Origin of the sequence: Cohnella ginsengisoli, assembly GCF_029525555.1 — a bacterium.
In the GTDB taxonomy this organism is placed as follows: domain Bacteria; phylum Bacillota; class Bacilli; order Paenibacillales; family Paenibacillaceae; genus Cohnella; species Cohnella ginsengisoli.
Genome location: NZ_JAPDHZ010000002.1, coordinates 1,590,962 through 2,381,815, shown reverse-complemented (window position 1 = coordinate 2,381,815; position 790,854 = coordinate 1,590,962). Strand labels below are relative to the sequence as shown.

The 790,854-nt window shown below is 58.8% G+C and carries 626 protein-coding genes, 7 tRNA genes, 73 pseudogenes and 2 riboswitches; of the genes and pseudogenes, 506 read left to right on the top strand and 200 right to left on the bottom strand.

What is annotated here, in order from left to right:
- Positions 1-15 precede the first annotated feature (15 nt).
- Together OMP38_RS11115 and OMP38_RS11110 are read left to right on the top strand one after the other, a co-directional pair.
- Positions 16-90 (top strand) — tRNA-Gln (locus OMP38_RS11115).
- A 35-nt stretch (positions 91-125) separates the two neighbouring features.
- Positions 126-208 (top strand) — tRNA-Leu (locus OMP38_RS11110).
- 184 nt (positions 209-392) lie between these two features.
- On the opposite strand, the gene OMP38_RS11105 is transcribed toward OMP38_RS11110, so the two are convergent.
- Positions 393-986, bottom strand: a complete 594-nt coding sequence (locus OMP38_RS11105; protein ID WP_277565114.1) for a site-specific integrase — start codon at positions 984-986, stop codon at positions 393-395.
- A gap of 972 nt (positions 987-1,958) precedes the next feature.
- Between OMP38_RS11105 and OMP38_RS11100 the strand changes: the two genes are divergently transcribed.
- Positions 1,959-6,956 (top strand): S-layer homology domain-containing protein, encoded by a 4,998-nt coding sequence (locus tag OMP38_RS11100; RefSeq protein ID WP_277565113.1) that lies wholly within the window; start codon positions 1,959-1,961, stop codon positions 6,954-6,956.
- A 469-nt stretch (positions 6,957-7,425) separates the two neighbouring features.
- On the opposite strand, the gene OMP38_RS11095 is transcribed toward OMP38_RS11100, so the two are convergent.
- From OMP38_RS11095 to OMP38_RS11050, 11 genes and pseudogenes are all read right to left on the bottom strand, one after another.
- A complete protein-coding gene (locus OMP38_RS11095; RefSeq protein WP_277565112.1) occupies positions 7,426-8,691 on the bottom strand; it encodes an extracellular solute-binding protein in 1,266 nt (421 codons plus the stop codon).
- A 322-nt stretch (positions 8,692-9,013) separates the two neighbouring features.
- Positions 9,014-9,892, bottom strand: a complete 879-nt coding sequence (locus OMP38_RS11090; protein WP_277565111.1) for a carbohydrate ABC transporter permease — start codon at positions 9,890-9,892, stop codon at positions 9,014-9,016.
- Complete coding sequence (locus tag OMP38_RS11085; RefSeq protein WP_277565110.1) at positions 9,889-10,773, bottom strand: carbohydrate ABC transporter permease; 885 nt, start codon at positions 10,771-10,773, stop codon at positions 9,889-9,891. The genes OMP38_RS11090 and OMP38_RS11085 overlap by 4 nt, the downstream gene beginning before the upstream one ends.
- A 186-nt stretch (positions 10,774-10,959) precedes the next feature.
- Positions 10,960-12,753 carry a sensor histidine kinase gene (locus OMP38_RS11080; protein WP_277565109.1) on the bottom strand — a complete coding sequence of 598 codons (1,794 nt, stop codon included), beginning with the start codon at positions 12,751-12,753 and terminating at the stop codon, positions 10,960-10,962.
- 77 nt (positions 12,754-12,830) lie between these two features.
- A complete protein-coding gene (locus OMP38_RS35765; RefSeq protein WP_420869634.1) occupies positions 12,831-12,923 on the bottom strand; it encodes an AraC family transcriptional regulator in 93 nt (30 codons plus the stop codon).
- Positions 12,892-13,437, bottom strand: coding sequence for a helix-turn-helix transcriptional regulator (locus OMP38_RS11075; protein ID WP_277565108.1), 546 nt, complete (start codon positions 13,435-13,437; stop codon positions 12,892-12,894). The genes OMP38_RS35765 and OMP38_RS11075 overlap by 32 nt, the downstream gene beginning before the upstream one ends.
- A complete protein-coding gene (locus OMP38_RS11070; RefSeq protein WP_277565107.1) occupies positions 13,328-14,461 on the bottom strand; it encodes a response regulator in 1,134 nt (377 codons plus the stop codon). Before OMP38_RS11070 ends, OMP38_RS11075 begins: the two co-directional genes overlap by 110 nt.
- A gap of 18 nt (positions 14,462-14,479) precedes the next feature.
- Positions 14,480-15,394: a glycoside hydrolase family 140 protein gene (locus OMP38_RS34615; RefSeq protein WP_338130457.1), complete on the bottom strand. Its 915-nt coding sequence runs from the start codon at positions 15,392-15,394 to the stop codon at positions 14,480-14,482.
- A 107-nt stretch (positions 15,395-15,501) separates the two neighbouring features.
- A pseudogene (locus tag OMP38_RS34610) lies at positions 15,502-15,843 on the bottom strand (apiosidase-like domain-containing protein); the annotation flags it as partial.
- Positions 15,844-16,016: 173 nt separating this feature from the next.
- The gene (locus OMP38_RS11055; protein ID WP_277565106.1) at positions 16,017-17,627 is read right to left on the bottom strand and encodes a response regulator transcription factor; all 1,611 of its coding nucleotides are present in this window, start codon (positions 17,625-17,627) and stop codon (positions 16,017-16,019) included.
- Positions 17,599-18,747 (bottom strand): sensor histidine kinase, encoded by a 1,149-nt coding sequence (locus tag OMP38_RS11050; protein WP_277565105.1) that lies wholly within the window; start codon positions 18,745-18,747, stop codon positions 17,599-17,601. Before OMP38_RS11050 ends, OMP38_RS11055 begins: the two co-directional genes overlap by 29 nt.
- Here OMP38_RS11050 and OMP38_RS11045 point away from each other — a divergent pair.
- Both OMP38_RS11045 and OMP38_RS11040 read left to right on the top strand, forming a co-directional pair.
- Positions 18,747-18,983 carry a hypothetical protein gene (locus OMP38_RS11045; RefSeq protein WP_277565104.1) on the top strand — a complete coding sequence of 79 codons (237 nt, stop codon included), beginning with the start codon at positions 18,747-18,749 and terminating at the stop codon, positions 18,981-18,983. The genes OMP38_RS11050 and OMP38_RS11045 overlap by 1 nt on opposite strands.
- Before the next feature lie 72 nt (positions 18,984-19,055).
- Positions 19,056-19,544: a hypothetical protein gene (locus OMP38_RS11040; protein WP_277565103.1), complete on the top strand. Its 489-nt coding sequence runs from the start codon at positions 19,056-19,058 to the stop codon at positions 19,542-19,544.
- A gap of 129 nt (positions 19,545-19,673) precedes the next feature.
- Here the strand turns inward: OMP38_RS11040 and OMP38_RS11035 are convergent, their stop codons facing one another.
- Positions 19,674-21,365, bottom strand: coding sequence for an extracellular solute-binding protein (locus tag OMP38_RS11035; protein ID WP_277565102.1), 1,692 nt, complete (start codon positions 21,363-21,365; stop codon positions 19,674-19,676).
- Positions 21,366-21,685: 320 nt separating this feature from the next.
- Positions 21,686-22,372, bottom strand: coding sequence for a carbohydrate-binding family 9-like protein (locus OMP38_RS11030; RefSeq protein ID WP_277565101.1), 687 nt, complete (start codon positions 22,370-22,372; stop codon positions 21,686-21,688).
- A gap of 265 nt (positions 22,373-22,637) precedes the next feature.
- Here OMP38_RS11030 and OMP38_RS11025 point away from each other — a divergent pair, with 265 nt between their 5' ends.
- From OMP38_RS11025 to OMP38_RS10990, 9 genes are all read left to right on the top strand, one after another.
- On the top strand, positions 22,638-24,356 hold the full coding sequence (locus OMP38_RS11025; protein ID WP_277565237.1) for an ABC transporter ATP-binding protein: 1,719 nt from the start codon (positions 22,638-22,640) through the stop codon (positions 24,354-24,356).
- On the top strand, positions 24,353-25,372 hold the full coding sequence (locus OMP38_RS35760; protein ID WP_420869611.1) for an ABC transporter transmembrane domain-containing protein: 1,020 nt from the start codon (positions 24,353-24,355) through the stop codon (positions 25,370-25,372). Before OMP38_RS11025 ends, OMP38_RS35760 begins: the two co-directional genes overlap by 4 nt.
- A gap of 175 nt (positions 25,373-25,547) precedes the next feature.
- The gene (locus OMP38_RS35755) at positions 25,548-26,189 is read left to right on the top strand and encodes an ATP-binding cassette domain-containing protein (RefSeq protein ID WP_420869610.1); all 642 of its coding nucleotides are present in this window, start codon (positions 25,548-25,550) and stop codon (positions 26,187-26,189) included.
- Positions 26,190-26,213: 24 nt separating this feature from the next.
- Entirely contained in the window at positions 26,214-26,969 is a 756-nt protein-coding gene (locus tag OMP38_RS11015) for a class I SAM-dependent methyltransferase (RefSeq protein ID WP_277565100.1), read from the top strand.
- Positions 26,970-27,347: 378 nt separating this feature from the next.
- Positions 27,348-27,422: transfer RNA gene (locus OMP38_RS11010), tRNA-Gly, on the top strand.
- Between the two features lie 6 nt (positions 27,423-27,428).
- Positions 27,429-27,505 (top strand) — tRNA-Arg (locus OMP38_RS11005).
- 15 nt (positions 27,506-27,520) lie between these two features.
- A tRNA-Pro gene (locus OMP38_RS11000) sits at positions 27,521-27,597 on the top strand.
- Between the two features lie 8 nt (positions 27,598-27,605).
- Positions 27,606-27,679, top strand: a tRNA-Gly gene (locus OMP38_RS10995).
- 56 nt (positions 27,680-27,735) lie between these two features.
- Positions 27,736-27,810 (top strand) — tRNA-Gly (locus OMP38_RS10990).
- A 126-nt stretch (positions 27,811-27,936) separates the two neighbouring features.
- Here the strand turns inward: OMP38_RS10990 and OMP38_RS10985 are convergent.
- Positions 27,937-28,344: a hypothetical protein gene (locus OMP38_RS10985; RefSeq protein ID WP_277565099.1), complete on the bottom strand. Its 408-nt coding sequence runs from the start codon at positions 28,342-28,344 to the stop codon at positions 27,937-27,939.
- A gap of 452 nt (positions 28,345-28,796) precedes the next feature.
- Between OMP38_RS10985 and OMP38_RS10980 the strand changes: the two genes are divergently transcribed.
- The gene (locus OMP38_RS10980; RefSeq protein WP_277565098.1) at positions 28,797-29,153 is read left to right on the top strand and encodes a DUF1304 domain-containing protein; all 357 of its coding nucleotides are present in this window, start codon (positions 28,797-28,799) and stop codon (positions 29,151-29,153) included.
- Between the two features lie 25 nt (positions 29,154-29,178).
- Here the strand turns inward: OMP38_RS10980 and OMP38_RS10975 are convergent, their stop codons facing one another.
- Positions 29,179-29,661, bottom strand: a complete 483-nt coding sequence (locus tag OMP38_RS10975; protein ID WP_338130456.1) for a class I SAM-dependent methyltransferase — start codon at positions 29,659-29,661, stop codon at positions 29,179-29,181.
- Between OMP38_RS10975 and OMP38_RS34605 the strand changes: the two genes are divergently transcribed.
- The 11 genes and pseudogenes from OMP38_RS34605 (at position 29,639) to OMP38_RS34600 (ending at position 41,597) form a co-directional block, all read left to right on the top strand.
- Positions 29,639-29,893 (top strand): hypothetical protein, encoded by a 255-nt coding sequence (locus tag OMP38_RS34605; protein ID WP_338130455.1) that lies wholly within the window; start codon positions 29,639-29,641, stop codon positions 29,891-29,893. The genes OMP38_RS10975 and OMP38_RS34605 overlap by 23 nt on opposite strands.
- Positions 29,894-30,218: 325 nt before the next feature.
- Positions 30,219-33,011: a phosphoenolpyruvate carboxylase gene (gene ppc, locus OMP38_RS10970; RefSeq protein WP_277565097.1), complete on the top strand. Its 2,793-nt coding sequence runs from the start codon at positions 30,219-30,221 to the stop codon at positions 33,009-33,011.
- Between the two features lie 439 nt (positions 33,012-33,450).
- Positions 33,451-34,008: an RNA polymerase sigma factor SigW gene (gene sigW, locus OMP38_RS10965; protein ID WP_420869633.1), complete on the top strand. Its 558-nt coding sequence runs from the start codon at positions 33,451-33,453 to the stop codon at positions 34,006-34,008.
- 116 nt (positions 34,009-34,124) lie between these two features.
- Complete coding sequence (locus OMP38_RS10960) at positions 34,125-34,733, top strand: zf-HC2 domain-containing protein (RefSeq protein ID WP_277565095.1); 609 nt, start codon at positions 34,125-34,127, stop codon at positions 34,731-34,733.
- A gap of 172 nt (positions 34,734-34,905) precedes the next feature.
- Complete coding sequence (gene cdaA / locus OMP38_RS10955; protein ID WP_277565094.1) at positions 34,906-35,751, top strand: diadenylate cyclase CdaA; 846 nt, start codon at positions 34,906-34,908, stop codon at positions 35,749-35,751.
- Positions 35,744-36,409: a CdaR family protein gene (locus OMP38_RS10950; RefSeq protein ID WP_277565093.1), complete on the top strand. Its 666-nt coding sequence runs from the start codon at positions 35,744-35,746 to the stop codon at positions 36,407-36,409. Before cdaA ends, OMP38_RS10950 begins: the two co-directional genes overlap by 8 nt.
- Complete coding sequence (locus OMP38_RS10945) at positions 36,339-37,178, top strand: CdaR family protein (RefSeq protein WP_277565236.1); 840 nt, start codon at positions 36,339-36,341, stop codon at positions 37,176-37,178. Before OMP38_RS10950 ends, OMP38_RS10945 begins: the two co-directional genes overlap by 71 nt.
- 68 nt (positions 37,179-37,246) lie before the next feature.
- Positions 37,247-38,588: pseudogene (gene glmM / locus OMP38_RS10940) on the top strand (phosphoglucosamine mutase).
- A 623-nt stretch (positions 38,589-39,211) separates the two neighbouring features.
- A complete protein-coding gene (gene glmS, locus OMP38_RS10935; protein WP_277565092.1) occupies positions 39,212-41,044 on the top strand; it encodes a glutamine--fructose-6-phosphate transaminase (isomerizing) in 1,833 nt (610 codons plus the stop codon).
- 68 nt (positions 41,045-41,112) lie between these two features.
- Positions 41,113-41,361: a helix-turn-helix domain-containing protein gene (locus OMP38_RS35750; RefSeq protein WP_420869609.1), complete on the top strand. Its 249-nt coding sequence runs from the start codon at positions 41,113-41,115 to the stop codon at positions 41,359-41,361.
- 56 nt (positions 41,362-41,417) lie between these two features.
- The gene (locus OMP38_RS34600) at positions 41,418-41,597 is read left to right on the top strand and encodes an HIT domain-containing protein (RefSeq protein WP_338130454.1); all 180 of its coding nucleotides are present in this window, start codon (positions 41,418-41,420) and stop codon (positions 41,595-41,597) included.
- Between the two features lie 574 nt (positions 41,598-42,171).
- On the opposite strand, the gene OMP38_RS10925 is transcribed toward OMP38_RS34600, so the two are convergent.
- Positions 42,172-42,531 carry a hypothetical protein gene (locus OMP38_RS10925; RefSeq protein WP_277565091.1) on the bottom strand — a complete coding sequence of 120 codons (360 nt, stop codon included), beginning with the start codon at positions 42,529-42,531 and terminating at the stop codon, positions 42,172-42,174.
- A gap of 23 nt (positions 42,532-42,554) precedes the next feature.
- On the opposite strand from OMP38_RS10925, the gene OMP38_RS10920 reads away from it, so the two are divergent.
- The 4 genes and pseudogenes from OMP38_RS10920 (at position 42,555) to OMP38_RS10905 (ending at position 47,155) form a co-directional block, all read left to right on the top strand.
- Entirely contained in the window at positions 42,555-42,986 is a 432-nt protein-coding gene (locus OMP38_RS10920) for a GNAT family N-acetyltransferase (RefSeq protein WP_277565090.1), read from the top strand.
- 126 nt (positions 42,987-43,112) lie between these two features.
- Positions 43,113-44,400, top strand: a pseudogene (locus OMP38_RS10915) (IS110 family RNA-guided transposase).
- 439 nt (positions 44,401-44,839) lie between these two features.
- Positions 44,840-45,432, top strand: a pseudogene (locus tag OMP38_RS10910) (histidine phosphatase family protein).
- Between the two features lie 715 nt (positions 45,433-46,147).
- Positions 46,148-47,155, top strand: a complete 1,008-nt coding sequence (locus tag OMP38_RS10905; RefSeq protein ID WP_420869608.1) for a serine hydrolase domain-containing protein — start codon at positions 46,148-46,150, stop codon at positions 47,153-47,155.
- Positions 47,156-47,209: 54 nt separating this feature from the next.
- Here OMP38_RS10905 and OMP38_RS10900 read toward each other — a convergent pair whose 3' ends face one another.
- Positions 47,210-48,106, bottom strand: a complete 897-nt coding sequence (locus OMP38_RS10900) for an AraC family transcriptional regulator (RefSeq protein ID WP_277565088.1) — start codon at positions 48,104-48,106, stop codon at positions 47,210-47,212.
- A gap of 192 nt (positions 48,107-48,298) precedes the next feature.
- On the opposite strand from OMP38_RS10900, the gene OMP38_RS10895 reads away from it, so the two are divergent.
- Complete coding sequence (locus OMP38_RS10895; protein ID WP_277565087.1) at positions 48,299-49,138, top strand: SDR family NAD(P)-dependent oxidoreductase; 840 nt, start codon at positions 48,299-48,301, stop codon at positions 49,136-49,138.
- 9 nt (positions 49,139-49,147) lie between these two features.
- Here the strand turns inward: OMP38_RS10895 and OMP38_RS10890 are convergent, their stop codons facing one another.
- Positions 49,148-49,579 carry an Rrf2 family transcriptional regulator gene (locus OMP38_RS10890; protein WP_277565086.1) on the bottom strand — a complete coding sequence of 144 codons (432 nt, stop codon included), beginning with the start codon at positions 49,577-49,579 and terminating at the stop codon, positions 49,148-49,150.
- Positions 49,580-49,745: 166 nt separating this feature from the next.
- On the opposite strand from OMP38_RS10890, the gene OMP38_RS10885 reads away from it, so the two are divergent.
- Entirely contained in the window at positions 49,746-50,288 is a 543-nt protein-coding gene (locus OMP38_RS10885; protein ID WP_277565085.1) for an alpha/beta fold hydrolase, read from the top strand.
- A gap of 225 nt (positions 50,289-50,513) precedes the next feature.
- Here OMP38_RS10885 and OMP38_RS10880 read toward each other — a convergent pair.
- The 3 genes and pseudogenes from OMP38_RS10880 to OMP38_RS10870 form a co-directional block, all read right to left on the bottom strand.
- Positions 50,514-51,172 (bottom strand): annotated as a pseudogene (locus OMP38_RS10880) (ATP-binding cassette domain-containing protein); the annotation flags it as partial.
- A 19-nt stretch (positions 51,173-51,191) separates the two neighbouring features.
- A complete protein-coding gene (locus OMP38_RS10875) occupies positions 51,192-52,124 on the bottom strand; it encodes a sensor histidine kinase (RefSeq protein ID WP_277565084.1) in 933 nt (310 codons plus the stop codon).
- Positions 52,121-52,847, bottom strand: a pseudogene (locus OMP38_RS10870) (response regulator transcription factor). The gene OMP38_RS10875 and the pseudogene OMP38_RS10870 overlap by 4 nt, the downstream one beginning before the upstream one ends.
- A gap of 184 nt (positions 52,848-53,031) precedes the next feature.
- Between OMP38_RS10870 and OMP38_RS10865 the strand changes: the two are divergent.
- The gene (locus tag OMP38_RS10865; protein ID WP_277565083.1) at positions 53,032-54,423 is read left to right on the top strand and encodes an amidohydrolase family protein; all 1,392 of its coding nucleotides are present in this window, start codon (positions 53,032-53,034) and stop codon (positions 54,421-54,423) included.
- A 210-nt stretch (positions 54,424-54,633) separates the two neighbouring features.
- The gene (locus OMP38_RS10860; protein WP_277565082.1) at positions 54,634-55,881 is read left to right on the top strand and encodes a sialidase family protein; all 1,248 of its coding nucleotides are present in this window, start codon (positions 54,634-54,636) and stop codon (positions 55,879-55,881) included.
- Between the two features lie 3 nt (positions 55,882-55,884).
- On the opposite strand, the gene OMP38_RS10855 is transcribed toward OMP38_RS10860, so the two are convergent.
- On the bottom strand, positions 55,885-57,003 hold the full coding sequence (locus OMP38_RS10855) for a GntR family transcriptional regulator (protein WP_277565081.1): 1,119 nt from the start codon (positions 57,001-57,003) through the stop codon (positions 55,885-55,887).
- Between the two features lie 285 nt (positions 57,004-57,288).
- Here OMP38_RS10855 and OMP38_RS10850 point away from each other — a divergent pair, with 285 nt between their 5' ends.
- The 16 genes from OMP38_RS10850 (at position 57,289) to OMP38_RS10775 (ending at position 79,755) form a co-directional block, all read left to right on the top strand.
- Positions 57,289-58,983 carry a glycoside hydrolase family 2 protein gene (locus OMP38_RS10850; RefSeq protein WP_277565235.1) on the top strand — a complete coding sequence of 565 codons (1,695 nt, stop codon included), beginning with the start codon at positions 57,289-57,291 and terminating at the stop codon, positions 58,981-58,983.
- A gap of 100 nt (positions 58,984-59,083) precedes the next feature.
- Positions 59,084-60,400 (top strand): ABC transporter substrate-binding protein, encoded by a 1,317-nt coding sequence (locus OMP38_RS10845; protein WP_277565080.1) that lies wholly within the window; start codon positions 59,084-59,086, stop codon positions 60,398-60,400.
- A 127-nt stretch (positions 60,401-60,527) separates the two neighbouring features.
- Positions 60,528-61,295: a carbohydrate ABC transporter permease gene (locus tag OMP38_RS10840; RefSeq protein WP_277565079.1), complete on the top strand. Its 768-nt coding sequence runs from the start codon at positions 60,528-60,530 to the stop codon at positions 61,293-61,295.
- Positions 61,255-61,416: a hypothetical protein gene (locus OMP38_RS10835; RefSeq protein WP_277565078.1), complete on the top strand. Its 162-nt coding sequence runs from the start codon at positions 61,255-61,257 to the stop codon at positions 61,414-61,416. Before OMP38_RS10840 ends, OMP38_RS10835 begins: the two co-directional genes overlap by 41 nt.
- 16 nt (positions 61,417-61,432) lie before the next feature.
- A complete protein-coding gene (locus OMP38_RS10830) occupies positions 61,433-62,275 on the top strand; it encodes a carbohydrate ABC transporter permease (protein WP_277565077.1) in 843 nt (280 codons plus the stop codon).
- An 18-nt stretch (positions 62,276-62,293) separates the two neighbouring features.
- The gene (locus OMP38_RS10825) at positions 62,294-64,480 is read left to right on the top strand and encodes a sialidase family protein (RefSeq protein WP_277565076.1); all 2,187 of its coding nucleotides are present in this window, start codon (positions 62,294-62,296) and stop codon (positions 64,478-64,480) included.
- A 364-nt stretch (positions 64,481-64,844) separates the two neighbouring features.
- The gene (locus OMP38_RS10820; protein ID WP_277565075.1) at positions 64,845-66,776 is read left to right on the top strand and encodes an RICIN domain-containing protein; all 1,932 of its coding nucleotides are present in this window, start codon (positions 64,845-64,847) and stop codon (positions 66,774-66,776) included.
- Between the two features lie 406 nt (positions 66,777-67,182).
- Positions 67,183-68,028: an ABC transporter permease gene (locus OMP38_RS10815; protein ID WP_338130453.1), complete on the top strand. Its 846-nt coding sequence runs from the start codon at positions 67,183-67,185 to the stop codon at positions 68,026-68,028.
- A gap of 40 nt (positions 68,029-68,068) precedes the next feature.
- Entirely contained in the window at positions 68,069-68,947 is an 879-nt protein-coding gene (locus OMP38_RS10810; RefSeq protein ID WP_277565074.1) for a carbohydrate ABC transporter permease, read from the top strand.
- A gap of 42 nt (positions 68,948-68,989) precedes the next feature.
- A complete protein-coding gene (locus tag OMP38_RS10805) occupies positions 68,990-70,123 on the top strand; it encodes a cache domain-containing protein (RefSeq protein ID WP_277565073.1) in 1,134 nt (377 codons plus the stop codon).
- Positions 70,095-70,433, top strand: coding sequence for a hypothetical protein (locus tag OMP38_RS10800; RefSeq protein ID WP_277565072.1), 339 nt, complete (start codon positions 70,095-70,097; stop codon positions 70,431-70,433). Before OMP38_RS10805 ends, OMP38_RS10800 begins: the two co-directional genes overlap by 29 nt.
- Positions 70,414-71,301: a helix-turn-helix transcriptional regulator gene (locus tag OMP38_RS10795; RefSeq protein ID WP_277565071.1), complete on the top strand. Its 888-nt coding sequence runs from the start codon at positions 70,414-70,416 to the stop codon at positions 71,299-71,301. The genes OMP38_RS10800 and OMP38_RS10795 overlap by 20 nt, the downstream gene beginning before the upstream one ends.
- Before the next feature lie 163 nt (positions 71,302-71,464).
- A complete protein-coding gene (locus tag OMP38_RS10790; protein ID WP_277565070.1) occupies positions 71,465-73,036 on the top strand; it encodes an ABC transporter substrate-binding protein in 1,572 nt (523 codons plus the stop codon).
- A gap of 314 nt (positions 73,037-73,350) precedes the next feature.
- Positions 73,351-77,949: an Ig-like domain-containing protein gene (locus OMP38_RS10785; protein WP_277565069.1), complete on the top strand. Its 4,599-nt coding sequence runs from the start codon at positions 73,351-73,353 to the stop codon at positions 77,947-77,949.
- On the top strand, positions 77,919-78,533 hold the full coding sequence (locus tag OMP38_RS10780) for an Ig-like domain-containing protein (protein ID WP_277565068.1): 615 nt from the start codon (positions 77,919-77,921) through the stop codon (positions 78,531-78,533). The genes OMP38_RS10785 and OMP38_RS10780 overlap by 31 nt, the downstream gene beginning before the upstream one ends.
- Positions 78,534-78,540: 7 nt before the next feature.
- Complete coding sequence (locus OMP38_RS10775) at positions 78,541-79,755, top strand: S-layer homology domain-containing protein (protein WP_277565067.1); 1,215 nt, start codon at positions 78,541-78,543, stop codon at positions 79,753-79,755.
- Positions 79,756-79,836: 81 nt separating this feature from the next.
- On the opposite strand, the gene OMP38_RS10770 is transcribed toward OMP38_RS10775, so the two are convergent.
- Together OMP38_RS10770 and OMP38_RS10765 are read right to left on the bottom strand one after the other, a co-directional pair.
- Entirely contained in the window at positions 79,837-80,547 is a 711-nt protein-coding gene (locus OMP38_RS10770; RefSeq protein WP_277565066.1) for an SGNH/GDSL hydrolase family protein, read from the bottom strand.
- 65 nt (positions 80,548-80,612) lie between these two features.
- Positions 80,613-81,491 carry an AraC family transcriptional regulator gene (locus tag OMP38_RS10765; protein WP_277565065.1) on the bottom strand — a complete coding sequence of 293 codons (879 nt, stop codon included), beginning with the start codon at positions 81,489-81,491 and terminating at the stop codon, positions 80,613-80,615.
- A gap of 216 nt (positions 81,492-81,707) precedes the next feature.
- Here OMP38_RS10765 and OMP38_RS10760 point away from each other — a divergent pair, with 216 nt between their 5' ends.
- From OMP38_RS10760 to OMP38_RS10725, 8 genes are all read left to right on the top strand, one after another.
- Positions 81,708-82,766, top strand: coding sequence for a Gfo/Idh/MocA family protein (locus tag OMP38_RS10760; RefSeq protein WP_277565064.1), 1,059 nt, complete (start codon positions 81,708-81,710; stop codon positions 82,764-82,766).
- 45 nt (positions 82,767-82,811) lie between these two features.
- Positions 82,812-83,693, top strand: a complete 882-nt coding sequence (locus OMP38_RS10755) for a sugar phosphate isomerase/epimerase family protein (protein ID WP_277565063.1) — start codon at positions 82,812-82,814, stop codon at positions 83,691-83,693.
- 40 nt (positions 83,694-83,733) lie between these two features.
- Entirely contained in the window at positions 83,734-85,251 is a 1,518-nt protein-coding gene (locus OMP38_RS10750) for a glycoside hydrolase family 2 protein (protein ID WP_277565062.1), read from the top strand.
- Positions 85,241-86,629 (top strand): hypothetical protein, encoded by a 1,389-nt coding sequence (locus OMP38_RS10745; protein WP_277565061.1) that lies wholly within the window; start codon positions 85,241-85,243, stop codon positions 86,627-86,629. Before OMP38_RS10750 ends, OMP38_RS10745 begins: the two co-directional genes overlap by 11 nt.
- A gap of 61 nt (positions 86,630-86,690) precedes the next feature.
- Positions 86,691-87,218 carry an alcohol dehydrogenase catalytic domain-containing protein gene (locus tag OMP38_RS10740; RefSeq protein ID WP_277565060.1) on the top strand — a complete coding sequence of 176 codons (528 nt, stop codon included), beginning with the start codon at positions 86,691-86,693 and terminating at the stop codon, positions 87,216-87,218.
- Positions 87,215-87,649: a hypothetical protein gene (locus OMP38_RS10735; protein WP_277565059.1), complete on the top strand. Its 435-nt coding sequence runs from the start codon at positions 87,215-87,217 to the stop codon at positions 87,647-87,649. Before OMP38_RS10740 ends, OMP38_RS10735 begins: the two co-directional genes overlap by 4 nt.
- Positions 87,650-87,668: 19 nt before the next feature.
- Entirely contained in the window at positions 87,669-88,538 is an 870-nt protein-coding gene (locus OMP38_RS10730; protein ID WP_277565058.1) for an MDR/zinc-dependent alcohol dehydrogenase-like family protein, read from the top strand.
- Between the two features lie 217 nt (positions 88,539-88,755).
- Complete coding sequence (locus OMP38_RS10725; protein ID WP_277565057.1) at positions 88,756-89,550, top strand: MBL fold metallo-hydrolase; 795 nt, start codon at positions 88,756-88,758, stop codon at positions 89,548-89,550.
- Positions 89,551-89,694: 144 nt separating this feature from the next.
- Here the strand turns inward: OMP38_RS10725 and OMP38_RS10720 are convergent, their stop codons facing one another.
- Positions 89,695-90,522, bottom strand: coding sequence for a phytanoyl-CoA dioxygenase family protein (locus tag OMP38_RS10720; protein WP_277565056.1), 828 nt, complete (start codon positions 90,520-90,522; stop codon positions 89,695-89,697).
- 172 nt (positions 90,523-90,694) lie between these two features.
- Here OMP38_RS10720 and OMP38_RS10715 point away from each other — a divergent pair, with 172 nt between their 5' ends.
- The 13 genes and pseudogenes from OMP38_RS10715 (at position 90,695) to OMP38_RS10655 (ending at position 104,594) form a co-directional block, all read left to right on the top strand.
- Complete coding sequence (locus OMP38_RS10715) at positions 90,695-91,156, top strand: cupin domain-containing protein (RefSeq protein ID WP_277565055.1); 462 nt, start codon at positions 90,695-90,697, stop codon at positions 91,154-91,156.
- 100 nt (positions 91,157-91,256) lie between these two features.
- Complete coding sequence (locus OMP38_RS10710) at positions 91,257-91,571, top strand: helix-turn-helix transcriptional regulator (protein WP_277565054.1); 315 nt, start codon at positions 91,257-91,259, stop codon at positions 91,569-91,571.
- Between the two features lie 238 nt (positions 91,572-91,809).
- Complete coding sequence (locus tag OMP38_RS10705; RefSeq protein ID WP_277565234.1) at positions 91,810-92,394, top strand: TetR/AcrR family transcriptional regulator; 585 nt, start codon at positions 91,810-91,812, stop codon at positions 92,392-92,394.
- Positions 92,395-92,414: 20 nt separating this feature from the next.
- Positions 92,415-92,754: pseudogene (locus OMP38_RS10700) on the top strand (DUF1801 domain-containing protein).
- 74 nt (positions 92,755-92,828) lie between these two features.
- Positions 92,829-93,341, top strand: a complete 513-nt coding sequence (locus tag OMP38_RS10695; protein ID WP_277565053.1) for an SRPBCC family protein — start codon at positions 92,829-92,831, stop codon at positions 93,339-93,341.
- A 463-nt stretch (positions 93,342-93,804) separates the two neighbouring features.
- Entirely contained in the window at positions 93,805-95,619 is a 1,815-nt protein-coding gene (locus tag OMP38_RS10690) for a family 43 glycosylhydrolase (RefSeq protein ID WP_277565052.1), read from the top strand.
- 1,000 nt (positions 95,620-96,619) lie between these two features.
- Positions 96,620-97,993, top strand: coding sequence for an ABC transporter substrate-binding protein (locus tag OMP38_RS10685; RefSeq protein WP_338130452.1), 1,374 nt, complete (start codon positions 96,620-96,622; stop codon positions 97,991-97,993).
- A 102-nt stretch (positions 97,994-98,095) separates the two neighbouring features.
- On the top strand, positions 98,096-99,001 hold the full coding sequence (locus OMP38_RS10680) for a carbohydrate ABC transporter permease (RefSeq protein ID WP_420869632.1): 906 nt from the start codon (positions 98,096-98,098) through the stop codon (positions 98,999-99,001).
- Position 99,002: 1 nt separating this feature from the next.
- Positions 99,003-99,854 carry a carbohydrate ABC transporter permease gene (locus tag OMP38_RS10675; RefSeq protein ID WP_277565050.1) on the top strand — a complete coding sequence of 284 codons (852 nt, stop codon included), beginning with the start codon at positions 99,003-99,005 and terminating at the stop codon, positions 99,852-99,854.
- Between the two features lie 155 nt (positions 99,855-100,009).
- Positions 100,010-101,800: a cache domain-containing sensor histidine kinase gene (locus tag OMP38_RS10670; RefSeq protein ID WP_277565049.1), complete on the top strand. Its 1,791-nt coding sequence runs from the start codon at positions 100,010-100,012 to the stop codon at positions 101,798-101,800.
- On the top strand, positions 101,797-103,014 hold the full coding sequence (locus OMP38_RS10665) for a response regulator (RefSeq protein ID WP_277565048.1): 1,218 nt from the start codon (positions 101,797-101,799) through the stop codon (positions 103,012-103,014). The genes OMP38_RS10670 and OMP38_RS10665 overlap by 4 nt, the downstream gene beginning before the upstream one ends.
- The gene (locus OMP38_RS10660; protein ID WP_277565047.1) at positions 102,959-103,390 is read left to right on the top strand and encodes a helix-turn-helix transcriptional regulator; all 432 of its coding nucleotides are present in this window, start codon (positions 102,959-102,961) and stop codon (positions 103,388-103,390) included. Before OMP38_RS10665 ends, OMP38_RS10660 begins: the two co-directional genes overlap by 56 nt.
- Positions 103,391-103,442: 52 nt before the next feature.
- Entirely contained in the window at positions 103,443-104,594 is a 1,152-nt protein-coding gene (locus OMP38_RS10655; RefSeq protein WP_277565046.1) for a glycoside hydrolase family 88 protein, read from the top strand.
- Positions 104,595-104,692: 98 nt separating this feature from the next.
- Here OMP38_RS10655 and OMP38_RS10650 read toward each other — a convergent pair whose 3' ends face one another.
- The 6 genes from OMP38_RS10650 to OMP38_RS10625 form a co-directional block, all read right to left on the bottom strand.
- Positions 104,693-105,892 (bottom strand): trans-sulfuration enzyme family protein, encoded by a 1,200-nt coding sequence (locus tag OMP38_RS10650; protein ID WP_277565045.1) that lies wholly within the window; start codon positions 105,890-105,892, stop codon positions 104,693-104,695.
- A 32-nt stretch (positions 105,893-105,924) separates the two neighbouring features.
- A complete protein-coding gene (locus OMP38_RS10645; RefSeq protein ID WP_277565044.1) occupies positions 105,925-106,755 on the bottom strand; it encodes a carbohydrate ABC transporter permease in 831 nt (276 codons plus the stop codon).
- Positions 106,755-107,630: a carbohydrate ABC transporter permease gene (locus OMP38_RS10640; RefSeq protein ID WP_277565043.1), complete on the bottom strand. Its 876-nt coding sequence runs from the start codon at positions 107,628-107,630 to the stop codon at positions 106,755-106,757. The genes OMP38_RS10645 and OMP38_RS10640 overlap by 1 nt, the downstream gene beginning before the upstream one ends.
- A 92-nt stretch (positions 107,631-107,722) precedes the next feature.
- Positions 107,723-108,916, bottom strand: a complete 1,194-nt coding sequence (locus tag OMP38_RS10635) for an ABC transporter substrate-binding protein (protein ID WP_277565042.1) — start codon at positions 108,914-108,916, stop codon at positions 107,723-107,725.
- A gap of 8 nt (positions 108,917-108,924) precedes the next feature.
- Positions 108,925-109,095, bottom strand: coding sequence for a hypothetical protein (locus OMP38_RS10630; protein ID WP_277565041.1), 171 nt, complete (start codon positions 109,093-109,095; stop codon positions 108,925-108,927).
- Positions 109,096-109,281: 186 nt separating this feature from the next.
- Positions 109,282-109,965 (bottom strand): FadR/GntR family transcriptional regulator, encoded by a 684-nt coding sequence (locus OMP38_RS10625; protein ID WP_277565040.1) that lies wholly within the window; start codon positions 109,963-109,965, stop codon positions 109,282-109,284.
- A gap of 165 nt (positions 109,966-110,130) precedes the next feature.
- On the opposite strand from OMP38_RS10625, the gene OMP38_RS10620 reads away from it, so the two are divergent.
- A complete protein-coding gene (locus OMP38_RS10620) occupies positions 110,131-110,370 on the top strand; it encodes a hypothetical protein (RefSeq protein ID WP_277565039.1) in 240 nt (79 codons plus the stop codon).
- 3 nt (positions 110,371-110,373) lie between these two features.
- On the opposite strand, the gene OMP38_RS10615 is transcribed toward OMP38_RS10620, so the two are convergent.
- A complete protein-coding gene (locus OMP38_RS10615) occupies positions 110,374-111,309 on the bottom strand; it encodes a cation diffusion facilitator family transporter (protein WP_277565038.1) in 936 nt (311 codons plus the stop codon).
- 211 nt (positions 111,310-111,520) lie between these two features.
- Here OMP38_RS10615 and OMP38_RS10610 point away from each other — a divergent pair, with 211 nt between their 5' ends.
- Both OMP38_RS10610 and OMP38_RS10605 read left to right on the top strand, forming a co-directional pair.
- Positions 111,521-112,024, top strand: a complete 504-nt coding sequence (locus OMP38_RS10610; RefSeq protein ID WP_277565037.1) for a hypothetical protein — start codon at positions 111,521-111,523, stop codon at positions 112,022-112,024.
- Positions 112,021-112,599 carry a hypothetical protein gene (locus OMP38_RS10605; RefSeq protein ID WP_277565036.1) on the top strand — a complete coding sequence of 193 codons (579 nt, stop codon included), beginning with the start codon at positions 112,021-112,023 and terminating at the stop codon, positions 112,597-112,599. Before OMP38_RS10610 ends, OMP38_RS10605 begins: the two co-directional genes overlap by 4 nt.
- Before the next feature lie 130 nt (positions 112,600-112,729).
- Here OMP38_RS10605 and OMP38_RS10600 read toward each other — a convergent pair whose 3' ends face one another.
- Positions 112,730-113,584 (bottom strand): helix-turn-helix transcriptional regulator, encoded by an 855-nt coding sequence (locus OMP38_RS10600; RefSeq protein ID WP_277565035.1) that lies wholly within the window; start codon positions 113,582-113,584, stop codon positions 112,730-112,732.
- A 178-nt stretch (positions 113,585-113,762) separates the two neighbouring features.
- On the opposite strand from OMP38_RS10600, the pseudogene OMP38_RS10595 reads away from it, so the two are divergent.
- Positions 113,763-115,824: pseudogene (locus OMP38_RS10595) on the top strand (beta-galactosidase).
- Between the two features lie 245 nt (positions 115,825-116,069).
- Here OMP38_RS10595 and OMP38_RS10590 read toward each other — a convergent pair.
- The 4 genes from OMP38_RS10590 to OMP38_RS10575 form a co-directional block, all read right to left on the bottom strand.
- Positions 116,070-116,375, bottom strand: coding sequence for a LytTR family transcriptional regulator DNA-binding domain-containing protein (locus OMP38_RS10590; RefSeq protein WP_277565034.1), 306 nt, complete (start codon positions 116,373-116,375; stop codon positions 116,070-116,072).
- Positions 116,376-116,377: 2 nt separating this feature from the next.
- Complete coding sequence (locus tag OMP38_RS10585) at positions 116,378-116,914, bottom strand: EAL domain-containing protein (RefSeq protein ID WP_277565033.1); 537 nt, start codon at positions 116,912-116,914, stop codon at positions 116,378-116,380.
- Complete coding sequence (locus tag OMP38_RS10580) at positions 116,829-118,859, bottom strand: putative bifunctional diguanylate cyclase/phosphodiesterase (RefSeq protein ID WP_277565032.1); 2,031 nt, start codon at positions 118,857-118,859, stop codon at positions 116,829-116,831. The genes OMP38_RS10585 and OMP38_RS10580 overlap by 86 nt, the downstream gene beginning before the upstream one ends.
- Positions 118,860-119,213: 354 nt before the next feature.
- The gene (locus OMP38_RS10575; protein WP_277565031.1) at positions 119,214-119,594 is read right to left on the bottom strand and encodes a VOC family protein; all 381 of its coding nucleotides are present in this window, start codon (positions 119,592-119,594) and stop codon (positions 119,214-119,216) included.
- Between the two features lie 152 nt (positions 119,595-119,746).
- Here OMP38_RS10575 and OMP38_RS10570 point away from each other — a divergent pair, with 152 nt between their 5' ends.
- Positions 119,747-120,169, top strand: a complete 423-nt coding sequence (locus OMP38_RS10570) for a DUF4288 domain-containing protein (protein WP_277565030.1) — start codon at positions 119,747-119,749, stop codon at positions 120,167-120,169.
- A 489-nt stretch (positions 120,170-120,658) separates the two neighbouring features.
- Here the strand turns inward: OMP38_RS10570 and OMP38_RS10565 are convergent, their stop codons facing one another.
- The 3 genes and pseudogenes from OMP38_RS10565 to OMP38_RS10555 all read right to left on the bottom strand — a co-directional run.
- Complete coding sequence (locus OMP38_RS10565) at positions 120,659-122,440, bottom strand: ABC transporter ATP-binding protein (protein WP_277565029.1); 1,782 nt, start codon at positions 122,438-122,440, stop codon at positions 120,659-120,661.
- Positions 122,433-122,768, bottom strand: coding sequence for an ATP-binding cassette domain-containing protein (locus tag OMP38_RS10560; protein ID WP_277565232.1), 336 nt, complete (start codon positions 122,766-122,768; stop codon positions 122,433-122,435). Before OMP38_RS10560 ends, OMP38_RS10565 begins: the two co-directional genes overlap by 8 nt.
- A gap of 139 nt (positions 122,769-122,907) precedes the next feature.
- Positions 122,908-124,203: pseudogene (locus OMP38_RS10555) on the bottom strand (ABC transporter ATP-binding protein); the annotation flags it as partial.
- A 318-nt stretch (positions 124,204-124,521) separates the two neighbouring features.
- Between OMP38_RS10555 and OMP38_RS10550 the strand changes: the two are divergent.
- Positions 124,522-125,403, top strand: a complete 882-nt coding sequence (locus OMP38_RS10550; RefSeq protein WP_277565028.1) for a sugar phosphate isomerase/epimerase family protein — start codon at positions 124,522-124,524, stop codon at positions 125,401-125,403.
- 63 nt (positions 125,404-125,466) lie between these two features.
- On the opposite strand, the gene OMP38_RS10545 is transcribed toward OMP38_RS10550, so the two are convergent.
- The 4 genes from OMP38_RS10545 to OMP38_RS10530 form a co-directional block, all read right to left on the bottom strand.
- Entirely contained in the window at positions 125,467-125,826 is a 360-nt protein-coding gene (locus OMP38_RS10545; protein WP_277565027.1) for a DMT family transporter, read from the bottom strand.
- A complete protein-coding gene (locus OMP38_RS10540) occupies positions 125,823-126,350 on the bottom strand; it encodes a DMT family transporter (protein WP_277565026.1) in 528 nt (175 codons plus the stop codon). The genes OMP38_RS10545 and OMP38_RS10540 overlap by 4 nt, the downstream gene beginning before the upstream one ends.
- A gap of 26 nt (positions 126,351-126,376) precedes the next feature.
- Positions 126,377-127,174, bottom strand: a complete 798-nt coding sequence (locus tag OMP38_RS10535; RefSeq protein ID WP_277565025.1) for a sugar phosphate isomerase/epimerase family protein — start codon at positions 127,172-127,174, stop codon at positions 126,377-126,379.
- A gap of 247 nt (positions 127,175-127,421) precedes the next feature.
- Positions 127,422-128,285, bottom strand: coding sequence for an NAD(P)-dependent oxidoreductase (locus tag OMP38_RS10530; RefSeq protein ID WP_277565024.1), 864 nt, complete (start codon positions 128,283-128,285; stop codon positions 127,422-127,424).
- Between the two features lie 257 nt (positions 128,286-128,542).
- Here OMP38_RS10530 and OMP38_RS10525 point away from each other — a divergent pair, with 257 nt between their 5' ends.
- Both OMP38_RS10525 and OMP38_RS10520 read left to right on the top strand, forming a co-directional pair.
- Positions 128,543-130,357, top strand: a complete 1,815-nt coding sequence (locus OMP38_RS10525) for a PDC sensor domain-containing protein (RefSeq protein WP_277565023.1) — start codon at positions 128,543-128,545, stop codon at positions 130,355-130,357.
- Positions 130,278-130,775 carry a helix-turn-helix domain-containing protein gene (locus OMP38_RS10520; protein ID WP_277565022.1) on the top strand — a complete coding sequence of 166 codons (498 nt, stop codon included), beginning with the start codon at positions 130,278-130,280 and terminating at the stop codon, positions 130,773-130,775. The genes OMP38_RS10525 and OMP38_RS10520 overlap by 80 nt, the downstream gene beginning before the upstream one ends.
- A 169-nt stretch (positions 130,776-130,944) precedes the next feature.
- Here the strand turns inward: OMP38_RS10520 and OMP38_RS10515 are convergent, their stop codons facing one another.
- Entirely contained in the window at positions 130,945-131,181 is a 237-nt protein-coding gene (locus OMP38_RS10515; RefSeq protein ID WP_277565021.1) for a hypothetical protein, read from the bottom strand.
- 53 nt (positions 131,182-131,234) lie between these two features.
- Between OMP38_RS10515 and OMP38_RS10510 the strand changes: the two genes are divergently transcribed.
- The 9 genes and pseudogenes from OMP38_RS10510 (at position 131,235) to OMP38_RS10470 (ending at position 144,096) form a co-directional block, all read left to right on the top strand.
- Positions 131,235-132,557, top strand: a complete 1,323-nt coding sequence (locus OMP38_RS10510) for an extracellular solute-binding protein (RefSeq protein ID WP_338130499.1) — start codon at positions 131,235-131,237, stop codon at positions 132,555-132,557.
- A gap of 97 nt (positions 132,558-132,654) precedes the next feature.
- Entirely contained in the window at positions 132,655-133,605 is a 951-nt protein-coding gene (locus OMP38_RS10505; RefSeq protein ID WP_277565020.1) for an ABC transporter permease, read from the top strand.
- Entirely contained in the window at positions 133,606-134,469 is an 864-nt protein-coding gene (locus tag OMP38_RS10500; protein WP_277565019.1) for a carbohydrate ABC transporter permease, read from the top strand.
- A 141-nt stretch (positions 134,470-134,610) separates the two neighbouring features.
- Complete coding sequence (locus tag OMP38_RS10495) at positions 134,611-136,986, top strand: DUF4962 domain-containing protein (RefSeq protein WP_277565018.1); 2,376 nt, start codon at positions 134,611-134,613, stop codon at positions 136,984-136,986.
- Positions 136,913-137,611 (top strand): heparinase II/III family protein, encoded by a 699-nt coding sequence (locus tag OMP38_RS10490; RefSeq protein ID WP_277565017.1) that lies wholly within the window; start codon positions 136,913-136,915, stop codon positions 137,609-137,611. Before OMP38_RS10495 ends, OMP38_RS10490 begins: the two co-directional genes overlap by 74 nt.
- Positions 137,514-138,869, top strand: a complete 1,356-nt coding sequence (locus OMP38_RS10485; RefSeq protein WP_338130498.1) for a 3-keto-alpha-glucoside-1,2-lyase-like domain-containing protein — start codon at positions 137,514-137,516, stop codon at positions 138,867-138,869. Before OMP38_RS10490 ends, OMP38_RS10485 begins: the two co-directional genes overlap by 98 nt.
- Before the next feature lie 25 nt (positions 138,870-138,894).
- A complete protein-coding gene (locus OMP38_RS10480) occupies positions 138,895-140,043 on the top strand; it encodes a rhamnogalacturonan endolyase family protein (RefSeq protein WP_277565016.1) in 1,149 nt (382 codons plus the stop codon).
- Between the two features lie 905 nt (positions 140,044-140,948).
- Positions 140,949-142,463: pseudogene (locus OMP38_RS10475) on the top strand (IS1182 family transposase); the annotation flags it as partial.
- Between the two features lie 805 nt (positions 142,464-143,268).
- Positions 143,269-144,096, top strand: a complete 828-nt coding sequence (locus OMP38_RS10470) for a fibronectin type III domain-containing protein (protein ID WP_277565015.1) — start codon at positions 143,269-143,271, stop codon at positions 144,094-144,096.
- Positions 144,097-144,179: 83 nt separating this feature from the next.
- Here OMP38_RS10470 and OMP38_RS35745 read toward each other — a convergent pair whose 3' ends face one another.
- The 3 genes and pseudogenes from OMP38_RS35745 to OMP38_RS10460 form a co-directional block, all read right to left on the bottom strand.
- Positions 144,180-144,374: a helix-turn-helix domain-containing protein gene (locus tag OMP38_RS35745; RefSeq protein ID WP_420869607.1), complete on the bottom strand. Its 195-nt coding sequence runs from the start codon at positions 144,372-144,374 to the stop codon at positions 144,180-144,182.
- A gap of 1,108 nt (positions 144,375-145,482) precedes the next feature.
- Positions 145,483-145,818: pseudogene (locus OMP38_RS35740) on the bottom strand (response regulator); the annotation flags it as partial.
- A gap of 57 nt (positions 145,819-145,875) precedes the next feature.
- Positions 145,876-147,411, bottom strand: a complete 1,536-nt coding sequence (locus OMP38_RS10460; RefSeq protein ID WP_277565013.1) for a glycoside hydrolase family 31 protein — start codon at positions 147,409-147,411, stop codon at positions 145,876-145,878.
- Positions 147,412-147,655: 244 nt separating this feature from the next.
- On the opposite strand from OMP38_RS10460, the gene OMP38_RS10455 reads away from it, so the two are divergent.
- The 11 genes from OMP38_RS10455 to OMP38_RS10405 all read left to right on the top strand — a co-directional run bounded on the left by OMP38_RS10455 (position 147,656) and on the right by OMP38_RS10405 (position 160,920).
- On the top strand, positions 147,656-149,014 hold the full coding sequence (locus OMP38_RS10455; protein ID WP_277565012.1) for an ABC transporter substrate-binding protein: 1,359 nt from the start codon (positions 147,656-147,658) through the stop codon (positions 149,012-149,014).
- 76 nt (positions 149,015-149,090) lie between these two features.
- The gene (locus OMP38_RS10450) at positions 149,091-149,960 is read left to right on the top strand and encodes a carbohydrate ABC transporter permease (RefSeq protein WP_277565011.1); all 870 of its coding nucleotides are present in this window, start codon (positions 149,091-149,093) and stop codon (positions 149,958-149,960) included.
- Between the two features lie 12 nt (positions 149,961-149,972).
- Positions 149,973-150,206 (top strand): ABC transporter permease family protein, encoded by a 234-nt coding sequence (locus OMP38_RS10445; protein ID WP_277565010.1) that lies wholly within the window; start codon positions 149,973-149,975, stop codon positions 150,204-150,206.
- 11 nt (positions 150,207-150,217) lie between these two features.
- Positions 150,218-150,808, top strand: a complete 591-nt coding sequence (locus OMP38_RS10440; RefSeq protein WP_277565009.1) for a carbohydrate ABC transporter permease — start codon at positions 150,218-150,220, stop codon at positions 150,806-150,808.
- 351 nt (positions 150,809-151,159) lie between these two features.
- The gene (locus tag OMP38_RS10435) at positions 151,160-152,365 is read left to right on the top strand and encodes a hypothetical protein (protein ID WP_277565008.1); all 1,206 of its coding nucleotides are present in this window, start codon (positions 151,160-151,162) and stop codon (positions 152,363-152,365) included.
- A complete protein-coding gene (locus OMP38_RS10430; RefSeq protein WP_277565007.1) occupies positions 152,349-154,265 on the top strand; it encodes a carbohydrate binding domain-containing protein in 1,917 nt (638 codons plus the stop codon). The genes OMP38_RS10435 and OMP38_RS10430 overlap by 17 nt, the downstream gene beginning before the upstream one ends.
- A 70-nt stretch (positions 154,266-154,335) precedes the next feature.
- On the top strand, positions 154,336-157,596 hold the full coding sequence (locus OMP38_RS10425) for an S-layer homology domain-containing protein (protein WP_277565006.1): 3,261 nt from the start codon (positions 154,336-154,338) through the stop codon (positions 157,594-157,596).
- Positions 157,597-157,680: 84 nt separating this feature from the next.
- Entirely contained in the window at positions 157,681-158,370 is a 690-nt protein-coding gene (locus OMP38_RS10420; protein WP_277565005.1) for an ABC transporter substrate-binding protein, read from the top strand.
- Entirely contained in the window at positions 158,300-159,067 is a 768-nt protein-coding gene (locus OMP38_RS10415; RefSeq protein ID WP_277565004.1) for a hypothetical protein, read from the top strand. Before OMP38_RS10420 ends, OMP38_RS10415 begins: the two co-directional genes overlap by 71 nt.
- A complete protein-coding gene (locus OMP38_RS10410) occupies positions 159,018-159,881 on the top strand; it encodes a DUF3502 domain-containing protein (protein ID WP_277565003.1) in 864 nt (287 codons plus the stop codon). Before OMP38_RS10415 ends, OMP38_RS10410 begins: the two co-directional genes overlap by 50 nt.
- Positions 159,865-160,920: a sensor histidine kinase gene (locus OMP38_RS10405; RefSeq protein ID WP_277565002.1), complete on the top strand. Its 1,056-nt coding sequence runs from the start codon at positions 159,865-159,867 to the stop codon at positions 160,918-160,920. The genes OMP38_RS10410 and OMP38_RS10405 overlap by 17 nt, the downstream gene beginning before the upstream one ends.
- 145 nt (positions 160,921-161,065) lie before the next feature.
- Here the strand turns inward: OMP38_RS10405 and OMP38_RS10400 are convergent, their stop codons facing one another.
- Positions 161,066-162,379: a copper amine oxidase N-terminal domain-containing protein gene (locus OMP38_RS10400; RefSeq protein ID WP_277565001.1), complete on the bottom strand. Its 1,314-nt coding sequence runs from the start codon at positions 162,377-162,379 to the stop codon at positions 161,066-161,068.
- Between the two features lie 395 nt (positions 162,380-162,774).
- On the opposite strand from OMP38_RS10400, the gene OMP38_RS10395 reads away from it, so the two are divergent.
- The gene (locus tag OMP38_RS10395) at positions 162,775-165,159 is read left to right on the top strand and encodes a DUF4832 domain-containing protein (RefSeq protein ID WP_277565000.1); all 2,385 of its coding nucleotides are present in this window, start codon (positions 162,775-162,777) and stop codon (positions 165,157-165,159) included.
- Positions 165,160-165,328: 169 nt separating this feature from the next.
- Here the strand turns inward: OMP38_RS10395 and OMP38_RS10390 are convergent.
- Positions 165,329-165,878 (bottom strand): annotated as a pseudogene (locus OMP38_RS10390) (TetR/AcrR family transcriptional regulator).
- A gap of 188 nt (positions 165,879-166,066) precedes the next feature.
- On the opposite strand from OMP38_RS10390, the gene OMP38_RS10385 reads away from it, so the two are divergent.
- From OMP38_RS10385 to OMP38_RS10365, 5 genes are all read left to right on the top strand, one after another.
- Positions 166,067-166,462, top strand: coding sequence for a (R)-mandelonitrile lyase (locus OMP38_RS10385; protein WP_277564999.1), 396 nt, complete (start codon positions 166,067-166,069; stop codon positions 166,460-166,462).
- A gap of 245 nt (positions 166,463-166,707) precedes the next feature.
- Positions 166,708-167,928: a copper amine oxidase N-terminal domain-containing protein gene (locus OMP38_RS10380; RefSeq protein WP_277564998.1), complete on the top strand. Its 1,221-nt coding sequence runs from the start codon at positions 166,708-166,710 to the stop codon at positions 167,926-167,928.
- 90 nt (positions 167,929-168,018) lie between these two features.
- Positions 168,019-168,507, top strand: coding sequence for a DinB family protein (locus OMP38_RS10375; protein ID WP_277564997.1), 489 nt, complete (start codon positions 168,019-168,021; stop codon positions 168,505-168,507).
- Between the two features lie 202 nt (positions 168,508-168,709).
- Complete coding sequence (locus OMP38_RS10370) at positions 168,710-169,642, top strand: glycoside hydrolase family 43 protein (RefSeq protein ID WP_277564996.1); 933 nt, start codon at positions 168,710-168,712, stop codon at positions 169,640-169,642.
- Between the two features lie 20 nt (positions 169,643-169,662).
- Positions 169,663-172,038 (top strand): alpha-L-arabinofuranosidase C-terminal domain-containing protein, encoded by a 2,376-nt coding sequence (locus OMP38_RS10365; RefSeq protein WP_277564995.1) that lies wholly within the window; start codon positions 169,663-169,665, stop codon positions 172,036-172,038.
- Between the two features lie 617 nt (positions 172,039-172,655).
- On the opposite strand, the gene OMP38_RS10360 is transcribed toward OMP38_RS10365, so the two are convergent.
- The 5 genes from OMP38_RS10360 to OMP38_RS10340 form a co-directional block, all read right to left on the bottom strand.
- On the bottom strand, positions 172,656-173,942 hold the full coding sequence (locus OMP38_RS10360; protein ID WP_277564994.1) for a glycoside hydrolase family 27 protein: 1,287 nt from the start codon (positions 173,940-173,942) through the stop codon (positions 172,656-172,658).
- A 115-nt stretch (positions 173,943-174,057) separates the two neighbouring features.
- Entirely contained in the window at positions 174,058-174,474 is a 417-nt protein-coding gene (locus OMP38_RS10355) for a helix-turn-helix domain-containing protein (RefSeq protein ID WP_277564993.1), read from the bottom strand.
- Positions 174,426-174,938: a cupin domain-containing protein gene (locus OMP38_RS10350; RefSeq protein ID WP_277564992.1), complete on the bottom strand. Its 513-nt coding sequence runs from the start codon at positions 174,936-174,938 to the stop codon at positions 174,426-174,428. The genes OMP38_RS10355 and OMP38_RS10350 overlap by 49 nt, the downstream gene beginning before the upstream one ends.
- A 37-nt stretch (positions 174,939-174,975) precedes the next feature.
- Positions 174,976-175,569 (bottom strand): helix-turn-helix transcriptional regulator, encoded by a 594-nt coding sequence (locus tag OMP38_RS10345; RefSeq protein WP_277564991.1) that lies wholly within the window; start codon positions 175,567-175,569, stop codon positions 174,976-174,978.
- Complete coding sequence (locus OMP38_RS10340; RefSeq protein WP_277564990.1) at positions 175,556-175,801, bottom strand: AraC family ligand binding domain-containing protein; 246 nt, start codon at positions 175,799-175,801, stop codon at positions 175,556-175,558. Before OMP38_RS10340 ends, OMP38_RS10345 begins: the two co-directional genes overlap by 14 nt.
- A gap of 589 nt (positions 175,802-176,390) precedes the next feature.
- Here OMP38_RS10340 and OMP38_RS10335 point away from each other — a divergent pair.
- From OMP38_RS10335 to OMP38_RS10310, 6 genes and pseudogenes are all read left to right on the top strand, one after another.
- Positions 176,391-177,384, top strand: a pseudogene (locus tag OMP38_RS10335) (cation diffusion facilitator family transporter).
- 142 nt (positions 177,385-177,526) lie between these two features.
- On the top strand, positions 177,527-178,156 hold the full coding sequence (locus OMP38_RS10330; RefSeq protein WP_277564989.1) for a hypothetical protein: 630 nt from the start codon (positions 177,527-177,529) through the stop codon (positions 178,154-178,156).
- 676 nt (positions 178,157-178,832) lie between these two features.
- Positions 178,833-179,261, top strand: coding sequence for a LacI family DNA-binding transcriptional regulator (locus OMP38_RS10325; protein ID WP_277564988.1), 429 nt, complete (start codon positions 178,833-178,835; stop codon positions 179,259-179,261).
- Positions 179,248-179,844 (top strand): LacI family DNA-binding transcriptional regulator, encoded by a 597-nt coding sequence (locus OMP38_RS10320; protein ID WP_277564987.1) that lies wholly within the window; start codon positions 179,248-179,250, stop codon positions 179,842-179,844. The genes OMP38_RS10325 and OMP38_RS10320 overlap by 14 nt, the downstream gene beginning before the upstream one ends.
- Positions 179,845-179,997: 153 nt before the next feature.
- Positions 179,998-181,270: pseudogene (hisD, locus tag OMP38_RS10315) on the top strand (histidinol dehydrogenase).
- 267 nt (positions 181,271-181,537) lie between these two features.
- Positions 181,538-183,523: a glycoside hydrolase family 2 protein gene (locus OMP38_RS10310; protein WP_277564986.1), complete on the top strand. Its 1,986-nt coding sequence runs from the start codon at positions 181,538-181,540 to the stop codon at positions 183,521-183,523.
- Positions 183,524-183,584: 61 nt separating this feature from the next.
- Here OMP38_RS10310 and OMP38_RS10305 read toward each other — a convergent pair whose 3' ends face one another.
- From OMP38_RS10305 to OMP38_RS10260, 10 genes and pseudogenes are all read right to left on the bottom strand, one after another.
- A complete protein-coding gene (locus OMP38_RS10305) occupies positions 183,585-185,435 on the bottom strand; it encodes an alginate lyase family protein (protein ID WP_277564985.1) in 1,851 nt (616 codons plus the stop codon).
- An 84-nt stretch (positions 185,436-185,519) separates the two neighbouring features.
- On the bottom strand, positions 185,520-185,861 hold the full coding sequence (locus OMP38_RS10300; RefSeq protein ID WP_277564984.1) for a cupin domain-containing protein: 342 nt from the start codon (positions 185,859-185,861) through the stop codon (positions 185,520-185,522).
- Positions 185,862-186,282: 421 nt separating this feature from the next.
- A complete protein-coding gene (locus OMP38_RS10295; RefSeq protein ID WP_277564983.1) occupies positions 186,283-187,710 on the bottom strand; it encodes an ABC transporter substrate-binding protein in 1,428 nt (475 codons plus the stop codon).
- A 28-nt stretch (positions 187,711-187,738) separates the two neighbouring features.
- A complete protein-coding gene (locus OMP38_RS35735) occupies positions 187,739-187,978 on the bottom strand; it encodes a helix-turn-helix domain-containing protein (protein ID WP_420869631.1) in 240 nt (79 codons plus the stop codon).
- A 383-nt stretch (positions 187,979-188,361) separates the two neighbouring features.
- Positions 188,362-189,252, bottom strand: a complete 891-nt coding sequence (locus tag OMP38_RS10285; RefSeq protein WP_277564981.1) for a response regulator — start codon at positions 189,250-189,252, stop codon at positions 188,362-188,364.
- Positions 189,239-189,433, bottom strand: a complete 195-nt coding sequence (locus tag OMP38_RS10280) for a response regulator (RefSeq protein ID WP_277564980.1) — start codon at positions 189,431-189,433, stop codon at positions 189,239-189,241. The genes OMP38_RS10285 and OMP38_RS10280 overlap by 14 nt, the downstream gene beginning before the upstream one ends.
- Entirely contained in the window at positions 189,433-190,383 is a 951-nt protein-coding gene (locus tag OMP38_RS10275) for a sensor histidine kinase (protein ID WP_277564979.1), read from the bottom strand. The genes OMP38_RS10280 and OMP38_RS10275 overlap by 1 nt, the downstream gene beginning before the upstream one ends.
- A gap of 2 nt (positions 190,384-190,385) precedes the next feature.
- On the bottom strand, positions 190,386-191,207 hold the full coding sequence (locus OMP38_RS10270) for a hypothetical protein (protein ID WP_277564978.1): 822 nt from the start codon (positions 191,205-191,207) through the stop codon (positions 190,386-190,388).
- A 39-nt stretch (positions 191,208-191,246) separates the two neighbouring features.
- Positions 191,247-192,093 (bottom strand): annotated as a pseudogene (locus tag OMP38_RS10265) (carbohydrate ABC transporter permease).
- An 18-nt stretch (positions 192,094-192,111) separates the two neighbouring features.
- A pseudogene (locus OMP38_RS10260) lies at positions 192,112-192,997 on the bottom strand (carbohydrate ABC transporter permease).
- 260 nt (positions 192,998-193,257) lie between these two features.
- On the opposite strand from OMP38_RS10260, the gene OMP38_RS10255 reads away from it, so the two are divergent.
- The 4 genes from OMP38_RS10255 (at position 193,258) to OMP38_RS10240 (ending at position 195,275) form a co-directional block, all read left to right on the top strand.
- Entirely contained in the window at positions 193,258-193,782 is a 525-nt protein-coding gene (locus OMP38_RS10255; RefSeq protein ID WP_277564977.1) for an AAA family ATPase, read from the top strand.
- Positions 193,783-194,177: 395 nt separating this feature from the next.
- Positions 194,178-194,558, top strand: coding sequence for a DUF2500 domain-containing protein (locus OMP38_RS10250; RefSeq protein WP_277564976.1), 381 nt, complete (start codon positions 194,178-194,180; stop codon positions 194,556-194,558).
- Between the two features lie 152 nt (positions 194,559-194,710).
- Complete coding sequence (locus OMP38_RS10245) at positions 194,711-194,941, top strand: DUF6199 family natural product biosynthesis protein (protein ID WP_277564975.1); 231 nt, start codon at positions 194,711-194,713, stop codon at positions 194,939-194,941.
- A gap of 79 nt (positions 194,942-195,020) precedes the next feature.
- Complete coding sequence (locus OMP38_RS10240) at positions 195,021-195,275, top strand: DUF7674 family protein (protein ID WP_277564974.1); 255 nt, start codon at positions 195,021-195,023, stop codon at positions 195,273-195,275.
- Between the two features lie 25 nt (positions 195,276-195,300).
- Here the strand turns inward: OMP38_RS10240 and OMP38_RS10235 are convergent, their stop codons facing one another.
- On the bottom strand, positions 195,301-196,503 hold the full coding sequence (locus tag OMP38_RS10235; protein ID WP_277564973.1) for an IS256 family transposase: 1,203 nt from the start codon (positions 196,501-196,503) through the stop codon (positions 195,301-195,303).
- An 894-nt stretch (positions 196,504-197,397) separates the two neighbouring features.
- Between OMP38_RS10235 and OMP38_RS10230 the strand changes: the two genes are divergently transcribed.
- The 5 genes and pseudogenes from OMP38_RS10230 to OMP38_RS10210 all read left to right on the top strand — a co-directional run bounded on the left by OMP38_RS10230 (position 197,398) and on the right by OMP38_RS10210 (position 201,402).
- Complete coding sequence (locus tag OMP38_RS10230; RefSeq protein ID WP_277564972.1) at positions 197,398-197,943, top strand: GrpB family protein; 546 nt, start codon at positions 197,398-197,400, stop codon at positions 197,941-197,943.
- Between the two features lie 98 nt (positions 197,944-198,041).
- Positions 198,042-198,320 (top strand): hypothetical protein, encoded by a 279-nt coding sequence (locus OMP38_RS10225; protein WP_271755157.1) that lies wholly within the window; start codon positions 198,042-198,044, stop codon positions 198,318-198,320.
- A 111-nt stretch (positions 198,321-198,431) separates the two neighbouring features.
- Positions 198,432-199,719: pseudogene (locus OMP38_RS10220) on the top strand (IS110 family RNA-guided transposase).
- 437 nt (positions 199,720-200,156) lie between these two features.
- On the top strand, positions 200,157-200,777 hold the full coding sequence (locus OMP38_RS10215) for a hypothetical protein (protein WP_277564971.1): 621 nt from the start codon (positions 200,157-200,159) through the stop codon (positions 200,775-200,777).
- A gap of 232 nt (positions 200,778-201,009) precedes the next feature.
- A complete protein-coding gene (locus tag OMP38_RS10210) occupies positions 201,010-201,402 on the top strand; it encodes a YdeI/OmpD-associated family protein (RefSeq protein WP_277564970.1) in 393 nt (130 codons plus the stop codon).
- 82 nt (positions 201,403-201,484) lie between these two features.
- Here the strand turns inward: OMP38_RS10210 and OMP38_RS10205 are convergent, their stop codons facing one another.
- Positions 201,485-202,792, bottom strand: a complete 1,308-nt coding sequence (locus OMP38_RS10205) for an amidohydrolase family protein (RefSeq protein WP_277564969.1) — start codon at positions 202,790-202,792, stop codon at positions 201,485-201,487.
- Between the two features lie 156 nt (positions 202,793-202,948).
- Here OMP38_RS10205 and OMP38_RS10200 point away from each other — a divergent pair, with 156 nt between their 5' ends.
- From OMP38_RS10200 to OMP38_RS10145, 12 genes and pseudogenes are all read left to right on the top strand, one after another.
- A complete protein-coding gene (locus OMP38_RS10200) occupies positions 202,949-203,377 on the top strand; it encodes a MarR family winged helix-turn-helix transcriptional regulator (RefSeq protein ID WP_277564968.1) in 429 nt (142 codons plus the stop codon).
- Between the two features lie 393 nt (positions 203,378-203,770).
- Positions 203,771-204,148, top strand: a complete 378-nt coding sequence (locus OMP38_RS10195) for a hypothetical protein (RefSeq protein ID WP_277564967.1) — start codon at positions 203,771-203,773, stop codon at positions 204,146-204,148.
- Positions 204,115-204,375 carry a hypothetical protein gene (locus OMP38_RS10190; protein ID WP_277564966.1) on the top strand — a complete coding sequence of 87 codons (261 nt, stop codon included), beginning with the start codon at positions 204,115-204,117 and terminating at the stop codon, positions 204,373-204,375. The genes OMP38_RS10195 and OMP38_RS10190 overlap by 34 nt, the downstream gene beginning before the upstream one ends.
- A 106-nt stretch (positions 204,376-204,481) precedes the next feature.
- A complete protein-coding gene (locus tag OMP38_RS10185; protein ID WP_277564965.1) occupies positions 204,482-207,127 on the top strand; it encodes a CIA30 family protein in 2,646 nt (881 codons plus the stop codon).
- A gap of 390 nt (positions 207,128-207,517) precedes the next feature.
- Positions 207,518-208,552, top strand: coding sequence for a hypothetical protein (locus OMP38_RS10180; RefSeq protein WP_277564964.1), 1,035 nt, complete (start codon positions 207,518-207,520; stop codon positions 208,550-208,552).
- Positions 208,503-209,624, top strand: coding sequence for a helix-turn-helix domain-containing protein (locus tag OMP38_RS10175; protein WP_277565229.1), 1,122 nt, complete (start codon positions 208,503-208,505; stop codon positions 209,622-209,624). The genes OMP38_RS10180 and OMP38_RS10175 overlap by 50 nt, the downstream gene beginning before the upstream one ends.
- A gap of 239 nt (positions 209,625-209,863) precedes the next feature.
- Complete coding sequence (locus OMP38_RS10170; protein WP_277564963.1) at positions 209,864-210,772, top strand: ABC transporter permease; 909 nt, start codon at positions 209,864-209,866, stop codon at positions 210,770-210,772.
- A pseudogene (locus OMP38_RS10165) lies at positions 210,772-211,651 on the top strand (carbohydrate ABC transporter permease). Before OMP38_RS10170 ends, OMP38_RS10165 begins: the two are co-directional and overlap by 1 nt.
- Positions 211,652-211,708: 57 nt before the next feature.
- Entirely contained in the window at positions 211,709-212,410 is a 702-nt protein-coding gene (locus OMP38_RS10160; protein WP_277564962.1) for an extracellular solute-binding protein, read from the top strand.
- A gap of 288 nt (positions 212,411-212,698) precedes the next feature.
- Entirely contained in the window at positions 212,699-213,202 is a 504-nt protein-coding gene (locus OMP38_RS10155; protein WP_277564961.1) for a type 2 periplasmic-binding domain-containing protein, read from the top strand.
- Positions 213,203-213,283: 81 nt separating this feature from the next.
- Entirely contained in the window at positions 213,284-214,183 is a 900-nt protein-coding gene (locus OMP38_RS10150; protein WP_277564960.1) for a glycoside hydrolase family protein, read from the top strand.
- A 78-nt stretch (positions 214,184-214,261) separates the two neighbouring features.
- Positions 214,262-214,817: pseudogene (locus tag OMP38_RS10145) on the top strand (dihydrofolate reductase family protein).
- 82 nt (positions 214,818-214,899) lie between these two features.
- Here the strand turns inward: OMP38_RS10145 and OMP38_RS10140 are convergent.
- Positions 214,900-215,562: a zf-HC2 domain-containing protein gene (locus OMP38_RS10140; protein WP_277564959.1), complete on the bottom strand. Its 663-nt coding sequence runs from the start codon at positions 215,560-215,562 to the stop codon at positions 214,900-214,902.
- Positions 215,547-216,047, bottom strand: coding sequence for an RNA polymerase sigma factor (locus OMP38_RS10135; RefSeq protein ID WP_277564958.1), 501 nt, complete (start codon positions 216,045-216,047; stop codon positions 215,547-215,549). The genes OMP38_RS10140 and OMP38_RS10135 overlap by 16 nt, the downstream gene beginning before the upstream one ends.
- Before the next feature lie 169 nt (positions 216,048-216,216).
- Here OMP38_RS10135 and OMP38_RS10130 point away from each other — a divergent pair, with 169 nt between their 5' ends.
- Both OMP38_RS10130 and OMP38_RS10125 read left to right on the top strand, forming a co-directional pair.
- Complete coding sequence (locus tag OMP38_RS10130; protein ID WP_277564957.1) at positions 216,217-216,783, top strand: helix-turn-helix domain-containing protein; 567 nt, start codon at positions 216,217-216,219, stop codon at positions 216,781-216,783.
- A 202-nt stretch (positions 216,784-216,985) separates the two neighbouring features.
- Positions 216,986-218,198 (top strand): annotated as a pseudogene (locus OMP38_RS10125) (CynX/NimT family MFS transporter).
- Between the two features lie 137 nt (positions 218,199-218,335).
- On the opposite strand, the gene OMP38_RS10120 reads toward OMP38_RS10125, so the two are convergent.
- From OMP38_RS10120 to OMP38_RS10100, 5 genes are all read right to left on the bottom strand, one after another.
- The gene (locus OMP38_RS10120; protein ID WP_277564956.1) at positions 218,336-219,118 is read right to left on the bottom strand and encodes an SDR family NAD(P)-dependent oxidoreductase; all 783 of its coding nucleotides are present in this window, start codon (positions 219,116-219,118) and stop codon (positions 218,336-218,338) included.
- An 88-nt stretch (positions 219,119-219,206) separates the two neighbouring features.
- Positions 219,207-219,554, bottom strand: coding sequence for an ArsR/SmtB family transcription factor (locus OMP38_RS10115; protein WP_277564955.1), 348 nt, complete (start codon positions 219,552-219,554; stop codon positions 219,207-219,209).
- A 153-nt stretch (positions 219,555-219,707) separates the two neighbouring features.
- The gene (locus tag OMP38_RS10110; RefSeq protein ID WP_277564954.1) at positions 219,708-220,028 is read right to left on the bottom strand and encodes a hypothetical protein; all 321 of its coding nucleotides are present in this window, start codon (positions 220,026-220,028) and stop codon (positions 219,708-219,710) included.
- Between the two features lie 25 nt (positions 220,029-220,053).
- The gene (locus OMP38_RS10105; RefSeq protein WP_277564953.1) at positions 220,054-220,905 is read right to left on the bottom strand and encodes a type 2 periplasmic-binding domain-containing protein; all 852 of its coding nucleotides are present in this window, start codon (positions 220,903-220,905) and stop codon (positions 220,054-220,056) included.
- Between the two features lie 34 nt (positions 220,906-220,939).
- Positions 220,940-221,218 (bottom strand): hypothetical protein, encoded by a 279-nt coding sequence (locus OMP38_RS10100; RefSeq protein WP_277564952.1) that lies wholly within the window; start codon positions 221,216-221,218, stop codon positions 220,940-220,942.
- A gap of 326 nt (positions 221,219-221,544) precedes the next feature.
- Here OMP38_RS10100 and OMP38_RS10095 point away from each other — a divergent pair, with 326 nt between their 5' ends.
- The 3 genes and pseudogenes from OMP38_RS10095 to OMP38_RS10085 all read left to right on the top strand — a co-directional run.
- Complete coding sequence (locus tag OMP38_RS10095; protein WP_338130451.1) at positions 221,545-221,856, top strand: nuclear transport factor 2 family protein; 312 nt, start codon at positions 221,545-221,547, stop codon at positions 221,854-221,856.
- 225 nt (positions 221,857-222,081) lie between these two features.
- On the top strand, positions 222,082-222,429 hold the full coding sequence (locus OMP38_RS10090) for a VOC family protein (RefSeq protein ID WP_277564951.1): 348 nt from the start codon (positions 222,082-222,084) through the stop codon (positions 222,427-222,429).
- A gap of 9 nt (positions 222,430-222,438) precedes the next feature.
- A pseudogene (locus OMP38_RS10085) lies at positions 222,439-222,648 on the top strand (GNAT family N-acetyltransferase); the annotation flags it as partial.
- A 79-nt stretch (positions 222,649-222,727) separates the two neighbouring features.
- Here the strand turns inward: OMP38_RS10085 and OMP38_RS10080 are convergent.
- Positions 222,728-223,564, bottom strand: coding sequence for an SDR family NAD(P)-dependent oxidoreductase (locus OMP38_RS10080; protein WP_277564950.1), 837 nt, complete (start codon positions 223,562-223,564; stop codon positions 222,728-222,730).
- Positions 223,565-223,720: 156 nt separating this feature from the next.
- On the opposite strand from OMP38_RS10080, the gene OMP38_RS10075 reads away from it, so the two are divergent.
- From OMP38_RS10075 to OMP38_RS10040, 9 genes and pseudogenes are all read left to right on the top strand, one after another.
- Positions 223,721-224,623: a LysR family transcriptional regulator gene (locus tag OMP38_RS10075; RefSeq protein WP_277564949.1), complete on the top strand. Its 903-nt coding sequence runs from the start codon at positions 223,721-223,723 to the stop codon at positions 224,621-224,623.
- Between the two features lie 105 nt (positions 224,624-224,728).
- A pseudogene (locus tag OMP38_RS10070) lies at positions 224,729-225,086 on the top strand (YciI family protein).
- 27 nt (positions 225,087-225,113) lie between these two features.
- Positions 225,114-225,578, top strand: coding sequence for a VOC family protein (locus OMP38_RS10065; protein WP_277564948.1), 465 nt, complete (start codon positions 225,114-225,116; stop codon positions 225,576-225,578).
- 32 nt (positions 225,579-225,610) lie between these two features.
- Positions 225,611-225,949, top strand: a complete 339-nt coding sequence (locus tag OMP38_RS10060) for a VOC family protein (RefSeq protein ID WP_277564947.1) — start codon at positions 225,611-225,613, stop codon at positions 225,947-225,949.
- A gap of 3 nt (positions 225,950-225,952) precedes the next feature.
- On the top strand, positions 225,953-226,918 hold the full coding sequence (locus OMP38_RS10055) for an aminoglycoside phosphotransferase family protein (protein WP_277564946.1): 966 nt from the start codon (positions 225,953-225,955) through the stop codon (positions 226,916-226,918).
- Between the two features lie 280 nt (positions 226,919-227,198).
- On the top strand, positions 227,199-227,870 hold the full coding sequence (pyrE, locus tag OMP38_RS10050; RefSeq protein ID WP_277564945.1) for an orotate phosphoribosyltransferase: 672 nt from the start codon (positions 227,199-227,201) through the stop codon (positions 227,868-227,870).
- 138 nt (positions 227,871-228,008) lie between these two features.
- Positions 228,009-228,803, top strand: a complete 795-nt coding sequence (locus OMP38_RS10045) for a P-loop NTPase family protein (protein ID WP_277564944.1) — start codon at positions 228,009-228,011, stop codon at positions 228,801-228,803.
- 17 nt (positions 228,804-228,820) lie between these two features.
- On the top strand, positions 228,821-229,282 hold the full coding sequence (locus tag OMP38_RS35730; protein ID WP_420869606.1) for a pentapeptide repeat-containing protein: 462 nt from the start codon (positions 228,821-228,823) through the stop codon (positions 229,280-229,282).
- Positions 229,283-229,750: 468 nt separating this feature from the next.
- Complete coding sequence (locus OMP38_RS10040; protein WP_277564943.1) at positions 229,751-230,092, top strand: hypothetical protein; 342 nt, start codon at positions 229,751-229,753, stop codon at positions 230,090-230,092.
- A gap of 137 nt (positions 230,093-230,229) precedes the next feature.
- On the opposite strand, the gene OMP38_RS10035 is transcribed toward OMP38_RS10040, so the two are convergent.
- On the bottom strand, positions 230,230-230,634 hold the full coding sequence (locus OMP38_RS10035) for a VOC family protein (protein WP_277564942.1): 405 nt from the start codon (positions 230,632-230,634) through the stop codon (positions 230,230-230,232).
- A gap of 222 nt (positions 230,635-230,856) precedes the next feature.
- Between OMP38_RS10035 and OMP38_RS10030 the strand changes: the two genes are divergently transcribed.
- Positions 230,857-231,540 (top strand): hypothetical protein, encoded by a 684-nt coding sequence (locus OMP38_RS10030; protein WP_277564941.1) that lies wholly within the window; start codon positions 230,857-230,859, stop codon positions 231,538-231,540.
- Positions 231,541-231,729: 189 nt separating this feature from the next.
- Here the strand turns inward: OMP38_RS10030 and OMP38_RS10025 are convergent, their stop codons facing one another.
- On the bottom strand, positions 231,730-232,563 hold the full coding sequence (locus OMP38_RS10025) for a hypothetical protein (RefSeq protein WP_277564940.1): 834 nt from the start codon (positions 232,561-232,563) through the stop codon (positions 231,730-231,732).
- Positions 232,460-234,221, bottom strand: a pseudogene (locus OMP38_RS10020) (endo-beta-N-acetylglucosaminidase). Before OMP38_RS10020 ends, OMP38_RS10025 begins: the two are co-directional and overlap by 104 nt.
- Before the next feature lie 573 nt (positions 234,222-234,794).
- Here OMP38_RS10020 and OMP38_RS10015 point away from each other — a divergent pair.
- From OMP38_RS10015 to OMP38_RS09970, 11 genes and pseudogenes are all read left to right on the top strand, one after another.
- Positions 234,795-235,547, top strand: coding sequence for an EcsC family protein (locus tag OMP38_RS10015; protein ID WP_277564939.1), 753 nt, complete (start codon positions 234,795-234,797; stop codon positions 235,545-235,547).
- Between the two features lie 908 nt (positions 235,548-236,455).
- Positions 236,456-237,445 carry an aminoglycoside phosphotransferase family protein gene (locus tag OMP38_RS10010; protein ID WP_277564938.1) on the top strand — a complete coding sequence of 330 codons (990 nt, stop codon included), beginning with the start codon at positions 236,456-236,458 and terminating at the stop codon, positions 237,443-237,445.
- A 510-nt stretch (positions 237,446-237,955) separates the two neighbouring features.
- Entirely contained in the window at positions 237,956-238,156 is a 201-nt protein-coding gene (locus tag OMP38_RS35725; RefSeq protein ID WP_420869630.1) for a DUF4362 domain-containing protein, read from the top strand.
- Positions 238,110-238,454, top strand: coding sequence for a hypothetical protein (locus OMP38_RS10005; protein WP_277564937.1), 345 nt, complete (start codon positions 238,110-238,112; stop codon positions 238,452-238,454). Before OMP38_RS35725 ends, OMP38_RS10005 begins: the two co-directional genes overlap by 47 nt.
- A 332-nt stretch (positions 238,455-238,786) precedes the next feature.
- Positions 238,787-239,482 carry a hypothetical protein gene (locus OMP38_RS10000; RefSeq protein ID WP_277564936.1) on the top strand — a complete coding sequence of 232 codons (696 nt, stop codon included), beginning with the start codon at positions 238,787-238,789 and terminating at the stop codon, positions 239,480-239,482.
- 384 nt (positions 239,483-239,866) lie between these two features.
- A complete protein-coding gene (locus tag OMP38_RS35720) occupies positions 239,867-240,133 on the top strand; it encodes an NUDIX hydrolase (protein WP_420869605.1) in 267 nt (88 codons plus the stop codon).
- Between the two features lie 645 nt (positions 240,134-240,778).
- Positions 240,779-242,067 (top strand): annotated as a pseudogene (locus OMP38_RS09990) (IS110 family RNA-guided transposase).
- 470 nt (positions 242,068-242,537) lie between these two features.
- Entirely contained in the window at positions 242,538-243,011 is a 474-nt protein-coding gene (locus OMP38_RS09985; RefSeq protein WP_277564935.1) for a UPF0158 family protein, read from the top strand.
- 42 nt (positions 243,012-243,053) lie between these two features.
- Complete coding sequence (locus tag OMP38_RS09980; RefSeq protein WP_277564934.1) at positions 243,054-243,743, top strand: HAD family hydrolase; 690 nt, start codon at positions 243,054-243,056, stop codon at positions 243,741-243,743.
- 121 nt (positions 243,744-243,864) lie between these two features.
- A pseudogene (locus tag OMP38_RS09975) lies at positions 243,865-244,670 on the top strand (class I SAM-dependent methyltransferase).
- 65 nt (positions 244,671-244,735) lie between these two features.
- Positions 244,736-245,194: a RidA family protein gene (locus OMP38_RS09970; RefSeq protein WP_277564933.1), complete on the top strand. Its 459-nt coding sequence runs from the start codon at positions 244,736-244,738 to the stop codon at positions 245,192-245,194.
- A 474-nt stretch (positions 245,195-245,668) separates the two neighbouring features.
- On the opposite strand, the gene OMP38_RS09965 is transcribed toward OMP38_RS09970, so the two are convergent.
- The 3 genes from OMP38_RS09965 to OMP38_RS09955 form a co-directional block, all read right to left on the bottom strand.
- Entirely contained in the window at positions 245,669-246,478 is an 810-nt protein-coding gene (locus OMP38_RS09965) for a hypothetical protein (RefSeq protein ID WP_277564932.1), read from the bottom strand.
- A gap of 178 nt (positions 246,479-246,656) precedes the next feature.
- Positions 246,657-249,911, bottom strand: a complete 3,255-nt coding sequence (locus OMP38_RS09960) for an ATP-binding protein (RefSeq protein WP_277564931.1) — start codon at positions 249,909-249,911, stop codon at positions 246,657-246,659.
- 147 nt (positions 249,912-250,058) lie between these two features.
- Positions 250,059-250,748, bottom strand: a complete 690-nt coding sequence (locus tag OMP38_RS09955) for a response regulator transcription factor (protein ID WP_277564930.1) — start codon at positions 250,746-250,748, stop codon at positions 250,059-250,061.
- Between the two features lie 219 nt (positions 250,749-250,967).
- Here OMP38_RS09955 and OMP38_RS09950 point away from each other — a divergent pair, with 219 nt between their 5' ends.
- The 8 genes from OMP38_RS09950 to OMP38_RS09920 all read left to right on the top strand — a co-directional run bounded on the left by OMP38_RS09950 (position 250,968) and on the right by OMP38_RS09920 (position 263,758).
- Complete coding sequence (locus OMP38_RS09950; protein ID WP_277564929.1) at positions 250,968-251,924, top strand: hypothetical protein; 957 nt, start codon at positions 250,968-250,970, stop codon at positions 251,922-251,924.
- Positions 251,861-254,416: a DUF5011 domain-containing protein gene (locus OMP38_RS09945; protein ID WP_277564928.1), complete on the top strand. Its 2,556-nt coding sequence runs from the start codon at positions 251,861-251,863 to the stop codon at positions 254,414-254,416. Before OMP38_RS09950 ends, OMP38_RS09945 begins: the two co-directional genes overlap by 64 nt.
- 21 nt (positions 254,417-254,437) lie before the next feature.
- Entirely contained in the window at positions 254,438-255,862 is a 1,425-nt protein-coding gene (locus tag OMP38_RS09940; RefSeq protein ID WP_277564927.1) for a hypothetical protein, read from the top strand.
- A complete protein-coding gene (locus OMP38_RS34595; RefSeq protein ID WP_338130497.1) occupies positions 255,759-261,467 on the top strand; it encodes an S-layer homology domain-containing protein in 5,709 nt (1,902 codons plus the stop codon). The genes OMP38_RS09940 and OMP38_RS34595 overlap by 104 nt, the downstream gene beginning before the upstream one ends.
- Before the next feature lie 171 nt (positions 261,468-261,638).
- Positions 261,639-261,845 (top strand): DUF6199 family natural product biosynthesis protein, encoded by a 207-nt coding sequence (locus OMP38_RS34590; protein ID WP_338130496.1) that lies wholly within the window; start codon positions 261,639-261,641, stop codon positions 261,843-261,845.
- A 37-nt stretch (positions 261,846-261,882) separates the two neighbouring features.
- On the top strand, positions 261,883-262,332 hold the full coding sequence (locus tag OMP38_RS09930) for a hypothetical protein (RefSeq protein WP_277564926.1): 450 nt from the start codon (positions 261,883-261,885) through the stop codon (positions 262,330-262,332).
- A gap of 272 nt (positions 262,333-262,604) precedes the next feature.
- Positions 262,605-263,174: a dihydrofolate reductase family protein gene (locus tag OMP38_RS09925; RefSeq protein ID WP_277564925.1), complete on the top strand. Its 570-nt coding sequence runs from the start codon at positions 262,605-262,607 to the stop codon at positions 263,172-263,174.
- Positions 263,175-263,332: 158 nt separating this feature from the next.
- Positions 263,333-263,758, top strand: a complete 426-nt coding sequence (locus OMP38_RS09920; RefSeq protein WP_277564924.1) for a YkvA family protein — start codon at positions 263,333-263,335, stop codon at positions 263,756-263,758.
- Positions 263,759-263,768: 10 nt separating this feature from the next.
- On the opposite strand, the gene OMP38_RS09915 is transcribed toward OMP38_RS09920, so the two are convergent.
- On the bottom strand, positions 263,769-264,098 hold the full coding sequence (locus OMP38_RS09915) for a YnfA family protein (RefSeq protein WP_277564923.1): 330 nt from the start codon (positions 264,096-264,098) through the stop codon (positions 263,769-263,771).
- A 225-nt stretch (positions 264,099-264,323) separates the two neighbouring features.
- Here OMP38_RS09915 and OMP38_RS09910 point away from each other — a divergent pair, with 225 nt between their 5' ends.
- The 3 genes from OMP38_RS09910 (at position 264,324) to OMP38_RS09900 (ending at position 268,988) form a co-directional block, all read left to right on the top strand.
- Entirely contained in the window at positions 264,324-265,529 is a 1,206-nt protein-coding gene (locus tag OMP38_RS09910) for a multidrug effflux MFS transporter (RefSeq protein WP_277564922.1), read from the top strand.
- Positions 265,530-265,587: 58 nt separating this feature from the next.
- The gene (locus tag OMP38_RS09905; protein WP_277564921.1) at positions 265,588-265,893 is read left to right on the top strand and encodes a DivIVA domain-containing protein; all 306 of its coding nucleotides are present in this window, start codon (positions 265,588-265,590) and stop codon (positions 265,891-265,893) included.
- 131 nt (positions 265,894-266,024) lie between these two features.
- Complete coding sequence (locus OMP38_RS09900; RefSeq protein ID WP_277564920.1) at positions 266,025-268,988, top strand: DUF4962 domain-containing protein; 2,964 nt, start codon at positions 266,025-266,027, stop codon at positions 268,986-268,988.
- Between the two features lie 866 nt (positions 268,989-269,854).
- Here the strand turns inward: OMP38_RS09900 and yedF are convergent.
- A pseudogene (gene yedF / locus OMP38_RS09895) lies at positions 269,855-270,101 on the bottom strand (sulfurtransferase-like selenium metabolism protein YedF).
- Positions 270,073-271,299, bottom strand: a complete 1,227-nt coding sequence (yedE, locus tag OMP38_RS09890; RefSeq protein ID WP_277564919.1) for a selenium metabolism membrane protein YedE/FdhT — start codon at positions 271,297-271,299, stop codon at positions 270,073-270,075. Before yedE ends, yedF begins: the two are co-directional and overlap by 29 nt.
- A gap of 248 nt (positions 271,300-271,547) precedes the next feature.
- On the opposite strand from yedE, the gene OMP38_RS09885 reads away from it, so the two are divergent.
- The gene (locus tag OMP38_RS09885; RefSeq protein WP_277564918.1) at positions 271,548-271,937 is read left to right on the top strand and encodes a MarR family winged helix-turn-helix transcriptional regulator; all 390 of its coding nucleotides are present in this window, start codon (positions 271,548-271,550) and stop codon (positions 271,935-271,937) included.
- The gene (locus tag OMP38_RS09880) at positions 271,934-272,302 is read left to right on the top strand and encodes a VOC family protein (RefSeq protein ID WP_277564917.1); all 369 of its coding nucleotides are present in this window, start codon (positions 271,934-271,936) and stop codon (positions 272,300-272,302) included. The genes OMP38_RS09885 and OMP38_RS09880 overlap by 4 nt, the downstream gene beginning before the upstream one ends.
- On the opposite strand, the gene OMP38_RS09875 is transcribed toward OMP38_RS09880, so the two are convergent.
- Positions 272,299-272,457 (bottom strand): hypothetical protein, encoded by a 159-nt coding sequence (locus tag OMP38_RS09875; protein ID WP_277564916.1) that lies wholly within the window; start codon positions 272,455-272,457, stop codon positions 272,299-272,301. The two genes, OMP38_RS09880 and OMP38_RS09875, sit on opposite strands and share 4 nt — an antisense overlap.
- 932 nt (positions 272,458-273,389) lie before the next feature.
- Between OMP38_RS09875 and OMP38_RS09870 the strand changes: the two genes are divergently transcribed.
- Both OMP38_RS09870 and OMP38_RS09865 read left to right on the top strand, forming a co-directional pair.
- Positions 273,390-273,608 (top strand): hypothetical protein, encoded by a 219-nt coding sequence (locus OMP38_RS09870; protein WP_277564915.1) that lies wholly within the window; start codon positions 273,390-273,392, stop codon positions 273,606-273,608.
- Between the two features lie 321 nt (positions 273,609-273,929).
- Positions 273,930-274,544, top strand: coding sequence for a TetR/AcrR family transcriptional regulator (locus OMP38_RS09865; RefSeq protein ID WP_277565227.1), 615 nt, complete (start codon positions 273,930-273,932; stop codon positions 274,542-274,544).
- A 110-nt stretch (positions 274,545-274,654) separates the two neighbouring features.
- On the opposite strand, the pseudogene OMP38_RS09860 reads toward OMP38_RS09865, so the two are convergent.
- Positions 274,655-275,588: pseudogene (locus OMP38_RS09860) on the bottom strand (alpha/beta hydrolase family protein).
- Positions 275,589-275,968: 380 nt separating this feature from the next.
- Between OMP38_RS09860 and OMP38_RS09855 the strand changes: the two are divergent.
- The 4 genes from OMP38_RS09855 (at position 275,969) to OMP38_RS09840 (ending at position 277,488) form a co-directional block, all read left to right on the top strand.
- Positions 275,969-276,229, top strand: coding sequence for a PadR family transcriptional regulator (locus OMP38_RS09855; protein WP_277564914.1), 261 nt, complete (start codon positions 275,969-275,971; stop codon positions 276,227-276,229).
- Positions 276,230-276,233: 4 nt separating this feature from the next.
- On the top strand, positions 276,234-276,515 hold the full coding sequence (locus OMP38_RS09850) for a hypothetical protein (protein WP_338130495.1): 282 nt from the start codon (positions 276,234-276,236) through the stop codon (positions 276,513-276,515).
- Entirely contained in the window at positions 276,512-276,913 is a 402-nt protein-coding gene (locus OMP38_RS09845; protein WP_277564912.1) for a hypothetical protein, read from the top strand. Before OMP38_RS09850 ends, OMP38_RS09845 begins: the two co-directional genes overlap by 4 nt.
- Before the next feature lie 68 nt (positions 276,914-276,981).
- Positions 276,982-277,488 carry a DinB family protein gene (locus OMP38_RS09840; RefSeq protein WP_277564911.1) on the top strand — a complete coding sequence of 169 codons (507 nt, stop codon included), beginning with the start codon at positions 276,982-276,984 and terminating at the stop codon, positions 277,486-277,488.
- 321 nt (positions 277,489-277,809) lie between these two features.
- On the opposite strand, the gene OMP38_RS09835 is transcribed toward OMP38_RS09840, so the two are convergent.
- Positions 277,810-278,415, bottom strand: coding sequence for a hypothetical protein (locus OMP38_RS09835; protein ID WP_277564910.1), 606 nt, complete (start codon positions 278,413-278,415; stop codon positions 277,810-277,812).
- Between OMP38_RS09835 and OMP38_RS09830 the strand changes: the two genes are divergently transcribed.
- The 14 genes and pseudogenes from OMP38_RS09830 to iolB all read left to right on the top strand — a co-directional run bounded on the left by OMP38_RS09830 (position 278,405) and on the right by iolB (position 296,623).
- Positions 278,405-280,033 carry a helix-turn-helix domain-containing protein gene (locus OMP38_RS09830; RefSeq protein WP_277564909.1) on the top strand — a complete coding sequence of 543 codons (1,629 nt, stop codon included), beginning with the start codon at positions 278,405-278,407 and terminating at the stop codon, positions 280,031-280,033. The genes OMP38_RS09835 and OMP38_RS09830 overlap by 11 nt on opposite strands.
- 477 nt (positions 280,034-280,510) lie before the next feature.
- Positions 280,511-282,155, top strand: a pseudogene (locus OMP38_RS09825) (extracellular solute-binding protein).
- 80 nt (positions 282,156-282,235) lie between these two features.
- Positions 282,236-283,138 carry an ABC transporter permease gene (locus OMP38_RS09820; protein WP_277564908.1) on the top strand — a complete coding sequence of 301 codons (903 nt, stop codon included), beginning with the start codon at positions 282,236-282,238 and terminating at the stop codon, positions 283,136-283,138.
- 26 nt (positions 283,139-283,164) lie between these two features.
- Positions 283,165-284,037: a carbohydrate ABC transporter permease gene (locus OMP38_RS09815; protein WP_277564907.1), complete on the top strand. Its 873-nt coding sequence runs from the start codon at positions 283,165-283,167 to the stop codon at positions 284,035-284,037.
- Positions 284,034-285,029: a sugar phosphate isomerase/epimerase family protein gene (locus OMP38_RS09810; RefSeq protein WP_277564906.1), complete on the top strand. Its 996-nt coding sequence runs from the start codon at positions 284,034-284,036 to the stop codon at positions 285,027-285,029. The genes OMP38_RS09815 and OMP38_RS09810 overlap by 4 nt, the downstream gene beginning before the upstream one ends.
- Positions 285,026-286,774: a hypothetical protein gene (locus OMP38_RS09805; protein ID WP_338130450.1), complete on the top strand. Its 1,749-nt coding sequence runs from the start codon at positions 285,026-285,028 to the stop codon at positions 286,772-286,774. The genes OMP38_RS09810 and OMP38_RS09805 overlap by 4 nt, the downstream gene beginning before the upstream one ends.
- Positions 286,775-286,864: 90 nt before the next feature.
- Entirely contained in the window at positions 286,865-287,779 is a 915-nt protein-coding gene (locus OMP38_RS09800; protein WP_277564905.1) for a hypothetical protein, read from the top strand.
- 196 nt (positions 287,780-287,975) lie between these two features.
- Positions 287,976-289,151: a glycoside hydrolase family 88/105 protein gene (locus OMP38_RS09795; RefSeq protein WP_338130494.1), complete on the top strand. Its 1,176-nt coding sequence runs from the start codon at positions 287,976-287,978 to the stop codon at positions 289,149-289,151.
- Between the two features lie 80 nt (positions 289,152-289,231).
- The gene (gene iolD, locus OMP38_RS09790) at positions 289,232-291,076 is read left to right on the top strand and encodes a 3D-(3,5/4)-trihydroxycyclohexane-1,2-dione acylhydrolase (decyclizing) (RefSeq protein ID WP_277565224.1); all 1,845 of its coding nucleotides are present in this window, start codon (positions 289,232-289,234) and stop codon (positions 291,074-291,076) included.
- 36 nt (positions 291,077-291,112) lie between these two features.
- Positions 291,113-292,042 (top strand): myo-inosose-2 dehydratase, encoded by a 930-nt coding sequence (gene iolE, locus OMP38_RS09785; RefSeq protein ID WP_277564904.1) that lies wholly within the window; start codon positions 291,113-291,115, stop codon positions 292,040-292,042.
- Entirely contained in the window at positions 292,020-293,060 is a 1,041-nt protein-coding gene (iolC, locus tag OMP38_RS09780; RefSeq protein WP_277565223.1) for a 5-dehydro-2-deoxygluconokinase, read from the top strand. Before iolE ends, iolC begins: the two co-directional genes overlap by 23 nt.
- Before the next feature lie 45 nt (positions 293,061-293,105).
- Positions 293,106-294,572 (top strand): CoA-acylating methylmalonate-semialdehyde dehydrogenase, encoded by a 1,467-nt coding sequence (locus tag OMP38_RS09775; protein WP_277564903.1) that lies wholly within the window; start codon positions 293,106-293,108, stop codon positions 294,570-294,572.
- A gap of 187 nt (positions 294,573-294,759) precedes the next feature.
- Positions 294,760-295,797, top strand: coding sequence for an inositol 2-dehydrogenase (gene iolG / locus OMP38_RS09770; protein ID WP_277565222.1), 1,038 nt, complete (start codon positions 294,760-294,762; stop codon positions 295,795-295,797).
- 22 nt (positions 295,798-295,819) lie between these two features.
- Positions 295,820-296,623 carry a 5-deoxy-glucuronate isomerase gene (gene iolB / locus OMP38_RS09765; RefSeq protein WP_277565221.1) on the top strand — a complete coding sequence of 268 codons (804 nt, stop codon included), beginning with the start codon at positions 295,820-295,822 and terminating at the stop codon, positions 296,621-296,623.
- A gap of 213 nt (positions 296,624-296,836) precedes the next feature.
- Here the strand turns inward: iolB and OMP38_RS09760 are convergent.
- A pseudogene (locus tag OMP38_RS09760) lies at positions 296,837-297,314 on the bottom strand (GNAT family N-acetyltransferase).
- Positions 297,315-297,356: 42 nt separating this feature from the next.
- On the bottom strand, positions 297,357-298,295 hold the full coding sequence (locus tag OMP38_RS09755; RefSeq protein ID WP_277564901.1) for an AraC family transcriptional regulator: 939 nt from the start codon (positions 298,293-298,295) through the stop codon (positions 297,357-297,359).
- Between the two features lie 180 nt (positions 298,296-298,475).
- On the opposite strand from OMP38_RS09755, the gene OMP38_RS09750 reads away from it, so the two are divergent.
- Positions 298,476-299,213: an SDR family oxidoreductase gene (locus tag OMP38_RS09750; protein ID WP_277564900.1), complete on the top strand. Its 738-nt coding sequence runs from the start codon at positions 298,476-298,478 to the stop codon at positions 299,211-299,213.
- 84 nt (positions 299,214-299,297) lie between these two features.
- Here the strand turns inward: OMP38_RS09750 and OMP38_RS09745 are convergent.
- Positions 299,298-300,186: pseudogene (locus tag OMP38_RS09745) on the bottom strand (LysR family transcriptional regulator).
- A gap of 115 nt (positions 300,187-300,301) precedes the next feature.
- On the opposite strand from OMP38_RS09745, the pseudogene OMP38_RS09740 reads away from it, so the two are divergent.
- The 3 genes and pseudogenes from OMP38_RS09740 (at position 300,302) to OMP38_RS09730 (ending at position 304,009) form a co-directional block, all read left to right on the top strand.
- Positions 300,302-301,701: pseudogene (locus tag OMP38_RS09740) on the top strand (MFS transporter).
- A 118-nt stretch (positions 301,702-301,819) separates the two neighbouring features.
- Positions 301,820-302,923: a hypothetical protein gene (locus tag OMP38_RS09735; protein WP_277564899.1), complete on the top strand. Its 1,104-nt coding sequence runs from the start codon at positions 301,820-301,822 to the stop codon at positions 302,921-302,923.
- A 312-nt stretch (positions 302,924-303,235) separates the two neighbouring features.
- Positions 303,236-304,009, top strand: a complete 774-nt coding sequence (locus OMP38_RS09730; protein WP_277564898.1) for an Hsp33 family molecular chaperone HslO — start codon at positions 303,236-303,238, stop codon at positions 304,007-304,009.
- Between the two features lie 520 nt (positions 304,010-304,529).
- On the opposite strand, the gene OMP38_RS09725 is transcribed toward OMP38_RS09730, so the two are convergent.
- Positions 304,530-305,693: a GntR family transcriptional regulator gene (locus tag OMP38_RS09725; protein WP_277564897.1), complete on the bottom strand. Its 1,164-nt coding sequence runs from the start codon at positions 305,691-305,693 to the stop codon at positions 304,530-304,532.
- A 170-nt stretch (positions 305,694-305,863) separates the two neighbouring features.
- On the opposite strand from OMP38_RS09725, the gene OMP38_RS09720 reads away from it, so the two are divergent.
- The 13 genes and pseudogenes from OMP38_RS09720 (at position 305,864) to OMP38_RS09665 (ending at position 324,063) form a co-directional block, all read left to right on the top strand.
- Positions 305,864-308,542, top strand: a complete 2,679-nt coding sequence (locus OMP38_RS09720; RefSeq protein WP_277564896.1) for an alpha-mannosidase — start codon at positions 305,864-305,866, stop codon at positions 308,540-308,542.
- 268 nt (positions 308,543-308,810) lie between these two features.
- Positions 308,811-309,758, top strand: a complete 948-nt coding sequence (locus tag OMP38_RS09715) for an ABC transporter permease (RefSeq protein ID WP_277564895.1) — start codon at positions 308,811-308,813, stop codon at positions 309,756-309,758.
- Positions 309,759-309,769: 11 nt separating this feature from the next.
- Positions 309,770-310,657 (top strand): carbohydrate ABC transporter permease, encoded by an 888-nt coding sequence (locus OMP38_RS09710; RefSeq protein ID WP_277564894.1) that lies wholly within the window; start codon positions 309,770-309,772, stop codon positions 310,655-310,657.
- A gap of 53 nt (positions 310,658-310,710) precedes the next feature.
- Positions 310,711-311,469 carry a type 2 periplasmic-binding domain-containing protein gene (locus OMP38_RS09705; RefSeq protein WP_277564893.1) on the top strand — a complete coding sequence of 253 codons (759 nt, stop codon included), beginning with the start codon at positions 310,711-310,713 and terminating at the stop codon, positions 311,467-311,469.
- Positions 311,456-312,319 carry an ABC transporter substrate-binding protein gene (locus OMP38_RS09700; protein WP_277564892.1) on the top strand — a complete coding sequence of 288 codons (864 nt, stop codon included), beginning with the start codon at positions 311,456-311,458 and terminating at the stop codon, positions 312,317-312,319. The genes OMP38_RS09705 and OMP38_RS09700 overlap by 14 nt, the downstream gene beginning before the upstream one ends.
- 100 nt (positions 312,320-312,419) lie before the next feature.
- A complete protein-coding gene (locus OMP38_RS09695) occupies positions 312,420-313,928 on the top strand; it encodes a CBM35 domain-containing protein (protein ID WP_277564891.1) in 1,509 nt (502 codons plus the stop codon).
- The gene (locus OMP38_RS09690) at positions 313,862-315,769 is read left to right on the top strand and encodes a glycosyl hydrolase family 28-related protein (protein WP_277564890.1); all 1,908 of its coding nucleotides are present in this window, start codon (positions 313,862-313,864) and stop codon (positions 315,767-315,769) included. Before OMP38_RS09695 ends, OMP38_RS09690 begins: the two co-directional genes overlap by 67 nt.
- Positions 315,770-315,856: 87 nt before the next feature.
- Entirely contained in the window at positions 315,857-319,138 is a 3,282-nt protein-coding gene (locus OMP38_RS09685) for a hypothetical protein (RefSeq protein WP_277564889.1), read from the top strand.
- A gap of 180 nt (positions 319,139-319,318) precedes the next feature.
- Positions 319,319-319,759, top strand: a pseudogene (locus tag OMP38_RS35715) (glycosyl hydrolase 2 galactose-binding domain-containing protein); the annotation flags it as partial.
- Positions 319,760-319,889: 130 nt separating this feature from the next.
- Positions 319,890-320,063 (top strand): annotated as a pseudogene (locus OMP38_RS35710) (hypothetical protein); the annotation flags it as partial.
- A gap of 109 nt (positions 320,064-320,172) precedes the next feature.
- Positions 320,173-321,885 (top strand): glycoside hydrolase family 2 TIM barrel-domain containing protein, encoded by a 1,713-nt coding sequence (locus tag OMP38_RS09675; protein WP_277564887.1) that lies wholly within the window; start codon positions 320,173-320,175, stop codon positions 321,883-321,885.
- Positions 321,882-323,078, top strand: a complete 1,197-nt coding sequence (locus OMP38_RS09670) for a cupin domain-containing protein (protein ID WP_277564886.1) — start codon at positions 321,882-321,884, stop codon at positions 323,076-323,078. The genes OMP38_RS09675 and OMP38_RS09670 overlap by 4 nt, the downstream gene beginning before the upstream one ends.
- 37 nt (positions 323,079-323,115) lie before the next feature.
- Positions 323,116-324,063, top strand: coding sequence for a sugar phosphate isomerase/epimerase family protein (locus tag OMP38_RS09665; protein ID WP_277564885.1), 948 nt, complete (start codon positions 323,116-323,118; stop codon positions 324,061-324,063).
- Between the two features lie 739 nt (positions 324,064-324,802).
- On the opposite strand, the gene OMP38_RS09660 is transcribed toward OMP38_RS09665, so the two are convergent.
- On the bottom strand, positions 324,803-326,005 hold the full coding sequence (locus tag OMP38_RS09660; protein WP_277564084.1) for an IS256 family transposase: 1,203 nt from the start codon (positions 326,003-326,005) through the stop codon (positions 324,803-324,805).
- A gap of 292 nt (positions 326,006-326,297) precedes the next feature.
- Entirely contained in the window at positions 326,298-327,809 is a 1,512-nt protein-coding gene (gene arfA / locus OMP38_RS09655) for an arabinosylfuranosidase ArfA (RefSeq protein WP_277564884.1), read from the bottom strand.
- A 129-nt stretch (positions 327,810-327,938) separates the two neighbouring features.
- Here arfA (OMP38_RS09655) and OMP38_RS09650 point away from each other — a divergent pair, with 129 nt between their 5' ends.
- From OMP38_RS09650 to OMP38_RS09640, 3 genes are all read left to right on the top strand, one after another.
- The gene (locus tag OMP38_RS09650) at positions 327,939-328,856 is read left to right on the top strand and encodes an ArsR/SmtB family transcription factor (RefSeq protein WP_420869604.1); all 918 of its coding nucleotides are present in this window, start codon (positions 327,939-327,941) and stop codon (positions 328,854-328,856) included.
- Positions 328,857-329,255: 399 nt separating this feature from the next.
- Positions 329,256-330,641, top strand: a complete 1,386-nt coding sequence (locus OMP38_RS09645; RefSeq protein WP_277564882.1) for an ABC transporter substrate-binding protein — start codon at positions 329,256-329,258, stop codon at positions 330,639-330,641.
- Positions 330,642-330,788: 147 nt separating this feature from the next.
- On the top strand, positions 330,789-331,595 hold the full coding sequence (locus OMP38_RS09640) for a carbohydrate ABC transporter permease (RefSeq protein ID WP_277564881.1): 807 nt from the start codon (positions 330,789-330,791) through the stop codon (positions 331,593-331,595).
- Here OMP38_RS09640 and OMP38_RS09635 read toward each other — a convergent pair.
- Entirely contained in the window at positions 331,564-331,773 is a 210-nt protein-coding gene (locus OMP38_RS09635; RefSeq protein ID WP_277564880.1) for a hypothetical protein, read from the bottom strand. The genes OMP38_RS09640 and OMP38_RS09635 overlap by 32 nt on opposite strands.
- Before the next feature lie 146 nt (positions 331,774-331,919).
- On the opposite strand from OMP38_RS09635, the gene OMP38_RS09630 reads away from it, so the two are divergent.
- The 3 genes from OMP38_RS09630 (at position 331,920) to OMP38_RS09620 (ending at position 340,019) form a co-directional block, all read left to right on the top strand.
- The gene (locus OMP38_RS09630; RefSeq protein ID WP_277564879.1) at positions 331,920-332,429 is read left to right on the top strand and encodes a carbohydrate ABC transporter permease; all 510 of its coding nucleotides are present in this window, start codon (positions 331,920-331,922) and stop codon (positions 332,427-332,429) included.
- Positions 332,430-332,981: 552 nt separating this feature from the next.
- Positions 332,982-334,316 (top strand): ABC transporter substrate-binding protein, encoded by a 1,335-nt coding sequence (locus tag OMP38_RS09625; RefSeq protein WP_277564878.1) that lies wholly within the window; start codon positions 332,982-332,984, stop codon positions 334,314-334,316.
- Between the two features lie 246 nt (positions 334,317-334,562).
- The gene (locus OMP38_RS09620; RefSeq protein ID WP_277564877.1) at positions 334,563-340,019 is read left to right on the top strand and encodes an S-layer homology domain-containing protein; all 5,457 of its coding nucleotides are present in this window, start codon (positions 334,563-334,565) and stop codon (positions 340,017-340,019) included.
- A 526-nt stretch (positions 340,020-340,545) separates the two neighbouring features.
- Here OMP38_RS09620 and OMP38_RS09615 read toward each other — a convergent pair.
- Positions 340,546-340,788: a hypothetical protein gene (locus tag OMP38_RS09615; protein WP_277564876.1), complete on the bottom strand. Its 243-nt coding sequence runs from the start codon at positions 340,786-340,788 to the stop codon at positions 340,546-340,548.
- A 466-nt stretch (positions 340,789-341,254) separates the two neighbouring features.
- On the opposite strand from OMP38_RS09615, the gene OMP38_RS09610 reads away from it, so the two are divergent.
- Genes OMP38_RS09610 through OMP38_RS09595 form a run of 4 tightly spaced genes read left to right on the top strand, consistent with a single transcriptional unit; the run spans position 341,255 to position 347,621 of the window.
- Positions 341,255-343,027, top strand: coding sequence for a sensor histidine kinase (locus OMP38_RS09610; protein ID WP_277564875.1), 1,773 nt, complete (start codon positions 341,255-341,257; stop codon positions 343,025-343,027).
- Positions 343,028-343,029: 2 nt separating this feature from the next.
- Positions 343,030-344,508 (top strand): response regulator transcription factor, encoded by a 1,479-nt coding sequence (locus OMP38_RS09605; protein WP_277564874.1) that lies wholly within the window; start codon positions 343,030-343,032, stop codon positions 344,506-344,508.
- Between the two features lie 5 nt (positions 344,509-344,513).
- Positions 344,514-346,010, top strand: a complete 1,497-nt coding sequence (locus OMP38_RS09600; protein ID WP_277565220.1) for an ABC transporter substrate-binding protein — start codon at positions 344,514-344,516, stop codon at positions 346,008-346,010.
- A 33-nt stretch (positions 346,011-346,043) separates the two neighbouring features.
- A complete protein-coding gene (locus tag OMP38_RS09595; RefSeq protein ID WP_277564873.1) occupies positions 346,044-347,621 on the top strand; it encodes an alpha-L-rhamnosidase-related protein in 1,578 nt (525 codons plus the stop codon).
- 169 nt (positions 347,622-347,790) lie between these two features.
- Here the strand turns inward: OMP38_RS09595 and OMP38_RS09590 are convergent, their stop codons facing one another.
- Both OMP38_RS09590 and OMP38_RS09585 read right to left on the bottom strand, forming a co-directional pair.
- On the bottom strand, positions 347,791-348,360 hold the full coding sequence (locus OMP38_RS09590) for an AraC family transcriptional regulator (RefSeq protein WP_277564872.1): 570 nt from the start codon (positions 348,358-348,360) through the stop codon (positions 347,791-347,793).
- Positions 348,361-348,434: 74 nt separating this feature from the next.
- Positions 348,435-348,776 carry a cupin domain-containing protein gene (locus OMP38_RS09585; RefSeq protein ID WP_277564871.1) on the bottom strand — a complete coding sequence of 114 codons (342 nt, stop codon included), beginning with the start codon at positions 348,774-348,776 and terminating at the stop codon, positions 348,435-348,437.
- A 544-nt stretch (positions 348,777-349,320) separates the two neighbouring features.
- Between OMP38_RS09585 and OMP38_RS09580 the strand changes: the two genes are divergently transcribed.
- The 8 genes from OMP38_RS09580 to OMP38_RS36620 all read left to right on the top strand — a co-directional run bounded on the left by OMP38_RS09580 (position 349,321) and on the right by OMP38_RS36620 (position 356,909).
- Positions 349,321-351,081 (top strand): sensor histidine kinase, encoded by a 1,761-nt coding sequence (locus OMP38_RS09580; protein WP_277564870.1) that lies wholly within the window; start codon positions 349,321-349,323, stop codon positions 351,079-351,081.
- Positions 351,082-351,084: 3 nt separating this feature from the next.
- The gene (locus tag OMP38_RS09575) at positions 351,085-352,623 is read left to right on the top strand and encodes a response regulator (RefSeq protein ID WP_277564869.1); all 1,539 of its coding nucleotides are present in this window, start codon (positions 351,085-351,087) and stop codon (positions 352,621-352,623) included.
- A complete protein-coding gene (locus OMP38_RS09570; protein WP_277564868.1) occupies positions 352,616-353,647 on the top strand; it encodes an ABC transporter substrate-binding protein in 1,032 nt (343 codons plus the stop codon). Before OMP38_RS09575 ends, OMP38_RS09570 begins: the two co-directional genes overlap by 8 nt.
- Entirely contained in the window at positions 353,589-354,002 is a 414-nt protein-coding gene (locus tag OMP38_RS09565) for a hypothetical protein (protein ID WP_277564867.1), read from the top strand. The genes OMP38_RS09570 and OMP38_RS09565 overlap by 59 nt, the downstream gene beginning before the upstream one ends.
- 182 nt (positions 354,003-354,184) lie before the next feature.
- On the top strand, positions 354,185-354,568 hold the full coding sequence (locus OMP38_RS09560) for a hypothetical protein (protein ID WP_420869602.1): 384 nt from the start codon (positions 354,185-354,187) through the stop codon (positions 354,566-354,568).
- Positions 354,569-354,718: 150 nt separating this feature from the next.
- Positions 354,719-355,168: a hypothetical protein gene (locus OMP38_RS09555; RefSeq protein ID WP_277564866.1), complete on the top strand. Its 450-nt coding sequence runs from the start codon at positions 354,719-354,721 to the stop codon at positions 355,166-355,168.
- A gap of 734 nt (positions 355,169-355,902) precedes the next feature.
- Positions 355,903-355,983: riboswitch (ZMP/ZTP riboswitch) on the top strand.
- Between the two features lie 58 nt (positions 355,984-356,041).
- Positions 356,042-356,515: a hypothetical protein gene (locus OMP38_RS36625; RefSeq protein ID WP_277564865.1), complete on the top strand. Its 474-nt coding sequence runs from the start codon at positions 356,042-356,044 to the stop codon at positions 356,513-356,515.
- A gap of 58 nt (positions 356,516-356,573) precedes the next feature.
- Entirely contained in the window at positions 356,574-356,909 is a 336-nt protein-coding gene (locus OMP38_RS36620; protein WP_477100070.1) for a hypothetical protein, read from the top strand.
- A 722-nt stretch (positions 356,910-357,631) separates the two neighbouring features.
- On the opposite strand, the gene OMP38_RS09540 is transcribed toward OMP38_RS36620, so the two are convergent.
- The 3 genes from OMP38_RS09540 to OMP38_RS09530 form a co-directional block, all read right to left on the bottom strand.
- On the bottom strand, positions 357,632-358,420 hold the full coding sequence (locus OMP38_RS09540; RefSeq protein ID WP_338130449.1) for a carbohydrate ABC transporter permease: 789 nt from the start codon (positions 358,418-358,420) through the stop codon (positions 357,632-357,634).
- Positions 358,417-359,283 (bottom strand): carbohydrate ABC transporter permease, encoded by an 867-nt coding sequence (locus OMP38_RS09535; protein ID WP_277564864.1) that lies wholly within the window; start codon positions 359,281-359,283, stop codon positions 358,417-358,419. Before OMP38_RS09535 ends, OMP38_RS09540 begins: the two co-directional genes overlap by 4 nt.
- Before the next feature lie 128 nt (positions 359,284-359,411).
- A complete protein-coding gene (locus tag OMP38_RS09530; protein WP_277564863.1) occupies positions 359,412-360,821 on the bottom strand; it encodes an ABC transporter substrate-binding protein in 1,410 nt (469 codons plus the stop codon).
- An 859-nt stretch (positions 360,822-361,680) separates the two neighbouring features.
- On the opposite strand from OMP38_RS09530, the gene OMP38_RS09525 reads away from it, so the two are divergent.
- From OMP38_RS09525 to OMP38_RS09515, 3 genes are all read left to right on the top strand, one after another.
- Positions 361,681-363,237 (top strand): glycosyl hydrolase, encoded by a 1,557-nt coding sequence (locus tag OMP38_RS09525; RefSeq protein WP_277564862.1) that lies wholly within the window; start codon positions 361,681-361,683, stop codon positions 363,235-363,237.
- Positions 363,238-363,335: 98 nt separating this feature from the next.
- Positions 363,336-369,674: a glycosyl hydrolase gene (locus OMP38_RS09520; protein ID WP_277564861.1), complete on the top strand. Its 6,339-nt coding sequence runs from the start codon at positions 363,336-363,338 to the stop codon at positions 369,672-369,674.
- A gap of 183 nt (positions 369,675-369,857) precedes the next feature.
- The gene (locus OMP38_RS09515; protein WP_277564860.1) at positions 369,858-370,709 is read left to right on the top strand and encodes a hypothetical protein; all 852 of its coding nucleotides are present in this window, start codon (positions 369,858-369,860) and stop codon (positions 370,707-370,709) included.
- 93 nt (positions 370,710-370,802) lie between these two features.
- Here OMP38_RS09515 and OMP38_RS09510 read toward each other — a convergent pair whose 3' ends face one another.
- Positions 370,803-371,108 carry a hypothetical protein gene (locus tag OMP38_RS09510; RefSeq protein ID WP_277564859.1) on the bottom strand — a complete coding sequence of 102 codons (306 nt, stop codon included), beginning with the start codon at positions 371,106-371,108 and terminating at the stop codon, positions 370,803-370,805.
- Between OMP38_RS09510 and OMP38_RS36615 the strand changes: the two genes are divergently transcribed.
- The 7 genes from OMP38_RS36615 (at position 370,998) to OMP38_RS09480 (ending at position 373,973) form a co-directional block, all read left to right on the top strand.
- Positions 370,998-371,246, top strand: coding sequence for a hypothetical protein (locus OMP38_RS36615; RefSeq protein ID WP_477100069.1), 249 nt, complete (start codon positions 370,998-371,000; stop codon positions 371,244-371,246). The two genes, OMP38_RS09510 and OMP38_RS36615, sit on opposite strands and share 111 nt — an antisense overlap.
- Positions 371,152-371,514 carry a DUF2935 domain-containing protein gene (locus OMP38_RS09505; RefSeq protein WP_477100071.1) on the top strand — a complete coding sequence of 121 codons (363 nt, stop codon included), beginning with the start codon at positions 371,152-371,154 and terminating at the stop codon, positions 371,512-371,514. Before OMP38_RS36615 ends, OMP38_RS09505 begins: the two co-directional genes overlap by 95 nt.
- Before the next feature lie 271 nt (positions 371,515-371,785).
- The gene (locus OMP38_RS09500; protein ID WP_277564857.1) at positions 371,786-372,460 is read left to right on the top strand and encodes an NAD(P)H-binding protein; all 675 of its coding nucleotides are present in this window, start codon (positions 371,786-371,788) and stop codon (positions 372,458-372,460) included.
- 97 nt (positions 372,461-372,557) lie between these two features.
- On the top strand, positions 372,558-372,869 hold the full coding sequence (locus tag OMP38_RS09495; RefSeq protein WP_277564856.1) for a hypothetical protein: 312 nt from the start codon (positions 372,558-372,560) through the stop codon (positions 372,867-372,869).
- A gap of 27 nt (positions 372,870-372,896) precedes the next feature.
- Positions 372,897-373,043 (top strand): hypothetical protein, encoded by a 147-nt coding sequence (locus tag OMP38_RS09490; protein WP_277564855.1) that lies wholly within the window; start codon positions 372,897-372,899, stop codon positions 373,041-373,043.
- Positions 373,018-373,284 carry a CidA/LrgA family protein gene (locus tag OMP38_RS09485; RefSeq protein ID WP_277564854.1) on the top strand — a complete coding sequence of 89 codons (267 nt, stop codon included), beginning with the start codon at positions 373,018-373,020 and terminating at the stop codon, positions 373,282-373,284. Before OMP38_RS09490 ends, OMP38_RS09485 begins: the two co-directional genes overlap by 26 nt.
- Positions 373,281-373,973: an LrgB family protein gene (locus tag OMP38_RS09480; protein WP_277564853.1), complete on the top strand. Its 693-nt coding sequence runs from the start codon at positions 373,281-373,283 to the stop codon at positions 373,971-373,973. The genes OMP38_RS09485 and OMP38_RS09480 overlap by 4 nt, the downstream gene beginning before the upstream one ends.
- Here OMP38_RS09480 and OMP38_RS09475 read toward each other — a convergent pair.
- From OMP38_RS09475 to OMP38_RS09465, 3 genes and pseudogenes are all read right to left on the bottom strand, one after another.
- Positions 373,970-374,816 (bottom strand): annotated as a pseudogene (locus tag OMP38_RS09475) (formylglycine-generating enzyme family protein). The gene OMP38_RS09480 and the pseudogene OMP38_RS09475 sit on opposite strands and share 4 nt — an antisense overlap.
- Positions 374,817-375,006: 190 nt before the next feature.
- Entirely contained in the window at positions 375,007-375,552 is a 546-nt protein-coding gene (locus tag OMP38_RS09470; RefSeq protein WP_277564852.1) for a chromate transporter, read from the bottom strand.
- A gap of 23 nt (positions 375,553-375,575) precedes the next feature.
- The gene (locus OMP38_RS09465; RefSeq protein ID WP_277564851.1) at positions 375,576-376,175 is read right to left on the bottom strand and encodes a chromate transporter; all 600 of its coding nucleotides are present in this window, start codon (positions 376,173-376,175) and stop codon (positions 375,576-375,578) included.
- 229 nt (positions 376,176-376,404) lie between these two features.
- On the opposite strand from OMP38_RS09465, the gene OMP38_RS09460 reads away from it, so the two are divergent.
- Entirely contained in the window at positions 376,405-377,601 is a 1,197-nt protein-coding gene (locus OMP38_RS09460; RefSeq protein WP_277564850.1) for an ROK family protein, read from the top strand.
- A gap of 105 nt (positions 377,602-377,706) precedes the next feature.
- On the opposite strand, the gene OMP38_RS09455 is transcribed toward OMP38_RS09460, so the two are convergent.
- Positions 377,707-378,876 (bottom strand): epoxide hydrolase family protein, encoded by a 1,170-nt coding sequence (locus OMP38_RS09455; RefSeq protein WP_277564849.1) that lies wholly within the window; start codon positions 378,874-378,876, stop codon positions 377,707-377,709.
- 158 nt (positions 378,877-379,034) lie between these two features.
- A complete protein-coding gene (locus tag OMP38_RS09450) occupies positions 379,035-379,577 on the bottom strand; it encodes a helix-turn-helix domain-containing protein (RefSeq protein ID WP_277565217.1) in 543 nt (180 codons plus the stop codon).
- 159 nt (positions 379,578-379,736) lie between these two features.
- Between OMP38_RS09450 and tdh the strand changes: the two genes are divergently transcribed.
- The 3 genes and pseudogenes from tdh to OMP38_RS09435 all read left to right on the top strand — a co-directional run bounded on the left by tdh (position 379,737) and on the right by OMP38_RS09435 (position 382,935).
- Positions 379,737-380,783, top strand: a complete 1,047-nt coding sequence (tdh, locus tag OMP38_RS09445) for an L-threonine 3-dehydrogenase (RefSeq protein ID WP_277564848.1) — start codon at positions 379,737-379,739, stop codon at positions 380,781-380,783.
- Positions 380,784-380,824: 41 nt separating this feature from the next.
- Positions 380,825-382,001 (top strand): annotated as a pseudogene (locus OMP38_RS09440) (glycine C-acetyltransferase).
- A 199-nt stretch (positions 382,002-382,200) separates the two neighbouring features.
- Positions 382,201-382,935, top strand: a complete 735-nt coding sequence (locus OMP38_RS09435) for a class I SAM-dependent methyltransferase (RefSeq protein WP_277564847.1) — start codon at positions 382,201-382,203, stop codon at positions 382,933-382,935.
- Between the two features lie 33 nt (positions 382,936-382,968).
- On the opposite strand, the gene OMP38_RS09430 is transcribed toward OMP38_RS09435, so the two are convergent.
- The 3 genes from OMP38_RS09430 to OMP38_RS09420 all read right to left on the bottom strand — a co-directional run bounded on the left by OMP38_RS09430 (position 382,969) and on the right by OMP38_RS09420 (position 385,449).
- Positions 382,969-383,388 (bottom strand): DUF948 domain-containing protein, encoded by a 420-nt coding sequence (locus OMP38_RS09430; protein ID WP_277564846.1) that lies wholly within the window; start codon positions 383,386-383,388, stop codon positions 382,969-382,971.
- 3 nt (positions 383,389-383,391) lie between these two features.
- Positions 383,392-384,030: a general stress protein gene (locus tag OMP38_RS09425; RefSeq protein ID WP_277564845.1), complete on the bottom strand. Its 639-nt coding sequence runs from the start codon at positions 384,028-384,030 to the stop codon at positions 383,392-383,394.
- 288 nt (positions 384,031-384,318) lie between these two features.
- Complete coding sequence (locus OMP38_RS09420) at positions 384,319-385,449, bottom strand: PPK2 family polyphosphate kinase (protein ID WP_277564844.1); 1,131 nt, start codon at positions 385,447-385,449, stop codon at positions 384,319-384,321.
- Between the two features lie 962 nt (positions 385,450-386,411).
- Here OMP38_RS09420 and OMP38_RS09415 point away from each other — a divergent pair.
- The 6 genes and pseudogenes from OMP38_RS09415 (at position 386,412) to OMP38_RS09390 (ending at position 390,654) form a co-directional block, all read left to right on the top strand.
- Positions 386,412-386,846 carry a YciI family protein gene (locus OMP38_RS09415; RefSeq protein WP_277564843.1) on the top strand — a complete coding sequence of 145 codons (435 nt, stop codon included), beginning with the start codon at positions 386,412-386,414 and terminating at the stop codon, positions 386,844-386,846.
- Positions 386,843-388,135, top strand: coding sequence for an RNA polymerase sigma factor (locus tag OMP38_RS09410; protein ID WP_277564842.1), 1,293 nt, complete (start codon positions 386,843-386,845; stop codon positions 388,133-388,135). Before OMP38_RS09415 ends, OMP38_RS09410 begins: the two co-directional genes overlap by 4 nt.
- 92 nt (positions 388,136-388,227) lie before the next feature.
- On the top strand, positions 388,228-389,034 hold the full coding sequence (locus OMP38_RS09405) for an alpha/beta fold hydrolase (RefSeq protein ID WP_277564841.1): 807 nt from the start codon (positions 388,228-388,230) through the stop codon (positions 389,032-389,034).
- 36 nt (positions 389,035-389,070) lie between these two features.
- The gene (locus OMP38_RS09400) at positions 389,071-389,538 is read left to right on the top strand and encodes a YciI family protein (protein ID WP_277564840.1); all 468 of its coding nucleotides are present in this window, start codon (positions 389,071-389,073) and stop codon (positions 389,536-389,538) included.
- Positions 389,535-389,877: pseudogene (locus OMP38_RS09395) on the top strand (DUF1801 domain-containing protein). The gene OMP38_RS09400 and the pseudogene OMP38_RS09395 overlap by 4 nt, the downstream one beginning before the upstream one ends.
- Positions 389,878-390,096: 219 nt before the next feature.
- Positions 390,097-390,654, top strand: a complete 558-nt coding sequence (locus OMP38_RS09390; protein WP_277564839.1) for a Uma2 family endonuclease — start codon at positions 390,097-390,099, stop codon at positions 390,652-390,654.
- A gap of 39 nt (positions 390,655-390,693) precedes the next feature.
- On the opposite strand, the gene OMP38_RS09385 is transcribed toward OMP38_RS09390, so the two are convergent.
- The 4 genes and pseudogenes from OMP38_RS09385 to OMP38_RS09370 all read right to left on the bottom strand — a co-directional run bounded on the left by OMP38_RS09385 (position 390,694) and on the right by OMP38_RS09370 (position 395,100).
- Entirely contained in the window at positions 390,694-391,347 is a 654-nt protein-coding gene (locus tag OMP38_RS09385; RefSeq protein WP_277564838.1) for a CPBP family intramembrane glutamic endopeptidase, read from the bottom strand.
- 238 nt (positions 391,348-391,585) lie between these two features.
- Positions 391,586-391,816: pseudogene (locus OMP38_RS35700) on the bottom strand (cyclic nucleotide-binding domain-containing protein); the annotation flags it as partial.
- Positions 391,817-391,915: 99 nt separating this feature from the next.
- Positions 391,916-393,154, bottom strand: coding sequence for a glycosyltransferase family 2 protein (locus OMP38_RS09375; RefSeq protein ID WP_277564836.1), 1,239 nt, complete (start codon positions 393,152-393,154; stop codon positions 391,916-391,918).
- Positions 393,155-393,171: 17 nt separating this feature from the next.
- Positions 393,172-395,100: a DUF2334 domain-containing protein gene (locus OMP38_RS09370; RefSeq protein WP_277564835.1), complete on the bottom strand. Its 1,929-nt coding sequence runs from the start codon at positions 395,098-395,100 to the stop codon at positions 393,172-393,174.
- A gap of 193 nt (positions 395,101-395,293) precedes the next feature.
- Here OMP38_RS09370 and OMP38_RS09365 point away from each other — a divergent pair.
- Positions 395,294-396,560, top strand: a pseudogene (locus tag OMP38_RS09365) (alkaline phosphatase).
- An 80-nt stretch (positions 396,561-396,640) separates the two neighbouring features.
- Here the strand turns inward: OMP38_RS09365 and OMP38_RS09360 are convergent.
- The 3 genes from OMP38_RS09360 to OMP38_RS09350 all read right to left on the bottom strand — a co-directional run bounded on the left by OMP38_RS09360 (position 396,641) and on the right by OMP38_RS09350 (position 402,335).
- Positions 396,641-399,325 carry an S-layer homology domain-containing protein gene (locus tag OMP38_RS09360; RefSeq protein ID WP_277564834.1) on the bottom strand — a complete coding sequence of 895 codons (2,685 nt, stop codon included), beginning with the start codon at positions 399,323-399,325 and terminating at the stop codon, positions 396,641-396,643.
- A complete protein-coding gene (locus tag OMP38_RS09355; RefSeq protein ID WP_277564833.1) occupies positions 399,246-400,988 on the bottom strand; it encodes an alpha/beta hydrolase-fold protein in 1,743 nt (580 codons plus the stop codon). The genes OMP38_RS09360 and OMP38_RS09355 overlap by 80 nt, the downstream gene beginning before the upstream one ends.
- Before the next feature lie 156 nt (positions 400,989-401,144).
- Positions 401,145-402,335 carry a LacI family DNA-binding transcriptional regulator gene (locus OMP38_RS09350; RefSeq protein WP_277564832.1) on the bottom strand — a complete coding sequence of 397 codons (1,191 nt, stop codon included), beginning with the start codon at positions 402,333-402,335 and terminating at the stop codon, positions 401,145-401,147.
- Positions 402,336-402,468: 133 nt separating this feature from the next.
- On the opposite strand from OMP38_RS09350, the gene OMP38_RS09345 reads away from it, so the two are divergent.
- From OMP38_RS09345 to OMP38_RS09220, 27 genes and pseudogenes are all read left to right on the top strand, one after another.
- Positions 402,469-403,350: a hypothetical protein gene (locus OMP38_RS09345; protein ID WP_277564831.1), complete on the top strand. Its 882-nt coding sequence runs from the start codon at positions 402,469-402,471 to the stop codon at positions 403,348-403,350.
- Positions 403,292-404,296: a sensor histidine kinase gene (locus tag OMP38_RS09340; protein WP_277564830.1), complete on the top strand. Its 1,005-nt coding sequence runs from the start codon at positions 403,292-403,294 to the stop codon at positions 404,294-404,296. The genes OMP38_RS09345 and OMP38_RS09340 overlap by 59 nt, the downstream gene beginning before the upstream one ends.
- A complete protein-coding gene (locus tag OMP38_RS09335; protein WP_277564829.1) occupies positions 404,293-405,897 on the top strand; it encodes a response regulator in 1,605 nt (534 codons plus the stop codon). The genes OMP38_RS09340 and OMP38_RS09335 overlap by 4 nt, the downstream gene beginning before the upstream one ends.
- Positions 405,898-406,058: 161 nt before the next feature.
- On the top strand, positions 406,059-407,411 hold the full coding sequence (locus OMP38_RS09330) for an ABC transporter substrate-binding protein (RefSeq protein ID WP_277564828.1): 1,353 nt from the start codon (positions 406,059-406,061) through the stop codon (positions 407,409-407,411).
- A gap of 126 nt (positions 407,412-407,537) precedes the next feature.
- The gene (locus tag OMP38_RS09325; RefSeq protein ID WP_277564827.1) at positions 407,538-408,419 is read left to right on the top strand and encodes a carbohydrate ABC transporter permease; all 882 of its coding nucleotides are present in this window, start codon (positions 407,538-407,540) and stop codon (positions 408,417-408,419) included.
- A gap of 16 nt (positions 408,420-408,435) precedes the next feature.
- The gene (locus OMP38_RS09320; RefSeq protein WP_277564826.1) at positions 408,436-409,269 is read left to right on the top strand and encodes a carbohydrate ABC transporter permease; all 834 of its coding nucleotides are present in this window, start codon (positions 408,436-408,438) and stop codon (positions 409,267-409,269) included.
- 55 nt (positions 409,270-409,324) lie between these two features.
- Positions 409,325-410,332 carry an ABC transporter substrate-binding protein gene (locus OMP38_RS09315; protein ID WP_277564825.1) on the top strand — a complete coding sequence of 336 codons (1,008 nt, stop codon included), beginning with the start codon at positions 409,325-409,327 and terminating at the stop codon, positions 410,330-410,332.
- Between the two features lie 4 nt (positions 410,333-410,336).
- Positions 410,337-410,654: a type 2 periplasmic-binding domain-containing protein gene (locus tag OMP38_RS09310; protein WP_277564824.1), complete on the top strand. Its 318-nt coding sequence runs from the start codon at positions 410,337-410,339 to the stop codon at positions 410,652-410,654.
- Positions 410,655-410,766: 112 nt separating this feature from the next.
- Positions 410,767-411,408, top strand: a complete 642-nt coding sequence (locus OMP38_RS09305; RefSeq protein WP_338130448.1) for a carbohydrate ABC transporter permease — start codon at positions 410,767-410,769, stop codon at positions 411,406-411,408.
- Entirely contained in the window at positions 411,341-411,619 is a 279-nt protein-coding gene (locus OMP38_RS34585; RefSeq protein WP_338130447.1) for a carbohydrate ABC transporter permease, read from the top strand. The genes OMP38_RS09305 and OMP38_RS34585 overlap by 68 nt, the downstream gene beginning before the upstream one ends.
- Positions 411,616-412,440: a carbohydrate ABC transporter permease gene (locus OMP38_RS09300; protein WP_277564823.1), complete on the top strand. Its 825-nt coding sequence runs from the start codon at positions 411,616-411,618 to the stop codon at positions 412,438-412,440. Before OMP38_RS34585 ends, OMP38_RS09300 begins: the two co-directional genes overlap by 4 nt.
- A gap of 53 nt (positions 412,441-412,493) precedes the next feature.
- Positions 412,494-413,306 carry a LacI family DNA-binding transcriptional regulator gene (locus OMP38_RS09295; RefSeq protein ID WP_277564822.1) on the top strand — a complete coding sequence of 271 codons (813 nt, stop codon included), beginning with the start codon at positions 412,494-412,496 and terminating at the stop codon, positions 413,304-413,306.
- A complete protein-coding gene (locus OMP38_RS09290; RefSeq protein ID WP_277564821.1) occupies positions 413,296-413,475 on the top strand; it encodes a hypothetical protein in 180 nt (59 codons plus the stop codon). Before OMP38_RS09295 ends, OMP38_RS09290 begins: the two co-directional genes overlap by 11 nt.
- A 402-nt stretch (positions 413,476-413,877) precedes the next feature.
- On the top strand, positions 413,878-414,060 hold the full coding sequence (locus OMP38_RS09285; RefSeq protein WP_277564820.1) for a GapA-binding peptide SR1P: 183 nt from the start codon (positions 413,878-413,880) through the stop codon (positions 414,058-414,060).
- Positions 414,060-416,732, top strand: coding sequence for a pyruvate, phosphate dikinase (ppdK, locus tag OMP38_RS09280; protein ID WP_277564819.1), 2,673 nt, complete (start codon positions 414,060-414,062; stop codon positions 416,730-416,732). The genes OMP38_RS09285 and ppdK overlap by 1 nt, the downstream gene beginning before the upstream one ends.
- Positions 416,733-416,864: 132 nt before the next feature.
- A complete protein-coding gene (locus OMP38_RS09275) occupies positions 416,865-417,518 on the top strand; it encodes a helix-turn-helix transcriptional regulator (protein ID WP_277564818.1) in 654 nt (217 codons plus the stop codon).
- Positions 417,519-417,678: 160 nt separating this feature from the next.
- Complete coding sequence (locus OMP38_RS09270; protein ID WP_277564817.1) at positions 417,679-418,293, top strand: LysE/ArgO family amino acid transporter; 615 nt, start codon at positions 417,679-417,681, stop codon at positions 418,291-418,293.
- Between the two features lie 153 nt (positions 418,294-418,446).
- Entirely contained in the window at positions 418,447-419,493 is a 1,047-nt protein-coding gene (locus tag OMP38_RS09265) for a LacI family DNA-binding transcriptional regulator (protein ID WP_277564816.1), read from the top strand.
- 72 nt (positions 419,494-419,565) lie between these two features.
- A pseudogene (locus OMP38_RS09260) lies at positions 419,566-422,715 on the top strand (alpha-mannosidase).
- 308 nt (positions 422,716-423,023) lie between these two features.
- The gene (locus OMP38_RS09255) at positions 423,024-424,673 is read left to right on the top strand and encodes an ABC transporter substrate-binding protein (protein ID WP_277564815.1); all 1,650 of its coding nucleotides are present in this window, start codon (positions 423,024-423,026) and stop codon (positions 424,671-424,673) included.
- Between the two features lie 85 nt (positions 424,674-424,758).
- Complete coding sequence (locus OMP38_RS09250) at positions 424,759-425,709, top strand: ABC transporter permease (RefSeq protein WP_277564814.1); 951 nt, start codon at positions 424,759-424,761, stop codon at positions 425,707-425,709.
- A gap of 4 nt (positions 425,710-425,713) precedes the next feature.
- Positions 425,714-426,559, top strand: coding sequence for an ABC transporter permease (locus tag OMP38_RS09245; RefSeq protein WP_277564813.1), 846 nt, complete (start codon positions 425,714-425,716; stop codon positions 426,557-426,559).
- Between the two features lie 202 nt (positions 426,560-426,761).
- Positions 426,762-427,898, top strand: a complete 1,137-nt coding sequence (locus tag OMP38_RS09240; RefSeq protein ID WP_277564812.1) for an ABC transporter ATP-binding protein — start codon at positions 426,762-426,764, stop codon at positions 427,896-427,898.
- Entirely contained in the window at positions 427,871-428,773 is a 903-nt protein-coding gene (locus OMP38_RS09235; RefSeq protein ID WP_277564811.1) for an ABC transporter ATP-binding protein, read from the top strand. The genes OMP38_RS09240 and OMP38_RS09235 overlap by 28 nt, the downstream gene beginning before the upstream one ends.
- Positions 428,774-429,042: 269 nt before the next feature.
- Positions 429,043-429,501 (top strand): hypothetical protein, encoded by a 459-nt coding sequence (locus OMP38_RS09230; RefSeq protein ID WP_277564810.1) that lies wholly within the window; start codon positions 429,043-429,045, stop codon positions 429,499-429,501.
- Positions 429,502-429,655: 154 nt separating this feature from the next.
- Positions 429,656-430,258 (top strand): Uma2 family endonuclease, encoded by a 603-nt coding sequence (locus tag OMP38_RS09225; RefSeq protein ID WP_277564809.1) that lies wholly within the window; start codon positions 429,656-429,658, stop codon positions 430,256-430,258.
- Positions 430,259-430,394: 136 nt separating this feature from the next.
- Positions 430,395-431,192, top strand: a complete 798-nt coding sequence (locus tag OMP38_RS09220; RefSeq protein ID WP_338130446.1) for a polysaccharide deacetylase family protein — start codon at positions 430,395-430,397, stop codon at positions 431,190-431,192.
- Between the two features lie 84 nt (positions 431,193-431,276).
- Here the strand turns inward: OMP38_RS09220 and OMP38_RS09215 are convergent, their stop codons facing one another.
- Positions 431,277-431,672: an ABC transporter permease gene (locus OMP38_RS09215; RefSeq protein WP_277564808.1), complete on the bottom strand. Its 396-nt coding sequence runs from the start codon at positions 431,670-431,672 to the stop codon at positions 431,277-431,279.
- Positions 431,673-431,908: 236 nt separating this feature from the next.
- Entirely contained in the window at positions 431,909-432,496 is a 588-nt protein-coding gene (locus OMP38_RS09210; protein ID WP_277565215.1) for an FtsX-like permease family protein, read from the bottom strand.
- A 105-nt stretch (positions 432,497-432,601) separates the two neighbouring features.
- Between OMP38_RS09210 and OMP38_RS09205 the strand changes: the two are divergent.
- Both OMP38_RS09205 and OMP38_RS09200 read left to right on the top strand, forming a co-directional pair.
- A pseudogene (locus tag OMP38_RS09205) lies at positions 432,602-433,006 on the top strand (iron-containing alcohol dehydrogenase); the annotation flags it as partial.
- 160 nt (positions 433,007-433,166) lie between these two features.
- Positions 433,167-433,811, top strand: coding sequence for a dehydroquinate synthase/iron-containing alcohol dehydrogenase family protein (locus OMP38_RS09200; protein ID WP_420869635.1), 645 nt, complete (start codon positions 433,167-433,169; stop codon positions 433,809-433,811).
- Positions 433,812-434,244: 433 nt separating this feature from the next.
- On the opposite strand, the gene OMP38_RS09195 is transcribed toward OMP38_RS09200, so the two are convergent.
- Entirely contained in the window at positions 434,245-435,141 is an 897-nt protein-coding gene (locus OMP38_RS09195; protein WP_277564806.1) for a helix-turn-helix domain-containing protein, read from the bottom strand.
- A gap of 186 nt (positions 435,142-435,327) precedes the next feature.
- Here OMP38_RS09195 and OMP38_RS09190 point away from each other — a divergent pair, with 186 nt between their 5' ends.
- On the top strand, positions 435,328-436,410 hold the full coding sequence (locus OMP38_RS09190; protein ID WP_277564805.1) for a glycoside hydrolase family 172 protein: 1,083 nt from the start codon (positions 435,328-435,330) through the stop codon (positions 436,408-436,410).
- 170 nt (positions 436,411-436,580) lie between these two features.
- On the opposite strand, the gene OMP38_RS09185 is transcribed toward OMP38_RS09190, so the two are convergent.
- From OMP38_RS09185 to OMP38_RS09170, 4 genes and pseudogenes are all read right to left on the bottom strand, one after another.
- Positions 436,581-437,363 (bottom strand): SDR family oxidoreductase, encoded by a 783-nt coding sequence (locus tag OMP38_RS09185; protein ID WP_277564804.1) that lies wholly within the window; start codon positions 437,361-437,363, stop codon positions 436,581-436,583.
- Between the two features lie 19 nt (positions 437,364-437,382).
- Positions 437,383-437,907 carry a FadR/GntR family transcriptional regulator gene (locus OMP38_RS09180; protein WP_277564803.1) on the bottom strand — a complete coding sequence of 175 codons (525 nt, stop codon included), beginning with the start codon at positions 437,905-437,907 and terminating at the stop codon, positions 437,383-437,385.
- Between the two features lie 67 nt (positions 437,908-437,974).
- A pseudogene (locus OMP38_RS09175) lies at positions 437,975-438,094 on the bottom strand (GntR family transcriptional regulator); the annotation flags it as partial.
- 270 nt (positions 438,095-438,364) lie between these two features.
- Complete coding sequence (locus OMP38_RS09170; protein ID WP_277564802.1) at positions 438,365-438,538, bottom strand: hypothetical protein; 174 nt, start codon at positions 438,536-438,538, stop codon at positions 438,365-438,367.
- Positions 438,539-438,761: 223 nt separating this feature from the next.
- Here OMP38_RS09170 and OMP38_RS09165 point away from each other — a divergent pair.
- The 10 genes and pseudogenes from OMP38_RS09165 (at position 438,762) to OMP38_RS09120 (ending at position 448,755) form a co-directional block, all read left to right on the top strand.
- Positions 438,762-440,178 (top strand): annotated as a pseudogene (locus tag OMP38_RS09165) (FAD-linked oxidase C-terminal domain-containing protein).
- Positions 440,171-441,570: pseudogene (locus tag OMP38_RS09160) on the top strand ((Fe-S)-binding protein). The pseudogenes OMP38_RS09165 and OMP38_RS09160 overlap by 8 nt, the downstream one beginning before the upstream one ends.
- A 110-nt stretch (positions 441,571-441,680) precedes the next feature.
- On the top strand, positions 441,681-441,881 hold the full coding sequence (locus tag OMP38_RS09155) for a hypothetical protein (protein ID WP_277564801.1): 201 nt from the start codon (positions 441,681-441,683) through the stop codon (positions 441,879-441,881).
- A 223-nt stretch (positions 441,882-442,104) separates the two neighbouring features.
- A complete protein-coding gene (locus OMP38_RS09150; protein ID WP_277564800.1) occupies positions 442,105-442,944 on the top strand; it encodes a class I fructose-bisphosphate aldolase in 840 nt (279 codons plus the stop codon).
- On the top strand, positions 442,944-444,107 hold the full coding sequence (locus tag OMP38_RS09145) for a Gfo/Idh/MocA family protein (protein WP_277564799.1): 1,164 nt from the start codon (positions 442,944-442,946) through the stop codon (positions 444,105-444,107). Before OMP38_RS09150 ends, OMP38_RS09145 begins: the two co-directional genes overlap by 1 nt.
- 2 nt (positions 444,108-444,109) lie before the next feature.
- Positions 444,110-445,309: a carbohydrate kinase family protein gene (locus OMP38_RS09140; RefSeq protein WP_277564798.1), complete on the top strand. Its 1,200-nt coding sequence runs from the start codon at positions 444,110-444,112 to the stop codon at positions 445,307-445,309.
- Between the two features lie 421 nt (positions 445,310-445,730).
- A complete protein-coding gene (locus tag OMP38_RS09135; protein WP_277564797.1) occupies positions 445,731-446,282 on the top strand; it encodes a D-lyxose/D-mannose family sugar isomerase in 552 nt (183 codons plus the stop codon).
- A 77-nt stretch (positions 446,283-446,359) separates the two neighbouring features.
- Complete coding sequence (locus OMP38_RS09130) at positions 446,360-447,415, top strand: aldose 1-epimerase family protein (protein WP_277564796.1); 1,056 nt, start codon at positions 446,360-446,362, stop codon at positions 447,413-447,415.
- Positions 447,416-447,453: 38 nt separating this feature from the next.
- Positions 447,454-448,221 (top strand): DeoR/GlpR family DNA-binding transcription regulator, encoded by a 768-nt coding sequence (locus tag OMP38_RS09125; RefSeq protein WP_277564795.1) that lies wholly within the window; start codon positions 447,454-447,456, stop codon positions 448,219-448,221.
- A 117-nt stretch (positions 448,222-448,338) separates the two neighbouring features.
- Positions 448,339-448,755, top strand: coding sequence for a VOC family protein (locus tag OMP38_RS09120; protein WP_277564794.1), 417 nt, complete (start codon positions 448,339-448,341; stop codon positions 448,753-448,755).
- 846 nt (positions 448,756-449,601) lie between these two features.
- Here the strand turns inward: OMP38_RS09120 and OMP38_RS09115 are convergent.
- Positions 449,602-450,012 carry a VOC family protein gene (locus tag OMP38_RS09115; RefSeq protein WP_277564793.1) on the bottom strand — a complete coding sequence of 137 codons (411 nt, stop codon included), beginning with the start codon at positions 450,010-450,012 and terminating at the stop codon, positions 449,602-449,604.
- Between the two features lie 191 nt (positions 450,013-450,203).
- On the opposite strand from OMP38_RS09115, the gene OMP38_RS34580 reads away from it, so the two are divergent.
- The 11 genes and pseudogenes from OMP38_RS34580 to OMP38_RS09065 all read left to right on the top strand — a co-directional run bounded on the left by OMP38_RS34580 (position 450,204) and on the right by OMP38_RS09065 (position 464,034).
- Positions 450,204-450,677, top strand: coding sequence for an MFS transporter (locus tag OMP38_RS34580; RefSeq protein ID WP_338130444.1), 474 nt, complete (start codon positions 450,204-450,206; stop codon positions 450,675-450,677).
- Positions 450,565-451,428, top strand: a complete 864-nt coding sequence (locus OMP38_RS09110; protein WP_338130492.1) for an MFS transporter — start codon at positions 450,565-450,567, stop codon at positions 451,426-451,428. The genes OMP38_RS34580 and OMP38_RS09110 overlap by 113 nt, the downstream gene beginning before the upstream one ends.
- Before the next feature lie 6 nt (positions 451,429-451,434).
- Positions 451,435-452,196 (top strand): TSUP family transporter, encoded by a 762-nt coding sequence (locus tag OMP38_RS09105; RefSeq protein ID WP_277564792.1) that lies wholly within the window; start codon positions 451,435-451,437, stop codon positions 452,194-452,196.
- A 385-nt stretch (positions 452,197-452,581) separates the two neighbouring features.
- The gene (locus tag OMP38_RS09100) at positions 452,582-454,324 is read left to right on the top strand and encodes a sensor histidine kinase (RefSeq protein WP_277564791.1); all 1,743 of its coding nucleotides are present in this window, start codon (positions 452,582-452,584) and stop codon (positions 454,322-454,324) included.
- Entirely contained in the window at positions 454,321-455,346 is a 1,026-nt protein-coding gene (locus OMP38_RS09095) for a response regulator transcription factor (protein WP_277564790.1), read from the top strand. The genes OMP38_RS09100 and OMP38_RS09095 overlap by 4 nt, the downstream gene beginning before the upstream one ends.
- A 234-nt stretch (positions 455,347-455,580) precedes the next feature.
- On the top strand, positions 455,581-456,891 hold the full coding sequence (locus tag OMP38_RS09090) for an extracellular solute-binding protein (protein ID WP_277564789.1): 1,311 nt from the start codon (positions 455,581-455,583) through the stop codon (positions 456,889-456,891).
- Positions 456,831-457,271 carry a hypothetical protein gene (locus tag OMP38_RS09085; RefSeq protein WP_277564788.1) on the top strand — a complete coding sequence of 147 codons (441 nt, stop codon included), beginning with the start codon at positions 456,831-456,833 and terminating at the stop codon, positions 457,269-457,271. The genes OMP38_RS09090 and OMP38_RS09085 overlap by 61 nt, the downstream gene beginning before the upstream one ends.
- 36 nt (positions 457,272-457,307) lie before the next feature.
- Entirely contained in the window at positions 457,308-458,204 is an 897-nt protein-coding gene (locus OMP38_RS09080; RefSeq protein ID WP_277564787.1) for an ABC transporter permease, read from the top strand.
- 16 nt (positions 458,205-458,220) lie between these two features.
- Positions 458,221-459,105 (top strand): carbohydrate ABC transporter permease, encoded by an 885-nt coding sequence (locus OMP38_RS09075; protein ID WP_277564786.1) that lies wholly within the window; start codon positions 458,221-458,223, stop codon positions 459,103-459,105.
- 33 nt (positions 459,106-459,138) lie between these two features.
- Entirely contained in the window at positions 459,139-461,772 is a 2,634-nt protein-coding gene (locus OMP38_RS09070) for a glycoside hydrolase family 97 N-terminal domain-containing protein (protein ID WP_277564785.1), read from the top strand.
- A pseudogene (locus OMP38_RS09065) lies at positions 461,769-464,034 on the top strand (alpha-galactosidase). The gene OMP38_RS09070 and the pseudogene OMP38_RS09065 overlap by 4 nt, the downstream one beginning before the upstream one ends.
- A 34-nt stretch (positions 464,035-464,068) precedes the next feature.
- Here OMP38_RS09065 and OMP38_RS09060 read toward each other — a convergent pair.
- Entirely contained in the window at positions 464,069-464,677 is a 609-nt protein-coding gene (locus OMP38_RS09060) for a TetR/AcrR family transcriptional regulator (RefSeq protein WP_277564784.1), read from the bottom strand.
- A gap of 260 nt (positions 464,678-464,937) precedes the next feature.
- On the opposite strand from OMP38_RS09060, the gene OMP38_RS09055 reads away from it, so the two are divergent.
- From OMP38_RS09055 to OMP38_RS09045, 3 genes are all read left to right on the top strand, one after another.
- The gene (locus tag OMP38_RS09055) at positions 464,938-465,633 is read left to right on the top strand and encodes a hypothetical protein (protein WP_277564783.1); all 696 of its coding nucleotides are present in this window, start codon (positions 464,938-464,940) and stop codon (positions 465,631-465,633) included.
- 1,086 nt (positions 465,634-466,719) lie between these two features.
- On the top strand, positions 466,720-467,268 hold the full coding sequence (locus OMP38_RS09050; protein WP_277565214.1) for an NADPH-dependent FMN reductase: 549 nt from the start codon (positions 466,720-466,722) through the stop codon (positions 467,266-467,268).
- Between the two features lie 180 nt (positions 467,269-467,448).
- Complete coding sequence (locus tag OMP38_RS09045) at positions 467,449-468,636, top strand: polysaccharide pyruvyl transferase family protein (RefSeq protein WP_277564782.1); 1,188 nt, start codon at positions 467,449-467,451, stop codon at positions 468,634-468,636.
- A gap of 108 nt (positions 468,637-468,744) precedes the next feature.
- Here the strand turns inward: OMP38_RS09045 and csaA are convergent, their stop codons facing one another.
- On the bottom strand, positions 468,745-469,077 hold the full coding sequence (csaA, locus tag OMP38_RS09040) for a chaperone CsaA (RefSeq protein WP_277564781.1): 333 nt from the start codon (positions 469,075-469,077) through the stop codon (positions 468,745-468,747).
- 47 nt (positions 469,078-469,124) lie between these two features.
- Positions 469,125-469,575: pseudogene (locus OMP38_RS09035) on the bottom strand (MerR family transcriptional regulator).
- 170 nt (positions 469,576-469,745) lie between these two features.
- Between OMP38_RS09035 and OMP38_RS09030 the strand changes: the two are divergent.
- Positions 469,746-470,597 (top strand): aldo/keto reductase, encoded by an 852-nt coding sequence (locus tag OMP38_RS09030; RefSeq protein ID WP_277564780.1) that lies wholly within the window; start codon positions 469,746-469,748, stop codon positions 470,595-470,597.
- A 158-nt stretch (positions 470,598-470,755) separates the two neighbouring features.
- Here the strand turns inward: OMP38_RS09030 and OMP38_RS09025 are convergent.
- Positions 470,756-472,073: pseudogene (locus tag OMP38_RS09025) on the bottom strand (alpha-L-fucosidase).
- 163 nt (positions 472,074-472,236) lie between these two features.
- On the opposite strand from OMP38_RS09025, the gene OMP38_RS09020 reads away from it, so the two are divergent.
- Both OMP38_RS09020 and OMP38_RS09015 read left to right on the top strand, forming a co-directional pair.
- Positions 472,237-472,857, top strand: a complete 621-nt coding sequence (locus tag OMP38_RS09020; RefSeq protein ID WP_277564779.1) for an AraC family ligand binding domain-containing protein — start codon at positions 472,237-472,239, stop codon at positions 472,855-472,857.
- A 35-nt stretch (positions 472,858-472,892) separates the two neighbouring features.
- Positions 472,893-473,093 carry a helix-turn-helix transcriptional regulator gene (locus OMP38_RS09015; protein WP_277564778.1) on the top strand — a complete coding sequence of 67 codons (201 nt, stop codon included), beginning with the start codon at positions 472,893-472,895 and terminating at the stop codon, positions 473,091-473,093.
- 439 nt (positions 473,094-473,532) lie between these two features.
- On the opposite strand, the gene OMP38_RS09010 is transcribed toward OMP38_RS09015, so the two are convergent.
- The 5 genes from OMP38_RS09010 to OMP38_RS08990 all read right to left on the bottom strand — a co-directional run bounded on the left by OMP38_RS09010 (position 473,533) and on the right by OMP38_RS08990 (position 479,437).
- Complete coding sequence (locus OMP38_RS09010; RefSeq protein WP_277564777.1) at positions 473,533-474,066, bottom strand: hypothetical protein; 534 nt, start codon at positions 474,064-474,066, stop codon at positions 473,533-473,535.
- A complete protein-coding gene (locus OMP38_RS09005; RefSeq protein ID WP_277564776.1) occupies positions 474,059-474,433 on the bottom strand; it encodes a hypothetical protein in 375 nt (124 codons plus the stop codon). Before OMP38_RS09005 ends, OMP38_RS09010 begins: the two co-directional genes overlap by 8 nt.
- 31 nt (positions 474,434-474,464) lie before the next feature.
- Positions 474,465-475,634, bottom strand: a complete 1,170-nt coding sequence (locus tag OMP38_RS09000; protein WP_277564775.1) for a HesA/MoeB/ThiF family protein — start codon at positions 475,632-475,634, stop codon at positions 474,465-474,467.
- Positions 475,635-476,004: 370 nt separating this feature from the next.
- A complete protein-coding gene (locus OMP38_RS08995; RefSeq protein WP_277564774.1) occupies positions 476,005-477,186 on the bottom strand; it encodes a ParB/RepB/Spo0J family partition protein in 1,182 nt (393 codons plus the stop codon).
- 193 nt (positions 477,187-477,379) lie between these two features.
- Positions 477,380-479,437 (bottom strand): DUF4073 domain-containing protein, encoded by a 2,058-nt coding sequence (locus tag OMP38_RS08990; protein WP_277564773.1) that lies wholly within the window; start codon positions 479,435-479,437, stop codon positions 477,380-477,382.
- A gap of 6 nt (positions 479,438-479,443) precedes the next feature.
- On the opposite strand from OMP38_RS08990, the gene OMP38_RS08985 reads away from it, so the two are divergent.
- Positions 479,444-479,845 carry a hypothetical protein gene (locus OMP38_RS08985; RefSeq protein ID WP_277564772.1) on the top strand — a complete coding sequence of 134 codons (402 nt, stop codon included), beginning with the start codon at positions 479,444-479,446 and terminating at the stop codon, positions 479,843-479,845.
- A 1,084-nt stretch (positions 479,846-480,929) separates the two neighbouring features.
- Here OMP38_RS08985 and OMP38_RS08980 read toward each other — a convergent pair.
- Together OMP38_RS08980 and OMP38_RS08975 are read right to left on the bottom strand one after the other, a co-directional pair.
- Positions 480,930-481,256, bottom strand: a complete 327-nt coding sequence (locus tag OMP38_RS08980; protein ID WP_277564771.1) for an ArsR/SmtB family transcription factor — start codon at positions 481,254-481,256, stop codon at positions 480,930-480,932.
- A 28-nt stretch (positions 481,257-481,284) separates the two neighbouring features.
- The gene (locus OMP38_RS08975) at positions 481,285-481,797 is read right to left on the bottom strand and encodes an SRPBCC family protein (RefSeq protein ID WP_277564770.1); all 513 of its coding nucleotides are present in this window, start codon (positions 481,795-481,797) and stop codon (positions 481,285-481,287) included.
- A gap of 228 nt (positions 481,798-482,025) precedes the next feature.
- Here OMP38_RS08975 and OMP38_RS08970 point away from each other — a divergent pair, with 228 nt between their 5' ends.
- The 6 genes and pseudogenes from OMP38_RS08970 (at position 482,026) to OMP38_RS08950 (ending at position 493,500) form a co-directional block, all read left to right on the top strand.
- Positions 482,026-482,628, top strand: a complete 603-nt coding sequence (locus tag OMP38_RS08970) for a cupin domain-containing protein (RefSeq protein ID WP_277564769.1) — start codon at positions 482,026-482,028, stop codon at positions 482,626-482,628.
- Between the two features lie 74 nt (positions 482,629-482,702).
- On the top strand, positions 482,703-489,617 hold the full coding sequence (locus tag OMP38_RS08965; RefSeq protein WP_277564768.1) for a fibronectin type III domain-containing protein: 6,915 nt from the start codon (positions 482,703-482,705) through the stop codon (positions 489,615-489,617).
- A complete protein-coding gene (locus tag OMP38_RS34570; RefSeq protein WP_338130491.1) occupies positions 489,559-490,563 on the top strand; it encodes an Ig-like domain-containing domain in 1,005 nt (334 codons plus the stop codon). Before OMP38_RS08965 ends, OMP38_RS34570 begins: the two co-directional genes overlap by 59 nt.
- Before the next feature lie 10 nt (positions 490,564-490,573).
- Complete coding sequence (locus OMP38_RS08960) at positions 490,574-492,220, top strand: S-layer homology domain-containing protein (RefSeq protein WP_277564767.1); 1,647 nt, start codon at positions 490,574-490,576, stop codon at positions 492,218-492,220.
- Between the two features lie 158 nt (positions 492,221-492,378).
- Positions 492,379-492,954 carry a 5' nucleotidase, NT5C type gene (locus OMP38_RS08955; protein ID WP_277564766.1) on the top strand — a complete coding sequence of 192 codons (576 nt, stop codon included), beginning with the start codon at positions 492,379-492,381 and terminating at the stop codon, positions 492,952-492,954.
- Positions 492,951-493,500 (top strand): annotated as a pseudogene (locus OMP38_RS08950) (MepB family protein). Before OMP38_RS08955 ends, OMP38_RS08950 begins: the two are co-directional and overlap by 4 nt.
- A 75-nt stretch (positions 493,501-493,575) precedes the next feature.
- On the opposite strand, the gene OMP38_RS08945 reads toward OMP38_RS08950, so the two are convergent.
- Positions 493,576-495,216 (bottom strand): MDR family MFS transporter, encoded by a 1,641-nt coding sequence (locus tag OMP38_RS08945; protein WP_420869600.1) that lies wholly within the window; start codon positions 495,214-495,216, stop codon positions 493,576-493,578.
- 172 nt (positions 495,217-495,388) lie between these two features.
- Here OMP38_RS08945 and OMP38_RS08940 point away from each other — a divergent pair, with 172 nt between their 5' ends.
- Positions 495,389-496,186: a Cof-type HAD-IIB family hydrolase gene (locus tag OMP38_RS08940; protein ID WP_277564764.1), complete on the top strand. Its 798-nt coding sequence runs from the start codon at positions 495,389-495,391 to the stop codon at positions 496,184-496,186.
- Between the two features lie 2 nt (positions 496,187-496,188).
- Positions 496,189-496,749, top strand: a complete 561-nt coding sequence (locus tag OMP38_RS08935; RefSeq protein WP_277565213.1) for an NUDIX hydrolase — start codon at positions 496,189-496,191, stop codon at positions 496,747-496,749.
- Between the two features lie 688 nt (positions 496,750-497,437).
- On the opposite strand, the gene OMP38_RS08930 is transcribed toward OMP38_RS08935, so the two are convergent.
- A complete protein-coding gene (locus OMP38_RS08930) occupies positions 497,438-497,854 on the bottom strand; it encodes a pyridoxamine 5'-phosphate oxidase family protein (RefSeq protein ID WP_420869599.1) in 417 nt (138 codons plus the stop codon).
- A 92-nt stretch (positions 497,855-497,946) separates the two neighbouring features.
- Positions 497,947-499,005, bottom strand: a complete 1,059-nt coding sequence (locus OMP38_RS08925) for a LacI family DNA-binding transcriptional regulator (RefSeq protein ID WP_277564762.1) — start codon at positions 499,003-499,005, stop codon at positions 497,947-497,949.
- 148 nt (positions 499,006-499,153) lie between these two features.
- On the opposite strand from OMP38_RS08925, the gene OMP38_RS08920 reads away from it, so the two are divergent.
- Entirely contained in the window at positions 499,154-499,663 is a 510-nt protein-coding gene (locus OMP38_RS08920; RefSeq protein ID WP_277564761.1) for a glycosyl hydrolase 2 galactose-binding domain-containing protein, read from the top strand.
- 22 nt (positions 499,664-499,685) lie between these two features.
- Entirely contained in the window at positions 499,686-501,809 is a 2,124-nt protein-coding gene (locus OMP38_RS08915) for a glycoside hydrolase family 2 TIM barrel-domain containing protein (protein ID WP_277564760.1), read from the top strand.
- A 154-nt stretch (positions 501,810-501,963) separates the two neighbouring features.
- On the opposite strand, the gene OMP38_RS08910 is transcribed toward OMP38_RS08915, so the two are convergent.
- On the bottom strand, positions 501,964-502,872 hold the full coding sequence (locus OMP38_RS08910) for an AraC family transcriptional regulator (RefSeq protein ID WP_277564759.1): 909 nt from the start codon (positions 502,870-502,872) through the stop codon (positions 501,964-501,966).
- 299 nt (positions 502,873-503,171) lie between these two features.
- On the opposite strand from OMP38_RS08910, the gene OMP38_RS08905 reads away from it, so the two are divergent.
- The 16 genes and pseudogenes from OMP38_RS08905 (at position 503,172) to OMP38_RS08830 (ending at position 520,225) form a co-directional block, all read left to right on the top strand.
- Positions 503,172-505,922 carry a family 78 glycoside hydrolase catalytic domain gene (locus OMP38_RS08905; protein ID WP_277564758.1) on the top strand — a complete coding sequence of 917 codons (2,751 nt, stop codon included), beginning with the start codon at positions 503,172-503,174 and terminating at the stop codon, positions 505,920-505,922.
- Between the two features lie 317 nt (positions 505,923-506,239).
- Positions 506,240-507,715, top strand: a pseudogene (locus OMP38_RS08900) (spore germination protein); the annotation flags it as partial.
- Complete coding sequence (locus OMP38_RS08895; RefSeq protein WP_338130490.1) at positions 507,707-508,888, top strand: GerAB/ArcD/ProY family transporter; 1,182 nt, start codon at positions 507,707-507,709, stop codon at positions 508,886-508,888. The pseudogene OMP38_RS08900 and the gene OMP38_RS08895, both read left to right, overlap by 9 nt.
- Positions 508,878-510,131, top strand: coding sequence for a Ger(x)C family spore germination protein (locus OMP38_RS08890; RefSeq protein WP_277564757.1), 1,254 nt, complete (start codon positions 508,878-508,880; stop codon positions 510,129-510,131). Before OMP38_RS08895 ends, OMP38_RS08890 begins: the two co-directional genes overlap by 11 nt.
- Positions 510,132-510,155: 24 nt before the next feature.
- Complete coding sequence (locus OMP38_RS08885; protein ID WP_277564756.1) at positions 510,156-510,356, top strand: CLC_0170 family protein; 201 nt, start codon at positions 510,156-510,158, stop codon at positions 510,354-510,356.
- Between the two features lie 147 nt (positions 510,357-510,503).
- Positions 510,504-510,968, top strand: coding sequence for a DinB family protein (locus tag OMP38_RS08880; protein WP_277564755.1), 465 nt, complete (start codon positions 510,504-510,506; stop codon positions 510,966-510,968).
- 114 nt (positions 510,969-511,082) lie between these two features.
- A complete protein-coding gene (locus OMP38_RS08875; protein WP_277564754.1) occupies positions 511,083-512,351 on the top strand; it encodes an MDR family MFS transporter in 1,269 nt (422 codons plus the stop codon).
- Positions 512,352-512,874: 523 nt separating this feature from the next.
- Positions 512,875-513,102 (top strand): annotated as a pseudogene (locus OMP38_RS08870) (beta-propeller fold lactonase family protein); the annotation flags it as partial.
- 106 nt (positions 513,103-513,208) lie between these two features.
- Positions 513,209-513,604: pseudogene (locus OMP38_RS08865) on the top strand (lactonase family protein); the annotation flags it as partial.
- Positions 513,591-513,959, top strand: a complete 369-nt coding sequence (locus tag OMP38_RS08860; protein WP_277564753.1) for a lactonase family protein — start codon at positions 513,591-513,593, stop codon at positions 513,957-513,959. The pseudogene OMP38_RS08865 and the gene OMP38_RS08860, both read left to right, overlap by 14 nt.
- A gap of 149 nt (positions 513,960-514,108) precedes the next feature.
- The gene (locus tag OMP38_RS08855; RefSeq protein WP_277565211.1) at positions 514,109-516,514 is read left to right on the top strand and encodes an ATP-dependent helicase; all 2,406 of its coding nucleotides are present in this window, start codon (positions 514,109-514,111) and stop codon (positions 516,512-516,514) included.
- 126 nt (positions 516,515-516,640) lie between these two features.
- Complete coding sequence (locus tag OMP38_RS08850; RefSeq protein ID WP_277564752.1) at positions 516,641-517,138, top strand: hypothetical protein; 498 nt, start codon at positions 516,641-516,643, stop codon at positions 517,136-517,138.
- 170 nt (positions 517,139-517,308) lie between these two features.
- A complete protein-coding gene (locus OMP38_RS08845; RefSeq protein ID WP_277564751.1) occupies positions 517,309-518,184 on the top strand; it encodes an ROK family protein in 876 nt (291 codons plus the stop codon).
- A 12-nt stretch (positions 518,185-518,196) separates the two neighbouring features.
- Positions 518,197-518,841, top strand: a complete 645-nt coding sequence (locus OMP38_RS08840; RefSeq protein WP_277564750.1) for a hypothetical protein — start codon at positions 518,197-518,199, stop codon at positions 518,839-518,841.
- On the top strand, positions 518,810-519,124 hold the full coding sequence (locus tag OMP38_RS08835) for a hypothetical protein (RefSeq protein ID WP_277564749.1): 315 nt from the start codon (positions 518,810-518,812) through the stop codon (positions 519,122-519,124). Before OMP38_RS08840 ends, OMP38_RS08835 begins: the two co-directional genes overlap by 32 nt.
- A gap of 51 nt (positions 519,125-519,175) precedes the next feature.
- Positions 519,176-520,225, top strand: a complete 1,050-nt coding sequence (locus OMP38_RS08830) for a lactonase family protein (RefSeq protein ID WP_277564748.1) — start codon at positions 519,176-519,178, stop codon at positions 520,223-520,225.
- A 123-nt stretch (positions 520,226-520,348) separates the two neighbouring features.
- On the opposite strand, the gene OMP38_RS08825 is transcribed toward OMP38_RS08830, so the two are convergent.
- A complete protein-coding gene (locus OMP38_RS08825) occupies positions 520,349-523,972 on the bottom strand; it encodes a glycoside hydrolase family 44 protein (RefSeq protein ID WP_277564747.1) in 3,624 nt (1,207 codons plus the stop codon).
- 259 nt (positions 523,973-524,231) lie between these two features.
- On the opposite strand from OMP38_RS08825, the gene OMP38_RS08820 reads away from it, so the two are divergent.
- The 5 genes and pseudogenes from OMP38_RS08820 to OMP38_RS08805 all read left to right on the top strand — a co-directional run bounded on the left by OMP38_RS08820 (position 524,232) and on the right by OMP38_RS08805 (position 528,148).
- Positions 524,232-524,894 (top strand): response regulator transcription factor, encoded by a 663-nt coding sequence (locus tag OMP38_RS08820; protein WP_277564746.1) that lies wholly within the window; start codon positions 524,232-524,234, stop codon positions 524,892-524,894.
- Entirely contained in the window at positions 524,881-526,017 is a 1,137-nt protein-coding gene (locus tag OMP38_RS08815) for a hypothetical protein (RefSeq protein ID WP_277564745.1), read from the top strand. The genes OMP38_RS08820 and OMP38_RS08815 overlap by 14 nt, the downstream gene beginning before the upstream one ends.
- Positions 525,987-527,210 carry an ATP-binding response regulator gene (locus tag OMP38_RS08810; RefSeq protein ID WP_277564744.1) on the top strand — a complete coding sequence of 408 codons (1,224 nt, stop codon included), beginning with the start codon at positions 525,987-525,989 and terminating at the stop codon, positions 527,208-527,210. The genes OMP38_RS08815 and OMP38_RS08810 overlap by 31 nt, the downstream gene beginning before the upstream one ends.
- Positions 527,149-527,301 (top strand): annotated as a pseudogene (locus OMP38_RS35695) (response regulator); the annotation flags it as partial. The gene OMP38_RS08810 and the pseudogene OMP38_RS35695, both read left to right, overlap by 62 nt.
- A 70-nt stretch (positions 527,302-527,371) precedes the next feature.
- Entirely contained in the window at positions 527,372-528,148 is a 777-nt protein-coding gene (locus OMP38_RS08805; RefSeq protein ID WP_277564743.1) for a sensor histidine kinase, read from the top strand.
- A gap of 360 nt (positions 528,149-528,508) precedes the next feature.
- On the opposite strand, the gene OMP38_RS08800 is transcribed toward OMP38_RS08805, so the two are convergent.
- The 3 genes from OMP38_RS08800 to OMP38_RS08790 all read right to left on the bottom strand — a co-directional run bounded on the left by OMP38_RS08800 (position 528,509) and on the right by OMP38_RS08790 (position 530,883).
- Positions 528,509-529,456: a transposase gene (locus OMP38_RS08800; protein WP_277564742.1), complete on the bottom strand. Its 948-nt coding sequence runs from the start codon at positions 529,454-529,456 to the stop codon at positions 528,509-528,511.
- Positions 529,457-529,776: 320 nt separating this feature from the next.
- Positions 529,777-530,400 (bottom strand): hypothetical protein, encoded by a 624-nt coding sequence (locus tag OMP38_RS08795; RefSeq protein WP_277564741.1) that lies wholly within the window; start codon positions 530,398-530,400, stop codon positions 529,777-529,779.
- Between the two features lie 147 nt (positions 530,401-530,547).
- Positions 530,548-530,883, bottom strand: a complete 336-nt coding sequence (locus OMP38_RS08790) for a L,D-transpeptidase (protein WP_277564740.1) — start codon at positions 530,881-530,883, stop codon at positions 530,548-530,550.
- Positions 530,884-531,005: 122 nt separating this feature from the next.
- Here OMP38_RS08790 and OMP38_RS08785 point away from each other — a divergent pair, with 122 nt between their 5' ends.
- The 9 genes and pseudogenes from OMP38_RS08785 (at position 531,006) to OMP38_RS08745 (ending at position 540,681) form a co-directional block, all read left to right on the top strand.
- Positions 531,006-532,868, top strand: coding sequence for a sensor histidine kinase (locus tag OMP38_RS08785; RefSeq protein ID WP_277564739.1), 1,863 nt, complete (start codon positions 531,006-531,008; stop codon positions 532,866-532,868).
- Entirely contained in the window at positions 532,858-533,760 is a 903-nt protein-coding gene (locus OMP38_RS08780; protein WP_277564738.1) for a response regulator, read from the top strand. The genes OMP38_RS08785 and OMP38_RS08780 overlap by 11 nt, the downstream gene beginning before the upstream one ends.
- Positions 533,761-533,764: 4 nt before the next feature.
- Complete coding sequence (locus tag OMP38_RS08775; RefSeq protein ID WP_277564737.1) at positions 533,765-534,028, top strand: helix-turn-helix transcriptional regulator; 264 nt, start codon at positions 533,765-533,767, stop codon at positions 534,026-534,028.
- 132 nt (positions 534,029-534,160) lie between these two features.
- Entirely contained in the window at positions 534,161-535,504 is a 1,344-nt protein-coding gene (locus OMP38_RS08770) for an ABC transporter substrate-binding protein (RefSeq protein ID WP_277564736.1), read from the top strand.
- Between the two features lie 78 nt (positions 535,505-535,582).
- Positions 535,583-536,471, top strand: a pseudogene (locus tag OMP38_RS08765) (carbohydrate ABC transporter permease).
- A 219-nt stretch (positions 536,472-536,690) separates the two neighbouring features.
- Positions 536,691-537,440 (top strand): carbohydrate ABC transporter permease, encoded by a 750-nt coding sequence (locus OMP38_RS08760; protein ID WP_277565210.1) that lies wholly within the window; start codon positions 536,691-536,693, stop codon positions 537,438-537,440.
- Positions 537,437-539,176, top strand: coding sequence for a glycoside hydrolase family 5 protein (locus OMP38_RS08755; protein ID WP_277564735.1), 1,740 nt, complete (start codon positions 537,437-537,439; stop codon positions 539,174-539,176). The genes OMP38_RS08760 and OMP38_RS08755 overlap by 4 nt, the downstream gene beginning before the upstream one ends.
- A gap of 480 nt (positions 539,177-539,656) precedes the next feature.
- Complete coding sequence (locus OMP38_RS08750) at positions 539,657-540,241, top strand: DUF7309 domain-containing protein (RefSeq protein ID WP_277564734.1); 585 nt, start codon at positions 539,657-539,659, stop codon at positions 540,239-540,241.
- Positions 540,220-540,681 (top strand): DUF6930 domain-containing protein, encoded by a 462-nt coding sequence (locus OMP38_RS08745; RefSeq protein ID WP_277564733.1) that lies wholly within the window; start codon positions 540,220-540,222, stop codon positions 540,679-540,681. Before OMP38_RS08750 ends, OMP38_RS08745 begins: the two co-directional genes overlap by 22 nt.
- Positions 540,682-540,735: 54 nt before the next feature.
- Here OMP38_RS08745 and OMP38_RS08740 read toward each other — a convergent pair whose 3' ends face one another.
- Entirely contained in the window at positions 540,736-540,969 is a 234-nt protein-coding gene (locus OMP38_RS08740; protein WP_277564732.1) for a hypothetical protein, read from the bottom strand.
- Positions 540,970-541,038: 69 nt separating this feature from the next.
- A complete protein-coding gene (locus OMP38_RS08735) occupies positions 541,039-542,544 on the bottom strand; it encodes an FAD-dependent oxidoreductase (protein WP_277564731.1) in 1,506 nt (501 codons plus the stop codon).
- 118 nt (positions 542,545-542,662) lie between these two features.
- On the opposite strand from OMP38_RS08735, the gene OMP38_RS08730 reads away from it, so the two are divergent.
- Positions 542,663-543,586, top strand: a complete 924-nt coding sequence (locus OMP38_RS08730; RefSeq protein ID WP_277564730.1) for a S66 peptidase family protein — start codon at positions 542,663-542,665, stop codon at positions 543,584-543,586.
- Positions 543,587-543,668: 82 nt separating this feature from the next.
- Here OMP38_RS08730 and OMP38_RS08725 read toward each other — a convergent pair whose 3' ends face one another.
- Together OMP38_RS08725 and OMP38_RS08720 are read right to left on the bottom strand one after the other, a co-directional pair.
- Positions 543,669-544,085, bottom strand: coding sequence for a hypothetical protein (locus OMP38_RS08725; RefSeq protein ID WP_277564729.1), 417 nt, complete (start codon positions 544,083-544,085; stop codon positions 543,669-543,671).
- Entirely contained in the window at positions 544,051-544,209 is a 159-nt protein-coding gene (locus OMP38_RS08720) for a hypothetical protein (protein WP_277564728.1), read from the bottom strand. Before OMP38_RS08720 ends, OMP38_RS08725 begins: the two co-directional genes overlap by 35 nt.
- A 506-nt stretch (positions 544,210-544,715) precedes the next feature.
- Here OMP38_RS08720 and OMP38_RS08715 point away from each other — a divergent pair.
- From OMP38_RS08715 to OMP38_RS08705, 3 genes are all read left to right on the top strand, one after another.
- Positions 544,716-545,099: a hypothetical protein gene (locus tag OMP38_RS08715; protein WP_277564727.1), complete on the top strand. Its 384-nt coding sequence runs from the start codon at positions 544,716-544,718 to the stop codon at positions 545,097-545,099.
- A 250-nt stretch (positions 545,100-545,349) separates the two neighbouring features.
- Positions 545,350-545,598, top strand: coding sequence for a hypothetical protein (locus OMP38_RS08710; protein ID WP_277564726.1), 249 nt, complete (start codon positions 545,350-545,352; stop codon positions 545,596-545,598).
- A gap of 50 nt (positions 545,599-545,648) precedes the next feature.
- Positions 545,649-546,179, top strand: coding sequence for a gamma carbonic anhydrase (locus OMP38_RS08705; protein ID WP_277564725.1), 531 nt, complete (start codon positions 545,649-545,651; stop codon positions 546,177-546,179).
- Between the two features lie 106 nt (positions 546,180-546,285).
- Here the strand turns inward: OMP38_RS08705 and OMP38_RS08700 are convergent, their stop codons facing one another.
- The 4 genes from OMP38_RS08700 to OMP38_RS08685 form a co-directional block, all read right to left on the bottom strand.
- Entirely contained in the window at positions 546,286-547,584 is a 1,299-nt protein-coding gene (locus OMP38_RS08700) for an MGH1-like glycoside hydrolase domain-containing protein (RefSeq protein ID WP_277564724.1), read from the bottom strand.
- A 38-nt stretch (positions 547,585-547,622) separates the two neighbouring features.
- Complete coding sequence (locus tag OMP38_RS08695) at positions 547,623-549,320, bottom strand: ABC transporter permease (RefSeq protein WP_277564723.1); 1,698 nt, start codon at positions 549,318-549,320, stop codon at positions 547,623-547,625.
- 130 nt (positions 549,321-549,450) lie between these two features.
- Entirely contained in the window at positions 549,451-550,839 is a 1,389-nt protein-coding gene (locus tag OMP38_RS08690; protein ID WP_277564722.1) for an ABC transporter substrate-binding protein, read from the bottom strand.
- A gap of 102 nt (positions 550,840-550,941) precedes the next feature.
- The gene (locus OMP38_RS08685; protein ID WP_277564721.1) at positions 550,942-551,598 is read right to left on the bottom strand and encodes a helix-turn-helix transcriptional regulator; all 657 of its coding nucleotides are present in this window, start codon (positions 551,596-551,598) and stop codon (positions 550,942-550,944) included.
- Positions 551,599-551,687: 89 nt separating this feature from the next.
- On the opposite strand from OMP38_RS08685, the gene OMP38_RS08680 reads away from it, so the two are divergent.
- Positions 551,688-551,870, top strand: a complete 183-nt coding sequence (locus tag OMP38_RS08680; protein ID WP_277564720.1) for a hypothetical protein — start codon at positions 551,688-551,690, stop codon at positions 551,868-551,870.
- Between the two features lie 266 nt (positions 551,871-552,136).
- Here the strand turns inward: OMP38_RS08680 and OMP38_RS35690 are convergent.
- Together OMP38_RS35690 and OMP38_RS08675 are read right to left on the bottom strand one after the other, a co-directional pair.
- A pseudogene (locus tag OMP38_RS35690) lies at positions 552,137-552,454 on the bottom strand (response regulator); the annotation flags it as partial.
- 4 nt (positions 552,455-552,458) lie between these two features.
- On the bottom strand, positions 552,459-554,288 hold the full coding sequence (locus OMP38_RS08675; protein WP_277564719.1) for a cache domain-containing sensor histidine kinase: 1,830 nt from the start codon (positions 554,286-554,288) through the stop codon (positions 552,459-552,461).
- Between the two features lie 208 nt (positions 554,289-554,496).
- On the opposite strand from OMP38_RS08675, the gene OMP38_RS08670 reads away from it, so the two are divergent.
- The 4 genes from OMP38_RS08670 (at position 554,497) to OMP38_RS08655 (ending at position 558,338) form a co-directional block, all read left to right on the top strand.
- Positions 554,497-555,351, top strand: coding sequence for an AraC family transcriptional regulator (locus OMP38_RS08670; RefSeq protein ID WP_277564718.1), 855 nt, complete (start codon positions 554,497-554,499; stop codon positions 555,349-555,351).
- 177 nt (positions 555,352-555,528) lie between these two features.
- Positions 555,529-556,539, top strand: a complete 1,011-nt coding sequence (gene desA, locus OMP38_RS08665) for a Delta(5) desaturase DesA (protein ID WP_277564717.1) — start codon at positions 555,529-555,531, stop codon at positions 556,537-556,539.
- Positions 556,540-556,605: 66 nt separating this feature from the next.
- Positions 556,606-557,742 carry a sensor histidine kinase gene (locus OMP38_RS08660; protein WP_277564716.1) on the top strand — a complete coding sequence of 379 codons (1,137 nt, stop codon included), beginning with the start codon at positions 556,606-556,608 and terminating at the stop codon, positions 557,740-557,742.
- The gene (locus OMP38_RS08655; protein WP_277564715.1) at positions 557,739-558,338 is read left to right on the top strand and encodes a response regulator transcription factor; all 600 of its coding nucleotides are present in this window, start codon (positions 557,739-557,741) and stop codon (positions 558,336-558,338) included. Before OMP38_RS08660 ends, OMP38_RS08655 begins: the two co-directional genes overlap by 4 nt.
- Before the next feature lie 50 nt (positions 558,339-558,388).
- Here the strand turns inward: OMP38_RS08655 and OMP38_RS08650 are convergent, their stop codons facing one another.
- Positions 558,389-558,730, bottom strand: coding sequence for a metallophosphoesterase family protein (locus OMP38_RS08650; RefSeq protein ID WP_277564714.1), 342 nt, complete (start codon positions 558,728-558,730; stop codon positions 558,389-558,391).
- On the opposite strand from OMP38_RS08650, the gene OMP38_RS08645 reads away from it, so the two are divergent.
- Positions 558,723-558,932: a hypothetical protein gene (locus OMP38_RS08645; protein ID WP_277564713.1), complete on the top strand. Its 210-nt coding sequence runs from the start codon at positions 558,723-558,725 to the stop codon at positions 558,930-558,932. The genes OMP38_RS08650 and OMP38_RS08645 overlap by 8 nt on opposite strands.
- Here OMP38_RS08645 and OMP38_RS08640 read toward each other — a convergent pair.
- The 3 pseudogenes from OMP38_RS08640 to OMP38_RS08630 form a co-directional block, all read right to left on the bottom strand.
- A pseudogene (locus OMP38_RS08640) lies at positions 558,929-559,673 on the bottom strand (lysophospholipase). The gene OMP38_RS08645 and the pseudogene OMP38_RS08640 overlap by 4 nt on opposite strands.
- Positions 559,674-560,341: 668 nt before the next feature.
- A pseudogene (locus tag OMP38_RS08635) lies at positions 560,342-563,717 on the bottom strand (DUF5695 domain-containing protein).
- A gap of 610 nt (positions 563,718-564,327) precedes the next feature.
- A pseudogene (locus tag OMP38_RS08630) lies at positions 564,328-565,240 on the bottom strand (ArsR/SmtB family transcription factor).
- A gap of 340 nt (positions 565,241-565,580) precedes the next feature.
- Between OMP38_RS08630 and arfA (OMP38_RS08625) the strand changes: the two are divergent.
- Positions 565,581-567,150, top strand: a pseudogene (gene arfA / locus OMP38_RS08625) (arabinosylfuranosidase ArfA).
- Positions 567,151-567,329: 179 nt separating this feature from the next.
- Here arfA (OMP38_RS08625) and OMP38_RS08620 read toward each other — a convergent pair.
- Positions 567,330-567,749, bottom strand: a complete 420-nt coding sequence (locus tag OMP38_RS08620; RefSeq protein WP_277564712.1) for a helix-turn-helix domain-containing protein — start codon at positions 567,747-567,749, stop codon at positions 567,330-567,332.
- A 64-nt stretch (positions 567,750-567,813) separates the two neighbouring features.
- A pseudogene (locus OMP38_RS08615) lies at positions 567,814-568,083 on the bottom strand (AraC family ligand binding domain-containing protein); the annotation flags it as partial.
- Between the two features lie 243 nt (positions 568,084-568,326).
- On the opposite strand from OMP38_RS08615, the gene OMP38_RS08610 reads away from it, so the two are divergent.
- The 18 genes from OMP38_RS08610 (at position 568,327) to OMP38_RS08525 (ending at position 587,071) form a co-directional block, all read left to right on the top strand.
- Complete coding sequence (locus OMP38_RS08610; RefSeq protein WP_277564711.1) at positions 568,327-569,385, top strand: Gfo/Idh/MocA family protein; 1,059 nt, start codon at positions 568,327-568,329, stop codon at positions 569,383-569,385.
- Between the two features lie 46 nt (positions 569,386-569,431).
- Positions 569,432-570,286 (top strand): sugar phosphate isomerase/epimerase family protein, encoded by an 855-nt coding sequence (locus tag OMP38_RS08605; RefSeq protein WP_277564710.1) that lies wholly within the window; start codon positions 569,432-569,434, stop codon positions 570,284-570,286.
- 60 nt (positions 570,287-570,346) lie between these two features.
- Complete coding sequence (locus tag OMP38_RS08600) at positions 570,347-571,225, top strand: sugar phosphate isomerase/epimerase family protein (RefSeq protein ID WP_277564709.1); 879 nt, start codon at positions 570,347-570,349, stop codon at positions 571,223-571,225.
- 352 nt (positions 571,226-571,577) lie between these two features.
- Positions 571,578-571,748, top strand: coding sequence for a hypothetical protein (locus OMP38_RS08595; RefSeq protein ID WP_277564708.1), 171 nt, complete (start codon positions 571,578-571,580; stop codon positions 571,746-571,748).
- 50 nt (positions 571,749-571,798) lie between these two features.
- Positions 571,799-572,914: an ABC transporter ATP-binding protein gene (locus tag OMP38_RS08590; protein ID WP_277564707.1), complete on the top strand. Its 1,116-nt coding sequence runs from the start codon at positions 571,799-571,801 to the stop codon at positions 572,912-572,914.
- Positions 572,904-573,710: an ABC transporter permease gene (locus OMP38_RS08585; protein ID WP_277564706.1), complete on the top strand. Its 807-nt coding sequence runs from the start codon at positions 572,904-572,906 to the stop codon at positions 573,708-573,710. Before OMP38_RS08590 ends, OMP38_RS08585 begins: the two co-directional genes overlap by 11 nt.
- Positions 573,707-574,510 carry an ABC transporter permease gene (locus OMP38_RS08580; protein WP_277564705.1) on the top strand — a complete coding sequence of 268 codons (804 nt, stop codon included), beginning with the start codon at positions 573,707-573,709 and terminating at the stop codon, positions 574,508-574,510. The genes OMP38_RS08585 and OMP38_RS08580 overlap by 4 nt, the downstream gene beginning before the upstream one ends.
- Positions 574,507-575,595, top strand: coding sequence for an ABC transporter substrate-binding protein (locus OMP38_RS08575; RefSeq protein ID WP_277564704.1), 1,089 nt, complete (start codon positions 574,507-574,509; stop codon positions 575,593-575,595). Before OMP38_RS08580 ends, OMP38_RS08575 begins: the two co-directional genes overlap by 4 nt.
- Positions 575,596-575,633: 38 nt before the next feature.
- Positions 575,634-576,599 (top strand): peptide-methionine (R)-S-oxide reductase MsrB, encoded by a 966-nt coding sequence (gene msrB, locus OMP38_RS08570; protein WP_277564703.1) that lies wholly within the window; start codon positions 575,634-575,636, stop codon positions 576,597-576,599.
- Between the two features lie 158 nt (positions 576,600-576,757).
- Positions 576,758-577,459: a response regulator transcription factor gene (locus OMP38_RS08565; RefSeq protein WP_277564702.1), complete on the top strand. Its 702-nt coding sequence runs from the start codon at positions 576,758-576,760 to the stop codon at positions 577,457-577,459.
- A complete protein-coding gene (locus OMP38_RS08560; protein WP_277564701.1) occupies positions 577,449-578,531 on the top strand; it encodes a sensor histidine kinase in 1,083 nt (360 codons plus the stop codon). The genes OMP38_RS08565 and OMP38_RS08560 overlap by 11 nt, the downstream gene beginning before the upstream one ends.
- 646 nt (positions 578,532-579,177) lie before the next feature.
- Positions 579,178-579,399 carry a hypothetical protein gene (locus OMP38_RS08555; protein ID WP_277564700.1) on the top strand — a complete coding sequence of 74 codons (222 nt, stop codon included), beginning with the start codon at positions 579,178-579,180 and terminating at the stop codon, positions 579,397-579,399.
- Positions 579,360-580,256, top strand: coding sequence for a Gfo/Idh/MocA family protein (locus tag OMP38_RS08550; RefSeq protein ID WP_277564699.1), 897 nt, complete (start codon positions 579,360-579,362; stop codon positions 580,254-580,256). The genes OMP38_RS08555 and OMP38_RS08550 overlap by 40 nt, the downstream gene beginning before the upstream one ends.
- A 1-nt stretch (position 580,257) precedes the next feature.
- Positions 580,258-581,004: an SGNH/GDSL hydrolase family protein gene (locus OMP38_RS08545; RefSeq protein ID WP_277564698.1), complete on the top strand. Its 747-nt coding sequence runs from the start codon at positions 580,258-580,260 to the stop codon at positions 581,002-581,004.
- Positions 580,928-581,371: an SGNH/GDSL hydrolase family protein gene (locus OMP38_RS08540; RefSeq protein ID WP_277564697.1), complete on the top strand. Its 444-nt coding sequence runs from the start codon at positions 580,928-580,930 to the stop codon at positions 581,369-581,371. Before OMP38_RS08545 ends, OMP38_RS08540 begins: the two co-directional genes overlap by 77 nt.
- A gap of 341 nt (positions 581,372-581,712) precedes the next feature.
- Complete coding sequence (locus OMP38_RS08535; protein ID WP_277564696.1) at positions 581,713-583,857, top strand: hypothetical protein; 2,145 nt, start codon at positions 581,713-581,715, stop codon at positions 583,855-583,857.
- 19 nt (positions 583,858-583,876) lie between these two features.
- Complete coding sequence (locus OMP38_RS08530; protein WP_277564695.1) at positions 583,877-584,641, top strand: sugar phosphate isomerase/epimerase family protein; 765 nt, start codon at positions 583,877-583,879, stop codon at positions 584,639-584,641.
- Positions 584,642-584,728: 87 nt separating this feature from the next.
- The gene (locus OMP38_RS08525; protein ID WP_277564694.1) at positions 584,729-587,071 is read left to right on the top strand and encodes an AraC family transcriptional regulator; all 2,343 of its coding nucleotides are present in this window, start codon (positions 584,729-584,731) and stop codon (positions 587,069-587,071) included.
- Positions 587,072-587,073: 2 nt separating this feature from the next.
- Here the strand turns inward: OMP38_RS08525 and OMP38_RS08520 are convergent, their stop codons facing one another.
- The gene (locus OMP38_RS08520) at positions 587,074-587,895 is read right to left on the bottom strand and encodes a helix-turn-helix domain-containing protein (protein WP_277564693.1); all 822 of its coding nucleotides are present in this window, start codon (positions 587,893-587,895) and stop codon (positions 587,074-587,076) included.
- 324 nt (positions 587,896-588,219) lie between these two features.
- Here OMP38_RS08520 and OMP38_RS08515 point away from each other — a divergent pair, with 324 nt between their 5' ends.
- The 3 genes from OMP38_RS08515 (at position 588,220) to OMP38_RS08505 (ending at position 591,955) form a co-directional block, all read left to right on the top strand.
- The gene (locus OMP38_RS08515) at positions 588,220-589,662 is read left to right on the top strand and encodes an L-fucose/L-arabinose isomerase family protein (protein ID WP_277564692.1); all 1,443 of its coding nucleotides are present in this window, start codon (positions 588,220-588,222) and stop codon (positions 589,660-589,662) included.
- Between the two features lie 470 nt (positions 589,663-590,132).
- The gene (locus tag OMP38_RS08510) at positions 590,133-591,035 is read left to right on the top strand and encodes an ABC transporter permease (RefSeq protein ID WP_277564691.1); all 903 of its coding nucleotides are present in this window, start codon (positions 590,133-590,135) and stop codon (positions 591,033-591,035) included.
- A gap of 11 nt (positions 591,036-591,046) precedes the next feature.
- A complete protein-coding gene (locus tag OMP38_RS08505) occupies positions 591,047-591,955 on the top strand; it encodes a carbohydrate ABC transporter permease (protein ID WP_277564690.1) in 909 nt (302 codons plus the stop codon).
- A gap of 39 nt (positions 591,956-591,994) precedes the next feature.
- Here OMP38_RS08505 and OMP38_RS08500 read toward each other — a convergent pair whose 3' ends face one another.
- Complete coding sequence (locus OMP38_RS08500) at positions 591,995-592,291, bottom strand: hypothetical protein (protein ID WP_277564689.1); 297 nt, start codon at positions 592,289-592,291, stop codon at positions 591,995-591,997.
- A 206-nt stretch (positions 592,292-592,497) separates the two neighbouring features.
- Here OMP38_RS08500 and OMP38_RS08495 point away from each other — a divergent pair, with 206 nt between their 5' ends.
- The 4 genes from OMP38_RS08495 to OMP38_RS08480 all read left to right on the top strand — a co-directional run bounded on the left by OMP38_RS08495 (position 592,498) and on the right by OMP38_RS08480 (position 602,228).
- Positions 592,498-593,637 carry an ABC transporter substrate-binding protein gene (locus tag OMP38_RS08495; RefSeq protein ID WP_277564688.1) on the top strand — a complete coding sequence of 380 codons (1,140 nt, stop codon included), beginning with the start codon at positions 592,498-592,500 and terminating at the stop codon, positions 593,635-593,637.
- Between the two features lie 102 nt (positions 593,638-593,739).
- Positions 593,740-596,298: a glycoside hydrolase family 99-like domain-containing protein gene (locus OMP38_RS08490; RefSeq protein ID WP_277564687.1), complete on the top strand. Its 2,559-nt coding sequence runs from the start codon at positions 593,740-593,742 to the stop codon at positions 596,296-596,298.
- On the top strand, positions 596,288-599,515 hold the full coding sequence (locus OMP38_RS08485) for a stalk domain-containing protein (RefSeq protein WP_338130489.1): 3,228 nt from the start codon (positions 596,288-596,290) through the stop codon (positions 599,513-599,515). The genes OMP38_RS08490 and OMP38_RS08485 overlap by 11 nt, the downstream gene beginning before the upstream one ends.
- A 97-nt stretch (positions 599,516-599,612) precedes the next feature.
- The gene (locus OMP38_RS08480; protein WP_277564686.1) at positions 599,613-602,228 is read left to right on the top strand and encodes a glycoside hydrolase family 2 protein; all 2,616 of its coding nucleotides are present in this window, start codon (positions 599,613-599,615) and stop codon (positions 602,226-602,228) included.
- A 218-nt stretch (positions 602,229-602,446) separates the two neighbouring features.
- Here OMP38_RS08480 and OMP38_RS08475 read toward each other — a convergent pair whose 3' ends face one another.
- Genes OMP38_RS08475 through OMP38_RS08460 form a run of 4 tightly spaced genes read right to left on the bottom strand, consistent with a single transcriptional unit; the run spans position 602,447 to position 606,612 of the window.
- Positions 602,447-603,550 (bottom strand): acyltransferase, encoded by a 1,104-nt coding sequence (locus tag OMP38_RS08475; RefSeq protein WP_277564685.1) that lies wholly within the window; start codon positions 603,548-603,550, stop codon positions 602,447-602,449.
- Positions 603,540-604,400 (bottom strand): D-alanyl-D-alanine carboxypeptidase family protein, encoded by an 861-nt coding sequence (locus OMP38_RS08470; RefSeq protein ID WP_277564684.1) that lies wholly within the window; start codon positions 604,398-604,400, stop codon positions 603,540-603,542. Before OMP38_RS08470 ends, OMP38_RS08475 begins: the two co-directional genes overlap by 11 nt.
- Positions 604,349-605,527, bottom strand: a complete 1,179-nt coding sequence (alr, locus tag OMP38_RS08465) for an alanine racemase (protein ID WP_277564683.1) — start codon at positions 605,525-605,527, stop codon at positions 604,349-604,351. Before alr ends, OMP38_RS08470 begins: the two co-directional genes overlap by 52 nt.
- On the bottom strand, positions 605,521-606,612 hold the full coding sequence (locus OMP38_RS08460; protein ID WP_277564682.1) for a D-alanine--D-alanine ligase family protein: 1,092 nt from the start codon (positions 606,610-606,612) through the stop codon (positions 605,521-605,523). The genes alr and OMP38_RS08460 overlap by 7 nt, the downstream gene beginning before the upstream one ends.
- Before the next feature lie 232 nt (positions 606,613-606,844).
- Here OMP38_RS08460 and OMP38_RS08455 point away from each other — a divergent pair, with 232 nt between their 5' ends.
- From OMP38_RS08455 to OMP38_RS08405, 13 genes and pseudogenes are all read left to right on the top strand, one after another.
- Positions 606,845-608,008 (top strand): iron-containing alcohol dehydrogenase, encoded by a 1,164-nt coding sequence (locus OMP38_RS08455; RefSeq protein ID WP_277564681.1) that lies wholly within the window; start codon positions 606,845-606,847, stop codon positions 608,006-608,008.
- A gap of 12 nt (positions 608,009-608,020) precedes the next feature.
- Positions 608,021-608,365 (top strand): annotated as a pseudogene (locus OMP38_RS08450) (PHP domain-containing protein); the annotation flags it as partial.
- Positions 608,366-608,468: 103 nt separating this feature from the next.
- Positions 608,469-608,861 (top strand): PHP domain-containing protein, encoded by a 393-nt coding sequence (locus OMP38_RS08445; RefSeq protein ID WP_277565245.1) that lies wholly within the window; start codon positions 608,469-608,471, stop codon positions 608,859-608,861.
- A 156-nt stretch (positions 608,862-609,017) separates the two neighbouring features.
- The gene (locus OMP38_RS08440) at positions 609,018-609,968 is read left to right on the top strand and encodes a sugar-binding transcriptional regulator (RefSeq protein ID WP_277564680.1); all 951 of its coding nucleotides are present in this window, start codon (positions 609,018-609,020) and stop codon (positions 609,966-609,968) included.
- Between the two features lie 20 nt (positions 609,969-609,988).
- Positions 609,989-610,690: a deoxyribose-phosphate aldolase gene (gene deoC, locus OMP38_RS08435; protein ID WP_277564679.1), complete on the top strand. Its 702-nt coding sequence runs from the start codon at positions 609,989-609,991 to the stop codon at positions 610,688-610,690.
- A 195-nt stretch (positions 610,691-610,885) separates the two neighbouring features.
- Positions 610,886-611,896, top strand: a complete 1,011-nt coding sequence (locus tag OMP38_RS08430; RefSeq protein WP_277564678.1) for an Rpn family recombination-promoting nuclease/putative transposase — start codon at positions 610,886-610,888, stop codon at positions 611,894-611,896.
- Positions 611,897-612,220: 324 nt separating this feature from the next.
- Entirely contained in the window at positions 612,221-613,360 is a 1,140-nt protein-coding gene (locus tag OMP38_RS34565) for a cache domain-containing protein (RefSeq protein WP_338130438.1), read from the top strand.
- Positions 613,318-613,443: pseudogene (locus OMP38_RS35685) on the top strand (hypothetical protein); the annotation flags it as partial. The gene OMP38_RS34565 and the pseudogene OMP38_RS35685, both read left to right, overlap by 43 nt.
- Positions 613,430-614,029 carry a sensor histidine kinase gene (locus OMP38_RS34560; protein WP_338130488.1) on the top strand — a complete coding sequence of 200 codons (600 nt, stop codon included), beginning with the start codon at positions 613,430-613,432 and terminating at the stop codon, positions 614,027-614,029. The pseudogene OMP38_RS35685 and the gene OMP38_RS34560, both read left to right, overlap by 14 nt.
- A 15-nt stretch (positions 614,030-614,044) precedes the next feature.
- Positions 614,045-615,361 carry a response regulator gene (locus OMP38_RS08420; protein WP_277564677.1) on the top strand — a complete coding sequence of 439 codons (1,317 nt, stop codon included), beginning with the start codon at positions 614,045-614,047 and terminating at the stop codon, positions 615,359-615,361.
- Positions 615,362-615,454: 93 nt separating this feature from the next.
- Positions 615,455-616,379 (top strand): annotated as a pseudogene (locus OMP38_RS08415) (carbohydrate ABC transporter permease).
- Positions 616,376-617,246 (top strand): annotated as a pseudogene (locus tag OMP38_RS08410) (carbohydrate ABC transporter permease). The pseudogenes OMP38_RS08415 and OMP38_RS08410 overlap by 4 nt, the downstream one beginning before the upstream one ends.
- Positions 617,247-617,499: 253 nt before the next feature.
- The gene (locus OMP38_RS08405; RefSeq protein WP_277564676.1) at positions 617,500-618,963 is read left to right on the top strand and encodes an ABC transporter substrate-binding protein; all 1,464 of its coding nucleotides are present in this window, start codon (positions 617,500-617,502) and stop codon (positions 618,961-618,963) included.
- A gap of 379 nt (positions 618,964-619,342) precedes the next feature.
- Here OMP38_RS08405 and OMP38_RS08400 read toward each other — a convergent pair whose 3' ends face one another.
- Positions 619,343-620,026, bottom strand: a complete 684-nt coding sequence (locus tag OMP38_RS08400) for a hypothetical protein (RefSeq protein WP_277564675.1) — start codon at positions 620,024-620,026, stop codon at positions 619,343-619,345.
- 712 nt (positions 620,027-620,738) lie between these two features.
- Here OMP38_RS08400 and OMP38_RS08395 point away from each other — a divergent pair.
- The 3 genes from OMP38_RS08395 (at position 620,739) to OMP38_RS08385 (ending at position 624,851) form a co-directional block, all read left to right on the top strand.
- Positions 620,739-621,092, top strand: coding sequence for a hypothetical protein (locus tag OMP38_RS08395; RefSeq protein WP_277564674.1), 354 nt, complete (start codon positions 620,739-620,741; stop codon positions 621,090-621,092).
- On the top strand, positions 620,974-623,190 hold the full coding sequence (locus OMP38_RS08390) for a glycoside hydrolase family 31 protein (protein ID WP_277564673.1): 2,217 nt from the start codon (positions 620,974-620,976) through the stop codon (positions 623,188-623,190). The genes OMP38_RS08395 and OMP38_RS08390 overlap by 119 nt, the downstream gene beginning before the upstream one ends.
- 185 nt (positions 623,191-623,375) lie before the next feature.
- Positions 623,376-624,851 (top strand): stalk domain-containing protein, encoded by a 1,476-nt coding sequence (locus OMP38_RS08385; RefSeq protein WP_277564672.1) that lies wholly within the window; start codon positions 623,376-623,378, stop codon positions 624,849-624,851.
- 98 nt (positions 624,852-624,949) lie between these two features.
- Here OMP38_RS08385 and OMP38_RS08380 read toward each other — a convergent pair whose 3' ends face one another.
- Positions 624,950-626,212, bottom strand: a complete 1,263-nt coding sequence (locus OMP38_RS08380; RefSeq protein ID WP_277564671.1) for a TraB/GumN family protein — start codon at positions 626,210-626,212, stop codon at positions 624,950-624,952.
- Between the two features lie 310 nt (positions 626,213-626,522).
- Here OMP38_RS08380 and ypfJ point away from each other — a divergent pair, with 310 nt between their 5' ends.
- The 5 genes from ypfJ (at position 626,523) to OMP38_RS08355 (ending at position 639,019) form a co-directional block, all read left to right on the top strand.
- Entirely contained in the window at positions 626,523-627,353 is an 831-nt protein-coding gene (gene ypfJ / locus OMP38_RS08375; protein WP_277564670.1) for a KPN_02809 family neutral zinc metallopeptidase, read from the top strand.
- A gap of 608 nt (positions 627,354-627,961) precedes the next feature.
- The gene (locus OMP38_RS08370) at positions 627,962-628,993 is read left to right on the top strand and encodes an RICIN domain-containing protein (protein ID WP_277564669.1); all 1,032 of its coding nucleotides are present in this window, start codon (positions 627,962-627,964) and stop codon (positions 628,991-628,993) included.
- An 82-nt stretch (positions 628,994-629,075) separates the two neighbouring features.
- Complete coding sequence (locus OMP38_RS08365; RefSeq protein WP_277564668.1) at positions 629,076-634,718, top strand: S-layer homology domain-containing protein; 5,643 nt, start codon at positions 629,076-629,078, stop codon at positions 634,716-634,718.
- A gap of 232 nt (positions 634,719-634,950) precedes the next feature.
- Positions 634,951-638,760: a phospholipid carrier-dependent glycosyltransferase gene (locus OMP38_RS08360; RefSeq protein ID WP_277564667.1), complete on the top strand. Its 3,810-nt coding sequence runs from the start codon at positions 634,951-634,953 to the stop codon at positions 638,758-638,760.
- Between the two features lie 16 nt (positions 638,761-638,776).
- Positions 638,777-639,019: a cysteine-rich CWC family protein gene (locus OMP38_RS08355; protein WP_277564666.1), complete on the top strand. Its 243-nt coding sequence runs from the start codon at positions 638,777-638,779 to the stop codon at positions 639,017-639,019.
- Positions 639,020-639,060: 41 nt separating this feature from the next.
- Here OMP38_RS08355 and OMP38_RS08350 read toward each other — a convergent pair whose 3' ends face one another.
- The 4 genes and pseudogenes from OMP38_RS08350 to OMP38_RS08335 form a co-directional block, all read right to left on the bottom strand.
- Positions 639,061-639,708 (bottom strand): M15 family metallopeptidase, encoded by a 648-nt coding sequence (locus OMP38_RS08350; protein WP_277564665.1) that lies wholly within the window; start codon positions 639,706-639,708, stop codon positions 639,061-639,063.
- Positions 639,709-639,874: 166 nt separating this feature from the next.
- The gene (locus tag OMP38_RS08345) at positions 639,875-640,720 is read right to left on the bottom strand and encodes an SDR family NAD(P)-dependent oxidoreductase (RefSeq protein ID WP_277564664.1); all 846 of its coding nucleotides are present in this window, start codon (positions 640,718-640,720) and stop codon (positions 639,875-639,877) included.
- A gap of 18 nt (positions 640,721-640,738) precedes the next feature.
- A pseudogene (locus OMP38_RS08340) lies at positions 640,739-641,924 on the bottom strand (MFS transporter).
- 48 nt (positions 641,925-641,972) lie between these two features.
- A pseudogene (locus OMP38_RS08335) lies at positions 641,973-642,209 on the bottom strand (Atu4866 domain-containing protein); the annotation flags it as partial.
- Positions 642,210-642,428: 219 nt separating this feature from the next.
- Between OMP38_RS08335 and OMP38_RS08330 the strand changes: the two are divergent.
- The 4 genes from OMP38_RS08330 (at position 642,429) to OMP38_RS08315 (ending at position 646,292) form a co-directional block, all read left to right on the top strand.
- Positions 642,429-643,337 carry an AraC family transcriptional regulator gene (locus tag OMP38_RS08330; protein WP_277564663.1) on the top strand — a complete coding sequence of 303 codons (909 nt, stop codon included), beginning with the start codon at positions 642,429-642,431 and terminating at the stop codon, positions 643,335-643,337.
- Between the two features lie 175 nt (positions 643,338-643,512).
- The gene (locus tag OMP38_RS08325) at positions 643,513-644,271 is read left to right on the top strand and encodes an MBL fold metallo-hydrolase (RefSeq protein WP_277564662.1); all 759 of its coding nucleotides are present in this window, start codon (positions 643,513-643,515) and stop codon (positions 644,269-644,271) included.
- Entirely contained in the window at positions 644,249-644,833 is a 585-nt protein-coding gene (locus OMP38_RS08320) for a TetR/AcrR family transcriptional regulator (protein ID WP_277564661.1), read from the top strand. Before OMP38_RS08325 ends, OMP38_RS08320 begins: the two co-directional genes overlap by 23 nt.
- A 490-nt stretch (positions 644,834-645,323) precedes the next feature.
- Entirely contained in the window at positions 645,324-646,292 is a 969-nt protein-coding gene (locus OMP38_RS08315) for a VOC family protein (RefSeq protein WP_338130437.1), read from the top strand.
- Here OMP38_RS08315 and map read toward each other — a convergent pair.
- Positions 646,249-647,001 (bottom strand): type I methionyl aminopeptidase, encoded by a 753-nt coding sequence (gene map, locus OMP38_RS08310; RefSeq protein ID WP_277564660.1) that lies wholly within the window; start codon positions 646,999-647,001, stop codon positions 646,249-646,251. The two genes, OMP38_RS08315 and map, sit on opposite strands and share 44 nt — an antisense overlap.
- A 346-nt stretch (positions 647,002-647,347) precedes the next feature.
- Between map and OMP38_RS08305 the strand changes: the two genes are divergently transcribed.
- From OMP38_RS08305 to OMP38_RS08235, 15 genes and pseudogenes are all read left to right on the top strand, one after another.
- Positions 647,348-647,905 (top strand): chromate transporter, encoded by a 558-nt coding sequence (locus OMP38_RS08305; protein WP_277564659.1) that lies wholly within the window; start codon positions 647,348-647,350, stop codon positions 647,903-647,905.
- A 70-nt stretch (positions 647,906-647,975) separates the two neighbouring features.
- Positions 647,976-648,710 (top strand): HAD family hydrolase, encoded by a 735-nt coding sequence (locus OMP38_RS08300; RefSeq protein WP_277564658.1) that lies wholly within the window; start codon positions 647,976-647,978, stop codon positions 648,708-648,710.
- 96 nt (positions 648,711-648,806) lie between these two features.
- Positions 648,807-649,907 (top strand): GntR family transcriptional regulator, encoded by a 1,101-nt coding sequence (locus tag OMP38_RS08295; RefSeq protein WP_277564657.1) that lies wholly within the window; start codon positions 648,807-648,809, stop codon positions 649,905-649,907.
- 125 nt (positions 649,908-650,032) lie between these two features.
- Complete coding sequence (locus tag OMP38_RS08290; protein ID WP_277564656.1) at positions 650,033-651,133, top strand: hypothetical protein; 1,101 nt, start codon at positions 650,033-650,035, stop codon at positions 651,131-651,133.
- Positions 651,134-651,367: 234 nt separating this feature from the next.
- Positions 651,368-651,433, top strand: a pseudogene (locus OMP38_RS35680) (hypothetical protein); the annotation flags it as partial.
- Between the two features lie 88 nt (positions 651,434-651,521).
- On the top strand, positions 651,522-652,844 hold the full coding sequence (locus OMP38_RS08280) for a helix-turn-helix domain-containing protein (protein WP_277564654.1): 1,323 nt from the start codon (positions 651,522-651,524) through the stop codon (positions 652,842-652,844).
- Entirely contained in the window at positions 652,841-654,628 is a 1,788-nt protein-coding gene (locus tag OMP38_RS08275; RefSeq protein ID WP_277564653.1) for a sensor histidine kinase, read from the top strand. The genes OMP38_RS08280 and OMP38_RS08275 overlap by 4 nt, the downstream gene beginning before the upstream one ends.
- A 117-nt stretch (positions 654,629-654,745) precedes the next feature.
- A complete protein-coding gene (locus tag OMP38_RS08270) occupies positions 654,746-655,651 on the top strand; it encodes an ABC transporter permease (RefSeq protein WP_277564652.1) in 906 nt (301 codons plus the stop codon).
- 359 nt (positions 655,652-656,010) lie between these two features.
- Positions 656,011-656,550 (top strand): carbohydrate ABC transporter permease, encoded by a 540-nt coding sequence (locus OMP38_RS08265; RefSeq protein ID WP_277564651.1) that lies wholly within the window; start codon positions 656,011-656,013, stop codon positions 656,548-656,550.
- 67 nt (positions 656,551-656,617) lie between these two features.
- Positions 656,618-658,453, top strand: coding sequence for an extracellular solute-binding protein (locus tag OMP38_RS08260; protein ID WP_277564650.1), 1,836 nt, complete (start codon positions 656,618-656,620; stop codon positions 658,451-658,453).
- 283 nt (positions 658,454-658,736) lie between these two features.
- The gene (locus OMP38_RS08255) at positions 658,737-660,320 is read left to right on the top strand and encodes an FG-GAP repeat domain-containing protein (protein ID WP_277564649.1); all 1,584 of its coding nucleotides are present in this window, start codon (positions 658,737-658,739) and stop codon (positions 660,318-660,320) included.
- Entirely contained in the window at positions 660,307-660,915 is a 609-nt protein-coding gene (locus OMP38_RS08250) for a hypothetical protein (RefSeq protein WP_277564648.1), read from the top strand. The genes OMP38_RS08255 and OMP38_RS08250 overlap by 14 nt, the downstream gene beginning before the upstream one ends.
- A gap of 192 nt (positions 660,916-661,107) precedes the next feature.
- A complete protein-coding gene (locus OMP38_RS08245; protein ID WP_277564647.1) occupies positions 661,108-662,625 on the top strand; it encodes a glycoside hydrolase family protein in 1,518 nt (505 codons plus the stop codon).
- A gap of 188 nt (positions 662,626-662,813) precedes the next feature.
- The gene (gene araD / locus OMP38_RS08240; RefSeq protein WP_277564646.1) at positions 662,814-663,515 is read left to right on the top strand and encodes an L-ribulose-5-phosphate 4-epimerase; all 702 of its coding nucleotides are present in this window, start codon (positions 662,814-662,816) and stop codon (positions 663,513-663,515) included.
- Positions 663,516-663,582: 67 nt separating this feature from the next.
- On the top strand, positions 663,583-665,256 hold the full coding sequence (locus tag OMP38_RS08235; RefSeq protein WP_277564645.1) for a ribulokinase: 1,674 nt from the start codon (positions 663,583-663,585) through the stop codon (positions 665,254-665,256).
- Positions 665,257-665,353: 97 nt separating this feature from the next.
- Here the strand turns inward: OMP38_RS08235 and OMP38_RS08230 are convergent, their stop codons facing one another.
- Complete coding sequence (locus tag OMP38_RS08230; RefSeq protein ID WP_277564644.1) at positions 665,354-666,256, bottom strand: LysR family transcriptional regulator; 903 nt, start codon at positions 666,254-666,256, stop codon at positions 665,354-665,356.
- A 209-nt stretch (positions 666,257-666,465) separates the two neighbouring features.
- Between OMP38_RS08230 and OMP38_RS08225 the strand changes: the two genes are divergently transcribed.
- Complete coding sequence (locus OMP38_RS08225) at positions 666,466-666,960, top strand: DinB family protein (protein WP_277564643.1); 495 nt, start codon at positions 666,466-666,468, stop codon at positions 666,958-666,960.
- 88 nt (positions 666,961-667,048) lie between these two features.
- Here OMP38_RS08225 and OMP38_RS08220 read toward each other — a convergent pair whose 3' ends face one another.
- On the bottom strand, positions 667,049-669,040 hold the full coding sequence (locus OMP38_RS08220) for a hypothetical protein (RefSeq protein ID WP_277564642.1): 1,992 nt from the start codon (positions 669,038-669,040) through the stop codon (positions 667,049-667,051).
- Between the two features lie 277 nt (positions 669,041-669,317).
- Between OMP38_RS08220 and OMP38_RS35675 the strand changes: the two are divergent.
- Together OMP38_RS35675 and OMP38_RS08215 are read left to right on the top strand one after the other, a co-directional pair.
- A pseudogene (locus tag OMP38_RS35675) lies at positions 669,318-669,431 on the top strand (LacI family DNA-binding transcriptional regulator); the annotation flags it as partial.
- A gap of 79 nt (positions 669,432-669,510) precedes the next feature.
- Complete coding sequence (locus OMP38_RS08215; RefSeq protein ID WP_277564641.1) at positions 669,511-670,317, top strand: LacI family DNA-binding transcriptional regulator; 807 nt, start codon at positions 669,511-669,513, stop codon at positions 670,315-670,317.
- A gap of 1,055 nt (positions 670,318-671,372) precedes the next feature.
- Here OMP38_RS08215 and OMP38_RS08210 read toward each other — a convergent pair.
- Positions 671,373-671,642, bottom strand: coding sequence for a hypothetical protein (locus OMP38_RS08210; protein WP_277564640.1), 270 nt, complete (start codon positions 671,640-671,642; stop codon positions 671,373-671,375).
- 95 nt (positions 671,643-671,737) lie between these two features.
- Between OMP38_RS08210 and OMP38_RS08205 the strand changes: the two genes are divergently transcribed.
- The 10 genes from OMP38_RS08205 to OMP38_RS08160 all read left to right on the top strand — a co-directional run bounded on the left by OMP38_RS08205 (position 671,738) and on the right by OMP38_RS08160 (position 687,594).
- On the top strand, positions 671,738-674,896 hold the full coding sequence (locus OMP38_RS08205; RefSeq protein WP_277564639.1) for an EF-hand domain-containing protein: 3,159 nt from the start codon (positions 671,738-671,740) through the stop codon (positions 674,894-674,896).
- A gap of 6 nt (positions 674,897-674,902) precedes the next feature.
- Complete coding sequence (locus tag OMP38_RS08200; protein WP_277564638.1) at positions 674,903-676,267, top strand: glycosyl hydrolase 2 galactose-binding domain-containing protein; 1,365 nt, start codon at positions 674,903-674,905, stop codon at positions 676,265-676,267.
- The gene (locus tag OMP38_RS08195) at positions 676,149-677,606 is read left to right on the top strand and encodes a glycoside hydrolase family 2 protein (RefSeq protein WP_277565208.1); all 1,458 of its coding nucleotides are present in this window, start codon (positions 676,149-676,151) and stop codon (positions 677,604-677,606) included. The genes OMP38_RS08200 and OMP38_RS08195 overlap by 119 nt, the downstream gene beginning before the upstream one ends.
- A 40-nt stretch (positions 677,607-677,646) precedes the next feature.
- A complete protein-coding gene (locus OMP38_RS08190; RefSeq protein WP_277564637.1) occupies positions 677,647-679,884 on the top strand; it encodes a hypothetical protein in 2,238 nt (745 codons plus the stop codon).
- 115 nt (positions 679,885-679,999) lie between these two features.
- Entirely contained in the window at positions 680,000-681,754 is a 1,755-nt protein-coding gene (locus OMP38_RS08185) for a sensor histidine kinase (RefSeq protein WP_277564636.1), read from the top strand.
- On the top strand, positions 681,747-682,802 hold the full coding sequence (locus tag OMP38_RS08180; RefSeq protein ID WP_277564635.1) for a response regulator transcription factor: 1,056 nt from the start codon (positions 681,747-681,749) through the stop codon (positions 682,800-682,802). The genes OMP38_RS08185 and OMP38_RS08180 overlap by 8 nt, the downstream gene beginning before the upstream one ends.
- Positions 682,803-683,005: 203 nt before the next feature.
- A complete protein-coding gene (locus OMP38_RS08175) occupies positions 683,006-683,938 on the top strand; it encodes an ABC transporter permease (protein WP_277564634.1) in 933 nt (310 codons plus the stop codon).
- Positions 683,939-683,962: 24 nt separating this feature from the next.
- Complete coding sequence (locus OMP38_RS08170; RefSeq protein WP_277564633.1) at positions 683,963-684,868, top strand: carbohydrate ABC transporter permease; 906 nt, start codon at positions 683,963-683,965, stop codon at positions 684,866-684,868.
- A 65-nt stretch (positions 684,869-684,933) separates the two neighbouring features.
- Complete coding sequence (locus tag OMP38_RS08165) at positions 684,934-686,673, top strand: extracellular solute-binding protein (protein ID WP_277564632.1); 1,740 nt, start codon at positions 684,934-684,936, stop codon at positions 686,671-686,673.
- A gap of 6 nt (positions 686,674-686,679) precedes the next feature.
- On the top strand, positions 686,680-687,594 hold the full coding sequence (locus OMP38_RS08160; protein ID WP_277564631.1) for an aldose epimerase family protein: 915 nt from the start codon (positions 686,680-686,682) through the stop codon (positions 687,592-687,594).
- Between the two features lie 432 nt (positions 687,595-688,026).
- Here the strand turns inward: OMP38_RS08160 and OMP38_RS08155 are convergent, their stop codons facing one another.
- Together OMP38_RS08155 and OMP38_RS08150 are read right to left on the bottom strand one after the other, a co-directional pair.
- A complete protein-coding gene (locus tag OMP38_RS08155) occupies positions 688,027-689,160 on the bottom strand; it encodes a glycoside hydrolase family 88 protein (RefSeq protein ID WP_277564630.1) in 1,134 nt (377 codons plus the stop codon).
- A 93-nt stretch (positions 689,161-689,253) separates the two neighbouring features.
- Positions 689,254-690,162 (bottom strand): AraC family transcriptional regulator, encoded by a 909-nt coding sequence (locus tag OMP38_RS08150; RefSeq protein WP_277564629.1) that lies wholly within the window; start codon positions 690,160-690,162, stop codon positions 689,254-689,256.
- A 90-nt stretch (positions 690,163-690,252) separates the two neighbouring features.
- Here OMP38_RS08150 and OMP38_RS08145 point away from each other — a divergent pair, with 90 nt between their 5' ends.
- The 3 genes from OMP38_RS08145 (at position 690,253) to OMP38_RS08135 (ending at position 692,090) form a co-directional block, all read left to right on the top strand.
- Positions 690,253-690,717 carry a hypothetical protein gene (locus OMP38_RS08145; RefSeq protein WP_277564628.1) on the top strand — a complete coding sequence of 155 codons (465 nt, stop codon included), beginning with the start codon at positions 690,253-690,255 and terminating at the stop codon, positions 690,715-690,717.
- Positions 690,707-691,375 (top strand): transglutaminase domain-containing protein, encoded by a 669-nt coding sequence (locus tag OMP38_RS08140; RefSeq protein ID WP_277564627.1) that lies wholly within the window; start codon positions 690,707-690,709, stop codon positions 691,373-691,375. Before OMP38_RS08145 ends, OMP38_RS08140 begins: the two co-directional genes overlap by 11 nt.
- 286 nt (positions 691,376-691,661) lie before the next feature.
- Positions 691,662-692,090 (top strand): TVP38/TMEM64 family protein, encoded by a 429-nt coding sequence (locus OMP38_RS08135; protein ID WP_277564626.1) that lies wholly within the window; start codon positions 691,662-691,664, stop codon positions 692,088-692,090.
- Positions 692,091-692,173: 83 nt separating this feature from the next.
- Here OMP38_RS08135 and OMP38_RS08130 read toward each other — a convergent pair whose 3' ends face one another.
- Together OMP38_RS08130 and OMP38_RS08125 are read right to left on the bottom strand one after the other, a co-directional pair.
- Positions 692,174-692,488 (bottom strand): hypothetical protein, encoded by a 315-nt coding sequence (locus OMP38_RS08130; protein WP_277564625.1) that lies wholly within the window; start codon positions 692,486-692,488, stop codon positions 692,174-692,176.
- A gap of 762 nt (positions 692,489-693,250) precedes the next feature.
- Positions 693,251-694,000, bottom strand: a complete 750-nt coding sequence (locus tag OMP38_RS08125; protein WP_277564624.1) for a Crp/Fnr family transcriptional regulator — start codon at positions 693,998-694,000, stop codon at positions 693,251-693,253.
- 252 nt (positions 694,001-694,252) lie between these two features.
- On the opposite strand from OMP38_RS08125, the gene OMP38_RS08120 reads away from it, so the two are divergent.
- From OMP38_RS08120 to OMP38_RS08110, 3 genes are all read left to right on the top strand, one after another.
- The gene (locus tag OMP38_RS08120) at positions 694,253-694,714 is read left to right on the top strand and encodes a GAF domain-containing protein (RefSeq protein ID WP_277564623.1); all 462 of its coding nucleotides are present in this window, start codon (positions 694,253-694,255) and stop codon (positions 694,712-694,714) included.
- Positions 694,715-694,797: 83 nt separating this feature from the next.
- Positions 694,798-695,451: a response regulator gene (locus OMP38_RS08115; protein ID WP_277564622.1), complete on the top strand. Its 654-nt coding sequence runs from the start codon at positions 694,798-694,800 to the stop codon at positions 695,449-695,451.
- A gap of 37 nt (positions 695,452-695,488) precedes the next feature.
- Positions 695,489-696,562, top strand: a complete 1,074-nt coding sequence (locus OMP38_RS08110) for a PAS domain-containing sensor histidine kinase (RefSeq protein WP_277565207.1) — start codon at positions 695,489-695,491, stop codon at positions 696,560-696,562.
- A gap of 125 nt (positions 696,563-696,687) precedes the next feature.
- Here OMP38_RS08110 and OMP38_RS08105 read toward each other — a convergent pair whose 3' ends face one another.
- Together OMP38_RS08105 and OMP38_RS08100 are read right to left on the bottom strand one after the other, a co-directional pair.
- Positions 696,688-697,104 (bottom strand): hypothetical protein, encoded by a 417-nt coding sequence (locus OMP38_RS08105; RefSeq protein ID WP_277564621.1) that lies wholly within the window; start codon positions 697,102-697,104, stop codon positions 696,688-696,690.
- Positions 697,082-697,633 carry an IS1595 family transposase gene (locus OMP38_RS08100; RefSeq protein ID WP_277564620.1) on the bottom strand — a complete coding sequence of 184 codons (552 nt, stop codon included), beginning with the start codon at positions 697,631-697,633 and terminating at the stop codon, positions 697,082-697,084. Before OMP38_RS08100 ends, OMP38_RS08105 begins: the two co-directional genes overlap by 23 nt.
- Positions 697,634-698,087: 454 nt before the next feature.
- Here OMP38_RS08100 and OMP38_RS08095 point away from each other — a divergent pair, with 454 nt between their 5' ends.
- The 9 genes and pseudogenes from OMP38_RS08095 (at position 698,088) to OMP38_RS08055 (ending at position 708,282) form a co-directional block, all read left to right on the top strand.
- Complete coding sequence (locus tag OMP38_RS08095; RefSeq protein WP_277564619.1) at positions 698,088-698,504, top strand: hemerythrin domain-containing protein; 417 nt, start codon at positions 698,088-698,090, stop codon at positions 698,502-698,504.
- A 163-nt stretch (positions 698,505-698,667) separates the two neighbouring features.
- A complete protein-coding gene (locus OMP38_RS08090; RefSeq protein ID WP_277565206.1) occupies positions 698,668-699,216 on the top strand; it encodes a DoxX family protein in 549 nt (182 codons plus the stop codon).
- Positions 699,217-699,328: 112 nt separating this feature from the next.
- On the top strand, positions 699,329-701,935 hold the full coding sequence (gene adhE, locus OMP38_RS08085; RefSeq protein ID WP_277564618.1) for a bifunctional acetaldehyde-CoA/alcohol dehydrogenase: 2,607 nt from the start codon (positions 699,329-699,331) through the stop codon (positions 701,933-701,935).
- 31 nt (positions 701,936-701,966) lie between these two features.
- Positions 701,967-704,237, top strand: a complete 2,271-nt coding sequence (gene pflB / locus OMP38_RS08080; RefSeq protein ID WP_277564617.1) for a formate C-acetyltransferase — start codon at positions 701,967-701,969, stop codon at positions 704,235-704,237.
- Between the two features lie 145 nt (positions 704,238-704,382).
- The gene (pflA, locus tag OMP38_RS08075; protein WP_277564616.1) at positions 704,383-705,135 is read left to right on the top strand and encodes a pyruvate formate-lyase-activating protein; all 753 of its coding nucleotides are present in this window, start codon (positions 704,383-704,385) and stop codon (positions 705,133-705,135) included.
- A 48-nt stretch (positions 705,136-705,183) separates the two neighbouring features.
- Positions 705,184-705,837: a molybdenum cofactor guanylyltransferase gene (mobA, locus tag OMP38_RS08070; RefSeq protein WP_277564615.1), complete on the top strand. Its 654-nt coding sequence runs from the start codon at positions 705,184-705,186 to the stop codon at positions 705,835-705,837.
- Between the two features lie 127 nt (positions 705,838-705,964).
- Positions 705,965-706,723 (top strand): CHASE domain-containing protein, encoded by a 759-nt coding sequence (locus OMP38_RS08065; RefSeq protein ID WP_277564614.1) that lies wholly within the window; start codon positions 705,965-705,967, stop codon positions 706,721-706,723.
- A 55-nt stretch (positions 706,724-706,778) separates the two neighbouring features.
- Positions 706,779-707,192: pseudogene (locus tag OMP38_RS08060) on the top strand (diguanylate cyclase); the annotation flags it as partial.
- A 61-nt stretch (positions 707,193-707,253) separates the two neighbouring features.
- Positions 707,254-708,282, top strand: a complete 1,029-nt coding sequence (locus OMP38_RS08055; protein ID WP_338130486.1) for a putative bifunctional diguanylate cyclase/phosphodiesterase — start codon at positions 707,254-707,256, stop codon at positions 708,280-708,282.
- 101 nt (positions 708,283-708,383) lie between these two features.
- Here the strand turns inward: OMP38_RS08055 and OMP38_RS08050 are convergent, their stop codons facing one another.
- The 3 genes from OMP38_RS08050 to OMP38_RS08040 form a co-directional block, all read right to left on the bottom strand.
- Positions 708,384-708,716, bottom strand: coding sequence for an ArsR/SmtB family transcription factor (locus tag OMP38_RS08050; RefSeq protein ID WP_277564613.1), 333 nt, complete (start codon positions 708,714-708,716; stop codon positions 708,384-708,386).
- Positions 708,716-709,141, bottom strand: a complete 426-nt coding sequence (locus tag OMP38_RS08045) for an SRPBCC family protein (protein ID WP_277564612.1) — start codon at positions 709,139-709,141, stop codon at positions 708,716-708,718. Before OMP38_RS08045 ends, OMP38_RS08050 begins: the two co-directional genes overlap by 1 nt.
- A 357-nt stretch (positions 709,142-709,498) precedes the next feature.
- A complete protein-coding gene (locus OMP38_RS08040; RefSeq protein WP_277564611.1) occupies positions 709,499-710,689 on the bottom strand; it encodes a conserved virulence factor C family protein in 1,191 nt (396 codons plus the stop codon).
- A gap of 167 nt (positions 710,690-710,856) precedes the next feature.
- Between OMP38_RS08040 and OMP38_RS08035 the strand changes: the two genes are divergently transcribed.
- The 11 genes and pseudogenes from OMP38_RS08035 to OMP38_RS07990 all read left to right on the top strand — a co-directional run bounded on the left by OMP38_RS08035 (position 710,857) and on the right by OMP38_RS07990 (position 723,859).
- Positions 710,857-711,828: an MBL fold metallo-hydrolase gene (locus OMP38_RS08035; RefSeq protein ID WP_277564610.1), complete on the top strand. Its 972-nt coding sequence runs from the start codon at positions 710,857-710,859 to the stop codon at positions 711,826-711,828.
- Complete coding sequence (locus OMP38_RS08030) at positions 711,825-713,444, top strand: ABC-F family ATP-binding cassette domain-containing protein (RefSeq protein WP_277564609.1); 1,620 nt, start codon at positions 711,825-711,827, stop codon at positions 713,442-713,444. Before OMP38_RS08035 ends, OMP38_RS08030 begins: the two co-directional genes overlap by 4 nt.
- Before the next feature lie 232 nt (positions 713,445-713,676).
- Positions 713,677-714,906, top strand: coding sequence for a cache domain-containing protein (locus OMP38_RS08025; protein ID WP_338130436.1), 1,230 nt, complete (start codon positions 713,677-713,679; stop codon positions 714,904-714,906).
- Positions 714,860-715,501, top strand: a complete 642-nt coding sequence (locus OMP38_RS34555; protein ID WP_338130435.1) for a sensor histidine kinase — start codon at positions 714,860-714,862, stop codon at positions 715,499-715,501. Before OMP38_RS08025 ends, OMP38_RS34555 begins: the two co-directional genes overlap by 47 nt.
- Complete coding sequence (locus OMP38_RS08020) at positions 715,476-716,657, top strand: response regulator (protein ID WP_277564608.1); 1,182 nt, start codon at positions 715,476-715,478, stop codon at positions 716,655-716,657. The genes OMP38_RS34555 and OMP38_RS08020 overlap by 26 nt, the downstream gene beginning before the upstream one ends.
- 132 nt (positions 716,658-716,789) lie before the next feature.
- On the top strand, positions 716,790-717,167 hold the full coding sequence (locus tag OMP38_RS08015; RefSeq protein WP_277564607.1) for a helix-turn-helix transcriptional regulator: 378 nt from the start codon (positions 716,790-716,792) through the stop codon (positions 717,165-717,167).
- 654 nt (positions 717,168-717,821) lie between these two features.
- Complete coding sequence (locus OMP38_RS08010) at positions 717,822-718,736, top strand: carbohydrate ABC transporter permease (protein WP_277564606.1); 915 nt, start codon at positions 717,822-717,824, stop codon at positions 718,734-718,736.
- A gap of 6 nt (positions 718,737-718,742) precedes the next feature.
- Positions 718,743-719,587 (top strand): annotated as a pseudogene (locus OMP38_RS08005) (carbohydrate ABC transporter permease).
- Positions 719,588-719,763: 176 nt separating this feature from the next.
- Positions 719,764-721,086: an ABC transporter substrate-binding protein gene (locus tag OMP38_RS08000; RefSeq protein WP_277564605.1), complete on the top strand. Its 1,323-nt coding sequence runs from the start codon at positions 719,764-719,766 to the stop codon at positions 721,084-721,086.
- Positions 721,087-721,279: 193 nt separating this feature from the next.
- On the top strand, positions 721,280-722,935 hold the full coding sequence (locus OMP38_RS07995; protein ID WP_277564604.1) for an MGH1-like glycoside hydrolase domain-containing protein: 1,656 nt from the start codon (positions 721,280-721,282) through the stop codon (positions 722,933-722,935).
- A gap of 12 nt (positions 722,936-722,947) precedes the next feature.
- Entirely contained in the window at positions 722,948-723,859 is a 912-nt protein-coding gene (locus OMP38_RS07990) for a glycoside hydrolase family 43 protein (protein WP_277564603.1), read from the top strand.
- A 1-nt stretch (position 723,860) separates the two neighbouring features.
- Here the strand turns inward: OMP38_RS07990 and OMP38_RS07985 are convergent, their stop codons facing one another.
- The 4 genes from OMP38_RS07985 to OMP38_RS07970 all read right to left on the bottom strand — a co-directional run bounded on the left by OMP38_RS07985 (position 723,861) and on the right by OMP38_RS07970 (position 726,278).
- Entirely contained in the window at positions 723,861-724,400 is a 540-nt protein-coding gene (locus tag OMP38_RS07985) for an MFS transporter (RefSeq protein ID WP_277564602.1), read from the bottom strand.
- Positions 724,339-725,091, bottom strand: coding sequence for an MFS transporter (locus OMP38_RS07980; protein WP_277564601.1), 753 nt, complete (start codon positions 725,089-725,091; stop codon positions 724,339-724,341). The genes OMP38_RS07985 and OMP38_RS07980 overlap by 62 nt, the downstream gene beginning before the upstream one ends.
- Before the next feature lie 53 nt (positions 725,092-725,144).
- Positions 725,145-725,984, bottom strand: a complete 840-nt coding sequence (locus OMP38_RS07975) for an aKG-HExxH-type peptide beta-hydroxylase (protein WP_277564600.1) — start codon at positions 725,982-725,984, stop codon at positions 725,145-725,147.
- Positions 725,985-726,047: 63 nt separating this feature from the next.
- A complete protein-coding gene (locus OMP38_RS07970; RefSeq protein ID WP_277564599.1) occupies positions 726,048-726,278 on the bottom strand; it encodes a hypothetical protein in 231 nt (76 codons plus the stop codon).
- A gap of 398 nt (positions 726,279-726,676) precedes the next feature.
- On the opposite strand from OMP38_RS07970, the gene OMP38_RS07965 reads away from it, so the two are divergent.
- Complete coding sequence (locus OMP38_RS07965) at positions 726,677-728,065, top strand: C40 family peptidase (protein ID WP_277564598.1); 1,389 nt, start codon at positions 726,677-726,679, stop codon at positions 728,063-728,065.
- A 66-nt stretch (positions 728,066-728,131) separates the two neighbouring features.
- Here the strand turns inward: OMP38_RS07965 and OMP38_RS07960 are convergent, their stop codons facing one another.
- Positions 728,132-729,271: an MGDG synthase family glycosyltransferase gene (locus tag OMP38_RS07960; protein WP_277564597.1), complete on the bottom strand. Its 1,140-nt coding sequence runs from the start codon at positions 729,269-729,271 to the stop codon at positions 728,132-728,134.
- A 178-nt stretch (positions 729,272-729,449) separates the two neighbouring features.
- Between OMP38_RS07960 and kapB the strand changes: the two genes are divergently transcribed.
- The 7 genes and pseudogenes from kapB to OMP38_RS07930 all read left to right on the top strand — a co-directional run bounded on the left by kapB (position 729,450) and on the right by OMP38_RS07930 (position 735,185).
- A complete protein-coding gene (gene kapB / locus OMP38_RS07955; protein WP_277564596.1) occupies positions 729,450-729,863 on the top strand; it encodes a sporulation phosphorelay system protein KapB in 414 nt (137 codons plus the stop codon).
- Positions 729,864-729,950: 87 nt separating this feature from the next.
- Positions 729,951-730,412: a TetR/AcrR family transcriptional regulator gene (locus tag OMP38_RS07950; protein WP_338130434.1), complete on the top strand. Its 462-nt coding sequence runs from the start codon at positions 729,951-729,953 to the stop codon at positions 730,410-730,412.
- A 13-nt stretch (positions 730,413-730,425) separates the two neighbouring features.
- Positions 730,426-730,548, top strand: a complete 123-nt coding sequence (locus OMP38_RS34550) for a hypothetical protein (RefSeq protein WP_338130433.1) — start codon at positions 730,426-730,428, stop codon at positions 730,546-730,548.
- An 83-nt stretch (positions 730,549-730,631) separates the two neighbouring features.
- Positions 730,632-731,579 (top strand): annotated as a pseudogene (locus OMP38_RS07945) (YhgE/Pip domain-containing protein); the annotation flags it as partial.
- A gap of 271 nt (positions 731,580-731,850) precedes the next feature.
- On the top strand, positions 731,851-732,744 hold the full coding sequence (locus tag OMP38_RS07940) for a YhgE/Pip family protein (protein ID WP_420869597.1): 894 nt from the start codon (positions 731,851-731,853) through the stop codon (positions 732,742-732,744).
- A 405-nt stretch (positions 732,745-733,149) separates the two neighbouring features.
- Positions 733,150-734,466 carry an Ig-like domain-containing protein gene (locus OMP38_RS07935; protein ID WP_277564594.1) on the top strand — a complete coding sequence of 439 codons (1,317 nt, stop codon included), beginning with the start codon at positions 733,150-733,152 and terminating at the stop codon, positions 734,464-734,466.
- A 2-nt stretch (positions 734,467-734,468) separates the two neighbouring features.
- Positions 734,469-735,185, top strand: a complete 717-nt coding sequence (locus OMP38_RS07930) for a hypothetical protein (protein ID WP_277564593.1) — start codon at positions 734,469-734,471, stop codon at positions 735,183-735,185.
- Positions 735,186-735,437: 252 nt separating this feature from the next.
- Here OMP38_RS07930 and OMP38_RS07925 read toward each other — a convergent pair whose 3' ends face one another.
- A complete protein-coding gene (locus tag OMP38_RS07925) occupies positions 735,438-736,742 on the bottom strand; it encodes an SGNH/GDSL hydrolase family protein (protein WP_277564592.1) in 1,305 nt (434 codons plus the stop codon).
- Positions 736,743-737,098: 356 nt separating this feature from the next.
- Between OMP38_RS07925 and gltB the strand changes: the two are divergent.
- Positions 737,099-741,704 (top strand): annotated as a pseudogene (gltB, locus tag OMP38_RS07920) (glutamate synthase large subunit).
- 704 nt (positions 741,705-742,408) lie between these two features.
- On the opposite strand, the gene OMP38_RS07915 reads toward gltB, so the two are convergent.
- The 5 genes and pseudogenes from OMP38_RS07915 to OMP38_RS07900 form a co-directional block, all read right to left on the bottom strand.
- Entirely contained in the window at positions 742,409-742,780 is a 372-nt protein-coding gene (locus tag OMP38_RS07915; protein ID WP_090110849.1) for a helix-turn-helix domain-containing protein, read from the bottom strand.
- 200 nt (positions 742,781-742,980) lie between these two features.
- Complete coding sequence (locus tag OMP38_RS07910; protein ID WP_277564591.1) at positions 742,981-744,345, bottom strand: hypothetical protein; 1,365 nt, start codon at positions 744,343-744,345, stop codon at positions 742,981-742,983.
- 1,113 nt (positions 744,346-745,458) lie between these two features.
- A pseudogene (locus tag OMP38_RS35670) lies at positions 745,459-745,641 on the bottom strand (glycosyl hydrolase family 28-related protein); the annotation flags it as partial.
- A gap of 98 nt (positions 745,642-745,739) precedes the next feature.
- Complete coding sequence (locus tag OMP38_RS07905; protein WP_277564590.1) at positions 745,740-747,188, bottom strand: PA14 domain-containing protein; 1,449 nt, start codon at positions 747,186-747,188, stop codon at positions 745,740-745,742.
- Positions 747,189-747,475: 287 nt separating this feature from the next.
- Positions 747,476-748,633, bottom strand: coding sequence for a hypothetical protein (locus tag OMP38_RS07900; RefSeq protein WP_277564589.1), 1,158 nt, complete (start codon positions 748,631-748,633; stop codon positions 747,476-747,478).
- A gap of 207 nt (positions 748,634-748,840) precedes the next feature.
- Between OMP38_RS07900 and OMP38_RS07895 the strand changes: the two genes are divergently transcribed.
- From OMP38_RS07895 to cls, 34 genes and pseudogenes are all read left to right on the top strand, one after another.
- Entirely contained in the window at positions 748,841-750,826 is a 1,986-nt protein-coding gene (locus tag OMP38_RS07895; RefSeq protein WP_277564588.1) for an asparagine synthase-related protein, read from the top strand.
- A complete protein-coding gene (locus tag OMP38_RS07890) occupies positions 750,786-750,908 on the top strand; it encodes a paeninodin family lasso peptide (protein ID WP_277564587.1) in 123 nt (40 codons plus the stop codon). The genes OMP38_RS07895 and OMP38_RS07890 overlap by 41 nt, the downstream gene beginning before the upstream one ends.
- 76 nt (positions 750,909-750,984) lie before the next feature.
- Entirely contained in the window at positions 750,985-751,935 is a 951-nt protein-coding gene (locus OMP38_RS07885) for a phosphoenolpyruvate carboxykinase (ATP) (protein ID WP_277564586.1), read from the top strand.
- The gene (locus tag OMP38_RS07880) at positions 751,932-752,249 is read left to right on the top strand and encodes a lasso peptide biosynthesis PqqD family chaperone (protein ID WP_277564585.1); all 318 of its coding nucleotides are present in this window, start codon (positions 751,932-751,934) and stop codon (positions 752,247-752,249) included. The genes OMP38_RS07885 and OMP38_RS07880 overlap by 4 nt, the downstream gene beginning before the upstream one ends.
- Positions 752,236-752,712 (top strand): lasso peptide biosynthesis B2 protein, encoded by a 477-nt coding sequence (locus tag OMP38_RS07875; RefSeq protein WP_277564584.1) that lies wholly within the window; start codon positions 752,236-752,238, stop codon positions 752,710-752,712. The genes OMP38_RS07880 and OMP38_RS07875 overlap by 14 nt, the downstream gene beginning before the upstream one ends.
- Positions 752,709-753,221: pseudogene (locus OMP38_RS35665) on the top strand (nucleotidyltransferase family protein); the annotation flags it as partial. The gene OMP38_RS07875 and the pseudogene OMP38_RS35665, both read left to right, overlap by 4 nt.
- On the top strand, positions 753,176-753,913 hold the full coding sequence (locus OMP38_RS35660; protein WP_420869629.1) for a nucleotidyltransferase family protein: 738 nt from the start codon (positions 753,176-753,178) through the stop codon (positions 753,911-753,913). The pseudogene OMP38_RS35665 and the gene OMP38_RS35660, both read left to right, overlap by 46 nt.
- A gap of 72 nt (positions 753,914-753,985) precedes the next feature.
- Positions 753,986-755,713, top strand: a pseudogene (locus OMP38_RS07865) (ABC transporter ATP-binding protein).
- Between the two features lie 355 nt (positions 755,714-756,068).
- Positions 756,069-757,127, top strand: coding sequence for a Wzz/FepE/Etk N-terminal domain-containing protein (locus OMP38_RS07860; protein WP_277564582.1), 1,059 nt, complete (start codon positions 756,069-756,071; stop codon positions 757,125-757,127).
- A complete protein-coding gene (locus OMP38_RS07855; RefSeq protein ID WP_277564581.1) occupies positions 757,072-757,488 on the top strand; it encodes a CpsD/CapB family tyrosine-protein kinase in 417 nt (138 codons plus the stop codon). Before OMP38_RS07860 ends, OMP38_RS07855 begins: the two co-directional genes overlap by 56 nt.
- A gap of 204 nt (positions 757,489-757,692) precedes the next feature.
- Positions 757,693-758,583, top strand: coding sequence for a UTP--glucose-1-phosphate uridylyltransferase GalU (gene galU, locus OMP38_RS07850; protein ID WP_277564580.1), 891 nt, complete (start codon positions 757,693-757,695; stop codon positions 758,581-758,583).
- A 9-nt stretch (positions 758,584-758,592) separates the two neighbouring features.
- Positions 758,593-759,288 carry a sugar transferase gene (locus OMP38_RS07845; RefSeq protein ID WP_277564579.1) on the top strand — a complete coding sequence of 232 codons (696 nt, stop codon included), beginning with the start codon at positions 758,593-758,595 and terminating at the stop codon, positions 759,286-759,288.
- A 30-nt stretch (positions 759,289-759,318) separates the two neighbouring features.
- Positions 759,319-759,993: a 3-hydroxyacyl-CoA dehydrogenase NAD-binding domain-containing protein gene (locus OMP38_RS07840; RefSeq protein ID WP_277564578.1), complete on the top strand. Its 675-nt coding sequence runs from the start codon at positions 759,319-759,321 to the stop codon at positions 759,991-759,993.
- Positions 759,959-760,687: a nucleotide sugar dehydrogenase gene (locus OMP38_RS07835; RefSeq protein WP_277564577.1), complete on the top strand. Its 729-nt coding sequence runs from the start codon at positions 759,959-759,961 to the stop codon at positions 760,685-760,687. The genes OMP38_RS07840 and OMP38_RS07835 overlap by 35 nt, the downstream gene beginning before the upstream one ends.
- A 31-nt stretch (positions 760,688-760,718) precedes the next feature.
- On the top strand, positions 760,719-761,798 hold the full coding sequence (locus OMP38_RS07830) for a glycosyltransferase family 4 protein (RefSeq protein WP_277564576.1): 1,080 nt from the start codon (positions 760,719-760,721) through the stop codon (positions 761,796-761,798).
- Positions 761,799-761,836: 38 nt separating this feature from the next.
- Positions 761,837-764,404, top strand: coding sequence for a glycosyltransferase (locus tag OMP38_RS07825; RefSeq protein WP_277564575.1), 2,568 nt, complete (start codon positions 761,837-761,839; stop codon positions 764,402-764,404).
- Positions 764,405-764,565: 161 nt separating this feature from the next.
- Positions 764,566-765,174 (top strand): hypothetical protein, encoded by a 609-nt coding sequence (locus tag OMP38_RS07820; RefSeq protein WP_277564574.1) that lies wholly within the window; start codon positions 764,566-764,568, stop codon positions 765,172-765,174.
- Complete coding sequence (locus OMP38_RS07815; RefSeq protein WP_277564573.1) at positions 765,126-765,743, top strand: lipopolysaccharide biosynthesis protein; 618 nt, start codon at positions 765,126-765,128, stop codon at positions 765,741-765,743. Before OMP38_RS07820 ends, OMP38_RS07815 begins: the two co-directional genes overlap by 49 nt.
- Before the next feature lie 28 nt (positions 765,744-765,771).
- Positions 765,772-767,913, top strand: a complete 2,142-nt coding sequence (locus OMP38_RS07810) for a glycosyltransferase (RefSeq protein ID WP_277564572.1) — start codon at positions 765,772-765,774, stop codon at positions 767,911-767,913.
- Between the two features lie 219 nt (positions 767,914-768,132).
- Positions 768,133-769,077 (top strand): glycosyltransferase family 4 protein, encoded by a 945-nt coding sequence (locus tag OMP38_RS07805; protein WP_277564571.1) that lies wholly within the window; start codon positions 768,133-768,135, stop codon positions 769,075-769,077.
- Between the two features lie 5 nt (positions 769,078-769,082).
- Complete coding sequence (locus OMP38_RS07800) at positions 769,083-769,763, top strand: hypothetical protein (RefSeq protein ID WP_277564570.1); 681 nt, start codon at positions 769,083-769,085, stop codon at positions 769,761-769,763.
- Positions 769,760-770,410: a CatB-related O-acetyltransferase gene (locus OMP38_RS07795; RefSeq protein WP_277564569.1), complete on the top strand. Its 651-nt coding sequence runs from the start codon at positions 769,760-769,762 to the stop codon at positions 770,408-770,410. Before OMP38_RS07800 ends, OMP38_RS07795 begins: the two co-directional genes overlap by 4 nt.
- 79 nt (positions 770,411-770,489) lie before the next feature.
- Entirely contained in the window at positions 770,490-771,677 is a 1,188-nt protein-coding gene (locus OMP38_RS07790) for a glycosyltransferase family 4 protein (protein WP_277564568.1), read from the top strand.
- Positions 771,674-774,028 (top strand): glycosyltransferase family 4 protein, encoded by a 2,355-nt coding sequence (locus OMP38_RS07785; protein ID WP_277564567.1) that lies wholly within the window; start codon positions 771,674-771,676, stop codon positions 774,026-774,028. The genes OMP38_RS07790 and OMP38_RS07785 overlap by 4 nt, the downstream gene beginning before the upstream one ends.
- Entirely contained in the window at positions 774,025-775,410 is a 1,386-nt protein-coding gene (locus OMP38_RS07780) for a sugar phosphate nucleotidyltransferase (RefSeq protein WP_277564566.1), read from the top strand. The genes OMP38_RS07785 and OMP38_RS07780 overlap by 4 nt, the downstream gene beginning before the upstream one ends.
- A 36-nt stretch (positions 775,411-775,446) precedes the next feature.
- On the top strand, positions 775,447-775,617 hold the full coding sequence (locus OMP38_RS07775; protein ID WP_277564565.1) for a hypothetical protein: 171 nt from the start codon (positions 775,447-775,449) through the stop codon (positions 775,615-775,617).
- Positions 775,614-776,144 carry a VanZ family protein gene (locus OMP38_RS07770; protein ID WP_277564564.1) on the top strand — a complete coding sequence of 177 codons (531 nt, stop codon included), beginning with the start codon at positions 775,614-775,616 and terminating at the stop codon, positions 776,142-776,144. Before OMP38_RS07775 ends, OMP38_RS07770 begins: the two co-directional genes overlap by 4 nt.
- 90 nt (positions 776,145-776,234) lie before the next feature.
- Entirely contained in the window at positions 776,235-776,711 is a 477-nt protein-coding gene (locus OMP38_RS07765; RefSeq protein WP_277564563.1) for a PilZ domain-containing protein, read from the top strand.
- 185 nt (positions 776,712-776,896) lie between these two features.
- Positions 776,897-777,124, top strand: a complete 228-nt coding sequence (locus tag OMP38_RS07760; protein WP_277564562.1) for a hypothetical protein — start codon at positions 776,897-776,899, stop codon at positions 777,122-777,124.
- A gap of 102 nt (positions 777,125-777,226) precedes the next feature.
- On the top strand, positions 777,227-777,844 hold the full coding sequence (locus OMP38_RS07755) for a P-loop nucleotide/nucleoside kinase family protein (protein WP_277564561.1): 618 nt from the start codon (positions 777,227-777,229) through the stop codon (positions 777,842-777,844).
- A 231-nt stretch (positions 777,845-778,075) separates the two neighbouring features.
- Positions 778,076-778,999 (top strand): ABC transporter ATP-binding protein, encoded by a 924-nt coding sequence (locus OMP38_RS07750; RefSeq protein ID WP_277564560.1) that lies wholly within the window; start codon positions 778,076-778,078, stop codon positions 778,997-778,999.
- Complete coding sequence (locus tag OMP38_RS07745; RefSeq protein WP_277564559.1) at positions 778,983-779,798, top strand: ABC transporter permease; 816 nt, start codon at positions 778,983-778,985, stop codon at positions 779,796-779,798. The genes OMP38_RS07750 and OMP38_RS07745 overlap by 17 nt, the downstream gene beginning before the upstream one ends.
- A gap of 165 nt (positions 779,799-779,963) precedes the next feature.
- Positions 779,964-784,034, top strand: coding sequence for a choice-of-anchor I family protein (locus tag OMP38_RS07740; RefSeq protein WP_277564558.1), 4,071 nt, complete (start codon positions 779,964-779,966; stop codon positions 784,032-784,034).
- 335 nt (positions 784,035-784,369) lie between these two features.
- Positions 784,370-785,800: a cardiolipin synthase gene (gene cls / locus OMP38_RS07735; protein ID WP_277564557.1), complete on the top strand. Its 1,431-nt coding sequence runs from the start codon at positions 784,370-784,372 to the stop codon at positions 785,798-785,800.
- Positions 785,801-785,822: 22 nt separating this feature from the next.
- Here the strand turns inward: cls and ligD are convergent, their stop codons facing one another.
- Positions 785,823-786,719 carry a non-homologous end-joining DNA ligase gene (ligD, locus tag OMP38_RS07730; RefSeq protein ID WP_277564556.1) on the bottom strand — a complete coding sequence of 299 codons (897 nt, stop codon included), beginning with the start codon at positions 786,717-786,719 and terminating at the stop codon, positions 785,823-785,825.
- 243 nt (positions 786,720-786,962) lie between these two features.
- On the opposite strand from ligD, the gene OMP38_RS07725 reads away from it, so the two are divergent.
- Positions 786,963-787,193, top strand: coding sequence for a hypothetical protein (locus OMP38_RS07725; RefSeq protein WP_277564555.1), 231 nt, complete (start codon positions 786,963-786,965; stop codon positions 787,191-787,193).
- Positions 787,194-787,270: 77 nt separating this feature from the next.
- On the opposite strand, the gene OMP38_RS07720 is transcribed toward OMP38_RS07725, so the two are convergent.
- From OMP38_RS07720 to ku, 3 genes are all read right to left on the bottom strand, one after another.
- Positions 787,271-788,071 (bottom strand): CAP domain-containing protein, encoded by an 801-nt coding sequence (locus tag OMP38_RS07720; protein WP_277564554.1) that lies wholly within the window; start codon positions 788,069-788,071, stop codon positions 787,271-787,273.
- A gap of 10 nt (positions 788,072-788,081) precedes the next feature.
- Positions 788,082-788,209: riboswitch (cyclic di-AMP (ydaO/yuaA leader) on the bottom strand.
- A 123-nt stretch (positions 788,210-788,332) separates the two neighbouring features.
- Positions 788,333-788,476: a hypothetical protein gene (locus tag OMP38_RS07715; RefSeq protein WP_277564553.1), complete on the bottom strand. Its 144-nt coding sequence runs from the start codon at positions 788,474-788,476 to the stop codon at positions 788,333-788,335.
- 505 nt (positions 788,477-788,981) lie between these two features.
- Positions 788,982-789,986, bottom strand: coding sequence for a non-homologous end joining protein Ku (gene ku / locus OMP38_RS07710; RefSeq protein ID WP_277564552.1), 1,005 nt, complete (start codon positions 789,984-789,986; stop codon positions 788,982-788,984).
- Positions 789,987-790,120: 134 nt separating this feature from the next.
- On the opposite strand from ku, the gene OMP38_RS07705 reads away from it, so the two are divergent.
- A complete protein-coding gene (locus OMP38_RS07705; RefSeq protein WP_277564551.1) occupies positions 790,121-790,306 on the top strand; it encodes a hypothetical protein in 186 nt (61 codons plus the stop codon).
- Complete coding sequence (locus OMP38_RS07700) at positions 790,303-790,479, top strand: H-type small acid-soluble spore protein (protein WP_277564550.1); 177 nt, start codon at positions 790,303-790,305, stop codon at positions 790,477-790,479. The genes OMP38_RS07705 and OMP38_RS07700 overlap by 4 nt, the downstream gene beginning before the upstream one ends.
- Positions 790,480-790,854: the final 375 nt, after the last annotated feature.

Sequence of the window (790,854 nt, the reverse complement as noted above, 5' to 3'; positions counted from 1 at the left end):
CATTATCTTATCCGTTGGGGATTAGCCAAGCGGTAAGGCAACGGACTTTGACTCCGTCATTCCTAGGTTCGATCCCTAGATCCCCAGCCATTTGGTTTTACGATTAAAGGAACCATCAATGCCATGCGCGTATGGCGGAATTGGCAGACGCACCAGACTTAGGATCTGGCGGGCAACCGTGGGGGTTCAAGTCCCTCTACGCGCACCAACTTTATAAAACCCCCTGAAATCCCTTAATACGTAAGGGATTTTTTTTATTTTTGTTTTTGAGCACAAGAATTCAAAGGGGATTATACGTTCTCCTTTTTGGATCGTGGGAGCGGCGTGGGAGCGAACTTTAGCCTCGCAGCTCGGGGCGGGGGTCAAAACGATCAAACTTTGCAGCGGTCGCTTTACTCGCCTTCTACGTGACGTGGGTGTATAGATCTGCAGTGGTCGAGTATTGGGAGTGCCGAAGTCGGTTTTGAATCTTTTTTGAGATCGGTGTCTGCCTCGAGGAGCAGCGTAGCCGTAGTATGTCGCAGATCATGAAGCCGGATATCCTTTAGGCCGTGCCGCTTTAAGAACCGGTCCCACCATTGTGTAGGATACGTAAAATATATCGGTTTCCCGAATCCCGCATGGAAAACATAACGGCGGCCATCAGTGCATTGCCACTTATCTTGAACATGAAAGAAATTTTTCTTCCATTCCCGTTCGTATGTCTTAAGTTCTTCCATGTACCATTTTGGCATGTCTACAGTCGCTGCCGAGCTTTCTGTTTTGGGATCCTCAACGACAGCTTCTCCGTCCTGGATTAAGGAGATGCTCTCATCAATCCTGAGCGTGCCTGTTTCAAAATCTACGTCATCCCAAGTCAACGCAACCAGCTCGCCGCGGCGAAAACCGCCGATCATCGCTCCGAGCATGAAGAGCTTCCACATAATCGGCTCCTTGTAAAGGGCTGCTATGGCCGCCTCCGCTTCCTCGCTTGAGAAATACTCCATTTCCCGTTTTTCAATCTTAGGCTTTTTTAATTCCGGACATTGGGTTTTCTTTGATCAATCGCCATTCAACTGCCTTGGACATGATGCTTCTGAGAACACTGTAAATGTACCGAATAGTGTAACTGGAGAGCGTATCAACTCGTCCATCTTTGCGCGCACCTGGTTTGGACAGTTGATCGATGAAAGGTTCCCCCGCTGTTTTTTATTTGTAAAATTTCACAAATTCCGGCGCTCGCAGCATCTCTCGCTTCGTCCACCACCAGCCACCGAACGAAATGCTTTCTTGTGTGGGGTCGGCGCGAATTTAATGATCCCGGCTTTGCGGCCTTCATAGTGAGCAAGCCAGCCGAATTCGTCCCGGCGATATCCCGCGATCGCCACTTCGGCATATTGGTAATTGATTAACTTGATTCAGCGCGGATCCCGGCGCCCCACGTATGGGCTACTAGCGCGCTTGCAATGCCCTCTAGCTTCCGCTGCCGGATCACCTCGAACAGATCCGTTCCCAACCCCTCCACGATCATCACATTACTATAGAAGGCAATTCGGCCATTAATAGATAAGATATAACCTTGATTGCGAACGCTAGTTCGTATAATGATTATTGCGAACGAACGTTCGTTAGGAAGGCGATCATCGTGGAGACAAAAGGCTCCTTCACGGCGCGAGCTGAGAATGGAGGCTTTTTTTGTTTTGGAAAAGTTCATCGTCCGTATCTAACCGCTCCCGCGCAAGCAGGATTGGATCCGTCATCATCTGAGGAGGAACGGTCATGGGAGCAAGGGGCGTCTCTTTTTTATAATTAGGAAAGCCGTTAGACGCCAAGTAAGGAGGGAATTGCTTTTTCGAACAGGCATCCCGGCCAAAGCGCCGAGACGGCAAATGGTTCGAGCAATACTGAAAGCGCTTCAAATTAATTGATTCTTTTCAGATGGTCGAAATGCCAAAATGCAGCTATCGGAGGTCTGAGTCATGCAATGGAAAAAAGGGATCTGCGGCTTACTTGCAATCGTGTTGTTCGCAGCCGCGATCGTTCAGGCAACGTTTGGGGCGGCGGCAATCGCGCGCGCGGAGCAAATCGGCAACGCGGTCGTCTATGAAGCGGAAAATGGCAGCTACGGCGGTGGCGGCGCTCTGCAAAGCGCGGATCAGGCATCGGGCGGCAAGGTCATCGGCGCGCTCGTCCAAGTCGGCGCGTATACGTCCGTTCAGGTGGACGGCGGCGCAGGCGGTACGGCCGGTGTCGTCATCCGATATGCCAACGGTTTTGAGGACACGAAGTTTGTCAGCTTATACGTGAATGGCGTTAAGCAGCAACAGGTTTATTTTCCGCCAACCGGCAGCTGGGCAAACTTCGCGGAGACGGATCCGATCGTCGTCTCTCTGAACGCTGGAAACAACAATACGATCAAGATTCAGCTGGACAGCACCGACTACCCGACGGCGGACATCGACGCCTACACGGTGACGCTGTATCCGGCGGCAACGTACGAGGCTGAAAACGGCACGTTTGGCGGTCTGGGACGCATCCAGGACGCAGGACAGGCTTCAGGCGGCCAAGTGGTTGGCTCGCTGATCGATGTTGGCGCCTATAGCGAAGTAACGGCCGACGGGGGCGAGGGCGGCGATGCAACAGTCGTCATCCGGTATGCCAACGGCTTCTCGGATCAGAAATTTTTAAGTCTCTATGTCAACGGTGCCAAGCAGCCGCAGAAGATCTACTTCCCGGTCACGGGCGGTTGGGACCATTTCGCGGAGACGGAGCCCGTTGTCGTGAAGTTGCAAGCAGGGACGGACAATAAGATCCGGGTTCAGCTTAACAGCGATGACTACGCCACTGCGGACATTGACGCATTTATCGTCACTATGGGCGGCATGGTGCCGCCGAAGCCGCCGACGGAGCTCGTCAAGGCGGAGCTTTCGAGCAATCGTGTGGGCAACGTCTTCCCGGATGGCGAGGAAGCGGCATTTATGCTGAAGCTCACCGACTTTACGAATGCGGAGCAAAGCTTTCGCGTGGATGTGCTTGCGAAAAACAGCGTCGGCGCTACCGTGTACGAGAGCAGCGTGAGCGGCTTGCAGCTTCCGGCCAAGGGGACGCTCGAAGCAGGACCAATTGTCATCCCGTCATCTGCACATGGCATTTACGATCTGACCGTATCGGCAACGAATTCGGACGGTTCGATTCATATCGAAAAGAAGACGTCGTTCAGCCGCGTCTATCCGGTCAATGCATCGAGAGGCAACGACGATATTTTTGCCGCGAATACGCACTTCGACCAAACCTGGAGTCTGAGCGAAAATCTGGAGCTGCTGGAGCTGGGAGGCTTCCAGTACATTCGGGACGGAGGCGGATGGGGACAGGCCGAGCTGGTCAAAGGCGAGCTGAACTTCCTGCCCAAATGGGACGAGACGATCGACAGCGCGTTGGAGAAAGGCCTGAAGCCTTTGTTCTTGCTGGCTTACGGCAATCCATATTACGACGGAGGCGGGCTCCCGTACACGGAGGAGGGGCTTGAAGGCTTCCGCCGCTATGTCACGTTCGTCGCTACGCATTTAAAGGGCCGCGTAACCGACTATGAAGTTTGGAACGAACCGAATATCGCGCCGTTTAACCCGACCAACCGGTCGGAAGCCGACTATGCGCGCGTGCTGAAGGTTGCCTACGAGGCGCTCAAAGCGGTAGATCCTAATAATAAAGTCATGGGTACAGCACTCGGCGGCATCGATCTGAAGTGGCTGCGCAACATGATGGACGCGGATGGAAACGGAACGAAATACATGGACGCGATCTCCGTGCATCCTTACACTTACCCGCTCAGTCCCGAGGCCGGCAATATGATCGGTCAGATCAAAGCGCTTAAAGACCTCATGGCGGAGTATGGGGACGTCAAGCCGATTTGGGTTACGGAAATCGGCTGGCCGACGCATGAAGGTCCTCGCTCCGTCAGCGAAGAGACTGCGGCTGCCTATGCGATCCGGACCAACGTGCTGCTGATGGAGGAGGGCGGCATCGAGAAGTACTTCTGGTACGATTTTCACAACGACGGTCTCGACAAGACCGAGCCCGAACATAACTTCGGTCTGGTCAAAAATAAAAACGACCCGAACAATCCTTACGGAGCGAAGGTCGGCTATGTCGCATACAACACCATGACCAACAAACTGACGAAAGCACGGTTCGTCAAGTCGGCCAAGCCGGATGCAACGCTCGGCCTCTATCAATTCCGCCGGGATAGCGACGGCAAAGACGTCGTCGTGGCCTGGAACCAATTCAACCCGCGGACGGTCGGACTGCAGCTTGGCGCCGGTCCGTTCAAGGTGACGGACATGATGGGCAACAGCGTCGACTATCAGGTGACCGGCGGCGTCCTTACGACGACCGTATCGGATTCGCCGATCTTCATCGAGGGCGCCGTAACGAGCCTGCAGTCCGCGGCACCGGGCTTTTCCGCGGAGCAGCCGATGCCGGTCGTCGCCGCGGGCGAGACGCTGACAATCGCGCTGAACCGTTCGGCATCGACCGCTTCGTTGTCCGGCGAGCTGCAGGCGCAGCTGCCGACCGGATGGGAGCTGGAGGGCGATACGTCCTTCGGAACCGGTACCGACCCGATCGCTTTGAAAGTGAAAGTTCCTGCCAACGAAAAAGAGCAGAGCTTTGCCGTTCGAATCCGGGTGGAATCCGGTGGCAGTACGATCGGGGAAGTTCAGGTGACGCCGACGGTCGTCGGACCGGTCTCCCTGAAGCTCGAGCCGATACCGCTGAAGGCAGGGGATTGGACGAAGTGGTCGCTGCAGGCGCAGGTCTCGAATCATACGAGCGCGACGGAGCTCGCAGGCACGCTGACCGTTATGGAGCCGGCCGAATTGGCGGGTTCCGTCAGCTTCGACGGCATCGCGCCGGGCGAGACGGGGACGGAAACGATCCCGGTCCCAGCCGTAAATGCGAAGCTGAACCAAGTCAAAGTAAAAATCGAGCTTTCTGGCGGATATACGAGCGAACAGACTTATCCGATCAGCTTCCTGGCGGCGGAGAAAGACGAAACTGCACCGACCGTCGACGGCGTTTTGACGAACGGCGAGTGGGATGGCGCGATGGAGATTGGCCTGGATCAAGCCGAACAGGTTCAGGCGATAAACGATTGGGGCGGTTTGCCGGATCTGAGCGGCAAAGCTTATCTCAAGTGGGATGACGAGCACCTGTACCTGGCCGTCGATGGTACGGACAACATCCATAGCCAGACGCGAACAGCGGATGGCATCTGGGCTGGCGACAGCATTCAATTCGCATTCGACCCGGCGAGAGCTGCGGACATCGGCAGCATCGGCTATCATGAGATCGGCGTCGCCCTGCTGGCCGACGGATCGACGCAGGCCTGGCGCTGGACGGCGCCCGCGGGCAAGACGACCGGCAATTTGACCGGAATCGTCTCGAAGGCGGCACGCAACGATGACACGAAGCATACCGTCTACGAGCTCGCAATTCCGTGGAGCGAACTGGTCCAGGACGGCACGACCGTGGAGACGGGGGCGCGCTTCGGCTTCTCGCTGCTGATCAACGACGACGACGGCGCGGGACGCCGCGGATGGATCGAATACATGAGCGGAATCGGCGGCGCCAAGGATCCGAACTACTTCGGCGACCTGGTACTGGCACCGGCCTCGTCGACAACGCCGGAACCATCCACGTCACCTGAACCATCCACGTCTCCACAACCATCTACGTCTCCACAACCGTCGACATCGCCTGCGCCTGTCATACCGACGCCGACGCCGACGCCGGCAGTCGAGGGAGGCAAGCTGGCGAAGCAGCCGGTACTGGATACGGCGAGCGGCACGGCAACGGCCCGGGTGGGGACGGCCGAGCTGCAAGCGGCTTTGAAGGGTGCCGTCAAGCAAGCGGACGGCACGATCAAGACGACGATCGAGCTGCAAAAGGTCGAGGGCAGCTCCCGTTACGGCGTGGAATTGCCGCCGGAAGTGATGAACGCGCTCGACAGCAGCACGGTGATCGAGATTAAAACGCCGACTGGTAGCATTCAAGTGCCCGGGGACCTGTTCGCGCGCACCGAACATGAAGGCGCGGGCAGCTACGGGCTCGTCCTTGGAGCGATGAATGCAGACGCGCTGAGTCCAAGCGCGCGCGCGATTGTGGGAGATCGCCCGATGATCGAGTTACACGCAACCGCTGACGGTCAACCCATTGAATGGAAGGATACCGGCAGACCCGTAACTGTATCGTTGCCGTATGTTCCGACATCCGCGGAATCGGCGTCGGCGGAGAAGCTGGCCGCCGTCTACGTGGATGCGGCAGGCAACGCAACGCTGTTGCCGAGCGCCCGCTACGATGCGGCAACAGGGACTTTGGTCTTCCGCACGACACACTTTAGCGTTTACGCGGTTGCTTACGTCGACAGAACTTTTAAGGATATGACCCATTCCTGGGCAAGGCATGCCGTCGAAGTGCTTGCGGCCAAAGGAATCGTGGAAGGCACATCGACGGATACGTTTACGCCGACGGCGAACGTGACCAGAGCCGATTTCGTCAAAATGATCATGCACGCGCTGGAGCTCCAGGCGGAGGGGAATGGCGGCTTTGAAGACGTATCGTCCCCAAGCTATTATTACGATGCGGTAGGCGCTGCGCGTGCGCTGGGGATCGTAAAGGGAACGAAAGGCGAGTTCTTCCGCCCGCAAGCGGCAATCACCCGCGAGGACGCTGCCGTGATCGCAGCGCGGGCGCTCGAGGCTGCCGGACGCCTTCAACCTTCGTCGGCCGGCGATCCGGCGTATTTTGCGGACAGCAGCGCGATCGCAAGCTATGCTGCGCCAAGCGTGGCGGCACTGCGAGAGCAAGGATTGCTGCAGGGAGCGCCGGTCAACGGCAAGTATATGATGAATCCCAAGTCCAACCTGAGCAGACAAGAGGCGGCGCAATTCATCTATCAAATCCTGAAGACAAGGAATTAATCCCAACTGCAAGCGAAAAGCCGAACGTCGCCTCAACAGGCGACGCTCGGCTTTTTTATTATGGGAAGCCCGATCGAACCGGATCAAGCTGGAGTTAGGCATGGGAGGGGCGAGGGGTGAGGGGTGAGGGACGAGAGGTCGATCCGCAGTCGCGAAGGCAAGAACCGAGGAGGCTTAATGACAATCGCATCAGTCCATGGCGAGAAAAGGGACCGGCAATCGCGCGAGACAGAAAGCGGGGAGAATGAATGGCGATAGCGAGAGCAAGCGGCGCATAAGCTGATTGACGTCGCCAAGGCCAGGCCGGGCAGAGCGGAACGGTGCGATGCGATGCAAAAGGCAGAGTAGAGCAGAGCAAGGCAAGGATAGTCAGGCAGGGCAGGGCAGGCAGGGAAAGGCCCCTGCCGCTTCCGCGCGCAGCAAGACGGCCGCGCTCCCGATCGGGAACGCGGCCGCTGCCATGCCATTTTTATTCGAGCGTAATCTTGGAGAGGAAGTCGCTGTCGAACTTCGTTGCGGCTGCGTCGAGCAGCTTTTTGACGTCGGCGTTTTTGTCGGTCAATACTTCCTGCATGACGTTCGTGAGCGCCGCGTAGTAATCCTGGCCGTTGTAGGACGGCTCCGTCTTGCCTTTCGCCAGCTCGTAGACGCGGTCGTCGTATTTGTAAACCGTCTCCGGATAAGCGTCGTATACCGCCTGCATCTTTTTGCCGTATTCGGAATCCTGCGTGTAATAGTTGGCGACGTTCGGCACCCGCACCTGATTTTTGGACTTGCGGCTCTCCAGGTCCATGCGGAGCGATTCGACGCCGCTGTCCGTGAAGTAATCGTTCGTGATGTAATCAAATGCGGCTTTTTGCACGTCCGGCGTTTCCTGCGGATTGACGATGAAGAAATTGCCGCCCATGATGCCGACATGCTCGCCGCCGGCTTCGGCTGCAGGCATCGGCAGAACGACCAGATCGTCTTTGTTCATGCCGCCGTTGTTGACCGCGTCCTCGACTGCATTGCCGAGCACGATGGCCGCGCGTCCTTGCTTAAACAGGTTGTACGTGTCGCCATAGTTAAGCGCCCAGTTCTGCGGCAGCGCGTTCGCTTCCCAGCGCAGCTTTTTCAGGAATTCCATCGCCTTGACGCCGGCATCCGAGTTGAAGGTCGACACGACCTTGCCGCCCTCGACCTTTTGCGCTTCGCCGCCCGCTTGATACAGCAGGTTCGTCCACTGCCAGCCGCCTTCGTTGCCCTTGGCCATAATGGCAAAGCCTGCGATGCCCTTGGCCGGATCGGCAGTCGCCTTGGCCGCCTCGTAAAATTCATTCCAGGTCCAGTCCGGCGATGGAATCGCCACGTTTTTCGTCTCGAACAGCTTCTTGTTCAGCGTGACGGTCATCATGTAGGCGTCCGAAGGCAGCGCGTAGATCTTGCCGTCGAACGTGAACGGCTCGAGGAGGGATTTGTTGATCTGGTCCATTTGCGCATAGCCTTCCAGGTAAGGGGTCAGATCGGCGGCCCAGCTATGCTCGACCAGCGTTCTGCCTTCGGTCGCGGCCGTCTGGAAGAAGGAAGGCGCCTGGTGGGCGGCCATTTTGACGCCGATCTCGTTCGGGTTGTACTGCCACGTATTCTTTTTAATCGTCACGTTCGGGAACTTCTCGCTGAAGCGCTTGATCTGATCGTCTGCTACGGTGACCCATACCGGATTGTCGGCCGTCGGATACTGCACGGTCAACGTCACGTCCGGCGCCTGGGTCGGTGCCGCTGAAGCGCTTGCGGACGCCGATGCGGATGCGGAAGGCGAAGCGCCTGCCGAGTCGCTCGCGCTAGGCGCTGCCTCATTATTGTTGCCGTTGCCACCGCAAGCGGTTGCAACCAATGCCAGTCCGAGCAGCAGCCCTGTGGCGGCGTTTGCTTTTTGATTTTTTTTTCATGGTGACGATAACCCCTTCCCCCTGGATGGAAATTGTCTTGGCTTCTTAAGCATAGCGATCCGGTAATCCGCATACGATGACGAATCCACGGGGGGATGATGACGGATCCACCGGACCTCCGGAAGGCGTTCAGCCTTTGACGCCGGACAAATTGAGACCGTGCATGATGTTCTTTTGGAAGATCAAAAAGAACGCGAGCGGCGGGATCATCACGACGGTCAGCACGCTGAACTTGACGTTCAGCGGGATGTTGACCGATTGGGTAATGTTGCGGTAGACGACCGGCGCGATCGGCAGCTTCTCCGGCGTCGTGATGATGAGCGAAGGCCAGTACCAGTCGTTCCACGTCTGGGTGAAGGCGAAGATCAGCAGCGTCGAGAAGACGGGCAGCGACATTGGCACGGCCAACCGCAGGAAGACGCGAATCTCCGACGCGCCGTCGATGCGCGCCGCCTCGAACAGCTCTTTGTGAATGCCGTCGAAAAAGCTTTTGAGCAGCACGATGTTAAAGGCATTGGCGGCCGCGGGCAGCCACAGCGCCCAGTAAGAATCGATCAGGCCGAGGCTCTGCAAATTCAGAAAGCTCGGGATCAGATACGTCGCGGACGGAATCATCAGCGTGCTCATGAAAAACAGGGTCGTCGTCTTGCGGAACGGAATCTTCATCTGGGACAGGCTGAAGGCCGCGAGACCCATGATCAGCAGCGGGATCGTCGCCATGCCGACATAGATCACGAGCGTGTTCAAAAACGACCGGCCGAGATCGACGTATTGGAAGCCTTCCGAGTAGTTGGCGAACGTCCAGTGCTTCGGCAGGAAGGTCGGCGGAAAGACGAAGATCTCCTGCCTCGTCTTCAGCGACGAGAAGATCGTCGTGCCGAACGGATACAGCATCGTGAATGCAATCGCCGCCAGCGCCAGAAGCATGAGCCCGTAGCCGATCTTGACGGACGGCTTCCTAAGGTCGTAGGACGATAAAATGGTACGTTCGCGCGCTGCTTTGCTCATGCCGCTTTGCTCCTTCCCTGGAACGAATAAAGAAGGACGGACAACGCGGTCAATGCGACGAACATCAGCACGCCCATCGCGGCGGCCCGGCCGAAGTCGAAGCGGATAAACGCCTCGTTGGTGATCTGGTACATATAGGTCAGCGTCGTGTTGTTCGGACCGCCGCCCGTCAGCGCCACATGCGTCTGGAAGCCTTGGGACGTGCCGATGAGCTGCAGGATGAACAGCAAAACGTACAGATGGCGGATACCGGGAATCGTAATGTAGCGGATTCGCTGCAAAATGCCCGCGCCGTCGATCTCGGCCGCTTCGTACAAATCCTTCGGGATGCTGACGATGCCGGCCAGATAGATCAGCGCGGCGCTGCCGAAGCCCTGCCAGGTTTCGGCCAACACGATGGAGAGCATCGCCACGCTTTTGTCGGTCAACCACATCACCTGATGGGCGCCGAACCAGCCCAGAATCTGATTCAAGGGGCCGAGCGGGTCGTACAAATATTGCCACATGCCGTACAGGACGACGGCTGGCACGATGTTGGGCAAGTATACGATCAGGCGCATGAAGCCTTGGCACCACCGAAGCTCGGATACGGCGATCGAGACGATACTGGGCACCCAAAAGCCGATGACGACGCCGAGCAGCATGTAGAAGATCGTATTGCGCACGGCGATGCCGACGACGCTATTGTCGAACACGGCTTTGTAATTGTCCAACCCGACATAATGGTTGCCTTTCACGAAGTCGACTTGCATGAAGCTGTATAAGATCCCCTTGGCGATCGGCGTCCATAGAAACAGGCAGAAGACGGCGACGGCGGGCAGCAGGAACGCGATTCCCCAGAAGTGGTCCCGGAACCGCTTGGCGAGACGGCTGTAAGTCATTTGTGCGTGATTCCTCCCGATGAACAGACTTGCTATCGTATCTTTTCATTGTACGTTCGGCCGGGACGAACGCCCATGACGGCTCCTCCGAATGTGATGACGGATCCTCCACAATTCGAGGATCGCGACAGCCGGATCGGGCGTTGCCGCCGGCGTCTGCGCATTCGTCCGTCTGTCCATGCGCCGCTATCGGACCGCGCCGTGGCCGCTCGGCTGCTCGTCTCCGTTCTTGAGCAGCCGTGGCAGGCGAAGCTCGGCTCTCGTGCCCCCGGATTCGCGAGCCTCGTAGCGCAGCCCGTAATCCGATCCGAAGCGCAGCGTGACGCGCCGATGTACGCTGCGAATGCCGAACCCGCCGTCAGCGCCGGACGTGCCCGCGAGCAGCGCTTCGATCTTGGCCAGATCGACCGGCCGGAAGCCGTTGTCCCGGACGACGATCAGCAGATCGCCGCCGTCAAGCCGGACGCGCACTTCGACTTCGCCCTCGCCTTCCATCTTGCCTACGCCGTGCAAAATCGCGTTTTCCACGAGCGGCTGGATGATCACCTTCGGCAGCATGCAATCCAGCGTATCCTCGTCGGCGTTGACCGCGTATTGAAAAGAGTGCCGATATCGCCTGTCCTGCAGCTGCATGTAGGCGACGGCGTGACTCAGCTCTTCGCGGACCGTGATCATTTCCTTGCCCCGGCTCAGCCCGATCCGAAGCACGGTCGATAGATCGCGCACCATCTCGGCGACCTCGGGCACCCCGCCTTGTATGCCGTACCAATAGATGGAGTCCAGGGTGTTGTAAAGCAAATGGGGGGTAATCTGGGAGTGCATGAGCATCAGCTCGGATTCCTTCTGCTTCAGCTCCATGCCGTAACGTTCCTCGATCAGCTGGTTGATGCGGCCGGTCATCGCATGGAACGAGCGATACAGCAGGCCGATCTCGTCGCTGCGCGCCTGCTCCGCGAATTCGGCCGCGATCGGGCGGCCGGGCTCGAAGGCGCGTGCCAGCCGCGCCAGCTGCGACATCGGCCGCAGCACCGAGCGGACGAAGTAGAAGAGCACGAGCAAAACGATCAGCACGTAGCAGGCGGCCGAGACGAGAATGATCGACTGCACTGTCTGGTGGCTGCCGACAAGCGACGCTAGCGGGATCTCGTAGATCAGCCGGTAGCCATACGCGTCGCTGTCTTGGTACACGTACATGCTGTCGCCGGCGATGCGCACGCGCGGCAGCAGCTCCTGCCCGCCTTCAGGAAGCCGGTACAGGGTCCCGGTCGCCGCCGTCCGCCCGCTCAGCACGCGCCCTTCGGCATCCGTCAGCGTCGAATTGGCGCCCTTCGGCAGCGCGAAGGCATTCATCTGCTTGACGAGCGCGCCGTCGATGTTCGTCGCGACGAGCACGCCGACCATGCGGCCGCCGCCGGACAGATCGGAAACGGCGCGGGAGTAGGAGAGCGTTAGGGAAGGGCTCGTCGCGTAGCCAAAGCGGCCGATAATCTGCATGGCGGGCCCGCCGCGCTTGTCCAGCGTCTGCTGCAGCCAGGGCAGCGTCCGCTGTCCTTCCGGCAGAAAAACGCCGGAGTCCGACAGGTCCGTATAAGGGGCAAAGTCGTAATCGTCCGGATTTTGGGTCAACGCAAAAAAGGAATACTGCACTTCGCCGGAGTAATTCTCCAGCAGCTTTTCCGTCTCGACGTACTGTCCCACCCGTTCGCCGGAGGTTCGCTCCGCGGGGCCGTCCCAGCTCTGGATGAGACTGGTGCGGAGCATGGCGACGAGATTCTGATCGACGGCATCCATCAGCCGGTCCATCGTGGCGAGGTTTTGCCGGTTCAGCTCGAGAAAAGCCTTGCCGGTCTGCTGCTGAATCGCAAGCGACGCGCGCTCGTTCGCGTACCAGGAGATGAGCAGCATCGGCAGCACCATGAGCGCCGCCACGAACAAGATCGCCTTGCTCATCAGCCGCTGCGGCTTGCGCGGACGAATCATGCAGCATTCCTCCTCATCGTGTCGTATCGTCTCTTCGCGGGATTCGCATCGGCGTGGTGGGCCACGGTATTAAGAAGTCACGCCCTTAAAGCGTTCGGACTCTCGCCGTAGTAGCGTTTGAACACTCTGCTGAAATGCTCAGGCGATTCGTAGCCGACCGAATCTGCGATGTCGTAGCGCTTTTTTTGCCGTGTTCAGCAGCAGATGCCGCGCTTCCTCCATGCGCAGCCGGGTGACGAACTCCCACACGGTCTCGCCGGTAATCTGCTTGAACAGATGGCTCAGATAGTTGGCGCTCAGGTGCACGTGTCCGGCAATATCCTGAATCTTGAGTCCCTTGTTTCGATAATGAGAGCGGATAAAGGCTTGCGCGCCGCGGACGACCGCGTCGTCGTGATCGCTCATCGAGTGCTTGATCAGGTCCGCCGCCTCGGTCAGGAAGTCGGCCAGACGCCGCCGCAGCTCGGGAGCGGGCATCGGAAACTGAAAGTAAACGAGCGGATTGAGCGCCGTATAGCGGTCTCCGACCGTATCTTTCATCTCCAGCAGCGTCGAATAAACGCGGTAGGCAATGCTAAGCGGAATGCCCGCCGTGGCGTCCTCGCGCTCGAATACGGCCGCGATCTCGTCGACGAACGCCGCCGCGCGCAGCGCGGCTTCCTCGCTCCGCTGGCCCACCTTCATCCACTCGAGCAGCTCGTCGGACCGCGCCTGCCAGTTCACCTTCAGCTGCGCGTCCTTTACGGAGAAGTCCTCCGCGTAAAAAACGCGCTGGCGTTCGTACAATCCATGCCACTTGAGCGCGCTCAGCGCCTCGTCGCCGCATGCCGCGAGACTGCCGAGCCCGCGGCGCGGGGGAGCTGATACCGATGGCGCAGTCGAGCTGAAGATAGTCGCCTAGATTGGCGGCGAGCGCGTGGCCGATCATGTTCAGGCGGGAAGCCGTATCGGCGCGTCGGTCGTCCCCGGTCTCCTCCAGCTGCAGGATCGCCATGATCCGGCCGCCCTGTCCGTAGAAGGCGACGGCGCGCCAGTCCGACAGCGTCTCCTCCGCGATGTTGACGGCCGCGTACTTCAGCAGATTGCGGTCGCGCAGCGTGACGGGCGCCCGTCCGCCGGGACCGCCGCGGCTCCAGCGCAGGTCGACCGCCATGACGGCGAACGCGGGTCCGGCCAGCTCGACGCCGATCTGCTCCATGACGAACGGGGCGTCGTCGGCATGGCCGGCGCCGCCGCCGCCGAGCAGCTCGTTCAGCATGTACGTCCGCAGCAGCGCCATGCCGGCGAGCGAGAACCGCAGCTTGAGCGAATCCTCCAGCAGCCGCTTGTACCGGGTATGACGCTCGCCGAGCTCCCGCGTCACGATCTCCGTCAGCAGTTCCAGCTTGACCGGCTTGATGAGGTAGTCGCGCGCGCCGAGCCGGATGCACCGCTGCGCGTATTCGAACTCGTCGTGGGCGGAGATGACGACGACTGGAATATCCGGCTGCTCGGACAGGATCGACTCCATCAGCTCAATGCCGTTCATGCCGTCCATCTGAATGTCGGTGAGTACGAGATCGACGCGCTCCATCCGCAGATAGTCGAGCGCCTCGTATCCGTTCAGCGCCGTCAGCACCTGCCCGATGCCGGGCTGATGGCGCTCCAGATAGTCCTTGATACCCTGGCAGACGATCATCTCGTCGTCGACGACCAGTATCGTATGCATCGCGTCAGCCTCCCGTCGTCAGTCGGTCCACTCCAGCGTCAGCACCCAATCGCAGCCTCTGCCGCTGCTCGGCGCGTCGTAGCGCAGCTTGCCCGACGCGTCGCGGATGCCGGCGGGCGTGCGCGCGCCGGTGCGGGGATCGTACCAAGACGCCTCGACGCTCGAGGCGGGGATGACGTCGCCGTCCGCTTCGACATAGAGGCCGCTCGGGCAATAAATATAAGCGTAGCCGTCGCCACGCGCCGCGACGCGGTAGCTCGCGCCGGTCAGGTTGGACGCCAGCAGTTCTTGGGCGGGCGCGAGCGAGAGATAAGGGCGGGACTCGATCAGCGCCTTCAGATGCCGCATCTGGTTGGCGCCCGGACGTTCGAGCGCCGCGCGCCAATGCATGATGTAGAAGGCGCCGGGCTCGTCGAACGAGGTAGACGCATAGCAGCCTTCGCACATCGACCAGACGGAATGATGGCCGTACGTATGGCCGAAGGCGCCGGACAGCACGGCATAATAGGCGGCTCTGCGCACGTCGGCTTCGTCGAAATAGCCGTTGGCCGGATCGAAGTTGACCGGCAGATCCTCATAGCAGGGCTCGCCGTCGAGCGTCGGCTTGACCGGCAGGCGGGCATAGTCGTCCCGCACGAGCTGCCAGTTGTCTCCGTTGATCTTGAAATGGCCGGATTGGATCATGTTGAAATCGAGCCAGGCTTCGTCGTGCAGCTGGCGGCTCGAGGAGAACGGCGCGGTCGGGTGATAGGTGATCAGATGGCTGCCCCCGTCGCCTTCGCGCACGCCCTCGGCGAGCGCGAGCACGGTCTCGAAGTGGCGGCGCGTGTCGAGATTGCGATCGCCGCCGAGCACCCAGACGATGTTCGGCGTCCGTCTGTAGCGCTCGCCCAGCCAGCGGCCGTATACGCGCGCATTGTCGGGACCGAACATCTCCGGTCCTTTGCCCCAACCCAGGTTGATCTTGCTCCCCAGGTCGGCAGCAAGGCGACATAGATGCCCAGCCGGGCGGCTTCGGCGATGACGGCGTCGACATGATCCCAGTAAGAATAGTCGCCGTCGGTGTCCGGCCGCGTCGGATCGACGAGGCCCTGCTCGTTCATGTGAAGCGGGCGCCGCCCGTAGCGGTTGTCCGACGTCGCGCCCTCGAATTCGGCCAGCGCGACCGCCTGCACGACGTTGAATCCCTGGGCCGCGCGCGTCTCCAAGTAATGGATGGCCTCGTCCCGGTCGAGCTTGTGGAACAGCTCCCAGGCCGTATCCGCCAGCCAGAAAAACGGCGTGTCGTCTTCATGGACGAGGTACCGTCCGTTTTCGCTGATTTTCAAACGCTGCTGTGCAGCCGATGTCGTCCGAGAGTAGGTTGCTTGTTCTGCGCGCATAGATGCGAACCTCCGTTGTTCCGATATTGACGGAAGATGCAAAAAAAGGACGGCCGACTTCTCGTCGTCCATCCCGTCCGTCTTGGCACATCGAGTATACCCCGGCGCCCGTTTTGTCGTATATTTCACTTCTTCTAGATTCCTTGTCTTTCTTCTACAAATCCTGTCCGCGATCACTCCTGCGGCAGTTGGCCGCGATATTCCTGCGGCGTCAGGCCGGCATGCTTTTTGAAAAAGCGGGTGAAGTAGGCGGGTGCGCCGAAGCCCACGCGCGGGGCGATCTCGTGAATCCGCAGCTGGGGCTGGGCGAGCAGCGTCCGCGCCTTGTCCATGCGCATCTCTGCGATGTAGTCGGATAAATTATGGCCGGTGCTCTGCTTGTATAGCGTCGACAGGTAGGAGGGATTCAGATAGACGACGCCCGCCAGCGCCTCCAGCGACAGATCGCTGTCCAGATGCTCCGCGATATGCTGGTTCAGCATGCGGATGACGCGATGCGTCCGTTCCCCGAGCAGCGCCGTCCGCCTGGCGGCCAGCAGGCGTGCGGTGTCCTTGAGGCACTGGACCGCCTCATCCCTGGAGGCGTGCCGGCCGAGCTCCGTCAAGCGCTCCGCGACGTCGTCGAACCCGGCGCCCTCGTCGCCCAGCCTGTCGATCTGGCCGAGCAGCAGCACGGCCGCCCCGTAGTACGCCTGGGCGAACAGCGCGTAGCGGGCCGGCAGCGCGGCGAAAATCTCGTCCAGCCGGGCGGCGAAGTCGTCGGCCAAGCCGGAATCGAGGGCCAGCTCGAGCTCGGCGGCCTGGGCCGGCGACAGTCCGTCGCTGCGCCCTTCGGTGGCGGCGGGAGGCTTGTCGCCGCAGCCGGTCATGAGCATTTCCTGCTCGTCGCCGTATCCCATCAGCATCATCTGCTTGACCGTACGGTAGTCGTCGGGCAGCCGCTCCCAGTCGCACGCGGTACCCGTCGTGACGAGAGAGACCGGCAGCTTGAGCAGCTGGCCGATCGTCCGCTGCACCCGGTCGAGCATGCCGTTGACGAAAATGAGCGTCTCGGGCCAAGCGCCGGTTCCCGGCTGGATGAGCCAGACGAAGCGGGAGTCGCCTACCGGCAAGGCCAGCAGCGAGACCGGGCTGAAGTATTCGCAGGCGATATTTTGTATCGCGTTGATCATCAGCCGCCGATCCGAAGGTCCTGCGTCGGGATCCCACCGGTCCACGCGTCCCAGGACGAGCTGGACGGGCCCGTCCGGCGTGAGCGGCAGCTCCAGCTCGGCGAAGCGCGTCCGGTCCCGGGCTGTCAGAGGACCGGACGCCTCGGCCATCCGCGCGAACCATTCGCGGCGCAGCAGCGCGAGTTCCTGCCGCATCTGCTCCTTGGCCTGAATCATGATCCGCTCGCCGCGCAGCTCCTCCTCGAGCTTGACGATCGCGCCCCGCACGGCTTTGACGATCGCTTCGTCTCCCTCGGTCTTCAGGATATAGTCGACGCTGCCGCCGCGCAGCGCCTGCTGGACGTTGGCGATATCGCCGTAGCCGGTCAAGAAGATCACCTTGCAGCGCGGCCAGCGGGACCGGAGCCACTCGTGCAGCTCGAGCCCGCTCATGCCGGGCATCCGGATATCGCTCAGCACGATATCCACCCGCATGCGCCGAAGACGCTGCAGGGCTTCCTCGGCGGAGTAGGCGACGTACAGCTCCAGGCCCAGCTCTTCGCGCTCGGCGAGCATGCCGCGCAGCCCGTCGGCCGTATACGGTTCATCGTCCACGATCAGCAGCGACATCATGGGGCTCATCTCCTCGTTCAGGCTTTGGTAAGACGATCTCCACCCGCAGGCCGCCAAGTACGCTCCTTTGCAGCCGCAGACCGGCATCCGGTCCGTACTTGATCTGCAAGCGGCGGTGCACGTTGATCATGCCGGTGCTCTCCGCCGTTTCGGGCGAGCCCAGTCGTGCCTGCAGCCGGGCGAGATCGTCCTCGGTCAGAGCTTCGCCGTTATCGTCGACGGCGATCGTCACCGCAGACGCGTCCGATAGGAAAGCGACATGCAGCCTGCCGTCCCGCATCCGCGGCTCAAGCGCGTACTTGTACGCGTTCTCGATGATCGGCTGCAACAGAAGGCGGGGCACCGGCATCCGTTCGATATCCGGCGGCGTGTCGTCGAAGCGGACGGCGATCCGGCTGCCGAAGCGCATGCTCTGAATGTCCGCGTAGGTGCGGGCGTGGGCGGCTTCCCTGGCCAGCTCGACCTCGTCGGAGCCGTCGCGGGTAATGTATTGGAAGTAATCTCCGAGATGGCGGGTGAGTCTCATCACGTTCTCGTGCTCCTCCAGCTCGGCCATCCGGTAGAGAATGAAGTAAGTATTGTACAAAAAATGAGGATTGATCTGCGACTGCAGATGCCGCAGCTCGGACAGCTGCAGCCGGTACTGCTGCTCGTACACCTCGTGCACGAGTACGTTCAGCCGTTTGGACATGGCATTGAACTGCTCGTACAAATAGCCGAACTCGTCCCTTCGCCGATAGACGACGTTCTGCTCCAGGGCGCCCTGCTCCATTCTGCGGAACGAAGTCAGCAGCGACAGAAGCGGGCGGTGAAGCATCCGGTACAGGCTGTAGGCAAACGCCAGCACGACGAGCACGGACGCCGCCGAGAGGACGGCCAGCCAACGTTTGTGCGTGCGAAGGGCGGGATTGACGTCGTGCTCCGGCACGAGCATGGCGAGGCTGATGCCGAACAAGCGGGAGTCCTGGCGGACGGCCATGTAGCGCTCGCCGCCGACCTTCGCGTCGGCGATCCCCGCCGCCGGCACCGCCGCGAGCAGCGCGGCGGGATCGGAGACGGCCGGTCCGGACGAACCGCCCGAGGCCGAGACGGACCAATCGCTTCGTGGAGCGGTCAGCAATGCCGCGCCGCTTCCGGCGGCGAAGCGGGCGAGCAGCTCGGCCAGGCGGTCGCGCGAGATCTCCGCCGCCGCCAGGAACAGCGGGGGGGGCGCCGCTCGCCGCCGCCGGATATCGCAGCGTCAGGTACAGGCGTCCGTCGCGCACGGCGAGCGGGGAGGCGTCCGCCGCGGCGAGCGCCTGCAGCATGTCCTCGTCCAGCGGCTCGACGCCGCCGCGGTTGGAGGAGATCGTGTAGCGCAGGCCGGGAATCGAGAGCGTCGCTTCCTCGGCGATGCCGTTCGCCCGCAGGAGGACGTCGAGCCGTTCTTTGATTCGCTGGATGGACGCGGTCCGGTCGCCGGCGGACAGCATGTCCGAAGCCAGGGCGAGCTGGATGGCGTCCTCGGCGTTGACGAAGTCCTGCAGCGACATCTGGATGCTCTCGAAGTCGCCGTCGAGCATCTCCATATACAATTCGGCGCGAGACGAGAGGGATTTGCCGATCTCCCGCTCCATATTCGCCGATCCGCTCCGGTTGATCTGCACGCCGATGATGTACAGCGGGCTGAGCACGAGCAGGAATACAAGCAGCAGACGGGGCAGCAGACGGAGGGAGGCGGTCTTCTCCGCGCGCATCAGGCGGGCGCTCCCGCCGGAGGCGTACCCGTCCGGACGAGACGCAGGCGGATGGGCATGTAGGCTGCCGAGCCGCGAGGCGCGCGACTCGTCCGCCGAGAGCGAGGCCCGCAGCGCGTCGAACGGGACGAAGCGCAGGACGGGCTCGCGGCCGCAACGCTGCCTTCGAAAACGACGATAAGCATGCGAATGCGCCTCCCATGCCCGTTCAGGGCGATTATCGTTAAGTGAATGCCGAGTGCCGTTCGTGCGAATCGGTGTCGAATGCGGTGCAGGCCGTTCATGATCTTGATCGCGCCCGCGACGCGAATCAGCGCGATTCGGCTGACCGCTGCAGACGCGAGGCTTGCGCCGCGGCGGCCAGCCGCTCGCCGCCCATCGTCCGCCAGCGTTCGAGCCAGTCGTCGTACAGAAGAATGGAGTCTCCCTGTATGATACGGGTGTAGGTCTCGACTTCCATCCGCTGCAGCAGGCCGAACAGCTCGACTTCTTCGGCGCTCCGAAAGTCGCCGTGCAAGCTCGGCCGGAGCCTGTCCGCGCCGATGTAGCCGTCGATGACCGCCATCGAGCCGCCTTCGCCAAAGATGCGCGCATACGCCCAATCGGCGGCGGTGCCGCCCCGGCGATCGGCGAGCACATGCGCATAGGTTGCCATCTGCTCCCTTGTCATTCCAACGGTGGGGCCGCCGGACAGCGCGGCCGCGACGCTGCGGCGCGTGCGCAGGTTTTTGTCGGGATCGACGAAGCCGTTGAACGGAAAGTACTTCCATATCTCGCGCACGCCCTCATTGCTCAGGCTGTCGTACAAGGACTGAGGCATCTCGGGATCGTCGAGCTCCGCATACAGGTTCAGCATCCGGATCAGCGCTTCCGGATGAGCGGCGTTCCGGCTGGCCACATAATAGTTGGTGACGGCGGTCGCCGGCGTCTGCGCGTCCGCGGGACCGGCGGCGCCCGCGATCGGGTACGCCTGCCAATCCGCGGTCGGATCCGCTACGCGGCTGCGGTAGAGCGGATTCAGGGCGCTCCACATTGCGCCGTAGGCCATGCCCAACCGGCCCTGGGCCGCCAGGTCGGCGACGCCCGCCTCGTCCTTGATCGCGAAGTCTGGATCGATCCGGCCTTCGCGGTACAGGCGCTGAAGCGCGAGCAGCGCTTCTCTCGTCGCCGGCAGCGTGCCGCCGTAGGCCAGACGTCCGTCTTCGTCTTCCACCCAAGAAAACGGGTAGGCGCCGAAACCGTTGAAAAAGCCTTCGATCGTAGCGAAGCCGTAGCCCTCGTTCGCGCCGAACAGCCCCTTGCGCAGTCCGAGTCCGTACGTATCGTCCGCTCCGTTGCCGTCCGGGTCCCTGTCGGCGAATGCCGCCGCGATCGCCAGCACGTCGTTCATCGTCGCGGGCGCCTTCAGCCCCAGCCGGCGGAGCCAATCCTCGCGGATCCACAGTACGGGGGCATAATCGCGCACGGACAAGCCGGCGGGCACGGCGAGCAGGCGGCCGTCGAACGTCGCCGCCTGTACGCCGCCTTCCATGCCGACGATGCGAGCCTTCGTCCGCGCGGAGCCGTAGCGCCTCACCAGGCCGCCAAGCTCGGCGAGCTGGCCGGAGGCGGCCAACTGCCGCAGCTGCGCCGCCGTCGCGGAGAAGAAGTCCGGCAGCTGGTTCGAAGCGACGGCGACGTTGAGCCGGCGGATCGTCTGCTCGGAGCCGGCCGTCCACTCGGTATGAACAACAATGCCGAGCCGCTCCCGAATGAAGCGGGTCCAGGCATTGTCGTTGATCGACTCGCCCTGCGCGAAGGTCGTCTCCCCGCCGAGATCGCGCACGACCGTCACGGCGATCGGCGGGTCGTAGACTGCAGGTGCTTGCTCGTTACCGGCAGCGTTTCCTTCCGAAGCGGCAGCGGAGGCGGGGGCGCCGCCGGCCGAAGTTCCAGATTCCCTGCACCCGGCCAGCAGCAGCAAGACGCCAAGCGCCGCGGCATGCCGTCTCCAATCGCGCATCGTCTGTCCCTCCCTCGACCCATCGTTGAACCGTCGCGCCTTATGCCGCGAAACCCATGAACCGGCCTTCGCCTGCAGCCTTTCGCCGTCAGCGGCGGCGAAGGCCCGTTCGCTGCTTCCTAGTGTACATGCAACGGATTCGGCATACAACGGCCTGAACGTTCGAGACGGCCCATTCCCTTCCGCTTTCTTCTACCTAATATAAGCCTGCGCATGGAAACCGGAAAAGCCCGCGCGGAAGTCGATTCCGGCGGGCGGGCGCGGCAAGGGATGACGTCTTTAACGGGATCGATCTTTAGTGTCGGCAATCGTTGTCGCCATCAATCGTTAGCGCCGCAGAAGACAAGCGTGCCGAAAAATTCGCTTCGATGAAAGTCCGGCGCCGGAACGTCGACCGGAGACCAGGATATAAAATGCGGAACCGGCGTCTCGTCTCCGCACTTGTAAAAGTTGCCCTTGAACGAACGGCCCGGCGCGGCGCAAAAGTCAGGGAACACTTCGGCCAGCCAATCGAGCGGAATGCTGAAGGACAGCGACCAGTAGATGCGGCCCGCTTCGTCCGCAAGTCCGCGTTCGGCGACGACGGAAAAGCGCTCGGGCTCTAACCCGTGCGACATGTCCCGTTCTCCGCGGTCTTCGCCGAGGCCGAGCAGCAGCGTGCCTGCCGCGTTGAATTCGAAATTCAAATAGCGCGTGTCTGTCTCGGGCGTCGGCTGCAGGAAAAACTCGACGCAGCTGTCGCGGTAAACCGGCGCATTGGCGCCGGAATGGCGGATGACGGGGGATTCCTCGTAGCAAACGAATCTTCCGTGAATGGCGTCTTCCGTCCAATAAAGCCGTACGTTCGTCTCCGGACGGTACGGCTCGCTGGTATCCTTTTCCCATAGATAGTTGTTTATAAGAGCGGGCTGGACGTTCGTCCAATCCTTCTCCTCGACGCTGTCGGCTAGATAGTCGATCGAATAGCGGGGGGCCAAGGCCATGCTCCTCTCGTCGTCAAAGGTCATAGTCAGAGTGTACCTCCAAAAGGCGGCCGGAACAACGGCAAATGAAAACGCCGGCAGCCGTTTTTTCCGCAGACTGGAGGGCGCGCTCGGGACGGCTTCGGTATAGGGTCCGACGCCCGCGGGGTCGCGGGCTTTTTTGGCCTCTCCCTCTGCCGAGGCCGCCGCCGGGCGTGTATAATAGACGGCATGCGGTTCAAGGAGGGTGAGGCAGGCAGTGAGCAACAACAAATCCGGCGACAAGCCGCCTGGCGGAAAATATCGCGCGATGCTGCGCGGTTATCTCCTGCCCGAATGGCGGGCGCTGATCGGGCTGGGCGCGCTGCTTTTGTCGTCGATCGCATTGCAGCTCGTCAATCCGCAAATCATCCGATACTTTATCGATACGGCGCAAGGACAAGGCAGCCTGACGCCGCTCTATTATGCAGGAGCGCTTTTCATCGGATTTTCCCTGCTGCAGCAAGGGGTATCCGTCGCGGCGTCTTACTTCAGCGAAAATCTCGGCTGGAAGACGACCAACAAGCTGCGCGTCGACCTGGCGGCGCATTGCCTTTCGCTCGACATGTCGTTTCACAAGAAGCATACTTCGGGCTCGCTCATCGAACGGGTGGACGGGGACGTAAACGCCCTCGCTCAGTTTTTCTCGAGCTTTATGATTAATCTCGCGGGCAACGGGCTGCTCACGCTAGGCATCCTCGTCCTGCTGTTCCGCGAGAACTTCTGGATCGGCATCGTGATGGCCGTCTTCGTCGGCGGCAGCATTTGGGCGATTCAGCGTATCCGGGCGTTCGCGGTTCCCGTCTGGACGCGGTGGCGGCAGGCCAACGCCGAATATTACGGCTTTATCGGCGAACAGCTGGAAGGTACCGAGGACACCCGCGCCAACGGGGCCGTCGGCTTCGCGATGAACCGATTCTATGAAATGACCCGCAGGATGCTGCCGATGCGCGTACGGGCGTTTTTGGGCTACTTTCTCATGTGGAGCACGACGATCCTCGTATTCGCGCTCGGCAATGCGGCCGCCTTCATCGTCTGCGCGATTCTCTGGAAGCGAGGCGAGCTGACGATCGGATCGGCGTATCTCGTATTCTACTATACGGAGCTGCTCGCGAAGCCGATCGAGAAGATCCGGACCCAACTCGAGGATCTGCAAAAGGCGGATGCCAGCCTTGTTAGGATCGGCGAACTGCTCGCGACGCGCTCGGCCGTTCAGGACGGACCGGGCGCGTCGCTGCCGAGCGGACCTGCCTCGGTCGAACTGCGCGGCGTTACGTTCGCTTATGAAGAAGAAAGCGCGCCTACCTTGCATGACGTGAATTTGAGGCTCGAGCGCGGCCGCACGCTTGGCTTGCTTGGGCGAACGGGCAGCGGCAAGACGACGATCGCACGCCTGCTGCTCAGGTTCTACGACCCGCAACAAGGCGCCGTGACGCTATCCGGAACGGACTTGCGCGAGTTTAAGCTCGGCGAGCTGCGCGGCTACGTCGCGATGGTGACGCAAAACATCGAAATTTTGGCGGGCACGGTCAGGGACAATCTCACGTTGTTCGACGCGCGTATTCCCGATAGCCGCATTATGGCAGTGCTGTCCGAGCTGGGACTGGACGGATGGTTTGCAGGCATGCCCGACGGGCTGGATACGTATTTGTCGTCAGGCGGAGCGGGTTTGTCCGCAGGCGAAGGACAGCTGCTAGCATTTGCCCGCGTGTTCCTTACAGATCCTAAGCTCGTCATTTTGGACGAAGCTTCCTCGCGGTTGGACCCGCTGACGGAGAGCCGGATCGAAGCGGCGGTGGACCGGCTGCTGCAGGATCGGACCTGCATCATCATCGCGCATCGGCTCGCGACGATCCAGCGTGCCGACGATATCGCGATCCTGGAGCAGGGGCGGGTCGTCGAGCACGGCAGGCGCGCTTCGCTCGCCGCGGACGCCGACTCCCGCTTCAGCCGGATGCTGGCCGTCGGCATGGAGGAGGTGCTCGTATGAAGACAAGCGGTTTTTTCTGGCGAATGCTCGGTTACCGGCCGGGCTTGTACCTGCTTAACCTGCTGGCATGGACGCTCATCCACATGGCGCCGCTGCTGCCGGGTCTGCTGACCAAAGCCTTTTTCGATCATCTGGAAGGCACGCATCCGTTCCCCTTCGGCGCGGGCGCGATCGCCGCGCTTCTCGTGGCCGCGGCGCTGGCGCGCATCGCGCTGATTTATTGCGGGTTTTTGACGGACGTCGCGTTCCGCTACCGGATCTCCAGCTTGCTGAGGCGCAACTTGCTGGCCCACGTCCTGCGTGCGCCAGGCGCCCGCGCGCTCCCCGGCTCTCCCGGCGAAGCGATCAGCAACTTCAGGGACGATGTCGAGCAGGCGGAAGAAGCGACGAGCTGGTCGGTGGATACGCTCGGCCTCGTCGGTTTCGTGGTCGCGGCCAGCTGGATCTTGCTCTCGATCGACGCGCAATTGACCGTGCTCGTATTCGTGCCCCTCATTCTCGTCGTCACCGCCGCCCAGATCGCCACGACGCGCATTCGCAAGTACCGTGCCGCAAGCCGGGAGTCGACGGCCCAAGTGACGGGGGCGATCAGCGAGATGTTCGGCAGCGTGTTGGCCATCCAGGTGGCCGGCGCGGAGAAGCGGGTCGTCGACCGGTTCGCGAAGCTGGGCGAGAGCAGGCGGCAGTCGATGATCAAAGACAAGCTGCTGACCGAGACGCTGTCGTCGGTGTTCAACAATTCCGTCAACCTCGGCACCGGCATCATCCTCCTGCTGGCGGGTATCAAGATGAGGGGCGGCGAATTCACGATCGGCGACTTTTCGCTGTTCGTCTATTATTTGACCTTCGTGACCCAGCTGATCTCCAACGTCGGCAACTTCATGACCTACTACAAGCAGATGGACGTCAGCTTCGGCCGGCTCAAGGAGATGCTGCGCGGGGCGTCGCCGGCGCTGCTCGTGCGGAAGGCATATATCGGTCTCGGTAAAAAAGGAAGGCCGTGGAGACGCGCATGACGAGGAGAAGAGGCACGGAGATGCAGCGCAGCGCGGGGAGGAAGAGGCGCTCGCCCCGGTCGTTCGGGCGGAGCCGCTGCGCGAGCTGTCCGCTTCCGGCCTGACCTACCGGTATCCGGAGACGGGAAGGGGCATCGAGGACATCGATCTGACGCTGCCCCGCGGCTCCTTCACCGTGATCACCGGCATGGTCGGCTCGGGCAAGACCACGCTGCTGCGCGCCTTGCTTGGGTTGCTGCCGGCTGAACGCGGCACGATTCAGTGGAACGGCGAGCCCGTCGCGCAGCCCGCCGACTTCTTCGTTCCGCCGCAGAGCGCGTATACGGCCCAGATCCCGAGGCTGTACAGCGCCACCCTGCGGGACAACATCCTGCTCGGCGCGCCGTCGACGCCCGAGGAGCTTGCTGGCGCGCTGCATGCCGCCGTGCTCGAGGAGGACATCGCGGGGCTCAGGGATGGGCTGGAGACGATGGTCGGGCCGCGGGGCGTGAAGCTGTCCGGCGGACAGGCGCAGCGCACGGCTGCTGCGCGCATGCTTGCGCGGGACGCGCAGCTGTACGTGTTCGACGATTTGTCCTCTGCCCTTGACGTGGACACCGAGAGGCGGCTATGGGAGCGCCTGTTCAAGGCCAAGGGCAGCGCGACCTGCCTCGTCGTCTCCCACCGCAAGGCGGCCTTGGCGCGGGCCGACCGGATCGTGCTGCTGAGCGACGGGCGAATCGAAGCGCAGGGCACGGCGAGTGAGTTGCTGGCTTCGAGCGAGAGCTTCCGCAAGCTATGGCAAGGGGAGAGCGCGGAGGAAGTCGGGGAAAAGTAAAATAAAGCGAGGAGGCAGCAAGGCATGGAGAACAGAGAGCGTTTTACCGATCGCGTGGAAACGTACGTGAAGTACAGGCCGAGCTATCCGGCGGCCGCCATCGATTATTTGTACGGGGAAGTCGGCCTCAGGCGCGATTCGCAGGTCGCAGACATCGGCGCTGGCACCGGGATCTTTTCGCGGCTGCTACTAGAGCGGGGGACGCCCGTCACGGCCGTCGAGCCTAACCGCGCGATGCGCGAAGAAGCGGAGCGGGCGCTGGCGGGATATCCAGGCTTCAAGGCGGTGAACGGCGCGGCGGAGCAGACGGGGCTGCCGGACGCTTCCGCGGATTTCATCGTTTCCGCCCAAGCGTTCCACTGGTTCGACCAGGCGGCGGCGAAGCGGGAGTTCCATCGGCTGCTGCGGCCGGCGGGGAAGGCGGCGCTGATCTGGAATACGCGCCTCACGAGCGGCACGCCGTTTCTGGAGGCGTACGAGGCGCTGCTGCTGCGTCTGGGGACCGACTATGCGACGGTGAACCATCGCAATATTACGCAGGAGCAGCTCGCGGCCTTCTTCGAGCCGGGCACGAAGCGCGAAGCGCGGTTTCCCAACCGCCAGCTGTTCGACTTCGACGGCCTGAGCGGACGGCTGCGTTCTTCCTCGTATACCCCCGTACCCGGTCACCCGAACTATGAGCCGATGATGCGCGACCTGCGCGACATCTTCGATCGTTATCAGCAGGATGGATACGTGTCCTTCGATTATGAGACGGAGATTTACACGGGTTCCGTATGAGCGTTGTCCGGCCGTCGGCAGGCTGACGGGCCTGCCTCAAAAGGTTGCTTAGCTTTAGCCGGTTCCACAATATCGCATAGAAGCGCTTGGCAGCTTCTCTTTGTCTTAGATGGCGGCGAAGCCCCACCAAGTGACACTGTACAGCGTCACTTGGCCACGACTGGCACTGAGGTCCGTCATGTAACGCTGTGCAGCGTCTCTTTGCTTCGATTGGCGCCGTAGCCCCGCCTTCGGACCGCGTCCGAAAAACAATTTCATCTTTTTTTAAATTACCGCTTGCAATTCCCTAGGGGATTTGCTAATATAAAAAAAGTCGCTTTTGGGGGAAAACATAAACGAAGACAACGACGACGTTCGCCCTCGGACTGACCATCATACGCGGAAATAGCTCAGTGGTAGAGCATCTCGTTGCCAACGAGAAGGTCGCGGGTTCGAATCCCGTTTTCCGCTCCATCATATGCGCCCTTAGCTCAGCTGGATAGAGCGTCAGACTACGAATCTGAAGGCCGGGAGTTCGAATCTCTCAGGGCGCGCCACTTTAATCATACTGTCGGGACGTAGCTCAGCTTGGTAGAGCACCTGGTTTGGGACCAGGGGGTCGCATGTTCGAATCGTGTCGTCCCGACCATTTTTTTTGCGGGTGTAGTTCAATGGTAGAACCTCAGCCTTCCAAGCTGATGGCGTGGGTTCGATTCCCATCACCCGCTCCAACATCCCATTGCAAGCACGGCCTTGCCATCAAGGCTTTTTTATTTTGAGTACATATGCGGAAATAGCTCAGTGGTAGAGCATCTCGTTGCCAACGAGAAGGTCGCGGGTTCGAATCCCGTTTTCCGCTCCATAACGAACCTTACATCCGCCGACGGCGGATTTTTTGTTTTTGATGATTATCCCAACCAAGATCAAGAATGTGGCGCTTAGCGTCATACGATAACGCCGTGGTCTCGTCCACGGTGAACACTCTCGGTCAAGAACAAGAAAGCTCCGCCGCAAGCTCGCCTGCCGCAAGAAGTCTCAACCGGAAACAGAAGAGCTTTGTCGCAATCTCGCCTGCCGCAAGGAGTCTCAACCGGAAACAGAACTGCTCCGCCGCAACCTCGCCTGCCGCAAGAAGTCTCAAACGAAAACAGAAGAGCTTCGTCGCATCCTCGCCTGCCGCAAGGAGTCTCAACCGGCAACAGAACAGCTCCGCCGCAACCTCGCCTGTCGCAAGAAGTCTCAACCGGAAACAGAACAGCTCCGCCGCAAGCTCGCCTGCCGCAAGAAGTCTCAACCGGAAACAGAAGAGCTTTGTCGCAATCTCGCCTGCCGCAAGGAGTCTCAACCGGAAACAGAACTGCTCCGCCGCAACCTTGCCTGCCGCAAGAAGTCTCAACCGGAAACAGAACCGCTCCGCCGCAAGCTCGCCTGCCGAGGGGGGATGCCGAGCACGCCGGCGAGCGAAGATTCCGCGGGCACGACGACGGCTTCGAGCACATTATTGCTCGGCTTTTGCCTTGGGCTCTCGCGTGTAAGAAAAGTATAAATGGAAAAATCGCGGACGCTCGGCGGGAAGGTAAGCGGGTTGGCGCAAATGAAGCTGCGGGTAGCAGTTACATGTATTATGGATCCGGATCAAGGTTAAAAAAGGCCGGCAATCCCGTAATAACGAACCCTCTGTCCGAAAGTGCGCCGCGAATCGCGATTAGAACAAGAATAAAGGCTCCCCGGTCCGTCAGCTACGCGTTCGTGCGCAAGCCAAAAGGCCGCTGGTGGCCTTTTTTACCTTTAGGACGGCTGAAACGATGATATACTAGAGTCCATACGCCATTTAAGGGAGGTCCTCGCATGTTGGGTCAAATATTCGCGGGCTTGGTCGCCCTGGAGCATGTCTACATTCTGATCCTGGAAATGTTCCTCTGGACGACGCCGCGAGCGATGAAGTCGTTCGGCACTACGCCGGAAACGGCAGCGGCGACCAAGTCGCTGGCCGCCAACCAAGGGCTGTACAACGGATTTCTGGCGGCCGGCCTATGCTGGGGACTGCTGCACCCGAACGGACAGACAGGGCAGCAGATCGAGGTGTTTTTTCTGGCGTGCGTGCTAGTCGCGGCCCTCTTCGGCGGCTTCACGGCCAAGCGATCGATTCTGCTCGTGCAGGGACTGCCGGCCTTGATTGCGCTCGCGCTCGTGCTGTTGACTTAGCGTCGGAGAGCGGCGGGGAACCGGGTTATGCGTACACGCGATGCCAGACGCCGGCGAACTCGGGCACGATGGGCGAGCCGCTCGCCGCGACCTTGTCTCCGGTCTCTTCGCCGAAGAAGAAGCGCGCCAGGCGCTCGGCTTCGTCGGCATCAGCGAACGTATAGTCGAACGGGAAGCATTCGTGGGCGAAGCCGTAGACATCCTCGAGCGCATCATAATAGGAAAGCAAAAAATCGGGCGGGTTCGGCGTCGCAAAGCCGGTGCCCATCGTTTCGAAAATAACGACGGTACCGCCGGGCCGCAGCACGCGGCGAATCTCGTCCAGAATGGCGGCGAGCGCCGTACCGTCCGGGTCCGCATCCGAGGCGGCCGAGTAAGCGATGCTCCAGCCCGAGACGACGAGGTCGGCGCTCGCATCTTCGGCAGGGATGCGCAGGTGCGTGCCGACGGCCGTGCGCCAGTTGCCTGCGCCTGATGCCGTCAGCTTGGACGCGGCCACCTCGAGCATAGCGGGCGACAGATCGACCGCCAGTACGCTGCCGGTTCAGGGCTGCGAGCGGCACCGTCAGCCGGCCGCTGCCGGCGCCGAGGTCAACGACGTCGAGCCCGGCCAGCGGGCGGATCGCGTCGATGCGCGCGCCGAGCGAAGGCTGGGCGGCGATCAGCCGGTCGTATTGCTCCGCTTGGCTGCGGTAGATCTCGTCGTGATTCGGCTCGGACGAGGGCGAGGTAGAAGATGAGGAAGAAGAAGTCATGGCGCAAGCCTCCGCGGATACATAATAGGTATATATTACACGCAGCGGCAATCTTCTGGATAGAGGCGCGCGGCGCTTCGTTGGCGACGGCAAAGCCGTAATGCCGCTAAGGCCGCATGCATGCAAGATGCCGCGGACGGCACGGAATTTAAAGTTTATCCGGCGGCCGCGCAGCCCGGTTCCCGGCTAACCCGATGCGGGTACATTATTTTTGAAGGCCAAAGCCGAGGGGCAGATTTTATAATTCATTTGTAGTATGATGTTTAGAAGATTGTTTAGCGTCGAAAGTCATGATTTTGAGGTGAATGGGATGACAGAAATGGCCACGGCAAGCCGCTCTTCGACCAACCATTTGCTGCGCCGGGACGTGCGGTTCCTGGGCAACATTTTGGGCGAAGTGCTGGTGCACCAGGGCGGCCGCGAGCTGCTCGATCACGTAGAGAAGATCCGGGAGACGAGCAAGGCGCTGCGCGCCGAATTCGTGCCCGAGCTTTACGAAGAATTCGTCAATACGATTACGGGACTGGAGCCGGGCGTCCGTCACCAGGTGATCCGCGCGTTCGCGATCTACTTCCAGCTCGTCAATATCGCCGAGCAGAACCACCGTATCCGCCGCAAGCGCGATTACGAGCGATCTGCGGGCGAAGCCGTCCAGCCGGGCTCTATCGAGAGCGCGATCGTGGAGCTGAAGAACAAGAATCTGCCGCTGAACGAGGTTCAGGAGCTGCTGTCCGGCATCTCGCTCGAGCTGGTCATGACCGCGCACCCGACCGAAGCGATGCGCCGGGCCGTGCTCGACGTGCATAAGCGCATCGCCAACGAGATGATGGAGCTTGACAATCCGTCGCTTACCTACCGCGAGCGCGAGCGCCTGCGGGAGCAGCTGCGCAACGAAGTGCTCACCCTTTGGCAGACCGACGAGCTGCGCGACCGCAAGCCGACGGTCATCGACGAAGTGCGCAACGGCATGTACTTTTTCCACGAGACGCTCTTCAACGTGCTGCCCGACGTCTACGACGAGCTGGAGCGCTGCCTGGCCAAGTACTATCCGGAGCAAAAGTGGCATGTGCCGACGTATCTCCGCTTCGGTACGTGGATCGGCGGCGACCGCGACGGCAACCCGTCCGTGACCGCCGACATCACCTGGCGCACGCTGAACATGCAGCGCAACCTGGTCATCCACAAGTACGAGACGCTGCTGAAGTCCCTCATGCGCAAGATGAGCTTCAGCACGACGATCGTCAAGGTGAATCCGGAGCTGCTCGAATCGATCGAGCAGGAGCGCGAGGCGGTCGAGCTTCGCACGGTGGACCGCTGGACCAACGACCACGAGCCGTACCGCATCAAGATCACCTATATGATCCAGAAGCTGCAGAACATGCGCGAGGAGAAATTCAAGGGAACGCCGCAGCGCTACCACCAGGTATCGGAGTTCATCGCGGACCTGCAGCTGATCGATCGCAGCCTCCGCCATCATTACGCGGATTTCGTCGCCGATACGCATCTGAAGAAGCTGATCCGCCAGGTCGAACTGTTCGGCTTCTATCTGGCCGCGCTGGACGTGCGTCAGCACTCCCAGGAGCACGAGAACGCGATGACCGAGGTGCTGGCGAAGGCAGGCGTCACGGATCGCTACAACGAGCTCGGCGAGGAAGAGAAGATCGAGCTGCTGCACGGGCTGCTGTCGGATTCCCGGCCGCTGCTGCACGCGACGGCATCGCTCAGCGAAGGCGCCAAGGAGTGCCTGGAGGTATACCGGACGATCCACCGCGCGCAGGAAGAATTCGGCGAGGGCTGCATTACGACGTACCTGATCAGCATGACCCGCGGCGCGAGCGACCTGCTTGAGGTCATGGTGTTCGCCAAAGAAGCCGGCCTCGTGCGCCGTACGCCGGATGGCAAGCTCGTCAGCTCGATCCAGTCGGCGCCGCTCTTCGAGACGATCGACGACCTGCACGCAGCGCCGGCGATCATGAAGACGCTGTTCGACCTGCCGGTGTACCGCGAAGCGGTCGCCGCGCGCGGCGACATGCACGAGATCATGCTCGGATACTCCGACAGCAACAAGGACGGCGGCATGGTCACGGCGAACTGGGAGCTGCGCGTCGCGCTGAACAAGATCACCGAGACCGCGGGCGACTACGGCGTCAAGCTGAAGTTCTTCCACGGCCGCGGCGGCGCGCTTGGCCGCGGCGGCATGCCGCTGAACCGCAGCATTCTCGCACAGCCGCCGCACACGATCGGCGCGGGCATCAAGATCACGGAGCAAGGCGAAGTGCTGACGTCCCGCTATTCGATGGAAGGCATCGCCTACCGCAGCCTCGAGCAGGCGACCAGCGCGCTCGTGAAGGCCGCTTACCTGGCGAAGCATCCTTCGCAGGATCAGACGGCCGACGCGCAGTGGGAGGAGATTCTCCCGTCCATCTCGGAGACGGCGCAGACGAAGTACCAGGATCTGATTTTCCGCGACCCGGGCTTCATGACCTTCTTCAAGGAGTCGACGCCGCTGTCCGAAGTCGGCGAGCTGAACATCGGCTCCCGTCCGTCCAAACGCAAGAACAGCGAGCGCTTCGAGGACCTGCGCGCGATTCCTTGGGTATTCGCGTGGACGCAGAGCCGTTACCTGCTGCCAGCCTGGTACGCGGCGGGCACGGCGTTCGAGAAGTACGTCGCCGGCGATCCCGCGAAGCTTGAGACGCTGCGCCGGATGTATCGCGAATACTCGTTCTTCGCGACGCTCGTCGACAATCTGCAGATGGCGCTGGCCAAGGCGGACCTCTTGATCGCGCAGCAGTACGCCGACATGATCAAGGACGACGAGATCCGCACGCGGATTTTCACCCTCGTCCAAGAGGAGTACGACCTGACCAAGCGCATCTTGCTCGAGATTACCGGCCAGGAAGAGATTCTGGACAACGTACCGGTCATCCAAGAGTCGATCCGCCTCCGCAACCCGTACGTCGATCCCCTCAGTTACCTGCAGGTTCAGCTGCTGAGCGAGCTCAGACAGCGCAGGGACGAGGGCGAGGACGACACGGAGCTGCTTCGCGAGGTACTGCTCACGATCAACGGCATCGCCGCCGGCCTGCGCAATACGGGCTGATTCGCAAGATATATCGGATAGGCGGGCCCGGGCGTATGCCCGGGTCCTTTTTTTTGCGGATCGCTAAGGATAAGATTACGGGGAAATCGCTGCTTGCTAACCATCGCGGGCCGCGAATCGCGATATGGACAAAAATAGCGGCTCCTCTGTCCGTTCTCTACGCGCCAATGCGCACACCAAGGGCTGCAGGCATCTTTTTTTAACGACCTCAAAGAATAGTGTAATTGTCTTTTTTAGAAGGGGCGACATTCCCGAGCATCCGCTTCTTGCATTTTTGATACGCGTGCATTACCATTTTCTTGATCGCATCATGCGAAGGGTCTTCCCGACCCAGGCGGGCCTAGCCGTCCTCCCCGCGGGCATCGCGATGCCGAGCGGACGAGGCGGGCCGAGCGCCGGGCGACCGGCGAAGAAGGTGAGGGTTAACACGTTGAAGCCAATTGAGACGCGACTCGCGAAGCTGGCCCGCAAGGGCGATCAGCGCGCGTTCGCGGAGATCGTGGATTTATACAAGGACAAGTTGTTCCATCTGGCTTACCGGATGACGAACAACCGTCAGGAGGCGGAGGACGTCGTTCAGGAGTGCTTCCTGCGCGTATACCGCAACTTGGACCGGTACGATGAAAATCAGAAGTTCTCGACGTGGATCTACCGGATCGCGACGAATCTGTGCATCGACCGGCTGCGCAAGCGCCGCCCGATCTACTCGCTGGACGCCGAGTCGACGGACCACGAGGGGCTCGACGGATACGCGATGCTGCCGAGCGACGACCGGACGCCCGAGAGCGAGCTGATCCTGTCGGAGACGCAGCGCATCATTCGGAACGCGATCGACACGCTGCCTGTGAAGTACAAGTCGGTCATGGTGCTGCGCTACCTGCAGGATATGTCGCTGCAGGAGATCTCGGACGTGCTGGACATGCCGGTGACGACTATCAAGACGCGCGTGCACCGGGGCCGCGAATTCCTGCGCAAGAAGCTGGAGCACAAGCTTTGAAGGGTTCAGCCCATTTTTCCGCCAAAGATGAAACCGCTCCGAGTCGGGAAACGTACAGTATAGAAGCATTCGCAAAGGAGGCTTTATGTTCTCCTGTGCAGAAAGGGATGGCTATCATGAAGTGCAACGATGCCGTAAAGCGGATGCACGATTATCTCGACGGGGATCTGTCCCGCGAGGAGTCCGTGCTGCTGCAGCAACATCTTCGCGAATGTCCGGCCTGCGAGGCGCGCTACGGGGCGCTTGAGCGTACGGAAGCTTTGATATATGCCCAGCCCGTCCCGGCTGCGCCGTCCCATATGACCGACGCCATCATGGCCGCGCTGCCCAAGAAAAGGAGCCCGCGGACATGGACTTCGTGGGTGCAGCGGCATCCGGCGGCTTCGGCGGCGGCGATCTTCCTGGTCGTCATGCTGACCAGCTTCGTCGCGATGTGGAATCAGGACGATCAGCTCAGCCTGAGCGGAGACCTGTCGCACGTCGTGATCGAAGGCAACAAGGTCATCGTGCCCGCCGGCCAGAAGGTCGAAGGCGACCTGACGATCAAGAACGGCGAAGCCGAGGTGCTCGGCGAAGTCGAGGGCAACCTGACCGTCATCGACGGCAACGTGACGCTCGCATCCACCGCGCATATCGCCGGCAAGGTGAAAACCGTGGACCGGGCGCTCGACTGGGCATGGTACAAGGTGACGACCTGGTTCGACACGGTGGCTTACGGGACATGACGGCTGCCGTCCGGCGGCCCTTTGAGGCGGCCTCCCTGGACATCGGGGAGGTTTTTTTTGTATTCTAAACAGGATTTAGAAGTACGTTTATAGAAAACAATATATACATATCCTAAGCGCAATCTGACAAGATTCGGGAAACCCGATCGAGACGCCAGACAGGGGGTGCGTCTTGGATTACTTCGAGAACTTAACGGTGTGGGGCGCCGTCAAGGATGCCGCCGATATCCTCATCGTCAGCTATCTTATATACCGAATGATTCTGCTGGTGCGCGGCACGAAGGCCGTCCAGCTTCTTAAAGGCATCCTGCTGCTCGTGCTCACCTGGGCGCTCAGCACGTGGCTGAACCTGTATACGCTCAAATGGGTGATGAACCAGCTGTTCCCGTTCGGGATCATGACGATTCTGATCATCTTCCAGCCGGAGCTCCGCAGAGCCCTCGAGCAGCTCGGACGCGGTACGCTGTTCAGCCGTTCCTCCCAGGAGGAGCACGACATCAGCCATCCGATCAACGAGGTCATTAAGGCCGTGCAATACCTCGCGAGGCGCAAGATCGGCGCCTTGATCGTCTTCGAGCGGCGTACGGGCCTCGGCGACTACATCGAGACCGGCATCAAGATGAAGTCCGCGATCAGCTCGGAGCTGCTCATCAATATTTTCATCCCCAACACGCCGCTGCACGACGGCGCCGTCATCGTGAGCGGCGGCGAGATTATGGCGGCGGGCTGCTATTTGCCGCTGTCGGAAAATCCGTTCATCTCCAAGGAACTGGGCACCCGGCACCGCGCGGCCATCGGCATCAGCGAGGTATGCGACGCGATCTCGGTCGTCGTCTCCGAGGAGACGGGGCATGTATCGCTCGCGTTGAACGGACAGATCGTGCGGGACATCAAGGAAGAGTCGCTGATCTCCAAGCTGTTCGACGAGCTCCGCCAGACGAACGCGAAGAAGGCCAGGCGGAGCTGGAACATCCCTTGGAAATTCTGGCGGCGGAAAGGCGGTGACGGCCATGGATAAGTGGCTCAGCCATCCGAACGCCGTACGGCTCATCTCGCTGGCCCTCGGCATTCTGCTGTGGGCGGTCGTTCACTTCAATCCGGATTCGACGCCGAATAACGTCGCTTCGCTCATCGAGACGCGCACGTTCACCGACGTGAAGGTTCAGGTGCGCGGACTCGACGAGCAGAGCTACGTGCTGAAGAGCATGGATCCGACCAAGGTCAAGCTTATCGTACGAGGCACGCCGAGCGACCTCCTGGCCGCGCGTTCGGACGGCGGATATATCGTGGAGGCCGATCTAAGCACAGTCAAGTCGGGTACGCATACGATAACGCTAAGAACGGATCTGCCCAGAAGCATTCAGACGATCCAGGTCGAGCCCGCGACCGTGACGGTCGAGCTGGAGGAGCTGCAGACCAAGGAATTCGAGGTTCAAGTGACGCCGACGGGGACGCCGAAGGAAGGCTACAAGGCAGGCGCCCCCCGTGCTGCGTCCGACGAACCGGGTGCATGTCACGTTGCCGGCGAGCGAGATGGACCGCGTCGACCATGTCGGCGGCTCGATCTCCATCGAAGGCGCGGACAAGACGCTCAAGGACAAGAGCGTGAAGCTCGTCGCTTACGACGGGTCCGGGCAGGAGATCCCGGGCGCGGAGGTCGATCCTGCCGTGCTTGAGGTCGAAGTGCCGATCACCAATCCGTTTAAGCAGGTGCCAATCCAACTGAAGCTGATCGGTCAGCTGCCCTCGGGGCTAAGCGTCGAGAATCTCACCCCGAGCGCGGAGCAGGCGACGATCTACGGACCGCAGACGGAGCTGGACAAGATCGACTTCATCGAAGCGGATCTGAATCTGTCCGAGGTGACCAAATCGGGCAAAGTCGACATCACGCTTAACAAATCCGACGCCATCACGGAGGTGTCTCCGGCGGCGATCACCGTCGACGTGCAGGTCGTGCTGACGCAGACGCGCACGATTCAAGGCTTGCCGATCACGATTAAGGGGCTGGGCAACGGCCTCAAGATGCAAATCATGAATCCGGCGAGCGGCCAGGCGGATATTACGTTCAAGGGCGCGCCGGCGGTGCTCGACAAGCTGCAGCCGGGCGACGTCAGCGTCGAGGCCGACCTGAGCGGACGGGGTCCAGGCACGTACACGATTCCGCTGAACGTGAATTCGCCGCGATTCGTGGATCAGAGCGGGGGCAACACCTCGATCGAAGTCGAGATCGCGAACATCGGCACGGAATCGACGCCTACGCCTGGCGTGCCGACGACGGACGAAGCGGCCTCGGGCGGCGTCATCGAGCCGGACGGCGGCGAGCCGACGGGGACGGAGGCAGAGGGGACGGGCGGGACCGTCGGCTCGCCGACATCAAGCCCGTCTCCGACGCCGACACCATCGTCATCATTATCGTCATCGCCATCGCCGACGGATGGCGCTTAGACAGCATCGGCTGAACGAACAACAGTCGTCGGGCAGAACGAATTGGGGACGAAGGGGTCAAGAGGAGCATGGGGAAGTATTTCGGAACGGACGGCGTTCGGGGCGTAGCCAACTTGGAGCTCACCGCCGAGCTTGCTTATAAGATCGGCCGCTGCGGCGGCTACGTACTCGCAGGGGGCGCGCAGCGTCCGAAGGTTATCATCGGTCTCGATACGCGCGTATCGGGCGCGATGCTGGAAAATGCACTGGCGGCGGGTCTGCTGTCGATCGGCGCGGACGTCATTCGCCTCGGCGTCGTGAGCACGCCCGCGGTCGCGTATTTGACGCGCACGCTCGGCGCCGATGCGGGCGTCATGATCTCGGCGTCGCACAATCCGGTGCAGGATAACGGCATTAAGTTTTTCGGCGGCGACGGATTTAAGCTGCTCGACGAAAAGGAAGCGGAGATCGAGCGCCTGCTCGACGCCGAAGAAGATACGCTGCCGCGGCCGGTCGGCAAAGACCTGGGCACGGTGACGACGGATCTGGCGTTGAAGCGGATGTACGTCGATTATTTGAAGCTGACGGTTAAGCATTCGTTCGCCGGTCTCAAGATCGTGCTCGACTGCGCGCACGGGGCGGCCTACGAGCTCGCGCCGACGATCTTCCGGGAGCTGGGCGCGGAGGTCGTCGCGATCGGCGCCGAGCCCAATGGCTTGAACATCAACGAAGGCGTCGGATCGACGCATCCGGATAAGCTGGCGGCGAAGGTGCGGGAGCTGGGCGCCGATCTGGGCCTCGCGTTCGACGGCGACGCGGATCGGCTCATCGCCATCGACGAGAGCGGGGAAGAGGTCGACGGCGACTATATCCTGCTCATCTGCGGCGAAGCGATGCGCGGCCGGGGCAAGCTGAAGCACGACACGGTCGTGACGACGGTTATGGCGAACATCGGCTTCTTCAAAGCCGCCGACAAGCTTGGCCTGACGACGGCGAAGACGGCCGTCGGCGACCGTTACGTGATGGAAGAGATGGTCCGCGGGGGGGTTTAACCTGGGCGGAGAACAGTCCGGCCACGTTATTTTCCTCGATCACAATACGACGGGAGACGGCATTCTGACGGGGCTGCAGCTCGTCGACACGATCGTCGCTTCCGGCAAGAAGCTGGGCGAACTCAAGCAGGTCATGCGCAAATATCCGCAGGTGCTCGTCAACGTTCGCGTCGCGGATAAGTCGAAGTACGAGGGCAATGCGGCGATCGCGGATGCCGTCGCGACGGCGGAGTCGGCGCTCGGCGACAACGGACGCATCCTCGTGCGGCCATCGGGCACGGAGTCGCTCATTCGCGTCATGGCGGAGGGGCCGGACAAGGCGGAGATCGAAGGCCATGTCGACGCGATCGCCGACGTGATTCGCGCGGAGCTCGTCTAATTGACAGCATGCTGGCGCGCCCGGTGTCGACGATGCCGGGCGGTGTCATTTCCTGGGCAATACGGTCATTTGGCGGAAAGTCGCGGATAAAGGTTGCACCGGGTTTTCAAAACGAATATGATGAGTTAGATTATCGGCGCGAGCCGTGGGTAATAAGATAGGAACGGGAACGTCATTCAAGAAGGAAAGGCAGGATCGGGGTCGCCAAGCTTCATAAGCGCCAGAACTTGCCGCCGGCGCGCGGCGAGTTGACGAGGTGGAGGTGTTCGGATGATCGGCGGGGACCTCCCGGCCCAATCGGGGCCGTCAGCCGGAAGACAAAACGCTCAGGGCAACCGGGCGCACAATACGCCGGCACGATAAGAACAACCAATCGGAATCATACTATAGCGGAATGTCCGGCGAACCGGAGCACGGGGACCTCGACATGTCGTGGATATCGGGTAATGCTGATCCTGCGCAAGGCTGCGGCCGGCGGGACGCCTGCGAGGCGCTCGGGCCCAACTTGGCTTAGGGGATCTGCATGCATACCCCTGGTTGTCCGCGGTCTGCTATAGGCGTGCGGCAGCCTGACCGGCTCCGGTACGTCCGTCGGACGTTGACCGAAGCGGAGGCATATATCAATGTGCGGAATTGTCGGATATATCGGATTTAGAGAGTCTCAGCCCATCCTGATCGAAGGGCTCAAGAAGCTGGAATACCGCGGGTACGACTCGGCGGGCATCGCCGTGCATACGGCGCGCGGCCTTGAAGTGACCAAGGCGGTAGGTCGTCTGGTCAACCTGGAAAACCGACTGACGGGCGACCCGCTGTGCGGCACGATCGGCATCGGGCACACGCGCTGGGCGACGCACGGCAAGCCGTCGGATGCCAATTCGCATCCGCATACGGACAACTCACTCAAGTTCTCCGTCGTGCACAACGGCATCATCGAGAACTATCTGGAGCTCAAGGAAGAGCTGATGCTCGCGGGTCATCGCTTCCTGTCCGAGACGGACACGGAGGTTATCTCGCACCTGATCGCCGTCGAATACGAAGGCGATATCGTGAAGGCCGTGCAGAAGGCGGTACGCAAGATGCGCGGCGCATTCGCGCTGGGCGTGCTCACCGAGCATGAGCCGGACCGCCTGGTGGCGGTACGCTATGCGAGCCCGCTCATCATCGGCGTCGGCGAAGGCGAGAAGTTCATCGCTTCGGATATTCCGGCGATCCTCGAATATACGCGCGACATCTATATCCTCGAGGACGGCGAGATGGCGGTGCTGACGCGCGACGGCGTGGAGCTGCTGACGGTAGAAGGTGATCCGGTCGCGAAGGAAGTCTTCCGCGTGAACTGGGATCTGATGACCGCCGAAAAGGGCGGCTACGATCACTTCATGCTGAAGGAGATCTACGAGCAGCCTCGCGCGTACCGCGACACGATGCGCGGACGTATCAGCGAAGACGGTCGCTCGGTCGTCCTGCCAGAGCTGTCGATCACGGCCGAGCAGCTGCGCGCGGTGAGCCGCGTGCACATCGTCGCCTGCGGCACCGCGATGCATGCCGGCATGGTCGGCAAGACGGTCATCGAGCGCCTGGCGCGCATTCCGGTCGAAGTGGACGTCGCGTCGGAGTATCGCTACCGTTCGCCGATCATCACCAAGGATACGCTGGTCATCGTCGTGAGCCAATCCGGCGAGACGGCCGACACGCTGGCCGCGCTTCGCGAAGCCAAGCGCTGCGGCGCCCGCGTGCTGGCGATCACAAACGTTGTGGGCAGCTCGGTCGCGCGCGAAGCCGATGACGTCATCATCACGCTGGCAGGCCCGGAGATCGCCGTCGCATCGACGAAGGCGTACTCCACGATGTTGATCGCGTTTTTCCTGCTCGGGCTTTATATGGCCCAGACGCTGGGCACGCAGGAAGAGGCGGAGATCGCGCACGTCCTGGCCGCGATGGACTCGCTGCCGGAGCAGGTCGAGCGTATCCTCGCCCAGGCCGATACGGTTAAGGGCATCGCCGAGTCGATCGCGAAGTCGAGCAGCCTGTTCTTCATCGGCCGCGGCATCGACTACGCCGTCGCGCTCGAAGGCTCGCTCAAGCTGAAGGAGATCTCGTACATTCACTCCGAAGCTTATGCTGCGGGCGAACTCAAGCACGGCACGCTCGCGCTGATCGAGGACGGCGTGCCCGTCATCGCGCTGCTCACGCAGGAGGACCTGTTCGAGAAGACCGTTAGCAACATTAAAGAAGTGAAGGCGCGCGGCGCCGAGGTGCTCGGCCTCGTCAACGAAGGGCACGAAGAGGAGTCGGCGAAGTCCGTCGACCGCCAATTCGCCATCCCGCGCACGCTCCCGCTGCTCACGCCGGCCCTGTCGGTCATCCCGCTGCAGCTGCTGTCGTACTACGCCTCGCTCGCGCTGGGCCATGACGTGGATAAGCCGCGGAATTTGGCGAAGAGCGTGACTGTCGAATAAGCGGGGGCGAACGGCTTAAGGAGTGACTCATTACAATAAAGTGTTGTTCTGAACCATAAAGTTTTGTTATGGCTGATAAAATTACAAAAAAAGTTTTGTTCTATATACATCATGGGCCGTCCTACAGCATGGGGACGGCCTTACTTTTGTTTAAAGGGGATAATGTAATGAGCATAGGGGACAAGGTGAAGGCCATTCGCAAACAACATCAAATGAATCAAATAGTGTTTGCAAATACTATTGGAATATCCCAAGGCAGATTAAGTGAAATCGAGCAGGGGAAACGAAACCGTCGGCAGAGACTCTTTATGAGTTAAGAAAAAAATTCAGTGTGGATCTTAACTGGCTGTTCGACGAGGAGGAATTATAATTAATGTCCAATGGTGTTCAAGATTTTTATTGTGAGGAAGTATTAAGTGGTAAAACAGATGTAGAAAAAGTCTTAGAAACTGAGAATTCTTTAGCTTTTTATCATAGCCGTCCTTATTATGAAGTACACATAGTTGTGATTCCCAAAAAAACACATTCCTTCGCTCATCGACGTTTCAGATGAAGATATTGTCTTACTGAACGATTTATTTTCGGTAATCCAAAAAAGTATCAAACCAGATAAACGAACAACATGGTGGATGTACTGTATCAACTAATGTTGGAGAATATCAAAGCAATAAACATCTTCATTGGCATGTTCACTACGGAAAAAGAATAAGAGATATTGATGGTACATGGTGCTAGACAAGATTAAGCTAACGGGAGACGTTAGCTCAATCTTGATACGAAGGCAGTTGGATGCCCATCACCTGCCTTCTCATTGAAGTAACGGATAGCGGTTCCAAAATGTGGTATTATAGGGATGTGTTATAAATGACTTTTTGCATCATTCCCCGTATTGAGGTGAAACATGAAAGTTCTAAATTACTTAAGAAGAGCTTATCGCATGCTTGGTTATTATTATTCGAAATTCCAATTGATTGTAATGTCATTTGTAGTTGTCGGAATAGTTGATTATTTTTTCATTTATGAAATTGTCATTTCGTTATCATCATTAGTTCCTATGTTTATTTTAGAAATCGGTCCAGTGATTATTATCCTTTTATCAATAATTCTTATTCGAGGAATCGTTAAATTTAAAAAGAAAATGAAAGAAAACAAAAACTTATTATTTGTTTTTTACCAATAAGCAGCATTTTGCATTTTGTATTTAAAGGAATAAACATATTCGCGCCCAGCAATTGGGCAGATACACAACGCTTACGTGAGACGATAGCAGAACGAGCATCGCGGCAGCCGGTCAGACGATCGGCTGCCGTTTCCGTTGAAGTAACGGGCAGGGTAGCTGAAGGATGAGTTATGCGAAATTGGATAAATCCTAGAAACCACTTTAAAACCCCTCCGCCTTCCCCAACAATGTACGAAGGGCTGGAATAAATCATGGCAAAAAAAAGAAGCACCGAAAATTCAAACAGAGCGATTGATTTTACGTCCAAGAGCGGAAAAAGACATTCCAAATATGCTTAAAATGTTTAACAATGATGAGGTAAGAGAATTTCTTGGAATTAATCCCCCTCGTGATGAACAGTCAATCTTAGAAATGGTTAGGAAGCGTAATGAAAGAAAATGGACTGTCGCATTAAAAGATACTGATGAATTCATTGGTGATGTAATGATTCCAGAAATAGCAGAAGGTTATCTTGGTGAAATTGGTTATCGCTTCATGAGGGAGCATTGGGGATGCGGTTTTGCGTATGAAGCGGTTTCCGCAGTCATTGAGCATTGTAAATGTACATTAAACCTTAAACGCCTGTATGCTACTATTGATAATAAAAATATGAAGTCAAAACAGTTAATTGAAAAACTCGGTTTTACTTTGGTAGCGGTGTTGCCTGAATCGAATTTACTCGGCAGAGTTACCGATGTAGCTTACTATTCTCGTATATTATAAGTATCAAACTCGACTAAGTGATTATGCTAAACATTCCTGTAGAGCTTAAGAAATGAGCTTTGTAAAAAAAGGGAGCGCCTCGGTATGATGGGTTTGTCGACAACACATCAAGGAGGCGCTCTTAAATTGAAGTTTAAGCAATCAGACGCACAAAATCAACGGATTGAACGAATTAGCACCTCGCATCTCGTTGTAGGGATAGACATGGCGAAAGAAACTCATGTAGCTCAGGCTACAAACTTTCGAGGAATCGTTATCTCTTATCGGCATCTCTCATTCTCAAATACTGTGGAAGGGTTTGAGAAGTTGAGGCGCTGGATGAATGAGTTACAGCAGAAGCATCGATTAAAACAGTTCATCATCGGCATGGAGCCTACCGGCCATTACTGGTTTAATCTTGCGAACTGGTTATCGGATAAGGATCTACACGTGGTGATGGTTAACCCTGCTACGACGAAGCGTAACAAGGAAAACCGAGATAACAGCCCCTCAAAAAACGATCCCAAGGATGCGTTGGTCATCGCAGATGCAGTCAGCCGGGGCTTCTACTATGAGTACACGCGTCAATCTCATGCCTTTCAACGATTACGGACGATGATGAGTGACCGGGAATTTTGGGTGACGAACAGCGTACGGCTGCAGAATCGGATCGTACGCTGGCTGGACATTCGCTTCCCCCGAATATCTGTCTGTATTCAAAGACTGGGGCTGCAAGCGGTCATTGTCGACCCTTAAAACCTTCCCTTGCCCGCAAGATCTGGAGACCTATACGGTACCGGATATCATAGATGCTTGGCGAGTTCATATGCAGCGTGCCGGGGGTTCTACGGGGATCGAGAAGGCTGCACAGCTCATTGCTCATGCGAGACGCAGTGTCGGAGATCGAACCGCTGTTGAAGAAGCGAAAGCAGATTTAAAACGGCTTATTGAGGAATACGAACGAGTTACCGCCATGCTTAAACAGATGGAAAAGGACGTCGAGACTCTGCTCTCTGAAATTCCAATGGCTCAGCAGCTCCGTACGATAAAGGGGCTCGGAAAAATCTTCACTGCGGCCATTTTAGCTGGCACAGGAGACTTAAGACAGTATGCACACGGACGTCAGGTGCTTCGGAAGGCTGGACTAAACTTGGCTGAAAGTATGTCTGGTAAGCGAAAAGGGCGAATTGTTCTTTCGAAACGAGGCGACTCAGCCTTGCGAAAATATCTTTATCTTGCGACGGTTCAATTGGTTTGGAATAATCCCGTCTTCCGTCATTTACACGAGCATAATGTACAGAAAAAGAAGATGAAAAAGCAGCAGTCCATCTTTAAGTTAATTGGAAAGCTGGCACGGATTCTAGTCGGTATTGTTCAACGTGGAGAAACGTTCACGCCACAGAAAACCGTTTTGTCCTGGACAGAAGCAGCCTAAAGAAAGCATCACGTATATTGACTCATTCGCAGGATTTTACAAAGAAAGCACGGAGGACCGAGTTCGTTCTCCTTAAGGGCTAAGACCCATCCGCTAAACGCTATCGGTCTCCACACCTTGGACAGGTATAACGAAGGAATGTAAGGGCATTGACCCGTTGAGATCTGGGAGGGTGAACCTCCAGGGGATTGTGGAGTATGCGTGCAGTAGAGTTCGAAAGGGGAATATTTCCTTTTTGTTCCTCTGTTCCTGCATGCTCAGCCCCCCGGCTCAACCGACATCAACTGCGTTGCTTGCTGAGATTAACCTGAATCAGGGTGATGAAATCCTGCGAATGAGTGAGCATATGTGAGATAAATCCTTAAAACCGAGGGACGGAGAACTAGAGAATATAGACACCTTCTCTTGTTAGAAGTGGGGGTCGAATGGAGAAGATAAAATGCACCTTTTACTAATAAGGCATGGGGAGTCAGAAGCGGATATTTTAAAAGTTCACGAGGGTAGAGCTGATTTCCCTCTAACAACACGAGGGCGAAGACAAGTGGAGTTAATGGCAGAGAAAATCAAGAGTGATTTCCCTCCTGAGTTTATCTGGGCTAGCACGTTAAAAAGAGCTAGTGAGACGGCCTCTCATCTTGCAGAATCAATTGGATGTTCAGTCGTATATGAGGAAGCATTAATGGAATACAATAACGGTGTTCAAGCTGGCTTACTATCGAGGAAGCCAAAGAACTTCCAGTTCCGAAGTATTTACATGATAGCTATGAAAAAGGTGAATCATATATAGAGTTTAGAATGCGAGTAGAAACTATATTCTCAAAGATATTATCCTCCTGTACATATGAAAGAATTGCAATTGTTGCTCATGGCGGAGTTATCAATTGTCTCCTTCGTTCATTTTTTAATATGCCAGTCACAAAGGACTTTTATTTTAAGAACGGAGATACGGATATCAGTTGTGTTGAAATAACTGAACCTGGCAAGGTGATTCACTTCTTAAATAATACTTCACATTTAAACGACATGGACTAGATGTAAAGGTTAGTATTTATTCTAGATAGGCAAACCAACGAACCGATCGTGATTCGTTAAGCTATCGAGAGACAATAGCAGAATGAGCAACGCGGCAGCCGGCTAGACGATCGGCTGCCGTTTCTATTAAAGTAACTGGCAGGATAGTCTGAACAATGGCGCAACGATACAATATAACCACCGTAATAAATATCCTCCACATCAAGTGACCTGAGGTGAAAAGGAGTCTATTATGGCGATCTCAATAATTATTTTTAGTGTTATCTTATTCTTAGGTGGAGGGCGCATACTTTACCGAGTATCTGGCGGTAACTATGCATCACTGGTAAGGTGGTCGATCAAGTGCTCCACCTTCTGTTTACTACTTAGCATTATCGCTACTTTGTATGATGATTATCAAGCGAATAAGTCGCTTGATATTTTGATTGGAGTGTTTAGTGGTAAATCATTTCGAAACGGTTAGGGACATGGTGGCGAGGCATCTTCAAATTGACTCTACAGGAAAATGATAAACGCTTGTTGGCTTATACCATTATCCTCGTTATTAATCCGTTCTTGAACTTTTTTATATTGGTTTAGTGATATTGAAACTTTGGAACACCCCATAAATCATTAGGCTATCGGGAGGCGATAGTAAAATAAAGGAAACCGATGAGGCTGCCACGAAAAATAACTGGTAGCCTAACGGTCATTTGATGGGATAGGAGGCATGAATGTGGATTTGGGGGTTGCATTAAATGAGAATCACTTCGATAGCCTTAATCAAACCGTTTTAGAAATACAAAATCTCGTTTCCTCATCGGCGGCAGCTGTATTGATTATCCAAAATGGTGTTGTTGTTAACGAATGGTACTCTGGCAGACACGATCATTCTGAACAAAGTCGGAAAGTTGATGCAAAGTCACAATTTAATATCGGTTCGATCCGAAAAACGTATTTGGGGTTTGCCATAAGTCTTGCGCTCCAAGAAGGAAGACTAAAAGGTCTGGATGATTTTGTTTCTAATTATTTAGATGACGTAGACGATAGCGTAATTACCGGTACAACAATTCGTCATTTGCTTTCACATACTCACGGTCTTTATGAGCCATTGAAGAGAATGTTTCCGGCAGGGACCAATTGGAAATATAATAATGCAGGCGTCAATCTACTTATTAGTATTGTTCAAAAAGTGTTTGATCGTCCCTTGGCAAGCGTCATTAATGATGAAGTTTTGAGACGTTATGGCCTCACGGAAACGGGATGGAGAAAGGAGCAGAGCGAGAACCTTGTTTGGGTAAACGAGACCTATTCGGGTGAGCATGGAGGAGAAGCTAACCTATTTGCTAGTACACGAGATTTGGCATATTGGGGATATTTGCATCTGACCAAGGGTAGTTATCAGGGAGACCAACTTCTCCCTAAAACTATCTTCCAACGAGCAGTGGAGATTACTACCCCTTCCTCACTTGATGATACTTTGCCTCGCAATGGATTCTTTTGGTGGGTACAGGATAGGCCACGCTCAATGTCGGAATTGGGACAACAACTTCCAAAGGGATCATTTCAATCACTCGGGATTTTTGGGAATGCTCTTTTGGTTATCCCCGAATATAACGTAGTGGCAGTGCGAATGTTAAATCAAATTGAACGCAATCCCGAAGGATACAATTACTTAAAAGACATACAGAATTTTCGTAACAAGGTTCTTGAATGCATTTTATCAAACGAAATATTGAAGTAACGGGAGACGTTAGCTCAGTAACGTGGTCCCGATGATGAAAATCATTCGGGACGCTTATCTAATGAATCGCTTGATATCGCTCACCGGAGAGAAGCCGAACAGGCGCGCATATTCCCGGCTGAATTGGGAGGGGCTCTCATAGCCTACCTCGAACGCGATATCTGCCACGTGGGTAGATTCGGTTAACAGCCGACGGCGCGCTTCCTGCAGTCGGATTTGCTTCTGATACTGTACCGGAGTCATGGCGGTCATTTCTTTAAAGTGACGATATAACGAGGAAGTGCTCATGTTCGCCAGTTCAGCTAATTCTTCGATGCGCAGCGGCTGGTTGTAATCCCTCTTGATCCGCTCGACCACTTCTGCGATGGAGGCGTAATTGCTTCCAGCCATGGCAAGCTGCTTGAACACATCCCCGTGATCGTCGCTAAGGAGTCTGTAAATCATCTCACGTATGACGAGGGGCGCCAGAGCCGGAATGTCCTTCGGCGTCTCTAACAGGCCTACGAGTCTGACGGCTGCATCGAGGAGGGCCATATTCATTTTGCCTACGAATAGCCCTCTGCGATAGCGATTGGTGCTGTCGGGAAGTAGTTCCGTCTCCTTCATGATCTGAAAGATTTGGCTGGCCTCCAAATCCAGACGAATCGCCAGGTAGGGAAATTCAGGAGAGGGCTGAGTAGCCCGGCCGGTTATCGGTACATCCAGGGACACCGCCAAATAATCGGATACCCCGTATTGGTAGCGCTCGCCTGCGAGCATGATCACCTTCTCGCCTTGAGCTACAATGCATAGCGATGGCTTTTGTATTCTGCATATCGGAACCTCGGAGCGGGAATCGCGGACCAGGTGCAACGAGGGGATCGGGGTAGCGTGGTCGCCATCTGCGCCAGAGAACTTCTCGACGAGCTGCGCAAGCTCCAACTGTTTAAAGTATGTTTTTTTGAGCGTCATCCAGCATGTGCATCCCTCCCATTACTGTGTTCCATTTTAATCATCATAAATTCTTGAACTGCAATTGTTAAGCGGATGAAAATAATAGGCAAGAATGCGGGAGTAATATTCTAACGGATAATAGCCTGGAAGGTACATAATAAGTTTGTTCCCACAACGCAATAGCGACGATTAGCCATTGGAGGAGAGAATATGCAACCAGCTAAAGTATGGTACGTGACCGGTGCTTCAAAAGGACTGGGATTATCCCTGGTTAGAAAATTGATTCAGCGCGGATATAGAGTCGCAGCAACTTCACGTAACATAGAAGATTTAAAGCAAGCTGTGGGTGAGGCGCAAGAAGGACAATTCTTGCCGTTGGCGGTCGATCTGACCCAAGCAGATTCGATCCGGACATCCGTGAACAAGACGTACGAGCAGTTCGGGCAAATCGATGTGGCCGTTAACAATGCAGGCTATGGCATCGGTGGTGCGATTGAGGAGCTGTCGCAGAAGGAGATCATGGCCAACTTTGAAGTCAATGTATTTGGTCCGATCCATGTCATTCAAAGTGTACTGCCCTATATGCGGAAGAAGCGTTCAGGACATATCTTCAATATCGCTTCCATTGCCGGCTTCGCTCCGCATATGGGCTGGAGCGTGTATGCCGCCACGAAGTTCTCGCTCATGGGATTGACAACGGTGCTTGCTCAGGATGTGAAATCTCTGGGAATCAAAGTGACAGCAGTAGCGCCCGGCGGATTTAGAACGCAGTTCAATAAGGCGGATTCCCTGGTTTTGGCTGCCCATAAAATGGAGGATTACAGCGAGCTTCACGCGGGGCACAACCGGTTCATCGCGACAGACGGTAAGCAGCCTGGCGATCCTGAAAAGGCGGCAGAGGTGTTCATCGATCTGGCGGAATCGTCGAATCCCCCGGTCCAATTGTTCTTGGGCAGCGATGCTTACCGGAGAGCGTCCGAGAAGCTGGATCAATTGCGTGAAGAGCTGGAAGCGAACAAGGAAATCAGCTTTAGAACTGATTTTGAATAGGCATGATTCTCAATCTACGCCGATAATTCCATCCTTCACCAAACTATAGATCGTTACGCCCGACAATTCGTTTTCTATCGTCGATTGGACTTTCGTATATACGCCTTCTAATAAAAACGGCATCTTACTTCCTACCGGACAGGCCGGGTTTGTATGCTTATGAACGACAAAAGCTTCCGGATTATCTTCCATGGTGGCCCGGTAAACATCCAATAGCGTGATATGTGTCGCCTCTTTAGCCAGCCTTATCGCCGCATTCGTCCCAAGGGTAGATGCAATAAGACCCGCTTTCGTAAGTCTTCTCATTATTCTTCTGATCGCCGCCGGATTAGCGTTCACACTCATCGCCAGCAGCTCGGACGTGGTACGACCCTCTTTATTGAATTCAAGAAAGCATAAAATATGAACCGCTACAGAAAACTGTTGGCTTCGGTTTGCCATTGAGGAATGATCCTTCCTTCGTCTAAGCTTATAGTCAGTGTATTGATTTTTGAAATACAAATCAACGGATAAACCATGACGGACAAACTTGACTAGAGAGGAATGCATCGTTTATTATGTAACAGTAACAGTTACTGTTACTTATAAATGAAAAGGAGTGAACGATATGTATTATCAAGTTAACGGCGTCAATCTTCATGTTGAACAGCAGGGAGCGGGAGGAACGGCGCTTGTGTTTTTGCATTTTTATGGCGGATCGGCACGGACTTGGGGGAAAGTGATTGAAGGTCTGAAGCAGGACTACACTTGCATCGCTTATGACCACCGCGGATGGGGAGATTCAGACAAGACAGCTGCAACTTATACCATCAAGGATCTGGCCGACGACGCTCAAGCGCTTATTCAAGAGCTTGGTTTGAAGCGGTACGTGCTCGTAGGTCATTCCATGGGCGGGAAGGCCGCACAATTGTTGGCTTCACGCCGGCCCGCTGGCTTGGAAGGCTTGGTGCTGGTTGCGCCATCTACCCCGACTCCGCAAGATATGCCGGAAGAAATGAGAGCGTCAATGGTTCATTTTTACGATAATCGGGAAGGCGCAGAAATCGCTTTGAATAATATTGCTTTGCTCCCTCTTGAAGAGCATGTACGAGAAATGGCGCTTGAGGATATGCAAAAAAAGCGTCCCTTTGTCCCGGGCGGCCTGGCCTGAAAAGGCGATGCTTGAAGATATATCTGCGGAAGTAAAAAACATCAATGTGCCCACACTGGTTCTAGCCGGAGAATCCGACCCGGTAGATCGGCTGGAATCGCTGAAAAGGGAGTTGCTGCCGCGCATACCTCAGGCAGAGCTGCACGTCATCCCCCCAAACGGGCCACCTTTCTCCCTTGGAAGTGCCCGGTGAAATCTGTAAAGGCATCTCTCATTTTTTGGCCATGAGGAAGCTGTAAGCCGCTTCAGGAGCCTTCCGCCCCGAATGACGCCGACCGTATCGGCCATCTGCTCGATCTCCCCGAGCATGTGGCTCGATACGAGCAGCGTGATCCTGTATTCGGCACACAGCCGTTTGAAAAGATCGCGCAGCTCCTTCATGCCCGAAGGGTCCAGGCCGTTGATCGGTTCATCCAGGATGAGCAGCTCCGGCATCGTGATGAGGGCGCGTGCGATGCCCAGCCGCTGCCTCATGCCGAGGGAGAATTCCCGGACGGGCTTCTTGCCCGTATCCTGCAGACCCGCCTGCTCCATCATCGCGCCGATGACCTTTTTTGTCCGGAAATCCCATATATTCGCAATGCAGCTCCAGATTCTCCCGGCCCGATAAGTCGTCGTAAAAAACGGGAGAATTAATTACGCTGCCCATGCGCTTCAGCACTTCGTACGAACGAGGCGTAAGCTTTTCCCCGAACAGTTCGACCTCGCCGGCGGTCGGCTTGATCAGGTTGGTCAGCATTCTCATAAGCGTCGTCTTGCCGGCGCCGTTGTGCCCGAGAAATCCGTAGATCTCCCCCCTGCCTGATGTTCATGCTGACGTCGGATACGACCTCTGTGCCCTTGAATGCTTTGGTCACGCCGATCGTACGTGCTATATAGGTCATCGCTCCATAAGCTCCTTTGCTAGCCAGACTTCAGGACAACCGTGAACACGGTCCGCTCCCAAGGCACGCTATGCAAGACAATGGTGCCTCCCATGCGTTCGATGAGCCGCTTCGTAATGGTCAGGCCGAGGCCGCTGCCTTGATAAAGACGATTGCGCGAATCCTCGAGCGTGTACATTCGCTCGAAGACCCGGCGGTGCTCCGTCTCCGGGATGCCCTTGCCCTTGTCCCACACCTGAAGGGCAGTCTTCCCATCGTCCGTTCGCTTCAGCGTCAAGCCCAGCAGCTTGCCGTCTGCCCCATACTTCATCGCATTCGTTATTAAGTTATCCAGCACGCGCTCCAGCGCCTCCGAATCGGCCATGACATACAGGTCTTCGTCCGGCATGGACAGCTCCAACTTCATCTCAAGACTCGAGAGCATGTCGTAGAAGGACAACAGCTTCAAGCGGCACAGCTCGCTTGCGTTCACGCGGGAGAGCGTCATCTCCGTATCGCCCGCCTCCAGCTTGGCCAGGTCGAAGAAGGAATGCACGAGACGGAGTACCTCCTGCGCTTTATCCTGAATGTTCGCCGTCATCGCTTCCCGCTCGCGCTCAGCCAGTCCGCGGTCATGAAGAAGAATCTCGCTGTAGCCCAGAACCACCGTCAGCGGCGTTTTTAGATCGTGCGAGATGTTGGACAGCATGCGGCGGATCTCGATTTCCTGATTGGCGTAGCGCGCTCCGGTCCGATGCGCGTGGTCAAGCAGCCGGTTCAGGTCTATCAAGAGTCGACCGACCCGAGCGTCGCTGTCGAAGATCAGAAGCCGCTCGTTCGTGCCCTTATCCAAGATCGCGTTCAGCTTGCCGTGAAGATAGTCGAGCTGTCGGCTTCGTTTGCGCAGTCGCGCCGCTAACGCAATCACGGCAATGCCAAGCAGCGCGGTGGAAGCCGTGAGGAACCCGCTCATGTCCGATCCGCTTCCAGCTTGTACCCGAGGCCCCACAGCGTCTTAATGTATCTGGGGTCAGATGGCTCCTCTTCCAGTTTCTCGCGCAAGCGACGCATATGCACGTTAATAATGTTATCGTCTCCGATGAAAGCGTCGTTCCAGACCGACGCATAGATCTGCGTTTTTGTGTATACTCGCCCCGGATGCTCCGCGAGCAGTTTTAGGATGCCGAATTCCTTGGAAGTCAGCTTAACGGGCAGGCCGTCCCGTTCGACGACGTACGTCTCCAGATTCATGACGATCCCCCCCAATCCGGATGACCTCGTCCCGTACCGTGGAATCCGAGACCTGCACCGATGACACGGAATAATTAGAGCGGCGAATAATCGCCCGCACACGGGCGATCAATTCGATTAGCGAGAAGGGCTTGCTAACGTAATCGTCCGCGCCCAGTTCGAGCCCCAGCGCCTTGTCAACCTCGCCGTCTTTGGCCGACAGGATAAGAACGGGGACTAGGCTGACGCTCCGAATGGTCTTCAGCACCTCCAGGCCGCTTCGGCGCGGCAGCATGAGATCCAAGATGACCAGATCGTATCGGGAAGGCTGCTCCTCGAACAGACGCGCTGCCTCCATCCCATCGTAGGCATACGAGACGCGGTAGCCTTCCTTGGCCAGATAAGGACCCACCATTCCGCTGATGGCTCGATCATCCTCGACAAAAAGTATGTGATTCCCCGGCATGGATTCCCTCCGCGATCATTTTGAATCTATTAACTCACACTTAGAGACTGTTGGGCAACCCGTCTCCCTTCCCACTTCGCAAACTTAAACTTTTTGTAAGAACTGATTAAGAAAAATGCAGGGTTAGCCTTCTAAAATAAGGTTATACCGACAAGGATTCATTACGACAAGGAGGATAAATTTAATGAGAAAAACGAAAAGTTTAGGGAAGTGGATACTGGTGGTAATGGCTTTATCTGTTGCTTTAACGGGATGTACAGATTCAGACAATGATAACAAGGAGTCCAGCAATAAGCAGACACTGGTGATTGAGCATGCGACGGTAGTAGACGTAAGATCCGGAAAGTTAGTAAGCGATCAGACGATTACCATCGCGGATAATAGGATCAGTCACATTGGGAGCAGCGGGGACGTCAAGATCCCTAAGGACGCGCAAGTGAAGGATGCCAAGGGACAATACGTCATTCCCGGCCTGTGGGACATGCACGTGCATCTGGAGGACAATTACAAAGAAGCGTTCCCGCTTCTTTTGGCTAACGGAGTGACCGGAATCAGGGAGATGGGAGCGGCGCTTCCCCGGATCGATGAGTGGAATAAAAGTATTCAAGCCGGTATGACAGCGCCGCATCTCGTCTACGCGGGGATGACCTTGAATGGAGGTCCGGCCGATGATGCCCCGCATATGCGTTACTTAAAAACAGAGGAAGAAGCGCGCGAAGCGGTACGTATCAATGCGGAGAAGGGCGCGAGTCATATTAAGGTATACTCTTGGTTGCCGCGTCCTCTGTTTCTCGCGGTCGTGGATGAAGCCAAGAAATACGGTTTGCCGGTAGTCGGTCATTTGCCGGTGGAGGTTCGGGCCGAAGAAGCCGTTCAACTTGGATTCAAAAGCATCGAACATATGCACGGCTTGTTTATTGCCACTTCGAGCATCGAAGACGACATCTTCAAAAATGCCGACATGAGCGATTTGGCCGGTTATTCGGTGGCAGAGATCGAGGCTTCCCAGCATTATGACGCTCAAAAGGCAGATAAACTGTTCCGCGAGTTTAAAGAAAAAGAGGTCTGGCCTGTGCCGACCCTCGTTACCTATTTTAATATGGGCAAAACGGAAATCGATCCTCGGTCCAAATACGTACCGACCGCCGTGCAGGAGCGATGGGCCGAGACGATTCGCGCCGTTCCTCCCGAACAGACGGAATTAGTCGCTACGATTAATTCCTTGAATCCGGGCATGGTCAAGAAATTGAACGATGCCGGCGTGCCGATGCTGGCGGGCACCGATTCCGGATACGAGCTGACGAACTTAATCTACGGCGTTTCTCTCCATGACGAACTTGAATTGCTCGTGAAGAGCGGCCTCACCCCGCTGCAGGCCTTGCAGACAGCAACGCTGAATCCTGCGAAATATTTCGGGAGAGAAGAGGAGACGGGCAGCGTGGAAGAAGGAATGCAGGCCGATCTCGTGCTGCTGGACAAGAACCCGCTGGAGGACATTCGAAACACGACAAGCATCTCGGGGGGTTATCCTGGATGGGAAGCTGATGGAGAAGCAGACGTTGGACCAGGCGGTTAAAACGTATCCCGTGATCAAGGTTAACGACTGAACGGGGTCCCATCTCAGCAGCGACTAGTGGCCGGTAAAGTTCAAAGTCATCATTCATTTGAATGATGGCTTTGATGTACGAAGCGTACGATATTAGATATAAGCTTAGTATATATCATCTATAGTAAAGCGTTTACAATCATACACAGGTATGGAATCTTACTATAGGAGGCTGTTGGTTTGAACCGAAATCCATTAAAGCTTGTTGCATTATTGCTGCTTGTATTTACGACTGTGCTTGGCGCCTGCAGTACGACCGCTGATGAGGGACCTCCGAAGCGCTTTATGATTGAATGGGAAGACCATACGGTTGTCGTCAACGACGATCCACTGTTTGAGAGCGCTTCCGTAGACGCCCGTAATATTCCTCCAGGAACCTTTGGGTCCGAGTATGCCAGAATGACCAAGTTATCCGATAAAGAGTGGATGATCGTCTATACGGTCTATCGTAATCAAGGGTACTTCGAGGATGACAAGGGCGGTACCTCCCTTGAGGTCGCTATAAGCAAAGACAAGGGGAGGAGCTGGAAGGCGATATCGACCATCAGCGACCCGGGCAGAGACGTGGACAACGGACAAATCGTTAAGCTGAAAAATGGAGATTTGTTGCTCGCAGCCAGGTCTGTAAGATGGCAGGAATCCTATCGACTGCCCGTATACAAGAGCAAAGATAAGGGGCGTACCTGGACAAAACTGAGTGAGATTGATACGAATGAAGGTAAGCCAGGCAGCTTAGGCGACCCTGACAAAGGGGTTTATGAGCCGTATTTCCAGATGCTCGATAAAGGTGAATTGGCCGTATTTTACGCCAATGAGAAGCATGTAACGGGGACGCCTGCGTATAGCCAGATTATCTCCGAGAAGATATCGAAGGATAACGGGAAAACCTGGGGCGAAGAAATATTCGTCGCATGGACGCCGGACGATGCTGCGGCAAGACCGGGCATGCCGATTTCCAGCAAGCTGAAGAACGGTCAGTATACGGTCGCGTTTGAGGTGTGCGGTACTTATAATTGCAATATTTTCGTGAAGAACGCGAAGGACGGCAAGACTTGGGAGTCTGGGATCGGGACACAGGTGCCCGTTCAATCAGGGGGACCGTATGTCACCGCTTTAAAGGATGGCAGCCTCATTCTCACGTCCAATTCGAATGAAGTTTCCCTTAGTTTGGATAACGGGGCAAGCTGGGAGCTGAATCCGATTGCGCCATGGAACGGCACTTTCCCGCAATATCTATGGGCAAGTCTTTATCAGACCGGAACGGATGAGATTGCATCGGTAAACGCAACCCCCCCGCGAGCAAGGCGGGCATCGGGTCGAAATCCGGTTCGGGAAGATCACGGAGCAACCTGCAGCGTCGCAATAGTAGCCATAACAAAAAGACGATCGTCTTTTAACTGGAGGACGATCGTCTTTTTTGCGTTATGACAATTACAGTCCTTCCGGTGTAGGATACCGGACATCCCGAATGAAGGTGACGGGGACCGTCTCGCGACGGGGCGTATAGGTTCCTTCCATTTGCTGAATGATCATCTCGACGGTCTTCTCCGCTATCGCCGGAATGTTCTGCTCGATGTACGGAACGTAGGGCAGCTTAGGATCGTCAAACGAAATAAGCGTGAGATCATCCGGAATCCGCTTGCCGATCTCATAGACCGATGCATACACGAGCCGGGCGAGGACGGTATCGATGGTGATGGCGGCGGTAACCTCGGGATACGCGTGGAAGAAGGCCTTGATTTTCTCCTTCAGTCCATCGTCGTCCTGCTTCGTATTGCGCTTCAGATAGAGCCAATACTTCTTGTCGATCGGCAATGTCCGTTCAAGGAATACGTTCTCAAAGCCGGTCTCGCGCTCCCGCGTATTCGTGTTGGAATCTGCCTGCGTAATAAGCGCAATGTGCTGATGCCCTTCGCCGAGCAAGTAATCAACGACATCCATCGTTCCGTAAATATTATCGGAGGTCACGCTGCTGTTCGTAATGCTAGGCAAATAGCGGTCGACCAGTACATGAGGGAATCGGTTAAGGGACAGCTTCAGGATCTCCTCGTTGTAATTCTCATCCATGACCGGAAAGACGATAAATCCACGTACGCCAAACAGCTGGAACATCCGGATCGCTTCGACTTCTTTATCCATAATATCTTCCGTTACTCGAATCAGGGTCTGATAGCCACGATCATGAAGGCGGGACTGCACCTGGAAAAACAGCATGCTTTCGACGGGCATTGTAATGGACGGGAATATAATGCCGACAATGCCTTTAAAACCGGAATGAATCGATTGCAAAATATCTGTGCCGTTTCTCCCCGCGACAAAGGTCCCCTTTCCCTTAAGCCGAATGACGAGATTCTCGTCGCTCATGAGGGACAAAGCCTGCTTGGAGGTAATCTGGCTGACATTGAAATAGCTTGCGATTTCCTTTTCGGAAGGAACGCGATCGCCAGGACGAAGCTTGCCGGACATGATCTGTTCTCTCAAATGGATGGCGATCTGCTTATACAGAGGGATAGATCTATCGTTCGCCAATGATGATTTCGTATCGCTCATATGAGCCATCTCCTACGAAAAATATACTAACCTAAAAATTGTTTATTCTATCATATCGGTGAAGGAACGGCGTTGTCAAAGTTTATATTATGAGTCATTTTCGAAATTATACTAAATTTAGTATATAATCGTTTACCTTCAACCTGTATGCTAAGATCGCTAATTAGAAAGCGTATTCATCAATTGGGCTGCGCAAAAGAGAAATTTGGAGCGGAGGTAAGGGAATTGAAAAAAGAAGCTAGTAGAGCGGAATATCCCAGGCCGCAGTTCGTCCGTAAGGAATGGATGAGTCTAAATGGGGAATGGGGCTTCGAGTACGACGATAAGAACGTCGGCATGAAAGAAGGCTGGTACAGAAGTCATTCCTTCTCGAGAAAAATTAATGTCCCTTTCTGTTATCAAAGCGAGCTCAGCGGAATAGGAGAAACGGCTTTTCATGATATCGTCTGGTACCGCAAAGCTTTCGAACTGTCGGAAGACTGGAAGGGCCGCAGACTGATGCTGCATTTCGGAGCTGTTGATTACAGTGCAGTGGTGTGGGTAAACGGCGTACTGGTAGCAAGACATGAAGGCGGACATACGCCATTCTCAGCCGATATCGGACTTGCGCTGCGCGATGGGGAAAACGAGGTTGTCGTCCGGGCGGAGGATTACAGCCGGGATGTTACTTTGCCTCGCGGGAAGCAGTATTGGAAGGAAAAAAGCGAGATTATTTTCTATACAAGAACAACCGGGATCTGGCAATCGGTGTGGCTGGAGGCTTTGCCGGCCGTCTCTCTTGAGCGGGTGAAGTATGACCCGGATATCGACCGTAATGAGATCAGGATTCAATACTTTGTACACGGCTTGGATGAAGCTGAAGGACAGGTAACTATAAATACAAAAATTAAATTCGGCGAGGAGCTCGCTGCTGAAGAAGAGCATCAGCTTACGCATTCAAGCCTGACACGAACCATTGCCCTGCATGATTATAATGACCACGGACTTGGCCGCTGGTGGTCTCCCGAGCGTCCTAATCTGTACGACGTCGAGTTTACGATCAAGGTGAACGGGAAGGCAATCGATCAAGTAACCAGCTATTTCGGGATGCGCAAAATCTCCGTGGAGAACGGCAAGCTTTGTCTGAATAACAGGCCTTATTATATGAGACTGGTGCTCGATCAGGGCTATTTTCCGGACGGAATTATGACCGCTCCAAGCTATGAAGCTTTGAAGCAGGATGTGGAATTGACCAAAGCGATGGGCTTCAATGGTACGCGCAAGCATCAGAAGATAGAGGATCCGTTGTTCCTCCATTTATGCGATAAACTGGGCTTGCTTGTATGGGGCGAAATGGCGAATGCTTACGCTTATTCCGAGCAGTATGTAGAACGAATGATGCAGGAATGGCAGGAAGCGATCAAGCGCGATTACAATCATCCCTGTGTCGTGGTATGGGTCCCCATTAATGAGAGCTGGGGCGTTCCTAATATTCTCATTGATGAGCAGCAGCAGCATCACGCGATGACGCTCTATCATTTGACCAAGTCCCTGGATATAAGCCGCCCTGTTATATCTAATGATGGCTGGGAGCATGTCAAATCCGATCTGTATACCGTTCATGATTATGAGTGGCGTGAAGGCGTTCTGCTTGATCGTTACTCCACCGTTGAAGGAGCAACGGATGCCCCTCAGAAGAGAGAGATGCATGTTGGCGGGTATGCTTATGCCGGAGAGCCGGTTCTTGTCACGGAATTTGGCGGTATCTCCTTTCAGCGTAGCGAATGGGAAGGCTGGGGTTACTCCGGAGCTGACAGCGAGGAGGACCTGGAGAAGAGACTGAGGGCGGTCTTCGGTGCCCTGCAGCGTTCAACGCTTGTACAGGGCTTCTGTTATACGCAAATTACGGATGTCGAACAGGAAATCAACGGGTTGTTAACCTATGATCGGAAGCCCAAGCTGCCGCTTGAAACGATTCGTTCTATCGTGCTTGGAGAATAAGTTAAGTTCATACTAAGCTTGTTATAGAATGGGGTCACTCCGAATTCTATACTTAAGTTGTAGTAAGCGATTACAAAATGAAAGCAGGAGGGTTAGTTCTATGAACAAATGGAAACGGGGCAGTTGGTTAGTAACGATCTGCGCCACACTGCTGATCGCTTCGGCGTGCGGTAACGGCAATAGCAATACCAGCAATTCCGGCAGTAACGGCAATCCATCGGCAGGAAATACAGAATCGGCTTCACCAACCACGGCAGAGGAAACGAAGCAGACGGATACGAAACCTGAGGGCAAGGTTACCATTACGTACTGGAACGGTTTCTCCGGTTCGGATCGCCCGGTTCTGGAGTCGCTGGTCAAGAAGTTCAACGAATCCCAGGATGAGATCCAAGTCAAGATGGAAATTATGAACTGGGATGTTCTTTACCAGAAGTTGACGACGGCGACCGCATCCGGTCAAGGACCGGACTTTATCGCATTCGGTCCTGAGAATATCGCTAAATATGCCGACCTTGGCGTAATCGCGCCTGTTGATGATTTCTACGCGAACAACATGATTGATACCTCCCTCTTGCCAAAAGGCTACGACCAACTGCTGCATTATAAAGATCACTTCATCGGCTTCCCGATGAACTACTTTGCTCATGCGCTTTACTACAACAAGAATATGGTGAAAGCGGCCGGTCTTGATCCAGCGAAGCCGCCGACCACTTGGGACGAAATGGCGGACTGGGCCGTCAAAATGACCGATACGAAAAAAGGCCAATACGGCATGACCATTTCCTCCAGCTGGGTATACCTTCCGCAGATGATATGGGCGAACGGCGGCGACGTTATCGATTATTCAAACAAAACTTCGCTGATCAACAAGCCTGAAGCGGTAGAAGCGATTAAATATTGGGCGGATCTGGCGATCAATAAGAAGGTTTCGCCCGCCCCTAACAGCGATAACCTCAAGATGTTTGCTTCCGGCAAGCTTGGCATGATGTACGATGGCCCTTGGATGTCCCCGCAGTTCAAGGCGGCTAAAGTCGACTACGGTATCGCGCTTATGCCTGCCGGACCTGCGAAGCAAGTCACCTTCGGCTCCGGCTTGTCCATGCACCTGACGAATAAAGGCGCGAAGGATGAGAACGTAAAGAACGCTGTTTACAAATTCGCGCAGTGGTGGTTCGAGAAGGATACGCAAAAAGAATGGTCTACGAAGATCGGCTTCCCGCCGGTACGTACCGATCTTGCAGGCGATCCGGAAATTCTCGCAGCCAATCCGGATCTGGATATATTCATGAAATCGGCCGACATCGGTCAACCATGGCTGGTCGGTATCTCGAATTCCAGCAAAATCCTGACGGAAGTATTCCAAAAGTACTTTGATCAAATTCTGCTCAAAAAAATCCGATGTGCAAAGCACGCTTGATCAGGCATCCATCGATCTCGATAAAATTTTGGCTACGGAACGATAATTGAACTGCAAGGGACAGCAGGGAAGTGCCGGGCTTTAGGCCCGGGCTTCCCCATCCCTTTGTTTGAGGAAGGAGACGCCTATGAACTGGAAGGGACTTGCCTGGAACAAATCTGCCGTCGGTTTTTTGTTTGTATTGCCCAGCCTGGTCGTAATGGCGGTATTTGTCATTGTTCCGCTCTTATTCTCACTGATCTCAAGCTTGTTCAGCTTTGATATCATGCTTCAGAATTTTAAATTTATCGGCTTTGACAATTACCATACGGTGCTTGAGGATGACCGTTTCTGGAACAGTCTGAAGAATACGATCTACTTCGTCGTAGGCAATGTTCCCCTGCAAATCGCGCTCAGCCTTCTCGTTGCCGTTGCGATTAATAAGAGATCCCGCCTGAACATCGTGTTCCGCACGGTTTATTTCCTTCCAGTGGTCTGCTCGATGACGATTATCGCCATGGCGATTGCGATGATGTTCGACTTTAATATCGGCATCGTTCCGGCGCTCATGCGCCAGTTCGGTCTGCCTGTCGTCGATGTGTTTAATGATACGACATGGGCGATGCCGGCTATTATTCTAATCAGTGTGTACAAGAGCTTTGGATTCACCATGATCATCCTGCTTGCTGCGCTGCAGGGCGTACCCGAAAGCTTGTACGAAGCGGCGGAGATTGACGGGGCTGGCAGGACAGCTATGTTTTTCCGAATTACGCTTCCGTCGATTGCAACCTCCATCGCTTTTGTTGTCATTACCTCCATTATCGGTTCGTTCCAAGTGTTCGACCAGGTCTATGTGACGACTAAGGGGGGGACCGATGTTCAAGACGGAAACAATCGTACAATACATTTACGATAAAGCGTTCGTGACGAACGAGATGGGGCCCGGGATCGCAAGCGCCATTCTGCTCTTCATCCTTATTCTGGTCGTCACGATGATTAATTTGCGAATGGGACGGAAGTCCGAACAAAACTTCTGAAGAGGGAGGCAAAGAAGTGGATTCCACCATGAATCGTCAAAAAGGTATAGACCTGGGCCGCTGGATCATCATTCTGCTCCTGCTTGCCCTTGCTGTCGCTACGATATTCCCATTTATCTGGATGGCGAGTACATCGGTCAAACCGATGGGGGAAGTACTCGGATCGCCTCAGCGTCTGCTGCCGGCTCATTATGATTTCAGCACGTACGCGAAGATTTGGTCGGAAGTTCCGTTTGGCCGGTATTTCCTTAATTCTCTGGTTTTCTCTTGCTCCGTTGTGGCTATTGCCCTGTTCCTGAATTCGCTGGCTGGTTATGCATTCGCCAGGCTGCCGTTCAAAGGGAAAAATGTGCTGTTTATTCTTATTCTTTGTACGATGATGATTCCATTCCAGGTGACGATGACGCCGCTGTTCCTGATTATCTACAAGCTTGGGATGATCGATACGTATCAGGGTCTTATTATTCCGAGGGCGGCAGATGCTTTTGGCATCTTTATGATGCGACAGTTTTTCCTTACGCTTCCGAAGGACCTCGAGGAGTCCGGTAGAATCGACGGCGCAAGTGAATTCCGAATCTTCTTTCAGATCATGCTGCCGCTCTGCAAACCGGCTTTCGTTACGCTTGGCGTATTTATTTTCATGGGTAACTGGAATGACCTGCTGTACCCGCTGCTGCTGACCAACTCCGAGCAGTTCCGGCCGATCCAGGCGGCTATCGCCTTGTTCGCCGGCAAGTACGGAACGGACTACAGCTTCGTACTGACAGGGTTGCTGCTGGCATCCATACCGACGCTTGTCGCTTATTTATTCGCGCAACGTTTCTTCGTCAGCGGTATCGCGATGACGGGAATCAAGTAAGGCATCGGAGGGATAAACTTGATCTGGTCTAAAGAAAAAGCATGGAACTGGTATAGCGAACAAGGCTGGATCGTCGGCTGCAATTTTGTTCCTAGCAACTGCCTCGGTATCACCGAGATTTGGCAGGAATATAATCACGATAAAGTTAGGGGCGTTATCGAGAAAGAATTAGCGCTTGCTGCTTATACGGGGATTAACAGTATTCGTATGCTGCTTCCGTTTGAAGTATGGAAGTATCAGCATGACGGCTTTATGTCGCGCTTTGACGCCTTCCTCGATTTAATTGAAGCTTATGGCATGAAGCTGATGCCGATTTTTTTCGATGATTGCGGAAGAGGTCCTGTTGAATTTGCCACGGGGTACAAGCCGCGTTTCGGCAAACAGCCGGATCCGGTTCCGGGCCATCATGGCGGACATCCGCCAAGAATGATCGAGCACTCGGTCAACCCTACTTACCATATGGCGGACAACCAGGATAATTGGCCGGATATGGAGCGGTTTGTTAAAGAATTGGTAGGCAAATACCGAAATGATAAGCGAATTCTCGCATGGGATATTTGGAATGAACCAGGGAACTCCGGATCGGGCGGTTACGGCAATGTGAATAAGAGTTTGAAGGCGATGGAGGCGGCATTTGCCTGGGCCCGCGAGATGGAACCTGTTCAGCCGCTAACGACAGCTCCGTGGGATTTTTATCATGACTATTTCGAACGTTGTCGTCCTGGTGAGCTTACCTTAATCGAGGAGCGGGCAGTGGAATTATCCGACGTTGTATCTTTTCATTATTATGGCCCGGTTGAACGTTCCAAGGAGCTGATCGAGGCATTTAAGGCATACGAGCGGCCGCTGTTCATTACGGAATGGCTGCACCGGCCTTTTCATAATGAAGTGAAAGAGCATCTTCCGCTTTATCGGGAGGAAGGCATTGCCTGCTTCCATTGGGGCCTCGTTAACGGGAAGACGCAAACCCATGAACCATGGGACTGGATTATGCATATGGACCTGGACTTCAGCGCTTGGCAGCATGATATTTATAAGCCTGACGGCACTCCTTACCGGCATGAAGAGATCGAATTATTCCGCAGTCTGACCGGCAAATCTACCAAGAGAGATGGAGACGATTCTATGAAAGCACAAGGAACAATTGCAGCAACTTGGGAGAAGCCTGTCCTTATTCACGATATTCCGGTCTTTGAAGACCTTGGACTTGATGCTCGTTATTCGCCCCCTGGCAAATTCGGATCGCAATATGGACGAATGGTGTTCCTGCAGGATGGATCATGGCTTACCGTCTATACGATCTATGACAATAACGGATATACCTATGATGCAAACGGAGGCAACAGGCTGGAGTTCGCGGTCAGTCAGGATAAAGGGCAGTCGTGGGAAAAGATAGCCGTTCTCAGCCATCCTGCAAGAGACTTGGATAATGGTCAGCTTATTCAGCTCGACAATGGCGATTTGCTGCTGAGCTGCCGTTCCGTCAGATGGCATGAATCGTATCAGTTGCATGTTTACAAAAGCACGGATGGCGGCCGCAGCTGGGCATTCCTGTCAACGATTGACGAGATGAACGGTTCGCCGGGCAGCCTTGGCAATCCGGATAAAGGCGTATATGAACCGCATTTCTACCGTCTGGATGACGGTCGTCTCTCCGTTATGTACGCAAGCGAGAAGCATGTGATTGAGCCTCCTTATTATAGTCAGATCATCTCGCAAAAAATATCCGAAGACGACGGCAGAACGTGGGGAGAAGAGATTTGGGTCGCGTGGGACCCTGCCAGTCCTCATCTTCGGCCAGGGATGCCGGTATGGAGGAGATTGCAGGATGGCCGGTATATCGTCGTTCTGGAGGTTGTTCATCTGGTCATGTATCAGTGCGTATCGGCCGCCATTACGTATAAAATCTCGAATGACGGCGTTCATTGGGAAGCGGGCAACGGTACGTTCATTCCTGATCAGCATGGGGGTCCGTACTTTGAGCAGCTGCAGGACGGCACTTGGCTGGTGACCTCGAATTCGGGGGCAATTTCGGTGAGCAAGGACGACGGCGAGTCCTGGTATACAATCGAGCCCAAGCCGTTTAACGTTCATCTGTGGCCCAGCCTCTATGCGCTTGAGGACAACCGCTTCCTGCTGCTCAATTCGGAGGCTCGCAAGAGCGGCGGACATCACATGCAGATGTGCATCGGAAAATTGGAATAACGCGACCAGCGCTTGCAGGCCGATAAGGCTGCAAGCTCTTTTTTTTAGCCGACTTAATACGATTTTATATCATTCTTGATATATTTTTGGCTCGCTTAAGCTTTTTATAATAAAAGTGCGAGAAAGCGCATTCATATCTTGCTTAAACATTCAAAAGAAAAAGGAGGTTTGATCCAAAAAAGGTTTTTTTAAAGTCCGGCTGGTATCAATGCGCTTCACATTTAATCTTGAGGAGGAGTTCATTTGATGAAATCCATGTACAGCTTCATCTTTTTTTTGCCTGACTGCCGTATGCGTGTTCATCTTTTATCCGAATTCCGCTCACGCGGCTGCCGACAGCGGTCCTATCGTCTGGGGCTCGCCGGTGCTGATCAACAACGTTCCCAATTACACGGATGCGGGGCCCGACGCCAGAGGGATCGCCCCTGGCAAATTCGGATCGCAATTCCCGAGAATGACGAAAATGTCAAATGGGGACTGGCTTATCGTCTACACCATTTACGATAATAACGGTTACACGTATGACGTCAACGGAGGCAACAAGCTGCAAATTTCGAAAAGCACGAACAATGGAAGGTCTTGGACGACGATTTCGACCCTTGCAGATCCGGGGAGAGATCTCGATAACGGACACATCATTCAACTGGGCAACGGAGATTTATTGATGGCGGCCCGATCCGTCCGCTGGCAGGAGTCCTACAAATTGCCTGTTTATAAAAGCACGAACGGCGGCGTTTCCTGGACCTTGCTGAGTATAATCGACCAGAATAACGGAACGCCAGGTTCGCTTGGCAATCCGGACAAAGGCGTTTATGAACCTTATTTTTACGCACTGGATAATGGGCGTATCGGAGTCATGTATGCAAACGAAAAGCACGTGACCGAAAATCCGTCCTATGCGCAGACCATTTCCATGAAAGTATCATCGGATTCGGGAGCAACATGGGGAAACGAAATCTTCGTCGTAAAGGATACGGCAAATTCGGCATCGAGACCGGGCATGCCCGTATGGACCAAGATGAACGATGGAAGATACATGGTTGTTTACGAAACATGCGGCACCTACAATTGCAACGCCTTTTACAAAATCTCGAACGACGGTACGACTTGGCCAAGCGGCATCGGTACGTTGATTCCCTATCAAACGGGAGCGCCGTTCGTATTATCGCTTGCGGACGGACGGCTAGTGGTGACATCGAATACCCATGAAATTTCGATCAGCAGAGATTATGGAACGAACTGGTACCTGAATGACACGAACGCGTGGGGCTCGCTTGCCAGCAACGATAATTTATGGCCCGCTCTGTACCAGACTGGTCCTAATGAAGTCGCAGCCGTCACGTCGGCCGGAAGATCCGCACCCGGCCTTCATAATGAAGGGCATAACATCCAAGTAAAATTCGGCACCTTTAGCAGCGTCAATGTCGGCATTGTGTCAGGAGCCTACTACAAGGTAGTCGCTCAGCATAGCGGTAAAAATCTGGACGTAGACGCTGGTTCCGGGCTTGACGGCGCGAATGTGCAGCAATGGTCGAATAACGATCTCCCTCCTCAGATTTGGCAATTTTTGCTTCAATCGGACGGAAGCTATAAGATCAAGAACATGCAAAGCGGTAAACTGCTTGAAGTAAACGCCAACTCATCCGCCGACGGAGCGAACGTACAGCAATGGGGCGATAATGGATGCAGCTGCCAGAGGTGGTTCGTAGAATATGTAGGCGGAGGAATTTATCGCTTCAAAAATGCATCCAGCGGCAAAAACCTGGATGTATCGGCAGGGTCGATATCTGACGGAGCAAATGTACATCAGTGGTCAGAAAACGGAGCCCGACCTCAGCGATGGAAACTCGTTCCGGTTGAAGGCGGAATCACTTCCGGCTCTGTGTATCGATTGATCAATAAACAGAGTTCCAAGGCATTGGAGACGGCCGCAGGCTCACTATCTGCGGGCGCAAACGTACAACAATGGACATACGGCGGGCAGAGCTGGCAGAAGTGGAAGATTACCTACGTGTCTAACGGATACTATAAACTTACGAATAATAACAGCAATCTAGCGTTGGACGTATCCGGCGGATCTTTGGCTGCCGGAGCAAATGTGCAGCAATGGACGGATACGGGGGCAGACCCGCAATTGTGGAAAATCGAATATATGGGCAACGGATATTTCAAGTTGACCGCCAAACATTCTGGCCATAGCCTTGATGTATCTGACGGCTCCATGCTTGATGGAGGCAACGTCCAGCAGTGGACGGACAATGGGCTCGATCCTCAAAGGTGGCAGATTCTATCGTAATATCGAATAACGGAGTTCGAACAGACCGTTTAGACACTTCTTGCAAATGGATCCCACTTTGGAAAACCTGATCGGACGTCCTCCGATCAAGTTTTAACAATTTTTAAAAGAATCGATTCTCCGATAATCGGAACAATGACTGATTTGGACCATCAGCCCCCCGTCCTGCAACAAGGAAGGGGGCTATTTGACGCATACATGGAGCCTGAAAAGCTTGGCTGATAAAATGGGTTAAATAATGAACTTTTGTTGCGTTTTTGTCGTTGGGATTGCTCGCTATTCAAGCTATGATGAATGCTGACTGAGATACCTGCCAGCGTATTCAGTTAATTCATAATCGAGAAGGTGGCTTGCTATGGGCAATTCATTCAAAAAAAAGTGGAGGAAAAACGGAACGTTACTGGGGATGACGCTTCCGGGAATCCTATACATTTTTCTCTTTTCCTACGTGCCGATGCTCGGACTTGTGATCGCTTTTAAAAACTACAATTACGCCAGCGGGATTTGGAACAGTCCCTGGGTAGGTTTTAAGAACTTCGATTTTCTGTTCGCTACGCAGGACGCTTGGCGCATTACCTCCAATACGTTATTCCTCAACTTCTTGTTTATTTTTTTCGGTACGGTTTCCGCGATTGCTTTTGCCATCCTGCTCAATGAGATCCGGATTAAAGCGTTCAATAAGATTGTGCAATCGACGATGCTCTTGCCTTACTTGCTATCGTGGGTAATCGTCGGATACTTCGTGTACGCGCTGTTGACTTCCAACGGCCTGGTCAACCGAATCTTCGCGCTTGTCGGAGCGGAGCCGATTGAATGGTATACGGAGCCGACTTACTGGCCCGCCATTCTTACGCTGACTGCGGTGTGGAAGATGGTCGGGTACAACAGCATTATTTATTTGGCGAGCATTCTGGGCATCCATCCGGAATATTATGAGGCCGCCGTGATCGACGGAGCGAACAAATTCCAGCAAATCCGATTCATTACGCTTCCGTTAATCGCCCCGATTGTTACGATCATGGTTCTACTATCGATCGGGAGAATCTTTTATGCAGACTTCGGTTTATTTTACAATGTTACGCGCAATGTCGGGATGCTGTATCCGACGACCGATGTCATCGATACGTACGTGTTTCGCATGCTCCGCTCTGTAGGCGATATCGGCATGGCCTCCGCGGCGGGATTCTATCAGGCCGTTGTCGGTTTTGTTCTCGTCATTCTGGCGAATTATACGATCAAAAAAAAACGATAAGGACCAATCGCTATTTTAGCGGGGAGGAGCTGTGAGAGAAATGAAAACAAACGCCCGCCGATGGCAGATGGGCTCACTTTTGCTATATGGCGCTGTCGCGTTGAGCGCCTTGCTATTTATCATTCCGATCGTGCTTGTATTGTCCGCTTCATTTACAGACGAAAACACGCTGACGCTGCATGGATATGCGCTCATACCTGAGAAGTTCAGCCTGCAGGCGTACCGCTACATATTGAAGGATGCCGGTCAGTTGTTCCTTTCTTACAAAGTAACCATCCTCGTAACGGTTGCAGGTACGCTGCTCAGCCTTCTGACGACCGCGTTACTGGCTTATCCGTTGTCGCGCCGGGTATTCGGCATGCGATCGGGGATTACGTTCTTTGTCCTGTTCACGATGCTGTTCAACGGAGGACTCGTCCCAACCTACATTTGGGTGTCCAACTATTTACAGTTAAAAAATACGTTTGCGGTTCTGGTTCTCATGGGATTGCTCAGTCCGTTTTACGTTTTTGTGATGCGCACCTTCTTTAAGGCAATCCCTGAATCGATCATCGAATCCGCTTATATGGAAGGCGCGGGAGAATGGACCATTTTCGCCCGGATCATCTTACCTTTATCGACGCCGGCGTTAGCGACCATCGCGTTGTTTACTTCGCTTAACTATTGGAACGACTGGCTGACAACACTGCTTTACATCGACCAATCCAATAAAATATCGCTGCAATACTTACTTGTTATGATGATGAGTAACATACAGGCCGCTTCCTCGAACCCAAACGGAACTCTTGGAGCCGATTTCCCGGCGGAGACGGCCCGCATGGCGATGGCGGTGCTGTCCATTGCTCCGATCGCTTGCATCTTTCTCTTTTTTCAACGTTTCTTCGTACAGGGATTGACGGTAGGCGCAGTGAAAGAGTAAGTAAGGTGAGTAAGGTTGACTATGGGCTAAAGGAGATTGGTTATGATCAGTAAACTTCTTCCGAGTAAATTTTTTCTCAAGCTGATCCTTTCCTTTAGCGCATTGTTGATGGTCATCACGCTCTCTTTGTCCGCATTGCTGTACAGTAATTTCAAGCGGGTCACCCTCATATCGATAGCGGACACGAACGGCAACTATTTGAACCAGATCAGCTACAGCGCGAATTATATGAATGACAATGCCATCAATTTGCTCTGGAATATTTATCTCAATCCCCGAACGGTTGCATTGATGTATCAGGATGAAAACGACTACGACGAGCTGTACAAGGAATCCATCCGTTTAACCCAGATCGTTGACAGTAATCCCTTCGTTCACTCCATTTATGTGTACAATCAAAAACTGAACCGCTACCTGGGGACCGGCCCGGAAAAGCTGATGTTCAAGGATGATTTCTTCGACGGCGACGCCATAGATATGTTGGCCCGTAAGTCTCCGGTATTAACGCCCGACGCGAGATATATTACGGAACCTTACAGCGACGGGAAACGCAAGCAGGTGTTCACGTATCTACTGTATGAGCACGCGCCTTCGGACAAATCGATAGAAGGGGCCGTCATTCTGAACGTCAAAGCGGAATATTTGCAGCAGATGACGGAAGTGCTGAAGCTGAAGAGCCAGCAGGAACAGGGAGAAGCGTTCATCATGGCTTCGGACGGCACATTCATCAGCCAACCGACGGATGTCAACGCCAAAGCATGGAGCGAAACGGTGAGGCAGTCGGTTCTGAGTGAAAATCGGGCCGGCGCAAACGGACATTTTACGATGAAGCTGGACGGCGGCAAATATTTGGTCAGCTACGTCCGATCTTCTTCGATGGATTGGTACTATGTTTTGTTCCAGCCCTACCCTTCCGTTATTTCAAGCGTGGATAAAATCCGGAACATTACGCTGCAAGTCACGATTGCCGCATTGTTGATCGGTTTGATCGGCGCGATCATGATGTCGCGGCGGCTTCATTACCCGCTCGAACGGCTTTTGAACAAGACGCTGCAAGCGCATGGATTGAAGGCGAACGTATTGAAATACAGAGACGAGATCCGACTGCTGGATCAGGTCGTATCGAGCTCGTACGGAACGCAAAAGAATGGAAATCCGCAAACAAAAGCTGCGTAATCTCGTGCTTCGGGGAGATGTGCCGAGCGCCAATCCGGATAAAGCGATCAACTATAAAGTGGATTTTCAGCTACCGGTTCGGGTCATCTTGTTTCGCATCGATCACTATAAGCCATTCGTTCGTCAGTATAGCGAGAAGGAACGAGACTTGCTCAGGTATTCGCTGACCAACGTCATTCAAGAAAATTTCGCGCGTGGATTCGCGTGCGAGTGTATCGATATGGGCGAAGATTTGTTGTGCGGGTTGGTGCAGCTCCCCCTTGGAACGTCAGGAGCCGGGAGAAGAGGAAGTGCTCGCATGGCTTCGTGAATCGCAATTATGGTGCGAGTCGCATTTAAGAGTGTCGTTTTCCTGTTTTGTGGGCGAAACGGCGGTCGGCGTGGACGAGATACCTTCTACATATCGAACTTTGCAGCAGTTGTCGCAATATCGCTTCATTTACGGTTTTGGGACGATTGTACGGCAGGCCGACATCGACGAATCGGCGCGGGAAGACGGGAAAATATCCGCGATGGAAGAAACCGAGCTGATGGACGCGCTGAACAACGGACAATTGAACGAAGCCAAGGAGATTTTCAGGCAAATGATGGACCGGCAGAAAAAGCTCAAATACGAGAGCATGATGACCAATATGCTGCAAATCGCGTATATCATCCACAATCGGATGGCCAACATGGAGGATTATGGGGATAGCGATGCGCCTATCAATATCAATCAATCATTAAAGGAACTGCTCGATGCTGAAACCGCCGACGAATGGAGACTGTCATTGGAACAATCGTTCGCCAGAATGACGAAGTTGGTCAAGGAGCGCAAGGAAAAGAGATCGAGCGCCCTGGCGGATTCTGCTGTCTCATACATTCATCTTCATTATCGTGATGCCTCCTTATGCCTGGACACGATAGCGGAGCACTTGAAGTATTCGAAAGTCTATTTAAGCAAAGTGTTCCGGGAAACGGTCGGACATTCCGTCGCCGAGTACATTACCGACTATCGGATCTCCAAAGTGGTGGAGGATCTCGGGAGCGGCTGCAGCATTGACGAGCTGTTGGAACGAAACGGCGTAGACAACAAGAAGTATTTTTATACGCTTTTCAAAAGAAAAATGGGTGTATCCATACGCGAGTACCGGACGATAACGATCATGCAGCAGCCGGTGTCGGAGGATAAAAACTAAATCTTGGCGAACGGCCGGATTGTTGCATAATCGGCGGGCTTGATATTCGATTTTTCGCCGATTGTTTCGATTGTGTCCTTCTCTTTGCCGAAAAGAAACCATTACATTTTATTCATCCGAGCAATCGGATCATCCACAACATTTTTTAGGGAGGAAAGAAAGCATGAAGAAAAACAAAAAAATACGGGTGTGGTCGGCAACCATTCTGATCATGAGCATGGTGATGGCATTTCTGTCGGCCTGCAGCAATGGCGGAAAAGAAGAAAGCGCTTCCCCGACGGCCGGCTCGTCCCCCTCTGCGAGTGCTGCTGCCACTTCGACAGAACCGGCAGCAACCAAAGGGGATACGAAGGATCACGTCACGCTAACCTGGTATTATCCCGGCAACGTGCAGCAAATGACCGATCTCGCTTCCGTCGAAGCGGAGATGAACAAAATCGTAAATAAAGAAATTAACGCTTCAATCAAGCTTCAGCCTATCGACTGGGGCGCGTACGATCAGAAGATGAACGTCGTGAGCGCCGGAGGCGATTCGTTCGATCTGGTTTTTACGGCGCCTTGGTCGAACGATTATTACACGAACGTAGCTCGCGGCGCGCTGCTGCCGCTGGATGATCTGTTGAAGCAATATGCGCCGAAACTATACAGCACCGTCCCGGAGAAAGTGTGGAACGCAACGCGGATAAAAGGAAAAATCTACGGCGCGATCAATTGGCAAATCGTAGCTATGCCGTACGGTCCGTCCTTACCGAAAAAGTACGTGGACAAATATCAGATCGACCTGGATTCGCTCAAAACGCCCAAAGATTTTACGCCGTACTTCGAAAAGTGGAACGAAAGCTATCCTCCGTTCCTTGGCGGCGATCATTTCAGCATCGCGCCTCCACTGTACGGATTCGACAGTATCGGAGGAGATACTTCCGTCGGGTGGATCCGGCTGGATGACGCCAACCTGACGGTGGTTAATCAGTATGCTTCCGAAGCATTCAAAGATTTGGCGGAAACCTATTACCTATGGAGAGAAAAAGGCTACATTCCGAAAGACGCGGCGATGGTGACGACGGAGAAACGAACGGCCCGGAATAAAGCGGGGCAATTCGAGATGGGAACGCTGTCCACCCCCGTCAAGCCAGGCGTCGATCAAGAAGCGGAAAGCGCCTATAAAGAACCGTTCGTTTCGAGGCGCGTTACGAAGCCGCTCATTACGACCAACCGCGCAATCGCGACGATGACGGGCATCAGCCGAACGTCCAAAAATCCGGAGCGGGCGGCGATGTTCCTTGAGCTCATCAACACGAACAAGGAACTGTATCGACTCATGACAAGAGGAATCGAGAATAAGCACTATACCAAAGTGAACGAGGATCTGATCAAACTCATACCGGACAGCGGCTACAATCCCGACACGGACTGGATGTTCGGAGACCAATTCAACGGGTACTACACGAATCCGGTAGCAGCGGAAGCTAAAATCTGGGAGCAGACGGAGAAGTTGAACAACGAAGCCGACGCATCCCCGATTCTCGGATTCGTATTCGACGCCGAACCGGTTAAATCCGAACTGGCACAGACGGAATCCGTGTACCAGGAATATATTCTGGGCTTGCTGACCGGGGCTTTGAACCCGAAGGACAAACTGCCGGAATTTCTGGATAAGCTTGAAAAAGCCGGCGCATCCAAAATCATCGCGGAGAAACAACGTCAATTGGATGCTTGGAAAAACCAAAACCAATAAACGCTAACCGTTTCCTGCAAATCCGAAAGAGCGAAAGCTGAAATGAGAGAGTTTCATTTCGGCTTTCGCTGCACATGACGGGTATTCATGAAAGGAGAATATTGATGAAAAAGATCAAGAAAGCGCTTTCTATAATACTTGCGGTATATCTTCTTTTTCCCATACTGGATGATTCGGCGTTGATTCAGCCGGCTTCGGCATCGGGAGAAATTGAACTGTATGCTTCGCCTTCCGGGAACGGCAATCAATGCACGCTGGCCGCACCATGCTCGTTGGAAGGCGCGCGAGATCTTTCCCGGACGCTGCTTAACGCAATGGACAAAGATGTGAACATTGTTCTTCGAGGCGGGACCTATGAGCGCACTTCAACTTTTACGCTGACTTCCGCCGATTCCGGCCGCAATGGCTATCGTGTCTATTACAAAGCATATGCCGGCGAAACGCCGGTCATCAGCGGAGGGAAAACGATTACGGGATGGGCGCTTTATGACGCCGACGCCAATATTTATCGTGCCGCGGTTGATGCCGGACTGGATACGAGGCAAATTTACGTGAACGGCGAACGCGCCCAAAAAGCGAGAGGGAAACCTCCGGCAGGCATGACCTTGAAGGCCGATGGCCACACCACCCCGAATTTAGATATGCAGCATTGGAGAAATACGGATCGGATCGAATTCGTCTACCGCAATAACTGGCAGGAAGGGGTATGCCGCGTTCAATCGATCGTGGGCGGCGACATTAAGATGAACCCCTCCTGTTGGTCAAGAGTTACTTCCAGCACAGGGCTGCCTTATGAAATCGCAAACGCTTTCGAACTGTTGGACGCGCCTGGAGAGTGGTACCTGGATAAGGAAGAACATTACTTATACTACAAACCGCGCGCGGGAGAGAATATGGCTACGGCAAGCGTCGTCGTCCCCGTCCTTGAGCGTCTGGTATCCGTGTCCGGCACCTATGACCAGCCACTGCGAAACGTTACCTTCGAAGGCATCGTATTCGCCTATTCGACATGGCTTGAACCGAGCGGCCCATTCGGGTTCAAGGAAAGCCAGGCCAACCTGATGTACCCGACGGATTTCGAGGCACAGCTGCCGGAGGATCTGGTTAAAATTCCGGCGGCGGTCTCCGTACAGGCGGCAGAAGCTGTTCGATTTGAAAGAAATGTATTTACCCATATGGGCGCTGGCGGCTTAAACATCGATATGGGTCGGAACAATGCGATACAAGGAAATATTTTAAGCGATATTTCCGGCAACGGACTCATGCTCGGCGACGTGAAAGCCGAAGATCATCACCCTTCCGTCCCGGACCGCTTGGTCAAAGACAACCGGATCGAAAACAATGTCGTGACCCGGGCGGCACAGGAGTATCACGGGGGCGTGGGCATTTGGGTCGGGTATACCGAAAATACGTTGATTGCGCACAATGAAGTGTTTGATTTGCCTTATTCAGGCATTTCGATCGGTTGGGGTTGGGGATCGGTGGACAGCACCGACAATCCGTCCGCCAGCAAGGATAACAAAATCATCGCCAATCACGTGCACCATCTGATGCAAGAGATGGTGGACGGCGGCGGCATTTATTCGTTGGGTATGCAAAGAAACATGCTGATCCAAGGCAATGTCGTGCATGACCAGCTTTATGATTTTGGCGCTTATTATTTAGACGATGGAAGCCGGTACGTCACGCTGGATTCGAATATCGCCTACGGCAACAAGCGCAATTTAATCGCAAAAGGGTCGAACCATACGATTCGAGGGAATTATTGGGACAACGAGTCCAGCAATATGAACCAGTATACGAACAGTACAGTCGAGAACAACCAGGTGACCATGCCTGGCCAATTCCCATTGGCCATTTTGAACAAGGCTGGTCTTACGGCGGCGTATGCAGATTTACTCGATCAGGTTGAGACTTCGGACGAATCGAACGTGGCCGCAGGAAAGCCGGCCTATGCCTACGACGGAACGGGCGGCACGCTGTCATCCACGGAGGTTGATGCCGGCCGCGCAACGGACAAAGATTTGTCTACGGACACGGGGGTCTACGGCGGAAGCGGGCCATGGGCGCTGGCTGTCGATCTGGAACGAAGCCATTTGGCGGACGCTATTGTCGTTTCGTTTCCGGCAGGCGGCGTGCCGTCTTCATTCAAGGTGGAAATCGCAGGCCTGGATGGAATATGGGAGACGGTTGCCAGCAACGCGACAGGCCATACGGGTCGCAATATCGTTCCGATGGACGGCAAGCGGATACGTACCGTGAGAGTGACTGCCGTCAGCGGCAGCATGGCGATCGCCGAAGTGGAAGTTTATAAAAAAAATGCATCGGTGCCGTTGAACAAAGGATTTTCCATTGCCGTCATCTCGTCGGATAACGTGGCGAGTGATTCTCCTTCCGTCGTCAGCATAGACGGTCAGCATAACGTGACCGGACTAGCAGACGGAGCTGCGGTCATAAGCCATGCAGGAGGGGACTGGCAGTTCAAAGTGGATGTCGCGCCTTTCTCGAATGTTGCGTTATATGCCGAAAATACGAAAGTGGCGTCCGGGAGAAGCGTGCAAGTGTTCTTGAAAGGAACGACAACGGAAGGATTGAATGTTCCGTTCGACCTTCAACAGATCGATTTCACTTCAGATAACGAGACGAAGTTAAGCGTAGACGCGTCAGGCCTCGTATCCGCTCACGGCCCGGGCTCGGCAAACATAACGGCTTCTACGGCCCAAGAGGGTGCGCCGATTATCCGAAGCTTGCCATTCCTCGCGTTTGAAGAGGCGGTTGATTTCGTTGGGGTCCAGGTGAGCGTTCCGTACCTTCATCCGGCCGAAACGGCTCAAATATCCATAAGCGAACTCAAGTATGATTCCGGGTACCCGGTCGAGCTTGCCGATGTCGATTCCATTCAATATACGAGTTTGAATCCCGATATCGCCACGGTAAATACGACTGGCCTCATTACGGCCCTCCAGCCTGGGCAGGCAACGTTTGCCGTTAAGGTGACCGTTAATGGGAAACAGGCGGAAACGGAAGTGAAGCTGTCCGTATTTCCGGCGGGGTGGGCGTACGCCAATGTCAACAACGCTGAAGGCGCGGCCGAATTCGACGGCGATTCGTGGCGCATACAAAACAAAGGCAGCGATATTTTCGGTACGGCAGATCAATTCGGTTTTGTGTACAAGGCGATTGACATGAATCAATATCCTCAGGGCGTAGCCATAACGACGACGATTCAATCGTTGGAAGATGTGCATAACGCGACCATGACCGGTTTAATGATGCGGTCGACGCTGGATCCCGGCTCGAAAAATGTGAACTACAGAATGCACGCGAGCCAAGGTTTGGAATTAAAATATATGCCCTTTACTTGGAGAACGGCCGATAATCAGGCGACGGATTACTTCTATGCCGACAACTTGCCGCTGCCTGCGAAAATTCGGCTGATCTATGCGGATCAAATCGCAACCGCGCAGTATTGGGATGTGACGAATTCCCAATGGAAAACAGCAGGAGCGGTTCCGATCGAATTGGGCGCGAGCTTCTACGTCGGCGCGGCCCATACCTCGCATGATCTGGAGCGTTTCTCCACGACCGAAATATCCGGCATTTCGATTTCCGATGCGGAAAATTTGCCGATCCGAATATCGGCGGATACGAATTTGTTGACGACGAATGCGACGTTGTCCTTGTACACGGCGGGCAAAGGCGTTAACGAAACGATTCGCTACACGTCCGACAATGAAGGCGTAGCCACTGTCGACCAGAACGGTACAGTTACAGCGGTTGCGACAGGCAAGGCCGTGATCAAAGCGCAAGCGATGTCCGGGGCTGTCGAACTGCCGGGACGCTCGGATTCGATCGTCGTGTACGTCTATGACGAGCCGGAGCAGCTTCATTCGGTGAACAAGGCGCTGAACAAACCGGCGGCAGCGATGACTTCCAATCTTAGAGGCTTGTTGTCTACGCATCCGGGAGCCCAAGAGACGAACGGAAATGACGGCAACCCGAATACCGGCACGCAAGCGAACGGTCAATACGATTGGGCGTATCGCGTCGACCTGGGCGGTCTTCAAAGCGTGGATCGCATGGCGGTCACATTCAATGCGGGGTCATTCGCCACCCAGTTCGAATTTTTGATCTCGCGAGACGGCATCGACTGGGAAGTGATGGACAGCTTCAATAACACGGTTGGCGGCACGACCTACTCGACCTTCTTTGAGGAAACGCGGATGGCTCGTTATGCCGTCGTCAGGGCGATTCGTCCGAACGGTCCGGCGCAGCCCGGCAGTCAGATGAACGTGTCTGAGTTCGAGGTGTTCGGTCAAGTCGTGCCGGCGGATGTTTCAGGCGTCAGCCTGAACCGAACGAATATCGTACTCGGCAACGGCGGGACGACGAAGCTGACGGCAACGGTGACGCCTGCGGGCGCAAACCCGGGGGTAACGTGGTCGTCGAGCGACGAGAGCGTCGTCACCGTGGATGCGAACGGCAAGCTGACGGCGCACGCGCCAGGGACGGCGACCGTGACGGCAGCGTCGCAAGAGAACGCCAGCCTGTCGGCAACCAGCACGGTTTCGGTGCGCGAGATCACCAACGTCGCGCTGAACCAGCCGTCGAAGGGGTTGACGGCGGACCTGCTGCAAGACGCGGATGCCGGCACGCCTTTTGCCAACGGCAACGACGGGAAGATGGACACGTACGCGGTGCCAACCGGAGTGTGGAACTGGGCACTCCGGGTAGACTTGGGCAGCGTGAAGGACATTGGAGGCATGGCGGTCACGTTCGATCCAGGGGGGGGTATGCGACTGCATTTGACTTCCTCGTGTCTACCAACGGTACAGATTGGGAAGTCGTCGATTCGTTCAGCGGCACGACCGGGGTCGGTTACGTGCAGTATCGGACAGACTTGGAAACGCTGAAGTCGGCTCGTTATGCGGCCGTACGCTCGATCACGCCGAATGGGCCGGCGCAGCCCGGCGGCCAGATGGTGGTGACGGAGTTCGAGGTGTATGAGCTGGCGCCGTCCATTGCAGAGGGCGTGAGCTTAAACCGAACGAATATCGTACTCGGCAACGGCGGGACGACGAAGCTGACGGCAACGGTGACGCCTGCGGGCGCAAACCCGGGGATAACGTGGTCGTCGAGCGACGAGAGCGTCGTCACCGTGGATGCGAACGGCAAGCTGACGGCGCACGCGCCAGGGACGGCGACCGTGACGGCAGCGTCGCAAGAGAACGCCAGCCTGTCGGCAACCAGCACGGTTTCGGTGCGCGAGATCACCAACGTCGCGCTGAACCAGCCGTCGAAGGGGTTGACGGCGGACCTGCTGCAAGACGCGGATGCCGGCACGCCTTTTGCCAACGGCAACGACGGGAAGATGGACACGTACGCGGTGCCAACCGGAGTGTGGAACTGGGCACTCCGGGTAGACTTGGGCAGCGTGAAGGACATTGGAGGCATGGCGGTCACGTTCGATCCAGGGGGGGTATGCGACTGCATTTGACTTCCTCGTGTCTACCAACGGTACAGATTGGGAAGTCGTCGATTCGTTCAGCGGCACGACCGGGGTCGGTTACGTGCAGTATCGGACAGACTTGGAAACGCTGAAGTCGGCTCGTTATGCGGCCGTGCGCTCGATCACGCCGAATGGGCCGGCGCAGCCCGGCGGCCAGATGGTGGTGACGGAGTTCGAGGTGTATGAACTGGCGTCGCCTGAGGTTCTTACGCCTTCGTCTCCGACGTTGACCGGTCTCGATATAACGCCCGATCCTGTCTCCTTAATGGCAGGCTTGAGTCAAGCCCTGACGGTGAAGGCCAAGTATTCGGACAACAATGAGACCGATGTGACGGGGAGTGCGATATACAGCACGGACAACAGCTCTATTGCGACCGTAAGCTCCGCAGGGAACGTTGCGTCGGTCGCAGCCGGAACGACTTCGGTCACGGCGGCGTTCGGCGGAAAGACGAAGACGGTTCAAGTTACCGTTACATCCGGCAACAACGGAACGGGCAACGGCAGTAACGGCACAGAAACCGGCAACGGCAGTAACGGCACCGGAACGGGCAGTAGCGGCACAAGCGGCGGCAACGGTTCAGGGAGCGGCTTGCAACCGACGCCGACGCGACCTGTTTTTAACGATAAAGTCGATCCGGATGTTGTTCGTTCGATCGTAGCGCGCGGCAAAAACGCGTCTGCCGTAACCTTCACTGACGTAGCTCCGTCGTCCTGGAGCGCCGCCGTGATCGAAAACGCGGCTCGTATGGGCATCGTGTCGGGCTTTGCGAATGGCGCGTTTAAACCGGATGCGAATGTAACGCGCGCCGAGTTCGCAACGATGCTGGTTCGAGCGTTCGGACTTGCTCCGGCAGGCAGCGCGCTCTTTAAGGATACGCAAGGACATTGGGCGGCCAATGCGATTGCCGCGCTGAATGATTTAGGGATCATTTCGGGCTATGGCGACGGTACGTTTCGTCCGGATCAACCCATTTCCCGAGCCGAGATCGTGGTTATGCTTGCTCGTCTGACGAATTACGTGCCTGCGACGACTTCTCAGTTCTCGGATGTCGAGTCCAACTGGGCGGCGGATGCGATCGGCGCATTCGCCGCGGCCGGAATTGTGTCGGGGAAAGGCGAAGGCAAATTCGCGCCCGCCTCCTCGGCCACGCGAGCGGAATCAGTTGCGATCCTCGTTCGTCTGTTGGAGAAGCTCTTGGTTCAAGAATAGAAAGCGAAAAATAAATAGCGGCTTTCCTTTCTGTCATCTGACAGGAGGCAGGCCGCTATTTGCTTGAATCAATCAATCCAATCATTCCAATATTTTCTTTTTCAATTCACCCGCAAGCTGCTTATGGTACGCAACATCCGGATGATTCAAGCCGTTGGACAGCCGGTCATGAATGTCCTCGCCGTCGCGGACCATCTGTTCCCATTGCGCGTAAACGTCAAGCAAGGGGATGTCATGCTCGGCGGCATACCGTCGCAGCCTATCGTTGTATTTGGCCAAATAACCGGCTTCGTGAATACGGAGAAAATCAGGAACCATAGACCGATAGCATTCCGGGACATGTGGATGATTGCGCGCAATCATCATGATGGTCGTGAGCAGCAATACTTCGGCTTCGGTTTCCGAACGGATTCGCGTTACCAGATCGTGAATCGCTTGAATAAACGGATCGAGCCCTTCGTCGCCTTTGCCGCAGTCGTTCAGTCCGAAACAGATGGTAACGAGATCAGGATGATAGCCGATCACATCCCGTTCCCAACGAGCACGCGATTGTTCGGCAGTAGAACCGGCCACGCCCGAGTTGATGACGCAAAAATTCGCAGCGGGATAACGTTCCAATACGTGCCCTCGGAACAACTCATGATAGACCAGATGGTGTTCGATCTGTCCGGGTCCCAGACAACCCTGGGTAACGCTGTCCCCTATCGCGACGTAGATAATCGATCGCTCATCCGGCCGATTCGATTTTACCGTCAATCGACGGTGCAGACGGGGAAATTCCTGCTTACTCATGCTTTCAGCTCCTTATCGATTTGTCTCTTCTTCGATAAGCGTATCTGAAAAGCGCAACAATGTATTTACAAAATCTTAGTTCCGCTCGCATCCGGCCGGTGTCCGTTTCGCCAGTCGGAGGGACTTAGGCCCGTTTTTCGTTTGAATTCGCCGCTGAAGTGATGAATGTTCGAGAAGCCGCTCTCCGCTGCGACGGTTTGGATGGGCATGGAAGTGAAAGAAAGATACGTTTTGGCCGCTTCCATTCGCAGTTCGAGCAAGTATTCGATCGGCGTGTAGCCCGTCTCTTCTTTGAAACGCTTGATCAGGTAGGTAGATTGAAAGTTGCTGATGGCGGACAGGTCGCGAAGGGTAATTTTGCGCTTGTAGTTGGATTCCAGGTAAAGGGCCAGCGTATGGATCACATCCTTGTTTAACTCATAGCCGGGCGGAAGCGTACTCGATTGTTTGTTTTTGAGCTTGCCTTCGTAGGCGCGCAGCGTATGCTGAACGAGCCATACCATCTTCTCCACATCCAGCAGCAGCATCCGTTTGACCAAGGCCGCGTCCTGATTCGGCAATTCCAACAGGTTGACGATGGCATCGAAACAAAGCCGCATAACGGGAGAGAGGGAATAAGCGGGATCCAAACCGCTTTGAAGCCGGTTCCAGAACAGTACGTTTTGCAGCTTGGACCATTCAGGATGGTCTTCCAACCCCGTGAGATCGATGTACCAGTAGATCGCCCGATCGGACAGAACGGCCAGGTCATGGGGCGTGTTCGGCGTGAAAATAAATAGGGACGGCGGGCGGATCTCGTATGCATCCCCGAGCCAGTTCAATCGATAGTCTCCGGACAGGAGGCAAAGCATTTCATAAGAGGGATGTATGCCCCCGGTACGGTACATCGAGGCGGGAGAACGGACCGAATCATGGCGGATGAGCTCGTAATCTCGAATATTCATATCGAACCTCCGTGTGCCGATGCCTGGTTTTCGTTTCTCATTGTAGCACAGATGTTCATGTTGCGAAATTATTTATAAATCGTAATCTCATTATATTTAAGGTCGTAAGCGTTCATTCGCTGTAAATAGGAACAACAAGATAATATTTAATAAATACTTGAAGATACAAAAGTCTTATAGTGGTGACGTAGCCAAGCGGAAGGAGAACGAATGGAAATGACGACGATCAAAGTAGGCGTAATCGGATTGGGCTCGATCTCAGATATGCATCTGGAAGCTTATGCCTCGAATCCGAAGGTTCGTTTGGAAGCCATATGCGATTTGAATCTCGAGAGAGCCCAAGCTAAAGCTGACAAGTACGGCGTGGCCCGCATATATGCAAATTACAATTCTCTGCTGGAAAATCCGGATATCGACGCGGTCAGTATTTGCACCTGGAACAACACGCATGCCGAGATCAGCATCGCTGCCGTTCGTGCCGGCAAGCACGTGCTGGTCGAAAAGCCGTTATGCAAAACGGTGGAAGAAGCGCATCGCATTCAGGAAGCGGTCAGGGAGTCAGGTAAAAAATTGCAAGTCGGTTACGTGCGCCGATACGATCCGAATGCCCGGATCATTCATGATTTTATCCAAAGCGGCGAGCTTGGCGACATTTATTATGCGCGCGCATCGTGCATTCGCCGGTACGGCAATCCCGGCGGATGGTTTGCGGATGCGGAAAAGTCCGGCGGCGGGCCGTTGATCGATATCGGCGTACACGTAATCGACTTGATGTGGTATTTGATGGGACGTCCCAAAGCCGTTACCGCCAGCGCCAACACATATCGAAAATTGGGGAACCGTGCCAATCTCAAGTACACGTCCGGATATAAAGCGTCGGATTACAACGATCAGATTAACAATGTCGAGGACATGGCCAATGCTTTAATACGCTTTGACAACGGGGCTTCTTTGTATGTGGATGTCAGCTTCACGCTGCATGCCAAGCAGGATGAAATGACGATCAAGCTTTACGGAGAGAAGGGCGGATGCGAGCTGGAGCCTGCCACCGTACTGGTAACGGAAAAACATGATGTGGCGCTCAACATGATGCCGCAAACGGAAACCCCTTCTTTTCATTTTATAAAGGCTTTTCAGAACGAGATCGATCATTTCGTCGATTGCATCGTCGATAACGCCGTTCCGCTTAGTCCGGTTGAAGACGGGGTCGAAATGATGAAAATATTGTGCGGCATCTACGAGTCGGCTGCGCTAGGCAAAGAAGTCGTATTGTAGTTTAGTTTGCCTATCGATCTCGCAAAAGGGAGGAAGGACCGGGAAATGATACTAACGAACAAAATCGGCGTACTCGTGGACAGTTTCCGCGCCGGCTTGCACGAGGGACTGGCGAAAGCGAAGAAAGTAGGCGCGGATGGCGTGCAGTTCTATGCCGGCATGGGCGAGATGGACCCCGATCGATTAACGCCGCGGAGCCGAAGAGAGGTGAAAGATGTTATGGCTTCTCTCGGACTGGAGTTGTCGGCGATATGCGGCGATCTCGGCGGACACGGTTTTCAAGACGCCTCCTTGAATAAACAAAAAATCGAAAAATCCAAACGCATTCTTGATCTGGCGCTTGATCTCGGAACTAATATCGTCACGACGCACATCGGGCTGATTCCAGAGCAACAATCCGATCCTATCTATGAAGCGATGTGGCGAGCCTGCGAAGAAATATCGAACTACGCGACGCGCAGCAAGGCGTTTTTCGCCGTCGAGACCGGTCCGGAAAAGTGCGTCCGCCTCAAAGCGTTCCTGGATTCTTTAACTACGAGCGGGGTGTCCGTCAATTTCGATCCGGCCAACCTGGTCATGGTGGCGGGAGACGACCCGGTAGCGGGCGTCAAGCTGCTGAAAGATTATATCGTGCACACGCACGTGAAGGATGGCATTCAACTACAGGCGGTCGATCCGCGGATTATATATGGATTGCCGGGCTATGAAGGGATCGATCACGCCAAAATCGCGGCCTTGGTGACGTCCGGAGAGGCGTTCAGGGAGACGCCTCTCGGTGAAGGCCAGGTTCGCTTTGATGCGTATTTTGCGGCGCTGCGGGAAATCGGCTATACCGGTTATTTGACGGTCGAACGAGAGGGAGGCGACAAGCCGGAAGCGGACATCCGCCAAGCCGTCCAATTTATCGAACGATACAAACGGCAATAGGCTTCTCGAAAAGCTATAAGGACGGAAGGGGCAGCCGGGCATGTCTGTACGCAAGCGAAGATTAGATAAAGATTGGTTTGTCGAGAGAGACCCCTTGAACATCGGCAAGTTCGACAATTGGCAATCGAGAGGACCATCCCAAGATGCAAAGCCGGTGCAAGTGCCGGGCGTCATGCAGGAAGCTTTTCCAGGCTATCATGGCGTGGCGTGGTATTGGAACGAATACCGATTCGATCATGCGCCGACGTCTGACCAAAAGTGCCGGATCTGGTTCGGAGCCGTTGACTATTATGCGGAAGTGTGGCTGAACGGCGTCTACTTGGGACATCACGAGGGCGGAGAAACGGCGTTTCAACTGGATGGGTCCGAAGCGTTCAAGCCGTTTGCCGTCAACCTGCTCGCCGTCCGAGTCATCAACCCGACGCACGAAGCGATCGATGGATTTACGTTAAACGAGACGCCTCATTACTGGAAAAAGCTCCCTTACGAAGTGGGAGGTGCCTTTAATCACGGCGGCATCGTTCTTCCGGTAGAGATGAGGTTCGTTCCCGCAGCGGTCATCGAAGATATTGCCGTCATTCCCCAATGCGACACGGGAACCGTGAGGCTGAAGATGGTGCTGCGCAACGACTTGTCCGCCACGGTGGAAGCGGGCGTGACAGCCGTCATCGGAGGAAGCGATAGCGACGGGATGACGGCGGAAGACGAATCGGCCGTCACCTTGTTTCTCCCTCCGGGAACGACCGAGGCGGATATGGAGCTTAAGGTCGATCGACCGCGTCTCTGGGGGCTCGACGACCCGTTTTTGTACGCCGTTTCGGTCGGTCTTGAAGTCCGCCGCGAGGAAGCCGAGCGGACGATCCGGGATTATCGAACCGTGAGATGCGGGTTCCGTGATTTCAGGGTGGATGACGAAGGCTATTTCAGACTGAACGGCCAGAAGATTTTCGTGAAATCATCGCATACGACCAACCACTTTCCGATCGGACAACGGGTACCCTATCAGCCCGAGCTGATGAACCGCGACTTGCTGTACGCCAAAGCGGCAGGCTTCAACATGATCCGGTTCATCGCGGGAATGCCTTACCCGGAACAGCTGGATTTCTGCGACACGATCGGACTGCTGGTCTACGAAGAGTGCTATGCAGCCTGGGATTTGCGAGACTCTCCGAAGATGGCTGAACGATATGTGCGGTCGACCGGGCAGATGGTCCAAAGAGATCGCAACCATCCTTCTGTCGTCATCTGGGGATTGCTGAATGAAAGGCTGAGTGGTCCCGTATTCGATCAGGCAGTAGCGACGCTTCCATTCCTTAGGAAATACGATCCCACCCGTTTGGTGCTACTGAGCAGCGGCAGATGGGACGGTCAATACGATATTGGCTCGGTCAGCAATCCCGGAACGGTGGATTGGCAGCGCGTATGGGGAGAAGAGCAGGCGCAGGCTTCCCCGATCGACACAGGCCCTCTTGTGGACGGTTGGTTTAAACCGGGCATTCCCGGAGGCTATATCGAATCCACGGGGGGATGCCCACATTTACGCGCAAGTGCCTCATGACGACTACGCGATCCGGTTGATCCGGACGTTAGGCCATTCCGGGAAACCGGTGTTTCTGTCGGAGTACGGGATCGGCAGCCAGGTGGACGCCATTCGCGTTACGAAGCGGTTTCAGCAGGCGGGAGCGAGCCCCAAATTGGAAGATGCGGCACTGTATCGTGCAATGGCCGACGCGTATACGACGGATTGGAACCGATTCGGCATGAACCAATTGTACGCTTTTCCGGAAGATATGCTGGAAGAAAGCCAGCGGCTAAACGCGGAGCGAAGAATTCGAGGGTTCGATTGGATTCGCGCCAATCCGCGTCTATGCGGATACAATCTGACCGGAACGGTGGACCAGGTCATGGCCGGAGAAGGATTGTGGACGACATGGAGAGAACTGAAGCCGGGCATGATGGACGCGCTGACCGATGGCTGGGCGCCGCTTCGGTGGTGCCTGATCGTGAACAGGACCCACGTTTACCGCGGCAGGCCGTTCCTCTTCGAGCTTCATTTGGCGAACGAAGGCGTGCTGGCTCCAGGCATATATCCGGTAAAGATTCGATTATCGGGACCGGAAGGCGTCGTCTGGGAGAGAAGTTTCGATTGGGAAATGACCGATGCCGGCGCAGAAGCTTTTGCGCTACCTGTCTGGCAGGAAGAAATGGTGGTCCATGGGGCTCCGGGCGCGTATCAATTCACGGCGGCGATGGAGCGCGGCGGCAGTCCGGCCGGAGGGAAGCTTGCGCTGACGCTCTCGGAAGAGGTCGCGCCGCTGACCGATCCCGTGGTCGTGTCGCTATGGGGTGTCGATCGCAAGGCGGAAGATTGGCTGCGTTCCCGGAACGTGGACTGCCGTTCCTACGATCCGGGCGCGACCGACATACCGGACATCGTGCTGGTCGGCGACCCTGGGGACGACCCTTCCTGGGAGCGTCATTGGGAAAGGCTGTTTTCTTTTGTTCGGAAAGGTACGCGGGTCGCCTTTCTCGAGCCGCTTGGGCTGTTCGGGGCGGACGGTACGAGCAGCAAGCTTCCATTCGAACATAAGGGAAAGGCCGTCAGGTATGCGAACACGCTGTACCACAAGGAGGATGTGGCCAAACCGCACGCTTTTTTCGATGGTATGCCGACAGGCGGCATTATGAGCTGGGATTATTACGACCAGATCATTCCGGAATATGTGCTCGAAGACATGGAGCAGCCTGACGAAACCGTCGTGGCAAGCTTTGCTGTCGGTTATCCTTGTCCTGGCGGCTATTTTGGCGGCATCGTACTGGGCGATTACCGTCTGGGAGAGGGGCGGATTATTGTGAATGCATTGAAGATAACGGACAACATCGATAAAAACCCGGCGGCGGACCGGCTGCTGCTCAATATGGCGAGATCGCTGTGAGATACAGGCTGAAAGTATAGATACGCCAGAAGTATAGGTAAGCGCAAAGGAGCGAGCGAAGATGGCGAAAATGAAGTCGCTGCACATAACGGGACCGGGGCAGTTTTCGATTGTCGAGCTGGACGTGCCCGCCGTTAAAGATCATGAAGTCTTGGTGGAAATCGAAGTCGTCGCCACTTGCCCGAGGTGGGACATGAACATGATGGCGGGAAAGGACATGTTCGACGACGCCAAGTCTCCGGAATACCCGTTAGCGCCAGGCTGGCCGGGTCATGAAGCTGCGGGCATCGTGAAGGCGATTGGCAGCGGGGTACGCGAATTTACGATCGGCGACCGGGTTGCCGCGCTCGAGCATATCGAAGGAAGCGGTGCGTACGCCCAATATTTGAACTTCCGGGAAAACGAACTGATCAAGCTTCCCGGCAACATATCGTTTATTCAAGCGGTTTCTTTCGAACTGCTGAAGTGCGTCATGATCGGCCTCTCGCAATTCGGCGATATGCGGGGCAAGTCCGTTATCGTCTCCGGACTCGGGCCGGCAGGCATGCTCGCGATTCAGGCGGCCCGGATCTGGGGGCTTCCGAAGTGATCGGCGTCGATGTCAACGAACAGCGCATCCGTTACGTCCGCGAGCTCGGGATCGGTCGCGTCATGCACGTTAACGAGATTGGCGACCGCCGATTCGATCTGGGGTACGATTGCGTCGGCGCGGCGCCATCCGTGCAAAATTTGCTTGGAATCGTCGACCGGCACATTGTCATTTTTGGCGTGCTGAAAGGCACGTTACAGTATGAAGCGCATTTGTGGTCCAAGGGGTTCAAGCTGGAATCGTATCGATACCGTCCGTTCGGTACCCGAGACCGGGAGCTGCTGATCGATGCCGTCGCGAACAAAGGGCTGAATACGGAATGCATCCAGACGCACCATGTACCGTTCACCCGATACGACGAGGCCGTGGAATTGTCGAGATCGCAGGAAGCGATCAAGGTTCATTTTTATCCGGGATCGGATTTCGAGTAAAAAGCGGGGGGATGGGCGAATGAAGGGAAATGCGGTCGTGTTTACGGACCGATTAAAAGCTTCGTTCCAACAGGTGGACATGCCGGAGCCGGGCCCGGACGAGATTGTCGTTGACGTGGAAGTGTCGTGGATCAGCAACGGGACGGAAGCGTCTTTCTTTCGCGGCGAGCGGATGGCCGGCGATACGCCTTACGAAGCGGGAGCGCCATGGCCGTTTCCGATTGTCGCCGGTTATCAGAAGGTCGGCGTCGTGACACATGTCGGTTCGGAAGTGACGGACGATCTTCAAGTCGGCGATCGCGTATTTGCGACGGTCAGCAGGATTTCGGGCATGTTCGATACGTACGGCGGTCATGTCAATCCGGCGGTAACGCCGGCTCACCAAATCTGGAAGCTGCCGGCAGGTCTTCCGTCCGCCGATTATGCCGGTCTTGTACTGACGCAGGTCGGGTACAATTGCGGCACGCGGGCGCCGGTTCGGGCCGGCGACCGCGCGGTTGTGCTTGGTGACGGGCTTGTCGCGAACTGGACAGTGCAGACGCTGCTGCATCGGGGCGCGCAAGTCATCGCGCTCGGCCGACATGACGAGCGGCTGGCTTTTATGCCTGGCGAAGCAGTCGCCCTGAATACGAAAAAAGCCGATGCGGTGAATGCCGTTCGCGAGTTCGCGCCGGATGGAGCGGCTATTATCGTCGATACGGTAGGCGACATGGACAGCATTCAAGCGTTGTTCCCTCAGCTTGCGCCTAACAGTCATCTTGTTTCTGCAGGTTTTTATGGTCCCCGGGGGTTGATCGATATTCAAATGCTGCGAGCCAAGGAAGTTACGCTGCACGCGCCGGCGGGTTGGACAAAAGAACGGATGGACGAGACGTTGCAGGGGGGTTAGCGCCGGCTGGCTAAAAACCGGCGCGCTCATCACGCACCGTTATCCGGCGGAGCGCGCGAATGAAGCTTGGCGATTGATCGCGGAAAAGAAGGCGCCATTTCTCGGAATCGTCCTCGATTGGAAGTAAAGCGGAGTGATCATTAATTAAGCCAAAAGCGAATACGGAGCAAAGGAACTGGAGCATTTGCTTCGTTCGGCGGGACTGGAGGGATAGCCGATGCAAACTTGCTTGCGGAACATTTTGGATCTCGCGCTTCAGAAAGGACAGGTTTCCGTTACGTGGCTTGGCCAGGCGGGCTATGTGATCAAAGCGTGTCCCGATATTTATTTGGTGATCGACCCTTATCTCTCCGACATATGCGAGCAAAATTTGGGTCGGCAGTTCAAACGTCTTATGCCGGCAGTGCTGACGGTTGAAGAGCTGAACCAATTGCCCCTCGCCGCTTATTTGATTACCCATCATCATGAGGATCATCTGGACCCGCCGATCATACAGGCGCTTCAGGGCGGCGATTATCCGTTCCTTGCTCCGCCGGATTCCGTTTCGATTTTGCGGGGGTTGAACGTCGCGTCGGACAGATGCTTGCCGTTGGCACAGGATGCGCGAGTCGTGCGGAAGGGCTTTACGGTGACGGGAACGTTCGCCGATCACGGGGAGCTGGCCCCTGACGCGGTCGGGATCATCATCGAGACGGCGGGCAAAGTGATATATCATATGGGGGATACATGCCTGAACGAGGCGGAGTTGCAAAAGCTTCGCGATAAATGGCCGTCCATCGATCTGCTGATCGTCCCGATCAACGGTAAATACGGCAATATGAACGAAGCGGAAGCCATCAAGGCCATCGGCATTTTACAACCCAAGCATGTGTTGCCCTGCCACTTCTGGATGCTGCCCGCCAACTCGGGCGGCGACGTCGCCTGGTTTTGCGAGCATGCGGCGGCGGCGTGCCCGGATGTCGAAGTCCGCTTGCTTACGCAAGGAGATCGCTTTATTTTGGAATCGTTCTAAGATCGTTCGGGACGGGTTGCGCCCTACGGCAGCACCGTCCCTTTTTGGCATGCTTGCGCTTGTCAATGATATCGACTTCCGCGCGGTCGTCGTCGGAGGCGCGCTAACGTGCCTCAGCTCATCGGCAAGCAGTTTGCGAACAGCTTATCCCTCCTTGCTGTACAACAACGGAAAGAAATCGTTGTCGAACGGTTGACCGTCGTACGGCCGCGGACCGAGCAGGGTGACATTGTCGTGACGCCGGCCTTTGCGGTAAGCGGTATTGCCGGGCATCAGGTGGGCGACGACAGACAGGCGGGGTTCATGGGATAGATTCGCGCCGGAACCGTGGAAGGTGAGCGCATGATGGAAGCTGGCTTGCCCTGCTTTGAGAATGCAAGGTTCTTCCACCCAGTCCTTGGTGGCGAAGCGGTCGCGCAGTTTCTTCATATCCTGCTCGAAGAAGGAATCGCTGCCTTCGACCACGCCCCAGCGATGGGAGCCGGGGATCGTCATCATGCCGCCATTCGACAGATCGGTATCCTGCAGGGCGATCCATACGGTAACCATATTCGTCGTGTCGCTGCAGCGCCAGTAGCCGTAATCCTGATGCCAGCCGACGTTGCCCAGCGCGGTTTCTTCTCCGCCTGTACCCGGCTTGAGAATAACCTGATCGTGCCAGAGACGAATCGAATCGACGTTTAACAGTTCGGCCGCCATTTCTCCAAGATGACGGTCGGTTACCACGTCGCGTACGGCGTCGTTGATCCACCAGCCGTTGTCCAGCTTGCGCAGCGCTTTCGGATCTTTCGGGGCGACAATCTGATGAAGCGAGATGCCGTCACCGTCAAAGTCCTTGCGCCATATACGCTCATGCGCTTCGCGCAGTCGGGCGATCGTGGCGTCGTCGATCAGCTTCGGGCTGATCCAGTAGCCTTCGCGATGGAATACCTCTTTGTCATTCTCCGTCACTTGATAAGGAATAACAGACATTGTCGACACCTCGGTCACAAATGAATTTAGATGCTGGCGGAGTGGAGTCGCACCAGCTCTGACTACACTTTACATGACGGATCATGTATTTACTTCTCTCCTTTTACGAAGTAGAATCAGAAACAAATGGGCTAGTGGAGCAGTGCGGAAGAGCGGGATGGGGACGGGTCGCATGAAACCGAAAACGACATCAGCCAGATGGGTGATCGATATCGATGAGTCGCACGGCATCCAAGTGCCGGAGCTTGTCACACTTGGATATGACCGGTTTTCGGAAGCCATACCGCTTTCCGACCATCGTCATGAACAGGCGTATGAATTTGTATACATGGAGAGCGGTCAGGCGACCTGGGATATCGGCGGCGAAAGCATTACGACCGTTGCCGGTCAGATGTTGATGACGCGGCCAGATGAATGGCACAGGGCTCGCATTCATTATATCGAGCCTTGCAGCATCTGGTGGGTCATCGTCCGCGATCCGGAGCAGTGCCGGCAATGGTTGCTCTTGCGCCATTCGGAAAAGGACAAGGTCTCGCGGGCGATGCGTGCGCTTGACCGGGTTACCGTGACCGAGACGCGGGTCAGGGACGATTTTCGCCAACTGCGCGATTTGCTGGAAAGAGGGGGGCGATAAATACCGCATTCGGCATCTGCTGCTTGATATTGTGCTGGGGGTCGTTTATCCATCCCCTCATCGTTCGACTTCATTGCTGGAGCAATCCGTCCGTACCCTGATGAAACGAATTGCCCAGGATCCGGCAAAGCGCTGGACGGTCCCCGAACTGGCCGCGAGTATAAATGTCAGCGAATCGCATCTGTTTCGATTGTTCCGGGAGATTGCCGGCGAAGCCCCCGCGACATTCGTGGAACGTACGCGAATTGAACATGCGCGCCGACTTCTGATCGATTCGGACGCGTCCGTCACTTCGTTATCGATGGATCTGGGCTTCAAGACGAGTCAGCACTTTGCCACCGTGTTCAAGCGATATACCGGCGTCAGTCCGAGAAGCTGGAGACTGCAGGCATCGATAAACTGCCCAATTGAATGATTTCGAGCTTGCCGAATTAAACGTGTAGGTCGGCGATCAAATGGTTTCGAGCACAGGGGATAAACGTAGGAAAAAATAAAGCTTAAGGCAGCTGCAACGGCTATTCCGCTGCAGCTGCTTGTCCGTTTGCTTCAATCTTTTTTTACCAACATTATTGACAAGTGGTGGATATAGGATGATAATAATGTCAGTCACCACTGACAGACATCGCATGGACGTTACGGAGAGGGAGCTGATCATGCGCCAAAATAAGCAAGGGACAGCGGAAAAGTTGTTGCGCGCCGCGATCGACCTCATCGCGGAAAAAGGCTACAACGGCGTTACGACCCATGAGATCGCGGAAGCCGCCGACTTGAGCGAAAAGACGCTGTTCCGGCATTACGGAAGCAAGCAAAACCTGCTGGAATCCGCGCTTGAACGATTTCAGTATGCCGAAGAGATGCGAACGCTGTTTACCGAGCAGCTGGCTTGGGAGCTGGAGATCGACCTGCTCGCGATCTGCAGAAAATATCATGAGATCATGAACCGCGACCGCAAGCTGATCCAGATCGCCCTGAAGGACGAGATCCATATCCCGGGCTTCAAGGAGCGCCGACTGCAGCACCCTCGCCAGCTGTTGACGATGTTGACCCAATACTTGGCGACGATGCAGGAGAAGGGGAAGATCGCTTGTCCGAATCCGTCGATGCAGGCGTTTACGTTCATGATGGCGCAATATGGCGCGTTCATGAACGATTTGGAGGCCGGTCAGAACTATCCCGAGATTGCGCTTGAATCGTTTATACAAGAGAACGTCAAGATTTTTGCCAGATCGCTGGCCTAGAGGAGGAGCTTGAAGACATGATGAACGAGGAAGTATCCGCGTTTATTGCGAATTTGAATCAGCCGTGGCAAGTCGAGATCGGCAATCGTCTGCGCGAGTTGGTGCATCGTCATATACCGGAAGCCGAAGAACGGATTCAGTACAAAAAAGCCTCATTTTTTGAAAAACGGGCATTATGCCGCGGTAATCTCGCCGTCCAAAGACGCGATCGCCTTTATGATCATGAATGCGACCGGGCTCGCGTTTCCTAAACAATTCGAAGGGCCGGCAGAACGGAAGTGGCTTAAAATACGCGACGGGGATTCGCCGGATTACGAGCTCCTCGCCGACCTGCTGGTCCAGGCTTCCAGCACGCTCTAAAACCATTATGGCTTTGAATAGGCGGCAACGGACGCCGACCATTATTCGCTTACCCGATGAGGAGGAATTTTTTCATGGAACATCAATCGAATCAACCGTCGGCCGTGACTTTCAGCCGGACGTTCGACGCGCCGCGCGAGCTTGTTTTTCAAATGTGGACGGCGCCCGAGCATTTCGCGAGCTGGTGGGGGCCGCAAGGATTCTCTCTCCAAGTCGCCAAGATGGAAGTTCAGCCGGGCGGGACGTTCCTGGGCAGCCAGTCGTCTCCCGACGGCAACCACGTCATGTGGGGAAAATTCGTCTACCAAGAAGTCGCCGCTCCCGCAAAACTGGTGTTCGTCCAATCCTTCTCCGATGAGCATGGCCATACGATTCGAGCGCCGTTCAGCGCGAATTGGCCGCTTGAGATCCGGAACGAGATTACGCTCGAAGAAAAGGAAGGGAAAACGACGATGACATTGCAAGGCGGTCCGATTAACGCCTCCGCCGAAGAGCAAGCCGCCTATGACGGCATGGCGCCGATGCTTCAGCAAGGTCTTGACGGTACCTTCGATCAACTGGCGGCTTATTTGGACAGCCAAAAGTAAAAAGCGGGCACGTAGAAACGACTGAAGAAGGTAAGGGGCTGTCCCAAAGGATCATGAAAATGACCTGAGAGGCAGCCCTGTTTTTGTTTAGTAAAAGACAGATTGTCAAGCTAAGTGCGACAGTTCGTCCATGAATGTTTCGTAAGGATATTTCCAGCTTAGGTGGTGTTCGCCTTGATGTTGACATATTCCGGCAGATTACGTTTTCGCATGGATATTAGCAAAAACACCTCCGATGTGATCGATCGGGAACTTTTGAATCACGCCGATTATGCCATTACCCTGTGCGGTTTCGAGCAACATAGAATCTTCCCGGGCAGCTGATAGAGAAGGCGTCATCCGGCACGCCAACTACGTTAAGATCGTCAGGAAAAGTTTAGGATCGACTCGTCGCTTCAAGGGGCATCGATGAGATACGCTAGTGTTGAAAATATTGCCATATCAACCACTTGAGGAGGTAATTATGAAGAAGACAATGCTCGGCAAGCTGTTGTTGTCCGGAACGATGCTGACATCGGTCTTATTCGGCTTCACGTCGGCCTCGTCGGCCGCGGATCCCGTCGTCGTGTCGGGCAACCCGATCATTACGAGCATCTTCACGGCGGATCCTTCCGCCCATGTGTGGAGCGACGGCAGAATCTACTTGTATCCGTCGCACGATATTTTCCCGTCCCGTGGCAGCGATCTGATGGACAAATATCACGTCTACTCTTCGGATAACATGGTCGACTGGGTGGACGAGGGAGAGATTCTGAGCGCGGACGACGTGCCGTGGGGACGGCCGGAGGGCGGATTCATGTGGGCGCCGGACGCGGCGTACAAGAACGGGACGTACTACTTCTATTTCCCGCACCCGAGCGACACGAATTGGAACAGCTCATGGAAGATCGGCGTCGCGACGAGCAGCCAGCCCGATTCCGGCTTCACCGTGCAAGGCTATATACCGGGGCTGCCGGGCAGCAACATGATCGATCCGAACGTGTTCCGGGACGACGACGGCACTTACTACCTGTACGCCGGCGGCGGCGGGGTCAGCTACGGGGCGAAGCTCGGGTCCGACATGATGTCGATCGACGGCCCGATCGCGCAGTTCACCGAGCTTCAGGACTATCACGAGGCGCCGTGGGTATTCAAAAAGGACGGCCTGTACTACATGACTTACGCCGACGGCAATCCGGGCGCGAACCGGATGCGGTACGCGACCAGCGCGAATCCGCTCGGCCCGTGGACGAACCGCGGCATTTTGCTGGATCCGGTCGCGGGCAGCGAGACGACGCATGGCTCGGTCGTGGCGTACAAAGGCAATTGGTACTTGTTCTATCATACCGCCAAAGTCTCGAACAACGGCACACTGCGCAACACGAGCGTAGACCGGTTGTATTTCAACGCCGACGGCACGATCCAAAAGGTCGTGCAGACGGAGGACGGCGTCCCGGCGGTCGGACCGCGTTCGACGGCGACGGAGGTCAAGTACTACGATATCGTCAACGCGAACGATAGCGAATACACCCAGAAGACGGACTACGCGATGACCGCGGGCAACGTGACTTTCGGGGGCGGAGCGACGCGGCCGGGCAGCACGATCGAGAATTTGCATCTGTCGGGGGCCTATATTCAACTTGGCGGCATTAACGGAGGCGCGAGCGGAGGCAAGGCGCTATTGACGGTGGAGTATGCGTCGGCCGACGGAGGGCCGGCCTTCAAAGTCGACGCCAGCGGAGATCCTTACGGCGACGGCTATTATCTCGGCATGTCCAATACGGGCGGCTGGGGCAATTATACCGGCGTTGCGAAGCGACTCATCGACCTCAATCCGGGCACGAACAACGTGGTGAAGCTGACCGGGGGCATGGGCGGGGTCAACGTATCTAAAGTCAGCATCTCGCTCAAATCGTATGTCCCGCAGTCGGTGACGGAATATCCGGTGACCGGCAGCAACGTGACTGTAGGAGGCGGGGCGACGAAGAACGGCTCCAGCATCGAGAACATGCACCTTTCGGGCGCGTACTTCCAGGTGTCCGGCGTGAATGGCGGCACGGGTGGCAATGCGCAAGTGACCGTCGTCTACGGCTCCGCGGACGCGCTGTCGACGTTCGGCATGGCGATCGGCGGCAACGCGTATTCGTTGACTTTGCCGGGAACCGGAGGCTGGAGCACTTACACCGGCAGCGTCAGCAAGCAAGTCGTACTCGCCGCCGGGACGAACAACGTCATTCGGTTCAACGGCGGCGCGGGCGGGGCGAACGTGACGAAAGTAATCGTGACGATCAATCCGTAAACGCTCTATCCAAGTGTCAATTGCAAAATCCCTTGCCGAGCAAGGGATTTTTTGAACATATCGCGTTTGCCGAAGGATTCTCGGTTAGAAACGAACGAATACGCTTGCACTGTCGCCCCGCCGCCGAAGTCCCGGTCAGACACAAACTAGCCATTCTGCGCCATCGCGGGGGCATCGAAGTTCTGTTTAGGAACAAACTGGCCCTCTTGCGCCATCGCGCGGTCGTTGAAGTCTCGGTTAGAAACAACCGGGGACGATAAGTGTTGAAAAGCAATTAATCGGCGCGCTGATCGGGGCTGGGGAGGAAATAAGTGTCAAACCGCATTTAATTGGTTCAATACCGGGTCAAAACGTTCGAAAGTGGGAATTTAATTGCGCTTCAACACTTATTTGGCCCAATCATGTCGTGATCAAAGGAAATAAATGCGTTTCAACAGCTATTGCACATAGGCGTCTAGCGCGAGGACGTCAAGCCCGTCAAGCCCGCAGGCCTGGCGTTGTTCGAAGTTAAATATAGCGGCATATCGGCCGATTGGACAAGCCGAAGAGGAGGTTTCTGCAAATCCGCATCCATTTTGCTGAGGCTGAGGCGTTAGAAGGACGCTAAAAAAATCCTAATCTTTCGCGTATGCTGATCGCACACAGGCGTCATTCAATCGCACCTCGCTGGCGGGCGGCTGTGGAGGCGTTGGCGCGGCTGGCTGTGCGTGAAGGCGGTCGCGGGCTGTCCGCCGATCGTGCACGCGCTTGATGCAAGGACCGTCAGGGAGAGCTGCGACCCTCCCTGGCGGTTTTTTATATTATTTTTTCGGACGCAGGACGGAGCTGTACGCCTCCTCTTCAACAACTTAACTTCCTGCATATCAAGCTTAAAAAAACAGCATACTACCTGATTTCGGTCTATGTTAATTTTAAGGCACGGAAATGAAAGCGGTGCTTATTCATCCGAAACCGTTCTTCTACCGACGCTTTTTCAAGATAAAGGGAGGCTCTCATCGCTATGGCAATGAATAAAAAAACGGTCGCATTATCGGTATCGAGCGTTATGGCGCTCTCGCTCGTCTTGTCGGCCTGCGGCGGCAACAATAACGCTTCGAACGGCGGCGCGAATGCTTCTGCATCCTCGTCCTCATCCTCATCCGCTCCGGCAAGCGAAGCGGCGGTAAAAAAAGACGTCACGTTCTCCGTCGGCTACGCCACAGGCGATCCGTCCACGAAGCAGGCGATGGCGGATGCCATAGCAGCGTTCACCAAGGCGAATCCGAACATCAAGATCAAGGATATCTCCGAGGGCGGCTCGATGGCCTACCTCGATTGGCTCAAGACGAAGGAGGCCGTCGGCGAGTTCCCGGATCTGATCGAGATGCGCGACACGCAGCTGTTCGCGGAGGCCGGCAAGATCGCGGAGCTTCCCCAGGAATGGCTGGATCTCATCGCCGACCCGCCCGCGCTGAACGGCAAGCATTATACGGCGCCGATCGCGGGCACAGTCCCGCAGGGCATCATTTACAGCAAAAAAGCGTACGAGAAAGCCGGCGTAACGGCCGAGCCGAAAACCTATGACGAGTTCCTGGCGATTCAGGAGAAGCTGAAGGCGAGCGGCATCACGCCATTGACCTTCGGCGGCAAGGATATCTTCCACTGGGGCTTCTGGGTCAACAAATTTTTCATGGACGACATGTTCGCCGACGATCCTCACTGGAACGCCAAGCGCACCAAAGGCGAAGTCAGCTTCGCGGACGAAGGCCCGATGCGGGCGATGACGGACTTTACCGAGCTGTTCACGAAGGGCTACATCGACAAAGGCTGGGCGAGCACGGCCGACAATCAGACGGCGTCGATGCTCGTAACGGGCAAAGCGGCGCAGCTGTTCTCGGGGCCGTGGATGTTCGCGCAGATCTCCCAGGCCGATCCGAACTTTGAATACAGCTGGTACCCGGTGCCGGACCGTCAAGGCAGAATTGTCGTCAACGGATTGAACAATTTGCAAGGCTGGGCGATCTCGACCGACGCGAGCAAGGATGCGGACAAGCAGGCGGCGATGACGGCTTTCATCAAGTTTTTCTTCTCCAAAGACCAGTACACGAAGTACCTCCAAGCCGTAAACGGCATCCCGACGACGAAGGAGACGATCGCCTACGAGGCTTCGCCGCAGATGAAGCGCGTGCTGGAGGTCATGAACGATCCGAATACGATCAAATCGATGCAGATCAACGCGTTCTGGGGCGAAGACCAGATGCCGACGCAATGGCGGAACTGGTTCTACAAGCTGGCGCAGGAGTGGCTGGTCAATGGCAAGTTCAGCGCGGAGTATATGAAGAAAGCCGATGCGGAATGGGACGCCAACGTCAAGGCGAACGCAGCCGCCAAATAAAACAAAGCGGGTGAAGGCGGGGCGGCCGGTGCAGGCTGCCTCCCTTTAACCGCTGGCTTTAGGAGTGAGAGCGTGGCGAATACGATGGCGAACACAAAAGCGATGCGCGCAGCGGCGCAAAGAGAAGCCAAAAAGAAACGACGGATATCCTATTCGATTATATTCATTTTGCCCGCTTTTATTTTTTACACCGCGTTTGTCATTTATCCGACCTTGAACAGCGTCAATCTTAGCTTCACGAGCTGGGACGGCGTCAGCGATCAGGTTCGTTATATCGGCTTCGATAACTTTAAGGAAATGCTTCATAGCGAGCGCGTCTACAACGCCCTGAAGAACACGTTGATATTATCCGTGTCGCTCGTCGTGCTGGAGAATATCGTTGCGCTGCTGCTCGCGATGCTCGTGGATCAGGTGCGGTGGGCCAAGAGCTTGTTCCGCAGCGTGTTTTACTTCCCCGTGCTGCTGAGCGGCATCGTCATGGGCTTCGTGTGGGCGATTATTTTTAACTTTAACTTCGGCGTCATCTCCCAGCTGCTGGACCGGATCGGGCTGAGCGAATGGAAAATCGATTGGCTCGGCGATCCGAATTATGCCTTGCTCGCGATTATCATCACGACGGTCTGGAAGGGCTCGGGTTACTATATGATCATTTATCTGGCCGGGCTTCAAGGCATTCCGCCCGAGCTGAACGAAGCCGCCGCGATCGACGGGGCGAACCGCGCGCAACGATTCCGCCATATCACGTTCCCGCTGCTGGCCGGCGCGATGACCGTCAGCGTGATGCTGTCCATGATCGGCGCGCTCAAGATTTTCGACCAGATCGCGGTCATGACGGACGGTGGACCGGGCTTCGCGACCGAGACGTTGACGTACATCGTTTACAAGGTCGGCTTCGGCGAACTGCGCCAGGGCTACGGGACGGCGTTGTCGCTCGTGCTGTTCGTCCTGATCCTCGCGATATCCCTGATTCAAGTCAAACTGCTGCGCAGGCGGGAGGTGCAGATGTAGCATGGACAAGGCCAAGCTCCGGATCGATCTCATCGTCGTGGCCGTCGCGCTGCTGCTCGCGGTACTGTTCTTTTTCCCCGTGTACTTCAGCTTGATCTCGGCGTTCAAATCGAACGGGGAAATTTTGCGGAATGCCGTATCGCTCCCTTCGAGCCTGTATTTGGACAGCTTTAAATATTTGCTCACGGAGACGGACTTTCCGAAGGCGATGCTGAACAGCCTGATTCTCACCGTCGCGTCCGTCGTCTGCATGATCGCCTTCATCCCGATGGCCGCCTATGCCATCGAGCGAACCGCCAGGCGGTGGACGAACGGCATCTACGTTTATTTTCTGGCGGGAATGATGATTCCCTTCCAGGTCTACATGATCCCGCTGTTCAAGGAGATGAAGACGCTGGGGCTGTACGGTACGCTGACGGCGCCGATCCTCATCTATATCTCCGGTTCGGTCGGCATGGGCGTGCTGCTTTACACCAGCTTTATTAAAGGAATTCCGGTCGAGATCGAAGAAGCATCGGCGATCGACGGCTGCTCGCGGGCGAGGACGTTCTGGCAGATCGTGTTTCCGCTGCTCGGACCTTGTACCGCCAGCATGGTCGTTCTGCAGGGACTCGGCATTTGGAACGACTTCCTCATGCCGAGCCTGGTTCTCCACTCGGATCGGCGGACGCTGATCGTCGAGATTTTCCGGTTCGTCGGCGAGCTCGCCTCGCGGTGGGATCTGGTGTTCGCAGGCACGACGATGTCCATCGTTCCCGTCCTGATCGCCTTTATCGCGCTGCAAAAGTACTTTGTAAAAAGGAATTGCCGCTGGCGCCACAAAAGGGTAGGCGGCACCCGCCAGCTTGGTTAACGGGAAGGCGCTCGTCCGATGATACAAAATCCGATAATGCGCGCCTTTAATCCCGTAACCCGTGCATAGGCACGGCTTTGGCCGAAGTGTTATGATAGCGGGAAAATGGCATTGCCCGCAACTGCTGACGCGGCAATGATCGGAGGATTCCATCGTTGAACGCTTTGAAGCTTAACCGGCTGCGAAAAAGCATTTTTGCGAAGTTCGCGTTTTCCTTCATTATCGTCGGACTCGTTCCGCTGCTCGCGGTCAGCTTCTTTTCGCTGAATACGTTCGGCAGCTATATGCAACGGTACACCATTAATAATTTTGAGCAAATGGTGATGAACGCCGGCAATAACGTGAATGAGCTCTATACCAAATACAACAATATCTCCAAGCTGATGTACGCCTATGGCCAGCCTGGCGGCGTCGGACAGTTAGCCAAGCGCATCGGGGAAGGCGCGCCCGCGGGGGACAGCCAGATCGCGGCGTCGGTAGACGATCTCCTTCAGACCGTCGTGGCTACGGACGTTCATATTCGCAGCGTCGCCTTCGTTTTTACCGGCGGCGGTTATCAGGATTTGAACCGCGCAGGGAGCCGCATCGACTTTCGTTATGACTTTCCGCCCCCCGCATGGCGGCAGGCGCTTCTCGATCGGCCTAATCGGTTGGCGATGTTTCCGACGCATCATCAGGATTACTACCTGAATTCAGGCACGACGGTATTGACGTTCGCCCGCAATCTGATCGATGTGGCTGGCAGCCCCGGCCTGGACGGCAAAGTCGTGGGAAGCCTCTACGTAGATGTATCCGTCGACGCCTTCGCGGACATCTTTAATCGTCTCACCATCGACAGGCACGACGGGATGTACGTCGTCGATCCGGACGGATGGATCCTTTACAGCAACAAGAACGACCGGATCGGGCAGCGCTTCAGCGCCGCGGATTCAGGCGACTATCGGTATGTGAAGCAGGATATGCCCGACGCCGGCTGGCATGTGATCGGCGAGGTGGACAAGGACGAGCTGTTCCGCAAGATCAACGGCATTAAAAATACGATCGCCGTGGTCATCGCACTCTCGATCGTGGCGCTTGTCCTCGTGGCGATATGGTTTTCCAACAATCTGTCGAACCCGATTCGCGTCATAATCCGTCATATGGCCAAGGTCGAATCCGGCGACTTCGATACGCAGGTGCAGGTCAGGAGTCCCGACGAGATCGGCATGCTCGCCCGGGGCTTCAACAAGATGACGGATCGTCTCAAGAGCTACATCGATAAAGTGTACGTCGCGCAAATCAAGCAGAAGCAGGCGGAGCTGACCGCGCTGAAGAGCCAGATTCGCCCCCACTACCTTTACAACACCCTGGAAGTGATCCGCATGAGCGCCGTGGCCAACGACGACGAAGAAGTCGCCGACATGATCCTGGCCCTTTCCCGTCAGCTGAAGTACGTGCTGGACTATGGCGACGAGACGGTATCCCTCTCCGACGAGAAATCGAATATCGAGCAATACTTTAAATTGATGTCGCTTCGCTACGGCGAGCAGCGGTTGGCGATGGATATACGCATGAGCGGAGACGCGTTGAACTGCCAACTGCCGAAGCTGTCGATTCAGCCGTTGGTCGAAAATGCGATCTATCACGGGATCATGCCGAAGGCAAGCAAAGGGACGATCCGGATCTCCGCCGAGATCGAGGATCAGAGGCTGGTCGTCACCGTCGACGACGATGGGATCGGGATGGGGCCCGAAAAGCTGGAGCGGATCAGAGCGCGACTGGACCGGGATGCCGAGAGCGCGCAGCCGGAGCTGCAGGAGAACGGCGGCATTGGCATCAAAAACGTGCATGACCGGCTCGCCGCGCTGTACGGACCCGAATACGGCGTTCGCATCCATAGTACGCCGAATATCGGGACGTCCGTGCGATTGGATCTTCCTTGCAGAGAGGGGAGGAACGAGCCGTGATTCACGCCGTGCTTGCGGACGACGAGCCGATGATCCTCAGAGGACTGCGCAAGCTAATTCCCTGGGAGGCGCTCGGCATTCAAATTGTAGGCGAAGCCTGGACGGGGCGCGGACTCCTCGAGCTCGTGGAAAAGGAACGGCCGTCGCTGGTCGTGACCGATATCAGCATGCCTGACGGCACGGGGATCGACGTGCTGAAGGAGATCGGGCGTCTTGGCTATGGCGCCAAAGTCATTTTCATAAGCGCCTATCAGGAATTTTCCTACGCGAAGGAAGCGTTGGCGCTGGGCGCCGTCGATTACCTGATCAAGCCCATCGAAAAGGAGCTGCTGCTGTCGGCCGTCACCCGCGCCCTGTCTCTCCTGAAAGAAGAATCCGAAGAACGCCAAACCAAAAGTAAGCTGGCCCAGTACGAGCAAATGGATCGCAAAACGAAACTTGAAGAGCTGTTCGACCGCCTGATCGAAGGCGATATTCGGATCGAGGAGGCGGAGGAGAAGCTGCGGCTGTTCGGGCACCGCTTTACTTATCCGCGCTTTAGCGTCATGCTGCTCGAACCCGAGCCGCAAAAGACGGACATTCGCTGGGGCGAGCATGAGCGGCGTCTGCTGCTCTTCGCGATCGGCAATATGACGGAGGAAGTGGTCGCGCGAGAGGCCGCGATCGTGCTGTTCAGAAAAGGCGATCGGCTCTGCGTCGTGATTAATCATAGGCAAGCCGCGTCCGTTAAGGCGCTTGCTTCGGAAGTTGTCGTGCATGCGGCGGGCTTTCTAAAGATCGCTTTGTCGGCTGGAATCGGAGAAGAACAGTCGGGCGTCGAAGGCATTCGACGCGCCTATCGGACCGCGGCGGAAGCGTTAAACCGGAGCTTTTTCGCCGATGGCGGAGCGGTCGTATGCTGGGCGGAGGAGAACTGGGAGAGCCGGGCGTCCGTCAAGGAGCTGGGCGAAGCGAGAGACCGGGTGCTGCAAGCCGTTCTGAAAAAAAGACCGCGGCCTGCTGCGCGAGACAAGCGAGGCGTTGTTGGAGAAGATCGAGCTCCACGCCGGCGGCGGCAGGGAAAAGGCGGTGCTGGCCGCTTACGGAACGCTTGCGGAATGGGCGGACGGCTTGGCGCAGATCGGCATCGCGGTTCAGGAAGACGAGCTTCAGCGGCATTTGGACAAGCTGCAAAGCTTCGGCAAATACCCGCAATTGAAGGCGTATATGCTTGAAGCCGCGGAAGGCATTTTCCAGCGCCTCGAGACAGGGGGCAGAGAGAGCCGGCAGCTGACGGACGTAAAAGCGTACATCGAGCAGCACTATAAAGCGAATATCACCCTTGAAGGCGCCGCCTCCAAAGTTTTTATGAATCCGTATTACTTTAGCAGCTTTTTCAAAAAGCATACGGGAATGAACTTCAAGCAATATTTGACCGAGGTTCGCATGAAGCAGGCGATCAAGCTGCTCCTCCACACCGATCTGATGATCTATCAGATTGCGGAGGAGGTCGGCTACAACAATGCCAGGCAGTTCAGCGACATGTTTAAGAAGCATAGCGGGAAGCTCCCGCAGGAATTCAGGGCGTCCGGCGACGACAAGCAGCCGTAGAGGCGCTTGAGCGGCCATCTAACGAATGTGAAGAGAAGGAAGGGAAGCCGATATGCTGCAAACCGCAGAGGAGACTTGGCTGCACGACATCGTTGGCAGAGTGACCGCCAAGATGGAATGGGTCAGCGAGAAAACGAAGCACAAGATTCCCTATACGACCGTAAACGGCACCTATGACGACCGCGCCGCGCTTCAGCCGGCGGGCGATCCGGCGGACGGCATCAATTGGTGGACGAACGGCTTTTGGGGCGGCATGATGTGGCTCATGTATCACGAGACCGGCAGCGAAAAGTATAAGGCGATCGCGGCGATCTCGGAGGAGAAGCTGGATCGGTGCTTCGAGATTTTTTACGGACTGCATCACGACGTCGGATTTATGTGGCTGCCGACCAGCGTCGCGAATTATCGCGTGACGAAGAACCCGGAATCGCGCAAGCGGGCCCTGCATGCCGCGAACCTGCTGGCCGGACGCTTCAACCTGGCCGGCGGCTTTATCCGCGCCTGGAACGACATCGAAGGACAGGATACGAGAGGCTGGGCCATCATCGACTGTATGTTCAATATCCCGCTCCTCTACTGGGCCTCCGAAGAGACGGGAGATCCCCGGTACAAGCAAATCGCGATGAAGCATGCGGATACGGTCATGGACATCTTCGTCAGGCCGGACGGGTCGGTGAATCATATCGTGGAATTCGATCCCGAGCGCGGGGGCGTCGTTCGTACGTACGGCGGGCAAGGTTACGAGGAAGGCTCTTCATGGACGAGAGGACAGTCCTGGGGCTTGTACGGATTTATGATGAGTTATATTCATACGCGGAAGGAAGCGTACCTGCAGACGGCCAAACGCATTGCGCACTATTTTATCGCCAATATCCCCGAGCGCGGCGTCATTCCGGTCGACTTCAGACAGCCGCAGGCGCCGCGGCTTGAAGACGATACGGCGGCGGCCATCGCCGCTTGCGGACTGATCGAGCTGGCCAAGGCCGTCGGCGCGAACGAGCGGCGGCTCTATCTGGACGCGGCGGTCAAGCTGCTCAAGGCGGTCGATGCGCGGTGCGACTGGACGGAAGGCTCGGACGCCATCGTGCAATACGGCTCGGCCGCTTATCATTCGAAGGCGCACCATCATCCGATCATTTACGGCGATTATTACTTGATGGAAGCGGTCTTTAAGTTGAAAGGCAATGATTTGTATCTGTGGTAAACGGGCGATAAAGGAGGCAGGCGCATAACGCAAAACGGGAGGAAGCAGCGTATGACTCTGCTTCCTCCCGTTTGCGTCTGTATACGTTCATTTGTACTTTACAAAGACTGGCTTCTCAGCGAAGGCTCATAGAGCTTGGCCCAGTTGCGCTCGATATCCGCGATCAGCTCGTCCGGATCCTCGATGCCGATGTACATGCGTACGCTCGCCAACGCGCTGCCGTCTTCGATATCTTTGGCGGGGGCAGCGCCCACGGTGACGAGACTCTCGTATCCGCCCCAGCTGACGCCGATGCGGAAGTAGTCGAGGTCGGTCGCCCATTGCTTCATGTTCTCCACGCTGTGGCGCGTCACGAACGAGAACAAGCCGCCGTATCCGCTCAGCTGGCGGGCGGCCAGCTCCTTCTGCGGGTAGCCTGCCAGCCCGGGGTGGTTGACGCGCACGACGTCCGGTTTGGCCGCCAGATGCGACGCGATCTTGAATGCGCTGGACTGGTGGCGTTCAAGCCGCAGGGGCAGCGTACGAAGGCCGCGCGTGATGAGGGACGCGGTCTGCGGCGCCATCGCGGCGCCCAGATTCAGGTAGCTGCGATGGCCGATCAAGCCGATCAGCTCGCGGCTGCCAACGACGACGCCGCCGAGACTGTCGCTATGGCCCGAAAAGTATTTGGTGAGCGAGTGCATGACCAGATCTATGCCCATGGAGAGCGGCTTCTGGAAGTACGGCGTCGCCCAAGAATTGTCGATAGCCGTGATGATGCCGTGGGCCTTCGCCAGGCTGGCGAGCGCGGGGAGGTCCTGCATTTCGAACAGGCCAGAAGTCGGGCTCTCCAGGTAGAACAATTTGGTATTCGGACGGATCGCAGCCGCGAAGCCTTCCGTATCTTTGCCGTCGAGGAAGGTGACCTCGACGCCGAAGCGCGCCGACAGGTCCGCGAGCAGCTCGCGGGTCGGTCCGTAGGCCTGATCGACGCAGACGATGTGCTCGCCCGATCCGACCAGCGCGAAGATGACGGCGGAGATGGCGCCCATGCCCGAGGCGAAGCAGCGCGCGCTCTCGCCGCCTTCGAGCCGCGCGATCTTTTCCTCCAGGTACATGACCGTCGGATTGTTGCCTCGCGAATAGACGGAGGCGGCCAATACGTCTTTCATCGCCTCGTCGAACTTCTGGTGCGTCTCGAACGCGAACAGGCTGCTCTGGTAGACCGGCATCGTGATGGCGCCTTGGTGGCGGCTGTCTACCGAATCGTGCGATACTTGCGTGTAAAAATGGTTTTTGTCTCTCTCGCTTGTTGTCATATATACCTACTCCTATCCCGCAAGAAACTGGATCAGCCCTTCTCCGCCCCTTGCGTCAAGCCTTCGACGATATAACGTTGGGCGAAGGCGAACATGACGATCGTCGGAATCACGGAGATGACGGTTCCGGCTGACATGGATCCCCAATCGATATCGAACTTCAATACGAATGAATTCATCCCGACCGGCAAGGTCTTCAGCGAATTCGTATCGATGAACATGACGGCCTGGAACAACTCGTTCCAGTTCTGGACGAAGGCAAAGATAAACGTCGAAGCGATGCCCGGCAGCATGACCGGAATGATGATGCGGAACAGCGACGAGATCCGCGAGCAGCCGTCGATCATCGCGGCTTCCTCGAGACTGGCCGGTATGCGCTGGAAGAAGCCCCTGAGCATGATCGTCGAGAAGGCGATGGAGCCCGTCGTGTACAGCAGGATGAGCGACAGGCGGGTGTTCGTCAGCCCCATGTTCGACATCATCAGGTACAGGGGCGCCAGCGACACGAAGCCCGGCAGCATTTGCGTGAGGAAAAACGCGAGCATGATCTGCTTGTGGCCGCGGAACGTGAATCGCGCCATGACGTACGCGCACAATATCGAGATGACAATGACGGCGACGGCGGATACGATCGACACGATCAAGCTGTTCATGATATACACGTGAAACTTGGACACCGTAAAGATGCGATCGAAATTGCTCAATGAAAAATGACTCGGCCAGTAGGAGATCGGCAGCTTGAAGATGTCGCCCTTCGGCTTGAAAGCCGTGATCACGATCCAGTACAGCGGAAACACCATCACGATCAGGTGCAGCGCCAAATAAACGATTTTTAATCCTTTGAGCGTCGCTTTGGCAGCCATCAGAAGTCACCTACTTTCTCGGACTTCGTCACGAACAGATAGAAGACGGTGTACAGCATCAGAATGACGAGCATGATGACCCCGATCGAGGAAGCGGCGCCATAGTTGCCTGCGAGCAGTCTCTCCATCAAGAGGGAGGACAGGACGTGCGTGCTTCCGGCAGGTCCGCCGTTGGTCATGCCGTAGACGAGCGCCGGATCGTTGAAAATCCAGATGACCCGCAGCAGCGTCGTCGCGATGATGGTCGGCATTATATAAGGCAAGGTGACATTGAAAAATTTGCGGAACGCATTCGCGCCGTCGATATCGGCCGCTTCGTACAGTTCGCCGGGCACCGACTGCAGCGCGGCGAGCAGCATGATCGCGAAGAAGGCGATGCCATACCACACGTTCGCGACAATAACCGAGAACATCGCCCAGCTCGGGTCGGACAGGAAGCCGATTCGATCATGAATGAAGCCTATTCTGAGCAGCAAGTCGTTGATAACCCCGTATTGGGAGTTAAACAACCACTTCCAGATCAGACCGATCAGGAATCCGGACAGCGCCCAGGAATAGAACACGAAGCCCTGATAGACGCCCCTTCCGCGGAACTGCTTTTTCAGCATAAGCGCGAGCGTAAGGCCGATAATGAATTGAAAGATCAGCGAGAAAAATACCCAGTATACGCTGTGTTCGAGCGCAGAGAGGAATTTGCTGTCTTTGAACGCGGCCTCGAAGTTATCCAAGCCTACGAACGCGGTGTTGTTAAGGTTGAACAATTCGTAGTGTTGGAAGGCCATAATCACGCCGCGCAAAAACGGATAAAACGTGAACACCGCAAGCAGCAAAAAAGCGGGGAACAGACTAAGCCAGATAAATGTACGCTGTTTCAATAGAAGTCACCGCCTTTAGATGCAGGGAACATGGCAGACAGCCTGGGCTGTCCGCCATATTCGCTTGTGTTAAACCTATGCGTGGCCGCTAATTATTTAGTCGCGTTGAGTTCTGCCTTGGCATCCACCCAGAACTTGTCCCATTTCGCAAGCGTTTCTTCTACGGTCGCCTTGCCGAGCAGCATTTGCTGGCCGGTCTCCATGGACACCGTGCCGAACTTGCTGTTCGCCGGGTAGTTGAAAGGAGGCTTGTAGTTGACGAACGTCTTGGCGTCTGCCGTCATATCCAGCAGCGTCTTGTACGGACCGTCGTTAAAGTAAGGGTCTTGGGTCGCGGTGCTGTGAATCGGAATCGTGCCGTAGCTCTTGGACCATTCGACATTTTGTTCGTTGGAGCTCAGGAATTCGATCAGCTTCCAAGCCGCTTCCTTCTTGGTGGAGAAGGAAGTAATGCCCCAGCCTGCGCCGCCGGCGCTGATCAATGCCACGCCGCTCGGGCCCGTCGGCATCGGCGCGGTCGCCCAAGTGCCTTCTTCCATGCCTTCCTTCAGCGTGTTGATGACGTCGGGATCCTGCAGCAGGAAGGCCGTCACGCCGGAAGTGAACGCTTGTACCTGCTCGGAGAAGCCCCAGCCGACGGAATCGGCAGGCGAACCTTCCTTGAAGAGCTTCAAGTACAGATCGAGCGCTTGCTTGGCTTCCGGGGAAGAGTAGATCGACTTGCCGTCGTTAAGGAACATCGCGTCGCTTGTATTGACGTTGGCGCCGTTGTAAGCCAGCACCATCGTGTCCGGTACGGAGTTCGCGCCGGAGCCGCCGCGGAACGAGAAGCCGTAACGGTTCTTGGACTTGTCGGTCAGCTTGATCGAGGCGTCGACCAGCTCCTGGTAAGTTTTCGGCACCGCGATGCCTGCGTCCTTCAGCCAATCGGCGCGGTAGAACATTTGACGCTGATACAGGCCGTTGGAAATAAAGTACAGCTTGTCGCCGATGCTGCCGACGTCGAGCGCCGTTTTCGTTACCGTGGAGAACTCGCTCCAGTTTTTCGTATACTCGTTAAGCGGCTCCAGATAGCCGTTGTTGACGAATTCCGCCACATTCAGGTCGCGGGCTTCGACGATGTCGATATCTTCCTTGGCGGACAGCATGGTACGGATTTTATTGTCGGCTTGGTCGAACGGAGGCGAGATCAATTCAACGTCGATATTGGAATTCGCTTTCTTGAACGCGTCGATCATCTTCTGGAGCTCGGCCGTGCGCGTATCGGAAGTTAAGCTTTCGATCATGCGGAGTTTTACTTTTCTCCGCCGGCAGCGTTGCCAGCGGAAGCGCCAGCCGAAGAACCAGCCGAAGCACCCGACGAATTGTTGTTGTCGTTGCCGCCGCAGGCGGATAATACCAGAGCAAGAGCGACAGAAGAAACTGCCAATTTTGAAATCGTTTTCATTCCGTTTTGCGTAAACATTTAATTCCCCTCCTTCTATGGATATCATACCGGCAGGCTAGCTATCTCACTATCTAACTATCAACCTGTATGATAGGTATAATGGTATGCTGTAGACGTATTTTTTGTCAACCATTTTGTTACCTGGGTGTTACTATTTCTTACAATAAAATTTTCTTTCGTGGTTTCTACCTATATTTAAGATACTTAAATTTCATAGGTTTTAATAATTTTTTCGAGGGAGTCCATCAATTTGTTGAATTCAACGAGGGCAGCCGCGACGTCGTGCGCGGCGATCGCATCGAACATCGTGAAGTGATAGGGATAGGTCGCATCGAATAATCCCGCGTTCCCGAGCGGCTTGTCGAAAAATTTATTGTAAAGAACGGAAAAAGAATCGAGAACGCTTTCCAAAATGGGGTTCGCGGCCGCCTTGTTGACGAGTTGATGAAAGGTAAAGTCGATTTTGGACGTGCTTTCCCCCTTTTCCTTTAATCTGCGGTATTCGTTAAGGCACGACTGAATTTCTTTGATCTGCTTCGGGGTGATGCGCTGGGCCGCCAGTTCGATCGCCTTGCCTTCGAGCGCGCGGCGGACATCGAGGATGGAGAGGAGCGAATTGCGCTCGATCTCGATCTTGACCTTGCCCGTGAAGCGGAACGTCTCCATGTCCCTCACAAAAACGCCTTTGCCGTTTTCGATCCGGACGATCTCGTTTGCCTCCAAGTGACGCAGCGCTTCGCGAAGCGAAGAGCGGCCTACGCCGAACATTTCCGTCAATCGCTCGACGGAAGGAAGTTTGTCTCCCTCCTTCAGTTCTTTTTCCTGAATATAGTTCTGAAGCTCTTGGGAGACCTGCTCGTAGAGATGGATCTTCTGTATTTTCTTCATAAGCCTTTCCTTCTTCCCTGTTTACCTATCAGACAGGTCAATCATAGATAAAGTGCCCATAAATGTCAATGGAAAATTGACTTCGCGATTGAATAGAAAGGCCGTCCTTCGGGCATAGCTCCCAAAGGATGGCCTCTCGTCTGTTCATGTGGTTCGATGTTATTTATGGGCTTGGGCGTCCGGAAGATCGAGGAGACGAGCCACACCTTCCATCGCATCGTAGCGGGAGCCAGACAGGTCGCGGAAATGAACCATATTTCGCAAGCTACCGCTTCTAATGTCAAAGGTGTTCTCAACGCGACGGAGGAGCAGCTGGGTTCGATCGAGGAGATCGCCGCGCTGGGCGAGCAATTGAACCTGCTTACTCAGGATTTGGGCGATCGGATGTCCAAGGCTTTAGAATAAGGCTTAAGCTTGCTTCAGCATAAACGCTCTTCCATAATCTCCGTGATCATGCAAAATCGGGTGTTCAATCTGGAGCGTTGAATGCTCGATTCCGTATTTATTTTTCAAAAGATCATTAATCGCCGAAATCGCGCAGAAGGGCTCCACCTCTTTCTTGACGAATACATGCGCGGTCAGCGAATAATGCTCGGTCGTCACCGCCCACAGATGAAGCTCGTGAACGTCCGCGACGATGTCCAAGCCGTTGATCTCTGCGCGAATGGCATCCAGATCGAACTGCTCGGGGACGGTCTCCATCAGCACGAGATAGGATTCGCGGATGATCTTGAACCCTCCGAGGAAAATAATCCCTCCGACGACCATGCTGATCAACGGGTCTAAAATCAAGAGGCCGGTAAAGTGTATAAGAATAGCGGAAACAATAATGCCGACGGAGCTTAGCAGGTCTCCGACAAAGTGCCAAAGCGCGCTTTTTACGTTCAAATTGTCTTCTTTCTTCGTGCTGCGGCTGAGTACGATCGTAAGAACGACGTTCACGGCCAAGCCGACGGATGCGATCGTTAGCATGAGAGGCATATCGACGGCTTGCGGCTGAATGATGCGTTTGATCCCTTCCGCAAAAATGCCTACTGCAATAACGGCAAGCGCCAGACCGTTAAGAAACGAGGCAATAATCTCAAAGCGGAGGAAGCCGAACGTGTACTTCCGGTTGGGCTTGCGGGTGGCCATATAAATAGCGGCCATGCTCAAGCCTAAAGCCAGCACGTCGGAGATCATGTGCGCCGAATCGGAGAGGAGGGCGAGAGAGTTGGATACAAGCCCGCCTACAATTTCTACGATCGTAAAAAACAAGGTCAGCAGCAGGGTAATCCAAAGCGTCTTTTTCGATGTGTTTTGTTCTTTTACATGATCAAGGTGATGAAAATCGTAGTTGTTCATGACGATCTTCCTTTCGCCTTACATTAGAATAATTATTATCTAATAATTAATTAAAACTTATCACGATTCGTTCCTTCGCGCAAATGAACATTTTATGGATCCTATTAATGATATTCATTATTAACGCGTTAATCGAAAAGCCTCAACATATCCATAAAAAAGGAGTAATATACAGGAGATAAGTAAAATCGTTTGTAGAGGGGGGGCACGCATGAAAAGACGTCTGACATACGCAACTTTCTTATTCAGAAGAACGATCCTGGTCGTTTTAGTCCTGATTTTAATGGCGCACCATATCCAGAATTGGACCTGTGACAAGGACCGGGGAATGGACGATACGATCCAAGCGCTTCAGGCGGACGGCCCCGTCACGAAGATAACCGTCCGCAAGTGCTTTCCGATCGACAGAGATACGTTCACCGCCGACTTCGTCTACGTCACGCCGAAGCAGATTGTGGTGACTTATGCTTTTCGTGCCGAACAGAAGAAGAGTGTCTGGTCATTTCCGACGATGAGCCTGAAGCTCGTCACGCCGGACGGGCAACAATTGCTCAGCCATCAAGCGGGTTCCAGCGGTACCACTTGGGGGGAGACCGGTTTTGTTTCTTTCAACTTGCCGAATAAGACGGCGGTTCGCGCCACGCTTGTCTACGACCTCTACGACCGACACGGCCAAATCGAGATACCGCTCCTAAAGGCTGGTGAAGGCGCGTGAACAGAAAATTCGTATTTGCAGGCTTCGAATGGTTAGCTATTCTGCTGCTGCTCTGGCTCGTCTGGCGCGAAGACCTCTTTATGCCCGGCAGCTTCACTCCCGAGCAAGCGCATCGACTGTCGGAAAGCGGCTTTCATTATGGACCCTCCACGATCGTCCGCAAGGTTACGGTTCCGTTCGACCAGCATCAGGTGATCTTCCTCGGAACCTATAATGACTGGTTCTCCGCGGACACCGTCGTTAAGAAAAAGGGCGGATGGATGGCGGGTGGCGGCGTCGGCGGCATCAAGATCGACCGCGACAAGGCGCTCTCCTATAGCTGGGAGGGCAGTTCCTTATCCCGTTCGCTCATGACGTACAAGTTTTATGGATACGTATCCGACGACCGGATAACCACGGTGGAATTGCTCATGACGGACAAGGAAACAGGCAAGCTTGCGCCAATGCGCGAAGCCGTTACGGAGGACCGCATGTTCTTGTTCTTATGGGAAAGCAAGCAAGGAAGCGCCACGTGGCAAGCCATTCGCGGCCTGGATAAGGAAGGCGGCGTGTTGTATGAGCAGAGCCTCAGCTAAGGCGGTTCTGGCATTATGTATTCCTTAAACAATTAAGCTGCTTCTATAAGCAGTAGGAGGCAAGCGGGCTGCTCGGGCCCGTTAGGTTAAGAAGATGGAGGGTTGTTGAAAGCCATGGCGCAGCTGAGCGCTAGTCGGCACCTGTCAGATGCCTGTTCCGAAACTGCAGCGGCGTCATGCCTTCCGCGCGCCGGAAGCACGAGCTGAAGTAGCTCGCCTGCGAGAAGCCCGTCTCGAGCGCGATCTGCTTGACGGACAGTTGCGTGGAGGCGAGCAGACGCTTCGCGTGGATCAGCCTGGATTCCAACAGGAAGTCGGGAAACGATTTTCCGAACGTCGCGCTGAACCTGCGGCTGAAGTGGTGGGCGCTGTAGCCGGCCAGCGCCGCCGCCTGTTCGATCGTGAACGGCTCGCTGCTGCGGGCGCGCACGTAATTGGCTGCCGTCCGAATCCGGTCGACGGCGGAGCTGGCAGGAACGTTCAGTCTCGACGACGTTTCCTGCAATCGGGCCAGCAGCTCGTAAAGCGTCCCCGCCACGCTGTATTCGTCGTCGATCTGGTAGGACCGCCCCAGCCCCAGGAGGCGATCAAGCAGCGCTTCGACAGGAGGAAGGTCCGACAGGGCGAACAGCCAAGGGCCGTCCAGCCCTTTCCCGTCGAGCAGTTCCTCAAGGCGTTCGCCGAAGAAATGCACCCACCGGATATGCCAAGGCTCGCCGGCATCGGAGCGGTACACCTGTCTGAGGCCGGGGCCGTACAGGAATCCTTGTCCCCGCGTCAGCTCGTAGCGCTGGCCGTCTGACTCAAGAAAGCCTTTGCCGTCGAGCACGATGTGCAAATTGTAGAGGCGATCCATGCGGATTTCCTTGGTCCGATATTCGCGGCTTACGGCATGCTCCGGGAAATGGCTGTAGCCTCCGATAAAATCCGGAAAGCAAACATGTCTGGGAAACAACGGCTTCGGCAGGAAAACGTGCTCGCGCATGAGACGACCTCTATCCACGGAATTTTAAAGTTTGTCAATAACATTACCACAGTAACGGTCGTTTGTCGTTAACCGAAGCGCAATATTTTAATAGAAGTCGCATGTATTTGTCATTTAAGCATGGCCTGGACTCCTCTAAAATGAAGGTATCGATAAGCGAGGGGAGCCGAAGAAAGCGATGGCAAAATCGATCCGAATGGACGAGCTGCGGCTTGGCGTGTGCTACTATCCGGAGCATTGGCCGGAGGAACTGTGGGAAGACGACTTCCGGCGCATGCGGGAGATGAATATCACGGTCGTGCGGCTCGCGGAGTTCGCATGGGCCCTGTTTGAACCGGAAGAAGGACGCTTCGACTTTTCCTTCTTCGTTCGGGCCTTGGACCTGGCGCACGAGAACGGCATCCAGGTAATTCTCGGCACGCCGACTGCGACGCCGCCCGCCTGGCTGACGCACAAGTATCCCGAAGTGCTGAACGCGGGCGTGGACGGCGTTCTATATCGGCACGGCATGCGGCGGCACTACAATTACAGCAGCCCGCTTTACCGGCAATTGTGCAAGCGCATCGTCCGCAACATGGTGGAGGCGTACAAGGATCATCCCGCGGTCATCGGCTGGCAGATCGACAACGAGCTGAACTGCGAGACCAATGTTTACTACGCGGAAGCCGATCATGTCGCGTTTCGCGAGTGGCTGAAGCGGCGTTACGGCTCGCTGGATGCCTTGAACAAAGCGTGGGGCGCCGTCTTTTGGAGCCAGACCTACACCGATTGGGAACAGGTTCATCTCACGAGGCCGATGGTCAATCCTTCGCCGAATCCGCATCTGGCGCTGGACGAGAAGCGATTTATTTCGGATAACACGATCTCGTTCGCGAAGCTGCAGGCCGATATCATCCGCGAGCTCGCGCCTCAGCACTGGGTGACGACGAACGGCACGTTCGGCCATCTGGATAATCATGAAATGACGGATCGGCTGCTCGATTTCTTCTCTTATGATTCCTATCCGCAGTTCTCGACGATCTTCCCGGGCGACGACGAAAATACGCTGCGGGACCGCGGCTGGAGCATGAGCCTGTCCAATGTCCGGTCGATGTCGCCCAACTTCTGCGTCATGGAGCAGCAATCCGGTCCGGGCGGCTGGGTGAACCGAATCGGCATGGGGGCGCCGCGGCCGGGACAGATCCGGCTGTGGTCGTATCAATCCGTCCTTCACGGCACCGACCTGCTCGTCTACTTCCGCTGGCGGACGGCCACGTTCGGCACCGAGATCTATTGGCACGGGATTAACGACTACCATAACCAGCCCAATCGCAGAGTGCGCGAGGTCGCGCAGGTCGGCGACGAGTTCCGGAAAATCGGCGCTGCGGTCGCCGGAACGGTTTACCAAGCGGAAGTGGCGATCATGCAGGATTACGACAATACGTGGGACGGGGAGTTCGACGAGTGGCACGGTCCGCTTCGGTGGCGGAGCATGGGGGCGTGGTACAAGCAGCTGCAGTACCGCCATATTCCCGCGGACGTCATTACGCTGCGCAAATCGACCACCCTGGAGGATCTGGCCAAGTACAAGGCGATCGCATACCCGCATCCGGCGATCATGAGCGACAAGACGGCGGCGCTGCTGACGCAGTACGTCGAACAGGGCGGGCAGCTCTTTTTTCGGCGCGCGCACAGGCTATAAAAACCTGGACGGCCACTGCTATATGCGGCCTTTCCCCGGCCCGGTGGCCGAGCTGTGCGGGATCAACGTGGAAGACTTCACGTTAATTAAGGGCACCGTATCCGCAGCGGAGCTGCAATGGAAGGACGGCCGCTTGCCTGCATGGACGAAGGCGGAAGGATTTAACGAAGTGCTGCGCGTCGAAGATCCGGGCACCGAGGTCGTAGCGGAATACGCGAGCGAATACTACGCAGGAGCGCCTGCGCTGACGAAGCGCGCGGCTGGCCAGGGACACGCCTGGTATTACGGGGCGGCCTACAGCGAGCCGGTCGTCGATGCGCTGATCGACTCGCTAGGGCTGGCGTCTCCGGCTTCCGATTTGCTCGATGCGCCGGCCGAGGTCGAGCTTGGCATCCGGTCTGCCGGGGAGAGGAGCTACCTCTTCCTGCTGAACTACGCCGACCGGCCCGCTGCGATTCGCTTCAAGAAGGCGGCGCGCGATCTGTTGACGGGAGAGCATATGGAGGGCGAGCGGGAGCTGCCGGCGTACGGCGTGATGATATTGGCGCTTAACGTCTAAATGAAGTTCATTCAATAAACCAGCGGCAGTCAGGACTTTGCTTTTCAGTCCGAGCGTACCGCTGGTTTTTTTATATGGATCATTGTGAGGGTCGCAACTTTAGTCTTGATAAGCAAACCTCTAATTGCATATTATGGAATAAATGGTTCAGTGTTCGCGATTCATCGGAAGCTTCCGACGGGATTGCCTCGGTGACGGCAAAAGAGGCTGCGTTAAGAGCCTCCGGGAGTCAACCGACGCGGACTCTAACAGCGTCCGCGAGGTTCGCCACAATTCCCGTGACCGATCCGAGAGCAATCAGAATCGCTTCCAACGATATAAAATGAATAGTCAGTCGAAGTCGCATGTTGCTCCCGCTTATAGGCAAAAGAGGGGGAGATGCGGGCGATTTTAGCGATGTTGATGATCGCAGACTTCGAAGCGCGGAAGCACTTCTTTTCCCTGCACATCTCCTCGAGCTCGTAGAGCTTATGTTTAACCTCGTAGACGTTTTCTTTGCAAGAAAAACCTTGCTCGCCTCTGCCAAACTCGATAAAGCATAAATAGAACACATTTAATATTCGTCATAGAAATCGTATGTCAGGTTAACGAAGCCGTCCCCTCGCGCGCTCACGGCGCCAGCTGCAGGCGAAGGGGGGAGCAGCCAGCGCCTGATCTCGTCGGAAGGTATAGGTTGGCTATAGTAGTAGCCCTGGACGTTAAAGCAGTGGAGCTCCTTCAGAAGGCGGATCTGCTCTTCGTTCTCCACGCCTTCTGCCACGATATCGAGCTTCAGCTGCCTCGCCATCGAGACGATCATCTCGGCGATCGCCCGGCTGTCCGGATCCGTCGTGAGCTTGCGGACGAACGAACGGTCGATCTTCAGGCATTCGATCGGCAGGCTGTGCAGGTAGCTGAGCGAGCTGTAGCCCGTGCCGAAGTCGTCCATCGAGACGGCGATGCCAGCCTCACGCAAGCTGTTCAAGATTCGAATGACATGCGCCTCGTTATGCATCATCGCGCTTTCAGTGATCTCGAGCTCCAGCAGCCGGGGATCCACGCCGGACTCTTGTACGATGGACATGATCGATTCGAAAATATCGGGCTTCATGAGATGAATCTGCGAGAGATTGACGGCCACGGGAACGGGGGCGTAACCTTCGTTCCCCCCACTGCCGGATCTGCTTGCAGGCCTCCCTCAGCACCCATAGCTCTAGCGGCACGATGAATCCGGACTTCTCGGCCAGCGGGATGAAGCTGAGCGGAGGGATGAGGCCGAGCTGCGGATGTTCCCACCGCACGAGCGCTTCGACGCCGGTCGCCTCTCCGGTCCGGATGTCGATTTTCGGTTGATAGTACAGGCGCATCTGATCGCTTGCGATCGACTGCTCGAGATCTTGCTCCAGCGTGATCTGCTCCATGGAAGTTTGGTCGCGCTCGGCGTCGTAAAAGCGATACTGGGCGCTGCCGTTTTCCTTGGCGTTGTACATGGCCGTATCGGCATGCTTGAGGAGCGACTCCGCGTCCCGGCCGTCTTCGGGATAGCGCGCGATGCCTAGGGAAGCCGACAGCTTGACGGCGCGATGACCGACGCGGAACGGATGCGTGAATTCATGAACGACCGCGGCCGCTGCCTGCCCGATCTCCTCTTGCGCGGACAGGTTCGGCAGCAGCACCGTAAATTCGTCGCCGCCCATGCGGGCGAGCGTGCAATTCGAGGGCAGGCAGCCGCGCAGCTTGGCGGCGGCCTGCTTGATCACTTCGTCGCCGAAGGCGTGTCCGAACAGGTCGTTCACGCGCTTGAAGCGGTCGAGGTCGATAAAGAACACGATGAAAGGGCGCTGGGCGGCCGCCGACTTCGCGTCCGTGCGCGAGACGAGGAAATCCTGGAAAAAACGGCGGTTCGCAAGTCCGGTGAGCTCGTCGTGGTAGGCCAGATGACGGATCGTTTCCTGGTCTTTTTTCGTATTGCTAATATCCTTCATCACGCTGTAGGCGCCGCGGAGCGTCCCGTCGACGAAGATCGGAAGGGAGGTGAGCCAGAAAGCGTGCGTCTTCCCGTCCATCGCCTTCGCCTGCAGCTCGATCGTGCTGGACTTGCCGCGCAGCACCTCTTTGTAGTGCCGCATTGCCTGATCGTGATATTCGCCTTCGAACAGGTCGGAGAAATGAAGGCCGATCGGCTTCGTGCCGAACCGCTCCGCCAGCAGCTCGGCCTGCCGGTTCACGCCGGTGATGCGGCCGTCGCTGTCGAAGGCGAGCACGCTGTCCGGATTGTGCTCGAACAGCGACATATAGTGCTGCTCGGTCTCGACGATCCGTTGGTTCTGCCGGCTCTGCCGCGTGGTGTTGTACGAATCGGGAATCATGTGGAGGCCGATGCAGCTGAACAGCGTCAGCAGGTAGGGCGTCAGGATCGCATAGCCGCCGAAGCGCGTTTCCGCCGCGGGCAGCACGGAGAAGGCGCACAGCAGCGGGACGGCGAACAAGCCCAGCCCGCTTAAAATAAAACCGGGCACGGTTGCCCGCGAATGCAGGTTGTGCTCGCGGTTCCGGTTGGAGGTGTCGAGCACCCGCAAGATGGACAGCATCAGGCAGCAGACCGTAGCCGCGGTAGCCGCCGCCAGCATCGGCCTCCAGGCCGTCATGCCGCGGAACAGGAACAGCGTATTCGCATAATCGAACGCAAGGATGATCGCGGAGATGGCGAAGCCGGTTATGTAGTAATGCGAGACGCGGCCGCGGGGACGGCCGGCATAGCGGAAGTTGAACAGCGTGGCCGCATAGCAGCCGGCAAGCGTGAAGAGGACGTGCAGGAAATAATAGGATGAGACGACCGGCATGTTCAGCGCCAGCGGAGCGAAGAGATGAGACAGGGCGAAGGCGATGGTCCCGATCCAGACAGTCCGACGATAGCGCCCTGAGGCTTGCCAGGCGCTTCGGATGGAGAGAAGCGGTACGGTGCCGTAGGTTACGGCGGCGGCTCCGGCGACGCTGGCGAATAGCCCGGCCGCGAACAGAAGCCAGTTCATATGAAGCGGTTGAAGGTAGGTCATCGGGTTCCCTCTTATTCATATGTAATCGCATTCATAAGCGAGCAAAGCCATCGCGGTATAAAGCGGGGCTTTTCCATCTTTTAAACCGATCGAGGTTATTTTAAACCCAAATGCCTAAAAAAGAATAGTTCTTTTATTCCGGCACCCCCCCCCCTTTGTTTGTGATTACTTAGAACTACAATCGGGTCGAATTAGCCAATAAATAATGGCTATTGAAGTCTATGGTCCTGTCCAAAGCGCGGGCGAGAAGAAGATTCCCACGAGCTTATCTTGATAATAATCGACAGAGGTTCCGTATACGGTGATCGTGGAATCATCTCCCCGACTCCTTTCAATATTCGCCGACGTGAGCAGTCAGAGCTCGTTGGAGATCTCGATCAGGTTCCCGTCGGGATCTCTGATATAAACGGAGAGGATCGCGCCCTTCGCGCCGGTTCGCGTTACCGGTCCCTCTTCAACAATGACGTCGCAAGCTGCTAAATGATGAACGACCTCTGCTAACGGCAACTGGGTAATAAAGCATAGGTCCGCGGCGCCTGGTGTCGGCGATTTGGCCTTAGGCTCGAATTCTTTGCCGACCTCATGCAGATTCATTTTTTGCGTGCCGAACTGCAGCGCTATTCTCCCCGCGCCGAAGGTAACGGACTGCATGCCTAACGCCCGGGAATAAAATTCGCAAGTTCGGGCGATATCCTGTACAGTCAAAACGAGATGATCCAAGCGATCGATATTCATCGGCAAGCACTCCCTTCCAACAGGATACCCGTTTTTGGCTCGGCGCGAGGCACGGCTTCGACGACATAATTTACTGAAGCGATTCAATGCATCTCGATTAGGAGTGATCGTTCATGCCGCGAGCGAAAAAATCGAAATGGGAATGGTATGCCGTGAAGCTGCTGTACGAATCCACGATTTCCGGAAATCCCGATCCGGCAAGGGTAGACGAGAATTACGTCGATACGCACAAGACCTACGAGGAAAGCATGATGCTGGTGAAGGCGCAATCCTTCGAGCAAGCGTACGCGATCGCCGAGAAGAAGGCGAAAAGGGAAGAGTTGGATTACCGCAACCCTTACGATCAAAAAGTCGAGTGGAGGCTCGTCAGGGCGCTGGATTGTTTTGCGCTGTTTGACGAAGAACTTAAATCCGGGACGGAGTTGTATTCTCGTAATCTGCGCGTTCCGAAAGAGGTGCCGGGTGAAGACGTCATCCGCCACTATTACCCCGAGACCGTGGAGGACAGCGAGATCGACCCTTATTTTGTTTTAAGGCTTAAAGAATATAACTTGTTAAAACCCGAGGAAGATTGAATCCTGTACAGAGGCGTTCGAATGCCGGTTATGCGAAAAGCGAGTCTTGATGATCACGATTTCTTGGTTCGAGTCGATCTCAAATCCGGGATGACATGATCAGAGTGAGTTTGGTCAAGCGTTTGGGGTGACCAGCTTCTGTATTTGTAAGGCATAGGCATCCCAATCTGCCTCGTCCGTATGGATCTCCATCGTCGGTATACACGATTGCCCGGTGCAAATCCGAAGATTATCCTGAGCCTCCAAGAAGCGCCGGCAGGCTTCCGATGCCGAGGCATGGCCGTTCATGACCTAGGACTGCCAAGACTCGCCGCGACTATGAATATACCGGGGCGCAACGGCATCCCGGGGACAAGGTCAACAGCGAGCAGCAAGCATTTAATCCGCAGAGTCGAGATTCCATCGCTTCGATCTCCGCGGATCCGTTAAATGCTCATTCCTCCGCTCCCCAGCTTCGATTTCCGATTATCGCAAACCCTCTAAACTTCCCTACACGACCATTTCCATCTTCTGCGCCGTATACAGCTTGTAATATAGTCCGCGCTTCTCGATCAGCTCGTCGTGCGAGCCGGCCTCCGCGATGCCTTTGTCCGAGATGTACATGATCCTGTCGCAGTTGTGGACCGTCGACAGCCGGTGGGCGATGATGAAGGACGTGCGCCCCTTGAGCAGCTCGTTCAGGCCTTGCTGGAGCAGGCGCTCCGTCTTGGCGTCGATCGAAGAGGTCGCCTCGTCGAGGATCAGGATGCGCGGGTCGGCGAGCAGGGTCCGCGCGAACGAGATGAGCTGCCGCTGGCCCTGCGACAGCTTCGAGCCGCGCTCGTTCACTTCCGTCAGGTAGCCGTGCTCGAACTCGCGGATGAACGCGTCGGCGCGCACGGTTTTGGCCGCCGCGACGACCTCTTCTTCGGTCGCGTCGAGACGGCCGTAGCGGATGTTGTCCAGGATCGTGCCCGAGAAGATGAAGCTGTCCTGCAGCATGATCCCCATCTGGCTGCGCAGCGACTGGAGCGTGGACTGCGCGATATCGTGCCCGTCGACTAGGATGCGGCCGCCCGTGACGTCGTAGAAGCGGGAGATGAGATTGACGACCGTCGTCTTGCCCGCGCCCGTAGGGCCGACCAGCGCGATGCTCTCGCCCGGCCGGACGTCGAACGACAGGTTCTCCAGCACGCTCGAGCCCGTATCGTAGCCGAACGTCACGTTGTCGAAGGTCACGCGGCCCTGGAGCTGCGGCAGCGCCTTCGCGCCCGGCGCGTCCTTGACCGATACCGGTTCGTCGAGCGTCTCGAAAATCCGTTCCAGGTAGGCGACGGAGTTGACGAAGCCGTTGTACAGGTTCGACAGGTTCAGGATCGGCTGCCAGAAGCGCGCCGCATAGCTGCTCATCGCGAGGATGACGCCGAACGTCACGTCCTGCGGACTCAGCGCCAGCAATCCGACCATATAGATCAGCGTCGTGACGAGCGTCGCCAGGTTATCGACCGTGAACGGGATCATCGCGTTAAAGTGGATCGCGCGCATCCATTCCTGGCGGTAGTTCGACGCGAGCCGGGTGAAGATCGCTTCGTTGCGGTCCTCGCGCGTGAAGATCTGCGTCACGCCGACGCCGCTGATGCTCTCCTGCGTGTAGGCGTTCAGGTTCGAGTTCTTATTGGACACCGCCTGCCAGGAGCGCCGCTGCTTGTTCTTGATGAGCAGCAGGAACAGGGCGAACACCGGCAGTCCCGCCAGCGTCACGAGCGACAGCTTGACGTCGACGGCGAACATGAAGGCGGCGATGAAGACGAGGTTCAGAATCTCCAGGATGAAGTTGATGATGCCGTTCGAGAGCACGTCGGAGATCGAGTTGACGTAGTTGACGACGCGGATCAGAATCTTCCCCTGCGGGCGGTCGTCGTAGTACTTGAAGGACAACGATTGCAGATGCTTGAACAGGTCCGACCGGATCTCGAAAATGATGTCCTGCCCGACGCTCGTCATGATCCGTCCCCGGACGGCGGCGAGCGCGACGCTGATCACGATCGTGGCCAGCATGAGCGCGGACCAGCCGACGAGCGCTCCGACCGTCTTGGCCGGGATGGTCACGTCGACGATGTGCTGCATGATGAGCGGCGCGGTGAGCCCGATGCCGGCGGACAGGACGCTGAGCGCGAGCGCGACGATCATCGGCCGCTTCTGCCGCTTGATATAGACGAGCGCGCGCTTGAAGTGCCGGATGTCGAACGGGGACTCCAGATTCTCGTCGATGTCGAATTTATTTCTAGCCATTGGCCGCCACCTGCCTCTCGATGCCTTCGTTCTGCAGCATGAACACTTCGTAGTAATACCCGCGTCTCGCCAGCAGCTCGGCATGCGTGCCTTCCTCGATCACGCGGCCGGCGTCCAGGATGAGGATGCGGTCGGCCTTGGCGGTCGTGGAGATGCGCTGGGCGATGACGATCTTCGTGCACGGCGCTTCCAGCCGGTTCAGGCTGTTCTGGATATGCGCCTCGGTCTCGAGGTCGACGGCGGACGTCGTGTCGTCGAGGATGAGGATCGGCCGTGCGACCGCCATGGCGCGCGCGAGCGCGAGACGCTGCTTCTGCCCGCCCGACAGCCCGACGCCCCGTTCCCCCGATGATCGTGTCGTAGCCCTCCGGCATTTTGCGGATAAAATCGTGCGCCGCCGCCAGCTTGGCGAATTTCACCGTATCGTCCTCGGGCAGCTCGGGATCCCCGAACGCGACGTTGCCGTCGATCGTGTCGGAGAAGAGCAGCACGTCCTGCGTCGCGATGCCGACATTGGCGCGCAGCTCGCCGAGATCAAGCTCCCGCACGTCCACGCCGTCGATCAGCACGCGTCCTTCGGTGACGTCGTAGAATCGCGGGATGAGGTTGACGATCGTCGTCTTGCCCGCGCCGGTCGGTCCCATGATCGCGACTGTCTCGCCCGGATGGACGGTGAAGCTGACGTCGCTTAGCACAATCGCGCTGTCATACTTGAAGGTGACATGATCGAACCGAATGCTGCCTTTGAAACGATCGCCGGTGTCCGCCTTGCGCCCGCCCGCGATCTTGGGGATCGCGTAGTAGATCTCGACGACCTTGGTCAGGCTGGCGAAAAACCGCTGGATGTCGTTGATGATCATGCCGATGTTGCGCATCGGGTTGGAGATCGCCCAGATGAGCGCCGAAAACGCGGCGAATTCGCCGAACGTGATGCGGCCGTTCATGACGAGGATGCCGCCCGCGATCATGAGGACGACGTTGAACGCCTGCGCGAACGATTCGAGATAAGGGAAGTAGTCGAGCCAGACCATGGCGGCGGCTTTGTTCGCCTGCTGATAGTTCGCGTTGCGCTCCCGGAACTTCTCGATCTCGTATTCCTCCCGCGCGAACGCCTTGACGACGCGGTTCGCCGCGATATTTTCCTGGGTGGAGGAGTTCAGCTGGGACAGACGCTCGCGCAATCCCACGTACATCGGACGGACGCGCTTCGCGAACAGGTAGGCCGTGACGAAGATCGGCGGCGCGAGCAGGAGCAGCCACCACGTCAGCGCCGCGTCGATATAGAAGAAGTAGCTGACGGCCGCGATGAAGATGGTGAGCGACTCGACGATCGTCTTCACGATCCAGGCGAGCGAATGCCGGACCATCTCGAGATCGCCGGTCATCCGCGTCATCTGGTCGCCCGTGCGGTTGCGGTCGAAGTACGCCCGGTCCTGGCGCTGGATCTGGTTGTAAAGGAAGATGCGCACGTTGTAGAGCATGTTCTGCGAGGCGCGCTCGTACTGCATCATCGTCACGTACGCGAGCCCCGTGCGCAGCAGCGAGAAGCCGACCATGCCCAGGCAGAGCGCGATGAGCAGCCCCCGCTTCCCGGTCAGGTTCTGCACCGCGTCGTCGCCGGCGATGAACGTATCGACGATGCGCTGGCTGAGGTACGGGTTCGCGATCGTGAGCGACGACCCGATGACGGACAGGCAGAGCGCGAGTATGTATCTTGCACGGTTGCCCTCCAGGTTCTTCCATAACCACTTGACTTCAAACATGTTGATTGACCACCCGTTCCTGTGAGTTCTGAAGTCGCAATGCCGTTTAAGCAAACAAGGCGATTATACACCCATTTGGGCGCACGGGAAGACCCAATTTTAAGGTTGTCGTTATTTTGAAGAAGAAGGCGCGTTTCCGGAATGCGCGCTTGTCGCTCGAAGCGCTTCGTCCCGTAAAACCCAGTAGAATCGTGTGATTAAATAGCAGGAATGTTACTTTCCGGTCATGGCGCCTCGGCCTATGCTGTGGAGAGAATCGACCTGGGCCTGCCTGGGCTCGGTTGTATGGGTTCGATCATGGAGAGGGGGCTTGAGGCAGTGAATGCGAAATATTCCGTCTCGGAGCGGGAGGCCCGACCAAGGCTGGACGTGCAGATGTCTTGGTGGGGGATGTCGGGGCTTGCGGAAAAGCTGGGGGCGCGTAAGGTCGAGGAGCGGGTCGCGGCGATCGCCGAAGCGGGCTTCGACGGGATCAACGGGTATATTCCTCCGCCGGAGCAGCAGGACCGTTGGCGGCGCCTGCTGGAGCGGTACGGCTTGTCCTTCAGCGTCAACGCGTATCCGAAGACGGCGGCGGATATGGCCGGATTTTTGTCGCAAGCGGCCGCTTACGGCGGCATTCAGCATATTAACGTGCAAGTCATGAGGCCTTTTCTCGTAGGCGCACCGGCCATCAGTCTGCTTTGCGAGCTCGATCGAATGTCCGTGGAAAAGGGCATTCCGGCTTTCGTCGAGACGCATCGCGGCACGATTACGCAGGATCTGCTGCGCACGCTTGAATATCTGGACGCGCTGAAGACGCTCCGGCTGACCGCCGATTTGTCCCACTACATCGTGGCGGGCGAGATGCATACCGTGTCCGAGGAAGCCGAAGGCTTGCTTGGGCAAATCGTACGCCGGGCCGCCGCGTTCCATGCGCGGGTGTCCAACGGCGAGCAGGTGCAGGTCGACGTCGGGGAAAACGGCGAACATCCGATAATGCCGCACTTCAAGCGCTGGTGGGGCGAGGGCATGGGGCATTGGCGATCGGCGGCCGGTCCCGGTGACTTACTGCCGTTCGTGGTCGAGCTGGGGCCGCCGCCGTACGCTATCACGGCGGACGAGCATGCGGGGCGGACGGCCGAGCTCGGCGACCGGTGGAGGCAGTCGCTGTTGCTGCTGCGGACGATCAGGGGGTTGTGGGAGGAAGAGGAGTCATAAGATCATCATGCGCCTGTGATTTTGCGGAGGGAGATCGGAAGATTCATCTCGCGCAAATTGGAGTCAGGCGCTGAGCCGAGAACGTCTTTTTGGGGTCGTCGAGAACAGCAGCATGCCGCCGATGACGACCGTCGTGCCGATCCATTGCGGCGCGTTCATTCGTTCGTCCAGCAGCAAGTAGGCGAGCAAGGCGGTAAATACAGGGTTTAAATTCAGAAAGATACCTGCATGCGTGCCGCCTATTCGCTTGACGCCTATATTCCAAAGAAACGAGGCAACCACGGTCGCGCCGACGCCGATATAAATCATGGCTGCCCAGAACGCGGGCGTGGCGTCTACTAAAGTGAATTGCTGGATGTTAAAGGGCAGCATGAACGCCAGGCCGAAAATGCCGGACCATAGCGTTGCGGCAAGCGGCGTCACGTAGGCCATCGCTTTTTTGGGACAGGATGGTGTAGCAGCCCCAGAACAGCACGGCGCCGATCATCATCAGGTCGCCGCGATTGAATTGGAGGGCGAGCAGCCGCTCCAATTCCCCCCCGCGTAAGGACGATCACGACGCCCGCGAAGGAGACGATCATGCCGACAGCCTGCCGCAGCGTCAAACGATGACCGAACGCCAGGAACGAGATCAAGGCGATCGCGGCAGGATTAAGCGTCGACAACAGCCCCGTGTTGGCGGCCGACGTATGCGCAAGCGCCTCGAACAGCAGCACGTTAAACAAGGTCACGCCCGTCGCGCCCATGCCAAGCAGAAGAAGGATGGCCTTCCGCGGCGGGAACAGGCGTTTTTCCTTCATCCATACGAACGGGAGGATGACGAGGATCGCGATTCCGAAGCGCAATTCGGACAGCATCATCGCCGAGGCGTGTCCGGCCGTCCATTTGCCGGCCACGAAGTTTCCGGCCCACAACAGGCTCGTCAATACAAGCTGCCATACGAACATTTGCGGACTCCCATACTTGACTGTATTTAAAGATAGCGGCGTACGTAGTCGATGAAGGCCGGCAATGCAACCTCGGGTTCTTCGATTTCCGGATGCCAACGTTTTTCCCATTCGAACGACAACCAGCCGTCATAGCCAACCTCGCGCAGCAGCGCGATCCATTCCGGGAGCGGGAGCTCGCCCTCGCCCAAGAGAACGGGCCGTGCGCCAAGCGCATCCTTGATGTGCGCATGCCGGATATCGTCGCCCAGCCTTCGCCACGTTTCCGCCGGCGATTCATGGCCGCCGTATTTGAACGTGTGGTGAATGTCCCAGATGACGCCGATGGCGGGCGAAGACGTCTGCCGAAGCACCTCGCTCACCCGGTCTGACGAAGAAAAGTCGCCATGCGTCTCGAGCAGCACTTGAATATCTTTGCCTTCCGCATATTCGCCGAGCGTCTGCAGCCCGCGGGCCACGCGTGCGACGGTCTCTTGCGCGCGGCTGTTGTCCGCGATCGAATCGCCGAACACGCGGATCGAAGCGACGCCCATGCGTACGGCCAGATCGATCGTCTCCATGCCTTCTTCGATGGCTTCGTCGAACCGTTCCTCGTCGTGGAACGCGCACGAAGTGTCCAGACAGCATATCGCGATGCGGCGCTCCCTGGCATAAGCCAGCGAAGCTTCCAGCCGCTCTTCGCGCAGCGCTTCGCAGCGGCCAAGCCGCAGTTCTCCCGCGATGCCGCGAAGTTCCACGCCGTCGTAGCCCAGCCGCGACGCCTCGTCGACGATGCGCTCCCACGTCCAATCCGGACAGCCGAGCGTAGTAAAGGACAGCTTCATTTCTATATCCTCCTTGTCTGTAAAAGGTTGGCAACCGAATGCGATTCCGTTCGCCGCTCCGCCAACCCGCCTCTCCGCAGGATCGTCTTGCAGGTTCGCCTTGCAGGGCCGTCAAGTGCTGCGCAAATAGCGATCACGGTCGAAGCGATGCAGGAGGGGCTTCCCTTGGCTGTGGCGGATCAAATTTTCGAGGCAGACGGCCTCGTACCTTTCGAGCGGCGGCTTCTGCCAGTTGGCCGAGAAGAGATCATGTGCCGTAAAAAAGAACGTTCGGCCAGCCGCGCGCCGGGTGGTCCGGTTCAAGCGCGTCCCTTCCCGCCAGCACGTCGAGTCCGGCCCGCAGGCGGCCCGTCTTCAGCTCGGCGAACAAGGCGTCCTGCTCGACGATGTCTCCGCGCGCCGTGTTGATGACGATGCCGTAGTCGGGCAGCTTGGCCAGCACGGCGGCGTTCACCGCGCCGCGCGTCTCTTCGGTCAGGCCGGCATGAATGACCAGCGCGTCGCTCTCCGCGGCGAGCCGTTCAAGGCTATCCGCCGCCTCGCAGCCGGCCGGCGCCGATGCGGGCGGCAGATACGGATCGTAGTAGCGGATCCGGCATTCGTAAGGACGCACATAGTCGACGAACTTCCGGCCGATCGCGCCCATGCCGAAGATGCCGATTCGCAGCCCGTACATCGAGCCGATGCGGCGGTCGGGCCGGTGCCAGCCGCCTTCCCGCACATGCAGCTGTTGAGGGAGCAGTTCCTTTAATACGGCCAGCAGCAGCGTCACGGCCGCTTCCGCCATTTCGGGAGCGACCGCGTCTCCCCAGTTGGTGACCGGAATGCCCGCTTCGACGATCGAGAGCGGGATCCAGTGGGAGATGCCGCCGGAAATATTGCAGATGTAGGACAATCGACCGCGCCTCTCGGCGATCTGTTCGGGTACGCGGCTCGATCCCCATAGCGTCAGCAGCACGTCGCATTCCCTGATGAGCGCAGCTCGCGCGTCGTCCGTTAACGCGTCCCCGTTTCGGACGACGGTCAGCTCACCTATTTCCCGCAACGCGTCGACGAACGGTCCGGCTTCCGGAAAACGCGAGTCGGCGTTGCCGATATGGAGCAACTTCATACGTTTGCTAATCCCCCTTAAAAACCGTGCGGTCTAGTAATCGGATACGAAAAGGATTCGGAGCATACGCACATAAGTATAGTAAGGGGCACTCCTAAACGTAAAGAATCGATTCATTTAATCCGTCTCGATTCCGACGATCGGCGTATTTTTGCATGATCGTCGGATTTGTTCATTTATCATGGCTCCGAATATGACATATACTCAAGTAAACATAGAATGAATGCGCTTTATTCGTGATGGGGAGGGTGGTCGCTTTGAACCGTTTTGCGAGGCAAAAATCGTTTTATAAAATTTTGGCGATGTTCGTGATCGCCATCAGCTTGCCGGCGATTTCGATCGGCTATTTGGCCATGAACTATAGCACGGCGCATATTATCCGACAGGCGGACGCATCCAGCACGATTTTGCTTAACGAGAAAAAGCTGTACATGGAACGGCAAATATCCGAGCTCGTCTATTTGACGAATCAAATCATCGCCAGCGATGAAGTGTGGAAATTGTTCGAGCCGAACGAAACGTATCCCCAGCAGGCGGAGGCGATGTCGGGCGTCCTTCGTTTCTTCGATAAGATCGTCAGCGCCAACAAACACGTCGCCTCTCTTTACTTGATCAACAAAACGAAAAACTACGTCCTGTCCGACGCGAAATACAGCCTGGACAACTTTTACGATCCCGAAGTGCTTCAAGTCGACGTCCAGGGCGACTATACCGTTTTGCCGCCGCGGACCGGGGGCGCGATCGGCGCGTCGAACCGGAGCCTGGTCAGTCTCTTGCGGACCTTCCGCAACGTGTACAGCGGAGAGTCGATGGAGGTCGCGGTCAATATCGATTACCGCGATTTCTCGGAGAGTCTGGAGCAGACGAGGGGCATGTCCTCCCCGATGAATCTGCTCATTTTCGACGACCGGGATCGGCTCATCCTGAATCATAGCGGCATCGAGGAACGTCTTCTTCGCGATCAATTGGCCCAGATGCGCAATGCCGACGGGACGTCGATCAACCGAACCTTCGGCAACACCGACTATTATTTGAGCATGACGCGCTCGGATGCGCTCCGGTGGACGATCGTCTATTCCCAGCCGTACGAGCAGGTCGTGGATTCGACCAGGCTGCTTCGTCGCGTTCTGCTGTCTACCGTGCTGATCGTGCTGTCGATCTCCCTCGTCATGGCCGGGCTGTTTTCCTTCTACTTATATAGACCGCTTGCGCAGCTTGTCGCCGACATTCGAAGGCGGACGAATCCCGCTTCGGGCAAAGGCAAAGACGAATACGCGATGATCGGCAGCGCCGTGAATACGCTGTACCAGCAGAACCGCGAGCTGCAATCCCAATTCGATATGGCTTACCCCTACATTAAGCAGCATTCCGTGTTCGAGCTCCTGAGCGGAAAAGTGTGGGATGAAGAGAAACTCGGCGCGGTGATCCAGCTGCTAGGGATCAGTCTCCACAAACCTCATTATGTCGTCGCCGTTCTCGACTTCGAGAATACGGAGCTGACCGACCGTCTGATCGGGGACATCGAAGCTTTCTTCCTCGAATGCGAGGAATCGATGCTGCTGTCGATCATGAGCGAGCGCCGTCTGGTTGCCATCGTGAACTCGGAGCGGGACAAAAACGAGCTGATCGATCTGTTCAATCGGTTGAAGCTGAGGCTGAACCGCGGCGACGCGGAGCTGACGATATCCGTGAGCAAAATATTCGACAGCCTGGACAAGCTTTTTCTCGCTTACCAGGAAGCGTTGCAGCTGCTCAACCATAAATTTTTTTGTCGGCAAAAACGAAATGATCGTCAGCGAAACGATCCGGCCGATCGTCGACCGGGGCGCGTTCTACCCCAAGCAGCAGGAGCAAAACCTGCTGGAGAGCATTCGTTCGCAAAACGCGGAAAAGGCAGCGGCTGCGCTCGCTTCGCTCACCCGCACGTTGACCGAGCTGTCGTATTCGATCGACTATATCAAATATGTGATTTTCCAGGTCTGTTCGAACCTGATGGACGCCTTATCGGAGGTCGGCGGGAAGCCGGAGGAGGCGGGCATCGACGTACAGGCGCTCTGGCAGGGTATCCATGAGGCGGATACGCTGACGAAGCTGGAGGCAGTGATTACGCAGTTCATCCAAAACTGCATGGAGACGGCCGCCGTTCTCAAGCGGAAGCAGCACACGGAGACGATCGCCAAGACGATGGATTTTATCGAACGGCATTATCGGGAGGATCTTTCTTTGAAGGAGATCTCTACGAATGTCTATTTGAGTCCCGGCTACTTGAGCACGATCTTTAAAAACGAGACGGGCATGACCATCTACGACTATATCACCCAGGTCAGGATGAAGGCGGCGGGCGATCTCGTCCTCGATCCGGACGTCAAAATTCAGGATGTGGCATCGGCGGTCGGATACAACAACATTCAAAGCTTTATCCGCTTCTTCAAAAAGGCTTATAAAATGACGCCGCTGGAATACAGACGGAGCAGGAAGACGAGCGGATAAGACTGGGACGCCGAAAACGATCAAATCTTCCGGTATCGTCGTAATCGCTATCAATCGGAGAAATCGAGCATTTACAGTTTGGGGCATCCGGCGCCTATACTAAGGGCACAGTGCACTGTAAGCCTTTTCAAAAACGTTTGGCCGGCCAAGTATGCATGCTTCAGCTAATTCAAGGGTGGGAAAATGAAATGGAGGTTGTAGCGTTGTCTACTAAAACGTATAAAAAGGTCATGATTATCGCGGTTGCCGCTTCGGTTCTCGCAGGCTGCTCATCGAACGGCAATTCGGAATCGTCCGGCAATTCGGAATCGTCCGTAAAGCCGTCGTCATCGTCAACGTCATCGTCTTCCTCTACGGCGTCCGCCGCGCCTTCCGAATCCGGCAAAGAGGCGCCGACGACGCTCAAGCTCGCGGTAATCGAGATGTACCCAGGCGTCTCGTTCGACAACAAGACGACGCATTATATCGAGGAAAAAAACGAATACCAAGCTGGAAATCACCGCGATACCGGGTGCGGACTTCGAGAACAAGCTGCAGATTATGCTGGCGTCCGGGGACAAACCGGATATCATTCAGATCGGCACCGACGCCCTCGAGATGAAATTTACGAAATCGGGGCTGCTCCTTCCGCTCAATGCCTCCTTCGACAAAACGCCGAATTTGCAAAAGTTCGGGGCGGACGGCATTTGGGACGCCATGAAGCATAGCGACGGCAACGTTTACGCCATCCCGATCCGCGGCAGCGCCATCGACAACATTCCGATCTATCGCAAGGACTGGCTGGACAAACTCGGCCTGAAGGTGCCGACGACGATCGACGAGTACTACGCGGTAGCGGACGCCTTTTCCAACAAAGATCCCGACGGCAACGGGAAGAAGGATACGTACGCGCTTAGCGGCTGGACCGCGAACGGGGGCTTCGATCTATCGACGTCGGACCAGGTGTTCGGCGCATACGGGACCTTGCCGAACTCCTGGCTCTTGCAGGACGGCAAGCTGGTATGGGGCTCCATCGTCCCCGGCGCGCTCGATGCGCTCAAATTCCTCAACAAAATGTACAAGGGGAAAATGATCGATCCCGAATTCGTCACCGACAACAGCGCCCGATTCAAGGACAAAGTGCTCAAAGGCGTCATCGGCGCTCCGGTCTACCGGTACTTCCTGATGGACAGCTCCAACCTGAACAATTATTACGAACCGTTAAAGCAGAATAACCCGAATGCGGAGTTCGTCGAGGGCGGCATCCTGAAGGGTCCCGGGGACAGCATCGGATTTCGCATGCTGACGCGGCGGGGATGGTTAAAGACGGCGGTGCTCAACAGTTCGCCCCATGTCGATGCGGCGTTGCGCGTGCTGGATTTCCTCGCCTCCGACGAAGGCAACAAGTATATGAACTATGGCGAAGAAGGCGTGGATTACAAGGTTGAAGGCGACCTGCTGACAAAAACGATTACGGACGATCAGATGAAGCAAGAAGGAATCGGACAATTAAGGCTCGCCTTCAATGCGTTGTACGACCAGACCTCGCCACGTTACCGGGAATTGTTCGACTATGCGCACAAGATCGGTTACAAGGATCCGGCGGACGGACTCGTCGTAGAGAACAATACGAAGCAGGTCGAACTGGATCAGTATACCGGCCAGCAATACGTCAAGATGATCATGAGCGACGGACCGATCGACAACATGTTCGCGGATTACGTGAAGGAATGGAAAAAGCGGGGCGGCGATGCGCTGACGCAAGCGTTCAACGACGCGTATCAAGAGAAAAACAAGAAATAAAGTCGCCTCGCATTACAGAGATCAGCAACGCGGTCCAGGGGGGAGCGGAGCGGCTGTCCGTCCGCTTCTCCTCGGTCCTTGCCAGGAGGAATTCCATATGGAGACGGTTCATACGTACAAGCGCGAGAAACCCGCCACGAAGCGATTATCCCGGCTTCGTCCGATCTATAAAGACAGGCATCTGTATTTGATGCTGCTGCCCGGCCTGCTGTTTTTTGTCGTCTTTAAATATATCCCCTTGTACGGCATCGTCATCGCCTTTCAAGACTACGATATTTTCCGCGGCATCCGGGAGAGCGAGTGGGTCGGCTGGGCCACCTTCAAGGAAGTGTTCGCTTATTCGGATTTCTGGGTCATTCTCGGCAATACGCTGCAGATCAGCGTCTATAAGATTTTGTTCGGATTCCCCGCGCCGATCGTCGTCGCGCTTTTGCTGAACGAACTCGGCAACCGGTATTTCAAAAAGTACGTTCAAACGATATTGTACCTGCCTCACTTCATCTCGTGGGTCGTCATCTCCGGCATCGTGCTCACCATTATGTCGCCGACGAACGGCGTACTGTCGATCTTATACGAATGGTTCGGCATGGAGCCGAAAAATCTGCTTGCCGACCCGACCGCCTTCCGCATCATCCTGGTCGCCTCCGATATCTGGAAGGATCTTGGATGGGGGACCATTATTTATTTGGCCGCCTTGACGCAGGTCGATCCGAGCCTGTACGAAGCGGCGACGGTCGACGGGGCCGGCAAATGGAAGCAGACCTGGCATATCACGCTGCCGGGCATCCGCAACGTGATCGTGCTGCTGCTGATCTTGCGCATCGGCCTGCTGATGAACGCCGGGTTCGAGCAAATCCTCGTCATGCAAAATTCCGCGGTACTCGAAGTCAGCGAGATTCTGGACACGTTCGTCTTTAAATTCGGCCTGCAGCAGGGCAATTACAGCTTCGCGACAGCCGTCGGACTGTTCAACTCCGCGATCGCGCTCGTATTGATCCTGGGCGCGCAGTGGATCAGCAAAAAATTCGGCGAGGAAGGATTGATGTAAATGAGCCGCACTCGCCGCATACGTTTCTCCGTCCTGTTCCTTTATTTGTTTTTTATCCTGACGGGCGTCCTCATGCTCTATCCATTCTGGTATGTGTTGATGTTCTCGCTAAGCGATCCGCTGCGCGCATCCGTCAACAAGCTTAATCTGTACCCTTCGCATTTTTCGCTGTCGACCTACAAATACGTGCTGACCCAGCCCTTTCTGTACACCGGTTTCAAGAACACGATTATCGTTACCGTCTTCGGCACGTTGATCAGCATGCTGCTCACGATCGGCTGCGCTTATCCGCTGTCCAAAGAGAGCTTGCGCGGACGCAAATTTCTGTTTTCGCTTATTTTTTTCACCATGCTGTTTAACGGCGGACTGATCCCGACCTATATCGTGATCAAGCAGCTCCATATGATCGATTCTTTGTGGGCGCTCATGGTACCGTCCGCGGTGAGCGTGTACAACATGCTCATCATGATCAAATTTTACAAGGGCATTCCTTCCGAATTGATCGAATCGGCCAAGATGGACGGGGCGGGCGACTGGTACGTGCTGCTGAGAATCGTCGTTCCGCTGTCGGGCGCGGTGAACGCCACGATCGGTCTTATCTACGCCGTATCCCGCTGGAACGAGTTTTTGCCCGGCGTCCTGTACATCAACGATCAAAGCAAGCGCGTGCTTCAGGTCGTATTGAACGGCATGCTCCGCGAAGATTCGCTCGCCAACCAGCCGGGCCTGCAGGATCTCGCTTCGTCGCCGGAGAGCATCAAGATGGCCGCGGTCGTGATCAGCATCGTTCCGATTTTGGCCGTGTATCCGTATCTTCAAAAATATTTCGTGAAAGGAATGCTGCTCGGTTCCGTTAAAGGCTAGCGGGGCGTTGATCGATTCGAAAAGGCAAGGCCCGAATTCGGAGATCGGACGAGAGGAGGTGATGAATTAAAACCTTGTATTGGGATTGGATAACTTTATTTTGCGTCGACAATCTGAAGTGACGAAAGGAAGGGTTCATGGATGGCGTGGAAATGGCTGCGCAGCAAGTCGATGCTCTCCGGACTGTTAGTGATGATGCTTCTCGTTTCGTCGATACCTGCCATACCCGGCGCCCGCGTGGGCAATGCCCATGCGGATACGCCTTCGCTCCCGTACGCGGAGGACTTCGAGGACGGCGCCGCGGCCGGATGGACCGTCGTCAATGGTCCCTGGACCGTCGTGAACGACGACTCCAACGTTTATCGGTCCTCTGCCGCAAGTTCTATCGCGCGTACGGTTTACGGCCAGCCAGACTGGGACAATTATGAGGCTACTGCGAGATTCAAGTTGAACAGCTGGGGCTCGACCCAGTTTCAGACCGTTGGCCTGGTGACCCGCTATACGGATACGAACAATTATTATCTGTTCACCTACGACCTGGGCGTGCTGAACATCAAGAAAAAAGTGGCCGGCGCGATGACGGTGCTCGCCAGCGTGCCGTATACGTTAAATGCCGGCGCCTGGTACACGCTGAAGGCCGTGTCCGATCATTCGCGGCTGAAGCTGTCGATGAATGGAACGGAGATTTTATCCGCGATCGACACGGCCCTTTCCGCGGGCAAGCTGGGGCTGCTTACCGCATACGGAGACGTCAGCTTCGACGATATCTCGATTCAGGAGACTCCGCCTCCGTCGGACGTGCAGGCGCCTACGGTTCCGACCGGTCTGACCGCGGCAGAGTCGCCGCCCGGACAGGTCAATCTCGCGTGGTCGGCTTCGACGGACGACGATGTCGTGGCGGGCTATGTCGTGCGCCGCGACGGCAGCGCCCTCGCCATGACGACCTCGGCGAATTATACCGATACGCAAGTGAAGCCCGGCGTTGCTTACACGTATTCTGTAAGCGCTTTCGACCCTTCGGGCAACCATTCGGCCGACGCCAGTCCGGTATCGGTCACGCTGGCTTCCTTCGTGAACGGCACTTCGTTCCGCTCGGATCTCATCGGCGTCCATCCGCGGTTGATCGTGAATCCGGCCTCCGCGAGCGAATTGGCGCGGAGAACGGAAGATGCCGACTACCAGACGTACTACGCCTCCATCATCGCCAAGGCCAACGGGTTCCCGGATACGGTCAACTGGTTCACGTCGAGCTATGGCTCCGATTACGACTGGGAAGTCGTCTCTTTCCGCTTTCCGACCTTGGCGATGGCCTATTACTTGACGAAGGACGACGCGTACAAGACGAAGCTGAGGAGCTACGTGCTCGATGTCGTCAACCGGCCTTCCTGGGGCAACGAATCCGTCGATTACGGCGGTTCGATGGGCAACGCATGCGGGCTGATCGGCGTCGGATTCGCGTACGACTGGGGCTATGACGTCTTTAGCGAGAGCGAGCGCGCCCAGATCGCCTTAAAGCTGAAGCTGCAATCGAAGAAGCTTTACGACGAATTTTTCAATCATATGAGCGGCACGCTCGCTTACTGGAAAAGCGACTACCAGAACAATCACCGGCAATTCCGCATCGAAGGTCTGTTGACGGGGACGGCCGCCGTGCTTGGCGATGTCGGAGACCCGGCTGTCGCGACGATGTACGCATTCGCGGAGCAGGAGCTGGAGACGCTCGTGAACGAGGTCGCGCCCGACGGCTCCCAGCACGAGGGGATGCAGTACATGTCCTTCGGCGACGAGCATGTCGTCCGATCCTTGACGACGTATGAATCCGTCACCGGCGACGGGAGCCTGTGGAACGAGTCCGTTCGGAACATGGGCCTGTTCAAGCTTTACGGTTACGGTCCGGGCTACAAGCGTCTTGCGCCGTATGGCGACGATTCCAACGGCACGGGGTATTTCAACAATTTTCTGTTCAAAGTCGCATCGAAATACGGGGACGCCAAGCTTCAGGCGGCGGCCAAGTCCGCATATGCGGCCGATCCGAATTCGTTCGCCTGGGACGTATGGAATTTTCTCTACTATGACGACTCCCTCGTTCCGGACAGCGCGCCTAACGAGCCCTGGCGATACTTCCCGGACCTGGAGATGGCGAATTTTCGCACCGGGTGGGGAGCGAACGATCTGAGCGTGTCGTTCAAAAGCGGTCCTTCGGGCGGGCACAAGCTGAATGCGTGGAGAGACCGGATCAGTCCGGACGGCACTTATGTCAACGTCGGTCACGATCGGCCGGACGCCGGCAATCTGTACATTGAATTCGCCGGCAAGCGCTGGGCGGAATATCCGCCCTACGACAAGGTCGACCGCTGGACGAAGGACGTCAACTCGCTTCTGGTCGACGGAGTCGGACAATCGGGGGGAAGGCGCGATCGCCTTTTTCCAGCCGACTGTCGGCATGAGGGACGACGCGCGCATTACCGAGTTTTTCGGCAGCCCGGGCTACGGCTTTACGACGGGAGACCTGCATAACGCCTACCCGAACATGAGCAAGATGGATCGCAATCTGCTGTTCGTCGACGGCCGGTATGCCGTCGTGTTCGACGACCTGGCGTCGAGCGGCGGGGAGCGCACGTATCAATTTTTGTACAACAGCAACGGTACGTGGACCGGAGACGCGAGCGGCGGCTATCGGATTACGCAGGGTACGGACAGCATGCAGCTGTTCATGCTTCAGCCCGACGCCTTGACGGCGACCGTGGGTCCGGCGCGCAAAGCGGAGATGGGCACGAATCTGAGCGTCAGCAATTCGGTGCCGTCGACTTCGACGAACTTCCTGGGCGTCTTCTACCCGAAGCTGAACGGCGAGGCGGATCTGGTCAAGCCGACGGTCGTCAAAGATGCGGAAGGCACGAAAATGACGGTGGCGCGGGCGGGAGGGAAAACGGACTACCTGTCGTTCCGCACCGCGGGCACGGGCGCGATTACGACCCCCCTATGCCGACTCGAATGCCCGTTCGCTCGTGTATACGATGAACGGTACGAATCTGGCGAACGCGATGATGATTCAAGGGAACGCGTTGACGATTCCGAACCTGCGCTTCGCTTTCAGCCAGGCCGTCAATGCCCGCTACGCCAAGCAAGACGACGGCTTTAAGCTGTGGGCGTCCAGTCCGAGGGATGCGGCTGCAGCTTCCGGTCAGGTGCTGATAACCGGGCTGGCGCCCGATACGGATTATACGCTGACATGGAGCGACGGAACGACGGAGACGTCCGCCTCGTCCAACGACGGGCAGCTGAACTTGACGCTCGACCTTGCGCAAAGCGATCTGTCCGTATCGGTCGGCGGCCCGACGCCCGCCGATACGAGCGCCCCGACCGCGCCGCGCGGCTTGACGGCCGTGTCGACGGCCAGTTATTCGGTCGATTTGAACTGGACGGCGTCGAGCGACGATATCGGGGTCGGCAAATACGAGGTATATCGCAACTGCGTACCGGTGGGCACGACGTACGGCACTTCGTATACCGATACGGGCCTCACGGCTTCCAGCCGATATTTCTATTCGGTCGTCGCCTACGACTTGGCGGGCAACAGATCGGGCGGACTTGGGGCATGCCGGTCCGTCCCGCCTCCCGACGTGACGCCGCCGACCGTGCCGGGCACGCCGACGGGCGTGCAGACCGGCAAGTCGATCGTGCTGTCGTGGACGGCCGCGACCGACGACCGGAGCTTGAGCGGGTACAAGGTGTACCGGGACGGAAGCGAGATCGCATCTGTCTCCGGTATTACGTATACGGACGGTACGATCGAATCGTCGACGTCTTATTCGTATACGGTCAAAGCCGTCGACGGCAGCGGCAATCTGTCCGCGGCCAGCGCGCCGTTCACGGTCGCGACGCCGAATTTCGTGTCGTATTCTGATTTTGAGAGCGGCTCGGCGGGATGGACGGCGGTTACCGGAACCTGGAGCGTGATCGCCGACGGCAGCGGCGTTTACAAGTCGGGCACGACCTACGATAATTCGGCCGCGATCGGCAGCGATACGTGGACCGATTATGCCGCGGAGACGCGCGTGAAGGTGACCGTCTGGACCTCGACCAATTCGCCGAATGCGGGCATACGCGTTCGGTTCGCGGACGCCAACAATTACTACTTTCTCGGCTACAAGAACAACGTCCTGACCATCTACAGAAGAGTGGCGGGCGCGAACGCCGCCAAAATCTCGAAGCCGTTCACCCTTAATTTGGGCGAATGGTATACGTTCAAAGCGGTCGTACAGGGCACTTCGCTCAAGCTGTACGTGAACGGCAGCCTGGAGCTGACCGCGACCGACGACAAGCTAGCGCAGGGCAAAGCCGGCGTCGACAGCCGGTTCGGCGATTCGCGGTTCGACGATTTTACCGTCACCCAATAAGGAGAGAAAGGATGTGCTTGCTGGCATGAAGACAAGATCCCATGGCAAAACGACCTATAAGGCGCTTGTGCTGGGCCTCGTCGCCGCGATGCTGATGTCCGCCCAGGCGAGCGCCTCGGACGCGACCGCGCCGACCGCGCCCTCCGGACTGACCGCCTACGAGACGGCTGCCGGTACCGTAGAACTCGGCTGGAACGCATCCGAAGACGACACCGGCGTCGACCATTACGCCGTGTTCAGAGACTGCTCGCAGATCGGTACGACTTCCGCGACGGCTTATACGGATTCGGGCGTGCCCGCATCCGCCGACGGCTATTATTACGTGCTCGCCTACGACGCCGCGAACAACGATTCCGGCGGAAGCGGCGCCTGCGTGACGACGCTCGCCCCGGACGTGACGCCCCCGTCCGTGCCCGGCAGCGTCGCCGCAGCGTTGCAGGGGAAGTCGGTCAGGCTGTCGTGGGCGGCGTCTACGGACGATCCCAAACTGGCCGGGTACAAGGTGTACAGGGATAACGTACAGGTCGCAGTCGTAAGCGGAACCCAATATACGGATACGAGCATCGATTCGTCGACGACCTATGCGTATACCGTAGCGGCTTACGACGACAGCGGCAACGTGTCCGCGGCCAGCGCGCCGGTCGCGATGACGACGCCGCATTATTTGCACTTCTCGAACTTCGAGAGCGGAGCCGGCGACTGGTCGGTCGTCACGGGCACCTGGAAGGTCGTGAATGACGGGAGCCGCGTCTACAATTCCGGTACGACCTTCGACAACTCTTCGTCCGTCGGCAGCGCCTCCTGGACCGATTACACCGTGGAGACGCGCGTGAAGGTGAACGGCTGGTCTTCCACCAATTCGCCGAATGCGGGCATTCGCGTCCGATTTGCCGACAAGGACAACTATTATTTTCTCGGCTACAAAAACGGCAGCTTGACCCTCTACCGGCGGGTAGCCGGCGCCAATACCGGTTTGGGCAGCAAGGCGTATACGCTCCAAACCGGCGAATGGTATACGTTCAAAGCCGTCGTGCAGGGCACTTCGCTCAAGCTTTACGTGAACGGCACCCTGGAGGTGTCCGGGACGGACAACAAGCTCGCGGCGGGCAAGGCCGGCTTGGACAACCGGTTCGCGGATGCGCGGTATGACGATTTTACCGTTTGGGACGGATAGCGGTTCTGGATGCCGGCGCAGCGCGCCGGCATCTTTTTTTAGCGCCGATCAGACCACGCTTCGCCAGAAGTCTCGACGGAGACTTCTTTGTACCGCAGACCAAACGACGTTTCGCAAGAAGTCCCAGCCAAGACTTCTTTATCCCGCCGACCAGACGACGCTCGCCGGAAGTCCTACCTGAGACTTCTTTGTCCCGCCGACCAGACGACGCTTCGCAAGAAGTCCCAGCCGGGACTTCTTTATTCCGCCGATCAGACGACGCTTCGCAAGAAGTCCCACCCGGGACTTCTTTATTCCGCCGCGAGACTACGCTTCGCAAAAAGTCCCAGCCAAGACTTCTTTATCCCGCCGATCAGACGACGCTTCGCAAGAAGTTCCACCTGAGACTACTTTGTCCCGCCGATCAGACCATGCCTGCAGAAGTCTCGACGGAGACTTCTTTGTACCGCCGACCAGACGACGCTTCGCAAGAAGTTCCAGCCGAGACTAATTTGTCCCGCCGATCAGACGACGCTCCGCAAGAAGTTCCAGCCGAGACTAATTTGTCCCGCCGATCAGACCACGCTTCGCAAGAAGTCCCAGATGGGACTTCTTTATTCCGCCGACGAGACGACGCTCCGCAAGAAGTCCCAGCTGGGACTACTTTATCCCGCCAGCGAGACGACACTTCGCAAGAAGTTCCAGCTGGGACTACCTTGTCCCGCCGATCAGACCACGCCTCCAGAAGTCTCGACGGAGACTACTTTATCCCGCCGATCAGAAGACGCTCCGCAAGGGGCTGTCTCAAAAGGGTCATAAATAGACCTGGAGAGATAGCCCTGTTTTTTGCTTTAAAAACATACAAAGAAACCGTCCTTTGGTAAAATGGAAGTGTCGAGCAACCATCTACGAAAGGAACGGTTTCTTTGTACATTCAATATAGCATGGACCAACTTTGTCTGCCAATGGATTTGGAAACAGATATTCCTGAAAATCATCTCGTTCGCATCGTGAATAACGCGGTGAACCGTCTGAGTGACGCCATCTTCGACGCAGCTTATCCCGGCGGCGGTCGCCATAGCTATCATCCCAAGATGCTCACCAAGATCATCATCTACGCCTATACCCAGCGCCTCTACTCCTCTCGCCAAATCGCCAAAGCCATTCGGGAAAATATCATGTTCATGTGGCTCGCCGGTCGCCAGCAGCCAGACTTCCGCACCATCAACCGTTTCCGTTCGGAACGGATGAAGGACGTGCTCGAGCAAATTTTTACGGCTGTGCTGGCGCTGCTCTTGGAAGAAAAATATGTGCAGCTGGAGCACTATTTTGTCGACGGCACGAAGATCGAAGCCAACGCCAATCGCTATTCGTTCGTCTGGAAAAAGGCTGTTGTGAAGCAGCACGCCAAGCTGCAAGAAAAGGTCCGGACGCTGTTCGGGGCCATCGAAGCCGCAGAAGCGCAAGAGGACGCCGAGCATGCCGGAGCAGATCTGTTGGAGCTTGGAGAATCGTCGGCGTTCACGGCGGACCGGCTCGAGCAGGCGGTTCAGCGATTGGAAGAAAAACTGCAGGAGAGGCCTAAAGACAAGCCGCTCAAGAAAGCGGTTCGTTTGCTGCGAAAGGACCTGTTGCCGCGTCTTCAAAAGTACGAGCATCAAGAGGCGCTATTCGGCGACCGAAACAGCTTTAGTAAGACCGATCCGGACGCCACATTCATGCGAATGAAAGAAGATCATATGCGAAATGGCCAGCTGAAGCCGGGCTATAATGTGCAGATCGGAACGGAGAATCAATTCGTGCTCGGATACAGCGTCCATCAGCGGCCAACAGACACCAGATGTCTAAAGCCACATCTGGAAGGCGTTAAAGAAAAGCTGGGCAAGCTGCCGGGTACCGTCATTGCGGACGCAGGCTACGGCGGTGAGGAGAACTACGCGTACCTGGAAGAGGAGCAAATACACGCGCTCGTGAAGTACGGTACCTACCACAAAGAAAAGAGTAGAGCCTGGAAGAAGGATATCGGAAAGATCGACAACTGGAGCTACAATGAAGAAGAAGACAGTTGGACCTGCGCAGCCGGTCAAAAGCTTACGTTCCGTTACGAAAGCACAACGACGACGGAGAGTGGCTACGAAATACGCACGCGCCATTACCGGAGCGCAAACTGCGAAGGTTGCCCGCTAAGGGCCGCATGCACCAAAGCCAAAGGAAACCGAGAGATATCCGTAAGCCTGAGGTACTGGCGGCAAAAGAATGAAATGCGGGAACGACTGCGGAGCGAGAAAGGCTACGAGTTGTCCGTCCGCCGCATGATCGAGCCGGAGAGCGTATTCGGCCAGGTGAAGAACAACCGGGGATTCCGGCGCTTTCTGCTTCGAGGCTTAGAGAAGGTAAGCCTAGAGGTCGGGTGGCTTTGCCTTGCCCATAATCTGCTCAAAAAAAGTAGCAATAGACCAAAAACGCAAACGGGACGAAGCAGGAAAGTTCTCTGCTTCGTCCCGTTTGACGTTTCCGGCTTCATTTCAGCTATCTGCTTCAACTTCAGAAGGGCTTTTGGGACAGCCCCTTATTCCGCCGACGAGACGACGCTCCGCAAGAAGTCCCAGCCGGGACTTCTTTGTCCTGCTGACCAGACGACGCTTCGCAAGAAGTCCCAGCCAAGACTACTTTGTACCGCCGATCAGACGACGCTCCGCAAGAAGTTCCAGCAGAGACTAATTTGTCCCGCCGATCAGACGACGCTCCGCAAGAAGTTCCAGCCGAGACTAATTTGTCCCGCCGATCAGACCACGCTTCGCAAGAAGTCCCAGCTGGGACTTCTTTGTCCACAGGTTAGAACGTATAAAAATCCGGTAGGTAACGCTGTACAGCGCCTCTTCGGCTCGGAACCCGCCGCAGTGCCGGCAGGTAAAGCTGTACAGCGCCTCTTCGGCTCGGAACCCGCCGCAGTACCGGCAGGTAACGCTGTACAGCGCCTCTTCGGCTCGGAACCCGCCGCAGTACCGGCAGGTAACGCTGTACAGCGCCTCTTCGGCTCGGAACCCGCCACAGTGCCGGCAGGTAAAGCTGTACAGCGCCTCTTCGGCTCGGACTATGATGGTTTTCTCTTCATGTGCGATCGTACGGAAAATATGCGCGATATTACATAAATAGATGGAAATGGTTGTTTAGAGATATGCGGCATAGTAGATTATCGTTGTTTCTATTCAAATCATTCCATTTCAAAACGAGAGGACGTGTATGATGAAAATTCGCAAATGGTTAATGGGGGCCTTGGTGGCGGCGGCGACGCTTCCTGCCGCGACGGCCAGCGCCGCGACAGGCGCGTCCGTCACCAACATCACGGCTAATTCGCTGCAGCTGAACTGGACGCTTCAGCCGGGCGAAGGCGTCGTGACCGTCTACCAGAACGGCAGCTATCTGACGACCTACGCGGGCAACGGCATGATCGTCAACGGACTGACGCCGTGCACCGCCTACACGTTCACCGTTGCCGGCGACAGCGGGTACGGGACGACTTCGGCCGCGGCCACCACGCTCGGCTGCGCGCCGGCTCCGACGGCGCCATCGATTGCGTATACGAGTAGTTATTCGTCCATAAATTTATCGTGGACCGCCTCCAACGCCGTAAGCTACGAAGTGTACAGAGACAATGTGCTGCTCGGCACCACGAGCGGCACCTCGTATACGTTCGGCGGAACGCCGAGCCGAGCCTATGCGGTGCGGATCGTCGCGCTGAATAGCACGGGGCAATCGGCATCCGCCTCGATCACCGCGACAACCCAAGCCTTCTTGGGAACGTGGACGAGCGCGTTGGCATCTGGCAATATTCGCGTCGGGGGCGCCTGGACCAATACGAGTTCGGTTTACGGCACGTCCATGAACATGACGCTGTATCGCGTCACGTCGGCCGGAGACGTCTATGTCGGCAGCAACTCCGCCTACATCGGCCCGGGTCAGACGGTCGGCGGGTGGTACAATCTCGCGAGCAACCAGCCTTCCGGCACGTACAAGGTCGTATTGACTTCCGATTACGCGATCACGTCGGGCGCCACGCTCGGCACGTACTAGCCATTTCGGAGTCTGCCAGCTTCGCGGAACGGCCTTTGTCCTGAACGTTAAGGACGAAGGCCGTTTTATTTTCCCGGGATCGCTCAGGTCGATTTATGCCTGTAATCTTGCGGCGTCAGTCCGTAGTGCTCCTTGAACAGCTTGATGAAATACTGCGGCTTGTGGTAGCCGATCGCCGAAGCGACGTCGCTGACCTTGAGCTCGGGCTGTTCGAGCAGCAGCTCGCGGGCCCGCTGCATACGCGCCCTGTAAAGATAATCGCTTATGTTTTCGCTCATCTTGCTCTTGAACAGCGACGACAGGTATGCCGGATGCAGGCCGACGTGGTCCGCCGCCGACTGGAGCGTGGCATCGGCGAGCCGTTCCGCGATGAACTGCTGCACCTTGCGGATGAGCGCGGCCTGCTCGTTGTTCCATTCGCTCTTGGTCATCTCCTGCAGCCGTTCGAGCGTGTGCGCGACCCAGTCCTGGAGCTGGCGCATCTGGCGGAACCGGCCGGCGTCGCCGGGCTTGTCGGGCTCGGACGGGAAGATGTCGTGGAGACTGAGGCCGTTCTTGTGGGCAAAAAAAGCTAAAAGCCCCCATCGCGTGATAATAAAGCTCGAGCAGCGTCTCCCGCGATTCCATCCCCTTATCCGCGACTTCCTGGAAGACGGTATCCCACTTCGAACGGATCGCCTCCCATTGGCCGATCTCGGACAACTGAATGAACGTCGGCGACTCGTACAGGCTGTGGATGCGGTAGGGCATCTCCGGCGTGGCGGCATCCTGCAGCCGGATGAGCAGATCCGTCCCGCCGCCGAGCTGACGGGCGAACACGGCCAGCGAATCCCGGTACATGCCGCGCAGGCCAAGCGACATAACTTGCCAATCGCCCAGGACGATCGAGATGCTGCTCTTCAGAAATTGCCTGACGTGCTGCTGCAGCCGCGAGGCCAGATGCTCGAACGATTGCTGCCGGGCGAGCTCGGGCTGCGGATCCTGCGACAGCCACGTCTCCTCCCGGACTTTGAGAATGAATACCTCGTAATCGTAGGCATCGCGGCCGTGCCAGACCTGGAACAGATCCGAGAACGTCTCTTCCGCGATGTTGGCGACGGCGGACGCGAGCAGGGACTGGTCCCGCCAATTCAGCTCCTCCGCGGACGACTCGATGCGCACCAGACACATCGCCGTCAGGTCTCCCGGGCGAAACGGCAGCTGATAATAAGCCAGCTTCTCCTCCAACAGCTCGGGCGGCAGCTTACGACCCTGCAGCAGATCCGTCAGCAGCTTCTCCCTGAACAACGGCATGTGCTCGCGAACCATATCCATGGCCTTCTGCTGTCTGCCGCGCTCGTCCCACTCGAGGCGAAGCGCCTCCGTCAGCCGGCGCACCGTGCCGGCCAGCTCCTCGTGATCCACGGGCTTCAGCAGGTAGCCGTCGACCTGCTGCCGGATCGCCTCCTGCGCATAATCCCATTCCCCGTACCCGGACAGCAGAATGCTTTTAAAGTGCTTGTCGTATTTTTTAAGCTGCTGGATCAGCTCCAGGCCGGAGATGCCGGGCATGCGGATGTCTGTGAGGACGATATCGACAGGGCTGGTCTTGCAAAATTCGAGCGCCTCTTCGCCGGAAAACGCCTTGTGCACCTTTCCGATCCCCAGCTCCTGCCAGGACACATTGCGTTCGAGGCTGTCCACGAGGTGAGCGTGGTCGTCGACGATGAGCAGTTCGTACATGCAGGCTCCCCCCCATGGTTCGATTCCTTGCGCTACCTTGCGATTTTTTGCATTCGCCTACTGCTTACGATACCACGGCAGCCGCGAGAGCGGCGCTTCAATCTCCAATACGGCGGGACCTTCGACAAGACTGCCGTCGTCGCCCCTCCAGCGGCCTTCGGGGAAATGAACGACCCTGGTCGTCTGTCCCTTGACGACGACCGGCGCGACGAGCAGGTTCGAGCCGAGCAGGAACTGATCCTGCACGAGCGCGTAGCCTTGGCCCGGATACTCGAATTCCAGGCTGCGCAGCATCGGCAGGCCGTCGATCGCCGCCTGACGGGCGAGCGCCAGCAGCTCTTCGCCGAGCTCGGTCCGCAGCCGCACGGCGTCCAGGCACCAGGCCAGCTCGTCGCCGCCCAGCACGCGCCAGGGCGCCATGGAGAACTGCAAGACCGGGAACAGCGCTGCGCACTGCGCATACCGGACGAACAGCTCGCTGTCGAAGCGGAAATCGGGAGAGTTAATGTCGCCGTCCATGCCGCCGCCGATCATGTCGGGGCAGTTGAACGCGTAGCCGAGCAGCCCCTGCGCGATGGCGTTCGGGATCAGGCCGCCGAGTCCGCTCGCGTCCCAGGTGTGCGTCTTGTCCCGCTGGCGCTGGATGAGCGCTTGCCCGCCGAGCTTCCAGCACATGCGCAGCTCGACGAGCGAGTAGCCGACGCCAAGCGATGCGTAAGCCTCGCAGTCCTCGAGCTCGCGCAGCGGACGCGTCCACGCGACGGGCTGCGTCACGTCGGGCGCGTCCGGCAGGATCGGCTCGCCGGCGTCGAGCTTGAAGCCGGCGACGCCGTAGTCCGCGATCAGCCGGTCCATCTGCCGCCTGAACCAGGCCGCGCCTTCCGCCTTCGTATAGTCGACGACGGCGCTGTAGCCGTTCCACCACTGACGCAGCACAGGCGCTCCGTCGTGGCCTGTCATGAGCAGCCCGCCGCTTCGAAGCTCCTTGAAGATCGTGCAATCCGCGCTCACATAGGGGCACATCCACAGCATCACCTTGAAGCCCAGGCGATGCAGTTCGGCCACCATGGCAGCCGGATCGGGGAACCGGTGTTTGTCAAAGTCCCACATGCCGTAGTCCTTCATCCAGTTGTCGTCGACGATGAGAATGCCAGGCGGCAGCCCGTTCGCCAGGATCGCTTCCGCGTAGCGGATGATCTTGTCCTGCGTGGGCGCGTAGAACATCTCGATCCAAGTGCAGTACTGCGGCGCCGTGAAGGCGAGCGCGTCGGGGATGTGGCCCGACGGCGGAAAGTGAGCGCTGCTGGCATGCATGTATGCGCCTTTGAGCGAACCATGCCCTTCTTCCAGGATAACCTTGCCTGCGCCGGGCGAGACGGACAGCCCTTCCTCGTCCGCGCGGAAGACGAACGGCTCCTCGCTCCAGAGGTATCGGCCCCGGCTGGACAGCAGCAGGGGAGAGGCCTGATTATCGTCTGTCATGCGCAGATCTCTCGTATGGACCGTTTGTCCAAAGGGCATCGCGCTGCCTTCGTTGATAACGCCGCCCCACCAATATTCGTCGGGCAGCCTGGCGATCGATAGGTCGGTCATGACTTCATTCTCCTTGTCTGTAACGGACGGATGCGGGCGGAAGCCGGCGATTGTTGCGTCCTCGTTCAGCTGATTTTGGCTTCAGTTGTAATTATGCAGACAACGCGGACGGCTGGAAAGCGGATCTAAAGAATGTGGCCGCAATCTTAAAATCGGGGCATATCAACGCGCAAATCCCGTGCCTTATGATGAGAGCGTCAAGAGCTCACGACGAACATCAGCCAAAAACGAGGGGGATATCACGATGAACGCAAGAAAGAAATCGAAAGCGGCTTCGGCGGCAGGCGTGCTGCTCGTCGCTTCGCTGGCGCTGGCTGCCTGCGGCGGCAATTCGAACAACGGAGAGGGCGCGGCAAGCAGCGCGCCGGCTTCGGCAGGGGGCGCTTCGAGCCCCGCGGCGAGCAAGCCGGCAGGCGGCGACGGCGGCAAAGCCGTCACGATCTCGTACACGATCTGGGACAAGAACCAGCAGCCGGCCATGGAGGCGATCGCCAAGGCGTTCACCGACCAGAATCCGAACATCAAGGTCAAGGTCGACGTCATCCCTTGGGGCGACTACTGGACCAAGATGTCCGCGGCCGCGCCGGCAGGCACGCTGCCCGACGTCTTCTGGATGCACGGCGGCCAGTTCATCAAGTACGCGACCGGCCAGTTCCTCGAGCCGATCACGGACAAGGTACAAGCCGGCGAGATCGATCTGAACAACTACGCCGCGAACCTGGGCTCGATCTACACGCTCGACGGGCAGAACTACGGCATTCCGAAGGACTTCGATACGATCGGCCTCGCTTACAACAAGGAGCTTTTCGATCAGGCGAGCATTCCGTACCCGGACGATACGTGGACCTACGAGAAGCTAGCCGAAGTCGCCAAGAAGCTGAGTCAGCCGGACAAAGGCATCTACGGCTTCGGCGCCAAGCTGGACACGCAAGCCGGCTACTGGAACGACATTCTGGCCAACGGCGGCCACATTTTGAACGACGATATGACCAAGTCAGGCTACGACGAGCCGGCGACCATCGAGGCGCTCAAGGCCCGCTACCAGCTGATCCTCGACAAGGCTTCGCCGACGCACCAGCAGATGACCGACACGGACGCGGTCGAGATGTTCAAGTCCGGCAAGCTCGCGATGATTTTCGACGGCTCGTGGGATAACGGCAACCTGGCCAGCAGCGACATCATCAAAGGCAAGTACGACTGGGCGAAGCTGCCGATAGGCAAGGTCAAGCGCGGCAACATCATCAACGGCCTCGGCAACGTCATGTCCGCGAAGGGCAAGCACAAGGAAGAGTCCTGGCAGTTCCTGAAGTTCCTCGGCTCGAAGGAAGCGGCCGACATCACGGCGCAAATGGGCGCGGCGATCCCGGCGTTCAACGGCACGCAGGATGCATGGGTGAAGTCCAAGCCGGACCTGAACCTGCAGGTGTTCATCGATCAGACGGCGGACGCGGTGCCTTATCCGAGCGGCTCGAAGTCTTATCCGGTCTGGTTCGCGAAGGAGAGCGAGATCATGTCCCAGGCATGGGGCGGCGCGATCTCGGTCGAAGAAGGCGCCAAGAAGGTCGCGGAAATGATGAATCAGGCGATCGCGGACGCGAAGTAAGCATCGTCTCAAGAGGCGAAATCGTCGAAGGCGATCCCGTTAGCGGGACGCCTTCGGCCATGATGGGGTGAACGCAATGAACGCAAAGAGCAGGTACGCATGGGCCTACGTGATGATCGCCCCTACCTTGATCGGGACGCTGGTGTTCTGGCTGTGGCCGGCGATCTACTCGGTTTACCTGGGCTTCCTGAAGTCCGAAAATTTCGGCATGGACAATCACTGGGTGGGCCTCGCCAACTACGAGCGGTTGTTCAAGGACGACGAGTTTTGGCAAAACCTCCGCAATACGATGCTGTACGTCGTATTGTTCGTGCCGCTAACGATCGTGTTGTCTACGTTTTTCGCCGTTCTGATGAACGCGAAGATCAAGGGCAGGTCCGCGTACCGGGTCATCTACTTCCTCCCGCAGGTTACGATGGCCGCCGCCGCGGCTATGGTGTGGGTCATTATTTTCGCGCAGGACTACGGCCTGCTGAACTCCGCGATCGGCACGCATATCGCCTGGATCTCGGATAAACGGTTCGCCATGTACGCGCTCGTCATGGTCGGCGTATGGGGCGCGATCGGCTTCAACATGCTGCTGATCCTGGCGGGTCTCCAGGGCATCCCGCGTCCGCTGTACGAAGCGGCCGAGCTCGACGGCGCCGTAGGCTTCCGCAAGTTCCGCTATATTACGCTCCCGCTGCTGACGCCGACGCTGTTTTTTACGTCCATCGTGCTCGTCATCGGCGCCACGCAAATTTTCGACAGCATCTATCTGATCATCGGCAAGACGAACGTCGCGCTGCCTTCCGTGCGCTCGCTCGTGTACGCCTATTACCAGAATTCTTTTATCTACTACGATCAGAATTACGGCGCGGCAATCGTTAACATCCTGCTCGTCATCAACCTGATCCTGACCGGCTTCCAGTTCCTGATGCAAAAAAAATGGGTGGTTTACGACTGAGGAGGTACGAATATGAGCGGCGTCGCCTCTGCCAAGCGTAGAAGCAATATCGTCATTCACTTGATTCTCATCGCGGGAGCCGTCATCATGGTGCTTCCGTTCCTCTGGATGGTCCTCACGTCGCTCAAGACGACGACGGAGGCGACCCAGATTCCGATTCGACTGTTCCCTGCGGAGCCCAGCCTTCGCGGCTATAAGGATGCGCTCGCGCAGTCCCCTTTCTGCACTACTACGCCAACACGCTGATGGCGGCGTTCATGAAGACGCTTTTTCCCGTCGTTTTCAGCGCCATGGCGGCCTTCGCGTTCGCGCGCATTCGCTTTCCGGGCAGCGCCTTGTGCTTCTTCCTGATCATCTCGGTCATGATGGTGCCGAACCCGGTCTTTTATACGCCGCAATACATGATGATGAGCAAGCTCGGACTCGTCAACTCGGTGACCGCGCTCTGGATCGCTTCGCTCGTCAGTCCGTTCGCGACCTTCTTGCTGCGGCAATTTTTCCTAGGCATCTCCAAGGAGCTGGAGGAGGCCGCCGTGCTCGACGGCTGCAATCCGTTCCAGATCTTCCGCCACATCATGCTGCCGCTGGTGAAGTCGGCGCTCGTCGCGATCGTCATCATCCAACTGCTCTGGTCGTGGAACGATCTGCAATGGCCGCTCATCATCAACAGCTCGCCCGAGAAGCTGACGCTGTCCGCAGGACTTGCGACGCTCGTATCGATGTTCGGCACGGACTATCCGGTGCTCACGGCCGGCGCGTTCATGGCGGTCATTCCGATGCTCGTCCTATTCTTGATCTTCCAGCGGCGGTTCATCGAAGGCGTCGCGTTCAGCGCGAGCAAGGGTTGAGGCGGCTTCGATCCTGGCGGCGCCTGCGCGCTGCCAGGGCTGCCGGTTTGTGAGGGCCTTTAAGTAACTAGATCATTGGTAGCTGTAACCGCAAAAGTGAGGTTGGAGCGGCAAGAGTAACTTGATTGGTAGCTGTAAGCGAGAAAGGCGCGGTTACAGCAAAGCAGCGCGACTGTAAGCGATGAATGCGCTGTTGCAGCGCGGTTCGGACGTGCGAGGGTAGCTGTAAGCGAGGAATGCGAGGTTACAGCGAAGCGGCGCGAGGGAGGGGGGGTTACAGCCCGCCATCCCACTCTTTCACATTTTTATGATAACGCTATCATTGGTAAAAACAATTAAGGAGGATTCGCGATGCATCCATTGTCGGCCCATCAGATTCGAAAATCGTCATTCAGCTTTTTTCTGGCGATGTGTTTGCTCTTGAGCACGGTGCTGGCAAATACGGCGGCGCCGAGCCGAGCCAATGCCGCTAGCCCGGACCCGACGCGCGTTCCGGTCAATCCCTATCCGAGCCCGGTGGCGGACAGCGCGCTGGCCAAGCACGATCTGACCGCCGCGCCCAGCCCGCTGGACAATCCACTTAAAGGCTTCGCCCCCTTTTATCCGTGGGACAACGAGTCTTCGCTGCCCCACAGCCTGGAGTGGTTCTACGTTCCGCTCAAGGCGGTCATGAACGGCCCGAATTCATTCACGTTCGACGCTGGGATCGAACCGCAGCTCAATGCCATTGCCGCACGCGGCAATCAGGCGGTGCTTCGCGTCTATCTCGAATATCCCGGCGAAGCCGACGCGATCCCGCAGTTCATGCATGACGACGGCATCGCCATGCGACACAACGATGCCTTCAATCAGGACGAACCCGATTACGACGATCCGCGCATGGTCGCTTATTTGACCAACTTCATTCAAGCGTTCGGCGCCAAGTACGACGGCGATCCGCGCATCGGCTTTATCCATATGGGCCTCGTCGGTCTGTGGGGCGAGTGGCATACTTGGCCGTACGACGCGGATACGAGCAGCGACAGCTACCCGGACCATATGCCGAACGCCACGACGATCAACGCCATTTTTAACGCCTACGACACGGCCTTTAATCACACTAAATTAGAGGTTCGCAACCCCGGCCTGCCGGGCGCGGGCGATTATAACTTCGGCTATCATGACGATTCGTTCGGCTTCAAGGAAGGGAATCCGCTGCAGAGCGTAACCCAGCCGGAGAGCATGGGCGGCGCCTACTATTCGTTCATGACGCAAATGCTGGATGCCGGTTCGGAAAACAAATGGATCGCGGAGTCGATCGGCGGCGAGGTCCGTCCGGAGATCCAGGAGCGCTTTTTCAGCGGCGGCGCCGACGTCGACGAAGCGATCGACGACATCGAGCTTACGCATGCGACGTGGATGATCAACCATAAAGGCGTCGGCAGCTACAGCGCGAACGATGCCAAGGTGGCTGCGGGCATCCGCAAAATGGGCTACGATCTGAACGTGAAGAGCGCTTTTTTACAACAATGTGGCGCAGGGAGCCCCGCTCAAGGTCGGCGTGATCATTCAGAATAACGGCGTGGCGCCGTTCTCCTATCCCTGGAAGGTACGGCTGGGCGTGAAAAACGCGTCCGGGAAGCTGGTCAAGCAATGGGACACGACATGGGACATCACGAAGGTGCAGCCTGCGCAGATCCGCACGTATCCGGAGTGGAACGTTCCTGGGAATCCAAAGTACGTGCCGTTCGGCGAGCCGTATTACTTTGATACGACCATCGACGATCCGGCCTTGAGCGACGGTTATTACTACCTGGTCATGAAAGTCGTCAATCCGCTCGAGGCGATCAGCAGCAAAGCGAAGCAGGTCGGATTCGCGAACGCGGATCAGGACAAGGAAGGCTGGCTCAACCTCGGCACGGTGCTGATGGGGGACTGCGCGTCGCCATGCTCGCCGCCGCCGACAACGCCGCCGCCGCCGCCGACGAAGCTGCTCGTCGATAATTACGACGGGACGCCGGCCTGGTCGGCAAGCACGCAGAACGATCTGAATCAATGGACCGGCTCCAGCAACTTCGCGAACGGCAATGGCGCGGGCGTCGTTGAAAACGGCGCGCTCGCCCTTCAATATCAGAATATGTCCCGTTTAGAGACGAATATCGGTCGCAACCTGGCCGCAACGAACAAGCTCGTCATTCGGGCGAAAGGCGCCGCCGGCGGCGAAGAAAGCCAGATCAACCTCACGATCGGCGGCGTTACGAAGACGCTCGGTCAATTCAGCGGCGACACGTTAACGACAAGCTATAAGGATCTTGTGATCGATCTGCCTGCAAAAGGCGTGGATCTGTCGCAGACGATCTGGAGCATCGCCCTGGCGCAAGCGACCTGGAATACGACGGGCACCATCTATATCGATGAAATTTACTTCACGGACAAATACGAAACGGATACGGAAACAGGCGGCGGCAACGGGAATGGTCCGGACACGCCGACGAATCCGGGCACCGGCACGCCGGGGCTGATCGAAGACTTCGAGTCCTATGCGAACGATGCGGCTATCGGTCAAGCATGGACGGAAGCCTGGTCGGACAAGCCGGGCTCGGTGACGAGAGCGCTCGGCCAAGCGAGCGGGAGCAAGGGCCTCCGGCTGTCCGTCGCCACCGCGGATTCGGAGTGGGCGAATATTATCCACGCGATCCCTCAAGACAAGCGGGATTGGTCCCGCTACGACGGCTTAAGCTTCTGGGTGAACAACACGACGAGCGACAGCAAGGACTTTAGCTTAAACGTCGCGCTCGAGACGCCCGTCACCAAGGGTGAGTTCGGGTTAAAGGACGGCGGATCGGCCTACACGCTCGCCGCCGACGGAAGCTGGCGCGCAGCGGCGTTTAACGGCGCTTCGCTGAACGTTCCTGCGGGATTCAGCGGCGTCGTCAGAATTCCTTGGGACCAATTCGTTCAAGCCGCCTGGCAGTGCGACGGCGATCAGGCGGCATGCGCGGCCGCGCTGGACCCGAGCGAGATCGACGGACTCCAGTTCGGCTTCCCGCCCAAGGGCTACACCCAAAATGTCGTCACGATCGATGACATCGCACTTTATCGGGCAGACCGCAGCCTGGACAGCTTCGATACCTATGCGGACGATGCCGCGCTGCAGAACGTCTGGAAGATCGACTGGGAGGACGGCGATCCATCCGTGCTTCGGACGCTCGACAAGACGAACGTGGCGAACGGCGCGCAGGCGATGAAATTGTCCGTTGTTCCGCCGTCCGGCAAGCCCGCGTCCAATTGGGTTAATATCAAGCGCGCGGCGTTTACCGGGACGGACACGGACTGGACCGACTACGAGGGTCTAACCTTCTGGTTGAACAATGCGTCGCCGAGCGGCAAAAGCATGGATCTCAACGTAGCGCTGGTTACGGACGCGTCGAAAGGGGGAGTTTTCCTTAAAAGCCGGCGGCGCCGTCAAGTTCTATAACGCTGCGGACGGCTGGAAGACGACCACCCTGGGCGGAGGTTCGCTGTCGATCGCCGCGGGCTACCAAGGCATGGTCCGCATTCCTTGGAATGCCTTTTCCCAATCGTCCTGGCAGGGCTGCGGCGCTTGCGATGCCGCATTCGACCGAAGCAAGGTGCTGCAAATCCAGTTCGGCTTCGGACCGGCCAGTCAATCGGACAATGTCCTCACGATCGACGCGCTTGGCTTGTATGCGCTGGCGGGCAGAACGAGCGGCGGCGACGGAGGTCCTTCCGGACCGGAGCCGGTAGACCATCCGAGCGCGCCGGCTTGGGCGACGGCAGCGGGAACGCATGCGCTCACCTACAGTCAAGCGCCGGTGGACAATCCGCTTAAGGGCTTCCTTCCTTTCTACGATGCGTCCGAGGAAGCGTACTTCACGGCAGGCGACGATTGGAGAGACCGCCCGACCCAGCTGCCGTACAGCATGGAGTTTTTCTACCTGCCGCTGAGCAAGCTGATGAACAATCTGAACGACTTCGATTGGACCGAGCTGGACAAAAGGCTGGAAGCGGTGGCGGCCAGAGGCAATCAGGCCGTGTTCCGCGTGTATCTGGACTATCCGAACAAGCCTTCCGGTATCCCGCAGTTTCTGATCGACGAAGGGCTGAAGACGTTTGCCTATGAAGGCTACGACAATGGAAAGGATGCCACGAGCCTGGCGCCAGACTACAACGATGAGCGCTTAATGGCCGCTTTGGACAATTTCATCGGCGCGCTGGGCGCGCGTTATGACGGCGATCCCCGGATCGGATTTATCATGATCGGCTTGATCGGCTTCTGGGGCGAGTGGCATACGTACCCGTATGACGGCAATTTAAAGTCGCCGAACCTCATGCCGACCGACGCCAACCTGAAGCGCGTGCTGACCGATATGGATCACGCGTTCGACAGCACCCAACTTGTGCTGCGGTATCCGATGGACAACGGCACGCTCAAAACGACGAATTTCGATGTCGGCTATCACGACGATTCGTTCGCGTTCCAGACGCTCCCGCCGAGCCTCGGCGGTCAAAGCTGGCACTTCTGGGGCCGCATCAAGGATGCGTCGGCCACGGAATTCTGGAAGAAGAACGGCATGGGCGGGGAGATGCGACCGGAGATTCAGGTGAAGATGTGGAACAACGATCCGCCGCGATACAATGAGCCGGCGACGCCGATCGAAGGCGCGCAAGGCGAGGATTATTACGCCAGCCTGAACCTGACACATGCTTCCTGGCTGATCGCGCAGGGCATCTTCCAGACGCCGCTGGCACAGGAGCCGCTGGCAAGAGCGACGGAAGGCTCGCGCAAAATGGGTTACGAGTACTTCGTGCCCACTGCTTATCTGGATGCGGCTAACGGGAACCTGAAGGTCGGCGTAGAATTGGAGAATAGAGGCGTCGCCCCCTTCTACTACAATTGGAAGGTCGAGCTCGCCGCTCAAACGGAAAATGGCATCGTCAAAATATGGGAGCCGGGTTGGGATCTGAAAGACCTTCTGCCGAATACAAACGGCTTCGACGGCAACAAGCTGTTCGCATCGACGAACAATCCGGCGCTGGGCAACGGAACCTATCGGATTCTGATGCGCTACGTGAACCCGCTCGAGCAGATCAATGCGGATGCGAAGCCGTTCCGCTTCGCGAACGCCGAGCAAAATGACGGCGGATGGCTGAATCTGGGCAGCGTCGTCGTGTCCGGCAGCGCGGCCGGGGCGCCGGCGAGAGTGACCGGCATCGCCTCCGACACCGCGGAGCACCTTCGATTGGCGCCGGGCAAGAGCGCGCAGATCCATGCCGCCGCCATGCCGGCAGAAGCAAGCAACACAAGAGTCGTGTGGTCTTCGGCGGACCCGGGAGTGGCTTACGTTTCTGCCGCAGGCTTGGTTAAGGCTGTCGGCGATGGCAAGACCGTGATCACGGCCAAGACGTCGGACGGCAACTTCGCGAAGCAGTTCCAGGTGAACGTGTCCACGGGATCCGAGCCGGAGACCAACCCGCCTTCCGGCGGCACGAACTTGACGCCTTCGACGCCGGCGCCGGAAAAAACGAAGGATGGAATCAAGCTGGATCCATCGGGGATCAAGACGGCTCAAACCAAAAATGCGGAAGGCGTCGCCGAGACGACGGCGACGATCGATGCGAAGCGGCTTAAAGAGGCGTTCGACGCGCTCGCGAAGCAAGCGTCGGCGACCTTAAACACGGTCACGATCGACGTTAAAAACGACGGCGGCAGCGCGAAGGTCAATCTTCCGTCGTCCGCGCTGATCGATGCCGCGGGCAATCTGCCGGGCGCGTTCATCGTCGTGCAGACGGATTTGGGAAGCTACAAGGTGCCTGTCTCCGTTCTAAGGCTGTCTTCGATGGCGGAAAAGCTGGGCGTAAGCGCCGATACGATGACCGTCCGAATCGAAATCAACAAAGTGGCAGGCGCGGCGGCAGAATCCTTGTCCTCACAAGCAGCAGAGGATGGCCTGACCTTACTCGCCCCTGCGCAGGCGTACAACATTTTTGCGGAGGCAAACGGAAAATCCGTCGAGATCGCCGATTTCGGCAGCACTTACGTCGAGCGAACGATGATCCTGTCCGGAAAGGTGGATCCATCGAAAACGACAGCGTTGCTGTACGATCCGGCTGCAGGCACCTTCCGCTTTGTACCGGCCGTCTTCCAGGCGAACGGCGACCGTACGGAAGCCGTGATCAGGCGGAACGGGAACAGCATCTACGCGGTGGCGTCCGGCAGCAAGACGTTCGCCGATCTGAACGGCCACTGGGCCAAGGCGGATATTGAAATGCTGACATCGAAGCTTATCATCAATGGCGTCACGCCAAGCAGCTTCTCGCCGAACAGTCCGATCACGCGCGCGGAATTCGCGGCCCTGCTCGTTCGTTCGCTCGGATTGAATTCGCCGTCTGCGGCAGCTTCGTTCAGCGACGTAGCCGCAGCGGACTGGTACATCGATGCGGTCGAACAAGCGGTGCACGCTGGTCTCATCGAAGGCTATCAGGACGGCTCGTTCAAGCCGAACGACCGGATCACCCGTGAACAGATGGCGGTCATGCTGTCCAGAGCGCTCAATTATGTGGGCCGATCCGCGCTGGTGAAGGATGCCGAGGCGTCCTTGCTTGATAAATACACGGACCAGGGCGCGATCGGCGCTTGGGCCAAACCGGCCGTCGCTCAGTTGCTTGCCGCCGACATCCTTCAAGGAAGATCGGCAACGACGATCGATCCCGGCGCGAATGCGAGCAGAGCCGAAGCGGTCGTTATGCTCAAACGGTTTTTGCAGCTCGCTCAATTGATGAACTGAATGTTAGGAGCCTCGGCAGGAATCTGCCGGGGCTTTATACAATTGAATGGTATCGACGTTCTTTTTCCGGGGGAGACAGCTTAGGTGAAAACATTAAATCGCGTTGTTCTATTGTGTTCGTTCGTCGCATGGTTCGCGATTGCCTCGGCCTGCAAAGGCGCGCCGGAGCATGGCGAATCCACGGGCGCGGACGTGCCGCAGCCCTACGTCACGTTAAGCATGATCATGCCCGGGGACGAATCGGCTCGGATGCGGGAGTTCGTCGACAACGAGCTGAACGCGCGCTTGAAGCAGGAGCTCAACATCAAGCTCGAATTGACGTATATCCCCTGGGCGGACTATCAATCCAAGGTGGAGCTGGCGCTGTCCACCGGGGAAAACTACGATTTGTTCTGGTACGGCACGTCATTCGTATCAGACTACAAGACGAAGGGCTATATCCAGCCGCTTGATACGCTGCTTCGGACGTACGGCAAGGATCTCACGGCGAACATCCCGGCGGACAACTTCAAGCAGTACGAGATGGACGGCAGCCTGTGGGCGATTCCTTCCCAGGCGTTCACTTCCGCGGGCAAATTCACGTCGGTCATGGTGCGCCAGGATCTGCTCGAGTCGGTCGGCATGAAGGAGATCCGGACGATCGCCGATCTAGAAGCTTTTTTATACGAAAATGCATGCGCGGGATCCGAGCTACTACGGGTACTTGGAAAACGATCGCGGCCAAGACGTCCTGTGGCGGGAGCTGTCGGATCAGCCGCTCACCTTCCTCGATGAAAACCAAATGTTCGCCGTAAACGAGAATACGGGCGAGCTGGTCGATTATCTGGAATCCGATCTGTACAAGAAGGTCGCGGAAGTTCGCAAGCGCTGGGTGGACATCGGGGTCATCGACAAGCGTCTCGCCGGCAACAAGGCGGCCAACATCGATCAGGAGGACGCGGGCAAGCTGCTGTTCCGGGTGGGCGCCGTCTCCCGGGCGATGGAGAACCTGCAGACGGTGCAGAACGCGGACCCGAAGGCCAAGCTTAGAGAATATTATTTAGCCCCGGACAAACCGAAATACATCGTGGCGCCGTCCAACGAGGCGGTTATGATTCCGGCCAAGGCCCTCCACCCGGAGCGCGCCATGCAGTTTATGAACTGGATCCTGCAGAGCAAGGAGCACTACAACTTCATCATCTATGGCGTGGAAGGCAAGGACTATCGGATCGAAAACGACAAAATCCAGCTGCTCACGAACGACCAGTTCATGTACGAGTGGATGTGGCGCAACAAAAATTACTTCATGCCGGCGACCAATGTGGACGACTCCGTCGTGGAGGATATGCTGCATAACGACGACAATGCGCGGATCTCGAAAATTTTCGGTTTTCATTTTAATCAAGAGCCGGTCAAAAAAAGAGTACGCCAAAGTACTCGCGGTGTACAACGAGAAGTTCCTGCCGATCAATCTGGGCATCGTCGGCTATGATCAGGCCTTTCCCAGTTCGATGGAGGCGCTCAAGAAAGCCGGCTACGGGAAAGTATGGGCGGAATTCAAGCGGCAGTACGCGGACTTCAGGGCTGCACAGACCTCCGGCGCGGATCAGGGGGGGATCGAAGTGAAATCCAGCATTTTCACCAATATGGTCCTCGCCTTGCTTCTGCTGCTGACGCCGATCATCGCGCTGTACGCCTACTCGAACCATACGAGCTCAGGCGTTCTGAAAAGGGAGATCGTGAAGGCCAAACGCACGCAAGTGCAAACGTTCGTCGGGCAGCTCGGCCAGATGTTCGCCCAATACGACTCCTACCAAAAGATGTTGTACGAGAGCACCGAAGTCCGCAATCTGGCCTATCCGGACCTGCTGAACGACGATCTGCTCTACTATCGCACGCTGAAGACCGTATCCGAGGAAATAAGCAGGCTGGCGGGCTACGGGCGGTGGAAGGGCATCATCGCGGTCGTCTACCCGAAGACGGGGGTGGTGATCAAGAGTAATTCCAGCCTGGGCGCCGTGCCTGCAGAGCTGCCTGACAAAGACGGTTTCTGGAGTTATCGGACGAGCTCGAAGGGCAACGCTTATTTTATCGAGACGATCTCCAATCCGGCCAAAAGCGCCAGAGAAGAAGAGGCGGATCTGACGGTCGTCGCGAAGGTGGACGAAGGCGAGATCAAGAGCGATCTGTCCGAGATGAAGAGCAACGGGCTGGAGGATCCCTTTTTTATACAAGCCGGGCGACACCCCGATCTACAACTATACGGCGAATCAGGCTCTCATTCAGGAGATGCTGCCCGAGCTTGACCCGGTGGGGCCCGACGGCGAATTCGAGCCGCTGCTCATCCGGACGAGCGGCGGCACGTACCAGGTGCATATGGACATGGTGCAGCCGCTGGGCTGGTATCTGGTGGACTACGTGCCGATCGACACGATCATGGCGCCGATCAAACGCAGCCAGACGATGTTCTATTCGATCAGCGGCATGATGCTGTTTATGGCCTGCATCCTGAGCTTCCTGCTGTACCGGAGCATCCGCATTCCGTTCCGCAAGCTGATGCAGGGCATGAACTTCATCGAGAAAGGCATCTATACGAGCCGGATGAAGGATCCGCCCAAAGGGGAGTTCCGATACGTCTATCAGAAGTTCAACTCGATGGCCGCGAGAATCGAAGAGCTGATCGAGGACGTTCTGAAGGAGCAGATCCGGACGAAGGAAGCGAACGTCAAGCAGCTGCAGTCGCAGATCAATCCGCATTTCCTCTACAACACGCTGGCGTACATCAAGAGCATGGTCGAGCTCGAGGAAAAGGAAGCGGCCGTCTCGATGACGATGAACCTGAGCCGGTATTACCGCTATACGACCAAGCTGAGCAGCAGCTTCGCGACCATTCAGGAAGAGCTTAGCCTGATCGAAAACTACTTGGACATTCACCGCATGCTGACGGACGACTTCGAATACGAGATCGATATCGATCCGGCGATGCTGAAAATGGAGATTCCCCGTCTGTCGCTGCAGCCTTTGATCGAAAACGTAATCGTGCATGCGTTCAGAAAACCCGTGAAGTACGGAAGCGTCCGCATCCGGGGAACGCTGGGGGAGGACGGCCTCGCGCGGCTCACGGTCGACGATAACGGCACGGGTCTCTCGCCGTCGCAATTGGAGGCGCTGCAGACGAAGATCCGCACGGCGCCGAGCGATCAGATCGATTCCGGCCTGCAGAACGTTCATCAGCGGCTCATGCTCCTGTTCGGCAAAAGCTCCGGGCTGTTTCTCAGCCACTCGGAGCGGGGCGGGCTGTGCGCGGAGTTGGTGTGGCAGGTGCAGGAGAATGAGGCGGAGTGACTCGCCTCGCTCGGCTTGACGGACATACGAAGTACGATTCGGTTGATCCCGCGCCGCACGAAAAAGCAGGCCATCCCGGCCTGCTTTTCATTCGTCTTCGAAGCGATTTTTTTCCATCTGCGCTATGCTGCATGGATAGCGCCGTCTATCTCTCCGACCCTTCCAGCTCGAAGAAGCGTTCACCGATCTGCAGATACAGCAGGCTTGCTTTGCCGTCATCGTCCAGGTCCTTCAGGAACAGGTAGCGGAACTTCTCGCCGCTATCCAGCGTGAGAATCATCGTATTGCCGGTGATGCGGTAAGTGCCCGTAATTTCCAGGCCGGCTGCGCCTGACTCTTGATCCAGGCTCTCGGAGCTGATTGTCTTCACAAGCGCTTCATTCAATGAGACGGTGCCGTCTTTGTGAAAGTGCATAAAGTACTCCCAAGTATTGGAGAAATCGAAGGCGCCGAGCCCTTGATAGCCATAATGCTTATATTTGCCTTCCAGAATGAGATTGGCGCCAACCGATTGAACAGGGATCATCCAGTTGCCGTCGATATAGAGGCCGCCTTTTTTGGAGACGCGAATCGCATAAGACTGGCCGCCGACAGTAAGTTTGCCGTTCTTGATCGTATAGGCGCTGCACTTGTCGACCTTGCAGTCGATCGTCTCCGGACCGCCGCTCTTCGGGAAGCCGACGACGACCTTATTGCCCGGCAGGAAGGTGAAAACTTTCGTGCAAAGCCCGCCGCAGGCATACCCCAACGTATCCTGCTCATGGGCATAATACATGCCGCTCAGCTTAGCCAGATTAACCGGCGTTTTGGCGGCTACTTCAGTCTCGCTGTCTCCGTTTGCGCCGGCATTCGTGCCGCTGCCGCTGTTCGTAGTGCCATTGCCCTGACCGGCTTGTGCGTTGAGCTGCGCCTGCGCGTTGGCAAGCAACAGCTTGAAGTCTTCCATCGTAAAACCCAGTTTGGTAATATAGGCTTCCGTAAAAATCAGAATTTCCTTATTCACGCCGTCCCAGTGTACGACCGAGCCGGTAGCCTCGCCGACGAATCGGAGCGGCACGAGCGTACTGCCCTTCATCTCCCGCGCCGGCGCATCGAGAAGGACGGTTGTTCCGTTCACGCTGGCCTCCGACTTGTTTAGGGTCAAGGTTAACTTTGTTCCGCTTTTTTCGGCGGTAATCTGCTTCGTGTCCGGATGCCACGCCACTTCCATGCCCAGCGATTCGAATAGCGGCCGCATCTGCACGAGCGTCGTGCCGCCTGTCATGAAGGGATCGACCTCGAACGCGATCGGCTCCTCATTGACATAAACGACGATCGACTTGGCAGCGGCTGCCGCAGACCCGCTAACGCTTATGCCTAACCCCAACATTAGCGGCACGATCAGCAAAACGGTAAGTACCCGCAGCTCATGGAGCTGTCTTGCGAAGGTTCGCAGTTTCCTGCCGGGCCCTTTCATCATATCCCTCCTTCAATTTCCACTCATTTCCGAGCCTAGTATAGCACAGGGAAATAGACGCCGAATAGGGATATTGCGGTATTGAATACGAGACGATCGGCGGCGCATGCGCGACGCTTGCGGGTTGTGTTCACATCGTCGCAGATCTAAAAAAAGATGGTTTCGATCTTAAAATCAGGGCCTATCGACGCGTTAAACGCGTGAATTATGATGATATCGTAGGCGCTTACGGAAGATTGCGGGGCTTACAAGGTGAACCCGTAGCCGATTGCGCCTGCGTTGCGATCGGAATGCAGGCGCGTGGCCGTACCGGAGAGGGGGGCGAGGAGCAGGGACGGCGGGCAGCCTCGCCGGGCGCTTCAGCAACATATCCCATGCGAACAGGAGTGAACGATGTAATGTCGAACGCACGACTCGCAAGGCCCGCAAAGCCGATGCTCCTATTCATGGTTTTTGCCCTGGTCGGCACGATGCTGTTCATGAACCTCAGGCTACCGCACGCCGTCGCCTCGGGCGAATGGCAGGCCCAGACGTACGACCCGAACAAGCCAGGGCTGGAGCAGAATCCATTGAAGGGCTTCTTGCCTTTCTCCAAGCAGCCGTCGGAAAGCGTCGATCCGAACAACAGCTTCCCGCACAGCATGGAGTGGTTCTACGTCTCGCTGCGCGATCTCATGACCGGCCCTAACACGTATAATTGGGCGCCGCTGGACGCCTATCTGAACGATATCGCGAGCCGGGGCAACCAGGCGGCGTTCCGCGTCTATGTCGACTATCCGGGGCGCACGACCGGCATTCCGCAGTTTCTGATCAACGGCGGTTTGCTGACGCGCGATTACGACCAGAACGGCAACCACGACACGTCGACGCACAGCCTGGCCCCCGATTGGAACGACGCCAACCTGAACACGGCGCTGCGCCAGTTCGTCGCCGCGCTGGGCGCGCGCTACGACGGCGATCCGCGGATCGGCTTCGTGACGGCGGGACTGTACGGCTTCTGGGGCGAGTGGCATACGTGGCCCTACGACGCCGCACCGAACGATTGGCGGATGAACCAGACGAACATGGACGCGCTGCTGACGGCGTTCAAGGACGCGTTTCACTCGACGCAGGTGCTGGCCCGCTATCCGTACTCCGCGAGCACGGCGGCGCTTAAGAGCGCCTTCGGGTACCATGACGATTCCTTCGCGTACGCGACGCTGTTCCAGACCGACTGGGACTTCTGGAATCTGATCACGCAGAACGGACAGCAGAACATCTGGCAGACGCATCCGATCGGCGGCGAGCTCTATCCGCCGCTTCAACAGGACACGAGCTTCTGGCAGACCTGGCCCAACCAGAACGGTCAGAACTACCAGACCTCGGTCGAGACGACGCACGCCTCCTGGCTCATGTACGACAGATTGTTTAAAACATCGCTGCCGGACGCCACCGCCTCCGCCAATGCGCTGGGGGCGCACAAAATGCTGGGCTACACGCTGTACAACTCCGGCGTGCAGCTGCCCGATTCGCCGGCGTCCTCGCTGACGGTCAACGTCAAGCTGCAGAACAAGGGCGTAGCGCCGTTCTACTACAACTGGCCGGTCGAGTTCGGCGTGCTGAACGCCTCCGATGTTTGGGTCAAGTCGCTTGGCACCGCGAGCTGGAATCTGAAAAGCGTACAGCCTGGCGGCGCGGATTACAGCTTTGCCTTCAGCGCAAGCCACAATCTGCCCGCCGGCGATTATAAGCTGGTCATGCGCGTCGTCAACCCGCTGTCGAACGGCAAGGCGCTTCGCTTCGCGAACACGCGGCAGGACGCGAACCGCAGCGGCTGGCTGACGCTGTCGGGCTTCCATGTTACCGCGAGCGCCACGACGTCCACGATGCTGGCCGATCCGCCCTTGACGGGCGGACCGACCCCGACGCCAACGCCAACGCCGACACCAACGACAACACCGACACCAACGCCGCCTGCAGGCACGACCTCCTATGAAGCAGAAGCTTCGGCCAACACGCTCGTCAGCCCGGCTGCCGTCTCGAGCTGCGCGACCTGCTCCGGCGGAAGCAAGGTAGGCTACGTGGGCAACGGCAGCGGCACGCTGCGTTTCAACGGCGTCACGGCGCCTGCCGCCGGCGATTATACGCTGACGATCTATTACTTGAACGGCGACGCGAGCCGCTCGGCCTCGCTCAGCGTGAACGGCGGCGCGGGCGCGGCGATCAGCTTCCCGAGCTCCGGCGGCTGGACGACGGTCGCGGCGAAGACGACGACCGTGCATTTGCAAGCGGGCGCCAACACGCTGCTGTTCTCGCAGCCGACCGGCTATGCGCCGGACTTCGACCGTATTGCACTAAGCGCTAACGGCGGAGGAGGCGGCGTGACGCCGCTCATCTTCGATAACTACGACAACGCATCCCAGTACAATACGCTGCTGAAAAACGACATGGGTGGCGGCTATTGGGGAGACGGCACCATCTCGAGCAACGGTTCCGAGCTGACGCTCAGCGGCGTCAGCTGGTGGGACGCCACCTTCAGCGCCGCCGAGACGAACGTCGACCTGTCCGCCTACACCTATCTCGTATATGTCGTGAAGAGCGGCACGAACGGCGCCTCGTTTAACGTCACTTTGTGGGACGCAGGCGGGGCCAAGGGAACGAAGACCGTCACCGCTACGACCGCCTACCAGACGATCCGCATTCCGCTGGCCGACTTCGCGGGCTTCGACAAGTCGACGGCCAGAAAGTTCAAGCACGGCGCGTTCACGGGCAGCTTTACGATCGACGAGATCCGTTTCGAATAGCAGTATGTTAGGGAGGTAATAACGGCACTGGAGTCCGCGGAGTGTGATAACTGCAGGAAGATCGCAACAATCGGATCGTATGTCCGCAATCAAAACAGCCGGCGCGCGTCTAAACGCGTACCGGCTTTTTGCCGTCGGAATAGCGCCGCATCATGCGAACGCCGATCGATTAGAGACTTCTCCCCAGCAACGTTCCGACTTGCTCGGCCATCACTTTCGGCGGGTGGGGCATCCCGTTTTTGATCCACCATTCGATGATGCCGACATAGGCGGTCCCGGCATATTGCAGCATGACGTCGTCCGTCAGGTCCGCATTTTTGCCGCTGTCCCGGTCGATCTCGTACTTGAAGCCATTCATAAAAGAAGTGAGCAGCCGGGTTCGGAACGACGACGGGGCGCCCTTGCTGGCCAGCATAGTCGAGAAGAACAAATAATTTTTCTCGAAGTATTCAAAATAAGGGACGAGCGCATCCTTCCACTCCAGTTCGCATGCCCATTCGTCCATTTCGCCCATTTCGTTCAAATGCGATTCGATGAGTCGATCCAGCAAGTCGAATTTGTCCTGATAATGCAAATAGATGGTGCCGCGATTCACGTCGGCCCGGTCCGCGATCTCCTGAATGGTGATGTCGTCGAAATTTTTTTTCGGTCATCAGCTCGATGACGGCTTTTTTCAAAGCCTCCTGCGTCTTCGCGATTCTCCGGTCTACTTTAACCATCCTCGTTCACCTGGCTTTCCGACATACTTAACGCTTTTCGCCGATGTGTTCATCAATGAACAGATCCCGGCGGATTGACCATTGAAACCGATGCATTCGATTATATAATAATAGACATGAGTTGACTATTCGAAATGTTTCGATTAGGTTATGGGAAAGAATACAATACGATTGGAGGAATGGAACGCATGGAAATCAGGAGAGCAGGGTCGCAGCCTTCCGGCAAAGGGCCTTCCGATTATTTTACAGGCACGGTGCGCATCGATCCGCTGTTCGAAGCGGCTGATCCCGGCCGGGGAGCCGGCGCCAGCGTGACGTTCGAGCCGGGCGCGCGGACGGCGTGGCATACGCATCCGCTGGGGCAGACGCTGATCGTAACGTCGGGCAGCGGGCGCGTGCAGCGCTGGGGAGGCGGGATCGAGGAGATCCGTCCCGGCGACGTCGTCTGGTTTCCGCCGGGCGAGAAGCACTGGCATGGCGCTTCGCCGACGACGGCGATGACGCATATCGCCATTCAGGAGCGGCTGGACGGCAAAGCGGTCGAATGGCTGGAGCATGTGAACGACGAGCAGTACGGGGGTTAAGGCGTATCGCTACGCCTGCGGGAACGAGGGACGGCAAGCGGCCGTTCCTCGTTTTTTCATTTTGCAATTAAATTAATCCATGGCATGAGAGTTGTTGTAAAATATACCAAACTAGGTTGATTGGGGGGAGATGAAACGGTTGAAGGAGTCAAAGTTGAGGCTATACATCATTTTTAACGATAAGGATAGTAGTCGGACTTGAACTTATACTTACCAATCGAAAAATCTAATTTAGGACGTGTCACATGGTCAAGAAGCTTATCTGCTCGTTGCTTTTCATTTGCTTACTTCTAATTATTTCGCCTGTAGCGGAAGCCGCTTCTACAAACAAGCCGATTCAATTGTATGTTAATAATAAACACATCGCCGGGGTCAACCCAATCGTGAAGTCAGGCATCATGTATGTTCCATATCGCAAATTTTTTGAGGCTATGGGCTATGGGGTTCATTATGATCCGGATACCCGGAAAATCTCGGGAATCATTAACGGAGCAGAAATCGCTTTCTGGGCAGGCGAGGATTTGATTGAGTATGACGATACCAGTTATGGTTTAGACCGTGCCATCCCTGTCATTAACGGACAAGTTTTTATTCCCCTACGCCAATTTGGGAACATCACGAAGTATTCGGTATATTTTGATCAACCGAAGCTCACCGTGAGTTTAAAGTCATATGGTTACGGTCAGGAGGCTGCTATTAAGGAACTTGTTACAAAGTATTATGAAACATTTAATCCTAATTTACTGACGCTTGATCATCCTGTGCGAAGTTATTCAAATCTCGACTACGATTATGATGCTAACCAAGAAACTAGCGAAGTCCCGGTCCTAGATTATAAAGTGACCGTCGATCGAATCAAATATACTTCCAGCGGCGAAGCAACGCTCCAAGTAACGTATGTCAAGCATACGGAAGAATTGAACCGTGAAGATATATATGGCTACAACTTACGCTTCGAACATGGACAATGGAAGATTGCGCACGAAGGTTGGCTTTACAATAGGATGGAACTTCCGGTGGACATCGACCAAAAAGCTGCAGTCATTATGGAGAACGATTTTAGTGAACAGAATGCCGTATTGTCGGATTTGAACACCTACTATGCCGCCTACAACGCGGAGGATTTCGAACGAACGCTTGAATACACCGCCCCATCATTTATTAAAGATTGGTATGACTTTAGCCTGACAAAAGAAACATGGGCAGAAAATCTGAAGGAGTTTTTTTCCTATAGCGATAATAGATTCAAATTGACTGATGAACGAGTTGTCTTCCTTGGGAAAAAACAGGCTATCGTCCAGGGAACGCTTAGTTGGAGCGATGCTACAGAGGATGTTGCGGAAGGCGATGACGTATATGAAGCTTTAATTTATTTGGAACATGCCAATGGTCGCTGGACGTATAACTACGATATTAGCCTCGATCAAGATTTCGATCATCGCGGAGAGATCGACATATTTAAGTGAAAGAACGTTATTTCAAATCGAGCAATCGGTAAGAAATGTCTTGTCGGGCTTTGACTTATAATCGGGCTATGACAAGGAGGGGGGCCAATCATGAGCTTGATCCAGCTGTTGGAGGAAGAACTGCACCGGGAGGCGGCGTCTACGCGCCGTATCGTCGAGATCATACCGGAAGCGAGTCTGGCGTGGAGACCGCATGCCAAGTCCATGTCGCTGGGACAGCTTGCCCTGCATTTGGCCGGCATGCCCGAAGTTGTGGCTTCGATGCTGGCTTCATCGTCCCACGAAGTGCCGACTGTTCCGCTGCCCGAAGCCGAATCCGTATCGGAAATCATGGCGTTGCTGGAACGTTCCACGGCAGCGGCGGCAAGCCAGATCCGCGAGTGGAGCGACGCTGATCTCCGGCAGACCTTCAACTGGACGCTCGAAGGCACGTCGATCGCCTCGACCTCGCGATACGAGCAGGTCCGTTCGACGCTTCTTAATCACTGCTATCATCATCGCGGGCAGCTGACAGTCTATCTAAGGCTGCTCGATGTGCCGATTCCCGGCATTTATGGCCCCAGCGCCGACGAGCAATAAAGAGAAACATCTACGGCAGCCCAAGCCGTCCGATCGGACGACCTGGGCTGTTTCCTGTTTTTGCAGCATGGACTTTAACGGCCTTTATTTTCGCATTATCGGTCAGGTTTTTCTCGATCATCGATCATTTACGGCGCGAATTAAAGATGAGATTCTAGGTATAAACAGGCTTGGCGGATCTGCGGGAAGGGAGAGGCTCATATTGACCTTTAAACATGATAATGAAAATGCCGGATACCTTTTGGTCCATTTTATAGGCGAGCAGCCGGACGGGGAACAGGTTTATTTCTCCTACAGCGAGGACGGCTTGCATTGGAAAGATCTAAATAAAGGCTTGCCCGTGCTGCGTTCCGAGCTGGGGGAGAAGGGCGTGCGGGATCCGTTTCTCGTTCGTTCGCCGAAGGCGGACAAGTTTTATCTGATCGCGACGGATCTTCGCATCGCGAGCGGCAAAGGCTGGGAGGCCGCGGTGAATCAGGGCAGCCGCGAGATCATCGTATGGGAATCGGCCGATCTCGTCAATTGGTCTTCTCCGCGGGCGGTGACGGTCGGCGTGCCGGAGGCCGGCTGCGTCTGGGCGCCGGAGGCGATCTATGACGAGGCCGCGGACGATTTCCTGGTGTTCTGGGCTTCCGCGACGCAGGAACCGCACGAACGGGAGCGCAAGCAGAAAATATACAGCGCCCGAACGAAAGACTTTCGAACCTTTACGGCAGCCGAGAAATATATCGAACGGGACAACCATATTATCGACACGACGATCATCGCGCATGAAGGCCGCTATTACCGTTTCTCGAAGGACGAGACCACGAAGAACATCCGGCTCGAGAGAGGCGACTCGCTGGCGAGCGATGCTTTTTCCGATGTGCGCGCGCCCGTCCTCGAAGCGATGTTAGGCGTAGAAGGACCGCAAATCTACAAATTCAACGATCGCGAGGAATGGTGCCTGATCGTGGATCGTTTCGCAGAGGGCAAAGGGTATCTCCCGCTGCTTACTTCCGATTTGGATAGCGGCGAATTCAGGGCGGTGCCTGAAGGCGAATATCATCTTGGAAAAACGAAGAAGCGCCATGGCGGCGTTCTCCCCCTTCGCGCAGCCGAATGCGCCCGCCTGCTGGCCGCGTTCGGCGAATGACGCAAAGGAGCGAATCGCAAATGACCCCTTCCGGCAAATTGACGATCAATACGCAACAAAGAGGAACGCCGCTGGGCGATCTGTTCGGCATCTTTTTCGAAGATCTCAATCACGCCGCGGACGGCGGGCTGTACGCCGAGCTCGTCCGCAATCGTTCCTTCGAATTCGATCCGATCGATCATCCGGACTATCATGCGCTGTCCGGTTGGGCGAAGATCGAACGCGGGGCCGGCAAGGCGACGATCGCGGTCGATCATGCGCATCCGCTCAATGAACGCAACACGCATTACGCGGTCATCGACATCATCGAGGCAGGGGACGGCGTCGGCATCGCCAACCTGGGCTTCAATACCGGCATTCCCGTCCGGGCCGGCGAGTCGTATCGGTTTTCCGTCTACGCGAGGCGGGACGCCTCCTTTGCGGAGCCCGTGCGCATCGCGATCGAGAGCGAAGACGGCGTAGTTCATGCGGAAGCCGTCATCCAGGTCGAGTCCGCCGAATGGATGCGGTACGAGGCCGTGCTGACTGCGAGCGCGACCGACTTCAGCGGCCGGTTGACGCTCGTGACCCGAGGCACGGGGAAGCTGTATCTGGATATGGTGTCTCTTTTCCCGGAGAAAACGTTCCGCGACCGGCCGAACGGACTTCGTGCGGACATCGCGCAGCTGCTGGCCGACCTGAAGCCGAAGTTCATGCGTTTTCCGGGAGGCTGCCTGGTGCATGACGGTTCGCTGAGCGCGGAAGACCGGGATTCGATGTATCGTTGGAAAAACACGATCGGCGATATCGCGCAGCGTCCCCCTAGGCGCAACAACTGGCGGTATCATCAGACGCTGGGGCTCGGTTATTATGAATACTTTCAATTTTGCGAAGATATCGGGGCCAGACCGATTCCGATCCTGCCGGCCGGCTACGACCCGCATCACAAGCGAATCGTGCCGATCGAGGAGCTGGGCCTGTGGATCGACGACGCGCTCGACCTGATCGAGTTCGCGAACGGCGACGAGTCGACCGAATGGGGAAGCATCCGCGCGAAGCTGGGCCATCCGGAGTCTTTTAATCTCGAATACATCGGCATCGGGAACGAAGAGGTGGGCGCGCCGTTTTTCGAACGGTATGCGTACTTCCATCGGGCGATCAAGGACAAGTATCCGGAGATGAAAATCATTAACTCCAGCGGTCCCTTCGCCGCGGGCGGCGAGTACGAACGCGGCTGGCGCTCGGCCAGGGAGAACGAATCGGACCTGGTGGACGAGCACTATTACCAGTCGCCGGAGTGGTTCCTGGCCAACGTCGGCCGCTATGACCGCTTCAAGGCGGATGACCCCAAGGTATTTCTCGGCGAATACGCTTCATGGGGCAACGCCTATTACAATGCGCTGGCCGAGGCCGCCTTCATGACGGGACTCGAGCGGAATGCGCATGCGGTCGGCCTGGCGTGTTATGCGCCGCTGCTCTGCAACGTCGATTACGTGAATTGGAAGCCGGATATGATCTGGTTCAACAATCACGAGGTATTCGGAACCGCCAATTATTACGTTCAGCAGCTGTTCATGCGCCACCAAGGCGACTGCTTGCTTCCGATCGAGGCTGCCGGCATGAAGGCGTCCGAGCCTTCTCGAGAAGTGACGCCCATCCGCGGCGGATTCGGAGTCGGCGCGAATGCGAACGCGGTCGAGTATTCCTCGATCCGGTTGATCAATCATGCGACGGGCGAGACCCTCTCTTATCCGGATAGGGCACTTGACCGAACGGGAGCTGGAGACAAGGATATCGCCATGCTGGGCGCTACCGATTGGGACGACTATACGTTGTCGCTCAAAGCCAAGAAAACCGGCGGCGGTCAATGGGGATTCGCCGTTTACTTCGGATGGACCGACGAGCGGCAGCATCTGCAGTGGGACATCGGCAGCTGGCAGAACCAGGATTCCATAATCCATTCCGTCGTCGGCGGCAAAGGTTCGGTGCTCACCCAAAGCTTGTTCGAAGTCCAGAACGGCGTGGAGTACGACCTGACGCTTCGCGTGACGGGACGAAAAATACTGGCCTCCATCGACGGGGCCGCGGTCGCCGAGACCGAGGACCATATCCCGTACATCGAGCCGCTGTATTATTCGGTGAGCCTGGAGGAAGCGACGGGCGATACGATCTTGAAGGTCGTCAACGTGCGCTGCGAGGCCGAGACCGTAGAGCTTGCGTTCGAGGGCATGGAGAGCGGCCGTCCGCTCGTCGCGGAAGTGCACGAGCTGAGCGGCTATGGTCTAGCGGACGAAAATTCGTTCGAAGAGCCGATCAAGATCGCGCCGCGTACGAAGAACCTCACGGTCGAGGGGACGGCATTCGCGTACGAGTTTCCGAAGCATTCGGTGACGGTCATGAGAGTGCGGGGGGTATAACGCCGGCGACAGAAAGTACCAGGCAGAAACAAACGCAGTACGAACGCCGCGATCAGGGTGACAGAAGTCCTAACCGGTAACAGGATTGCCCCCGAACGCTGCGTGCCGGCCTCATTAAGTCTCGACTAGAAACAAACGCAGTCCGAACGCTGCGTGCCGGCCGCAGAAAGTCTCGACTAGAAACAAACGCAACCCGAACGCTGTGTGCCGGCCGCAGAAAGTCTCGACTAGAAACAAACGCAGCCCGAACGCTGCGTGCCGGCCGCAGAAAGTCTCGACTAGAAACAATCGCAGCCCGAACGCTGCGTGCTGGCCGCAGAAAGTCTCGACTAGAAACAAACGCAGCCCGAACGCTGCGTGCCGGCCGCAGAAAGTCTCGACTAGAATCAAACGCAGCCCGAACGCTGCGTGCCGGCCGCAGAATGTCTCGACTAGAAACAAACGCAACCCGAACGCTGCGTGCCGGCCGCAGAAAGTCTCGACTAGAAACAAACGCAGCCTGAACGCTGCCATCAAGCTGCGACAAGTCCTAACCAGAAATACGTCGAGTCCCGGACGCCAGCGTCCGGGACTCTCTCATTCTCCACTCAAAGGTCCGGCAAGCCCGCAAGCCGGTTCTAGCTCAACCTCACCAATCTCGCGCCATGCGACGCAACCCTCAGCTCCAACCGCTCCCCGACCGCGCCGAGCGGCTCGGACGCCCACATATCGAACGCCGCAGCGTCGGCGCCATCGTTCCAGCCGAGCGCTTCCAACGCGACGCCTACCTGCAGCGGTGCGTCGCCCGTGTTGAACAATGCGACGTAGCGCACGCCGTCCGGCCCGTTCGACGACCAGACGATGCGGTCGCCGTCCCGCGACACCAGTCTGGCGTCCGTTCCGCCGCGATGCATCGCGAGCACGTCGCGGTTCGTGAGCAGCGACAGCGTCCAGTCGTCGTTGTCGTTCAGTTCGCCGCCGAAGAACAGGGGAGAGCGGAACAGCGTCCACAGCGTCATCATCGTCACCTGCTCGTCCTTGGTGAAGCGCGTCCAACGGTCTGCGCCGCCGCCGTCGACCGAACGGATGCCGATATGCCCGAGCGGCAGCATGTCGCAGTCCGGCCAATGTCCGGGTCCCGTCCGGCCCTGCCACTGCTCGCAGCGGTCGAACATATCGAGCAACAGATCCCACAGATCCCAGAAGTCGTCGGTCATCCGCCACATGTTCGCGTTCGCCTCCAGGAAGTCGGCATGCGCGATCGGCGCAGGTCCCGGCGACAGGCTCAGCGTCATCGGCCGTCCGCATCGGTCGATCGCCGCCCGGATCATCGCGATCTCCGGCAGATGCGTATCGTACAGCCGGGATGCGGCGATATCGTCCACCTTGACGAAGTCGACGCCCCACTGCGCATACAGCTCGAACAGCGAATCGTAGTAGGCCTGCGCGCCTTCCTTGGACGCGTCCACGCCGTACATGTCGGTGTTCCACGGGCAGATCGAATTCGGGTGCGCGATGTCGCGCGCGGTCGCGGAGGTTCCTTTGATCGCCGTAGCGGCATGCGCGGCCTGGCGCGGGATACCCCGCATGATGTGAATGCCGAACTTGAGCCCCAGCCCATGGACGTAGTCGGCAAGTGGCTTGAAGCCTTGGCCGTCCGCCGCGGACGGGAACCGGTTCACTGCCGGCACCAGCCGCGAATATTCGTCCATCTCGAGCGGCACGAACGAACGGTACTGCGAAGAGACGGCGCCGGGTTCGTACCACTGGATATCGACGACGACGTATTCCCAGCCGAAGTCCTTCAGGTGCTCGGCCATGTAGTCGGCATTGGCGCGAATTTCTTTTTCGGTCACGGCGGCGCCGTAGCAATCCCAGCTGTTCCAGCCCATCGGCGGCGTCGGGGCAACGTGATGATGATTCAAGCGAAGACACTCCCTATCGATGAGATATGATTGCGGTCGTGTCCTCATCATAATGCCGCCGGAACTTGCTGAACACCGTAATTTTGGACGATCGATAGCACAAAATTGCTGCTCGTCATGAATCGTAGAACAGCCGGCTGTACGGGAGCTGACGGCCCTCGCGATACTGGCCGGGCGTCTGGCCGGTCAGCCTGCGGAACACTTTGATAAAATAACTGCCGCTCGAATACCCGACGGCGGAGGCGATCGCTTCGATGCTCCAATCGGTCCGGCCGAGCAGCTCGACGGAGCGTTCGATCCGCACCCGGTTCAAATAATCGTTCGGCGTCTGCCCGACGTAACGCGAGAACGTCCTGAAGAAAGTGGTACTTGGACAAGCCCGACTTGGCGGCCAGCTGCGATTGTCCGACCATCTCGGCGTAGTTTGCGTCGATGTAGCGGACCGCCGCGCGCACGGCGTCCGGCCAAGACTCCCGCTCCCGGTCAGGAGCGGACGCGAAGCGGGCGAGCGCCATGACGAATTGATAGACATGGGCGGAAGCGGTGTACGGGTCCGTGATCTTGCCCTCGCGCGCTTCCTCGAAGATCGCCCGCAGCTTGCGGATCGGGGCGCTGCCGGCCGGCAGCTCGAAGACGTCTCCGAGCTTGGACTTGATCGCTTCCCAAGCGGGGAGGAGAAGGCGCGGTCTGAACAGCAGAAAATAAAAGGCCCATTCCGCCTTGTCCGCAGGCAGGTAGTAACGATGGTCCCCCCGGAATCTCGACGAGAAAGGCCGAGCCCGTGCCGACGTCTTCGCGCCGCGTCCCGATCTCGACGGCGCCTTCGCCGGCCAGCGTATATTGAAACAGCAGGAGCGGTCCGTCGTCGCGCTTCAGGCCGTCCCAGCGATAGGAAGCGCTCGTCTCCCGTTCCCGTCCGACCGCGAACAAGCCGCAGAGCGGCAGCTCGGGGGGGATCGGCGAAGCGGAAGCCGTAGGTGCCGTATTCGGCGGCATCGGTCATAGCATCGTCTCCTTTCCGCAACCCGCAAGGTCAATCATAGAAGATGGCATCGTACGGGAACTCCAGCTTCTTGTTCCGGTACGCAGCCGGAGACAGGTTCATGTATTCCCGAAACACCTTGCCGAAGTAGCTCGGACTGTCGAAGCCGCACCGCCTACCCACTTCTTGGACAGGCAAATCCGTCGTTCGGAGCATCGCGATCGCGGCCTCCACCCTTCGGTCCCGCAGATAGGCGAGCGGCGAGGTGTGTTCGGCCTTTTGGAACAATCGGTAAAAATGGTATTTGTTCACCCCAAGCTGCCCGGCGATCGCATCCAGCGTTAGAGGCGAAGCGAAGTTCGCCTTCATCAGCTGCTTGGCTTCGTGCAGGAGCGTATGGGACTTCGAGCTGACTTCCCGCCCCGATTCCCGGCTCGACTGGAGCAGCGATAGCATCCATTCGTAGGCGAGGACGGACAGCCGGTACTTATCCGTTATCTTTTCCTCGGAGATTGCCCGATAGAGCTTCCACAGATGCAGAATCAAGGGCGATTCCGCATTCCTGCGGATAATCGTCCCTTCCTGCGCCAGGACGAGGTCCCAGATCCGGCTGGCTTCGTCGCCGCGCAGATTAAGCCAGCGCACTTCCCAGGGGGGCGCCGTTCTCTTCGTAATAGTAGCGGTGACTGCCCGGAATCCGGACGAGAAACGCGGAGCCCTTCGGCAAGGGAACGCGCCGCTGCTCGTATTCGATATAGCCTTCGCCGCTAAGCGTATATTGGAAGATGACATGCCCGCAATCCGGGCGGTTATCTCCCGAGAAGGCGTATTCGGCGCTTTGGATGCGCTGCCAGCCGATCGAGCCGATGGTCAACATCGCTTCTGCTCTGGCTCATCTTTAAGGGCGTTAAGCCGCGTACCGAGGGTTAAGTGAATAACTTTTGCTCCTTCACGTCGTTAACGATATCCAGTGCTTCGCGTAGATTCTCGAGCATTCCGTCGTCGTTGTATTTCTCCACCAGCTTCGCGGCGTACAGCAGATCGTTGGATGCCCCATAATCGTTAACGGCATTCGCCAGCGCTTGGTATACGGCAGGGTCAAGGGCGCGGCTGTCGATACGAGCGACGTTCGAACCCGGGTTCGCGACGATTCGCTCCAGCCGCGCGCTTGCCTCGTCCAGCGATAAAGTTAAAGCGGGTCCGCTTGCAAAAGCGTCCGGCAGCAGCGTTTTAAAAGCGATTCCCCCCGACGATCGATAAGGAGAGAAGGAGCGCGATGCCGTCCTTCCACCAATGCTTCATCATGAATAGATCCCCTTGAAAATTATAAATTAACCATATATGGGTAATGCCATTATAATGGATGAACGGTCCCGCGTATAAGAGGAAAATGATAAGATAACGCGACCGTCGTTCTGTTTATTACGTAGTAAGCTCTTGATATCAACTAGGAGGGACTATTCATCGTGGATTCGGACAGTCAAAGGACAAGCTTTATCGCATTATTGAAAAAAGGAAACACCTCTTCGGCGGCGGCCGCCATCGGCAATACCGGGGTCGCGATCGTCAAAGGGATCGCCGCGGTCACGACGGGCAGCGGGGCGATGTTCGCATCGACGATGCACTCGATCGCCGATGCCGTGAATCAAGCCTTCGTCTTCGCCGGAAGCGTGCTGGCGGAGAAAAAGCCGACGCGCCGTTTCCCGACCGGGTTCGGCCGGGTCATCAACTTGTTCTGCATGGTGGCCGTCATCGTCGTCACCGTAATGGCGTACGAGACCATGCTCGAAGGCTTTCACTTGCTGAAGCACCCGTCGGCTGAATCGCACGGATTCTGGTTTAATCTCATTGTGTTGCTCCTATCCATCGCGGTCGACGGATTTGTTCTCATCAAAGCGATGAAGGAGATCGTCCATGAGTCGCGGGCGGAAGCGAAGGGGCTGGCTATCATCCCCCCAAGCGTTCAAAAACGTAGGACGCGCCGCGCCGCCGACGCGTTTGGTCTTTTACGAAGATCTCGTCGCGACGACGGGTGCGCTTCTGGCGCTGCTGGCCGTTGTGGTGACGTCGCTGACGAGCTTTCATTTGCTAGACGGCATCTCGACCATCCTCATCGGCTTATTAATGGTCGGGGTCGCGTTCAAGGTCGGCTATGACAACATGGTCGGGCTCATCGGCGTATCCGCGCCTAGGGACGTGGAGGATAAAGTCGCGCAGATCATTTTCTCCAACAGCTACGTGACCGATATTTATCAGATGCGGATTCTGCAGGAAGGCCGATACTATCACGTCGAGGGACTGATCGAGCTTCGCCCCGGTTTGTCGCTGGCGGACGCGGACGATATCAAGTTCAAGATCCGGGATCGTCTGCTGCTGGATGCCGACATTGCGGACGTGACCATCGGGATTATCGAAGACAATGGCGTGAGAAACTGGAATCCGGAGCCTGTTAATTCTTAAGAACGTCAACGAACGGTGAACCCTACTTAAATATTTTAGCCTGCCGGCGCGAATCGGCAGGCTTTTTTTTATCGTTGAGCGATTCAAGCAACTTTTGATCCGAATGGATCGTTCTAACTCATAATGGAAGGGGATGGATGGGTTGAGAATCCTTGTGATTGTCATTTTGCTTCTGAGCATCGCTGCGACAGGGTGCGCGAGCGGTACGGGCAAGAATGGCAAAGTCATGCTGGACGGAAAAGAAATCGTGTCCGTCAAGCTGGAATGCGCGGACTTTTGCAAGCGTGCGGAGACGCCTCCGTTTGCGGAAAAGACTTTTACGAAGGAAAATGGCGATGCGCTGAAGGTATTTCATAAGGGGATCGTTAATGCGGAAAAAATGAATGGCGTAGTGGATTATGTCGTCACTTTCTTCATGTATCTCGCGTTCGAGGACGGTACGCAAAAGAAATACGTACTCAACGTGGCAGACGAAGACGGGATGAATGCCTTGCTCGTGAATACGGAGGAGAGCAGTCAGGGGTACACGATATCCAAAGACCTGACGAGTGAATTGAGAAGCTTTATTTACGGGGGGGAGTCGGAGCGGAGGATGAAATTAAAAAAGAAGTTTGCTTGCGGCTGCTCTTGCGCTTGCGGTCGCTATCCTCATCGGCTACAGCTATTACAATCGGCATTATACCGAAAACGCCATCTTGGATCATGTTACAAGACGAGATGGATACAGGCTGGATACGCTACAAGAACAGGTGCCTATCGAATTTTTCATTAAGCCTGAATGGATCGCTTTTCAACCCGAGGAGCGAAAAAACTTGGATATAAATTTACTTCAAACGCACCGTACAACGATTCTTCTTGACGACGTATGGAACAGAGGGAAATTCGCAAATGACATCTATTTCAGCTTTCATGCCGCCTTTAACCTGAAATTCAGGTCCGGAGAATTCTTGTACAATGGCGTTTTTCATGAGAACGGTTCTTTCTCATCGCCATCCCCGGGAGAAATAACGATTTACGATATGAACAAAAACAAGATATCCGTGGGCCAGCATGGTTACGGACCGGGCGCCGATTTTTCTTTTGGGATCTCGCTGGAGGACCGGAAACGGATCGAAAACGGATTTTATGTCAAATACACGGGTTATATTTTATATCATTATTCGAAGACCTGATACGATGGAAGGCGGCAATTCCTGCATGGCAGCTTGGCAGTAGAATAAAGGCCATGCAACCTTCGGGTTCACCCTCGCTGACAAGTGCGGGTTGGAGTAGGCTGTCCATCGGCGAATTATTTGGCTGCTCAGTGCCTGCTTTTACATTTTCGAGCCAAATTACTATACGGTGACATTATCGCGGAACAACTACGCGGAAGCAGCCCATCCATTGACAGATCAACGATCGACTTCTATAATCGGATTAAATGAATACGTATTCAGAAAGGATTATTCATGATCTCCTCCATCGATGTGGCGAAGAAGGCCGGTGTGTCCCAGGCTACGGTGTCGCGAGTGTTGAACAATCCACAAAGCGTGAAGCCGGAGACCAGAATGAAGGTGCAGCAAGCCATGGAGCAGCTTCAGTATGTTCCCAACCTGATTGCCAGAAGCCTGGTTACCAATACGACCCGGACGATTGCGCTGATTTCAGGCTCTCTGCAGAACGGCTTTTTTGCCGAAACGACCGATTCCATCGTTCAATTTGCGAAGCATAAAGGCTACAAAACGCTTGTTTATTTCGAAGACGAGAACAAGATTCCGGATTTGTTTGATTTGATCATGAGCAGCAAAGTGGACGGCGTGCTGTTGTCGCTCATCAAGCTCGACGATCCGCTTGTGGAACAGTTGGAGCGGGTCAAGGTGCCCTGTGTCTTTTTTTAATAGGAGGTCTAAGAGCGGAGGTCATTATGTCGTCCTTGACAATCCATCGGCCGTGGCGGAGGTTACGCGTCACCTGATTGGCCTGGGTCACCGCAAAATAGCTTATCTGTCCGGGAAAACGGACTTCTCGACCTTCCAGGAGAGAAGCGTCGGATTCAAGCAGGTGATGCAGGAGCACGGTCTGGAAATGAAGCCGGAATGGACGAGTTTTATCGACACGACTACGGAAGAGATTGAAAGAACGGTATTCACGATGTTGAACCGTCCGGAGCTGCCGACCGCCATCATTTGCGCAACGGACGCCATCGCGCTGATCTGCATGGATATCATCCTCATGATGGGTCTGAGGATTCCGGAGGACATCAGTCTGGCGGGGATCGATAATACGCGGATGGCGTCCCATCGTGCCGTTCAGCTGACTACAGTCGGCCATCAGAAATTCGCCATGGGCAGCATCGCAGCCGAATCCCTTTTCGAGTTGATTGAAAAAGGCGATTCCGAGAGGAATGCCATCCAGATCACGTTAAGGCCGGAGCTGATTGTGAGAAAGACGACGGGTCCCGTAAACTCATCCGGTAGCTAAGGAACATCGAGGAAGCCTCCTGCTTGGCGCAGGGGGCTTCTTGCATGATCTCCGCTGCTGCAAAAAAGGCGAAGAAATCGTGGTTGACGAAAAGTTAGGCAGGTGTTACCATTTCCGTGAATACGTATTCATTACCTGCGAAGGAGCATAAAAATGGTCAAGTACATCAAGCAGGGCATGACGCCCGCCGACTTCCATCAGGAGGATCAAACGGTCTACGATACCGTCCGATCTGTGATTCGGGATGTGTCCGCACGCGGGGATGAGGCGGTAAGGGAGCTGTCCGGGAAGTTTGACCGCTGGTCCCCCCGAACACTTCCGGCTCAGCGTTGAGCAGATCTCCGAGATCGTGAGGTCCGTGCCGGATAGCGTCAAAGAAGATATCCGCTTCGCACAGACCCAAATTCGCAATTTTGCTGCGAAACAAAGGGAAACGATTCATGATCTGGAGGTTGAGACGCTGCCGGGCGTCGTGCTTGGCCATAAACACATCCCGGTAAGCAGCGTGGGCTGTTATATTCCGGGCGGCCGTTATCCGATGGTCGCATCGGCGCACATGAGCATTTTAACGGCAAAAGTGGCGGGGGTCTCCCGCGTGATCGCGTGTACGCCGCCGATTGAAGGAGCCGTACCCGCCGCCACGGTCTGTGCGATGGCCATGGCCGGAGCCGACGAGATTTATATTCTAGGCGGCATTCAGGCGATGGCCGCCATGGCCATTGGAACCGAAACGATCAAACCGGTGGATATGCTGGTTGGCCCTGGAAACGCTTACGTTGCCGAAGCCAAACGGCAGTTGTACGGAAAAGTGGGGATCGATTTATTCGCAGGGCCGACGGAGGTTCTGGTCATCGCCGACCATACGGCGGATGCCGAAATGGTCGCGACCGATTTGCTGGGCCAGGCGGAGCATGGTCCGACATCGCCTGCCGTTCTCATTACGACGTCGAAGACGCTGGCGCAGGAAACGCTAGTTGAAATTGACCGTCAGCTTGAAAGTCTTCCTACCGCCGATATTGCAGGCAAGTCATGGCGCGACTATGGAACGGTTATGGTTGTCGACAACGTTCAGGAAGCCTTGGCCGAAGCCGACAAGCTGGCTTATGAGCATGTCGAGGTGCTGACGGAAGATCCGGACTATTTTCTGCACAACATGAAAAACTACGGAGCGCTGTTCCTCGGTCCCGAGACAAACGTGGCGTACGGCGATAAGGCGATCGGGACCAACCATACGCTGCCTACGAAGGGCGCCGCGCGGTATACCGGAGGATTATGGGTGGGCAAATATTTGAAGACGGTCACCTACCAACGCTGCACGGAGGAGGCAAGCAGGCTTGTCGGGCAGTATGTTTCCCGTCTTTGCGAATTGGAGCATTTTGCCGGGCATAAAGCGCAAGCCGACTTGCGTGTTCGAAGATACTATTAGAAATTGCACAAATGGAAGGATACCTACGATTACGGCAATTCTCACCTGCTGCACCGCTCATGGCTGCTGGTGGAATTCTAGGGAGGGCTTGTTTAAGAATACGTGTTCTACAAGCTCATCTTTTTTAGCCATGCTACCGAATCCGAAAATACTCCATGAGAACCCGAACTTAATGAATTGGCGCGATGCGGGGCTTGTATTAAAGTAAGCTTACTGGGTCAGGATAGCGTGCCCGAGATTCGTCATCAAGGAAATGGGGAGAATGCCTTGCAGCCAAGAATAACGATCGGCCTGTCGAGCGGATGGACGTTTCGGGTAGACGCTGGAGATATCGGAGAGAACGAGGGTTGGCAGGCTTCAGGGCTTCCTGACGGGAGGGCGGTCGCCGTACCGCATACCTGGAACGTCGAAGAAGGGCTGGAGGATTACCGCGGCGCCGCCTGGTATGCGTACGAATTCGAGGCGGAAGGCGCGTGGCGGTCGAAAAGGGTGAGGATTCAATTCGAGGCCGTCTATCGCGACGCCAAAGTCTGGTTGAACGGGCAACTGATCGGCGGTCATGCCGGATCGGGCTACACGTCGTTTACGCTTGATCTGACCGCCGCGCTATCCTTCGCGCATACGAACCGGCTCGTCGTTCGCGCGGACAATCGCCCAAGCGAGCAGGCGTTGCCGTTCGCCCGCAGCTTCGATTGGGCGGATGACGGCGGACTGATTCGCGGCGTTCAGTTGATCGTATCCGGCCGCCATGCCATCGATTTCGCGAAAATCGACGCCTTGCCGGCGTTTACGGGCGAGCCGGGTTCACCGGCAGGAATGACGGCGGACGGAATCCTCGGCGGCTCCCTTTACTTTGATCGGGTGGAGGCGGGCGCGCGTCCCGAGGTATCGCTTGCTGTCCGGTACGACGGCGAGCTGCTCGCGGAAGAACGATATGCGGTTGAAATGCAGCCCGGAGCCCGGTCGGCGAAGCTGCGCGAGCTGCGTCTGGATGGCATCAAGCTTTGGCATTTCGACCGCCCGCACCTCTATTCGCTTGAGATCGCCGTATATGACAGCGGTGGCGCAAGCGATCGAATCGAGGTTATGCTCGGGTTTCGCGAGATCGTAACGGAAGGCAGCCGCTTGCTGCTCAACCGCGAGCCTGTCCGTTTGATAGGCGTCGAATGGATGCCGGGCTCCAATCCCGAAGTCGGGATGGCAGAGACCGCAGCCGACCTTATTCAGCGCTTGCGCCAGATGAAGGAAGCGAACTGCGTCATTACCCGCTTCCATTGGCAGCAGGATGCGCAGTTGCTGGACTGGTGCGACAGCAACGGCCTGCTGGTCCAGGAGGAGATTCCGCATTGGCAGCAGCCTGCCGCTCCCGACGATGCGCATCTGCCGCTCGCCCTGCAGCATGCCCAGGAAATGATTGACCGCCACTACAATCATCCTTCGGTGTTCGCCTGGGGCATGGGAAACGAGCTGGACGGACAGGATCCCCATACGTTCGCTTATATGGGGAAGCTGAAGCAGGCGTTTCGCCGGTTAGACGCTAGCCGTCTCGTCAACTATGTCAGCAACACCGTGCACCTCGATCCTGCGGGCGACGCTACAGGCGAAGGCGATGTCGTCATGTGGAACGATTATATCGGCACCTGGCACGGGGATTTGAATCGTCAGTCCGTCATTGAGCAAATAACCGCCGCCTATCCGGACAAGCCGCTTGCCGTTGCGGAATTCGGTTTGTGCGAACCCGCTTTTCCGGGAGGAGATCCGCGGCGGGCCAAGATCTTGTCGGACAATATGGCGGAATACAAGCGGCATCCCGAGATCGCCATCGCCATCTACTTCAGCCTGAACGACTATCGGACGCAAATGGGCGAGGAGGGAGAGGGACGGCTGCGAAAAAGGGTGCACGGAAGCACGGATTTGTACGGCAATCCCAAGCCTTCGTTGTCTTTGTTAACCGAGCTCGCGTCTCCGATCCAGCTGGCGGAAGCCGCAAGATACGAGGCGAATCAAGTGAAGGTGAAGCTAACCGTTCGGGACGACCTTCCGAGCCATGCCGTTCGCGGATACCGTTTCACGGCTTCGGTCGGAGAGGGAGGAGGAGCGACGTCTGAGGCTGCGCTGCCGATCCCGGATACGCTTCCGGGCGAATCCGTTGAACTGATCTTCGAGGCCGCGCCCGGGGCGACCCGTATTCCGATCCGAATCGTGCGACCGAATGGATTTGTAGCACTCGCGCAAGAGATTGCGATCGATTGACAAAAGATGGCGTTTCCCTGTCCGGTTGTTCATCCGGACAGGGGAACGCCATCTTCTATTTTCAGCCTTCGACCGTCCAACTCACGTCGTCCCGGTCGATCGTCACGCGGACCGTTCGGCCATCCGCCGTATACACGACGGTCGCCGCTTGGCGCTTCGCGTCGATGTCGAACGATTCAAGACTGGCGGCCGAAGCGCCGGACGCAGCCAGCTGCGGCAAGGCGATGCAGGCGACGCCCGCCGTACCGTCCGCTTGGCCGCCCATGGACAGAACCCGGTTCGGCTCCTTTTCCCCATAGATGCGGGAGATCCAACCGGCTTCTTCGGAGGCGGCGAAGCCGGAGCCTGCTCCGCCGTCCGCCGTCCAGTGCACATGGACGAGCGAGCCTGTGGAGGGATAGACGATGCGGGCCCAAGGCGCGTCACTGCCGGAGCCGGCGTCGCTGCCTCCCAGCTCGACCGCGGCATCCGGATGCAAGTAGAAGCGCTGTTCGATCTGGCGCTCGCCGTCTCCTTCCAGCCAGTCGACGAGGAGGAGGAGATCGACCTCCTTGCCGACGAGCGTCCATCTCCGGTGGAGGACAGGCTTTTCTAGCCGGAGGTATCCGTCGTGCGTCGCTTCGATGAAGGAAAAGCTCGCATTGTCGATCCAGCGAAGCGTCTCGCAGCTTGCGACCGGTTCGCCCCAGCGCTGGGTCGCCTCATAAGGCGTCTGGTCCAGGCCGTCAACCGTTACGGTGTTGTGCGCACGGGTGCTTTTGAAGAGGCGGCGCCATTCGCCTTCCTCGTACGTGTACCTGCCCGGATCAACGAATACGAGCTGGCCGTTCCACATCCATTCGATGCTGAGCGCGTCGGCGTGTCCGTGCGCGCCGCCCATGCAGGCCGCGTCGAAGAACAGATGGTGATTCTTGCTCTTGACGAAATAGTAGCCGGTTTGCTCGAACGCGCGACTGACCGTGGCGGGTGAGAAGGAAGACTGGCTGTCCCGCATGCGCGTATAAACGTCGGCGCCGAACAGCCAAAGCAGCTCCTCGCTCACCTCGCCCGCTTTCAGCAGCGCCTCGTCGTTCAGAATCGCGCCGAGCAAGCCCAGCGGCCGCCGGCCGTGGCTGATCCAGTCCGAATCGCCGATCGGCGTCGCCTGTCCGTCCGGACGGATGACCGCATCGGTGAAGGCGCCCATGCGCGCGAGCTTGTGCGCATACCATTCGGGAAATTCGTACCCGGTCTTGAGGGCAAGCAGATAAGGCGTGCTGAACATGCCGATGCTGCCGTTGTGATAATGCGTCGTCAGCTCGCTCTGCACGCCTTCTTCCCCGACCTGGCGCAGCATGCACAGCTCCAGTCGTTCGGCGGCTAGCTGGCGCCAAAGCGGCGCGCGGGGATGGTCCGCGTGGAAAGCCCCGATCATAAACAGCCCCTGCATATGCATGATCGCATGGTTGATCTCCACGCTACCCAGATACCGGGTCAAATAGTCCGCATGGTCGGCAAGCGCCCCGAAGAAGCGCTCGCGGAACGAATCAGTAATTCGGGGACTTCCTTCGACCATCCGGTACGTCCAGATCCACGATTGCACGCGAAGGCCGGTCTCCAGCAGCCGCCAGGGGCCGGGACGCTGGAAGTAGGTCGCTTCCTCGTAGGGCACCTCTTGGGCAGGGGCGTTCTGCGCCATCCACTCCTCGAAGTGCCGGATGAACGTATGCACGTAATCGTCGCGCCCGGTGAGCAGGTAGGCTTTGCCCAGATCCTCCATATGCCAATGACGGTTAAAAATCCAGGTGAACTCGAGGTCCTTCGTCGGGTTATGCAGCCAGTCGATCGGCGTTCCCATGTGGACCCAGCTGTCCTTGACCATCGTGTAGGGGAGACGGAATTCGTTGCGGCCGGCATGCTCGGCGACGTCCACGGCTTTTTTTGGCCTGCTCGGGATAGTCTTGGGCAAAAATCTTGGCGGCTTCGCGGAGCTCTTCGTGCGTCAGGTAGAACGGATTCATTCGGGCACCTCGGCTTCCAGGAAATCTTGGCGGAGCGGCGTGAACACGTCCAGGATGATCGAATCCTCCAGCGCCACGACGCCATGGGGGACGCGAAGCCCCGCGTAGAAGCTGTCGCCGGCGACCAGGACCGACTTGACGCCGTCCACGGACACCTCGAACTTGCCTTTCACGATATAGCTCGTCTGCTCGTGCGCGTCGTGGGAATGGACTTCGCCGACGCCGCCTTTCTTGAAGCTCACTTCCACCATCATCAGGCTGCCGCCCGTCCCGAGAATTTTCCGGGAGGCGTATTCGTCCACTTTGCGGCTGGGGATATCGTTATTATGAAGGATCATGGCGATGGACCTCCTTTACGTTGTTAGTATAGCGGAAATTAGTTCCGCTATTGCACCGCGGGGCCGCGGTTTGGGCCGTCATAGCGGAAGTTTGTTCCGCTATTGCGCCGCGGGGGCGCGGTTTGGGCCGTCATAGCGGAAGTTTGTTCCGCTATTGCGCCGCGGGGCCGCGGTTTGGGCCATCATAGCGGAAGTTTGTTCCGCTATTGCGCCACGGGTGCGCGGGTTGGGCACGCATAGCGGAAGTTTTTTCCGCTATTGCGCCGCGGGGCCGCGGCTCGGGCCGTCATAGCGGAAGTTTGTTCCGCTAGCGCGCACCCAACTTCCGGGTCAAGCCTTCGCCCAAACGACCGAAGGAGCCGCCTCTCGGTCATGTCATGACTTGGAGGCAGCCCCGAGATCGGATTCGTCTAGTCGTCGGTTATTGGGCGAGCGTACCCTGCAGCTTGGAAGCGTCGAAGCTCGGATCCGCTTCGATCTTCGTCGTGCCGTCCGCGCGGGCTTTGGCGAGCGCCGCGTTGTAGCGGGTATTCAGGTCCGCGATCGTCTTGTCGAGATCTCCGCCTACGATGACGTACTTGGTCAGGACGTCGCCGTATTTCGTTCCTTCCAGGTCGGCTTCCGTCGCGCTCAGCGGGGTGGCCGGGTAGAGGGCGTCGTACTTCGTCGGCAGGAAGCCTTCGATGCCGGGAAGCGAAGGGGTGGAAGCCGCTTCGATGACGTCCGGGATCAGCGATACGCCATAGCCGCTCTCGTAATATTCCTTTTGCAGATCAAGGCTGTAGACGTACTGAAGGAACTTCCAGGCCTTCTCCTTGTTAGGCGAGTCGTTGCTGATGCCGATGTAGGAGCCGCCTACGACGTTGATCGCGCCGTGGATCTGTCCGTCGGCGGTCGGCGGCAGCGCCGCTGCCCAGTTGACGGTCGTCGGGAACTGGTCCTTGTACACGCCCGGCTCGCCGGAGTGGTTGATGTACATGCCGATCTTGCCCTGCGCGAACTGCGCGCGCAGCGGATCCATGTCGAGGCTCTCGACGCCCGGCAGCATGCTGCCGTCTTCCTTCATCTGGCGAAGCGCGAGCGCGATGTCCTTGACCGAGCTGAAGTCGAACTGGCCGCTCTGGAAGTTGTACCCCTCTGCGCCGGTCGTGCCGCTCGCCGTCGATACGGTGATCGAAGGGCGCCAGAAGCCGGAAGAGCTCTTGAAGTTGCTGGCGAAGCCGTACGCGCCGTCGGCCTTGCCGGCCGCGGTGATCTTCTTCGCGTCCTCGACGAGCTCGGCGAGCGTCTTCGGCGGCTCGGCGATGCCCGCTTTGGCGAACAGGTCTTTGTTGTAGATGAGGCGCCACGTCTGACCGATGTTCGGGAAGGAATAGATCTGTCCGTCGATCATGTTCTTGTTCTCGATCAGGATCGATTCGAATCGCTTCTTGGTCGCGTCGTCCATGTAAGCGTTCAGCGGCGTGATATAGCCCTTTTTCACGTAAGTGTCGAGGTTGTTGATCTGCAGGACGTCCGGCGCCTGCTTGCTCGCGAAGGCGATGTCGACCGCGTCCGGATAGTTGTCGGCCATGACGGTCATCTCGACTTCGATGTTGTCCGTATTCGTCTTGTTGAATTCGTCAATCTTGGCCTGCATGAATACGGCGTCGTGGCGGTCCGGCGTCCAGTACGCGATTTTCGTTTTGGCCCCGGAGGCGGCTTGTCCGGAAGCGCTTGCAGATGCCGTGCCGCTATTCGAAGCGCTCGGGGCGGACGAAGCTGCGCCGTCGTTGCCCGAGGATGAACATGCCGCAAGTCCGACGATCAGCGTCGCGCCAAGCGCGGTATAGCCCCATTGCTTCAACATGTATAAAAACCTCCCTTTGTCGTATGCGTTAGCCTGACGGGCGTCCGGCAACTGACTCGATTATAGGACGGAACCCGCGAGAGGGGAGAAGGACATTCCTACTGTGCAGGGAGGAGGAAATCACTTTTTTGTTCCGGTATTCCGTCGGCGTCAGCCCCGTATGCTTCTTGAACAGCTCGCTGAAATAAGGTCGGTCCTCGTATCCGAGAGAGGCGGCGATCTCCTGCACCTGAAGCCCGTCTGCCAGCATCGCTTTGGCTTTTTCCATGCGCTGCTGGGTGACGTACTGCATGAGCGTCATGCCCGTCTCCTTTTTTGAACAGGTTGGCGAAATAGCTCGGGCTGAGATGGACCGATCTGGCGCAGTCGTTCACGGTCAGGCTCTGCTCGATGTGCTCTTCGATATAAGTCTTGGTCCGCACGATCAGCCTCGCGGCGTCGTGGTTTTGCCGGTTCGCGAGCATGCCGCAGCCGTGCGCGCAGTAATCCTGCAGCTTGCGCTGCCAGCCGCCGAGCGACAGGGAGGCGAATTCCTTCATCTCCGCGAGCTTCATCTCGAGCTGCCGCCTTTCTTCGTCCGACACCTGCTCGGACAGCGCGCGGAAAATAGAAAAGGCCAAGCCATAGAGCAGGTTGGTCATCACGGCCGGCTCAGGGGGGCACGGGGTACTGGGAGCACTCCATGAAAATGTCGTCGAGCATCTTCGCGGCTTTGTCCTGATTGCCGGACCGAAGCGCGAACAGCAGCTCCTTTTCCTTGTCGGCCGAGAAGCGCGGAGAGATGAAGCCGCTCTTCTCCGTATAGGGCAGCACGCAGTTGCCGCCGCTGTAGAACGCGTAGGACAGCGCGGCCTTGGCCTGCTCATAGGACAGGTAGACGCTCTGGATGGTATCCGCCTGCGAGCCGATGCCGATCGAGACGGACTGCGACGTCCACCGGTCGATATTTTCCCGGCACAGCTCCAGCAGCCCTGCCGTGTCGAGATCCGCCGGCGGATTCAGCACCGCGACGAACTGGTGCACGTTCTCTCGCATTAGGATGAACTTCGTGCGGGAGGCGAGCGTCTCCTCCAGCACGTTCTGCACGGCGAAGCGGGCGAGCTCGATTTCCTTGATCGGGAGCAGGCGGGCCTTCTCCTCGAAGCTGTCGATCTCGGCGACCATGACGAGGAGCGGCGAATAGGCCATCTCCATCTGGAGGAAGCCCCATTGCCGGTTCAGCGACTCCAGGCTCGAGTCGTACCGAAGAAGCCGGCGGCAGAACTCCTGCCGCAGATGGGGCATGCTCTCGGCGAGCTGCAGTTCCATCTGGCGCAGCACGTTGTGGCGGGACAGCTCGCTCAGCACGGCGTCCCTCGCCTTCGCGACGGCGTCGATCACCTGCTGGGGCGTGAACGGCTTCAGCAAATAATCGAATGCGCCAAGCTTGACCGCTTCCTGCGCGTAGTTGAAGTCGGTATATCCGCTGATGAAGATGATTTTGGAGGGGATATCCCCGTCCGCGACCAGCTTCACCATCTCGATGCCGCTAAGACCCGGCATGCGAATATCGGTGACGACGATGTCCGGCTTTTTTGTCCCGGATCAGGGCGAGGCCCTCCGCGCCGTCCAGCGCCGTGCCGACGACCTCGATTCCGTGTCGCTCCCAAGGGATGCGGGTCGCGATTCCGTTCACGACCGTCTTAATATCGTCGATGACGCACATCGTGACGATCCGTTCCATCAAGACGCCTCCTTCGGCAGGGGAATAAGCAAGCTAACAGCCGTTTCTTGACCGGGCACGCTCGAGAGCGTCATCGACGCCTGGGCGCCGTAAGTCAGCTGCAGGCGCGCCCGCACGTTCGCAAGCGCATAGCCGCCCTTCGTGGGCGTATCCGAACCGTTCATCCGCCGGAGCACCTGCTCCACGTCCATGCCGCTCCCGTTGTCCGCGACGCGCAGCAGCAGGTTGGCGCCATCCCGGCGGACGTCGATGCTGATTTTCCCGTTTTCTCTCACATGCTCCAACCCGTGCAGAATCGAATTCTCGACGAGCGGCTGCAGCAGAATTTTCAGAATAGGCATTCCAAGCAGCTCAGGGTCCCCCAGCTCGATCGAGAAGTCGAAGCGGTCTTCGTAGCACTTCTGCTGGATGAGCAAATATTGACGGACGTGGTCGAGCTCCTTCTCGAGCGTCGTGATCTCGTTGCCGTTGTTCAGCCCGAGGCGGAACAGCAGGGACAGGGAGAAGATCATCTCCTGCACGTCGCGATATTCCTCGCTCTCGCTTTTCCAATAGATCGTGTTAAGCGTGTTGTATAAAAAATGGGGCTCGATCTGCGATTGCAGCGCCTTGATCTCCGACTTGCGCTTGTCCTGCTCGAAATCTTTGACCTCTTCGATCAGCGTCTGGATCTGCTCGAGCATCCGGTTGAACTTGTGCCCGACGTGTCCGACCTCGTCCTCGTAGGGGCTCTCGAATCGAACCTCGAGGTCGTTCTGCTCGACCTTGGCCATTAGACGGTGCAGCTTGTAGAGGGGTTTGAGGAGCACGTCCGACAGCACCTTGGAGAAAAGCAGGGCGATGACGACGCAGGCCGCCATGATGATCAGGATCAGCCATCGGATGTTCTTCATCGGCTTCAGCAGCGCCGCTTCGGACTGGATGCCGACGAGCGACCAGCCGCCGTTCATCGTCAGATTGGCGTAATTGACGAGCTGACGGTCGCGAGCCCGGTCTGAAAAACGAAAAAAAGCCCTTCCCGGTACGTTGGGACATGGCGCTCATAAAAGCCGGCTCCTCGTCGAACGCGAGAGACGGACGGGTGGGGCGCACGACCTCCGAGCCGTCGGCGGCGAGCAAGTACAAGCCGACCTTTTCGTCGATCAGATTGTCCTCGACGATCCCCCCGAACGAGCGATTCGTTCAGATTGACGGTCAGGTAGACGTCCGGCGAATACTGGCTGCTGAGCGGTCTGAGCAGCAGGGACAGCACGCGTTTGCCGCCGACGAACAAAGGATCGGCATGCGCGCCGATCCACTGGACGCTCCAGGACGGCCGGTCGAGCCAATCCCCGAACGCCTTCCTGTAGTCGGCCGAAGCCGAGGCGGATCGCGTGTCCTTCGTCGCATAGAATTCGCCGATCGGCGTGCTCAGCAGAACGGACTCCACGAGCGGCTCGTTCAGCTTCAGCTGAACGAACGGAACCTGCAGCGCCGACAGGTTCCGGTAATAGCTGGCGTCGTTTTTCGATTGGACGTCGATCATCGTCTGGACGAAGGCGTCGCTCAGCATGAGGGTATAGGAGGAGACGATGACGTGGCGCAGATGTTCGTCCAGCGCCTGGGCGGACTTGTTGAGCGTATTCTGGCTGAGGCCCAGCGCATTGCGCTCCATGACCCGGGACGCGAAGTAGTCCGAGAGGATGCCGGTCACGAAGATGCAGAACACCGTGAGCAGGATGTAGAACAGCTGAATTCTTTTTTTAAGGGATAACCGATAGTAGGCATGCTTCATGAGTCACACACTCCCGCCCCCCCATTATAGCGCAACGCGTCATCCCTTAACGGCCCCCGCGGACACTTGCATGAAAGACTTGTTGGCAAAAATGTAAACGATCAGCATCGGGAGAATCGACAGACACGCGCCTGCCAGCATCAATTGCGTCTCGGAGGCGGAGCCGATGCTGTAGCGGAGGCCGGCGAGGCCGACGGTCAGCGTCTGCAGCTCGGGCTTCGTCATCGTGAAGACGAGCGGGAGGATATACTCGTTCCAGGCGCCGCGGAAGACGAACAGGCCGCAGACGCCGAGCGCCGGCGTCAGCAGCGGCAGTACGATGCGCCAGAACACCGAGTAGAAGTTGCAGCCGTCGATGAGCGCGGCTTCGTCAAGATCGCGCGGGATCCCCCCGGAAGAAGCCGATCAGCATGAAGAAGATCGAAGCGTGGGCGCTGATGAGGATGATGACGACGCCCCACAGCGACTTCTGCAGGCCGAGGCCGATCATCATGTCGAATTGCGGGCGCAGCACGACGGCGCCGATCGTGATGAACAGTGTGCTGGCTTGCAGGAAAACGTAGAATCGCTTGCCGATAAAGTTGGCGCGGTCGACCGCGTAGGCCGCCATCGTCGTCACCAGCAGCGTGCCGATCGTCGTGGCGGCGCTGACGAACGTGCTGTTCCACGTAAAGCGGGAGAAGTTGGCCGCCTTCCAGGCGGTCGAATAATTGCCGAATTGCCAGACTTTAGGGAAAATCGTCGCGCCGGTCGTCACCTCCAGGTTCGTCTTGAAGGAACCGAGCAGGGTGAGCGCGACGGGGAAGAGCATCAGGAAGGCCGTAACCAGCAGGAAGATCCAAAGTATCGTTCTAGGCAGCACAGCCGCCATTTTCGCCGACGTCATGGGCGCAGCCCCGCTTTCTTAATAGATTTTGTCCATTTTTCTGGAAAAGTAGAAGTAAGCAGCCGTCACGACGCCGACGATGACCGCCGAGGCGAAGCCGACCGCGCTGCCGTAGCCGAAGCGCTGCAAGCTGGCCGTGTCCGCGGAGACCGGGAAAAACTGCTTGAACACGTAGAGGTACATGACGTCGGTCTTGCCGTACGGGCCGCCGCCGGTGAACACCATGATGCTCTCGTAGCCCTTGAGCGCGACCGTGATCGCGTACATGACGATCATCTGCAGGACGGGTCCGAGCATCGGGATCGTGATCTTGAACAGCTTCTGCGACGCGTTCGCGCCGTCCAGGGAGGCCGCTTCGTACAGATCGTTCGGGATGCCTTGCAGCCCGGCGAGGAAGAGCAGCATGTAGTTGCCGACCGCGCCCCACACGGCGATCAGGATCGTGGTGAGCATCGCGTAGTCCGCGCCCAGCCAGTTGATCGGAGAAGAGATCAGATGATATTTCATCAGGAACTGATTGGCCATGCCGTTGTAGGCGTTGAAGATAATGAAGAAGACGATGGACATGACGGAAGCGCTGATGATCGTCGGCAAGAAGTAAATCGCCCGGAGCAGCTGCCTGCCGCGGAACGCCTTGTTCAGAACGACGGCCAGGACCAGCGAGATCGGCAGCGTCAGGATGAGCTTGCCACCGGCGTAAATAAACGTGTTTTTCACCGAATTCCAATATTCAGCATCCCGCATGAGCCGGGAGAAATTGTCCAAGCCGACATAAGTCGCCGTGCCGTAGCCGGCATAGTCGTAGAACATGTACCGGAGCGCCCATAGGATGGGGTAAACCCCCCAGCGCCAGGGTGAGCAGCAGACTCGGCAATATGAATACGTAAGGTTGGATTTTTTTCATGGTCCTGCAACCCTCCTTCAATTATAAATTCGATTATAGGAGAGGGAGGCGGGTGGGCGGGACGGACGATTCGACTGTCGAGAGGGGAGAAAGTGACTGTCATCGAAGAAGGGAGAGGCCGGCAGCAGGAAAAAGAGCAATCGAAATGGAATTTATTTGCGATGCAGCTGCGAGGCGAATGAAGTGCGCCAAGCCTGGCGAGATCGGGGAGATCCCGCACGTTGATTATCGAATTCGACTTTAAGTGAGGGGGGCTCTTCGTGCCATCGGTGTATCTATTGTCAGGCCCGGCGGGCGTCGGGAAGTCGACGACTTCAAAGGCATTGGCTCGCACCCTAAAAAATAGCGCCTATATCTCAGGGGACGATGTGAGCCATATGCATAAGAACGGTCGGCGGAAGCCCTGGGAAAGCGAGCTTGAGTTATCGCTCATTTGGAACAATATATCGAGTTTGACCCAAAACTTCATTTCCAACGGCACTGACGTCGTCATCGACTACGTTACCTTCCCACGCGAAGCTTATTGGCTGAAAGAGAGGCTGAAGGCGTTTTCCGCAGAAGTCGTGTATACGGTATTGTGGGTTGACGCCGAAACGCTGCTGAGCAGAGACCGACTTCGACAACCGGAGCATCAAATGGGGGAACGGTGTCTTATTTTAATTGAAGAGTTTAAGGCATCCGGCTTAGATACCAAGCATCTGCTGGATACGAGCCGCAATCGCGTAGATGCCATTGAGCTCGTGATTCAGGAGATCGTGAGCAACGAACGGTACAGGCTGGGTTGAGAAAATAAACGCATTTCGCTGACGTTTGTCGCAAAGAACGTCTCCGGCCAGGACTTGCCTGCGGGGCCGGATGACTTCCGTATCGCCGATGTAACGATCGGTGGCTACGGTATTTCCGACCCGATTCCCGAGCGCTCGCGTGAGGCCGTTCCTGCAGGCGGCACTTACGAGGTTAACCGAACCCTGTACTCCTCGGAAGGCTCTTTGAAGTATATCCTGGTTGCAGAATGATGCTGCTTATCGCTGACGAAATATTGCTTTAATAAACAGCCTGCCGGGATCCGCCGGCAGGCTGTTTAGCTAACTGGAAGATTAGCGCAACTTTTCAAGTTGCAGGAACGTTAAAGGGGTTATGGAAATGTTTGTTTAATCAATAGTTGGGAGAGATCGGATCGATGAATGGATACCCTGGTAACGAAGGCTCCTTGGGCTTAATAAATGAAATGCCTCCATTTTTCAAGGTGTTTGGAGGCTTTATTCTTATCCTTGTAGTTGGAGGATTCCTGTACGCCATTATACGAGGAATCTCGACATGGACTACAAACAATGCTTCGGATATTATTACGTCTCCCGCAACGGTACTGGATAAAAGAACAGAGGTATGGGGAGGTTCTGGGGACTCCAGTTCAAGTACCAATTATTACGTGACTTTTCAATTAGCTAACCGTACACGTATTGAATTGCCGGTAAGAGGTGATAGGTTCGGACTAATTGTAATTGGTGACCAGGGACAACTTACTTATCAAGGTACGCGTTTTAAAGAATTCACCAGATAGGATGTTACGGCTAGTTGGAAGAGCTTCTTTAATTGAACAGCCTGCCGATTCATACGGCAGGCTGTTGAGCTAACGGGCAGTTTAGCGTGGTCATTTAAAGGATTGAAAATTGGAATTTATAGGAGTATTGTGTGACTCAAGGAGGGGATTAGATGGTGCCACCTGAAGTCAAAGTAATTTCTGTATTAATTACAATATTTCTTGTGCTTTGGACAGGAGCTGCATTGTTCGCCACCTTTAAGCCAAAAACATTTTGGAATATAACTCAAGGGTGGAAGGCAACACGAGAACCTTCACCTCCTTATTTTTTATTTTCTCGAATTGGAACTGCAATATTTGCAGTCATTGGCCTTGTATTGTTAGTCCAACCATATTTCCATTGAAATTTAAGCTAACGGGACACACGATAGTCAGTCCGATTCGCTTGAAGACAGGTCTATACCGATAGGGAGATTGTGGGCCGTGACAAATGAAATGGTGTACACCACTGTAATAGATGAACTCTTAATTACAATCCCTGAACTAAAACCACTCTATGCTGAAAATACGTATATTTGGTTCGACGACTATCTGCCATATGTGGTCTTTGGTTTAGTTGTTGTTCCAACAATGGAAGAACTTCTTAAATATGATTGGCAAAGCCCCGTGTTAAAACGGATTTTCGATTTTATAGAGATAATGATGCAAAGTAAGGGTCAAGTCCATATTTATGTGTAAAATCCTCGTCGACGAATTTTGTTGCTTACTTTTGATTCTTCGCACGCTCTTTCTGCCACGCATGGTACCTTGTCATGTCCATGAAGCGCTTGTTGCTCCATAATTCTTCGAGCTCCATGAGCACGGCACCGATTAATCGGATAACCGATTCACGGTTCGGAAAAATCTGTATAACCGATTCTCGCCGACGGATCTCCCGGTTGACTCGCTCCATGCCGTTCGAGGTCCGGATTCTTACCCGGTACTCTTCCGGGTATGCCAGTACCGCTGCGGCGTCGTCAAATCCTCGCTCCAGCGTCTCCATGGCCTTTGGCGCTTTCTCCTGGTACATCTCTTGCGTTTCTTCCAGCAGCCTTCTCGCGCTCTCCAGGTTCTGCGCTTCGAATATCGAGCGCAGAGCCGCCTTTATTTCGGATTGTAGTGCCTTCGGCGTGACATCTAGAATATTTCGCGTAAAATGCGTCTGACACCTTTGCCATGTCGCCCCTTGAAAGTGATGCTTAATCGCTTGGACAAGGCCGCCATGCGTGTCGCTGATGACCAGGTCTACGCCATGGAGTCCACGCTGCTTCAAGCCCTCAAAGAATGCACTCCAGCTCGCTTCGGACTCGGTATCGTCGATGGAAATTCCAAGCACCTCACGGTTACCGTGCTCGTTGATGCCGTAGCCGGTTAACACGCCACGGGAGCGCACCCGACCGTTCTCTCTAACTTTGACATACATGGCGTCCACAATGACAAACGGGTAGCTCTTTTCCTCCAAGGAACGCGTGCGCCAAGACTCCACCAGCGGATCCAACTGCTTACACAGCTCGCTCACTGTGGATTTCGAAAACGTTGTACCGCAAAGTTCCTCTGTAATCCGCTGAACCTTCCGCGTCGAGACGCCGTTCACGACCATCTCCATAAGGGATGTCACCAGCGCCTGCTCACTACGTTGATACCGGGCGAATAGCTCTGTGGAGAACTGGCCGTCTCGAAACCTCGGAACCTCCAGCTGCAGCTTGCCTACCCGTGTCGTTAATCCTCGCGCATAACTGCCGTTTCGCTGGCCTTGACGGGTTTGCGTACGCTCGTAAGGTTCGGCCTCCAGTTGATCTGTTGCTTGCGCCTTCAACACCTGGTTGAGCACCGTCTCCAGCAGCTTGGCCACTCCCTCGTCACGTGCCTGTCCAATAAACAATTGATGCAATAGTGCCTCGTCTAGTGTAATCTGATACTGAGCCATGAATAGCCCTCTCCCTTGAATGTTGTCTCGACAACTCCATTCTAGACGAGGTTCTATTTCATGGCTCTCCTTATTTTCAAGAGGCCATCCATTTTACACAATTATATGGACTCAACTAAAGTAAGCACAATGATGTTCAAACACTCGCCGCAATAGAAATTGCAGAGTGGTTAGCTTATACAGATAACACTGTCATTCGGACAAATGCGATAAAGTTGATGGGACGAAAAACACTAAAAGAAATGAACGGAATGATAAATTGGAGACCAAATCTTTGAACTAACGGACAACGTTACTTGAATTAAACAGCCTGCCTGCGTGATTGGGTAGGCTGTTAAACTAACGGGCAGTAGAGCCGAATAAGGAGAAATAAGCAAGTGAGGAAAAGGTCTTCAGTCTATAAGGCTGAGTGGTCGAACACAAGAGAGGAACAGTATAAGCGCGATACCCTTGAAATCGTATTCGGGTTCGGTGATACACTGGAGGTTACTGACAGCATCGTGTGCATAAACCATAATGGTGCTATCACGAAAGTCGCAGAGCCAATTAAGTCGAATACTTTTTGGTTTGAGACTTGGTTAAAGGTAAAAGAACAATACGGGATATAGACATTGCAATGCATTAAGATTATTCAGCTATCGGGAAACGTTAATTTGAAAAATTTAATTTTAGGGGGGGGGCGCCTAATGCAAGATCCACATCTTCATCGATCAAAAGGGAATGAAGAAGAAGTTAGAGAAGATGAAGAAAGGCAAAAAGTAAGCAATTTACAAGGTGAACACAAAAGCATCAAGAATAAACCCTTCCAAACACGGCCAGCTCATTACGAACCGGAGCAGATACCCGAACCGATAGCCCCCCCCTTCTCGTGGCCACTTCAATCCGGATTCAGTCATGGACGATCAATGGAGAATTTCATCGTATGATCCTGCTTGGCGGAGCGAGTTCTATGCTGTTAGTGCTGTCATCAGGAAGGCATTAAGTTCAATCGCGCTACGTATCGATCATGTCGGATCGACGTCAGTGCCAGGACTCGCAGCCAAGCCAATCGTCGATATTCAAGTGTCGGTACTCAATCGCGACGACGATGCATCGTTCGTCAACCAACTTATTTCAGCCGGGTTCGTGCACAGAGCAGATAATCCAGATAAGACAAAACGTTACTTTCGCGAAACACCAGGTATGCGGCGAGTGCACGTTCATGTTAGAGAGAGCGGTAGTATTGGGGAGCAGCTGACTTTGTTGTTTCGCGATTACTTACGCAATGATGAGGAGAGCCGAAAGCGGTACGCCGCGGAGAAGCAAAGACTTTTGGATCTGTATTATCACGATAGGGCAGCTTATGTTGAAGGCAAGGGGCCAATTGTGTGGGACATACTTCAACAGGCGCATAGATGGGCGAAGGAAGTTAACTGGAGGCCAGGTGCATCGGATGCATAGACAAATGATTTCACCACGGCGGCCGGTCAACACAGTAGGGTGTCGTCTCGACGCTAACAGGCAGATAAGTTGAATCTCTGTTGGGATGGTTTGATAAAATGGAGTCAGGTTTAGTAATTCACAACAAATCGGCGGAAGTGAATCCTGTGACTATTGAAGAATTTAACGAATTGAAAATGCGTGTTGGTTGGGGAGAAGAATTTATTATTCGTTACAAGGAGTTAGATTTTTGGATTAGCCAAAATAAAGATGGTGTTTATCTAACAAGAAAGAGTGACGGATATACACAGGATTTTCGTGATGCAGAACAGTTATTTCAGGAAGCAACAATTGATAAAAGGTTTATTAAAGATATCTGGAGTGAAATTATTTGGTAAACGTCATTCAACTAAACATTCCTGTAGAGCTTAAGAAATGAGCTTTGTAAAAAAAGGGAGCGCCTCGGTATGATGGGTTTGTCGACAACACATCAAGGAGGCGCTCTTAAATTGAAGTTTAAGCAATCAGACGCACAAAATCAACGGATTGAACGAATTAGCACCTCGCATCTCGTTGTAGGGATAGACATGGCGAAAGAAACTCATGTAGCTCAGGCTACAAACTTTCGAGGAATCGTTATCTCTTATCGGCATCTCTCATTCTCAAATACTGTGGAAGGGTTTGAGAAGTTGAGGCGCTGGATGAATGAGTTACAGCAGAAGCATCGATTAAAACAGTTCATCATCGGCATGGAGCCTACCGGCCATTACTGGTTTAATCTTGCGAACTGGTTATCGGATAAGGATCTACACGTGGTGATGGTTAACCCTGCTACGACGAAGCGTAACAAGGAAAACCGAGATAACAGCCCCTCAAAAAAACGATCCCAAGGATGCGTTGGTCATCGCAGATGCAGTCAGCCGGGGCTTCTACTATGAGTACACGCGTCAATCTCATGCCTTTCAACGATTACGGACGATGATGAGTGACCGGGAATTTTGGGTGACGAACAGCGTACGGCTGCAGAATCGGATCGTACGCTGGCTGGACATTCGCTTCCCCGAATATCTGTCTGTATTCAAAGACTGGGGCTGCAAGCGGTCATTGTCGACCCTTAAAACCTTCCCTTGCCCGCAAGATCTGGAGACCTATACGGTACCGGATATCATAGATGCTTGGCGAGTTCATATGCAGCGTGCCGGGGGTTCTACGGGGATCGAGAAGGCTGCACAGCTCATTGCTCATGCGAGACGCAGTGTCGGAGATCGAACCGCTGTTGAAGAAGCGAAAGCAGATTTAAAACGGCTTATTGAGGAATACGAACGAGTTACCGCCATGCTTAAACAGATGGAAAAGGACGTCGAGACTCTGCTCTCTGAAATTCCAATGGCTCAGCAGCTCCGTACGATAAAGGGGCTCGGAAAAATCTTCACTGCGGCCATTTTAGCTGGCACAGGAGACTTAAGACAGTATGCACACGGACGTCAGGTGCTTCGGAAGGCTGGACTAAACTTGGCTGAAAGTATGTCTGGTAAGCGAAAAGGGCGAATTGTTCTTTCGAAACGAGGCGACTCAGCCTTGCGAAAATATCTTTATCTTGCGACGGTTCAATTGGTTTGGAATAATCCCGTCTTCCGTCATTTACACGAGCATAATGTACAGAAAAAGAAGATGAAAAAGCAGCAGTCCATCTTTAAGTTAATTGGAAAGCTGGCACGGATTCTAGTCGGTATTGTTCAACGTGGAGAAACGTTCACGCCACAGAAAACCGTTTTGTCCTGGACAGAAGCAGCCTAAAGAAAGCATCACGTATATTGACTCATTCGCAGGATTTTACAAAGAAAGCACGGAGGACCGAGTTCGTTCTCCTTAAGGGCTAAGACCCATCCGCTAAACGCTATCGGTCTCCACACCTTGGACAGGTATAACGAAGGAATGTAAGGGCATTGACCCGTTGAGATCTGGGAGGGTGAACCTCCAGGGGATTGTGGAGTATGCGTGCAGTAGAGTTCGAAAGGGGAATATTTCCTTTTTTGTTCCTCTGTTCCTGCATGCTCAGCCCCCCGGCTCAACCGACATCAACTGCGTTGCTTGCTGAGATTAACCTGAATCAGGGTGATGAAATCCTGCGAATGAGTGAGCATATGTGAGATAAATCCTTAAAACCGAGGGACGGAGAACGATAGTTCGATGATCAAGAAGGAAAGAAGAACAAACAAAAAAGGGGATTAGCAATGAGTGAATTCACCGCGGGAAGTTTGACCCTATTATCCAATAAGCCCACAGTGACAAATTTCAATCCTACGTACATCCGGGACCTGAACGAAAAGTGGTTTGTGTTTATGACCGAGGATACATTTGTAAACGAGAATCTGCCCGATTGCGTTCGGGAAATTTCACGTGGAGTCCCTGTGCTTTATTTTTATAACTTTGAGGATCATTTTTGGGGGTATAGGGTTGTTCATCAAGGTCAAGAAGTGGCTCATGCATACGTATCGTACGAGTTAAAAGATACACTCATTTGCGACTTGGCTGCTGAACGTTACCCTGACGAAGACACCATCGAACTACTCTACGTCGATACGAAAGGCAAGAATATTTACCATCAGTTGGAGCAAGAGGTCAAAGTAACTTCAGCGTATCAGGAGGCTATCTTTAATCAATTTGCTAGCAGTAATGTCGACCAGTTTCGTTTATTCCACATCGATGAGGATCGGATCGCCCAACTAAAACATATTCTTAGCGTAAATTACCTAAATGCTCTTGAATTGATTCATACTCTTGTAGATGAGTTTAAATCCTTGATCCAAATCGAGCAGATGAGCTGGATCAGCTCGGATCAAGTAAACGAATAATTTACGATACTTGCCGCTACACAATAGGTCACCCTACGAAGAAACTGTTCAACAGATTTACTCACACCGCGATATCACTGACCGTATCTGTCAACTATATTGAAGTACACTGCAAGTAGGAGGCGATACAAGTGATCAAAAAGTCCAATGAATTGCCGATTATGTTTTTTGCGAACAGGAATCTCTCGAGAATTGGCTTGAGAACAATCATGAAACTTCACCGGGAATACGGTTGCAAATATCGAAAAAAAATTCCGGCGTGATTACCGTATCCTACGATGAAGCATTTGAAATTGCATTATGTTACGGATGGGTTGACAGCCAGAAAGAAAAGCTTGATGGAAAAATGTGGGTACAACGATTTACTCCGCTCTCTGGGTTCAAAGCGATTGAAGTTGCCAAAAAGAATGGACAATGGGATAAGGCCTACGAATCGCAAAGTATCGCTTCTATGCCTGAGGATTTCGCAATTGAACTTGAGCGTAACGTCAAAGCGAAGGCATTTTATGATACGTTGAATAACCAAAATAGATATGCAATCCTGTTCCGAATTCATAATGCCAAGAAGCAAGAAACCCGGGCGAAACGAATTCAACAATTTGTAACGATTCTTGAAAAAAGGTGAAAAAATATATCCCTAACCAGTCACTATAAAGACACCAGGGCACTCTTTGAAAAGAGTACCCTGCCGCTACAGTATTTTTTAATTATCGTTTTTGCTCGCCTTCGAACCACACGGCTTTAATGGATAGGCTATCCGAGATGTTAGTTGTCGGGTCGCCATCAACCAATACCAGATCAGCACGCGCCCCTACGGCAATACGGCCGCGGTCATGAAGTTGGAACCGACGGGCCGGCTTTGAGGTCGCCGACTGCAGCGCTTCGATGGGCGTGAACCCGGCCATAACCAGCAGCTGCAACTCGTGATGCACGCTGGCGCCATGCGCGAGGCCGCCAAGATTCGGAACGGGAACGGGGGCGACATCCGTCCCGACCAGGATGTCTACGCCGGCACGATGAAGATCCATTACGTTTTTAAAGCTGTTTTCCATATGGCCTTGCGGGAAGGTATTGAAGCTGGCATTCAAAATATCGATCCAGTCCGTGCTCAATTTGGAATGAACGCGAGGGTCATTCGCCAATTCCGCCGCCGGGTTCCCAAGGATAGACGAGTTCAACACCAGGCACGGTGTTACAAATGCGCCAGAATCGACGATGGCTTGCACGACCTCCGGCGTGTACGCGGGCCTGTCGATAAAAAGGTGACCCAATCCGTCTACGCCAAGATCGATGGCGGTTTGCGATGAACGAGCAGTCAATACGTGCGCGATGACCAACTTGTCGAACTTATGGGCTTCATCCACGGCTGCTTTTAGAATCTCATCGCTGAGTACAGGCAGGCCAGGGGCACCCATGACCGTTCCCTCTTCAATCATGATCTTGATATAGTCTGCGCCATTTCCCACCTGCGCATGAACATGCTTAATCGCTTCTTCCACGCTCGTTACTTGCGGTATCTCTTCGTGATCGTGGGCATAAGCGGCTAGCATCGCTTCCCGGTCTTCCTCCGATAGCTTCTCTAATTCCTTTAATATGAAGTCCGGAATCTCGCCGTCATCGGGCAGCAACTCATCCGGATGGCCTCCCGGAGCGGTGATTGCCGTTCCTGCGGAACGGACATCGGCGACGTCACCCACGTTTTTCAATTGGATCGCGCGTCCTCGTTCCGTAAAATCGCCGTTCATTTCGAGTTCCGTCGTTACGCCGAAAAGCAATGCATCGCGTAATCCGCCGATGGAAGTGTGGACATGCGCATCAATCAAGCCGGGCAGCAAGGTTGCACCCTCCGCGTCTACAATCATGGCATAGGCAGGAATTTCGCCGCCCACCGCGATAATGGTATCCCCTTTGATGACAACGCTCCTTGATTCGATCACTTTTTCGCCATCGAAAATACGCGCATTCGTAATCGCCGTCACTTTTTCTAGAGTTGAGCTTTGGACTTCTTGGTTCATTTGGTGATTCCTCCTTGGCGTTATCATGTGGAATACTTCGGAGTATAAATGTTAGATATCTAACTGTCAACAAACTAATTATTATTTGACAAGAATGCGGCATCTCGATATAGTTTATTTGCTTACAGTTAGTCTTCTAACAATAGGAGGGCGGTCATGAAGCCTCGCAAGAATACGCCTTATCTGGATTTGTTTCAGATTATTGGCCTTAAGTTAAAGAAAAAAGCGGACGAGAGCATAAAAGAGTTAGGATTAAACGCCCAACAAGGAAAAATAATCAGCTATATTTACGAGAACCAGGAAACGGAATTGATCCAGAGGGATCTTGCCGATCGGTTTCATCTACGCGGCGCCAGCATTACGAGCATGCTTCAAGGTCTTGAGCAGAGAGGATATATCGAGCGGAAAATTCCGGCCAATAATGAACGGCAAAAAAACATTTACGTTCTGCCAAAGGCCGTTGAATTGATCGAAGACTTCAATGAATCCTTCCAGAAGGTGGAGGACGAAATCGTTCAAGTCCTGTCTGAAGAGGAAAAGCAAATCTTAAAAGAATTGCTGATCAAAATTAATGAGCGGTTATAAGAAATAACGATAAAAGAAAATTGGGATAATCGTCCCATCTGATAAGTCTAAGACCGTCGAATCCATGTCGATTCGGCGGTTTTTTTATGTCTTTCCTGATACGTTTCCTCTTGGTTTTTACCTATGAAGCAGGTCCTTTAATGAACATCGGCTTGGCTTCGGCCGGATTAGTCCAGTTATGAGCATCGACGGGCATCGCCGAAGGCGTCTAGAATCGGGGGGTAACCGCCGGGCTCGCAGAGATCGGGCGAACCAAAAGGAGGTGAGCAGCACAGGTCCTTAAAGGCGCCGCTCGTTCCGATGGTAACTGAAATGGTCACTGAAGAGGCGGCCGCGCCAAGCACGGATAGGAGAATAGAGAGGACCTCTGATGTTGGAATTGGAGGTTATATGATGATCGCATTACGCCGCGAGGTATATTGGCTATTGATTCTGGCGATGCTGTGCGCCTGGCTGCCGGCTGTGTCGCAGGCAGAGGAGAGCGCGATCCAAGTCGAAGGGGAATCGGTGAACGGCGCGAACTTCACGCCGAGCATTCAATTGGGGACGGCTTACAGCGGAGGCAAGCATTTGGCCCTGTTTACGGATACGCAGGCGCCTTCCGAAGGTTATCTGATGCCTTATCAATTTCAAGCTCCGGCAGCGGGGCTTTATCAGCTTGACGTCGCAACGATGCCCCCCCGAGGCGAACTGGACATCGCCGTACGATATCCGGGTCAACGACGGGGCGTTCGAACGTGTCCAGGGGGGCCGTGGAATACGGCCAGTTGAACAGTACGGTTCACCAGTATCACCTGAATCGGGTGCTGCTGCAGGAAGGGACGAATACGATCGTTTTCCGCGTTAAGGACCGGCGCACGGTTCCGGATCAGAAGTACACGTTTTACATGGATTCGTTCACGCTGACCCCCTCGCCGATCACGTATCCCTTGACGATAGAAGGGGGAGGCGGCAACGACCAATTTTGCGCCGGGCATCCAGAATGGCAGCGCGTATAGCGGCGGGAAGATACTCTGGCTGTTTACGGACACGCAGGCGCCCGAAGGGGGGTATACGGCCGCATACAACGTCCTGATCGACCAAGCGGGCACGTATCAGCTCGACTTGACCTCGACGCCGCCGAACGAATCGTGGGCGTCGCATTTTGATATCAAGATCAACGAAGGCGCTTTCAATCGGGTGACGAATGCGGTGCAGTACGGCCAGATCAACAGTACGGTCCGCCAATTTCATCTGGATGGGGTGGACCTGAAGGCTGGCTTGAACACGATCGTCTTCCGCGTCACGGACAGGCGCGCGCAGCCGGATCAGAAGTACACGATGTTTATCGATTCGTTCGCGTTGTCGCCAGCCCCTCTCGAGCTCAAAACGCTGACGACCGACGCTCCGCTTAACGTCTTTCAGGACGGGAATCCGGTTAAGCTTGGCGTTCAGCTGACGGCAATACCGCAGCAGGCGACTGAAGTGTCCGTCGATATCGCGGATTATTGGTCGAGCGGGACCGAGCATCATACCGTCACGGTCCCGGCGGGCAGCAAGAGCGCGGATCTGACGCTGACCGGGCTCGCGAAAGGGCACTACCGGTATACGGCCCGATTGACGGGCTCGGAGCAGACGGTGTCCGGCATGTTCGCCGTCGTCAGCGCCTTGTCGGATCGGCCGGCTGCAAGCGACACGCCGTTCGGGTTGGATACCGCCGCCGCTTGGCTGGTGCCGAAGAGCAAGATGGAAGATTTCGCGTCGGCCATGAAGCTGTCCGGCATAACCTGGGCGCGCGATCGAATGAACTGGGGAGATACGGTGAATCCGGGGCCGGGCGCGTTCAACTTTGCCGCCGACGCATCGGACGGATCTACAAAGGCGCTTTCCGACAATGGCATCAACGTGTTGATGGCCTACCACAGCGCCCCGTCGTGGACGACGGCGAACGGCTCGAAGCTGCCTTACAATCTGTTCGCAGCCTACGATTTTGCGCGCAGCGCGGCCGACTACTACGGGAACCGCGTGGATACGTGGGAGATGTGGAACGAGCCGGAAAATCCGTTTACGAATACGGACGAAACCGCGGACGAATACGCAGCCTTTCTTAAGGCCGCCGCCATCGGATACCGCGATTCCGCAGCCAATCCCAACCTATCCGTGAGCGGATTTGCGCTCCTTCCCGGCAATTATGAGAACTTGCTCGCGCAAAACGACATTTTCCCCTATATCGACATCTACAATTTCCACCGTCATCAGCGGAATAAGCCGGGCGTCTTTCCGGTCCCGTTCCCGGACGGCGTGGCGGCGCACCAAGCGTTCCTCGACCAGAACGGCGGCGGAGACAAGCCGATGTGGGTGTCGGAGGCCGGACTTGCCATTGCTTCCCAGGCGCCGAACGACATCACGTACGAGGAGCAGAAAGCGCAGGCCCGTTATTTGGTCACCTCGACCGTAACCTCGCTGTCGCAGGGAACGGATAAGCAATTTTATTTTGTCGCGCCGCCTTACCAAGAAGGTTCTTATTACTGGGGGCTGTTCGGCCGTTCGTTCACGCCATACGCGGCGTATGCGGCCGAAGCCGCCATGACCGAGGCGCTCGGCAAAGGGCAGTACGCCGGCGCGCTGCAAGGGCTGCCGAACGGCGTAACAGGCTATGCGTTCCATGACGGAGCCGATTCCGTGCTCGTCCTGTGGGGGACTTCGTCTACCGCCGTGACGCTGTCGCTTGAGCAGCCGCAAGCCGTATTGAGGGATCTCATGGGCAGAAAGCAGACGCTGACACCCGCAGGCGACGGGTCGTACAGCATTCCCGTCGGCAATGATCCCGTTTATGTAAGGATTGCAGGGAATGTCTCCGTACCGCTCTCGGGCGGATCGGTATCGGGCACGGACAGCGTACCGCCCGCCACGCCGTTGACCGCGGCGGAGCGCGTCGTGCTGGTACAGCGGTATCCGCAGGAAGTAAGCGCCGACAGCAAAAAATACGGGTATACGCTCGCCGCCGATCAGCCCACGACAGTCAAAGTCGAAGCCTACAATTTCAACGACGTTCCGATGACCGGAACGATCGAAGGCGTGGCCGGCGGCGGCTGGACGTTAAGCGAGACTTCCAAATCGGTGACGATTCAGCCGTTCGAGAAGGCAGAGGTGGAATTCCAAGTATCCGCCGGTCCTAACGTCGTCCCTAATCTTTCGTCGCCGATTTCGTTTCGAGGGACGTTCGGCGGACAAATGACGACTAAGGCCGTCAGCGATGTGCGTACGGTGCAAGACGTCCCGATCAGCCAGCAGGTTCCGGGAAGCGCCGATCCCGCGAGCTGGCGCCTCGATTTGCCGGATGCGATCGCGTCCGTAGGGACGGGAGCGATAACGACGGGTACGGACACGGGTTCGGTGCAATTCGATTACGAGTTTACGAACGGGGACCGCTGGGCTTATCCTTACCTGATTCTGCCCGCGGGGACGGATTATTCCGGCTACGAGGGACTGGCGTTCGATATCTATGCCGATCAAGCGTTGGCCGGAACGACGTTAAGGGTGTTCCTCAAGGAGAGCACCGGCTCCCGCTACTACACGGCGGACGGATATTCGATCAAGCAGGGCTGGAACCAGATTAGCATTCCGTTCGAGGAATTCACCTCTTTCGGCGGCGACGATCCGAACGGACAGCTCGATTTGAACGGTCTGCTCAGCCTGCAGCTCGGGGTCAACACGACGGTGAACGACTTGCCGCCGTTTAAGGTCAAAAACCTCGGCGTCTACGATTGAGTACACGGCCTCTAGGCCCGCACACGCTTACCGTGACGGCGAGCGACATGTTGTTATCCAAAACGTGACAGATAAGCCGTAGTACAAGCGAATCCCCCCGGGGTCATTGTTCCCGGGGGATTTACTGAAGAGATCGAACCCCGATGAGACGAAACAGGGTTTTGGCCCGACCGTCGCGAAATAACAGCGTAGACAAAGTGTTGAAGGAAGGTTAAGGAATGGAGCGTCTGATCAAAATTCCCCCGCTTCGTTAGAAGTCTCATTCTGTACAGTTGCTTAATCGGAGCGCTCCCGGTTCTCATCTTGGGTTATGTGTCCAATACGCTCTATTCGAATAAGCTTCAAGAGAAAGTGAACCGCGTGTCGGAGCAGTCGTTGACGCAATTTCAATTGCGCATCGAACAAATACTCACCATGGTGGACTATTCGATGACCCAGTTCATGAACTCCCACGGGCTTGTGGCGGCTGCCACCAAAGAGCTGGTAGGGAGCAACTTTGACTTTTTCGCCGATTTGACAAGCTGGTTATCGGGCATACAGTCATTCGAGATGGGCGTCAGCGATGTGGTATTGGTGAATCTGAATAAAGCGTGGATGATCGACAATCAGTCGATGATTCGATTAAGCGAGGCTCAGAATACGCAGCGCTTTCAAGATTATGCGTCGCGCAGCGAAAGCTCGTTCTGGGTGTCGGAAGGGAGCGTCGGCGGAGAAGGCATCGGGAAGCTCAGACCTTCTATGGTTCGACTCGTCAAAAAATTTCCGATCTATAGCCGGAAGCCTTCGATTATCGTGGAAGCGCAAATTCCCGACTATCAGATGCAAAAATGGCTTTCGCTCGCAGGCGGCGACGGCGGGATCTTGATGATCGCCGATCAGAAGGGGAGCATCCTGACGGCTTCCGGGCCGGTTGCCGGGCTGGAGGGGACACTTCCGGCCAACTGGCTATCGGAGATGCGGGGCGCGTCCAATGCCGGGCTCTTTCACGCCGAACTTGGCGGTCGGGAAGTGGTGTGCATTTATCGCGAATCCGCATATAACGGGTGGATGTACGTCTCGGTTTCCTACGTCCAAACGATGACACAGGACGTTCGAACGATCGGATGGACGACGTTCGCTCTCTGCTTGGGCATTCTGCTCGTTACCGGGGCGCTTGCCATAGCGCTGTCGCGAAATATGTATTCGCCGATCCGAAGGCTGTACAAGCTTTCAACCGGGGGGAGGCCGCGACCTGAGGGATCATTCGGACGAGCTTTTAATTGTCGGGAATCGGCTGACTGCTTTAATGCAGACGGAATCGGACCTGAGGGACAGAACCGCGCGACAGCAATCCCAGCTCCGCGACTACACGGTGTTCAGGCTCCTGACCGGTCATATGAAAAGGTCCGATTGGGAAGAGCTCGCCAAGTATATCACGCCGCCTGAAGCGGCTACCTTCTTCATCGTTTCGGTACAAATCGATTCCCTGCCGAGGACCAAATACGAACCGAAGGATTTCGACCTGCTTATGTTCGCGGTGCAGAATATCGTAGGCGAACTTCTGGCTGAGGATCAGGCCTTTCCGCCCATTTGCATGGAGCGCGCGGTCACTGCGGTGCTCAAGCTGGAGACAGGGTCCCTGACGTTTAAGGAAAGGGCTTCCGGCATCGTGGAGCGTATACAACGCGCCGTACTTCAGTTCCTGCAGCTTAGCGTAAGCGTAGGCATCAGCTCCGAATATGGCGGCTTGTCCGACATGGCCGCGGCCTATCGGGAAAGCACCTTTGCCTTGCAGGATCCGATAAACTTCGGAGAAGGAAGGGTCTTGTTCTTCCAGGATGTCATGCCGGCTCGAGCCGAGGTTCGGCCTTATCCGGACAACCTGGAGCTGGAGTTGATCGAATCGATTGAGAATCGGGATCCCGCAAGCGCCGATTCCACCTTGCATGAGCTGGTAAGCGACATCTATAAAGCGAATTCGGTCCGAGAGATTCAGTTTGCTTTGGTCAGGCTCCTCATCGATATCATGAAACTGGCGCCGCATCAGTGGGGCATGCTGCAGGGACACGATACGAAAACGACCTTTGAACGATTATTCGAGCTGGACGGACAGGCGGAGGTCGAAGTCTGGTTCCGGAGCAGCATCATCGGACCGATCCTGAAGGACATGTCCGAACGATCCGAACAGCAGGTAACCAAAATATCAAATGCCATGCTGCAGATGATCCATGAGGGATTCGATACAGAGTTGACGCTCGAAGTGTGCTCCAAGAAGTTAAACTACCATGCCGACTACTTGCGACGGGTATTCAAGAAAGGAACGGGCATCAACTACAGCGATTATTTGGCGCAGTACCGACTCTCCATGGCGAAGGATTGGCTAATGAATACCGATATGAAAATTGCCGAGATTGCCGAGAAGCTCAAGTATCACAGCCCTCAGAATTTCATTCGCTATTTCAAAAAGATGGAGGGAATAACGCCAGGCCAATATCGGGACAATCGTCCCGTCGGATAACGCTAAGACCGTCGAATCCTTGCCGATTCGGCTTTTTTTTTATGTATCCCTCGATACGTTTCCTATTGGTTTCTTTCTGTGCAGGAAGGTCCGCAAATGAACATCGGCCTGGCTTCGACGGGTTTAGTCCAGTTATGAGCATCGACGGGCATCGCCGGAGGCATCTAGAATCGGTTTGTAACCGCCGGAACCACAGAGATCGGGCGAACCAAAAGCGAACCAAAAGGGAGGTGAGTCACTTGTTAACCGTTTGGAACAGGCAATTGCGCAAGCAAGGATGGTTGTATTTGCTCGTCACACCGGGCATTCTCTATTTTGTCATTTTCAAATACTTGCCCATGACGGGCCTGGTGATTGCCTTTCAGAATTATCAGCCGTTTCTGGGCATCGCTCACAGCAAATGGGTTGGCTTGAAGCATTTTGACCGTTTCATCCATGAGCCGGCCTTCTGGATGCTGATGAGGAACACATTCGTCCTTTCGCTCTACAACATTGTGTTCTTCTTCCCGCTGCCTATTCTCATCGCCTTGATGTTAAATGAACTCCGCATTCAATGGATGAAGCGGGTCATTCAAACGGTCATTTATATTCCGCACTTTATGTCATGGGTCGTCGTCGTGGGACTGGCGTATATGTTCTTCACGACGCAGGATGGCATCGTTAACAATTGGTTGTCCATGGGCGGGGCAGATCCGATTCCTTTTCTGGGCAGCGTCGGCTGGTTCCGACCGATGATCACGCTGGAAGTCATTTGGAAAGAGACGGGCTGGGGAACGATTATTTTCCTGGCGGCGATCAGCGGCGTCGATCCGGGTCTCTACGAATCCGCCAAGCTGGACGGGGCGAATCGCTTCAGACAGATGTGGCACATCACCCTTCCGGCCATACGAAGCACGATCATTATCCTGGCGATTCTAAGACTGGGCAGCTTCATGGAGAACGGGTTCGAGCAGATTTTTCTCATGCTGAACAGTCTGAACCGGGATGTCGGGGAAGTGTTCGACACCTATGTCTATACCTCTGGCGTCCTGCAAGGCAATTTCAGCTATAGCGCGGCGATTGGACTGTTTAAATCCGTCATCAGCCTGGTATTGGTCGTTGCCGCGAACTACGGAGCCCGTAAATGGGGAGAGGAAGGAATCTACTAATGCCTCAACGTTCGTCGTGGAGCGGTCGAATACTGGATGGAACGAACTTGATGCTCCTGCTCTTGATCTCCTTGATTACCCTCGTCCCCTTCATCTATGTATTGGCCGGCTCTCTGGCTCCGAATGAACAGATCGCGTCCAATGAATTTTTTCTGATCCCGAAACGGCTTACGCTGGATGCGTATCGCTACATGTTCTCTACGTCGACGATTCTGCGCAGTCTGTGGGTCACGGTAGGGGTCACTGTAGCGGGAACCATCTTCAACCTTCTGATGACCTCCCTTATGGCTTACCCGCTGGCCAGAAAAGATTTTGCGGCGCGGAAGCCGATTCTGATCATGGTCATCTTTACGATGCTGTTCAGCGGCGGGCTCATCCCGACTTTTATCGTCGTGAGATCCCTCGGCCTGCTCGATACCTATGCAGCCTTAGTCATTCCGGGGGCCATCAGCGCGTTTAATCTGATCATCTTGAAAAATTTCTTCCAGCAGCTTCCGGACGGCATTGAGGAAGCCGCCAAGATCGACGGCTGCCACGACGCAGCGATCCTGTGGAGAATCGTCCTCCCGCTTTCGACGCCGGCGCTCGCCACTTTCGCGCTCTTCTACGCAGTGGGCAACTGGAACAATTACTTCAGCGCGATTCTTTATATCAATGATTATGCGAAATATCCGATCCAGGTGCTGCTCCGCCAGATTGTCATTCTGGCTTCGGGCGGGATCGGAGACTCGTCCCAATTCTCGGGGGGAGTTTGTCGTGCCGTCCGCTTCTGTCAAAATGGCCGTGATCGTGATCGGAACCCTTCCGATTCTGCTCGTTTATCCATTTTTGCAAAAGCATTTTACAAAAGGGATCTTGCTTGGTTCCGTGAAAGGTTAATATCCGTAAGGGTATTTACTGATAAATTAAAAGTGGAGAAAGAGAGGGGCAACAGAAATGAGCAGACGGAAAGTGACTCGCGTGCTGGCGGTTGTCAGTACGTTGGCGTTGGCGGGGAGTCTATTGGCGGCATGTGCCGGTACGAAGGAGGGCGGAAAGGGAGCAAGCGGGATTCCGACGATCTCCATCCTGGTTCCGCAGTTCACGACCGAGCCGATCAAGCCGGACAATGCGGTTGTGAAGAAAATAGAGGCGTATACCAAGTCCAAACTGGAGCTAACCTGGGTCCCAAGCGTAGCCTATGACGATAAGCTGAGTATTACGATTTCTTCAGGCTCGATGCCAAAGGTTCTGACGGTCATCAATAATAAAGCATCCTACATTGTTAACGGAGCAAGAAGCGGTCAATTCTGGGAAGTAGGGCCGTATCTCAAAGATTATCCGAACCTGAGCAAGCTCAACAAGGACGTGCTTAATAACATATCCATCGACGGCAAAGTGTACGGGCTGTATCGCTATCGTCCGCTAACGCGCGACGGTTTCGTTATCCGCAAGGATTGGTTGAACAACCTGGGCTTGCAGCCGCCGAAGAGCGTCGACGATATCTACAACGTCCTGAAGGCGTTTACGACGCAAGATCCGGACCAGAACGGGAAGAATGACACGTTTGGTCTAAGTTTGGAGGCAGGCTTGGGCGCCTTCAACGACATACTCGTCTACAACGGGGGGCTTCAACGAGTGGGGGATCGTGGACGATAAAGTCACGCCGGCCTTCATGACGAAAGAATATGTCGAAACGCTTAATTGGTTTAAAAAAGCTTTACGACGAGAAGCTGATGAACAGCGATTTCGCCATTACCAAAGACGGCAGCCCGAACATTAATCAGGGCAAGGCGGGGGGTCAAGTTCGGCGCCGTTGACGATGTCTGGGCGAAATACAAGGACCTCGCCAGCGCCAACCCGAAAGCGGAGCTTGATGTCGTATCCCGCATTCAAGGTCCGGCAGGAGAGAAGACGCCCGGTGCGCCCGGTTATGGCGGTGTCATGATGTTCCCTAAATCGAGCGTGAAGACCGAGGCGGAGCTGAAGGAGATTCTGGGTTTCTTCGACAAGCTGAGCGACCAAACGATCCGAGATCTTCTGGTATACGGAATCGAAGGGGTTCACCATACGAAGGAAAACAATGTTCGTAAAATCACCAATCAGGATCTCTATAATGCCGAAGTTAACCCGTTGAATCAGCTGATGGTCTTCTTGAGCGTATTCGATCCGATGGACGGAGATACGCCGGTCGTAGCCAAGGCCAAGAAGATGATCAGCGGTAACGCTCCGCTCGCAGTCGTAAGCGCCGTGAATCCGTTTACCTCCGATACGCAAACGGAAAAAGGAGAACAGCTGTCTAAAATTATTAACGATGCGAGAACCAAATTCATCATGGGCGAGATCGACGAAGCCGGTTGGAACAAAGCCGTCGAGGAATGGACAAAAGGCGGCGGCGACAAAGTCATCGAAGAGTACAATGCGCAATACACGCTTGTGAAAAAGGAATAGGACAACGGGAGGAGGCTTGTTTGTCGGGCCTCCTCCTTTACTTTGAAGCGCATGAATGCAAAAGGAGGACATATGATGGCGATGACCTTTCGAAGCCGGCTTCTGCCTATGCCGAAGGACGGCGGATTTCGCATGGACGGCTATTACATATGGTGCGGCAGCGTTGTGAAGGCGGAAGACGGCCACTACCACATGTTCGCTTCAAGGTGGCCGGTCGAGACCGGTTTTCCCGACGGGTACCGCACGCATTCGGAGATCGTAAGGGCGATCGCCGAAAAGCCGGAGGGCCCCTATACCTTCGTCGAAGTGGTCTTGCGCGGAAGAGGGGGCGGGCATTGGGACGCGCAGATGGTTCACAACCCGGCGATCGTGCGGCATGGGAATCAATATATTCTGTATTACCTGGGGGCGAGGAGCCCGGCCACGGAGACGAGAGCGATCGGCTACGCGTATTCAAGGTCTATCGAAGGCCCTTGGGTTCGGACAAGCGACTCTCTTACGCTTATGCCGGATTCCAATAATCCGGCTCCCTGGATCGGTCCGGACGGCCGCGTGCTTCTGGCCTTCCGGCATGGGCCGTACATGAGGATCGGAATGGCTGAGGCGGAAGCCTTCAATGGGGCGTATCGGGTGGTCCAAGAGGATCTTGTACCCGGTAAAAAGCTGGAGGATCCATTCTTGTTCAGCCGTGGCGGGCGGTTCGAGATGATTCTCGAAGATAACGGAGGCAGCGTTTCCGGCTATGAACGGTATGGCGTTCATCTCGTGTCGGACGACGGTTTAACCGGTTGGCGTCCCCATGAATCGGTAATCGCTTATGACCACAGCCTGGTTCGGGAGGATGGGGTCATTACGTTAGCGGACCGCAGAGAGCGTCCCCAACTGCTCTTCGACGAGTACGGTGGGGCGACTCATCTTTTTACGGGCGTCAGGGTTGGAGAAGAGACCTGGAACGCGGTTCAACCTTTATTAGTGGACTAGCTGCAGGTATTAATACGACACAAGATGACATATATGAACCTTATAATGGGAGGTAGATGAACGAAAGGAGAGACAAGCGTGAAACGAAAAATCATACTGGATTTGGCCGTTACGCTGGACGGGTTTATTGAAGGGAAAAACGGCGAAGTCGATTGGTGCATCATGGACCCCGAGATGGGGTTCGATCAGTTTTTGAATTCAATCGATACGATTTTTTACGGCAGAAAAAGCTATGACTTATGGGGACAATTCGCGCCGGAAAAGGAGTCGGGAGAAGCCGAAAAACAATTTTGGGAAATGGTCCATCGTAAAGAGAAGTACGTATTTTCCAGGACGCAAAAGGGAACCGACCAAAAAGCCGTATTCATCAACGACAATCTCCTTGAAGAAGTCGATCGGATCAAGAATAATCCCGGCAAAGACATCTGGCTGTATGGCGGAGCGAGTCTGATTACGACGTTTATTCGTCAAGGACTGGTCGATGAATTCAGGTTATCCGTTCATCCCGTCGTATTGGGAGAAGGAAAGCCTTTGTTCGTCGATGTCCGGCAGCGGCTGAATTTAAAAAAGGGTGGACACGAGATCGTTCTCCTCGGGCGTTGTGCAGCTGATCTATCGGCTTGACGAACGATAAACGGATTTAACAGCGTTAAACGCATTCAAAGCGGCGGCCCCAAGACTTGTTTCCCGGTCTTCGGCCGCCTTTGTCATTTGGTTTATTTTCCGAGATATTTCCGGTACGCTTCTTCCTGTTCGGCGGTGGCCGGAGGGACCGTCATGTCCTTTTCCCAGATGACGATCCGATCGTTCTTATCGATTCCTTCAAAATAGATGCCCGTCTTCTCCAGATTCGTGTTCGCGTTCTTGGTCGACAACCAGTTCTCGGGCAAGGCTACGACGCTTTCCTTCTCCATGGAAAACAGCTGCCGATGCTCGTAAATCCGATAGATTTCCGTATGCTTATTGCCGTGCGTGGACACGCGGCTTACAAAGCCCTTCACATGGGCGGTGACGCGAAAGTGGACCGTACCGTCATTCGTCCGATACACGTCGCTAACCTTCACATCGCTCGCCGGTACCGGGAAGTCTCTCGTTCCGAACAGATAATAAGCGCCGATCAAGAGCACGGCGACGATCGCGACGCTGACGCTTGCGATGAGCCACTGCCTGCGTTTGATTTTTTTCATGAAGTTGATTTGTTTGGGCGGAGCCCCTTTAATGCCTTGGGTATCCCGCGTCATCTGCTCCAACGCTTTCCTGCAGTTTTCGCAGTCGGCCAGATGCGCTTGAATGGACTTGTTCGTCGACTCGCCGGTCAATCCTTCGATATAGTTGGGCAACAGATCTTGCACGATCTCGCAATTTAATCTCGGCTCCATTCGGATCTTCCTTTCGCCATCTTTTGTTTGCCGCGGTAGAAGGTGACTCGTGCCCAATTCTCGCTCTGGCCTAGTATGTCGCCGATCTCGGCGAAGCTCAGTTCGCCGGATAGACGAAGGTACATGACTTCTTTGGTCTTGGCGTCCAATTGATGAAGCGTTCGGAACATGGCGAGCTTATCCTCGTTTCGCAAGACATCCTTCTCTGGGTCCCGATTAACAGGGAGGGGGATCTCCAGCTCATCCAAGGAGACGGAAGGCTTCCGTTTATTTTTATTGAGCTCTTTATACCAGGCCCGCTTGGCGATCTGGCACAGCCATACGGACAGCTTGCACTCGCCGCGGAATTGATGGATGGTTTTCATCGCTTGATAGAACGTCTCCTGCGTCAGCTCTTCCGACAGATCGGCGTTCTGCGTAAGGCTATATAAATACCGGTAAACGGTTTGCGCATAGTTCTCGTACAGCTGCTCCATACTCTCCATCGACTCACCTCCCACTACATAAGTATCGGTATTGGAGTTTTCGTTACGGAATGTTCGAAAAAACTTTTCGAATGGAATCGAGGGGGGGGCGCCAAGCCGGACCGTATGGAAAAGGTGCCTTAGAAATCATATACTAACTGTAATCGTTTAGAGTTGAGGTGAACAGGGAATGGATGAAGTCGACGAATCCAGGCAAATGGTATTGCAAATCGGCGGCGCCTTAAAGAAGTACAGAAAAGAAAAAAACATGAGCTTGGACGACTTGGCGGCGTTAACGGGCGTAAGCAAATTGACGCTGGGGAACATCGAACGCGGCGAGACGAATCCGACCTTGGGGATCATCTGGAAAATTTCGAAAGGCATCTCCTTGCCGCTGTTTGCCTTGTTTAAATCCGAGGAATCCGTCAGCCTGTATCGGGCGGGCGAAGGCATGCGATTTTCGAACGATCAGAAAAATTGGACCATCGAACCCATATTCAAAAACGCAAGCAGCGATATCGAAATGTGCCGGGCGTACCTGCAGCCCAATAGCGCGTACTATCCTGAAGGTCATCATGTAAATACAACTGAAATTGCGACCGTAATGACCGGCTCCGTTGAAATTCAAGTCAATGGAGAGGTGTATACGTTGAATCAATATGACACGATCAGTTTTCGTGCGGATTGCCCTCACGCTTACACCAATTCTACGGATCGCGAAGCGGTGCTCCATATTTCCTTAAAATATGGCCTTTGATGACGAAGACACCCCCTATTGATGACTGCTTTTTAAAAACAACTCCGAAATCCGTACAGGATTTTCAGGGTTGTTTTTTTATTTTTTAATGCACCACGGTATATTATAAAATAATTATTGTTAAATATAACATGCTATAATATACTCAACTTGTTCGCGCGAACGAGATTGCGTTGTTGTCGATAAGGAAGGAGGCAGGGGAATGCAGGACAGACAAATTAAAAAAGCGGCCGTGCCCTCTTCTGTGGGGCTGCTCATACTCGGCATCATCGTTATTGCGGCTAATCTACGAGCGCCATTAACTTCGGTCGGTCCTTTGGTGAGTCTAATTAAGGATGAGGTTCATATTTCCAATACATTGGCGGGCTTGATAACGACGGTACCGCTGCTTACCTTTGCTTTATTATCGCCTCTTGTACCCAAACTAGGACGAAGATATGGATTTGAGCGCACGATTTTGATCGCGCTGATCTTTTTTGACAGTCGGTATTGTCATCCGTTCATTCTACGGTGCCGCCAATCTGTATATCGGAACTGCCGTTCTTGGATTCGCCATCGCCGTTTGCAACGTACTACTGCCGAGCTTAATTAAACGGGATTTTCCGAAGCGGATTGGCTCCATGACCGGTGTCTATGCCATATCGATGAACTTATGCGGAGCGATTGCATCGGGGATCAGCGTGCCGCTCGCCTCGAACGCAGGGCTGAAATGGCAGGGCGCATTGGGGATATGGGGAATACTTAGTTTTGTCTCGATCTTATGCTGGTTAACCCAATTAAGAAATCATCAACCCAAGCATGAAGCGACGACGAGCCGTCTGACGGTCAGTCATCATGTGAACGTGTGGCGTTCTCCTGTTGCTTGGCAAGTAACCTTGTTCATGGGGATACAGTCGATGGTTTTCTACGTGTTGATTGCCTGGCTGCCTGAAATATTAATTCAGTTAGGCATTGACGCGAGCCAATCCGGCTGGTACCTCTCCATCATGCAGTTCGTCGTGCTGCCATTTACGTTTATCGTTCCCGTTATTGCCGGACGGATGTCAAACCAATTTGGGTTGGTGATGATCACAAGCCTTTTGCTTATTACGGGAACGCTTGGACTGCTCTACGGAAGCTCCGCCGCCATTTTGTTGTGGATGATTCTACTCGGAATTGGCGTAGGCTTCGCCTTTAGCTTGTCCATGATGTTCTTCAGCTTGCGTACGAAGCATGCACATCAAGCGGCGGAACTGTCCGGTATGGCCCAATCCGTCGGTTATCTTCTGGCCGCGACAGGTCCCGCTCTCATCGGCTATCTGCATGATGCGACAAATAGCTGGAATCCGCCGCTTTTCATCTTGCTGGGCGCTTCTGTCTTGCTGTTTATCGTCGGAATGGGGGCGGCAAGAGACCGTTTTGTAGGCGTGGGCTAATCCGATCGCCGCAGGACACAAGTAATACCCGAGAAGTCGCTTCGACGAATTCGGAGGGGGGGACCCGAACATCGCTAAATGCAGCTACAGACACGCCTTTGAGGCGTGTCTGTATTGGCGTCTTCCGGCCTGACTTGTTACTGCTGCTTCCGCTCCAACACGCTTCGGGTGATTCGAGTGACAAACTTTCTAGGAAAAAAGCGCGGCGCTTGGGTGAGCAGCCAATTTTGGAAGCCGGGAACAACATACGTCTTTTTTTTCATCAACGCCGCGTACCCCATTTCGGCAACGGTTTGCGGACTCATGAGCGTTTTCGGATCAGCAATCTTTTGGCCGTCCATCCTGGATCTGCGGAAAAAATCCGTTTGTGTAGCTCCCGGGCAGAGTGCGGTGACGGTGACGCCGGTCCCTTGCAGCTCATTGGCAACGGCTTCGGTGAGCGAGAGGACGAACGCCTTGGATGCGGAATAGTTCGCGCTAAGCGGGCAAGCGTAAAACGAAGTGGTCGAGCCCACGTTCAGCACGTATCCGCTTCCGCGTCGAACCATGTCCGGCAAAAACAACATCATGAGATGAGAGAGCGAAAGGACGTTGACCTGCAGCATCTCGAGCTCTGCGCTTGCGTCTTGCTCATGCAGGAGACCGAACGAGCCGATCCCTGCATTGTTGATAAGCACGTCGCTCTCGATGTTTAGTTCTTTCAATCGTTCGTGCAACAACACGGGGCCGTTATGCTGAGCCAGGTCAACAGGAATGGTAAGCGCCGTAACTCCATAGTCGTCCCACAGCTGCCGGGCCATACGGCTAAGCTTTTCTTCGTTGCGGGATGCAAGAATGACGCGATCGTTCTTCTGCGCGAACAGCTCGGCAAAAGCTTTGCCGATTCCGCTCGACGCGCCTGTAATCAGGACGGTTTTCAAGTCGAGATGCCTCCTAAATAAAAATATATCTAAAGACCAAACAACTAAATATCTAATCATTTGGTTATTTAGCGTAAAAGAAAGGGGCTCACTCCGCCCCGGCAGTTTTCATTTCAATGATACGTTCCGTCGTTGCGAGGAATTCCTTCAGCTGCTGTACCGGTCCTTCAATATCCAGGGCGTAATAAATCTCCGTGGATACCTTGGTCGAAGCGACGAGTTTGGCTTGCTTTAATATTTTCAGATGATGGGAAATGGCGGATCGTGACATCGGCGATCGTTCGACGATCTGAGCGACGTTCAGCGAATCGTGCTTCGTCAGCATCATAATAATATCTTGGCGGATCGGGTCGGCCAGGGCAAGGAAGACCGGACTGCATTCCCTCAGTTGCTGATGGACGAGTGACTCCAGCTGCGACGAATGATCGGCTTGCATGCGTGCATCGTCTCCAAATTGTTATTAACTAAATAACTAATTTCTTAGTTATTATATCGTAACTCGAAATTCCAAGCAAATGGAAGAGGACCGGCCGCCATTTGGAACCGATCCTCACTATTTCCGTCCGAGCCCTAATAGATCTACGCCAGGTTACGTCTGCGGCTGCGCCTTTGTTTTCAAAAAAGCGTCCACTTTCTTCTGCTCCCGGGCGATATAGGCGGTCGCTCCGCCTTTGTCGAGCGCTTTGAGAAGGCGGGCGTAGGCGTCCTCGGGCTTTTGCTGCGTTCGATTCATGGCTTGGATAAAGTCCGTGACGCCCTCAAGCGTTCCTCCGTCAGATCGGTCATTCGGGTTAACTATCATCCCAAGGAGCGGAGACCGAGTTGCCTGACGGAACTCGCTGCGCGCCTTGCTCCAGGTGAATGCATTGCCATAGTCGGGATGATCGGTCAAAGCCGTATTCCCGATCATCCAGGAAAATCCGTGGCCGTAACGCTCATAGGGCGGAAGGAGTTTGATTGTCTCGGGTCCGGTCTTTTGATAGTGGACACCCTCCACGCCCCAATCTAGCAGCTGAATTAATTCCTTGTCGGTATAGAGCAGCGAGAGCACCTGCATCGCCATGTCGGGATGTGCGGAAGTCGCCGAGATCGCGGTCATTCCGTCCGTCAAGCTTTTTTTTGTTTAGATAAGGCGCAGTAAAACGGATCGCATCCCACGGACCGGACGTCCCGCCAAGGAAGTTAACGCTTTGGTAGTCGAGCGCCGGTTTGACAACGGCAAAAGTCTGTTGTTGGATAGCGAGGGACTGGGATGTAAACATGTTGGAGGTATCGTACTCCCACAAGTACCGCTCTGTTTTCCATCGGGCAAAGATGGCGAACATGCTTCGCATAGCGGGAGTCGTATAGGCGTTGACTACCTTGGTGCCCCCGTTGGGTACAAGCACGGCAATATTCGTGCTGGAATCCTCGCCCACCTGTTCGCGATAGGTTAACCGGATCATATCCTCCAGCGTTCCGGCAACTTTGAGTGCCCGGTTCGATTTTTTCTTCACCGCCTGCATGACCGCATCAAGGTCCTGCAGCGATTTGATTTTGCTCTCGTCGATGTGGTACTTCGCCGCAAGCGCTTTGTTAATCAGGACGCCGGCGGACGGTGCCAACAGTTGCTGCGCGGGAACGGCATAAACCTCGCCGCCACGGCTGGACGCCTGCAGATAGGCCGGGTCGATCGCCGTCTTCAGCGCCGCACCTTCACTTGCAAGCAGCGAATCCAGCGGCAGGAACTCCTGTGCTGCCACCCTTTTGTCGAAGGAGTCCCAGCCTGCGGTGAACACTAGATCCATCGGCTTCCCGGCGGCAACATACACATCCCTCGCGTCATACCAACTCCCCCCAGTCCACCGGAACAAGCTTCAGCTTCACGCCAATCCGCTGCGCTAGGATTCTATTGATCCGATCCAGGACCAATCTGTCATCGGGCATGGGGGCTCCCGGGTACATAAAGCTGACTTCTGTCACATCCGAATCGCTGCCGGCCGCATGAAGCGGCTGCGGAACGGACGTCATCAGCAAGACAAGCGACATCAGCAAGAGACCGATTCGTTCTTTCAAAAAGTTCATTCCCCTTTGACGGTTGCTTAGCGGCCCATAGGCCAAGTTGCCAAGTTCTCCTCCATCATCCCATATGGAAATCAATCTCACAACTAAATCTTGAACGTGCTTCGACTGGCGCTGTCTGCCCGATCTTGTCTTCTATTTTTTCGCGTCCGATGCTTTTATGGCGAAGTGTCTGCTTCCATTATGTGCTAATATAGGTAGGGAAGATTGTTATCTTGAGCAAGCGAGCCTCCGGAAAACTTCCCCATACGGCTCGAACTGCTTGGCGAGCGTCGCTTCAGAACCGGCATTGTTCATCTCCACTACCGCGCGATCGTCTGACCGCGACGATAAATTTTCTTTTATATATAGAGAGGCGGAGGATTATGATTATCGAGGAAACAAGGGATGTCATTGATATTTATATTGAAGCATATAACGCATTTGAAATTGCAAAAATGGTTGAACTCCTACATAAGGACATCATTTTCAGGAATATTTCCAACGGAGAAACAACGACGGAGACCAGAGGCATACAAGCATTTAAGGAGTTGGCAGAGCAATCGTCCACGATGTTCTCCAGCCGCCGCCAGACTATAACCGATTACAGGATCGTAGAAGATAAAGTAGAGGTCGGAATAGATTATGAAGGTATACTTGCGGTGGATTTTCCGAATGGATTAAAAAAGCGGGGATAAGCTGCAATTAAAGGGAAAGTCAACGTTCGGGATGAAGGAAGGGAAAATCTCGTTAATCGAGGATTATAGTTGAATACGCGACGTTTGCGTTCGAAAACAACGAATGATCCGAGCTCGGGGATGTCTTTGACGGGGATATTCGGCATCGCGCAATCTCTGGCGCAAGGCAAACGACATATCAAAACAACCGGATTTTTATATTTAATGCATTAGGGGGCGGATGCCGTGATAAAAGGCTTTGGAGGCGTTTTTTGGAGAACGAACCATCTCGAAGCGACCAAAAAGTGGTACGGCGAAGTGTTGAAGATCGAGATTGATAATTGGAACGGAACGATCATACAGCCGCAAGACGGCAATCAGACGATCTTTTCTTTTTTTGCCGGGAATGACGGCTATTTTCCGACCGAACAGCAAGTGATGTTGAACTTTCAGGTCCATGACCTGGACGAGATGCTCCAGCACCTCCAACAGATCGGCGTGCCGCTCGCCAAAGACAAGGAAGTCGGCGACTATGGTAAGTTCGCTTGGATCACGGATCCGGAAGGCCGGCTGGTCGAGCTCTGGGAAAAGTAATGGAATCGGTTCGTCGATCCCGATTATCCTAGCCGGGGAATCGGCAGCGAGTTGATCCGGCAAGCGGAGGACATTAAGGGCTCCTTGCTGCCGGTCGATGTGAACGAGCAAAACGAAGGCGCGTTTTCTTTTTACAGCCGATACGGATTCGTTCAGACCGGACGATCGGAAACGGACGGCTCTGGCAAGCCTTTCCCACTCATCCGGTCATCCATATGAAGCTGCAACGTTAAGCCAACAGGCTGTCGAGTCTTCTCGACAGCCATTTTTATGGGTGCGGCAAGTTACCAACAACCGCTTATGCTTTGGCCGGCTTGCCTTGCGCTGCGTTCGATGCGAACTCCCATGCCTCCCAAGTCGTCAGACGGTCGGCAAAGGCTTGGCGCATCAAAGGCAACACTCCTGCGCCGACTGCGAACCGAAGGGGCGGGTCTTGAGCGTCTACGATTTGGAGAATCGCTTCGGCCGTCGCCTGCGGATCGCCTCGTTCTGCGGTCGATAAACGGCCGACAACCTGGTCTCGAAGTTCGTCGTAGGCCTCCAATCCCCGGGATCTCTTCATCGACAAGGCACTTCCAAAATCAGTCGCAAAGGCGCCGGGCTCGAGCAACGTCACCTTGATCCCGAAGCTTTTTACCTCTTGCGCGAGGCTATCGTGAAGCGCTTCGACCGCCCATTTGGAGGCGCAATAGAAGCCGATGAGCGGCGCGGCCACAAGGCCCATGGCGCTCGATACGCCGAGGATGTGCCCGCTGCCCTGTTGCCGAAGCAGCGGCAGGGCGGCTTGGATGACCCGAAGCGTACCAAAGTAATTGGCGTCGAACAGATCGCGGACGTCAGATTCGTCAGCTTCCTCGGTCGTACCGACCAGCGAGTAGCCGGCATTGTTAAGGACGACGTCCAGCCTGCCAAAATGCGAGTGAGCCTGCCGAACGGCCTGCTCGACCTGTCGGGAATCTGTTACATCAAGTGCCAGGGGGAGGACGGCGTCTCCAAAACGCGCCTTCAGATCGGCGATGCTTTCGGGCGTGCGTGCCGTCGCGGCGACCTGATCCCCGCGAGAGAGCGCGGCCTCGGCCCAAATGCGCCCAAATCCGCGAGAGGCTCCTGTAATAAACCAGACTTTGTTTTTCATCGTATTTTCCTCCGTTACTGTTGAGTGGCATTGGATAGGCTTCTTTTGCTCGTTCGTTCTTCTCTAATGTTACGCCGCGGCCGCTTGCTACGGAATTTCAAAAAAGGTTAGCATGGTGTTAACCATTGGTTTATGCAAAAAGGAGAGCTGATCTGAATGAATGAACAATTGAAGACGTTTATTCAAGTGGCGGAGTCCGGCAGCTTCTCTAAAGCAGCCGAGAAGCTGTTCATCTCTACGACCGCCGTGATGAAGCAGATGAACTTGCTGGAAAGGCATGCCGGCGTTCCCCTCTTTAACCGCACCAACCACGGCGTCCGGCTTACGCAGGCTGGCTCTGCCTTTATCAAGGATGCGGAATTTATGCTGCGTTACTATCAGGAATCGCTCATCCGCATGCATCAGGCAGCACAGGCGAATCGGCATATGGTTCGGGTGGGCACATCCTTGCTCAACCCCTGTAAGGTTTTGATTGATTTGTGGAATGGAGCCAGCGACCGATATCCGCAATTCGGAATCAACATCGTTCATTTCGACGATGACGCACATACGCTCCCGACCTCATACCGCACGCTTGGCCAATCGTTTGATATCATCGTGGGGCCGTTTCTTACAGATCGGTTGAACGATTGCTATCAAATGCTGGAGTTGGGGAGTTACCGCGTTTGCTTTGCCGTATCGCGGCATCATAAACTGGCCTCTAAAAAGATCCTTTCTGCCCAAGATTTATACGGGGAAAAGTTAGCAGTGGTAAACGGAGGCAAAAGCGCCGTGATTCAAGACATTCGTGATTTTCTGGTCAGGAATCATCCGCGAATACGAATCAAAGATATTCCGCGTCTTTATGATCTGGATGTGTTCAATCGCTGCGAGGAAAGCAATACGGTGATGTTGACCTTAGAGGCGTGGGGAGAAGTTCATCCGTCCTTGGCGACGATTCCAAGCGATTTGGATTTTACGGTTCCGTATGGTTTGCTGTACCCGCTGCATCCGTCCGGGGAGATCCAGCAGTTCATAGAGATCATAAGAGAAATGCAGCGAGTTCCAACGCCTGGCTAAACGCAAGAAAAGAGCAATCGAAGAGAAATGAGAGGCTGCTGAAAAAGAATATATTTAAATATAGAAAACCCTGGGTTATGGATAAGCCGCTGAGGAGGAAGATGGATGCTATTTATGTTAATCGTCAAAGCCTCGAGAAATTCGGAGGCCGGAGGACTCCCGAGCGCCGAGCTCCGTGAAGCCATGTCGACGTACAATGAGGAATTGATGAAGGCAGGCGTACGGATTATGGCGAAAGGACTTCACCCAAGCTCGAATGGGATGCGCCTTTCGTTCCCCCCATTCAGGTGGACAGCCGTTGGTTACGGAAGGACCCTTTTCGGAACCGGAGGATGTGATTGCCGGGTTCATTCTGATTGACGTAAAGTCGAAGGAAGAAGCCGTCGAGTGGGCCATGCGAATGCCGGATCCGCAAGGAGACGGGGAAGGTCGGATTGAGCTGCGTCAAGTATTCGAGCCCTGATCGAAGGAATGAACCGGGAGGGGGGACATGACGATGCAGGACAATCAGGAACGCATAGAAAAGCTGGAAGACATTACGGGTGTAACCTGTATTTACGTGCCCGTGAATGACGTTTACGCGTCGATTCAATGGTATCAAAAAAATTTAGGGTACCAACCGGCGAACGGCGGCCTTGTTGAGCCCGGGATGAAGGCAGCCGTGTTAAATGTGCCCGATCAGGCAGGCAACCTGCCTTCGCCCGGGTTAAGGCAAGTCGTCCCTTCGCTGTTCCTCCGCCAATCCGATGAAGCAGGCGGTCGATTGCGCTTTTCATGGTCTCTGGACCAAGGCAGACCCCATGCCATCGCTTGCTTCATATCCCCGCGGATCGAGGAACTGCTTGAGCGCTTCAAGACAAACGGCGTACCTATTATAAGCGAACGGGTCACGAGCGGACCTAACATCACGTTCGCGGATCCGGACGGCAACCTTTGGGAAGTCTGGCGGCCGTAAATGTAAATACTTTTCCAAAAAGGAGTGCCGCCGTGAAGGTCAATCATCTCAATCTAACCGTCAGCGACGTTCAATCCACTGCGGATTTTTTGGTTCAATACTTCGGCATGCAAATCAGACACACGCGCGGCAGCGGCTTCGCTGTACTCTTTGACGATGGCGGGTTCGTGCTTACGTTGATGAAAGGCAAGCAAGTCGCTTATCCCGACACCTTTCATATCGGCTTCATTCAACCTGACGAGGAGCGAGTGAACGAGATCAACCAACGACTGAGAAACGATGGGTTCGACGTAGAGCTCCCGCAACGCTCACACGCATGGACGTTCTACGTCAAAGCGCCGGGCGGGTTCTTGGTGGAGGTTCTTCATTAGTGAATGTTTGAAGTTGTGAAGCAGACCATGAAGGGAGCCCTAACGCAAATGATTGCGATTCCCGAACCGTTTTTGAACAGAATGAATGAACTCCACGGTGAGCAGGGCTTGGTGTGGGCGAAGGCTTTGCCGGAATTGATACACGATTGTGCCAGCCGCTTCGGCCTTGTCCCGGAAGCGCCTTTCCCCAACTTATCCTACAACTTCTTGCTTCGCGCACTGCGCAGCGACGGGAAGCCGGTCGTCCTTAAAGCGTCTTTCATGAAAGACGAGCTATCGAGAGAAGTCAGCGCGCTTCGAGCCTATGAGGGGCGGGGAGCGATCCGTGTGCTAGAAGAAAACGAAGAATGGGGCGTGGCTTTGCTTGAGCGCGTAGAACCGGGCACGCCATTGTCGGCGATCGAGGATGATGCGCGTGCGACGAATGTTTTCTGCGATGTATGTCGCCGCCTTCATCTTCCCGCCACGACCGATGCGCCGTACCCGTCCATGAAGCGGCACTTCGCGGCCATCGAGCGATACCGCGAGAGAATAAGCAATGGGAACGCCGAAGCTCCGCTGCCGGAGAGTTGGATGGAAAATGCGGAAGAATGCCTGACCTATCTCGTCGCGACAACGAGCGAGAATGTCCTTCTTCATGGCGATTTGCATCATGAAAACATCCTTCTGCAAGGCGAATCGCAATGGGCGGTCATCGATCCGAAAGGCATCGTCGGCGACATCCACTTTGAAACGATCCAATACCTGCTTAACTACGAAGATCGAGGCGGCGGTCGCGGGCAAGTGTTGCACAACAGGATATCGATAATGGCCGAGCGTCTCGAACTAGACTCGCGCCGAATTGCGATGTGGGGCATAGCGCGAGGCGTGCTTGAAGCGTGCTGGACGATTGAAGACGGAGGAACGGACTGGCAGAGAGGCATTGAGATATCGGAGCGCTTTGCGAAATATTTAAATAAGATTATATAAATGAGCGAAAGGACACAAACGGAAGGTACCATCAGGCCCCATTTGAGTTTGGAGGAATATCGATGGAGATCCTTTTATTTAGCTCGATATATCTTGTACCGATATTTAGTTTCCTCTTCGTCATTACTTTATTGAAGGCGATTGAAAAAATCGTTAATAAAAGGCGTTACGGCGCAGTGATGTTTTGGTGCGGTGTTTTTTTCGCCTTAGTTACATGGTCTATTAGCGTATCAGCATCCTTGAACTGAATGGACAATAAAGATTAGGAGGCTTCCTTGTAATGAGTTTTAAAGGCGAATTTATTGAATTTCTATTTAAATCCAATGTGCTTATATTCGGTGATTTTGTAGCCAAAAGCGGCAGAGAGACGCCATACATGATAAACACAGGGAACTTTCGAACTGCGAAGCAACTTGCGATTTTAGGCGAATACTATGCAGATTGCATAGAGACGAAGATGGATAAGTCAGTGAATGTTTTGTTTGGTCCTGCTTATAAGGGAATCCCACTAGCGGTGGCTGCATCAACTGCTCTTTATCATAAATACAGCAGGGACATTTCGGTCACCTTTAATCGCAAGGAGAAGAAAGATCATGGCGAGGGAGGGCAAATCATCGGCTATATTCCTCAAAGCAACGATCGCATCGCCATTATTGAAGATGTAATCACAGCTGGCACCGCGGTACGTGAAAGTTTGGAACTACTTGGCCGTATTGCGGAGATTAGGATCACAAACTTAATCGTATCTGTCGACCGTTTGGAAAGAGGGCAGAAAAATAAAACAACGATTGAAGAACTAAATGATGATTTTGGTATTCAGACCAGCGCTATTGTGACAATAGAGGATATCCTCAATTTTCTGCATAATCGTGAGATCGATGGGAAGATTGCGATCGACAATGCGATGAAAAATAAAATAGAGGATTATCTTAACCTTTATGGCGTAAGTTAACGGCGGGATGAATCGCAAAGAGGGAAAGGTTACGGCACCAGTACCTTTAGAAGATATCAAACTTGCCCAGTTGTACTAACCATATCAATGAACCAAGTTATAGGGGAATGGGGGAATCGCATGCGGAAGGATTGCAAATTGGTTTTGGTCGAAGGGTTGTGCGGCACGGGTAAATCAACATTAGCGGAGAAATTGCATCACTACCTGTTGCAACAAGGAATGCAGTCTTGTTTTTATGATGAAGGCGCCGAAGGACATCCATCCAGCTTAAACGGGCATGCTTTCTTCCGAGAAGAGGAGTATAGGGGATTTCTTGAGCGTTATCCGAAGACAGCCGACGAGATTCGTAAACGGGCTTTAAGGGATGGAAATTATTATTTGCTGCCCAATCGCGGGGTTAGGGAGTTCAGCGAGCAGGATGTACTCTATGCCGAGCTAAAGACCCGAGAGTTATGCTGGACAGATACGCCCAGAGCCGAGCTGTGGGAGTTTACATATTTGATTCAAAGGCATTGGGCCCGATTTGCTGAACTTGCGAGTACTAAAGATACTGTTTTTGTACTAGAAGCGGTGTTTTTTCAACATCAAATTCATGATTTATTCAAGCACTATAAGGCTTCTGTTAGCCAAATTGAGCAGCATATTCATGGAATCGCCGATCAAATTTCTTTGATGAATCCTGTCTTGATTTACTTAACCCAACCTAGTGTACGGGAGCAGCAGACCTGGATTTCATCTATACGTTCTAAGCCCCAATTCGCAACGGAACAAAATATTGCGTTTATGGAGAACCGTAAACGGATCGAATTGGGTTTGCTTGATACGCTTCCTTTCCCAACACATGCTATTGTTAATGAAAATCTAGACTGGGAAGATGTCTTTAGTAAAATGGTGTGTGCAATAAACGGCGAAACGGTGCATTCATTGCGTTAGCGAGGAACGATATTTCAATGATACAGCCTGCCGACGAGATCCGGCAGGCTGTTGAGCTAACTGGCAGGATAGAGTGGAGCTTGTGTAGAAGTTTACTTAACAAAAAACGGAGTTCGGAGGAAAAAATGGACAGAGATGTTACTGAAACGGAGTTTATCAATATGCTCGAAAAAGGGCAGAGGGTTTTCAACAAAATTTGTGTCGAGCAAGGTGCTTTTAAGGGGGTCGACTTATCAGGTTTAACTTTTGAGGAGTGCTTATTCTCCGTTGACTTTTCAGATTCCAAATTAGAAAACACGAAGTTTATTAATTCAAATCTGAAGACATGTATTTTTACTGATTGTATTTTAAACAAAGCGGTCTTTGTAGGTAACTACTTAGATGGAACGAATTTCTCAGGAGCGAAGGTGGAAGGTATAACATTTAAAACAATACCTTTCATGCTAACATGCTCACGGAGTCACATCTTGCCGAGATGATACTGTAAATAAGGACGAAGTAAATGACAATAAACAAAAAAGAGTTCAAGAAAAATAACAGTTAAAGATGATAGTTATATTTGGACCGTTTCTCCAGATAGTGGTTACATCATATTAATCGTTGAACATGAAGTTAGCCGCGGGAATCGCCTTGAGGTTTACATTAAATCAGATATTGACAGTGCGTGGGTAAACTTCCCAAATACAGAACATCTTAATTTGAAAATTATCAGACCTCGAGATGTTGAGTATTTTATTATTCAGGCACTTGATTTAGGGTGGGTTCCAAATGTTAGAGGCAAACCGGTTGTTTTTGATTTTGACGGTAAAAACATATTAAGAAGATTGCGCTAACGAGAGCCGATAGCTTCATCATAACAACGGCAGCAGGTCTAATGATCGGCTGCCATTGTCCATTGAAGTAACGGGCAGTTTACACCAAACGAACTAAATGCTTGGAGTGTTGATATGTATGATTATGTGAGTATCCATTCTCAAAGCTATAAAGAGAAGATTCAAGCAAAGGTATTGGATTATTTCCTAACCTTTAAAATGGGTTTTAACAAATCAAGTCACCTTAGATATTTTACAAAGGTAGATGGGCAACTTATCAGTATAACAGGCATCTCTGCTAATCAAGATGGAAACTACTCCTATAGCACACTCGACGAGGCTTCAGAGGTTAATTTAGTTGAAATAAATGTTCCGAGCAACTCAAATTCCGTGCTTGAGGAAGCAATTTCTGAAATTGCAATTGCTATTGTTCAACAATTTTCATGGCTAATTGATGAAGAACATGGATTAAGCTAAAGGGAGACGATAGTTGAATAAGAAGCTAAAAGGAATCTGTCTCCATGGGGAGCAGATCCCTTGCTTCTTCATAAAATGCCGGATTTCTTGCATAGATAATGACCACAAATTGAGGTCTCACTCACTTCAACTGTTCATCAATGCCTGCCTCTGAACCGTTTGATCGCTTCCTCGGTCACCGGTGCGAAGAGATTAACCAGATTTCCGTCGGGATCGCGAAACAGCACAGCGCGGTTTCCCCATGGCATCGTGGTTGGTTCCTTTACCCATTCGTCGACAAACGGCTTTAAGCGCTCGTATTCGGCATCGACATCTTGGACGCGGAACTCGAGGATGACAGTGTGATTGTTGGCCGCCACTGCGGAACCAGCGCCGAACAGTTGCACCGTCTGGGAGTGGCCGATCGCCAGGGTGCATGAGGGCACAACGAATTCGGCAAAGATGGGCGCGGGGCGTTCCGCTGAAACACCCATGACTTTCTCATAGAACTGGACGAGACGATCCACGTCGTCGGTAATGATGCGTACAGAAGCAAAATGCATGTATTTCCCACTCCCTTATGTTTCTTACTCCGATTATAAATAAACGCTACTGACAACAGTTTGTCAGTAGCTAAACAACAGCAATTAGATTATTAACAAAAGGTGATTGAACTAGCGGGAAACGCTAGTTCAAACAGCAGGCAGACAAAACCTCCTCTTAGAAGCAAACTGGATTTCAGCTAACGGACAGGTTAGCTGAATATTTCGCTTGGTGCTTATTGATTGAGCGGTAAAGGGGATGTTGATTTGTTTACAAGCAACAAAAAGAAAATCAGAGGTTGGAAAAGACACGTCCGAAAAATTGAAAAGTGGAAGCAGCGAGTTATTGATTTAGACATACAACATCTGAATCAATACCAAAGGGATTACGCTAAACTTTGGATTCATCCATTTTACGCACTCCAGCGCAGAAATCCTCCTGTGTGGTTTAACCGCCTTCTTCTAGATGCAATGTTGGATGTTTATCAAAGTTGGTATCAGAAGTTGAATGAATTTGGAGAACCCTTTTATCTTAAATTATGGATATATGATCCTCAATTTATCAACTCACAGGTGGTAGCTGCTTCTAAAGATTATCTTCACTTTTACGACCAAACATTTGAAGTTGGAGACCAAGAGAAACAGTTTCCTTTTGGAAAGTACACTTACCTTAGAAAGAAGTTAGAAAAGTTCGATTGGCACAGCCATATTGATTGTGACGTTTACTCAGAGAGCGACCTTCTTGATAACATCCAGCAAGGTTGGATGAGTGAAAAGGAACTTGCAGCTATTAAAGGGAAGGCTTATAAAGTCGAAACAATTCATCTTTCAGTTGGAGGTTTAGATAAAACGTATAGTGTTAAAGTAGGAGATGTCTGGGTTGGTTCAATAAAAAAGTCATTACGCTATCGGGAGACGTTAGTTTAAATACAAAGCCTGTCGGATCCCACGGGCAGGCTGTTCAGCTAATGGGAAACTTATATGGGGTTCACTGGTTGGCAAGACATTGGAAGCTCAGAGTGAATAGGCATGGGCATTTTCTGAACGTCTTAGGCAAAAAACCGCAAGAAGGCGGCTGGAAGCGCGCCTTTTGCGGTTTTTTCAGCAATCGATCGGTTAGTTGTCGCCTCTAAGAACGACCGGCTCTGAGCGGTTGCCTGCGTAATCCTCGAGAATGACAGATACGTTCTCCGCTGTCGAGGTGAAGGCAAGGCTTGCCTTCGTGCTGCGTCCGCGGATGATCCGGTCTTTGTCCCCGACGCCATAAGTGGTCGGGAAGGACCGCAGTACCCCATCCTCATACACGTACAAGTATCGCCAATCTCTCGTCTCCGGCATCGGCAGATGGAGCGTGTCGCCTTCCCAATACCATTTCTCCGCATACGGCTCCGCGACCGTGTCGATAAACGAGCCGCTTACCGCCACTGCGTCCGCGCGTTTGGGGGAGATCGTTACTACGTACCCATCCCCGTTAACCGGCATCTTATCGAAGGTAACGGAGGTGGTGTTTTCAGATACGACTTTATTGAGCTTTACCGGTTTTTTGGACGTCACCGCGTTGACCGAATCGACGTTGATTTTCAGATTGCCTGCGGGCTTGGACGGGTTGGTCCAGCGGATCGTCAGCTTGCCGTCTGCCGTGGAGTCGACCCGCACGTTCGACACCGTATTCGTCAGGTCGAACGGAAGAACGGCGGCATCACCCTCCAGCCCGTCGGCGCCTACCGGAACCACTTTAATCGTGCCGGATCGAGCGGGGAGATTCTTGATGTAGAAGACCTCGTCATACTTGCCGCCGACGAACGTGTCGTTGACGTAGACATTGTACTGCTTGACCTCTCCGTAGTTAGCGTTCATCTTCCAACGGATGTTCATCTCCCCGGTGTCGGCGAACGCCTCCGCGATCTCTATGCCCGACGGCGCCTTCAGGGCGGACGGCGGAGCCGTCATGAATCCGGATTTCTCCTACGTTCATCTGATACGAGCCGATCTCTTCCTCTCCCGGAGCGAAGACGAGGCCGAAGGCCGCGATCGACCGGCCTGCATAAGCGCCAAGGTCCAACTCAGCCGTGCGCCAGCCCTTCGTCGCTTCGCCGCTATCCGGAACCGGAATCTTCACGACTTCCTCCGTACGATCCGCGAAGATAAGCCCGATCTGCATCGAGGAAGCATCCGCAGCCGGTTTGTTGAATGCGATCGACAGCTTGGAGTTCGGGTTGACGTTCAGGTCGGTCTTATAAAGACGCAGGAACGTCTCCGCATCCAGCTTGCCGCTGACGACGAGGGAACTTCCTCCGTCGTATGCGCCGATCTGCTTGTACGTCTGACGGCCCGAATCGCCCAAATCGTAATCCGGACCATAATCGAAGTCGACGGCAAGACGGCTGCCGGACGTATCCTGCCACCACTGCCAGGTGACCGGCACGTCCTGCAGGCTCATGTTCGACCATTCGTCCTCGTTCGATACGGCTCCGTCGCGATAGAAGGAGAGACCGTGTCCCGTGTTGAAGTGGGTATAGAAGTTCGTTCCACCGACGACCGAGCGCTCGGCGATGACCGAAGAGATGCCGGGCCAGTACCGGTTGTCGGCGTACGCGTCGGCGACCGTATTCGTGGCGGAGGTAGCCGTATTTTTCGGATCGACGTTCGGGCCGGACCACCAGAGTTGTTCGCGCAGGCCGGTCATCCACTGGTACGCATTTTCCGAGCGGTGCCGAACCGGCCAGCTCAGGTTCATATCCTCGTCCAGTCCCGCATGCACGAAGTCGGCGCCTAGCGTCGCCAAGCTCAGACGAGGCAGGCCGTTTGCATCGAGCTTGTTTTTCAGCGCGGTGCCGTTAACGCTCTTGAACCGGTCGCGCCCGGCTTCAAGGCCCGCGAAACCGACCTTTTTCAGGTCGAAGTCCGTTCCGTATTGGGCGTTCAGGTTGCTCAGATAAGAGGATGCCGCGTTAATCTGGCTGTTCCCCATTCCATAGTCGAAGAAGAAGGACTGGGAAACTTGTTCGCCCGTCGCTTTGTCGTATAAGAACGAGACGTTGTTGTCGCTAATCGTCCGGGCGAACGTATTGGCGCCGGTCGCGGTATTCAGCGAGTCGTACCATTGAACGTACAGCCCCCCCCTTCTGGAGCGTTTTCATAAACCCGATGTAGTCGGGAATATCCGCCACGGCCACGTTGGGATTCTGCTCCTCCTGATTAACGAAGTAACCGTCATAACCAAAATATTCGGCCATCTCGATTAACTTCTCGGCGACGGGGTAGTTGCCTTTCTTATCCTTTACGATCATCTGCTTGTACGTCTGCTGGCCGCGATCGTTATTGGAGGAGAAAATACCGGCCAGCGACATCACGCCGTTCTTGTGCGCCGCGTCCGTGTAAGTCGGGTTGGGGATATTCAGCATGCCGAACTCGAACCACTTTTGCTGCCAATCCTTCTGGGCCAGCTCGTCGTAATATTCGGAAGGGGTGTAGGCCGTGGCGGTACCGTGCCAAGGAGACCAGTAATCGACATACTGCCAGAAGTTAAAGTGATACTGGGCGAACTTGTTGGTGTAAGGCGCGTTTTCGATAAACGCATTCCCGTAGTCGCCGCTGACGTTCGTCATCTGGACGTTCGGGTTCAGATTCGGGTTGGCTTGCGTAGAGGCAAGTGGGGCGATCCGCCGTTGAAGCGGAACGCGGGAGCGGAGCAGAGCCGCATCGGGGTCGCGTTCGGGGCTCCAGTCGGCAATATGGCCGCTCGTGTAGCCATGTACGCTCGGTTGGTTGGCGCCGTGCGCCTGCTCTCCGTCGAAAGGCCACGTGTCTCCGGCCGCCGCCGTAAACGGAAAGCTTGCTGTGAATAAGGCTGTCGAAACGCTGAGCACGGTGAACTTGGACCAGGACTTCTTCTTTCCGAGAATCTTCAATCCATCCATCTCCTTTTCTCCTCATGAGAGCGTCAATCCGTCGTAACCGCTAGCCTCCTTTTCTTAAACGGTATCATTTTGAATCCCTACTACTCTATAATATGAAACCCCTTACAAATAGGGTTCGAATTAAAGATTTAAGGGAGAAACTAAAGAAATCGTTGGCACATTTGGGACGAACTTGGATGTGAACTGCGTTATGAATCATAGGCAGGGCAGATGCGTAAATAAACAAAGGCATAAATTGACCGTTGGAAGGAGCGGATCCGGATGGACTATGAGGAAAAGGTCCGGCAGGAGTTGGAAAATTGGGAGAACAGTTTCTACAAGACACCAGGCCTGCTTGAGAAAGCATCGAAGAAGGTCGGAGACAAGATCAATGCCATCATTCCAGCCAAAGTGCAGAACACGATAACGGAAACCGTAAAGGCGATTGTCCGGACGACGCTTTTCGGAGCTGAATATATGCCTAAGAGAATGGTTGAGCGTTCGCTTACGTTGGAGCAGGCCGACGAGCAGGCGAGACAGGTCATCTCCCTCTATCAAAAGATCGCCGCAGCCGAAGGCGCCGGTACAGGCGCAGGCGGAATTCTGTTCAACGCGGTTGATTTTCCGGCGCTTATCGCGATCAAGATGAAGCTGCTTTTCGAGCTTGCGCATGTGTACGGCTATTCGACCAACGTTTTCTCCGAGCGAATCTTTATCCTATCGCTATTCCAGTTGACCTACTCGCAGAATAGGAAACGCAGCATGATGCTGAACCGGTTCCGGGACTGGAACAACGAAAAGCTTCAATGGTCGTCGGATGCAGAATATTACAAAGATCTGGACTGGGAAACCTTCCAGAAGGAATACAGGGACGCGATCGACTTCCGTAAAATGCTGCAGTTGGTGCCCGGTATCGGTGCGGTCGCCGGAGCTTGGGCCAACTACAGCATCGTGGAGGAACTTGGCGGATTCGCAATAAACGGCTACCGGATACGGAGATTGGCGGACAACGCTCGTTATGAACAGTGGGAGTAAGAAAGTAATGAGCCCTATTTCATTTTTCTAGACAGCAGTTTAATTAATTATCTTCATATTATTGGAGGACTATTCTAATATTTCGAGGAGAGATATTTACGAAGTATAAAAAAAATATTAGTTATTGCGGTTCTTTTGCTTTCTTATATCTTGGCGTGTTGGTTAGTCGATGTTATCGGCAGTAAAATCGTCTTGGATGCTTCAGGACGTTCTTATAATCTCGAAAATCATTTCTTTTACAACGAATACATTTTCAGTGGAAGTAATACCGAGCTTAATTTCAAACTTGATAGGATTTTCTTGCTCTGTACAAGTGTTGTTTACTTGGTTTTTAACCTAATGAAAAGCTACAGGGGTACGCGCCGTTGATTCGAAAATTTAGCTAACTGGGAGACGATAACGTGGCGTCAGGTTGAATTTAAAGGGTATAGCCAAGGCGTTTTTGATTAAGTTGCGGGAGCACATTGAAACGGGGGACGGCAATGGATATTTGCTTTTATGACAACATAGAACTTGCAGCAAACGAACAAAGCTTCGTATTCATTGATAGAGTGTATTGCTTAAATTTCAATGAGTTTAGCGAAGACACGTGGGAACAACTTAAGCAAGTTTATTTGGTATTGCCGCAATATCTCGTAAAGAGCCATCCATGTTCAATGTGGTTTGGCGAGGAAGGAGAGTCAAGATCTTACCTACACGCCTCGGTTGAACCCTCAGGATTACAAATTGTTGGAGAATTACCAATGGAACAATGGAAGCTATGGGAAAGTGCCTTTCATGCTCAACTTTCCAGATTCTCATTCCCATCATTTGAATGTTGAATTGCTGCGCTAACGGCAGGATAGCTTAATCACTAAACGAATACCTTATATATGCCGGATTTTACTAAGTTTGCAATGGAGGAATAGATGAATATTAAACATGAAGAGCTGATTTATGCCTTACGCCAATACTTCAAGAAGGATATAATCGCTGTCGACTGCCAGACGATGCCGTTACAGGGCGGAACCGTGGGAAATGTGTATCTGGTATCGGGGACCGCAGAAACCGAGATAGGCGAAATATTATCGTACCGTATCGTACTGAAAATCCAGAAGAAATGGGAGCGTTACGGCGACCCTGGCTCTTGGCGTCGAGAATATGATCTCTATTCATCCGACTTGGGAGCGACTTTCTCGGAAGCCCTCCGCTGGCCGACATGTTATCATGCCGAGTTCAATGCCGAAGTTAATGAATACCATCTGTGGCTGGAATATATCGATGGCGTATCCGGTTTAAAATTAACCGGTGACATGTACGAAAAGGCCGCGCTGGAGTTAGGGCGTTTTCAAGGCAGGCTGTATGCGGAGCAACCCGCGGTGCTGCAGAGCCTGAACAACCTTAGCGAAGCAGATCTCATGAAAAATAAATATTTGCATTACCGGTCATGGCCGGTTGTCTACGACTACATACGATCGGAGGACTGCGAATTGCCGCTGCATGTGCGGCAAATGCTCATCGACATCGATGAGCAAGCAGACGGGATATTCGCCCGTATTGAAAAATTGCCCCTCGTGCTATGTCACCGGGATTTCTGGGTAGCCAACCTGATATATGCTGACGGGAACTTTGCGCTCATCGATTGGGATACCAGTGGATGGGGTTATCTGGGCGAGGATCTCGCAAGCCTGATCGCGGACGAACCCGATATCGATCAGATGGCCGAATATTACCGGCGATGTATCCCCGCGTATTATAAAGGCTTATTGGAGTATACGGATGTATCCAAAATCGAGGATCATTGTGTCTACGAGATTATCCTTCTCGTATTCGGGTACAGGCTTGTGGATGGTTACCTTCACGCAGTGGCTGATCAAGAGAAGACGGATTATGCCCGTACTCTCCAAAAAAATCTATGAAATGAAGAACATACCCTTGATGATCACATCAGCCTGAACTAAGGGGAACCATACGAACGAGCATTGCGGCAGCCGGCAAGACAAACGGCTGCCGTTTTTATTGAGGTAACGGGCCAGGATAGTTCAATAATAGCTGGATTAGTCATTTTTTATAGCCAGCAGAAACTTTTAATAAAGCGTGAACGTCGAACCACTATATGGGAAATTGAGGATGAATGATGAAATTATGCGCCAGGTCTGAACCTATTCGAATTTGAGGTGATCGTTCATGATCAAATGGGTGTTAGCATTAGCGGTTGTATGTGCGATGCTATCGGGTTGCAGCGAGAATTCGGGCAGACCTAATGACAATTCGATCAATCTTACTACTGCGCCTGCACCAAGCGATACAGTCCCCCCCCCACAGAGAAGCCTAAAGCGTTCCCCGTTGTGTACGATCCTTATGATCCAGACCAAGCAGTTTCGAATGGCGATGTAGTGAACGTTCTCGGGAAAGTATACAATCTCGACATGTGGAATCTTTTCCTGGCGAATGTCGACAATGGCATGCCTAGTCAGGTTCGTATTACGCAGTATACGGATGAAGGCGACCCGATCTTATATGAGCTGGTCTATGATGGCGCTGAGGCGATTACTTATACATACGACAATTCGAGGGATGGATTTGGCAGCGAGACAGGCCGCCGGAGCACGGTGTGCCGGGGGGATTGAGCCCGAGCAGAACAAGGAGTTTGGCCCGCATTACAAGCTGATCGGCTGCGATGACGATACCGATAATACGTTCTGGTTTTCGAGCATAGCTGTTGGAGCCGAAAGTAAATACTACGGAGAAAAGTTAGAGATTGCCGAGTTAATTCATTTACGAGTCCGTTATATCGAAGAAGGGGATTTGGTGAAATACCAAAGTTTGCTGCATAAAAAAAAGTCCCCTATATCAAGCATACGATTCCGAACCAGAAAAATTTCCGGCGTACAAGGTAGACGGAATTCATCTCACTACCGACATTGAGGTCACTGAACAAAAGAATGTGTTCCAGGCAGTAGTACAAGCGGAGGAATTAAGAAGAAACGACAATGAAAGCAGCTTAGTGAATTCGACTTTTATTTTTACAAAAGGAAAAGCAGCTCCCGATAATAAATGGTTATTTCTCGACATTGATTGACATTGCTCCACTGAACACTTTGAACAAGCGGAGTAAGATAGCTCAATTGAAAACAGCGGTAGCGGTCTAAAAATCGGCTGCCGTTCTCAGTAGGCTAAAGGGCAGGGTAGTTCAATCACTTCGCGAATAATTTAATTGTAGAATATTTACGAAAATCCCAAATTTGGAGTTGAAGGTTATGTCAGGAATTAATGTTGCTTATACAAATGAATATCAGGAACATAAGAAAAAGTTCGAATATATTTTTAATAATAAGTTTATGTCTAAGGAAACCGATGAAAGACTGTTGCCAGACGGGCAGCATATTCTAAAGACACATTATTACTTTGATGATAGCCATCAAGTATCAGAATACAATGTAAGAGCTTCAAAAACTGACGTGTTGGACCAAATGGGGAGAATTGTAACGGAGTTAAAGAATATAGACTCTCATGTTGATTTCTTTTCAATGGTTAAACATTCCAACGGTAACAATTATCTGTTTTTTTCGACTGAGCTATATGGATATAGTGTTTTAGATTTGTCTGATTATTGTACTTATCATTTCATCCCAGCCGAGAGTTTTAAGGAAAAAAAAGAAACATTCATTTGGACGAGTGTACTATACTGTGCTCAAAATAATATTCTGGCAGTTGATGGATGCTATTGGGCTTGCCCTTCAAGTACATACTTTTTCGATTTTTCCCATCCGACTGAAATTCCACTTAAAGAATTATATAATTCCTATGATATGGACGGCGAGGTGAATATAGATACCGATGTAGTACCTTTACGTTGGAATAACGATGGAACGATAGTTTTAAAATGTTGTATAGATGAAGAAGGCGAGAAAGAAGTTGAAAAAACAATAGATGTATTATCCCGCAAAAAATAAGCAGTTCATGATTTGATTTGATAATAAATAAATTGTAGCCGATTCGGATTATTACTCAGACATTTATATTGTTCAGCTAACGGGCAGGATGGTTCAATCGTTTCTCGAATAATTTTTGTGATGGAGTATTTACAAACTTCGTGAATATCACTCTATAAATCACAGATTGAATTAGATTTAAAAAAGGAGAAATCATGGGATATATAATGGATTTAAGAAATATAGTCGGCTCACGACCATTAATAATGGTCGGAGCATGTGTTCTCATTTTTAATGAAGTTGGTCAACTTCTTTTACAGAGACGAACGGATAGTTTTGATTGGGGAACAATTGGAGGATCATTAGAGCTGGGGGGAATCTTTAGAAGAAGCGGCAAGTAGGGAGTTGTTTGAAGAGGCAGGATTAAGAGCAAGATCATTTAAATTTATTACACTACTTTCTGGTAAGGATATGTACTATAAGTATCCTCATGGTGATGAAATATATAATGTCACCGTAGTTTATGAAGCAATAGATGTTGAAGGAACGCCACAAATTAATGATGATGAAGGATTTGAGCTTAAGTATTTTTCAATAGATGAACCAATAACAGATCTAAATCCGTCAATTGAAATAATATTAAGGAAATCAGGATATATAAAGAACTGGTAGTAATTCAGCAAAGTTGGTGACTTCATATAACATCATTTCCACGCTTTGGAGGCTGGCGGCTCCTCGGTCCGCCCGAAGGGTATGTGCAGGGAAGCGGGGATCAGGTGGACATATCCGCACCACCTGACAGCACCGCGGCCGCCCTTCGGGCCCGTCGTGAATACAACAACGATATACTCAAAGTGGGTGAATTCAATTTCTACAAGTGATTTAAAAAACGAAGATGACTTAAAGCAAGGATCTAAAGTAAAGAAGAATATAATTGTAGTCTGCTCTGGTTTTTTGCTACTTATCGTTCTGACATTGATTTTCGGAGGGTACATATTAGACCAATTTTTTAAAAGCCTTTGTGGAGCTGCAAGTTGTTAGACAAGAGCATTTTGACTAGTTTATCGATAAAGTCATCGCCAATACTCGGTCCGCCAAATGCATTTGGATTTACTTTTACAACAACACGGCATGTATAATTATCAAGCAAAATGGATGACTTCCCTAAAAAGGGAGTATTCAATGTTGAAGTACTTCTTGCGAGGGGCGTCTTTGAGCTAAACATTCCTGTAGAGCTTAAGAAATGAGCTTTGTAAAAAAAGGGAGCGCCTCGGTATGATGGGTTTGTCGACAACACATCAAGGAGGCGCTCTTAAATTGAAGTTTAAGCAATCAGACGCACAAAATCAACGGATTGAACGAATTAGCACCTCGCATCTCGTTGTAGGGATAGACATGGCGAAAGAAACTCATGTAGCTCAGGCTACAAACTTTCGAGGAATCGTTATCTCTTATCGGCATCTCTCATTCTCAAATACTGTGGAAGGGTTTGAGAAGTTGAGGCGCTGGATGAATGAGTTACAGCAGAAGCATCGATTAAAACAGTTCATCATCGGCATGGAGCCTACCGGCCATTACTGGTTTAATCTTGCGAACTGGTTATCGGATAAGGATCTACACGTGGTGATGGTTAACCCTGCTACGACGAAGCGTAACAAGGAAAACCGAGATAACAGCCCCTCAAAAAACGATCCCAAGGATGCGTTGGTCATCGCAGATGCAGTCAGCCGGGGCTTCTACTATGAGTACACGCGTCAATCTCATGCCTTTCAACGATTACGGACGATGATGAGTGACCGGGAATTTTGGGTGACGAACAGCGTACGGCTGCAGAATCGGATCGTACGCTGGCTGGACATTCGCTTCCCCCGAATATCTGTCTGTATTCAAAGACTGGGGCTGCAAGCGGTCATTGTCGACCCTTAAAACCTTCCCCTTGCCCGCAAGATCTGGAGACCTATACGGTACCGGATATCATAGATGCTTGGCGAGTTCATATGCAGCGTGCCGGGGGTTCTACGGGGATCGAGAAGGCTGCACAGCTCATTGCTCATGCGAGACGCAGTGTCGGAGATCGAACCGCTGTTGAAGAAGCGAAAGCAGATTTAAAACGGCTTATTGAGGAATACGAACGAGTTACCGCCATGCTTAAACAGATGGAAAAGGACGTCGAGACTCTGCTCTCTGAAATTCCAATGGCTCAGCAGCTCCGTACGATAAAGGGGCTCGGAAAAATCTTCACTGCGGCCATTTTAGCTGGCACAGGAGACTTAAGACAGTATGCACACGGACGTCAGGTGCTTCGGAAGGCTGGACTAAACTTGGCTGAAAGTATGTCTGGTAAGCGAAAAGGGCGAATTGTTCTTTCGAAACGAGGCGACTCAGCCTTGCGAAAATATCTTTATCTTGCGACGGTTCAATTGGTTTGGAATAATCCCGTCTTCCGTCATTTACACGAGCATAATGTACAGAAAAAGAAGATGAAAAAGCAGCAGTCCATCTTTAAGTTAATTGGAAAGCTGGCACGGATTCTAGTCGGTATTGTTCAACGTGGAGAAACGTTCACGCCACAGAAAACCGTTTTGTCCTGGACAGAAGCAGCCTAAAGAAAGCATCACGTATATTGACTCATTCGCAGGATTTTACAAAGAAAGCACGGAGGACCGAGTTCGTTCTCCTTAAGGGCTAAGACCCATCCGCTAAACGCTATCGGTCTCCACACCTTGGACAGGTATAACGAAGGAATGTAAGGGCATTGACCCGTTGAGATCTGGGAGGGTGAACCTCCAGGGGATTGTGGAGTATGCGTGCAGTAGAGTTCGAAAGGGGAATATTTCCTTTTTTGTTCCTCTGTTCCTGCATGCTCAGCCCCCCGGCTCAACCGACATCAACTGCGTTGCTTGCTGAGATTAACCTGAATCAGGGTGATGAAATCCTGCGAATGAGTGAGCATATGTGAGATAAATCCTTAAAACCGAGGGACGGAGAACGATTGCGCAATAAAGAAGCGGTAGCCTAGGGCATTTTTTTGGGCAAAATGTTTATTATGAAGTAATCATGAGGGGAAGGGAATATAGTGGTGAAGAAACCAGTTAAGCTGAATGATTTAGTTGGTGAAATCGAGATGCAGATTGACGATACTTTTACATATATAAATTTAACGACAGGCGATGTTATAACGCTAACAAGAGACGAAATGAGTGCCGCAGAAGATGAAAAGCCAATCGACAATTTTCCAGAATTGAAAAAGGAAAACATTGAAAAAGCAATTCAGATTCTTGAGGATGAGGATAGTGTATACGTAGACTTTACATTAAGAAATGAATTTAATGAATATGAGATTATAGAAGATTTTATCAAGGCATTGGAGCCTCAAGAAATTCGAGAAGAGCTATTTGCTGCTATTCAAGGACGAGGAGCATTCCGAAGATTCAAAGATAACATAATTGAACATGGTCTTGAAAAACAATGGTATGACTACAAAGAAAGAAAAATAAAGGAATTAGTAATTGGATGGTGTATGGATCACTCTATTGATATCCAAAGTTGAGCTAACTGGCAGCTAAGCGGAGATCAAAGGAGGTTTTGTTAATTGTCCCCTAGAGCAATTCTATTCGACCTCGATGAAACCTTGACCGATAGAAGCAAATCATTGATGAAGTATAGCAATGCATTCATGGAGAGATTTAATTATTATTTAATGGACGTAACTTCTGAACATGTCTATCGTTTATTAAAAGCTGCGGACGGGAATGGATATCGATCCAGGGATGAAGTCTTTGCCCAATTAGTACAGGAACTACCTTGGTCGACTCTGCCTCCTGAAACTTCTCAAATGAATGAACATTGGTCCTTAACATTTCCACTGTGTAGTGAACCAACGTTCGGAATGTATGAACTACTCGACGATCTCAAATCAAGAGGAATTATTCTCGGGATAGTAACAAACGGGGGAACTATTTCCCAGAATAAAAAAATAGATTCTTTAGGTATTCGAGATTACTTCGAAACAATTATTATCTCGGAAACGGTTAAAATGAAAAAACCAGATGCGGGGATTTTTAATCTTGGACTTAAAGAATCTAATGTTGATGCTTCTGAAACCTGGTATATCGGAGATCATCCGACCAATGATATTCTTGGTTCATCAAACGCTGGATTGACACCAGTATGGATACGCGGAATTCATCCTTGGGTGGATGGAAATAGAGAACCTAAATACCAAATTGATTCAATCAATCAAGTCTTATCATTAATCCAAGCCGTTAGATCGATGAACTAACGGGAGACGTTAGTTAAATAAGGACACGAAGGCAGCCGCCATGATAACGATCGGCTGCCTTCTCCACGCCAAAGGGCAGTTTTGCTTATTATAATAATTTGTAATAGAAGGGGAAAATAAAATGGACAAGAATATCGCTTATAGAACAAACATGATAGGCGCTAGTGAGGTGAGGGTCATCTCGGTCGACATGGATAAGCGCATTGTTCATGAAACAAATGGCTTATTTTGGGATGCAAATGGGAATGAGATTTTAGGAGCAATCTCTCTTCCGTTATACGGAGCATTTGTTTCAGAGGAAACGTGTCAGCTTTTTGGCGATGTCTCGGGAAGAAAGGTACTGGAAATCGGCTGTGGAAGCGGTCATTCCTTGCAATACCTAGGGGAACGCAAAGCTTCGGAATTATGGGGGGATCGATCTGTCGGAAAATCAAATCGAAAAGACAAGACAGCAATTGACGGGGCGCGGCCTTTCAGCGACTTTAATCTGTTCTCCCATGGAAGAAGAATGCGGCATTCCGGAGAATTATTTTGACTTTGTTTATTCGATTTATGCCATAGGCTGGACTACTGACCTTGAAGGCACTTTTCGTCGGATTGCTTCTTATCTAAAAAAAAGACGGCGTATTTATTTTCAGTTGGTCTCATCCGATACATAAATGCGTTGCCGCAGAAAAGGATAAGCTTGTTTTTAAAAAGTGCTATTACGATGAATCTTGGTACTCGGTATCTCTCGGTGAAAATACACTAACCTTATCGGACCGTAAACTATCCACCTATGTGAATGCATTAGCAAAAGCGGGATTTGTCATCGAGCAGATGATCGAGGATTCCGATGATGAAATAATGCAATCACACAATAGCGATTTTGCACAAAAAGCGAAGATGCTTCCAGTGACTTTTGTAATCAAGGCACGAAAACCATAGTCAATATAGTAAAAAAGCTGGGTATAGTATAATTTTTCCAAATATGAAGAGTGGAGGAATTAAGAATGCCCGAACAAACAGTAACCAGCAGGCTAGAGGTATTAGGAATAATTCTACCTAGCGCAAGTGAGCCAGCGGCAAAGTATGCAAACTTCATAAATGTAAACGGGCTCCTGTTCGTTTCAGGGAAGGGCCCTTCAGGAAGTCCTAAGGGTAAGCTGGGCAAGCGGTATACTACAGAAGAAGGATATCAATTTGCAAGACAAACCGGGCTCGAAATTTTGGCTGTAGTAAAGTCGGCGCTAAGTACATTGGAGAAAGTAAAACGAGTCGTGAAAATCCAGGGTTTCGTAAATGCGGACGCTAATTTTGAAGAACACCATAAAGTGTTAAACGGTTGTTCTGATCTGATGCTAGATGTTTTTGGGGAAAAGGGTATCCATGCACGTTCAGTTTTTGGAGCTGTTTCCGTTAGAGATAATCTTCCTATCATAATTGATTCAATATTTGAGGTTGAAGAATAGATCGAACTATAAGCAGCATTCTACATGGGTTATGTCATGGAATTAAGACGACTTATAGGGACGCATCCCATAATCATGGCTGGCGCTTGCGTGTTATTGACTGACGATAAAAATCGCTTGTTATTAAAACGTAGAACCGAGTTTATGCGGGGTGCCGCTAATCAGCATGCTCTGCTCGGCCGAGGCTAGCGTCACCATGCGTGACCGCTATCAGCTCTGCCCCGGGAGGGGGGAGACGATCTAGGCGTCGTGTTGCGTCTAGGGAAGCATTACCTAGATCGGGTCGAGGGCAATTTGGCGTTCCGCAACTCGGGCATGCGCTCCGACCATCCGGCACTGAACTCCGCCCGGGAATTGACCCTTTATCTAAAAACGCATTTCTTTGGCATTCTTGATTAAATATAAAGGATGGTGCGTTATGAGTCTTCTGGAAGAGATCACTTCAAATCTATTGCTAAGCCGACAAGGACGGAGCTAGTAACGCAGAGCGTTCCCCACCCATTCCTTCGTCATCGGATCGAAATACATGATAATAGGCCCCAGTAAGCCATCCAACTCGGTATTAAATTGTACGGAAACAACAACATCGAGCGCTCTGTTTTGGATCTTATGGGGCACGTTTTCTCCAGCCTCTACGGCTACGATGGCTTTCTCTCTTGGCGTTGTCAGCGTTTTTCTTTCTTCGTCGGACAGTCGGTTCCAGGCCAGCTCCCGATAATGGTCTTCCTCTTTAACTTCGTCGTAGTGGTAAACGTAATAGTACCAACTGCCGCCCAAATCCGTGTAATCCTTTACGTAACTTAATTCCGAAGGATCGCCCTCCAGCAATTCCGGCAAGCTGAGATAGGAGATGCCTTGCCGATATAAGCCGGGCTCCTCGTCCATCAGAATATCAATCGTTTTGGACGGGGCGTCGTTTAAGGAAGAGATCTCTTTTATTACGCCTTCTTGGAATAGCCGTTGAGCGAACGACTGAACAGCGGGGTCTCGGATAGAGTCGACGGCGTACTCTTGATGAAGGATAACGGGACGTGTCCGGAATACACTTTCATTTTCGAGCATGTAGTTGCCCAGCTTCTCTAATCCCTCGCGTCTTTCTTGGAAATACGCAACCACATCCGCCTTCGGATACTTCAAGGCTTCGTCCAAGTTCAAAGGAAGGATGAGATCGCTCGCTTTTATGCGTTCCTTGCCCGTGCCCGAGCCTCCCCGTTCTACGCAACCGCTGGCGATAAGGATGATGCAGATCAGCATCGCGACGACGCTTGCCGTCAATGGCTTCATCAGGTTCCCTCCGACGGATGGTTGTTTACTCGCCTAAATGTTTATATGCAATGAAGATTAACGATGATAAATGCCAAAAAGTTACATAAGTTGGTAAAGGTTCGAAAATAAAATACGGCGGCAGCGTTGGACTTGATTTTTCAGTCCAAAGCTGCCGCCGTTTGATTGATGAAGCCGATTAAGCCGGCGATGGGAGCGGAATGTCGATCGCGAGCAGGCAGCCGACGCCGCCGTTCGCGGAGACGGAGAACGTGCCGCCGTGGCGCTCGACCCGCTCCTTCATCGCGTTCAGGCCGAAGCCGAACGGACCGGCTTCGTACGGTTGCCCGTCGTTTGCCAGGCGGAAGCGGAGCTGCGAATCGGCAACGCCCAATTGGAAGGCGAAAGACCGGCTCCCGCCATGCCGAATCCCGTTCGTCAGCCCCTCCTGAAGCGCCCGGTACAGCGTCGCGCCAAGCGCTTCGTCCAGCGCGGGCAGCGGCTCGATCGCGTATTCGATGGAAACGCCGGGCAACGCTTCCGTCCGGCGGAGCAAGCTGTGCAGCGCAGGGAGCAGCGCTTCCTGTTCGTCGGCCGTCTTCAGCATCCGCACCGTGCGCCGGATCTCGTCGAGCCCTTCGCGCACCGATTCGCGGGCGACATCCAGCTTGCCGGCAGCCCGCTGCGGGTCGCCGTCGAACAACAGCTTGGCCGCTTCGATCTGGATCATGGCGGCCGTCAGCGTGTGACCGACCTGATCGTGCATGTCATGCGCGATCCGGTTGCGCTCCTCCAGCACGGACACTTCCGCAAGCGCCTGCGCCGTCTCGTGCACGGAGTCGATCAGCTGCCGGTTGGCATGCTCCAGCTCCGCCGTACGCTCCTGCACGAGCCGCTCGAGCGAACCGGTCAGCCGCGACAGCTGCAGGTGGACGCGCACGCGGGCAAGCATGTCGTCGAAGACGACGGGCTTCACCAGATAATCGTTCGCGCCGGCATTGAAGCCGGCCGCGATGTCGGCCGGACTGCCCGTGGCGGTCAGCAGCAGGATCGGCAGCGTGCCGGCGTCATAAGACAGGCGCAGCGTCCGGCATAGATCGTAGCCGTTCATAATCGGCATCATGACGTCGGCGATGACCAGATCGGGCTTGCCGTTCGAGGCGATCCACACCAACGCCTCCCGGCCGTCGGCTGCCGGAACGCATTGCATTCCCTGCAGCGACAGCAAATTAATCAGGACCTGGCGGTTGATCGCATCGTCGTCGACGATCAGCGCGACGGCTGCTGCGAGATCGGCGCTCGGCGCGTCAGGGGACGGTATTGAAGACGAAGCGGGCGCAAGTGATGCATAGGCAAGTTCGCCGTGCTCCCCTTGCGCCGATTCCGGTTCAGCAACCGCCGTTGCCGACGCTGCTGCTGCCTCGGCTTCGACCGCCGCCTTCTCAGCTGCTACCGTCGCTTCGGCCGCCGCTTTCTCGGCCGCTGCCGCCGCTTCGGCCGCCGGCTCTGCTAACGCCGCCGCTGCTTCCGCCTCGCCGCGCTCGGCGATCGGCAGCGTGAACGTGAACACGCTGCCTTTGCCGGGCTCGGAGACGCAAGAGAGCGAGCCGCCATGGAGCTCGACGAGCTTCCGCGCGAGCGGCAGACCGAGTCCTGCGCCGCGCAAGCTGGATTCTCCCTGCTCGAACGGCTCGAACAGACGTGGCAGCTCCCGCGGATCGATGCCGATGCCCGTATCGGCGACCGAGACGTGCAGCTCCCTGCCGACCGGCTTCGCCGTCACGCGAATGACGCCGGCATCGGTATACTTGATCGCATTGCCGATCAGGTTGAACAGCACCTGCTGAACGCGATTCTCGTCGGCGAATACAAGGGGCGCATCGTCCGCGACGTCAACCGAGACGCGCAGCCCCTTGTCCCGGGCAAGCGGCGCCACAAGCGCGGCGACGACGCCGGTCAGCGGCGCCAAGGCAACCGGTTCGCGGTTGAGCCGCAGATCGCCGTGCTTGAGCTTGGAGATGTCGAGAATGTCGTCGACCATGTGCGCGAGCCGCTTGCCGCTGACGGCGATCATCTGCAGCTGGCCGGCGAGCGGCTCGCCGACCGGGCCGGCAGCGCCGCGCGCGAGCGTATCGGCAATGCCGATAATGCCGTTCAGCGGCGTGCGAAGCTCGTGCGACGTGTTCGCGAGAAAGTCGTCTTTCAGCTTGTCGAGCTCCGTCAGCCGGACGCTCTTGCGTTCAAGCTCTTCGGCATGCCGCTCGACTTGGGCGTACACCGCCCGCACCCGTTCCCGCAGCACCATCCCCATGCAGAATAGCAGCACGAAGAAGGCGTGCATGAACCGGCTTTGCTCAAAAATCAATCGGTCCAACCACGGCCACCAAATGCCGACAGCCGAGAGGAAGTAGACGGCCAGCACGGGACCGAGCGCCGAGAAGCCGGCCAAGTACCAAAGCGCTTCCGGGCTTCGCTGCCGGCGGTAGTGGGCGACGGAATGCGCCAGCACGATCGCGATGATCGGCAGCATGAGCGCGAAGAACGCCGTGTTTATCGCCGGATAGGCAGGCGGATATAGCCTGGCGGCGCCGATCGAGGCGGCAAAAAACAGCGGCATGGCCTGCCAGAGCCGGCGAACGATTTTCCGGTAACCCGGACCGAAAACGGATTCGTAGAACAGGAGAAAGAACATGACGCCAAGCGGCACGATCGCGTTCACGTAGTAAGGATACAGATACGTATCCGCGAACAGCTGCAGGAAAGGAAACGTCCGTCCGACGCACAGCGACGAGATGTAAAGGGCGAACAGGGCGAAATAAAGGTAGCTCCGGTCTTGGCGGGAAAAGAAGAAAACGATCGCTCCCGCGCCGATCAGCGCGGAGACGAAGCCGAGCGCGATCAAATACGCGTACTCCCCGAACAACGCGGCAAGCTGATCGGCATAGCTGCGAATATAGACGCCGCCTGCGCCCGCATACTCATTGTCCTTGTATACGCGGATATACAAGGTGCGATCGGAGGACGCGTCGAGCGGCAGCGGCGCACGCCCGAGGCTGGAGCCTGGCAGGACGCGGCGCTCGTACGGCTCGCTCATGCCGCGTTCCAGGATGACGGTGCCGTCCAGGTAAACCTCGTAGTGCAGCAAACCCTGAACGAACAGATTCGGGTCTCGCCACCGGTTGTCCGGGAGCTCGAGCGCATACCAGAAGTAGCCGGTCGCCTTGCGTCCGCGGTATTCCTGCCATACGTCCCGCGCGCTGCGCCACGGAGCCGCTTCAAGCCGGTCGTCCGTCAAGTCGCCAACGTATGCGCGAAGATTCTGCTGCGCGCTGACCGAAAAAACGTTAGCGAAAGAGGGCGTGACGCGGTGGCCCAGGACCGCGAACGGCACGAGCGGAATAATCGCGATCGCCAGCACGATCAGCATGACGATATACGGTTTGGTCTTCGACAACAACATGGAACTCTCCATTCCGGCTCGTGAATATACGTTTGCACCGTAGCACCATCATCGCCGCTTTTTTCGGCGCGTGACCAGTGACGGAGGTCATTGTTTCGGTCACGGTTTGTCCGCCCGCCGGGCGGCCGTCCCTGCCTGAAGTCAATCCGCGCTGGGGTCCTTCGGTTCCCCTTCCCGCATCAGGCCCTGCAGCAGCAGGAGCGCCTTGGCGCGATCGTTCGTGCCGATTTTTTGATAGATGACGCTGACGTAGTTCTTCACCGTGCCTTCGCTCATGAAGAGAAACTCCGCCATCTCCCGGTTGCTTCGGCCCTCGAGCATGAGCAGGATCACCTTTTTCTCGCGGTCGGTGAAGCGGATCATTTCCTGGCGAAGCCGGTTCGGATCGAGCACGTCGGCGGGCGCCTTCGTCAGGAAGGCGAGCCGCGACGCAAGCTTCGCGGCGACGGAGGCGGGCAGCATCAGCTGGCCCTTGACCGCGTCCCGTATCGACTCGACGATCTTGAGCGCGGGCAGATCCTTGAGCATATAGCCGCAGGCGCCGTTCGCCAGGGCATCGACGATATACTCGTCCTCGGCGAAGGTGGTCAGAATCAACACGGCGGTCTCGGGATGCTCCCGCTTGATCGTTTTGGTGCTCTCGATGCCGTCACGGCGCGGCATCCGAATATCCATCAGCACCAGATCGGGACGCAGCTCGCGGACCAGCTCGCAAGCCTGTATGCCGTCCTCGGCCGCGCCGACCACTTCCATATCTTTTTGCAAGTCGATGATCGTCTGCAGGCCGTCCCGCATCAGCGTCTGATCATCGGCGATGACTACGCGAATCATTAGAAAAGACAACCTCCGCCTCCACGTTCGATGAACCTATTATATACCGCGCACGCGCTGAAACGGCGATATTCTGACAAATTTCGTCATAGTGACGCCGGTAACTGGTCATTCGTATTCCCGGATCTTACAATTCAGCGTGGAAGAATAGAAGGCCGAAAGGGGAGATGCGGCATTCTCGTTCATCGACGTTTAATCGTGCGGAGGGGAAATACAAAGATGACTCGCAAGATGATCATGCTGCTGCGAGACGCCATTGCGCGCCGCTTCATGCGCGGAGCCGTCCGATCGGCAGCGGCTGGCGGCCGTTATATTCGCGGCTGGCGCCTGGGAATCGCGCTTGCGGCCGTCGCCTGGATCGCCGTGGCGGCGTTCGCGTCGGCGGCACAGGCGGACGAGCCGCCCAAGCTGACGGCGGTCGCCGTGCAGATGACGGCAAGCGACAAAGGCGTCGTCTACCAATCGTACGCGAATCGCTACGTGGTAGGACCGAACGGCTGGCTGGAATGGAAGATTACCGTAAAAGAAAAGCTGGCAGGCTTCACCGAAGGCGCCTTATACGTTTTCGATAAAGACAGCGCCTTGAACTGGTGGGAGCGCAGTCGAGCGGTCATCAAGAGACAGGAAGGCGACCATACGCTTGTGTTCCGTTTCGAGCCGGGACTTTCCGATCCAAGCGGACCGCTCACGCTTGATCGCAAGCTGGCGCTCGACGGCCAATACGGCTCGATCAAGTACTATGCGCTTAATCCGGACAACGGACAGACGGTCCTCAAGTCGACGACCGTCATCGACCTGTCGGGCATCTCCGGCATGGCCGCCGCCCAGTTCAAGCGCGAATACCCGACGCTGACGATCACGCCCAATCCGGCCGATCTTCAGCGCGGCGGCCAGCCGCCAAGCGGCTTGTCCGTCGACCGGATCATTGTCGACGTGAAGGACGCCGTGCTAGATCCGCAAGACTTCGAGTTCAAGTACAGGCTGAGCGCCGGCATGTACAGCAAGTCGGTCGACTGGACGACGATGGCGGAGCGCAACTATATTCCGGTGCCGCCGGAAGCGCGCGGCAAGTCGGCGGACTTGGATATCGAGGTGAGAGACCGCGGCGGCAATTGGAGACCCTACACCCTCTTTATCCCGGCCCCGGCGGGTTCGTCGAATCCCGGGTCACGATGAATCCCTTCTACGTCATCGGCGGGGGCTCCGGCGATGCGGGGAACCGATACCTCGGCATGCTGGGCGACAGCGGCGCCGATCCGATGATGCGCGCGGACGTCCTGCGCGCGGCGGTGGCGGATTTCAAATATTTGCGGCAAACGTACGAAATGCCGAGAAACGCGTACACCTGGCTCGCTGCGTTTGTGTACAGCACGGGGCAGAAGTCGGTGAACGGCTACAAGGGCTATGCCGACGTGGATCTGGCGAAGAGCGGCTACTTGTGGAGCGCAAGCTCCGTTCTGCCAAAACAAGATCTGCCGGTCAAGCCTTTCTCGGACACCTATCGGGCTGTCGAGACCAACCCGCTGAACGGGCGCCAGTATGAAGGATACTGGGCTGTCATGCCCAACGGGGACACATCCGCGCTGGGCGAAGGGACGCACTATCTGTACGTCAAAACCGTAGACGCCGTCACGGGCGGCTTTATGTGGCAGCAGGTGTACTACGACGCGGACCGCTTCTTGACCGACAAAAACGCGACCAACCCCGTGCCGGTCAAGCTGATCAAGGATACAACGCCGCTCAGGATCGACTTTGCGGACCAGCCGCTCGCCCGCGGCGATTATGTCATCCAGGCCGAAGTCGGCGACAACACCGGGCTGGGCGCAGTCCAGTACATGGTCAGCGAATACGACTTCTGCGCGCGCAGTCCGGGCGCTTGCGAGTCGATGGGCGCCAAATGGACGGACGTGCCCGTGGCCGCCGGCGGCAAGACGGCGCATGTGGGCATTGACACGACGCCGTATTTTACGGACCGGTCCGCCTTACGCCTTTACGTCTACGTCAGAGGCGTCGAGCAGCGCCACAAGCAACCTCCTTATGACAAAGATCCGTTCGCGGCCGGCAACAAAGCCAATATCGTCGCGGCCTCCTCTTCCTATTACGTTCTGCGGGGCAGCGACGCGCTGGAATTGAAGGCGACCTACGTCGACCGCGTCGACGCGCAGGGACGGTTGACCTCGGCGCCGGAGCACAGACTGCGGTTATACACGCACGCGGCTGGCTTGCTCGCCGCCGAGGGCGACGTACGCTACCGGATCGAGAAGGACGGCGGCGCGGTCGTTCAGGATTGGAAGAACGTGCCGAGCGGGCAGGAGATCGTACTCGCCGGCGCGGATGGCGAATACCTGCTTCGCGCGCAGGCGCTGGATGCGGAAGGGAAGGCCGCGGGCGAGGCGTATACGCAGTCGTTCGTCATCGGACCTGCAGCGTCCGCTACGGCCGTATCGGCCAGCTTCGACACGACGGAGATGACGAACCGGGACGTGACGCTTACCCTGACGACCGGCGTGCCGGTGAAAATTCTGAACTGGGACGGCGTCGACCCCGCTCTAGCGGACACGTCGCATACGCTTGCGATCAAGGACGCGACGCCGTTCGGCTCGCCGCTCACGATTCAAATTCAGCCGGACGGCGGAGAGACAGAGACGATTCGGGTGTCCGTCGGACAGATCGACAAGACCGGCTTTGGCCCCCTGGCCGGAGGCGGGGCGGCCATCTATTCGACCAGCCAGCCGACCGCGGGCGAAGTGACGGCCTATCTGTACGTCGGCAAACGGGTCAAGCCGGGCGTCGGCGACGGCATCAGTTACCGGAACGGCTGGCTGTCCTACACGTTCGCGGCGAACGGCGAGCATGTGTTTGAGGCCGAGGACCTGGCCGGCAGCGCGCTCCGGGGCTATGTGAACGAAAACAACCGCAAGGCGGCCGTGACGTGGATCGACAGTACCGCGCCCGCCGTATCCGTCTCCTACAGCACGACGGCGCTGACGAATAAGCCGGTTGCGGCGACCTTGCAGCTTCCGAGCGGATTCACGGTGATCAACAACGGGGGAAGCGCGTCCTATACTTTTGCGGACAACGGCGAATTCGTCTTCCTCGTCAAAGACGGCAACGGCGTCGTTCGCGAGTACAAAGCCGCCGTCGCCAATATCGACAAGGAACCGCCGGCGCTGACGCTCGCCGGACCGCTCACGTATCCGGTCTATCAGGGGCTGCCGTTTACGTTCGACGAGCCCGGCTTTACGGCCATCGACAACCGGGACGGCGACTTAACAGCGAAGGTTGGCGTGTCCAGCCAGGTCGACGTGTACAAAGGCGGCTACTACGAGATCGTCTATACCGTCACCGACAGCGCAGGGAATACCGCACGCGGAACGCGGGGCGTATCCGTCATGGAGATGAACGGGATCAATGTGTTCGTGAACGGGATCCGACTGCGCGGCGACGTGACGGTATCTCGGGGAACGCTGCGCTTCGACATTGCCGGTCAGGAGAGCGACGACCTGGTCTTCAAGTATTTGCCCGGCAAACATGCGGCGGGCGCCTTCAAGAGCGGCGGCACGCCGATAGCAGACCGCACGCTTGCACTTAACGAGACGGGCTGGTACACCTTCTTCGTTCAGGACCGGGAACGGCGAACCTTCGTCGGACAGATCAATGTGCAGTAGGAAAAGGGAGAGAACGGGTCAATGCGCATGCGATGGATAAAAACGGCTGCGGCGGCAATCGCGGTCGCGATGACGGTCTCGGGCCTGGCGCCTGGATGGGCGCTGGCCGCAGGCCGGCTCCAGCTCTCGGACGATGTGCTTCGCATCAGCGTGAACGAGGCGAACGGACGGATCGGCGTGGGGACGACAGGAGGCGATCCGGTCCGTTCCGGCGACGAGGATCAGCCGCTCGTCTACAATCCGGATACGCCGGAGACGTCGTTTACGAGCTTTCGGATCGACGGCGAGGAAGTGATCTACGGACATACGTACGGCCCGGAATCGGCGCCGTACGGCTCTTTCGTACAGGAGCCCACCGTCGAAGGCGGCCGGATCGTGTCGGTGTGGCGATACAGAGGCGTCGACATTCGCCAGACGGTCGAGCTCGTGCCGCAGAACGACAAGACGCTGCCGGCGGGCAATGCGAAGCTGTCGTACCGGGTGGACAACAAGTCCGGCAAGAGCGTCAAGCTCGGCACGCGGATTTTGCTCGACGTCAAGGCCGGAGACAATGACGGACCGCTGCTGATGGCGCCGGGCGAACTGTCCCCGACGATCGGCGAACGCGAATTCGGCCCGGCCGAGGTGCCGTTGTACTGGCAAGCGATGGACGATATCGACGATCCGTCGGTCATCGCCTACGGCACCTTGTACGGCTTCGGCGAGAAAAAGCCTAGCCGCGTCATTTTCGGTCACTGGAACGGACTGTCGGCGACGAAATGGAAGTACGACTGGAACCAGTGGACCGATTATACGGCGGACGGGGGGGCTGTACGGAACGGCGGACAGCGCGGTTGCCGTCTACTGGGACGAAGCCGCCCTGGCCGGCGGCGCGTCCGCGTCGTATTCGACCTTGGTCGGCATGGGCGAGATGAAGCAGCGGCAGACGCTGCTCGACAATATGGCGGTGACCGTCTCGGCGCCGCAGAAGGTGACGGCGGAGGACGGCGGTCAGGCGTCGTTCGAGCTGTCCGCGGAGCTGGCGAACAATCTCGCGAAGTCGGTCGCGCAGAAGGATGTGCGCGTCGAGATCGTATACCCGGGCAGCGCCCAGTTGACCGGAGGCAGCGAGCGCGTCGCCTATATCCCGGCGGTCGCCAAGGGAGAGCGGCTTTCCTTCCGCTGGCGGTTCGTCGCGACCGGCGCGGATACGGTCAACGTCTATGCCTTCAAGGTGCGCGTGACGGTAGGCGATCCCGACGCGCCCGGCGTGAAGACGCGGGAAGAGACGGCGCACATCGTCGTGCTGAAAGACTTCCGGCAGCCGCCCGATATCCAGTTCACGGCCGTCGCGCCGAACCGCATGTACGAGAAGGAAGCGTTCCGCAAGGTCATTATCTACGGCAGCAACCTGAATTTTCTCAAGGACGCGCCGGACCGCTGGCATGTGTACATTCAGGCGGCTAACGGCGAGCGGACGAACATCGAATCGAAGTACGTCACCGTCGACAGCGACAGCCAGCTGTCGGTCATGCTTCCGCAGCTGCCGCTCGGCGCTTACGGCATCGGCGTGGAGCACGATCTGAGCAAAGGGATGTACCGTCCCGACGCGATCCGCGTCACCGACGACATCTCGGTCATGAAGCGCGGGTACGGCACGCTCCTGATTACGAAGAAGGATACGCTCAAGACGCGCACGGACATCGGCGGGCAGTATACGCTGCGGACGAACAAGATTTACTACGCCAAAGGCGGCGCGCTGCCGTCCGTCCCGGCGGGCGAGGAGGAAGTGCTCCGCATCCAGGGCAACATCCAGGACATGGGCGACGGCACGTATTCGGTCGTGCCCCATCCGTCGCAGGCGGTATCGCTCGGCAACGTGCTGAAGCTGACCGTGTCCGAATTCGACGCGGACATGCCCGGCGAGATCGTCGTCAAGCCGGTCACGTACGAATACGAGGACAACGGCCTCGTGTACGACAGGGCGACGCAGGCGGTCGTCAGCGGCAACGACCAGAGCCGCATCTACCTGAAGCAGCTGACGAAGATTCCGAATTCGCCGCTGATCTGGAAGAAGGCCTTTACCTTTAACGTCAACGATATGAAAATCAAAAATCCGAACGTGTTCGGGTTCAGCGACGACGCGCAGGCGATCGTCGGACCGTACGTGCTCGGCATCAAGCAGGTGAAGGTCGTCTACGATCCGGACGCGAAAAAGTACGCGGCCGAATTCAAAGGCTCGCTCGACATTTTGTCGATCATGAAGACGCTGTACCGCTTTTTCGGGGCCAGCGACAACGCCGCGCTCAGCAAGCTGCTGTATGCGGAGGTGGCGGTCGATCAATTCCGCGTGTACGAGGACGGACAGATCAAGTTCGCGCTGGAAGCGGGCGTCGGGCTGCCGCAGATGAAGATCGGTCCGTTCGTCACGATGGACAGCCTGAAGCCCAGCCAAACCGGCGGAGTCGAGGGGCGGCTGCGCATCGATTCGATCCAGAATCTGTACAGCATCTACGCCAAGCTGAGTCTGCCGAACCTGGAGTCCATCCCGACCGGATCGGGCGGCAGCTTCAACCGCAGCTCGCGGATTCAGGGCAAGTTCGGCATCTTTACCGTACCGACGCCGGAAGGCGGAGTCGTCGCGTTCCCGGACGAATTCATGGCCGAGTACGCGGACAACGTCGGATTCATCAACATCCCGAACATCCCGCTGACGATCAACCAGCTCGGCGGGGAGATCAAGGGGCTGCATACGATCCGCGACAGCATCGCCAAGGGCATCTATCCCGACTTCGGCGGCAGCTTCTGGTTCGGCGTGACCGATACGGTGTCGCCCGTCCTGCTCGGCAAGCGGGCGCTCAGCGCGTCCAACGTCAAGCTGTCCATCGGCGCGCGGGAAGCTTCCTTGAGCGGGACGGCGAATCTGTACTTTTTCCCGATCGCCGACATGACGGGCAAGATTATGTTCTATCCGGTGTCCGGGGCGCTTATCGGCGGGCGCATCACCCTGCTCGACGTCATCGTCGGCCAGGCATCGGTCGAGCTCAGCTACAATAACGAGTCGTCGCAATTTTACTTCGGCGGCTATGTTCGGGGCTCCGTCCAGCTGCCGCCATACTCGCCGATCTTCCCGGGACTGAAGCTCGCGGACGCGTCCGCGGCGCTGAACACGAACTTCGTTCAGGCGTACGCCAAGGCGCTGAACACGATCCCGGTCGGCGTGCGCTACACGTGGAGCACCCAGCAATTGCAATTTTTCAATCCGGATCAGAAGGGCTTCTCGGCGGTGTCGGCCCTGTCGGCGCTGTCGGCTTCAGGCGAGGCCGATCCTGAAAGGCTGGCGATCGGCACCAATCTGAAGCGGCTTCAGGTCAAGACGGCAGCCGGCGCCGTGCGGGCGCTGGCCGCGAAGACGGTGACGACGTTCGAGTCGGCCGGCGGCGAAGCGCTGCTCGTACAAGCGAAGTATGCGAAAGACCGCGACATCGTCCTGAAGCTGACCGATCCCGACGGCGAAGAGGTTCAGCTCGTCGAGGAAGGCGACGGGGCGAACGTTTACCGCAGCGAATACGCCGATCCGGACACCGGAACGGTACAGAGCTATATCGCGGTCACGGTGCCCGCCGAGCGGAGCAAAGCCGGCACTTGGACGCTGACGAGCAGCCTGCCGGCGGAAGTCGAAGCGTTCGACGCCGCTCCGACGCCGGAGATCGAGACGCTCGCGGCGGCGCAGGACGGCGGAGAGACGGCGGTCGATCTGAAGCTCACGCGGACGCCGGCGGACGGGCGGACCAAAGTCGACCTGTATCTGCAAAGCGTCGATGCCGCGAAGCCGTTCCTGTCCCGCATCGTTGCGGACGAGACGGTCGCGGACGACGAGGCGACGCTTCGTCCGAAGCTGCCGGAAAGCATCTCGAGCGGATCCTACAAGATCGTCGCGGTGCTGAAGCAGTACGACGGGAGCGGCGCGCTTTTGCAGAACAGCTTCCGCGATTCCGCGCCATTCGCCGTGACGAACCCGAAGGTGCCGACCGCGCCGGGCAACGTGACGGCGAAGGCGATCGGCCGCGGCGCGGTCAAGGTCGAATGGGATGCCTCGGCAGGCGACGATCTGGCCGGCTACTACATCTTCACGGTAGACGCAGAAGGGAAGCCGGCGGACGGCTCGAACTGGACGTTCGTGCCTTACGAGGAAGGGAAGGACCGGTACGCGGCCGAGATCAGAGGCTGGACGCCGGAGACGTACCGGATCGTCGTGCAGGCGGTGAGCGAAGTTCCCGACGGCTCGGCGAAGGATCCCTACGAAGGGTATCCGATGGCCGACTGGGCGAGCGTCGACGATCCGCTTAAACTGGGCCAATACGTTGCAGCCTGGTCTCCGATCGCGGGCATATCGGAATACGTCATCCGGTTGAAGGACGCGGACGGCGCGACGTATGCGATCCCGTATTACGGCGAGCCTGGCGCGAGCGACGAAGGGGACGACAGCTTATATCGAACGACGCTGTACGGACTGCCTGCCGGCAAATCGTTCGACATCGCCGTGTATGGCGTCGCCGAGCAGGATCTGAAGGCCAAAGCCGTGCAGGCCGTCGACATCGGTGCCGGCAAGAAGCGCATCAGCTGGGACAAAGTCGACGAAGACGGCGTGCGCTCCTACACGATCTACGGGAAGCCGGCGGACGACAAAGCGCCGGTCGTGCTCCTCGAGCATCCGGTGCCGTCCGCGGGTCAGCCGGCGCGGTATGCGGACATCGAAGCAGACGGCTTCGCGGAAGGCGTAGCCTACGATGTCTCGGTCATCGCCAATGTGGCTGGCGAGCAGCCGGAGCAATACTTCGGCGAGTGGTCGTCGCCGGTCGAGCTGAAGCTGCCGGTGCCCGATCCGCCTGCGTTCGACCTCAAGGTGCAGCCGGTCGATCCGGCCGGCGGCGAAGTGCGAACCGACCGGGATGCGGACGGGTTGCCGTATTTCCGCAGCAGCACGGGGGACGTGACGCTTAGCTTTACGAGCGACGAGGCGGTCCGTACGGAAGTTCGGGTGAACCCGTCCATGTACGATCCCTTGGCCGAACCTGACGTGTACACAGGGACGGCTTGGACGACGAATGTCGTGCTGAAGGAGGGCACGAACGAGATCGAGGTCGCCGCTTACGACGGCGACGGCGACGCCGACGAGAAAACGTATCGGGTCGTCGTGAAGGAAAACGGGCCGATGCTGGCGGTGGACGAGCCGGCTTTCCCGGGCGGTCAGGTCGAGCTTACGGGCCAAACCGATGTAGGCGCCGACGTGACGGTGAACGGCTTCCCGGCATCGGTGGACGACGCGGGGCGCTTCACCTACCGGCTTCCGCTGCCGGACGAGCAGGCGTTTGATGTCGAGATCGTGGCATCCGACGCGTTCGGTCTGAACAATAAATACGTCCAGCGGATCGTCAATCCGAGGGTCGGCCGCATCGAGAAGGTCGTCATCGGCATGCAGCGCGAGATGAGCTCGGGCGCCAGCCAGCCGTTGAGACTGTACGCCTACGACGGCGAGGGCCAAGCGGTGCAGCTGCCCGGCGATGCGGTCGAGTGGACCGTGCTCTCTGGCGGGCAGTATGCGGAGATCGCCGGCGCCGACCTGAAGGGGCTGCGTCAAGGTCAGGCGGTCGTATCGGCCAGCTATCGGGTAAACGAGCAGTATGCCTGGACGGATTACGGCGTTTTCGACATCGACCAGCGCAGCACTGTCGCGATGACCGATCTGGAGGCGGTGACGGCCGATCTTGGCCATGTTGCCATTGGTTATGCGGAGGGAGAAGGGCCGACCGGCGTGACGAAAAACGTCGTGCTGCCGACCGCAAGCGCGAACGAGACGAACGTCGCCTGGTCGTCCAACAATCCCAAGGTCATCGACGCGGCCACCGGGAAAGTGACCCGACCGTCGTTCGAAGCGGGCGATGCCGCGGTAACGCTGACGGCGACCGTGACCAAGGGCGTCGTCAAGCAAACGAAGACATTCCTTGTCAACGTGTTGAAGCTCGCGGAGTCTGGCGGCAGCAACGGAGGAAATAACGGCGGAAATAACGGCGGCGGTACGGATCAGCCGGCCCAGCCGTCGGAGCAAGCCGGCTGGCGCATCGATCCGGCCGCCGGGGGCACGATCTCCGGCGCCGGCGCCTCGATACGTTTCCCGGCAGGCGTCTTTCCCGAAGCGTTCCGCACCTATGTCGCGACGCTTCCGGAGGATGCCGCCGGCAAGCTGCCCGGTGCGCAGCGCCGCGTAAGCCGCGTATACGACATCACGAAGTCGGCGGCGGGCATCTTTTTGAAGCCGGTCACGATCACCTTGCCGTTCGACAGCGCCAGACTGGATCCGAAGGCCGATACGGTCGCCGTTTATTGGCTGAACGAGGTGACAGGCGAGTGGGTGCCGCTCGACAACGCTTCGATCGACTGGACGCGCGGCAAGGTCAGCGGCGAAACGATTCATTTTACCAAGTTTGCCGTACTGACGGTGCCGGGACAGCTTCCTTCCGGACAACCGCTGCCCGCATTTAGCGACATCTCGGGCCACTGGGCGGAAGCGAGCATCCTGACCATTGTCGGCCAAGGCTATGTCAAAGGCTATCCGGACGGCAAGTTCCGGCCAAATGCCAAGGTGACGCGGGCGGAGTTCGTGCAGTTGATCGTCCGTGCCTTCGGCATCGCGGAAGCGAACGCGAAGACCGGCGCCTTCGCCGACACCGCGAATCACTGGGCGCGCGGCGCCATTGCCGCAGCCCACGCGGCGGGCATCGTCGACGGCTACGAAGACCGCACGTTCCGGCCGGACGATCCGATCACGCGCGAGCAGATGGCCGTCATGACGGCGCGGGCGATGAAGCTTCAGCCGGCTGCGGCCGGCGGTAAGGACACGGTCTTCACCGATCGCGCGGACATCGCCGATTGGGCGCTGCCTTCGGTGCTGGCCGCGTCGGAGAACGGCTTGTTCGTCGGGTACCAGGGCGCGTTCCGCCCGCATGCCTATGCGACGAGAGCCGAGACGGTCGAGACGCTGAGGCGCGCGATCGCGTTACGCACACCATAACGATTCACGAACTCGGACGGGCCTCCTCGCTGTAAAGCGGGGGGCCCGTTCGTTTTATATCCGGAAGGAATTAAGCGAAATGACAGATTTACACAAATTTCTTTTTGTGATTATATTGGAATAAGGTGGCATTGCTGCGCGGTTTCATAAAGGAGGCTGATTCGATTGTTCATGTTCACGTTAGTCCCCATCTTGTTTATCGTTATGGGAGCCGTCGGTTTGTTCTTCCCCAAAGTATCCTGGTATCTAGGGGCCGGGTGGCAATTCAAGAATGCGGAACCAAGTACGGCCGCTCTCGTCTCTGCTCGGATCAGCGGGCTGCTTGCTATCATTGCAGGCGTTTTCCTTCTTACTTCAGGCATTCTTCCCCATTCATAACGAACATACAGTAGCGTAGAGCACCGAGGGAGGGGAAATGTTATGCGACTTCAAAAAAAGTATATTCTTATTCACGACGCTATATATCGCCCTTACCCTGTTTGTTGGGTCTGCCTACGCGAGCTGGGCCTATTCGTTCGTTGTCTACCGCGGAGATGTATACGTCATTTCAGAGGAACGCGTAGAGCCAAACCAAATCGGCGCGAAAATCGGTAAAGTCACCAAGTACACGGATCTTGAAGGCACCTACGCCGGAAATTTTTCAAATCAATATCCGAAGGGAACGAAGTACTACCAAATCCTAGGCGTTAAAATTCACGATGCAATCGCCGTTAGAGAAGCTGAAGGCGTATATCTAAAAGCAAATTACGGCGGTAAATACGCAGGCGGCCGAAATTTCGGTTCGGATGACTTGCCCATGGTTCTAATCGCCGTATTCGTATTGCTGCTAGCTGGCTTTTACATAAAGAAGAAATCAGGTCGATAGCTCAAAAATACCAAGGCAGCCGTTGCATTATAGGAGGCTTTGCCAATGAACGAATCGATATTAAGTTACGATGATGTTTTGAATATGCTAGATACCTTATTAAAAGGAATGATGCCGTAGCGTTTGGATGATAAAATGCAAACATACGCAGGCTTCCCCCCTTGAACCTTACGTAACGTAATGATTTATAGTAAAAGCAACAGCAGGACGAGACACAAGACAACGGCCAAACAATCGAACCATATTAATTCGAAGTCGGAGGAGAAATAAACATGAGAAAACTCGTATTGTTCATGCATGTGTCGCTGGATGGGTACGCGTCAGATTCGAACGAAGCGCTGAATTGGATTCCGTACAACGAGGAGTTCGAGAAATACGCCGAGGAAGTCGTAGCCGAAGTGGGCTCTCCCGTTTACGGACGTACGACGTATGAGATGATGGAAAGCTACTGGCCCACGGTGCTGGAGGATCCGGATGCGTCGGTGCACGATACGGAGCATGCTAAATGGGTGCAGGACGTGAAGAAGATCGTCATTTCCAGCTCGATGGACAAGGCGGAGTGGAACAATACGATGCTGATCAAGGACAACATCGCAGAGGAAATCATGGCGCTCAAGGAGCAGCATGGCAAAGATCTCGTTATTTTCGGCAGCCCGGGAGCTGCGAAGACGCTGCTTGAGCTCGGCCTGATCGACGAATTTTTACTGACGATTTGCCCGGTCATTCTGGGCAGCGGAAAATCGGCATTCGACGGCGGCATCGAGAAAATCAAGCTCAAGCTGCTGTCCAGCCGAACGTTCAAGTCGGGCGTTATCGCGACCCGCTATGCGGTGGAGAAATAGTCGCGCCGCACAAGGCGTTTCGCTTTAACGGGGAATTTTACTATAATTAAACAGCCTGCCGGCGCGATCCGGCAGGCTGGTCTGTTATCGGGCAGCATGGCGTAACCAGCATTTACAACCTCGAACGGCAAAACCTATAAATTGGAGAATGACACCCGATGATTCAACGAATAAAGTCGTGGGCTAAAGAGCTAAAAAGAAAGGTTTTTGTCCTCTATTTTGCGTATAGGGATGAACGCACGCCTTGGTATGCGAAGATGTTCGCGATATGCGTGGTCGCTTATGCCTTCAGTCCAATCGATTTGATACCGGACTTTGTTCCTGTATTAGGTTACCTGGACGATGTGATACTCGTTCCGCTTGGCGTCGCGCTTGCCTTGAAGATGATACCGAATGCAGTGATTCAGGAATGTTCTCTGAAAGCCGAGACCCGATTAAAGAGCGGGAAACCGAAAAACTGGCTTGCGGGAAGCATCATTATTTTGTTGTGGATCGTGGCTTTCCTATGGATTTCTTTTGCTGTATATCGTCGTTTTTCCGTTCTCCATTGGATGTTCATCGTCCATAGCTACCTCTTTCGATAAAGTTCTAGGGCTATCCGCTTCTCGGCGCCCACAGCATGACCGATACGCCGATCAGACAGATGCCGGCCCCGATCCAATCGTACGTATCGGGCGCTTTCTTGTCGACGAGCCATCCCCATAATACAGCGAGGACGACAAACACGCCTCCGTAAGCCGCGTACACGCGTCCGAACGAAGGGAAGCTTTGGAGCGTCGGAATTATGCCGTACGCGATGAGAACGAGACTCCCGACGATGCCATACCAAAGCGGCTTCGATTCCCGCAGCCACAGCCATACCATATAACCTCCGCCGATCTCGGCCAATCCCGCAAGCACGAATATAAAAACAGCGAACAGCAAGCAGCAAAGCCCCTTTCGAACGTGAACCCTTGTATGTCAAGTTTAACACGACCGCCGCAAGCATCGGAATACCGACCGCCGATCACGATCCGCCGCAGCGTTTTTGCGCGCGTTTGTCATAAATTGTTGTCGGAATCCGCGCACGATTATGGTAGGATGGACTGGCCTTCGAATTGAGGCAAATACAGACACAGATAAAGATCAGGATTAGGAGATTGCCATCGTATGTCCACCAAGAACAACGCGCATGTCGTCAGACAAGCGCTTTTGCTCGGGCTGTTTTCGACGCTCGGGCCCTTTACGATCGATATGTACCTGCCGGCGTTCCCGGAGATCGTGGAGCGATTCGGCACGACCGCTTCGCTGGTACAGCTCAGCCTTACCGCCTGCCTGCTCGGACTCGGCATCGGCCAGCTCGTGATGGGCTCGCTCAGCGACGTCCACGGAAGACGGACGCCGCTGCTCATCTCCATGGCCGTATATGTAATCGCCTCGTTAGGCTGCGCGTTTTCGCCCCATATCGGCGTGCTGATCGCCTGCCGGTTCGTGCAGGGCTTCGCCGCGTCGGCGGGCATTGTCATCTCCCGCGCGATCGCGCGCGATCTTTACGAGGGTCACGAGCTCACCCGGTTTTTCTCGCTGCTCCTGCTGGTCGGCAACTTGGGGCCGCTCGTCGCGCCGGTCGCCGGCAGCGGCATTCTAGCGTTTTCTTCCTGGATCGGCGTGTTCGTCGCGCTGTCGCTGCTCGGCATCTATTTGTGGATCATGACCAAGTGGCGCCTGAAGGAGACGCTCCCGATGGAACGGCGCAGTCCGAGCAACTTCAAGCAGCAGCTTCGAAACTACGGCACGCTCCTGCGCGACCGTCAGTTCGTCGGCTACATGCTGGCACAGGGCATCATGATCGCGGGCGTATTCGCTTACGTCTCGGGAACGCCATTCATTTATCAGAATATATACGGCGCTTCGCCGACTTTGTTCGCCCTGTTGTTCGGTTCGAACGGCATCAGCCTGATCATCGGCTCGCAGATCGTCGGACGGGCGTCTCACCGGATATCCGAACGCGCCTTCCTGCTGTTCGGCCTCTGGATGGCCTTATTCGCCAGCGTCGCCGTCCTGATCGTGGCCTACGTCCACGGTCCGCTGTTCACGCTCGTCATCCCGCTGTTCGTCTTCGTGGCGTCCATCGGGATGACCTCCACGGCGGCCTTCCCGCTCGCCATGGAGAGCCAGGCGAACATGGCGGGCAGCGCCGCGGCGCTGCTGGGCGTCATTCCGTTCCTGCTCGGCGCGGTCGTCTCCCCGCTCGTCGGCATCGCGGGCGAAGACACGGCCGTTCCGCTCGGCGTCATCATCCTGGCGACGAGCGCGGCCGCGATGCTCGCTTATTTCCTGTTAGTGAGGAGCGGACGTACGGCCGAGCAATCTTAAGCTTTGCGCCGACGCCACGTCCCGCTTCTAGCCGCAAACCCATATCGGAGGTGCTCCCATGACCGTCAACCCGAAGCTTCAACAATTATTAGCCGATGAAGGCGTCACGTTTTCGGCTTTGGATATTTTCAACCAGCAGTTCGATAAAGGCCGCATGATGTCCCGGCGCTACGACGCCGATCAAGTGGACGCGTTTTTGGACCAGGTCGTCAAGGATTACGAAAAGCTGTACAAGCTGCTCGGAGACATGCAGGTGGAGATCGAGGCGTTCCGCGAGTCCATCACGAACAAGGCGGAAATGTCGGTCGAGCATCTGCATGTCCGGTTGCGGAAGATCGAGCATTATTTGCAAGGCAACCGTTAATCGGGATTCGTACAAAAATGAAAACATCCGACCAGGTGCCGATCGTTCACAAAACTGCACATTGTTGAGTTGTGCCGCCCGGCTGCCGCGCTTACCATGAGGCTACATTCCGATGAGGAAGGAAGTTTGTCATGGAAAACGCAAGCAAACGCACGGATGCCGCAACGGTAGAGCAGCCGCGCGAAGGGCCCGCCTGGCCCGCCGAACTGATGGCGAACGCCAACCTCCCGTTCCGTCCGACCGACGCGCTCGTGACGACGCAAAACCCGCCCGACTTCGATTGGCCCTTCGTCCCTGGCGCGGACCGGTACCGGCTGGAGCTCGCGCGCGATGCCGCCATGGACGGCGGTGCGCTCGTGTCCGCGGAGCCGGTGATCAACTTTTACAATTTTCCAGGCCCATTAGAAGAGGGGACCTGGTTCTGGCGCGTGCGATTCCATACGCCCGAGGGCGGCTGGTCCGCCTGGAGCGAGACGCGCAGATTCCGGATCGCGGAAGGAAGCGTGCCGTTTCCCGTGCCGCCGATCGACGAGATGCTCGCGCGCATGGAGACCGCCCACCCGCGGGTCTGGACGAACTCGCGCGAGCTCGCGGCCTTCCGCGAGAGACGCCTGCACGGCGCCGCGAAGACCGTATTCGAGAACGCCCGCGCGTCGGTGCTGGCGCGCATGGACGATCCGCTGCCGCCTGACCCGACTTTCCCATACATGGACAGATCAATCTCCAGCGTATCGCCGGAGTGGGTCAAGGCGCTGCAGGACCTGCGCAAATACGCCGACACGACGCTCGACCATTTGCTCAAAGCCGCCTTCGTCTATCTGATCTCGGGAGACCGCGCGATCGGCGAGCATGCCAAGGCTCATCTGCTCAACTTCGCCTCCTGGGATCCGGAAGCGGCGACGCGGTTCGATATCAACGACCAGGTCCACCGCGCTGTCGCGTATCGCTCCGCCATCGCCTACGACTGGCTGTACGACCTGCTGTCTCCCGAGGAGCGGCAGACCGTCCAGGACATGGTCCGCACGCGCATCGCCGTGCTGATCGAGCATTATCTGGACCGCCAGCCGATCTATCAGTATCCGTTCGACTCCCACGGCTGGACGATCGCGGGCTACATCGGACTGATGGGCACGATTATGCTCCACGACATTCCCGAAGCCGAGGCGTGGGTGCGCCGCGCCGTGCCCGCGTTCATCAATCTGCTCCCGCCATGGGGCGGCGAGGACGGCTCCTGGTCGCAGGGTACCGGCTACTGGCAGTGGTCGTCCGGCTCCAACAAGGAGCTCATGGACGTGCTGCTGAGCGCGGGCGCGATCGACGCGTACGACAAAGCGTTTTCGCGGCACGAGGGTCTGTACCCGATCTATATGTTCCCGCACGGCAGCCCGACCGGCGTGTTCGGCAACGACAGCCACTACCTGCCGGACTGGCCCAGCATCGGCCTGCTGAACCGGCTGGCGCAGATGTACGGCGATCCGCGTTTGCAGTGGGCGGCGGAGGCGATCGGCGAGCGTACGGTATCGGGCCTGCAGGATTACTTCTACGGCGACGAGCGCATCGCGCCGCGGCCGCCGGCCGACCTGCCGAAGGCGAAGTGGTTCGAGGCGACGGGCCTCGTCGCCATGCACAGCGACCTGACCGATCCCGAGCGGATCTCGCTCTACTTCAAGTCCAGCCCGTACGGCAGCTACAGCCACAGCCAAGCGGACCAGAACGGCTTCATCCTTCATGCCTTCGGGGAGACGCTGGCGCTTAAGGGCGGCTACTACGACTATTACAACAGCGTACATCACCGCGGCTACACCAAGCGGACGTATTCCGCGAACGCGATCACGTTCGACGGCAGGCAGGGCCAGCCGATCGACGACTTCGACGCCAAAGGCCGAATGGTCGGCTTCGCCTCCCACCCCGCCTTCGATGCGGCGACGGGCGACGCAGTCGCGGCCTACCGGGGCGGCGAGCTCTCTCGCGCGCTTCGGCATATCGTCTACATGAAGCCGTCCGCGTTCGTCGTCATCGACGATCTGGCCGCGTCCGGTCCGGACGGCGTCTCCTTCGAGTGGAACCTGCATGCCGACGAGCGCCTGACGCTCGATCCGGACGGCGGCGCGACGATCGAGAAGGGCAAGGCCGGGCTGCAGGTTCGTCTGCACGGCGCGGATTCGCGCGGCAGCAAGGCTTCGGTCGAGACCCGGTTCCTCGATCCCGAAGGGGCGGAGGCGACCCCGGTCGCGTGGGCTGCCGGCATGTCGCAGATGCATGCGACGTTCGCGACGCCGAAGACGAATGCCGCGACGCTGGTCGCGACGCTGGCGCCTTATCGTCTGGAAGGCGGCGCGCCGCAGACGATCGCGTCGGAAGAACGCGAAGGCTATCTCCGGCTGTCGTTCGAAGGGGACGCAGTGCTCTACGTCCGCACGGCGCCGGCGGGCGCGGTCGTCGACACCGGCGCCGACGGCTATCGCTTCGCCGGCGCGGCGCTGGCGGTGCATGGCGATTCGCTGCTGCTCGTGCACGGCACGCGGGTCGAGCGCGACGGAAGCGTCGTCTTCGAGAGCGACGCGCCGGCGACGGCCGCCTGGGGCGACGGACGGCTGTCGGCGTCCGCCGACTGCGATGTGGCGCTCTCCCTGGCGGTGCCGGGCGAGGTCGCGCTGTGCGAGCTCGTCACCGGCCGCGAGCTGTCGGCGGACGGCCATCCGGCCGCACGCCTTGGCAGCCAGGGCGTGCACTGGACCGCGACGCCAGGGCGCCTGGCGCTCCGGCTGGAGCAGGGCCAGCACGCCTATCGGCTGGACGACGCGCCGCTGCCGGGGCCGCTCGCGCCCGTGACGCTGCCGACCGAGATCGACGGCGCGCCGGGCGAGACGACGCTCGAGGCTTGGCTCGACGTCGACGGCGGCCGCCTCGCCTGGGGCCGGCTTGCGCTGAAGGCCGGCAAGTACGAGGTGCTTGAGGCGCCGGCGGGCTTCGCGTTCGCGCGGCACGGCCGGATCGGGCGCGGCGCGCTTGGTTCGAGCGAGCCGGTGCTGCTGCGCGGCGAGCCCGGGCTGCTGCGGCTGCGGCGCGTTGGCGAGGCGGGCGAAACGCGCTGAGCCGCGCGAGCGAGCTGGGTGCGAGCACCGCGAGAGCGACGGGTGCGCGATTGCAGGGCGTGCATGCGAGAATAGCGCATTTTTGCGCTATTCCAAGTACCGTGAGGGCGACGGGCGCGCGATTGCAGGGCGTGCATGCGAGAATAGCGCATTTTCGCGCTATTCCAATCACCGTGAGGGCGACGGGCGCGCGAATGCAGGGCGTGCGTACTTGGAATAGCGCATTTTTGCGCTATTCCGTGTACCGCGAGAGCGACGGGCGCGCGAATGCAGGGCGTGCGTACTTGGAATAGCGCATTTTTGCGCTATTCCGTGTACCGCGAGAGCGACGGGCGCACGATTGCAGGGCGTGCGTACGAGAATAGCGCATTTTTGCGCTATTCCGTGTACCGCGAGAGCGACAGGCGCACGATTGCAGGGCGTGCGTACGAGAATAGCGCATTTTCGCGCTATTCCGTGTACCGCGAGAGCGACAGGCGCGCGATTGCAGGGCGTGCATGCGAGAATAGCGCATTTTTGCGCTATTCCGTGTACCGCGAGAGCGACGGGCGCGCGATTGCAGGGCGTGCGTACGAGAATAGCGCATTTTTGCGCTATTCCGTGTACCGCGAGAGCGACGGGCGCGCGATTGCAGGGCGTGCATGCGAGAATAGCGCATTTTCGCGCTATTCCAATCACCGTGAGGGCGACGGGCGCGCGATTGCAGGGCGTGCTTATCGCAAGCGGATGCCAAATACGAGCGCTCCATAACCGTAGTGCAAGCTTGCATACGCTGCAAACGCCAACGGGACGAAGCAGGTCATGATCTGCTTCGTCCCGTTTGGCTATTTCGGCTTGCTGCGACTTTGGAGAGCTACTGTGCCGCGTTACGCCCGAATATAAAAATACAGCTCGCGGCCGTCTTTCTCGGGCTCGCGCTCCAGGACATAGCCGTGCTTGACGACCTCCTCCGGAACGTTGCGCAGCGAGGCAGGGCAGTCGGCCACGACCTGCAGCAGCTGTCCTTTTTTGGAGCTGCAGCAGCGTCTCGAGCGTATAGATCACCGGATAAGGGCAAGATTCGCCGCGGACGTCAAGCGTGAAGTCAACGGACGGCGGTTGATTTTGCGGCATGGGCGGGCTCTCCTTTCTTGAAACCGTTTTTGAAGCGGTAATGCTTCTGCCAGTAAGCGGCGACGGCAAAGCCGACCGCCAAGACGATCAAAGTAGCTGCGAGCGCGCCGCCGGATCCCAGCTCGTCGATCAGATTGATCTTGGAGCCGCTCTTGACGAGCGTGTCGTAGACGCCCATATGATCCCAAGCGTAGGCCAGCGCGCCGGCGCCGATCACGTTGCCGATGAACACGGGCAGGAATACGATCTGGCCCTCCATCAGGCGGTACATCATGCCGGTCTCGCAGCCGCCGGCCATGACGATGCCGATGCCGAACAGCAGTCCGCCGACGAGCGTGCTGAGCGCGGCGATCTTGGTGATCGGCTCCATCCCGCCTATCAGGATGACCGCGAGCGTGGCGACCGAGCTGACGGCCATGCCGGCGATGATGGCCTTGGTCATCGTGGCGCGACCGCTGATCCACAGGTCGCGGAACGCCGAGGTGAAGCAGATCTGGCCGCGCTCGATCAGGATGCCGAACAGCGCGCCGAACAACGCGGCGACGCCGAGCATCCGGTGGCCGCTCGCGAACAGGTACGCGACGAGTCCTGCATAAGCGACGGCAGCGACGACGCCGAGCGCCGGCTGGACGGTCGAGGGCTTCGCGGCTTTCCGGACGAAGGCGCCCTTGATGACGACCGGCTTGCCCTTCCACCAGGCGGCGGCGACCAGCTTCGCGCCGAGGAAGGTGCCGCCCGCCGTCGCGACCATGAAGATCCAGGCATGCAGCGAAAATTGAGGCACGCCGGTGAAGAAGGCTGCGAGGTTGCAGCCCAGCGCCAGCCGCGCGCCGAAGCCGGCGACGATACCGCCGGCGAAGCCTTGCGCCCAGCGCCTTTTTTGCCTCGGCGCACGAATCTTAAAGTTATTGTTCAGCAGCACCATGATAAGCGCGCCGGCGAACATGCCCCAGACGATCCAGCCGTCCGTCCGGGTGAAGGTCGTGCCCTTCATGCCGATCAGCTTGAAGTAGCCCCAGGACGAGACGTCCGCCCCGAACAGCGCCATCGCATGGCCCGCGAGTCGGGTGAATTCGCCGGTCACAGCCCATACGGTACCCGTGATGCCGAAGTAAAGCGCGCTGAGCAATCCGGCCAGCGCCATGACGAGATAAGGGCTCCAGTAATTTTGGAACAGCCTGGCATGTAGGGTTTTCATCGATCTGTCCTTTCCTTTGTGTCCTTGCTTCCGCCCACCATTTTACTATAATTCGTGCGTGGCGTGGTCGATGAAATACAGGATAATTTTGGGCAAAATTAGTTGCAATAGCATCCTATATCGAGTATTCTGTAATTAGTTGCAATAACATTATATCTAAGGGGGAGAGGAGACTGAGCGAGCAGAGGCCAGGCGGCGAAGCTGTCGCCGAATCGCACGGCCAGTATATATCGGCCATATATCGTCACATGCAGGTGGCGATCGCCGCGGAGCTGGCGCCTTACCGTATCGGGAGCGGCCAGTACATTTTCCTGATGGCGATCGCGTCCGGGAGATCTGTCACCCAGAAGGCGCTGAGCGAACGGCTGCTCGTCGACAAGACGACGACGGCCAAGGCGATCGCGAAGCTTGAAATGGAGGGTTACGTACGAAGGGAACCCGATCCCGCCGACAACCGGTACCAGCTGCTCGAGCTGTCCGAAGCGGGGCGGCAGGTCGTGCCCAAGGTAAGGGAAGCGCTGGCCCGCATGAAGGCTCGGACGCGGAAGGGACTATCGGACGAAGCTTACGATTCGTTCCTTGAATCGCTGAAGATCGTGCTCCGCAATTTAACCGAACCGGAGGAGATGCAGGAATGATCGCGACCCCTTTTATCGTGTTGGACCATTGCAAGGACGAGATTGAATATTACCGGACGATCTTCGGCGGCGACATCGAGATTTTGCGCAAGCAGGGAGATGCGGTGCTTAACGCGGATCTGCACGTGGATGGCGCGACGCTGAAGTTTGCCGATACGCAAGCCGCGAAGCCCTTGCAGAAGGGCGACTACGTCAGAGTCTTCTTGAAGCTCGACACCGAGGACGCGTTCCGAAGCGTCTACGAGGGACTGGGGGCCGGCGGTACGATCGTTGCGGCAGCGTACGAAGCGCCGTTCAACGGGCTGCTGGCCATCGTGACCGACCGCAATGGCGTGTGCTGGGTGTTGTCTTATTATCGCGATTAAATATCGTCCAGAGGGACGAGCGACGCGACGACGAACAGCAGCTGTTCGGGGCCGAACGGCTTGGCGGTGCCGACCGACAGATAAGTGTCGCCGCGCTGCAGGTACCAGGCGGCCGTACCTGCGGTCTCGATCCAATAGGCCGGGCCGTTCTGCAACTCGACTTGCCTGACGAGCGTCGCGCCGGACTTCGGCCGCAGGTCGCGCTTGGATTGCCGGACGGAGAAGTGCGGGTAGCCAATGTTCAGAATATCCTCGTCTTCGATGGAGATCTGCAGGCCATAGTCGGTCGCGATCCCTTTGACGGCTGCGTACGGCTCGGCGATACCGATGTCGTCCGCGGCTTTTTTTTATGTCGTTTAGCTCTTGGTCCTCATAAGGAATGCGAACGAACGTATCGGACGCGTATTCCTCTCTCGAATATTGGGCGAAGAGCGAGAGACGCGCCGGCGAAAACCAATACAGGCGCACCGCATCCTCGCTTCCGTAGGTCGCTTCGATCGCGAGTTCGGGACTGAAGGCGACCGATTCGGCACCGAGGGCGGCGTTCAGGTCGCATGTCTCGGCATGGTCGCCGCTCCAGCGGTATACGCGTGTCGACATCGGCATTCCGCCGGACGCGGCGATCTCAGGCTTCCCGTCAAAGTCCAGGTCGACCTGCCGGACGAGGCCGGTATCGACCGACAACAGCGGCACGGGAACGCCGTCCTCGAACCCGACATAGCGCGTGGTCGCCGCGGCCGCCCCGGTGCTTCCGGTTAGTTTCACCGTCGTTCCCTTGTCTCCGAACAAGCCGGCGGCTGTCTCGACCGTCAGGTCCTCCGCTCTGTCGTACAGGTAACCTGCGATCGGGCCGAGGGCGTACGCTTCGCCGTCGATGGAGAGCGCCGCGTACAGCGCTTCGGTATCGCCGTCCTTGGCGTAGACGACGATCTGCTGTCCTTCGTATCCGGGAACCGGGTAGGTACGGATCGTCCTCGTGTCGGCCGCCGGCCACTTCGCGATGCGCGCCGCCGGCGGAGGCGGAGGCAGCCGCTCCCAATGGAGGGGCGCCTGATCGGGATTTGCGCCGTTCGCCGGAACTGGCGGCTTGGCCGAAGAGGCCTCTGGGCTTAAAACGGAAGCTGCGCTTGATGCGAACGCTGTCGTCGCGCTAGCTTCCGCCGTCGAAGTTGGCGTCAATGCAGGCGCCGTCACGGCAGTCGCTGAAGGAGCGCTTGAAGTGCGTGCCGTCTCCGGCGCAGCGCCGCATCCCGCAAGTGCAAGCGCGATCGCCGCGGCCAAGCCCGCTGTCGCGGTTTTACGATAGAACGTCATGGTCCGTTCGCCTCCGTTCAGTCGGTATATTCATTGGACGAGATGCCGGGACAAAAGGTTAACGGCATGGAGTGCCCAAGCCAGCAAACCTTGCAAAGTCCGCAATTCGTAAGAAACGCGGGATGCATGGCTATGATACTTTGAAGGAGGAAACTATTTAATAAGGGGATTCGGAAAACAGGGTTAAAACCAACCTACTTACACGCCAAATGTAAATCGGAATCTATGGTTGTATCATATAGATATTGATAATAGAATTATTCGGGTATGTGGTCATGGATGAATTCCGCTAATATTTGGGGGATATAACTTGATGAACGACAATATAGAAGACCGCAGTGATGGCGCAGAGCCTCGCGATCCCAAGGTTAGATTCGTGCGCGCGGACGCCAAGCGCAACATTAATGCTTTGCTCCAGTCGGCGATGACGGTGTTCGAGACTTCGGGAGTAGACGCTCCGGTTCGTGAGATTGCGGAGAAGGCCGGTGTCGGCGTCGGCACTGTTTACCGCCATTTTCCGCAGCGCTCGGATTTGATCGAGGCTGTCTTCCGTCAGGAGATCGATGCTTGCGCATATGCTGCGGGAGATTTGGCCGCTAATTACGAACCCGTTGAGGCGCTTGAGCGATGGATGCAACGTTACTTGGACTTCATAGCAACTAAACGCGGACTTGCGGCGGCTCTACATTCAAACGATCCGGCATACGAGACTTTGCCTGTCTGCTTTGTAAAGGAACTCAGTCCGGCGCTAAAGTCCTTGCTTGAAACAGCGACAGCTGCCGGAGAGGTGCGTGCCGATGTCGAGCCAGACGAATTGCTGTGGGCGGTCGCGAGCCTCTGTACAGCGGTACATGACGGAGATACTGTGCATGCACGACATATTGTTGCACTGCTCGTAGATGGATTGCGCTACCGCGCGAAACGCTAGGGCCTCGTCAAGTGGACGGAGGATTTCTCCGGCTAATCGATCAGAAATGCACAGTGCGCTCCCTCACGGCTCGACGCCGGTGAGGGGGCGCACTGTGCATTTCTTAGCGCTTATTTGTATTCAATTCGACCAATGGGGTGGGCAAGCTCCGACATCGTCTTTTGCACTACCGACCAGCTGACGTGCTCAATCCCGAGTGCATGGCGAAGGTACGCCCAGGTGACCTGCTGGATCAAAGCGACACGTTCCGGGTTTTCATCTGTTGTTTCCTTCACCTCGTAACCCGAGATTCCGCCAAGCAAGTGTTCTGCGCCAAAGAGGGTAAGCAAGCTCTCGGCTCCCGGGCTAAAGAAATAGGGGTCGGTCATCCATTCCGGCCCTCGGACGGTCAACTGATACTTTTGCGGGATATTGTCCTGATCCCCGGCGACCACCAGGCTGGGCGTGGTCATGTGCGCGAAGCTCACGTTCAGGTGCGGCATGTTCTCGGCCGCGAACGGTGTCAAGCTGTCCCCGCCTTGCCCGGCCGTAGCCAATAGCACGCCCGCTTTGATGCGCGAGTCGGACAGATCCTCTTCCTTCTTGGTCTCCGGGTTGAAGACGCGCAAGCCCAAAAAGATTGCCCGCCGTTTGGCCGCCGAAGGAGTGTCCGGCTGTAGCGATACGGCTTCGGTCAAGACGTCCGTTGAGGCCGGGAACGGCAGATTCCAGGAACTCTAGCTGATCGAGGACGAGCTTCATGTCTTCGACTCGGAAACGCCAGATCCGTGGTATGCGCGGATCGTCCTTAGGAAGGCCCACTGTCCTCGAGTCGAGATGGGTGGGTTGTATGACCACGAAGCCGTGTGCGGCCCAGAAGTCGACCAAGGGGCCGTAGCCCTCCAACGACGAACCGGATCCGTGTGAGAAAACAATGATAGGTAAATCACGACCGCTCGTCGGCGCGGATACTCTCACTCGCAGATCCTCACCGCGGCCCGGGGCGGATAACACGATCGGCTTCACCGAGATGACTGGAGAGGGTTCGCTAAACTTGAATTCCATAATTAATTGTTCCTTCCCTTCTTCAAAGATTTATGGCTAACTCAGCCATCGTTTTGCTAAAGATGAGCTTAAACGGAACGACGTTCCCATTATAAGCGGAACATCATTCCGTTTGCAATGGTTTTTGAAAATCATCAGTTTATTAGCTTTTTATTATTACGGGTTGGCTCCACCTGGCGTATGCCCTCCATGTGGATGCGTTGCTTTCCTTATGAAGCTCGGCGATTACCCGAACCGCCAAGGCCACCGTTAACCGAAAAAACCGGCTATCTCGCACTCACCGGAGCCGCCGAGGCTACAAGCTGCTTTCTTTATTGCCATATACCTAATAGGTATATTATACTGGAGCCATCAAATCGCCAGATCGGAGGCGGCGTGCCGTGGAATTCGTCATCTTAGGCTTGCTCCTGCTCCGCGATCTAACGCAGTACGAGATCAAATCGATTCTCGAGCGGAAAGTGTCCCCGTTCTATAGCGCGAGCCTGGGCAGCATACAAGCCGCGTTAAAGAAGCTGGAGAGCGGCGGTCATGCGGACCGGCAGGAGGTCGTGCAAGGCGGCAGAAGGAAGCTCGTCTACGCCATATCGGACGAAGGCAAGCGCCATTTCCTGGACTGGATGAAGGCGGACGTCCCCCCTTAAGCAGCTGGACAAGGAGGTCACGACCAGGCTCTTCTTCCTCGGACTGCTCGCTGCCGAGGACCGGGTCCGCGTCGTCGAGGCCGTGATCGGCACGCTGGAGGCGGGGCTTCGCGACTTCGAAGCCGCGGGCATCGCAGCCGGCAGCTTCCCGGTGCCTGATGCCTTGACGGCGATCGCGAAGTATCAGTTCAGGACGCTGGAGCTCGGGCTTCATTTTCACCGCTCGATGCTGTCCTGGTTCCAATCGTTGCTGCGGGAAATGAAGGAGGAGGAGGGACTCGCATGAACGAATCGGTCGTCCAGGCTGCGGCCATCATCGGCGCGGTTGTCGCGGTACTGATCGCGGTATTTCACGTGCTTCTCCTGGCGGGTTTGCCGCTGGGCGCCTATAGCTGGGGAGGCAAGTATACGGGCGTGCTGCCGCCGCGCGTCAGATGGGCGAGCTTGCCCTCGGCCGTCATGCTGATTTTGATCGCGTTAATGTTGCTGACGTATTCGGACGTGATCCCCACGCGTACCGGCCACGGCGCCATCATCCTCATTTGGACGCTTACCGCGTTCTTCGGACTGAATACGCTTGGCAATCTCGCTTCGAAGAGCAAGCAAGAAAAAGCCGTCATGACGCCTGCGGCCGGCGTCGCCTTCTTCTGCTGCTTGATCGTCGCGGTGTGGGGCGGCTCCTAATTTGTCCCAAGTCGCGCGCGATGTTATGCTTGATGCATATCTACCTAGGCAGAGGAGCGATGAATAGGATGTATCAATCGATCGAACAAGTCGTGAACGACTGGAACCAGGAAGCGGCCTTGACGCTTAAAGTGCTCGAGGCGATGACCGATGCTTCGCTGAAGCAAGCCGTGTCCGATACCCGTCCCCGGACGCTTGGCGATCTGGCCTGGCACGTGGCGAGCGCGCCCGTCGGCATCCTCGGAAGCGCCGGACTTCAGATCGCAAGTCCGGATTTCAAGCGGCCCGTCCCGGCGAGCGCCGCGGAGATCGTCGACGCGTACCGCAGCATGAGCGTCGCCGTGGCCGAAGCGATCAAGGCGCAATGGACGGATGCGCGTCTAGCCGAGAGCCTGCTCCTGTTCGGCGCGATGAACATGACTTACGACGGCGTGGTCACGCTGGTCGTTCGCCATCAAATCCATCATCGCGGTCAGATGACCATCCTCATGCGGCAGGCCGACGCGGTTCCTCCGGGCGTATACGGCCCGAACGAGGAAGAAGGCGCCGCGATCAGGGCCGCGCGAGGCCATTAATTAAAGCAGCCGCACCCGAATCAAAATGACGGAGACCTCGGCAGAGGCTCCGTTTTTTCGTTCATCCGTAACAGCCGCCGTTATCCCCTTCGTCCATCTCTATGCCTCTTCCTCCATCTCCGCTTTCGTCTCCAGCTGCAGTACGAGCATAGCCCTTTCCACCTTTGCCAATGCGAGGGAACGCGGCGGTTCGGTTTCCGCGAACGCGCGGTCATGGTACAATAGGGGGATGTGAAAGCGTTTGAAACCCGTCTGATTCCGAACCGATCGCCGCATTCGAAAGGGGCACGCCACTTGCAGCAAAGCTGGTTTCGACGATTGCTACTGTCCTACTTCCCCATCTTTCTGATCACCATTACGATCATCGTATTTCTCTCGTTTCTGATGGTCAACGAGATCTCCCGTAAAGAAACCGCCAAAGCGGACGCCGTCTCCACCCGGTTCATCATGGAAAACGTGGAGCGGACCGTTAACGATATCGAAATGAGCGTCTTGAAGGAAATCGAGACGAACGCGAGCTATGCGTCTTATCTCAACCGACCGACGGACGACGGGAATCTCGTCTATTCCTTGGCGCCTCGCTTGCGCGCGCTGAACGAGAACAACGAGCTGATCGCGTCGGTTTATATGTACCGGGACGCCGACCGGACCGTGCTGACCGAGCGTGGGAAAGACGAGCTGTCCGCCTACCCGGACCGCGCATTCATCGAAAAAGCGCTTCAGAATCCGCAGTACCGGGGCTGGTCGCAAGTCCGGGAGTGGCGGGACGTAGGCAGCACGGCCTCGCAGCGCGTCATCTCCATGTACAAGCGTCTGCCGCTTCCCTTCGGCAGTCAGGGCCTCTTCGTCATCAACGTCAGCATGTATCCGCTCGAGCAGATCGTGAATGCGATGACCAACGACAGCATCTCCTTTTTTGATCATCAAGGACGAAGCGGGCGAACCGTTCTTCGAAGCGCACAAGGCCGAAGGCGTAGGCGGCTCCTCGTCGGGCGGCAAGGTGCTGACCACGCTGCATTCGGACCGGCTGGGCTGGGAGTTCGAGAGCGGGATCCTTGCGGGCCAGCTTTACGCATGGGTATCGGTCATTTCTTACGTGTGGATCGCGATCGGCATTCTGACGGTGCTGCTTGCCGTCGTCTATATCGTGTACATCACGCGCAAAAACTATCGTCCGATCCAGCTGGTCATGAACCGGCTGCAATCGATCCAGCTTCGCACCGACGCGCCGCCCTCCAAGAGGGACGAGCTGGCGATGATCGACAACGCCTTGACCAGCCTGATCTCCAGGTCCATGGACTACGAGAAGCAGTACCATGAAAACCTGCTGCTCCAGCGCAGCCAGCTGTTCGTCGACCTCGTCGGCGGCCACAAGCTCGGCGGCGATCTGGCCGACAAGATGCGCAAGCTGAGCCCGCTGCCGCCCGATGCGCCGGCGGGAAGCTATGCGGTAGCGGTCGCGGAGATCGACGAATATGCGCTTTTCCAGAGCCAATACTCGGTCAAGGACCAGAACGTGCTGAAGTTCGCGCTGATGAACGTCTTTCAGGAGCTGGCACGGAGCGAGCATATGCACGGTTGGGCGGAGTGGATCGCCGGCGACCGCGTCGCCGTCCTGATCGCGCTGCCCGAAGGCGAAGAGGCGAGGAGCACCGAGGATCTTCGGAGCATCTCCGATCAATGCCGCGTCTGGGTCGAGGACAAGCTGCGCATCTCGCTTCGCTTCGGCATCGGCGTGGCCGTCGGGCGACTGGAGGAGGTCGAGCATTCGTTCCGCGCGGCGACCGAGGCGCTCAGGCATAAGCTTTCTCACGGACAGGGCACCATATTATTCGGCGCGGAGATGTCGAACGGCGATCTGAGTCCGATGCTGCCGTACCTCGGGACGATCGCGGAGCTGGTCAAGGACTTCCGGATGAACAACGAGGCTTGGCGGGACGGTCTGCAGGACATGTTCGAACGCTTCCGCAAGGACAGGCTCAAGGACGACGCCATCCGTTCTCTGCTGCAGACGATGCTCCGGATGCTGGGACACGAGCTGGACATCTTCTCCGAGGAGCTTAGATCTCGCTTATCCGGCGACCAGGGAGAGGACTGGCAGCGGATTCTGGACGAATCGAGGTCGCTCGACGAGCTGCAGACCGGCATCGGCGAGTTCCTGAGCGAGACGTACCGATCCTACGTCGTCGTCAGCAAGACGAATACGTACCGCGCGATGATTAACGAGATGAAGAGTTACATCGAAGAGCATTTTTCGGATCCGGACCTATCTCTCAAGCATCTGAGCGACCGCTTCCAGATCTCCGGGAAGTACGCGAGTTATTTGTTCAAAACGGAGTTCGATATGAAATTCGTCGACTTTCTCGTTCATCTGCGGATGGAGCGGGCCGAGAAGCTGCTGCTCGAGACCAAGCTGCCGATTCAGGATATCGCCCTACAAATCGGTTACGCGAACTCGATCACCTTCGGCCGCGTCTTCAAGCGGACCTACGGCGTCGCGCCAGGCGACTACCGCAAGCTGAAGCTCCGTTCGTCGGGCGAATGACCGCTTCCGCCGCGGCGCAGCAAGGAAAATAAGCATCGAATTCCGTTAAAGTTTACTTCGGGAATTCGGTTTACTCTTCAAGATTATGGTTGCGAAATGGGTGCGAGCTTCCGGATGGGGGCGCACTCGTTTCGTTTTTTTAATTCGGGATGCATGTTCCGTTACGGTGATGCCTCCGGAATCCGATGACGTTCGAAGCCGCGGTACGCGGCGGCAAACGGTGCGTACGAGCGGAACGGAATTCGGTTTAGTTCGGGAAAACGGTGCGCCTTGAGAGGAGCATCCCCGCGGAATGCCCGTAAATAGCGGTCTCGCGCCGCCCGAATTTAGTTTATTGTCCCCGTGCCGAAACCGAGGGCATACTGGGGACATCCCGATCGAAGCGCTTTCAAGTGACGGAGCACGCAGCGTTCATGGCGACTCCCCCAAGCGGCGGTAAGATGGGCGAACCTATTCATAAGATAAGGGGTTGTGACAATGGCACCAAAGATGACGAAGGCAGCAAGCCTGTCGCTGGCAGCCGTACTCGCAAGCATGAGCCTGCTGAGCGCATGTTCATCCAATTCGAACTCGGATGCAGGGAACGCCGCAAGCGGCGGATCATCGGCTTCGGCCGGCTCCGCATCCTCGCCTGCCGCCTCGGGCAAGCAGGTCACGCTTAAGGTCGAAATCTTCGACCGCGGCAATGCGCCAAGTCCTTATACGATCACGGACAACTACCTGAGCAAGTACATCCAAGACAACTTCGGCACGCCGAACAATATTAAGATGGAGTTCGTGCCGGTGCCTCGCTCCGAGGAGATCAAAAAAGCTGAACGTGCTGATGGCCAGCGGCAGCGACGTGCCTGATATCGTGTTCACGTACGATTCCGGCACCTTCAATCGATACGCGGCGCAGGGCGGTCTGACGGACCTGACGGACGCGCTGAATCAATACGGCCCGAACCTGAAGACGTTCCTGGGCGAAGACACGCTGAAGTACGGCCAAGTGGACGGAAAGCAGTATGCCATATCAGGAAAACGGGCGATTCTCGGGAAATATTCCGGCTTTATCCGCAAGGATTGGCTTGACAAGCTCGGCATGAAGGAGCCGACGACGACCGATGAACTGTACAACGTGCTGAAGGCGTTTAAGGAAAAGGATCCGGGCAATACGGGCGGCAAGGTGATCCCGTACGGCATGACGATCGCTCCTGGACAATACGACCCGGTCATCTGGTCGTTTATCAAGCCGCTCAACGAAGAGCAGCAGTACACGCTGACGCAGAAGCTTGGCTCCAACGACTATCCGACGCTGCTGCCCGGCTTCAAGGACGCCCTGCAGTTCCTGAACAAGCTGTACAATGAAGGCCTCGTCAGCAAGGACTTCGGTCTCGACGAGGACAAGAAGCAACTGACCCAAGACGTTCAGAACGGCCTGGTCGGCTACTTCACGGACGACTTTGATAACTTGTATTACGCAAACGGCTCCTACGACAACCTGAAGAAGACGGTGCAGGGCGCCAAGATCGATCCGGTCGACGCGCTCACCAATTCCGAAGGCAAGCACGCGAAGCCGGAATACGCGCCGAACGCGATGTACATCATGGTGCCGAAATCGAGCCAGCGTGTAGCCGAGGCGATCAAGTACCTCGACTGGATGAGCCAGACCGACAACATGGTCGCGCTTCAGAACGGCGTCGAAGGCGAGAACTACACGATGCAAAACGGCATTCCGGTCGCCAAGGCGGACGCGCCGCAGAACGTTCTTGACCGCCTGTTCACCTCCGGCGATACCGCGATCCTTGCCAACGGCAAATTCGCCGGCGACGACGAGAAGAACAAGCAAGCGCTCGTTGCAGGCTTCCCGCAAGAGAATCAGGCGGATCTTCGCAAGGCGCTGGACATCTCGGTAACCGACACGTTTAAGCCGGTTCTGTTCGACAAGCCGATCGAAGCCGAAGGCAAGTACGGCACGGCGCTGCAAGACAAGTACGACGAGATGATCGTCAAGACCGCGACGGCCAAGCCGGACAAGTTCGAGAGCGCCTATGATGCTGCGCTTAAGGATTACATGCAGAGCGGCGGCCAAGCGATTCTCGACGAGCGCACCAAGGCTTATCAAGCGATGAAGACCAAATAAAGACAGAGTAAGGCGGTAGAAATGGCGGCCGCGAAGCCGCCATTTCATACCCCGCGCGTAGGGAGAGGAGAGTGATAAAGATGAGAGGAACCACTTACATTCGCCGTTATTGGCAGTTATACGCCTTGCTTGTCCTGCCTCTCGCCTATTTCGTCATTTTCAAATACGGTCCCATGTGGGGCGTTCAAATCGCGTTTAAGGACTTTAACTTTTTCCAGGGCATTAACGGCAGCAAATGGATCGGCCTCGACGCCTTCCGCGAGGTGTTCCATTCCCAAGACTTCACGAAGACGCTGCGCAATACGCTCATGCTGAATGTGTTGGACCTGATCGTCTCGTTCCCGGCACCGCTCATACTGGCGATCATGCTGTTCGAGGTCAAGTTCCAATGGTTCAAGCGGCTGTCTCAAACGATCTTGTACATTCCCCATTTTATATCCTGGGTTATCATAGGCGGCATCGTGTACCAGGTGTTCGGTACGCAGTCCGGTCTGATCAACAATCTGCTCGAGTCGCTCGGCATGGATGCCGTGCCGTTCCTGACGAACAAGCATTACTGGCTCGGCACTTACCTGGTGACGGGCATGTGGCAGAGCGCGGGTTGGGGCACGATTCTGTACCTGGCGGCGCTCACCGGCATTAACCGCGATCTGTTCGAAGCGGCCGAGGTGGACGGCGCGGGACGGTTCAAGCGCATCTGGCATATCACGCTGCCGGGACTGAAGACGACGATCGCCACGCTGCTGATCATCAATCTTGGCAATATGATCGCGATCGGCTTCGACCGCCCGTTCGTCATCGGCAACAAAATGGTTATGGACTTCTCCGACGTGCTCAGCACCTACGTTTACCGCACGGGCCTTGAGTCTGGCCAGTATACGCTGGCGACGGTCGTCGGCTTGTTCCAGGCGGTGGTCGGCCTCGTATTCGTGCTGGGCGCCAACTTCGCATCCAAGAAACTGACGGAGGAAAGTATCCTGTAGTCATCCGCTAAGAGGAGTGGTCAACGGTGAACGAACGTACGTCCAATCGGATATTCGATACGGTCAACGTCATTTTAATTACACTTTTTGTGCTGGTCTGCTTGGCGCCCTTCTTCCACATCATCGCGATCTCGCTCAGCTCCAACCGCGCAGTTACGTCGGGCGCAGTCACGCTGTGGCCCGTCGAGCTGGACCTGCACGCCTACCGCAGCGTGCTGTCGGATATGTCTATGATTCACTCGCTCGGCTTCACCGTTTTCCTCACCGTGCTCTCCACCTTGCTGTGCATGGCGATGACGATTGCGGCGGCCTATCCGCTGACGCATACGAAGCTGAAGGGCCGCAAGATTTTCATGCTGATCATCGTGATCACGATGTTTTTCAGCGGCGGCATCATTCCCGAATACATCCTGGTCAAGAATCTTCACTTGCTGAATACAGTCTGGGCGCTCGTGCTTCCGGGATTAGTCAGCCCCTTTTATCTGATTATTCTGATTTCTTTCTTCAACGGCATTCCGAAGAGCCTCGTCGAAGCCGCCGAGATCGACGGCGCCAGCCTGATCGGCAGCCTTGTCAAGATCATCCTTCCGCTCTCGCTGCCGGTGCTGGCCACGCTCAGCCTCTTCTATGCGGTCGGGCGTTGGAACGGGTTCCAGGATACGCTGCTATACATTACCAAGACCGAGCTCTACCCCTTGCAGCTGAAGCTTTATCAACTGGTCCAGAACAATATGGTCTCGGACCTGACGCGAAACGAAGGGCCCAGAAACGTCGCTGCGACGCCTGAGAGCCTGAAGGCGGCGAGCGTCATATTTGCCACTGTGCCGATCCTGATCGTCTATCCGTGGCTGCAGCGCTACTTCGTCAGCGGCGTCATGCTCGGAGCGGTCAAGGGATGAGCGGCATCGATAAAACGGGCTACTCGTTCTCGACCTGCTGGAACATCAAGCGCCATGCGACCGGCCGGGACATGATCGAGGAGATTCGCAGTCTCGGCTTCCGGCAAGTGGAGCTCAATTACAACGTCACGGAAGAGCTGTTGACGACGATCGAGCCGATGATCGAGCGGGGCGAAATCGGCGTATCGAGCGTGCACAATACGTTTCCGCATGTTGCGGACCCGGATTACGGCACGGACTCGGTGCTGCTCGGCTTCGAGGACGCGGAGAGACGCGGACGGGCGATCGAGCTGCTCGTCCGCTCCGCCGAGTACGCGCACCGGTACGGGGCGAAGGCCGTCGTCGTCCATCCGGGCGAAGTGCCGTTTCCCTACGATATCAGCCGCAAGCTGCAGGAGATCTATCGGGAAGAAGGACCGGATGCGAAGGCGTACCGGACCTTGTGGGACGAGATGCTGGAGCGTCGGCAAGCGCTGGCCGGCGGGTATCTCGCGCGCATCCGCGACAGTCTGGAGCAGGCTTCCGAGACCTTGGCCGCACGAGGCTACGACCTGATCCTCGGCATCGAGACGCGCTCGCGCTGCAATCAGATCCCTACGCTTGCCGAGGCCAGATGGATCATCGACGAGCTCAAGGGCTCGCCGGTTAAATTGTGGTTCGACATCGGGCACGGGATGATGATGGAGCGGATGGGGCTGTACGACAATGCCGCCGAGCTGCCGGGCTTGATCGACGATATCGGCGGGCTGCACATCCACGAGACGATCGGCCTGTCCGATCATTGGTGTCCGTACGTCCACAGCGGCGACGACGAGACGTTCGACCTGTTCCTCGAAGCGATCGGCCGCGTCCCGCTTAAAGTATACGAGCTCAAAGCGGCCTGCGAGCCGGAGGCGATTCACCGCAGTCACGGGATACTGCAACAAAAGCTGTCGGCGCGAAAGGGAGCGCCCGGTTCGGAGCCGGCGGCGGACGGAGGGATTCAAGCGTGAAAAACGCCTATCGGAACGTATTCGAGATCAACGACAATTGGGTGCGGGAGGGCATGGACCGCCAGGACCTGGACGAAAACAGCCGCAGCTACGGCGGCATCCTGAGCGCCGAATACGGCCTCGCTTCGCCGAACCACTCCACCGGGACGCCCATGACGATGGCCATCTGGGCGGCTTCGCTGTGCAATCCGGACTCTCCCTATTACCGGGACGAGGAGCTGGCGGCTAGATTCGCGCTCGCCGCCCGCTACATGGTCGGCGCGCAGCACGAGGACGGCACGATCTCGCCAGGCTGGACCAACTTTCACTCGCCGCCGGATACGGCGTTCGTCGTCGTCGGCTATGCGCAGGTGTACCAGCTGCTCGCGCAGGACGATTGGGCGCCGCTTCGCGAGGCGGCGGCCGACGTCCGCCTGTTCCTCGAACGGACGATCCCGGCATTAGTTACGGGCGGCGTCCACACGCCGAATCACCGCTGGGTCGTCAGCGCCGCGCTTGGCTTCCTGCATGAGCTGTTCGGCGCGCCGGAGACGCTGCAGCGCGCGGAGCAGTGGATCGCCGAGGGCATGGACATCACGCCGGACGGCGAATGGACCGAGCGGAGCAACGGCATCTACAACGCGGTGAGCGACATTATGCTCGTTCATGCGGCCCGTCTGTTCGGGAAGCCCGAGCTGCTCGCGCCCGTCCGCGCCAACCTCCGCATGATGCTCTACCTCGTTCATCCGAACGGCGACGTCGTGACCGATTACTCCGGCCGCCAGGATTTCGGACACAAGCACGACCTATCCTCCTATTATCTGCCCTACGCCATGATGGCGCATCTCGACGAGAATGCCGAGTTCCAGGCGGCCGCCAATCTCGCTTACGGACAGTTGCGGCATCCAGGCAGCTGCCCGACGAACGCCGCGGTCCGGCTGCTGCTCGATCCGTCGCTTCGGGAGCAGGCCGTGCGGCCGGCCGAGCTGCCGACCGAATACCGCAAGCTGCTGCATGCGGACTTCCCGCGGCAGCAATACCTGGCGGCGATGGAGAGCGCGGGTCATAACGGCCGAATCTATCACAGCCGGCTGCATCCCGACTTCGGCGCCGCCGTCGCCCGGGTGCGCAAAGGGGACGAGAGCGTCACGATCAGCGCGGAGACGCCGTCGTTCTTCGCCTTGCGGCATGGCGCCGCGCGGCTGCTCGGCGTCCAGGTCGCGACCTACTTCGCGCCGGGCTTCGTTCCGATGAACAGCCTGGTCGAAGCGGAGGGCGGATATCGCCTGGCAGGGGAGCAGCACAAAGGCTACTACGGACCGGTGACGGCCGAGCGCCTGCCGTCGACGGCGGCCGAGGCGACGAGCCCGTGGTATCTGCTGCCTCACCATCAGCGCGAAGAGACGCATGTACAGCGGCTTCGCGTAGCGGTGGACGTCGTCGAGGCGGCGGACGGCTGGGAGCTCGTCATCCGTTCAAGCGAGCCGGAGGAATTGATGACGCAGATCTCCGTCATTCTGGCCGCGGACGGCGAGCTGTCCGGCGGCGAGCTGGCGCCCGCGGGCGCGGGCAAGCAGTTCTGGAAGTCCGGCACGTTGCGATACGAAGCGGGCGGGGACGCGCTTGAACTGAGCGGCGGCGCCTATGCGCATACGGCCGGCTTCGTCCGCGAGGCGAACCTGCCTTTCGACTGCCAAACGCTGCTGCTGAACGTCGTCACGCCGTTCGAGACGCGGATCCGCATCCGGACCTTGCCGCGCGCTTAAGATGGATTGCGATTTTAGCCCTTTGGCTATTTTTCCTTGAGCCATTTTGCTTTTTGCCATTTTGTCATTTTTAGCCTGGAGTGATCAACCATGACCGAATATATCGAACGGCGCGAGAGCATCGGCTATTGGCTGGGCGAGGACGCCGCCGGCATCCTCGGCACGGTGGCCGGGCGTTACTTGGGCGCCAATCCCGAGATTCCCTTCGCGCTTCGCGCATTTTCTGCGGACGGCATTCTCCAGACCGATGAAGGCTATTACGACTTCGACCTGGCCAGGCGGCTGCCGGAAGCGCGGCACGGAGAGGTCGCTTATGCGTGCGGATTCGTATGGAGCGATGACGAGCGCTCGCTGGACGCGGGGATCATGCCGTTCAGTCCGGTTCGTTTTTACCTGAACGAAACGCTGCTGTACCGCTCCGGCGCGGTCGACGAGATGAAGCCGGACGCCAAGGCCGTCGTCCCGCTCCTGCTGCGCAAGGGCTGGAATTCGCTCCTGCTTGAAATGCGCAAGACGGAAGCGGGTTTCGGCTGCCGGTTCGGCGCGGAGGAAGGCAAGGTGCGTATTCTGCAGGTGCTCGCGCCGTTCGCCGAACGCCGCGAGACCGCGGGCTGGGCGTACTCCGGCGCGCTGCCGCAGGCTCTGTATGGCGAAGGGCTCGGGGTTCCCCGACTTCGGCGGGAAGGAAACGGACACGGGCATCGCCTGGCTGCCTGCGCGCGAGTGGCCGGCAGCTGCGGCGGCGCGGCCGAACTTCGAGCGCATCTTCGGCGTGCCGGAGGGTGCGGCCGCAGGCTATGCCTGGAGCAGGCTGCCGCTGACCGCGCGAGGCGAGACCAGCTCCTGGCGGGGCTGGGCGTACGGCCCGCTGACCGTCTGGCTGGACGGGCAGCCGATCATCGAGCTGGCCGAGGCGGGCGCGTTCAAGCGCGAGCTGCCGCTGGCGTTCGCGGAGGGCCATGTGCTGGTCCGCGCGGAGACGGGCGAGCAAGGCTGGGGCTTTGAACTTGCCGTGTCCGCGGCATCCGGCGGTCCGGTGCCATTCGGGCTGCCGGCGCCGGTTCACGGCGACGGCTTGGCCGGCGGCTGGCTGTATGCGGGACCGCTGCCGGCGGATCATGACGAGGCGCCGGCAGCGGTGCAATCGGTCAAGCGGCTGTTCAAGCTGGCCGACGGCGCGGCCGCGGCGGGCGCCCGCGGCATGACCGGCTGGGCGCTGGACGGCCCGGCTTTTAAGCTGCGGCCCTATTATGAGAACGCGATGCTGAGCAACCGCTGGACGGCGGGCGCGGCGACCAACTTCGGCCGCTGGGACTACCCGCTCGGCGTGACGATGTACGGCCTGCTGCAGACCGCCCGCGAGCTCGGTCGTCCGGAGATCGGGGACTATGCCCGCGCCCATATCGACAGCTGCACCGACTGGTACGAATACTCCCTTTGGGACAAGGCTGCCTATGGCTTTCCTTCGATTAATCACCAGCTCGTGCTGATGAAAATGCTGGACAATTGCGGCTCGTTCGGCTCGGCGATGTTGGAAGCATATCCGTCCGAAGGCAACGCGGATTACCTGGGCATCGCGGACTTCATCGCGAACCGGCTGGAGCGGCGCGACGACGGCGCGTATTATCGCCTCTGCGTCGGCGAATACTCGGCCGACACGATGTGGGCGGACGATCTGTACATGAGCGCGCCGTTTCTGAGCCGCTACGCGGGCATTACCGGGAATCGGCAGTACCTGGACGACGCGGCAAGCCAGTTCCTGCATTACCGGCGGTATCTGTACATGGAAGACCGGGGCGTCATGAGCCATGTTTACGACTTCAAGTACGGCAAGGCGACGCGCATCCCGTGGGGCAGAGGCAACGGCTGGACGCTGTTCTCGCTGTCGGAGCTGCTGGAGCGGCTGCCTGCGGAGCATGCGGACCGGCCGGCGCTGCTCGCCTTCTTCCGCGAGCTGTGCGCGGGCATCGCGGCCCAGCAGGGCGAGTCCGGCCTGTGGCGCCAGGTGCTGACCGATCCGGACGCGTACGAGGAGGCCTCCTGCACGGCGATGTTCGCCTACGCCTTCGCGCGAGGCGTGCGCTTCGGATGGCTCGAGGACGCAGCGCGCTATACCGAAGCCGCGCTGCGCGCCTGGCGGGGACTCGCCGCGAAGGCGATCGATCGCCAAGGCAACGTGCACGGCGTGTGCAGCGGCTCGCGCTATTCTTTTACCGCGGACTACTACAAATACGATCTGCTCACCGTCGTCAACGACAACCATGGGACGGGCATCATGATGCTGGCGGGCGTGGAGATCTGCCGGCTCGAGACCTTCCTGCGCGAGCGGGATTCGTCGGGGACGCCCGGGGCCGTGCAGGCGCGAAGCGGCGTTTGATCGACAAGACGAACAGACCCAGAAACGGCGAGACCGGCGAGCGGCCGAGAGGAGAGAGTAAAGTGACCCTACGATTAACGATGGCCCAGGCGCTGCTGAAGTTTCTGGACAACCAATATATATCGGTAGACGGCTTTGAGACGAAGTTCGTGCAAGGCGTGATGGGCATCTTCGGCCACGGCAACGTGACCGGCATCGGCGAGGCGCTGGAGCGCAGCGCGGGCGAGCTCGTCTACGTGCAGGGCAAAAACGAGCAGGGCATGGTTCACGCGGCCGCCGCCTACGCGAAGCAGAAGAACCGCCGGCAGATCTGGGCGTGCACGTCGTCCATCGGCCCGGGGGCGCTCAATATGGTGACGGCTGCCGCGACCGCGACGGTCAACCGGATTCCGGTGCTGCTGCTGCCCGGCGACAACTTCGCCGGCCGCCAGCCCGATCCGGTGCTGCAGCAGCTGGAAGTGGCGTCCGATTACAACATCTCCGCAGCGGACGCCTTCAAGCCGGTCAGCCGTTATTGGGACCGGATCGTCCGGCCTGAACAGCTGATGGCGGCGTCGCTGCAGGCGATGCGCGTGCTGACCGATCCTGCCGAGACGGGCGCGGTGACGCTGGCGCTGCCGCAGGACGTGCAGGCCGAGGCATACGACTATCCGGACGAATTTTTCGTGAAACGCGTGCATGTCGTCGACCGTCGTCCGCCGTCGGCAGCGGCTATCCAGCGGGCAACGAGGCTGATCGCCGGCGCCAAGCGGCCGCTCGTCATCGCGGGCGGCGGCGTGCTGTACGCGGACGCGACGGCCGAGCTGGCGGCGTTCGCGGAGCGCTTCGGCATGCCCGTGGCGGAGACGCAGGCGGGCAAGAGCGCGCTGCCTTGGGATCATCCGCTGAACCTGGGCGCGATCGGCGTGACCGGCTCGCTGGCCGCCAACCGGGTCGCCGCGGAGGCGGATCTCATTATCGGGATCGGCACGCGGTACTCGGACTTCACGACGGCGTCGAAGCGGGCGTTCAGGAGCGAAGGCGTGAAGTTCGTGAACCTGAACGTGCAGGCCGCGGACGCGGCGAAGCTGGAAGGGACCGCGCTTGTCGCGGACGCGAAGGCGGGGCTCGCCGCCCTGCAAGCTGAATTGGAGGCGGCCGGCTACCGCAGCGCGTACGCCGAGGGCGAGCTTGCTTCGCTGAAGGCCGAGTGGGATCGCGAGGTGGACCGGCTCTTCGCGGCTGAGCATGCGGACGGTCTGTCCCAGACGCGGGCGCTCGGGGTCATCCAGGAGACGATCGACCCGACGTCGGTCGTCGTCTGCGCGGCGGGCAGCCTGCCCGGGGACCTGCATCGCCTGTGGCGTCCCGCGCAGCCCAAGACGTACCACATGGAATACGGGTTTTCCTGCATGGGCTACGAGGTGGCCGGCGCGTTCGGCGCCGCGCTGGCCGAGCCGGCGCGCGAAGTGTATGCGTTCGTGGGCGACGGCAGCTACCTCATGATGCATTCGGAGCTGGTCACGAGCCTGCAGGAAGGCCGCAAGATCACGATCCTGTTGTTCGACAATCACGGCTTCCAGTGCATTCACAACCTGCAGCGCGCGAACGGCAGCGACGGCTTCGGCAACGAATTCCGCTACCGCAGCGCCGATACGGGCCGCTTGACCGGCAGCCCGATGCCCATCGGCTTCGCGGCGCATGCGCGCAGCCTGGGCGCTGCCGCATATACGGCACGGACGCCGGATGAGCTGCGCGAGGCGCTGGCGCAAGCCAAGCAGGAGACGAAGACCACGCTGATCGAGATCCCGGTCGTGCCCGGCACGAACACGGACGGCTACGAATCGTGGTGGCGCGTCGAAGTGCCGGAGGTATCCGCCTCGCCGAAGGTCGTCGCGGCGCAGCGGGAGATGGCGGCGAGGACCGAGGAAGCGAAGCCTTACTAATAGCGTTATTTAATTATAGAAGAAGAGGTGAGCCGCATGGCAGATCGGCCGTTTAAGCTAGGCATTCATCCGATCAACTGGGTGGGCGAAGACGTGGCGGAGCACGGCGCGGACACGACCTTCGAGACGATCGCGGACGATATCGCGTCCCTCGGCCTGACCGGGACGGAGATGGGACGCAAGTTCCCCAAGGATCCGGCCGTGCTGAAGCGGGAGCTCGATGCCCGGGGCATCCGGCTCGTGTCTCAGTGGAAGTCCGTGCTGTTCTCCGATCCGGCTTACCTGGAACGGGAGCTTGAGGATTACCGCCGCCATGCGGCGTTCCTGGCCGAGTTCGGCAGCACGGTCATCAGCACGGCCGAGGTCGGAGGGTCCCTGCACTTCGACCCCCGGCGTACGCCTGCGGAGAAAACGGTGCTGCGGTTGGACGAGGCGGGCTGGGACAGTCTCGCAAAGGGACTGAACGCAGCAGGAGAGATTGCGCGTAGTTTCGGCATGAAGCTGGCGTACCACCATCACGGCGGCACGGTCGTCGAGCAGCCGGAAGAGATCGACGAGCTGCTACGCCGGACCGACCCTGCGCTCGTTCACCTGCTGTACGATACGGGCCACGCTTTTTACGGCGGCTCCGATCCGCTGGCGCTGCTGCGCAAGCATTACGACAGAGTCGCCTATATCCATCTGAAGGACATTCGGCCGAAGGTGCTCGCCGAAGCCCGGACGGAAGGCGTAGACTTCGTCACCTGCATCCGCAAAGGGGTGTTCACCGTCCCCGGCGACGGCTGCATCGACTTCGAGCCGATCGTGCGCGAGCTGCTGGCGCGCGGCTACGACGGCTGGGCGATGCTGGAGGGCGAGCAGGATCCGGCGCTCCACCAGCCCCGCGAATACGCGCACAGGGCGATCGTATATCTCGACGCGATCCTGGACCGGGTTCAAGGGACTGCCGACACAAGGGAGGCGTAAACGATGGGAATCATCGAGTTTAACGCGGCTAAAAAAGACCGACTTCGCGGCCATCGGCCGCCTGTGCATCGACTTGAACGCCAACGAGATTAACCGGCCGATGGAGGAGACGCTCACGTTTACAAAATACGTAGGCGGCTCTCCGGCCAATATTTGCATCGGCATGTCCCGGCTTGGCCTCGCCACGGGCTTCATCGGCAAGGTGGCGGACGACCAGATGGGCCGATTTATCGCGCAATATCTTGCCAAAGAAGGCATCGACGCGTCGAGCGTATCGATCGACCGCACCGGCGCGACGACCGGGCTCGCGTTTACCGAGATCAAGAGCCCGACCGATTGCAGCATCCTGATGTACCGCGACAATGCCGCCGATCTGCTGCTGGCGCCGGACGAGGTGAGCGAGGCGCTCGTCGCGGACGCCAAGATGCTGCTCATCTCCGGAACCGCGCTCGCGGCCAGTCCGTCGCGGGAGGCGGTATTCCTCGCGCTCGACTACGCGAAGCGCCATGGCGCCGTCATCGCGTTCGATCTCGACTACCGGCCTTATACGTGGCGCTCGGAGCAGGAGACGGCCGTCTACTACAATCTTGCCGCCGAGAAGTGCGACATCATCCTCGGCACGCGCGAGGAGTTCGACATGATGGAGCGGTTCGAGCGCAATCCGGAACGCGACGACCGCGTCACGGCATCCAAGTGGTTCGCGTACAGCGCGCAGCTCGTCGTCATCAAGCACGGCAAGGAAGGCTCCGTCGCCTATACGAAGGACGGGGCCTCGCACACGGCCCGCAGCTTCCCCGCGAAGGTCGTCAAGACGTTCGGCGCCGGCGATTCGTATGCGGCGGGCTTCCTGTACGGCCTGCTGCAAGGCTGGGAAGTCGAGCGCTGCATGGAGTTCGGAAGCGCGGCGGCCTGCATCGTCATCTCCAGCCACAGCTGCTCGGACGCGATGCCGACGACAGGCGCCGTCCACGATTATATCGAACGCTGCAACCGCGGCGAGATTACCGCGAACAGCTAGTCTGCCAGAACAACCAGAATGAGATTGGAAAGGGGCCATCACGCCATGACAAATCGAATCGACGCCGCGGTGGAGACGCTGAGCAACCGGATCGGAGGCAAGCAGGTTCCGTCCGCCTCCGGCAAGGTGGAGCCGGTATACAACCCAGCCACCGAAGAGGTGATCGCCTACGTTCCGCTGTCGACTAAGGCGGACGTGGACGCGGCGGTTCAAGCGGCCGCGGAAGCGGGACGCGCATGGGCGAAGACGGCGGTGCCCCGCCGCGCCCGGATCCTCTTCAAATATCAGCAGCTGCTCGTCGAACGCTGGGACGAGCTGGCCAGGCTCATCACGATCGAAAACGGCAAAAGCTATGCCGAGGCCCACGGCGAGGTGCTGCGCGGCATTGAATGCGTCGAGTTCGCCGCCGGCGCGCCGTCGCTCATGATGGGCAAGCAGCTGCCCGACATCGCGACGAACCTGGAGTCGGGCATGTACCGCTATCCGGTCGGCGTCGCAGCGGGCATTACGCCGTTCAATTTCCCGATGATGGTGCCGTGCTGGATGTTCCCGCTGGCGATCGCCTGCGGCAACGCGTTCGTGCTCAAGCCCTCGGAGCGCACGCCGCTTCTGGCGCAGCGGCTCGCCGAGCTGTTCGACGAAGCCGGGCTGCCGCCGGGCGTGCTGAACATCGTGCACGGCGCGCATGACGCGGTCAACGGCATCCTCGAGCATCCCGGCATCGCGGCCGTCTCGTTCGTCGGCTCGCAGCCGGTCGCCGAGTACGTGTACAAGACCGCCTCGGCGCACGGCAAGCGCGTCCAGGCGCTGGCCGGCGCTAAAAACCACAGCATCGTCATGCCGGACGCCGACCTCGACGCGGCGGTCACCCAGATCGTCGCCGCCGCCTTCGGCTCCGCGGGCGAGCGCTGCATGGCCTGCTCCGTCGTCGTGGCGGTCGGCGACGTCGGCGACGCGCTGGTGGAGAAGCTAAAGCAGGCGGCGGACGCGATCTCGATCGGCAACGGCCTGGAGGAGGGCGTCTTCCTCGGCCCGGTTATCCGCGATTCGCACAAGGCCCGCACGCTCGGCTATATCGAAGCCGGCAAGCAGGAGGGCGCGAAGCTCGTGCGCGACGGACGTCTGGATGCCGCTTCGGACGGCAAGGGCTACTTCGTCGGGCCGACGATCTTCGACGACGTCGCCTGCGAGATGAAGATCTGGAAGGACGAGATTTTCGCGCCGGTGCTGGCCGTCATGCGCGCTGCGACGCTGAGCGAGGCGATCGAGATCGCCAACCGCTCCGAATTCGCGAACGGGGCCTGCCTGTTCACGGACAGCGGCAGCGCCGTGCGCCAATTCCGCGAGAATATCGACGCCGGCATGCTCGGCATCAATCTGGGCGTGCCCGCGCCGATGGCGTTTTTCCCGTTCTCGGGCTGGAAGAAGTCGTTCTACGGCGATCTCCACGCGAACGGAACGGACGGCGTCGAGTTCTATACGCGCAAAAAAATGGTGACGGCCCGGTGGTAAGCGGGCGCACGAGCCGGAATCGAGCCCGAGCGCGAGCAAGAGCCCGAGTCCGAGCCTGAGCTCGAGCCAAAGCCGTGTTCTGGCAGGCTCAGAGCGCCGGACTGCATTTGCGGCCTTCCGGGCGGCAACGCCCGAACGAACGGTCTTACGCGGAATCAGCAGGGAGGAATCTAGGTTGAGCAACACTTTGAATACGATCGGCATCGGCGTCATCGGCGCCGGCCGAATCGGCAAGATCCATGCGGACAATCTGCTCCGCATGCACGGCGTCGCGGTCGCGGCGATCGCGGACCCGTTCGCGGGCGAAGCGCTCGCGGCATGGGCCGCGGAGCGCGGCATCGCCCGAGTGACGGCCGATGCGAGCGAGCTCTTGACGGATCCGGCTATTGAAGCGGTCATCATCTGCTCGCCCACCGACACCCACGTCCCGCTGATCGTGGAGGCGGCGGCGAACGGCAAAGCGATTTTCTGCGAAAAGCCGGTCAGCATGAGCGTCGAAGGCACGAGAGAAGCGCTGCGCGCGGTCGCGGCTGCGGGCGTCAGCCTGCAGATCGGCTTCAACCGGCGGTTCGACCATAACTTCCGGCGCGTGAAGGAGATCGTCGAAGAAGGCCGGGTCGGCGAGCCGCACCTGATCAAGATCACCTCCCGCGATCCGAGCCCGCCGCCGATCGCGTACGTCAAGGTATCCGGCGGACTGTTCATGGACATGGCGATCCACGACTTCGACATCGCCCGCTTCCTCTCCGGCAGCGAGGTGGAGGAAGTATTCACGCAAGGCGCGGTGCTGGTGGATCCGTCCATCGGCGAAGCCGGCGATATCGACACGGCGATCACGACGCTGAAGTTCGCGAGCGGCGCGCTCGGCGTCATCGACAACAGCCGCAAGGCGGTATACGGCTACGATCAGCGGGTCGAGGTGTTCGGCTCCGGCGGCAGCGTGGCGATCGCCAACGACTACCCGAACACGGCGGTCGTAAGCGGACCGGACGCCATCACGCGGGATAAGCCGCTGCACTTTTTCCTCGAGCGGTATACGGAAGCTTATCGGGACGAGATGCGCCAGTTCGTCGACAGCGTGCGGCTTGGCCAGCCCGTGCCGGTAAGCGGACAAGACGGCCTGCAGGCGGAGCTGATCGCCCTGGCGGCGAAGCGCTCGCTCGAGACGGGACGTCCGGTCAAGCTGGCGGAGCTCGCCGAAGCCGGCCTGGCCGCGGAAGCATAAGAGAGGAGGAGCACGGATGGGCATGTCCGAGTTGATCGTACCTTCGCGCGCGGTTCCCGACGAACGGGGCTGCGTGCTGTCTATCTCGCCGGAGAGCGCCGGATGGACGTATGTCGGCTTCGAGGCGTTCCGGCTCGCGGTCGGAGACAAGCTCGGCCGGGAGACCGGCGGTCTGGAGGCGGCGCTCGTGCTGCTGTCCGGCCGCGCGGACGTAAGCGCCGGCGGACAGACGTGGCGGGACGTCGGCAAGCGCATGAGCGTATTCGAAAAGACGCCGCCTTACACCGTCTACGTGCCGTCGGGCAGCCAGTGGGACCTGGAGGCGTTGACCGACGTGGAGCTGGCGGTCTGCCTGGCGCCCGGCCGCGGCGGACATGCGGCGCGGCTGATCTCGCCGGACGGCGTCGGGGTGGAGCACCGGGGCAGCGGCAGCATGTCGCGCCTCGTGCACAACATCCTCCCGGAGAGCGAGCCTGCGGACAGCTTGCTCGTCGTCGAAGTGTTCACGCCGGCCGGACACTGGTCCAGCTATCCGCCGCACAAGCACGACCAAGACGACCTGCCGAACGAGTCGCTGCTGGAGGAAACCTACTACTTCCGCGTGCAGCCCGAACAGGGCTTCGCGGTGCAGCGCGTCTACACCGACGACCGCTTGCTCGACGAGACGCTCGCCGTCAAGGACCGCGAAGCGGTGCTCGTGCCCCGCGGCTACCACCCCGTATCCGCGCCGCCGGGCTACGACGTCTATTACCTGAACGTCATGGCCGGCCCGACGCGCGCGTGGCGCTTCCACAACGACCCCCATCACGCCTGGCTGATGCGCTGACGCACATACAAAATGAACCGCACCGGATTCGGTGCGGTTTTTTTGCTGGAGCAGAACGACATTGCCCCAAATAAGCATAATTGCAAACTGTGATGGAGGCCGGCAGACTGGAGCGAGGCGATAAGTGTTAAAAAGCGCGTCTGCATTTATTTTCGCGGACCTGAACCCTCTAACGAAAATATCAGCATATTTGCAGCAATCGTACCGAACCGCTCACAGCCGCAATACGGTCACCTGCTCGCCATCGCAAATCTCCCCCGTTCTCCCGGAAACCGCAGCTTTCATAAAGTTTTTTGGCGGCAGCGTTGTCGCGCTTGTACGGGAGCCAGCAGAACTGCGCAGGTCCGGCGGGAAAGGTGCGGATGAACTTTAAAATTTCCGCCATCGCCTCGCGACCGTAGCCCCGGTTCTGATGGCGCTCGTCGATCATCAGCCGCAGGATGCAGTAGTTGCCGTCAGCGACGGACGGGAGCTCGTATCCGGTTATCCCGTAGGTCAACATGACAAATCCGACCGGCTGCTCATCCGCGTAGATGGCGAACGGAAAGGGATGTCCGCCGTTGGTCGCCAGTACATAACAAGATGCGACGCTCGACAGGTTGGATGCGACATACTTACGCTGATCTTCCGACACTTCGAGGTTGAAGACGGCGCGCCGATTATCGAGCGTGATTTTTCTGAGCGTGATCATGCCGAACCCTCCGTTCGTTTTCTCGCCTAGCGGCTTTCATGTCTATTCTCCTCCGCGCACGCTGCCTGCCCCGACGACCGTCGCGTCGCGAAGCTCTTGGATGTCCTGCATCGGCGGCCGGCCGTACAAGCGGGCGTATTCCCGGCTGAATTGCGAGGGGCTCTCGTAGCCGACGCGGAAAGCCGCCTCGGCCGCCGGCAAGGCTTCGGTCAGCATGAAGCGTTTCGCTTCTTGCAGGCGCACCGTTTTCTGATACTGCAGCGGACTCATCGCGGTAACGCGCTTGAAGTGCTTGTGGAACGCCGACACGCTCATATTGACGGCACCCGCCAGCTCTTCGACGCGAAGCGGGCGCTGGTATTGCCGGTTGATCAACCGGACAGACTGGGCGATGAGATGCGATTGGCTGCCGACCGTCGCGAATGAGCGAAGGAGCGGACCTTGCTCGCCTTGCAGCAAGCGGTACACCATTTCGCGGATGACGAGGGGAGCCAATACCGGAACGTCCTCTGGCGCGTCCAGCAGTTCGACCAGCCGACAAGCGGCTTCGAGCAAGGCGGGGGACATGCGGCTCACGGTAATGCCGCGGCTAGCTTCCGAAGAGACGAGCTCGGGACGCCGGATCTCGCCGGCGATGTCCAGGATGACGTCGGGGTCGAAGCAGAGTTTCAAGCTTAAGTAGGGAACTTCGGGCGAAGCCTCGACGATTTTGCCGAAGATCGGCAGCTCGACGGAAGTCACCAGGTACGTCATCGGATCGTAAGTGTAGGTTCCGTCCGCCAGGGCGGCCGTCTTGGCGCCCTGCGCCACGATGCAGATGGAGGGCTTGTATACGGACTCCAACGGTTCGGACGTCCGCACGGCATGCAATAGCGTCAAATCCGGTATGGCGGTTTGACGCGTGCCGCTTGTCGGAGCATGGCGTCGAATGGCGTGCGCCAATCGCTGCCGGGCTTGCTCCATGCGCGTGGATTCGTTCATCGGTCGCCGGCTCCTTCCGCTCGGATCGCGTTTCTTTTCATCATACCCAGCCCGAAGAGGATTAGGCAAGGATCGAAGACGTCTGTTCTACCTGGCGTCGGCTAAACTTGCCTATAATGAGTACATAAGGTCCGACGCAGACAGCGTGGCGGCCGATTCAACCCAAAGGAGAGATTCGATATGGAATTGCAGGGAAAAGTCGCGATCGTAACGGGAGCTTCGAGAGGAATCGGGCGGCAGATCGCGATTCAACTGGCCGCATCCGGCGCGAAGGTGGTCGTCAATTATGCCTCGAATCCGGGCAAAGCGGAGGAGGTCGTACAGACGATCGAGCAAGCCGGCGGAGAAGCGGCCGCCATCGGCGCCGACGTGAGCAAGGTGAGCGACGTCGAGGCGCTGTTCGAGCGGACGCTCGGGCAATACGGGCGCGTCGACATTGTCGTCAACAATGCCGGCGTTATGGACAACGCGGCGATCGCGGAAGTGACGGAGGCGGCGTTCGACCGTCAGTTCGCCATCAACGTGAAGGGGACGTACTTCGCTTGCCAGCAAGCGATGAAGCATATGTCTCCGGGCGGCGCCATCATCAACTTCTCGACCTCCGTGGCGGGCGCGATGCTCCCGACTTACAGCGTCTACGCGGCGACCAAAGGCGCCGTCGAGCAGCTGACTCGCCAACTGGCCAAGGAATTCGGTCCCAAGGACATCACGATCAATTGCATCGCGCCGGGACAGGTGTCGACCGAGCTGTTCTTGACCGGCAAATCCGAAGAGCTGGTCGATTCGTTCCGCCGGATGAACGCGTTCGGACGTCTCGGAGAGCCGGAGGACATCGCGAATGCGGTGGAGCTGCTCGCCGGCGACAAAGGCCGCTGGATCACGGGACAGACCCTTCGCGTAAACGGCGGATTCAATTAAAAGACGGCCCGGTTATAGGCCGCCGCGGCAAGCTTAATCTGCCGGCATTTAACCTCTGCGATCAGCAGGGGTTATTTTGTATGTTCACCAAGCGCCGGCTTCCGCCTCGAAATAAGCAAGCACGACGTCGCGGAACTCCAGCGCGGCCTGCGAGAGGTACCGGCGCTTGTGCCACAGTAACGCGATCTCCCGCGTCAATTCGGCATCCGCTATGCGAACATACCGCAGGCTGGCTTGCGGATTCATGGCCGTGCTCGGCATGAAGGCCAGCCCGATATCGGCCTCGACGAGCGCGCTAAGGCGCGCAGGTTCGTCTCCTTCGTACACATACTGCGGCGCGAATCCGGCCGTTCGCAGGCAGACGGCGTCCACCGAATCGCGAATGCCATAGCCCTTTTTTTACGCTGACGAACCATTCGTCCTTCAGCTCGTCCAGCGACACACTGACGCGGTCCGCGAGCCGATGCCCCTTCGGCACCGCCAGCACGACCGGGTCGACGCACACGATCCGGCAGTGAATGTCCTCTTCCTCGACCGGCGGCGAAGAGATGCCGAAGTCGACCTCTCCGCGATGAAGCATCGCGACCATGTCCGCCAAGCCCACCATTTGAACGTGAAATTGGACGAAAGGGCGCTTTTTCCGGAACGCGCTCAAAATGCCGGGCAGCGTGCTCGCGGTCGTCACCGCCAGTCTAAGCTTGCCCGCCTTGAGGTCGGACAGATCGGCGAGCTCCTGTTGGCCTTGCTCCAGTTCAAACAATGCCCGCTCCGCGCGCGGCAGGAACCGGCTGCCGTAGTCGTTCAACCGCAGCTGCCTGCCCGTCCGGTCGAACAACGGCGCGCCAAGGCTCTCCTCCAGGCGCTGGATCGTTTTGCTGAGCGACGATTGGGTCACGTGCAGGCTCCGCGCCGCCTCGGTCATATGTTCCAGCCGGGCGACCGCGATAAAGTATTGCAACTGGAGAAGCTCCATGCCAACGCCTCGATTCATTCCCTGTAGTCAATGTAAGTATAGCTTAAAATGCGTTGGAGTAAATGGATTTCTTTAAGTAATATAGTCGTAAGACGCACGAGAGGGGAAGCGCAAAATGGATGTCCGCAGCAGAAAGCTGTTGATCGCAGTCGGATTGGGCATTTTATTAAATCCGTTAAATTCTTCGATGATCGCCGTCGCGATCGCGCGGCTGCAGCAGGAATACAGGCTCGATTTTACGGAAGTTTCATGGATCATTTTCTCTTTTTACATCGCGAGCGCGATCGCCCAGCCCGTCATGGGCAAGGCCAGCGATATGTTCGGCCGCAAGAAGATCTTCCTGGCGGGGCTCGTCGTATCCTTCTTCTCCTCGCTGCTGGCGCCCCTGTCGCCGAGCTTCGGATGGCTGATCGCGGCGCGCGTCGTCCAGTCGATCGGCACGAGCATGATGATCGCGGTCGGCATGGCGATCGTCAGAATTCACGTGACGGAAAAACAGGCGACGGCGCTGTCGGTGTTGTCGGTTTTTTTTGTCGGGCGCCTCGGCGATCGGCCCTTTTGCGGGCGGCGTGCTGCTGGAGCGATGGGACTGGCAAGCGCTTTTTTATCGTCAATCTTCCGTTCGTGGCGGCGAGCTTCCTGTTGGCCCGGCGTACGATTCCCGACGACGGTCCGGGGGCGGCAGGCGACGGCAAGCCGACTTTTGGAAAATGGATAGCGAAAATCGACGCGATCGGCATTCTGCTTTTTGCCGCGGGATTGCTGGGTCTGCTCATGGGCTTGCTGTCCATGAAGTCCGCCGGGCATGCCTCGCTCGCGAACATCGCTGCCGGATCGGTCGGCCTTGCGGCGCTGGCGATGTTCGCGAGGCGCGAGCTGACGACGGCGTCGCCATTTATCCCGCTGCGCGCTTTTGCCGAATATCCGGCGATGACTGGGGTCAACGTTCAATTCATGCTCGTCAACCTGCTCTATTACGCGCTCTTCTTCAGCATTCCATCTTATCTGCAAACCGTTCGGCATGTCGGCGAGTTCCATACGGGGGTTCTGATGCTGACGCTCGGCCTTTGTTCGCTCGTCGCTTCTCCGTTCGCGGGAAAATGGATCGACAAAGCGGGTCCGAGACCCGCACTGATCGCGGCGGCTTTGCTCATGACGCTGGGCTCCTCGTGGCTCGTCACGCTGACCGAAACTTCGCCTGTCATCGGCGTGAGCCTGGCCTTGGCCGCCTTCGGGATCGGCAACGGGCTGAACGCCGTCGGTATGCAAGCAGCCCTGTTCAAAAGCTCGCCTAAAGAAATGGCCGGCGTAGCCTCCGGGCTCTTCCTTACCTCGCGATATCTCGGGACCATATTATCTTCGCTGCTGACGGGCGTCATCATGGGCAGGACGTTCAGCTTTGCCGGCTTCCGGCTGCTCGGCGCGTTTCTCGCGGTCATCGCGATCGTGCTGGTGCTCATGAACCTACGGCGAAGCACGCCGGAGAAGGCGGCGGCCGTCGGGCGTCGTCCATAATTAGCCTCATAAAATTTGTAATTGAAGATAATTCCATATCATAATACAATAGGAATTATGAATCTTTGGTCCTAAACATAGGACTTGCTTACTTGTTTGTAAAAAGGGGGGTTGTGGGATGAAAAGAAAAATGCTCGGCTTGTTAGCGGCGCTCCTCCTTCTTGTCAACGCTGCAGGCGTGCAGGCCGCCACCGCCGCAGCGGCGAAGGTGCAGTTGCTTCCTTCCAACGAATACAAGGAACTGCCCTATGTAAATGACAACGGGAAGAAGGTACAGCTGCGAGGATACAAGAACTTTGAAGTCGATTGGAGCTCAGCGGAAAAAGACGCCTGGCCGGTTATGCTGGATTTAGATCGGCTGCTGCTTCTGAACGGCGGTTATACGAAAGCCATTTCTACAACGGGCGGACGCAAGCTGTGGGAGCAGTATTATTCCGATTTCGATCTTGTATCTTTGCAGGCGTGGGGACAATCGTCGAAAGGAACGATCTTCACGATCCGCAAGAAAATTTTGGATGATACGGTTGACGCCCGGGTGGACCTGATCACCCGCGACGGCAAGGTCAAATCCACCTATTACCTTCCTCATGATGATTACCTATTTCCGGACTTTACATCTGCAATTGGCCTGGATTCTAATGACAACCTCATTACGACGTTAAGCGGAGCGCTCGTTTCCCTTGCTCCGGACGGAAAATTAAACTGGTATAATGACGACTTCGTGGACTGGACCGTTTCTTCTTCATCGGTCGGGAGCTTCGTCTTTACGATGCATGAGACCAATATCAAGGAATTGATCGTAGATGCCCAGAATAACGTACTCGTATTGACCGACTTAAATCATGCTTACTACTTGAACAATTCAGGGAAGCTGTTGTGGGATGCGCAGCTTGATTCGACGCCAAAGGATTGGAGCGCTTCCGGCTATATACAAAAAAAACGGACAGTGGGTCCAGGCGTTCGGCAATCCGACGGCGCGTATGGAAATTTTGGACTTGAACAGCGGGAAGCTGACGAAAGTGAACAAGCCGACCGCGGCTCAGTTGGATATGATCCTGCCCAAAGCGGGAAATGGACGATACTACGTGGAAGCGAATCGCGGAATCGCCCAGATCGATACGACAGGCAAGACGATATGGGAATATCCGCTGAGATTCAACGGTTATTATACGGTCTCGACTATGCTAAGCGATACCAAAGGCAACGTCTATATTCAGGATAACGGGGGCAGCGTGTTCTCCCTAGATGCCGCCGGCAAAGAAAGGTACGTTCTGGCCGTCAAGAACACAGGATCGATTAGCGAGATTCTGGTTGACGGAAACGGGACTCTTTATATAGTAGATACGGAGATGGGCGTTCTGGCCATCAAGCAGAAAAAAGTTAAATAGGCTCGTCCCAATGAAACGAAGCAGCGATCGAATTCCGGTATAAAACCGGGGGACGATCGCCGTTTTTTCATTGCTTTCGTCTCTATTAATCAATGGTGTGATAATATCTTGCTGAATTAATAACAAGAAGAAGGTTGTGAAATGGTGTGTACAGAGGCGTCATTTTGGGACTAGCATCAGTGTTTATTGGCTTATTATTTACTGGTTGCAGTAAATCATTAAATAAGGACTTTACTTTGCAAGCAACTGCTTATGATGGGCGAGTAAAGGTATTCGGAGCGGATGTTAAAGGGTCTCTTGAATCTCTGCGGAAAAAGATGGGTACTAGTCCAAACGCCTCTGTCGCGCTCGGAAGAACATTATCCGTAGCAGCAATGTTGGCATCTGAGCAGAATAAAGGAGAATCCACAATTGTTGAGGTAGACTGTAACGGACCTATCGGAGGAGTTGCTGTGACAGTAACTGCCGGCGGTAAAGTAGTAGGATCCGTTAAGAATGCCAACGTAGAATTAGATTTAAATGATGAAGGGAAATTTAGTGAAAGTAAAACGATTGGTAGTGGTGCAATTATCGTTTCAAAAGTTTCTGATAAAGGTGTTCTAAGTAAAAAATCTTCGCCGATTGTCTCGGGTGAAATGGGTGATGATTTTTCAAACTATTTAGCAAAAGCCGAAAATACGCCTGCTGCTGTAATTGTAGGGGAGCAAATTGATATAGATAACAGCATCATGGTTTCCGGTGGGATTATTGTTGAGATTGTCGGTAAGTTGTCAGATGAAGAACTGGTTGAGTTAGAAGATAAAGTAGATCAAATGGAGCCAATTTCAAGCCAGCTTATGCGCAAAGAATCCATACAAACCATTATTGAAAAACTGATGGGACCAATAGTTGTTATAGAAAAGAAGGATATATTTATCTGAGATAATTAGAGGAGTCGGAATGGACACGGAGTTTTTAGTAAAGTTTTACGAAAGCGATAAGTAAGACGGTTACTCGCATAAATCGAAAGTATATTACTGGATACTTGATACAGAATTAAAAAGAAGCGAAACGGCTGAACATGGACCATTTGAAATTAAAGGGCGTTGAGTCCCATAGAACGAATAATTAAACTTTATTGTTTTCCCCAGCGGCTCATCGCCGTAAATCCTTCGCCATTGAAACTGACTTTCTCGTGCAGGAAATGCACGGCATTCATTCAGGATACGCGGTACGATTGCAGGAGATGCCGAGATGATCTATCGAGTTGAACTAAGAGAGTCTTTGAGGTGTTTGGGGTTTATGGATTGATAAATTCGGATCAAAAAAACAGCATAGTGCGTTGAAGCGGTATTGAAGAAACACTAACCGCGCTAGCTTACTTAATCAAATGTCATGCAAAAAGTGGGGCTGTCGGAACAGCCCCGCTTTTTTTGCGCCTACTGACTTGAATAACCTGTCTTAAACAGGCGACCCCACCGGCGCGACCGACTTGCGCACGATCAGCTTGTTCGGCGTGATGATCTTCCGGCGTTCCTGCTTCGGATTGTCGATGATCGACGCGAGCAGGCGCGCGGCTTCCCTGCCCATGAGCTCCTCTTCCTGGCTGATGCAGGTCGGAGGGACGCTGGACAGCGCCGACAGCTCGTAGTTGTCGAAGAAGACGATCGACAGCTGATCGGGCACCTGGATGCCGATCTCGCGGGCCGCCTCGATCACGGTCAATCCGACCGCGGCGTTAATGGCGAAGACGGCCGTCATGTCCGCGTTTTGCCGCAGGAAGGCTTGAATCTCCGCCTTAATCTCCGGATCCGCCACCCCGTCCTTCAGCACGACGTTGATCCGCTCGCCGTCGAAGTGATGCAGGCGAAGCCGATGCTCCACGGGGATCTGATGCTCCGCGAGCGCTTTTTCGTAGCCGACCAGACGGTCCTCGATGCTCGTCGTCCCTTGATAGGGCGTCGAGATAAAGCCAATCCGGTTATGACCGTTTTCGATCAGATGCGCGGTCGCTTTGTGGGCGCCGTCCACATTGTCCGAGCAGACGCAGTTCGTCTCGATCCCCCGCAAGTAGCGGTCCACCACGACCAGCGGAAATTCGTTCAGCGTGAGCCGCAGAATCTCCTCGCTATAGGACTCCCCGTCGACCGGGAAAACGATAATGCCCTTTACGCCGAGCTGAATGACTTCGCGCAGCACTTCTTTTTCGGTTTCCTGGGAATCGTCGGTCTTGCAGAAAAGCAGCCGGTAATTGAGCTTCGTCAGCTCGCTCTCGATGCCGCTGAGCAGGTGGGCGGTGAACGTGTTCCCGAGTCTCGGCATCAGGTAGGCGACGAGCTGCTTTTCCTCGCGGAGCGAAGGCTCGCCCTCCTGATACAGCTTCGGTTCGCCCGCGAGATCGCGCGAGACGAAGGAGCCTTTGCCCTGGATCCGATAGATCAGGTTGTCCTCGATCAATTGCGCGAGCGCGTTTTTCACGGTAATTCTGCTGACGTTGAACTGCTCCGCGAATTCGTTTTCGGAGGGCAGCCGGTCTCCGGGCTTCCACACCTTGTCCGATATTTGCTTAAATACGTAATCTCGTATTTGTGTATATAACGGGACGCGCTGCACGGCCTTTGCCATCGTTAACACTCCTAACATGATCTATGACAAATATATAACTTAACGCTTAGGTTGTACAGTTATATTCCATAATTTACAGGTTGGCATGAACATGATAATATTTTATTACAAGCTTGTTATAAAGTATACAAGTTAATTCAAAAAAAGCGGGATGAACGGGAGTGGCAGAGATGGAGAAAGCGACGGTACACGTCATTTCGCATTCGCATTGGGACCGAGAGTGGTACATGCCGTTCGAAAAGTTCCGGATGCGGCTCGTGAAGCTGATCGACGACGTGCTGGAGTTGCTGGAAGCGGAAAATAACGGCTTCGCGTTTTTTCATCTGGACGGGCATGTGCTGCTCGTCGACGATTATCTCGAGATCCGCCCCGAGCAGGAGGAGCGCCTTCGTGCCCTTGTCAGGCAAGGCAAGCTGAGCATCGGTCCATGGTACGTCTTGCAGGACGCGTTTCTGACGAGCGGCGAGGCGCAGATACGCAACCTGCAGCTCGGCCTGGCGCGCGCCGAAGAACTGGGCGGCGCGACCGAGATCGGCTACTTTCCCGACACGTTCGGCAACATCTCCCAGTCCGCGCAGCTCCTGCAGGGCTTCGGGATCCGGCATGCCGTGTTCGGCCGCGGAATCAACGCCATCGCGGAGAACAACGGCGTCCGCAATACCGACAGCTCGGGCTATCCGTCGGAGCTGTGGTGGGCGTCGCCCGACGGATCGCGGGTGCTGTCGGTATTCCTGGCGAACTGGTACCACAACGGCATGGAGCTGCCGACCGACCCGGCGCGCGCCGCGGAGCGAGGGCGGGTGGCGTTGGACAATGTGGAAAGGTTCGCCACGACGCCGCACCTGCTGCTTATGAACGGGTGCGACCATCAGCCCGTCCAAGCCGACGTCGGGCGGGCGGTCGCGGCGCTGAACGAAGGGTTGCCCGCTTACCGGTTCGTCCACAGCCGGTTCGCGGATTACTTCGACAGGCTGGAGGCGTACGGTTCGCCGTCCGCGACGGTCGCGGGAGAGCTGATCGGCGAGCGGACCGACGGCTGGACCACGCTGGTGAACACGGCTTCCTCGCGGATGTACCTGAAGCAATGGAATACGCGCGTCCAGGGCGAGCTGGAGCGCTGGGCCGAGCCGTTCGCGACGATCGCCGGCCTGCTGGGGCGGGAATATCCGGCCGCCTTCATGAAGCAGGCCTGGAAGCTGCTGCTGCAGAACCACCCGCACGACAGCATCTGCGGCTGCAGCGTCGACGCGGTTCACGAGGAGATGGTGACGCGCTTCATGAAGAGCGCGCAGATCGCGGAGTCGCTGAGCTCGGAAGCGATGGCCTATATCGCCGGACGAACGGATACGTCCGCGTTCGCGTCACGGGAAGCAGGCGCGCCGGCCGACGTCTATCCGTTCGTCGTCTTCAATCCGCTCGGTTGGACGCGGGACGAATGGACGACGGTCGACATCGACGCCGAGGCCGAGCTTGCGCCCGAACGCTACGCGCTGCTGGACCGCGACGGCGCCGAGGTGGCATGCGCCTGGGAGGATCTCGGCTGGATCAGCGGGTTCACGCTGCCGGACGATCGGTTCCGGATTCCTTGGCGGAAACGAAGATACAGGCTGACCTTCCTCGCGAGCGGAATCCCGGGAACCGGGCACGCGGTCTTTGCTTGGGTGCGGCGTTCCCGCGATAAAGCCGTGCCAATCGGCAATGGCGATGAAGCATCGTGCGTCCTGGCAGCAGATTCGGCGACTTTAGAAAACGCTTACCTACGAATTGTGGCTGATCTCGGGGGCATATTGACGCTGGAGGACAAGATAACCGGCCAAATCTATCGCGATCTTCTGGCGCTCGAGGACAGCGGCGATATCGGCAACGAGTATCTGTACCGCGCCGCCGAGGACGCCCCGCCGATCCTGACGGGCAAGGCCCTCGTCCGGCTGGAGGACCGTTCGACCTTCGGCTGCGCTCGCCTGGTCATTCGGCACCGGCTCGAGTTGCCGGCGGAGCGCGAAGGGAGCGGCCGGTCGACGCGCACGGTCAGTCAGGAGATCGAAGTCGTCGTCAGTCTGCGGACCGGCGCCAAATACGCGGAGATCGACGTCAGCCTGGACAACGCGGCGAAGGACCATCGGCTGCGCGCGCTGTTCCCGAGCGACGCGGCTGCCGAATTCGTTCGCGCCGACGCGCCGTTCGACGTCGTGAAGCGGTCGATCGCGCCTTGGGAAGGCTGGCGCAATCCGTCGCGCAACGAGCGGATGCAATCGTTCGTCGACATGTCGGACGGCGCGCGGGGCTTGGCGATCGTCACGGAGGGACTGCCCGAGTACGAAGCGCTTCGCGACGGCCGCGGCACGATCGCCCTGACCTTGCTCCGCTGCGTGGGCGAGCTCGGCGACTGGAACTACTTTCCCACGCCCGGCGCGCAGTGTCTCGGACCCTACGGCTGCCGGTTCGCGGTCGTGCCCCATGGCGGCGACTACCGCGAGGTCGTCCGCACCGCCCAGGCGTTCAACGCGCCTTTCCGGGCCGTGCCGACCGGCGTTCATGGCGGTCCGCTGCCTTCGGCGCTGTCTTGGGCGAGCGTCGATTCGCCCGGCGGCGCCGTCGTGACGACCGCGCTCAAGCGGGCGGAGGATGCCGAAGGCGTCGTACTTAGGCTGGTCAATCTCGGCGAGTCGGAGGAGAAGGTCTCGGCGACGGGACGCCTTTTTGAAGGCGATGTCGCCGTCAGCGAGCGGATGCTGAGCGAGCGCGTCACGGCGCCCGTACCGGCAGAGGAGGGAAGGATCGCTTTCGCGCTCGCGCCGAAGAAGATCTTGACGCTTGGCATTGAAGGGACGTTCGTGGAGGTAAAATAACCCTTTACAACCTGTTGTTCTAAAAGTATAATCTCAATATACAAGCAATATATAAGTTTATTACAAATATAACAAGTTTCAGGATGTAAACAAACGGCTGCAGGCTGCAAGTTGAGGGTTGAGGATTGAAGTTTGAAGGTTGAAGGTTGAGGAAAGCGGGCTAAAGGCTCACAGAGTGGTAGAGATGAAGCTTCGCGACTCCTTAAAAGCCGACATTTGAAAGCGCTTTATGATAACCATTGCAACAATAAACAGCGAGGTGAATCGGATGGACGCAGGCCGGCAGCGCGGCAAAACGAAGGGAATCGCCTTCGAGCTCAACAAAAACGCGTTCTTGTACTTAATGGCCGTGCCAGGACTGATCGTATTGTTCTTCTTTAATTATCTGCCCATGGCGGGCGTGCTGATCGCCTTCAAAAACTTCGACTTTGGCAAAGGCATCTTCGGCAGCGAATGGACGAAGCCGATCTTTAACAACTTTAACTTCCTGTTTACTTCGGACACGACCTTCCGGGCGACGCGCAATACGATCCTGCTGAACCTGCTGTTCATCGCCAGCAGCACGGTCGTCGCGGTGGGTCTGGCGCTCCTACTTAATGAAGTGAGAAAGAAGACATTCAAGAAGCTCGTTCAGTCGTTTACCCTGCTGCCCTTCTTCGTCTCTTGGATCGTCGTCAGCGTCTTCGCCTACAGTATCTTCGCGTTCGACCAGGGCATGCTCAACCAGCTGCTTCAATGGCTGGGACTTTCCAAGGTCAATTGGTACAACACGCCTCAGGCATGGCCGATCATCCTGACGCTGATCATGGTGTGGAAAAGCGCGGGCTACAACTCGATCCTGTACATCGCGACCTTATCCGGCGTCGACACCAGCTATTACGAAGCCGCGGAGATCGACGGCGCCACGCGTTTCCAGCAGATGCGCTACATCAGCCTGCCGATGTTGAAGCCGACGATCATCATCCTGACGCTGCTCGCGATCGGGCGCATCATGAACGCGGACTTCGGGATGTTCTACGGCATCATCGGCGACAATCCGAACCTGTATGCGACGACCGACGTGCTGGACACCTTTATCTTCCGCAATCTGCGCGTCCTTGGCGACGTCGGCATGGCGTCCGCCGCCAGCTTCTATCAATCGGTCATCGCCTTTATTCTCGTGCTCGCCTGCAATCGCTGGGCCAACAAATACCAGAACGGCTCCGGCCTGTTCTAGGAGGGATGCACATGACAAGCAAGTTGGGCGCCATTCGATATTCGGATCTGGTCATCTATGCGATCGTACTCGCGTTCTCGCTTCTGTGCCTGCTGCCGTTTCTGATGGTCATCGGAGGCTCCTTTACGGACGAACTCGAGATTCAGGCGCACGGCTACCAGCTGATCCCGGGCCAATTCAGCCTGGAGGCCTATCACATCTTGTTCGTGCAGTGGAAGGTGCTGGTGAACGGCTACAAGATCTCGACCATCGTGACGATCGTCGGGACGGCGGCGAGCGTGATGATCTGCGCGATGCTGGCTTATCCGATGTCGCTCCGGCGGGTGAAATACAGAAGGTTTCTGTCGGTGTACGCGATGCTGACGCTGCTGTTCAGCGGCGGCATGGTGCCGTGGTACATCGTCTGCGTGAACTACCTGCATCTGAAGGACAGCATCGCCGCGCTTATCATTCCGTATCTGTGCAGCGCGTTTAACGTCTTCCTGATCCGCAACTACTTCCAATCGCTGCCGGAGGAGCTGTCCGAGTCGGCCAAGATCGACGGGGCGGGCGAAGCGACGATCTTTTTCAAGATCGTGATGCGGCTGTCGACGCCGGTCATCGCGACCGTATCGCTGTTCATCGCGCTGACCTATTGGAACGACTGGTATCTCGGCGTCATGCTCATCGACAGCAGCGACCTGCAGCCGCTCCAGCTGCTGCTGCGGTCCATCGTTTCCAACATCATGTTCCTGAAGACGTCTGACGCGGCGGCCCGGATGCTGTCGGGCAGTCTGGTTCCCTCCGAAGGCATTAAGCTCGCGACCTGCGTGTTAACGATCGGTCCGATGGTATTCCTGTACCCGTTCGTCCAGCGTTATTTCGTCAAAGGCATCATGATCGGCGCAGTAAAAGGCTGACTACTCTGGGGGTCAAACCCTTATGTAGAATATAGATGAAGGAGATTACGACGATGAAAAAAAGAACCGTTCGTCTGACCGGCGCAGTCCTGTCCGCGCTTATGCTGGGGGGCTCGCTGGCGGCGTGCAGCAAAGACAACAACAACGGCAACGCCGCATCCTCGTCCGCGCCGTCTCAAGGGTCCAGCGCATCCGCTTCCGCCTCGCCTTCGGCTTCCCCGTCTTCCTCGCCTGCCGCGGAGAAGCTCGATCCGGTCACGCTCAAGATTTATTTCGCCGGAGACAAGAGGCCCGCCACCGACGAGGTGTGGAAGGCCGTCGAAGAAAAAGTGAAGGATACGCTGAACGCCAAATTCGAGATCAACTTCATCCCTTTTAACGACTACGCGACCAAGATCAAGCTGCTCGCCACGTCCGGCGACAACTACGACTTGAACTTCGACGCCGACTGGCTCGCCTACCCGCAGATGGTCAACAACTATCTGGACATCAAGGACCTGCTCCCCAAGTTCGCGCCGAACTACTACCAGCAGCTGCAGGACCGCAACATGGTCGACTCCATCACGTCCGGCGGCAAGATCACGGCGATGCCCTGGACGCAGATCACGAACGACCACGCCTTCGTCTCGGTCGACTTCAAGAAGTCGGGCCTGGAAGGCAAAGTCGCCCAGCCGGCGAACGGCTCCATCAAGACGGTGGAGGAGCTGGACGCCTTCCTGCAGGAAGCCAAAAAAGGCCGCGCCGAACAGCCACATCCTCGAGTGGGACGGCGGCCTGACCTACAGCAAGATCCTCTCCATGCTCGCGCCTAAATACAACTACGCGGATCCCGTCGACGGCCTGTACGGCCTCACTTACAAGCTGGACGATCCGGCGATGAAGCTTGTTCCGGTCGAGCAGACCGACTGGTACAAGGAAGCCGTCACCTGGGCCAAGAAATGGGCCGACGAAGGCATCATTCCGACCGATCTCATGATCAACCGCGACGCGCACGCCGGCGAATCCAGCAATCTGAAGGTCGTCGGGTTCAATTCAAACGAATACATCAACTTCAACGACTTCCTGGGCAAGCCGGAGAACTTCTACTCCGAGCTGTACCCGGAAGGCAATTACCTGAGACGGTCGCCGCTGGCCAACATGATGGCGATCAACAAAAACGCCAAAAACCCCGAAAGAGCGCTCATGTTCATGGACATGATGGCGACCGATCAGAGCTTGTACGACATGGTGCTGTTCGGCATCGAAGGCAAGACGTACGTCAAAAACGGCGACACCTTCGTCTATCCGGAGGGGATGACGGCCGAGACCTCGAACTACATGGACTGGCAGGGACAATGGGGCTTCTGGCGCGACAACCTGGTGCGGCCGACCCAGTCGAGAACGGCCGAAGGCTGGAAAAACATCGCCGACTTCACGAACCAGCCGAACAGCCTCGTCTCGGGCCTCACGGGCTTCTTCCCGACAACGGACACGATCAAGAACGAAATCGCCAAGCGCACCGCGCTGACGACCGAGGCGGGCAAACCGCTCATGTACGGCATCGTCAAGGACGCGGACAAAGCGCTCGCGGACTACATCGAGAAGCAGAAGAAAGCGGGTACGGACAAGATCGTAGCCGAGATCCAGAAGCAAGCGGACGCGTTCCTGGCCGCGAAAAAATAAGGCTTATCGCATTTCCCTGTATCGGGCTGCCGGAGGCGGGCGCGTCTCCGGCAGCTGCTTGACCTATGCCTGTACCCTATTCGTAAAGGTGGTCAATGAAGTGGGAAAAATTCGAAGCGGATTAAGAAAGTATGCGTGGAGCGCGGCGCTTGCGCTGGGCTTGGGGGCGTTGTGGCTCGCGGCGGGGCCGTCGGGCAGCGCCTATGCGGCCGGGGACGTGACCTATCAGGCCGAGAATGGCGTCATCGGCGGCACGGCGTCCGTCACGGCGGATAGCAACGCGTCTGCGGGCTACAAGGTAGGCAATCTGAACGACGTCGGCTCTTACGTGCAGCTGAACAATGTAAGCGTCGCCAATGCGGGCACCTACACGATCACGATCCGGTACTCCAACGGCTATCCGGATACCCGAACCAAGAGCTTGTACGTGAACGGCGTAGACGTTGCCACGGTGAGCTTCCCTGCGACGGGCAACTGGAACATCTATTCCACCGTCACGGCCAGCGTCACGCTGACGGAGGGCAGCAACACGATCAAGATCCAGCGCGACAGCGCGGACAGCCCGGCCAGCGACATCGACAGTATCTATGTGCCCGGCGCGACATCGGCCTGGACGATCGTGAATAATTACGGGCCGTACTACTACATCAACTATATCTCCCCGGGCGGTACGATCGTCTACGACGGCGGGGCGACGGGCTACTACAATAACGATGTCCAATTCTCCGAGACGACGAACGACGCGATCGAGTATACGTTCCACGGAACGGGCGTCCGCTGGATCGGCGCCAAGAACAACAACCACGGCATGGCGAACGTGTATATCGACGGCGTCAGCCAGGGGCTGGTGGATACGTACGGGCCGGTCTGGGAAAAGCAGCTGGTTCTGTTCGAGAAGCGAAACCTCCCGGAAGGCGTGCACACGCTTAAAGTGGCCGTCAGCGGCACCAAGAACGCGGCGTCCACGGGGAACGCGATCGACTGGGACGCCTTCGAGTCGCTCCAGTCGGGCACCAAGTACGAGGCCGAGAGCGGCACCGTCGGCGGCGGTGCGGCGACAGTGTCGGATACCTACGCGTCCGGCGGCTCCAAGGTCGGCACGCTGAACAGCGACGGCGCTTATGTGCAGTTCGCCAGCGTGAACACGCCGTCCACTACGGGCGCCGGCTACTACGACTTGACCATCCGCTATTCCAACGGCTACCCGGACACGCGTACGAAGAGTCTGTACGTCAACGGGACGAAGGTCATGAGCGTCGCCTTCCCCGCGACGGGCAATTGGAACATCTATAAGGAAGTCAAAGTCGCGGTTCAACTGAACGCAGGTTCGAACACGATCAAGATCCAGAAGGATAGCGCCGATGCGGGCGGCACCGACATCGACCGGATCTACGTCGCGACGACGCCGCGCAAGACGAAGGTCGTCACGCCGACCTACGCGACCGAAGACGTCGTCATCTCCGACTTCGACGTCACCGACTACGGCGCGGACAAGACCGGCGCGGCGGACTCGACAGTCGCCGTGCAGAAGGCGCTCGACGATTGCTTCGTCATGGGGGCGGCACCGTCTGGATGCCGTCGGGCACGTACAAGATCAGCTCCACGCTGAAGGTCTATTCGTTCTGCTCCATCCGCGGCGACTGGCGCGATCCGGACAGCGGCACGGGCAGCTACGGCACGGTCATCTCGGCGAACGTGTCGAGCGATATCGGCGAACTGATCCGTCTGCAAGGCACGAACGCGGGCGTCGTCGGACTCACGTTCTACTATCCGAACCAAAACCATTCGAACCCGCTCGTCCCGATCAATCTGGGCTATGTCATCCGCGGCGACCAGGACGCGGCATCCGTTCACAACGTGACTTTCCTGAATGCCTATAAGGGCATTCTGGTCGGCGCGGTGCACGGCTTCGATACGTTCGACAATATCAAGGGGACGGCCCTGAACGTCGGCCTGGAGCTGCGGGAGACGGCGGCGGTCGATTCTACCCAGAAGATCGCGTTCAGCAATGCCTACTGGGCGAACGCAGGCAGCGCATACAACGCGCCGGCCAAGAGCGTGATCGACGCGTATACGCGGGCCAATGGAACGGCCTTCTTGTTCTCCGACAACGACGCCGCCCAGCATTACAAGCTGAAGGCTTCGGATTATAAATACGGGATTCGGGACGTGGACGGACCGCGCGACGGATCGTGGGGCTCGAACTTTGCGCTGCTCGACACCCAGAACACGGATTATGCGCTGAAGATGGAGTCGGGCTTCCGTAAAAACGCCGTGCTGGGCAGCACGCTCTCCGGCAGCGTGAATTCGATCAACTTCAGCAGGATTAATACGTACGCGGAGCTGTTCGCGTCGAACAATACGCTGACGGGCGCAACGACCGGCACGGGGCTCACCGTCACCTCGCCGACCCCGCCGCCGCCTGCGTCCTATACCGAGAGCACGCCGAGCAAGACGACGAGCACGACGCTCTACGACGTGACCAAGGCGCCATATTATGCGCCGTACGTTAAAGCATCGCGCGGCAGCCTGCCGACCGTGGACGCCACGTCGGCCATCCAGAGCGCGCTGAACGCGGCCGGCACGGCGGGCGGCGGCATCGTCTACCTGCCGCCGGGCTGGTACAGGGTGAGCACGCACCTCACGGTGCCGGCGAATGTCGAGCTGCGCGGCGCGAGCTCCACGGCGATCGAGGCCCGGGCAACCGGCGAAGGCACGGCGCTATTCGCCTACGAGGGCGAGAATACGACGACGCCGACCACGGACACCGCCTTTATCACGTTGAACGGCAACAAGTCGGGACTTCGCGGACTGCGCGTCTTTTATCCGAACAATCCGATGAACACGTCGACCAACATCAAGAAGTTCCCGTATACGGTGCGGATCAACAATGCGGACGACGCCTACGTCGTCAATGTCGAGTTCGAGAACGCTTCCTACGGACTCGATATCGCAAACGGCAGCGACCGTCACTTCGTTAAGCGGCTGTTCGGCTTCAGCGCCGAAAACTTCGTACGGGTCGGCACGAGCACGGAAGGCTGGATCGAGCAGATGCACGATCTGAACCCGACGTCCATGGACGGCGAAGCCGAGCGGTACGGGATCGCCGGGTTCTTCAACAACTGGGCGGGCACCGACAACTTCTCGGCGATCCGCGACAGTTACATGTGGCTGCATACGCAGTGGATCATCATCAACGGCGCTTCGAACGAACACTTGCTGAATATCGGCGGCTGCGGCGTCAAGAACGGCGTCGTCGTCAATTCCGGCACCGTCGACATCTGGAATCTCGTGACCGACCAGCTGTCCAGGGACGACTACGCTGTCGTTGCCGCCAGCGGCTCAAGCGTAAAAGTCATGAACTCGGCGGCCGTGTTCGGCCAGAATACGACCGGCGCCGGCATCGTGGCGAGCTACAACCCGACGCGCCACCTGGAAGGCCAGCCTTAAGCCCGCCTTACGGATTTGACTGAATTACGTCGCACCCGTCCGGCTTTTCCGGCCGGGTGCGACGCCATTTCATTGCAGAGAGGACTCATGCCCGATGAACGAGACCGTCCTGAACAACGATACGCTAACGAACGCCCCTGCCAGCCCCTTCTTCCCAAACCGAAAAGTACGACGCTCCTCTGGGGCGGCAGCGCAGGCTGGTCCGGCTGGACGTCGGCCGGCGGCTGGCGCCTGACCGCGCGCGCAGACGGCGATGATGCCGAGCCCGGCGCCGAGGTCTGGGAGAAAACCGCGGGCCATTCGGAAAGCCTCCGGTCGCCGACGTTCACGGTCGAGGGCGATCAGCTTCGGCTTCGGCTGGCCGGTTACGACGTCCTGAACCCCGCTTCCGTCTCCGGCGGCTGCTTTCTGCGGCTGGCGGACGGCGGAGAGATCGTTCAGGAAGCGGCGCCGCCGTTGAAGGAGGCGTTCGTCGTCCGGGAATGGTTCGTCCGCCATCTGAAAGGCAAGCGCGTATACCTGGAGATCAAAGGAAGCAAGTCCTTCGCCGGCGAGGGCGCGAGCCTGGCGATCTCCCGCTTCGAGGAAGTCCGGCTTCACGGGACGGAGACGCAGGACGTCTACTATTGCCTGACGGCGCCGGTAGCGAATTCGGGCATCTGGGGTCTCGCGGATAACGACTATGAAGGGAACAAGACGGCCAGACACCTGTCTTCTTGTCTTGCGGGCGACGACGGCGTCGGCATCATCCAGTCGCCCGTATTCGAGGTGGCGTCGCCGACGCTCCGGCTGAAGCTGCGCGGCTACTATCAGCTCTATCAGGTCAACAAGAACCGGGTCGAGCTGGTAGACGCCGCGTCCGGGGACATCCTGCGGACCGTGTACCCGCCGAATACGAATCCGCCGGCCTGGAGCGAGACGGACGTATCGGATATGCTCGGCCGGACCGTGTTCCTCCGGATCGTGGACTGCGACAACGGTCCCCATACGGCATGGATCGGCGTCGACGCGATCGACGCGGGCGAAGCGTTCCGGGTAGACTTCGGCGCCCAAGACGGCGACGTCCTGGCCGGGTGGCAGGTCGTCGCCGCGCCGCCGAGATATACGGAGCTGTACGGCGTGCCGTTCGTGGCCGGCGCGGAGACGTTGTTCGCGAGCCGTACGCCGTATTCGCTGTCCGTCGGCATCGCGGCCAGGCATGTGCTGATCGCCGGCATGAAGGTCAGCGAGCGCAACAGCTACTCGCCGGAAGACAAGCAGGTGACGGTCGGACAGAGCCTAGGCTCCTTGCGGGTCTGCTATGAAGACGGAGAGGTCGGCGTTTATCCGATCGTCATCGGCGAGAGCGCGTGGTGGGGCGAGAAGTTCGTCAAGTATCCCGAACCTTTCGTCTCCTTCACCGAGGTCCGACGCACGCTGCAGGAATCGTTGCGCATCTATCCGGCGCAGCCTACGCCGACGCATCAGTATATCGCATCGATCCATCCCGCGGCCAAGCCGATCGCGCGGATCGAATACGCGCCGGAGCCGGGATCCGGCCTGACGCCCGTCGTGATTGGCATCACCGTCGTCCCGCTTCGCGATGGCGAACTCCCGGAGGGCAGTCTGCCCGCGAAGAGCGCCGGCCTGTCGGCGGCGCTGAAGGAGAGCATCGAGCGCCGTCCCCTGCGCCTGGCGGGCGTGGACGAGGAAGCGACGCTCGCGCGCATCCGCCAGCTGCAGGACTATATGTACGTGACCGAGGACAACTTCCCGCAGCGGTTCCAGCTGGATATCCCGATCGGCTACAAGGGACCGGAGGTTCGGTTCTCCGGCGGACGGGAAGCCGACTTTTTCACCAATGCGTTCTATCACAATGTGCTGGACATGGCCGGCAAGGTCGATGAAAAGGGGGTCTACCACACCTCCTCGGCGGGCGCGCTGTCCTACGGCTACGACGGCATCGGCGGCACGTTCTCGATGGACTTCAAGCTGTATCCGAATCAGGCGCACCCGGGCATGTACTACGACGAAGCCTGGTCGCGGGACATCGGCCGCACGCTGATGGAGATGATCGCCTTCGGCTTCGTGGACCAGGCGGTCGCCTGCGCGGACTGGTGCCTCAAGATGGCTCGCGTGTGGGAGGAGCACGAAGATCTGAAGGTGAACGGCTATCGCCTGCCTCGCCACATTCACCGCATCCTGCAATTTCCGCGCACCGAGATCGGCACCGGCTGCTTCGAGAACGACGGCCACGGGCTGACGTCGCTCTTCATCTATCAACTATGGAAGCGCCTGCCCGAGCGCGATGCTTGGCTGCGCCCAAGATGGGAGGACATCAAAGGACTCGGCGACTGGATCATCTGGCAGTTCGAGCATCCGGAGGTATCCAAGGCGACGGAGGTGCTGTGGTCGGACAGCGAAGGCTCGGGGTACCCGATCTCCGTCGGACACTCGATCTTCTGCGATCTGCCTTGCATCGAGGCGCTGCATGGCTTGGCGGAGATGGCCGCGTCGATCGGCGAGTCCGAGTCCGCCCGGATCTGGGAGGAGACGGCGGTCCGGCTGAAGCTCGCGAGCGAACGGTTCTATATCGTGAACGACGAGGAAAAAGGGCAAGTCTGGACCGACCAATACCGCGGCTTCGGCCGGGGCAGCCTGCTCGGCCCGCTGCTGCTGCCCACGGATACGAAGGGACTGTTCCCGGAAAATACGTATCCGGAATGGTACGCGCTAAACGAGAAGGAATATGCCGTCAATAAAGAGCAGTTCGTGCCGTGGGCGATGGGCTATAACGCGGCCTTCACCACCCAGGCTTCCCTGCTGCTGGACCGCACGGCGGACGCGTCCGAATTCATGAAGCTGAACGCCAAGCTCATCTACGGTCCGGTCTACCGCCAATATATCGTGCCGGAGATCGGCGGCGCCGTGAACAGGGCCAAGAAGATCTATTCGCGCTTCGGCGACCTGGGCAACGCGGTGCAGCAGGCGGAGATTCTGAAGGCGCTCAAGATCATCATCGGCGTGGACGACAGCCGGCAGGCCGAGCTCGGCCTCATCTCGAGATTGCCGCAGGGCTGGAACGGCGTATGGATTCGGGATTATCCGTTCCTGATCGAGGACGACGCCCGCCGCTTGACCGCGAAGCTGGAATACGACTTGCGCCTGGCGGCGGACGGCGCGCAGATTCGCGTGCAGTCGAGCGACGAGCTGCCGGCGGTGAAGCTGCGCGTCGGACCTTTCGATCTGCGGCATCTGGACGCCGCTCCGACGGTGCTTGCGGACGGCGAGAGGCTGCAAGGCGCGGTCGAGCGCAGCGGCGATGCCGCATGGGTGCGGTTCAACGTGCCGGCCGGCAAGCTCGGCTTCTCGGCCAGCGTTCAATTTTGACCGGGAACGGTCGCACCGAAGTTTTCGCTCGGGAGATTTTGATCGGGAAATCGCCGGGATGCGCCAAAGCAGGGGGGAACTGGAGAATGAAGCACGATTTGAAGGATCTGGCGTGGGAGCTCAAAGGCTTCTACCCATACGTGCCGCTGCTGTCGAGCAGCGTGGAGACGGGGGGAGGCCATGAAGGGCGTGACGGCGTGGATGCCCGCCGCCGCCCCCGGCGGGGTGCAGCACGACCTGTACCGGGCGGGCTATATTCAGCATCCGCATCGGGACTTGAACAGCCTGTCCTGCGAATGGGTGGAGCACCGGTGGTGGATGTACCGGACGTCCTTTCCGCGCCCTGCGCATCTGGGCCGCAAGGTCGAGCTCGTTTGCAAGGGACTGGATTACAAAGCCCACGTCTACCTGAACAACGTGCCGCTCGGCGAGCATGAAGGGATGTTCGTTCCGGCCGTCTTCGATATTACGGACATCGCCCGGACGCATGAGACGCTGGAGCTTCGCATCTTGTTCGAGCACGCGCCTCAGGAGCAGTCGCAGATCGGGCGCACGTCGCTGACGCATACCCAGAAAAGCCGCTTCGGCTATAAATGGGATTTTTCCGCGCGGCTCGTGCCGCTCGGCATCTGGGACGACGTGTACCTGCGCGTCCATGAAGAGCTGTCGCTCGGCGAGGCGCATGTCCGCACGGACGTCGCGGAAGACGGCACGGGCGTCGTTGGCTTGAAGGTGCGAGTCGAGGGGGGCGGTGACGGAGGCGGGTACGCAGACGGAAGAGGTTCTGGCGGAGGATTATGCCGCAGAGGCGGTGCTGACAGATCCGGGCGGCCGCGAAATCGGGACACAGCGGATCGCCGTCGGTCCGGAGCGGGCGGAGGCTGCCTTTTCGTTTCGCGTGGAAAAGCCGCGGCTCTGGTATCCGAACGGGCACGGAGAGCAGCCGCTGTACGGGCTCGAAGTGCGACTGCTGAAGGGGGGATGCGCCGCTGGACGCGCGCGCGTTCAAGCCGGGCATTCGCAAGCTCGGCTACATGCTCAACGAGGAGAGTCCCGCGTCCGCGCTGCCTTATACGTTTACGATCAACGGCGAGAAAGTGTACGTCAAAGGGGTGAACTTGACGCCGCTCGACATGCTGTACGGCACCGTGACGCCGGAGCGGTACGAGTGGACGGTGCTCCTGATGAAGCGCGCGGGCGTCAACATGGTTCGCGTGTGGGGCGGCGGCGTGATCGAGAAAAACGCGTTCTACGAGCTGTGCGACCGTCACGGCCTCCTCGTCTGGCAGGAGTTCGTCCAGTCCGGCTCGGGGATGGATTCGGTGCCGCCCGAGGATCCGAAGTATCTCGCGCTGCTGGCCGATTCCGCCGAAGCCGCGATCAAGGACCGGCGCAACTACGTCTCGCTGGCGGTCTGGAGCGGCGGCAACGAGCTGAAGGAAGCGCCGAACCGGCCTTGCGGCTACGACAACGGCAATCTTGCGCTGCTCAAGGCGCTCGTACAGGCCCACGATCCGGACCGGATGTTCCTCCCGACGTCCGCCTCCGGTCCGCAGGAGATGCTGTCCCTGGACGCGGGGCTGAACCATGACGTGCACGGCGGCTGGAAGTACAGGGGACATCCCGAGCATTACGAGTTTTACGGGCAGTCGGACAGCCTGTTCCACAGCGAATTCGGGGTCGACGGCCTGTGCGCGGTGAAGAGCATGCGCAAGTTTTTGAGTCCGGCCCACGTCCGGGTGTCCGATATGGACGAGAATCTCGTCTGGCGCCATCATGGCGATTGGTGGGACACGCGGGAGCGGGACGCCTGGTTTTTCGGGGAGCCGGAAGGCATCGAATCGTTCGTCCGCTGCAGCCAATGGATTCAGGCGGAAGGCCTCCGGTTTATCGTCGAGGCCAACCGGCGCCGGCAGTTCCGCAACAGCGGCAGCGTCGTCTGGCAATTCAACGAGCCTTGGCCTAACGTAGGCTGCACGTCGCTGACGGATTACTACGGCGAGGCCAAGATGGCGTATTACTGGGTCGGGCAAGCGTTCGCCCCGGCGCACGCCTCTCTCGATTATCGCCGGCTCGTCTATCCGGCGGGGGACCTGTTCCAAGCGGATCTGTTCGCGGAAAGCGGGAGCGGCGGATCGCCGGAAGGCGACGAAGTGGAGGTCGCTGCGATGTCGACGGCGGGCAAGCGGCTGTGGCGCGGCACGTTCCGGGCCGAGCCGCGCGCAAGCATGCAGAAGGTCGCCGCGCTGGCGTTCGAGATCACGCCCGAATTCACGCCGCTTTTCATTGTAAGGGTTCGCTTGCTGCGGGAGGGTCGGACATTGCTTGATAACGACTACTACTTCTCCACGCAGGCAGATGCGTGCTACCGGCCTGCGCTCGGCCTCGGATCGAACGGCTTCCGCGTAGCGGCGGACGGAGAGTGGGAGGCGGCGGGCGAAGACCTAAAGGCCGAGTATCTCGATACGTTCAAGCGGACGTTCCTGCTCGCGAACGAAGGCGATGAAGCGATCCTTCACGTTTACGCGGAGGAGCTGACGGACCGGTATTGGACGATGGCGGACGAAGGCTTCGTCACGCTTTTCCCCGGCGAGCGGAAGCGCGTGACAGTCTACTGCGCGAGCAAGCATCCCGGCGGGCTTGGCGCGGAAGCCATTGAAGTCGGGGCGCCGTCCAACCCGCCGGAGATCCGGTTCCGCCATCTGAATGCGCAAGATTCGCAGGAAGAAAGGAAGATTTTCAAATGACCGACCTGACTAAAGTCTGGGAGACGTACGAGCGGGGCAAGGGAATCTTCAGGCTCGCTCCCGTATTCGTGCCGCGCCGCTTCGCGCAAGCGGGCAAGCGGCTGCGGCTTCATCCCGACGACTATTACGCATACGGGGCCGCGCGCGGCTCCATTAAAGAAAGATGGTTTTCCTCGGTTATCCCCGCGATGAACGGTCCGCTGGCCAAACCGGACGAGGGGATGAGCTACGTGGCGGTCAATGACGACGCGAGCGACAAGTTCCTGTTCCGGGACGCGGTCGAAGCGCTCGGCCCCGTTCTCATCGGCGAGACGCTGCATGCCAAGTACGGCACGTGGCCGATGTATTCCAAGTTCTTCGATTACGAGACGCCGCTCTTTCACCATCTGCACCTGGACGAAGCGTCCGCCCAGCTGGTCGGACGGATGGGCAAGCCCGAAGCGTACTATTTTCCGCCGCAGCTCAACAATCATCCCGGCGTCTTCCCCGCCACGTACTTCGGATACGATCCGGATACGACGATCGAGCAGGTGCGCGAGCGCCTGCTGCAGTTCGAATCGGGCGACAACCGCATCACCGAGCTGTCCCGGGCTTACCGGATCGAGCTCGGCACCGGCTGGTATACGCCGCCGGGCGTCGTGCACGCGCCGGGCTCGTACCTGACGTACGAGCCGCAGTGGAACAGCGACGTCAACTCCGTCCACGAGAACGTCGTGTGGGGCGAGGTGTACCCGTACGAATTTCTGACGGAAAATTGCCCCGAGCCCAAGAAGCGGGACATCGATTATATTCTCGGACTGATGGACTGGGAAAAGAACGTCGATCCGCACTATAAGAAAAACTACTTCCGTCCGCCGATCGTCTGCGCGCATTCCGACGAGCGGCATACGGAGAAGTGGATCACGTACGGAAACGAATACTTCGGCGCCAAGGAATTGACCGTGCAGCCGGGCCAGACGGTCGTCGTCAAGGATTCTGCGGCGTACGGGACGATCCTGATCCAGGGGCATGGCACGTTCGGCGTTCACGACGCGGAGGCCGCGGTCATGCTGCGGTTCGGGCAAATGAGCGGCGACGAGTTTTTCGTCGGCGAGGCGGCGGCGCAAGCGGGCGTCACGATCGTCAATCGGAGCAAGTGGGAGCCGATGGTGTTCCTGAAGCACTTCGGACCGAACCATCCGCAGATGCCTTGATTCGGGCGGACGCGAGATAAAGGAGAGTAGAGAAACGATGTCCCGACAAACGTATGAAATGAAGAACGAGAAGATTCGCGAGGCGTTTGAGGCGCTGAAAAAGAACGATCCGCATCGGTTCGAACGGCGCCTGAATCTGTCTTGGAGCAACTGGGGCTTCGGCATGGAGTCGCTGACGGACACGGCCGAGCGGCTGCAGAAGGCGGGCATCGGCTTCATCGAGCTGCACGGCAACCATTACGGACCGGATCTCGGCTACCGGAAAGAAGAGACGCTGGACATTTTGGGCGCGCACGGCATCAAGGTCGCAGGCATTTGCGGCATGTTTTCCGCGGACAACGACCTGTCCAGCAACCGCGCCTTCCAGCGTCAGGCGGCCGTCGACTACCTGAAGCGGGAGATCGCGTTCGCGGCTTCGGTCGGCGGCTCCTATATCCTCGTCGTGCCGGGCGCGGTCGGCAGGCCGACGCCTTACGACGCGATGGAGCTGGCGCGCAGCGCCGAGACGCTCCGGCTCGTGGCGGATTTGTTCGTCTCGCACGGCGTGAAGGCGGCGATCGAGCCGATCCGGTCCGCCGAGACGAGCTACGTGCATACGATCGCCGACGCGGAAGCGTATATTCAGTCCGTTAATCATCCGGGCGTGCAGCATATCAACGCGGACGTCTACCATATGCAATCCGAAGAGTCGCACATCGGGGAGGCGCTGCTGGCAGCCGGCGACCGGCTGCTCAATCTGCACATGGCCGACAGCAACCGCTGCGCGCTGGGCGACGGCTCGCTGGATGTGGACACCGTCATCATGGCGCTGTATCTGCTCGGCTTCAACCGCGACGGCCGCTACGTCACGCCGGAACCGCTCGGTCCGGGCGGCGACCCGTACCCGGCCATGTACGGCAAGCCGGACAAAGCGCTGCTGGACCGCATGGTCCTGCAGTCGGCCGCCTATTTCCGCGAGCGGGAGGACGTGCTGCTGGCGCGATAGGAATCGCGGCTGGGGAGTGGCGTTACACGGAAAAACCGTGTAACTCTGCCCAAGCCGCCGCAAGGAGTGCCAGTTACACGGAAAAACCGTGCAACTCGGTCCAAGCCGCTGTGCGGGAGCGCCGTTACACGGAAAAACCGTGCAACTCGGTCCAAACCGCCGCGAGAAGTGCCAGTTACACGGAAAAACCGTGTAACTCTGCCCAAGCCGCCGCAAGGAGTGCCAGTTACACGGAAAAACCGTGCAACTCGGTCCAAACCGCCGCGAGGAGTGCCAGTTACACGGAAAAACCGTGCAACTCCACCCACACCGCCGCGAGGAGTGCCAGTTACACGGAAAAACCGTGTAACTCTGCCCAAGCCGCCGCAAGGAGTGCCAGTTACACGGAAAAACCGTGCAACTCGGTCCAAACCGCCGCGAGAAGTGCCAGTTACACGGAAAAACCGTGCAACTCGGTCCAAACCGTCGCGAGGAGTGCCAGTTACACGGAAAAACCGTGTAACTCGGTCCAAGCCGCTGTGCGGGAGCGCAGTTACACGGAAAAACCGTGCACCTCTGCCCAAGCCGCCGCAAGGAGTGCCAGTTACACGGAAAAACCGTGCAACTCGGTCCAAACCGCCGCGAGGAGTGCCAGTTACACGGAAAAACCGTGTAACTCTGCCCGAACGCCGTGGGTGAACGCCAGTTACAGGTCAAGTCCATATTTATGTGTAAAATCCTCGTCGACGAATTTTGTTGCTTACTTTTGATTCTTCGCACGCTCTTTCTGCCACGCATGGTACCTTGTCATGTCCATGAAGCGCTTGTTGCTCCATAATTCTTCGAGCTCCATGAGCACGGCACCGATTAATCGGATAACCGATTCACGGTTCGGAAAAATCTGTATAACCGATTCTCGCCGACGGATCTCCCGGTTGACTCGCTCCATGCCGTTCGAGGTCCGGATTCTTACCCGGTACTCTTCCGGGTATGCCAGTACCGCTGTGGCGTCGTCAAATCCTCGCTCCAGCGTCTCCATGGCCTTTGGCGCTTTCTCCTGGTACATCTCTTGCGTTTCTTCCAGCAGCCTTCTCGCGCTCTCCAGGTTCTGCGCTTCGAATATCGAGCGCAGAGCCGCCTTTATTTCGGATTGTAGTGCCTTCGGCGTGACATCTAGAATATTTCGCGTAAAATGCGTCTGACACCTTTGCCATGTCGCCCCTTGAAAGTGATGCTTAATCGCTTGGACAAGGCCGCCATGCGTGTCGCTGATGACCAGGTCTACGCCATGGAGTCCACGCTGCTTCAAGCCCTCAAAGAATGCACTCCAGCTCGCTTCGGACTCGGTATCGTCGATGGAAATTCCAAGCACCTCACGGTTACCGTGCTCGTTGATGCCGTAGCCGGTTAACACGCCACGGGAGCGCACCCGACCGTTCTCTCTAACTTTGACATACATGGCGTCCACAATGACAAACGGGTAGCTCTTTTCCTCCAAGGAACGCGTGCGCCAAGACTCCACCAGCGGATCCAACTGCTTACACAGCTCGCTCACTGTGGATTTCGAAAACGTTGTACCGCAAAGTTCCTCTGTAATCCGCTGAACCTTCCGCGTCGAGACGCCGTTCACGACCATCTCCATAAGGGATGTCACCAGCGCCTGCTCACTACGTTGATACCGGGCGAATAGCTCTGTGGAGAACTGGCCGTCTCGAAACCTCGGAACCTCCAGCTGCAGCTTGCCTACCCGTGTCGTTAATCCTCGCGCATAACTGCCGTTTCGCTGGCCTTGACGGGTTTGCGTACGCTCGTAAGGTTCGGCCTCCAGTTGATCTGTTGCTTGCGCCTTCAACACCTGGTTGAGCACCGTCTCCAGCAGCTTGGCCACTCCCTCGTCACGTGCCTGTCCAATAAACAATTGATGCAATAGTGCCTCGTCTAGTGTAATCTGATACTGAGCCATGAATAGCCCTCTCCCTTGAATGTTGTCTCGACAACTCCATTCTAGACGAGGTTCTATTTCATGGCTCTCCTTATTTTCAAGAGGCCATCCATTTTACACAATTATATGGACTCAACTCAGTTACACGGAAAAACCGTGTAACTCTGCCCAAACCGCCGCTCGGGAGCGCAGTTACACGGAAAAACCGCGCAGCTCCGCCCAAACTGCCGCGCGGGAGCGTCGCTATTAAGCGAAAAGACCGGAAACGGCGAGGGACAAGGTCCCTTACGCCGCTCCGGTCTTTTTGTCTAACTCAGCCCTTCGTCGTCGCGATGCGAATGACGTTCCAGGAAGCGCGGCCGAGCACGGCTTGCACGCGGCCTTGATCGATCTTGGACTCGCCCCCGGTCCGCGGAACGACCCGGTTCGGCGCGGTCTTCGTGTTGGTAGCCTTCAGGTCGTCGCTCTCCAGCACGATATGCTCCAGCACGCGCGCGTCGCCGAAGCTGCGGACGTCCACGTCGAGCGCCATCGACTCTTCCAGGTGACGGTTCACCGCGAAAATCGTCAGGACGCCCTGCGCCTCATCGAATACGCTGACCGATTCCAGATAAGGAACGTCCGTGAAGTCCTTGGCATCGTACTTCGGAGAGTCGACGACCGATTGCAGGACCGTGCCTCTGCCATAATTCGAAGCATGGAGAAACGGATAGTAGGTCGTCTGCAGCCAGAGCGAACCGCCCGTCTCCGTCATGATCGGCGCGATCGTGTTGATCAACTGGGCGAGGCAGCCCATCTTCACCCGGTCGGCGTGCTTCAGCATCGTGATCAGGTAGCATCCGACGGCCAGCGCGTCTTCGAAGGTGTACGCGTCCTCGAACTCGGGCGGCGCGATCTGCCAGCGCTCGCTGGCGCGGCTGGTGCCGATCGAATGCCAGACGTTCCATTCGTCGAGCGAGAGCATGATTTTTTTCTTGCTGCGCTTTTTCGCCTGGACGTAATCGGCGATCGAAGCTACGCCCCCGATGAACTGGTCGAGATCGAGCGAGCTGGCCAGGAAGTTGGCCGTATCGCCCGCGTTATTGTTGTAATAAGCATGCAGCGAAAGATAATCGACCTGATCGTACGCGAGATCGAGGACGGTCGCTTCCCACTCGGCGAACGTCGGCATGCCTCGGGAGGAGCTGCCGCAGGCGACGAGCTCGATCGTCGGATCGACCCAGCGCATCACTTTTCCTGTCTCGTTGGCAATACGTCCGTACTCGACCGCGGTTTTCGCGCCGATCTGCCACGGCCCGTCCATCTCGTTGCCGAGACACCACGTCTTGAAGCGATGGGGCTCGCGGTAGCCGTGAGAAATGCGCAGATCACTGTAATAAGAGCCAGATGGATGGTTGCAGTATTCGACGAGATTTCTCGCGGCGTCGGGTCCCCTCGTGCCGAGATTGACGGCCATCATCACTTCGCTGCCGGCCAGCTTCGCCCAGTCCGCGAATTCGTTCGTGCCGACGGCGTTCGTCTCGGTCGTCCACCAGGCCAGCTCAAGCTTCCGCTTGCGCTCCGACTTGGGGCCGACGCCGTCCTCCCAGTTGTAACCGGACACGAAGTTGCCGCCCGGATAGCGAATGATCGGGACCTGAAGCGCCCGAATCGCCTCCAGCGCGTCCCGACGGAAGCCGTTCTCGTCCGCGGTCGGGTGGCCGGGCTCGTAGATGCCTCCGTAAACGGCGCGTCCCAAGTGTTCGATGAAGGAGCCGTACATCCGGGGATCTACGGCGGATACGGCAAAGTGTTTGTCGATCAGCATATGCGAGCGGATTGTCATCGGATTGACCTCCATAGGATTAAGTGTAAACTGAATTCAATAAAACGTTGAAAACCTATATTATTCGTAACATAATAGAATTTAGCAGACAATCATTAATTACAGGATTCAAATAAAACGAAATCCTAAATGGATGGTGAGCAATCGTTGCTTTCTACCGATTCGAACGCGCTCCGCATCTACGAGGCGCTGGCCAGCGAGGTCCGGTTAAAGATCATCGATAAACTATACGAGCGGGAAAGACACGTGAAAGAGCTGGCTGCGGAGCTGTTCCTGAGCAACGCGGTCGTCAGCGGACACATTCGCAAGCTCGAAGAGGCCGGCATCGTCGGGAGCAGAATGAAGCGGATCGACGGCGGGACGTACAAGCTCTGTTACGTGAAAACGGAGTTCTTGCAGATCAAGCTGTCTCCGGATGCTCCCGCTTCTTTAAGCTGCCACGAGCTGTCCCTGCCGATCGGCCAATATACCGATTACGAGGCTTGGCCGACATGCGGCATCGCGACGACGGAGAAGGTCGTCGGCCAGTTCGACAATCCCGTCTGCTTCATGGACCCGGAGCGCGTGAACGCGGGCATCCTCTGGATGGCCAAGGGTTGGGTCGAGTACAAGCTGCCGAACTATTTGTACAAAGACCAGCGGCTCCACGAGATCGAGATCTCGCTCGAGATCGGTTCGGAGGCGCCGCGCGTGAACGAGAATTGGCCGTCGGACATCCGCTTCGATCTGGGCGGCAAGACGGTAGGCGTATGGACAAGCCCCGGCGACTTTGGCGATAGAAGGGGACGGCTGACGCCGGAGTGGTGGCATTCGGACGTCAATCAATACGGCTTGCTAAAGGTGCTTCGCATCAAGGAGAACGGCGCATATGTCGACGGGCAGAAAATCTCCGGCGTCGGCCTCCGCGACATCGAGACGAACGCCATGAATTGGACGCTTCGGATTGCCGCCGAGGATACGGGCCGTGGCCGGGGAGGCCTTACGCTGTACGGCAAAGGCTTCGGCAATTACGATCAGGACATTGTCGTGCGGAGCTATTACGAGTAAGGGCGAGCGTTACCTTTGTTGAGACCAGGCGTTGACGCCTCGGTCTTTTTTTTGTGGTTTGGCCGGTTCGGGGCGGGGGGAGCGATGCATTTGGCGGGCGGCATGGCGAGGACCGGATCGCGATGCAAAGGTGGGACAAACGTTACGGACCGTAGTGACGTTATTTTAGCGCATGAAGCGAATATTGGCGTGCTTGCGGACCGTGGGTTCGATGGAATGGGCAAATTCGTGCGACAGCGGTTTTAAGTACATCCGCGTGTCCAAGTGCGGAGCGGCAATCCCTCTTAAAAATAAGGAATCAAACTAAAAAATGACGCGCTTATGGACGCGGCCGGCGCCCCTTACAATGAAAAATGTAAGCAGCTAACAAGCTGCAAGATCATAAGGGGGGAGTCAAGCATGAAGTCATTGAAATCCCAAGTCGCAGGCGTCGCCGTGGCGTCGCTGTTCACCGTCGCGCTTGCCGCGTGCGGCAGCAATAACAATAATACGGCCTCGCCGTCCGCCGCGAGCTCGTCCGCGGCCAGCCCGTCGGCGTCCGCATCCGCGTCGGCCAGCCCGTCGTCCAGCGCCGCGAGCGCCGAGCCGGTCACGCTCAGCATGCTCGTCTCCGGTTCCAAGGCCGCCGACGGCGCCGACTTCGAGCTCGACACGCTGCCGAAGCTCGTCAAGGAGAAGTTCCCGAACGTCACGCTTGAAGTCCAGAAGCTGCCCGACGAGCAGTATTACACGTCGGTCAAGACGAAGCTGGCCGCCGGCGAAGGCCCGGACATTTTCCTCGTCTTCCCGAACATGGCGAACATGGGCGCGATCGAAGTGGCGAAGGCCGGCTACGCGGCCGACCTGTCCGGCCTTAGCTTCTGGAACAACGTGAGCAAGGCCGCCATGAACGACATGAGCTACGAAGGCAAGCCGTACGCGGTCGCCAAAGGGATGGACATCCTTGGCACCTATTACAACAAGGATCTGTTCGCGAAGGCCGGCATCGCGGAGGTGCCGAAGGATTGGGACAGCTTCCTCGCCGCATCCGAAAAGCTCAAAGCCTCGGGCGTCACGCCGATCGTCATGGGCGACAAGGACCCGTGGGTCGTGCAGTTCGGCATGTACCAGCTCGCCGCGAACACGGTCTATCCGTCCGATCCGGACTTCGACAAGAAGCTGCAGACCGGCGAGACGCAGCTGACCGACGCCAAGTGGGTCGAGACGGTCAACCAGTACAAGACGCTGTACGACAAAGGCTACGTGTCCAAAAACTCGCTCGGCATGGCCAGCGCGCAGGCGATGCAGCAGTTCGTCGACGGCAAGGCGGCCATGATCTTCACGGGCACGTGGGATCTGCCGGGCGTTACCGCCAAGGGCGCGGCCGACTTCGAACGCGGCTTCTTCTCCCTCCCGGGCAACAAGGCGGGCGAGCCGGTATACGCATCCGCGGCGACGGCGGCGGGCTACGCGCTGAACGCCAAGTCCAAGCATCTTGACGTCGCCAAGCAGATCTTCGAATACCTGTACGACGGCCAGTCGCCGCTCTTCCAGGCGTGGGTGGCGTCGAACCCGTCCATCAGCGTATTTAACGGCGTGACGCTCAAGAACGACATCTTCAAGGACGTGCTGACCGAGATTCAGAGCACGGGCCACGCGTTCTACTTCTCGAACCAAATGTGGCCGGCCGGCGTCAGCGACGTCATGCAATCCAAGTTTGCGGAGATCATCGGCGGCAAGAAGACGACGGCCGAAGACGTCACCAAGGCGATGCAGGACAAGTACAAAGAACTTTATAAAGGCTGATCGCCAGCGAGATTAAGGGGGGAGCGCGGTTCCCCCCTTGATGCAATTCACGCCGAAAGGAAAGAAGCATCATGAACAGTGCCGTGATGAAAAAAACGATGTTTTGGTTCGTGCTCCCGGCCCTCCTTTTTTTACTGCTTGTTCTGGGTGTTCCCGATCCTCAAGCTTTTCCAGTACAGCATCACCGACTACAACGGCTACGTCCAGAAGTTCAGCTACGTCGGCCTCGACAACTTCAAGACGCTGTTCCGCGAGGAAATCCTCGGCTTATCCGTCCGCAATACGCTCATTTATACGTTCGTCACCGTCGTCCTGGGCAACTTCGTCGCCCTTGCGATCGCGTTCCTGCTGAATGCGAATATTCGAGCCAAAGGTCTGTATCGTTCGGCATTTTACATCCCGACGCTGTTCAGCGCGATCGTCGTCGGCTTCATCTGGAGCTACGTGTACATGCCGGACGAGGGACTGATTGCCTCTTTTCTCCATAAGATCGGAATCAACGGAATCGATACGAACTTCCTCGGCAGCTACGGCAAAGCGCTTTACTCCATCATTGCGGTCGACATCTGGAAAAACATCGGCACGAGCACGATCATCTTCCTGGCGGGCCTGCAGACGGTACCGACGGACTTGATCGAAGCGGGGAAAATCGACGGCGCCGGACGCTGGAAGCTCGTGCGCTTCATCAAGATTCCGCTGCTCGCGACGTCCGTCACGATCAACGTCACGCTTAGCGTCATCAACGGGCTGAAGGCGTTCGACTATCCGTTCGTCATGACCAACGGGGGTCCGGGCACGTCGACCAATACGCTGATCTACGCGATGTACAAGATGGCGTTCACCGACCAGCTGTTCGGCAAAGCTTCGGCACTCGGCATCATCTCGTTCGCGCTCATCATCGTCATCACCGCCGCGTTCGTCTTCACGCTGAACAGAAGGGAGATATCCGCATGACCTCCGCGTCCGTCGCCAAGCGCTCGCTCACCCATGTCGCGCTGCTCGCGCTCGTCTTTCTCAACTTAGTGCCGCTCATCATCGTGCTGTCCAGTTCGCTGCGGTCGCCGAAGAACATGACCGACCCGCTGAACTGGTTCAACGAGTTCACGTTCGCCAGCTTCCGTTCGGCCTTCACGCGCATGCACTTCCCGACCGCGCTGTGGAACAGCGTCGTGCTGACCGGCGTAGCGGTCGTCTTCGTCGTCCTGCTGGCCGCGATGGCCGCCTATCCGATGGCGCGCATTCGCAGCCGGCTCAGCAAGTTTTTGTATATTTTCTTTTTTGTCCGGCCTCGTCGTGCCCGGCCAGATGGTGCTCATCCCGATCATCCAGATGATCAAGTCCGTCGGCATCCCGATGAACCAGTACACGCCGATCCTCATGTTCATCACGTGCAGCCTGCCGTTTTCCACGTTTCTGTACACCGGCTTCATCCGCAGCGGCGTGCCCGAGGAGCTGGAGGAAGCGGCGCATATCGACGGGGCGGGCATGTTCCGCAGATACTGGCAGATCGTATTCCCGCTGCTGCTGCCGGTAACCGTCTCGGTCGTCATCACGCAGGGCGTCTGGATCTGGAACGACTATTTCTTCAACATGGTGTTCATCACGAAAACGCTGGCGGCGCCGCTACCGGTCGCCATGCTCGGCTTCCTCGGCGACCAGCAGAACCCGGCGCAGTGGAACGTGCTGTTCGCGGCCTGCATCCTGTGCGCGCTGCCGCTGCTGCTCGCGTTCCTCGCGCTGCAGAAGTATTTCGTCGGCGGCATGACCGTCGGGGCGGTCAAAGGCTGAGCGTATCGGGCCGGTTCTTGAGCAACCCGCCGGTCCGCTATGCTTGCGTCCGAATATCGGCTATCATGAGAAGACTCCGGACGGAGTCTTTTTGCGCGATTCAGAAAGTAAGAAATCAGCGCTTGTTTTAAGCAGGTTAAGCGGGGTGCTGGGGACGATAAGTGATCCAAAGCAGTTAATCGGCGCGCAGACCCGGCTGCGGAGGAAATAATTGTTCAAAAGCAGTTAATCGGCGCGCAGACCCCGGCTGCGGAGGAGATGAATGTTCAACCGCATTTAATTTGTTCAAAACCGGGTCAAAACGTACGAAGGTGAGAATTTAACTGCGCTTCAACACTTATTTGTCCTCAGGAGATCGTGATCAAAGGAAATAACGGCGTTTTAACAGCTATTCAATAGGCGCCATGTGAAAGCCCGCCAAGGCCGAAGGCTTGACGTTGTTCACGGTTCCCTATTGCCGCATATCGGCCTCCCGCATCGTTGCGCGATTTGAGCGGGGGATAAAGGCGATTTTTACTGTTGGTTACTTTTAACGGAATGAAGGATTAATCGATGAGAATCAATTGGAGTCGATCGACTCCCCGCCGGGCGCGGGTCGCGCTGCTCGTCGCCTGCGCGACGGCGCTTGCGGGGTGCGCCAGATCAGACGCGAACCCGGTCATGCCGGCGCCTTCCGCCGAGACTGTCCCCGTGCTTTATATGACCGCCGGCAATCCGGGCTCGGGCAGCACGAGCATCATCGGCGAGCTCGCGACCGAATACGCCAAGACGCATCCGGACTTTAAGTTCAGGATCGAGAGCGTGCAGAATAACGATTTGTCGCAAAAAATGCAGCTGCTCGCCGCCAGCAACGATCTCCCGGCCATGTTCAGCTACCAGTCGGGCGAGCCGCTCATGGACATGATCCGCAGCGGCGCCGTGCTCGAGCTGCAGGGAACGTTCGATCGGCTGGGCATCGCGGACCGTCTCAATCCGGTCGCCGTCGATTTGCTGAAGCGGATGACGGACGGCATGGGGCTGTACGCGCTGCCGCTCGAGCTCAATATCGAAGGCTTCTGGTACAACAAGACGTTGTTCGCCCGCTATCATCTGGACGAGCCGCGCACCTGGGACGAGATGCTGCGGGCGGCCGGCGCGTTCAAGAACGCGGGCATTCAGCCGTTCGCCGTCGCCGGCAAGGACAAATGGCCCATCACGCGGCTGATCAACGCTTACGCCATCCGCAAGCTGGGCGCGGACGCGATGGAGCGGGTATACCGCGGCGAGCTGAAGCTGACGGACCCGGGCTTCGTCGAAGCCGCAGGTGCCGTGCAGCATATGGCGCAGGAGGGATACTTCGGGCAGAATCCGAATACGGTCGACATCGGCTCGGCCATGCGAGCGTTCACGCAGGGACAAGCCGCGATGATCTACACGGGCAGCTGGTCGATCCGCGACCTGAACAAGACCGTCGAAGGACGGATCGCGCCTGCAGAGATCGGCTTCTTCAGCATTCCGCTCGCGCCCGGCGGCTTGGGCGCGCTGGACGAGTACCCGGTGAATGCGGGGCTCACCACGTCCTTTTCCAGCGAGGCGTACGATGAGGGACTTGGCGATTTTATCAAGTACGCGTTCGCGCGGTACGGCCAGCGGTCGATGGACGAGCTGGGCCTGATTACGGGCTTCAAGGCGGATACGACGGGCGCTGGCGTGCCGCCGCTCACCAGAATGGTGCAGCGCAAGCTGGATAGCGCCGCGCGGACCGCGCTTTGGTTCGAGGCGCGTTTCGATACGCGCACCCAACTGGCGGCTTGGGAAGGCGCGCAGCTGTTGATCGAAGATTCAAGCTATACGCCGGCCGCCTATATGACCGAGCTGCAAGCGGCGCTGGACGGCCGTTCCGGCTGATCGGGGTTGAGACGTCGAGGACGCACATTCCGTTTCCCCTTGGGGAGACGGATTTTTTTTGTCTTAAAAATAAGGACTAAAACCAAAATATGGCGCACTTATGACGCATCAAGCAACCGCTTACAATGAAACTTGACATCGGCGATCCTGCGCCGGACGGGGAGTGATGAAGATCGCGGGGCCATCGGGCCCGAGGCGGCGGCAGGAAACGATCGATCCATACTTAGAGAAACGGCAGGTGTGCAAATGAACAAGACTATCGTCCGCACGGGCAAAAAGAGCGTATCCGCGCTGCTGGCCGGCGTACTGTCGGCGGGCTTGGCGCTCGGCGCGCACGCACCGGCGGCTTCGGCGGCGGAAACGGGCGGCGCCATCGCCTTCAAAACGCAATCGGGCGGGGTATTCGACGGCATGCCGCTGTTCGACGGCAACCCGAGCCATCTCGACGCGTTCGTGGATACTTACTACGACTACATCGGGCTAGAAGGAGCGGCCTTGTACGCGACGGGCCTCCGGGACAATTATACATTCGTCATGGACGATGCCTACAACAACGGACACAAGGGCAAAACGGTTCCCGGCGGTTTGGCCGCGGCGGACAACGTATACGGGGTATCGACGGACTTTCCCGCGCTCGTCGGCCTCGGACAGACCTGGAACAAAGCGCTGGTGTCGCAGGTCGGCAAGGTCATGGGCAGCGAGAAGATCAGCCAGCTGAACGTCAAGCAGGGGACGGCCAACATTCACAACGGCGCCAATGCGTCCAAGCCGATCGCGTTCACCGCGCTCTCCGACGTGCGCGTCAATCCGCTCAACGGCCGGACGCCCGAAGGCTATGGCGAAGATCCTTATCTGTCCGCGACGCTGATCGACAACATGGCGTCGGGCCTTGCCGGCACCGACCAGGCAGCGAGCCAGGACGGCTTCTGGCAGCGCGCGGTCGTCGGCACGAAGCACTTTTCCTTGTATAACGCGGAGTGGTTCCGCCAGACGTCGAGCACGAACGCCGGCGCGCGGGCCATTTACGAATACCAGATCCCGTCGGCGTTCAAGGGGCTCGAGTCTGGCTCGGTCGCCGGCGTCATGACCTCGTTCGGACGCACCAACGGCGTGCCGAACATCATCTCGCCCTACATGATTCTAGGCAGCCAGCTCGCGCGCTACGGCATGTATTCGTCGCCGGACTTCAACGGCGAGAATCACCTGTTCAATACGAGCTTCAGCAACGGGTTCGACGCGCAGTACACGCTCGACCGCAAGCATGCGCTCGCGCTGATGGTGCTGGCGCATTCCGAATCCGTGCGCGCCATCGGCACGGACAAGACGGACGCCGTAACCTTGGCGAACGCGGTCAACGAAGGCCTCTACGGCATCACGCTTCAGGACGTGGAGGAGGCCGGCCGGCCGATCGTGAACCAGCTCGTGCGGCTCGGCATCTTCAACGAAGTCGACGCAAGCGGCGTGCCGATCGACTATCCGTTCGCCAATCAGGCGAAGGACGTGTCTACGACGCTGACCGACTACAGCACGGCCGCGCACCAGGAAGTCGCGCTGCAGGCCGCGCGCGAATCCGTCGTCCTGCTTAAGAACACGGACGAAGCGCTCCCGCTGTCCAAGACGAAAAAAGCAGCCGTCGTCGGCGCATATGCCGACATGCGGATGCGGCCCGGCTACGCGGCGACGACGCCGACGGCGCTCGGAAACGCGGGCAAGACGCCGCTTTATTCGATCCTGAATACGCTCGGCGCGTCCAAAGTGAAGTTCTCGACCGGCAGCGCGGTCATCGCGCTCAAATCGGCCGCGAACGGCAAGTATGTCACGGCCGGCACGGGCGCAGGCGCGCAGCTGAACGCGAGCTTCGCGGGCGCTGCCGACGCGCTGACCGATGCGCAGCTGTTCGATTACTACGATTGGGGCCAGAACGCGGCCAGCCTGAAGTCCAAGGCCAACGGCCTCTGGGTGACGGCGCCGACCGCGAACAGCACGGGCGTGGGCAACACCGCGACCGCGAACCTGCTGCTGACCAATCCGGACTGGACGACGCTGGCTTCGCTGGGCAACAACAGCACCGTACCGGCCAAGCTCCGCTTCGAATCGAACGGCGGCAGCTCCGTGTCGATCGTCTCGGGCGGCCTGGCCATTCAGACGGGCCTATTCAGCGGCCGCCTGCTGACGACCGGCGCCGACGGCGCCATCGCGACCGCGGCTTCGACGATCGGCACGATCGCGAACTTCAATGCGCGGGGCGATAGCGCCAAGTTCGACAAGACGGTCGTGCAGGAAGCGGGCACCGGCGCCGACATCGCGGCGATGGCGAACACGCAGGACTATGCGCTCGTCTTCGTCGGCGCGCATCCGAACAACAGCGGCGGCGAAGGCTCCGACCGCGCCGACCTGTACCTGGGCGCGGACGATTACAAGATCGCGCACAACGTCGCGGCGGCGTTCGCGGCCAAAAACAAGAAGACGATCGTCGTTCTCCTCGCGAGCTCGCCGGTTATCATGGAAGAGATTCAGAAGGACCCGAACGTATCCGCCGTCATCACGCAGCCGTACTCCGGCGAGTTCGACGCGCAGGGCCTGACGGACGTTTTGTTCGGCGACTACGCGCCGACCGGCCGCCTGTCCGCGACCTGGTACGCGGATATGTCCGCGCTGCCGGCGATCGACAAGTATTCGATTCCGGAAGGCAACACGACGATCGCGGGCGTCGACCAGCTGGACCCTCGCTTCGTATCCGACATGTTCAACGCGGATCCGGTCGAGGCCAAGCTGACGTATATGTATACGAACGCGCCGGTCACGTACGAGTTCGGCTATGGACTTTCCTATGGCGAATTCACGTACAAAGAGTTCACGGCGCCTACGGCGGCGGCAGCGAATCAGAAGTTCAACGTATCCGTGGAGCTTACCAACGAAGGCTCGATCACGACCTCCGAGGTCGTGCAGCTGTACGCGCGGAAAAACGGCTCCGCCTACGGCGAAGAAGTGCCCGCCAAAAAGCTGGTCGCCTATGACAAGGCCGAACTGACCCAGGGCGAGCACAAGATCGTCACGCTTAGCGTCGATCCGAAGGACCTGGCGATCTGGGACGTGAACAAGGGCGATTATATCGTCGAGGACGGCTCCTATACGTTCATGATCGGCCGTTCGTCCAAGGATATCCGAGCGACGAAGGACATCGCGATCTCCGGCGATTCGCTGGCGACGCTGGATGCCAAGACGGCTTTTAACGTATTCGACCATGCGTACGATTCTTACGCGGTCGTCTACCGCGAAGCTTCCAAGGCGCGCACCGTTGAGAGCCTTAAGGGCGACAAGATCGCGGGCGAATACTACGCGGTCATGTCCAAAGGCGCAGGTGCCTGGGTCGCGCTGCCGAAGGCGGACTTCACGGGCGCGAAGAAGATTAGCGCAAACGTAGGTACGAACGGGGCGGGCGGCAATATCACGCTGCGGGCGGACTCGCCGACGGCCGAGCCGTTCGCGACGATCGCGGTGCCGGTCACGGGCAAGACGACCTATGTCATGCCGACGGCCGCCGACCAGACGGTTAACGAGCTGGGCTATCAGAAAGTATCGGCTGCCGTAGCGGCGGCGCCTGCAGGTACGCATACGGTATACGTCGTGTTCGACGCCGCCGATCTGCGCATCGATTCGCTGCAGGTCACGCAGACGGCCGTGAACATCGCGAAGCCGGTGGACGGCGCGGCGCTGCCGGCCGCGAAGCCGGGCGTGGCATACGATCAGACGCTGACGCTCGAAGCGAGCGGCGGTACCGCACCATACTCGTGGAGCGTGACAGGTCTGCCCGAGGGACTGAGCTTCGACGCCGCGACGGGCAAGATCACGGGCACCGTGGCGGACGGCGCAGTGGATAGCCGTCCGTATACGGTAACGATCTCGGCGACAGACGCGAACGACGAGACGGTATCGGTCAAGAACACGCTGACCATCGGCGGCGCGCTGGGTATCGGCCAGCCGGCGAGCGGAGATACGCTTCCGTCGGCTAAGGTCGGCGCGGCTTACAGCGTACAGCTGGCTGCATACGGAGGCACCGAGCCGTATATCTGGACGGTTACGGGACTGCCGGAAGGTCTCGCGCTCGATGCAGCTGCGCAGAAGATCAGCGGCACGCCGGCTGCGGGCACGGAGATCGACAGCCCGTACGAGGTCGTGATCCGGGTGACGGATTCCGCCAATATTTCTCGGGAAATGACGGCTTCTCTGACCGTCGCGCCGTCGGATCCGGTCGATCCGGGTACGGCGGAGTTGGCGATCACGTCGCCTGCTGGCGGCAGCGCGATCGTATCGGGCAATGAAGGCAGCGCGTACGATCAGGTGCTGACGCTGACGGCAACGGGCGGCACGGAGCCTTATGCGTGGAGCGTGAGCGGATTGCCGACGGGTCTCGCGTTCGATCCCGCGACGCTGCGGGTATCCGGTACGCCGACGAGCAGCGGTACGTTCCCGCTCACGATCACGGCGACGGATGCGGAAGGCCGAACGGCAACGGTGGCCGCGAGTCTCACCATCGCGCCGATCTACGTGCCGCCGTACGTGCCGCCGGTGACGACGCCGGTCACAGAGACGAACCAACCGGATGGCGAAGGCAAGTTGAAGGTGACGGATACGATGCTGACGCTAGGCGACGCAAGCGCATCCGTGACGCTACCGGCCGGCACGAAGACGGCGCAGCTGCCGGCGAGCTTGCTCGGCAAGGCGGAAGGCAAGAGCCTGGAACTGAAGGCGGACGGGTTGTCGCTCACGCTCCCGACAGCGGTGCTGAAGCAGCTGGCGGCCGCGATTCCGGCGGATCGCCTCGGAGATGCGCAGGTGCAAGTATCGTTTAAGGCGGTAGATGCGGCTGCGGCTGCGCAGGCCGTTGGTGCTTCGACCGTCGCGACTGCCATAAAGCAGACAGGTGACGTCATCGAGTTCACGCTGACTGTCGTGGTTGGCGACACGAGCACGGCCGTGACGACGTTCGAAGCGCCGATCACGCTGACGCTGAAGGCGGAGGGCGTCTCGAATCCGAAGCTCGGCGGCATCTTCTATTTGAAAGGTGACGGTACCCGCCAGTATGTCGACAGCAAGTACGTCGACGGCGCCTATACCGCGCAAATTCAGCACTTCAGCAAGTACGCGGTGCTTGAAGTGAACAAGAACTTCGCCGACGTCCCGGCTTCGCACTGGGCGATCGACGTGATCAAAGAGCTCGCGGCGAAGCAAATCGTCGGCGGCACGAGCGAGTCGACGTTCGAGCCGGGCCGCACGATCACGCGCGCCGAGTTCACGCAGCTGCTGGCGGGCGCGCTGAAGCTGACGGACGAAGGCACGCAGTCCTTCGCCGACGTTTCGGCCGGCGCTTGGTACGCGAAGCCGATCGCGCTGGCGGCTGAAGCCGGCATCGTGACGGGCCGCGGCGAAGGGACGTTCGACCCGAGCGGCGCGATCACCCGCCAGGAGATGGCGACGATGATCGTGAAGGCGTACCGCTACCGGCATGGCACCGCGGCAGCCGCGGGCGCGGGCGCGACGTTCGCCGACGCGGATCGCATCGCCGCCTGGGCGGCGCCGTTCGTAGCCGAAGCCTCGTCGCTCGGCCTGCTGTCGGGCCGGGGGGCAGGGCAATTCGCGCCGCAGGGCGTGACGACGCGCGCCGAAGCGGCGCAGTCGGTGTACAATTTGCTGCAAAAGTAACGCCGTGCAAATACGATGTAAAAACGCCAAGCCGCGGGCTTGGCGTTTTTTCGCTGTCAGCATGGTATTTCGGCAATCGCCTCTTTGGCAGTCCCGAATCCGGCGATCAAGTGGATGGTAGGCGAGAGGGGGGCGGGGAGAAGTTGGAGTCGAAGTCAGGAATCGAAGACTGAAGCCGAAGACTGAAACTGAATTCAGATGTCGGCCGGGAGGCGATAGCTGCAAAAATGCAGTTCATTCAGCTTAACATTCGCAATCAAGGAATATAGCTGTGAATCTGCAGTTAACTGTCCCGAACGTGACTCCTTAAGGCCCCTGCCACTCGAAGTAACTGCACTTTTCATTTATCCGCTAATGGGCGGAACTAAGAAGGAGATTAGAAGCATTTATGGCATTTATGAAGCTAATCGACCCGCGGCGAGTGAAGGCGAAGCACCACGATTTGCGAAGGCGGGAAGCGCGAGTGAAAAAGAGCCGGCGTGCGAAGGAGGCCCGTCCGCTTTCTGTAACGAAAATTCGGCTGTTATTATTTCCTCGCGAAACTGTACGCTATCATCAGTATGCCGCCGATTGCGAGCAACGGAACGAAGCCATTGTCCCAAAAGCCCGTCACGTGAATCCTAGGCGCGCTATCAAACATGTGGATTTCGTACATCGCCACAATTTCTTTGCTGCGAGCTACCGTCGATCCGACCCGTTCGATTGTGTAAATCAGTCCGGCTGTGATGACGAGGATGACGCCCAGCGTGCGGAGATTGTTCGAGTTCATTCGTTAACCTCCGGACCAGATTCGTTTTCTTTTCTGTCTCGCTCGCGATGTCGACTAGGATCTCTAAATGCAAATGCGACACATAGCACTGGCGACTGCCGATGCGAAAAAACGTCAGATTCAGTTCATTCTATCTTGTACCGTTTAAATGGTAGCCTCAAGTGGCGGCTGAATTCCCATAATTATGATTAATTATATGAAAGAAAACTTATTTCAACAAACTTTTCCGTATATTTACGCTATCTCATAGCTTTGGGGAACGTCCCTGCGAGTCCCCCTGAAAAACGCGGAGCTTTCCCAAAAAATCCGTACCTTAATATTGCGGGCGCGATTGGTTAAAATGAAAGGAAACGGGTCGCGCCGGCGCACCATCATCGACTATTCGCCAAAAGCGCGGCGAGCCGGGCGGACCGCAGCTTTGGTTCCGCTTACAAGGCGCCCTCAACGCCCGTAAAGGATGCTTGCCATGATAACGAGACTACGCCGTTTTCTGCTGAAGCTCAGGCCGCCTCGAATCCGCAGCCGATTTCTGGCGGCGATGATTCTGGTTTCGCTTCCGCCGCTGTTCGTGCTGGGCTACGTCTCCCTGAACATTTCCAAGGACATGCTCGTGCAAAACCATATACAGGCCAACGCGGACCACCTTAAGACGTCCAGCGAGGTCGCCGATCTGCTCATGCGCAACATCATCAACATGAACCGCATCATCCTGTCTAACGACCAGCTCCGGCAGGAGCTGTACCGGAGCGGCGAGGCGAAGGCGGACGGGGAGGGCGTCATCGACGTCCGCACGGCCAACCTGCTGCAAAATATCGTCGTGTCGAACCTGTTCGACATCCAGAACATCGACTCGATCTGCCTGTTCGACCGCAACTTCCGGTCCGTCTGCTACGGACGTTCGGAACAGGCGGGGAAGTACGGCTCCGAGGAAGCCCGCGGCCTGATCGAGCGCACGGACTGGTACGCGCAGGCCGAGCAGGCCAAGGGCAAGGAAGTGTTTTTCGGCTACAACGTGCTCGAGGAGTCGCCGTACGGCAACGCGTTTTCCAGCGTTAAGCTGCTGCGCGACCCGAACCGGCTGAGCGGTGACAAGATCGGTCTTCTCGTCATCAACATCCGCAAGTCGATCTTCGAGCAGACGGTCAACGAAAGCGACGAGAGTGGATTTCTCGTGCTGGATACGCGCGAGACGAATCCGGTCGTCGTATACGATCTGCGTCCCGAGCTCACGGCCGGCGTCGGCGTCGGCGGCAGCCTGGACGCGACGTTCGCGAACATGCGCAAGGCCGGCTACCTGTACAGCCAATACCGGAACGCGACGAGCGGCTGGATGTTCGTCCACTTCGTGGAGGCGAAGGCACTGCTTCAGCAATCCCAGCGCATCACGCTGACGACGGGGCTCCTGGCCGCGCTCATGGCCGGCATCGCGCTTGCGGTGTCTTATTTTGTGTCGGGGACGATCACGAAGCCGCTGCTGCAGTTGAAAAAAATGATCGGCGACTGGGCCAAAGGCCATTCGTCGGCCGATGCGGGCGAGGCGTTCCTCGCGGACGAGGTCGGCGTCATCGGGCAGACGTTTCAACGCGTGACGGCGGACTACCAGGTGCTGAGCGAGCGGCTGCTGCAGGCGCAGCTCAAGGAGCGGGAAGCCGAGCTGCGCTCGCTGCAAGCGCAGATTAAGCCGCATTTTTTATACAATACGCTCGATTCGATCTACTGGATGTCGATGCTCGAGGAGAAGCACGATATCGCCCAGATGGCGCTGTCGCTGTCCGAGAGCTTCAAGCTGAGCCTGAACAAGGGCAAGGAGACGATCCCGGTCTACAAGGAGCTCAAGCATATCGAGCATTATATGATCATCCAGAATCTCCGCTACGACAACAGGTTCAAATACGAGCAAGAGGTCGATCCGGACATCATGAGCTACGAGATCATGAAGCTGATGCTGCAGCCGCTTGTCGAAAACGCGATCTACCACGGGCTCGAGCCCAAGGTCGGCGAGGGGACGGTTCGGCTGACCGGCCGTATGGACGGGGAATTCCTTTCGTTCACGGTGACCGACGACGGCGTCGGGATGGCGGATATCCGGAAAAAGGAGGAAGGGTACGGCATGCGGAACGTGCGGGAGCGGCTGGAAATCTACTACGGGCCGACGAGCTCGTTTACGATCCGCAGCCTGCCGGGCGAAGGCACGTCGATCGAGCTGCGCTTTCCGCACAAGTTATACAAGGAGGAGTAGACATGCTGAAGGCGGTCGTGTTCGACGACGAATTCATCGTGCTCAAGGGGCTGGAGCGTCTCATCGACTGGCGCGAGCACGGCGTCGAGCTGGCGGGGACGGCCAAGGACGGGCTGTCCGCGCTGGAGATGTTCAGGGCGCTGCGGCCCGATATCGTCATGACCGACATTCGCATGCCGGGCATGGACGGGCTTCAACTGATCGAGCGCATCCGCGAGGAGGCGCCGGATACGATGTGCATCGTGTTCAGCGGCTATAACGAGTTCGACTACGTCAAGCGCGCGATCAAGCTCGGCGTCGTGGACTATCTGGAAAAGCCCATCACGATCTTGAAGATCCGGGAAGGCATCGAGAAGGCGGTCGCGCGCATCGGCGAGCGGAGCGAGATGTCGAGCCTGAAGCGGAGATGGCAGGAGGGGCTGCTGGAAAAGGCGACGCTCGATCTGCTCCTCTACGGACGCGACGCCGAGGAGGCATGGCGGTCGCAATTCGGACCGGAAGCCGATGAAGTAAGGGGCGTCACGGTCGTCGCCAGCGCGGATTCGGCGTTCGAGCTGCCCGAAAGCCCCGGCTGCCGCGTCATTCCGGTCAGGTATGGGGCCGAATATCTGCAAGCCGTCTTCCATCTGGGGACCGTCGGCAGCGATTGGACCGGCGCCCTGCAGGCGTGGGATCGGACGGCCGTCGGCTCCGGGACGACGCACGCCGATGCCGGCGAGGCTGACGCCAGCTACCGCGAGGCGCTCCGGGCGCTTCGGTACGGCAAATATCTCGAGGGGACCGGCTGGACCCGGTACGAGGATCTGGGCGACGGGCACTCTCCCGCACCTGAGTTGTCCGATCTGGAGGAGGGTATCCTTTTCGACCTGCGGCTCGGGGACAAGGACGGCCTGATGCTGAAGCTGGACGACTACCTGGCTTCGTTCAAGCAGGGCAAGGTCGATCCGGAGATCGCCGAGCTCGAGCTGCTGAAGCTGCTGCTTCATGCCGCCTCCGCCGCCAAAGAAACGGGAGGCGACGCATCCGAGCTCGATCGCGCCGGCGAGCCGCCGCAGCTCGCGCTGCGCAGGCTCGAGACGAGATCGGCGCAAGCCGCATGGCTGCGGGCGGAGATCGAGCGGATCGCGGATTGGATACGCGGCGTGCGAATGCGCACGAAGCATTCGGCAGTGGAGAAGGCGCTCGCCTACATGGAGCTCCACTATGGCAGGGACCTGACCCAGCAGGAGGTCGCGGCCCACGTCGAGATGAACGCGGCGTATTTCAGCCTCCTTTTCAAAGAACAGATGGGGCTGTCTTATATCAAATATTTGACCAAGCTGCGCATGGAAAAAGCGAAGACGCTGCTGGAGGAAGGCATGCCGACGCAGGAGATCAGCGAGCGGGTGGGGTACTATCACGCGCGGCACTTCGCCGAAGTGTTCAAAAAGCAGACCGGCATGACGCCGGGACAATACCGGTCGACCGGGAGAGGCAGGTGAGCGGCATGCGGCAAACGGGACGGCGCCGCTTGTTTCGGCGGGCGGTCCTTCGCCTGGCGGCCCTTCGTCTGGCGGCCCTCCGCCTGGCGCTGCCGGCGTTTTCTGCGCTCCTGCTGGCGTCCTGCGGCGGCGCTCCGACCTCGACCCTTGTCCCTTCCGACGATGCGACGACGATTCTGTACCTTTCCTCCAACAAAGAAAACGAAGGCAGCTCCAGGATCATCAGCGAGCTTGCCCGGGAGTATCAAACGGCGCATCCGTCGGTGCGCTACAAGTTCGAGAACGTGTCGGAGAGCGACCTGAACCAGCGCGTGCAGCTGCTCGCGGCGAGCAACGATCTGCCCGTGCTGTTCAGCTATCAATCGGGCAAGCCGCTGCTCGATCTCATCGACAGCAACGCCGCGCTCGACCTGGAGCGGACGTTCGCGGAGCTCGGCATGGCGGACAGCCTGAATCCAGCCGCCGTCGAGCTGCTCAAGGCGTACGCGGAAGGGAAAGGCCTGTACGCGCTGCCGCTGGAGATGAACATCGAAGGCTTCTGGTACAACAAGACGCTTTTCGCAAAATACGGCCTGCATGAGCCGCAGACCTGGGATGAGATGCTGGCGGCGGCGGAAACGTTCAAGCGCGAGGGCATCCAGCCGTTCGCCGTGGCCGGCAAGGAGAAGTGGCCGATCACGCGTCTGATCAACGCGTACGCGATCCGCAAGCTCGGCGTCGACGCAATGGAAAAGGTGGACAAAGGAGGGCTGTCCCTCGCCGATCCCGGCTTCGTCGAGGCGGCGGACGTCGTGCAGCGTATGGGGCTCCAGGGATACTTCGGCTCCCGCGTGAATACGATCGACATGGGTTCGTCGGTCAACCTGTTTCTGCAGGGCAAGGCGGCGATGTTCTACATGGGCAGTTGGCAGCTGCGCGCCTTCAACGATCCTACGCAAAACAAGATCGGGGCGGACAACGTCGGCTTTTTCAGCATCCCGCTCGTTCGGGACGGCTTGGGTACGCTTGACGAGTATCCGGTGAACGCGGGTCTGACCACTTCCTTTTCTAAAGCCTCGTATACGCAGGAGGTCGGCGATTGGATGAAATACGTGTTCGAACGGTACGGCGACCGCGCCATGTCGGAGCTCGGCATGGTGACGGGATTTAACGTGAAGGACGTGCCGGAGGACGCGCCGCCGCTCACGAGAATGGTCCAGGGCAAGATCGGCGAGGTGAAAAAGGGGCGCTGTGGTTCGAGGCCCGCTTCAGCACCAAAGCGCAGCTGCTGGCCTGGGACAACGCGCAGCTGCTCGTCACGAGCGCGGGGTATTCGCCGAAGGACTATTTGGGCGAGCTTCAGCGGCAGCTGGAGGCCGATCGTAAGTCGGGGCGGTAGGCGGCGACCTGCGAAGGTGCGCGAATCGGTCGCCGGACCGGCAGGCCGCCCGAGCGCGACGGAATCGGATCATTTTATCCGGGATTCGGTTCTATGGGCGAGTCGAAAGGGTCTGCTAGAGTAAGAGACAGATGCGATAAGGGAGAGGTGCAAGATCATGGCGGATACGATCAAAATGCAAGCCGGGCAGGTCGAGATCGTGCGAAATGAAGCGTTCGTCCGGAAAGCGGAGGCGCTGAAGCCGGTTTTGCTCGAAGAGGCGGTCAAAGCGGCGCGTATCGTGGAGGTCGTCGCGGACGCCGAAGCCATGCACGGCTGGCGGGCAAGGGAGTCGGCGCCTGCCGAAGGCCTGGACAAGCGGGAATTCAAAAAGGGAGACGAAGTCGTACTGGACTTCGGCGACCATCGGGTCGGCTACGTCTCGTTCGACGTCCGTCCGGTCGGCAGTCCGCCGGACGCGCCGCTGAAGCTGAAGCTGACATTCGGCGAGATGCCGGTCGAGATGGCGGAGCCGTTCTCCTCGTACGACGGTTGGATCAGCAGCTCCTGGCTGCAGGAGGAGATCCTGCTCGTCGACGTGCTCCCGGCGCGAATCTCGATGCCGCGCAGATACAGCTTCCGGTATCTGAAGCTGGAAGTGCTCGATACATCGCAAAAATACCGCGTCGCTTTCGAGGAGGTGACGGTTCGAACCGTCACCTCCGGCGACGTGTCCGCGGTGACCGAGCTGGCGCATCCCGATCCCGTCCTTCGGGAGATCGACCGCGTGAGCGTCAAGACGCTGCAGGACTGCATGCAGGACGTATTCGAAGACGGTCCCAAGCGGGACCGCAGGCTGTGGCTGGGCGATCTGAGGCTGCAGGCATTGGTGAACTACGAGACGTTCCGCGGGGACGATCTGGTCAAGCGCTGCCTGTACCTGTTCGCGGCCGTGCCCGACGAGTCGGGGCGGGTGACGGCGAACCTGTTCATCGAGCCTTCCCTGATCGCGGACGATACGTATCTGTACGATTACTCGCTTTTTTTCGCGACGACGCTGCACGATTACGTGGAGGCAACCGGAGACGAAGAGACGCTGCGCGAGCTGTGGCCGCTCGCGCGCAGGCAGGTCGAGCTCGGGCTCGAGCGGCTGGACGAGACGGGCGTGCTGCGGGACGAAGAGACGTGGTGGGCGTTCATCGACTGGCATCAGTCGCTCAACAAGCAAGCGCCAGCGCAGGGCGTGCTGATTTACACGCTGAAGCGCGCGATCGCCATGGCCGAGCGGCTGGGCTGCGGTTCGGCGGCAGGACTGGCGGCCCGGCTCGCCGAGGTCGAGGCCGCGACGCTGGTACGGCTGTGGGACGCGGAGCTCGGCTTCTTCGTCAGCGGCGCGGACCGGCAGGTGTCCTGGGCGTCGCAGGCTTGGCTGGCGCTGGCGGAAGTGCTGCCGCCCCAAGAGAATAAGGCGCTTATGCTGCGGCTGCTCGCCGAGTCGCCGGACGTCGGCCCGACCACGCCGTACATGTACCATCATGTCGTCGAGGCGCTGCTCTTGACGGGCTGCCGGGACGAAGCGGTCGCGATGCTCAAGCAGTACTGGGGCGGCATGCTCGAAGACGGCGCGGACACGTTCTGGGAGTTGTATGATCCGCAGGACAAGAACTTTTCGCCGTACGGCAGCCATCTGATCAACAGCTACTGCCACGCGTGGAGCTGCACGCCAACTTATCTGATCCGCAAGTTCGGGCTGTAGGCAAAGGGACCTTTTTTTATACGTTTTAACAGTATCCCCTTCGGTCAGGAGCGTCTCCAAGCAGCCACTGAAGATCCTTCCTGATTGAGGGGGATACCGTTCAAATGGGATGAAAGGAGTGCGATAACGTGCAGAAGCGCCGATACCTCCTGGCATCGGCGCTTTTCTTTTACGGCTGAGGCCGCCTATAAGCGCTTGGCGTCATCCCGAACCGCAATTTGAACTTTCGGAAAAAGAAGCCGTGGCTCTCGTAGCCGCATTGCTGCGCGATCGCCGCGGTATCGAGCGCGGTCGTCCGCAGGAGCTCGGCGGCCCGGTTCAGGCGATACGTCTGTGCGAGCTCGCCGAACGTGCAGCCGGTATCGCGCTTCAGCAGGCGTCCCAGGTAATCGGGCGAGTATCCGAACCGCGCCGCGAGCTCGCCGAGCGTGCAGTCGCGGTAATGCTCTCGCAAATAGGCGAGCGACCCCGCAAGCTCGCCGTCCGCCGCCGCTTGCTCGGGGTCGTACTGCACGTCCTCGCCGCGCACGCGCATCAGCTCGAGGAATAGCAGCGGCACGTAGTGATGCAGCATGTCCTGCGCGTATTCGCCGCCGCCGTAGTGCTCGCGCAGCATGTTCAGGACGAGAGCCCGAAGCCGGTCCCGCTCTGCTGTCCGGAACACGATGAAGCGGTCGTGCGTCCGATTGTCCGACAGCTCGCGCCCGATGAACCGCTCGACGAGCCCGCCGCCGCGCAAGCGCTGGCCGTAGAACGCGGTAAGCGCCTCTTTTTTGGATGAGGATGTTAATCAGGATGTCTTCATCGCCCAGCTCATCGATCCGATGCGTCGCGTCGCGGCCGAGCAGGCACAGCTCCCCCCTCGCGCAGCTTGAGCGGGCGCCCCGCGACATGCTGTCGGCAGTTGCCGGCGTACATGTAGTTCAGCTCGAGAAACTCGTGCTTGTGCGGCACCATCTCGGCGAACCGGTGATGCTTGTAAATCGACACCGAGCCACCTGTGAAAAAGGGGGCGGAGACCATACGCGGAACGCCGTCCGTCTCCATGCGCAGTTCCGAGCCGTCCAGCTCGCTGAAGTGGCGGCCGGTGCTTTTTTGAATGCGCTCGACTTCGTCGTAGCCGCGCAGCAGCTCGTCCAGCTGGCGTTCGTCCATGGCAGTACCTCCTTCTCCACCTTTGCTCTGTCATATCTGAAATTATAGGGGGCCGCAGCAGAATGTAAAGGAGAGGGAGCCATCCCGAGTCTACGAGATCGAGTTACCCGGAACCGGCTAAATGCCCAACGAACCCAGCCTCCGTGACCGAGATAGCCGGAAAAACCGGCTAACTCCCCGCCAACGCGGCTCGCGCGACCGAGTTACCCGGAAAAACCGGCTAAATGCCCAACGAACCCAGCCTCCGTGACCGAGATAGCCGGAAAAACCGGCTAACTCCCCGCCAACGCGGCCCACGCGACCGAGTTACCCGGAAAAACCGCTAACTGTACGACCGACCCGGCTCATGCCATCGCCTCGACGGCCGATGTCACCCCCCTCCAGCGCGTCCCCGCCCCGCTGCCAGCCAATCCCAAAAAAAAATCGGACACTCGGGCCTAAAAAAAACGGATATCCGATTTTTGATGAATTCGTTTACAATTGAGGAAGAACTCGGCGGCCTGTCCGGCATTCGGCGATGACACGTTAAAAGGCGGTCGATTGGATGTTAGCCCCTATGCGGCTTGCGCTGCGACGCATGAGGCCCCGCAAGCTCCGGATACGGATCCTGCTGGCGATGGTCATGCTGTCCGTGCCGCCCCTCATTTTGCTCGGCTATATTTCCTACAATATCTCCAAAAACACGATCGTAAGCAATCATATGGACAACAACGAGCACAACCTCAAGACGGCCAGCGAGGTGGCGGACCTGCTGCTGCGCAACGTCGTGAACATGCACCGCCTCATCCTGGCCAACGACCAGGTGCGCGCGGATCTTAGGGCCGTCGGCGAGGACGGCGGGCGAATTCTCGATGTGCGCGCCGCGAACCGTCTGCAAAACGTGGTCGTCTCGAACCTGATCGACACGCGGCACATCGATTCGATCTGCCTGTTCGACCGCGGCTTCCACGCCGTCTGCTACGGCAGCACCGATGCCAACGCAGGCATCTATGCGAGTCCGCAGGGCAGGCTCGGCATCTCGGGCAGCGCTTGGTATCGAGATGCGCTTGCGGCGAAGGGCCGGGAGCTCTTTTTCGCCTACAACGTTCTCCAGGCAGCTCCAAGCAGCGGCTCTTTTTCCAGCGTAAAAGTGCTCCGCGATCCGTCCGACTACGAGACGATCGGGCTGCTCGTCATTAATTTGAAGAAGTCGATGTTCGGCCAGGCGATGAACGACAATCAGGACAGCGGCTTTCTCGTGCTCGATCCCGGGGGCAGCCCCGTCAGCGTCGTCTACGCGCAAGACCCGGTGCTCGTGCAGAAGTTCGCGGATGCGAGCGGGGAGGAGGATGCGTTTCGCGCGCTCCACCGGATGGGCTACCTGACAATCGGCTACCGCAACGACACGACCGGCTGGACGTTCCTCCACGTCGTCAAGGCGAGCCGGCTGCTGCAGGATTCCACGCGGATCGGCCTCGCGACCGCTTGGTTCGCGGCGTTTATCGGCCTGATCGCGCTGCTGCTGTCGCTGTTCGTCTCGGGCAGCATCACCCGGCCCTTGCTGCAGCTGAAGAAGATGATGATCCACTGGTCGAAAGGAAACGGGGAGCAGGCGCAGCGGACGGCCTTCGACGAGGACGAGGTCGGCGCGATCGGCGAGACGTTCCGGCGAATTTCTTCTGAAAATGTTCAGCTCAGCGAACGGCTCGTCCATTCGAAGCTCAAGGAGCGGGAGGCCGAGCTTCGCTCGCTCCAAGCGCAGATCAAGCCGCATTTTTTGTACAACACGCTCGATTCGATCTACTGGATGGCCGTTATCGCCAAGAACAAGGAGATCGCCAGCATGGCCGTCGCGCTGTCCGAGAGCTTCAAGCTGAGCCTCAACAAGGGCAAGGAGACGATCCCCGTCTTCAAGGAGCTGAAGCATATCGAGCACTACATGACGATCCAGAATCTGCGGTACAAAGGACGATTCCGGTACGTGGCGGAGGTCGAGCCGGAACTGATGAGCTTGGAGATTCTGAAGCTCCTTCTTCAGCCGCTCGTGGAGAATGCCATCTACCACGGCCTCGAGCCCAAGATCGGGGAAGGCGAAGTGCGCCTGACGGGCAAGCTGCGGAACGGCATGGCGATCTTCACGGTCGAGGACGACGGCGTCGGGATGGAGTCGCAAGAGCGGACGCAAGGCGGATACGGTCTCGGCAACGTTCGGGAGCGGCTCGCGCTTTACTACGGACCGGACAGCGCCCTGACGGTGAAGACCGCGCCGGACGAAGGCACGTCGATCGAGATCCGGTTTCGCCCGCTGGATATGAAGGAGGGATGAGGCATGCTGCGCGTCGTGATCTGCGACGATGAATATATCGTCCTGGAGGGCCTGCGCTCGATGATCGAATGGTCCGACTACGGCATGTCTCTCGCGGGCACCGCCGAGGACGGCAAGACGGCCTTGGCGCTCATCCGCGATCTGCGGCCCGACATCGTGATGACGGACATTCGGATGCCGGGCATCGACGGATTGCGCCTGATCGAGCTTGTCATGGAGGTGGCGCCGGAGACCGTCTGCATCGTGTTCAGCGGGTTCAACGAGTACGAATATGTGCGGACCGCGATGAAGCTCGGAGTCGTCGATTACTTGGAGAAGCCGATCACGTTGGAAAAAGTGGACGAGGCGCTGCGGCGGACACGCGAGCGGATCGGCAGGCGCGAGGAGCTGGCCGCGCTGCGGCGGGCCGCGGAAGCGAACCGCGAGGCGATGCTCGAGCAGGCGACGCTTGCGCTGCTCCGGCGTGGTCTGGAGGTGCTCCCGCGTTGGCGCGCCTGCTTCGGCGAGGCGGAGGCGGACCGAGTGGTCGCCGTCACCGTCATTGCGGGCGAAGTGCCGGAAGGGGCGCTGGAGAATGCGCTGGAGCCGCTCGGCGCGAGTCGGACGGTCGTTGGGGCCGATGGGGACGAGTCTCTTGCGGCCGTCTTTCACTTCGCATGGCCGGACGACGCAGGCTGGGAGGAAGTGCGGGGCCGCATGTCAGAGCTGCCGGACACGGCCGGCGCGGGAGGGACGTACAGCGTCGTCGCCGACGTCGTCCGCAGCCGGACCGAGGCGCTGCGGGCGTTGCGGTTCGCCCGGTTCCTGGAGGAGCGGGGCTTGACCCGTTACGCGCATATCGCCGAGAGCGGCGTCTTCCCCGAAGGGCTGACGGATCGCGAAGAGGCGATCCTGTTCGATATCCGAACCGGAGATAAAGAGGGGCTGCTCCGTGACCTGGACGCCTTCAGCAGATGGATGGAGCAAGAGCGCCTCGATCCGGAGCTCGCGGAGCAGGAGATTTTGAAGCTGGCTTACGTCGGCCGCCGTTCGGGCAGGGAGACGGTGCCGGGCGCGCAGCGGACCGCCATGCCCGCGGCGGCGGTGCCGCACCGGGAGTTAGCGGGCATGCAGACGCGAGACGAGATGTTCCGCTGGCTCCGCGAGCAGTTGGAGACGGTGTTCGCCAAAACCGCCGAGGAGCGGCAGGCGTCCCAGCACGCCGCGGTGGCCAAGGCGATCGACTTCATCGGGCGGCATTTCCGCCGCGATCTGACGCTGCAGGAGGTCGCGGATCACGTCGGCATGAACACGACCTATTTCAGTCTGTTGTTCAAGGAGAAGACGGGCGCTTCGTACATCAAGCACGTCACGCGACTGCGGCTCGACGAAGCCAAGCTGCTTCTGCGCGAAGGCAAGCGAGTGAACGAGGCAAGCGAGGCGGTCGGCTATTACAACTACAGGCATTTTACGGAGCTGTTCAAAAAGCACGTCGGCATGACGCCCGGCCAGTACCGGGACGATCCGGGCGCGGCGACGAGGAAGGAGGCGGAGCATGGCTGATCATCGTGCCGGACGCCGGAAAGGGGATCATGCGCAGCTTCCGCCGGGCGCGCGCCGTAACCGATTATTTTTGCAATGGACGCCATTGCTGCTCGCACTCATCCTGCTCTCCGCATGCGGCGGCGTATCGTCTTATTCCTCTGACCGTCCGGTCGTGTCCGATCCGACCCGCGTCATTCGCTACGTCTCCTCCAATCTGGAGTCGCAGCAGCCCCGCATCGTCAGCGAGCTGGCCCGGGACTACGAGCGGGAGCACCCTTCGGTCCGGTACGAATTCGAGAACGTCAACACGTCCGACCTGCTGCAGCGGATCCAGCTGCTGGCGGCGAGCAACGACCTCCCGGAGCTGTTCACTTACGAATCCGGCAAACCGCTGCAGCAGCTGTCCGAGCACGGCTTCGTGCTCGATATCGAGCAGGCTTTCGGGGAGCTGGGTCTTGGGGACGCGCTGAATCCGACCGCCGTCAAACTGCTCAAGTCGATGACAGGCGGGAAGGGGCTGTACGCGCTGCCGCTCGAGATCAACATCGAGGGGTTCTGGTACAACAAGTCGCTTTTCGAGCAGAACGGCATTGAGGTGCCCAAAACCTGGGACGAGCTGCTTCAAGCGGCCGAAAAGCTTCAGCAGGCGGGTGTGCAGCCCTTCGCCGTGGCCGGCTCGCAGAAATGGACGCTCACCCGGCTGATCAACGGGTACGTCGTGCGCAAATACGGCTTCGACGCGATGGCGCGGGTGAGCCGGGGCGAACTCAGCCTCACTGATCCGGGGTTCGTCGAGGCGGCGGACGTCGTCCAGCGCATGGCGCTGCAGGGCTATTTCGGGGACCACGTGAACACGACGGATCTGGACGAGGCGACCGCGATGTTCTTGCAGGGCCGTGCTGCCATCTACTATACGGGGGAGCTGGAGCCTTCGGGACTTCAACGATCCGAAACAGAACCGCATCGGAGAGGACCGGATCGGCTTGTTCAATATCCCGCTTGTACCGGGCGGCGCGGGCGGCGAAGGCGATTGGCTGCTTAACGCGGGGCTGACGACCTCCTTCTCCGCGGCCGGCTACGACGACGAGATAAAGCGGTGGATGAAGTCGGTGTTCTCGGATTACGGCAACAAGGCGATGAGCGAGATGGGCATTATTACGGGGTTCAAAACCGACCGTCTGCCGCAAACGCTGCCGCCGCTGACCCAATTGGCGCAGAGCAAGATCGACGGCATCCAAAACGGCACGCTGTGGTTCGAGGCTTTCTTTAACGCAGAGACGCAGGCAACCGCCTGGAACAACGCGCAGCTGCTCGTATCGAGCGCGAGCTACACGCCGTCCATGTATATGGCCGATTTGCAGATGGCGCTGGACAAGCAATTGCGGAGCGAGCATTAAGAAGGAAGACGACCGGGGACCGGTCGCCTTTTGCTATGCAGAGTGTGCATGGGGTCTGAGGCGGAACAGCGAGCTGACGGCTGTCGTTACTCTCACTGGCAGTGCGTTGAAACACCGCAACCTTCAGGAGGATCATTACGTCTCACATTTAAATGGAAAATAAAGGGGTGGTGACTTCAATTGTGAAAATGAATGTTTGGTTTGCATTTTTTTGTCTTGTGTTTCTGTTTGGTTGCGCTAAGGAAACAACAGAGCAGAATAACGTTAATCCCGTTGAATACATCGAGTCGTTTGGTTGGCATGTGGATGGGAAAACAAGCAAAGAAAAGCTACAAACAAAAAACGCGGATCCAAGTATAGCGGCTATTGTTGATTTGAAGCCGTATGTGGATAAAGAAATTTATATTACAACCTACCTGCTGAGAGAAAAACACAAATCAGGAAAGAAACTATACGCTCGCGTTTATCAAGTTAATGAAGACATTATTGGCGGATACGGACATATAGAGACTTGGGAGCCTGGCGTTTTCTCTTTAAAGGATAAAGAAAGGTTACCATGGAGGTAAGATAATTAAATCACGCGTTCTCTTTCATTACGCGAACGGAGAACTTATAGTTGGAACCAAAGGGAATGTTAATGAAATAAGAAAGGGTGAGAATTATGGAAGTAAATGTGTTAGCGCATTTACCAGATCCAGCAAGCTTAAAAAAAGCTAATGAAAATCCAAGCAACGCTAAATATTATTCTTTCTCGAGATGAATGGCTTCGTTACCATAGTTTTGTTCAAGATTGGGCTGAGGGTGTTTGCATGGCGAAGATAGATAATGGAGCAGGCGATCATCTCCTTATTATGTTTTCCCCTGAAGGTACCGTCCTAAAAGGCTTCGATCATGAATCTGGATTAAGCCCCTATGCGCAAGATGAACATCAAGTATGGCAAGGGATTTATGATGACGCTCCAAAGGACTTATTGTCTTTGCTTGAAGACGAAGCGATTGAAAAAGACGATGTGACTTTTTGTATTTGGCGTAAAAACAGCGACACTAACTGGCACAAGGGAAAAGTTGAGATTCCAAATGGCGAAAGCGATGGTTCTGATTTTTTTAGTGGGCTGTATATTCCATACGCCAGAGGATTTTGCAGAATTTGCGAGCGGTTATTTTGAATTATCGCCTTCCTTAGAAGCTGTTGCAAAAATTTACGATGATTCCCCCCATTACGGAAGAGATGATCCATATTCTAAATCCCGACTGTGATGTAAAGGAAGTTCTTCGAGAATTAGAGTTATTGCGTTTAGGGAGTTAGTGGAGGTTAAATCATCTAATGAGGCTGCCACGAACGCAACGAAATGGAAATTGAACGTCTAAATATAGCTTTCCCTTAAGAGTTAATCTACTAAAAACTTGGAGGATCCACTTCATTGAATAAAGCATTGCTAATGGTCATGTTAGCTTTGTTCATAATTATAGGAAGTTCAAATTATCAAACCTCCAATGATAGTACACGTTATGTTTATACTGTTACGATAAAAGACAAAACCTACGGCATTACTGACGTAGAAGTACCCACAGAGCAAATAGGTGAAAAATTGGAGATGTACCTATAACTTGCAATGTCTCAGAATGTGCTCCGCCTCCTGGGAAAATCTTTTATAAAATTAAGGGGTATCAGAACAAGAAATACGTTGCAGTTTTCAGCGAATCTGAAAAAAAAGTATTACAGATGGACTGAATTAACTTAAGCTTCATTAAGCTATCCGGGAACTACAATTTAAAAAGAACACGAAGGAAGCCGCAACCATAAACGATCGGGCTGCCTTTGCCACGCTAACGGCAGTTATCCTCAGTTAAAAGATGTTGTTTATTTTCCAAATTTTCATGTAAAATAATTTATGCAATCTTTGGTATGTGTGACTGGCGTAAACGTGGAGAACCACGAGGGAGCACATATTTCATAACGTCGTACGCCTGGGCAAAGTATTTGATGGATTATCATCAAATGCTTTTTTTTATTTATCCATCGAAAGGATGTTGCCTGTATGAACGAAATTACGTTGCGTTATGGAATGAATCCTCATCAAGGAAGTGCAAAACTTTGCTCGGATCAAAAATCGCCCGTCAAAATCCTTAACGGGGAAGCCAGTTACATTAATATCTTAGACGCTCTGAATTCTTTTCAGCTAGTCATGGAGTTGAAAAGGAGCCTTGGCCTACCATCCGCTACGTCTTTTAAACACGTAAGCCCTGCGGGTGCCGCTGTATATCATCCGCTAAGTCCCAAGTTGGCAACGTCATACTTCGTTGATGACTTAGAGTTATCTCCGCTAGCCATTGCGTACGCACGCGCAAGAGGAGCTGACCGAATGTCATCATATGGCGATTGTGCCGCGTTTAGCGATACGGTGGATGTTACCGTTGCCAATATGTTGAAGAGAGAAGTTTCCGACATGATTGTCGCACCTGGATATGATGATACGGCGTTAGAAATACTCAAGAAAAAAAAAGAAAGGTAAATACTTAATCGTTGAAATTGACCCTGATTACAAACCTGCAATTCTCGAACAGAGAACCTTGTTTGGGTTGAACTTGCAACAAGAGCGGAATGAATTCGTAATTACTGACCAATTATTATCAAACATTGTCACAAACGAACAGGCCATTCCCGATTCCGCTAAAAGGGATTTGCTGCTCGCGATGATTACGCTGAAATATACGCAATCGAATTCAGTTTGCTTTGCCTTAGACGGACAGGCAATCGGGATTGGTGCGGGGCAACAATCCCGTATTCATTGTACGAGGATCGCGGGAAGCAAGGCAGACAATTGGTTTTTAAGACAACATCCAAGTGCTCATAGGATAAAGTTTAAAAAAAGAGGTAAGCCGAGCAGAAAGAAACAATGCCATTGACTTATGGTTATCCGATGACCCTTCCCCTCAAGAAGAGAAGCAATGGACTGTATATTTTGACGAGGCGCCTGCGCGCCTTTCGTCCGAAGAAAAAACAACGTGGTTACAACGACTGAAACAAGTTTCGTATGCATCCGATGCTCTCTTACCGTTTAGAGACAATCTTGATCGCGCCAGCCGGAGCGGAGTTAAATATGTTGTTCAAACGGGGAGTTCATCAAATGACGCGGAAATCGTAAAAGCTGCGAATGAATACGGGATGGTTATGGCGTATTCGGGCGTTAGACTGTTCCATCATTAAATATAAAACAGCGACAGTCTAGGACTCATTTTCACGTCCACAACTGTCGCTGCTTTATTTTTATTCGTATGCGCTCGCATGAGATAACACTGACAACAAAATCCTCATTGCAAGCAATTCAAACTTCGGCGTTACGAAAGCAGCGAGCGGACCAGGCGGACGCTATTTTCGAGGTTTACGTGCATGAGGCGGACTTGCCGGACCGAGGAGTCGTTATTCGCGAAAAAAGAGGGGCCGCAACGTGCCGGGAACGATAAATAGCGAACGCTCAGTCCGTAGAGAAAGAAAAACGGACGATTTCGGAAAAATAGCGGATTCTGAGTCCGTCCCAAGTCTCGCAGCCTTCCTCGCTTGTTCGCCCCCAACCGAGTTCCTTTTCAACCCTTAACCGCACCTGCCGTCATGCCCGCGACGATCTTTTTTATTGAAAAAAAATAAACAGGACGAGCGGCGGGATGGAGATGAGGATGATGTCGGCGAAGAGCAGGTTCCACGACGTGTTGTACAGGCTCGTGAAGTTGTAGAGCGTGAGTTGGATCGTCGCGTTGCGCGCGCCGGGGAAGAAGTAGAGCGGGTTCACGAAGTCGTTGTAGATGCCGACGGCGGACAGGACGACCACAGTGGAGGTAACCGGCGCGAGGAGCGGGAAGATCATGCGGAAAAACAGCCGCAGGCTGCCGCAGCCGTCCACGATCGCGGCTTCGTCGATTTCGCGCGGGATGGTGGCCATAAAGCCCTTGTACAGGATCGTCGCGAACGAGATGCCGAGCGCGACCTCGATCAGCACGATGCCGCTCATCGTTTTGAACAGATGGATGGAGTCGAGCACCCAGATCGTCGGCACAATGGCGGGCGGGATCATGAGGCCAGCCAGCACCAAGAAGCTGATCGTGCCCGACCAGCGGTCCGTCCTGCGCTGCATGACGTAGCCGGCCATGGCGCAGACGACGACGAGCACGGCGATCGACAGCAGCGTGATCGCGGCGCTGTTCAGGAAAGCCCGCGACACCATGCCGTCCTGGGCGGTGAGCACGGTCTTGTAGTTGTCGTAAATCTCGAACGCGCTAGGCCAGCGGATATCGAGCAAGGAGGACTCGGTGCGATTTTTAAACGAGTTGATGATGACGAAGTAGAAGGGGACCCAGAAGACGACGACGGACAGCAGGACGGCCAGCGCTTCGAGCGCGATGCGACGGGCGGAGCGGCTCATAGGTCCACCTCTCTCTTGTTGAGAAATTTAAACAGCGGAAACGCCAGCAGCGACACGCCGATGAACAGGATGACGTTGCCCGCGGTCGCGAGGCCGTAGAAGCCGCCTTGATATTGCTTGTAGATGATGGAGGCGATCAGGTCGGTGCTGAAGCCGGGGCCGCCCTTGGTCATCGCCCAGACGAGGTCGAACGAGCGCAGTCCGCCGATGAAGGCGAGGATGATGACGGAGTTCATCGCGGGCGCGGTCAGCGGAATCGTGATATAGCGGAATTTGGAAAAGGAAGTTCCGCCGTCGATCTGCAGCGCCTCGTAATACTCCTCGGGGATCGACATGATGCCCGCGATAAAGATGACCGTCGCCATGCCGACGCCTTTCCACACGTCCACCAGCGCAACGGACAGCAAGGCAATACCGGTGTCGCCCAGCCAGTCGGGACCCGCGATGCCGACCGCCGACAGGCTGCGGTTGATTAGCCCCTGCGTCGGATGCATCATGCTGCTGAAGGCGATGCCGACGGCAATCGTCGAGAGCAGGGTAGGGAAAAAGACGACCGATCGCAGATAGCTCTTGACACGCAGCGACGAAGTGAGCGCCACGCCGAGCAGCAGGCCGAAGACGACCTTGAGCGCGCAGGTGACGACGGCGTAAATGAGCGTGTTGCGGAAGCCGATATTGAGCGACGATTCGGAGAAGAAGGTCGCGTAATTGTCGAAGCCGATGAATTCCCAATCGACCAGGTCCCAGCGCGTCATGCTGAAGAAAAAAGACATGAGCGTCGGCAGCAGGAAAAAGATGAAGTAGACGATGCCGGCGGGCAGCAGGAATGCGTAGGAATAAAATCGCCTGGATGCTTTGGTCATTCTCTCTCGCTCCTATCGGATTCATAAATCGGCCCTGCGGCGATATCGCAGGGCCGATCGATGGGGTGCTTGCTAAAGGGCTGCTTTGTGCTGCTTAAGGGCTGATTAAGCGGCTGCTTCCGCCTTACTTACCAGCCTGCCAGTCCGAGCTGCTTGGCTTGCTTCTCGACGTCCTTGTCGTACGCCTTCGCGCTGTCTTCGGGCGACTTCATGCCGGAGCCGGCTTCGACCGTAATCTGCGGCAGGTTCGGGCCCTTGAGCGGCGACAGGAACTCGAGCGCAGGCGCGTTATTGTTGCTGTCGAAGTAAGGTAGCATATCCTTAACGCCGCCGTAGGCGTCCTCGGGGAGCGCGGCGCCTTTAATAACGTACGGGCCTTCCGGCTTCGCCTTGGCGGCCATGAGCGCCATCGCCTCCGGCGTGTCGAAGAACGCGAGCCACTTTTTGGCGGCTTCCACGTTTTTGCCGTCCTTGTAGATCGAGATGGCGGCTGGCATCCACACCGTCAGGCCGTTGCTGTCCGCGCTGTCGCCGGGCTGGGCAAATACGCCGATATCGTCGATCTTGTCGGGATACGTGGCGAAAATGTTGGAGAGCGCGAACGTCAGCATCGGATACTGGACGCCCGTGCCGTCGACGAGCATCTTGAGCGCCTGGTCGTAGGTGGTGGACAGATAGTCCTTGTTCAAGTAAGGCTTCATCTCGGCCAGCTTCTCGAAGCTGCGCAGCGCGGCCGGCGTCGTGGCGAACTTGGCCGTGCCCGCCGTGAAGTCGTCGGCGAAGGTCGGCGCGGTCGCCTGCACGTTGAACTGGTCGGCCAGCAGGATGAGCTGCGACGTCCAGCTGTCTTTGTAGGAGCCGATGACGGCCGTTTTGCCCGCGGCTTTGATCTTCTCGTTATTCGCCTTGAGCTCGTCCCAGGTTTTCGGTACGGACAATCCCAGCTCGGCATACACCTTCTGGTTGTACAGCCACGCGCCCGCTTGGGAGGAGCCGCTCGGACCGGCGTAGATGCGGCCGTTCACGCTGACTGTCGGCTTGAACGAGTCGACCACGTTGTCCATGAACGGCTCATCCGTGAGGTCGAGGAAGTATTTTTCCGGTTGGAGGGACTTGAAGAGCGAGCCCGCGTTGTAAAAGTTCAGATCGTCCATCTCGCCGGTCGCGAGCTTCGTCTTGACGAGGTTGTCGCCTTCGCCGCCGCCGGGGCGCAGGTCGAATTCGGTCTTGATGTTGTAACGCTTCTCGATCTCGTCGGTGATCGCTTTAATGCCCTCGGTCGACGTCTGGTTGTCGATGAGCAGCTTGAGCGTCACCGGCTTTTCGTAGCGTTCGCTCTCCGCGCTCGCCGAAGGGCTGGCCGCCGCGGACGAGGCCGGTGCTGAAGCGGATGCAGAGGCGGAAGCGGACGGTTCAGTCGTGGATGGGCTCGCCGAGGCGGCGCCGTTATTGTTGTTGCTGCCGCAAGCGGACAGCATTGCGGCGGTCAGCAGCGTGCCGGACAGTACCGCGAGCGATTTCTTTTGAGACATGTGCATGTGAAAGGATCCTCCTTTATTTTCTTCGCCCGCCGGCAGCTCGCCGGTCGGGGAAGCCCCCGTGGCTCTTTGCGTCGTCGGGACCGTGTCGCCCCGTGCTTCACAGTGTAAGGGGTTGCACGCCGGCCGGTAAGCGTCCCATTTTTTGGCCGACCGTCTGATTTTTTTGGGGAGGCGGAATTTGTTTAGGCTTTGACGTTTGCCTGGCCGCGGAAAACAGGGGATTTTACGGTTGGAGTCTGCGGGATGTGGCGAGAGGACGGCGTAGGAGCAAATTTTGCGGTTTGATATGAATGAGATTCGCTTGCAGCCAACCTAGCAGATTCGCACAATCGCATAACCGCACAAATCTCGCTTGCAGCAGGGCTTAGGCACGTTTCCCGCTCAATAGCCGCGCATTCCACGCATACAGCCGCGCGCCTCAGCTGCAACCGTACAAATCTCGTTTGTAGCAGGTCCTAGGCGCGTTTCCCGCTCAATAGCCGCACGTTCCACGCCTACAGTTTGCGCGCCTCCGGTGCAACCGCACAAATCTCGCTTGCAGCAGGTCCTAGGCACGTTTTCCGCTCAATAGCCGCACATTCCACGCCAACAGCCGCGCGCCTCCGGTGCAACGCACAAATCTCGCTTGCAGCAGGGCTTAGGCACGTTTCCCGCTCAATAGCCGCACATTCTACGCCTACAGCCGGAACCCCGCTGCCGTTCTTTTTGCTTCCCTGTAGTGGCCCCAACACTCACCACCATACGCACCTAAAAAAACCGCAGGTGTAGCCAAAAAATGAGGCGATTGTCGCACCGAATGGAAGCGCATACAGTTAAGCTTGCAGGCAAAGAACGATCACTGAGGAGGAATAGTCTCGTGAAAATCGGTTCGAAACCATGCCTTTCGGCTTCCTTATGGGCGCTGCTCGTCGCATTGCTGGCTTGGAACGCTTGGCCATCAGGCGCGCTTGCCGCGGATACGCAGGCGCCGACGGCGCCAGCCAGCCTGACGGCAACCGCTATGTCCGGCTCGCAGATCAACCTCACCTGGTCCGCGTCGTCGGATAACGTTGGCGTCGCCGGTTACGACGTGTACCGCTACGGCACGAAGATCGCGAGCACGACGTCGACCTCGTACAGCAACGCATCGTTGACGGCATCCACTTCTTACAGCTACGCGATTCGGGCGAAGGATGCCGCGGGCAACGTTTCGGCGTTCAGCCCGCCGGCCGCTGCCGTTACGACGCCCGTCCCGGCCGGCGCGACGGTCAAGAAGGGCGTCGGCTCGTCCAAGTACCTGGCGAGCGGCCAAACGCAGGCCGACTTCGCGAAGCTGACCAACCTCGGCGTCGGCTGGACGTACAACTGGTCGATCGACTACCCCGGCACCAATGGTACATCGATCGAGTACGTGCCGCAGATCTGGGGGCCGGGCGCGGTCACGTCGTCCACGCTGACCACGATCGCCCAGGGCAAGGCCGCAGGCAAGTTCAAGGCGCTGCTCGCCTTCAACGAGCCGGATCTGTACGAGCAGGCGAACATGTCGGTCGAGTCCGCCGTGGCGCTCTGGCCTACGTTGATGAACACGGGTCTCCGCCTCGGCAGTCCTGCAGTCGCCATGTCCGCAGAGACGTACGCGTACGGGCAGACCTGGCTTGAGAATTTCATGAGCCAGACGGCGGCCAACGGCTACCATGTCGATTTTATCGCGGTGCACTACTATCCGGACTTCATGCATCCGAACGCGGCAGAAAATCTGCGCATTTCGCTCACGAACCTCTATAACCTGTATCACAAGCCGATCTGGATCACCGAGCTCGGCGCGATCGACGCCGGCCAATTGTCCGCTGCCCCGACGACGGCGGGCGCCCAGAAGTTCATGACCGAGGCCGTAGCGATGCTGGAAAGCCTGCCGTTCGTGGAGCGCTACGCATGGTTCGACGACAATTGCTCGAACGACGCCGGCTGCGCCTACACGACGCTATACGACGCGAGCAACAATCTGACCGCGATCGGCACGACCTACAAGGCGCTGCCCAAGACGCCGCTTTTCCGGTTCGGCTGGACGGCCACCGCCAGCCCGGCGGGCATAGAACCGACTTCCAACATGTTTGACAACAATCCGGCGACCCGCTGGACCACGGGGCAGGCGCAGGCTTCGGGCCAATCCTTTGTCGTCGACATGACGGGCTCACGCACCTTCAGCCGAATCGTCATGGACGCAAACGGCAGCGGCGACTATGCGCGCGGCTACCAGGTGTTCGTCTCGAGCAACGGCACGAGCTGGGGCAGCGCCATCGCCAGCGGCACGGGGACGGGAGCGACGATTACGATCGACTTCGCGCCGGTGACCGCCAGATATGTCAAGATCGTACAAACGGGCACCGCCCCGGCGAATTACTGGTCCGTTCACGAGTTCCACGCTTATAGCTAGATAGAATGACGGAAAAAGGGAGAGTCCCAATGAATCGTAAACCGAATTGGAAAAAACAGGGCGGCGCATGCTTAAGCGCCCTCCTGGCGCTAATCCTGATGCTATCACTAGCTCTCGTCGCGCCGGGGAAACAAGCGGCAGCCGCGCCATCAGCACTGCCTTCGGGCGCGCTTGATCCCGCAGGCTGGAAGATTACGACCACGCTGGACGACGGCGCGCCCGATCTGAACGCCATCTCGGCGGCCTTGTTCGACGGCGATTCAACGACGGCATGGACGAGCGCCAAAAACCAATCGCCATGGGGACTCGTTCTGCAAATCGACATGCAGCGGCAGACCGCGTTCGATTCGATCGCGATCGATACCGGCGATTTTCCGAACTATGGCAGGGAGTACACGATTCAGTCCGATGCCAACTGGTCGGCATCGCTGGCGACAGTGCCGGGCCAATCGGGCGTGACCGTAATCAAGGTGCCACGGACGACGGCCAGGCTGGTCAACGTCTGGCAGACCGGGAGCAACGCTTCGCCGTGGACGGTCGCGGAGGTGCGACTGTACGACAGCGAGAAGGCTTATCCGGGCGAATCCGGTCTCGCAGTCCGATGCGCGGAGCAGTCCTGCGAGCTGAACTGGTCGGCAGCAGCCGGCGCGAGCGCCTACCGCGTGTATCGCGCGGGCGGTCCGACCGATACGTTCGAGCGGATCGGAACCGGCGACGTAACGGCTACAACTTACTCGGATAAAGAGATCGAGCCGGGCCATACCTATTTTTACAAAATATCCGCCATCGTCGGAGGCGCCGAATCCGGCTTGTCGGGCGCGGTGTCGGGCATGCCGGGCGACAGTCCGTTCGGGCCGTACGTGCATGTCTTCGATCCATCCATGGGCGCGGCCGCGATCAACGCGGCAGCCGACGCGATCTTCGCCGAGCAGGAGCGAAGCGAATTCGGCAGCGGGCGGCATGCCATGCTCTTCAAGCCGGGCGTCTATGAAGGCGTCAACGTCAAGGTTGGCTTCTACACGCAGGTATCCGGACTCGGACAGGATCCCGACGACGTCGATATCCGCGGTGCGGTGAACGCGAACGCCGACTGGAACGACGGCAACGCCTTGGTCAACTTCTGGCGGTCCGCCGAGAACTTCAGCGTCACGCCGCCTGCCGGCTCGTCTGCGCAGTGGGCGGTCGCGCAGGCCGCGCCGATGCGCCGCGTGCATGTCAAGGGCCAGCTCGAGCTGTTCGACTTCGACCCGTGGTGGAACGCGGGACTTGCGAGCGGGGGCTTTCTGGCAGACTCCAAAATTGAGGGCATGATCGTGCCGGCGTCACAGCAGCAGTGGTTTTCGCGCAACAACGCATATGGCAGCTGGTCCAACGGCGTCTGGAACATGGTGTTCGTCGGAGACGAGAAGCCGCCGGCAGGCACATTCCCGGCGGACCCGTATACGGTCGTCAACAAGACGCCGGCGATGCGGGAGAAGCCTTATCTTTACATCGACGACGATGGCGCTTATCGGGTGTTCGTTCCGTCGGTATCCAAGGACAGCCAAGGGGTGAGCTGGCAAAACGGTTCGACGCCGGGCACCTCGGTTCCGATCGATCGCTTCTATATCGCGAGCCCGGACGGCTCCGACGCGACCAGCATCAATGCCGCGCTCAGCGTAGGTATGAACGTGCTGTTTACGCCGGGCATCTACCATCTGTCCGATACGATTCGCGTCGAGCGTCCGAACACGATCGTCATGGGGCTCGGCTTCGCGACCTTGATCCCGGCCGACGGTAAAGCCGCGATGACCGTCGCGGACGAAGATGGCATCATCGTCTCCGGCCTGCTGTTCGACGCGGGCGCCGCCGGTTCTCCGGAGCTGCTCCAGGTCGGGCCCGAAGGCGCTAGCCGCGACCACGCGGCAAATCCGATCTCTTTGCACGACCTGTTCTTCCGCGTCGGCGGCGCGCATGCCGGCAAGACGGACGTGAATCTGGTCATTAACAGCGACGACGTCATCGGCGATCACTTCTGGATCTGGCGCGCGGATCACGGCGCGAGCGCCGGGGGATGGCGGACGAACGATTCGATGAACGGGCTTGTCGTGAACGGCGAAGACGTTACCGTTTACGGTTTGTTCAACGAGCACCACAACGCCTACCAGACGCTCTGGAACGGCGAACGCGGACGGCTCTATTTTTACCAATCGGAAATTCCATACGAGGTGCCCGATCAGGCGTCGTGGATGAGCGGCGACGGTAGGGTGAACGGCTACGCTTCCTATAAGGTGGCGGACGGCGTCACGGACCACGAAGCGTGGGGGCTCGGCGTCTACTCCTACTTCAGGGATGCCGTCGTGAAGCTGGACAGCGCGATCGAGGTGCCGGACGTGCAGGGCGTGAAAATCCATCATGCGACGTCCGTACTGTTGGCGGGCAACGGCGAGATTTCTCACGTCGTTAACCATACGGGTACTGCGGCTACGCAGCCGGGTGTCCGTCAGACCGTCGCCGAGTACGCGGGCGGAGACGGCAGCGTCCTCTGGACGGCGCTGAATCGAGAGGGCTGGATCGGATCGGCGTACAAGGATGCCGGCGGGGATACGGCGGCGGCCGGCGCGATCGACGGCAACGCCGGTACGCGCTGGGCGAACCGGGAAGCGCAGCTGCCGTCGGGGGATCAGTGGTTTCAGATCGATATGGGGGCGACTCGCGCCTTCGATCGCGTGAAAATCGAGTCGGGCGGCGATTATGGACGCGGATATCGCATCCAGGTCTCGGACAACGGCACGGACTGGACCGATGTGGCTTCAGGGACCGGCTCGGAGACAATCGATGCGAAATGGGGGCGGCAGACTGCCCGCTACATCCGCGTCGTTCAGACAGGGACGGCTACATCCAACTGGTGGTCAATTAACGAAATTAACGTTTATGTCAGCGGGGCGGCGACAGCCGCGACGAGCGTAGAGGTTGCGCCGGCGACGCTGGCGCTGAAGGAGCGGCATTCTGCAGCGCTGACGGCAACCGTAAATCCGGCGGAAGCCAGCGTCAAGAAGGTAAGCTGGCAATCCAGCGATCCGTCCGTCGCGGCGGTCGACGAAGCGGGACGGGTGACGGCGCTTAAGGCAGGCAGCACGACCATCACTGCGACGGCGACCGACGGCGGCTACACGGCGCAGGCGCAAGTCACGGTCATCGCCGGCGATCCGCTGCCGCAGCCGATGGCCGTCAAGAAAGGCGTCGCTTCGATCAAGTATTTGTCGACCGCCCCCGCCAAGCTGTCAGATGTCGGCGCGGGCTGGACGTACAACTGGTCGGTCGGCTATACGGGCAGCCTGACGAACATGAATTATGTCCCGATGGTATGGGGACCGGGCGCGGCGACGGACGATACGATCGCGAAGCTCAAGGAAGGCAAGACGTCAGGCAGGTTCGACAGCCTCCTTGGCTACAACGAGCCCGAACTGGCGGAGCAGTCCAACACGAGCGTGGCGGATGCGATCAAGCTGTGGCCGCGATTGATGGACACGGGGCTGCGGCTCGGCAGTCCGGCCGTCGCTTATACGTACGACGATGCGTACGCGGCGGGCAAAAGTTGGTTGGACGACTTCATGACGCAGACGGCGGCCAAAGGGTATCCGGTCGACTTCATCGCGCTGCACTTTTATCCGGACTTCACCGATCCGGAAGCGGTCGCCAAGCTGAAAAACACGCTTACGACCCTTCACGACAAGTACGGCAAACCGATCTGGATCACCGAGATTGGCGCCATTCCGTTCGGCACGACGTATCGGACGCCGACCCAGGCGCTCGCGTCGTCGTTCGTCGCGCAACTGCTGCCGATGCTGGAGTCGCTGCTTTTCGTCGAGCGCTATGCCTGGTTCGGGGACAACTGTGCGCACGATCAAGGCTGCGCCTACACGTCGCTGTACGATCTCTCGGATCGACTGACCGCGACTGGGGCAGCGTTCAAGGATCCTTCAAGCGTCCCGCCTCCGGGTCCCGCGGACGTGCGGCTCGACCGCGCGGGGTGGAGCGCGACCGCTTCGTCGACAGCCTTCGGCGCGGCGCCCGAATTCGCCTTCGACGGCGATGCCGGTCGGCAGTGGTCCACCGATGCCGGCCAGGTCGGCGGGGAGTGGTACTTGCTCGATACGGGCAAAACGAACCGCACGAACGGCCTCTGGCTAGACGCGGGCGCGAATGCTACATTTGATTACGCGAGAGGGTACCGGGTCGAGTTGTCAGTCGATGGCGAGCGCTGGACGACCGCCGCCGCCGGAGCAGGCAGCGCGCAGCTGCTCAGGTTGAGCTGGCCCGCGCAAGATGCGCGGTATATCAGGGTGACGCAGACGGGGTACGACGGCTTCTGGAGATGGTCGATCAACGAGCTGAACGTCTACGGTCCAGGTAACGTGCCAACCGACCCGCTCGCGATCGGGAAGCCGGTTGACGGCGCGAATCTGCCGGCAGCACGGCCGGACGTCCCCTATGACTTGACGCTTGCGCTTGAAGTTTCGGGCGGATCCGCTCCTTATACGTGGTCGGTATCCGGACTGCCGGAGGGATTGCGCTTCGACCCTGCGACCGGGAAAATAACAGGTTCCGTTGCGGAGAGGGCAGTAGCCGCAAGTCCGTATACGGTCACGATATCGGCGACGGATTCGAAAGACGTGACGGCATCGGTAACGAACACGCTTGCTGTCGGCCAGGCGCTTGGCATCGGGCAGCCGGCGAGCAAAGATGCAATCCCGGCGGCTAAAGTCGGCGCGGCGTATAGCGTGCAGCTGTCGGCATATGGCGGCACCGTGCCTTATGCCTGGACGGTGACGGGGCTGCCGGGAGGGCTTGCGTTGGATGCGGCTTCGCAGAAAATTAGCGGCGTTCCTTCTTCGGGCACGAATGTCGACAGCCCGTATAATGTCTTGATCCGCGTGACGGATTCCGCCAATATTTCTCGGGAAATGACGGCTTCTCTGAACGTTGTGCCGTCGGATCCGGTCGATCCGGGGGCGGAGGAGCTGAAGATCACCTCGCCGGCTTCCGGCACCGCAATCGTATCGGGCGTTGAAGGCGCCGCATACGATCAAGTGCTGACCCTAACGGCGAAGGGCGGCTTCGGGCCATATGCGTGGAGTATCGGCGGATTGCCGACGGGACTCGCGTTCGATTCCGCGACGCTGCGGGTATCCGGTACGCCGACGAGCAGCGGTACGTTCCCGCTGACGATCACGGCGACGGATGCGGAAGGCCACACGGCAACCTTGGCGGTCAGCTTCACCATCGTCCCGATCAATGTGCCGCCGCCGTACGTCCCGCCGGTGACGACTCCGGTTACGGATTCGAACCAGCCGGATGCCGAAGGCAAGCTGAAGGTGACGGACGCGATGCTGACAGTTGGCGACGCAGGAGCATCCGTGACGCTGCTGGCCGGTACGAGGACGGCGCAGATACCGGCGAGCTTGCTCGGCAAGGCGGAAAGCAGGAGCCTGGAGCTGAAAGCGGGCGACCTGTCGCTCACGCTGCCGGCAGTCGTGCTGAAGCAACTGGCGGGAGCGATTCCGGCGGATCGCCTAGGCGATGCGCAGGTAGAAGTGTCGTTCAAGCCTGTCGATGCGGCTGCGGCTGCGCAGGCGGTTGGTGCTTCCACCGACGCGACCGCCATAAAGCAGGCAGGCGACGTCATCGAGTTCACGTTGACCGTTGTCGTCGGCAATGCGAGCACGGCCGTGACGAGATTTGACGCGCCGATCAAGCTGACGCTCAAAGCGTCTGGTATCGCAAATCCGAAGCTCGGCGGCATCTTCTATCTGGCTGGCAACGGACAGCGCCAGTATGTCGACAGCCAATATGTCGATGGTACCTATGTCGCGCAAATTCAGCACTCTAGCAAGTACGCGGTGCTTGAGGTGAACAAGAGCTTCGCCGACGTGCCGGCTTCGCACTGGGCGAGCGATGTCATCAAGGAGCTGGCGGTCAAGCAAATCGTCGGCGGCACGAGCGAGACGACGTTCGAACCTAGCCGCACGGTCACGCGTGCCGAGTTCACCCAGCTGCTGGCAAGCGTGCTGAAGCTGACGGACGAAGGGACGCAGTCCTTCGCCGACGTATCGGCAAGCGTTTGGTACGCGAAGCCGATCGCGCTGGCGGCGGTAGCCGGCATCGTGACGGGCCGCGGAGACGGCACGTTCGACCCAAGCGGCGCGATCACCCGCCAGGAGATGGCGACGATGATCGTGAAGGCATACCGCTACCTGAACGGCACCGCGGCAGCGACCGGCGCGGGCGCGACCTTCGCCGACGCGGATCGCATTGCCGCCTGGGCGGAGCCGTACGTGGCCGAAGCCTCGTCGCTCGGCCTGCTGTCCGGCCGCGGCGCAAGCCAGTTCGCGCCGCAGGGCGTGACGACCCGCGCCGAAGCGGCGCAGTCGGTGTACAATCTGCTGCAGAAGTAACAGCGCATGGACACCAAGTTCAGAAATGGGCTTGGTGTTTTTTTGTTGTCTCACGAAAACGGAATTAGACACCCCGCCATTTCCTATGGATTTCGCCGCCGGCATCGTTCTAGTGGGACCTAAAAAACTTAGTACTGCTTCCCGCGCGAACTTCCCGATACAATCGAAGAAGTTGGAGAAGGGATGTTTAAAGAGCTGAATTTCTTCTTACTTACTTCAAAACGAAAGGGGGGGGATATCTTGCTTCAGCCAGACGTAGGACAAATGTTTTTTCGCAAGCTAATCGCCGCTTATTATACATCTTGGGCCATTTCCCTATGGTTGTCCTTGCCTAATATCATTTTTGATAGATCCACTGGGAACGCAGCGGGGAGTTATATCCTTTTCTTCATCGTGATTGCTATGTTTGCGGCGCCCGTCATCTTTATCTATGGCATTCTGGTTTCTTCGCTGGTCGAGTTAGCGGCAGTTAAGTTTAAACGCAAAGGCTCGACCGCGGTATTTGTATCTGGTTTGCTTCATGTCTTGTTTGGGCTTTGTTTGGGCTTCGCGATTCGATCTATGCAATTTATCATGATTGGTGGAGTCGCGGCTTTCCTTTTCTTCATTTTTGATGTAAGCATCGTTCGTTACATCCTTAGAATTAAGTTATTGATGCGATTGCTCTCTTTTGCAGCGCCTATTTTCCCGCTAATCCTCATCGTAGGCACGCTCTGCGCGATATCGCCGCAGGAACCGTTGTTTACGGCAAATGCTGCTGTGCAATTCGCCACTTCCGGCAACGGCACCCTTATCGACCGTTTCCCCAAGGAAGAGGGTCAAGTTATAAAGCTGCAAATCGGCGGTTATAACGTGGAGCGGGAAACAAAAGTAGAGAAGACGTCTCGGAAGGCGACTTATAACGTGGTGTTCACGGAACGTTGGCGTAAAGGTGAGGAGATTGGTCAATATCAGATGGTCTACGAAGTCAGTAGAGGAAGCATGGAAGCCAAGAGAAGAACCGGTGCGCAGCCTCCGTATTGGTCGCGGACATGACGTCAACGGGAGAATGCCGGCCGGTCGCGTCTCAGAAACCCGAAAGTCGGAACAGTGTCCCTAAAAGGGCAATCCTGACGGAAGGGGATACCGTTAAAACGCATAGGAAAGTGGGCCGCGCTCTAATTTCAACTCGTCATATTTATACAGCTCGCGACATACCTTCGAGAGGCGAATATCCATCATAAAGGAGAAACGCGAATGGCTCAGTCCGTTATGTACGAGCATCGGTTTTGGCTGTAAATTCTGCTTCTGAGCAGGGCCATACTCGGCAAAATCAAGATCGATTTGACGCCTACTTTTATTAACCATATGGTCAACGAGCTGGAAGAGTACCTGCGCATATTGACCGCCTTGGTCGCCGGGAAGCCCGTGCCCGAATTTAATGCCTTGCATCACGATTTTCTATGGCTGTCCGAAGCGCCCCGAACATGCGGCGGCAATCGCGAGCGATCTGGATGCTTTAGAAAAGCGGTGGATCAAGCGGAGCGGCCAATTCGAAAAACACTTTCAACAGTTGTATATGAAAAGCATTGAAATGGCTGGCTACATGCGGACCAGCCTGAAGGATTTTCCCGCCTTTCGCAGGCTTCACGCAGAGGTCGATCTGGAGATGAAGCTGTTTGTGGCCTTCCTGAACGAGATCGAAGAGATGCAATTCACCGCCGAGATGCTGGACCGGATCAATCCGTTGATGCCGGACCATATGATGCGGGAAGAATGCTATTACTTGACGAAGCTTGCGCAGCTGGGATTGGTTCCGAAACCGGACTGTCAGGCGGATAAGCCTAGAGTCGAAACATAGGCAAGCTAGAGATTGCCGTATGAACATGCAGATCCGAACCGACTTGCCATGCAAAGGCTTATGCGAAACGGTTGTTGTCATAAGAAGCGCCGAAAAACCGCCCGGATCACCGGGCGGTTTTTTAAAGTTTTAGAAGATTCGTTCGGATGAAACGCTAATCGACTTTGATATCGTCTATACTTGGGGAAGCGGCAACTTCTCGCTTAGCGACCTTGATGTACGAGGGCGCGTTAAAACCGGCCCAACACTTTACCGATTGAGGAGCCCCAAAATGCACGCATTGACCATCGGCGCTACGGGCGCCACGGGCGCCGACCTGCTGGAGATTCTGCTTAAGGACGATTCCTTCAAGCGGGTCGATATCTTCGTCAGGCGCGCGCCGGATCTCCGGCATGAAAAGCTGAACGTGCACGTGATCGACTTCGACGCGCCGGAGCGGTGGAGACATCTGGTGAAGGGCGACGTTTTGTTTTCGTGCCTGGGCACGACGATCAAAGCGGCAGGAAGCCAAGAAGCGCAGTGGAAAATCGATTACGATTACCAGTATCGATTTGCTCGAATCGCCCGCGATAACGGGGTCAATAACTACATTCTGGTATCCGCCGGCTTTGCCTCGCCGCATGCCCGATTTTTCTATTCAAGGATGAAAGGACAGTTGGAGGAGGCCGTAAAGGCGTTGGCGTTCGAGAAGCTGACGATCTTCAATCCGCCCATATTGATTCGGAAGAACAGCGATCGGGCGATGGAGGCGGTCGGCACGCAAGCAATCCGGTATCTGAATAAGCTCGGCATGCTCCGCAGTCAAAAGCCGCTTCCGACGGAAGTGCTGGCCCGCGCGATGGCGAATTCCGCAAAACGGAATGAGAACGGCATGGTTGCGCTGGAAGATCAGGCGATCTGGGACGCCGCGCAGGACGAAGCGGAGAAATGGCATCATGAACGATGAAATTCAAATCAAGCGATGGAGATGAAGGGTTCCCATGAGAAAGATCAATTCGTTTGCGGATGCGGAAAGCTTCGCCGGGGAAGGAATAGCGGCGATCTTGAATGCGTCGCTCGTGTCTCCGGAAGCGGGGGGCATCGCATCGGCCGACGATGAGACGGTGAATGAAGCGGGCGTTACCGCCTATGTCCGGGAGGGGCGCGAGACATCGGCGCACTATGTGCTCGACTGCCGTTCCGTCAACGGACAGTCGTATTTGATTTGCATTCATGTAGGAAATGGGCCTTCTGCGCAGCTTTTTACCGAGGATGACTGGCTTTCCTTTGAAGAAGCTTGCGAGGATGAAGCGATTGCGCTGAACGGCAGGCCGGTGTTGGCTTATACCTTTAAAGGGCTGGTGCGCGTGCGTTAACGGGCCTGCGTAGGAATGGGAGGAAGCGTGGGCATGACAGGCTTCGCTATTTTGCTTGGTTTTAATTTGTTGGGAATCGTCGCGGAGCGCGCATTGCATCTGCCGATTCCGGGCAATGTCATCGGCCTGATCCTTTTTTACGGCTGCCTTGTTCCTGCGAATCGTCAAGCTTGAGTGGGTAGAGCGCTCCGCCGAGCTGCTGACGCGGCATATGATGCTTTTCTTCGTGCCCTATATCGTCGGTACGCTCGCCTTTCTGCCGGTGCTGCGGGAGAACGGGCTCGCGATCGCCGTCAGTCTCGTGGGCAGCACGCTGATCGTTATGCTGGTCGCGGGAGGCGTCGCCGCCCGGATCGGCCGCAAGGCGCCGCTGGCGCCCGAATCCGAGCAGGGAAAGGCGAGCGCTAACTTATGAACTTGCGAGAGATCTACGAGCACCCGTTGTTCGGCGTGACGGTTACCGTCGGCGCCTACGTCATCGCCCTGAAGGTGCAGGGCAGGTGGAAATCGATCCATCCGTTGTTCGTCTGCTCTAGCGCGATCATCGCGCTGCTGCTGCTCCTTGATATTCCCTATGACAGCTATCGGACGGGCGGCGATCTGATCACCTTTTTCCTGGGGCCGGCGACCGTAGCGCTCGGCGTGCCGCTCTATAAGCAGCGGCAGTTTCTTCGGCGTTACTTCGCCGCGATCCTATCCGGCGTCACGATGGGATCGGTGAGCGGCATCGCCGGCGCGGCGCTGCTCGTCTGGCTGATGGGCGGGACGCGGGAACTTATGGCGACCATGATGCCGAAGTCCGTCTCCAGCGCGATCTCGGTGGAGATCGCCCGTCAGGCGGGCGGCATTCCCGAGCTCGCCGCCGTGCTGACGGTCCTGACCGGGCTGCTCGGCAGCATGGTCGGCCCGGCGCTGCTGCGCCGGCTAGGCATCTCCGGCGATATGCCGATCGGCGTCGCCATCGGCACCTCCTCCCACGGCATCGGCACTGGCCGCGTGATCCGGGATTCCGAACTGCAGGGCAGCGTCAGCGGCGTGTCCATGGCGTTGGCGGGCATCGTTACGTCGCTGCTGTTTATTCCTTTGTATAGCTGGTTTAACTAGCCCGACCGCGCGACGCGGAACCCGCAGTTGCCGCCGGAGCTGTCCGGCGTGTTCGAGCTGCGCGCGGCGACACGGTACCGGTTGCAGTAAGACCGGTGGCACAAATAAGAACCGCCGCGCATCGACCGTTTGCCCGTCGGCTGGTCGAATCTTGGATTAGAAGCGGCGGTAACCGCATGGTAGGCGGGCGTGAACCAGTCCGCGCACCATTCCCACACGTTGCCTGCCATGTTGTAGAGGCCGTAGCCGTTGGGGGCGTAGGCATCAACGGGCGCGGTGCCCGCGTAGCCGTCGCTCTTGCTGTTTTTCACCGGAAACTTGCCCTGCCAGATGTTGCAGCGATGCTCGCCGCCCTCCTTCAGCAGATCCCCCCCAAGGATAGGTCTTGCGCGCAAGGCCGCCTCTGGCGGCATACTCCCACTCGGCCTCGGTCGGCAGCCGTCCGCCGGCCCATTCGCAGTAGGCGGCTGCGTCGTGCCAGGTGACGTGGACGACCGGATGGTCCATCCGGTCCCGGATGCCGGAGTCCGGCCCTTCGGGCTTGTCCCAGCTGGCCCCGTTCACGACATACCACCAGGGCGTCGATTGCGGCACGTTGCTCACGGTTTGCTTGACGGCTTCGGAGACGAACAAGTGGAACACGTACGACCAGCCGAATCGCTCCGCCTCGGTGACGTACCCGGTCGCTTGAACGAACGCTTTGAATTGGGCGTTGGTTACCGCATGGGCCGACAAATAAAAGCCGTCGATCCGAACGGGGCGCGGCGGGCCTTCGCCGTCCGCGGGAAATCCGTCGGCCGCGTCCGTACCCATGACGAACTCGCCGCCCGGGATCCGGATCATTTGCGCCTCAAGCTCGGGACCGGGGCAGGCTCCGAGGCTTGGAGGAGCGATCGCTTCAAGTGGCGGTACGACGGCTCCCGCCATGTCCGCTTGCGCGGACGATCTGCGTGCGGCGCAGCAAGGACTGACTTGCTCTTCCAAGTGGGTTCGCTCCATTCGCTAGGGATTGAAGAGTGCTCCAAAAAGCCGGCTAGCCGTAAAGCGCGATGCCGACCAGGCCGGACAACAGGATAACGACGAACGGATGCTTGTGCAAATAGATCAGCGAGAACAACGAGCCGGCGAAAATGGCGATCTGGCACCAGGTCCGCCAGTCGGGCGTTCCCGTCCACAACAGGCCGGCATGCCGCGCGAACGATACGGCCGCGTACGCGATCAATCCGACGACGACGGCTCGCAAGCCGTAAAATGCCGCCGCCACCCGAGGATGATCGCGATAGCGGAAGAACAGCTTGCCTGCCGCAAGAATCAGCGCGAACGAAGGCAGCACGACCGCCAGCGCCGCCAAAGCGGCTCCGAGCCAGCCGGCCTGTTGATAGCCGACCGCGACCGCGATGTTGGTGGCGATCGGGCCGGGCGACATGCCCGCGACGGCCACGATGTCCGCGAGCTGTCCGGCCTCCATCCAATGGTAGCGGTTCAGGATCTCTTCCTGAATGAGCGGGATTATCGCGTAGCCGCCGCCGAAGGAGACGAGCCCGACGAGGAGGAACATGGCGAACAGATGGATCAGCATGTTGAGTACCTCATTTGCTCAGATTATATCATGTAATCGAAGACCGGCTCCTTTTCCTTGATTTTCGGGCCTTTGCCCTTCTTCCCGCGGAATTGTACCCAGAGGATGCCGGCGGTCGCGCCCAGCGCGACGACCCATAGCGGATGGATGCCGGTGAAAAGCAGGAGCGCGGCAACTGCGGCCAACGCGCCGGAGGCGAAGTCCGCAATCGAAGATCGGGCGACCTTGATCGCCGCGAAGGCGATGAGCGCGGCGACCGTGGCGCGTATGGCGGTGAAGGCGGCTTCGATTTTGGGATTGTCCTTGAACTGAACGTAGAAGATCGACAAGACGATCATGAGCGCGAAGGTCGGCAGGAAAATGCCGAGCAGCGCCGCAATCGCGCCGGACACGCCGCCGATCCGGTAGCCGATGAAGGACGCCGAATTGACGGCGACCGCGCCGGGCACGGTGCCGGATACCGCGAATAGATCGGCGATTTCCTCTACTTGCAGCCAGCGTTTCTTTTCGACGACCTCGCGTTCGATCGCCGGGATCAGCGCGTATCCGCCGCCGAACGTAAAGGGGCTCATTTTCAGAAATACGAGGAAGAGCGAGAGATGGAGCTTTCTTCTATCGTTCATGGCAAAGCCTCCCGTCTCCATCAGTATAGCATCTTTATTCCAAAATGGTATTAAGTATTCGGAATTTGGGTCATAATAACTTTTTTGTATAGGATATTAAGCAAAACTTAAATTCACTTTGGCATTAATCCGAGTGGAAGACAGGGTATAGATCGCCCCAGGGCGTTTCGCTATAATAATAAGAATGATTGCAGCCGAACGAACAAGCGAGCGAGGAAGTGCCTAGTCCATGAACCGCGCGAATCGAGTGCCTACGTCCAAGGAATTAATATACCGTCAAATCGCCGAGCAGGGCTTCGCTTCCAAGGCCGAGCTGCTGGATCGGTTCCGGATTCCGAGCAGCACGCTTACGCGCACGCTCGAAGAGATGACCGCGGACCGGCTGATCCAGGCTTCGGGCCTCGGCCCGTCCAGCGGCGGCAGAAGGCCGATCGTGTACGAGACGAATCCGGCTTTCGGGTACTTTTTCGGCCTCGAGATTTCCCGGTCCCACGCCTCGCTCGGCTTCTTCGACGTCCGCATGAATCCGATGTCGTTCACCCGCTGGCGCATGGACGAAGCGATGACGCCGGACAAGCTGATCGCGCATGTCGGCGCGAGCATCAAGGCCATTTTGTTCGACCACAAGATCGAACCCGGCCAAGTGAAAGGATTGGGCATCGGCGCCGTCGGTCCGCTGGATCGAGAGCGGGGCGTCGTGCTTCGGCCGCTCCACTTCGCGGCGCCGGGCTGGCAGGATGTCCCGCTCTGCGCCATGGCCGAGGAGGCGACCGGCTTCAAGGCGCGCCTCGAGAACGGCGCGAACGCGGCGCTCATGGGCGAACGATGGGCGCTGCGGCGTTCCAATCCCCAGCATATGCTGTACGTGCATGCGGGGATCGGGCTGCGGTCCGCCATGATGTCGAACGGCGGGATCGTCCACGGCTCGATCGACTTGGAGGGCGCCGTCGGACAAATGATCATTCAGGCGGACGGCACGCGGCTGCACGAGGGCGGCAACTTCGGCGCGTTGGAGGCTTACGCCTCCATACAGGCGTTGGAAAAGCAGGCGCAATCGCAGGCCAAGCTGGGGCGCGGCGGCTGGACGGAGCAGCTGCGTCTCGCGCCGGATCAGATCCGCTACGAGGATCTGCTGCAGGCGCTGAGACAGGGACATCCGCCCGCGGTCGAGCTGTTCGACGGCGCGGCAGCCTACCTCGGCATCGGCCTCGCCAACATGATCAATATGTTCCATCCGGAGACCGTCATCTTGGGCGGATCGCTTATCTACTCGGACGAGCGATTCTATCGGACGGCCATCGAGACCGCGCGCCAGAACGTGTACTACTACCCGGCGTACCAGCCCGTCTTCACCAAAGGCGAGCTCCGCGAAGACGCCGTCGCCACCGGCGCCGCGCTCATGATGTGGAGGAGCATGGAGGTTTAAAGTGCGCAACAAAAAACCGCGAGAACGGCCGGGGCGTTTCCCCTGCGCGTTTTCGCGGTCTTTTCTTTTACCCAAGCGGTCTCGAACTCGTCGATCCGACCGCCGTCAGCGGCGAAGGCGTCCGAAAAAGGTCCGCAGGTCGCCGGCGAGCGCTTCCGGTTGATCGTAAGCGGCAAAGTGAGTGCCCCGCTCGAATTCCGACCAGTGAACGATATTCGTGTTGTCCCGCTCGGCGAACCTTCGGATGGACTTGAAGTCGTCGCCGAATACGGCGATTCCGGTAGGCATCCCGTTCGGGCCCGCTGCCGAAGCTTCCGTATCGTGCGCGTTCTCGTAATAGAGCCGCGTCGACGATTCGGCCGTATTCGTCAGCCAATAGATCGACGTGTTCGTTAGCAGCGCATCGCGATCGATCGCATCGACGTGGTCGCCGAACCCGTTGAACATTTCCGCGATCCAGCTTAGCTGGCCAGCCGGGGAATCGGTCAGTCCGTAGGAAAGCGTCTGCGGACGCGTGGATTGGATGGCGTTGAAGCCGGCCCTTTCGTGGAAGTTCGCCAGGAACTGAAGCCGCCTTCCGTCCTCCTCGGTGAGATCCGCCATCTCCGCGGGATCGCCGGACGGGAACGAGAACAGCTGGAGCACATGGAGGCCGATCAGTCCTTCCGGCTGCTGAAGGCCCATTTCCCGGGATACGAGCGCGCCGCAGTCGCTTCCGTGCACGCCGTACCGGTCATACCCGAGGCGACGCATCAGCTCCGCCCAAGCCTTGGCGATTCGCGCGATGTTCCAACCCGAATCCAATGTCGACCCGGAAAAACCGAATCCTGGCACGGAGGGGATGACGAGATGGAAGGCGTCCGCAGGATCGCCGCCGTGGCTGCGGGGATCGCTGAGCGGCCCGATGACGTTCAGGAACTCCGCGATCGAACTGGGCCATGCGTGGGTCAGCAGGAGCGGGAGCGCGTCCGGCTCGGGCGAGCGAACGTGAAGGAAGTGAACGTTCGCGCCTTGGATCTCCGTCGTGAACTGCGGGTACGCGTTCAAGCGCGCTTCTTGCTTGCGCCAGTCGAAGCCGTTCTGCCAGTAATTGGCTAACCCCTTGACGTAATCGAGCGATACGCCGTATTTCCATCCGGCGCCGTTCAGCGCGTTCGGCCAGCGAGTCCGAGACAGCCGGTAAGCCAGGTCGTCAAGGTCGGCTTGCGGGATTTCTACGCGGAAAGGCCGTATGTCTGCTTGGGCTGCGCTGCGATTGAGTTGGTCTTGTTTCATTTCATTGCCTCCTCAGGATTTCTTCCGTTTCGCTATCAACCTTACGTAGTTCATGATAACGCAGCGTTTCTGACAACAGATTGTCAGGAAGAAACGGCGGTTCCCGAAAACAAATAAAGCCCGCTCTCCGGAAATTCCGGGAAGCGGGCTTTCGCGCATCATGAGGGGTAATGGATGAGCGTAATATAGGTAGTGACCTGGCCGGTGTTGTTCCGGTACGCATGAGGCTGGTCCGCCGGGAAGCGCACGGCGTTGCCCGCGGCGACCGCGTACGTCTCGCCGCCGACCTCGACGTCGAGCGAGCCGTCCGTCACGACGATGTACTCCTCGACCGCCTCGTTGTGCGGCTCCGATTCATGGCTGCAGCCGGGATCCATGCTTACCGCGTACATTTCGAAGCCTTTGCGCTGGTCGAAGGGGAACATCGGAAATGCGCGATAGGCGCCGTCCTCCTCCAAAAACGGCTCGATCTCGGCCATGTCGACGAACGTGACTTCCGCCTTTGCCTCCTCGATTAGCGACGTAAATGAAATCTTTAGTCCGTTGACGATTTTCCACAGCACGGAGATCGTCGGATTGGAGTCGCCCCGCTCGATCTGGCCGATCATCGCTTTGCTGACGCCCGTCAGCTCGGCCGCCTGGTCAAGGCTGAGGCCGCGCGATTTGCGCACGGCTTGCAGGTTTTTGCCGACCTTTTTTATGAATCGCGTCCATGATATCCACCTAAGTCCGTTTATTTTCTCTCCATTATACCGAACCTTGGACGAATATAAACCCGTACAATTCGATTGTGCAATATATAATACGAATGTATAATATATTGTACATGGCGGATTTAACTCTATTTGAGGGTGATGAGAATGCGGGATAGAACGATGCGCGGCCTGGTCAAGCCGAACCGGGGGCCGGGCGCGGCGCTGATGGAGGTGCCGGTGCCGGTCCCCGGACCCGAAGAAGTGTTGGTCCGGGTGAAGGCGTCCTCGATCTGCGGCACGGATCTTCATATCTATAACTGGGATGCCTGGGCCGAGAGTGCCGTCGTCACGCCGAACGTGTTCGGACACGAGTTCGCGGGCATCGTCGAAGCCGTCGGCGAGCGGGTGGCGAACGTTAAGGTCGGCGACCATGTCTCGGGCGAAGGCCACATCGTATGCGGCACCTGCAAGGCTTGCCGCACGGGCAACGCGCATGTCTGCGCCCGCACGCGCAGCTTCGGCATCTCGGCGCCGGGCTGCTTCGCCGAGTACGCGGTGCTGCCGGCCGGGAACGTCATTCACAACCGCCCGGAGATGCCGTTCGAGCTGGCGTGCTTGCAGGATCCGCTGGGCAATGCCGTGCAGACCGTCCTCGCCGGCGACATCGTCGGCAGGTCCGTCGCCGTCATCGGCACGGGCGCGATCGGCTTGATGGCGATCGCCGTGGCGCGCGCGTGCGGCGCCGGCAAGATCGTCGCCGTCGACGTTCGCGCGAACCGGCTGGAGATGGCGAAGCGAATGGGCGCCGATGCGCTCGTCAACAGCGCGGAGACGCCGATGGCCGAAGCGGTCCGCGCGCTGACCGACGGCGAAGGGGCGGAGGTCGTGCTCGAGATGTCCGGCCATCCGGCGGCGATCCGGGGCGGGTTCGAGGCGGCGGCGAACGCGGGGCGCATCTCGCTGCTCGGCATTCCGACGGACGACGTGCCGATCGACCTGGCCCGCCATCTCATTTTCAAAGGGATCAGCGTCCATGGCATTACCGGCCGCCGCATGTACGAGACGTGGTACCAGATGAAAGGACTGCTCGATTCGGGGGCGCTGCGGCTGGACGGTCTGGTCACGCATACGTTCACGCTGGATCGCTACGAAGAGGCATTCGAGCTGGTGAAGTCCGGCAATTGCGGCAAGGTTGTCTTTACGCACGGCTGAGAATCGAAGCGAACGATGGGGAAGGAGTCGACAGATCGACGATGGCAAACCTGTACTTTTTATCGAAGGAGCTGGAGCAGCTCCGCGCGGACGGCAGATACCGGCCGCTCACGGAATGGGAGGGCGGATCGGGCAGCTGGATGACGCTCGGCGGACGTCGGGTGCTGCAGATGTCCTCCAACAACTATCTGGGTCTGACCGCGCATCCGGAGCTGAAGCGCGCCGCGATCGAAGCGATCGAAAAATACGGCGTCGGCAGCGGCTCCGTCCGTACGATCGCCGGCACGCTCGACATTCACGGCGAGCTCGAGCGCGAGCTGGCCGCGTTCAAGGGCACGGAGGCGACGCTCGTTTTCCAATCCGGATTTACGACGAATCAGGGTATCCTCGGGTCGATCCTGGGGCCGGACGATGTCGTCATCAGCGACGAGCTCAACCATGCCAGCATCATCGACGGCATCCGGCTGACCAAGGCAAGCCGCAAAGTGTACGCGCACAAAAATCTCGAACAGCTGGAGCAGGCGCTGAAGGAGAGCGCGTCCTACCGCGCCCGCGTCGTCGTCACCGACGGCGTGTTCAGCATGGACGGCGACATCGCGCCGCTGCCGGACATCGCCGAGCTCGCGGAGCGGTACGACGCCGTCGTCTATGTCGACGACGCGCATGCCAGCGGCGTCCTCGGACGCAACGGCAAAGGCTCGACCGACCACTTCGGACTGCATGGACGGGTGCACATCCAGGTGGGCACGCTATCCAAGGCGATCGGCGTATCGGGCGGATACATGGCGGGCTCCGCGCTGCTCAAGGATTACTTGGTCCACAAGGCGCGCTCGTTTCTGTTCAGCACGTCGCAGACGCCTGCCGTCGCGGCCTCGTGCCTGGCGGCCGTCCGCGTGCTCGGGCGCAGCCCGGAGCTGATCGAGCGATTGTGGAGCAACGCGAATTATTGCAGGGAGAAGCTCCTCGCGCTCGGCTTCGACTGCGGCATGAGCGAGACGCCGATCATTCCGATCATCGTCGGCAAGCCCGCGGACACAATGCGGTTCTCCGACGCGCTGCTCGCCGAAGGCGTGTACGCGCAGGGCATCGTCTTCCCGACCGTCGCCATGGACAAGGGGGAGGGTTCGACTGATCGTGACGGCGTCCCATACGCGGGAGGATCTGGACTTCGCGCTGGACGCGCTGGCCCGCACGGGGCGAACCGCCGGGCTGATCTGAGCGAACGGCAGCGGGCGGATACGGTAGCGGCTGCCGCATGGTCATCCGCAGCTTTTGAACGGGAGCTCTTGTCTTCCGGCTTCGGCCGGGAGACAAGGGCTTTTTGCGCTTTCGGAATGGGGCATTCCTCGCGATTCGTGCGTCCCGCATCATGATGTAAAATAGACGGTGTCCAGTAAGAACGGGGAGCGTGAGACGGATGAAAGAGAACAAATACGACGACGAGGTTTTTTTTGAAAATTACAGCCGCATGCCGCGGTCGGTCGGCGGCTTGGAGGCGGCGGGCGAGTGGAACGAGCTTCGTGCGATGCTGCCGGAGTTGGCGGGCAAGCGCGTGCTGGACCTCGGCTGCGGCTATGGCTGGCATTGCCGGTATGCCCGGGAACAGGGCGCAAAGTCGGCGATCGGCGTCGACTTGTCCGAAAAGATGCTGGAGCGGGCGCGGGAGACGACCGACGATCCCGCGATCTCTTATGTGCGAAGCGCGATCGAGGACTTCGCATTTACGAAAAGTGCGTTCGACGTCGCGATGAGCTCGTTGGCGCTGCACTACGTGGCGGACTTCGCCGAGATCTGCCGGGCCGTGCACGGCTGCCTTTCCGAAGGAGGAGCCTTCGTGTTCACGGTCGAGCACCCGACTTTTACGGCTTTGGAAGCGCAGGATTGGCACTACGGCCCGGAGGGGGAGAAGCTGCACTGGCCGCTCGACCGCTACCACGAGGAAGGACCTCGGCTCGCGAGGTTCCTGGGACATGACGTCGTTAAATACCACCGGACTGTCGCCGGCTATTTGAACCCCTTGATCGAAGCGGGCTTCCGCATCGATAAACTGTCCGAGCTGAAGCCGACGGCCGACATGCTGGAGCGGCATCCGGCGTGGGCGGACGAAGCGCGCCGCCCGATGTTCCTCTTGGTCGCGGCGACCAAGGTCTAAGGCGGGCGGCGCATCGCGGTTAACGTAAGAATGCTATTTATGATAAAGGGTAGGGCCGCCGGGGGCTGCCTCCCGGACCGGCCGGTCCCCGATACGGCCGGCGATATCCCGCGAACGAGCTTCAGCGGCGGGTTCGGCGCTTTCCTTCTCGCCCGGACTCAGCGCTTCCTTCACCGAATGCGCGATCGTGTGGAGGACGTCGCCTACTTCTTGGGTCGTCTCGAGCAGCGGATCGACGGTGTTGATGCGTCCTTTAACGTCCTTAACGGTACGGTTAACGGTGTGAATTAACGCCGTAGCCTCATGCGTAGCCTGAAGGGCGGATTTTTTGACGTCCGCCAGCGTGCGGTTGGCTTCGTCGAGCGTCGCCATCGTCTTTTTCATCGTCTTGACGGCATAGACGACGAAGACGGACAGGGAGACCGAAGCGAGCGCCGCGCTTTTGCCGCGCATCGGTCAAACCTCCCGGGACTCGTGGGGAACGACGAATTCCTTCACGGGCGTCTGCACGTCGCCGTCCTTGGCGCTAATGTAGACGCGCATCTCTTCGGCAGGCTCGCGGGCGGTATCTTGCTTCGGCGTCGGCTCGAACGAAACGGGTGTCGAGCGGGGTTCTACGGCGCCGTACGCCTGGAAGATGCTTTCCGCGCGCGACCGATTCTCGTCGTCGGCCCTCACGATGACGAGCAGATGATCCTGCTCGACCAACGTTTTGTAGATCTCCGCTTCGCGATCCGGAATGCCGAGCCCGGCGAGACCGCCGATGAGCGTGCCCGTGCTGCCGCCGACGGCGGCGCCGGCGATGACGGTCGCGATCGGGCCGGCCGCGAGCAGCGGACCGAGACCCGGAATGAACAGCAAGCCTGCCGTGGCGAGGAGTCCGGCGGTTCCGCCGAGGAAGGCGCCCGCCACGCCGCCCGTGACCATGCCTTCCGCGCTGTTCGTGCCGGTGACCGTGTCCACGTGATGGACGGCCTCGCGCTTATGGCTGACCACGGAGATATCGTCCTTGCTCCAGCCCGCCGCCTTCAGCGCTTCAATCGCGCCAATGACATCCTGTTCGTCTCTAAACGTCCCAACGATCGGTGTAAGCATCGCAATCGCCTCCAGGCTGTTTTTTTTCGCTGGCCGCGCCAGCTGAATACTCATACTTCACCATGTTGGAAATGGAAATAACAGGTAGGACAAGCGGCAGACGCAGTTTATTTTCGGAAGCTTGTCCGTCGGCGGTTTGCCGAGTAAGGCGGCGCTTCTTGGTGCAGGGCTGATCGCCTGCACGAGGCGGTGCAGGCTCGGAGAGCTGCGCAAGGCCAATCGCCTGCCTCCGCGCAGCCCCACCAATAAACAAAGAACCTGCCGTGGCCCACGACAGGTTCTTTAAGTTTACTCGCTTTCTTTCGGCCTCCGGCCGCGCCTGCTCGGCGGCTTAGGCGCGATGGGCTCGCTTGGAGCGTCCTCAACCGCCACCGGAACCGTTCCTTCGGCTACGGTTTGCTTCCGCGTACCGCGGGGCCTCCCCGTAGCCTTTCGCGTTCCGGTAGACGCTTTCTCCACAGCCTCCGCCGGTTTTTCGACCGCCGCTTGCCGGCCGGCATTCGGCGTTTTGCCGCCGGCGGATTTTCTGCCGGCTCGCGGAGTTTTGCCCTCCGCGGCTTTCGCGCCAACGTTCGCAGTCGCGCCTTCGGCAGCCTCTCCGCCAGCATCCGCAGGCTCGCGAAGCGCGGCTTTCCCGCTATCGTCGGCTTGTTCGTCGCCGCCGATCGCCGCCTGTTCTCCCGCCGTCGCTGCATGGCGGGCCCCGGTCGCTTGAATTTCCGCATCTGCCTCATTAGGGACATCCCGCCGCTCGTCGCTTTCGGCTTCTTTGCGCTTGGCGGCCGCCAGCTCGGCCCGCGTTTCCTCGTCCAGGTCCAAGTCCCCGAAACGCCCGATATCGATTTTCGGATAAGCGAGGTCCAGCGACTCGAACGCCTCGGTAATAATTTTCAGCACGCGATAATCGCGATACCAGCGCTTGTCCGCGGGGACGATGTGCCAGGGATTGCGCTTCGTGCCGGTCGCCTCGAAGACGTCCTCGTAAGCGCGGACGTACTCGTCCCAATGCTGCCGCTCCTTGAGGTCGTTCGGATCGAACTTCCACAGCTTGTCGGGGCGGGTCAGCCGATCGTGCAGCTTCTCCAGCTGAAACTCCTTGGAAATGTGAAGAAAGATCTTGATGACCAGCACGCCGCTGTCCGCGAGCAGCTTTTCGAAGTGCTTGATATGCGCCAGGCGCCGTTCGGTTTCTTTTTTATCGATGAGGCCATGAACGCGGGTGATCAATACTTCCTCGTAATAGGAGCGGTTGAAGGAGGCGATGTATCCCTTTTGCGGGACCAGCTTGTGGGTACGCCACAGGAAGTCGTGGGCCGCTTCCTCCGCGGTCGGCGTCTTGAAGCTCTCGGCGCGGTAGCCTTGCGGATTGAGCGCGGACAACACCTTTTTCACCGTGCCGTCCTTGCCGCTGCAATCCATCCCCCTGGAACACGATCAGCACGCCGTGCGATCGGCTCGCATACAGCTTTTCTTGCGCTTCCTGCAGTCTGTCGCGAAGAACCTCGATCTCCGCCTCCACCTGTTCTTTGCTCTCGATATCGCCCGTATCGCGGGGGTCGAAATCCTTCAGGGACACGGGACGCTTGCGGTCAAGCCTGGTACGGTCGGCCATGCGCTCTCCTCCGATTCTCGCTCGATTGTGGGACTGACCAGATGCTCGTTTCTACAATTATAGCACTCCGCGGCCTAAAACTAGAATCACGCTAAGCGAGTCCAAAAGAAAGTTTTATGCGATGATTTGGCTAAAAAAGGGAATAGAAGCGGCTGAGGAGGGAACGGCTTGCTTATTCGCGTACTGGAAGAGGAAGGCGCCGACGTCTATCGGCAAATTCATATAAGCGCGCTCAAGACGACCCGGACGCGTACGGATCGACCTATGATCGGGAGGCGCGGCTCACGTTGGAACCTTCGTTCGCTTCTTGTAGGGAAGGCGATGAACGCACATAAGCTCAACTACGCAATAACCTTGCAAATGTAGTCCCAGTCGGGAACAAAAACCGTCAATCGTCCCTGCATCCACCATGAAGCGTTCTATAAAGAAACCAATTGCGCCATGACGTTGCGATTCAACCAAAAGTAGTCCCAATCGGCAACAAACCCGCCAATCCTCCTCGACGCCTCGACGAGAAGTTTTCATATAGAAACAAAACGCTCTATTGCGTCGATCTATCATGCTGGCACTGCTGCGAGAGAGATCGCCCCGGTCGATCAAATGCTTTATGATAGGATTAATTTGCCGGATCTGTCGCGTGCGCCGATCATTTATTTTTATTTTTTTTAAATCCATGTCGATTCGGCCGTCAGGCGTTCGTCGTGTTTATGAAAGCGAAGGAAACGACAGCCGAAGAAGCTGCAGGTTCCCATCCAAAGGAGGAAAACACATGCGTTTTATGATGATCGTCAAAGGCACTTCGGATTCGGAAGCGGGCGTCATGCCGAGCGAGGAACTGGTCGCGGCGATGCAGCGGTACAACGAGGAGCTCGCCAAGGCGGGCGTCCTGGTGGCCGCCGACGGGCTCCATCCCACTTCGTCGGCCATTCGGATCTCCTACCCGGAGGCGGGAGGCAAGCCCAAAATTACGGACGGCCCGTTCACCGAGGCGAAGGAGATTATCGCCGGATTCACGATGATCGAGGTGAAGTCGAAGGAAGAAGCGGTCGAGTGGGCGCTTCGGATGCCGGATCCGCACGGATACGGGGAAGGCCAGATCGAGCTGCGGCAGATCTTCGACATGTCCGATTTGACGCAGGATCCGGAGATGCTGGCCAAGGAGCAGGCGCTGCGCGAGCAGCTTGAAGGACCGCGCCGGACATGAGCGGCCGGGCCGCGCATCGCGCGATCGACGCCGTCTGGCGAATCGAATCGGCCAAGCTGATCGCGCGCCTGGCGACGATGGTGCGCGATGTCGGCCTGGCGGAGGACCTGGCGCAGGATGCGCTCTTGATCGCGCTCGAACGGTGGCCGGAGACGGGCATTCCGGACAACCCGGGGGCTTGGCTCATGACGACGGCGAAGCGACGGGCGATAGACTTGCTGCGGAGGAACAAGCTGCGGGACCGCAAGTACGAGGAGTACGGGCGCGCCAGCCCTTTGTTTACGGAAGACGACGTGGAAACGGAGACGGGCGAGATCGGCGACGAGCTGCTCCGCCTTATCTTCGCCACCTGCCACCCGTCGCTCTCGCGGGAAGCGCGCGTCGCGCTGACCTTGCGTCTGCTCGGCGGCTTGACGACGGACGAGATCGCGCATGCGTACCTCGTCCCCGAGCCGACCGTCGCGCAGCGGATCGTCCGGGCCAAGAAGACGCTCAGCGCGTCGGGCGTAAAGCTGGACGTGCCTGAGGGAAAAGAGCTGGAAGAACGCCTCTCTTCGGTGCTTGAGGTCGTCTATCTGATGTATAACGAGGGATATTCGGCCACGGCGGGCGGGAGCTGGATCCGTCCGACGCTCTGCCAGGAGGCGCTGCGTCTCGGCCGGATGCTGGCGGAGGTCGCGCCGCGCGAGCCCGAGGTTCACGGCCTGGTCGCCCTGATGGAGATCCAGTCGTCGCGCTTCAAGACGCGCGTAGGTCCCTCCGGCGAGCCGATCCTGCTCATGGACCAGAACCGCGCGCTATGGGACCGGCTTCTGATCCGGCGCGGACTGGCCGCGCTCGAACGCGCCAGGAGCCTCGGCCGTCCGCTCGGACCGTACGCGCTGCAAGCCGCGATCGCCGCCTGCCACGCGCAGGCGCTGACGCCCGGCGACACCGACTGGGCCCGGATCGCGGCGCTCTACGAGGCGCTGTCGCGCGCGGCGCCTTCGCCGGTCGTCGAGCTGAACCGCGCCGTCGCGATCGCGATGGCGTTCGGACCTGCGATCGGGCTGCAGATCGTCGACCAGCTGGCCGACGAGCCCGCTTTAAAAGGCTATTACCTGCTGCCGAGCGTTCGCGGGGATCTGCTCGCGAAGCTCGGGCGCATGGAGGAGGCGCGGGCGGCGTTCGAGCGGGCTGCCTCCATGACGCAAAATTTGAGGGAGCAGGATCTGATGCGCCGCCGCGCGGCCGAATGCGCGGCGCGGGACGCCGGCGATAAGGATGGAAGCCCGCGCGAGACGGTTTAATCGGATACGAGATTCGGGAAGACGGCGGTCGCGACGACCCTGAAAATGACAATGACGACAATGACCATACAGAAGCGGGGAATGGATGGACGATGAAGAACGACTCGAACCGGACGAAACGCTTTGCGGTATCCAAAGACGGCACCCGGATCGCCTATGATGCGGTCGGCAAAGGGCGGGCAGTGATCTTGGTGGGGGGCGCGTTCAGCTACCGGACGTTTCCTGGGCTGCAAAAGCTGGCCGGACTTCTGGCGCCGGACTTTACGGTCGTCAATTACGACAGGCGAGGCCGAGGGGACAGCGAGGATCAAAAAACGTACGAGGTCCAGCGGGAAGTCGAGGACCTCGATGCAGTCATCGAAGCGAACGGAGGCGACGCGCGCGTGTGGGGGCTGTCCTCCGGCGCTGCGCTCGCGCTTGAGGCCGCGGCGAGCGGCGTCGGGATGGTTCGGCTCGCGCTGTACGAGCCTCCGTATCTGGCAGGCGGAAAGGGCCGGGTTCCGCCTGCCCAGCAGCGGGCGCAACTTGAACGTTTGATCGCCGAGGGAAAGCGGGACGAAGCGGTCAAATACTTCTTGCGGTTGATGGGCGCGCCTGGCTTTGCGATAACGATGATGCGAATCATGCCGTTCTGGCCCCGGCTTCGCGCCGTCGCCCACACGCTGCCTTACGACGCTGCTATCATGGGCGACTATTCGCTGCCCGCAGCGCGGCTCGCCTCGGTCCGCATGCCGGTGCTCGCGATCGGGGGCGCCAAGAGCCCGGCTGCGCTTCAGGAGGCGGTCAGGCAAGTAGGCAAGGCCGTGCCCCACGGCGAATCGCGTCTGTTAGAAAGGCAGAATCACAACGTATCGATGGACGCGCTCGCGCCGGTGCTGAGGTCGTTTTTTCTCGCTTGAGCCATCGTCGAACGCCATGCTGGGAGGGGAACGTTCATGCGATTTATGATTCTGATCAAGGCGAATGCGCGCTTCGAAGCGGGGATCGAGCCGGCGAGCGACCGGGCCGCGGCGTTCGCGGCCTATTGCCGGGAGATGAAGGAGGCGGGCATTCTGATCGAAACCGCGAGCCTGCTGCCGAGCGCCGAGGGGCTGCGGCTGACCTATTCGGAGGCGGAAGGTTCGCCGGCGATGACGGCAGGGCCGTTCGGCGACGCGGCAGGACAGGTCGCGGGATACATGCTGCTGGAAGCCGACTCGGAGCGGGAGGCATACGCCTGGGCGGCGAGGATGCCCGACCCCTACGGCTTCGGCGAAGGCGGGATCGAGCTGCGCCGGCTTCGCGAGACGGCCGAGCCGCCGTTCGCCGCCGGCTTGAGCCCCATCGAGGCCGACCTGCGCGACCAGATCGGCGCTTTAAGAAACCTGCACGAAAAAACACGCTCAAAGGAGCTGCCGACATGAACCCTGAAATCACGCAATTCATCGCCGATCTCAAAGAGCCATGGCAAGCCGAACGCTGCAATGCGCTGCGGGAGCTTACCTTGGAGGCCATTCCGGACGCGCTGGAGCGCATGCAGTACAAAAAAGCCCCATTACCTGAAAAACGGCAAATACGCCGCCGTCATTTCGACGTCGAAGGACGCGGTAAGCTACACGATTTTTAACGCAAAGGGCATCGCGTTCCCCGAAGACGCCTGGAGCGGACCGCCCGAGCGCAAGACGATCAAGATCGGGAAGACGCAGAACGTCGACGCGGAAGAGCTGGCGGACTTGCTCAAGCAAGCTTCTGCTTCTCTTTAAAAAAATCGATTGATCGTTGACAGGTCTTCCATTTTTGGACATAATCGAATCAATGAAAGAAACGGGGAAGCGCCCCGTCAGAGCCGAACACGAACCGTGTCGCTTTGACGGGGCTTTTCCGTGAGGAGGACGATCGGATGGATCGGAAGAAACGACCGGAAGATAGGAAGGGACCGATAGATAAAAAAAGGACACGAGGATCGGGTCGGCGAACAGCCGGTGACGTACGACATTTATGCCGCGATGCCGGACGACGGCTTGCGCTACGAGGTGCTGGACGGCTCATTGGAGCTCATGTCGCCGGGGCCGAATACCTCGCATCAAATTTTAAGTTACAATTTGCAGTTCACGCTGGCTAGCGGTTGCAGAGCGGAATATCTCATTTTGAGCGCGCCGCTTGATGTCATCCTCAGTCCTACGAATGTGGTGCAGCCCGACTTGATCTTCATTCGTCCGGAGCGCGCCGACATCGTGACCAAGCGGGGCATCGAAGGGCCGCCGGACCTGGTCGTCGAGATTCTGTCGCCCGGCTCGCGTCACCGGGACCGCGTCCGCAAGCTGCGAATCTATGAAAAGCATGGCGTGCCGGAGTATTGGATTCTGGATCCCGGCGCCCAGACCCTGGAGCAGCATCTGCTGCAGGGCGATCGCTTGGAGCTAAGCCGCGTGTACGAAGGCGAGGACGTGGTCTCGTCGGACAGGCTCCCCTGCGTGTCGTTCACGGTGGCCGGGGTGTTCGACGATCCGACCCTGCGGCGGCTGCTGTCCTCGAACTGAATCGCGCCTTTCCAGCATCGTCAATCAGCCTGCCTACGATTAGAACAGCGCGTTCCAGATCCCTTCGATCCCGACGATGAAGAAGATCCAGACGCCGACCATGATATGGGAGACGGAGGCGCCCAGCAGCGAGCGCTGGCGCGCGTACATCCAACCCCAATAAAGGCCGGGAAAAAAAGTCAGCAGCGCGAACGTGAGGTTGAGATGCGAGTGCGCCGTCGAGAACATGAGGTTCGAGAGGACGATCGCGATCCAGGTACGGCTTCGGGTCGGCGGCAGGAAGTTCTGCAGCGAGGATTGGATGCCGCTCCGCGAGATGAACTCCTGCACCGGGCAGAACAGCGCATAGGCCAAGCCGTAAATGTAGAAGGTGCTGTCCACCTTCCGCCCCTCGATGATCGGGATGATGCTGAACACCTGGTCGTCGATCTCCGGATGCATGTACAGCACGAATCCTTTGAGCAGGGCGATGGCGGCCAGCAGCGGCAGCGTCATCAGGAAGCTGCGCCAGAGGACGCCGCGCCAATCTTCCAGCGTCAAGCCGAACGTTTTCATCGGATAGCCGCTTTTCTTGATCATGGCGAACATGACGGCCGACATCAAAGCCAGTATCGCGATAGAGATCAGATTCGAGCCGAAGTTGATGACGAGCGTATTCAGCGATTTGAGCGCAAGCGTGTAGAGGCCGAGCATGAATAGCAGATTGACGGTAAAAAAGGCCCATCGCGATTCGGGCTTTATTCGTCTCCAGCTCGTTTTTCATCGCGGCGACGGTCATGTTGTTGGTGGCGTCGAGCTTGCCGGACAGCGACGCGGCGACATGGTTCAACAACTTGATGCGGACCGGATCGAAGGCGCGGTCGCCGGCCATCCGTGCGGGATCGATCCGGATCAGCGCTGAAGGCTCGGCCGTCCTGACCGTGGCCGTCCGCGCTACGTTTCCCTCGAGAATCGAGGTTTCCCCGATGCACGTACCCGAGCCGAGCGTCGCCAACGCGTGCCAGCCGCCCGTGCCCGGCTCCGCCTTCACCACCTCCGCGCTTCCTTTTTCCACGAGGTACAACGCCTTGTCCGTATCTCCCTCCTGAATGAATACCGTGCCCGCGGGCAGCTCGACCCGCTCGGAGATGGCTGCGACCAACGCGAGCTCGTCTCGAGTCATGGCCTGGAATAGCGGGTTCGTCATAAAGGATGCTTGCAAGCTATCGAGTCCGATCGTCGTCATGGGTGCAGGGCTCCTATATTCAATTTGAGCGGACGGTTATGGCCGGTTGATGTCTTCGATCCGGATCGCGCGCGTGTGAACCGTGTGGTTCCAGGTTTTCTTGTTGAAGGTAAGCAGCCCGACGAGCGTGATCGGGAACCAGGTGAACTGAAAGACGGGGAATAGGATTAGTCCCAGGTAGGACTTCAGCGGCCGCTTCTCGATCGCCATCACGAGCGGGAACTGGAGGAACAGCGCCGCGTTGAGGGCGATCCACGCCCAGTCGGGGACCAGCCGCAGCACCGCGATCTGCTCGGAGAGCGGGGTGGCGAGCTGGAGGTAGGACATGACCCAGACGGCCGCGACGAACAGGAACCGGATCGGCTGGAACAGATACATGACCGCGTCGAACTGGGAGAACTTGCGCGTGCGGACGGCGCGTAGGAACAACGGCTTCATGTATCTTCGCGCGCAATCGGTATGTCCGCGCATCCATCGCAGGCGCTGGCGGACGGAGCTCGCGAGCGTGACCGGCTTCTCGTCGTAGACGATGGCGTCGGGCGCCCAGGTCGGATAGATCTCGCGCTCGATGCAGCGCGCGGTGAATTCGACGTCTTCGGTGAGCGAGGTGGCGTTCCAGCCCATCTCCTTCAACAGCTTCGCCTCGAAGCACATGCCGGTGCCGGCGAGCGTGCTCACCATCCCCCAGTTATGCCTGGCTTGCTGCCACATCCGGTTGATGAACCAATAAGTAATCGCGTAGGAGAGGGAGACCCAGGAGTCGTAAGGATTTTTGGTCTCGACGTAGCTCTGGATGACGCGATGCCCGTCCGACAGCTTGTCGTTCATCTCGCGCAGGAAGCTCGCGCTCACCAGGTTGTCCGCGTCGAAGACGAGGACGGCGTCGTATTGGCGCTCGCGCTGCCAGAGCCGCTCCAGCATCCATTCCATCGCGTAGCCTTTGCCGATGCGGACGTTGTCGAAGCGCTCCATGACGGTCGAACCGTACGACGCGGCGGCCCGCGCCGTGCCGTCCGTGCAGTTGTCGGCGACCACGAACACGTCGTACAGGTCCTTGGGATAGTCGAGGCGGTTTAAATTGTCCAGCAGCGGTCCGATGACCTTCTCTTCGTTGTGCGCGGCGACCAGAATCGCGAACGATCGGTTCGGCGCGTGTTTGCGGCCTGTGTCGGCCTTCCGTCTGAAGCCTGCCAGGCTGATGAAGATCTGGTAGGCCGTGACGGCGAAAATAATAACCTGGCAAGCGTCCGCGAGCAGCATAAACAGGGTGCGCATGATCATTTCCTCTCGGATTAGGGTGTCGGTCTTGGGTTGCGGAAAGAAAGGGAAAGATCGAGCGCGCGCGTCCGCGGATCGTAAGCGGCGATGTCGGCCTTGCCGTTGCCGTCGAAGTCGGCGGCGATTCCGATGCGGCCGCGCCAAGCGGCCCAAGGGCCGAAGGCGTTGTCGAGCGGCTCGAACCGGCCGCCGCCTTCGTTCGCGTATACGCGCCAGACGCCGGTCTTCGCGGCATAGGCGACGAGGTCGTCGAGTCCGTCGCCGTCCGTATCGCCGATGAGCAGCTGCTCGCCTTTTTTCAGGGTGAAGCCTGTCACCGCTACGGGAGCTTGCCCGGACAAGTTTTCCCCTCCCGTCCGAACGATGGACAAGCCGCCTTCCGACGCGGACGCGTATAGCGCGTCGTCGCGGTCCTTGTCCAGGAAGCGGCCCGCATAGAGCGCGGCGTCCGTCGGCAGCGCGGCCAGCCGTTCGGCGGAGGCGGCGAAGCGGCCGTCCTTGTAAGAAAACAAGATGAGTTTTCCGTCGCTGCGCGCCAGCATAGCCATCTTGCCATTCTTCCACCGGACGGGCAGCAGCCGATCGAGACCGGCCGGCAGCGTGCCCGCAGACACGGGTTCGGCGAACCGCCCGTCCTCTGCCGGGCTGACGCGAATTGCCCCCGTCCCTGAATCGTACGCGACGAGATCCTGCTTGCCGTCGGCGTCCAGATCGGCCAGCAGCAGTCGTACTTGCGGCGGAAACTCGGCCTTGAGCCAGACCTGGGCCGCCGCCTGGGGCCTGTTGCGCGGCATGCCGTATTCGCCCGGGATGACCGAGATCCGATGCGGCTCGCGCACGACGACGTCCGCATGCCCGCTCCCGGTCACGTCTCCCGTCATCACGTCGTCCGCGGCCGTGCCGAGCGGCAGCGTCACTCGTTGCGCCGGCGTAAAGGGGACGACCTCGTTCAGCGACAGCCATCGATAGCCCTCGCGGTCAAGCCCCTCTACGATCTTGTGCAGTTTGGATGGCGCGCCGTCTTCTTTGTACCGGTAGACCGGCAGGCCGTCCTTCATTTGCGTCTGGCCGTCCGCGCCCGTCACCGGCTCCAGCGCGGGAAACTCGAGGAACGGGTGGAAAAAGAGCGAAGCCAGCCCGTCGTATGTTTTCGCCTTTCGAAGCAGCTTGTCCACCGAGGCGTCGTCCGTTATATAGCTAAGGGGAGCGGGCACGTAGACCGAGCCGAGGCTGTCCTGTCCGTACGTATTGCGGCTCTCGTACATGTTCATGTCCTTGAAGGAACGGAGGGAGAACAGGTCCGGCTCGTAGAGGATGCCGACATAGGAGCGGAACACCTTCTCCTGCGCGCGCGTATCCCGGTAATGCGGCGATTCCCAGAAGGCGGGGCGGAGTCCGGCCTTCTCGAAGGCCGCCAGGCTGCTCTCGATGCGAGCGGCCGCGTATCCGGTATCCTTGGTCCCGGACGCCCCGGGAACCTTGAATTCGTAGCCGGTGCCGGAGTTCTGTCCGTCGCCCTTCATGACGGTTTCTCCATATTGATGGGTGTAACCGTGCATGCCCAGCGCGCCGCCGTTGTCCTCGGCTTGCCTGAGCAGCCGGACCAGCGACTGCGTGACGGCATCGGGCTGCGGATCGTCGATGCCGCGCTCTTGCCAGACGCCGTCGTCTCCCAGGCGGATGCTGCGCGGGATGACGGCCATTTGAAAAGGAATGCCTTCGGATTCGATATACTCCAGCACCGCACGCAGCTTGCCGAGCGCTTCCGGCGTGCCGTATTCGCCGCCGGGGCCGATGTCCTCGAGCCGCAGCATGGCGTGATGCTTGTCTTTGTTCGGATAAATATTCGTGCCCGTGTACGTGAAAGCGTACACGGTCGCGGCGACGGCCGCGGCCGCGCCGCCGGCGACGATGCTTGCCCATTTCCATCGTTTTCGGTTCAACTCGACAGTCCCTCAGTTCATCGCTTCTATCGATGCGGACGATTGCCGCAAGCGCACTCTCTACTATAGCAAATGCCGGCTTCTTGTAAACTGAAAAATCGACGGCATTTTACGTTCGGCACATATATTCAAAACACGCGCTTAACGAAAACGTTCTAGTATAAGCTTGTATACCAAATGTGGAGGGGAAACGATGAAACTTCGAGACAAGAAAGTGTTCAAAGCTACGCTGGCCGGTACGATGACGGCAGCCCTTCTGACCGCCAGCGCCGTCACCGTTCAAACGCAGGACCGCGCGGACGCGGCATCCCCTCAAACGCAAAATGTCATCCTGTTCGTCGGAGACGGCATGGGCGCAGCGCAACGCGACGCCATCCGCCTCGCGACGGTCGGCGAAAAGGGCAATCTGGCGATGGACGCCATGCCTTACGTCGGTTTGATTCATACGAGCTCCACGGTGCCGGTCACGGATTCGGCGGCTTCTGCGACCGCCTATGCCAGCGGCGTCAAGACTTACAACGGCGCGATCGGCATGGACGCCGACAAAAAATCGGTCAAGACGATCATGGAATACGCCAAGGATAAAGGCAAATCGACGGGCGTCGTCACGACGAGCCAAGTCACCGACGCTACCGGCGCGGCTTTCGGCGCGCACGTCGAAGACCGTTCTAAGCAAAGCGACATCGCGCTGCAATATTTGACCAAGAGCAAGATCGACGTCATTCTTGGCGGCGGCGAGGACTTCTGGTACCCTGCGGGCAACCCGGGCAAGTTCCAGGACGAGCCGGCCGAGGATCCTTCCGAGAAGAGCAAGGGCACGCAAGGCAACCTGATCGACAAGGCCAAATCGCTTGGCTACAGCTACGTCTCGAACAAGGCGGATCTGCAAAAAGCGAAGGGCGGCAAGCTGCTCGGACTGTTCTCCAACGAAGAGATGTTCCAGCAAAAGCCCGAAGGCGAAGGCGACATCTACAATCCGATCGTTTCGCTGCCCGAGATGACCAAAAAAGCGATCGACACGCTGTCCAGTAACAAAAAAGGGCTTCTTCCTGATGGTCGAAGAAGAAGGCACGGACGAGTTCGCTCACCAGAACAACGCCAAGATGACGATCAAAGCCGGCCAGCAGCTGGACCAAGCCGTCCAGGTCGCCAAGGACTTCGCCAAGAAGCATCCGGAAACGCTCGTACTGGTGCTCGCCGACCACGAGACCGGCGGTTTCTCGATCGAGGAAGCAAACGCGGAAGACGAGTCGGGCGACGGCATCTCCAAGGAAGACGGACCGTTCCAAATCGTCGGCTCCGACCATAACTTCGTCGTTGATTGGACGACTTCCGGCCACACGGCGGTCGACGTGCCGATTACCGCTATGGGCCGCAATGCGCAGCTCTTCACCGGCATCTACGAGAACACGGAAGTGTTCACGAAGCTTAAGCAAGCGCTGGGGCTGAAGAGCAAATAGACCGCAAGCGCCGCATGCAAAGAGACTCCGCCTCCCGGCGTGACGGGGGCGGAGTCTCTTTCGTGCATCAGAATAAGGCGTTAGTCGATTTTGTCCAGTTGTAGAGCATTTGCGCCGCTTCGGCGCGCGTAGCCGACTGCGAAGGCGCGATGCTTGCAGCGGACTTGCCGCTTCAGGAGGCCGAGCTTCACGAGCGCGCTCAGCGGCGTCTTCGCCCAGTCATGAATCGCTCCGGCGTCCGCGTACCCGCTCAGCGCGTTCGTATCGACGTCAAGCTCCTCGCCGGAGCCGGACAGCTTCAGCGCATTGTAGATCATGACGGCCATTTCTTCTCTTGTGATCGTAGCGTTCGGCGCGAAGGAGACGTCGCTCTTGCCCTTCACGATCCCGTGCTGATAGGCGGCGGCGACAGCCGACGCGTACCAGCTGTCCGTCGCGATATCGGCAAAGGGATTGGACGCGCCGCCGTCGGCTTCGAGGCCGAGCGTGCGAACGATGAGCGCCGCGAATTCGGCGCGGGTGATGCTGCGTCCGGGCGCGAACTGATCTGCGCCGACGCCCGAGACGATCTGTCTGGCCGACAGAACCTGAACCGCTCTGTTCGCCCAATGGCCGGCAGGCACATCGCCGAACGTCTTGGAGAAGGTCAGCGCTCCGTATCTGCTGAAATGGGAGAGGTCGGCGGAGACGGTGCCTGCGGCAGCGTTCCATTTGCCGCCCGCGTACTGCGCCTTGCCGTTCGCATCCCAATAGTAGATGCCCGTCAGCTCCGGATCTGCATCGGCGGACACCTTCAATTGGAGCTTCACCGGCTTGGCGAATGACTGGCCGAGCGGGAGCGTCGTGCCGTTCTCCAGCTGCGCCGTCAGCGATAAGTCGACGAATTCGCCGGCTGCGCGGAGGCTGCCGCCGAGCTGTACGCCGCCTTGCTGCAGAAGCGCTTCCCGATCGTTGTCGGAGACCGGCTTGATTGCCCAGATCAGTGCTTTCACTTTTTCCGCGCCTGCGGCCGCTTGGAACTGCGCCAGATTTTCGTAAGGAATGGACAGTCTGCTGCCGTCCTTGGCGGACAGCTGCAGATCCGTCTTGCCGTCGATCGCGGACTGTACGATTGCCGCCGTCGCGGACACGGTCTCGCCCGCGGTCGTCACGGGATCGGTCGGCGTCGTGCCGGAGCCGCCGCTGCCACCGTTGTTTCCGCCGCCGCTGCCGCCGTTGCTGCCGCTGCCGCCATCGCCGTTTCCTGCTGCCGGCTTCCATGCGATCCGTCCGAGCTCGTACGTACGGTCGAGCAGCGACGCCTTGAGGACGATGTCGTAGGCGCCCTTCTCGTCGAGCTCCGGCAGCGTCCATTGATCGTTCAGCGCTGCGGCGCCGCGCGTGCTCAGCCGGTCGCGGACGCTTGCGACCTTCTCGCCCTTGGCGTCGTAGATTTCCAGCGTGACCGGAATCTCAAGCTGCGGATCGGCTTCGACGAGATACGGAGAAGCGAGGATATGATCCGCATAGGCGGCGATCGCCTCGGTCGCCTCGACCGTATACTTGGCTTGAACGGTCTTGCTGCTGTCGTCCTTCGCGATCGCGAGCGTGCCCTTCAGCACGCCGTCAGGTGCGTTCGAAGCAGCGAAGTGACGGCTGTGCTGCGCGAACGACAGGTCGATCGACTTCGTGTAGAACACGCTGTCATGCGCGCCGTCCCGAACCTCCGCGTAGTGCGGCACGCCGTTTTCCATCAAATACTTGTGCACCGTATTGACCGGTACGTCGAACTTGTAGACGTCCAGATTGCCGGAGTCAAGATAGATCGCGTACCGCTTCAGCGCGTCGATCGGATAGCTCTTCAGAATGGCGATCGGATCCTGGCCCTGCTGCGCGAAGCTCAGCGCGCCCATGTGGCTCGCGATCGAGGAGAAAAGGTCCGGGTACTTCAGGCCGATGACAAAGGAGCCGAAGCCGCCCATGGAGACGCCGGACGTGCCTCTGTACCGCGCATCGTCGATCGTGCGGTAGTGGCCGTCGACGAACGGCACGAGATCCTTCACGACCATGTCCTGCCATTTGACGCCGTTCGCGCCGCTTCCGTTGACCCACCAGCTGGTGCCGGAGGAGTCGGGCATGACGACGATCATGTCCTTCATGGAGCCGTTAGCCACGCCCTGGTTCAGGACACGGTCGATCTTGTCGATCTCGAACGATTCGCTGTCGCTGTTGAACTGGTGGAACAGGTAGACCGACGGATAACGCTTGTCGGGGTTACTCGCGTACGAAGGCGGCAGGTAGATGCGGAACGACACGTTCCGCTGCGCGCTCTCCGAGTAGAACGACGTTTTGTAGAACAGCTTTTGATCGCCCGTCTCTTTGGGCGCGCCGTCTTCGAAGGCGTAGTATTGAGAGACGCTGCCTTGCCGGACCGTCACTTCAGTGCCGTCGTCCAGCGTGCCGACGACGGTCGTCTGCGCCGTATACAGGTACCGTCCGTCCAGCTCGAATACATAAGGACTTTGAACAGTCGTCTTGAGCGACTTGTACGCGTCGAACCAGGCCTTCTTCTCCGCGACGGCCGTCAGCTTGTCGGTGCCGCCGTTAAAATATTGCGCCGACAGCGTCGCCGCATAACCGGCGCTGTCCTTCCGGCCGATCGCGTCGAACTGCGCCTGCGCCAGCGTCTTCACCGCGCCGGCGATCTCATCGGCCGGCACCTGCGAGGGCAGATTTTTGACTTTTTTGCGCCGCCGCCTTGGTGTAGATGCCAATCGGTCCGGCATACCAGCCGCCGCCGCCGTTCTGATTGTACATCCGTACGGCGATCGTATTCGTCCCGCCGCGGCGCAGCAGATCGGAAGGGATCGCGTATTCGCGCGACGCCGCCCAAAACGAGCTCGTGTAGACGCCGTTGCTGAAGCCAGTCTCGCCGACCAGGCGGCCATTGATATACGTCATATCCGCATCGTCGATTTTGCCGGCCATCAGCGTCAGATCTTCCATCGGGAAGTCGGCCGGCACGTCGAACTTTTTCACGTACCAGGCAGCTCCGTAGTAGTTGTTCAGCCCCGCGTAGCCGCCGAAGCCGTCCGTCCACCAATCCAGTCCGGGCTGCACGACGCTCCAGCCGGACGTGTCCAGACTTTCGTCCGCGCCGTTGATCGAGGCGGTCGGATAAGTATCCTTCGTGAACCGCCAGTCGCCAAGCAGATCGATCTGTTGGTCTTCAGGCAGCGTTCCCGTAGGCGCGACGCGGATCAGCGGCTTCGTGCCCAGCGTGAACGAGGTGCCGAGGATTTTGGCATCGAGCGTCAGATTCGTGCTCTTGAGCGAGCCCAACGCGGATACCGGCACTGTGAAGCTGCCCGTGAAGCTCGACAGGCTCGAATTTTGAACGACGTTGCCCAGGCTCGTATTCGCCGTATACAGCGCGGCGTTGCTGCCCGGGTCGCTCACCTTGAGGCTGACATTCAGATTAAATGCGCTATTGGCGCGATTCTCGTAAACGGCGTTCGCCACGGATGTACGGTTCAGGTTGACGGTGAAGCTCACGTTGACCTTCGTGTCGTCGACGCTGATGGCCTGCGGCGACGCGGCGAAGGAGCCGCTCAGCAGCCCTTTGGCGAAGCTCGCGCTGTGCATCATGAACGAGCGGTTCAAATAGGTCAGATAGTAGGCTTTGTCGTGACCGCCCGGACGCGACTGATAGCCGTGCGCGACATTATTGGCGCGGAAGTAGGCGTGAATGTCGTTCGTGGAGTTCGTCGCGTAGGTCATCGGATCGTCCGTGCCGCCGTCCAGATAGTACTGGTAGGCTTTAAGCGCGGCGGCCGTCTTGCCCTTGATCAGCGCGAGCGGCTGCAGGCCGCCCACGGTGCGGTCGAGCGCGCCCATGTGGCTGGCGATCGAGCCGAACAGCTCGGGATGCCGCATGCCGAGGACGAAGGCGCCGAAGCCGCCCATCGAGACGCCGCTGATGCCCCGGAAGGCGGGCAGGGCGATCGTCGGATAGCGCTGGTCGATGACGGGAACGAGATCGCTTGCGATCAGGTCCTCCCAGCGTCCGCCGTCCTGGTTGACGAACCAGCTGTCGCCGCTCGTATCGGGCATAACGACGATCATTTTCTGAATCGTCCCTTCGGCGATCCATTGGTCGAGGCTGTCCTGAAGGCGGTCGTCCTCGAACTGCCGGCTCGATTGACCTTCTTCATGCAGCATATAGACGACGGGATAGCGCTGGTTGCCGTTGTAGTAGCCGTCCGGCAGATAGACGCGATAGGTCATTTCTTTGCCGAGGCTGGCGGAATAATAGCGGTCTACATAAAAGCGGGGCTGCGCGTCGTCTGCAGCAGCCTGGGCGGACAAGGGCAGCACGCCGATCAGTACGAGCAGGGCCAGCGTTAGCATCGACCATCTGCGCCCGTACCGGGTAACGAATGTATGCAAGTGGAAAGTCCTCCTTAAAAGGGAATGGAATGGGATGGGTGGGGATTCAAGCAGTGAAGCGAATGAAGACGATTGGCGTGCATCCGAGTTAAAACGGGCTTTTCGGCTCTCCCTCCCAGCGATCAATTGTAAACGGTTCCAGTCGATGGCTATACTTTAGTTTAATTTTAGTAAAAAATCAAACATAATTTTACCAAAAAAACGCCTCGCGCTAAAAATAGGGTGCAAACGGGGTGGAATATCAGTAAGATTAGGTGCATATCTCGCATGACGTAACGCCGGAAAATCGCAAAATAAGACCGCCTCCGGCAATGGAGGCGGTCTGGAAGCGTCGTCTTCAGTTACATTTCGCAAGTGCTTGCCCGGACGACCAGCCGCGTCGGGAGGACGATCTTTTTTGCAAATGTCTCTTCGGGTCTCGAGCCTGTCGGCCAACAAGCCGACCGCGGCCTCGCCCATGTAGTCGACATGAACCTTGACGGTCGTGAGCGGCGGCTCAAGGTACGCGGATATGGTGTTGTCGTTGAAGCCGACAAGAGAGACTTCGCGCGGGACCTGCACGCCGGCTTCGTGCAGCATGCGCAGCGCGCCGGCCGCCATCGAGTCGTTCTGGATCAAAAAGGCGGTGGGGCGGCTGTCCGCTTCCAGCGCCTGCCGCATGAGCAGATACCCTTCCTCCGAGCAGAGCCGCTCTCCAAGGCGGATATGCCCGGGCCGGTACAAGCCCCGCGCCTCCAGCCAATCGCGGCAAGCGCTCTCCCGGTCGTCGGGAACGTGGTGGCCGCCGATGACGATGCGGGCGCCGATGTAGCCGATCTCCCGGTGTCCCAGCTCGTATAGATGCGCGAGCGCCTCGTCGACGGCTCTGCGCTTGTCGATGACGATGGCGTCGAACCGGCGCTCGTCGGGCGAAGAGTCGACGAAGACGCAGGCGTGCGACAGCGCCGACAAGCGGGCGATATCCTCCGGTCTGAAATGTCCGATCGAGATGACGCCGTCGACCGCTTGAGCCGAGTCTGAAGCGAGGCCGTCGTCCCGGAGATAGAGCCGCGCCATCTCGAACCCGCGCGTCAGGCACTCCCGCTCGATGCTGAGCCGGATCGCCAGGTAATAGGGATCGGCCATCTCTTCCAGATCCGAGTACCAGCTGACAACGCCGATCCGGCATTTGCGGGCGGCCGCGACCGCGCGTCCTCGCGGCGTCTTGTAGCCGATCTCCTCGGCGATATCGAATATGAGCTTGCGCTTGGTGTCCGCGATCGACAGCGTCGCGTCCCCGTTCAACACGCGGGAGACGGCCGCGATCGATACGCCGACCCGCTCGGCTATCGCTTTTAGCGTCGCCATGCCACTTCACCTTCCCCGGCGTCGCCCGCCGCGAAGCTCTCGCTTGCGACGATGACATCTCTACGTCGTTTCAGTTTTAAATATGCCAGACTTCCCGGAGTTTTACAAACGAATTGCAAGGGAGAAATGACGAATGAGAACGGACAAACTGGGCAAATTGTTCGGCAATCAATTCATCCGCAACAAAATCATGGCCATTTATCTGCCGCTCATTCTGATCCCGCTGCTGGCGCTCGGCATCGCCTCCAATCGCATCTATACGCAGTCGCTGGTCGACAAGACGATCAAGGGCGTGGGGGACAACTCGTCGCTGATCATCACGCGAATCAACGGCATTTTGGCGAACGCCCAGAGCTGTGCGAACATTTTGGCGATCAATCTGGACCGCGTCATTCAGGAATCGGGCGCGCAAGTGGGCGGAGGCGATCCGGACATCTCCGAGGCGGCGCGCATCCTCAATCAGCTCAGCTTCTCGATCCTCGTATTCCCGGAGGTGAACAGCGCGGCGTTCATCGATCTCCAGGGCCGCGTGTACGCGACGGATCCCCGGCTCGAACGCGGCGACCAAGACGTGCTGCAGACGGACATTGTCGAACGAATCGACGGGACTAGCGGGGAAAATTTATGGTTTCCGATGGCGCGCAGAAGCTATCTGACGCCGGATCCCGGACAGGCGGTGCTGACCCTCGGCAAGCGCGTATTCAATATCAATACGGGCAAGCCGATCGGCTCGATCGTGCTGAACATCCGCGAGGAGGCTTTCTCTGCGGTGTATCGGAGCATCGGCTCGTTCGGAGAGGGCGCCTTTTTTTATCGCCGACGACAAGGGGACCGTCATCTCCTCGCAGCAGAGAGAGGATCTTCTGCTGCCGGTCAAGGACGAAGCGCTTCGCGGCTGGATCGAAGGCGCTTCCGAGGCGACGACGATCGGCAGCTTCGACGAAGGCAAGCTGCTCGTGGCGCGCTCCGGCTTTTCGTTTCTCGACTGGCAATTCATCGCGGCGATCCCTTATGAGACGCTTACGCACGATGTGCAGCAGGTGACGTTGCTGATCGCCGTCATTGGCGGGATCTGCTTTTTATTCGCGCTGCTGGGCGCCGCCATTCTGAACCGGCTGATCGCCATCCCGATCGTCCGCATGGCCCGCAGCATGAAGATGGTCAAGGAAGGCAATCTCGACATGCGGATCGGCGTGCGGACGAACGACGAGCTCGGCCTGCTCGCGTCCGGCTTCAATACGATGATCGCGCGCATCCAGGATCTGCTCCAGCACGTGAAGATCGAGCAGCGCGAAAAGCGCGAATACGAGCTGGCGCTGATCCAGTCGCAGATCAAGCCGCATTTTTTGTACAACACGCTTGACGTCATCTACACGCTCTCGCAAATGGACCGCCCCAAGGACGTGCAGCGCACGACGAAGGCGCTCGCGGACTATTACCGCATCGTGCTGAGCAAGGGCAGCGAGCAGATCACGCTGGAGGAAGAGCTGAACGGTCTGAGGGATTATTTGTCCATCCAGAAAATTCGTTACTCGGATGTCTTCGACTATCAGATCTACGTGGACAAGTCGCTGCTGCCCTGCCCCATGCTCAAGCTGACGCTGCAGCCGCTCGTCGAGAACGCGATCTACCACGGGCTGAAGACGAAGAGCGGCTTCGGACATCTAATCGTCAGAGGACGGCGGGAGGGCGAGCGGATGGTGCTGACGGTCGAGGACAACGGCACCGGCATGTCGGAGGCGCGCATCCGCGACGCGCTTGGCGGCGTCGACGACAAGAAGCGGCCGGTCTCCTACGGTCTGCGCAGCGTACACGAGCGGGTCAGGCTGTACTTCGGCGAAATGCACGGCGTTCGAATCGAGAGCGAGCCGGGAAAGGGAACGAGGGTCACGATTCTTCTGCCCTGCATGCTTGAGCCGGACGATCAGTCATTCTATCCAGACGGAGGCGACAATCCATGATGAACATTCTGATCGCGGACGACGAGCTGATCTTCCGCGAATATTTGCGGCGCGTCATCGACTGGGAGCGATACGGCTTCCGGATCGCGGGGGAGGCCAAGCACGGGCTCGAGGCGCTTGAACTGGCGGCTGCGCAGCCCCCGGATATCGCGCTGGTGGACATTACGATGCCGTTCATGGACGGGCTTGAGCTTGCCGAACGGCTCAAGCGGGAGTATCCGGCTACGAGCGTCGTGCTCGTCACGGGGCACAATGAATTCGACTATGCCAGACGCGCCCTGAAGCTCGGCGTCGAGGACTATATTCTGAAGCCCTTCTCCAAGGAGGAGCTGCTCCTGACGCTGCTCAAGCTGCAGCAGCACCACCACAAGGCGCTAGAGGAAAAGGCGACGCTGCAGTCGAGCGTCCAGCTGATGAAGGAAGGGCTCCTGAACCGGCTGGTAAGCGAACGGCAGACGGAAAAGGCAGCGACGACGATTCGCCAGCTGGAGGCGTACGATCTCCGTCTGGACCGGCCGGCCTATACGGTCGCATGCATCGAGATCGACGATATGGACCGCAAATGGAGCGAGGTCAGCGAGCGGCTGCTGTGGAAGTACGCGGTCAGCAACATCCTGGCGGAGGCGATGGAGGACGACGGCAAACCCATGATCTTCAACGGGCCGGAGGGCCGGATCGTCTGCCTGATCGGCCATGCCGCTTCTGCGGGGGGAGCCTCGGGCGCACCCGGGCTTGAAGCCTACGAGCGGCTGTGCGCGCTCATCAAGCGCTACCTGAAATTTACGATCACGGTCGGCGTCGGCAACGGCTACGAGGGAACGGCGCACATCGCCGATTCCTACAAGGAAGCGCTCGCCGCGCTTCAGAACAAGTTCGTGCTCGGCTGCGACCGGGTCATTCGCTATGACGCGTCGGCCAAAGGAGCATCCTCGCTCAGTCAATATCCGCTAGAGAACAAGGAGGCGCTGCTGCATGACCTGCGGATGGCCGACGACAGTCGTCTGGCGGAGCGGCTTGGCGAGCTGTTCAGGTCGGTCCGCGAGCAGAAGCTGTCCATCGACTATACGTACGTCGTCTGCATGGGCCTCGTCTCTGTCTGTCTGAGCTACATTAGCGAAGCCGGACATCCGATCGAGGACTGCTTCGGCGAGCACTTCTTTCCCTACAGCGAGATTCAGCGGCTCGGCACGGTCCAGCAAGCGGAGACGTGGATTACGAACCTGTTCATGCAGGCGTCCGCCTATGCGCGACAGCACAAAAAAACGCGCGCCTCCATCATCGCCCGCTCGGCCAAAGCGTACGTGGAGCAGCACTATGCGGACCCGGAGCTTGGCGTGGACCGGGTCGCCGGCCATGCCTTTATTAATGCGAGCTATTTGCGGGCGGTATTCAAAAAGGAGCTGGGCATGACGCTGTCCGACTATATAACGCATGTGCGGATGCACAAAGCCAGGGACATGCTCGGAGAAGGCAATGTGAAGCTGGCGCACGTGGCGGAGGCGACCGGCTACAGCGACCTCAGCTATTTCAGCAAAAGCTTCAAAAAGTTTTTCGGGCGGCCGCCGAGCGAATACGAAAATGTGCTCAGAGAGCGCGGCTGACGCACGGCAAAAAATAGGACGACTCCGATCCGCGCGAGACAGATGCGCGGATTTTACAAATCCGCATCGTTCTCTCCATTATCTTCATGCGGACCGGTGCCTATAATTAAGCCATAGTTCCAGTCGAGAATAACGAACGATATATCGGAGGTCAGGGGAAAATGAAAAAATGGTCATTGCTGCTTAGCGCGACGCTGCTCATCAGCGCGCTTACGGCTTGCGGAGCGAACGACGAAAACGAGGCGGGCGCCTCCAAAAGCGCAAGTCCGAGCGCTTCCGGCAGCGCCGCGGCCAGCGAGAGCGCAAGTCCGAGCGCGGATGCGCAGAAGCCGGTCAAGCTGAAAATTTACGCCCAATATTCCGACGACGATACGAAGCTTCCTTACGACTATGCCGTGGCGGAGCTTAAAAAAGCGATGCCGAACGTGGAGATGGAGCTGGACATTCAGGCGCAGGACGACGGCCAGAAGCTGAAGACGTATGCGGCGATGGGCACGCTCCCGGATATTTTCCAAGCGAACCTGGACATCATCAATACGTTTAAAAATTCCAATAATATTCTCCAACTGGACGAATACGTCGACAAGCTCGGTTTCAAGGACAAGATGTATCCGAGCACGATGAACACGCTGGTCACCGAGGACGGACACAGCTACGCCTTCCCGTATGCCGGCAACGAAGTGGGACTGCTGTTCTACAACAAGGAGATCTTCGCGGCGAACAACGTGCAGGAGCCCAAGACGTACGCCGACCTGCTGGCCGCCGTCAAGACGTTCAAGGCAGCAGGCGTCACGCCTCTCTCCATGTTCGCGAAGGAAAAATGGCCTGCGGTCGTCCTCTATGACATGTTCGTCACGCGGACCGAGCCCGAGGGCATCCTGAAGCTCGACCGCGGCGAAGCGAAAGCCAGCGACCCGGCCTACAAGCAGGCGGCCGAGCAGGTGGTCGAGCTGGTCAAAGCCGGCCTGCTGCCCAAAGGCGCGACGAGCATGAACTACGATCAGGCGGCCGCGCTGTTCCGCGAAGGCAAGGCGGCGATGTTCATCAACGGCCAATGGGAGATCGAGGATTCGACCAAGGCGCTTGGCGACAAGCTCGGATATCTGTACATCCCGGCATCCGACGAGGCGGCCTACGAGGCGGCCAAGTACAACTTCTCGGGCGGCGGCGGTCCGAGCGGCTATGCGGTGTCCTCGCACGCCGAGAACAAGGAAGTCGCAGCGGAAGTCGCAGCCTTCCTGTCCGAGAAGTATGCCGAGTTCAAGTACACGCAGCGCGGTACGCCGATCGTAGCGACCAAGGTGGACCTGCCTGTGCAAAAGGAATTCCCGCCGACGATGAAGCAACTCTCGGAAGACATCCCCAACATGAAGACGACTGCGTTCGCGTGGGGTCTCGGCAATGCGAAGTTCAAAGCCGCGATCGAAGACGCTTCCCAATCCCTCCTGACCGGCGCTTACTCGGCCGACCGCTTCGCCAGCGACGTCGACAAGGCGATCGAGCAATCCAAATAATCCCCTCTTTGGCGGACCGTACCGATAGTACCGCGCGCAGGCGCCCGACGCCCGGCGCGCGGCTTCCGGGGATCTCGTCCCCGGCGGCGCGCCGGACACGCATGACGATACGAAAGTAGTGATGACATGAATAAATACCTGGGCAACAAAACGGCGATTTTGCTTTTTATCCTGCCTGCGCTTCTTCTTTACTCCGTCGTCGTGTTTTATCCGATGCTCCAGGTGTTCTTCCGCAGCCTGTTCGACTGGGACGGGCTGACGCCCGGCACCTTCATCGGACTCGGCAATTATACGCGCCTGTTTGACGACAGCCTCTTCCACACCTCGGTCTACAACGGCATCGTATTCGCGTTGGTCATCACCGTGGCCCAGATCGCGATCGGCACGGTGCTGGCATTCGCCGTCGCCGAAGCGGGAGTCCGCGGCCGCAAGTTCGTACGCATCAGCGTGTTCATTCCTGTCGTGCTGTCGATCACGGTCGTCTGTCAATTGTGGATGGCGATGTACAATCCCGAGTACGGACTCATCAACCGCGTGTTCGAGCTGCTCGGCATCTCGTACCGGCAGGATTGGATCTCGGGCAGCAAGACGGCCATCTACGCGCTGGCCGCCGTAAATGCCTGGCAGTATATGGGCTATCACTTTGCGCTGCTGCTGGCTGCGGTCAAGTCCGTTCCCGAGCACTATATGGAAGCCGCGCGCATCGACGGAGCGAGCAAGTTCAAGGCGCATCTGCGCATTACGATTCCGCTGATGGCCGAGACGTACAAGTTTTGCCTGATCTTCGCGATCACCGGCGGCTTGAACGCCTTTGCCAATATGTACATTATGACCGGCGGCGGTCCGGGCACGAGCTCGTATACGCTGACCTACATGATGTACCGGTCCGCGTTCCGGGTCGGGGAATATGGCTATGGCAGCGCCTCCGCCGCTTTCCTCGTCATCGAATGCCTGATCGTCACCCTGCTGATCAATCGTTTTATCGCGCGTCAACGAATCGTTTACTAGAGAGGAGGCGCGAGCAATGAGACCCCTTTGGTACAGGCAGCCGTTCAAGCACGGCTTCCTGTGGCTGTATGCGCTGCTTTCGATTTACCCGTTGTTCTGGATGATTTCCTACTCCCTGAAGAGCAACGACGAGATTTTCGTCACGAATCCGTTCGGCTTGCCGCTTCACTTCCGCGTCGAGAACTACAAAACCGCATGGGAGAGCTTCAACGTTCCCGTCTATTTCTTGAACAGCGTGATCGTGACCTGCGCGACGGTCGTCGGCAGCTTGTCCCTCGCGGTGCTGTTCTCCTACGCCATCGCCCGAATGCGCTTTCGCTTCAGCGGCGCGGCGCGCATCTACATGATCGTCGGCATGTTCGTGCCGGTCCAGGTCATCATGATCCCGCTGGCGATTCTGATGCGCGATTTTCACCTGGCGAACACTTACGGCTCGCTGATCGTGCCGTACATTTCCTTTAACCTGTCGTTTGCGACGATGGTGTTTTACGGCTTCTTCAGAGGCATCCCGATCGAGCTGGAGGAATCCTCCTGCATCGACGGCGCCAGCATTTACCGCACTTTTTTCAGCATCATGCTCCCCATTATCCGTCCTGCGCTCGCGACGATGATCATCTTCGTCTTCCTCGCGGCCTGGAACGAATTCCCGATGGCGCTGGTGCTCATCTCCAAGGAGACGCTCAAGACCCTGCCGCTCGGCCTGCTGTTTTTCCAGGGGCAGTTCACGACGGACTGGGGCGCGATGGGCGCCGCCATGACGATCGCGAGCATCCCGACCGTCATCCTGTACATGATATTCAGCGATCAGGTCGAGCGCGCGCTCACTGTCGGTTCGGCGGTCAAGGGCTGAACCCGGTTTTACAAAAAAACATATGATCAGGCTAAATAACGGGAGGGCTATTCACATGGTTAAAAGCATAAAAGGCTCTGCAATGCTGCTGTCTCTCGCAATCGTCGCGACCGCATGCGGCTCGAACGGCAATAACGGCAACAACAATGCGGCGGCGACGGGGAGCGCAAGCGCTTCTGCCGATACAGGCAAGAAAACCGAACTGACGGCCTGGGCGTGGAATGTCAACGTCGGCGCGCTGAATGAAGCGATGACCGCCTATCAGGCGGAGCACCCGAACGTCAGCCTGAAGGTGGAGGATATCGGACGCCTGGACGTGTATGACAAGCTGTCCACCGGCCTGGCCGCAGGCGGCGCGGGCTTGCCCGATATCGTCCTGGTCGAGGACGACCGCATCCAGGGCTATGTCGAAGCGTTTCCCAAGGGCTTCTTGAACTTGTCCGACAAGGGCTTCGACGCCAAGGCGGACTTGTTCCCGGCGTTCAAGAAAGAGCTGACGTCCAAGGACGGCAAGTACTACGCCTTCCCGTTCGACGCGGGCCCGACAGGGATGTTCTACCGCAAGGATCTGTTCGAAAAGGCCGGCGTCGATGCGGCGTCCATCGAGACGTGGGACGACTTCTTCGCCGCGGCGCAGACGATCAAGAGCAAGACCGGCGCCTACGCGTTCCCGGCCGACAAGTTCAAGGACGACGCCAACTTCCGCATGATGATGAACGAGCTGGGCGTTTATTACTTCGACAAGTCCGGCAACATCGATTTTAACAATGCCAAGGCAGTTCAGGCGATGTCCGTGCTAAAGAAGTTCGGCGACGCGGACCTCGTTAAGGACGTCAACGGCTGGGACGGCACGGTGTCGGCGACGGTCGACGGCAGCGTGGCGACGGTGCCGTTCGGCGCCTGGTACTACGGTACGATTATCGACCAGGCGAAGGATACGGACGGCAAGTGGGGCGTATTCCAGCTGCCGGCCTTCGAGAAGGGCGGCAATCGCGCGGCCAACCTCGGCGGCAGCAGCTGGATGATCACGGCCGGCTCCAAAAAAAGCGGACGAAGCCTATAAATTTATGGAATACTTCGCGACCACCGGCGACGTGCAAATGATGGCGATGGATAAATACGGACTGTTCCCTTCGCTCACCAGCGCCTACGATATGCCGGCGTTCAAAAATGAAGTGTCGTTCTTCGGCGGCCAAAAGATCTGGGAGCTGTTCGGACAAGAGATGAGCCAGATTCCGACGCCTTACTACACCAAGGATTATGCGATCGCGATGGACGAAGCGGTCAAGGCGCAGGCAGATGTATTCAACGGCAAGGATCCGGCCGAGGCGCTCAAGGCGGCTGCCGGCAGACTGGCCGACCGTACGAAGCGGACCGTCAACTGATTCGGCAAGCGATCTCGATCGCGGCATGAGGCGGCGATCGCGGGAGGTTCGGGCATGAGGCCTGAATCTCCCGTATTTTTATCCATGCATCAAAGGAAAGGAAGGGCCGGGGATGAAGACAAAAACGTATGCGCCATACTATTTTTTGGCGCCGGCGGTAATCCTGTTTGCCGTCTTTATGGTTTATCCGATCGTGTACTCGTTCTGGCTCAGCTTCCAGACCAGCCAGGGGGGAGAACTGAGCTTCGCCGGACTCGACAACTACCGCAGACTCGCGCACGACGGGATCTTCTGGACCGCGCTCAAAAATACATTTATTTTGCTCGCTATTCAAGTGCCGCTCATGCTGGGCATCGCGATTGTCCTGGCCGCCTTGCTGAATGGCGCCAAACGGTTCAAAGGACTGTTCCGCGTCTCCTTTTTCATGCCGTCCGTCACCTCGCTGGTGGCGTATTCGATCATTTTCTCCATTATGCTGATGGGCGACGGGCTGATCAACCAATTGCTGGGCGCGTTCGGCATCAAGGCGATTCCCTGGCTGTCCGATCCGATCTGGGCGAAGGCGGCGCTGATCCTGGCGATGACGTGGCGCTGGGCCGGCTACAACATGGTCATCTACCTGGCGGCGATGCAAAACATCCCCCGAGGCGCTATACGAAGCGGCCGGTCTGGACGGGGCGGGCGCCGTGCGCCGCTTTTTCTCCGTCACGCTGCCGCAGTTGAAGCCGGTTCTGCTGTTTACTTTCATCCTTAGCACGATCGGCACGCTGCAGCTGTTCGACGAGCCGTATACGCTCACGAAGGGCGGTCCGAGCGATGCGACGCTCACGATCGGCATGTATTTGTATCAGACGGGCTTCCGCTACTTCGACTTCGGCTACGCCTCGACGCTGGCTTATGTCATCGTGCTGCTGATCGCCCTGCTGACCTACGTTCAATTCAAGGTGACGGGAGATGAAGCATGATGAAGCGAAGAGGCTTATCCTCGCTATTGTATATCGCGCTCTCCGTCGGCGCTCTCGTCTCGCTGTTCCCGTTCTATTGGGCGGCAGTGTCGGCCACGCGCGAGAGCGGAAGCGTCTTCGCCAAGCCGCCCGCCCTGCTGCCGGGGGGAAAGTTCCTGGACAACGTCAGTCATTTGAACGACACGATCGGTATCTGGCGGGTTATGGGCAACTCGCTGTTCGTCGTCTCTGTGTACACCGTGCTGAGCCTGACGATCTGTTCGATGGCCGGCTATGCGTTCGCCAAGTTCCGGTTCAAGGGACGCAGCGCGCTGTTCGGCATGTTCCTGCTGTCGATGATGGTGCCGTATCACGCCCTCATCATTCCTTTGTTCAAGCTGATGGCAGCGTGGGGGTGGCTCAATACGTATCAGGCGCTCATATTGCCCAATCTCGCCTATCCGTTCGCCATCTTCCTGATGCGCCAGAACCTGCTCGCCGTTCCCGACGCGATCATGGAGGCGGGGCGCATCGACGGCGTTAGCGAGGCCGGCCTGTTCGGCCGCATCGTCCTTCCGTCGGTCAAGCCCGCGCTGGCCGCGACGGCGATCTTCCTATTCATGTACCAGTGGAACAGCTTTCTGTGGCCGCTCATCGCGGTGCAGACCAAGGAGATGTACACCTTGCCTGTGGCGCTTTCCAGCTTGTTCGGCCTTTCCCGCATCGACTACGGCCAGGTGATGGCGGGCGTCACGCTGGCGACAGGCCCGATCATCGTCTTTTTCCTTCTGCTGCAAAAGCACTTCATCTCGGGCATGCTCGGCAGCGCGCTAAAAGAATAGTCGACTGCTGTCGGCTGCCGGGGCGTATACGATGTCATAAGGAGGCTTGGCGTATGACGACGATCCAGGAGATCGCCGCGCGGACAGGGATATCCGCTTCAGCGGCGGCGCAGGTGCTCAGCTACGACCCGACGCTGGCGATCGGAGAGGACATCCGCAGGCGCGTATTCGAGGCTGCGTCCGGGTCCGCGCGCAGCGGCCAATGGCCGCGAAGGGCGCCGATCGGGCGCATCGGCCTGCTCGGCAGGACGAGCCGGGCGGCAAGGCAGGCGGACCGGTGGCGCAGCGCCCTGCTGACCGGCGTAGAGCGAGCTTGCCGGGCTCGCGGCATGGAATGCGTATCCCTGGTCGGCCTGCCTGACAAGGCGGCGCGCCCCGAAGTGCTGGACGGCATCGTTGCCGTCGACCGTCTCGACGCCGAAGAGCTGGCCCGACTTCGCGCGCGGGGGCTTCCCGCAGTGTTCGTGGGCGCATCCCCGGACGACGTGGCTTACGACTCGGTCGTCATCGACTATCGCGAGGCGGTGGAGCGGCTGATCGCGCATTGGAGAGGCCGCGGCTTCCGCCGCTTCGCGTATATCGGGGCTTGCGATGCGGAGCGCGATGCGGCGGGTCAGGCGGATCGGTTCTACGCGCTCCGCAGCGGACTCGGCCGCCATGACGCGAGCGGCCTTCAACTGCTGCGCGCGAACAGAACCGAGCAAGCGGAAGAAGGACGCCGCCTCATGGCCGAGGCGCTTGCCTGCCGGGAGGCGCCTGCCGCCGTCGTCGTCGAGAATGAGGAGCTGGCGGAGGGGGGCAGCGGCGACTTTGCGGGCGTTCGGCCTGCGCATGCCCGAGGATGTGCCGCTCATCTTGCTGGATGACGACAGCCGGCCGGAGCGGCAGCTTCGGCCGTATATGGCCATCAAGACCCCTGTGGCCTTTATGGGGGAGACGGCGGTGAAGCAACTGGCCGACCTGCTGCTGGCCCCGCGCGACGTCGCCCAAAAAAACGATGCTGAAAGCAGCGTTGTACCTTTAGGCGAGTTGTAGCAGCTGGCGAATGGCATCGTTAGGCGATCTTACCCGTAGGCGAAATGAAAAAGGCGATGGTGGCCTCAGGCAAAGCCTGGGCGCTCCCGTCGCCTTTTTTTGTAATTTCAGCGTACAAAATCAATGCGAATTCAGGAGCTGCCGCTGGAGGGGGGGAGACGAAGCGCAATTGCGCGGTCCGATGTTCGTTCAGGTGGCCAGGCGATTCGAGGGCTAAGGAAATAACGTTGCTTTAATATTGTGCGTCTTAATTAAGCGTAAAACTACTCATTATGTATTTATTGATCATTTTAAATATAATTAAGATTCATTATTGCATTATTAATGACTCATATATATAATTATGACACATAATAAAATTCAATGGCGGCATCACTCCGAACCGCCGGGAGGAGAATCAGCATGTCGAACGCCACGAACGCCTTACAGGGAACCGCGCCAGGACTCGAACTCGGTATGGTCATCTGCAAGCATTGTCAGCAGCTCATGTATACGATTCCGACCAACGGCGTGAAAAAAATATACGGCGTGTGCGGGCAGGAAGGCTGCTTGGAGACGGTCGAAGCGAGCGAGGGCGAAGATTGATGAGTTTGCAATCCTGGGTTTATTCCTTTGAAGAAGGCAATGCCGGCATGCGGACGCTGCTGGGCGGGAAAGGCGCCAATCTGGCGGAAATGACGCGCGTCGGTCTTCCGGTGCCTCCGGGGTTTACAATAACGACGGAGGCATGCCGCGCTTTTTTCCGGGCGGGCAACCGGATCTCGGGCGAGCTGCAGCTGCAGATGAGGGAAGCCGTAACGCGACTGGAGGAGAAGAAGGGGCAGCGGCTCGGCGATCCGGCCGATCCGCTGCTCGTCTCCGTCCGGTCGGGATCGGTCGATTCGATGCCCGGGATGATGGACACGATCCTCAATCTGGGACTGAACGACGAGACCGTGAAGGGACTGGCCGCGGGCACGGGCAATGACCGCTTCGCCTACGATTGCTACCGGCGGCTCATCCAGATGTTCGGCCAAGTGGTGCTCGGCATCGAATCCATCCGTTTCGAGCGGCTGCTGCGCCGTCTGAAGCGAGAGCTCGGCGTCGAGCAGGATCAAGAGGTGTCGGCCGAGGGTTGGTTACAGCTGATCGGCGAGTACAAGGGCTGCGTCAAGGCGTTCTCGGGCATCGATTTTCCCCAGGACGTGCACGAGCAGCTGACGCTTGCGACCGAAGCCGTGTTCAAGTCCTGGCACAACCAGCGGGCGCAGGTGTACCGCAAGATCAACCGGATTCCCGACGAGCAGGGCACGGCGGTCAACGTTCAGAGCATGGTGTTCGGCAATAAGGGAGACGACTGCGGCACCGGCGTCGTGTTCACGCGCAATCCGTCTACCGGGGAGCGGGCGCTGTTCGGCGAGTACTTGACGAACGCGCAGGGCGAAGACGTCGTCGCCGGCGTGCGCACGCCGCAGTCGATCGCTACTTTAAAGGACGTCATGCCGCGAGTATACGAGGAGCTGTCCGAGCTGTGCGGGCGCCTGGAGCTGCATTACGCGGACATGCAGGACATCGAGTTCACGGTGGAGCGCGGCGAGCTCTACGTGCTGCAGACGCGCGGCGGCAAGCGCAACGCCCAAGCGGCGCTGCGGATCGCCGTGGACCTCGCGTCCGAAGGCGTCGTCTCGCGCGAGGAAGCGCTGATGCGGATCGAGGTGTCCCATCTGGAGCAGCTGCTCCATCGCGGCATCGACGAGGACGCGGCGGGAGAGGCGATCGCGTCCGGCCTGCCCGCGTCTCCGGGCGCGGCCGTCGGTATGGCCGTTTTCGACGCGGACACGGCCGCGGCATGGGGGCAGGCGGGCAAGCCCGTCATTCTCGTGCGCGCCGAGACGACGCCGGAGGATATCCACGGCGTGCTCGCCGCGGAGGGCGTACTCACCAGCCGGGGCGGCATGACGAGTCATGCGGCGGTCGTAGCGCGAGGCATGGGCAAGCCGTGCGTATGCGGCTGCGAGGAGATGCGAATCGATCCGGAGCAGCGGCAGGCGACGGCAGCCGGGCGGACGATCGCCGAGGGCGATTGGCTGACGCTGGACGGCACCAGCGGCAGCATATACGCCGGCCGCATTCCGCTCAAGGAGGCGGCGGTTACGGACGAGCTGCAGCAGGTGCTGCGTTGGGCGGACGACGTCCGCAGGCTGCGCGTCTACGCCAATGCGGATACGCCGGCGGACGCCGGGATCGCGCGCGGCTTCGGCGCCGAGGGCATCGGACTGTGCCGGACGGAGCATATGTTTTTTGCGCCGGAACGGCTGACCGTCATGCAGGCGATGATCATGGCGGATTCGCGCGAAGAGCGGCTGGCCGCGCTTGCGCTGCTGCTGCCGATGCAGCAGGCCGACTTCGAGGGGCTGTTCCGGGAAATGGACGGATTGCCCGTGACGATCCGGCTGCTCGATCCGCCGTTGCACGAGTTTCTGCCGCATGCGGGAGAGCTTCAGCAGAAGCTGCAGGCGGCGGAGACGGAAGAGGAGCAGGAGCAGCTGCGGCGGATGATCCGCAAGGTTCATGCCCTGCATGAAGCTAATCCGATGCTCGGACAGCGGGGCTGCCGGCTGGGAATCGTCTATCCCGAGATCTACGACATGCAAGCCGAGGCGGTCTTCCGGGCGGCGGCGGCCTGCATCGGCGGGGGAATCTCCGTCCATCCGGAGATCATGATCCCGCTGGTCGGCGACGCGAGCGAGCTGAGCCTGCTGCGCGAAAGGGTCGACCGTGCCGCGGACAGCGTGCTCGGCGAAGCGGGCAAGATCGCCTGCGGTTATAAGATAGGCACCATGATCGAGGTTCCGCGCGCCGCGCTGACGGCCGATCGGATCGCGGTCCATGCGGACTTCTTTTCCTTCGGCACGAACGATCTGACGCAGATGACTTACGGTTACAGCAGGGACGACGCGGAGGGCGGCTTCCTGTCGCACTATCTGGAGCAGAAGCTGCTCCCGCACAATCCGTTCCAGGTGCTGGATCCGGACGGCGTCGGGCAGCTGATCGAATGGGCGGCGATGAAGGGACGCTCGCGCAAGCCGGGCTTGAAGACGGGCATTTGCGGGGAGCACGGCGGGGACAAGGATTCGATCGCGTTCTGCCATCGCGCGGGACTCGATTATGTCAGCTGCTCGCCGTACCGCATCCCGATGGCGCGGATCGCGGCCGCGCAGGCGGCGATCGAGAACGCGGCCGAGGACGAAGAGAGCCGGACCATTCAGGCGATCTGATCGATATGGAAGGCAGGCAACCGGGCGGAAAATGCGGGCTATCGTGATCCGGCGACGGTACGCGACAGGGGTGTGATCGGGACGCGGATCGGTTACAATGGGGGAAAAGAGTCGTCCAGCCTGGAGGTTGCCATGCTCGAACTAACAACGCGCCAGCTCGAGATCGTCGACCTGGTTCGCAAGCGCGCGCCGATCACCGGCGAGCAGATCGCGGAGGCGCTGGGCGTCACCCGCCCGTCGATCCGGTCGGATCTCGGCTTGCTGGCGATGCTGGGCTACATCGACGCCAAGCCCAAGGTCGGCTACTTTCCGGCCGCGGCGCCTAGCGATGCGGGAGCGTCCGGACAGGACGCCGTCCTGCGAATGCGCGTGAAGGAAATTATGGGCGTCCCCGTCGTCCTCCGCGAGACGGCGACGGTCGGCGACGCCGTCGTCTCGCTTTTCCTCGAAAACGTGGGCAGCCTGATCGTGGTCGATGCGACAGGCTCGCTGAGCGGCATCGTGTCCCGAAAGGACCTGCTGAAGGTCGCCGTCGGCAACGCGCACGCGGACGCCGTCATCCTGGGCATGGTGATGACCCGCTATCCCAACATCGTCACCGTCGCGCCGGACGATACGGTCCTCGACGCGATGCGCAAGATGATCCAGCACGAGGTGGACGGCCTGCCCGTCGTTCAAGCGCATCCGCACGGCGGATCGCCGGTTGCCGAGGTCGTGGGCCGAATCACCAAGACGACCATCCTGAAGCTGATCTATGAGGCAGCGGTCTCGAGGGATATTCCCTGACGCCATGCTATGCACAAATCGGCTAGAGCCGGAGGCGGTCCCGACGTCGCGAGCGCGACGCGGACCGGCCTCTTTCTCTTTGCCGGGACAGCCGTCATGAAAACGGCATAAAGGCCGCCGACCATTCCCATCGCGCCTTAGAACGGAGAGAAACCGCATCATGCTGCACGTCGTCATCAACGCCTTTCTCCTCGCGCTCGGACTCATCCTTCCGCTCGGCGCGCAAAACGTATTCGTCTTCAACCAGGGAGCCTTGCAGCCTCGTTACGTCCGCGCGCTGCCGATCACGATCACGGCTTCGGTCTGCGACACGCTGCTCATCTCGCTCGCCGTATTCGGCGTTTCCGCAATCGCGCTGGGCATCGCCTGGATCAAGATTTCGCTTATTTCCGTCGGCGTGCTGTTTTTGCTGTACATGGGGCGGGTGATCTGGCGCAGCAAGCCAGCCGCCGCGAACGGCGGACAAGCCGAAGGGCTCGGCGCGAGGCGCCAGATCGCGTTGACCGCCTCCCTGTCGCTGCTTAATCCGCACGCGATCATGGACGCGGTCGGCGTGATCGGCACGAGCGCGCTGCGCTACGACGGCTGGGACAAGCTCGCATTTGCGCTCACCTCCATCGCCGTGTCGTGGCTGTGGTTCCACGGGCTCGCGCTTGCGGGCAGAATCGCGGGCAAGGCCGACCCCTCGGGCCGCTTTCTCGTCGCGCTGAACAAGAGCTCCGCGCTCCTCATGTGGGGGACGGCGATCTATCTCGCGCTGTCGCTGTTCGAATAGGCAGGGCTGCCGGAAAGCGAGCCTGACCGAAGGGGATATCGTTCAAACGCGAATATAAGCCGAATCCTGACCGAAGGGGATATCGTTTAGACGCGAAAAAAAGCCGATTGCGCATGGGTATAATACGTGTTATATTCTCGGTGAGGTGCGACTATGACAGGCAAAGGCAAGACGCCGAATACCGGCAAGCGAGCGACAAGTTTTGACGTGGCCAAAGCCGCGGGCGTGTCCCGGAGCCTCGTGTCCGCCGTCATCAACGGCACGCCCGGCATCGGCGTCGGTCCCGAGACAAGAGCAAAAGTGTTAAAAGCGATCAAAGACCTGAACTACCAGGTGGACGCGCAGGCGAGGGCGATGAAGACCGGGCTCAGCCGGTGCGTGGCCGCTTTCGGCGACATGAAAAATCCGCTATTCCTGCAGGTGCTCGAGGGCATGCAGAAGGCTTGCGCGGAGCGCGGCTACCACGTGCTCATCAGCGGCCAGAGCGAAGACGAACAAGACAGGCTCGACATGCTCGACCTGTACCGCCAGCGCAGAATCGACGGCATCGTCACGCTCGACGATACGGACTACGAGAGCGCGGCGTGGATCGCGCGCGTCCGGGAGTCCGGCGTCCCTTACGTGTCCGTCGAAGGCTATGCCGGGACGGAGGGCGTCGCTTCGGTGCTCGCCGATTACCGCGACAGCATTCGCGAAGCGCTGGACTATTTGGGCGGCACGGCGGATCGTTATCCCGTGTACCTCGAGGCCTACGAAGACCGGCCCGAGCGGAATTGGGCGGAGCGCGATCGCATTGCCGCTTACGAAGCCTGGTGCTCCGCGAGAGGCTGGACGCCGGTCGTTCATCGCTTTCACGTGCATGACGAGGCGTGGCTCGGCCTGTATTTGGAAGAGACGGCCGCAGCAGGCAGAGGACTGCCGCCGATTCTGATCAATTGGTCGGTGGGCGCAGTGCCGTTGTACAGGGCGGCCTGGAAGCGAGGCATCCGCATCGGAGACGAGCTCGTCCTGATGGCCGGGGACAACACCCGCAGGAGCAACGCGTACTTGAGCCCGTCGCTTGCCTCCGTGGAGATCCCTTACGCTGAAATGGGGGAAGAGGCGGTTCGACTGCTGCTTGAGCCTTCGCAGGGCGAGCGCGGTTCGAAGCGCTGGCTGCGAGCGTCGATCAGGCCGGGGGACAGCGTTCCCAAAGGCTAAGGCGGGTAACGTCCACGCTTTTTTCGAACGATTATAACACGTGTCATAATTCGGTTGAGGAGGCATTCATTCATGTTTTGGATCGTGGAGAAGCTTCAGAAAAGAATTGAGGAGTTGGCCTCGTACCGCTATCGTCATGCGCTGGCGCTGGACGAATGGGAGATGCAGGAGGACGAGGCGGGCGCGAACGGCGTGCACCGTCCGCCGGCAATGGCGGGCGAGCTTCGCATGCGCAAGGGCGACCGCTGGGTCGGCTACGACCGGTACGTCTGGCTGCGGCGCACGGTTCGCGTGCCCGAGGATTGGAAGGACCGGGAAGTCGTCGGTTTGTTCGACTTCGGCCTGACCGGACCGGGCAACAACTCGGCCTTCGAGTCGTTGCTGTATTTGAACGGCCGTCCCTTTCAGGGCGTCGACACGAATCATCAAGAGGTCTTTATTCCGGCGGAGCTCGCCGGCAGCGAGATCGAGCTCGTCTTCAGGCTGTGGTCGGGACTCGAAGGCGGCGGAGGTCCGCGCGATCAGGAGCATCAGTTCAAGCGCGCCGAGCTTGCCGTACTGGATGCCGCCGCCGACGATCTGTACTTCACGGGGCGCGCCGCGCTGGAGACGGCCAAGATCCTGGAGGAATCCAATCCGTCCAAGCACGACCTGTTGACGGCTGCGGACAGGGCTTTTTTTGCTCGTCGATTGGTCGCGCCCGGGCTCGGACGACTTCTATGCCTCGGTTGAGCTGGCGGCGAACGCGCTTCGCACGGCTGTATCCGAGCTGGACAAGCGCCATCCGGTAACCGTCCGCGCCATCGGGCACACCCACATTGACGTCGCTTGGCTGTGGCAGCTCAAGCATACGCGGGAAAAGTCGGCGCGGTCGTTTTCGACCGTCCTCCGCCTCATGGAGAAATATCCGGAGTACGTCTTCCTCCAGACGCAGCCCCAGCTGTACGCCTACTTGAAAAAAGGACTACCCCGAGATCTACGAGCAAATCCGCGAGCGTGTCAAGGAAGGGCGCTGGGAAGCCGGCGGCGCGATGTGGCTCGAAGCGGACTGCAACCTGACGAGCGGCGAGTCGCTTGTGCGGCAGATCCTGCACGGCACGCGTTTTTTCCGCGACGAGTTCGACGTCGAATGCGATTACCTGTGGCTGCCCGACGTGTTCGGCTACAGCTGGGCGCTGCCTCAGATTTTGCGTAAGTCCGGCATCAAGACGTTCATGACGACCAAGATCAGCTGGAACCAGTACAACCGGATGCCGCACGATACGTTCAAGTGGCGGGGCATCGACGGCTCGGAAATACTGACGCACTTCATCACGACGCCCGAGGTCGCGGATCCTAACGTCTGGTGGTACACGTACAACGGCCAGATCGAGCCGTTCACCGTCAAGGGGATCTGGGACACGTACCGCGACAAGGATATCAACCGCGAGCTTCTGCTGTCTTACGGCTACGGGGACGGAGGCGGAGGCGTGAACCGGCATATGCTGGAGATGCGGCGGCGGCTCGACGAGATACCCGGATTGCCCAAGATCGTGCCGGGGCGGGCCGGAGACTTTTTCGACAAGCTGCACGAAACGGTAGAAGGAACGGATCGGTACGTCCATACGTGGGACGGGGAGTTGTACCTCGAGTACCACCGCGGCACGTATACGAGCCAAGCCTACAATAAAAGAATGAACCGCAAGCTCGAGCTGATGTACCGCGAAGCGGAGTGGCTGCAGTCGTTAAGCGCGATTGTAGGCGGCGGCGATTGGTCGGCGTATCCGAAGGAGGAGCTGCGCGAGGGCTGGACGACGATCTTGCGCAACCAGTTCCACGATATCATCCCGGGCTCGTCCATCGGCGCCGTCTATGCGGATGCAAGGGAGGAGTATGCGGAAGCGGAGCGCTTAGGCAGGGAAGCAATCCAGGCCGCGGCCGAGCGATTGGCCGGGCAGGCGGACGGCGCTGTCGTCAGCGTGTATAACGGCGCCGCGTTCGACCGTACCGAACTGGTCGAAATTCCGGCGTCGGCAGGCGCAGCTTCGAAGGGAGCATGGCTAACCGAGGACGGACGGCAGCTTCGGTCGGAATACACCGGCAGCGAATGGCTCGTGCTGGCGGAGAACGTGCCGGCCACAGGGGCGGCGACGCTGCGGTTTGATCCGTTAGCGGAGCCGGTAGCGGGAGACAAGGCGTTCGCATGGGAGGACGGCGTGCTCCGGACGCCTCATTATGAGCTGGCGTTCGACGGGGCCGGCCGGCTGGTCCGCCTGTACGACCGCGGCTTGTCGCGCGAGGTGCTGCCTCAGGGCGCGCGCGCCAACGAGCTGCAAGTCTTCGAGGACAAGCCGAAAATGTTCGAAGCGTGGGACATCGACCTGTTCTATCAGGAGAAGCAGCGCGAAGTGACGGATCTGCGGAAGCTCGAGCTCGTCGAATGCGGCGCGCTGCGCGCCGTTCTGCGATTCGAATGGGCGTACGGGGCGTCCGTCATCGAACAGCGTCTCATCGTCTATGCGGAAGATAGGCGGATCGACTTCGTCACGCGCGCGGACTGGCAAGAGCGCCAGCAACTGCTGAAGGTTGCTTTTCCCGTCGAGATTCGCGCCACGGAGGCGACTTACGACATCCAATTCGGCAACGTGAAGCGTCCGACGCACTGGAACACGAGCTGGGACCACGCCCGATTCGAGACCGTCGGCCATCAGTGGGTCGATCTGTCCGAGCGCGGCTACGGCGTCAGCCTGCTCAACGATTGCAAGTACGGCCATGACATTAAAGACAATGTCATCCGCCTGTCGCTCATCAAATCCGCGATCGATCCCGATCCGAATGCCGACCAGGGGGAGCATCTGTTCACTTATTCGCTTTACCCGCACGCAGGAGATTGGGCTGCCGGCGGTACGGCGACGGCGGCATGGGCGCTCAACAATCCGCTGCTGGCGGTTCCGGGCGCGAGCGCGTTCGCGGGCAAGTCGCTGCTGCGCGCGGATGGGGAGCATATCGCCATCGACGCGATCAAAAAAAGCGGAAGACGAGGACGCGCTGATCGTCCGGCTGCATGAATATGCGGGCGGACGCGGCGTCGCGACGCTGACGTTAGGCTGCGAGATCGCCTCGTGGCAGGAATGCGACCTGCTGGAGCGCCCGATCGGCGAGCTCCGCTACGACGGCGAGCCCCTGCTGTTCGCGCTGGCGCCTTACGAGATCAAGACGTTTCTGATTCGGCTGCGCGATTGACGGATCGCTTAGCGCAGCGCAACAGGCTCCCTTGCCGCAACGCGAGGGAGCCTGTTGCTTTGCTTCGCCCTGCAATGGCGCCGATCGGTAGCTTGTACATAATTCCAAGGCTGTCGTGGCATACCATATTTTGAATGGCTAAGTTGTCGGTATGTCGTTTAAGGAATATAATATGAAGATTATCGATGAATTAGGCTAAAAATCGACAAGATTTTTATTTGGATGCCCCTTGCAATGCCGAGTAATCCGATGTAGTATGGATTAACTGTTACAAAAACAGATACAGAGATACGGTGGAGGGTGAAACTATGCTTAACCGCAACAAAAAACGCTTTTCCGGCATCGTCGTACTTGCGCTGCTCACCATGCTCGCAAGCGCGTGCTCCGGCAACAACAACGCGAACAACGCTTCTCCAAGCGCCTCGGGCACGGCGTCCGCCAGCGCCTCGGCATCCGGCTCGCAGCCGGCGGCGAGCGGCGAAGCCAAAGACGGCGGCAGCCTGATCGTCGCAGTCGCATCGGACCCGGTCGTGCTGAACCCGAACTACGCGGGCGACCGCGTCAGCCTGACGATCGACCAAGCGCTCTACGCGCCGCTGTTCCAAGTGAACAACGGCAAGAAGACGTTCTACTTGGCCGACAGCCTCGATCTGTCCGAGGACAAGCTTACTTATACGCTGAAGCTGAAGAGCGGCCTCACCTGGCATGACGGCCAGCCGCTGACGGCGGACGACGTCGTGTTCACGATCGACAAGATCCTCGACGAGTCCCAGAACAGCTTCCTGCGCGGCAACTTCATCATCGGCGGCAAGCCGGTCCAAGCGACGAAGGTCGACGACACGACGGTTCAGCTCAAGCTGCCGCAGGTCGCGCCGGGCTTCGAAGCGACGCTCGTGCAAGTGTTCCCGATTCCGAAGCATGTCTTCGAAAACGAAGCGAACATCGAGAAGAGCGACAAGAACAAAAATCCTGTCGGCTCCGGCGCGTTCAAGTTCAAAGAATATAAGACCGGCGAATACTTGACGCTCGAGCGCTTCGACGGCTACTTCGGCGGCAAGCCGCACCTCGATTCGATCACGTACCGCATCGCGAAGGATACGAACGCCGCGAACCTCGCGCTTCAAAACGGCGAGATCAACGTGAAGTATCTCGATCCGCAGGACGTGTCCACGATCGAAGCGACGGGCAACTTCGACATTCAGCCTTACAGCGAAGGCCGTCTGGCTTACATGATGTTCAACCAGAACAGCGACACGGGCGTGCTGAACAAGAAAGAAGTTCGCCAAGCGATCGCTTACGCGCTCAATCGCGAAGAGCTGATCCAAGTCGCGTATACGTCCGCCGATTATGCCGATCCGGCACATTCGTTCCTGACGCCGGACGTGCTGTACCAGACGAACGACGTACCGACCTACGACAACGACGTTGCCAAAGCGAAGGAACTGCTGAAGGCGGCCGGCGTGAGCAACCTGAAGCTGCGCTTCATCGTGCAAAGCGGCAACAAAGTGCAGGAAGCGATCTCCCTTTACGTGCAGCAGAAGCTGAAGGACATCGGCATCGCGGTCGAGCTGAACAGCATGGACTCCTCGGCTTGGGTCGCGAAGTTCATCGATCCGAAGGCGACCGACTATGAGCTGGCGATCACGGGCTACATCATGGGCTTCGATCCGGATGCGTACAGCATGCTGTTCACGTCCGACGGCTCGTCCAACTACTCGCACTACAACAATGCCCAAGTAGACACCCTGTTCAAGCAAGGCGCGGGCGAAGGCGACGCGACGAAGCGCGAAGCGATCTACAAGGACGTTCAGAAGATCATCGCGGAAGACGCGGCGATCTATCCGATCGCTTACACCAAGACGATCGTCGCCATCGACAAAAAGTATGGCGGACTCGACCAAGCCGTGCTGAAGCCGGTCGTCATCTTCGAAGACCCGTCCAAGCTTTACCTTAAATAAGCGCTGTTGAATACCGGGCGTTCAAGAAAATAAGCTGGTTCGCCAGCTTATTTTTTTGTACGTCCATCCCGGGGGAGCGTACCGAATGAGACAACTCTTAATTAGAAGGCTCTTGCAGACGATACCGCTGCTGATATTCGTCTCGATCGTCTGCTTCGCGATGATCAAGCTCGCGCCGGGCGATCCGGTGCTGTCGTTCGTCACGCCGAACATGCATGCCGAGGACATCGAGCGCATCCGGCACAATCTCGGCTTGGACAAGCCGGCCTATATCCAGTACTTCTTGTGGATCAAGGAAGCGGTGACCGGCAATCTCGGCTATTCGCTGGTCAACCATCAGCCGGTGACGGAGCAGATCCTGGATCGCTTGCCCGCCACGGCGGGGCTGATGGGCGCCGCGCTTGCGCTCGCCGTACTGCTGGCGATCCCGCTCGGTCTGCTGGCCGGCGCGAACCGCGGCCGCTGGATCGACAAGCTCGTCAACCTGGTCGCCTACGTCGGAATCTCGGTTCCGCTGTTCTGGCTCGCCATTTTGCTGATCTATTATTTCTCCATCCACCTGCACTGGCTGCCGAGCATGGGCATGCGCACGATTGGCGTGAACAGCGCCTTCGACGTACTCAAGCACGGGATCATGCCTTGCGTCGTGCTGGCGTTCAGCTTCCTGGCGGTCTACGTCCGTTATATCCGGTCCAGCACGATCGGACAGCTGCGCGAGGATTACGTGCAGATCCAGTATGCGTACGGCTCGACCAAGCGCATCGTGCTGATGCGTCACGTATTGAAGCACGTGCTGCTGCCCATCATCACGCTGCTCGGCATGTCGATGGGCGAGCTGGTCGCCGGCGCCATCGTGACGGAGACGGTGTTCTCCTGGCCGGGCATCGGCTCGCTCGGCATGACGGCGGTTCGGGGCATGGATTACCCCGTCATCATGGGCATCACGCTGTTCTCCTCCATCATGCTCATCCTGGGCAACCTGGCCGCGGATCTGCTGTACGGCGTAGCGGACCCGAGAATCAATTCGAAGAGGTGAACACATGAACCGGAGCAAATGGCGAAGCGTCGCGGAGGAGCTGCGGTCGAGCGCATTCGGCATCGCAGGCATCGTTATTCTCATCTTATTCACGGTCGCGGCCGCGCTGGCCTTCCTGTCCCCGCACGATCCGAACGCGCTCAATGCGATCGAACGACTGAAACCGCCGAGCGGCGCGCATTGGTTCGGGACGGACGACTATGGGCGCGATTACTTTACGAGAGCGCTGTATGGCGGCCGCGTCTCGCTGACGGTCGGCTTCGCGTCGATGATCCTCGCGACGGGGATCGGCGTCGTCGTCGGCGTCGCGAGCGGCTATTTCGGCGGATGGATCGACAACCTGCTCATGCGGCTCGTCGAAGTCGTCATGTCGATTCCTTCTTTTCTTATTCTGCTGCTGCTGAGCGTGTTCCTGAAGCCTAGCGTCGGCAACCTGATCATCATCATCTCGCTCCTCATGTGGATGAACATCGCGCGGATCGTCAGGGCGGAGACGATGTCGCTCAAGGAACGGGAGTACGTGCTTTATGCGCGCGCGTCGGGCCAAGGCACCTTCGGCATCGTCCGGAGACACATTCTGCCCAACCTGATGCCGGTCGTCATCGTCGGAGCGACGAACAACATCGCCTCCGCGATCATGATGGAGTCGTCGCTCAGCTTCCTCGGCTTCGGCGTCCAGGCGCCGAACGCGACGTGGGGCAGCATGCTGAACAACGCCCAGGGTCTGATCGCGCAGGCGCCTTACTTGGCGGTGTTCCCGGGCTTGTTCATCCTGCTCACGGTGCTCAGCTTCAACGTGCTGGGCGACATCCTGCGCGTCGGCTTCGAGCCGAAGCTGGTGAAGCGCTAGGGGAGAGGGCTAGGCAAGGCTGCGGTATGTAAAGGGAAGCCGATTCGCCGCCACGCCGCACGAGATCAGGGCAAAGCAAGCGGGTTTCGGACACGCGATCCGTAATTTTGCCGAAATGGCGGTTAGCGCAGGGTTAGCGGACTACAGGTTCGTTAAACGCAGAAGGCAAAGCATCATCCAATGGAAAAGGAGGGGACGGGACATGACGGAACGGCTGCTAGAAATGGAAGATCTCCGCGTGTCGTTCTACTCCCGGAGCGGGGAGAACCAAGCGGTGCGGGGCGTGAGCCTTCACGTCGACGCGGGCGAGACGGTCGGCATCGTCGGCGAGTCCGGCAGCGGCAAAAGCGTGACGGCAAAGGCGGCGCTGGGCCTGATCGGTCCGCCCGGCCGCGTGATCGGCGGCGATATCCGCTATCGCGGCGAGAGTCTGCTGGGCCGGTCGGACAGCCGCTGGCGCAAGCTGCGGGGCAATCGGATCGCGATGGTGTTCCAGGATCCGATGACGGCGCTCAATCCGGTGAAAAAAATCGGCGCACAGATGATCGAGGTCATCCGCAGGCACCGCGGACTCGGCAAAGAAGCCGCGAGGCTGGAGGCGGCAGCCAAGCTGCGCGAGGTCGGCATCAGCGAGCCGGAGCGCCGTCTCGAGCAGTATCCGCACGAGTTCAGCGGCGGCATGCGGCAGCGGGTCATGATCGCCATGGCGCTCTCCTGCGAGCCCGAGCTGCTGCTCGCCGACGAGCCGACGACGGCGCTGGACGTGACGATCCAGGCGCAGATCCTCGATCTGCTGAAGGATATCAAGGCGAAGTCGAACATGGGCATCGTGCTGATCACGCACGATCTCGGCGTTGTCGCCCAAGTGTGCACGCGGGTCGTCGTCATGTACGGCGGCATGGTGATGGAGGAAGGCACCGTCGAAGACATCTTCTACCGCCCCGGCCATCCGTACACGCAGGGGCTGCTGAAGTCGGTACCGAAGCGCGGGGGCGGCACGCGCGAGCGGCTCGTGCCGATCGAGGGCACGCCGCCGGATCTGCTGGATCCGCCGCCGGGCTGCCCGTTCATCGAGCGCTGTCCGCATGCCTTCGGCAAGTGCACGGAGCGCCCGCCGCTGTTCGAGCTGGGCGAGGGTCACCGGGCGCTGTGCTGGCTGCACGATGCGGAGCATTCGGCGGCCGGCGCCGGGACGGGCGAGGTTGTTAAACCGGACGCGGACTTGGCCGAGCGCGATAACCGTGACAGCGACGCGCGCGAGAGAGGCTACGGCGATAATGGCGCCGGCGCGAGCGGGGGGGAGGGATTCGGATGGATAACGCGGCCAAGACGCTGGTAGACGTCCGGGGTCTCAAGAAGCATTTTGCCAAGGAAAAGGACGTCTGGGGCAGAACGACGCAGGTACTGAAGGCGGTCGACGGCGTGAGCTTCGGCATTCGAAAGGGCGAGACGTTCGGCCTCGTGGGCGAGTCCGGCAGCGGCAAGTCGACGGTCGGGCGCTGCCTGCTGCGGCTGTACGACTATACGGAGGGCGAAGTTCTGTACGATGGCCAGCCGCTGTCCGCGCTTGACGACAAAGCGCTGAGGCCGTTCCGGCGACGGATCCAGAGCATCTTCCAGGACCCGTATTCATCGCTGAATCCGGGGATGAACGTGCTCGAGCTGATCGGCGAGCCGATGGACATTCACGGCGTGCATGCCGGCAGCGCCCGCAAGGAAGCGGTCGCCGACCTGCTCGTCAAGGTCGGGCTCAAACGGGAGCATCTGACCCGTTATCCGCACGAATTCAGCGGCGGTCAGCGGCAGCGGCTGTCGATCGCGAGGGCGCTCTCGGTCCGGCCGGAGTTCGTGGTCTGCGACGAGCCGATCTCCGCACTCGACGTCTCCGTGCAGGCGCAGGTCGTCAACATGCTCGAGGACCTGCAGGCCGAGTTCGGCCTGACGTATCTGTTCATCGCGCACGACCTGTCGATGGTCCGCCATATTTCCGACCGGATCGGCGTCATGTATGCCGGCCGCCTCGTCGAGGTGGCGGACAGCGACGAGCTGTACGACAACCCGCTGCATCCGTACACGCAGGCGCTGCTGTCGGCGATTCCGGTGCCGGACCCGCGTGCCGCGGCCAAGCGGATCGCCTGGGACCGCGCGGCGTGGACCGGCGAAGGCGCTCCGCTGCGCGAGGTCGGACCGGGGCATTTCGCCGCGATTCCGTGAATCGCCCGCGGGAGAGAGGGTTGGCAGCGTGCCGGCTGCGTGTGCTGTAGGCGAGAAGTGCGCGGCTGCAGCAGCATAGTGCGCGGACGCTGGCCGTGCAAGCGAGGAAAGCGCTGCTGCAGCGCGAGCCACGCGGTGTAAGCGAGAAATGCGCTGTTACAACGGCGGGATGCGCGGAAGTGTACCATGCAAGCGAGAAAAACGCGGCTGCAGCGCGTGTCGAGCGTGCTGGCTGAGCACACAGAATGTCATTAAAGGAGCGGATGAACATGAGCACGACGAATCAGGCGAAGCTGTCTCAGTGGGATGCCCTGTTGGTGGAATCGCTAAGGTCGCTGGGATGGAGCAACGAAGAGCTGATCGCGCGCGTCCGTTCGGGTGAGCTGCCGATCGACGAGAGTCCCTTTCAGTTCAAGTACGAGGCGCTCTCCGCATTCGCCGCGGAGGAGCCAGAGACGTTCGATGCAGCCGTTACGCAAGGTTATGAGATCAAGTACAACACGGTACGCGGCATTCACAGCTGGATTCGGGTCGCGCTCGGCCTTGAGCCGGAGTTGCTGTTGGAGGCGGGAGCCGAGGCTGTCCGCGCTTCGCTGATTCCCGACGAGAAGGCGCGCCTGGCATCCGTATTGTCTTTCGGCTGGCGCGTTCGCGAGGAAGAGGAAAAGGCGGCGGAGGCCTCGGGCGAAGAACGCAGCGTCTACGTGATCGAACCGATTCAGCGCTGACAAGCGCCGCCGGATAACCGACTTAAAACTCCGTTGACAGATTATCCAGTCTTGTCCATAATGAGTACAGAAATGAACGCGGGGAAGCGCCCCGTCAGAGCCGAACACGTCATGTGTCGCTTTGACGGGGCTTTTTTTGCTAAAGGGAGGATGCTTGCCATGGATAAAAAAAAAGGAATGGGAAGCGGCGATCAGAGAGAAGCGCGTGACGTACGACATCTATGCGGAGCTGCCGGAGGACGGGCAGCGGTACGAGGTGCTGGACGGGGCGCTCGAACTGATGTCGGGTCCGTCGCTCGTGCATCAGATGCTGGGCGGCAAGCTGCATCTAATCACGCAGAGTTGCAGCTCGGCGTATTTTATTTTGCTTGCCCCCCTCGATGTCATCTTAAGCCCGAGAAATGTCGCGCAGCCGGACGTCATCTTCATCCACCGGAGCCGGACCGATATCATGACGATGCGCGGCATCGAAGGCGCGCCCGATCTCGTCGTGGAGGTATTGTCGCCAGGTTCGAGGCACAGGGACAAGGTGCGCAAGCTGGACATCTACGGGAGGCACGGCGTGCAGGAGTACTGGATTCTCGATCCGGTAGCCCGAACGTTGGAGCGTTATGAACAGGAAGGCGACCGTCTGACGCTGATCGCGCTGTTCGAGGGCGAGGACCGCGTCGTATCGGAAAAGCTGCCGTGCATCTCGTTCGCCTTGAGCGAACTGTTCGCGGAGGAGCAGATCGGCCGCTTGCTCGCGGGCGGCTGAAGCCAGGCGACATGCGCCTTAGCCCGGAATGATGAGTCCGGCATGGCATTGACACGCCAATTCATGCGCTTATATATTAAGGCGGTAAAGGATTAAAGCTTAACGAGGCTAATGGCGCAGAGGAGAGATCGAACGCGTGAGCATTCAATTCAAGTGTTATCCGGGCGGCCGGCGCAAAGCGGTCACGTTCAGCTTCGACGACGGCAGGACGCAGGACCGCAGGCTGGTCGAGACGATGAACCGCTATGGCCTCAAGGGGACGTTTCACCTTAATTCAGGCAAGCTGGGCCAGGAAGGATACATCGATGCCGGCGAACTCGCCGGGTTGTTCGCGGGGCACGAGGTGTCGGCGCATACGATCAACCATCCGTTCCTGGACTTGTTCCCGACCGATGCGCTGGCCGGCGAGATCTGGGCGGACCGCCAGGCGCTCGAACGCTTGACGGGGTACCCCGTACGCGGCATGAGCTATCCCTTCGGCACGTACGACGATCGGGTCGTCGCGGCGCTGCCCGCGTTCGGCATCGAATACGCCCGCACGATCCAGAGTCACGGCGGCTTCGAGCTGCCCGCGGACTTCCTGCGTTGGCATCCGACCTGCCATCACAAGCAGATGGTCGAGCGCACCGAAGACTTCCTGGGCTACCAGGACCGCTTCGGCAGAATGTCGTTGCTCTACATATGGGGGCACAGCTACGAATTCGATTCGGACGACAACTGGCAACTCGTCGATGCCGTCGGCGAGATGCTCGCCGGCGCGGATGACGTGTGGAAGGCGACGAACGCCGAGATCGTCGCCTACAAGCAGGCGATCGACCGCTTGCGTTTTTCCGCGGATTGCACGGTCGTGCACAATCCTTCCGCGCTCGAGGTATGGATCGCGGCCGGCGGGGAGGCCATCCCGGTCGGTCCGGGCGAGCTGAAGCGTTTGTAGGAGCAGATACTCTAGGTCCGTCCCGCGCATATCCGCGGCAAAAAGCAGAGACCGCGAGGTCTGCTCTGCACCGGCGATCATCCGTCACGCCGGATTCATAATCCGGTCGTTCGAATAGACGCATACCGCATAATAGACGAAGTACACGACGATATACGCGCCCATCGACAGCAGGATCGGGATCGTGAAGTTCATGCCCACGAGTCCGGCCGTGAATACCTTCATGATCACGTAGCCATGAGCGGTGCCGACCGCGAGCGGCAGGACGAAGACGAACAGCGTCTGCCAGGCGATCGTCCGCCGCAGCTCCCGGCGGCTGACGCCGAGCTTGCGCAGCACCGCGTACCGCCCGACGTCCGCGTGCGCTTCCGTCATCTGCTTGGAGTAAATCATGCTGCCCGTAGCTGCGAGGAAGACGAGCCCGAGGAAGCCGACGATGAATAGAAACAGCCCGGACTCTTCCTGCGTACGCTTTGCCAAGGGTGATGCCGCTCAGCAGCGCGATCATCGAAAAAGTGCGGACATGACCGCGCACGCGAAACAGCAGTTGAGATACCCCGATCATGGCGGTGCCCCTGTAATAGCGGGATTTGTTCCTGCGCCAGGCGGCGAGCAGCGCCGGCACGGCCGCTCGGAACAGCAGCCACGTCCCAAGCAGAATGCAGACCAGGGCGATGTCCATGTTCAGCGCGAAATGCTCCGTGGTGCGAATCTCCTTAAGCGCCGCGACGTAGCCCGCCGCGATCAGCAGCGCGGCAGCGATCGCAGCCAAGACCGAGACGCGCGGCGCGGCTTCTCCTTTTTTTATCCGCCCTGAACAGCACGATCAGCGAGAACTTGTAGATGAGCCTGTAGCTGTAAAGTGAGGTTGCCAGGACGATAATCGCGAACACGGCAATCGTGTTCGCCGCCGCTTCGAGCGAGAGTCCGAAGCCGACTGCCGTCGTCGCGCCCGTGCCAAGCGGCCGGACCAGAATCATGCCGAACAGCTTGGACAGCAGCGTGCCGAGGCCGATGCCTGCGGCCCACACGACGGCGCCCAGGATCAGATTTTCATAGAGCAGCATTTGTCCGATCGTTTTGCGCCGTACGCCGAGCAGCGCGTACAGCCCGATTTCCTTTTTGCGGTTGCGCGTGAAGAAGGCGTTGGAGTAGCCGATGAATACGGCTGCGAACAAGGCCAGCACGACCGACGAACCCATGAATACCGTGCGCAGGTTTTGCGAGGAGGCCATCTCGGCCTCGATATCTTTGCTGTACTGAAGGCTGACGAACGTATAATAGATAACGACGCTGACCAGCATGGATGTCGGTCGGCTCTGAGACAAACTCGCCCTTGCGCCGGGACGCGAATAGGCGTTTACTAGGTGGAGGAAGTGCGAGGCATTTAGAGGAGGAGAATCGACACCTTGAACCAACATACCGATATCGTCGCATTCGTCCGGCAGGGGGCGGAGGCGAGAGGCATTCGACTGTCCGAAGTCGCATTTCCGGACGAGATCGTCCTGACGCCGGGCGCTGCCGCGCGACTGCCGGTTTACCTGAAGGAAAAGGGCCATCGTCGCGCGCTGCTGGTCGGCGATCCGATCACGATGGCTGCGGCGAACGGCGACGCGCTGGCCGATACGCTCCGCGGGCTGGGAATCGTCGCCGTGACGACGCTCGTGAAACCGAACGCTGCGGGCGACGTCGTGGCGGACGAGGCATCGGTCGTGCAAACGCTGCTGGACATCCAGAAGCATGGAGCGGACGTCGCCGTAGCGGTCGGCGCGGGCACCCTGCACGACATCGCGCGATATGCGGCATATACGTCGGGCCTGCCGTTCGTCTCGGTGCCGACGGCGCCGTCTGTCGACGGCTTCACCTCGAAGGGGGGCGCCGCTGCTTATTCGCGGCGACAAGATAACGGTCCCGGCGATCGGCCCTTCTGCGATTTTCGCGGATACGGACATTCTGACGCAGGCGCCGGGCGCGATGGTCGCAGCCGGCTTCGGCGACATGCTCGGCAAGTACACGTCCTTGTTCGACTGGAAGGTCGGGCACGCCATCGGCGGCGAGGACTACGATCCGTATGTCGCCAAGCTAACCGCCATGGCGCTTGCGGAGTGCGTCGCGAACGTCGAAGCGATCGGCGACCGGACGCCGGCGGGCATCGAGACGCTGACGCGCGCGCTGATCGTGTCGGGTCTCGCGATGCTCATCTTCGGCCAGTCCCATTCCGCCTCGGGCGCCGAGCATCATTTGTCGCATTACTGGGAAATGGAGCTGCTGCGGACCGGACGGCGGCAGGTGCTCCACGGGGCCAAGGTAGGTGCGGCTTGCGCCGTTATCGCCGAGCATTATCGCATCTGGCTGGGACAAGCAGCGGAGCCGCAGGCTTCGGGTCCAGCCGCTGCGCTTGCCCTGCGACTCGGCGACAGGCTGCCGGAGATTGCCGGCTGGCTCGGCGAGCTCCCCGACGCGTCGCGCATTCGTGAGCTGCTGCGAATCGCGGGCGGGCCCGCGTTGCCGGAGGCGCTCGGCATCGGCGCCGAGCTGGTCGCGCGGTCGTTGCGCGAAGCGGACGAGATCCGTCCGGGCCGCAAGACGCTGCTGCGTCTCATCAACGGCAGACCTTGAAGGAGACTGCTCCGCTGCCCAAGCCGGCGGCGGAGCCTTTTTTTGAGTCGTCAAGCCGTAAGATGTCCTGAACCAAGACCACTTCGCCCCGCAGACCAGCCGTCGCCCCGCAAAAAGTCCTGAACCAAGACGACTTCGCCCAGCCGACCAGCCACCGCTCCGCAAAAAGTCCTAACCAAGACCACTTCGCCCCGCCGACCAGCCGCCGCTCCGCAAAAAAGTCCTAACCAAGACCACTTCGCCCAGCCGACCAGCCGCCGTCCCGCAAGAAGTCCTAACCAAGACGACTTCGCCCAGCCGACCAGCCGCCGCTCCGCAAAAAGTCCTAACCAAGACCACTTCGCCCCGCCGACCAGCCGCCGTCCCGCAAAAAGTCCTAACCAAGACCACTTCGCCCCGCCGACCAGCCGCCGTCCAGGCCGTCCATCGCCCCTCATTCTCCCAAATAAGCGCGAATGTACTGCCGAGGCGACATGCCCTCCGCCTGCTTGAAAGCTTTGCTGAACGCGTACACGCTCCCGTAGCCGACCTCCTCCGCGATCGCGGTCAGCGAGCGACGCCCGTAGATCATGAAGCCCTTCGCCTTCTCCATCCGTTGCCGAATCTGGAATTGATGCGGCGACAACCCGAACTTCTCTTTGAATAGGCGCGAAAAGTGGAACACGCTGAGGCAGGCCAGCTTGGACAGCTCCTCCAGGCTGACCGTCCGGTTGTAATGGTCGACGATGAAGTTGACGGCCTGCTCCAACGTTTTTTCGTGCAGGCTTAAGTGCGCCTTGTGCTGAGCTTCCAGTCCCGTGAGCAGCAGGTGCAGGATGTGCAGGACAAGCGATTTTTGCAGCACGATAAACGCAGCGTCTCTCCGGTCGTAAGCGTGGATCAGCTTCATCAGCAGCCGATGGATCTCGCCGTGGCCGCCGATGCGGATGACGTCGGGAAGCCCGAGCACGCTCCCCAGGTGATCGGGGCGAATGAGCCGGGCTTCGGCTTCGGAGCATTCGGCGCGCGTCTTGAAGTTGACGGGGACGTCCTCGAACGACGCGTCGTCCAGGACGTCGAAGTGAATATGCGGCATCCAGCATTCGCCCGACGAGCCGATAAATTCGTGCTCGACGCCGGGTTTCAGCAGCAGAATGTCGCCGGGCACGAGCGTATGCAGAAGGTCCTCGATCCGCAGCCGCAGCTCGCCTTTTTCCAGATAAAGCAGCTCGTAGTCGAAAATAATGCGCGGCTTGAGCTGCATGCCGACCGCGCGATGGTTCCAGGCCCGGCGCACGTTGGGAGACATCTGTCTCAGCAGCTCGCGCACGGCATCCGGTGTCGCGGCCATGTCGCTCCTCCTCGATAAAAAGCAAGATTGGATAAACAATCACAATCCGCAATAAGGAACTTTCCTTAACAATTTGCTATTATCTTTGCTGCAAGCGCGACCGCGAATAGCAAGCTTAATTATAAGACCGGACGCCCATCCTGGCTACGGAATGCGCGATTAAGGTTGCAAAAGGAGCTGGCTGCAATGAACGATTTTAATGGACTGAACCTGGGCCTCGGCAATCTGGCGAGGCTGTCGGACGCGAAGACGCGTTCGATCAGCGCCGAAAACTTTACCGGCGGCAAAGGACAGGGGGGCATGGCGACGGAAGGGACGGGCGCGAACTGCGCGCGCGACCTCGGGGTCGGCTGGAAGGTGTCGCCCTCCGTCGAGATCGAGCCGAACGCGACCTTCGTCATGGGCGAGATCGAAGGATCCGGCGCGATCCAGCACATATGGATGACGGGCGTGCCGCAGCACTGGCGCAACTTGATCCTGCGCATGTACTGGGACGACGAGGAGGCGCCTTCCGTCGAAGTGCCGATGTGCGACTTTTTCTGCAACGGATGGCAGGAGCGCGCGGACGTTAATTCGCTGCCGATCGCGGTCAACCCGGCGGGCGGCTTCAACAGCTATTGGCAGATGCCCTTCCGCAGGTCCGCGCGCATGACGATGGAAAACCGCAATCCGGAAAAAGCCGTGCTTTACTATCAGATCGATTATACGCTCACCGAGGTGCCGGACGACGCGGCTTACTTCCATGCGCAATGGCGGCGCAGCAATCCGGTGGCCTACAAGGACGTGCATACGATATTGGACGGCGTCCGCGGAAAAGGCCATTACGTCGGCGTCTACTTGGCCTGGCAGGTGAACAATACGGGCTGGTGGGGCGAGGGCGAGATGAAGTTCTACATGGACGGGGACAAAGAGCACCCGACGATCTGCGGCACGGGGACCGAGGATTACTTCGGCGGGGCGTGGAATTGGGAGCAGCCGCCGGGCGCGTACCGGACGTATTCGACCGCGTATCTGGGCATGCACCAGGTCATTAAGCCCGACGGCCTGTACCGCAGCCAGCAGCGCTTCGGCATGTACCGTTGGCACGTCATGGATCCGATCCGCTTCGACAGCGACCTGCGGGTGACGATTCAAGATCTCGGCTGGCGATCCGGCCATCGCTATTTGCCGCAGCAGAGCGACATCGCGTCCACCGCGTTCTGGTACCAGTCCGAGCCGCACGCGCCGCACCCGCCGCTGCCGGACAACGACGCGCGGGAGGTTGTCTAGCGGCGGAGCGGACAGCAGACGGGCGCAGCTCGAACAGCAAACCGGGCATCCTTTGTCCCTTCTCTGATACGGACGGGCAGGGCATCGTCATATTCCGGCAAACAAAAAATAGCGGCACGCCGCACTCCTGCCCGATCAAATTCCGGGAAGGCGGCGTGCCGCTCCATTAGTTACAGCGCCGGCGCAGCTCCGCCGTCGATGTTGACCGAGGTGCCCGACACGTACGAGGCCGCGCCGGATACGAGGAACGCGATGACGCGGGCCGCTTCGTCGGTATCGCCGATGCGGCCGAGCGGGATCCCGTGCTTCGGGTCGCGCGCGTACTGCTCCCATGACACGTCCGGCGCTTCGCGTCGCCACTTGGCTTCGATCTGGCCGCTGCGGATGAGCCCGATGCAGACGGTATTGACGCGGATGCCGTCCGCCGCCAGATCTCGGCTCAGCGCCTTGGTCAGCGCCAGGCCGGCTGCGCGGCTGACGGAGGTCGGGAGCGAGGATGGGCCGGGCGTCTTGGCGAAGGCGGCGGTGACGTTGACGATGGCGCCCGCGCCGCTCTGCTTCAAGTACGGCAGCGCCGACTGCGTGAAGCGGATCGCGCCGAACAGCTTCAGGTCCAGGTCGTCGCGCCAGACGGCGGGCTCGACCTTTTCGAACGGCGCCGCGTTCGACGTCCCCGCGTTGTTGACAAGGATGTCGATGCCGCCGAACCGCTCCGCCGTCTTGACGACGGCGTATTCCACGTCGCTGTCGCTCGTCACGTCGGCGACGATCGCGAGCGGCTCATGCCCCGTTTTCTCCTTGATGAGCGCTTCGGCCTTCTCCAGCTCGTCGGCCCCGCGGGCGACGATGACGACGTTCGCGCCTTCCTCGGCCAGCAGCAGCGCCGTATGAAGTCCGATCCCCTTGCTCCCGCCCGTGACGATCGCGGTCTTGCCTTTTAATCCCAAATCCATGATTGTACCTCCTCCTGAACTAAGCTTGCGCCGCCGCGCCTTCCGTCTTCCGGTCGAGCGCCTTCCGCAGCACCTTCTCCACCTTGGACAAATGCAGGCCGATCCGCTCCGAAGCCAGGGCGGCATCGCGCGTCTCGATCGCGTCGTAGATGCCCCGATGCTCCTCCAGCAGCCGGGAAGCCTCGGCCTGCTCCTGATAGAACCACAGCTCCCGCGTCCGGCCGATCGTCTCGGACAGCCGCTGGGAGATCGAATCCATCAGCTGATTCAGCACCGGATTGCCCGTGGCCGACGCGATCGCTTGATGAAACGCCAGATCGGCGCGCTCCCCGCCTTCGGCATCGTCCTCCCGGAGCGCCCGCTCCATCCGCGACAAAATCTCCCGCAGCCTCGCCAGGTCGTCTTCGCCCCGCTTCAAGGCTGCCAGCTCGGCCGTCCCGCGCTCGAGTATTTTGCGGACCTCCAGAATCTCCATCACCGCTTCGGCCCCTTGAGACAGATCGAAGAGGGAGGGCGGGGATTCGCCGGGAAGCGACTTCGCCACGTACGTTCCCCCCGCCGTGCCGCACGTCCAGCCAGCCCATCGCCTTGAGCGCGCTGATCGCCTCCCGAATGGTCGAGCGTCCCACGCCGTAGGCTTCGGCGAGCTTTTCGAGCGAGGGCAGCTTCTGTCCGGGCGCCAGCTCCCCCGCGCTCCAGCTGCTGACGAATATGGCGCGAGACGATCTCATGTCCTTTTTGCGTCTCGATCTTGGTCGGTCGCATGTCCAGCGCTCCTTGCGTGTTCGATATCGTCGGACGGCGGTTTAGGCCGTTGATAGGTATTAGCATAAATGATTTATCGCGAAAAGTCTTGGCGCAAGAAAGCAAAGCGGCTCGGACGCGGGAGCGGCAGGAGGGGAGAGAGCTATCGTAGATGGGCATCGGCCGCGCCGAAGGCCCGGTTCGCCGGAAACGTACGAAAGAAGCCGCGACGAGCGCCGCGACTTCCGGGACAGCTTTTATTTCTCTTGTTCTTCGGCGGATTTGTGATGCGTGAACGTCTCCTCGACCGAGTCGACCATTTCTTCCACCGCGCCGCTCACCATGTCCGTGGGCGTGATGTCCTCTTGACCGTCGGGCGTGGGCGCCGAGGCTTCTGTATAGGATTCGACGTCTCCGTCTTTGCGTATCATGGGGATCCCTCCTTATTCTTCTTAGTTAAGATTACCCAGACTCGGCCGGCCATACACAGAACCCGTCGCATAACCGCTGCTTGATCGGCGAAAGGATCGCGGCAGTCGATGCGAAACGAGCGGTGCGCACAGGCCTTCATGGAAAAGGGGATTTACGAATCGGTCCGTTCCCGTTACAATTAAAGTCATCAGATGACCTGAACAATTAGGAGTGAAACGATACATGGCGGAAACGGCGTTTGGTTCCAAACTGCGTGCTATTGTGGGCGATCGTTATTATAGAGAGGATATGGAAGCGCGCGTCGCGCATTCCTACGACGGGACGCCGATGCTGCAGGCGCTCCCCGACGGCGTCGTCTATCCGGCCTCGACCGCCGAAGTAGCGGCCGTCATGAAGGTTCTTGCCGAACACCGCGTGCCGCTGGTCAGCAGGGGCTCGGGATCGAACCTGTGCGGCGGCACGGTTCCCCTGGAGGGCGGCGTCGTCATGGTCATGCACCGCATGAACCGCATTCTCGAGGTCGATCTCGAAAATCTGACGGCGACCGTGCAGCCGGGCCTCATCACGGCCGAGTTCATCGCGCATATCGAGTCGCTCGGGCTGTTCTATCCGCCCGATCCGAGCAGCATGCGCATCTCGACGATCGGCGGCAACATCGCCGAGTGCTCAGGCGGCCTGCGCGGCCTTAAGTACGGCACGACCAAGGATTACGTCATCGGCCTTGAAGCCGTACTCGCGAGCGGGGAGATCATCCGGACGGGCGGCAAGCTGATGAAGGACGTGGCCGGCTACGACCTGACCAAGCTGCTGGTCGGCTCGGAGGGGACGCTGGCCATCATCACCGAAGCGACGCTGAAGCTCGTCCCGCCGCCGCGCGCCAAGAAGACGATGCTCGCGATGTATCGCGACCTGTACGGCGCCGCGCGCACCGTATCGCGCATTATCGAGGCGCGGATCATACCGGCGACGCTCGAGTTCATGGACAATCCGACGATCCGCGTCGTCGACGACTTCGCGAAGCTCGGACTGCCGCTCGACATGGAGGCGATCCTCCTCATCGAGCAGGACGGCGATCCCGAAGCGGTGGAGCGGGATATCGCCCTGATCGAGGAGATCTGCATCGCGGAGCGCGCGGACCGGGTACAGGTCGCCGCCGACCGCGAGGAGGCGGAGCGGCTGCTGACCGCCCGGCGCAGCGCGTTCACCGCGCTCGCGCGGCTGCGTCCGACGACGATCCTCGAGGACGCGACCGTGCCGCGCTCGAAGATCGCGGACATGGTGCTGCGCATCAACGAGATCGCGCGCAAGTACAACGTCACGATCGCGACGTTCGGCCACGCCGGCGACGGCAATTTGCACCCGACGGCGACGACGGACGCGCGCGACCATGACGAGGTGCACCGGGTCGAGCAGGCGTTCGCAGAGATTTTCGAGGCGTCCATCGAGCTGGGCGGCACGATCACGGGGGGAGCATGGCGTGGGCATCGTCAAGGCGCCTTATCTCGAATGGAAGGTCGGTTCGGCGGGCCTCGATATGATGAAGGGCATCAAGCAGGCGTTCGATCCGAACAGGCTGCTGAACCCGGGCAAGCTGTTCGCCAAGGAGACGAGAAAAAGGGTGGTGCTGCAGCATGAGTAATCAAACCTTCGGCAAGCCCGACATCGCGCATGCGAACCCGCTCGCGCGCACGATGCTCAAGAAGCTCGATTACGATCAACTGACCAACTGCATGCGCTGCGGCTTCTGCCTGCCGGCTTGTCCGACCTTCCGCGAGACGGGCGTCGAGCCCGAATCGCCGCGCGGCCGGATCGCGCTCATGAAGGCGGTCGTCGACGGCGTGATGGAGCCCGACCAGGCGTTCGAGGACCAGATGAACCACTGTCTCGGCTGCCGCGCCTGCGAGCCGGTCTGTCCGGCCGACGTCAAGTACGGCCAGCTCATCGAGCAGACGCGCGACGCGATCGAGGATCACGCGCATCACGGCGCGGTCGTGAGCGGGACGCGCAAGCTGTTTTTCCGCGGCGTATTCCCCCCATCAGAACCGGATGAAGCTGCTGGGCAAGTCGCTCCGGCTGTACCAGAAGTCTGGCCTGCAGAAAATCGCGCGCGGCACGGGCGTCATGAAGCTGTTCCCCGCTCATATGCGGGAGATGGAGCAGATCTTGCCCGAAGCGGCGTCCAAGGGCGTCGTCGAACGGATCGGCGAGCGCTATCCGGCCAAGGGCGAGCGGATCGCGACGGTCGCTTTGTTCAGGGGCTGCATCATGGACGTGCTGTTCGCCGATACGAACGTGAACACGGTGAAGCTGCTGTCCGAGGCGGGGTTCGACGTCGTCATCCCCAAGACGCAGGGCTGCTGCGGCGCGCTCCACGCGCACAGCGGCGAGATGGACCAGGCGCGCGAGCTGGCCCGGGTCAATGTCAAAGCCTTCAAGGATGCAGGCGTCGACTATATCGTCAGCAATGCCGGCGGCTGCGGCGCCTTGCTCGTCGAGTACGACCACCTGCTGCACGAGGATGCGTCCTGGGCGGCCGACGCGGCATGGTTCGCGAAGCGCGTCGTCGATATTAGCACGATCCTGGTCGACAAGGGACGCGTGCCTGCATTTGAGGAAACAGCTGCCGAAGGCGCGGTGCCGGCGGCGGTCGCCGCGACGGGGGGCTTCGGCGACGATCACGTACCAGGACTCCTGCCACCTGCGCAACGTGATGAAGGGCTCCGTCGCGCCGCGCAAGCTGATGAAGTCGGTGGCGGGGGCGCACTTTTGCGAGATGCGGGAGTCCGACCGCTGCTGCGGTTCGGCGGGCATTTACAACGTCACGCAGCCTGAGATGGCGGGTCAGATTCTCGAACACAAGATGGAGCACGCCAACGCTACGGAGGCGCAGTACCTGCTGACCAGCAATCCCGGCTGCCTGCTGCAAATGAAGCTCGGCATCGACAAGCACGGCCGGGGCGGCGACATGAAGGCGATGCATATCGTGGACTACTTGTACGAGCGGATCGCGCGTCCCGACGGCGAGGCGTAACGGCGAGGCGCCAGGCGGGCGCAGCGTTTTTTCGGCGAATCGGATACTTAGCGTGCGAATGGGCAGTCGAACCTATATAATGAATGTTAAACAGTCTAGGAGGTTCGCCCTTGAGGAAGTACAACTTCGTTCGCCCGGTGCTGCTCATCGTGACCGCGCTGCTCGTCAGAAGCATCGTTACCAACGCCTGCTTGCTGCTGGGCATGGAGGCTGAGCCAGCGTCCAGCGTCGGCTTTATGGCCATGATCGTCGCCGCCTTCATTATTTTCTCCCGCATGAACAAGCGCCGCCGCAAGCCTTCGGACAAGTGAAGGCCAGCCGCAAGCAAGCGTCTTTTTTAACGTATAGATCCGTATGGTCTTGGATAGGCCGTCCCGACATGTCATGACATGATTGGGGCGGTCTTATTTTTGCGATAAAACATGTTCGAAACGAAAAAATAGTTTCGTTTTAAAATTAATAGTAGCGATAATGTGTTAAATATGATAAATTCATGTTACAAAATAACATCGACAATGCAGAGGAGATGCGGAAATGTCGCACAAGTATCGCTTGAACCGGATGTTCAGCGCCCAGGGAAAGTGCTTCGACGTCGCGATCGATCACGGCTTTTTTAACGAAAATACGTTTCTGGCGGGCATCGAGGAGATGGATGCGGCCGTCCGCACGATCGCCCTCGCAGGGCCCGACTGCGTGCAGCTCAGCACCGGCCAGGCTCGCCGCCTGCAGTCGCTGCCGGGCAAGAAGCCAGGGCTCGTATTGCGCACGGATGCGGCTAATATTTACGGCAGCGTCCTGCCGCGCTTTCTGTTCAGCGAGCTGATCGCGGGCGCGATCGAAGAGGCCGTACGTCTCGACGCCGTCGCCGTGTGCGTCAACTTGCTGCTGCTGCCGGAGCAGCCGGAGCTTCACCATCAATGCGTGCGCAACGTAACCGCGCTGAAGGCCGAGTGCGAGCGCTACGGCATGCCGCTCATGGTCGAGCCGCTCGTCATGCTGCCGAACGAAGCGAAGGGCGGCTACATGGTCGACGGCGATCTTGAAAAGATCATGCCGCTCGTTCGTCAGGCGGTCGAGCTCGGCGCGGACGTCATCAAGGCCGATCCGTGCGACGACGTGTCCGAATACCACCGGGTCATCGAGATCGCTTCCGGCGTACCCGTTCTCGTCCGCGGCGGCGGGCGCGCAAGCGACGAAGAGATCGTCGCACGCACCGTGGAGCTCATGAACCAGGGCGCCGCCGGCATCGTATACGGCCGCAACGTCATCCAGCATCCGAATCCGGCCGGCATGACGTCCGCGCTGATGGCGATCGTGCACCAGGGCGCTTCCGCGGATGAAGCGCTCGCGATCCTGAAGGGAGGCCGGGCATAATGGCGCAGGACAAACGCATCGTTCGCTTCGGCGTCATCGGCTGCGGCCTGATGGGCAAAGAGTTCGCCAGCGCCGCCGCCCGGTGGTGCCATCTGACGGACGTCGGCTTCGAGCCGCGCATCGTCGCCGTCTGCGACGCCAATCCGGCGGCGGCCGCGTGGTTCGTCGACAACGTGCCGAGCGTCGTCCATGCGTACGGCGATTATCGCGAGCTGCTTGCGAACCCCGAGGTGGACGCTGTTTACTGCGCCGTGCCTCATAACTTGCATCAGCAGATTTACGTCGACATTATCCGTTCCGGCAAGCATCTGCTCGGGGAGAAGCCGTTCGGCATCGACCGCGAAGCCAATAGAGCCATCGCGCAGGCGCTTGCGGAGCACCCGGACGTCATCGTGCGGTGCTCGTCGGAATTTCCGTTTTACCCCGGCGCGCAGCAGATCGTAAAATGGGTGAACGAGGGCCGTTTCGGCCGGATCATCGAGGTGGAGGCCGGCTTCTGGCATTCGAGCGACCTCGATCCGAACAAGCCGATCAACTGGAAGCGGCGCATCGCCACCAACGGCGAATACGGCTGCATGGGCGATCTCGGCATGCACGTGCTGCACCTCCCGCTTCGCTTCGGCTGGAAGCCGAAGAGCGTGCGCGCCCTGCTGTCGAAGATCGTGCCGGAGCGTCCGGACGGCAAGGGCGGCATGGTGCCCTGCGAGACGTGGGATAACGCCATTCTCGCTTGCGACGTCGAGACCGAAGGACAACGGTTCCCGATGGTGCTGTCCACCAAGCGCATCGCGCCCGGTCACGCCAACACCTGGTTTATCCGCATCCAGGGGACGGATTTTTCGGCCGAGTTCACGACCAAAAATCCGAAGCAGGTCGCCTCGCTGCCGTACGAGCCCGGGGGCGCTCAAGCCTGGCATGTCGTCGATGCGCCTTACAAATCGGCTTACGGGACGATCACGGGCGGCATTTTCGAATTCGGGTTTTCCGATTCGATCCTGCAGATGTGGGCAGCCTTCTGCGATGAGTTGGTCAGCCGCGACGGGATGAGCCAGCCGTTCCGCTGCGCGACGCCCGAGGAGGCGTCCGCCAGCCATCTTGTCTTCACCGCGGCGCTCGAGTCGGAGCGCACGGGCAACACGATCGCGATCGATTGGGAGGAATAAACGTGACCGACCGCGCTGCGGACATCGTCGTCGCCGGGCATATCTGCCTGGATATCATTCCGGCGCTGCCCTCGCATCCCGAAGGCTTAAGCCAGCTGCTAGCGCCGGGCAAGTTGGTCGAGATCGGACCGGCCAGCCTCTCGACGGGCGGCGCCGTGGCGAACACGGGGCTCGCCCTGCGGCGGCTGGGCTTCGGCGCGCGTCTCATGGGCAAGATCGGGGACGACGCCTTCGGGCGCTCGATCCGGGAATGTCTCGACGCCTACGGCGCCGGCGCGAGCGACGGCATGATCGTGTCGGCGGGCGAGAGCAGTTCCTACACGATCGTCATTAGCCCGCCGGGGATCGACCGCCTGTTCCTGCACGCGACGGGAACCAACGATACATTCGCCGCCTCCGACGTATCTTCGGAAGCGCTTGCGGGCATTCGCCTGTTCCACTTCGGCTACCCGCCGCTCATGCGCGGCATGTACGAGCGGGACGGCGAGGAGCTCGCTTGGCTGCTCGGGCGCGCGAAGGCGGCCGGGGCGACCGTCTCGCTCGACATGGCCAGACCCGATCCGGCCTCCGACGCCGGCCGCGCGGATTGGCCGGCGATTCTCGCCCGCGCGCTGCCGCATGTCGACGTGTTCCTGCCTAGCCTGGAGGAGATTCTGTTTATGCTCCGGCCGGACACATACCGGGAGCTGTCCGCGCGCAGCGGCGGCGAGGAGCTGCTCGGCCTGGCGGACGGCGCGCTGCTGTCTTCGCTGGGCGAGGAGCTGCTGGGGCTTGGCGTCGCGGTGGCCGGCATCAAGCTGGGCGAGCACGGGCTGTACGTCCGTACGACGGCGGATGCCGCGCGTCTTGCGACGATGGGCGCCTGCGCGCCTGGCGCGGACGCGATCGGCGGCTGGCTGGCGCGCGAGCTGCTCGCGCCGTGCTTCGCGGTCCACGTCGAAGGCACGACCGGCGCCGGCGACTGCACGATCGCGGGGCTGCTCGGCGGGCTCGCGAGCGGCTTGACGCTCGAGCGGTCGCTGCTCAGCGCCGTGGGCACGGGCGCGTGCAACGTCGAGCGCGCCGACGCCGTCAGCGGCATCCCGCGCTGGGACGATCTTCAGCGCCGCATCGACGCAGGCTGGCGTCAGCGGACGCCGGTCCTGGCGCTGCCGGGCTGGACGCAGCTGGCGGACAGCGGGCTCTGGAGCGGCCCGCGCTAGGCGGCGTGGCCGCTCGCTGTATGCGCAACCGGTCGCAGCCGGTCCTGCTGGGAGATAAGGCGCAAATGCGCTTATCGGCGGGAGCCGGCAGCCTGATCTGGCAGAGATAAGGCGCAAATGCGCTTAACGGCGGGAGCCGGCAGCCTGATCTGGCGGAGATAAGGCGAAAATGCGCTTATCGGCAGGAGCCGGCAGCCTGATCTGGCGGAGATAAGGCGCAAATGCGCTTATCGGCGGGAGCCGGCAGCCTGATCTGGCCGAGATAAGGCGCAAATGCGCTTATCGGCCCGGAGTTACACGGTTTCACCGCGCAACTGAGGTGCCGGCAACTTCATCTAACATTGGCCGGCGCCGATAGCCGAATCGATATTCCACACAGCATCTCTTTTACAGATAAACATTCCGGAGAGGAGCGATACCGATGAGCATCAGACGCAGCGAGATTCGCGAGGCGCAGCGGCGCACGGGCGAACTATTTCGCAAGGCAGGCATCGTATTGACCGAAGAGGAACGCGGGGGCATCGAAGTGGCGGGCTTCGGCCTCGGCGAGCTGGAGACGGAGGGACTCGAGCTTATCACCTACGTGAATACGGACCGCTACTGCGCCAAGGAGCTGGCCTTGTTCCCTTATCAGACATGTCCCGAGCATCTGCATCCCGACGTTGGCGGAGAGACGGGCAAGATGGAGACGTTCCGCTGCCGCTGGGGGCTCGTCTACTTGTATGTCGAGGGCGAGCCTGTCGCGGACGTGAAAGCGCGAATTCCCGAGCGGAGCGCGGCGCATTACACCGTGCGGCACGAGATCGTGCTAACTCCCGGAGAGCAGTATACGATACCGCCGAATACGAAGCACTGGTTTCAGGGCGGGCCGGAAGGCGCGATCGTATCGGAGTTTTCCAGCACGAGCCGCGACGAGTTCGACGTGTTCACCGACCCGGCCGTCGTCCGTATCCCGCCGATCGTCGAGGATTAAGAGAGCAGGCTTGCATGCGAAATAAGGACCGGGCGGTTATCGTCGCTGCGAGATCATGAGGAAGCGGAGGCGGTCGGATGAGACTGTACGGCAAGGATTGGACGCGCCGCGAGCTGGAAGCCCGCGTCGGCCGCATGAGCCAGATCGGCGGCGTGCGGCGCATGACGCTGTCGGAGGGCAAGGAGGCGGGCGTCGAGCTCATCCGCGTGGCGACCGGCGCGGGCCTGACGCTGGACATCGTGCCGTCCAAGGGACTCGACATCTCGCGCGCGGAGCTATGGGGCGCGCCGCTGTCCTGGCGGTCCGCTGCAGGAGATGCGAATCCGGCCTATTACGACGCAGCCGGCACGGGCTGGCTTCGCACGGCTTCTGGCGGACTGCTCATGACGTGCGGCCTGACTCATGCGGGCTCGCCGTCCGAAACGCCGGGGGGCCAGCAAGGACTGCATGGCAGGGCGCATCATACGCCCGCATCGCAGGTAGCCGCTCGCGAGGAATGGGTCGGCGACGAGCTCGTATGGCGCGTCGAAGGCACGATCGAGGAAAATGCGTTGTTCGGCGCGAATCTCAGGCTTCACCGGCGAATCTCGGGCAGACTCGGCGCCAATGAGATTCATATCGAAGACCGCGTGGAAAACCTGGGCTTCTCCCCGTCGCCTCATATGATGCTGTACCACTTCAATTTCGGATTTCCGCTGCTGGACGAGAACGCCTCCATCATTTTGCCGCCCGCCGTCACCTCGGAAAGAGGAGAAGCCGGGCATGCAGCCGACTGCGCCCGCTGGGAACGGCCCGATCCTAACGCCAAGGAACGCGTCTTCTATCACGAGCTGGACGACCGCGACGGCATGGCCGAAGCATGCGTGCGCCAGCCGGCTTTCCCTGCGGGGCCAGGGGCGGCGGCCGTATCGGTCAAGCTGCGTTGGTCCGCGGACACGCTTCCCCGGCTCGTGCAGTGGCGCATGCCGGGCGCAGGCGCGCACGTGCTAGGCCTTGAACCGGCCAACTGCCGGGTCGAAGGCTACGAAGCGGAGGTCCGGGAAGGCGGACCGGTCATGCTGGCGCCCGGCGCATGGGTGACACATCGGCTGGAGTTGAAAATAGCGGCTGAACGAGCGATGATAGAGGAATAACGAGGGACGCGCACGGCGGACGGGAGGAGCGGCGACAGATGATGCACAATCAGGCGGACTGGAACGCGAGGCAGCGCCAGATCCATGAGCAGATCGCGCAGAGCGGGGAGGTTCGCATCTCGGAACTGAGCGAGCGGCACGGCGTGACCGAGATGACGATCCGGCGCGACCTGGAGAAGCTCGAGGAGAGCGGCAGCGTCCGGCGCACGTTTGGCGGGGCGATCTATGTCTACAGAGACGTCGCGCTGCAGGATCGCACCGGCATGCACACGGACGAGAAGGTGCGGATCGGACGGCACGCCGCCTCGCTGATCGCCCCCGGCGAGTCCGTATTCCTGGATGGCGGCACGACGACGCTCCAGATCGCGCGGTCGCTGAAGCCCGGCCAACAGATCACGGTCATGACCAACGCGCTGAATATCGCGGCCGAGCTCGCGTCCAAGCAGATCCCGACGATCATGACCGGCGGCATGCTGCTCGAATCCACGCACTCGCTCGTCGGTCCGATCGCCGCCCAGAGCTTGTCCGGCATGTCGTTCGACCGGGCGTTCCTTGGGGCGACGGGACTGAGCGAAGCGCATGGCTTCAGCAATTCCAACCTGTACGAGGCCGAGATCAAGCGGATCGCCATACGACAGGCGCGGGAGACGACGGTCGTGCTCGACCGCACGAAGTTCGGCGCGCGCGTGCTCGTGTCGTTCGCCGGACTCGGGGACGTGAAGCGCATCGTCACCGACGCTTCGCCGGACGGCGAGCTTGCGCGGGCTTGCGCGGAAGCCGGCGTTCGGGTCGAAGCGGCCGAATAATCGTGTTCGTCGATTCCGCCGAAGATTAGCAATCGAGAAGAAACCCGCTTCATCGCGCCGTGGTAAAATGACGTCAGGGTCCGATTCGGACGAAAACGAAACCATGAGGTGACGACGATGGCCTTTCAAATTTCGCAAACCTTTCTCAACCTGCCGGTCAAGGATCTGAAGCGCTCCATTGCCTTCTTCGAAGCGCTCGGCTTCGCGTTCAACCCGCAATTCACCGACGACAATGCCGCCTGCCTGATTCTCAGCGATACGGCGTTCGCCATGCTGCTGACCGAGTCCTATTTCCAGACCTTCATCAAAAAGGACATCGCGAATGCGACGAAGACGACGGAGTTCATCATGGCCGTCTCCGTGAGCAGCAAGGAAGAAGTGCAGGAACTCGTCCGCAAGGCGCTGGCATCCGGCGGCTCGGCATCCAATGAACCGCAGGATCACGGTTTCATGTACACGGAGAGCTTCCAGGATCCGGACGGCCATCTGTGGGAAGTGTTCCACATGGACCCGACCTACGTGCACGAAGCTTAAGCTTCAGGCGCTTCAGCAATAAACGCGACTGGCCCGCGATGCTGTCCGCATGGACGCAGAGCGGGCTTTTTTACGTCCAGCTTTCCTCGCTCCAGAAGTCTCGATCAGAAACAAACAGTGCCTCCTCGCAGCTTCTCTCGCCCCATAAGTCTCAATCAGTAACAAACCGTGCCCCGGCGCAGCTTCCCTCGCCCCGGAAGTCTCGGTTAGAAACAAACCAAGCCTCGTCGCAGCTTCCCTCGCCCCAGAAGTCTTGGTTAGAAACAAACCGTGCCCCGTCGCAACTCCCCTCGCCCCAGAAGTCTCAATCAGAAACAAACCATGCCCCGTCGCAGCTCCCCACGCTCCGGAAGTCTTGGTTAGAAACAAACCGTGCCCCGTCGCAACTCCCCTCGCCCCAGAAGTCTCGGTTAGAAACAAACCAAGCCCCGTCGCAGCTCCCCTCGCTCCAGAAGTCTCAATCAGAAACAAACCAAGCCTCGTCGCAGCTTCCCTCGCCCCAGAAGTCTCGGTTAGAAACAAACCAAGCCCCGGCGCAGCTCCCCTCGCTCCAGAAGTCTCAATCAGAAACAAACCAAGCCTCGTCGCAGCTCCCCACGCTCCGGAAGTCTCGATCAGAAACAAACCAAGCCCCATTGCTGCTCCCCACGCTCCAGAAGTCTCGATCAGAAACAAACCATGCCCCGTCCCAGCTTCTCTCACTCCGGAAGTCTCGACCAGAAACAAACCGCACCAGCGCCGTTATTATCGGTCAAGGGCCGTCAGCGCGCACTCCGTAATCACGGGACCGTACGCAAAAACGACCGCCGGAGTCAGTCCTCCAGCGGTCGTTGCGTGAAGCGCGCCTTAGCCTTGCTGCTGCTGCTGTTCCGTCGACACCTGCCACTCGACGCCGTACTTGTCCCGCAGCGCGCCGAACAAGGCGCCCCAAAATTGCGGCATCAGCGGGTCGTGGACCGTGCCGCCGGCCGCCAGCTTGTCGAATGCCGCATGGGCTTCTTCGGGCGTGTCGAACAGCAGGCTGAGCGCCGAGCCGTTGCCCCGTTCAACCTGACGGCTCGGGCTGTCGGACATGAAGATGGTGATGCCGCCCGCGACCATGTGCAGGTGCATGATCTTCTCCTTGAGCGCTTCGGGCGTGCCCGGCGCGTCGCCGAACGTCATGACGGAGAGGAGCTCGCCGCCCAGCGCGTCCATGTAGAACTGGGATTGCGACCTCGCGTCCTCGGAAAAAATGTAGGGAACCAATCTTGCCATGTTTGTCCGCCTCCTGTTTTCATCATGCATCCGGAACTCTTCTTTTATTCTATCACCCGCGCGCTCAGCCGATTTCTTTTCGATTGCTCTTTTGCGCGCTTTGAGGGACAATGTTCCTATTGTCCGGCCATCAGGTTATCGCATCATACGGAGGTTTACTTACAGTGATCAAGCGCGCTTCGAGAATAAGCATGAACGAAATATGGCTGCTGTCGATCGTTTTCGGCGGCTTCCTCGTGTTCGGTTTGTCTGAAAACGTGAAAGGTCCCGCCATCCCGCGGATGCAGCTGGACTTCGGCTTGAATGAGGGACAGCTCGGCCTGATGCTCGCGATGAACTCGCTCGGCTATCTGGTCGCATGCACCTTCACTTCTTATCTCGCCGACAAAGTCGGCATCAAGGCAACCAGCATCGCGGCGTTCGTGTCGATGGCTGCGGGCGGCGTGCTGATCGGCGTCTCGAACGGCTTTCAGGCGCTGGCCGCCTCGTACTTTTTTTATGTATATCGGCAACGGCATGCTGGAGATCGCGCTTGCCATCCTCGCCGCCCGCATTTTCGTCAAGCGTACGGGCTTTTTGATGAACCTTTCGCATTTCTTCTATGGATTGAGCTCGATCGTCGCGCCGATCGCGGCCGTTTCGATGATGGGCTGGCGGCTGCCTGACGGCGACGCGTTGGGATGGAGGGGCATGTACGTCATCGTGCTGATGCTGTCGCTGCTGCCGGTCATTCCTTCGCTGCTCGGACGGCTCCCGGCAGAGCCGATGCACGACGAAGCGGAGGAGCGTATCTCCTACCGCAAGCTGCTGAGAGATCCCGTCGCCTGGCTGATCGTGCTTTTGCTTACCTCCGGCGTTATTTCAGAGTTGTCGATCGGGAGCTGGCTGGCGAATTTTTTGGAAAAAGCGTATGACTGGAGCCCGACCGACGCGTCGGGCATGCTGTCGGCCTTTTTCCTTTGCTTCACGCTCGCGCGGCTATTGCTCGGGCCGCTCACCGACAAGTTCGGCTACGTCATGTCCATGATGGTCCTGTCTCTTAGCTCGGGCGTCTGCAGCATCGCGGCGCTGATCGCGGGGGAAGGCGGCGCGATATTGTTCGCGCTCGCCGGCGTCGGCATCGCCCCGATCTATCCGACGGTCATGGCGCTGCTCACCAAGCGTTATCCCCGAGGCACAGGGACGGCCATTACCTTCACCGTCACGCTCATGGGTATCGGCAGCGTGCTCGGCAACCTTGCGATCGGCGGCCTGATCGAAGGGGTCCGCGATCTGTATGCGGGCAGGGGCGATGACGCGAGCCGCGTGTTCGGGCTGCAGGCGGGTTACGGATTCATCGGAGCGATGGCGCTGCTGTGCGCCGTCGCTTGTCTCGTGCTTTATTTCTATTTGCGCAAAAGAGGGGAAAGGTACTGAGCGGCCATGGATCACCTTAGCATCGGCATGCTCGCGCTGGTCGTCCTCGGCGGATTCGCTGCCGCCTTCGTCGACTCGGTCGTCGGCGGGGGCGGCCTAATCTCCGTACCCGTGCTCCTGACGGCCGGACTGCCGCCCGCAGCGGCGCTCGGCACCAACAAGCTGGCCGGCACGCTATCTTCGCTCACGAGCACGCTGTCCTTTTTCGCCTCCGGCCATGTCGACGTCCGCGCGGTGCGGGGCTTGATCCCGCTGTCCTTGCTCGGCGCCGCGGCCGGCACGCTGACGCTCCGGCATGTGCCGTCCGGCTTCCTGAAGCCGATGGTCGTCGCGATGCTGGCGGCCATCGCCGTATACACGCTGCTGCGGCGTGACTGGGGCGAGCGGGCGGCATTTGTCCGCTTTACCGCCGGCACCGCCTGGATGACGGGGATCGCCGCGTTCGCGCTCGGCTTCTACGACGGCTTCTTCGGCCCCGGCACCGGCTCGTTCCTCATCTTCGCCTTCCTGCTGCTCGGCTTCGACTTCGTGAAGGCCGCCGGCAACGCCAAGGCGCTCAACTTCGCCAGCAATCTCGCGAGCCTCGCCACCTTCCTCGTCCTCGGTTCCGTCCACTATGGCGTAGGCCTGCTCATGGGCGCGGCGATGATCGCCGGCTCCTGGATCGGCTCGCGCTTCGCGATCCGCCGCGGCCGCGCGTATATCAAGCCGCTTTTCCTCGCCGTCTGCGCCTTGCTAATCGGCAAGCAGGTATTGGATTTGCTTTAAGCCTGCAAAACAGCGTGCCGCGGCCGAACGGACATACAGCTCTGCGCCTGGATGCCGCTCGGTCTATCGCAACCCGCCTCGCCTTCTCCGGACACACCGTCCGCTATTTTCCGCGATCCGCGCGCAAAGCTCATGCTTGCGGACAGGAGATCCGCTATTTCATCCAAATGGCCCGGATTCCCTGTCCGCTAAGCCGTTAAACACATTTATATTTTTGAAAATAGCGGCCCCTGTGTCCGCGGCACGGAATAACGTGCGCGGCATCGCTGCTTGAGCGTCATGCTCCCAAACAAACGCCCTGTTCCACTCCCGATTAATGCTGTTATAATAGCGGCAGCAAACATCAGTCCGTCCATCCATGCCGGCTGCGAAGCGGAGGCTGCCCATGAATTTCATTCGACGTTACGCGTTCCTTCCTTCCCTCAGAGGGCGGCTGATCGTCATTCTGATTATCGCCGCGGTCATACCGAGCTTGCTGACCGGGTACATTTCCTATCGCTGGATCTATATCGTGCAGACGCAAAAAATCGAACGGGACTGGGTCGCGAAGGTGGCGCGGGACCGGGACGAATTGGACCGAAAGCTGGAGGAGCTGGCGAAAGTGTCCCAACTGCTCGACGTCGAAGGCGGCATTGGACGAGAGGTCGTGCAGTTCATCGGGAGCTCCGATTCGTTCGAGCGGTCCGTGCTGTACCGGAACATCGCCCAGTCGATGGCCAACGTCAATTTTTCGAATCCGAACGTCGGCGCGATGTTTTTCTATGCCCCGGATCTCGAGGATCCGCTGCTGTTCCCCAATACGAGCGCAAAGCTGGCGTTCGATCCGCAAGCGCTGCCGGTCTTCTACACGCAGAAGCTGTTCTCCTACTTCGGGCCTTATCCTTCGCTCGACCCCGGGGACCGCAAATACCCGGTGTTTTCCCTGCTGCGCAAGCTGCCGTACGGCAAAGGCCAATTCCTGTACGCCTATATCGAGACGAAGATCGCGGGTCTTGAGGATATGTTCGCCCCTGTCGGCGGTTCGGCCGCCGAAAACCCCAACTCGCCCGTGTACCACGTCCTTGCGGATCCGAACGGAAAAATCGTTTACAGCACGCTAAAGTCCGATCGGCCGGGCGAGGTCCGCGAGGCGGATTTTGCAAACGGATACAAAACGTTTCGCGCCGCGGGCAGCCACGGCTGGACCGTCATCCAGCTCATCCCGACCGCCTCGTACAACAGCGAGCTCAATCGGTGGCTGAGAGAGTTCGGCCTGTTCGCCTCCTTGTCGCTCCTGCTCGGCATTTTCCTCGCCTGGCTCATTTGGCGGATGGTCTATCGTCCGATCCGCATCATCAACAAAGAGATTACGCACTTCAGCTATAATCAATCGCCTACCAAAGTGTCAGCCACCGGCCTCGCGGAGTTCAACCGGATTCTGACTAATTTCCAGCAGATGAGCCGGCGCATCGCGGAGCTGATCACGGACGTCGAGGAGAAGGAAAAGCGCCGGGGACAGCTGGAGGTGGAAAAGCTGCTCGTGCAGATCAACCCGCATTTTCTCCACAATACGCTCAACACGATTCAATGGCTCGCCCGCATGCAGGGCCAGACCAACATTTCCAAGCTCGTCTCGGTGTTCACCCGCGTGCTCCACTACAATCTCGGCAAAAAGAACATGATGGTGACCGTCCGGGAGGAAGTCGAGGCGATCCAGGATTACATCGAGCTGCAGGGCTATCGCTACGATCATGCGTTCAACGTCGGCGTGAGGGCCGACCCCGCCTTGCTCGAGCTGCCGATCCCGCGGTTCATCCTGCAGCCGATCGTCGAGAACGCACTGTATCACGGCTTCGACGCGGACGAAGGCGGAGAGATTGACGTGGTTATTTCCGAGGAAGACGGGCGCTTGCTGCTGCGCGTGCAGGACAACGGGCAGGGCATCGCGGAGGAAAAGCTGGCGGAGCTGTTGGAGGGCCGCGAGCCGCTCCACAAGTCGGGCCTCGGCATCGGGCTCCGATACGTAAGAGAAATGCTAGGGGTATACTACGGCGCCTTGGCGGAACTGAAGATGGAAAGCGAGCGCGGCGTCGGGACGACGATCTCGATCCGTCTGCCGATCGACAAGACAGGGGGGGCTCGGCCTTGATTCAGGCATTGATCGTGGATGACGAACATTTGGTGCGCAAAGGACTCCGGCTTCTTTTTCCGTGGGATAAGTACGGCGTGGAGATCGCTGGCGAAGCGGCCAGCGGCGAAAAGGCGATGCAGTTTCTGCGAGAGCATCCGGTCCAGCTGCTGATGACCGATATTACGATGCCCGGCATGTCGGGGCTCGAGCTCATCCGACAGGCGCAGCGGCACGACGCATCGATCAAGGCGGTCATCCTCACCTGCCATCAGGACTTCGAGTATATTCAGGAGGCGCTGCGCATGGGCGCAATCGATTATATCGTCAAGACGCAGCTGGAGGAGATGGATCTCGACCAGGCGTTGGCAAGGATCGTCAAGGCCATGCGGACCGAGGCGCCCGAGCCGCGGACCGGCGCCTCGCAGGCGTCGGCGATGAAGGACGTCGCCGAGCTGTCGGGCAGCGTGCGATGGGTGATGGACGACGACGGATTCGAATCGCTCCTCGCGGCGATCGGGAAGCACGATCCGGATGCCGGGCAGGTGGCCGAGCTGTGGCGGTCCTCCAAGGATCGCTTGCAGCTGAACTTTCCGATGTTCGACTGGCAGGAGATCGAAGAAGCTGCGCCGGTCGATGCTTACGGCTTCGAGCAGCGGCTGCGGAAGCTGCGCGCCCGCCTGCAGGCCTGGCTGCGCCGTTCCGGCTATTCCGAAGACATTATCCAGGCGATCGTCAAGGCGGTCGGCCGGATCGCGGAGCAGCCGGTCGCGCACGTGAAGCAGAGCGAAGTGAGCCAGTGGGTCAATTTGAGCAAAAATTACTTCAGCACGAGCTTCCGCGATATCATGCGTTTGACGTTCAGCCATTTTCTTCAGACCGTCAGCGTCCGCGCCGCCCGGGAGCTGCTCGTCACGACCAATTATCCGGTTTATTGGATCGCGGAGCGGTGCGGATTCGCGGACCAGCGGTACTTCAGCAAGCTGTTCAAGGAACAGACAGGACTGCTGCCGAGCGAGTACAGGCAGCTGCACGGCAAATAGCGAATCGCGGCACCCAGCGGGAAAAGCGGAGAATGTCGGCCGTTTCTTCAGTTGGGTGTTCGTCGCATGTAGACGATTTTCCGAGAGTAGGGGGAGGAAAATCGTCGGGCGCCGGGCGAATGCGGAAAATTACCCTACTCCGCTTGGAATCCGGTCGCTCACGATCCCGCTGCGCGCGTTGTTATAATTCGGATGAAAGATAGAACCATCGACGACAAGGGGATGAGGAGCACGATGAAACGGCAACGGGTCAGCACGATTCTGCTCTCGCTCGCGCTCGTATCGGCGCTCGCGGCATGCAGCGGCAATAACGGAAACAACGTGGAAAATCAGGCAAGCGCCAGCGCCTCCGCGAGCGCCGGAAGCGCAAGTAGCGCGACCGCATCGGGCGAGACGGACGCGCCGGCCGATCCGCTCGGCAAGTACGACCCGCCGATCGAGGTATCCGCGGTGCGCCCGATCTCGGAGGGCACCAAGTTCGGCGAAGGCGAGTCGATCGACAACAATGTCTGGGCGCGCGCCTACGCCGATCAGCTCGGCGTCAAGATCAACTATTTGTGGACGACGCCGGCCGCGCAGTACGACCAGAAGCTGAACATCGCCATCGCATCGAACGACCTGCCCGACATTATGTCCGTGAACGCGGCGCAGCTGAAGCGTCTGGTCGACGACGGGCAGGTCATGGATCTGTCGGCCGTGTACGACAAATACGGCTCCGAGCTGACGAAAAAGCTGCTCGGCGAGGACGGGGGCAACGCGCTCAAGTCCGGCACGTTCGACGGGAAGCTGTACGGCATTCCCAAGATGAGCTCCGGACTCGGGCAGGCGGACGTGCTATGGGTGAGGACGGACTGGCTGAAGAAACTCGGACTGTCCGAGCCGAAAACGATGGACGACGTGAAGAAAATCGCGGAAGCGTTCGTCAAGCAAGACCCCGACGGCAACGGTAAACCGGATACGTACGGGCTTGGCGCCACGAAGGACATCTTCGGCTTCTTCGGCGCCCTGGAAGGGTTCTTCAACGGTTACCATGCTTACCCGAACATTTGGGTGAAGACCGGCGACGGCAAGCTGGCCTACGGCAGCGTGCAGCCGGAGACCAAAGCCGCGCTGCAGAAACTGCAGGAGATGTACAAGGGCGGCCTGATCGACAAAGAGTTCGGCACGAAGGACGCCACGAAGGTGAAGGACGCGGCTAACGCGGGCAAGCTCGGTCTTTTCTACGGCTACTTCTGGAACGCGGGCTGGCTGCTCGACGGCAAGAAGGCGGATGCCGCCATGGACTGGAAGCCGATCGCGCTGCCATCGGTCGACGCGGAGCCGGCGCGGGCGCAAGTGCCGTTTGCCATCAATACGTATTACGTCGTGAAGAAGGATGCCAAGCATCCCGAAGCCGCGGTCAAGCTGCTGAACTTCGACCTGGAGAAGCTGTGGGGAAGACGGCCGAGCCGGAAGTATATAACGCCGACAAGAGCGGCAACGCGGTGTTCGAATACGCGCTGCTGTACGGCGAAGCGCCGCGCAAAAACCTCGACGCGCACCTGAACGTCGTGAAGGCGCTCTCGGCGAACGATCCAGCCGCGCTTAATGCGGAGGAGAAAAGCTATTACGACAAGATCGTCTCCTATCGCGGCGGCGACGTAAACTTCTGGGACAGCGAGAAAATGTACGGTCCGGAAGGCTCGCTGGCGGTCATCGAGGGTTACGCCAAAGACGGCGCTCACCTGGACGACGCGTTCTACGGCGCGCCGACGCAGGGCATGACGGACAACAACGCGACGCTTGGCAAGCTTCAGCTGGAGGCCTTCACGCGGATCATGATGGGCGGCTCCGTCGACGAGTTCGACCAATTCGTCAGCCAATGGAATTCGCTAGGCGGCAAAGCCATTACGGACGAAGTCAATGCCTGGCAAGCGTCGCAATAACGAAGCGCAGTACGAATGCGGGAAGAGGCGAACACGATGAAGCGCAAGCACGGCGGCGAATGGCCTTTTCACCTGATGTTGATTCCGGGCGTCGTTCTGGTCTTCGTCTACAGCTACGTGCCGATGGCGGGAATCGTCATGGCGTTCAAGCGGCTGGCGCCGTCCAAGGGGATGTTCGGGTCCCCTTGGGTGGGCTGGCGCAACTTCGAATACATGCTGCATATGCCCGAGATCTCGGGCGTCCTCTGGAACACGGTTTTTATCGCCGTCATGAAGATGGCCGCGGGCGTCGTCGTGCCGGTCACCTTCGCGCTCATGCTGAACGAAGCCCGCAGCCGGCTGTTCAAGCGAAGCGTGCAGACGATCATTTATTTCCCGCACTTTCTGTCCTGGATCATTCTCAGCGGCCTCTTGATCGACATCCTCTCGCCGTCCACCGGCATCGTGAACGAGCTGCTCCGCGGACTCGGCATGAAAGAGATTTACTTCCTGGGCGACCCGGGCTGGTTCCCTTATACGATGGCGCTGTCCGATACGTGGAAGGAGTTCGGTTACGGCACGATCGTCTACCTGGCCGCGCTGACCGGCATCAACCCCGCGCTGTACGAGGCCGCGGCGCTCGACGGCGCCGGCCGGCTGCGCCAGACGCTCTACGTCACGCTGCCGGGCCTGCTTCCGATGATTATCCTCATGTCCGTCTTAAGTCTCGGCAACGTGCTCAACGCAGGCTTCGAGCAGATTTTTAACCTGTACAGCCCGCAAGTTTACAAGACAGGGGACATCATCGATACGCTCGTTTTCCGGATCGGACTGGAGAACGCGAACTACGGCGTCGCCACCGCCGTGGGGCTGTTTAAATCGGTCGTGTCGTTCGGTCTCATCGGGGCCTCGTACGTCCTCGCCTATGGATGGGCCAATTACCGGATTTTTTAGGAAAAGTGGGTCGGCTATGTACAACGATGCATCCTGGGAAAGACGAACCTTCGTCGCGCTCAATTACTTCCTTCTGGCTCTCGTGGCGCTCGCGTGCCTGCTGCCGATCGTGAACGTGCTGGCGATCTCGCTCAGCAGCAGCGCGGCCGTCGGCTCGGGACGGGTGAACCTGTGGCCCGTCGGCTTCAATCTCAAGTCGTACGAATTCGTGCTCGGCAAGCCGGAGTTCGGCCGCGCGTTCGCCGTGTCCCTGCTGCGCGTGGCGGTCGGCGTTCCGCTGAACATGCTGCTGACGATTCTCGTCGCCTATCCGCTGTCCAAGGAACGCAAGGACTTTCGGTTCCGCGGGCCGTACGCCTGGTACTTCGTGGTGACGATCCTGTTCAGCGGCGGGCTCATTCCCTGGTATATGACGATCAAGATGACCGGCATCGTCGATACCTTCTGGGCGTTGATTCTGCCCGGCGCAGTGCCGGTGATGAACGTCATCCTGCTGCTCAACTTCTTCAAGTCGCTGCCCGACGAGATCGAGGAAGCGGGCCTGATGGACGGCGCCGGAAGGTGGCAGTCGCTGTGGCGCATCGCGGTCCCGCTGTCCGCGCCGGCGATCGCGACGTTAACGCTGTTTTGCATCGTGAACCATTGGAACTCGTGGTTTGAAGGACTTATTTTGATGAACCGCCCCGAGCACTACCCGCTTCAAAGCTATCTGCAGACCGTCATCGTGAACCGCGACATGTCGCTCCTGTCGGCCGCCGACGTCGCCAAGTGGTCCTTAATCTCCGACCGGACTTCGCGCGCCGCCCAAGTCATCGTCGCCTTGCTGCCGGTGCTGCTCGTGTACCCTTTCCTGCAAAAATACTTTGCCGAAGGCATCGTCATGGGCAGCGTGAAGGGCTAGCCATCCATCAACTATCGAACGGAGATTACGCACATGTGGAAACTTGTTTCGCCCGATCGAAAACTTGCGCTGTCCGTTTTTCAAGATGAAGAAAAAGGTCTTTATTATTCGTTGGCGTCGGACGGACGCGACGTCCTCGGCCGGTCCAGATTGGGCATGGCGACGAGCCTCGGCGACCTGCGCACCGGCTACAGCTTCATAAGGAGCGAGGAATCTGCGATCTCGGAGCGCTATTCGCTGCCGGTCAGCAAGAAGTCGGTTTATGTGAACGAAGCCAACGAGCTCGCGCTGCACTTCGAGGTCGAACGCTTGGCCGTATCCGTCTGCTTCCGTCTGTTCGACGACGGCCTTGCTTTCCGTTATGCGATCGGCGGGGACTCGGGGGAAGTTACGGTAGAGCGTGCAGCAGAAGGCGCGCAGACCTTCCGCATCTATGGAGAGTATACCGACTTCGATTTTCCGAAAACTTACGACGACCTGTGGCTCCAGGATTGGGTGAACACGTACGAAGGCACGTACAACCGCTGCGGCTGGGAAAAGGCGGGCCGACGGGATTACGGCATGCCGGCGCTCCTGCACAGCGCGGAGGATAGCCGCTGGGCGATGATCACCGAAGCCGGCATTCTGAACACGGGCGGCAGCTACTGCTCCAGCCACCTGCAGACCGAGCCGGACGGCCGGATGAAGATCGCCTTCGCGCCCGAGCAGCTCGAGCCGATGAAGGCTGAACTGCCGCTCGCGACGCCTTGGCGGATCGTCACCGTCTGCGACACGCTGGACCAATTGGTGAACAGTACGCTGAATTACAACCTCAACCCGCCGTGCGACTGGGAAGATACGTCCTGGATCAAGCCGGCGCGCAGCATCTGGTCTTGGTGGGCGTTCGAAAACGGCGCGCAGCTGTACAGCGAGCAGAAGCGCTACGTCGACTTTGCCGCGGCCATGGGATTCGAGGCGATCACGGTGGATGCGGGCTGGGACGATAGCTGGGTGAAGGATCTGTGCGACTACGGCAGAGCGCGCGGCGTCGACGTCTGGCTGTGGTCCGACATGCAGGCGATCGACACGCTGGAGAAGGCGCAGGAGAAGATTCCGCGTTGGGCGGCGTGGGGCGTCGTCGGGCTGAAGGTCGACTTCTTCATGAACGACTCGCAGCACACGATGTGGCAGTACAACATGATCGCGGATCTCATGACGGCGCACAAGCTGATGATCAACTTTCACGGCAGCACGAAGCCGGCAGGCGAGGGGCGGACGTATCCAAACATCATGACGGCCGAAGGCATCCTCGGGCTGGAGCATTACAAATGGAGCGGGCTGCCGCATGCCGTGCACAACTGCACCGTGCCGTTCACCCGCAACGTCGTGGGGCCGATGGATTACACGGTGACCGGCTTCTCCAACCTGAACCGCAACACGACGCAGGGGCATCAGTTGGCCCTCTCGGTCGTGTACGACTCCGGCGTGCAGCATTTCGCGGATTCGATCTACGCTTACGAGGCATGGAAGGGCACCGAATTCATGCGCAGGCTGCCTGCCCGGTTCGACGAAGTGAAGGTGCTGTCGGGCTTCCCGGGCGACCATGCAGTCCTGATGCGCAGGGCGGATCAAGAATGGTTCGTCGGCGGCATCGTGACGTCGGCGCGGAGTCTGACCCTGTCGCTGGACTTCCTGCCCGAAGGCGAGTACGAGGTCGAGATTTACAGAGACGGCAAGAACGGCGACGTGCTGAAAAAAGAGGTGCGCCGCTTGACGAGCCGGGACAGCGTGTCCGTGCAGTCGCTCGACAGCGGCGGCTTCGCGCTCTATATTAGCGACGGCCAGCATGCGCTCAAGTCCGGCGTGCAGGGCGGGTACATGGACGCCGACGCGAAGACCTATTCTTCGCTGGACGCGGTCCTTCGGGGAAGCGCGGACCGCGTCGCTTGCGAGAATGCCGCGGGCGGCAGCGCGGTTCGCCTGGGCGGCGACGGCGGGCTGGCGTTCGAGGGGATTGTCGCGGAGCGAGAGGGCCGGCATACGCTGCGGCTGTTCGATCTGTCCGCGGCGCCGAGCAGTCTCCGCGTCAGCGTGAACGGGGGCGAGCCGCAGGTCGCGCGTCTTGAATCCTCGGGCGGCGACGAGGTCGTACGAACGTCCGATGTCGTCGTGACGCTCCGGCAGGGCGAGAATACGATCGTGCTGGGACGCAGCGGCGATGGCGAGCCCGCTCCGGGGATCGATCAGATCCGGGTCATCGGCTGGGCGCCGTACGAGGACACGTACTACCCGGCAGAGACTGGCTTGCTCGCGGGCGGCGCGGGGCTCAGCCATGTCGACGGCGCCGCCGGCCTGCGCAAGGCGGTCGGCATCGGCCGCGGCGGCTCGATTACGTTCGGGTCGGTCATGGCCGACGTAGACGGCGAGCACATCCTTACCTTGGACTATTATTCCGGCGAGAACCGGCCGCTGCTGATCGCCGTGAACGACGAGCCGCCCATTCGTTCCGTGCTTTTCAACACCGGCGGCTGGGGGCCGGCCCGCTGGGACATTTCGGGCATCAAGGAGGTGAAGATCCGGCTGAAGAAGGGCGCGAACCGCATCAAGCTGTACCATGACGAAGAGCTTGCCCCCGAGATCGGGAGAATCGGCTTGCGGCTGGAGAAGAGCTCGGGAGGTCGTCGATGATCCAATTCGATTCGGACCTCCGCCTGTTCTCGATCATGACGGACGGCAGCTCTTACGTGTTCGGGCTGAACGAAAAAGGCGTCCTGCAGCATCTGTATTGGGGAGCCCCGGTGGCGGCCGCGGACTGCGCGCCGCTGCTCGGCTCCCGGCTCCACAGCTCGTTCGATGCCGCGCTCGACCGCGAGACGGAGGAATTCGCCTATTGGGGCGGTTTGTCGTACATGGAGCCGTCGCTCAAAGTACGCTGGCATGACGGCGTGCGCGATCTGCGCATGGCCTATGCCGGTCACCGGATCGAGCGGGCGGACGACGGCAAGGAGACGCTGACGATCGCGCTCCGGGATGAGGCGTATCCGCTCGAAGCGCATTTGGCATACGCGGTCCGGCCCGGGCATGACCTGATCGAGCGGTCGGCTGCGATCGTCAATACCGGCGACCGCGATGTCGTGCTCGAGAGCGCCCAGTCGGCGGCTTGGTCCCTGCCGGCGCTTCGCGATTACCGGCTGACGCACGTGACGGGCAAATGGGCCGGCGAGTTTCAGCTGCGAAGCGCGGAACTCACGGAAGGGAAGAAGGTGCTGGAGTCGCGGCGCGGGTTCACCGACGGCCATGCGAACCCCTGGTTCGCGATCGACGACGGGGCAGCGACCGAGGAAGGCGGGAAGGTATGGTTTGGCGCGCTCGGCTGGAGCGGCAACTGGAAAATCGTTCTCGAGAAGACGGCGTTCGGCCGCGTGCGGGTCACGGGCGGCATTAACGACTTCGACAGCGAATGGACGCTGGGGCCGGGCGAGCGCTTCGAGACGCCGTCGTTCGTCGGCGGATATGCCGCGGGCGGCTTCGGGGCGATGAGCCGCGCGCTGCACCGCTACCAATACGAGCATGTGTCGCCAAGCCGGGAACTGCGCAAGGTGCTCTACAATTCGTGGGAGGCTACCGATTTCGACGTCAACGCCAAGGACCAGATAGCGTTGGCGGAGCGCGCGGCGAAAATCGGCGCGGAGCTGTTCGTCATCGACGACGGTTGGTTCGGCGAGAGGCATCACGACCGGGCGGGGCTCGGCGATTGGACCGTGAACCCGGATAAATTTCCGAACGGGCTCGAAGAGCTCATCGGTCGGGTGCGCGGACTCGGCATGGCGTTCGGTATTTGGGTGGAGCCGGAGGCCGTCAACCCGGACAGCGAGCTGTACCGCAGCCATCCGGACTGGGTCTATCATTTTCCGACGCGTCCCCGGACGGAGCCGCGCAACCAGTTGGTGCTCGATCTCTCGAATCCGGCGGTGAAAAGCTACATTGTCGACTTCATGTCGCGGCTGCTCGGCGAACACGATATCGCCTTCGTCAAATGGGACATGAACCGAACCATCACGGAGCCCGGCATGCAAGAGCATCCGCTGAACCGGCAGAAGGAACTATGGATTCGCCACGTGCGGAGCCTGTACGAGATCTGGGGGGGAGCTGCGTCGGCGCTTCCCCGGCGTGGCGTTCGAGACCTGCGCGGGCGGCGGCTCGCGCATCGATCTCGGGATGCTGCGCTATGCCGACCAGGCGTGGCCGAGCGACAATACCGACGCGTTCGACCGGCTTAGCATTCAGGAGGGCTTCTCGTATGCGTACGGGCCGAAGCTGATGACCTGCTGGGTGACGGAAGCGGTGAGCGGGATGAACCAACGGGTCACTTCGCTGAAGTACCGCTTCCACAGCGCGATGACGGGCACGCTCGGGATTGGCGCCAACCTGAACGAGTGGAGCGAGGGGCAACTGACGGAGGCGGCCAAGCTGGTCGCGCAGTACAAGGCGATCCGGCCGCTCGTGCAGGGCGGCAGGCAGTACCGGCTGGCGGCGCTCAAGCATAAGGGCGTGGACGCGGTGCAATACGTCGGAGTGGGCGACAGCGGCGAGGAGAGCGTGCTGTTCGCGTTCCTGCACGCGCAGAAGCTCGGGGATGGGCTGCCGCGTCTGTGCCTGCAGGGGCTTGATCCGGATAAGCGGTATGAAGTTGAGGGCGTGGAGATCGAAGGCGCGAAGGACGAAAGGCCGGAGATCGAAGGCGCGAGGGGCGGCGAAGGTTCGGAAATCGAAGGCGCGAGGGGCGAAGGCGAAGGTTCGGAAATCGAAGGCGCGAGGGGCGAAGGTAGGGAAATCGGAGGCGCGAAGGACGTCCGCAGCGGGCGTGCGCTGATGCGGATCGGCGTCGAGCTGCCGCTGCGCGGCGACTTCGACAGCCTGATGTACCGCATAAGGGAGCTGCGGGGTTAGGTTTCGGCGGTCAATCGGCAGTCATTCAGCGCGGTCACGCCTTCAAATGCTTCATCACCATCGCCTCCATGTCGTCCAGGATTCGCCGATACTCCGTCTCGTCCCCGTCGAGCAGAAAGCTCATGGCGAGTCCGTCCCGGACGGCCCAGAACAGGTAGGCGGCAGAGGAATCGTCCAGGTCGGCGCGGAATTCGCCGGATCGCTTGCCCGACGCCAGAATCCGGCTCAGCAAGTTTAGGGCTTTATCGAGGTAGGCCCGGTTGGAGTAGATCAGCTCGGGACGGCGCGACGCGTAGGTGGTGAATTCCAGGTGAAACGTCAGCCATTTGCGAAGCTCGTCCAACGGCTGCCGGCGAAAGCGATCGAACATGTGCAGCAGCATCGCCTTGGCGCTCGACGTCTCCACGTACAGCGCGTTGAGCGATTCGATCATATCGTCCATGCGGGCGTGGGCCAGCTGAATGTAGATCTCCTCCTTGCTGGCGAAGTAGCCGTACAGCGTGCCTTTGCTGATGCGAAGATGACGCGCGATGTCGTCGGCCGTCGTCGCTTGAAATCCCTTGTCCAGGAAGCAGTGGAGCGCCCCGGCTAGAATGGAGGCCCGTTTTTCTTCTTTGTATGCTTCAGTCACTCTAGGCGACATGCGCTCACTCCTTTCCCGTGCAAAGGCTGCTGTTTTCCGAGATATGCATTATGGATTGAATATACCGTGATGAGAAGTCGGGCGCAATAAAGAGGCCTGAGACGCGCAGCTTGGCAGCTCCGCCGCAGTATGCTATTCTGATGCTGGTCGCACGTACGGCCTTTAACTAACATGCGCGTGAAGCACACGCCGCTTGCTCCTCATCGGAGCGAGCGGCTTTTTGTTTTTATTTTAGACTCTTGGAGGGGCGGGTCTTAGCAATGGTCAAAAAAGAGTTTCGCCAGCAGGCGGACCAAACGGCGGCATCCATCGTAGCTGCGTTTATCGAAAAGCAAAGACAGACGGCGAAGGGGCAACGGCTGGAGATGCTGCAGCGGGATCTAAGCGGCACGATCAAGTTGTTGACCGACCTTCTGCTTCCGGTGTTCGGGTCGCTTGAGGGCTTTCATTTGGAATACGAGATCGTGGGGACGAACGGCGTCAAGATTTATGCGGACGTGTTCTATGAACCGCTGGGACTGGTGTTCGAGTGCGACGGCTACGTGCCGCATGTCGAGTTGACGACGAGGGACCGCTTCTCGTTCGAGCGCATGCGGATGCGCACGTTCGCGCTGAGCGGCTACGCGTATTTTCCGTTCAGCCGGGACGAGTTGGACAAGAAGCCGGATATGTGCAGGCGAGCGGTATACGAGCTGTTGGGTAGGCGGGGGCGAGGCGGTAGCGGGTTAAGAGACTTGGACGTTTATGAAAGGGAGCTGCTCAGGATGGCGGTCGATGTGCTGGATTTCACACTGAATGACGTGTGCGATTGGTTGGGCGTCCGACAGGACAAAGCACGCATACTTCTGCGGAGCATGACGTTGTCCCAACTGCTCCTGCGCGTCGGGGGAGGCGAGCGAAGGTGCCATCGATATGCGATCGCGGAGCAGGGCAAGGAGCTACTATGGAAGCGATAGGATTGTTTTTAAAGGGGAAATAGCCGAAAAAACCGTGTAACTGGAGCGATCGGGGTGGGGGAGTGGCGAGTTAGCCGGAAAAACCGTGTAACTGGGGCGGTTGGACGGCGGGAGCGGCGAGTTAGCCGGAAAAACCGTGTAACTGGGGCGATCGGGGTGGGGGGAGTCGCGAGTTAGCCGGAAAAACCGTGTAACTGGGGCGATCGGGGTGGGGGAGTCGCGAATTAGCCGGAAAAACCGTGTAACTGGGGCGATCGGGGTGGGAGAGCGGCGAGATAGCCGGAAAAACCGTGTAACTCGGTAGGCTGGGCGGCGGGAGCGGCGAGTTAGCCGAAAAAAACCGTGTAACTCGGTAGGCTGGGCGGCGGGAGTGGCGAGTTAGCCGGAAAAACCCTGTAACTGGGGCGGTTGGACGGCGGGAGTCGCGAGATAGCCGGAAAAACCGTGTAACTGGGGCGGTTGGACGGCGGGAGTCGCGAGTTAGCCGGAAAAACCGTGTAACTGGAGCGGTTGAGTGGCGGGAGCGGCGAGATAGCCGGAAAAACCGTGTAACTGGGGCGGTTGGACGGCGGGAGCGGCGAGTTAGCCGGAAAAACCGTGTAACTGGTGCGATCGGGGTGGGGGAGTCGCGAGTTAGCCGGAAAAACCGTGTAACTGGAGCGGCTGGGCGGCGAGAGTGGCGAGTTAGCCGGAAAAACCGTGTAACTGGGGAGGTTGGGAGGCGGGAGCGGCGAGTTAGCCGGAAAAACCGTGTAACTGGGGAGGTTGGGCGGCGGGAGCGGCGAGTTAGCCGGAAAAACCGTGTAACTGGAGCGGTTGGACGGCGGGAGCGGCGAGATAGCCGGAAAAACCGTGTAACTGGGGCGATCGGGGTGGGGGAGTCGCGAGTTAGCCGGAAAAACCGTGTAACTGGGGCGGTTGGGCGGCGGGAGCGGCGAGTTAGCCGGAAAAACCGTGTAACTGGGGAGGTTGGGCGGCGGGAGCGGCGAGTTAGCCATACTTGAAATAACCGCATGCGGCCTGCTATGGTGAGGGAGTCGCTTTATTTGCCAAGACCGATTACCGGGAGAAAGGTTGTTGAAACAGATGAAGTTGATCGCGCTGGTAGGCAGTCTGCGCAGGGAATCCGTGAATTTGAAGCTGGCGTTGACCATGCAGGAGAGGTACCGCGGCAAGTTCGAGCTCGAAATCGCGAATCTCGGCACGCTGCCGTTCTACGATCAGGACGAGGAGGACAATCCGCCCGAGTCCGTACGGAAGCTGAGCGAGCAGGTCGCGGGGGCGGATGGCGTGCTGATCCTGACGCCGGAGTACAACTGGTCGGTGCCGGGCGTGCTCAAGAACGCGCTGGACTGGCTGTCGCGCGGTGACAAGGTGCTGATCGGCAAGCCTGTTCTCGCGGCCGGCGCGAGTCCGGGCATGTACGGCACGCTGCGTGGCCAGCTGCATCTGCGGGAGATTTTGTCGAGCCCGGGCATCCAGGCGGTGATGCTGCCTCCGGCGGGCAACGAGATTGCCGTCGCGCAGGCGCCGCAAAAGTTCGGCGAAGGCGGCGCGCGCCTGACGGACGAGCGCACGTTGACGCACATCGACGTCGTCGTCGACCGCTTTTTAGAGCTGATCAGGCACAGGTAATTCGCGCCGATCCTGCAAGAGGCCGAAATGCCGCAGACGCGGCGTTCGGTCTCTTTCTTGTTTGGTATGGCCAGGCAGGGGGTAATAGCGACTATCTTCTATGTTTTCCGTCCCCTCGGACGGAGCCGTCTGGTCGCAGCCGGTCATTCTATCAAGTTAAAGCGAAAGGGAGATCGACGCATGGGCAAAATATTGATTGTCGGGGGCCAAATGGAGAATAAGGGCGCCCAGGCGATGACGTTCACGGTCGTGAACGAAATCAAGATGCGATATCCGGATAAGGAGCTCGTGCTCGTTTGTCCGGACGAGGACCGCAATTACGCGTTTCAACTGGTGAAGATGGGGAAAAAAATGAAGATCGAGCTGCTGGGCGGCGTCTATACGCTGATCGGCAAGCTGATCCCGAACGACGAGCGCGTCAGCATCACCAAGACGCAGATGAAGGAGCTCCTAAAGGAAACCGACCTCATCGTCGACATTAGCGGCTTCGCCCTCTCCTCGCAATTCAGCATCCGCCACACAATCAATTATTTGGCGAACATCCGGCTCGCCCGGCAGAACAAGATTCCGATGGTGCTGCTGTCCCAGTCGTTCGGTCCGTTCGAGTATACCGGCATTTATAAATACGTCATTCCGCCGATGATTAAAAAGTACATTCGCTATCCGAAATACATCTATGCCCGCGAGGAAGAGGGGGCCGAGTATCTCGGCAAGTATACGTCGGGCAATCTGCGCAGGTCCGTGGATATCGTCCTTCAGGGTTCGAACCCTTACAATCTGTCCCATTTGTTCCGCGACGGCAACTACATAAAAGGCGAGCCGCTCGCGATCAAGCCGAATGCCGTCGGCATCGTGCCGAACGTCAAGACGATGAAGTACGGGACGCGCCAATCGATGCTCGCGATGTACGAGCGCATGACGCAGCATCTGCTCGATCGCGGCAAAAACGTCTACCTCTTCCGTCACTCCACGGAGGATCTGATCATTTGCCAGGAGATCAAGCGCAGGTTCCCGAACGACGAGCGCGTGGTGCTGTTGGAGGAGGAATACGACTGCATCGCGATCCACGACGTGCTCGTGCAGTTCGAATTTCTCGTCGCCTCCCGCTATCACTCGATCGTGCATGCGTACAAGAACGGCATTCCGGTCGTGGCGCTCGGCTGGGCGACCAAGTATCGCGAGCTGCTGGGACGGTTCGGACAGGGCGAGTACGTGTTCGACGTGCGCGACAGCGCCCATATCGAGGCCAACATGATCGCGAAGCTCGACGCCATGATCGAGAACCGCGAGGCAGAAGCCGTCAAGATCGACGAAACGCTCAGAGAGATTCACCGGGAAAGCATTTTCGCCGAGGCGTTCGCGCTGTAAGCAGAGTCCGTCGCAAGCGACGTAAAAAAGCAGCAGGACTTGGACTATGAAAGCATAGTTCCTGTCCTGCTGCTTCCTTTTTCATTCCCCCTATTTGTTCGAACCGCGTTAAGCGATAGGCGTCCCATTAGGAAGTTCAACCTCGGGTTGCAAGAGGACGACGTCTCCCTTTTCCGGTACGCCGCCAAGAACCAACACTTCCGATTTGAAACCGGCGATGCGCCGGGGAGGGAAATTGACGATTGCGATAATTTGTTGGCCAACGACATCCTCGGCCGCGTATCGCTTCGTAATTTGCGCGCTGGACGATTTGATGCCGATCTCCGGACCAAAATCGATTTGAAGCTTGATCGCGGGAACTTTCGCTTCTCCAAAAAACGCGGCTTCCACAATCGTCCCCACGCGAATATCCAGTGCCGCAAAATCATCGATCGATGCCACGTTTAATGCCTCCTCATTTGAATCTTAGACCAACTCGCCGATAACGCTCACGTTCTTTGGGCGGCAGGCATGTAAAACACGTCGCTATGCATATGCCGAACGTCTCCCCAATTGGCGGGATTGGCTGTGTCGGGCAGACGGCGTTCCATAATGGCTTCGTACAGGGCCGTTTTTTTGTTCTAAATGGTCGATGTGCCTTTTGGCTTCTTCGAGCCTCGCGCGCGCCGCTTCCTTGTGCTCCATCATGAGCGCGGTTCGCTTCGGAATCGTCAAATCCCCTTGTAGGCACAGTTCGACGTACGTTTTAATGACTTCGATCGGCATCCCGGACTGCTTGAGGCACTTGATGCCGTGCAGCCAATTGACGGCTTCCTCGTCGAACATCCGCGTGTTGTTCTTATCGCGCCGAACGCTCGGCACCAGTCCTTTATCCGTGTAAAATCGCACGGCATGCTCGGTAAGTCCCGTTAGGCGGGCGGCTTCTTTGACCGTATGCATGCACAATCCTCCCCTTAAAAATAATTGTTCAATACGGCTTGCCTTCGTGTAACACGAAGGCTTTAAGCTAACTGTAACGCAAATCGGCCGTACGCGGAATACCCGCAGCAGGGAAGATGCCGGGTGCGCGCCGTTTGCCATTATACATTCGAACAATAGGAGGAAATACCATGCAAACCGTAATGTTGAACAACGGCGTGAAAATGCCGATCATCGGCTTCGGCGTCTACCAGATTCCCGATGCCGAGCAGTGCGAGAACGCGGTGTACGAAGCGCTGACGGCCGGCTATCGCTTGATCGATACCGCCGCCGGTTACTTAAACGAGGAAGCGGTCGGACGCGCGATCAAGCGCAGCGGCGTGCCGCGCGAGGAGCTTTTCATTACGACCAAGCTTTGGATCCAGGATGCCGGCTACGAGAGCGCCAAGCTGGCGTTTGCCAAGTCGCTTCAGAAGCTGCAGCTGGACTATCTCGATCTGTACCTCATTCACCAACCCTTCGGCGATTACTACGGCGCTTGGCGCGCGATGGAAGATCTCTATAAGGAAGGCAAGATCAGGGCGATCGGCGTCAGCAACTTCTTGCCCGACCGTCTGATGGACCTCATCGTGCACAACGAGATCGTGCCTGCCGTCAACCAAGTGGAAACGCACCCGTTCTATCAGCAGCATGAGAGCGCAGCATTTATGAAAGAGCAGGGCGTGCAGCATCAGTCGTGGGCGCCGTTCGCGGAAGGACTGAGCAACCTGTTCGGCAACGAAACGCTGTCCGCGATCGCGGAAAAACACGACAAGTCCGTCGCCCAGGTCGTGCTGCGCTGGCTTGTCCAGCGAGAAGTCGTCGTTATTCCAAAGTCGGTGCGGAAAGAGCGGATCGTCGAGAACTTCGACATCTTCGATTTTGAGCTGGACGCGGACGATCTCAAACGAATCTCCGGCCTCGATACGCGGGAGACGCTGTTCCTGTCCTATCACGATCCGAAGTTCGCCAAGATGCTGGGTACGTTGAGGGTTGAATTATAAGCTTAAACTTTTAGAGAGTACAGGTGGGTGCGCCTCCCCATAAAATTTATATTCTTCAACCATTATTTTGTCGGAATGGCTGGCGTTGAATACGAAAAAACCGATCGGCCCAATGCGATCGGTTCTTTGCGCGAAGATAGAGAGGCCGCAAACGTTAGTTACTTCAGCTCACACTCGACGACCGTCCCGCGCGCGTCCGGCAGCGGATAGGTGTAGTGCACCGGATTCGCGAAGTTGAAGAAGGCGTCGGCTTCGAACAGCGCCGCGTTCCACGGACGGGATACCGGCACCTCCGAGCCGTCCGCGAGCAGCCGCGCGCGCTTGATGCGTCCGGCGAGCCCGGCCAGATTGATCGCGCCTACGCTCTCCTCGAAGACATGCGCGTACAGCTTGTTCCCTTTTTGCGTATAACGCCCCCAGTCGGGCTTGGGCAGCTCCGCCTGTCCGCAGCCGTAGATGCTGTCGCCGTTCAGCGCCAACCAGTCGCCCACCTCAGCCAAAATGTCCAGCGACTGCTTGGGGATGCGCCCGCGCGCATCGGGACCTACGTTGAGCAGCAGATTGCCGTTTTTGCTGACGCACTCCACCAGCTTGCGGATGACTATGGTCGGGCTTTTGTAATTGGTGTCCGAAGCCACGTATCCCCAGTTGTTGTTCAGCGTCACGCACGCTTCCCACGGGATCGGTTGGCCGTCTTCGTCGGTCACGCCGGTCGGGGGGATGATCTGCTCGGGCGAGGCGAAGTCGCCGGCATACGCGAGCGGCTCTTTCGTGTAAATGCTGCCGCCGCCTTCGCCGCCGGCCTCCAATCGGTTGTCGATGACGATGTGCGGCTGCAGCGAGCGCATCATCTTGACCAGCTCCGAGGCGCGCCACTTCTCCCCCCTGCATGCCGTCGTAGGAAAAGTCGAACCACATCAGGTCCAGCTTGCCGTAGTTGGTCAGCAGCTCGCGGACCTGCCCGTGCATATATTCGAGATAGCGGTCGAAGGTTGCCGGATCCCGCTTGTACGCTTCGTTGTCCCGCATCGGATGATAGAGGTCGCCATGCGCGGGAAAGTCTTCATGATGCCAGTCGATCAGCGAGTAGTAGAGCCCGACCTTGAGCCCCTCCGCGCGGAACGCCTCCAGGAATTCCGCCACGAGGTCGCGTCCGGCCTTCGTTTTCGTCGACTTGTAGTCCGTCAGCTTGCTGTCGAACAGGCAGAAGCCGTCGTGATGCTTGGCCGTCAGCACCGCGTACTTCATGCCGGCCTGCCGGGCGGCGCGCGCCCAGGCACGCGGATCGTAGTCTACGGGATCGAACTCGTCGAAATAAACCTGGTAGTCCTCTACCGAAGTGCGCTCCACGTTGCGGACCCATTCGCCGCGCGCCGGAATCGCGTACAGCCCCCAATGGATAAACATCCCGAACCGGTCCTGCAAAAACCAGCGCGTCCGCTCCTGGCGGTCCAGCCATTCTTGATTATGTGCCATCGTCGCGACTTCCTCCGTTATAATTGAGATAGGCTCTCGGCCTTGCCAGCCCAGTGTACCAGCATCGGGCGGGAGGCGGGAGGGACGCGGTTAAGGCTTGCGGGTATCAGATTAACCTCGTTCGAGAACGCTGCCAATTTACTTGAAAGCGCAGGGGAAAGCGATGGGCGACGGATCGGCCGGAATCAGCGCGCTTGATGATATTCTGCACCAGCTTCGGGTCGACGTGATCGAGGCGCATTATTCACAGTGCAGTCCCGTGTGGCGGGAGATCGATTATGTGCCTGCTCACAACAAGCTCTATTACATATGCGAAGGCGAAGGTTGGCTGCGCATCGGCGACAAGGAGCTCCGGCCTGAGCCTGGGGAGCTGGTATTGATGCCGGCCAACGTGCTTCAGTCGTTTTCGGCGATCGAAGGACGAAGGCCGTTTTTAAAATATTGGTGCCACTTCAACGCGGATCTTGGGGATGCGGGGCTGTTCTCCTGGCTCGAAGTGCCGTTCCGGCTCACGCTGGACGCGGGGCTGCGGGAGGAGGTCGGACGCAGATTCGAGGCGCTCGTCGCTTGCGCGGCCGAACGGGGGGATCGGCGCGAGGCTTCGCGAAAAAGCGCATCTGCTAGAACTGCTGGCACCGGTCGTAGAACGGGCGGCGCTCAGCCGAACGGGCGGGACGGCCGAGGATGCGGAGCGAATCATGCTGATTACGCGCTACGTCGAGACGCATCTGGCGGACGAGCTGACGCTGGACGGTCTGGCCGAATACCTGCATCTGCACCCTGAACTATCTGGTCAAATATTTCAATCAGCGCTTTGGCATGCCGCCAATCCGGTACGTGAACCGCAAGCGCATGGAGCGGGCCCGCCTGCTGCTCCGCACGACGGATCGCAGCATCAAGGAGATTGCCGCGTCCGTCGGCTATCCGGACACGAACCACTTCGCCAAGGCGTTCCGCCGCGAGACGAGCTCGAGCCCGTCGGCGTACCGGACGGGGGGCGGAGGAGCTCGAGAAGGGTAGCCGGCGGGATCAAGAAGGGAGGAGACTTATCGAGCGTCTTCGATTAGCAGCACGATTTTCCGCTGCCGTGTCCGCTGTCGATGTATTCTGGAGAATTCGGTTGGGAGCGGGCCGTCATTTATGGTTCCTTTATTAAAGTTCTGATTGCAATCGTTTTTTTCTGTCCATGAGCCTATTTCTTGATCCTACCAGAAGCAGAATTAATCTAATCGCGATAACGGAGAAACTAGCCATTCCGTCCCAGAATAAATAATGCGTCATCGAATAGCTTGAAATCTCGTGGTAGGCTCTGGACACAACGAATAGGAACGCCGGAAACGTGAAAATAACGAAAAGAGCGAGCAAGATGCCAATTCCAAGCACGTAGATCAAGCTAAACCAAAGCGATGCCGATTTTTCGGTTTTCGGCAATTCGCTCCATAGCCTCCGATTCTCTTTTCTATTTCTTGATGCGATGCTCTTTAGGAACAGAATTCCGTTTCCATAAAGGTTCGATGAATTCGTTGCATTGATTAAAATGAAATACACGTCCGTTCGCAAAAAGAACATGAACTGACCTAAAATACCTGTAACTAGCAGGAACGCCGTCAACCTGGCAATCGAAACGAAAACGGAATGTTCCTGCAGCGACAACTGAACCAATAAACAGATCAGGATTAGGGTAACGTCCAACGCCATGCCTGCCAGATAAGGGAAGTATCGCTCTTTTTTTTGGTTTGGACCATAGTCCGGTCATTTTCGTCTCGGCAACAACGAAGATAAATCGGCGAGACAGGCGAATGGACGCTTTAATCCCCTTGCTATAGCTGCAAAAATAATGCGCCAATTCGTGGAGAAAGATGAGGAAATAGGTCAGGCATATGACTGCGAAAGCATTCATTCCAACAGCCTTTAAAACAAACATGTCCTTATAATAGGGGAGCAGTTCAGGTTTAACCGCGAACAAAGTAAGGACGGCTGCGAAATTAAACATAAACCATTTTGCCGTTAATGGATTGAAAAAGAGTTTTGAAACCTTGACTCTCCTTTCGTGCGATGAGGAGGGGGGGCGGATCGGACACGAGGACAAGATCGCCTACGCTTTTGACGAATCCGATCGCTAAAAGCTTGGAAAAAAAGTCCAAAACGTCCACATCGACATTATTATCCCGCTTCAATTTCGTTCTAATCTCTTCAATTGACCGGAGTCCATCCGCATTTTTCACGGCAAGAACGGCGGCCTCGGGGACACGGATAAACCGCGGGATGTTCGGATCCCCGATCGTGTATTCGTTCCCTTCCTTCTGAATGGATAAGTGACTCAAGCAGACCTTGGAACAAATGGATAGCGATATTTCCATCCGGCGATGCCGCTCCTTTACGAAAATCGCTCTATCTCGGATTCGTTAAAGATTTTAAAATCGTTAAATCAGGCGGCTCATTCGGCTTGTAGGAATGGCTGCCGCAGCTCGGGCAATCGGAAAGCCTAGGTACTTCATGATGGCTAAGCTCGGTATCGTGAAGCCGGATTCTCGTATAGGATTTTGGAAAGAGCGGACTGTGCTTCGCGATAAATTTTGCGATTTCAGATCCGACCAGCGATGTCAGCATGGCGATATTCGGCGCAAAGGCAGGATTGATTTGAGGCGTATGCGCTCCATTGATGACATCGTTTACAAATGAAAGCGTACTTTCGTTGGAACGCATGGCAGTTAGCCAAAAGCAATCCGCGCAACCCGTCTCATAAGGAAGGATTCGATGAATGAACGCGGACCCGTGCCTAAGACCGGCAAAGAACAAGGGCTTATTTTCTAGAAGGCAGGCTGTATTCACGTATCTGGGGCCATAAAGCAGGGGCCAGTCGATGGCCCCAACGACGACATCGGCCTCTCGAATGATAGGAAGAATGGATTTCGAACTATCGACTTTCTGATTGAGCGTTTCGACTACGGTATCGCTATTAAGCATAGACAGTCGTTCTTTGACCACTTCCGTCTTCAGTCTCCCGACGTCAGCCTCAGTATAGAGCATTTGTCGATTTAAATTACCAATCTCCACGACGTCATAGTCGACCCCGATTATTCTTCCTATTCCCATTGATGCGAGCCACGCACCGATTACGCTGCCGCCTCCAAGACCAAGAATGGCTACGGTTGCGGACTTTAATCTGCTTTGAAACGTGAATCGACTTTCGGTTTCGGTTTCGTATAGTGAAAAATAACTTAAATTATTTTTATATCTTAGCAATTCGCGTGCGGTTAAAGCGTCCTTTTCTTTATCGGGCTCAGGACACTCCAGTAACCGGAAATGGAGTAACGTGCGAATCCCGGATTCGACATCCGAATCGGATATGGAAAGAAGGCGGGACAGATCCTCTTTTCGGTTGTTACCGTCGAGCAATTTTAGAAAGGAGAAAACTTTACCGTCTGGATCCGGGATTTCGACAGGTCCGTATTCCGTCGGAATTCGAATGGCGACATTCTGATAGGTCATTGCCCGACGGTATGAATCCTTAAGTTTATAAATCGGGCTCACCTCCCTACATAGAAGAAGGTCGTACATAAAAGCATGTACGACCTCCTCGTCAAATTAAATAAAATGGCCGTCTCCTTCGATAACATCCGTCGTTTTAGTCGCCGTTGGCGCAAGCTCTTCCACTTCGCGGATTTCGATCGTCATTTGTCTCACCTCCTTATCAATGCCATCCATGCCTTGATGACTCCCGGCATTTCGTCTTCAATCTTCACACGAAAGGGCTGGACGAAAAAGTGAAGAAATAACTAATTATTGTAATAATTGGTCATAAATATAAATATGACAAGTCATCGTGATGGCGAAGAAACGCGTCGAGCGGAAGCCGGGAAAGTTCCGAAACGAAAAATGCCCTTCCGACCTCCTGGAGGCGAAAGGGCTGAAAATGCCGCTTAGATCGTTACAAGCGCTGCGCAATTGAGGAGCGTGCAGCCCGGCAAGCACCGAGATGGCCTTCGAGCCGGCCGATCAGGTCGTCGAGCCCGTCCAGCAGCGCCTCCGGGTCAACGGAGGTGGCCGCCTGCAGCTCGGACGCCAGCGCGTCCGGCGCCGGCAGCGCCGCGAGCAGTTCGCGCAGCGTGGCCATCGTCCGCGCGCCGGCCGCCGCCGCAGCCATCGCCGCCACGGCCGCGGCCGAATCGGCCTGGCTTAACGCTGCCGCCGCCGGAGCGGAAGCCGTCGCCGTCGCGGCTGCGGCTTGCGCGGCTACGCCTTCGGCTCCTGCGGCCGGGCGCGGCTGGACGCCGGCTGCTGCAGCCCCGTCCGCGGCTTCCGCCTTTTTCCGCTGCGCCTCTTCGCGCTCCGCTTCCTCGCGCTCGGCTTCGGCTTCCGCCTTGCGCCGCTCCGCGTCCGCCGCCGCGCGGGCCCGTTCCTTGCGGCTCGCCTCGTAAGCGGACCAGGTGTCCAGCAGCCCCGGCCCGTCCTTGTACAGCAGCTGGCTCTTCGTGCGCTCCGAGATCGAAGCGTCCTTGAACAGCTTGGCGATCCGCTTCACGTCGATGACAGGCATCTCGTCCTTCGCCATCGTCAGCGCTAGGGGGTCGCGGTACTCCATCGGCAGATCCTTGAGCGGGAGCAGTTGGTCCTCGGTCAGCGTGTCCTTGCGGATATCGGTGCCGCTGACGACGAGCTTCTTGACCGCGGGCCCGAACTTCAGCAGCTCGCATTTGTTCTTGATATAGGACTCCGGCTTGCCGAGCTTGGCCGCCAGAAACTTCACCGAGCTCGCGAACTTCGGATCGTTCAGCAGCTTGTCGAACGCTTCGCCTTCCTCGATCGGCGTGAAGCCCTCGCGCGTCAGATTTTCGGCAACCTGCTCGAGATAGATCTCCGTCTCGTCCGTCGCCTCGGATACGATGGCGGGGATCGTGTCGCGGCCCAGCTTCGAGCAGGCCAGGTAACGGCGGTTGCCGTAAATGATCTTGTAGCGGCCGCCCTCGGCCTTGCGCACCTTGATCGGGGACAGCAGGCCAATCTCGCCGATGCTGTTCACCAGCTCCTGCAGCGACTCTTCGCCGAACCGGTAGCGGGGCTGGTCCTTATCTTCGTCGATCAGATTCATGGGCAATTCGATAATTTGCATGTCGGCATAATCTCCTGTACGAATAATGGACGCCGCGCGGGCGCCATCGGCTTATCTGTCTATTATAGTACAGGTTGCAGCGGATAGGAACGCACGCTCCCCAATGTCGTCGCGACCCATTTTCTTCTGCGTAAAAAAAAGAAGCTGCGAACGCCGAAGCGTCGCAGCCTCTTTCTCAATCTCAATACTTCCTTTATTGCGCGGCGATTTGCTCCGCGCCTTGCGCGTCGACCGTGTACTTATGGTTGGTCGCCGCTTCTTCGATGTCGGCGAATGCCCAGTGGGTAGCCGGCACGTCCGTAAAGGTAACCGTCGTCGCCCCGTTCAGCGGACCGCGGCCGAACAGACGGTTCAGCACTTTGACGGCTTCGGCGCGCGTCAGCTTCTGATCAGGCTTGAACGTCTGACCGGCATAGCCCGTCATGATGCCTGCAGACGTAACGTAGGAGATCGCGTCCGCAGCCCAGTGGGTGTCGGATACGTCGCTATAGTTACCGTTGCCCGGATTCGCGACGCCTTGCGATGTCGTCGGACCCTTCTGCATCCAGCGGGCGGCGATCGCAGCCATTTGCGCCCGCGTGACGGAGCCTTCCGGATCGAACATCGTCTCGGATACGCCGCCCATAATGCCCGCAGACTTGGCTTTGAGAATTTCGTCCATTGCCCAATGTCCGGCCTTGACGTCCGAGCCGGCCGTCGTACCGGCCGATACCGTCGTGTCAGGCAGGTTGCGAGCGAGCATCGCCGCCATTTGGGCGCGCGTTACGAACGCATTGGGACGGAAGTCCGTGCCGAATCCGTTAATATACGGCGTATGCGCGGTCGGCGTTTGGGTTTGGGTGCCGTTCAAGCCGTCCGCGTAGACGATCGCAAAGGTACTGAATTTTTTAACGGTGAATTGAATGCCTGTCATGCCGTTCATCGTCACGACTTTGCCTTGGATCAGTTCCTTGGTGCCGTCGCTGTGTTCGGCGTACACGCCGAGATGGTTCATGATGCGATTGCGCTCGGCCGCATCGGTCGGCAAGCCGTTTTTCAGCGGCAGGAACAGGCTTACTTCGCGGCTTTGCAGATTCGTTTCGATTTGCATCGGACGACCGTAGATTTTAATGGATTCGTCCTTTGCGTAGTCCTGAACGGCCTTCTCCTGCTTGGCTCTCGTCTCGACCTGAACGCGTCCGTCCTCGGTCTTGACCGGTACGAGACGGAAGTACAGATCCTGGCCGAAGCCGGAGAGCGAAGCCGTCGGGATCGACACGACGCTGTCGCCGGTCGACAGCTCGAGACTCATTTTACCGTCGTTGATCTGCGTCAGAGCTGCAGTCGGAATCGTCACCGACACTTCCGATACCTTGTCTTCGGCATCTGGGATGGCGATGCGGACGGTGCTGCCGCCTTGCGCTTTGGCTTTGTCGACGGCTTCCTTGGCAATATCGGAAGACAGCGTTACGCTATCCTTTACCTTGCCGGATGCATCGGTCGTACGGGTGACCGGCGTGCGGGCCAGGCCGCTGCCGTCGCTGCCTTGAACGTCGACATAGCGCGTTTCGGTGTTCGTGTTCATCGGCGGAATGTAGACCGGCGCGTTAAACGTGACGGTCGTCGTCGGGCTTGCCGCGCGAACGCCGTTCTCCTTGACGCGGACTTGGACGTTGACATAGGTGGAAAATACAGGCGCATTCTCGGGATCGTAGCTTGTCCAGGTCTTTCCATCGTCGATCGAGTACTCCATCGCGGCAGTCGCGCCGACGAGCTTATTCGTGGCCGCGTCCGCCGTGACGGATGGCGCAGCCGGCGTGAAGAATTGATTGAAAGTGGACTGGATCGCGGCCAGATCGGCGTAGCCGCCTTCCGGGCGCTTGTCGAGCATCCAGTTGCTGAGCTCGGACGTAATCTCGTCTTCGGGGTTCAGACTTCCCATCTTCGAGAGGTCGAGATTCCAGTCTTCGAGTTCGATGCCGAATGGCTTGATCATCTCGATCATCTGTTGTACTGAATAGAGCATCTGCAGCGATCGGCCCATATCTTCAGCCGACGATACGCTGTTGATCGCTTGAGGCGTATAGCCCATGGAGGCTGCAATCAAAAAGCTGAGCAGATTGCCATTAAAAATATCGTTTTCGTCATTGCCGTTATTTCCGTTATTTAATATCTCCTTGGCCGTCTTGAGCTGGATATAGAGATAGTACTTAAAAACATCTTTCTCGACGGTCGTCAGCGCATTGTAGTTATCTCCCAACTCGGCGAACATCGGGGATTGCTCAAAAGAAGGGAAGACAGTCTCAAAGTCGGCGACCTTGGCGAATATCGCATCGATCGCTTTGCCGACAGTCGAGAGGCTCTGATCCTCAAGCACGGTCACCGAGATTCCAGCGAGATCCGTGATATATCGGAGCTGATCCAAGCTGGTGTAAAAAATGCTGGGTTCATCATTGCTGCCCCCGTTGCTGCCATTGCCGCCGCGGCTGAAATTCAGGACGGTCGCCGCCCAAGCAAGCTTGGTCTCGTCGCTCCAATGGTTGAAGTTTTCTGGCAGTTGGAGGCCCAAGTCTTCATTCAAAAGCGCTGTCTGTACGTCCTCAGCGTCGTCCGCTTTAATCGCAGCATTGACAGCGCGGAGCGGCTGCATGTTGAAGAAGCTGTCGAACGCGGTTTGTAAGGCAGCGGTATCTGCATAGCCGCCCTTTGGACGTAAACTAAACAACCACTGGACGAGCTCCGGTCCTTCATCTTCAGTCAAGTCGATTGCTTTTCTCAGATCAAGTCCAAGATCCGTTATAGGGCTTGGCATCGGGATCAATAAAGCCATAAGGGAGCCCAGCTCTTCCGGCTCCTGCGCGCGATTGATCGTGGGAAATTCGGCTCCCATATTTACGGCAATCGGCGCCAAAACAAAGGGAGAGACTTCCGGGTGGCTTGCCATCTGCACAAATTGCATCCACACAAAGTAATCAAATATTTCTCTATCCAGCGGCGTAAGTTCATGGATGGAGTCGATCATAACTTGATAGCCTTCTGCTGCGGAGGAGTGAGGGAATAACGTTTTCAGCTCCAAGGATAAGTCGAGCAATCGACCGATTTTTCCGCGAATGGTCGCGAAGCTCAAAGCGTCTTCAGCGTCTCTCGATTCGTACGTTACGCTCAGCAGGTTTAGAATATATTGGACTTGTTCCAGATTTTCATAGCCGCCTGGTCCTTCCTCGGTGGGCGCGATGAAGTCCGTGAAGGCCTTCACAATAGCCTCCTGATCGGTTGGATCATTCCATCCAGCGAAGCCATCCGGCAGTGTCAAATGCGCCTGGGGGTCTGTAAGCGCTGACATCAATCCTTCAAAATCGGTGTTATTAATTGCTTCATTGATTCTCTCAAGCGGCGTTGACGGATCCGTTTGTGCGCTTGCGCGGCTCAAGACACCCAGCCCGCCCAGCAGTGGTTGAAGCAGCAAGAGGACGACGAGCAGTCGAGCGACAAAGCTAGCGTTTTTTGAGCGCATCTCTCATTTCCCTTCTTCTGTTATATTTAACCTCAATAAAAATTAACACATCAACAAAACTTATTAAACACATTAATTTCCATAAGTTATAGAAAGAGGTGTTCTGTAATTGATCAAACAACGGCAAAAAAAGCCCCTGAACGCAGACGGGGCTTGAAAGTATGGTGAATCATTAGTCCTAAAATAATGATAATATTTCAGTAATATTTTTTTAGTTTTATAGGTACTAAGTATCAAAAGTTTACCGGGTCTACTCCTTCCTCTCCTTACCCTGCAACTCCGCCAGCAAAGCATCCAGCCGATCAAGCCGCGCCTCCCACGACGCTCGGAACGCCGAGAGCCATTCGTCCATTTCCTGAAGCGGCTCCTGACGGAGCTTGTACATGCGCTTGTTGGCCGCCGGCTGCGACTCGACAAGGCCCGCGTCGCTCAGCACGCGCAGATGCTTGGACGCTTGGGGCTGGCCCATCGCCAGCCTTTCGGCGATGTCGCCGACCGAGAGCGGGCCTTCCCGCAGCAGCTCGACCATGCCGAGACGATGGGGCTCCGCAAGGGCGCCGAATGTAGCCGTATTCATAGCGAGCCTCCCGTCTTGCTGTTCCCAATCAACCGCGCTTCATCTGCGGCAATATATCTTGCGCGAGATTATCCAGGGCCATCGCGGTACCTTCGCTCATGCCCATTTTGAGCGTCGCTTGCAGATCTTCTTCCGTAGGCAGGCGGAAGTTTAAGACGAGCGTCGTCCGGCCGTCGCCCGCGTCCGCGAATCGTACCGTAACCTCTTGCTTCGGAATGACATCCGTCGGATTCGCCTGCTCGTCCGCGAAGGTGACGGCGTACGATATGCGCTCAAGCGGATGGATTTCCTCATAGATCCCCAGCACCCACTGTGTTTGACCTTCAGGCGAACGCATGCAGTAGTGCCATTTGCCGCCCGGCCTGAGGTCGATCCGGCAGACCGGAATCGTATACGGCTTGGGCGCCCACCACTTCGACAGCAGGTCGGGGTTCACGAACGCCTCGTACACCATCTCCCTTGGCGCATCGAATACGCGCTCCATGATGAACGTCCGGCCATCGACGCGCGTGACCGGCTGATTTGTCCCGTTTTGATTCATTTTTCGTTCCTCCTTAATCGTATTAGCTATAATATATCCAATTGGATATATATCTGCAAATGCATATTCGGGTCGTTTATACAATCTTTGCCCCTCGCTACATGACTCGGGTCGCTCGAAGTCATGACCGGCATGACAAAACCGATGACGGCTGTTCACTAGTGGGAACGGCCGCTAAAACTTACGCTAGAATGAGCCATTATCGCCAAATAAGGAGAATGATCCTACATGTCCGCAACGCTATCTCAACGTACGATTCGCAATCCCCAGATCGGGGACGAGGTCACCTTTCTGGAGACCGCGCAGGAATCGGGCGGCGCTTACGAATGGGTGGAGGTCCGCCTTCAGCCCGGAGGCGGCACGCCCTTGCACTATCACACGACGTTCGAGGAGGAATTCGAAGCGATCGACGGCAGGCTGTCGCTCGATTGCGACGGCAAGACGCTGCTGCTTGAACCGGGACAGAAGGCGGTGGCGCCGCTGGGATCGAAGCATCGCTTTTACAACCAGGAGAAGACGGAGATCGCGTTCCGCGTGAAGATACTGCCGGCACGCAGCTTCGAGAAGTTCCTGCGCATGCAGTACGGCCTGGCGCGGGACGGCAGAACCGGCGCGAACGGCATGCCCAAAAGCATGCTGGAGCTGGCCGTGGTGATCCGGATGGGCGAGAGCTATCTCATCGGCCCGCCCGTCTGGTTCCAGAAGGGCATGTTCGGGCTGCTGTACCGGATCGCGCGCTGGCGCGGCGTGGAGCGGAGGCTGCTGGACGCGTATTGTCCGCAGCCGGAGGTTAAGAAAGGAGCGGGCGAGCGGTATGCGGAGATCTCTTGACCGGTCCGCGAATTCCGGGGGAAGGACCGAGGTCCGGTCAGCCGGAGCGTGGGGTTCGGGGTTGGAGCAAGCGTATGAAAAAAGGATGGAAGCGCGGACTGGCGGGATTGCTGGCGGCCGTCTTGCTGACCGGAAGCCTGGAGCGACTGGCGCACGCGGAACCGGCTGCCGGCGACGCACAGGATTTGACGCTCGCCGGACTGTTGGAGCAGCTGGGCGGTTCGCTTGAGCGTGATAACGGCTTGCAACCGTCGGTAACGGACGGCGTCTACGGAAACGATGCAGAGAGGTTGTCCATCGCCGGCGCGGTCTACGGCCTGCCGGTCAAGATTAGCGCGGCTCCGGGCGGAGCCCCGGCCACGGGCGACAGCCGGTCGGCTTCCGTCAGCGGGGACGGCAGGTTCGTGGCATACGCTTCGGCTTCGTCCAACCTGGTCGAAGGGGATACGAACGGCAAACTCGATATTTTCCTGAGCGACCGCGCGACTGGAACGACCAAGCGCATTAGTCTCGGGGCGGGCGGTGCGCAGGCCAACAACGACAGCTATGCGCCGTACGTCAGTCTGGACGGCAAATATGTGTTGTTTACTTCTAAAGCCACGAACCTGACGACGGCCGCCGACTCGAACGCTGCAGAGGATCTGTTCCTCTACGATGCGCTGGGCGGCACGATCGAGAGAGTCGCCGAGTTCGTACCCGGCTCGGAGTTCGCCGGCAACGGGAGCTCCTATCAGATCAGCGCGGACGGCCGCTACGTCGCCTATGCGGGCAAGGCGAGCAGCACAGGCACCTGCGATATCTGGTTGCTCGATCGTCGCACGAAGAACGTAGCGTTGATTGCACGGCAGAGCTACATCTACGAAACGACGCGATCGCGCCTGTCCATGAGCGCCGACGGCCGCTACGTCGCCTTCGATTCCTTCTCCCGGGATATCGTGCCGGACGACACGGGCAGCGTATTTTCCGGCGCCAAGTACCGCGATGTGTATCTGTACGACACCGCGCTGGGCGAGATGAAAAAAATCAGCCGCGCGCCGGACGGGAAGACCGGAAACGCGAGCAGTCAATATCCGGTCGTCAGCGCGGACGGGCGCTATGTCGCTTATAAATCCGTGGCGAGCAATATCGTGCCGGGCGCAATGGGAACGGCGTGGAATATTTTTGTGTATGACCGGGTGGCGGGCACGACCGAGCTCGCGAGCGCAGGCAGCGACGGCATGCAGGGAGCGACCGGCGCCGAAGAGCCGTCGATCAGCGCGGACGGGCGCTACGTCGCTTTTCAGACAGCGGATGCCTACGATCCCGCGGATACCGGACATAAGGACATTTATATTCGGGACCGGCTGAAGGGCGAGACGCGCTGGGCGACCCGGACAGCCGGCGGCGGCAGCGCGGATGCGGCCGTCGTCAAGGCGGCGCTCAGCGCGGACGGCGGCACGCTCGTCTTCGAGTCGGCGGCTAAAAATCTGGAGCAGTCCGCCGAGCCGGATGCGGCAAGCGACGTCTATGCCGTCGCGCTGGACGCCGTTCCGGCCGCCGAGACACCGGTATGGCCCGACGGGGCATCGGTGACGACGCAGCCGGGAGCTGCTTATGTCGCCCTGAGCTGGCCGGCGGTGCCCGGCGCGTCCTATTATCGAGTGCTGCAGGACGATCGGCTGACAGCGATCGTGATGGGAACCTCCTATGCGGCCGACGGTTTGGCTGCGGGCACTGCGCATCGGTATCGCGTGGCGGCAGGCAGTGCGGACTACCGCTGGTCGGATTGGTCCGCAGAAGCCGCAGCGACGACGCTGGGCACGCCCGAGACGACGCCGCCGCAAGCGGCGGCGATCGGCGTGACGCCTTTGTCCGGCGGAGCGACGGTCTCGTGGTCCGCTTCGTCCGATCCGGATGTCGTTGGCACGAAGCTGCTATGGCGCAAGCCCGGCGGGATCGTGCACGAATCGGGGCTTTATCCGGTGGGTGTGAATAGCGCGGTCGTGCCGAACTTGGAGAACGGCCAATTGTATGAGCTTGCCGCCGCCTTCATCGACGGGGACGGCAATCGCACTGTGAGCGAATGGACGCGCGTCAGGCTGCCTGCGGGCCCGGCGTTGGTCCGGATGGATGTTCGAGCATCGGACGGCAAGCCATCCGGCAGCGACAATGCCGGGGTCTATGATATTAGCGCCGACGGCCGCTACACGCTGTTCCTCTCCGATGCCGCAGATCTGGTCGCAGGCGACGGCAACGGCAAAGCGGACCTGTTCCTGTACGATGCCGAGCTGGGTTCGATTCAGCTTGTCAGCCGCACGCCTTCCGGGCAGTCCGGTAACGGAGAAACGTTCGGGGGCAAGATGAGCGACGACGGCAGCCTAGTCGTCTTCTATTCCTACGCTTCGAATCTGACCGGGGATGCGGACACAAACGGGCGGCAAGACGTATTCCTGTACGACAGGGATACGGATCGCAACGGCGTGTTCGACGAGTCCGGCGCGACCTCCATGACGAGGATCAGCACGCCGTGGAACGGCGGCCAGTCGAACGACTTCAGTGGAAGCCCGGATATCAGCAACGACGGTCGGGTCGTATATTTCACAACGTATGCCCAAAATATGGTGGAGCATCCGCCGGAGGGATACAGTCGGTATATCGTCTCGTACGATCCGGAGACGAGGGAGCTGGCGCCGGTCCAACTGCCGGATGGAACGTATCTGGAATCGGCCCCGATGCTGAATGGGGACGGAAGCGTCCTCGCCTTCAGCACGACGGTATCGCATGCGGAAGGGGATACCGACAGCGATAGCGACATCTATCTGTTCGATCGGGATGCCGAACAGCTCGAATGGGTGACGGCCGGCGTCGATAATAAGTGGTCGATCGCGTCTGTTGCCGTCGACGGCGGCGGCCGCTACGTCATGTACAGCTCGGCCAGACGCAACGAAAATTATTTTACCTATGTCTACGACCGCGAAGCGCCTGCGGGAACCGAGCCTGAGCCTATCGGCATTCCCGAAGGCAGCGGGGACAAGTGGCCGCGCGCCGCTACCGGCCACAGCATTAGCGAAGACGGCCGCTACGTTCTGTTCTCGTCAAGCGAGAAGGGGATCGTGCCGGGAGACAACGATACGCATACGAATCTCTTCGTGCGGGATCGCACGGCGCTTACGACCACGATGGTCAGCGTGCCCTATGACGCCGCGCTGCCGATCGCGGGCCCTTCGTTCAGCGGCCTGATGAGCGCGGATGGGTCCCGAATCGCCTACAAGTCGAGCATGATGAACATGGTGCTCGGCAGCGAGCGCTCCAAGACGGGCGTCTATTTGCAGCGTGTCGCCCTTACTGCCGTGCCTGCAAGCTGGCCGCAGGGCAGCGCGCTGACCGCGTCCGATGTCGGACAGAGCAGCGTCAAGCTGACCTGGACCGCTGCCGCGCATGCGGACGGCGGATACCGGATCGCCGGCGGACCGGCGGCAATCGACGTACCCGCAGGCGCGCTTGAGGCCGTCGTGTCCGGACTTGCGCCGGATACGACGTATACGTTCGCCGTGCAGGCGGCTTCGGCTGGTGGACAATGGACGACGGACGGCCCGACGACCGAGGTCCGCACGACGGCCGGCCAGGGATTGGCGGATCTGACGCTGACGTCGACGGGATCGAAAGTAACGCTGGTCTGGGGCGGTCCGGGGCCGGGCGCGGGTACGATCGCCGCCTTCCGCGTGCTGCGCAAAACGGAAGCGGAGGACTGGACCGTACTGACGACGATCTCCGATGCGGCTGCGCGCAGCTATACGGACGAGACCGCGTTGGCCGGCAAGACGTATGCCTATGTCGTTCGCAGCGTGGACGGCAGCCAGCAGGAAGCCGCTTATTCCGTCGAGAAAAGCATTGTCGCCGGCAGTTTCTCGATCTCGTCCTTTTCTCACGGTCTCCCGTTGTATCTGCGTCAGTATGCCGGACACGGCGATACGGCTCAGCTCACACTGCGAGGACCTGCTGGCTCGGTCGCGAAGGCGATTCTGACGTATGAAAATGTCGACGGCGTATCGAAGACGCTGGAGACAGCGTTGACCGAAGCGATGGAAGCCGGTCTCTATAAGGGCGAGCTGGCGGTGCCGGACGATGCGAAAAGGCTGCTGTCGATCAAGGCAGCGGTGACGCGGGAGGACAGCTCCGCCGAAGCCGAGGCGCTGCGTGTGCCGATAGCGGTCGGAGGCACGGTCAGTGTTATGCTGAGCGGTTCGGTTCCCATACCGGAGGACGCCTTGCTGAGTATTTACAGTCAGAAAGCCCGCGCTTACCAGTCCGTCGTCCTGGGCTCGCGCAAGACGGTGGCGCTGAAAGGCCTGCCCGAGGCCGACGATTATAAGCTGAGTCTGCTCGGCGCCGGCGGGCACGACTTGTTTGAGGAATCGGAATTGCCAGTTATAGAGGTCGACGCCGGAGGCAGCCAGACGGTAAGTGCCGAACCGTTGCTGCCGGCCGCACTCGCCATTAAGATTGTGAACCCAAACTGGAGAGGGAAGGGCAACCGTGTTATCGTCACCGATGAAGCGGGCCATTTGCTGGGCGCCGGTAATGCATTGTATAATGGCCAATTCAATCTGCCCGCCTTCAAAAAGCTGATCGGCAAGCGGATCCGCATTCGGATCGAGCCGGAGGATAGCAGCTACGAGCCGATCGAGCAAATCGTGACGCTGACCAGCGGTACCAACACGGCAGAGATCACGCTGGTTCGCCGAACGGACGCAAAAATCGAGGGCACGGTCAAGGACCCTGAAGGTAAGCCGGTCGCAGGCGCGACGGTCAAAGGGATATTCGAAGGCCAGACGTACACGGCCGTCACGGACGGCGACGGCAAGTACACGCTGGGCGTGCCCCAGGGATATATGTATATCCAGGCGTTCGCCGGAGGCTCATTTGGCTCCGAGGTCAAGTATGTGACGGCGGTACAAGGGACACAGACGTTGGACTTCGTTTACAAGCAGCGCATTCCCGCTCAGGTCCAGATCAAGCTGTACACCAAATCGGGCGAAGGCGAATGGGTCGGTCCGTACGATCTCGACTGGCGCGAAATGGTGCATTACCGTATCTACAGCTCGGCGCGCAGCTATGGCGGCGGGAATCCGCTCTCCGTGGAGGCGGAGACCGGACAGACGGTGAAAATTTGCGCGGACGGCGCCGAAGCGGGCTACAAGCCGGTCTGCGGCACGACCGTCATCGGCGCCGACCGCAAGGCCGAAGTCGAGCTGCGGATGATCGACAAGGGCACGCAGGTCGTGGGCAGTCTGGACGGCGTTCAGGGCAACGCCGCGCTTTATGCGATTGAAAACGGCGGCACGACCCGCAAGTATATCAGAGGCTTCTTTTTGGGCAAAGGCGACTTCAAGATCAAACTGCCCGATGCGGGCGCTTACGAGCTGGCGCTCGCGAGCAACCTCGACAAAAATGTCCTGATTCGAACGTTCCAGCTCGCGGAGGGCGAGGTTCTGAACCTGGGCAAGCTCAAATTCGGCGAGCCGGGGCGGTTCGCCGGACAGTCGGGCAACGCGGTGCTGCTCGGCACGAACCGGCCGGCGCCCGGGTCGGCGCTGCAGGTTCGCGTGCGATATACGAATACGAGCCGGGATGCGTTGACGGACGGCGCAGTCGTGCTGGATATGCCATCCGGAGCCGAGCTCGTGCCAGGCAGTGCCGTATGGCAGGGGCAGACCGTGACGCCCGGACAGAAGGAAGGGCGCTACTTCGTTGCGATCGGCGCGATCGGCGCCAATATGTCCGGCACGCTGCAATATCAATTGCGTATGGCCGATACGCCGGACGGCAACAGGCTGGCCATCGCGCCGCATATATCCTATCAGGTGCAGGGGCAATCGAAGGAAGAGGAGATCGGCGTCGCCCTGGCCGATGTCTCGGCAGTGACATTGATCGCGCCCGGCCGAACGGGTTACCGCAAATTCACGGTGACCGGTACCGCTCCTGCAGGCAGTGCGGTCAGCGTGTATGCGGGGGATCGCGTGGTCAGCTCCGCGCAGGCTTCGCCTGCCGGACGCTGGTCCGCAAGCGTCGATATGGAAGGCGAGGGCAAGACGGCCGTCTGGCAGATGTATGCCCTGGCCCGAACGGACAGCGGCAGCTGGAGCAGCGGTCAGACGACCGTCAGCTACGACGTGAACGTTGCGGAACCGATCGAATTCACGATGCGTCAGCCGGACGGACGGACGATGGCGCTCGATCCCCGCGAGGGCGAAGCGAGATTTCCTTACGTTTTGGCGCCCGGCTGGCCGTTCCATCTGACCGTGAAGTTCAATCATCCGGAGCTGGTGCGCGACGTTGTCTTTCTGGTCGGAAACGAACGGTTTGAAGCGAGCCTGAAGGACGGCGTCTACCAGGCGGTCACCAGCGGCTCGGCGGTCGGTCCGATCGGCATCGACTATACGACGAGAGAACCGGATGATATTCTGATGGGAGGACCGGCGCCGACCGAGGAGCTGAAGGCGCAGATGCCGCCCGCGTTCAGGGATGCGCGCCAGGAGAGCCTCTACGTATCCCCGCGCGAGGGAGGAGACCGCAAGCAGTCGATGTCCTTCAAGGGCACCCTGCCTTCCGCCGGCGGCGATGCGGAGATGTCGCTCAGCGCCACGCTCGAGCGAACGTCGTATACGCCGAGCAGCTCCGATCTGACGCTGGCCGATGAAACGAATATACCGCTCTACGGCTTGCAGGTCGGCGAATCGTTCGACAGGGGCACGCTCAAATTCGAATTAAAAAGGCTATTTGCCCGCGGATGCGTTCGCTTCGGGTCTCGATGTCGGAAAGGCGTTGGCCTACATGAGCGCTGGCGCGGACATGGACGTATACAAGGATATCGTCCCGTCCGCGAAAGCCAAGTCCGCGCAGGTCAAGACATTGAACAGCGCAGTCGCCGCCGTGGCCGTAAGAATCGAGATGGCGTTCGCTTCGAAGGCCGGCGAGAACACCTGGAAGGTAGCCGACGCCGCCTATAGTTTGTATGACGGCAGAGGAACCGGAGATTCGCTGGACGATCTGGCTTACATCATGGATAAGATCGCCAGATACTGTCCGCCGAATCTCATCCCGATCGAGATGGAGTACGTTGAGCTGCTGCGCAAGAAGATCATTCGCAACGAACTCATCAAATACGGCATTTCGATTGCCGGCACCGTGGCAGGTCCTGCGACGTTCGGCGTCGGCACGGTCGCGCTCTTCATCGCGAGCAATGCGTTCGGCAAAGTGCTGGACGCCGGTCTGGCCCGCCAAATAACGCGGTTCAACGACGACATCAACGATTTGTGCAACGTACCGAAAAAGCCGAAGAAACCGATCGCCGATCCCGAATGGATCTACGATCCGAGCGGCTATGTCTATGAGGTGACCGAGGAAAACCGGCTCGAAGGCGTGAAGGCGACGGCGCTGCGCTGGAACGAGGAGACGCGGCGGTGGGACGTCTGGGATGCCGATTGGTACGGGCAGGAAAATCCGCTTTATACGGATGCGGACGGACGATACGCATGGGACGTGCCGGAGGGCAAGTGGAAGGTGCGCTATGAAAAAGAAGGCTACCTGCCCGCCGAGAGCGAGGAGCTGACGGTGCTGCCGCCGCATTTTGACGTCAACATCCCGATGATCTCGACGCTGCCGGCGAAGCCGGTCAAGTTCGAGGCCGCGCCGGGCGGCGGAGCGGTCGATATTCTGTTCGACCGTCACGTAAAAGGCAGCACGGTGTCGGGCAGCTTGTTCGCGGTCGTCGATCCGGCGACGGGTGCGGATGTTCCGGGCGTTTGGACGGTTGTGTCGCCCGTGAGCGAAGGGAATTCGATGCATATCCGGTTTACGCCGGACGCCCCGCTTGAGGCAGGCGGCGTATATAAGGTATACGTAGACGGCGCAGTGCAAAGCTATGCCGGCATCCCCCCTAGGAGATGCGCATGAGGCCGAAGTCGTGGTGACGGATCATGACGTTACGCCGCCGGCGGCCGTGACGGAGCTGTCCGCGGATGCGGATGAAAACCAGGCGCTGGTGACCTGGAAGTACATGCGCGATGAAGAGAGGGCTAAGGTTGCTGTCTTCTACAAAGCGCAGGGCGCGGCAGGAGAGAGTGCATCGGTCGAGATTCCTTTGCAGCAGAAGTACGCTTTGCTTCAGGGGCTGAAAGCCGACACGGTTTACGAAATCGAAGTCAGATCCTACGATGAATCGGGCAATTACAGCATGGCCAGGACGACCGCGGAAACGGCGGGAAGCCAGCAGCCTTCCGCCGATATCGCGCCGCCAGGACCTGCGACCGTCGTCCGCGTGACGACGGAATCGACGCAGGCGACGATCGAATGGACCGATCCGTCTGACGCGGACCTGTTCGCCGTCAAGCTGCAATGGGCGAAGAAGGGCGAGACGTTCGGGCTGGATCCCGCGACTGTTCTGAAAGGCGTCGGCAAGTATACGATAACCGGCTTGTCGCCGTCGACGGAATACGAGGTCAGGATCTGGACCGTCGATATGGCGGGCAATGCGTCCTCGGAGCCATCGCTGTTCGTCGCGACCAAGGCCGCGGACGGCGGCACCGGCGGCGGCTCGGGCAATCCGGGCGGCAATCCGCAGAATCCGCCGCAGCAGGACGGAGAGAGCGGAGAGATCGGCGCCGAGGGCGGGACTTTAAGCTTCTTCGGCGGCAAGCTGAAGCTGTGGCTGCCGGGAAGCGGGGGCGCTGCCGGCGCGGCCAAGAAGGTGACGGCCGTCAAGGTTGCAGGAGCTCCGGCACCTGCGGACGCGCATTTGAAGCTCGTATCAGACGTGTACGATTGGAAGCTGGCGGCCGAGACGAAGCTCGCGGCGCCGGGCAAGCTGACGATCGCTTATGACGCCGCGAAGCTGGCGGGCGCGGACATTCGGAAGCTTGGCGTATACCGTCAGGCTGCCGGCGACATGTCCAAGTGGGCGTATGTCGGAGGCATCGTAGACGGGACTTCGGGCAGCGTCGAGGCAGAAGTGACGGAGCCCGGTACGTACGCGGTGCTAATCGCCGAGTATTCGTTCGCCGACCTGGCGAAGCACTGGAGCCGCGCGGACGTCGAGGCGCTCGCGGCTCGGGGCGTCGTGAGCGGCGATCCCGCGGGGACGTTCCGTCCGAACGGCAGCGTGACGCGGGCCGAGTTCGTCAAGCTCGTGCTGCCGCTGCTCTCGGGCGGCTCGGGAACGGGCGTCGCGGCCGGGCGGTTCGCCGACGTGCCGGCCGATGCCTGGTATGCGGAAGCCGTCGCGACGGCGACAGGCGCGGGCGTCGTGAAGGGAGCGGACGGCAAGTTGCGGCCGAGCGACCCGATCACGCGCGAGGAGATGGCGGTCATGCTGAGCCGCGCGCTCGGCATCGTCACGGACGACCTGGATACTGACACGCTGCTCGGTGCATACGCCGACGGCGCCAAAGTATCCGGCTGGGCGCGGCTTGCGGTCGCTTACGGCTTGCAAAGCGGGCTGCTGAAGGGCAGCGGCGGCAAGCTGAATCCGGCCGCGACGGCGACGCGCGCCGAAGCCGCGACCGTCGTGCTCCGCGCGCTGGAGGCGCAGGGCAAGATTACGAAGAAATCCTAAGAAGCAAGCCAACGAACCCCGACCTGCTGCAGGTTCGGGGTTCGTTTTATAGACAACGGTTCGATCGGCTCCGTCCATTCGGCCGCCAGATCATATTAGGAAGTCCGGCGCCCTTTTGGTAAAATAAGCGGATCATTCCAATGTCCAAGGAGACTGCGATGAAACTCGGATTCGACATCGACGATACGCTGATCCGCTTGCGGGAGCATGCTTTTCGACTTTACAACAAGAAGCTGGGCCGCCAGGTTGACATCGCCAAGCTGCATGCGCTGGCGTGCATTCCGATCCACGAAGCTTTCGGCCTGAACGCGGAAGAAGGCAAGCGGATGTGGGACGAACTGCGCGAGGCGATCTACTTCAGCGATTGCCCGCCCTATCCGGACGCCGTGGAGGCGCTTAACGAGCTGGACAGGCTGGGGCACGAGATTTACTACATTACCGCCAGAGGGCAGGGGCATTGCGAACGCACGCTGACGTGGCTGACGGCTGCGGGCTTTCCCGTGCGTTCGGGCAGATTCTACTGCGGCATGGGCGACGCGGAAAAGGTGCATGTCATCCGCGAGCTCGCGCTCGATTATTATTTCGACGACAAACCCGCGGTCATCGATACTTTAGCCGAGCTGGCGATCAAGGTTTATGTCCGCGATCAGCCGTACAACCGGCATTCGGACGCGCCTCGCATCCATTCATGGGGCGAATTGTTGAGGCTGTTGAATATTTCTCCGCTTAAATAAAGGCGGCGGGAGAACGCAAGGAGTCAACGTTATGGTTTCGTTTTTTTCAATCGCTGCACGAGCTCAATGAGCGGATTTATAAACCGAACGGCTTGGCGCTTGCTGGCCCAGGGGAAGAAGCCCAGAATTCTGATTATGGCGGCGGCGTATTCCTGCTGAATTCAAAGTTGGTTCGGTTCAGAGTCGCTAAGATTACGCCGCGCAAGATCGGACAGTTCGTTGTTTTTTTGGGAAAGGGACGAATCGGGAAAAAACGTCGCATACTCGCCTGAAGCGGCAACCGACCTGCTGGTCATTCACGTCTTCTCCGATGAAGGTCGCTATTCGGGGCAATTCGTTTTCCCCAAGGACGTTCTTGCGAAGCAAAACATGCTCAGGACAGCCGCTTCGCCCGGGAAAATGGCGATGAGAGTTTATCCGAGCTGGGATGCGCCCGTCAGCAAGCAAGCCGTATTAACGCAAGCTTGGCAGCTGCTTTTTTTCGCAAATCTGAGCGACGGCGATCATTCGCAAATTCAACGGCTGATCAGGTTTTATACAATCTAGCGACCACCGGCAGCTTGCCGGACGAAGAGCCCGCAACGCCTGTTAAGCGTAAACGGGCTCTTGTTGCGCGCGATTCTAGTGCTGTGCCGCGTAAGCTTCAGCCTCCAGCGCGGGATCCATGCGTTCCCGGCTCATCAGAAGCGCCGCGGCGAGCGCCAGCACGGCCGGGATGAGGCTCCACATGAAGGTAGCCGAGATCGAGGACGAGAGGCCGTCGGTGACCTTCGCCAGCAATTCGTGCGGAATGTGCGAGCGGGCAGCGGGTTCCATCAGCGCATGCGGGTCGCTCAGGTTGAGACCGCCGAGGCTATCGGGTACGGCTCTGCCGCCTCCGCTCGTCGCGGCGCCGCCTAACGAGCCGGCCCCCGTGCCGCCAGCCGTCCCAGCCGTACCGTCTGCGGGCACGCCGCCGCCGAGCGAGCCTCCGCCCAGCGCATCCGACAGCTTGCGGGCCATCGCATGGCTCTGGATGATGCCGAACACCGTGATGCCAAGCGTCATGCCCAGCGAGCGCAAGAAGTTCAGCGTAGAGCTGGCGGAGCCGCGCTTGTTCGCCGGCAGGGCGTGGATGGCGGCGTTGCCGAGCACGGAGAAGGTCGCCCCGACGCCGAGTCCGACGAGCACCATGTAGACCGTGACGATCCAGCGCGGCGTATCCGACGTCAGCGTCGTCAGCAGCGCGATGCCCGCGACGAGGATGACGACGTTCGGGATGAGGATCGTGCGATAGGACAGCTTGTTCAGCAGGCTGCCGCCGAGCGTCGCGGTCACGACCGTGCCCAGCATCATCGGCAGCAGGACCATGCCCGAGTTCGTGGCGGAGCCGCCCAAGACGCCTTGCATGTAAATGGGAATGTAGACGGACGCGGTAATGAAGGCCGCGCCGCTCAGCATGGCCAGCGCATTGCTCGTCGCGTACAATCTGCTGCGGAACATCGCGAACGAGATGATCGGCTCGGCGGCGCGCCGCTCCGCCCATACGAACAGCAGCGCGAGCGCGGCAGCCCCTGCGAACAAGCCGATAATTTCCGCGGAGTCCCAGGCGAACGTCTTGCCGCCGAGCTCCATGGCGAACACAAGACAGACGATCGTGCCCACGAGCGAGGCTGCGCCGGTCCAATCGATGACCTGGCGCTCGTGCTGCGCCGACTCTTTGTAGAAGAAGGCGATCATGGCGAACGCGATCAGTCCGAGCGGCAGATTGATGTAGAAGATCCAATTCCACCCGATATGATCCGTGATATACGCGCCGAGCAGCGGTCCGAAAATGCTGGATAGGCCGAATACCGCACCGAACAGGCCGCCCAGCTTGCCCCGGCTCTCCGGCGGCACGGCGTCGAACATGATGGTGAAGGCGATCGGCACGAGCGCGCCCGCCCCGATTCCCTGGACGGCCCGGTACAGGCTAAGCTGCAGGATCGAATCGGCCGTGCCGCAAAGGGCCGAGCCGACCATGAAGCAGACGACGCCGAAGACGAAGAAACGTTTGCGCCCGTACATATCCGACAGTTTGCCGAAGATCGGCATGCCCGCCATTTCCGCGACCATGTAGGCCGACGTTACCCATACGAATTTGTCGAGACCGCCGAGCTCTCCGATGATGGAGCCCATGGCCGTCGCGGTGATCGAGTTGTCCATCGAGGCCATCAGGATGGAGAGCAGCAGCCCCGCGATCACGATGCCGGTGTTTTGCGTTTTTGCTACCAATCGAATCATTCCTTTGCGCTGGTTTGGTTCTGTTCGTTCTTGCTGTCTGTACTCATTGTATGGGAACGTCCTTGACAACAGTCTGTCAGTATTCGCGAGATTTCCGTTTACGCAGGGACGATTTTGTTAGATGATAAGGGGAATGGTTCAGAATAGACGGATTTCAGGATGGGGAGCTGGCATGAGCTACAAAATCGTTTTTTTCGATATCGACGGAACGCTGCTGGACGAGGAAAAACGAATTCCCGAGGATACGCGCCTCGCGATCGCCGAGCTGAAGGCAAGCGGGATCGAGCCGGTCATCGCGACCGGGCGCGCGCCGTACTTTTTCAAATGGCTGCTGGAGGAGCTCGGCATCGAGTCGTTCGTCAGCCTGAACGGCGGCTATGTCGTGTACAAGGGCAAGGAGCTGTACGAGAGGCGGATTCCGATCGGCGACCTGGAGAAGCTCGTCGAGCTCTCGGGACGCGCGGGGCATCCGCTCGTATTCGAAGGCAAAGCGACCTATCATACGAATCATGAGGACGATGCCGGCGTCTGGAAAGCCGTCGATTCGCTGAGAGTGGAGCGGCCCGGGTTCAATGCCGATTTTTGGCGGGGAGAGGGCATCTACCAGGTGTTCCTGCATTGCGCGGACGGCGAGGAAGCGGCTTATTTGCCGGAGCTCCCGGGTCTACGGTTCATCCGCTGGCATCCGAACGCGCTGGACGTGCTGCCGCATACCGGCTCCAAAGCCGAGGGCATTCAGGCTATGCTGGACGCGCTCGGTATTAAGCCGGAAGAAGCGATTGCCTTCGGGGACGGTTTGAACGACAAGGAGATGCTGACGCTCGTCGGCCTCGGCATCGCGATGGGCAACAGCCATCCCGAGCTGCTGGCGCATGCGGATTACGTGACGGCGCGCGCGGACGAGGGCGGCATCCGTCAAGGGCTGGTCTATGCGAAATGCATTCCGGACGGAAAGGGGGCGGCGGTATGAGCATGGAAGTGAAGTTTTGCTCGTCCTGCGGGGCAGCGATGGAGACGCGCGACGTCGACGGCACGCCGCGGCGCGCCTGCACCGCCTGCAGCTTCGTGCATTGGGGTAACTACAGCATCGGCGTCGGCGCGCTCGTGGAGCGGGACGGCAAGATTCTGCTCGTGCGCAGGGCGCAGGAGCCGGGCAAAGGATATTGGACGAACCCGGGCGGCTACGCTGAGCAGCTGGAGAAAATTAACGAGACGGTGCGACGAGAGGTGCTGGAGGAGACCGGCATCGATGCGGTCGTGACGGGCGTCGCGGCGCTGCGGGACCAGCCGAGAGCCGTGCACAACTTGTACGTCGCCTTCACGATGTCGTACGTCGGCGGCGAGCCGATGCCGGACGGCGTGGAGGTGGATGCGGCGGGTTTCTACTCGCTGGAGGAGCTGGAGACGATGAACGTCGCGCCGTTCACGCGCTGGCTCGTCGACGTGGCCATTAAGCGAGGCGGGTCCGCGGGCCTCGCCGTCGACGAAGCGCCGATCGTGCCGCTGCCGGGGTACGGGCTGTTCAGGTGCTGAAGCACGAACGACCGGTTGGGGCGGCGTGTTATCTTTAAAAGCAGGGTAACGCGCCGCCCCTCGAACCGCGAGAAGTCTCAACCAGAAACAAACGATCCCCCCACGCCACTCCTCGGCCCCCCGAGAAGTCTCAACCAGAAACAAACGATCCCCCGCGCCGCTCCTCGGACCGCGAGAAGTCTCAACCAGAAACAAACGATCCCCCCGCGCCGCCCCTCGGACCGCGAGAAGTCTCAACCGGAAACAAACGATCCCCCCGCGCCGCCCCTCGGACCGCGAGAAGTCTCAACCGGAAACAAACAAGCTCCCGCACCGCTCCAGCGGCCCCCGAGAAGTCTCAACCAGAAACAAACGATCCCCCACGCCACTCCTCGGCCCCCCGAGAAGTTCTCAACCAGAAACAAACGATCCCCCCACGCCACCCCTCGGACCGCGAGAAGTCTCAACCAGAAACAAACGGCCCTCCGCGCCGCCCCTCGAACCGCGAGAAGTCTCAACCAGAAACAAACAAGCTTCCGCGCCGCCCCTCGGGCCGCGTGAAGTCTCAACCGGAAACAAACAAGCCTCCTCCCGCTGAGGCCGTTGCACGCATAAAAAAGGCAGGTCCGTTATCGCCAGCGCGGCGCCGGACCTGCCTTTTTTGAGGTTCAATGAACGGACCGCTTCGGCAAAATATACGCGGGCGGGTTCAAGACGGACGCCAAACCTGCTGCTCCCCGTCCTTCTCCGTATACAGAATAAGCGTCGGCTTCAGCTTCAGGATGACGTAGTCCGGATCGTGCGGGCCGTCGAGCCACTTTTTGAAGTAACTTTTCCACACGTCCGACTTCAGCTCCTCGTCCGTGGAGATCGCCACCTCGCCCTGCACCTCGACGATCTCGCCCGGCCACAGCCGGCCTTCGAGACCAAGGAGCAAGGATGCCTTCGGATTCGCCTCGAGCTCGTCGACCTTGTGCGTATCGCGGTGCGTCGCGAGCAGGATCGTCAGTCCGTCGTTGAACACCTGCATATAGCGCAGCGAAGGCTGGCCGTCGTGGACGGTCGCGAACGCCCCGAACTTATATTTGCCCAGCGCTTCTGTCAGCTTTTTTTCCAAATCGCTCACGGGGATCATCTCCTATCCAAGTATGGTCTCGTTTATCGTACCCTGATCTGGAGTCCCCAACCAACCGCTCGCCGGCCTGATCGCTTGCGAAGTCATCCGCGATTCGGAACGGGATCGCGCAGATTCTCAGCGTTCCCCGATGGCGGGGCGCAGGACGCGCGCTCGATAAACGCGCCGTAAATGGACAGCTTGGTCGGATTGCCGCCGTAGTCGATCTTGCGGATCAGGAAGTCGACGGCCTCGTAGCCGAGCTGCTCGCGCTGGACCTGGACGGTCGTGAGCGGCGGCTCCGTGCGGGCGGCCTCTTCGATATCGTCGAAGCCCGCGACAGAGAGCGAGCCTGGAATCCGCACGCCCATCGCGGTCAGCATCTCGATCAGGTTGACGGCGATGCGGTCGTTGGCGCAAAACCATGCCGTCGGGTAGCTCCCCAGCCCATCCAGCCAGGCCTGCACCTCGGACGGCTGCGAATGGAGCGTCGCGAGCGGCGCCTCGCCGGTCAGGCAGTATGCCTCTGGGATGGCGAGTCCGGCCTCGCTCATCGCCTGGCAATAACCGAGCCAGCGCTCCATGAAGCTGCGCGTCATGCCGATCGCGCCGATGAAGCCGATCTCCCGGTGTCCGAGCCCGATCAGATACGACACGATGCGGAAGGCCTCGGTCGTATTGGCGGTCACGACGGCGTCCAGCTTCAGCGTGTCATAGTCGTGATCGACGATGACGAGCGGCGCGCCGAGATCCAACAGATGGCGGACGTAAGCTTCGCGGAAGACGCCGACGAGCAGCAAGCCCTCGTACACGGCCAGATGCCATTCTTCCGGCAGCAGTAACGCCTCCTCCATACGCTCCGAAATCTCGCACCGTACCGCCGTGCACCCGGTTTCCTTCGCCCGCCTGTCGATTGCCCAATAGATTTCCCTGTAGAATCCTTGATCGTGCCGGATATACTTCGGGATGAGTATGAGCAGGTTGCGCGTCCGCCGGCCTTCCTTGTCCGTCCGCGCCCGGTAGCCCAGCCTGTTGGCCGTCTCGAATACGCGATCCCGCAGCGCTCCGCTGACGCCTGGTTTGCCGCTCAGAGCCAGCGATACGGCGTTTTTGGAGACGCCGAGCGCGTCCGCGATTTTTTGCATGGATACTTTGCCGCTCATCGTCGTCATAACCTCGAATCGTGAAGGATCGTTGTTGCTTTACACAATGAAGTTTGTCAAGTCGTTTGTCAATTGATGCGCGCCAGGCAATGCTCTATGATGTGTGCGAAGGAAGACATACGGACGAGAAGCGGGGCGGAAGCGAGAGATGAAGGAATTGCTGCTGAACGGCGAGAAATGGGAAGTCAAAGGCTATTGGCCGTGGGTGCCGCTGAAGGTGAGCAGCATGGAGATCGGCCAGGAGCTGCTGGGCGTGACGGACTGGATGCCGGCGACGGTGCCGGGCGGCGTGCATGCGGATTTGCTTCGCGCGGGACTGATCGAGGATCCTTGGTTCGGCTTGAACAGCTGGAAGTGCGAATGGGTGGAGAACCGGTGGTGGGTGTACCGCGCCTCCGTCGCTTGCCCAACACAAGGTAGCGGCCGGACGGAGCTCGTCTTCAAGGGGCTGGATTACGAAGCGCAGGTTTTCGTGGACGGCAAGCTGCTCGGCGAGCATGAAGGCATGTACCACGAGGCCGTCTTCGACGTGACCGAGGCCGCGCGCGAGCAAGAGCGGATGGAAGTGACCGTCATGTTCAAGCACGCGCCGGACGAGATGTCGCAGATCGGATTGACCTCGCGGACGCATACGCAAAAAAAGCAGGTTCAACTATAAATGGGACTTTTCCACGCGGCTCGTGAATATCGGCATCTGGGACGACGTGCTGCTGCGCGTACACGAAGCCTGTACGCTCGATGACGTCTCGGTGACGACGGACGCCGATCCGGAAGCCGGAACCGGCGAGATTTTCGTCTCGGCGGCGGCTTGCGGTTTTGCGGTCCCGGACGCTGCGGCTAGCGGCGGGGAACGAGATGCGGATGGGCATGTTGAAGGCGTAAACGCAGGAGGCGCGCAAGCGCTGACGCTGCGGATCGACGTGACCGATCCCGAAGGCGTCCTTGTCGCGCATGGCGAGGCATCGATCGGCGCGGACGGCAGGACGGGAGAGCTGCGTATCCCCGTCGATCAGGTACGCCTGTGGCAGCCGAACGGTTATGGCGAGCAGCCTTTGTACGGCGTGCGCCTGACACTGGTGGCGGACGGCGCCGTCATGGACGCGCGCGAATTCAGGACCGGCATTCGTTCGCTGTCCTACGCGCAAAACGAGGAGAGCCCCACGGAGGCGCTGCCTTATACGTTCGTCGTGAACGGCAAGCGCATCTACGTCCGAGGCGTGAACATGACGCCGCTCGACCATCTGTACGGCAACGTGACGCCGGAGCAGTACGAATACTACGTGCTGCTCATGAAGCGCGCGGGCGTGAACATGGTGCGCGTCTGGGGCGGCGGTATTATCGAAAAAGAGCATTTTTACGAGCTGTGCGACCGCCACGGCCTCCTCGTGTGGCAAGAGTTCGTTCAGTCGAGCTCGGGCATCGACAACATTCCTTCGCAGCGGCCGGAGTTCCTCGAACTGATCGCGCTGACCGCCGTGAGCGCCTTGAAGGCGAAGCGCAATCACGTGTCGCTGACCGTCTGGAGCGGCGGCAACGAGCTGATGAGCGAGCCGAACGTGCCTTCCACCTACGAAGACGCGAACCTGGCGATGCTGAAGAAGCTCGTAGAAACGCATGATCCGCGGCGGCTGTTCCTGCCGACTTCCGCGTCGGGACCGGTACAGTATATAACGCCGGAAAAAGGCGTCAGCCACGACGTGCACGGCCACTGGAAGTTCCAGGGCAACCCGGGCCACTACGAGCTGTATTCGGACGTGGATCATTTGTTCCACAGTGAATTCGGCGTCGACGGCGTGAGCGCGGTCAAGAGCTTGAAGAAGTTTCTGCCGGCGTCCGAGCTGCGGCCCGTCTCGATGAACGACAGTCTCGTCTGGCGCCATCACGGCGAATGGTGGGACACGTACGACCGGGACGTCGAGCTGTTCGGCGCGGAAGTCGGGTCCGACATCGGCGTTTTCAGCCGCGCGAGCCAGTGGATTCAGGCGGAAGGGCTGAGATTCGTGCTGGAGGCGAACCGGCGTCGTCAGTTCAAGAACAGCGGCAGCGTCATTTGGCAGCTGAACGAGCCGTACCCGAACGCGTCGAGCACGAGCCTCGTCGATTACTACGGCGAGAGCAAAATGGCGTATTACTGGACGCGACGGGCGTACAGCCCTTGTTTTGCGTCGGCGGCGTACCAACGTTTGAACTTCCGGACGGGGGAAACGTTCGAGGCCAAGCTGTTCGCGGGCGCTCACGCGGCGACGGAAGGATTGACGGTGCGCAGCCGACTGCTCGGCATGGACGGCGCTCTGCTGCACGAGCAGACGAACGCCGTGAGCGTCGACGGCGAGCATACGGCGCATGCGGGCGACCTGCACGCGCTCGTGACGGATGCCTTCGGGGCGTTGTTCCTGCTGCGGCTTGAGCTGCTCGATCCGGCGGGCGCGCTGCTGCATGGTAACGATTATTTTTTCTCGACGCTGGAGCGGGAAGTCTATGCGCCTTCATTGGCTGTTGGCGATAGGGTTCGCCTGACGGCTGCGGCACTCGATGATTGGTCGGCCGAAGACGGACGGCTCGAAGCCGTCACGCGGCGCTTCAAGCTGGCGAACGACGGCGATCATGCGGCGCTGCACGTGCATGCGGAGGAAACGACGAACGGCTGGTGGATGGCCGCCGACGACTTGTACTTCACGCTGCTGCCCGGCGAGAGCCGCGAGGTGACCGTCACCTGCCGGCGCAAGCGCGCGGGCGGATTTCTGGCGAGAGACGTGGGTTTGGCGGGAGATGCGCTGCCGGAGCTGGTCTTCCGGAGCTTCTAGCAGAAGCGTGGCTAAGCGGTAGGATCGCACAACGGCGCGGAAAGCGGGCTTGGCGGGCCGAGTTATGCGGTTTCACCGCACAACGGCGTGGGAAACGGGCTTGGCGGGCGTCGTTATGCGGTTTCACCGCACAACGGCGCCAAACGCTGCTCGCTTATTGTTCGCGTTCCCGCTCATCCGGCTGCTTTTCACAGGAAGAACGGTACGCACGGGGCGCGAGCCCCGTTATTTTTTTGAACACATCCAGGAAGTGGCCCCGGTCTTGATAGCCTACGGCCTCCGCGACCTCTTGGACGGAGAGGCGCGTGCGCCGCAGCAGCTCGCAGCTCCGCTCGATGCGCAGCCGCTGGACGTATTGGCCGAAGGTGAGCCCTGTCGTTTTGGCAAAGAGCCGGTAGAAATGCCGTTCGCTCATGCCGGCCGCTTCGGCGGCCTGCGAAGCCGTGATCGGAGAGGCCAGGGAGGCGCGGATGAAGGCAAGCGCATCCTCCAACCCGCCTGCGTGCCCCGCGCGCGTACCGATCGCGTCGTCTGCGAGCCTGCGCTCGATCTCGGTCAATAGCACGATGAACAGCGCATAGATACGCGTCTGATAACCGGTCCGGCGCCCCGCGAACTCCGGGTAGGCCGCCGCGAAAAACGCCTCGAAGGCGCCGGTCCGGTCCTGCATTTTTCGCCAGCCGCCATCTCCCGGAGCGAGGTCCAGGCAAGACAGCGCGCGTTCCAACCGATCGAGCCCCGGGAAGCCGCGAATTGCTTCGGACATGCGCTCGGCTTCAAAGAGGAAGTTGTACACGACGAGCGGCGGGCCGGCGTTCGCCGAGCTCGGGCGAAAGACATGCGAAGCGCCGAGCGGCAGCGTGAACAGGTCTCCCCTTCGAACGCGAAGCCGTTCTTCGCCGATATATTGATGCCCCTCGCCCTCTCCGACGTAGCTGATCTCCGTGAATTCGTGGGCGTGATAGCCCAGCTCGTAGGATTCAGACACGCGGTTGATGTAGAACGGCAGCTCCTCGTCGAAAAAGAGATGCGACGGCGTAACTTCGATCCGATGCTTAACCATCTCGCAGCGCGCTCCTCTCTATGTCAAAATGCGCCCTGGCGAGCCCAAGCGACTTTTCTTCATGATGGCAGGATACACCGCCCAGATGGCAGGATCAACCCTTTTTTTTGAGCGGACGCGCAGCTACAATGAAGGATATGAAGACATTCGGCCGCAGGCCGGGGATGGAGGCAGCGCGATGGCAAGCAGAAATTGGAACGCTTCGTGGATCTGGGGAGGAGAAGAGGAGAGTCCGCGCAACGAGTGGCGGTGCTTCCGGGGGGAGCTTCGACGCGCCTGCGTCGGTAGAGGGACCGGCCATGCTCCATATAACGGCGGATTCGCGATACGTGCTGTTCTTGAACGGCGAGCAAGTGGGGAGAGGCCCCGTGCGCTCCTGGCCGAAGGAGCAGTTTTACGACTCGTACGACATCGGGGGGCAGCTGCGCCCGGGCGCCCGCAATACGATCGCGGTGCTCGTGCTTCATTTCGGCGTGTCCAATTTCTATTACTTGCGCGGACGCGGGGGGCTGATCGCCGAGGTTGAGGCCGGCGGCCGCACGCTCGCGGCGACGGATGCCGGCTGGCGGACGGCACGTTTGGGCGGGCAGCAATCCAACTCGCCGCGGATGGCTTGCCAGCAGGCGTTCGCGGAAGTCGTGGATGCGCGCGAGCTGGCGGAAGGCTGGGCCGAGCCGGCGTTCGACGACGGCGAATGGCCAAGCGCGCAGGCGATCGGCAGCGCAGGCATGGCGCCCTGGACGTCGCTGATCCCGCGCGATATTCCTTTTTTGACGGAAGAAAAGCTGTATCCGGCCTCCATCCAGTCGCTCAGCCGGGTAAAAGCGCCCAAGTACGCAGCCGCGCTGGATCTGCGCAATCAAATGGTGCCCGAGAGCGTTAACCATGCGAACCCCGTTTCCTACTGCGGTTATGTGGCGACAGTCCTCGCGCTCGAGACAAGCGGCTTCGTCACGCTCGGATTCCCGTCCGGCGTGCGGGGCAGCGGCGTATGGGTCGACGGCGTCCTGCAAAGCGAGTGGACGGGCGTGCAGCCGGAGCGCTATTATCGATTGAACCTGGCTGCAGGCGAGCATCTGGTCCTCGTCGATATCACGGGCTCCGACCACGGCGGCAGCAGCCATTTCGCCATCGACAGCGATGCGGCGTTCACGCTGCGCTCGCCGGCCGGGGACAATGGCGTGCCGCTGGCGACGATCGGTACGTTCGACCAGTCCGAATACATCGATCACCGCCCGGGCAGACGGATGCAGACGGACCACCCGGATTATCGGGCGCTGCCGGAAGCCGCGCCTACCGCCGCCGCGCTTGAGGCATTCGGTTCCTGGGTCAAGCCGTTCGATCCTTCGCTCTATACGGAGGAAAACGTGTTCGGATCTAACGTATGGCGGACGCTCGCCGAACGCAGGGCGGTGCCGAGATCCGTTCTGAACGCGATTTTGCCGGTTCCCGAGCCGGGCGTCCTGCCCGTATTCGAGGACGGGGACTGCGAGCTCGTCATCGATCTGGGCGCGGAGCGCTCCGGGTATGTCGGCTTCGAGCTCGAAGCGCCCGCCGGTACGATCATCGATGCCTATGGCGTCGAGTATATGCGAGAAGGCTACACGCAGCACACGTACGGGCTCGACAACACGTTCCGCTATATTTGCCGCGAAGGCAGGCAATCGTACGTGTCCCCCGTGCGCCGCGGTTTCCGGTACTTGTTCCTGACCGTCAGGGGCAATAGCGCGCCGGTGAAGCTGCACGAGATCTATATCCGCCAGAGCACGTACCCGGTCGCGGAACAAGGAAGCTTCCGCTGCTCGGACGCGCTGCTGAACGCAACGTGGGAGATCAGCAGGCATACCACCAGGCTATGCATGGAGGACACGTTCGTCGACTGCCCGTCCTATGAGCAGGTTTTCTGGGTAGGCGACAGCCGCAACGAGGCGCTGGTGAACTATTATGTGTTCGGCGAGACCGAGATCGTGGAGCGCTGCCTGAATCTCGTGCCCGGCTCGGCGGACGAGACGCCGCTTTATCTCGACCAGGTGCCGAGCGCATGGAGCAGCGTCATTCCGAACTGGACGTTCTTCTGGATCCTCGCCTGCCGGGAATATGCCGCGCATACGGGCAACGAAACTTTCGCCGCCCGCATCTGGCCGGCGGTCAAGCACACGCTGACGCATTATTTGGCGCATATCGACGACAGCGGCCTGCTGAACATGGCGGGCTGGAATCTGCTGGACTGGGCGCCGATCGATCAGCCGAACGAGGGCATCGTCACCCACCAGAACCTGTTCCTCGTCAAGGCGCTTCGGGATTCGCGCGCGCTTGCCGCCGCGGCCGGCGCAGCCGAAGAGGCCGACGCGTTCGCGGCGCGCGCCGACCTTCTGGCCGAGACGATCAACGCGGTATTGTGGGACGAGGAAAAGCGCGCTTATATCGATTGCATCCACGCGGACGAGCGCCGTTCGGACGTATACAGCATGCAGACGCAGGTCGTCGCTTATCTTTGCGGGGTTGCGCAGGGTGAACGCGAAGCCGTTATCGAAGGCTACCTGTCGTCCCCGCCGCCGGCTTTCGTACAGATCGGCAGCCCGTTTATGTCGTTCTTCTACTACGAGGCGCTCGAGAAGGCCGGCCGTCAAACGCTGATGCTGGACGATATCCGCCGCAATTACGGCCAGATGCTGCGCTACGACGCCACGACCTGTTGGGAGATGTATCCGAACTTTGCGGAAAACCGCAGCAACCCGGACATGCTGACCCGCAGCCATTGCCATGCATGGTCGGCGGCGCCGGGCTATTTCCTGGGCTCGAGCATTCTCGGCGTCAAGCGGGGAGCGGACGGGTGGCGGACGGTCGATATCTCGCCGCAGCCTTGCGATCTGACCTGGGCCGAAGGCGTCGTCCCGCTGCCGCAGGGCGGTCATATCGCGGTGAGCTGGGAGTTCGTCTCCGCCGGCAAGCTGAAGCTTAGAATCGAGGCGCCGGAGGATATCGTGGTGAACGTCTCGCTGCCCGAAGGCATAGAAGGCGAAGTGACGCAGGTTTCGTATGTGAGATAAGCAGGACGAAGACCGGGCGAAATACCAAGCAATCAACTCTCCCAAGGTGCGCAATCGCATCGCCGGGAGAGTTTTTTTATTTTAGGCGCATCGCTTCGGAATGGATTTTCGAGGCATGCTTTCGGCCGACCGGTTTAAACAGACCGCGGTTAGCCGACACTGCTTAACACTCTGCATCCACGTCAGCCTTCAGGGAGAGACACGCATTGCCTTTGTTCGGAAATCGTACGCATCTTCAATCTCGCAAATCGCGACGGAACAAGCGCACGACAGGGGACGCGGGGCCTTCGACCGGCGGAGGGGCGGGCGGCGGACGGCTGGACGGACGGCTGGACGAGCTGCTTGCCCGGGTGACGCGCGTTTTCGGCACGGACACGACGCTGACCGTCCGCAAATTCCGTATTTTCGGCTCGTTCCCGGCTGCGATGCTCTATTTTCCCAACATGCTCGACCAGGCCACCCTGAACGAGACGATCCTGAAGCCTTCGATGAGCGCGCCTGCCGGATCGGGTGCGTCCGAATGGACGGCTCCGGAGCTGCTCGATCGGCTGGCAAGCGAGGCCTTGTGGCATAGCGATTGTCGCCGGACGTTAGATTTCGATGCGCTGATCGAAGCGCTGCTGCACGGAGATACCGTTCTGGCTGCGGAAGGCTCGGAGGCGGCGCTCGTCGTCGGCACCCGGCAGATCGACAAGCGCGGCATCGATCAGCCGGGCACCGAGCAGGTCATCCGGGGGCCGCGCGAAGGTTTCGTCGAGCCGCTTGGCCCCAATATCGCCTTGATCCGCTACCGTCTCCAGGCCGCCGAGCTCCGCACGAGACAGCTGACGATCGGGCGTAAAACGCGCTCCAAAGTCGTCGTCTGCTACATGGACGGATTGACCGATCCGGACTTGCTCGCGGAGGTCGACAGGCGGCTCGGCGGGATTGACATCGATGCGGTGCTCGACTCGGGTTATTTGGAGCAGTACATCGAGGATAACCAATGGTCGCCTTTTCCCCAGGTCCAATATACCGAACGGCCGGACAAAGTCGTGGCGAACCTGCTTGAAGGCAGGATCGCGATTTTGGTGGACGGCTCGCCGCTGGCGCTGATCGTGCCGACCGTATTCAATCAGTTTTATCAGGCGGTCGAGGATTACACCGAGCGATTCTTGCAGATGAGCGCGATCCGGATGGCGCGCCTCGTGGCGCTCGTATTTTCGCTTGTCTTCCCCGCGATTTATGTGTCCGTCATCTCGTTTAATCCCGAGCTGATCCCGACCGAGTTCGCTGTCGCCGTAGCCGGAGGCCGCGCGGGCGTCCCTTGGCCGGCCGTCGTCGAGGTGCTGATCATCGAGATCTCGATGGAGGTGCTGCGCGAAGCGACGATCCGGCTGCCGCAGCAGGTCGGCGGCGCCTTGTCCATCGTCGGCGTGCTCGTCATCGGGCAGGCCGCCGTGGCCGCGGGCTTCGCCAGTCCGATCACGGTCGTCATCATCGCGCTCACGACGATCGGCTCCTTCGCGACGCCGGCGTACAATGCGGCGCTGGCGCTTCGCCTGCTCCGCTTTCCGCTGATCGTCATCGCGGGCATATTCGGTCTGTACGGCGTCATGATCGGCCTGATTCTGATCGCCAACCACCTGCTGTCGCTCAGATCGTTCGGCGTGCCTTATTCGAGTCCCCTCGTGCCCGTCAACGCCGAAGGTATGAAGGACGTGCTCATCCGCGGACCGCTCTGGTGGATGAAGCGGCGACCCGCATTTCTGAAGCCGAAAAATGCCGCCCGCGTCGGTCCCGACATGACTGAGCCGCCCGAGACGAACGGCGGGGGGGGGAAGACGGCGCGAATCCCCATCAACCGCAAAGGAATGACGAAAATGACGAAAGCAGCGAGGGACATTAACGCCTTGCAGGCGACCGCCGTCCTGGTGAGCACGATCATCGGCGTGGGCGTGCTGCCGCTGCCGCTTTTCGCCGTCCGCGCGGCGAACACCGGCGGACCGCTGGTCACGATTCTTGCGTGCGGCTGCGCGCTGATCGGCCTCATGTTCGTCGCCATGCTGGGCATGCGCTTTCCCGACGAGACGATCATTCAGTACAGCGAGCGCCTGATCGGCAAGTGGCCGGCGCGAGCCGTCGGCCTGTGCGTCGTCGTTTTTTTCGCGCTGCTCACGTCTTTGACCGCCCGGGAGTTCGGCGAGGTGGTCGTCACCTCCGTATTGAAGCAGACGCCCGTCGAAGTGACGGTCATCGTCATGCTGATGCTGGCGGCCATTTCCGCGCGCAACACGATGACGACGTTCGCCTATATTCATTTCTTTTACGTGCCGCTGCTGCTCGTGCCCGTGCTCTTGATCATTAGCCTGTCGCTCAAAAACGCCGAAATGCTCAATCTGCAGCCGATCTGGGGCAACCGGCCGACGGGCATGACCGATGGCATCGTGACGATCGCCGCGTTGTTCCAGGGCTCGTTCGTCCTGACGATCGTCATTCCCGCGATGCGCAAGCCCGCCAAGGCGCTCGCGGTAAGCTTGTACTCCATCCTGATCGCCGGCGGTCTGTACGTCGTCATCGTCATCGCCGTCATCGGCGTGTTCGGCGCGGAGGAAACGCGGGAGCTGCTATGGCCGACGCTGGAGCTGGCCAAGGCGACCTCCTTGCCCGCGAACGTGCTCGAGCGGCTCGACGGCGCGTTTTTGGCCGTGTGGGTCACGGCCGTTTTCACGACGCTGCTGTCCAGCTATTACTTGACCAGCCAATCGCTGACGCAGCTGCTGCGTCTCCAGGAACCGCGCATTTTTACGTTTTTCCTGCTGCCTTTCGTATTCGTGCTCGCGATGGTTCCGGCCAATATCGTCAAAATGTACGAGTCCGTCGTATTCGTCGGGCGGATCGGCCTCGCGCTGACGACCGTCTATCCGGGCCTGCTGCTGCTGATTGCCGTTCTGCGCAAGAAAGGAGGGAGCGCGCTTGATCGATAACGCGCTGCGTCCGCTGAAGCGCGCCTCTCGCCTCGCGTCGCGGCTCTGTCCGACGCTGCTGGCGGCGGCGCTCCTGTGCGGATGCTGGGATCGAACGGAGATCGAGGACCGGGCGATCGTGCTGGGCATTTCGATCGACAAGGCGTCGCCGGAAGCGGAAAGCGAGGAAGAACCGGTCTCGCACTACGTCAAGGGGCTCGGGCCGCCCGCATCGGACCTGATTCGGGTCGGCGTACAGCTCGCGCTGCCCGGCCGAATCCCGCTCGGTCCCGGGGAGACCGGAGGCGGAGGCGGCGGCAACGATCCCCAGAAAACCGTATGGGTGCTGGACGTCGTGGGCCATTCCGTCAACGACGCGCTGATGAACCTGCAGCAGGAGCTGTCGGCCAAGCTGTTTTTCGGCCATCTGCGCGTCATCGTGATCTCGGAGGAGATGGCTCGCTTCGGACTGGAAAACGTCAACGATTACTTCCATCGCAACTCCGAAGTGCGCCGCATGGCGTGGATGATGGTGGCGAAGGGAGAAGCGCTCGCGCTCATGAAGGCTTCGCCGAAGCTGGAGCGGGTGCCGTCGCTTTATTTGATGACGACGCTGGACGAGGGCATTCGGATGGGCAAATTTCCGCAGGACTATATCGGCATCTTCTGGAGCCGCAAGTCGAAGCTGGGTCAAGAAGGGTTTCTGCCTTACGTCGAATTGAGGAAAAACCAGACGCTGCAAATCCAGGGCCTCGCGCTGTTCCAGGGCAGCCGGATGGTGGGCGCGACGATGCCGCTCGACATTGCCGTGTATATGGCGCTCAAGGGCAACAATCCTGGCGGCTACAGCGCCTTCGTGAAGGTGAAGGGCACGGAAGTGATGACCCATGTTACGCACCGGGAAGCCAAGACGACCTTCGAGATTCGGGACGGGAAGCCGTACTTCAAATTCAATACCGCCTTCGAGCTCAACCTGGAGGAGAAGATTAACAACGAGCTGAACATCCAGGATCCGTCGGTCATCCGCGACATCGAGGAGAGCCAGTCGAAAGGCGCCGTCAAGCTGATCACTTCGTTCCTCGAAAAGACGCAGGCGCTCGGCTCGGACGTGCTGGGACTCGGCGAGTACGTCCGGGCCAAAGCGCCGGACTATTGGAACCGGAACGTGCGGACGAAAGAGCGCTGGCAGCGGATGTACAAGGAGATCGAGTACGAGATCCACATCGAGATGAAAATACGCCGCATCGGCATGAAAGCCGAATGACGCGCGTGCACGGAGGCGATGGCAATGCCGATTTTCGGCCAAGGCGTCAATTATTACGCGTTTTCCATTCCGATCTGGTTCCTCGGCGGCCTGCTTGTCCTCTTCGTGGATGCGCGCCGCTGCAAGATGGCCGGTCAGCGGAAGGACGAGAAGTTTGCCAAATTCTCGGGCTGGCTGAACATCGCGCTCGGCGTCGTTTTTCTGGTGCGGGAATGGGTGGTGTGACGCAGGCGGCTCGGCGCCGGCGCAGCGGCCGAATCGGCTGTATCGATCGTCGCCATCGATTGTCGCCATCGATAACTTTCATCCCGCGACGCCGCGCGATTCGTTACAATCAAGTTCATATTCCGGAAGGAAGAGGAGCGAACTTGAATGACGAAAACGATGACGGTACGCGAGGCCGAAGCCAGGCTGCGCGGATGGATCCGCGAGCTGCCGCTGCTGCTGGCGGACAAGTCGGAGGAAGAGCTGAAGGCGCGTCCCGGACCGGGCAAGTGGTCTCAGCTCGAGATACTGGGGCATCTGTGCGACTCGGCGCTGCACAACCTGATGCGGTTCGTCCGAATCCGGATCGAGCCGCGGCCGCTGCCTTTAACGCCGTACGCACAGGACGATTGGGTGAGCGGACAGCGTTACCAGGCGGCTTCCTACGATCATGTGCTGAGCCTGTGGCTCGCCTTGAATACGCGGATCGCCGACGTATGGGCAGGCTTGCCCGAGGGCGGGAGCGAGTGGACGTTTTTGCGGCCGGACGGCACGGAGATCGCGCTCGAGCTATGGGCGGACGACTACGTTTTGCATTTAGAGCACCATCTGCGGGCGATGAATATCGAATGATCCGGCAGGCGACAAAGATCGATTAAACCGCTGGTATTAATCAATCGTTCAACGATTAATCAATTGTTCAAAAATGGAACATTATCCCTATCCACAACGCTGCGACAATCCGTTATGATAGAAGCTTACTATCGCAGAATCGTGGTGCAGCTTGCGTTGAACAGACTTCGCGGATTTTTAGCCTCCTATCACCCTATCGTATTCTCGCTGCTGATCGGTCATATGATCGCCCGCGTCGCCACTTCCATGAGCATGCCGTTTCTCGCGCTGTATCTCGCCGCGCATACGGACATGGGACCGGGCGGTATCGGATTTATCGTGGGCGCCGGCGCGCTGGCCGCCACGTTCGGCGGCTTCCTCGGCGGGGCGCTGTCCGACCGGTACAGCCGCCGCTTGGTCATGTTCACCTCGTTGTTCGCATGGAGCGGCGTGTTCGTCGGCTTCGCGCTGACCGACTCGCCGGCCGTCCTGCTGCTGCTCAGCCTGATGAACGGCTTGTGCCGCTCCTGGTTCGAGCCGGTGTCCCAGGTGCTCATGGCCGACCTCACCCCTAAGGACCGCCGGATGAAAGTATTCTCTATGCGCTACCTGATGGCCAACGTCGGCGTCGCGATCGGGCCTGTGCTCGGCGTCTGGCTCGGTCTCGGCAACGGCGGGCTCGCTTTTATCATCACGGGAGCCATTTATCTCGCCTACGCAGTCACGCTCTACTTCATGATGATCGGCTTCGGCATCAAGGACATCGAAGACGGCAAACAGGCGGCGAAGGCGACGATCGCGGATGCGGGACGCGTCATTATGCGAGACGGCGCGCTGCAATTGTTCCTGCTTGGCGGCATCGTCGTGGGCATCGGGTACAGCCAGCTGTTCGGCAACATGGCGCCGCACCTGGACCGGGTGTTCGGCCACGGGGATCGGATGTTCGGCTACCTGCTGACGATCAACGCGGTCACCGTCATCGCGCTCCAGATCCCGCTCGGCTGGCTGGCGAACAAGCGTCCGCCTCTGTTCGCGCTGTATGCGGGCAACCTGTTTTTCGCGCTCGGCCTCGCCGGCATCGGCTGCGCCGAGACGTTCGCGCTGCAGGTCGTCGCGATGATTTTGTTTACCGTCGGGGAGATCCTGAACTACCCGGCGGCCACGATGCTGCTGGACAGGCTGGCCCCCGAGCATCTGCGAGGCGCGTACTACGGCGCGCAGACGTTCACCAATCTCGGCCAGTTCATCGGTCCATGGGCCGGCGGGTGGCTCCTCGGCGAATACGGCGGCCGGACGATGTTCGCGGCGATGGCGGTCGTCGTCCTGTTGTCCTCGCTCATCTACTGGGCGGGAAGCCGCGAAGGCCGGAAGGTGTCGGCCGCGAGCAAGAGCGACGCGATGTAACGCGGAGCAGAGGAAGGGCCAAGGTCGCGCAGGCGGTCTCGGCTCTTTTTTTCGTCCGGCCCGGGGAGGAAGTCCTATCCGCGAACAACTCCGCGCCTTGGCGCCGCTCCTCCGGCAGACTAGTCCTATCCGGGAATAACTTCGTACCTTGGCGCCGCTCCTCCGGCAGACTAGTCCTATCCGGCAACAACTCCGCGCCTTGGCGCCCCTCCTCCGGCAGACTAGTCTTATCCGGCAACAACACCGCACCTTAGCGCCCCTCCTCCGGCAGACAAGTCCTATCCGGCAACAACTCCGCGCCTTGGCGCCGCTCCTCCGGCAGACAAGTCCTATCCGGCAACAACTCCGCGCCTTGGCGCCGCTCCTCAAACGTCGTAACAACCGCAAATAACATGCCTTTCCCCTTAGCTCCTGTATTCGGGACAGCCCTGCCATCGCGCATCCCCGCGTGCTTTCACTCGCGAATCGTGTTAAAATGCAGGCCAAGCGCGACTAGCGTCGCAAAACTTGGAGGTGCCTTGCCTTGACGGCCACTCGAACATATGCCTTTATCGGTTCCTATGCGGACGCGGACGGGCCAGGCTTGTACGCCTGCGCTTACGACGCGCGCACCGGCGCATTGACGCTGCTCGACCAAGCGGACGGACTGCAGAATCCGACGTTCCTCTCCGTGAACGAAGACAGCCGCACGATTTACTCGCTCACGGAAATCAAAGACGCCGGAGGCACGCGCCGCGGCGCGGCCGCAGCGTATCGGTTCTCCCCGAAGGAGGGGCGGCTGCATAAACTGGACGAAGCGCAGACGATCCCCCGCGACGGCTTGCCATATCGCGCTCGACCGGACGAAGGGGCTCGTCATGACGGCGAGCTATCACGGCGGTCTGTTCGGCGTTTCCGCTGCCGAAGACGACGGCCGCATCGGGCCGACGCTCGAGATTCACCGGCACGAGGGAGCGAGCGCGCTGCCCGTCCAGAGCCAGGCACGGGTTCACTCGGTCATCGTCGACCGCGACAACCGGTACGCCGCCGTATCCGATCTGGGACTCGACAAGGTGTTCCTTTACAAGCTCGATCTGTCAAGCCGCAGTCTGACTCGCCATAGCGAGACCGACGTCGCGCCCGGCTCGGGACCGCGCCACTTCGCGTTCCACCCGCAGCTTCCTTTCGGATATGGGATTAACGAATTGAACAGCACGCTTACCGTGTACGCGTACGACGCCGAGAACGGTAGTTTAGCGGTTGTCCAGACGATCTCTACGCTGCCCGATTCGTTCGAGGGCGACAACGCCTGCGCGGATATCCACCTTTCCCCCGGACGGCAAGTTCCTGTACGGCTCCAATCGCGGGCACGACAGCCTCGTCGTCTGCCGCATCGACCCGAACAACGGCTTGCTGGAGCCGGTCGAATACGCGCCGACGCTCGGCGGGCATCCGCGCAACTTCGCGGTCTCCCCGGACGGCCGGTTCGTGCTCGTCGCCAACCGGGACGGCAACCATATCGTGACCTTCAGCCGCGACGCGGACACCGGCAAGCTGCTGCCCACCGGCAGCGAGCTGCGCGTATCCAAGCCGGTATGCGTCCGCTTCGCGGCGTTCGCCAGCGAATAAAACAGGTGCGCTAGACGCTGTTGACTGCGAGGCTGCTTAGGATGCTGGGCAGCCGATCCGGCACGATTCCAGATACCGGCAGCTTTAAATTTTACGATCAGACGTTCTGGTTCTCCGGCCGTTCATGCTATAATCGGTCTATGAATACGATGACGAACCACGAACGATTTTTCGGGCGCAAGCGGCGGGAAGCCGGCGTTCAACTGAATAAAGTCCAGAAGCAAGCGGTCCTTCATACCGAGGGGCCGCTTCTTCTGCTGGCATCGCCCGGTTCTGGCAAGACGACGACGCTGATGATGCGGACGGGATATTTAATCTCGGAAAAGGGGGTCAACCCGGCGCGGATCAAAGCGGTCACGTTCAGCCGGGCCTCGGCGCGGGACATGTCGGAGCGGTTCGCGGCGCTGTTCCCCGAACTCTCCGGCGCCAAAGTCGGCTTTTCGACGATCCACAGCTTCGCGTTCGAGGTGGTGCGCGCGTACTACCGGGCGCGGAGCGAAGCCTATCAGCTCATCGAGGGCGAGATCGAGCAGGAGGAAGAGGACGAGCTGCGGGCGGCGGACCTGCCGGTGCTGCACAAGAAGCCGATCCTGCGGCAGCTCTACCGATCGATGACCGGCGGCGGCAATCTGACCGAGGATCAGATGGAGGACCTCACGACCTATATTAGCTATATTAAAAATAAAATGCTGCCCGAGGAACGCTGGAGCGAGGCGAAATGCGAGCTAAAGGACGCGGACAAGCTGCTGCGCGCGTACGAGCGCTACAAGCGCGAAGGAACCGACCGGCTGCTGCTGGACTTCGACGACATGCTGACGGTCTGCCACCTTGCGCTGTCCGAGGACCCGCGGCTGCTTCGCCGTTACCAGCAGAGGTACGATTACCTCATGACCGACGAGAGCCAGGACACCTCGCTCGTCCAGTTCGGCATCGTCGGCCTGCTCGCCGCCTCGCACGGCAATCTGTGCGTCGTCGCCGACGACGACCAGAGCATCTACGGCTGGCGCGGGGCGGAGCCCGGGTATCTGCTCGACTTCAAGTCGCACTATCCGGCTGCCGAGGTGCTGAAGATGGAGCGCAACTACCGGTCGGCGCCCGAGATCGTGGAGACGGCGGCGCGCTTCATCCGGCGCAACAAAAATCGCTACGACAAGGCGATGTACACGAAAAATCCGGCCGGCGGCCGCGTCTCCCTGCGCATGCTCGCCGACTACAAGGCGCAGGCGAAGTACGTGACGGCGGCGCTGACGAGCGGCGCTGCTGGGAGCGCCGCGGGGGCTTCCGCCGGCACGACCGCCGTGCTGTACCGCAACCATACGTCCGCGCTCGTCCTCGTCAACGCGCTCGACCGCGCCGGGATTCCGTTTAACCTGAAAGACGGGGATAAGCGCTTCTTTTCCCACTGGGTCGTCGAGGACGTGCTGAACTTCATGCGGATGGCGTACACGGACCGCCGGCCCGAGCTGCTGGAGAAGATCTATCCGAAGCTGGCCGGCTACATCACGCGGGAGCAGATGGGGGCGCTGCTGCGCATCGGAGGCGGCGCGGCGTCCGTGTTCGACACGCTCATCGAGCGGGTGCCGCTCAAGGAGTACCAGGTGAAGCAGCTGCGGGAAAACAAGGATACGTTCGGACGGATGCAGGCGATGAACGCCCGGCAGGCGATCCGCACGATCCGTTTCAATCTCGGCTACGAGCGGGCCGTCGAGCGGCTGTGCGAGCGGTTCGGCTTCCGGCAGGAGATGCTGCTCGGCGTGCTGAACACGCTCGAGGATATCGCCGACGGTCTCGCGTCGATGACGGACTTCGCGGAGCGGCTGAAGTATCTCGAGACGCTGCTGCGCAGCGCCAAGTCCCGCAGCCGCGACCCGGACGCGGTCACGCTGTCGACGTTTCACAGCGCCAAGGGGCTCGAGTTCGATCGCGTATACATGATCGACCTCGCGGAAGGCGTGATCCCTTCGAACGACGACATTAAAAAGTACGACAAAGGCGACGCCGCCGACATGGAGGAGGCCGTGCGCCTGTTCTATGTCGGCATGACGCGCGCGAAGCGGCATTTGGAGCTGATCGCGTACCAGAAGAAGGATGGCGCGGCGATCAAGGAGTCGCGCTTCATGACGGCGGTTCGCAGCTTCGGGGCGGCAACGTCCGAAGGCGCAGGAGGACGGACTGCTGCCGGTCTTCCGACGGGCTTGGGCGGCGCAGGCCGCGCCGGACACGAAGGGCGCTCCGTATACGCGGGACGCACCGGACAAGCAGGATACGCCGGAACCGGGGGCGTTCCGCGAGGATCGTCGCTGTCCGCAGGCGCCGGCGTCGGAGGGCGGCTCGCGCAGACTGCGGTGTCCGCAGCTACGGCCTGGCAGGGCGAGCTGCCCGCGTACTTGAAGCCCGGCGCGCACGTATCGCACCGAACGTTCGGGCCCGGGGTCGTTCTGTCGGCGGACGCGGAGGCGATCCGCGTGTCGTTCGCCGAGGGAGACAAAAAGCTGCTCACGCAGGTGTGCATGGAGATGGGGCTTTTGAAGCCGGTCAAGCAGCGGGTCACATGACAAGGCGCCGTGACGAGCCGTGACCGGAGTCACGGTATTCGGTGACCGTCGGGACGACACGAGTGACTGAAGACGGCGGCGGATTGGGCTATGATAGGGGGAAGCAGACGAGAAGGAGGACTTCGCGTGTCCCGCTATTCGACCAAACCCCTCTCCGAGAGGCTGGGGCTTCGGCCCTACCAACGGCTCTATTTCGAAGGCGCATCTCTTATTTACTTGAATTCGCTTGGTCCGTCGCCGGCGGGCATACGGTTTTTGGATTCGCCGGAAGGGCCGATCGACTTTATTCATTTATTCGTCAAGACGCAGGCGGACTTGGACATGCGCGTGCCTCTGCTGACCAAGCACCTGTCGCCAAGAGGCATGCTCTGGGTGTCCTGGCCCAAAGCTTGCGCGATGCCCCATACCGATATCGGCGATGAAGCGGTCGCGAAGATCGGCATGGCATGCGGCCTCTCCGGGGTCAAGGACTGCGAGATCGACGAGACATGGACGGGCCGCAAGTTCGTGTTTCGGAAAAAGGGACGTCCCAGGTCGACCGGGTTTGCAGTCGTTCCGCACGCCATGGCGGTCGGCTGGCCCGATCGGAGAGAGAGCCTGTTGGCATCCGCAGGGGCCAGATGACTTGCGCGCCCTTAATGTGAACGGAAGAGAGCCCTTGCGCAGGGCTCTTTTCGCGTTTTTCGGCCATTAGACGAAGGTCTGGCAAACGGAGCCGCCGCGCTTCGTTGTGCTAGGCGATCGGTTCAGAGTAAAATGGACATAGAGCAGATACATAGGAGGAACCGATTTTCATGCGTATAGGGGCAATCGAAGCGGGCGGCACCAAGTTCGTCTGCGGCATCGGCAATGAGAACGGAGCGATCGAAGACCGGGTGAGCTTCCCGACGGAGCATCCGGAGAAGACGCTCGCGCAAGTATTCGAATATTTCAAGGACAAGGCGGTGGAGTCGATCGGCATCGGCTCCTTCGGCCCGATCAATATCGACGAGGCGAGTTCCGCGTACGGTTACGTGACGACGACGCCGAAGCCGGGTTGGTCCGGCTATCCGTTCCTCCCGGCCATGAAGCAGCAGTTCGACGTACCGATGGGCTGGGATACGGACGTCAACGCGGCCGCGCTCGGCGAAGCGACTTGGGGCGCGGCGGCCGGGCTCGACAGCTGCGTCTACTACACGATCGGCACGGGCGTCGGCGTCGGCGTGTACGCGGAAGGCAAGCTGGTGCATGGACTCGTGCACCCGGAAGGCGGCCACGTGCTCGTGCGGCGCCATCCGGACGACGAATACGAAGGCTTCTGCCCGTATCACGGGGATTGTCTCGAGGGGCTCGCGGCGGGCCCGGCGCTTCAAGGCCGTTGGAAGGTGCCGGGCAGCGAGCTGCCGCAGGACCACCCAGCCTGGGCGATGGAAGCTTACTACATCGGCCAAGCCGTGGCCAACGCGGTGCTCATGCTGTCGCCGAAGCGCGTCATTCTCGGCGGCGGCGTCATGCATCAGCCGCAGCTGTTCCCGCTCGTGCGCGCGGAGGTGCTGAAGGCGCTCAACGGCTACGTGAGCTCGGACGCGCTGGCCGCGGGCATCGACGGCTACATCGTGCCGCCGGGCCTCGGCGACAACGCCGGCCTGACAGGCGCGCTGGCGCTGGGCCTGCGGGCGCTGGGCCGCTAAGGGCAGGCGATCATGGACACGTCGCCCCAGCCAAGCGGAACGCCTCAGACGCAGACGGGCGCGGCGCCGGCGGGCGTGCAGGCAGCCGCGCCGCCGACGGCCGAGCGTCCCGAAGGTCAGCGCGGCAGGCGCATCCTGCGGGTGGGCGTCGTTCTGCTAGCCTTTGCGGCCGCGCTTGCCTTGCTGGCCTTCCTCATGCTGCGTACGGGCGACGGCCGATCGGGATTGCAGGCGAAGCCGATCCCGAATCCGCCCTTGCAATACGATTACGGCACGGCCACGGCCGCGAACGGCATGACGCTGCATTATTTGCGGACGGCCCCCGCTAACGTAACGCTGAACGTCGTTCGCGACAATGTCGCCATCGCTCCGTATTACGGGATCAACGGCGGCTTCTTCTACGACAACTCGCTGCTCAGCATGGCGATCGTCGACGGCGTGCCCGCCGCGGGAGACGGCAGCGCATCCGGCGGATTCGGATCGGGCGCGGAAAACGTGAAGTATGCCCGGGGAACGCTAGTCTGGGACCGCAAGTCGGAGCAGCTCAGCGTTCAAGTTGCAAGCAAGGCAGGGGGAGCTCGACGTAACGGACCCTGCTCAATATTGGGCGCAAGGCGGAATCTCGATGAGCCTGGGCCGCGACGCGACTTGGCATGACCAAGCGGTCGCCGAGCACGCGCCGTTCATGGACGAGCCCCGGCTGCGTTCGGGGGCCGTCTATGACGAAGAGGGCCGCTTGTATCTCGTCGTCAGCGAGAACCGGGGCACGCTGGCCGATTTTCGCGCCGCGATCCTGGAGCTGCTCGGGGGCCAAGGACGTCCCGCGCTCGCGGACGGCATCTTCCTCGACGGAGACGGCTCCTCGCAGCTTCGCAGCCGCGAGGCTTCCCTGACGGGAGATTTGCGTCCCGTCGTCCAGATGATTTCGCTGCTCGATTGAGCTCTGCTCAAGTGATTCGTCCCCATCCACAACGATCCTTGGAGGTTTCATATGTCGCAATCCTACGCACCGCTGTTCGTCGGATCGTACCAATCGGCGGATCGAGAAGGCATTCATATTCTGCGGCTCGACGCCGAGTCCGGCTCGCTGTCCAAGCTCGGCGGCGTCGCGGGCATCGACAATCCTTCGTTCCTCGCCTACCATGCCGAGTCGAGCGTGCTGTACGCGGTCAGCGAGACCGACCCGGACGGCGGCGTCGTCGCCTACGCGTACGACGCGGCCTCGCATGCGTTGACCGAGATCAATAGGCAGCCCTCGCAGGGCGGCGCGCCATGTCATCTGGCGATCGATCCCTCGGGCGGCTGGCTTATACTGGTCAATTATACGGGCGGCAACATCAGCCTGTATCCGATCGGCGATCGGGGAGCGCTTGGCGAGCCCGTTCAGTCGGTCGCTCACGAAGGCAGCAGCATCAATGCCGAGCGTCAGGAAGGTCCGCATCCGCATTCGATCTATGCGGTGCCCGGCACATCTTATTACTTGGCCTGCGATCTCGGGACGGACAAAATCTACACGTACCGGCTGGACGCGGCTGCCGGCCGCCTCGAGGCGGTGCGCGAAACGAACGTGACGCCAGGCTCAGGGCCGCGGCATCTGGCGCTGCATCCGACCCGTCCTTTCGTTTATCTCATCGACGAATTGATGAACCGGATCGTCGCGTTCAAGCTGGATGCCGACGAAGGGTCGCTCGACCCGCTGCAAACCGTGTCTACGCTTCCCGAAGGATATGGCGGAGAGAGCTACTGCGCGGAGGTGGCGGTATCGGCCGACGGCAAGTACGTCTACGGCTCCAACCGCGGCCATGACAGCATCGTTTCCTTCCGCGTCGGCGAAGACGGCGGCCTGTCGCTGGTCGGCCACACGCCGAGCGGCGGGCATTTCCCCCGCCACTTCCTGGCGCTTCCGGACGGCCGCTGGCTGCTCGCGGCCAACCAGAACGGCGACAACATCGTCGTCATGCGCGTCGACGAGGACGGCTTTCCGCGGCATGCTGGCAGCGAGTACAAGATGACAAAGCCGGTATGCGTGCGTCTAGGCTAACCCTCGCGTGCGTAACCGGGCAACCGCAAAAAAGGACGGTCCTGCAGGCGATTCGCCTGCGGGACCGTCCTTTTTTGACATGCGCTTCAATCTTAACGCCCGTTCATATCCTTATGCCTTGCCTTACCGCGTCACGACCGCCAGTGTCGCGGAGCGGGCCGCCAGGCGCAAGGTCAGCTTGCCGTCCTCGCCGACCGTCTTCGCGCCCGCGGCGGACAGCCGCGTAGCTGCGTCGAAGCGGTACAACTCGGCGGCACCGGCGCCCGCGGCTTCGCCGAGCCCGACGTTGACTTCGCGGGTGACGGTGTCCTTGTTGAACAGCAGCACGTACAGCTTGCCGTCCGAACCGTCGATCGCGTAGGAGCCGACGGCGTCCGGCAGGCTCGATACGGCGCGCACCGAGTCGCCGCGGATTTGCGAGCCGTTGCCGTCGTAGTCGAGGTACAGCTTGAACGCGTCTTCGAGCGGCGTTCCTGCCGGCAGCGTGCCGAAGCGAGTGGCGAGGTCGAGTCCCTCGCGCCCGAAGATCGCGAGCGCTTCCGCCTGCGCGACGCCGGCGCTGATGCCGTTGCCGTTGCCGAAGTTGTATTCGGTCAGCGCGAGCTTCGTGCCCGGCAGCCTGCTGTCGATGATCTCCTTCATGCGCGGGATCAGCCGGATCGGCTCCTGGATCCAAGAGTCGTCCACATAATCCGGATCGTACAGCGCCTTCAGGCCCTGGAATCGGCGTTTGACCGTACCCGGCCCTTCGTCCGCATCCGGCACCCCGGCCGATTGCGAATAGTAGTGGATGTCCAGGTAGTCGACGAGCCGCTGACCGTCATGCGAAGCGGCATAGTCGGCGACTTGCTGGAGGTACCATTCCAGAAACGGCGTATTGCCGTGCGCCGCCCGGTCCGGCCCTTCGGCGCAGACGTCGGCGGACGAGTAGAAATACGCGCACCAGCCCCAGGAGGTCGGCCCGAACACTTTGGCCGAAGGATCCTTGGCCTTGATCGCCGCGCCGTATTTCTGCGTGAAGCCCCAGATCTCGTCGTAAGTCGGCGCTTGCGGATGAACGTCGCGATGGGTCGAGTTCCAGATTTCCGGCTCATTGTCCAGCGCGTAATAGTTCACTTCGTTGCCGATGTCCTTCAGATGCTCCATCCAGTCGGTTACGAACGTCGGTCCGATCGCCATAGAGGTGTCCTTCGGATCGTTGCCGGTGACGAACGAGCCGTCCTTCTTCACGCCGTTGCCGGCGTCTTTGACATCGTCCGCGACGCTTTCCTGGACGCCGTATTTTTTCACGGAGAAACCGTAGCGGATCTCGCGGTCCTTCGGCGTCCAGCCGATCGTCGGGACGGTTAGCAGCACCTTGCCGCCTTGCGCGTTCACGCCGGAGATGAGCCGATCCGTGACGGAGCTGCCCGGCTCCTCGCGCGGGTCGTTTTCATACGGATAGTTGATGTAATACCAGTCGTTCGCGCGGTTCGCGACATTGAGCTGCCAGTTGTAGCGCGTCGTGTTGTTGCCGCCCCAGCGCTGCACGGGGAACGGCAGGGTCGACTGCGTCGGATGCATGTCGTCGTAGTTGATGCCGTAAATCTCGGGATTGATCGGCTTGCGGTCCGCCGACGTATCGACGTCGACGCTGAGCTGCGGCAGCTGCGGCTCGGGCAGCTCGCCCGCATGCAGGTTGCGCAGCAGCGATACGTCGTCGATGTACACGACGCCTTGGTCGCGATCGGTAGCGGCCTGGAAAATGAGGCCGTCGAAGCTGCCCGCGGACAAGCCGAGGTCGGCCATGCTGACCGTTACTTCGGTCCATTGTCCGGCAGGCAAGCCGCCTTCGGGCAGGTAGTCGTTCAGATCGACCGCGCCGATGCCGGCGTCGCCGTCGTACGCATGGACGAGCAGCTGCTGTCCGCCGGTCGCGCCGCCGTGAATCCAGAAGCGCAGGCCGTAATATTGCTCGATGTCGAACTTGCCGTCGTGCGACAGCCATACGCCATCCCAGCCGCTCGGGTTGAACTTGATCGACTTGGCGCCGCCGTGAACCTGCTCGGCATTGGCCAAGTCCTTGTCATGCCAGCTGTAGTTGCGGAAGCCGTCAGCCAGCGCGTCTCCGTAGACCGGCTCGGCGGCTATTTCCGTCACTTGCACGTATGCTTCGGTCGAGAACGTTTTGTAAGTCGCCGTCACTTTAGCTATGCCCGGCGAGATGCCCTTGATGGCGCCGCCGTCCAGCTGCAGCACATCCGGGCGGTCGACCGTCCAGGCTACGCCTTCGGTCAACGATTTCGTGTCGCCGCCGGCATAATAGGCCTCCGCCGAGAGCGAATTGCTCTCTCCGGGCAGGAGCACGGTGCGCGGCTTGTCGATGCGAAGCTCCGCGATCTGCGCCGAAGCGACGAACTTCTTGAGCAGCGCGATATCGTCGATATAAGCGGCCGGCTGGACGCCGTTCGTCGCGCCTTGCAGCAGGATGCCGTCGAAGATGGCGCCCGGCAGCTTCAAGTCCGTCAGATTAAGCGTGACCTCGCTCCACGTATTTGCGGCGATACCGCCCGTCACTAGCGCGTCCAGGTCCAGCTCTGCCACCGGCGCGCCGCCTTGCGTCAGCTTCAAGCTGAACTGCTGGCCGCCGGTCTCGCCGCCGTTTACCCACAGGCGCAGCCTGTCGTAAGTCCTGGCGTTCACCGGAATGCCGCTGTACAGGTACAATCCTTTGTCGCCGTCCGGTTCCAGCCGGATCGAGGAATGTCCGGTGCGGACGGTATCCGCCTCCGCGAGATCGTGCGAGATGCCGCTATAGTCGGCGAAGTCGCCGCTCAGCGCGTCGGCATAAACATAGTCGCCGTCGATCTCTTCGATCGGGCCGGCCGGCGCGCCTTCGACGACGGTCACGTCGATCTGCGCCTCGAGGCCCTCATAGGCGGCGCGGATCGTCGTCGTTCCGGGCCGCAGGCCGGAGACAAGGCCGTTCGCGACCGTAGCGATGGAAGCATCGTCCGTCGACCACGCGACGCCGGTCGTCACCGGCGCGGAGGAACCGTCCGCGCGCACGGCGTTCAGGCCGGCTGGGCGAAGGCCGCCCTCGCGAAGCGTCAGTATGTTTTGCGAGAAGACGATGCCGGTCACCTCGGCTTGACCCGGATCCTCCTCGCCGGGACCGCCTCCGCCCGGTTCTTCGCCCGTTCCTGCGCCTTCGCCCTCGAAGCGCATGTCGTCCAGGTAGAACGATTCTTGTTCGCCGGCCCCCCAGATCCAGATGCCGTCGATGATTCCGCGGACGCCATAGTCCGCCAGCTTCACGGATACTTTCGTCCAAGTGTCGGCAGGAATGCCGCCCGGCAGCAGTTCCGTCGACGGAATCTCGGCGACCGCCTGACCGCCCAGCGAGAATACGAGCTTGAACGCCTGGCCGCCGGCTGCGCCGCCGTTCGCCCAGAAGCTGAACCGGCCGTAGTCGTCCGCGTTCATGATTCGATCCTTGTAAAAGTAGAGCGCTTGCCCTTCGTCGGCATCCAGTTGGATGGAACGACTTCCCGAATGAACGGTGCCGGTTTCGGCGAGATCGGATTGCGCCCACCCATAATCGGCGAATTCCGCCGACAGCGAGTCGTCATATACGGTCAATAAGCGCTCCGAATCCCCGTAAGTCTTGGCCGGACCGACCGCGAGCTGCCCCAGCAGCACGGCGGATGCCAGGACGGCCGTGAGCGGCTTGCGCCAGGGCAGCTTCCTCCTGCTTGTTGTTTCCATCTTCAATGTTTCTCCTCCCCCGGATCTTCTGATCTATCGATCCCTACCAGCTTAAAGAAGGCGGCCGTAATCCCGCCAGTGACGGACTGTCACGACTATCGGTCATCGCCGTCATGTGACATGGACCATTAGGCCTATGACGCGAACGCGCCGGTCATGTATCGGTCACTGCTTTGTCCGCGGACCTATTCGCTCGTCGGAGCGTCTGCTAGAATCAGGGAAGAACGGGTAGCGTACTCAGAGAACGGGGGCATACATCATGGTCCGAATCGTCATCGCAGACGATCAGCGGTTGATGCGCGAGGGCCTGCAGACGATCCTTCAGCTGGAGGACGACATGGAGGTCGTCTGCACGGCGGAGAACGGGAGAGAAGCCTACGAAGCGGCGGGCATCCATCGGCCGCATATCGTGTTGATGGACATCAAGATGCCGGTCATGGACGGCATAGAGTCTTTGAAGCTGATCAAACGCGATTATCCCAAGACGATCGTGCTGATCCTCACGACATTCGCGGAGGATAAATACATCGTAGGCGCGATGGCCGGCGGCGCGGACGGCTTCCTGCTCAAGGACATCGCCGCCGAACGCGTCGTCCAGACGGTGCGGGAGGCGATGGTTGGCGAGCTGATGCTGCCTCCCGCGATCGCGGCCAAGCTCGCGTCCAGGCTCACGGCGAACGAGTCGTACGATTTCGACGAATCCAAGCTTCAAGGGATGGGACTTTATTTTACGGAGCGCGAGCGGAAGATCATCCTGCTGTTGATCGAAGGTTACTCGAACAAGCAGATCGCGGTCACGCTTTTTATGAGCGAAGGCACGGTGCGGAATTACGTCAGCGTCATTTACGGCAAGATCGGCACCAACGACCGACGCGCCGCCGTCGGGATCATGAAGGAGCTGCTGCTGAGTGACTACCGCTGAACGAAGGTTTCCCTTTCCGCTGAAGGCCGCTCTGCTGCTCGCGTTTACGCTGTTAACATTGTTTCTGCCGCTTTTCCTTAAAGGCTCCCATGCGGAGTCGGAAGGCTCCGTGCTTGCGTCTTACCGGGAAAAATGGCAGGTGAGGTGGAGCGACGGAGACGCGAGCGGAACGGAGGGCTGGCGGCCATTGAACGCGGCGGAGCTGACGCGCTTCGCCCAGTATAGTGGCGTCGTCTGGCTGAGGAGGGATATGCCCAAGCTGCTGACGGTCGATCCGCACGTGATGCTGCTGTACGGACGGTCATTCGAGGCATACGAGAACGGGCGCCTCCTGGTCAGCTACAATATGAACCATCCGGATCCGTATGTGAACCACTATATTCCAGCGCGCATCGTCAAGTTGTCGCAGGGCGACCAGCCGCGGACGCTGGCTTTTAAGCTGTTGTGGAACCGGAATTCCATGCCGCAGGACTGGCACGTGATCGGCGACCGTCGCATGCTGGATCGGCTGATCGTGCAAAACGATTTTGTGCCAGCCGTCTTCAGCGTGCTGTTGACGGCCGCGTCCGCGGTTTCCCTGCTCGTATTCCTGCGCCGGCGATCGGAGACGCTGTACGCTTGGTTTGCCCTCATTACCGGCTGCGCGGGTATCGGTTTCTTCTCGATGCTGATGTCCTTGCGGTTCTTTTTGGATCTGCCGGTTGCGCATTTTCAGTATTTCAGAGATTTGCTCATCCCGATCGGCGTGCTGGGCTTCGTCTGTTTTTACGGCAGAGCGTTGCGCGGCTTGTACGTGAGATTGTATCGGATGATGGCAGTCTGCGTGCTGCTGTACACGGGTTTTACCGCGTGCCTGGCTTTTATAGATAGTTATCTTTATGAGAAAGCGATCTTCGAATGGTCGCCGATGCTCGTGATCCCCGTATTCGTCCTGATGAGCTACTCGCTGATCCGCAGCAGGCATATGCTCGCGCTGAAGGACGTCGAAGAATTCAGATGGTTGACGTTCGGCTTTGTTTCGCTGACGGTCGGCATGTCCTTTTATTTCTTTCGGCGAACGCGCTGCGCCTATTCGGCACCAGCCTGGAGGGCGTGCTGCCGCTCTGGCTGTATTACGCGCTGACGTTCGCGCTCGAGATCGGTCTGCTCCTCTTCGTTGGCTGCCTGCTGATGGTCGTACTCGGACGCTTCTCGGGCGTGTACCGGGACCTTCAGCGCAACGCAGCCGAGCTGGAGACGGCGAACCGGGAGCTGGAGACGCTGTCTCGTCTGAAAGACGATTTCCTGAGTCATACCTCCCACGAGCTGCGCACGCCGCTTCATGGCATCGCGGGGTTGGCGGATGCGCTGCTGGACGGCGCTGCGGGACCTGTCGGCGAGGAGATGGAGCGCAATCTTCGGCTCGTCCGCGGCAGCGCGGACCGTCTGCTGCACCTCGTCAACGACATTCTCGATATGGATCGGCTGAGACACGGCGACATGAAGCTGAAGCTAACCGCAGTGGACGCATTGGGCGCATGCGAAACGGTGGCTGCGGCGCTCGCCCCGCTGGCGAGGCGCAAAGGGCTCAAGTTGACGGTAGAGCGAGAAGAAGAGGGGGTTAAAGGCGAAAAGCTGATCGTCAGCGCCGACTCGGGCAGACTCGAGCAGATCCTGTACAATCTGATAGGCAACGCCATCCGCTATACCGAGTCGGGCTATGTCCGGGTGACGGCCGCCCGGGAAGAAGGGAGCGTTCGCATCGTCGTGGCGGATAGCGGGCCGGGCATCCCCGAGGACCGCGCGGCGGAATTGTTCGAGCCGTTCGCGACCGCTTCGTCCGACTATGGCGGCGGCATGGGGCTCGGCCTGCCCATTACCAATCGGATGGTTCGCTTGCACGGCGGCGAGCTGACGGTCGATTCAAAGATCGGAGCGGGCACGACGCTGTCTTTCACGCTGCCAGCCGCAGCCGCCGAGGCCAAGGAGGCGAGCGACCTTGCGTACGGGAGCGGCACGGGTTCATACGGCAAGCTTGGCGAAAATGTAGAGTCCGGCATTGCCTCGCTGCCGGTGCTGCCCGCGAATCTGGACAGGTTCGGCGAGGGATACGAGCAGGGTGCGATCGACGAACGAGGACGGGAAGCCGGAGAGAAGAGACGGCCGCTGATTCTGGTTGCCGACGACGAGCCGGTCAACCTCGAAGTGCTGCGGCATTATTTGCGGCGGAGCGGCTACCGTCTGAGTCGAGGCGGCGAACGGCACGGAAGCGGCCTTGCTACTGGAGCAGGGCGAGAAGCCCGACCTGCTTCTGTTAGATGCCATGATGCCGGGTAAGACCGGTTATGAGGTATGCCGCATCGCGCGCGAACGGTGGTCCGCGAGCGAGCTGCCGATTATTTTGCTGTCCGCGCAAAACCGACTGGACCGGCTGACGCTGGGCTTCGATTCGGGCGCGAACGATTATCTGACCAAACCGTTCACCCAGGGGGGAACTGTTGGCGAGAGTAGATATCCAGCTCAAGCTGGCGCAGTTCCATCACTCCCTCGAAGAACTGGTCCGCACGCGGACAGAGGAGCTCGAGGCGGCGAACCGCCATCTCGCTGGCTCGGTCCGGGAGACGGCAGAGGCGCTGGCGGAGGTGTCCGTGCTTGAGGAACGCAACCGGATCGCGCACGATATGCACGATCTGGTCGGACATTCGCTCACGGCCGCCATCGTACAGATCGAAGCGGCCAAAAAGCTGGCGGACCGCGATCTGCCGCGTTCCGTCGAGCGGATGAATGCCGCTGGCGAGATGATTCGGAAAGGTTTGAACGACGTAAGGCGAACAGTTCGTATGTTGAAAGACGACGAGGCGGGATTCGATTTGCCCGTTGCCCTTCAAGAGCTGATTCGGGAGAGCGCGGGTCAGGCGGACGTCCTTTTCGAATACAGCCCCGAACCTCTGCCGCAAATGGGCGGACTGGCACAGAAAGTCGTCTATCACGCATTGATGGAGGGAATTACAAATGGCCTCCGTCATGGGCGATGCAGCCGGTTCCGCTTCGAGCTCGCAGAGGAAAAAGGCTGGTTGCGGTTCGAGCTTGTCAGCAACGGAGCGCCCTACGGGGCATCGAAGCCCGGCTTCGGACTCAGCGCCATGATGGAACGCGTCCATCTGCTGAGCGGCACCGTAACCATAGGCGAAGCTGCGCCGGGGATCGGCTGCAGATTGCGCATCATGCTGCCGCTTGAGGATACCGACGATCGGAAGCCGGAGCTGCCCGCCTAGGAGGATGACGCGCATTGCGCGCATAATACGTTTCTCGCGTCCGAAGGCAAGCGGGATTGCGCACGATGTCCATCTACGCGATTTCGCTTTTTTTTGGAAATTAATTGAATTCCCGGAGGCTATAAAACTACTATTTTTCCCGTTTTAACAATATCCCCTTGAGTCAGGAAGTCAGGAAGTCAGGAAGTCAGGAAGTTAGAAGGTCAGAGAGTGAGGGAGTAGCACATAAGAAAATCAAGAATGGGAAATCGGAAAATGAGAATGAGTAAATCAGGAATTAATCCCCTTGAGTCAGGAACGATCTAATCCAAACAAAAACCAGTCTAAGCTAGACGGTCATAATAGGCATATCCAAATAAATTAACCCGCACGTCGGCCGCTGCGCGCAGGACGCCTATAGGCCCAAGGAATTGGGCGAATGCCGGATCGGGAGCCTACCAATCTCCGGTACGTGATGGTCTTCGTCGTGCCGCAGCAGGCGATGAGCTCGGCCAGCATGTCGTTGCGGCACAGGAGGCGGCGGAAGCAGTATTCGTTCAGGTACGCTTGCAAATGCTTCGGGCCGATCCCGCCGAACGTCCAAGCGAGCCAGCGAACGGCTTCCCGCCAAGCGATATGCAGCGCGGTTGGCCCCCGGTGGCCGCGCTCCAGCCGTTCAGCGCGATCGTCCGCGCCTCCGCCGACGACGTGTTTTTGCACGAAACGTTCCGCCGCTTCCTCGCCGCCCGCCCCTCCACGTCTTGCCGCATCGTCGCCTTCCGGCCCGTCCACGGCTTTCATTTTGAGATGAACGATATCGCCTGCGCCGTCAAGCGAAGCGCCGACGACGATTGGTTGCGGCTTTAATCCTTGCTGCACGATGAGGCTGCCGAGATAGCGATGGTACTCATAGCCGTAATACTCGCCGAGCAACTGCAGATCCCCTTCGAGCGGCCGTTCGCGGTCCCACTCGCCGATGGCGTGACGAAGCTTGTGGTTGATCAGCCAAGCCGTCTTGTAAGTCACATCGATCAGTTCGGCCAGCAGCCGGGCGCTGATGCCGATCTGCATCAAGAACATCGCCTGGAACCACTTCGTGAGCGGCGTGCGCGAGCCCTCGAGCACCGTGCCTGCCGTCAGAGAGGCCTGGTGGGAGCAGGAACGGCACTCAAAAAGCCGGCGCCCGCGCGACGACACTTCGTAATAATGCGGATGGCCGCAGCGCGGACAGCGAAAGCCTTCGGGCCACTTGGCGGCGAAGAGCGCATGCTCGCAGTCGGCCGTGCTGAAGGCCGGCACGGAGTCCCGAATCGAAAAGCGGCTAGGCACAGCAAACCCTCCAATAAGAACATTTGTTCTTATGATAGCAAAAGATGGATTGCTTTGCAAATTCCTGTTTGAAAAAGCAGGCAGCGGCGGATGGCGGTCATAGGAAGGAGAATGACAGGGAATAGACATGAAGAAGTGCCGAAAATTATATACAAGGCCTGTGGCAACTTGGCGGGACATCTGTTCCTGATCGAAGGGGATATTGTTAAAACGGGAGAATGATGAGTGTGAGCGGGGGGGTTATGTATAAATCTGGAAATGTGAATCAAGGTCGGGCGGGCGTCCGCTTAGACGATCCCGCCGTTGTCCTATCTTAGGCTTTATACTTGCGGCATTTCGGTTAAGGAATCTTCCCGGCTCGTTCGTTCATTTGATGAAGTTTCTGATTCGTTGCCGAGATCTCCTGCGTTCTTGGCCTCCTCAGTTTCTTCCGAGCCTGTAAATTCGCCCGGTACGTTGCCTCCGGCGATGTTTGCGACGGCGCCGTGGAGGATGACAGGCCGGCTGAGCTCGGCTCGAAGCTCCTCCAGTTGACCCAACTCTCGGCGGAGGCGCTGCAGTTCGGATTCGCGCTGCCGGATCTGCATCACGACGGCCTTGATACGCTCCTCCAGCTCGCGAACATCTTCGGACTCGACGATCGCGGCCTCGAGATCGCAGCCGAACTGATCGGCCGCCCAGAGATCCGCAGCGATGCGCCCTTCCGCCAGATAGTGTTCTTTATACAGCTCGAATATCGCGTTAATGGCCCGGCGGCTGTCCCATCCGAGGATTCGCACGCCGCTCTTCGCATGCTCGGCCGCCATCGCCAAGTGGAATTCCTTCAGCGGTCCCCGCGCGGCCTCCGCTTTGTCGAGAAGGGCCGCAAAAGCGGGATAAATTAATCTGAACAGTTCGGCCGCTTCCTGAAGATCGAGTTCTTCCGTGCCGGCAGCTTCCGTCATGTCATCCCAACCTTTATACTCGAATTCTTCCTATCCTACCAAAGAACGGGCTCAGATTCGAGTTTCTCAGGAAATGTTAATCTGCAAAGGGCTGCCGACCCCGGAAAATGCCTAAAACGCAGCGAAGATAGCCGCAAAACGTTACGGTCACGGTCGAATCGTCACGCGCGTGCCGATCGGTACGATCCGCGAGAGCGCGATAACGTCTTCATTGTACATGCGGATGCAGCCGTGGGATACGAGATGGCCGATCGACGAGGGATCGTTTGTACCGTGAATGCCGTAATGCGGCGCGGACAGCCCCATCCAGAACGCGCCGAACGGTCCGCCGGGATGCGCTTGCTTGTTGATGATGCGGTATTCGCCCGTCGGAGTCTGGGTCACCATCCGGCCGATGCCCACGGGGTAGCCGTTCACGACAGTATCGTCTTGCAGCAGGTAGAGCGCGCGGTCCGACAGATCGACGATAATCCGGTATGCCATGCGGATCACTCCCCTTCTATGGCCAGCTTATGCGAAAAGCGGTACCGCGTTCGCGTCTTGCGCGCCGGGCACGCTTCCGATAAGCTTGGCATCAAGGAAGGACGACGGATAGGAGGGGCGGCATGTTGAAACGAACGAGCCTGCGCATGCGGCTGACCGTATTGATGATCTGCCTGACCGCGCTGCCGGTCGTCACGGTCACATGGCTGGCGGCGAACAATACGCGAAGCTCGGTCGAAAAGGAAATCGTCGGCGCCGACACTTCGCGCATGCTATGGGCGGATCAATACATGAACGAGCTGATCGAGCAGATCGACATCCTCTTTTACACGCTTCAGATCGATCAGGAACTGATGCGCGGACTCGGCGACATCGACAACCCGGATCCCGTCGTCCAGTTTAAGACGCAAGAGCTGCTGCGGGACAAGCTGACCTCGGCGTTTCATGCGAATTCGCGCAAGGTCGACGATTTGACGCTTTACATGCAAGCATATAAGAAAGCGTTTACGGTCAACTATACGACCAGCGGACTGATTCGTACGCTAGATGTAACCTCCAATGAGCCTTGGGCGCGAATCTCTCGCGGGCCGGTTAATATGTACTTCAAGCAGACGCCTGACGGCACGTACGCGTATCACGGCATCAACAGGTTCGAGGACCGCGCCCTGATCGGCGGCATATCCGTTCGCATCGACCGGGAGGTGTGGCAGGAGGTTGGCCGGATTTTGCGTTCTGAGCCGGATAGCCTCGTGTATGTGCTGAACGACGAAGGCGAGCTGCTGTCGGGCTCCTCCGAGCCGCCAAGCGACGTGAGTCTGGCGGAGCTGCTCCGCGGTCCGGCGCCTGCGTTTGCGGACATGGAGTTTCAGCGGACGGACCGCTACTTCGTCTTTGAAAAAAGAATCGGAGACGGTCAGCTCGCGGTGATCAAAGCGGTCCCGATCTCGTCGGTCAGCCGCAGCGCGCGGCCGACGATCGAGGCCGGCATCTGGACGGGCGCGCTGTTCGCGGCGGCGTCCGCGCTGCTGTCGGTCCTCGTCTCGCTCGGCATCAGCCGCCCGATCGTACGGCTCGCCCGGATGATGCGGACGACGCCCGTTCAAGGCTTCGAGTCGATGTCCGTGCGCAGCCGCGACGAGATCGGCTTGCTCGAACGCGGCTACAACTCGATGATGGAGCGGATCAGGCAGCTGATCGAAGACGAATATCAGCGGGAAATCGAGGTTAAAAATGCGCAGCTGCTGGCGCTTCAGGCACAGATCAACCCGCATTTCCTGAACAATACGCTCCATATGATCGGCGGCATGGCGCTCAAGAAAAAGGCGCCCGAGATTTATGATGTCACGCGAGTCATCGGGGATCTGCTGCGCTACGCGATCGGCTCCGAGGACCGGACCGTGCCGATCGCGGACGAGCTGACCCATACCCGCAATTATCTCTTCATTCAGGAGCGGAGGTTCGCGGGCCGCTGCACGATCGCGCTGCATTCGGACCCGGATGCGCTCGAGGGGCGGTTGCCCAAGTTCACGCTGCAGCCCATCGTCGAGAATGCCTTCGAGCACGGGCTTCAGCGCAAGCCCGGCAATTGGCGGCTCGAGATCCGTATCCGGCGCATCGGCGGACGGATCGCGCTGCTCGTGCAGGACGAGGGCGCAGGGATGCTAGCGGACGAGCTGTACCGCATCAGAGCGGAGCTGCGCGCCGGCGGCGCCAGGCATCTGGGCGAAGGCGCTGGCCGAATAGGAGGCGGAGGCGTTGGCGGAAGCGAAGACGGAGTCGGAGTCGGAGGAGCGCTAATGGTTCCTGCGTCGACGGCCGAGCCGAGGCGAGGCCGCGGCATCGGGCTTCGCAACGTCGACGCCAGGCTAAAGCTGCAGTTCGGCGCGCGCTATGGGATTCGCGTCTGGAGCGGAGCGGGGCAGGGGACGCTGGTCGCGATCGTGGCGCCGGCGGCTAGCGAAGGAGGATACGGGAATGACGTATAACGTGCTGATCGTCGACGACGAGCCGTGGTCCCGCGAGATCGTGAAGGATCTCGCGGATTGGGAAGGATTAGGACTAGCGGTCGCCGGCGAAGCCGAAGACGGGGAGGAAGGGCTGCGCCGCATCGGGGAGCTCGCGCCGGATATCGTCGTGACCGACATGCGGATGCCGGGACTGTCCGGGACGGAGCTGTTGAACGAGCTTGGAGCGCGCTATCCGGCGGCCAAGATCGTCGTCATGAGCGGCTACGACGACTTCGCGTACCTGAAGCAGGCGATTCGTTCCAAGGCGGTCGATTACTTGCTGAAGCCGCTCGATCCGGCTGAACTGAACGCTGCGCTGGCAGCCTGCGTCCGGGAGCTGGATGCGGCGCTGACCGCGGCAACGCTGACCGCGCCAAGCACGGGAAGCGCAGCCCTTTCAGGCGCCGCATCGGACGAGCCTGCGCCGGAGAGCGCCGCGCCGTCGGGCGTGTGGAGGCTGCCGGCTGCGTTCGCCGATGCGGCCGTGCTGGAGCGCTATGCGCTGGAAAAGCGCCGTATCCATGCCAGCCTGCAGGAGCTGGATCGGGCGGGCATCACGGAGGCTTATGCCGCGCTCGGCAGATACTTGACGCGGGCGCTGACACCGGAGGAGCTGAAGGGGCTGCCGGCCAGACTGGCGCAAGACGCGCTGGCGATGCTGGAGACGTTCGCGTCCGAGCAAGGGATCGATATCGTCCCGATCTGGAGCGGGATCGAGGCGCGGCTCAGTCCAAGCTCCACGCCCGAAGAGGCGGCTACGGCGCTGGCGGAGCGGCTCGGGGGAAGCCGCCGATGCTGCCGCGAAGGCGATCCGCGGCCGATCCCGGCTCGACCTGGACGAGATTCGCGTCTATATCGACGCGCATTTTGACCAGGTGCTGACGCTGGAGTCGCTGTCGCTACGCTTCTTCGTCAGCAAGGAGCACCTTAGCCGCGCCTTCAAGGCGCATGTCGGCACGGGCGTCACCGACTACATTACCATGCGGCGCATGGTTTATGCAGAATCGCTGCTGCGCGAAGGCAAGGTCTCGATCAAGCAGGCGGCCAAGCTTGCCGGCTACGAGGACCTGGCTTATTTCTACAGAGTGTTCAAGAAACGTTTCGGCATCTCGCCCGGCGAGCTGAGGAGCGGAGAATAGGAGGAGGATTCGCCTATTATCCGTTTCATATCAATATCGTCCAATAAGGAAAGCTAATTTTCTCGAATGTTTCCGCTTACACTTCTCTCTATACTGAGCTTGCAGTCATTCGACAGAGGGGGGTAACACCAGATGAAAAAAGCGCTATACGCCGCGTCCTCGATGACGCTCGCGGCTGCCATGCTGGCCGGGTGCGGCGGCAACGGCAACGACAATGCCTCTCCTTCCGTCGCGCCGTCCGGCTCGGCGTCCGCATCCACGCCCGACACTCAGGCTTCGCCGTCCGCGTCCGCGCAGGAGCCGGCCCGCAAGGTCGAGCTCAAGGTGTTCATGAGCCTGCCGCGCTTCAAGGATCAGTTCGACAAGTACTTCGCGCAATTCAAAGCCAAAGAGCTTGCGGATAAAAACGTCGATGTGACGATCAAGCTCGAGATGCCGAACTCCGACCAGGCAGGGCAGATTCTCAAGACCCGCCTATCCTCAAACGACGCGCCCGACCTGTTCACGCTGCATGCGATCGCCGATATCCCGACCTTTTACAAAGCCGGATACTTGAGCGACCTGTCCGACCAGCCGTACGTGCCGAAGGTGTACGAGAGCGTGCGCAAGACGGTGACATATGACGGCAAGGTGGTCGCGCTGCCGCTCGAGAGCCTGTCGTGGGGCTATCTGTACAACAAGAAAATGTTCGCCGAACTCGGCATTGCGCCGCCGCAAACGCTCGACGACATGAAGGCAGCCGTGGAGAAAATCAAGACGACAAAAGCGGCGCCGTTCGAGCTGAGCTTCCAGGAGTCGTGGATTCCGCAGCTCATGATGGCATTGTCGCTTGGCGGCGTCGTGACCTCGGCGCATTCGGACTGGATCGAGAAGATGAACAAGGGCGAGGCGTCCTATGCGGACGTGCAGGACGTGTTCAACATCATCGATTTGATCATGGCGAACGGTACCGCTAAGCCGTTCGAGGTCGGCAGCGCAGCCGGCTCGACGGACTTCGCGAACGGCAAAGCCGCGATGTGGGTGATGGGACCGTGGCAGGCCGAGACGATCCTGAAGGCGAATCCCGACATGGAATTCGGCGTCGCGCCGCTGCCGGTGAGCAACGATCCGGCCGGCACGATGATCAATCTCGCCACCTCCACCTCTCTCGCCGTGTCGCCGACGAGCAAGAACAAGGACGTCGCGCTCGACCTGCTGAACTATATGCTGGACGACAACGATTCCTCCGCACTGTTCGAGGAACTGAAATTCAACCCCGTCGCGGAGATGCACAAGTACGACACATTCCCGTGGATCACCGAGGCGAGCTCGTATGTCGCCCAGGGCAAAGCTTATCTCGACCTGTCGCTTCCAAGCGGGGTGACCGACGAGACGGCGAAGCTGCTGCAGAGCTACTACGCCAAGAGCGTGACCAAAGAGCAGATCATCAAGACGCTGGACCGCACATGGGCGAACGCCGTCAAGAACAGCAAGTGATCCCTTCCGGCTCCGTCCCGCGGCTTAGTCCGCGGCGCGGGGCCGGATCGGCTTCAAGGCGAAGGAGGGATCTACGGGATGATCGATAGGCTCAGACTTAAGCGGCACGGCATCTTGCTGGCGTTCGTGCTCCCGGCGCTGCTGTTCTACGCGACCTTTCTGCTGGCGCCGGCGTTCGGCGGCATCTGGTACAGCCTGACCGACTGGAACGGCTTGAATCCGCGCTACGCGTTCGTCGGGCTGGACAATTACGCCGAGGCGCTGACGGAGGACCCGTCGTTCGGGCATGCCGTCTTTTTTTACGCTCAAATACGTGCTCTTCATGGTCGTGCTGCAAAACGCGCTGGCCATCCTGGTCGCCGTGCTGATCGAATCGCGTGCCAAGACCAAAGCTTTTTTCCGCACGATCTTCTTCATGCCCAACATGCTCAGCATGATCATCGGCGGCTTTATGTGGATGTTCGTCTTCACCCGCGTGCTGCCCGACCTGGCGGTGCGGACCGGTTTGAGCTTCCTCGACCGCTCCTGGATCGGCGATCCGTCCTTTTCCTTTTACGCGATCCTGATCGTCTCGCTGTGGGGCGGCGTCGGTTATCTGATGGTCATCTACATCGCCGCGCTTCAGGGCGTGCCGTCCTCGCTCAAGGAAGCCGCGGCCATCGATGGCGCCGGCGTCTGGCAGAGGTTTCGATACATCACGCTGCCGATGATTTATCCGGCGCTCACGATCGGCATTTTCCTCACGCTGAATTCCTCGTTCAAGGTGTTCGACGCGGTCTTCGCGCTGACGGGCGGCGGCCCGGGGCGGGAGACGCAGGTCATCGCGCTTAATATCTTCGAGGAGGCGTTCGGCTTCAGCAACCGGTACGGCTACGCCAGCGCGAAGGCGATGATTCTGTTCCTCATCGTGCTCGTCATCACGATCGTCCAGCTGCGGCTGATGAAGCGGCGGGAGGTGGAAGCATGAGCGCGCTTGACGATGTAAAAAGGACGGCCGGGCAAGCGGCGGTCAGCGCAGGCGCCCGAGCGGAACAAGCGGGGCCGGCAAGGGGGGAATGGATCGGCGAAATCCGCAAGGCCAACAAGACCGGCGGCGCTCGTCGGACGCCGCCGAAGCACGCCGGCGGGGCTGCTCGCGCAGCTTGTATTGATCGTCGGCGCGGCTTTCACGCTGCTGCCCGTCTACATGGGCGTGCTAAATTCCGTGAAGACGGAGGGCGAGATGCTAAACGGCATTCTCTCCTGGCCGCGGCACTTCGCTTGGAGCAACTATGCGGACGCCTATCGGAAGATCGACTTTTTGCGCAGCTTGGGCAATACGGCGGCCGTGACTGCGGTCGGGCTCGCGGGCATCGTGCTGTTCGCCGCGATGGCGGGCTACAAGCTGTCGCGCACGCCGGGCAAACTCAGCGGCTTTTTATTCGGCCTGTTCGTGCTGTCGATGCTGATCCCATTCCACTCCATTATGATCACGCTCGTTCGCATCGCCAAAAACTTGACGGTCCAGGGCTCGACCGTCGGTCTCGGGCTCATCTATATCGGCCTCGGCGTGTCGATGGCGATCTTTCTGTACCACGGGTTCGTGAAGTCGATCCCGCGCGATCTCGACGAGGCTGCGGTCATCGACGGCTGCGGCGAGTTCCGGCTGTTTTTCGCCGTGATCCTGCCGCTGCTGCTGCCCGTCACTGCCACCGTCGCGATCCTGAACGCGCTGTGGATGTGGAACGATTTCCTGCTGCCGCTACTCATGCTGACTGACTCCGCAAGCTATACGCTGCTGCTGTCGACGAACATGCTGTTCGGCCAGTACGGCAACAACGACTGGTCGGCGATTCTCGCCTCGCTCGTGCTGGCGCTGCTGCCGGTCGTCCTGCTGTATTTGCTGCTTCAAAAATACATTCTGAACGGAATTGCGGACGGAGCGATCAAAGGATGAGCGAAAACGAAACGGTAAACGCCGTTCGCGGCGGAAACGGCGACGTGTACGGCTATGTACGCGCGGACGGAAGAGTATTGCGTAACGGCCGCGGCGAGGAGATTGTCCTGCGCGGCGTCGGGTTCGGCAGCTGGCTGCTGCCGGAGGGCTACATGTGGCGCTTCCCGCAGGGCGGCGACCGTCCGCGCCGGATCGAGCGGATGATCCGCGAGCTGGTCGGCGAAGAAAAGGCGGCGCGCTTCTGGGGGCTGTACTACGACCGCTATGTCGCCGAGGCCGATATCGCCTGGATCGCGGCGGAAGGCTTCAACTCCGTACGGGTTCCGCTTCTGGCGCGCACGCTGCTGGAGGAGAGGGAGCCGGTCCGGTTCAAACCGGACATGATCGCGCGCATCGACCAAGTCGTCCGTTGGTGCGAGCGGTACGGACTGTACGTCATTCTGGACCTGCACGGCGCGCCGGGCGGGCAGACGGGCACGAACATCGACGACTCCGAGCGCGATCTGCCGGAGCTGTTCCTGGACGCGGCGAACCGCATGCGCACGGTGGCGCTGTGGCGCCTGCTGGCGGCCCGTTACCGCGACGAATGGATCGTCGCCGGCTACGACCTGTTAAACGAGCCGCTGCCGGAATGGTTCGCGGCGCACAATGACAGCGTAATGCCGTTCTACGAAGAAGTCATCGCCGCCATCCGCGAGTTGGACGACCGGCATATGATCATCCTCGAGGGCGTCCATTGGGCGACCGATTGGTCGATATTCGATGCGCTGCCGGATAGCAACGTGCTGCTGCAGTTCCACAAGTACTGGAACGCGCCGGATACCGCCAGCATCCAGGTCTATCTCGATCATCGCGAGCGGCTGAACGCGCCGTTGTTCATGGGCGAAGGCGGCGAGAACAACAAGGACTGGTACGCGGGTGCCTTTCGTCTTTTCGAAGACCATGGCATCTCGTGGAACTTCTGGACGTGGAAAAAGATGGACACCGACAACTCGCCTTGCTCGATCCGCCGTCCCGAGGGCTGGGAACTGCTCGTGCGCTACCTGGAGGGCGGGGATAAGCCGACGCCGGCCGAAGCAGAGCGCATCCTGTGGGCGTATCTCGACAATCTGCCGCTCGATCGTTGCGACTACGAGCCCGCCGTCGTAAGTTCGTTATTCGTACGCGCGCCGGTGCGCATTCCGGCCGCATTCTACGGGTATAAGGGAGAAGGCGCGAGCTACGGCTTCGGTGCGCGCAGCCTGAGCGAAGGGGACCGTGCAGCGGACGGCAACCGGAGCGAGCTGCCCGCCTTGGGCGCTGGCGCGAGAGCCGAGGGCTTCCGTACCGCCGACGGCACGGACATTCGATTCGTCGTCCCCGGACGGACGACGCCGAACTTCCAACATGGCGGCGGCGAGGAATGGCAAGCGGACGAATGGATGTATGTGGCGCTGCAGCCCGGCGACTGGCTGGCCTACGGCTGCGAGGCTGCGGGGGCGCGGGCGGCGGCGGACGGCGGCGGCTCGCCGGAACGAAGCGCGATCCGGCTGCGCGTGCTGAGCGAAGGCGGAGGCAAGCTGTACGTGTCCGACGGGCGGGGCGCGCCGGCGACCGCGGTCGAATGGCAGGAAGGCGGCTGGCATACGGTAACGGCCGAGGTTGCGCGATCCGGGATAGCCGGAGCCGCCGGACGGATCGTGATTGAAGCGGCCGATCGTCCGGTCGGCGTCGCTTGGCTTGCGTTATTGATATGACGGGCGGGCTGTCGTTTCTCTTCGGGGAGACGGCGGCTTTTTTTTTATCGATTCAGAAAGTAGAAAAGCAACGCTAATGAGATGCGCGGAGCTGCTTTTGGAGGAAGCGCGCAACGACGATGATTTTGACATGGTTGAGAGGTGGGAGTTAAGTGTTGAAAAGCGGTTAATCGGCGCCCTGATCCGTGCTTCGAGGGAATAAGTGTTCAACCGCAATTATTTGGAGCAGAACCGGGTCGAAACGTTCAAATGCGAGAAATTAATCGCGCTTCAACACTTATTTGCCCAAGGACGTCGCAATCACGGGAAATAACTGCTTTTCAACCGTTATTTGATAGGCGTTGTCGTGCCATCCAACGGTTTTAATTGTGCGGATCGTGAATTGAGCGACGTAAGGATATTCATTACAATAGAAGCAGAGATGAGATGCAGAAAGGCGTTCGCTGACCGAGAAGCGAAACGACACTGGGAGGCGTGAGGATGAGCAGAGCTCCGACGGCGCAGCAATGGAAGGAACTGTACCTGGCTGCGGAAACATACAAAGAGGCGGCCATTTGGAGATGGATGACGAACGGCCATCTATTCGGCGTCCGGGATCCGGCGTCGGGCGAGATCGGCTATTGCTGCGTGTTCGGCAACGGCGGCGAGATGTTCGGCCTTGCGGTGTACATGGGAACGGAGGGGCTCCGGACGATCGTGGACATGCTCGCTGGCGAACTGGACGAGGATCCGATGTTCAGCCAGCGCTGCCTGCTGTTCTCGCTGGACGACAGGGCGGAGCTCGATCCGTCGGAGCACAAACGAATCAAGCAGCTCGGACTCAGCTATCGCGGCAAAAAAAGCTGGCCGACGTTCCGGCTGCACGAGCCGGGCTACATGCCCTGGCCGGAGCTGACGGCGGCGCAAGCCGTCTATTTTACGCAAGCGCTGGAGCAGGCGGTGCAAGTCGGGCAGGCTTACCGGCCCAGTCCTGACGGACTGATCGACGACGAGAAGAAATATTCCTGGTACGGGAGCTCCGCTCTTCGGAAGATGGCGGGCACGTGTGGCACGACGCATGGTTGACGCCCGAGGCCCCGCCACCGGAGGCGGAGCGGCCTGCGGCCGCCATGCCGCTGGACGAGCTTCGGATCGCCAAGGCGCTCAAGGGAGTCAGAACGAGAGGCGGCGTCTGGGAAGCCGACAGCTTCTACGTGGCGATGCCGATCCAAGAGGGCGAACGGCCTTTCTATCCGAAGATGACGCTCATCGTGGATCAAGCGACGGGCCAGATTCTGAAGTTCGCGCTGAGCAAAGCGGAAGAGGCGGCAGCCGCAGCCGCCGAGGATCTGCTGAAGCTGGTCGAAGAGCAGCGGATGCTTCCGCAGGAGCTGTGGGTAGGCAGCGAGGCGGCAGGCGATGCGCTGCTGCCGCTCGCAGAAGCGCTGAAATTGGAGCTGTTGTGGTCTCCCGAGCTGCCTGCGTTGTCTGAAGCGCGCGCGGCGATGGAGCAGCGATTCGGTTAGTCCGGCACAGCAGTAGAAGGCCGTCCCCCGCATCCGGGAGACGGCCTGATTTTGCTATTCGCGCAGCTTTCGCTCGCTCGACGAGTCGTCTTTGCTGTCCGACTTGTTCGCTTCGTCCCGGGTCTCGATGCCGAGATCCTCGACCGGGATCGCGTCGACGTTGCGTTCGCTCAGGAAGGTGTCGAAGAGGCTTTTCTGATCCGTCGGATACTGCTCGGGATGATCGCGCTCGGCCTGGGGGCCGTCGCCCGGCTTGTCCAGATCCGGCGGCCGCTCGAATTCGTTCATGCGTATCTCCTCCTTTGCGTATGCCGACTTTTCCCCTTCGGGCAGGCGGTTGAAACAAACGATGTTTCGTTACAGCCGCCCCAGCGGCTTCTTGGCCGGGCCGTGCATCACTTCGCCGTCAAAGGTAAACCGTGACCCATGGCAGGGGCAGTCCCAAGTGCGGTCGCCTGCGTTCCACTCCGTCTCGCAGCCCATATGCGTACAGGTCGTGTCGACGACGTGCAGCTTGCCTTCATGATCTCGGTAGGCCCCGCAGCGGCGGCCGTGAATGCGGACGGCGGCGCCCTCGTCGAGCCCGAGCTCGTCCGGGTCCTTTTTCAGCCACTCCAGCTTGCCCTTCACGAAGTGATAGGCGACATCGCCGGTCTCCTTCGCAAGCGTCCCCATGTCTGGATCCGCTTGGAAGCGCGACGGGCCGAACAGCTCCGCGTACGGATTGTCCCATCCTAGCATCAGATCCGCCAGGAGCCGGCCCGCGACCGCGCTCGTCGTCATCCCCCATTTGCGGTACCCGGTCGCTACGAGCAGATTGGGGGTGCCTTCCCGGGCGTACCCGATATAAGGCACTTTGTCCGTCGACACGAGGTCGTGCGTCGACCAGCGGTAACGAATCTCCTCCACGCCGAAGGTATCTTCGGCGAATCGCTTCAGCGTCTCGTAATGCGCGATCGTGCATTCGCCCTGCCCGGTCTTGTGCGACTCGCCGCCGATCAGCAGCAGCTTCTCGCCGCCGTACGTGACCTCGCGAATCGAGCGCTTCGGCTCGTTCGCCGTGATGTACATCCCGCCCGGATAGTCGTAAGGAGACTTGATCGCGATAACGTACGAGCTCTCGGCATGAAGCCGCGCGAAATAAAAGCCGTTGTCGAAAAACGGGAAATGCGAGCAGGCCGCGACCGAATCGCAGGTCACCGTATAACCGTCCTTCGTCGTGACGCTGGCCCGTTCTCCATCATGGAACTTGTCCATCGTCGTCTCTTCAAAAATCTCGCCGCCCAGGCGCACGATCTCGCTGGCGAGAAAGGCCGCGTACGGCGCGGGATGAAAACGGGCCTGCCGCTTCATGGACAACGCCGCGGTCGCCCCGAACGGCAGCGTCAGCGTATCGTAGCGCTCGCCGGGAATGCCGAGCTTTTGATAAGCCGCGTATTCCTTATCGAGCTTGTGCAGCCCTTCCTCGCGCGTCGCGTAGACGACGGCGTCCTCGTCGACGAAGTCGCACGCGATGCCATGCTCGGCGGCCAGGGCGCGCATGAAGGCGAGCGCGCCGGCATTAGCCTCGTAGTATAGTCTTGCCTTGTCCTCGCCGAAGTGGGCGATCAATTCATCGTAGATCAGATCGTGCTGGGCCGTGATCTTGGCGGTCGTGTAGCCCGTCGTGCCGCCTAGCAGTCTGTCCGCCGTCAACAGCGCGACGCGCCGGCCTTCCTTGGCGAGCAGATAGGCGGTCGTCAGACCGGTGAGGCCGCCGCCCACGACGGCGAACTCGGTCTCCAGATCGCGCGTCAGCCTCGGAAAGGCGGGGAGCTCCGCTGTCCTTCGCCAATAGGATTCGGGATATTCGGGCAGCTGCATGGCGATTTCCTCCTCGAATGGAACGTTTTATCCTCATCATTCCTTTTTAACCGAAAAATGATACGATGCCCCAACGCGCCCGCACATAAGCTGGTAGAAGGAGAGGGGGAAGGAACGGATGGCGATACGGCCGAAGGCGCTGGTAAAGGGAGATACGGTAGGCATCGTCACGCTCGGGAGCCCGCTTGCGCGGGAGAAGATCGACGCGGGAATCGCATATCTGCGGCAAATGGGGTTAAAGGTGGTTATCGGACGCCATGTGTACGATGCGGACGGCTATCTGGCGGGAACGGACGAGGAGCGGGCGGCGGATCTGATGGCGATGTTCGCGGACGATCGGGTCAGGCTGATCCTGCCGACGCGCGGCGGCGTCGGGGTAGAGGGCATCCTGCCTTACCTGGATTACGACTATATTCGCGCGCATCCCAAGATCGTTTCCGGCTACAGCGACATTACCGTCTTGCTTAATACGCTTGCTCAGCTCGCGGAACTTGTCACGCTGCACAGCTTGCTGCTTATCGACTTCAAGCCCGAGACGCCGGCGTACAATTTCGAGCAGTTTTACGCCGCTACCTCGTCGCTTGTCGTGCCAAGACCCATCGCGAATCCGCCTGGCATGCCGATCCGCCCGCTTGTGCCGGGTATCGTCTCGGGAGCGCTCGCGGGCGGCAATCTCACGTCGCTGACCTGTTCGCTCGGCACGCCCTACGAGATCGATACACGCGGTAAAATACTGCTGCTCGAGGAAACGCACGAGCCGGTAAACACCGTCTACCGCTACGTCGAGCAGCTGAAGCTCGCGGGCAAGCTCGAGGATTGCGCGGGCATCGTTATGGGCGGCTGCCACGAATGTCCGGACGCATACGGCCGGACCTATGCGGACCTCATCCGCGACGTGCTCGTGCCGCTGGGCAAGCCGCTGATCGCCGGGTTCGCGAGCGGACACGACGTCTATAAGGCGGCCGTGCCGATCGGCGCTAGGGCGCGATTGGACGCAGGTGCCGGGACGCTGACGCTGCTGGAGCCGGCCGTCTCGGTATAAGGATGCGCAAAAAAAAGCCGGCACCCGAGGGGATGCCGGCTCTTTGAATGGACGGGGAAGAAAAAATTCAGTCGCGTCAAAATCACGGCACGAACTGCTGCACGATGCGCTCGACCTTGCCGTCGACCACCGTAATGTAATAAGGGAAGTTCCCCATCAGCTCCTGATTGTCCCCGCTGAACAGCGAGCGAAGCTTCGCGACGCTGATCGGCTCGTTTTCTACGATATCCGCGTCGTCCCAACTGCCCGAACGATTGTAGATCTGCATCAGCACTTGCGCGTCTGCCGCGACCGGCAGCGTGTACGTCTTCTTTTCCTCATTCAGGATATAGTAGCCGTCCGGCGCCTGATCCATGCCGGCATCCGGCTCCTGCTGGCGGAATACCCGGTCGGCCTCCGCGCCTTGCAGGAACTGAATGTAGTCGACGGTCACGTAGGTGACGCCGTCCATCGAGGTGATCTTGCTAATGTAAGCGGGATACGAGGGGGGCCGATGCATGATTGATCGCCTCGCTGCCATTCTCCTCCGCGACGGCGGTCTCCCGCTTGTCGCTCACGCCCGACACGCTGATCGGGATCAGGACGATCCCCAATAAAACGACGCACAGCAACAGTTTGCGCATCGGTACAGCCCCTCTCCCGTTATAAAACGAGGTATTATGTATCATTATTATTTAGACAATTAGAAGACGTTTTAAACAGGCGTTTTGTTGCCGGGAAAAGGGGGGAGGAAGGGCTTATTTTTCGGAGATATTTCCGGGGAAATTCGACATGGATGTTAGGGGATATCTCTCCGCTGGCAACCCGAGTACTATGACGATCCATTAAGCATTCAACACCTGATAAAGCAGTATGCTAAAAATCGTTTGTCCGTGGCGGTCTGCGGCAGCAAAAACTTCATAAGACTCGACTTGAACAGTAGTAAGCAGATAGATTTTTAATTCGAAAAGAAAACATATGGACGATCTTCAAATAATTTAGATATAACTGAGACAGCAACGGGAATCAGCAAATTCAACTATGATCCGCTCTACCGAATTCAGGTAATAAACCGATACATAGTTACGAAAGAAGTCAAAGCAGATCAACGCTTTATTTGAATCAACACGTAATTCAAAACTAGCGGGAGGTGGTTAAACTGACTTTTTCTTATCCGATGATGATACCGCCGTTTAAAATTGTAGAATTCTCAGAGTTAACCAAAAAGCAAGCCAAGGAGCACTTCGACTGGTTCGTCAACGAAATCCCTACACGCATAAATATATTAATGGGTGCGATTGAATTCTCTGGTATGAAAAATATTGAGCGATTTGACAAGTCTCCAGAATCGCTGATCATACTATGGGAGTGGTTAAAGAAAAGGATCAAAACCGTACCCATATCTGAGGAAGAAATGGATGGTTTGCGAAGTGCTTTACCCGAATGGGTTTTGAAGGATGTAAGTGATTGGAAGTTGGACACCGGAACTTCAACAATGGCGGTGGATGTATATACTTTGCAGAGGTTTTTCTGAGAGAATTTCCGAATCTTCGTTGGAGTTTCAAAAGCAAACCCGAATCGGATATATATGTTAACAAGCCTGTTGTTCTCGGATTTAAAGGTGGAGCATTACATCCACCAACCGTTGTGGTTAATTTATGTCGTTCACATGTTAAAGAAAAATCAAACAAAGATTTGTTTGCCTTATTTGAAGTTTGGAGAAAGTTTGTTTAATCAGGTGAATTTGATTGTAAGCTAACCAGTAGGAAGGTGATTGATCGGAAATGGATGAGATTAAAAGGTTAATAGAAGAACGCTTTTCACATTGGAATGTTTACTTTGACCAATCTGGCAAAGCTAATTGGGTCAGCATGAACGATGGTAACCATTTCTTTGAAATTGAAATCGTACCTAATGTGGGTGTAGGAGTTACCGATAGGAGAAATGTTGCAGAGATTGATTTCAGTGGTCATGATGAAGCTTTTGAAACCCTCAATGAAGCATTAGAATACATAATGGAATGTTGCGAGTAAATTGTAAAATTATAAATCATCCCAATCTGCACCTAAAGGAGGCAGCCTCTATGGCAACCATTCAACCGTTCGGCGGCAAGCGGCCGGACATTCACGAGTCGGCGTTCTTGGCGGCGGGCAGCGTCGTGACGGGAGACGTGAAGATCGGCAAGGATACGAGCATCTGGTACAACGCCGTGATCCGGGGCGATGTCGCGCCGACCGTCATCGGCGAGCGGACGAGCATACAGGACAATTCGACGCTGCATCAGAGCCCGGGCAAGCCGCTAATTATTGAAGACGAGGTCATCGTCGGGCACAATGCGGTGCTGCACAGCTGCGTCGTCAGGCGCGGAGCGATGGTGGGCATGGGGGCGCTCGTGCTGGACGGGGCGGAGATCGGAGAGGGCGCGATGGTCGGCGCAGGCGCGCTGGTGCCCCCAGGCAAGAAGGTAGCGCCGCGCACGCTGGTCGTCGGTTCGCCGGCCAAGCCGCTGCGCGAAGTGAACGAAGCGGACGAGGCGGATATGCGGCGAATCGTGAGAGAGTACGTGGAGAAGGGGCGATTTTATAAAAAGCAGGCAGAGCTGGAGCAGAAATAATCGCGGCTAGCGCGTTTTATGGCGACAGGAACTGCATAATCGCCGACGAAAAAGGCGGGTGTTGCGCCGTCGCGCACACCCGCCAAAGCCCATCATAAAAACCCTCTCAACCGAGCCAATACGCGCACATCGGCTTCTTGCCCGCCAGCTCGTCGATCATGTTGATCACGAGCAGGTTCCAGTTCAGGAAGCCGCCGTTCATGACCGGCTCTCCGGTGCTCGGCACGTAATATTCGTGCAGCGTTCCGGTGCGCTCGAGATCCTGCCCGAGCAGCAGGACGGTTTTCTCGCACAGCTCGCGGGCTTCTTCGACGTGTCCGTAGTTCATCAAGCCGCGGAACACGACGTAGCTGGCGACGATCCAGATCGGTCCGAGCCAGTTGGACGGATTGTTGGTCGCGCTGACGTCGAACATTTTTTCGTCTTGGGCCAAGGTGGTCACGCCGTACGGGCTGTTGAACGTATTCTTGTCCAGATAGTGGCTTCCCGCCAGATACGCCGCCTGGGACGCGTCGCCGACGCCCGCCCAGAGCGGGATGAAGCCGGTCCACGTCCGGATCTTGATCGGCAGCGTCTTCCAGAAGACGCCCAGGCCCTGGTGGAACCAGTCGAAATGCCGCGTCTTGATGTCCGCGTCCGCCGAATAAAAGAATTTGTCGCGCTTGTCCCAGCACTCCGCTTGAATGGCATCCGCCAGCGCGCCGGCCTTCGCCCTATAGTGCTCGGCCCGCTCCGCCATCCCGAGACGCGCCGCGATCTCGGCCATCGCCTTCAGCTCCGACACCATGAACGCGTTCAAGTAGACGTTGGCCGTGGCGTACCGCGGCCGGCCGAATGTCGCGGGATCGTTGTCCATCCCGATCATGATGTCGTCGGCCCAGACGTACAGCCCGCAATTTTCGTTGAAGTACCCGCTGTCGTAGCAATCGAAGTACTTCTCCAGCTTGGCGAAGTCCTCGCGGATCCATTCGTAGTCCCCGCCGAAGCCGCCGATCAGCGCGATCTGCTGGCACAGAAACGGCTTATGCATGTTCATCACGATGCCTTCTTTGCGCTTCATGATCAAATAAGGCTCGGGCAGCTCGGAGTTCAGGTCCAGCGTCGCCACCATCATCGGGATGTACCCGTCCTCCAGCTGGTAATCAAGGAAGTTGCGGACGTTCCCTTGAGCGTGCCGGATGTACCGGTCCAGGCGCTCCGCATCCGAGGTGCCGTCGATCAGGTTGAACAGCGCGTAGACCGCCCAGAACGAATCCCAGTCCCACAAGTTCCCGTCGTACATGGAGCCCGGATCCACGAAAGGATGCTTCAGGTAGTGCACGGGAGCTTTTAACGCGGTGTCCGCGTTTTCTTCGATGTATCTCCGCAATAGCCCCTCATAGCGTTCGAAAGTCTCTTTTTCCATGCGTAAAGAACCCCTTCGGTATCCGAAATTTAATCGTATTATCCTTTCATCGCCCCTGCGGTCATGCCTTCGACAATGTACTTCTGAAGCAAAAAGTAGAGCGCGAGGATCGGCAAGATGACGACGAGAATGTCGGCGAAAATGAGATGCCAGTCGGAGCTGTATTTGCCGACGTAGTTGTAGACCGATACGGTGACGGTCCACTTGGAACCGTCCGTCAACAGGTAGAACGGACCCATGAAGTCGTTCCAGACGGAGATGACGGCGAGCAGCGATCCGGTCACCATGACGGGCTGCATAAGAGGCATCACGATCGAGAAGAAAAGCCGCAGCGGACCGCAGCCGTCGATGATGCCGGATTCGTCGAGCTCGCGCGGCACGTTTTTCAAATAGCCGGTCATCAGAAAGATCGTGAACGGAAGCAAAATGGCGGAGTAGTAGAGGATCATGCCCTGGTACGTATTGTGGATACCGGCGTTCATCATGAGCTTGATGGTCGGGACGAGCGAGACGGGCATGACCAGTCCGACGATGAAGAAGTAGTAAAAGAAGTTGGTCAGCTTGCGGTCGTTTCGTTGAATGCTGTAGGAGGCGAGGGCGGCGAACAGGTTGATGATCAGGAGGGCGCCGGCCGAGATGATGGCGCTGTTCAGGTAGCCTCTCCAGATCTTCCCGTCGGCGAACACCGTCCGGAAGTTTTCCCAATGCCAGACCCCAGGCAGCGTGAGTCGAAATCGCGCCGCGTCGGTGACGTCCTTGAACGCGTTCACGAAGATCATATAAAAAGGGACGACGACGACGAGCGCCATGCAGAACAGAAGCGCCTCGATGCCGATCCGTCTCCATTTGGCCGCGGTCAGGTTCATAGTTCTACCTCCCTTTTTGCGCAGCACCCGCAGGAAGCTGATGGCCACGAGCGACACGATCAGCGTGAGCAAAAAGCCTGAGGCCGTCGCATAGCCCCAGTTGCCCCGGGAGAAGTTCCGGAAGATAAGCGTGTTGAACACTTCCGTATCGTAGCCGGGACCGCCGTTGGTAAGCACGAGCACGGTCTCGAACACCTTGAGCGAATTGATGACCGTCAGCAAAAAGTTGACCGTGAAGGACGCCGCGATCAGGGGGAAGGTGACGTTGCGGAATTTGGACAGGGCGCCCGCGCCGTCTACGCCGGCCTGCTCCAGCAGATCGCGCGGAATCGCCTTCAGGCCTGCCAGGTAGATGACCATCGCGAAGCCCGAGCTTCTCCATACCTCGGTCATGATGATCGACAGCAGGGCGTACCGCGAATCGTTCAGCCAGTCGACCGCCATGAAGTCGAGGCCGACGAACCGGAGGAAGTGGTTCAGGATGCCTTGCTCGGGACTGTAGATCGCGGTGAAAATGTAGCCTACGATGAGGGGCGCGATGACGACGGGCGTGTAGAAGGAGGTTTGGTACAGCTTCGTTATCTTGGCGCTGCGGTTCAGCATGAGCGCCATGAGCAGTCCGATGGCGTTCACCAGGACGGTGACGGCGACCGCGTAGATCATCGTGTTCGCGAAGGCGGTACCGAGCACGCCTTCGGTGAACAGCTGCCGATAGTTGTCCAAGCCGATGAAGTTCACTTCGTCGCTGTACGAGCTCCAGTCGGTAAAGCTGTAGTAGAAGCCGGATACCGTCGGAAATACGAACAGGGCGACGTATACCGCCAGGGCGGGGAAGATGAAGGCAACCGGATATCTCGCCTGTTTGATCATAAGGTCATTCCCTGCTTTCTTCGATGCTATAAAGGGCTATTAAGGGCTGTAAGGAGAATTAAGGGGGATCGCAAGAGCCATCCCCCCCGTGCCAGCCAATTCGACCGCTCCATTCGATTGGATCAGATCATCAGAATCCCGGTATCTTCTTGTTTTTGCCGTCCTGGAGGTAGTTTTTGTCCATTTGGTTGACCGCTTTGTCGGCGTCGCCCTTGGCGACGAGCTCCTGGGTGATCTTGTCGAAGTCGAAAAATCCGGCTTGCAGCTGGAGTTGGATTTGCACGATGCCTTTGCCGGCTTGAATGTACTTGTAGATGTCGTCCTGCGCCGGGAACAGCGTCGCTTCCACGCCGTTATACACCGGGATGCCCGGATTGTGCTTGTGCCAGATCGCGAGCGATTCGGACGTCGTCATGAAGCGGGCGAGCTCCGTCGCGGCTTCTGCGCGCGGCGAAGTCTTCGTCACGAAGATTTGCTTCGGCGGATACAAGGATACCGTGCCTTCGTCCGTGTCGGACGGCAGCGGGAAAAATCCGATGTCGTTCACTTTGTCCGCGAACCGCTTGGAGATCTCCGGCAGCATCCAGTCGGCCTGGAAGGCCATGGCGGCCGTGCCGGTGGCGAGCGCTTCCTGCTGGTTCTCGTAGGTGCCGGCCAGCAGATCCTTGTTGTAATAGCCTTTTTTCTTGAGATCGTATTGGCGTTCGAACACTTTCTTCAGCTCGGGAATGTCCTTCAGCCGCAGCTTGTTCTCCTTCAGCTGCTGGATGCCGTCCTGGCCGCCGATCGTCGGCAGGACGAACGTCTGGAAGGCCGCCAGCGGGAAGATCTGCGTCGGCCAGCCGGTCTTGACCGCTTCATAGAACGGCGTGATACCCGCGTTCTTGAGCTTCTCGGCGTTACCAAGCAGCTCGGCGTACGTCTTCGGGATCGACAGGCCGTTCGCTTCGTACACCTTCTTGTTGTAGAGGACGCCCATCGCGTTGAACGTTCCCCACGGCACGCCGTAGATTTTGCCGTCGACCGTGTAGAAATCCTTCACGGCGGAGGTGAGGTTGCCGACGTAGCTCTCGGAAGTCATTTCCACGAGGTTCTTTTCGGCCTGCATGTTGTGGTATTCGTTCGGTCCCGCGAAGAAGTAGAAGATGTCCGGCGCGTCCTGGGTCGCGAACCGCGTCTTGATGATGTTCTCGTATTGGGCCACGTCGGGCAGAATTTGCAGATCGACCTTGTTGCCCGTCGCCTTCTCGAAGTTTTCGAAAATTTCCTTGAACGCTTGCGCTTCCGCGTCGCCGTTGGCCATCGTGGTGAATGTCAGCGTGACCGGATCCGGCTTGGCCGTCTCGGACGGGGCCGCTTGCGAAGAAGCGGCGGGTGCCGAAGCCGAGGCCGATTCGCTGCCCGAAGCCGCGGACGAAGGAGAAGACGAGGAGTCGTTGTTGGAGCCGCCGCATGCCGAGAGCGCGGTCATCATCATTGCCGCCGTCAGAATCAACAGTCCTGGTTTTTTGCTTGCCATTGCACATCCCCCTATAAGTTGTCGAAAGTCAGGTACAATGCCATTATAGAAAGCGGTTTCCCTTTCGTCGGGGGGCGATCTGCATCGATTTATAGGGCGATATCACTCAGCCGGCTTCGACTTCTTATACTCCCTCGGCGTCTGCCCCGTCCATTGCTTGAACAGCTTGCTGAAATAGAAAGGGTCGCCGTAGCCGACCATCTCCGCGATGTCCTTGAACAGCAGGCGCGGCCGCTCCCGGATGAGGTCTTTGGCCTTCTCCAGCCGGATGTGGATCAAATAGTCGATCGGGCTGTACCGGTATTTGCGCTTGAACATCCTGCCCAGATAAGACGGATTCAGGCCGAACCGGTCGGCCAGATCGGTCAGGCTGACGTTGTCCATGTAGCGGGCGTCGAGGTAGTCCTTCACGTCTTCGATCCAGGACGCTTCGGACTCTTCGTCCCCTTCGAAGTCGAACAGCGACGCGAAGTACTCCAGCAGGGATTGCTTCAGCCCTTCGGCATCCTCGGCCTGCCAGACCGTCTCCTCCAGCTCGTGGTTCCAATGGGTTCTGCCCGCCTTGACCGAGAAGGGCGTCGGGTGCAAGATCCATCCGTTCATGAGATAGGACAGCGTCATGAACCATTGCTCGCGGGTGCCTGCGCGCCAGCTCTCCGATTGGAACAGCAAGCCGAGCTTCTTGAGTAGCTCCGATTTTTTCTGCTTGGCGAGCAGACTGACGAATTCTGCATCGAAGGAACCGGGAACCGGCAGCATTTTTTTCTCGAACGACAGTTCTTCGGGCCGAAGCGCCCAAGTTCTGGCGCCTTCGAGGGGGAAAGCCGTAGGAAGCCGCCCGCAGCAGCTTGCCGACGGCGGCGGACAGCTCGCTCTCCGGCTTCGCGACCGTCGTCGCCGTCAGGCAGACCGGTCCGGCGCCAGCGGCTAATGCCGCCGCGTCCAGCAGCCGGCGAACCCGCGCCGGGCCCAGGTCGTGGACGCCGATGACGGCGAGCCACTGGTTGCCCGCGGGCGTCGGAACGGCGTAGCGCTTTTCCCCTTCCTCCAGGAGGGAGGGGAACCGGGCCTCGCCGGGGAAGGCGCCCGCTGTCTGCTCGCGAAGCGGAGGCACCCAGCCGAGCAGCGCGATATAACCCGAATGGTAGAAGAACTCCTGGGCCATTCGGCGGGAATCGGCGGAGCTCAGCTTGTCCTCGGGCTTGCCGAACGCCCATTGCCGGAGCAGCTCCCCTTCCATCAGCGACTGGTTTTTCCAGAGCTTTTCTTTCGCGTCCTTCAGGAACTTCGAGAGATTTTCCACCGTCGGCGGCTTCAGCAGGAAGTCCGTCACGCCCATCTCCATCGATTGCCAGGCATAGTCGAAGTCCCGGTATCCGGTCAAAATCGCGCACACGGTCGAAGGCGACGTATCCTTCACGTGGCGGATCAGCGACAAGCCGTCCATCACGGGCATGTAAATGTCGGTCAGCAGGACGTGGGGCTTGATCAGCTCCACCTCCAGCATCGCGTACTCCCCGTTCTCGTACTCGCCCGCTACTTTGAAGTCGGGATCGATCGCCCCGATTTTCTCCACGATGCTTCGCCGCAGCAGCGGCTCGTCTTCCGCGATCATCACTCTAAACATCGCCGGATTCCTCCTTGCCGCCGATGACGATCGCGAGCTCCATGCCCTCCTCCAGATTGCGCAGGGAGAACGCGACCCGGCCGTCGTAATGCAAATACATGCGGGAAAGGGCATTTTCGAGCCCCATGCCACCGATGCCCTTGGCGCCGATTTCCTCGATTTTCTGGTAGCGTCCTTCCCGCAGATCGGACAGGAACCGCTGGATGCGGTCCATCGCGTCCTGGCTGAAGCCCGAGCCGTTGTCGGCGATGCGAATGCTCCACGCGTCCGGACCTTCGGGCGCGACCGCGATCCGGATGCTCCACGGCGGGTAGACCTGCTTGAAGCCGTGCGCGAACGAGTTTTCCACGATCGGCTGCAGGAAGAACTTGGGCACGCGCCGCTGCGTCAGATCGCCGTCCGTCTCGATCTCGAAGCGAAAGTCGTCTTGATATCGCAGCTGCATCAGCTCCAGGTACATCTCCGTAAACCGCAGCTCCTCTTGCCATTCGACGGACTCCGCTTCCGTGCGGCTGATATATTCCATCATGTGCATCATCTTATAGCTCATCGATGCCGCCAGGGAGGCGCCCGCATTTTCGGCGAGAATGCCGATGGAGCTGAGCGTGTTGAAAATGAAATGCGGCTGCAGCTGGGTCTGGAGCGCGCGCATATGCGCCAGGTTCTCCCGCTGGCGGGACTCGAGCAGCTGGTCCACCGACTGGTTCAGCCGCGACTTGAGCGAGAAGAAGCCGTCGTACAGCTCGCGGATCTCGTACGCGGCTCTGCGATAGCCGCCCGGACTGAACGTCGCGCTGTTCAGGCTGAGCCGGTCCAGGTCCCATCGCTTGACGCTCCACAGGATGGTCCGGATCGGCCGGGTGATCGAAGAGGCCACCCAGTAAGCAATGGCGAGCGCCAGAATCTCCGCGGCGACGGTCACCGTCAAGGCGACGTTGCGCAGCCGGTTGACCGGGCTGAGCAGCAGCGACTTAGGCTGGACGGCAACGACGGTCAGGCCGTAGACCGAGGAGCGGAGGCGGCTGACGACGTATTCGTCTCCGTCCAACAGTTCGGTCGCGGATTGGAACTTGTCCGAGGCCGAGGCCGAGACGATGGCCCGGTTGAAGGCGGGGGCGCTTCCGTCTTCCGCGTAGGGATAGAAGAGCCGCCCCTGGTCGTCGACGATGTACAGGCTATTGCGCGTCTGCAGCACCGCGTCCCCGACGACGTCCTGCAGTTTGTCGTAGCGCTGCTGCACCTCCACGAACTGCGGCGAGTTCACCTCGCTGCTGGGGAACATCCGGGACAGCGAGAAGACGAGCTCCCCGGAACGGAACCAGCTGTCGCGATGGGGCGGATTCAGCACCCGTCCGCCGTCCATCTGCATCGCGGGCTGGATCCAGTCCGTCCGCTGGATGCGCGCCTTGATATTCTCGTACGGATACAATTGCAGGCCGTAGGAGATGAAGTTGCCGTTGAAATTGAACACGTTGATCTGTTCCGCGATGAACGAAGGGCCGTTCAGCGTGGACAGAATGCTCTCGAAGTTTTTTTTCCGCTGAAGCGCCTCGTACGAATCGTGGGAAGGATCGGCCTCGTCGAAATGGTATTGGAAATCGGAGTTGTAAATCACCTGCGCGGAGATGCGGTCCATGTCCCGCAGCGTCTGATTCAACGAAGCTTCTACGCGCTGCAGCATCTGCCGGGACGACTCGAGAGAGCGATCCCAGATGATGTTCGAGATTTGGGTATAAAAGAAAGCGCTTAAGGTCGCGATGACGAGCGTGACCAGCAGAGTGTACGTCAGGAAGAGCCTGCTGCGAATTCCGAGTCGTGCCATGAGTCAACTCCGCGGACAGAATGTGGGCCGATTCTAGCATAACAGCTTGGCGGCCGTTTCGTCAGCGAAGTAGACATTATACAAAAACGGAAGTAGAGATCCTCCATGTACCGTCCCGTCATCGGCGCTTACAATAGCGAATAGCCGGGATCGCGGCGATTTCAATTCGGTTCCGACAACCGTTCGGACGGCAGGAGGTTGAACCAAAATGGCGTTTCTGCTTAAAGGCGATTCGTTTTTCGAACCGGATTTTCCAGTGTTCCTGAATCGCGAGCCGGAGACGTTCGCGACCGCGATGCATACCCATGACTTCATCGAGCTTGCCTTCGTGACGGAGGGCAGAGGGTTCCACTACGTGGACGGGGAATGCCTGGCCGTGCAGAAAGGCGATTTGTTCCTCCTTCCGATCGGCACGGCGCATGTCTTCCGCCCGTCCTCGTCCGACCCGGCCAGCCCGCTTGTCGTCATGAACTGCATCTTCGATCCGTCGGTGTCGGGCACGCTTCGGAGCTGGATCCCCGAGGATTCGGAGCTGCAACATTTCCTGACGGGCGAGCCGGCCGGCAGGCTTAACTGGTACCGCTGCAGCGACGAAGGCGACCAATTCCGGACGCTGTTTAACCAAGCGCTGCTCGAATACACCGAACGGTCCTCCGGCTACCGGAGGATGGTGACCGCGACGCTGCTGCAGATGCTGCTTCAGCTTCACCGCGTGCAGACCCGCGCGCCGCAGCCGGCGGCCTCGTTTTCGCCGGATATCGTGGAGGAGGCGCTGCTGTTCATCGAGAAGCACTACTCCGACAAGATTACGCTCAAGGCGTTCGCCGACCGGGCGTACGTGAGCGTCGGTCATTTTCAGAACCAGTTCAAGAAAGCGACCGGTCAAACGTTCAATCACTACCTGCAGAACGTGCGCATCGAGAAATGCTGCAAGCTGCTGAAGACGACGGACAAGACGGTGCAGGAAACCGCGAACGAAGTGGGCTACTCCGACATGAAGTTTTTCCATTCCCTTTTCCGCAAAATCACGGGCAGCTCGCCCCAGCGTTACCGGAGAGCTTGACGATCGCCGAAGCACATGACATTTGTCACATCGCGTCATGACGCTTGTGACTTAAAGCGCCTTCCCCCGGCGTTTACAATGAAGATAACGTCGCGGCACGCCTATTCGTCGGACGTTCATCGAGGGGGAATGCGCACATGAAACACGCAAGCGAAATCGCCGAGCTTAAAAAAAAGCATGCTTCCTTTCGAAAAAACGGACGCGAAGTCCAGCATCCGGCAGCTGATCAACACGCTGGGACCGCTGCTTCTGCTTTGGTACGCCGGCTATGCCAGTCTCTCCGTATCTTATTGGCTCGCCCTTCCGATCCTGGTCGTCGCATCGGGATTCGTCATACGCACCTTTATCTTGTTCCATGACTGCTGCCACGGCTCGTTCTTCCAGAGCAAGCGCGCGAACGACATCTTGGGCACGCTGCTGGGCGTGCTGACGCTGGTACCTTACCGGCAGTGGAAAAACAGCCATGCGAAGCATCACGCCACAAGCGGCAACCTCGACAAAAGAGGGGACGGCGACATCTGGATACTCACCGTGGAAGAATACGCGGCCGCTCCGTTGTGGAAGCGTCTGGCCTACCGTTTTTACCGCAATCCGCTCGTCATGTTCGGTCTCGGCCCGATCTTCGTCTTCATGCTGCAATATCGCTTTAATGCGAAAGGCGCGCGGCGCAAGGAACGCCTGAACACCTATCTGACCAACGTACTCATCGTCTCGCTTTATGCGGGCATGATCTGGGCGATCGGCTGGGAAGCGTTCGTCCTCGTGCAGGGCCCGATCTTCTTCGTCTCGGGATTGCTCGGCATCTGGCTCTTCTACGTGCAGCATCAGTTCGAGGATTCCTACTTTGAAAACGATCCGGACTGGAGCTACGTGCAAGCGGCCGTCGAAGGCAGCTCGTATTACAAGCTTCCCCGCGTCCTGCAATGGATCACGGGCAGCATCGGGTTCCATCACGTGCATCACCTGAATCCCAAGGTGCCCAACTACAATCTCGAAAAGGCGCATCTGGCCACGCCGCCGCTTCAGCGCGCCGCCACACTTACGCTCTCGACGAGCCTGGAATCGCTGCGATTCCGCCTGTGGGACGAGGAGAACAAGACGTTCGTCGGCTATCGCAAGATCAAGCGGCCGTCCGTCGGCCTGCATGCTTCCGGCGCCGTATTGAAGAAGACGGCCGCAGGCAAATAATTTTTGCATCCGGCCGGTTTAGGCTACAATGAGAGGACGGCGGGAAACAAGGGAGGAGCGGAGTCCGTGCAAAAGTGGTATCACATTTTCCAGCGGAGCACGGGTCTCAGCCCGTATATATGGGTCGTCTTTTACATCCTCCCTTTTTATTTCGTGTTCCGTTCCTCGACGATGTACCACGCGCTGATCGGCATTTTCATGATCGTCGCGTTTTTTGTTTGTTATTTGCTATCGTTCAGTTCGAAGGGCTGGCTCGTTTATTTTTGGACTTCCGTGCAAATTTTATTTTCGATCGCGATGACGATGATGTTCGGATACGTCTATTTTTCCATTTTTGCCGCCTTTTTTATCGGCAATATGCAGCGAAAGGCCGGCTTCATCACGTTGTACACGGTCCATCTGGCGATGACGCTGCTGTCGGTCTATATCGGCTACATGCACGCCAACTCGGTGTTGATCGAGCAAGCGCCCTTCGTGTTCGTTTGCCTGATCGCGGTGACGCTGCTGCCGGTCACGACCTACAACCGCAACAAAAGCGAACTGCTGCAGGGAGAGCTCAACGACGCGAACAAGCGGATCTCCGAGCTCGTGAAGCTGGAGGAGCGCCAGCGCATTGCGCGTGACCTGCACGACACGCTCGGGCAGAAGCTCGCCCTCATCGGGCTCAAGAGCGATCTGGTCGCCAAGCTGATCCGCAAAAACCCGGACCGGGCGGAAGCCGAGATCGACGACGTCCGGCATACGGCCCGCAACGTGCTCAAGGAGCTTCGGGAACTGGTGACGCAGATGCGCGGCACGCACGTCGAGGACGAGATCTACCGCTTGCGGCAAATCCTGAAGGCGGCCGACATCGAGTTTAAGTTGACGGGCGATCCGAAGCTGGGTAACACCTCGCTGCTGAACGAGAACGTGGCGAGCATGTGCCTGAAGGAAGCCGTGACGAACGTCGTGAAGCATAGCGGGGCTAACGTTTGCGCCATCGAGATCGAACAGACGGCGGCCGAGCTGCGCATCCGCGTGCGGGACAACGGCGTCGGCCTCGGCAGCGGCACGACCTTTTATAGAGGCAACGGACTTCGCGGCATGAAGGAACGGCTGGAATTCGTGAACGGGTCGCTGGAGATCGCGTCGCGGGAGGGCACGGAGATCGTCATCAAAGTGCCGAACAACTTGATCCAGGCGAAAGGGGAGGCGCAGCTATGATACGAATCGTTATCGCCGAGGATCAGCGGCTGCTGCTCGGCGCGCTCGCGTCCGTGCTGGATCTCGAGGCGGACATGGAGGTGGTGGGCAAGGCGGAGAACGGCGTCGACGCGCTGCGGCTCGTCAAACTCCACCGGCCGGACCTGTGCATCATGGACATCGAGATGCCGCTCAAGAGCGGATTGGACGCCGCGGAGGAGCTGAAGGACTTGGGGTGCAAGGTCGTCATCCTGACGACGTTCGCCCGGGCGGGCTACTTCGAGCGAGCGGTGAAGGCGGGCGTGCACGGCTACCTGCTCAAGGACAGCCCGAGCGACGAGCTGGCCGATTCGCTTCGGACGATCATGTCCGGCCGCAGGATCTACGCCGCCGAGCTGGTCGACGAGGCGTACAACGAAGAAAACCCGCTCACGGAGCGGGAAAAGGAAGTCATCGGACTCATGGCAGACGGCAAAAACACGAAGGAAATCGCGAGCGAGCTGTTCCTGTCGAACGGCACCGTCCGCAACTATATCTCGGTCATCCTCGACAAGCTCGACGTCAGCAACCGGATCGAGGCGATCAAACGGTTCAGGGAGAAGGGCTGGTTCAAGTAAGCTGATAGAGCCGTCGCGATGAGTGCGCATATCGCTTTTTCCTGTCCTGCTCAGTCCTGCTCCTCGCTCGCGACTACCGCGTCCCGGATCTGCTCGAACGTCAGCGGCGTATAGTCCCAATGCTCGACGCAGACGTTGAAGTAGTTTTTACCCTCGTACTTCTGGCCGTGGATATGCCCGTGGACGTTGACGTACGGCATATGCTTGTTCATGTACATCGGCTCGTGCGAGAGGAAGAAGAAGTCCTTGTAAATGATCGGATATTCGCTCACCTGTTCGAAGCCGGCTTCCAGCCACCAGCTCCGCGACCTTCCCCGATCGTGATTGCCCAGAATCAGCGTCTTGCGGCCGTGCAGCCGGGCCACGATGTCCCGCGTCCGCGCCATGTTCAAAAACGAAAAATCCCCCCAAATGAAACACCGCGTCGTCCTTGCCGACGACGGCATTCCACCGCTCGATCATCACTTCCGTCATTTCTTCGGCATCCGCGAAGGGCCTGGATTCGAAGTCGATGATGTTGCGGTGTCCGAAGTGATGATCGGATATGAAAAAGGTGTTGGCCAACTGAAAACCCCTCCCGTCTCGAAAGCTTAGCGCTTCATGGCTGTTTTTCGCTTTTCGTCCGTCAGCCGCTCCGCGATCCAATCGCGCATCGCCGCCAGCACCGGCTCGCGCGCAAGCTCGTTGTGCAGCTCGTGCTTGTAGCCCGGCCACTCCCGGTAATCGCAGAGCGGGCCGGCCCGCTCCGCGAACTGCCGGCTGGCCGCGACCGAGGTGACCCGGTCGTCGTCCCCGTGCATGAGCAGGATGGGCGCACCAAGCTCGCCCGCGTGCTGGATCGCCCACAGCCCCGCGCGCTGCACGCCGAAAAAGAAGCGAACCGTGATGTGGCCGTGCCCGAGCGGATCGTTGCGATACCGCTCCGCCATCTCGGGGTCGGTCGTCAGATGGTCGACGTTCATCGGGCGCGTGTTCGTGTAGCCCGGATAGAACCGTTCGACCAGCCGTCCGATGACGACCTGCGCCTGCGGCGGCGCGAACGCCAGCTTAAGCCAGGGGCTGCCGACGACCGCGCCGGCGACGCTCGGTTTGCGCCGCAGCAGGTAGTTCAGGACGACATTGCCGCCCATGCTGTGCCCGTACAAAATGAGGGGGGAGGCCCGGATATCGCTGAGCGGCTTCGGCGAACAGCAGGTCCACGCCTTCGAGCAGCCCCTCGTAGCTGGGCGTATGTCCGCGTCTGCCGTCCGTCCGGCCGTGCCCGCGCTGGTCGAAGCCGAGCGCCGCGTATCCGGCCTCGTTCAGCATAGACGCGACATGGTCGTAGCGCCCCATATGCTCGCCCATGCCGTGGACGAGCAGCACGACGGCGGACGGCGCATCGCCTCGCGCTCGCGCTTCGTCGCTTGCCGTCCATTCGCCGGCCGCCATGGCGGTTCCGTCGGACAAGGTCCTGGAGAAAGGTTGAAAGGTCACGGAGAGTCGCTCCTTCGCTCAAAAGTCGCCGGTGCATTTCTTCTATTATATGCCGACGCATGCCCGGGAAGGAAGCGTTCAGGGAACGGGCCGGGATTGCTGGAGGCGTACCCCAGCCGCCGCCGACTCGCCCGCCGCTAACGGGCTGCGCCAAAATAGCGCAAAAATGCGCTATTCTCGCTCGCGCATCCGCCGCCGACTCGCCCGCCGCTAACGAGCTACGCCAGAGTAGCGCAAAAATGCGCTATTCTCGCTCGCGCATCCGCCGCCGACTCGCCCGCCGCTAACGGGCTGCGCCAGAATAGCGCAAAAATGCGCTATTCTGGCGCAGCCGCCGCCGACTCGCCCGCCGCTAACGGGCTACGCCAGAATAGCGCAAAAATGCGCTATTCTCATACGCATGACATGCTTCTCGCTGCTCAGAATTGGCAATTCAACAGCCGGAAAAGCGAAAAAGCCGCCCCACAGTCATTTTCATGACTGGCGGGGCGGCTTCCTTCCGAAGGAAGCGTGCAAAAATGATCTGCTTAAGATTCCGCGTTTGAAGGCTCCGTCGCTTCGTCGTTCAGGCTATCGGCGCCGCCGGCTTCCGTGCCGGACTCAAGGGCGTTCGCAGGTTGGGCGACCAGGGACGCGCCGCCGGAAAACAAGGCGGAAATCTCCGGCCCCGACAGTGCCCGCGAGTAGATGCGGAAGTCGTCGATCGCGCCGTTCAAATAGGGATCGGCGTATTGGGACTTGCCGATGTAGTTCAGGTTCGTGCTGTCAAGGCTCGAAGGCTTCAGCGTCATGGACGTATTCGTCGCCGCCTGAACGCCGTCCACGTAAAGCCGGGCCGTCGTGCCGGACAGCGTGACGGCGACATGCTTCCAGGTGCCGGTCGCGAGCGGCGTCGAGGCTGTCATCAACTGCTCGCTGCCGTTGCCCGAGGTCGTGATCGCGAATCGCAGTCCGCCCGTGCCGCCCGACTGCGGCGCAAGGAACATATAGTTGTTCGTCCCTGTCCCGAAGTCGAAGATGCGGGCCCAGTCGCTGTTGGCGGTTACCTTGACCCAAGTCGAGATCGTGAAGTCGTTAAGCGAGCTTACGATGCCGGCAGGCAGGCTGGCATAGGCGTTCGTGCCGTTAAGCGCGAGGCCGTTGCCGGCTTTGCCGGCTACCCACGAGGTGCCGCCGGACAGCGTGGCATGGTTGCCGTTGCCCGAGCCGTCGGTCGCCGTCGTGCCAGATGTCTGGTTCATGTTGTAGGAGGCGATGATCTCGGGCTGAACGGGCGGCGTGCCGGGCTGCAGCTTGATGTCATAGGTCGCAGCGGTGCCTATGCTGAGCGAGACGTTGGTCGTCTGTCCGTTTACGGCCGTGACGTTGCCGACGACCGCATTGTTCACGAGGACGTTGTACGAGCCTGCGGCCAATCCCGTGAAGGCGACTTTGGTCGTGTGCGCCGTGCCGCTCGTCACGTTTTGCAGCGTGAAGTTGACGTAGTTTTTCGCCTGCGCCACAGTAGCGGCGGTATACTTGTCGCGTTCGAGCACCATGCCGAGCTTTTCGGTGATCAGGTTCAGACGTTGTCCGACGCCGTCCTTCGGCGTGATGACGTAGTTGCCGCCCGTGAGCGCGACGTCGGCGCCGTAGCCGTACAGGCCGAAGATCGGATCGACGGCGATGTCCGCGCTCAGAATCTTGATCGCGCCGAACAGACCGAGATCGGCTTCGCCGGACATGCCGCGCCAGCCGTTGAACAGCGGGCCGCCATCCAGGCCCAGGGCGCCATAGTTCCCCCTTGGTCATCTGATACGTCCACGATACGGCGCCGATGTTGGCGGGATCGGAGCTGATCTGGCCGGAGTTGATCGCGCTGACGTTGGCGATCTTGGCGGCGTAGGTTAGCCGCTCGTCGACCTCGGGGCTCGTCGAGCCGGTGCGCACCCAGTCATCCATCGCGTAGCCCGCCAGCGAGACGGTGTACTGGAAGTTCCACCAAGGCTCGCCGGTGATCGTGACCGGCACCGAGTAGAAGTACCAGAGCGGCATCTGGCCGCGCGTAGCCCGCGTCTTCGTATTGATCTTGCTCTTGATCGTACTGTTGTTGTTCATCTTGGCCAGGGTGTAGACGGCTTCTTCTCCCGTATTGTCGTAGTTGTACTCGGAGCCGTACGGGTAGGCGGAGCCGCTGAAGTTGTTGTACTTGGTCGCCATCTTGGCGATGATGTCGTTCGCCTGCGTCGTATAGCCTTCGTCCTGCAGCGCCTTGATGATCTCGGGCGTCGTCAGTTCGCCCATCAGGCCGGTGTTCCAGTTGTAGGCGACCGGACCGTCGTACAACGCCTTCATCACATTGTAGGCGCGGAGCAGGTAGGTCGTCCGAGGCTGCGCATAAGCGATCAGTCCGGGATACAGCTTGGCAATCTTATACATGCTGAAGTAGGTGTTGTAAATGTGAGGGTACGCGTAACCGCGGTAAGTCGGCGTCGTGTTGGGCGAGGCCATCAGGAAGTCGGGGACGAGGTAGTCGGTGTGGTGGCCGTTCATCAGATTGGTCCAGATCGCCGTCTCCAAATATTGATCGAGAGACGTGACCTCCGAGGCGACCGGCGTCTGCACGTTTTTCTCGGCGAGGAATTCGCCGTGGGTCAGGCCCCAATCGTCGCCCCAGCCCCAGTAGCCCGCAAAGTTGTTGCGCTTGGCTTTGGTCTGCATCATCCAGTCGTCGTACACTTTGTCCTTGATCGTGCCGGGGGCGTTCCATTGCTGATTATTCACCATGAAGGTCGCGTGGCGCTGCAAGGCAAGGTCGATCGGTTCGATCGCGTAGAACTGCAGGACCGTCTTCTCGCCGCTGCCGTAGGTCACGGTGACGTTGTTCGGTCCGAGCTTGCTCATCGTGAGCGAGTAGAGCTTATGGTCGGTGCCGGAGGTGCCGAGCGAAGCGATCGTCGTTTGCGACGGCGCGTCCGACGTCACCGATACGATCGTCTTGGACGTATGGAGATCGAACTTCGCCGTCTGATTGGTAGGCACGATCATGCCGGGCACGACGTTGACGTCGATGAGCCCTTCGCTGTACAGCCGGTCCTTGACGCCCTGCTCGCCGTTCGTCTTGAAAAACTTAAAGGCGTACGTCTTGCTGGCGCCCGGCGCGAGCGTCAGGCTCGTATTGGTCAGGTAGCCGCGGTTCGTGTTCTTAATGACGTTGGAGTGGATGTAGAAGACGGTCAAGCCCTCGGGCCATCCGCCCTGATCCGCCGCCCAGGTGCTGCCCGGGTGCTCCTCGGTCCGCCAGTTGTCCATGTACTCGAATCCGGCGCCGGTCGTCGCGTCGGGGACCATCAGGAGCGACGGTCCGATGCCGCTTGGACGCTGAGCGGTAATATAGGAGTTGTTGTTGCCGACGAACGAATGCGTGACGACGCGGGTCTCATAGATCTCTTCGTTGTTGCCGCCAGACCAGAATTCGTTGAACGGGAGCGGCAGTCCGAAGTCGCCGATCTCCAGCGTCTGCGCGCTGGTGTTCGTGACCGTGATCTGCCAGCGCAGATAATCGCTCGCAAGGGAGTAAGATTGGTCCACCTTGAAGTTGCGGATGCCTTCGGCATTGGCGGAGTTCTGGTAGGAAACGTTGACCGTGCTGCCGGATTGGCTCTGCGTCCGCGCGTCCGCCGATTTGCTCGTCCAGGCCTTGGTCCAGGCGCCGCTGCCGAGACGATAGGTGAACATCAGCTCGCCCAGCCATTGATGATCGGACGTATTCTGGTTGGGGGCGTTGGTGCCGTTCATTACATAGTTCGTGGCGAAAGAATCCCCGGCAATCGTCAGACTGCTAATCTCGCCGTTCGTGCCGGTCGTAACGTTGAAGCTGCTGTTGCTAAGCGTGTAGGCCGAAGCGTCTTTAGGGGAAGCCAGCCACACCGCAGCCGCCGCCGCGAAGATCGCCGAGTAGTAGAGCGCCTTTTTTGCGTGGCTTCGAACCGGACTCGATCATCATTTTATTCCTCCTTAAGGATGAGGCTCGTGCACAGGATCATCTCTCTCGACTCCGCTCCCGAGAATGCGCCAAGCTTTCCTTGGACCACCGTCCTTCCCTTTATTGTTTTAAATAAATTTAAAATCGTTTTTCGATATCATCATATTTCCAGTTAAAAGAATTGTCAATCCCGTATTGTAAGCGTTACAAAAACTAAATTTTGGCTATTTTCCTTGTTTTACTTGATCGTTTTTCTAAAATGGCGGTTAAAAGTATTTTAAAATATTTTTGATTTTTATAAATTAAAGGCGCGAGACGAGGGGCTGGCTTGGAAGGGAAGGGCCGAACGGAGCCGGTGCCTGCGCTTGACCGGCGGGCGGAGCCGGTGCCCGAATAATTACGGGCTTGGCGTACCCGGAGGGGACGAAGGCGATCCAGAAACGCCGAGGCTGGCGGATTGAAGCAACGTCGACGAAAAAAAGACCTCCTCGATCGGCCCGATTCAGGCTTCGGACAGCGCGAGGAGGGCAGGGTCGAACGAGGATGCCGCTATTCTTCCAAGTACAGGACGCGGATCAGAATGTCGTGGTCGTAGTTGCCGAAGTTGCGGCCGAACACGGTCAGCCCTTTTTTTGTTCGCCGATTCGGGCTCGACCTCGATCCTGAACGTCAGATCGCTCTTGTAGTCGAGCTCCAGCTCCGGCAGCGTCAGTTGGCCGATCCGGTAACCGTCGATGAAGCTGCCCTCGTCGTTGATGCGGACGATCTTGAGCAGGCCGTATTGATTGCAGTTCTGCGGCCACCAATCGGGATTGTAGGTGCCGCGCACGTCGCCGAAGTCGCCCGGACAAGTCCAGGTGCCAAGCTTCATGCCGTTCAGGGAGAAGGTAATATCCGAAGGCCAATTTTCCGAGGTGCCCGGCGCTTCGGAGCCGATCTCCATCATGAATTGAAGCTCCTTGAAGGTCTGGGTCGGCTTCAGATAGTTGGGCACCCGGTATTCGAGGAATCCCTCGGTGAGCCATACGATGCCCGCGTCCACGCGGCTCGGATCGGCGAAGTAGCGCGGGTCGTCGAATGTGCCGATCAGGCTGTCTTTGGTTGCCAGCCCGCAGGTGGGAACGGCGGCATAATTGCTGTAGTGGCCGACCCGCAGCTCCGTCTCGTAGAAGTTGTCCTCTTCTTTGCCACGCAGCTCCACCAGCAGCTTGTCTTCGTTCAGATGGCACATCTTTTGCAGCCCGTGCTTGCCCACGTTCGTGACGATGTGGATAAGCCCGCTCTCCTCCAGCTTCTTGATGTGCATCGTGATGGCCCCGTTGGTCAAGTTGAGCTTCTGCGCCAGATCGTTCAGATTCAGGTTGTGGTGCTTGACCAGCAGGTCGAGGATCTGGATGCGGATCTCGGAGCTGAGCGCCTTGAATATGTTTATGCCCGATTTGAGTTCCTTGATATGGATCATGAGCGGCGTTCTCCTCTGTTTGCGGATAGTCGTCCGGTGAAGACGCGCTTGGCTTTTTTTTATTATAAGTGATCCGAATGGCCGAATTACATATTTAAAATAATGATTCTAAAATAAAACGGCGAAAGCTGTCGCCAACGGCCGTTTGACAATTAAATTCGACTGGCGAGCGATAAAGGATATCCTTTTTTATTTTAGTTATATTTATAATTCCTTTTCGGAAAGCGTATTTAATTCTATTGACAGGAAAAATAACGGAAAATATGATAAACAGATAAAACATTTTAAATTTATTTAAAATAAAATCGATCCATGAGTTGAAGATGAGGGAGAGAGCGCATTGGAAGCCAAGCAGAGCAAGCTTATACTCGATAAGGATTATACCACAGGAGAGGTGGACGACAGGCTGTTCGGCTCCTTCGTCGAGCACCTGGGCCGCGCCGTATACGGAGGCATCTACGAGCCGGGTCATCCCGAAGCCGACGAGAGCGGCTTCCGCCGCGACGTGACGGCGCTCGTCCGGGAGCTGCGCATCCCGCTCCTCCGGTATCCCGGGGGCAACTTCTTGTCCGGCTACAATTGGGAGGACGGGGTAGGCCCCGCCGCGGAGCGGCCTCGCAGGCTCGATCTGGCCTGGCGGACGGTGGAGCCGAACGCCGTCGGCACGAACGAATTCGCCGCCTGGGCGAAGTCGGTCGGCGCAGAAGTGAACATGGCCGTCAATCTGGGGACGAGAGGCATCGACGCGGCGCGCAATCTGGTGGAGTATTGCAATCACCCCCTCCGGCACGTACTGGAGCGACCTGCGTATCTCCCATGGCTATGCCGAGCCGCATGGCTTCAAGACATGGTGCCTGGGCAACGAGATGGACGGTCCCTGGCAGATCGGGCGCAAAACGGCGACGGAGTACGGCAGGCTGGCGACCGAGACGGCGAAGGCGATGAAGTGGGTGGACGATTCGATCGAGCTGGTCGTCTGCGGCAGTTCCGCCCGCAAGATGCCGACGTACGCCGATTGGGAGGCGACGGTGCTCGACCATACGTACGAGGAGGTAGACTACTTGTCGCTCCATACGTACTACGGCAATCTGGACGGCGATACGGGCAACTACTTGGCCGCTTCGCTCGACATGGACGCCTTCATCCGCGAGGTGACTGCGATTTGCGATTATATCAAAGCCAAGAAACGCAGCAAAAAAACGATGCGGCTGTCGTTCGACGAATGGAACGTCTGGTTTCATTCGAACGGCGCCGACGCGAAGCAGCGCCCTTGGCAGACGGCGCCGCCGCTGCTCGAGGACGTCTACACGCACGAGGACGCATTATTGGTAGGGAGCATGCTCATCACCCTGCTGCGCCATGCGGATCGGGTGAAGATTGCCTGCCTGGCCCAGCTGGTCAACGTGATCGCGCCGATTATGACCGAGACCGGCGGTCCCGCATGGCGGCAGACGATTTTTTATCCGTTCCTGCATGCCTCCCTGTACGGACGCGGTATATCGCTGCACCCGCTAATCCAATCGCCCAAGTACGATAGCAAGGACTACACGGACGTGCCTTATCTGGATGCGGCAGCGGTATACGATGAGGCGTCGGGAGAGCTTGCCGTGTTTCTCGTCAACAAGGATCAGCGGGAGCCGATGCTGCTGGCTGCGGATATTCGCAGCTTCGGCGACTTGGCGGTCATCGAGCATCGTACGCTGGAGAGCGACGATCCGAAGGCGACCAACACGGCGAGCGATCCGCATCGCGTCGTCCCTCATAACCGCGGGGACGCGAGGGTAGACGGCGGTCGGCTTGCGGCCACGCTCGGCCCGCTGTCCTGGCACATGATCCGGCTGCGCGTCGCGCGCGGAGACGGCGCCGGTATCGTCGGCGTACCCGGCGCAGGGGCGAACGGCGACGCGTGAGGCGGAGAGGATGACCCGGCCGTGTTCGATCCCGTCCGGGAAATCTCGGCCTGACCCTCGCTTAATCGAGGCGCCGGCACCCGACGGAATCTCCGTCTAACGGCGCGGATGCGACAAAAAAAAGCCGGGACGGCCGTGTGGCAACGGTTCGTCTCCGGCTTATAGCGGGATGGCGCGGGTCAGGCATGCGCGGTGCTGCCTCGAAGGGAGGAGGGAGAGACGCCGCGATAGCTCTTGAACAGTCTGCTGAAATAGTAGATATCGCTGAAACCGTGCTCGAGCGCAATCTCCGAGATCGTCTTATTCGTATAGCGCAGGTCCTGCTCGCAGCGGCCGATCCGCACGAGGTTCACGTAGTCGGTGACCGAGCGGCTGGTGAGCTCCTTGAAGACGCGGCTGAAGTGATAACGGCTCATGCCTGCGACGCCGGCCAGCGTCTCCACGTCGAGGCGCCTGGCGTAGTTCGCTTCGATATGCTGCAGAACGGGCTCGATGCGGGTCAGCCGCCGAATGCGGGAGGCGAGCTCGCCTTCGGGCATGCTTTCCGCGACGTGTCCGCGAAGCATGACGGCGAGCAGCCGGTATAGGCAGGACTTCACCGAGAGCTCGTAGGCGATATCCTTTTTTTTGATACTCGTTGATCAGCTCGTCGAGACTCTCTTTGATGGCGGCGTCGCCGGTCACCCGGTTCGCGAAGCGGATGCGGGAACGGACGATCGGCGTGATGAATTTCGTCTCGGCCGAGTCCAGCCGGTGGCTGTGCAGCAGATCGGGGTCGAAGATGACCGCATAATAAGACAAACGGTCCGACATGCACACGCCTTGATGCAGATCGGCGCAGTTCACGACGATCAGGTCTCCCGGACCGACGTCGTAGCTGTTGGCGTTGCAAGTAATGCGCGCCGAACCTTCGATGATATATAGAAATTCCATGTGCTCGTGCCAATGCGGATTAAAAGCGGGCGTGCCCATTCGCTCGAACCGGCAAATATGAATTTTGAGCGGGAATTGGGGATCGGGCATATCCATCGGCTCCAGCAGATCGGGATTGCGATCCATGCGGGGGCACCTCCGTATCGCACAATATTACAAATCGCCAGCATAGCTATTCATGGCTGGCTCGCTCTATTCATTTTATAGTACAGGTAGACAAATGAGTAGAGGGAGGCAATACCTGTGAAAAAGCTGGGTATCGGCGTTATCGGCACGGGCTCGATCTCCGAATCGCATCTGAACGCGTACGCGGCCAACAAGGACGCGACGATCGTCGCGGTCTGCGACCTGAACCGGGAGCGCGCGGAAAAGGCGGCGGCAAAATACGGCGCTGCGAGCGTCTACACGAATTATCATGACCTGCTGGCGAATCCGGAAGTGGAAGCGGTCAGCATCTGCACGTGGAACCATACGCATGCGGAGATCGCGATCGCCGCGGTCAAGGCGGGCAAGCACGTGCTCGTGGAAAAGCCGCTCAGCATGACGGTTGAAGAAGCCGAAGCCGTGCGCGAAGCGGTCCGGTCCACCGACCGCATTTTGCAGGTAGGCTTCGTCCGCCGCTACGACGCGAACGCCCAACTGGCCAAGCGCTTCACGGAGCAGGGCGAGTTCGGCGAGCTTTATTACGCGAAGGCTTCGCTCATCCGGCGTCTCGGCAATCCGGGCGGCTGGTTCGCGGACAAGGACCGCTCCGGCGGCGGCCCGCTGATCGATATCGGCGTCCACGTCATCGATCTGTCCTGGTATCTGATGGGCCGTCCGAAGGTGAAGTCGGTCAGCGGCAACGTATACAACAAGCTCGGCAACCGTTCGAACGTCAAGGGGCTGTCCTTCTACCGTGCGGCCGACTACGACGCTTCGCGCAATACGGTCGAGGATCTGGCGAACGCGCTCATCCGGTTCGAGAACGGCGCGTCCCTGCTCGTCGAAGTCAGCTACGCGCTGCACGCCAAGAGCGACGAGTCCGCGGTCCGGTTGTACGGCACCAAGGGCGGGTTCGAGATCGATCCGGAGCTGACGATCGTCTCGGAGCGGCATGACACGATCCTGAACGTGACGCCGCAGGTCGACAGCCTGAAGTTTAATTTCCAGCAAGCGTTTCAGTCGGAAATCGACAGCTTCGTCGCTTCGGCGACCACGGGCACGGAGCCGCTGAGCCCTGTCGAGGACGGCCTGACGATGATGCGGATACTGCGCGCGATCTACGAATCGGCTGAGCAGGGCAAAGAGATCGAGCTTTGATTCGCGCGATTGCGGACGGCAACATGCGTATGAAGGAGCGAACGAAATGAAGCTTGGACTTAGCACGTATAGTTTGTACCGCGCGATCGAATCGGGCGAGTTGACGGTGACGGGCGCGATCGACTGGATGGCGGAGCAGGGCTGCGAGCACGTCGAGATCGTGCCGATCGGCTTCGACATCCGGACGCCCGGACTGATCGACGAGATCGTCGGCCGTGCGGCAGCCGCGGGGCTCGAGATCTCGAACTACGCGGTGGGCGCGAACTTCGCGGTCGACGACGACGAAGCGTACGAAGCGGAGATCGAACGCGTCAAGGGCGAGGTCGATATCGCGCGCGCGCTCGGCGCGAGGAAGATGCGGCATGACGTCGCTTCCCGCCAAGGCGCGTCGGTGGGCCAGTTCTGGCGCGAGCTGCCGCGGCTCGCGGATGCTTGCCGCCGCGTCGCGGAATATGCCGCGTCGGTCGGCGTCGTGACCAGCGTAGAAAATCACGGCTACTACATGCAGTCGAGCGAGCGAGTGCTGGGCCTGCTGGCGGAGACGAACCATCCGAACTTCCGTCTCACGCTCGACGTCGGCAACTTCATGTGCCTGGACGAGGATCCGGCGGCGGCCGTGATGCGGTCGATCGGCGAAGCTTCTATCGTGCATTTGAAGGACTTTTACCTGCGCCGCGGCGACCAGGATCCGGGCGAAGGCTGGTTCAAGACGGCGGCCGGCAACTATCTGCGCGGCTCGATCTTCGGCCAGGGCGACATCGACGTGCGCTCGGTGCTGCGCGAATTGAAGGCGTCCGGCTACGACGGCTATCTGTCGCTGGAATTCGAGGGCATGGAAGAGTGCAAGCAGGGCTCGCGCATCGGCCTGGCCAACGCGCGGCGCATTTGGTCGGAAGTATAGGTCGGCAATGGATAGATTAAAACATCGAGGCAACTTGAACGAGGAAGGGGACACATACGCATGGTGCAAATCGCGAATCCGATCGGCGTCATCGTCGACAGCTTCCGGGTCGGCGTGCGCGCCGGGCTGCTGAAGGCGAAGGAGATCGGCGCCGAGGGCGTGCAGATCTACGCGGTGGAAGGCGAGATGGATCCGGACAAGCTGGATGCGGCCGCGAGAGCGGAGCTGCGCGCGTACGTAGACTCGCTCGGCCTGCGCATCTCCGCGCTGGTCGGAGATCTCGCGGGACACGGCTTCCAGGACCGGCGGGAAAACGGCTGGAAGATCGAGAAATCCAAGCGGATTCTCGACCTGGCGCTGGACCTCGGCACGAACGTAGTGACGACGCATATCGGGATCGTGCCCGAGGACGAGACGAGCGGCGTCTACGCCGCGATGCACGATGCGGTCGAGGAGCTTGGCCGCTACGCCAGCGAGCGGGGCGCCTTTTTCGCGATCGAGACCGGTCCCGAGACTTCGGCGCGTCTGAAGGGGTTCCTCGACAAGATGAGCACGAAGGGCGTGTCGGTCAACTTCGACCCGGCCAACATGGTCATGGTGACGGGCGACGATCCGGTGCAGGGCGTCTACAACTTGCGCGACTACATCGTGCACACGCACGCCAAGGACGGCATCCGACTGCAGGAGACGGACCCCCGCAACATCTACGGCGCGCTCGGCTACGAAGCGATGTCGCACGAGAAGCTGGCGGAGCAAGGCGAGTCGGGCGAATACTACCGCGAGCTGCCGCTTGGCGAGGGCGGCGTGGATTGGCCCGCATACCTTCAAGCGTTGAAGGATATCGGCTATGAAGGCTTCCTGACGATCGAGCGCGAGGTCGGCGCGAGCCCGGAGCGGGATATTAAGCTGGCGGTCGATTTTCTGAAGCAGTATCGATAAGAAAAACATGGCTATTGGCGTCGCTCGGCTCCTTCGGGAGCATGGGCGGCGTTTTTGTTTCTATCTGAAACTAATCGGATGGAGCGGCGCCAAGACCGAGCGGATTTGTTGCTACATGAGACGATTATAGTGCATCAACGGGCTATCCTACGGATGTTGTTCCTACCCGAGACTTAATCTATGGCAAAGGCGTTCGTGCCAGCGGATTTGTTTCTACCTGAGACGATCGCGGCGCAAAGGCGCTCGGACCTTGAAGGTTTGTTCCTGCTTGAGACGATCGCGGCCCAAAGGCGCTCGAACCATGCAGCTTTGATTTCTACTCGAGATTGTCCAGGTGTTTTATGCCTCTATCATGCAGTGCGACTGGCGTGCGTTCGTCGGATCGGAGAACCCTGTCGCTGCTGCGCTGCTCAGCAGTTTGGACTATAATAAGAGCGGATCGCTGCAGGTCAAGCCGGCGTTTTTGCAAATGCTGATTCGCTTGGAGCTGGACGCGGCGCGGGCGGTTGCGATATCCGGGTAATAGGAGATAATAAGAGGATCGACAGGGTTCGCATAGATGGGAGAGTCGGAATGAGCGCAAGCGCAGAGCAGCCGATCATCCGCTTCGAGCGGGTGACCAAGAGTTACGAGGACGGGGAGACCGTCCTGAAGGAAGTGAGCTTCGAGATCCGGCGCGGGCAGTTCTACACGCTGCTCGGGCCGTCGGGCTGCGGCAAGACGACGATATTGCGGCTGATCGCGGGATTTCAGGAGCCGTCGTCGGGCGAGATTTATTTTAACGGGAAAGTGATCAACCGCGTGCCCGCCAACGAACGGCAGGTGAACACGGTGTTCCAGGACTACGCCCTGTTCCCGCATCTCGACGTGTTCGAGAACGTCGCCTTCGGCCTGCGCATCAAGCGCATGAAGCAGGCGGACGTCGAAGCTAAGGTACTCGAGGCGCTGCGCTTCGTCAATCTGAAGGGCTACGAGAAGCGGCAGATCACCGAGCTGTCCGGCGGCCAGCGGCAGCGGGTGGCGATCGCGCGTGCGATCGTGAACGAGCCGCAGGTGCTGCTGCTTGACGAGCCGCTGTCGGCGCTCGACCTTAAGCTGCGCACGGAGATGCAGTACGAGCTGCGCGAGCTGCAGCGGCGGCTCGGCATCACTTTTATTTTCGTCACGCACGACCAGGAGGAAGCGCTGGCGATGTCGGACGAGATCTTCGTCATGAAGGAAGGCACGATTCAGCAGAGCGGTACGCCGACGGATATTTACGACGAGCCGATCAACCGCTTCGTGGCGGACTTTATCGGGGAGTCGAACATCGTGGCCGGACAGATGGTCCGCGACTACGAGGTCCGCTTCGCGGGGCATACGTTCGAATGCGTGGACGGCGGCTTCCGGCCGGACGAGCCGGTCGAGATCGTCATCCGGCCCGAGGATCTCGAGATTACGCCGCCCGAATCGGGCAAGCTGGTCGTGAAGGTCGATTCTCAGCTGTTCCGCGGAGTACACTACGAGATCATCGGCTACGACGACGCGGGCAACGAGTGGATGGTGCATTCGACCAAGCGAGCGACGGTTGGGGAAAGGGTCGGACTCGGCTTCGATCCGGAGGCGATCCACGTCATGCGCTTCGGCGAGACCGAAGAAGAGTTCGACCGGCGGCTGCTCGCGTACGAGGAGAGTGCCGATGAACGCTAAGCGCAACGTCTACCTGGCGCCGTACCTGGCCTGGATGGCGCTGTTCATCGTCATTCCGATCGCCCTTATCGTCTACGATTCCTTCTTCGACATCGACGGCGGGTTCACGTTCGGCAACTACGAGAAGTTTCTGACGCCGATTTATTTGAAAATGACGGTCAGCTCGCTCTGGTACGCTTTCCTGATCACGCTGTTCTCGCTGTTGATCGCCTATCCGGCCGCATACGCGCTGACGAAGATGAAGCACAAGCAGCTGTGGCTGCTCCTGCTCATCCTGCCGAGCTGGGTCAATCTGCTGCTGAAAGTATACGCCTTCCTCGGCATCTTCGGCACGTACGGCTTCGTCAACGGCGCGCTCGAGGCGCTCGGGATCGGCCGCCAGCAGATTCTGTTCACCGACTTCAGCTTCGTGTTCGTGTCGGTATACATTTTTATCCCGTTCATGATCCTGCCGGTCTACAACGCGCTCGAGGACCTCAACCCGTCGCTCGTGTTCGCGGCCCGGGATCTCGGGGCGTCCGGCTGGACGACGTTCCGCAAGGTCGTGTTCCCGCTCACGCTTGACGGCGTCAAGGCGGGCTGCCAGGCCGTGTTCATCCCCGCGCTGTCGCTGTTCATGATCACGCGGCTCGTCGCTGGCAACCGGGTCATCACGCTTGGCACCGCGATCGAGCAGCACTTTCTGGTTACGCAGGATTGGGGCATGGGCGCGGCTATCGCGGTGTTCCTCATCATCGCGATGGTCGTCATTATGCTGCTGACCGGGACCGGTCAGGCGGGGAGGGTGAGACGATGAGCGCATCGAGACGCTGGCAGTCGGCCTACCTGATCGTCGTCTTCGCGGTGCTGTACGCGCCGATCGCCTACATGATTTTTTACTCGTTCAACAGCGGCGGCACGATGCACGGCTTCGAAGGCTTCACGCTCGAATACTACGGCGAAGTGTTCCGGGACGGGCGCCTGCTCATCATCGTACTGAACACGGTCGTCATCGCGCTGCTGTCGTCGACGATCTCGACGATCCTCGGCGTGATCGGGGCGCTCGCGATCATGCGGACGCGGACGAGGCGCTCGCGCAACGCGCTGCTGTCGATGAACAACGTGCTCATCGTCAGCCCGGACGTCATCATCGGCGCATCGCTGCTCGTCATGTTCACCATGGCCGGCATCCGGCTCGGCTTCACGTCCGTGCTCCTGTCGCACATCGCGTTCAGCGTGCCGATCGTCGTTCTTATGGTGCTGCCCAAGCTGCAGGAGATGAGCCCGACGCTCATCGATGCGGCGCGCGATCTGGGCGCGAGCGGCTGGCAGGTGCTGTCGCGGGTCGTCGTGCCGTTCATCAAGCCGGGCATCTTCGCCGGGTTTTTCATGGCGCTGACGTACTCGCTCGACGACTTCGCGGTCACCTTTTTCGTCACCGGCAACGGCTTTACCACGCTGTCCGTCGAGATCTACTCGCGCGCGCGGCAAGGCGTGTCGCTGTCGATCAACGCGCTGTCGGCGCTCATCTTCCTGTTCACGCTGCTCATCGTGCTCGGCTATTACGTGCTGAACCGGCGCAGCGCGAAGCGCCTCGGGACGGGGGTGCCGCGATGAAAAGCCTGGTACGGACGTTGGTCGCCGTCCTCGTCATCGCGGCCGGCCTGCTGATCGCCATCAACAGGCTCAATTCCTCGCAGGGCTACTCGGGCGCGGACACGCTTACCGTTTACAACTGGGGCGATTACATCGATCCCGACCTGCTGGACAAGTTCAGGGAGGAGACCGGCATCAAGGTCATCTACCAAACGTTCGATTCGAACGAGGCGATGATGACCAAGATCGAGCAGGGCGGCACGACGTTCGATATCGCCGTTCCGTCCGACTACGCCATCGGCAAAATGCGCCAGGAAAACCTGCTGCTGCCGATCGATCACGCCAAGCTGCCGAATCTGGCGAACATCGATTCCCGTTTTCTGAACCAATCGTTCGATCCGGGCAACGTCTACTCGATCCCCTACTTCTGGGGAACTGTAGGAATCGTGTACAACCCCGAGCTGGTCGGCGACCTGACGTTCGACAGCTGGGACGATCTGTGGGATCCGTCGCTGCGCAACAACATCCTGCTCGTCGACAGCGCGCGCGAGGTGATCGGGATGGGGCTGAACAGCCTGGGCTATTCGCTTAACGATACGGACGAGACGCATCTGCAGGAGGCGCTCGGTAAGCTCAAGAAGCTGACGCCGAACGTGAAGGCGCTCGTCGGCGACGAGATCAAGATGCTGCTCGCGGGCGAAGAGGCCGCGGTCGGGCTCGTCTGGTCCGGCGACGCCTCGGAGATCATGGACGAGAACGACAAGCTCGACTACGTCATTCCGAAGGACGGCTCGAACCTGTGGTTCGACAACATGGTCATTCCGAAGACGGCCCGCAATCTGGACGGCGCGCTCAAGTTCATGAACTTCATGCTTGATCCGGAAAACGCGGCGCAAAACGCCGAATACGTGGGCTACGCTACGCCAAACGCCAAGGCCATGCCGCTGCTGCCGGCCGAAATCGCGGAGGACAAGCGATTCTATCCGGAGCCCGCATTGACGGACAAGCTCGAAGTGTACGATAATCTGGGCAAGCGGATGCTCGCCCACTACAACGAGCTGTTCCTCGAATTTAAAATGCACAAAAAAGTAAATGATCGGGTATAAAAAAGATGCGTAGCATACGCGGAAGGAGCGATGGGAAGATGAGCCAAACATTCGAAAAAGCGACGTTCGCAGGAGGCTGCTTCTGGTGCATGGTGACGCCGTTCGACGAGCTCCCGGGCATTCACGGGATCGTATCCGGCTATACGGGCGGCCATGTGCCCAACCCGACCTACGAGCAGGTATGCTCGGAAACGACGGGACATCAGGAGGCCGTGCAAATCACGTTCGATCCGGATCTATTCCCGTATCGCAAGCTGCTCGGCATCTATTGGCAATCGGTGGATCCGACGGACGGCGGCGGCCAGTTTTTCGACCGCGGAGAATCGTATCGTCCGGTCATCTTCTACCATAACGAGGAGCAGCGGCAGGCCGCCGAGGAGACGAAGGCCGAGCTGGACGCCAGCGGGCGCTTCGACAAGCCGATCGCGGTGACGATCGAGCCCGCCTCCGAATTTTACCCGGCCGAGGACTACCACCAGGATTACCATAAGAAAAATCCGCTTCGGTACAAAATGTACCGCAAGGGATCGGGCCGCGACGCCTATATCAAGCGGCACTGGAACACGGACAAGGATAAGGAAGCGCTGCGCTCGCGTCTCACGCCGCTGCAGTTCGAGGTGACGCAGAACAACGCGACGGAGCATCCGTTCCGCAACGAGTTCTGGGACAATCACCGCGAGGGGCTGTACGTGGACATCGTGTCCGGCGCGCCGCTGTTCAGCTCGAAGGACAAGTTCGACTCGGGCTGCGGATGGCCGAGCTTCGCGAAGCCGCTCGATTCGGGCGGGGTTCGCGAGGAAGAGGACCTCACGCACGGCATGGTTCGCACGGAAGTGCGCAGCCGCGAGGCCGACTCGCATCTCGGCCACGTGTTCAACGACGGTCCGCGCGAGCTCGGCGGCCTGCGCTACTGCATCAACTCCGCCGCGCTGCGCTTCATTCCCGTCGAGGACCTGGAGCAAGAGGGCTACGGACGGTACAGGAGCCTGTTCGGCCAGGTCTGACCTTCGCCGCACGCCGATCGACCGAACCGTTAAGCAGCTTCGCTGCCTAACGGTTCTTTTGTTTAGAAAAACTTTATAAATCCTTCAACATTATCACATGCTTGAGCGACGAGGCTTTTTTTATAATGAAAAGGGAATGGACAAAAGGGGGAAACCGGATGAACGCCGCTCAGATCCTGATCGCGGACGATGATCGCGAGATCGCGGACCTGATCGCCATTTATCTGCTGAACGAAGGTTACCGCGTACTGAAGGCGGCGGACGGCCGCGAAGCGCTGTCGCTGATCCGGTCGGAATCGGTCCAGCTCGTCATCCTCGACGTGATGATGCCGGAGATGGACGGGCTCGAGGTGTGCCGCGCGGTGCGCAAAGACGACGCGGTGCCGATCTTGATGCTTAGCGCGAAGGCCGAGGACATGGACAAGATCATGGGTCTCATGACCGGGGCGGACGACTATATGGTCAAGCCGTTCAACCCGCTGGAGCTCGTCGCACGGGTCAAGTCGCTGCTGCGCCGTTCGTACGGCTTGAACGCCAAGCTGAAGCCGAACCGCGAGGACGACGATATCCAGATCCAATCGCTTCGAATCAACAAGAATACCCACACCGTCATGGCCGAGGACAAGCATATCAATCTGACCTCGACGGAGTTCGATATTTTGCATCTGCTGGCCAGCCACCCGGGGCAAGTGTTCAGCGCCGAGGCGATCTTCGAGGCGGTCTGGAAGGACAAGTTCCTGGAATCCAACAACACTGTCATGGTGCACATCAGCAATCTGCGGGACAAGCTGGAGCACGCGCTGGACGGCGCCAAGCCGATCCGGACGGTGTGGGGAGTAGGTTATAAAATTGAACCCTAATCCGCTGTTCGGCCTGCGCTTCAAGCTGCTGGTCCTGGTCGCGCTCAGTCTCGGGTTCGCGGCCGGCACGGCAGCGCTGCTTTATTTCCTCGCCGTGCGATACGATATTACGATCCTGAATGCGTTGACCTGGTGGTTTTACGAACGCTTCGGCAGGTCGATTACGCTCGCCTTCGCGATCCTCGCGCTTTTTATCGTCTATTTGTTCGTCTTCAGCCATGGCACTATTCGTTATCTGCTGCGAATCACGCAAGGGGTTGGCGAGATCGCCGAGGGCCGGTTCGACAGCCGCATCCCCGTCCGGACGAGCGACGAGCTCGGCGTGCTGGCGGATCGCATCAATGGCATGAGCGAGCGGCTGAAGCGCTCCATCGAGGAAGAGCGGCGGACGGAGCGGGCCAAGACGGAGCTCGTTACCAACGTCTCCCACGATCTGCGCACGCCGCTCACTTCGATCGTCGGCTATCTGGGATTGATCGAGCAGGACCGCTATCGGGACGAGGTCGAGCTGCGCCACTACACGGGCATCGCTTACGACAAAGCGCTGCGGCTTCAGGGACTGATCAACGACCTGTTCGAATACACCCGCACGAGCGGCGGGCTGCAGCTGCGGCTCTCTCCGCTTAACCTGGTCGAGATGCTGGGGCAGTTAGCGGTTCAGTTCAGGCTTCAGTTCGAGCAGGCGGGGATCGAAGGCGTTGCGGTTTTCGCTGAGAAGGAGCTCACCGTAGCGGCGGACGGAGACAAGCTGGTGCGGGTGTTCGAAAATTTGATCGACAACGCCATCCGATACGGCAGGAACGGCGGCAGGATCGAGATTCGGGCGCGGCGAGAAGGAACGGAGGCGGTGGCGGAGATCGTGAATTACGGCGAGCCGCTGCCGGCCTCGGCAATCCCGCTGCTGTTCGACCGATTTTACCGGCTGGAGCAATCCCGTTCTCGGCATACCGGCGGATCGGGCCTCGGGCTCGCCATCGCCAAAAACATCGTCGAGCTGCACGGCGGCGCGATCTCCGCGTTCAGCGGAGTGGGCGTCACTACGTTTCAGGTGAGGCTGCCGCTGGCGAGGTAGGAGTGCAAGCCTCGTTTCCTCATACGCGCGCCGGGTCGATGCCGATCCGGCGCGCTTGGCGTGCATTCACGCAGCAGAAACGCAGGCGATAACTGTTGAAAAGCAGTTATTTTTCATAACTATTTTTGGAAATTGAAAATAAGTGTTCAAAAGCAATTAATTTATCCGTTTCATGTTCAAAACGGTCCGAATCTCAGAATTAATTGCACTCTAACACTTATTTGCCTGAGAGCGGCGTGAATCCGGGAAATAACTGCGTTTTAACACTTATTTTCCTGTGAGCAGTCGCCTCGAAGCCCCAACCGCCACAGTAGCACGGTTTTTCCGTCTGACTCGCCGTCCCCACAGCTCTGAGCAACGTGAAGAATGGAAAGGAACGCGCTCCTAGCCATTGATTTTCGGTCAATTCCTCTCTTTTCTTTCCGCCATGCGCCAAATCGCATGAATTGACGCAAATTGAAGTGTACAGAACCAGAAAAGGGACGCTAGATTTAGGTTGCGGCAGCAGCACAAGCTGCGTCGCGCCGGCCGTTCGCGACCAGAGCGCGACGCGAGAAGCGCGGGAAGAGCGCGAGACACGATACACGAGACGCGACGCGAGACAGAGAAAGCAGGCCGCAGCATTCGTTCCGAAGGAGATTGCGAGATGAAGAAATTAAAGGTCGGCATGATCGGATTGGGCGAGATCGCCCAAATCATTCATTTGCCGATATTGCAGTCGATGCCCGATCGCTTCGAGCTCGTCGCCCTTTGCGACGTCTCTCCGGGCTTGCTTGCCTTGATGGGGAAAAGCACCGGGTTGAACATTTGTACGCCAGCGCTACGGAGATGCTCGACCGCGTCGACATGGACGCCGTGTTCGTGCTGAATAACATGGAATACCACACCGAATGCACGGTGGCCGCGCTGAAAAAGAACGTTCACGTATTCGTGGAAAAGCCGATGTGCATAAGCGACGCGGAAGCCGAACAAATCATCCGTGCGCGCGACGCGTCGCAGGCTCAGGTCATGGTCGGCTATATGCGCAGATTCGCGCCGGCGTACATGCGCGCGCTCGAGGAAGTGAAGGCGCTCGGGCCGATCAATTACGCGCGAGTGCGCGACATGATCGGCCCGAATGCTTTTTTCACCGGGCAGTCGGGCATTCATGTGCACCGATTCGGCGATTTGCCGGCCGAGGCCGTCCAGGATCGCAAGGACAGAAACGCAAGGCTCATGAAGGAAGCGATCGGCGAAGCCTCCGCCGAAGCGTATGCCGCGTACGGTCTGCTGCTGGGCTTGAACAGCCACGACTTCTCGGCGATGCGGGAGATGCTCGGCATGCCCCTGCGCGTGAAGGCGGCCTCCTCCCGGCAGGGCGGCCGATTCAAGAACGCCATCCTGGCATACGACGGCTTCGATGTCATGTTCGAGACCGGCGTGGACCAGCAGGGACGGTTCGACGCCCATATCGAAGTGTACGGCGAGCGCCGGTCGGTTCTCGTTCAGTACGATACGCCGTATTTGCGCCAATTGCCGACGACGCTGCGCATTCGGGATACGATCGGGGATTCGCTGGCGGAGACGGTCGTCCGTCCGACGTACAAGGACGCGTATACGTGCGAACTTGAATATTTCTACGAGGTCGTCGCGAACGGCCTGACGCCCAAAACGACGCCGGAGGACTACCGGCAGGATCTGAAGATCGTCAAAATGATCATGGAAGCGATCGGCGATGAGGTTTGAGATGAGCGAAAAGAAACCGCGCGACGACAGGCAAGCGGACGCGAATATGAGAGTGGGCGACCAAGCGTTGCCGGAGCTGAGCTGGCTGCCCGTGCCCGGCGCGCCGTTTCGCGTGACCGGACTTCCGTGGCTGGCGCAGGACGGCGTCTTCCGGAGGCTGCCGCTCCGGCCGAGCCATCCGATTCGAGCGGAAGTGGACCGGCTGGCGAATTTTACGACAGGGGTGCAGGTCCGGTTCAGGACGGATTCACCAAGGCTGTACGTGCGGGTGAAGCTGGCGGACAAGTACAGCATGTACCAGTTGGCGGCCACGGGCCAATGCGGGATCGATTGTTATATCGGCGGGCTCGGCGATCAAAAGTACATCAATACGACGCGATTCGATTTCACCCGGACCGAGTATGTCTCCGTCCTGTTCGAGGCGCTTCCGCGCGGACTGCGGGACATCACGCTGAATCTGCCTTTGTATCAAGGCGTGGAGGCGCTATGGGTCGGCGTCGAACCCGCATCGGAGATCGCCGAGTTCCCGGGCTTTCCCACCGACAAGAAGGTGCTGCTCTACGGCACCTCGATCACCCACGGCGCCTGCGCGACGCGTCCCGGCATGGCCTATCCGAATATTTTAAGCCGGATGTTCCCGCTCGAATTCGTCAATCTCGGATTTTCCGGCAATGCGCAGGGGGGAGCCCGAGCTTGCTCATCTGATCGGTCAGATCGACAATCCGGCCCTGCTCATTCTGGATTATGAAGCCAATACGCCGAGCACGGAGCGCCTGAAGGAGACGCTGCCTGCGTTCATCGGCATCTACCGCAGCCGCCATCCCGACGTGCCGATTCTGGTCCTGTCGCAGATTCGTATGGCCCGGGAGGCGTTCGACGTCGACGCGGCGGCCCGCCGCGCCGAGCGCGGACGGTTCCAGCGGGAGGAGGTCGAGCGGCAGCGTCTGGCGGGAGACGATCGCGTTCACTTCTTCGACGGCACGGCGCTGCTCGGCGAGGCGGACCAGGATTGCACGACGGACGGCATCCATCCTTCGGATCTGGGCTACGACCGCATCGCGGGCCGGCTTCGGCCCGTGCTGGCCGAACTGCTGCGTCCCATCGTTGAAGCATAAGTAGAAGCATAAAGGAAGGGCTGATCGAATGAGCCGGTCCGAGACGGACAAGAAACTCCGGCGGGTGACGCTGGAGATGAGTTTAAAGCCTTTTACAAGCATGGCGGTGCCGGCGATCGAAGCGGTCTGCGAAGAAGCGATCCGGCAGTGGCTGCCCTTGATCGGCATGGCCGAAGGCTGCTCGATGCTGCTGTGGGTGGCGGACGGCAGCGAGATACTGGACTGGGACGGCAACGGGGAGCGCAACATCGAGTGGGGGCGCTATATCGGCTTCGCGAACGAGGACCGGTTCGGACATATCGTGCCGAACGATCCCCGGATCGCCAAGCTGTACAGGGCCGATGCCTGCGAGATTACATACGATAACCTGCGGACGATCGTCGCGGCGTTCAAGCGGATCGCCCGCGACCGGTTCGGCATCGCGATGGAAGTCGGCGCCACCTTCGACGCAGGACCCGAGTTCGCCTATTCCGACTTTAAATATCAACGGCATCCGGAGATCAATCGCGCGAAGCTGGGGGGGCAGGGAGGTCGCGCTGAAGGCCGATTATACGGTCGTCTGCACCTGGTCGGAGCTTCACGCGGACACGGTCGCCTATGCGGCTTATCCGGACGGCATTCCCGAGGGCACCCCGTTCGGGGAATTTCTCGGCCGCCAGTGCGCCAGCTTCCTCCCGGCGCTCGGCTTCGATTATATTTGGTTTTCGAACGGCTTCGGCTTCTCCTATTTTCCCTGGACGTACCTGGGCGCGAATTACGACGGCACGTCGATGCCGACGGCGGACTACCGGGAGGTCGCGGACCGGACCCTGTCGTTCTGGGAGCATTTCAAACGGGAATGTCCCGGCTACCGCACGGAGGTGCGCGGGACGAACTTCGGGACGGGCATGGATCTGGCCAAGGACTTCATTCCGCTGCAGGAGATGTACCGCAGAAAATATATCGAGCTGCCGCCTCCGAATTCGCCGTGGGGCGCGCTGAACTTCGATTTCGGGCTGGAAGTGGCCTCCTATATGTCGCGCATCGCGGTCCTGCCGGGAGAGACGTACCCGTACCGCTTCTACCCGAACGACCCCTGGTTCTGGCAAAATCCCTGGTGGGATCTGTACGACCGGGAGCCGCACGATATTTATTGCCCGCTGTCGGTCGCCCGCGTGAATGCCGACGGCGAGCTTGAGAATCCGGGCATTATCGAGCTGCTGACGATCGATACGGAGAAGGGCGAGCTGAACGCGGATTGTCCCGCGGAGGTGATTCCCCACTTGCGGCGAGCGATCCGGGATTTTCCCGACCAGCCCGGCCTGCTCACTTGGCTGTATCCGTTCAGCGAGTATCACGCTTCCGTGGAACGGTCGGCCGAAGCGGCCAAAGCCGTCTTTTTCGAGGAATGGTTCGTGCGCAATGCGGTGAACGAGGGGCTGCCGCTCAACACGGTGCTGAGCACGGACGCGTTCGAAGCGATGACCGACGAGGCGCGCGGCAGGCTGCGGGATACGATCTTATGGACGCCGGCCTCCTGGCTGGCGGGGGAGCGCGCCGAGCGATTGGCCGCTTATGTCCGTGAGGGAGGCCGCGCGATCGTCTACGGCAGCGTCCTGGACGCGGAACTGCAGCGGCTGCTGAACATTCGTCAGGACGAGGGCATAGCGGGCGAGATCGCGCTTTCCAGCGGTCTGCAGCAGGATGTCATAACCGATGAGGCGACGGTTTCGTCCGTATTCATGCACGATCCGCTGCTCGGCGGCGGCGCGATCGGCGAGGCGTTAGGCGACGCGGACGATCCGGGCACGAAGGTATGCGCGACGGGCAAACAGGGCGATCAAGTGCGCGTCCTGGCGCTGACGCGCGAACGGCCGGAATGGAAGGGCGGGAAGATCGGATGGATCCGCGGCTCCTTGCCCTTCGAATCCGGCGGCGTGTCCCATCTGCCGAATCGCCAGCCCGAGCGATTCAAGGATATCTCGGCGCTGTCCCGCCAGCTGCTCGCCGAGTTCGGCTACGAGCTCCTGCAGTCCAAGGCGGCGGAGTCGGACAAGCCGGCGCTGTTGTTCGTCACGCGCCGCGATAACGGCTTTTTCTTTACGGGCTGCCGTCAGGACACGTCCGTCACCCTTCGGCTGCGCTTTCCCGAAGGGGTGCCCGCGATGATCGGCCAGACGACGCGGGCGGGAGAAGGCGCCGCAGCCTATCGGCCGAACCGCACCTTTCACGACGAATGCCGCGTCTTCGTCAAGCAGCGCGAGACGACGTCCGTCTCCTGCCGGGAGCTCGCGCCGGGTCCGACGCCGAACAAGAGCTCGGAGCGGATGCTGTTCGTCGCCGGTCTGCGGGACGCGGAGGTGACGGTATTCCCGCCGCTGGCGAGCCTGCGCGCGGGCCGCGTAGAAGTGCGGGGCGAGACTGCTTTTCTGGACTTGGCGGACTGCATCCGCCACGACCGGCTCGTGCTGAATAAGATAAGCGGCGCGATCGAGATTACTTGGTAGAAAAAAGGAGGAGTCCGCTTTGAAGCGCAAGTTTGCCGTGCAGCTGTACACGCTGCGCAAGGAATGCGAGCAAGATTTTCCCGCGACGCTCCGCGCGCTCGGCCGCATGGGCTGGGCGGGTGTCGAGACGGCCGGATTGCACGGCCACGCGGCCGAGGAGGTCGCGGAGGTGCTCCGCGAAGCGGGACTGAAGACGGCGGGCATGCATATCTCCGTCGAGCGTCTGCGCGACGAGCCGGAGCGCGTCAAGGCGGAGGCGAGGCAGCTCGGCACGAACCGGTTGATCTGCCCGTCCGTGCCGCATGAATGGCGCAACGAGCAGGGCTACATCCGGCTGCGCGAGGAATTGAACGCGGCGGCGTCCGAGCTGCGGGACGAGGGGTTCACGGTCGCCTTTCACAACCATGCCTTCGAATTCGAGACGCGCGTCGGCGAACGCGATGCACTGTCTTACTTGCTCGATCCGTCCCCGGACAATGCCGTATTGGCGGAGATTGATGTATACTGGGTGAGCAAAGCCGGAAAAGACCCGGCAGCCTTCATCGCGCCGTATCGCGGCCGCATGCCGACGATGCATCTGAAGGACATGACCGGCGACGAACGAAGAACGTATGCCGAGATCGGCAGGGGCATCATCGATTTCGAACCGCTGCTCCTCTGGGGAGAGCAAAGCGGCGTGGAATGGTACGTCGTGGAGCAGGATATTTGCGAAGGCGACGCAATGGACAGCGTCAAGATCAGCCTGGACAACCTGCACGCGCTGGCGGACAGGCTTGGCCGCTAGTCCGTCATTTCAAAAAAGCGAGAGGCCGGCGAATGCCGGTCCTCTTCGGCATTGACAGGCATAACGCCGAACAAAGGAGACGCCAGCATGAAGCGATTCGGGGCCAAAGCCTATTATATAAAAATGCTTTTATGGATCGGCGTCGCGATTCTGCTCATCGTCGTCGTACTGTCCGCCGTCGTCTACTTCAATGCCCGGAAGCTGCTCGTCAAAAACGAGTACGCCTCCAACCAGAAAATATTGTATCAGGTCAAATACAATATGGAATTCATGGACCAGTCGATCGCCAGCCTTTGTCAATCGCTTTATTTGAACAGCGACGTAGCCGCGGTCATGTACGCCAGGCAGGAAAATATGGTCGAGGTCGCCAACCGGCTGAACAAAGTGACCAGCGCCGTCACGTCGGCCAATCCGTATATTCATTCGCTTACCATCTATAACCGTAATCTGGACCAGACGTACAACGCAGGCAGACCTCTTTTTTTCGAAGACAAGCTGCTGAGCGCGTTATACGATTCGGACCGGCTGCTGCCCCAGATGAAGCCGATCTTCCGCAACATCGAGAAGCTGGTGAACGGGAAGACCGAGCCCGAGTACGTGTTTTCCTACGTGATGTACGAGACATCGGCGGACGATCTGAAGCCCGACGGCGTCATCATCGTCAATGTCCGATCCAAATGGCTGCTGGACAATATCAATCAGATCAATATGATCGACGAGCGCAAAGGCGACAGCATCTTTATCATGGATCAAGCCGGCGAATACCTGGATGACGGCACGGGCGACCGGGAAATCATGCAGCGGCTTAAAGGCGACTTGGCGGCCTACCGAGCCGCTCACCCCGAAGCCGATGCTGAAGGCTTTTTTCAACGCAAGTACGGCGGCAAGCCGTATTTAATCACGTATACGAACGTCGACGACGCGGGAATGACGCTGCTCAAAACGCAGCCGGTCCTCGAAGTATACCGATCGATCGACAGGCTCCGGACCAGCATTCTGCTCATTACCTTGATCGCGCTGCTGCTGGCGCTCGGCGTCTCGATCCTCATCTCCCGGACGATTTACCGGCCGATCGGCAATTTGGTGAACGTCGTGAGGCAAAACAGGCCGGGAAGATCGGTCGAGACCGAAGCCGAAGGCGTCGACGAGATTTCATACTTGAATACGGTCTATCAAAAATCGATGGAAGAGCTGCATATCTTTTACCAGGAAAAAGACCGGTATAAAGACGTCATTAAGCATTACTGGCTCAGCCGTCTGCTTGCGGAGCGCTTCTCCATCCCGGCGGCCGAGCTGGCGCCTCTGTTCGAGGAGACGAGAATCGCCCTGCCGCTGTCGGGCGCGTACGCGGTCTGCCTGCTCAAGATCGATAACTACAAGGAATTCCAGCAGCGCTTCTCCGCCAAGGACAAGGAAACGATCCGGTTCGCCCTCATCAACATCGCCTCCGAGATCGTGGCCGTCAAGTATGCGAACGAAGGCATCGACATGAAGGAAGACCATGTGCTGCTGATCGTCGGCGTGCCCGAGACGGATGCCGGCTGGCTCGACGGGCTCGCGGCGTATTTGGCGGAGGCGCAGGACCATTTTTCCCGCTTTTTCAAAGTGACCTTCACCGCTTCGATCAGCGGCAAGACGGAGACGCTCGGCGGTTTGCACGCGCTGTATACGCAAGCGATGGACCAGTCGATGTACCGTCTCCAGCTGGGCCACGGCTCCGTCATCACGCAGGAGCGGCTGCGGGGGCGCGCGGACAACAAAAAGACGACCTATTCCAAGGAATTGGAAACGTGGCTCATGGAGACGATCAAGTCGGGGAACGTGTCCGCGATGAAAGACGTGCTGGCGAGCCTGTTCGAGGAGATAGCGGCGCTGAACTATCACAATGCGCTGATCTCGATTCTCCGTCTCGCGGACGCGGCGATCGAGGCGCTGGAGAAAGCGAAGGTGACGCCGGCGCCCTCGCTGCAGAAGGTTTCGATCGGCAGGCATGTTCTGGAAAAGGAGACGATGGCCGAGATCGAGCGCATCGTCTGGGGCGGCCTGCGGGATTCGTTCAACAAGGAGACGGCCGAGGATACCGATGCGCTCAACTACTTTGTCGTGGACGCGGTGACGGAGTACGTCCATCGCAACTATCAGGATCCCGGCCTGAGCTTGTCTTCGATCGCCTCGATGATGAAAATTTCGACGCGGAGCTTGAGCAAGATCTATAAAGACGCGACGCAGCTGTCGATCGCGGATCTGATCAACGGCGTGCGGCTGACCAAGGCGGCGGAACTGCTCATCCAGGAGGATCTGAGCGTTTACGAGGTCGTGCAGAAGGTCGGCATTACGAACGAAACGTATTTTTTCAGCCTGTTCAAGAAGAAGTACAAGATGACGCCGAAGGAGTACGCGCTCCAGCGAAAAGCGAACCAAATCAACTAGCGCTACGCTTCACTGACCGTCACCGATTGTCGTCGACCGTTACCGACCGGTTTACCTTGTGCCGCACGTATGCGGAAGGCAGGGTGCCGGTTATTTTTTTTAAAAACCTTATTGAAGTACGATTGCTCGCAAAAGCCGAGGTAATCGGAGATCTCTCCGATGTTCATCTGCGAAGTCAGCAGCAAGTCGCAGGCGGCCGCGATCCGAATCTGCTGCATGTAGTCCGTCAGCGTGCGCCCCGTCGATTGGCGGTACAGCGCGCTGATATAGTTCGGCGTCTTGCCGACGTGCGCGGCGAGCTCGCCTACCGTGATCGTCCTGCGGTAGTGGAGCAAGATGTACGCCTCCAGCCGATAGACGAGACCCGATGCCGCGCCTTGCGAAGCGGCGGATTCGGACGTCTCCGCGAACAGCGCGAGCAGCTCCAGCAACGCGGCATGGCAGAGCGCCGGCCGAAAAGGGGACTGCCGGAGCCAATACTGGACGAGCGCGGCGAAGCGGTTCCGCACATAGTCGTAGTTGTGGATCTTGACGACGCGCGCCTGCGGCGCCGTCCATAGCGGCAGCCCTTCCGCCTCCCCGGCATGCTGAAAATGCGCGACGTACATCTCATGCGGCGCCTCGGGCGAATGGGATGCGCTGCGTTCGAGACCCTTCGGCATGAACAGCATGTCCCCTCTGCTCAACGCGAAGCTTCCCTGCTCCGTGTCGAATACGACATGTCCCTCCGTCACGAGCACGGCAATATGGTTGTTCGTCCGCGATCCGGGCACGAGCCACCCCGGCTCGCAATGCTCGTAATAAATCGCCACCGGTTCGATCATGGACCGATTTCCTCCTTTTATAACGAATACGGCACGCTTACCCGCTCTCTCGAAAATTCTGTATTTTTAATCGATTGATGATTTGCGACATGCTGTACTAGTATAACAGGCGCCGTAATATTATTCTAATCGAATGCGAACGTCTGAATCCGCTTTTATAATTTTTGATTAGATGGAATGTCGGGATTTTTTCATTTCTCCGGATTACCTTTTTTATTTTTATCGTAGAATCGTTTAAAAATAAATGGATGGCTTCATTGTTCGTTCCGCCGGGATTTTCTACGATAGAAAGGAGCGGAAGAGAACAAGAGGAGGCGTTAACGTATGGTTAATCAATTCCGGCGCGCGCGCGCGCGCGTCGGCGTCATGACGGTGGGTCACGAGCCTTATTGGGAGCAGTTCCCGGGACTGCGGGAAGAGCTCGCCGGTTACGGACAGGAATTTGAAAACCGGGTGCGCGAGATGGATGTCGAGGTCGTCGGCGCAGGTTTCGTCGATACGGTGGACAAGGCGTTCGCGGCGACCGAGCATCTGAAAAAGCAGGATGTCGACTTTTTGTTCGTCTTTCTCAGCACGTACGTCACTTCCTCGACGGCGGCAACGCCGATCCTGGGCCTGGCGGTGCCGACGGTGCTCGTGGCGCTGCAGCCCAGGCAGCGCCTGGACTACACGAACACCACCACCTACATGCAGCTGGCCAACGACAACATCTGTTCGCTGCCCGAGATCGGGGGCGTGCTCGTACGGGCGGGGCGGCCGGCCGCCGGCATGGTCGTCGGCACGCTGTACGACGACTCCGCGGCTATGGCCGAGGTGCGGTCCTGGTGCCGGGCGGCGAACGCGCGGCGCGCGTTCAAGTACGCGCGGATCGGCTACCTCGGACATACTTACGAGGGCATGTACGACATGAATAGCGATCCGACGGCCTTTACGGCGACTTTTGGCTCGCACGTGCAGATGCTCGAGATGTGCGATTTGGCCAAGGCCGTGAACGGCGCCACCCAGCGGGAGATCGATGAAAAGCTGGAGGAGATCCACGGCGTGTTTACCGTTTCCGATCCGTTCATCGACCCGGTCACGCGGCCGATCAAGCCCGAGGATCTGGCCTGGTCCGCCAAGGTCGCGGTCGGTCTCGACAAGCTCGTGGACGCCTTCGGCCTGACGGGTCTCGCCTATTATTACAAGGGACTCGACGACAACGAGTACGAGCGGATCGGCGCGAACATGGTGCTCGGCAATTCCTTGCTTACCGGCAAGGGCATCCCGCTCGCGGGCGAAGCGGACCTGAAGACCTGCGCGGCGATGCTGATCATGGACCGTCTCGAGGCGGGCGGCTCCTTTGCCGAGCTGCACCCGTGCGACTTCAAGGACGATATCGTGCTCGTGGGCCACGACGGCCCGCACAACATCAAGATCGCGGACGACCGTCCGGTCATCCGGGGACTGGAGCTGTTCCACGGCAAGCGCGGCTCGGGGATCGGCGTCGAGTTCAGCATCCAGGCCGGGCCGGTGACGCTGCTCAGCATTGGGCAGACGGCTCAGGGCCGCTACAAGATGATCGTCGCCGAAGGGGAGTCGATCAAGGGACCGATACCGCAAACCGGCAACACCAACACGCGCTGCAGCTTCGGCCGTCCGGTCGCGGCGTTCGTCGAGCAGTGGTGCAGCGCCGGTCCTACCCATCACTTCGCGCTGGGCGTAGGCCGCAAAGCAGCTGAGATCAAGCGCACCGCGGGAATGATGGGGATCGAGGTTCAGGAGATTTAGAGGGTTAGCCAAGAAGCGAGTCTTGCGCCGGAAGCGGTGCGGGGCTCGTTTTTTTAATAAGCAGGCAATTAAGCCGGAAGGTAAGCGGGTTGGCGCGAACGAGGGCTGGGGGCTTTGAAGTGCAAATCAGGCAGGGGCGGCGGACACCGGCGACGTTATTTATTAAAAAATGCTGCGCCGGAGAAGTTGGCGCATCCGTGCGTGCAGGTGTTCAAGCGGTCGGGGGCGGGAGCGAGGGCGGGAACGAGGACTGACCGCCGATCATGCACGCGATTGCTGCAGGAATCGATTGCGAAAGCGTCGCTGGCGCTTTGTTTGCGAGCCGTTCGTGAATTCGCAAATTGCTCCAATCGCGTGCTTCGATGCATGTTTTTGCAGGAAAATACCGTTTTTAAAATATACAATACCGCCTTCCGCGCCTAAAGTTGGGCTTAACACGACAAGCAATGCGAAAAGGAAGTGCAGGACACATGATCAGGGCGATCAAAAAAAACTTCGGATTATCGATGTTGGCGCTGCCGGGATTTTTGCTCATCATCCTTTTTAACTACGTGCCGCTGTACGGCATGCTCCTTCCCTTCAAGAGCTACCGCTACAATCTGGGCATCTGGAACAGCCCCTGGGTCGGCTTCGACAACTTCGGTTTCCTGTTCAACGGGGACGTGCTCTACCGGGTGCTGCGAAATACGCTCCTCTACAATATGACCTTCATCGTGCTGGGTACGACGCTGTCCGTGACGATCGCGCTGCTGCTCTACGAGCTTAGCCGCCGGTTCGTCAAAGCGTATCAGACGATTTTGTTTATCCCTTACTTCATCTCCTGGGTCGTGGCGGGCTTCGCCTTCCGCTCCCTGTTCGACATGGATTACGGCGTCATCAACCGCGTGCTCGTATCGCTTGGCGAGGAGCCGATTTTGTGGTACAGCGATCCCAAGTACTGGCCCTACATACTGGTGGCGGCCGCCGTATGGAAGGGACTCGGCTACGGCTCGGTCATCTACTACGCCGCGCTGATGGGCATCGATTCCGAATATTACGACGCGGCCAAGATCGACGGGGCGAGCAAGATCCGGCAGGCGATCTCCATCTCGGTGCCGATGATCAAGCCGATCGTCATCATGATGGTCATCCTGCAGATCGGCAGCATCTGCTACAGCGACTTCGGCCTGTTCTACAACGTGACGCTCAATTCGTCCCTGCTCTACAAGACGACGGACGTCATCGACACGTTCGTCTACCGGTCGCTGATCGACATGGGCGACATCGGGATGGCGTCGGCCGCCGGCTTCTTCCAGTCGATCGTCGGCTTCTGCCTTGTGCTCGCGACGAACTACATCGTCAAAAAAATCAATCCGGAAAATTCTCTCTTCTAAGGAGCGCAGCCATGAACGATTCCGTCACGACCCTCCTGCGGCGTCGACCGTCCGCCGGGAAGATGCTTATTCACGTCGTATTCATCGCTTTGTGCGTCGCCAGCCTGTTTCCGTTTCTTGTCATCATCGGCACGTCGTTCCAGAGCGAGAACGATATCGTCAAGTTCGGTTATTCCATCATCCCGAGAAACTTTACGTTCGACGCCTACCGCGTCATTTTGCACGAGCCCAAGGTGCTGTTCCAGTCTTACTTCGTCACGATCGCGACGACCGTCATCGGCTCCCTCGTCGGGATGTGGGTGACGACGACTTATGCTTACGCGATATCCCGCAAGGACTACCGTTTCCGGTCTTTCCTCGCGTTCTTCATCTTTTTCACGATGCTGTTCCACGGCGGGATGGTGCCTTCGTACATTCTGATGGTCAAGTGGCTCGGCTTGAAAAACAACATTCTCGCGCTCATCCTGCCCTATCTGATCAGCGGCTGGTTCGTGTTGCTGATGAAAGGCTTCCTTCAGACGATCCCCGAGGCGGTCATCGAATCGGCCAAGATCGACGGCGCCGGCGAGCTGCGCATCTTCGCGCAAATCGTCATCCCGATCTCCAAGCCGGCGTTGGCGACATTGGGCTTGTTTTTCGCCCTTCAATATTGGAACGACTGGTGGCTGACGCTGCTATACGTCGAGCACGACAACCTGATGAAGCTGCAGTATTTGCTCATTCGCGTGCTGAAAAACATGGAATACCTGAATTCGGCGGAAGCCATTCAATACGGGCTGGTCAAACCGGGCATGCTCGTGCCCTCCTTAAGCGCCAGAATGGCCATGTGTATTTTGGCGGCAGGTCCGATGCTGCTCGTGTTCCCGCTTTTTCAAAAATATTTCGTGCAGGGCTTGACGGTAGGCTCGGTCAAAGGGTGATAATTACAGCCGTGAGTCAATTGATCTTACGGCTGCTGATTATAAATGAAAGGCATATACAAGGGAGGCAATCCAAGTGAGTCCGACAAGCAGGAAGAAGGCAAGATGGATTGGAACGGGGACGTCCGCCATGCTGGCGGCGGCCATGATCGTAAGCGGTTGCAGTTCGAAGGAGGAGGGGTCCTCGAGCCCGTCCGCAAGCGCCGGCGCCAGTCCGAGCGCGAGTCCAAGCGCCAGCCCGAGCGCCAGCGCGCCCGCTTCGCAGCCGGCGGATACAGGAGGCGATACCAAGGACTTCGTCAAGCTCAGCTGGTACATGCCGAAGCCGATCGACAATATGAAGGATCAAGCCGCCGTCGAAGCGGAAGCGAACAAGGTCATCAAGGAAAAGCTGAACGCGGAGCTGCATCTCAACCTGATCGACAATGCCGGCTGGGAAGACAAAATGAAGCTCATCTCGGCTGCAGGGGAGCCTTACGACATCGTTTTTTCCACGTATGCCTCCAACCGGATCAGCGACAACGTTCAAAAAGGGCGCATTCTTGCCGCTCGACGAGCTGCTGCAAAAGTACGGCCAAAACATTCTGGCGAAGGTGGACCAACGCGCCTGGAAGGCGGTTACGTACAAAGGGAAGATCATGGCCATTCCCGCGCAAACGCCGTATGCGCCGGCCGGCGCGCATGTTTTCAAGAAGGATATGGTGGAGAAATACAAGTTCGATTACAAGAGCGTCAAGAGCATCAAGGACCTGGAGCCGTTCCTGGCCGAGATCAAGAAAAACGAGCCGAGCATGATTCCGCTCCTGGCTACGGCGAACGGTACCGCGGCGGGCGTCACCTTGTACGACTATACGACGATCACGCCGGGCATCTCCTATAGCGAGAAGGACGGAAAGATCGTCAAGATTTTGGGCGTGCCCGAGAACAAAGAGAACTACAAGACGATCAACGACTTTTACAAAAAGGGCTATATCGCCAAGGATGCGGCCATCAAGACGGACTATCTGGCCGAAGCCAAGTCGGGCAAGTACGCGGTCATGCGCGATTCGGGCGGCTATACGGAGGACGGCTCGAAGTCGACGGCGACGTACGGCTTCCCGACGGTAGAGACGCTGGCCGGCTACCCGACGATCTCGACCAATTCGATGACGTCCGCCGCGACGGCGATCAGCGCCACCTCCAAAAATCCGGAGCGCGCGATGATGCTGCTCAACCTGATCTGGGGCGACAAGTATTTGCTGAATACGCTGGCCTACGGCGTCGAGGGCAAAAACTATACGGTCAAATCCGGCACGGTGAAGGACGACAACCCGACGATCGAAGCGACGACGGGCGCCGATCAGACCTGGGCGATCTGGCACAACTGGCTCGGCCCGCTGTGGGATCAGTGGGATTCGAACTGGAACTCCACCGCAGCGCTTCAGGAGATGAAGAAAAACAACGACAACGGCAAGGCGTCGGGCATACTCGGCTTCATCTTCAATCCGGAGCCCGTCAAGACGGAGATCGCGCAGGTGAGCGCCATCCAGAAAGAATCGAATCCGATTCTGACGACCGGCTCGATGCCGGACTTCGAGAGCTACTATACCGATCTTCAGAAACGATTGGATGCGGCGGGCATGGACAAGATCATGGCCGAAGCGCAAAAGCAGTTCGATGCGTGGAAGGCGGAAAACAGCTAAACGAAAACGGTTCGGCAAGGCGGCCCAGCTTGGAGAAAGTCGGGCCGCTTTTTATGAATAAGCGTCTGCCTCTACTAACCAAGCAAAGGGGAATCTTCATTTATGCGCGCAATGAAGAACGGCTGGACCGCTTTTTTTGCGATTGCCTTTGTATGCGTTTTCTTTTTGGCGGCCGCGCCGCGTTCCGCCTCGGCCGACAGCGCACCGGCGGGAGCCGGATATTTGGTAGACGAAGACTTTGCGTTTCTGTCCAACCTGGTGCCGGGGGAGAGCCAGCCGTCCGGCTGGGACATCCGCGCCGCGGGCGGCGCGCTGACGAGCATCTATAACAATACGTTAAAAATCAGCGATGCCAGTACGAAGCTTCCCGTATCGATGAGCCGCAAGTTCCCGGCCCAGAGCGAAGGGACGCTGACGATGGAGTTTCGTTTCAGGCCGTTCAGCGTCATTAATGGCTTGCATTGGCAGATGCTCGGCGACAACACGCCCGGCGTCAGCATCGCGACCAGCGCGAGCGGGAGCAATCTCGTGCTGGAGACGTCCGGAGGCGGCACGGTGACCTTGCAGGCGTATTCGGCCAATGTCGAATATGGGATCAAGGTCATTGCGAATCTGTCTACGCAAAAGGCGGATGTCTACGTCAACGGCATCCTGCGGGCGACCTCCCAAAATTTTGCGAACGCGGCGTCCGCGCTGAACCGCTTCCAGCTGACGACGGGCGTCGCTTCGACAGGCGACTTCTTCTTTACGCCGCTTCATATCTACAAAGGCTACGCCGTTAATGAAAAGCTGCTGTCGGTCACCCCCGAATCGGGCAACCTGCCGCAGGATTGGACGGCCGTCCTTAACGGAGGCACGATCCAGGTCGCCCAAATGCTCAGCGCCCCGAAGCCGGACGTCAACAGCCTGAAGATCGATGCGTCCGCCTCGACCGGCAGCATGACGCTTGGGAAGAGCTTCGCCGCGATCTCGGGCGATCTGACCGCGGAATACAAGATTTTCATTCCCGCGAAAACGGACGGCCTCGCGGCCGAGCTCAGAAGCGGCAGTACGACGGCGCTCAAGCTGTTCACCTCCAACGGGAAGCTGTCGTACGAAACTGCAGCTGGAACGCCCGTGGAGCTATACGACTACAAGGCGAATCTGTGGTATCGCCTGAAGGTGGTTCTGAAGCCGGCCTCGCACAAGGCCGACCTTTACATCAACGGCAAATTGCAGGCAGCGGACGTGAATATCGCTTCCGGCATCGCTTCCGTCGACGGCATCCGGTTCTCCACCTCCGCCGCGAACAAAGGCCTAATGTGGCTCGACGATATCCTTGTTTATGCGAATACGCCGGAGCCTGCGGATTATGTGCCCGCGCCGGCAGCCGTAAGCACCGGCAGCCAGCTCGTCGGCGTGCAGAGCTGCCCGATGTGGCGGGAGGGGCATCATCTGGGCTGGGACGTGATCAATCCGTTCCCGGACCGGACGCCGTATCTGGGCTTCTACGACGAAGGCAATCGGGAGACGGCGGACTGGGAAATCAAGTGGATGCTCGAGCACGGCATCGACTTCCAGATGTCCTGCTGGTTCAGGCCGATCGGGGGAGAGGGCGCGCCGATCAAGGACTCCTACCTGTCCGATGCGCTGGACGACGGCTACTTTAATGCCAAGTACAGCAATTTGGCGCACTTTGCCATCATGTGGGAGAACCTGAACTCGGCGGCGAAGGATATCGCCGATTTCCGCGACAACCTGGTTCCCTACTGGATCGAATATTACTTTAAGGACCCCCGGTATTTGAAGGTTGACGGCAAGCCGGTGTTCACCATCTACAACTACGATCAATTCGTCAAGCTGGCAGGCGGCACCAAAGAGCTGGCCAAGGATTTGATGGATGATCTGCGGGACGCGGCGCGCGATGCCGGCGTCGGCGAACTAACCATCCTGAACGTGTACAACGGCACGAGCGCCCAGGATCTGCAAAATCGCAAGAACGCGGGCTTCGACGGCGTCTACGCCTATTCGTGGGGCTCGTTCGGCGGGCATCCCGATTTTCAGAAGCTCAAGCTGACGCTGGAAAACAACGCCGGCGTGATGGACGTCATTCCGGGCCTCAGCATGGGCAGGGACGATACCGCCTGGGGATTGAGCTCGGGGTATTATGCGACCCCGGCCGAATTCAAGTCGCTGGCGCAGTGGACGAAGGACACCTATATTCCGTCGCTGTCGGCGGGCAATCTGGGCAAGAAGCTCGTCATGCTGGACAATTGGAACGAATTCGGGGGAAGGGCATTTCATCATGCCGGCAGGGTTCGCGGGCTTCGGCTACGTGGATGCGATCCGCGACGTGTTCGCGGGCGTCACTACCCATACGGATGCCGTGCCGACTGCAACGCAGAAAGCCCGGATCAACGTTCTGTACCCGGAAGGGCGCGTCGTGCAAAACCGCACCTTGACGCCTCCGGCGATATCCGCCAATTCGGTCGCCGCGTGGGAGTTCAACACGCCGGGCGACAGCGAGGGCTGGAGCGTGCTGAAGCAGATCGACGCGATGAGCGTCGCGGGGGGCACCTTCACCGGCACCACCAACAACACCGACCCGGGCATTATCTCGGCGGACCATCTGGGAATCAAGGCGGAGGACGCGCCTTATCTCAAGATCCGGATGAAGAATAGCGCGAACGATATCGACGGCCGCGTATTTTTCACGACGGAGCTGGACGGCGACTGGAACGAGACGAAGGCGATGGGCTTCTACGTGAAACCGCAGGACGGCGGGTACACGGATTATTACGTGGAGATGTGGCGGAACAAGAGCTGGACCGGCAATATTCGGCAGATCCGGATCGATCCGATCTCGGCGATCGGCACGATCAGCATCGACTATATCCGGGCGGTCGCAGACGAGTCGACGGACATCAAGCTGTATGTCGACGGCAAGCGGAAAAACTTCAGCCAGCCGGCGCTCGTGCAGGACGGCGTCGTCATGGTGCCGATCAAGGACATCTGGCTGCAGCTCGGCGTCAGGTCCGAGTGGGACGCGGCGAATCAGAAGTTCATCGCCGTCAAGGGCGGCAGCGTCTACGACATCACGGTCGGCAGCGCGACGGCGCACAAGGACGACCTGTCCATCGCGCTTGAGCATGCGCCGGTGAAGCTGGCTAACGGGACGGTGCTCGCGCCGCTCTCTTACCTCAAGCAAGCCTTCGGAGCGACCGTGAAGTGGGACGCGGCGGCGCAGAAAATCCAGATCTATCCGTCGGGCGTCGTCTGGGACTTTGAATTCGGGGACGGCTGGACGGCGAACGGACGCATCGCCGGCGGGCAGGCGCTGGGCGGCCGATTCGGCGGTACCTCCCTGGGCGTATCCGGCGGAGTGGAGCCTTCGGTCGAATCGCCGGATCAGTTGGGGCTGGACGCGTCCGCGATCAAGCGGGTTCGCGTGCAGCTCGGCAACCAGACGACCGGCACGCAAGCGAAGCTCTATTATACGACGGACGCCGATCCCGTATGGAATGCGGCCAAGTCGTTCTCGACCTATATCCTGCCAAGCGATTCGACCCTCCGCGAGTACGTGTTCGATACGAGTTCCGCGGCCGCCTGGACAGGGACGATCAAGCAAATTCGGGTGGTGCCGACGCTGGCGGCCGGCAGCTTCAGCATCGATGCCGTGCAGCTGGATACGGCAACCTCGCTGCCGATGCTGGGCGCCAACCTGGTAGCGGATCCCGGCATGGAAGGAAGCACGATTCAGGCGCGCGTGCAGAACGGCGCGCTGGGACTGGACGTCACACAATACCACAGCGGCCATCAGTCGCTCAAGGTCGTCAAGGACAGCCGTTACGGCAGCGCGTCCTTCCCGATCGCCGTCACGCAAGGCCAGGAATACCATTATTCGGTCTGGGCGAAGCTCGCGAAGGCGCCGTCGCTCACTGAACCGCTGCGCCTATGCTTGCAGTATACGGTTGACGGCAATGTCAAACAGATGATTATTTACACAAGTGCCGGGCTCTCCGCCGATCAATGGACGCAACTGCAGGGCAACTATACGATTGCGGAGACCAGTCCCATCTCCAATGTGCTGCTTTACTTTTACACGGAGATCGACGGCACCAATCACGACTACTATCTCGACGATGTCGAAGCGAGGCTCGTGACCTACTCGTCCAGTCCGGCATGGACCTATGCGACGGGACTGAGCATAAATCCGACGACTACGATGAACTTGGGCGAGACGAAGACGCTCGTTCCGACGTTCCAGCCCTCAAGCAGCGTAAACAACCAGGCGCTGATCTGGAACTCGGACAATCCGGACGTGGCCGTCGTGGACATCGGCGGCACGGTGTTCGCGAAGAAGACGGGAATCGCGAATATTACGGCCAAGGCCATCGACGGAGGGTTCACGGCGACGACGGCGGTGACGGTAGCTCTCGGTTCCGGGCAGCCCGCCGGCGCGACGCTCGGAAGCAATCTCATCCTCAACCCCGACATGGAGGGCGCCGCGATTCCTTCGTCTTATTACGGCTCCAGCGCGAGCGTAGCCTTGACGACGTCGGAGCATCGACTGGGGGCGCAGTCTTTGCAGGTGACGAAGCTGAACGACAACAAATATGCTTCGTTCTTCATGCCAACATCGATCGAGCAGGGAAAGACGTATTACTATTCGGCCTGGGCCAAACTGGCTGCAGCACCCGCGCAGCCAGCGCTGTTCCGGATCTGCCTGCAATACAAGCTGGATGGCGTCGTTAAGCAGAGATATATATTCACCAGCGCGCCGCTGCTCAGAGCAGGCTGGACGCAGGCAGCGGGCTTTTGGAAAATCGATGAGCCGGGGACGGTCAGCGATGTTCGGGTGTACCTGTATACGGAGCAGAGCGGCCCTGTGCAAACCTTCTACGTCGACGATATCGAGGTTCGTCCGGTCGTCGCGGACAATACCCCGCCGGTCACGACGGCAGCGCTGAATCCGACTGTGCCGGACGGTCCGGGCGGCGCGTATAACGGCCCGGTTACGCTGACGCTTGCGGCATCGGACAGCGAGTCCAGCGTCGCGCAGACCGTGTACAGCGTCGATAACGGGACGACCTGGACCCCGTACACCGCGCCGGTGGCGTTCGGCAAACAGGGCTCGTATACGATTCTTTACAAGTCGACCGACCTGGCGGGCAACGCCGAGACGCAGCAAAGCGTAAGCTTCAGCCTGGCCGCGACGGCGACCACGGTCTTCCTGCAGGATAGCGCGGGACAGCCGCTCGCCGGCGGCACGGTCAAATATTACGACGGCAGCTGGAAGGACATGGGGACGACGGACGCCTCGGGGCAGGCGACGAAGCCGCTGCCGGAGCGGAGCTATATTTTCTCCGTAACCTATCTGGGCACGACCAAGCAGCTGACGCAAAATACGTCGACAGGTCCCGCATCCGTCGTCTTCCAGACGGTAAAGGCGAAGGTTCAGCTTAAGGACAGCCAGGGCAATCCGCTGAACGGCGCCGTCGCGAAGGTGTATGCCGGAGGCAACTGGCAGACGATCGGAACGACCGCAGGCGGCGAATCGACGAAGGAGCTGCTGCCGGGCTCGTATACGTTCGGCATTACCTATGACGGCGTGTACAAGGAAAAGAGTCAGAACGTCGGCGACGATCCGGCGGTCGTCTATCAGACCGCGAGCGTCCTGATCCAGTTGAAGGACGCATCCGGCAACCCGGTAGACGGCGGCACGGCCCGCGTGTATGCGGGCGGCAGCTGGCGGACGATCGGCATCACGGCGGGCGGCGAGATCCGCACGGAGCTGCTGCCTGGCATGTATACGTTCGGCATGACGTCCGGTTCGGCGCTCCCGAATATATCGAAGGATATCGGGGCGGACCCGACCGTGGTGTTCCAACTGTCTTAAACGTATAAGAACGCAAGAGGATGCTCCCGCCGGACCCTGGCCATGCGCGTCGGTCCGCGTCGTAGGGCATCCTCTTTTTTGGGGAGGAAAATGGCAAATGAGAAGATCGATCGCGCTGACAGGCGCTTGGCAGTTGGAAGGCGAAGGCATAGATCCTAAGGGAAAGGAAGCGAGTATCGCGATCGATGCGCAGGTTCCCGGTCATGTGCACCAGGATCTGCTCGCGGCGGGCCTGATCGCGGATCCGGGTTACCGCAAGCAGGCGGACGATTGCCAGTGGGTGGAGCATTGGCGGTGGACGTACAGCCGGACGTTCGAGCTTGAGCGATTGGAGCCGGGACGTCCCCTGCTGGAATTCGAAGGGCTGGACACGTACGCGGAAATCGAGGTGAACGGCATCCGTCTCGCCCGGACCGACAACATGTTCGTCCGCTACCGTTTCGACGTGTCGGGGCTGCTGCGGGAAGGGACGAACGAGCTCGTGGTGCGGTTCCGGACGGTCGCGGAAGGGATTGCGGGCAAGTCGTACGCCGGTCTCGGCGCAGCCTTCACGAACGAGCGGCTGTTCGTGCGCCGCATGCAGTGCACGTTCGGCTGGGACTGGGTGGGGCGCCTCGTCAGCTACGGCATATGGCGGCCCGTCCGTCTCGTCTTCGAGGACGTGGCTGCCATCGAGGACCTTTTTGTGTACACGAAGGCTTTGGACGCGCGCGGCGCGTCGCTCGCCGTCGCGGTCGAGACGCGCAGCCGCACCGAAGCGCCGCTGCGGCTGTCGCTTGCGATCGCGGACCCGTCCGGTTCGATCGTATGGCAGGCCGAGCGGCGGTCGGACGGCGGCAAGCTGGAGCTGACGGCCGATCTGACGGAGCCGGAGCTGTGGTGGCCGGCGGGATACGGCGATCAGGCGCAGTACAGGCTCGTCGCGAAGCTGTACGGCAGCTCGGGACTGCTCGACGAGCGTTCGCGCTCGTTCGGCATCCGGACGGTTCGCATCGAGCAGCTTCCGGACCGGGAAGGAAGCCCGGAGGCGCGGTTGACCGCGAAGCTTCGCGCGCAAGAAACGGCAAGGGATGAGACCGCCGATAATCCGGACGGCATGGTCTGGGAAGCGAACGGCGACCGCCCCGGCAGCGGCTTCCGGCTGCTGGTCAACGGCCTTCCCATCTTCTGCAAAGGGGCCAATTGGGTGCCTTGCGATCCGTTCCCCTCGCGCGTCCCGGATACGCACTACGCGCATCTGCTCACGCTGGCCCGCGATGCCGGCATGACGATGCTGCGGTGCTGGGGAGGCGGCATCTACGAGCCGGAGCCGTTCTGGGACTGGTGCGACCGGCTCGGAATCGTCGTCGTTCAGGACTTCATGATGGCATGCGGGACGTATCCCGAAGCGGACCGGGATTGGACGGCATCGCTGAGGGCCGAGATCGAAGGCGCGATCCGGGCGCTGCGGAACCATCCGAGTCTCGTCTGGTGGAACGGCGACAACGAGAACGGCATGTTCGCCGGCGAGGAAGAACCGGATTATCCGGGGAAGGCGATCGCGAACCGGATCACGGGCAGCCTGTGCGCGGCGCTCGATCCGTCCCGGCCCTTTCAGCCTACGAGTCCCTATGGGGGGAACACGAACAATTCGTTCACCATCGGGACCGCGCACTACACGGGCGCGCTGTTTGAGATGTTCGACGTTTTCCGCAACACGGATTTGCGCGGCTACCGGTCCTACTTTGCCAGTCTGTTGAGTCGTTTTTGTCCGGAATTTCCCTTGTTCGGCACGCCGGAGATTCATACGCTGCTGCGCATGATGAACGACGAGGATCTGGCCGATCCGGCGTTCGACATGCTCGAATACCATACGAAAAACCACCCGGGCTTGAAGGACTTCTCGCTCTTCCGGGCGCTTCGGACGCTGGCCGACAAGCTGGCGCCGCCGGCCCTGTCTACCATCGAGCATATCCGGCGCATGTCGTTCGTCCAACACGAGCTGACCCGGCTCACCGTGGAAGCTTACAGGCGCAACCGGCATTATACGGGCGGTCTGCTGTTCTGGATGTACAACGATTGCTGGCCGGCGAGCGGCTGGAGTCTGGTCGATTATTACGGGTATCCGAAGGGCGGGTATTACGGCTTCCAAAAAGCGGCACGGCCGGTCATCGCGTCGATCGAAAAAAACGAGGAAGCCGGTACTTACGCTTGCTGGGTATGCAGCGACAAGCCCGAGGTGATCCGGGGAACGGCGACGCTGCGCGTGCTGACGCTGGGCAGCCTGGCCGAAGATGCAGCGGTTTGGTCCAGATCGTTCGACTTCGCGGCCTGCGCGGGCGCTTCGATCGAAGCTGCGTCGATTCCGGCGGCGGAGCTGGACGCGCTGCTGGACCACGGCCGCGTGCTGGTCATGGACATTGCCGGCGAATTCGGCGAGGACCGCTGCATCTATTTTGCCGGGCTGCCGGCGGAGATGCAGCTCGCGCCTTCGGGGCTGCGCGTCGCATCCCGTACAGGCGGGCCGAGGACTGGCAGCGTGACCGTCACGGCCGACCGATACGCCAAAGCCGTTCATTTGCATGGCGCTTTCGTCTTTTCCGACAACTACTTCGATCTGCTGCCGGGGGGAGCGCAGAACGATCGCTTACCGCAGCCTGGAGGCCGCGGCCTCTGCCGGCGAGCCGGCGGACGAAGCTGGAGGCGGAGTGCGCAATGGAGATGGCATGCGTGACGAAGCCGGAGACGGAATGCGCGATGAAGCGGGAGGCGAAGCGCCGGCGATCGAGTTGCTGGCCTGGAACTGATTGGACCTGAAGCGGCGGTACAAGGGGAACGCGGCTGCCAAGCTAGTCCAGCAGATGTAAGGGCAAAATGTTACTTTACAGCCACGCGGACCGTTCCAAATGGCGCTGTAAGGGCAAAAAGTTACGCTGCAAGCTCGAGCTAGCGCTAGTGCCGGGTCGATGCCGACCCGGCTTCTTTGGCGCGAGGAAGCCAGGCGGTCCGAATCGTTCGCACGGAAGGGAAGCGGACGGCGACGGCCGCCAACGCGACGGACAGCGCGCAGACGGCGACGAAGTGAACGAGGCTGTTGCCGATGAACCATGGCTGCAGTCCCGCTGCCTTGGCGGCGCCGCGTACGAGCACGATGGCAAGCGGATGCAACGCATAAATCCACGCCCGGCCCTCTCGCATCGTACGGTTCGCCGGACCTTTGTACGGGAGCGCCAGCAGCAGCAGAAAATAGGCGGCCGGTACAGCGAAAACATACATGCTGTCATGCCGGGGAATGCCGCCTTCGCGCAGCCAGAGCGCCTCCGCCAGCATCGCGGACAGCGAGACGAGAAAAAGCGCCGCGTGAGCGGCCGGACGGCGCGGACGCCGCTTCTCGCTTCGGGCGAGGAGCGCGCCGAGCGCCAGATAGATCGCCGCGAAGAACAGCCCGTTGCGCGTATAGTCGAAGAAGTGGAACATCCCGTTATACCATCCCGTCAGGACGTCGTTGCCCGCGATCAAGCCGTAGTAGCTGTCTCCGAACAGTCCGATTGCGTACAGCAAGCAGGCGGCGATCATGACGGCGGCCGGTTGGAGCGCGCGGTACAGTCCGTGCAGCATGGCGATGCCGATCATCAGCGCAGGCAAGTACCAGAGGTGGTAGAAGGTACCGTCGAACGCCAGATCCCGCAACAACGAAAGCGCACCGAACTTGGGGGAGGAGAAGTAACCATTGTATACGTTGAGCGGCAGATAGAGCAGGATGGCGATAGCGTACAGTTTGGCGATGCTACCGAGATAGCGCCGAAGATGGCGCCGGTCGGCGAGCGGGTCGCCGGTCAGCTTGCGAAAGTAGAAGAAGCCGGAGGTCATGAAAAAGATCGGAACGGCGATTCTCGTAAGCGCGCCGTCGACCAAGAAGTCTGCGGACGGACCGAAGCGGGCGAGCGGACCCGTATGGTTGGCGATGACGAGCAGGGCGGCGATGAACTTGAGCCAGGACAGGCCGCGGTAATCCGTTTTAGCCGTTTTTGCCGGTCCAGCGAGTTTAGCCGACAATGGACCGCCGCCTTTTGCCGGTAGAGGCCGTCGCGATGATGCCGCCCGCATTGTCGCCGGACAGACGATAGTAATCGCAGGCCGGGATCGGTACGTCCGCGAATGCGTCCGGCCCGAACGGCACGTAATAAATCTCGATGCGTTCGCGATCGTCCTCCGCTAACAGGCGCTCGCCATTGAACGCGAACGAGCGAAGCCGCTCGACGTATTCCTCGAGGCACAGGTTTTCCCGCTCCATGATCTCGGCGTGCGGGGTCCCGACGTAGCGGAAATGCCAAGGCTCGCAGGCGATGCCGGTGACGGCTTCCTTGCCCGCGCGATAGCGCTGGACGAAGCCGAACCGCGCGGCGAGCCGTTTGAAGGCCAGGCAGACGCCGCTGTCCGGAAAGTCGGGCGCGATGAAGTCGAGCTCGCCGCCGCCCGCCAGGCCGACGTCGATGGCAAGGCCCGTCTGATGCTCGCTGCAGCCTGGCAGGGCGACATAGGCGGCCGTATACCGGGGTCCGTTTTCCCGCAGCGACGATTCATAAATATCGGTCTGCTCGTCGGCCGACCGATACCCGCTTACGGCCACGATGTCGGCCCCTCCGCCGCAGGCTGCGAGCAGCTCCGTCAAACGGGAGAGTGCCGTCGTCTCCAGCAGCATGCCCGGCGATCGCGTACGCAGCGCGGGATCATCGTCCAGCTTGGACAGCTTGTCCGCCGGGAACGGCTCGCGCACGGGATGCGTCTGATTGACGAGGATCAGATGTCCATCATGGACGGCGGATCGGGCTACCCGGATCGTGCGATGCGTTCTCAGCTCACGGTCGGCTCCCGCCGCTGCGGTTGAAAAAAGGCGTTGTCCCATGCGTATTCGGCCTCCTTGTTTGAATTCGCGTAAGTTTTGGCGACGCGGTCCGTCAGCGCCGTCGTGATCTCCTGCGCGGCGCCGTCGATATGGGACGCCAGCTCGGCAAACGCGATGCGCGCGCCGCCCTGGCGGCCGATCAACGTCACCCGGTCTCCGGGCGCGCATGGGCAGGGGAGCCGGAGCATCAGCTGATCCATGGAAATCTTGCCGACGATCTCGGCGCGCTGTCCGCGCACGAGCGCGGGAGCGCCCCGCATCCGCTGCGACCAGCCGTCCGCGTAGCCGATCGGCACGGTGCCGATCCATTCATCGGCATCGGCGCGGTAGGCGTTGTCGTACCCGACGTACTCGCCCTGCCGCACGCGCTTGACCTGCATGAGCGTGCTATGCAAGCTGAGCGCGGGTTCAAGCGCGACGGGCGGCGCCAGGTGTCCCGGATAAAAGCCGTACATCGCGGCGCCGATCCGCACCATGTCGAGCGCGAGGCCAGGGAACCGCAGCGCCGCGGCGCTGCCGGCGCAGTGATAGTGCCGAATCGACAATCCGCTCGCTTTGCTCCGCTCCATCAGCTCCGCGAACCGGCGGGCCTGCCGCTCCAGATAGGCCGTGTCCGCCTGTCCCGCCGTCGCGAAATGCGTATAAAAGCCGTCGACGTCGATATCCGGCGCGGCGAGCCAAGGGACGAGCGCGTCCCACTCGGCTTCCGTCCGAAAGCCGATCCGGCCGAGCCCGGTGTCCGCTTTGACGTGCACGCGCAGCTTGCGGCCGGCCAGCGTTGGCGAGCGCCTCCGCAGCTCCCGGAACCAGTCCGCGCCGGTGACCGTCAGCGTCAGGTCCCGCGCCATCGCGAGCTCGACCTGGTCCGGCCGGATCGGCGTCAGGAGCAGGATCGGGAGCCGCACGCCTCCCGCCCGCAGCCGCAGCGCCTCTTCCAGAAAGGCCACGGCCAAATAATCCGCCCCCGCTTGTCTGGCCGCTTCGGCGGCTTCAAGGTCGCCGTGGCCGTAACCGTTCGCCTTGACGACGGCCATCAGCTTGACCCCCGCGGACAGCGTGCCGCGGATGGCCCGCAGATTGTCCGCGATGCGGCCGGCATCGATCTCCGCCCACGTCTCCCTTAGCATGTCGCGTGCCTCTCGTAGCGAAGCGATTGCCTCGCCTCGTGCCGGGCGAACGCATACTCGATCAGCCGCTCGATGAGCGCCGCGTAAGTCGTGCCGTCCGTCCGTTCCCACATAACCGGATACATGCTGGCGGACGTGAAGCCGGGGAGCGCGTTGATCTCGTTCAGGTACAGCAGACCGTCGCGGTCGAGGAAAAAGTCTACGCGGGCGAGACCCTCGCAGCCAAGCGCCCGGTAAGCCTGCAGGGCGAGCGACCGGACTTGTCCGGTCAGCGCTTCGCTTAGCTCGGCCGGAATCGACATGCGCAGCCGCGGGTCCGAATATTTGGACGTAAAGTCGAAAAAGCGATGATCATGAATGAACTCGCCCGGCAGCGAGGCGATCGGCTCTTCGTTTCCCATGACCGCCACCTGGATCTCCCGACCCGGCAGCTCGCGTTCGACGACTAGTTTGGCATCGTACTGGAATGCCTCCGCAATGCCGGCCAACAGCTCGCTCCGATCGTCGCAGCGGCTGATGCCGATGCTCGAGCCAAGCGAGGACGGCTTAACGTAGCAAGGGTAACCGATCCCGTCCTCCAGCGCGGAGAGGCAGCGAGTCTCGTCCGCCAGCCACTGCCCGCGCAGGATGACCAGATGCTCGACCTGCCGGATGCCTGCCTGCGCCAGCATCTGCTTCGACATGGCCTTGTCCAGCGTGAGCGCAGCGGACAGCACGCCGTTGCCGACGTACGGCACGTTCAGCATTTCCAGCAGGCCCTGCAGCGTTCCGTCTTCGCCGAAGGAGCCATGAATCAAAGGCAGAACGACCTTTTTGCCGGGCAGCGACAGCTTGCGGAGCAGGACGTCGCCAATGGAGGCGGCTTCGCTGCCGTGCGTCGGTTCGGCGACGAGGCGCTCCGCGGCTTCGACGCCCGGGAGGCCTTCCGTGTCCGGCGCGCACCAGCGTCCATCCCTGGCGATATAAATCGGATGCAGCTCGAACTTGGATTCGTCGACCGCGCCGAGGACGGTGCGGGCCGTTTTCAGCGAAATCTCGTGCTCGACGGACTTGCCGCCATACAAAACGTACAGTTTGGTTTTCATCAGATGACCTCCGGTTCGCGATTAGCTTCGATGTCTACAAGATAACCGCCAACTTTTAAAAAGGTTGAAAATAAAGTTTAAGGATTGCTTAAGATTGCTTGAAGCGACGATCGCTTTGAAAATTATGAAGTTGGATTACCGGCGTGCGCGCGCTGTATAATAAGGAGGTCGGCGCGGCTTGACGCGTTCAAGCCGCGCCCCGAATCCAACGATGACGGAGGTTTGCCGCTCCATGAACAACTTTGAATTGTACAACCCCACGAAGCTGGTGTTCGGCAAGGATACGGTCTCGAAGCTGGGATCGCTGGTCGAGCCGTTCGGCAAGAAGATTCTGCTCGTCTACGGCGGCGGCAGCATCAAGAAATCGGGACTTTACGACCGCGTGCTGTCCGAGCTCGCGGCAATCGGCGCGACGGTGCATGAGCTGCCTGGCGTCGAGCCTAATCCGCGCCTGTCCACGGTACATAAAGGCGTCGACATCGTACGCGCCGAAGGAATCGAATTCATCCTCGCCGTCGGCGGCGGCAGCGTCATCGATGCAGCCAAAGCCGTGGCGGCGGGCGCGAAGTACGCGGGCGATCCGTGGGACTTCACGATCGGCAAAGCCAGGATCGAGGACGCGCTGCCGCTCGGCACGGTGCTGACGCTGGCGGCGACGGGCTCCGAGATGAACGGCAACGCCGTCATCTCGAACTGGGAGACGAAGCAGAAGCGCGGATTGGGGAGCAAGCTCGTCTATCCCCGCTTTTCGATCCTGGATCCGCAGCTGACCTATTCGGTGCCGCGCGACCAGACCGTGAACGGCATCGTCGATATCATGTCGCACGTGTTCGAGCAGTACTTCACGCTTACGGACGGCGTGCCGCTTCAATCGCGCTTCGCGGAGTCGGTGCTGCTGACGGTCATCGAAAACGGCGAGAAAGCGCTGGCGAACGGCGAAGACTACGAGGCGCGCGCCAACCTGCTGCTGGCCGGCACTTACGCGCTGAACGGCACGCTGCCGAACGGCGTCGTCACCGATTGGGCGACCCACGGCATCGAGCACGAGGTCAGCGCCATCTACGACATCGCGCACGGCGCCGGTCTCGCGATCATTTTCCCGAACTGGATGAAGCACGTGTACGACGCCAAGCCCGAGCGGTTCGCGCAGTTCGCCGAGCGGGTATGGGGCATCGATCCTTCGGGCAAGTCGGCGGACGAGCTCGCGCTCGCCGGCATCCAGGCGACCCGCGACTACTTCACGCGCATCGGCGCGCCGGCTACGCTCGGGGAGCTGGGCATCGGCGCCGAGCAGCTGGACCGCATGGCGGACGAAGCGGTGCAGTTCGGACCGATCGGCTCCTTCAAGAAGCTCGGGAAGGCGGACGTGAAACGAATTCTCGAGATGAGTCTGTAGGAGGCTGCCGGCATGGCGTTGAAGTGGGACGGACATACGCATACGAAGTTTTGTTATCACGGCAGTCCGGCGGAATCGGACGCGTATCTGGATCGCGCGATCGCGCTCGGATTCGACCGCTATACGCTGAGCGAGCATCCGCCGCTGCCGGACCGGTACGTGGACGATCCGAAGCTGATGGCGGAGCTCGCGATGCCGGAGCGCGAGCTGCCTGAATATATGGCTTACGCCGCTGCGGTCAAGGCGCGTTACGCGGGCCGCATTGAGGTCGCTGTCGGCCTCGAGATGGATTACCTGCCGGGGATGACGGACTATTCCGACCGGCTGCTCGCGCCGTGGCTCGGCGAGTTGGAGGACATCGTCGTGTCCGTGCATTATTTGCCGGGCAAGGGCGGCATGCGCTGCATCGACTTTACGCCGGGGGGACTTCGCGGATGCGTTCCTCGACCATTACGGCTCGATGGACGCCGTCGTCGAGGCCTATTACGATGCGGTGGAAGGCGCGATCGCTTGGGCGGCGACGCTGCCGAAGTCGATCCGCAGGCGCATCGGCCACGTCAACCTGATCCGCAAGTTCCATCGCGAGCTGCCGCCGATGGACGAGGCGCGCGCGCGGACGCGGCTTGCGGCGCTGCTGCCGAAGCTGAAGGACGCCGGCGTCGGTCTCGACGTGAACGTGGCGGGCTTCCGCAAGCCGACATGCGGCGAATCGTACGTGCCCGAATGGCTCATCGATCGCTGCATCGCCGAAGGCATCGGGCTGGTCTACGGCTCGGATACGCACAAGCCGGAGGAAGTCGGCGCGGATTGGGAATGGTTCGAGCGGGCGGTCTCCAAGGGCCGCGCGAGCTAATCGGTTGGTTATCGAAGGATGCGACTCCGTAGGGGGCTCGCGTCTTTTTTTTGCGGCGTTCCGGCCCAGCCGAGGCCGACAAACCTGGCGTCAACGGTTGAACTGAAGGCCGGGAATGCATTATGATGGTTCCAAATCCCGGACGGAGTGTTGCGCATGAACCCAGAGACAGGCGGAGACCGGCTGGCCCGCATGATCGACACGGCGAAAATGTATTACGAACTGAATTACAGCCAGCAGGAGATTGCCGAGCGGCTCGGGATCTCGCGGCCGACCGTGTCCCGCTTTCTGCAGCAGGCGAAGGACGAGGGTTACGTCCGTATTCAGATCGTCGATCCGCGCGAGAGCAACGATTCGCTCGCCGTCGGGCTGGAGCGCAAGTTCAAGCTGCGCAAAGCGGTCATCGTGCCCGTGCCCCAATACGAAGATAACGTCGTTAAGAAGTATCTCGGCGAAGCGACGGCCGCGTATTTGCACGAGACGCTGGAGGACGGCGATACGATCGGCGTGACCTGGGGAACGACGCTCTACGAGGTCGCTTGCCGGCTCCGGGACCGGCAGCTCAAGGACGTGCGGGTCGTGCAGCTCAACGGCGGCGTCAGCCATTCGGAAACGAATACTTACGCCTACGAGATCGTCCAGCTGTTCGGCAAGGCTTTTCACACGGTGCCGTACTTCATTCATCTGCCCGCTATCGTCGACCATGCGATCGTGCGGCACACGATCGAGGCGGACCGGCACATCGGCCGCATCCTGGCGCTGGGCAAGCAGGCGAATATCGCCGTGATTACCGTAGGCTCGCCGACCGACGATTCAGTGCTGATCAAGGCGAACTATTTTACGGAAAACGACTTGGCTCTGATCAAAGAGCGGGGCGCCGGCGACTTGTGCTCCCGTTATATCGATCGCGACGGCAACCTCTGCTCGGAGGAATTGAACCAGCGGACGATCGGGATCGAACTCGAGGATCTGAAGCGCAAGGAGCGATCGGTGCTGGTCGCGGGCGGACGCAAGAAGGCGGAGGGGATTTACGGCGCTTTGCGGGGAGAATATGCCAACGTGCTGATTACGGATCAATATACGGCCCAATACTTGTTGGAGAGATAATACGAAGGAGATGGACTGACATGACGACCAACGGGACAAACCGGACGAACCGATCCCCCGAATCGCTGGCCGCCTATATCGACCATACCGCGCTCAAGCCGGAGACGAGCCGCGACGATATCGTTCGACTGTGCGAGGAAGCGATGCAGTACCGGTTCGCGACCGTCTGCGTCAACCCTTATTGGGTGAAAACGGCGGCTGGTTTGCTGGACGGGTCCGGCGTAGGCATCACGACGGTAATCGGCTTCCCGCTGGGGGCGACCAGCACGTTCGCGAAGGCTGCGGAAGCCCGGGACGCCATCGCCTCAGGCGCGACCGAGATCGACATGGTGCTGAACGTCGGCGCGCTGAAGTCCGGGCTTTACGAGGAAGTCGAACGCGACATCGCGCGCGTGGCCGAAGCTTGCGAGGGCGAGGCCGTTCTGAAGGTCATTCTGGAGACGGGCCTGCTCTCCGACGAGGAAAAGGTGAAGGCGTGCGAGCTGTGCGTGGCGGCCGGCGCTGACTTCGTCAAAACGTCGACGGGCTTCGGTCCGGGCGGCGCGACGGCGGACGACATCGCCTTGATGCGGCGTACCGTAGGGCCGGATGTCGGCGTGAAGGCGTCCGGCGGCGTGCGCGATGCCAAGACGGCGCGAGCGATGATCGCGGCCGGCGCTACGCGCATCGGCGCGAGCGCGAGCATCGCGATCGTAACCGGCGGCACGGGCGAAGGGTATTAAGAGCGAGGCGGGGGCGTGGTTTCGCTGAGCGGGATTATTGAGCACGGAATCGCGGCCTTGGGGCGTGGATTCCGTGTTTTTTGGTTTCCGATTTTAATTATTAAATGATAGAATTAAACGAGAACACCTGTTCCTTTTTGAGAAGGCTATTCTGCATCCGCGTGTTCGAACCGAGTCGGAATGGGGATGGACGAGATGCGGCAAACCGTTATACTGAAAGAAGAGAAGGAAGTTTATTCGCCCAGGACTTACGTAGATCTAAAAGCGGATTTCGCGTTCAAGCGCATGTTCGGGCAGCCGGACGGCGAGGCTGTGCTGGTCGCATTCTTAAATGCGCTGCTGGGAGTGAACGCGGAGACGAAAATTACCTCGGCGAGCATCTTGAACACGGATCTTGAGCGTGAGCACGAAGGGGACAAGAAGGCAGTACTGGATCTGCTGGCACGGACAGGCAGCGGTGATCTAGCCCACGTCGAGATTCAAGTAACGGGCAATCCTCATTTGGCCAAGCGGCAGCTCTATTATTGGAGCCGCATCTATGCCAAGCAAATGGAAAAAGGAAGGCCTTATTCGGATCTGCGCCGCACGATATCCATTCTTATTTCGAACGTGGACGTGCTGCCCCGGACCGAACGGTACCATAGCGTGTTCGGTCTCTACGAAAGGCAGGAGCACTTCCCGCTCACCGACGTGATCGAGCTGCACGTCATCGAGCTACAGAAGCTGCTTAAACGGGCCGCGAAAAGCGAAGCGGATCCTTGGACCGAGCCGGAAATACGCTGGTTGCTGCTGCTCGGCGCCGTGCAAGGCGGGGAAGTGCAGACGAAGCTGCTGGAAAAACTGGAGGCGATCGCGATGAGCGGGGATTCGGAGCTGATGGAGGCGTTCGGGCGATGGGAGGATATGAGCCGCGACCCGAAGGTTTGGGCCAAGTACGAGATGTGGCACAAAGCGATGATGGACGATGCGGCTTATAAGGCGGAGATGGAGCTTCTGCTGGCCGAGCAGGCGCGATGGAAGGCGGAGAAGGATAACTTTAAGGCGGAAGCCGAGAACTTGAAATCGGAAGCCGAGAACTTGAAATCGGAAAATGAACAAATGCATGCCCGGTTGCTCGAAACGGGGAGAACGCTGCTGCTTGGCGGCATGGATGCAGCGGAGGTTGCGCGCTTGACAGGTTTGTCGCCGGACGAGTTAGAAGCATAAATCCGCGGGATATTCGTTTGTTATAGCATGATTCAAAAGGCTGCTTAGGCAGCCTTTTAGCTTTTTTAGTATCAGCGGCTATCCCTGAATTCAAAACCATACTTCTCGGTTCTCGGTCCGGTTCTGCGGATTTGCGATCCCTCCACAACGAAGCCCCAAGCATAGACGATCCGCCAAGCCTGCATATACAATGGCATCAGGCCTCTTTCATGTGCGTTATTACGCAAATCGTGCGCCGTCCTACGGATTTTTCGCAAACGCATACACGGGGACGAGGCCGATCCGCCATACTGGAGGAGCCGACAGACGACGGGAGGGCCCGCATTGAAGCTTCATCTGACGAATCCGCTCACGAGAATGAAGGTCAAGCAGCAGCTGATCCTGCTGTTCCTGCTGCTGGTCAGCCCCGTATTCGCGCTGAACTGGTATGCCAACGCGAGAGCCGAGGACATTCTCAAGCAGCATGTGACGAGCGCGTACGCGGAGCTGAACAAGCAGAACCTTGCGCTCATGAACCGCGACATGGACACGGTCAGCCGCGTCATGACGACGCTGATCCAGCACACGCTGATCCAGTCGCTGAACCCGATGAGCGATGATACCGCAGACCGGGTACGGCAGTACGCCGACGCCGACAAGCTGCTCTCCTCCTATTCGATGGGGATGAACGGCGGCGAGGCCGTCTATTATTACTTATACGCGTACGATCCGAACAACCGGTACGAGTTCGCGCCGACGCCTTCTTCGAAATTCAAGGCGGTAGGCGGCGTTTACTTTTATAACGATCGGCAGAAGCCCGAATGGATCGACGAGATTTTGAGCAAGCGGGGCAAGGGCTATCTTCGCATCATGAAGGATCTGGGCTCATCCTCCAGGCCGGATACGCTCGCATACGTGCGAGCCGTGTACAGTACGAGCCAGGGCAATCAAGTCGTCGGCGTGCTTGTCGCCACGAACATCAACCGCAAGCTGGTCGAATCGATGCGGACGGTCTCGCTGCCCGACAAGGGCGAGATTTATCTAACCGATTACGAAGACAGAGTGCTGGCCTCTTCGATCGGACCGATCGGGGATCGGCTCGCGCTTCCGGCGGAGCTGCGTACGGGGGATGACGTCGAAGGGCAGTCCAACGTGATTACGGACGGCTATATTTACGTTCAGAGCTATCAATATCTCACCCAGCAGAAGCTCATTTACAAGATTCCGACCCGCTCGCTGCTCCAGCAGCAGAACGAGCTGAAGTTCGTCATCCAGCTGATCTCGATCGTTTATTTCGTCTTTTGCATCGTCGTCATGGCGTACTTCTGGCGTTCTCTTCTGACCCCGCTTCAGCGGCTTGCCGTATTCACGCGATCGTACGTGCCGGGAAAAAGGTGCCCGAGCAGGCGGCGATCGACCGCAACGACGAGGTGGGGGTGCTCATGCACTCGGTGTACGGGATGGCGGGGCGGCTCAATACGCTGATCGAGGACCGCTACCTGATGGAGATCAAGCAGAAGGAGGCGCAGCTGCAGCTGCTCTACCAGCAGATCAATCCGCACCTGCTGTACAATACGCTCGAGAGCATTTACTGGAAAAGCACGCTCGAGGGGGCAATCCGAGTCGGGCGAGATGATCAAGGAGTTGGCCCAACTGATGCGGATCGGACTGAGCCGCGGGCGCGACCTGATTACGCTCGAAGAGGAGCTGGCGCATGCGAAGGCGTATACGAGCCTGCAGCAGAAACGCTACGAATACGGCTTTTCCGTAACCTGGGATATCGAGGAGCGGACGCTCGTCAACCTAATTCCGAAAATCGTCATTCAGCCGTTGATCGAGAACGCGATTCTTCATGGCGTGCGCCATATGGGCGAGGACGGGGAGATCGCGATTAGAGCCAGGCTGTCCGCGGACGGCATAGAGAGCAGCGTCGAGATCCGCGTCGAGGACAACGGCTACAAGGAGACCGACTACGAAGCGATCGGCCGCCTGCTCGAAGGCGATGAGGGGAGCGCCGGCACCGGTTACGGCATCCGCAACGTCCAACAGCGCATTCGCCTGCAGTTCGGCGCCGAATACGGCTTGTTTTACCGGCCGCGCGAGGGCGGCGGTACGGTCGCTAGCATCGTGCTGCCGGTCAAACGCGAAGGATAGAAGGGGGGAGCAGGGATGTACAACATATTGATCGTCGACGACGAGCCGCTCATCTGCAAAGGACTCGGCAACCTGCTGCAATCGTCGGGATTGAACATCAAGGAGATTTTCACGGCGGGCAGCGGGCACGAAGCGCTCGATTACTTGCGCATGGAAGACATCGATCTGCTGATCACGGACATTCAGATGGGCGCGATGAACGGCATCGAGCTCATGCACCAGGCGAAGATCATCAAGCCCTGGGTTCAGGCGATCGTCATCTCCGCGCACGAGACGTTCCAATACGCGCAGCTGGCCATTAAGCTTGGCGCCAAGGATTATATCATCAAACCGATCAAAAGCGAGCAGTTCCTGGACTCCGTGCGCGAAGTGCTGCTCCATATGGATAAGCCGCTTCCCGCGGAGGGCGACCTGATTTCCCAGTTACGCGAGCATTTCCGCATGGAGACGCCCGGCCCGCAGCGGACGGAACGGTTGAACGCCGTCTTATCCGGCCAAGAGGCGGTTCCGGAAGAGTCCGAGCTGGCGCGGCTTGGACTTGCGGGTCCGTATTTCGCCGTCGTCAAGGTCAAGCTGGATCCCGACCGCGAACAGTCCGGCCATCGCTACGGCGATGGAGACGAAGCGCTGCTTCAATATGCCGCGCTGAATATCGTCAACGAGCTGCTCGGCAAGGATTGGCGCTACGACGCCTTTTATACGCCCGGCATAGAGGTCTCCGTGCTGATCCATTGGGACGATGCGAGCTTCGGCGACTCCAGCGTCGACAAGATCAACCAGCTTGAGCTGATCGGCCGCAGCCTCCACCACAACATTTCCAAGTATCTGAACCTGCCCTGCGTCGTCGGCATCAGTCAGATTCTTAAGGGAGCCGCCTTCCTGCCCGCGCTCGGCGAGCAAGCCCGCAAGGCGATCTTGTGGAACCGCGAGCACAAGGACCATCACGTGTTTTACTACGGGGACTTCAAGTGGAGCCTGTTCGGCAAGGAGCCGACCGAGGAAGAGTGGGCCGAGCAGAACAATCAGATCGTGGAAAAGGCGATGGCCTACATTCAGCAAAATTTCGCGCAAAAGGGTCTGACCCTGCATGAGGTAGCGCAGCGGAATCACGTCAGTCCGAACTATTTAAGCTATCTTTTCAAGAAAAACACCGGTTTCAACCTGTGGGAGTACGTCATCAAGCTCCGGATGGAGGAGAGCAAGCGCCTGCTGCAGCAGACCGATCTGCGCCGCTACGAGATCGCCGAGCGGGTGGGCTACGAATCGCCGGAACATTTTAGCAAAATATTCAAGAAATACTACGGAATCTCGCCCAGCGAGCTGAAGAAGTAAGATCACTCACGATCCGAATAGATACGCACATATTCAGCGGGAGGCCCTTTTTCTAAAATAAGGAGGAGGCACAAAAAGAAAGAGGGAGACCGTATGAATCAGACAACCGCCGTAGCCAGCCCGCTTGGCGCGGAAGCGACCAAGCCGCGGAACCGATGGAGGAAGCACTTCTGGGGTTATGCCTTCGTGCTGCCCGCCGTCGCGATTTTCCTGCTGTTCCTGTGGCTGCCGATCGTTAAGGGGATCGTGTTCAGTTTCTATCACATCGACTTCGTGAAGGGCAACTCCTACGTCGGGCTCGACAATTACAAGCTGATCTTCAAGGACCCCGACGTCGGGACCGCCGTGAAGAACACGCTGTATTATATGTTTTTGTGTATCGTCATCGGATTTTGGGTGCCGATCCTTTTCGCCATCTCGATCTCCGAGCTGCGCCGCTTTCAGGGGTTCGCGCGCATCGCGGCCTACCTGCCTTACGTCGTGCCGGTCGTCGTGCTCTACGGCCTGTGGCGCTGGCTGTACGATCCGGTCGGCCCGTTCAACGCCGCGCTCGAGAAGGTCGGCATCACCCCGATCAGCTTCATGACCGACAAGAGCTGGTCGATGATCTCCATCGTCATCATGGAGACGTGGCAGCAGTTCGGATCCGCGATGCTCATCTATCTCGCCGCGATCCTCAGCATCCCCCCGCGACTGGTACGAGGCCGCCGAGATCGACGGTGCCGGCGTCTGGCGCCGAATCTGGCATATCACGCTGCCTGCGATCCGCAATCAGATCGGCCTGCTGCTCCTCCTGCAGCTGATCGGCACCTCCCAGGGCTACCAGTCCCAGCTCGCCATGCTCGACGGAGGCCCGAACAACACTACGCTGACTTACGCGCTTTACATCGTCAAGTACGCGTTCAACAGCTTTAATTACGGCGTCGCTTCGGCCCTCGGGGTGCTCATGTTCCTCGTTCTCGGCGTGCTGGCCGTCATTCAGCATCGGCTGTCCGCCAGAGGAGGGAATGCGGCATGAAAAACGCAGAACGCGGCATCGTCTCCAGCTACGACATGAAAAAGCCGCTGAACAAAGCGGTCTACATTCTGATGTGCGTCGTCGTCGCCGTCATGTGCGTCAGCATGCTGTACCCGATCGCGACCGCGCTCTTCAACGGGCTCAAGGCCAACGTCGAGGTCAATTCCTTTCCGCCGCATTTCCTGCCGCAGGAATGGCACTTCGATAATTACAAGAAGGGCTGGGGCTTCATCGACCTGCCGCTGTATTTGAGAAATACGATGCTCATCTTCGTCGGCAACATGGTCGTCACCGTCGTCGTCATCGGGTTCGCGGCGTTCAGCCTGTCGAGGCTCGATTGGCCGTACCGCAAGGCCGTCTATTACTTTTTCCTGGCGACGCTGTTCATCCCGCCGACGACGTACATCATCCCGAACTTCATCAATCTGCGCGACCTTCACTTGATGAACACGTTCTGGGCCTTCTGGCTGCCGGCCGGGGCGAACGCGTTTTATCTGCTGCTGCTCAAGAGCTTTTTCGATGGCATCAACCAGGAGCTGTTCGAGGCGTTCCGCGTCGACGGGGCGTCCGAGCCGCGCGTCTTCTGGCAGCTGGCCTTCCCGCTGTCTCTGCCGATCTTCGCGACGCTGGCCATCTTCGTCTTCGCCACGTCCTGGAACGACTGGTTCTGGCCGAGCATGGTCATGGGGGGGAGAGCATTACCCCCTCGCGACCGCGATCAAGAAGTTCGTCATCGACGCCCGGAGGCTGGACCTGAACATCCGGTTCGCCATCCTGACGATGATCATGATTCCGCCGATCGCCATCTTCCTGATCTTCCAGCGTTTTATCGTGCGCGGCCTGCATCTGGGCGGGGTCAAGGGATAAGCGTTGCGTTGAAAAGCGGATGCTTAGAACCTGATCCGCGGACGTTTATGCATCCGTCGGCGATGGGCGCGATTTAGACGGATGCGAGGCGCGTATGTGCGGTTCTACGCAGGGCGAATGTGCGATTTTACGCACATCGCCGGATCGTAAACCTGCACACGATCGAAGTAGGAATGCACATCGCGCCGGTTCAAACGCCTCCATTATGATGAGCGTGTAACCAATTCATACCTATCGAAAAGGGGGAGTTACCATGCGCAAGACTTCAATGACCCTGGCCACGCTGGCCGCCTCGGCGCTGCTGCTGTCCGCGTGCGGCGGCAATAACAACAACAATGCTTCGAGTTCCTCGTCCGCCGCGCCGGCATCGTCTTCGGCCGCGCCGACCGCCGAAGCCAGCGGCAGCGCGAGCGCCGCGCCAGCAGACGACCTTACGCAAAAGAAAGTGACGATCAGCATTTACTATCCGACGCCTGATCTCGTAGAGAAGCGGGCGCTCGAAGACGACAAGATCAAACGGTTCAACGAAGTATATCCGAACGTCACGATCGTTAAGAGCGACTGGCAGTACAACCCGAACGAGATCGGCATGAAAATGGGCGCGGGCGAAGCGCCGACCCTGTTCAACACGTACGCCACAGAAGGCAAGTTCCTCGCGGAAAAGGGCTGGGCTGCGGATATTACGGATCTGTTCAACGCTTACCAGTATAAGGATCAGATGAACCCGATCCTGCAGGATCAGTTCATCCTTGGCGATAAAGTATACGGCATCGCGCAGCAAGGCTACGTGACCGGCACCGTCGTCAACAAGAAGCTGCTCGACGGCAAAGGCGTCGCCGTACCGGCTTACGATTGGACCTGGGACGACATGCTGAAGACAGCGCAGGCCGTCGCCGACCCTGGCAAAGGCATCGCGGGCATCGCGCCGATGGGCAAGGGCAACGAAGCCGGCTGGAACTGGACCAACTTCCTGTTCGAAGCGGGCGGCGAGATTCAAAATGTCGCGGACGGCAAAGTCACTTCTGCGTTCAATAGCGACGCGGGCGTCAAAGCGATGGAATTCTACAACAAGCTGGCTTGGGAAGCCAAAGCCATTCCGAAAGATTGGGCGCTCGGCTGGGGCGACGCCGTAGGCGCGTTCGCGCAAGGCCGCACGGCCATGGTCATCGCCGGACCGGACGGTCCCGTCGATCAAGCGCTGAACCAGGGCGGCATGAAGCCGGAAGACGTGCTCGTGTACCCGATGCCGGCGGCCGAAGCCGGCGGCAAGCACACCGGCGTGCTCGGCGGCGACTTCCTCGTCATTAACCCGAACGCCACCAAGGACGAGCAAGCGATCGCGTTCCAGTACGCCGTGTTCGACTACTTCTCCGACAAGGGCCTTGCCTCCGTCGAAGAGAACATCCAGGCGCGCAAGAAAGACAACAAATACTTCATCCCGCCGGTCATCCAGTACTTCAAGGACGACTCCGAGTATGGCCAGAAGGTCAAGGCCGTCTACGCCAAGTACGACAACGTCTACCAGTACAACGCGGACTCCCAGGCGCTGCTCGACGGCAAGCCGGAAGCGCAGTACAACACGCAGGACTACTACGCCACGATGACCAACGTCATCCAAGAAGTGTTCTCGAAGAAGGGCACCGACATCAAAGGCCAACTCGACGTCGCGGCCAAGACGATGCAGTCCAAGTTCTACGACGCTATTAAAGTCGAATAGTGGTGTGAGAGCGCCGTGCGGGCAGATGTCCGCGCGGCGTTTGCTTAGGGAGCTGCGCAAGAGAGGGCTACATCGTGAGTCATCCTGCGCCATCGCGTCGCCGTCGAAGTCTCGGTTAGGAACAAACGGGCCATCCTGCGCCATCGCGCGGTCGCCGAAGTCTCGGTTAGGAACAAACTAGTCATCCTGCGCCATCACGCGGTCGCCGAAGTCTCGATTAGGAACAAACGGGCCATCCTGCGCCATCGCGCGGTCGCCGAAGTCTCGGTTAGAAACAAACTGGCTAACTCGCCCCGGCGCTCCGCCGCAAAAGTCTCGCCTAGGAGCAGATGATCCAGCCCGCACGCACATTCTTTCACCTGCCGAAGCTTCCATTACATTAAATTTTATACAATTTGGGCAGTACTGCGTAACTTGTGATTCGACCGCTAGGCGTTTGATTTGATTTAACGATCCCTTTCGCATCCAAGGCTTGCAATCCCGCAAAAGCCGCTTGATGACCGATTTTGAGCGCGGACATTACCTCTTTGATCTTGATCGTGCTTCTCTGCTTGCCGCACCAATGCAATATCGCACGTTCATTTAGACTTAATTCAAGCGCGTTAGCTCCGTTGCCACCGTATCCCCAAGCCGCCATCGCCATTAATAACGTTTGCTGACAACGTTTGGATCTTTCCAACATATCGTCTCTACTAAATCGTAGAATATGCCAGCCATCGATGAGGAAGAGATTTTGCCGCTCAAGATTGTCCGCAAATCTGTACCGGTTTACGTCTCTATAATGAGTTCCGTAAGCATCCGATTCCATGAACATACCTCTGCGAGCGCCTGGCGGTACATAGGCATTGTCAACAAATCGAATGACCCCATTGAAATCAGCCACTTCGTATTCTGGAAAAATGTAATCGAGATTGCCGACGGCCGGCCACCACACGCTCTCGAGAGCTAACTTTTCGTTGTATCTGTCGCAGTCCTTCAGTCTCCTTTTTCGCTCGCCTTTACTGCTGCGGATCGCCTTTGCCATCATTTCCTGATAAGCCGTCTCGAACAAGCGGTCTGCCATGATTAATCCCCCCCTCGGGAACAAAATAAAAAGGCCGCCCGTCCGAATCGCTTCGGAGCAGACGGCCTGTGCTTCAGGCTGCATATCAATTGCTGTAGTTCTTAGCTTACCTGACTTTGCCGGTGTAGACAAGACAGAGATTTATTCTCAGGTTCGGCGTGCAAAAGGGGGGAAGCTACTTTTGTTTCTAACCGAGATTTCTTCGGCATAGCGACTCGGTAGGCGGTCGAGTTAGTTTCTAACTGGGACTTCTGCGACTGAGAGGCCCGGCGCGTAGGTTGGTTAGTTCCTGTCTGGGACTTCTGCGACTGAGAGACTCGGCGGGGAGGTTGGTTAGTTTCTAACTGGGACTTCTGCGACTGAGAGACTCGGCGGGGAGGCTGGTTAGTTCCTGTCTGGGACTTCTGCGACTGAGAGACTCGGCGGGGAGGTTGGTTAGTTTCTGTCCGGGACTTCTGCGACTGAGAGACCCGGCGGAGAGGTTGGTTAGTTTCTAACTGGGACTTCTGCGACTGAGAGACCCGGCGGGGAGGTTGGTTAGTTTCTGTCCGGGACTTCTGCGACTGAGAGACTCGGCGGGGAGGTTAGTTCCTATCCGGGAACATTTCACCTCCGTAATCCTGCGCATACAATGCGTAGTCCCGCTTATTACGCGCCCCAATGCCGTCTGCTATGATGGAGCAATCTTCAGTAGGCAGAGGTGTCACATCGCATGTTGACTAGCGAAGAGATTCATCCCGATCATCAGGGTCCTGGCAAGGACCCGTTCAAGCATTCGCTCAGCCGGATCGGCCGACTGACCGGCGCTTCGCGATTGGAAGACAACGGCGTCGTTCTCTATGGCGACAACGCGAATCTGGCGATCGTCCCCGTCGCGGCGGGCATTTTAAGACTCAAAGTCTTTTTCGACGAAAACGCTCCCCGATCTCGGCACGACGACCGCCATCTTGCCGATAGCTCCATCCGGAGAGATCGTACTGTCCGAAGACGAGGAAGCTTACACGATCGCTTCGCCGGGCCTGCGGGCGGTCGCCGTCAAGTCCCCTTTCAGCTTCAAGGTCTATGACGACCGCGGCGGGCTGCTGGCCAACCTGCTCGGCATCGAATGGAACGAGAAGCGTTCCCAGACGGCGCTGCTGGCGATGGACGATCGCTCTCATTTTTACGGGCTCGGCGAGAAGACGGGCTTCCTCGATAAAAAGGGCGAGCGCTACGAGATGTGGAACAGCGACGTGTACGCGCCGCATGTGCCGGATATCGAGGCGTTGTACCAGTCGATTCCGTGGAGCATCCATTTCCGTTACGGCCTCCCTGCTTACGGCGTGCTGCTCGACAACCCGGGACGCACCGCATTCGACATGCGCACTCGCGCGGATCGCTATCAGATCTCGGCGGAGAAGGGCGCGCTGGATCTCTATATCGTCCAGGGACCGACGCTCAAGGATGTCGTCCGCCATCTCACGGCGCTCATCGGTCGTACGCCGCTGCCGCCGAAGTGGTCGATCGGCTATCAGCAGTCCCGTTACAGCTATATGAGCCAGGAAGAAGTGCTGCAGGTGGCGCGCACCTTCAGGAAAAAACAAATTCCCTGCGACGTGCTGTACCTGGACATTCACTATATGGACGAGTACCGTGTGTTCACCTGGGATCCCGTCGCGTTTCCGCGGCCGCATGAGATGATGCGCGAGCTTGAGGCGCTCGGCTTCCAGCTCGTTCCGATCGTCGATCCGGGCGTGAAGAAGGACCCTTCGTATCCCGTGTATCGGCAGGGCGTCCACAACGGGTACTTTTGCCGCAAGCTCGAGGGCGAGATTTTTATCGGTCCGGTATGGCCGGGGCCAAGCGCGTTTCCGGACTTCACGGACGACGGCGCCGCAGCGTGGTGGGGCGACCTTCACGTCCATTACACGAGCCACGGCATCAAAGGCATCTGGAACGATATGAACGAGCCGTCCGTCTTCAACGATGCCAAGACGATGGATCTCGACGTCGTTCACGCCAACAACGGCGATCCCAAGACGCACGGCGAACTGCACAATTTGTACGGCATGCTCATGTCGAAGGCGACGCAGGAGGGCATGAAGCGTCACCTGAGCGGCGAGCGTCCTTTTGTGCTGACGCGCGCCGGCTACGCAGGCATTCAGCGATATGCGACCGTGTGGACGGGCGACAACCGGGCTTACTGGGAGCACCTCGCGATGAGTATCCCGATGGTGCTTAATCTGGGCCTTTCAGGCGTCGCGTTCGCGGGACCGGATATCGGCGGCTTTTCTCACCATACGACGGGCGAGCTGCTGGCGCGCTGGACGCAGGTGGGCGCGTTCACTCCGTTCTGCCGCAATCACAGCGCCATCGATACGATCCGGCAGGAGCCCTGGTTGTTCGGGGAAAAGGTGGAAGACATCTGCCGCAGCTATATCGGTCTGCGTTATCGGCACATGCCGACGCTGTATTCACTATTCTACGAGACATCCGTGTCGGGACTTCCGATCGTGCGGCCGCTGCTCATGGAATTCCCGGACGACGCGAACGTCTACAATCTGTGCGACCAGTTCCTCTTCGGGCCGGACTTGCTGATCGCGCCGATCCTGCGTCCCGGCACGTTCTCGCGCGCCGTTTATTTGCCGGCAGGCGTCTGGATCGATTACTGGACGGGCGAGCGTCACGAGGGCGGTCGCTGGATCCTCGCGGAAGCGCCGCTGGCGACGATGCCGATGTACGTCCGCGCGGGCGGGATCCTTGCGGAGCAGCCGCTAGCGATGTACGCGGACGACGAAGCGGCGCAGTCAGCGCCGCTCACGCTGACCATTTATGCGGGAGGAGACGGCCAATTCCGTCTGTATGAAGACGACGGCAGGACGTATGCGTACGAGCAAGGGGCATATCGGCTTCGCGAGTTCAGCTGGTCGGAGCATAGCGGCTCGAGCACGCTGCGCTGCCAACCGGCGCACGACGGCTTGCCGCACGGGATCGAGAAGGAGGAAGAGGGCGCGAACGCCGACAAGCAGACGCTCCGGATCGTGGTGCGGCAGCTGTCTTCGGCGCCCGCGCAAGCGATCGTTTCTGGCGCCACGCTGCGAGAATGGACATACGACGCCGAAACCCGGCAGCTTCACGCTGTCGTCGAGGGCGCGGCGGGCAATTTCGAACTTCGTTTTTTCTAATGGAGTTGCCGGTCCGGGACGAATAGGCGGGCAGTGCGTACGCTCGGTCCGAACAAATATATACTAAAAAGAACAGGTCTCCGGCACGACAGCCGGAGACCGTTTTCCGTATATTGGGAAACCTTTGGCGGATACGCCGCGTCTATTCCTATTAACAGGCTGTAAGAGGAGAGGAAGGGATTGGATTGTCGATATTAGCAAGAGGACTGCCGCACGTGCTGCTGGCCACAGCGCTTCTTCTGCCTTCAGGCGGCATCGCATCGGCCGCTGCGCCGACGACTGCCGTCACCCCGGCGGCTTCTTCGGCTGTCGCCGCACCGGGCATCGTCGCAACCAACCCGCACGCCTTCATGCAAGTTGTCGCCGGCGATTACTACTCGACCGCCCTGCGCGCGGACGGCTCGGTCTGGGCCTGGGGCCGGACGCTGTTCGGCGAGCTCGGCGTCCTGGAATCCCGCGTCACGAGCGACATCGACAGGCCGGTCCGTCTCTATGGGTTGCCGGCGATTGCCGCGATCTCGACGAACGGCGTCGGTACGCAGGCTGGCGTCGCGACGGACGGAACCGTCTGGGAGTGGGGCTCGAGAGGCGCGGTACAGGGCGGCACGACGCGGCCGACGCAAATCCCCGGATTGCAGGACGCGAAGGCGGCCGTGCCGGGCTTCGCCCTCAAGAAGGACGGCACGCTTTGGAGATGGACCTACGAGCCGCAGGCAGGGGACAAGCCCAAGATCGCCGTCGCGCAGATCGCAGGCACTTATCGCTTCGCGAGCATGACCGCCAGAGGCGATCTCGTGTACGCGATCGACGGCGCAGGCGCCGTCTGGGGCTTCGGGGCGATTCGAAAGCCTGACGGCAGCGGGATGACAGTCCTGACTCCGGCGCGTCTCGCAGGGCTACCGGCGATGAGGCAGGTGTCCGGCGGGAATCAGCTCGTCGGCGTCGATACCCATGGCAGAGCGTGGCAGGCCCAGATAGACTTAGACGCGCTGTATCAGCAGTTGAAGCCCGATCAAATTAGACTCAAGGGCAAGCCGGTGCCACTTATGTCCTCGCTGCAAGCCAAAGAGGCGGACAGCGGGCTGCTCCTTACCGCCGCAGGCGACGTATGGACGACGGACAATTGGCTGACGGGCAAGGCCGGCAAGATCGGCGGCTTGTCGGGTATCCACGAGATCGCAGTGGGCTACCATCACGGTCTCGCGATCGACGCGCTGGGCCGGCTGTGGGGCTTCGGCGGAAACCAGTGGTTCGAGGCGGGCTCGCCCAACGTGAACGACGCGCGGATGCTTTATCGGCCTGCGCGCGTGCTGCCTGCGATCGGCGTACTGGTCGACGGCAAGCCGCTTGCCTCGGGCTATCCGGCGGCGATGGCGGCGGATCGCGTCTATGTGCCGCTTAAGGATACGGTACGCTCGCTTGGCGGGACCTTCCAAGCAACGCAGGACGGCGCCTATGAGATCGCGCTTGGCAAGGCTGCGGCCGTCTTCCGGTTCAACGACTCGCAAGCGACGATCGACGGCTCGCCGGCGACGCTGGCCGGCAAACCGTATCTATCCGCAGGCGCGATCATGGTACCGGCTTCCTTGTTCAAGCAGCTGGGGATCGCGGTCGTCTGGAACGCCAAGTCGGGCGAGCTTAGCCTGAGCCGCCAGGCATAACGCAAGGCAAAAGAAAGGATCGGTCCTCCTAAGCGGGGCCCGATCCTTTTTGCGCCGAAGCGCTTATCCGTTTACCGCCCGGACGGCGTTCCTTCCGCTTACAGCTTCGTGACCGTATAACCGTCGTTTTTCAGATGCGTGACGATCCCGTCGTTGCCGAGCATATGGGCCGCGCCGACGACGACCATGCGGGTGACGTTTTCGTCGTCGTTCAGGTAGCCTTCGATCTTGCCCGTCATCGTCAGGTTGCGGTCGATAATGAGCGCTTTGTAATACTCCTGATTTTCCTCGGACGCCTTGGTCATCTCGACGAGCGCGTCCTCGTCCCCCGTGACCCACATGCGCGTGAGCGCATCGATCGCCGCGCCGTCTTGGGCGCTTGGCAGGTTGTAAGCGTAGATCGCCTCCTTCAACTGCGCTTCCTGAAGGGTGGTAGAAAAGCGGTCGAACGTGTCCAGTTGACTCTCCGCCGACTCGAGCGGGACGATCAGCTTGTTGTCCTGGGCGGCTTTTCCCATGAGATACACATCGATGCCGAGGTTCGCCTGATAGCCGTCGGATTCGCCTTGCAAGGACGGGAGCGATTGGGCGACGACCCATGGCTCGTATTTGTCGAATGCAGTCACGTCCAGTTGATTCGCCTTCAGGATGTCGACGAGCGCCCGGTACGTTTCGGCGGAAATATGATCCTTTAGCGTCGTCCCGTCTTTATAAGTGCCTTTGTCTTCGACGAGCTTCTCCATCGCGTCCGCGTCCACCTTCGTCATGTCGACTTCGACGCCGAGATAGCTCGAAGCCTTGTAGGCGGCCTCGATCTCCGCGCGAAGCGGATACATTTTCGCTTGGGCGACGTGAATGGAGCCCAGCAGGTAGACGGTGTTGCCGTTTTTCTCCGCCTTCCAGAGGAACCCCTTGCTGCCGCCGGGCTGACCGGCTGGCGCCAGCGCCACCGCGTTGTTTTTTGCGTCCCAGGTTACTTTGTAGCCGACCGCTTCGGCGACGAAGCGCAGCGGGACATAGGTCGTGCCGCGGATGATGCGAGGCACCGCATCGAGCGCCTCTACGACGCCGTTGACGACGGCCGTGTCGTTGCCGACCTGGAGGGCGAAGGACAATCCGCTTTTCGTTCCCGTTACCGTTTGGGTTTTGCTGTCCCAATAAAGATTCACGCCGAGCTTCTCGATCAACGGCCGCAGCGGCACGAGCGTCGTGCCGTTTTCGACCATCGGCGCGCCTTGCTTGAACGAGACGGCCGCGCCGTCCATCCAGACGCTGACAGGTTTGGCGGCGGCAGAGGCCGCGCCGGAAAAGACGCTTACTGCCAGAATGAGAGAAAGAAAGAGAGCTCCGAGCTTTTTCAACTGTACAACACTCCTGTCCGTCTGATTTGGCGACTGCCTGATTTGAAACGATCATGATAAATCTTTAAACCTATCTGAATGTATACAGAATTAGGAAATATGAAACAGAGAAAGCAGATTTTCCGGTCCGGATTTGTCGGTCCTTGGACATGGTACGATTGTGCAGTTGCGCGCGCCGGGTCGCCGGGTAAGAGCTATTAAGCAACTCGCGGGCAGCTCGCCGGCCGTTCGCCAAGCAAGCGGTCTGGCATCGCAAGCGAAGAAAGCGATAGACGGCATGGACGTTAAAACACGGCAGGAGGAAACCGATATGCAATGGCAAGGAAGACGGGGCAGCGCGAACGTGGAGGACCGGCGGGGCATGAGCGGCGGCGGCAAGCTCGTCGGCGGCGGCATCGGCGGCATCGTCGTGCTGGTGATCGCGCTGCTGTTCGGCGGCGGCGACATCGGCAGCATTTTGAACAATATGACGGGTACGTCGACGAGCTCCGGCAGCGATACGCCCTATCAGGGAAGCCAGCAGGAAGAGGAGCTGGCCCAATTCGTATCGGTCGTCCTGGCGGATACGGAGGATGTATGGACGCAGATTTTTGCGGAAAAGGGATTAAAATACGAGGATCCGACGCTCGTCCTCTACAATGACAGCGTACAGTCCGCGTGCGGCACCGCGGGGGCCTCCGTCGGACCCTTCTATTGTCCGGGCGACCACAAGCTGTATATCGACCTCAGCTTCTATGACGAGCTGAAAACGAAGTTCCAGGCGCCGGGCGACTTCGCCATGGCGTACGTAATCGCGCACGAAGTCGGGCACCACGTGCAGACGCTGCTTGGCACGACGAACATGGGCGCGAAGCAAACGAACGCCCAATCCGTGCGCACCGAGCTGCAGGCAGACTACTTCGCAGGCGTCTGGGCGCATCACGCGAAGGACATGAACGTGCTCGAACAGGGTGACCTCGAAGAAGCCATCACGGCGGCCAGCGCGGTCGGCGACGACACGCTCCAGAAAAAATCGCAAGGCTACGTCGTGCCCGAAAGCTTTACGCACGGCACGTCGGAGCAGCGGATGAAATGGTTCCAGAAGGGCTTCGACAGCGGCACGATCGAAGGCGGAGATACGTTCGGCGCGAAAAATTTGTAGGCTGTGCCATCAGGATCTAGCCGCCGGGAAGTCGGCGGCTTTTTGGCGTTCCGGCGATGCCGATGAGCATAAAAAAGTGCTAACGCCGCTAGCGAAGGGCTCGGGCTGAGCCGACAATGCGCTGATAAGCGCAAGATGTTCCTGTCCGGGACTTCTGTGATCTAGCGACGAAGCGAGCGGGCTGGTTTGTTCCTATCCGGGACTTCTGCGATCTAGCGACGAGGCGAGCGGTCTGGTTTGTTCCTATCCGTGGCTTCTGCGATCTAGCGACGAGGCGAGCGGTCTGGTTTGTTCCTAATCGGGACTTCTGCGATCTAGCGACGAAGCGGGCTGGCCGGTTTGTTCCTAACCGGGACTTCTGCAAACTAGCGACGAGGCGAGCGGACTGGTTTGTTCCTATCCGGGACTTCTGCGATCTAGCAACGAGGCGAGCGGACTTGAGCTATCGCCGTCGTCTTAGCGCCCAAAGCCGCGCTGACCTTCCTTCCCCCGCCACCCCTGTCAACTTCGTAATTTTGCGCCTAGAACGCCCATAAACGCACATCGTCATGGAATCGTTTTCATTTTACGATGAGAGGGATTCCATTTTATGGGGAGGCCACCAGACCATGTCCAGTTGGAGAAAATGGCTCGCGGCGTGCATGACGGCGCTGCTGATGCTGACGTCAATGCCTGCGTTCGCGGCGGAGACCGCGCAGCAAGAGCCGCAGCGATTGCAGGAGACGGATGCGGGAGGCGCAGGCGCCACGGCGCCGGCCTACATACGCATCAAAAATAAATGGCAGAGCAATTATTTGTACGAAAGCTCGGACGGCATCGTGCGTTACGGGCGGACGGCGCTGGACGACGCCTCGTCGCAGTGGCGGCTGGAACCGGCAGCCGGCGGGACGCGCATCCGGAACCGCGCTACCGGCCACTACGTCACGATCGCCGAGACGGCGAAGCGCCGGGATGCGCTCGTCGCCCGCGAGATCGCCGTCAGCACGGCTGCCGATCAGTGGCTCATCGAAGATGCCAGCCGTCCGGGCTACAAGGTTATCAAGAGCGCGACGGCCGATCCGAGCGCGAACCTGGTCATTCACGAGGAGGACCAGCTCGGTTATGCCGAGGCCAGCAACGACATCAACATTACGTTCGAGAGCCCGCAGTGGATGTTCGAGCCGGCGGAGACGCTTCAGCCGTTGCTCATCGCGAACGAATTCCGGGCGGGACAGCTCCTGTACGAGACCGCCAATCCGGAAAAAGGGCGCACGCGGAACGTAGTCGCCTTCGGCAAGCTCGATCCGACGGATACAAGGGCGCATTGGTACGTGGAGGTCGAGTCGGGCGGCGCCGGCGCGACGCAGATCGTGCGCCTTCGCAATCGGGCGACGGGCGACTATATCGAACAGTTCGACGCGGACAATTATTGGCGCAGGATCGAGACGGCTCCGGCGTCCGCGGCCGGGGCGCAGCGATGGACGATCGCGTCTGCCGCGGCGGAGAACGGCGATCCCGTTCCGGGATTCGTCTCCATCGCAAGCGCAGACCATCCTGCCTTTGTGCTCAATACGCAGTTCGAGGATACGTACGCGCGGTCCAACGATTGGTCGAACGCGGGGGAGGAGCAACGCGCATTGGAAAATCGCGCCTGCCTATGACGTCAAGCCGGTTCGCATCGTCAACTACACGGCAGCGGATGTCGGCACGGACTATCTTTATGAAGGAGAGGGCGGCCTGCTGATGCACGGCGCGCTGGCGGCCGGCCGGGAGAACGATCCGGCTTACCAGTGGATCGTCGAAGACCAGGACGGCAAAAAGCGCATCCGCAATGCGGCGACGGGCAGCTATCTGGCATCCGGCGATCCGCTCGCGGTAAGCCCTGCCGCGTCGGTCACGTCGGCGGTTTATCAATGGCAGCTCGCGCCCTCCGAAATGTACGACGACTACGTGAACATCGCCGCGGCGGACGGCTCAGGTCTGCTGCTGCTCCAGGACGGCGTCCTGCGCGCGGGCGCCTCCGATCCGGACGCCGACGCCGCGCAGTGGCTGCTCGAGGATCCGTCTGCGCGGACGGACGGCTCGCCGCAGTACGTGCGCATCCAGAACGAGTGGAAGCCCTTCGTCTGGTACGAGGACGACGGCGGAGATTTGAAATACGGCAACCCCCGATCGGACGGCCGGGACCAATGGCTGATCGAGAAGTATCAGGGCCGCAAGCGAATCAAAAACCGCGCCACCGGTCACTATGTCAACCTGCAGGACATGACGGCGGGCCATATCCGCGTCACCGACGTCTCGGACGACTGGACGAGCGCGGTGTGGGTCGTCGAATCGCTCGCAGGCGGCGCCAAGCTGATCTACAACGTGGCGGACCGGGTGAAAAACCAGGAGGTTCAGAAGCTGGTCAACCTGCAAAACCTGAACAAATACGCGGAATACGCCGAAATCAACCGGAACTGGGGCAGTCCGCACTGGACGCTGATCCCGGTGGACGACGCGGGACCTGCGCACCTGCGTTTGACGAACAAGCAAGGACAATCGCTCTATGAGGAAACGGATGGCGAAGCGGCGGGCAAGGTGCGATACGCGAATCTGCCGGATTCCGACATGCGCGCCGTGTGGTACGTCGAGGACGCGGGGAGCGGAGCCAAGCGACTGAAGAATGTCGAGACGGGCCACTACATTGCGATGGAAAACATGGCGGGACACGAGTCGGAAGATGCCCCGAACCTGCCGCTCGGTACGGAAGCGGTCGTGTATGAATCTTGGGGAAGCGCCAAGTGGTACCTGGAGGCGGCATCCGATAGCGGGTATACCGCGATCCGCAGCGGCTGGGCCGGCCATTATATTTATACAGATGGCGCAGGCGGCACAAAAGTGAGCAAGACGGTCAAGTCGGGCGGCGGCGACTTCACGGACGACGCGCTGTTCAAGGCGGAACCGGTCAAGCTGAAGCCGGAGGCGCCCGAAGGCTACATTCGTATCCAGAACGAAGCGAACGGCCAGTACCTTTATGAAAACCGCAGCGGCGTCGTCCTGTACGGGAGCATCGCCGAGAACAACGGGTTCGGTCATTGGCGGCTCGTTCAGCAGGACGGCGCGACCCGCATCGAAAACCGGGCGACCGGACACCGGATGACGCTGACGCCGGATTACCGGTATATCGAGAGCTTGCCGGCTGCGGACACTGCGGATGCGGCTGCAAACTGGTCGATCGAGGCTTCGGCCGCTTCCGCCGGTAAATGGTTGATCCGCAATCTGGCCGCCGGCTACGACGACGAATACGTCCACACGGACAACGCCGCGGGCTACGCGGAGCGCGGACTCGTGCCCCTCTCCTTCGGGACGGCGCGCTGGAGCTTCGCTGCGGCGCCGGCGGATTACGTGACGCCGGACGACGGCGGCGCGGCGAATACGGTCACGGCGACGCCGATCTTCGACGATACCGCCTATACGCGGATCGGCAGTGGCGGGGGATGGCTTGCGGACCGAGACGGCGCGATCGCGCTTGCGAACGAGAGCGGCGCCGCCGCACAATGGCTGCTGCAGGACTTTAACGGCCGCAAGCTGCTCCAAAATCGGGCCAGCGGAAGGCTGCTGGCGCTCGATCAGGCCGGACAGCCGATCGCTGCGGCAGAAGGCACGCGCGGCCAAGCGAGCTCGCAGTGGGAGGCGGTCGAGACGCAGGGGCTGCTCGAGCTGCGCAGCGCAGCCGATCGTGCAGGCTTGCTGCTGCATGCCGACGGCGCCGCCGAATACGGAAAAGCCGCCGACGCTGTTCAAGGGCGCTGGATCTATGAGCGCGTGCCGGGCGATGTCGTCTATGAGGCGGAAAACGCGTTCATGGGCGGAGGCGTCGCGGCGCATCATGAACTGGCCGGCTATACCGGGGACGGATATGATTCCGGGTGGGTTGGGGTAACGGAAAGCGCGAACGGTGCAAGCGGTACAAGCGGCACGAGCGACTCGGGCGGCAGCGCGCACGCCAAGCTGACCTTCACCGTCAACGCGCAGGCCGCAGGCGACTACGACGCAGTCGTCCGTTACGCCGCTCCGGGAGCAAGCGCTGCGTCGACGCTCGACGTCGCCGTCAACGGACTTTCCGCCGCATCCCTCAGTCTCCCGCAGACCGGCGCAGGCTGGTCGACGGCGGCGCTCCGGCTGACGCTGCGCCAAGGACTGAACACGATCGCGCTGCAGCCGACGGAAGGAGCCGCCGCTCCGGCAGTCGCGCTCGCCGTCGACTCGCTTACGCTGAAAAACAGCGTCGCGCCGGCATACAGAGGCGCCACGACGCCATTCACGACCTATGAGGCGGAGGATGCCGAGACGAACGGCGAGCTGCTGCGCGCCTCCCGCGCGTACTACGATCCGGCCTCCGAAGCTTCCGGCCGCCAGGCCGTGAAGCTAAGCGAGACCGGCGACTACGTCGCGTTCACGCTGGCGCGTCCGGCCAATTCGATCGTGCTGCGCTACTCGATTCCCGACAGCGCGGACGGCGCGGGCCGTACCGAGACGCTGGGGCTGTACGTGAACGGCCAGTTCAGGCAGAAGCTGACGCTGACGTCCAAGTACGCCTGGGAATACGGCAGCTATCCGTGGTCCAACGATCCGACGCAGGGCAGCGGGCACCGCTTTTTCGACGAGACGCACGCGCTGATCGGCGACGTGCCTGCGGGCGCAAAGATCACGCTGAAAAAGGATGCCGAAAGCACCTCGCCTTTTTACACGATCGATCTGGCGGACTTCGAGCAGGCGGCGGCATCGCTGCCGATGCCCGAAGGATTCCTGTCCGTGGACGATTACGGCGCGGCCAAGGACGACGGCATCGACGATACAGCGGCCTTCAAGCGCGCGATGAAGGCGGCGAAGGCCGAAGGCAAGGGCGTCTGGTTCCCCGCCGGCGAATACGAGCTTCGGGACGGCCTGCTCGACCTGGACCGCATCCAGATCCGCGGCGCGGGCATGTGGCACACGCAGCTGACGGGCGCTAAGTTCGTGGGTCGAGGCGACGATATCGGCGTCTACGACCTGCTCATCGACGGGGATATCAACGTGCGGGACGACGAGGCGATCACCAATGCGTTTCACGGCGGCTTCGGTCCGGGCTCCGTGCTCCAGAACGTATGGATCGAGCATACGAAAGCAGGGCTGTGGCTTACCAAGATGAAGGACGGCGAGGCCTACACGCACGGCCTGCACATGGTCGGCTTGCGCATGCGCAACCTGATGGCGGACGGCATCAACTTCAGCGTCGGCACGGCGGACAGCATGCTCGAGCAGAGCGACGTCCGGTACCCGGGCGACGACGGCATCGCGATGTGGTCGACCGACGGGCGCTCAAGCGTGAAAAACACGGCGCGCTTCAACACGGTGAGCCTGCCGTGGCTGGCCAACAACATCGCCGTCTTCGGCGGCACGGACAACCGGATTCAAGACAATATAGCCAAAGATACGATCGTAAACGGCTCGGGCATCACGGTGTCCACGCGGTTCAACCCGCTGCCGTTCGCGGGGAAGACGGTCGTCGAGCGCAATACGCTCATTCGCACGGGCAGCTACGATACAGGCTTGCAGACAAATCTTGGCGCATTCTGGCTGTTCGCCGATACGAAAAACATGGCCGGCGACATCGTGCTGCGCGACAATACGGCGCTGGACAGCACATACGCGGGCGTCGTGGTCAACGGGATCCAGGCGATCTCGGGCGGCAGGCTGCTCCTGCAAAATCTCGTGCTCGACGGCGCCGGCACGGCCGGCGTGCAAGTGGCGCCGACCGTCACGGGCGCGGCCGACATCGACAACGTCATCGTTCGCGGCACGAAAATCGCGGACGTCGCCAACGCTTCCGCAGGCTTCGCCCTGCGGGAGGTCAACGAGGGCTTCGCGTCCGCGGCCAAACCGTTCGCGGCGACGGCCGAGGGGGGCTCGCTGAACGGCTTCGCCCTGACCGCGGGCGCAACGCTCGCGATCAAGGTGACCGACGCCGCGGGCAAGGACGTCACGGCGCAGTCGACGTTCGCGACGGACCAGGCGTCTGTCGCGGCCGCGGATGCCGCGGGCTTGCTGCGCGGCATCGCGACTGGCGAGACGCGCCTGCGTATCGCCTACGGCGGAGCAGAGCGGACGTACACGGTTAAAGTCGCGGCATCGCAGGTCGTAAACCCGCCGGTCGATACCAGCGGCGGCAATAGCGGATCTGGCGGCAGCGTCATCGATGCTGCGGCTGCCGCCAACGACGCTAAGCTGAAGGCGTCGACGGGCAACGCGATCGCGGTGAACGCCTCGGCGGACGGCACCGCGCCGTTTACCGTGCAGGCGCTGCTCGCAGCGGCCGCCGGCAAGCCGGACGCGGTCCTGACGATCGCGAGCGGCGACGCCACGTACCGGTTCCCGCTGTCCCTGGCAGTCAAGCTCGTCAAGGATCGCGGCTACGATCGGGATCCGAAGGCGTTGTGGATTTTCGGGATCAAGCCGCTCGAAGAGGCGGCCCTGCCGCCGATCCGGGAAGCGGCGAAGCGTCAGGGGCTTGCGCTGGTCGCGGCGCCCGTCGAATTTTCCGTCGAGCTCCGCAACGGCGGGAAGACCGAGACGATCGGCGACTTCGGCGGCGTCTACGTCGACCGCACGATCAAGACGGCGGGCCGCCTTGACGAAGCGTCGGTGACGGCGGTCGTCTACAGGACGGACGAGGATGGCGCCGGATCGTTCGTCTACGTGCCGGCGTTGTTCCAGGCGAGCGAGGACGGCGGCACGACCGTTACGATTCGCAGCCCGGGCAACAGCGCGTACGCCGTCGTTTCTCACCCCGCAACGTTTTCGGATCTGTCGAATCACTGGGCAAAGCAGGAGATCGAGCGGCTCGCGTCGAAGCTTATCGTCAAAGGCGTCGGTAACGATGCGTTCGGACCTGTGCGCAGCATCACGCGGGCCGAATTCGCGGCGCTGCTCGTCCGGGGGCTCGGCCTCCGGGATCCTGGAGGCGACGTCGGCTTCAAGGACGTAGCCGGCAGCGCCTGGTATGCCGCAGAGGTACGCACGGCGGCCGCCTACGGTCTCGTCCGCGGCTTCGGGGACGGCAGCTTCCGTCCGCAGGCGACGGTCACCCGCGAAGAGGTGGCCGTCATGACTGCGCAAGCGCTGAAGCTGGCCGGCGCGCCAGCCTCGACGGACGGCGGGGCGAAGCCTGCCGCCGCGTTCGCGGATGCTTCGGACATCCATGGCTGGTCGGCCGATGCGGTTCGGACCGCGTCCTCGTTCGGCATCTTGAAGGGGCTGCCGGACGGCCGCCTCGCGCCGCGCGCGACGGCGACCCGAGCTGAAGCCGTCGCCATGCTGAGCCGTACGCTGCAGGCGGCCGGCTTAACGAACGCAGCCGATTAACCGGATCCGTCATGAACGGGCATCGCCAATTTATATGCCAACGCAAGACGAACCGTAACAAATGCTTGGAACGCATCGTCAATAAGGTTTGAACGCGGAAATGCGCGTCTTCGCTCCGCAGCGGGGATGCGCATTTTTGCCGGTTAGCGGACGGCGGCGCCTGCATAGGCGCCGCGGACGTCCGGGCGCCGCGCCGCTGGCGCGAGAACGAACAGATCGTCGGGGGGGAAGCATGAGGAGAACGATAGGGGTATGGATGTTGGCGCTGCTGATCACCGTGCTGGGCTGCTTAGGCGGGTTTTCCGCCGCGCACGCGGCAGAGGCTGCGGCGCTGATCCGCAATGGCGGCGCCGAGAGCGCGGCGAGCGGGAGCGGGCAGCCCGACGGCTGGACGCAGGACGTATACGCGGCAGACGCGAACGGCGCTGCGGTCAGCACGCTGACGGTCGGGCAGGACGGCGGCCATAGCGGCCAAGCCTATTTGAGCGTCTCCAACGCGAGCGATAACGACGCCCGCTGGATTCAGACGGTAGCGGTCGAAGCCGATTCGGTCTATAAGCTGTCCGCCTGGATTCGGGTCGCGGGCGGGCTCGCCGAACGCACGGGAGGCAACCTGTCCGTGCTCGGCATCGCAGCTCCTTTTCCGGCGATCGGAGATTCGCAGGGCGAATGGCGCCAGGTCGAATGGTACGGCAAGACGGGCGCCGACCAGACGAGCATTACCGTCGCGGCCCGTCTCGGCAGCTACGGCAGCCTGAACAGCGGACGGGCGGACTTCGACGACATCGCGCTCGAAAAGCTGGCGGAAGCCCCGGCCGGCGCCGTCGTTATTCCACTGTGGCCCGAGGCCTACGACGGAGCGGCGTCCGGCGGCGAAGGCGCAAGCGCCGGTGCAGACGCAGGAGGCGGGCACGGCACCTATACGGTCATGATGTTTTTGCTGGCTGCCGCTTATGCCGCACTGGCTTGGGGCATCGTCTCCTACTTGCGCCGCGCGGGAGATGCGAGGCTGCCGGGCGGCAAGGCGCGCGAAGGCAAGGGCGCCGTCCTGCTGCTCTTTACGGGTGCCTTGCTCATACGCGCGGCCTGCGCGCCGATCATGCAGGGGCATCCGATCGACGCCCTCGACTTTTATTTTTGGGCGAACCATGCCTACGAAGCAGGACTGCACGGCTTTTACACGGCCGATATTTTCGTGGATTACCCCCCGGGCTATATTTACGTGCTGTACGTCATTGGCGTGCTGCAGAAGCTGATGCATGTCGGCTACCCGTCCGCCGGATCGGCGCTGCTCCTCAAGCTGCCGTCAATCGCGGCCGATCTCGCGGCTTCATACGTGCTGCTCCGTATCGCGCGTCCGCGGTTCGGCGCCGCCGCGGGCGCCGCGATCGCATCCTTGTATCTTTTTAACCCGATGGTGTTCCACAATTCGGTCGTTTGGGGCCAGATCGATTCGTTCCTCGCGCTGTTCATCCTGCTCGCCGTCTGGGCGATCGCGGAGGGCAAGCTCCCCTATGCGACGGCCGCCATCGTCGCCGCCGTGCTGATCAAGCCGCAGGCGATCGTCGCCATTCCGGTGCTGCTGCTGGCGCTGGCCGTCCGGCGCAGCCGCAGGGCTTGGGGCGAATCGCTGCTGTACGGCGCCGCCGTCTTCGTACTGCTCGTACTGCCGTTTTCCATCCATCAATCTCCCGACTGGATCGTCGAGCGCTACAAGGCGATGTTCGACAGCTATCCGTACGCGACGTTGAACGCCGCCAACCTGTACGGCCTGCTCGGACTGAACGGCGTCAAGGTATCGGCCGCGATGGCGTTCTGGAGCAACCTGTCCGTTGTGCTCATCGTTGCCTATGTCGTCTGGCTGGCCTGGCGGCATCGCAAGCTTGAAGCCGCGTCGCGCTGGACCTACCTGGCGTACTTGACCTTCCTGCTCGTATTCGCGCTCAAGACGAGCATGCACGAGCGTTACGGCTACCCGGCCGTCGCGCTCGCGCTGCTCGCGTTTATCCTGCTCAAGGACCGTCGTTTGCTGTGGATGTTCCTTGGCCTTACGTTTACGCATTTCGCGGACGCGGCCTACGTGCTCTACTTCGGGCTGGACAAAAACTATTACCTATCTGCAACGGACGGCTTTTTCCGCTTCCTGTCGCTCGTCAACCTCGCGATCTCGGCCTACGCCGTCTACGTCGGCTGGACGCTGGAGAAGGGCAAGGCGCTGGCGGCCGCGCCTGCCATAACGGCCGTCTCCGCAAAAGGAGGCAAAGGCGGCGCATCTTTCAAAAATGCTTCAGCCAAAAACGCATCGTCCAAAACCACGCCTTCCCAACAAGCGTTCGAGACCGCCATATCGGCGTCCGACGCCAAGTTCTCCCGGCTCGACCGCCTGCTCGTCGGCGGCTTGACGCTCGTCTACGGCATCATCGCGCTCGTCAATCTCGGCTCGATGCGCGCGCCCGAGTCCGGCTGGACGCCACCCGCGCCGGCCAGCGCCATCGTGTACGACTTCGGAGCGCCGCAGGCCGTCGCCTCCGTCATCTGGTTCGGCGGGACGCGGGACGAAGGACGAGCGGAGGACAGCACGATCGAGCTGTCGCAATCGGCGGACGGCAACAGCTGGACGAGCGCCCTGACGTTCGTGCTGAACGGCGGCTCCGTCTTCCAATGGAAGGAACAGCCCGTCGCCATCAACCAGCGGTACGTGCGCGTCTCGGCGTCGAATCCGGGCTGGACGCTGTACGAGCTGTCGTTCCGCGACGTGGAGGGCGACACCTTGACGCCGGCCAAGACGAGCGAAGGCGGCGACGCGCTGCTCGACGAGCCGGGCGACGTGCCGAAGAAGCCGTCTTATCTCAACAGCATGTATTTCGACGAGATCTATCACGGCCGCACGGCATACGAATTCCTGCACCATATCGAGCCGTACGAGACGACGCACCCGCCGCTCGGCAAAGGGCTGATGGCGCTCGGCGTCTCCCTGTTCGGCATGAACCCGTTCGGCTGGCGGATCATGGGCACGCTGCTCGGCATCGCGATGGTCCCGCTCATGTACCTGCTCGCCAAGCGGATGTTCGGCCGCACCGAGCTCGCCTTCGCGGCGGCATTTTTGCTGACGTTCGACTTCATGCACTTCACGCAGACGCGCATCGCGACCGTCGATGTCTACGGCGTTTTCTTCATCCTGTTGATGTATGTGTACATGTACAAATATTACGAACGGGCGCTCGCGGGAGAAAGTTTCCGCCGCGTCGCCGTGCCGCTCGCGCTGGCGGGTCTGTTCTTCGGTCTCGGGGCTGCGAGCAAATGGATCGATATTTACGCGGGAGGCGGACTTGCGGTATTGTTCGCGATCACGCTTTGGCGGCGCCGGGCAGAGCATGCGTTCCTGCTGCGCGCCGTGCTGTGGTGCGTGCCGTTTTTCCTGGTCGTGCCCGCGCTGATCTATACGGCGAGCTACATTCCGTTTTTCCTCGTATCGGGCCCGGGGCATGGCTTCCACGACATGCTGACCTACCAGAAGTTCATGTACAACTACCATGCGCATCTGGTGGCGACCCATCCGTTCGCGTCGAGCTGGTGGCAATGGCCGCTGATGATCAAGCCGATCTGGTATTACGGCGGTACCGTCGCGGCGAACCAGGTGTCGAGCATCGTGGCGATGGGCAATCCCGCCGTCTGGTGGATCGGCATCGCCGCCGTCGCGGCCGCGATCTTCCTGCTCTTCAAGGACCGGGCGCGCGACCCGCGTCTCGTCTTCCTGCTGATCGGTTTGGCCGCGGAGTATCTTCCCTGGGTCGGCGTGTCCCGCTTGACGTTTATCTATCATTTTTTCGCGAGCGTCCCCTTTGTGATCCTCCTGATCGTTTACGTATTGAAAGAAGGCAGGGATCGCGGGCGGATGACGCGCGGCCACGTCTACGGCTACCTCGGCGCGGCGTTGCTGCTGTTCGTCCTGTTCTATCCGATCCTGTCAGGCATGACGGTGGATAAATCCTACGTCGTTCACGCGCTCCGGTGGTTCGATTCCTGGATTTTCAACGGTTGAGGAGGCGCGGAAGCGGATGATGACGGATAAAACGAACGACCTGAGCGGAGATACGGGCAGGATGTCGTCCGATAACACGGACCGGGACTGCTGCCCGCTATGCGGCGGACCGAACGGCTGCGCGATCGAAGCGGGCCGGGAGGTAGAGTCCTGCTGGTGCATGCGCAGGGCGATCGGCGAGGATGTCTTGGCAAGCGTGCCCCTGTCGCTGCGGGGGCGAACCTGCATCTGCCCGGCTTGCGCGGCGGGCGGCAAATAAAAAAGGTGTCCGGCCCCATCAGGGTTCGGACACCTTCTTTATCATGCCTTGCCTCCTGCTTGCTGCGCCCGCTCCTCCGCGAGCCGAAGATCCTCGGGCGGCCGATGTCCGCGCTGCAGCTCCGGGATGGACAGCCCGAAGTCCATCTGCAGGTGCGGATAATCCGGGAAGCTCTCCCAATCGCCGCCCCAGGCAAAGCCGAGCCGCTTGGCGATCCCGACGACTTCCATCCAGTCGGATTTCCCGTTGCGATTGCCGTCGTACGCCATGTCCCAGAGCACGTCGCCGTTCTTCGCGCGGATCGCGAAGTCGATGGCCAATCCGTAGTTATGATACGATTGGCCGCCTTTGGCATTCGTCACGATGGCGCCCGGAGCGCTCCGTCCCTTGCGATAGAGCGCGTCCTGCTCCGTTTCGCTGCGAAAGCCGTCCGTAATCGCGATCCGGATGCCCTTCGCTGCGGCCTCGGCCTTCAGCGTCTTCATCTTCACGGCGACGAGCGGATGCAAGGAGACGACCGGAGGCACTTTGCGCCACAGCTCGGCGGGCAGCAATAATTTAACGGCAGGCAAGTTCGCGGCGACGATCAGCGCGGCGGCGATGCAGGCGGCCAGCAGCAGTCGACCTCGCCAGCGGGAGGGAGAAGCTCGCCTTCTCGCCAGCGACGCCCCGGAGGATTCCAAGTTCATCAATCTCTTCCTTTCGACGCGATCTTACTCCCTATTATTCTCCCCCATGCGGTTCGTAATCCTATTTTCTATTATAAGGTTGCAGGGGAAGGAATCCCAAATGTCCAAGGAGGGGCGTGACCACGTAAAAGGCGACTTGAGTTTAGAGGGGATTGATTCCCTCCTATTATCCTTGAAATGAAGTAGAAAGGGTCAAATACTTATTGCTGTCCAAGTCGTGCAACACACGCTTTATCTTTTCGTTCGCCGCTTTATAAGCATCGGGTCCTAAAAACAGATGCAGCGGAGGCGTGGGGTCTGCGGCGATTCGCATCAAAACTTCAGCGGCCTTAGCGGGATCTCCCTGCTGTTTACCCGACATTTCGAGATAGCGATCGATTGAAGCCTGTGCTTCCGTATACGCAAGAATCGGATTCGGCGAGACGGCCAACGATTGTTCGGTCAGGAAGCTGGTACGGAAAGCGCCGGGATAAACGACGGTGGCCGATACGCCGAACGGCTTCATCTCGGCAGCCAAAGCCTCCGTAAGGCCGGATACGGCGAATTTGGTGGCGGAGTAGCTGCCCCAGCCGGTATAACCGCCACTGAACCCGCCGATGGAAGACATATTAAAGATGTGACCTCGGCCCGCCTTTCGAAGATGAGGAATGGCATGACGCAGTACGTTCATAATGCTAAATACGTTTATATCGAAATGATCGCGTATCTCCTGGTCGGTCAGCGATTCGAACGTTCCTTGCAGCCCATAGCCGGCATTATTGACGATGACATCCACACGGCCGAATTTGGCAATGACAGATGTAATGGCGGTTTCTACCTCTCGCTCATGGGCAAGGTTCGCCTGTAAAGGCAGAAAACGATCCGTTTCCCGGGTGCCGACCGCTGTCGTTAGCGCATCCAGATTTCTTGACGTCGCAGCGACCCGGCAGCCTTCCGCCAATAGCTTTTGGGTTAGTGCTAGCCCTAAGCCTTTAGACGAGCCTGTTACGAACCAAACATTGGGATGCTTCATCGATAAAAACCTCCTGTATTAAAACGATTGCTGGCCGGTCAGCTGGACGGATTTTTCGGATCGGGGTTTCCTGCGGGACAAGAGGACTGCCGCAATCGCCAAAACGATTCCCGCCGCCGCAACCCAAGCGACGGACGAAATTGAAATCCGCTCTACGGCTACGCCCCCGATTCCGGCGCCTGCGGCCATGGCGAGCTGAAGCACCGAATTGTTCAAGCTAAGCATAATTCCCGCGGATTCGGGAGCGAGCGTAATTAAGTGCAGTTGTTGCGGAGGACCCAGCGCCCAGACCGCGAACGACCAAACGATTAACATCGGGATCAAAGCAGACGGCGCATGGATCGTAAAGGCAATCATCATTAGCGCGATGCCATTCACCGCCAATCCTCCGAACAGGGCGCGATGAATGCCCCACTTATCCGTGGCGAATCCCCCGGACCTCGAACCGATTAAGCTGGCGATGCCGATAACGAATAACGTGGTGCTTAAGGTGCTGTCGCTCATCCCGGTTACCGTAAGAAGCAACGGCGAAATATAGGAATAGAAAATCGAATAGCCGGCAATCCAGAAAAACGTAACGGATAAAGCAATGACCATCCTCGGCTGCTTCAGGAGCGCGAGTTGGTTGCGCAAGGGAACGGGTTCCTCTCCGTCAACGCGCGGAATCGCGAGAGCGATGATAGCGATCGCAAGCAGGCCGACCAATGCGATCCCACCGAAAACGGCCTTCCAATCGTAAGCGGAGGCAATCACTCTTCCAATCGGAACGCCGAAAATCAACGAAGCCGTAAAGCCCATCAGCACGGCCGCCAGCGCGCTTCCTTGCTTGCCTGGCAGGGCCACCTTGGCCGCGATCGTAAGCGCGGATACAACCGTGACGCCTGCGCTTACGCCCATAATGATCCGAGACAGGATTAGGAGTTCATATCCCTGCCCTATATAAGCGAGCCCATTTCCCAGTATGAAAAAAGAACAGCGCGCAAAGGAGAAGCTTGCGACGTTCCATTCGGACGGTCAGCGCCATGATGAACGGCGCGCCAAACGCGTAAGCGAGCGAAAAAACGGTAATCAGCTGACCCGCCGTCACCACCGAGACGCCCATTGTCGCTGCAATTTTATCCAAAATACCCGCTATGATATACTCCGACGTTCCGACTAAGAAGCTCAGAATCGCCAATGTGTAGATTTTTAACGTGCTAGACATGCTTGCCGTTCTCCTCTCGATAGGAACGTTTATTTTTCCCGATAAAAAAATCATGCCGCCGTGGTAGAGAATGCCGTCTCGAAACTCTCCGTCGGCAGTGAAGCCGGTATCGTCCACATAGTCGATATGATCTCCCTTAATGGTATAGCTGCCCTGATAAGCGCTTTTCCGATTGCCGCGAGCCTCGTCATAGCGGCCATTCGGTAAAAGCGCTTGCCGAACGTAACCGTCCCGGGTAACCCACATGCCGACATAGGATCGTTGTTCGCCCCTGTTGTTTTCCATTTTGATTTCCTCCTTTGATGAATGGGGATTGCTTACGAACGCCTGCTTTTTTTAAATGAACGGTGGCGCCAGAAAGCATTTCAGTGACTTCAGTATGTAATAAATAAGAGGCTGCCCGGTAGCCGAATCCAGTTGAGTTCTTGCATAATCCTCCAAATCGGAATAAAATAATTCGCAAACGGGGCGCGGAAGGAGCTTGTGAGGAGACGATGACAGGGGATGACGAGATCGTTAAAAAAGCAGAAGGAATTGGCTTTTATTATTGACCGGTATCCTGAGGGCGCGCATGCTACGGCCATTCCTTCCTTGAAGTTCATTCGCTCCGACGGAGCGTCCCAACCGATCTATTCGATCTATAATCCATCCTTGTGTATCGTTGCACAAGGATCCAAGTTGATCATGTTGGGACAAGAGAGTTATCGATATGATCCGGCATCCTACCTGGTCGCCTCCGTCCATTTGCCGATTACCGGACAGATCATCAAGGCCACGGCGCAGTATCCTTACCTTAGCCTTCAACTGGATTTTAGTACGGATCAGATCGTAGATATGATCAAGGAGTTCAATTCGGAGCGGGATCTGAAGGAAGTTTCCAGACGCGGCCTGGTGGTAAGTCAAACGAGCCCGTCCCTGCTAGAGGCCGTATTGAGGTTAGTCCGTCTATTAGACACGCCGCAGGATATCCCTGCGCTTGCTCCTTTGGTCATTCGTGAAATTCTTTACCGGATTTTACAGGACGAGCAGGGCGCCGCCGTCCTGCAGTTCGCCGTGGCCGGCAGCAATGCCCAACGGATCGCGAAGGTCATTCATCTCATCAACCGCGATTTCGCCAAGCCTTTGCGTATTGACGAGCTCGCCAAGGCTGCAAGCATGAGCGCGTCTTCCTTGCACGCTCATTTCAAAGAAGTTACTGCCATGAGCCCCTTGCAATATCAAAAACAAGTAAGGCTGCAGGAGGCTCGCCGCTTATTGCTTTCGGATATTCCGGAAGCCGCGAATGCGGGATTTCAAGTGGGCTACGATAGTCCGTCCCAGTTCAGCCGCGAATATGCCCGGATGTTCGGCAGGCCTCCCTTAAGCGATATCAAACGCCTTCGCGAGTCTATATCCCTACAGGACGCTAAGTAATTTGAAGCGCCATCCAACCGGGAGAAAAGGGTGGATGGAGTTTTTCGTTTTTGGGTCGTCGTCGTTATCATCGTCGTCTAATCTAAAATCCAAAAAAAATCAGGCTTGCAAAAACTAATGCAATTAGTTATATTAAAGCTAATAAGATTAGTTTAGACAAACGGAGGTTAAAAATATGCGAATGACGACACGCGCGCACGTGCACCAACTTTCCTTCATGCCGCGCTTTTTTCCGGTCAATGCGTACTTCGTGGAGGAGCAGGACGGCCTGACCTTGGTCGACGCGGCGCTTCCCTACAGCGCCAAGGGCATTATTGACGCAGCGGCCCGAATCGGCAAGCCGATTCGGCGCATTCTGCTGACGCATGCGCATGGCGACCATATCGGCGCGCTTGACCGGCTGAAGTCCGCGCTGCCCGACGCCGAAGTCCTCATCTCGGCGAGGGACGCCAGGCTGCTCGCCGGAGACAAGACGCTGGATCCGGGCGAGTCGCAATCGCCCGTTAAGGGCAGCGTGCCGAAGCCGGGCGCCGTCCGTACCCGGGCGGACACGCTGCTCGCCGACGGCGACCGCGTAGGCTCGCTGCTCGCGGTATCGACGCCCGGCCACACGCCCGGCTCGATGTCTTTTCTGGATACGCGCACGGGCGCGTTGATCGCGGGAGACGCGTTTCAGATTCGCGGCGGCATGGCCGTGTCCGGGAAGATGCAGCCGTTGTTCCCTTTTCCGGCGATGGCGACCTGGAGCCCTGCCGAGGCGCTCCGTTCGGCCAAGCGGCTCGTCGGGCTGCAACCGACGCTCCTGGCCGTGGGACACGGCCGGATGGTCGCGGATCCGCTCGGGTCGATGAACGCTTCGGTGCGCGACGCGGAGCGCGTTCTTGAATCCCAAGGCAAAGGAGGGGCCAGTCATGTCACCGCGAATCGGCCTTGACCGGGCAACGCTGCTGCAGGCAGCCACGGAGATGGCCGATGAACACGGCCTGGAGTCCGTAACGTTAGCATCCCTTGCGCAAAAGCTGAAGATTCGTTCGCCTTCCCTTTACAATCACGTGAACGGCTTGCCTGATTTGCGGCGTGAGCTGGCGCTGTCCGGCCTCGGTAAAATGGCGGAAAGCTTCGAAGCCGTGCTGGACGAAGCCGAGGGCGACGAAACCCTGCGCGCCTTCAGCCGCGCTTACCTCGCGTTCGCGCGCCGGCATCCGGGCTTGTACGAAGCGGTTCAGCGCGCGCCCGATCCCGACGACGCCGTTCTCGCGGAAGCCGGCGGCCGGGTCGTCTCCCTCGTCGTCCGCGTCATCGAGACCTACGGCCTGCGCGGAGACGCGGCCATCCACGCCGTGCGCGGCATTCGCAGCGTGCTGCACGGCTTCGTCTCGATCGAGCGCCAGGGAGGCTTCGGCATGCCGCTGGATTTGGATGTCACCTTTCGTCTGCTGGTGGATACGTTTATTGCCGGCGTCAAGGCTTTGAGAGCGCAGGGCGAAGCGAACTGAGCGAGCGCCCTTGAGACAGAAGCTGAGAGGAGGGCCGCCTTAACTAACAAAATGGCCTTCATTTTTACGTTTTAACAATATCCCCTTCGAACAGGACGAATGTACCGCAGTCCCCTAGCACCCGACCTTTTTGGCTTTTTGCGTGCCCGATGATAACCTCTGACGCTCCGTTGCGATGATCGTATTCCTAAGCAGGGAGCCGTTCCTGAATCTGCGGAATCCTCTTAAACGCTGGGATACACGCGCGAAGCGTTTCTGGCCTAAAGGGATACAGTTAGAACGTATCGGGACTCGTGCGTCAGCGTTCCTGATTGAAGGGGATACTGTTAAAACGTGGCGAAGACCTATGCGCCAGCTTTCCTGACTCAAGGGGATATCGTTAAAACGTTGCGGAGACGCTAGCATTGCTTGACAGTCGGTGTCGAATCGGATAAAGTGTAACTTACTAAAAGTTATTTACTTTATTAATTTATTAGAGAGGACGGTCCCTATGACGCGTTCCATCCATCCCGATACCGATCTCGGCACCGTTTATTTGAAGGTTTCGGAGCTTGATCGTTCCATCAAGTTTTATGAGGAGATCATCGGCCTCCAGCTCATCTCCCGCGAGGGCGCGACGGCTCGCATGGGCGTAGGAGGACCTGCCGCCTTGCTGCAGCTCGAGCAGCTGTCCGAGGGCGCGGTTCCGGCGCCGCGCAGGCGCACGGGCCTTTACCACTTCGCGATCCTCGTGCCGACGCGCGAAGCGCTGGGGCTTGCCGTGCGCAACTTCCTCCAGCGCCGCGTCCCCATCGGGCAGGGCGACCACCTCGTCAGCGAGGCGATCTATCTGAGCGATCCCAACGACAACGGCATCGAGGTATACGCCGACCGCCCGCGGGATACCTGGTCCTACACGCCGACGGGTGAGGTCGCGATGGCGACGGACCCGGTGGATATCGAGGGGCTGCTCGCTTTGGCCGGCGACAAGCCGTGGACCGGACTGCCGGCCGGCACCGTGATGGGGCATGTGCATCTTCACGTCAGAGATTTGCAAGAAGCCAAGCGATTCTATGTAGACGCGCTCGGCTTCGATATCGTCGCCAACTACGGGGGCCAGGCGCTGTTCGTGTCCGCCGGCGGCTATCATCACCACGTCGGAACTGAATACGTGGGCGGGCGTCGGCGCGCCGCCGCCGCCAGCGAACGCGCCCGGGCTGATCTTCTTCACGGTCCGGCTGCCGGACGCCGCGGAGCTCGCTCGCATTTTGTCCGCGCTCGGCGAGCTAGGCATTCCGTCGGAGCAGTACGAGGACGGCTACCTCGTCGCCGATCCTTCGTCGAATCGCGTGCTGCTGACGGTTCGCGCCTAAAAACCTTATTAAAGCCTTCGGCAACCGTTCCGGGTGCCGAAGGCTTTTTTCGTCGCGCCCATATCAGTCGTCCTGCGAAGTCAAAATCACGGGGCCGTCCTTTGTGATCGCGATCGTATGCTCGAACTGCGCGGACAGCTTGCCGTCCATCGTGCGCGCGGTCCAGCCGTCCTCGTCGATCTTCATTCGCCAGGTCCCCTCGTTGATCATCGGCTCGATCGTGATGACCATGCCTTCCTTGAAGCGGAAGCCTTTGCCGGGTATGCCGACATGAATGAAGCTGGGCTCCTCGTGCAGCTCCCGGCCGATGCCGTGCGCGGCAAGCTCGCGAACGCAGGAGAAGCCGTTTGCCGCCGCATGCTTGTGCAGCGGATACATCGCGTCGCCGATCCGGTTGCCGATGACGGCATGCCGGATGCCGATATCCAGACATTCCTTCGTCACGCGCATCAGCTTTTCCGCCGTCGGCGACAGCTCGCCCACGGCATAGGTCCATGCGGAATCGCCGAGCCAGCCGTTCAGCTCCGCGACCGTGTCGATCGTGACGAGATCCCCGTTTTTAAGCGGCGTATGATTGGGAAAGCCGTGCGCGATAACGTCGTTGACCGAAGCGCAAGTCGCGAATTTATAGTCCTTGTATGTTTTCGTGAACGGTCTTGCGCCGTAGCTCGCCATAACGTCCTCGACGAGCTCTTCGATCTGCCACGTCGTCACGCCTGGGCGGATCATCTTGCGGATCTCCTTGTGACAGGCGGCTACCACGGCTCCCGCCGCTCGGATATGCTCGATCTCCTGGGGAGATTTAAGCGTCAACATGGCTTACCGGCTCCTCTCTACTCTACGGTCACGATACACCCTTTAGCGATTTGGCGTCAATTCGCCCGGTAGAGGCAGCGTATGCGCGGACGGACGGAGTCGTGCGCGGCTCGCGGTCTCGGGCAGGCGACCGTGCGTCCTCGCTTGCAGCATTCAACGAGGGGTTCGGCGAATCGTTGTATCCCGTTCCGAATCCGGGCGGCTCGAATCATCCTGGCGTACAACGAATTGAACGAGACGTAGCGTCGCGATCGTTCCTTCCACTACAATAGAAGCTAGCTGAGCGCACTCGCGAAAAGCAATTCGAACGACCTGCAATCGCAGGGCGCGGGAACGGAGGAACGGCATGATCAAGCAACTGGTGGATTTGTTTATCGCGTTCGGGAGATCGACGATGCTCGGCTATGGCGGAGGACCTTCGATTATCCCCTTGTATCAGAACGAAGTCGTGAACCGGTACCAATGGATGGGCAACGAGGAATTCGGCAAGGCGATCGCCTTCGGCAACGCGCTGCCCGGACCGATCGCCACCAAACTGGCGGCTTATATCGGGTTCAAGGTCGCCGGCTGGCTGGGCGCGCTCATGGCCGTGACGGCGGTCGTGCTGCCGACGGCCCTGCTCATGGTGCTGCTCGTCGGCCTGATGCACAGGCTGCAGGGCAATCCCTATATAAAAGGGATGATCAAAGGCGTGCAGCCGGTCATCTTCGTCATGCTCGCGATGCTGGCCTACGACTTCGCCAAGTACGCGTTCCAGCGCAGCGGCGGACCGGTCGTCTTTCTGCCGTTCGCGCTTGCCGCGGCTTACTTTATCATGGTACAGTATCTCAAGATCAATGCAGTGTGGGGCATTCTCGGCGCGCTGGTCATCGGGGCCCTGTTCATGCGGGAAAACGCGGGCTGAGACGAAAACCGAGGCGACTTGCGGTTCGAGCCGCCTTATCATTCCGATAGGAAGCGCAGAGCGCTCCGGCATGGGCCGGGGCGTTTTGTCGCTGGCGGGCATGTCCTGCGGGACGATTAGGAGCGAGAAGGGGGAGTTGGAGACAGCGATGATCAAGGCGGTCGTGTTCGATTTTGACGGGACGATACTGGATACGGAAACCGTGACTTACGAGGCGATGAACGGAATCTTCAGGGAGCGGGGGCACGAGCTTCCGATGGACAAGTGGGCCGGCGCGATCGGCACGCTGCACGGCTTCGACGCCTGCGCGGAGCTGTCCGCATTCACCGGAGAGGAGATCGACCGCGCGTGGTTCGACGCCCGGTTCGGCGAGCTGTACGCCGGGATGGTGCACCAGGTGCCGCTGCTGCCGGGCATTCTGGACGCGTTGGAGGAGGCGAAGCGGCTGGGTCTCGCGGTTGGCCTGGCTACGAGCTCTTACCGCGCATGGATCGAACCGCATTTGGAACGGCTCGACCTTCGGAGACATTTCGACGCGATCCACACGGCGGACGACGTGGAAAAGGTAAAGCCAGATCCGGCGCTGTACCGGCTGGCCGTCAGATCGCTTGGCGTGGAGCCGGGCGAGGCGGTCGCCATCGAGGATTCGCTGAACGGGCTGAGAGCGGCGAAGGCTGCAGGATTGTACGGCATCGCCGTGCCGAACGCGATGACGGCCGGGCTCGACTTTTCCGAAGCGGATCTGGTCGTGCCGACGCTGGACGGGCAAAAGCTCGAAATGCTCGTGGCGCGCTGGAACGACTAACCGTTTAACCGCGGGCAGCCGGCTGCTTTTGATTGTACGTACAAGTGCGCCGCTGTGCTATAATAGCTGCTATACGTTTTGCGCGAGGTGAACGGTTTGAATCCGCAATACCCGAAGTATCAGCGGTTAAAGGAAGAGATCGCCTCCTGGATCGCGGCGGGCAAGTACCGTCCCGGGGACAAGCTGCCATCCGAGAACGAGCTGGCCGAGCAGTTCGGCTTAAGCCGCCAGACGGTCAGGCAGTCGATCGGCGAGCTGGTCAGCGAAGGCTGGCTGTCCCGCGAGCAGGGCAAGGGCACGTTCGTGGCCAAGCTTCAGGGAGATCGCAGAGGGCCGGGCGCCAGCCGGATGGTCGGCTTGATCACGACGCATATCTCGGATTATATTTTCCCCTCCATCGTGCGAGGCGTCGAAGCCGCGCTGAAGGAGAAGGGCTACCGGCTGCTGCTGTCCAGCACCGAAGGCAGCAAGGAGAAGGAACGGGAGAGCCTGGAGACGATGCTGTCGCAGGGCGTGTGCGGACTCATCGTCGAGCCGACGAAGAGCGCGGAGGGCAACCCGAATTACGAGACGTTCATGGCGCTGGAGTACCACGGCATTCCGATGCTGATGATCAACGAGCAGTATCCGGATCTGGACTGGCCCTGCGTGAAGGTGGACGACGAAGCGGGCGGCGTCCTGGCGGCGGAGCATCTGCTCGCGGCCGGACACCGCGCGATCGTCGGGCTGTTCAAGACGGACGATCTGCAGGGCGTGCACCGGATGAAGGGGTTCGTTCAGGCGCATCGGGAGCGCCGTATGTCGGTTCCGCCGGACCTGCTCGTGCGCTACCGCACGGAAAACCGCGACGACAGGCCGCAGGAGGCGCTGCGCGAGCTGCTCGCGCGGCCGGAGCCGCCGACGGCGATCGTCTGCTACAACGACCAGCTCGCCGTGTCGCTGCTGGACGTCATCCGCGAGGCGGGGCTCCGGGTCCCCGAGGACCTGTCGATCGTCAGCTTCGACGACTCGTTCCTGGCGACCGCGACCGAGGTGAAGCTGACGACGGTCTCCCACCCGAAGGCGGAGCTGGGCGAGCGCGCCGCGCAGTCGCTGGTGACGATGCTGGACAAGGCCGCGGCCGGCCGCGGCGTCGGCCACATCTACAAGCCGCAGCTGATCGTGCGCGAATCCGCTGCCGGGCCTGCGATCCGTTAACGCGGATCGGCTGCGGCCCTTTCAACCTTCGTTCTTTTTCAGTCCCCGATCGTTGCATTGCATGCTGGGCGGACCGTTCCGCGCTTTTCTAAAATGAAAAGAGCACGGGAAAGGGAGGCGCGCAGGTGAACAAGACGGGGACGTTGACGGATCGGGGCTGGACGGTTTCGGAGATGAGACTGTCGCCCTTTACGAACGCTAACGGCGTTTATCAAGACGGGACGCTGGCCATGTGCCGGGATGCGGAAGGCGCGCTTTGGGCATTGGTCGGTCACAACAATTTAGGAGAAATCACGTTGTGGCGGGGCACATGCGCCGACGATCTGACGAAGATTTGCGCAATCGCTTACAACTTTGATATGGGGGCCGCCGGCCAAGCTTTCCACGGCATTCCTTATCCGGACGGACCGCGATCCCGCGGGTTGATCTGGCCCTACGGGCTGTGGATCGATCCCGATGACGGCCGATTTTACGCCTTCGTCCATAACGAGACGGCGTGGGGAGCGGGAGATTCGTCTTACAACGCTTACGGCGAAGGCGAGGGAGAGCCGGATTTCCGTCATATCGGGCTGATGGCTTCCGATGACGAGGGGCGGACGTGGGATTTTCTCGAATGGATCATCACTTCGGAGCAACCTTGCTGGACGGATGCTTACCGGCCCGACGGCATGGAAGGCGGCCAGCCCGGGGAGCGGTTTTCGCTGGGCGCGGGAGACTTTTGCTTTTATCCGAATACGCGCGACGGTTATTTTTATATTTTTTATTCGCAGATTACGGTAGAGCGCGCGACGTATCGCCACGAGGATCACATTTACGCGGCAAGGGCGCCGATCTCCGGCAAAGGCAGGCAGGGCACCTGGCGCAAGCTGTACGGCGGCGCTTTCTCGGAGCCGGGCAACGGGGGGAAAGAGTCCGCGGTCATTGCGCAGGGCAACGTTCCGTTCATTTCCTTCAACAGCCATCTGGGCGGCTACATGATGACGAGCTATCGCCGCGAAAATTGGGTTCGAGGACTGGGCGCTTGCCAGGTATCGTTCAGTCCGGATCTTCTCTTCTGGAGCGAGCCCGTAATGCTGGATATCTCCAGGGAGGATCTCTCAAGGCCCTATTTTACCGTCTGCAATACGGATACGATCGGCCGGATCCAGGACACGGGACGGTCGTTCCGCCTGCTCGCGGAGAACAACGGCATGGATGTCTATCAATGCCAGGTGACGCTTCCATAGCATAAAAAATCAAGCCGGCTCGGTCCTTCGCGACCGGGCGGCTTTTTTAAACGACCAGGATTGGGAGTTGATACAGGATGACGTTTAAGCTGCTTATCGTCGACGACTTCTTCGTCGAGCGGGAGACGGTGAAGGAATTGATCTCGGCGTCGGACCTCGAGCTTGAGGTTGCGGGGGGAAGCCTGCGACGGACGGGAGGCGCTTGCCTTCATCGAACGGGAAGCGCCGGACTTCGTGCTGACGGACATCGAGATGCCGTTCATGAACGGCATCGAGTTCGCCGAGGAGCTGCGCCGCCGCCATCCCGAGGTCGATCTTATTTTTTTCACCTATTACGAGAAGTTCGAATACGCCAAAAAAAGCGATCGATTTGAATGCGTTTTCATTTGTGTTGAAGCCGATTGTCGACGAGGAACTGGTAAGCGCCTTGCAGCGCATCGTCGACGACAAGAAGCGCCGCCTTTGCGAGGTCGGCGAGCGCGTCCGGCTGGAGCAAGCCTTGCAGGCCAGCATGCCTTTGCTGGAGGAACGCTTTGTGCGCAGCTGGTTCGCGGGACTGGGCGGCGACGAAGAGAAGATCGAGGCGCAGCTGCGCTTTTTTTCCTTGTCCGTGCCGGCCGGTCCGTATGCGGTGCTGGCGGTAGAACTGGACGATCCGGGCGCCCGCCTCGACGAAGCGCCGGTTGCGGAGCGGGAGCTGCTGCTGCTTCGCGTATCGGACATCGTGAGAAGGGCGCTGGCGGATCGTCCGGACTGCCTGATCTGCAAGGCGGAGGACTTGCGCTGGGGCGTCTGTCTGTTCGGCAGCCAGGAGGAAGCGGATGCCGCCGCTGCGTCGGATCGGGCGTTCGCCGCGGCGGAGCGGATCTGGCAGGAGGCCTCGGATGCGGGATTCAGCCTGACGATCGGCATCGGAAGCCCGATAAGCGGACTTGATCGGCTGGCGGAGGGCTACCGGCAGGCCGCGCAGGCGCTGTCGCACAAGTTCCGGCTCGGGCATGGACAGCTGATCAGCGCGGACGAGGTAGAGCCTGGCGGCGAGGCGGCCGAGCGCAGCGGCCGCCTGTCCCAGGGGATGTTGGACGAGGTGAACCGGGTCCTGCTAAGCGGAGAGGCTGAGCGGTTCGCCGACAGATTGCTCGCCGATGGCGGCCTGCGCGGCGCGCATGCCGTTCGCGGGCAATGTCTCGGCATCGTCTCCTGCGTCCAACTGCTGCTTAGCGAACGCAATCTGGACTTGGCGCACAGCGGCGCAGCGCCCGAGCTCCAGTGGGAGCGGCTGCTGAAGCTGGAGACGATCGCGGATATCCGGCAATGGCTGATCGCCTTCCTGGATGCGTCTGCCCGCTGGATGGAGGCGCAGTGCGAGCACAAGTCCGGCGCCGTCGTGCGGGAAGCCAAGCGGCTGATGGAAGCTCGCTACGACGAGCCGCTGACGGTCAAAGCGATATCCGACAGCCTTCATTACAGCCCGAACTATTTGAACTTCGTATTCAAGCAGGAGACGGGACAGACGATCCTGGAACACTTGACGCATGTGCGCATCAAGGCGGCACAGAAGCTGCTCCGGGAGACGGCCGCCAAAATGTACGAGATCTCCCGCATGGTCGGCTACGGGCAGGAAACGTATTTTCGCAGCGTGTTCAAACAAATCACCGGGCTGACCCCCAAGGAATACCGGGAAAAGACGCGGGGGCCGGGAAGCCTATGAAGGCGTGGTTTCGAGATTTGACGCTGAAGCGCAAGCTTGTCCTGACCTTTACGCTGCTGATCGCGGTCGTCGTGCTGCTCGGCGGATGGATGAACTACCGCATCGCGAAGAGCCGGATCGAACGGGCGGAGACGATGCTGCTCCTGCAAAACTTGAAGCAGACGGCAGCCCTTGTCGATTACAATCTCGATTCGTATCAGCGAAAGACGGAGATCATTTTCGCCAATTCCAGCTTTCAGGAGACGCTGGCGTCCAGGTACGACGATTTCTCGTCGCTGTACGACGCCTATCGCAACCGGATCTACAGCGTGCTTGAGCCCGTGCTGCTGGACATGACCTATTCGTCGACGAAGATCTTCACCGAGGGCAACGAGCTGATCAACGTCATTATTTATTCCGACAATCCGTCGCTGCCGAGGGAGACGGGCATCATCCGCGATCTGACCGCCGTCGACCGCGAACCCTGGGTTCAAGCGCTTCGCGCCGAATCGAGCCAGATGATATGGCGGGGACTGTACGAGGAGAACGGTGAGCGCTATATATCGGTCAGCCACACGCTGAAGTCGTTCCGGACGCTCGAGGAGCTTGGCATTCTGACCATCATGATCCCCGAGGTCAAGCTGAAAAAGCTGCTGGAGGAAAACAACGAAAATTCGGAGGCGGCGCTGCTGCTGTTCGATGCGGACGGCAACAGCATCAGCGGCAGCCGCCCGGAGCTGCCCGCAGCGGAGATTGAAGCGGTTCTGCATCGCATGCGGGAGACGGGCAGCGAGGTAGGACGAATCCGGCTGCCGGACGGCGACTATATGGTCGCCGCTACGGCATCCCGCATCACGGGCTGGCAGTTCACCTCGGTCGTGCCCTATCATGTCGTGACCGGCTCGCTGCGGGGCATCGCGCTTGCGACTGCGACGATCCTGATCGTCAGCGTGCTGCTCTGTCTGGGCGCGACGGTGTTCATTTCCCATCTGACGACGCGCAGGCTGATCAAGATTACGAACAAGATGAATCGCGTGAAGGAGCACGGACTGGAGCCGCTCTCCGTCATCGCGGGCAAGGATGAGATCGGCCAGCTCGACGGTGCCTTTAACCGGCTGATCACCTCGCTGAACGGCATGACGGAGGAGCGGGTCCGGCTGGAGCGGCAGAAGACGACGCTTCAGATCGACCTGCTGCAACTGCAGATCAATCCGCACTTGCTCTACAACACGCTGGCGACGATTCAATGGCGGGCGAAGCAGGCCGGGACGGCGGATATTCAGCGCGTGACGGAAAGCCTGATTCGCTTTTTCAAGCGCTTTTTGAACAAAGGCGGCGGCGAGACGACGTTCGGCCAGGAGCTGGAGATGATCCGGGAATATACGCAAATTTTGCAGTTCACCTATAACATGTCGTTCGCGGTCGAGATCGACGTCGCGCCCGAGCTGCTGGACGTCCCCGCGCTTCATTTGCTGCTGCAGCCGATCGTCGAGAACGCCGTCGTGCACGGCATCCGGCCGTCGAAGCGGCAGGGGCTGCTGCGAATCGAAGGGTACCGCGCGGCGGACGGCAAAGTCGTATTTGTCGTCTCCGACAACGGGATCGGCATCGATGCGGATATCGCGGCGAAGATCAACCGCAACGAGGCGCTTGGCCGGCTGAAGCCGGGTTACGGATTGTCCAACGTGAAAAAGCGGATCGCGCTCGTCTATGGCGAAGGCTACGGCGTAAGCGTGCAAAGCGGAGAGAGCGGGACGTCCGTAATCGTCACGCTGCCTGCCGCCGGCGGGGGCGAAGACAGCTAGACGCTTGTCGTTCATCTGCACCTCCCAATCGGTGTTTTGTGTTCTGTATTCGCTTTCATGGTCGGGCTACAATGACATCACAGACACAGAACGACATACCGACGGAGGGAGACAACTGTGAAATCAATCGGTTTGACGCTGTGGAGGCAGCGTGTCCTGTTTATGTTTTTGCTGCCGGGCGCGGCAGCCGTGCTCGTCTTTTCGTACGCGCCCATGGCGGGTCTTGTGATGGCGTTCCAGGATTACCGGGTATCGGACGGATTTCTGCGCGGCGAATTCGTCGGCCTGGATCAATTCAGGGCGTTCCTGACGGACCCCGACTTCTATGCGGCGCTGCGCAACACGCTGGCGATCAGCGGCCTTACCTTGCTGATCGGATTTCCCGCGCCGGTCGCGCTGGCGCTGATGATCGATGCCGTCGCCTCGTCCAGGTTCCGCAAGGTCGTGCAGTCCGTGACGTACCTGCCTCATTTTATCACCTGGGTATTCATCGCCAGTCTCGTCTACCGGCTGCTCGACACCGAGAGCGGCATCGTCAATCTGGCGCTGGTCAAGCTGGGCTTCGCGCCCGTCAGCTTCATGCAGTCGCCGGGGTACTTCTGGTTCATCCTCGTGCTGGCGTCCGTGTGGAAGAGCATCGGCTGGAATTCGATCATCTATCTGGCGGCGATCTCCGGCATCGATCCGGAGCTTCACAATGCGGGCATGGTGGACGGGGCGAGCCGGTTCCAGCGCATGATCTACATCACGCTGCCGTCGATCGTGCCGACGATCGCGCTCATGTTCGTCTTGTCGCTCGGCTCGCTCGTATCCGTGAACTTCGAAGCGGTGTTCAACCTCATGAACGGCTTCGTGCAGGAAAAGGCGGACGTCATCGACACGTTCGTGTACCGCAACGGCGTCCAGATGATCAAGTTTTCCTACGCGACCGCGATCGGGCTGGCCCAATCGGTCATCGCCTCGATCCTCGTATTCGCGGGCTTCAAGTTCAGCGACAAAATGAACGGCACCAAGCTGCTGTAAGGAGGAGAAGACGTTGAACATCCGAGCGACCGGCGGGGAACGGCTCTTCTCCATCCTGAACGTTTCCCTGCTCGTTTTGCTGTCCGCCGTCATGGTTTATCCGTTTCTGTACGTGCTCTTCTATTCGGTCAGCGACGGCGTCGCCGCCGGGGCGACGACGATTACGTTCGCGCCCGTCAAGCCGACGCTGGACAATTACAAAGCGGTGCTCGGAAATGCAGGCATCATGAACGCGTTTTTTATTTCCGCGGCCCGCACGGTTGTCGGCACGGCGCTGCATGTGCTCGTCGTCTGCATGGTCGCTTACGCCATCACCAAAAACCAGCTGCTTTGGCGCAAGCCCATCATCGTGTTTTTTTATGATTCCGATGTTCGTCAGCGGCGGCCTGCTCCCCTTCTACGTCATCATCGTGAAGCTGGGGCTGTCCAACCATTTCCTCGTGTACATCTTGCCGATGCTGTTCAGCGCCTTCAACATGCTGCTCGCCAAGGTGTTCTTCGACCAGATCCCGCCTTCGCTCGAGGAGTCGGCGCGCATCGACGGGGCAGGCGACGCGGTCGTCTTCTTCCGGATCGTGCTGCCGTCGAGCCTGCCGCTGCTGGCCACGCTATCGATATTCGCCGGGGTCGCCCAATGGAACGCCTGGTTCGACGCGCTGCTGTTCGTGACGAAACAGGATCTGCTGCCGATCCAGACGCTGCTGTACAAGATCATTCTGGAATCGCAGGCGACGACGGTCGAGCAGATCATGCGAATGTCGCAGAGCAAGACGCAGGTCACTTCCGAAGCGATCAAGATGACGACGCTTATGGTATCCACGCTTCCGATTCTATGCATCTACCCGTTCATGCAGCGCTACTTCGTCAAAGGCATGATGATCGGGGCGGTCAAAGGCTAACGTGTTATTAGCGCACGGCAGGCCGCGCGTTAATATAGATCAGATCAATCACTGGAGGGTCACACACATGGCAGATAAAAAAGCACTATCGCTTGCGCTCGCGGCTGCGCTGGTTTTAACCGCATTGGCCGGCTGCTCCGACGGCGGCAACAACAACGCGAACCCTGCTTCGGGCAGTTCGTCCGCCTCGGGAGCCGCATCCGCCCAAGCTTCCGCTGAAGCGCCCTTTTCCTACACATTCCTTGACACGGTGCACCCGACTGCGCTGTTCGGGTACAACAATCCGAACGATGTCGTCACGCCGGTCGTCGAGCAGAAATTCAACGTCAAAGTGTCGGACATCGTATTCTCGGCAGGACAAAGCCCCGTCGAGCGGGTGAACATGCTGGTCGCCGCCAACAATCTGCCCGACGTCGTCCTCGTGGACAATCCGAACCTGTCGCTGCTGTACTCGACCGGCGCGTTCGCCGATCTGAGCGAATATCAAAGTCTCATGGTCAATACCGACAAGTATGTGTCGGATACCGGCTGGAATTCGCTGAAGGTCGACGGCAAGCTGGTCGCCCTGCCGACCAGCGCCATGCCGGATGCGGACAATCCCGAAGTCGCCGCAGCCATGCAAGCCGATATTTTCCACCGCGATCCGGTGAACTGGGCCTTCATGCTTCGCGAAGACATTCTGAAGAAGCTCGGCTATAAGTTCAAGACAGTCAAGGACATTCAAGCCGAGCTGGATCAAAATCCGCGGCAGCTGACTGACGCCGATCTGCAGCTCGATCCGCCGATCGAGACGCCGGAGGACTTCGAGAAGCTGCTCTATGACATTCAGAAGCTGGATCTGAAGGTCGACGGTAAGCCGGTCATCCCGCTGTCGATCCCCGATTGGGGCGCCTACCACATCAGCTCCCTTTATGCGCCTACGGGCGGCTACCACGCCGATCCGGAGACGGGTGAGGTGACCGGCTACATCGACAATCCGAACATGAAGACCTATTATGCCAAGCTCCGTCAATGGTTCAAGGACGGCGTGCTGGACAAGGATTACCTGCTGCAGAAGCCGGAGCAGCTTCAGCAGAAGATCGCTTCCGGGCGCGTGGCCGCCATGTTCAGCGTGCCGGATACGAACGGCGCCCGCACGAGCCTGAAGCAGCTCGATCCCGAAGCGGAGCTTCGCCCGATCCCATGGCCCAAATCGCAGTACGAGATCGACACGGGCCATCCCTCTTACGTGGATCCCTCATACCCCGCAGGTTTTTACAACATCATGATCAACAAAAACGTGAAGGACATCCCGCGCCTGCTGAAGTACTTCGACTGGTTCCAAACCGAGGAAGCGATGGATCTGTCCGTCTGGGGGCCGGAAAGCGCCGGCTTGTACGAATTAATGGACGGCGTCAAGGTGTTCAAGGACCAGGCGCTGTACGAAGCGATTCGCGACGGCAAAAAAGACCGCGGACGGCAAAAACGCGGAGTATTACGGCATTTACGACAAAAACAATACCGTGTCCACCTATACGAGCAAGGCGTTCCTGACGGCGCCGGCGCCGTTCTACAACAACAAGACGTTCGAGCACAGCTATCCGGCCAAATTCGACGCATGGAACGACATGTGGGCGTTCGTCTCCACCGTCAAGCTGAACAAGGACGGCACCGTGCTGTCGCCGAGCGGCGAAAAGGCGAACACGCTGGCCAATTACTACTGGAATACGTTCCGCACGACGGATACGGCGAAGCTGCTGTCCACGAAGAGCGAAGCGGAGTTCGACAAGAAGTGGGAGGAGCTCAAGAAGACGTTCGAGGAGAAGGGCGGCTACGAGGCGGCGATCGCGGAGATGAAGCCCTTGTTCGAGCGGGCGATGGGCAAATCCGAGTAGCTGGCGGAGGGAGAGCGGCGCTTCAATAAAATTTGATAAGCCTTGATCTGAAATGGGGGCGGGGAGCGTTCGTTTTCGGCACGGACGCTTCCCGCTACTTTATAAAGGCGGTGTTAGGGATGAAAGGAAAATTTGTCGCGGCACTGGGCGCTGCTTCGATGTTGGCTGCAGCGGGAATCGTGGCGCCGGTCGGATATGCAAGCGCTTCCGCGCCGTCCGTAGGCGCGTGGTACAGCACCTGGTACGCCAAAAAAGACGACGCCGAACGCGACGTGGATCACCGGCTTCGGCAGCTCGAGCGCGAACCGGTTCGTGGGCGACGTCAGCGGCGACGGCAAAGACGACGCCGTCGTATTCAACGGCGACGGCAGCTGGCAGGTCGCGGTCTCGAACGGCAACGGCTTCAATACGCCTTCGACGTGGACGACGGGACACGGCGCCGGCTCGAGCAGCCAACTGCTCGCCGACGTGAACGGGGACGGCAAACAGGATGCCCTCGTGTTTTTCGGGTCGAGCGGGAACTGGTACGCGGCACTGTCGAACGGCGCAGGCTTCGGCGGCTATTCGCTATGGGTGTCGGGACACGGCGCCGGCTCGACGACGCAGCTCGCCGGCGACGTGAACGGCGACGGCAAGGCCGACGCCGTCGCTTATCGGAGCGGCACCGGCGAATGGTCGGCGGCGCTCTCGACCGGCAGCGCGTTCGGGACGCCGGCCGTATGGGCTTCGAGCTTCGGCGCCGGCACGAGCCGGCAGTTCCTCGGCGACGCGAACGGCGACGGCAAAGCGGACGCGATCGCTTTTGACGGCACCGCCGGCAACTGGTACCGGGCGCTGTCCGGGGGCGCATCCTTCGGCCCATCATCGCTATGGACGGCTGGGCACGGCGCCGGCTCTTTGCATCAGCTCGTCGGCGACAGCAATGCCGACGGGTATGCGGACCCGTTCGTCGTATTCAACGGCGACGTGAACGGCGATGCGCTGCCCGGCGATTGGTACGCGCGCTTGTACAGCAAATACGCGGGCGCGCTCGACGGCTACGACTTTGTGATGAACACCGGCTTCGGCAGCGGCGCGACCGCGGTCATGCAGGGCAACGTCAACGGCGACCCGGACGGCTTCAAGGCTTCCGTCGCTTTCGAAGCTTCGACCGGTACGTGGAAAGTCCAGCCCTATCACGCGACCAAGGCGAACGAGCAGGATACGTGGTCGGCCTGGAACATCCATTACAAACCGCTTACGCTCGGCGCTTACCAGCAATACGACAGCGGCACGACGGCGGTCATCGACGAGCATCTGGCTACGCTCGCGGACGCCAAGGTCGACTTCCTGCTGCTCGACCAGACCAACAATATCTATGTGGACGACGGCTACATCTTTAACCGTTCGGTCAAGGTGGCCGGCCGCATCGCGGCCTGGAATGCCGCGGGAGGCCACCGGACGATCAAGTACGCCAATGCGATCGGCGGCGTCCAATGGTCGCACGATCCGGCCCATATCGAATGGGAGGCAGGCGAGATTTGGTCGCAATTTAACGATACTTCAATGGGCGGTCCGTCCAACGCCTTTTATTTGAACGGCAAGCCGCTGCTCGTCATTTATTGTACGCCTGCCGACCGCGCCGCATGGGAGAGCTGGACCGGCTCGAAAACGAACACGGATCGCTTCACCGTCCGCTGGGCGCATAGCCCGAGCACGGCGGGCACGTACGGCTGGGAAGTGCGAAACGGCACGATCGACGACGACGAGGTCATGGTGGTCATGCCGGGCTGGAACAACAACAAGGGAGCGACGCCGGTATCCCGCGCGAACGGCGACTATTATGCGCTGTCGGGCTGGGAGAAGGTGCTTCAAAAAAACGCCGAAGCCGCAGATCGTTATCTTGAATTCCTTTAACGAGTACGGCGAAGAGACGGCGGTCGCGGATGCGGATACCGGCAGTCTGTCGTCTTCTTCCGAGAAGTGGTACGACAAGAGCGGGCAAATCGACAATGCTATGTATTGGAATATGACGAAGAAGTATATCGGGCTGCTGAATACGCCGAGCTATCAAGCGTCCTCGCTGTTTTCCAAGGGGCAGGGCTGGTACGGCTGGTCCTACAAGCAGTGGGACGGCAGCGCATACAGCGACATGACCTGGAATTCGGCGGCGGGCAGATGGCAGGGGACGCAGCCGTACAGCCTGATCGTGGCCGACAGGCAGCATCCGGATACGTACGACGCGGTGCGCGCCTGGACCGCCCCGTATGCGGGCACCGTCACGGTGAGCGGTACGGTGCGGCTTGAAGCGGCCGGCGGCGACGGCATCGTCGCCGCCGTCAAGAAAAACGGCACAACGGTGTGGGGGCCGCAGACGGTAACGACCACGGCTGGCGTCGCGCACAGCTTCACGGTAAACGTCGTCAAAGGGGACGTTCTCTATTTTATCGTGAACAAGAACGGCACCAACAGCTACGATACGACGATCTGGGACCCGACAGTCGCTTATTAAGGCTGGCCGATAAGGAAGGACGTTCGAAAATGACGAGCAAGGAAGCGACGATCGATGTATCGATCAAGGCCGCCGGCTATTTGGGCGCGCGATCCGCATTGAGTTACGACAGGCTGGAGCAAACGGAGTACCGGCCGGATACGATCTTCAAAAAAGGCATACAGCTGGCCTGCGGATTGGGAAGGCCGAATCATGCTCGGTTTAGCGGCGCTGGAGCGGGCTACCGGCCGGGCTCCGCTTTATTTGGAAGCGATGCTGGACGCCGTCGACGGTCATTTGAACGACAGGGGCTACTTCGGCGACCTGTATCCCGCGGGCGAGCTGGACGAGCAGCAGTTGTCCGGACATAGCTGGTTTTTGCGGGCGATGTGCGAGATCTACGAAGGAAATCAAGACGAGCGGGCGCTGCGTCATCTCCGGAAGGTCGTCCGGGAGCTGCTGCTGCCTGCAACGGGATATTACCGAACGTACCCCGTCGAACGCGCCGATCGCGACCTGGAGGGAGAAGCGATCGGCGAACCGACCGGCGAGCGGATCGGCAACTGGTATCCGTCTACGGATGTCGGCTGCGCCTTCATTTTGCTGGACGGCGCGACCCACGCTTACCGGGTGCTCCGATGGCCGGAGCTGCGCGCCCTGATCGACGAGATGATCGCGGTATTCCGCACGATCGATTGGACCGGGCTGTCGTTCCAGACCCATGCGACGTTATCTGCGGCCAGAGGCATCGTACGGCACTACGAATCGACGGGAGATCCCGAGTTGCTGCGCCTGGCGAGTCGCATCTACGCGCTGTACGTCCGGGAGGGGATGACGGAAAATTACGCCAACTACAACTGGTTCCGACGTCCGGAATGGACGGAGCCGTGCGCGGTCGTCGATTCGTTCCTGTTGGCCAAGGCGCTGTGGGCGCATACGGGAGAGATGCGTTATCTCGAGGATGCGCATTCGATTCTTTATAACGGGCTGAGCTACGGCCAGCGTCCGAACGGCGGGTTCGGCTGCGACTGCTGCGCAGGGGCGAAGGACGCGTATCTGTCGCCGCGCCGGGATTTGTTCGAAGCGTACTGGTGCTGTTCGATGCGGGGCGGCGACGGCCTGGCGCAGGCCGTGCTGTCTCTGTACGTGGCGGAAGATTGCACGGTCACGCTCCCGTTTTACAACGACAGCGCGTTCTCGGCGGACTGGGCGGGCGGCGGGCGGCTCGCCCTCGAGCAAAAGACGGCTTATCCGTTCGAGGGGAACGTGCGCCTGCGCGTTAGCGAGGCCCGGGGAGCGGAGGCCGTACGGCTTCGGCTGTACGTGCCCTCCTGGTGCGGGGAACGGGAAGCGGAGCTGCTGCTTAACGGCACGCCGTTTGCGTATGCGATCGCGGACGGCTTCGCCGAGCTGACGCGCGTATGGCTGGCCGGCGATACGATTGAATTTCGATTTCCCGTGCCGCTGCGGGCCGAAACCGTACGCAACTCTCGGCATGCCGGCCAGGGACAAGTCATCCGGCACGGCGTGCTGGTGCTCGGGGCAGCGGGGGGCGGCGCGCAGGCGCGGCTGGCGGCGCTCCGCCCGATCGGCCCCGCCGTTTATGAGTCCGAGACGGACGGCACCGTATTCGCCCCGTTGACCGACTTGACCGGCATGAGCGAATCCGACGCGATGGAAGATCGGCGCAGGGTGCTGTTCGAGCTGGACGCGCAAGGCACGCGTGGTTGAGGCAGAAGCATGGTTTGGACCCTCGGGGGGATTGTCTCCGAGGGTTTTTTCTCGACAACATGTACGTACAAGTATATAATGTAAGCGACGTCAGGCATGCAATTGTGTGGACATCTGTCCGCGACGACTCGCGAAAGCGCGAAATAACGATTTGTCTACAGCCATTTTTAAATAAAGGATGTGCGCACATGCTGGAGCAATTAAAAGCGGAAGTATGCCAGGCGAACGCCGAGCTGCCGAAGTACGGACTCGTCACGTTCACCTGGGGCAATGTCAGCGGCTTCGACCGCGAATCCGGCCTGATGGTCATCAAGCCGAGCGGCGTGCCTTACGAAGAGCTTCGGCCGGAGCAGATGGTCGTGCTCGATCTGGAAGGCAACGTCGTCGAAGGCGATCTGCGTCCGTCTTCGGATACGCCGACGCATCTCGTGCTGTACCGCTCGTTTCCCGGCATTGGCGGCATCGTGCATACGCACTCGCCGTGGGCGACGATCTGGTCGCAGGCCGGCCAGGGCATTCCGGCGCTCGGTACGACGCAGGCGGACTACTTTTACGGGACGATCCCGTGCACGCGGGCGATGACGCCGGCGGAGATCGAAGGCGCTTACGAGCACGAGACGGGCAACGTCATCGTCGAGGCGTTCCGCGGGATCGACCCGCAGCAGGTGCCGGGCGTGCTGGTATACAGCCATGCGCCGTTCGCCTGGGGCAAGAACGCCATGAACGCGCTGCACAATGCAGTCGTGCTGGAGGAGGTCGCGAAGATGGCGTACCATACACGGCAGCTGAACGCGGGTATTCCGTCCATGCAGCAGGAGCTGCTCGACAAGCATTATTTGCGCAAGCACGGCGCGAACGCATACTACGGTCAGCCAGGCGACGCGCATTAAGCGTTACGTAAAAAAAGAAGACTTCTGCGCATTCATTCAATCATCCATCCTACGAGGAGGCAATATCATGAGCGCAAAATACGCCATCGGCGTCGACTACGGCACGCAATCGGGCCGCGCGGTGCTCGTCGACCTGTCGAACGGCCACGAGATCGCGGACCACGTCACGCCATACCCGCACGGCGTCATCGACGAGCAGCTGCCGGTCTCCGGCATCAAGCTCGGCCATGACTGGGCGCTGCAGCATCCGGACGATTACCTGGAGGTGCTGCGCCGCTCGGTGCCGGCCGTGCTCGCGGCGTCCGGCGTCGCTGCGGAGGACGTCATCGGCCTCGGCATCGACTTCACGGCCTGCACGATGCTGCTCGTCGACGCGAGCGGCACGCCGCTGTGCTTCAAGGACGAGTGGCGGGACAATCCGCACGGCTGGGTCAAGCTGTGGAAGCATCATGCCGCGCAGGACGAGGCGGACCGCTTGAACGCCATTGCGGCGGAGCGGGGCGAGAAGTTTCTGCCGCGCTACGGCGGCAAGATCTCGTCGGAGTGGATGATCGCCAAGGTGTGGCAGATCCTGAACGAAGCGCCTGAAGTGTACGAGGCGACCGACCTGTTCACGGAAGCGACCGACTGGGTCATCTCGCAGCTGACGGGCGCGTTCGTGCGCAACAGCTGCACGGCCGGCTACAAGTCGATCTGGCATAAGCAAGAGGGCTACCCGAGCCGGGACTTCTTCAAAGCGCTCGATCCGCGGCTTGAAGATCTGACGTCAACGAAGCTGCGCGGCGACATCAAGCCGCTCGGCACGAAGGCCGGCGAATTGACGGCGGAAATGGCTACATTGACGGGCTTGGTCGCGGGCACGGCGATCGCGGTCGGCAACGTAGACGCGCATGCGGCGGTGCCGGCGGTCGGCGTCGTGGACGAAGGCAAGCTGGTCATGGCGATGGGCACGTCGATCTGCCACATGCTGCTCGGCAAGGAAGAAGTCGAAGTCGAAGGCATGTGCGGCGTCGTCGAGGACGGCATCATCGAAGGCTACATGGGCTACGAAGCCGGGCAGTCGGCGGTCGGCGACATCTTCGAATGGTTCGTCGAGGAAGCGGTACCGGCGTACGTGAAGGAAGCGGCGGAAAAAGAAGGAGTCGGCGTGCATCAGTGGCTGACGGAGCGCGCGGCGCAGTACAAGCCGGGCGAGACGGGCCTCGTGGCGCTCGACTGGTGGAACGGCAACCGCTCGGTGCTCGTGGACACGAACCTGACAGGCGTCGTCGTCGGCTACACGCTGCTGACGAAGCCGGAGGAAATGTATCGCACGCTGCTCGAAGCGACGGCGTTCGGGACGCGGACGATTATCGACGCGTTCCATAATAACGGCGTGCCGGTTCACGAAGTGTACGCGTGCGGCGGACTGCCGCAGAAAAACGCGCTGCTCATGCAGATCTACGCGGATGTGACGAACCGGGAGATCAAGGTGGCGGACTCGAAGCAGACGCCGGCGGTCGGGGCTGCGATGTTCGGCGCGGTGGCGGCCGGCGCGGCGAAGGGCGGCTACGACAGCGTCGTCGACGCGGCGAAGGCGATGGCGCGCGTGCGCGAGGAGACGTTTAAGCCGATCCCCGAGAACGTGGCGGTATACGAGCGGCTGTACGCGGAGTACCGGACGCTGCACGACTACTTCGGTCGCGGGGCGAACGACGTCATGAAGCGCCTGAAGGCGCTGAAGGAAGAGGCGTCGAAGTAAGGAAGGTCGGCAAAAAACCGTATTCGCGGCTCCACGTGGGACGCGCGAATACGGTTCTTTGCGTTTAAGGCGTCGCGGCCATGCTCCGGATTGAGCGTTAAGAGATTTTCGCGTGCCGGATCGCGGCCTCGATATAATTTCGAAGCGTCTTGATAAAGGTCCGCATGGCATACCCGACGTACCTGTCGCTGCGGTAGACGAGGCAGATGTCCTGACTCGGCGTGGGTTGGATTAGGCGCAAGGTTCGTATGCCGTCTCGATCCAAATTTTCCAAAAGCAATCGCGGAAGGACGCATGCGCCGAAGCCCTGTTCGACCATGTGCAGCAGGGAGGTCAGCGTGGTCGTTTCCAGATGCGGCTTCACGCGGAAACCCTGCTCCATGCAGGATTGCTCCAGGAGCCTGCGGCATTGATGATCGCCCGGGAACAGAACGAGCTTGAGCGAAGCCAGCTTGGCGAGCGGCACGGCGCTCTCGCTCGCCAGAGGATGCTGGCTGTCCACGGCCAGCGCGAATTCCTCGCGGAACAAGGGGATCGCCGTCAGGCGCTCGTCGGCGACGGGACCGATCGTCACGCCGATATCGATGCTGCGGTCGAGCACCTGCTCCGTCACTTTCATCGTTTCCAGCAGCGATACCGAGACTTGAGGGTAGGCACGGTGGAAATCGAGCAGCAGCGCGTTGAACAGCAGGTCCGCGTCTCCGGGCAAAACGCCGATGGAGATCGCCCCGCCTTGCTTGTGCTTCAAGTCGGCGATGGCGTCGCCCGCCTGTCGCAGATGCCTCAGGACGGCCGTGCCATGCTCCCGCAGAATCGCGCCGGCGTCGGTGAGCGCGATTTTTCTGCCGACGCGGTCGAACAGCAGCATGCCGAGCTCCTCTTCCAACGCCCGAATTTGCTGGCTGATATTCGGCGCGCTCACGCCCATCCGCTCGGCTGCCCGCGAGAAGTGCAGCTCCTCGCAGACCGCCATAAAATATTGAAGCTGCTTCAGCTCCATCCCCGTTCCCGCCTTCCGATCGCAAACTTATGGAACCGATCTCGCAGTCCGTCATTTTATTTTGAACTGCGCGCTTCGCGGATGTCAACGCCAGATCGTTAAGTTTCGCTTAACGATTCGATAAGGACGGCTGCATTGATGACGCGTGCGACCGGACTTAAACTAGGGTCAGATTCAGATCCCGCTCATTCGCCGAGGAGGTATGATCCATGTCCCAGATTATCATCGATTCCGCCAAGACCGTTCGCCGGTTGTCCATGGATGCGGTAGAAGCCATTCCCGAATCGCTGTTCGACGTTCGTCCCGTAGGCTTCAACAACACGATTCGCTGGAACGTCGGCCATCTCGTCTACTGGATGGACGCGTACCGGTCGCTCTGCTTTTCCGCCGAGTCGGCTATTCCGTCCGCTTATGCCGCCTTCTTTAACTCCGGCACGAAGCCCGCGGATTGGACCGCGGCGCCGCCGGACAAGGAGGAGCTCCTCGATCTGATGGCGCGCCAGCTTGCCTCCTTCGACGAGATCGCTCCGGAAAGGCTGAACGAGCCGCTGCCGTCGCCATTGCAGTTCGGACCGCTGACGTTCCGCCTCGCCGGCGAGCTGTTCAACTTCGGCCTGATGCATGAATCGATGCACCTGGCGACTTGCGGGAGTCTGGCCAAGGCGGCAAGCGTCCGATCGGCGGGCGGCGTATCCGCTTCATGAAGTCCAAAGGGCGGTGAAGAATAGTTGGCAGCCGCTCGAAAAAGATCGCCTTCCCCTAAGCCTTTCTGGTTGGGTGAGGGCGATCTTCTTATTTTGTGCGGCAGGCCTTTATTGCGCGAGCGAGAATCGCGATGTCGACGCGCCGTTTAATAATCGAACGAGAAGCTTGAAGAGAGGCCATACTGCGAGATGGCCTTTTTTGATATGGATCATCGCCCAGAGGCCTTCCGCGGACGATTCGCCGCCGGCTCCGCGGTTGACCGTCGGCACGCCGCCGTTGACGGTGATGCCGTCGAACACGGCCCCCCTGGCCTTTATACGTCCCCGTGCCGGGAGCCCCGTCATACATTTCCGCAAGCGCGTTGTTATTGCCGATGAACCAGGTCGCCACTCGTTTCGCATATTCGAGGTATTGCGTGCGCTTGGCCGCCGCATCCGCCCGCCCCGAGAGGTAATAAGCTTCGGCAAGCGCCTTGAGCCCGACGACGAGCGAGGAGTTCTGGTAGGCGAACTGCGCGGAATTGGTATGGAACTGCGCGTTCCAGCCGTTGATCTGCGTGATCCGCTCCTTGGTGCGGCTGAAGTTGTTGACGCCGTCGATATAGTGATAAGCTTCGAGGCCGTAGAAGTTGTCCGCCGAATAAGTAATGATATCCAGCAAGCCGTTCAGTTGCGCCGGCGTTTGGCCGATCGAGCGCTTCATCGCGTACACATTGGAGAGGGCGTAGATTTGAAGTTCGCCCCAAGCGTACCAATTGCCGGCGGTCGCGTCGTCGACGAAGATACCGTTTCTCCAATCGGTCGTGTGAAGCTGCTTGGCGGTGATGCTGTTCAGAAGCACGTCGATCTGCGCGTAAAGAGTACTCTGTGACGGACGGTCGTCATTGGTCGCGGTCGTGTTGCCGTTGGCCGGAAGGACGGGGGTATAAGTGCCGTAATCCGTCGTGCCGTACAGCAGCCTGTAATAATCGGTGAATGCGATGAGCAGAGTGCTGGCCATCTTCGAGTCGAAGCCCGTCAAGTTGTAAGCGAGCACGTTATTCATCATGCGCTGGATATGATTTTCGAGGAATTTGGCGAAATAGAGCTGGTCGGCGGTCAGCGAACCGTTCGTGTATTTGAGCTTTTGCAGCATGTGCAGCCCTTTGACCATCGCCCACAAATTACGCGCGTCGTCGAGCCCGATCTCGTGCGTGCTGGTGGTCCAGGTCTTCTTGATGCCGGTCTTGTAGCCGGTGACGCCGCCCGATGCGGTCGTATAGAGCGGACCGTCGTAGACGGGGGCGATATCGGCGCCTGTCGGATCTCGCAGGTCGTCCATGTAAATCGAGTATTTCGGATGCGAGATAAAGGGCGGGGCGGCGACAGGTTGGTTTGAGTCGTTCTTCAAAATGTGAGAAGGGTCCGAGGCGGCATCCATCCAGTCGCCGTTCGGCAGCGCGGACGGATACTGCGTGCGCTTGACGAACTCCGACCGGTACATAAAGTGCTTGTCGACGCCCTGCTGCACCGGGTCCCAGCCGAACAGCGCGGGCGCGTCCAGCCAGGCGAAATTGTATACCTTGCCGCTTAAAGTCGTCATATAGGCCGTAAACGTGAGCAGATCCCGCGCGCTTTGATAGGACGTCAGGTTGCCGTTCAGCAAGTAATCGTCTGCAAGCGCGATAGCCGCCCGGGCAGAATCGTCGACGGCGCTGGCGCCTTCCGCCATATCCTGCGTGTAATTCCAGCCGTTCGCCAGCCAGTTGCCGTTTTTCTCCGTCGCATAGAGGACGAGGGATTCCATGGGCCAGCTATTGACGGCCGCGTAACCGCCGCTGCCGAGCACCGTGTCGTAATAGGCGCTATCCGGCCAGGACACGCCGTGTTGATTGGTTCGTTGGCCGTTGCCGTTACCGAGCGTATAGGTAAAGCCGGTAGTGGCCGTGTGCGAAGTCACCGTTTGCCAGTTAAGGTGCGCGAAGTTGACGGGAAAGTTGGCGAAGTCGACGGTTTTGGTGGCCGCGTGAGCGGAAGGGGCATAGCCTGCGAGCAGCGAACCTGCCATGGTGACGGCGAGCGCCTTGTTCGAATGCTTCATAATCGGAATCCTCCTTTGATTGCGCTCTCAATTGTGGATAGGCAGGCGTTGGAAACCTCCTGGTGAACATATCACGCCTTATAATTTCTTTCTGTAAGTGTTTCATTTTATTTTCGATTATATCTTAAAGTTTGCGGCTCGAAAACGTCAAGCTCTCTTTGTTAAATCCCTGACCATGCAAGTCTAAATCTTTTTTTTGTGAATGAATTTGTAAGACTTTCATGATCGGTGCTATACTGAAACAAAAACGGGAGTTACGAATCGATGAACATTTACGATATCGCCAAAGAAGCGGGGGGTTTCTATCGCCACCGTATCCCGCGTGATGAATAAGCCGGAGGCCGTCAACGTCAAGACGCGCGATCGCGTGCTCCAGATTATGGACCGGCATAATTTCTCGCCCAAGCTCGGCGCCTCCGTGCAGCGGCCCAAGGAGCTGGCCTTTTTTTACGTCGACGCGGTCGCTTCCCGTGGAGAGCAGCATCATTTCCGGCATCGGCGAGGTTGCGTTCGCCGAGCGGATGAGCGTGAAGCTGTGCGCGCTGGAGGATGTGCCGAAGAAAAAGGAAGATCTCCAGGCCTACTTTGCGGAGAAAGGGATCGGGGGCGCGATCTTTACGACCGTTCCCTATACGGAGGAGCATTTTGCCGAGCTGGCATCGGCGGTGCCGGCCGTACTCGTATTCAACCGGCTGCAATCGGCCAAGGTGCCCAGCATTCGAGCCGACCATCGCAAGGGCGGCTATGCCGCCATCCAGCATTTGGCCGCCATGGGACATGCCCATATCGCGATCGTCGACGAGTTCACGTCGACGGATCATTACGAACGGCTCGCTGGAGCAAGAGAGGCGGCGGCAGATTGCGGGCTGCGGGACTTCGGCGAAGAGCATCTGATTCGCGTGCGGGATCTCGAAGACGCGGACCGTTGCGCGCAGATCGATCACTACCTGTCCCGCTACCCGTCTACGACGGCGCTGTTCGTGGCGAACGATCATTTCGTGCCGACGCTCTACAGACATTTTCGCATCAAAGGCGTGCGGATTCCCGAAGCGCTCTCGATCGTCGGCGCAGACGACGTGCCGGGCAGCGCCGACCTGTTCCCTCCGCTGACGACCATCCGGCAGCCCGTAAAGCAGATGAGCATGGCCGCGGCCCGCTATCTGATCGACCGCATGCAGGGCGCCGTGCATGCGACGGAGCCGCTTGACGAAGTGTACGACGTGCAGCTCGTCGTCCGGGCCTCCACCCGGATACTGGAGCGTGAAGCGCGTGATTAGGCGGCGTGCTCTCCGGAAAACCGAATCACTGAAGCACGAGCAGCCGGGCCGCGAGGTCCGGCTATTTTCAGCAACTATCGGATGACAACTCGCAGTCTCGCGGAAAAATAACTGCCTTCTAGCAACTGTTCGTCGCCGCCCGCCGTTTTCTAGCCCAGCCTCCAATCTGCTTGCAAACCTCCTGTGATCGGGCAACTATCCACCGCCCAGCCACACACCGCACAAAGACAAATCGGCCAACTACCACCCGCCACTTCCCGCCCGCCAACCGCACACAGATAAAAGGCGCGCGGATCAGCACCGTTCCCTCAAGGCCGGCCGATGCACCTGCACGTCGAATTTCGGTTGGAGCGGGTTCGAAAGCAGCAGGCACAGCAAACGAAGACGCGATCGCGGAGGACAGCAGCGAAAGGCAAGTTAATCGGACGGTACCGGATTAGCGCCAACTGTGTCTGTTTGCGCGAGATTAAATAGTTAGTTTGTAAAGGGCGTTTAATTTGGCGACTTTTGCGGTTTTGGAGCGATATCCGGACAATCGGAGGCCGTACGAACGACATCTGGAGAATCGCGGACCTGTGAGTGCGAGCGGAATAAGGAAACATCGTCCGCGGGCTGCGCGGCCTTTACGCGCTAATCGTCAGGTTAATGGGCGTTCTCGGCTTTTTCCAAGCGAACAGATCGGTTGACAGCGGAAAGATAATGAATCTATAATCAAAATGTAAGTTGATATGTAAGACTTACAGTAAGTTATAGGGATGACTTGCGTTGTACACTGCTCCACGCATCTGATTTCGTTTTCCGTTCCTGTCTGTAAGCGGATTCATGTCTTGCCTAGCCATGCAAACAAACGAAGGAGGGTATCTTGTGCTGCGCAAATGGACATCCGGCACGTTAGCCATCGCAATCGCGGCCGCATTGGCATTACCGTCGGGAGCATGGGACCATTCCCGCGCATCGGCGGCCGAGAAGTCTATTGTCTACGACATGCCGAACGCAAACTTTGAATCTCCGCTCGCGGGTACTTGGGATAGCGCCGGCGACACGAAAACGGAGCATTATCTCGCCATGGAGCCGGGCAGCGCCGTCTGGCAGGGCATCCCGGTGACGAACGACGACAAAGGTCCGGCCGTCGGCGATGTCGTATACGGCGAGGTGGAGGCGACGGTAAGCGCCGACGCGGACGTCGACGCGAATGTCATGCTGCGGATCAATGACGGCGGACCGGCGCTGGCGGAGGTCAACGATCTCTCGGATGCCGCGAGAGGGGAGACCGTCAAGCTGACGACAAAAACGATCCATGCCGAAGGTAAAATCGGTGCGGGCAAGCCGGTCGTCTACGTGGAGCTTCACAACGATACCAATGGCGAGATCGACGTCCATCGCGTCAAGCTGTGGGGCGTGAGGGGGAGACGGCACGCGGGTGGAATACCCGGTCGCCAACCCCGACTTCGCCGCTCCGCTGGGCAGCGCTGCGGACTGGTCGAGCGGCGGCGCCGTCACGCGCAAGTCTGCGCTGGTCATGCAGCCGGGCTCCGCCGCATGGCGGAATCTCCCGGTCGGAAGCGGCGAACGCCAGCCGCATGCCGGCGACAAGCCGGCCGTCTCGCTCCGGCTGATGCTTCATCCGGACGCGACGCGGACGTCCGCCGTGACGGCCCGCGTGAACGACGGCGCGAACACGCTGCTCGAGATCTCGGATCTGTCCGCCGTGAAGCGCGGCGCCTGGCGCGTCGTCCGCGACGAATCGGGTCGGCCCGTCCCCGAAGGCAAGGCCGGGCTCTGGGTCGAGCTGCACAACGACAATACCGCGCCGATCCGCGTGACGGACGTCCAGGTGTCGGCCATGCGGGAAGACCGCAGCTACGATCTCGACGGCAGCGGCAGCGTGGACGCGGCGGACCTCGCCTTTTTGCAGACGAAAATCAAACAGGGCAGGCTGATCGCGGAGCTGGACTACGACGGGGACGGCCAATTGACGGGCAAGGACGCCTCCTTTTTCCGGAAATTCGCGTTGAGGGATTCTGCCGAAGTGTATGCCAACTTCGATCATTTTCGGTTCATGAACGAGAAAATCGAGATCGACGGCATTCCGATGTTCATCTCCCATCTGTACGCAGAGCCCGTCGACCGGAGCGATCTCGGCCAAGGCTACAAGTGGGTCGGTGATCCGCAGGAGGGCGTTGCCGCGCTCGACGACGTCGCCCGCGCCGTCCTCGTCTATGTCGAGCATTACAGGACGTACGGCGACGCGTACAGCTACGACATGATCAAGCGCGGCCTGTCGTTCGCCATGTGGATGCAGTCGCCGGAGGGCGACTTCGACAACTTCGTCGCCGAGGATGCCCAAGGGAAACTGTATAAAAAGGACAGCCATTCCTCGTTCACCGGCTTCGGCTTCTGGGCGGTCCGCGCCTACGAGGCGATGGCGGCGGCGCTGCCTGCGCTCGAGGCCAAGGACGCGGCATTCGCCGCGAAGGTGCGGACGCGGGCGGCGCTCTGTCTCGAGCGCGTCCGGCAGCTGGTAATGCCGCTTTACGGCACGTACGACAACGTTGACGGCAAAAAAGCGCCCGCATGGCTGCTGCAGCGCGACAACTGGCTGAGCTCGGCCGCGATCTCGGCGCTGGCGCAGCATCAGGAGGCGCTGCCTGCCGGGACGCAGAAAAACACCTCGCTTGCGCTCGTCCGGATGCTCGGCGAAGGTCTGGCGATGTCGCAGGAAGGCGACTTCATTACGTATCCGCTCTCCGCGTTCCTGCACAGCGACGGCACCTGGTATGAATGGGGCAGCACGCAGATAAAGGCGATGGCGATCGCCGGGCAGCTGAGCGGGAGGAGCGATTGGATCCAGGCGGCCGAGCAGGCGGCGGACAGCTTCCTGAGCGACCTGCTGATCTCGGGCAGGGCTTATCGGCAGTCGCCGAACAAGGCGGTTTATCCGCAGATTAATTACGGCACGGCGAGCTACGTTGAAAATCTGCTGGCGCTTTACGGGGTGACAGGCAAGACGAAGTACGCCGAGATGGCCGGCATCGCGGCGGCCTGGTGGACCGGCGATACGCGCGACGGCGTCGCCATGTTCGACCAGACGACCGGCGCGGCGTTCGACGGCGTTACGGACAGCGGCGTGAATACGAACAGCGGCGCCGAGTCGGTCGACGAAGCGCTGCGGGCGATTTTGCGGATCAAGCGGGTGCCGGCCGCCGCGCGTCTGATGACGGCGTCGAAGGCAGAGAGCCGCGGCGTTCAGACATTGGAGGCGGAGCAGCTCTATCGGCAAGGCGCCGGAGACGACGAAGCGATTCCCGTGGCGGATGCCGGTTTGAACGATCCGGCGCGGGCGCTCCGCAAGCAAAGCAACGCTCCGAGCACCGACGAAGCTGCCGTCTATGCGGATGCGACATCGATAGATGCCGAAGCGGAAATATACCCCGGCTGGTTCGGCAAGCGGGCGATCTTCGTGGAGGCGACGGGGCACGACAACGTGCGGATCTACGGCGACGGCTACTTGTATCGCGATGTGCCGGTCGGCGGCGCGGACGGGCTTCGGCCAGGCGACTCCGTCAAGCTGGACTTTGCGGCGATGCTGCAGTTCGATACCGACCTTGCGGCGGAGGTGCTGGCGGTCGACGCGCAAGGCCAAACGACGCTGCTCGCCGACGACAGCGCGATGACGTACGCCAGCCGCACCTGGTACTCGGGACAGTCGACGGTCAAGACGACGCCAAAAGCGCAAATACCGGAAGGGACGGCCAAGCTGCGCATCCGCTTCTCCAATGCGTCGACGAATCCGCTGCCGCACGAAGGCTACGCGACGGTCACGCTGACCAAGCTCTACAGGATGAGCGTGCCGGAGATCCGGTACGGCAGTCCGTCGCTGTCGCAGGGCAGCTACGTGCGGATGACGGCAGACGAGAGCCGAAGCTTCGCCGTCGAGGTGCCGGGCTCGGGCGAATACGACGTGTACGCGAGCGTCATTCAGCGTTCGCCGAGCAAAGCTGCCACATTGTCGGCTGCGCTGAACGGGGCTGCGCCGATGAAAACGACGCTGGCCGGGACGGACGGGCAAATCGCCATTATCCGGCTCGGGTCCGTCAATCTGGCAAAGGGAGCAGGTACGCTCGTTCTGAAAAGCGTCGGCGCCGAAGCGGAGCTCGATGCCGTGTATTTGTATCCCGTCGAAACCTCTGTCACGTACCGCGCCCTGGACGGCAGCCTGCGCACGATCGTCCGCGACAGCCGCAGCCGCAGCCTGATCGCCGGCGAGCCGGCGGCGGTAGCGGCGCGCGATCGCGTCGTCGTCGCGTCGGTCAAGGCCGAGGGCGAGGGCCGAATCGTTCGGGTGGAAGGAACGGTCCGGACGGCCGGCGGCAAGGCGGCAAGCAAAGCCGACGTTCGCGTTGCGATCGGCGGCATCGCGCAAGAGGAGCGGGTTCGCACGGATGCGAACGGCCGGTTCAAGGCGGTGCTCCATCTGACGAAGGGCTGGCAGGGAGGCTTATACCGGGTGGAGGCAACGACGGGCACGGGATCGGGCACCGAACGGATCGCGCTGGCGGGCGACAAGAAGAAGGGATGAGGAAAGATGGCAAGCGATGCAGGAACGGCGGACGGCCTACGCTCGCGCGAAAAGGAGGAGCCGGTACCGGTGGCGGTCTTCGGTCGTGACTCGGGAGCCGCGGACGAGACGGCTCCCGAAGCTGCCTTTGAGCTGCTGCTGAGCGGTACCGATTGGCGGCTGACGGGATGGTACCCGAACCAATGGCAGCCCCGGCTGTCGATGGAGCTCGGCGTTTCTATCCTGCCGGCCGTGGCGGAGCTGCCGGCTTCGGTGCCCGGCGCCGTGCAGACGGATCTGCTCGCGGCCGGCAGGATGGCTGATCCGTTCGTCGGCCTCGACAGCCTGCACGGCGAATGGGTGACGCAGCGGGAATGGATTTATTCGAAGACGGTGCATATTCCGCACGGCTGGGCGCGGGAACGCTGCGAGCTGGTATTCGAGGGGCTGGACTACGCGGGCAGCGTGTTCTGGAACGGACGCAAGGCGGCGGATTTCGAGGGGACGTTCCTGCCGGTCGTCGTCGACGTGACGGGCAGCCTGGCGCCGGGCGGCGCGAACCTGCTGCAGGTGATGCTCCGGCAGCCGCCGGAGCTGGACGGCCAGGTCGGCTACTCGTCGCGGATTCGCCACCTGAAGGCGCGCTTCGGCTACGGGTGGGACTGGATCCCGCGGATGGTCGCCGTCGGCATCTGGCGGGACGTCCGGCTTCGCACGTACGAAGGCGTGGCCCTCCGGGACTTCTACCCGGAGGCCGTGCCTGCGGCAGATTACGGGCAGGGCGCGGTGAGCTTCCGGACGGAGCTCGAGGTTATGCGGCCCGGCGCGTACGATTGCCTGTACGCGATCGAGGATGCCGAGGGCCGCACGATCTGGCAAGCGCGCCGGCAGGAGGCGCTGCGTGCCGGCCCCGTAAGGCTGACGCTTGCGGCGGAGGTAGCCGGCATCGACCTGTGGTGGCCTGCCGGCATGGGCGCGCAGCCGCTCTACCGGGCGCGCATCGCGCTGCGGGACGGCGATGGCCGCGTCCTCGCCGCGGCGGCCCGGACGATCGGCTTCCGCCGCATCGAGTGGCGCGCCAATCCGGGATCGCCGGCCGACGCGCTGCCGTACACGGCCGTCGTCAACGGCATTCCCGTTTTTCTCCGCGGCGTGAACTGGGTGCCCGTATCCCCCCTATTACGGCGCGGTCACGGAGGCGGACTACCGGGCGCAGCTCGACCCGCTCGCGGAGATGAACGTCAACGTGCTGCGCATATGGGGCGGGGGCATCATCGAGACGCCAGCGTTTTACGATTATTGCGACCGCCGGGGCCTGCTCGTCTGGCAGGAGCTGCTCCAGTCGTCAAGCGCGCTCGACAACTGCCCGCCGGACGATCAACAGCTGCTTGAGAGGCTCGCGGCCGTCACGACGGCCGCCGTGCGCGAGAAGCGGGCGCATCCGAGCCTGCTGCTCTGGTGCGGGGGCAACGAATTGATGTGGGAAGGCTTCCGCCCGATCGACGAGCGCCACGCGAACATCGCCATGCTGGCCGGATTGATCCGCGAGCTCGATCCGGGCCGGCGGTTCCTGCCGGCCAGCGCGTCGGGACCGGCGTTCTGCGCGGACGCAAGGGACTTCGGACGCGGCGTTCATCACGACGTGCACGGCCCGTGGCTCTATGCGGGGAGCCCCGGCCACTACGCCTTCTTTAACGGGGACGACGCGCTCTTCCGTTCGGAGACCGGCACGCCGGGCGCTTCCCGCCCGGGTCTGCTTCGCGCGCTGCGCGGCAGGTGCGACGCGTGGCCGCCGACCGCGGACAATCCGTACTGGACGCATCGCGGAAGCTGGTGGGTGCCGTGGGAAGCGGTCGGCGAGTCGTTCGGGCCGTGGCGCCGCGACGAGGACGAACTGGAGCAATTCGCGCGCTGCAGCCGATTTTTGCAGAAGGAGTCGCTTCGTTATTCGGCCGAAGCGACGCGCAGGCGCGCGCCGCAAGCATCTGGATTTCTCGTGTGGATGGGCAACGAGCCGTTCCCGAATAACGCCAACACGTCGATTCTGGAGTACGACGGCATGCCCAAGCCCGCTTATTACGCCTTGAAAAAAGCGTTTGCACCGCTCCACGTGTCGGCCCGATACGACCGGACGGACTATCGGACCGGCGACGCCTTCCGCGCGGAGATCCATCTTCACGCCGAGTATGCCGAAGCTTTGCATCCGACAGCCGGTGCCGTCGTCCGCGCTGCTGCCTTCGATCTCGGCGGCGCGCTGCTGGCGGAGCGGGAGTTTGCCGTTTTTCCGCTGCCGTCCGGGTCCGCGGCTCTCGGCGCGGTCGCGTTTGCCGTGCCCGAGCTGGCGGAGCCGGTCTTCCTGCTGCGCCTCGAAGCCGCGGCGCTGGACGGCCGGGCGCTCGCGGAGACGACCTACTTGTACACGGCGACGAATGGCAGCCGCGCTTGGGAGCCGCTTCGGTCGCTCCCCGAGGCGGGAGCCGTGACGATCCAGCCCGCCTCCAGGAGCGACCGCGAAGTTCTGATCTCCAACCAATCAAGCGTCGCGGCGGTCGAGCTGTGGCTTGAGGCGGAGGACGAAGCCGGAAGCCCGGTTCGCTTCGCGGACAACGGATTGACGCTGCTGCCCGGCGAGTCCCGGACGGTCGGCTGGTCCGGCCGGAACGGCCGGCTGTCTTCGCTTCGCGCGGAGGGCTTCAACGCAAGAGCCGAATACCGCGGGGACCATTCATAAAAAAAGCCGGACAACGGCGAAGGAAGCGAGAGGGGAAACCATGTTGAAAGACATTCAAACGGTCCGTCAGGACTACGAACTGGCAAGCGGCGGGCAGACGAAGCTGATTTGGCAATACGATGAGGCGGTCGGCGGTTACGGTTACACGCTGGCATCGCAGGAGGGCGAACAGGCCAGGGCGATGACGCCGGCGCTGCAGCCGCTCGTGCGGGGCGCGCGGTTTAATCTATACCCGGCGCGAATCGAGCGGGTCACGCCGCACGCGCTGGCGTTCGAAGGCGCCGTATTCGAGAGCGGACGTCTGCTTTACGAGTGGACCGGCACGGCCGAAGCCGATCCTGCGACCGGTTGGGTGCGGATCGAGATCGCCCTGCACGGCGAGGGAAAGGTCGCGATCGGCAGCGGCCCGCTCGAGCCGGAGATCGCCGTCAACCTGGGCGAATTGCCGCCTTACGAGCGCGGCGACCATGTCTGGTTCAAGACGAACATCGACAATCCGACCAAGTGGAACGACGAAGCGAGAGGCAACGATTTCCCGGCTTGCTATTATTACGATTCGTACAAAAAATTCGGCGTCATGCTTTTCTTCGATATGTCCGCCATGGGGTGGATGGCGGAGGCGGGCATCGAGCGCTTCCTCCATTATCGGTGCGGCTTGCGCAGAACCTACGGCTACGGTCCCGGCGAGCTGGCGGTCGGGCTGATCGGAGACCGCGCCTTCGCGGCCGACATCCCGGTAGCGGGCACGCGCTTCTCCTACGGCATTCGCTGCTTCTCGCTGGACGCGCCGCCGACCGAGCAGAGCGCCGTGGTAGACCTGGTAGAAGCCTGCCTCCATTTCGTCCCGAAGGCGACGGCTTCGCCCCCCAACCGCGCGAGCTGGCGCGAGTTCGGCTTGAAGTGCGCGGCCGACCTGCTGGATACGAACGCCTGCTGGAGCAACAACGGCAGCTTCGACATGCTGATTCCTTACGTCAACGGCGTGTCGCCGGCGTGGGAGGAGTCGTTCAAGGCGAAGGGGCTGACGGTCGACTTCCGCAACCAGCCCGGACTCGACGCTGCGCTGATGATGATCCATCCGCTCACGGAGCTCGCGGAAGCGGACCCTACTTCCGAATACACGCTGCTTCGGGATAAAGTATGGGAATACATCTGCCAGGCGGGCGGCGAGTTTCTCGGCGAACGGCCGCGGGTCTGGGGAACGTGGCAGTACGTTTACCTGCTCCACGAATGGTGGCGGGCCGCCTGGTTCAGAGAAGACGAGGCCGTCTGCGCGCGCATCGAGGAGGCCGTGAACCGGATCGTCATTCCGCTGGCACGGAAGACGGGCTACCTGTTCCCGCTGTCGTTCCGTGCGCCGGAGCTTCGCAAGCATGCCAACGGCGACAATTATCCGGTAGCAGGCGCTTATTCCTACTTTATGCTGCTGCTGTACAGAGCGAGGAACAACGCGGAGTATCTGGCGGAAGCCGAACGCTCGCTGCAGGTGCTTTTGCAGCTGCCGGTGAACAGCTTGCACCAGGAGTCGTTCCTGCTGTCGATGGCCGTGCAGGCGGCGGACGGCCTGGAGCGTGAGACCGGGGACGCCTCCTACGGGGAGGCCTACCGTTATCTCCTCGCGCAAAACCTGCGGATGATGTACTGGTATGACGATCCTTCGTTTACAGACTACCGGATTTGGGGCATGTTCCAGGCCTGTACGCCGATGCTGTATCCCGCTTTTTTCGAAAATATCGAATGCGCGGCCCGGATCGCGTCGACGCTCAAGGACCGGGACGCTGCCCACGGTTTGCTGCTGGCGCTTAACCAGGCGAGAACCAACAATTACTATTGCTTCCCGCGCTGCCTGCCCGACAAATTCCGGCTGTCGGAGCTCGAATATATTCCGCTGGAAAATCTGGGGACGCTCGAAGACGACAAGACCGGCTACGCGGGCCAGGAAATTTACGGCGCCGGGCAGACCTTCCGGGCGGCGATGCTGTGGGATCAATGGCTGTCCTGCAGCGAGCCGGACATCTACGTCATGAACCTGGACGGTTACGAGCTGACGCGCCGCTCCGACGTCCGCGAAGCGCGAACTTTCCTGGTCGCGAACCTTGGGGAAACGGAAAAGAGCTGCGCGCTGGAGACGGGCTTGCCGTCCGCAAACGTCGTCATCGAAGTGCTGCGTGGCGCGTCCGCCGCGACGGAGCCCGTCGTGCCTGACGCTGCAGGCCGGGTTGCCGTGCGGCTCGCGTCAAGCGAGCGGGTGACGGTCCGAGTAAAGGTGGTCGGGTGAGCGTCGCGTGACAGTCGCGTGAAGACAGGCACCTGATTCAAAGGGACGGATGACTCGGCACGGCGAACTGTTCTATACTGTAGGAACTTAAGCCGAAGACGGAAGGAGCAGCGCCATGAGCCGTGCCGTTGGTTCGCGCCTCGGGCGCGCGATCCGTCTGGATACGCTGCGGGGCCGGCTCAGCATTCTGCTGATCGTCGTGACCATTACGCCGATCGTGCTGATCGGATTCACCTCTTATTACTGGATGTACAAAGGCCAGAGCGAGAAAATCGTCGCGAACTATCAGTCCATGGTCGACGGACAGCGGGCCGCCATCGAGAAGGCCGCCGCCACGCTGGGCAGCGTATCGCAGCTGCTCGTCGTGGACGGCGGCCTTGGCGACGATATTATCGCCTATCTGACGGCAGCGGACCCGGTGGAGAAGACGGAGCTGTTCCGCAGCATCGACAAGTCGCTCATCAATATCGCTTACTCGAATCTGATCGTGAACGGACTGTTCTTTTTCATGCCGGATTATCCGTCCGCCTACCAGTTCGAATCCGCGCCGATCAAGCCCGACCTGCCCGACACGGTGCTGCGGCCGCGGCCGGAGGACGTGCTGTACCGGGCGAACCAGCTGATGTTTCTCGGACCGCATCCGTCGGCGCTGGCGGGGCACGACGAGCCCGTCCTCTCCTTGACGCGGCTCGTCGAATACGGCGCCGGCCGTTCCTATTACATGTATCTGGAGGCCGATTTCGGCGAGCTGCTGCGACCGGCGGGAACGGAGGCGAAGGGCGCCCCGCTTAACGTGCTGACGCAAGCCGACGGCACTGTGATGTACAGCGATTTGCCGGAGGGGGCCGAGGTCGGACAGCATCTGGATCCGCAAAGCGAAGGTTTGAACACATTCAAGCGATTCGAGTCGGCCGGCGGCGGGGGCTGGAGGCTGTATTCACTCGTTGGGCTCGACGACTTCCGCCGGGAGCTGCGCCAGTGGCAACGCCAATTTTTGCTCGTAGCCGCCTTGTCCATTCTGGTGACCATTTTGGCCGCTTCTTATATATGGCGCATGGTGTATCATCCGATTCAGCGCATGAACCGCGCGATCAGACGCTTCAGTCACGATCCGTCGGCAAAAACCGCGATCGCAACGAAGCTGCAGGAGTTCGATATGCTGTTCGCGAGCTTCCAGTCGATGCGGGAGCGGATCATCGATCTGATCTTGGAGGTCGAGCGCAAGGAGAAGCGCAGGAGCGAGCTCGAAGTCGAGAAGCTGATGAGCCAGATCAATCCGCATTTTCTGCACAACTCGCTTAATACGATCCAATGGCTAGCCAAGGCGAACGGCCAGGACGAGATTTACAATCTCGTCAAGGTGTTCACGCGCGTGCTGCATTACAACCTGGGCAAGGGCAGCATGGTCGTGACGGTCCGAGACGAGATCGTCGCCCTCCGCGATTATATCGAGCTGCAGAACGTCCGGTACGATCACCGGTTCAACGTCTCGATCGATTGCGATCCCCGGTTGGGCGAGACGCCGATCCCGCGGTTCGTGCTCCAGCCGCTCGTCGAGAATTCGCTGTACCACGGGCTGCTGAGCGAGCAGGGCGACATCCGCGTGACGATCCGGAAGGAAGGCGGCGAACGGCTGGACATTACCGTCGCCGACGACGGTAAAGGCATGACCGAGGCGCGGATGAACGAGCTGCTCGAGGGAGGCGGACGCGGACAGGGTCTCGGCATCGGCCTTCAATACGTCAAAAAAATGCTGGACGTGCACTACGGCGGCGCGGCGCGGCTCGAGATCGACAGCGAGCCGGACAAAGGCACGCGCATTCGAATCCTGGTGCCGATCCGGCCTGAAGGAGGCGTCCTCGATGATTAAAGTGCTCATGGTGGAGGACGAGCCGCTCGTTCGCCGGGGCATCGCGAGCATGATGCCGTTCGAGCGGTTCGGCATGACGCTCGTCGGCGAAGCCTCGAGCGGCGAAGAGGCGCTGGAGGCGCTGAAGCGGCTGCAGGCCGACGTGCTGCTGGCGGATATCTCGATGCCGGGCATGAGCGGGCTCGAGCTGCTCGCCATCGTAAGGGAGCGTTATCCCCGCGTGCTGCCCGTCATGCTGACCTGCCACCAGGACTTCCACTATCTCCAGCAGGCGATGCGACTTGGCGCGGTCGATTATATGGTGAAAACGCAGCTCGACGACGATTCGGTCCAGGAGCTGCTCGGGCGCGTGGCCAGGCGCCTGCAGGAGCAGCAAGGCGAGCCTTCGGTCGGCGCTGTCGGAACCGGGATCCAGGGAGACGACATCGCCGCCGCATGGGAGACGCTCAGCTGGCTGGTCGACGACCGCCGGTACGGGCAGATGCTGGACGATACGGCCCGCGCCTTGCCTGCCGCCGTCTGGCGGGGCAAGCTCGAGGAGTCGCTGCAGCTGTGGCTGGACAAATGTCCGTCGCTCGAGCAAGCGCGTCCTGCATCCGGATGGCCGGCCGGTAGCTCGGTATCCGAGCTTGCCGAGGAAGCGGAAGCGTTCCGGTCGGCAGCCCGCCGCCTGCTTCGCGGCACCATGTACTCGGAAGAGGTGATCCGGTCCGTCGTCCGGGCGGTGGACCTGCTGCACGAGCGGCCGGGCGAGCGGCCGAACCAGGCGGACGTGTGCAAGGCGGTCACGATGAGCGTCGGATACTTCAGCAAATGCTTCAAGGAGATTGCCGGGCAGTCCTATGTTGCGGCCGCGCAGCGCATGTCCCTCCGCGAGGCGGAGCAGCTGCTGCGCAACACGAACGAGCCGGTATACCGGATCGCGGAGCTGGCCGGCTTCGAGGACGAAAAGTATTTCGGCAAAATCTTCAGGCTCAAGACCGGTCTGACGCCGGGCGAGTACCGACTCCGCAGCCGAAACGAAACGAAGGCGCGGGAAGACGAATAGCCGCTCGAGCCATCCAGTGACCAGCCCTCTAGTACGATCAGGCGCCAACCGGCCATTTCCGGCGAATCTTATCGCCGAAAGGGTCGGTTTTTTTGCTTTTTTGCGGCGAAAAAGCGCAAAAAAACCTTCCCATTGCGACAAACCGTTCCGTCCCGGACTTTCTTTGAAAGGGGTTACAATAAGAAGCGAAAGGGGGCGGGCAGATGAGCCGCATAACGAACAAACATAGAGGCATCCGGGAAATCGTTCATAATCGTTCCCTTTACCTGCTGGCCGTTCCGGCCGTCCTGTTCAGCGTCGTGTTCTCGTATTTGCCCATGGCGGGCGTCGCGATCGCGTTCCAGGATTTCAATCCGCTCGCCGGCTTGTTCGGCAGCGAGTGGGTCGGCCTCGACAACTTTCGGTTTTTCTTCCGGGGCAGCGATTGGCTGATCATTACGTTTCACACGGTGTTCTTCAACCTGATGTTCATTCTCACCGGAACCGCGCTGGCGCTGGCGCTCGCCGTCATGCTGACCGAGCTCGGGCGCAATGCGGTCGTTCGGACCGTACAGTCCGTCATGATCCTGCCGAACTTTATCTCGTGGCCGATCATCGGGCTATTCTCCGTCACCTTCTTTACGGCGGATACCGGCGCGATCAACCAGTTCCTGCATGCGGCGGGACTTGCGCCCATCGATTTCTACACGGAGCCCGGCGTATGGCCGCCGATTCTGGTGATGGTCAATCTGTGGAAAACGGCGGGCTTCGGCGCGATCGTCTACATGGCCGCGATCGTCGGCATCGACCGGGAGCTATACGAGGCGGCGCGGATCGACGGAGCGACCCGCTTCCAGTGCATCTTCCGCATTACGCTGCCGCTGCTGAAGAGCACGATCGTCATGCTGTTCCTGCTCAGTCTGGGCAACATTTTCGGCGGCAATCTGGAGATGATCTACTCCCTCGTCGGCGACAACTCGTTCCTCTTCGGAAGTACGGACACGATCGATACCTACGTGTTCAGAGCGCTGCGAACGTCCGGTTCGCTGGGCATGACGCAGGCCATCGCGCTGTACCAATCCGTGGTCGGCTTCCTGCTCGTCATCACGGCGAACAAGATCGCAGCCAAGCTCGACCGCGAGTCCGCCCTATTCTAACAGCAAGGAGGCGACACGGCCGCAATGCAAAATTCCCGCAACGACAAATGGCTGGCGGTCCTATTCTATGCCTTTACGATTGTCTTCGCCGCCTTGTGCCTGTATCCGTTCCTGCTCGTGATCGCGAGCTCCTTTACGGAGGAAGCGACGCTGCTGCGCAACGGCTACCGGCTGCTGCCGGAGGCGGTTTCGCTTAACGCCTACAAAGCGATCTTCAGCACGAATACGATACCGGACGCTTACCTCGTCACGATTTTTATCACGGTCGCCGGCACGGCGCTCAGTCTTTTGGTCACCAGCCTTGCCGCGTATTCTCTATCCGGAAGCAGGCTCCGATATGCGCCGCAGCTCGCCCTGTTTTTCTACTTTACGATGCTGTTCAGCGGCGGCATGGTGTCCAGCTACATTCTGACGACGCGGTATCTGCACCTGCAGGACACGATCTGGGTCTACATTCTTCCTGCCGTGCTCTCGCCATGGAACCTGTTTTTGATGCGAAACTTTTTCAACGACATTCCGAAGGAGCTGTTCGAATCCGTAAAGCTGGACGGCGCGGGGGGAGCTGCGGATCTTGCGCTCTATCGTGCTCCCGCTGTCGCTGCCGGCGCTGGCCACGATCGGACTGTTCTATGCGCTCGCCTACTGGTCGTCTTGGGCGCCCGCGATGCTGTATATCGAAAATCCGAAGCTGTATTCGCTGCAATATATCATCATGCAAATTATCCGCAACATCGATATGGCGCAAAATATCGCCGTATCCGGCACGCCATCGGCGGTTCAGGCGGTTCCGGCTTACACGGTGCGGCTGGCGACCGCGATGGTCACGGTGGGACCGATCATTTTCCTCTATCCGTTCCTGCAGCGTTATTTCGTCGGGGGACTGAAAGGTCGGCGCTATTAAAGGCTGAACACGGCCGCAAGGCCGGTTAACATAGCTTCAGCACCGCAATTCGATACGGCTTCATTCGCATCATCCATAACCGGGAGGGCTAGACATGAAGAGAAACGTAAAAGCAAAGCTGGCGCCGATGCTGGCATCCGCGCTGGCGCTGAGCCTGCTTGCGGCGTGCAGCAACGGCGGAAACGGCGGCAATGCCGCAAGCGGAACCGCCGCGAGCGGAACCAATAGCGAAGCGAGCGCGTCCGGCAGCGCGGCGGCGACGCAGACGGCGGGCGCGGCCGGGGAAAAGACGCCGGAGCCGCTGACGCTTAACATTATGCTGTGGGGCGACAAACCGAAGCAGTTCGACGAGGTGGTGGCCGAGTTCGAGCGCCGGACGAAGGATACGCTGAACCTGAAGCTGAAGGTTACGTTCACGCCGCAGGCGGATTACGTCAACAAGCTCAAGCTGAAGCTGTCGGCGGGCGAGCAGGTCGACATCGCGTTCGACGCGCCTTGGATGAATATGAACGCGTTCATTGCCAAGGACAGCTATACGAATCTCGACGGCTATTTCAACAACGACCAATACCCCGGACTTCAGAAGGCGTTCGGCAGCGGCTACCTGGAGAACAACAAGTTCACCGGCACGGACGGGCAGCTGCATACCTACGGCATGCCGCTCGGCCAATACCTGAGCGATATGCCGGTCATCTACTACCGCAAGGATCTGGCCGCCAAGTACGGGATGAGCGACATCAAGTCCTTCGAGGATCTGACGGCTTATTTCGACCAAGTGCTGGCGAACGACAAAAACATGATTCCGTTCGTCATCCGCAACGACGGGAACTACGGCGCGACGGCAGCGATCGACTTCAACAAGGACTTGCCCGTGAAGTATGAGGCGGGACTGTGGGACCTCAACCTGGCGCCGAACGTCGTCGCAACGCTCCAACTGGACGGCAAGACGGTCAAGGGCGTCAAGCTGACGGGCGACAAGCAGGATAGCGCCGCCGCATTTCCAGCGCCTTTTAATCAGCCGGACTATACGACCTATCAGACCATCCGCGAGTGGCATGACAAAGGGTATATTGAAAAGGAGCCGATCGTCCGCAAGGATGCGCGCGGCACGTTCACGGCCGGCAAGGCGGCTTCGATGATGGAGGGCGTCGCCAACCTGGACGCCGTCAACGCGCAGCTCAAAGCGGGCGTTCCGTCGGCGGAGCTCGGCATGTTCGTCGTGCAGAAGACCGTGCGGGACATGGTTCAGCCGAATCCGACGCTCATCTCGGATTTCCGTGTCTGGAACTTCTTGTGCATCCCGAAGACCTCGGCCAACGCGGACCGCGCTATGGCGTTCATCAACTGGATTTTCGAAAACCAGGACAATCACGATCTGTTCGAGCTCGGTATTAAAGGAAAGAACTGGGAGCCTGTCGGCGACGACAAGTTCAAGTACCCCGACGGCATCGATACGCTGCAAAACTATACGTTCCCGGGCTACATGCTGACCTGGAATCCGAACTATATCCGTCTGTCGGCCAACGTTCCGGACGATCTGGTCGCGTACTACCGGTACGTCGCCGACGAGAAGTCCTACGTGCGGTCCGCGCTTGCGGGCTTCGCCTTTAACCAGGACCCGGTGAAGAACCAGCTTGCCAACCCGGACTTCGCCAAGATTTCCACCGAAACGCTGGCCTACCAATTGGGCATGGTCGAGACGCCTGCGGCAGGCATGCAAAAGCTGCAGGCGAAATGGGAGAGCAACAAAACGCTGCAGAGCGATATCGCGGCGATCAAGGCGGAGCTGAAGAAGCAGGTCGAGGCGTTTCTCGCGCAGCAGAGCGGGACGTAACGCGGCGTGAGAGCGGAGGATCGCAACTTCGGCTGCCGGATCAAGCGCGACCTGGTCTATAAGGGCTATGAAGCCGTCGTCATGGAAAACGAGGCGTTCCGCCTCACCGTGCTGCCCGGCAAGGGCTCGGATCTGATCGAGCTGCTGCACAAGCCGACCGATACCGACTTCGCTTGGTTTACGAGGCTCGGGCTGCGCCCGAAGGAGGCGGCCTTTCACGATTTTCAGAGCCAATACGAGGGCGGCTGGCAGGAGATCCTCCCCAATCTAGGCGGTCGCCAAATGCATCGGGGCACGGAGCTTGCGGCATACGGGGAGGCGGCATTGTCCGCCTGGCGATACGACATCGAGGAAGACGGCCCGGCGCGCATCCGCGTCGTCTTCCGGCTGGAGCTGCGATCGCTGCCGCTGGCGGTCGAGAAGTCCTTCGAAATGACGAGCGGCGAAGCCGGCTTTCGCCTGGAAGAGCGGCTGACGAACGTTTCGCCCGCCGTTGTCCATGCCGATTGGGGGCACCACATCACGTTCGGCGAGCCGTTTCTCGTCCCGGGCACGCGCATCTGCTTGCCTGGCGAGGATGCTCCGTATGAGCTGCCTGCGAAGGGGAGCCCCGGCGGCTTCGGCGTTCTTCCGGCCGGGAGCGGCCGCTATGCGCTGATGCGTCCGGACGGCATCGGCGCCGAGGTCGGCTGGGATGCCGAAGTATGGCCGCACCTCTGGTTCTGGCGGGATCACGGCGGGGAGGCGAGTCCGCCTTACTTCGGCAGCCACTACAACGTGGGGCTGGAGATATTCTCCTCGCCGCCGGCAGCGACACTGGAAGACAGCATCGACGCCGGAACGGCCGTGCGCCTGGAGCCGTTCGGTACGGTTAACGCGAGTTTGATGTTTCGGGTATTGCAGCAGCCGCGCGAACCGTAGATTGAAGGTGGCTGCTCGCTGTTGACAGCTTGGCCGGCGTTACGGTACCGAGGCGCTAAGATTGCGCGGAGTTAACCGGAAAAACCGGCTAATTGCGCCCGCAAGTGCAGGTTGAGTGAGAGATAACCGGAAAGACCGGCTAACTGCGCTCGCAAGTGCAGGTTGAGTGAGAGATAACCGGAATAACCGGCTAACTGCGCTCGCAAGTGCAGGTTGAGTGAGAGATAACCGGAAAAACCGGCTAACTGCGCCCGCAAGTGCAGGTTGAGTGAGGCGTTAACCGGAAAATCCGGTTAACGGCGCCCTGAAGCGCAAAGGAGCTGTCCCCAGTCATTTTCATGACTTGGGCACAGCTCCTTTGCAATATCTTTTAAGTTCCTGCCGATCTAGCATCGATCAAGCGGGAGGCCAGACGTAGTGCGGAAGCGTGAATCAGCGTCCGCGCTCATACCAATACCCCGTCACGCCGCGCTCCAGACGCAGCAGCGCTTCCAAGTAATAATAATCGCCCCAGATCGTGTAGTCGTCTGGCGAGATGCCGCCGCGCACATGATAGGAGCCGCGGCGGATGAAGCCTTCGGCTTCGCCGTCGTCGCGCTCGGCGTAGCCGTCGCGGAGCGCCGTCACGGTCGCCTTCGCGGCGTCGATAAAGCGCTGGCGCTCGGGATCGCGCTCGTCCAGCTGGCTCGCGATCTCGAGCAGGCCGCATGCCGTGATGGCCGAGGCGGAGCTGTCGCGATACGAGGACGGCTCCTGCGGCACCTCGAAGTCCCAATACACGACGCCATCCTCCGGCACGCGGGCGAGGAAGTGACGCGCCATGCGTTTCGCCGTCTCCAGCAGATCGGCATTGCCGAGATAGCGGCTGTTCAGCGCGAAGCCGTAGATGCCCCAAGCCTGGCCGCGCGTCCACGTGCTGCCGTCGGTGTTGCCCTGGTGCGTGCCGCCGCGGATGGCATTCCCGTTTTCCGGATCGAAGTAGAACGTATGATAGCTCGAATCGTCGCCGCGGACGAGGAACCGGCGGCTCTTCAGCGCGTGCGCCTCGGCGACGCGGCGGTATTCGGGATCGCCGGTTTGTTCGCCGGCCCAGAGCAGAAGCGGCAGATTCAGCAGGCAGTCGATGATGATACGGCCGCCGTTTTCCGGATCGCCCTTCGGTCCCCAGGCCTGGATAATGCCCGCATCCGCGCGCCAGCGGCGCATCAGCACGTCGGCGGCATCGAGCGCCAGCTTGCGCGCGGACGCGTCCTTTTCGACGATCCATTGGGCCTGGGCCGACAGCGAGTAAAGGAAGCCGATGTCGTGATGATCGAGATTCTCGAATCGATCCAGACGTTCGCGGAAGCTCGCGATCGTCCGGACGGCGCCTTCGCGGTATTGCTCGTCTCCCGTATATTCGTAGCAGAGCCACAGAATGCCGGACCAGAAGCCGTCGGTCCAGTCGGTATTGTCATTCAGCACGTACTTGTTGGAGCCGTCGCTTACATGGGGAAACCGGTCCCCGAACCGCTCGAGGTTGCGGGCGGTGATGCCGAGCGCGTCATTGATCGCTTGCTGCCACATATCGTATTGCCTCCCTGATCCGAAGTTCTTTTCAACCCCATTATATAGAGGAGACCTTCGGGCGAGTTGCGGGAGTATATGGCTAAGTTGCGGTCAAGGGGCCGCGGTGAAGCCCTGCTGCACGGTCCGGCGGAACGTCTCGGGGCTCATCCCTTTGCACTTCTTGAACAGCTGGCAAAAGTGCGAGGCGCCGAAGCCTCCGACCTGCTCCGCGATCGAGCGTATCGAATCCGAGGTCGAGCTGAGCAGCCTGCAGGCCTCGCGGATCCGGCGGGCCGTGATGTAATCCCGGATGCTGCTGCCCGTATGCTCCTTGAACAGGTGCGACAGATAATACGGCGACAGATGCAGCTCGCCGGAGAGCGACTGAAGGTCGAACGGGCGCGCGTACCGCTCTTCGATCCAATCCATGATCCGGTCGATATGGAGGGAGCGTCCTTCGGCTTCGGGCGAGCCGTCGCGGCCGGTCTCCGGGAATGCCCGGTGCCGCAGCTCGTGGAGCAGCGAGACGAGGAAGAGCGAACGCTCCTCCTCCTTGTCCGGACCGGAAGCGCCGTACAGCTCGTGAAAGTCCCGCAGCAGGCCCGGCAGACGCTCCGACGTTCCGAGATCGCAGAAGGAGCGGGACAACAGGCCGCGCTTCAGCATCAGAAACCAGCGGGCGAGCCCCGGGTAAGGCGTCAGATATGGTTCTACGATCCGCGGATCGAACTTCACCAGCGATCGGACGTAAGGCGCGCCGGGCACGGAGGGAACCTCGACCTTATGAAGCTGGTAGGGCAGAAACAGCAGCAGCGTGCCGGGGCGGATCGGATAGCGGGCGTCCTCGGTCATGGCCTCTCCGCGTCCTTGGTGGACATAGAGCAGCTCGATGCCTTGATGGGCGTGATAGGCCAGCCAGTCCTGATCGTCCGTCGTCTGCCGATAGGAAGAAAAAAAGCGTCCGGTCCCAGGTTTAACGTCACAATTCGATTCAAACGGCCCATCCCCCCGTTTCCGCATTCATGATAGATTATACCATGTAAGGATGTATAGGTTACCAAACGCCGCGATTCGATACATAAGCGTATAGACCCGGAGGGAGTGCGAGAGATGACCGCGTCCAAACGAAAGCTAAGCGCCATTACCGGATTTTTATTGTCTTCCGCGCTGTTGTTGGCTTCCTCTGTGTGGCCGTACCGCGATACGGCCGTCGCCGCCGTCACGGCGGAAGAAGCGACGATTCTTCAGAGCAGCCTGAAGCAGAAGCTCGGCGCCCGCAGCGAGTCCTTTACCGTCGCGCTCAAGGGCAAGCTGACGACCGCCGAAGTGTCCAAGGCGTTCGACAGCGTCTTCGCCGCCGACGATTACCTGAAGTACGCCATCCGTTCTTATCGCTATACCGTCAGTTCCAACGGCACGACATCCACGCTAAGCGTGAAAATGAAGTATTGGGAGACCGCGGAACAAACCGCATACGTGAATGCGCGTTCGAAGCAGATACTCGCGTCCATCGTCTCCAAGAGCATGAACGGTCACCAAAAAGGTAAAAGCCATCCACGACTGGGTGCTGCTTAACGTCGCGTACGACCGATCGCTAGCCCGCCATTCGGCTTACGACGCGCTGAAGAACGGGCTGACCGTCTGCCAAGGCTACGCCTCGCTCGCCTACAGGCTGCTGACCGACGCGGGCATCCCCGCCCGCATCGTCGAAGGCACCGTGAGCACGGGCGCGCACACGTGGAACCTCGTCAAGCTGGACGGCGTCTGGTACCAGCTGGACACGACGTTCGACGACCCGGTGCCGGACGTCAAGGGACGGACGACGTACGGCTATTATCTCGTGACGGACACCGCCTTGAAGAAGGATCATAGCTGGAAAGCCCTATATCCGCAAGCCGTCACCTCGTACAAAAACACGCTTGACGCGCTAATGGCGAAGGACAAGACGCGCGCCGCGTTTTACGAAGACCTTCGCGAAGATATGGGGCTCGACTACCTGGATCCGTCCAAGTCCGTATCGACGGTCAAGGAGATCGCCGCGAAGCTTCGCGCAGCCGCCGAAGCCGGCCAGACGACGGCCAAGATGCGCTATACGTCCGAAGCGAAGCCCGACCTCGACGCGCTGCTCAAGCTGATGCCCGAGCTATCGTCGGTGAGCTATACGATGGAATCGCTCGCGGGCGGAGAGGACGGAGACAGCATGCTGACCGTGAAGTTCAAGCTTCGTCAGTGAACGCCTTGATTTGGAAAAAAGCTTCGCCATCCTGTATGATGCTTGCATGAGACGCTGGACGGGAGTGTTCATGTGAGCCGCAAGGTCGTTTTGCTGTCGCTAGCCGTCGCAGCCGTCGCGAGCGCGCTGCTATGGATCAACTTTCACTACCTGAAAATCACGCCGAATACGCTCCGCGACTGGTTGCTGTCGTTCGGCTGGATCGCGCCGGCCGTCTACGTCGGCCTATTCATCGCAAGGCCGTTCGTGCTGTTCCCGGCGTCGGTGCTGACGCTGGCCGGCGGCCTTGCCTTCGGCACGTGGTACGGCATGCTTTATACGTTTTTGGGCGAGCTCCCCCGGGGCGGTGCTGTCGTTTCTGCTAGCGCGCCAGGTGGGGATCGGCTTTTTCAAAGGACGGGACGACCCGCGTCTGCGCAAGCTCGAGGCCGCCATGCAGCGACGCGGCTTTCCGATGGTGCTTATGCTGCGGATCGCGCCGTTCGTGCCGTTCGATCTCGTCAGCTACGCCGCCGGAGCCGCGCGGGTGCCGCTGCGCGCCTATGTGCCCGCAACGGCGATCGGTACGCTGCCGGGCACCTTCGCCTTCTGTTTTCTCGGCGCCAGCCTGTCTCGAGGCGATTGGCGGGAGATCGCGCTGGCCGTCGCGGCGTTCGGCGTCGCGATGCTCGTCCCGCTGCTGCTGAAGCGCCGAGTGAGGCGCGAGGTCGGTTAAGCTCGGGTCGCCGAAGTATTTCGTTCATAACAAAAGGGACCGCCCCCGTTAAGGTGCGGTTCCTTTTTGCGTCTTCTGGCATCTTAAAAGTAAAAGAGACTTAGCGTGATCGTGCTGCCCGGGGTAATCGGCAGATCGAGCAAGGTCTGCGGTATGACGCGGCCATTGTAACGAACCGTCAGTCCAATCGGTCCGCCGACCGGAATTCCGGCCACGCTGACGATGAAGCCGTTCGGTCCGAACTGTACCCTGCCGGTCGCGAACAGCGCCTGGCGCAGCGTCATGCCAGGGTAGAAGGTCACGTAGCTGGTTCCGGATATATTCGGGAAACCGAAGCCGCCTTCGACCGTCACGGCCACGAAGCTGGTCGGTTCAGGCAACGGAACAGGAACTGGCACAGGAACAGGGCCTGGTACGGGTATCGGCAGCGGAATCGGAATCGGAATGGGGAACGGCCCCGGTCCTGGCGGGAACGGCGGTCTCAGGAGGCGGAAACGGCCCCGGTCCTGGCGGAAAAGGCCCAGGCGGGAAAGGGCCCGGTCCGGGCGGGGAAAGGGCCTGGGCCCGGCGGAAAGGGTCCGGGTCCTGGGGGGGAAAGGGCCTGGGCCTGGATGCTGTCCGGGGCCTGGGTGCGGTCCAGGTCCCGGACCCGGGTGAAACCCCGGTCCCGGCGGCCTCGGCGGCAGCAAGCCGCCTAAATGTGCGCCGCCTCCCGGTCCGTGCGCCCGCTGGTGTTCGGGCGTGAACCACCATGGGATTTGCCTGACCGGAATGTCCGGCTCGAAAGACTCCGATTGCGGGCTTTGCTTGACGGCGATGCCCGGCTTTTTCTTCGCGGGCGCCTTGGCGTGAAGCGTCGCTACGCTCTTCGCTCCTTGCTGCCGTTGCGTCTGCTTGGCTGCAGGCTGCCGACGGTTTTGCCCTTTATTTGTCATGCACATATTCCTCCTCGGCTGGGCGAATGTCGCTAAGGTACGATATGCGCCTGCCCAGAAGAAGGTGCGGAGGACAAAAAAAAAGCGGGCCTGCAGCCGAAGCTGCAAGCCCAAAAGATATATTATTGAAAAGGGGGGTCATGTCTGTATTGTAACCGCCGAACATGAAGGGAAGATGAAAGCTATATTACGGTTCCATTACAATCCGGTCGCTTGCCTTCCGATTTAAATCCGGCAGATCTCTTTAGGGCAGCCGGGACAGGTCGGGCAATGGCAGATCTCGCGAAGCGCATTCAGTTGAAGCACGTAAATGCGGCCTTGGCGGATGTCGATGACGCCTTCCTCCTTCAGCCCGTTCAGCATCCGGTTCACGCTCTCGCGCGAAGTGCCGATCATGTCCGCGATTTCCGAATGGGTCAGCTTGAGCGTGATTTTGATGCCTTCCGCCGTAGCGATGCCGTACGTGTTGGCCATGCGGATCAAGGTCGAAGCGAGCGCGCCCGGCTTGCCGAACAGCAGCAGATCGCGGAACTTCGATTCGCTCACGCGCTGCGCGATCGCCATCCAGTTCATGAAGCGAACGGCGAAGTCCCCGTACCGATACAGCAGAATCTCCAAGTCTCTCCACTGTACGACGCCGAGCTCGGCCTCCTCCAGCACCTCGGCGCTGAACGAATGGACCTTCGTCAGCCCGTTTTCCGGCTCCCAGATCAGATCCCCCGGCTGCATGACCGAGAGCATGAAGTCCTTGCCTTCTGCCGTCGACTTCCGCAGCTTAACCTTGCCCGACCGCACATAGTAGAGCTTGCCGGCCTGCTCGCCTTCCCAAAATAAATAGCTGCCCTTTTCGGCATGCTTCGGGTACATCAGCTCTTCGATGCGGGCGAACTGATCCTCCGAGAAGAAGCGGTGAATCCCAAGTTCATTTTCTTGGGTCCGCTCCCCGGCTACCCTTTTCTTCAACGCTCTGCTCATGACCGCATCCCCCCATCCGAATCCCTTTGATGACTTCATCATACCGTATCGAATCTTCGGCGTTTATCGGGGAACCTCCTGATCTTCCGGCGGGAATTCCCTTATCTTTTTGTGAGCAACGTCACAGTCCGAGGCTGAATCAGGAGTTTCCCCCCGATGAAATCGGGGAATTCCCCGACTCACGCGGAGTCGGCGCTCCATTACACTGAAGGGAAGGGGAATGTGATATGCAAGGCTTGGAGGGATTAGAAGATGATCGAACAAGGGATCCGCGAGGCGATCCTGGCGATCCTGGCGACGCTGCGTGCGGAGTTAGGGTGCGACTTTTGCGCGATCGGTCTCACCGAGGCGCCTCTGCTGAACTTGAGATGGCCGGTGGCGTCCGGTCAAACCAACGAACGATATGCCGGCATATCCGAAAAGCCGGGACGCGGCTTATCCGCGAGCGTATTGAAGATAGGAAGGGCGATGCCGTTCAGTATGCCGGAGCTGCTCTATTCGCGCCGGCTGCAGGAGTATCCGCTGCTGCTCGCGGAAGATTTGCGCGCGGCATACGCGGTGCCGCTTTATTTTGGCCATTCGCCGTCAGGCATTCTCATCGCCGGTGACCGCAGAAAAAGGGTGTATCGAACAGATGAGCGCCGGATCGTGGCCGCCGCAGGCGAACGAATCGCCGCTCTGTTGACGGGACTGTCGTCGGCAGGATCGATGTAAGTTGGGCCGCGACACGCCAAGTCTTCCCAAGCTATGGTAAAATGGGTGAAAAGCGGTGCCCTGCACAGCTAGGAGGAACAGAGATGATTCGCATACTGGTCGTCGACGACCACGCTATCGTTCGTTCCGGTCTCATGATGCTCCTGAACGGCAGACAGGAGATGGAGGTCGTCGGGGAGGCCGCGGACGGAGACGAGGCGATCGCGCAAGCCGGCGCGCTTCGCCCGGATGTCGTGCTTATGGACCTTAGCATGCCGCACGGCAAAGACGGGCTTACGGCTTCTGCCGAGCTTAAAAAGTCGTTTCCGGATATCGCCGTCCTCATCTTGACGATGCACGATGACGAGGGTTATCTGTTCAGGGCGATTCAATCGGGCGCGTCAGGCTATATCCTGAAGAGCGCACCGCACGAGGAGCTGTTGTCCGCGATACGCCATGTGGCGCAGGGACAGGCTTATCTGTATCCGACCGCGACCAAGCGGCTGATGAGCGACTATCTGGACAAGCTGAAAAACGGCGATCATGCGGGTACTTACGAGTCCCTGTCGGACCGGGAGAAGGAGATCCTCGCCAAGGTCGCGCAGGGATACTCCAACAAGGAAATCGCCGAGCAGCTTGTTATCAGCGTCAAGACCGTCGAATCCCACAAGAGCAACCTGATGGAGAAGCTCGAGCTGCGGACTCGCCCCGACCTTGTCAAATTCGCGATGAAAAAGGGGCTGCTGACCTTTGACTGAACAGGAACATTCCGGATTTCCCGAATATCATGCGGAGATGCTGGCGGCACAGGTGGAAAGCTTGCTGTCGGGACTGGACAAGGGCGTGGCGGACGATGAATACCGGGAAGAGCTTCGCCGCTCGCTCAAGCAGCTTGCGGACGTCAAATTCGCGCTCGACGAGTCCGCGATCGTTGCCATCACCGACCGCCGGGGGAAGATCCGTTACGTGAATGACAAGTTCTGCGAAATATCCGGTTACGATCGCTCCGAACTCATCGGGCAAGATCATCGTCTCGTCAACTCGGGCTTCCATGGCAAATCGTTCATGAAAGAGCTTTGGACGACGATCTCGTCCGGCAGGGTGTGGCGCGGGGAGATTAAAAACCGGGGAAAGACAGGGCGCGAGTATTGGGTAGATACGACCATCGTGCCGTTCGCGGACGGCGAAGGCCATCCATACCAATATTTGGCAATTCGTCACGAAGTCACTCGCCTCAAAGAGGCGGAAGCCGAGCTGCAGTCGATGCTGGCACAAATGATGCAGATTCAGGAGGAAGAGCGACGGCGGTTTTCCCGCGATTTGCACGACGGAATCGGACAGAGCCTGTTCTTCTTCAAAATCACGATCGATCGGCTGCTGGCCGAGCGGGAGGACGAGGGTCTCGCGATGTTGGGACAGCAAGTGTCGCAGTTGATGTCGGAGGTACGGGGACTTGCCTGGGAGATGCGGCCGTCCGTGCTGGACGATCTCGGCGTCGTGCCGGCGCTGCGGACCTACATCGAGCACTTCGAAGGCCATTACGGGATCCAGGTGCGCTTCGAATGCGAGCTTAAGCGCCGTCCGGCGCTTCTCGCGGAGACGACCATCTACCGCGTTGTTCAGGAAGCGCTGACCAATATCGGCAAATATGCGGGCGTTTCCGAGGCTTTCGTCTCGCTGCGGGAGATCGACGGTCTAATCCGGGTCGTTATTATGGATAAAGGCATCGGCTTCATCCGTGCGTCGGCAGGCTCCGGCGTCGGCCTATTCAGCATGGAAGAACGCGCGCGTGCCGTATCAGGCGAGTTAAAGCTGCATTCTGAACCCGGCCACGGTACGACCGTCACGCTGACGGTACCGACGGGTTGATTTATAAACATCCATACCCTGAGCGTATAGTTTTTTTTCGGCGTTTTAACAATATCCCCTTGAGTCAGGAAAAGATGTGCGCCCTAGCAGCGTTGATTTCCAGCAAGACGGCTCAAGGTGCAAACTTAACCGGCATGCCGCCTGCTCCGTTCCGGGTGTCTGAACGCCCAGCGGATCGGGCGAATGCCAGAACGCGCGCTTACCAAGCTTCGGTAGGTGATCGTCCTTGTTGTGCCGCTGCATGCAATTAACGCTTCAAGCGTTCTGCTCCCTGAAACGTAGCGGAAACAGAATTCGTTCAAATACGACTGCAGGTGCTTAGGGCCGATTCCGCCGAACGTCCAGGCCAACCAGCGTACAACCCCGAGCCATGCGTGGTGCGGCGCTTTGCGGCCACGATGGCTGCGCTGCAGCAGCTCGATGTTGCCGGATTCCCCGCGATTTGCAGTATGGTTATGTAAAAAACACTCCACCGCTTCCTCACCCTCCGAACTCCCTCTGCCAGGAACGGCATTCCCTTCAAGACCGTCGACGGCCTTCATTTTGAGATGAACGACCTCCCCCCGCCGCATCGAGCGAGGCGCCGATCACGATCGGTTGCGGTTTTAACGCACCATGCACGAGCTTATCGCTGAAGTAACGGTGGTATTCATAGCCGTAATATTCACCCAACAGTTGCAGGCTGCCTTCAAGAGGCCGGGCGCGATCTTGTTCACCGATGACATGACGCAATTTGTGGTTGATCAGCCAGGCGGTCTTATAGGTCACGCAGATCAACTCGGCGAGCAACACGGCGCTAATGCCGAATTGCATCAGGTACATCGCCTTAAACCATTTGGCCAGCGGCGTGCGCGTGCCCTCGAGCGCGGTGCCAGCCGTAAGCGATGTCTGATGGGAGCAGGAGCGGCATTCGAAAAGCCGGCGTCGGCGAGAGGCTATATCATAATAATGAGCATGCGAACAGCGGGGGCAACGGAAGCCGTCGGGCCACTTGGCCGCAAAAAGCGCTTCAGCGCAGTCGTCTTCGGCATAGGAAGGTATGGAATCCCGAATCGAAAAACCGCTGGACATGCGAATTCTCCTTTTAAACAAGAACTTATGTTCTTATGTTACCAGATAATTGGTTTTATTGCACGCTCTTTTTGCTCAAAAATCCGCCGTTGGACCGTTCTTCGCTTAGGGGCATGAAATACATGAACCTGTTCGAAGGGGATATCGTTAAAACGGCGCTTCGCCTGATTATTGGTTCTCCTTACTAAAGGGGATATCGTTAAAACGGGAGAAGTGAGGTTGTGTCTATTTCGTGGACGCTCTAATATTGTGATTTTTTTCACGTTCCAAAGATGCGAATGGCGTTATATTTAACTCATCAAAAGAAGCAACGCCCCGATAAACCTGAAGGAGGAACTACCGATGAGCACTACAAAAAAACACGAACAACGCGCTGCAACCTTACGGCGGCGACGACGAGCGATACACGCTGCTAAGCGATGCGGTCGTTAGAGCCCGGCAGGAACACGACGCGTTGGAGGAGGAACTCGCGGACCTGTACGCGCAGGTTTGCACGGTACGCAAGGACGAGGACATTCTTCACCTGAACGCCCATGTGCGAATGCTGAACGAACGCGTAAAGCACTTCATGACCGAATGGAGCGCGCATATCGCTTGGGAGAAAACGGAGCTCTTCCCCTACGCGGTATGGTACCTGGAGACCGAGCCCGATCTGTTTACGCTCATGGAACAGGATTACGGTCTCGCGGAAAGGTTCATCGGCTCCTTCCTGAACACGCTGGAGCAGTCGGTGCTGCCGATCTCGCCGGAGGAAGCGAAGGCGCTGTCGTCCTATCTTCTCCAAGCTTACGCCTTCTTGAAAAACCGGCTGAACGAGGAGGAAGAGATCATCGAAACTTTGGAGGATCACTCGAACGTTTACAGTTATTAAAGGCATGCAAATGTAAGTGAAAAAAATCACAATAAATAATAACGAATCGTGAGATCCGTCACATTCGAAATGGATCGCAGCCTTCATACTGAGGTTGTAAGGCAAGCAAGACAAACGACAGTCACTATTAAACGCCTTAAAGGCGAAAAGGGAGATGGCCATTATGGTCACCAAGTGGTTCAAAGAAAACGTATGGGCAGCCGTCGCAGTAACGCTTCTCCGTATCTATGTCGGCTGGCAGTGGATCGACGCAGGATGGCATAAGCTGACCGGCGGATTTACGGCAAAAGGATTCCTGCAAGGGGCGGTCGCCAAGCCGGTAGCCGACCACGCGACGAACGAAGTGATCTTTCCTAACTACACGTACTTCATCCAGCACTTCGCGCTGCCGAACATCAAGCTGATCGACGTGCTGATCCCGCTCGGCGAGTTCCTGATCGGCGTAGGGCTGATCGTCGGTGGACTCACGGTAACGGCCGCCTTCTTCGGAATGATGCTGAACACGCTGTTCCTCTTCGCCGGCACTGTAAGCACGAACCCTTGGCTGCTCGTCCTCGGCTTCATCGTCTTCACGGCGGGCGCCAATGCCGGACGCTTCGGGCTTGATTACTACCTGCTGCCGCTGATCCGCAAGGGCTTTGGCAAGATCAAGCACGCCATCACGGACAAGAAGCATGACGGCGGCACGCATGGTAAGCCTATCGCGCATTGAGTCCATCGCACCGAACTGATTGACGCGGCGGCCGGAACTCCGGCCGCCGTCCATATCGTCCGGCCGCTCCGGCCAGGCGAATATAAGCGACATTTGACGGGAGGCCACACGGATGGCAACGAAGGAAAAAGCGCAAGTCGAATTCATTTCCGCACAGGACGAGGTCAATCTGCTTGCGGAGCGTGCGAAGAAGGCGCTCGAGGCCTACATGCGGCTGGACCAGGAGCAAGTCGACCGGATCGTGCAGGCGATGGCGCTTGCCGGTCTAGACAAGCATATGCCGCTCGCCAAGCTGGCAGTGGAGGAGACCGGACGGGGCGTTTACGAAGACAAAATCACGAAAAATATTTTCGCGACGGAATACATTTATCACAGCATCAAGGCGGAAAAGACAGTCGGCGTCATCGAAGAGAACGTCTATGAAAACTACCGCATGGTCGCCGAGCCGGTCGGCGTTATCGCCGGCATCACGCCGGTAACCAACCCGACTTCGACGACGATGTTCAAGTCGCTGATCGCAGCCAAGACGCGCAATCCGATCGTCTTCGCTTTTCATCCTTCGGCGCAGCAGTCGAGCTCGGCTGCGGCGAAGACGCTGCTTGAGGCGGCCCTGGCAGCCGGCGCGCCCGAGCATTGCATTCAGTGGATCGAGCACCCTTCCGTCGAAGCGACGGGGCTGTTGATGAATCACAAGGACATCGCGCTCGTGCTGGCCACCGGCGGTTCCGCGATGGTGAAGGCGGCCTACAGCACCGGCAAGCCGGCGCTAGGCGTCGGTCCCGGCAACGTACCGTGCTTCATCGAACGAACCGCGGATCTCGAGCAGGCGGTCACGGACCTGATCCTGTCCAAGACGTTCGACAACGGCATGATTTGCGCATCCGAGCAAGCGGTCATCCTCGACGAACCGATCTACGACCAGGCGAAGGCGCTCATGGCGCGCCAAGGCTGCTATTTCCTCAATAAAGAGGAAATCGAGGCCGTATCGCGGCTCGTCATCAATCCCGAGAAGTGCGCGGTCAACGCAGTCATCGTCGGACAGCCGGCCGCGAAGATCGCGGAGATGGCCGGTATTCAAGTGCCTGCGGCGACGAAGGTGCTCGTGGCCGAGCTGGCCGGCGTGGGCGAAAAGTTCCCGCTGTCCGCCGAGAAACTAAGCCCCGTGCTTGCGTGCTACAAGGTAAAAACGGCTGAGCAGGGCATCGAGCGCGCCGCCCAGGTCATCGCCTTCGGCGGCATGGGCCACTCGTCGGTTATCCACTCGAACGACCAGGCGGTCATCGCGGCGTTCTCGGCCCGACTGCAGACCGGACGCATCATCGTCAACGCGCCTTCGACGCACGGGGCGATCGGCGACATTTACAACACGAACCTGCCTTCGCTCACGCTCGGTTGCGGCTCGTACGGCCACAACTCGACGACCTCGAACGTCACCGCCGTCAACCTCATCAACGTGAAGCGCGTGGCATACCGCACGGTCAACATGCAGTGGTTCAAGGTGCCGCCGAAGATTTACTTCGAAAAGGGCGCCACGCAGTATCTCGAGAAGATGCCGGACATCAGCCGCGTTATGATCGTCACCGACGAAGCGATGGTGAAGCTCGGTTACGTAGAGAAGGTGGCCTACTATCTTCGCAAGCGCAAGGATCCGGTAGCGGTCGAGATCTTCAGCGACGTCGAGCCCGACCCTTCGGTCGACACGGTCGAGCGTGGCACGCGCATGATGGCGCAGTTCAAGCCGGACTGCATCATCGCCCTCGGCGGCGGCTCGCCGATGGACGCGGCGAAGGCGATGTGGCTTTTCTACGAATATCCGGACACCAGCTTCGACTCGCTCAAGCAGAAGTTCATGGATATTCGCAAGCGGATCTACAAATATCCGCGCCTCGGCAAGAATGCCAAGTTCGTCGCGATCCCGACGACGTCGGGTACCGGCTCGGAGGTGACGTCGTTCGCGGTCATCACCGACAAGAACAAGGGCAACACGAAGTATCCGCTCGCCGATTACGAGCTTACGCCCGACGTCGCCATCGTCGATCCGGACTATGTGTACAGTCTGCCGAAAACGGCGGTCGCCGACACCGGCATGGACGTGCTGACGCATGCGATCGAAGCCTATGTCTCGGTGATGGCCAACGACTTTACGGACGGCCTCGCGCTCAAGGCGATCCAGCTCGTGTTCGACAATCTCGAAGCGTCGTACCACAAGGCGGACCCGGTCGCGCGCGAAAAAATGCACAATGCCTCGACCATCGCGGGGATGGCGTTCGCCAACGCGTTCCTCGGCATCAACCACAGTCTGGCGCACAAGTGGGGCGGACAGTATCATACGGCGCACGGCCGGACCAACGCGATCCTGCTGCCGCATGTCATCCGGTACAACGCGCAACAACCGACGAAATTCGCTTCGTTCCCGAAGTACAGCCACTTCGTCGCCGACAAGCGTTATGCCGACATCGCACGGCTGCTCGGACTCCAGGCTCGCACGACGGAAGAGGGCGTCACCAGCCTGATTAACGCGATCCGTCAACTCAATCTGTCCCTGCAGATTCCGGAGTCGTTCCAGGCGCTGGGCTTCGACGCCGCCGACTTCGAATCGCGGGTCGACCAGCTTGCCGACCGCGCTTTCGAAGACCAATGCACGACCGCGAATCCGCGCATGCCGCTCGTCACTGAGCTGGCCGACGTGTACCGGAACGCTTTTTACGGCAAGTTTTGAGCGAAAGAACGATCATGGGAGGGCAATGGGCATGAGCATTCTAAACAAGACGATCGGCGAATCCGCCGGCCGCTTGGACGGCTGGAGAGGCTTTCAAGCTGGCGCTTGGCAAACGGCCGTAGGCGTGAACGATTTCTTGGCGCGCAACCTGACGCCTTATGAAGGATCGGCCGCGTTCCTGGCCGATCCGACGGAGGCGACCCGGCAGTTGTGGACGCAAGTGCTGGCGTTGATGAAGCGGGAGCGGGAAAACGGCGGCGTGCTCGACGTGGACACCGAGACGGTGTCCACGATCGTCTCGCACCGTCCGGGTTACATCGACAAAGCGCTGGAAAAGATCGTCGGCCTGCAGACCGACGCGCCGCTGAAGCGCTCGATCCAGCCGTTCGGCGGCATCCGGATGGCGCAGGATGCCTGCGAGGCTTACGGCTATAAGCTGCCGGACGAGATGGTTCGCACCTTCACCGACGTTCGCAAGACGCACAACCAAGGCGTGTTCGACGCCTACACCGCGGAGATGCGCCTTGCCCGCAAAGCGGCCATCATCACCGGCCTGCCTGACGCATACGGCCGCGGCCGGATCATCGGGGACTACCGCAGGGCGGCGCTGTACGGCGTCGACAAGCTGATCGCGGCCAAGCAGGCCGACCTGACCGCGCTGGAAAAGGACGTCATGGGCGAAGACCTCATCCGTCTTCGCGAGGAAGTGTCCGAGCAAATCCGGGCGCTGGGCGAGCTCAAAGCGATGGCGGCCTCGTACGGCTACGATATTTCAGGACCCGCGACGAACGCGACGGAAGCGGTACAGTGGCTGTACTTCGCCTACCTGGCCGCGATCAAGGAGCAGAACGGCGCCGCGATGAGCCTTGGCCGCGTATCGAGCTTTCTCGACGTATATATCGAGCGGGACATCCAGGAAGGCACCTTGACCGAGGAGCAAGCCCAGGAACTCATCGACCACCTGGTCATGAAGCTTCGGCTGGTCAAGTTCCTGCGGACGCCGGATTACAACGAGCTGTTCAGCGGCGACCCGACCTGGGTGACCGAGTCGATCGGCGGCATGGCCAAGGATGGGACGACGCGCGTCACGAAAAACTCCTTCCGCTTTCTGCACACGCTGTACAATCTCGGTCCGGCGCCAGAGCCGAACCTGACGGTGCTTTGGTCGACCGGTCTGCCCGAAGGCTTCAAGGACTACTGCGCCAAAGTATCCGTCGACACGAGCTCGATCCAGTACGAGAACGACGATCTCATGCGTCCGATCTACGGCGACGACTACGGCATCGCCTGCTGCGTATCGGCCATGCGAATCGGCAAGCAGATGCAGTTCTTCGGCGCCCGAGCCAACCTCGCCAAAGCTTTGCTGTACGCGATCAACGGCGGCAAGGACGAGAAGCTGGGCGTGCAGGTCGGTCCCGAGCTCGCGCCGCTGACGGGCGAGTATCTCGACTACGACCAGGTCATAGCGCGGTACGACGAGGTGCTGGAGTGGCTGTCGAAGCTGTATATCAACACGCTGAACGTCATCCACTACATGCATGACAAGTACAGCTACGAACGCATCGAGATGGCGCTGCACGACACGGAGATCCTGCGCACGATGGCGACCGGCATCGCCGGCCTCTCGGTCGTCGCCGACTCGCTGTCCGCGATCAAGTACGCCAAGGTGAAGCCGATTCGCAACGAAAAAGGGCTCGCGGTCGACTTCGAGATTGAAGGCGAATATCCGCAGTTCGGCAACAACGATTCGCGCGTCGACGATATCGCGGTCGACCTGACGGATACCTTCATGTCGAAGCTGCGCAAACGCCAGACTTACCGCGGCTCGATGCCGACGCTGTCGGTGCTGACGATCACGTCGAACGTCGTCTACGGCAAGAAGACCGGCAGCACGCCCGACGGCCGCAAGGCCGGCGAGCCGTTCGCGCCGGGGGCGAACCCGATGCACGGCCGCGACCGCAAGGGCGCGCTCGCCTCGCTCAGCTCGGTCGCCAAGCTGCCGTATTTCAACTGCCTCGACGGCATCTCGAACACGTTCTCGATCGTGCCGAAGGCGCTCGGCCGCGAAGAGGACACGCGCGTCGGCAATCTCGTGTCGCTGCTCGACGGCTACGCCGACAAAGGCGGCCACCATCTCAACATCAACGTGTTCAACCGGGAGCAGCTGCTCGACGCGATGGAGCATCCGGAGCAATACCCGCAGCTGACGATTCGCGTCTCGGGCTATGCGGTCAACTTCATCAAGCTGACCCGCGAGCAGCAGCTCGACGTCATTAACCGGACGTTCCACGGCTCGATCTGACAGCTGCCCAAGCCCGGCCGCCCGCGGACGCGGAGGCCGGGTGCGGAAGCGGGCAATCGGATAAGCGCATAGCGGATGGTCGAGAGCGCGGCTGACGCGCCGGCCGTTGGTCATTCATTCGAATCTTCAGAGGGGGGACTTGACGATGCATCATGCCGGAAGGGTACATTCTCTGGAGACGTTCGGGACGGTCGACGGTCCGGGCATTCGCTTCGTGCTCTTCATGCAGGGCTGCGCGCTCCAATGCGCGTATTGCCACAATCCCGATTCCTGGGACACCAAAGCCGGACAGCTGCGAACGGTCGACGACATATTGGCCGAGATCGAACCGTACGTTCCCTTCTATAAAAGGTCGGGCGGAGGCATCACCATCACGGGCGGGGAACCCACGCTGCAGGCGCCGTTCGTCGCCGAGCTGTTCGAGAAATGCAAGGAACGGTGGGGCTTGCATACCGCGCTCGATTCGTCGGGCTTCTGCGATCCGCACCATGCCAAGCGTCTGCTCGACGCGACGGACCTCGTGCTGCTCGATCTGAAAATGATCGACCGCGCCGGTCACGAACATCTCACCTCGCAGCCCAACGATCGCATCCTTGCCTTCGCGAGGTATCTGTCGGACGCCGGCGTCAAAATGTGGGTCCGCCGGGTGCTCGTGCCGGGCTGGACCGACGGGATGTCGGAGCTGCTGGCGCTAGGCGAATTTATCGGCGAGCTGCGCGGCGTCGAGAAGGTGGAAGTGCTGCCGTACCACCGGATGGGCGTGTACAAGTGGGAGCAGCTGGGCAGAGCTTACAGGCTGGATGGCGTGACGGAGCCGTCGACCGACGAGGTGAAGCGGGCTTATCGGCTGATCGAACAAGGCAGGCAAGCTGCAAAGGCTTCAGAGGCCGCAAGGTAACGCGGACGGACGCTTCTTCCCGGCGAGAATCGGGGGAGGTGCGTCCTCGTGCGTTCCATCGAGAAAGGAGACCATGACATGTCCACCGTATCCGTAACCGGCGCGATTCTCGCAGGAGGCCCTAAATCGCTTTTGGGCGGAACGCTGAAAGCGCTTCTGCCGCTGCAAGAAGAGGCCGTGATCGTCAGGCAAGTGCGCGAAATGCGCAAGCTGTGCAAAGAAGTCATCGTCGTGACCGATACGCCGAAGCCTTTTTTCGACGTATTGGATTCGTCCGTTCGCATCATAACGGATTTTTTTCCGGGGCGCGGGCCGCTCGGCGGCATGCATTCGGCGCTTCGCCTCGCGCGCAATCCGCTGGTATGGATCGTCGGTTCGGACATGCCGTTCGTCTCGGCGGAGGAAGCGCGCCGGCTGATGACGGGCTTGTCGGACGGCGTTCAAGCCGTCATTCCGATCGTCGGCGAGCGGCCGGTCCCGCTGCACGGACTTTACGACAGCCGCTGCTCCGAGTCCGTCGCCGCGCTGCTGACCGCCGGCGGCGAGAGCATGGAGAGCCTGCTCGGCCGGGTCCCCTGGCTTGGCGTGCCGGCGGAAAGTGATGCAGGAGAGAATGCGTCTGGCTTTTCCTTCGAGATTCGATGCGAATCAGATTACGAGCGTGCCCGCAGTTTGCTGCACATTGCCCGTTCTACCGGCTAATTGGCTTCCTTTTCGCTGGAACCGCTATTTCGTGCCGAATCAAACCGACGTTCGATCCTTATGCAGGATTATGTCGTTTTATGTTGAAATAGCTAAGTACAGTCCGACTCCGGGGGGAAAGTCATTCATGCATGCAATTGAACCGATCCATACATCCGCCAGAAAAGCAGCGCTGGGCGTTTGGGCGCTGCTTCTCGTCATTTTTATTATTCTCTCCGTCCCGATCGCTTGGAGCACGTCTTTCTATCAAGACCGGATCGTGCAAAAGGCCGACCAGGACGCCGCCGTGGCGCTTGCCGCCCAAGCCAATTCGCTGAAGCTCGCGCTCGAGCGCCGGCTGCTGCTGTCGGAGAGTCTCAAGGCGTTCGCGGACACGGAGCTCACGAACGGCAAGGAGATCGACGTCGCGCGGTTTAACGAATTCGCGTCCCATTTCGTACCCAGTATTCCGGATGTTCGCAATATTTCCCTCTATCCGGACGGCATCGCGCGCTACGTGTATCCTTCCAAGGGAAACGAAGCGCTGTTCGGGCTTAATCTGTTCGAGCACCCGGATCAAGCGGTCCGGGATAACGCGACGCGCACGATGAAAATGAAAGAGGTCACCCTCATGGGGCCGCTGGAGCTGAAGCAGGGCGGTCTGGGATTGTTGACGCGGCAGTCGATCTTCGTGAACGGCCGTTTCTGGGGCTTTGCCTCGATCGTGCTGGACGTGCCGGCGCTGATTAGGGAGGGCATCCAGTCCACGGAAACCGGTGAGCTCGATATCGCGCTGCGGGCCAACGGCCGTCTCCTGCTCGGCAACGAGGATTTGTTCGATGGAGAAGGTTTGAGGGAAATGGTCAAGCTCCCCCGAAGGCGAATGGTCGCTCGCCGGCAAGCTTAAGGAGAGCCAGCTGCGCGAGATCAAGGACAAGGTGCTTCTGATCCGCGTGATCAGCATGATTTGCGTGGCGCTCATTCTATATTTGCTGTACGTACAGCTGACCGGCAAAGCCAAACTCAATGAAAAGGTTCGCGAGCGAACGAGCGAGCTTCAGCGGGCGAACGAGAAGATCGAAGCCTCCAACGAGGAGCTGATCGCGATCGAGGAGGAACTCCGCGAACAGAATCGGACGCTCGAGAGCAAGGAGCAGGAGCTGCGTTACTTGGCTTATCACGATGCCGTGACCGGCGCGTATAATCGAACGTGCTTCAACCAGCATCTCGAGGAACAACGGGCAGCCGCCGAGCGAATGGGACGCAAGCTAGCGCTGCTGTACTTGGATCTCGACCAGTTTAAGCTGGTGAACGATACGCTTGGCCATACTTTCGGAGATATTCTGCTTAAGGATGCAGCGATGCGTCTTCAGGGCATTCAGAACGAAGGATACCCGAGGGTGGCGTTTTACAGGATAGGGGGGAGACGAGTTCACGATCATTCTCCCGCATATCGAAGATCCGGAAGCCGGCACGCGGCTCGCGGCGCAGGTGATCGAGCTGTTCCGTCAGCCCTTCTATCTCAAGGGAGCCGAGTATTACTTGACCGCGAGCATCGGCATCGCTCTGTATCCCGATCACGGGGCCGATGCACCGACGCTGGTCAAGCACGCCGACAAAGCGATGTACGCAGCAAAGGAGGCGGGGAAAAACCGCTATAAATGCTACGACGGCAAGGGCCAGGCAGAAGCTAGCGAGCTGATGGAGCTGCGGAACTATCTGCGCAAGGCGCTGTCTCGGGGCGAGCTGGAGCTGTATTATCAGCCGCAGATCCAAGCGGGGAGCGCACAGTTGGTCGGCATGGAGGCGCTTTTGCGCTGGAATCACCCTAAGTTGGGACCGGTATCGCCGCAGCAGTTCATTCCGCTTGCCGAGGAGACGGGACTCATCGTCGAGATCGGAGAGTGGGTGCTTCGCGTCGCCTGCGCGCAGAACAAAGAATGGCAGGAGGCGGGTTTTCCCGAGCTGCGCATCGCGGTCAACCTGTCCGCCCGACAGTTCGCTTCCGGCGACTTGGCGGCGTCCGTCCGCAGCGCATTGGAAGCGTCGGGGCTAGAGCCGCGGTACCTGGAGCTTGAGATCACCGAGAACATGGCCATGAAAAACGAAAATCTCCCGACGCTCGAGCTGCTGCGGGATATGGGCATCACGCTGTCGATCGACGACTTCGGCACCCAGCATTCCTCGCTCGGCTATCTGAAGTCGCTGCCGATCAGCCGGATCAAGATCGACCGTTCCTTCGTCAGCGGCATCGGCAAAGACGAACGGGACGAGGCGATCATCCATGCGATGATGCTCGTCGCCCGCCGCCTGAAGCTGTCCGTCGTGGCCGAGGGCGTCGAGACGGAGGCGCAATACCGCTTCCTCGCCGAACACGAGTGCGACGATATCCAGGGCTTCCTGTTCTACCGTCCGCAGCCGGCGGAGCTGATTCGGAAGGTACTGCTGGAGCATTGGAAGTCATAGCGGAAGCGTGGATCGGCGAATTTAGGCTTATAACGGACGCGTTGCCTACGAATAATCCCCTCGCGCATTCGATGGCGCGAGGGGATTATTCGTAGGCGCGATTAGGCGTTTTCGTCTTGCTCCTCCACCAGATGCTTCAGAATGGCCAGCTTGTTGTCCCAGAATTGCTCGAAGTAACCGAGCCAATCTTTGAGCTCCGCGAGCGGCTCGGGGCGGAAAGCGTAACGCGTCTCGCGCCCGGCCCGCCGCTCGGTGACGAGCCCCGCTTCCCGCAGGACGCGCAAATGCTTGGAGACGGCGGTCCGGCTCATGTCGAACTGCCCGCTGAGCGCCGACAACGGCTGCTCGCCCTGCGTGAGAAGGCGCAGCAGGCGCCGCCGGCTCGGGTCCGCGATCGCCTGGTAGACGTCGTGCTGCGGCAGCGCTTGTCCCATCAGGCCTCGACCAGCCGCTGCAGCTTGGCAACGATGCCGTCCCAGCCGCCTGCCATATGTTCGCGAACGATGCCATGCGGTTGACCGAACTCGGTCAGCGAGTCCTCGTCCCAACCAGCGTGCGTGAGCGTGAACGCGGTGCGTGCGTCCGGCAGTTCCTTCAGCTCGAACGACAGCGTCCAGTCCTTGCCCCAGTTCATAGCGAATCGCTCGGGCGGGTCAAATACGGTCACTTTGCACGGCGACATGCCGAACGGTCCTGCATTGAGCGTAAATTCATGGCCGACGACCGGCTCGAAGTCGTTCGGCGGCATAAACCAGGCGGAGATGCCTTCGGCCGTGGATACCATTTTCCAGACTTTCTCGATGGGCGCGTCCAGCTCCAAGGTACGTACGATATCGGGGAGTTTGCGGGAATTGCTCATGTCATAGACCTCCTCTGAAATAAAGGAAACCATTTGGTTTCGCATGGCTATCATACGAAACCGAATGGTTTCATGTCAACTGGGAGTTGTGCCTGATCGAAAAGGACGGCGTTTTTCCGTTTTAACAGTATCCCCTTCGAACAGGAAAGCGAATGCGATAAAGTCCGCATTCGCTTATTTTTACTTGGCAGCCCTGCCGTCACAGGTGCAAGATCGGCGCGATCTTACCGCATTCGACATGCGTCCCTGCCCTGCTCTCCTGAACCAAAGGGATATTGTTAAAACGCGCTGAAGAAGCTTCGTTCGGATGGATCGCATCCACCTGGTTGAAAAACGCTTGCTGCAGGCGGCAGCCTTTTATTTTTGAGCTCCGTCCTCGCCTTGCCGTTGCTCGCGCATGCGCGTCATTTGCTGCCAGACCGAGCCGGCGGCTTCTTCGCCGCTGCGAATGCGGGCGATGGCGATCTCGGCCTGCAGCTTCACCTCGAACTCGGACTCGGCTGCAGCCAGGCGCTCCAGCGCCTCCACCGCGGACTCGTCGCCGGCCTCGTACAGGAAGCGCGCGGCGCGCCAGCGCACGAGCTTGTTGGCGTCGCCCAGCGCCTCCGCCATGGCCGGACCCGCGGCGGGATCGCCGATGTCCGAGAGCGTGTCCCCGGCCGTCCGGCGCACGGCCGCCGACGTATCCTTGAGCGCGGCGAGCAGCGGCGGCAGCGCCTCGGGAATGCGCAGGTCGCCGAGGTAGACCACGGCGAGCCGGCGCACCGACACCTGCGGGTCGCGCGCGGCCTGCGCGAGTAGCGGCAGCAGCTCCGCGTCGGGCTTCGCCCGCGACAGCGCCGCATAGCGCGTCTGCCAGTCCGGCGCGCGAAGCGCCGCCTGCAGCTCGTCAGGCGTCGTCGCCCGGCCCGCCGCGGCGCCGCCTTCGGGCGCGTCGGCCGCGGCTGCGCCATCGCCTGCGCCCGCCGCCTGCGCAGCCGCGATCAGCTCGCGCAGCCGCTCGTCCGGGTATGCCGCGTCGAGCTCTCGCGCGACCTCCTCCAGAATCTCCTTCGGCTCGCCGTAGCGGACGCCGAACTCCGCGAGCCGCCGCTCGCGAATGAACGTGCCGCCCGCGGCCTCGTTCACGGCGTCCGTGAACCGCTGGCCGAGCGCGGCCCGCGATTCCTGGCCGCCGCTCTGCACGCGGATCTGCATCGGGATGCCGCGGTACATCTGCACGAGCACGCGGGCTTCGCCGAAGCTGTAGGCCAGCGCGTCGGCGCCCGCGCCGGCGCCGACGCCGTCCGCGGCGGCGCCGAACAGCTCGCGCACGGCCGCGAGGATGCCCGCCCAATCCGCGCTCGGTCGGCGGTCCAGCGCGAAGAAGTCGGCCGTCCTGAACGCCGACTTCACGCCGGGAATGTCGAGCAGCTTCGCCACGAAGGGCGGCAGCTGGTCTTTCTTGTCCATCGTATAGGTATGGCGCTCGCCGGCAGGCAGCTTTTCGTCCACGTTCAGCTTCATCGAATTCGGGCTGGGCGTAGGTTCAATCGACAGCAGCTTCATGTACACACGACCTCGCTTTGCATATGGTGATCTCGCCAATCTCTCTCTATACAATACCGCACCGCGTTCCGTATTGCCAAAGGAGGGGTATTTAAGTGACAGATCGGTCTTGGTACATTGACCTGATTCCTGCTATAGTAAGATTAGTACGTCAACGGAGGGGTACCATGCCTAAGAGCCGCTTCGGCAACCTGGATTCCATTCGCGCGGGCGCCGCGGGGAAGGACCAGTTCGCGCGATGGCGTCAGGAACGCCTGCAGAAGATGAGGAACAAGGGATATCTGGAATGCGTCCCGAACGTGAAGCCCGACCTGCCTTTCCTTCATCATAACCGTCAAGAGCCGTCCGTTACCTGGATCGGGCATTCTACGTTTTTGCTGCAGATGGGCGGCCTTAATATCGTCACCGACCCGGTATGGGCGCGCCGCATGGCGCTCCAGAAGCGGCTGGCGCCGCCCGGCGTCGAGCTGTCCGACATGCCGTCCGTCGACCTCGTGCTCGTCTCCCATTCCCACTACGACCACCTGCACTTCGGCTCGCTGCGTCGCTTGCGGGGACCCAAGCGGCTGTACGTACCGGCCGGCCTGAAGCGCAAGATGGCGATCAGGGGATTCGGCGAGGTTCACGAGATGCACTGGTGGGAGAATTGCACCGTGCACGGCGTGAAGTTTACCTTCGTGCCGGCTCAGCACTGGACCCGGCGCAATCCCTGGGACATGAACAACTCTCACTGGGGCGGCTGGGTCATGGAGACGCATCACGGTCCGACGATCTACTTCGCCGGCGACAGCGGCTACTTCAGGGGATTCGAGGAGATCGGCCGCCGCTTCAAGATCGACGTGGCGTTGATGCCGATCGGCGCCTATGATCCCGAGTGGTTCATGGCTGCGCAGCACGTGAGTCCCGAAGAGGCGCTCAGGGCCTATCAGGACCTGAAGGCCGATATTTTCGTCCCTATGCATTACGGCGCCTTCAAGCTGTCGGACGACACGCCGATGGAGGCGCTCGAGCGGCTCGAGGCGGAGCGCGTGCGCCTTGGCATTCCGCAGGAGAAGATCTTCCTGCTCCAGCACGGAGAGACCATGCGCTTCTCGCAGAGCCATGTCATCGATAACGAAGCAAAGGATGGATTGGATTGATCACAGTTAACAACGTCAGCCTCAGATTCGGCAAGCGTCCGCTTTTTGAGGATGTCAACATCAAGTTCACGCCGGGCAACTGCTATGGCCTGATCGGCGCGAACGGAGCGGGCAAGTCGACGTTCCTGAAGATTCTGTCGGGCGAAGTGGAGCCTTCGAGCGGCGAAGTATTCATCACGCCGGGTGAGCGCCTCGCGGTGCTCAAGCAGAACCACTTCGAGTACGACGAATTCAAGGTGCTCGACACCGTCATCATGGGTTACGAGCGCCTGTACCAGGTCATGAAGGAGAAGGACGCCATCTACGCGAAGGCCGACTTTACCGACGAAGACGGCATGCGCGCGGGCGAGCTCGAGGCCGAGTTCGCGGAAATGAACGGCTGGGAAGCCGAGAGCGACGCAGCCGAGATGCTGAACGGCCTCGGCATCACGACCGACCTGCACGACAAGCAGATGTCCGAGCTCGGCGGCAACGAGAAGGTCCGCGTCCTGCTGGCGCAGGCATTGTTCGGCCAGCCGAACATTCTGCTGCTCGACGAGCCTACCAACCACTTGGACCTCGAATCGATTAATTGGCTCGAAGAGTTTCTGGCGCGTTACACCGGCACCGTCATCGTCGTATCGCACGACCGGCACTTCCTGAACCAGGTTTGTACGCATATCGCGGACATCGACTTCGCCAAGATCCAGATGTACGTGGGCAACTACGACTTCTGGTACGAGTCGAGCCAGCTCGCCACGCAGCTGATGCGCGACCAGAACAAGAAGAAGGAAGACAAGATCAAGGAGCTGCAGGCGTTCATCCAGCGATTCTCGGCGAACAAGTCCAAGGCCAAGCAAGCGACCAGCCGCCGCAAGATGCTCGACAAGATCTCGCTGGACGACATTCGTCCGTCGAGCCGCAAATATCCGTTCATCCAGTTCAAGCCGGAGCGCGAAGCGGGCAAGCAAATCGTCACGATCGACAACGTCAGCCTGACGGTCGACGGCGAGAAGCTGCTGGACGGCGTGTCCTTCGTCGTGAACAAGGGCGACAAGATCGCGCTGGTCGGTCCGTACGGGCAGGCCAAGACCGCGCTGTTCCAGGTATTGATGGGCGAGGTGGAGCCGGATTCCGGGTCGGTGCAGTGGGGCGTCACGATTACGCCGGCTTATTTCCCCAAGGACAACTCGGCTTACTTCGAAGGCAACGACGATTCGCTCGTCGATTGGCTGCGCCAATACTCCAAGGACCAGGACGAGTCGTTCATCCGCGGCTTCCTAGGCCGCATGCTGTTCTCCGGCGACGAAGCGCTGAAGAAGGCGTCCGTGCTGTCGGGAGGCGAGAAGGTCCGCTGCATGCTGTCCAAAATGATGCTGACCAGCGCCAACACGCTGCTGCTCGACGAGCCGACCAACCACTTGGACCTCGAATCGATCACGGCGCTGAACAACGCGCTCGTCGACACCGACGAGACGATGATTTTCACGTCGCATGACCATCAGTTCATCCAGACGATCGCCAACCGGATCATCGAGATCACGCCGAACGGCTTGATCGACCGGATGACGACGTACGACGAGTACCTGGAAAACCCGGAGATTACGGCCCTGCGCGCGCGCATGCTGCCGGCTTGATAAGCCGACGGAGCGCCTGACCGATAGGCTTCGGGTACGCTTTTGAAACTTCGACATTTCTGTAATACAATTGTAATGTGCGTTTTCGTTTCAATTACGGTGGATCTGTACAATGTAAGAGTGACCCCCCTTTTCAATATATCTTTCTTAAGAGCCTTCCGGCCGGATGCCGGGGGCTCTCTTTTTTTTGTGGTATGATGGTTAAACTCATACCGCGATGAAGGGGACGACTATGTTCTATTCGCTCAGAAACCGGCTGATCGCTTTTTTCGTCCTGCTGTTCGTCCTGTCGTTCGGCGCCCTGTCCGTGCTGATCTTCAACGAATCCCGCTCGATCATCCGCTCCTACATCGAATCTTCGGCGCTCGAGAAAATGGACGAGTACGGCTCGTATGTCGATATGGTGCAGACGCAGATCTACGACCTCGCTTCGCTTATCTTCAACAGCGACCTGACGGACGAATGGGACGAGGCCGCGTCGGACCCGAATCTGCCGGAAGGCGAGAAGATGCTGGCACACCTGCAGATGAGCAAGTATCTGTCGCAGACGAACAACAGCTACACGAGCGTCTCTTCTGTCGCGATCTATCGTCAGGAAGGCCTGTGGGTCAGCATGAGCAATCAGGTCGTGCGCGACAAAACGTTTCTCGACCAGGACTGGTACCGCAGCTTCAAGACCGCGAACGAACGCTGGCTGCCTGCGCATACCGACGACGTCGAACTGCAGATCCGCGGCAGCGATCATCCTGTCGTGAGCATGCTGATGCCGCTCGGCGTCTTCGAGCCGTCGCAGGCGCGCAACGTGCTGAAAGTAAATGTAAGCGCCGACTATTTCCTCGAACCGCTGAACCGGATTCACCTTGGGGAGAGCGGCACGATCTACCTGCTCGATCGCGGCGGCAACCCGCTGCTTTCCCAGAGCGAATACGGCTCGCGGGGAGAGGCGCGAAGCCAGGTCGAGGCCGTGCAGAAGGGCTGGCGCAAGCAGGGCGTCGTTTATTTCAAAAACGAGCAGGGACAGTCGCAAATTCTCGTATATAAGAAGCTGGCGTTGACGGACTGGATGCTGGTCGGCTTCGTCTCCGAACGGGACCTGTACGCGCAGCTGCTCAAGCTGCGCAACAGCATCGTGTTCCTGTTCGCGCTCCTGCTGGTCGTCTCTCTGTTTCTCGCCTTCTGGCTGTCGCACGGCGTCACCAAGCCGCTATCCCGGCTCGTGTCCGCGATGCGCCACGTGCAGCGGGGGGGACTTCGACAGCGCCGAGAACCGGTTGCCGCCCGCGCGGCGCGTCCGGAGCGAGGTCGGCTTCGCTACCGCGACCTTCCGCACCATGATCGTACGCCTCCGCCAGCATATCCAAAGCGAATTCGAGCTGAAGCTGCTGCGGCAGCAGGCCGAGTACAAAGCGCTGCTTATGCAGATCAACCCGCATTTTCTGTTCAACACGCTGGAGCTGCTTAGCAGCCTCGCCATGCAGAAACGGACGGACGACACGGTCAAGGTGATCGTTTCGCTCGGCAAAATGCTGCGCTTCTCGCTTCGCCTGAGCGACGACCTGGTCGGCTTGAAGGAGGAAATGAAGTACGTGCGGGATTACGCGTCGATCCTGCAGGTGCGTTTCGGGGATAAGCTGCGTCTATCGATCGTGGAAGAAGGAGACGCAGCGTCGCTGACCGTCGTGAAATTCATTTTGCAGCCGCTCATCGAAAACGCCGTAAAGTACGGCTTCAAGCAGCATCCCGAGGCGATCGTGGAAGTCCGGATCTTCCGGTCGGACGGGCGTCTGCATCTGCGCGTATCCGACAACGGGCCGGGCATGCCGGAGCAGCTGCGCCTTCAGCTGCTGGAGGGCTCGGGATCTTCCAGGCTGGACGACATTCTGAGCAGCCGGGAACGGCAGATCGGGCTGGGCAACGTGCTCGCGCGCTGCCGCTTGTATTACGGATCGCTATTCGAAGTTCGAATCAGCGCCGCGGACGGAACTGGCACGCGCATTGAACTCATCATTCCCGTACAGGAGGCGTCCAGCGATGTACCGAGTATTGATCGTGGATGACGAACCGGAGATCCGGCAAGGTCTAAGGCTTAAAATCGATGCGGACAAGCTCGGGCTCGAGCTGGCAGGAGAGGCTTCCAACGGCGTCGAGGCGCTGGGGCGTCTGGAGGAGGAAGCCTACGACATCGTCATTACGGACATGAACATGCCGGTCATGGACGGCGTCTCGTTTTTGGAGGCGTGCCGCGAGCGCCATCCCGACGTCCGGCTCGTCGTCATTACGGGCTACGAGGATTTTCAATATGCGAGAGCCGCGCTGCGGCACCAGGCGAGCGATTATTTGCTCAAGCCGGTCGCCGCGGACGAGCTGGCTGACGTGCTCGCGAAGGTAACCGCCGAGCTCGACGGCGAGCGGCAGGAGACCGCGCGCGAGGAGCGGACCCGTTGGGAGCTCTCGCAATATTACAAAGAAATGAAGGAGCAATTCGTCGTCCGCCTGATCAAAGGCGAGCTGGACAGGGAGGCCGCGACCTTGGAGCGGGCGCGCAGATTCGGGCTGGACGCGTGGGCGGAAGCGGAGGTCCGCTTTTTGACCGTGGGCCTGCGCGAGAGATCGGGGGCCCCGGCTCGTCGACAAGCGATGCCGGCAGACGAAGACGATACGACGGCGTCGGGCGAGAGCGCGACAGCGAATCGTTCGGGCAAGCCGGAAGGGGAGTGCGACGCAGCGAACGGCCGGATATCCGACCGTTCCCCGGACCAGTTCCGCCTGCCGCTCGAGCTGATCTGCAGGGAGAGAGCGCTGGAGAGCGGGGGGGGCTTGCGAGGCGTTTCGCGATGCGAGCTATCCTGGCCTCGTGCACTTCGCGACCGCGGAGAGCGAGGCCTGGCTGCAGGACTTCGCCGTCAAGCTCGCGGAGCCGACGGCCGCGCTGCTCGGCTTCGAGCTGGCCGTCGGCTTCGGCGGGCCCGCGATCGGCTTCGGGCAGTGGAAGGAAGGATATCTCTCGTCGCTGCTCGCCTGGAATTTGTCCGAGAGCGGACTCGCCGGGGAGGACCGCCGGGCGTCCGCCGGCCGGACCGCGCTTACCGGCGAGGAGCTCAAGGTGTTCGAGCGTTATCTCGAACGCGGGGGAGCCCGAAGCGTTCGCCCGGGCGATCCGGCAGCCGCTGGACGAGGCGTTCGCCGCTTCGCAAGCCGGCTTCGTCAAGGTGATCTTCCAGCTGTACTTGCAGCTGGAGTCGCAGGCGAACGATACGCGCATCGCCCTGGATCACGCGGAGCAGCTGTGGCTTCGCCCCGAGATGGCGCTCGCGCTGGATTCGGCGGACAAGGCCCGCGCCTTTTTTGACGCGGATCGCCGAGAAGGTGGCGCGGCAGCATCGGCACGAGGCGGAGGAGAGCGACCATGCGCTCATCGACGCCGTGCTGCGCTTGATCGACGAAAACTATATGACGGACCTCAATCTGACCGACCTGGCCGAGCGCTTCAACTACAACCCCTCCTATTTCTCGGAGATGTTCAAGAGCAAGGTCGGCAAGACGTTTATCCAATACGTCACCGACGCCCGGATGGCGCAGGCGATCCGCCTGCTGGAGGGCACGGAGCTGAGTCTGTGGGACATCGCGGAGCTGACGGGCTTCTCCAATGCCAGTTATTTCAGCTCCAAGTTTAAACGAATGCATGGCGTGACGCCGTCGGATTACCGAAAGGGCTTGAAGTAAGGGAAACAGGAAACTCCCTTTTGTCAGAAAAGAAAATGAAAATCCCCGGCAACCAAGCCGGGGAAAGTTGTTTATACTGCGTTATGGAGCGGTGCGCCGGGCGTGATGATCCGGTGTTGAATGAGGGCTGATTGCGCCCACTCGTCTGCAGGAGCATAACCCTTTTCAAGGAGGGATCTAACGTAATGACCGTTGTAAGCCCACCAAGAGATGATTCCGTAGATTCCCAGCGTCACGATGCTGAGGCCCCAAATGCGGAAAAAGTTGCGGAAGTCACCGCGGAACAGCGGGACCCAAAGTCCGAAGAAAAAGAAGGTCCAAGAGAATCCTAGCTTTGCTTGCTTGGTAACTCCGGAGGAGTGCCTAAGACTTATTCTCAACGACATCACCGTAAAAAAGTCCCCATCGGATGGGGTATTTGCTCCTATATATGCGCTATAATTCTACAACATTTGGAGTAATTTGGCGATAGAAAAAGACGTAACCAAATGAGGTCCATTTTGTATACCTGTTATTAGGCATGGCGTCACGGCCCCGACAGCGGGCGTCCGCATCCGGAAAAATTGATAGCGAATTGCCGAAGAAATAGAATTCAGCCCTCCGCCTCCGATGCTTATGATGAGGATATCATCATCGCAAAGGAGGCGTCGCGCTATGCGGACTGCGCGCCGGCAGCGAGTTTATCCCCACAACCGTACGGCCTATTTGTTTTTGCTGCCCTGGCTGATCGGCCTTTTCTGCCTGACGCTCGGGCCGATGCTCGGCTCGCTGTATTTGTCGCTGACGAAGTACAACCTGCTCAGCGCGCCCGAGTGGATCGGCTTCGCCAATTTCAAAACCATTTTTACCGACGACTCGACCTTCACGGGATCGCTAATGTTGACGTTCAAATACGTCGTCCTGTCGGTCCCGCTGCGGCTCATCTTCGCGCTGCTCGTAGCCATGGCGCTGAACAAGGGGATCAAGGCGCTCGGCATTTACCGCACCGTCTACTATATCCCGTCCTTGCTCGGCGGCAGCGTCGCTATCTCGATCGTCTGGCGCCAGATTTTCGACACCGAGGGCCTGATCAACGGCTTTCTCGGCTGGTTCGGCATCGACGGGCCCGCCTGGATCGCCCACCCCGACTACCTGATCTACCCGATCGTGACGCTTTCGATCTGGCAGTTCGGCTCCGCGATGGTCATCTTTCTGGCGGGGCTCAAGCAGATTCCCGCCGACCTGTACGAAGCCTCCCAGGTGGACGGCGCGGGCAAGGTCCGCCAGTTTTTCAAGATCTCGCTGCCGATGCTGACGCCCGTCATTTTCTTCAACCTGATCATGAGCATCATCAATTCTTTCCAGGCGTTCACGCCCGCCTACGTCATCGGCGACGGGCACGGGGGACCGCTCGACGCGTCGATGTTCTACACGCTGTACTTGTACCTGAAGGGCTTCTCTTACTTCGATATGGGTTATGCCAGCGCGCTGGCCTGGATCATGCTCGTCATCATCGCCGCCTTCACGGGCATCATCTTCGCCACGTCCCGGTTCTGGGTGTTCTACGGCGACGGCAAGGAAGGGAGGTAATCGGGCATGCTTACGCTTAGACGCTACTCCGGCAGCGGATTGCGGCATTTGCTCATCATTGTGATCGGTCTCGCGATGCTGTACCCGGTGCTGTGGCTGCTCGCGAGCTCGTTCAAGCCGAATCAGGATATTTTCACGAATACGGGCCTCTGGCCGTCCACGTGGACGCTCGATAATTACCGCAACGGGTGGGAAGGCTTCCAGGGCATCACGTTCGCCCGCTTCTTCGGCAACTCGGCGCTGGTCTCCGTGCTGGCCGTACTCGGCAACATCATTACCTGTTCGTTCGCGGCTTATGCGTTCGCGCGGCTCGAGTTCCGGTTCAAAAAAGATCTGGTTCGCCATGATGCTCGTGACGATCATGCTGCCGTACCATGTCACGCTCGTGCCGCAGTACATCATTTTCAGCGAGCTGCACTGGATCAACACGTACCTGCCGCTGTTTCTGCCGAAGTGGCTGGCGCACGATTCGTTTTTTTATTCTGCTCATGGTCCAATTCATCCGCGGCATCCCGAAGGAGCTCGACGAGAGCGCGACGATCGACGGCTGCAGCCAGCAAAAGCTGTACTTCCGCATCATCATGCCGCTGCTGGCGCCCGCGCTCATCACGACCGCGATCTTCACCTTCATATGGACGTGGGACGACTTTTTCAGCCAAATGATCTATTTGAGCGATATCAAGCTGTTTACGGTTCAGCTCGGCATCCGGGCTTTGTTCGACCCGTCGGGCACGTCGGATTGGGGCGCGCTCATGGCGATCTCCGTGCTGTCGCTCGTGCCGATCACGCTGATCTTCCTGATCTTCCAGCGTTATTTCCTGGACGGCATCGCGACGACGGGCCTGAAGTGAACGCGACTCGCGATCCGGGCCGCCTGAAAAAATTGATAGCGAACAGCCGAAGGAATGACATTCAAGCGGCCGGCGAATCCAAGTAGGATGAGCATTGTAACCGCTTCTCATTTCAAAACGATTAGGGGGAGAGCTCACGATGAAAAAAAAGATGGCTACCAATCGCGATAACCGCCATGGCGGTCACGCTCAGCGCTTGCGGCAACTCGGGCGGCGCAGGTGCAGGAAATAACGCGGCAGGCTCCGGCTCGCCGGCAGGCTCGGGCAATGCGGGCGGCGCCGGCGGAGACCAGAAGCAGGTCGAGCTGCGCATGATGTGGTGGGGCGACCAGAAGCGCGCCGACCTGACGAACAAGGCGATCGAGCTGTTCGAGCAAAAAAATCCGGGCATCACGATCACCGGCGAATTCGGGCCTTCGGACGGCTATTTCGACAAGCTGAACACCCAGCTCGCTTCCGGCACCGCGCCGGACATTTTCTTCCTGGGGGGCAACGTGGTCGATTACGCCAACAAAGGCGTTCTGCTCGATCTGGGATCGTACAAGGACAAGGAACTGAATCTGTCCGACATGGACACGACGATGATCGAGTACGGCACGATCGGCGGCAAGCTGGTGCACATCTCGGCCGGCGCGAACGCCCGCGGCATCGTCATCAACAAGACGATGTTCGAGAAGGCCGGCGTCGAAGTGCCGCAGGACGGCTGGAACTGGGATGACTTCGCCCGCATCAGTAAGGAAATCTCCGACAAGCTGGGCAAAGGTTACTACGGCACCTACAACTTCACGACCGACAGCCTGGACATCTACCTGAAGCAAAACGGCAAGCAGCTGTACGACATGGCGAACAACAAGCTGGGCTTCGAGGAAGCGGATCTGCTGCCTTGGTTCCAATATTGGGACAAGACGTCCAAGGCCGGAGGCGTCGTGACGCCGGACCTGCAAGTGTCCAATCCGCCGACGGACGCCAGCAAATCGCTCATCATCACCGGCAAGGCGGCGATGACGCTGCTCCCGTCCAACATGCTGGCCTCGTTCCAGAGCGCGACCAAAGACGAGCTGACGATGGTGCAGGTACCTCGCGGTCCGAAGGGGACGGGCGTCGTCTTCGAATCGAGCCAGGGCATCTCCGGTTACGGCAAGACGGAGCACCCGGCCGAAGTCGCCAAGTTCATGAACTTCTGGATCAACGATCCCGAGGCGGCGAAAATTCTCGGCAGCAACCGCGGCGTGCCGGTGACGGCGTCGAGCCGCAAAGCGCTGGAAGCGGACGCGACCGCGGCCGACAAGATCGTGTACGACTTCACGAGCCGCGTCTCCGAGGCGAACAAGAAGGAGCCGTTCGCGATCAGCTACAACCCGCCGGGCAACGCGGAGTTCATCAAGCTGTCGGACAACACGGTGCAGAAGATCGGCTTCGGCAAGGAAAGCGTGGAGAAGGCGGTCTCCGAATTCTATAGCGGCACGGTCAAGATTTTCAACAGCAACAACAATTCTTGACCTCGAAAACGCGCCCGGCGCCTCGGCTGCGAAACGGGAACCCGATTCGTTCCGGGATCGCGGTCGCTGAGCGGGTTCGCGAGAACGCGGGCTATGATGCGCGAATAATCCCCCGTCATTGCGGGGTCGGCCTTCATTGCCGGCTCCGCGGTCGCGGGGGATTCAAATTTGATGAAGGCGGGGCGATGGCGGCATGGTCAAACAAGCGGAGCGATTGCTCGACAAGTTAAGGGGGCTGCGTCAGACGGACGGAGACGGGCAGGAGCGCCTTATTCCCGAGGCGCTGCGGCGCTCGGGCGTCAGGTTCGCGGCGTCGGAAGGCCGGCTCGAAGGCGTCTATTACCGTGCGATGCGCCAGCTGATGGAATGCATCAAGCCGACGGGAGGCGGCGACCCGATCCTGCAGGAGGGCGGCATCTACTTCGGCTGCTGGCTGGAGAGCACGGGGACGATCAATGCCGAGCTGCTCTCGCGCTTCCTGCCGGAAGTGTCGGAGGCGACGTACCGGTCGTTCGCGAAGCATCAGCGCGGGGATGGCTTGTTCCCGTACAAGCTGACGGAAAATGGCCCGGCCTTCAGGCAGATCCAGCTCGTCACGCCGCTCGCGCGCAGCGTATGGAATCATTATGCGCTCCATGGCGGAAGCCGGGGAGGGGACAAGGCGTTTTTGCGGGAAATGTACGACGCGATGGCGCGTTACGACGGCTGGCTCGCGGCGAACCGCGACACGCGCGGCACCGGCTGCGTAGAGGCGTTCAGCGCCTTCGATACGGGGCACGACCTGTCGCCGCGTTTTTGGCATGCGCCGGATGCGCCTTACCAGGGGGACGCCGCCCGCTGGGATCCGGATTCGCCGGTGCTGCCGTTTCTCGCGCCGGACTTGACGGCCAATGTCTATTGCCAACGCCTGTATTTGGCGCGGATCGCGGAGGAGCTGGGCGAGTCGGGCGATGAGTGGCGGGAGAAGGCGGGCGCGAGCTTGCGGAACTTGTTCAGGGCGTGCTTCGACGAAAAGGACCATTTCTTTTACGATCGCGACCGGCATGGACGACTGGTGCGGATACAGTCCGACATCCTGCTTCGCGTCATGGCATGCGAAGTCGGCGACCGGGCTTTCTTCGACGAGATGCTCGAGCGATATCTGCTGAACACGAGGAAATTTTTCGCCAAATACCCGTTCACCTCGATCGCGATGGACGACCCGCGGTTCGATCCTTTTTCCAACTACAACAGCTGGGCCGGCCCGTCCAACTACCTGAGCCTGATCCGCGCGCCGCACGCGTTCGAGCATCACGGCCGCCATGTCGAGCTGACCTGGGCGATGCAGCCGATTCTGGCTTCGTTCGCCCGCGCGCCTCGCTTCGCGCAGACGGTGAGCCCCTGGACCGGGGAGGCTGGCTTCACCGAAGCCTACTCGCCTTCGATCCTGTGCCTGCTCGACTACGTGGAGCGGCTATGCGGCATTCTGCCGACGCCGGAAGGCGAGCTCTGGTTCACGGGCCTGCTGCCCGACGCCAGGGATCATGGGGAGGAGCCGACGGGCGAGACGGCCTACGGCCGGACCGTCGACGGCATCGTCTACGAGCTGGTCAATACCCGCGAGGCTTCGCATGTATACCGCGACGAACGTCCGTGGATGACGTTCCCTCCCGGCGTCCGCGCGATCACGGACCGCGCGGGCCGGCTGACCGGGCTGCTCGGCATGAGCGCGCGCGCCGTCACGGGCGAGCTGGCGTGGGACGGGCGCACCGTGCCCTTCAGCGTCAAGGGCAACGAACGGCTCGCCTATGCGGACGGAAGCTTCGAGCGCGTGCTTGATATCGGGCTCGTCTATCCGACTTACGAATAAGGAGGTGCGGTCGTGCTGAGATTCGCTTTGAAATGCAAAGACATTCAGATCCGCGATCCGTTCGTGCTGCCCCTGGAGGAAGAGGGCAAGTACTATTTGTTCGGCAGCACCGACAAAAATATCTGGGGGCCGGGAACCGGCTTTGACGCGTACGTCAGCGACGATCTGTCTAATTGGGAGGGGCCGCATCCGGTATTTCGCCCGCCGGCGGATTTTTTCGCGGACGCGAACTTCTGGGCGCCGGAGGTTTACGCATACGCAGGACGCTACTATATGTTCGCGACGTTCAGGCGCAAGGATAACAATCGGCTCGGCACGGCGGTACTCGCCTCGGATCGCCCATTGGGACCGTTCGAGCCGCTAAGCGAAGGTCCTGTCACGCCGGAAGCCTGGAGTTCGCTAGACGGCAGCCTGATCATAGATGACGCAGGGGATCCTTGGATGGTATTCTGCCATGAGTGGCAACAGATCGGGGACGGGGAAGTGTGCGCGGTTCGGCTCGCGCCCGATCTGTCCCGCGCTGAAGGAGAACCGGCTACGCTGTTCCGCGCTTCGGAAGCGCCTTGGACGACGCCGTTCGTGTCGCCGCGTTTCCCGGACACGGTCAACTACGTGACCGACGGGCCGTATTTGTTCCGCGTGGATGACGGCGAACTGTACATGCTCTGGGCCAGCTTTATCGACAACACGTACGCGCTCGGCGTGGCCAAGTCGGAGAGCGGCGGCATCCTGGGCCCGTGGACGCATCAGCCGGAGGCGCTCTACCGCGACGACGGCGGGCACGGGATGGTATTCCGCCTGTTCGACGGCCGCCGGGCGCTGGCGATCCATGCGCCCAACCGGACGCCCGAAGAGCGGCCGCTGTTCCTTGAGATCGCCGAGCGGGACGGTCGAATGGCCATTGCAGGGCCGCTGTCGGATTAGTTCATCCATCCAAATTTATGGTGCCTGAAGCCGACTGGCGCTTTGACTTGATGAGTGGGATCGCGGCGGACAGTCCGTACAGAACGGCAGTCACGGCAAATACGGCCTTAATCCCGAGGATGTCCGCCAGCCCGCTCAGCAGAACGACCGATATTCCATAGGTCATATAAGCCAGCGTCCCGAAAGCGGAAAAGCTCTTGGGAAGCAAAGCTGGCGGGATACAGGTCTGGTAAGCCGTTTTTTGGATAATGCCTCGCAATTGATAAGCGGGGCCCGCTAAGAACGCATACAGCAGGCACAGCCAGCCGTTGCTGCTGTATGCGAACAGCAGCAGCAGCAGGCCGATCAGGAGCGCAGAGACGATCATACTGGTCTGAAAGCTGTTTTTAATTCTGTCGGCAATCGCGTATACGGCGAGACCGCCCGCAATCGCGCCGCCTAACGATCCTGCGTTGATGTAGCCCCACCAGCTTTCGTTTTCAGCAAGCACCTCCTTGACGAATATTAAAATGATCGAACCTGCCCATACGCTCCCCCCCAAGACCGGCGACGACCTCCATCAGGGTGATTTGTCTAACGAACGGATGACGAAAAATAGCCGTCCACCCTTCTTTGAGACTTTGCCAGTATTCCATCTTGACCTCCGCTAGCGGGGCTTGCTTCAGGCCGAACCTCCTCAACATGGACAATGCAAGCGTTGAAATGAAGAGGAGCGCGGCTACGCCGAGAAGTACGTGCGCGCTCCCGTAGCGCGCCACCAGTATGCCGCCCGTCGTCCACCCGGTCATTAAAATCGCTTGGTCCGAAGCGGCCAGCAAACTGTTGGCGTTAAGCATGCGCGCAGGCTCGACCAACTGAGGGACGAGGGCGTTGCGAACGGAGATGGCCCATCCATGCTGAATGGATACGAAAAAACAGTTCCTAATATAAACGCGATTCCGCCATGAGCCGGCATCCCCCCATACGGCTGCGCACAGCAGCAGCATACAGGCGGTCTGTCCGATCTCGAATACCCAGAGCAGCGGGGCGAGTCGCCATCGGTCCAGCAGCAAGGGAGCCAAAATGCCGCTCAGGCCTTGTCCGATCACCCGTGCCAGCGGAAAGGCGCCTGCTGCCGCAGCAGAGCCGGTCCGGTCGTAAATAAGCGTGACGACAGCAACGATATAAAAGGAATCGCCAAGATTAGCGAGCGATTGGCTCAGCCATAAAATGCGAAACGGAGCCCCTTTCATTTTAGAGACTGGCGGTGCGGTACCTGTCGAGCTTCAAGGAATCGGAGATACTGTCAAAGTCCAGCTTTTTTAAGGAATTGGTTCATTTCGTTTAAAATAATCCGGCCTTGTTCGCCCAAGTACTTCAGCTTGCCGTTCATCTCGGAGATGGTCAGCGCGAGCGGTTCTTTGAAGCTGGAGATTTTGTCGTAGTCGCTCAAGAGATGGTAAAAATGCATGAGACCGATCGCGACGGCAGCGGAATGGAAGGAACGGTCGAGCGGTCTTTTTATTTTCAGAATGGTTGAAGTGACAAGGGCTTCTTCAGTGGCGATGATGGCGGTATCCGGAAAAACAGAGTCGACCATGTCGTCAAGGAACAGACTGTTGTGAATAAATTCGTGATACAGCGCTTCCGCATAATCGATGACACTCCATTTGGCAAGCGGGTTGAACCAGATCGCGCCGATCAAGCTTGACACAGACCCTCCGCCGTACCCCGGTTTTCTAAAGCAGACGATGGTTCCGATCAATTCATTCATGACATGGTGGAGCTCGGGCTGCAGCATTTGAAGCAAGCTCAGCGCTTTGGCGATATTGTCGCCGATGATCCGCCGGTCCTCTTCTTCAAAAACATGCGCGTTCGAAACGGTGTCCTCCCTGTCCAGCATCCCATCTCGGATTAAGTGCTCAAGCAAGTCATGGTTATTAAAATCGATCAAAATCGCTTCATTGCGAAACGGAATATTCGAGTGCTGCAGCGCATTCAAAGAAGCGAACAAGCGCTCTTTTCGGGTAGAAGAGGCTTCCCCGGACGGGCTGCCCTGCGAGATCTCGATGAATCGATCGATGTTGGATAAAATATGGTCTCCGTTCAAAAAGCTGAAGTTGCTTTTGGCGTTCGTACCGGACATGTGGGGTCCCTCCTTGGAATTGGATAGAACAGCACATGCGCTTGCGGGCATGTGCTGCTTTGCTTACTCGGAGATCAGGCTCGACCTGAAGTCCTTGATCGACAGGGAGCATGCTGCCTGTTCGTGAATCTTCATCTTGAGCAGTACGGGAGACGACATTTGCGCATCTGTTTCATGAATTTTCATTTTGAGCAGGGACGGCGAATGCATGGATGGCTCCAACTGATCCCGGAAATGGTTCCGCGCGTAATTGGCAATGTTGCCCTCCAGTTTTTTCGTTGCCGTTTCAATCATCTGAACTCCTCCTAAAATTTAGAATGGCCTAGCGATTAAAAGTATACTTAAAATTACTTGTAATTACAGTAATGTAATATTTATGGTTATATTGGACTGTGAGACAGATTGTGTTGCGCGAGGGCATTGCGAAGCCATCTCGAAAAGAGGGCTAAAGAGTCTTCCGATACCCAATTACATTCTGAATTAAACTGGTAAATAATTGAATATAAAGCGACCGTGTGCTTGTGCCGCAAAGGCCTTCCTTCTTTTTTCCTATGCATCCATGGAACTGTTTGCCTACGGGTACGGCATGTCCTGAGTATTCCGCATGATGGGAGTAAATTTCAGCGCCTCTTATAATGAATTGGAGGGAAAAACGACATATTTCCCCAAGATTCAACATGGGAGGCGTTGGCATGAGCAACAAGGGTTGGGCGGCAAGGTTGATGCTCGCGACGATGCTGACGGCGTTCGTGCCGGAGATGGCTTCGGCGGCTTCGGTTCAAGCGGGCGCGGTAGAGGTCGTAGCGACGGTCAGCCTGCGGGAGTCGCCAAGCACGAACGGCGATCTGGTAAGGTACCTGAAGGCCGGGGAGTCGGTGACGCTGCTGCAGGCGGTTAACGATTATTGGCTGCAGGTGCGGGATGCCAGCGGTAAGACGGGGTACGTATCGTCGAACGAGAAGTACGTTAAAACCTTAAGCGCGCCTGCCGCTCCGGCACGAACGGCGACCATTAAGTCGGCCGTGACTTTTCGAACGCAGCCTTCCACGTCGGGAGACAAGATTCGCATGCTGAGGGCAGGAGAAACAGTGATCGTAACCGGAGAGCCGAACGGCTACTGGTTCGCGGTCCGGGATGCGGGAGGCATTGCCGGTTACGTCAGCTCTTCCGACGAATACATAAGCTTGAACGGCGCCGCACCGGCGCCAACCCCGGTTCCGACGCCAACGCCGACGCCAACGCCGACGCCAACGCCGACGCCAACGCCGACGCCAACGCCGACGCCTGCGCCGACGAAAGCGCCGGCGCAAACGGCAACGATCCTGGCGGCGGTCAACTTTCGAACCCAGCCGTCAACTTCGGGGGACAAGATCCGCTTCCTGAAAGCCGGCGAGATCGTCGTCGTGACCGGCCAGCCTAACGGCTACTGGTACGCGGTTCAGGATGCGGCGGGCGTGTCCGGGTACGTAAGCGCCTCCGACGCGTATATTAGCCTGAACGGCGCGACGCCGACGCCGATGCCGACGCCGACACCAACGCCAGCGCCGACGCCAACGCCAACGCCAACGCCAACACCAACGCCAACACCAACGCCAACGCCAACGCCAACGCCAACACCAACGCCGCCTCCTTCCGATTCGGCGAAGGTCGAAGCGGTGATCGCAGCCGGGCTGAGGTACCTTGGCACGCCTTACGAGTACGGCTCCGACCGGGGCAACACCGACACGTTCGATTGCTCGGACTTCGTCCGGCAAGCGTTCAAAGATGCGCTCGGTCTCGTTCTGCCGGCGGACTCGCGCAAGCAGGCGGCTTACGTGAAGGACAACGGCAAGGGCGTCACGACCGACTGGCGCCAGCTGAAGCGCGGGGACATCATGTTTTTCATGAGCTACAAAGGCTCAAAGGCTTCGCTCTACGAGGACAAGCAGCCGTTCGGCGAGACGGTCACCCATACGGGCATTTATCTCGGGAATGGACAGGTGCTGCAGACGTACTCCGTCGCATCGGGCGGCGTACGCATCGACAGCATCGAAGGCAAGCACTGGGAATACCGCTTCCTGTTCGGCGGCAGCGCGCTTTAGCCTCCAATACAAAAACGGCCTAACGTCGAGCGGACGTCAGGCCGTTTTTTTTGCATTTTCGAATCGTTATTCGGCCGCGGGCGCGACATCCTCCAGCAGCAGGGACAGGACCGCCTCCGAGCACTTGGCCGGGTTGTACTCCGCATTGCGAAGCGCGAGCAGGTTGCCTCTGTGCTGATCGGAAGCGTAGGGCTCCTGAATCAGTCGGAACCAGCGGTCGATCGTATCCGTGGACGTGAGCGGCTCGCCGAAGCCGTGGGTCACGAAGTACTCGAGGTTTTCTTCCTCCTGGCCCGGGATCGGCTCGTAGAAAAGCATCGGGATGCCCTTCGACATCCCCTCGGTGCAGGTCATGCCGCCGGGCTTCGTGACGAGCAGGTCGGACACGTCCATCAGCTTGGATACTTCCTTCGTGAAGCCGAGCACCTTGATGTTCGGATGCTGGAACCGCGGCTCCGCCATCAGCTTCTCCCTGGCTTTGTCGTTGCTGCCCATGCAGATGATGAGCTGCACCTTGTCCGCGTACGCGGTCATGTATTCGACCATCTGCTCCTCCGCCATCAGTCCCCAGCCGCCGCCCATCACGAGCACCGTGGGCATGTCCGAGAGCTTGAACTGGGACAAAATCTCCGCCCGGTCGTGCGGATGCCAGAAGTTCGGATGCACCGGGATGCCGGTGACCACCACCTGCGAAGGCGATACGCCCTGCGTGATGAGCCGGCTGCGTACGGTCGGAGAGCTGACGAGGTAGGCGGTCACCTCGGGATTGGTCCAGGTGGCGTGCGCGTCGTAGTCCGTGATCAATGTATAGAGCGGCACGTCGAGCCCCAGGCGCTTGAGCCGGCTGACGACCGCGTTTGGAAAAGGATGCGTGCATACGATCATATCGGGCTTCAACTGCCGTACGACGTCCGATACATGATTGTAAAACAGGCGGTGCAATGCGAAGCGGGTCAGTCTGTTCAGCGATTTGTGATAGTGGCCGCGATACAGCTTGCCGACCAGCTTGGGCTGCTTGCTGACGGTCTTGCGGTAGGCGGACAGGATGAGCGGTCCGATGACGGGGTTCAAGAACGTCCCCAGCTCGATGACCCTCGTCTGCACGCGGGGCGACAATTGCCTAAGGCCCACCGCTAGGGCGTAAGCCGCCTGCGTATGTCCGGTGCCGAAGCCTTCGGAGAGCAGTAGAATTCGTTTTTTGCGCATCGGAAGAGATCCCCCCACTTTACCTACTACCATATTACGCGAAATGGAAGCTCTCGTACAAGTCCGTCGGATAACGTTTGCAAGATTTAAGCGTTACAGACAGATTCCGCCAGCGACGCATGCAATCCGGGACGGGGTCCTGTACAATGGTGGCAATACGATACGGGAGGCTGGACAGATGCTGGAGGTCGGACAAATCGTGAAGGCGGAGCACAAGACGGGACAATATATTGGAAAGGTTGCGAGCGCGGACGAGCGGCGGGCGCTGGTGGAAATCATGGCGGTGCTCCGGCATCCGCAGCAAGGGGACCTGCACAGCGCCTACGATCCGGACGCGGCGCTATTCCACGAGCGGAGAGCTTCGGCGGAGCGGGAGAAAGTTTGGGTCATGCTGCGGGACGCCGTTCCTTATGCCGGAGAGGTGCCGGCTTACCGGGAATCTCTCGCGGCCGCTTGGGAGACCGAGATTCGCAGGATCGACCGGATGCGGCGCTGGTCGGAGCAATGCCTGCAGTGCCTGGATACGCTCAGGGAAGGATTATGGCCTGCATTCCGAATCGTGAGCCAAGATCGCGCTAGGAAGAGGGATTGAATCGCGGCGGCGAATGTGTTATTCTTCTGCTAGAACGAACTGACCGTATTGTTAAATTGGTCAATTCAATTGGAGGAGGGGGGCGCCGTGGATACGACGACCGAGCGCAAACCGACCGACCGGCGCAAACAGGTGCTCGAAGCGGCATCGCGCTCCTTTGCCGCCTTCGGCTATAAAGCGACCACCATGGACCAAGTCGCGAAGGCGGCCGGCGTGGGAAAGGGGACGATTTACACCTTTTTCGCCAACAAAGAGGAACTGTTCGAGCAGATCGTGAAGGACCTGATCGCCGAGCTCAAGTCGGTCGCCGAGCGGACGCTCGATCCCGCGCTGCCTTTCGCGGACAATTTGCTTCGCATTCTCCAGCAGGTATTGGCTTATCGCGACCGGCACGGACTGGTCGTCAAGCTCTCCCAGGAGGTCAAGGAATTCGGCACGCCGATGGCGAACGGCGGCCTGGCGACCGTCGAGCGTTCGATCATCGACTATATCGCCGGTCATGTGGAGGGCGCGATCGCCAAAGGGGGAGGTTCGGCGGTCCGATCCTAGGCTGACGGCTTACATGGTGCTGAAGATCTATCTTGCGTTGACCGCGGAGGGCGACCATCTGCACGAGCCGTTGGACGCCGATCAGGTGCTTGCGAACTTTCGTTTTTACTGCCTGGAGGGATTGGCGGTCGATTGATCGCTTCTTTTTTTTGGATAAAAATGACCGAATGAGGAAAATGGTCATATTGTATGTTTTTCTGATTAAGAGATGCGGGAGAGATGAACGTGAAAAAAGCGAAAAAGGCCGGAGGCGTCATTGCCGGCGAATTCAAAAGGTTGACGGGCAGCAAGATGGCCATGATCTCGATTTTGGGCCTTGCGCTGATTCCGCTTATGTACAGCGGCATGCTGATCGGCGCGTTCTGGGACCCGTACGGCAAGCTGGACGCCATGCCGGTCGCGGTCGTCAACGAAGACAAGGGCGCTTCGCTTAATGGAGAAAAGCTGGCGGTTGGCGGAGATTTGGTCGAGGAGCTGAAGAAAAACGGGGCGTTCAAATGGGTGTTCACGGACGAAAAGGACGCGATGGACGGACTCGCCGATCATCGATACTCGCTGGCGTTCGTCTTGCCCGAGGACTTCTCCGCGAAAACCGCGACGCTGCAGGACGACGCCCCGCAGCAGGCGAACGTTCAATATTACGTCGACGATGGCTGGAACTACCTGACGAGCCGGATCGGCGAATCCGCGGCGGAAAAGCTGAAAACCGACGTCGGCCGCGAGGTGACGAAGGCTTATGCCAAAGCGACGCTCGAATCGGTAGGCGAAGCGGCGAGCGGATTCGGCGATGCCGCCGAAGGCGCGCAGAAGCTTGCGGACGGCGCCAAAGACGCGGCGGGCGGCGCGAAGACGCTACGCGATAATCTGGCGAAGCTGGCTGACGGCACGATCAAGCTGCAGCAAGGGGTCGGCAAGCTGGCCGGCGGCGCGGCGAGCCTGAAGAGCGGCGCGGGGACGCTGGCGAGCGGCTCCGCGGAGCTGGACGGCGGCCTCAAGCAGCTGGCCGCGGCGCAGGGCAAGCTGGCGACGGGCGCTTCGCAGGCGGACTCGGCCGCCGGCAAGCTGTCGGTGGGCGCCGGCGAGCTTGCCGACAGCTCCGCCAAGCTGGCTGCGGGCGCAGTGCAGGTCGAGAAGGGCGCGGCCCAAGTCGCCGACGGCGCGGGCCAGCTCGCCGAGGGACTGAAGCAGTACGCAGCGGCGCATCCCGACGATGAGGCGCTGCAGCAGCTTGTCGCCGCCTCGCAGCGCGTGGCGGACGGCGCGACGCAGGCGCAGAAGGGGGGCGGCGTCCGCAGCGAAGGGCGCCGAGCAGCTGTCCGCAGGGCAGCGAAAACTGGCCGAAGGCGCGAAGCAGCTGCATGCGGGCACGGCGTCGCTCAGCCAGGGGTTAGGGCAATTCGGCGCGAAGCTCGGCGAGGCCGAGTCCGGCGCGGCGCGGTTGGCCGGCGGCGCGGGCAAGCTGGCGGCGGGCGCGGGCACGCTCGCGAGCGGCATCGAGAGCGCCGGCTCCGGCGCGGGGACGGTGAAGAGCGGGGCAACGCGGCTGGCGGACGGTTCGGCGTCGCTCGAGAATGGGCTGCACAAGCTTGAGAGCGGCTCGAGCGAGCTGGGCGCCAAGCTGCAGGAGGCTTCCGCGGAAGCCGGCAGCGTGAAAAGCGGAGACGGACAGGCGGAAATGTTCGCCGATCCGATCGCCGTCTCCGAGCACAAGTTGACGGACGTGCCGAACTACGGCACGGGCATGGCGCCGTACTTCCTGGCGCTCGGCCTCTACGTCGGCGTGCTCATGTCGACCGTCATCCTGCCGCTGCGCGACGCGGCGGGCAAGGTGAAGAACGGCTGGACCTGGTACGCGTCCAAGCTGCTGCTGTTCGCGCCGGTCGTGCTGCTGCAGGTGGCGCTCGCCGACACGGTGCTGATCTACGGCATCGGGCTGAAGGTGCCGGATGTCGCCGCCTTTTACGGCATCAGCGCGGTCATCGCATTGACCTACATGACCATCGTGCAGTTCCTCGTCTCGCTGGCGGACACGGTCGGGCGTTTCGTCGCCGTCGTCCTGCTCACGCTGCAATTGGCTGCAAGCGAGGGCACGTATCCGAAAGAACTGCTGCCGCACTGGCTACAAACGATCGGCGAATGGATGCCGATGACGCACGCGATCGAAGCGCTGCGTCTCGCGCTCGCGGGCCGCGCGCCTTCGCTGATCGGCGAGCAGCTGCTCGATCTGGCGGCGTTCGCGGCGGCGTTCGTCGCGCTGACGCTCGGATTGTTCGCGCTTCGCAGCCGCAAGATCCGGCCGGCGCAGACCGAGCTCGGCACGCTGCAGGCTTAAGCCGAGCGGCGTATTATAGAGGTAGAGAGCGACATCCAGCCGAATGGGCGGCGGGGGTGTCGCTCGTTTTTTTTGAGACTTATGTCCCGATTTTCGGCGTTTTTATTCATTTTCATCGCTTGCAAGCCGTTATTGATGATAAGACTGTCCTTTTTTGCCAATACCGGGAATTCAAGATTAGGAGGCACGAACACAAGATGATGATGACCCAAAGACCGCCGCGAAGCCGGATCGGAAGACTGGGACGGCTGACGGCGGCGCTTCTGGCCGCGCTATTGTTTTCGGGGGTGCTGGGCACTACGGGGGGCCGTTAAGGCTGCTACGACGATTACGTCCGTCAAGCTGGACGAGCTGAACGACACCGAAAAAACGATATACATCGACGACGGCTCCCTGAGCCTTCTTTTGTGGGCGACGAGCACGGACAGCACGAGCGGCGGAAGCTCGACGATCAACGTGACGAACGACGCGACATGGGTATCGTCCAATTCGGCGGTATCCGTCTCCAAGGGCGTCGTGACCGCGACGGGCGAAGCGAACAATGTCGTCATCACCGGCAAATACCAAGGCTACTCGGCGAGCGTGACGCTCACCGCCAAGTATCATTACTCCGAGCTCAAGCTTCTCATCGGGGACTCTTCGGCCGACGCGGGGAACAAGATGGACGTCCAGCTCGGCCAAGACATCTCGCTCAAAGCCAAAGGCGTCAACGGCGGCGCGCTGGAGGAACTGACCGACAAGGCGACTTGGACCTCCTCGGATGCGTCCGTCGTCAGTGTCAGCGCAGGCAAGCTGACCCTTAACGCAGCCGGCAAGGCGACGATCACGGCCAAGTACCAAGGCCGCGCGGATACGATCGAGCTGACCGTGACGTCGCCGTACAAGTCGATGTCCATCTCGGACGCGAACGGCGTTAAAGGACCGTTCGAGATGCAGGTCGGCGAACCCGCCATGCCGCTCGTTGCGAAGGTCCTGGGCGCCTCCGTATCGAATGAGCCGGTCACCGAGAAGGCAACCTGGAAAAGCAGCAACGAAGCCGTCGCGACCGTGGACGAAGCCGGCAAAGTGACGCCGGTAGCGGCGGGTACCACGACGATCACCGCGACCTACCTCGGCGTGTCGGCTACGGCTGCCGTAGCGGTCCGTACGCCGTTCGAAGCCATCGTCTTCACGCCGAGCACGGCGCAGCACCTGTCGCTGTCCGGCGCGAAGCTGACGATCACGGCGAAGACGGTAAAAGGTGCCGACAATTATACGTTAACTGATGAAGCCCAGTGGGAGTCCACGAACCTGAACGTGATCTCCGTCAGCGGCAGCGGCGCCACTGCCACCGTCACGCCCCGGGGCAAGGGCACCGCGACCGTCAAGCTTACGTACAAGAGCATGGTCAAGGAGCTGTCCGTGACGGTCTATCCGACGGTCAGCGAGATCGAGATCGCGAAGGACAAGCTTGAAGTGTATGTCGACGACACGGGCGATCTGCCGCAAGTGACGGGCAAGGCGCTGGACGAGACGAAGGCCGACGTGAGCAAGCTGGCCAAGTGGACCTCCTCCGACAGCACGGTGCTCAGCATCGACGAAGACGGCAAGTGGACCGCGCTGAAGGCGGGCAAGGCGACGCTGACCGCGACGGTGACTTCGGGGGGCTGCCTATTCGGATACGCTCGAAGTCACGGTCAGCAAAAAAGGTGCTCACGCTGCTGCCGGAGCAGGAAGATGTAAGCTTGATCATCGGCCAGATGGTATCGCTGCCGAAGGTAACCGCAGTTTATGAAGACGGCGACGAAGCCGACATCAGCGCGGACGTCGTCTGGAAGTCCGCCTCGACAAGCGTGCTCGTCAAGGATGCCTCCGTGAAAGGGCTGCTGGCGGTCAAGACGACGCTGACCGGCACGTACCTGAACAAGACGGTGAAGGTAACGGCTACCGTCGAGGAAGAATACGTGAGCTACGCGATCGAGCCGTCGGCCCTTACTCTCACGCTGAACAAGACGCAGAGCGTCAAGGTAACCGGCAAGACGAAGTCCGGCAAGCTCATCAACCTCAGCTCGCGCATGGTCTGGACGTCCGAGGACGAGACGGTCGCCACGGTCAAGGGCAGCTCCGCGAAGTCGCTAGCCGAAGGCACGACCAAGCTGACGGCCAAGTACCAAGGCAAGACGTTGAGCGTACCGGTGACCGTAAAGGCGAAGCTGACCAAGCTCGCCGTATCGGATCCGTCGCTGGATCTGGCCGTCGGCGCGACGGACGCGGTCAAGGTGACGGCGATCTACGAAAACGGAAGAACGCTGGACGTGACCGCTTTCTCAGCCTGGACGGCTTCGTCCACCAAGGTCGCCAAGGTGACCGGGGGCGTCGTGACGGCGGTCGGTAAAGGCAGCGTGACCGTCAAGGCCGCATACGGCGGCAAAACGGTAAACGTGCGCGTCAAAGTGAAATAAGGCTCCGGCTTTTTGCAAGGCCGCCTCCGGTCCGATTGGGCCGAGGGCGGCCTTTAATCTGCGACACGAAATTCTATATTGCATAGTCAATCGGCGAGAGTGCCATCCTGTAAAGCATAAGCGCAACTGAACGACGAACTCGTTATTGCTTGATTTACGCGCGTAGAGCGCCCGCAGGAACGATTGACATGAAAAAATCGCCCGCGAATGGCTCGCGGGCGACTCCTTAATAAGGAAGTAATTTTTTTAAAATCAAGAATTGATGAATGCCGTGTGCAGCTTGGCCTGGTAGACGACCTGATAGTCGAGCCCTTGCGTGATCGCGGCGAGCGGGACGTACGTTTTGCTTTCTTTGCCGACCGTCTGCAAGTAGGCGGGCACGTTCAGCGCCTGCTTCACGCCGCCTATGACGATGGATTTTGCGCCGATCGTGAGCTTCACCTCGCGGCCGTTTTGCTTGAACGTGGCGGTCTTGGTCTTGTTGTCCCACAGCAGCTCGGCGCCCGTCGCAGCGGCGATGTCGCTTAAGGCCAGGAAGGTCGTGTTGCTCTTCAGCTGAGGCTTGTTCTGCGTCGTGAGCAGCTTGCCTTTGATATAGACGGTCGGCGCGGGATTCGCCGCCTTATCCGAAGGGGCAATCTCCGTATAATCCGGCCAGACCGGAGCCGCGAACGCACGCGCGATCGTTTCGTAGCCGGCTTGGGTCGGATGGATGTCGGTCACGCCGAAAACAGGGCTGAAGTGCGTGTACAGGGCTTCCTTGCCTTGGAACGCGCCGCCGATATGTACGATGTCGATCGCTACGCCTTCGGCAGCGAGCGAGGTCTTAAGTTCGTCGAGTTTGGCGCTCAGCTTGGCGATCGAGGCGTTCAGCTCGGCGTAGAGCGAGTCGCCCACGATTTTGGATACGGGCGAATATTGATCGGCGACTTCAATGCGCGCCTGAGGCGCGAGGCTGCGAAGCGTACGAAGGTTGGCTTGCAATTGTTCTGCATAATTATTCAGCTTTTCGTCAAACGTCTTCTCGAAGGAAGCCGCGGCGTCGCCGCCGGTCTTGCCGACGAGGTCGCGGACGAGAGCGGCAAAATCGTTGCCGCCGATCGTGAGCGCAACGAGATCCGCATCGGCCAGGCTGTCCCGAAGCGCGGGGGCGCCAGCGGCTACCGCATCCGCTTGGGCTTTGGCGGCGGGATCGTAGGCGGCGTAGTCCTGCAGGTCGTCCGCCGTCAGCTTGCGGCCCTCGGCGGCGCCGGCAAGCAGCTGGGTCAGACCGGCGTTCTGCAAGCCCAGCGCGCCGTAGTTGGCGAGCTCCGCGCGTCCGTGAAGCAGCGCGTTGACATATAACCTGTCCGCATAACCGTATATGTCGGCGGCGCGGGTCACGCCAGGCTCGTAGCCCAGCGAGATCGAGTCGCCGAGCGCCACGATCTTGAATGCGTCGTGCGCTGCCGCGGTCGGCGCGGTCTGCTCGCCCGCGGCATGAGCGGCGACCGGGACGGCGCCTACGGCGAGGGCGACGAGCAGCGCCGCAGAGCGGCGTCTTGCTTGAATCTTCATATCTTTCTCCTTCCGAAGGCGGGCTGCGGGATCAGCCAAACATTGATTATCGCCTTCATAAAAATATTAAATTGCCTTTGCTGACGCTGTAATGTTAAAATAGCATAACAATAAAAAAGGTATATTTATTAGTTTTGCACGAATTTTCGAAGCAAATCCCGAACGATTTCCCGTTACCTCGCCGTTTTCCTTCGATTATTCGGGCGTTCATGCGCTGCCAATAATATTGTAGCAGATCATATTATTCCGCGCCGCATCCCGCCTGCCGTTCGCCGAACTTTATTTGACCGGCCGGACGCCGTCGAACCGTTGGCTCTCGACACCCCATTTTTTCTATAGAAAGGTTGCGCTTCATCATGACACAATTCGTGAACGGATTGCCCCCGAAGCAGGGGCTGTACGATCCGCAATATGAGCGGGATGCTTGCGGGATGGGATTCGTCGCCCATATCAAAGGCCGGAAGTCGCATGAGATCGTCGAGCAAGCCTTAAGTCTTCTTATTAACATGGAGCATCGCGGCGGCCAAGGCGCCGAGCCGAACTCCGGAGACGGAGCGGGCATTCTGCTGCAGATTCCGCACGATTTTTTCGCGCGAGAGACCGGTCCGCTCGGATTTTCCCTGCCGGAACCCGGACAGTATGCGGTCGGCATGGTATTCCTGACGCAGGACGATTCGCGCCGCGCCGAGCATGAAGCGCTGTTCGAAGGGATCGCGACGGAAGAGGGCCTGTCCGTCATCGGATGGCGTACGGTTCCGACCGACGACAGCACGCTGGGCATTTCGGCGAAGCGCGTCAAGCCGTTCGTGCGCCAAGTATTCGTCGGGCGTCCGGCCGTTCTCGCGGACGATCTGGCTTATGAGCGCAAGCTGTACGTGCTCCGCAAGCGCGCCGAGAAGGCGATCCGCTACTCCGGCATTCCGGACGGCGAGATCTTCTACGTGCCAAGCCTCTCTTCCAAGAAGATCATCTACAAAGGCATGCTCACGACGGAGCAGGTCGGCCATTTCTATACGGAGCTTCACGATCCCGCGCTCGTTTCGGCGATCGCGCTCGTCCACTCCCGTTTCTCGACGAACACATTCCCGAGCTGGGAGCGCGCGCATCCGTTCCATTATCTGATCCACAACGGAGAGATCAACACGCTGCGCGGCAACGAGAACTGGATGCACGCCCGCCAGACGTTGTTCGAATCCGAGCTTTTCGGCGACGATCTGGAGAAGGTTAAGCCGGTCATCAATCATGACGGCTCCGACACGGGCAAGTTCGACAATACGTTCGAGTTCATGTACCTGGCCGGCCGCCCGCTCGCGCACTGCGCGATGATGATGGTACCCGAGCCTTGGCAGAACGACGAGCAGATGGACGACGACAAGCGCGCCTTCTACGAATATCACAGCACGCTGATGGAGCCGTGGGACGGTCCTGCCGCGATGGGCTTTACCGACGGCGTTCAGATCGGCGCGGTACTGGACCGCAACGGTCTGCGCCCTGCGCGCTATTGCGTGACGAAGGACGACATCATCATCATGGCTTCCGAAGCCGGCGTCATCGAGATTCCGCAGGAAGAGATCGTGCTTAAAGACCGTTTGCGTCCGGGCCGCATGCTGATGGTCGACACCAAGGAAGGCCGCATCATCGCCGACGAGGAGCTCAAGAAGGCGATCGTCTCCGAGCATCCTTATCGCGAATGGCTGAACGAGCATCTCGTCGACCTCGAGGAGCTGCCCGAGGCGCTCGAGCTGCCCGAGCTCGACCACGCGACGGTACAGCAGCGCCAGCAGGCGTTCGGCTACTCGTTCGAGGACGTGCGCAAGATCATCGAGCCGATGGCCACCGCAGGCGTCGAGCCGCTCGCTTCGATGGGCTACGACGCGCCGCTCGCGGTGCTGTCCGACCGTCCGCAGCGGTTGTTCAACTACTTTAAGCAGCTGTTCGCGCAGGTGACGAACCCGCCGATCGACGCGATCCGCGAGGAGATCGTCACGTCCACCTACACGACGGTCGGACCGGAGCGCAATCTGCTCAAGCCGGAGCCGGAGAGCTGCCGCCATATTCGTCTCGTGTCGCCGATCCTGTCCAACGAGGACTTCGCCAAGCTGCGCCATGTCCATCGTCCGGGCTTCAAGTCGATCACGCTGCCGATCTACTTCCCGGCTGGCGAAGGCGAAGCGGGCCTGAAGAAGGCGCTCGACGAGCTGTGCGCAGCGGTCGATCGCGTCATGAAGCACGGCCACAACATTTTGATCCTGTCCGACCGCGGCATCGACGCCGACAATGCGGCCATCCCTTCGCTGCTCGCCGTATCGACGGTCCATCACCATCTGATCCGTCAAGGCACGCGGACCAAGGTCAGCATCCTTCTCGAATCCGGCGAGCCGCGCGAGGTGCATCATTTCGCGCTGCTGATCGGCTACGGCGTCAGCGCGGTGAATCCGTACCTGGCGTTCGAGACGCTCGACGACCTGATCCGTCAGGGTATGCTGCGCAATATCTCGCATGAGAAGGCCGTCAAGAACTATCTGAAGGCTGCCAATAAGGGCGTCGTGAAGGTGCTGTCCAAGATGGGCATCTCCACGATCCAATCGTACCGCGGCGCGCAGATCTTCGAAGCGATCGGCCTGCGGGGCGATCTGATCGACAGTCACTTCACGTGGACGCCGTCCCGGATCGGCGGCGTCGGCCTCGAGACGATCGCGAGCGATACGCTGAAGGCCCATGCCCGCGCGTTCGCGACGCAAGAGGGCGCAGAGCACGAGCTCGATTCCGGCGGCGATTACCAGTGGCGCAAGGACGGCGAGGATCACCTCTTCAACCCGAAGACGATCCACACGCTGCAGATGGCGACGCGTTCCAACGACTACAACCTGTACAAAAAAGTTCTCCTCGCTCGTCCAAGGCGAATACGAGGAGATCCGCACGCTGCGCTCGCTGCTCGACTTTAAGTTCGACCAGCCGCCGGTGCCGATCGAAGAGGTCGAACCGGCCGAGTCGATCTTCAAGCGGTTCAAGTCCGGCGCGATGTCGTTCGGCTCGATCTCGAAGGAAGCGCACGAATCGCTCGCGATCGCGATGAACCGCATCGGCGGCAAGTCCAACTCGGGCGAAGGCGGCGAAGATCCGGCTCGCTTCATTCCGGACGCCAACGGCGATTCCCGCCGCAGCGCGATCAAGCAGGTCGCTTCGGGACGCTTCGGCGTCACGAGCTACTATCTGTCCAACGCCGACGAGATCCAGATCAAGATGGCGCAAGGCGCGAAGCCGGGAGAAGGCGGACAGCTGATGGGCCGCAAGGTGTATCCTTGGGTCGCCGAAGTGCGCGGCACGACGCCGGGCGTAGGCCTCATCTCGCCGCCGCCGCATCACGATATCTATTCGATCGAGGATCTGGCCGAGCTGATCCATGATCTGAAGAACGCCAACCCGAAGGCGCGCATCAACGTCAAGCTCGTCTCCGAGGTCGGCGTAGGCACGATCGCGGCAGGCGTAGCCAAGGGACGCGCGGACGTCATCCTCGTCAGCGGCTACGACGGCGGCACCGGCGCTTCGCCGATCGGCTCGATCCGCCACGCGGGCCTGCCGTGGGAGCTCGGTCTCGCCGAGACGCACCAGACGCTGATTCTGAACAATCTGCGCGACCGCGTCGTCGTGGAGACGGACGGCAAGATGATGACCGGACGCGACATCGCGATCGCCGCGCTGCTGGGCGCCGAGGAGTACGGCTTCTCGACCGCTCCGCTCGTCGTGCTGGGCTGCATCATGATGCGCGTGTGCCAGCTCGACACCTGCCCGGTCGGCGTCGCGACGCAAAACCCCGAGCTTCGCAAGAAGTTCATGGGCGATCCGGAGTATGTGGTTAACTACATGCGCTTCCTCGCCGAGGAGCTTCGCGAGATCATGGCGCAGCTGGGCTTCCGCACCATCGAAGAGATGGTCGGACGTACGGACCGCCTGGATACGAAGAAGGCGGTCTCGCACTTCAAGGCGAAGGGCGTGGACCTGACCGATCTGCTGTATATGCCGGAGCTGCCCGAGGGCTCGTTCCGCTTCAACCGCAAGTCGCAGAACCACGGCCTCGAGGAGTCGCTCGACATGCAGCATCTGCTGCAGGCGGCGCTCCCCGCGATCGAGAGCGGCGAGCGCGTGCGCGGCACGTTCCCGATCAAGAATACGAACCGCGTCGTCGGCACGATCGTCGGCCACGAGGTGACGAGCCGTCACGGCAAGGCCGGTCTGCCTGAAGACACGATCGCGTTCCACTTCGTCGGCACGGCCGGACAGAGCTTCGGCGCGTTTATCCCGAAGGGCATGACGCTGACGCTCGAAGGCGACGCCAACGACTACATCGGCAAGGGCCTGTCGGGCGGCAAGATTGCCGTGTTCCCTTCGCAGTCCGCGACCTTTAAGGCCGAGGACAACATCATCGCCGGCAATACGGCGCTGTACGGCGCTACGGGCGGCGAAGCGTATATCCGCGGCGTCGCAGGCGAGCGGTTCGCGGTTCGCAACAGCGGCGCGAACGTCGTCGTCGAAGGCGTCGGCGACCACGGCTGCGAATACATGACGGGCGGACGCGTCGTTATTCTGGGCCGCACCGGACGCAACTTTGCCGCCGGCATGTCCGGAGGCATCGCGTACGTCGTGGATTGGAACGGCGACTTCGTCAAGCGCTGCAATTTCGAAATGGTTAGCCTGGAGTCGCTCGAGGAAGAACGCGAGATCGCCGAAGTCCGCGGCTTGATCGAAAACCATGTCCGCTATACCGACAGCGAGCTGGGCGAGCGCGTCCTGAGCGATTGGGAAGCCGTCTTGCCGAAGATCGTCAAGGTCATCCCGAAAGACTACAAGCGGATGATGGAGCAGATCGAGAAGGTGAAGGCGCAGGGTCTGAGCGGAGAGCAAGCCCTCCTGGCCGCCTTCGAAGCCAATATGCGCGACTTGTCGCGCGTCGGCGGCAATTGACGATTTTCGCGGTATGACGACAATCGGCACAATCGTTCGACTGCAGAAAAAGCGGGAAGAACGGGAATAAAACAGACTTTTAAGACATAAAAATACGGAATGAAGCGGGTGGTTTCCCGCTCCGTTCCGTATTTTTTTTCTACCCGAAATGCGACAATACCGATTGCGGGAATGCGCTTTTTGAAATCGGCTTCATGAGAGGGCCTGAGCCTTCAATCCCGCGCGATACGCGGGTTCGCCGACTTTTAGCCCATATGTCAGAGAAGCTTCCCTAGAGCCTCAAGTCTTTCATGCGCGAGCCGGAGCGCATGTCCCAGGTAGGATCGGACAAGGCATTTCAGCTCTCTATTCCGGCTTGACGATAAAAAAAATACGGAGACATACATCACTCGACACCCTCCGCATTCCTTGTCCCTTATAATAAGGATTAGTTGAATTAGGTTTCATTTTCCAGAGAGGGGATTTTGGTGCGGAGATGGAGAGGGAGAGGGATCCACGCTTAGAATCGTCCGGGAACAGCCCAGTCGAGATTAGCATTCATACCATTCTTACCCAGCTTGGCATCGACGTCAGCAAATGGGAAGCGTTCGAAAAGGAAGAACAACGGAAAGAAAATCAACAGAATACCGTGTAAAAAGAAAAATACCCCGGCCGCCCCCAAGCGGCATCGGGGTATCTTGCACATGACGCGCCAAATCGTGCGTTCAGCCCAGCGATCTCTCTGCTCTTATAAAAGCGATAAAGCGCTTGGCTTCTTCCTTGGACAGCCGCCGGCCGTCGATCGTTAACGCGAAGCTCTCCAGCAGCTGGTCGGCGTCGGAGAGCTCTAATTGATCGGTGAACTGGCGCACTTCAGCATCTAACGTCATCTGGGGCTGGTGCGTTCTTCCCACAAGATAGTCGATCGAAACCTGGAACAGATCGGCCAACTTGGTCAGCATTTCCGTATCAGGTTCGCGCCTGTTTTTCTCGTAATGCGAAAGGGCGGCCCTGGTAATGCCAAGGGAAGAGGACAATTCTTCTTGTGTCCAGCCGGATTGATCACGAAGATAGGCGATGCGGCTGCCAATATTCATACGAATTCCCTCCTTTTATCCCGTCACTTTATGATAAACGTTTAGCGATACATTTGCATTAGTTGATACAAAACGTCACATTAAGTTATGTTAAGCTATCTTTATAGTCAGTATACGTTATGTATCTGATTGATATACATATGCCCCTAAGAAGGCCCTTGTCCCTACAGCGGGCAAGGGCCGAGCCGTTTGTCTCGCGTTTAGGTCAGCGGTGCAAGGTTTATCCGGCCTTGATCGTCGACGGTCAGACGGTACCGTTTGCCGCCCGGCGATGTCAGAATCAAGCCGTCGCCCGGCCGCACCAGTTCGATGTCGTCGTCGGCGGAGATATGATAGCGCGGGGAATAGGCGGCTAATGGGCCTTCGGAGACCATCAGTCCGGCGAAGTAGGTTGGACGGTCCCGAGGAAGCTCGATGGACATCATCTGAAAAGCCACGCTGCCGTCGATCGGCGTCCCGTCGACGCCGGTAATTTTGGTCCAAGCGCCTTTGGGATATACGGTTTGATTGTAGAAAATTCGATTAACCGTCGTACCTAAGTCCGTTGCGTTCAGCTTGACGTTTATACCGCTTAGGGAGTCCGTATAGGTCCATAAACTTAACGACAAAGGGACGGCGGGCGCAACGTAGGGTGCCTTTGCAAGCAAGATTTGAATTAAACAAGGAGCTGCTGCTTGCGATGACGGCGTGAATTGCAAAATGACCGGAGAAGATCCCAATTCTTCGCTCACTGCGCCTCCAAGCGAAGCGAACGTTCCAGGGCTCGCAGCGCTTAAACGGCCTCCGGTTACCTTATAAGACGCCGGATCTTCCGGATTTTGCAGCAAGTTGCCTCTCCCGACAGGGTTGAAGCCCCGATTCGTTCGATCGCGATACAGGGTGCCGGCATTCAAATTGATCTCGACATAGGGTTCCTTTGTTACGACGGTCGTATAATCCGGCGTCAGTCCGTCCAGATCGGAGGTCGCCGCAAGCTTTTCGATTCTCGTTGAACCGAGGGCCCCGGGCGCAGACGATGGTCTAAGATTGCCGGTGACAGATCCGCGTGGTACGTCGCTGTCTCGCAGTATGCCGAACCAAGCGGCGTATTGTTGGCGCTTGTCCGCAGGCATCAGGGAGTCGGGGAGCGCGAACTGCCAGCCTTGGCGCGGACTTGAGTAAGTATGCAAACTCCAGCTCAATCCGAATCCGCCGGTCACTCTAATTTTCGATTCGGATTTAGGCAGTAATTTAATCGCCGCTTCTCCGATTTGCTCGTGTTGAACCGTATTGAAAATGCAACTAAGACCGATTACGGTGCTTGCAGATCCATATACGTCCGAGTCATCTATGGCTTGATAAATCGAATAAGGAGAAAAGCCCATATGAACGCGATTGAACTGGGCGCCAAACCCTCCGTTATGATTGGCATAGGGCTTGACTCCGAACAGCACGCCGCAAAACGTTCCCGTGATGTCGCATCCTTCAAAATAATAATCTCCGGCATTACGCCGACAATATACGCCAATGAGACCGCTTAACATACAGTCGTAAAAATAGACGTGGCCGACGTCATTATCGAGCAAAACGCCCGCTTTAAGCGAGCTGATACGAATGCCTCTAAACGAAGGCCTGGCCGTTCCGACAATCCGGATCCCGCAGCTGCCGGTCACGAACATATCGTAATTCTGCCCGGCAAACAAAGCGGGGTCCGCCCACGTGGGCGCGTTTAGGGAATACGCTTCTCGTCCGCTCCCGATACCAATCCCGGTAACGACGGTATTCGTCCGGGAAATTTCCAGGCATGGCTTTAAATCGTACGAGGCATAAGGCTTAAATAAAAGCGTAGCCTCTCCTTCACCCGCGAACGCAGCCGCTTGGCATACGATCGTATCCCAGACCGGATAGACGCCTGGCGGCAACTGTACCTTTCCCGTTGTTCCTGCCGTGGCGAATGCGCGCCTAAGCGGAAGGGTATCGTCATGCTCGACGTATTTGTTGACGGCCGTCGGCGAGGCAGCGGACAACGTTAAATCGGTCGTGCCGGCGCCGCCGATAATACGGGCAACGAACGAGCCCAATGACGGCAACGACGCGGGTATCGAAGGCGCATCGCTGCGGACGGCCGCACCGCTATCCGTCCAGGCCGGATCGAGAACGCGGGACAATAGCTTAACGGAATCGGCCGTTCTTCCATATACGGCATAGGCTGCCGCATTCGCGGCAGGCGACCATGTCAGCACGACGGCATTGTGGGGAGAAATGTCTGCGGGCCCATTGTTGACGATAATCGTTGCAGATGCCGATATGCCGCCTGTATCGTCGAGCGCTACGACACTATAACGGTATGCGGTTTTTCCCGCTTGGCCTTTGATAGCCGCTTGCAATTTAGACGGCGCCGTCGCGCGGCAGGGAGCTGCATCGGGGATCGATACATATTGACCGTTTCTGAAGTCGAGCTTGTTTTGAAGCTTTAATTGATTACCGTTTTTTTCGATGGATCCCATGACGCTTTTTCTGCTGCCGGACGCTCCATACCACTGCGGATAAATCTCCGAAACGTTCATAGGACCGGCTACTTGTCCCTCTCCGCCGAATATCGGAAAAAGACCGGCAGAAATCTGACTGAACATAGAGATGGTCACACCGGCGTCCGGCCATAACATCGCCTGGTCGGCGAAAAGCACGGTAACACGCTGGGGAAATTCGATTCCCGTGCCTAAGCGATAACGCCCAGGAGGGAAAAACACGCCTGCTGTTTTAGGCGTTGTCCCCGTATTCGATGAATTTACTGCGGCGATCGCATTCACGATCGCTTGCGTATCGTCGGCTATACCATTGCCTACGGCCCCGTAATCCTTAACGCTCAGGTAGCTATCCATGGCGGTCATCACCTTCCGATACGATAGATTGACCATAAATTCGGCTACTCTATGATATTCGGACGATAAGGCTCGGCCACGGCGCTTGTACGGCAGCGTTAGCCGACCTGGGGCCAAAGCACGCCTTTTACATCGTAACTCCAAGCGGGATATCGCGTTTGAACGGATGCCGTGCCATCATTCCATTCAATACGGACACCGTCTCCAACCTGGAAGCCTGGCAGAAATAAACTCTCTGGGGCTCCTTCCTTCACGATGATTTCCGCGACATTATCGTCTCCGTCTATGGCGTTCACGGGTTCTTTGACCTGGCTTGCGCTTGCCCAATACGCGATATAGTCAAAAGGCTTATCTTGGTTGTTTTCTATCGTCAGCGCGAAGTCGTAAGATTGACCGGCGATCAGTCGAATCGAACCGGACTTATCGCCATTCGCGCCGCAGCCGTTAATAACGTATTTGCCGTCTATCATCAACGAGAGTTTGCAAGAACTCATGTCGATCAAAAACGTGTAATCTTCGGAGAATTCGGGCCGAATGGTGCCTTTGAACACCCACACGCCTTTGCTAAGCGGTGCTTTGGTGTTCGTAATCATAGGCACAGAGACGGTCGATGTTGGAATTTGCGAGGCTGTATTTTCATAGCGGCTGAGGGTGAACGTTCCTCCGCTTCGAATCGGGTACGGACCCCATTGTATTTTTGCAGTGCCGGATCGATTGGAGCTAAAACTCAAACTCGCGCCTTGTTCGACCTTCTCGAGCCGGACGTCGCTGATGAGCGGACCCGGGTTAGCTCGATTTTCTTCGAGCATTAAAAATCGGGGATAGTCCGTGCTTTCGACCTCTATCGTCAACGAACGAGACGTACGCTCGAGGATTGGCACCGGCATTCGTTGGTCGGTGAGAGGGTCGTAGGAATAAATCGTCGCGTCCTGACCGTTCACGTTGCTCAAGGTAATCTTGAATTTTTGGCTAGGCATGGCGTACCGTGCCGGATCGAGGACTGCCTTGTCTTTCTGCCATTCCTGAGTTAGGTCCCGCGTTACCACATAGTATCCGATCGCGAACCGATTGTCATCGAGCTGATACGGCAAGATGGCGAGATCGTCCATGTTGTTGGTGTCCGGGTGATCGATCGTGCCGTTGCCGGGAAGCGCGATTTGCGGATGAACCTCGACGACGCTTGACACTTGAACAGGCCTTGGATTCTCGATTTGTTGTCCCGAACTCATGATCTTGGATATTCGGGCAAGCGCGTCTATTTGAGGGCCGGCAAGCGCCCTCGCCCGTTCTGTTAGCTTGTAGCCGTTTTTACTCAATTCTTCGAAAAAAGAGTCGTTAATAAGTCCATAATCGAGATCTCCTCCTTTGGCGGAAAAGAGCTCGACCGTTTGCACGCCTTTATGGCCGTAGAACGTGAAGATGCGGAGCGTAGATTTTGCGCCGATTTGTTGCATGAGCGATCGCAGGCGATTGTCGTTTTTCTTGATGCCGGTTTGCGCGACGATTTTATCCGAAAATGGATTTCGCCACCAATTGGTCTCCGTCATCCATACCTCGGCTTGCCGTCCGTCTCCGGAATTCGCATAGCGGCCATGGTTGCGGAAAGGTCCGGGGAACGGCTGCAGATCTCTGACGATAAATTCGGTATGGTAAGCGTAGAACCAATATTCGGGCATTGCAAAAGTGTGGGCGGGAAGGTAATCGTCGATCCCGGGCGTCGTTTTTCCGGTTGCGGATATATACTTTTTTGTTGTTCGTCTGCGCGTCGTGCGAAAATAACGATTGCGCTCCGTTATAGCCCGTATAATAGTGTCTGCTGAAGCCGGCCTCCCCGTCAAAGAGCTCGGTTCCGTTTTCCCATGGACGCTGGTTGGAGAATCCGCTGATGATGCGCACGCCGGCCAGTTTTTTTTTGTTTGGCGAAGGAGAGGGTCATCGGCAGCAGAACTTCGCCGCCGGAGGCTTTGCGATTGCCTAACGCATACACGGGATATTGCGAAAATTGAAGCTTCGGATCGTAGTAATTGCCGATATCGAGAAACTGGCTTCCGAACGTCATTTCATTCCAAACTTCGAGATCGAAACCCTTGTCTATCGCGTTATTTTCGGTTCCAAAAGTCCGTATGAGCATTTTCGTGACCGTATTCAAATAAACGTTCCAGCCGTTCAATGTTTGTTGGGCGGCTGGATTGTCTTTTCCATCGGTAAATTTAGTCCCGGAAAGCGGGCGGTATTTGAGGCGAATGAGCTCCATCGCTCCGGCCTTTATGTTATTTGCGAGCGGTGCCGATAGCGTCAGCTTGCCCGTCTTGGCATCCACGGCCGTAATGACAGGGTACATGGTCTGATAAGCTTGACCGCTTAAACCGGTATATTGGGGGACTATGCCGCTCACGTTGTCGACATAGATGGCTTTGTCTCCTTTGGAAGCGCTCTTCATTAAATGAAGCTTTAGCGTTTTGCTGGGAACCGGATTGCCGGCGTTGGCGTTTAGGAGGACGATTGGCCGAATGCCGTGCTTCTTGAGCGCGGAAATGATCGATATAAACCGGCTGCCCTGCGGCTCGCTCAGCGCATTTTCATTGTCGAACGAAACGTTGCCCCAGCCGATCTCGATGCGAGCAGAATGAAATCCAGCTTCGGAGAGGAGTTGGGCCGTAGCGTCCGCTTCTTGCGGACTTACGCCGTTTAGTACCACGCCAAGCGTGTCGAGGAAGCGACTGCCGTCCCAGGTGTCCATGTATGAGCGCCAGGGCGCGCGATCGATCGAGGAGACGCCGAATGGTATTTCTTGCTGTCTCCAGTCTTCATAGGGGCGATTCAGCGTTTTTTCGTTGGGTCCGGTATGGTCGATTGCCGCTGAAGTGCGAGGCTCCGAAAATCCTATGATTTCGTAGCTGATTGCGCTGAGCGATAGCAACAATCCGACAATCGCGACACTTGTCCATAGCGAGCGCAATTTACGGTATTTCTTAAACATAATGACAAGCAAAATGAACACCTGCCTTACGGATCTGTGGGTTGGTCGTTACATAATGTATCATATTAAGCCGCAAAAATCGAGAAAGCTCTCGCATTCTCTTTTCAAAAAAAGAGGTTGACACATTCTGAAGTGTAAGTTAAATTAAAACCACAAACGATACAGATAGTATCAATTTAGAGAATGGATACGATTGGGATCGAGAGAGGGGGGATTGGCATGAGCGCAATCGCGGGCATATTTAATTACGGAAGCGCAGAGCGGAAGAGCGCGTACGATGAAGGGATTTCGCTCATGGGCTCCCTCTCCCGATATCCGGCGGATGACGTTCGATTGTGGAGCAGCGGAGGGTTGTTTCTCGGTTGTCATGCGCAGTGGGTGACGCCGGAATCGATCGGGGAGATCCTCCCATGGTATGACGGCCAACGCGGACTTGCGATTACCGCCGACGTGATCCTCGACAACCGGGAGGACTTGGCGAATCAATTGGGAGTTCCTTCAGCCGAACTTGCCGAGCTGCCCGATTCGCGCTTGCTTTTATTGGCTTATGCCAAGTGGGGAGAAGACATGCCTCGGCATCTCATCGGGGACTTCGCCTTCGTCATCTGGAACGAATCCGAGGAATCGCTTTTTGGAGCAAGAGATTTTACTGGAAACCGGACCTTATATTATAACGACAACGGTGCGCGTTTTGCTTTTTGCACGACGATCGCTCCGTTGTTGCCGCTCGAAGGCGTCGGCGAACAGCTGAATGAAACATGGATTGCCGAATATCTGGCCAGCCCCAGCCGATTGGAGACCATCGACGCTTCCTCGACTGTATTCGGGCGCATTAAGCAGATTCCTCCGTCTCATGCTTTCGCGATACGCGACGGGAATCTGAGGATAAAAAGGTATGGCGCATTCGAGCATTCGAGTACGTTAAAACTCTCGTCCGACGAAGAGTACCAGGAAGCCTTTCTGGAGGTCTTCGGAACGGCGGTGTCCAGTAGATTGCGTACCCACAAGGAAGCGGGCTCGTTCCTAAGCGGAGGCCTCGATTCGGGGACGGTCGTTGGATTGGCTGCGAGGGAACTGCGGCGAAGGAATAAGGTCCTGCATACATACAGCGCGATACCGCTCGAATCCGGAGGGGCTTGGACGTCTAAAAATAGGGTTGCGGACGAGCGTCCTATGATTTCGGCGACGGTATCGCACGTAGGCAATATTCGCGAAAACTATTTGAGATTCGAGAATCGAAGCCCGCTTTCCGAGATGGACGATTGGCTCGACACGATGGAGATGCCTTATAAATTCATTGAAAACTCCTATTGGTTCGGCAACATTTTCGAGCAAGCGGCTAAAGATGGCGTCGGCGTTCTACTCAACGGCGCCCGAGGCAATTTCACCGTGTCATTCGGACCGGCATTGGAATATTACGCGATATTGCTCAAGCGTCTCAGGCTCGTGAAGCTCTATCGGGAGATTTATCAATACAGCAGGTTTAAAGGCATTGGCCGTAAAAGAGTGCTTTCCTACATGAAAGATAGGTTGTTTCCTGCGAAGATCCCGCCGGACGAAAGAAGCGCGCTGACCGGATTAATCGCGCCGGAACTTGCCGCGCGAACCGGAATATTCGGAAAATTGACCGAGGCAGGCATCGATTTGTCCGGGAAAAGGTTGCCCGATATGATCTCCGCGCGCCGCGATCAATTCGAGCAGGTTCATCATTGGACGAACAGCGGCACGAGCGGTACAAAACTGTCGCTGCGGCACGGGGTCTGGTATCGCGATCCCACCAACGATCTAAGGGTCGTTCGATTCTGTCTGTCCGTGCCGCTCGATCAATATGTGAGGGACGGCATGGACCGCGCATTGATTCGAAGAGCCACTCAGGGCTTGCTTCCAGACGAAGTACGGCTGAACGGCAAGACGAGAGGGATTCAAGGCGCGGACGGCATCGCTCGGCTCGCCCCATCATGGCCGCGATTCATTCGAGAGATCGAGGAGATGTGCGGGGATGACGCCATGGCCGAGTGGCTTCACATGCCGGTCGTCCGCGCCGCAGCGTCGAAATACAAGGAAATACCCGGACCGGCGGCCATCTACGAAACCGATCTTACGCTCCTTATGCGCAGCCTCGTTCTATACAGATTCATTAACCGCTTGAAGGGAGGTGATTTAAATGAACAAAGAATGGACGAAGCCTTCGTTGGAAGTGCTTGACGTAAAACTGACGTTCGCCGGCCCAGGTGTAACGATTCCGGACTCTCTCGATCCGGATGAAGCGACCCAGCATCACAGCTAATGCCTCTTCTGCAAGGGCCCTTATACGCAAGCGTATGAGGGCCTTTGCAATGAAAATCCCCGTTGGAGTGAAGCGGATGACGACAAGTACTTTAGAAAAGCAGGCATACAAGGCTTTTGGATGCGTGATGCTGAGCGATATCGATTTCCCCGAACTGCCCAGGTGGGAATCGCGAGAAGCGTATTCCGAAGCCCAAAGCATACGCGTCGAACGGGCCGATCTAACGGAAGTTTGGTCGGCGTTGTCGCAGACAGGACGCAGTTCGTACGCAGCGCCCGGTCGGGTGATGTTCCGGGTACCGGGGACGGCGATCTTCGATATCCAGAATGGGCGGCATATCGCGATATGCCCGGAGGAAGGCGCAGACCAGGACGAATTGCGTTTGTTCATTCTCGGTTCGTGCATGGGCGCGGCGTTGATGCAACGAGGCCTGCTGCCGCTTCACGGCAGCGCGATCGCGATCGACGGACAGGCATACGGCGTCGTCGGCGATTCGGGAGCGGGCAAGTCGACTTTGGCGGCAGCGTTTCTCCAAGCCGGGTTTCCGCTCGTCAGCGATGACGTCATCGCGCTCGATTTTTCGGGCGGGTATGCAAGGCCGCTAGTCATACCCTCTTATCCGCAGCAAAAATTATGGCAACAAAGTTTGGACGGCTTTGGAATCTCGAATGAATCGCTCCGGCCTATTTTTAAGCGCGAGACTAAATTCGCCGTGCCGCTTAAAGCGGGCTACCATGCGCAGCCGCTTCCGCTCGCCGGTATCTTCGAACTCGTAAAATCGGATCGGAACGAACCGTCTCTCGTCCCCGTATCCAAGCTGGATAGACTGTCATTGATGCGGCGTCACACCTACCGGCAATTTTGGCTGGACCGGTTGGGGATGACGGATTGGCATTTCCGCATGACGGCCGGTTTGGCTTCGCGTATCGATGTATATAAGCTAGAACGTCCAACCGTGGGCTTTACGGCTCCGGAGCTGGTCAAACGCATGCTTCACATTTTATCGACGGAAGGCTGGTCACCATGACGATCGAAACGACGATTCCGCAAAATGCTTCTATTCAGCAGGTTCCGGGCAATATTGTCAGCGATATGGACGGCGAGAAGGTGATGCTGAACGTACAGCTTGGGAAATATTTTAATCTGGGCGAAATCGGCGGGAGAGTTTGGGAACTGCTTGGAAATACAACGACCGTCGAAGCCCTTGTCGATCAGTTGACAGCCGAATATGCGGTCGATCGAGAGACCTGCGAGGATCACGTCCGATCCTTTCTGGCAGAACTCTCCGAGCAAAGCTTGATTACGATATCGGCCGCGGGAGGGCCGGATGAACGCGCTTAGATGGGTAACGCGCATCACGTCCACGGACAGCCAAGATCGCAGAATGTTCTTGGAGGCACTGGCCTACCTCGCTTGGGCACGGCTTCTCATTCTACTTCCCTTTCAAAAATACGCGCGCCTGCTAGGTCAACCCATGTCGGAAACTTCCCATGAAACGGAACAGCGCAACAAAGAATTCGCGACCCGCGTATCCTCCGCCATACGCAGAGCCGGAAGATTGTCTCCGCTCGATACGAGATGCTTGGTCCGCGCGATCGCGGCGATGAAAATGCTTAAGCGGAGACGGATCGAAAGTACGTTGTATTTAGGTACGGCGAAGGACAAAGACGGACGCATGATTGCTCATGCCTGGCTTCGGTGCGGAAACCTGTACGTCACCGGGGCCGAAGAGATGCGGGGGTTCACGGTCGTCGGCAAATTTGCGCGGCATATCATTCCAGCTGAACATGAGGGATCGCAATGACAGTAATCGTTAGGGACGAACGTTCAGGATTATTTTGCGACGAGAAGACGCTTTTACTGGACTTATTGCGGCATCGCGCAGAAGAAGAGCCGATGGATGCGATTCATCTTGCCGCGGTGGATTGGACCCGTTTTTTGCGGCTCGCTAAAAACCACCGGGTATATCCCGTATTGGCGGCTTTCCTCCACAAGCGAATGCCTGGGATTCCCGATTACGTAAAGGCCGAGTTGGATACGGATAGCCGATATAACCGATTAAAGATGCTTTCTTTGGCTGCGGAAATGAGCAGAGTTTCGGCATGTCTCTCGTCGGGAGGTGTCCGCTCGCTCGTGCTGAAAGGACCGTTGCTTGCGCAGGATCTTTACGGGGATCTCTCCAAAAGGACTTCTAAAGATCTAGATATCCTCGTTCCTGCGGAAAAACTCGATGAGATCCGTATTTTGTTGGCGGATCTGGGATACGAATGCGAGAAAGAGCAGCTGCCGAACGTACTGAACGGCTGGAAGTGGAGGCACCATCACGTCTCTTTTTTCATCCCTCGCATTCGCTGCAGATCGAGATCCATTGGCGTCTGGCGCCGGGGCCAGGAAGAGAGCCGGATTTTGAGAAGCTGTGGTCGCGCCGGCGCGAGCATTCGTTCGGCAGCGGACCTGTCGCCTACCTTGGACCGGAGGATCAATTTTTGTATTTGGTTCATCACGGCGCGCGTCACGGGTGGTTCCGGCTGCGCTGGCTCTGCGATATCGACGTGTTGGCCCGACGCGGACTCGACTGGTCCTCCTGTGCGCAGCTATCCATCCGGTATGGGACGGAGCACTTGGTCGGACAGGCGCTTATACTTGCTTCCCAATTGCTTCAAACGCCTATTCCTAAAGAGCTGGAAGGCTTTACGCGTTTAAAGCGGTCTGGCGCGCAAATTCCGCAAGTGCTTTCGTTTATGCGGGATTCGCTGGAAAACGCGCCGCCCGAGCGAGTTCGGATGTACGAGCGGTATTTGTTCGCGATTAAACCGCGGAGACAAAAGCTTCTTTATTTACTCAGCTTATTGTACCCGTACCCCATGGATGCCAAGACGCTCCCTTTGCCCAAAACCTTTCACTTTTTATATTTCCCGCTGCGCCCGTTGCTATGGACATGGAGAAAGTTGGACAAAACGGGCAAACCCTCCCTTGTCGAAAGCGGTGAATCTAAACTCCTATGAGATCCGTTCTGTTTTTTTTTGACGCAGCTTCGTGCATTTGCGGGAAGAGCGCTTTACTGGAACGTGCTGGGCATGATCACGGTCAGCTTATTAGAAGGAATCGGTTTGATTTTACTCATCCCGATGCTCGGCATGGGCGGAATCTCCGGCATTGACGCTGCTTCGTCGCCAATATCGGCTTGGCTCGCACCGCTTACCCGTCTCCCTTCCGAATGGCGGCTCCCGGTCGTGCTCGGATTATTCGTTGCCATCGTGCTCGCGCAAGCGCTGCTCAAGCAAAGGGTCTCTCTGCAAAATGCCAGAATGAACCATAGATTTGAATTTCGGCTTCGCAGCGATACTTATCGCGGCATTTTGCAGGCCAACTGGGAGTATTTCATCCGTACGCGCAAATCCGATCTCATTAACGCGCTAACCGGGGAGCTGGCTCGCGTAAACGGAGGCGTCACGCTATCTCTCCAACTGCTGGCTTCCGTTATTTTTACCGTTATCCAAATCGGTTTGGCCTTCTGGTTATCGCCGACCATTACGCTGATCGTGATCATTTGCGGGACCGCTTTGGCTTTTTTCATGCGCCGCACGCTGCGTAAAGCCAAAACGCTCGGCAACCGTTCATCCGATCTGGCGAGACAGTACCTGGCAGGCATTTCCGACCAGCTCAGCGGCATTCGGGAGATCAAGACGAATGCGTTAGAGCGGTCGCGCCTTTCCTGGCTGGAGTCGGTGAGCGCGAAGATTCAGGAGGAGCAATATGAATTTTTAAAGCTTCGAAACAAATCCCAGTCTGCCTACCAGGCGGCCTCCGCCGTGCTCATTGCGCTTTTTTTTGTTCGTATTCGTGCATATGCTCCATACCCGGATTGAGCAGTTGATCTTAATCGTTCTCATTTTCTCGCGACTTTGGCCGCGTTTTACCGGCATTCAATCGAATCTCGAGCAAATTGCCTCCTATTTGCCGTCTTTCCGTTCTGTACTGGAGATTCAATCCGAATGCCGTGCGGCTGCCGAGATGTCTCTTGGCGAGGAGGTTCAGTCCGAAGGCATCGCGATCCGCCATGCGCTGGAGTGCCGGTCCGTTTATTATCGGTACGATGCCACTCGGCCGAACTATGCCCTGCGCAATATTAACCTATCCGTTCCCGCATTTGGCATGACGGCCGTCGTAGGGCGTTCTGGGGCGGGCAAAAGCACGCTCATCGATCTTCTCATGGGATTGACGGCGCCTGAACAGGGCAGCATCGTCATCGACGGCATTCCGCTGACCAAGGCAAGATTGCGCGCGTTTAGACAATCGGTGGGCTACGTTCCCCAAGATCCCTTTTTTATTTAATGACACGATTCGCAATAATCTCTTGTTGGTCAAGCAGGACGCTTCTGAAACCGAGCTTTGGGAGAGCTTGGCATTTTCCGCTTCCGCAGATTTTGTGCGCAAGCTTTCTCAAGGACTTGACACATTTATCGGAGACCGTGGCGTGCGATTGTCAGGGGGGGGAGAGGCAACGACTGGTGCTCGCGAGGGCGATTCTCCGCAAACCGTCGATCCTTATTTTGGACGAAGCGACAAGCGCGCTGGATTCGGAAAACGAGCTCAAAATCCAGGAAGCTTTAGAGAAGCTGCGAGGCCGCATGACGCTTGTCGTGATCGCTCACCGCTTATCCACGATAAGAGGGGCGGACCAGGTTATCGTTTTAGACCAAGGCGCAATCGTACAATCAGGCTCGTTTTCCGAGTTGGCCGCAGAAAAAAGGGGTTTATTCGGCAGTCTTTTGGAAAACCAAACCTTGGCTGCTTCGAGTTAATACCAGCTTTTAGTCTCACTATGATTACAAAAATGAACGGAACAATGCGATTATTTTCGCTTGTTCCGTTTTTCGCGTTTTTGAGGCAAAAGCAGCGTCAGGATTCGACAAACGCATGCGATCATTCCACAGGCATAGTGGAAGCGCTTAAGCAAAAATCGCGGTCGTATCGCCGTTTTGTCGCCGCCTAGGGAAGGAGAAGGAGCCGACAAAACTCCAAAAATCATTTGACAGGATACAAATTGTATCATAAACTAAGGCTGTCTTGAGATACATATTGTATCCTATGCTTGGAAACGCATCGTCCGAATCAACCTTCTGTACGACCACATTTAACGCTTAGGGGCGGATGAACATGGATTTGGAATTAATAAAGTACATGACGGCAATCAAGAAGCGCTTCTGGGTCATCGTGCTTGCGGTGTTGGTGGCCTGCGCTTCCGCTTTCTTTTATTCGCGGAGCATGGAGTCCGATTATTATTCGGCCACCACCAAGTTGATCGTGAACAAAACCTCTCAAGTGCTTGGCGGCGAACAAATGGATCTCAATGCGATCGGCGTTAGCATGCAGCTCATGGGAACTTACGCCCAGATCATTTTATCTCCGGCCATTATGGACAAAGTCGTCGAGCAATTTCCCGATCTCGGTTTGACCTCGAATCGGCTCATGGGCATGGTGACCGTCCGGCCCCTTGGAGAGACGCAGGTCATGGTCATCGCCGCTCGCGACACGAGCTACGCCAGAGCCGCAGAAGCCGTAAACGCGGTGACGGACGTGTTTCAGGCGGAAATCCCTAAAATCATGAAGGTGGACAATGTGACGGTCCTGAACAAGGCGAAGGAAAATGAACCGACGTCTCCCACCGGGCAAAACCTGACCAAAAATATCGCGATCGCTTTTCTTGTGGCATTCACGCTTGCGACCGGCGTTATCGTTCTTTTGGAGTATTTGGATACGACGATCAAATCGGAAGAAGAAATTTGGCAGCTGTTCGGCGTACAAACCTTTGCGGTCGTTCCCCGCATGAGAACGAGAGATTTTCGCAGAAAAGCCAAAAAAGGCAGAAGGAACCGAGCGGCCGGTCCACGCCGCTGCGGCGATCAGAACGGAGGGAAAAGCCTAATGACCACGCCCGCATTGAAATCCGCGACCATCATGGACAGCAATCCCTTTTCTCCCGTATCGGAAACCTATCATACCCTGAGAGCCAATATTGAATTTCTGTCCAACAAAACGCCGATCGAAGCGATCACCGTCACCTCGACCGAATGGGGCGAAGGGCGGACGACCACTGCGGTCAATCTGGCGCTGGCCTACGCGAGGTCCGGCAAAAAAGGTGCTTTTGATCGACGCGGATTTGAGAAGACCTACCCTGCACGCGATTCTGGGGCAGCTTCGCAGAGACGGGCTTAGCAATTATTTGGCGAATCAACAGACGCTTCAAGATATCGTTAAAGAATCCGGCTACTCGAATCTGCATGTGATTACGGCAGGCGATCAACTGCCCGGGCCGACCGAATTGCTATCCTCCGGCAGGCTTGCAGAGCTGTTCGATGAGCTAAAGGGGCGGTACGACCGTGTCATCGTGGACGCTTCGCCCGTGAACGCCGCGGCCGACGCGCAGATCGTCGCCGCATCTACCGACGGCGTCGTGCTTGTCGTCGCATACGCGAGCACCAAGCGGGCCGAGCTCCAGAAGACCGCGAAGACGCTCTCCCAGAACGGTACGCCATTGCTCGGCATCGTGCTTAATAAAGCGGATCGCGACCGTTAGAAGATCTCTTTTTCAATATCAGTGCGCCGTTCGACGGGCGCGAAGGTAATGTCTACCGGACCTTTATCACCGTAGGCACTCGGCCATGCTGTGGGTGATTCGTCACCTTAGGCGTGCATCGTCAAGGGTGTGGCGTGAGGAGGGGTTAGATGCCCTGTCTTTATTTTAATTATTTCCGAGGACTGACCGGAGGCGATACAGCTCATGAAAAAAGTCCGTAAAGCGATTATTCCCGCCGCTGGGCTCGGTACCCGGTTTTTGCCCGCTACGAAAGCGATGCCGAAGGAAATGCTTCCGATCATCGATAAGCCTACGATTCAATATATCGTGGAAGAAGCGGTGGATTCGGGCATCGAAGATATTATCATCGTGACGGGCAAAGGAAAGCGGTCGATCGAAGATCACTTCGATCACGCTTTTGAATTGGAGAGCAACCTGGCGGAAAAGGGCAAGCTCAAGCTGTTGGAAGAGGTCCGGCGATCTTCCAAGGTCGAGATCCACTATATCCGTCAGAAGGAACCGAAAGGCCTGGGTCACGCGGTTTGGTGCGCAAGACGGTTTATCGGAGACGAACCGTTTGCCGTCCTGCTTGGCGACGATATCGTTCGATCCGAGGTGCCTTGCCTCAAACAGCTTATTCATCGGTATGAACGCACGGGATCGCCGATTATCGGCGTGCAGCCTGTATCGGATCTGGAGACGCAGCGCTACGGGATTATAGACCCCGCAAGCAAAGAAGGCCGCATGTACAAGGTGGCCAGCTTCGTCGAAAAGCCGGCTCTCGGCACGGCGCCGTCCAATCTGGCCATTATGGGGCGATATGTTCTTACGCCCGAGGTCTTCCATTTTCTCGAGCTGCAGGAACTTGGAGTCGGCGGCGAGATTCAACTGACCGACGCGATCTCCAAACTGAATGAAATCCGGCAAGCATATGCCTATCATTTCTCGGGAAGGCGATACGATGTCGGCGAAAAGTTAGGCTTCATCTTGACGACGATCGACTTCGCCCTGCAGAACGAAGAGCTCCGCAAGCCGTTGCTGGAAGCCATGGAGAATCTCATGCAGTCCGCGTATACGGCCGGCACGATCAGTTAAGGGGGACACATGGCGAAGTCTTCGAAGGATTTGGAGATGGCATACGCCGGCGTGCCCTATCATTCCGCCGGGATCGCGAGGAGCGCGCCGGGATCGCACCGATCCTACGAACGTTCCAAGCGGATGCTCGATATCCTGATGGCGTCTATTGGATTGGTTGCGCTAAGTCCGCTGATGGTTATCGTGGCCATCATGATTAAAATCGACGATCCGCGAGGAAGCGTCTTTTTCCGGCAGGTGCGAGTCGGCAAGTGGGGACAAGAGTTCACGATGTTCAAGTTCCGATCGATGGCGACGGACGCGGAGCAAAGGCTCGAACAATTGCTCCGGCTTAACGAGATTCAAGGCAAAATGTTCAAAATGAAAAACGATCCGAGAATTACGAGAATCGGCCGACTGCTGCGCAAGACGAGCCTAGACGAGCTGCCCCAGCTCTGGAACGTGCTGACGGGAGAGATGAGCCTCGTCGGGCCAAGGCCTTCGCTGCCGAGAGAGGTGGAGCAATATACGATCGCGGAGCGGGAACGGCTGCATGTCATTCCGGGCTGCACGGGGTTGTGGCAGGTCAGCGGGAGAAGCCGCCTGAGCTTCGAGCAGATGGTAGCGCTCGACTTATACTACATCCGCCACCGGAACCTGCGCATGGATATCGGACTGATATTCCGTACGTTCAAGGTGATGATTCTGAAAAGCGACGCGTATTGAGAAAACGCATGGCGACTCCGGAGGTAAACGATGAAAGTAACGGTTATTGGCACGGGGTACGTTGGACTTACGACGGGCGTATGCCTGGCTTATATCGGGCATGAGGTCGTGTGCGCGGATACGAACGACAGCAAGATCCAGGACTTGCAGAAAGGCCGCATTCCGTTTTATGAATCCGGATTGCCCGAGATGCTGGAAGCAAGCAGGGAGCGGATCCGCTTTACCTCGGATTGCCGGGAAGCTGCCGAAAAGGCCGATATCGTCATCCTGGCCGTGGGCACGCCGGCAAAGGCGGAGGGAGCTCCGGAACTCGCGTATCTCTACTCTGCGATGGAAACGGTTCTTGACGGCATCGCCGACAAGTCCGCGCCGACGCTCATCGTCAATAAGAGCACGGTGCCCGTCGGCACCGGCGACAAGCTGGCGGCGCTTATGGCTTCCCGAGGAATCTCCCAACGCGCGGACGTCGCCTCGAACCCGGAGTTTCTTCGCCAAGGCAGCGCGATACCGGATACGCTCTATCCGGAACGAATCGTCGCCGGCGGCTCGCCGATGGCGCAAGCCGCGTTAAGAGAGCTTTACGGTCCGCTCCTCAGACAGGAATTTTCTCCTCCCGATTTCGCTCCCAGGCCGCCTGGCCTCGCGTCGGTTCCTTTTTTACGCTGTGGATTTGAAAAGCGCGGAGCTCGGCAAATACGCGGCTAACGCGTTTCTGGCCATGAAAATCAGCTTTATTAACGAAATGGCCAACCTCTGCGACCGGGTCGGCGCGGACGTCTCGGAGATCGCCTCGATATTGGGCTCGGACTCTCGCATCGGGAAGGCGTTTTTGCAAGCGGGCATCGGATACGGCGGAAGCTGTTTTCCGAAAGACACCAAAGCCTTGCATCACATCGCGGGCACGAGCGGCTACGATTTCAAGCTGTTGTCCTCCGTGATCGAGGTGAATCGGTTTCAAAAATACGTACTCATCGGAAAACTGCGCGGCGCTTTAGGTTCGCTTGCCGGCCGACGGGTGACGGTACTGGGGCTAACCTTCAAGCCCGAGACGGACGATATGCGCGAAGCGCCGAGCCTGTCGGTCATCGAGGCGCTGCTCGCCGAGGGCGCAAGCGTGACGGCGCACGATCCCGTTGGCTTGAAGGCGGCGAAGGCTTTGCTGCCGGCCGATGTCAAGACAACGGCGAACCTGGACGAAGCCTTGCAGGACGCGGATGCGGCGGTGCTCGTTACCGAATGGCCGGTCTACCTTAATTATGGAGGACGTACATACCGCGAGCGGATGAAGCATCCGATATTCGTGGACGGCCGTAACGCGCTGCCGGCGTCCGAGAGAAGCTGGCTTGACTATTACGGGGTAGGGATGCGTACGTTGCCGTCGGCAGCGCTCTCGACATGATCGGCAAGCAGGAAGGATGCTGCGGGAAAGGATGAGGATGTTGGGCGCTATAAGCAAGGCGATTGCGGTAATCGCCTACGAGCTTCCCTCCGACCGGGAGCGAACGGGAGGCGTGAGCCATTTTAACCATCGCTTGTGCAATCGGTTAACCGAAATGGGCCATCGCGTTACCGCCTATTCGGTGAGAACGCCGGACGAGGTGCAGGATGCCGCGTACCGGATCGTGACTGTAGCGGAGAAAGCGACGCAAGGCAGATTGCGTCGTTATTATGCGGCTCCGCTGTTAGGGCGGAAGTTGTCGTTCGACGCGTACGATCTCGTGCTTTCGAGCGGCGACGATTGGGCCATGAGAAGAACCGGGACCCCATGGGTCAGGATCATGCATGGCAGCGCATGGCGGGAGTTGGCGCACAACAAACGCGCGCTTCGGAAGGCCAATCTGCTGCTGCAATATGCGCTCGAACAAGTCTCGGCCGCGCGTTCGGACATTACGCTGTTTAATTCGGGAGATACGCGCGGGCTTTACCCCAAAAGAAAAAGCGACAAGGTCGTGCATCTCCCCATCGATGCCCGGCGCTTTTCTCCGGGTCCAAAAAACGACGCGCCTACGCTATTGTTCGTAGGGGGGCTCGATAGTCGCAAACGAGGGAGATGGCTGCTCAAGCTGTTTAAAGAGCGAATTCGGCCCTCGATTCCGGAGGCCCAGCTATGGATGGTTTGCGATCCTTCCGAGGAAGCGCCGGGCGTTACTTATTTTCGAATGTTGTCGCAGGAGCAGCTGGCCGATTTGTACAGACAGGCTCATGTCTTTTGCATGCCCTCGACTTATGAGGGGTTCGGGCTTCCTTATCTGGAGGCGATGGCCAGCGGCACGCTCGTCGTAACGACCCCGAATCCGGGCGCGATCGAGTTGTTGGCCGGCGGGGCGTATGGGCGAATCGTAGAAGACCGCGATTTGGCGGATGCGTTAATAGAGTCGCTTCTTACGCCTGTCCATCACGGGCGTTGGACGGTGCCGGCTCTCAGGTGGGCAAGGGATCACGACTGGTCCGTGCTGGTTGACGAATTTTTGCTGGCGGGCGAGGGCCCGGTCGGGGTTAATACGCGATAAATGAGGGATAACGGTTGAGAATGACGGACGTTGCAAGCATGCGAACGAAGCAAAAAAAGGCGTGGATGCCGATGGTCCAAAAAGCGGCGTTGCTAACGATCGGCTTGGGCGTCTCCGCGTGGATCGGCAAGACGGTCATTTTGCGGCCCGAGTGGTTGCTGCAGGCTTCGATTCTGGTCATGATCCTTATCCCCGGTTTTATTCTCGCGGCGACGAACGCCTCGAAGTTGGTTCCGTACGTCATCCTGATCTGGTTAGTGGGGCCGGAGATACGCAGATTGATGGATTGGGGGCTCTTGGGCTCGTATTCCTCGTTGACGCTGCTGAGCCTGGCGCCTGTCCTTGCGACTTCGCTCCTGGCGCTGCCGCTCTTCCGAAGAGAGCGCGCGCCGTCGAGAAAAGAGCTTCGTTTGCTCAAAGCCTATATGCTTCCCTTTGCCTACGCAGGCGCGGTGGGCTTGCTTCTGAACAACCTCGCGGGAATTTACGGATTACTTAATTATGGTGCGCCTCTTATTCTCTTCTTCTACATGATGCTGCGCAAGTCGGACGACGGGGAGCGCGCGGCGTGGATTCGGTTTTATGTCACGATGGGCTCGCTGCTATCCGTCTATGCTTGGTTTCAATATTTATATTTGCCGGCTTGGGACAAAATGTGGATCGAAGGGGCCAAAATGGTGTCTTTGGGTACGGCCGAGCCGCTGAAGTTCAAAGCGTTTTCCACGCTGAACGCCAACGGCGCTTTTTCCGTTTTCCTCGTTTCCGCGATCATGCCCGCGATCATCAACCGCAAATGGCGCGGTCCGTTCGGTTGGGCCGGCGTCTTGTTCATGATCTCCGCGCTTTCCATCACGCTTGTCAGAGCGTCATGGATCGTTCTGATCATCGAGATCGTTTTCTACGCGCTGCTTGCTACCGGCGCCGGCAGGTTGCGAATGATCAGCATCGTGGGCGTGCTCGTCGTTGCGGGTTTTCTCGTGTTTCCGCATCTTCCGGGCGGAGAGGCGCTGTCGGATCGAATCTCGACGATAGGCCATTTGAAGGAGGATGCTTCTGCGAACGCCCGCCTGCTCATCGTGTTCAGTACGATTCCCGATCTGATCTCCCATCCTTTCGGGAGCGGATTTGGAGGCATTGGCAGAAGCACGCTCCTCAACGGAGGCTCGACCGATTTTACAAGCCTTGCATCCGTCGATAACGGATATTTAGGCGTTTTTGCTACTTTCGGTTTGTTAGGCGGCGCGCTTGTGTTCAGAGCGATGTGCCTTCAGGGATTGCTCATACGTAGCAGCGAAGCCGGACCGCTTAGAACTTTGGGATTGATCGTTCTCATCGGTTTGCTCGCAAGCTTCTTTTTCGGTGGAGAGCTTGCGACTTTGCAAGCGGTGATCTTTTTGGTTGTTTACGGGATTGGCGCTTGGCAGAATACCGGATCAAGGCGCCGTCCGAACGACGGAAGAGCTGAATACGAGGCAGGAAAGGATGACTGTATGAGCGCGATGCGAATCGTTGTCGTCAACCATGTCGCGGCGCTTGGCGGCGCCGAACGCGTGCTGATGAATTGGCTTGAAGGGGTGGATCGCGAACGCTACCGCCCCGAGATCGTGCTGCTTGACGAAGGCCCGATGGCGAAGCAGGTTGGCGCGTTGGGCTTCGACGTTCATGTCGTTCCTTCCGGTCGTATCAGACAGCCGTTGAGATTTGCCCGAACGGTCGGCGCCATCCGTCAAGTGGTACGCAATTCGGCGGCGCGCTTAGTCGTGAGCTGGTCGCCTAAGCCGCACTTTTACGGAGGAACGGCCGCATGGCTGGAGCGCGTTCCGGCCATTTGGTGGCAGCATGGCGTGCCTTCCGGCGGGCTGTTCGACAAGTCTGTGAGCTGGCTGCCCGCCAAAGCCGTCGTTTGTCCTTCGACGGCCGTATCGGATGCCCAGCGCAAGGTGCGGGCGGCAAGGCGGACCTTCGTGCAGCCTCCGGGAATTCCGGTCGCCAAGTACGAGGTAGATGGCGAGATCAGGCGCTCGGTTCGAGCATCCTTTGGATTGGCCGACTCTACCACGCTGTTTTCGTTCATCGGCAGGCTTCAGAGATGGAAGCGGACGGATATGGTCATTCGATCGTTTCAAGACGCGCTGAAAGGAAAGGACGCATGTCTGCTGATCGTGGGCGGTGCGTTATTTGGCGTCGATACCGACTTTGAGGAGGAGTTAAAACGGATGGTCGCGAACGCCGGATTGTCCGGGCAGGTTCACTTTGTCGGGCATCAGAGCAGCATCGAACCCTATTTATGGGCGAGCGACGTGGTGGTCAGCAGCTCGGTTTCCGAACCCTTCGGCATGGTCGTCGTCGAGGCGATGGCTGCCGGCCGGATCGTATTGGCCGTTGACGGCGGCGGACCGGCCGAGATCGTGCGGAACGGCGTTAACGGCATTTTGTACGACGGCAGCCCGGATGATTTGAGCCGATGGATGGCTCGGATCGCCGAGAGCCCCGGATCTTACGAGAGGATTGGCGCGGCGGCGGCCAGTCGCGCCAAGGAAGCCTACGCTTCGCAAGTGATGAGCGAGCGGTTCGGCGAATTTCTCGAGCGGTCGCTGACATCGTAAACGCAGTAGTAAAGGGGACCTCCTCATGAAGCGCCTGTTCATATCCAGTTTCATGCTTAATATCGCGGTTATGGCGCTCAACGTCGTAACGGGCATCATGATGGCAAGATGGCTGGGCCCCTACGCCAGAGGGGGAGTTCGCCGCGGCTACGCGTTGGGCGATGCTGCTCATCGGATTGTTCGCGGTAGGTTTGCCCGGCGCCATGATTTATTTAGGCAAACAGTATCAAGGGCGTCAGCGGGAGCTTCTCGGCGCCTATCTGCTGCTGGGCCTTGGATTTGGCGCGCTGGGGCTCGCTGTCGGCGAGATGGCGCTGCCCTTATTATTGGGCGATGAATCGGGCGAAGTCCTGCAGTACGCTCGCATTGCCATGCTATGCCTGCCCTTCGCCGTTCTGACCGACGGCTTGATCGGCGCGCTGCAGAGCCGCAATCAATTTAAAAAAGTGTTGATCCTTCGGGTTCTCAGCCCGCTAGGGCAAATCGCGGTCATCGGGGGGACTGGAGGCGACCGGGCGTTTAACCGTGGGAGGCCTGATCTGGTTCAACACGGTACTTTGGGGAGGACTTACGTTTCTATTGACCATGATCTGGGTCGTTCGCGCGATCCGCCCCTCGTTGCGCGATTTTCGGACGCAGGCCAAGGATCTGACGTCGAACGGCGTCAAGATTTTCGGCGGTTCAATCGTCGCCATTTTCGGGGGGGAACTTCGATCAGCTCGTGCTATCGCTGGCACTGTCGCCGTACTCGCTCGGCCTGTACGCGGTAGCTTCGAGCATAGGCGGCTTGCTGCCTTCGGTTGTCTTCGGCGCGCTTGGCGTATTTTTATGGCCGAAGCTGATGGATTTGAACGAAGAACAGCGTCAGCGCAAGGTGGAGAGTATCCACGCCTTGTTGTTCTACGGCAGCTTGGCGGTCACGGCCGCCGGCGCCTCTCTTCTTCCCTTTGCGCTGCCGCTGCTCTACGGACGAGAATATGAGCCTGCCGTTTGGATGGGACTCTTACTGCTTGCCGGATCTCCGCTCAGGATATGCAGCGCGGTACTCATCAATTATTTGAACACCATCGGCAAGTTCCATGCCGTAACGCTGTCCGAGATCGTCAGTTTGTCCTCGGGATTCGCGATCATGCTGGCGCTGCTGCCCGTCTCGGGCGGAACGTCGGCGGCGATTGCCATGCTGGCCGCTTCCGCGGTCAAATGGATCTATGCGGCAGTTGTCGCTTGCCGATCCGGGTTGTCCCCGACGGATTTGTTCAAACCCGATATGCGCTTGCTAAGCTTGAGAAGGATACGGGCCGTACGAAGGCCCGCGATAGACGCCAGGTCCGAAGGATAAATTCAATAAATATGGTGGAGGGTGCGGGATGACGAGTGTTACCGTCGTTGTTCCCTCGTACAGGCGTCCGGACGAATTGTCCAGATGCCTTGAGGGGCTTAATCGTCAGCTATATCCGAGATATGATGTCGTAATCGTGGTTAGGAGCGGCGACGAAGAAACGAAAGCGTTGGCGCTGCGCTGGCTCGCCACCGATTCCAGCTACGGCAAATCGGTAACCGAGGTGTCTGAATCCGGCGTGCTTGCGGCCATGAAGGCAGGGACGAATGTCGCGTTGGGGGACATTATCGCTTATACGGACGACGATGCCGTCCCTCGTCCGGACTGGCTGGAGAAGCTGGTTCGGCATTACGCGGATCCGCGGGTGGGCGGCGTGGGGGGGAGAGATGTCCAGCCTGGCATCCCGGCAAAGCCGGGGTGCGGCGTGGGCCTCGTCACCTGGTACGGGAAGTTGATCGGCAACCATCATATCGGCGACGGTCCCGCGCGCGAAGCGGACGTTCTGAAGGGCGTGAATATGTCCCTTCGCAGGGAACTGACCGAATTTCCCCAAGGCTTGCTCGGGACGGGCGCGCAAGTGCACTTCGAAGTCCATATGTGCCTGAGAGCGAGATGGCTTGGCTACAAGCTGATTTATGACGCGTCGGCCGTCGTTGACCATTATCCCGCGCCTCGCTTCGATGAAGATCAGCGGGGGGAAAGCCGTTCCCGAAGCTGCCGCGAATGCCGCCTACAATCTTCAGCTTGGCATTCTCAGATGGGGCGGCTTGCTTCGTATGACGTCGCGTTTCGTATATGCGGCGTTCGTAGGCGATCGGACGACGCCCGGTTTGGTTCGTCTTGCGGTCGCATGGACCCGCGGCGAGCGCCTCGTCGTATCCTCGTTCATACCGGGACAGCAGGGTTATTGGCGGGGCCTGAGACGATGGATGAAAACCGGCAGGGATCGGTTCAGATCAGCGAACGCGGGGATGGGTGGTCGAGATTGAACATCCTGCAGATCGCGGATCACTTCGGTCCGACGGGCGGGCTCGAAAGATTCATATACGAATTCACGAGACGCCTGACGGATCGCGGAGTCTTGTCCCAGGTCGCGGTGATGGAATTAGATTCGCGACACGATTGGGGGGAAGAGCGTATCGACGTGCGCCTTCTCCCGGACGACAGGGAAGCATGGGAGGCGTTGGCGACTCGCTTCCGACCGGATATCATCGTTTGGCACGCAGGACCCGAAACGGCTAAAATGGCCGAACTGTTGTCGGCTTATGCGCCGGTTACGGCTACCGTGCACCGTCCGCTTTGTCCGTCAGGCGCGCGGCTATTCCGGGACGTCGACGAGATTTGCGTGCACCCCACGGGCGCGGGGTGCTTGTACCGATGGTATGCGCGCAAATGCGGCACGGACATTTCGCCGCTGGAGGCGCTGCGCGCGTTGAAACGGAGCGGAGGACTGATCGGGGCGCTCCGCGGCTGCGACCGCGTATATGCGGTCAGCCGATCGATGAGCGATTTTCTAGCGCTGGAAGGGATCGATCCTGCACGGCTGAGCGTGATCGATAATTCCTTCGGCGGCAATGACTCGACTGGATATCCTCCTCTTCAGGGACGGCGCGTCAAGGAAGAGCTGGAATTGTTGTACGTCGGAAGGATCAACTATACCAAAGGCGTGCAGTATCTTTTAAGAGCGGTTCGGCGACTTTTGGATGACGGACATCGCGTTCGGGCGACGATCGTCGGAGACGGCTGGTTTACGGACAACATGAGAAACCTTGCCCTTGAATTGGGCTTGCGCAAAGAGGTCGTTTTTACGGGCCACGTGAACGGTTCGGCCATCGACGCTTATTACGACAATGCGGATATTCTGGTCGTGCCGTCCGTCTGGCCGGAACCGGCGGGACTCGTCGTGCCGGAAGCGAGACGCAGAGGCAAGCCGGTCGTCGTATTCGACGCGGGCGGATTATCGGAGTGGCAATCGTACATGGACGGCGTATATACGGCGAAGCGCGCGGATGTACAAGACTTGGCGGACACGATCGTCGAAGCGTCGGAGAACGATCATTCCCGGGAAGCCGTGCGGCCTATCCATCTGAACGCCGACAAGCGCACGAATCTGATCGAGGATTTGGTGGCGATGAGCCTCATGCTCGGAAAGGAGGTCGCCGGAAAATGATCATGCCGATCTATGCCGGAAGTTCGTCGGGTTTCGGCGAAGGCGGACTTGGCGGCCATCTCAGTTTTATTCATAAAGCGGCTATCGGAGCCGGTCGGCCGATTCAAATCTTGTGCCGGGAGCAAGCGGCGAAGCCTCCCCCTGGAACGCTGCCAAACCATTCCGGCGCCAGCTTGGACACGGGCGATGAAATATACGCCGATCAGGTGGTCTCCGGCCATGCAGTCCAGCCTGACCGGTCGCCAATTCGACGCCGGCGCCGCCGAACGTCTGCCGGAACGTCCGATCGTCTATCATAGTTTTCCCGGATTCGCGGAACGATCCTTCGAAAAAGTGAAGCGCTGGGGAGGCGTCACCGTACTGGAGGCTGCCACGACGCATGCCGACCACGTCTACGAGGTGACCGAGGCCGAGCATAGAAAATATCGCATGGGCGGATCCCCTTTCTCCCGCCAATGGCTGCGCCGGGTCCGGCGAGAATACGAGCTTGCGGATTTTATTACGATCGCATCGGCTCTTCAGCGGGACAGCTTTATCAGCCGCGGCGTGCCTGCAGAAAAGTTGCTTTATGCGCCTCTGGGGATCGATACCGCCAGATTTACGGGACCCCCGCCCGAATTCCGGCGCAGAGCGACCGGTTCGAAGTTCCGCATCGTACAGGTAGGGCAGATCTCGCTTCGAAAAGGGTTCATTTACCTGCTCGAAGCCGTTCGTCTTCTGAACGATACCGAGATCGAAGTCGTGCTGATCGGCGGCATCGGTTGGCGGGCCATACGGGAAACGATCGAACATTTCAAACGGATGGGCGTATCGATTCGCCACGCGAGCGGCGATCCGCTGCCGGCGCTTCGGGAAGCCCATCTTTACGTACACGCATCCGTGGAGGACGGCTTCGGCCTTGCGCCGCTCGAAGCGATGTCCTCCGGATTGCCCGCCGTCGTGACGAACCAGACGGGCATGCAGGATCTGATCGAAGACGGCGAGGACGGTCTCGTCGTGCCGAGCAGAGATCCGCGGCGTCTTGCCGATGCGATCGCGCTGCTCAAGAACGACGAGGCATTGCGGCTCGCCATGGGCGAGGCGGCGGCGCGCAAGGCGCGCAATCACGACGCGGGCGCCGCGGCCAGGCGCTACGCAAGCGCGCTGCGTCCGGCGTGGGGTTGAACGGGATGCTGACACGTTCGTTCAAAATCTCGCTTGCCGCGAATATGCAGCGACTGCTTCGTTTTATTCAATATTGGTCGGTTCAGCGTAAAGGTCCCGAAACGGATCTCACCGTCACGATCGAGAGCGGGAGCAGGATTCATCCGGACGTCAAGATCGGACGCCATACGTATATCGGACACAATGTCCATGCCGACGCCGGTACGATCGGGGCATTCTGCTCGATCTCCTGGAACGTGACCATCGGAGCGGACGAACATCCGCTTTCGGGCGTGTCCAGGCATCCTTTTTGGTATGCGCCAGATCATCGCGGCCTTCGCGCTGCCGAGCGCAGATGGTCGCAAACCAAACCGGCCCCCGTCATCGGCAACGACGTATGGGTTGGCACGGGAGCGACGATTTTGCGCGGCGCAGTCATTGAAGACGGCGCAGTCGTGGCGGCCGGCGCGCTCGTGACCGGGCATGTGCCGGCTTATTCGGTCGTAGGCGGGGTGCCGGCCAAAGTAATCCGAACGTTATTTGACGCTGAGACCGTCTCGGCGCTGCGCGAAATGCGCTGGTGGGACTGGGATGACGCCAGGCTGCAAGAGATGGCTCCGTATTTCGGCAATCCGGCGGCATTGCTTCTCCGGTGGAAGCAATCGCGCGGCGATGCGCCGGGAAAGCCGGAGGATAAGGCCATATGAGCGATCGTTTTAAAGGCATGAGCGGATGGAAAAGCCGTTTCGCGATCACTTTTCATGCTTTTCTGCAGTACTGGACCGCGCGGGCGGTTCAAAATCAGCCGCTCATCCATGAGTCGGCTTTTATTTTGCCGCTTGCGAAGGTCGGCCCGAGTGTTTCGATCGGCCGTTACAGTTACGTGCGCGGGGGCGCCTTGATCGACGCCGGCAGTATCGGCGCTTTTTGCTCGATAGGACCGAACGTGCTGATCGGCGGCGACGACCATCCGCTGGATGCGGTGTCCACCCATCCTTTCTGGTATTGCGAGGACGGCTTGACCATGCCTCGCGAAGCGGCCGCCGAACCGGGGTGGACGCAACCTAAGCCGGCACCCGTCATCGGGAACGACGTCTGGATTGGCGCCGGCGCGCAGGTGCTGCGGGGAGCCGTCGTCGAAGACGGCGCCGTCATCGGAGCGGGCGCGATCGTCACGGGCCGGATACCGGCGTACGCCATTGCAGTCGGCGTGCCTGCCAAAATCGTAAGGTATCGCTTCGGCGCAGAGGAGAGGGAAAGGCTGCTGCGGAGCCGCTGGTGGGAAAAAATGCGGACGAGATCGCGCGAATCCGGCATCTGTTCGCGGATCCGCAAGCGTTCCTGGGCAATTTAACGACCGAGGATGAGCTGCGTGAAGCAGACGATACGAGGCGCACGGATCAAGCGGAGGCTGCCGATAAGGGGGAAGCGGTATGAACATTTTAACGACGGGAATGGGATGGATCGATCACAAGCCCGGCGGTTTGAACCGGTACTTTGCGGATTATTCGAGCGCGATGACGGAGGCGGGGCATGAGCTGCGGGCCCTCGTCACCGCGGACGGAGATCGGCGCACGGCGCCCGCGTACGTCGAGGCCGTCCCCGGCAGCGGCGACGGTACGGGAACTTGGGATCGTATGCGAGCCTTCCGAAAGGCGATCGGAGGAGTGAATCGAAAATCATGGGTGCCGGAAATTTACAACCCCCATTTCGCGCTATATGCATCGCTAGTAAATAGAGGTTCGCTGCCTCGCGACATTCCGATTGTCACCCATTTTCACGGCCCTTGGGCGGAGGAGTCGATGGTAGAGGATAAGGGAGCGTCGACGGTTCGATTGCTCCGTTATCGCATGAAAAAATCGGTAGAGAGTTTGGCCTATCGGCGTTCGGACAGGTTTATCGTGCTAAGCCGACACTTTGCCGAGATTTTAGAGCGAGATTACGGCATTCCCGAAGAACGTATCGTACGGATTCCGGGAGCGGTGGACGTCTCGCGCTTTCGGCCGGCCGGAGACGTTCGTCAAGTTCGGGAGGAACTCGGAATCGGAGAGGGGCGGCGCGTGCTGTTCTGCGTGCGCAGGCTCGTCAGAAGGATGGGGATCGACAGGCTCATTCAGGCGATGGCGGCGGTCTCGGCGGAGCACCCCGAAGCCGTTCTCATTATCGCAGGAGACGGTTCGATGCGGAGCGAGCTGGAAGCGTTGTCCGGCAAGCTGGGATTAGCGGGAAAGGTTATCTTTACCGGACGCTTGTCCAACGAGAAGTTAGTGAAGTGGTATCAAGCCGCCGATTGCAGCGTCGTGCCGACCGTTACGCTGGAAGGCTTCGGATTGGTGACGGTGGAGTCTCTCGCTTGCGGCACGCCCGTGATGGGTACGCCGAACGGCGGCACGCGGGAGATCCTGTCGCCTTTCGAACCCTCGTTGCTCTTCGAAGACGATTCTGCCGAGGCGATGGCGAAGTCGATCAAGCGCTGGCTAGGCGGCCAAAACCACTTGCCGAGCCGCGAGCTTTGCAGAAGGCACGTCCTGGAGCATTATACGTGGACCGAAGTTGCCGGACGCGTCACCGCAGTATTTGAAGCGGCTATAGAATCGCGCAGGAGGAGGTCTGCTCGATGAAGGTCGGTTATTACAACCATACGGCTGACGTTAGCGGCGCGGAGATTAGTTTGCTGACGATGGCCTCCAATCTCTGGGAGAACGAGGCGGTGATGCTCGGCCCGGAAGGAGAGCTTGCAGACAGGGCGCGTGCCGCCGGACTTCAATACGCGGTCGTGCCCGGCTACCGGGCGCGCCTGACGCGGAATCCGCTGAAGCTGCTTCGCCACGCGGTCGGCATGGCCGCGGAAGGCAGGCGACTGGCCAAGCTTATCCGCGAGCACGAGCTGGATATCGTACATGCGAATTCGATTCGCGCGGGCCTCATCGTTTCCTTGTTCGCGCGGCCAAGGAAGCTTCCCGTCGTCTGGCATATTCGGGACCATATGCCGCAAGGCTTGGTCGGGAAGTTCGTGAGAGCCGTGGCCGCGCGCAGCGCGTCGTCGCTCGTATGCATCTCCGAAGCGGTCAGGCAAGGCACGGCCGAGTTGGCGGACAAGTCGGCCCGAAGGTCCGAATCGGGCTCGAGGCGGGGCGCACCGCGCGAGCTTGCCACCGTCATCCACAACGGCGTCGCCCTCGAGCACGCCGACGAAGCCGACCGCGAGGCGGATCGCGTCCGAATCCGGCGCGAGCTCGGCGCTTCGCCGGACGCGGTCGTCGTGACGATCGTCGGCCAGATCGCGCCGTGGAAGCGGCAGGAGGACGCGATCGAGGCGCTCCGGCTGCTGCTCGCGCGCGGGATGGACGTACGGCTCTGGGTCGTCGGCGAGCCGAAGTTCCGCGAGGAAAACATCGCGTACGCCGAGCGGCTGAAGACGATGGCGGCCGCGGCGGACCTGGCGGGACGCGTCGTATTTACGGGCTTCAGAAGCGATATCAAGGAGATCTGCCGGGCGGCGGATCTCCTTGTCTTATGTTCGGACAACGAGCCGTTCGGCCGCGTATTGATCGAGGCGATGGGAGAAGGGATTCCGGTCGTGGGCACGCGGGCCGGCGGCGTTCCCGAGATCGTGACCGAAGGCGTGAGCGGGCTGCTGTACGAGGTCGGCGAAGTCCGCGCCCTGGCCGACCGCATCGGAGAGCTGATCGCGCAGCCCGAGCGCAGGCTCGTCATGGGGCGGGCGGCCTACGACCGCGCGCGCAGCAAGTTCGGCATCGCCTCGACGGTCACCAAGATCGAGGCGCTTTATCGCGAGCTCCGGCCCGCGCGGGGCGCGGGACCGCGGGTAGCGATCGTTCACGACTACCTGAACCAGATGGGCGGCGCGGAGCGGGTCGTCTCCTCGCTGCTGCGCATGTATCCGGAAGCGCCGATTTTCACGACGATCGCGGACAGGTCCAGGCTGCCCGCGGATTTGCGTTCGGCGGATATCCGGACGACGTGGATGCAGCGCATTCCGGGCATCAACAAGCGCTTTAAATGGTATTTCTGGCTATACCCGATCGTGGTGCGGTCGATGAACCTGAGCGGCTACGACCTGATCGTCAGCTCGAGCAGCGCGTATGCCAAAGGGGTGCGCGTGCCCGAAGGCGCCGTGCACGTGTGCTACTGCCACACGCCGATGCGCTTCGCCTGGGACTACGGGAATTACGTGAAGGACATGGAGCTGCCCGCGCTTGTGAAGAAGCTGTCGAGTTTCCTGATCGCCCCGCTTCGCCGCTGGGACGCGGCGAATACCGCGGGAGTGGACGAACTGATCGCCAATTCGAGCATCGTACAGGAGCGGATTCGCGACCACTACGGCAGGCAGGCGACGATCATTCATCCGCCGGTCGATACCGGGCGGTTCGACCGCGCGGGCGCGGAGGAGCGCGCGCCAGGCGACTATTATCTCGTCGTATCGCGGCTCGTCTCATACAAGCGGATCGATCTGGCCGTCGAGGCGTGCTCCTTGCTCGGCGAGCGGCTGATCGTCGTGGGCGACGGGCCGGATCGCGAGCGGCTGGCGCGGCTGGCCGGTCCGAGCGTCTCCTTCCTCGGACGACTGCCGGACGGCGAAGTCGAGCGCCTTATGCGCGGATGCCGGGCGCTCCTTTTTCCGGGCGTCGAGGACTTCGGCATTACGCCGCTCGAGGTCAACGCTTGCGGGCGGCCGGTTATCGCTTATCGGGAGGGCGGGGCGCTGGATACGATCCGCCAAGGCTTGAACGGCCTGTTTTTTGAAAAGCAGACGCGAGAGTCGCTCGCGAGGACGCTGCTCGGATTCCAGTCCTGGACATGGGATTCGGCGCGCATCCGCGCCTATGCGGCGGGCTTCGGCGAGGAGCGGTTCGAGCGCGAGATCCGGTCCGCCGTATCCGCGGCGCTGTCCGCCAGAGAGCAGCCGGCGGCAAGCCCGGCAGGACAAAGAAAGGAAGCGGTCGTATGAAGCTGGTTTTACTGTCTGGAGGATCGGGCAAGCGGCTGTGGCCGCTCTCCAACGAGACCCGGTCCAAGCAGTTTTTGAAGGTGCTCGAGCGCGAGGACGGCGCGATGGAATCGATGGTTCAGCGCGTCTGGCGCCAGCTCGGCGCGTCGGGTCTGGCGGGAGACGCCTATATCGCGACCGGCAGCAACCAGGCGGAAATGATCCGCTCGCAGCTCGGGGATGTGCCGATGGTGCTGGAGCCGCATCGTCGCGATACGTTTCCGGCAATCGCGCTGGCCGCCGTCTACCTGTACGCGATCGAAGGCGTCTCGCTGCAGGAGACGATCGCCGTGCTGCCGGTCGATCCGTTCGTCGAGGATCGCTTTTTCGACCGCGTCGCGGATCTGGATCGAGTGCTCCATGCGTCCGGCGCCCCGCTCGCTTTGATGGGCGTGAAGCCGCTGCACCCCTCCGAGAAATACGGCTATATCGTCCCGAAGCCCGCGGCCGCGAGCGCCGATCTTTCGTCTTCGGATGCTTGGCAGCTCGTCGGCCGGTTCACGGAGAAGCCGTCCGAGGAAGAGGCGAAGCGGCTCATCGCGGAGGGCGCGCTATGGAATTGCGGCGTATTCGCCTTCCGACTCGGCATGCTGATCGATATGTTGATCGAAAAGCAGCTGCCCATCAACTACGAGGAGCTGGTCCGCAGCTACGAAAGGATGCCGAAGATCAGCTTCGATTATGAGGTCGTCGAGCAAGCCGACACGGTCGCGGTCTCTGAGTATGACGGGTATTGGAAGGACCTCGGAACGTGGAATACGCTCACCGAAGAGATCAAGACGGGTGTCATCGGCAACGGAACGAAGTGCGGGGAATCGACGGGCTCGCATATCGTCAACGAACTCGGGCTGCCGATCGTGCTGCTCGGGCTGCCGAACGTGATCGTCTCCGCCAGTCCCGACGGCATATTGGTGGCGGACAAACAGAAGAGCCCCAAAGTGAAGGAAATGGTCGGTAGCCGGGACGATGAACCGATGTTCGAGGAACGGCTATGGGGCTCCTACAGAGTGCTCGACTGCAACGTATCCGGCGAGAGCAGCCTTATGAAGGTCGGCTTGATTCAAATGCACGCCGGCAAGCAGCTGCCGTACCATGCGCATCGGCTTCGGAGCGAGACTTGGACGATCGCGTCGGGCGAAGGCGCGCTGCTGCTGGACGGAATCTTGCGCAAAATGCGGGCGGGCGATGTCGTACACATCCCCGCAGCGGCGAAGCACGGCATGCTCGCGTTAACGGACCTGACGCTGGTCGAAGTGCAGATCGGGGCGGATCTGTCCGCCGAGGATGTCAGGGAAATGGCCTGGGACGGGAAGGACCGGGCGTCTATCGGCGGGGGAGAGTGATATCCGATTGGCAAGAATAAATTCGTCAAGTGGGGCTTGCATTACAAAGACGGAACGTACTGCGCGGTTTACGGCAAGAAAAAAGCCCACGATATGTTGTATCGCCTGAGCTACTGCGTCAATGGTTTGTCTGTCGTGCCGATGAGCACCCGCCGGAAGGCGGCGGCCTCTTTGCGCGATAACGGCGGCGAAGAAAGGGAAGCATGAGCCGCTTCAAAGCCGTGCGTTTCGCGCAGGCGCTGCCGGCCGTCGCATGCCTCGCGCTGATCTTCTTTTTCTCTTCCCAGACCTACGACGAGCAAACGATCATCCCGCTGCTGCAACGGCATATTTCTGAATTTCGGTTGTCGGCGTTGCTGCCCGACGTCTCGTTCAGGTACGGCCATTCGCTGGTTTCGGCCAAGCAAGCCCCTTACCAGTTCATCGAGTTTCTGTTTCGCAAGAGCGCGCACGTCTTTTGGTACGCTTCCCTGTGCGCCAGCCTGTATCTCGCGCTGAAGTCGCTGCCCCGTCTCGCGCCGAGCGCGCTCCATCGGCTGGGCGCGGCGGCGGCACTGATGTCGGCGGCTGCGTGCGTCGACGAATGGAATCAAGCTCGCGTCGCAGGCAGAACCGGCCAGCCGATCGACGTGCTGCTGGACGTCGGCGGCGGACTGCTGGTCACCGCGATACTCCTGGCTATCGTTGGCGCGATCAAAGCTGCCCGACGGGGGGCCGGATCCTCGCCTCTTTAACTTCGGGCGAGGGTGTTGCAACGAAATGACGCAACGAGAGGGCGCAGCGCGCGGCGGCGGCCGCAATTCTCTCATGACGGAGGGCGAACCATGCAACTTGAATCATCCGAATCCGAGCAAATGAACCGCGTATTGACGCTGTCGGACACGAAGCGGGAGCAGCGCGGGCAGATACGACTGCGAATGAACGGCGTAGCCTTGGCCCGCATCCATATCGTCCGGATCGGCGACGTTCGTCCGGCGCTGCCGCCGGCGCAGGTCGAACTGGTCGACCTGAGCCCGGCGGGCTGCTCCTTCCGGACGGCACTCCGGTTTCCGGTGCGCGACGACGCGGTTTACCGCATGGAATGGCAGTTGGAAGGCATGACCTTGAAAATCAAAGGCCGGCTCGTATGGTGCCGCGAGGACGAATACGGATTCCGCTACGGCGTGAAGTTCGCGTCCGGCGCAGTGGAGACGATCTTGCTCGTTCGGCTGCTTAATGCGTTGATTCTTAAGGCCTGCCCGCATCAAAGCCGCATTCATCGCATCTACCGTTCGCAACTGGATCCCTTGTTGCGGCGGTAGTTTTCTTTTAGTCGGCAAAGAAAGCGCTATCAATCCTGAGGTTATATTTTAACTTTTTAATGAATCGTTCTTGACAAGCAAGAAAAGGGTAAGTAAGATCAAGTCATAAGATACGATGTGTATCAAAATGTTACATATCGTGTAATGAAAGGCGATCCTGAGTCAATAACGGGAGGCGGCTCGCGATGATCCAAGGTCAATTCTACTGCGTGGCATGCAATGAGCTGATAGGATTGCTAGAAGCGAGATTGCTTTTTAAATCGGGGTATTACACCGTTATCTATCCGCTGGGCTGCTGCAGGAGCTGCTGCGCCAAGCACGGACTGAGCGACGCCGGAAATTCCGCGGAACTGCTCCGGTTGCAGAAAAGCGACGAATGGCGCTCGCCGTCTTCCGCCATGATCGCGATCTAATTTCTTGCCGGACGAAGCGTCGTCCTCCGTTCTTCCGCTTGACCCCATGCCGGAGCGGACCGATAATGAAATCAAAAGTCGGACGGGCGGGGGATCGAGGCGATGGTAAACCTGGTATTCGTGGTGGGCGGCGCGGGAGCGGGCAAGACGACGCTGGCCAAGCGGGTCGCGGCAGCGCGTCATGCGGCCTTATTCGACATGGACACGTTGCTCCGTCCGGCGGCCGAAGCGCTCATGACCCAGGCGGGGCTCGATCCGGCGGACAGAGATTCGCAGGCTTACAAGTCGCTGTGCCGAGACCTCGGCTATCGGATCACGATGGACGCCGCGCTGGAAAATGTGGCGCTGGGCACGGATACGATCGTGATCGGTCCGTTTTCCCGGGAATTGAACGATCCGGGCTGGCTGCGATCCGAGCTTGACCGGACCGGCCTGAATCCGGCTGCCGTTCGGGTCAAGGTCGTATCGGTGTTCCTCTCGGACGAGTCGCGCTACAGAGAGCGGATCGCGGGCAGAGGCGGCACGCTGGACAAATGGAAGCTCGAACATTGGGAGCGATTCAGCCTGAGCCTCGGCCGCAAGACGGTCGCCTGGCCGATGCCGTCGAATGCCGTCTTGTACGTCGACAATTCGACGGCATCTCCCGAATTCGCCGCCGGCAGGATCGAACGGTTTATTTACGGCGATACCGACGAGACCTTTGCGGACGCTGCGGACTGACCCGGTACCGCCTCGTTCGGCGTATGCGGTTTTTCGCGTCCAACGCCTCCAATCGACAATCGGCTGACTGTGCGAATGGCGTCCCCCTACCGGCATCCCCTCCTTAAGTCCCCTCCTCCTCCTCGTCGTCCCGAGCTCCCGCATTACGCGCTCTATTTCTTTTTTTGGTCGCGCCTGTCGACATTTGCTATAATGGTGAAGATTTACAAATCTACATTCGGAGGAGAAATCATGTCCCAAGCGCCCGTCGTCAGCCTGCAGAACGTATCGAAGCGCATTGGCGGCCGGACGATCATCGATCGTCTCACGCTTGAAGTGAATCCCGGCGAAGTGTTCGGATTCCTCGGCCCCAACGGTTCAGGCAAGACGACGACCATCCGCATGATGGTCGGATTGATCACGATGTCGGGCGGCGATATCTCGATCGCCGGCCATAGCGTCAAGACATCCTTTCCCCAAGCGATCGCCCGCGTCGGCGCGATCGTCGAGAACCCGGAGATGTACAAGTACCTGACGGGCTATCAGAATTTGATTCATTTCGGACGCATGAACCCGGGCATCACCAAGGCGCGCATCGACGAGGTGGTCGCGCTGGTCGGCCTGCAGGACCGCATTCACGACAAAGTCAAAAAGTATTCGCTCGGCATGCGCCAGCGGCTCGGCGTCGCGCAGGCGATCCTGCATCGCCCCGCGCTGCTGATCCTGGACGAGCCGACCAACGGCCTCGACCCGGCGGGCATCCGCGAGCTGCGCGATTATTTGCGCAAGCTGTCCAGGGAAGAAGGCACCGCCGTTTTCGTATCGAGCCATTTGCTCTCGGAGATGGAGCTCATGTGCGACCGCGTCGCCATCATCCAGAAGGGCGAACTCATCGATATCCGGTCGCTGCGCGCCGAATCCGCGGGAGCGGCTGCGGGGCTGGAGGAAGTGCTGTTCGAGGTCGACCGCCCGAGCGAGGCCGTGACCGTATTGGAGGGCCGAGGCTCGGCGCGATTCGCCGAAGGGGGCTTCAGCGTGACGGCCGATCGCGAGACGATCGCCGACATGAACGCCCGGCTGGTCGCGGCGGGGATCCGGGTTTACGGCATCCGCGTCAAGATCAAGTCGCTCGAGGACCAATTCCTCGAGGTCACCGGGGGTGAGACCATTGGCTAGCTTCTGGAATCTCGTGCAGAACGAGAATATGAAAATATACCGCCGGATCAGCACGTGGATTATGCTGGGTATTACGGTCGTCATACCGCTGCTGTTCACGGTCGCCTTCGCGCTGCTGGCCGAGGACAACAACGCGAACAACTGGGAAGCGATGATGCTGGAGTCCCAGATCCTGTTTCTCCTGATCACGATCTTCGCGGTCGTCAAGTCCTCGGAGACCGTCGCGGGCGAATTTTCCCGGGGCACGATCAAGCTGCTGCTGATCCGTCCGTGGAGCCGCTCGTCGATCTTGTTGTCCAAGTTCATCTCGATCGTCCTGTTCGCGCTCTTGTTTACCGTCGTCAGCTTCGTCGTGACTTGGCTGGCGAACGTCATCGCGTTCGGTTATACGGCGAATCCGGCCAACCTGATCTCCGAGCAGTCGCCGCTCGCGGGCAGCTCGCCTTGGGCTTACGCGCTTCGGTATTATCTGGATGAATTCATCACGCTGATCGTCGTCGTCACTTTCGGTTTCATGCTGTCCTCGGCGTTCCGCAGCAGCGGCCTCGCGATCGGACTGTCGCTGTTCCTGCTGTTCTCCGGCAGCATGATCTCGGGCCTGCTGTCGCTGACGGACAAGGCGTGGGTCAAATACGTGCTGTTCCCGCATTTGGGGCTGTCCACTTACGTGAACGGCGGCACGCCCGTACCCGACCATCCGACGACCTACGCATTCTCGCTCGGCGTATTGGCGGCGTACTTCATCATCTTCAACGTCATCTCTTGGACGGTGTTCACCAAGCGCGACGTATCGGCTTAACGGTTCGAACGGTATTTGGGCGCGGTTTCCGCTATTACGGCGGAGACCGCGTCTTCTTTGTATTTGCGAGCGCTATTTTACCTCCCGTTAACGCGTAGGACATGTCTGCGTTAATACTTCTCTACTACGATGAAGCGTAACGTTACATAGGGAGGGCTCTATTCCATGTTGAAGCATTGGCGAAAACGTACGGCGATGGTCGCGGCGGCGGCGATCCTGGCGGGCACGATCGGATCGGCGGGAGGCGCCCGGACGGCATCGGCCGCGGCGGCGCTCGCAGGAACGCCATACAACGATGCGGGGCAATACGATGTCACGGTTCCGCATGTCGTGATCAATCAGGTGTATGGCGCAGGCTTGGTCGCCGCTTCAGATGCCTGGGTTTCGCACGGCTTTATCGAATTGTACAATCCCACTTCGGCAACCGTCGATTTGACCGGTTGGTCGCTGCAATATGCGGACAGAGGCACCAGTGCTATTGCCGGCCCGACGCAGGGATGGGAAAAACTCAATCTTGCCGGATCGATTCCGGCCGGCGGTTACTTCTTAATCGCAGGGAAGGCCACCGGCGCGGCGACGCCCGTAGTCGACCTGACGGGCAGAGTCGATCTGACCTGGGACAGATATATCAACAACAAAGGACTTAAAGTGGCGCTGCTCAGTAACCAGACATTGCTGACCGACGTTAATCCGTTCGACATCGACGCTGCGCATCGAAAGGCTCCCGGCTATGTCGACATGGTGGGCACGGGGAGCAACGATGACCAGAGCACGATCGACGGATACGAGACCGCTTATCCGACTGGTTCGGCGCAAGGCACATCCAAGAAAAAGGCAATCAGACGTAAAGTTAAGGATAACGTCAATGGCCAAGATTTAGACAACAACCAATCCGACTTTATCCAAATCGACTATTCCTCAAGTTCGCTGGATTTGGCGGCTGTCGGACCGCATCTGAAGCCGATCGTCCAACCGCTCGAGCTCCGTACAAGCGCGCTGTCCGCAGCCTACGTGGGATCGCCTTATTCCGCGACGATCGCGGTATACGGAGGTACCGCGCCGTTTACATTCGCTGCCGAGGGACTTCCCGAAGGCCTTAAGCTGGACGCGGCCAAGGGCAAGATCACCGGCATTCCGCAAGCGGCGGGAGAGTCGACGGTGAAGCTGTCGGTGAAGGACGCCGTCTATCCGACGTCCAAGGAGGTTTCCGCCAGCGTGACGCTGCGCGTGAACGCGTCCACGACGGGCTCCGTTTTTGAAAATGGCATCGAGGTCACGAAGCTGGGCGGCTTCATCGCGGACAAGCCCAATGACGACGGCGGCGTCGCCGAGATCGTCAAGTACAACAAAGATAACGGCAAGTTCTATCTGGTAGATGGCGCGGGCGACCCGCCCTCGCTGAAGATCGTCGAACTTGGGGACGGTACCAATCTCAAGCAGACCGGCGAAGTCGAAGTGAAGGATCTCGCTGAGACGAACGGATTTGCGTACGGCGATCTGACCAGCGTCGACATCAATACGGCGGCCAAGCGGATCGCGGTCTCGGTACAAGAAGAAGACGGCATGAAGCCCGGCAAGATTCTGGCGCTGGACTATGACGGCAAGCTGCTCGCTTCCTATGAAACCGGCGTACAGCCGGACATGATTAAGTCGACGAAGGACGGCAGGTACATCCTGACCGCAGACGAAGGCGAGCCGCGCACGGAGGGCCATGATCCCGAGGGCAGCATCACGATCGTGGACACGCAGACCGGTACCGTGAAGCACGTCAAGTTCGACGATCCTTCCGTCATTGCGGACGACGTGCATATCCGAGGCGCGGGGGATCCAGTAACGAAGCAAATTACCGGCAGCGGCACGAAGGCGGACGCGATTCGCGATCTCGAGCCCGAATACATCGCGCTCTCTTCCGACGAAGGCACGGCATACGTGACTTTACAGGAAAACAATGCGGTTGCCGCGATTAACGTCGCTGCCGGCAAAGTGCTGTGGGTAAAGGGGCTAGGACTGAAGGATCTGAACGATCCGGCCAACCGGCTGGACCTGGTTAAGGACGGCGTCATTCAGCTGGAAAACGTGCCGTTCTACGGCGTCTACATGCCGGACGGCGTCGCCTCCTTCCAAGCCGGCGGCAAGACGTACCTGGTGACAGGCAACGAAGGCGACGCGACGGAGTGGGAAGACCGGGTCACGGCGAGCACGATCAAAAAGATGAAGGGAAGTCTGGATCCGGACTCCGCGGCAGCGAAGTTCTTGAAGGGAACGACAAGGTACGACGGCGTGGAAGTCATGAGCGACATGGGCAACGGCAGCATTTATTTGTACGGCGGCCGCTCGTTTTCGATTTGGGATGCCGCTACGATGACGCAGGTATCGGATACGGGCAGCGATTTTGAGCGTATCACGGCGCAGCGCTATCCGAACAACTTCAATGCCAGCAACAGCAGCAGCAAGACGGGCGTCGACGAGCGAAGCGCGAAAAAGGGACCGGAGCCCGAGGACGTGAAAACGGGTTTGGTCGGCACGAAGACGCTGGCTTTCGCGGGCCTCGAGCGCATCGGCGGCGTCATGACGTACGACGTGACGGATCCGTCCAAGCCGCAGTTCTTGAACTACACGAACACGCGGAATTTCTCGGCCGGCGCCAATGAAAATACGGACAGCGGGCCGGAAGGCTTGGAGTTCATCGCGGCCGCGGACAGCCCGACCGGTTATCCGCTGCTGCTGGTCGCCAACGAAGTAGGCGGCACGGTGTCGGTGCTGCAGCTGAACGTCTCCAAGGTCAAGCTCGACCGTTCGACGTTGACGCTAACCGCGGGCGGCTCCGTCGGCGGCTTGACGGCGACGGCGACCGCTGCCGGCGGTTCGGCTACTACGGTCGCATGGGCCAGCTCTAATCCGGCAGTCGCTGCGGTAGACGAAAAAGGCCGCGTGACGCCGGTCTCGGCCGGCACGGCAGTGATCGCGGCGGTCACGGCGGACGGATACGCGAAGGCGGAAGCCGTCGTTACGGTAACTTCGGCCAGCAACCCTTACGTTCCGACGCCTGCGCCGAGCGCGACGCCTACGCCATCGCCGTCTCCGTCCGATCAGACCGAGACGTATGGCGACGTGACGGTTAATTTGAACGGCAGTGCGGCTGTCATCAAGCTGTCCGGCGATTCGGCCGGAGACGGCTCCCATGCGGTTGCCCTGCTGCCGGCGGAAGCGGTCGCCAAGCTGACGAGCGGCGCGATCAAGACGCTGACCGTCGAGACGGATACCGCGACGCTGTCGTTCGATGAGGACGCCATCGCGGCGATCGGCTCGGCTGCGGGCAAAGGCGCGGTGAAGCTGGACGTTCGCAAGCTCACCGGGGCAGATGCGGCTTCCTCCTTGCCGGAGAGCGCGCGCAGCGGCGTGCAAGCCGCAGTGGGCGACCGCCCGGTCATCGAGCTGAAGCTGTCGGCGGACGGCAAGTCGCTGCATGAATTCGGCGACGGCAAGGTCAAGATCGAGCTGCCTTACGCGAAGCGGGCTAACGAAGACGTCTCCGGCATCGTCGTCCGCTATATCGCCGACGACGGCCGGATCGAGACGCTGCCAGGCGGCGTTTACGATGCGGCATTGGGGACGCTGCGCTTCTCCGTCTCGCACTTCTCCATGTACGGCGTCGGTTACGAGAATCGTACGTTCGCCGATACCGCTGGCAGCTTCGCGATCAACGATATCGCTTATCTGGCGGCTCGCGGCATTCTGGACGGCGTCGGCCAAAACGTCTTCGCGCCGAAGCGCAGCGTGACGCGCGCCGATCTGACGGTTATGCTCGCCAGGATCGCTGGTGCGGACCTGGACGCTTACCAAGGCAAGGCTTCCGGCTTCGCCGACGTGAAGAGCGGCGACTACTTTGCCGGCGCCGTCGCTTGGGCGGCCGATGGCGGCATCGTGACCGGCACGGGCGCAGGCCGCTTCGACCCGCGCGCCGCGTTGACCCGGGCGGACCTTGCGGTCATGCTCGTCAAGTTTGCCGCGGCGGAAGGCATCGCGCTGCCGGCCGCGCAAGCGTCCGCGACATTCACGGACGCTGCCGCGATCCCGGCCTATGCTTCGCAGGCCGTAGAGGCGGTGCAGCGCGCCGGCATCGTCTCCGGCCGTCCTGCGGCAGGCGGCGCAGGCCTCGCCTTCGCGCCGAAGTCCACGGCAACGCGCGAAGAGCTGGCGAAAATGCTGGCCGCCTTCGTGAAGCTGTCGGTTTAATCGTTAGCGGAGCCGGCCAACAGCAGCATCGCCAACTCCACGAGAGGGGATAGCCGGCGGCCCCGGCTGGCTCGCTCCCAAAAGGTCCGCCCCAGCGGAGCCCCGCTCGCGTCATCACCGTCGACGCGAGCGAGGCTCTTTTTTCGCCGCCGCCATCCTTGCCGCGCCTCTGCCTAAACCGTGCCTCCCGGGTTATACTGTTATCACGGACGAGCGCCACCTGCGCTTTTCCTTAAGAAATCCTGGATCCGGACCGTCCGAGCAATCGCGCATATCAATCGTGGGTAAGGGTAGGTAGATACAAAAGACAAACATACGGGGGGAGGTTCGTACGGGTGACGACGTGGCTGCTGCTGGCGCTGATCATTTTCATCTTCCAGTCCGGCACGATCCTCGTGCTGGAGTATCGCCGTCCGGCTAACGCCATGGCATGGCTGTTCATCTTGTTTTTGTTTCCGATCGTCGGCTTCATTCTTTATTACTTCCTCGCCCGCGAGTATGTCCGTCGCCGCAAGGTCCGCCGCAGAGGCGGCGTGGACGAGCAACGCCGGGGCGAGATCTTGACGAAGAGCCATCTGATCAACGAGCCGGGAGAAGTACCGGGCGGCCGGTTCGCGGACGAGGCGAGGTTGTTCCGTACGCTGCGCAAGGCAGGAGCGTCTCCGATCACCGGCTGCAACAAATCGCGGGTGCTGACGAACGGGCAAATGACGTACGACGCGATGATGAAAGCGATCCGCGGCGCCCGGCACCACATTCACTTCGCTACCTACATATACCGGGACGACGAGATCGGCCGCATGTTCCGCGATGCCATGATCGAGAAAGCGAAGGAAGGCGTCCAGATTCGGCTTATCTACGACGGCATTGGCAGCGTCAAGCTGAGCAAGTCTTTTTTCGCCGCGTTCGAAGAGGCCGGCGCCGAATACGCATGCTTTTTCCCGCTCCGCCCGGCTTTTATGAAGAAACGCATGAACTACCGCAATCACCGCAAGATCCTCGTCGTGGACGGTACCAAAGGCTTCGTCGGCGGGATCAACGTCGGCTCGGAGTATTTGGGCAGGCACAAGAAGCTCGGTTTTTGGCGCGATACGCATCTCGAACTGGAGGGCGACGCGGTATACGGGCTGCAAGAGGTATTCCTCAAGGACTGGGAGCTCGCGACCAAGCAGCGTCCGAGCGATCCGGGTTATCTGCCGGAGCATGGCTGCGCGGGAAACGAGGTCGTGCAGATCGTCGCCGGCGGCCCGAACAGGCGGGCCGACGCGATTCACGAGACGCTGTTCGCGATCCTGGCGACGGCAAAGCGGCGGATCTGGATCACGACGCCATACTTCATTCCGAGCGCTGGCGTCGTCATGGCGCTCAAGACCGCCGCGATGAGCGGCGTCGACGTGCGCATGATCGTGCCGCTGATTTCCGACACGAAGCTCGTGCATGCCGCGACGATGTCTTACGTGGACGAGATGATGAGCTGCGGCATCCGGTTTTGGCAGTACGAGCGGGGCTTCATCCATGCGAAAGTCGTCATCGTCGACGACCTGATCGCGTCGGTCGGGACGGCGAACATGGATCTGCGCAGCTTCTTCAGCAACTTCGAGACGAACGCCTACTTATTCCACCCGGACGCCATCGCCGCGCTAAAGCGCGACTTCCGGCAGGATCTCAAGGACAGCAGGGAGCTGGAGCTGTCGTCGTTCCGCAAGCGCTCCGGCGGACGCAAAGCCGCGGAGGCGCTCTGCCGCATGCTGTCCCCGTTGCTTTAACTATCGAGCGCAGGAAGACTTTTCAGTTCGGCTTGATCTGCTTCAGCACGTCTCCGAGCCGCTGCGGCTTCATCGACCCGATGAGGTCGCCGCGCTTCCGCAGCCGTTCGGCGATGTTCGTCAAGTTGAAGTCGGCGGGGCTCGGATCGGCGCGCACCTCGCTCCAATCGAGCGGCGTCGATACCGGCGCTCCCGCGCGGGCGCGCGGCGAGTAAGCCGCGACCAGGGTGCGGCCTGGATAATACTGCAGGTAATCGAGGTAAATGAGCGATCCGCGGTTTTTCTTTAGCCGTTCGACGGTGAAGAGCCGCGGGTTTTTGGCGGTCAAATAGTCGGAGACGAACTTGCCGAACCGTCGGAGGTCATCGTAGGTCGGGCCGGGTTCGATGCGCATGACGACTTGAATGCCCGTCGCGCCGGAGGTTTTGGGCACGGCTTCAAGTCCGAGCGAATGCAGCAGGTCGCCGACCTTGTCCGCGGCTTCCATGATTCTCGGCTCGACCTCGAGGCTCGGATCGATATCGAGCATCCAGCGGTCGGGCAGCGGCATGCCGATCCGTTCGCAGGACACGTGAAATTCCAGCGCATACAAGCTGCCCATCCAGAGCAGCGTCGGCAAAGAATCGAGGACGACGTACCGGATGCCGCCTTCCGTCTCGGTTCTGACGAACTCCGGAACGGGCGTCGGCGCGTTTTTTTGATAAAAGGACTTGCCTGCATAGCCCTCAGGGAAGCGAATCGTCGTTAAATGGCGCCCTTCGCTGTGGGGCAGCAAATACGGCGCCAATTCGGCCAGCGTCCGAACGTAGCGAAGTTTATCGATGCCCATATCGGGCCATAGCAGTTTGTCGGGATGGGAGACGAGCAGCTCGCGGTCGCCGAGCCGCAGCGTGACCGGGGACATCGTAGCCGGCGCCATGGGCGTTCCTCCGTTCTAAAGCCGCCCCTGTTGCCTCGAGGCGAATGTCTTCCTAGTGTAGCCGTTAATCCGGCGCCCCATTCCCCGATCGTACCGCCATTCGAGGCACCGCCGCGCGGCAATCTGACGGGCGATGTCGCCGCGGCGATCAGCCGTCCGGTCAAACTAGGCGATATCCGCACTTTTGCCTCCGGACGCTCATACAACAATAAAGAAAGCGCTTGGGGAGGGATCGCTACGGATATGCCGCTGCTGCACCATGCCGGCGCGCTGCTGTCGCTCGCGTTGGTGTTTTGGACGGGGTCTTCGCTATTCGCCGTGCTCCACCCCGGTACCGTGCGCGTCCTGGCCCGCGTCGGACGGGATGGAGAGACCGGGGGGCCTGCACCGGCGTCCGATTGGCGAATACGCCTGCAAGGCGGCTTGATGAGCTTGGCGGGCCTGATCTTGCTGGCGTTGCCGATGCTGCTGTAGGTTGGCCGCCGACGCAAAAAAGATGCCGCCGAAGTCATTCGCATGACTTTGGCAGGCATCTTTTTTTATGATACGAGTCAGCCGGTGAACTCTTGTACCCATTCGCCGTTATAGTAGGCGACCCCGATCGACTTGAAGTTCGCGTTCAGGATGTTCGCCTTGTGGCCCGCGCTGTTCATCCACGCGGTCATGACTTCCGTCGGCGATTGCTGGCCCATCGCGATATTCTCGCCGGCGTAGCTGTACGTCACGCCGAACTGCTTCATCATGTCGAACGGCGAACCGTACGTCGGCGAAGTATGGTCGAAGTAGTTATTGTTGTACATGTCCTTCGCCTTCGCGTCGGCGACCGTCGTCAGTTTGGCATCGGTCTTCAGCGCGGACAAGCCGGCTTTGGCGCGTTCCTGGTTGACGAGATTGACGACTTGAGCGGCGAAGCCGGATTTTTGAACGCTCGTGCCGGAGCCCGCAGAGCCGCTGCCTGCAGGTACGGAAGGCGAGGTCGTCGGCGCTGGCGTGGCGGTCGGAGCCGGAGCCGGAGCCGGGGGCGGCGTCGGCTTAGGCGAAGCCGTAGGGACAGTCGTAGGCGCCGTCGGCTTGACCGGAGCGGGCGTGGCCGCAGGCGCGGTCGGCGCCGGCATCGTTGTCGGCTTGGTTGGCGTCCAACCGCCGGTCGTGCCGCCGTTCAGCTGCGACAGCAGCGATTGCCAATCAAACGAACCGAGATATTGCTGAAGTTGGGAAGCGTCGAACTTATATGTGTAAGTCTGGGTCGACTGGGTCGTCGTCGCGGCATTCGCGGAAGCGCCGAACGGAACGGCGAGCGACAGCAGAAGCGCGCCGGAAACAGCCAGTTGACCGATACGAGTGTTCTTCATATAAGAGAATTCCTCCTTAGAATGTAAGCCTGCGAGGTTAGCTGACGGGTTAGGTCGGAGTACGCCCTGCCGCGGCTGCGGCTTCACCCCGTATACTTGGTTCCCCCGCGCCCTGTCGGGCTTCGGCTCGGATGTCTCACATTCTATCAGCGGAATCTCGCAGGTTCACGGCATAAATATTACCACGGCCCATATGCTGGGAAATATGAAAACGGCCGATCCGCGTCCCGCGCGAGTTTCGGCAGCGTCGACCGTCGCTTCTTAGAATATTCTCATCGTTTGAGGGCAGATGATGATCATATCCTTCTTCCAGGCGCCGCTCTTTTCTTTGTGGCAGGTGCCGTGTTTCACGAGGGCGTGGACTCGCTCCTTTTCCAGATCGGCGTAGGTCATTTTCATGACCATTGTGGGACATCCCCCCTTGCGCCTTCGTCGCGTCTAATAACTGTTAAAAAGCCATTATTTTTCTTGAACGCGACATCCTGGGGGGAAATAAGTGTTGAAGCGCAGTTAAATGGTTACTTTCGACCGTAATGTCCCGGTTTTCATCTCATTAATTGCGTTTGAACACTTATTTCGTCTCCGGCCCAGTTCACCGCGCCGATTTACTGCTTTTAAACACTTATTGCTCCTCAGCTCCCCCGCTCAACGGTGTCAAGATCAGCCTAGTCGCGCCGTACCCCCCTCCAATTGAATGCTGGAGCTATACCCGTTTTCTTCCTCCGGCAGCTCCACTCCGTCAAATATGGCTGCTCGACACCTCCCATTTAACAAGGAACGGGCAAAAAAAGGCCGTCTCTAAGGTCGGTTCATGAACCTTTTGAGACAGCCTCAGCGTCATCCGGCCGATCGCCGGCGAATGTTAGCCTAATCGCCTTACAGTACGAGGCTGAAGAGATTCTGCCGCCCATCAAGGCTTCGGCTCTGTCGCCTTGCGTCTGCGGGACGGCGCGGCCTTGGGACTTGCGCCGACGGCTTCCGCTCCGCCTGCGGCAGCCGCCTCGGGTATCGCAGGCTTCGCGCGCGTGCGCTTCGGCTTGTCCGCCGCAGGCGCCAGATCCGCTTCGCCGGTATCGCCCCGGATCGCCGACTTGCGTCCGGCGGCGCGGCTCGCCGTCGCTCCGCCGGCGGGCGCTTCGCCCGTCTTGACCGCGGCGAGGCTGGCCTGCAGCGCGGACATCAGGTCGATGACGTTGGTCCGCTCCGCCGCCGGCGCGGTCACCACGTCGACGCCTTGTCCCGCGACCTTGCGGCCGATGGCGTCCAGCATCGCCGTTCGGTAGTCGTCCGTGTACTTGGCCGCGTCGAACGGCGCGGACAGCTGTTCGATAAGCAGCTTGGCCATATCGAGCTCGCGATCGTTGACGTTCTGGCTTTGCGGCAGCCCGGGCACGCCCGAGATCGCGCGGATCTCGTCGGGATAGAACATCGTCTCCATGCAGATGCAGTTGTCTACGCAGCGAATAGCGGCCAGGCTGCTCTTGCTGCGAATCGCGATCTTCGCGATGCCGATCCGGCCGGACTGCCGCATCGCTTCGAGCAGCAAGCCGTAGGCGCCTGCGCCGGCTTGATCGGGCGACAGATAGTACGTTTTTTGATAGAACATCGGGTCGATCTCCTCGAGCGCGACGAAGTCGAGGATCTGAATCGTCCGCGTATTTTCCGGCTTGATGGCTTCGAGCTCATCCTCGTCGAACAGCACGAACCTTCCCTTTTCGTATTCGTAGCCTTTCGTGATTTCCTCCCACTCGACCGCCCTTTCGCAGTGCGGGCAGCTTTTGGCGTAGGAGATCGGCGTGCCGCAGGCTTTGTGAATTTGCCGCAGGTGCACGTCTTTGTCCTCCGTAGCGGTGAACATTTTCACCGGCACGTGCACGAGCCCGAAGCTGATGGCGCCTTTCCATACCGTATGCATGACGCTTAGCCTCCTCATGATTCCGTATACCATTCAGGATTCCCAACGTTGTATGGGATTCATACCGTCTGGGCATCCTGTACCGGACGATCTTTCATTCGAAACGAACAATCACGGCGAAGGGAGCGGCGTTCATGAACGAAGAGCAGGCGGCGGACGGGCGGGACCACATTCACGAAGGCCGAGACATCTACGACATGGACATCGACCGGATGATCAACGAGGGACTCGGCGGCGGCCAGGTGACCTTCGACAACGGGTTGATCGAGGAGACGACGACCGACACGATGCGGGAAAAAGAGGGGGACGATCCGTCATGAACACGCAGAGGGCCAAGCAAATTTTCGACTCAAAGGACATGATCGCCGTCAAGCTGGAAGGCCAGCCGGTCTGGATCGAAGAAGTGGACGAAGCGAACGGCATGGCGACGGTGCAGATCGGGCAAAAGCCGACCAACGTGCAGACGGTGTCTGTCGACCGGCTGTCGGAATAGCGCGTGGCGGCTTAGAAGCGGCGTAAAAAAGATCGTTTCCGTTCCGAGGCCAGCGCTCGGGGGAACGATCTTATTGTTATTTGGCGGATATCTCGAATTCGGCGGCAAGCTTGCCTTCGACTTTCCGAACGTCGCTTCTCTCCTTCGCGACGCGCGATTGTAGGATATCGTTTACGAATAACACTTCGAAAAGTTGCTTCTTCCGGTTGATGACGGGATTCTCCGCATAAGAAAAGCAGGAGAAGAATAGGTATGAGGATGCGTTTCGCTGCGCAGAGTTCGTGGGGCGAGGCGACGCGGCTTTGCTGCGGGATGCGGCGCGAATGAACGCCGTGTACGGAGGCAGACAGCGATCGACGGTCGCCGTTACGCGCT

Excerpts from the sequence above, each read along its gene's own strand:
- OMP38_RS08590 (WP_277564707.1), top strand. The coding sequence starts at position 571,799 with ATGAGCGCAAGCGCAGAGCAGCCGATCATCCGCTTCGAGCGGGTGACC.
- OMP38_RS10975 (WP_338130456.1), bottom strand. The coding sequence starts at position 29,661 with ATGCTCGAGGTGGCCGCGTCCAAGCTGACGGCATCAGGCGCAGGCAAC.
- OMP38_RS10850 (WP_277565235.1), top strand. The coding sequence starts at position 57,289 with ATGAGTCTAAATGGGGAATGGGGCTTCGAGTACGACGATAAGAACGTC.
- OMP38_RS11085 (WP_277565110.1), bottom strand. The coding sequence starts at position 10,773 with ATGACTTACAGCCGTCTCGCCAAGCGGTTCCGGGACCACTTCTGGGGA.
- OMP38_RS08885 (WP_277564756.1), top strand. The coding sequence starts at position 510,156 with ATGCCGATTTTCGGCCAAGGCGTCAATTATTACGCGTTTTCCATTCCG.
- OMP38_RS10480 (WP_277565016.1), top strand. The coding sequence starts at position 138,895 with ATGAAGACAAGATCCCATGGCAAAACGACCTATAAGGCGCTTGTGCTG.
- OMP38_RS08275 (WP_277564653.1), top strand. The coding sequence starts at position 652,841 with ATGAAGGCGTGGTTTCGAGATTTGACGCTGAAGCGCAAGCTTGTCCTG.
- OMP38_RS08350 (WP_277564665.1), bottom strand. The coding sequence starts at position 639,708 with ATGAACTTGGAATCCTCCGGGGCGTCGCTGGCGAGAAGGCGAGCTTCT.
- OMP38_RS08920 (WP_277564761.1), top strand. The coding sequence starts at position 499,154 with ATGAAGGAATTGCTGCTGAACGGCGAGAAATGGGAAGTCAAAGGCTAT.
- OMP38_RS09000 (WP_277564775.1), bottom strand. The coding sequence starts at position 475,634 with ATGTACGACCTTCTTCTATGTAGGGAGGTGAGCCCGATTTATAAACTT.
- OMP38_RS07790 (WP_277564568.1), top strand. The coding sequence starts at position 770,490 with ATGAACATTTTAACGACGGGAATGGGATGGATCGATCACAAGCCCGGC.
- OMP38_RS08455 (WP_277564681.1), top strand. The coding sequence starts at position 606,845 with ATGAACAACTTTGAATTGTACAACCCCACGAAGCTGGTGTTCGGCAAG.
- OMP38_RS08325 (WP_277564662.1), top strand. The coding sequence starts at position 643,513 with ATGCGAATGACGACACGCGCGCACGTGCACCAACTTTCCTTCATGCCG.
- ppdK (WP_277564819.1), top strand. The coding sequence starts at position 414,060 with ATGAGTTTGCAATCCTGGGTTTATTCCTTTGAAGAAGGCAATGCCGGC.
- OMP38_RS09670 (WP_277564886.1), top strand. The coding sequence starts at position 321,882 with ATGACCGACCTGACTAAAGTCTGGGAGACGTACGAGCGGGGCAAGGGA.
- OMP38_RS07805 (WP_277564571.1), top strand. The coding sequence starts at position 768,133 with ATGCAGTCCAGCCTGACCGGTCGCCAATTCGACGCCGGCGCCGCCGAA.
- OMP38_RS09230 (WP_277564810.1), top strand. The coding sequence starts at position 429,043 with ATGAGCACGACGAATCAGGCGAAGCTGTCTCAGTGGGATGCCCTGTTG.
- OMP38_RS09145 (WP_277564799.1), top strand. The coding sequence starts at position 442,944 with ATGGCGCAGGACAAACGCATCGTTCGCTTCGGCGTCATCGGCTGCGGC.
- OMP38_RS09705 (WP_277564893.1), top strand. The coding sequence starts at position 310,711 with ATGAAAAAAAGAACCGTTCGTCTGACCGGCGCAGTCCTGTCCGCGCTT.
- OMP38_RS09950 (WP_277564929.1), top strand. The coding sequence starts at position 250,968 with ATGACTCGCAAGATGATCATGCTGCTGCGAGACGCCATTGCGCGCCGC.
- OMP38_RS09435 (WP_277564847.1), top strand. The coding sequence starts at position 382,201 with ATGAAAGAGAACAAATACGACGACGAGGTTTTTTTTGAAAATTACAGC.
- OMP38_RS09455 (WP_277564849.1), bottom strand. The coding sequence starts at position 378,876 with ATGAAACAAGACCAACTCAATCGCAGCGCAGCCCAAGCAGACATACGG.
- OMP38_RS07715 (WP_277564553.1), bottom strand. The coding sequence starts at position 788,476 with ATGGTCATGAAAATGACCTACGCCGATCTGGAAAAGGAGCGAGTCCAC.
- OMP38_RS08110 (WP_277565207.1), top strand. The coding sequence starts at position 695,489 with ATGCTGGCGGCACAGGTGGAAAGCTTGCTGTCGGGACTGGACAAGGGC.
- OMP38_RS08840 (WP_277564750.1), top strand. The coding sequence starts at position 518,197 with ATGGACACGTCGCCCCAGCCAAGCGGAACGCCTCAGACGCAGACGGGC.
- OMP38_RS07995 (WP_277564604.1), top strand. The coding sequence starts at position 721,280 with ATGGTCAAACAAGCGGAGCGATTGCTCGACAAGTTAAGGGGGCTGCGT.
- OMP38_RS09540 (WP_338130449.1), bottom strand. The coding sequence starts at position 358,420 with ATGAGCCGCTCCGCCCGTCGCATCGCGCTCGAAGCGCTGGCCGTCCTG.
- OMP38_RS09940 (WP_277564927.1), top strand. The coding sequence starts at position 254,438 with ATGCGCATGCGATGGATAAAAACGGCTGCGGCGGCAATCGCGGTCGCG.
- OMP38_RS11035 (WP_277565102.1), bottom strand. The coding sequence starts at position 21,365 with ATGCGCGATTGGAGACGGCATGCCGCGGCGCTTGGCGTCTTGCTGCTG.
- pyrE (WP_277564945.1), top strand. The coding sequence starts at position 227,199 with ATGAGTTTTAAAGGCGAATTTATTGAATTTCTATTTAAATCCAATGTG.
- OMP38_RS07725 (WP_277564555.1), top strand. The coding sequence starts at position 786,963 with ATGCCGCTGCTGCACCATGCCGGCGCGCTGCTGTCGCTCGCGTTGGTG.
- OMP38_RS34570 (WP_338130491.1), top strand. The coding sequence starts at position 489,559 with ATGGCGTTCGCTTCGAAGGCCGGCGAGAACACCTGGAAGGTAGCCGAC.
- OMP38_RS35730 (WP_420869606.1), top strand. The coding sequence starts at position 228,821 with ATGATACAGCCTGCCGACGAGATCCGGCAGGCTGTTGAGCTAACTGGC.
- OMP38_RS09720 (WP_277564896.1), top strand. The coding sequence starts at position 305,864 with ATGGAGAAAGCGACGGTACACGTCATTTCGCATTCGCATTGGGACCGA.
- OMP38_RS10150 (WP_277564960.1), top strand. The coding sequence starts at position 213,284 with ATGACCTTTCGAAGCCGGCTTCTGCCTATGCCGAAGGACGGCGGATTT.
- OMP38_RS09465 (WP_277564851.1), bottom strand. The coding sequence starts at position 376,175 with ATGAACGATAGAAGAAAGCTCCATCTCTCGCTCTTCCTCGTATTTCTG.
- OMP38_RS08115 (WP_277564622.1), top strand. The coding sequence starts at position 694,798 with ATGATTCGCATACTGGTCGTCGACGACCACGCTATCGTTCGTTCCGGT.
- OMP38_RS09905 (WP_277564921.1), top strand. The coding sequence starts at position 265,588 with ATGACCGTCAACCCGAAGCTTCAACAATTATTAGCCGATGAAGGCGTC.
- OMP38_RS09625 (WP_277564878.1), top strand. The coding sequence starts at position 332,982 with ATGAGAATCAATTGGAGTCGATCGACTCCCCGCCGGGCGCGGGTCGCG.
- OMP38_RS10275 (WP_277564979.1), bottom strand. The coding sequence starts at position 190,383 with ATGAACGGCGGCTGGTCGCTCGTCGGCATCCAGTCCGAAGCGGCGCTG.
- ppc (WP_277565097.1), top strand. The coding sequence starts at position 30,219 with ATGACAGAAATGGCCACGGCAAGCCGCTCTTCGACCAACCATTTGCTG.
- OMP38_RS10810 (WP_277565074.1), top strand. The coding sequence starts at position 68,069 with ATGAAAACAAACGCCCGCCGATGGCAGATGGGCTCACTTTTGCTATAT.
- OMP38_RS09385 (WP_277564838.1), bottom strand. The coding sequence starts at position 391,347 with ATGCTCGGCCTCTACACGCTTGCGCTCAAATCGCTGAATACGCTCGTC.
- OMP38_RS08520 (WP_277564693.1), bottom strand. The coding sequence starts at position 587,895 with ATGATCGAACCGGTGGCGATTTATTACGAGCATTGCGAGCCGGGGTGG.
- OMP38_RS08190 (WP_277564637.1), top strand. The coding sequence starts at position 677,647 with ATGTTGAAAGACATTCAAACGGTCCGTCAGGACTACGAACTGGCAAGC.
- OMP38_RS09795 (WP_338130494.1), top strand. The coding sequence starts at position 287,976 with ATGACCGGCTGGGCGCTGGACGGCCCGGCTTTTAAGCTGCGGCCCTAT.
- OMP38_RS10960 (WP_277565095.1), top strand. The coding sequence starts at position 34,125 with ATGAAGTGCAACGATGCCGTAAAGCGGATGCACGATTATCTCGACGGG.
- OMP38_RS08550 (WP_277564699.1), top strand. The coding sequence starts at position 579,360 with ATGCTCGACCGCGTCGACATGGACGCCGTGTTCGTGCTGAATAACATG.
- OMP38_RS08100 (WP_277564620.1), bottom strand. The coding sequence starts at position 697,633 with ATGTCCAGCGGTTTTTCGATTCGGGATTCCATACCTTCCTATGCCGAA.
- OMP38_RS08405 (WP_277564676.1), top strand. The coding sequence starts at position 617,500 with ATGCGCAAGACTTCAATGACCCTGGCCACGCTGGCCGCCTCGGCGCTG.
- OMP38_RS10680 (WP_420869632.1), top strand. The coding sequence starts at position 98,096 with ATGCGCGCAGCGGCGCAAAGAGAAGCCAAAAAGAAACGACGGATATCC.
- OMP38_RS09900 (WP_277564920.1), top strand. The coding sequence starts at position 266,025 with ATGGAAAACGCAAGCAAACGCACGGATGCCGCAACGGTAGAGCAGCCG.
- OMP38_RS09255 (WP_277564815.1), top strand. The coding sequence starts at position 423,024 with ATGCTTAACCGCAACAAAAAACGCTTTTCCGGCATCGTCGTACTTGCG.
- OMP38_RS34615 (WP_338130457.1), bottom strand. The coding sequence starts at position 15,394 with ATGTTCGGTCCCGACAATGCGCGCGTATACGGCCGCTGGCTGGGCGAG.
- OMP38_RS36625 (WP_277564865.1), top strand. The coding sequence starts at position 356,042 with ATGAACGAAATTACGTTGCGTTATGGAATGAATCCTCATCAAGGAAGT.
- OMP38_RS08515 (WP_277564692.1), top strand. The coding sequence starts at position 588,220 with ATGGTTAATCAATTCCGGCGCGCGCGCGCGCGCGTCGGCGTCATGACG.
- OMP38_RS09100 (WP_277564791.1), top strand. The coding sequence starts at position 452,582 with ATGAATTTCATTCGACGTTACGCGTTCCTTCCTTCCCTCAGAGGGCGG.
- OMP38_RS10815 (WP_338130453.1), top strand. The coding sequence starts at position 67,183 with ATGACGCTTCCGGGAATCCTATACATTTTTCTCTTTTCCTACGTGCCG.
- OMP38_RS08790 (WP_277564740.1), bottom strand. The coding sequence starts at position 530,883 with ATGGCATACCGGATTATCGTCGATCTGTCGGACCGCGCGCTCTACCTG.
- OMP38_RS10235 (WP_277564973.1), bottom strand. The coding sequence starts at position 196,503 with ATGGCTCAGTATCAGATTACACTAGACGAGGCACTATTGCATCAATTG.
- OMP38_RS09775 (WP_277564903.1), top strand. The coding sequence starts at position 293,106 with ATGACAAATCGAATCGACGCCGCGGTGGAGACGCTGAGCAACCGGATC.
- OMP38_RS11030 (WP_277565101.1), bottom strand. The coding sequence starts at position 22,372 with ATGACCTTTGACGACGAGAGGAGCATGGCCTTGGCCCCCCGCTATTCG.
- OMP38_RS10500 (WP_277565019.1), top strand. The coding sequence starts at position 133,606 with ATGAGCCGCACTCGCCGCATACGTTTCTCCGTCCTGTTCCTTTATTTG.
- OMP38_RS10355 (WP_277564993.1), bottom strand. The coding sequence starts at position 174,474 with ATGTCTATCAATTCGTCATGGCGCTCGCCCGCTTCGCGTCCGCTCCTG.
- OMP38_RS08510 (WP_277564691.1), top strand. The coding sequence starts at position 590,133 with ATGATCAGGGCGATCAAAAAAAACTTCGGATTATCGATGTTGGCGCTG.
- OMP38_RS09185 (WP_277564804.1), bottom strand. The coding sequence starts at position 437,363 with ATGGATTTGGGATTAAAAGGCAAGACCGCGATCGTCACGGGCGGGAGC.
- OMP38_RS11100 (WP_277565113.1), top strand. The coding sequence starts at position 1,959 with ATGCAATGGAAAAAAGGGATCTGCGGCTTACTTGCAATCGTGTTGTTC.
- OMP38_RS10845 (WP_277565080.1), top strand. The coding sequence starts at position 59,084 with ATGAACAAATGGAAACGGGGCAGTTGGTTAGTAACGATCTGCGCCACA.
- OMP38_RS07905 (WP_277564590.1), bottom strand. The coding sequence starts at position 747,188 with ATGACGGAGACCAATTGGTGGCGAAATCCATTTTCGGATAAAATCGTC.
- OMP38_RS08525 (WP_277564694.1), top strand. The coding sequence starts at position 584,729 with ATGAAGCGATTCGGGGCCAAAGCCTATTATATAAAAATGCTTTTATGG.
- OMP38_RS10530 (WP_277565024.1), bottom strand. The coding sequence starts at position 128,285 with ATGAAGTTGCTCCATATCGGCAACGCCGACTCGCGTTTTCCGGAAGCC.
- OMP38_RS09070 (WP_277564785.1), top strand. The coding sequence starts at position 459,139 with ATGTGGAAACTTGTTTCGCCCGATCGAAAACTTGCGCTGTCCGTTTTT.
- OMP38_RS09410 (WP_277564842.1), top strand. The coding sequence starts at position 386,843 with ATGAGCGGCCGGGCCGCGCATCGCGCGATCGACGCCGTCTGGCGAATC.
- OMP38_RS09320 (WP_277564826.1), top strand. The coding sequence starts at position 408,436 with ATGAGACCCCTTTGGTACAGGCAGCCGTTCAAGCACGGCTTCCTGTGG.
- OMP38_RS09210 (WP_277565215.1), bottom strand. The coding sequence starts at position 432,496 with ATGCTGGTCAGCGTCGTTATCTATTATACGTTCGTCAGCCTTCAGTAC.
- tdh (WP_277564848.1), top strand. The coding sequence starts at position 379,737 with ATGCGGGATAGAACGATGCGCGGCCTGGTCAAGCCGAACCGGGGGCCG.
- OMP38_RS08175 (WP_277564634.1), top strand. The coding sequence starts at position 683,006 with ATGAGCCGCATAACGAACAAACATAGAGGCATCCGGGAAATCGTTCAT.
- OMP38_RS07845 (WP_277564579.1), top strand. The coding sequence starts at position 758,593 with ATGGCGAAGTCTTCGAAGGATTTGGAGATGGCATACGCCGGCGTGCCC.
- OMP38_RS35735 (WP_420869631.1), bottom strand. The coding sequence starts at position 187,978 with ATGGAAAAAGCCAAAGCGATGCTGGCAGACGGGCTTCAGGTGCAGGAG.
- OMP38_RS11055 (WP_277565106.1), bottom strand. The coding sequence starts at position 17,627 with ATGATGTCGCTGCTGATCGTGGACGATGAACCGTATACGGCCGACGGG.
- OMP38_RS09885 (WP_277564918.1), top strand. The coding sequence starts at position 271,548 with ATGCAGGTGGCGATCGCCGCGGAGCTGGCGCCTTACCGTATCGGGAGC.
- OMP38_RS08685 (WP_277564721.1), bottom strand. The coding sequence starts at position 551,598 with ATGCTGCCGGTTCCCGGTTCCTTCGATGCAGAATTCGTCAGTCTGCTC.
- OMP38_RS09075 (WP_277564786.1), top strand. The coding sequence starts at position 458,221 with ATGTACAACGATGCATCCTGGGAAAGACGAACCTTCGTCGCGCTCAAT.
- pflA (WP_277564616.1), top strand. The coding sequence starts at position 704,383 with ATGCATCATGCCGGAAGGGTACATTCTCTGGAGACGTTCGGGACGGTC.
- OMP38_RS34555 (WP_338130435.1), top strand. The coding sequence starts at position 714,860 with ATGCAGATCAACCCGCATTTTCTGTTCAACACGCTGGAGCTGCTTAGC.
- OMP38_RS11015 (WP_277565100.1), top strand. The coding sequence starts at position 26,214 with ATGGAGAACAGAGAGCGTTTTACCGATCGCGTGGAAACGTACGTGAAG.
- OMP38_RS09360 (WP_277564834.1), bottom strand. The coding sequence starts at position 399,325 with ATGCCGGACCGATTGGCATCTACACCAAGGCGGCGGCGCAAAAAAGTC.
- OMP38_RS08260 (WP_277564650.1), top strand. The coding sequence starts at position 656,618 with ATGGCAGATAAAAAAGCACTATCGCTTGCGCTCGCGGCTGCGCTGGTT.
- deoC (WP_277564679.1), top strand. The coding sequence starts at position 609,989 with ATGACGACCAACGGGACAAACCGGACGAACCGATCCCCCGAATCGCTG.
- OMP38_RS10295 (WP_277564983.1), bottom strand. The coding sequence starts at position 187,710 with ATGTTGAAGCAATGGGGCTATACCGCGCTTGGCGCGACGCTGATCGTC.
- iolE (WP_277564904.1), top strand. The coding sequence starts at position 291,113 with ATGGCAGATCGGCCGTTTAAGCTAGGCATTCATCCGATCAACTGGGTG.
- OMP38_RS10340 (WP_277564990.1), bottom strand. The coding sequence starts at position 175,801 with ATGTTGACCATCGGCTCGATCGGCTGGCAGCGCATCCAAAGCGCCGAA.
- OMP38_RS10655 (WP_277565046.1), top strand. The coding sequence starts at position 103,443 with ATGCTGCAAACCGCAGAGGAGACTTGGCTGCACGACATCGTTGGCAGA.
- OMP38_RS09845 (WP_277564912.1), top strand. The coding sequence starts at position 276,512 with ATGAACGAATCGGTCGTCCAGGCTGCGGCCATCATCGGCGCGGTTGTC.
- OMP38_RS10435 (WP_277565008.1), top strand. The coding sequence starts at position 151,160 with ATGCATCCATTGTCGGCCCATCAGATTCGAAAATCGTCATTCAGCTTT.
- OMP38_RS10350 (WP_277564992.1), bottom strand. The coding sequence starts at position 174,938 with ATGCCGCCGAATACGGCACCTACGGCTTCCGCTTCGCCGATCCCCCCC.
- OMP38_RS10470 (WP_277565015.1), top strand. The coding sequence starts at position 143,269 with ATGAAAATTCGCAAATGGTTAATGGGGGCCTTGGTGGCGGCGGCGACG.
- OMP38_RS10445 (WP_277565010.1), top strand. The coding sequence starts at position 149,973 with ATGAGCGGCGTCGCCTCTGCCAAGCGTAGAAGCAATATCGTCATTCAC.
- OMP38_RS10460 (WP_277565013.1), bottom strand. The coding sequence starts at position 147,411 with ATGACCGACCTATCGATCGCCAGGCTGCCCGACGAATATTGGTGGGGC.
- OMP38_RS08770 (WP_277564736.1), top strand. The coding sequence starts at position 534,161 with ATGAAAAAAGCGCTATACGCCGCGTCCTCGATGACGCTCGCGGCTGCC.
- OMP38_RS09925 (WP_277564925.1), top strand. The coding sequence starts at position 262,605 with ATGAGAAAACTCGTATTGTTCATGCATGTGTCGCTGGATGGGTACGCG.
- OMP38_RS09930 (WP_277564926.1), top strand. The coding sequence starts at position 261,883 with ATGTTATGCGACTTCAAAAAAAGTATATTCTTATTCACGACGCTATAT.
- OMP38_RS35745 (WP_420869607.1), bottom strand. The coding sequence starts at position 144,374 with ATGAGCGAAAACATAAGCGATTATCTTTACAGGGCGCGTATGCAGCGG.
- OMP38_RS09050 (WP_277565214.1), top strand. The coding sequence starts at position 466,720 with ATGAAGTTGATCGCGCTGGTAGGCAGTCTGCGCAGGGAATCCGTGAAT.
- arfA (WP_277564884.1), bottom strand. The coding sequence starts at position 327,809 with ATGACAATCCGCTCGCATATGCTGATCGACAAACACTTTGCCGTATCC.
- OMP38_RS08230 (WP_277564644.1), bottom strand. The coding sequence starts at position 666,256 with ATGGAGCTGAAGCAGCTTCAATATTTTATGGCGGTCTGCGAGGAGCTG.
- OMP38_RS08585 (WP_277564706.1), top strand. The coding sequence starts at position 572,904 with ATGAACGCTAAGCGCAACGTCTACCTGGCGCCGTACCTGGCCTGGATG.
- OMP38_RS09570 (WP_277564868.1), top strand. The coding sequence starts at position 352,616 with ATGGCTGATCATCGTGCCGGACGCCGGAAAGGGGATCATGCGCAGCTT.
- OMP38_RS08365 (WP_277564668.1), top strand. The coding sequence starts at position 629,076 with ATGCACGGCGCGCTGGCGGCCGGCCGGGAGAACGATCCGGCTTACCAG.
- OMP38_RS08065 (WP_277564614.1), top strand. The coding sequence starts at position 705,965 with ATGCATGCAATTGAACCGATCCATACATCCGCCAGAAAAGCAGCGCTG.
- OMP38_RS09080 (WP_277564787.1), top strand. The coding sequence starts at position 457,308 with ATGAAGCGCAAGCACGGCGGCGAATGGCCTTTTCACCTGATGTTGATT.
- OMP38_RS10565 (WP_277565029.1), bottom strand. The coding sequence starts at position 122,440 with ATGGCTAGAAATAAATTCGACATCGACGAGAATCTGGAGTCCCCGTTC.
- OMP38_RS08120 (WP_277564623.1), top strand. The coding sequence starts at position 694,253 with ATGATCGAACAAGGGATCCGCGAGGCGATCCTGGCGATCCTGGCGACG.
- OMP38_RS08730 (WP_277564730.1), top strand. The coding sequence starts at position 542,663 with ATGGCGATACGGCCGAAGGCGCTGGTAAAGGGAGATACGGTAGGCATC.
- OMP38_RS08690 (WP_277564722.1), bottom strand. The coding sequence starts at position 550,839 with ATGGCAAGCAAAAAACCAGGACTGTTGATTCTGACGGCGGCAATGATG.
- ligD (WP_277564556.1), bottom strand. The coding sequence starts at position 786,719 with ATGGCGCCGGCTACGATGTCCCCGGTCACGCTGCGGCTCGGCGACCGC.
- OMP38_RS08935 (WP_277565213.1), top strand. The coding sequence starts at position 496,189 with ATGGAAGTGAAGTTTTGCTCGTCCTGCGGGGCAGCGATGGAGACGCGC.
- OMP38_RS09135 (WP_277564797.1), top strand. The coding sequence starts at position 445,731 with ATGAGCATCAGACGCAGCGAGATTCGCGAGGCGCAGCGGCGCACGGGC.
- OMP38_RS08245 (WP_277564647.1), top strand. The coding sequence starts at position 661,108 with ATGCTCGGTTTAGCGGCGCTGGAGCGGGCTACCGGCCGGGCTCCGCTT.
- OMP38_RS07880 (WP_277564585.1), top strand. The coding sequence starts at position 751,932 with ATGACGATCGAAACGACGATTCCGCAAAATGCTTCTATTCAGCAGGTT.
- OMP38_RS07700 (WP_277564550.1), top strand. The coding sequence starts at position 790,303 with ATGAACACGCAGAGGGCCAAGCAAATTTTCGACTCAAAGGACATGATC.
- iolB (WP_277565221.1), top strand. The coding sequence starts at position 295,820 with ATGTCCGAGTTGATCGTACCTTCGCGCGCGGTTCCCGACGAACGGGGC.
- OMP38_RS10130 (WP_277564957.1), top strand. The coding sequence starts at position 216,217 with ATGGATGAAGTCGACGAATCCAGGCAAATGGTATTGCAAATCGGCGGC.
- OMP38_RS08750 (WP_277564734.1), top strand. The coding sequence starts at position 539,657 with ATGAGCAGAGCTCCGACGGCGCAGCAATGGAAGGAACTGTACCTGGCT.
- OMP38_RS09375 (WP_277564836.1), bottom strand. The coding sequence starts at position 393,154 with ATGCGCACCCTGTTTATGCTGCTCGCGGACGCTTGCCAGGTTATTATT.
- OMP38_RS08540 (WP_277564697.1), top strand. The coding sequence starts at position 580,928 with ATGCGCAGGGGGGAGCCCGAGCTTGCTCATCTGATCGGTCAGATCGAC.
- OMP38_RS09575 (WP_277564869.1), top strand. The coding sequence starts at position 351,085 with ATGCTGCGCGTCGTGATCTGCGACGATGAATATATCGTCCTGGAGGGC.
- OMP38_RS10650 (WP_277565045.1), bottom strand. The coding sequence starts at position 105,892 with ATGACAACAAGCGAGAGAGACAAAAACCATTTTTACACGCAAGTATCG.
- OMP38_RS09295 (WP_277564822.1), top strand. The coding sequence starts at position 412,494 with ATGACGACGATCCAGGAGATCGCCGCGCGGACAGGGATATCCGCTTCA.
- OMP38_RS09725 (WP_277564897.1), bottom strand. The coding sequence starts at position 305,693 with ATGGCAAAGGCCGTGCAGCGCGTCCCGTTATATACACAAATACGAGAT.
- OMP38_RS07825 (WP_277564575.1), top strand. The coding sequence starts at position 761,837 with ATGCGAACGAAGCAAAAAAAGGCGTGGATGCCGATGGTCCAAAAAGCG.
- OMP38_RS09170 (WP_277564802.1), bottom strand. The coding sequence starts at position 438,538 with ATGATACGCAAAGACGGAGACGTCGAATCCTATACAGAAGCCTCGGCG.
- OMP38_RS07960 (WP_277564597.1), bottom strand. The coding sequence starts at position 729,271 with ATGCGCAAAAAACGAATTCTACTGCTCTCCGAAGGCTTCGGCACCGGA.
- OMP38_RS08180 (WP_277564635.1), top strand. The coding sequence starts at position 681,747 with ATGATTAAAGTGCTCATGGTGGAGGACGAGCCGCTCGTTCGCCGGGGC.
- OMP38_RS08480 (WP_277564686.1), top strand. The coding sequence starts at position 599,613 with ATGAGAAGATCGATCGCGCTGACAGGCGCTTGGCAGTTGGAAGGCGAA.
- OMP38_RS09250 (WP_277564814.1), top strand. The coding sequence starts at position 424,759 with ATGAGACAACTCTTAATTAGAAGGCTCTTGCAGACGATACCGCTGCTG.
- OMP38_RS10105 (WP_277564953.1), bottom strand. The coding sequence starts at position 220,905 with ATGGATCTAGTGTTCACCGCAGGCTGGGACTCCTTCGACAAAAGGGTG.
- OMP38_RS10705 (WP_277565234.1), top strand. The coding sequence starts at position 91,810 with ATGCGCCAAAATAAGCAAGGGACAGCGGAAAAGTTGTTGCGCGCCGCG.
- OMP38_RS07890 (WP_277564587.1), top strand. The coding sequence starts at position 750,786 with ATGAACAAAGAATGGACGAAGCCTTCGTTGGAAGTGCTTGACGTAAAA.
- OMP38_RS08995 (WP_277564774.1), bottom strand. The coding sequence starts at position 477,186 with ATGCAAATTATCGAATTGCCCATGAATCTGATCGACGAAGATAAGGAC.
- OMP38_RS07830 (WP_277564576.1), top strand. The coding sequence starts at position 760,719 with ATGAGGATGTTGGGCGCTATAAGCAAGGCGATTGCGGTAATCGCCTAC.
- OMP38_RS09420 (WP_277564844.1), bottom strand. The coding sequence starts at position 385,449 with ATGGATTGCAGCGGCAAGGACGGCACGGTGAAAAAGGTGTTGTCCGCG.
- OMP38_RS08700 (WP_277564724.1), bottom strand. The coding sequence starts at position 547,584 with ATGGAAAAAGAGACTTTCGAACGCTATGAGGGGCTATTGCGGAGATAC.
- OMP38_RS11045 (WP_277565104.1), top strand. The coding sequence starts at position 18,747 with ATGCCGCGCCGCTTCCGGCGGCGAAGCGGGCGAGCAGCTCGGCCAGGC.
- OMP38_RS09700 (WP_277564892.1), top strand. The coding sequence starts at position 311,456 with ATGCTCGCGCCTAAATACAACTACGCGGATCCCGTCGACGGCCTGTAC.
- OMP38_RS07780 (WP_277564566.1), top strand. The coding sequence starts at position 774,025 with ATGAAGCTGGTTTTACTGTCTGGAGGATCGGGCAAGCGGCTGTGGCCG.
- OMP38_RS35760 (WP_420869611.1), top strand. The coding sequence starts at position 24,353 with ATGAAGACAAGCGGTTTTTTCTGGCGAATGCTCGGTTACCGGCCGGGC.
- OMP38_RS09270 (WP_277564817.1), top strand. The coding sequence starts at position 417,679 with ATGCTGCACGTCGTCATCAACGCCTTTCTCCTCGCGCTCGGACTCATC.
- OMP38_RS10015 (WP_277564939.1), top strand. The coding sequence starts at position 234,795 with ATGGACTATGAGGAAAAGGTCCGGCAGGAGTTGGAAAATTGGGAGAAC.
- OMP38_RS10840 (WP_277565079.1), top strand. The coding sequence starts at position 60,528 with ATGAACTGGAAGGGACTTGCCTGGAACAAATCTGCCGTCGGTTTTTTG.
- OMP38_RS08910 (WP_277564759.1), bottom strand. The coding sequence starts at position 502,872 with ATGGTTAAGCATCGGATCGAAGTTACGCCGTCGCATCTCTTTTTCGAC.
- OMP38_RS10505 (WP_277565020.1), top strand. The coding sequence starts at position 132,655 with ATGGAGACGGTTCATACGTACAAGCGCGAGAAACCCGCCACGAAGCGA.
- OMP38_RS10895 (WP_277565087.1), top strand. The coding sequence starts at position 48,299 with ATGCAACCAGCTAAAGTATGGTACGTGACCGGTGCTTCAAAAGGACTG.
- OMP38_RS35725 (WP_420869630.1), top strand. The coding sequence starts at position 237,956 with ATGTGGAATCTTTTCCTGGCGAATGTCGACAATGGCATGCCTAGTCAG.
- adhE (WP_277564618.1), top strand. The coding sequence starts at position 699,329 with ATGGCAACGAAGGAAAAAGCGCAAGTCGAATTCATTTCCGCACAGGAC.
- OMP38_RS08845 (WP_277564751.1), top strand. The coding sequence starts at position 517,309 with ATGCGTATAGGGGCAATCGAAGCGGGCGGCACCAAGTTCGTCTGCGGC.
- OMP38_RS07980 (WP_277564601.1), bottom strand. The coding sequence starts at position 725,091 with ATGAAAGGGGCTCCGTTTCGCATTTTATGGCTGAGCCAATCGCTCGCT.
- OMP38_RS09620 (WP_277564877.1), top strand. The coding sequence starts at position 334,563 with ATGAACAAGACTATCGTCCGCACGGGCAAAAAGAGCGTATCCGCGCTG.
- OMP38_RS09325 (WP_277564827.1), top strand. The coding sequence starts at position 407,538 with ATGAATAAATACCTGGGCAACAAAACGGCGATTTTGCTTTTTATCCTG.
- OMP38_RS10495 (WP_277565018.1), top strand. The coding sequence starts at position 134,611 with ATGGCGTGGAAATGGCTGCGCAGCAAGTCGATGCTCTCCGGACTGTTA.
- OMP38_RS08835 (WP_277564749.1), top strand. The coding sequence starts at position 518,810 with ATGAGCCTGGGCCGCGACGCGACTTGGCATGACCAAGCGGTCGCCGAG.
- OMP38_RS08555 (WP_277564700.1), top strand. The coding sequence starts at position 579,178 with ATGAAGAAATTAAAGGTCGGCATGATCGGATTGGGCGAGATCGCCCAA.
- OMP38_RS10805 (WP_277565073.1), top strand. The coding sequence starts at position 68,990 with ATGATCAGTAAACTTCTTCCGAGTAAATTTTTTCTCAAGCTGATCCTT.
- OMP38_RS09715 (WP_277564895.1), top strand. The coding sequence starts at position 308,811 with ATGGACGCAGGCCGGCAGCGCGGCAAAACGAAGGGAATCGCCTTCGAG.
- OMP38_RS10080 (WP_277564950.1), bottom strand. The coding sequence starts at position 223,564 with ATGAAAAACAAAGTCTGGTTTATTACAGGAGCCTCTCGCGGATTTGGG.
- OMP38_RS08605 (WP_277564710.1), top strand. The coding sequence starts at position 569,432 with ATGAAGCTTGGACTTAGCACGTATAGTTTGTACCGCGCGATCGAATCG.
- OMP38_RS10270 (WP_277564978.1), bottom strand. The coding sequence starts at position 191,207 with ATGAAGCATGCCTACTATCGGTTATCCCTTAAAAAAAGAATTCAGCTG.
- OMP38_RS08420 (WP_277564677.1), top strand. The coding sequence starts at position 614,045 with ATGTACAACATATTGATCGTCGACGACGAGCCGCTCATCTGCAAAGGA.
- OMP38_RS11070 (WP_277565107.1), bottom strand. The coding sequence starts at position 14,461 with ATGCATACGATACTGGTCGTCGACGACGAGATGATCGTCTGCCAGGGT.
- OMP38_RS09045 (WP_277564782.1), top strand. The coding sequence starts at position 467,449 with ATGGGCAAAATATTGATTGTCGGGGGCCAAATGGAGAATAAGGGCGCC.
- OMP38_RS08460 (WP_277564682.1), bottom strand. The coding sequence starts at position 606,612 with ATGAAAACCAAACTGTACGTTTTGTATGGCGGCAAGTCCGTCGAGCAC.
- OMP38_RS09755 (WP_277564901.1), bottom strand. The coding sequence starts at position 298,295 with ATGAACGAATCCACGCGCATGGAGCAAGCCCGGCAGCGATTGGCGCAC.
- OMP38_RS08740 (WP_277564732.1), bottom strand. The coding sequence starts at position 540,969 with ATGAACGAATTCGAGCGGCCGCCGGATCTGGACAAGCCGGGCGACGGC.
- OMP38_RS09500 (WP_277564857.1), top strand. The coding sequence starts at position 371,786 with ATGCACGCATTGACCATCGGCGCTACGGGCGCCACGGGCGCCGACCTG.
- OMP38_RS10770 (WP_277565066.1), bottom strand. The coding sequence starts at position 80,547 with ATGAGTAAGCAGGAATTTCCCCGTCTGCACCGTCGATTGACGGTAAAA.
- OMP38_RS09060 (WP_277564784.1), bottom strand. The coding sequence starts at position 464,677 with ATGTCGCCTAGAGTGACTGAAGCATACAAAGAAGAAAAACGGGCCTCC.
- OMP38_RS09235 (WP_277564811.1), top strand. The coding sequence starts at position 427,871 with ATGGATAACGCGGCCAAGACGCTGGTAGACGTCCGGGGTCTCAAGAAG.
- OMP38_RS10455 (WP_277565012.1), top strand. The coding sequence starts at position 147,656 with ATGAACGCAAGAAAGAAATCGAAAGCGGCTTCGGCGGCAGGCGTGCTG.
- OMP38_RS10245 (WP_277564975.1), top strand. The coding sequence starts at position 194,711 with ATGGTGCCACCTGAAGTCAAAGTAATTTCTGTATTAATTACAATATTT.
- OMP38_RS09645 (WP_277564882.1), top strand. The coding sequence starts at position 329,256 with ATGAAGTCATTGAAATCCCAAGTCGCAGGCGTCGCCGTGGCGTCGCTG.
- OMP38_RS07925 (WP_277564592.1), bottom strand. The coding sequence starts at position 736,742 with ATGAAGATTCAAGCAAGACGCCGCTCTGCGGCGCTGCTCGTCGCCCTC.
- OMP38_RS34590 (WP_338130496.1), top strand. The coding sequence starts at position 261,639 with ATGTTCACGTTAGTCCCCATCTTGTTTATCGTTATGGGAGCCGTCGGT.
- OMP38_RS08755 (WP_277564735.1), top strand. The coding sequence starts at position 537,437 with ATGAGCGAAAACGAAACGGTAAACGCCGTTCGCGGCGGAAACGGCGAC.
- OMP38_RS09315 (WP_277564825.1), top strand. The coding sequence starts at position 409,325 with ATGGTTAAAAGCATAAAAGGCTCTGCAATGCTGCTGTCTCTCGCAATC.
- OMP38_RS09415 (WP_277564843.1), top strand. The coding sequence starts at position 386,412 with ATGCGTTTTATGATGATCGTCAAAGGCACTTCGGATTCGGAAGCGGGC.
- OMP38_RS10625 (WP_277565040.1), bottom strand. The coding sequence starts at position 109,965 with ATGAAGAAAATACAGAAGATCCATCTCTACGAGCAGGTCTCCCAAGAG.
- OMP38_RS08445 (WP_277565245.1), top strand. The coding sequence starts at position 608,469 with ATGGACGCCGTCGTCGAGGCCTATTACGATGCGGTGGAAGGCGCGATC.
- OMP38_RS08090 (WP_277565206.1), top strand. The coding sequence starts at position 698,668 with ATGGTCACCAAGTGGTTCAAAGAAAACGTATGGGCAGCCGTCGCAGTA.
- OMP38_RS11075 (WP_277565108.1), bottom strand. The coding sequence starts at position 13,437 with ATGAAGGTGGGCCAGCGGAGCGAGGAAGCCGCGCTGCGCGCGGCGGCG.
- OMP38_RS10610 (WP_277565037.1), top strand. The coding sequence starts at position 111,521 with ATGAAAAGACGTCTGACATACGCAACTTTCTTATTCAGAAGAACGATC.
- OMP38_RS08395 (WP_277564674.1), top strand. The coding sequence starts at position 620,739 with ATGTTGACTAGCGAAGAGATTCATCCCGATCATCAGGGTCCTGGCAAG.
- OMP38_RS08725 (WP_277564729.1), bottom strand. The coding sequence starts at position 544,085 with ATGCATCGGCCCCCCTCGTATCCCGCTTACATTAGCAAGATCACCTCG.
- OMP38_RS08235 (WP_277564645.1), top strand. The coding sequence starts at position 663,583 with ATGAGCGCAAAATACGCCATCGGCGTCGACTACGGCACGCAATCGGGC.
- OMP38_RS09105 (WP_277564792.1), top strand. The coding sequence starts at position 451,435 with ATGGATCACCTTAGCATCGGCATGCTCGCGCTGGTCGTCCTCGGCGGA.
- OMP38_RS09460 (WP_277564850.1), top strand. The coding sequence starts at position 376,405 with ATGAACCGCGCGAATCGAGTGCCTACGTCCAAGGAATTAATATACCGT.
- OMP38_RS07975 (WP_277564600.1), bottom strand. The coding sequence starts at position 725,984 with ATGTCCGGTACGAACGCCAAAAGCAACTTCAGCTTTTTGAACGGAGAC.
- OMP38_RS10450 (WP_277565011.1), top strand. The coding sequence starts at position 149,091 with ATGAACGCAAAGAGCAGGTACGCATGGGCCTACGTGATGATCGCCCCT.
- OMP38_RS10205 (WP_277564969.1), bottom strand. The coding sequence starts at position 202,792 with ATGAACCAAGAAGTCCAAAGCTCAACTCTAGAAAAAGTGACGGCGATT.
- OMP38_RS08565 (WP_277564702.1), top strand. The coding sequence starts at position 576,758 with ATGAACGCCGCTCAGATCCTGATCGCGGACGATGATCGCGAGATCGCG.
- OMP38_RS10380 (WP_277564998.1), top strand. The coding sequence starts at position 166,708 with ATGGTCAAGAAGCTTATCTGCTCGTTGCTTTTCATTTGCTTACTTCTA.
- OMP38_RS10950 (WP_277565093.1), top strand. The coding sequence starts at position 35,744 with ATGGATAAGTGGCTCAGCCATCCGAACGCCGTACGGCTCATCTCGCTG.
- OMP38_RS08820 (WP_277564746.1), top strand. The coding sequence starts at position 524,232 with ATGGTCCGAATCGTCATCGCAGACGATCAGCGGTTGATGCGCGAGGGC.
- OMP38_RS09880 (WP_277564917.1), top strand. The coding sequence starts at position 271,934 with ATGATCGCGACCCCTTTTATCGTGTTGGACCATTGCAAGGACGAGATT.
- OMP38_RS07750 (WP_277564560.1), top strand. The coding sequence starts at position 778,076 with ATGTCCCAAGCGCCCGTCGTCAGCCTGCAGAACGTATCGAAGCGCATT.
- OMP38_RS08895 (WP_338130490.1), top strand. The coding sequence starts at position 507,707 with ATGACTGAGCCGCCCGAGACGAACGGCGGGGGGGGGAAGACGGCGCGA.
- OMP38_RS08000 (WP_277564605.1), top strand. The coding sequence starts at position 719,764 with ATGGCGGTCACGCTCAGCGCTTGCGGCAACTCGGGCGGCGCAGGTGCA.
- OMP38_RS08400 (WP_277564675.1), bottom strand. The coding sequence starts at position 620,026 with ATGGCAGACCGCTTGTTCGAGACGGCTTATCAGGAAATGATGGCAAAG.
- OMP38_RS09480 (WP_277564853.1), top strand. The coding sequence starts at position 373,281 with ATGAACTTGCGAGAGATCTACGAGCACCCGTTGTTCGGCGTGACGGTT.
- OMP38_RS10890 (WP_277565086.1), bottom strand. The coding sequence starts at position 49,579 with ATGGCAAACCGAAGCCAACAGTTTTCTGTAGCGGTTCATATTTTATGC.
- OMP38_RS08050 (WP_277564613.1), bottom strand. The coding sequence starts at position 708,716 with ATGGGACAAGCGCTGCCGCAGCACGACGTCTACCAGGCGATCGCGGAC.
- OMP38_RS10725 (WP_277565057.1), top strand. The coding sequence starts at position 88,756 with ATGCAAACTTGCTTGCGGAACATTTTGGATCTCGCGCTTCAGAAAGGA.
- OMP38_RS10025 (WP_277564940.1), bottom strand. The coding sequence starts at position 232,563 with ATGACGGCTCCGCCGTCCGCCCTGAAGGCGCCGTCGGGCATAGAGATC.
- OMP38_RS09200 (WP_420869635.1), top strand. The coding sequence starts at position 433,167 with ATGGTCGCAGCCGGCTTCGGCGACATGCTCGGCAAGTACACGTCCTTG.
- OMP38_RS09660 (WP_277564084.1), bottom strand. The coding sequence starts at position 326,005 with ATGGCTCAGTATCAGATTACACTAGACGAGGCACTATTGCATCAATTG.
- OMP38_RS07765 (WP_277564563.1), top strand. The coding sequence starts at position 776,235 with ATGCAACTTGAATCATCCGAATCCGAGCAAATGAACCGCGTATTGACG.
- OMP38_RS10980 (WP_277565098.1), top strand. The coding sequence starts at position 28,797 with ATGTTGGGTCAAATATTCGCGGGCTTGGTCGCCCTGGAGCATGTCTAC.
- OMP38_RS08440 (WP_277564680.1), top strand. The coding sequence starts at position 609,018 with ATGAACCCAGAGACAGGCGGAGACCGGCTGGCCCGCATGATCGACACG.
- OMP38_RS07840 (WP_277564578.1), top strand. The coding sequence starts at position 759,319 with ATGAAAGTAACGGTTATTGGCACGGGGTACGTTGGACTTACGACGGGC.
- OMP38_RS34580 (WP_338130444.1), top strand. The coding sequence starts at position 450,204 with ATGAACGAAATATGGCTGCTGTCGATCGTTTTCGGCGGCTTCCTCGTG.
- OMP38_RS08905 (WP_277564758.1), top strand. The coding sequence starts at position 503,172 with ATGCTCCATATAACGGCGGATTCGCGATACGTGCTGTTCTTGAACGGC.
- OMP38_RS09610 (WP_277564875.1), top strand. The coding sequence starts at position 341,255 with ATGATAACGAGACTACGCCGTTTTCTGCTGAAGCTCAGGCCGCCTCGA.
- OMP38_RS08655 (WP_277564715.1), top strand. The coding sequence starts at position 557,739 with ATGATACGAATCGTTATCGCCGAGGATCAGCGGCTGCTGCTCGGCGCG.
- OMP38_RS08370 (WP_277564669.1), top strand. The coding sequence starts at position 627,962 with ATGTCCAGTTGGAGAAAATGGCTCGCGGCGTGCATGACGGCGCTGCTG.
- OMP38_RS09090 (WP_277564789.1), top strand. The coding sequence starts at position 455,581 with ATGAAACGGCAACGGGTCAGCACGATTCTGCTCTCGCTCGCGCTCGTA.
- OMP38_RS07965 (WP_277564598.1), top strand. The coding sequence starts at position 726,677 with ATGAGCAACAAGGGTTGGGCGGCAAGGTTGATGCTCGCGACGATGCTG.
- iolD (WP_277565224.1), top strand. The coding sequence starts at position 289,232 with ATGGCCCAGGCGCTGCTGAAGTTTCTGGACAACCAATATATATCGGTA.
- OMP38_RS11105 (WP_277565114.1), bottom strand. The coding sequence starts at position 986 with ATGGAGTATTTCTCAAGCGAGGAAGCGGAGGCGGCCATAGCAGCCCTT.
- OMP38_RS08875 (WP_277564754.1), top strand. The coding sequence starts at position 511,083 with ATGATAGAAGCTTACTATCGCAGAATCGTGGTGCAGCTTGCGTTGAAC.
- OMP38_RS10885 (WP_277565085.1), top strand. The coding sequence starts at position 49,746 with ATGTATTATCAAGTTAACGGCGTCAATCTTCATGTTGAACAGCAGGGA.
- OMP38_RS09750 (WP_277564900.1), top strand. The coding sequence starts at position 298,476 with ATGGAATTGCAGGGAAAAGTCGCGATCGTAACGGGAGCTTCGAGAGGA.
- OMP38_RS10075 (WP_277564949.1), top strand. The coding sequence starts at position 223,721 with ATGAATGAACAATTGAAGACGTTTATTCAAGTGGCGGAGTCCGGCAGC.
- OMP38_RS08825 (WP_277564747.1), bottom strand. The coding sequence starts at position 523,972 with ATGGAAACAACAAGCAGGAGGAAGCTGCCCTGGCGCAAGCCGCTCACG.
- OMP38_RS10195 (WP_277564967.1), top strand. The coding sequence starts at position 203,771 with ATGATCGCATTACGCCGCGAGGTATATTGGCTATTGATTCTGGCGATG.
- OMP38_RS10285 (WP_277564981.1), bottom strand. The coding sequence starts at position 189,252 with ATGCCGGGTCTTAGCGGCATCGAGATGGTGAAGCTGGTCGCGGACGGG.
- OMP38_RS08545 (WP_277564698.1), top strand. The coding sequence starts at position 580,258 with ATGAGCGAAAAGAAACCGCGCGACGACAGGCAAGCGGACGCGAATATG.
- OMP38_RS09335 (WP_277564829.1), top strand. The coding sequence starts at position 404,293 with ATGATGAACATTCTGATCGCGGACGACGAGCTGATCTTCCGCGAATAT.
- OMP38_RS09285 (WP_277564820.1), top strand. The coding sequence starts at position 413,878 with ATGTCGAACGCCACGAACGCCTTACAGGGAACCGCGCCAGGACTCGAA.
- OMP38_RS07760 (WP_277564562.1), top strand. The coding sequence starts at position 776,897 with ATGATCCAAGGTCAATTCTACTGCGTGGCATGCAATGAGCTGATAGGA.
- OMP38_RS11080 (WP_277565109.1), bottom strand. The coding sequence starts at position 12,753 with ATGATTCGTCCGCGCAAGCCGCAGCGGCTGATGAGCAAGGCGATCTTG.
- OMP38_RS07795 (WP_277564569.1), top strand. The coding sequence starts at position 769,760 with ATGAGCGATCGTTTTAAAGGCATGAGCGGATGGAAAAGCCGTTTCGCG.
- OMP38_RS08430 (WP_277564678.1), top strand. The coding sequence starts at position 610,886 with ATGCGGCAAACCGTTATACTGAAAGAAGAGAAGGAAGTTTATTCGCCC.
- OMP38_RS08010 (WP_277564606.1), top strand. The coding sequence starts at position 717,822 with ATGCGGACTGCGCGCCGGCAGCGAGTTTATCCCCACAACCGTACGGCC.
- OMP38_RS09600 (WP_277565220.1), top strand. The coding sequence starts at position 344,514 with ATGCGGCAAACGGGACGGCGCCGCTTGTTTCGGCGGGCGGTCCTTCGC.
- OMP38_RS09595 (WP_277564873.1), top strand. The coding sequence starts at position 346,044 with ATGGCGGATACGATCAAAATGCAAGCCGGGCAGGTCGAGATCGTGCGA.
- OMP38_RS07705 (WP_277564551.1), top strand. The coding sequence starts at position 790,121 with ATGAACGAAGAGCAGGCGGCGGACGGGCGGGACCACATTCACGAAGGC.
- OMP38_RS08990 (WP_277564773.1), bottom strand. The coding sequence starts at position 479,437 with ATGTTCGCCGAGTTGGGAGATAACTACAATGCGCTGACGACCGTCGAG.
- OMP38_RS08735 (WP_277564731.1), bottom strand. The coding sequence starts at position 542,544 with ATGCAGCTGCCCGAATATCCCGAATCCTATTGGCGAAGGACAGCGGAG.
- OMP38_RS34550 (WP_338130433.1), top strand. The coding sequence starts at position 730,426 with ATGGTGCTGAAGATCTATCTTGCGTTGACCGCGGAGGGCGACCATCTG.
- OMP38_RS07785 (WP_277564567.1), top strand. The coding sequence starts at position 771,674 with ATGAAGGTCGGTTATTACAACCATACGGCTGACGTTAGCGGCGCGGAG.
- OMP38_RS10400 (WP_277565001.1), bottom strand. The coding sequence starts at position 162,379 with ATGATGAAAGGGCCCGGCAGGAAACTGCGAACCTTCGCAAGACAGCTC.
- OMP38_RS09405 (WP_277564841.1), top strand. The coding sequence starts at position 388,228 with ATGAAGAACGACTCGAACCGGACGAAACGCTTTGCGGTATCCAAAGAC.
- OMP38_RS10765 (WP_277565065.1), bottom strand. The coding sequence starts at position 81,491 with ATGAATATTCGAGATTACGAGCTCATCCGCCATGATTCGGTCCGTTCT.
- OMP38_RS35750 (WP_420869609.1), top strand. The coding sequence starts at position 41,113 with ATGGCTGATAAAATTACAAAAAAAGTTTTGTTCTATATACATCATGGG.
- OMP38_RS09240 (WP_277564812.1), top strand. The coding sequence starts at position 426,762 with ATGACGGAACGGCTGCTAGAAATGGAAGATCTCCGCGTGTCGTTCTAC.
- OMP38_RS08925 (WP_277564762.1), bottom strand. The coding sequence starts at position 499,005 with ATGAGCGGCAAAGTATCCATGCAAAAAATCGCGGACGCGCTCGGCGTC.
- OMP38_RS08045 (WP_277564612.1), bottom strand. The coding sequence starts at position 709,141 with ATGAGCAATTCCCGCAAACTCCCCGATATCGTACGTACCTTGGAGCTG.
- OMP38_RS08795 (WP_277564741.1), bottom strand. The coding sequence starts at position 530,400 with ATGACGGAAGCTGCCGGCACGGAAGAACTCGATCTTCAGGAAGCGGCC.
- OMP38_RS10690 (WP_277565052.1), top strand. The coding sequence starts at position 93,805 with ATGAAGAAGACAATGCTCGGCAAGCTGTTGTTGTCCGGAACGATGCTG.
- OMP38_RS09665 (WP_277564885.1), top strand. The coding sequence starts at position 323,116 with ATGTCCCGACAAACGTATGAAATGAAGAACGAGAAGATTCGCGAGGCG.
- OMP38_RS10755 (WP_277565063.1), top strand. The coding sequence starts at position 82,812 with ATGATACTAACGAACAAAATCGGCGTACTCGTGGACAGTTTCCGCGCC.
- alr (WP_277564683.1), bottom strand. The coding sequence starts at position 605,527 with ATGCTAAGGGAGACGTGGGCGGAGATCGATGCCGGCCGCATCGCGGAC.
- OMP38_RS10635 (WP_277565042.1), bottom strand. The coding sequence starts at position 108,916 with ATGATCGAAAGCTTAACTTCCGATACGCGCACGGCCGAGCTCCAGAAG.
- OMP38_RS10250 (WP_277564976.1), top strand. The coding sequence starts at position 194,178 with ATGAATGGATACCCTGGTAACGAAGGCTCCTTGGGCTTAATAAATGAA.
- OMP38_RS08580 (WP_277564705.1), top strand. The coding sequence starts at position 573,707 with ATGAGCGCATCGAGACGCTGGCAGTCGGCCTACCTGATCGTCGTCTTC.
- OMP38_RS07800 (WP_277564570.1), top strand. The coding sequence starts at position 769,083 with ATGCTGACACGTTCGTTCAAAATCTCGCTTGCCGCGAATATGCAGCGA.
- OMP38_RS10785 (WP_277565069.1), top strand. The coding sequence starts at position 73,351 with ATGGACAAAGATGTGAACATTGTTCTTCGAGGCGGGACCTATGAGCGC.
- OMP38_RS08595 (WP_277564708.1), top strand. The coding sequence starts at position 571,578 with ATGCAGTGCGACTGGCGTGCGTTCGTCGGATCGGAGAACCCTGTCGCT.
- OMP38_RS09840 (WP_277564911.1), top strand. The coding sequence starts at position 276,982 with ATGTATCAATCGATCGAACAAGTCGTGAACGACTGGAACCAGGAAGCG.
- OMP38_RS09130 (WP_277564796.1), top strand. The coding sequence starts at position 446,360 with ATGAGACTGTACGGCAAGGATTGGACGCGCCGCGAGCTGGAAGCCCGC.
- OMP38_RS09800 (WP_277564905.1), top strand. The coding sequence starts at position 286,865 with ATGACCGAATATATCGAACGGCGCGAGAGCATCGGCTATTGGCTGGGC.
- OMP38_RS08940 (WP_277564764.1), top strand. The coding sequence starts at position 495,389 with ATGAGCTACAAAATCGTTTTTTTCGATATCGACGGAACGCTGCTGGAC.
- OMP38_RS34600 (WP_338130454.1), top strand. The coding sequence starts at position 41,418 with ATGTCCAATGGTGTTCAAGATTTTTATTGTGAGGAAGTATTAAGTGGT.
- OMP38_RS10900 (WP_277565088.1), bottom strand. The coding sequence starts at position 48,106 with ATGACGCTCAAAAAAACATACTTTAAACAGTTGGAGCTTGCGCAGCTC.
- OMP38_RS09400 (WP_277564840.1), top strand. The coding sequence starts at position 389,071 with ATGCGATTTATGATTCTGATCAAGGCGAATGCGCGCTTCGAAGCGGGG.
- OMP38_RS07895 (WP_277564588.1), top strand. The coding sequence starts at position 748,841 with ATGAGCGCAATCGCGGGCATATTTAATTACGGAAGCGCAGAGCGGAAG.
- OMP38_RS08155 (WP_277564630.1), bottom strand. The coding sequence starts at position 689,160 with ATGTGGCAGCAAGCGATCAATGACGCGCTCGGCATCACCGCCCGCAAC.
- galU (WP_277564580.1), top strand. The coding sequence starts at position 757,693 with ATGAAAAAAGTCCGTAAAGCGATTATTCCCGCCGCTGGGCTCGGTACC.
- yedE (WP_277564919.1), bottom strand. The coding sequence starts at position 271,299 with ATGAAAACCCTACATGCCAGGCTGTTCCAAAATTACTGGAGCCCTTAT.
- OMP38_RS35660 (WP_420869629.1), top strand. The coding sequence starts at position 753,176 with ATGCGAGAAAGAGCAGCTGCCGAACGTACTGAACGGCTGGAAGTGGAG.
- OMP38_RS09605 (WP_277564874.1), top strand. The coding sequence starts at position 343,030 with ATGCTGAAGGCGGTCGTGTTCGACGACGAATTCATCGTGCTCAAGGGG.
- map (WP_277564660.1), bottom strand. The coding sequence starts at position 647,001 with ATGTTGACGCTTAAATCTCCCCAGGAGATCGAGCATATCCGAGCGGCG.
- OMP38_RS08040 (WP_277564611.1), bottom strand. The coding sequence starts at position 710,689 with ATGAAGCTGCTGTCGATTGAACCTACGCCCAGCCCGAATTCGATGAAG.
- OMP38_RS10920 (WP_277565090.1), top strand. The coding sequence starts at position 42,555 with ATGCTTAAAATGTTTAACAATGATGAGGTAAGAGAATTTCTTGGAATT.
- ku (WP_277564552.1), bottom strand. The coding sequence starts at position 789,986 with ATGCATACGGTATGGAAAGGCGCCATCAGCTTCGGGCTCGTGCACGTG.
- OMP38_RS08965 (WP_277564768.1), top strand. The coding sequence starts at position 482,703 with ATGAAAAAAGGATGGAAGCGCGGACTGGCGGGATTGCTGGCGGCCGTC.
- OMP38_RS10875 (WP_277565084.1), bottom strand. The coding sequence starts at position 52,124 with ATGAGCGGGTTCCTCACGGCTTCCACCGCGCTGCTTGGCATTGCCGTG.
- OMP38_RS08305 (WP_277564659.1), top strand. The coding sequence starts at position 647,348 with ATGATCAAGCAACTGGTGGATTTGTTTATCGCGTTCGGGAGATCGACG.
- OMP38_RS08355 (WP_277564666.1), top strand. The coding sequence starts at position 638,777 with ATGATGACGGATAAAACGAACGACCTGAGCGGAGATACGGGCAGGATG.
- OMP38_RS10395 (WP_277565000.1), top strand. The coding sequence starts at position 162,775 with ATGTCGAACGCACGACTCGCAAGGCCCGCAAAGCCGATGCTCCTATTC.
- OMP38_RS09265 (WP_277564816.1), top strand. The coding sequence starts at position 418,447 with ATGACAGGCAAAGGCAAGACGCCGAATACCGGCAAGCGAGCGACAAGT.
- OMP38_RS08300 (WP_277564658.1), top strand. The coding sequence starts at position 647,976 with ATGGGCCGGGGCGTTTTGTCGCTGGCGGGCATGTCCTGCGGGACGATT.
- OMP38_RS09430 (WP_277564846.1), bottom strand. The coding sequence starts at position 383,388 with ATGCGCGGCAAAAGCGCGGCGCTCGCTTCGGTCTCCCTGTCCGTCTTC.
- OMP38_RS09710 (WP_277564894.1), top strand. The coding sequence starts at position 309,770 with ATGACAAGCAAGTTGGGCGCCATTCGATATTCGGATCTGGTCATCTAT.
- OMP38_RS09020 (WP_277564779.1), top strand. The coding sequence starts at position 472,237 with ATGGGCGACGGATCGGCCGGAATCAGCGCGCTTGATGATATTCTGCAC.
- OMP38_RS08025 (WP_338130436.1), top strand. The coding sequence starts at position 713,677 with ATGTTCTATTCGCTCAGAAACCGGCTGATCGCTTTTTTCGTCCTGCTG.
- OMP38_RS10645 (WP_277565044.1), bottom strand. The coding sequence starts at position 106,755 with ATGGCTGCCAAAGCGACGCTCAAAGGATTAAAAATCGTTTATTTGGCG.
- OMP38_RS10575 (WP_277565031.1), bottom strand. The coding sequence starts at position 119,594 with ATGAATATCGATCGCTTGGATCATCTCGTTTTGACTGTACAGGATATC.
- OMP38_RS09585 (WP_277564871.1), bottom strand. The coding sequence starts at position 348,776 with ATGGACGAACGCCAGCTGGACGAGCTGCTGCGCGGCTACGACGAAGTC.
- OMP38_RS10300 (WP_277564984.1), bottom strand. The coding sequence starts at position 185,861 with ATGATCCTTCATAATAACGATATCCCCAGCCGCAAAGTGGACGAATAC.
- OMP38_RS07740 (WP_277564558.1), top strand. The coding sequence starts at position 779,964 with ATGTTGAAGCATTGGCGAAAACGTACGGCGATGGTCGCGGCGGCGGCG.
- OMP38_RS09615 (WP_277564876.1), bottom strand. The coding sequence starts at position 340,788 with ATGAACTCGAACAATCTCCGCACGCTGGGCGTCATCCTCGTCATCACA.
- OMP38_RS10675 (WP_277565050.1), top strand. The coding sequence starts at position 99,003 with ATGGACAAGGCCAAGCTCCGGATCGATCTCATCGTCGTGGCCGTCGCG.
- OMP38_RS08150 (WP_277564629.1), bottom strand. The coding sequence starts at position 690,162 with ATGCGGAAACGGGGGGATGGGCCGTTTGAATCGAATTGTGACGTTAAA.
- OMP38_RS08360 (WP_277564667.1), top strand. The coding sequence starts at position 634,951 with ATGAGGAGAACGATAGGGGTATGGATGTTGGCGCTGCTGATCACCGTG.
- OMP38_RS09675 (WP_277564887.1), top strand. The coding sequence starts at position 320,173 with ATGCTCAACGAGGAGAGTCCCGCGTCCGCGCTGCCTTATACGTTTACG.
- OMP38_RS10385 (WP_277564999.1), top strand. The coding sequence starts at position 166,067 with ATGGAAATCAGGAGAGCAGGGTCGCAGCCTTCCGGCAAAGGGCCTTCC.
- OMP38_RS09965 (WP_277564932.1), bottom strand. The coding sequence starts at position 246,478 with ATGAAGCCATTGACGGCAAGCGTCGTCGCGATGCTGATCTGCATCATC.
- OMP38_RS10035 (WP_277564942.1), bottom strand. The coding sequence starts at position 230,634 with ATGCATTTTGCTTCTGTACGCATCATTACCGACGACGTGGATCGTCTC.
- OMP38_RS09920 (WP_277564924.1), top strand. The coding sequence starts at position 263,333 with ATGATTCAACGAATAAAGTCGTGGGCTAAAGAGCTAAAAAGAAAGGTT.
- OMP38_RS09865 (WP_277565227.1), top strand. The coding sequence starts at position 273,930 with ATGAACGACAATATAGAAGACCGCAGTGATGGCGCAGAGCCTCGCGAT.
- OMP38_RS09820 (WP_277564908.1), top strand. The coding sequence starts at position 282,236 with ATGAGAGGAACCACTTACATTCGCCGTTATTGGCAGTTATACGCCTTG.
- OMP38_RS08125 (WP_277564624.1), bottom strand. The coding sequence starts at position 694,000 with ATGAGCAGAGCGTTGAAGAAAAGGGTAGCCGGGGAGCGGACCCAAGAA.
- OMP38_RS08165 (WP_277564632.1), top strand. The coding sequence starts at position 684,934 with ATGAAGAGAAACGTAAAAGCAAAGCTGGCGCCGATGCTGGCATCCGCG.
- OMP38_RS08575 (WP_277564704.1), top strand. The coding sequence starts at position 574,507 with ATGAAAAGCCTGGTACGGACGTTGGTCGCCGTCCTCGTCATCGCGGCC.
- OMP38_RS10175 (WP_277565229.1), top strand. The coding sequence starts at position 208,503 with ATGAAAAGGTCCGATTGGGAAGAGCTCGCCAAGTATATCACGCCGCCT.
- OMP38_RS07770 (WP_277564564.1), top strand. The coding sequence starts at position 775,614 with ATGAGCCGCTTCAAAGCCGTGCGTTTCGCGCAGGCGCTGCCGGCCGTC.
- OMP38_RS10730 (WP_277565058.1), top strand. The coding sequence starts at position 87,669 with ATGAAGGGAAATGCGGTCGTGTTTACGGACCGATTAAAAGCTTCGTTC.
- OMP38_RS08105 (WP_277564621.1), bottom strand. The coding sequence starts at position 697,104 with ATGAAGGCCGTCGACGGTCTTGAAGGGAATGCCGTTCCTGGCAGAGGG.
- OMP38_RS09310 (WP_277564824.1), top strand. The coding sequence starts at position 410,337 with ATGGAATACTTCGCGACCACCGGCGACGTGCAAATGATGGCGATGGAT.
- OMP38_RS08645 (WP_277564713.1), top strand. The coding sequence starts at position 558,723 with ATGTTCAAAAACGAAAAATCCCCCCAAATGAAACACCGCGTCGTCCTT.
- OMP38_RS08720 (WP_277564728.1), bottom strand. The coding sequence starts at position 544,209 with ATGCGCAAACTGTTGCTGTGCGTCGTTTTATTGGGGATCGTCCTGATC.
- OMP38_RS09955 (WP_277564930.1), bottom strand. The coding sequence starts at position 250,748 with ATGATTCGCGTAGTCATCGCCGATGATCAGACGCTGATGCGGGACGGC.
- OMP38_RS09305 (WP_338130448.1), top strand. The coding sequence starts at position 410,767 with ATGAAGACAAAAACGTATGCGCCATACTATTTTTTGGCGCCGGCGGTA.
- desA (WP_277564717.1), top strand. The coding sequence starts at position 555,529 with ATGCTTCCTTTCGAAAAAACGGACGCGAAGTCCAGCATCCGGCAGCTG.
- OMP38_RS09535 (WP_277564864.1), bottom strand. The coding sequence starts at position 359,283 with ATGACCAAAGCATCCAGGCGATTTTATTCCTACGCATTCCTGCTGCCC.
- OMP38_RS08830 (WP_277564748.1), top strand. The coding sequence starts at position 519,176 with ATGTCGCAATCCTACGCACCGCTGTTCGTCGGATCGTACCAATCGGCG.
- OMP38_RS10155 (WP_277564961.1), top strand. The coding sequence starts at position 212,699 with ATGTTCCCTAAATCGAGCGTGAAGACCGAGGCGGAGCTGAAGGAGATT.
- OMP38_RS10040 (WP_277564943.1), top strand. The coding sequence starts at position 229,751 with ATGTATGATTATGTGAGTATCCATTCTCAAAGCTATAAAGAGAAGATT.
- OMP38_RS09810 (WP_277564906.1), top strand. The coding sequence starts at position 284,034 with ATGAGCGGCATCGATAAAACGGGCTACTCGTTCTCGACCTGCTGGAAC.
- OMP38_RS10055 (WP_277564946.1), top strand. The coding sequence starts at position 225,953 with ATGTTTGAAGTTGTGAAGCAGACCATGAAGGGAGCCCTAACGCAAATG.
- OMP38_RS09425 (WP_277564845.1), bottom strand. The coding sequence starts at position 384,030 with ATGCTTACACCGATCGTTGGGACGTTTAGAGACGAACAGGATGTCATT.
- OMP38_RS08220 (WP_277564642.1), bottom strand. The coding sequence starts at position 669,040 with ATGAAGCATTCGAACAAGGCGCTCGCCGTCACCATGGCAGGTTCGCTG.
- OMP38_RS10520 (WP_277565022.1), top strand. The coding sequence starts at position 130,278 with ATGGACGCCTTATCGGAGGTCGGCGGGAAGCCGGAGGAGGCGGGCATC.
- OMP38_RS09030 (WP_277564780.1), top strand. The coding sequence starts at position 469,746 with ATGCAAACCGTAATGTTGAACAACGGCGTGAAAATGCCGATCATCGGC.
- OMP38_RS08780 (WP_277564738.1), top strand. The coding sequence starts at position 532,858 with ATGACGTATAACGTGCTGATCGTCGACGACGAGCCGTGGTCCCGCGAG.
- OMP38_RS09530 (WP_277564863.1), bottom strand. The coding sequence starts at position 360,821 with ATGCACATGTCTCAAAAGAAATCGCTCGCGGTACTGTCCGGCACGCTG.
- OMP38_RS08980 (WP_277564771.1), bottom strand. The coding sequence starts at position 481,256 with ATGAATACGGCTACATTCGGCGCCCTTGCGGAGCCCCATCGTCTCGGC.
- OMP38_RS10215 (WP_277564971.1), top strand. The coding sequence starts at position 200,157 with ATGAGTGAATTCACCGCGGGAAGTTTGACCCTATTATCCAATAAGCCC.
- OMP38_RS10200 (WP_277564968.1), top strand. The coding sequence starts at position 202,949 with ATGAAGCCTCGCAAGAATACGCCTTATCTGGATTTGTTTCAGATTATT.
- OMP38_RS09010 (WP_277564777.1), bottom strand. The coding sequence starts at position 474,066 with ATGTTTAATTTCGCAGCCGTCCTTACTTTGTTCGCGGTTAAACCTGAA.
- OMP38_RS08785 (WP_277564739.1), top strand. The coding sequence starts at position 531,006 with ATGTTGAAACGAACGAGCCTGCGCATGCGGCTGACCGTATTGATGATC.
- OMP38_RS09015 (WP_277564778.1), top strand. The coding sequence starts at position 472,893 with ATGCCGCCAATCCGGTACGTGAACCGCAAGCGCATGGAGCGGGCCCGC.
- OMP38_RS10790 (WP_277565070.1), top strand. The coding sequence starts at position 71,465 with ATGAAGAAAAACAAAAAAATACGGGTGTGGTCGGCAACCATTCTGATC.
- OMP38_RS09910 (WP_277564922.1), top strand. The coding sequence starts at position 264,324 with ATGTCCACCAAGAACAACGCGCATGTCGTCAGACAAGCGCTTTTGCTC.
- OMP38_RS08315 (WP_338130437.1), top strand. The coding sequence starts at position 645,324 with ATGACGCGTTCCATCCATCCCGATACCGATCTCGGCACCGTTTATTTG.
- OMP38_RS07860 (WP_277564582.1), top strand. The coding sequence starts at position 756,069 with ATGGATTTGGAATTAATAAAGTACATGACGGCAATCAAGAAGCGCTTC.
- OMP38_RS08225 (WP_277564643.1), top strand. The coding sequence starts at position 666,466 with ATGTCCCAGATTATCATCGATTCCGCCAAGACCGTTCGCCGGTTGTCC.
- OMP38_RS10140 (WP_277564959.1), bottom strand. The coding sequence starts at position 215,562 with ATGGAGCCGAGATTAAATTGCGAGATCGTGCAAGATCTGTTGCCCAAC.
- OMP38_RS08330 (WP_277564663.1), top strand. The coding sequence starts at position 642,429 with ATGACGAGATCGTTAAAAAAGCAGAAGGAATTGGCTTTTATTATTGAC.
- OMP38_RS09970 (WP_277564933.1), top strand. The coding sequence starts at position 244,736 with ATGCCCGAACAAACAGTAACCAGCAGGCTAGAGGTATTAGGAATAATT.
- OMP38_RS10715 (WP_277565055.1), top strand. The coding sequence starts at position 90,695 with ATGAAACCGAAAACGACATCAGCCAGATGGGTGATCGATATCGATGAG.
- OMP38_RS09685 (WP_277564889.1), top strand. The coding sequence starts at position 315,857 with ATGCCCGATGAACGAGACCGTCCTGAACAACGATACGCTAACGAACGC.
- OMP38_RS09555 (WP_277564866.1), top strand. The coding sequence starts at position 354,719 with ATGAAAATCCAAGCAACGCTAAATATTATTCTTTCTCGAGATGAATGG.
- OMP38_RS34595 (WP_338130497.1), top strand. The coding sequence starts at position 255,759 with ATGTACGAGAAGGAAGCGTTCCGCAAGGTCATTATCTACGGCAGCAAC.
- OMP38_RS08760 (WP_277565210.1), top strand. The coding sequence starts at position 536,691 with ATGGGCGTGCTAAATTCCGTGAAGACGGAGGGCGAGATGCTAAACGGC.
- OMP38_RS07810 (WP_277564572.1), top strand. The coding sequence starts at position 765,772 with ATGACGAGTGTTACCGTCGTTGTTCCCTCGTACAGGCGTCCGGACGAA.
- OMP38_RS07970 (WP_277564599.1), bottom strand. The coding sequence starts at position 726,278 with ATGATTGAAACGGCAACGAAAAAACTGGAGGGCAACATTGCCAATTAC.
- OMP38_RS09735 (WP_277564899.1), top strand. The coding sequence starts at position 301,820 with ATGAAAAGAAAAATGCTCGGCTTGTTAGCGGCGCTCCTCCTTCTTGTC.
- OMP38_RS09125 (WP_277564795.1), top strand. The coding sequence starts at position 447,454 with ATGATGCACAATCAGGCGGACTGGAACGCGAGGCAGCGCCAGATCCAT.
- OMP38_RS09470 (WP_277564852.1), bottom strand. The coding sequence starts at position 375,552 with ATGCTGATCCATCTGTTCGCCATGTTCCTCCTCGTCGGGCTCGTCTCC.
- OMP38_RS10740 (WP_277565060.1), top strand. The coding sequence starts at position 86,691 with ATGGCGAAAATGAAGTCGCTGCACATAACGGGACCGGGGCAGTTTTCG.
- OMP38_RS10540 (WP_277565026.1), bottom strand. The coding sequence starts at position 126,350 with ATGTTCGTATGGCAGCTTGTATTGACGAGCCTGTTGTGGGCCGGAAAC.
- OMP38_RS10365 (WP_277564995.1), top strand. The coding sequence starts at position 169,663 with ATGACCCCTTCCGGCAAATTGACGATCAATACGCAACAAAGAGGAACG.
- OMP38_RS08470 (WP_277564684.1), bottom strand. The coding sequence starts at position 604,400 with ATGGGACAACGCCTTTTTTCAACCGCAGCGGCGGGAGCCGACCGTGAG.
- OMP38_RS11025 (WP_277565237.1), top strand. The coding sequence starts at position 22,638 with ATGCTGCGCGGTTATCTCCTGCCCGAATGGCGGGCGCTGATCGGGCTG.
- glmS (WP_277565092.1), top strand. The coding sequence starts at position 39,212 with ATGTGCGGAATTGTCGGATATATCGGATTTAGAGAGTCTCAGCCCATC.
- OMP38_RS10685 (WP_338130452.1), top strand. The coding sequence starts at position 96,620 with ATGGCAATGAATAAAAAAACGGTCGCATTATCGGTATCGAGCGTTATG.
- msrB (WP_277564703.1), top strand. The coding sequence starts at position 575,634 with ATGAGCCAAACATTCGAAAAAGCGACGTTCGCAGGAGGCTGCTTCTGG.
- OMP38_RS10580 (WP_277565032.1), bottom strand. The coding sequence starts at position 118,859 with ATGACCTACCTTCAACCGCTTCATATGAACTGGCTTCTGTTCGCGGCC.
- OMP38_RS09515 (WP_277564860.1), top strand. The coding sequence starts at position 369,858 with ATGTTTAAAGAGCTGAATTTCTTCTTACTTACTTCAAAACGAAAGGGG.
- OMP38_RS09195 (WP_277564806.1), bottom strand. The coding sequence starts at position 435,141 with ATGGCCGCGACACCGGATGCCGTGCGCGAGCTGCTGAGACAGATGTCT.
- OMP38_RS10855 (WP_277565081.1), bottom strand. The coding sequence starts at position 57,003 with ATGAGCGATACGAAATCATCATTGGCGAACGATAGATCTATCCCTCTG.
- OMP38_RS10280 (WP_277564980.1), bottom strand. The coding sequence starts at position 189,433 with ATGGAACGGATCGTCACGATGTGCGTCATCGACGATATTAAGACGGTC.
- OMP38_RS10720 (WP_277565056.1), bottom strand. The coding sequence starts at position 90,522 with ATGTCTGTTATTCCTTATCAAGTGACGGAGAATGACAAAGAGGTATTC.
- OMP38_RS08200 (WP_277564638.1), top strand. The coding sequence starts at position 674,903 with ATGGCAAGCGATGCAGGAACGGCGGACGGCCTACGCTCGCGCGAAAAG.
- OMP38_RS11090 (WP_277565111.1), bottom strand. The coding sequence starts at position 9,892 with ATGAGCAAAGCAGCGCGCGAACGTACCATTTTATCGTCCTACGACCTT.
- OMP38_RS09245 (WP_277564813.1), top strand. The coding sequence starts at position 425,714 with ATGAACCGGAGCAAATGGCGAAGCGTCGCGGAGGAGCTGCGGTCGAGC.
- OMP38_RS08535 (WP_277564696.1), top strand. The coding sequence starts at position 581,713 with ATGCCTGCGAGATTACATACGATAACCTGCGGACGATCGTCGCGGCGT.
- OMP38_RS09520 (WP_277564861.1), top strand. The coding sequence starts at position 363,336 with ATGCTATCACTAGCTCTCGTCGCGCCGGGGAAACAAGCGGCAGCCGCG.
- OMP38_RS09650 (WP_420869604.1), top strand. The coding sequence starts at position 327,939 with ATGGATGGTGAGCAATCGTTGCTTTCTACCGATTCGAACGCGCTCCGC.
- kapB (WP_277564596.1), top strand. The coding sequence starts at position 729,450 with ATGCTGGAGGTCGGACAAATCGTGAAGGCGGAGCACAAGACGGGACAA.
- OMP38_RS10440 (WP_277565009.1), top strand. The coding sequence starts at position 150,218 with ATGAAGACGCTTTTTCCCGTCGTTTTCAGCGCCATGGCGGCCTTCGCG.
- OMP38_RS08170 (WP_277564633.1), top strand. The coding sequence starts at position 683,963 with ATGCAAAATTCCCGCAACGACAAATGGCTGGCGGTCCTATTCTATGCC.
- OMP38_RS07755 (WP_277564561.1), top strand. The coding sequence starts at position 777,227 with ATGGTAAACCTGGTATTCGTGGTGGGCGGCGCGGGAGCGGGCAAGACG.
- OMP38_RS10485 (WP_338130498.1), top strand. The coding sequence starts at position 137,514 with ATGATGATTCAAGGGAACGCGTTGACGATTCCGAACCTGCGCTTCGCT.
- OMP38_RS07820 (WP_277564574.1), top strand. The coding sequence starts at position 764,566 with ATGCTGCTCATCGGATTGTTCGCGGTAGGTTTGCCCGGCGCCATGATT.
- OMP38_RS10600 (WP_277565035.1), bottom strand. The coding sequence starts at position 113,584 with ATGCGCGAGCACGTTTTCCTGCCGAAGCCGTTGTTTCCCAGACATGTT.
- OMP38_RS08705 (WP_277564725.1), top strand. The coding sequence starts at position 545,649 with ATGGCAACCATTCAACCGTTCGGCGGCAAGCGGCCGGACATTCACGAG.
- OMP38_RS10425 (WP_277565006.1), top strand. The coding sequence starts at position 154,336 with ATGGTCCGCATTCCTTGGAATGCCTTTTCCCAATCGTCCTGGCAGGGC.
- OMP38_RS08485 (WP_338130489.1), top strand. The coding sequence starts at position 596,288 with ATGAAGAATAGCGCGAACGATATCGACGGCCGCGTATTTTTCACGACG.
- OMP38_RS08320 (WP_277564661.1), top strand. The coding sequence starts at position 644,249 with ATGTCACCGCGAATCGGCCTTGACCGGGCAACGCTGCTGCAGGCAGCC.
- OMP38_RS08710 (WP_277564726.1), top strand. The coding sequence starts at position 545,350 with ATGGATGAGATTAAAAGGTTAATAGAAGAACGCTTTTCACATTGGAAT.
- OMP38_RS09330 (WP_277564828.1), top strand. The coding sequence starts at position 406,059 with ATGAAAAAATGGTCATTGCTGCTTAGCGCGACGCTGCTCATCAGCGCG.
- OMP38_RS08020 (WP_277564608.1), top strand. The coding sequence starts at position 715,476 with ATGTACCGAGTATTGATCGTGGATGACGAACCGGAGATCCGGCAAGGT.
- OMP38_RS07915 (WP_090110849.1), bottom strand. The coding sequence starts at position 742,780 with ATGAATATTGGCAGCCGCATCGCCTATCTTCGTGATCAATCCGGCTGG.
- OMP38_RS08670 (WP_277564718.1), top strand. The coding sequence starts at position 554,497 with ATGGCGTTTCTGCTTAAAGGCGATTCGTTTTTCGAACCGGATTTTCCA.
- OMP38_RS09580 (WP_277564870.1), top strand. The coding sequence starts at position 349,321 with ATGTTAGCCCCTATGCGGCTTGCGCTGCGACGCATGAGGCCCCGCAAG.
- OMP38_RS10710 (WP_277565054.1), top strand. The coding sequence starts at position 91,257 with ATGAAACGAATTGCCCAGGATCCGGCAAAGCGCTGGACGGTCCCCGAA.
- OMP38_RS10490 (WP_277565017.1), top strand. The coding sequence starts at position 136,913 with ATGAGGGACGACGCGCGCATTACCGAGTTTTTCGGCAGCCCGGGCTAC.
- OMP38_RS07885 (WP_277564586.1), top strand. The coding sequence starts at position 750,985 with ATGACGACAAGTACTTTAGAAAAGCAGGCATACAAGGCTTTTGGATGC.
- OMP38_RS10225 (WP_271755157.1), top strand. The coding sequence starts at position 198,042 with ATGGAGTCAGGTTTAGTAATTCACAACAAATCGGCGGAAGTGAATCCT.
- OMP38_RS08505 (WP_277564690.1), top strand. The coding sequence starts at position 591,047 with ATGAACGATTCCGTCACGACCCTCCTGCGGCGTCGACCGTCCGCCGGG.
- OMP38_RS10835 (WP_277565078.1), top strand. The coding sequence starts at position 61,255 with ATGTTCAAGACGGAAACAATCGTACAATACATTTACGATAAAGCGTTC.
- OMP38_RS07875 (WP_277564584.1), top strand. The coding sequence starts at position 752,236 with ATGAACGCGCTTAGATGGGTAACGCGCATCACGTCCACGGACAGCCAA.
- OMP38_RS10865 (WP_277565083.1), top strand. The coding sequence starts at position 53,032 with ATGAGAAAAACGAAAAGTTTAGGGAAGTGGATACTGGTGGTAATGGCT.
- OMP38_RS10135 (WP_277564958.1), bottom strand. The coding sequence starts at position 216,047 with ATGGAGAGTATGGAGCAGCTGTACGAGAACTATGCGCAAACCGTTTAC.
- OMP38_RS10535 (WP_277565025.1), bottom strand. The coding sequence starts at position 127,174 with ATGAAGCTGTCCTTTACTACGCTCGGCTGTCCGGATTGGACGTGGGAG.
- OMP38_RS10095 (WP_338130451.1), top strand. The coding sequence starts at position 221,545 with ATGATTATCGAGGAAACAAGGGATGTCATTGATATTTATATTGAAGCA.
- OMP38_RS08855 (WP_277565211.1), top strand. The coding sequence starts at position 514,109 with ATGACGAACCACGAACGATTTTTCGGGCGCAAGCGGCGGGAAGCCGGC.
- OMP38_RS10375 (WP_277564997.1), top strand. The coding sequence starts at position 168,019 with ATGAGCTTGATCCAGCTGTTGGAGGAAGAACTGCACCGGGAGGCGGCG.
- pflB (WP_277564617.1), top strand. The coding sequence starts at position 701,967 with ATGAGCATTCTAAACAAGACGATCGGCGAATCCGCCGGCCGCTTGGAC.
- OMP38_RS10405 (WP_277565002.1), top strand. The coding sequence starts at position 159,865 with ATGCTGCCCGAGCTTGACCCGGTGGGGCCCGACGGCGAATTCGAGCCG.
- araD (WP_277564646.1), top strand. The coding sequence starts at position 662,814 with ATGCTGGAGCAATTAAAAGCGGAAGTATGCCAGGCGAACGCCGAGCTG.
- OMP38_RS10010 (WP_277564938.1), top strand. The coding sequence starts at position 236,456 with ATGAATATTAAACATGAAGAGCTGATTTATGCCTTACGCCAATACTTC.
- OMP38_RS08490 (WP_277564687.1), top strand. The coding sequence starts at position 593,740 with ATGCGCGCAATGAAGAACGGCTGGACCGCTTTTTTTGCGATTGCCTTT.
- OMP38_RS09345 (WP_277564831.1), top strand. The coding sequence starts at position 402,469 with ATGAGAACGGACAAACTGGGCAAATTGTTCGGCAATCAATTCATCCGC.
- OMP38_RS08345 (WP_277564664.1), bottom strand. The coding sequence starts at position 640,720 with ATGAAGCATCCCAATGTTTGGTTCGTAACAGGCTCGTCTAAAGGCTTA.
- OMP38_RS10800 (WP_277565072.1), top strand. The coding sequence starts at position 70,095 with ATGGAAATCCGCAAACAAAAGCTGCGTAATCTCGTGCTTCGGGGAGAT.
- OMP38_RS09190 (WP_277564805.1), top strand. The coding sequence starts at position 435,328 with ATGAACGATTTTAATGGACTGAACCTGGGCCTCGGCAATCTGGCGAGG.
- OMP38_RS08970 (WP_277564769.1), top strand. The coding sequence starts at position 482,026 with ATGTCCGCAACGCTATCTCAACGTACGATTCGCAATCCCCAGATCGGG.
- ypfJ (WP_277564670.1), top strand. The coding sequence starts at position 626,523 with ATGCAATGGCAAGGAAGACGGGGCAGCGCGAACGTGGAGGACCGGCGG.
- OMP38_RS08975 (WP_277564770.1), bottom strand. The coding sequence starts at position 481,797 with ATGAATCAAAACGGGACAAATCAGCCGGTCACGCGCGTCGATGGCCGG.
- OMP38_RS08880 (WP_277564755.1), top strand. The coding sequence starts at position 510,504 with ATGACGAAAACGATGACGGTACGCGAGGCCGAAGCCAGGCTGCGCGGA.
- OMP38_RS09350 (WP_277564832.1), bottom strand. The coding sequence starts at position 402,335 with ATGGCGACGCTAAAAGCGATAGCCGAGCGGGTCGGCGTATCGATCGCG.
- OMP38_RS09005 (WP_277564776.1), bottom strand. The coding sequence starts at position 474,433 with ATGGAAATATCGCTATCCATTTGTTCCAAGGTCTGCTTGAGTCACTTA.
- OMP38_RS10615 (WP_277565038.1), bottom strand. The coding sequence starts at position 111,309 with ATGAACAACTACGATTTTCATCACCTTGATCATGTAAAAGAACAAAAC.
- OMP38_RS10750 (WP_277565062.1), top strand. The coding sequence starts at position 83,734 with ATGTCTGTACGCAAGCGAAGATTAGATAAAGATTGGTTTGTCGAGAGA.
- OMP38_RS10695 (WP_277565053.1), top strand. The coding sequence starts at position 92,829 with ATGGAACATCAATCGAATCAACCGTCGGCCGTGACTTTCAGCCGGACG.
- OMP38_RS08955 (WP_277564766.1), top strand. The coding sequence starts at position 492,379 with ATGAAACTCGGATTCGACATCGACGATACGCTGATCCGCTTGCGGGAG.
- OMP38_RS10630 (WP_277565041.1), bottom strand. The coding sequence starts at position 109,095 with ATGTTTACGCAAAACGGAATGAAAACGATTTCAAAATTGGCAGTTTCT.
- OMP38_RS08675 (WP_277564719.1), bottom strand. The coding sequence starts at position 554,288 with ATGGCACGACTCGGAATTCGCAGCAGGCTCTTCCTGACGTACACTCTG.
- OMP38_RS10325 (WP_277564988.1), top strand. The coding sequence starts at position 178,833 with ATGATCTCCTCCATCGATGTGGCGAAGAAGGCCGGTGTGTCCCAGGCT.
- OMP38_RS09115 (WP_277564793.1), bottom strand. The coding sequence starts at position 450,012 with ATGGCAAGATTGGTTCCCTACATTTTTTCCGAGGACGCGAGGTCGCAA.
- OMP38_RS10000 (WP_277564936.1), top strand. The coding sequence starts at position 238,787 with ATGTCAGGAATTAATGTTGCTTATACAAATGAATATCAGGAACATAAG.
- OMP38_RS10160 (WP_277564962.1), top strand. The coding sequence starts at position 211,709 with ATGAGCAGACGGAAAGTGACTCGCGTGCTGGCGGTTGTCAGTACGTTG.
- OMP38_RS07720 (WP_277564554.1), bottom strand. The coding sequence starts at position 788,071 with ATGAAGAACACTCGTATCGGTCAACTGGCTGTTTCCGGCGCGCTTCTG.
- OMP38_RS08185 (WP_277564636.1), top strand. The coding sequence starts at position 680,000 with ATGAGCCGTGCCGTTGGTTCGCGCCTCGGGCGCGCGATCCGTCTGGAT.
- OMP38_RS10620 (WP_277565039.1), top strand. The coding sequence starts at position 110,131 with ATGGGCTTGGGCGTCCGGAAGATCGAGGAGACGAGCCACACCTTCCAT.
- OMP38_RS10065 (WP_277564948.1), top strand. The coding sequence starts at position 225,114 with ATGACGATGCAGGACAATCAGGAACGCATAGAAAAGCTGGAAGACATT.
- OMP38_RS08145 (WP_277564628.1), top strand. The coding sequence starts at position 690,253 with ATGACCGCGTCCAAACGAAAGCTAAGCGCCATTACCGGATTTTTATTG.
- OMP38_RS08600 (WP_277564709.1), top strand. The coding sequence starts at position 570,347 with ATGGTGCAAATCGCGAATCCGATCGGCGTCATCGTCGACAGCTTCCGG.
- OMP38_RS08265 (WP_277564651.1), top strand. The coding sequence starts at position 656,011 with ATGATTCCGATGTTCGTCAGCGGCGGCCTGCTCCCCTTCTACGTCATC.
- OMP38_RS09300 (WP_277564823.1), top strand. The coding sequence starts at position 411,616 with ATGATGAAGCGAAGAGGCTTATCCTCGCTATTGTATATCGCGCTCTCC.
- OMP38_RS10115 (WP_277564955.1), bottom strand. The coding sequence starts at position 219,554 with ATGCAAGCCGATCATTCGTCGCAGCTGGAGTCACTCGTCCATCAGCAA.
- OMP38_RS10585 (WP_277565033.1), bottom strand. The coding sequence starts at position 116,914 with ATGAAGCCCGATATTTTCGAATCGATCATGTCCATCGTACAAGAGTCC.
- OMP38_RS10230 (WP_277564972.1), top strand. The coding sequence starts at position 197,398 with ATGGACGATCAATGGAGAATTTCATCGTATGATCCTGCTTGGCGGAGC.
- OMP38_RS10110 (WP_277564954.1), bottom strand. The coding sequence starts at position 220,028 with ATGATCGGGAATACGGCTTTGACCGATCATCCCGACTATGGCAATGCA.
- OMP38_RS10760 (WP_277565064.1), top strand. The coding sequence starts at position 81,708 with ATGACGACGATCAAAGTAGGCGTAATCGGATTGGGCTCGATCTCAGAT.
- OMP38_RS08695 (WP_277564723.1), bottom strand. The coding sequence starts at position 549,320 with ATGATCAAACAGGCGAGATATCCGGTTGCCTTCATCTTCCCCGCCCTG.
- OMP38_RS08035 (WP_277564610.1), top strand. The coding sequence starts at position 710,857 with ATGCCTAAGAGCCGCTTCGGCAACCTGGATTCCATTCGCGCGGGCGCC.
- OMP38_RS09150 (WP_277564800.1), top strand. The coding sequence starts at position 442,105 with ATGTCGCACAAGTATCGCTTGAACCGGATGTTCAGCGCCCAGGGAAAG.
- OMP38_RS09120 (WP_277564794.1), top strand. The coding sequence starts at position 448,339 with ATGGCCTTTCAAATTTCGCAAACCTTTCTCAACCTGCCGGTCAAGGAT.
- OMP38_RS08945 (WP_420869600.1), bottom strand. The coding sequence starts at position 495,216 with ATGATTCGATTGGTAGCAAAAACGCAAAACACCGGCATCGTGATCGCG.
- OMP38_RS09275 (WP_277564818.1), top strand. The coding sequence starts at position 416,865 with ATGCTCGAACTAACAACGCGCCAGCTCGAGATCGTCGACCTGGTTCGC.
- OMP38_RS09055 (WP_277564783.1), top strand. The coding sequence starts at position 464,938 with ATGGTCAAAAAAGAGTTTCGCCAGCAGGCGGACCAAACGGCGGCATCC.